Origin of the sequence: Acinetobacter sp. 22301 (assembly GCF_052045285.1) — a bacterium.
Lineage (GTDB): Bacteria > Pseudomonadota > Gammaproteobacteria > Pseudomonadales > Moraxellaceae > Acinetobacter > Acinetobacter pittii.
In genome coordinates, this window is sequence record NZ_JBQEOR010000001.1 from 115,344 (window position 1) to 880,737 (window position 765,394).

General features: G+C 37.6%; 707 protein-coding genes, 1 tRNA gene, 1 other RNA gene, 15 pseudogenes and 1 riboswitch (1 of these 725 running past the window's edge). Of the genes and pseudogenes, 402 read left to right on the forward strand and 322 right to left on the reverse strand.

What is annotated here, in order from left to right; all coding sequences use genetic code 11:
• A protein-coding gene (locus ACTJJH_RS00515; RefSeq protein WP_005068571.1) for a bifunctional aconitate hydratase 2/2-methylisocitrate dehydratase crosses the window boundary here: on the forward strand, positions 1-652 show its end. Its footprint begins 1,988 nt before the window's first position; 652 of the gene's 2,640 nt are visible here — the last part of the coding sequence; its start codon lies off the left edge, out of view; its stop codon occupies positions 650-652.
• Between the two features lie 180 nt (positions 653-832).
• Positions 833-1,843 (forward strand): DUF4062 domain-containing protein, encoded by a 1,011-nt coding sequence (locus tag ACTJJH_RS00520; protein WP_119686006.1) that lies wholly within the window; start codon positions 833-835, stop codon positions 1,841-1,843.
• A 72-nt stretch (positions 1,844-1,915) separates the two neighbouring features.
• On the opposite strand, the gene ACTJJH_RS00525 is transcribed toward ACTJJH_RS00520, so the two are convergent.
• Complete coding sequence (locus ACTJJH_RS00525) at positions 1,916-3,373, reverse strand: DASS family sodium-coupled anion symporter (protein WP_440600544.1); 1,458 nt, start codon at positions 3,371-3,373, stop codon at positions 1,916-1,918.
• A 659-nt stretch (positions 3,374-4,032) separates the two neighbouring features.
• Here ACTJJH_RS00525 and ACTJJH_RS00530 point away from each other — a divergent pair.
• Together ACTJJH_RS00530 and ACTJJH_RS00535 are read left to right on the forward strand one after the other, a co-directional pair.
• Complete coding sequence (locus ACTJJH_RS00530) at positions 4,033-4,467, forward strand: hypothetical protein (RefSeq protein ID WP_119685250.1); 435 nt, start codon at positions 4,033-4,035, stop codon at positions 4,465-4,467.
• Positions 4,468-4,583: 116 nt separating this feature from the next.
• Positions 4,584-5,567 (forward strand): ion transporter, encoded by a 984-nt coding sequence (locus ACTJJH_RS00535; RefSeq protein WP_440600545.1) that lies wholly within the window; start codon positions 4,584-4,586, stop codon positions 5,565-5,567.
• A gap of 26 nt (positions 5,568-5,593) precedes the next feature.
• On the opposite strand, the gene ACTJJH_RS00540 is transcribed toward ACTJJH_RS00535, so the two are convergent.
• The gene (locus tag ACTJJH_RS00540; protein ID WP_039757965.1) at positions 5,594-6,793 is read right to left on the reverse strand and encodes an MFS transporter; all 1,200 of its coding nucleotides are present in this window, start codon (positions 6,791-6,793) and stop codon (positions 5,594-5,596) included.
• 214 nt (positions 6,794-7,007) lie between these two features.
• Here ACTJJH_RS00540 and ACTJJH_RS00545 point away from each other — a divergent pair, with 214 nt between their 5' ends.
• Both ACTJJH_RS00545 and ACTJJH_RS00550 read left to right on the forward strand, forming a co-directional pair.
• Positions 7,008-7,805, forward strand: coding sequence for a DUF4198 domain-containing protein (locus ACTJJH_RS00545; RefSeq protein ID WP_440600546.1), 798 nt, complete (start codon positions 7,008-7,010; stop codon positions 7,803-7,805).
• A gap of 287 nt (positions 7,806-8,092) precedes the next feature.
• A complete protein-coding gene (locus tag ACTJJH_RS00550; protein WP_002122195.1) occupies positions 8,093-9,013 on the forward strand; it encodes a LysR family transcriptional regulator in 921 nt (306 codons plus the stop codon).
• 60 nt (positions 9,014-9,073) lie between these two features.
• Here ACTJJH_RS00550 and ACTJJH_RS00555 read toward each other — a convergent pair whose 3' ends face one another.
• Positions 9,074-9,526, reverse strand: a complete 453-nt coding sequence (locus tag ACTJJH_RS00555; protein WP_017480868.1) for a DUF441 domain-containing protein — start codon at positions 9,524-9,526, stop codon at positions 9,074-9,076.
• A 250-nt stretch (positions 9,527-9,776) separates the two neighbouring features.
• Between ACTJJH_RS00555 and ACTJJH_RS00560 the strand changes: the two genes are divergently transcribed.
• Both ACTJJH_RS00560 and ACTJJH_RS00565 read left to right on the forward strand, forming a co-directional pair.
• Entirely contained in the window at positions 9,777-9,989 is a 213-nt protein-coding gene (locus ACTJJH_RS00560) for a hypothetical protein (RefSeq protein WP_440600547.1), read from the forward strand.
• 102 nt (positions 9,990-10,091) lie between these two features.
• Entirely contained in the window at positions 10,092-10,796 is a 705-nt protein-coding gene (locus tag ACTJJH_RS00565) for a pseudouridine synthase (RefSeq protein ID WP_440600548.1), read from the forward strand.
• On the opposite strand, the gene ACTJJH_RS00570 is transcribed toward ACTJJH_RS00565, so the two are convergent.
• From ACTJJH_RS00570 to ACTJJH_RS00580, 3 genes are all read right to left on the reverse strand, one after another.
• Positions 10,789-11,232, reverse strand: coding sequence for a GNAT family N-acetyltransferase (locus tag ACTJJH_RS00570; RefSeq protein WP_002122286.1), 444 nt, complete (start codon positions 11,230-11,232; stop codon positions 10,789-10,791). The genes ACTJJH_RS00565 and ACTJJH_RS00570 overlap by 8 nt on opposite strands.
• 98 nt (positions 11,233-11,330) lie before the next feature.
• On the reverse strand, positions 11,331-11,639 hold the full coding sequence (locus ACTJJH_RS00575; RefSeq protein WP_440600549.1) for a type II toxin-antitoxin system RelB/DinJ family antitoxin: 309 nt from the start codon (positions 11,637-11,639) through the stop codon (positions 11,331-11,333).
• A gap of 110 nt (positions 11,640-11,749) precedes the next feature.
• Positions 11,750-12,658 carry a pseudouridine synthase gene (locus tag ACTJJH_RS00580; protein WP_440600550.1) on the reverse strand — a complete coding sequence of 303 codons (909 nt, stop codon included), beginning with the start codon at positions 12,656-12,658 and terminating at the stop codon, positions 11,750-11,752.
• Positions 12,659-12,778: 120 nt separating this feature from the next.
• Here ACTJJH_RS00580 and tsaE point away from each other — a divergent pair, with 120 nt between their 5' ends.
• The 5 genes from tsaE to ACTJJH_RS00605 all read left to right on the forward strand — a co-directional run bounded on the left by tsaE (position 12,779) and on the right by ACTJJH_RS00605 (position 17,750).
• Positions 12,779-13,252, forward strand: coding sequence for a tRNA (adenosine(37)-N6)-threonylcarbamoyltransferase complex ATPase subunit type 1 TsaE (tsaE, locus tag ACTJJH_RS00585; protein WP_440600551.1), 474 nt, complete (start codon positions 12,779-12,781; stop codon positions 13,250-13,252).
• The gene (gene mutL / locus ACTJJH_RS00590) at positions 13,245-15,194 is read left to right on the forward strand and encodes a DNA mismatch repair endonuclease MutL (RefSeq protein WP_417890737.1); all 1,950 of its coding nucleotides are present in this window, start codon (positions 13,245-13,247) and stop codon (positions 15,192-15,194) included. Before tsaE ends, mutL begins: the two co-directional genes overlap by 8 nt.
• Before the next feature lie 6 nt (positions 15,195-15,200).
• A complete protein-coding gene (gene miaA, locus ACTJJH_RS00595; protein ID WP_057070452.1) occupies positions 15,201-16,145 on the forward strand; it encodes a tRNA (adenosine(37)-N6)-dimethylallyltransferase MiaA in 945 nt (314 codons plus the stop codon).
• Between the two features lie 93 nt (positions 16,146-16,238).
• Positions 16,239-16,751, forward strand: coding sequence for an RNA chaperone Hfq (gene hfq, locus ACTJJH_RS00600; RefSeq protein ID WP_068557462.1), 513 nt, complete (start codon positions 16,239-16,241; stop codon positions 16,749-16,751).
• Positions 16,752-16,892: 141 nt separating this feature from the next.
• On the forward strand, positions 16,893-17,750 hold the full coding sequence (locus ACTJJH_RS00605) for a DMT family transporter (RefSeq protein WP_161282357.1): 858 nt from the start codon (positions 16,893-16,895) through the stop codon (positions 17,748-17,750).
• Between the two features lie 41 nt (positions 17,751-17,791).
• Here the strand turns inward: ACTJJH_RS00605 and nfsB are convergent, their stop codons facing one another.
• Complete coding sequence (gene nfsB / locus ACTJJH_RS00610; RefSeq protein WP_161282356.1) at positions 17,792-18,445, reverse strand: oxygen-insensitive NAD(P)H nitroreductase; 654 nt, start codon at positions 18,443-18,445, stop codon at positions 17,792-17,794.
• A 139-nt stretch (positions 18,446-18,584) separates the two neighbouring features.
• Here nfsB and ACTJJH_RS00615 point away from each other — a divergent pair, with 139 nt between their 5' ends.
• A complete protein-coding gene (locus tag ACTJJH_RS00615; RefSeq protein WP_104074338.1) occupies positions 18,585-18,815 on the forward strand; it encodes a hypothetical protein in 231 nt (76 codons plus the stop codon).
• A gap of 7 nt (positions 18,816-18,822) precedes the next feature.
• Here the strand turns inward: ACTJJH_RS00615 and ACTJJH_RS00620 are convergent, their stop codons facing one another.
• A complete protein-coding gene (locus ACTJJH_RS00620; protein ID WP_440600552.1) occupies positions 18,823-19,542 on the reverse strand; it encodes a UDP-2,3-diacylglucosamine diphosphatase in 720 nt (239 codons plus the stop codon).
• 15 nt (positions 19,543-19,557) lie between these two features.
• Positions 19,558-20,067, reverse strand: coding sequence for a peptidylprolyl isomerase (locus ACTJJH_RS00625; protein WP_002122280.1), 510 nt, complete (start codon positions 20,065-20,067; stop codon positions 19,558-19,560).
• A 167-nt stretch (positions 20,068-20,234) separates the two neighbouring features.
• On the opposite strand from ACTJJH_RS00625, the gene ACTJJH_RS00630 reads away from it, so the two are divergent.
• Positions 20,235-21,962, forward strand: coding sequence for a glutamine--tRNA ligase/YqeY domain fusion protein (locus ACTJJH_RS00630; protein WP_017385407.1), 1,728 nt, complete (start codon positions 20,235-20,237; stop codon positions 21,960-21,962).
• 426 nt (positions 21,963-22,388) lie between these two features.
• Here the strand turns inward: ACTJJH_RS00630 and ACTJJH_RS00635 are convergent, their stop codons facing one another.
• From ACTJJH_RS00635 to exaC, 5 genes and pseudogenes are all read right to left on the reverse strand, one after another.
• Complete coding sequence (locus tag ACTJJH_RS00635) at positions 22,389-23,111, reverse strand: glutamine amidotransferase (RefSeq protein WP_311079366.1); 723 nt, start codon at positions 23,109-23,111, stop codon at positions 22,389-22,391.
• A gap of 166 nt (positions 23,112-23,277) precedes the next feature.
• The gene (eutC, locus tag ACTJJH_RS00640; protein WP_311079367.1) at positions 23,278-24,093 is read right to left on the reverse strand and encodes an ethanolamine ammonia-lyase subunit EutC; all 816 of its coding nucleotides are present in this window, start codon (positions 24,091-24,093) and stop codon (positions 23,278-23,280) included.
• A 10-nt stretch (positions 24,094-24,103) separates the two neighbouring features.
• A pseudogene (locus tag ACTJJH_RS00645) lies at positions 24,104-25,490 on the reverse strand (ethanolamine ammonia-lyase subunit EutB).
• Between the two features lie 14 nt (positions 25,491-25,504).
• Entirely contained in the window at positions 25,505-26,935 is a 1,431-nt protein-coding gene (gene eat, locus ACTJJH_RS00650; protein WP_440600778.1) for an ethanolamine permease, read from the reverse strand.
• Between the two features lie 227 nt (positions 26,936-27,162).
• A complete protein-coding gene (gene exaC, locus ACTJJH_RS00655; protein ID WP_204085199.1) occupies positions 27,163-28,674 on the reverse strand; it encodes an acetaldehyde dehydrogenase ExaC in 1,512 nt (503 codons plus the stop codon).
• Positions 28,675-28,816: 142 nt separating this feature from the next.
• On the opposite strand from exaC, the gene ACTJJH_RS00660 reads away from it, so the two are divergent.
• Positions 28,817-30,007, forward strand: coding sequence for a helix-turn-helix domain-containing protein (locus ACTJJH_RS00660; RefSeq protein WP_005068630.1), 1,191 nt, complete (start codon positions 28,817-28,819; stop codon positions 30,005-30,007).
• On the opposite strand, the gene ACTJJH_RS00665 is transcribed toward ACTJJH_RS00660, so the two are convergent.
• Both ACTJJH_RS00665 and mdh read right to left on the reverse strand, forming a co-directional pair.
• Entirely contained in the window at positions 30,004-30,972 is a 969-nt protein-coding gene (locus ACTJJH_RS00665; protein ID WP_440600553.1) for an alpha/beta hydrolase, read from the reverse strand. The two genes, ACTJJH_RS00660 and ACTJJH_RS00665, sit on opposite strands and share 4 nt — an antisense overlap.
• Positions 30,973-31,167: 195 nt before the next feature.
• Positions 31,168-32,340, reverse strand: a complete 1,173-nt coding sequence (gene mdh / locus ACTJJH_RS00670) for an iron-dependent methanol dehydrogenase (RefSeq protein WP_004791599.1) — start codon at positions 32,338-32,340, stop codon at positions 31,168-31,170.
• A gap of 230 nt (positions 32,341-32,570) precedes the next feature.
• On the opposite strand from mdh, the gene ACTJJH_RS00675 reads away from it, so the two are divergent.
• Both ACTJJH_RS00675 and ACTJJH_RS00680 read left to right on the forward strand, forming a co-directional pair.
• The gene (locus ACTJJH_RS00675) at positions 32,571-34,283 is read left to right on the forward strand and encodes an AAA family ATPase (protein WP_440600554.1); all 1,713 of its coding nucleotides are present in this window, start codon (positions 32,571-32,573) and stop codon (positions 34,281-34,283) included.
• Positions 34,284-34,326: 43 nt separating this feature from the next.
• Complete coding sequence (locus ACTJJH_RS00680; RefSeq protein ID WP_032004768.1) at positions 34,327-34,686, forward strand: 5-carboxymethyl-2-hydroxymuconate Delta-isomerase; 360 nt, start codon at positions 34,327-34,329, stop codon at positions 34,684-34,686.
• Between the two features lie 122 nt (positions 34,687-34,808).
• Here the strand turns inward: ACTJJH_RS00680 and thiM are convergent, their stop codons facing one another.
• From thiM to ACTJJH_RS00695, 3 genes are all read right to left on the reverse strand, one after another.
• Positions 34,809-35,636, reverse strand: a complete 828-nt coding sequence (thiM, locus tag ACTJJH_RS00685) for a hydroxyethylthiazole kinase (protein ID WP_014207083.1) — start codon at positions 35,634-35,636, stop codon at positions 34,809-34,811.
• A 35-nt stretch (positions 35,637-35,671) separates the two neighbouring features.
• Entirely contained in the window at positions 35,672-36,829 is a 1,158-nt protein-coding gene (locus ACTJJH_RS00690; RefSeq protein WP_276123874.1) for a hypothetical protein, read from the reverse strand.
• Between the two features lie 151 nt (positions 36,830-36,980).
• Entirely contained in the window at positions 36,981-37,238 is a 258-nt protein-coding gene (locus tag ACTJJH_RS00695) for a hypothetical protein (RefSeq protein ID WP_342371372.1), read from the reverse strand.
• Between the two features lie 318 nt (positions 37,239-37,556).
• Here ACTJJH_RS00695 and pepN point away from each other — a divergent pair, with 318 nt between their 5' ends.
• The 9 genes from pepN to ACTJJH_RS00740 all read left to right on the forward strand — a co-directional run bounded on the left by pepN (position 37,557) and on the right by ACTJJH_RS00740 (position 48,550).
• On the forward strand, positions 37,557-40,163 hold the full coding sequence (gene pepN, locus ACTJJH_RS00700; protein WP_440600555.1) for an aminopeptidase N: 2,607 nt from the start codon (positions 37,557-37,559) through the stop codon (positions 40,161-40,163).
• Between the two features lie 585 nt (positions 40,164-40,748).
• The gene (locus tag ACTJJH_RS00705) at positions 40,749-41,279 is read left to right on the forward strand and encodes a Csu type fimbrial protein (protein ID WP_057070438.1); all 531 of its coding nucleotides are present in this window, start codon (positions 40,749-40,751) and stop codon (positions 41,277-41,279) included.
• Between the two features lie 73 nt (positions 41,280-41,352).
• Complete coding sequence (locus tag ACTJJH_RS00710) at positions 41,353-42,057, forward strand: fimbrial biogenesis chaperone (RefSeq protein WP_057077329.1); 705 nt, start codon at positions 41,353-41,355, stop codon at positions 42,055-42,057.
• Positions 42,058-42,066: 9 nt separating this feature from the next.
• Positions 42,067-44,526: a fimbria/pilus outer membrane usher protein gene (locus tag ACTJJH_RS00715; RefSeq protein ID WP_440600556.1), complete on the forward strand. Its 2,460-nt coding sequence runs from the start codon at positions 42,067-42,069 to the stop codon at positions 44,524-44,526.
• The gene (locus tag ACTJJH_RS00720; RefSeq protein WP_017398417.1) at positions 44,517-45,536 is read left to right on the forward strand and encodes a Csu type fimbrial protein; all 1,020 of its coding nucleotides are present in this window, start codon (positions 44,517-44,519) and stop codon (positions 45,534-45,536) included. Before ACTJJH_RS00715 ends, ACTJJH_RS00720 begins: the two co-directional genes overlap by 10 nt.
• 226 nt (positions 45,537-45,762) lie before the next feature.
• Positions 45,763-46,449, forward strand: a complete 687-nt coding sequence (locus tag ACTJJH_RS00725) for a glutathione S-transferase (RefSeq protein ID WP_057076855.1) — start codon at positions 45,763-45,765, stop codon at positions 46,447-46,449.
• Positions 46,450-46,456: 7 nt separating this feature from the next.
• A complete protein-coding gene (locus ACTJJH_RS00730; protein WP_057076857.1) occupies positions 46,457-47,218 on the forward strand; it encodes an SDR family NAD(P)-dependent oxidoreductase in 762 nt (253 codons plus the stop codon).
• 9 nt (positions 47,219-47,227) lie between these two features.
• Positions 47,228-47,911 (forward strand): SDR family NAD(P)-dependent oxidoreductase, encoded by a 684-nt coding sequence (locus tag ACTJJH_RS00735; RefSeq protein ID WP_304395920.1) that lies wholly within the window; start codon positions 47,228-47,230, stop codon positions 47,909-47,911.
• A gap of 78 nt (positions 47,912-47,989) precedes the next feature.
• Positions 47,990-48,550, forward strand: coding sequence for a chorismate mutase (locus tag ACTJJH_RS00740; protein ID WP_304395919.1), 561 nt, complete (start codon positions 47,990-47,992; stop codon positions 48,548-48,550).
• Here ACTJJH_RS00740 and ACTJJH_RS00745 read toward each other — a convergent pair.
• Positions 48,531-48,866 carry a hypothetical protein gene (locus ACTJJH_RS00745; protein WP_086399543.1) on the reverse strand — a complete coding sequence of 112 codons (336 nt, stop codon included), beginning with the start codon at positions 48,864-48,866 and terminating at the stop codon, positions 48,531-48,533. The two genes, ACTJJH_RS00740 and ACTJJH_RS00745, sit on opposite strands and share 20 nt — an antisense overlap.
• Before the next feature lie 692 nt (positions 48,867-49,558).
• Between ACTJJH_RS00745 and ACTJJH_RS00750 the strand changes: the two genes are divergently transcribed.
• Positions 49,559-50,110, forward strand: coding sequence for a TetR/AcrR family transcriptional regulator (locus ACTJJH_RS00750; protein ID WP_336015897.1), 552 nt, complete (start codon positions 49,559-49,561; stop codon positions 50,108-50,110).
• Positions 50,111-50,184: 74 nt separating this feature from the next.
• Here the strand turns inward: ACTJJH_RS00750 and ACTJJH_RS00755 are convergent, their stop codons facing one another.
• A complete protein-coding gene (locus tag ACTJJH_RS00755) occupies positions 50,185-52,374 on the reverse strand; it encodes a TonB-dependent receptor family protein (protein WP_087400892.1) in 2,190 nt (729 codons plus the stop codon).
• 497 nt (positions 52,375-52,871) lie between these two features.
• On the opposite strand from ACTJJH_RS00755, the gene ACTJJH_RS00760 reads away from it, so the two are divergent.
• Together ACTJJH_RS00760 and ACTJJH_RS00765 are read left to right on the forward strand one after the other, a co-directional pair.
• Positions 52,872-55,106: a TonB-dependent receptor gene (locus ACTJJH_RS00760; protein ID WP_440600557.1), complete on the forward strand. Its 2,235-nt coding sequence runs from the start codon at positions 52,872-52,874 to the stop codon at positions 55,104-55,106.
• A gap of 94 nt (positions 55,107-55,200) precedes the next feature.
• Complete coding sequence (locus tag ACTJJH_RS00765) at positions 55,201-55,884, forward strand: Fe2+-dependent dioxygenase (RefSeq protein ID WP_032038201.1); 684 nt, start codon at positions 55,201-55,203, stop codon at positions 55,882-55,884.
• Positions 55,885-55,926: 42 nt separating this feature from the next.
• Here ACTJJH_RS00765 and ACTJJH_RS00770 read toward each other — a convergent pair whose 3' ends face one another.
• The 3 genes from ACTJJH_RS00770 to ACTJJH_RS00780 form a co-directional block, all read right to left on the reverse strand.
• On the reverse strand, positions 55,927-56,322 hold the full coding sequence (locus ACTJJH_RS00770; protein WP_005073733.1) for a Fur family transcriptional regulator: 396 nt from the start codon (positions 56,320-56,322) through the stop codon (positions 55,927-55,929).
• Between the two features lie 397 nt (positions 56,323-56,719).
• The gene (locus ACTJJH_RS00775) at positions 56,720-57,235 is read right to left on the reverse strand and encodes a hypothetical protein (protein ID WP_440600558.1); all 516 of its coding nucleotides are present in this window, start codon (positions 57,233-57,235) and stop codon (positions 56,720-56,722) included.
• Positions 57,236-57,348: 113 nt separating this feature from the next.
• On the reverse strand, positions 57,349-58,071 hold the full coding sequence (locus ACTJJH_RS00780; protein WP_440600559.1) for a type 1 glutamine amidotransferase: 723 nt from the start codon (positions 58,069-58,071) through the stop codon (positions 57,349-57,351).
• A gap of 266 nt (positions 58,072-58,337) precedes the next feature.
• Here ACTJJH_RS00780 and ACTJJH_RS00785 point away from each other — a divergent pair, with 266 nt between their 5' ends.
• The 10 genes from ACTJJH_RS00785 to ACTJJH_RS00830 all read left to right on the forward strand — a co-directional run bounded on the left by ACTJJH_RS00785 (position 58,338) and on the right by ACTJJH_RS00830 (position 64,567).
• Positions 58,338-58,568, forward strand: a complete 231-nt coding sequence (locus ACTJJH_RS00785) for a hypothetical protein (RefSeq protein ID WP_005068685.1) — start codon at positions 58,338-58,340, stop codon at positions 58,566-58,568.
• Between the two features lie 144 nt (positions 58,569-58,712).
• Positions 58,713-59,087: a TonB C-terminal domain-containing protein gene (locus tag ACTJJH_RS00790; RefSeq protein ID WP_284090485.1), complete on the forward strand. Its 375-nt coding sequence runs from the start codon at positions 58,713-58,715 to the stop codon at positions 59,085-59,087.
• Between the two features lie 268 nt (positions 59,088-59,355).
• Positions 59,356-59,625, forward strand: coding sequence for a hypothetical protein (locus tag ACTJJH_RS00795; RefSeq protein ID WP_005803531.1), 270 nt, complete (start codon positions 59,356-59,358; stop codon positions 59,623-59,625).
• 307 nt (positions 59,626-59,932) lie between these two features.
• Complete coding sequence (locus ACTJJH_RS00800) at positions 59,933-60,391, forward strand: hypothetical protein (protein WP_005803530.1); 459 nt, start codon at positions 59,933-59,935, stop codon at positions 60,389-60,391.
• Positions 60,392-60,573: 182 nt separating this feature from the next.
• Complete coding sequence (locus tag ACTJJH_RS00805) at positions 60,574-60,774, forward strand: hypothetical protein (protein ID WP_002114613.1); 201 nt, start codon at positions 60,574-60,576, stop codon at positions 60,772-60,774.
• Between the two features lie 183 nt (positions 60,775-60,957).
• Complete coding sequence (locus ACTJJH_RS00810) at positions 60,958-61,467, forward strand: hotdog fold domain-containing protein (RefSeq protein ID WP_032038196.1); 510 nt, start codon at positions 60,958-60,960, stop codon at positions 61,465-61,467.
• 16 nt (positions 61,468-61,483) lie between these two features.
• Positions 61,484-62,056, forward strand: coding sequence for a lysozyme (locus tag ACTJJH_RS00815; RefSeq protein WP_336029779.1), 573 nt, complete (start codon positions 61,484-61,486; stop codon positions 62,054-62,056).
• 569 nt (positions 62,057-62,625) lie between these two features.
• The gene (locus ACTJJH_RS00820) at positions 62,626-62,868 is read left to right on the forward strand and encodes a hypothetical protein (RefSeq protein ID WP_032038193.1); all 243 of its coding nucleotides are present in this window, start codon (positions 62,626-62,628) and stop codon (positions 62,866-62,868) included.
• Between the two features lie 183 nt (positions 62,869-63,051).
• Complete coding sequence (locus ACTJJH_RS00825; protein ID WP_440600560.1) at positions 63,052-64,158, forward strand: minor capsid protein; 1,107 nt, start codon at positions 63,052-63,054, stop codon at positions 64,156-64,158.
• A 145-nt stretch (positions 64,159-64,303) separates the two neighbouring features.
• The gene (locus tag ACTJJH_RS00830; protein WP_046813690.1) at positions 64,304-64,567 is read left to right on the forward strand and encodes a hypothetical protein; all 264 of its coding nucleotides are present in this window, start codon (positions 64,304-64,306) and stop codon (positions 64,565-64,567) included.
• A 56-nt stretch (positions 64,568-64,623) separates the two neighbouring features.
• Here the strand turns inward: ACTJJH_RS00830 and ACTJJH_RS00835 are convergent, their stop codons facing one another.
• Complete coding sequence (locus ACTJJH_RS00835) at positions 64,624-65,478, reverse strand: DMT family transporter (RefSeq protein WP_440600561.1); 855 nt, start codon at positions 65,476-65,478, stop codon at positions 64,624-64,626.
• Positions 65,479-65,700: 222 nt separating this feature from the next.
• On the opposite strand from ACTJJH_RS00835, the gene ACTJJH_RS00840 reads away from it, so the two are divergent.
• From ACTJJH_RS00840 to ACTJJH_RS00855, 4 genes are all read left to right on the forward strand, one after another.
• A complete protein-coding gene (locus ACTJJH_RS00840; RefSeq protein ID WP_064786282.1) occupies positions 65,701-66,570 on the forward strand; it encodes a LysR family transcriptional regulator in 870 nt (289 codons plus the stop codon).
• 190 nt (positions 66,571-66,760) lie between these two features.
• Complete coding sequence (locus ACTJJH_RS00845) at positions 66,761-66,892, forward strand: hypothetical protein (protein WP_002114618.1); 132 nt, start codon at positions 66,761-66,763, stop codon at positions 66,890-66,892.
• A 274-nt stretch (positions 66,893-67,166) separates the two neighbouring features.
• Positions 67,167-67,454 carry a hypothetical protein gene (locus ACTJJH_RS00850; RefSeq protein WP_017398397.1) on the forward strand — a complete coding sequence of 96 codons (288 nt, stop codon included), beginning with the start codon at positions 67,167-67,169 and terminating at the stop codon, positions 67,452-67,454.
• A gap of 247 nt (positions 67,455-67,701) precedes the next feature.
• The gene (locus ACTJJH_RS00855) at positions 67,702-68,064 is read left to right on the forward strand and encodes a NirD/YgiW/YdeI family stress tolerance protein (RefSeq protein WP_119685180.1); all 363 of its coding nucleotides are present in this window, start codon (positions 67,702-67,704) and stop codon (positions 68,062-68,064) included.
• A 91-nt stretch (positions 68,065-68,155) separates the two neighbouring features.
• Here ACTJJH_RS00855 and ACTJJH_RS00860 read toward each other — a convergent pair whose 3' ends face one another.
• Entirely contained in the window at positions 68,156-68,662 is a 507-nt protein-coding gene (locus ACTJJH_RS00860) for a GNAT family N-acetyltransferase (RefSeq protein WP_440600562.1), read from the reverse strand.
• A gap of 84 nt (positions 68,663-68,746) precedes the next feature.
• On the opposite strand from ACTJJH_RS00860, the pseudogene ACTJJH_RS00865 reads away from it, so the two are divergent.
• Together ACTJJH_RS00865 and ACTJJH_RS00870 are read left to right on the forward strand one after the other, a co-directional pair.
• Positions 68,747-68,833: pseudogene (locus tag ACTJJH_RS00865) on the forward strand (hypothetical protein); the annotation flags it as partial.
• A gap of 36 nt (positions 68,834-68,869) precedes the next feature.
• Positions 68,870-69,298, forward strand: coding sequence for a hypothetical protein (locus tag ACTJJH_RS00870; RefSeq protein ID WP_002115181.1), 429 nt, complete (start codon positions 68,870-68,872; stop codon positions 69,296-69,298).
• A gap of 68 nt (positions 69,299-69,366) precedes the next feature.
• On the opposite strand, the gene ACTJJH_RS00875 is transcribed toward ACTJJH_RS00870, so the two are convergent.
• The gene (locus ACTJJH_RS00875) at positions 69,367-70,950 is read right to left on the reverse strand and encodes an ATP-binding cassette domain-containing protein (protein WP_440600563.1); all 1,584 of its coding nucleotides are present in this window, start codon (positions 70,948-70,950) and stop codon (positions 69,367-69,369) included.
• A 261-nt stretch (positions 70,951-71,211) separates the two neighbouring features.
• The gene (locus ACTJJH_RS00880) at positions 71,212-71,655 is read right to left on the reverse strand and encodes a universal stress protein (RefSeq protein ID WP_005073779.1); all 444 of its coding nucleotides are present in this window, start codon (positions 71,653-71,655) and stop codon (positions 71,212-71,214) included.
• 290 nt (positions 71,656-71,945) lie between these two features.
• Here ACTJJH_RS00880 and ACTJJH_RS00885 point away from each other — a divergent pair, with 290 nt between their 5' ends.
• From ACTJJH_RS00885 to ACTJJH_RS00895, 3 genes are all read left to right on the forward strand, one after another.
• Entirely contained in the window at positions 71,946-72,173 is a 228-nt protein-coding gene (locus ACTJJH_RS00885; RefSeq protein ID WP_002115208.1) for a hypothetical protein, read from the forward strand.
• A 175-nt stretch (positions 72,174-72,348) separates the two neighbouring features.
• Positions 72,349-72,522, forward strand: coding sequence for a hypothetical protein (locus ACTJJH_RS00890; protein ID WP_005068723.1), 174 nt, complete (start codon positions 72,349-72,351; stop codon positions 72,520-72,522).
• A gap of 267 nt (positions 72,523-72,789) precedes the next feature.
• A complete protein-coding gene (locus ACTJJH_RS00895; RefSeq protein WP_057086085.1) occupies positions 72,790-73,233 on the forward strand; it encodes an RDD family protein in 444 nt (147 codons plus the stop codon).
• A gap of 60 nt (positions 73,234-73,293) precedes the next feature.
• On the opposite strand, the gene ACTJJH_RS00900 is transcribed toward ACTJJH_RS00895, so the two are convergent.
• On the reverse strand, positions 73,294-74,469 hold the full coding sequence (locus ACTJJH_RS00900) for a benzoate/H(+) symporter BenE family transporter (protein WP_057086084.1): 1,176 nt from the start codon (positions 74,467-74,469) through the stop codon (positions 73,294-73,296).
• 186 nt (positions 74,470-74,655) lie between these two features.
• Between ACTJJH_RS00900 and ACTJJH_RS00905 the strand changes: the two genes are divergently transcribed.
• A complete protein-coding gene (locus tag ACTJJH_RS00905; protein WP_057086083.1) occupies positions 74,656-75,129 on the forward strand; it encodes an Lrp/AsnC family transcriptional regulator in 474 nt (157 codons plus the stop codon).
• Positions 75,130-75,180: 51 nt separating this feature from the next.
• Here ACTJJH_RS00905 and leuE read toward each other — a convergent pair whose 3' ends face one another.
• From leuE to ACTJJH_RS00920, 3 genes are all read right to left on the reverse strand, one after another.
• On the reverse strand, positions 75,181-75,831 hold the full coding sequence (leuE, locus tag ACTJJH_RS00910) for a leucine efflux protein LeuE (RefSeq protein ID WP_016803130.1): 651 nt from the start codon (positions 75,829-75,831) through the stop codon (positions 75,181-75,183).
• 73 nt (positions 75,832-75,904) lie between these two features.
• Positions 75,905-76,894, reverse strand: a complete 990-nt coding sequence (tal, locus tag ACTJJH_RS00915) for a transaldolase (protein ID WP_086394016.1) — start codon at positions 76,892-76,894, stop codon at positions 75,905-75,907.
• A gap of 130 nt (positions 76,895-77,024) precedes the next feature.
• Positions 77,025-77,918 (reverse strand): LysR family transcriptional regulator, encoded by an 894-nt coding sequence (locus ACTJJH_RS00920; RefSeq protein WP_057086081.1) that lies wholly within the window; start codon positions 77,916-77,918, stop codon positions 77,025-77,027.
• A gap of 90 nt (positions 77,919-78,008) precedes the next feature.
• Here ACTJJH_RS00920 and aceI point away from each other — a divergent pair, with 90 nt between their 5' ends.
• Positions 78,009-78,443, forward strand: a complete 435-nt coding sequence (gene aceI / locus ACTJJH_RS00925; protein ID WP_005073799.1) for a chlorhexidine efflux PACE transporter AceI — start codon at positions 78,009-78,011, stop codon at positions 78,441-78,443.
• A gap of 64 nt (positions 78,444-78,507) precedes the next feature.
• Here the strand turns inward: aceI and ACTJJH_RS00930 are convergent, their stop codons facing one another.
• On the reverse strand, positions 78,508-80,076 hold the full coding sequence (locus ACTJJH_RS00930) for an acetyl-CoA C-acetyltransferase (RefSeq protein ID WP_069031626.1): 1,569 nt from the start codon (positions 80,074-80,076) through the stop codon (positions 78,508-78,510).
• Positions 80,077-80,311: 235 nt separating this feature from the next.
• Here ACTJJH_RS00930 and ACTJJH_RS00935 point away from each other — a divergent pair, with 235 nt between their 5' ends.
• The 3 genes from ACTJJH_RS00935 to ACTJJH_RS00945 all read left to right on the forward strand — a co-directional run bounded on the left by ACTJJH_RS00935 (position 80,312) and on the right by ACTJJH_RS00945 (position 83,963).
• Positions 80,312-81,703, forward strand: coding sequence for a 3-oxoacyl-ACP reductase (locus tag ACTJJH_RS00935; protein ID WP_440600564.1), 1,392 nt, complete (start codon positions 80,312-80,314; stop codon positions 81,701-81,703).
• A gap of 74 nt (positions 81,704-81,777) precedes the next feature.
• The gene (locus tag ACTJJH_RS00940) at positions 81,778-82,632 is read left to right on the forward strand and encodes a MaoC family dehydratase (RefSeq protein WP_032038164.1); all 855 of its coding nucleotides are present in this window, start codon (positions 81,778-81,780) and stop codon (positions 82,630-82,632) included.
• Positions 82,633-82,703: 71 nt separating this feature from the next.
• Positions 82,704-83,963: a serine hydrolase domain-containing protein gene (locus tag ACTJJH_RS00945; RefSeq protein WP_206216587.1), complete on the forward strand. Its 1,260-nt coding sequence runs from the start codon at positions 82,704-82,706 to the stop codon at positions 83,961-83,963.
• 47 nt (positions 83,964-84,010) lie between these two features.
• On the opposite strand, the gene ACTJJH_RS00950 is transcribed toward ACTJJH_RS00945, so the two are convergent.
• Positions 84,011-84,589, reverse strand: a complete 579-nt coding sequence (locus ACTJJH_RS00950; RefSeq protein ID WP_440600565.1) for a TetR family transcriptional regulator — start codon at positions 84,587-84,589, stop codon at positions 84,011-84,013.
• A gap of 124 nt (positions 84,590-84,713) precedes the next feature.
• On the opposite strand from ACTJJH_RS00950, the gene amvA reads away from it, so the two are divergent.
• The 6 genes from amvA (at position 84,714) to ACTJJH_RS00980 (ending at position 93,689) form a co-directional block, all read left to right on the forward strand.
• Positions 84,714-86,192 (forward strand): multidrug efflux MFS transporter AmvA, encoded by a 1,479-nt coding sequence (gene amvA, locus ACTJJH_RS00955; protein WP_440600566.1) that lies wholly within the window; start codon positions 84,714-84,716, stop codon positions 86,190-86,192.
• A 258-nt stretch (positions 86,193-86,450) separates the two neighbouring features.
• A complete protein-coding gene (gene cpaA, locus ACTJJH_RS00960) occupies positions 86,451-88,232 on the forward strand; it encodes a metalloendopeptidase CpaA (RefSeq protein WP_440600567.1) in 1,782 nt (593 codons plus the stop codon).
• 22 nt (positions 88,233-88,254) lie between these two features.
• Positions 88,255-88,887: a metalloprotease secretion chaperone CpaB gene (gene cpaB, locus ACTJJH_RS00965; protein WP_078225038.1), complete on the forward strand. Its 633-nt coding sequence runs from the start codon at positions 88,255-88,257 to the stop codon at positions 88,885-88,887.
• 123 nt (positions 88,888-89,010) lie between these two features.
• Positions 89,011-91,137 carry a DNA polymerase III subunit gamma/tau gene (locus ACTJJH_RS00970; protein WP_440600568.1) on the forward strand — a complete coding sequence of 709 codons (2,127 nt, stop codon included), beginning with the start codon at positions 89,011-89,013 and terminating at the stop codon, positions 91,135-91,137.
• A 144-nt stretch (positions 91,138-91,281) separates the two neighbouring features.
• Positions 91,282-91,434, forward strand: coding sequence for a hypothetical protein (locus ACTJJH_RS00975; RefSeq protein WP_440600569.1), 153 nt, complete (start codon positions 91,282-91,284; stop codon positions 91,432-91,434).
• Positions 91,435-91,460: 26 nt separating this feature from the next.
• Positions 91,461-93,689: a phosphocholine-specific phospholipase C gene (locus ACTJJH_RS00980; RefSeq protein WP_440600570.1), complete on the forward strand. Its 2,229-nt coding sequence runs from the start codon at positions 91,461-91,463 to the stop codon at positions 93,687-93,689.
• 48 nt (positions 93,690-93,737) lie between these two features.
• On the opposite strand, the gene ACTJJH_RS00985 is transcribed toward ACTJJH_RS00980, so the two are convergent.
• Both ACTJJH_RS00985 and ACTJJH_RS00990 read right to left on the reverse strand, forming a co-directional pair.
• Positions 93,738-94,172, reverse strand: a complete 435-nt coding sequence (locus ACTJJH_RS00985) for an acyl-CoA thioesterase (protein WP_039761880.1) — start codon at positions 94,170-94,172, stop codon at positions 93,738-93,740.
• Entirely contained in the window at positions 94,172-95,329 is a 1,158-nt protein-coding gene (locus tag ACTJJH_RS00990; protein ID WP_440600571.1) for an iron-containing alcohol dehydrogenase, read from the reverse strand. The genes ACTJJH_RS00985 and ACTJJH_RS00990 overlap by 1 nt, the downstream gene beginning before the upstream one ends.
• Positions 95,330-95,670: 341 nt before the next feature.
• Here ACTJJH_RS00990 and ACTJJH_RS00995 point away from each other — a divergent pair, with 341 nt between their 5' ends.
• Both ACTJJH_RS00995 and ACTJJH_RS01000 read left to right on the forward strand, forming a co-directional pair.
• On the forward strand, positions 95,671-96,000 hold the full coding sequence (locus ACTJJH_RS00995; protein WP_199985366.1) for a YcgJ family protein: 330 nt from the start codon (positions 95,671-95,673) through the stop codon (positions 95,998-96,000).
• 288 nt (positions 96,001-96,288) lie between these two features.
• Positions 96,289-96,519 carry a hypothetical protein gene (locus ACTJJH_RS01000; protein ID WP_005068773.1) on the forward strand — a complete coding sequence of 77 codons (231 nt, stop codon included), beginning with the start codon at positions 96,289-96,291 and terminating at the stop codon, positions 96,517-96,519.
• A gap of 181 nt (positions 96,520-96,700) precedes the next feature.
• Here ACTJJH_RS01000 and ACTJJH_RS01005 read toward each other — a convergent pair whose 3' ends face one another.
• On the reverse strand, positions 96,701-97,168 hold the full coding sequence (locus ACTJJH_RS01005) for a winged helix-turn-helix transcriptional regulator (protein ID WP_057062189.1): 468 nt from the start codon (positions 97,166-97,168) through the stop codon (positions 96,701-96,703).
• 62 nt (positions 97,169-97,230) lie between these two features.
• Here ACTJJH_RS01005 and ACTJJH_RS01010 point away from each other — a divergent pair, with 62 nt between their 5' ends.
• The 5 genes from ACTJJH_RS01010 (at position 97,231) to ACTJJH_RS01030 (ending at position 101,430) form a co-directional block, all read left to right on the forward strand.
• The gene (locus tag ACTJJH_RS01010) at positions 97,231-97,458 is read left to right on the forward strand and encodes a tautomerase family protein (protein WP_005073831.1); all 228 of its coding nucleotides are present in this window, start codon (positions 97,231-97,233) and stop codon (positions 97,456-97,458) included.
• Between the two features lie 257 nt (positions 97,459-97,715).
• A complete protein-coding gene (locus ACTJJH_RS01015) occupies positions 97,716-98,219 on the forward strand; it encodes a low molecular weight protein-tyrosine-phosphatase (protein ID WP_060466591.1) in 504 nt (167 codons plus the stop codon).
• 19 nt (positions 98,220-98,238) lie between these two features.
• Positions 98,239-99,273 (forward strand): UDP-N-acetylmuramate dehydrogenase, encoded by a 1,035-nt coding sequence (murB, locus tag ACTJJH_RS01020; RefSeq protein ID WP_284090522.1) that lies wholly within the window; start codon positions 98,239-98,241, stop codon positions 99,271-99,273.
• Positions 99,274-99,277: 4 nt separating this feature from the next.
• Positions 99,278-100,402 (forward strand): YdcF family protein, encoded by a 1,125-nt coding sequence (locus tag ACTJJH_RS01025; RefSeq protein WP_002115205.1) that lies wholly within the window; start codon positions 99,278-99,280, stop codon positions 100,400-100,402.
• Positions 100,402-101,430, forward strand: coding sequence for an alpha/beta hydrolase (locus ACTJJH_RS01030; RefSeq protein ID WP_161282328.1), 1,029 nt, complete (start codon positions 100,402-100,404; stop codon positions 101,428-101,430). Before ACTJJH_RS01025 ends, ACTJJH_RS01030 begins: the two co-directional genes overlap by 1 nt.
• A 56-nt stretch (positions 101,431-101,486) precedes the next feature.
• On the opposite strand, the gene ACTJJH_RS01035 is transcribed toward ACTJJH_RS01030, so the two are convergent.
• The 3 genes from ACTJJH_RS01035 to ACTJJH_RS01045 form a co-directional block, all read right to left on the reverse strand.
• A complete protein-coding gene (locus ACTJJH_RS01035; RefSeq protein ID WP_206260148.1) occupies positions 101,487-101,981 on the reverse strand; it encodes a hypothetical protein in 495 nt (164 codons plus the stop codon).
• A 62-nt stretch (positions 101,982-102,043) separates the two neighbouring features.
• On the reverse strand, positions 102,044-103,099 hold the full coding sequence (locus tag ACTJJH_RS01040) for a linear amide C-N hydrolase (RefSeq protein WP_017387349.1): 1,056 nt from the start codon (positions 103,097-103,099) through the stop codon (positions 102,044-102,046).
• 209 nt (positions 103,100-103,308) lie between these two features.
• The gene (locus tag ACTJJH_RS01045; RefSeq protein ID WP_202724226.1) at positions 103,309-104,982 is read right to left on the reverse strand and encodes an FMN-binding glutamate synthase family protein; all 1,674 of its coding nucleotides are present in this window, start codon (positions 104,980-104,982) and stop codon (positions 103,309-103,311) included.
• 368 nt (positions 104,983-105,350) lie between these two features.
• Here ACTJJH_RS01045 and ACTJJH_RS01050 point away from each other — a divergent pair, with 368 nt between their 5' ends.
• The 7 genes from ACTJJH_RS01050 to ACTJJH_RS01080 all read left to right on the forward strand — a co-directional run bounded on the left by ACTJJH_RS01050 (position 105,351) and on the right by ACTJJH_RS01080 (position 113,479).
• Entirely contained in the window at positions 105,351-105,782 is a 432-nt protein-coding gene (locus ACTJJH_RS01050; RefSeq protein WP_284090524.1) for a hypothetical protein, read from the forward strand.
• A 533-nt stretch (positions 105,783-106,315) separates the two neighbouring features.
• A complete protein-coding gene (locus tag ACTJJH_RS01055; RefSeq protein ID WP_032055806.1) occupies positions 106,316-106,846 on the forward strand; it encodes a Csu type fimbrial protein in 531 nt (176 codons plus the stop codon).
• A gap of 83 nt (positions 106,847-106,929) precedes the next feature.
• The gene (locus ACTJJH_RS01060; protein ID WP_284090525.1) at positions 106,930-107,637 is read left to right on the forward strand and encodes a fimbrial biogenesis chaperone; all 708 of its coding nucleotides are present in this window, start codon (positions 106,930-106,932) and stop codon (positions 107,635-107,637) included.
• Between the two features lie 40 nt (positions 107,638-107,677).
• The gene (locus ACTJJH_RS01065; protein WP_440600779.1) at positions 107,678-110,086 is read left to right on the forward strand and encodes a fimbria/pilus outer membrane usher protein; all 2,409 of its coding nucleotides are present in this window, start codon (positions 107,678-107,680) and stop codon (positions 110,084-110,086) included.
• Complete coding sequence (locus ACTJJH_RS01070) at positions 110,077-111,105, forward strand: Csu type fimbrial protein (protein WP_440600572.1); 1,029 nt, start codon at positions 110,077-110,079, stop codon at positions 111,103-111,105. The genes ACTJJH_RS01065 and ACTJJH_RS01070 overlap by 10 nt, the downstream gene beginning before the upstream one ends.
• A 548-nt stretch (positions 111,106-111,653) precedes the next feature.
• A complete protein-coding gene (locus ACTJJH_RS01075) occupies positions 111,654-112,820 on the forward strand; it encodes an MFS transporter (RefSeq protein WP_199985295.1) in 1,167 nt (388 codons plus the stop codon).
• Positions 112,821-112,975: 155 nt separating this feature from the next.
• Entirely contained in the window at positions 112,976-113,479 is a 504-nt protein-coding gene (locus tag ACTJJH_RS01080; RefSeq protein WP_002115710.1) for a hypothetical protein, read from the forward strand.
• 54 nt (positions 113,480-113,533) lie between these two features.
• Here ACTJJH_RS01080 and accC read toward each other — a convergent pair whose 3' ends face one another.
• The 11 genes from accC to sbnA all read right to left on the reverse strand — a co-directional run bounded on the left by accC (position 113,534) and on the right by sbnA (position 129,280).
• Positions 113,534-114,901, reverse strand: coding sequence for an acetyl-CoA carboxylase biotin carboxylase subunit (gene accC, locus ACTJJH_RS01085; RefSeq protein ID WP_002115704.1), 1,368 nt, complete (start codon positions 114,899-114,901; stop codon positions 113,534-113,536).
• Between the two features lie 17 nt (positions 114,902-114,918).
• Complete coding sequence (accB, locus tag ACTJJH_RS01090) at positions 114,919-115,338, reverse strand: acetyl-CoA carboxylase biotin carboxyl carrier protein (protein WP_000354611.1); 420 nt, start codon at positions 115,336-115,338, stop codon at positions 114,919-114,921.
• Between the two features lie 17 nt (positions 115,339-115,355).
• On the reverse strand, positions 115,356-115,811 hold the full coding sequence (gene aroQ / locus ACTJJH_RS01095) for a type II 3-dehydroquinate dehydratase (RefSeq protein WP_002115614.1): 456 nt from the start codon (positions 115,809-115,811) through the stop codon (positions 115,356-115,358).
• Between the two features lie 235 nt (positions 115,812-116,046).
• Positions 116,047-117,372, reverse strand: coding sequence for a Y-family DNA polymerase (locus ACTJJH_RS01100; RefSeq protein WP_060466258.1), 1,326 nt, complete (start codon positions 117,370-117,372; stop codon positions 116,047-116,049).
• A 266-nt stretch (positions 117,373-117,638) separates the two neighbouring features.
• On the reverse strand, positions 117,639-119,876 hold the full coding sequence (locus ACTJJH_RS01105; protein WP_440600573.1) for a TonB-dependent receptor: 2,238 nt from the start codon (positions 119,874-119,876) through the stop codon (positions 117,639-117,641).
• 153 nt (positions 119,877-120,029) lie between these two features.
• On the reverse strand, positions 120,030-120,803 hold the full coding sequence (locus ACTJJH_RS01110; RefSeq protein ID WP_060466260.1) for an HpcH/HpaI aldolase family protein: 774 nt from the start codon (positions 120,801-120,803) through the stop codon (positions 120,030-120,032).
• The gene (locus tag ACTJJH_RS01115) at positions 120,796-124,323 is read right to left on the reverse strand and encodes an IucA/IucC family protein (protein ID WP_440600574.1); all 3,528 of its coding nucleotides are present in this window, start codon (positions 124,321-124,323) and stop codon (positions 120,796-120,798) included. Before ACTJJH_RS01115 ends, ACTJJH_RS01110 begins: the two co-directional genes overlap by 8 nt.
• Positions 124,320-125,525: an MFS transporter gene (locus ACTJJH_RS01120; RefSeq protein WP_005073856.1), complete on the reverse strand. Its 1,206-nt coding sequence runs from the start codon at positions 125,523-125,525 to the stop codon at positions 124,320-124,322. Before ACTJJH_RS01120 ends, ACTJJH_RS01115 begins: the two co-directional genes overlap by 4 nt.
• Positions 125,526-125,528: 3 nt before the next feature.
• Positions 125,529-127,169 carry an IucA/IucC family protein gene (locus ACTJJH_RS01125; protein WP_440600780.1) on the reverse strand — a complete coding sequence of 547 codons (1,641 nt, stop codon included), beginning with the start codon at positions 127,167-127,169 and terminating at the stop codon, positions 125,529-125,531.
• Between the two features lie 71 nt (positions 127,170-127,240).
• Positions 127,241-128,254, reverse strand: a complete 1,014-nt coding sequence (gene sbnB / locus ACTJJH_RS01130) for a 2,3-diaminopropionate biosynthesis protein SbnB (RefSeq protein ID WP_002115662.1) — start codon at positions 128,252-128,254, stop codon at positions 127,241-127,243.
• Between the two features lie 21 nt (positions 128,255-128,275).
• Positions 128,276-129,280, reverse strand: coding sequence for a 2,3-diaminopropionate biosynthesis protein SbnA (sbnA, locus tag ACTJJH_RS01135; protein ID WP_005068826.1), 1,005 nt, complete (start codon positions 129,278-129,280; stop codon positions 128,276-128,278).
• A gap of 507 nt (positions 129,281-129,787) precedes the next feature.
• Between sbnA and ACTJJH_RS01140 the strand changes: the two genes are divergently transcribed.
• Positions 129,788-129,904 carry a hypothetical protein gene (locus ACTJJH_RS01140; protein ID WP_014207016.1) on the forward strand — a complete coding sequence of 39 codons (117 nt, stop codon included), beginning with the start codon at positions 129,788-129,790 and terminating at the stop codon, positions 129,902-129,904.
• A gap of 5 nt (positions 129,905-129,909) precedes the next feature.
• Here the strand turns inward: ACTJJH_RS01140 and ACTJJH_RS01145 are convergent, their stop codons facing one another.
• Both ACTJJH_RS01145 and ACTJJH_RS01150 read right to left on the reverse strand, forming a co-directional pair.
• The gene (locus tag ACTJJH_RS01145; protein WP_033847348.1) at positions 129,910-130,932 is read right to left on the reverse strand and encodes an ABC transporter substrate-binding protein; all 1,023 of its coding nucleotides are present in this window, start codon (positions 130,930-130,932) and stop codon (positions 129,910-129,912) included.
• Positions 130,933-131,523: an ANTAR domain-containing response regulator gene (locus ACTJJH_RS01150; protein ID WP_002115726.1), complete on the reverse strand. Its 591-nt coding sequence runs from the start codon at positions 131,521-131,523 to the stop codon at positions 130,933-130,935.
• Between the two features lie 456 nt (positions 131,524-131,979).
• Between ACTJJH_RS01150 and ACTJJH_RS01155 the strand changes: the two genes are divergently transcribed.
• The 12 genes from ACTJJH_RS01155 (at position 131,980) to ACTJJH_RS01210 (ending at position 147,185) form a co-directional block, all read left to right on the forward strand.
• A complete protein-coding gene (locus ACTJJH_RS01155) occupies positions 131,980-132,249 on the forward strand; it encodes a hypothetical protein (protein WP_002115692.1) in 270 nt (89 codons plus the stop codon).
• A gap of 11 nt (positions 132,250-132,260) precedes the next feature.
• Positions 132,261-134,807: a nitrite reductase large subunit NirB gene (gene nirB, locus ACTJJH_RS01160; protein ID WP_372550250.1), complete on the forward strand. Its 2,547-nt coding sequence runs from the start codon at positions 132,261-132,263 to the stop codon at positions 134,805-134,807.
• A gap of 12 nt (positions 134,808-134,819) precedes the next feature.
• Entirely contained in the window at positions 134,820-136,442 is a 1,623-nt protein-coding gene (nirD, locus tag ACTJJH_RS01165; protein WP_206240824.1) for a nitrite reductase small subunit NirD, read from the forward strand.
• Positions 136,443-136,460: 18 nt separating this feature from the next.
• A complete protein-coding gene (locus ACTJJH_RS01170) occupies positions 136,461-139,241 on the forward strand; it encodes a molybdopterin-dependent oxidoreductase (protein WP_440600575.1) in 2,781 nt (926 codons plus the stop codon).
• Entirely contained in the window at positions 139,238-139,867 is a 630-nt protein-coding gene (gene mobA, locus ACTJJH_RS01175; RefSeq protein ID WP_440600576.1) for a molybdenum cofactor guanylyltransferase, read from the forward strand. Before ACTJJH_RS01170 ends, mobA begins: the two co-directional genes overlap by 4 nt.
• A 148-nt stretch (positions 139,868-140,015) precedes the next feature.
• Positions 140,016-142,289 (forward strand): molybdopterin-dependent oxidoreductase, encoded by a 2,274-nt coding sequence (locus tag ACTJJH_RS01180; RefSeq protein ID WP_440600577.1) that lies wholly within the window; start codon positions 140,016-140,018, stop codon positions 142,287-142,289.
• A 229-nt stretch (positions 142,290-142,518) separates the two neighbouring features.
• Positions 142,519-143,559: a GTP 3',8-cyclase MoaA gene (moaA, locus tag ACTJJH_RS01185; RefSeq protein WP_440600578.1), complete on the forward strand. Its 1,041-nt coding sequence runs from the start codon at positions 142,519-142,521 to the stop codon at positions 143,557-143,559.
• The gene (locus tag ACTJJH_RS01190) at positions 143,560-143,814 is read left to right on the forward strand and encodes a MoaD/ThiS family protein (protein WP_001187654.1); all 255 of its coding nucleotides are present in this window, start codon (positions 143,560-143,562) and stop codon (positions 143,812-143,814) included.
• Between the two features lie 3 nt (positions 143,815-143,817).
• Positions 143,818-144,303, forward strand: coding sequence for a molybdenum cofactor biosynthesis protein MoaE (locus ACTJJH_RS01195; RefSeq protein ID WP_346524180.1), 486 nt, complete (start codon positions 143,818-143,820; stop codon positions 144,301-144,303).
• A 23-nt stretch (positions 144,304-144,326) separates the two neighbouring features.
• The gene (gene moaCB / locus ACTJJH_RS01200) at positions 144,327-145,250 is read left to right on the forward strand and encodes a bifunctional molybdenum cofactor biosynthesis protein MoaC/MoaB (protein WP_000799986.1); all 924 of its coding nucleotides are present in this window, start codon (positions 144,327-144,329) and stop codon (positions 145,248-145,250) included.
• Positions 145,250-146,485 (forward strand): molybdopterin molybdotransferase MoeA, encoded by a 1,236-nt coding sequence (locus ACTJJH_RS01205; protein WP_130172481.1) that lies wholly within the window; start codon positions 145,250-145,252, stop codon positions 146,483-146,485. Before moaCB ends, ACTJJH_RS01205 begins: the two co-directional genes overlap by 1 nt.
• Before the next feature lie 217 nt (positions 146,486-146,702).
• Positions 146,703-147,185: a winged helix-turn-helix transcriptional regulator gene (locus ACTJJH_RS01210; protein WP_005068860.1), complete on the forward strand. Its 483-nt coding sequence runs from the start codon at positions 146,703-146,705 to the stop codon at positions 147,183-147,185.
• 16 nt (positions 147,186-147,201) lie between these two features.
• Here ACTJJH_RS01210 and ACTJJH_RS01215 read toward each other — a convergent pair whose 3' ends face one another.
• Complete coding sequence (locus ACTJJH_RS01215) at positions 147,202-148,593, reverse strand: aminotransferase-like domain-containing protein (RefSeq protein WP_311083705.1); 1,392 nt, start codon at positions 148,591-148,593, stop codon at positions 147,202-147,204.
• A 123-nt stretch (positions 148,594-148,716) separates the two neighbouring features.
• On the opposite strand from ACTJJH_RS01215, the gene ACTJJH_RS01220 reads away from it, so the two are divergent.
• The gene (locus tag ACTJJH_RS01220; protein WP_276124509.1) at positions 148,717-149,580 is read left to right on the forward strand and encodes a DMT family transporter; all 864 of its coding nucleotides are present in this window, start codon (positions 148,717-148,719) and stop codon (positions 149,578-149,580) included.
• Between the two features lie 2 nt (positions 149,581-149,582).
• Here the strand turns inward: ACTJJH_RS01220 and ACTJJH_RS01225 are convergent, their stop codons facing one another.
• The 4 genes from ACTJJH_RS01225 to tusD are packed head-to-tail and all read right to left on the reverse strand — an operon-like array spanning position 149,583 to position 150,978.
• Positions 149,583-149,894: a TusE/DsrC/DsvC family sulfur relay protein gene (locus ACTJJH_RS01225; protein WP_032055884.1), complete on the reverse strand. Its 312-nt coding sequence runs from the start codon at positions 149,892-149,894 to the stop codon at positions 149,583-149,585.
• 18 nt (positions 149,895-149,912) lie between these two features.
• Positions 149,913-150,197, reverse strand: a complete 285-nt coding sequence (locus ACTJJH_RS01230) for a DsrH like protein (RefSeq protein WP_440600579.1) — start codon at positions 150,195-150,197, stop codon at positions 149,913-149,915.
• A gap of 17 nt (positions 150,198-150,214) precedes the next feature.
• Positions 150,215-150,565, reverse strand: a complete 351-nt coding sequence (locus tag ACTJJH_RS01235) for a hypothetical protein (RefSeq protein ID WP_440600580.1) — start codon at positions 150,563-150,565, stop codon at positions 150,215-150,217.
• Positions 150,566-150,609: 44 nt separating this feature from the next.
• Positions 150,610-150,978, reverse strand: a complete 369-nt coding sequence (gene tusD, locus ACTJJH_RS01240; RefSeq protein WP_002115623.1) for a sulfurtransferase complex subunit TusD — start codon at positions 150,976-150,978, stop codon at positions 150,610-150,612.
• Between the two features lie 65 nt (positions 150,979-151,043).
• Between tusD and galE the strand changes: the two genes are divergently transcribed.
• Both galE and fumC read left to right on the forward strand, forming a co-directional pair.
• Positions 151,044-152,051 carry a UDP-glucose 4-epimerase GalE gene (gene galE / locus ACTJJH_RS01245; RefSeq protein ID WP_440600581.1) on the forward strand — a complete coding sequence of 336 codons (1,008 nt, stop codon included), beginning with the start codon at positions 151,044-151,046 and terminating at the stop codon, positions 152,049-152,051.
• Between the two features lie 116 nt (positions 152,052-152,167).
• Positions 152,168-153,562, forward strand: a complete 1,395-nt coding sequence (gene fumC / locus ACTJJH_RS01250) for a class II fumarate hydratase (RefSeq protein ID WP_440600582.1) — start codon at positions 152,168-152,170, stop codon at positions 153,560-153,562.
• A gap of 97 nt (positions 153,563-153,659) precedes the next feature.
• Here fumC and ACTJJH_RS01255 read toward each other — a convergent pair whose 3' ends face one another.
• Positions 153,660-153,953, reverse strand: coding sequence for a hypothetical protein (locus ACTJJH_RS01255; RefSeq protein WP_440600583.1), 294 nt, complete (start codon positions 153,951-153,953; stop codon positions 153,660-153,662).
• Positions 153,954-154,126: 173 nt separating this feature from the next.
• Here ACTJJH_RS01255 and ACTJJH_RS01260 point away from each other — a divergent pair, with 173 nt between their 5' ends.
• Positions 154,127-154,837: an alpha/beta fold hydrolase gene (locus tag ACTJJH_RS01260; RefSeq protein WP_440600584.1), complete on the forward strand. Its 711-nt coding sequence runs from the start codon at positions 154,127-154,129 to the stop codon at positions 154,835-154,837.
• A 45-nt stretch (positions 154,838-154,882) separates the two neighbouring features.
• Here the strand turns inward: ACTJJH_RS01260 and ACTJJH_RS01265 are convergent, their stop codons facing one another.
• Positions 154,883-155,146 carry a hypothetical protein gene (locus ACTJJH_RS01265; protein WP_262519711.1) on the reverse strand — a complete coding sequence of 88 codons (264 nt, stop codon included), beginning with the start codon at positions 155,144-155,146 and terminating at the stop codon, positions 154,883-154,885.
• A 228-nt stretch (positions 155,147-155,374) separates the two neighbouring features.
• Between ACTJJH_RS01265 and ACTJJH_RS01270 the strand changes: the two genes are divergently transcribed.
• The 3 genes from ACTJJH_RS01270 (at position 155,375) to ACTJJH_RS01280 (ending at position 158,211) form a co-directional block, all read left to right on the forward strand.
• The gene (locus tag ACTJJH_RS01270; protein WP_262519710.1) at positions 155,375-155,818 is read left to right on the forward strand and encodes a BLUF domain-containing protein; all 444 of its coding nucleotides are present in this window, start codon (positions 155,375-155,377) and stop codon (positions 155,816-155,818) included.
• Between the two features lie 241 nt (positions 155,819-156,059).
• Positions 156,060-156,551: a hypothetical protein gene (locus tag ACTJJH_RS01275; protein ID WP_002115670.1), complete on the forward strand. Its 492-nt coding sequence runs from the start codon at positions 156,060-156,062 to the stop codon at positions 156,549-156,551.
• A 150-nt stretch (positions 156,552-156,701) separates the two neighbouring features.
• Positions 156,702-156,790, forward strand: a riboswitch (glycine riboswitch).
• Positions 156,791-156,966: 176 nt separating this feature from the next.
• Positions 156,967-158,211 carry a D-amino acid dehydrogenase gene (locus tag ACTJJH_RS01280; RefSeq protein WP_440600585.1) on the forward strand — a complete coding sequence of 415 codons (1,245 nt, stop codon included), beginning with the start codon at positions 156,967-156,969 and terminating at the stop codon, positions 158,209-158,211.
• Between the two features lie 45 nt (positions 158,212-158,256).
• Here the strand turns inward: ACTJJH_RS01280 and ACTJJH_RS01285 are convergent, their stop codons facing one another.
• A complete protein-coding gene (locus ACTJJH_RS01285) occupies positions 158,257-158,901 on the reverse strand; it encodes an A1S_1983 family putative colistin resistance protein (RefSeq protein ID WP_410559622.1) in 645 nt (214 codons plus the stop codon).
• 100 nt (positions 158,902-159,001) lie between these two features.
• Here ACTJJH_RS01285 and ispF point away from each other — a divergent pair, with 100 nt between their 5' ends.
• Positions 159,002-159,493 (forward strand): 2-C-methyl-D-erythritol 2,4-cyclodiphosphate synthase, encoded by a 492-nt coding sequence (gene ispF, locus ACTJJH_RS01290; RefSeq protein WP_002115651.1) that lies wholly within the window; start codon positions 159,002-159,004, stop codon positions 159,491-159,493.
• Here the strand turns inward: ispF and ACTJJH_RS01295 are convergent.
• The 5 genes from ACTJJH_RS01295 to glnL all read right to left on the reverse strand — a co-directional run bounded on the left by ACTJJH_RS01295 (position 159,481) and on the right by glnL (position 164,738).
• Positions 159,481-160,005, reverse strand: coding sequence for a protein tyrosine phosphatase family protein (locus ACTJJH_RS01295; protein ID WP_410559620.1), 525 nt, complete (start codon positions 160,003-160,005; stop codon positions 159,481-159,483). The genes ispF and ACTJJH_RS01295 overlap by 13 nt on opposite strands.
• 192 nt (positions 160,006-160,197) lie before the next feature.
• Entirely contained in the window at positions 160,198-161,118 is a 921-nt protein-coding gene (gene argF / locus ACTJJH_RS01300) for an ornithine carbamoyltransferase (protein ID WP_440600586.1), read from the reverse strand.
• Positions 161,119-161,230: 112 nt separating this feature from the next.
• Positions 161,231-161,884, reverse strand: coding sequence for a multidrug efflux transcriptional repressor AdeN (gene adeN / locus ACTJJH_RS01305; RefSeq protein ID WP_044102149.1), 654 nt, complete (start codon positions 161,882-161,884; stop codon positions 161,231-161,233).
• 264 nt (positions 161,885-162,148) lie between these two features.
• Complete coding sequence (gene glnG, locus ACTJJH_RS01310; RefSeq protein ID WP_002115702.1) at positions 162,149-163,642, reverse strand: nitrogen regulation protein NR(I); 1,494 nt, start codon at positions 163,640-163,642, stop codon at positions 162,149-162,151.
• Positions 163,629-164,738: a nitrogen regulation protein NR(II) gene (gene glnL / locus ACTJJH_RS01315; protein ID WP_002115631.1), complete on the reverse strand. Its 1,110-nt coding sequence runs from the start codon at positions 164,736-164,738 to the stop codon at positions 163,629-163,631. Before glnL ends, glnG begins: the two co-directional genes overlap by 14 nt.
• Before the next feature lie 342 nt (positions 164,739-165,080).
• On the opposite strand from glnL, the gene rimO reads away from it, so the two are divergent.
• The 12 genes from rimO (at position 165,081) to lpxA (ending at position 177,420) form a co-directional block, all read left to right on the forward strand.
• Positions 165,081-166,424: a 30S ribosomal protein S12 methylthiotransferase RimO gene (rimO, locus tag ACTJJH_RS01320; RefSeq protein WP_440600587.1), complete on the forward strand. Its 1,344-nt coding sequence runs from the start codon at positions 165,081-165,083 to the stop codon at positions 166,422-166,424.
• 51 nt (positions 166,425-166,475) lie between these two features.
• Positions 166,476-167,204: a UMP kinase gene (pyrH, locus tag ACTJJH_RS01325; RefSeq protein WP_000852257.1), complete on the forward strand. Its 729-nt coding sequence runs from the start codon at positions 166,476-166,478 to the stop codon at positions 167,202-167,204.
• 84 nt (positions 167,205-167,288) lie between these two features.
• Complete coding sequence (gene frr, locus ACTJJH_RS01330) at positions 167,289-167,843, forward strand: ribosome recycling factor (RefSeq protein WP_002115638.1); 555 nt, start codon at positions 167,289-167,291, stop codon at positions 167,841-167,843.
• Positions 167,844-167,848: 5 nt separating this feature from the next.
• Complete coding sequence (gene uppS, locus ACTJJH_RS01335; RefSeq protein ID WP_002115643.1) at positions 167,849-168,601, forward strand: polyprenyl diphosphate synthase; 753 nt, start codon at positions 167,849-167,851, stop codon at positions 168,599-168,601.
• Positions 168,601-169,425, forward strand: coding sequence for a phosphatidate cytidylyltransferase (locus ACTJJH_RS01340; protein WP_017385994.1), 825 nt, complete (start codon positions 168,601-168,603; stop codon positions 169,423-169,425). The genes uppS and ACTJJH_RS01340 overlap by 1 nt, the downstream gene beginning before the upstream one ends.
• Entirely contained in the window at positions 169,426-170,622 is a 1,197-nt protein-coding gene (gene ispC / locus ACTJJH_RS01345) for a 1-deoxy-D-xylulose-5-phosphate reductoisomerase (protein ID WP_032036525.1), read from the forward strand.
• A 1-nt stretch (position 170,623) separates the two neighbouring features.
• Positions 170,624-171,979: an RIP metalloprotease RseP gene (rseP, locus tag ACTJJH_RS01350; protein WP_032036523.1), complete on the forward strand. Its 1,356-nt coding sequence runs from the start codon at positions 170,624-170,626 to the stop codon at positions 171,977-171,979.
• A 36-nt stretch (positions 171,980-172,015) separates the two neighbouring features.
• Positions 172,016-174,526, forward strand: a complete 2,511-nt coding sequence (gene bamA / locus ACTJJH_RS01355; protein WP_032036521.1) for an outer membrane protein assembly factor BamA — start codon at positions 172,016-172,018, stop codon at positions 174,524-174,526.
• A 41-nt stretch (positions 174,527-174,567) separates the two neighbouring features.
• Positions 174,568-175,068: an OmpH family outer membrane protein gene (locus ACTJJH_RS01360; protein WP_016145644.1), complete on the forward strand. Its 501-nt coding sequence runs from the start codon at positions 174,568-174,570 to the stop codon at positions 175,066-175,068.
• Positions 175,069-175,072: 4 nt separating this feature from the next.
• Positions 175,073-176,143, forward strand: a complete 1,071-nt coding sequence (gene lpxD, locus ACTJJH_RS01365; RefSeq protein WP_032036519.1) for a UDP-3-O-(3-hydroxymyristoyl)glucosamine N-acyltransferase — start codon at positions 175,073-175,075, stop codon at positions 176,141-176,143.
• Between the two features lie 6 nt (positions 176,144-176,149).
• The gene (fabZ, locus tag ACTJJH_RS01370) at positions 176,150-176,635 is read left to right on the forward strand and encodes a 3-hydroxyacyl-ACP dehydratase FabZ (RefSeq protein WP_002115603.1); all 486 of its coding nucleotides are present in this window, start codon (positions 176,150-176,152) and stop codon (positions 176,633-176,635) included.
• Entirely contained in the window at positions 176,632-177,420 is a 789-nt protein-coding gene (gene lpxA, locus ACTJJH_RS01375) for an acyl-ACP--UDP-N-acetylglucosamine O-acyltransferase (RefSeq protein WP_440600588.1), read from the forward strand. Before fabZ ends, lpxA begins: the two co-directional genes overlap by 4 nt.
• 58 nt (positions 177,421-177,478) lie before the next feature.
• Here the strand turns inward: lpxA and ACTJJH_RS01380 are convergent, their stop codons facing one another.
• On the reverse strand, positions 177,479-178,354 hold the full coding sequence (locus ACTJJH_RS01380) for a YbgF trimerization domain-containing protein (protein ID WP_167563429.1): 876 nt from the start codon (positions 178,352-178,354) through the stop codon (positions 177,479-177,481).
• Positions 178,355-178,668: 314 nt separating this feature from the next.
• Between ACTJJH_RS01380 and ffs the strand changes: the two genes are divergently transcribed.
• An RNA gene (gene ffs / locus ACTJJH_RS01385) (signal recognition particle sRNA small type) lies at positions 178,669-178,765 on the forward strand.
• 13 nt (positions 178,766-178,778) lie between these two features.
• Here the strand turns inward: ffs and ACTJJH_RS01390 are convergent.
• The 4 genes from ACTJJH_RS01390 to ACTJJH_RS01405 form a co-directional block, all read right to left on the reverse strand.
• Positions 178,779-179,261 carry a regulatory protein RecX gene (locus ACTJJH_RS01390; RefSeq protein ID WP_005068912.1) on the reverse strand — a complete coding sequence of 161 codons (483 nt, stop codon included), beginning with the start codon at positions 179,259-179,261 and terminating at the stop codon, positions 178,779-178,781.
• A gap of 59 nt (positions 179,262-179,320) precedes the next feature.
• On the reverse strand, positions 179,321-180,367 hold the full coding sequence (gene recA, locus ACTJJH_RS01395) for a recombinase RecA (protein WP_002115680.1): 1,047 nt from the start codon (positions 180,365-180,367) through the stop codon (positions 179,321-179,323).
• A 145-nt stretch (positions 180,368-180,512) separates the two neighbouring features.
• Entirely contained in the window at positions 180,513-180,941 is a 429-nt protein-coding gene (locus ACTJJH_RS01400) for an RNA-binding S4 domain-containing protein (RefSeq protein WP_005068915.1), read from the reverse strand.
• The gene (locus ACTJJH_RS01405; RefSeq protein ID WP_440600589.1) at positions 180,925-181,611 is read right to left on the reverse strand and encodes an HAD-IA family hydrolase; all 687 of its coding nucleotides are present in this window, start codon (positions 181,609-181,611) and stop codon (positions 180,925-180,927) included. Before ACTJJH_RS01405 ends, ACTJJH_RS01400 begins: the two co-directional genes overlap by 17 nt.
• Before the next feature lie 426 nt (positions 181,612-182,037).
• Between ACTJJH_RS01405 and ACTJJH_RS01410 the strand changes: the two genes are divergently transcribed.
• Positions 182,038-182,331, forward strand: a complete 294-nt coding sequence (locus ACTJJH_RS01410) for a hypothetical protein (protein WP_014206979.1) — start codon at positions 182,038-182,040, stop codon at positions 182,329-182,331.
• Between the two features lie 37 nt (positions 182,332-182,368).
• Here the strand turns inward: ACTJJH_RS01410 and ACTJJH_RS01415 are convergent.
• Positions 182,369-182,905, reverse strand: a pseudogene (locus ACTJJH_RS01415) (GNAT family N-acetyltransferase).
• A gap of 28 nt (positions 182,906-182,933) precedes the next feature.
• Entirely contained in the window at positions 182,934-183,383 is a 450-nt protein-coding gene (gene gigD, locus ACTJJH_RS01420) for an Lrp/AsnC family transcriptional regulator GigD (protein WP_017386002.1), read from the reverse strand.
• 147 nt (positions 183,384-183,530) lie between these two features.
• Here gigD and kynU point away from each other — a divergent pair, with 147 nt between their 5' ends.
• The 5 genes from kynU (at position 183,531) to ACTJJH_RS01445 (ending at position 189,613) form a co-directional block, all read left to right on the forward strand.
• Positions 183,531-184,781 carry a kynureninase gene (gene kynU / locus ACTJJH_RS01425; RefSeq protein WP_440600590.1) on the forward strand — a complete coding sequence of 417 codons (1,251 nt, stop codon included), beginning with the start codon at positions 183,531-183,533 and terminating at the stop codon, positions 184,779-184,781.
• Positions 184,782-184,821: 40 nt separating this feature from the next.
• The gene (locus ACTJJH_RS01430; protein WP_440600591.1) at positions 184,822-186,228 is read left to right on the forward strand and encodes an amino acid permease; all 1,407 of its coding nucleotides are present in this window, start codon (positions 184,822-184,824) and stop codon (positions 186,226-186,228) included.
• A 7-nt stretch (positions 186,229-186,235) separates the two neighbouring features.
• On the forward strand, positions 186,236-186,982 hold the full coding sequence (locus ACTJJH_RS01435; RefSeq protein WP_440600592.1) for an alpha/beta hydrolase: 747 nt from the start codon (positions 186,236-186,238) through the stop codon (positions 186,980-186,982).
• A gap of 606 nt (positions 186,983-187,588) precedes the next feature.
• Positions 187,589-187,870, forward strand: a complete 282-nt coding sequence (locus tag ACTJJH_RS01440) for a DUF6527 family protein (RefSeq protein WP_005073920.1) — start codon at positions 187,589-187,591, stop codon at positions 187,868-187,870.
• A 561-nt stretch (positions 187,871-188,431) separates the two neighbouring features.
• Positions 188,432-189,613, forward strand: a complete 1,182-nt coding sequence (locus ACTJJH_RS01445) for a S8 family peptidase (protein ID WP_440600593.1) — start codon at positions 188,432-188,434, stop codon at positions 189,611-189,613.
• 41 nt (positions 189,614-189,654) lie between these two features.
• Here the strand turns inward: ACTJJH_RS01445 and ACTJJH_RS01450 are convergent, their stop codons facing one another.
• Both ACTJJH_RS01450 and ACTJJH_RS01455 read right to left on the reverse strand, forming a co-directional pair.
• Positions 189,655-191,109, reverse strand: coding sequence for a SulP family inorganic anion transporter (locus ACTJJH_RS01450; RefSeq protein WP_044102182.1), 1,455 nt, complete (start codon positions 191,107-191,109; stop codon positions 189,655-189,657).
• Positions 191,110-191,335: 226 nt separating this feature from the next.
• Positions 191,336-191,968: an SOS response-associated peptidase family protein gene (locus ACTJJH_RS01455; RefSeq protein WP_199985349.1), complete on the reverse strand. Its 633-nt coding sequence runs from the start codon at positions 191,966-191,968 to the stop codon at positions 191,336-191,338.
• 393 nt (positions 191,969-192,361) lie between these two features.
• Between ACTJJH_RS01455 and ACTJJH_RS01460 the strand changes: the two genes are divergently transcribed.
• Positions 192,362-193,798 carry a glucose/sorbosone family PQQ-dependent dehydrogenase gene (locus ACTJJH_RS01460; protein ID WP_440600594.1) on the forward strand — a complete coding sequence of 479 codons (1,437 nt, stop codon included), beginning with the start codon at positions 192,362-192,364 and terminating at the stop codon, positions 193,796-193,798.
• 54 nt (positions 193,799-193,852) lie between these two features.
• Here ACTJJH_RS01460 and ACTJJH_RS01465 read toward each other — a convergent pair whose 3' ends face one another.
• The 8 genes from ACTJJH_RS01465 to ACTJJH_RS01500 form a co-directional block, all read right to left on the reverse strand.
• Complete coding sequence (locus ACTJJH_RS01465; RefSeq protein ID WP_002120966.1) at positions 193,853-194,296, reverse strand: universal stress protein; 444 nt, start codon at positions 194,294-194,296, stop codon at positions 193,853-193,855.
• 147 nt (positions 194,297-194,443) lie between these two features.
• Positions 194,444-196,534, reverse strand: coding sequence for a putative bifunctional diguanylate cyclase/phosphodiesterase (locus ACTJJH_RS01470; RefSeq protein WP_440600595.1), 2,091 nt, complete (start codon positions 196,532-196,534; stop codon positions 194,444-194,446).
• 579 nt (positions 196,535-197,113) lie between these two features.
• On the reverse strand, positions 197,114-197,329 hold the full coding sequence (locus tag ACTJJH_RS01475; protein ID WP_002120955.1) for a hypothetical protein: 216 nt from the start codon (positions 197,327-197,329) through the stop codon (positions 197,114-197,116).
• Between the two features lie 195 nt (positions 197,330-197,524).
• Positions 197,525-197,989: a MarR family winged helix-turn-helix transcriptional regulator gene (locus tag ACTJJH_RS01480; RefSeq protein WP_002121027.1), complete on the reverse strand. Its 465-nt coding sequence runs from the start codon at positions 197,987-197,989 to the stop codon at positions 197,525-197,527.
• Between the two features lie 844 nt (positions 197,990-198,833).
• Positions 198,834-200,552: a fructose-specific PTS transporter subunit EIIC gene (locus tag ACTJJH_RS01485; protein WP_440600596.1), complete on the reverse strand. Its 1,719-nt coding sequence runs from the start codon at positions 200,550-200,552 to the stop codon at positions 198,834-198,836.
• Positions 200,539-201,486: a 1-phosphofructokinase gene (gene pfkB / locus ACTJJH_RS01490; RefSeq protein ID WP_032036372.1), complete on the reverse strand. Its 948-nt coding sequence runs from the start codon at positions 201,484-201,486 to the stop codon at positions 200,539-200,541. Before pfkB ends, ACTJJH_RS01485 begins: the two co-directional genes overlap by 14 nt.
• Positions 201,487-201,501: 15 nt before the next feature.
• Positions 201,502-204,354, reverse strand: coding sequence for a phosphoenolpyruvate--protein phosphotransferase (gene ptsP, locus ACTJJH_RS01495; protein ID WP_440600597.1), 2,853 nt, complete (start codon positions 204,352-204,354; stop codon positions 201,502-201,504).
• Between the two features lie 316 nt (positions 204,355-204,670).
• On the reverse strand, positions 204,671-205,531 hold the full coding sequence (locus tag ACTJJH_RS01500; RefSeq protein ID WP_005068960.1) for an alpha/beta hydrolase family protein: 861 nt from the start codon (positions 205,529-205,531) through the stop codon (positions 204,671-204,673).
• A 141-nt stretch (positions 205,532-205,672) separates the two neighbouring features.
• Between ACTJJH_RS01500 and ACTJJH_RS01505 the strand changes: the two genes are divergently transcribed.
• Positions 205,673-206,128: a hypothetical protein gene (locus tag ACTJJH_RS01505; protein WP_005068962.1), complete on the forward strand. Its 456-nt coding sequence runs from the start codon at positions 205,673-205,675 to the stop codon at positions 206,126-206,128.
• 25 nt (positions 206,129-206,153) lie between these two features.
• Here ACTJJH_RS01505 and ACTJJH_RS01510 read toward each other — a convergent pair whose 3' ends face one another.
• The 3 genes from ACTJJH_RS01510 to brnQ form a co-directional block, all read right to left on the reverse strand.
• Positions 206,154-206,408: a hypothetical protein gene (locus ACTJJH_RS01510; protein ID WP_005068965.1), complete on the reverse strand. Its 255-nt coding sequence runs from the start codon at positions 206,406-206,408 to the stop codon at positions 206,154-206,156.
• 259 nt (positions 206,409-206,667) lie between these two features.
• Positions 206,668-207,087, reverse strand: coding sequence for a GlcG/HbpS family heme-binding protein (locus tag ACTJJH_RS01515; protein WP_002120910.1), 420 nt, complete (start codon positions 207,085-207,087; stop codon positions 206,668-206,670).
• A 189-nt stretch (positions 207,088-207,276) separates the two neighbouring features.
• On the reverse strand, positions 207,277-208,578 hold the full coding sequence (brnQ, locus tag ACTJJH_RS01520) for a branched-chain amino acid transport system II carrier protein (protein ID WP_002120935.1): 1,302 nt from the start codon (positions 208,576-208,578) through the stop codon (positions 207,277-207,279).
• Between the two features lie 352 nt (positions 208,579-208,930).
• Between brnQ and map the strand changes: the two genes are divergently transcribed.
• The gene (map, locus tag ACTJJH_RS01525; protein ID WP_017386019.1) at positions 208,931-209,725 is read left to right on the forward strand and encodes a type I methionyl aminopeptidase; all 795 of its coding nucleotides are present in this window, start codon (positions 208,931-208,933) and stop codon (positions 209,723-209,725) included.
• A gap of 47 nt (positions 209,726-209,772) precedes the next feature.
• Here map and ACTJJH_RS01530 read toward each other — a convergent pair whose 3' ends face one another.
• Entirely contained in the window at positions 209,773-210,672 is a 900-nt protein-coding gene (locus ACTJJH_RS01530; RefSeq protein ID WP_057105156.1) for a LysR family transcriptional regulator, read from the reverse strand.
• Between the two features lie 242 nt (positions 210,673-210,914).
• Here ACTJJH_RS01530 and ACTJJH_RS01535 point away from each other — a divergent pair, with 242 nt between their 5' ends.
• Positions 210,915-211,238, forward strand: coding sequence for a hypothetical protein (locus tag ACTJJH_RS01535; RefSeq protein WP_002121003.1), 324 nt, complete (start codon positions 210,915-210,917; stop codon positions 211,236-211,238).
• A 47-nt stretch (positions 211,239-211,285) separates the two neighbouring features.
• Here the strand turns inward: ACTJJH_RS01535 and grxD are convergent, their stop codons facing one another.
• Positions 211,286-211,627: a Grx4 family monothiol glutaredoxin gene (gene grxD, locus ACTJJH_RS01540; protein ID WP_002120913.1), complete on the reverse strand. Its 342-nt coding sequence runs from the start codon at positions 211,625-211,627 to the stop codon at positions 211,286-211,288.
• Positions 211,628-211,854: 227 nt separating this feature from the next.
• Between grxD and ACTJJH_RS01545 the strand changes: the two genes are divergently transcribed.
• Positions 211,855-213,063 carry an aspartate aminotransferase family protein gene (locus tag ACTJJH_RS01545; RefSeq protein ID WP_440600598.1) on the forward strand — a complete coding sequence of 403 codons (1,209 nt, stop codon included), beginning with the start codon at positions 211,855-211,857 and terminating at the stop codon, positions 213,061-213,063.
• A 56-nt stretch (positions 213,064-213,119) separates the two neighbouring features.
• On the opposite strand, the gene ACTJJH_RS01550 is transcribed toward ACTJJH_RS01545, so the two are convergent.
• The 3 genes from ACTJJH_RS01550 to ACTJJH_RS01560 form a co-directional block, all read right to left on the reverse strand.
• Positions 213,120-213,551 carry a CBS domain-containing protein gene (locus tag ACTJJH_RS01550; RefSeq protein WP_002121094.1) on the reverse strand — a complete coding sequence of 144 codons (432 nt, stop codon included), beginning with the start codon at positions 213,549-213,551 and terminating at the stop codon, positions 213,120-213,122.
• A gap of 144 nt (positions 213,552-213,695) precedes the next feature.
• Positions 213,696-214,070 (reverse strand): DUF2750 domain-containing protein, encoded by a 375-nt coding sequence (locus tag ACTJJH_RS01555; protein WP_005802084.1) that lies wholly within the window; start codon positions 214,068-214,070, stop codon positions 213,696-213,698.
• Between the two features lie 299 nt (positions 214,071-214,369).
• Complete coding sequence (locus tag ACTJJH_RS01560) at positions 214,370-214,603, reverse strand: hypothetical protein (protein ID WP_002121063.1); 234 nt, start codon at positions 214,601-214,603, stop codon at positions 214,370-214,372.
• A gap of 216 nt (positions 214,604-214,819) precedes the next feature.
• On the opposite strand from ACTJJH_RS01560, the gene ACTJJH_RS01565 reads away from it, so the two are divergent.
• The 6 genes from ACTJJH_RS01565 to ACTJJH_RS01590 all read left to right on the forward strand — a co-directional run bounded on the left by ACTJJH_RS01565 (position 214,820) and on the right by ACTJJH_RS01590 (position 219,120).
• Positions 214,820-215,179: a hypothetical protein gene (locus ACTJJH_RS01565; protein ID WP_002120892.1), complete on the forward strand. Its 360-nt coding sequence runs from the start codon at positions 214,820-214,822 to the stop codon at positions 215,177-215,179.
• 99 nt (positions 215,180-215,278) lie between these two features.
• On the forward strand, positions 215,279-215,605 hold the full coding sequence (locus tag ACTJJH_RS01570; RefSeq protein ID WP_002120920.1) for a hypothetical protein: 327 nt from the start codon (positions 215,279-215,281) through the stop codon (positions 215,603-215,605).
• A gap of 120 nt (positions 215,606-215,725) precedes the next feature.
• Entirely contained in the window at positions 215,726-216,838 is a 1,113-nt protein-coding gene (ftsY, locus tag ACTJJH_RS01575) for a signal recognition particle-docking protein FtsY (protein WP_005073955.1), read from the forward strand.
• 189 nt (positions 216,839-217,027) lie between these two features.
• The gene (locus ACTJJH_RS01580) at positions 217,028-217,624 is read left to right on the forward strand and encodes a nitroreductase family protein (RefSeq protein ID WP_032036360.1); all 597 of its coding nucleotides are present in this window, start codon (positions 217,028-217,030) and stop codon (positions 217,622-217,624) included.
• Positions 217,625-217,845: 221 nt separating this feature from the next.
• A complete protein-coding gene (locus ACTJJH_RS01585) occupies positions 217,846-218,517 on the forward strand; it encodes a YccT family protein (RefSeq protein WP_032036359.1) in 672 nt (223 codons plus the stop codon).
• Positions 218,518-218,595: 78 nt separating this feature from the next.
• Complete coding sequence (locus tag ACTJJH_RS01590) at positions 218,596-219,120, forward strand: GNAT family N-acetyltransferase (RefSeq protein WP_440600599.1); 525 nt, start codon at positions 218,596-218,598, stop codon at positions 219,118-219,120.
• A 12-nt stretch (positions 219,121-219,132) separates the two neighbouring features.
• Here the strand turns inward: ACTJJH_RS01590 and ACTJJH_RS01595 are convergent, their stop codons facing one another.
• The 8 genes from ACTJJH_RS01595 to ACTJJH_RS01630 all read right to left on the reverse strand — a co-directional run bounded on the left by ACTJJH_RS01595 (position 219,133) and on the right by ACTJJH_RS01630 (position 224,810).
• Positions 219,133-219,432 (reverse strand): cyd operon YbgE family protein, encoded by a 300-nt coding sequence (locus ACTJJH_RS01595; RefSeq protein WP_081037740.1) that lies wholly within the window; start codon positions 219,430-219,432, stop codon positions 219,133-219,135.
• A complete protein-coding gene (gene cydX, locus ACTJJH_RS01600) occupies positions 219,433-219,534 on the reverse strand; it encodes a cytochrome bd-I oxidase subunit CydX (protein ID WP_002120988.1) in 102 nt (33 codons plus the stop codon).
• Positions 219,535-219,544: 10 nt separating this feature from the next.
• On the reverse strand, positions 219,545-220,690 hold the full coding sequence (cydB, locus tag ACTJJH_RS01605) for a cytochrome d ubiquinol oxidase subunit II (RefSeq protein WP_440600600.1): 1,146 nt from the start codon (positions 220,688-220,690) through the stop codon (positions 219,545-219,547).
• Positions 220,687-222,273 (reverse strand): cytochrome ubiquinol oxidase subunit I, encoded by a 1,587-nt coding sequence (locus tag ACTJJH_RS01610; protein WP_033847259.1) that lies wholly within the window; start codon positions 222,271-222,273, stop codon positions 220,687-220,689. The genes cydB and ACTJJH_RS01610 overlap by 4 nt, the downstream gene beginning before the upstream one ends.
• Entirely contained in the window at positions 222,273-222,467 is a 195-nt protein-coding gene (gene cydP, locus ACTJJH_RS01615) for a cytochrome oxidase putative small subunit CydP (RefSeq protein WP_005073962.1), read from the reverse strand. The genes ACTJJH_RS01610 and cydP overlap by 1 nt, the downstream gene beginning before the upstream one ends.
• A gap of 379 nt (positions 222,468-222,846) precedes the next feature.
• Complete coding sequence (locus ACTJJH_RS01620; RefSeq protein WP_002121106.1) at positions 222,847-223,455, reverse strand: OB-fold-containig protein; 609 nt, start codon at positions 223,453-223,455, stop codon at positions 222,847-222,849.
• A gap of 25 nt (positions 223,456-223,480) precedes the next feature.
• On the reverse strand, positions 223,481-223,789 hold the full coding sequence (locus ACTJJH_RS01625) for a Rieske (2Fe-2S) protein (RefSeq protein ID WP_440600601.1): 309 nt from the start codon (positions 223,787-223,789) through the stop codon (positions 223,481-223,483).
• 16 nt (positions 223,790-223,805) lie between these two features.
• Positions 223,806-224,810 (reverse strand): adenosine kinase, encoded by a 1,005-nt coding sequence (locus tag ACTJJH_RS01630; RefSeq protein ID WP_068931032.1) that lies wholly within the window; start codon positions 224,808-224,810, stop codon positions 223,806-223,808.
• A gap of 382 nt (positions 224,811-225,192) precedes the next feature.
• Between ACTJJH_RS01630 and ACTJJH_RS01635 the strand changes: the two genes are divergently transcribed.
• Complete coding sequence (locus ACTJJH_RS01635; protein WP_440600602.1) at positions 225,193-228,132, forward strand: insulinase family protein; 2,940 nt, start codon at positions 225,193-225,195, stop codon at positions 228,130-228,132.
• A 21-nt stretch (positions 228,133-228,153) separates the two neighbouring features.
• Entirely contained in the window at positions 228,154-229,305 is a 1,152-nt protein-coding gene (locus ACTJJH_RS01640; protein WP_440600603.1) for a phospholipase A, read from the forward strand.
• 39 nt (positions 229,306-229,344) lie between these two features.
• Here ACTJJH_RS01640 and ACTJJH_RS01645 read toward each other — a convergent pair whose 3' ends face one another.
• The 3 genes from ACTJJH_RS01645 to ilvA form a co-directional block, all read right to left on the reverse strand.
• The gene (locus ACTJJH_RS01645) at positions 229,345-230,682 is read right to left on the reverse strand and encodes a TrkH family potassium uptake protein (protein WP_440600604.1); all 1,338 of its coding nucleotides are present in this window, start codon (positions 230,680-230,682) and stop codon (positions 229,345-229,347) included.
• Between the two features lie 18 nt (positions 230,683-230,700).
• Positions 230,701-231,351, reverse strand: a complete 651-nt coding sequence (locus ACTJJH_RS01650; protein WP_005069007.1) for a potassium channel family protein — start codon at positions 231,349-231,351, stop codon at positions 230,701-230,703.
• A gap of 143 nt (positions 231,352-231,494) precedes the next feature.
• Positions 231,495-233,042: a threonine ammonia-lyase, biosynthetic gene (gene ilvA, locus ACTJJH_RS01655; RefSeq protein ID WP_440600605.1), complete on the reverse strand. Its 1,548-nt coding sequence runs from the start codon at positions 233,040-233,042 to the stop codon at positions 231,495-231,497.
• 101 nt (positions 233,043-233,143) lie between these two features.
• On the opposite strand from ilvA, the gene rpiA reads away from it, so the two are divergent.
• Positions 233,144-233,815 carry a ribose-5-phosphate isomerase RpiA gene (rpiA, locus tag ACTJJH_RS01660; RefSeq protein ID WP_440600606.1) on the forward strand — a complete coding sequence of 224 codons (672 nt, stop codon included), beginning with the start codon at positions 233,144-233,146 and terminating at the stop codon, positions 233,813-233,815.
• A complete protein-coding gene (locus ACTJJH_RS01665; protein ID WP_033847246.1) occupies positions 233,815-234,495 on the forward strand; it encodes a YgjP family zinc-dependent metalloprotease in 681 nt (226 codons plus the stop codon). The genes rpiA and ACTJJH_RS01665 overlap by 1 nt, the downstream gene beginning before the upstream one ends.
• Here ACTJJH_RS01665 and ACTJJH_RS01670 read toward each other — a convergent pair.
• Positions 234,492-236,012, reverse strand: a complete 1,521-nt coding sequence (locus tag ACTJJH_RS01670; RefSeq protein ID WP_440600607.1) for a hypothetical protein — start codon at positions 236,010-236,012, stop codon at positions 234,492-234,494. The genes ACTJJH_RS01665 and ACTJJH_RS01670 overlap by 4 nt on opposite strands.
• Positions 236,013-236,196: 184 nt before the next feature.
• Here ACTJJH_RS01670 and argC point away from each other — a divergent pair, with 184 nt between their 5' ends.
• The 6 genes from argC (at position 236,197) to ACTJJH_RS01700 (ending at position 242,642) form a co-directional block, all read left to right on the forward strand.
• On the forward strand, positions 236,197-237,252 hold the full coding sequence (gene argC, locus ACTJJH_RS01675) for an N-acetyl-gamma-glutamyl-phosphate reductase (RefSeq protein ID WP_080759682.1): 1,056 nt from the start codon (positions 236,197-236,199) through the stop codon (positions 237,250-237,252).
• A gap of 75 nt (positions 237,253-237,327) precedes the next feature.
• Positions 237,328-238,086, forward strand: coding sequence for a DUF6776 family protein (locus tag ACTJJH_RS01680; RefSeq protein WP_080759683.1), 759 nt, complete (start codon positions 237,328-237,330; stop codon positions 238,084-238,086).
• A gap of 9 nt (positions 238,087-238,095) precedes the next feature.
• Entirely contained in the window at positions 238,096-238,509 is a 414-nt protein-coding gene (clpS, locus tag ACTJJH_RS01685; protein WP_002121129.1) for an ATP-dependent Clp protease adapter ClpS, read from the forward strand.
• A gap of 9 nt (positions 238,510-238,518) precedes the next feature.
• Positions 238,519-240,795, forward strand: a complete 2,277-nt coding sequence (clpA, locus tag ACTJJH_RS01690; protein WP_032036333.1) for an ATP-dependent Clp protease ATP-binding subunit ClpA — start codon at positions 238,519-238,521, stop codon at positions 240,793-240,795.
• A gap of 3 nt (positions 240,796-240,798) precedes the next feature.
• Positions 240,799-241,161, forward strand: coding sequence for a YnfA family protein (locus tag ACTJJH_RS01695; RefSeq protein ID WP_005069026.1), 363 nt, complete (start codon positions 240,799-240,801; stop codon positions 241,159-241,161).
• 425 nt (positions 241,162-241,586) lie between these two features.
• Positions 241,587-242,642 (forward strand): 3-deoxy-7-phosphoheptulonate synthase, encoded by a 1,056-nt coding sequence (locus ACTJJH_RS01700; RefSeq protein WP_005069028.1) that lies wholly within the window; start codon positions 241,587-241,589, stop codon positions 242,640-242,642.
• A 47-nt stretch (positions 242,643-242,689) separates the two neighbouring features.
• On the opposite strand, the gene ACTJJH_RS01705 is transcribed toward ACTJJH_RS01700, so the two are convergent.
• The gene (locus ACTJJH_RS01705; RefSeq protein WP_002120883.1) at positions 242,690-243,607 is read right to left on the reverse strand and encodes an alpha/beta fold hydrolase; all 918 of its coding nucleotides are present in this window, start codon (positions 243,605-243,607) and stop codon (positions 242,690-242,692) included.
• A gap of 2 nt (positions 243,608-243,609) precedes the next feature.
• Positions 243,610-244,170 carry a PadR family transcriptional regulator gene (locus ACTJJH_RS01710; protein WP_174747918.1) on the reverse strand — a complete coding sequence of 187 codons (561 nt, stop codon included), beginning with the start codon at positions 244,168-244,170 and terminating at the stop codon, positions 243,610-243,612.
• 135 nt (positions 244,171-244,305) lie between these two features.
• Between ACTJJH_RS01710 and ACTJJH_RS01715 the strand changes: the two genes are divergently transcribed.
• The 4 genes from ACTJJH_RS01715 (at position 244,306) to ACTJJH_RS01730 (ending at position 248,683) form a co-directional block, all read left to right on the forward strand.
• Entirely contained in the window at positions 244,306-246,330 is a 2,025-nt protein-coding gene (locus ACTJJH_RS01715; RefSeq protein WP_440600608.1) for an oxidoreductase, read from the forward strand.
• Between the two features lie 72 nt (positions 246,331-246,402).
• A complete protein-coding gene (locus ACTJJH_RS01720) occupies positions 246,403-246,810 on the forward strand; it encodes a nuclear transport factor 2 family protein (RefSeq protein WP_005069036.1) in 408 nt (135 codons plus the stop codon).
• 42 nt (positions 246,811-246,852) lie between these two features.
• Positions 246,853-247,569: an SGNH/GDSL hydrolase family protein gene (locus ACTJJH_RS01725; protein WP_440600609.1), complete on the forward strand. Its 717-nt coding sequence runs from the start codon at positions 246,853-246,855 to the stop codon at positions 247,567-247,569.
• A 19-nt stretch (positions 247,570-247,588) separates the two neighbouring features.
• On the forward strand, positions 247,589-248,683 hold the full coding sequence (locus ACTJJH_RS01730; RefSeq protein WP_032036318.1) for a YheT family hydrolase: 1,095 nt from the start codon (positions 247,589-247,591) through the stop codon (positions 248,681-248,683).
• Positions 248,684-248,745: 62 nt separating this feature from the next.
• Here the strand turns inward: ACTJJH_RS01730 and ACTJJH_RS01735 are convergent, their stop codons facing one another.
• Positions 248,746-249,591 (reverse strand): metal-dependent hydrolase, encoded by an 846-nt coding sequence (locus ACTJJH_RS01735; protein WP_440600610.1) that lies wholly within the window; start codon positions 249,589-249,591, stop codon positions 248,746-248,748.
• Between the two features lie 235 nt (positions 249,592-249,826).
• A complete protein-coding gene (locus tag ACTJJH_RS01740; RefSeq protein ID WP_199112709.1) occupies positions 249,827-250,303 on the reverse strand; it encodes an internalin in 477 nt (158 codons plus the stop codon).
• Between the two features lie 223 nt (positions 250,304-250,526).
• On the opposite strand from ACTJJH_RS01740, the gene ACTJJH_RS01745 reads away from it, so the two are divergent.
• From ACTJJH_RS01745 to eno, 3 genes are all read left to right on the forward strand, one after another.
• Positions 250,527-252,164, forward strand: coding sequence for a CTP synthase (locus ACTJJH_RS01745; RefSeq protein ID WP_002121060.1), 1,638 nt, complete (start codon positions 250,527-250,529; stop codon positions 252,162-252,164).
• Between the two features lie 30 nt (positions 252,165-252,194).
• Positions 252,195-253,052 carry a 3-deoxy-8-phosphooctulonate synthase gene (gene kdsA, locus ACTJJH_RS01750; protein WP_002121042.1) on the forward strand — a complete coding sequence of 286 codons (858 nt, stop codon included), beginning with the start codon at positions 252,195-252,197 and terminating at the stop codon, positions 253,050-253,052.
• Between the two features lie 63 nt (positions 253,053-253,115).
• The gene (gene eno, locus ACTJJH_RS01755; protein WP_002121066.1) at positions 253,116-254,405 is read left to right on the forward strand and encodes a phosphopyruvate hydratase; all 1,290 of its coding nucleotides are present in this window, start codon (positions 253,116-253,118) and stop codon (positions 254,403-254,405) included.
• Positions 254,406-254,489: 84 nt separating this feature from the next.
• Here the strand turns inward: eno and ACTJJH_RS01760 are convergent, their stop codons facing one another.
• Positions 254,490-255,167, reverse strand: a complete 678-nt coding sequence (locus ACTJJH_RS01760; protein ID WP_440600611.1) for a DUF421 domain-containing protein — start codon at positions 255,165-255,167, stop codon at positions 254,490-254,492.
• A gap of 408 nt (positions 255,168-255,575) precedes the next feature.
• Entirely contained in the window at positions 255,576-256,256 is a 681-nt protein-coding gene (locus ACTJJH_RS01765; RefSeq protein ID WP_440600612.1) for a hypothetical protein, read from the reverse strand.
• A gap of 374 nt (positions 256,257-256,630) precedes the next feature.
• Between ACTJJH_RS01765 and ACTJJH_RS01770 the strand changes: the two genes are divergently transcribed.
• The 20 genes from ACTJJH_RS01770 (at position 256,631) to ACTJJH_RS01865 (ending at position 277,650) form a co-directional block, all read left to right on the forward strand.
• A complete protein-coding gene (locus ACTJJH_RS01770; protein ID WP_440600613.1) occupies positions 256,631-258,823 on the forward strand; it encodes a TonB-dependent siderophore receptor in 2,193 nt (730 codons plus the stop codon).
• 275 nt (positions 258,824-259,098) lie between these two features.
• Entirely contained in the window at positions 259,099-259,488 is a 390-nt protein-coding gene (ftsB, locus tag ACTJJH_RS01775) for a cell division protein FtsB (RefSeq protein ID WP_005069056.1), read from the forward strand.
• Positions 259,454-260,170, forward strand: a complete 717-nt coding sequence (ispD, locus tag ACTJJH_RS01780) for a 2-C-methyl-D-erythritol 4-phosphate cytidylyltransferase (protein WP_032036311.1) — start codon at positions 259,454-259,456, stop codon at positions 260,168-260,170. Before ftsB ends, ispD begins: the two co-directional genes overlap by 35 nt.
• Before the next feature lie 348 nt (positions 260,171-260,518).
• Complete coding sequence (locus tag ACTJJH_RS01785; RefSeq protein WP_017386040.1) at positions 260,519-261,190, forward strand: 3-oxoacid CoA-transferase subunit A; 672 nt, start codon at positions 260,519-260,521, stop codon at positions 261,188-261,190.
• An 18-nt stretch (positions 261,191-261,208) separates the two neighbouring features.
• Entirely contained in the window at positions 261,209-261,862 is a 654-nt protein-coding gene (locus ACTJJH_RS01790; RefSeq protein ID WP_119685088.1) for a 3-oxoacid CoA-transferase subunit B, read from the forward strand.
• Between the two features lie 12 nt (positions 261,863-261,874).
• A complete protein-coding gene (pcaF, locus tag ACTJJH_RS01795; protein ID WP_440600614.1) occupies positions 261,875-263,086 on the forward strand; it encodes a 3-oxoadipyl-CoA thiolase in 1,212 nt (403 codons plus the stop codon).
• 2 nt (positions 263,087-263,088) lie between these two features.
• A complete protein-coding gene (locus ACTJJH_RS01800) occupies positions 263,089-264,444 on the forward strand; it encodes a 3-carboxy-cis,cis-muconate cycloisomerase (RefSeq protein WP_440600615.1) in 1,356 nt (451 codons plus the stop codon).
• Positions 264,441-265,226 carry a 3-oxoadipate enol-lactonase gene (gene pcaD, locus ACTJJH_RS01805; protein WP_032038525.1) on the forward strand — a complete coding sequence of 262 codons (786 nt, stop codon included), beginning with the start codon at positions 264,441-264,443 and terminating at the stop codon, positions 265,224-265,226. Before ACTJJH_RS01800 ends, pcaD (ACTJJH_RS01805) begins: the two co-directional genes overlap by 4 nt.
• Positions 265,227-265,268: 42 nt before the next feature.
• A complete protein-coding gene (locus tag ACTJJH_RS01810) occupies positions 265,269-266,624 on the forward strand; it encodes an MFS transporter (RefSeq protein ID WP_086393857.1) in 1,356 nt (451 codons plus the stop codon).
• Between the two features lie 15 nt (positions 266,625-266,639).
• Positions 266,640-267,053 (forward strand): 4-carboxymuconolactone decarboxylase, encoded by a 414-nt coding sequence (gene pcaC / locus ACTJJH_RS01815; RefSeq protein ID WP_000997505.1) that lies wholly within the window; start codon positions 266,640-266,642, stop codon positions 267,051-267,053.
• 10 nt (positions 267,054-267,063) lie between these two features.
• Positions 267,064-267,789 carry a protocatechuate 3,4-dioxygenase subunit beta gene (gene pcaH / locus ACTJJH_RS01820; protein WP_000077913.1) on the forward strand — a complete coding sequence of 242 codons (726 nt, stop codon included), beginning with the start codon at positions 267,064-267,066 and terminating at the stop codon, positions 267,787-267,789.
• A gap of 14 nt (positions 267,790-267,803) precedes the next feature.
• Positions 267,804-268,433 carry a protocatechuate 3,4-dioxygenase subunit alpha gene (pcaG, locus tag ACTJJH_RS01825; protein WP_440600616.1) on the forward strand — a complete coding sequence of 210 codons (630 nt, stop codon included), beginning with the start codon at positions 267,804-267,806 and terminating at the stop codon, positions 268,431-268,433.
• A gap of 69 nt (positions 268,434-268,502) precedes the next feature.
• Positions 268,503-269,330 carry a type I 3-dehydroquinate dehydratase gene (aroD, locus tag ACTJJH_RS01830; protein WP_440600781.1) on the forward strand — a complete coding sequence of 276 codons (828 nt, stop codon included), beginning with the start codon at positions 268,503-268,505 and terminating at the stop codon, positions 269,328-269,330.
• A gap of 19 nt (positions 269,331-269,349) precedes the next feature.
• Positions 269,350-270,804, forward strand: a complete 1,455-nt coding sequence (locus tag ACTJJH_RS01835; RefSeq protein ID WP_440600617.1) for a right-handed parallel beta-helix repeat-containing protein — start codon at positions 269,350-269,352, stop codon at positions 270,802-270,804.
• A gap of 69 nt (positions 270,805-270,873) precedes the next feature.
• Positions 270,874-272,193: a carbohydrate porin gene (locus ACTJJH_RS01840; RefSeq protein ID WP_440600618.1), complete on the forward strand. Its 1,320-nt coding sequence runs from the start codon at positions 270,874-270,876 to the stop codon at positions 272,191-272,193.
• 82 nt (positions 272,194-272,275) lie between these two features.
• The gene (locus ACTJJH_RS01845) at positions 272,276-274,705 is read left to right on the forward strand and encodes a glucose/quinate/shikimate family membrane-bound PQQ-dependent dehydrogenase (protein WP_440600619.1); all 2,430 of its coding nucleotides are present in this window, start codon (positions 272,276-272,278) and stop codon (positions 274,703-274,705) included.
• A 648-nt stretch (positions 274,706-275,353) separates the two neighbouring features.
• Complete coding sequence (locus ACTJJH_RS01850; protein ID WP_014206923.1) at positions 275,354-275,812, forward strand: DUF6438 domain-containing protein; 459 nt, start codon at positions 275,354-275,356, stop codon at positions 275,810-275,812.
• Positions 275,813-275,947: 135 nt separating this feature from the next.
• Complete coding sequence (locus ACTJJH_RS01855) at positions 275,948-276,361, forward strand: YeeE/YedE family protein (RefSeq protein ID WP_440600620.1); 414 nt, start codon at positions 275,948-275,950, stop codon at positions 276,359-276,361.
• A gap of 4 nt (positions 276,362-276,365) precedes the next feature.
• The gene (locus tag ACTJJH_RS01860) at positions 276,366-276,779 is read left to right on the forward strand and encodes a DUF6691 family protein (protein WP_017481010.1); all 414 of its coding nucleotides are present in this window, start codon (positions 276,366-276,368) and stop codon (positions 276,777-276,779) included.
• A gap of 4 nt (positions 276,780-276,783) precedes the next feature.
• Positions 276,784-277,650 carry an MBL fold metallo-hydrolase gene (locus ACTJJH_RS01865; RefSeq protein WP_440600621.1) on the forward strand — a complete coding sequence of 289 codons (867 nt, stop codon included), beginning with the start codon at positions 276,784-276,786 and terminating at the stop codon, positions 277,648-277,650.
• 18 nt (positions 277,651-277,668) lie between these two features.
• On the opposite strand, the gene pcaU is transcribed toward ACTJJH_RS01865, so the two are convergent.
• Both pcaU and ACTJJH_RS01875 read right to left on the reverse strand, forming a co-directional pair.
• The gene (gene pcaU / locus ACTJJH_RS01870; RefSeq protein WP_002120879.1) at positions 277,669-278,481 is read right to left on the reverse strand and encodes an IclR family transcriptional regulator PcaU; all 813 of its coding nucleotides are present in this window, start codon (positions 278,479-278,481) and stop codon (positions 277,669-277,671) included.
• A 42-nt stretch (positions 278,482-278,523) separates the two neighbouring features.
• Positions 278,524-279,444: a LysR family transcriptional regulator gene (locus ACTJJH_RS01875; protein ID WP_440600622.1), complete on the reverse strand. Its 921-nt coding sequence runs from the start codon at positions 279,442-279,444 to the stop codon at positions 278,524-278,526.
• Positions 279,445-279,532: 88 nt separating this feature from the next.
• Here ACTJJH_RS01875 and ACTJJH_RS01880 point away from each other — a divergent pair, with 88 nt between their 5' ends.
• The 4 genes from ACTJJH_RS01880 to ACTJJH_RS01895 are packed head-to-tail and all read left to right on the forward strand — an operon-like array spanning position 279,533 to position 283,367.
• The gene (locus tag ACTJJH_RS01880; protein WP_320123867.1) at positions 279,533-280,774 is read left to right on the forward strand and encodes an acyl-CoA dehydrogenase family protein; all 1,242 of its coding nucleotides are present in this window, start codon (positions 279,533-279,535) and stop codon (positions 280,772-280,774) included.
• 17 nt (positions 280,775-280,791) lie between these two features.
• The gene (locus ACTJJH_RS01885; RefSeq protein WP_440600623.1) at positions 280,792-281,913 is read left to right on the forward strand and encodes a phosphotransferase family protein; all 1,122 of its coding nucleotides are present in this window, start codon (positions 280,792-280,794) and stop codon (positions 281,911-281,913) included.
• Positions 281,910-282,608, forward strand: coding sequence for a histidine phosphatase family protein (locus ACTJJH_RS01890; RefSeq protein ID WP_057086171.1), 699 nt, complete (start codon positions 281,910-281,912; stop codon positions 282,606-282,608). The genes ACTJJH_RS01885 and ACTJJH_RS01890 overlap by 4 nt, the downstream gene beginning before the upstream one ends.
• Before the next feature lie 15 nt (positions 282,609-282,623).
• The gene (locus ACTJJH_RS01895) at positions 282,624-283,367 is read left to right on the forward strand and encodes an SDR family oxidoreductase (RefSeq protein ID WP_057086172.1); all 744 of its coding nucleotides are present in this window, start codon (positions 282,624-282,626) and stop codon (positions 283,365-283,367) included.
• 34 nt (positions 283,368-283,401) lie between these two features.
• Here the strand turns inward: ACTJJH_RS01895 and ACTJJH_RS01900 are convergent, their stop codons facing one another.
• The 3 genes from ACTJJH_RS01900 to ACTJJH_RS01910 form a co-directional block, all read right to left on the reverse strand.
• Entirely contained in the window at positions 283,402-284,658 is a 1,257-nt protein-coding gene (locus ACTJJH_RS01900) for an OprD family outer membrane porin (RefSeq protein ID WP_440600624.1), read from the reverse strand.
• Between the two features lie 109 nt (positions 284,659-284,767).
• Positions 284,768-286,117, reverse strand: a complete 1,350-nt coding sequence (locus tag ACTJJH_RS01905) for a spinster family MFS transporter (protein WP_440600625.1) — start codon at positions 286,115-286,117, stop codon at positions 284,768-284,770.
• A gap of 400 nt (positions 286,118-286,517) precedes the next feature.
• Positions 286,518-286,985: a MarR family winged helix-turn-helix transcriptional regulator gene (locus ACTJJH_RS01910; RefSeq protein WP_320124049.1), complete on the reverse strand. Its 468-nt coding sequence runs from the start codon at positions 286,983-286,985 to the stop codon at positions 286,518-286,520.
• A 149-nt stretch (positions 286,986-287,134) separates the two neighbouring features.
• Here ACTJJH_RS01910 and ACTJJH_RS01915 point away from each other — a divergent pair, with 149 nt between their 5' ends.
• The 14 genes from ACTJJH_RS01915 (at position 287,135) to ACTJJH_RS01980 (ending at position 303,097) form a co-directional block, all read left to right on the forward strand.
• The gene (locus ACTJJH_RS01915; RefSeq protein ID WP_440600626.1) at positions 287,135-288,244 is read left to right on the forward strand and encodes an amidase; all 1,110 of its coding nucleotides are present in this window, start codon (positions 287,135-287,137) and stop codon (positions 288,242-288,244) included.
• 36 nt (positions 288,245-288,280) lie between these two features.
• Positions 288,281-289,429, forward strand: coding sequence for an acyl-CoA dehydrogenase family protein (locus ACTJJH_RS01920; protein ID WP_419369914.1), 1,149 nt, complete (start codon positions 288,281-288,283; stop codon positions 289,427-289,429).
• Between the two features lie 25 nt (positions 289,430-289,454).
• Positions 289,455-289,814 (forward strand): hypothetical protein, encoded by a 360-nt coding sequence (locus ACTJJH_RS01925; RefSeq protein WP_000387554.1) that lies wholly within the window; start codon positions 289,455-289,457, stop codon positions 289,812-289,814.
• Positions 289,815-289,824: 10 nt separating this feature from the next.
• A complete protein-coding gene (locus ACTJJH_RS01930) occupies positions 289,825-290,352 on the forward strand; it encodes a nuclear transport factor 2 family protein (protein WP_199112681.1) in 528 nt (175 codons plus the stop codon).
• A 29-nt stretch (positions 290,353-290,381) separates the two neighbouring features.
• On the forward strand, positions 290,382-291,659 hold the full coding sequence (locus tag ACTJJH_RS01935) for an aromatic ring-hydroxylating oxygenase subunit alpha (RefSeq protein ID WP_005069110.1): 1,278 nt from the start codon (positions 290,382-290,384) through the stop codon (positions 291,657-291,659).
• 10 nt (positions 291,660-291,669) lie between these two features.
• Entirely contained in the window at positions 291,670-292,155 is a 486-nt protein-coding gene (locus ACTJJH_RS01940; protein ID WP_001056940.1) for an aromatic-ring-hydroxylating dioxygenase subunit beta, read from the forward strand.
• Positions 292,156-292,165: 10 nt separating this feature from the next.
• Positions 292,166-292,903, forward strand: coding sequence for an SDR family NAD(P)-dependent oxidoreductase (locus ACTJJH_RS01945; protein ID WP_104074458.1), 738 nt, complete (start codon positions 292,166-292,168; stop codon positions 292,901-292,903).
• A gap of 34 nt (positions 292,904-292,937) precedes the next feature.
• Entirely contained in the window at positions 292,938-293,891 is a 954-nt protein-coding gene (locus tag ACTJJH_RS01950) for a PDR/VanB family oxidoreductase (RefSeq protein WP_440600627.1), read from the forward strand.
• A 44-nt stretch (positions 293,892-293,935) separates the two neighbouring features.
• The gene (locus tag ACTJJH_RS01955) at positions 293,936-294,892 is read left to right on the forward strand and encodes a p-hydroxyphenylacetate 3-hydroxylase reductase component (protein WP_440600628.1); all 957 of its coding nucleotides are present in this window, start codon (positions 293,936-293,938) and stop codon (positions 294,890-294,892) included.
• A gap of 198 nt (positions 294,893-295,090) precedes the next feature.
• A complete protein-coding gene (gene feaR / locus ACTJJH_RS01960; protein WP_106465619.1) occupies positions 295,091-296,005 on the forward strand; it encodes a transcriptional regulator FeaR in 915 nt (304 codons plus the stop codon).
• A 209-nt stretch (positions 296,006-296,214) separates the two neighbouring features.
• Complete coding sequence (gene tynA / locus ACTJJH_RS01965; protein ID WP_440600629.1) at positions 296,215-298,527, forward strand: primary-amine oxidase; 2,313 nt, start codon at positions 296,215-296,217, stop codon at positions 298,525-298,527.
• Positions 298,528-298,674: 147 nt separating this feature from the next.
• Positions 298,675-299,892 carry a hypothetical protein gene (locus ACTJJH_RS01970; protein WP_440600782.1) on the forward strand — a complete coding sequence of 406 codons (1,218 nt, stop codon included), beginning with the start codon at positions 298,675-298,677 and terminating at the stop codon, positions 299,890-299,892.
• A 66-nt stretch (positions 299,893-299,958) separates the two neighbouring features.
• Positions 299,959-301,566 carry a GMC family oxidoreductase gene (locus tag ACTJJH_RS01975; protein ID WP_320123874.1) on the forward strand — a complete coding sequence of 536 codons (1,608 nt, stop codon included), beginning with the start codon at positions 299,959-299,961 and terminating at the stop codon, positions 301,564-301,566.
• 43 nt (positions 301,567-301,609) lie between these two features.
• The gene (locus ACTJJH_RS01980; protein WP_320123875.1) at positions 301,610-303,097 is read left to right on the forward strand and encodes an NAD-dependent phenylacetaldehyde dehydrogenase; all 1,488 of its coding nucleotides are present in this window, start codon (positions 301,610-301,612) and stop codon (positions 303,095-303,097) included.
• 62 nt (positions 303,098-303,159) lie between these two features.
• Here ACTJJH_RS01980 and pcaD (ACTJJH_RS01985) read toward each other — a convergent pair whose 3' ends face one another.
• The 7 genes from pcaD (ACTJJH_RS01985) to ACTJJH_RS02015 form a co-directional block, all read right to left on the reverse strand.
• Complete coding sequence (pcaD, locus tag ACTJJH_RS01985) at positions 303,160-303,939, reverse strand: 3-oxoadipate enol-lactonase (RefSeq protein ID WP_032038466.1); 780 nt, start codon at positions 303,937-303,939, stop codon at positions 303,160-303,162.
• 10 nt (positions 303,940-303,949) lie between these two features.
• Complete coding sequence (gene pcaF / locus ACTJJH_RS01990; RefSeq protein ID WP_440600630.1) at positions 303,950-305,164, reverse strand: 3-oxoadipyl-CoA thiolase; 1,215 nt, start codon at positions 305,162-305,164, stop codon at positions 303,950-303,952.
• Positions 305,165-305,659: 495 nt separating this feature from the next.
• The gene (locus tag ACTJJH_RS01995) at positions 305,660-306,313 is read right to left on the reverse strand and encodes a 3-oxoacid CoA-transferase subunit B (protein WP_005305953.1); all 654 of its coding nucleotides are present in this window, start codon (positions 306,311-306,313) and stop codon (positions 305,660-305,662) included.
• Positions 306,314-306,331: 18 nt separating this feature from the next.
• Entirely contained in the window at positions 306,332-307,003 is a 672-nt protein-coding gene (locus ACTJJH_RS02000; RefSeq protein WP_440600631.1) for a 3-oxoacid CoA-transferase subunit A, read from the reverse strand.
• A 134-nt stretch (positions 307,004-307,137) separates the two neighbouring features.
• The gene (gene catA, locus ACTJJH_RS02005) at positions 307,138-308,058 is read right to left on the reverse strand and encodes a catechol 1,2-dioxygenase (RefSeq protein WP_002113693.1); all 921 of its coding nucleotides are present in this window, start codon (positions 308,056-308,058) and stop codon (positions 307,138-307,140) included.
• Positions 308,059-308,218: 160 nt separating this feature from the next.
• Complete coding sequence (gene catC / locus ACTJJH_RS02010) at positions 308,219-308,509, reverse strand: muconolactone Delta-isomerase (protein ID WP_000897236.1); 291 nt, start codon at positions 308,507-308,509, stop codon at positions 308,219-308,221.
• A 23-nt stretch (positions 308,510-308,532) separates the two neighbouring features.
• Positions 308,533-309,639, reverse strand: coding sequence for a muconate/chloromuconate family cycloisomerase (locus ACTJJH_RS02015; protein WP_206262326.1), 1,107 nt, complete (start codon positions 309,637-309,639; stop codon positions 308,533-308,535).
• 100 nt (positions 309,640-309,739) lie between these two features.
• Here ACTJJH_RS02015 and ACTJJH_RS02020 point away from each other — a divergent pair, with 100 nt between their 5' ends.
• Both ACTJJH_RS02020 and ACTJJH_RS02025 read left to right on the forward strand, forming a co-directional pair.
• Positions 309,740-310,654, forward strand: a complete 915-nt coding sequence (locus ACTJJH_RS02020; protein WP_017386078.1) for a LysR family transcriptional regulator — start codon at positions 309,740-309,742, stop codon at positions 310,652-310,654.
• Positions 310,655-310,734: 80 nt separating this feature from the next.
• Positions 310,735-311,529, forward strand: a complete 795-nt coding sequence (locus ACTJJH_RS02025; RefSeq protein WP_440600632.1) for a TorF family putative porin — start codon at positions 310,735-310,737, stop codon at positions 311,527-311,529.
• Between the two features lie 68 nt (positions 311,530-311,597).
• Here the strand turns inward: ACTJJH_RS02025 and ACTJJH_RS02030 are convergent, their stop codons facing one another.
• Both ACTJJH_RS02030 and ACTJJH_RS02035 read right to left on the reverse strand, forming a co-directional pair.
• On the reverse strand, positions 311,598-312,314 hold the full coding sequence (locus ACTJJH_RS02030; RefSeq protein ID WP_005069141.1) for a FadR/GntR family transcriptional regulator: 717 nt from the start codon (positions 312,312-312,314) through the stop codon (positions 311,598-311,600).
• 83 nt (positions 312,315-312,397) lie between these two features.
• Positions 312,398-314,131, reverse strand: coding sequence for an IlvD/Edd family dehydratase (locus ACTJJH_RS02035; RefSeq protein WP_440600633.1), 1,734 nt, complete (start codon positions 314,129-314,131; stop codon positions 312,398-312,400).
• 169 nt (positions 314,132-314,300) lie between these two features.
• On the opposite strand from ACTJJH_RS02035, the gene abaQ reads away from it, so the two are divergent.
• The 4 genes and pseudogenes from abaQ to ACTJJH_RS02055 form a co-directional block, all read left to right on the forward strand.
• Positions 314,301-315,605: a multidrug efflux MFS transporter AbaQ gene (gene abaQ / locus ACTJJH_RS02040; protein WP_262451408.1), complete on the forward strand. Its 1,305-nt coding sequence runs from the start codon at positions 314,301-314,303 to the stop codon at positions 315,603-315,605.
• Between the two features lie 10 nt (positions 315,606-315,615).
• On the forward strand, positions 315,616-316,614 hold the full coding sequence (araD1, locus tag ACTJJH_RS02045) for an AraD1 family protein (RefSeq protein ID WP_032035234.1): 999 nt from the start codon (positions 315,616-315,618) through the stop codon (positions 316,612-316,614).
• Positions 316,615-316,624: 10 nt separating this feature from the next.
• Positions 316,625-318,199 carry an aldehyde dehydrogenase (NADP(+)) gene (locus ACTJJH_RS02050; protein ID WP_440600634.1) on the forward strand — a complete coding sequence of 525 codons (1,575 nt, stop codon included), beginning with the start codon at positions 316,625-316,627 and terminating at the stop codon, positions 318,197-318,199.
• 78 nt (positions 318,200-318,277) lie between these two features.
• A pseudogene (locus ACTJJH_RS02055) lies at positions 318,278-318,809 on the forward strand (acetyl-CoA C-acyltransferase); the annotation flags it as partial.
• Here the strand turns inward: ACTJJH_RS02055 and ACTJJH_RS02060 are convergent.
• Together ACTJJH_RS02060 and ACTJJH_RS02065 are read right to left on the reverse strand one after the other, a co-directional pair.
• The gene (locus tag ACTJJH_RS02060; protein ID WP_032035232.1) at positions 318,786-319,778 is read right to left on the reverse strand and encodes an AraC family transcriptional regulator; all 993 of its coding nucleotides are present in this window, start codon (positions 319,776-319,778) and stop codon (positions 318,786-318,788) included. The pseudogene ACTJJH_RS02055 and the gene ACTJJH_RS02060 sit on opposite strands and share 24 nt — an antisense overlap.
• A 490-nt stretch (positions 319,779-320,268) precedes the next feature.
• Positions 320,269-320,619, reverse strand: coding sequence for a YidH family protein (locus ACTJJH_RS02065; RefSeq protein ID WP_032035229.1), 351 nt, complete (start codon positions 320,617-320,619; stop codon positions 320,269-320,271).
• A 209-nt stretch (positions 320,620-320,828) separates the two neighbouring features.
• Between ACTJJH_RS02065 and ACTJJH_RS02070 the strand changes: the two genes are divergently transcribed.
• From ACTJJH_RS02070 to ACTJJH_RS02080, 3 genes are all read left to right on the forward strand, one after another.
• Positions 320,829-321,320, forward strand: coding sequence for a cupin domain-containing protein (locus ACTJJH_RS02070; protein WP_440600635.1), 492 nt, complete (start codon positions 320,829-320,831; stop codon positions 321,318-321,320).
• 161 nt (positions 321,321-321,481) lie between these two features.
• Positions 321,482-322,552, forward strand: coding sequence for an MBL fold metallo-hydrolase (locus tag ACTJJH_RS02075; RefSeq protein ID WP_141316259.1), 1,071 nt, complete (start codon positions 321,482-321,484; stop codon positions 322,550-322,552).
• Positions 322,549-323,964: an MFS transporter gene (locus ACTJJH_RS02080; RefSeq protein ID WP_440600636.1), complete on the forward strand. Its 1,416-nt coding sequence runs from the start codon at positions 322,549-322,551 to the stop codon at positions 323,962-323,964. The genes ACTJJH_RS02075 and ACTJJH_RS02080 overlap by 4 nt, the downstream gene beginning before the upstream one ends.
• Before the next feature lie 53 nt (positions 323,965-324,017).
• On the opposite strand, the gene ACTJJH_RS02085 is transcribed toward ACTJJH_RS02080, so the two are convergent.
• The gene (locus ACTJJH_RS02085) at positions 324,018-324,845 is read right to left on the reverse strand and encodes an alpha/beta hydrolase (RefSeq protein WP_044103086.1); all 828 of its coding nucleotides are present in this window, start codon (positions 324,843-324,845) and stop codon (positions 324,018-324,020) included.
• A gap of 528 nt (positions 324,846-325,373) precedes the next feature.
• On the opposite strand from ACTJJH_RS02085, the gene ACTJJH_RS02090 reads away from it, so the two are divergent.
• From ACTJJH_RS02090 to dmpG, 3 genes are read left to right on the forward strand one after another with little or no spacing between them, the layout of a single operon-like run.
• Positions 325,374-326,171, forward strand: coding sequence for a 2-keto-4-pentenoate hydratase (locus ACTJJH_RS02090; protein WP_440600637.1), 798 nt, complete (start codon positions 325,374-325,376; stop codon positions 326,169-326,171).
• An 11-nt stretch (positions 326,172-326,182) separates the two neighbouring features.
• Positions 326,183-327,088: an acetaldehyde dehydrogenase (acetylating) gene (locus tag ACTJJH_RS02095; protein WP_440600638.1), complete on the forward strand. Its 906-nt coding sequence runs from the start codon at positions 326,183-326,185 to the stop codon at positions 327,086-327,088.
• Positions 327,089-327,099: 11 nt separating this feature from the next.
• Positions 327,100-328,119, forward strand: coding sequence for a 4-hydroxy-2-oxovalerate aldolase (gene dmpG, locus ACTJJH_RS02100; protein ID WP_032035221.1), 1,020 nt, complete (start codon positions 327,100-327,102; stop codon positions 328,117-328,119).
• A gap of 318 nt (positions 328,120-328,437) precedes the next feature.
• Here the strand turns inward: dmpG and ACTJJH_RS02105 are convergent, their stop codons facing one another.
• Genes ACTJJH_RS02105 through ACTJJH_RS02115 form a run of 3 tightly spaced genes read right to left on the reverse strand, consistent with a single transcriptional unit; the run spans position 328,438 to position 332,272 of the window.
• The gene (locus ACTJJH_RS02105; RefSeq protein WP_320123889.1) at positions 328,438-329,631 is read right to left on the reverse strand and encodes an OprD family outer membrane porin; all 1,194 of its coding nucleotides are present in this window, start codon (positions 329,629-329,631) and stop codon (positions 328,438-328,440) included.
• Between the two features lie 29 nt (positions 329,632-329,660).
• Entirely contained in the window at positions 329,661-330,620 is a 960-nt protein-coding gene (locus ACTJJH_RS02110) for a formylglycine-generating enzyme family protein (RefSeq protein ID WP_410560595.1), read from the reverse strand.
• A gap of 17 nt (positions 330,621-330,637) precedes the next feature.
• On the reverse strand, positions 330,638-332,272 hold the full coding sequence (locus ACTJJH_RS02115; protein WP_440600639.1) for an arylsulfatase: 1,635 nt from the start codon (positions 332,270-332,272) through the stop codon (positions 330,638-330,640).
• Between the two features lie 863 nt (positions 332,273-333,135).
• Between ACTJJH_RS02115 and ACTJJH_RS02120 the strand changes: the two genes are divergently transcribed.
• From ACTJJH_RS02120 to ACTJJH_RS02150, 7 genes and pseudogenes are all read left to right on the forward strand, one after another.
• Positions 333,136-333,996: an alpha/beta fold hydrolase gene (locus tag ACTJJH_RS02120; protein ID WP_032035216.1), complete on the forward strand. Its 861-nt coding sequence runs from the start codon at positions 333,136-333,138 to the stop codon at positions 333,994-333,996.
• Positions 333,997-334,007: 11 nt separating this feature from the next.
• Positions 334,008-334,250 (forward strand): annotated as a pseudogene (locus ACTJJH_RS02125) (3-(cis-5,6-dihydroxycyclohexa-1,3-dien-1-yl)propanoate dehydrogenase); the annotation flags it as partial.
• 61 nt (positions 334,251-334,311) lie between these two features.
• Positions 334,312-335,268, forward strand: a complete 957-nt coding sequence (locus tag ACTJJH_RS02130) for a 3-carboxyethylcatechol 2,3-dioxygenase (protein WP_032035214.1) — start codon at positions 334,312-334,314, stop codon at positions 335,266-335,268.
• Positions 335,269-335,278: 10 nt separating this feature from the next.
• Positions 335,279-336,166: pseudogene (locus ACTJJH_RS02135) on the forward strand (FAD-dependent oxidoreductase).
• A 419-nt stretch (positions 336,167-336,585) separates the two neighbouring features.
• The gene (gene mhpT / locus ACTJJH_RS02140) at positions 336,586-337,791 is read left to right on the forward strand and encodes a 3-(3-hydroxy-phenyl)propionate transporter MhpT (protein WP_032035213.1); all 1,206 of its coding nucleotides are present in this window, start codon (positions 336,586-336,588) and stop codon (positions 337,789-337,791) included.
• A 168-nt stretch (positions 337,792-337,959) separates the two neighbouring features.
• On the forward strand, positions 337,960-339,150 hold the full coding sequence (locus ACTJJH_RS02145) for an MFS transporter (protein ID WP_032035212.1): 1,191 nt from the start codon (positions 337,960-337,962) through the stop codon (positions 339,148-339,150).
• Position 339,151: 1 nt separating this feature from the next.
• Positions 339,152-340,048, forward strand: coding sequence for a LysR substrate-binding domain-containing protein (locus ACTJJH_RS02150; protein WP_440600640.1), 897 nt, complete (start codon positions 339,152-339,154; stop codon positions 340,046-340,048).
• Between the two features lie 34 nt (positions 340,049-340,082).
• Here ACTJJH_RS02150 and ACTJJH_RS02155 read toward each other — a convergent pair whose 3' ends face one another.
• Positions 340,083-341,693: a bifunctional 3-(3-hydroxy-phenyl)propionate/3-hydroxycinnamic acid hydroxylase gene (locus ACTJJH_RS02155; protein ID WP_032035207.1), complete on the reverse strand. Its 1,611-nt coding sequence runs from the start codon at positions 341,691-341,693 to the stop codon at positions 340,083-340,085.
• 473 nt (positions 341,694-342,166) lie between these two features.
• Here ACTJJH_RS02155 and ACTJJH_RS02160 point away from each other — a divergent pair, with 473 nt between their 5' ends.
• From ACTJJH_RS02160 to ACTJJH_RS02170, 3 genes are all read left to right on the forward strand, one after another.
• Positions 342,167-342,997, forward strand: a complete 831-nt coding sequence (locus ACTJJH_RS02160) for an alpha/beta fold hydrolase (RefSeq protein WP_032035205.1) — start codon at positions 342,167-342,169, stop codon at positions 342,995-342,997.
• A 157-nt stretch (positions 342,998-343,154) separates the two neighbouring features.
• Positions 343,155-344,393: an NADH:flavin oxidoreductase/NADH oxidase family protein gene (locus tag ACTJJH_RS02165; RefSeq protein WP_032035203.1), complete on the forward strand. Its 1,239-nt coding sequence runs from the start codon at positions 343,155-343,157 to the stop codon at positions 344,391-344,393.
• Between the two features lie 15 nt (positions 344,394-344,408).
• Entirely contained in the window at positions 344,409-345,476 is a 1,068-nt protein-coding gene (locus ACTJJH_RS02170) for a saccharopine dehydrogenase family protein (protein ID WP_440600641.1), read from the forward strand.
• A 232-nt stretch (positions 345,477-345,708) separates the two neighbouring features.
• Here ACTJJH_RS02170 and ACTJJH_RS02175 read toward each other — a convergent pair whose 3' ends face one another.
• Positions 345,709-346,125 (reverse strand): MerR family transcriptional regulator, encoded by a 417-nt coding sequence (locus tag ACTJJH_RS02175; RefSeq protein ID WP_017481049.1) that lies wholly within the window; start codon positions 346,123-346,125, stop codon positions 345,709-345,711.
• A 156-nt stretch (positions 346,126-346,281) separates the two neighbouring features.
• Here ACTJJH_RS02175 and ACTJJH_RS02180 point away from each other — a divergent pair, with 156 nt between their 5' ends.
• The gene (locus tag ACTJJH_RS02180; protein WP_005069171.1) at positions 346,282-346,974 is read left to right on the forward strand and encodes a type 1 glutamine amidotransferase domain-containing protein; all 693 of its coding nucleotides are present in this window, start codon (positions 346,282-346,284) and stop codon (positions 346,972-346,974) included.
• Between the two features lie 93 nt (positions 346,975-347,067).
• Here the strand turns inward: ACTJJH_RS02180 and ACTJJH_RS02185 are convergent, their stop codons facing one another.
• Both ACTJJH_RS02185 and ACTJJH_RS02190 read right to left on the reverse strand, forming a co-directional pair.
• The gene (locus tag ACTJJH_RS02185; protein ID WP_440600642.1) at positions 347,068-348,273 is read right to left on the reverse strand and encodes an NAD(P)/FAD-dependent oxidoreductase; all 1,206 of its coding nucleotides are present in this window, start codon (positions 348,271-348,273) and stop codon (positions 347,068-347,070) included.
• Between the two features lie 159 nt (positions 348,274-348,432).
• Positions 348,433-348,981: an RrF2 family transcriptional regulator gene (locus tag ACTJJH_RS02190; RefSeq protein ID WP_057077175.1), complete on the reverse strand. Its 549-nt coding sequence runs from the start codon at positions 348,979-348,981 to the stop codon at positions 348,433-348,435.
• Between the two features lie 406 nt (positions 348,982-349,387).
• Between ACTJJH_RS02190 and ACTJJH_RS02195 the strand changes: the two genes are divergently transcribed.
• Complete coding sequence (locus tag ACTJJH_RS02195; RefSeq protein WP_002061057.1) at positions 349,388-349,756, forward strand: hypothetical protein; 369 nt, start codon at positions 349,388-349,390, stop codon at positions 349,754-349,756.
• A 57-nt stretch (positions 349,757-349,813) separates the two neighbouring features.
• On the opposite strand, the gene ACTJJH_RS02200 is transcribed toward ACTJJH_RS02195, so the two are convergent.
• From ACTJJH_RS02200 to ACTJJH_RS02210, 3 genes are all read right to left on the reverse strand, one after another.
• A complete protein-coding gene (locus ACTJJH_RS02200) occupies positions 349,814-350,833 on the reverse strand; it encodes an MBL fold metallo-hydrolase (protein ID WP_440600643.1) in 1,020 nt (339 codons plus the stop codon).
• Positions 350,834-350,972: 139 nt separating this feature from the next.
• Positions 350,973-351,542 carry a TetR/AcrR family transcriptional regulator gene (locus tag ACTJJH_RS02205; RefSeq protein ID WP_440600644.1) on the reverse strand — a complete coding sequence of 190 codons (570 nt, stop codon included), beginning with the start codon at positions 351,540-351,542 and terminating at the stop codon, positions 350,973-350,975.
• Between the two features lie 93 nt (positions 351,543-351,635).
• Entirely contained in the window at positions 351,636-352,571 is a 936-nt protein-coding gene (locus tag ACTJJH_RS02210) for a LysR substrate-binding domain-containing protein (protein WP_440600645.1), read from the reverse strand.
• Positions 352,572-352,750: 179 nt separating this feature from the next.
• Here ACTJJH_RS02210 and ACTJJH_RS02215 point away from each other — a divergent pair, with 179 nt between their 5' ends.
• From ACTJJH_RS02215 to ACTJJH_RS02285, 15 genes are all read left to right on the forward strand, one after another.
• Positions 352,751-353,515, forward strand: coding sequence for an SDR family oxidoreductase (locus tag ACTJJH_RS02215; protein WP_000190710.1), 765 nt, complete (start codon positions 352,751-352,753; stop codon positions 353,513-353,515).
• A 12-nt stretch (positions 353,516-353,527) separates the two neighbouring features.
• Positions 353,528-354,283, forward strand: a complete 756-nt coding sequence (locus tag ACTJJH_RS02220) for an SDR family NAD(P)-dependent oxidoreductase (RefSeq protein ID WP_000272929.1) — start codon at positions 353,528-353,530, stop codon at positions 354,281-354,283.
• A 44-nt stretch (positions 354,284-354,327) separates the two neighbouring features.
• Positions 354,328-355,239 carry an SDR family NAD(P)-dependent oxidoreductase gene (locus tag ACTJJH_RS02225; protein ID WP_440600646.1) on the forward strand — a complete coding sequence of 304 codons (912 nt, stop codon included), beginning with the start codon at positions 354,328-354,330 and terminating at the stop codon, positions 355,237-355,239.
• Between the two features lie 2 nt (positions 355,240-355,241).
• Positions 355,242-355,703, forward strand: coding sequence for a MaoC family dehydratase (locus ACTJJH_RS02230; protein WP_440600647.1), 462 nt, complete (start codon positions 355,242-355,244; stop codon positions 355,701-355,703).
• A 9-nt stretch (positions 355,704-355,712) separates the two neighbouring features.
• Positions 355,713-357,536, forward strand: a complete 1,824-nt coding sequence (locus tag ACTJJH_RS02235) for an acyl-CoA dehydrogenase (RefSeq protein WP_440600648.1) — start codon at positions 355,713-355,715, stop codon at positions 357,534-357,536.
• A gap of 155 nt (positions 357,537-357,691) precedes the next feature.
• Positions 357,692-359,065, forward strand: a complete 1,374-nt coding sequence (locus tag ACTJJH_RS02240; RefSeq protein ID WP_440600649.1) for a long-chain fatty acid transporter — start codon at positions 357,692-357,694, stop codon at positions 359,063-359,065.
• A gap of 137 nt (positions 359,066-359,202) precedes the next feature.
• Positions 359,203-360,843 (forward strand): AMP-binding protein, encoded by a 1,641-nt coding sequence (locus tag ACTJJH_RS02245; protein WP_440600650.1) that lies wholly within the window; start codon positions 359,203-359,205, stop codon positions 360,841-360,843.
• Positions 360,844-360,917: 74 nt separating this feature from the next.
• Positions 360,918-361,820, forward strand: coding sequence for a bile acid:sodium symporter family protein (locus tag ACTJJH_RS02250; RefSeq protein ID WP_032003716.1), 903 nt, complete (start codon positions 360,918-360,920; stop codon positions 361,818-361,820).
• A gap of 762 nt (positions 361,821-362,582) precedes the next feature.
• Positions 362,583-363,128, forward strand: a complete 546-nt coding sequence (locus ACTJJH_RS02255; protein ID WP_032035182.1) for a TetR/AcrR family transcriptional regulator — start codon at positions 362,583-362,585, stop codon at positions 363,126-363,128.
• 72 nt (positions 363,129-363,200) lie between these two features.
• Positions 363,201-363,725: a hypothetical protein gene (locus ACTJJH_RS02260; RefSeq protein WP_032035181.1), complete on the forward strand. Its 525-nt coding sequence runs from the start codon at positions 363,201-363,203 to the stop codon at positions 363,723-363,725.
• Positions 363,726-363,824: 99 nt separating this feature from the next.
• Entirely contained in the window at positions 363,825-364,469 is a 645-nt protein-coding gene (locus ACTJJH_RS02265) for a hypothetical protein (RefSeq protein ID WP_032035179.1), read from the forward strand.
• Between the two features lie 158 nt (positions 364,470-364,627).
• Positions 364,628-364,768, forward strand: a complete 141-nt coding sequence (locus ACTJJH_RS02270; protein WP_032003705.1) for a hypothetical protein — start codon at positions 364,628-364,630, stop codon at positions 364,766-364,768.
• 242 nt (positions 364,769-365,010) lie between these two features.
• A complete protein-coding gene (locus tag ACTJJH_RS02275; protein WP_044102679.1) occupies positions 365,011-366,144 on the forward strand; it encodes an OmpW/AlkL family protein in 1,134 nt (377 codons plus the stop codon).
• 280 nt (positions 366,145-366,424) lie between these two features.
• A complete protein-coding gene (locus tag ACTJJH_RS02280) occupies positions 366,425-366,622 on the forward strand; it encodes a hypothetical protein (RefSeq protein ID WP_440600651.1) in 198 nt (65 codons plus the stop codon).
• A 101-nt stretch (positions 366,623-366,723) separates the two neighbouring features.
• Positions 366,724-367,107, forward strand: a complete 384-nt coding sequence (locus ACTJJH_RS02285) for a hypothetical protein (protein WP_440600652.1) — start codon at positions 366,724-366,726, stop codon at positions 367,105-367,107.
• A 37-nt stretch (positions 367,108-367,144) separates the two neighbouring features.
• Here the strand turns inward: ACTJJH_RS02285 and ACTJJH_RS02290 are convergent, their stop codons facing one another.
• Positions 367,145-368,077 carry a LysR substrate-binding domain-containing protein gene (locus ACTJJH_RS02290; protein ID WP_440600653.1) on the reverse strand — a complete coding sequence of 311 codons (933 nt, stop codon included), beginning with the start codon at positions 368,075-368,077 and terminating at the stop codon, positions 367,145-367,147.
• Positions 368,078-368,176: 99 nt separating this feature from the next.
• Here ACTJJH_RS02290 and ACTJJH_RS02295 point away from each other — a divergent pair, with 99 nt between their 5' ends.
• The 6 genes and pseudogenes from ACTJJH_RS02295 to ACTJJH_RS02320 all read left to right on the forward strand — a co-directional run bounded on the left by ACTJJH_RS02295 (position 368,177) and on the right by ACTJJH_RS02320 (position 378,614).
• The gene (locus ACTJJH_RS02295; protein WP_001166490.1) at positions 368,177-368,611 is read left to right on the forward strand and encodes a DMT family transporter; all 435 of its coding nucleotides are present in this window, start codon (positions 368,177-368,179) and stop codon (positions 368,609-368,611) included.
• Positions 368,612-368,620: 9 nt separating this feature from the next.
• Positions 368,621-369,070 (forward strand): DMT family transporter, encoded by a 450-nt coding sequence (locus ACTJJH_RS02300; RefSeq protein WP_032035168.1) that lies wholly within the window; start codon positions 368,621-368,623, stop codon positions 369,068-369,070.
• Positions 369,071-369,198: 128 nt separating this feature from the next.
• Positions 369,199-369,291, forward strand: a pseudogene (locus ACTJJH_RS02305) (hypothetical protein); the annotation flags it as partial.
• A 355-nt stretch (positions 369,292-369,646) separates the two neighbouring features.
• Positions 369,647-371,386 carry a ShlB/FhaC/HecB family hemolysin secretion/activation protein gene (locus tag ACTJJH_RS02310; protein WP_440600654.1) on the forward strand — a complete coding sequence of 580 codons (1,740 nt, stop codon included), beginning with the start codon at positions 369,647-369,649 and terminating at the stop codon, positions 371,384-371,386.
• A gap of 24 nt (positions 371,387-371,410) precedes the next feature.
• A pseudogene (locus tag ACTJJH_RS02315) lies at positions 371,411-376,675 on the forward strand (two-partner secretion domain-containing protein); the annotation flags it as partial.
• A 1,360-nt stretch (positions 376,676-378,035) separates the two neighbouring features.
• Positions 378,036-378,614, forward strand: coding sequence for a hypothetical protein (locus tag ACTJJH_RS02320; protein ID WP_032035162.1), 579 nt, complete (start codon positions 378,036-378,038; stop codon positions 378,612-378,614).
• Positions 378,615-378,755: 141 nt separating this feature from the next.
• Here ACTJJH_RS02320 and ACTJJH_RS02325 read toward each other — a convergent pair whose 3' ends face one another.
• Positions 378,756-379,673, reverse strand: coding sequence for a LysR family transcriptional regulator (locus tag ACTJJH_RS02325; protein WP_440600655.1), 918 nt, complete (start codon positions 379,671-379,673; stop codon positions 378,756-378,758).
• Between the two features lie 97 nt (positions 379,674-379,770).
• Here ACTJJH_RS02325 and ACTJJH_RS02330 point away from each other — a divergent pair, with 97 nt between their 5' ends.
• The 3 genes from ACTJJH_RS02330 to ACTJJH_RS02340 all read left to right on the forward strand — a co-directional run bounded on the left by ACTJJH_RS02330 (position 379,771) and on the right by ACTJJH_RS02340 (position 384,328).
• Positions 379,771-381,153 (forward strand): aspartate aminotransferase family protein, encoded by a 1,383-nt coding sequence (locus ACTJJH_RS02330; protein WP_440600656.1) that lies wholly within the window; start codon positions 379,771-379,773, stop codon positions 381,151-381,153.
• Positions 381,154-381,263: 110 nt separating this feature from the next.
• Positions 381,264-382,832 (forward strand): CoA-acylating methylmalonate-semialdehyde dehydrogenase, encoded by a 1,569-nt coding sequence (locus ACTJJH_RS02335; protein WP_440600657.1) that lies wholly within the window; start codon positions 381,264-381,266, stop codon positions 382,830-382,832.
• A gap of 104 nt (positions 382,833-382,936) precedes the next feature.
• A complete protein-coding gene (locus tag ACTJJH_RS02340) occupies positions 382,937-384,328 on the forward strand; it encodes an amino acid permease (RefSeq protein ID WP_440600658.1) in 1,392 nt (463 codons plus the stop codon).
• A gap of 58 nt (positions 384,329-384,386) precedes the next feature.
• Here ACTJJH_RS02340 and ACTJJH_RS02345 read toward each other — a convergent pair whose 3' ends face one another.
• Both ACTJJH_RS02345 and ACTJJH_RS02350 read right to left on the reverse strand, forming a co-directional pair.
• On the reverse strand, positions 384,387-385,472 hold the full coding sequence (locus ACTJJH_RS02345; RefSeq protein WP_440600659.1) for an HlyD family secretion protein: 1,086 nt from the start codon (positions 385,470-385,472) through the stop codon (positions 384,387-384,389).
• The gene (locus ACTJJH_RS02350; protein ID WP_068563017.1) at positions 385,469-387,046 is read right to left on the reverse strand and encodes an MFS transporter; all 1,578 of its coding nucleotides are present in this window, start codon (positions 387,044-387,046) and stop codon (positions 385,469-385,471) included. Before ACTJJH_RS02350 ends, ACTJJH_RS02345 begins: the two co-directional genes overlap by 4 nt.
• Before the next feature lie 166 nt (positions 387,047-387,212).
• Between ACTJJH_RS02350 and ACTJJH_RS02355 the strand changes: the two genes are divergently transcribed.
• Complete coding sequence (locus tag ACTJJH_RS02355; protein ID WP_233732776.1) at positions 387,213-387,833, forward strand: TetR/AcrR family transcriptional regulator; 621 nt, start codon at positions 387,213-387,215, stop codon at positions 387,831-387,833.
• A gap of 81 nt (positions 387,834-387,914) precedes the next feature.
• On the opposite strand, the gene ACTJJH_RS02360 is transcribed toward ACTJJH_RS02355, so the two are convergent.
• The 3 genes from ACTJJH_RS02360 to ACTJJH_RS02370 all read right to left on the reverse strand — a co-directional run bounded on the left by ACTJJH_RS02360 (position 387,915) and on the right by ACTJJH_RS02370 (position 392,558).
• Positions 387,915-389,492 carry an aldehyde dehydrogenase (NADP(+)) gene (locus ACTJJH_RS02360; RefSeq protein WP_440600660.1) on the reverse strand — a complete coding sequence of 526 codons (1,578 nt, stop codon included), beginning with the start codon at positions 389,490-389,492 and terminating at the stop codon, positions 387,915-387,917.
• 15 nt (positions 389,493-389,507) lie between these two features.
• The gene (locus tag ACTJJH_RS02365) at positions 389,508-391,295 is read right to left on the reverse strand and encodes an IlvD/Edd family dehydratase (protein ID WP_440600661.1); all 1,788 of its coding nucleotides are present in this window, start codon (positions 391,293-391,295) and stop codon (positions 389,508-389,510) included.
• Between the two features lie 87 nt (positions 391,296-391,382).
• Positions 391,383-392,558, reverse strand: coding sequence for a fumarylacetoacetate hydrolase family protein (locus tag ACTJJH_RS02370; protein WP_440600662.1), 1,176 nt, complete (start codon positions 392,556-392,558; stop codon positions 391,383-391,385).
• A 111-nt stretch (positions 392,559-392,669) separates the two neighbouring features.
• Here ACTJJH_RS02370 and ACTJJH_RS02375 point away from each other — a divergent pair, with 111 nt between their 5' ends.
• The 4 genes from ACTJJH_RS02375 (at position 392,670) to ACTJJH_RS02390 (ending at position 397,072) form a co-directional block, all read left to right on the forward strand.
• On the forward strand, positions 392,670-393,605 hold the full coding sequence (locus ACTJJH_RS02375; protein ID WP_017392707.1) for a LysR family transcriptional regulator: 936 nt from the start codon (positions 392,670-392,672) through the stop codon (positions 393,603-393,605).
• Between the two features lie 213 nt (positions 393,606-393,818).
• Positions 393,819-394,790, forward strand: coding sequence for a D-erythronate dehydrogenase (denD, locus tag ACTJJH_RS02380; RefSeq protein ID WP_440600663.1), 972 nt, complete (start codon positions 393,819-393,821; stop codon positions 394,788-394,790).
• A 33-nt stretch (positions 394,791-394,823) separates the two neighbouring features.
• Positions 394,824-396,200, forward strand: coding sequence for an MFS transporter (locus ACTJJH_RS02385; protein ID WP_032003681.1), 1,377 nt, complete (start codon positions 394,824-394,826; stop codon positions 396,198-396,200).
• The gene (locus ACTJJH_RS02390) at positions 396,200-397,072 is read left to right on the forward strand and encodes an NAD(P)-dependent oxidoreductase (RefSeq protein WP_262729173.1); all 873 of its coding nucleotides are present in this window, start codon (positions 396,200-396,202) and stop codon (positions 397,070-397,072) included. Before ACTJJH_RS02385 ends, ACTJJH_RS02390 begins: the two co-directional genes overlap by 1 nt.
• Positions 397,073-397,188: 116 nt before the next feature.
• Here the strand turns inward: ACTJJH_RS02390 and ACTJJH_RS02395 are convergent, their stop codons facing one another.
• The gene (locus tag ACTJJH_RS02395) at positions 397,189-398,532 is read right to left on the reverse strand and encodes a PepSY-associated TM helix domain-containing protein (RefSeq protein WP_262729170.1); all 1,344 of its coding nucleotides are present in this window, start codon (positions 398,530-398,532) and stop codon (positions 397,189-397,191) included.
• 324 nt (positions 398,533-398,856) lie between these two features.
• Between ACTJJH_RS02395 and ACTJJH_RS02400 the strand changes: the two genes are divergently transcribed.
• Genes ACTJJH_RS02400 through ACTJJH_RS02415 form a run of 4 tightly spaced genes read left to right on the forward strand, consistent with a single transcriptional unit; the run spans position 398,857 to position 402,138 of the window.
• On the forward strand, positions 398,857-399,876 hold the full coding sequence (locus ACTJJH_RS02400; RefSeq protein ID WP_262729169.1) for an ABC transporter substrate-binding protein: 1,020 nt from the start codon (positions 398,857-398,859) through the stop codon (positions 399,874-399,876).
• A gap of 2 nt (positions 399,877-399,878) precedes the next feature.
• A complete protein-coding gene (locus ACTJJH_RS02405) occupies positions 399,879-400,889 on the forward strand; it encodes a FecCD family ABC transporter permease (protein WP_440600664.1) in 1,011 nt (336 codons plus the stop codon).
• Positions 400,886-401,650, forward strand: a complete 765-nt coding sequence (locus tag ACTJJH_RS02410) for an ABC transporter ATP-binding protein (protein WP_262729166.1) — start codon at positions 400,886-400,888, stop codon at positions 401,648-401,650. The genes ACTJJH_RS02405 and ACTJJH_RS02410 overlap by 4 nt, the downstream gene beginning before the upstream one ends.
• On the forward strand, positions 401,647-402,138 hold the full coding sequence (locus ACTJJH_RS02415) for a GNAT family N-acetyltransferase (RefSeq protein WP_262729165.1): 492 nt from the start codon (positions 401,647-401,649) through the stop codon (positions 402,136-402,138). Before ACTJJH_RS02410 ends, ACTJJH_RS02415 begins: the two co-directional genes overlap by 4 nt.
• Here the strand turns inward: ACTJJH_RS02415 and ACTJJH_RS02420 are convergent.
• The gene (locus ACTJJH_RS02420) at positions 402,133-402,921 is read right to left on the reverse strand and encodes an AraC family transcriptional regulator (protein WP_262729164.1); all 789 of its coding nucleotides are present in this window, start codon (positions 402,919-402,921) and stop codon (positions 402,133-402,135) included. The two genes, ACTJJH_RS02415 and ACTJJH_RS02420, sit on opposite strands and share 6 nt — an antisense overlap.
• A gap of 97 nt (positions 402,922-403,018) precedes the next feature.
• On the opposite strand from ACTJJH_RS02420, the gene ACTJJH_RS02425 reads away from it, so the two are divergent.
• The 14 genes from ACTJJH_RS02425 to ACTJJH_RS02490 all read left to right on the forward strand — a co-directional run bounded on the left by ACTJJH_RS02425 (position 403,019) and on the right by ACTJJH_RS02490 (position 419,212).
• Positions 403,019-403,822 (forward strand): sulfite exporter TauE/SafE family protein, encoded by an 804-nt coding sequence (locus ACTJJH_RS02425; protein WP_130172942.1) that lies wholly within the window; start codon positions 403,019-403,021, stop codon positions 403,820-403,822.
• A gap of 181 nt (positions 403,823-404,003) precedes the next feature.
• Entirely contained in the window at positions 404,004-404,888 is an 885-nt protein-coding gene (locus ACTJJH_RS02430; protein ID WP_440600665.1) for a phosphoribosyltransferase family protein, read from the forward strand.
• Positions 404,889-404,899: 11 nt separating this feature from the next.
• Positions 404,900-406,393, forward strand: a complete 1,494-nt coding sequence (locus tag ACTJJH_RS02435; protein WP_440600666.1) for a nicotinate phosphoribosyltransferase — start codon at positions 404,900-404,902, stop codon at positions 406,391-406,393.
• A gap of 60 nt (positions 406,394-406,453) precedes the next feature.
• Positions 406,454-407,221 (forward strand): ADPR responsive transcriptional repressor NtrR, encoded by a 768-nt coding sequence (gene ntrR / locus ACTJJH_RS02440; protein WP_440600667.1) that lies wholly within the window; start codon positions 406,454-406,456, stop codon positions 407,219-407,221.
• A 72-nt stretch (positions 407,222-407,293) separates the two neighbouring features.
• A complete protein-coding gene (locus tag ACTJJH_RS02445; RefSeq protein WP_440600668.1) occupies positions 407,294-408,688 on the forward strand; it encodes a methylenetetrahydrofolate reductase C-terminal domain-containing protein in 1,395 nt (464 codons plus the stop codon).
• A 166-nt stretch (positions 408,689-408,854) separates the two neighbouring features.
• Positions 408,855-408,977: a hypothetical protein gene (locus tag ACTJJH_RS02450; protein ID WP_000737387.1), complete on the forward strand. Its 123-nt coding sequence runs from the start codon at positions 408,855-408,857 to the stop codon at positions 408,975-408,977.
• Positions 408,978-409,707: 730 nt separating this feature from the next.
• On the forward strand, positions 409,708-410,769 hold the full coding sequence (locus ACTJJH_RS02455) for an HlyD family secretion protein (RefSeq protein WP_440600669.1): 1,062 nt from the start codon (positions 409,708-409,710) through the stop codon (positions 410,767-410,769).
• Positions 410,770-410,793: 24 nt separating this feature from the next.
• Entirely contained in the window at positions 410,794-412,341 is a 1,548-nt protein-coding gene (locus ACTJJH_RS02460; protein ID WP_440600670.1) for a DHA2 family efflux MFS transporter permease subunit, read from the forward strand.
• Positions 412,342-412,529: 188 nt separating this feature from the next.
• Positions 412,530-413,318 carry a hypothetical protein gene (locus ACTJJH_RS02465; RefSeq protein ID WP_171071969.1) on the forward strand — a complete coding sequence of 263 codons (789 nt, stop codon included), beginning with the start codon at positions 412,530-412,532 and terminating at the stop codon, positions 413,316-413,318.
• A complete protein-coding gene (locus ACTJJH_RS02470; RefSeq protein WP_440600671.1) occupies positions 413,315-414,901 on the forward strand; it encodes a GH3 family domain-containing protein in 1,587 nt (528 codons plus the stop codon). Before ACTJJH_RS02465 ends, ACTJJH_RS02470 begins: the two co-directional genes overlap by 4 nt.
• Entirely contained in the window at positions 414,898-416,226 is a 1,329-nt protein-coding gene (locus ACTJJH_RS02475; RefSeq protein ID WP_440600672.1) for a TolC family protein, read from the forward strand. The genes ACTJJH_RS02470 and ACTJJH_RS02475 overlap by 4 nt, the downstream gene beginning before the upstream one ends.
• The gene (locus tag ACTJJH_RS02480; protein WP_440600673.1) at positions 416,219-417,382 is read left to right on the forward strand and encodes a hypothetical protein; all 1,164 of its coding nucleotides are present in this window, start codon (positions 416,219-416,221) and stop codon (positions 417,380-417,382) included. The genes ACTJJH_RS02475 and ACTJJH_RS02480 overlap by 8 nt, the downstream gene beginning before the upstream one ends.
• Positions 417,383-417,583: 201 nt before the next feature.
• Positions 417,584-418,555, forward strand: coding sequence for a 5'/3'-nucleotidase SurE (locus tag ACTJJH_RS02485; RefSeq protein WP_440600674.1), 972 nt, complete (start codon positions 417,584-417,586; stop codon positions 418,553-418,555).
• A gap of 12 nt (positions 418,556-418,567) precedes the next feature.
• The gene (locus ACTJJH_RS02490; protein WP_440600675.1) at positions 418,568-419,212 is read left to right on the forward strand and encodes a hypothetical protein; all 645 of its coding nucleotides are present in this window, start codon (positions 418,568-418,570) and stop codon (positions 419,210-419,212) included.
• Between the two features lie 34 nt (positions 419,213-419,246).
• Here the strand turns inward: ACTJJH_RS02490 and ACTJJH_RS02495 are convergent, their stop codons facing one another.
• The gene (locus tag ACTJJH_RS02495; RefSeq protein ID WP_347750200.1) at positions 419,247-419,687 is read right to left on the reverse strand and encodes an HD domain-containing protein; all 441 of its coding nucleotides are present in this window, start codon (positions 419,685-419,687) and stop codon (positions 419,247-419,249) included.
• A gap of 782 nt (positions 419,688-420,469) precedes the next feature.
• On the opposite strand from ACTJJH_RS02495, the gene ACTJJH_RS02500 reads away from it, so the two are divergent.
• The 7 genes and pseudogenes from ACTJJH_RS02500 (at position 420,470) to ACTJJH_RS02530 (ending at position 426,245) form a co-directional block, all read left to right on the forward strand.
• The gene (locus tag ACTJJH_RS02500) at positions 420,470-421,018 is read left to right on the forward strand and encodes a TetR/AcrR family transcriptional regulator (protein WP_407587085.1); all 549 of its coding nucleotides are present in this window, start codon (positions 420,470-420,472) and stop codon (positions 421,016-421,018) included.
• A gap of 269 nt (positions 421,019-421,287) precedes the next feature.
• On the forward strand, positions 421,288-422,106 hold the full coding sequence (locus ACTJJH_RS02505) for a hypothetical protein (RefSeq protein WP_062849525.1): 819 nt from the start codon (positions 421,288-421,290) through the stop codon (positions 422,104-422,106).
• On the forward strand, positions 422,103-422,459 hold the full coding sequence (locus ACTJJH_RS02510) for a type II toxin-antitoxin system VapC family toxin (RefSeq protein WP_440600676.1): 357 nt from the start codon (positions 422,103-422,105) through the stop codon (positions 422,457-422,459). Before ACTJJH_RS02505 ends, ACTJJH_RS02510 begins: the two co-directional genes overlap by 4 nt.
• Before the next feature lie 192 nt (positions 422,460-422,651).
• On the forward strand, positions 422,652-424,088 hold the full coding sequence (locus ACTJJH_RS02515; RefSeq protein WP_272232194.1) for a DUF3696 domain-containing protein: 1,437 nt from the start codon (positions 422,652-422,654) through the stop codon (positions 424,086-424,088).
• A 13-nt stretch (positions 424,089-424,101) separates the two neighbouring features.
• A complete protein-coding gene (locus tag ACTJJH_RS02520; protein ID WP_440600677.1) occupies positions 424,102-425,109 on the forward strand; it encodes a hypothetical protein in 1,008 nt (335 codons plus the stop codon).
• Between the two features lie 148 nt (positions 425,110-425,257).
• Positions 425,258-425,356 (forward strand): annotated as a pseudogene (locus ACTJJH_RS02525) (GNAT family N-acetyltransferase); the annotation flags it as partial.
• Between the two features lie 106 nt (positions 425,357-425,462).
• Complete coding sequence (locus ACTJJH_RS02530) at positions 425,463-426,245, forward strand: HNH endonuclease (protein ID WP_440600678.1); 783 nt, start codon at positions 425,463-425,465, stop codon at positions 426,243-426,245.
• A 130-nt stretch (positions 426,246-426,375) separates the two neighbouring features.
• On the opposite strand, the gene ACTJJH_RS02535 is transcribed toward ACTJJH_RS02530, so the two are convergent.
• Positions 426,376-427,011: a 3'-5' exonuclease gene (locus tag ACTJJH_RS02535; protein WP_440600679.1), complete on the reverse strand. Its 636-nt coding sequence runs from the start codon at positions 427,009-427,011 to the stop codon at positions 426,376-426,378.
• 130 nt (positions 427,012-427,141) lie between these two features.
• Between ACTJJH_RS02535 and ACTJJH_RS02540 the strand changes: the two are divergent.
• Positions 427,142-427,237 (forward strand): annotated as a pseudogene (locus ACTJJH_RS02540) (hypothetical protein); the annotation flags it as partial.
• A gap of 43 nt (positions 427,238-427,280) precedes the next feature.
• Here ACTJJH_RS02540 and adeT1 read toward each other — a convergent pair.
• On the reverse strand, positions 427,281-428,276 hold the full coding sequence (gene adeT1 / locus ACTJJH_RS02545) for a putative multidrug efflux protein AdeT1 (RefSeq protein ID WP_440600680.1): 996 nt from the start codon (positions 428,274-428,276) through the stop codon (positions 427,281-427,283).
• Between the two features lie 380 nt (positions 428,277-428,656).
• On the opposite strand from adeT1, the gene ACTJJH_RS02550 reads away from it, so the two are divergent.
• The 11 genes and pseudogenes from ACTJJH_RS02550 to ACTJJH_RS02600 all read left to right on the forward strand — a co-directional run bounded on the left by ACTJJH_RS02550 (position 428,657) and on the right by ACTJJH_RS02600 (position 452,413).
• Positions 428,657-430,414 (forward strand): ShlB/FhaC/HecB family hemolysin secretion/activation protein, encoded by a 1,758-nt coding sequence (locus ACTJJH_RS02550; protein ID WP_014206788.1) that lies wholly within the window; start codon positions 428,657-428,659, stop codon positions 430,412-430,414.
• Positions 430,415-430,477: 63 nt separating this feature from the next.
• Positions 430,478-443,293 (forward strand): hemagglutinin repeat-containing protein, encoded by a 12,816-nt coding sequence (locus tag ACTJJH_RS02555; protein WP_440600681.1) that lies wholly within the window; start codon positions 430,478-430,480, stop codon positions 443,291-443,293.
• A 5-nt stretch (positions 443,294-443,298) separates the two neighbouring features.
• Entirely contained in the window at positions 443,299-443,622 is a 324-nt protein-coding gene (locus ACTJJH_RS02560; protein WP_262729130.1) for a hypothetical protein, read from the forward strand.
• Between the two features lie 139 nt (positions 443,623-443,761).
• On the forward strand, positions 443,762-444,058 hold the full coding sequence (locus ACTJJH_RS02565; RefSeq protein ID WP_262729129.1) for a hypothetical protein: 297 nt from the start codon (positions 443,762-443,764) through the stop codon (positions 444,056-444,058).
• Positions 444,059-444,281: 223 nt separating this feature from the next.
• Positions 444,282-444,579, forward strand: a pseudogene (locus tag ACTJJH_RS02570) (VENN motif pre-toxin domain-containing protein); the annotation flags it as partial.
• A 987-nt stretch (positions 444,580-445,566) separates the two neighbouring features.
• Entirely contained in the window at positions 445,567-445,857 is a 291-nt protein-coding gene (locus ACTJJH_RS02575; protein WP_005069200.1) for a hypothetical protein, read from the forward strand.
• Between the two features lie 478 nt (positions 445,858-446,335).
• Positions 446,336-446,869 carry a fimbrial protein gene (locus ACTJJH_RS02580; protein WP_002113678.1) on the forward strand — a complete coding sequence of 178 codons (534 nt, stop codon included), beginning with the start codon at positions 446,336-446,338 and terminating at the stop codon, positions 446,867-446,869.
• A gap of 87 nt (positions 446,870-446,956) precedes the next feature.
• Complete coding sequence (locus ACTJJH_RS02585; RefSeq protein WP_017398844.1) at positions 446,957-447,691, forward strand: fimbrial biogenesis chaperone; 735 nt, start codon at positions 446,957-446,959, stop codon at positions 447,689-447,691.
• Positions 447,692-447,746: 55 nt separating this feature from the next.
• Positions 447,747-450,308, forward strand: coding sequence for a fimbria/pilus outer membrane usher protein (locus tag ACTJJH_RS02590; RefSeq protein WP_440600682.1), 2,562 nt, complete (start codon positions 447,747-447,749; stop codon positions 450,306-450,308).
• On the forward strand, positions 450,305-451,333 hold the full coding sequence (locus ACTJJH_RS02595) for a fimbrial protein (protein WP_342371539.1): 1,029 nt from the start codon (positions 450,305-450,307) through the stop codon (positions 451,331-451,333). Before ACTJJH_RS02590 ends, ACTJJH_RS02595 begins: the two co-directional genes overlap by 4 nt.
• A 105-nt stretch (positions 451,334-451,438) precedes the next feature.
• Positions 451,439-452,413: a DUF4882 family protein gene (locus ACTJJH_RS02600; protein ID WP_440600683.1), complete on the forward strand. Its 975-nt coding sequence runs from the start codon at positions 451,439-451,441 to the stop codon at positions 452,411-452,413.
• Between the two features lie 55 nt (positions 452,414-452,468).
• On the opposite strand, the gene ACTJJH_RS02605 is transcribed toward ACTJJH_RS02600, so the two are convergent.
• Both ACTJJH_RS02605 and ACTJJH_RS02610 read right to left on the reverse strand, forming a co-directional pair.
• Positions 452,469-453,578: an S-(hydroxymethyl)glutathione dehydrogenase/class III alcohol dehydrogenase gene (locus ACTJJH_RS02605; RefSeq protein ID WP_347758230.1), complete on the reverse strand. Its 1,110-nt coding sequence runs from the start codon at positions 453,576-453,578 to the stop codon at positions 452,469-452,471.
• A 228-nt stretch (positions 453,579-453,806) separates the two neighbouring features.
• The gene (locus ACTJJH_RS02610) at positions 453,807-455,678 is read right to left on the reverse strand and encodes a non-contractile tail sheath protein (RefSeq protein ID WP_410562243.1); all 1,872 of its coding nucleotides are present in this window, start codon (positions 455,676-455,678) and stop codon (positions 453,807-453,809) included.
• A gap of 183 nt (positions 455,679-455,861) precedes the next feature.
• Here ACTJJH_RS02610 and ACTJJH_RS02615 point away from each other — a divergent pair, with 183 nt between their 5' ends.
• Positions 455,862-457,019, forward strand: a complete 1,158-nt coding sequence (locus ACTJJH_RS02615; RefSeq protein WP_440600684.1) for a catalase family protein — start codon at positions 455,862-455,864, stop codon at positions 457,017-457,019.
• A gap of 65 nt (positions 457,020-457,084) precedes the next feature.
• Here ACTJJH_RS02615 and ACTJJH_RS02620 read toward each other — a convergent pair whose 3' ends face one another.
• The 3 genes from ACTJJH_RS02620 to ACTJJH_RS02630 form a co-directional block, all read right to left on the reverse strand.
• Entirely contained in the window at positions 457,085-457,390 is a 306-nt protein-coding gene (locus tag ACTJJH_RS02620) for a hypothetical protein (protein WP_002113703.1), read from the reverse strand.
• An 832-nt stretch (positions 457,391-458,222) separates the two neighbouring features.
• On the reverse strand, positions 458,223-458,678 hold the full coding sequence (locus ACTJJH_RS02625; RefSeq protein ID WP_416678255.1) for a hypothetical protein: 456 nt from the start codon (positions 458,676-458,678) through the stop codon (positions 458,223-458,225).
• Between the two features lie 187 nt (positions 458,679-458,865).
• Positions 458,866-459,300 carry a GFA family protein gene (locus ACTJJH_RS02630; protein WP_440600685.1) on the reverse strand — a complete coding sequence of 145 codons (435 nt, stop codon included), beginning with the start codon at positions 459,298-459,300 and terminating at the stop codon, positions 458,866-458,868.
• A 189-nt stretch (positions 459,301-459,489) separates the two neighbouring features.
• Between ACTJJH_RS02630 and ACTJJH_RS02635 the strand changes: the two genes are divergently transcribed.
• On the forward strand, positions 459,490-461,079 hold the full coding sequence (locus ACTJJH_RS02635; RefSeq protein WP_086395242.1) for a phospholipase D family protein: 1,590 nt from the start codon (positions 459,490-459,492) through the stop codon (positions 461,077-461,079).
• 17 nt (positions 461,080-461,096) lie between these two features.
• Here ACTJJH_RS02635 and ACTJJH_RS02640 read toward each other — a convergent pair whose 3' ends face one another.
• From ACTJJH_RS02640 to adeR, 3 genes are all read right to left on the reverse strand, one after another.
• A complete protein-coding gene (locus ACTJJH_RS02640) occupies positions 461,097-461,684 on the reverse strand; it encodes a DNA glycosylase (RefSeq protein WP_017386949.1) in 588 nt (195 codons plus the stop codon).
• Positions 461,685-461,803: 119 nt separating this feature from the next.
• Positions 461,804-462,868 (reverse strand): two-component sensor histidine kinase AdeS, encoded by a 1,065-nt coding sequence (gene adeS, locus ACTJJH_RS02645; RefSeq protein ID WP_440600686.1) that lies wholly within the window; start codon positions 462,866-462,868, stop codon positions 461,804-461,806.
• The gene (gene adeR / locus ACTJJH_RS02650; protein WP_002113657.1) at positions 462,858-463,589 is read right to left on the reverse strand and encodes an efflux system response regulator transcription factor AdeR; all 732 of its coding nucleotides are present in this window, start codon (positions 463,587-463,589) and stop codon (positions 462,858-462,860) included. Before adeR ends, adeS begins: the two co-directional genes overlap by 11 nt.
• A gap of 143 nt (positions 463,590-463,732) precedes the next feature.
• On the opposite strand from adeR, the gene ACTJJH_RS02655 reads away from it, so the two are divergent.
• A complete protein-coding gene (locus ACTJJH_RS02655; RefSeq protein WP_440600687.1) occupies positions 463,733-464,899 on the forward strand; it encodes an efflux RND transporter periplasmic adaptor subunit in 1,167 nt (388 codons plus the stop codon).
• Complete coding sequence (locus ACTJJH_RS02660; RefSeq protein ID WP_440600688.1) at positions 464,896-468,003, forward strand: AdeB/AdeJ family multidrug efflux RND transporter permease subunit; 3,108 nt, start codon at positions 464,896-464,898, stop codon at positions 468,001-468,003. Before ACTJJH_RS02655 ends, ACTJJH_RS02660 begins: the two co-directional genes overlap by 4 nt.
• 80 nt (positions 468,004-468,083) lie before the next feature.
• Here ACTJJH_RS02660 and ACTJJH_RS02665 read toward each other — a convergent pair whose 3' ends face one another.
• From ACTJJH_RS02665 to pqqA, 8 genes are all read right to left on the reverse strand, one after another.
• Positions 468,084-468,320 carry a hypothetical protein gene (locus tag ACTJJH_RS02665; protein ID WP_002113743.1) on the reverse strand — a complete coding sequence of 79 codons (237 nt, stop codon included), beginning with the start codon at positions 468,318-468,320 and terminating at the stop codon, positions 468,084-468,086.
• Between the two features lie 252 nt (positions 468,321-468,572).
• Positions 468,573-468,749 (reverse strand): hypothetical protein, encoded by a 177-nt coding sequence (locus ACTJJH_RS02670; protein WP_002113575.1) that lies wholly within the window; start codon positions 468,747-468,749, stop codon positions 468,573-468,575.
• 579 nt (positions 468,750-469,328) lie between these two features.
• Positions 469,329-470,381, reverse strand: a complete 1,053-nt coding sequence (locus ACTJJH_RS02675) for a dipeptidase (protein ID WP_440600689.1) — start codon at positions 470,379-470,381, stop codon at positions 469,329-469,331.
• An 18-nt stretch (positions 470,382-470,399) separates the two neighbouring features.
• On the reverse strand, positions 470,400-471,554 hold the full coding sequence (gene pqqE / locus ACTJJH_RS02680) for a pyrroloquinoline quinone biosynthesis protein PqqE (RefSeq protein WP_440600690.1): 1,155 nt from the start codon (positions 471,552-471,554) through the stop codon (positions 470,400-470,402).
• Complete coding sequence (gene pqqD / locus ACTJJH_RS02685; RefSeq protein ID WP_440600691.1) at positions 471,551-471,835, reverse strand: pyrroloquinoline quinone biosynthesis peptide chaperone PqqD; 285 nt, start codon at positions 471,833-471,835, stop codon at positions 471,551-471,553. The genes pqqE and pqqD overlap by 4 nt, the downstream gene beginning before the upstream one ends.
• Positions 471,832-472,590: a pyrroloquinoline-quinone synthase PqqC gene (gene pqqC / locus ACTJJH_RS02690; protein WP_002113690.1), complete on the reverse strand. Its 759-nt coding sequence runs from the start codon at positions 472,588-472,590 to the stop codon at positions 471,832-471,834. The genes pqqD and pqqC overlap by 4 nt, the downstream gene beginning before the upstream one ends.
• An 8-nt stretch (positions 472,591-472,598) precedes the next feature.
• The gene (gene pqqB / locus ACTJJH_RS02695; RefSeq protein WP_075382961.1) at positions 472,599-473,510 is read right to left on the reverse strand and encodes a pyrroloquinoline quinone biosynthesis protein PqqB; all 912 of its coding nucleotides are present in this window, start codon (positions 473,508-473,510) and stop codon (positions 472,599-472,601) included.
• Between the two features lie 74 nt (positions 473,511-473,584).
• Positions 473,585-473,659 carry a pyrroloquinoline quinone precursor peptide PqqA gene (gene pqqA, locus ACTJJH_RS02700; RefSeq protein ID WP_001982218.1) on the reverse strand — a complete coding sequence of 25 codons (75 nt, stop codon included), beginning with the start codon at positions 473,657-473,659 and terminating at the stop codon, positions 473,585-473,587.
• A 248-nt stretch (positions 473,660-473,907) separates the two neighbouring features.
• On the opposite strand from pqqA, the gene ACTJJH_RS02705 reads away from it, so the two are divergent.
• On the forward strand, positions 473,908-475,698 hold the full coding sequence (locus tag ACTJJH_RS02705) for a bifunctional metallophosphatase/5'-nucleotidase (protein ID WP_440600692.1): 1,791 nt from the start codon (positions 473,908-473,910) through the stop codon (positions 475,696-475,698).
• A gap of 66 nt (positions 475,699-475,764) precedes the next feature.
• Here the strand turns inward: ACTJJH_RS02705 and ACTJJH_RS02710 are convergent, their stop codons facing one another.
• From ACTJJH_RS02710 to ACTJJH_RS02740, 7 genes are all read right to left on the reverse strand, one after another.
• Positions 475,765-476,166 carry a transcriptional repressor gene (locus ACTJJH_RS02710; RefSeq protein ID WP_206257201.1) on the reverse strand — a complete coding sequence of 134 codons (402 nt, stop codon included), beginning with the start codon at positions 476,164-476,166 and terminating at the stop codon, positions 475,765-475,767.
• 505 nt (positions 476,167-476,671) lie between these two features.
• On the reverse strand, positions 476,672-477,334 hold the full coding sequence (locus tag ACTJJH_RS02715) for an isochorismatase family protein (protein ID WP_440600693.1): 663 nt from the start codon (positions 477,332-477,334) through the stop codon (positions 476,672-476,674).
• A 67-nt stretch (positions 477,335-477,401) separates the two neighbouring features.
• Entirely contained in the window at positions 477,402-478,172 is a 771-nt protein-coding gene (locus ACTJJH_RS02720) for an SDR family oxidoreductase (RefSeq protein ID WP_440600694.1), read from the reverse strand.
• 357 nt (positions 478,173-478,529) lie between these two features.
• Positions 478,530-479,150, reverse strand: a complete 621-nt coding sequence (locus ACTJJH_RS02725) for an ATP-binding cassette domain-containing protein (RefSeq protein WP_440600695.1) — start codon at positions 479,148-479,150, stop codon at positions 478,530-478,532.
• 4 nt (positions 479,151-479,154) lie between these two features.
• On the reverse strand, positions 479,155-479,847 hold the full coding sequence (modB, locus tag ACTJJH_RS02730) for a molybdate ABC transporter permease subunit (RefSeq protein WP_440600696.1): 693 nt from the start codon (positions 479,845-479,847) through the stop codon (positions 479,155-479,157).
• Positions 479,844-480,629 (reverse strand): molybdate ABC transporter substrate-binding protein, encoded by a 786-nt coding sequence (gene modA / locus ACTJJH_RS02735; protein WP_440600697.1) that lies wholly within the window; start codon positions 480,627-480,629, stop codon positions 479,844-479,846. The genes modB and modA overlap by 4 nt, the downstream gene beginning before the upstream one ends.
• A gap of 471 nt (positions 480,630-481,100) precedes the next feature.
• Positions 481,101-481,451 (reverse strand): winged helix-turn-helix domain-containing protein, encoded by a 351-nt coding sequence (locus ACTJJH_RS02740; RefSeq protein WP_000664122.1) that lies wholly within the window; start codon positions 481,449-481,451, stop codon positions 481,101-481,103.
• Positions 481,452-481,671: 220 nt separating this feature from the next.
• Here ACTJJH_RS02740 and antA point away from each other — a divergent pair, with 220 nt between their 5' ends.
• The 4 genes from antA (at position 481,672) to ACTJJH_RS02760 (ending at position 486,129) form a co-directional block, all read left to right on the forward strand.
• Entirely contained in the window at positions 481,672-483,087 is a 1,416-nt protein-coding gene (antA, locus tag ACTJJH_RS02745; RefSeq protein WP_206221529.1) for an anthranilate 1,2-dioxygenase large subunit, read from the forward strand.
• 2 nt (positions 483,088-483,089) lie between these two features.
• Positions 483,090-483,581, forward strand: a complete 492-nt coding sequence (gene antB / locus ACTJJH_RS02750) for an anthranilate 1,2-dioxygenase small subunit (RefSeq protein WP_440600698.1) — start codon at positions 483,090-483,092, stop codon at positions 483,579-483,581.
• A 5-nt stretch (positions 483,582-483,586) separates the two neighbouring features.
• Positions 483,587-484,621: an anthranilate 1,2-dioxygenase electron transfer component AntC gene (gene antC, locus ACTJJH_RS02755; RefSeq protein ID WP_440600699.1), complete on the forward strand. Its 1,035-nt coding sequence runs from the start codon at positions 483,587-483,589 to the stop codon at positions 484,619-484,621.
• 449 nt (positions 484,622-485,070) lie between these two features.
• Positions 485,071-486,129 carry an AraC family transcriptional regulator gene (locus ACTJJH_RS02760; RefSeq protein ID WP_440600700.1) on the forward strand — a complete coding sequence of 353 codons (1,059 nt, stop codon included), beginning with the start codon at positions 485,071-485,073 and terminating at the stop codon, positions 486,127-486,129.
• A gap of 57 nt (positions 486,130-486,186) precedes the next feature.
• Here ACTJJH_RS02760 and ACTJJH_RS02765 read toward each other — a convergent pair whose 3' ends face one another.
• Genes ACTJJH_RS02765 through ACTJJH_RS02785 form a run of 5 tightly spaced genes read right to left on the reverse strand, consistent with a single transcriptional unit; the run spans position 486,187 to position 491,075 of the window.
• Positions 486,187-487,134 carry a SphA family protein gene (locus tag ACTJJH_RS02765; RefSeq protein WP_440600701.1) on the reverse strand — a complete coding sequence of 316 codons (948 nt, stop codon included), beginning with the start codon at positions 487,132-487,134 and terminating at the stop codon, positions 486,187-486,189.
• Between the two features lie 52 nt (positions 487,135-487,186).
• Positions 487,187-487,717, reverse strand: coding sequence for a flavin reductase family protein (locus ACTJJH_RS02770; protein WP_440600702.1), 531 nt, complete (start codon positions 487,715-487,717; stop codon positions 487,187-487,189).
• A 27-nt stretch (positions 487,718-487,744) separates the two neighbouring features.
• The gene (locus ACTJJH_RS02775) at positions 487,745-488,983 is read right to left on the reverse strand and encodes a styrene monooxygenase/indole monooxygenase family protein (protein WP_440600703.1); all 1,239 of its coding nucleotides are present in this window, start codon (positions 488,981-488,983) and stop codon (positions 487,745-487,747) included.
• A gap of 43 nt (positions 488,984-489,026) precedes the next feature.
• On the reverse strand, positions 489,027-489,812 hold the full coding sequence (locus tag ACTJJH_RS02780; protein WP_130625480.1) for an SDR family oxidoreductase: 786 nt from the start codon (positions 489,810-489,812) through the stop codon (positions 489,027-489,029).
• Between the two features lie 12 nt (positions 489,813-489,824).
• A complete protein-coding gene (locus ACTJJH_RS02785) occupies positions 489,825-491,075 on the reverse strand; it encodes a dienelactone hydrolase family protein (protein WP_440600704.1) in 1,251 nt (416 codons plus the stop codon).
• A gap of 368 nt (positions 491,076-491,443) precedes the next feature.
• Here ACTJJH_RS02785 and ACTJJH_RS02790 point away from each other — a divergent pair, with 368 nt between their 5' ends.
• Both ACTJJH_RS02790 and ACTJJH_RS02795 read left to right on the forward strand, forming a co-directional pair.
• Complete coding sequence (locus tag ACTJJH_RS02790) at positions 491,444-492,655, forward strand: OprD family outer membrane porin (protein ID WP_440600783.1); 1,212 nt, start codon at positions 491,444-491,446, stop codon at positions 492,653-492,655.
• A 16-nt stretch (positions 492,656-492,671) separates the two neighbouring features.
• Positions 492,672-494,015, forward strand: coding sequence for an MFS transporter (locus ACTJJH_RS02795; protein WP_440600705.1), 1,344 nt, complete (start codon positions 492,672-492,674; stop codon positions 494,013-494,015).
• Positions 494,016-494,083: 68 nt separating this feature from the next.
• Here ACTJJH_RS02795 and ACTJJH_RS02800 read toward each other — a convergent pair whose 3' ends face one another.
• From ACTJJH_RS02800 to ACTJJH_RS02815, 4 genes and pseudogenes are all read right to left on the reverse strand, one after another.
• The gene (locus ACTJJH_RS02800) at positions 494,084-495,070 is read right to left on the reverse strand and encodes an AraC family transcriptional regulator (protein ID WP_440600706.1); all 987 of its coding nucleotides are present in this window, start codon (positions 495,068-495,070) and stop codon (positions 494,084-494,086) included.
• Positions 495,071-495,397: 327 nt separating this feature from the next.
• Positions 495,398-496,183 carry a 3-hydroxybutyrate dehydrogenase gene (locus ACTJJH_RS02805; protein WP_440600707.1) on the reverse strand — a complete coding sequence of 262 codons (786 nt, stop codon included), beginning with the start codon at positions 496,181-496,183 and terminating at the stop codon, positions 495,398-495,400.
• 33 nt (positions 496,184-496,216) lie between these two features.
• Entirely contained in the window at positions 496,217-497,638 is a 1,422-nt protein-coding gene (locus ACTJJH_RS02810; protein WP_440600708.1) for a GntP family permease, read from the reverse strand.
• Positions 497,639-498,035: 397 nt separating this feature from the next.
• Positions 498,036-498,168 (reverse strand): annotated as a pseudogene (locus ACTJJH_RS02815) (hypothetical protein).
• 81 nt (positions 498,169-498,249) lie between these two features.
• On the opposite strand from ACTJJH_RS02815, the gene ACTJJH_RS02820 reads away from it, so the two are divergent.
• The gene (locus tag ACTJJH_RS02820; RefSeq protein ID WP_017481173.1) at positions 498,250-498,678 is read left to right on the forward strand and encodes a hypothetical protein; all 429 of its coding nucleotides are present in this window, start codon (positions 498,250-498,252) and stop codon (positions 498,676-498,678) included.
• A 268-nt stretch (positions 498,679-498,946) separates the two neighbouring features.
• Here the strand turns inward: ACTJJH_RS02820 and ACTJJH_RS02825 are convergent, their stop codons facing one another.
• From ACTJJH_RS02825 to ACTJJH_RS02835, 3 genes are all read right to left on the reverse strand, one after another.
• Positions 498,947-499,348: a J517_1871 family lipoprotein gene (locus ACTJJH_RS02825; RefSeq protein WP_017403212.1), complete on the reverse strand. Its 402-nt coding sequence runs from the start codon at positions 499,346-499,348 to the stop codon at positions 498,947-498,949.
• Between the two features lie 56 nt (positions 499,349-499,404).
• Complete coding sequence (locus tag ACTJJH_RS02830) at positions 499,405-499,518, reverse strand: hypothetical protein (RefSeq protein ID WP_014206701.1); 114 nt, start codon at positions 499,516-499,518, stop codon at positions 499,405-499,407.
• 97 nt (positions 499,519-499,615) lie between these two features.
• Positions 499,616-499,969, reverse strand: a complete 354-nt coding sequence (locus ACTJJH_RS02835; protein ID WP_078225433.1) for a hypothetical protein — start codon at positions 499,967-499,969, stop codon at positions 499,616-499,618.
• 489 nt (positions 499,970-500,458) lie between these two features.
• Between ACTJJH_RS02835 and ACTJJH_RS02840 the strand changes: the two genes are divergently transcribed.
• The 6 genes from ACTJJH_RS02840 to ACTJJH_RS02865 all read left to right on the forward strand — a co-directional run bounded on the left by ACTJJH_RS02840 (position 500,459) and on the right by ACTJJH_RS02865 (position 506,201).
• Entirely contained in the window at positions 500,459-500,848 is a 390-nt protein-coding gene (locus ACTJJH_RS02840; RefSeq protein ID WP_025468408.1) for a hypothetical protein, read from the forward strand.
• Between the two features lie 114 nt (positions 500,849-500,962).
• Positions 500,963-501,844 carry a LysR family transcriptional regulator gene (locus tag ACTJJH_RS02845; RefSeq protein WP_002113536.1) on the forward strand — a complete coding sequence of 294 codons (882 nt, stop codon included), beginning with the start codon at positions 500,963-500,965 and terminating at the stop codon, positions 501,842-501,844.
• A gap of 245 nt (positions 501,845-502,089) precedes the next feature.
• A complete protein-coding gene (locus ACTJJH_RS02850; RefSeq protein ID WP_016145216.1) occupies positions 502,090-502,794 on the forward strand; it encodes a CoA transferase subunit A in 705 nt (234 codons plus the stop codon).
• Between the two features lies 1 nt (position 502,795).
• On the forward strand, positions 502,796-503,437 hold the full coding sequence (locus tag ACTJJH_RS02855; RefSeq protein WP_014206696.1) for a 3-oxoacid CoA-transferase subunit B: 642 nt from the start codon (positions 502,796-502,798) through the stop codon (positions 503,435-503,437).
• 116 nt (positions 503,438-503,553) lie between these two features.
• Positions 503,554-504,963 (forward strand): short-chain fatty acid transporter, encoded by a 1,410-nt coding sequence (locus tag ACTJJH_RS02860; RefSeq protein WP_440600709.1) that lies wholly within the window; start codon positions 503,554-503,556, stop codon positions 504,961-504,963.
• A 65-nt stretch (positions 504,964-505,028) separates the two neighbouring features.
• The gene (locus ACTJJH_RS02865) at positions 505,029-506,201 is read left to right on the forward strand and encodes a thiolase family protein (RefSeq protein ID WP_342370497.1); all 1,173 of its coding nucleotides are present in this window, start codon (positions 505,029-505,031) and stop codon (positions 506,199-506,201) included.
• 49 nt (positions 506,202-506,250) lie between these two features.
• Here the strand turns inward: ACTJJH_RS02865 and ACTJJH_RS02870 are convergent, their stop codons facing one another.
• The 4 genes from ACTJJH_RS02870 to ACTJJH_RS02885 form a co-directional block, all read right to left on the reverse strand.
• On the reverse strand, positions 506,251-507,144 hold the full coding sequence (locus tag ACTJJH_RS02870) for a LysR family transcriptional regulator (RefSeq protein ID WP_003651675.1): 894 nt from the start codon (positions 507,142-507,144) through the stop codon (positions 506,251-506,253).
• A 233-nt stretch (positions 507,145-507,377) separates the two neighbouring features.
• Positions 507,378-508,271: a LysR substrate-binding domain-containing protein gene (locus tag ACTJJH_RS02875; RefSeq protein ID WP_002113716.1), complete on the reverse strand. Its 894-nt coding sequence runs from the start codon at positions 508,269-508,271 to the stop codon at positions 507,378-507,380.
• 547 nt (positions 508,272-508,818) lie between these two features.
• Complete coding sequence (locus tag ACTJJH_RS02880; RefSeq protein ID WP_014206692.1) at positions 508,819-509,040, reverse strand: hypothetical protein; 222 nt, start codon at positions 509,038-509,040, stop codon at positions 508,819-508,821.
• 110 nt (positions 509,041-509,150) lie between these two features.
• Complete coding sequence (locus ACTJJH_RS02885) at positions 509,151-509,333, reverse strand: hypothetical protein (RefSeq protein WP_002113649.1); 183 nt, start codon at positions 509,331-509,333, stop codon at positions 509,151-509,153.
• A gap of 404 nt (positions 509,334-509,737) precedes the next feature.
• On the opposite strand from ACTJJH_RS02885, the gene ACTJJH_RS02890 reads away from it, so the two are divergent.
• Entirely contained in the window at positions 509,738-511,156 is a 1,419-nt protein-coding gene (locus tag ACTJJH_RS02890) for an aspartate ammonia-lyase (protein WP_014206691.1), read from the forward strand.
• A gap of 55 nt (positions 511,157-511,211) precedes the next feature.
• On the opposite strand, the gene ACTJJH_RS02895 is transcribed toward ACTJJH_RS02890, so the two are convergent.
• Positions 511,212-513,416 carry a TonB-dependent siderophore receptor gene (locus tag ACTJJH_RS02895; protein WP_440600710.1) on the reverse strand — a complete coding sequence of 735 codons (2,205 nt, stop codon included), beginning with the start codon at positions 513,414-513,416 and terminating at the stop codon, positions 511,212-511,214.
• 516 nt (positions 513,417-513,932) lie between these two features.
• Here ACTJJH_RS02895 and ACTJJH_RS02900 point away from each other — a divergent pair.
• Positions 513,933-515,219 carry an MFS transporter gene (locus tag ACTJJH_RS02900; protein WP_002133419.1) on the forward strand — a complete coding sequence of 429 codons (1,287 nt, stop codon included), beginning with the start codon at positions 513,933-513,935 and terminating at the stop codon, positions 515,217-515,219.
• 39 nt (positions 515,220-515,258) lie between these two features.
• On the opposite strand, the gene ACTJJH_RS02905 is transcribed toward ACTJJH_RS02900, so the two are convergent.
• Genes ACTJJH_RS02905 through ACTJJH_RS02940 form a run of 8 tightly spaced genes read right to left on the reverse strand, consistent with a single transcriptional unit; the run spans position 515,259 to position 522,474 of the window.
• Complete coding sequence (locus ACTJJH_RS02905) at positions 515,259-515,540, reverse strand: DUF971 domain-containing protein (RefSeq protein ID WP_199996780.1); 282 nt, start codon at positions 515,538-515,540, stop codon at positions 515,259-515,261.
• A complete protein-coding gene (locus ACTJJH_RS02910; protein ID WP_440600711.1) occupies positions 515,524-516,525 on the reverse strand; it encodes a HEAT repeat domain-containing protein in 1,002 nt (333 codons plus the stop codon). Before ACTJJH_RS02910 ends, ACTJJH_RS02905 begins: the two co-directional genes overlap by 17 nt.
• The gene (locus ACTJJH_RS02915; protein WP_372548944.1) at positions 516,522-517,361 is read right to left on the reverse strand and encodes an ABC transporter ATP-binding protein; all 840 of its coding nucleotides are present in this window, start codon (positions 517,359-517,361) and stop codon (positions 516,522-516,524) included. The genes ACTJJH_RS02910 and ACTJJH_RS02915 overlap by 4 nt, the downstream gene beginning before the upstream one ends.
• 1 nt (position 517,362) lies before the next feature.
• Positions 517,363-518,217 carry an ABC transporter permease gene (locus ACTJJH_RS02920; protein ID WP_014206685.1) on the reverse strand — a complete coding sequence of 285 codons (855 nt, stop codon included), beginning with the start codon at positions 518,215-518,217 and terminating at the stop codon, positions 517,363-517,365.
• Positions 518,218-518,251: 34 nt separating this feature from the next.
• Entirely contained in the window at positions 518,252-519,682 is a 1,431-nt protein-coding gene (locus ACTJJH_RS02925; protein ID WP_014206684.1) for an ABC transporter substrate-binding protein, read from the reverse strand.
• Positions 519,683-519,701: 19 nt separating this feature from the next.
• Positions 519,702-519,947, reverse strand: a complete 246-nt coding sequence (locus ACTJJH_RS02930; RefSeq protein ID WP_000864073.1) for a 4Fe-4S dicluster domain-containing protein — start codon at positions 519,945-519,947, stop codon at positions 519,702-519,704.
• 21 nt (positions 519,948-519,968) lie between these two features.
• Positions 519,969-521,702 carry a fumarate reductase/succinate dehydrogenase flavoprotein subunit gene (locus tag ACTJJH_RS02935; protein ID WP_372548945.1) on the reverse strand — a complete coding sequence of 578 codons (1,734 nt, stop codon included), beginning with the start codon at positions 521,700-521,702 and terminating at the stop codon, positions 519,969-519,971.
• A 28-nt stretch (positions 521,703-521,730) separates the two neighbouring features.
• Positions 521,731-522,474, reverse strand: a complete 744-nt coding sequence (locus ACTJJH_RS02940) for a GntR family transcriptional regulator (protein ID WP_202744129.1) — start codon at positions 522,472-522,474, stop codon at positions 521,731-521,733.
• A gap of 241 nt (positions 522,475-522,715) precedes the next feature.
• Between ACTJJH_RS02940 and chrA the strand changes: the two genes are divergently transcribed.
• On the forward strand, positions 522,716-524,068 hold the full coding sequence (gene chrA, locus ACTJJH_RS02945; RefSeq protein ID WP_202744130.1) for a chromate efflux transporter: 1,353 nt from the start codon (positions 522,716-522,718) through the stop codon (positions 524,066-524,068).
• 83 nt (positions 524,069-524,151) lie between these two features.
• Here chrA and ACTJJH_RS02950 read toward each other — a convergent pair whose 3' ends face one another.
• Positions 524,152-524,760, reverse strand: a complete 609-nt coding sequence (locus tag ACTJJH_RS02950) for an FMN-dependent NADH-azoreductase (RefSeq protein WP_130120610.1) — start codon at positions 524,758-524,760, stop codon at positions 524,152-524,154.
• Positions 524,761-524,855: 95 nt separating this feature from the next.
• On the opposite strand from ACTJJH_RS02950, the gene ACTJJH_RS02955 reads away from it, so the two are divergent.
• Entirely contained in the window at positions 524,856-525,251 is a 396-nt protein-coding gene (locus ACTJJH_RS02955; protein WP_005069321.1) for a winged helix-turn-helix transcriptional regulator, read from the forward strand.
• On the opposite strand, the gene ACTJJH_RS02960 is transcribed toward ACTJJH_RS02955, so the two are convergent.
• Positions 525,248-526,102, reverse strand: coding sequence for a helix-turn-helix domain-containing protein (locus tag ACTJJH_RS02960; RefSeq protein ID WP_005076113.1), 855 nt, complete (start codon positions 526,100-526,102; stop codon positions 525,248-525,250). The genes ACTJJH_RS02955 and ACTJJH_RS02960 overlap by 4 nt on opposite strands.
• Before the next feature lie 166 nt (positions 526,103-526,268).
• Here ACTJJH_RS02960 and ACTJJH_RS02965 point away from each other — a divergent pair, with 166 nt between their 5' ends.
• Positions 526,269-527,186, forward strand: a complete 918-nt coding sequence (locus ACTJJH_RS02965; RefSeq protein ID WP_032052148.1) for a DMT family transporter — start codon at positions 526,269-526,271, stop codon at positions 527,184-527,186.
• Positions 527,187-527,219: 33 nt separating this feature from the next.
• Here ACTJJH_RS02965 and ACTJJH_RS02970 read toward each other — a convergent pair whose 3' ends face one another.
• The 4 genes from ACTJJH_RS02970 to ACTJJH_RS02985 form a co-directional block, all read right to left on the reverse strand.
• A complete protein-coding gene (locus ACTJJH_RS02970) occupies positions 527,220-528,224 on the reverse strand; it encodes a homoserine dehydrogenase (protein ID WP_440600712.1) in 1,005 nt (334 codons plus the stop codon).
• A 109-nt stretch (positions 528,225-528,333) separates the two neighbouring features.
• Positions 528,334-529,125, reverse strand: coding sequence for a sulfite exporter TauE/SafE family protein (locus tag ACTJJH_RS02975; protein WP_000925648.1), 792 nt, complete (start codon positions 529,123-529,125; stop codon positions 528,334-528,336).
• A 207-nt stretch (positions 529,126-529,332) separates the two neighbouring features.
• The gene (locus tag ACTJJH_RS02980) at positions 529,333-530,988 is read right to left on the reverse strand and encodes a TIGR01244 family sulfur transferase (RefSeq protein ID WP_440600713.1); all 1,656 of its coding nucleotides are present in this window, start codon (positions 530,986-530,988) and stop codon (positions 529,333-529,335) included.
• A 9-nt stretch (positions 530,989-530,997) separates the two neighbouring features.
• Positions 530,998-531,693 carry an MBL fold metallo-hydrolase gene (locus ACTJJH_RS02985; RefSeq protein ID WP_440600714.1) on the reverse strand — a complete coding sequence of 232 codons (696 nt, stop codon included), beginning with the start codon at positions 531,691-531,693 and terminating at the stop codon, positions 530,998-531,000.
• Between the two features lie 191 nt (positions 531,694-531,884).
• On the opposite strand from ACTJJH_RS02985, the gene ACTJJH_RS02990 reads away from it, so the two are divergent.
• On the forward strand, positions 531,885-533,156 hold the full coding sequence (locus ACTJJH_RS02990; protein ID WP_440600715.1) for a sigma-54 interaction domain-containing protein: 1,272 nt from the start codon (positions 531,885-531,887) through the stop codon (positions 533,154-533,156).
• 69 nt (positions 533,157-533,225) lie between these two features.
• On the forward strand, positions 533,226-534,137 hold the full coding sequence (locus ACTJJH_RS02995; RefSeq protein ID WP_005305012.1) for a bestrophin family protein: 912 nt from the start codon (positions 533,226-533,228) through the stop codon (positions 534,135-534,137).
• A gap of 47 nt (positions 534,138-534,184) precedes the next feature.
• Here ACTJJH_RS02995 and ACTJJH_RS03000 read toward each other — a convergent pair whose 3' ends face one another.
• The 6 genes from ACTJJH_RS03000 to ACTJJH_RS03025 are packed head-to-tail and all read right to left on the reverse strand — an operon-like array spanning position 534,185 to position 541,025.
• Complete coding sequence (locus ACTJJH_RS03000) at positions 534,185-535,243, reverse strand: 2,3-butanediol dehydrogenase (RefSeq protein ID WP_440600716.1); 1,059 nt, start codon at positions 535,241-535,243, stop codon at positions 534,185-534,187.
• A 29-nt stretch (positions 535,244-535,272) separates the two neighbouring features.
• Positions 535,273-536,058 (reverse strand): acetoin reductase, encoded by a 786-nt coding sequence (locus ACTJJH_RS03005; RefSeq protein ID WP_206215925.1) that lies wholly within the window; start codon positions 536,056-536,058, stop codon positions 535,273-535,275.
• A gap of 26 nt (positions 536,059-536,084) precedes the next feature.
• Positions 536,085-537,488, reverse strand: a complete 1,404-nt coding sequence (gene lpdA, locus ACTJJH_RS03010; RefSeq protein ID WP_372548951.1) for a dihydrolipoyl dehydrogenase — start codon at positions 537,486-537,488, stop codon at positions 536,085-536,087.
• A 10-nt stretch (positions 537,489-537,498) separates the two neighbouring features.
• Entirely contained in the window at positions 537,499-539,028 is a 1,530-nt protein-coding gene (locus ACTJJH_RS03015) for a 2-oxo acid dehydrogenase subunit E2 (protein WP_440600717.1), read from the reverse strand.
• Between the two features lies 1 nt (position 539,029).
• Positions 539,030-540,049: an alpha-ketoacid dehydrogenase subunit beta gene (locus ACTJJH_RS03020; RefSeq protein ID WP_001133051.1), complete on the reverse strand. Its 1,020-nt coding sequence runs from the start codon at positions 540,047-540,049 to the stop codon at positions 539,030-539,032.
• 13 nt (positions 540,050-540,062) lie between these two features.
• On the reverse strand, positions 540,063-541,025 hold the full coding sequence (locus tag ACTJJH_RS03025) for a thiamine pyrophosphate-dependent dehydrogenase E1 component subunit alpha (RefSeq protein ID WP_001177517.1): 963 nt from the start codon (positions 541,023-541,025) through the stop codon (positions 540,063-540,065).
• 362 nt (positions 541,026-541,387) lie between these two features.
• Between ACTJJH_RS03025 and lipA the strand changes: the two genes are divergently transcribed.
• Both lipA and ACTJJH_RS03035 read left to right on the forward strand, forming a co-directional pair.
• Entirely contained in the window at positions 541,388-542,374 is a 987-nt protein-coding gene (gene lipA, locus ACTJJH_RS03030) for a lipoyl synthase (RefSeq protein WP_372548953.1), read from the forward strand.
• 156 nt (positions 542,375-542,530) lie between these two features.
• Positions 542,531-543,670, forward strand: a complete 1,140-nt coding sequence (locus tag ACTJJH_RS03035) for a transcriptional regulator (RefSeq protein WP_372548954.1) — start codon at positions 542,531-542,533, stop codon at positions 543,668-543,670.
• A gap of 48 nt (positions 543,671-543,718) precedes the next feature.
• On the opposite strand, the gene ACTJJH_RS03040 is transcribed toward ACTJJH_RS03035, so the two are convergent.
• On the reverse strand, positions 543,719-544,471 hold the full coding sequence (locus ACTJJH_RS03040; protein WP_002113940.1) for a TenA family transcriptional regulator: 753 nt from the start codon (positions 544,469-544,471) through the stop codon (positions 543,719-543,721).
• Positions 544,472-544,791: 320 nt separating this feature from the next.
• Here ACTJJH_RS03040 and ACTJJH_RS03045 point away from each other — a divergent pair, with 320 nt between their 5' ends.
• Positions 544,792-546,021, forward strand: coding sequence for a GGDEF domain-containing protein (locus tag ACTJJH_RS03045; RefSeq protein ID WP_017386898.1), 1,230 nt, complete (start codon positions 544,792-544,794; stop codon positions 546,019-546,021).
• Between the two features lie 244 nt (positions 546,022-546,265).
• Here ACTJJH_RS03045 and ACTJJH_RS03050 read toward each other — a convergent pair whose 3' ends face one another.
• The 8 genes from ACTJJH_RS03050 to ACTJJH_RS03085 form a co-directional block, all read right to left on the reverse strand.
• Positions 546,266-546,982 (reverse strand): hypothetical protein, encoded by a 717-nt coding sequence (locus ACTJJH_RS03050; protein WP_440600718.1) that lies wholly within the window; start codon positions 546,980-546,982, stop codon positions 546,266-546,268.
• A gap of 330 nt (positions 546,983-547,312) precedes the next feature.
• Positions 547,313-548,404, reverse strand: a complete 1,092-nt coding sequence (gene aroC, locus ACTJJH_RS03055) for a chorismate synthase (RefSeq protein WP_002113712.1) — start codon at positions 548,402-548,404, stop codon at positions 547,313-547,315.
• Positions 548,405-548,416: 12 nt separating this feature from the next.
• On the reverse strand, positions 548,417-549,424 hold the full coding sequence (gene prmB, locus ACTJJH_RS03060; RefSeq protein WP_262729788.1) for a 50S ribosomal protein L3 N(5)-glutamine methyltransferase: 1,008 nt from the start codon (positions 549,422-549,424) through the stop codon (positions 548,417-548,419).
• 236 nt (positions 549,425-549,660) lie between these two features.
• Positions 549,661-550,866, reverse strand: coding sequence for a tryptophan synthase subunit beta (gene trpB, locus ACTJJH_RS03065; RefSeq protein WP_440600719.1), 1,206 nt, complete (start codon positions 550,864-550,866; stop codon positions 549,661-549,663).
• A gap of 36 nt (positions 550,867-550,902) precedes the next feature.
• Positions 550,903-552,090, reverse strand: coding sequence for a vWA domain-containing protein (locus ACTJJH_RS03070; protein WP_000498060.1), 1,188 nt, complete (start codon positions 552,088-552,090; stop codon positions 550,903-550,905).
• A 15-nt stretch (positions 552,091-552,105) separates the two neighbouring features.
• Positions 552,106-552,957, reverse strand: a complete 852-nt coding sequence (locus tag ACTJJH_RS03075) for an AAA family ATPase (protein WP_238517320.1) — start codon at positions 552,955-552,957, stop codon at positions 552,106-552,108.
• A gap of 29 nt (positions 552,958-552,986) precedes the next feature.
• On the reverse strand, positions 552,987-553,373 hold the full coding sequence (locus tag ACTJJH_RS03080) for a hypothetical protein (RefSeq protein WP_025469819.1): 387 nt from the start codon (positions 553,371-553,373) through the stop codon (positions 552,987-552,989).
• Complete coding sequence (locus ACTJJH_RS03085; RefSeq protein WP_005069366.1) at positions 553,366-553,671, reverse strand: YcgL domain-containing protein; 306 nt, start codon at positions 553,669-553,671, stop codon at positions 553,366-553,368. Before ACTJJH_RS03085 ends, ACTJJH_RS03080 begins: the two co-directional genes overlap by 8 nt.
• 463 nt (positions 553,672-554,134) lie before the next feature.
• Between ACTJJH_RS03085 and ACTJJH_RS03090 the strand changes: the two genes are divergently transcribed.
• Complete coding sequence (locus tag ACTJJH_RS03090) at positions 554,135-554,299, forward strand: hypothetical protein (RefSeq protein ID WP_002113596.1); 165 nt, start codon at positions 554,135-554,137, stop codon at positions 554,297-554,299.
• 72 nt (positions 554,300-554,371) lie between these two features.
• Here ACTJJH_RS03090 and ACTJJH_RS03095 read toward each other — a convergent pair whose 3' ends face one another.
• The 3 genes from ACTJJH_RS03095 to ACTJJH_RS03105 form a co-directional block, all read right to left on the reverse strand.
• Positions 554,372-554,707, reverse strand: coding sequence for a hypothetical protein (locus tag ACTJJH_RS03095; RefSeq protein ID WP_068527158.1), 336 nt, complete (start codon positions 554,705-554,707; stop codon positions 554,372-554,374).
• Between the two features lie 178 nt (positions 554,708-554,885).
• Positions 554,886-555,152 (reverse strand): hypothetical protein, encoded by a 267-nt coding sequence (locus ACTJJH_RS03100; RefSeq protein ID WP_014206661.1) that lies wholly within the window; start codon positions 555,150-555,152, stop codon positions 554,886-554,888.
• A gap of 97 nt (positions 555,153-555,249) precedes the next feature.
• Complete coding sequence (locus tag ACTJJH_RS03105; protein WP_346523890.1) at positions 555,250-556,101, reverse strand: LysR family transcriptional regulator; 852 nt, start codon at positions 556,099-556,101, stop codon at positions 555,250-555,252.
• Positions 556,102-556,219: 118 nt separating this feature from the next.
• Between ACTJJH_RS03105 and ACTJJH_RS03110 the strand changes: the two genes are divergently transcribed.
• Positions 556,220-556,894: an FMN-dependent NADH-azoreductase gene (locus ACTJJH_RS03110; RefSeq protein WP_322976646.1), complete on the forward strand. Its 675-nt coding sequence runs from the start codon at positions 556,220-556,222 to the stop codon at positions 556,892-556,894.
• A 464-nt stretch (positions 556,895-557,358) separates the two neighbouring features.
• Here the strand turns inward: ACTJJH_RS03110 and ACTJJH_RS03115 are convergent, their stop codons facing one another.
• The 5 genes from ACTJJH_RS03115 to ACTJJH_RS03135 form a co-directional block, all read right to left on the reverse strand.
• Positions 557,359-558,483: a ribonuclease D gene (locus ACTJJH_RS03115; RefSeq protein WP_002113905.1), complete on the reverse strand. Its 1,125-nt coding sequence runs from the start codon at positions 558,481-558,483 to the stop codon at positions 557,359-557,361.
• A 332-nt stretch (positions 558,484-558,815) separates the two neighbouring features.
• Complete coding sequence (recR, locus tag ACTJJH_RS03120) at positions 558,816-559,412, reverse strand: recombination mediator RecR (RefSeq protein WP_002113756.1); 597 nt, start codon at positions 559,410-559,412, stop codon at positions 558,816-558,818.
• A gap of 9 nt (positions 559,413-559,421) precedes the next feature.
• Complete coding sequence (locus tag ACTJJH_RS03125; RefSeq protein WP_002113538.1) at positions 559,422-559,751, reverse strand: YbaB/EbfC family nucleoid-associated protein; 330 nt, start codon at positions 559,749-559,751, stop codon at positions 559,422-559,424.
• 265 nt (positions 559,752-560,016) lie between these two features.
• Positions 560,017-560,253: a hypothetical protein gene (locus tag ACTJJH_RS03130; protein ID WP_039761370.1), complete on the reverse strand. Its 237-nt coding sequence runs from the start codon at positions 560,251-560,253 to the stop codon at positions 560,017-560,019.
• Positions 560,254-560,420: 167 nt separating this feature from the next.
• On the reverse strand, positions 560,421-561,608 hold the full coding sequence (locus ACTJJH_RS03135; RefSeq protein ID WP_032006131.1) for an O-succinylhomoserine sulfhydrylase: 1,188 nt from the start codon (positions 561,606-561,608) through the stop codon (positions 560,421-560,423).
• 136 nt (positions 561,609-561,744) lie between these two features.
• On the opposite strand from ACTJJH_RS03135, the gene ACTJJH_RS03140 reads away from it, so the two are divergent.
• Entirely contained in the window at positions 561,745-562,830 is a 1,086-nt protein-coding gene (locus ACTJJH_RS03140) for an alpha/beta fold hydrolase (RefSeq protein ID WP_440600720.1), read from the forward strand.
• A 113-nt stretch (positions 562,831-562,943) separates the two neighbouring features.
• On the opposite strand, the pseudogene ACTJJH_RS03145 reads toward ACTJJH_RS03140, so the two are convergent.
• A pseudogene (locus tag ACTJJH_RS03145) lies at positions 562,944-563,408 on the reverse strand (hypothetical protein).
• A gap of 854 nt (positions 563,409-564,262) precedes the next feature.
• Here ACTJJH_RS03145 and ACTJJH_RS03150 point away from each other — a divergent pair.
• From ACTJJH_RS03150 to ACTJJH_RS03160, 3 genes are all read left to right on the forward strand, one after another.
• Positions 564,263-564,532 (forward strand): YARHG domain-containing protein, encoded by a 270-nt coding sequence (locus tag ACTJJH_RS03150; protein ID WP_002122146.1) that lies wholly within the window; start codon positions 564,263-564,265, stop codon positions 564,530-564,532.
• Between the two features lie 17 nt (positions 564,533-564,549).
• On the forward strand, positions 564,550-564,963 hold the full coding sequence (locus ACTJJH_RS03155) for an HIT family protein (protein WP_440600721.1): 414 nt from the start codon (positions 564,550-564,552) through the stop codon (positions 564,961-564,963).
• Between the two features lie 255 nt (positions 564,964-565,218).
• Positions 565,219-566,325 carry a porin gene (locus ACTJJH_RS03160; protein ID WP_014206653.1) on the forward strand — a complete coding sequence of 369 codons (1,107 nt, stop codon included), beginning with the start codon at positions 565,219-565,221 and terminating at the stop codon, positions 566,323-566,325.
• A 110-nt stretch (positions 566,326-566,435) separates the two neighbouring features.
• On the opposite strand, the gene ACTJJH_RS03165 is transcribed toward ACTJJH_RS03160, so the two are convergent.
• Together ACTJJH_RS03165 and ACTJJH_RS03170 are read right to left on the reverse strand one after the other, a co-directional pair.
• A complete protein-coding gene (locus ACTJJH_RS03165; RefSeq protein ID WP_320123989.1) occupies positions 566,436-567,026 on the reverse strand; it encodes a YidB family protein in 591 nt (196 codons plus the stop codon).
• A 99-nt stretch (positions 567,027-567,125) separates the two neighbouring features.
• Complete coding sequence (locus ACTJJH_RS03170; RefSeq protein ID WP_005069394.1) at positions 567,126-567,587, reverse strand: DUF6231 family protein; 462 nt, start codon at positions 567,585-567,587, stop codon at positions 567,126-567,128.
• Between the two features lie 39 nt (positions 567,588-567,626).
• Between ACTJJH_RS03170 and ACTJJH_RS03175 the strand changes: the two genes are divergently transcribed.
• A complete protein-coding gene (locus ACTJJH_RS03175) occupies positions 567,627-568,496 on the forward strand; it encodes a DUF2797 domain-containing protein (RefSeq protein ID WP_004708933.1) in 870 nt (289 codons plus the stop codon).
• Between the two features lie 34 nt (positions 568,497-568,530).
• Here the strand turns inward: ACTJJH_RS03175 and lpxB are convergent, their stop codons facing one another.
• Entirely contained in the window at positions 568,531-569,706 is a 1,176-nt protein-coding gene (lpxB, locus tag ACTJJH_RS03180) for a lipid-A-disaccharide synthase (protein WP_086376697.1), read from the reverse strand.
• A 220-nt stretch (positions 569,707-569,926) separates the two neighbouring features.
• Here lpxB and ACTJJH_RS03185 point away from each other — a divergent pair, with 220 nt between their 5' ends.
• From ACTJJH_RS03185 to ACTJJH_RS03200, 4 genes are all read left to right on the forward strand, one after another.
• Positions 569,927-572,026, forward strand: a complete 2,100-nt coding sequence (locus tag ACTJJH_RS03185; protein ID WP_440600722.1) for a TonB-dependent siderophore receptor — start codon at positions 569,927-569,929, stop codon at positions 572,024-572,026.
• A 66-nt stretch (positions 572,027-572,092) separates the two neighbouring features.
• Positions 572,093-572,392, forward strand: coding sequence for a hypothetical protein (locus ACTJJH_RS03190; RefSeq protein WP_069123200.1), 300 nt, complete (start codon positions 572,093-572,095; stop codon positions 572,390-572,392).
• Entirely contained in the window at positions 572,385-573,941 is a 1,557-nt protein-coding gene (locus tag ACTJJH_RS03195; protein ID WP_440600723.1) for a PepSY-associated TM helix domain-containing protein, read from the forward strand. Before ACTJJH_RS03190 ends, ACTJJH_RS03195 begins: the two co-directional genes overlap by 8 nt.
• Positions 573,938-574,219: a hypothetical protein gene (locus ACTJJH_RS03200; RefSeq protein ID WP_017482232.1), complete on the forward strand. Its 282-nt coding sequence runs from the start codon at positions 573,938-573,940 to the stop codon at positions 574,217-574,219. The genes ACTJJH_RS03195 and ACTJJH_RS03200 overlap by 4 nt, the downstream gene beginning before the upstream one ends.
• Here ACTJJH_RS03200 and ACTJJH_RS03205 read toward each other — a convergent pair.
• A complete protein-coding gene (locus ACTJJH_RS03205) occupies positions 574,194-574,310 on the reverse strand; it encodes a hypothetical protein (protein ID WP_002122212.1) in 117 nt (38 codons plus the stop codon). The genes ACTJJH_RS03200 and ACTJJH_RS03205 overlap by 26 nt on opposite strands.
• A 61-nt stretch (positions 574,311-574,371) precedes the next feature.
• Here ACTJJH_RS03205 and ACTJJH_RS03210 point away from each other — a divergent pair, with 61 nt between their 5' ends.
• On the forward strand, positions 574,372-575,259 hold the full coding sequence (locus ACTJJH_RS03210) for a sulfite exporter TauE/SafE family protein (RefSeq protein ID WP_440600724.1): 888 nt from the start codon (positions 574,372-574,374) through the stop codon (positions 575,257-575,259).
• Between the two features lie 96 nt (positions 575,260-575,355).
• Positions 575,356-576,465: a 3-deoxy-7-phosphoheptulonate synthase gene (locus tag ACTJJH_RS03215; RefSeq protein WP_014206644.1), complete on the forward strand. Its 1,110-nt coding sequence runs from the start codon at positions 575,356-575,358 to the stop codon at positions 576,463-576,465.
• A 71-nt stretch (positions 576,466-576,536) separates the two neighbouring features.
• On the opposite strand, the gene ACTJJH_RS03220 is transcribed toward ACTJJH_RS03215, so the two are convergent.
• The 9 genes from ACTJJH_RS03220 to ybaK form a co-directional block, all read right to left on the reverse strand.
• Positions 576,537-577,280, reverse strand: coding sequence for an adenosylcobinamide-GDP ribazoletransferase (locus ACTJJH_RS03220; RefSeq protein WP_440600725.1), 744 nt, complete (start codon positions 577,278-577,280; stop codon positions 576,537-576,539).
• Positions 577,281-577,386: 106 nt separating this feature from the next.
• On the reverse strand, positions 577,387-578,955 hold the full coding sequence (locus tag ACTJJH_RS03225; protein ID WP_440600726.1) for a histidine-type phosphatase: 1,569 nt from the start codon (positions 578,953-578,955) through the stop codon (positions 577,387-577,389).
• A gap of 124 nt (positions 578,956-579,079) precedes the next feature.
• A complete protein-coding gene (locus ACTJJH_RS03230) occupies positions 579,080-579,679 on the reverse strand; it encodes a histidine phosphatase family protein (protein ID WP_204084908.1) in 600 nt (199 codons plus the stop codon).
• Entirely contained in the window at positions 579,672-580,727 is a 1,056-nt protein-coding gene (gene cobT, locus ACTJJH_RS03235) for a nicotinate-nucleotide--dimethylbenzimidazole phosphoribosyltransferase (protein ID WP_440600727.1), read from the reverse strand. Before cobT ends, ACTJJH_RS03230 begins: the two co-directional genes overlap by 8 nt.
• Before the next feature lies 1 nt (position 580,728).
• A complete protein-coding gene (gene cobU / locus ACTJJH_RS03240; protein WP_017386871.1) occupies positions 580,729-581,247 on the reverse strand; it encodes a bifunctional adenosylcobinamide kinase/adenosylcobinamide-phosphate guanylyltransferase in 519 nt (172 codons plus the stop codon).
• Entirely contained in the window at positions 581,235-581,861 is a 627-nt protein-coding gene (locus ACTJJH_RS03245; RefSeq protein ID WP_440600728.1) for a 2'-5' RNA ligase family protein, read from the reverse strand. The genes cobU and ACTJJH_RS03245 overlap by 13 nt, the downstream gene beginning before the upstream one ends.
• 99 nt (positions 581,862-581,960) lie before the next feature.
• Positions 581,961-584,108: a bifunctional mannitol-1-phosphate dehydrogenase/phosphatase gene (gene mtlD / locus ACTJJH_RS03250; RefSeq protein WP_440600729.1), complete on the reverse strand. Its 2,148-nt coding sequence runs from the start codon at positions 584,106-584,108 to the stop codon at positions 581,961-581,963.
• 564 nt (positions 584,109-584,672) lie between these two features.
• Positions 584,673-586,904, reverse strand: a complete 2,232-nt coding sequence (locus ACTJJH_RS03255; protein WP_440600730.1) for a TonB-dependent receptor — start codon at positions 586,902-586,904, stop codon at positions 584,673-584,675.
• A gap of 158 nt (positions 586,905-587,062) precedes the next feature.
• Positions 587,063-587,530, reverse strand: a complete 468-nt coding sequence (gene ybaK / locus ACTJJH_RS03260; protein WP_320124053.1) for a Cys-tRNA(Pro) deacylase — start codon at positions 587,528-587,530, stop codon at positions 587,063-587,065.
• A 189-nt stretch (positions 587,531-587,719) separates the two neighbouring features.
• Here ybaK and ACTJJH_RS03265 point away from each other — a divergent pair, with 189 nt between their 5' ends.
• The 4 genes from ACTJJH_RS03265 (at position 587,720) to ACTJJH_RS03280 (ending at position 592,371) form a co-directional block, all read left to right on the forward strand.
• On the forward strand, positions 587,720-588,022 hold the full coding sequence (locus tag ACTJJH_RS03265; protein ID WP_005076193.1) for a hypothetical protein: 303 nt from the start codon (positions 587,720-587,722) through the stop codon (positions 588,020-588,022).
• 233 nt (positions 588,023-588,255) lie between these two features.
• Positions 588,256-589,629 carry an ABC1 kinase family protein gene (locus ACTJJH_RS03270; RefSeq protein ID WP_017386866.1) on the forward strand — a complete coding sequence of 458 codons (1,374 nt, stop codon included), beginning with the start codon at positions 588,256-588,258 and terminating at the stop codon, positions 589,627-589,629.
• 229 nt (positions 589,630-589,858) lie between these two features.
• Positions 589,859-591,142, forward strand: coding sequence for an acyl-CoA dehydrogenase family protein (locus ACTJJH_RS03275; RefSeq protein ID WP_320124054.1), 1,284 nt, complete (start codon positions 589,859-589,861; stop codon positions 591,140-591,142).
• Between the two features lie 23 nt (positions 591,143-591,165).
• Positions 591,166-592,371: an acyl-CoA dehydrogenase family protein gene (locus ACTJJH_RS03280; protein WP_064784103.1), complete on the forward strand. Its 1,206-nt coding sequence runs from the start codon at positions 591,166-591,168 to the stop codon at positions 592,369-592,371.
• Between the two features lie 123 nt (positions 592,372-592,494).
• Here ACTJJH_RS03280 and ACTJJH_RS03285 read toward each other — a convergent pair whose 3' ends face one another.
• Positions 592,495-593,706 (reverse strand): alkane 1-monooxygenase, encoded by a 1,212-nt coding sequence (locus ACTJJH_RS03285; RefSeq protein ID WP_057070758.1) that lies wholly within the window; start codon positions 593,704-593,706, stop codon positions 592,495-592,497.
• Between the two features lie 189 nt (positions 593,707-593,895).
• Between ACTJJH_RS03285 and ACTJJH_RS03290 the strand changes: the two genes are divergently transcribed.
• Positions 593,896-594,840, forward strand: coding sequence for an AraC family transcriptional regulator (locus ACTJJH_RS03290; RefSeq protein WP_413775276.1), 945 nt, complete (start codon positions 593,896-593,898; stop codon positions 594,838-594,840).
• Between the two features lie 48 nt (positions 594,841-594,888).
• Here ACTJJH_RS03290 and ACTJJH_RS03295 read toward each other — a convergent pair whose 3' ends face one another.
• From ACTJJH_RS03295 to ACTJJH_RS03305, 3 genes are all read right to left on the reverse strand, one after another.
• On the reverse strand, positions 594,889-596,754 hold the full coding sequence (locus tag ACTJJH_RS03295; protein ID WP_440600731.1) for a SurA N-terminal domain-containing protein: 1,866 nt from the start codon (positions 596,752-596,754) through the stop codon (positions 594,889-594,891).
• A 131-nt stretch (positions 596,755-596,885) separates the two neighbouring features.
• Positions 596,886-597,158 carry an HU family DNA-binding protein gene (locus tag ACTJJH_RS03300; RefSeq protein ID WP_001043034.1) on the reverse strand — a complete coding sequence of 91 codons (273 nt, stop codon included), beginning with the start codon at positions 597,156-597,158 and terminating at the stop codon, positions 596,886-596,888.
• Between the two features lie 169 nt (positions 597,159-597,327).
• Positions 597,328-597,783, reverse strand: coding sequence for a phasin family protein (locus ACTJJH_RS03305; protein ID WP_005069443.1), 456 nt, complete (start codon positions 597,781-597,783; stop codon positions 597,328-597,330).
• A gap of 208 nt (positions 597,784-597,991) precedes the next feature.
• On the opposite strand from ACTJJH_RS03305, the gene ACTJJH_RS03310 reads away from it, so the two are divergent.
• From ACTJJH_RS03310 to fdx, 8 genes are all read left to right on the forward strand, one after another.
• Complete coding sequence (locus ACTJJH_RS03310) at positions 597,992-598,639, forward strand: hypothetical protein (protein WP_069140393.1); 648 nt, start codon at positions 597,992-597,994, stop codon at positions 598,637-598,639.
• Between the two features lie 109 nt (positions 598,640-598,748).
• Positions 598,749-599,222 (forward strand): Rrf2 family transcriptional regulator, encoded by a 474-nt coding sequence (locus tag ACTJJH_RS03315; RefSeq protein WP_002117915.1) that lies wholly within the window; start codon positions 598,749-598,751, stop codon positions 599,220-599,222.
• Between the two features lies 1 nt (position 599,223).
• Positions 599,224-600,441, forward strand: a complete 1,218-nt coding sequence (locus ACTJJH_RS03320) for an IscS subfamily cysteine desulfurase (RefSeq protein ID WP_440600732.1) — start codon at positions 599,224-599,226, stop codon at positions 600,439-600,441.
• Between the two features lie 66 nt (positions 600,442-600,507).
• Positions 600,508-600,894: a Fe-S cluster assembly scaffold IscU gene (gene iscU, locus ACTJJH_RS03325; RefSeq protein ID WP_002117907.1), complete on the forward strand. Its 387-nt coding sequence runs from the start codon at positions 600,508-600,510 to the stop codon at positions 600,892-600,894.
• 30 nt (positions 600,895-600,924) lie between these two features.
• A complete protein-coding gene (gene iscA / locus ACTJJH_RS03330; protein WP_002117986.1) occupies positions 600,925-601,245 on the forward strand; it encodes an iron-sulfur cluster assembly protein IscA in 321 nt (106 codons plus the stop codon).
• Positions 601,246-601,335: 90 nt separating this feature from the next.
• The gene (hscB, locus tag ACTJJH_RS03335) at positions 601,336-601,854 is read left to right on the forward strand and encodes a Fe-S protein assembly co-chaperone HscB (RefSeq protein ID WP_440600733.1); all 519 of its coding nucleotides are present in this window, start codon (positions 601,336-601,338) and stop codon (positions 601,852-601,854) included.
• 37 nt (positions 601,855-601,891) lie between these two features.
• Positions 601,892-603,751: a Fe-S protein assembly chaperone HscA gene (gene hscA, locus ACTJJH_RS03340; protein ID WP_440600734.1), complete on the forward strand. Its 1,860-nt coding sequence runs from the start codon at positions 601,892-601,894 to the stop codon at positions 603,749-603,751.
• Positions 603,752-603,768: 17 nt separating this feature from the next.
• Complete coding sequence (fdx, locus tag ACTJJH_RS03345) at positions 603,769-604,107, forward strand: ISC system 2Fe-2S type ferredoxin (protein ID WP_009387062.1); 339 nt, start codon at positions 603,769-603,771, stop codon at positions 604,105-604,107.
• A gap of 53 nt (positions 604,108-604,160) precedes the next feature.
• Here the strand turns inward: fdx and ACTJJH_RS03350 are convergent, their stop codons facing one another.
• The 8 genes from ACTJJH_RS03350 to ACTJJH_RS03385 form a co-directional block, all read right to left on the reverse strand.
• The gene (locus ACTJJH_RS03350; RefSeq protein ID WP_262461140.1) at positions 604,161-605,627 is read right to left on the reverse strand and encodes an adenylate/guanylate cyclase domain-containing protein; all 1,467 of its coding nucleotides are present in this window, start codon (positions 605,625-605,627) and stop codon (positions 604,161-604,163) included.
• A gap of 56 nt (positions 605,628-605,683) precedes the next feature.
• Positions 605,684-606,118, reverse strand: a complete 435-nt coding sequence (locus tag ACTJJH_RS03355) for an HIT domain-containing protein (protein WP_002117900.1) — start codon at positions 606,116-606,118, stop codon at positions 605,684-605,686.
• 201 nt (positions 606,119-606,319) lie between these two features.
• Complete coding sequence (mfd, locus tag ACTJJH_RS03360; RefSeq protein ID WP_440600735.1) at positions 606,320-609,781, reverse strand: transcription-repair coupling factor; 3,462 nt, start codon at positions 609,779-609,781, stop codon at positions 606,320-606,322.
• 134 nt (positions 609,782-609,915) lie between these two features.
• Positions 609,916-610,272, reverse strand: a complete 357-nt coding sequence (locus ACTJJH_RS03365; RefSeq protein ID WP_005076223.1) for a hypothetical protein — start codon at positions 610,270-610,272, stop codon at positions 609,916-609,918.
• An 81-nt stretch (positions 610,273-610,353) separates the two neighbouring features.
• Positions 610,354-611,286 (reverse strand): Dyp-type peroxidase, encoded by a 933-nt coding sequence (locus ACTJJH_RS03370; protein ID WP_081405093.1) that lies wholly within the window; start codon positions 611,284-611,286, stop codon positions 610,354-610,356.
• A gap of 143 nt (positions 611,287-611,429) precedes the next feature.
• Positions 611,430-612,209, reverse strand: a complete 780-nt coding sequence (locus ACTJJH_RS03375) for a glutathione S-transferase N-terminal domain-containing protein (RefSeq protein ID WP_032034915.1) — start codon at positions 612,207-612,209, stop codon at positions 611,430-611,432.
• 24 nt (positions 612,210-612,233) lie between these two features.
• Positions 612,234-612,740, reverse strand: coding sequence for a ribonuclease E activity regulator RraA (gene rraA / locus ACTJJH_RS03380; protein ID WP_032034912.1), 507 nt, complete (start codon positions 612,738-612,740; stop codon positions 612,234-612,236).
• Between the two features lie 12 nt (positions 612,741-612,752).
• Positions 612,753-613,418: an NAD(P)H-binding protein gene (locus tag ACTJJH_RS03385; RefSeq protein WP_440600736.1), complete on the reverse strand. Its 666-nt coding sequence runs from the start codon at positions 613,416-613,418 to the stop codon at positions 612,753-612,755.
• A gap of 212 nt (positions 613,419-613,630) precedes the next feature.
• Between ACTJJH_RS03385 and rpsT the strand changes: the two genes are divergently transcribed.
• A complete protein-coding gene (rpsT, locus tag ACTJJH_RS03390; RefSeq protein WP_002117906.1) occupies positions 613,631-613,897 on the forward strand; it encodes a 30S ribosomal protein S20 in 267 nt (88 codons plus the stop codon).
• Between the two features lie 57 nt (positions 613,898-613,954).
• On the opposite strand, the gene ACTJJH_RS03395 is transcribed toward rpsT, so the two are convergent.
• Together ACTJJH_RS03395 and ACTJJH_RS03400 are read right to left on the reverse strand one after the other, a co-directional pair.
• Positions 613,955-614,689: a histidine phosphatase family protein gene (locus ACTJJH_RS03395; protein ID WP_002117975.1), complete on the reverse strand. Its 735-nt coding sequence runs from the start codon at positions 614,687-614,689 to the stop codon at positions 613,955-613,957.
• A 57-nt stretch (positions 614,690-614,746) separates the two neighbouring features.
• Entirely contained in the window at positions 614,747-615,604 is an 858-nt protein-coding gene (locus tag ACTJJH_RS03400; protein WP_017386850.1) for a 3'(2'),5'-bisphosphate nucleotidase CysQ family protein, read from the reverse strand.
• Between the two features lie 294 nt (positions 615,605-615,898).
• Here ACTJJH_RS03400 and ACTJJH_RS03405 point away from each other — a divergent pair, with 294 nt between their 5' ends.
• Positions 615,899-616,267: a hypothetical protein gene (locus ACTJJH_RS03405; protein WP_005069482.1), complete on the forward strand. Its 369-nt coding sequence runs from the start codon at positions 615,899-615,901 to the stop codon at positions 616,265-616,267.
• 59 nt (positions 616,268-616,326) lie between these two features.
• On the opposite strand, the gene ACTJJH_RS03410 is transcribed toward ACTJJH_RS03405, so the two are convergent.
• From ACTJJH_RS03410 to ACTJJH_RS03440, 7 genes are all read right to left on the reverse strand, one after another.
• Entirely contained in the window at positions 616,327-616,986 is a 660-nt protein-coding gene (locus tag ACTJJH_RS03410; RefSeq protein ID WP_205666269.1) for an SOS response-associated peptidase family protein, read from the reverse strand.
• A gap of 107 nt (positions 616,987-617,093) precedes the next feature.
• The gene (locus ACTJJH_RS03415) at positions 617,094-618,827 is read right to left on the reverse strand and encodes an ABC transporter ATP-binding protein (RefSeq protein WP_440600737.1); all 1,734 of its coding nucleotides are present in this window, start codon (positions 618,825-618,827) and stop codon (positions 617,094-617,096) included.
• Positions 618,828-618,839: 12 nt separating this feature from the next.
• Complete coding sequence (locus ACTJJH_RS03420; protein ID WP_440600738.1) at positions 618,840-619,982, reverse strand: ABC transporter permease; 1,143 nt, start codon at positions 619,980-619,982, stop codon at positions 618,840-618,842.
• Positions 619,983-619,989: 7 nt separating this feature from the next.
• On the reverse strand, positions 619,990-620,928 hold the full coding sequence (locus ACTJJH_RS03425) for an ABC transporter permease (RefSeq protein ID WP_000881922.1): 939 nt from the start codon (positions 620,926-620,928) through the stop codon (positions 619,990-619,992).
• A gap of 12 nt (positions 620,929-620,940) precedes the next feature.
• The gene (locus tag ACTJJH_RS03430) at positions 620,941-622,974 is read right to left on the reverse strand and encodes a M3 family metallopeptidase (RefSeq protein WP_440600739.1); all 2,034 of its coding nucleotides are present in this window, start codon (positions 622,972-622,974) and stop codon (positions 620,941-620,943) included.
• Positions 622,975-624,798, reverse strand: a complete 1,824-nt coding sequence (locus ACTJJH_RS03435; protein ID WP_440600740.1) for an ABC transporter substrate-binding protein — start codon at positions 624,796-624,798, stop codon at positions 622,975-622,977.
• A 15-nt stretch (positions 624,799-624,813) separates the two neighbouring features.
• Positions 624,814-626,604: an ABC transporter substrate-binding protein gene (locus tag ACTJJH_RS03440; RefSeq protein WP_440600741.1), complete on the reverse strand. Its 1,791-nt coding sequence runs from the start codon at positions 626,602-626,604 to the stop codon at positions 624,814-624,816.
• A 131-nt stretch (positions 626,605-626,735) separates the two neighbouring features.
• Here ACTJJH_RS03440 and ACTJJH_RS03445 point away from each other — a divergent pair.
• The 6 genes and pseudogenes from ACTJJH_RS03445 to ACTJJH_RS03470 all read left to right on the forward strand — a co-directional run bounded on the left by ACTJJH_RS03445 (position 626,736) and on the right by ACTJJH_RS03470 (position 632,677).
• Positions 626,736-626,857: pseudogene (locus ACTJJH_RS03445) on the forward strand (hypothetical protein).
• A gap of 520 nt (positions 626,858-627,377) precedes the next feature.
• Positions 627,378-630,065 (forward strand): TonB-dependent receptor, encoded by a 2,688-nt coding sequence (locus tag ACTJJH_RS03450; RefSeq protein ID WP_284086253.1) that lies wholly within the window; start codon positions 627,378-627,380, stop codon positions 630,063-630,065.
• Between the two features lie 109 nt (positions 630,066-630,174).
• Positions 630,175-630,885, forward strand: a complete 711-nt coding sequence (locus ACTJJH_RS03455; protein ID WP_320124011.1) for an energy transducer TonB — start codon at positions 630,175-630,177, stop codon at positions 630,883-630,885.
• Between the two features lie 39 nt (positions 630,886-630,924).
• Positions 630,925-631,806 carry a MotA/TolQ/ExbB proton channel family protein gene (locus tag ACTJJH_RS03460; protein WP_075382891.1) on the forward strand — a complete coding sequence of 294 codons (882 nt, stop codon included), beginning with the start codon at positions 630,925-630,927 and terminating at the stop codon, positions 631,804-631,806.
• A 15-nt stretch (positions 631,807-631,821) separates the two neighbouring features.
• Positions 631,822-632,244, forward strand: a complete 423-nt coding sequence (locus ACTJJH_RS03465; RefSeq protein ID WP_002118000.1) for an ExbD/TolR family protein — start codon at positions 631,822-631,824, stop codon at positions 632,242-632,244.
• Positions 632,245-632,263: 19 nt separating this feature from the next.
• Positions 632,264-632,677, forward strand: a complete 414-nt coding sequence (locus ACTJJH_RS03470) for an ExbD/TolR family protein (protein ID WP_440600742.1) — start codon at positions 632,264-632,266, stop codon at positions 632,675-632,677.
• 56 nt (positions 632,678-632,733) lie between these two features.
• Here ACTJJH_RS03470 and ACTJJH_RS03475 read toward each other — a convergent pair whose 3' ends face one another.
• The 4 genes from ACTJJH_RS03475 to ACTJJH_RS03490 all read right to left on the reverse strand — a co-directional run bounded on the left by ACTJJH_RS03475 (position 632,734) and on the right by ACTJJH_RS03490 (position 638,072).
• Complete coding sequence (locus ACTJJH_RS03475) at positions 632,734-633,195, reverse strand: GNAT family N-acetyltransferase (protein WP_440600743.1); 462 nt, start codon at positions 633,193-633,195, stop codon at positions 632,734-632,736.
• Between the two features lie 100 nt (positions 633,196-633,295).
• Positions 633,296-635,461, reverse strand: coding sequence for a malate synthase G (locus ACTJJH_RS03480; protein WP_002117981.1), 2,166 nt, complete (start codon positions 635,459-635,461; stop codon positions 633,296-633,298).
• A 368-nt stretch (positions 635,462-635,829) separates the two neighbouring features.
• Entirely contained in the window at positions 635,830-636,972 is a 1,143-nt protein-coding gene (zapE, locus tag ACTJJH_RS03485; protein WP_002117902.1) for a cell division protein ZapE, read from the reverse strand.
• A gap of 77 nt (positions 636,973-637,049) precedes the next feature.
• Positions 637,050-638,072, reverse strand: coding sequence for a helix-turn-helix domain-containing protein (locus ACTJJH_RS03490; RefSeq protein WP_440600744.1), 1,023 nt, complete (start codon positions 638,070-638,072; stop codon positions 637,050-637,052).
• Between the two features lie 121 nt (positions 638,073-638,193).
• Here ACTJJH_RS03490 and ACTJJH_RS03495 point away from each other — a divergent pair, with 121 nt between their 5' ends.
• Together ACTJJH_RS03495 and ACTJJH_RS03500 are read left to right on the forward strand one after the other, a co-directional pair.
• Complete coding sequence (locus tag ACTJJH_RS03495; RefSeq protein ID WP_440600745.1) at positions 638,194-639,741, forward strand: flavin-containing monooxygenase; 1,548 nt, start codon at positions 638,194-638,196, stop codon at positions 639,739-639,741.
• 46 nt (positions 639,742-639,787) lie between these two features.
• The gene (locus ACTJJH_RS03500) at positions 639,788-640,699 is read left to right on the forward strand and encodes a lysine exporter LysO family protein (protein ID WP_325792935.1); all 912 of its coding nucleotides are present in this window, start codon (positions 639,788-639,790) and stop codon (positions 640,697-640,699) included.
• Here the strand turns inward: ACTJJH_RS03500 and pyrF are convergent.
• From pyrF to ACTJJH_RS03640, 28 genes are all read right to left on the reverse strand, one after another.
• Complete coding sequence (gene pyrF / locus ACTJJH_RS03505) at positions 640,696-641,394, reverse strand: orotidine-5'-phosphate decarboxylase (protein WP_025466022.1); 699 nt, start codon at positions 641,392-641,394, stop codon at positions 640,696-640,698. The genes ACTJJH_RS03500 and pyrF overlap by 4 nt on opposite strands.
• Before the next feature lie 173 nt (positions 641,395-641,567).
• Positions 641,568-641,933 carry a lipopolysaccharide assembly protein LapA domain-containing protein gene (locus tag ACTJJH_RS03510; protein WP_002121360.1) on the reverse strand — a complete coding sequence of 122 codons (366 nt, stop codon included), beginning with the start codon at positions 641,931-641,933 and terminating at the stop codon, positions 641,568-641,570.
• Between the two features lie 25 nt (positions 641,934-641,958).
• Positions 641,959-642,261, reverse strand: coding sequence for an integration host factor subunit beta (locus ACTJJH_RS03515; protein ID WP_002121337.1), 303 nt, complete (start codon positions 642,259-642,261; stop codon positions 641,959-641,961).
• A gap of 156 nt (positions 642,262-642,417) precedes the next feature.
• Complete coding sequence (gene rpsA, locus ACTJJH_RS03520) at positions 642,418-644,091, reverse strand: 30S ribosomal protein S1 (RefSeq protein ID WP_002121348.1); 1,674 nt, start codon at positions 644,089-644,091, stop codon at positions 642,418-642,420.
• 111 nt (positions 644,092-644,202) lie between these two features.
• Complete coding sequence (gene cmk, locus ACTJJH_RS03525) at positions 644,203-644,883, reverse strand: (d)CMP kinase (RefSeq protein WP_440600746.1); 681 nt, start codon at positions 644,881-644,883, stop codon at positions 644,203-644,205.
• Positions 644,884-644,893: 10 nt separating this feature from the next.
• On the reverse strand, positions 644,894-645,334 hold the full coding sequence (locus ACTJJH_RS03530; protein WP_014206600.1) for an SRPBCC family protein: 441 nt from the start codon (positions 645,332-645,334) through the stop codon (positions 644,894-644,896).
• A gap of 70 nt (positions 645,335-645,404) precedes the next feature.
• Complete coding sequence (gene tadA / locus ACTJJH_RS03535; protein WP_440600747.1) at positions 645,405-645,908, reverse strand: tRNA adenosine(34) deaminase TadA; 504 nt, start codon at positions 645,906-645,908, stop codon at positions 645,405-645,407.
• A gap of 5 nt (positions 645,909-645,913) precedes the next feature.
• Positions 645,914-647,038: an enoyl-CoA hydratase/isomerase family protein gene (locus ACTJJH_RS03540; protein WP_014206599.1), complete on the reverse strand. Its 1,125-nt coding sequence runs from the start codon at positions 647,036-647,038 to the stop codon at positions 645,914-645,916.
• Positions 647,035-647,748 carry a uracil-DNA glycosylase gene (ung, locus tag ACTJJH_RS03545; RefSeq protein WP_005069527.1) on the reverse strand — a complete coding sequence of 238 codons (714 nt, stop codon included), beginning with the start codon at positions 647,746-647,748 and terminating at the stop codon, positions 647,035-647,037. Before ung ends, ACTJJH_RS03540 begins: the two co-directional genes overlap by 4 nt.
• Before the next feature lie 53 nt (positions 647,749-647,801).
• The gene (locus tag ACTJJH_RS03550; RefSeq protein ID WP_002121363.1) at positions 647,802-648,398 is read right to left on the reverse strand and encodes a 6-pyruvoyl trahydropterin synthase family protein; all 597 of its coding nucleotides are present in this window, start codon (positions 648,396-648,398) and stop codon (positions 647,802-647,804) included.
• Positions 648,399-648,626: 228 nt separating this feature from the next.
• Complete coding sequence (gene gspK, locus ACTJJH_RS03555; RefSeq protein ID WP_440600748.1) at positions 648,627-649,586, reverse strand: type II secretion system minor pseudopilin GspK; 960 nt, start codon at positions 649,584-649,586, stop codon at positions 648,627-648,629.
• Positions 649,587-650,402: a type II secretion system minor pseudopilin GspJ gene (gene gspJ, locus ACTJJH_RS03560; protein WP_440600749.1), complete on the reverse strand. Its 816-nt coding sequence runs from the start codon at positions 650,400-650,402 to the stop codon at positions 649,587-649,589.
• The gene (gene gspI / locus ACTJJH_RS03565; RefSeq protein WP_017482272.1) at positions 650,402-650,782 is read right to left on the reverse strand and encodes a type II secretion system minor pseudopilin GspI; all 381 of its coding nucleotides are present in this window, start codon (positions 650,780-650,782) and stop codon (positions 650,402-650,404) included. Before gspI ends, gspJ begins: the two co-directional genes overlap by 1 nt.
• Positions 650,772-651,326: a type II secretion system protein gene (locus ACTJJH_RS03570; protein WP_002121405.1), complete on the reverse strand. Its 555-nt coding sequence runs from the start codon at positions 651,324-651,326 to the stop codon at positions 650,772-650,774. The genes gspI and ACTJJH_RS03570 overlap by 11 nt, the downstream gene beginning before the upstream one ends.
• 6 nt (positions 651,327-651,332) lie before the next feature.
• A complete protein-coding gene (locus tag ACTJJH_RS03575; RefSeq protein WP_057085321.1) occupies positions 651,333-651,941 on the reverse strand; it encodes a TetR/AcrR family transcriptional regulator in 609 nt (202 codons plus the stop codon).
• A gap of 36 nt (positions 651,942-651,977) precedes the next feature.
• Positions 651,978-652,751 carry a TatD family hydrolase gene (locus tag ACTJJH_RS03580; RefSeq protein WP_069140376.1) on the reverse strand — a complete coding sequence of 258 codons (774 nt, stop codon included), beginning with the start codon at positions 652,749-652,751 and terminating at the stop codon, positions 651,978-651,980.
• 17 nt (positions 652,752-652,768) lie between these two features.
• Complete coding sequence (locus tag ACTJJH_RS03585) at positions 652,769-653,110, reverse strand: PilZ domain-containing protein (protein ID WP_002121335.1); 342 nt, start codon at positions 653,108-653,110, stop codon at positions 652,769-652,771.
• Between the two features lie 10 nt (positions 653,111-653,120).
• Positions 653,121-654,101 (reverse strand): DNA polymerase III subunit delta', encoded by a 981-nt coding sequence (locus tag ACTJJH_RS03590; RefSeq protein ID WP_440600750.1) that lies wholly within the window; start codon positions 654,099-654,101, stop codon positions 653,121-653,123.
• Positions 654,102-654,114: 13 nt separating this feature from the next.
• Complete coding sequence (gene kdsB / locus ACTJJH_RS03595; protein ID WP_440600751.1) at positions 654,115-654,876, reverse strand: 3-deoxy-manno-octulosonate cytidylyltransferase; 762 nt, start codon at positions 654,874-654,876, stop codon at positions 654,115-654,117.
• A gap of 9 nt (positions 654,877-654,885) precedes the next feature.
• The gene (gene lpxK / locus ACTJJH_RS03600; protein ID WP_440600752.1) at positions 654,886-655,896 is read right to left on the reverse strand and encodes a tetraacyldisaccharide 4'-kinase; all 1,011 of its coding nucleotides are present in this window, start codon (positions 655,894-655,896) and stop codon (positions 654,886-654,888) included.
• Positions 655,897-655,898: 2 nt separating this feature from the next.
• The gene (msbA, locus tag ACTJJH_RS03605; RefSeq protein WP_320124020.1) at positions 655,899-657,626 is read right to left on the reverse strand and encodes a lipid A export permease/ATP-binding protein MsbA; all 1,728 of its coding nucleotides are present in this window, start codon (positions 657,624-657,626) and stop codon (positions 655,899-655,901) included.
• Entirely contained in the window at positions 657,623-658,051 is a 429-nt protein-coding gene (locus tag ACTJJH_RS03610; protein WP_320124021.1) for an ExbD/TolR family protein, read from the reverse strand. Before ACTJJH_RS03610 ends, msbA begins: the two co-directional genes overlap by 4 nt.
• 15 nt (positions 658,052-658,066) lie before the next feature.
• On the reverse strand, positions 658,067-658,702 hold the full coding sequence (locus tag ACTJJH_RS03615; protein WP_126645190.1) for a MotA/TolQ/ExbB proton channel family protein: 636 nt from the start codon (positions 658,700-658,702) through the stop codon (positions 658,067-658,069).
• A 50-nt stretch (positions 658,703-658,752) separates the two neighbouring features.
• The gene (locus tag ACTJJH_RS03620; RefSeq protein ID WP_017399496.1) at positions 658,753-659,640 is read right to left on the reverse strand and encodes a ParB/RepB/Spo0J family partition protein; all 888 of its coding nucleotides are present in this window, start codon (positions 659,638-659,640) and stop codon (positions 658,753-658,755) included.
• Positions 659,637-660,419, reverse strand: coding sequence for a ParA family protein (locus ACTJJH_RS03625; protein WP_002121458.1), 783 nt, complete (start codon positions 660,417-660,419; stop codon positions 659,637-659,639). The genes ACTJJH_RS03620 and ACTJJH_RS03625 overlap by 4 nt, the downstream gene beginning before the upstream one ends.
• A 21-nt stretch (positions 660,420-660,440) precedes the next feature.
• Positions 660,441-661,073 carry a 16S rRNA (guanine(527)-N(7))-methyltransferase RsmG gene (gene rsmG / locus ACTJJH_RS03630; protein ID WP_002121443.1) on the reverse strand — a complete coding sequence of 211 codons (633 nt, stop codon included), beginning with the start codon at positions 661,071-661,073 and terminating at the stop codon, positions 660,441-660,443.
• Positions 661,074-661,160: 87 nt separating this feature from the next.
• Complete coding sequence (gene murU, locus ACTJJH_RS03635) at positions 661,161-661,850, reverse strand: N-acetylmuramate alpha-1-phosphate uridylyltransferase MurU (protein WP_002121402.1); 690 nt, start codon at positions 661,848-661,850, stop codon at positions 661,161-661,163.
• A complete protein-coding gene (locus ACTJJH_RS03640; protein WP_068566146.1) occupies positions 661,850-662,863 on the reverse strand; it encodes an aminoglycoside phosphotransferase family protein in 1,014 nt (337 codons plus the stop codon). Before ACTJJH_RS03640 ends, murU begins: the two co-directional genes overlap by 1 nt.
• 120 nt (positions 662,864-662,983) lie before the next feature.
• On the opposite strand from ACTJJH_RS03640, the gene ACTJJH_RS03645 reads away from it, so the two are divergent.
• Complete coding sequence (locus ACTJJH_RS03645; RefSeq protein WP_440600753.1) at positions 662,984-665,425, forward strand: LPS-assembly protein LptD; 2,442 nt, start codon at positions 662,984-662,986, stop codon at positions 665,423-665,425.
• Entirely contained in the window at positions 665,425-666,735 is a 1,311-nt protein-coding gene (locus tag ACTJJH_RS03650; protein ID WP_017482279.1) for a peptidylprolyl isomerase, read from the forward strand. Before ACTJJH_RS03645 ends, ACTJJH_RS03650 begins: the two co-directional genes overlap by 1 nt.
• 117 nt (positions 666,736-666,852) lie before the next feature.
• Here the strand turns inward: ACTJJH_RS03650 and fba are convergent, their stop codons facing one another.
• From fba to ACTJJH_RS03665, 3 genes are all read right to left on the reverse strand, one after another.
• Positions 666,853-667,890: a class II fructose-bisphosphate aldolase gene (gene fba / locus ACTJJH_RS03655; RefSeq protein ID WP_440600754.1), complete on the reverse strand. Its 1,038-nt coding sequence runs from the start codon at positions 667,888-667,890 to the stop codon at positions 666,853-666,855.
• Positions 667,891-668,011: 121 nt separating this feature from the next.
• Positions 668,012-668,257, reverse strand: coding sequence for a hypothetical protein (locus ACTJJH_RS03660; protein ID WP_002121463.1), 246 nt, complete (start codon positions 668,255-668,257; stop codon positions 668,012-668,014).
• Positions 668,258-668,380: 123 nt separating this feature from the next.
• Positions 668,381-669,568, reverse strand: coding sequence for a phosphoglycerate kinase (locus ACTJJH_RS03665; protein ID WP_440600755.1), 1,188 nt, complete (start codon positions 669,566-669,568; stop codon positions 668,381-668,383).
• Between the two features lie 138 nt (positions 669,569-669,706).
• Between ACTJJH_RS03665 and ACTJJH_RS03670 the strand changes: the two genes are divergently transcribed.
• The 14 genes from ACTJJH_RS03670 (at position 669,707) to putP (ending at position 683,337) form a co-directional block, all read left to right on the forward strand.
• Positions 669,707-670,090, forward strand: a complete 384-nt coding sequence (locus tag ACTJJH_RS03670) for a DUF2237 family protein (protein ID WP_057062355.1) — start codon at positions 669,707-669,709, stop codon at positions 670,088-670,090.
• On the forward strand, positions 670,090-670,683 hold the full coding sequence (locus ACTJJH_RS03675) for a Maf family protein (RefSeq protein WP_057062356.1): 594 nt from the start codon (positions 670,090-670,092) through the stop codon (positions 670,681-670,683). Before ACTJJH_RS03670 ends, ACTJJH_RS03675 begins: the two co-directional genes overlap by 1 nt.
• A gap of 30 nt (positions 670,684-670,713) precedes the next feature.
• Positions 670,714-671,877, forward strand: a complete 1,164-nt coding sequence (locus tag ACTJJH_RS03680; protein ID WP_262439613.1) for a ribosomal protein uL16 3-hydroxylase — start codon at positions 670,714-670,716, stop codon at positions 671,875-671,877.
• Between the two features lie 353 nt (positions 671,878-672,230).
• Positions 672,231-672,794: a TetR/AcrR family transcriptional regulator gene (locus ACTJJH_RS03685; RefSeq protein ID WP_002121343.1), complete on the forward strand. Its 564-nt coding sequence runs from the start codon at positions 672,231-672,233 to the stop codon at positions 672,792-672,794.
• Between the two features lie 468 nt (positions 672,795-673,262).
• Positions 673,263-673,574 carry an ArsR/SmtB family transcription factor gene (locus ACTJJH_RS03690; protein WP_002121379.1) on the forward strand — a complete coding sequence of 104 codons (312 nt, stop codon included), beginning with the start codon at positions 673,263-673,265 and terminating at the stop codon, positions 673,572-673,574.
• Between the two features lie 408 nt (positions 673,575-673,982).
• On the forward strand, positions 673,983-675,185 hold the full coding sequence (gene sstT / locus ACTJJH_RS03695) for a serine/threonine transporter SstT (protein WP_014206582.1): 1,203 nt from the start codon (positions 673,983-673,985) through the stop codon (positions 675,183-675,185).
• Between the two features lie 5 nt (positions 675,186-675,190).
• Positions 675,191-675,871 carry a YoaK family protein gene (locus ACTJJH_RS03700; protein ID WP_284086241.1) on the forward strand — a complete coding sequence of 227 codons (681 nt, stop codon included), beginning with the start codon at positions 675,191-675,193 and terminating at the stop codon, positions 675,869-675,871.
• 3 nt (positions 675,872-675,874) lie between these two features.
• Positions 675,875-676,411: a DUF2058 domain-containing protein gene (locus ACTJJH_RS03705; RefSeq protein WP_002121466.1), complete on the forward strand. Its 537-nt coding sequence runs from the start codon at positions 675,875-675,877 to the stop codon at positions 676,409-676,411.
• Between the two features lie 361 nt (positions 676,412-676,772).
• The gene (locus ACTJJH_RS03710) at positions 676,773-678,620 is read left to right on the forward strand and encodes an ABC transporter ATP-binding protein (protein ID WP_063098703.1); all 1,848 of its coding nucleotides are present in this window, start codon (positions 676,773-676,775) and stop codon (positions 678,618-678,620) included.
• Positions 678,620-679,060, forward strand: coding sequence for a MaoC family dehydratase (locus ACTJJH_RS03715; protein WP_002121358.1), 441 nt, complete (start codon positions 678,620-678,622; stop codon positions 679,058-679,060). Before ACTJJH_RS03710 ends, ACTJJH_RS03715 begins: the two co-directional genes overlap by 1 nt.
• A 108-nt stretch (positions 679,061-679,168) precedes the next feature.
• The gene (locus ACTJJH_RS03720; RefSeq protein ID WP_002121430.1) at positions 679,169-680,194 is read left to right on the forward strand and encodes an AraC family transcriptional regulator; all 1,026 of its coding nucleotides are present in this window, start codon (positions 679,169-679,171) and stop codon (positions 680,192-680,194) included.
• Positions 680,195-680,231: 37 nt separating this feature from the next.
• Positions 680,232-680,606 carry a glycine cleavage system protein GcvH gene (gcvH, locus tag ACTJJH_RS03725; protein ID WP_005069578.1) on the forward strand — a complete coding sequence of 125 codons (375 nt, stop codon included), beginning with the start codon at positions 680,232-680,234 and terminating at the stop codon, positions 680,604-680,606.
• 120 nt (positions 680,607-680,726) lie between these two features.
• Positions 680,727-681,434: an SIR2 family NAD-dependent protein deacylase gene (locus ACTJJH_RS03730; RefSeq protein WP_440600756.1), complete on the forward strand. Its 708-nt coding sequence runs from the start codon at positions 680,727-680,729 to the stop codon at positions 681,432-681,434.
• 412 nt (positions 681,435-681,846) lie between these two features.
• Positions 681,847-683,337: a sodium/proline symporter PutP gene (gene putP, locus ACTJJH_RS03735; RefSeq protein ID WP_014206579.1), complete on the forward strand. Its 1,491-nt coding sequence runs from the start codon at positions 681,847-681,849 to the stop codon at positions 683,335-683,337.
• 34 nt (positions 683,338-683,371) lie between these two features.
• On the opposite strand, the gene ACTJJH_RS03740 is transcribed toward putP, so the two are convergent.
• Positions 683,372-683,860: an Lrp/AsnC ligand binding domain-containing protein gene (locus ACTJJH_RS03740; protein WP_014206578.1), complete on the reverse strand. Its 489-nt coding sequence runs from the start codon at positions 683,858-683,860 to the stop codon at positions 683,372-683,374.
• A gap of 124 nt (positions 683,861-683,984) precedes the next feature.
• Between ACTJJH_RS03740 and putA the strand changes: the two genes are divergently transcribed.
• The 4 genes from putA (at position 683,985) to ACTJJH_RS03760 (ending at position 689,988) form a co-directional block, all read left to right on the forward strand.
• On the forward strand, positions 683,985-687,737 hold the full coding sequence (gene putA / locus ACTJJH_RS03745) for a trifunctional transcriptional regulator/proline dehydrogenase/L-glutamate gamma-semialdehyde dehydrogenase (protein ID WP_440600757.1): 3,753 nt from the start codon (positions 683,985-683,987) through the stop codon (positions 687,735-687,737).
• Between the two features lie 105 nt (positions 687,738-687,842).
• The gene (locus ACTJJH_RS03750) at positions 687,843-688,310 is read left to right on the forward strand and encodes a GrpB family protein (RefSeq protein ID WP_320124027.1); all 468 of its coding nucleotides are present in this window, start codon (positions 687,843-687,845) and stop codon (positions 688,308-688,310) included.
• A 113-nt stretch (positions 688,311-688,423) separates the two neighbouring features.
• A complete protein-coding gene (gene trmA, locus ACTJJH_RS03755) occupies positions 688,424-689,509 on the forward strand; it encodes a tRNA (uridine(54)-C5)-methyltransferase TrmA (RefSeq protein ID WP_440600758.1) in 1,086 nt (361 codons plus the stop codon).
• A gap of 248 nt (positions 689,510-689,757) precedes the next feature.
• Positions 689,758-689,988 carry a hypothetical protein gene (locus ACTJJH_RS03760; protein ID WP_000011679.1) on the forward strand — a complete coding sequence of 77 codons (231 nt, stop codon included), beginning with the start codon at positions 689,758-689,760 and terminating at the stop codon, positions 689,986-689,988.
• 35 nt (positions 689,989-690,023) lie between these two features.
• On the opposite strand, the gene ACTJJH_RS03765 is transcribed toward ACTJJH_RS03760, so the two are convergent.
• Complete coding sequence (locus tag ACTJJH_RS03765) at positions 690,024-690,770, reverse strand: phosphodiester glycosidase family protein (protein WP_440600759.1); 747 nt, start codon at positions 690,768-690,770, stop codon at positions 690,024-690,026.
• A 193-nt stretch (positions 690,771-690,963) separates the two neighbouring features.
• Here ACTJJH_RS03765 and ACTJJH_RS03770 point away from each other — a divergent pair, with 193 nt between their 5' ends.
• Complete coding sequence (locus ACTJJH_RS03770; protein WP_032034818.1) at positions 690,964-691,554, forward strand: lecithin retinol acyltransferase family protein; 591 nt, start codon at positions 690,964-690,966, stop codon at positions 691,552-691,554.
• A 45-nt stretch (positions 691,555-691,599) separates the two neighbouring features.
• Here ACTJJH_RS03770 and ACTJJH_RS03775 read toward each other — a convergent pair whose 3' ends face one another.
• Positions 691,600-692,190: a YceI family protein gene (locus ACTJJH_RS03775; RefSeq protein ID WP_002121395.1), complete on the reverse strand. Its 591-nt coding sequence runs from the start codon at positions 692,188-692,190 to the stop codon at positions 691,600-691,602.
• Positions 692,191-692,403: 213 nt separating this feature from the next.
• Here ACTJJH_RS03775 and ACTJJH_RS03780 point away from each other — a divergent pair, with 213 nt between their 5' ends.
• A complete protein-coding gene (locus ACTJJH_RS03780) occupies positions 692,404-692,811 on the forward strand; it encodes an OsmC family protein (RefSeq protein WP_032034815.1) in 408 nt (135 codons plus the stop codon).
• A gap of 56 nt (positions 692,812-692,867) precedes the next feature.
• Here the strand turns inward: ACTJJH_RS03780 and tkt are convergent, their stop codons facing one another.
• A complete protein-coding gene (gene tkt, locus ACTJJH_RS03785; protein ID WP_440600760.1) occupies positions 692,868-694,856 on the reverse strand; it encodes a transketolase in 1,989 nt (662 codons plus the stop codon).
• 536 nt (positions 694,857-695,392) lie between these two features.
• On the opposite strand from tkt, the gene metK reads away from it, so the two are divergent.
• Entirely contained in the window at positions 695,393-696,559 is a 1,167-nt protein-coding gene (gene metK, locus ACTJJH_RS03790) for a methionine adenosyltransferase (protein WP_005069601.1), read from the forward strand.
• 128 nt (positions 696,560-696,687) lie between these two features.
• Here the strand turns inward: metK and ACTJJH_RS03795 are convergent, their stop codons facing one another.
• Positions 696,688-696,936, reverse strand: a complete 249-nt coding sequence (locus tag ACTJJH_RS03795; RefSeq protein WP_002121448.1) for a hypothetical protein — start codon at positions 696,934-696,936, stop codon at positions 696,688-696,690.
• 259 nt (positions 696,937-697,195) lie between these two features.
• Here ACTJJH_RS03795 and ACTJJH_RS03800 point away from each other — a divergent pair, with 259 nt between their 5' ends.
• Positions 697,196-697,387, forward strand: coding sequence for a hypothetical protein (locus ACTJJH_RS03800; RefSeq protein WP_032034812.1), 192 nt, complete (start codon positions 697,196-697,198; stop codon positions 697,385-697,387).
• A gap of 66 nt (positions 697,388-697,453) precedes the next feature.
• Here ACTJJH_RS03800 and ACTJJH_RS03805 read toward each other — a convergent pair whose 3' ends face one another.
• The gene (locus ACTJJH_RS03805; RefSeq protein ID WP_002121432.1) at positions 697,454-698,020 is read right to left on the reverse strand and encodes an FxsA family protein; all 567 of its coding nucleotides are present in this window, start codon (positions 698,018-698,020) and stop codon (positions 697,454-697,456) included.
• A 416-nt stretch (positions 698,021-698,436) separates the two neighbouring features.
• Between ACTJJH_RS03805 and blaOXA the strand changes: the two genes are divergently transcribed.
• Entirely contained in the window at positions 698,437-699,258 is an 822-nt protein-coding gene (gene blaOXA, locus ACTJJH_RS03810) for an OXA-213 family carbapenem-hydrolyzing class D beta-lactamase (protein WP_440600761.1), read from the forward strand.
• A gap of 80 nt (positions 699,259-699,338) precedes the next feature.
• On the opposite strand, the gene ACTJJH_RS03815 is transcribed toward blaOXA, so the two are convergent.
• Together ACTJJH_RS03815 and ACTJJH_RS03820 are read right to left on the reverse strand one after the other, a co-directional pair.
• Complete coding sequence (locus tag ACTJJH_RS03815; protein WP_017482297.1) at positions 699,339-699,884, reverse strand: GNAT family N-acetyltransferase; 546 nt, start codon at positions 699,882-699,884, stop codon at positions 699,339-699,341.
• Entirely contained in the window at positions 699,881-700,474 is a 594-nt protein-coding gene (locus ACTJJH_RS03820) for a helix-turn-helix domain-containing protein (protein ID WP_017482298.1), read from the reverse strand. Before ACTJJH_RS03820 ends, ACTJJH_RS03815 begins: the two co-directional genes overlap by 4 nt.
• Before the next feature lie 197 nt (positions 700,475-700,671).
• On the opposite strand from ACTJJH_RS03820, the gene ruvC reads away from it, so the two are divergent.
• Positions 700,672-701,217, forward strand: a complete 546-nt coding sequence (gene ruvC, locus ACTJJH_RS03825) for a crossover junction endodeoxyribonuclease RuvC (RefSeq protein WP_002121356.1) — start codon at positions 700,672-700,674, stop codon at positions 701,215-701,217.
• 4 nt (positions 701,218-701,221) lie between these two features.
• On the opposite strand, the gene ACTJJH_RS03830 is transcribed toward ruvC, so the two are convergent.
• Positions 701,222-702,682, reverse strand: a complete 1,461-nt coding sequence (locus ACTJJH_RS03830; protein ID WP_440600762.1) for an NAD(P)H-hydrate dehydratase — start codon at positions 702,680-702,682, stop codon at positions 701,222-701,224.
• A 26-nt stretch (positions 702,683-702,708) separates the two neighbouring features.
• On the opposite strand from ACTJJH_RS03830, the gene queG reads away from it, so the two are divergent.
• Positions 702,709-703,809 (forward strand): tRNA epoxyqueuosine(34) reductase QueG, encoded by a 1,101-nt coding sequence (gene queG / locus ACTJJH_RS03835; RefSeq protein ID WP_440600763.1) that lies wholly within the window; start codon positions 702,709-702,711, stop codon positions 703,807-703,809.
• A gap of 87 nt (positions 703,810-703,896) precedes the next feature.
• Complete coding sequence (bioB, locus tag ACTJJH_RS03840) at positions 703,897-704,886, forward strand: biotin synthase BioB (protein WP_017386794.1); 990 nt, start codon at positions 703,897-703,899, stop codon at positions 704,884-704,886.
• A 48-nt stretch (positions 704,887-704,934) separates the two neighbouring features.
• Here bioB and ACTJJH_RS03845 read toward each other — a convergent pair whose 3' ends face one another.
• Both ACTJJH_RS03845 and ACTJJH_RS03850 read right to left on the reverse strand, forming a co-directional pair.
• Entirely contained in the window at positions 704,935-705,147 is a 213-nt protein-coding gene (locus ACTJJH_RS03845; protein WP_032034803.1) for a hypothetical protein, read from the reverse strand.
• 63 nt (positions 705,148-705,210) lie between these two features.
• Positions 705,211-705,561: a hypothetical protein gene (locus ACTJJH_RS03850; RefSeq protein ID WP_017386793.1), complete on the reverse strand. Its 351-nt coding sequence runs from the start codon at positions 705,559-705,561 to the stop codon at positions 705,211-705,213.
• A gap of 445 nt (positions 705,562-706,006) precedes the next feature.
• On the opposite strand from ACTJJH_RS03850, the gene ACTJJH_RS03855 reads away from it, so the two are divergent.
• The 7 genes from ACTJJH_RS03855 (at position 706,007) to ACTJJH_RS03885 (ending at position 713,520) form a co-directional block, all read left to right on the forward strand.
• Positions 706,007-706,543 carry a fimbrial protein gene (locus tag ACTJJH_RS03855; RefSeq protein ID WP_005802369.1) on the forward strand — a complete coding sequence of 179 codons (537 nt, stop codon included), beginning with the start codon at positions 706,007-706,009 and terminating at the stop codon, positions 706,541-706,543.
• 73 nt (positions 706,544-706,616) lie between these two features.
• The gene (locus ACTJJH_RS03860) at positions 706,617-707,360 is read left to right on the forward strand and encodes a fimbrial biogenesis chaperone (RefSeq protein ID WP_320124032.1); all 744 of its coding nucleotides are present in this window, start codon (positions 706,617-706,619) and stop codon (positions 707,358-707,360) included.
• 139 nt (positions 707,361-707,499) lie between these two features.
• A complete protein-coding gene (locus ACTJJH_RS03865) occupies positions 707,500-709,956 on the forward strand; it encodes a fimbria/pilus outer membrane usher protein (protein ID WP_440600784.1) in 2,457 nt (818 codons plus the stop codon).
• Positions 709,953-710,972, forward strand: a complete 1,020-nt coding sequence (locus ACTJJH_RS03870) for a fimbrial protein (protein ID WP_032034798.1) — start codon at positions 709,953-709,955, stop codon at positions 710,970-710,972. Before ACTJJH_RS03865 ends, ACTJJH_RS03870 begins: the two co-directional genes overlap by 4 nt.
• 558 nt (positions 710,973-711,530) lie before the next feature.
• On the forward strand, positions 711,531-711,710 hold the full coding sequence (locus ACTJJH_RS03875) for a hypothetical protein (RefSeq protein WP_002115975.1): 180 nt from the start codon (positions 711,531-711,533) through the stop codon (positions 711,708-711,710).
• Between the two features lie 81 nt (positions 711,711-711,791).
• The gene (locus tag ACTJJH_RS03880) at positions 711,792-712,790 is read left to right on the forward strand and encodes an AraC family transcriptional regulator ligand-binding domain-containing protein (RefSeq protein WP_440600764.1); all 999 of its coding nucleotides are present in this window, start codon (positions 711,792-711,794) and stop codon (positions 712,788-712,790) included.
• A gap of 103 nt (positions 712,791-712,893) precedes the next feature.
• On the forward strand, positions 712,894-713,520 hold the full coding sequence (locus ACTJJH_RS03885; RefSeq protein WP_017386787.1) for a sterol desaturase family protein: 627 nt from the start codon (positions 712,894-712,896) through the stop codon (positions 713,518-713,520).
• Between the two features lie 62 nt (positions 713,521-713,582).
• Here ACTJJH_RS03885 and ACTJJH_RS03890 read toward each other — a convergent pair whose 3' ends face one another.
• Entirely contained in the window at positions 713,583-714,434 is an 852-nt protein-coding gene (locus ACTJJH_RS03890) for a LysR family transcriptional regulator (RefSeq protein ID WP_017386786.1), read from the reverse strand.
• Between the two features lie 94 nt (positions 714,435-714,528).
• Here ACTJJH_RS03890 and ACTJJH_RS03895 point away from each other — a divergent pair, with 94 nt between their 5' ends.
• The 3 genes from ACTJJH_RS03895 to ACTJJH_RS03905 all read left to right on the forward strand — a co-directional run bounded on the left by ACTJJH_RS03895 (position 714,529) and on the right by ACTJJH_RS03905 (position 717,805).
• Positions 714,529-715,458, forward strand: a complete 930-nt coding sequence (locus tag ACTJJH_RS03895; protein ID WP_440600765.1) for a DMT family transporter — start codon at positions 714,529-714,531, stop codon at positions 715,456-715,458.
• Between the two features lie 225 nt (positions 715,459-715,683).
• Positions 715,684-716,148 (forward strand): hypothetical protein, encoded by a 465-nt coding sequence (locus ACTJJH_RS03900; RefSeq protein ID WP_014206549.1) that lies wholly within the window; start codon positions 715,684-715,686, stop codon positions 716,146-716,148.
• A 241-nt stretch (positions 716,149-716,389) separates the two neighbouring features.
• The gene (locus tag ACTJJH_RS03905; RefSeq protein ID WP_440600766.1) at positions 716,390-717,805 is read left to right on the forward strand and encodes a purine-cytosine permease family protein; all 1,416 of its coding nucleotides are present in this window, start codon (positions 716,390-716,392) and stop codon (positions 717,803-717,805) included.
• A 59-nt stretch (positions 717,806-717,864) separates the two neighbouring features.
• Here the strand turns inward: ACTJJH_RS03905 and ACTJJH_RS03910 are convergent, their stop codons facing one another.
• Positions 717,865-718,302, reverse strand: a complete 438-nt coding sequence (locus tag ACTJJH_RS03910; RefSeq protein WP_440600785.1) for a PACE efflux transporter — start codon at positions 718,300-718,302, stop codon at positions 717,865-717,867.
• 89 nt (positions 718,303-718,391) lie between these two features.
• Between ACTJJH_RS03910 and ACTJJH_RS03915 the strand changes: the two genes are divergently transcribed.
• The gene (locus ACTJJH_RS03915) at positions 718,392-719,276 is read left to right on the forward strand and encodes a LysR family transcriptional regulator (protein ID WP_005069649.1); all 885 of its coding nucleotides are present in this window, start codon (positions 718,392-718,394) and stop codon (positions 719,274-719,276) included.
• A gap of 1,108 nt (positions 719,277-720,384) precedes the next feature.
• Positions 720,385-720,461, forward strand: a tRNA-Ile gene (locus ACTJJH_RS03920).
• Positions 720,462-720,630: 169 nt separating this feature from the next.
• On the opposite strand, the gene ACTJJH_RS03925 is transcribed toward ACTJJH_RS03920, so the two are convergent.
• Positions 720,631-721,494 (reverse strand): iron-containing redox enzyme family protein, encoded by an 864-nt coding sequence (locus tag ACTJJH_RS03925; RefSeq protein WP_002115982.1) that lies wholly within the window; start codon positions 721,492-721,494, stop codon positions 720,631-720,633.
• A 269-nt stretch (positions 721,495-721,763) separates the two neighbouring features.
• Here ACTJJH_RS03925 and ACTJJH_RS03930 point away from each other — a divergent pair, with 269 nt between their 5' ends.
• The 3 genes from ACTJJH_RS03930 (at position 721,764) to ACTJJH_RS03940 (ending at position 723,979) form a co-directional block, all read left to right on the forward strand.
• The gene (locus ACTJJH_RS03930; protein WP_005069654.1) at positions 721,764-722,336 is read left to right on the forward strand and encodes a TetR/AcrR family transcriptional regulator; all 573 of its coding nucleotides are present in this window, start codon (positions 721,764-721,766) and stop codon (positions 722,334-722,336) included.
• A 186-nt stretch (positions 722,337-722,522) separates the two neighbouring features.
• Positions 722,523-723,068, forward strand: coding sequence for a 1-acyl-sn-glycerol-3-phosphate acyltransferase (locus ACTJJH_RS03935; RefSeq protein ID WP_002114566.1), 546 nt, complete (start codon positions 722,523-722,525; stop codon positions 723,066-723,068).
• A gap of 161 nt (positions 723,069-723,229) precedes the next feature.
• Complete coding sequence (locus ACTJJH_RS03940; RefSeq protein ID WP_002114471.1) at positions 723,230-723,979, forward strand: YebC/PmpR family DNA-binding transcriptional regulator; 750 nt, start codon at positions 723,230-723,232, stop codon at positions 723,977-723,979.
• 45 nt (positions 723,980-724,024) lie between these two features.
• On the opposite strand, the gene ACTJJH_RS03945 is transcribed toward ACTJJH_RS03940, so the two are convergent.
• The gene (locus ACTJJH_RS03945) at positions 724,025-724,495 is read right to left on the reverse strand and encodes an Lrp/AsnC family transcriptional regulator (protein WP_002050132.1); all 471 of its coding nucleotides are present in this window, start codon (positions 724,493-724,495) and stop codon (positions 724,025-724,027) included.
• Between the two features lie 345 nt (positions 724,496-724,840).
• Here ACTJJH_RS03945 and ACTJJH_RS03950 point away from each other — a divergent pair, with 345 nt between their 5' ends.
• On the forward strand, positions 724,841-726,154 hold the full coding sequence (locus ACTJJH_RS03950; RefSeq protein ID WP_440600767.1) for a DcaP family trimeric outer membrane transporter: 1,314 nt from the start codon (positions 724,841-724,843) through the stop codon (positions 726,152-726,154).
• 51 nt (positions 726,155-726,205) lie between these two features.
• Here the strand turns inward: ACTJJH_RS03950 and ACTJJH_RS03955 are convergent, their stop codons facing one another.
• The 5 genes from ACTJJH_RS03955 to ACTJJH_RS03975 form a co-directional block, all read right to left on the reverse strand.
• Entirely contained in the window at positions 726,206-726,949 is a 744-nt protein-coding gene (locus ACTJJH_RS03955) for an amino acid ABC transporter ATP-binding protein (RefSeq protein WP_002114298.1), read from the reverse strand.
• Positions 726,950-726,962: 13 nt separating this feature from the next.
• Complete coding sequence (locus tag ACTJJH_RS03960) at positions 726,963-727,640, reverse strand: amino acid ABC transporter permease (protein WP_002114551.1); 678 nt, start codon at positions 727,638-727,640, stop codon at positions 726,963-726,965.
• A gap of 2 nt (positions 727,641-727,642) precedes the next feature.
• On the reverse strand, positions 727,643-728,485 hold the full coding sequence (locus ACTJJH_RS03965; protein ID WP_002114400.1) for an amino acid ABC transporter permease: 843 nt from the start codon (positions 728,483-728,485) through the stop codon (positions 727,643-727,645).
• A 94-nt stretch (positions 728,486-728,579) separates the two neighbouring features.
• Positions 728,580-729,473 (reverse strand): amino acid ABC transporter substrate-binding protein, encoded by an 894-nt coding sequence (locus ACTJJH_RS03970; protein WP_005076378.1) that lies wholly within the window; start codon positions 729,471-729,473, stop codon positions 728,580-728,582.
• 533 nt (positions 729,474-730,006) lie between these two features.
• The gene (locus ACTJJH_RS03975) at positions 730,007-730,771 is read right to left on the reverse strand and encodes a glutathione S-transferase family protein (protein ID WP_005076380.1); all 765 of its coding nucleotides are present in this window, start codon (positions 730,769-730,771) and stop codon (positions 730,007-730,009) included.
• Between the two features lie 345 nt (positions 730,772-731,116).
• Between ACTJJH_RS03975 and ACTJJH_RS03980 the strand changes: the two genes are divergently transcribed.
• The 8 genes from ACTJJH_RS03980 to ychF all read left to right on the forward strand — a co-directional run bounded on the left by ACTJJH_RS03980 (position 731,117) and on the right by ychF (position 739,599).
• Positions 731,117-732,352 (forward strand): SfnB family sulfur acquisition oxidoreductase, encoded by a 1,236-nt coding sequence (locus ACTJJH_RS03980; protein ID WP_440600768.1) that lies wholly within the window; start codon positions 731,117-731,119, stop codon positions 732,350-732,352.
• A gap of 12 nt (positions 732,353-732,364) precedes the next feature.
• Positions 732,365-733,588, forward strand: a complete 1,224-nt coding sequence (locus ACTJJH_RS03985) for an SfnB family sulfur acquisition oxidoreductase (protein WP_440600769.1) — start codon at positions 732,365-732,367, stop codon at positions 733,586-733,588.
• Positions 733,588-735,000 (forward strand): LLM class flavin-dependent oxidoreductase, encoded by a 1,413-nt coding sequence (locus ACTJJH_RS03990; RefSeq protein ID WP_068563481.1) that lies wholly within the window; start codon positions 733,588-733,590, stop codon positions 734,998-735,000. Before ACTJJH_RS03985 ends, ACTJJH_RS03990 begins: the two co-directional genes overlap by 1 nt.
• 14 nt (positions 735,001-735,014) lie before the next feature.
• The gene (locus tag ACTJJH_RS03995) at positions 735,015-735,845 is read left to right on the forward strand and encodes a MetQ/NlpA family ABC transporter substrate-binding protein (protein ID WP_039760684.1); all 831 of its coding nucleotides are present in this window, start codon (positions 735,015-735,017) and stop codon (positions 735,843-735,845) included.
• A 13-nt stretch (positions 735,846-735,858) separates the two neighbouring features.
• Positions 735,859-736,692: a MetQ/NlpA family ABC transporter substrate-binding protein gene (locus ACTJJH_RS04000; RefSeq protein ID WP_440600770.1), complete on the forward strand. Its 834-nt coding sequence runs from the start codon at positions 735,859-735,861 to the stop codon at positions 736,690-736,692.
• Positions 736,693-736,697: 5 nt separating this feature from the next.
• A complete protein-coding gene (locus ACTJJH_RS04005) occupies positions 736,698-737,774 on the forward strand; it encodes a methionine ABC transporter ATP-binding protein (protein ID WP_440600771.1) in 1,077 nt (358 codons plus the stop codon).
• The gene (locus ACTJJH_RS04010; RefSeq protein WP_005069679.1) at positions 737,755-738,414 is read left to right on the forward strand and encodes a methionine ABC transporter permease; all 660 of its coding nucleotides are present in this window, start codon (positions 737,755-737,757) and stop codon (positions 738,412-738,414) included. The genes ACTJJH_RS04005 and ACTJJH_RS04010 overlap by 20 nt, the downstream gene beginning before the upstream one ends.
• Before the next feature lie 93 nt (positions 738,415-738,507).
• Positions 738,508-739,599: a redox-regulated ATPase YchF gene (gene ychF / locus ACTJJH_RS04015; protein WP_004642544.1), complete on the forward strand. Its 1,092-nt coding sequence runs from the start codon at positions 738,508-738,510 to the stop codon at positions 739,597-739,599.
• A 47-nt stretch (positions 739,600-739,646) separates the two neighbouring features.
• Here ychF and ACTJJH_RS04020 read toward each other — a convergent pair whose 3' ends face one another.
• Complete coding sequence (locus ACTJJH_RS04020; protein WP_440600772.1) at positions 739,647-740,168, reverse strand: Mpo1 family 2-hydroxy fatty acid dioxygenase; 522 nt, start codon at positions 740,166-740,168, stop codon at positions 739,647-739,649.
• A 92-nt stretch (positions 740,169-740,260) separates the two neighbouring features.
• On the opposite strand from ACTJJH_RS04020, the gene ACTJJH_RS04025 reads away from it, so the two are divergent.
• Both ACTJJH_RS04025 and ACTJJH_RS04030 read left to right on the forward strand, forming a co-directional pair.
• Positions 740,261-740,968 carry a Crp/Fnr family transcriptional regulator gene (locus ACTJJH_RS04025; RefSeq protein WP_005076396.1) on the forward strand — a complete coding sequence of 236 codons (708 nt, stop codon included), beginning with the start codon at positions 740,261-740,263 and terminating at the stop codon, positions 740,966-740,968.
• 171 nt (positions 740,969-741,139) lie between these two features.
• The gene (locus tag ACTJJH_RS04030; RefSeq protein WP_005076398.1) at positions 741,140-741,475 is read left to right on the forward strand and encodes a hypothetical protein; all 336 of its coding nucleotides are present in this window, start codon (positions 741,140-741,142) and stop codon (positions 741,473-741,475) included.
• Positions 741,476-741,549: 74 nt separating this feature from the next.
• On the opposite strand, the gene ACTJJH_RS04035 is transcribed toward ACTJJH_RS04030, so the two are convergent.
• Positions 741,550-742,020 carry a hypothetical protein gene (locus tag ACTJJH_RS04035; protein WP_205666252.1) on the reverse strand — a complete coding sequence of 157 codons (471 nt, stop codon included), beginning with the start codon at positions 742,018-742,020 and terminating at the stop codon, positions 741,550-741,552.
• 121 nt (positions 742,021-742,141) lie between these two features.
• Here ACTJJH_RS04035 and ACTJJH_RS04040 point away from each other — a divergent pair, with 121 nt between their 5' ends.
• The 6 genes from ACTJJH_RS04040 (at position 742,142) to dapC (ending at position 748,934) form a co-directional block, all read left to right on the forward strand.
• Positions 742,142-742,864: an AzlC family ABC transporter permease gene (locus ACTJJH_RS04040; protein WP_440600786.1), complete on the forward strand. Its 723-nt coding sequence runs from the start codon at positions 742,142-742,144 to the stop codon at positions 742,862-742,864.
• A 1-nt stretch (position 742,865) separates the two neighbouring features.
• A complete protein-coding gene (ygaH, locus tag ACTJJH_RS04045; protein ID WP_440600773.1) occupies positions 742,866-743,207 on the forward strand; it encodes an L-valine transporter subunit YgaH in 342 nt (113 codons plus the stop codon).
• A 131-nt stretch (positions 743,208-743,338) separates the two neighbouring features.
• A complete protein-coding gene (locus tag ACTJJH_RS04050; RefSeq protein WP_057062660.1) occupies positions 743,339-743,728 on the forward strand; it encodes a tautomerase family protein in 390 nt (129 codons plus the stop codon).
• A gap of 102 nt (positions 743,729-743,830) precedes the next feature.
• Positions 743,831-745,048, forward strand: coding sequence for a formate-dependent phosphoribosylglycinamide formyltransferase (gene purT, locus ACTJJH_RS04055; protein ID WP_262729657.1), 1,218 nt, complete (start codon positions 743,831-743,833; stop codon positions 745,046-745,048).
• A gap of 27 nt (positions 745,049-745,075) precedes the next feature.
• The gene (gene glnD / locus ACTJJH_RS04060; protein ID WP_000608324.1) at positions 745,076-747,739 is read left to right on the forward strand and encodes a [protein-PII] uridylyltransferase; all 2,664 of its coding nucleotides are present in this window, start codon (positions 745,076-745,078) and stop codon (positions 747,737-747,739) included.
• A gap of 25 nt (positions 747,740-747,764) precedes the next feature.
• Positions 747,765-748,934: a succinyldiaminopimelate transaminase gene (gene dapC / locus ACTJJH_RS04065; protein ID WP_025469676.1), complete on the forward strand. Its 1,170-nt coding sequence runs from the start codon at positions 747,765-747,767 to the stop codon at positions 748,932-748,934.
• Between the two features lie 54 nt (positions 748,935-748,988).
• Here the strand turns inward: dapC and ACTJJH_RS04070 are convergent, their stop codons facing one another.
• The 4 genes from ACTJJH_RS04070 to msrB form a co-directional block, all read right to left on the reverse strand.
• Positions 748,989-749,621 (reverse strand): LysE family translocator, encoded by a 633-nt coding sequence (locus tag ACTJJH_RS04070; RefSeq protein WP_032034752.1) that lies wholly within the window; start codon positions 749,619-749,621, stop codon positions 748,989-748,991.
• Positions 749,622-749,685: 64 nt separating this feature from the next.
• The gene (locus tag ACTJJH_RS04075; protein ID WP_068531258.1) at positions 749,686-750,522 is read right to left on the reverse strand and encodes an AraC family transcriptional regulator; all 837 of its coding nucleotides are present in this window, start codon (positions 750,520-750,522) and stop codon (positions 749,686-749,688) included.
• Between the two features lie 8 nt (positions 750,523-750,530).
• Entirely contained in the window at positions 750,531-751,016 is a 486-nt protein-coding gene (locus ACTJJH_RS04080) for a glutathione peroxidase (protein WP_002114194.1), read from the reverse strand.
• On the reverse strand, positions 751,013-751,432 hold the full coding sequence (gene msrB, locus ACTJJH_RS04085; RefSeq protein WP_002114184.1) for a peptide-methionine (R)-S-oxide reductase MsrB: 420 nt from the start codon (positions 751,430-751,432) through the stop codon (positions 751,013-751,015). Before msrB ends, ACTJJH_RS04080 begins: the two co-directional genes overlap by 4 nt.
• A gap of 239 nt (positions 751,433-751,671) precedes the next feature.
• Between msrB and ACTJJH_RS04090 the strand changes: the two genes are divergently transcribed.
• From ACTJJH_RS04090 to ACTJJH_RS04125, 8 genes are all read left to right on the forward strand, one after another.
• A complete protein-coding gene (locus ACTJJH_RS04090; RefSeq protein ID WP_014206525.1) occupies positions 751,672-753,102 on the forward strand; it encodes a pyridoxal phosphate-dependent aminotransferase in 1,431 nt (476 codons plus the stop codon).
• Between the two features lie 474 nt (positions 753,103-753,576).
• Positions 753,577-754,884, forward strand: coding sequence for a dicarboxylate/amino acid:cation symporter (locus tag ACTJJH_RS04095; protein WP_440600774.1), 1,308 nt, complete (start codon positions 753,577-753,579; stop codon positions 754,882-754,884).
• Between the two features lie 669 nt (positions 754,885-755,553).
• Entirely contained in the window at positions 755,554-756,621 is a 1,068-nt protein-coding gene (locus ACTJJH_RS04100) for a type II asparaginase (protein WP_014206524.1), read from the forward strand.
• 198 nt (positions 756,622-756,819) lie between these two features.
• Positions 756,820-760,383, forward strand: coding sequence for a DNA polymerase III subunit alpha (gene dnaE, locus ACTJJH_RS04105; RefSeq protein ID WP_440600775.1), 3,564 nt, complete (start codon positions 756,820-756,822; stop codon positions 760,381-760,383).
• 14 nt (positions 760,384-760,397) lie between these two features.
• Positions 760,398-761,237: an RNA methyltransferase gene (locus ACTJJH_RS04110; protein ID WP_017399896.1), complete on the forward strand. Its 840-nt coding sequence runs from the start codon at positions 760,398-760,400 to the stop codon at positions 761,235-761,237.
• Positions 761,230-762,042 (forward strand): serine O-acetyltransferase, encoded by an 813-nt coding sequence (cysE, locus tag ACTJJH_RS04115; RefSeq protein ID WP_014206521.1) that lies wholly within the window; start codon positions 761,230-761,232, stop codon positions 762,040-762,042. The genes ACTJJH_RS04110 and cysE overlap by 8 nt, the downstream gene beginning before the upstream one ends.
• A gap of 105 nt (positions 762,043-762,147) precedes the next feature.
• On the forward strand, positions 762,148-763,086 hold the full coding sequence (locus ACTJJH_RS04120) for an ABUW_2363 family tetratricopeptide repeat lipoprotein (protein WP_017399898.1): 939 nt from the start codon (positions 762,148-762,150) through the stop codon (positions 763,084-763,086).
• Between the two features lie 116 nt (positions 763,087-763,202).
• Positions 763,203-765,209, forward strand: a complete 2,007-nt coding sequence (locus ACTJJH_RS04125; protein WP_440600776.1) for an esterase/lipase family protein — start codon at positions 763,203-763,205, stop codon at positions 765,207-765,209.
• A 53-nt stretch (positions 765,210-765,262) separates the two neighbouring features.
• Here ACTJJH_RS04125 and ACTJJH_RS04130 read toward each other — a convergent pair.
• A pseudogene (locus ACTJJH_RS04130) lies at positions 765,263-765,394 on the reverse strand (FAD-dependent oxidoreductase); the annotation flags it as partial.

Sequence of the window (765,394 nt, forward strand, 5' to 3'; positions counted from 1 at the left end):
AAGCTTGTTAAAAGCTGATGCTGATGCTGAATACTTAAAAGTTTACGAAATCGATCTAGCTGACATCAAAGAACCAATTCTTTGCTGCCCGAACGATCCAGATGACGCGAAACTTCTTTCTGACGTTCAAGGCGACAAGATTGATGAAGTATTCATCGGTTCTTGTATGACTAACATCGGTCACTTCCGTGCAGCTGGTCAGTTACTTGACAAAGTACCTGGTGGTTCATTGTCTACTCGTTTATGGTTGGCTCCACCAACTCGTATGGACGAGCACCAATTAATGGAAGAAGGCTTGTATAACATTTATGGCCGTGCTGGGGCACGTACAGAGATGCCGGGCTGTTCATTATGTATGGGTAACCAAGCACGTGTAGCGCCGAACACAACTTGTGTATCGACTTCTACTCGTAACTTCCCGAACCGTTTAGGTCAAGGCGCAAACGTTTACTTAGCGTCTGCTGAGCTTGCATCTGTAGCTGCGGTTCTTGGTAAATTACCAAGCCCAGAAGAATATCAACAGTACGCGTCGCAAATCGACAGCGCTTCTGCTGACATCTACAAATACTTAAACTTCGACAAGATGAGCGAATATACTAAAGAAGCTGATCAAGTTGATACTAAGAAAATCCAAGCTGCTCAATTGACTTAATGAGTTAGGATCAAGAAAAGTCGAAAGGCTTTTCCCTAGCATAAGAGCGAATCTATGATTTGCTTGAGCAAAAAGCTAAAAATAAGGGCTGATTAATCAGCCCTTATTTTTTTATATTCCATTGTGTTTTTAATGTAACCTCTTTAAAATTTTTATAACTAAAATATTGATTCTTATAAAATGGCAAAACCTAGAATTTTTATTAGCTCTACATATTATGATTTAAGAAATATACGCTCAGACATTGAAAGATATATTCTTGATAGAAATTATGAGCCTGTTTTAAATGAAAGAGGTCATATTCCATATCAAACGAAAGAGAAGTTAGAAGAGTACTGTTACCGTGAAATTGCTAATTGCAATATCTTAATTTCGATTATTGGTGGACGTTTCGGCACTTCATCACAGCATGTAGGTAATTCTATAACTCAAAAGGAATTAAAAACAGCAATTGATCAGGGTAAACAGATTTATATTTTTATTGAGAAGTCTGTATTGAATGAATATAGAATTTTTGAAAAGAATAAACATCTTGTTGATAAAATTGAGTTTTCCTCTGTTGAGGATCCAAGAGTTTTTCAATTCATAGATGAGGTATTTGCTTTACCACTAAATAATCAATATACCACTTTTGAATCTTCTCAAGATATAATTCTTTATTTGCAAGAGCAATGGGCTAGTTTATTTCATAGTTTGTTGCAAGACGCAACGAAACATAAAGAATTAGAAGTATTAGAAGACTTAAAATCAACGGCAACAACTCTTAATCAATTAGTGACTTTCTTAACGGAAGAGAAGAAAGCTGATAATAAAAATATTGCTCAGATTCTATTTATTAATCATCCAATTTTCAGTGAAATTAAAGTAAAAGCTAAATTAGATTTGAGGGTATTTTTCTACAATTTGAAAGAGTTAGATCTTTTATTAAAGTCACTCGGTTTTAATAAAGTTGAAAATGACAGTTGGGATGAACCTAATATGCAGGAATGGGTTAATGGAGATTTGTTATTAAAAATAGCTTTAGATGTTTTCGATGATAAGGGGAAACTAAAACTTTATACACCTGAGGAGTGGGATGAGGAGTGGGTACAAGCACGTATTATTAGGAGTACAATACCTACTTTCCCTAGATATACTCCCCAGAATAATATTACTGTTCCACTTGATTTAGATGATGAGCTGCCGTTCTGACAGCTACTAGAGATTATAGTTTTGTAATTATTAATTGTCCGTTTGCTATAAATTAAACAGACAATTAATAAATCACCAATAACCTAACACTTTCCACCAAAGTCCGCCAACCACTACAAAAATAATGATATTAACCACGCTCATGACAAAGCCAGCTTTCCACCATTCACCAAGTGTGGTGTAGCCTGAGCCAAACACCACAGGGGAAGTACCAGTCGCATAATGGGTTAAGGTCATCATAATACTTGAAGCTGCTGCCATCATTAAAGCAAAGAGCATTGGCGGCGCACCGAGAGCAAGTCCTGCCGTATAAAAGGCTGCAAACATGGCGGTAATATGCGCCGTGGTGCTAGCAAACATATAATGTGCATACAGATAAGCAAGCATTAATAATAAACAAGCAGGCATCCAGCTTAACCCTAAATGACCAATACTGGTTTCTAAAACACTCGAGAACCACGTGATTAAACCAAGCTTATTTAAATAAGTTGCCATCATCACCAATGCTGCGAACCAAGTAATCGTATCCCATGCGTTTTTTTGCGTCAGAATATCATCCCAAGTGAGTACACCTGTAAGTAGCAATAATCCTAAACCAATAAAAGCAGTCGTCGTTGGGTCAACAGCCCAAGCTGAACCAAAAATCATGGCGGGAATACCTGCCCATAGCATCAATAAAATACCGAATACACCAAGCATGATGATTTCATTTTTACTGATTGGCCCCATTTCTTTTAATTTACTTTTAGCAAACTGCGCTGCATTAGGCGTTTCTTTGACTTCGGGTGGATACATCAAATACATAATCAAAGGCATAATAATTAAAGCAATCAAACCAGGCAATAACATCGCTAATGCCCAAGTGCTCCAACTTAATGAAATTTCACTATTGGTCGCCTTTGCCACTAAATCAACTACTAATGGATTAGGGGCAGTTGCAGTAATGAACATTGCAGAGGTAATCGGGTTGGCTTGGTAGTTAACCAATGACAGATATTTTCCCATCCGACCTTCGGTACCTTTAGCAGGATCAGAATCATAACTAGTAGAAATTGCCAGTACAATTGGATGAATTATTCCGCCACCACGAGCCGTATTACTTGGAGTTACAGGGGCGAGAATGAGTTCTGAAAGTACCATGCTATAGCCAATCCCAATGGTTTTCTTGCCCCAAACAGCGATAAATAAATAGCCTAACCTTGCACCCAATCCAGTTTTTTGCAAACCTTTAGAGATCATAATGGAAATACCAATCAACCAGATGAGTGGGTTAGCAAAGCTACTAAGGGCATCTTGAATTGCACCGCTGGGGCTTGTGTTAGTCACGCCAGTAATAGCGACTAAAGTTATTGCAATAATGGCAATGGCACCAATTGGCATCGCTTTACCGATGATTGCGGCAATTACACCGACAAACATCGCTAATAAATGCCAAGCATCAGAATCAACACCATTTGGTACCGGAATAACGAACCAGATTAACAATGTAATAAATAAAGAAATAAGTGTAGGGAGGGCTTTAAATCCCATGTAATTTCCCCTTGTTTTCATATGATTAAAAATTAAAGTTCTTTATGAGTAAATCGCTAAAGACATAAGTATTAAAGTTCTATTATCGATTAAATGATTCAAGAATTCAAAAAATCACAAGCGATATGTACTAACTTTCATTTCTATGAAAAACGTCATTCTTTTAAGTTAAATATTTCTTAATTTAAACATAAATTGTTAAGTTTTTCTGAAATTTTAATTCTGAAATGGATGTCAGAATGATAAATTCTCTGTATAGATATCAGTCTAATAAATAGTACTTAGTATGGTTAATTTTAAAAAAAAGTATAAAGATATCTAATTAAATTAATATATTCTAATACTAATTTTTAGAAAATATTAAAGATCAAAAAATAAATTATATATCTAGATTAAGGTATAATAGGTGTAAAAATTATTAAATAAAATAACTTAGATACAATATTGGGTGAAAATTGGTCTTTCTGAGTTATTGATTTTATTGAAAGCGTGAAATAAGTCATGAGTTTATTTAAAAAAGTTAAATATATCATTTTAAAATTTGATATATATAAAATTGAATATAGTAGTAGTAATTAACAGGTTTTTTGTTTTAAAATAATTAAACGAACTTAAAAATAATTAAAAAAATATGGGTATTTTATATAGGGAATTTGAGAATGCTAAAGACAATAGTTGAATTTAAATTTGATGATTATCAAATATATGAACAAAAAATGCACTCCAATGAAGGAGGGATTTTAGTTCAAAAAACTGAAGACATCGCGCAATATATTTTTAGTATATTGAGAAATAGATATCATTTAAATGTAGAGTTATATAGTGAAAGCTGGGGGTGGGAAATTGAGATTCCCTTAGCTGAAATAACGATGTATCTCGGAATTAGTGTTTATGAAGAATATAGTAATGGATTCGCAATTTTTATTTCTCCAAATACTCCGATTTTAAGAAAATTTCTATTTAGAAAAATTGATATTACTCATCATATTATGGTGCTGCAAAATTATATAAATATTATCTTAAAATCGCATCCAGGCATCTATGATGTGATGTGGTGGGAAGAGAATGAATTTCGATGTGTAGCCACGAATTGATGAAAAAAATTAAGGCTCAAATATTGGGGTAAGTAAAACAAAAATTGTTAGAGACGATATTGGTGAATAGAGGCGATGAGCTTACTATATCTACAATATTAAGTGGTCAGATCAATATGCATAATTCAGCTTGGAAGGGATTACGTAAGTTTTTTTATAATAATCTTCATAACCATGACTATGAAACGACGGTAAGTAAATGCATTAACTATTTTTTAGTTATTTTAATTATTGGTAACGTCGCTGCTGTTTTATTAGAAACAGTAAATGATTTGTACTCAAATTATCGTATTTGGTTTGACTACTTTGAGAATATTTCAATCGCAATTTTTAGTATTGAGTATTTATTAAGGTTGTGGAGTGTTGCAGATCGAGATACGACACAATCGGCATGGAAAACTCGCTTGAATTGGATGAAAAGTGGGGAAGCAATTATTGATTTGATGGCAATTTTGCCAGCTTACCTGAATTTCTTTGTACGAATCGATCTTCGTATGCTTCGGATTTTACGTCTACTTCGTTTATTAAAATTAACACGCTATTTTATCTCACTACAGATATTGTTATGTGTGATTAAACGCGAGAAGGGATCTTTTCAAGCAGTTATCTTTATTTTAATTATCATGATTATTATGACTGCTTCTGGAATTTATGTGGTTGAAAACAAAGCTCAGCCAGAAGCTTTTAGTTCAATACCTCAATCTATGTGGTGGGCTGTGGTTACCTTAACTACAGTGGGGTATGGCGATGTCACTCCTGTAACTAGCCTAGGAAAGTTATTAGGGGCGCTTATTACTATTTTAGGTGTGGGTATTGCAGCATTGCCTGCTGGTATTTTGGCGTCTGGACTTGCAAATGAGCTTAATCAAAGGAATCAGAGACTAGAGCAAGAGTTTCGTGAGCTACTTCAAGCACGAGGTATTGATATTTTACATGATGAAGTTGAAATTGAGCGGGTCCGTCAAAAAGTAGGATTGCCAAAAGAGCAAGCGCATAACCTGATTATTCAAATTATGCGTGAAAAAGTATTAGAGGAAGAAGAGTCCGTCCGAGAGAAAAAATGTTATTGCCCACACTGTGGTGGAAAGCTAACTGATTAGAAGTAATAAGTTAGCCTTTTCTTTAATTAAGCTTTTTTGCTGGCTTTTTCTACTGCAAATGCGATAAGTAAAATAACCAGACCGCCAAGGCTTAAAACAAAACCTACCCAGATTGGAGCGATCCAACCCATTTGGTGACTGAGTACCCAGCCTCCTAAAAATGCACCTAATGCATTGGCAATATTAAATGCAGAGTGGTTGAGTGAGGCAGCTAAAGTTTGGGCATCACCTGCGACATCCATTAGACGAGTTTGTAATGCTCCGCCTAACCCCATTACCGTGAGACCAATTAAAAATAAAGATGCGATGGCAGTATAGATATTACTCATTAAAAAACTAGTGACAACAAAAGCGATAGCTGAGCTAATTAATACACCCACTATAGTTTTGTTGAGGTTCTTATCTGCAAGCCATCCTGCCGCTAAACCACCAATAACCATACCTATACCCCAGATAGCTAAAGCGATAGGAACGATTTGGATATTAACTTCTGTGTATTCAGTCAAAATTGGTGAGACATAGCTATAAACTGAAAACATGCCTCCAAAACCGATTGCACCCACTGCTAGTGTTAACCACATGTTGATATTTTTAAGGCCAGCTAATTCAGTTTTTATACTGGCAGTAGCTTGAACCGGGATATTGGGTACAAAGAAGCCAACAGCAATTAAAGTGACGAAAGCAATAGTTGCTGAAAACTCAAAACCTGCTCTCCAGCCAAAGTTTTGACCTAACCAAGTTGCTAAAGGAACACCAATGACAGTTGCGACTGTAAGCCCCATCATCATTTGGGCGACTGCAGAAGCTCTTCTTGACGGACCCGCTAGTTCAGCTGCAACTAACGCACCCACTCCAAAATATGCTCCGTGTGGTAAACCTGCAATGAAACGTGAGACTAAAACAGTTTCAGGTGTATGAGCTAAAGCAGTACAGGCATTCGCAACACCATAAAACAGCATTAAGCCGAGCAATAAAGTTTTTCTAGGTACTTTGGCTCCGAGAATAGCGATGATAGGAGCACCAATAACTACACCCAATGCATAAGCACTAATAAAGTGACCAGCTTCAGGTACTGTAATATTTAAATTATTTGCAATTTCCTGAATCAGTCCCATTGCGACGAATTCAGTGGTTCCAATACAAAAACCACCTACAGCGAGTGAGAAAATTGCTAAAAAGAGAGAGTAATGTTGAGGTGTGGAAAGAGGAGATTGCGGGGACGCCATAATAAGTTAAGGGAAGACACAAAAAAGAGAAGTATAAGGGAAAAGAGAACAGAATAATAAAAAACTAAAATATTGAGAGAAAGATTACGTATTTCTTTTTAAAGTAAAATTAAACTTATTAATGATAATAAGAATTATTTTTATTTGTGTATACTGTATCCGCTTATATTTTGTCTGAAATTTTTAACTTTGCGTATAACAGGATTTTGTAATAATGAATAGATTTCTAATGACGTCACTTGCATTGATATGTACAACAGGCTTTGCTCATGAACCTTATGTAGCTCCTGTAGCTTATAAAACTGAACAGACTCAAGTACCCGTAATTGCTGGTTATGCGGAAGAAGCATTAAATAGTGAATATGCTTTAAAGGATGCTAAGCTTACTGTAATTACACCTAAAAATGAGCTTAAAACCGTCAATTCAGAAGCCCTGCATAAGTCTGCTACTGTTTTTGATGTAGATCTACCTGAAGAAGGCACATACATTGTTCAAACTCAGGCAAGTTATCCTTTGAAATATGTATACGACCAAAAAGCATGGCATTTATTTTTTGATATGCCAGCTGATAAAGCTCCACCGAAAGCAGAACGTGAATATTTGATTCCGACTGACCTTAAAACAAAAACAATTAAAACAGAACAAGTAACACGTGAGTGGATATTGCAGAGTTATCTTTCTAAAGGAAAAGTTTCAGATATTCAGCTTCCGAATACACCGATTAAAGTTAGTTTCTCTGTACATCCTAACCAGATTAAAGCTGTTCAACCTATTAAATTAACCATAACTGAAAAAGGACAACCTTTAGCTTATGCTGAAGTGAATTTAAGAGAAAAGGGTGCAACTGACAAGCAAGCGCAGCAGTTTAAGGCAGGAAGCAACGGTCAAGTTGAGCTTACGTTTCCAAAAGCTGGAGAGTATTTAGTAGAAGTAACATCTCCTCTAAATTTGAAATTAAAACCTAAAGATCAGAGCTATACGATTATTAGCTTAAATGTTTTAGCACAATAGTTTTTAGTGTTTTAAAAAAATAGGCCTTTATTAGGCCTATTTTTGTCTTATAGTTTTAACTACTTTAAAAATTTTTATAAAATCGTTTTAATTTTCCTTCATTTTTGAATGATACCTAAATTCATACCAAGTAAAAATAGTGAAATAAAATTCATGTTGAGACAAACTAACTAATTTTATGTTAAAGTGAATAAAATTCATCAATAAAGATTTGTCGAAAGTTTTATGGAAAAGCAAAGATGAGCTTTATCCATTTATAGATAAATCTGTTTTTTAGGCTTGGGCCCATGTTAGAAATACGCCACCTTAAAACTTTAGTTGCTTTACGTGAGCATGGTTCATTAGTTTCCGCAGCTAATGACCTTTGTTTGACGCCATCTGCTATTTCCCATCAATTAAAAGAATTAGATCATTGGTACGGGGTGGAAGTAGTTAATCGTCGAAGTAGACCAGTTAGTTTTTCTAATGTTGGACAGCGCTTATTAAAGTTAGCGGATGATGTTTTGCCACAAATCCAGATTACCCACAGTGATATCACGCGTATTGTGCATGGGCAGACAGGCAGAATTATTTTTTCATCGGAATGCCATAGTTGCTTTGACTGGTTAATGCCTTTATTAAATCAGTATCGCCAGCAATACCCAGATGTAGATTTAGACTTCGCTTCAGGTTTTGAAGCCAATCCGCATGAACTCTTACAAAATGCAGAATTTGATTTACTAATTACAGCTGACCCAATTGCATTAAAAGGAATTGAGTATTTTCCGATTTTTGAATACGAATCACGGTTAGTCTTATCAAATACGCATCCTTTGGTACGAGCTGAAAATATTACAGTTCAAGAGTTGGCCGAAGAAGTTTTAATTACTTATCCGGTAGATAAGCACCGTTTAGATATTATGTCTAAACTTTTCATTCCTGCGAATATCCAGCCTAAACAAATACGGACAACCGATTTAACCCAAATGCTTATTCAACTTGTTGCAAGTGGACGAGGTATTGCTGCTTTACCTGATTGGGTAGTGAATGAGTATGAACAAAAGGGATGGGTTACTAGTCGTCGTTTAGATTGTGTTTCTCCTACAGGTTTAAGACGAACTTTATATGCAGGCTACCGAACTGAAGAAAAAGAGAAAAGTTATTTTGAAGGCTTTTTAAAGCAGTTGGAAAAGTTCTCTTTAAAACGAAACGCCTATTATTCTGGCTAAAAAATAATTTAGCCTAAGTCTTAAAAAGGTGCTTTATTGCACCTTTTTCATGTTGATTTTTTATTTGCCAATAAATAAAGAGAGTAAGCCTGCTGCAATTAGAGGACCGACTGGTACACCACGGAGTAAGGCGACGCCAGCAACTGTACCAATTAGTAAACCTGCAACCACGTCAGGTTGGCTCGACATTAGTTTTACTCCGCGACCACCTAGCCAGGCGACTAACAGGCCAATTGCGATAGCCATAATAGACTTAACACTAATAAAGGATTTTAAAATACTCTCTCCACTGAGTTTCCCACTGGCAATTGGAGTGAGTACGCCAATGGTTAAAATAAGAATTCCTAAATTAAGACCATGAGCTTGAATATAAGGGAAAAACTCATTTAATGGTGTGATTTTAACGACAATCAATACACCTGCTGCAATAGTTACAGCTGCATTTTGACTTAATAAGCCGCAGACAAGCAGAACGAGTAGAACAACTAAATTAACATCAAATTGGGCAAGCATGATGAGCGGAGGGCATTATAAATAAATGGAATTGTATAATATTTAAGAGTTGGAATGTGAAAGCTTTAAAAGATACAGCTGATTTCAGCTCTTCTTAATTAAAAATTGAGTGTATATCTCTCAATGATAAGGAGTTTTAATTTTTGGTTACGCTTGGACACAATGTTATATAAATTAACAAGTTAAAAATTATCGTATTTAAAAATTATGATATAAAAATAATCATTACTCATGAGTACGGGATATTTTTATGGACATTATAGATATCAAGATCAAAGATCAGTTTGATAAGATTCATGATGCAAAAGCACAACTAAAGAAAAATTTAGTGGAAAATGAATCTTTAAAACTAAGCCAACGAATTGAGCATATTATTGTTGATAATGAAATTATTTTGCCTACTACCGAATTATTATTTGAAAGCGAACAGAACGAAAATATTTATCGAGTCGTTGAAGAGTAAGGGTGCGAGCTAGTTCAAGTAGATGAAAACAGTAGCGAGTAGTGTTTAGTAAAAAATGGAAACTACGTTAAAATAACAGCTTAGTTCTAATGAGAAAACTTCATGCTGCTGGAAAAAATTTTACAATCACAAGGGTTTGGTTCTCGTAAATATTGTCAGCAGTTAATAAAAAACGGATCTGTAAGTGTTGAAGGAGAGGTTGCAGATGATCTCAAAAAGCAATTCTCTCCAGAAAATTTAGAATTTTCTCTTTTCGGGGAAACTTATCAATATCGAGAAAAAGTTTATCTTGCGCTAAAAAAACCGAAAGGTTTTGAATGTTCACACCAACCTCACCATCATCAAAGTGTGTTTAGTCTTTTACCGGAAATCATGATTCAACGTGGTGTGCAAGCCATTGGCCGTCTAGATCAAGATACAACTGGCTTACTTTTACTTACTGATGACGGTAAATATCTTCAGGCTTTAACTCATCCTCGTAAACATGTACCAAAGGTTTATCATGTTACGACTATAGATCCGGTTACACCTGAGCAAATTGAGATGTTGAGCCAAGGTGTGAGTTTGCATCAAGAAAAGGGTGTTTTTGCTGCAACAGATGTGGAGATATTAGAAACGCATCAATTAACTATGACGATTCATCAAGGTGTTTATCATCAAGTAAAAAGAATGATTGCGGCTGTAGGAAATAAGGTAGAAGCATTACATCGCCATCAAGTAGGGCAATTGGTTTTGCCTGAACTTGAAGATGGTGAGTGGGTTTATTTATCTGAACAACAAAAACAGCTCGCTCAAAATATCATTTGAGAAAACAATGGAAGGTTTGGAACTCACTATCTCGAATAAATCCCATTTGTTCATATAAACGATGAGATTCATGGTTGTTACTTTGAGTTTCCAAACTAATCCGCAAAGCATTTTCTTGTTTTGCAAATAAGATTGCTGTATCGATTAGCTGTTTAGCGGAACCTTGACGACGAAAAACGGGCGTAACATATACATCATCTAAAATATAATAAGTTGAACAAGCAACTGAAGAAAAACCTAAATAGAGTAAAATAAAACCCGTGATTTTATCGTCTTTAATATGAATGAAGAACACACTTTCTCTATTTTCAAAACGTTGTTTAAGGAAGTGAAGTGATTCATTAAAATTAGAAGAGGCCCCATAAAATTGGCGATATTCATCAAACAAAACGGCGAGTTGCTCTAAATCTTCAAAAGTCGCTCGTCTAACGATCATTTGGCACTCCTTGTAACTTATCATTATGTTTTTACAAAGAGAGCATAACGAAAAAAACAGCTTTTTGACGTTAAAACTTGTTTATAAATGCAACAGTGTTAAGTTTTGTCGCTTTCACCAAGAAGTGCATTAAGTTCTTCAAATAAATCTTCATGGTCATCATCTTCAGTTAAAGTTGATTGATTTTGGTTCAATGAAGATGCTTTTGCTTTTCTCAGCTTTAGTAATTGTTCCATATTAATATTCTGATTTTCGATAGCAAAAGGAATAGATTTAGTTAATACGACCTGTTTAAAAAAAAGTCGTACTGCTTGGGCAGGGGTAATTCCCAGTTGTTTAAAAACAGCAAAAGCCTGCTTTTTTTCTTGGGAGTCAAGTCGAACCTGATAAACTTCTGTTTTTCGCATGAATAACAAAACCAAATGATTTTAATTTTTAGGAATTTATTTTAAACCATCGCAATGTAATTTCAATGCTTTTCGGTATAAAAAATAATCTTTTTGTCATTACGATTACATTACAATGTCAATTCAAACTCGGAATTAAAAGACATTCCCTCTTTTGTGAGGGGATCTATAAATGAAATGTGCTTAGCTAATAGCTGTAATGGTTCCGAGAAATCATCTTCAGCCTTGTGTTGAACTACGGGATAAAATGGATCATTTTTAATCGGAATTTCTAAGTAATTAAGATGCACCCGGAGTTGGTGCTGTTTGCCCGTTGTCGGTGTTAAGCGATATTTTGCCCAAATCTGGTTATGCTCGATAAGCTCAATATAAGTCTCGGTATTTGTTTTTGCATTTTCTATAACTTGCATAGTGTAAAAAGGATGACCTTTATCTAAATGCAAGTGTAATGTCTGAGGAAAAATTAAATCTTTTTTATAAGGTGCAACAGCGTGATAAATTTTATTGACTTGGCGCTCTGCAAATAATTGTTGGTAAATACCACGCGACTCAACCCGTTTGCAAAATAGAACAACACCAGCAGTTTCACGATCTAGACGATGAATAGGGGTTAAAAATTCATTTACTGTTTGTTTTTTTAGACGGACTAAAAGCGTTTCTTGAACATATTGTCCAGTCGGGCTAATCGTTAAAAAATGGGGTTTATCGACCACCAGTAAATCATCATTCTCAAATAAAATCCGATGTTCAAATGGAACATGTGGTTCATAAGCCAGAAAGCGATAATAAAAAATATGGGTATTACTTTGGTATGGACTGTCTAATGTTAGTTTTTGTCCATTTGCGCCATAAATAAGTCCATCTTGAAATCGTTGTTGCCACTCTTGCACTTTAATATGTTGGAAATGTTGGCATAGATACTCATAAATAGTTTGAGTACTTGTTTGTGCAGGAAGATAGACTTGGCTTGCGCTTACACCATCAACCATAGGTGGCAAAAAATCGTTCGGACTAGACATAAAAAAGTGTAAATATGTAAGAAAATTGATATAAAAAAAGCCAACTTCTAGGGCTTAAGTAGGCTTTTAAGGCAGGGCAATGTTATCATATCGATTATTTCGAATCATGTTATGTGTGCTATGTCGTATTCATTGAAATTGGTCTTAAATCATGAAGAAGATACTGAGCGTTTAGCTCAAGCTTTGGCGCAGCATGTTCAGTCGGGTGTAATTTATTTAATTGGGGATCTAGGTGCGGGTAAAACCACACTTACACGCTATTTATTACAGGCTTTGGGCCATAAAGGCTCTGTTAAAAGTCCAACTTATACACTCGTTGAGCCGTATAAAATTAATGATAAAGAAATTTTTCATTTTGATTTATATCGTTTGAATGACTCCTACGAACTTGAATTAATGGGAATCCGTGATTATTTAGATATCACAGATGCGTTATTTCTATTTGAATGGCCTTCTAAAGGCGGTGATGAAATTCCACAAGCGGATATCATCATTGACATTCAAAAGTCAGATGATGAGTTGACTCGTTTAGTAACGTTAACTTTACCAACAGAAAATTTGTATCAGACTTTGCAGGAACAGCTTCATGACTGATGAAAAGCTAACACAACGTCGTATTCATACATTAGACGCAGCGTTAGCGAACCAGATTGCAGCAGGTGAGGTGATTGAGCGTCCTTCTTCTGTGGTCAAAGAATTATTAGAAAACTCAATTGATGCAGGTGCAACTGAGCTGATTGTACGGATTGCTCAAGGTGGTTCGACTTTAATCGAAATCATTGATAATGGGCATGGTATTCATCCGGATGATTTAGCGCTTGCTGTCATGCGTCATGCCACAAGTAAGATTAAAACTGCTGAAGATTTACATGCGATTGTGAGTTTGGGGTTCCGTGGGGAAGCCTTAGCTTCGATTGCTGCTGTCTCAAGATTGACTTTGACCAGTAGCCAAGATGAAAGTGGTATCGGCCATCAAGTTGAAGTAAATGGAACAGCATTTGATCATCAAGAGGTACAAGCTGTTGCAGCGCAAAAGGGTACCCATATTCGAGTTCAAGACTTATTTTTTAATGTTCCTGCTCGCCGTAAATTCTTAAAAAAGCCAACTACAGAATTTGGTCATATTGAAGAGATTGTTCGTCGTTTGGCTCTAACGCATTTCGATATACGTTTTGTGCTTGAACATAATGATAATATAAGAATTAATTTACCTATAGCGGATAGCGGAGAGCTACGTTTTCAGCGAGTTCAGCAATTATTAGGCTCACAATTTGTTCAAAATGCATATTGGATTGATGCTGAAAGTATTAGTATGCGTTTATCAGGTTGGCTTGGTCATCCTTCAGATGCACGTGCACAGGCTGATATGCAATATGTCTATGTAAATGGTCGTATTGTCAAAGATAAAACGATTTCGCATGCGCTGCGCATGGCCTATGATGGTATTTTACATGGTCATCAACATTCATCTTATTTACTTTTTTTAGAAGTCGATCCTGAAAATATTGATGTCAATGTTCATCCAACTAAACATGAGATTCGATTTTTAAATCAAAGAGAAGTGCATGAGTTTGTAAGGCATTATGCAAAAGAAACTCTCGCACAATTTCAGACAGCGAGTGCTGATCTAGCTCAAGCGATGAAAGCAGATGAAAGCTCAGATTATTCAGTGCAGCCGCAGCCCAAATATCAAGAACAATTTTCATTGCACCGCGCAAATGAAACTTTAAATTCAGACAGTGAAGCACGAACTCAGCATGCACCGACAGAATTATTAACCGATTTTAACGCTAGTCGTCCGCAAGCTGTTCACTATGCAGATCAAACACCAAAATATAATGGTTCTGCTCAACTAAATAATGCTTTAAAAACTTATTTAGCCCCACTTCGCGACCAACCTGCTAGTTTTTCGGTGAATGAGGATGTTGAGCCAGCTGCTAAAGTAGATGAATTTCCATTAGGCATCGCAATCGCTCAACTGCATGGAATTTATATTTTAGCGCAGAATACCGAAGGGCTTATTATTGTTGATATGCATGCGGCACATGAACGTATTTTATTACAGCAAATGAAAAATGCTTGGGATAAACCTGAATTTTGGACATCTCAGCAGTTGCTTATACCTAAGGTAATTTCCATTAGCCGTATGCAAGCCGTTAGGGTCGAAGAATTAAAACCTCAGCTTGAGCGTTTAGGCTTGGAAATTGATTTATATGGTGATGAGCAAGTTATTGTTCGTGGTGTGCCCGCCATATTACAAAAAGCTGATTTTGAAAATCTTATTCCAGAGCTTTTAAATGATTTAGATCCAAATGATGAAGCACAAGGATTACTTCAAAAAAGAGATGAGTTGTTAGCGGGAATGGCATGTCATGGAGCCGTACGTGCACATCGACAACTCAGTCTTTCAGAAATGAATGCTTTACTTCGTCAAATGGAACAAACCGAATTTGCGAGCCAATGTAACCATGGGCGGCCAACTTGGCGTGCATTCCCATTACCTCAATTAGATAAATTATTTGCTCGAGGAGAGTAGTTTTACATGTCAAATCAATTGCCCGTCATCAATTTAATGGGACCAACTGCGAGCGGAAAAACCGCTTTGGCATGTGAATTATACGAGCGTGGAAATTTTGAGCTAATTTCTGTTGATTCCGCTCTTGTCTATAAAGATATGGATATTGGCACGGCTAAACCAACTCGTGAAGAGCAAGAACTCTATCCTCATCATCTTATTGATATTATTACTCCTCTGGAAGTCTATTCAGCTGCTCAGTTTGTTGAAGATGCATGTAAATTGATTGATGAAATGCATTCACGTGGCAAAACTCCTATTTTAGTAGGAGGGACAATGTTATATTTCAAGGCACTGTTAGAAGGGTTATCTGGTAATTTACCAAGTGCTAATGCTGAAGTTCGAGCTGCAATTGAAGAAAAAGCTTTAAACGAAGGATGGCAGGCAGTTTATGATGAGTTGGTTTCTGTAGATCCTGCTGCTGCTATAAAGTTTAATGTAACTGATAAGCAAAGAATTATTAGGGCTCTTGAAGTTTATAAAATTACGGGTGAACCAATTACTAAATTGCAGGCAGAACAACCAAAAAACGTACCATATCGATACATATTTCATAACTACGCTTTACTTCCGGATCGGGTAGAATTACATCAACGCATTGAGCAAAGATTAAGCAAAATGTGGGATATCGGTTTTTTGAGTGAAGTTGAAGCTCTAATTGAAAAATACGATTTAGATGAAAATTTACCCTCAATGCGTTCGGTGGGTTATCGACAAGCACTAGAATTTCTATTAAAAAGTGACTTAAGTCTCAAAAGTAAACGTGAAATGGAGGATAAAGCTTTATTTGCAACACGACAACTTGCCAAACGTCAATATACGTGGTTACGTTCTTTGCAAGAAATACACGATTTTAAAACTTACTTGACGATAAAGCAGGCGAAAGAAGACTTGCGAAACTCTTATGGATAAAGCAAAATTTGCACACTGTCTTTTTATAATTTTTAGTTGAAAAATAAAGATAGTTTTTTTGCGCTGATTTAAAAATTTTTTTTGGAGTTAAAAATGTCTAAAGGTCAAACTTTACAAGATCCGTTCTTAAATTCTCTCCGTAAAGAACGTATCCCTGTTTCTATTTTCCTTGTGAACGGTATTAAATTGCAGGGTCATATTGAATCTTTTGACCAATATGTTGTTTTATTAAAAAATACTGTAAGTCAAATGGTTTACAAGCACGCGATTTCAACTGTTGTTCCAGCACGTAATCCACGTCCAGCAGGCGCACAAGGTACAGGCTTCCCAGCACAAGGCGGCACTCAAGGCGGTTTTGGTGGTCAAGGTAGCGGCTTTGGCGGCGCTCAAGGTGGCTTCGGTGGCGCTCAAGGCGGCTTCGGTGGCGCTCAAGGTGGCTTCGGCGGTCAAGGTGGTTTCGGTGGTCAAGGCGGTGGCTTTGGTGGTCAAGGTGGCTTCGGTGGTCAAGGTGGCTTCGGCGGCCAAGGTGGCTTCGGCGGTCATCAAGGTGGTTTTGACAACGATTCTAAATTTGAAGATGGTCAAGACGACGAAAATAATCGTTAATTGAAATCTAAAAAAGAAGCCAGTCAGATAATGACTGGTTTTTTTATGTGTATTTAAAAGTTAATCCAAAGCATTTAAACGGTCATGGATAGCGATTTGGCCATGATGACTAATATATTTAAATAGATAGGGCTTTAATTAATGATATTAATATTAGCTGCTGCTTTGAGCAGTGTCTTGGTGTCTATCCTATTAAAAAATTTAAAGAAAAAAGGTTATCCGCCATTACAGATGATTGCATGGAACTATGCAAGTGCTAGTCTTCTTTGCTTTTTGTGGTTTCAGCCCGATATCCAACATGTTTCAATAATGCATACTCCATGGTGGTTAATCCTTGCCTTGGGGGTAATTTTACCTAGTATTTTTTTATGTCTTGCTAAATCACTAGAATATGCAGGAATTGTTAAAACTGAACTTGCACAGCGCCTTTCAGTTGTTCTTTCTTTGCTCGCAGCATATTTCTTTTTTCATGAGCAATTTAATGCATTAAAACTATGGGGAATAGGTTTAGGAATTCTTGCAGTTTTACTTGTTTTATTTGGACAAATGAAGTCTTTTTCCAATCATCAATCTAGAAAAGCAATTCTTGCTTTATTAAGTGTTTGGTGTGGTTATGCGGCAGTAGATATTCTTTTAAAATATACAAGTAGTTTAGGCCTTCAGTTTACACTTACTTTAAATCTTATTTTTATTACAGCTTTTATATTGTCGATTTCATATTTATTGCTACAGAAGACTCAAAAGTGGCAGTTTAAAAGTACGATAGCTGGGTTAATATTAGGCATACTCAATTTTTCAAATATTGCTTTATATGTAAAAGCTCATATTCTTTTAAAAGATTCACCTGCAATTGTTTTTGCAAGCATGAATATTTTTGTTGTGTTATTTGGAATTCTAAGCGGAGTGATTTTATATAAAGAAAAATTAAAATGGCCTACTATTTTGGGGATTCTTTTAGGAATAAGCGGAGTAGTGTGTTTAGCTAGCGCAATGGCTTGATAGTTCAAGAGAATAGAATCTCTTGAACTATAGAGGTTTTATTATAAATAGGTAAAAATTACTTCATCTGGCAGTCGTGATTTAGGAAGTTTGGCATTAAAGTCATTTTCACTGCGATAGCCTAAAGAAACGATTACAGAGCTTCGTAAACCTTTTTCAGTTAAACCGAGCTCGGTATTTAGAACTTCTTCATCAAATCCCCCCATCGGAGTTGCATCAATGCCCTCTAAACCGGCAGCGAACAGTAACTGTCCTAAAGCAATGAATGTTTGATTTTCCATCCATCCAAATAAATTTTTCTGCTCATTTCTATAAAATTCGACATAACCATGGCGAGTATCTTTTTGCCCTAATTTTGCTTTTTCATCTTTAAAACGGCCACTTAAATCATCTTGTTCAAGCAATTGATTTAAGTACTCAGATGAAATGTCTGTTTTTGTACAGAATACAAGTGTATGTGATGATTCGAGTACTTTAGGTGCATTGTAAGCATATTTACCTGTTAGTGCTTTTGCGATTCGTTCTTTAGCTGCAAGATTGTCTGCAACTACAAAGTGCCAAGGCTGAATATTTACTGAAGAAGGGGTAAAACGTAAAATTTCTAATAATTTATTAATTTTTTCTTGAGGAATTTTCTTTTCAGAATCATATGCTTTTGTTGTATAGCGGCTTTTAACAGAATTCAATAAGTCCATAGGTGTGCTCCATATCAATCTTATGGCAATTGAGAGAATTTAATCTTTGCCATCATACGCTATTTTATTCAAAAACATTTCGTATGTAGTTTGATAAAGAAATATAATGTTTATATAAAGTTTTAATAATCTATTGAAAATGATTGATTTAATGCCAACAGATGCAAAGAGTAAGCTGCGAGAATTTAGAATCGTGAAAGCCTTTATCATTTTTGCATTTGTTTTGAGTCTTTTGATTTTATACATTGAGTATCATACTCATGCATATATAAGCTGGAAATTTGTATTTATTGCCAGTCTTTGTGCGATTTACGATTTTGATTTAAATAACAAAATTAAAGAATTGAAAGTTCAAATAAAAAGTGACTAATTTTTAGTTAATAATTCCAGATAATCAATTCAAGCTGTGGTGTATCTGAAGATGGATCAATTTCCAAAATATAAGCTTGATCTTCACGCCAATCGCCAAGAACAATTCGTTGTTTAGCTTGTACTTGGTGAATTGCAGGGCGATGGGTATGCCCATGAATCAGTATATCTACATCTGTTAAAGCAGAAAGTACAGCTTGCTCATTTACATCCATAATTTCATAGCTTTTTTGCTGTTTATCTGCGGAGCTTCTTTTTCGAAAGCCATTAACCAGTTTAGTACGAAAACTCAGTGGTGTACGACGTAAAAGAGCAACTAAGAGCGGATTTCGAATAATCTTCTTAAATCTTTGATAAGAAATATCATCTGTACATAGGGCATCACCGTGTTCTAAACGGTACTGATGTCCAGCAATATTAAGATAATAAATGTCGGGTAGTAATACACCGTTAAATTTATTAAGGAAAATCTGATTTAAAGCAAAATCACGGTTACCTACTTGGAAGTAAACCCGATTTCCTTTTTTGTTAAAGTCTTTTAATGCCTCAACAATTTCATCAAGCCATGGTGCTGAGTAATCATCGCCAATCCAAGCGTTAAACCAGTCACCTAGAATATAAAGCTGTGTTTGTTTATTTTGATAATGCACCAATAAATCTAAAAACCCTCGAACAAGTCGAGGGTGTTCAGGTGACAAGTGTAAATCAGAGATAAACAGATAAGTCACAGCTTATTCCTAAAATTATTCAGAAATAATTTTAGCAGATTCGATTACAACGTTTTCTAAAGGAACGTCAGCGTGGTAACCACGGTTGCCAGTGCGAACGCCTTTGATCGCTTCAACAACATCCATACCTTCAACAACTTTACCAAATACAGCATAACCCCAACCTTGAGCAGTTTTAGAGGTATGGTTTAAGAAAGAGTTGTTTTTTACGTTAATGAAGAACTGTGCAGAAGCAGAGTGAGGTGCTTGAGTACGTGCCATAGCAATCGTACCAACATCATTGCTTAAACCATTGTCAGCTTCGTTTTCGATAGAATCACGAGTTGCTTTTTCTTTGAAGTTTTCATCCATCCCGCCACCTTGGATCATGAAACCATCAATGACACGGTGGAAAATAACGCCGTCATAAAAACCGTCACGTACATATTCTAAAAAGTTTGCTACTGTTTTTGGTGCTTTTTCAGTATTTAGTTCAAGAACAATACGACCTTTATTGGTGTTTAATTCGACTTGAGGAAAACTCATTACATTAATCTCCTAAACATGGGCTTATGACCATGGGTTTTTGGTTGAGAGAAGCATAAGCAAACTGTAAACTACAAGGCAAGTAAAAAACGTTAAAATCTTTGTGAAAAATGAAGATAGCGTTTAAATTTTTCGAAATTTATCTACAAAGAAGTGATTGATACACTATGAAGCCTAATGATGTTGTCTCGAGCCTGCCTAATAACCCGACACCGAATACTCATGCCTCTGTCGATTCTGCGCAGCAAGAACAACAGGCTGGCTTAGATTTTGTTCGCCAAGTCATTACTGATGATTTGGCTACGGGACGTGCAAAGCAGATCGTAACGCGTTTTCCACCAGAACCAAATGGTTATTTACATATTGGCCATGTAAAAGCGATTTGCTTAAACTTTGGTGTGGCTGAAGAATTTGATGGTTTGTGTAATTTGCGTTTTGACGATACAAACCCTGATGCTGAAGAACAAGAGTATGTTGACGGTATTGCGAATGATGTGAAATGGCTTGGTTTTAACTGGAATGGTGAACCACGCTATGCATCGGGTTATTTTGATCAATTATATGCATGGGCAGTTCAACTTATTGAACAAGGCGATGCATATGTAGATTTACAATCTCCAGAAGAAATTAAGTTAAACCGCGGTAGCTTTGTTGAGCCAGGTAAAAACTCTCCATACCGTGATGCTTCTATTGAAGAGAATCTTGCTCGCTTTGAAAAAATGCGTAGCGGTGAGTTTAAAGAGGGTGAAGCGGTTTTACGTGCCAAGATTGATATGGCAAGTACAAATGTACATATGCGTGATCCGATTTTATATCGCGTATTACATTCAGAGCATCATCAAACTGGCGATAAATGGAAAATCTACCCAATGTATGACTATGCTCATCCATTGTCTGATGCCATTGAAGGAATTACCCATTCGCTTTGTACATTAGAATTCCAAGATCACCGTCCGTTTTATGACTGGATTGTTGAAAAAGTAAAATCTAAAGCTGTTCCACATCAGTACGAATCTTCACGTTTAAACGTGGATTACACCATTACGTCAAAACGTAAATTACGTAAATTGGTGGAAGGTGCGTATGTAAATGGTTGGGATGACCCACGTATGCCAACCGTAGTCGGTATGCGCCGTCGTGGTTTTACTCCTGAAGGCTTACGTGATTTTTGTAAGCGTGTAGGCGTGTCAAAAACTGACGGTATTGTTGATGTTGCAATGCTTGAGTTCTGTATTCGTCAATCTTTAGAAAATACTGCTGCGCGTGGTATGGCTGTTTTAAGTCCACTTAAAGTGACTTTAACTAATTTACCTGAAGATATGGATCTTACGCATGCTCGCCATCCTAATGTTGATATGGGTGATCGTGTGATTCCTTTAACTAAGGAAATCTATATTGATCGTAAAGATTTTGAAGAAGTACCGCCAAAAGGCTTTAAACGTTTAATTCCTGACGGTGAAGTGCGTTTACGTCATGCTTACGTGATTAAATGTGATGAAGTCATTAAAGATGCAAATGGTGAAGTGATTGAACTGAAATGTTCAATTGACCCTGAAACTCTAGGAAAGAATCCGGAAGGCCGCAAGGTTAAAGGCGTGATTCACTGGGTATCTGCAACTAAAGGGATTCCTGCTGAAGTGCGTATTTACGATCGTTTGTTTACTGAAGCTGCACCTGATGCAGATGATGACTTCTTGGCAAATCTTAATCCTGAATCATTAAAAGTGGTACAAGCTGTCATTGAGCCAGCTTTGGCACAAGCGAATCCTGAAGATCGTTTCCAATTTGAGCGTGAAGGCTATTTCGTTGCTGATCAATATGATCATTCACCAGAGAAACCGGTTTTCAACCGTATTCTTGATTTGAAAGATAGTTTCAAGCCTGAGAAAAAGTAAGAGATTGATTATCTCTTACTTTTTCGCAAGACGAACAACATGTTGTGAGTAAACAGCAGATTTAAAAAAGCCCAACTCAGTTGGGCTTTTTATTTAGATGTCTTCTCATATTTTCTTTTTCTTTATGATTAATATCCTTGGCAAATTAGCTTAGGTTGGATTAATCACATAAAAATAAAGAACCAAGATTATAAGGAGAATACATGAAAGCAATAAATAAGTATTGACCGTATTAAAGCTTTTAAGAAATTTCCAGATATCCATAGTAAATCAACGTATATTTTGTGTTACAAATTAATAATACACTGAAAATTTTATTAAATGTTTGTTAAAGGCGAATATAGCACTCTCTTTGTTTGAAAAATAAGCAAGCAATCATACCAAATGGTAAAATTTAGTATCCGCGAACATTAGAATCTTTATAGTTTATCCACCATAACCAATTCTTTTTAAGAATTTTTGAATAACATCAAAAGCAGCATGTTCGAGATTTTGAGCATATTGCTGATTTTCTTCGCGAAGTTTTGGAATTGAAATATTTGCATGGCGAAGTTCACATGTATGACCAATGAGCCATTTCTCAAAATTTTCTTCTGTTGTTTCAATATGAAACTGCAACGCGAGAATATTATTTCCAACTTCAAATGCTTGATTGGTATAAATCTCTGAACTAGCTAATAACACCGCGTTTTCAGGGAGGTCGAAAGTGTCACCATGCCAATGTAGAACATGGACATTATTAAGCAAAGCAGATAATACCTGATTAGCGCGTAAGCTTAAGCTGAGTGGACCCCAGCCAATTTCTTTTTGATGTCCTGCATATACTTTTGCACCAAGTGCATGAGCAATAAGCTGTGCCCCCAAACAAATACCTAGTGTAGGTTTATCTGCTGCTAAACGTTGTTTAAGTAAGGCAATTTCATCTTTTAAAAATGGATAATCTTCAGTTTCATAAACCCCGATTGGGCCACCTAAAATAATAGTTAATCCATCGTGTGCAAAAGCAGCAGTTAAATCATCTACACCCGCTTCAAAATAACGGACGCGGAAGCCAAGTTGATAAAAGACATCTTCTAATGAACCTAGGTCTTCGAAAGCAAGATGCTGAATGGCATAAATAGTTTTTGGGAAGGCGTTTGTTGTGCTCATACAAATGATTCATAGAAGATCAATAGGTGGAGTATAGCGATAAATATAAAGAAGAAAATATCTGTATAAATCGTCAATACCTGAAAATTGATATTTTTCGTTAAGATAATATTGTTATGCAAAGGATTATCTATTTTCCAATAAATCTCTTTGCATATTCCATTGCTTAAAATAATAGCTTTTGAGTTTCTTCAAAATCTATATTTGAAAGTTGATGCTCATCTTTTAGATTAACTCCTGAGAAACCAAGCTGTTTTGATTTTTTCATGAGTGCCATTAACCGTTGTACTGCCACAGGAATACTTAAGCCTGCTGAACGGACATTGGAAATACAATTACGTTTAGCATCGAGGCAGCCTGAATATGCATTCAACGTGTAGTAAATTCCCATACTATCAGGAGAGCTTAAACCCGGACGCTCACCAATGAGCATCACAAGCATGGGTGCCTTAAAGATTTCAGCAACCTCATCACCAAGAGCAACCCGACTGCCTGTCGCAATTGCAATTGGTGCAAGGCTCCAGTTTTCTTGCTGAATGTATTCACTTAGCGCTGTAATAAATGGGATGGCATTCGCTTCAATCGCTCTTGCGGAGAGCCCGTCACCGACCATAATACAAACATCATATGGCTTCGGATTTTCTGCATACTCTTTAATTAAGGCATCTTTTGATGGAGTTGAAAGCTGACGACCTAAATCAGGACGTTTAAGATAAAGTTCTTTATTAGGTGCATTACTTTGTATATGAACACTTTGCAGCTGCCGTTGTGCTAATTGCTCAGACAAATAAGAAACATCCATATCTTGATAAACCGCATCTTTTGCTTGCGCATGCGACAACTGGAACTCAAGTAAGGCTTGTGTTGGGATACTACAACCAGCGCGTCCTAATGCAATGCGGGCATCAGTAAATTGTTTAAGTTTTTCCCACTGATCTTGATGGGTAGAAGATGGATATTGAATATCACGGTTCAGTTTCATGGTGTTCTCCCTAGTTCATGAGCAGACGAGAGAATTGGTCGGGCATGTGGTCTGCCCAACAGATTTGAGAGTTTTGTTGTTTAAAAATACCTTGCTGTTCAAGCCAAGCTGAAAACTCAGGAGCGGGTTTTAAACCGAGGAGTTGTCTTAAATAGAGGGCATCATGGAATGAGGTCGTTTGATAGTTGAGCATGACATCATCTGAACCCGGAATTCCCATAATAAAGTTAATGCCCGCAGCACCAAACAGAGTAAGGAGAACATCCATATCATTTTGGTCAGCATCGGCATGGTTGGTATAACAAATGTCGCAGCCCATCGGTACTCCAAGTAACTTACCGCAGAAGTGATCTTCTAAAACCTGCACGTATAATTTGTTTACCGTTAAATAGGTACTCGGGGCCAATAAAGCCGACGACTGTATTTACTAAAAGCGGATTGTATTTACGGGCGACTGCATAAGCACGCGTTTCTAATGTTTGCTGGTCAACGCCGTGATGTGCATTGCTGGATAACGCACTGCCTTGGCCCGTTTCAAAGTACATGACGTTTTGTCCAATGGTTCCGCGCTTGAGTGCAAGTGTGGCTTCATATCCTTCTTGTAGTAAATCGAGTGAAATTCCAAAACCTTCATTAGCTAGTTGGGTACCGGCAATTGATTGGAACATTAAATCAATTGGCACATTTTTTTTAGCCAGTTGAATACCTGAGCTGATATGGGTAAGTACACAAGATTGCGTTGGAATTTGATATTCCTGAATGACATGATCAAGCAATTTTAGTAGCTCTGACAAATTATGAAGATTATCTGTGGCGGGGTTAATGCCAATTACGGCATCACCATTGCCATACATCAAACCATCTAAAATACTTGCAGAAATACCAAGCACATCATCGGTAGGGTGGTTCGGTTGTAAACGGGTAGAAAGATGGCCTTTTAAACCGATCGTGTTGCGAAATTGGGTAATTACCTCACATTTGCTGGCGACATAAATTAAATCTTGATTGCGCATAATTTTGCTGACAGCAGCCACCATTTCTGGAGTTAAACCTGACGCTAAGGCTTTTAAGCTTTGTGCAGTCGCTTCTTCACCAAGTAACCAATTTCGAAAATCGCCTACTGTAAAGTGTGAAATAGGGGCAAAGGCTGCTAGATCATGTTCATCAATAATTAAACGGGTAATCTCATCAGTTTCATAATCGACCACAACCTCATTTAAAAAAATTTTAAGCGGTACATCGGCCAAAGTCATTTGTGCCGCAACATGTTCGGTTGCATCTCTGGCAGCTACACCTGCTAACTCATCGCCTGAACGTAACGGTGTAGCTTTTGCCATCAAGGTCTTCAAGTCAGCAAAGTGATACTGTTGATTGGCGACAATATTGCGATAACTCATAGTTGCATCCTTTTTTATAGTTCTTGTTCTGCGGCTTTAATATTTGCAAACTCTTCTTCTGGTGTACCTTTCACTAAATGATAACGGCTATAGAGTAAAAAGTAAGCAATAAATACGACATAAATAGCGGCAGCAATAAACCAAACTTTCGGATTTACAACAAAGCCAGCAACTACAGCAGCGACTGCTAGAACTAAGGCAATAGTTGAAGTAACGATTCCTCCAGGAGTTTTATAAGGACGAGGCATGTCGGGTTTAGATAGGCGTAGTTTGATGTGGGATAAAAGAATCAACACATAGGAAATGGTGGCACCAAAAACCGCGATTAAAATCAATGAATCGCCTTCTTTGGTCAGTGAAAGCAAGAACCCAATAATGCCCGGAATAATAATTGCGAGATAAGGGGCTTTATTTTTATTGGTTAAAGAGAGTGAAGTAGGTAAGTAACCAGCACGAGAGAGTGCAAAAATTTGACGCGAATAGGCATAGATAATTGAAAAGAAACTCGCGATTAAACCTGCTAAACCAACAAAGTTAACAAAAGTCGCAAGCCAAGTGTTGGTGCCATAAACTTTAACCAGAGCATCGACGAGGGGAGCGCCAGAATTTTGTAAAGTACTTGCACCGGCTGCGCCCGCACCTAAGAATAAAATGAGCATGGCAAAGGCCGTTAAGATGAGCATTGCTCCGATTAAACCGTGTGGCAGGGATTTGGCTGGATCTTTTGCTTCTTCGGCTGCTAATGGCACACCTTCAACTGCAAGGAAAAACCAGATTGCAAAGGGAACTGCGGCCCAGATGCCTAAATAGCCATGAGGTAGAAAACGACTTGCACCAACACCTGTGCCAACAGTAATATCAAATAAATTTTGTGCATTAAAGTGTGGAATCATTGCCACAATAAAAACAACAAGAGCAACTGCTGCGACAAGCGTAATGGCAAACATGATTTTTAAGGCTTCGCCAGCACCTTTGAGGTGTATACCCATAAAAATGGCGTAGCAGGCGAGGTAAATCATCCAGCCATTAATGCCAAATAGAGATTCGCAATAACCGCCAATAAATACGGCAATCGCCGCAGGAGCAATTGCGTATTCAATTAAAATAGCTGTTCCTGTTAAATAGCCTCCAAAAGGACCAAAAGCAGCACGCGCAAAACTATAACCGCCGCCTGCTGTCGGCATCATGGTGGACATTTCTGACATAGAAAGACATAGACATAGGTACATGATTGCAGCGAGTGCAGTGGCAATAAACATCCCACCCCAACCACCTTGGGCTACGCCGAAGTTCCAGCCAGCAAAATCACCTGATATCACATACGCTACGCCTAAACCAATCAGGAGTAACCAACCAACCGTACCTTGTTTGAGTTGACGCTGAGCAAAATATTCTGCTGATGAGACTTCTGTACTTGAAGAAATGACGGAAGCTGTTTCTGGTATGATTCATACAATACTCCTGCGAGTGGGTTTGTATGAATCAATGCAAAAGCAATGCCTAAATGAAGCACTTTAGAGAATAGATGGAGCTTTTTTATTCTACATGATAAAAATTCAAGCTTAACAATCGGAAATAAAGAAGCCAGCAATCTAAATTACTGGCTTCTTATATAATTAATTATCTTACTTCTTTCTAGTGTTGATAGTTTGGTATCAACTTGGTGCGAAACTTAGAAGAAGCCCATTGGTTTAGTTGAATAACTCACTAACAAGTTTTTAGTTTGTTGATAATGATCTAGCATCATTTTATGGTTTTCACGGCCAATACCAGACTTCTTGTAGCCACCAAATGCAGCATGTGCAGGGTAGATGTTGTAGCAGTTTGTCCAGACACGACCCGCCTCAATAGCACGACCAGCACGATAAGAAATGTGAGCTGAACGTGACCATACACCTGCACCTAAACCATACATGGTGTCATTGGCAATTTTAATTGCATCGTCAAAGTCTTTGAACGTTGTCACAGCAAGTACAGGTCCAAAAATTTCCTCTTGGAAAACTTGCATGCCATTGTGACCTTTAAAAATAGTCGGATCGACATAGTAACCATCGCCTACTTCTTTACGGCCGCTACCGCCAAGTAAGAGTTCTGCACCTTCTTCACGACCAGTGTTAATACAACGTAAGATTTTCTCTTGCTGTTGTAGAGATGCTTGAGCACCAATCATCGTTTCAGTATCAAGTGGATGACCAGTTTTAATACGTTTTACACGTTCGACAGCCATCTCTAAGAACTGATCAGCAATGCTTTCTTGTACTAAAGCACGAGAAGGGCAAGTACATACTTCACCTTGGTTTAAGGCAAACATAGCAAAACCTTCAAGCGTTTTTTCTAAGAATTCATCTTCTTTATCCATGATATCTTCAAAGAAAAGGTTTGGTGACTTACCGCCAAGTTCTAATGTCACTGGAATAATATTTTCGGTCGCATATTGCATTACCATTTGTCCAGTTTGGGTTGAACCTGTGAATGCGATTTTTGCAATACGTGGGTTGGTAGCTAACGGGCGGCCGACTTCTGAACCGAAACCATTGACAATATTAAGTACACCCGGCGGTAAAATGTCTTGGATGAGTTCAGCCACCAACAAAATACCCACTGGAGTTTGTTCAGCTGGCTTAATCACAACACAGTTACCTGCTGCTAAAGCAGGTGCAAGTTTCCATGCTGCCATCAAAATTGGGAAGTTCCATGGAATAATTTGACCAACTACACCGAGTGGTTCATGGAAATGATAAGCAATGGTATCTTCGTCAATTTCAGAGATTCCGCCTTCTTGAGCACGTATACATCCAGCGAAATAACGGAAATGGTCGATCGCGAGCGGAAGGTCAGCTGCTAAAGTTTCACGTACCGCTTTACCATTATCCCAAGTTTCGGCAACAGCAAGCATTTCAAGATTTGCTTCTAAACGATCAGCAATTTTTAAAAGTATATTTGAGCGTACTGTTGGTGATGCTTTATTCCATGTTGCTTTCGCTTTATGTGCTGCATCTAGAGCGAGTTCAATATCTTCGGCACTAGAGCGTGGAATACGTGTGAAAGCTTTTCCATCAACAGGAGATACATTATCAAAATATGCACCCTTTATAGGTGCCACCCATTCACCGCCAATAAAATTTTCGTATTGTGATTTAAATTGAACTTTTGAGCCTGGTTGATTTGGATCGATATAGCGCATATAAATATTCCTTTGCTTTTTAGGACTAAAGACTAACAAGAACCCTGTCAGTAGGTACTTTCGTACTTTGTATAATTAGGATATAAAGAAGAAGGTTGGAGAAAGGTTGGAATAGAAATGTGGATATATAAGGAATTTACAAATGTTCACAAAAAAGGATTTATTGCAGCAACGGACGTTGATTGATCAACTGCGCACGCAAAATAGTCTCTCTCCTCAGAATGCTGCCAAACTCGGCCAAAGTATTGCAAGCTCATGGGAACGATCGGCTTCTGCCGCGATTCCTAAAGAGCGTTTTGCTGCTCCATTAGTCGAGAAAAAAACTGCTTCACAAAATGCTTTAGATATGGCTTTAAGCCAATGTGCCGATGACTTACGTCATATTGCAGAGCAATCTTCAATGGTAATTGCTGTCGGTGATATTGGCAGTACGATTATCTGGACGGCACCAAGTGCTCAAATGCAAAGTGCTGCTGAGCGTGTACATTTCGTACAAGGTGGTCAGTGGCGTGAAGAATTTGTGGGCACCAATGCCTTGGCTTTATCTTTAAAAACTCAACAATCAAGCTGTGTTTTTTCAAACGAACATTACATGGAGTCGATTCATGATTGGGTGTGTTATGCCGCGCCGATTATCGATCCATATTCAAAACAAACCCTTGGTGTTGTTGATTTATCAACCACATGGAAGAACCATAATAGTTTAGGAATTCTGGCTGCTGAACGTTGTGCATCCATTATTCAATCTGCTTTGCTAGAGCAGCAGCGCCAGCAATTACATATCCGTGCATTTTCGACGCCGCAAGTTAAATTTAACGGCAAAAGTTTATTATTAACGCCGCGTCAAATTGAAATTTTAACCATATTGGCACTATGTCCGCATGGTTTAACTTTAGAGCATCTTTATCAGGCGCTCTATGGCGAACGTAAAGTAAGCATGGGCACACTTAAAGCTGAAATGTCTCAACTACGAGATATTTTGGGTGGTTTACTTGGTTCACGTCCATATCGTTTGCTGGTGCATGTTGAAGCCGATTTTTTACAAGCTGAACAAGCGCTCGATGCGGGATATGCAGCCTCGGCTTTACAGCTTTACACAGGTGTATTTCTGGCAAAAACTGAAAGTCCATTTTTATGCGCATGGCGTGACTGCCTTGAGTCACGCTTGAGCGATGCGATTTTTAAAACTCAAGAAACAGATTTATTACTTAAGCATTTAGCTCATTTCCCTGAAGCAATTGATGCGGTAGAACGCCTTATGGAGCTCTTGCCGAGTGAACATCCTGCGCATCAACTGCTGGTGAAATACCTTGACTCACCTAAGCTTAGTTAAGTAATTTTTTGATCCAGCCACTGGAACAATTGTTGATAGACTTGTTCTCGTACTGGCTGGGCCGAAAGGACTAAGTCATGCAATCCATTGTGAATAGAGACAACCGAGACATCGCCTTTAATTTTTTTACCATGTTTTTCAATGTCTTTAACATCTAAAATCACATCACTTTGAGTCGCATCTATTCCCCATTTTTTTGGATTTTTAGTTTGATGCGAATGCATAATCAGTGCGGGAACGTTCAGTTTAACCCCACGGTGAATCTCTTTTTGTGCCGTATGAATCGCATGTACAAAGCTGAGTTGAACTGAAGGGGCAGAGGTCGGTTTCCAGTCAAGATTGAACTCCCATTCACCTTTTAGCTGTTTGTGAAGACTGGTGGTGTACCATTTGTTTAATTGGCTTGGAAATTTAACTTTTGGTAGATATTTTCCTACTCGACTGAGCATAGGAATACCAAATTTCTTTTCGACTAGACTTAAATTAAAGTCATAAAACGGGCTATTCGCCCAGAGTGCTTTAATGAGTGGATGGTCTGGATGATGGGCAGCATAAAGCGTTGCTGTCAAACCACCAGTTGAATGGCCTGCAAGTAAAACCTGAGTGTGTTGCTCTTCGCCAATAATCTCTAATGCTTGAGTAATTTCGGCATCATATTCATTTAAATCGAGCACATTATAGAAAATTTGATGAGGCAGTTTTGAGCGGCCATATTTTCTTAAATCAAGTGCATAGAAGTCGTAACCATGAGCATTGAATTGCTCAGCCATTTCGGTTTGAAAGAAATAGTCTAAAAAACCATGAATATATAGTACGGCTTTTTGAGTAGATTGAGCGGCTTTTTTACGCACTAAGGTGGCTACAACTTTCCCTTCATAATCATCAGGAAAACTAAGTGTGAGCTGTTGGTAACCCGTGCCTAAAATATCTTGAACATAAGTTTGATTAGCTAAAGATGTATTCATTTTTATCGAGCTATTGTAATTAAGACATGCAGAGTATCCTTCAATGAAATGGGTGAATTGTCAATTAGGTTTGGAAAAGGTTGGAGTATAGATTCTAAAAAAAGGGAATACCGCTGGAGCTAAGTATTCCCCAAAAAAGTAAGTCAACGGTCGGAGGGATTTGACTTACTAGAGGGATATGCCATTACATCAGTATTAGAGTGCTGCTTTAAAAATCTCCACAACTTGTGCATGATTTGCTTTACGAGGGTTGGTGAGCATACATGCATCTTTTTGAGCATTATCTGCCATCACTGCAAGGTCTTCAGTTTTTACACCAAGCTCGGTTAAACCAGATGGAATACCAATTGATGAAGACAGTTTACGAATGGCATCAATAGCAGCATACGCAGCTTCCATCACTGTTAATCCGTGAGTTCTTACACCCATTAACTCTGCGATTTTTGCGTAACGATCTGGGCAAGCAATTAAGTTAAATTCACAAACGTGTGGTAACAAGATTGCATTACATACACCGTGCGGTAGGTTGTAGAAACCGCCTAACTGGTGCGCCATTGCGTGAACATAACCTAAAGATGCATTGTTAAATGCCATGCCAGCCAAATATTGTGCATAGCTCATCGCATCACGCGCTTCGATGTTTTCACCATTTGCGACAGCAGGTTGTAACCACTGGCTAATCATCGTAATCGCTTTTTCTGCACACGCATCAGTAATTGGGTTTGCCGCCGTAGAAACATATGCTTCAACTGCATGAGTTAGCGCATCCATACCTGTTGCAGCGGTTAAACCAGCCGGTTTTGCAATCATAAGTTTCGGGTCATCAATGGCAATAAGTGGGGTACAACGCCAGTCAACAATCGCCATTTTTACGTGAGTATCGGTATTGGTAATAATACAGAAACGAGTCATTTCCGATGCAGTACCAGCCGTTGTATTCACTGCAATGAGTGGTGTCATTGGGACTTTACTTTTATCGATGCCTTCGTAGTCACGAATATGACCGCCACCTGCAGTAACTAAGCCAATCCCTTTTGCACAGTCATGAGATGAACCGCCACCTAGTGAGACAATAAAGTCACAGCCATTTTCATTATAGGCATTTACGCCATTATGAACATTAATATCGGTTGGGTTAGGTTCTGCACCTGGGAATATATGGCTTGCAACGCCTGCTTCAGTTAAATAATTCGCGATAAGATCTGCAACACCAAATTTAAATAAGCCTTCATCGGTCACAATTAATGCTTTTTTTGCGCCGAGGTTTTGTGCCTTTGTACCAATTTCTTTAGCACATCCTGGTCCAAAGAGTGATACACATGGAATATAAAAACCGTTTGTTTGATCTGCAATATTTTTAAAAGCCATGGAGTGATTCCTTCTTCCATAAATCCATTGTTTGTTATTACAGGTGAGCCTCACCATGGCCTTAGTATTGTGATGTGAAGTTTATTTTCCTACCTACCAAAAACCTACCAAATATTACTTAGGATTTAATTATTGATTTTTAATGACTTTATATAAAATTTGGCACATTCATTTAATTTTTTCGGGAAAATCGTTAAGCTATGGGTTGTTAAAGATGTACATATGAGATTATGAAACAGGAAACTGCGCTTAAACTGCTTAAAGCAGGTGAAAATGTCTTTTTAACCGGTTCGGCTGGTGCAGGGAAAACCTATACACTTAATCAGTACATCCAATACCTTAAAGCACGTAAAGTGCCTGTGGCAATTACGGCATCTACAGGTATTGCAGCAACACATATGAACGGTATGACCATTCATACATGGGCTGGCATTGGCATTAAAGATCTGTTAACTGACGACGATCTAAAACGCATGAAAGAGCGTAAATATCTCAAGGAACACCTTGAAAATGCGCAAGTTCTTGTGATTGATGAAATCTCGATGCTACATGCGAAACAGCTTAATCTGGTCAATCAGGTTCTAAAATATTTTAAAGAAAGTGATGAGGCATTCGGCGGTATTCAAGTTATTGTGGCTGGAGATTTCTTCCAGTTGCCGCCTGTAGGGCGTAATGGTGAAGCCAATCGTGACAAGTTTTGTTTTATGTCAGATGCATGGGTCGAAGCTAAATTCCGTGTATGTTATTTAACAGAACAGCACCGTCAAGACGATGAAATTCTGAACCAGATTTTAAACGCCATCCGTGCGCAAAACATTCAACCAGATCATTTGCAAGCACTGCGTCAATCAAGCTCGCATAATATTGGTGAGACCTTTACTCGTCTTTATACGCATAATATGGATGTTGACAACATCAACTATCAGCATTTAAATGAAATTGATAACGAAGGGCATCAATTCAATGCTGTTTTAGATGGTAATGAAAAATTATTAGAAACTTTAAAATCTTCAGTGCGTGCGCCAGAAGAACTCACACTTAAAAAGCATGCCAAAGTCATGTTTGTAAAAAATAACTTTGATATGGGCTATATCAACGGAAGTTTGGGTGAAGTCATCGGCTTTGAGGAAGATGACGAAAATGGCTTACTGCCGAAAGTAAAACTGACTGATGGCACGACTTTGCTGGTTGCTCCTGAAACGTGGTCCGTTGAAAATGAAGCAGGCAAAGTGATTGCAAGTTTTCAGCAAATTCCGCTTCGTTTAGCGTGGGCGATTACTATTCATAAAAGCCAAGGGATGACTTTAGAAGCGGCTGAAATTAACCTCATGAACACCTTTGAAAAAGGTCAGGGTTATGTTGCATTGTCACGCTTAAAATCTTTAACTGGTCTAAAATTATTAGGGATTAACGAGCAAGCTTTAGAGTTAGATAGTTTAGCTGTAAAAGCGGATCGTCGTTTTCAAGAGCTTTCAAAAGAAGCCGAAGATAACTTTGCAGATGTAGATTTAACGGCTCAGCATAAAGCGTTTATTCGTCACTGTGGCGGCACCTTAAATGAAACCGAGATTTCTCGTAATGAGAAGAAACTCGCAAAAGGTGGCAAGCAAAATTACGCTACGGCAACGCTAGATGAGACACGTGCGTTGTTTGAAGAAGGCTATGAGATTGAAGACATCGCGCATGAACGTGGTTTAACCCCAGCGACGATTATTAATCACTTGGCTCGACTGCATAAAGAGCAAAAGCTGGATATTTCAGTTGCCCATCCGGGTGAAGAGGTGGTCGAAGAAATTCGTAAAATTTATAAGAAGCTGAAAAAGCGTCAAAATCCAGATCATTTTTCTGATGATGGTTCGATCAAACTAAGACCAATTGTTGAAGCAACCAGTCCTCGAATGGGATATGATCAGGTCCGATTAGCTTTATTATTTATTGAATAAAGTTTAATTCGCTTAATGACTTATTATATAAATTGAGGTGGCTATGCCGCACGTTGTAGTTGATTATTCAGAAAATTTAACTGGATTAAACGCAAAACAATTACTTGAAGAAATTAATACCACACTGATTGAAACAGAGCTATTTAGTCCAGAAGACATTAAAAGCCGCGCGCGTAAAGATGATGTTTTCTTGATTGGTTTGGGACTGGAACAGGCTTATATTCATGCAAAGGTCTATATTTTGTCGGGAAGAACGGCTGAACAAAAACAGCTTATGGGTGAGCAGTTATTGGCGGCACTCAGCAACAAAAAATATCTACACCCAGAGTTTAATAAAGAAATTCAATTGTGCGTTGAGCTTGTCGATATGCCAAGAGAAGATTATTTCAAGCAAGTTGTATAACACTAAAAAGCGCAATTTCGATCAAGAATAGAGATCAGCACTATGTAAAAGTAGTGCTTTCGAATGAACAGATATCTACTTACTTTTAAAGTGAGTCTAGCGTGATACAGGTATAACCTAGATTATGCCTGTATCTCTAAAAGCTTAATATCTGCATATTGCTCAATCAAGTTGTCATCTAGCATGTGGATGTAATCCATGAAGATGGTGCTAAAACTTCCCATAGTTTGCGCTTGATTTGCAGCAAGTTTACCTGCAATCGCAAAATGAACATGAGCTGAAAGAGCAGCAATAGTTGGTGTCGTCACAGCGCTATATGCTGCAATTAGCGCACCTAAAGCGCAGCCTGTTGCTGTAATTTTGGGCTGTAATGGACTTCCGCCGTTTACTTGAATAATGATGTCTAATTCTTTAGATAAAATGTAATCTGACTCACCTGAAATAGCGATACAGTCCGCATGTGCTAATAGTGCATAAGCCTGTTGATAGGCTTGATCACTGCTTAAAGTACTATCGACACCTTTAGATTGAACTTGGTTGCCAGCAAGCGTACTAATTTCTGAGGCATTACCACGAATAACGCTTGGCTTGAACTGTAAAAGCTCGTCTGTCATTTGACTACGCCAAGCTAAAATTGGTCCATAGCCGACTGGATCAAGCACCCATGGAATGCCATTGAGCTGTGCAGTCTTGGCAGAGATTTGCATAGCTTGCATTTGCTCTGAGGTTGGCGTACCCAAGTTAATGCTCAAAGCCGATGAAATTTTGGTAAAACTTTCTGCTTCATAAGGATTATCAATCATGGCAGGTGAAGCACCAGAAGCAAGTAAGACATTGGCTGTATAGTTGGCTGCAACGCTATTAGTAATGCATTGCACAAGAGGCGTTTTTGCCTGCATGTTTTGCCAAGCGTCAATTACCTGCTCAATCAAAGTCGATGCTGATGTCATGTTATTATCCTTATTAAGCCAAAGTGATTGTAGATTTAGTGAGTAAAATAATGATCTTGATGCTTACATCTTTGACAAATCAAAGAAACATAATCTGCCGTATCATAATCAACACTTAAATCATTTGAACCACAATGCATACAGCGTTTAACTGAATAAAAGTTTAATCGAGGTTCAATTTTCCGCCATGCTTTCCAGACAGGTTGTACAAAGATCTGTTCGTCGTAACCTAAGAAGCGGTTAAGTAAAATATAACTCATTTTACTGTAGGGAATATTGTGAGGACGAGGCAACATTGAGGTTTCCCACTTTTCAGCTAAGGCTCTCTCACGATATTGCTCTAAGGTTTTCTTTAACAAATTGGTGTTAATAAATTTTTCATTACGCGGCTGTAGGGCTTTCTGTTTATAAAGATATTCGAGTGCCGTCTGAATCAGATAATAGATTTGACCAATTGCTAATGAATCCATTAAGCGATAGCAAAAAGTTTGAAAATTAGAGCTTCCTGCAATTTGAATGCCCCAAGTTCGGCAATAGAACTGCATAAACTGAATAATCTCTTGATAGAGCACCTGAAAAAGTACGTCTTTTACTTCATCAGCACTACGAAACGGAATACCAAGACTTAAATTTTCATAAAACCAGTAGCGTAATTGCTGGGCAACACTAAATAAACTTGGGTCACTATAACCGTCCAAGCGAATGTTTAAATAAAAGCACTGAGGTTCATCAGCTTGATCTTGGGCGTTTAAAATTCCATCTTTATGGAGTTGCTTAATCAGATAGTTTTGAAAAATCCAGTTTGGTGTAATGGACTGATATTTAATTTTGTCCCAGTGAATGTATTCGTCATGAGCAATATCGTCTCGTGCATAGTCGTCGAGCAGGCTAAGTAAAAAAAGTTTATGCAAAAAACTGAGCTGTTCCAGACTACGTTGAGGTTGCTCTTTTGACTTAAACTGGCGTTGTTCTTGTAGGCGTGTTTGCTGTAAAAGCTTTTTTCGTTGTTTTGTGCATGTTTCACAATGACAAGTCATTTTCGTATCTTTAAATACACGGTGCTGACAATGACTGCATTCATGAAACTGAATGTCTTGTTCAAATTGCTCGGCATCTACCCAGTACATTGAAGCTTGGCAGAGAGGACAATGGCTACTTTCATCTAGCTGTTTCTGTAGAATTTGTAAGACCATTTTGCTCCGAACGTTTAAAACTATCATGATTGACTTATTATACACAGCCGCATTGCCGATAGCTGAGATTGTATTTTTGTTTGGTGCAAAAATAGAAAACCTAAAGTCCTTGTCTTAACTTTAGGTTTTCATAAAGGGTTAAAATTTAAAATTAAACAGGGCACGGCAAGCTCTCATCATTCTGTCCAAGCTTTTTGGCATTGATAAGTGCCTGCACTTTTTTACTTGGTAATTTTACTTTACCTAAAGCATCATAAGTATTAACGATAGAGGTCACCTCCTGAGCTGTAATAGAAATACCTTCCGCAGATAAAAATACTGCGATCACATGGTGATCGAGTCCTGCTGCGTCTAGATCATGAATCGTTTTAATATTTTCTAAACGATGAAAATGTGCTTTTAATTCCATACTGACACCTCTTGTTCTGATTGAAATATTTATATTGGTGTATTAATGAAGGCAAGAACCATGCCCAAAATGTAAGCTGACTCTAAAAAATGTTAAAAGCTGAAGTTGTTTTATTTTTATTGTATAGATTGATTATATAAGCAACGATTATCGTAAATTTGGTCTAATCTGTGCTAATAAAAGACGATTCTAATTTGAAATGTATAAATGAAGTCCCATTAATTTTATAAAGGCAAACAAACACGATATGTATGAATGTGTATGATCAAGTTCATAAAATTCGTACTACGGTTTCCGAAAAGTATATAAGGAATAAAGATGAATATTGCGGCGCAGCCTCCAGTTCAGGCAGATCAAACAGTTTATTTAAAAGATTATCAAAAACCTTCGTTCTTGGTTGAATCCATTAATCTTGATATTCAAGTATATGATGACAAAACAATTGTTGATTCAACATTAGTCATGAAGCGTCAAACTGCTGGAGACTTGGTGTTATTGGGCCGTGATCTTGAGTTGCAATCTATTCAGCTCAATGGTCAAGATCTTACTCCTGCACAATATTCACTCGACAGTGAACAACTGGTGATCACTGATGCACCAGATGAAGTCATTTTACAGACTCAAGTGATTATTCATCCTGAAACCAACACTCAGCTTGAAGGTTTATATAAAGCAGATGAGTTGTTTGTAACTCAGAATGAACCTGAAGGCTTCCGTAAAATCACGTTCTATCCAGACCGTCCAGATGTACTTTCAGTCTTTACGACACGTGTAGAAGCAGACAAAAAATATCCGGTATTACTTGCCAATGGTAATTTGCTTGAAACAGGTGAGGTAGGTGAAAATCGCCACTTTGCGATCTGGCAAGACCCGACTAAAAAACCAAGCTATTTGTTTGCTTGTGTTATTGGTGATCTAGCTGTTCTTAAAGATCGTTATACGACGTCTGAAGGACGTGATGTTGCTTTAGAAATCTATGCAATCGAGAAAGACATTCCAAAATGCCATATCGCAATGGAAGCATTAAAGCATTCAATGCGTTGGGATGAAGAACACTACGGCCGTGCGTATGACCTCGACAACTATATGATTGTTGCGGTGAGTCAGTTCAACATGGGTGCCATGGAAAATAAAGGTTTAAACATCTTTAATACTTCATGTGTGCTTGCTGATGAAGAATACACAACGGACGCTGCAATTATGCGTGTGCAGTCTGTGATTGCCCATGAATATTTCCATAACTGGACAGGGAACCGTATTACTTGCCGTGACTGGTTCCAGCTATGTTTAAAAGAAGGTTTAACGGTTTTCCGTGACCAGTCTTTCTCGGAAGATTTACAATCTGCTGCGGTTCAACGTATTGATGATGTCGCTGTACTTAAATCGCATCAATTCCCTGAAGACGCTGGTCCATTGTCGCATCCACCACGTCCAGATCACTTTGTAGAAATTAATAACTTCTACACAGCGACAGTCTATGAAAAAGGTGCGGAAATTAACCGCATGATGTCGACTTTGTTGGGTAAAGAAAAATACCGTCAAGGAACCGATGAATACTTCCGCCGTCATGATGGACAAGCCGTAACAGTAGAAGACTGGATTGCTGCATTATCTGCAGGTTCAGGTGTCGATTTATCTGCATTTTTAACTTGGTACAACCAACCAGGTACGCCAAAGCTTGAAGCAAAAGGTGAGTACGATGCCGCATCACAAACTTACCGTTTAAGCTTTAAACAAAGCTTAAAAGCACACCCTAAATATCCAAACTTAAAAGCTGTTCCAATTCCTGTTGCTTTAGCGCTTTTTAACGCTCAAACAGGGGAGCAATATACATTGCACAGTAACAGTCTATTCGTAAATGATGTTAAAGATGGCGTGTACTTGTTTGACCAAGATGAAGCAACTATTGAGTTTACAGGGGTAACTGAGCAACCTGTTGTTTCACTACTACGTAATTTCTCAGCTCCTGTAAATCTTGTATTTGATTACAGTGATGAAGAATTAGCATTCTTAATTCAACACGAAACAAACGGCTTTAACCAGTGGCAAGCAACGCAAACCTTACTTGAACGTATTTTGCTAGAAGACCATTCTGCAGATGCTTACATTCAAGCTATTCAAAGCACTTTGCCTGAGTTGGTTGGCCGCGACCCGCTTTTAGCATCACGTTTGTTTGATGTTCCAAGTGAAGGTTATTTAGGTAGCCGTATCGATCAGAACTATGCACCAGCCGATATTCATGTAAAACGTGAAGCTTTACTAAATCGTTTAGCACAAGAGCTGGGTTCGTTTTGGAAAGATACCTACCTTACACTTGACCCTGACTTGCAAAAAGAATTCTCTTTAGCCATGGGTGTACGTGCATTAAAAAATATCATGTTGATGATGATGGCTCGTCAGGGTGATCAAAGTGCATTTGAATTAGCGCATGTTCAATACCAAAACACAGGCAATATGTCTGAGCGTTTAGGTGCCTTACGTGTATTGGTTTGGCAAAATGCACCTCAAGCTCAAGAGGCACTTGCTGATTTCTATGATCGCTTTAAAGATGAAGCCTTGTCTTTAGATCAGTGGTTTATGATTCAAGCTGCAAACCCAAATGCGACAACAGAAACAATTGAGTACCTTACTCAACATCCAGACTATGATTTAACAACTCCAAACCGTATTCGTGCGGTAAGTGGTGGCTTGTCAAATAATCCTGAAAATACTTGGGGCTTTGGTGTCGCTCACTTTATTAACCTTGCAGAATATCTTGACGAGAAAAACCCAATTTTAGGTTCACGTCTGTTACAGGTGTTATCTCGTTGGTATACGCTTGCAGAGCCTCAGCGCACTCAAGTTCAGCAGGCTTTACAAGCATTGCAGCCTAAAGTGAAATCGAAAAATGTTTCTGAAACTTTAAATAGCATGCTGAGCGTTTAATTATTTAAACTTACTAAATAAAGGTCTCTAAAGAGACCTTTATTTTTTATATTTCTATAGAGATTTAAAGCGTAAAGAAAATAAATTTTTCCTTCTACGAATGTATCTTTAGCTTTACTCTTTGATATTTTACTTTTATTTAAATTAAGAGAACTGATAATTTGTTTGAGATAAATTTGTAAGTAATAATATAAAATTACCATTAAAAGCATAGTCAGGAAATAAACTAAGTATTTATGTAATTAGAATTTAATTTCATAAATTTTGATAATTTTTTGACATATTTATTTAAATTTAAATAAATAAATTTTTTTTAAATTTTATTAAAGTTATTTAAATCAAAAACTTAAGTTTTTTAATTATTGTTTTTTGTATCTGTAAGATAGGTTTAGGTAAATTTGTTTTATTGATTAGAAATTAAAAGAATAACGTGAACATGCATTTTATTTATTTTTATGTATTATGTTGGAAAGTAGGATAAAAAAATAAGCTTTAAAAGAGCAGTCAAATAAAAATGATTGTAAGAATAAGGGTTAAATTTTTTATATCTATTAATTCGACAATTTAGTTTAAAAGGTTTTGGCCATGAAAAAGACTTTTATTTATTTATCAGCAGTTGTTGCAGGAGTATTTTCTCTCAATGCAGCAAATGCAGCTACAGCAACAGGTACATTAACTGTTCGAGCAACGGTAACCAATAGTTGTGTATTGAATACCTCTGCAACTGGTACGACAACAAATGCAGTTTTAGACTTTGGTACTTTAAGTTCGCTGGCTAGCAATGTCGATGCAGATACGACAACGACAGGTGGTACCTCAATTAAAGTCCTTTGTAATAATACTGTGCCATGGACTTTGTCATTTGATGGTGGTCAGAATGTTTTATCAACCCAACGTCGTATGATCGGTGGGGCGACTAGCAACGAATATATTCCTTACAACCTTTTCACTGACACTGGGCGTGCCACAGCAATTGGTATTGCAACGACTGCCTACAGTGGAACTGGAACGGGTAATGTTCAAACTGTAAATGTGTATGGTCGTATTCCTGCAGGAACAACTTTACCAAGTGCTGGTAGCTATGTTGACAGTGTGACTGTTACAGTAACTTATTAATTTGCATAAATTAGAATTACGTTAGCCCTTTTGAAAGGGCTAATACATTAAAAAAGTTATATTTGAGCAAATCATGAAAAAAAATATTTTTATTATTACGGGATTATTTTTATCTTTATCTAGCTCTATTTATGCCGCTACAATCCGTCTTTCACCTGTAAATGTAGAAATATTAAGTAATCAAAATGCTGCTTCAATTAGTTTATATAACCAGTCAAATGAAAGCGCTGATTTACAGGTGCGTGTATTTGAGTGGAGACAAGATGCTGGTCAAGATCAATTAATCCCTACGGATGAAATTGTAGTTAGTCCACCATTTTTAAAACTACAACCTAGTGACTCTTATAACTTACGTGTAGTTAGAATTAACCCAGAACCTGTTTCTGGGGAAAAAACTTATCGTATTATTATTGATGAGTTACCAAAACCGATTGATAGCCGTAAAGCAGCTCAGGGAGTAAATGTATTACTTCGCTCATCATTACCTGTATTTATTGTCAATAAAGATGCAATTACCAAACTGAGTTGGAAAATTGATGTTAACCAGAACACACCTTCTTTAAATATTAGCAATATAGGTAACCGACATGCGCTGTTAAATAGTCTAACGCTTGTTGATACAACTGCGAATAAAAGTTATCCCATTAAAGTAAATACTGTGAATGGTTATATTCTTGCGGAGAAGTCGAAAAGTTACTCGATTAGTAACTTTACCTACCAACCAAATCATAAATACAGCGTATCTCTAACAGTTAATGGTAAGAAAACCACACTTTAAGAGGCTTATATGAAATACATTATAGGTGTCTTATGTGTTGCGTATTTTCCTGCATATTCTTTTGCCGAACAGTTATTAGATCATACGAATACTGCAGTTCCCAGTGTTCCTAAATCTGTAGGTAGCAATAGTAAATATACACAAGTAGGAACGAATGAGCAGGAGCAAGATCTTAATTTCATCCAGCTATTTTTAAATATTTCGATTAACTCAAATGCTTCTGAAGATTTGGTTGCTGTAAAGCAATCTAAGGATGGAAAACTATATATTCGATCTAGCACTTTAAAAACTTTAAGATTAAAAATGGATGAACATATCCCAGATAACCAGTGGGTATATATTAATGATCTAAACGGAATCCAGTTTAAATATCTCGAAAATGAGCAGTCTCTAAACTTAAAAGTTCCGTCGAACATGTTAACGGGTTACTCAGTTGACTTAAATGGCCAGCAGGTCACTAGCCCGAATTTGCTAAAGATGAAACCCTTAAATGCAGCCATTCTGAACTACAGTCTGTATCAGACTATGACCAATGACGAGAACGTTTTCTCAGGTACGGCAGAGGGTATTTTTAACAGTGCAATTGGTAACTTTTCATCAGGCGTTTTATATAACGGTAGTAATGAAAATAGTTATAGCCATGAAAAGTGGGTGCGCCTAGAAAGTAAGTGGCAATATGTCGACCCTGAGAAGATCAGGATATATACCCTAGGAGACTTTATTTCCAATAGCCCAGACTGGGGAAGCAGTGTCCGTCTTGCCGGTTTCCAGTGGTCGAGCGCTTATAGCCAACGCGGGGATATTGTCACCTCGGCACTCCCGCAATTTTCCGGCTCGGCAGCACTGCCTTCAACCCTAGACTTATACGTCAACCAGCAAAAGATTTATTCAGGGTTAGTCCCATCTGGTCCATTTGACATTAAACAGCTCCCGTTTATTTCGGGAAATGAAGTCACCCTTGTGACCACCGATGCAACGGGAAAGCAGAGCATTACCAAAAAGCCGTACTATTTTTCATCCAAGATTCTGGCAAAAGGTATAAATGAGTTTTCAGTAGATGTGGGGGTTCCACGTTATAACTATGGGCTCTATTCGAACGATTATGACGATGCCACTTTTGCCTCAGGTGCGATTCGATACGGCTACAGTAACTCGCTGACCTTAAGTGGTGGTGTAGAGGCTTCAACAGATGGTCTGTCGAACCTAGGCACAGGATTTGCCAAGAATGTTTTGGGTATTGGCGTGATTAATGCTGACATTGCAGCGAGCCAATATAAAGATGAAAACGGCTATTCTACCTTGTTGGGTTTAGAAGGGCGCATCAGTAAGAACATTTCATTTAACACCAGTTACCGCAAAGTATTTGATAACTATTTTGACCTTGCCCGTCTGTCTCAAGTGAGATATTTAAAAGAGAACCAGATTAATCCTGAGTCACAGAACTACCTGAACTACAGTGCAGTGGCCGATGAGATTTTTAGGGCAGGGATTAACTATAACTTTTATGCAGGCTATGGGGTTTATCTAGGTTATAACCAGATTAAATATAGTGACAACTCCTATAAATTACTGTCTACCAATTTAAGTGGAAGTCTGGACAAGAACTGGGGTTTTTATGCATCAGCGTATAAAGATTATGAAAACCACAAGGACTATGGAGTTTACTTTGCGCTGAGATATACACCGTCCAGTAAAGTGAATGCGATCACGAGTGTATCTAGTGACAGCGGTAGCCTACGGTATCGCCAAGAAATATTCGGTTTGTCAGAACCCCAAATTGGTTCATTTGGCTGGGGTGGCTATGTTGAAAGAGATCAGGATGCCAATGAAAACAATGCATCGGTCTATGCCTCTTACCGTGCCCGAGCAGCTTACCTGACAGGGCGATATAACCGATTTGGGGATAATGATCAGGTTGCACTTTCGGCGACAGGATCACTGGTTGCGGCGGCGGGACGTATCTTTGCGGCCAATGAAATTGGAGACGGCTACGCAGTTGTGACCAATGCCGGGCCACAAAGCCAAATTATAAATGGCGGGGTCAATTTGGGAGAAACTGACAAGTCTGGAAGATTTTTGATTCCTAGTCTCATGCCATATCAAGTGAACCATATTTATTTAGATCCATCGTATCTTCCTCTGAATTGGAATGTTAAATCTACAGATCAAAAAACAGTCGTGGGTTATCGTCAAGGAACTTTGGTTGACTTTGGTGCTCATCAGGTTATTTCAGGATTAGTAAAACTGGTTGATCAAAAAAATTCACCGTTAATGCCGGGTTATACCGTTCGAATTAATGGTCAGCAAAATGGGATGGTTGGGTATGACGGTGAAGTATTTATTCCAAACCTGTTAAAACAAAACAAACTTGAAGTCGATCTTCTAGATCATGGTTCATGCCAAGTTGACTTCACATATAACAGTAATCAGTACTCAACCAAAAAATTGGGACCTTATGTATGTCATTAAATATTATGAATAAGGCTCAAATAGAGAGCTATAAGTTTTTTCCATTGTCTTTAAAATATTTTGTAGGCATTTGCTTATTTTATCTTGTTTATGCATTTTTTAGTCCGGCACATGCAGCTTGTACGGTAAGTGGGACCACAAATAACACTTTTATCTACACAGCAGCAAATATCAATAGTGATGCAACCGTAAACCTTTCAGGAACAATTACTTGCACGAATTTAGGACTTCCCCAGATTTCTAATTTCATGTGTATGAAAACCGTATTTACGGGAACCACAAATGCAATTAACAGTGTTTCATTACCCTATACAGTTACTGCAACTGTAGGCGGAGCTGGGTCTTCTACCACAAACCAAACCTCCAATGTGTGGTATGGTCCAGTAGCAACAGTCGCATCAAATAATATTGTGAGCTACTCGGTAAATATAAAAGTACCAGCTCGAACGGGGTCTCTTATTGCATACCCTCAAGGAACATATACAGCTTCGGTTCGGTTGTATTGGGATATGGATCTTTTGGGTTTGTCATGTGGTGATTTACTTGGTGGCTGGGATTCAGGCGATACATTGCTAACAGCAAACTTTGTGGTCCCAAGCCTGTGCCAATTAAACTCAACCTCAACTGTAGATTTTGGAAATATTAATGATATTGGTACGACTAAGCGTGATTACACAGCGCAAGGGGCAGTGAATACAACCTGTAATTTTGGAACGCCATACAGTATTTATTTAGGGGATGGCAATAACCGTATAGCTGGGGGTTTTAGGCGTATGATCAATAGTAATAATGAATTTATTCCCTATCAGCTATATAAAGATTCTAACTATAGTACGGTATGGGATGCAACGGGAGGCGTAACCAATGTTGGGGGAACAGGGGGAGTCTCAAAAACAGGTACAGGAAGCGCTCAAACGACTACTGTGTATGGAAAGATTCCGCAAGGCACTGCCATCGCAAGTAGACCTGGTGTCTATTCTGATAGTGTTGTCGTTACGGTGACTTATTAATCTTTCAAATTTATATGAGGAGCTCTTTTTATAGCAGAGCTCCCTATAATTCAAAGTATATTGCTTAAAAATTGTTAAGATATAAATAATAAAAATCAAATAATTCTTAGCTTTTGGAACTTGTTCGTCATCAAAAACAGTTTGACTTAAAAAAGCATTGTGTATATTTATTGGTTAGTTCTAAAAAAGAACTAGATAAAAGGCAATTAAAAATAAAGGTGAATAAATGTCGAATATTATTTTGCATCAATGGGAAATTTCCCCATTCTGTCAAAAAATTTCAAGAGTTCTGAAATTTAAAGGAATTCCATTTGACACAGTTAACTATAACGGCATTCTTGGAGCGAAAGTTCCTCTGCTAAGTAAGGTGGGCAAAGTACCTGTCATTGACCATAACGGTCAGAGGATTCAAGACAGCACTCGAATCGCGCGCTATCTAGATGAAGCCTTTCCAGACACACCTCGGCTTTACCCTGAAGATCCAAATCAAAAAGCGCTTGCTGAACTTTGGGAAGATTGGGCAGATGAATCTCTTTATTTTTATGAAGTCTATTTACGCGTAAATGACTCAGAAGCTTTAGATGAATCGATTCGCATTAGTAGCATTGGTCGTCCAGCTTATGAAAAGCCGATGGTAAAAGGTTTTATTTTAGCCGAGTTAAAAACGCAGCTTTTCTTTCAAGGCTTAGGACGTATGAAAGCTGAAAATGTTGAAGAAGAATTTATCCGACATCTCGACCGTATTGAGCAGGTTTTATCACAAAGTGAATGGTTAGTTGGAAACAGCCAAACCATTGCAGATATAGCTGTAGTTGCTCAACTCGGTGAAGTGATTCGTACCAGTAAAAAATTTAGTAAAGAAATTTTGAATCGTCCGTTTATTGCATTATGGTATAAAAAACAAACAGGGTGAAATGTCTATGACATCAGCAACATTAGATAAAAAACAAGATTGTGCGGTTGTTATTGGCGTCGGGGCATCACAAGGTATTGGTGCAGCGGTGTGTCGTCTTTTCGCCAAAGAAGGCTTAAAAGTTTATGTTGCTGGGCGTACTTTTCAGAAAATTGAAGCAGTGGCTGCCCAAATCCATTCCAATGGTGGAGATGCTGTAGCGTTTCGTTTAGATGCAGAAGATATACACCAAGTACAGGCCTTGTTTGACACCATTACTAGTCAAAACGAGCGCATTACTGCTGTCGTTCATAATGTGGGAGGGAATATTCCTTCCATCTTTTTACGCAGTCCATTGTCGTTTTTTACTCAAATGTGGCAATCCACTTTTTTATCGGCCTACTTAGTTTCTCAAAGCTGTCTAAAAATTTTTAAAGATCAAAATCACGGTACGCTTATTTTTACAGGTGCGAGTGCGTCTCTACGCGGCAAACCTTTTTTCGCAGCTTTTACAATGGGAAAATCTGCCTTAAGAGCTTATGCCTTAAATCTAGCCCAAATCTATAAATCACAAGGCATCCATATTGCTCATGTGATTATTGATGGCATGGTCGATGGCGATAGAGTGAATAAAGCATTATTTGGTCTGGGGCGGTTAGCTCGTCTTACGCGTGGCACTGGCGGACTTAATATTGATGCAATTGCAGAAAATTATTGGATGCTTTACCAACAAACACCTCAGCTCTGGACACATGAGTTGGATTTACGCCCTTATCAAGAAAAATTTTGAGAGACTAAAATGCTAAAAAAAATATTTCAAAAATTTCAAAAAAAGCAGGGCTGTGTTGTAGTGGCTGGTCATGACCTTCAACTGATTGAGCGTGATTTTGTAATTCTAGATAAAAACGCACATTTTCCATTACATCTTTATCAAGTTGTGCATGATTCAACCGCGCAAAAGATGAAAATACATTCTATAAATGATGGCGTGACAGCAGTACATTTAAATTTAGTGAATGCAGATCACTTAAAATGCTTATTGCGTTATATTTCACAACACGGGCATACCATTGAACTCTGTGTATTTCAGCCGAGTTTTTCATCTTCGCCCAATATCGAAGCTTTATCTTTAGAAGAGATTGAACACAGTTGGCAGAGCACAGGTTTAAGTGCAGTAAGTGTCGCTCAAGCTGTGATTAAACCTATGCTTAAACAACAGCGGGGCACAGTTATTTTTCTTGGCGCACCCTCTAATCACTCGACCCATTACGATGTGTTAAGCCAAAGCATGTTTGCTAGCATTCGAGCTTTATCGCAGTCATTGGCGAGAGAGTTTCAACCCAAAGGCATTCATGTTAGTTATTGCATGATTGAAAAATGGGAAGGGCAAAACCAGCACTTTACCTCATCTCTCAAGCAAGTATGCCAACACATCTATCAGCAACCTGATTCTGCATGGAGCCAAGAACTTAGCCTATCTTGAAGTTTTACTTTTACATATTGTTAAAATACAGTACTGATCTGAAATGATCATAGAACAATAATTTCGGTAGGTTTTTAAATGGTGAATATAAAGAGTTTTCAGCGAACGGTTCAAGTAGTGTCGACCTTGGCAGCTTTTATGTGTTTTTCTTCACTCGCGCAAGCTTCACAATACACTCAAACTGCTCGTTTAGTTAACGAACGCTTATCTTATATGAAGGATGTTGCAGGTTATAAAGCAGAGCAGCATTTACCTATCGAAGATTTAACTCAAGAGAAGAAAGTTCTGGATCAATCGCTTTCTGAAGCCGAATCTTTTGGCTTAAATAGCGAAACATTAAAGCTATTTATTGTGACGCAAATGAATGTAGCCAAGGCCATTCAGTATCGCTATCGCGCAGATTGGTTGTCGAGTCCTGAAAGTAATTGGAAGCCACAAGATTTAGCAGAAGTACGTTTAAAAATTAGTTCTCTAAACACTGAGCTTCTAAAAAATATTGCCGTTGAACTTAAGAAAAATCATAACAATGCGCCTCATGGCTGTAGCTATATGTGGCCTGTTCAGCATCCACAACTTAAAGAAGCCGACAAAAAAGCTTTATGTGAGGCATTAAATAAAATTAAGTTAAGAAAGCAGTAAAACTTTTACATTTGAAACTTAAGTCTTCATCTTCCACTTGTCTGATTTCATAATTAACATTTTCCCACTGATTTTTGTGCTTTTCGATAAGTAAGCAAGGGAATTGTTGAAAATTATGTCTAAAACTATCATTCATACTTAAGTCTGAAATATGGTTAAAGCATACATTGAATTTAGGGGCGGAAGGATCATGTAAATCTTTAGATAGAATCAAAACAAGATTGTAGCAATTCATTATATGGTCATGTTCTATTTTGAATGTGTCTACTTGATCAAAATTAAAAAAATTTCCATTCATTTCGTCTAGGTCTAACATAATTATCCTTATTTTAAAGTAGTGATGAAAATCTATAATTAAGTTGTCGTTCATATTAACTAAAGACAAGCTAATAATGAATTTTTAACCAATTAATTAAATATTCTAATTCGATGAAAAACAATAATTATTTAACTGTTTTCTAGCCAATATCACATTGACACCCAAAACCTCTCCGATTATCCTTTGCCTGCTGGCCACATTGCCAGTCAGCTTTTGACAGAGCTGGTACAAAAGGCGCACAACAACGTATTATTTCGTTTTGTGCGTTCTCCTAAGTCACGCCTTTATGGTAAGGCTAGGAGGGGCACGCTTGCGTGCGCTGGTTTCCTTTTGTACCAGTCTGTCAACCCTTCTAGTCTTGCCACCATTATTTGACAGTAATTGGTAAGACTCTTCTAAATCAAAAGGAGTCCGCCGTTATGCGTACTATTTATTCTTTATTGGCCTCTGCCAAAATCTCTCTATTTATTCCATTTAAACAGTCTTTCAAACGGTTTAATCGGCTCTAGGTTTTCTATACCTTAAGAATCCTTACGACTAAAAAATCATAGCAACAATAAACCTGAGATAGGCGAGCACACCATTATTTGTGCCGCTTTTGCATGCCTGTTTTTAACGCTCAATTTAAGAGTGACAGCATTTCTATCTCATTTACTTACAACAAAAAAATTATTTTAAACGGTATAAAAATGCCAAATTTAGAAGCATCATTTAGAGCACTTCGCGTGCTACATGCGGCAAGAGATTTGTTTAAACAATATGGGTTTTATATTGGGATCGATCGAATTATTGAAGAAGCCAAAATTCCCAAAGCCACTTTTTATAACTACTTTCACTCCAAAGAAAGGCTTATTCAGATGAGCTTAACTTTTCAAACAGATGCATTAAAACATGAGGTGTTTTCAATTATTCATTTGTACCGTGAACTCATGGCATTCGATAAACTTAAGAAAGTTTACTTTTTACATGCAAACTTAGAAGGCTTTTATCGTTTACCATTTAAAGCCATTTTTGAAATTGAAAAGCTTTATCCTGCGGCCTATAAAATCGTGATTGACTACCGGAACTGGTTCATTAAAGAAATTCATAAATTCCTTTTAACTGTAAAAGTTAACGCTACAGTTGAAGATGCCTACATGTTTTTATTTGTGATTGATGGGGCAATGGCCCAGCTTTTAAGTGCGAATAGTACTGATGAAAGGGATAAATTATTAGAATATTTTATGTCAACGCTCGCTTAAATTGATCCATATTCTAGTGTTTAACTTATGAAAAAGCCCTCCGAAGAGGGCTTTTTATTCAATTTGGTTTAGCTTTAAAAATCAAAAGAGGTTTGTAGATAGAACGTACGTGGCAGTCCTACATACTTACCGCCAGTAGAGTCTGTTGAGCGAGTAAAATATTGCTTATCAAAGACATTTTTGATTCCACCAGCGATTTTTAAACCTTTAACTTGTGAACTTAAGTCATAAGAGGTACGTAGCGCAAAAGTGGTGTAACCCGGAATATCTCCATATTTACCATCAGCAGTTTCTTCTGTTTGATAGACATTACTATCTGGAAGATCTGGTGAATGCTGCTTAGATTGAGCAAACATATCCGCATTTAAAGACCATTTATCTACTGTGTAACCTAACCCAACATTACCGACATGACGCGAGTAAAATGGTAAGTCTTTATCTTTAAATTGACCAGCTTCAGCCACTGCTTTGGTGAAAGTATAGTTTCCATATACTTTTAAGCCTTCCAGTGCATCAGACAATTGTCCGAAATCATAGCTAATACCTGTTTCGACACCTTTGTGGCTGGTTGCCCCTAAATCTGTCCAGATTCCGTTATTAGCAGCATCACGAACCAATGAAAGCTCTTTATCAAAGTCTAAATAGAACACGGTAAATTCGGCATTTAAACCATTGCCCAAATATTTGGTGCCAATTTCATAGTTGTTCGACTTTTCAGGATGTAAGCCTTCGGTTGTAGCCGTTGCGGTTGTTCCTTCAAGACGAGCTAATTGACTGTATTGCTGTGGACCGAACGATACGCCTGCGTTTGCAAATATATTCCAGTTTTCATTTGCTGAGTACATCACGGATAAACTTGGTAAAAATTCGTCTGAATCAATTTTTGGATAAACAGTATTAGGTTGTCCTTTGTTATAACCTGTGAAGTTATTATGGGTTTCAATTGATTCGAAACGAACACCCGGTGTGATGGTCCAACGGCCGAGTTCCATACGGTTGTCGATATATACAGCATGTGCTTTAGTACCGCCTTCACTACTACTACGCGGAGCAAAATCTGGCACTGATGAACCTGCTGCATAAGATGCAGTACGTCCTGCAAATTCAGAACTTTCTTCTTTTAAATAGCGATAGCCAACCGTTACTTCATTTTGAGTATTACCAAGTTCATAAATGCGAGAGTAACGCGGTTCAATTGCATAGACTTTATAATCGCGTGGAGCAGAATCGAGGCGTTTTTGCCCATTCGCTAGTGTAGTCTCAAGATTACTAGTACGGAAAGAGTCGATGTAGTAACTCAAAACCTCGAAGTTATTTTTTTCATCTTTATGGTTATAACGTAAAGAGACATCTGTACGTCGACCTGCAAAATAGTTTTTTTCACCAGAAGATTGATACGGGTTTTCAGCATATTGCGCCTGAGTTAAACCCTCTGGCATTTCGCCGCGACCTTCATAGTGATGCAGATTTAAAGCAACCGAGTCTTTATCATTAAATTGATAAGCAGACTTTAGCATTACATCATCGATATCAATTTTGTTGTTTGCTTCTCGATAACCGTTTCCTTTGGTCCCTGAATATAGAAGGGCAAGGCCTAAACCATTATCTAAAGTTCCCCCCACAAATAAATTAGGGCTCAGTTTTACTTGATCAGTACCAGATGCATATTCTGAAGTTAGGCTAACAGTTCCGCTAAAATCTTGAGGAATTGATCGAGTAGCAAAGTTAATAATTCCACCTACGTTTTGAGGCCCAAAACGAACCGATCCCGCACCGCGCACAACGTCAACTGATTCAATATTCCCAATTGAAACAGGTGTCAAAGATAACTGTGGCTGACCATACGGTGCAAATGAAAGCGGAACACCATCGACTAGAACTGTTGAGCGAGGTGATAGGCGAGATGCTAAACCACGAACCCCAATATTGAGAGAAACATCACTACCGCCTGTTCCACTACTGTCTTGAGCCTGAACCCCAGGAACTTGCTTTAGAGCTTCGCGCAGTGAAGTTGCCGCCGTTTCATCTAAACGCTTACGGTCAATAATAGTTCGAGCGCCAGCATGTTTGTGAACAGTTTCTGCATTTGCTTCTTCTAACCAGTTACCTTGTGCCTTAATGGTAATAGTCGGTAATGCACTAGTGGTTGTATCTTCGGCATGTGCAGGAAGTGCTAAATAAGTACAAGCTAGTCCGATTGCATAGCTAAGTGTAGAAACTTTGAACTTAAAATTTGGGAGTAAAAGAGCAGATGAGCGGTCCATGTTGATGTATCGAAATCCTAAACGATAATTATAATCATTATAGCGAAAAAGTAACAAAATTTTATAAAATGGTTTATGTTTTTTCTAAGAATTTTAAACTTTTTCTAAAATGTTACTTTTGATAATAATTTCAAAGAGCTGACTATGATTTAGATATAAATAATAAGATTCTAGCTAGACATTGGCTGTTAAAAGATCGAAGCCCTCTTATGTACAGCCACATATAATTTCTATTTAAAGACACAGTAAGTATAAAAGTAGTGGTGAGATCAAAAGTATACTATTACAAACTTAATGGAGATAAACAGGTAATAAGTTGAGTTTAAAGGCTATTTGTGTGAAATTGAAAATAATTTCATAAATATTTTTAATTAAAATCAAATAATTATTAATTTTTATTGAACATTTGTTATAGGATTTTTATATTAAATTATTGTTTTAATAATCAATAATCATTATTATTCGCGCTAATATTTACATGAACACACAAAATATATATGGAATTTATTAAGTCTCGCAAGAAGATTGCTAAATCAGCAATAGCTTCTTCATTATCAATTGTAGCTACAACTGCAATGGCTGCTCAGGAAAATTCTGTAGCGCTTCCATTAATTCATGTTCAAGCAGATGCAGAGGTTGCACAGAGCCTTAAAGTTGATAAATCGGCTAACTCTAAATTTGTCGCACCTCTATTAAATACACCAAAATCAGTTTCAGTAATTTCAAAACAACTTATTGAAGATATCAAAGTAAATACATTAAGTGACGCACTTCGTACTGTACCAGGCATTACCTTAGGTGCAGGAGAAGGCGGTAACCCGAATGGGGATCGGCCATTTATTCGTGGTTACAATTCAGAAAGTTCGATGTACGTTGATGGTATTCGTAACTCATCATCACAAAACCGTGAAATATTTGCTATCGAGCAAGTTGAAGTGACTAAGGGGTCCGCTTCTTCTATGGGTGGTGCAGGTTCTGTTGGCGGTAGCATCAATATGATTTCTAAAGTTGCTAAAAAAGGTGACTTTTTAGAAGGCTCTGTACAAGCAGGTACCGATAATTATCAACGTATCACATTAGATGGTAATAAAGACTTCGGTAATGGTACTGCTGGTCGCGTTGTTCTTATGGGGCATAAAAATGAAAAAGCGGGTCAAAGCGAGGGCGCTGAATACAAGCGAGTAGGTATCGCACCTAGCATTACATTTGGATTGGATACACCAACACGTGCAACTTTAAGTTATTACTACTTAAGATCTGATGACACTCCAGATTCAGGTGTTCCATATAATTACGATACGGCTAAAAAGGCAACTGTTGGTAAGCCTGTTGATGTTAAACAAGGTATTTACTATGGTTTAAAAGGTCGTGATTTCCAAAAACAAGAAAATCATATTGGTACTTTTAAAGTAGAGCATGATTTAAATGAAAATCTTACTCTTGCTAACACTGTACTCTACAGCAAATCAAAAAATGATTACCTTTGGACTCAGCCAGATGATTCAAAAGGTAATGTAGCAAACCGTAAAGTTTGGCGCCGTATTAACTCTCGAATTACTGACACTGATATTTTCACCGATCAATTATCTTTAAGAGGTAAGTTTAATACTGGAGCTATCAAGCATAGCTTTAATGTCGGTGCAGAATACAGTGATCAAGAGTCAGATAAAGGTAGCTACACAACAACATATCCGGGGTACGCAGGTTCTACAACGGGCGGTTTTAATAGTGATTGTGCTATTAATGATGCATGGTGTACTTCATTAACTAATCCTAATTCTAAAGATGCGTGGTTAGGTGGTCGTATCGCCAATAAAGCAACTACGACAACGACTACAAAAAATACTTCTGTCTATTTATTAGATAATATTGAGTTTAATCCTCAATGGTTACTTGATTTAGGTGTTCGTTGGGATAAGTTTGATACCGAACAGGTGACAAATGCCACTGGCGCTAAAATCGAGAGTAATAAAGATTTTGTTACTTACAATGCAGGCGTAACTTTCAAACCTACTGAAAATGGTAGTATTTATGCAAGTTATGCAACTTCTGCTAACCCTGTAGGTGTTGATGGCGGTGATGGTTCTGAGTCAATCGGTCAAGCTTATATGGACCTTAAACCAGAAGAAAGCCAAACCATTGAATTGGGTACAAAGTGGAACGTTCTAAACGAAAAACTTAATTTAACTGCTGCCATTTTCCGTACAGAGAAACAAAATACACGTATTCAAGTTGACTCAAGCACTTATACGAATGGCGGCGATAGTAAAGTTGACGGTATTGAACTTTCAGCAAACGGAAATATCACTGATAAATGGGCTGTGAGCGCAGGTTACACCTACTTAGATAGTGAAAATACTGATCCAGGGCCAAGTTGTAGTCGTGCTGGTGTATGTAATCCAGAAAATGCAGCTAAGGGTAAGCAACTTCCAAACGTACCTAAAAACTCTGCAACTTTATGGACTACATATAAAGTATTGCCTCAAGTTACTGTGGGTGCTGGCGCTTTCTATGCTGACAAAGTATATGGTGATGCAGCTAATACAAAATGGGTTCCTTCATATGTTCGATATGATGCAATGGCTCGTTATGACGTTAACAAGAATGTTAACTTGCAACTTAACTTAAATAACCTTTCTGATAAGCGTTACTTTACTAAAGCATATGCTTCACACTATGCAACTGAAGCAGAAGGCCGTAGCGCAGTATTATCAGTTAACTTTAAATACTAATAAGTTTAAAAATTTATTAGTTTGAATAAGTAATCTAAAATAGCCTCAATATGAGGCTATTTTATTAAATAAAGCTATTTTTAAAGGTATCGCCGTGATTCACCATATTCCAAATGTACTTAATAAAGACCAAGTCCAGTTTTTCCGTCAAGAAATGGACAAAGCAGAATGGGTTAATGGAAAAGTCACTGCTGGTACACTTTCAGCTACAGTAAAACATAATCAGCAATTGCCTGAAGAAGATCCTCTAACTCATCAACTGAGCAATATCATTCTTGATGCTTTAGGAAAACATCCATTATTTCTATCTGCCGCAATTCCCCTAGATATAATCCCACCATTATTTAATCGCTATGAAAATCATGAGTCTTTTGGTTTTCATGTAGATAATTCAATACGGCTCATACGTGGTAGTAATCAGCGTTTAAGAACAGATTTATCGTGTACGGTTTTTTTAAGTGAACCAGAAGAGTATGAAGGTGGGGAACTCATAATTGAAGATACGTATGGATATCATGAGATTAAATTACCTGCTGGTGATATGATTTTGTATCCATCTACCAGTCTACACGAAGTCACCGCTATTACTTCAGGCTGTCGTATAGCGTCTTTTTTCTGGGTTCAGAGCATGATTCGTGATGATGCAGAGCGACATATGTTATTTAATCTAGACCAAACTATTCAAAATTTACGTATGCAACTAGGTGATGATCATAAAGAAGTTTTGAACTTAACCAATACTTATCACAACTTAATTCGTAAGTGGGCTGAGGTTTAAAAAAACAAGGCGAGTAATTAAGTAGCGTAGATTATTTATAGGTTACTTATAAATATTTACTTCAATATTTAACGCTTTTTCATCAATTTTTTTCAACAAGCATTCTAGTAGTTCTTCTACTTTTTCATCATATTCAAAAGGATGAGATTTTCCAGTTTTGGTATTAATAAGATTTAAACTAATTTTATTAGAGGCTGGTCTATAAATCCCTCTATTACTTTTACCCAAAACAACTCTTTTAATTAATTTTCTATGTTCGAGTTCCGCTAAAGTACGATATGTCGTGGCTAGACTAATTTTTAAATTTTTCTTTTGAGATAGTAGGTATATTTCTTCTGCAGTTATTCCCTTATCGTTCTCATGTAAAAAACGAAAAATAGCAACTCGCGAAGGTGTAGCTGATAAACCCGTTTCCATTAACGCTTGATGATAATCCATTTAGTTCCTCTGCTAATGGCTTCTTTACATTTAAATTGATTACTAAGGCTTTTTTAGTAGCAGGTAAAAAAATCTATTTGAAAACCAATGATATTAGTCTTAATTGTAAACCATTCGGTATAAAAAGTATTATGATAAAAAGTAAAAATACTAATAGAAATAACAAAAGCTAGCAGTCGATTCTTTTTTAGAAGCTCATATTTACCATACCATTAAATTTTTAGACTCTCATGACTGAGTTCTATTTTGCTCAATGATCTCTGTTAGCTTTTCACATGATTGATTTACTTTTGCTATAGGTGAGGCTGCAATGCCTATGAATTGAGAGCTGTAAAGATGAAGGAAGTGGCATTCCTAAAAGTAACATTTAAAAAGCCCTCCGAAGAGGGCTTCAAATTTATTTAAAGTTAGGTTGATTTAAGATTTTGTAGACCTTTTCTTTATATACATTATTAGAAATAACACCTTTATCTCGCTGTTGTTTTAGCGATTTAAACTGTTGGCCACGAATTTCTCTTTGAATACCCACATTATCATGATGTCTAATGTAATAAAGACTACGCTCATGATTGCTCATATTCACTGTTTCATCAGTAAACGAAGAAGGCTTTGCTTCATTTTCTTGATATTGTTTTGCAATTTCAAAAAAATCTACGTTTTGGGAATGAGGAGAGTCAAATGAATTTTGTTGTTCAGTCAGCTGATAGTTCTGAGTGTTAGAATTTACTTCAAGCATACTTTTATGCTGATTAAATCTAGGGCGGTTATATTCTTGTTTGGTTTGAAATGTGTTTGTTTCAGCAAAAGTGGAAGAAGAAAAAAGCCCAATATTTAAAGATAAAAAAGTTAATAAAAATCTATTCATTTCTTTGGGAGTCCAATTGAAATTGAGTAAATCACTGTATTGTAACATTAAAATTTTATTTTTGAAGGTTTGACTTCAAGTATGCTTGATCAACTGGTAAATAATAAGATCTGTAGCGGAGCGTAAAAGCCAATTTAAAAAGGCTCTTTACACTCATTTTTTTAAGATCGTTTTGAATATTCTTCTTTCAATTTATCCAGAAAAATAAAGAGGTTTTGATTCATTTTTTGATAGTCATGCTTCCATAATTCTTCACGAGTATTCACAAATTTATAATTATGAGCATCATTTAACTCGATTTCTGAATGTTGAATCAGCAATTCAACTACTTCTGAAGTTAATTCCATATGACATTGTAGGCCATAAACTAATTTGGAATATTCAATAATCTGTCTTGGGCACCCTGCGCTAAAAGCAATAATTTTTGCGTTGGGAGTTAAGCCTGGCATGTCGTTATGCCAATGGCCAACTTCGGTCATTTTTCCTAAGTGAGAAAACTTAGAATGCGTTATTCCATAATCTGTAAGCATAATTGGAAACTTACCAATTTCTCGCTCAGGGCTGTGTTCAAACTTGGCACCTAAAGCTTCACCGATCAATTGAGATCCTAGGCATACCCCAATAACCACTTTATTTGCTTCAATCGCTTTTTTAATGATTGCTTGTTCTGCTAATGAATTAAAGTGAGGGCACATATCTAATGTAGTATCGGGACTTTGTGGGCCACCCATTACAATAAGAAAGTCAATATCTTCAACAGAAGTTGGCAAAACTTCATTTAAATACACTCTTGAATAGGTAATTTTGAAGTTATTCATTTTGCCCCAAACTTCATATGCGCCAGGCGCTTCAAAATCTTCATGAACAATAAAATGTAGCCGCATAATAATCCTTAAAATCTAAACGTTAATAAATAGATCATTGGTTAAAAATCAAGGAAATCTTAAAAGTAGAATAGAGTCTTTAATACATCCAGTTTTGAAAACCTATATGGGCCAGCTTTATTTGTTTTTATAGAAGTTGAAATTAGTTATTTCTTTTTAAAATACATTCGATATATTTATTGTTAAGTTAAACTAAATTATTCTGGTGTGACAATAGCAGTTCAATTTGTTAAATTGTGTAGCTTTTATCAAAGTGGACAAAATTTATGAAGACATTTTTAGTTATATCTTTATTGGGTTTTGGGCTGATTGGTTGTGCTTCATCTCCATATAATTCTCAAGAAAATTATTTGAATAAACCTCCAATAGTTCCAGAGAATAAAGCTTTTAATAGTTTTAAAACACCTGAACACGGGATTTTTACTGATCGAGATGTCTATAATATAAATATATCAGAAAATTCGAATCTAAATTTTCGTTATGAAGTTCCTTTTTAATGAAAATAAAATATTAACTAAAAAAAGGGCAGAGCAAAGGTGGCTTGACACTTTTGCTAACTCATAATAATTAATAAAACCTTTTGGGTGGTTTTTTTAATTCTAAACTGTTAAATTTTAGTTATTGAAAATAAGGTATTTTAAATGAAAAACTTCACTATTGTTGCTTCTTTATTTTTGTTAGTTGGGTGTGCTACAGGTCATAAACAAGTTACTCCTGCGCCAGTGGCTGATAATAAAATTATTTCAGAGGCTGAAAAATATAAAAAACAATATCAAAAGAAAATTTATAAAACATGGGATATTCCCAAGTCTTCTACAGGTATGAGCGCAAGTGTTAAGGTCTTTTTAACGGATACTGGAGAAATCGAGCAAATTATCTTTTTAGATAAAGAAGAGCAAAAATTTAAAACAAGTATTGAAAAAGCTATCTGGCGTTCAAGTCCATTTGTTTTACCATCTAATCAGGAAGTAAGAAAACAAGCAAGAAAATTCAATATTAAATTTCAGGTAAAATAAAATAAGATCTTACTAAACATGAGGAGCGGATTTAAAGGATTTTCATTTATTTATATTAAATTCGCCCCTTTGTTATAAATATCTTTAATACTATTTACTTTAAAATTTTTAGGTTACAGAAATATTAAATATACTAATTAATATTTTTGATAAACAAAATATAAAAATTAATAACATTTTTATCAAAAAGTTAAAGAAATAAAACTTTAAGTACATAGCGAATTAATATAAAAGAATATGTAAATCTAGAAGTTTATCAAGAAAAATTATGAGTGAAGTGAAAAAATCTCTTAAAGAAAGTAAGACAACATCAGTTGTAGCATGGGTTGTGATTTTGTTTGGAATTGTCTTAGGCTTAGCTTTTATTTTGTCATATGGGCAAGTTGAAACTCGAAATGATAATTTAGACATTATTCAAGTGTGGTCTAAAGAAATGGTCACTGTTGGTCTTTTTATTATATTTAATGGACTACTTTTCGGTTACTTGTTTTTAAAAATTAGTAGTATTTTGAATCACCTTGAAAACAATAAAAATTAAAAAACATCTAATTAAATTAATATCTTATATAAGCATGCTTCATCTTAAATGGATGGTAAGTTAGTATTGGAAGTATTGCTCATCTATAAAAATAAATTGAAAGAAAATTTTTCAAAATCTTCTTTTATTTTGATGTTTTATGTTGCATGTTTCGCATTTTTAAATGTTTTTGATAAGTAATTTACTATTAACTTTCAAAAACCTTGTATTTCTTACATTTAATTGATGAGTTTTACCCTATCTTACATAAAAAAATAATAGTTTAAAGAAGTATATAAATATACGCATGAGAAGATAGGAGGTTAAGATGCCAAAATATCTAGCTATAGCAGATAAGGTTTATAAAAAAATTAAAAATGACAACTTGTTTTCTGATGATGTAATAGAAAATTTAAATTGTTTGGTTGGGCTTATTCGTAATGCGATAAAAGGTACTGAATTCAAATTAAAGTATAATTTTATTAATTTTGAAGACTGCTTAACCAAGCCCATCGAGCAATGCTCGGTAAAAATTGATTTTAGTCTTATGCCTAAGTTTGATAATGAAGGTGAGTTTATTTTATGGCTTGCAGGATTTATTGAAAGAATCACTGAGGGAGGTAAAGCCAAATTTCCTCCTATTTCTCAGTTGGTCCCTCAAGGCTTTAGTATGGGAAATGAAAATATTCCAGTAACTACTTTACCTGTAAAAGAAGAAAATGCAGAAATGATTGTTAATTATTTTAAATCAGATGATTATATTAAAAATAATAAACTACCTTCTTAAAATATATAGAAGTAATACGCCAATTATCTTTAACAATTTAGAGCTTATACCGCCTTTGAAGGCGGTTTTCTTTATTATGTATCTTAAAGTGTCTGTTACATAAATGATGATTGTTTCATGTTGAATGTATCTGTTAATTATTTGAGCATGGTATGGGACAAGTGAAGTAAAGGATAAATCTCATGATAGATGAAGAAAAACCCTTAAATTTTGATGATGATGAAGAGCCTCTTGATTTTGCAGATGAAGAATTTATCGATGATAAAAAAGAGGATGAGTTGTATAACAGTATTACCAAAGATGGCTCTAGTGTCGATCCGGCAGATGATGGTGAGCGACATATTCGACCTGAAGATGGCGATCCCATAGAAGTCGAAGAATAATCTATAGCCCAATTTTATATTGGGCATTTTAATTTCTAGCGTATTTGGTTGAACAACAACAAACCCTAGATGTTATTCAAAAATTATCATTAATGACTTAAAAAACATGAAAGTTAAGCAATGAGTCTAGAGATATGAGGCTATATATTTATTAAATTCTTATTCTCAGCCAGAAGTAAAACTATGAGTAATTATATTTATAAATTTGCCAACCAAATCAAACATAACGCTGTACCACCAATTAATGACGTTTTGCTCGCTTTTAGAACATTGAAAGCAATACCAGGTGGATTAACGTTGTTGTCAAAAGTTGTTAGCCGTGTTGCTCCATATTTTCAAACAGTAAATCCAATTATTCAAAAACTAGATGCTGACGTGTGTGAAGCTTTCATCAAAAAGAATAAATCAGTCGAAAATCACATAGGAACAGTTCACGTTATTGCCATATGTAATGGATTAGAATTTGTTATGGGTGTACTAACCGAAGCATCTATTCCTCAACATTTAAGATGGCTACCTAAAGGCATGAACGTAAATTATGTCGCCAAAGCCGATTCTGATATTAAAGTCGTCGCAACAATTGATGAAGAATGGAAAGTTGGCGATATGCAAATAAAAGTAAATGCCTATAGAGCAGATGGACAGTCTGTAGTTCAAGGGTATATTACACTTTGGGTTACAGAGAAAAAGTAAGATGACAGAGGATTAGATGCAAAAAATATTGGATTATCTTTGCAAGCTTTTTACTACCAAGTCTCGGTCACGTGCCGCTACAAATAGTCCGATTGCTACCGCAACAGACAATGGCGATGAGGAAATTGGTTTTGCGGTAGATGAGATGTCTCTGAGTCAGGAAGGGGTAAATCATATTTGTAATTTTGAAGGATTAAGACTCAGTGCTTATGATGATGGCGTAGGTGTCTGGAGCATTGGTTATGGCACAACCAGATACCCAAACGGTTTGAGCGTTCAAAAAGGTGACACATGTACTCTTGAGCAGGCCAAAGCATATATGCAGCATGATTTGAAAATATTTGAGCGTGCAGTCAATGGCGCTGTAAAAGTTCCTTTAAAGCAAAATCAATTCGACGCATTAGTCTCACTAAGTTATAACATCGGGGCAGGAGCCTTTAAAAAATCGACCTTATTAAAAAAATTAAATTCAGGTGATTACAAAGGGGCCGCAAACCAATTTGATGTATGGGTAAACGCAGGCGGTAAGCGTTTGGCTGGATTGGTTAGACGCCGCGCTCTTGAAAAGAAATTGTTTTTAGGATCGTAGAGTCTTTTTAATTTTTATAGGCTTTTATCAGAAAAGCCGTTCTGATCTTTAATAAAATCTAGGCATAAAAAAAGCCTGATGCTACGAATCAGGCTTCAGTATTCATCGACAATAGGAGTTGATGAACAAGACCAATCTAACAGACCTGTTCAGTAAAGGCAAACCGAGGCTTGAATTGCTGAGTCAGATCAAAGTAATTTTTCCAAATTACACACATTAAAAAAGCCCTTGCTCAAAAGCGAAGGGCTTAGTCATTCATTGATCTACCAATGAACTATATAAGGCTCATCTCATACTAAGGTCAGTATATCTGAAATTGGAGCAACTGAGAAGAAAACCTTATAAATACCTTTTTCATTCTATTTAAACTTAATTTATTTGAGCGTATAGCAAGTTACATCATTGGTAAATCAATACACAAAACTTGCACTTTGCATTTTTAAGGGTGTGGTATTTGTGTAGGCTCTGATTGGCTTAGGAAATAAAACAATAGCTATCTTTTAACGGTTCAATATAAAGTTTGAACATGTTGAAGACATCAGGAGCTAGATATAAGCAAGGAAGTAAATATGAACTTAATTAGATTAGAAGAACTTTCATTGATGAGTAATGCGGTTTTAACACCTCAATTAAACAATTGGCCATGTATACAATCATCAAATACGGGTACTACATATGCTAATAAGAATACAGACAGTTTTTCTGAACAATCTGATAAAAAATTTCATAAAGAATGGCGAAAACAACAAAAGAAAATACTTAAAAATATTCCGAGTAATGCTGTTTTACTCAGTATTAAAGAGATGGTGTAGTTAGACACGAGACAAGTTTATAAAGATATAAATTACAAGGATAAGCTATTAGTTAAATAACTTTACGTAGGTACACTTGTTAGTCATAACTTATTCTAGAGATATTAATAATAAGCAAATTACATAAGGTAAGGCAGAAAATAGAAAATAACAAAAAAGGGCAATTCTGTAGAGGTAATTTTTATGGTTAATCTTCATCAGAAATCACTTTTTGATGTTCTGACTCAACATCAAGCTTATCTATATCGAGCATCTTCAAGATCGGTTAATGAACTTCTTAATTTATTTAATTCCGAAACAGTTAATATGCTTACCAAACTAAGTAACTTGTTAGATGAGCTAAATGAAAAGGAAAAAACCGCATTGGCGGGTGGGCTTTACTCAACAGCCCCATTAAAAGAGTTACGTGCACTGATTTCTCAGTGGTTTAATACCACCAATGATGTGCTCATTGAAACTTTTACCATCTCTGCTGTGGCATTGGCTGTCTATGAAGCCAAATATATGTCAAAAGTTTTTGGTGGCAAACATAAAGAATTAAAAGGTGAACAGCTCTATAAAGCTGCTAAACGTGTTCCTTTAGCAGGTGGAGCATTGGTGGAGGAGTTATTTTCTACAATTGCCGAGGTCGCCCGTCAAAGAGTGGAGTATGCAATTCGGGATGGCCTCAATACTGGAGCGACGAATCAACAAATTATTCAGCGGATTCTAGGGACTAAACGCCTTAAATATGAAGATGGACTACTAAATAGCTCTAAGATTGATATTGAACGAACTGTGCGTACGATTCGAAGTCATATATCCAATCAGGCCTATTTAAACAGCTATAAACAGTTAAAGTTTGAATATGTCAGATTTGTAAGTGTTCTTGATGGCAGAACCTCCAAAATATGTGCAGCCCTTGATAGTAGTGTTTGGGATATTAATGATCCTACAAAAAGAGTTCCGCCTTTACATCCTCATTGCCGCAGTATTCTAGTTCCAACTCATGAAAATGGTCAGCTAGTTGGCAGCCGAGCCTTCATTATGGATGAGAGAAAATTTAGGGATATTCCTAAAAATGAACGTGAACAGTTAATTGGCCAATTAGATGCAAATATGTCATTTAAAGAGTTTTTTAAACTAACAGATGATTTCTTTCAAAAAGAATGGTTAGGGCCTAAAAGATATCAATTATATAAAGAAGGGGAATTTGATTTTGATAAGTTTTTTGATCCAGAAGGACGGTTATATACACTTGAGGAGCTTAAAGAACTTGATGAGCGAGCTTTTAAAGTATTGGGATTGTGAGATAGAGTAGAAATATTAGAGATAATATTTTTTAGTTTTAACTAAATACACACACTTAAACAATTAGTTGAAAAAAGTTTCAATAATCTAGCCAGATAGCATGTTAAGTTTTTCTCAATCATAAAAATTTAGAAAGGATCAAAACATGAAATTTTCCTACCAAGATCTTGCTGGAAATAATATTGAAGTGGAATGTGAAAGTTATATCCATATTCCATCAGGTGCAGCTGTAAAATCTACAGAAGCCGGCAATTACCATATTACTGAAAATTTCAGCTTCTATAAAAAAACTCAAGCTGATTCTGTGCCCATCTATCGATTTGCTATTGATCGTAATTCTAATGTTTTTAATAGCGATGAACTGCCAGCATTAGCTCAAATTGGTAAAGATTGGAAAAGTTTAGACTAGTCTTTAACTCAGCATAAAGCCCTCATTCGAGGGTTTTATAATGTACCTTAAATGAGTTATTTCTTTTTAAATACAAGCGTTAAGCCTATTAAAATTGCAATCATTCCTATTAAGCCCGCAAGCGGCAACTTATTTTTTAAAATTAAAAAATCTAAAAGTGCAGTAACGACAGGCACTAAATAAAATAGGCTTGTTACATTTACAAGATTGCCCTGATTTAGAAGACGGTAAAGTAAAAGTTGAGCAACTACAGAAATTAAAATTCCAAGGAATAAGGCCGAAATAATGAGTTGTGAATTCCACGTTATTTCAAAATTTTCAAATGGAACTATAAATAAACAAACTAGAAGGCTAACTATATATTGGAGCGGTAAGACATCTGTTGGGGCTTGTTGAATGTCTTTTTGCATGATGGCACCAAAAGTGATACAGATCAGTGCTGCTAAGGCAAAGAATATTCCGATTGGAGCGATAAAAGACATAGTTAAGCTTTTCCACACTAAAAGGATGAGTCCGGCTAAAGCAATCAATAGACCTAATAATCTTTCTTTTTGTAAATTCTTTTCTAAAAGACAAAGTGTCAAGATTGGCTGTATTCCCATGATTGTGGCCATTAAACCAGGGGTGACTCCGTGAGCTATGGCTTTAAAATAACAAATTGAATAACCTGCAATAATGAGGAGTCCAGTTAATAAAACTTGCTTTCGAGTTCCATGCTTAGGTAAAAGTCTTTTTCTAAAAATAGCAATTAACAATAGAACAAACAAAGCTGTGGCAAAGCGCAGAATTAATAATGCTATAGGTGAGGCACTGTCGAGTCCCCATCGAGTAAAAATCGCAGCACTTCCCCAAAGTAAAACGAAAGTGGATGTCGCACTTTGTGACGCAAGCATCTGTTTATTTAGGCGCATAAAACCTCCTCCTAGTGCGTAATACCTAAGAAATACGAAGTGATAAAATTGTTAGTAAGGACAGTGATTAACGAGTTATTCAGTTGTTAATCAATTCACCGTTAGCGACGTTAAAAATAAATTGTTTTAACTTCTTATAAGCTCAGTATGAAAGAGACAATAAATAAAGAAAAGCGCATAATTCTTTTATATACTATTTGAAAATCGAATAGATAAATTCTAATGACTTTAAAAAATTTACAGATTGATTGGCTAAAGTGTTTTGTCACCGTAGTAGATACAGGCTCTTTATCAAACGCAGCACCTGAGTTATATCGGTCACAGTCAGCTGTTAGCATGCAACTAAAAAAACTTGAAGAAGCCCTACATTGCCAACTTTTAATACGAACGCACCGACAAATTGAATTAACGTCTCAAGGACAGCTACTTTTAGGTTATGCGCGCCGTATTCTTGACTTACATGCAGAAGCCCAAATGGCATTTCACGGAGATGAGCTGAAGGGGCGTATACGCCTTGGGGTGCCCGATGATTATGCTGCAAAATATTTAACGCCTGTACTTAAGCGTTTTGCTCCACGTTATGGAGGTGTTGAAATTGAATTAATTTGTGAGCAGTCTACTTCGTTAATACCACGGGTAGAAACTGGGGATATAGACTTGGCATTAATTTCGAGAGATAACGCTCGTCAAGGAACACTTTTATTTCATGAAGCAATGGTGTGGGTAGGCTCTCCACAGTTTGAACTCTGGCGAGAAGATCCACTCCCAATTGCAGTTTATGAAAGTACTAGTCAAGCCAAAAAGAGTGCTATTAATTCTTTGGCCTTACAGGGACGCCGTTATCGGGTAGTATACAACAGTTCAAGTTTAGCTGGTCAAATTGCAGCAGTGGAAAGTGGTTTAGCAATTGCTGTGTTCACACAGTGTAGTGCGCCTGAGCATTTAACTATTTTAAGTGCTGATCATGGCTTAGGACCTTTAGAACCTATGGAGGTCGCTGTTTATCGGAGTCGAGCATCTTTGGAGTCTAAAGCTGTAGATCACTTATATGACTTACTCCTCAAAACGCTCAGGCATTCAGTTAATATTTAATTTAAGTTTATTTTAGGTGCTCGGCTCTGAACTTGGTGAGTTAAATTTTAAATGGGCACTTAAAGTTAAAACTAAATAGCTTTACATTTTTGCGCTAAATCTACAAAAAAGCCTAGAAACCTATGCTGATCGTAAAACTAATAAAAAGTATTTATTAACTCATCAATCTGAACAATTCATGAGGTGAAACATGACAAAAATTATAGCGACCTTGGGTTTAGCCGCCTTTATTTCTTTGAGTGTGAGTGCTTGCCAAGGTGAAAACGACACAAAACAGCAAGATAAAACCACAACTCCTCATTCAATGGATAAAGATTCATAATCTAGATGAATGCTCAAAGCCCATCGTAAGATGGGTTTTTTTATATCTTTTTATTTTTGTCTTAAAGCGTGATTTGTAACACAAAATATTTATTTTTAATGGTGCTGTTCAAAATATGTTGACTAATACACTTGGTTTTAAATATATTTAAATTAGAAACTCATTATTTTAAATAGAACTCTATATTTAAAATAAATTGGTTCAAATATCCTCAGATCAGAAATTTAACCTTTAAGTTTGATTATAAAAATATTAACTAATCAAGGAGGTAAGTATGGACGCTAAATTTCATTCTGAAAATGAATATGGTTTTATTTTAAATATATTGAACAACTATGTTGTTATAAAGAAGACATTAAAAGATGATCATTATCCTTATGATTCATTTGGTTATCTTCTTGCTCTTTATCAACCACTAAAAGTCTATATTCCTCAGCTTCCACATCCAAAAATTTATATTGAGGTTGGTGGAATTTCTTATGACAGAATGATTGTTATGCAAACCGAGGACGAGACAGAAGCCATAAATATTTTATTGAATTTAGGACAACTTGTTGCTTAACAATGAAGTGATATTTAAATGCTGAGTTTAATTTACTTAAGAAAAAGCTTTCTTAAGTAAATTCACGAAAAAAATAAAGGCCATAAAATAGTTGTTGGAAAAGAGAACTTAAAGAATTTTTTAATGTTACTATTTATTCTCATTAAACAAAGACCCTAATAAGATACAAAAAGCCACAAAAGCTAAATCTATAACTTTAAAAAAATTTGTTTATATAACTAAGAATATTAAAAAGTAGGTAATCGTCATGAAAAAAATACTTTTAACAACATTGGCTGGATTTGCTTTATTAGGAAGTAGTGCTGTGATGGCTAAACCAGATGCTGCTTTATTAAAAGAAGCAACAAAAAATGTAGTCACAGTGTCCAAAGTAAAAACTTTGGCTGATGAATCTGGAGTAACTTTAACTGGTACGATTGTAAAGCATATTGCTGGGGATCATTTTGAGTTAAAAGACGCAACTGGTTCAATCATAATTGATATTGATGATGATTTATGGAAACCTCTTGAACTAAAAGCAGGGGATAAAGTACGTGTCGTTGGTGAGGTAGATAAGCATAGAGTTAAGCCTACCGATATTGAAGTTTTCCAAATTGAGCGTGTTAAATAAAAGCTAATATTTTAAGTAAATATTGTTCAAAACCAATGAAAAAGAAAACTCCTATTTTTAGGAGTTTTCTTTTGAAGATAGTAAGTTTTTATTATTGCGTTGCATTAAAAGCCTCATGGTATTTGACATTCGCTTTTGGAATATTGCCCGAGAAAGTTAGAGCCTGAAAATATTCACTCGGTACATCGGGCAAAATTAGCTCAGGATAATTTTTAAAACCAAATCGGCTGTAATAATTCGGATCACCTAATAAAACACATCCTTGAGCGCCAAGTTGTTTTAATTTTTCTAGTGATTTATTGATGAGAAGAGAGCCAACACCGCATCCTTGTTTATTTGGCTGAACTGAGATAGGACCTAAACCATACCAACCTATTTCGCCTGAGCTAATCTCAACCGGAGAAATAGCAATATGTCCAATAATAGACTTATCTTCAATTGCAACTAGAGAAATAGTAAGTTGTCCGTGATCTCTTAGACTATTAACAATAAAATGCTCGGTATGACTTGTGTGCTCAGCATTTTGAAAAGCTGCTTTTGTCAATTCTTCAATGGCTTCAATATCTTCGGCTTGCTCATCACGAATAATAATATTCATTAAAAATTCTTCCAGACTTATAGATTATCCATATACTTTAACTTTTAAATAATTATTGAAAAGAAAGATAATTAAGATTTCTAAGATACTTTATTTGTTACTGGTTATAAAAAGCAACTACTACTCATCAAAATCATACATAAAGTAAAATTTTATAAAAATTATTTTTAATATAATCACTTTAAAATAATTTTGAGGGTCAATAAGTTGAGAAAAATCATTAAAACATTATTACTATCTACGCTTATTTCAGCTACTTCGTTCACTATCTATGCCAAAAATAATGAGCAAAAAGTTAATTTTTTACAAAGTTCACCACATACCATTTTAACTGGAAAATTTCAGGGCTACGATGATGTAAGGTATAGAGTTTATGCAAAAAAAGGCCAAATATTAAAATTTGATATCAATAGTCTGGGGAATTTAGCCTACATAAATATTTTTGCACCTGGTAAAAAACCAGGTAAAGATAATGCACTATTGATTGGCTCAACTATAGGTTTTAAAGGAGAGCTTACTTTACCAGTTGACGGTGACTATATTATTCAAGTTTATCAAATGCGTAATAGTGCTCGTAAAAATAAAACTGTGAAATATACTTTAGACCTCGAGTTATTAAGCAAAGTGAAACAATAATAATTGATAAAATTTACTAGCTCTCAAATGAGAACTAGTAAATTTGAAACTTGGTATATTACTAACTATTATATTAAAGAAAATGACTCATGAATGCCTGAGCTTTCAACAAACAGTTGATCATGTGAAACGAGCAATACCGCACCTTCATAACTCTGAATAGCATTAGCAAGTAGCTCTCTAGATTCAATATCCAAATGATTTTCTGGTTCATCTAATAACAGAAGTTCAGGTGCAGGTTCTATCTGGCTAAGGGCCAATAAAGCTACTTTTAGTTTTTCACCACCACTTAGCTGAGACAATAGTTGGATACCTTTATCTCCACGAATTCGAAGTTGACCTAGCAAATTTCTCCATTCGAGTTCTGAAAGTTCATTATTCAGGTGAGATAAATTTTCAATAACAGTCATTTCATCGCATAAAAAGCTAAAGTTCTGGTCGAGATAGAAACACTCTACAGATAGGTGAATGCTGTCACAGGGTTGATTGTTCTGTGCATGAATTGCCTTAAGTAAAGTTGATTTTCCAATACCATTTTGTCCTGTTATATGAATTTTTTGAGCCGCTTGTACTGCTAGATCGATGGGTTTTTGAGTTCCATGTTTCAGTTTCAATTTTTTAATCCGCAGAATTTCACCAGATTTCTTATGAAAAGACGGGAAGACAAACTGTTGAGGTTTAACGGTTTCGAGAAGCAATTTCTTATCTTTTAAATCATTTTGACTGTTTGAAATTTGTCGCTGATGTTGAGACTGTATAGCAGCAATGCTTTGGCCTGCTTGTTCCTTTTTAAAGTCGAGCAAAATCTTGGCTTGAGAATTTGATTCTCTTAATTTATTGCCAGCACGCTCTCGTTTTTGAGCTTTCATTAATACATCATGTTGCTTTTGCTTCATGTGCTTAACTTCACGTTGGCTCTGTTGAATAGATTGCTCTAGAGCTGCAATATTGGTTTGATACTGCCCATAAAATTTTTCATAATTTCCGGTGGTGTGATGTAGACCATGTTCATTTAAATGATAAATATGGTCGACTTCATTTAATAAAGTCCGATCATGGCTAATGATAAGACTACCTGCTGGGTGTTTTTTTAAATGATCGATTAACCATTGTCTAGATTCCTGATCTAGATGATTACTAGGCTCATCAAGTAATAGATAGTGATCTGATTTTAAAAATAAACAGCTTAGAGCCAATTTGGTTTTTTGACCTTCACTTAAATTTTTAACTGGGAAATCTAAATCTGTTGGTAAACCAGCTGATTCTAAGAGGTTGTTCCATACAGTGGGCAGGTCCCATTTACCTTCCAATAAATCATAATCATCGAAGTCGGCATTACCTTGTTCAACTCTTTTAAAAGCGTCGTAAATATCTAAGATATCTAAGGCTTCAGCAATCGTCAGTGCTGTCAAACGATGCAATTGAGGTAAATATGCATGTTTTACATGCCAAGATATTTGCCCTGATGTAACAACTGAATCTAATGCAAGCGTCTCATTTAACAATTGCATAAGCAAAGATTTGCCTTGGCCATTACGACCAATTAGGGCAGATACCTGATTCGATTCAAGACTAAAATTTAGATGCTTAAACATTACCTTTGAAGGGAACTCTAAGGTAAGTTGCGATATTACACATGCCTGCTGAGTCATAAAAAAACCTCATAAATACAGGATGTACAAAATAGGAGAATGATAATTTATAATAGAGACGGTAAATCACAAAAATAGTCTATTTTGCACATCAAAAAAAGAAAAAATTGATGAGAAAAAAGACTTACTTCATTGGTGTGACTCACGAAATTGATGGAATAGTGAACTATTCTATAGAGTTTTTTACCGGGTGTAAAATTTCTATAAGTTATTTTATTAAAAAGCCCAATTATTAGATTGGGCTTTTATCTTTCAAGAATTTTACTCTTTTACGACTAAAACTTGAATCTTGGTGCTATTTAAAACATCTTGAGCAAAACTTCCCAAAATTAATTTTTGGAAACCTTTACGGCCATGCGAACCAATCACAATCAAATCAGAACCTAAGTCTTCTACAGCTTTCAAAATACCATCTGAAGAAATTTCACCTTGGATGATTTGAGTCTCTGCATCAATACCTTCTTCAGCACATAAAGCTTTAACTTTTGCGAGAGTTTTTTCTGCGTTGGCACGTGCTTCAACAAAATAATCTTTTACAACAGGTGAGATGTAATAAAAATCTACGCCACTAAAAGGATCTACCGCAACCAAACTAATGGCGGTCAATTTACTACCAAATGCTTTTGCAATGTGAGCTGCTTGTCGAGCTGCTGCTAAAGAAATGTCAGAACCATCTACTGGTACAATAATATGTTGGTAATTCATGATGTTATTCCTCTTATTTACAGTTGTTATATGTATGAAGCTTTTATTAATTAAAGATTAACATATTTCATTCTATTGAGACATCTATTCAATTAAAAGTAATTGAAATTAAATAAATTATATATAAATCAAATAATTGAATTGATTGCTTTGCTGATTTTGAACTGATAAGTATGCTGTAGACCAATAATTGTTAATATTTACATGAAAATTACAAAAAATTACGGTTCATATTTCTGTCATAAAGAAGCCGTATAACAAAATAGTAAATTAAAGGGGGGCTAAGAAAGATGGCAGATTTAACAGCAAAGAAAGTCAATAAACTCATTGAAGAGTTTAGTCAAACAGGTAAAGAACCTCAAAAGTTAATCATTGGCTACAAAACTTATGCAAGACTGATGACTGAAGATAAATTTGCAGAAAAAGTTGTTCCTTCACTAGAAGACTCAAAAGAACGCTTATATAAAAACTTAAAAATTAAACTTGTGACTGAAAAACATTATTTTGAAATTAAATAAAACTTATGTGAACTTCATCACTCTCTATTAAACTAAATTAACATTAAATAAGTTTAATAACATTATTAATGTATGATGATACAAATTAATAGTGTAACCAACATTTGAAAACAGCAATCGTTTATAAACTCGATAGAATAAATTGCTTTTATTTTAAGTAGTGGAATAAATTGAAATGCCAACAATCAGTGTAATTATTTTTTATATTTTAGCTATATTAGGCGGTATAACAATTGTTTATGGATTAATCAGTTTAAGTGTTTTTTTAATTACAATCGGATTGGCTCTATTATTTGCAGCACTTTTATTAAAAAAAGAATTTAAAATAGATATTTTATTTTGGCAATAAATATAATATTTATTTGTAATTTAATTTATTTATAAACGTATTTCGATATAACTGACATAAAAAAATGTCAGTTTTTAAAAGATTAAATTAAATTTTTGTAGAGATATGTGGTTAATGATGTTTTTTGATCAAAATAATTACAATAAAATATAAAAGTAAGAAATTTAAAATTTATTTAAGTATTTAAAAATAAAAAAGTTTCAATTAGGATAAAAGTAAAGTAGTAAGACCATTTTAGCTATTAAACAATAACAAAGTGAGGTAGGCATGACTTATAAGTATGAGTATGCAGGGTTCTGGTTAAGATTTGGCGCAATGATTATTGATAGTCTTATTCTTTGTTTAGCAATTATTCCAGCCGCATGGATTTTTTATCGGGGAGATTACGACTTAGTATTTGCTACAGGCTTAAGTAGTCAGCCACAAAATTATTGGTTCGACTTAATTGTGAACTACGCATTTCCTTTTTTATATTCAATCTTATGTTGGTTGTATTTTGCAGGTACACCCGGCAAACGTTTGATGCGCTTAAAAGTTTTAGATGAAAAAACAGGTAATAAGCTCACAGTCATGCAGAGCATTATTCGATATATTGGCTATATTCCATCAATTTTAGTATTTGGTATTGGTCTTTTTTGGGTGGCATTTGACGCTAAAAAACAAGGCTGGCACGACAAAATGGCAAAAACAGTCGTAGTAAGAGAGTTATAAGAAACCATACTAAAAAGCGTTCATAGCATTGAAAATAGGGAGCTATGAACGCTTTTTTTATTAGCTTTTTTTGGCTTTAAATTTGAGAACAACAAATACAATAATTCCGACCACCAATCCCCAAAATGCTGAGCCGATCCCGAAGAATTGAATACCCGAAGCGCTACATAAAAAGGTAAATAATGCAGCTTCACGTTCTTCAATTTGAGCAAAAGCAATCGCAATGTTGTGGCTGATCGTACCAAGTAATGCAATACCAGCCAAAGCGACAATAAAAATATGAGGGAACGACATCAATAAACTTGTGAGTGTTGCAGCAAACAACCCCATTAAGATGTAGAAAAAACCACAGCTTATACCTGCAATATAGCGTTTGCTTGGGTCAGGATGAACTTGGTCATCTAAGCTTACGGCAGCACTAATCGCAGCAATATTGACGCTATAACAGCCAAACGGTGCAAGCACAACTTGGGTTAAACCTGTCCAGCCAATAAGTTGATTCACATGTGGTTTGTAGCCATAACTTTTGATCATGGCAATACCCGGTAAATATTGAGAAGCCATACTAATTACAAACAGTGGCAGTGCTAAGCCCAAAAGTGCTGACCAGCTAAAGTCAGGACTAATCCAAACAGGTTTTGCTAAAGACCACTGAATTGTAGGCATATGAAATTCTAAAAAGATAGGGCATAGGGCAATACCTGAAATTACGGTAAATACAATGCTATAACGCGGCCATAATCTTTTTGTAATGACATAAATGCTAAGTAAGGACAAAACAAATGCCCAATCATTTTGTAAACTTGCGAAAAGTGAAATACCAAATTTGAGTAGGACGCCTGCCAGCATGGCACTTGTTAAACTTTGAGGAATGTATGACAGCGCTTTTTGAAAAATACCTGAGAAGCCTAAAATAGCTGTTAGTAAACCACCAACTAAAAAAGCACCAATCGCTTCATTTAAACTATATCCACTACCTGATGCCATAATTAAAGCAAGACCTGCGGTTGACCACGCCGTCGCTACAGGATATTTAAATTTCCAAGAAAGAATGAGTCCTGATAAGCCAATACCCAAACCCAAAGCCCAAAACCATGAAGTGATTTGTTCAGGTGAAGCACCTAAAGCTTGAGCCGCCTGAATCACTAAAACGGCCGAAACACTAATACCAATGAGAAAGGTAATAAAACCAGCAAATACTGCTGGAATTGAAAAATCTTGAAGAATTTTTTGCATGATACGTATTCTAAATCCAAGAAAAATTAATAGGCTTCTGCCATTGCTTCCAGTTGGGGTGAATTTAACAATTTTTTTTAAGAAGGTGCTTTCTATTTTTAGGTTAAAAAATAAATAATATTTTTAAATTCTTAAATAATGCTATTATTCGTTTCATAAATAACAATGAATCAAGAATATTATTTTATGGACGAGAAGGCTGAAATTTTAACTCCACTAGAACTGAAAATTATGCGTGCCTTACAGGAAAATGGACGTTTAAGTAATGCTGAATTGGCTAAACTTGTAGGTATTAGTACATCATCTTGTTGGAATCATACTCAGCGTCTTTTTAAGATTGGAGCAATCTTGGATGTTCGTGCTCGGATCAATCCCAATACGGTTCAACGTGGTACTGTGGTGTTAGTTGGTGTGGTTTTGGACCGTTCAACCCCTGACAGCTTTCAAGCATTTGAACAAGCATCGGGTGATTTGGAAAATGTTTTAGAGTGTTATCTGGTGGCGGGAGAAGTCGATTATTTTCTAAAAATTCGTGTTAAAGATTTAGCTGCGTTTAACCGATTTCATAGTGAAAAGATTATTGCCTTACCCGGAGTAAGACAAGTCAGAACTTTTTTTGTACTTAATGAAGTTAAAACAGATGGCATGCTGGACTTTTAGCAGTTCATTATATTTTAACTTTCTAATGCAAAACTTATCAGATTAAAATAATTAAATTGTAGAGGTTGCTAGTTTTAAACCAAATCCGAAAAATAGAATTCCTACTAAAAAGATTCCGCTTGCAGCAATTTTATGGTTCTCTTTAAAAAATGCCGAGAGTTTAATTCCAGAGAAGATTAATGCAGTTAAATAACTAAAGCTAATGATCTGTAAAATAATTGCTAAAATTAAAAAGCTCAGAGCAGGATAAGCATAATCTGGTTCAACAAATTGAACAAAGAAAGAGAGGAAAAATAAAATCGCTTTAGGGTTGAGTAAACTAATACTGAGTGCTGTTTTATAAGGATGAACTTTATCTAAAGCAGGTAAATCAGCCATTTCTGGTTGAGTTTGATTACGTTGTTTCCAGCGTTGAATACTGCCTTGCAACAGTTTAAAACCTAAATAAGATAAATAAAGTGCGCCTGTTAATTTAAGAATGACAAATACCCATGGGAATGCCTTGAGTAGAGACGCAGCTCCGAGTACTGTACATAGCATTAAAATAAGGTCACCGGTGAAAATACCGAATGCACCCATATATCCGGTTTTAATACCATAGCGCGAAGCGATTGACATCACATAAAGAGAATTGGGCCCCGGCAATAACACAATTAGGAATGTACCAATAATATATGTTGTTAAATCTGTTATGCCGAACACGAGAAACCCAATAAAAAACCGATTTTTGTCATGATAACAAAAATCGGTAATTTTGTATGAAAAGTGCAGTTTTTTAAGATTTTATTTCCGCATCAATTCCAAAAGACTGACGTAACAAAAGGCTTAATTGGTCACGTGCTTTAATAAAGCCATCAACGCCACTTTGTAAAAGCTGGAATGCCATTAAGTCATGGTTAAGTTCATCTTTAAAACTTTGTTCATCTTGAGCTGGTCTAACGATGGCTTCTGCTTGTTTTGCTTGAGATGCATCAAGTGAAGCCTCGACTTTACGGGTATCTTGTTCAAGCTGGGTAAGTAAGCTTGGCGAGATGGTTAGCAAATCACATCCAGCTAGACCAAGCACTTGATCGATACTACGGAAGCTCGCACCCATCACTTGAGTTGGAATATTTTGCTGCTTGTAGTAAGTGTAGATTTTCTTAACTGAAACTACGCCTGGATCTTTTTCGATTGGGTAAGCGTCTACACCTTCAGCTTTTTTGTACCAGTCTAAGATACGACCTACAAATGGTGAGATTAAAGTCACTTTTGCATCTGCACACGCTTGGGCTTGATGTAAACCGAAAAGGAGAGTGAGGTTACAAGCAATACCTTCAGCTTCTAACACTTTGGCAGCTTGAATACCTTCCCAGGTCGATGCAATTTTAATCAGAATACGTGACTGATCAATACCATAACCTTTATAAAGTTCACATAATTCATGCGCTTTTTTAATGGTCGCTTCAGTATCATATGAAAGTGCAGCATCGACTTCCGTTGAAACACGGCCTTCAATCAGTTTTAAAATTTCTACACCAAATTTTACGGTTAAAATATCAATGGTTCTTTCGATTAACTCATCATTGCTATAGCCTTCTTCTTTGGCTTGATAATAAGCATCTTCAATGAGCTCTTTGCTTTCTGGTTGTTCTGCTGCTGCCGTAATCAATGAAGGATTAGTCGTTGCGTCTAATGGACGGAATTTACGAATTGCATCAAGGTCACTACTGTCGGCAACAACGGTCGTTAATGTTTTTAATTGGTCAAGTGCTGTATGAGTCATTGATATTCAACATCTTCAGTAATAAATCTTATGTTTTCTTTATAGCACAAAGTCTATTCATGCTGTCGATATATCAATTGTTATATTTCAAAGAAAAACGTTTAGGTTCTGCATCTAATTTGAAATATTTTTAAGGCAGTGGTTGCATTCGTTGCTTACGGATATGTTCAATCAAAAATCTAGCAGCGGCACCAAGTTCACTTTCCCGGCTCCATACTAAGTCGACATAATATTCAAAACGGGGAGTGAAATCTAATAAATCCAATACTTTAAGCTTGTTTTTTAATTCAGGGTTTTCTTTAAACATTTCTTGAGGAAGAACACCCCAACCTAGATTGCGTAAAATCATTAAACAAGCAGAGTGGTGATTGTCTGTACGCCAGTAATGTTTCGAAAATAGCAATTCAGGTTTTAAAGTTTCATCTCGGCTTGCAACTACAATTTGTCGTGTAGTAAGGATTTGTTCATAAGAAACCTGATTTTGGCTTGCGAGGGGATGGCTATTTGAAATAACCGGAATTAAAGCCTCACGTTTAAGTTCTACAAATTGTTCTCTGTTATCTAGGTGTTCGCGTTCAAACATCAGTGCAAGTTGGGCAGAGCCATCTAGTAACATTTGAAGTGCATCTTCTTGAGGAGCAGACACAATATTAATTTGTAAGTCTGGAAAACGACTTTCTAAAAGACAAATATAGTCGGTCCAATTGGTGTGTAAAAGTTCAGAGACAATCACAAGAGTTAAATTGGCTTCTAACCCTGTACTTAACGCGTGAGCATGTTGTTTCCATTGATTCATCTCAATTAAAAGCTGAGATGTCTTTTCGTATAACACCCGTGCTTCGTCAGTAGGGACGGGTTCACGGCCTTTACGGTCAAATAAAGTCAAGTTCAGATCAATTTCTAAGTTGGCAATAGACATGCTTACAGCCGAAGGAACTTTTCCAAGTTTACGTGCTGCTGCTGAAAAAGAGCCGGTTTCAATCACGGCCTGAAACATGAGTAGTTGTTCTTGATTAATATTCATCTGTCAAAAAAACTGAAAGAACCTGATTGGATTAATCAATATTATAAAAATAAAATGCACATTATCCAAGTTATTATTGAGTATTTAAAAATGTTGATTTCCAAGAGAAGGCTCATTCATGCAATCAGTTATGAAGGAATTTTATTGGTCATCATTGCGATTGCATTAAGTTTTATTTTTGATATGCCGATGGACGTAACCGGAACACTCGGTGTGTTTATGGCAGTTGTTTCAGTTTTCTGGAATATGATTTTTAACCACTATTTCGAAAAAGTAGAGCATAAATATAATTGGGAAAGAACGATTCCTGTGCGGATTTTACATGCGATTGGTTTTGAAGGTGGTTTGCTGATTGCAACTGTACCAATGATTGCCTATATGCTTCAGATGAGTGTCATTGATGCACTTATTTTAGATATTGGTTTAACCTTATGTATTTTGGTTTATACCTTTATTTTCCAGTGGTGTTACGACCATATTGAAGATAAGTTTTTCCCAGATGCCAAAGCTGCATCACTTCATTAAGCTAATATATTGAAATGAAATAAGCACCCAAATGGGTGCTTATTTTGTTAGGTCGTTATAGAAATTATTTTTCTACAATCGCAACCACACCTTCACCACCTGCTGTACAGATCGAGATTAATGCGCGGCCTGAACCTTTTTGATTAATCAATTTAGCAGCAGTTGCTAAGATACGACCACCAGTTGCAGCAAATGGATGGCCTGCACCTAAAGATGAACCATTTACGTTAAGTTTAGAACGGTCAATTGAACCCAAAGGTGCATCTAAACCAAGACGTTCTTTACAGAATTTTTCATCTTCCCAAGCTTTCAATGTAGACAATACTTGAGATGCGAATGCTTCATGAATTTCGTAGAAATCGAAATCTTGAAGTTTAAGGTTTGCACGCTTAAGCATACGAGGCACTGCATAAGCAGGAGCCATTAATAAACCTTCTTTAGGACCGCTCTTACCAATGAAATCAACAGCTGCTGTTTCAGAGAAAGAAAGGTAAGCTAAAACTTCATGACCGTTTTCTTTTGCCCACTCTTCAGAAGCAAGCAAGACAACAGAAGCACCGTCAGTTAACGGAGTTGAGTTACCCGCTGTCATTGTCGCAGTTTCGCCTTTACCGAAAACTGGTTTTAATTTAGCTAGTTTTTCAACTGTGCTGTCTGCACGTAAGTTGTTGTCACGGTTAAGACCTAAGAATGGAGTCATTAAGTCGTCAAAGAAACCACGTTCATAAGCAGCAGCAAGTTTTTGATGGCTGCTAGCAGCTAACTCATCTTGTGCTTCGCGAGTGATACCCCATTCTAAAGCAGTGATGGCTTGGTGCTCACCCATTGAAAGGCCAGTACGTGGTTCACCATTGCTTGGTGCATCAAGAAGCTTTTTAAAATCAATTTTTGTTAAAGCTTTAAGACGGTCTTTACCAGTCTTAGCAACATTGAGCTCAAGTAAAACTTTACGTAAGCCATCACCTACAGCGATTGGCGCGTCAGAAGTTGTATCTACACCACCTGCAATACCTACGTCGATTTGACCAAGTGCAATTTTGTTTGCAACAACAAAAGCTGCTTGTAAACCTGTACCACAAGCAATTTGAATGTCATAAGCAGGAGTTTCAGGAGCAAGATCTGTGCTCAATACAACTTCACGAGTCATATTAAAGTCACGGCTGTGTTTTAAAACAGCACCAGCAACGACTTCACCAATACGCTTACCTTGTAAGTTAAAGCGTTCAACCAAACCATTCAATGCTGCTGTCAGCATGTCAGAATTTGACGCTTTGAAATAAGCAGTATTTGAACGTGCAAATGGAATACGGTTGCCACCAATAATTGCAACGCGGCGAACAGTGTTTTGGCTCATGGTTTTATCCTGTTGAACAGAAGTTTTGGTTTTTGTTGCTTTTGGTGCTGCAGCTACATTTGAAGATGTAGAAGTAGTTGCTGTAGCCGTGCTCTTGGTGCGAGGGCTACGTGCAGGTGCAGTCGTTGAACGAGTACGTGTCGTTTTTGATGTATTAGTTGCTGCTTTAGGAGTAGTGCTGTTACGCTTAGCCGTGTTAGAAGCCGACTTTGATGTATTTGACACTTTTTCCTGAGCAGAATTCTCGACTGCTGGATTTTCTTGAGTTGTTTTGCTCATAAGGCTTTTCCAAGCATAATAACGATATTCTTGTAAGCTACCTTAACACAATTCAAATAGACCTGTATTGACTAGAATGACATTGTAGATAGCATTCAGGTCAAGACATCCAAAGATGAAGTCAAGTATGATTTGGAGTAACTCTAATGAACGACTGCTTTCATATTGTTTCTATCCATCTCATAACATAATGAAGCCTGTCGTAGAAAATTCATTTCTTTGAGAGATAATAATCATGACTGATCAATACCAAGCATTTACACAATCTCCTATCGGTAAATTCGTTGTTAAAAATCTGGGTTTACCATCGCCAGTTGTATTAGAGCGTTTTGAAAGTGCTCAGCCAGTAGTGAATGGTGCAGTATTGGTTGGCGCAGCGCCGTCAAGTGTTTTGTCTGGTGAAATTGCACAAGTACTTAGCAATGTTCATGCAGATAGCTATGTAGGCAATAACGTTGCTTTACAACAAGAAGCTGCAAAAGTTGGTTTAAATTTACGTCCATTCAATGCAGGCGATAAAGAATCAAAATTCAAAGCAGTTGTATTTGATGCGTCTGGTATTCAAAACTCAGAACAGTTAAATGAACTTTATAAATTCTTTAACCCGATTGCACGTCAAGTTGCGACTTCTGGTCGAGTGATTGTGATTGGTACAACTCCTGAAACTGCAAAAACTGTAAAACAAGCGATTGCTCAGCGTGCACTTGAAGGCTTTATCAAATCTGTAGGTAAAGAATTTAAAAAGGGTATTACCGCTCAAGTTGTTTATGTAGATGAAGGTGCTGCGGCAAACCTTGAATCAACTTTACGTTTCTTGCTTTCTCCACGTTCGGCTTATGTATCTGGTCAAGTGATTCGTGTTTCTAAAGCAGATGTAATTGATGTTGATTGGGCAAAACCACTTGCTGGAAAAACTGCATTAGTAACTGGTGCAAGCCGTGGTATTGGTGAGGCAATTGCACATGTGTTGGCGCGTGACGGTGCTCATGTTATTTGTCTAGACGTACCACAACAACAAGCTGACCTTGACCGTGTAGCAGCTGACATTGGCGGTTCTACATTGGCAATTGACATTACAGCTGCTGATGCGGGCGAAAAAATTAAAGCTGCTGCGGCAAAACAAGGCGGTTTAGATATTATCGTTCATAACGCAGGTATTACACGTGACAAAACTTTGGCAAACATGAAGCCGGAGCTTTGGGACTTAGTAATTAACATTAACTTGTCTGCTGCTGAACGTGTAAATGACTACTTGTTAGAAAATGATGGTCTAAATGCAAATGGCCGCATTGTTTGTGTATCATCAATCAGTGGTATTGCTGGTAACCTTGGTCAAACCAACTATGCTGCGTCGAAAGCGGGTGTAATTGGCCTAGTGAAATTTACTGCGCCTATCTTAAAAAATGGTATTACCATCAACGCAGTAGCACCTGGTTTTATCGAAACTCAAATGACTGCGGCAATTCCATTTGCGATTCGTGAAGCTGGTCGCCGTATGAACTCAATGCAACAAGGTGGTTTACCTGTTGATGTAGCAGAAACGATTGCATGGTTTGCATCAACTGCTTCTACAGGCGTAAACGGCAACGTTGTACGAGTGTGTGGTCAAAGCTTGTTGGGCGCTTAAGCACTTTCAGCTAAATAGGGGTGCTTGTGCATCCCTTTTTTATTCAAGAATCTATAAATTATAAAAGGTTAGGTATGAATACTCGTCATTTTAGCCAGCTACCAAAAGCGGCATTGGCTTATCCAAAAGTAGTGCAAGGTTTAATTTTTAAAAAGCCGAAAGGTCCAAAAATATTACCGCAAGTTGAATATGTGGTAGATACTTTAGAAATTGATCAGAACCACCTCAAAGCTTATAACGAAGTATGTGGCTTTCAAAACAATGGCTTTGTACCAGCAATTTATTTAGCGGTGCTTTCTCAAAGTTTGCAAATGCACATGATGACGGCAGAAGCCTTTCCATTTCCAATTTTAGGTTTAGTCCATATTCGTAACCAGATTAAACAGACCAGACCAATTGCTGTGACTGAAAAATTAACTTTGTCATGTAAATTTGGGGAACTAAAACCGCATGATAAAGGTGTTCAGTTCGACTTTATTACCACGGCAAAAGTTGGCAATGAAGTGGTGATGGAAGGCTTAACGACTTATTTATCTCGCCAAAAAGTTGAGAAAAGAGTAGGTGAGAAAGCCAAAGAAGAACAAGCACCAGCTTATGTTCCAAAGGCAGAGTGGAATATTTTAGAAAACACAGGTCGCCGTTATGCGAAAGTGTCTGGTGATTTTAACTTAATTCACATTCATGCCATTACTGCAAAAGCATTTGGCTTTAAGCAAGCCATTGCACATGGTATGTGGAGTAAAGCTAAAGCATTAGCAAACCTTGAATTACCAAATGCTTATGAAGCAGATGTATGGTTTAAGCTGCCAATGTTCTTACCGTCAAAAGTTGAGTTTTTAACTGCCAATACAGATAAAAAGACTGATTTCTTGATTCGTAATGCCAAATCACAAAAACCGCATGTTGCAGGAACAGTAAAAGCATTATAAAAATATCAGCAGCCTGAACAGAGGTTTGGGCTGCTTTTGAGCAAAATAACAAAAAATGCAAGGAACTTCATGTGATTAAAGAGATTTTACTGGCCGATACCCATAACTATCACGGTATTTTAGATGAACGTTTTATTGATTTAGCCCACCAGTTTAGCCGTCTTCAAGATGCTAGAACAGGACAAGGTGGAGCTGCTTTAGCGGTTTATTTTAGAGGTCAGAAAGTTGTAGATATCTACACGGGTCTAAAATCACAAACCGAAGCTTGGCAACCTGACACATTGGCAGTTTGTTATTCTACAGGTAAGGGCATACTTGCAACTTTAGCGCATATTTTAGTAAGTGAAGGTTTTTTAGAATACGACAAACCGATTGCGACTTATTGGTCTGAGTTTGCTCAAAATGGAAAAGAGCAAATGACATTGCGTCATGTGCTCAGCCATCAAAGTGGCATGTTTGATGTGCGAAATATCATCGAAAGTGCGCGAGAAATGCTCGACTGGTCACACATGTTAGATGTGGTCGCGGCGACTAAGCCAAGATTCCTTGCAGGAGAGGGTAATGCTTATCAAGCTTTAACATTTGGTTGGCTTGTGGGGGGGGTACTTGAAAAAGCAACTGGTCAATCTTTAGATCAGCTCATGCAAAAATATCTCGTTGAACCGTTAAAGTTAGATGGAGCATATTTTGGGACGCCTGCAAATGAGTTGGATCGTGTAGCACGTTTAATTATTCAACCAAAACCAGAAAAACCAGCGTCTACTCAAGTTGAAAAACCTAAAAAGCCACAGACGCGCAAGAGTTCACTCTCTGAAAAAATGATTACTTGGACTGGACAAGACCCTCAAGACTTTCAAGATGCCATGATTCCAAAAGGAATGAAACATCTTAGTTTCTTTAGTGACGAGGGGTTGCAAGCAGTCATTCCAGCAGCAAACGGCACATTTACTGCAAATAGTCTTGCTAAAATTTATGCGATGCTAGCAAATCAAGGTGAATGGGATGGACATCAAATTATTCGCCCAGAAGTATTTAAAGAGCTCAGCACCATCCAAAGTTATGCACGTGATCGTGTTATGCCAATTCCGATGAATTGGCGTTTAGGCTATCACCGCATTATTACCATGGGTAAACGCGCTAAAAATGGGTTTGGGCATATTGGTTACAATGGTTCAGGAGCGTGGTGTGATCCTGAGCGTGACCTCAGCTTTGCTTATACTCATAACTTCCAGATTGGTTCAATCACAGGCGATTATCGTTTGTGGGGACTAACTCAAGAAGCCTTACGTTGCACTGACCAAATTTTAAAAGGTCGTAAAGGCTGGTTCTAATTTTAGTATTTTAAAGCTGGCATTCTAATCAATGCCAGCTTCTATATTTATAATAATTCTAGGCGAATAACCGCTTCGGTATGGCGCTTGAAGTCTTCTTCAGCTAAACCATGTAAACCAAGTTTATAAATCCCTTCTAATCCGCATACAAAGGCAATGAGTCGCCATGCAATGTCTGTGGAATTTGATCTGTTTTTAAATTCGCCTTCTTTTTGGCCACACTCAATTGCTTGCACAATTGTTTCATGCCAACTTTGCATGGCAAGGTTATAAGCCTTTTGTATTTCAATATCTTGCTCAATCAAGAGTTCAGCTTCATTCCATAAACGTAAGTAGGGCTGGAGCCTGTCGATATTTTCTGCACCTAATAAGATGAAGAGTCTTTGAAATTGGCTGGTTGTTTGGAGAGTTTGTTCAATTTCATCGAGCTGTTCCATCAGCTTTAAAAAAGCTTCAGCTTTTAAATGAGATGCCGAAGAAAAGTGGTGGTGAACTTGTCCGGTAGAGGTTTGTGCTTCTGTTGCGATTCTACGTACCGTCATGGCTGTAAAACCTTCAGCCAAAGCAACTTGCATGGCAGCTTGCAGAATCATTTCTCTGCGTTGATCGCGATTAAGATAGGCCATGTTTTTTCACCTGACTGAATTCGACACAAATTACATTAAAACTAAAAGTTGGACAAGTGTCCAATTGTGTATATAATAACCATGATTTGAACACATGTCCAAGTTTTGGATATTGAAGAGCGTTATGCAAAAAAAATGGTTAATCCTGACAATTATCGTCCTTATTTATTTACCGGTTACGATTGATGCAACGGTGATGCATGTTGCAACACCATCTTTAAGTGCAGCATTGAATTTAACTGCCAATCAGCTTTTATGGGTTATTGATATTTATTCACTGATTATGGCGGGTTTGATTTTGCCAATGGGTGCACTCGGTGATCGTATCGGCTTTAAAAAATTATTATTTATTGGAACTGCAATTTTTGGAGTCGGGTCCTTAGCTGCGGCTTTTTCTCCAACTGCCTATGCCTTAATTGCTTCTCGTGCTGTCTTAGGGCTAGGGGCAGCTATGCTTATTCCTGCCACTTTATCCGGCATCCGTAATGCCTTTACCGCAGAAAAGCAGAGAAATTTTGCACTTGGTCTTTGGTCTACAGTAGGAGGAGGTGGAGCAGCTTTTGGTCCATTGGTTGGTGGTTTTGTACTAGAACATTTCCATTGGGGAGCAGTATTCCTCATCAATATCCCGATTATTTTAGTGGTTCTAGTCATGATTGTGATGATCATTCCTAAACAACAAGAGAAGACTGATCAACCAATTAATTTAGGGCAAGCTTTAATCTTGGTTGTAGCCATTTTAAGCCTGATCTATTCAATCAAATCGGCGATGTACAACTTCTCGGTACTTACAATCGTGATGTTTGTAATTGGTATAAGTACTTTAATTCACTTCATCCGAAGCCAAAAAAGAGCTACGACGCCAATGATTGATCTGGAATTGTTTAAACATCCAGTGATTTCTACCAGCATTGTCATGGCTGTTGTTTCCATGATTGCTTTGGTTGGTTTTGAATTACTCTTGTCTCAAGAGTTGCAGTTTGTACATGGTTTTTCTCCATTACAGGCAGCCATGTTTATTATTCCATTCATGATTGCGATTAGTTTAGGTGGTCCATTAGCTGGAATTTGCTTGAATAAGTGGGGACTTAGACTTGTATCTACTGTTGGTATTTTAATAAGTGGATTTAGTCTATGGGGACTTGCCCAGCTTAACTTTTCAACTGACCATTTTTTAGCATGGACGTGTATGGTCTTTTTAGGCTTTAGCATTGAGATTGCCTTACTTGCTTCAACTGCTGCAATTATGTCATCTGTACCTCCGCAAAAGGCGAGTGCAGCAGGTGCCATTGAAGGGATGGCTTACGAGCTTGGGGCTGGTTTGGGCGTTGCTATATTTGGGTTAATGTTATCTTGGTTTTATAGTCGTTCAATTATTTTGCCAGAACAGCTCCCAACGGACTTAATTGAAAAAGCGAGTATCTCGATTGGAGAAACCATGCAATTAGCGTCTAACCTTGAAAATCCTTTGGGAGGACAATTAATTGCAGTTGCGCAGCAAGCTTTTAGCTATGCCCATAGTTGGGTGCTTACCATTTCAGCTATTTGTTTCTTCCTTTTAACTGTATTTGTTTGGCTGAGCTTTCCAAAGAAAGTAAATTAAAACTAAAGGATAAAAAGAGAGACTACCTTTCTTTTTATCCTTAAATATCTTTTTAATATTTTCTACATATTAAAAATTGGTTATTTAATTCTCATAAATAAACTATTCTTTAAAAGGGTTCATATTTTTATTTCAAAATGATTCATTATTCATGTATTTGAAATTTAATGAAAAATTAATTATTGTGAAATTGACTGCTTAAAAATGGTTTGCTAACCTGCTATTCGAAAAATCTAAAAACAAATAAAAGAGGCTGCTGTGAATTTTAAATTAAAAACATCACTCATTATTGGAGCAATTGTTGCATCTTCACTTGTATATGCCGCAACTGTACTTTCACCAAATCAGAATAATAATAGTGGATCAATTCCATCCGGTTATTCAGATTTAGAATTTAATCTAGCAAATGGGAATTGGGTCAAAAACCTCACTTTACCCGCAAGCGCTAATAATTTGGACAAAATTACAATTCGTTCTAGTGCTGCCTATAGTAGTTATTTAGATACTTCTAATACCAATATTCCGTTAGAGGTTTTAAAGATAAATAGTGGTGATGTTTACCAATTCATCTTTAATAGTAGTCAAAATAAATGGATTGCTCAGTTAGCGACAGTGAGTCCTACCAATGGTGCGACCTATGAAGTCGTTCCATTAACAACTGCATCTATGCAAAAAGTACTTATTCAAAATGAAAAATGGGCACAAACCATTGCATTACCGAGTGACGTACGTGACGGAACAACCGTACAAGTTGTTTCTATAGCAAGTGCAAGTTCGGACATTGATAAAACAAATTTACTATTCCCGAGCAGTTTTACATTAAAAAATGGCTCTGAATATTGGTTTAAATATTATTCTGCTTTAGGAAAATGGGTTCCTGAATATATAAAGCCTCAAAAGCTAAATGTGCAGCAAATTGGAACGTCATTAGCGACAGTTAATAGTCCACTTACAGAAGTTTCATTTGGAGATGGAAACTGGGTTTCCAATTTCACTTTGCCGACTACTGCAAGTGATCGGGATAGAATTATTATCAAGTCTACTGCAACTTGGTCTGCAAAAATTAATAATACAAATATTAATAGCCAAGCGACCCTAACGCTTAAAACGGGCGATCAATATGAGTTTATGTATGTAAGCGACAAAGGATATTGGCAACTGATCTCTTCACCTACAAAGGTTATTGATTCAGCCGCAACAATCCCTGCAACTTTACCGAATATGACTCAGCCTACTTTAAAAGTGAAACTGTCTACATCAAATTGGCAGCCAACCTTGCAACTACCTGCTAAAGCTCAAGTCGGCGATAAAGTTGTTATTGTGTCAAATGCATCGGCAGACACCTATATTAATGCTGCTAATGGCTTGTCTACCGCAATTAAAAATGGTGAAAATCGCCGTTTTATATACACCGCTCAAGGCTGGACAGTAGATAGTTATACAATTGATATGTTGTTGGTTTCTAGCCCAGAAGTAAATGCAACTTTAGGAGAGAGCGCTGCAAAACTTAGAATGATTGAAGGCGTAAATTTAACAAATTTAACCTCTGAAAATTCAAATGCACGTTTTTACTTAAGAGAGGTGGGCTATTTAACCTATAAAATTCCTGCTGCTACTCTAAAAGAAGCAATCTCTACTGGACGAGATGACACCACGGTACAAAATGAGCGAAAACGTGTATTGGCAGACGGTGTTTATTATCAAGGTAATGAACCGGGTGACGGTGGTTGTGGTTGGGCTTGGATTAATGCTTCTGCATATAACATGATTGGCGCAAATGATATTGCAGGTTGTTCTTTCGCTGCTATGCGTCATGAAGTTGGGCATAATCTTGGTCTATACCATAATGGCTCAACCAATATTGGTTCAGGCTTTGCTCATCCTTTAGGAAGTACAGCAATGGGTGGTAATAACATTAATTTTTATTCGAGTCCATACCTATACAACCCTAAATATGGTGTACGTTTAGGTGTAGAAGGAAAAATTGATGCGGTCAGTGTCATTAATCTGAATGCACTGAAAATTTCTCTATATAACTAATTTCTATTTCTAGCTGTAAATAATGAAGAAAAATAAATTGTTAATAGGAACTGCTATCGCTTGTGTGGCGTTAGCAGTTTTAATCTGGTTTGCCTTTTCACAGCAAAGCTCTTCTGCTTTAACATCGTCTTCAGAAAATGGGCAAGGGACTGGGCAAAAACTGGCAGAGAATCAGAATGAATTTGCTCGTCAAAATATACTGAATTTGAGTACGTCAGAAAAAGAAAGATTGTCTCAGCAACAGATTGTTTTTAATGAAATAGAAAAGGATCAACTACCTTCTAATGTTAATTTTCCACTAATTAAAAATGCAGAAGGTATGGTCATTAAATATGATCCAAATGTGATTGAGCTTAAAAAAGTGGGTGACACTGTTAAGTTTCAAATGTTGGAATATGGCATTAATCGCACTGGCAAAATTGTAGAGATCGAACCTGTTGACCAAGATATTGTTCGGTGGACTGGTAAATTTGATCAGGGCGATCCGAATCAAAATTTCTTTACCATTACTCAAAGTCAAAAAGACCACTATACGATCATGCAAATTTTTACCGAGAAGGGAAATTATTCGGCTGAAATTAAGGATGGTGTAGGGCTGGTCCAAACCATGGATGAAGGGGTAACTGATCAAGAGCTTCATCATGATCATCCTTAGACAAATAAACGGTTCTGGTAGAGAAAAGAAGCCAGTTCGCAGTTTATCTGTACGGATATGAGCTTTATGCGTTCACACTCTTTTAAAAACAAAGTATGCTTATGCCTGTAACAAGGAGCATACATGTATCAAGTACTTGCTAGAAAATACCGTCCACGTAATTTCAATGAGTTAGTGGGGCAAAACCATGTTTCTCGTGCATTAAGTAGTGCATTGGAACGCGGTCGTCTTCACCATGCTTATTTATTTACAGGAACGCGTGGTGTAGGTAAAACTACAATTGCACGTATTTTAGCCAAGTGTTTGAACTGTGAAACGGGTGTGACTTCTACACCATGTGAAGTCTGTGCAACATGTAAAGCGGTAAATGAAGGCCGTTTTATTGACCTGATTGAAATCGATGCTGCTTCAAGAACCAAAGTAGAAGATACGCGTGAACTTTTAGACAACGTTCCTTATGCACCAACGCAAGGTCGTTTTAAAGTTTATCTGATTGACGAAGTACATATGCTATCGACGCATTCTTTTAATGCGTTATTAAAAACACTAGAAGAACCACCAGAACACGTTAAGTTTCTGTTTGCTACGACTGACCCACAAAAGTTACCGATTACGGTTATTTCACGTTGTTTGCAATTTACTCTACGACCTTTAGCTGTCGATGAAATTACCAAGCACCTTGGCGCTATTCTTGAAAAAGAACAGATCACTGCTGATCAAGATGCAATTTGGCAAATTGCTGAATCTGCTCAAGGTTCACTGCGTGATGCATTATCTTTAACTGACCAAGCGATTGCTTATGGTCAAGGTTCTGTACATCATCAAGATGTTAAAGAAATGCTTGGCTTGATTGATCGTACAATTATTTATGATTTGATTTTAGCGATTCATCAGAACCAACGTGAGAAAGTTAGTCAGCTTTTATTGCAATTTAGACATCAAGCGTTAGATGTTTCACTGGTGCTTGATCAGTTGATTTCGACATTGCATGAATTGGCAATTTTGCAATATCTACCTGATTTGAGTTTGAAATATAGCGATGAAATCAATCGCAAAATCATGCAACTGTCTAAGTTGATTTCTGCTCAAGATTTACAGCTTTATTACCAAATCGCATGTAAAGGACGTTCAGACTTGCAACTTGCCGTGACGCAAGAGCAAGGTTTTGAAATGTGTGTTTTACGCTTGTTGGCATTCCGTCCTTTAGCACCAAATGAAATTGTGGTGCCAGAGCCTGTTCAACAAAATGGACAAGCAGAAGTAGGTCTAAATTCACAAGCTCAGCCAACAGTCCAAGAGATTACTCCAGTAAATACGGTTCAACCTGTTGAAGTTATTAACCAGCCCGCTATGGTTGAACCTGAACCTGAACCTGAACCTGAACCTGAACCTGAACCTGAACCTGAACCTGAACCTGAACCTGAACCTGAACCTGAACCTGAACCTGAACCTGAACCTGAACCTCAGTCTAATCAGGATTTAATGGTATTTGACCCAAATCATCATGAGTTGATTGGGCTTGATTCAGCAGTTGTTCAAGAGACTGTTAGTGTTCTAGAGGAAGATTTCATTCCTGTACCAGAACAAAAGTTAGTACAAGTGCAGGCAGAAACCCAAGCAAAACAAATTGAACCAGAACCAGCTTTTTCTGCTGAGCCTCAAGGTTTGTTTGAGACATCTAGCGCTTTTTCCCTTGGTCAAGATGCGCCTATAACTCCTGATTTGTCTTCTGAACCTGTTATTGAGCAGCAGTCATTGGTGCAGGCTGAAGTTGTTGTTGAAACAGTTGCCGTTGTAAAAGAGCCTAGTGCAACTGATCACGGTCAGTTGATGCCTCAAGATATCTTGAAGCTTTCTCCTCAAGTTTTGGAAGGTGAGTGGACACTCGAAAAGTGGGAATATTGGTTTAGAAATAGTCAGCTTTCTCCAGCCGTTCAAGAACTTGCTCAACATGGTGTGATGACTGGTGAAATTGGTGGCAATACTATTTTCCATATTCCTCAAGAATATGAAAATATGCTGACCCAATTACAACAAGGCCTTATTGATGCATTAAATGAGCAATGGCCGAATACTCAGTTTACAGTTGAATATGGTGCTTTGAATACATCTACCCCTTATACCATTCAAAGTGCACGTAAAGAAAAAGCCTTTCATAGAGCAGTTGAGCTATTACAGCAACAGCCAGTGATTAAGAGTCTCATAGAAACTTTTGATGGCGAACTACAAAATATTCAATTAAAGCCTTAAATTCATCTGATTTTGATCTGGTGCAGAATATGAAAATAATAGACTTTTCATATTTTTCACTGGATTGAAATATTTGGGTCATGTCACTGTCATTGTACTTTTCTATGTTAGCCATTTTAGATTTTAAATGGACTATATATCGTCATGAAAAGGCAATGCATTGGAATAAATAGTTTTAAATATTCATATTTTTTATTAATCGGCGCGATTCTGCTGAGTGGTTGTAACGACTCGGCAAATGATAATTCAAATACACCAGATGCAGGTAAAAAGCCTGTAATGCGCTGTGCTCCATAAACTTAAATAATAAAAAGAACCTGCTCATGATTACACGTCGTAAATTTTTAAATTACTCTTTAAATATGGGTTTTGGTGCTGCGGCATTGGCAGCGTTCCCATCTAGTATTCAAAAAGCTTTAGCAATTCCTGCAAATAATAAAACTGGCAACATTCAGGATGTCGAGCATGTTATTATTTTAATGCAGGAAAACCGATCTTTTGACCATTACTTCGGAACATTAAAAGGCGTTCGAGGGTTTGCTGATCGTTTTACGATTCCTTTGCCAAGTGGCCGCCGTGTTTGGGAGCAGCTTAGAAGTAATGGGCAAGTTCTAACGCCTTTTCACTTAGATGGTACAGCCAATAATGCACAGCGTGCAGATGGTACGCCTCATACTTGGAACGACAGTCAGCTGGCTTGGGACAATGGGCGCATGGCGAACTGGCCAGCCCATAAAACTGATATATCCATGGGTTATTTTAAAGAAAAAGAAATTCCATATCAGTTTGCGCTTGCGAATGCTTTTACGATTTGTGATGCCTACCATTGCTCTATGCACACTGGAACAGATGCAAACCGTTCTTATCATTTAACGGGTACAAATGGTGCAACACCGACCAAGCGTTCATTTGTAAACAATGAGTGGGACTGGATTGATGGTAACCCAGCGACGGCAGACCGTGGTTATACATGGAAAACTTATGCCGAACGCTTAGAAGAAGCAGGGGTAAGTTGGATTTGTTATCAAAATATGCCAGATGAATGGGGCGACAATATGCTTGGTGCATTTCGTTCGTTTAGAAAGGCCAACATTGCATCTGGCTATCCTGTTGCAAGTGGCGGCGAACCGAATAAACCGTATGCAGATACGGGACAAAAGCTACCGTATAAAGCCTATGATGCGGCTACTGATAATGCCAAAAATCCACTTTATAAGGGTATTGCAAATACGTTGCCGGGCAATAAACCAGAAGAATATCTCGACGCTTTTAAATGCGACATTCGTGAGGGTAAATTACCTCAAGTCTCTTGGATTAACGCGCCATCGATTTATTGCGAACATCCAGACCCTTCAAGCCCAGTTCAAGGGGCATGGTTTATTCAAGAAATTATTGATGCATTAACTGCTGTACCAGAGGTTTGGAGTAAAACAGCACTACTTATTAACTTTGATGAAAATGATGGTTACTTTGACCATATGCCATCGCCATCAGCGCCATCTCGACTTAAAAATGGTCAGTATGCTGGCAAATCGACATTAAGCAGTGCCGATATGCAGGACGAATATTTCGATCATGCTTCACCTGAGGGAAGTCATTCACAGCCTACACCTGATGGACGCGTTTATGGTCCGGGTCCTCGTGTTCCGTTATATGTGATTTCCCCATGGAGCCGTGGTGGTTGGGTGAACTCACAAGTGTTTGATCATACTTCTGTGCTCATGTTTTTAGAAAAACGTTTTGGGGTTAAAGAGCCGAATATCAGTCCATACCGCCGTGCAGTGTGTGGCGATTTAACCAGTGCATTTAACTTTAAAACACCAAATGTAGATGTTTTACCGCAGCTGGGTGGTAAACAAACACGTTTGCAAGCAGATGAGTTAAGAGAAAATCAAGAAGCTTTACCGGCTGTTCCTGTACCCACGGATACGAAGTTACCGATTCAGCAAAGTGGCATACGTCTTTCACGCGCGTTACCTTACGAGCTACACACCAGCGCGCGCTGTAAAGCCGATGGTAAAGTGCAATTGATTTTCTCTAATACGGGTACGCAAGCAGCGGTTTTTCATGTTTATGACAAGCTCAACTTGGACCGTATTCCAAAGCGTTATATTGTAGAGCCGAATAAAACTTTAGATGATGAATGGGATGTTTTAAAAGATAACTTGGGCCGTTACGACTTATGGGTACTCGGTCCAAATGGCTACCATCGTCATTTCAAAGGGGATACTCAACGTATTGTTGATAGTGGTGTTAAACCTGAAATTCGAGTGTGCTATGACATTGCCAATGGGGATGTTTATGTCGAACTTATGAATGATGGTACTAAGGATGCAATATTGACGGTAAAACCGTGTGCATATCGACAAGCTGCGCCGTTACAACTTACCGTAAAAGCGGGACAGGTTGTTAAGCAGCATTGGGCTTTGGCCGATGTAGGGCATTGGTATGATTTTGAAATCACCAGTCAGAGTGATCCATATTATTACCGACGTTTTGCTGGTCGAGTCGAAACGGGTGAAGATTCCTTTAGTGACCCTGCAATGATGTAAGCTAAAATGAGGCAAAAAGAGCTGTGTATTTTCTTTTTGCCTCATTTTTTATAATAAGAAATTCTCTAAAACCTCACGAACTGTCTCGGAAATTGGCACAGTCTTACGCGTTTCGCGATCAACAAAAACATGCACAAAATGTCCTTGAGCTGAGGCTTGGTCCTGACCTTGTTTAAAGATTGCCAATTCATAGCGCAATGAAGTCGTACCGATTTTACCAATCGCAACACCTACTTGAATAATTTCTGGAAATGATAATTCCTGAAGAAAACTACAAGCTGAATCGACCACTAAGCCAATTGCTTTTGCTTCATGAATATCAAACCCTGTTTTTTGGATGAGCAAAGCATTGGCCGCTGTATCAAAGTAGCTATAATAAGTCACATTATTCACATGACCATAAATATCGTTATCTGCCCAACGCGTTTGAATGTCTAAAAAGAACTTAAATTGATCACGGGTTTTTAAAACTGGTTTAGTCATCAATGAATCGCCTGATAAATTGCCAAAGCAGCGGCTTCTGTCATGTCACGTGGGTTATTTTGTAGTAAGCGGGTTTGCAACATGGCATCTTGAGCAAGTCGGGGTAAACTGGATTCATCAATACCCAAATCTCTAAGTTTTAAGGTCAAGCCACTACGGTCTAAGTGGTTCTGCATGTGGTCAATAAACAGATCACACAAGCCATCAGTGCTGCCATTGCTGTATGGATCGAGCCATTGCATAAGCTCTGCATAGTATTTTTTTGCATTGGGCGCATTAAATTTTAATACTTCAACCAACACTAACGCATTGGTATGCCCATGCGATAAATGAAAATGACCGCCCAATGGGTAAGCTAAAGCATGTACAGCGGCAACAGGCGAGTTTGCAAATGCTTGACCTGCGAGCATTGAACCGAACAGCATGTTTTGACGTGCTTCTAAATCATTACCATCTTTAAGAACTTTCGGTAAGTTATGGTTTAGTAGCTTCAAAGCATTCTTAGCTAAAATATCGGTGTATATATTCTTCTTGTATTTAGAAGTATATGCCTCAATGGCATGTACCATCGCATCAATACCTGTTGCAGCGGTAATATGTGCTGGAAGGTTTTGAGTAAAAGTAGCATCAAGAATCGCAGTGTCGGCGTAGAGTACTGGAGAGACAATCCCCATCTTTGTCGTCTCACCTGTAGTGACAATTGAGATTGGCGTTACTTCTGAGCCTGTACCGGCTGTAGTAGGAATTAAAATAAGGGGTAGGCGAGTTGTGGTGATTTGGTTTACGCCGTACATCTCTTGCAAACTTTGAGTCTGGTTAGGGTGGGCGAGTAAAGCAATAACTTTTGCAACATCTAGAGAACTACCACCACCAAAACCAATAATGACATCAACATTTTGCTGTTTAGCGTAATTGGCTGCATCTAGTACTACTTGTTCAGGTGGATCAGCTTGCACATCAGCATAGATGACATATTCAATGTTGAGGTTATCTAAAATTTGCAGGATGGGACGGTGTAATTGATTTTTAACCATGCCTGCATCGGTGACTAGCAATAACTTACGGTAAGCATTTGACGACAAAACATTCTGTAATTCTTGTATAGAGCCTAAGCCAGAGATGATATTTGGAACAGTTTGAAATTGAAAATGGCTCATATACATTATTTCCTTATTTTTGAACATTATTGTTGAATGGTTCTATAAGATTCTATCTCCGAATAAGTTAGCATAAGAAACTTTAAAATAAAGTAGTTCTGAAGTGACTATGCTTTTCTTAAGCCTTGTGCCAACCATAGATAAATACTTTTTTGCAATGTTGGGTCCGACATGTAAGTGAGGATTACCAAGATATTTAAAGGCTCGTCGAAAAGTGGGCTTTTTGTTATTTATAGGGTTCTGTAGATTTTCTGGCAAGCTTCTAATTTATATAATGCCTTAACAATTTATAATTTTATCGGTTCTAAAAAGTGAAAATTTCTAAAACTTTTCTTAGTATTATGGGATGCACGTGTTTGATGCTTAGCTCGGCAGTAATCGCGAAAACCAGCTCTAGTGTATATTCGCCTACAAAAGGTGTAATTTGTGACAAATATATTTGTGCTGACAAAAAAGGTGTTTCTAAAAAGCTTACAGCTAAATACTTAGGCACTTATAAAGCGAATAAAGCCTTCTCTCAAGGTGATTTTGATACTTCAGCGTTTACGCTCTCAAACGGTGTGTTCTGTGATACTAAAACAAAACTATGCCATGTTGATCGATACTTTGAGAATGGGCATCGCAGTAAAATTGATAGAACTATGACAGATAAGCTTTTTAAAAATAAATAATTTTTCTATTGCAGAAATGAAGTAAATATCCCTGATAGATGAGTTTATAAAAGTAAAATTAAATCGCAAAAGACCCCGCTAACTATCGACTAATGGCGGGGTTTTTTATTATTAAGTATTTCTGTAATATCAATTTAATAGTATAGGGTGAAAAATACTAAATGATCAGGGGTAATAATTAATAAGGGAGGGTTTAGTTTTCGGTAGGATCTTTTCTGATTGGGAAGGGAAAAAGGATCTTTTTATTATTAAGAAAAAACATAATTTTTAGGTGGAATTTAAATAGTGATGTACACAATTAGATATGTTCATCGGAACAACACTTACTATATTGCTTCGAACAATGAAGGAAATTTTATTATTCTTGAGTCACTTGATTCAGAGTTTCGTATGGGCCATCAAATTTCATATGATGGTGAAAAAGTATTTAACCTGACACTAAATGATGAAACAGATGCAGTCATTAAACTGGAGAGTAACGAAAAAGGAGCCTATGAGTACTTACATTCAGTTAAGTAAATAAGCTTTTTTATTCTTAAGTATTTCTGTAAGATCCTTCCGTTGCTTTAAACAACAATAAACCTGAATGATCAGCGCAAAAGTCATAAGGGGAAAGCCTACTTGAAAGAGTAGGCTTTTTTTATTTCTTTATAAAAGCATACTGAGGACTTTATGATCAGAGTAGCTAATTTATAAAAATTTATTTTTTGCAATGAATGAGCTTAAGTTCCAAGTTCTTAAAATCTATAACTTGATTAGAAGGATCAACAAGTTTTAATTTAAGTTCATCATCAGTACTCTTATTAAAAACTTTCACCACATCTTTACCAGATTCAATGAAATTACCGCCAGATTCAAGCATGGCCAGTAAAACAATATTTAGACTTTTGCCTTTTTTAGTAAGTAAGTATTCTTTACGTTCTCGCTCATTAACTTCTTTATAAATTGACAGTTCAAATATTTCTAATTGGATGAGATGCTTTAGACGATTAGATAAAATTTGCTTTGATATGCCTGTATTTGCTAAAAAATCATTAAATTTTGTTACCCCATAGAAGGCTTCTCTTAACAAGAGAATCGTCCATCTGTCATTCAATATTTCTGTAATTTTGAAGATCCCACATACATCTACTGGAAATTTATGATCTGGAATAATTTGATTTGACATCAGTGGGAGCTCCAATTAGTATGAGTCTATAATTTAGACCTAGCCTTGATTCAGGTAGCATTATGCCATTTATAAATATACAAACTATAGAAGGTTTACTAGATAAAGATAGTAAGGCTGAGCTTTTCAAGCGAATAACAGATTTATTTGTGGAAATAGAAGGAAAGGGAAATCCTGCTTTTCGAGAACATGTCTGGATCAGAATTGATGAACATCCTCCTGAGCATTGGCAATTAGGCAGCTTCAGGCCTACGAAGGAAATGATTGAATTAATCACTGCATCCAAGTGATATTTGTAAAGCCCTATAAATTAGGGCTTTATTTTTATTTAATTACTACAAAAAATACAAAATTAGCTAATTTATCGCCTGATTTATCAACTTTTAATCTATTGATAAACATTATTTTCCTTTTCAACCCATGTGAGTTTTGACAAAATGCAACAAGTCACAATGGTCAATTCGGTTCTCACAAACTTATAGTCTGTTAAGATTGTGCATGACCCTGTTTATTTTTATGTAATTCAAATGTTTGGAAGTAATTTCTAATGGAAACACAATATAAGGTGTTATGTGTCTGTTTAGGAAATATTTGCCGTTCTCCCACGGCTGAGGTGGTTTTCAGACATTATTGTGACGAGCATCAACTCAATGTAGTTGTCGATTCAGCTGGAACGAGTAATTATCATCCAAATAAATCGCCTGATCAGCGTAGTCAGTTGCATGCCAAAAAAAGAGGCTATGACTTATCATCTTTACGTGCAAGACAACTTTCAACTCAAGACTTTTTAGAGTTTGATTTGATTTTGGCAATGGATCATCAAAATTTTGAAGATATTCATGACGTGTTGCAAAGAGCTGTTTCCCAATTTGGAGCACATCAAATTCGTGCAAAAGTAGCTTTAATGAGTGAGCATGATCCTGAATACCCACAACAAGCGTTGCCTGATCCTTATTATGGCGGTGCTGATGGTTTTGAACGTGTACTTAATCAATGTGAGTCCAGTAGTTTGGCGTGGGTTAATATTTTAAAAAAACAATTGAATGTTTAAGAATAGGTTTTTCAACACAATGCAAATTCAGAATCAAGTACAGCTTAAGCCATTCAATACTCTAAGTTTAGATGCAACTGTTTCTCACTATACTAAAGTTGGCAGTATTCAAGATATTGAAGCAGCTTTAGAGTTTGCTGAGCAGCATCAGTTAAATGTACTTGTATTATCGGGCGGTAGTAATATGTTGTTGCCGCAGCAGATCAATGCTTTAGTGATTCATCTTGATATTCAGGGAATTGAAGTTTTATCAAACGATCATGATTTTGTGCGGGTTAAAGTAGGCGCAGGTCAAGTCTGGCATGATTTTGTTTTATACAGCACTGAACAGAACTGGTTTGGTTTGCAAAATTTAGCCCTTATTCCAGGTTTAGTTGGTGCTTCACCCGTACAAAACATTGGGGCGTATGGGGTAGAGGTAGGCGAGTTTATTGAGTCAGTACAAGTGTATGACCGTAAATTAAAGCAAATTCAGACAATTTTAGCGGCCGACTGCCATTTCGCCTACCGCCATAGTATTTTTAAAGATGATCCGAACCGTTACATTATCACGCATGTTACTTTTAAATTGCTTAAACAGCCGCACTTAAAACTTAACTACGGCGACTTGAAACAAGCAGTTGGAGACAATCAGACTGCCGAAAATTTACAAAATCAGGTCATCCATATTCGTCAAAGTAAACTTCCTGATCCAAAAGAGTATCCTAATGTCGGGAGTTTCTTCAAAAATCCAGTTATTAAACCTCAAGAGTTTGAACGCTTAGTCACACAATTCTCAACAATTCCACATTATCCTCAAGCTAACGGAAACGTTAAAATTGCAGCAGGATGGTTAATTGATCAGGCGGGTTGGAAAGGGAAGCAACTCGATATGGTAGGGATGTTCCATAAACAGGCATTAGTTCTGGTGAATTATGCCAATGCATCTCTAGCTGATGTAAGGAAAACTTATCAGGCTGTACAACGTGATGTTGATCAGCTTTTCCATATTATGTTAGAACCAGAGCCTGTGCTTTATAACAGTTTAGGTTTAATTGAAAATCATACGGAATAGTTTTATGCCAAAAGTACACTTAATGGTACGTTTAGTACAAGTAGTCACCGTGCTATTTGTACTATTAGGCTGTTTCGTGGTTTTTTTATATTCGCCATTTTATTCAAAACTTATTGTAGCTGGCCTTAACTATTTTGTACCTGTTGATGTTAATCAAGTCGCTGCTGAGAGCCAGAGACAGGCTGCTTTAAGTGAGCATGATAATTTAGAGCCAGGTTCGAATTTATGGATCGCTCGTCAGGCTTATTTAAAACTGACAGAGCAAGCGTTACGTGAAAAAAGAACATCTGATCTGACCTATATTCAAGAGAATTATAAAGCCTTGCAGCAAATTATTCTCTTGGAAGAAAAGGAACAGGATTCAGAAGAACAAGCGGCATCTGTAACGGTTCCTTTAGTCGCTAAAAACTCAGAAATTGATGCCGCAGATGAGGCGAGTAGTCCTGTTGACGAAGCACTTTTTATTAATAGTTCTGAAAATAAAGCGCTTACTGAGCAATATACAGAGTTTTTAGCAAGAAAACCTGTGGTGCCAGAGCATCAAAAAGCTGTCAGTGAACCTGAACAAAAAGTCGAGTATGTGCGTAAAAATCCATTACCTGTACAACCTAAAAAGTTATCAGAGCCTTATGCAATTGTTGTGTTGGGCGGAGGATTAACCTTAGATAAAAATGGTAAAGATATTGTTGTTAATGGTTATACGCGTTTGCGATTAGAAAAAACTTTAGAAGTTGAAAAACAAAATCATCTGCCTATTGTGCTTAGCGGTGTAGAAGCGCCTTATATGCAAGCTTGGTTAAAAGAGCGCGGTGTTGATGCAAAGCTATTAGAAAAGCGGAGTATGAATACATGTGAAAATACTCGTTTTAGCTCTTTATTGCTTCAGAAAAAAGGCGGAGCACCGACAGTCATGTTGGTTACAGATGAATACCATATGCCACGTACACGCCGACTGTTTGCTTTAAATGGTATAGAAACTATTCCTGTTGTAGCTCCAATGCCAACTCCACTGACACGTTGGCAACCAAGTGTGCAAAATTACGATCATAGCCGCCGTGCAAATTATGAATTACTTGCGACAATTCGTGACATGTTGTTTGGCTCAAGTGATTGTCGAGAGGTTCCTTAATGTCAGATATTCCATTTCTCAATCCTGCCGTATTAAAACAATTAGATTTACCGGTTCCTAACCGTGATCTTACACCGCAGGTTTTGAGTCCACTCAATTTAAATACATTAGAAGAACCTTCTCGTGATTTGCTGGCCTATCGCAAATTGTATGGTTTACATTTACTTGAATGTGACCATTGGCAAGGCTATGTTCAAATGCCTTTATTCCGTTTGCATGTGCAAGTTTTCAAACCTAAAATAGAAAAAATACAAGGTACAGTTTGTCTATTGCATGGCTATCTTGAGCATAGCGGTATTTACCAGCCAATCATTCGTGAAATTCTTGAGCAGGGCTTTAGTATCATTACTTATGATTTGCCGGGGCATGGATTAAGTGATGGTTCACCAGCCAGCATTAAAAACTTTGATCATTACCAGCAAGTTTTGATGGCTGTTTATCAATATGTGAAACATGCAGATCAGTTACCTAAACCATGGGTCGGTATTGGTCAAAGTACGGGTGGAGCAATTTGGATGCATCACTTATTAGAATATGCTGAAAAACGCCAAGATCCGATTGTAGATCGAGTACTTTTACTTTCTCCGTTAATTCGCCCTGCAAAAACGGCGTGGTGGCATAACCCTGTTGGGTTAGGCATTATTCGCCGTATTAAGCGTCAGGTACCAAGACACTTTAGACGTAATAATCATAATCCTGAATTTTTGCGTTTTATTCGTTTAAAGGATCCTTTGCAACCTCGAATGATGGGCATGGACTGGATTTTGGCAATGTCAAAATGGATGCAGGAAATGGAAGAGCGGCCTGCTTGCCGGATTCCAGTCTGGCTTGCACAAGGTGCTCTTGATCAGACGGTTGATTGGCGTTACAACATTGAATTTATTCGTCGTAAATTTAGACTTCAAACGTTGTTAATGCTTGAAGAAGGCTCTCATCAATTAATTAATGAGCGTGCGGATATACGTGCGGCTTTAACGGGCTTGATTCCGGCCTTTTTGCATGCAAAGCCAAAACATTTTTATTATTAGAAAAATAATGCATCTATCCAAAATTCTAGATAGATGCATTATTTAATCTTTGTAGTTTATTTTGAATTTTGATAAAGCTGCATAAAGTTTTTATAAACCGAAGACTGCTTTTGTGGACTATACATATTGCGCTCGATTGTTCCTTTATCTGTTTTGATTAAAACATTCACATTTTGAGCATTTTTAAATTCTTGCAAGAATTGACTTGGAATAACAAAGTAAGTGGTTGAATGTTTAGGTACTAATCGGCTCACATTTGTCTTTTCAGTGGCTTGAGCTGGTTCGTAATTGAATCGTTTGCCATCAATATCAAAAGTCAAAGCGTTAATATCATAAAAGTTATAACTACTACTTAAATGAACATCTACTCGAAGCTGATTTTTTTGATTTTCGTTCCATTGAACCAATAAGCTTGGGCATAGTTCAGTTGGTGAGCAGTTTAGTTGACCAGCTGTCTTTACCTCTTTAGGAGCTGGTGTACTAACCTGTGTGGTGCTACACGCTGCAGTAAGTAGACATGAACCTAATAAGAGTAGAGATTTCTTCATCATATAAATTCCAAGATCGTATGTTTAATATTATTTATGTTAAGAGTAATAAATTTTGACATAAATTAACGCGTAGTTGGACCTAAAAATACAAATGGTTTTGCAATTTTAAAGGAAGAGGTGGCATCACCTGCATAGATATGGCTTTGATCGGGTCCTAAATCAAGTCTACGTGTTTTACCATCTTTAAAGTTAATCTTTTTCAAGTCGACCCAAAATACATTTGGTGAGAGGGCAGATTCAAAAAAGTAGAGCATTTGTTTGTGGTCGGCAACAGTTCGCCAACGAGTCGAGGAAATATTAGGTTCTTCTTGAGTATTTAACCCATAGGGAACAGATGCATTGCGAATCACACTAAATACAGAGGCTTGTGCTTGTTTTGTATTATCATTTTTAGGAATAGCATTAATGTAAAATGATGCACGTGCAAAGCGATCAGATGCTCTGTTAGTACCGGGAAGCATAATTGTTCCGCCAATTTGCTTCCAATATTCAACAAGTGCAAGTTGTTTATCGAAAGTAGGTGAGTTGGTCATGACCTGATAGCTTCGGCTATGGTGAATCACTTGTTTTCCACCAATATATTCAATAATTGCGCTATCACCTGTTTTATCAGAAATAGATAAATGTAGGGTGGTGAGCCGTGTTTCACCGGGAACATTGTCGGTAATAATAGTGTAGGGTTCTTTTTCTAAGGCCTTAACGGCTTCATCTACAGTTGCAAAATTATCAAGTACATATTGAGCCCATGCTGCAATACTTAATAAAGGCTTATCTGTCTTTTTTGCATCTGGGTATTCAGACTCTACTAACCATAAAATATTAGCAACCAAACCTGCTTCATTCATTCCATCTGTTGTGGAAACTTCATAACCTGTAGCAATTACACTTCCATATTTCGACGTCCATTTTATTGAGTTGGGACCAGCGCTACCGTCACGGCTAACCCCGCTTGGCATAATCCATAAGTTGGTACCTGTATCAACCTTCCAGTCCATTGAGCGAGCAGTAATAATATGTTGATTATTACCTAAATATACGGCACGTGTACAAGCAACAGCATAGCTACTTAAGCCTACAGCGATTGCAACAAAAGAAGAGATGAATGTTTTTTTCAACATGATGAGGTACCTTCTTGTTATAAGCATAAAAATTTTTATTAAATAAAATTAAAATGTGTACGTTATTTATACTTTTATATTAGGTGAAAAATCTATTAAATACAAATTAAAAGGGGAGTGAAATTTAAGCAAAAATCACATATTAGGTTTAAATATGGAAGAGCATCACACTATAAAGGTGATGCTCAACTTATAAAAATTAATATAAATTAAAAATGATTGGCATCAGCCATATTCCACATTCGATAGTAGAAATTATCATCGTCATTATTATGTTCAGATTGTAAAAGTTCACCTTCTTTCAAGAAAAAATGCAACTGAGCATAGTTCTTAATTTCACGGTCATTTACTCGCTGAGCTAAATGATGAGCTTTAATATCAGAAGGATGGCGTAAACCTGCTGCAGCAATCATTTCTGATAATGCATGCAAGGTATTTTTATGAAAATTAAATACTCGTTCTGATTTAGTCGGTACATCAATTGCTTTTTGACGATCTTTGTCTTGAGTCGCTACACCTACAGGGCATTGGTTGGTGTGGCAGCTTTGTGCCTGAATACATCCAACTGCAAACATGAAACCACGTGCTGAATTAACCCAGTCTGCACCGAGTGCAAAAGTGCTAGCGATATCAAAAGCACTAATGATTTTACCACTAGCACCAATTTTAACTTGATATCTTAGTCCTGCACCGACAAGAGTATTATGGACAAAGCGTAAGCCCTCTCGTAATGGGGTACCAATATTGTCACTAAACTCAATTGGTGCTGCACCAGTACCACCTTCAGAACCATCCACAACAATAAAGTCGGGAACAATTTTTGTTTCAAGCATTGCTTTAACAATACTCATGAATTGCCAAGGTTGGCCAATACACAGTTTAAAACCAACTGGCTTGCCGCCAGATAATGTTCGCAGCTTCTGTAAGAAATGCATCATTTCAATGGGGGTAGAAAAACTAGAATGCTTAGCAGGAGAAATACAATCATGATCGCGTGAAACGCCACGGATTTGGGCAATTTCTTCGGTAATTTTATGCTTAGGTAAGATACCGCCATGGCCCGGTTTTGCACCTTGTGAAAGCTTTAATTCGATCATTTTGATCTGTGGCAATTGAGATTGTTTAGCAAATTTTTGCTCGTCAAATTTTCCATCTAGGGTACGGCAACCAAAATAACCACTGGCAATTTGCCAAACAATATCTCCACCATTTTCGAGATGATAAGGGCTTAAGCTACCTTCACCAGTATCGTGATAAAACCCACCTAATTGCGCTCCTTTATTGAGTGCTCGAATTGCATTGGCACTTAAACTACCAAAGCTCATGGCAGAGATATTCATAATGGATGCACTATAGGGTTGAAGGCATTGTGCATTACCCACCTGAATGCGGAAGCTCTTTGGATCAGCTGGTGGGCAAGGGCTTATTGAGTGGACAATAAAGCGGTAATTCTCTTGATAGACATCAATAATTGAGCCAAAAGGTTTATCTGCATTTTCGTTTTTAGCACGTTGATAAACTAAGCTTCGTTGCATGCGAGAAAAAGGTAGAGCATCTTGATCCGCTTCAATAAAGTATTGACGAATTTCGGGGCGTATATCTTCAAACAAAAAACGAAAATGTCCCATAATTGGGTAGTTTCTTAAAATAGAATGTTTATTTTGTAAAACATCATAGAGGCCTAATAGGCTTAAAGCGCCTGTAACTACCCATAAACCATTAAGGAGAGTATCAGAAATAAAATAATAGATACTATGAGGGGTATAGACGGTTCGAAACCATGTGATGCTGAGCGCAGTAAAAATACATAAAAACCAGAGAGAATGGCGTGAAAAGAATGTATTGAGAAATTTATGTCGAATGATTTGTGCTGGACTCGCCATATTGGAACAAATTCCTAATGTTTTACTGGTACATACCTTGCCAAGAAGCAAGTCAAACTACAAGTATGGAATTGTTAGTTTTGGAGAATAAGGAAGAATACATTCATAAATAGGGCTTAATTTGGCGTTTATTTTTTTGAACTGAGATAAATTAAAATATTCATCGGATGGGGGATTTTTTATTAAGTAATTTTAATTATTATAGGTAAAAGTTAATTTTAGATTTATTTAATAATAAAAATTATTTTAATTTAAATTGGTTTGTTTTTGCTATTTAATAATTTTTTGATAATATAAACGAAATGAAATGATATTTTAATAGATATAAATACAACTATATAAATTTCTAAAAATTATTAAGGACTGAAATGAATTGGAAAATATTAGTACTCTCTATTTTTTTAACAATAATTTTTTTCTTAACTTTAATGTTTTATTTAGGCTTCGATCTTGATACTTTCAAGAGGGTCGCCCTAATACAAAGTTTATTAGTTGTTGTAGCCATAATATTTGATTATATGGAAAGGAGAAAGACTCCTATCTTTCCAGGATGTATTGTTTACCCCTTACTTGGTATTTTATTTATTTTTGGTTTTATGCCTATTTTAGACTTTTTTGCTGAAAGACCCCAAGGCTTTCATAGTTGGGACATTAAAAATATTTTATTGATCAATTCTGATAACACAGACTATCAATTTAGAGAACTAGCTTGGTACGGTAAAGCTTATGTACAGTTACTTTTTGCAATGGTGGGTGGATTTTTTGGTTTGATTTTTCATCTTATTTTTAGAAATAGTTGAGCTAGCAATACATACTTTTAGTAGTGAAGACCTGCCTCTAGCTATTGAAATGTCTAAAAAAATTCTAAAGATGTGATAAAACACTTAGATTTCTTATTCATAAAGTATTATTTTCTTATTCATTTAAAATATATAGAATAATCAGATGCTTACTTTTTATTCTCATTTTTTTTGACCAAACTTTAAAAAATTATAAAATATGAATGGTGATGGTAAATTTTAACTAATGAAAAATTAAAATTTTTTAGAAAAACTAATAAAAATGTAAATGAAATTATCGAAAATTAATAAAAAGAGTGGGGCTAACCATAAAAAATTTATAATTGAGAAATCAATCAAAATTTTGATTATTAATTGATATTTGGAATGAAACAAACATTAGTATTTTTGTTGTTTTTTTGTATTATGCGCAACTAGTAGAGTAAAAAAATAACGCTTTGAAAAAACAGTCAGAAGAACTAGTGATTGTGATGGGGAAGGCTAATTTTTACATCTATTAATTTTATTGTCGTAATGTAAAAAGGTTTTTAACCATGAATAAGTCTCTCATTTGTTTATCAGCAATTGCTATGGGTTTAACGTCTATCAATGTTGCAAATGCAGCTAACGCAACCGGTACACTAACTGTTAAAGCAACGATTACAAACAGTTGTGTTCTCAACACTTCTGCAACAGGTACTACGTCAAATGCAATTTTAGACTTTGGTACGTTAAGTTCGCTTGCAAGCAACGTAGATGCAGACACCACAACAACAGGTGGGACTGCAATTAAAGTGTTATGTAACAATACTGTGCCATGGACTTTGGCTTTTGACGCAGGGAAAAATGCTCAATCGACACAACGTCGTATGATTGGTGGGGCGGCTAGCAACGAATACATTCCTTACAACCTTTTCTCAGATACTAACCGTGCAACAGCAATTGGTGTTGCAACAACTGCATATAGCGGTACTGGTACTGGTGCAGCACAAACAGTTAACGTCTATGGTCGTATTCCTGCTGGCTCAACTTTACCAAGTGCAGGTAGCTATGTTGACACTGTGACTGTAACAGTGACTTATTAATTTTTAATAAGTTTTATTGCGTCATTGCTAGCTCTTTTTTAAAGGAGCTAGCTCAGTTTGAGAAAAGTAGTTCTGGGCAAATCATGAAAAAAAATATCTTTGTTGTGACAAGTTTATTGTTATCTTTGCCTAGTATGCTAAATGCAGCATCAATCCGCCTTTCACCTGTTAGTGTTGAAATATTGAGTGATCAGGCTGCATCTTCCATTAGTTTATATAATCAGTCAAATGAAAGCGCTGATTTGCAGGTGCGTGTATTTGAGTGGAGACAAAATGCTGGTCAAGATCAGTTAATCCCTACGGATGAGATTGTAATTAGTCCACCATTTCTAAAACTACAACCTAGTGACTCTTATAACTTACGTGTAGTTAGAATTAACCCAGAACCTGTTTCTGGTGAAAAAACTTATCGTATTATTATTGATGAGTTACCAAAACCGATTGATAGTCGTAAAGCTGATCAAGGGGTTAACGTACTACTACGTTCGTCATTACCTGTATTTGTCGTCAATAAAGATGCGATTACTAAACTGAATTGGTCAATACAACAAGAACAAAATAATGCTTATCTCACCATAAGTAATGTTGGTAATCGACATGCGCTTTTAAATAACTTAATACTTGTGGATACAACAGCAAATAAAAGCTATCCCATTAAAGTAAACACCGTGAATGGTTATATTCTTGCTGGGAAATCGAGAAAATATAATATTAGTCCTGATTTTAAATTTCAAGCAGATCATAAATATAATATTTCATTAAATATTAACGGTAAGCAAACATCTCTTTAAAGAGGCACATATGAAATATATCGTAAGTGCCTTATGTGTTATGTACTTACCGATTCATGCTGCTGCTGAATCATTACAAGATAGTACTAATGCTGTCTTACCAAGTATTCCGGAAGTTCCGACTTCTTCTCATCAGGCCTTTGGTTCTGATCAGGGATATATACAGCTATTTTTAAATATTTCTGCTAACTCAAATATTTCTAAAGATTTAATATCGGTACGGCAGGATCAAGATAGAAAATTACATATCCGCTCTCGTGATTTAAAAACTTTAAGATTAAAAATGGATGAACATATCTCAGATAACCAGTGGGTGTGTATTAATGATTTAAACGGAATCCAGTTTAAATATTTAGAGAATGAGCAGTCCCTAAACCTAAATGTTCCATCGGATATGTTGACAGGCTATGCAGTGGACCTCAATGGTCAGCAGATCACTAGCCCGAATTTGTTAAAGATGAAACCCTTAAACGCGGCTATTTTGAACTACAGTCTGTATAACACCATAACCAATGACGAGAACGTTTTCTCAGGTACAGCTGAGGGTATTTTTAACAGTGCAATTGGTAACTTTTCTTCAGGGGTTTTATATAACGGTAGTAATGAAACTAGCTATAGCCATGAAAAGTGGGTACGCCTAGAAAGTAAGTGGCAATATGTTGACCCTGAGAAGATCAGGATATATACCCTAGGAGACTTTATTTCTAATAGCCCAGACTGGGGAAGCAGTGTCCGTCTTGCTGGTTTTCAGTGGTCGAGTGCTTATAGCCAACGCGGGGATATTGTCACTTCGGCACTCCCGCAATTCTCCGGCTCGGCAGCATTGCCTTCAACACTGGATTTATACGTCAACCAGCAAAAGATTTATTCAGGGTTAGTGCCATCTGGTCCCTTTGATATTAAACAGCTTCCGTTTATTTCAGGAAATGAAGTCACCCTTGTGACTACCGATGCAACGGGACAGCAGAGCATTACCAAAAAGCCGTACTATTTTTCATCCAAGATTCTGGCAAAAGGTATAAATGAGTTTTCAGTAGATGTGGGGGGTCCGCGTTATAACTATGGACTCTATTCAAATGATTATGACGATGCCACCTTTGCATCAGGTGCGGTCCGATACGGTTACAGTAACTCTCTGACCTTAAGCGGTGGTGCAGAAGCTTCAACAGATGGGTTATCGAACCTAGGCACAGGATTTGCCAAAAATATTTTGGGTATTGGCGTGATCAATGCCGACATTGCAGCGAGCCAATATAAAGATGAAAACGGTTATTCTGCCTTGCTGGGTTTAGAAGGTCGCATCAGTAAAAATATTTCATTTAACACCAGTTACCGCAAAGTATTTGATAACTATTTTGACCTAGCCCGTGTGTCTCAAGTTAGATATTTAAAAGATAACCAGATTAATCCCGAGTCACAGAACTACCTGAACTACAGCGCACTGGCAGATGAGATTTTTAGGGCAGGGATTAACTATAACTTTTATGCAGGCTATGGGGTTTATCTAGGTTATAACCAGATCAAATATAGCGACAACTCTTACAAGTTACTGTCTACCAATTTAAGTGGAAGTCTGGACAAGAACTGGGGCTTTTATGCGTCAGCTTATAAAGATTATGAAAACCATAAGGACTATGGTATTTACTTTGCGCTGAGATATACACCGTCAAGTAAAGTGAATGCGATCACGAGTGTATCTAGTGACAGCGGTAGCCTACGGTATCGCCAAGAAATATTCGGATTATCAGCACCGCAAATTGGTTCATTTGGCTGGGGTGGTTATGTTGAGCGCGATCAGGATGCACATGAAAATAATGCCTCGATTTATGCCTCTTACCGTGCCCGTGCTGCTTACCTGACAGGACGCTATAACCGATTTGGAGATAATGATCAGGTTGCACTTTCGGCGACAGGATCATTGGTTGCGGCGGCGGGACGTATCTTTGCGGCTAATGAAATTGGAGACGGCTACGCAGTTGTGACCAATGCTGGGCCACAAAGCCAAATTATAAATGGTGGTGTTAATTTAGGTGCGACCGATAAGTCTGGCCGATTCTTAATTGCAAATTTAAGACCCTACATGTCTCATCATATCTACCTAGACCCATCATATTTACCTTTAGAGTGGGAAGTTAGCTCTACGAATCAGACAGCGTTTGTGGGTTACCGTCAAGGAACTTTGGTCGACTTCGGTGCTCATCAGGTCATTTCTAGATTAGTGAAACTGGTTGATCAAAACAACTCACCGTTAATGCCAGGTTATGCCGTTCGAATTAATGGTCAGCAAGATGGAGTGGTTGGTTATGACGGTGAAGTATTTATTCCAAACCTATTGAAACAAAACAAACTTGAAGTCGATCTTCTAGATCATGGCTCATGCCAAGTTGATTTTGCGTATGAAAATAAGCAATTCAGTGCTAAAAAATTGGGGCCTTATGTATGTCGATAAATATTGCTAGCTTTAACCAGCCGACAACTTTTAAAGGTCTTTCATTTATCCTGAAATATTTTTTGGGAATGAGCTTGCTATGCCTGATCTTTACATTTTTTAACTCTGCCTATGCAACTTGCACACCTACAGGGACAACTTCTGGTACATACACATACACTGCCGCAACAATTAACAATGATGCAGTTCTGACATACACGGGAACAATACGTTGTTATGGGGGACGTTCAACACCAGAAATTTCAGGTTATATGTGTATGAAAACCGTCTTTACTGGAACAACGAGTAGTAATAATAATGTTTCATTACCTTACACCGTCACAGCAACTGTAGGTGGAGCAGGATCTTCTACCACTAATCAAAATTCGAATATCTGGTATGGTCCAGTAAGAACAGTCGCTTCAAATAATGTTATTAGTTACTCTGTAAATATAAAAGTACCAGCTCGTACAGGGTCGCTCATGGCATATCCTAAAGGAGCTTATACTGGTACGGTTCAGCTATTTTGGGACATGCAAGCAAGCTCTAGCACTGTGTGTGAGGGCGATAGTGGTGGAGGTTGGGACTCGGGTAATACCACTATAACTGCTAATTATGTTGTGCCAAGTTTGTGTCAAATAGATTCAACATCAAATGTCGATTTTGGAAATATTAATGATATTGGTAAGACTACTCGTGATTATACAGCTCAAGGAGTGGTAAATACGACCTGTAATAATGGACTGCCATATAGTATTTATTTGGGGGATGGGAATAACCGTATTGCTGGTGGCTTTAGGCAGATGACAAATGGTAGTGGTCAATACATCCCGTATCAGTTATATCAGAACTCGAATTATAGCGCGGTATGGGATACTACTGGTGGTGTAAGCGCAGTTGGAGGTTCTGGAGGTGTTTCTAAAACAGGTTCGGGCAATTCTCAGGGTACAAATGTCTATGGAAAAATTCCGCAAGGTACCACTATTTCAACAGCTCCGGGTAATTACTCAGATGCGATAGTTGTTACAGTAACTTATTAAGAATTTATTGGAATTTTATGTTGAGTATATTTTTAGGATTTGAGTTGAACACTTAGCATTTAAAAAGTGGTCTATAAATTTGGTGTTTAATTGTTCTAATTTAAAAGAAGCAGCTAGGTTTTAAAAAAGTAGGGGTGATAAGTGGTTAGCGGTAATGTTGTTTTAGGATGAGTAAAAACAGAAAAAGACAAATTAAAAAAATAAGAAAAAACATCTGATAAATATATACCTTATGAATATTAAATGTATTTTTACACAAGTTAACAGATTGTACAAATTAAATTACAGTTCTCTTTGCTTTATTTATTCTTTCTTATCAATAAAAAATACTTATAGAGATAAGTCGATTCTCAATAATTTAATGATTTGTATTGGAAAACAAAGTGTTAAAATTGAAAGGCTGAGATGCTCTGATATGTTTAATTGTATTTTATTCGGTGAATCTACGAATCGAAATTTGTGGATGCTTAGTAGTACTAAAGACAAATGGCTACATGCGTGACAGCTATCCCGAATTTTAACTTCATGAAAATACAAAGGTTTATAAATTGTTTCAACCACTTACTATCCAAACTCGACTCGGTGGATTCTACTTTTTCTACTATTCCATTGTGGGTACATTCATGCCGTATTGGAATTTATATCTTCAAGATCAGGGGTTTAATTATCAAGAAATTGGTGTTTTATCATCAATTGCGATTGTAACTCGTTTTTTTGCGCCTTTAGTTTGGGGTTGGATTGCTGATAAATCTGGTAAGCGGATGTTGCTTGTTCGGATAGCAACTTGGATGGAGTCATGTATATGGTTGGCTATTTTTATAGTGCCAAATACTTTTCAATCAGTTGCTTTGCTTATGCTTATTTTTAGTTTCTTTCAAAATGCGATTTTAGCTCAATTTGAGGGAGTCACTTTATTTTGGTTGGGTGATCAAAAAGCTAAACTTTACGGCAAAATTCGTAAGTGGGGATCGGTTGGGTTTATTGTTGGGGTATTCACTATTGGGGCTATTTTAGAAATAGTGCATATTTCAATGCTCCCAATTTTACTATTAATTATCGCGTCTCTAGCGTTTATTTGGTCTTTCACAATCCGCGAACCTGATAGCGCGCCTACTTCCCAAAAATATTTAGAACCTTTACTTCCTGTTCTTAAGCGCCCAACAGTGGCTGCATTTTTTGCAATTGAATTTATTCTACTTTTTTCACATGCGCCTTTTTATAGTTTTTATAGTAATTTTCTGAAATCTTTGAATTTCAGTACGACTGAAATTGGATTTTTATGGGCCATGGGCGTTTTTGCTGAAATTTTTATGTTTTCAATTGCCTCAAAGATTTTTCAACGTTTTTCGTGGCGCAGTTTAGTGATAGTGTGTCTGCTAGTGACGAGCATACGTTGGATGCTAGTTGCAGTATTTTCACATTATTTTATTGGTCAACTTTTTGCGCAGTGCTTACATGCCTTTAGTTTTGGTTTATTTCACTTGATCGCAATGAGAGTTATTTTTCAAAACTTCTCTGCTGGACAGCAAGGGCGTGGACAAGCACTTTATAGTACCATGTGGGGGTTAGGTGTAGCTTTTGGTAGTGTTCTGGCTGGGCATTTCTGGAAAATTCTTTCTGGTGAACTCATCTTTATGTGTGCCAGCGTGGTTGTGCTCTTAGGTTTGTGCTTTGTAAAGTGGCTTCCGAAACAAGTCGATTCTTCAACTACCTAAGCTTGAGATAATGCAAAACAAAGAATTTATATAGAAAAAAGCAAGTAAATATAAAATTGTTTGATGACTTGTTGTGACACGTTACAGTTGAAAAATATTGTTTTTATATGGTTATGGAGCAGTGATTTTGTCAAAAAATATGCTAACTTAACTTCATGCGTTTAATGATTAATAAATCTATGAAAAATATTTATATTATTGGATTATTGTGGGCTTGTTCTGGTTTAGCTGTGGCAGAAACGGCTACTCAACAGCCAGCTGAACAACCCGTTCGGACTGCAAGTAATCCTAATGCTATACGTATTGTTACGCGCCCTGAAATTATGGGATTGTGGGGAATGGAAATTCCAAATAATAAGAAATGTGTGGAATATTATAACTTTCGTAGTAGTAATGATGTAGTGATCAAAAGCGGTCAGGAATGGTCTTATGGTATTTATGAATATCAACCATCTGATGACCCTAAAGAGCAGCTAGCCGCTTTAGTAATGCAAATTAAATTTGATAATAATAAAGTAGATTGCTCTGGTCAGAAGCAAGACCAAACAGGTGATGTCTCACAATATTTTGTACAATGGAAAAACGACCATACAATCAATTTCTGTTCAACGGCTAAGGGTGAGCAGTGCTTTGCGACTTTACGTCGGGTATTACCATAAAATTATAGATATAAAAAAGCCTCTTATTTAAGAGGCTTTTTTCTATGAAGTATATTATGCAGTTTCAGCTTTCTTTTCTTCGACTTGCTTTAACAAGTGTTTTTCAAGGTAATGGATATCCATTGCTTGAGAGCAGAAACTCTTATCTTGCAAAATAAGATCTTTATGTAGAGGAATATTTGTTTTAATTCCCGTAAGGATCATTTCATCTAGCGCTTGACGCATACGAGCAATTGAAGTTTCACGGTCTTTACCATGAGAAATCAATTTAGCAATCATAGAGTCATAGTAAGGTGGAATGCTGTATTCTGGGTAGATATGAGAATCTAAACGAATACCAGCGCCGCCTGGCGCATAGAAACTTTCAATTTTACCTGGTGAAGGTAAGAAGGTTGTAGGATCTTCTGCATTGATACGGCATTCAATTGCATGTCCTTGAACTTTGATATCTTCTTGTTGAAGCTCTAGTCCTAGGCCACCAGCAATGCGTAACTGTTGTTCAATAATATCGACACCAGTAACCATTTCAGTTACAGGGTGCTCAACCTGAACACGAGTATTCATTTCAATGAAGAAGAATTCACCGTCTTCAAATAAGAATTCAAACGTACCAGCACCACGATACTGCATCAACTGACACGCATGAACACAGGCTTCTAAAATATCAGCTCGAGCTTGCTCTGGTAGGTTTGGTGCAGGTGCTTCTTCTAGTACTTTTTGATGGCGGCGTTGTAATGAACAGTCGCGGTCATATAAATGAATTGCATGACCATTACCATCACCAAGAACTTGAACTTCGACATGGCGAGGTTTTTGTAAGAAGCGTTCCATGTAAACGGTATCATCACCGAACCACATTTCTGCATCGCGCTGCGCTGCTTGAACTGATTCAAGTAGTGTATCTACACGCTCAACAATACGCATACCACGACCACCACCACCAGAAGCCGCTTTAACAATAAGCGGGAAGCCGATTTCTTTCGCTTCTGCTAAGGCATTGTGGATAGTTACTGCATGGTCGCAACCTGGTACAGTAGGTACGCCAGCTTTTTTCATGGCAACAATCGCAGAAACCTTATTCCCCATAAGGCGGATATGTTCTGGACGTGGACCAATAAAAGTAAAGCCTGAACTTTCTACAATTTCAGCAAACTCAGCATTTTCTGAAAGGAAACCATAACCCGGGTGAATAGCATCAGCACCGGTAATTTCTGCAGCAGTAATAATTGCCGGGATATTTAAATAGCTATCACTACTTGCGCCCGGACCAATACATACTGCTTCATCAACAAAACGTAAATGCATCAAATCCTTGTCGGCATCTGAATAGATACCAACAGTCTTGATTCCTAATGTTTTACAAGCCCGGGTAATACGTAAAGCGATTTCACCACGGTTTGCAATTAAAACTTTTTGCAACATAGACGTCCCCGGGGTAATTACGCGCGATAACGGAATAAAGGTTGACCGAATTGGATAACTTCACCATTTTTCACTAAAATTTCTTCAATCACGCCGCTTTGAGTTGCTTCAATTGGGTTCATGATTTTCATTGCTTCAATAATACCCAAAGTTTCACCAGCAGATACTGTTTGACCTACTTTAACAAATGGTGCTTCGCCTGGGCTTGGAGCAGCGTAGAACACGCCAACCATTGGAGAAGTTTCAACTGCTCCACGCGGTGTTTTTGCAACTGGTGCTTCTGCAACAGGAGCAGCCGGAAGTGCTACACCAGCCGCAGCAACGACAGGATTGCGACGAGTTAAAGCGATTGATTGATCACCTTCTTTAACTTCGATCGCTTGCAAGTCAGACTCAATCATTAAATCGATGAGTTTCTTAATTTTGCGGATATCCATGGGCGACTATTCCTAAACTAGTTTGGGTTAGATGGTTGAATTTTTTCAATAGCGTAATCGAGCGCAAAACGATAGCCTTTTGCACCTAGACCACAAATCACGCCAATTGCTTTATCAGATAAATAAGAATGATGTCTGAATGCCTCTCTTGCATGGACATTCGACAAATGAACTTCAATGAATGGAATCGCAACGCCAAGTAGGGCATCACGTAGAGCAACTGAAGTGTGGGTGAGAGCAGCAGGGTTAATAATAATAAGTTTTACGCCTTCAGTTTGTGCCTGATGAATACGATCAACAATGGCACCTTCCCAGTTGCTTTGAAAAGTATCTAATGTGATTGAAGCTTGTTGAGCTTGGCTAATAAGTTGTTGGTTAATATCATCTAAGGTAAGATGACCATATACTTCTGGTTCGCGTTTTCCCAGCAAATTCAAATTCGGTCCATGAATCACCAAAATGGTCGAACTCATTCAGATTGCTCCAGCTCTAAAGTTGCAAATATTCTTTGCAAGATGTCTGCAAAGTTTGCTTATTATGGCATATGTTTCTACAATTTTTTTATAATTTGTTTTCATCGTCGCAGAAAGGGTATACCAAATTCGGCTTATATATTGTAAATTTTGCGATGATTTAGCAATGTTAAAAAATGACAAAATTTCAAGTAATTTAATGGAGCTTATTTTAAACTGAATTGACAAAAACAGTTCATGTATTTTGTGTAACGGCTATAGAGTTCTCTCCAATCACTAATAGCTCATTCCATCGAGTTAGATAATTTTTTGAACGGTGACATTGTTTCATGTGCCAAGATGGATTACGGGAATGATAACCGACTTGTAAATAGTGACTGCCAAATCGGTTACGAACTGTGCTGAGCGTTTGCATTAATTGTTGTCTTTGCTGAATCAACTCAAGAGGTTGCCATAAATCATCAATGTGATGTTGACGAGGATGCAAACCACAAAATAAAACTCCAATCTTTATATATTTTTTATTTTCTTTATATAAAACATCAATTTGCTGCATGGCTGCTTTTGTTAATATGCATAAATCATCTGTTGCATAATTTAAGCCTATCGCTTGAGAAGATGCTTTTTTATAAGGTGGTTTATCTATTTTTTCATAAAGCAAGACTTGAACGCAGGCACAGAGCTGTTCTTGTTTCATTAAACGGCGATGAGCACGGTTGAGATGAAAAATAAGTGCTTGCTTAATAATTTCAATGCTGGACAAAGCTTGAGCAAAACTACGTGATGCTAAAATTCGTTTGGTGACAATTGCAGGATCGTCGAGTTGAATACAGGATTGGCCTTTTAGCTCACGAATGGTACGCGCCATAACCACAGAAAAAGCTTTTGCTAGATGATGCTCATTGGCAAAAGTTAAGTCTAAGCATGAATAAATCTCATAACTCCGTAATTGTTTGACTAATTGATAGCCAATTCCCCAGACTTCTTTGACTGAAGTGTGTTGCATGAGGTCTTCAAGAAGCAGAGGATCTAAAGTGGTGAAATTACAAATTCTATTAAAGCTTCTAATTTTTTTAGCATAGTGATTGGCTAATTTTGCTTGAGTTTTTGAATATCCGATGCCAATACAACAGGGTAAGCTTAACCATTCTTCTAAGGTTTCTACGACTTTGACACAATAAGAATGAATATCTAGAGATTGAAGGTAAGGGGTAAGGCGAATAAAACATTCATCTATAGAATAAGCTTCTAAATCATCGGGCGAGAAAAACTCACCAAGAACTGAAAAAAAGCGACGTGACATTTCAGCATACAAAGTGTAGTTGCTTGAATAGACGTGTACACCTGCTTGAAGAGCTTCTTGTTCGATTTGATACCATGGAATACCCATTTTGATACCCATATTTTTTGCTTCTTCACTACGTGATACAACACATCCGTCGTTATTAGAAAGTACTACAACTGGTAGGTCAATAAGTTTGGGATTAAATAGTCGCTCACAACTCACATAACAATTATTAATGTCTACGAGCGCGTAAATTTCGCGGTGTGAGATTTCCATTATGATTTGCCCCATTAAAAATATTGGTAAAACTACATATTGATATTGTTTTCATAAACACAGTGAGAGGAAGTGTTGGATGAAAAAGTTGCATCTTGAATATGTAACAAAATCAAGTTAACAAAATTTTTAGCAGAATGCTAGGGTGGTTCTGTGGGTTTGCCTCAGGTTAATAATGGAAAAATTAGATAAGGAATTAATATTTTTAATAAAAAAGGAGATCGTATGGATCTCCTTTTTGTGACACATTCAATGTCAGTTTTTGATTACCACTTATGGCTATAAGAAACTTTAAGCGTTGCACCATTTGCCACTAAATGGCTAGTGTTATCGCTAGTTCGTAATAATTGGCTATATAGAGGATAATACTTGCGGTTAAACATGTTCTCTAAACCAATCGTCACAGTGTCTTTTTTGTTAAGCGCAAAGCTACTGATTAAATCTGCTGTTGTATAAGATTTTACATCATAGCGACCAAAACTATTTTTACCATTTAAGCGATAATCTTCTGAACCGAAGTAAGTAGCTTGTAGACGATTCGTCCAAGTTTCCGTTGGACTATAGGAAATATAACCTGTGACTTTTAATGGTGGAATACGGAAGCCTGTCATGTCTTGTTCAGCACCGTTTTGCGGCTTTTCACGACCTTTCATCCATGTAACACTACCACCAGTTCCCCAAACATTGGCATCATCAAGATAGTCAAAAGTTGCTTCAACACCAGTGACTTTTTCTTTGGTTCTAGCGAGTACTAAACCATTGTTGAACGATTGCACAGTACCTAGGTCGGAAGTGGAGTGGAAGACCGCTAAACTTGAAGAGAAGTTATTGAAGTTTCCTTTCCAGCCTAACTCGTAGTTATCTACTTTTACGGGTTCTAAGAATGACGAACCAAGGTTAAAACCTTCACCAGCATTACGAATAATCAAACCAACATCAGGTAATTGGAAACCTTGGTTAAAAGATGCATAAATCGAGTGTTGGTCATTTGGAGAGAAAGTCACGTTAGCATTGTACAACCATGCATCAGCTTTCACTTTCCCGCCCTCAACGGTGTAAGGGTTGGGCTTACCTAATTGCGATAATGGAACAAAGCTATCAATTTGGGCATAGCTGTCTTCATAACGCGTACCAGCTTCTGCTGACCATTGGTCATTAAAGCGGTGTTTTAACTGTATAAAACCACCCACACTTTGCGTGGTGAGTTCAGGTAAATAAATAAGTTTGCCAATTTTTACAAACTCTAAGCCACCAGATTGATCATAAATTTTTTGATCGAAAATATCTAAAGGCATTTCGCTTTTTTCGCGGCTAAAGTCACCACCCCAAACCAGTGAGGTGTCACCTAAAAACTCAAGTGGTGTAGTAACAGTTAAGCGGCTACCGAGTACATTATTTTCTTGATAGATCTGATCTACTTGTCCTCCACGATTTGCATTTTTTCGTGCATCAAATGGTGAAAAACGGGTAAAGAAGTCGCGATAATAAATTTGTGCATCAACCTTATTACCAAAAAAGTCTTTATGGTTATAAGTTAAATTGTAGATCTGGTTTTCGTTTTTATTTTGGTCTTTGAGCTTTAAGCCTTTAATTGCTTTCGCTGGTACAGTTCCAGCAGGAGCATTTTTCACACTTGGGTCAGATGCATAATCTGAGTCTTGCTCGGCATTATAATAGTTTGCAGCGAATTGTAGGTATTGGTTGTCATCAATATGATAACCAAGTTTACCACCGATACTATAGCCATCAGAATCATATAAATCGCCCTGACTTGGTTCTGGTGCAACACGGTCACCACTTGCATCGTACGGGCTACCAATACGCTGATAACCAAAGTCGAGCGCATAGTCAAAAGCATTAAAGCTGCCTGTGAAATATTGATGAATATCGCCACTTAAAGCATTAGAACGGAAATTTGTTAAAGGTGTTTGAAGTCCAACAACTGTTTTTGCTGTAGGTTCGCCACCAGCCGCTTTCGTGGTAATTGAAATAATACCACCTGCCGCGCCACCACCATAAATTGCGTTACTGCCTCGAATCACTTCAATGTTGGCAATACTTTCAGGGTCAATTGCTGAAAGTCCGCGTGATGTGTCACGTGTAAGGTTCATTGGTACGCCATCAACCAAGATGAGGGCATTACGGCCACGTAAAGTTTGACCATAATCGGTAATGGTTCGGCTTGAATCTGACAGGCCCGGTACGGCTTTTGCTAAAACGGTTGCAATACTGCCAGATGAACCATTTCTTAAAAGTTCAATTTGTTTTTCATCTAGCTTGGTGACTTGTTTGGCAGAGGTAGAGAGTTCATCTGCACGTGAAGCGGTAATTGTAATTGTAGGAAGTGCCTCAGGCTTTTTTTCAACATCTGTTGTTTCAGAGGCTGAGGCTGCAAAGGCCGAGTTTGAGAGAAAGATGGCCCCACCAAGTGAAAGGAGTGGAATGATATTTTTTACTTCAGACTTCCTGGTAAAAAGTTTGTGACTTTTTATCTTATTTCCCATTGTCTCGCCCTGAGAGTGATTTTAAATTTGTCGAATTATAAGTGAGAATGATTGTAATTCACAATATCGTTGTTGGACAAAAAATAATAAAATTTATTTTTATTAATTGTTGTGTAGAGGAAGGTGCACCCATCGCTCTACACAACTGAAAATTTATGAGATTTCTTTATAAGAATTCAAATGATTTTGATGAGCACGGCGAATAATGCTGCGGTCATCACCGAGTACAAAAAGCTGAACGGATTGTTGTTTCCATGCCGCAATATCTTCAGGTTGTCGGGGAATAGCACAGAAATGCTTTTGACTATTTTTAGTCTTTGCATACATCTCTTGAACTTTTTCTTTCACTTTTGGATGGCTAGATTGCCATGGCATTCCCATAGATTGAGAAAGGTCGGCAGCACCTTCTAGAATAATATCAATACCTTCAACTTTTAATATTTCATCTAGTTGTTCTAGTCCTTCTAAGCTTTCTATCATGGCAACGACAACCGTTTCGTTTGCTGCGTGTTGAACAAAACTAGCTAAATCATCCATGCCATATCGATTTAACCTTGTCGAGTTGAGACCTCTTTGCCCAAGCGGCATATAGTGACAATAGTTCACGGCTTCTTGTGCTTGCTGAGCATTTTCTATACGCGGAAAAACAATACCCGTTACCCCTGCATCGAGCAGAGGTAGAACTAAATGGTTGGCGTTTAACGGCACCCTCACAAAGACATCAAGATTCATGGTTCTAGCGGCTAAAATCATCGTCTCGACTTGAGACGTAGTAAATAAAGTATGTTCCAAGTCGATAATAATAAAGTTGTAGCCCGCAAGTGCCATTTGCTCGACATTAATCGGAGAAGCTACGGAACAAAAGATTCCGTAGAGCGTCTCGCCATTTGCTATTCGTTTCTTAAAAGAAATCGAATGCTTATTCATATTCAATTTCCTTAATAAGGCTGAGCGGGTTCGGCGTGGTTTGTACTCTTAAGCGAATTTCCGGAAGGAAACGGCGGCTTGCGAGCTGTTCAATATCAATGGTGTCATCTGTAAAGTTAAACAATTCATATCGTTCGCTAAACTCTGGGTGAGCTTCTTTATGCTGATTAATGATGGTTCTTAACATGGTCCAGAATTTGATTTCATCGAAGTCATAATGTTCATTTAAGAAAATCGCTAACTCAGCCAGATTTACAAACCAGAGCGCATCTTGAGTAAAGTCTCTTAACTCATTTGGAGAGTGGGTTTCCAAGAACGAGTTCGGGTTAATCTTGGCGTGCTCTTTTGGCGCATCTTGTAAGTTGGGTAAAAAGTTCGGCTCACGTAAAAGATGACGACTAAAACGAATTCCATCATGGAAATCTTTCAAAGCAGCTTTAACGGGTAAGCCATTTTTATGAATTAGTACCATGTTTTGTGCATGTGACTCTAAAGCGAGACCGTGACACCACAAAATATGCATGATTGGTAAATAAGCATTGGTAAGTAATTTTTCTAACCAGAACTCAATACCATACTCTTGGATCCACTCATCGATTAGCGGTTTTTGGTCTGTATCGAGTTGCATTAGTCCTGTTACTGGCGTTGCCGATTCGCCTTCTTTTAAGTAGCTGTAAATACTTTCGCGCCAAATGCAAGCCAGTGCGCCGTATTGAACAGGTAGCGCAATTTGCTGGTTCACTGAAAGACCGCCGATCTCTCTTAAAATAACAGGCTTACGCTGTTTTTCTAAAATATGGTCTTGTTCAATAATGTTATAAAGCCAGTCACTCATTTTTGCCGCATTTTGAACGGTATGCGGTGCCAATACACGAGAGGTCGAGGTATTGACCAAGTTCATTGCCAATTTAAGAGAAAGCGCTGAGATGTCGCTAATATTTGATAATGTGCGAATGGACTGTTGCGGTAAATAAGTCGGACCTTCAATATCTAACGGAATGATCAGTTGGTTGCTGATTGCATCTTGATAATATAATTCAATAATTTTATCCCACTGCCACGGGTGAATTGGAGTGAGGATATAATCTTTAAAATCTACATTTTGCTCTTTCAATTGATTGTTAATGGCTTGTAGATCTTTTTCTGAAAAATGCTGTTTATAAAGCTGCTCTAAGTTAATGGTTTCACTTAAAACCAGTTTGCATAGACTATTATGAGTTGCAACCCATTGAACCGTAAAACCTTCAGAAAGCTCGGGTGCATATTTCTGGTTTTCTTTTAAATCGAAGCCGATACGAGACTTAAAACTCGGGTGATATAAATGGGCGTTGGTAATCCGCGCTTCTTGTTCTAAATAAGGCAAAGTTCTTAAAGGTTGGGCAGGTATTTGGCTCAAAGTCTGCGCATGTTTAACGTAAGTTAAATTGAGTTCATCATTAAAGTTTTGCCATTTAACTGGGTCAGCTTCAATAATATTTTTTAAATCGTCAAGTAGCGTTTTTAAGCTAGGACGAGTTTCAGCATCTAAAGTAATATCAGAACGGACTAAGCTCGAAGGATTTAACTTAATTCGTTTAAAACTGAAATGTCGTTTAGCCACGCAAGTATAAAAAACGGTATCGGAAACATAAAACTTGATCTGACCTTTAGAAAACTCGTATTTAAAAGTATTTTCAAAAATGAGTGCTTCTAATAATTGGCCCATCACGCGATTTTCCGCGAGGGTTTTATAATTGGTTTGTTGTGTTGGTTGAAGAGGACAAAGTGCTTCTGCGCCGCGATATTTATAAATAGGGTTTTCAACTTCAATCCAGATAGGATTGCTACCACTGTGGTAGAGCGTATTTAACATATTTGCCTTAATTGGTAATGTGAGTGAATTAATTAATAAATCGCGATATTGCTGGCCTTTGGCGCTAAAATTTTCTTGTGTGAGCGTAAGGCGTGTGGCTTGCCAAAGTTCAGATTCTTCAATCACGGAAACTCGTGCAATTGCACTGATGAGATGAGCAATGTGATTGATCACGAGGTAATATTTTAAAAAGGTCCACGCATCTTTCTGAGAGAACCAAACGGTACTATCTTCAGAAATAGATGAGTCATCTTCTATCATTTCTGGAACAATGCTAATGCCTTCCATGTCTCGAAGAATAAGGCGATGTGGATAGCCGTTTTTAAATTCCATTAAACTATTTTGCATGTGCGCTTCTACGCTAATACCTTTATTTGCAAACAACTCAATTAATGGAATGAGTGAAACTTTAACGTACTGTTTCAACCAGAAAGTAATGAAGTCTTTCGCGTCTTTCGATTGTAGATTTTGGTTGGGTGCCGCTTGCTGAATAAAGCTTAAAAGCGGGATTTCATGATTTTCATTTTCTTCAACCAAGCCGCCCAGCATTCGGGTGTTTTCTAATACCTCAGATGTGAGGCCAGCTCTATAAATAATGCCAAATGAACTTTCAAGCTCAGGAATTTTGACTGTTTTTGCCTCTAACTCCGGCAGAATCACAAGGTCTGGATATTGCTCATTAATCTTATGATTAATAATAATTTTGCTCGCATCAATCGCACGTTCCATTTCATCCATTGGGTTATTACGAATGAAACTGGTAATTCGTACATCAATTGATAGCTTTAAGAATAGATTCGATTGAGGTAACCACACTGTACGAACAGATGAGGTTGGCCATACGGTTTGACCTAAAGCTCCCAGATAGATCACGTCTTGGCTATCTAAATATTTCTTCAAAGATGGATGTTGAAGTAAGAAATTAGCTTGCCAAGGATGGGTTGGCATTAGCTCGTAATTTGCTAAGTTTTCTTGTAAACGTTCTTTTGCAGTTTTTAAAACTTCATCTTCAATACGATGAGAGGGCTGTTCCTCACTTACAAGCTTTTGGATTAGAGAAGAATGAATTGCAAAGTAATGAAGTTGGAAACTTGCGCCTAACTCAGGGCTATACTTTTTCATGTCTTCTTTAGAAAAACCTAAATTGGCTTTAGAAGTCACATGAAAAGGGTGCCCATATAACATGCCTTGTTCAGTAGCCTGAAAACCACTAACTACTTTAGATGCTGTTTGAGATGGCTTATTTTCTAAAAAGAATTTTGTATTTTCGATACTATTGGCAATATCTGAGTACAGGTTCTTATTTTGATTTTTATCTTTAAATAAGCTATTCAATTCATCTGTAATCAGCTTCACTAATTTTTTAGGGTCGGTGAGTGAGTCAAATGTATTGTCGCTTAAATTTTGCAGAACAAAACCACGTTGATATCTATGATAACCAGTGGTGGATAGATGCTGAACTGCACCATAAACAATCGTGTTAGATGCATTAAAAGTATAAGCAAAATACAGAGTGTCTGGGCGCTCTGCATACAGTGTGAATAAAGGAGAATCTTGAGCTGGGATAATATGCTTTTCAAGATTTACTTTGAGTTCACGAAAGAAAGTATTCAGGTACTGTTCGAAAAGTTTATAAGACCATGCATCGGTTGTAATAATTGAGTTCATTCTTGTGCCTCTTCTAAAATTGTATCCATTAAGAATCTGTTCAAAATCACCACTAATCCTGCACCGATAAAAAATAGTGAGGTGCAGATTAATGCAGCAGTAATATTGAAAAATGAGTAGGTGAGCGTGATCGTGATTGGGCCAATAAGTTGTCCTAAGACAAAGGCACTATTAGAAATACCAATCACTTTTCCTTGGCTTTGAGCGCCGGCTTTTAGAGAAATTGTGTGCAAGATCGAAGGAATAAGGGCTGCAAAGCAGAAGCCTTGTATGAGTCGTAATACAAGAATCAGCCAGAGATTAGAAACCCAGATCAATGCGAAAATCGTGATGCCGCAAATTAAAGATGCGTAAATGAAGTTATTAAAAGAATCTCCTTTATCATCATTTCTTTTTCCCCAATAGGTTGCAGCAATAAATGCTGCTCCCCATGAAAGCGCATGAATTGTTCCCGTTAAACTCGCAGCAGATAACGATGAGTGAGTGCTTTGGCTTATTTCACTAATGTATAAAACAAAGCATGACACCAAACCAAAGCCGCCCGCTTGAACCAAAATGCCGGCGCTTAACCATGAAAAAATCGTTCTATCAAAGAAAGCTGGAAGCTTAGATTTCTCTTTGGTTTTTGTGGTTTCGGTTTTAACGGGATTGGTTAATACAAATGACGCAATCACAATGAGTGTCATCACAACAAATGCTGTCGCGTTGAGTAATACTTCAACCCGCCATTGATCCATAAATATCCCGCCGAGCACGGGACCACATAGGCAAGCTAGCGCAACACTACTTTGTAGTTGCCCAAAAGCGGCACCACGTTGTTGTTCATTAGAAAGATATGAAACATAGGCATTTAAAATCACGGAAAGACCGCAAAAACCGAGTAAAATTCGCGCGAAAATAAACAGGTATAAATGCTGGGCGCTCGCCATGAGCAGTATTGAAATACAGAAACCAGCCAGAGAAAGTAACAAGGCTTTTTTATGGCCGAATGTGTCGGATAGGTGGCCAACAATCGGTGCTGTAAATAAGCTGCCAATAGCCGGAGCCGCGAGTGCCAAACCTGCCCAGATAGTGGGAGCACTCATATGCGCCGTCAGTTTTTCCATATAGAGCGGCATGATCGGAATAAGCACCATGAGCCCGAAAGTAGAAAAAAACTGACAGAGCAAAATAATGAAATGATCTAGGCGAGATGAGCGCATGATTTAGATATCCATGGTCTCATAGCTAGAAACAGATAAGCTCTGATAAGGATTTGGCGTAGTTCCGATCTTACTTGGCATACCTGTTGAGTCGCTTTCTTGCGCAAGTAAAGGCGTAAGTAGCTGTTTGAATGGCCAAGTCTTATTGTCAAAAAGATAGGTTTGAATTTGAGATTTTGTTCGTTCTGAAATGGGTTGGGTTTCTACAAAATCTTGAATAATGTCTTGAACCATCTCCCAAAAATCGCTTTCTGTACGATCCGTATATTTCAAGGTAGCTAAAGCAATCGGGTAGAGATTAATTTGAATCCCTAAGGTAATGAAGTAATTAAATAAGTCTTCATTTTTAGTAAAGATAAGATTGTTCGGTGTACTCGTGTCAATGGTATAAACCGGAGGTGTAAAACCACTTTCTTCAATGGCTGTGGTACATATTCTTAAGGTATCGTGGTCACGCAAAACAAAGCATTTAAACTTATTATTTTCATAACACACCATGGTGTTTTGCCCGTGACATTCAGGCATGATGCCTTTTGCCCAAAGGGTTAAGAATGTTTGAATAAAATGAACACTTAAGTCTTTTAGTAATGACCATTTGTCACCTTCAATACCTAAAGTTTCCCAAGGGTCAACGTAGGTACAGCTTAAAGCTGACATAGTGATTGGCGTGACGTTTTTGTCTTGGCAAAAGTCCGGTAAATGTCGGACTTGGCAACCAATTACACCTAAGTTTTTTATAATCGGCTCTTGTTTACCTAGTACCCACCAATGTGTTTCATTACTCAAAAAGAGACGTTTTTTTAATAAAGCAGTTTCATTAATGACGTCATTTAAAAAATCATAAGCCGTATGACCATTCATTAAATAACGGCCTGGCATAGAGCGGATTGCACCTAATGTTTTGGCATTGGTTGAAAGTTTTAAATGCAGAGTCGGGTTTGTGTTGTGAATAAGAGTTCTTAAAGAAGAAGTCGGTAAACCAATTGTGGTGAAATGGTTTAGGTCAATACCGTCGTACTTATTTTCTTCAAACTTTAAATAGCGATGTTGCGTCTCTAACAAAGGCAGGGCTAAGTAATCATCTGAAAGCTGAGCCATTTTGTCAGCAATAAGACTTTCCTCAACTTCTGATAACAGAAGCTCTTTGTGAGGAATCGACTTCATATTATTAATCACGTCATCTTTCTTAAATGCCCACCAGTACACCTCAATTTCTTTTTGAGTTGTGAGTGGGGCAAGTTCACCTTTTGAGTGAGCGAACGGATGAAATGGACGATCAGCTACCAACGATAGCAATTCACTAGTAATCAAAGGCGAAGAAAATGAAAGTGCTGACTGCAAAATTTGAGGAATTCTTTCAGCCGTTACTAAGTTATCTAGCCAATAATTAATCGCTTTTTGATGGTGTGGAGATGGCCACCAAGTTGCTTGGGTTAAATAGTTAAAAACTTCAGAAATAGAAATTTTAGAAGTTCTATTGCTCAAAAGGTTATGAAGCAAAACTTCGGGTTGGGTAACATAGAAAGGATTTACACCATCTACTTTTAAACAGCTGAAATAGAGTTCCAACTCATCATTGAGAGTAATTGCCAGATAAGGCTTTTTATAGGAAATATAATCTTTAAAATCTCCATAATTCTCCATGTAGAGTGCATCTATCGTTTTTTGTAGTTGTGCTGTGTAAATCCGATCTAACATTTTAGTTATTCCTATTCTTATAAAAGCGGTAGAACCGTGCCAACGTTTTGTTCTTGTGCAGCATTGAAGAACCATTTAGCGCAGACAATATCGTCAATCGCCATGCCCATTGGGTTTAGCAAAATGATTTCATCTTCGTGTTCGCGGCCGTTTTTATGACCAATAATGATGTCGCCAAGTTCAGCATGTAGTTTTTCACGGCTGAATAAGCCATCTTCAACCAGTACATTGATGACTTTCTTTTCTCGGTTTGATTGGTCCCAGTCATCTACAATCACTTTGTCGACTTTTAAGAAGACTTCAGGCTCGATATCCATAATTGAAATATTTGAAACAAAGCAGCCTTTTTTAAGCCACTCAAACGGAATGTAAGGTTTATCTGAAACTGTGCAGGTAATGAGGACATCGGCTTGTTGAATCGCAGACTTAGCACTGTCATGAATTTCAATTTCTAGATTCGGATATTCTGATAAAAACAACGCTTTGAGTTTTTCAGCTGCTTCAGGGTTTACATCAAATAAATGGATTTTTTTCACTTGAGCATATTGTTCAAGTACCGTCTTAATCTGCATTTGAGCAATTGGTCCGCAACCAATCACGGTAATGTCTGAAAAGTCTTTTTTCGCTAGATATTTAATCGAAACACCAGTAATTGCCGCAGTTCGCATGGCACTAATTAAGCTGCCTTCCATCACCGCGACCGGATAGTTTGTTTCTGAGTCATTTAAAACAATCAGTGCGCTAGCACGCGGAATATTGAATTTTTTAGGGTTATGTTGTCTTGAACCAATCCATTTAATTCCGGCAATCGGGTCGTTGCCGCCTAAATAACAAGGCATAGCGATAATACGGTCAGCAATATGGTCTGCACCTTGCCAGCGAAGATAAGGTTTTAAGGGTTGTACAAACTGTTTATTTGCATGCAGGGTTAAACCTTCAGTAATCGCTTCAATAAATGAATTGCTATGATTTGCGCCCAGATTTAATAAATCTGATTGACTTAAATAGCGAAGGGTAGCCAAATTGCTCATGAATATGTCCTAAGAAGAAGGTTAAACAACATTTTGTAAAGTAAGGTTTTCTTGGCGTCGTAAGTTTCGATTGAAGTGACGCTTCTTGATCATTTCGAACCATTCATCTTCATAAACAAGATCGAGATAACGATCGCCACGATCGGGCAACAGTGTTAAGACGCACGATCCATCAGGAATGGTTGGAATCAGTTTCTTGATGGCTGAAATTGATGAGCCACTTGAACCACCTGCAAAAATTCCTTCATGTTCAAGAAGCTCTCTGCAACCGAGTGCTGACTCATAGTCATCTACATAAATGACATCATCAATTTCATCGGGGGAGAGTAGCGGTGGGACTGTACTTGCACCAATCCCGGGAATTTCGCGTGGACCAGATGTGCCACCAAACAACACAGAGCCGACGATATCGACTGCGATCACTTTTAATTCTGGAAATCTTTCTTTAAGGCGACGAGATACGCCCATAATCGTGCCAGAGGTACTTGCCCCAATCACGAGGTAATCAATCTTGCGATCAATTTGATTTAGGATTTCTTCTGCTTCTCCAAAATAATGGCTTTTCCAGTTATTTGGGTTTGCATACTGATTAATCCAAACAGCATTTGGAAGCTGTTGGCAGAGTCGTTTTACAGTGTCAATTCTGGTTTTTAAATAACCGCCGTTTTGGTCTTTTTCAGAGACCATTTCGATATTAGCCTTGTAGAGCTTCAACATTTGTAAGTTTGCTGAGGCAATTTTCGGGTCAATAACGGCAGTAAATTTTAATCCATATATTTTGCAAGCCATTGCAAGCGCAATCGCTAAGTTCCCTGATGAGCTTTCAACAATGTGACTATCTTTATTAATCACTCCAGATTTCAGGCCTTCCTGTAGCATGAATAATGCCGGACGGTCTTTAATACTTCCTCCTGGGTTTAACAATTCCATTTTCGCAATCACTGAGATCGATTGATGCGTGAATAGCCTTGATAATTGTAGTAGTGGCGTTTTACCTATGCAGTCGAGAATATTTTCATGGATCATGGTAGATCTTCTCAGGTTTTTATGTGGTGTGAATGATAATGATTATTAATTTAATTATTATTACCATTTGTGCCATGATTGTTGCGGTTTGTAACTGAAAACAGGATGGACTTAGAGGATTTTTCACTAATTTTTTTTATCTAATTATTTGAATCGTAATATTTAAGTTTTACAAAAGGATTAATAAATAAATCTTTTTAAATATAATGACATAGGCAATAAATTACTTTAGAGCTAAAAAAATTAATTTAATTAAGACAGATGCGAGAAATTATTTTGAAGAAATAAAATGAAATTTATGACCTCACCCGCGTAATTGATGCATCACTATTCTGTAGTGAGTATGGGTAAATTTAAGGCTTGAAAAAGAGAGAGGTATTTAAAGACTGACTTAAGATGCTTTGAATAATGAACTGAAATTGATCAAGTGGCAGTTATTGATATGAAAATGTCTGAAAATGATACGCTTAGATAGATATGATCATTTCCATAAGCGCTATATTTTCAATGGATCAGTTGAGCCTAGAAAATATAGGAATGCGTGTTTCGCATTTTGTCTTATGGGTCTTTCAAGCTGTCTTTGTCATAAAAGACAGCTTTTTTTTATGGCGATTTGATGAGTAGAAAAGTTATGAACGATAGCGATGTTTAGCTTGTTCATAAGCCTCAAGATTAATGCATTGAGCACCCAAGCTTGTGATTTGTGCTTGGTCGAGTTGAAGTTCATCCCATTTTTGCATTTGCTCGAGCAGCCAATAAAAGTCTTCTACTTTTGGAAGTGCACTTTCTTTTACTAAATGACGGACAATATCCTGAATCATATAGTATTTGTCGACATGTACTTCTTCTGAACAGTGGAAGCGCACAATTCCAAACTCGACCAATAATTTTAAAATTGGAGCAAAATCGTCTAACTCACTCAATTCTTGCTGGGCTTTCATAATTGCCGTGGTGAGTGCGACCAGTGTTTGTGGATGCTGTTCAGCCCATTCTTGAGTTACTGCTAAAACCTTATCAGCCACAGGTGGAATAATGTTTTGACTTGAGCAAATCATTTTACTTAAGCCTAAAAGCTCGCCTTGAGTATTCCATGGTTCTCCGACGCAAAAACCATCAATCACATGTTTGTCTAATGCTTCAACCATATAAGGTGGCGGTAATGTTTTAAGCTGGATAGATTGTGCAAGTTCAGGGTTTGCTAAGGCGATCCACTCTCTTAAACAATAATGATGAATAGAATGCTTAAATACATGCGCTAAAGAAATGGAGTGACCTTGTTCGAGATAATCTGCCACTTTTTGCGCTGTTACTTGAGCCATATCATTTTTTTGAATTGCAAGTTGATGAGTAAGTTTTTGACTTAAGCTAATGAAAGCACGGTTTTCACTTAAAACGAGTGATGTTTGTAGTGGCGTGCCAATTTGATCTGTGCCGACAGCCGCCGCAGGTAACATTGCAGATAAGCAATGCGCTGCATCTAATAGACCAAAAGCAAGACGGTCTCGAAGACTTGCCCAAGATGCTTCTTTAACTAAAGTGACGTCTAAACCGACTTCCTCAAAGAAGCCTCTTTGTTTTGCCCAAAGCAATGCAAGACAATCAAGCAAAGGAATATAGCCGAGTTGTAATTGAGTCTTTTCTAATGTGCTCATTTATTCATCCTTTAGTTGATTGTTGAGTAATTTTTGGGCATCAAGTAACCGCCGTGCCATTTCTCCAATCGTTATACGGTGACTCATGGCATTTTTTCTGAGAAGTTGGAAAGCTGTATCTTCAGGCAGACCGTGGAGTTGCATGAGTAACACTTTGGCCTTTTCAACATCTTTACGATCAGCCAGTTTTGTTTGAGCCTCTTTTAAATCACCTTCGAGTTTTTTGTGTTTTTTATATTGCTCAATCGAGATTTCTAAAATGGTATGTAAACGGGCAGGGTCTATGCCATCTACGATATAAGCCGTTACTCCCGCATCGATGGCTTGTTTGATGGTGTCTTTATCTGAATTTTTAGTGAACAGGACAGTCGGTAGGTCATAGCTACTCACACAACTTTCAATAATGTCACGATGAGGATGATCCATATCGAGCAAGATCACATCGGCTTGTAAATGCTCGAGACGAAAAATATTTAAATGGTCCAAAGTAAGGCAAGCGACCACTTCAAAATCATTTTCAAGCAGACTTTTTCTTATATAGTCTGCTCGCGCATGATCATCATCAATAAGGGCTATTTTGAGTTTTGGCATAAGTTCAGAAAATCAGGCTAAGAAAATGCGCCAATTCGACGCGTTTTTTGTTATCAGGTTTTAAGCAAGATTAGTGCCATCCAAAACTAAACAAAAAATCCAGTTTAAGTGGCATTTCAGCAAGCTAAAGAATGAATGTGGTCAGTCTTGGTGCAAAAGTACGATTCATTTTGTGGCAAGACATATTTTTATCTTAACCATTTAAGTGTACAGCGATGGGGCAAATAGAATAAGACATTATTTTTATAAGATAGCTGGCGAAATTATATCTATATGAAATTAAAAATAAAAAATTTTTAAATTAAATTTATATAAGAATTGGCATACAAAATGCTTACTTAATTACAGGTCGAAGACGACCATAAGTTTTAAAGACGGCCAACGATGTCCGTTCTGATCGAATTTGTGAGTGCAACTGTGCACACAAAGAATTTACGTTCAGTCGGAGTGAAGGCCATGTCTTTATTTTTATTGCATAAAAAAGTTACATCTGAATTATCTAATTTTTCAGTTCCAGCGATGCGAGCCTTCTCTATGAGGGGGCTCGCTTTTTTTATTTCTTTTTATGACTTTGCTGTGCATTGGGTGTCATTAATGAGTGGGAAAAATGGATTCCAAGCAGCTACATGCTTTGTGAGATTGATTCGCTTCTCGGTAGAACACAAGGCAAAAAAACAACGTCTATTTGAGAACGCAATAACGCAGCTTAAAAGCAACGTGATTTGAGGAGAAACACTATGAAATTGGTAATGATTGGTCATGGTATGGTGGGCCACAAATTCATCGAAGCCATTTTAGAAAAAGCAGATGATGAATTGGAAATCACGATTCTCGCGGAAGAACCTCGTATCGCGTATGACCGTGTACATTTAACAGAATATTTCTCTGGGAAATCAGCAAAAGATTTATCTTTGGCGCGTTTTGACTTTGCTGATGCTCATGGCATTGACTTACGTCTAAATACAAAAGCAACTGCAGTTGATACAGCTGCACAAACAGTCACAACCAATCATGGTGATGTCATCAGCTATGACAAATTGGTTTTGGCAACTGGTTCGTATGCATTCGTTCCACCAATTCCAGGTAATGACCGTGAAAACTGCTTTGTTTACCGTACGATTGAAGACTTAGACGCGATTCGTGCAGCGAGTCTTAATGCAAAAACAGGTGTAGTGATTGGTGGTGGTTTGCTTGGACTTGAAGCTGCAAAAGCTTTACGTGATTTAGATTTAGAAACACATGTTGTTGAGTTTGCGCCACGTTTAATGGCAGTTCAAATTGATGACCTAGGCGGTAAAGTTTTGCGCCGTAAAATTGAAGACCTTGGTGTAAAAGTTCATACACAAAAAGCGACACAATCTATCGAATGTGGCAACAGCACTACACATGTAATGAAATTTGCAGATGGTAGCGAGCTTGAAGCAGATGTCATTTTATTCTCTGCGGGGATCCGTCCACGTGATGAGCTCGCACGCAATAGTGGTCTGGCGATTGGTGAGCGTGGCGGTATTGTTATTAATGATTATTGCCAAACGTCGGACACCAATATTTATGCCATTGGTGAATGTGCGCTTTGGCAAAATAAAATTTATGGTTTGGTTGCACCGGGCTATGACATGGCGCGTATTGCAGCAAAACACATTTTAGATGAAGAGTGTAATTGCTTCGCTGGTGCAGACATGAGCACCAAGTTGAAGTTGATGGGTGTGGACGTTGCCTCTGTAGGTGATGCTCATGCCATGACTCCGGGTGCATTAAGCTACTTCTATGCAGATGAGCATGCATTGGTTTATAAAAAGATCGTTGTAAATGCAGATAAAACCAAATTGCTGGGCGCAGTTTTGGTGGGCGATGCCAAAGAATACAATGACCTTTTACAAATGATGTTAAACGGTCTGGCTTTACCTGAAGTTCCTGAAAGCTTGATTATGCCAGGCTTTGAACAATCAGCAGGTAAGTCTGGTGGTAGCGGTGTAGATTTACTTCCAGACAGCGCGACCATTTGTTCATGTAACAACGTATCAAAAGCGGACATCTGCCAAGCAATTAGCGATGGTTCGACCTCTTTAGGTGCATTAAAGAAATGCACCAAAGCAGCAACAGCATGTGGTGGCTGTGCACCATTAGTGACGCAAGTGTTGAAGTCAGAGTTACAACGTCAAGGTGTGACTGTAAATAACCACATTTGCGAACACTTCCCGTACTCGCGTCAAGAGTTGTATCACTTGGTTCGTGTCAATGAAATCAAAACTTTTGATGATTTGATTCATCAACATGGTCATGGTCTAGGATGCGATATATGTAAACCTGCTGCCGCAAATATTCTGGCATCTTGCTGGAACGATTTCGTACTTGAGCCAAGTCATGCAGGCTTACAAGACAGTAATGACTACTATTTGGGTAACATCCAAAAAGACGGTTCTTACTCGGTTGTACCGCGTATGGCAGGTGGTGAGGTGACTCCAGATGGTTTAATCGCGATTGGTCAAATTGCGAAGAAATATAACTTGTACACCAAAATTACTGGCGGTCAACGTGTTGACATGTTCGGGGCGCAAGTTCATGAGCTTCCATTCATTTGGGAAGAGCTGAATGCTGCGGGCTTCGAGTCTGGTCATGCTTACGGTAAATCATTGCGTACCGTGAAATCTTGTGTGGGTAGCACATGGTGCCGTTACGGGGTAGACAACTCCGTTGGTTTAGCGATTGAACTTGAAAACCGCTACAAAGGTTTGCGTTCACCGCATAAATTGAAAATGGCAGTGTCTGGCTGTACTCGTGAGTGCGCAGAAGCACAAGGTAAAGACGTTGGTATTATCGCGACCGAAAAAGGGTGGAACCTTTATGTCTGTGGTAACGGTGGTATGAAACCACGTCATGCCGAGTTACTTGCATCTGACCTTGATAAAGCAACACTCATCCGCTACATCGACCGTTTCTATATGTTCTACATCCAAACAGCAGACCGTTTACAACGTACCAGTGTATGGCGCGACAACATGGAAGGCGGCTTAGATTACCTTAAATCTGTAGTGGTGGATGATTCACTTGGTTTGGCTGCCGAGCTTGAGCGCCGTATGGAACACATCATTGGCACATATCAAGACGAATGGCGTACTGCGGTGGAAAATCCTGAAGTTCGTAAACGCTTCCAAACGTATATCAACGCAGGAGCAAATGAACAGGCCGATCCACACATTCAATTTACAACTGAACGTGGTCAAATTCGCCCATTAACTGAAGCTGAACGTTCAGAAGACCGTATTCCAATGGTTGAAGCATAAAGGAGAGTTTCTATGAATATTGTACAAGACAAAAATATGCTTCCTGATAATCAGTGGATTGACGTTTGCGCACTCGATGATTTAACCCCAAACACTGGTGCGGGTGCGCTAGTTGGTGGTCAAGCGGTAGCAATCTTCCGTGTGGGACATGAAAAACGTGTTTACGTGCTGAGCAATAAAGATCCGTTTAGCCAAGCCAATGTCATGAGCCGTGGGATTATCGGTGATTTACAAGGTGAGCGTGTTATTGCATCACCAATCTATAAACAACATTTCAGTTTAGCAACGGGCCGTTGTTTAGAAGATAAAGACCAAAAGCTTTCAGTTTATCCAAGCAAAATTGTTGATGGCCGTGTTTGGGTCAATGCAGTACCGCAAAAAACTTATATTACCAATACAGGTGTGTCTCAAGACAAACTTAAACTGGTGCTAATTGGAAATGGTTTGGCAGGGATGCGTTGTCTAGAAGATTTACTTGATATGGCCCCAGACCGTTATGAAGTCACAGTGATTGGTGAAGAACCTTGGGGTAACTATAACCGCATTATGTTATCTCCAGTTTTATCGGGTGAAAAAACCATTGAAGACATTATGTTGCATCCACCGAAGTGGTATGACGATAAAGGCATTAAATTTATTGCAGGTGATAAAGCCGTAAAAATTGATCGCCCGCGTAAAGTGGTTTACACCGAAAAAGGTCAGACAGTTGATTATGATCGTTTGATTCTGGCAACAGGCTCGGCACCATTTATTCCACCAGTTCAAGGTGTTGGCTTAAAGGGTGTGTTAACTTTCCGCGATATTTATGACGTCAACACCATGATTGAATACTGCGATTCAAAAACCAATGCAGTGGTGATTGGTGGCGGTTTGCTTGGTTTAGAAGCGGCGTATGGTTTAAAACAACGCGGTATGAATGTCACAGTATTGCATTTGATGGACCGTATTATGGAACGTCAACTTGATGGTCGTGCGAGCCAGTTATTACGTCATAGCATTGAGCAAAAAGGCATTCAAATCATTACCGAAGCCAATACCGAAGCGTTAATTGGTGATGAAAATGGGCATGTGAAGCAAATCCGTTTGAAAGATGGCACGGTCTTAGATGCAGACCTTGTGGTGTTCGCCGTGGGCATTCGTCCAAATATTGCTTTGGCGCAAAGTGCAGGATTACGTTGTAACCGTGGTGTATTGGTGAATGACACCATGCAAACATTTGACCCAAGTATTTATGCCGTGGGTGAGTGTATCGAACACCGTGGTCAAACTTTCGGTTTGGTTGAACCACTGTGGGGGCAAGCTTTTATTTGCGCGACCCATTTAGCAGAGCATGGCAGCTTAACTTTTAAAGCGCCAACCGTACCGACTCAGTTAAAGGTGAGTGGAGTCGATGTATTCTCTGCGGGTAATTTTGAGCCGAAAGATGATTATGAAGACATTATCCTGAATGATGAAAAACGCCAGATTTATAAGCGTATTATCATTCAAAGCGATCGGGTAATCGGTGCAGTACTGTTTGGTGATACTGAAGATGGCATGTGGTATGCAGAATTAATTGCAGACCAAACACCTGTTTCTTCATTTAGAAACAAACTGCTATTTGGTCGAGATTTTGCATTAAAAAATGCAGGCTAAATAGGGAAAGGAGCAGTTATGAATAGTATTCCAAGCGTTGAAGTCGATAGCTCCGATCATGTTGCAAAAACAATCAAAACAACATGTCCATATTGTGGGGTGGGTTGCGGTGTTAGCGTAAACGTCCAACAAAAACCTCAAGGACCTCTGGTACAAGTTGAGGGGGATGCTGAGCATCCTTCCAACTTTGGACGCTTATGTATTAAAGGTAGCCGTCTTGCGGATACTTTGGGGTTAGAAACACGTGTTTTACAACCAATGATGGGGCGCAAAGCTGATCGGGTGGTAACTACATGGGACGCGGCAATCAATAAAATTGCCAAGAAATTCCAATCTTGTATCGATCAATATGGTCGTGACAGCATTGCATTTTATGTTTCAGGTCAGCTTTTGACTGAAGACTATTATGTGGTGAATAAGTTTGTAAAAGGCTATTTGGGCACTGCAAATATTGATACCAACTCACGCCTTTGCATGTCATCTGCGGTGGCAGGTCACAAACGTAGTTTCGGTGAGGATATTGTCCCTGCAAGTTATGAAGATTTTGAACATGCAGACATGGTGGTATTGGTCGGTTCTAATACCGCATGGTGCCATCCTGTGCTGTATCAGCGGATTATGCAGGCTAAAAGCCACAATCCCGATATGTTTGTTGTGGTAATTGACCCACGTTTTACCAGTACTTGTGAACAAGCGGATTTACATTTACCGATTTTGCCGGGCCAAGATGTCGCTTTATTTAATGGCCTATTCCAATATCTATATCAAAATGGTCATGCCGATCAGGCATTTGTAGAGGCTTATACCGAAGGTCTGCAAGATGTTTTGGCAAGCAGCCACCCAGAAGCCGATATTGAATATGTGGCAAAACGTAGCGGTATTTCCTTAGACAAATTACAGCAGTTCTTTGAGAAATTTGCTCAAACTGAAAAAGTAATTACCCTATTTTCAATGGGTGTGAATCAATCAAGTCAGGGCGTAAATAAGGCCAACAGTATTATTAATTGTCATTTACTAACAGGCAAAATTGGTAAGCTCGGCGCCGCACCATTTTCGATGACAGGCCAACCCAATGCGATGGGTGGTCGAGAAGTGGGTGGCTTAGCCAATATGCTAGCGGCACACATGGACTTAGATAATCCATTACATCAAAAAGTAGTGCAAACCTTTTGGGATAGTCCATTTATTGCAACACAAGCTGGCTTAAAAGCAGTTGATTTATTTAATGCGGTTGAAGCCGGAAAAATTAAAGCCATCTGGATTATGGCAACCAATCCGGTGGTGAGTTTGCCAGATGCCGATCAAGTTAAACGTGCTTTAGAGAAGTGCGAGTTAGTCGTAGTATCAGATATCTGTGCCGATACCGATACTACGGCTTACGCCGATATATTGCTTCCAGCTTTAGGTTGGGGCGAAAAAGATGGCACAGTGACCAATTCTGAGCGTCGTATTTCACGTCAGCGCGCATTTTTACCTGCGCCGGGTGAAGCAAAAGCAGATTGGTGGTCTGTTAGCCAAGTCGCGAAAAAATTAGGCTTTAATGGTTTTGACTTTGCGAATGTAAGTGACATCTTTAATGAGCATGCAGCTTTATCTGCACAAGACAATGCAGACATAAATGCGCGTGAACAAAGTAATAATTTCCGTTATTTTAACTTAAAAGGCTTAATGAATCTGAGCGCTGTGGAGTACGATGCGCTGCAACCAATTCAATGGCCAGTGTGGAATAAAAACCAAGATGCTAATACCGTTCAACAACTGTTTGGCAAAGGGCAGTTTAGTCATAAAAATGCCAAGGCGAAATTGATTCCAACTGTTGCAATTGATCCAGTTCATGCAGTTTCGGAAGATTATCCGCTCATTTTGAACACTGGACGTATTCGAGACCAATGGCACACCATGACGCGTACAGGTTTGTCGCCAAATTTGACCAGTCACCGTGCCGAACCATTTTGCGAAATTCATCCGAGTGATGCCTTAAAGTTTGGTGTGCGTGATCAAGGCTTAGTAGAAGTTCGTTCGAAATGGGGCAGTTGTGTACTACGTGTGACCTTCTCATCGGGGGTACGTCGTGGGCAAATTTTTGTACCGATTCACTGGACTGAACAGGTCGCATCCGATGCTCGTATTGGTAAAGTCGTTAACCCTGAGGTTGATGCAATTTCAGGTGAACCTGAGTTCAAACATACACCTGTAACCATTCAGCCGTTCTATACCACTTGGCAGGGCGTGCTCTATATTCGTGAAGGATACGATTCGCATATTCAAGAATCGCTACATCACTGTGCATGGTGGACCAAGGTCAAAATGGTTAAAACCAACCGTTATGAACTTGCAGACCGCCAAACTTTTCACGATACTCAAAAGAACCTGAAAAGCTTTTTGCCATTTGCCGATGAAACCTTTGAATGGTTAAGTATAGAAGATATCTCTTCACAACTGAGCCATAGCGTTATTTTGAAAGATGGCATTGTAATTGCAAGTCTATATATTGCACCGCCAGATTTATTACCAGACCGTGATTGGGGTGCGAGTCTGTTTAAACGAGAACGTTTGAGCGCCTTGCACCGAAAAGCTTTACTAGCGGGTATGCCAATGTCGGCTACTAATAATGATGGGCCTTTAGTGTGTAGTTGTTTTAAAGTAGGTAAGAATAAAATTATCGACGTGATAAAAACACAAAACATTACCCATGAAAAACAGGTTACTGCATGTTTAAAAGCAGGTGGGAACTGTGGTTCATGTTTACCTGAGATTCGTGGCTTGATTAAAGCTTGCCAACAAGAGGTGGAAGTGTGAATAAGGGATATCCCGTAACTGATCTGGTCATTTTGGCGGGTGGACAAGCCCGCCGTATGAATGGTTTAAATAAGCTATTGCAACAATTTGATGGCGATACGCAACTACTCAAAATTCATCAAAAACTAAAGTCTTCTGTATCGGAAATTTGGGTAAATAGTCATCGTGATTATTCGATTTATCAAAGTATTGTACCTGATATTAAGTGTTTTCAAGATGATGCTTCCGGTTTTTTCGGCCCACTTATGGGCATGAAAAGCGCATGGTCACATGTAAAAGCAGATTATGTTTTGTTTATTCCTTGTGATGTGACGTATATACCTACGCAAGTCGTTGCGAAATTACACAGCGCACTACGCAAAAATAAACAAGCTCAGGCGGCCTATGTTTCAATTAATGGAGATGCTTTATATCCATTTTGCTTATTAAAGCGTGAAAGCCTGATTACGATACGAGAGCAAATTGACAAACATCGATTAAGTTTGAAAGAGTGCTTTAAACTTTTACATGCACAAGTCGCCGTATTTCAAAAACAAAACTTATTTTTTCATAGCATTAACTCTTTGGATGAGCTTCAACAATATAAACAAATCAATGCTTTTAAAGAGATATTTACAGCAAGTTAAACATTAGATTCTGTCAATTTACAAACTAAAGTGATGTTATAAACAAATTTAAAATGATGCGTTCTTGACTATCTAATATATAAGTTCTATTTTGGAACTTATTGTTTTCATTCTAGCCAGATGTATAAAAATAAACGGAGCCAGAAAAATGATGGACGCAGCTCAGCAAAGTAAAACAGATGTGACAGCATGTATCTTATGTTCTAGAAACTGCGGTTTGAGTGTCGAAATTAAAGATAACCAGTTTGTTAAAATTAAAGGTGATCCCAAACATCCTTTTTCTCAAGGTTACATTTGCCAAAAAGCTGCCAGATTACAGCATTACCAGCAACACGCAGACTGTTTGACTACACCTTTAAAACGTCAACCTGATGGATCATTTCAAGAAGTGAGTTGGGATGTAGCCATACAAGAAATTGCTGATCGATTAGTGCAGATTAGAGATGATTTTGGTGGGACTGCTTTTGCTTCGGTTGGGGGTGGTGGCCAAGGCAATCATTTAGGTGCAGCGTATGGTCGACAACTTTTGCTGGCCATGAAAAGTTATTATGCTTACAACTCACTTGCTCAAGAAAAAACGGGTGATTTTTGGCTCAATGGTCGTTTATTTGGTAGTCAGGCTTGCCATACCACAGAAGATGTTGAACACGCAGATTATGTACTTTTTATTGGAACAAATCCTTTTCAGGCCCATGGCATTCCCAACGCTAGAGATACCCTAAAACATATTAAGAAAGATCCGAATCGAACCATGGTGGTGTTTGACCCGCGTGTTACCGAAACAGCAAAACAAGCTGATATTCATGTGCAACTAAAACCGGGGACAGATGCTTTTTTAATGTCGGCCATGATTGCGATTATTATTAAAGAAAAGCTTTATGATGCAGCGTTTATTGAGCAGCATACGCACGGTTTTGAAGACGTAAAAACAGCATTTAGCCGAGTTCCAATTGAAGACTATATTGCCAAAGCAGATGTACCTGTCGATTTGATTTATCAGGTTGTTCGAGACTTTGCTAAAGCAAAAAGAGGCTGTGTACGTATCGATTTAGGTATTCAACATACTTTAAATACGACATTAAATGGTTATTTAGAAAAGCTTTTATACTTACTGACAGGGAACTTTGGAAAACAGGGTACCAATAATTTGCATACCATGTTTATTCCAATCTTAAGTGATACAGATGAAAGAAAGCCGAAATATAGACGGAGTGTTTACCATAAAATGTTCCCCATTTCTGGGTTCTTCCCGCCTAATATTTTACCCGATGAAATCTTAAAAGCAGGGGAAAAGCGAATTCGTGCTGTGTTTGTAGATAGCTGTAATCCACTATTAACGTATCCTGATACACCAGCTTATGAGGAAGCATTTAAAGCATTAGATTTGTTGGTTGTGGTCGATGTTGCCATGACGGAAACCGCTAGGCTTGCGGACTACATTTTGCCGGCTCACACTCAGTTTGAAAAATGGGAATTTACGGGCTTTAATCTTGAGTTCCCTAAGAATGGCTTTCATCTCAGACATCCTGTATTGACCGCTCAAACGAATACTTTACCGGAAGCAGAAATTTATACTCGATTACTTGAAGCCATGCAGGTGATTCCAAAACGCTTTCCAATTTTAGAAAAAATAGCTTCAGTCGACTCGAAAAAAATAGCTTATTTACCGTATTTGTCGGCATTGGGACTTACTTTTGCACGAAATAAAAACTACATTCCTTTTGCAGCTTCAATTATCTATCGTACTTTAGGTAAGCAGTTAGAAAAATCAGCTGGTTCAGTAGCTTTTTTATTGCCGCTCTCTATTCAATATGCTGTGTTACACACCAAAGCGGTACGCCGTGCAGGTTACAAAGGTAACCCTTTAACTTTAGGTGTTCATTTATTTGAACAAATTTTAAAGCAGAGGTCAGGTGTCGTGTTATCGCAACATGAATATGACGAAGTCTGGAAACTGCTAGCTTATAAAGATAAGAAAATACGTCTAGCTATTCCCGAGATGTTAACTGAGCTCGCAAGCTTGAAAAGCCATAACGTTAATATAGAAGAGTTTCCTTTTATCCTCTTATCAGGTGAGCGACGTAGTTATAACGCCAACCAAATTTACCGTGACCCAGCATGGCGAAAAGTAGATGCTGAAGGGGCTTTACGAATTCATCCTGAAGATGCAGAAGCCTTAAGTGTAGCTGTGGGTGATCGAATCAAATGTATCTCACAACATGGAGAAATTCAGGTTACTGTAGATTTTGATGAGGGAATGCGAAAAGGAGTTGTTTCGCTTCCACATGGTTATGGCATGCGCTTTCAAGGTGGGGAACCAATTGGACCACAATTAAACATGCTCATTTCTGGTGAGCATTGTGACCCTTTATCTAAAACACCGTACCATAAATATGTACCCATTCGTTTAGAAAAGTGCTAGAAATAAAGTAGGGCACATAAAAGGTTGACGCCGCACTGATTTTGTAAAGCTTTAAAGTTTGAACTAAAACGATACGGCCGAAATTTCAAATACAACCCAAAAAGTTATGGATGATAAATAGAATTGGAACAAATTTTGCAATAAAGATCAAAGCACTACTAAGGCGCAATTTTACAAGTTTAATTGCTCATAATCAGTGCTTGCAATATTTGAACTGTTCTCGATATGAGTGCAAATAATGAAACAATATCACTCTGAAACTACGCCAATGCTTTTGCAAGATCAATATGGGCGCATCAAGCGAAAGTTACGTATTTCAGTAACTGATCGCTGTAACTTTAAGTGTGTGTATTGCATGCCTGAGCATCCTGAATGGCTAAATAAACAAGATTTGCTTAGTTTTGAGGCGCTCTTTCAGTTTTGCAGTTTTATGGTGCAACAAGGTATTGAAAGCATCCGTATTACGGGTGGTGAACCATTAATGCGTCAAGGTATTGTTCATTTCGTTCGCGATTTACAAGCTTTAAAAGCATTAGGTTTAAAGCGTATTTCAATGACCACCAATGGACATTATCTTGCAAAATACGCTCAGCAATTAAAAGATGCTGGTCTAGATGATTTAAATATTAGTCTAGATAGCCTAGATCCGATTCAATTTAAAGAGCTCACTAAGAAAAAGTTAGAACCAGTTCTTGAGGGTATTCAAGCTGCCAAAGATGCAGGGCTACCTTTTAAAATTAACTGCGTGTTAATGAAAGATAAAAATGACGATCAAATCCTACCGATGGTGAAATGGTCTATCGCCAATCATATTCCGCTACGTTTTATTGAGTTTATGCCGCTTGATGGTGATGCACTCTGGTCAAATAAAGATGTGGTGAGTGAAGCTGAAATTTTACAGGCGTTGCAACCGCATTATTCAGTACAAGTCATCGAGCAACAACACGAGCCAGCGCGTCAATATCTGCTTAACAATAACTACGCTCTAGGCATCATTTCTACCATTACTCACTCATTTTGCCACCAATGTGACCGCATACGACTAACGGCGCAAGGTGAGCTATATAACTGTCTCTTTACTCAGCAGGGTTTAAATATTAAACCGCAGCTTCAAGCACTATTACGCGCACAGAACTCAACCGATCATATGCTGCATAGTCAGCACTTAAAAGATCAAGTTATGCCGTATATCTGGAATAAAGCCAAAGGCTTTCATGCCTTACAACATCAACAAACCCGTAAAATCAGTATGCATATGCTTGGGGGATAAATGCAGCAATCTATCCAAATTAAAATCGAATCATTCGGTGCAATTGAAAAATTGCTTCCCCAAAATCTTTCGATCGTTTGTCCTGCCAATATTCTAGTGAAAGATGTCTTAGATCAAATTGTGACTTTACATCCGGAATGCACACAGGCCATGGAAAAATGTGCATGTGCGATAGAGGATAACGTTATAACCAGACAATCTGCCTTAAATCAGCCATGTACTTTGGTTTTATTATCACCAGTTGCAGGAGGATGAGCCATGCGAGATTTTGCACGTATACAAGAGCAGGCTTTAAGCCTTGATATCTTTGATTCGATTGAATCATTTCCTGAATGCGGTGGAATTGATATTTTTATGGGTACGGTTCGTAACCATCATGAAGGTAAAGCTGTTAAAGCATTGAAATATACCTCGTATAAACCGCTTTCTGAAAAAATGATACGTGAAATTGAACTGGAAATTGAGAAAAAGTATCAGGTATCTTATGTGCGAGTGGTTCATCGGATTGGATATTTAGATGTTGGCGAAACAGCCATTATTGCAATTGCTTATGCAGCCCATCGCCGTGAAGCTTTTCAAGCATGCGAAGAAGCGGTTGAGCGGGTAAAACATGAAGTGCCTGTGTTTAAAGAAGAATTCTTTACAGATGGCACGAGTCATTATGTAGAGGGCTGTTGTATTCGTAAGGATGCACCGCACGACCACAAACATCACCATCATACCGGCCATCAACACTCACACTGAAATAAGCAAGACTAGGATAAATAATGAAAAACGTAGGAATGAAGCCGGAAAGTTATCGTGTTGCCGAAGCACAAGCGATTTTATATGCACCACCACACTGTATTGAATTATTAAGACAAGGAAATACCGAAAAAGGGGATGCATTAAAAACCGCACGTGTAGCAGGAATCTTGGCAGCAAAACGAACTGATGAGCTGATTCCTTTGTGTCATCCACTGCCGATTTATCGTGCAGATGTTGAATATGAACTAGAACATGATTTTGTAAAGATTATTACCGTGGTGGAAACCATTGGTCCAACTGGCGTAGAAATGGAAGCCTTAACGGCTGCAAGTCTTGCAGGGTTAACCATTTACGACATGTTAAAACCGCATTGTGAACCAGAAGAACTCTGGATGGATCAATGTAAATTGCTTAAGAAAAAAGGTGGCAAATCACACTTTAAGCGAGTTCTTCGTCAGCCTGTTTCGGCTGCTGTTATTGTGTTGTCAGACACCGTAGCAGCAGGTAGAAAGCCCGATACTGCCGGAAAATCTGTGGTTGAAACTTTAACCGAGGCAGGATTTGATCCAATTCATTACCAAATTTTGCCAGATGAAGCGGATACTTTGAAAAACTTAGTGCTTGAGTTGAGCAAATCATATGCTTGCATTATGACCGTTGGTGGAACTGGAATTGGTAAGCGTGATATTACGGTCGATACGTTAGAGCCACTTCTTGAACGTAAGCTAGATGGGTTAATGGAAGCTGCTCGTTCATTTGGACAAAAACGCACGCCATATGCTGCAATGTCGCGTGGAGTAGCTGGTTTTATTGATCGCTCTTTAGTGGTGACTTTACCGGGAAGCCGTGGTGGAGCAAGCGAATCAATGGCTGCTATTTTACCTGCCTTAGTGCATATTTTTGATGTTTGCCGTGATCTACCACATCCGGGAGGCTATGAATAATGACTGGTTGTGGTGCAGAACGTGGGTTGATTAGCGTGGATGAAGCAATTGAGCTGATTAGTAACCGACCTAAAAAATTAGACTCAATTCAGCAAGTTCTTCAAAATAGCCTAAGTAGATATCTTGCTAAAGAAATTTATTCAGAAATTAATTTACCAAGTTTCTCTCAAAGTGCTGTAGATGGTTACGCACTTTGTAGCCATGCAGAAGATTTAAATAATCAAAAGTTTCAGGTTACTGGCGAGATTCGCGCCGGAAGCGAAAGTCATGACATTCTGAATGAAGGACAGGCAATTCGCATATTTACTGGTGGCAAAATTCCTGAAGGCACAACACATGTTGCGAGGCAAGAAATAGTAGAGGTCGTTTCAGCACAAGAAATTTCGTTAACTGAACATATTCGCCCTAAAGCTGATATCCGTTTTACGGGTGAAGAAATCCAGAACGGGCAGTTGCTTGCCCAAGTTGGACAATTTTTAAATATTGGAAGCTTGGCTGCCTTAAGTATGGCAGGTGTGCAAACCGTTGAAGTCTATCGTGCGCCGAAAGTCGCTGTTTTGATCACGGGTGATGAAGTTGCCGAAACAGCAGAAGATCTAGCTGAAGGTAAAATCTTTGATGCAAATGGCCCGTTACTAAAAGCTTGGTTTGAAGATTATGGTTTAGATGTTGAACTCATTCATGTGGCAGATGAGGCAGCACAGGTCACACAATATTTCGACCAATTAAAAGATAGCCATGATGTCATCATAACCACAGGTGGAGTCTCTGTTGGAGACTATGATTTTGTTCGGCCATGTGCTTTTGAAGTTGGTTTTGAACAGATCTTTTGGAAAGTAAAACAAAAGCCGGGTAAGCCACTCTTTTTTGCTGAATATTCTCAGCCTGAATCAGATCACCACTGTTATTTACTGGGGTTGCCTGGTAATCCTGCTGCGGTCTATGTGTCTATGCAGGTTTACGGTAAAGCATTGCTTGACACTTTGCAGGGAAACCACGCTGGCCTAGTGTGGTTTAGTGCAATTTTAGATCACGATTTAAAAGAAGATGCACGCGAGCGTTTTCTAAGAATGCATGCCTATTTTGACAATGGACAACTCAAAGTTAAAAGTTTGGCAAAACAGCAATCACACATGCTCAGTAATTTAATGCAAGCCAATTGTCTGGTCCGAATTCCGGCAAGTGCAAAATTGGAAGCGGGTTATATATTGAAGGGCGTATTCATCTCAAATTAATGATGAGTAATAATAGATATAACTCACTATACAATTGGGTGAGTTATATTTGTTAAATGAATTTATATAATAGCTTTCTATTTTTTTATAATAAAAATTCTTTTATAAAGTTGATAAGAAGTTATTTTTATAATGAATCTTGCATAACTCGTAGTAAGTGGTTTAGGGTATAAACAATAGGGCCATTAGGCTAGGAAATATCGAGGAACGCATAAAGATGAAATGGGATGACATCGGTGATCAACCTTGTTCGGTTGCTCGTATGCTATCAGTGATTGGCGATCGATGGACGATGCTAATATTACGTAATGCTTTTATGGGAATACGCCGTTTTGACGATTTTCAAAAGTCATTAGGTGTCACTCGTCATGTCCTTTCGGATCGTTTAAAGCGTTTGGTTGAATATGAAATTTTAGTCAAAGCCCCTTATTTTGATCGTCAGGAACGCTTTGAATATAAATTGACTGATAAAGGTTTTGAACTTTATCCAATTATTTTGTCTATGGCGAATTGGGCAGATAAATGGATGGATCAGGGATTAGGTAAACCTTTAGAATATCGCCATAAAACTTGTGGTCATAAATTTGAACCAGTCATGGTATGTTCGGTTTGCCGTGAACCTTTACATGCAAAACAAGTTCAGGTTTCAGCTGGGCCGGGTTATTTTGCATATATGCAGCAAAAACAGAAACAAGCTTAATTTTCTTCTCTATAAGTTACGAAGACTCTTGTTGAATCGCATCAGCTAGAGTCTTATAAATGTGGTCATGATTTGACTGTGTCACATTAAAGCGTATGAATTGACCAGCATTGGAAGCTTGGCTAAACGCATTTCCTGGCGCAAGAATAACCTGATGATTAATACAATATTTTGCAATTTCTGAAGCTTCAACTCCCTTTGGCAAATGACACCAAACAAAAATTCCAGCTTGAGGCTTAATCCATGGTTTTATACCCAATGGTTCTAACTGAGTAATGGTATCGTGCATCGCTTTTGCTAATCGGACCTTTAATAATTCTATATGTTTACGATAAGATCCATCTGTTAAAGCACTTAATAAAACTTCAGCTGATACACCATTGTGAGAAAAGCTTGTGGCAATTTTCAGGTCAGTGAGCTGATCAATCCATTCTGGTTTAGCAATAACATAACCACAACGAATAGATGCTGATAACGTTTTAGAAAAACTCCCAATAAAGATTACACGCGAAAGATTATCCAAAGCAGCAAGCCGAGGAGCAGGGCTATATTCAAAGTCTGAGAAAATATCATCCTCAACAACAATCAAATTTGATTGTTCAATAAGTTTTAATAATTGATGCGCCGTAGAAAGAGAAAGTACTGCACCAGTTGGATTATGAATTCCTGAGTTGGTGATATAAAGACGTGGATTATAAGTCTCAATTGCTTCTTTAAATGCCTCTAAGTCAGGACCTGTTGGTGTGTAGGGAACACCAATAACTTTGACTTGATGAACTTTAAGTAATGCATGAAAGTTAAAATAACAAGGATCATCAATAAGAACGACATCATCAGGCTTTAGTAAAAATCGGCATACTAAATCAATTGCTTGAGTTCCAGAGTCTGTTAAAAGCACTTGATTAAGATTTGCATTGATACCTTTTGCTTGAGCGCGTCTTGCCAGTAAGTCACGTAGAGCTGGTAATCCTAATGGCGTTGAATAACCCATCAAACAATCATCTGGGCTCCTTGCAGCCGACCTTAATGCTTTACGAATACTGTCTAATGGCATCCAGTCATCGGGTAACCAACCGCAACCGGGCTTAAAAACATCTGCTTTTGCTTCCAAGGATTGACGTGAAATCCATAATGGGTCGACTGAGCGATCTAATTTAGGGCCTAATTCGCTTAAAGAAAGAGGGGCAAGCGGACCAACAATATAAAAACCAGATCCAGTTCTTGATTCGATTTTGCCTAGAGCAATTAATCTTTCATAGGCTTCTACAACCGTTGATACAGAAAATCCAAGGTTATTTGCTAACTTACGAACAGAAGGCAAGCGTGCTCCCGGCAATAAAGACCGATTTTTTATTTGTCGCTCAATCTCTGAAATGACAATTTCAATTTTGGTTTTGTTCTGGTTCACTGACTTACAATCCGAACTGTATTGGTTATTAATACATTACAGTTCTTTTAAATTGTACTGCTTTGTATCTGGTTTATTCACCTTAGCACAGCTTAAATTATTCGTATAGTAACGGAGTAAATTATGACTAGGTTTATGAATGGCTGGGTGAATGGTTTTATTGGCGTGGCTATTTTTGCTGGGTCGCTACCAGCAACACGTGTAGCCGTAATGGGGTTCGAACCGGGTTTTCTAACTGCGGCACGTGCGGCAATTGCAGGTATTTTAGGCCTTATTCTTATTTTGGTTTTAAAACAAAAAAAACCAGCCAAGCAAGATTGGTGGCCTCTTGCCATCGTCTCTTTAGGCGTGGTGATTGGTTTTCCTCTATTTACAGCGCTTGCTCTCCAATACATGAATGCGGCTCATTCAATCGTTTTTGTTAGCCTTTTACCTCTCGCAACTGCAATATTTGCTGTACTGAGAGGCGGAGAAAAACCCAATCAATTTTTCTGGATATTCGCAATCTTGGGGAGCGCGGTTGTATTTGCTTATATGTTCTTCATCTCTGGTGATACCTCACTTGGGATAGGAGACTTTTATATGTTGATGGCAATTATTTTATGTGGTTTTGGCTATGCAGAAGGCGGTGTACTTTCAAGAAAAATAGGGGGGTGGCAGGTCATTTGTTGGGCGCTAATTTTATCATTACCGTTTATGCTATTTCTGACAATTTTCTATATGCCGGCTTCATTTCAGAGCGTATCTACATCAGCTTTAGTAGGTCTTATTTATGTGTCTTTATTTAGTATGCTGATAGGTTTTTTCTTTTGGTACAAAGGGCTTGCTCAAGGAGGAATTGCTGCTATTAGCCAACTACAACTCTTACAACCTTTAATGGGATTAGGTATTGCTGCGGTCTTGTTACACGAACAAGTAAGTTGGTCAATGTTGGTGGTTACAGCAGCAACGATTTTATGCGTCGCTGCCGCCAAAAAGTTTACCTAATTTTATAAGCAATTTGCTGGTTTAGGGATCCCTGCTAAACGACTTAAGTGACGCGCCACTAAACCAGTATTGAATTGTTGCTGTAAAACTGCATTATTAATATCTGGACTAACCATTTTCATTAAAAATTTAATCAGCGGGCGAGTTGCTGGAGAGTGTCCAAACTGTTGATAAAACTGACGTACAGCTGCTAAAACTTCAAAATGCCAATCGGTGAGTTCGAGATCAAGTGACTTGGCAAGTTCTTGCGCAACTTCAGGATTCCAGATTGTGTAATCAACCAAATGACCATCTTGGTCTAATTCTAAATTCATGAAACCAGCCTAAATATATTATTTAAGAGAAATACAACGATTAAATGTTAAAACCAGATCTGCAAATTGATCATATTCCAATACATTTAGCTGAACTAAAGTATCCGTATCGATTAAATCCTTTTCGATGCTTAAACATGAAACAGATTCAAATGGTTGAATCATTTCAGCAGAAAGGTGTGCAGTTGCATCACCCATAAAAACAATTTGGTCACCTACCTGAAAAAGATTGCGTAATTCATCAATAATTTTCGGCGTAGAATGGTAAGAAGATTGCACAAGATAAAGTGTTGACGGATTCATTAAACTTACACCTTAATCTACCAATATAGAACATGATCAAAAGATTGAATAAACTCAGCATTCAACTGAACGAATTCAATTTCTTGTTCGGTTTTTTGTACAAGAGGATTCTGCTGATTTTTACTTTCAATCAGAATAGGGCTCAAGTCGTAGAACTCAAAACTTTCGACCATATTTGAGGCCACTTTGAAAGCCTGACAAAATTGATCAAAGCTCAAATCATTTTGCAAAAGACTAAGAGCTGCATCTTTCAATAATACTTTGACTGGTGAGCCAAAGGTTGCTAAAACCATAGTAGCAGAAAGGCTTTCATTGATTTGAAGACTGGTTAAATTGGCTTGGCTTAAAATGACGAGTACAGATTTCACACAATATACCTTTTAAAAGCAACAATCTAAGCAAACAAAGTAACTTAAAATTGAATAAGACGAGATGCTGACTGTACTGCATCAGCAAGTTCACCTAACCCGACAAGTTCAAAGTCTTTGGCAAGGTTGTGATGAGTAAGGTGATGACGACTGGCATTTTCTGCATCTGTAATACCACGAGCGAGGGCAGCACTCACACAAACAGGAAGACGAATCGCAAGCTTTTGCCATTCATGCGTTAAATTACGCTGGTCGTCAGGAACCCATTGAAAATCATTAGCAACCTGCACGCCATCTTGGTAAAAGAATACACGGAAGTCTTCATTTTTACTTTTGAGTGCCTGAGCAAGTCCTAACGCATGCCAAGCATGAATGGAAGTAGGAGCAGAGGTAATTAGTAGTAATGTACTCATTAAGAATTCACTATGGTCATACGTCTAAATGGGCGTAGATACATTAAGAGAAAGGTAAGTATACAATGATTTTAGTGACAGGTGGTTTAGGCTTTATCGGTTCACACATTGCGTTGAGTCTAATGGCTCAAGGGCAAGAGGTGGTAATCGTCGATAATTTGGCTAATTCAACCTTGCAAACTTTGGAGCGGCTAGAATTTATTTCTGGTATGTACGTTCCATTTGTCAAACTTGATGTACGCAATACACCAGCGCTGAATAAGGTCTTTGAGCAATATTCAATTGATGCAGTTATTCATACTGCCGGATTCAAATCAATTGAAGAATCTAACCTTAAACCTCTTGAATATTATAATGATAATGTTAGTTGTATCATGAGCTTGCTTCGTGCCATGCAACGTACGGGTGTTCGTCACTTCATTCATCTGTCTAGCCTTGCAGCTTATGGGAAATCTGGCTTGCAATTGAGTGAAACAGAAGAATTTAATTATGCTTATCCTAATCCCTACATTAAGTCTCAACAGATGATTGAAGAAATTATCCGTGATACTTATAAGATTGACCATGAGTGGAAAATTGCGATCTTACGATTGTCTAATATCATAGGTGCATTTGAACATGGGGTACTCGGAGAGTATGTCGCTCAGCTGCCTAAAAATATCGTACCACTTGCCATGCAAGTCGCTGCAATGCAACGTGATTTGATTGAATTACAAGATCAAGCTGAAACGTCAGATCATACGACTGAACGTAGTTTTTTACATGTTTTAGATTTATGTGAAGCCGTCATTGCGAGCTTACATTGGCTGCGTGAACAAACGCATTGTTGTGAAGCATTTAATATTGCACATGACCAAGTTCATTCAATTCGTCAATTACTCGAGGAAATTTCACAAGTTACTAAAGCTGAAGTTCCTACACAATCAGCAATTTATAAACATGTCGAGTTAGATCAAGTTGGCGCTAATATTGAGAAAGCAAAAACCTTATTGCAATGGACACCGAAGCGCCCATTAAAACAAATGATCGAAGATGAATGGCGCTTCTATCAAAATACTTTAAATGGAAGATAAGATAATGATTCTTATTTACAATACTGATATGCTTGAGTACGATATTCAAAATTAACTAGCCAGAGCAAACACTTGCTTCAGCCCGTGAGTTCTTTATTGAGATAACCGAGGTTTCTATGCAAACACGAATTGAACATGACACTATGGGTGAGATTGAAGTTCCAAATGAAGCATTGTGGGGGGCACAGACTCAACGCAGCTTACAGAACTTTAAAATCGGGCAAGAACGATTACCCCGCGCCATGATTCGAGCAATGGGTTTGGTAAAAAAGGCTGCTGCAATAACCAATGCTGAACTTGAACAACTACCACAAGATTTGAGCCAATATATTGTGGGCGCGGCTGAAGAAGTCATTGATGGTAAATGGGATTCACAGTTTCCTTTAGTGGTCTGGCAGACGGGTTCTGGTACGCAAAGTAACATGAACTGTAATGAAGTGATTGCCAATATTGCAAACCAGAAATTAGGGCAAGCCTTAGGTGCCCAAAAACCAGTACATCCAAATGATCACGTTAATCGTGCTCAATCAACAAATGACTCATTTCCAACGGCCATTCACGTGGCAGCAAGTTTGCAAATTAATGAATTACTCATCCCTGCTGTAGAGCAGCTCAAAGCGACTTTGCAAAAAAAGTCAGATGAGTTTCAGTCTATTGTTAAAATTGGTCGTACCCATTTACAAGACGCAACTCCATTAACACTAGGTCAAGAATTTAGTGGTTATGTGTCTCAGCTTGAGCATGGATTAGTTCGTTTGCAACAGGCATTGACAGGTTTATATGAATTACCATTGGGTGGTACTGCGGTAGGAACAGGGCTAAATGCACATCCTGACTATGCAGTGAAAGCAGCAGCTCAGCTTGCATTACTCACAGGTTTACCTTTTGTAACAGCACCCAATAAATTTGAAGCACTAGCAGGACGGGACGCCGCTGTTTTTGCATCAGGTGCATTGAAAACTTTGGCTGTAAGCTTAAACAAAATTGCGAATGATATTCGTTGGTTGGCAAGTGGACCTCGTTGCGGTTTTGGTGAAATCCGTATTCCAGAAAATGAGCCTGGTTCAAGCATTATGCCTGGGAAAGTAAACCCAACACAAAGTGAAGCAATGACCATGGTTGTTGCGCAAGTGCTTGGAAATGATACGACCATTAACGTAGCAGGTGCTTCAGGTAACTTCGAATTAAACGTCTTTATGCCAGTGATTGCTTATAACTTATTGCAATCTATTCAGTTGCTTGGTGATGCATGTAATAGCTTTAATGATCACTGCGCGGTGGGAATTGAGCCTAATCGCGATAAGATTGATCACTTCTTGCATAATTCTCTCATGTTGGTCACAGCGTTAAATCCGGTAATTGGCTATGAAAATTCTGCAAAAGTTGCAAAGACTGCTTATAAAGAAAATAAAACATTGAAGCAGGTCGCTGTTGAGCTTGGTTTGGTTACAGCGGAACAATTTGACGAAGTAGTTAAACCTGAAAAAATGGTTTCGCCAAATAGTAAGTAATCACTAAAAACAATGTAAGCGTTAATGTTTATATAAAAGCCCTCATCTGAGGGCTTTTATGGGTAGAGACTAACTTATAGCTTGAGATCCGAAAATATCAAAGTAAGCCGTCTATGTATTCCCAACCATGAGATTTCATAGCTTCAAACTTCTTTTTTAGCTCTTCTTTTTCGTAGTTATGAGGATCGCCTGCTAAAAGAACATGATACGAGTTAGATTCTGGTTCTATAGTCACTTCAATAATCTCTACTGGTTCAATCACTCCACTCTCAGTTAAACCAGAGTCTATAAAACACATTCCTTTTACAGGAATAACAGTACAATCATATTCCTTAGAAATAAAATAATTATTTGCTGAAGCGGAATACGTACGTGATGCTCTAACTTTCATGTGTATCTCCTTCAAGCATAAAAAAGGAATGTTTTAGTCTGGCGTGCTTCCACAGTTATTTCTGTTTAATTTATATAGTGATTTTATTTTTTACTTCAATATTCTAATTATAGATTTTTTATTAGCATAAAATGCTGTTAGCTATAATTTACAAGTAAGGTATTAAAAAACTTATGAATCAAAAGCCAATTTCAGTTGTTTTAATTCCTGGTTATATGCTTGATGAATCTCTCTGGGGTGAACTCATAGATGAAATGCCTAAAGAGTGGAATATATATAGAGCTACTTTAAAACAAGGGCAAACAATCAAAGAAATTGCTCAAAATATTGTTGAACATGCGCCACAAAGCTTTGTACTGATTGGATTCTCACTTGGAGGATATATCGCTAGATCTATAGTGGAGCAATTTCCTGAAAAAGTTAAGGCACTTATTTTAATAGCGTCTTCACTACGCTCAGATACAGAAGAACAGAAGAGTCAAAAGTTAACGGCGATTAAACTTAACTCTGGGAAAAATTTCCATGGGCTAAGCTCAATATCGATTGAAAAAACACTTCATCCATCAAATGTGCAGAATCGTACTCTTGTAAAAAGAATCCAAGAGATGGGGAAAGCTTTGGGTTATGAAGAATTCGTTAAACAATCTATGTTAGATAGAAGCTCTTATGATATGAGTAAAATCACATGTCCAACTTTAATCATTTCTGGCGCTGATGACCAGCTCCGCTCTAAGGAAGAAGCTATAGAATTATTAGATCAGTTACCCCATGCAAAGCTTAAGATAATTAATAATACTGGTCATATGATTCCGATTGAACAACCTAAGTCGCTGGCATCAGTGATTTCCATATGGTTAAGTGAAAAGAATTTAGGAGCAAGTTAGAGAGCTTTAAATAACTTAAAAAATAGTTACTTGAGGACTTATGTTTCAGGAGGGCCTAACTTTCGTTTTCTTCGTCAGGATCTTAATAATCCTGAAAACTTGATTACCAAGTTTGATCTTTTGGTGAATGGTTGCATGATCAAGCTGATTCCATAACTCAAATGGAAAAAACTCTGAACTATGATCAAATATCCATAACCATTGATAGCTATTGTTAAGCGTATTCTTATCAAAACGAACATCTTGGACTTTAATAATCTTAAACTGTTTATGATGTTCGTCTTGAAGAATAATTTCATGATTCTCCATTAGACATCCATACATTAAAGATAATTTTCAATTGTACTAAAATTAATAGTGTCTAATTAACTTGTTAGGTTGGCATTAATTTACAAAAGATTTCGGGTTGTTAAAGTTTGTCATTTTCAAAAAGAAAATAATCTTTACTTTTGAAATACAAGGTTTTAAATAGCTTACATTGTAAGAAGAGGGGGGAGATGACAGAATAGACATTAAAATCTATCTTCGAGTATCGCTATGAGTTTAATAGGCTTTATGTATGCAAGTAAAACCAATAGTGAACATAGTCAAATAAAACAAGATTTAATTGATATTCTCACCGAAGCTGTCAAATTCAATTCATATAATGATATTACAGGAGTGCTTTACTATGGTAATGGATACTTCTTGCAGTATTTGGAAGGTGAGAAAGAACAGGTCGAATCGCTATTTTATAAATTAATTTTGAAAGATTCGAGACACCAGAACTGTGAAATCATCTTTTCAGAACCATCCGAACAACGGCTATTTAAACATTGGAGTATGAAATTTGCTCCCATTAACACGAAAATAAAAGAGTTCTTTCATCATCATCATGTTGATGAGTTTAATCCTTATCTGCTTAACACTACATCTATTCCGTCTTTTATTGAATTGCTTGTAGATCAACCAAATTATAAAGTTGATCAATATCAAGGTTAATCGAAACCAAGAATTACAACGGATTTTTGATGTTCTATTTAAAGTTAAGCTCTCTTCGGAGGGCTTTTTATCACAAAGGTTTAAAGTTTCACTAATTAATAATGAATTGGCGTTGAATAAGCCGTCATAATTGTTAAAATGCCCACCTTGTCCTGTTTTTATATTGTTTTTTGTTTTGCATGTATTTCGCAAAGTTAGAGATAAAATTATTAAAAACAGCTGCTTAGTTAAGGATTTTTGAATGCTCTCTATTTATTTGACAGATACCCAACAACATGTGCAATTTAATGATTATCCTAGTGATCAGCCGGTTAAGTTTCTGTTAAATCTTAAAAAGATTTTCCCAAGTACAGCGGATTTATTATTACCAGTTTTACCTGAAGATAATGATCTAGAAAACGTAACGTGGGAATCAACCTCAAAAGATTTTGAAGTTTTTAAAAAACTATTAGCGGGATGGGGTGTTATTGAGCTTCGTTTAAATGCAATTACTGCTTATAAAGATAAAAACTTTGCAAATGAGCTAGTGAAACAAGCACAGGTAAAACGTAAGAAAACAGCGCAAAAAAATCATCAGCTTTCTTTAGTTGCTCTAGATTATATTTTTATGCACGAAGTTCATGCATTGATTGATGCTGAATTGGTCACTATTGGTGAGAAATTCTACTTACCAACCTTGCGTGAGCAATGGAAGGGTACGGTTTCAGACCAAGTGCTTAACGGTAAACTCTAATTTAAGTGTAAAAGGTGGATTTATAAAAATTCACCTTTTTTATTTTCTAATTAAATCAGTATTTTATAATTTTAAGATTGCTTATACAAAAGTTTACAAGAAAAGAATGCGTTTTTTTCAATGTGGCAGATACATTGCTTATATAAATACAAAATTATTGCGGGAGAGAGGTTCATTAAGAACCCGCCGAAGGAGCAACAAGCCCGGAAACTCTCAGGCAAAAGGACTGTAATAATTAAAAAATCTGGAGAGAAGCTTAGATTTATAAGAATGGAAAACAATAACTTATAAATTATAAACTCACCGAAGGGGAAGATCTAAACGTTAAAAGGTAACGTTGGGGTCGAAACTCTCAGGTACCAATGACAGATGGGCTGTACTGATGAAATGTTCTTACATTTCTGAGGAGTCTGTTATGCCACATGTTATTGTGATAGGTGCGGGAATCACAGGGGTTACCTCTGCTTATGAATTATCGCAACTGGGTTATCAAGTCACAGTGATTGATCGACATTTATATCCTGCAATGGAAACATCATTTGCCAATGGAGGGCAATTATCGGCTTGTAACGCCGAAGTATGGAACCAAAAAGCCACCGTGATTAAAGGCTTTAAATGGATGAGACAAAAAGATGCTCCTCTATTGTTGAACCCTTCATTTAGTTTGCATAAGTATAGTTGGTTGGTTGAATTTCTATCACATATTAAAAACTATGAAGCAAATACGATCGAGACGGTGCGTTTGGCATTGCTTGCTCGTAAGCGTTTGTTTGAAGTTGCTGAAAAAGAGCAGCTTGAGTTTGATTTGGAGAAACGTGGAATTCTCCATATGTATCACAGTAAGGCTGACTACGAGATTGCTAAACAAGTTAATAACGTATTGAACAAAGGTACATTGGAACGCTATTCGGTTTCACCTGATGAAATGAAAACAATAGAGCCATCTTTGACAGGTGACTATTTCGGTGGCTATTACACACCAAGTGATGCGACGGGTGATATTCATAAATATTCAACCTCTTTGGCTGAGAAGACTAAAGAATATGGCGTTCAATATAAGTTCGGCCTAGAAGTTATGGATATCAAGTGCAGCGCAGACAAAGTAGTCGTAACTTGTCAGCCAAGTGATGAGCATCCTTATCTGGTTGAGTCCGATAACATTCAGCTTGAAGGTGATGTACTTGTTGTTTGTGGTGGTGTGGGGAGCTATCAACTTGCCGATATGATTGGTGAGCGAGTAAATGTGTATCCAGTAAAAGGTTATTCAATTACCGTGCAATTAAAAGATGAGCACAGTGTAAAGAATGCTCCTTGGGTGAGTTTACTAGATGAAAGTGCAAAAATTGTGACTTCTCGTTTAGGTAAAGATCGACTGCGTGTGGCAGGGACTGCTGAGTTTAATGGCTATAACCGCGACATACGGGCTGATCGTATTCAACCATTAGTGAATTGGGTTAATCGTAACTTTGATATTTCAACTGAGCATGTGGTGCCTTGGGCAGGGTTAAGACCTATGATGCCGAATATGCTGCCTGTTGTTAAGCAATCTAAACAACCTCGTGTTTTTTATAATACAGGGCATGGGCATTTAGGTTGGACTTTGTCTGCGGCAACCGCAGTTTTAGTCGGTCAGGATATAGCGCAAAAATATCCAGTGTAGAAAGTAAAAAGCCAGTGTTCAAACACTGGCTTTTATTTTTAAGCGTTAATCATATAAGCGGTAGATTCCGCTAAAACGTTCACAGCCTTTTTGCTGGGTTTTCACGTTAAGTAAAGCTTTTTGAAAATTAAACTGATATTTACAGTTGTGCTCATTGTCTAAAATTTCACTTTTTTGTTCAGGTGAACTATAGGCCATCAATGAGATCGTTTGAGTTTCTTTGCGGTTATTTGGATTGCGGTATGCTATCCCTTCAATCTTAATTTTATCTTTCGCGAGCTGATGGACTTGAATGTGTACAGGCTGAGTTGCTATATGTCCATTTTCAAACTTAAGATAATGCTGGGTAAGCGTTTGCTTAAGTGAAGCATAAAAATTTAAGTCATCAGTACGTAAATCAAACTGTTGTTGAATACATGTATTACTCTTGCATTGCTGAGTATTTTTAGACCATAACTTTTGTGTATCCTGTAAAAGCTGTAAGGGGGCATCAGTAACTAAATATGCAGAAAGATATTTATTATTGAGTTGCTTTCTCGATTCACTAAATGTTTTTGAACAGATTTTAAGCTCAGCTCCAGTATTGGAACAGTCTATTGATTCTGCAAAGACAAGAGGTGAACATAAACAACTCAGTGTCACGACAAAACTTAATCTTTTCAATTGATTCATATCAGTATTAGACAGCATGATCGCTTATACTTTCAGTCTACTTTGCTAGGTGTACTATAGCGAAACAGAATGGCTGAATACAAGATTTCTTAAGTTTTTATGGAAGGTAATAATTTATATGGTTGCTCAGATTCGTATTGGACAAGGAATGGATGTACATGCCTTTGAAGAGGGGAACTTCGTTACATTGGCGGGTATTCAAATTCCACATACACATGGTTTGAAAGCGCACTCTGACGGTGACGTTGTACTTCATGCGCTATGTGATGCTTTATTAGGTGCTTTAGCGCTTGGAGATATTGGACAACATTTTCCTGATACTGACCCAGAATACAAAGGCGCAGATAGCCGAGTATTGTTAAAGCATGTTTATCAATTAATCTTAGACCGTGGTTATCAGTTAAATAATGCCGATATTACGGTGGCTTGCGAGCGTCCAAAATTAGCTAAGCATAATCTTGAAATGCGTCAAAGCATTGCTGACGTTCTAAATGTAGATATTAATCAAATTAGTATTAAAGCAACGACAACCGAAAAACTTGGGTTTACCGGTCGTCAAGAAGGAATTTTGGCTACAGCGACTGTTTTAGTCTCTCATCACACCAAGTGATCGGCCTGCTGCAAAGACTGTTGAAGTTCTAAAGTTGCCTTACGGCCTTGTAGCTGTAAGGTAATGCTATGAATGAGTCCAGTCCAAGTCTCATTAGGTTCCCAAATTTCGTGCAATAAATCCTGAGAAGTCGGCATATCCATATTCATATAAAACTGTCTATAGACATACATAAGGCAACTTACGCGTTTATTTTTGGCGCAATGTATCCAGATTATTTCATTTTGCACTAAATGATCAATCAAATCTAAAACTAATAAGCACTGCTCAGCAGAAGGCATCTCCCAATCAATTGGAATATGAATATAATTTAAACCTAGGTCTAAACAAATGCTGTCTTCATTTTCAAGATGATTTGAAGCATTAGTTAAAGCAAGGTTAATGACTGTGCTACAACCAAACTCTTTAATCAATTTTAGTTGTTCAGCAGAAGGCTGGGCCGAGCTAAATAAATGTTCATGAATAATCGAAAATGCGGGAATTTGAGATAATGATTGTTCAAGGGTTGTCATGTTCGCACTCTACAAGAGTAGGCTTAGCTTATTGTGTAGAATGTTATACACGATTCTAGAGAATAGTTGAAATACAGCCTGCTTATATATTCGGCAACGTTATCAAATTTTTAAAAATAATTAACTGGAAGAGTACAAGTCTTATAAAATAAAAAACAGCATCATTAAGATGCTGTTTTTTTAACTCAAAATTTAAGCTTTTTTTAGATTTTCATTCAATAAAAATTCGACTAAAGCTTTTTGAGCATGGAGACGGTTTTCTGCTTCATCCCATACGACTGCATTTTTATAATCGAGCATGGTTTCAGAAATTTCTTCGCCGCGATGAGCAGGTAAGCAGTGCATGAATAAACAATCTGGGTGAGCAAGGCTCATTAATTTTTCGTTAACCTGAAAATCAGCAAATGCTTTTTCACGAAGTTTTTGCTCTTCTTCTTGGCCCATGCTTGCCCATACATCAGTCACAATAAGGTCAGCATTTACTGCTGCATCTTCCGCATTATCATAAAACTCAACGCAATGACCAAACTCGGCTAAAAATTCAGGTTTAGGTTCATATCCTTTTGGAGATGCAATTTTGAGTTTGAAACCCATCATGTGTGCAGCTTCAATATATGAATTACACATATTATTACCATCACCAATCCAAGCAACGGTTTTGCCTTCAATGCTGCCGCGGTGTTCAATATAAGTTTGTAAGTCAGCAAGTAACTGGCATGGATGATGATCATCAGTTAAGCCGTTAATTACAGGAACTTTTGAATAAGATGCAAAGCGTTCAACAATGTCATGACCAAAAGTACGAATCATCACAATATCAAGCATACTTGAAATTACACGTGCAGAATCTTCGATTGGTTCACCACGGCCTAATTGTGTGTCACGAGGCGATAAAAAAATCGCACTACCGCCAAATTGGTTAATACCTGCTTCAAAAGAAATACGTGTACGCGTACTTGATTTCTCAAAAATCATTCCCAATACTTTACCAACAAAAGGCTGGTAGACCTTATTGTCATGTTGCATTTTTTTAAGTTCGCTTGCGCGTTCTAAAATGCGATTAAGTTCTAGAGTGGATAGATCACGTAAAGTCAGGAAATGTCTTAGAGCCATGTAGCTACTCCATAATAATTGTTTTGAAATACAACAATTATCTGTTGTTGGCTGGGTGAATGTGGGAAAAAAGAAGTCTACTATACTATAAGCATTTTAAAATGCAAAAGAATTAGACTTTATGATGGCCTTTTAAGAAAATATCTACACAATAGTTAATATAATCAATGACTTCTTTCTCATTGGGTGGAAGTGGCATTCCCATAATCATTCGCCATTCGATATCACGTAAAATTCCAAAATACATTAAAGAGGAATAATCCGGCGATTCACAAAAAATTTCTTCGGCTTGGTGAGAGATGAGAAGTGCCTGAGCAATAGTATTTTGTACGTCTAGAGCGCACTTTTCATATAGATACTTGCTCAAAGTTGCATTGCATTGTGTTTGCTCAATAACTAGACGCAAAAAAGCGATGTGTTCAGGTTGAATAATATGAGTATAAAAGCGGATCAGGGTTTGAACTAAATAATCGCGTAGAGAGGCTTGCGAAGGCTGAAAGGGTACGCAAATATCTTTAAAGAACATTTCGCGGCGGTAATCGCAAATTGCTGTGAATAAACCATCTTTATTGCCAAAATATTTATATATTGAAGCTTTTGAGCCACCCGCATGATTAACAATGTCATCAAGAGAAACAGCATCATATCCTTTATCCAAAAACAACTCGGTTGCACTTAGCAATAGAGCTAAACGACGTTCAATACCACGACGTGTTTGGGGTTTGTCACATACTGAATGATGTGACTCAAGGACTGGATCATGCATATAATTTCATAACAACGGTTAACTTTGCTTATCTAGTATAGCAAAACTATCTTTAGTGATGGTCATAACCATTTTTTTAGGTCATATGCTGAACAGTAAGTGGCTAATTCAAAAAATAAACTAATAGAAAATATAAGCTTAGTGTTGGTTGTAGATGGGTTTGATGATGTAACCTTATGTTTACATTATATTTTAATCAAAAATCTGATTGAAAAAAAGCGGCTAAGAATGACTTAACCGCTCTGAAGTTAAATAACCAGATTTCTAGGCTTCGGTTTGAGTCACCTTGTGCTCATCTTCTTCGTCATCATCTGCAGAATCCATTCCAAGTTCTTTTAACTTACGTGTTAAGGTATTGCGACCCCAACCTAATAGTTCTGCTGCGTGACGTTTGCGTCCACGTGTTTGTTGCAAGGCTGCGTTAATCAATGTGCGTTCAAACATTGGTGTGGCAATATCCAAAATTTTCATTTCACCATTTTTAAGCTTTTGAATAGCCCATTGATTTAGTAGTTCATCCCAATGATGTAGAGAAATACGTTCAAATGAAGGTGCTGGTTGACTAGAATCACTATTCTTTTGCAATGGAACTTGTTTGAGCTCAGAAGGTAAATCTTCCGGATAAACTTCACGACCAGTAATCATTACAGTTAGCCAGCGGCACGTATTCTCAAGTTGTCGTACGTTACCTGGCCATGGTAACTGTTGCATATAGTCTGTCGTCTCGGTACGTAAGATTTTTGGACTTACGCCAAGCTCTTTACCTGCACGCGCAAGGAAATGCTGCGCAAGCATTGGAATATCTTCACTACGGTGGGCAAGCTTAGGAATGTGAATACGAATCACATTTAAGCGGTGATATAAGTCTTCACGGAAGCGACCTTCATTTACCAGTTTCTCTAGATCCTGATGCGTTGCCGCAACAATTCGAACATCTACTTTAACGGGAATGTGTCCGCCTACACGATAGAACTCACCGTCAGCGAGTACGCGAAGCAATCGAGTCTGAGTTTCAAATGGCATATCACCAATTTCATCAAGGAACAGTGTTCCGCCATTTGCCTGTTCAAAGCGGCCTTGATGCTGAGTATTTGCCCCTGTGAAAGCGCCTTTTTCATGACCAAATAACTCGGTTTCAATCAAGTCTTTTGGTATCGCAGCCATATTTAAAGCAATAAAAGGCTTGGCACGGCGTGGGGAGTGCTTGTGTAAAGCATGAGCAACTAATTCTTTACCCGTACCCGATTCACCATTAATTAAAACAGTAATATGAGATTGCGATAAACGGCCGATAGCACGGAAAACCTCCTGCATTGCTGGAGATTCACCAATAATTTCTGTTGATTGAAGAGGTGAAGCTGTTTTTGTAGCTTCTTGCTGTTGTAGCTTATTAATATGCAGGATCGCGCGATTGACTAAAGCTAAAGCTTCATCAATATCAAAAGGCTTTGGTAAATATTCAAACGCGCCAGTTTGATAGCTTGATACAGCAGACTCTAAGTCAGAATGTGCTGTCATAATAATGACAGGTAAATCTGGATGAGTGTTTTTGACTTTAGATAAAAAAGTTAAACCATCAATTCCAGGCATGCGGATGTCAGTTAAGATGACATCGGGAGCATCATGGTGCAAACGTTCAAGCGCAGTTTGAGCTTCTTCAAAATTGGTAACATCAAAACCTTCCTCTTTAAAGGTCTTTTCCAATACCCATCGCATGGCGCGATCATCATCAATAACCCATATTTTATTTCGCGACACGGTCTGACTCCCAAGGTAAATATAAGCTAAAAATTGTTTTTCCAGGAACAGATTGGCATTCAATCATTCCGTTATGTTGATGCATAATATTCTGTGCAATACTCAGGCCAAGCCCAGTCCCTTTTGCTCGTCCAGTAACCAATGGATAGAATACTGACTCCAAAATACTTTCAGGAATGCCTGGTCCATTGTCCTCTATGTCGACTCGCACTGTAGATCGATTTAGTACACCGTTAATTGTGACAAGACGTTGTATACGTGTACGTAGAATTAACTCCGGTTCGTGATCTATAAAAAATGCTTTGTTTTCTGTTATGGCTTGAATTGCATTTACACTAATGTTGAGCATGACTTGTATTAACTGATCACGATCAGCATTAACATCGGGTAAAGACAAATCATAATCCCGTATAATTTTAATTTTCTTCTTTGTCTGGTTGGCGATAAGTGAACGCACTCGCTCCAAAGGCTCGTGTACGTTAACATTTTCATAACTTGGGAGTTGTCTAGAACCCAACATGGTATCTGCTAAGTTAGTTAAACGATCTACTTCATTAATAATGACATCTGTAAATTCAGCATAACTCTTATCGTTTAAACTGCGAGCGAGTAATTGAGTTGCACCACGAATACCTGCAAGTGGGTTTTTAATTTCGTGCGCAACGCCACGTACAAGCTGCCTAGCGACCTGATGTTGTTGTACCAGATTTTCTTCTTTAGAAATCTTTAACATACGATCAATCGGGTTGAGCTCAATCAAGAGTAATGGGTGATAACTTTTACCTGCATTTAATTGAGACACTGTGTAATCAACATGAAGGTCTTTAAAGTTGACATTAATAACCGCTTCTCGACGAGTATAAGGTTGACCCGTTTTAATAGTGTTTAATAACGCTTCATGTGTATTAAAAGTATCATCTGGTGCATGAAGTAAGTTCAAAACCGGCTGTCCTGAAGCTCGAAGCAAACTAATGTCAAATAGTGCTTCGCAGGCAGAATTTAAGTAAAAAATATTCAAGTTACTATCGATCAATAAAATCGCAGTAGTTAAGTTGTCTACCAATAGGCGATAGTCGATAGGGTTGTGTTGATCCATTAGCGAATCGTTCCTGTCTTAAAATAGCGCAATGGCATCTTCATTGGTTATCGGATTTTCACCGTTATAGAACATGAACGATGCAAAATATACGCCAACTTTGTTTATGGGTTATTTTAAAGTTTTAAAGTATTTAAAAACGCGCTGAAATCGGTCTTTATATCGGTTGATCAAAACTGATGGCTTGAATATAGATAATAACATGATCCAACTTGGTGCAAAGGTGAGTTTTGGTGCAAATGTTGGTCGTATTTTGGTGCATTACACAAAGAGTAGGCTTTCCACCTATGCTTGAGACAAGAAAAGACATACAATACGCGCATTCAAGTGGAGCGCAGATTCATGAAGACCCCCAAAGTCGGTTTTGTTTCTTTAGGTTGTCCTAAGGCATTGGTAGATTCTGAACGAATTTTAACTCAGTTAAAGACTGAAGGTTATCAAGTTGCATCAGATTATGATGGTGCTGATTTAGTTGTTGTTAATACCTGTGGTTTTATCGAATCTGCGGTACAAGAGTCGCTAGATGCAATTGGCGAGGCCATGAGTGAAAATGGTCGAGTAATCGTTACTGGATGCTTAGGCAAAGACGAAGACAAAATTCGTCAAATGCATCCAAACGTTTTAAAGGTTACTGGTGCAGCAGCTTATCAAGATGTAATGGAAGCTGTACATGAATATGTACCAGCACCACCTAAACACAACCCGTTTGTTGATTTGGTTCCTGAACAAGGAATTCGCTTAACACCAAAACATTATGCCTATTTAAAAATATCTGAAGGATGTAACCATCGTTGTACCTTCTGTATTATCCCAAGTATGCGTGGCGATCTAGTATCGCGTCCAGTTGGAAGTTTACTGGAAGAAGCTGCTGCGCTTAAAAGAGCAGGTGTTAAAGAAATTTTGGTTATTTCGCAAGATACATCAGCTTATGGTGTAGATACCAAGTACAAACTTGATTTCTGGAATGGCCAGCCTGTTAAAACAAAATTCTTTGATATGTGTGAAGCACTAGGCCAACTTGGTATCTGGGTGCGCTTACATTATGTTTACCCATACCCACATGTTGATGCGGTTATTGACTTAATGGCACAAGGTAAAATTCTGCCATATCTTGATATTCCATTCCAACATGCAAGCCCGCGTATTCTTAAGTTAATGAAGCGTCCGGCTCACAGTGAAAATACACTCGAAAAAATTAAATTGTGGCGTGAAAAATGCCCGGATCTTGTGATTCGTTCTACATTTGTAGTGGGTTTCCCAGGCGAAACTGAAGAAGATTTTCAAATATTGCTCGATTGGTTAGTTGAAGCTGAACTTGATCGTGTTGGCTGCTTTACCTACTCACCAGTAGAAGGCGCTACGGCAAATGATTTACCCGATCATGTGCCTGAAGAAATTAAGCAAGAGCGTTACGAGCGCTTTATGCAAGTGCAGCAACAAATTTCTGCTGCTAAGTTACAAAAACGTATTGGTCAAACGATGACTGTATTAGTCGATAGTTTGGAAGATGAATATCCTGTTGCTGTTGCACGTTCTTATGCCGATGCTCCGGAAATTGACGGTAATGTCTTTGTAGAAGATATCGATAAGAGCACTATTCAACCAGGCGATATGTTGGAAGTCGAAATCACCGATGCGGATGAGTACGACTTATTTGCAAAGTTAATTAAAATTAAGTCGGTTTAATCGATAACGATTCAAAAAAGCATTCAGTTTAAGAGGTTTTGGAGCAAACTCATGGCGGAAACAATTAGCCCCCGTTATTCACGCATTTTATTAAAACTATCTGGTGAAGCATTATCAGGAAACAAAGACATGGGTATTGATGCCCAAGTTCTTGACCAAATGTCCCTTTCAATTGCTCACTTAGTTGGCTTGGGTGTGCAAGTGGGTATCGTTGTTGGTGGCGGTAACTTGTATCGTGGTAGTCAGTTGCAAAAGGATGGCTTGGTTGGTCGTGTAACAGGCGATCAAATGGGTATGCTTGCAACTGTAATGAACGGTTTGGCTATGCGTGATGCATTAGTTCGCCGTAATATCAGAACTCGCCTTATGTCTGCATTACCAATTGGTACAGTAGTGGAGTCTTATTCAAGTCGTGATGCGATTCGTCACTTGAGTCAGGGTGAAGTTTGTGTTTTTGTTGCTGGTACAGGAAATCCATTCTTTACGACTGATACGGCAGCTTGCTTACGCGGAATTGAAATTGAAGCAAATTTAATTCTAAAAGCGACCAAAGTAGATGGCGTATATAATAAAGATCCAAGTAAATACGAAGATGCGGTTAAATATGATCATTTAACCTTTGATCAGGTATTGGACGAAAAACTTGGTGTTATGGATTTGACAGCTATTTGTTTATGTCGTGACCATAATGTGCCATTACAAGTTTTTGATATGAATAAATCAGGCGCGCTATTGTCAGTAGTCATGGGCGAAAAAGAAGGTACACGCGTTACTAAATAATGTACGTGTTGACGAAAGCTCTTTATACTAGCGCTAAATTAAATTTGTTAAAACATCCTTGAATAAATAAGTAAGGTAGATCATATGATTAACGATCTGAAAAAAGACAGCGAACAGCGTATGTTGAAAACTCTTGAGTCTTTGGAACTAGGGTTTGCTAAAGTTCGTACCGGCCGTGCACACCCATCAATCTTAAATGGGGTAATGGTTCCTTACTACGGTTCTGATGTGCCTTTAAATCAAGTGGCAAACGTTGGTGTTGAAGATTCTCGTACACTTCTTGTTCAGCCATTTGAACGTACAATGGTTTCAGCTATTGATAAGGCAATTCGTGAGAGTGATCTTGGTTTAAACCCAATTACAGCGGATGCAATTCGTGTACCTTTACCTGCATTAACTGAAGAAACACGTCGTGATATGCAAAAAATTGCGCGTAGCGAAGCTGAAAATGCAAAAGTTGCAATTCGTAATATTCGTCGTGATGTATTAGGTGATATCAAAGCATTATTAAAAGAGAAAGAAATCTCAGAAGATGATGAGCGCCGTGCAGGTGATGATATCCAGAAAATCACTGACAAATATGTTGCAGAAGTAGACAAGCGTCTTGCAGCGAAAGAAGCAGAATTGATGAAGGTCTAAATTTTATGACCGATTCAGAAGAGTATCATCTTCCTAAGCATGTTGCCATCATCATGGATGGCAACAACCGCTTTGCAAAAAAAAATCAAATGCAAAAAGGTGATGGACATCGAGAGGGTAAAAATGTTCTTGATCCTATCGTTGAACATTGTAAAAAAACAGGTATTCGTGCTTTAACGGTTTTTGCATTTTCAAGCGAAAACTGGAATCGACCACAATTTGAAGTCGATCTGCTTATGAAGCTTCTTGAAGAAACTATTCATGAGCAAATACCTCGCATGAAGAAATTTAATATTGCTTTGCGTTTCATAGGTGATCGTTCCAGATTACCGTCACACCTAGTTGCCTTAATGGAAGATGCAGAGCAACAGACAGCACACCATAACACTATGACCTTAACTATTGCTGTGAGCTATGGTGGGATGTGGGATATTGCAAATGCAGCAAAACAAGTTGCTGAAGCGGTTTCCCGTGGTGAATTTGGTGCTGATCAAATAAATGTTGATTTGTTCGAAAAATATGTCAGTCTAAACGATCTGCCAGCTGTGGACTTATTGATCCGTACAGGTGGAGATTATCGCATATCTAATTTCTTGTTATGGCAAGCAGCATATGCGGAGCTGTATTTTACTGATACTTTATGGCCAGAATTTACAGTACAAGAATTCGATCATGCATTGAATGTTTTTTCAGGGCGTGAACGTCGTTTTGGCAAAACATCTGAACAAATTCAGCAAGAGAAAATAGAGAACTTATAATGTTAGAGCGGATTGTTACCGCATTGGTACTTGTCGCAGTTGTTTTAGGCTGTATGTTTGCTACGCAATCACATTATCCAATGTTGGTTCTTATGATTGTAGCAGCAGGGGTAGCGGGGTATGAATGGTATAAATTAATGCCCCATGAAACTGTAAATGCTGTAAAGCCAAAAGCCTGGTGCTACGGTCTGCTTGTTGCATTCGTTTCAGGCGTTGCTCTATTTTTCCATGATATTGCATTACTTTTGTGGTCAGCTTCAATTTTGACTTGGCTTGTAAGCGTTTATTGGGTCAAATCTTTTCCTGAATTTGATGGGTGGTATAACGCTACTCTATATGTAATTGGCATTATTTTAGTTTGTGCTGCGGTAACTTCAATTTTTGTTGTCTGGCAAAGTTCGCCATGGTGGTTAATGTATCTGTTCTTACTCGTGTGGGGTGCAGATAGTGGTGCTTACTTTGTTGGCCGTAAATTTGGTAAAAGAAAACTAGCTCCAACCGTAAGTCCGAACAAATCAGTGGAAGGTTTGTATGGTGGTATTATTACGACCATACTGGTAATGTTGGTTGTGCAATACCAATATCTAAATTTAACTTTAATTCAGCAAATCCTGTTTCTTATCTTGTCACTGATTACAGTATTCGGTTCAGTTTTAGGTGATTTATTTGAGTCGATGATTAAACGTCGTGCTGGTATTAAAGATTCTGGACGTGTACTACCTGGTCATGGTGGTGTTTTAGATCGTATTGACTCTTTACTTGCTGCAGCCCCGATCTTTGCAACGGGAATGTATATATTAAAACTTATTGGTGTAGATTTATAAATGACACAATCTGTTTGCATATTGGGTGTAACCGGTTCCATTGGGCAAAGTACCTTAAAAATTTTAAATCAACATCCTGATAAGTATTCAGTATTTGCAATTTCAGCTCATAGTCGAATTTCTGAATTGGTTGATATATGTAAACAATTTCAACCAAAAGTTGTAGTTGTTCCAAAGCAAAAAGTTGACGAATTAGCAGTTTTATTTGTAAAGAATGAATTACAAAATATTGAAATTTTGACTGATCAGGAAGGGCTGGTAAGTATCGCATCTCATCCAGATGTTGATGTAGTTATGGCTGCAATTGTTGGAGCCGCTGGTTTATTACCAACATTAGCGGCTGTAAAAGCTGGTAAACGCGTATTGCTTGCTAATAAAGAAGCCTTGGTCATGTCTGGTGAAATCATGATGCAAGCAGCACGTGATCATCAGGCATTATTATTACCAGTAGATTCAGAACACAATGCTATTTTTCAATCATTACCTCATAATTATTTAGAGGCTGAAAGAAATGGACAACCGCAACAGGGTGTATCAAGAATCTTATTGACCGCTTCAGGTGGACCATTTTTAAACCATTCGTTAGAACAATTAGAAAAAGTTACTCCTGCACAGGCTTGTAAGCATCCCAACTGGTCTATGGGACAGAAAATCTCAGTTGACTCAGCTACTCTTATGAATAAAGGGTTAGAGTTGATCGAGGCATGTCATTTGTTTTCAATATCTGAACATTTTGTTACAGTTGTTGTTCATCCACAAAGTATTATTCATTCTATGGTGCAATATGTTGATGGTTCAACATTGGCGCAAATGGGTAATCCAGACATGTGTACACCGATTGCTCATGCATTAGCATGGCCAGAACGTTTACAGACTAGTGTTCCCGCTTTAGATTTATTTGAGTATTCTCAGCTTAATTTTCAAGCACCGGATATCCAGAAATTTCCAGCACTTGATTTAGCCCGTCAGGCAATGCGTGCGGGAGGGCTGGCACCTACTATTTTAAATGCTGCAAATGAGGTTGCCGTTGCTGCATTTTTAAACCAACAGATTGGATTTACAAATATCCCACAAGTGGTAGAGCATACTTTGCAAAAATTGGAAAACTCAGTTGCTGATAATATCGAGTCTATTTTAAATAAAGATAAAGTAGCACGACATGTAGCACAGCAGTATATATCAAGTATAGGAGGCTGAAATGAGTGCATTATTTATGATTGCAGCAGCAGCTCTCTTGCTCGGTCCATTAATTGCAATTCATGAGTTCGGTCATTATTGGGTGGCACGAAAACTTGGTGTTAAAGTTTTAGTCTATTCCATTGGTTTTGGTCCGACATTACTTAAATGGACATCAAAAAAATCTGGAATTAAGTACCAACTTTCAGCTTTGCCTCTAGGTGGTTATGTAAAAATGCTCGATGAGCGCGAAGGTAATGTTGCAGAGCAAGATTTACCTTATGCATTTAACCGTCAAAAACCATGGAAGCGTATAGCAATTGTTGCGGCTGGACCTTTAATTAATTTGATTTTTGCTGTTTTACTTTTCTGGATTTTATTTTTACCAGCACAGGAACAACTAAATACAAGAGTGGGTAAAGTTATACCCAACTCGCCAGCAGCAACAGCTCAACTACAAGTAGGTGACAAGATTATTGCTGTTGACGGAAAGGAAACGCAAACTTGGGAAAAACTTAATTTTGCTTTGATTGATCGTGTAGGTGAAACTGGTAGCTTGAATATCGATGTAGATCGTGCAGGTACTGAGAAAAATATTGTTTTACCAATTAAAGATTTTTTAAAAAACCAAAATGAATCAGCTTTAGATGTATTAGGTTTTTTACCCTATCGTCCCGTTATTCCTGCTGTTGTAACGGAGTTGACTGCAGATGGGGCAGCAATTCGTCAAGGAATGAAAGTCGGTGATCGTATTGTTTTAATTAATGGTCAAGTAATGAAAGACTGGTTTGATGTTGTGGAAGTTGTGCAACATTCACCAGAAAAATTGCTAAGTATTGATGTGTTGCGTAATGGTCAACTCGTTCATTTGCAAGTCATGCCTCAAGGAAAGCGTGACAATATGGGGCAAGTGAGCGGTGTCTTAGGTGTAAAAAGTGATGCAGGAAAAATTACAATTCCTGACGAATATAAGCAAACAATTCAATATACTCCAATACAAGCTTTCCAGATGTCGCTAGATAAGACTGGCCAAATCTCTAGCATGATATTGAGTTCGATAGTAAAAATGGTTAAGGGTTTAATTGGTTTAGAGAATCTTTCTGGACCAATTACAATCGCGAAAGTAGCGGGACAAAGTGCAGAAATGGGATGGCAGACTTTCATCTCATTTATGGCTTTAATGAGTGTAAGTCTTGGAATTTTAAATTTATTACCAATTCCAATGCTAGATGGTGGACATCTCGTTTATTACATTATTGAGGCTATTCGTGGTAAGCCTGTTTCTGAACAAATACAAATGTTTGGTCTAAAAATTGGTATGGTACTGCTCGGTAGTATGATGCTTTTAGCTTTATTTAACGATTTTATGCGTTTGTAAACGTATATGGATTTATAACTTACTGGAAAAACTGGCATGCGGCACACACATTTTTTAATGCCTTTGGCACTTGTTAGCGCTATGGCAGCGGTACAACAAGCATATGCAGCTGATGATTTCGTTGTTCGAGATATTCGTATAGATGGATTGGTCCGTCTAACTCCTGCAAATGTTTCTACCATGTTGCCAATCAACAGTGGCGATCGCGTTAATGAACCGATGATCGCAGAAGCAATTCGAACATTGTATGCCACTGGACTTTTTGACGATATTAAAGCATCAAGAGATAACGATACTTTAGTTTTTAATGTCGTAGAGCGCCCAATTATTTCAAAGCTTGAATTTAAGGGTAATAAACTTATTCCTAAAGAGGCTTTAGAGCAAGGCCTCAAAAAAATGGGCATTGCTGAAGGCGAAGTTTTTAAGAAGTCAGCTTTACAAACAATTGAAACTGAATTAGAGCAGCAATATACTCAGCAAGGCCGTTATGATGCTGATGTAACTGTTGATACGATAGCTCGTCCAAATAACCGTGTTGAACTTAAATTAAATTTTAATGAAGGTACGGCTGCTAAAGTTTTTAATATCAATATTATTGGTAACACTGTTTTTAAAGACAGCGAAATTAAACAAGCTTTCGCAGTTAAAGAAAGTGGCTGGGCTTCTGTTGTAACCCGTAACGACCGTTATGCTAGAGAGAAAATGGCAGCGAGCCTTGAAGCTTTGCGTGCCATGTATCTGAATAAAGGTTATATCAATTTTCATATCAATAACTCTCAGCTTAATATCAGTGAAGATAAAAAGAATATCTTTATTGAAGTTGCTGTTGAGGAAGGTAGCCAGTTCAAATTCGGTCAAACCAAGTTTTTAGGTGACGCACTTTATAAACCTGAAGAACTGCAAGCTTTAAAAATTTATAAAGATGGCGATACCTATTCTCAAGAAAAGGTAAATGCTGTTAAGCAATTGTTATTGCGTAAATATGGTAATGCTGGTTATTACTTTGCAGATGTAAATGTCGTTCCGCAAATTAATAATGAAACGGGTGTTGTTGACTTAAACTATTATGTAAACCCAGGTCAGCAAGTAACCGTACGTCGTATTAACTTTACAGGTAATAGTAAAACTGCCGATGAAGTATTGCGTCGTGAAATGCGTCAAATGGAAGGCGCTTTAGCGAGTAATGAAAAAATTGATTTGTCTAAGGTTCGTTTAGAGCGTACTGGATTCTTCAAAACAGTTGATATTAAACCGGCTCGTATTCCAAACTCACCAGATCAGGTGGATTTAAACGTAAATGTTGAAGAGCAACACTCGGGAACTACAACATTAGCGGTAGGTTACTCACAAAGTGGTGGTATCACATTCCAGGCAGGTTTGAGTCAAACTAACTTTATGGGAACAGGTAATCGTGTTTCGATCGATTTATCTCGTTCTGAAACTCAAGACTACTATAACTTAAGTGTTACCGACCCTTACTTCACGATTGATGGTGTAAGCCGCGGTTATAACGTTTACTATCGTAAAACAAAGCTAAATGATGACTATAACGTTAATAACTATGTTACCGATAGTTTCGGTGGTAGTTTAAGTTTTGGTTATCCAATTGATGAAAACCAAAGCCTAAGTGCCTCTTTAGGTATTGATAATACTAAAGTAACGACTGGTCCTTATGTCTCTACCTATGTCCGTGATTATTTATTGGCAAATGGTGGTAAAGCAACAAGTAAGGGTTCATATTGCCCAACAGATTCTGCTGGTAATTCGCAGATCGATAGTACTACTGGTCAATGTAAAGTTCCTGAAGAGACTTATGATAATGCATTTGAAGGTGAATTCTTTACTTATAACTTGAATTTAGGTTGGTCATATAACACTTTAAATAGACCAATTTTCCCTACTTCAGGTATGTCACATCGTGTAGGTCTTGAAATTGGTCTACCAGGTAGTGATGTTGATTATCAAAAATTAACTTATGATGCTCAAGCATTTTTCCCAATCGGTACTACAGGTTTTGTACTTCGTGGTTATGGTAAGCTTGGCTATGGTAATGATTTACCATTCTATAAAAACTTCTATGCGGGTGGTTATGGTTCAGTTCGGGGATACGATAACAGCACTCTGGGACCTAAATACTCAAGCGTAAACTTACAAGAAACAAAAACCAATGACCCTTCTCCAGAAGAGGTTGGTGGTAATGCTTTAGTTCAGTTTGGTACAGAGCTTGCTTTACCATTACCATTCAAAGGTGATTGGACTCGCCAAGTACGACCAGTCCTTTTTGCTGAAGGCGGTCAAGTATTTGATACTAAATGTGATGTTGGCTCTTATTCTATGATGATGAATGGTCAGCAAATTGCAGATGCTAAAAAATACTGTGAAGACAACTACGGTTTTGATTTAGGCAATATGCGTTATAGCGTAGGTGTTGGCTTCACATGGATCACTATGATTGGGCCATTATCTCTTAGCTATGCATTCCCTCTAAATGACAAGCCTGGTGATGAAACTAAAGAGATTCAGTTTGAAATCGGTCGTACTTTCTAAGTACGACTTGACTAAACAATGAAATAAGGAAACAAATTAAGATGAAAAAATTAAATATATTAATGTTAGGATTAGGCCTTACAGTTTCTGCTATGACGAATGCAGCTGGCTATGGTGTTATTGATCTTGCTAAAGTTGTTGAAAGTAGTACTTATTTAAAACAACAAAATGCAAGTTTAAATCAATCTGTTAAACCAACAACAACTCGTCTTGAGCAGTTGGGTAAAGAGTTAGAAGGTCTTCAGCGTCAAGCCCAAACGCAAGGGCAAAAAATGAAAGAAGATGATATTAAAAAGCTTCAGACTCAATATCAGTCAAAATTAAATGAATTTAATTCAACTCAACAAGGCCTGCAGTCTAAAGTTCAAACTAGTTTGCAAGGAATGAACTCAACTTTTGAGACTCGTGTGAAGCAAGCAGCTGAACAATTACGAAAAGAAAATAATCTTGACTTCATTTTGAATAAAAATTCGACCGTTGCCTATGACGCTAAATATGATTTAACTGATAAAATGATACAAAAGGTTAATTCAATGAAATAAATTAATGAAAGTGCAACATTATCGTTTAGATGAACTAGCTCACCTAGTTAATGGTGAGTTAGTCGGTGCGGGTAGTCTTCAATTTATAAACCTGGCAAGTTTAGAAAATGCTGAACCTTCTCATATTACTTTCGTAAATGGCGAAAAGTATATTGATCAAGCAAAAGCTAGCCGTGCGGGTGCGTACATTGTTACAAACTCAATTAAAGAACAGCTTACTGATAAACAAAATTTTATTATTGTTGATAATCCTTATTTAGCTTTTGCCATACTTACGCATGCTTTTGATAAAAAGATCACATCAATAGGTATTGAAAGTACTGCTCAAATTCATCCTTCTGCAATTATTTCTGAAAAAGCATATATTGGCCATTACGTTGTAATTGGTGAAAATTGTGTAGTAGGTGAGAACACGATTATTCAGTCTCATACTCGTCTGGATGATAATGTGGAAATTGGAAAGGATTGTTTTATCGATTCTCATGTCACCATTACTGGCGGTTCTAAATTACTTGATCGTGTTCGAGTTCATGCAAGTACTGTAATTGGTAGTGAAGGCTTTGGATTTGCACCATATCAAGATAAATGGCATCGTATCGCACAATTAGGTTCAGTTATCATAGGTAATGATGTCCGCATTGGATCAAATTGTAGTATTGATCGAGGGGCACTAGATAATACGATTTTGGAAGATGGGGTAATTATTGATAATCTTGTGCAAATCGCACATAACGTTCATATAGGTTCCAATACAGCTATTGCTGCTAAATGTGGAATTGCTGGAAGCACTAAAATTGGCAAAAACTGTATTCTTGCAGGAGCTTGCGGTGTGTCTGGTCACCTTTCAATCACTGATAATGTGACTTTAACTGGAATGTCAATGGTCACAAAAAATATTTCTGAAGCTGGTACCTATTCTTCAGGAATTGGATTATTTGAAAATAGTCATTGGAAAAAGACAATTGTACGCTTGCGACAATTAGCAGATGTGCCATTGACCCAAATCACTAAACGACTTGATCATATACAAGCTCAAATAGAGTCTCTTGAATCAACTTTTAATTTGCGTAAATAGAATATTATGACCGAGTCAACTACACCTAAATTTGCCATCCCTGAATTACCAATGCAGATTCAAACGATTCGTCAATATTTGCCGCATCGTTATCCTTTCTTATTGGTTGATCGTGTGACTGAAGTTACTGACAATAGTATTGTTGGTTATAAAAATGTTTCTATCAATGAAGAGTTCCTACAAGGACATTTCCCAGAATATCCGATTATGCCGGGTGTCCTAATTGTAGAGGCATTAGCTCAAGTTTCGGGCGTTCTAGGTTTTATTATGAACAATGAGACGCCAAAACCAGGTTCTTTATTCCTCTTTGCTGGTGCAGAAAAGGTTAGATTTAAAAAACAAGTAGTTGCAGGCGACCAACTTGTATTAAAATCTGAATTAGTAATGCAAAAACGCGGTATCTACAAATATAACTGTACGGCTACCGTTGACGGTATTGTAGCAACAACCGCTGAAATTATGATTTCACACCAAAAAACAGAGCAGGCATGAGCAATCACGATTTAATTCATTCTACGGCCATTATTGATCCATCTGCAGTGATTGCCCCGGATGTCCAGATAGGACCTTATTGTATTATTGGTCCAAATGTGACGATTAGCGCTGGTACTAAATTACATTCACATGTTGTAGTTGGTGGTTTTACCAAAATTGGTCAAAATAATGAGATTTTCCAGTTTGCAAGTGTTGGTGAAGTTTGCCAAGACTTGAAATATCAAGGTGAAGAAACTTGGTTAGAGATTGGAGATCATAATTTAATTCGTGAGCATTGCAGTTTACATAGAGGAACTGTACAAGATAATGCTTTAACTAAAATAGGTAGTCATAACTTATTGATGGTTAATACGCATATTGCACATGACTGTATTGTTGGTGATCATAATATTTTCGCAAATAATGTTGGTGTTGCTGGACACGTTCATATCGGTGACCATGTCATTATTGGTGGTAATTCGGGAATTCATCAATTCTGTAAAATCGATTCTTACAGTATGGTTGGTGGAGCATCTTTAATTTTAAAAGATGTGCCAGCTTATGTTATGGCATCTGGTAATCCTGCACATGCGTTTGGTATTAATATAGAAGGTATGCGCCGAAAGGGTTGGTCTAAGGATACAATTCAAGGCCTTAGAGAAGCTTATAAATTGATTTTCAAATCAGGCCTGACTTCTGTTCAAGCTGTTGAGCAGATTAAAAATGATATTCTTCCGAATGTTCCAGAAGCTCAATTATTAATTGACTCTGTTGAACAATCAGAACGTGGTATTGTGCGTTAAGCCGAGATATTCAAAAAAAGACACCGCAGATCGCGGTGTCTTTTTTTCTTAAAAACTTTTATTTATTAAAAAATTTGGCTTCTTCAGATTTTGGATACTGACTTAAGATTTTAGCTTTATATTGGTTTGCTGATACAGTGTTTTTATCAACATCTTTGGCAATACTGTAGAGTTGATAAAGCGCACGAGGAGCTTTACTAGAATTTGGGTATTGCGTAGCGACTACATTATAGTTCTTTTTAGCTTCATTATAATTTACCGGATCAGTTGCTAAATTAAACTCAGCTAACCAAAAATAGGCATTCCCTGTATAAACGCTATTAGGATGATTTTTGATAAAGTTTTGCATTGGAGCAATCGCTTTTTTCGCTCCACCTTGTTTGTAGGCATCTAAAGCGACAGTATAAGCTGCTTTTTCAAGTTCTACAGGGTTCGATTGATTTTGCGTAGTAGGCGATGAAGCTGGTTGTGTTACTTGCGTTTGTGAGGGGGAAGTAACTTGACTTGCAGCAGTTGTAGTAGTACTAGCTGCTTTATTGTCGGTAGGAGGAGCTTCTGAGCTGCCAGTAGCTGTAGCATCACTACTTGCTGTATTGTCTGGCGTTGCACTTTCTGGATCTACTTTTTGATTCAGTAATTCCAAACGCTGGTCTAAATCAGTATAGCGATTAGATAAATCTTTTTTCAATTGTTCAATATCATTCGATTGTTCTTCTAACTGCCCGCGTAAGGTACGTATATCATTTTCTAATTGTTGGTTTTTTTGCATCAATTCCCAATTTAAATTACTAGGGACTGACGCGTTATTCGATGAAGTGTTAGTTGAACTACCACCACTTTGACTTAAACCGCGCGATTCAATTGGAATATTTGCATAGAGAGAAGTAGTGCTCATTAAGGCAATAAATAATAAAGAATGCTTCATCAATCGCATGAGTATAGGTCCATAATTTTATGTAAAAGCTAACTTGAGAAGGGAATATGTAAACTATTCACATTAGCTATCTAAGGTTTTAATTGATCATTGCAATTAAAACAGCTAACAATATAAATGCAAGAATAGTTTACAATCTTCAAGCATATTTTATTCAAAATAAGTATCAAGAAAGAATATAAGATAAGAGATTCTAGGAATTTATATGTTTTTGACGATGAATTAATCAATTGAAACATAAACTTGCTTAAAATTGAGAAGAAGGCTTGCAACTCTTTTAAAAATCTCTATACTCTGTTTTGCAATGGTAGCCCCGCTGGTGGCTTCGCAATTGTACTCTGTGAACCCCGCCAGGACCGGAAGGTAGCAACGGTAGCAGATCTATGATGTGCCGAAGTTTTGCTAGTGGGGTTGCCACCATCTTCTAATCCGATCTCCGTTGGATTGCCTTCATAATTACATCTAAATCAAATCCTCTATATTGTAAAAACCTCATCTGTTTTGCTTTAAGTTTAGGATCTTTTTCTACTTCTTCACCAAACTTTTTCACTTTAAGTTGATAAGCCTGTTCCACCCAATCAATATTATGAATTTCATCTGCAATTAAATCATTTTCGATTTGTTTAGTTTTTAAAGCTTGTTTAATGCGTTTTGGCCCTTTACCTTTACGAATTTGGCTAGCTAATGTTAGTTCTGCAACGCGTTGGTCACTTTGATAATTTTGCTCAGATAACTCTTCAACAAGTTGCTTAACCTCTTCAGGGTTTTGTGCGTAACGATTCAATTTCTCGATCAGTTCTGCTTTCGAATAATCTCGACGAGTCAATAATGCAAAAGCATATGAGCGCAAACGTTGCCCTGTAAGCAAAGCGCGTTGTTGGGGCTGTTCTTCTGTTCTTTTGAACATATTTAATATTTCCTTGTAAAAAACGCCCCGAAGGGCGTTTTAAGACTTATAAGCGGTAATTAAGACTCTAATAAAAGATCTTCTTCTTCATCTTCCACTTGTACAGCACCATTAGTACCCGTAGTTAGCAGTTGTTCACGGATAATCTTTTCAATTTCTCCAGCCATTTGAGGGTTCTCTTCAAAGTGGCGGATAACATTGTTTTTACCTTGGCCAATTTTATTGCCTTGATATGAATACCAAGCGCCTGCTTTTTGCACGATATCTTGTTGTACAGCTAAATCTACAAGTTCGCCAAGCTGGTTTGTACCTTTACCATATAGGATTTGGAAAATAGCTTCTTTAAAAGGAGGAGCCATTTTGTTTTTAACAACTTTAACTCGAGTTTCAGAGCCGATGATTTCATCACCTTCTTTGACCTGACCAATACGGCGGATATCTAAACGTACAGAAGCATAGAACTTCAATGCGTTACCACCAGTCGTAGTCTCAGGGCTACCAAACATTACACCAATTTTCATACGGATCTGGTTAATGAAAATAACCATACAGTTCGAGCGTTTAGCGTTACCCGTAATTTTACGTAATGCCTGACTCATTAAGCGAGCTTGTAAGCCCATGTGAGAGTCACCCATTTCGCCTTCAATTTCTGCTTTAGGAGTAAGAGCAGCCACTGAGTCGACAACGATTAAATCAATTGCACCAGAGCGAACTAGCATGTCTGCAATCTCAAGTGCTTGTTCACCGTTATCAGGTTGCGATACAAGTAGATTATCAATGTCCACACCGAGTTTACGTGCATATTGTGGATCTAATGCGTGTTCTGCATCGATAAATGCACAAGTACCACCAGCTTTTTGACATTGTGCAATCGCTTGGAGAGTCATTGTGGTTTTACCAGAAGATTCTGGACCATAAATCTCAACGATACGACCTTTCGGTAAACCGCCAATCCCCAATGCAATATCTAAAGTCAAAGAACCTGTAGATACAGCTTCAACTGCTTGAACAGTGTTGTCACCGAGACGCATCACCGTATTTTTGCCAAATTGCTTTTCAATTTGACTTAGCGCGGCTTGTAATGCTTTGCTTTTATTCTCATCCATCTCAAAAACCTCAATACTCTAAGTTCATCACGTTTAACCCAAGTGGATGCATTGAATCTCAACTTGTTTCACAGGGCTAATAGTGACAGATTTTTTCTATAGCTTCTATGTGTTGTCTGTGTGTGTGCGACACAACTCGACGTTTTTATTCATCACCATACGACCAGTGTTGATCATTGTCCTGTTTAAACCGATTAATCTGTCTACGATCCTTTTTACTCGGTCTATGATCAGGTCGAGCAAGATTATGCAATTTTCGTTGGGATGCAATCAACTCCCGTCTAGCAATACTTACTTCTGTTTCTTCATAAAGTTGCTGGGCAACTGGTGCTGGACCACGTGTATTCGAAAGCGCTTTTACGACAACGGTTTTTTTATCAAAACCTTGTTGAATAATCAGTTCCATCCCAACACGAATTTCTTTGGAAACTTTTACACGCTCATTATTGTGATGTACTTTACCTCCTTCGATTGCTGCTTTAGCAATTGAACGAGTTTTAAAAAAACGAGCAGCCCATAGCCATTTGTCGATACGCATGGTCTCTACAGCATCGTTTTCAAGCGATTTTGACATCATTATCCTTTCTATCAATTTGATTTAATATAGACAGCAATTCTGTAAGTCGATCTAGCGCTTTATACTCTAAATCCTCATGCTTTCTTACATCCTTTAGACTTGAGGGCTGTAAGATAGTAAACAAGTGCCTGATACCAAATTTTTCAGCTGTTTTTAGTACAGGAGCTGTATCATCAATAAAAATGGTTGCGTCTGGGTCGAAAGGGTGTAATTTTTGGAGCTCTTGCCAAAAATGAATATCTTCTTTTGCATAACCAATTTGCTCACTCGATACGATTACGTTAAAGAAGTCTTCAATTGCAATATTATCGAGCTTTAATCGTAAACTTGCACGGTCAGCATTTGTAACTAACCAACAATTATATCTTTGCTTTTTCAGTTCCTGCAGAAGCTCAATACAACCTGAGCGAGCTTGAATTTTTGTCTGAAACTCTTGCTGTAATTTGAGTACATCAACGCCTACAGTTTTAGTCCAATAAGCTGATGAATACCAAACAAGCGTATGTCTATGTGATTGATAAAACTGATATAGTGTTTTTTGGCTTTGGTCGAGTGGAAGTTGATGGATCTCTGCATGTCGCTTAGGAAGACATTCATTCCAGATGAAATCATCAAAAGCGAGATCTAATAAAGTTCCATCCATGTCAAACATTATGATTTTAGACATATCTAAATATCTCCAAAATCATTCAAAGCAAATTTTTTAAGACACATCTACCATATATCCTTTTTAAAATCATAAATTAAAGAAGCTTGGGATATAAAAAATTAATTTAAAACTCCGCGCACTAATTTTTTTCAAAAGTTGTTTAAATTAATGTGATGGGTAGGGAGGATAAATGATTTGAAAATTATAGCGTGTAATTTTGCAAAACAGGAAACAATAATAAATGCTTTTTAGTAGAAAACTTTTCCTGTGTTTAAAGTAAGAATAGGGTGCCAAAGTTTTGCAATTAAGAAATCTTAAAAGTCATCTATATTTATGGTTAATTTTGCTTACATAGGATACGTATTGACATACATTTTATAAATTGAAGGATACTTGTTTAAAGTTATATTTAAATTTACCCCTAATAAGAATTTAGAGAAAGCAATGAAAATTGGATTTATTGGCGGAGCCAATGACGGTATTGTAATCAATGCTGCTGATGGCCTTGATACTTATAAGCTTGAATGGCATTACAAAGCAGAAAAGCACTGTGAAACACAGCCAACATTAGGTCTTAATGGGCCTGAGTATGATTACTACAACCTATTAATACTAAGAAAAAATAAAGAGGCTAAACTCTTTTATGTACTCACTACAATGGGAAAAGATGATATCGCGAGTAAAATCCATGAGTATTGGGAGTGCTCTACATCTGTTGGCTATGATTTCGATGATTAAGAAAATTTTTATTAATAATTTAAAATTTTGACTTTAATCAAAAAATAAATGAAGAGCTTGTAATTTCATATAACACATGTGCTTTTAGTTGGTGATGGAGAGGAACCTTGGGATGATCAAAGTTTTTAACTTTGTGCATTCCAAGTCTTTCCATGACGGCTTGAGAGGGTGTATTTATGTTAGCGGTAAATGAAACGATCTTATCTAAATTCAGTACATTAAAACCATAGTCTAAAGCCGCTTTTGCTCCTTCAGTTGCATAACCTTGTTTCCAGAAGTCTTTTGCAAGTCGCCACCCAATTTCCACACATGGGGAAAAGTCAAATTGTTCAGGTTGGCTATGTAAACCAATAAACCCGATAAATTGATGAGTTTATTTTAATTCTACTGCCCAGAAGCCCCAACCATTTTTATCAATGAGAGATGAAATTTTTTGGATTAAATTAAGGCTTTCTTGGGGTGTTAATAGAGTTGGGAAAAATTGCATAATATCTTGATCCAAGCCCATTGTTATGAAAGGCTCAACATCACTTTCTTTCCATTGTCTTAAAATTAAACGTTTTGTTTCGATCATGAGATGTCTCTTTAATAAAAATAAGGGATTAAAGTGGTTTTTGCACAATCTTTTGTAAAATGATCTTGGAATTGATGCTCACTACACCTTTTATTTTATTTAAGGTATTAATGACGAAATGAGAAAAAGAACTCAAATCTTTGGTCGCAACGTGTAAAACATAATTAGATTCGCCAGTAATAATATATGCATTAATGACTTCATCAAAATTTTTGATCTGACTTAAAAAGAAGTTGTGATCATTTTCTGTGAGTTGGGCAAGCTTTATTTCGACAATTGCCTCAATTTTTATACCTAGTTTTTCATAATTAACTTTCGCTTGATATTTTTCAATTACACCATTGCTTTCTAAAATTTTAACTCGCCGATGACAAGCTGAAGCCGAAAGGTTAACGAGATCGGCCAGTTCTTGGTTACTTAACCGAGCATTATCTTGTAAATGTTTTAAAATTTTAAGATCAATTGCATCTACATTCATTTTCGAATTTCATCCATGTTTTTTAATTTTAATTCGAATTTTATACGAAAATAGTAAATTTTAATCAAATATTATCGAATAAATCGAAAGAATTAGCGTGATAAAATTCAAATACAAAGGAAATGTTGAAAATAGGTGAAATAACAAATGATTACTCACGAACAATGCCTCTATTGGGATCAGGAAGATGAACTCAAAAAGTTTAAAGACGAATTTGCACTACCAGAAAATGTCATTTATTTAGATGGTAATTCTTTAGGCGCAAGACCAAAAAAATCATTAGAGGTTGCTCAGCATATTATTGCAAAAGAGTGGGGTGAGGACCTCATTAATAGTTGGAATAAAGCAGATTGGTGGGGACTACCGACTAGACTCGGAGATAAAGTCGCGCAGCTTATCGGTGCTGAAAAAGGTGAAGTGGTTATTTCAGACTCAACGACCCTAAATTTATTCAAAGTTCTATCAGCAGCGGTAAAAATTCAAGCTGAAAAATTTCCGGAACGTAAAATTATTGTTGCAGAAAAAGATGCCTTTCCAACCGATATTTATATTATTGAAGGCTTTATAGACTTGATTCATCAGGGTTATCAAGTTGAATTGATTGATGGCACCGATGATTTATCTCGTGTTCTAGCAAAAGATGTGGCGGTAGTTGTTCTTTCTCATGTGAATTATCGGACTGGATATTTCTATGATATGGAGTCTATTAATCAACAAATTCACGCTAAAGATGCTTTGATTATTTGGGATTTATGTCACTCGGTTGGTGCAGTGCCTATGGATCTTAATCAGAGCAATAGTGATTTTGCGATTGGTTGTACTTATAAATATTTAAATGGTGGCCCAGGTTCTCCAGCGTTGTTATGGGTAAATCGAAAGCATCGTGATCAGTTCTGGCAACCTCTCTCAGGCTGGTGGAGCCACAAAAAACCTTTTGATATGGCTCAGCACTATGAACCAGCTAACAGTATCCGTCGTTACTTGTGCGGAACTCAACCCATCATTTCTATGAGCCTAATTGAATGTGGTATCGATATTTTCTTACAAGCTGATATGCAACAAATACGCGAGAAATCACTCAAATTAACTGATTTGTTTATTCAACTTATTCAACAAGAATGTGCTCAGTTTGGCTTTGAACTCATTACCCCTTTAAACCATAAATATCGTGGCAGTCATGTCAGTTACAGACATGAGTTTGGCTATGAAATTATTCAGGCGCTTATTACGCGTGGGGTAATTGGGGATTATCGAGAGCCGGAAGTATTACGTTTTGGAATTACACCTTTATATCTAGGATTTGAAGATATTTGGAATGCCGTACAACAACTTAAGCAAATTATGCTGAATAGTGAATGGAAAAATGAGCGTTATCTGGTGCGCAGTGAAGTGACCTGATCGTTAGAGATCAATATCAGAAAAATGGCTAGGAGGGCCTATGGGCAGTTTTGATGAAATACAAAATCGAGAAGCGGGTTTACATAAAAAATTATCCGCAAAACAGATGGGAATGATTGCAATTGGAGGAGCGATTGGTACAGGGCTGTTCATGGGAAGCAAGTTCGCAATTAGCTTTGCTGGCCCTGCCGTCATTGTGAGTTATGCTATTGGTGGCTTAATCGCATTTGCTATTATGGCTTGTTTGGCTGAGATGACGGTCCAGCACCCTACGTCAGGCTCATTTGGGGCATATGCTGAGCATTATATAAGTCCGCTTGCTGGGTTTTTAGTCCGTTATTGTTATTGGGCATGTATTGTATTAGCGGTCGGTACAGAAATTACAGCAGTTGCTGACTATATGAAATTATGGTTTCCTCATGTAGGTTCTTGGGTCTGGATTGCCTTTTTCTCGCTAACCTTACTTGTTGTTAATGCATATAGCGTTAAAGCTTTTGGATTGGTTGAATATTGGTTTTCGACCATAAAAGTCTTTGCAATTATTGTATTTATTCTTTTAGCAATTGGTATTTTGACTCAAGGTCATGGAGGAACAGCTCAGGTTGTCTCTAATCTAACCGAGCATGGGGGCTTTTTCCCTCATGGTTTTAGTGGAGTCTGGATCGGAGTAATCATTTCAATATTTAGCTATTTAAGTATTGAAATGATCGCTGTAGCGGCAGGTGAGGCTAAAGATCCAGAAAGAGCAGTTAAGAAAGCTTTTAAAAGTACGGCAATTCGCTTAATCCTATTTTATTTACTGTCTTTATTTCTCATTGTGGCCCTTGTTCCTTGGACAACTTTAATTGGAGCTGACGCAACCAGCCCTTTTGTGATGGTGATGAAAATTGTAGGGATTCCATATGCAGACAGTATTTTAAATTTTATTGTAATTGTCGCGGCCTTATCAGCTATGAATAGTATGTTGTATATCTCAACACGTATGCTATTTAGCTTGTCACGAGCAGGAGATGCGCCAAAACTATTTGGTCGTATTAGTCATAATGGCGTACCAATTAATGCGTTGTTATTGTCAGCAGTAGGTATTGGGATCGCGAGTATTGTTTATACCATTAATCCGAACTCGGCATTCCCGATCATGATTGCTTTATCTATGTTTGGTGCGTTGTTCACTTGGGGCAGTATTTTTGTTACCCATATGTTTTTTAGAAGGAATATGGCAAGAAAAGGAGAACAGTTAAAATTTAAGGTTCCAGCGAGCCAGTTAATTTCACTGTTGGGATTAATCGCAATTTTAAGTATTACGATCACAACGTGGTTTACCAATGAATTCAAGTCAACTTTACAGTTTGGAGTCCCATTAGTTGTTGTTCTTACATTTTTCTATTATTTAAAACGTTCATCAGCCAAGCTTGCTTCAAATAGTCATAAAGAATCTTTGAAGTGAGAGACCTATGCGACTATATGATAATTCTAGAACCGTAGCGAATGAACATGAAATATTGGCAGAATTTAAAAGAACAAGCTTGTTGAGCTATCAAAAATTTACCCATATTGCAGATATCCAATATGGGACGCACCCAAGGTCAACTTTAGATTTTTTCCCATTAGAGCAAGCCAAAAAGACTGTTATTTTTATTCATGGTGGATATTGGCAATGGTGTGATAAATCAGATTTTGCATTCATCGTACAGTATGTTCTAGCAAAAGGAGTCCAGTGCGTTCTTTTAGAATATGATTTAGCACCACAAAGCAAAATTTCAGATATTGCTTCTCAAATTAATCAAGCTCTCGATTTTATTCGAGAGCAAGACTGGAAAACTAATGAGGTAGTTTTGGTTGGGCATTCGGCAGGGGCGCATCTGGCTGCTTTGTCATTAGGCCATCCACTCATATCTGAGATGGTTTTGTTAAGTGGAATTTATGATCTTGAGCCTATACAAAGTACACATTTAAATCATGCTCTCAATCTTTCAAGCGAAGATATCTTAAAATACAGCCCTGTTCATCAGTCAAAACGAATTACTACTCCATGTTCAATTTTCTGTGGTGAACTCGAACTTGATGAGTTGAAATGGCAAAGCCAAAATTATTTTGAAATGAAGAAAAGGCAAGATCAGCATTTTGTTTCTTTCAAGCTTATTCCTAAAATTAACCATTATTCTATTTTAAATCATTACTTTAATAATATTTTAATTTAAGTGTTTGAAATGGAGTGTAATTGAGTAAAGAAAAACAGATTAAACTTATTAGAAGATAAAATGTGAGATAAATCACAACTCAACCTAATTTTTATAAAAATTAAGTATCCTTATTGACCTGACTATAGAACTTAATTAGATTAAAAAGATAGTGCTTTCTCACTAAGCGGCAAAATGTTTAGCTGTTGTTTAGTTGAGTTTCAAGTCCGTAGCTTCCCAAGATGCGGACTTTTTTATTTGATTTTTAAAAACAATAAGATAAATCGAATTTTGTTCTTGGATATGGCATTAATATCTATTTAATGATTAATATGAGTTAATCACATAGCCCTCTGCCAAATAAGAAAAAAACTAGTATTGGCTTTTCATTATTTAACTGGAATTATCATTTAATTAATAGATTATATAAAATATATTTTACCAAACTAACAAAGTGTGAGATTACACTCGGAACTTCATGAATTTGTCATATAGGTTAGATAAATTAAAAACAGAAAAATAAAAGAGAGAAGGCTATAGCACATAATTTAATAATATATAGCATCTGTAAATAATTGGTTTAGTCGGCTCTTATGAGTTGGCTTTTTTATTTTTAAAGGAGTGTTAATGAAAGTACAGTATTTCGAAGGAGGCATGTATAAACATATGTGTCCTGCTTGCGGATATCTTCATTATATTCCTGTACATTATCCTTTCTCTAACGGCAACCAATGGTTTTTTAATGGTAACTTGGAAAAACCGACATTTGATCCCATCATAAGTATAAATGAATATTGTAATTACTTTATTAAAGATGGCTTTATCGAATATAGCGTTAATTGTAGGCATCATTTAGCTGGTTGTAAGGTTGAGCTGCCAGAACTAAAATTAAAAAACTATAGAATATAATTGATTTTGGTATTTATTAATTATGGCCATTTAAAGGACTGCACATTTCCTTAATTATCACATATTTTTGCAATATATCTTTACATATTTGATACTGAACACATATAGTTTAAAAAATTGTAAATCTCTTTTAGTTGAAGGCTATATTATAATTTGCAAGAATTTTCATAACTTACTGTTTTATATTTTTATTTATGGATATCTGGAAATTTTTAAAAAGCTTTAATACAACTGGAACATATCTCATTATTTCTACATTTATATTATTTTTAATGATTATATATTTTTATATTATACATCCTACCTAAACTAAATTATAAATAAAGTAAGATAATTATTTATTCTAAAATGTTTGATGTATTGGTTTATTTGAATTGGTTCTCAATTTTAAATGAAAAAAGATAATAGCATTGTATAGGTCCAAGTTTTATGAAAACATGACGTGGTTATAATATATGGAGAATATAATAAAAATTCCTTTCAAAAGATGTTAATCCCTAAATATAAAGACTGTACTGATCATAACAATGATGTCTAAAGTAAAAAATATGGAGATTTTCTATGAAGTTTTGTCAAGTTTCGACTTTTCTTTTAACAATAGCGCTGAGCCATTTAACCTATGCTGCACCTGCTACAACAAATTCTGTATTAGGCTCATCTGAAGCAAAAGGAATTATTAAAAATCAATATATTGTTATTCTTAATAAGGATGTGGGTTCTTCTAACGAGTTTGCACAAGGTATTGCTAAACAACATGGTGGGAAGGTATTACAGACCTATGATGCTGTACTTAAGGGATTTGCAATTTATTTACCCGATGTTGCCGGTACTGCTTTTGTTGAAGCCATGAAAAAAAATCCGAAAGTCGTTTCAGTAGAAAATGACACAATCATGAAAGTTGATGCCACTACCCAAAGCAACCCAGATTGGGGACTAGATCGTATTGACCAAAAAAACTTACCTCTAGATTCAGCCTATTCGTACTTACAAACAGGTTCAGGTACAACTGCTTATATTGTTGATACAGGAATATTGTCTACACATCAACAGTTCTCTGGACGGGTATTAAGTGGCTATACCGCGATATCTGATGGTAATGGAACAAGTGACTGTCATGGTCATGGTACCCATGTGGCAGGAACAGTTGGTGGTAGTACCTATGGGGTTGCCAAGAATGTAAGCTTAGTGCCTATTCGGATTTTAGGATGTGATGGTTCTGGTGCTTCGAGTAATGTGATTGCTGGTTTAGATTGGATATTAAAAAATGGTAAAAAGCCAGCTGTAGTGAATATGTCTTTAGGTGGTGAAGCAAACGCATCTTTAGATAGTGCAGTAGAAAACTTATTTAATAATGGTTATGTAATGGTTGTGGCTGCAGGAAACTCGAATACAGATGCATGTAGTTCTTCTCCTGCCAGAGTAAGTAAGGCAATTACTGTTGCTGCTACAGATAGTACAGATACTCGAGCTAGTTATTCGAATTATGGTAGTTGTGTTGATATTTTTGCGCCTGGAAGCCAGATTAACTCTTCTTGGATTGGCAGTAATACAGCAACTAAAGTTTTGAATGGAACTTCAATGGCAACTCCACATGTTGTCGGTGTCGTAGCTGAAATGTTGCAAAGTACGCCTACAGCAACACCTCAGACAATCTCAACTAATCTTTTAAACCAAGCAAGTAATAATGTGGTAAAAAATCCTTCAGGTAGCCCAAATCGGTTGCTATATAAATCTGCGCAGTAAAAGCAGTTATTTAAATTAAAAAAGGTCCCGAAGGACCTTTTTTAGATTTTTGCATGAGTACCGTATTTATCAATCATGATTGAGCTGGCTTCATTTAAACCGCGAACCGTTACCTGAATACCGTTCTTTTGAAATTTATTTACTACTGAATCTAGCATGGCAACTGAAGTCACATCCCAAATATGAGAATGGGTGAGATCAATAATGACTTCTTTAACTTTTTCTTTAAAGTTAAAACTTTGCATAAATTTTTCAGATGAACTGAAAAATATTTGGCCTCTTAATTCATATAAACGAGCTTGATTTTCGAATGAAGTTTTTATACGAATATCATTTTCAAGTTTATTTGCTAAGAAAAGTGCTGAAAGTAATACCCCAGTTAATACACCTAACGCTAAGTTATGAGTAGCAACCACTACAATAACGGTAGCGATCATAACGACATTACTACTTTTAGGATTATTTTTAAATTGAGTCAGAGAACTCCACTCAAAAGTACTGATAGATACCATAATCATGACTGCAACCAAAGCAGCCATAGGGATTACTTTTAACCAATCACTTAAAAATACAACGAGAATAAGTAAGAATATTCCCGCGCAGAAAGTAGATAAACGTGTACGGCCACCAGATTTTACATTAATCATTGATTGACCAATCATGGCACAACCAGCCATACCACCCATGAAACCTGAAGCGATATTTGCTATACCTTGACCTTTACATTCTTGAAATTTATCACTAGATGTATCTGTCATTTCATCAACGATTGTTGCAGTCATCATTGATTCAAGTAAGCCAACCGCGGCAAGGGCTAAAGAATATGGAAGAATAATAAGGAGGGTTTCTAAATTTAAAGGAATATTCGGAATTAGAAATATAGGTAACGTATCCGGTAATGATCCCATATCACCAACCGTTCGAACGTCAAATCCTAAAAAAATAGCGAGTAATGTGACTACTACAATACAAATAAGGGGCGAGGGAAAGAACTTTCCAATTTTTGGAATATAGGGGAAAAGGTAAATAATTCCTAAACCAATTGCTACTAGTAAGTAAACATGCCATGTCACATTTACCAATTCTGGTAATTGAGCCATAAAGATGAGTATGGCGAGGGCATTAACGAATCCAATAACCACCGATTTAGAAACAAAACGCATGAGTTTAGCGAGTTTGAAATATCCTGCCAAAATCTGTATAACGCCAGTTAATACTGTTGCTGCAAATAAGTATTGAAGACCATGATCCTTTACAAGCGTTGTCATAACCAAAGCCATTGCGCCTGTAGCCGCCGAAATCATAGCCGGACGACCGCCTACGAAAGAAATAATAACGGCAATACAAAAGGATGCATATAAACCGACTTTGGGGTCTACACCCGCAATAATTGAAAATGCAATTGCTTCTGGAATTAAAGCAAGACCCACAACAAGACCGGAAAGAATATCTGCGCGGACATTAGAGAACCATTGTTCTCGGACATTGGATAACATGAGAAATAGCCTAAGTTCTAAATTTTGAAAAGGCTAGTGATGTGATATACCAACACAAGCGACTACACCACATCACTAAACAGTGATGAGTTATTTACAATAGATAAGGGTAAATAAACTTAAGGTGGCGTAAGTGTCATAGGTATAGAGAGTTTGAGGCATTTAAAAGTGCCCGAAGAATAGCATAAGTTTTTAAGGCTGACTAATCTAAGTCGACTAAACCGATTTAATCATAATTTTTCATTTCAGCTTTTGGCATTGAGGCAAATTCATTCGCAGGCATATCTAAGAAAAAATCTTTGGCTTCAGAATGAGTGCAGTTGAGCCAATCATTTCTAAGATCGTCTGGTATTACAATAACTGAGCGTTTTTCATCATCCGGTTTATGAAATTGTTTCATAAAAGGGTGATGATCAGCATTAATTGTTAATAGCGACATTGACCTAACTTTCTGTTCATCTATAAGTGTTTCTTCATAGATTGCAGCAAGGGTAAAAGGTTGCCCATCTTGACGGAAAATACCATACCAATGTGCTTTCCCATTGATATATTTAGGTTCATAAATAGCTTCAACAGGAATAAGCGCAAACTGGTCATTTAACCAAGCATGTTTAAAAGAGCGCTTTTGTTCTACTGTCTCTGTTCTCGCATTATAAGTTGCATATTTGAATGCGATTTCTTTGGCATAAGGAGGAAGCATTCCAAATTTAGCTTTTCTCCACTCAAGCTCATTTTCATTCGATAAAATGAGTGGACAATCATCACTTGGGAAAATATCCATCTTATATTCAAAAGTGGGTTCAAATAACTCTAATTGATTGGCATGTATTTTCTTAATAGGTTTAAAGTTTGCACACATAAGACACCTTCGTTGTAAAAATAGCTCTCAATTACAGCTTCTAACTTTTAGTCTTTAGTGATGTATATTTTTATAATTAGAATTGTCTCTTTGAGTATTAATTTTTAACTATCAATTACTTCGTTAATAAATATTTATTTAACTCATGGCCATTTCAAAAAAGTTTCAGATATAAAATTAATAGAATAGATAAATCGTATAGTTAAGTTGCTCATCTTAAAGAGAGTTTATTCAGTTTTAATAGCTACTTTTATGCAACAGAGCCTTTCAGAAATTTAGATTTTAATAGATTCGTTATTCATCATAATACAAATCATATAGAGAACTCGTACAAACCAGTTGCTAAAGGTTTAAAAATTCTCGGAAAATTTTGACAATTTATAAGGTGGACACATGAATAAACATTTATTGGCTAAAATTGCTTTATTAGGCGCTGCTCAGCTAGTTACACTCTCAGCATTTGCTGATGTTCCTCTAACTCCATCTCAATTTGCTAAAGCGAAATCAGAGAACTTTGACAAGAAAGTTATTCTATCTAATTTAAATAAGCCACATGCTTTGTTGTGGGGACCTGATAATCAAATTTGGTTAACAGAGCGCGCAACAGGTAAGATTTTAAGAGTGAATCCAGAGTCGGGTAGTGTAAAAACAGTTTTTCAGGTGCCTGAGATTGTAAATGATGCTGATGGACAAAATGGTTTGTTAGGCTTTGCCTTCCATCCTGACTTTAAAAATAATCCTTATATCTACATTTCAGGTACATTTAAAAATCCGAAATCTACAGATAAAGAATTGCCTAATCAAACTATTATTCGTCGTTATACCTATAATAAATCAACAGATACGCTCGAGAAGCCAGTAGATTTATTGGCAGGATTACCATCATCGAAAGACCATCAGTCTGGTCGTCTTGTCATTGGTCCAGATCAAAAGATTTATTATACGATTGGTGACCAAGGGCGTAACCAGCTTGCTTATTTGTTCTTGCCAAATCAAGCACAACATACGCCAACTCAACAAGAACTGAATGGCAAAGACTATCACACCTATATGGGTAAAGTACTACGCTTAAATCTTGATGGAAGTATTCCAAAGGATAATCCAAGTTTTAACGGGGTGGTTAGCCATATTTATACACTTGGACATCGTAATCCGCAGGGCTTAGCATTCACTCCAAATGGTAAATTGTTGCAGTCTGAACAAGGCCCAAACTCTGACGATGAAATTAACCTCATTGTCAAAGGTGGCAATTATGGTTGGCCGAATGTAGCAGGTTATAAAGATGATAGTGGCTATGCTTATGCAAACTATTCAGCAGCAGCCAATAAGTCAATTAAGGATTTAGCTCAGAATGGAGTAAAAGTAGCCGCAGGGGTCCCTGTGACGAAAGAATCTGAATGGACTGGTAAAAACTTTGTCCCACCATTAAAAACTTTATATACCGTTCAAGATACCTACAACTATAACGATCCAACTTGTGGAGAGATGTCCTACATTTGCTGGCCAACAGTTGCGCCGTCATCTGCCTATGTCTATAAGGGCGGTAAAAAAGCAATTACTGGTTGGGAAAATACATTATTGGTTCCATCTTTAAAACGCGGTGTTATTTTCCGTATTAAGTTAGATCCAACTTATAGCACTACTTATGATGACGCTGTGCCAATGTTTAAAAGCAACAACCGTTATCGTGATGTGATTGCAAGTCCAGATGGGAACGTTTTATATGTATTAACTGACACTGCCGGAAATGTTCAAAAAGATGATGGCTCAGTAACAAATACATTAGAAAATCCAGGATCTCTCATTAAGTTTACATATAAGGCTAAGTAATACAGGCCATTAAAAAACCGATCTATTAAAGATCGGTTTTTTAGCTTTAGAAAACTATTCAGTTACGACTAATACCGGTAAATGAATTTCTCCTAAAAGGGCTTGAGTCACACTTCCTAAGAAGAACTTTTTAAACCCTTTTCGCCCATGTGAGCCAATCACTAATAAATCTGCTTTTAGCTCATTAGCTGCTTTAATAATTTCTGTGTGGATTGTTTGACCCTCAACAATTTTTGTTTCAACAGAAATTCCATGTTGGCTAAATTGTTCTTTAGCTTGGTCTAAAATGCTCTGAATCGATGCTCTAGCTTTATTAAAATAATCCTGTGCTAATTCTGTACTATCAATGAATTCTACAGAAATGAAAGGATCTATAGTAAGCGCATATACTAGAGTCACTTTACTGCCAAAGGCTTTAGCAATTGCTGTTGCATGATTGACGGCAATAAGTGAAGTAGGAGAACCATCGACTGGAACCAAGATATGGTGATAACTCATATATTGCTCCTTATTGTCTTGTGACAATGTATGGTGCGGGAACACCGAAATTATTATCTTTATGCTTATATTATGAACAGTTTTTTAAAAATTATTGTTTATTTTTAGTATGAATAAAAACTAAAAGGTTTATTAAACATCTTATTTTCAAAGATTGTAATGACTTTCTAAGTAAGGCTGATTTTGTTTAAGTATGGAAATAACCTGAGTAGCATCTATAGCAGATTCAAACAAGAACCCTTGGCCTATGCTGTAACCAAATTGTCGAAGTAGTTCTTCTTGTTCAGGAGTTTCAATTCCTTCAGCGATAAGCCCGAGTGATAAATTTGGAGCGAGTAAACCAATTGCTTGGACAATCGCATAAATTGATGGGTCATGTTGCATCTTTTGGATAAAGCTGCAATCTACTTTTAAACTGTCAATCGGGTAATCGCGAATATGGGTTAGCGATGAAAAACCAGTCCCAAAGTCGTCAAGTGCAATACGTACCCCATGCTGTTTTAATTTATTAAGTGCACGAATCACATATTCCGAACCTCGGTCGCCTAGCATGTGCTCAGTGACTTCCACTTCAATATATTGCGTCGGTATTTGAAATTGATTAATCTTTTTCAAAAGTCTCTCAGCATAATTATCTCTTAAGAACTCAACTGGTGCAGCATTTAGTGAAACAGGGAGTGGTGTAATACCAAGATTTATCCATTTAGCGATGTCACGTAAAACTTGGTGTTGCATCGTTTCACCGATCTTACTCGCTAAATTATAATCTTTAAAAGCTTCTGCAATTTGTGCAGGGTAGCCTCTTTGAGCTGAGGTTGTATGCCATCTTAATAAAGCTTCAAACCCCACTACACGATGGGTTCTTAAATCTACTTTAGGTTGATAATAAGGTTGGATGGTATGATGGCGAATCAGCTGACGAGCTAAATTAAGCTGAGAAGCGACTGTTTCGGTCATTTGCATCATGCATGGATCATACATGCGAATACCACCACGACCACGCGCTTTTAGATCATGCAATGCCATATCGGCACAACTGAGCAAACCTGACTGGTCTACGGCATCTTGCGGGTAAATTGCGCAGCCAATGCTCATCCCACCATTTAAGACATTTCCTAAATAGGTAATCGGCTGATTTAACTGTTGAAGTAAAATGGCTGCTAACTCTCGGACATCATTTTCAGAATTAAGGTTATTAATAATAACCGCAAATTCGTCTCCGCCTAGTCGCGCGACAACGCACTTTTCATCATCTACACAATGACTAAAGCGTTTGGAGAGAACTTTTAATAGATGATCGCCTGCGCTATGCCCTAAAGTATCGTTAATATGTTTAAAGTGGTCGAGGTCAATTAAAAGTAACCCTACACTTGTTTGAGTGTCTTTTGAATATGAGAGAGTGCGCTTAAGTTGAAATTTAAATGAACGCCGATTATATAATCCTGTCAGTTCATCTCTCTCACTCATATTCCTAAGCTGGTTTTCTGCCAAATGTTGTTGAGTAACATTACGTGATACACACAGAATTTGTCCAATTTCACCATTTTCCCGATGAATTGGGGTAAGCATATTATCCCAATACTCAGGATCCTGATCTGGTAAACAGCTCATTCCTGCAAATCTAGCAACTTTACCTTGAAGAGCTTTTTTCAAAGCGACTCGACCGCGTTTACGAATGTGCGGTGGTAATAGTTCGAGCCATTTCATTCCAAATTCTGTTTCATCAACAGGTACACCTAAAGCGAGGCACCCTGATTTGTTCATGTGAGAAAGTGTGCCGTCTACATTTAAAACTTTAATGCAATCTACACTGATATCTAACATCTGATTTTGTATCTCAATGTTCTTTTGCAAGTTTTGTTGTTCTTGAATATCATGATCTATATCTAAAAAGCTAACATACCATTCGCTAGTTTGTGAGGAGCTGCGATACTTAGATGCTTGAATCGATAGTTTGCACCATCTATATTGATTTCCAGCTCGTAAAAGTCGACATTTTAATTCGATTCTTTTTTGCAGGCGAATTGCTTCGAGCCATCTGTTTTTGACTTCATCTAAATCGGTAGGATAAATAAAATCTAGCCATTGCGCTGGCAATGGAGAAAAAGTATCCAACCAATATTCTGTACACTCTATATTGCAATATAATATCAAGCCATTTTCATCACTCACCCAAGTTGGGAGTGGAATTTGCTCAACAATAAAATGCTTTTGGGTGTTGTTCGACATTGAAGTCATAACATGCCTAGAAAGATTGTGTTGATTAATCTATTTATTAGCCATTATTGTAATCTTTCTGTAGTAAGCAAAACAGCAAATAATAAATTTTATGTGTATTTTTTTTGAACTAAAATTGAGTTATTAAAACTAATATATACTAAAGATTTAATTTATGTTTTTGTTATTTATTAATTTTTATTTATCTTTCTTTAAAAAAATATTTATGCTTATTTTTGTAAAAAACTTATTAAAACAGCAGCTTATAATTATGCATATATATTTGTCATATTAAAAATAAAACTAAGAAAGTAGAAGGAGTAAAGATAAAAAATAAAGAATTTGATAAATCAAATTTTATTCATAATATAAACAAAGAAGCTCTCAAAAGAGGTTAATTAAATACAATAATCGCTATTAAGTTTACAAAAGTAATATAAAATAATAGTTTGTATTATCGTAAAATTCTTTTTGTCAAAAAGGATATATATTTCCTTTTTGTGCATTTTATAGCCTACATTTTCCCCAAGATGTAGGTTTTTTTTATGCATAATTTTTATAGATTTTAATTATAAAAATAAAAAAAGCCAAAATGGCTTTTTATACAGTTTCTGGCTTGTTCAACTGTTGTTGTATGTACAGATTCATATAGTACTGTTCGATATAATCATCAGCATAGTTGTTTGCTAAGGTTTTTGTTGCCACTTGCTCATGTTTTAAATAGCAGTTTGATTCAAGGTCTTTTTCAAGTACCCACCAGCTACGGTTAATACGACGTACCTGAAATTTGTCACTTTTGTATTTTCTTTTAGCCATTTTCCGAAATTTGCTATTCAGTTATTGAAAGAGAATTTCTACTGGAGTTAAGAGCTCAAGTCAACAGATGGAAGGTTAATTGATTATTTTATGTGGGATGCTATTTCTCTCAATATTAAAGTAGAGACATTAAAATAGTTAAGCTCTCGTAATGAGAGCTTTAACTATTGGGTATAAATAGATTCTTATTTCATCTTAGCGAGAAAGGTTCTTTAAAAGTAATTTTAAACTTTCCATCATTTTTTCTAGCTGTAAGGGAGTAATACCTTCAAAAGACTGCTCAAGTACTACACTTGTTAGATCATTGATCTTGTTGATCATTTCAGTCCCTTTTTCTGTAAGTACTACACGAGTAATACGACCATCAGTTTGGCAAGAGTAAGTTTCAACCAAACCTTCATCTTTTAAACGATAAACAATTTTTGTGGTAGTCGACATTTTTGAAATAATCATATCTGAAAGTTCAGAAACACTCGCATGGGGCTTGCTGCTTAAAGCCAACATGATGCGTCGACGTGAGTTATCTAAACCATATTTTTTTAAAGCATTATCAATGTTTTGTACATATTGAGCATGTACTTGAGTAATCCAATAATATGGAAAATCTTCAAGAGTAAAAGATTCTGTTGTAGGTAAAAAACGCGCATACTTCTTTGTCATTGACTTTTCCCCATACCTTGGTGGATCGCATTCCTGGTGAACTATCTTTAATAGTTGAAAAATATAGTTTCATCAAGCAAGTTATAGCAGGACTTTACTTGATGAGCAAAAGTTATATAGCTTCATTTAACAATGACATGGTTTAATTGTCCTTAACTTTATAAAGCGTTCCTATAACTTTGCGAACTTTAAATACTCTTCAGCTATAATCAAAGATTATTAAAGGTAAAAACTGTTTAACAAAGCCGTACCTGAAACTCTTTGAGTGGATATGTAAGATTGCATCTAAGCTTGCTTGATCGTTAATTGAACGATGTTGCTTGCAAGGGCATCGTAGAAAAAAAATTATGATTTGAACGTGGCATTGAACGAGAAAGTTTTTGTCTCTAAAGTCATAACTATGAAAAATTAAGATATTTAAATAAAAAATATTTATTTATATCAATCACTTGTATTGTTTTGGTGTTGCCGAAATTTACCATACATTTAACATGAAACATCTATTATTTAGTAAAATAAAATTAGCTTTCTATTTTAAATAACTGATTTTTATTAATAAATTTCAAAAAATATTTTAAATAATAAGCTTTTGAAATAGAGGTATTTTTGTCTATAAATTATAATTTTAATAAATTTTATCCATTAAATCTCAAAAGAGCCAACTCTAACCGTAATACTCGCAGAAGAAGTGCCCACACAGATTATGGCAAGAGCTATTCAAATTAAATGATTTAAGTCTCAGAGAAAGAAAATTAAATATTAAATAGTTTTCAGTTTAAATTTTTATGAGATCAGGCACATATAATTTATAAAAAAAGGGAGAATTTATATTCTCCCTTTTTAATTATACAGTGGTCACAGCTTTTTCTTCTATTTTTTTCTTAACAATCGCATAGCTTATCCCTGTAACAATACTACCAGCAGCAATTGCACCAAGATATAACCAAGCATGATTAATCGCATTGGGAATTAAAAGAACAAATACACCGCCGTGAGGAGTAACCAACTCACAATGGAATAAGGCAACGAGTGCTCCAGTCACAGCTCCACCTAAAATGCAGGTTGGAATAACACGCATTGGGTCTTTAGCTGCAAAAGGAATAGCACCTTCAGAAATAAAACATAAACCTAATACGAAAGCTGCTTTTCCAGCATCTTTCTCTCCTGTACTAAATTTATTTTTAGCAATGAAAGTCGCAATAGCCATACCAATAGCAGGAACCATGCCGCCAGCCATTGTAGCTGCCATAGGCATATACGTGTTTGTTGTCAGCAGTCCAACAGTAAAAGCGTAGGCTGCTTTATTGATTGGTCCACCTAAATCAATACACATCATGCTTGCTAATATAATTCCCATTAACACGGCATTTGTTGTACCCATGTTATTTAAGAAATCTTTCATTAGCTCAAAAATATGTGCTACTGGCTGTCCAACCACATAAAACATAATTAGACCAACAAATAATGTGCCTAATAACGGAATAATTAGAATGGGTTTAAGTGCTTCTAAACTAGTTGGAAGTTTAAGTTTTTTAGCGATAAATAGTGCGATATAGCCTGCAAGAAAACCTGAGACAATACCTCCTAAAAAACCTGCTTGTAACTGAGAAGCAAGTAAGCCGCCAATTAAACCAGGTGCGAGGCCAGGACGATCAGCAATCGAGTAGGCGATATAACCAGATAACATTGGAACCATAAGCATAAATGCAGCGGCACCAATTTGTTTTAATATAGCCGGTAAGCTGCCTGCTTGTTCAGCTGCATTAAGGCCAAAGCATAAAGACAGAGCAATTAAAAGACCTCCCGCCACCACCATAGGTAACATATAAGAGACACCTGTTAAGAGATGTTTATATACGCCAACTTTTTCGGTTTTATCTTTGTTTTCTGCAGATGTTTGTTGCTTACCTTGTTCTAAAACTTGCGCATTACTGATTGCCTCAGCAAAAGCTTTATCTGTTTGCTTTAGAGCAAAACCTGTACTACATCTATAAACATGCTTACCTACAAAACGGTCTGTATTAACTTCAATGTCAGTCGCAAGAATGACGATGTCCGCATCAGCAATAGTTTGAGGTGATAAAATATTTTTTGCGCCAACGGAACCTTGAGTTTCTACTTCAATGTCATAACCATGTTTTTCTGCGCCTTGCTGTAAAGCTTCGGCGGCCATAAAAGTATGCGCGACACCCGTAGGACACGCAGTGATCGCAACAAATTTTTTAGCTGTAGATGCTGATACGTTATTATCATTTTGCCAGTCTTGAGCAGATTTAAAATGATCTAAAGCAGTTTGAAGAGCTGAATCAGTATCACTTTTGATCTCTTCAATGTTAACGAAAGATAAAGGGTGTGTACCAAAAATATGAAGATTTTTCGGGCGTTGTCCAACAACGATAATTTGGTCAAAGCTTTCATTCACCTCGAATTCATCAAGCGAAATAATGCTGTTTTGATAACCCTGTTGAGACGCGACTTGTGCAAGCTTACGAGCTAAAATCAAAGCATTGACTTGCTGTTGCGGACTATTAATAACAAATAATAAACGTTTAGCAGTTGGCATCAGATTCACTCAATGAATTGATTATAGTTTGGGCTTTTAATTGGTTTAGCTTTTCAGCATTAGGAATACGAAAGCCTATTTGTGTTACAGCGTGGCTTGCAATTGCTGTAGCAATTTTTAATGTTTCTTCGGCAGAGAAGCCACTTAATAAGCCATGAATCATACCTGCTAAAAGAGAGTCACCGGCACCAACTGTACTTTTAACTATCACTTTAGGTGCTGTGGCATGCAGTGGGTGAGTGTCATGTAACCAGTTTACACCGTCTTCACCCATCGAAATAACGACATGTTCAATTTTAGCTAAGTTTGCAAAAAGTTTTTTTTGTTCAGCATAGGTTGTAGCAGGAAGCTGATAACTTTCTACTAACTCATCTGTATTTGGTTTAATCATCCAAGGTTGACATTCAATTGCAGCAACCAACGCTTTACCACTTGTATCAAGTGCAACATTTTTACCTTGCTGTTGAATGAGCTTAATAAGTTGCTGTAACTCATCAACACTAAAACCTTGTGGAAGGCTTCCGGCAATGGCAACCACATCTACCAGAGGCAAAATCATTTTAATTTTTTGGAAGAGGTGCTTCTTATCTAGTTCAGATACGAAAAAACCTTTTCCATTTAAATCCGTCATGCGTCCTGAATGTTCAGCAATTTTTATATTTTGGCGAGTTTCACCTTCAATATAAATAAATTCAGATTGAAATTGAGCTTCTTTAAAATGGTCATCGAAAATCTGTCTATTTATTGCTCCTAGAAAACCAGAAACAACAACTTCATGCCCCAAATCTTTTAAAACTTGAGCAATATTTAAACCTTTGCCTGCCGCATGTATTTCAACAGATTCTTGGCGGTTTACTTCACCTATCTGTAACTCATTGAGTTGTATAGTCACATCAATTGCAGGATTTAAAGTAATTGTTAAAACTTTAGCCATTACTATTCCTAATCTTTACATTTCTTGTTCGGATAACTGACGTACAGCAGTAGCGCTATCACATTCAAGTGCACGCTTAGCAAGCACTTGAGCTTGGCTGTAGTTAAGTGTACGAATTTGGGCTTTAACCAAAGGAATACTATTTGGTGACATACTAAGCTCATCGACCCGTAAGCCCATTAGAATGGGCACAGCTTTTGGATCGGCTGCGAGTTCACCGCATATACCAACCCATTTGCCATACTTATGCGCAGCTTTTACAGTTTGATCAATCAATTGCAAAATACTTGGGTGTAGTCCATCAGCTTCAGCTGAAAGGATAGGGTGTCCACGGTCAATGGCTAATGTATATTGAGTTAAATCATTTGTTCCGATACTGAAAAAGTCCACTTCTTTCGCGAGAATAGGTGCAAGTAAAGCAGCAGAAGGAACTTCAATCATGATACCAACTTGTAAGTTGGTGCATGGATGTACAGCTTTAACTTCATCAAGAATAGCTTTTGCAGCACGCCATTCTTCCACACGGCCAATCATTGGAAACATGATTCGTAAAGGACGATCATCTGCAGCTTTAAGCAAAGCAATAAGTTGTTGACGCAACAGCTCTGGCTGTCTTAGCGTTAAACGGATACCTCTTAGACCTAAAAATGGATTTTCTTCTTCAGCAATTGGAAGGTAAGGGAGTGGTTTGTCACCACCTACATCTAGCGTACGTACTACGAGTGGTCGGCCCGCTAGAGCATCTAAAACAATACGATAATCTGCTTCTTGGGTAGCTTCGCTCGGAGCGCTACTATGCGCCATAAAAACAAGCTCAGTCCTGAGTAGGCCAATGGCTTCAGCGCCACATTCTACCGCATGGGCTGTTGCTTGAACTTTTCCTAAATTGGCAGCAATTTCGATTTGATGTTGATCTAAAGTAATTGCAGGTTCTTGGCTATGACGTTCAGCTTCTTCACGAATTTTTTTCTGAAGCTCTCGTTCTTGTTTTGCTTGTTCGATTTGTTGAGCATTGGGATTTAAGATAAAAGCTCCAGTATCTCCATTAATTAAAAGAGAACTTTTTTGCTCAATATCTAGTACTTGATCACCAGCCCCAACAATTGCAGGGATACCTAAAGCACGAGCAACAATAGCACTATGAGCGCTTGCACCACCTACAGCTGTCAAAATACCTGCTACACGATCTTTATTAAGTCGGGCTACATCACTTGGTCCTACGTCATACATGATCAGTATATAAGGTTCTTTAGGTTCTTCGATGATGACCTCACCGCAAAGTTGAGCCAAAACGCGATCACCAATATCACGTAAATCTGTAGCACGCTCAGCCAGTAATCGATCTGGTAAAGCTGCTTGCTCTTTGGCTGCTGCCTCAATATGTTCATGCCATGCAGCAGGGGCAGAAAGATTTAAGTTAATTTTTTGATAAACACCATTAATCAGATCTGGATCGTCAAGCATTTCCAAATGGGCTTGGAAGATTTGCTTAATCTCAGCCACTTCAGATTTTGCAATAACTTGGTGAATATTGTTTTTAACAGCATGAAGCGCAATATCAAGTTTTTCTTTTTCTATTTTGACACTTAAGCCCATACGTTCATATTGGTAAACCTTTGGCTTAATTACATGTACAGGTCCGAAAGCTAAACCGCTTGAGGCAGCAATTCCTGTATTTGAGCTAAGTGGTTTTGAATGGCTTGGGATTTCACTAGATTGCTCAATTTTAATGTCTGAAGATTGTATAGGTTCAACTTCTTCACCTAAGCCTTGTTGCACTGCCAAAATAACTTTATCTAAAGCTTCAACTGCATCCGTTTCTGGTTCGGCAATGAAACGTAAAGTTTGGCCACGTTTACAACCTAAAGCCAAGAGGCGCGTCAAACTTTTAGCAGAAACAAAATTTCCGTCATCTACTGCGACCTGAATATCACCTTGAAAACTTTTAGTTAAGTTCACTAAATGAGTTGCTGGTCGAGCATGTAATCCATGGGCATTGGCTAATACAACCGAACGGTGAGGCCAATCTGGAATAACATCTGCACCAATGATTTTAGCAATTTCATTTGGTGCTTGTGTTTGGTCTAATTGCGCAACTTGTTCTGGATTAAATAGAATATCAATCAGTCGATTAAATCTCTGACTATCTAATTGCTCATTGGCAGCTATACACACTAGTGTGTTTAATTTTTTTCCGTTTAGCTCTAGAGCATGGCGAGGTTTTACAATGCTGATCGCTGGTTGTTGAACAAACTTACTACTTGAAATAGACCAGATCTGATCTTGTAGTTGAATAACTTGATCAGGGTCAAGTGAACTTAGAAAACCGCACTTTACGAAATTGTGTTTTTTTAAAATCTGAGATGCAGACCAAAACAAATCTTCAATATCTTGAGATTCAATTTCAGTTTGAATTAAATTCTCATGCAAAGTTAAAGATAATGGTTGAGCTTGTAAGATTTCAATAATTTGTTCAGGTTGTTTAGCATTTTTTACCTGTTCACTTACATCATGCATTAAAGCTCGAGTTAATATTTGTAGAACTTGTAAATGTTCATCAGATTTTGCTGCAATAACAACAGCTAAATAAATTCTGTTTTCACCATCCCATATAATTCCTTCTGGAAAGTGAGCTAAACGGATACCTGTTTCTAGAATAAATTCGCGAGATTGGGGTGTACCGTGGGGAATAGCAATGCCTTGACCTAAATAGGTGGCACTTTGTTGTTCCCGATTGATGAGTCCTGTAATGTAGTCAGGTGTAACTAACCCATCTTTTACCAATATATCTACTAGACACTGTAATGCATGCTTTTTATCAACAGCATGTTGATTCATATGAATATGTCGAGGCTCTAGTGCTAGCATACTTATCCTTGAACAATTTCTTTGGTTTAGCTAAACAGAAAAAAAGAAGCTGTTAGTATTAAAAATAGGTTAGTTTAACCGTTTTTAAACAACAGCTTCATATAAATAACGATAGCAGAACTTTAAAGCTATATCGACGTATTTACGTAAAAAGTGCTTGTTTTTAATACAAAGGAATAGGTGATTAATATATTTTGATTTCTTATGATAATTATTAGGTTAATAAACTAACTTTATAAAAGAAGTGGGTATTAATATTAAAAAAAACCTCTATACCGGATTACGGGTATAGAGGCAAAAGTAAAAGATCAATAGATTAGTGTTGGATTTCCTGTTCTAAAAGTGACCATAAGTTTTGATGTGATTTTTTAAACATTAGCATGTGCCCAATTGATTTATGCCCAAGTTTCATGGGATTTAGCTCTAGCATTTTTGTGGGCGCATTAGGATAAAGTTTTAATAAATCTTCAACGTTACGCTCGGTTGCAATTTCATCGTCACTTGCCCAAATTGAAGTAATAGGGCAGATAATTTCACTATGAAAATCATGATGGACTGTTTTACCTATAGCATTTTTCACATAGCCAGGATGGCTGCAAAATTCTCGCCACTGTTGGGCGACTTTTTTAGGTAAGTTTTCTCCCATTCCAATAAATTGAGTAGCACCATAACCTTTAAAAGCACTAGAAATTGGAAAGATGACATTGAACATTACCGGTGCTAAAAACTTGGTTTTACCTTTAAGACCTTTTACATGGCCAGTGGAACCTGCGACCGCGATAACTTTTGCTACTTTATGAAAATTAGGAACAATTCCTAATAGCTGCCCACCAGCACTGTGGCCAAGAAGGGTAACTTGTTCTGCTTTAGTTTTTTCTAATAACGTATCAATTGCACAAGGAATATCGAGAACTCCCCAATCATTAATACTTGCTGTACTTTGCTTCAAAGACCCGTGTAAAGAGCCTCCAATTCCACGGAAATCAAAGCTTAATACGTCATATCCTTGTTCGCTTAACCATGTAGCAAAAGAATGATAGAAGTTTTTAGTAATACCTGTTGCTGGACAGATCAATACGGGATTTGCTGATTTTGGGGATTGAGCTGGATAAAAATGTGCAGCAAGTTGATAACCATCTTTACAGGTCATCCAAAATGATTCAAAAGTGTTATCCATAATATTTCGTAGTGATTGGTTTATTGATGTCTTTAATTTACACGAGTTCTTAAATGAAACTTGGTTAAAATGTGACTATAAAGTCAATATTTATGTTATATAGCTCATTAAATTTGAATAAAACAAATAATTGGAAAAAATATGGATTTACCGAAAGCTGTACAGCTCGCAATTGTATTTAGTGGCATATTTTTATGGATAGGGATGTTGACTGGGGTATGGAAATATTGGCAAATACGCCGTTCAGAATTAAGTCGTGCTCATTATTATGTGGATATCGCTCATCGAAGTAGTTTGTTATATGCAGCTGCTAGCCTAATTTTAGCTGTATTAAGCTATTTTACTGTTTTAAATGAAAATATTACTTTATGGTGTGTATTCGCAAATATTCTATTTTTTAGTTTTTCAATTCTGGTTTATATCATACATGGCTATTTACAGGACACAACAAATCAATTCAAACGTCCTCACAAGCTAGGTCGTTTTAGCTTACCTTCATGGATGATGACTTTAATGATGGTGGGATTAATTTTGACTGAATTAGTAGCTACAGCTATTTTAGTTATCGGAACAATTTTTTTATTTTTGGATGTATAAAAATGGATGATTGCTCATCCATTTTTTAAGTATTCGAGTTTTGTTGACTAAGACGTCTTTTAGCTAGTTTTCGCATCTTATGGTCGACAAAGGCCCACACACAAAATATGAAAGAAACAACCATCGCATACATAAAGTATTCGGGTTTCAGATTTCCTTTAATCATACCTTGAAACAGTAAAGTCAGCATAAGAGCAAGCGGTGTTACTCCATAAACAACTGAATCTTTGCTGTTCAGAGTGTTAATGAAGACTTGTTTGTTGAAATGTAATGATAACATCTCCATCCCTCCTTGTGGTTGCGCTAAAACCGAATGTTTTAGTCAAGAATAAGTTTAATGTTGTACTTCTATTTTTAATTCAATTCAATAGTGAATAGAAAATTTTTTGAACAGTTTTATAAAAAACTCTATGTTTATAAATGGTTAAGGTATTAAAAAAGTAAATATTAAATATTTTTGTATAAAATACTTAATATTTTAGAAAAGAGAAAATATTTTAATGAAAAGTGTAATAATTTCTCTTTTCTATCATTTCAGGTTAGCTGTTTTGTTTTTTTAAAAATATATCAATCGCATGTTGAGCAATTTCTGCATCTTCAAAAGATTGGACACCAGAAACGCCAATGGCCCCTAAAATTTGTCCGTCATAAATAATGGGTTTTCCACCTTCTAACATTCCTTGAGCACTAGGCATACTTAAAAAACCTAAGCGTCCACTTTGCAGAAGTTCTTCGTAAAATTTTGAAGGTCTACCTGATATTGAAGAGCATTTTGCTTTTTCTAAACATAAATGTGAGGATAAAGGTGAAGCACCATCTAAACGCTTCATCAACAGTAGAGAACTTGTTTCATCAACAATAGCGATACTGACTTTAAAGTTGTGTTCAATTGCATATTTTTGAGCTTCTTCCATTAAAAACTCTGCATCTGCTTGTGTTAGGTAATATTTACTTTTCATTGTTGCTCTTCTTTCCTAGTAAGCTAAAAATTATTTTAGTGTAATTTTACAGTAAAAACTGATTATATCTATAGTTGATTTGTCATTGAAAGTAGTGTGGAAATAAAATGCCGGTTGGGTAAACTCAGCATTTTATTCAATATATAAAATCATGTTTGGGTAAAACTCGATTTCAAAAAAGACACTAGATTAAATGTTTTTAAATTTAACTTTGTCGATAATTACGGTAATTGCTAGAACAACTAAAGATGGGATCAACCAAGCTAAGTTTTGTTCATTTAAAGGTAAATGTTGAAGAAAATTAGGTAAATAATCACCAAAACCAGCAACTTTAATACCGTCAATAATACCGAAAATTAAAGCAATACTTGTTACTGAACCGACAATAAAAGAGGGTTTGTGCCAAAATTTCCAAAAGAAGCTCAGCATAATCACAACAATGGCTGGTGGATAAATTGCACTTAAAACAGGTACTGATACGGCAATAAGTTTGGTTAATCCAAGATTAGAAATAATGAAAGAGAAACCAACTAAAATGAATACTAAAAGTTTGTAAGGTAATTTAGTTAACTGAGCAAAATACTCACCGCAAGCACAAGTTAAGCCAATCGCTGTCACCATACATGCTAAGAAAATGAGGCCAGTTAAGAATAATGAACCCATATTGCCAAAAGCATGTTGAACATATGCATGTAAAATTACTGCACCATTTGCTGCATTTGGTGCTACTTCATGACTACCTACACCTAATTTGAATAAGCTTAAATAGACTAAAGTAAGACCTGCACCAGAAATAAGACTGGCAATAATCGCATACTTAGTGACTAATTTTTTATCGGTAACACCACGCGAATAAATCGCTTGAATAATTACGATACCGAATACTAATGCGCCTAAAGTATCCATAGTGAGATAACCGTTTACGAAACCTTCCGAAACTGGAGATTCAACGTAATGGTTGATTGGAGCAGGGACGTAACCCGCTGGAATCATAACTGCTGCAATGCCTAAAATTGCTAAAGCAATAATTTTTAGCGGAGCAAGCACATGACCCACTGTATCTAATAACTTGTTTGGATAAAGTGAAACTACAGTTACAAATGAAAAATAAATTGCGCTGTAAATTAAAAGGCTACTACTTGATGTTCCAAAATAAGATGAAAAACCAATTTCATAAGAAACAGTAGCTGTACGTGGAGTAGCAAATAAAGGGCCTACTGATAAATAACAAACAACGGTTAAAATCAGACTTGCTACTCGACCAAGAGGAGAGCTAATAATTTCAATGGAACCCTGCATACGAGAGAGTGCCATGATGGTAATTACAGGTAGACCAACTGCAGTAATCAAAAAGCCTATAGCGGCTAGCCATACATGATCACCGGCTTGTTGAGCGACAATGGGAGGAAAGATAATATTGCCAGCTCCAATAAAAAGAGCAAAGGTCATAAAACCTAGGGCAATAATATCTCCAGTACGAAGATGTTGCATAAATTAAAATTAATAAAAAAGAAGGAATTTTAGAGCAAAAGAGATCATGATCAAGCGGTATTTTATGTGAAAAAGATTTTTTTCAGAGCATAAAAACCTTTAATAGATATTAAAAATATCAACTGGTTAAGGTATGTATTTGAAAAACCATTGAAAGAAATTAGGAAATCATTTTTTATCTCTGACTTTTTAAAGAAATTATGCAAAAATAAAAGTATGAATTTCTATTATGAATGTTGAATATTTGGGCATTTAATGCTTCCAGCCTATCCTATATCCGTTCTAGAATATTCTAAATTAACTTACATTTTTGTAGGCGTGGTAAAAACAGTGCCTACGAGGATAAAACTGAATGAGAGCTTCTACTGTTACAATAAAAACTGAACAAGATCTGGAAAAGTTAAGAGTTTCTGGACGCTTGGCTGCACAAGTTTTAGAAATGATAGGGGCATATATTAAACCGGGTGTATCTACGGAATATTTAGATAACCTGTGTAATGACTATATTGTAAATACTTTAAAAGTTATTCCTGCGAATGTAGGATATCATGGTTTTACTAAAACAATATGTACATCAGTAAATGAAGTAGTTTGCCATGGAATTCCTTCACCGAATAAGATTTTAAAAGATGGCGATATTATTAATATTGATGTCGCAATTATTAAAGATGGCTATTTTGGTGATACGAGCCGCATGTATTTTGTGGGTGATGTAAACCCGCAAGCAAAAAAACTGGTTGATACAACTTATGAAGCGATGGTTGCTGGGATTCATGCTGTTAAGCCAGGAGCTACACTAGGCGATATTGGTTATGCTATTCAGTCAGTTGCTCATCGAGAAGGGTATAGCATTGTTCGAGAGTATTGTGGTCATGGGATTGGTAAGGTTTATCATGAACAACCTAATGTTTTACATTATGGACAGCGCGGCCAAGGCTTAGTATTAAAAAAAGGTATGGTCTTTACGATTGAACCGATGATTAATGCGGGTAGACCACAGGTTAAAGAATTAAATGACGGATGGACAGTTATTACTCAAGATCTTTCGTTATCTGCGCAATGGGAACATATGGTTGCTGTAACTGACACTGGCTTTGAACTCTTAACACCTTGGCCTGAAGGTGTAGGAAACTATCCTGTAATTTAAAAATAAAAAAGTTCGATAATTATCGAACTTTTTTATTTTCATTCATTTTAATGCTCAGAAAGATGTTCTACCAAATAATCAATAAATACTCGTACAGCAGGTAATAACCCTCGGCGTGATGGATATACAGCATGTAATATACCGTGAGGAGCTTTCCATTCCGGTAAAATTTGTACAAGCTGTCCAGATTTTAGAAAATCTTCTGCTGCGATCTCTGGTAGTAAAGCGATCCCACAGTTTTGACTCGCTAATTGCGCCAACATATGGATATTTGTACCCATTACGATAGGGCTGACTTTGATTTTCTTTTGCTGATTGTCTGGACCATGCAAAAGGAATTGTTGATCAAGATGCTCTTCTGACAAACTTAAAATGCGATGCTCACTAAGTTGTTCTGGATTTTTTATATCTCCAAATTCATTTAGATATGCTTGACTTGCAAATAGACTCTGTTCAATAAGTGCAAACTGTCTAAGAACTAAACTTGGATCATCATCTAGTTTTGAGCGAACACGTAAAGCAATATCAATTCCTTCATTAATGACATCTACTCGACGATTGCTGACCATAAGTTGCAAACGAATTTCTGGATATTTTTTTAAGAAAGCAGGCAAAATTTTAGGCAGTTGATTTTGAGCAATATCAACAGGAACACTAACCTTTACAACACCTCTAGGTTGAATGCTTAGATGATCAACCAAATCATGAGCAGCTTGTGCAGCATTCATCATGACTTGAGCATGTCTATAAATATCCATCCCAATATCTGTAACAGCAAAATGACGAGAGCTGCGTTGAATCAGGCGAACGCCTAAGTTTTCTTCTAGGCTATATACGCGACGACTTAGTTTTGATTTTGGTATATCCGTTACACGCTCAGCAGCACTAAAACCACCATGCTCAACGACGAGAGCAAAACAATAAAAATCATCAAGATCAGTGAGCATTAAAATATCCTATTTCTGCAACAACCATGATTTTACATTATTATTTTTGCAACGATAATTCTTAAACTAAATTTTTTGTAATTAAAACATATACTAAGATATTTCCTTTAACTGAGAATTTGAAATTATGTTGTCATTACAATGTAATTTTATTGTGTGTTTTTTGATGAGTGGTTCTAGCCTTTTCTAGAACTTTCAATTAATTTCTTTTACACTACAATTTTCTATTCTTTTCAAATCTAATGCACTATCAATTAATTGAACTTAACGATGCTTCTGCGAATATTGAATGTCCATTTTGCAAACAAGCAATAATTGACTGGGCGCAAGAACAATATATTCAGCCATGTGAACATACTTTATTTATTGCTATGGATTTGGGGTTTGAATTTATTGCTGATCGATTTGAAGAGTGTATGGATCAAAATGTGGATGAGTTGCACGAAGATCCGAATATGAATATTTTTGAAGCTCTCACGACAACAACATATGAAAATCTAATTATTTTAAAATCTGATTTAGGTGTGGAAAATTTATTTCGCTATGTCGGGGTAAGTGATCGTTAAAATTGAGAGTATAAAAAAGCCAATCTATTGATTGGCTTTTTTATTATTTACGCTTCTGGCGCTGCACTGTATTGTTCAACTAATGGCTTTAATTCGCCATTTTGGAACATTTCAAGCATGATATCGCTACCGCCAATAAGTTCGCCATTTACCCAAAGTTGCGGGAAAGTAGGCCAGTTCGCAATTTTTGGTAATGTTGCACGAATATCAGGGTTTTCCAAAATATTTACATATGCAAATGGACGACCAATTTGACTGAGCGCTTCTACAGCACGTGCAGAGAAACCACATTGTGGAAACTGTGGAGTGCCTTTCATGTAAAGTAAAACGGGATGCTTCGCAATTTGATCGCGGATTAACGCTTCAGTATCACGTGCTTGTTCAGTCATAAAGAGATCCTCAACTAATCTAGCAGCATTATAGGGGGTGTTTACATCGCTTTGCAAACCACCTGATTACTTAAAGTTGCATTGAATATTCAATATTTTATTGTATAAACCGAAGCGATAGCAAAAAGCGGACGAAATTTTAGATAAATGAGTGATGAGACTTTTCATCAGAGCCAGTTTTTGCTTATATAAACCCTTCTTAAAACCTCATACAGACAGAGTTCGTTATGAATGATATTACCCTAGCTCCAATACAACCTGATCAACCATCACATTTAATGGCTACTTATGGTCGCCAAGCGATCAGTTTTGTACGAGGCCGAGGGGCATATCTATATACCGAAGATGGTACAGAGTATTTAGATGCTTTAACCGGTATCGCTGTATGTGGTTTAGGTCATGCGCATCCAGTCATCGCAGAAGCAATTGCTGAACAAGCTGCAACACTTGTGCATACAAGTAACTTATTTGAGATTCCTTGGCAAACGGCTGCTGCTCAGAAGCTTGCTGAAGTTTCAGGGATGGAAGAGATCTTCTTTTCAAACAGTGGTGCTGAGTCAAATGAAGGCGCCATTAAAATTGCTCGTAAATTTGGTACTCAACAAGGTATAAGTTCACCAAAGATAATTGTGGCAGAGCAATCATTTCATGGTCGTACTTTAGCAACACTTTCAGCTACTGGTAATAAAAAAGTACAAGATGGTTTTGCTCCTTTAACCAATGATTTTATTCGTGTGCCCTTTGGTGATGTAGAAGCAATTCAAGAAGCTGCTTTGCAGCACCCAGATATTGTTGCGATTTTGATTGAACCTATTCAAGGTGAGGGCGGTATTAATACAGCGCCTCAAGGCTTTAGCTATCTTGAAGAAGTCCGCACCATATGTAATCAACATAACTGGCTAATGATGCTAGATGAAATCCAAACAGGTAACGGCCGAACAGGTAAGTATTTTGCTTATCAACATACAAACATTGTGCCTGATGTTCTTACCACTGCGAAAGGGCTTGGTAATGGTTTTCCAGTAGGCGCTGTAATGACACAAGGTAAAGCTGTTGGCTTATTAGGACCTGGTAGTCACGGTTCTACTTACGGTGGCACAGTGCTAGGTTCTCGTGTGGTTTATACAGTAATTGATACAATCCAAATAGAGAATGCTGTAGAAAACGCGGCAGTTGTTGGTGGTTATATTGTTGATCAATTACGTGCGCAATTGGCACATAAAGATGTGCAAGTACGTGGCTTTGGTATGATGATTGGTATTCAATTGCCTAGAGACTGCGCTGAGCTCGTTGCAATAGCTCGAGATCAACATAAACTTATTATTAATGTTACAGCTGGTTCAGTAGTGCGTTTATTGCCACCAATTAACATGACTCAAGCACAGGCTGATGACTTGCTAGAGCGTTTAGTTGCTTTAATTAATAACTATCTTTAAGTTTTTACATCAATAAAAAATGGGCATATAAATGCCCATTTTTTTATATGAAATAATTAACCAGAGATGTACTGTTTTAATTGTTCAATGAGATTTTTCTGATCTTCCATCGCAGCTTTTACTAAGTCGCCAATAGAGATAAAACCAACTAGTTTTTCATTGTCTAATACAGGTAAGTGGCGTAAGTGACGATCTGTCATAAGCTGTAAGCACTCTTCAACTGTATTGTTTAGGCTTACTGTAAGCACTTTAGATGTCATAATTTCAGCAACGGTAGTGCTATATGATGAACGTTCCATAAGCGTTACTTTTCGTGTGTAGTCACGTTCAGACAAAATTCCGACAACTTTTTCACCCTCAGCTACGACGAGCGCACCAATTCCTTTATCCGCCATAATCTTAATTGCTTCAAGGACAGTGGCTTCTGGAGAAATTGTAAAAATATCTTGCTCTGCTTTGTTCTTGATTACTTGTGCAACGATTGTCATTTCTTCTGTCCTGTGTTTTATCATTTTGTTTTAAATTAGCTTGATTTTATAAAAATGCAAAGACTGGATAGTCATTCAAATACAAGTTTTACATTCAAGCGTTCAAAAAGCATTCTAATAGAGGTTAAGAACCTAAAGAAAAGTTTACGCTCCTTGCCAATTCGGATGTTTGAAAAAGAAATGTTGCATTTGCTGAGTAGATAACTTTAATTTTCTATGAGATGAATTAAACAAAGCAGGAGTGACGTTGAGTCGTGTTAAAGTTGGTAGTAAAGACTCATGGAAATCTTTAGGTGTAATTCTTCTTGGTTTGTAATGTGGCCAATGCTCTTTTGCGTAGCGATGTGCCTGCAAACCATTAAGCCAAAAAGGAAAAATAAAGTCTTCCTGATCTGATTTAATTGCCCATCCCTGATGAAATAATCCCCAAAGAACCCCGCAATACATCATGGTTCTTAAAATATAAATCTTAATCATCAAGTCTCTTGAAACCGGTTGTAGATTACTTAAACTTTTCATTGTGAATTTAAAGGTTCTAACTTGTCTTGCTTATTATAAAAAAATCAGATGACATTTCAGTTTAAACAGGTATCAAATCGTAAACAAATATTCCAGCTGTGAAATTCATGTCCTTTACTTCAAGCGGCTAGAGCCTGTGGTGCAATACAATGCAAACCAAATGTGTAGTGAATTATATTTACAGAAAATTTTTACAGCGTAAAAACGCCACCTGAGCCACGAATGAAGTGGCGAAGTAAAGCTTTTGATAAATTTGGGTTTTTATGGGCATAAAAAAACGCCACCTAAGTGACGTTTCTTTATGCTTGCATTGTGGCTAACTTTTGCCAATATTGTGCTTTAAGTGAGTCACGTTCAACACGGAAACCTTGATAATACAATTCTGCTAAAAACAGAGCAGCTTTACCGTGCCCAGCGCGAGCAACTTCTTCTAACTGTGCAACTGCATCCTGAAAATTCATTTGAGAGTGAATTGTGTTTACTGCAGTTGCGTACACATGTTCTAAATCATGATGAGAGATACGTTGAATCATAGAAAACTCCTTATTGTAATTATGATTACTTTTTCTAAAGGCCGCTGCCTTTAAATTAATTTAACTTAGAATTATTAAACTAATATTACAAATTAATGGATTTGTCAACTATTGGTGCATACCAGTTAATTCACTATTAGGATACATGATTAAACATTATTCACAAATAATTTTGAGTAAAATCAATATGAGAATAAAAGACAAGGAGAATAAAATATGACAAATACTATCGATGGCTTTGTTTTTGATACTCCACCTAGAGAGGAACAAATCATAGAGCTAGCCCATTATCATCGTAAACTATTAGATGAAGCGATCTTTCATCAAGAGATCCATTTAGGGGATTATTGTCTTGCTCAGCGCAAAAGAGTATTTGACTTTGCACGGCATTTGGAACCTGCACAAAAAAACTGGTTTTATCAAGTTTATGATGGTGAACTTAGAAAAATTGCCGACGAAGACGAACTGCATCCAGCCGATGCTGAAGAAGGTTTAAGTATTTTTGCGATGTTTTTAGTCTTGGTGATTATTGCAGCAATTTTATACTTTTCCGTCATTCGTTCACTAATAAGCTAAGTATTATTATCCAGTAAGGTACGATTCTTGGCCTTACTGGATGTTTGATCTTGTGCTTATGAGTATTGAACCCTACACTACACTAATTCGAGGTAGGTCATGCTCATATTCAAACAAAATTTTCTTAAATTAAAATCTGAGTTAAAAGTTGATCAATGTTTTAACCTATTTGTGGTTATTGTCATTGGCTGTATTTTTGTGCTGTCATATTTAGCATTACTTCGGCCTATTAGTCCCGAACAATATCAACGAATTATACAACTCTCTCATCAAGCCACTTATCCTAAAACTCAGGATATGGCTGAGCTGCTAATAGCTCAATCAGAAATTCATAGAGCAGAGTATTTAAAGTTAATGCATGCATATCAATTTGAAGGTGCTCATATTAGACAATATCCAGCACTTGCTCAGGAAGATACTCAGTAAATAGGGTAATCAGGCTAAATCTTGGTTTCCAAAGCTTTTTGAGCACTATTGTGGCAGGCAAAATTTTGAATTTATGCTAAACTTTATCTTTTTAAACGCGCTGCTTTTCAAGGAATCCGCATGGAGCAACAATCGAATATGCAAAATAAATTCTTGATAGATGCTGAGATCGGTGATGACGATGTCACATTACCTAATTTACCTGCTATCGATGTTCCCATCGTTGAATCTCCTGCTAAATCACAAGAAAATATTGAAGTAGCCAAAGAAGAAGTAGCATCTACAGAAACAGCGGCTGAACAACCAAAAACTGGTTTTTTTGGCCGGATGAAAGAAGGCTTAACCAAAACTCGTCGTAATTTCGCTGATGGTATGGTCAATATCTTGATTGGTGGAAAGGAAATTGACGATGAGTTACTTGAAGAAGTCGAAGAGCAATTATTGGTTGCAGACATTGGTGTTGAAGCAACTAAAACCATCATTACCAATTTAACAGAGCGTACAGCTCGTGGTGATTTGATCTATTCCCACTCTTTATATAAAGCGTTACAAGAAGAGTTAGTTGCTTTGTTGGCTCCACGTGTTAAGCCATTACATATTGACCCTAATAAATCACCTTATGTGATTTTGATGGTTGGGGTAAATGGAGTGGGTAAAACTACAACAATTGGTAAGTTGGCGAAACGTTTACAAGGTGAAGGTAAAAAAGTGATGTTGGCTGCTGGTGATACATTCCGCGCCGCAGCAACTGAGCAATTGCAGATCTGGGGTGAACGTAACGATATCTCTGTAGTAGCGCAAGGTCATGGAGCTGATAGTGCTTCTGTTATTTTTGATGCCTTTGAAAGTGCTCGTGCTAAAGGAATTGACGTATTAATTGCGGATACGGCAGGTCGTTTACATAATAAGAGTAACTTGATGGAAGAGCTCAAAAAAGTTAAACGTGTTATGCAAAAAATTGACGCAACTGCACCTCATGAGATTATGTTGGTAGTAGATGCGGGAACAGGTCAAAACGCGATCAACCAAGTACAAGAGTTTGATCAAGCTGTAGGTTTAACGGGTATTACCATTACCAAGTTGGATGGAACAGCTAAAGGTGGTGTACTCTTTAATATTGCAAGTCGCACCCATGTGCCAATTCGTTTTATTGGTGTAGGTGAAAAAATTGATGATTTAAGACCATTCTCGGCTAAATCTTTTGTTGCTGCGCTGTTTGAAACTGATAAGTAAATTGCTTGGTAACCCTAAAAAGCTTCACTAAATCGTGAAGCTTTTTTTATATGTATATCTTTTATTATTGTTGCGAAAATAAAACGAACTGTCATATTTTTAATGCTGATTATGAAAAATGACTTTAATACACTGTACTCATTCCCAAACAACGACCCTCGGTCAAATCAATAGGTAGGAAATAACAAAATGTCTACTTTCTTAGATAAAATTAAAAACCGTCGTACAATTTATGCAATTGGTAAAAACGTTGCATTAGATCGCACAAAAATTGAAGAAACTATCCGTGAAGCAGTTAAACATAGTCCTTCAGCTTTTAACTCACAATCTTCACGTATAGTGACACTATACGGTGAATCTCATGCTAAATTCTGGAATTTAGTTCGTGAAGCTTTGCGTAAAATTGTTCCTGCAGAAGCTTTTGCTGGTACAAATGCAAAAATTGATAGCTTTGTAGCGGGTGTTGGTACGGTTTTATTTTATGAAGACCAAGCTGTTGTTAAAAGCTTACAAGAGCAATTCGAACTATATGCAGACAATTTCCCTGTATGGTCTGAACACTCAAGTGCAATTGCTCAATTTGCAACTTGGACTGCGCTTTCAGAACTTGGTTTAGGTGCATCTTTACAGCACTATAACCCAATTGTCGATGCAGACGCAGCTGAAGCATTTGATGTTCCTGCAACTTGGAAATTACGTGCTCAATTAGTATTTGGTTCGGTTGAAGCACCAGCAGGTGAAAAAGCATTTATTAATGATGCTGATCGTTTCAAAACTTTCAATTAATTTAATTGAAGTTAAAAAAGAGCACCTATTTTAGGTGCTTTTTTTATATTTTTAGAATGAATAGGAAGAATATATAAAACGAAAATTTATGAAATTCAAATGCATATTTCAAAATAATAAATCAAGAAATTAGTCGATAAATGCTTTGTCATAAAATAGTCACAATCATATTGCATATTGCTCATGATTTAATAGCTTATCAAACACAGAGAAAGAGACAGATGACTTTAAGATTAGGTGTTGCTGCAATTGGTTTATTACTCAGCGGTTCGGTATTTTCAGCAGTTACAATTACAGCACCAGAGGAAATTGTAATCCTTGCGGTGAATGGTCAGGAAGTCAACTCTGGGTTATTTCGTTCATCTAAAAATAATTATAAAGTCGATGCTGGTGAAACAAGCTTAAGTGTGCGCTATCAAGAATACTTTGAACATTTAAGCGGGGAGCATGACATTGTTAAATCTGGAGTAATCACAATTCAAACTCCGGCTCTCAAAGATGGGCAAACTTATAAGCTCAGAATGGTAGATGCACCAAAGCAATTTGAACAAGCAAAGAAATATGCTGAGCAACCAACTGTGGCTTTGTACAGCGCAAATAATGAATTAATCGTACAACAAACTGGTGCAAACAATGAGGCAAAACCATGGTTTGCAACGGGTTTATTAGGAAAAGTCACTGACTTTACGACTAAATCATCTAAATCGCAACCTGAGGCAGTGTATGCCTCTGCTAAACCTACTTCTGTTCAGGTGGTTGTACCAGCTCCAACATCTATGCCTGTAACAGGCGTAGCCCAAACGAATGATCAACGTTTAGTAGAAACTTGGCAAAAAGCTTCTAAAGCTGAGCGTCAAAAATTTATGGCGTGGTTAGCTGAACAATCAAATTAATTTATTGCTATTTAAAATAAAGCCGATTTAATATCGGCTTTATTTTTAGAATTTTTATAAATAGCCTAAGTATATTTTATGAATAATTTAAATTTCCGTTCAGCTCAATTTCCTGATATTCCACAACTTGTAGCTTTAATTAATAAGTCCTATCGAGAACAACAAGATAGAAGTTGGACAACAGAACTTGATTGGGTAGAAGGACAGCGTATTACAGAGTTTCAATTAGAAGAACAACTACAACTTAGGAATTCAACATTATTGATATCGGAAACTTCTGCTTCTAAGCTTATTGCTTGTATTGGGCTTACATTTGAAAATAATCAGGTTGAGATTGGAACATTTTGTACTGATCCTCAAGTTCAAAATATGAGAGTGGGTCGATCTGTTTTAGAATATGCAGAGCAATATGCATTGAAAGAAGATCCCCATCTGACCAGCGCTTTAATGTATGTGCTAGATGTCCGTTCTGAATTGATCGCTTATTATGAAAGACGTGGATATATGAAAACGGGTAATAAGCAGCCATATCCGGTTGAAGCAAATGTAGGGGTGCCAAGGGTCCCTATTAAATTGGTTGAAATGAAAAAAGACCTCAGATGAGGTCTTTTTGATTTAGGTTAGGAACCAGATGTAATAGCCTAAAAGCATGAGAGGCCAAGCCACCCACGGGCTAAATAGCCATTTCCATAACCAGAAGTTAGGTACGAAACCCACTCCGTAAATAAAGCCACCAGAAATACCAATCATCACCAGCATAAGCTGGCTATGATTGTAGTGCCCGTTTGCATCTAGCATGAGTGAAGGATAAACCAACAAAATTGCAGCAAGAGGCAATGCCAACAGAAAAGAAAGGGCCATTGCAAATGCTTGAGCTTTTCGATGATTTGATGCTGCCATTGCTTTTGCCATCATTTATTCCTCATCTAAATCTTGATGGTGTTCGATATAAAGTGCGCTGAGTACGCCCGCAAAACATGCCATCAAAATGCCTAGGATCCATGCGAAATACCACATAGTTTTCTCCTTAATACAAGCTATGCGAGTTTGACTCGATATGTTTGTTAGTGATGACTCCCCACATTTTGTAATAAGACCAACTGGTATAGATCAAAATAAGAGGAACAAAAATGCAGGCAGCAACCGTCATAACGCCTAAAGTAAGGTGACTTGATACAGCATCCCACATTGTCAAGCTAGAGTTAGGATTGATACTAGATGGAAGTAGGAATGGGAATAGGGCAAAACCAGCAGTTAAAATTGCTCCTACAATCATTAAACTTGTACCAGTAAAACTTAAGCCTGCTTTTACTTTTGAAGAAGCAAAAATTGCAATGATTGCGCCTAATATGGCAAGAACAGGGGCAACTTTAGTCACTGGATAGGTGCTGTAATTGTTCATCCAACCAGGATTGCTATTGGTAACCACTTCTTTAGCTAAAGGGTTAAGCGCAGTATTTGGGTCTATAGCAACAGCATAGCTATAACCTGGAACTTGCCCAAAATACAGCCATGCTCCAATTACAAGGAAACAAATTAAAAATATAATCGCCATAATTTGAGTGGCCTTGGCAGAGCGCTGTTTTAAAGCTTCATCAGTACGTAGCATGAGCCATGCACCGCCATGTGCACAAAGCATAGACAGACTTACCACACCGCAAACTAAAGCAAAGGGGTTAAGAAGGGCAAAAAAGCTACCTGTATATTCAGAGCGTAATGTGCTATCTAAACTAAAAGGAATACCTAAAAACAAATTACCGAAGGCCACACCAAACACAAGCGCTGGAACAGCACCACCGATGCACAGACCCCAGTCCCAAGAGTTACGCCATTTGGTATTTTCAAGTTTAGAGCGATAATCGAAACCTACAGGTCTTAGGAAAAGTGCAAATAGAACTAACAAAAGTGCCCAGTACATGCCTGAGAAAGCGACTGAGTAAACCATTGGCCATGCAGCAAATAGTGCCCCACCTGCTGTAATAAACCAAACCTGATTACCATCCCAGTGTGGGGCAATGGTATTGATTGCAGCACGGCGTTCGCTATCGGTTTTTCCAACGAAAGGCATGAGAGCCATAGACCCCATATCAAAGCCATCGGTAAGAGCAAAGCCGATCAGAAGTACGCCAACTAACACCCACCAAATGATTTTCAATAATTCATATTCAATCATGATAAGGCCTCCCCATTAACCGCTGCTTTCGGTTCTTGCTTTTCAAAATGATATTTGCCAGTGTGTAGAGAGCTTGGTCCTAAGCGAGCAAATTTGATCATTAAATACATTTCAATAATCAAAAGAGCCGTGTAGAACGCTGCTAGCGCAATAATCGAACCCCATACGTCACCAGTACTTAAACTAGAAGTAGAGAGGTGGGTTGGTAGAATTTCACCAATAGACCATGGTTGACGACCACCTTCAGCTACATACCAGCCAGTTTGTGCAGCAATCCAAGGAAGCGGTAGAGCCAGCAATGCATATTTCAGTAGCCAAGGTTTATTTTCAGCATTTCTTTTTGCTACAGCCCAAGTCGCTAAAACGAAGAGTAATAGCATTAAGAAACCAGAGGCAACCATTGCGCGGAAAGAGAAAAATAGCGCTGTAACATTTGGAACAGTATCTTTTACAGCAGCTTTAATATTTTGCTCGCTTGCATCAACTACATTCGGTGCATATTTCTTAAGAAGTAGGCCATAACCTAAATCTTTTTGATTTTTTTCAAAAGAGGCTAATAACTCTGGTGAACGATCACCTGCACGTAATTTTTCAAGTTCGGCATAGGCAAGCATACCGTTGCGAATACGAACTTCATGCTGTTGCATGAGATCTTTAAGACCAGTAACTTCTTTGGTTGTTGAACGAGTTGCAATTAAACCTAATGCATATGGAATTTTAACTGCGTAATCTGTCCGCATCTCTTCATGGTTTGGTACACCAAACAAAGTAAACGGAGCAGGAGCAGGATGAGTATCCCATTCGGCTTCGATCGCAGCGAGTTTAGTTTTTTGAACATCACCGAGTTCATAGCCAGATTCATCACCTAACAAAATCACTGAAAGTGTAGATGCGAGACCGAAAATGGCAGCAATTGCAAAAGAGCGGCGTGCGAAAGGAAGATCACGTTTTTTAAGTAAGTAATAGCTTGAGATGGCGAGTACAAAAATTGCACCAGTTACATAGCCCGCAGAAACGGTATGCACGAATTTCACCTGAGCTACAGGGTTAAAGATCAGCGCGCCGAAATCAACTAACTCCATACGCATCGTTTCAAAGTTAAATGTAGCACCTACTGGGTTTTGCATCCAACCATTCGCCACTAAAATCCAGAGTGCTGACATATTAGAACCTAGAGCGACTAACCACGTTACGCCTAGATGCTGAACCTTACTTAAACGGTCCCATCCGAAGAAGAATAAACCAATAAATGTAGACTCAAGAAAGAATGCCATAAGGCCTTCAATTGCTAATGGAGCACCAAAAATATCACCTACATAGTGTGAGTAATAAGCCCAGTTTGTTCCAAATTGGAACTCCATTGTTAAGCCAGTTGTTACCCCTAAAGCAAAGTTAATACCAAATAATTTTCCCCAAAATTTAGTCATATCCTTGTAAATTTCTTTACCGGAAATGACATAAGTGGTTTCCATGATGGCAAGGATAAATGCCAAACCTAGAGTTAAAGGGACGAAAAGAAAGTGATACATTGCGGTCATCGCAAATTGAAACCGCGAAAGATCAACCACGCTTTCAGAAATCATCAACGTGTCTCCTTAATGTGGGAAATGTTATCGCCGGCAATATGCTCGGCGACCTGATTGTCAAAATTTTTGGGGATGGTGGGAGCATCAAACCAAATATGTTTGATCGTTAAGAGAAGCACTATTTTTATTATTAGAATAATAGTGATTTCTTTAACTAAACGACCATTAAGATTTTTAAAATTAAGGCTCATAAATTAAACCTCATTTGATATTAATTTTATTATTAATCAAAATATAATAAAAATAAACATTAAATATATTTTAAATGAATATTTAAATAATTAATTTATATAAAACAAACACTTAATATTTTAAAATAAATACTATACTAAAATGGTTTTAATTGATTATTAAATCCTACTAAAACACTTGTAAATAAAAAATATTAAGTTGATTAAAATGGTTTGTTTTAATTTAATACCAACCAAAATGGTTGTATATTATATTTATAAATACTATTTCAAACTAAAATAGTTGGAATAATAAATAATTAATTAAAAAGAAAATAATAAAATATAGACGTAATAAAGCCTGCAAAAAGCAGCAAGTAAATAGAATAGTAGTGAGAATTTAATCGGGGGCGAAAAGATCGTTTGATACAGAAATTTTCTTGGCTACATAATGGCTTTTATGCACTCTTACAAGGATAACTTGTGAGTATAATTCGAGTTCGCCGTATTCTGGTTCGACTTGAACGTAATGGAGCTGGCCGAATTCATCACGCACTCGCGCTTGGGCAGAAAATCCAGGTCTAGCATTACCACTAGAAACTGTCGCTAAGCGTCCTAGAAGATTATAGTTTGTATGAGTAAGCTTTGGTTTAATTACTTGGTCAAGGCAGTGAATCATGAACACAGTAAAAAAGATTGCGATGACAAGAGCTGGGACGATTAAATAAAATGGTGAAATAAAATAATGCTGGATTGCAAAGAAAGAGAGCTGTAAAAAATAGCCTGCAAAACTAAAATTGATAAGTAAAAAAACGAAAATTAAAGCTTTAGAAAATTTAACGTTAAGTAGTGGCGAGTTAGAAAGCCAAACAGGCGCAATTTTTTTGAGTAATTGACTTGGACGAAGTCCAATATACATACCAATAGTTTCTACCACGCTGAGTAATATCAAAGCCACTACACTTAAGTGAAATGGCATAAGATAATAATTGAAAAAGAAATCAGCCATGGCAGAAACTCTAATGTTGATCGCTTCAGTCTACGATATAGATACCGCCATCTGAATGTACTTTAATCTCAACTTTATTTAAAAAATCACCTAAACATGGTCCTGAGATACATTCGCCTGTTTCCACAGTGAATAAAGCACCATGGGTAGAACATTGAATATATTCTTGGTCTTGATCAAGAAATTGATTTTCTAAATATTCAAGCTCTGTTTGCAAGTGAGGGCATAAGTTTTGGTAAGCATAGAATGCGCCATCACGTTGTGTAATGAAAATAGTAATTCCTTGTAAAGTGTCAAAAGCTCTAGCTTCACGCTCAGGAACTTCTTCCGTCATACAGATCCTTTCCATTTCAAGCACATTCCTTCTGAAAATTTTCAAGAAGTTTAGCATAATCATTAATCGCTAAACGTGGGCCAAATTGAGAAACAACTTCACTAGAAATTAAGACAGCTAACTGTGCAGCAGCATTCAAATCTTGATGATGGTTTAGGGCATAAAGGAATGCGCCAGCAAATGCATCGCCAGCACCATTTGTATCAACGGCTTCTACGTGGCGACCTGCAACATGGAAATGTTGAGTAGAGTTAGAAACTAAAGCACCTTTAGCACTTTGTGTAATGACTACTGTATGATTTTTAAAACGTAATTGAGCAAGAGCATCTTCAACAGTTGTTGTATTTGTATACATTAAGGCTTCTTGTTCATTACAAAATAGTAAATCTACGCCATCATCCATGAGCTCTTCTAAGCCTTCGCGAGCGTATTGCACCATGGCAGGATCTGAAAGAGATAAAGCAATCTTAACATCATTTGCTTTTGCAATTTCTCTGGCTTGTTTTACAGCTTTGCGCGCTGTTTCACTTGTAGAAAGATAACCTTCAATATAAAGCCATTTTGCTGTTTTTAACGGTTCAAAGTCGATTTGATCTTGAGAAAGTTCAGCAGTGATGCCTAAATAAGTATGCATTGTACGTTCAGAGTCAGGACTAATGAGTACCATGCAGGTACCTGTCACGCCTTCACTGATTGATTTTGGAGTGGTTTGGATGCCAGCTTCATTTAAACCTTGCAGATAAATTGAACCCAAATCATCGTTACCAACGCGGCAACCATAAAAAGCACTTCCACCTAATGCGCTAAAGGCTACAGTAGTATTCGCAGCAGAACCACCACTTGCTTGACCTTTATAATCTTGATGCTGTTTTAACTCCCCATAAAGAGCAGATTGAGTGTCGCCATCGGACAACTGCATGGTGCCTTTTTGCAAACCTTGTTGACTAAGAAAATCATCAGACACTTTAAATTCTTGGTCGATTAATGCATTACCAATTGCAAAAAGATCTACAGTTGCCATATGTGTTGTCACAAAATAAAAAAATCAGGTTGCTAAGTTTACACCATTGCTTGGATTTGCTGTAGTTTGTTGAATAAAATTCAGTTAAATCAAAAATTAGTGGAAAAATATTATTGTGTGAAAATTCTTTAGACTCACAAATAGCTCGTTGAGATAAAATTGATCAGCTTTTTTATTCAATACCTAACATATACATAGAATTAAAAGCTTTTGTTCTGGTAGGATAAAACATTCATGGCTATGTGCTTGATATCAAAGCTGTGCCAATGAAAACTAATACTCAACAAAAACATAGTATTTTACTTGGCTTTTGTTCGCCAATCTCAAGCTGACTCAGGCTATAATGAGACTTATTCACTTATCCGATATGTTAGGAGATCACATGACTGTAGATGTCACTGAAACCATTTCTCAAACTGTTCACCCTGCGTTTCAGTTGCTACGTCAGCACCATGTAGAAGCATTAGATATTTTAGTGTCTGAATATAAGCATAAAGTCACAGGTGCGGTGCATTATCACTTGGCAACTGATTATGATGAAAATGTATTTCTTGTTGCTTTTAGAACCCAGCCTATGGACTCTAAAGGCACGGCACATATTTTAGAACATACGGCTTTGTGTGGCTCTGAAAAGTTTCCGGTACGTGATCCATTCTTTTTAATGATTCGTCGTTCTTTAAATACTTTTATGAACGCATTTACAGCAGCAGATTGGACAGCATATCCATTCGCTACTCAAAACAAAAAAGATTTTCAAAACTTACTTTCTGTTTATCTTGATGCGGCATTTGCTGCCAATTTGAATCCACTTGATTTTGCTCAAGAAGGTATTCGTATTGAACTTGAAAATGGTCAACCTGTTTATAAAGGTGTTGTTTTTAATGAAATGAAAGGTGCGATGAGTGCACCGTCTGACCAACTTTATCATCAGTTGGCCCATCATTTATTTCCTGAAACGACCTATCATTACAACTCAGGTGGTGATCCGAAAGATATTCCTGATTTAACGTATGAGCAGTTAGTTGATTTTTATAAAGTACATTACCATCCAAGTAATGCTGTATTCATGACCTTTGGTAATCAAACAGCATACGAGTTGCAAGAGCAATTTGAAAAACTAGCTCTACATAAGTTTTCTGCTGGAACAACTTTATATTCTAAGCCTGAAAAACGTTTAGCAGCGCCAATTGAAGTAACAGAGAACTATGGTGTTGATAGCGATGATTTAAAAGATAAGACTTATCATGTTTTATCTTGGTTATTACCAGAAGCAAATGACATTAAATTGCGTTTAGGAATGCGTTTAGTTGAAGGAATTTTATTAGAAAATTCAGCTTCACCACTCCGTCATTACTTAGAAACTTGCGGTTATGCTCAATCAACAGGCCCATTAATGGGTGTAGACGATAGTAATTTTGAAATGACTTTCTACTGTGGTGTTCAAGGTTCAAATCCTGAACATGCGCAAAGTTTTAGAGATGGTGTTTTAAATATTCTGCGTGATGTTGCTGCTAAACCAATTGATAGTAACTTAGTCGATGCAATTTTGCATCAAATCGAGTTACATCAACGTGAAATTAATGGTGATGGTACACCGTATGGTTTAAGTCTAATTTTAAATGGTTTAAGTGGTGCGATTCACTATAATGACCCAATTCAAATATGGGACGTCGACAGCGCAATTGCACAGGTTAAAGAAGAGTTGAAAGACCCAATGTGGCTATCAAATCTGATTCAAACACATTTGCTCGACAACCCTCATCGCGTGCAGATGACTTTAGTTCCAGACCCAACCAAGTCTGTAAAAGAGCAAGAAGCGGAAAAAGCTCGTTTAGCGGCTATTGGTGAAAAGCTAACAGATGCTGATAAGGCTGAAATCATTGCTAAGACTAAGGCTTTAGAGGAACGTCAGGACACTCCTGATAATCTTGAGTTATTGCCAAAAGTAGGTTTGGAAGATGTACCTGCTGACTTGCATATTGTGCAAGGTCAGTTACGCGAAATTATTTGTAATCGTATGGATACGCCGTTGAACTTGTATCATGCTGGTACTAACGGAATTTACTATCAACAAGTACTTATTCAGATTCCTGAAGATATTGTGAAGTCGCCTTATTTCAATTTGCTTTCTATTTTGATGGGTGAAGTAGGTGCAGGCGAATATGGCTATCTTGAACTACAAAACTTACAAACCGCTGTAAGTGGTGGTTTAGGAATGGGTGCCTCTTTACGTAGTAAAGTTGATGATAAAGATAAAATTAGTGCTTGGCTGACTTTAACGACTAAATCGTTGACTCAGAAATTTGATGCAATTCATTTATTAAAATTAGCATTTGAACAGCTCCGATTTGATGAGAAAGAACGAATTATCGAGTTATTGCAACAACGTAAAACACGTTGGCAATCTCGTCTTTCTGGATCAGGTCATAGCTATGCGATGCAGATTGCTTCTCGTAACATGAGTGCCTTGGCTCAACGTGACTATCAAAACACAGGTTTAGGTGCATTGAACTGGTTGGGTGAGCTTGTTACTAAAATTACCCAAGATGATGCCGCTTACGATGAGCTGATTACAGAATTAAAACGTATTCATAGTAAGTTATTGCAAGCACCTAAACAGTTCTTACTAGTGTGTGAAGAACATCAATCTGAACGTTTGGTTGAAGAAATCCAGAATGTTTGGGATAAATTGAATGTTGATACAGCTACAACTGAGTTAACTCAAGTAGAACAAGCTAATGATAATAATCATGAAGCATGGTTAATTCAGGCAAACGTTCAATTCTGTGCGTCTGCATATCAAGCCGTAGAAGTATCACATCCAGATGCAGCTCCATTAATGGTATTGGCAGCTTATTTACGTAACGGATTCTTGCACAGTGCTATCCGTGAAAAAGGTGGTGCTTATGGTGGCGGTGCTAGTTATGATGGAAATGCGTGTTCATTCCGTTTCTTTAGCTACCGTGACCCACGTTTAGCAGAGACGTTTAAAGACTTTGAAGCAAGCGTGCAATGGTTATTAAATACCGAGCAACAACCTCATCAGCTTGAAGAGGCAATTCTTGGTTTAGTGGCAAGTATGGATAAACCAGGCTCTCCAGCAGGTGAAGCGATTACAGCATGTTATGCATTGTTGCATGCGAGAACTCCAGCTTTCCGCCGTACTTTGCGTGAAAGATTGTTGCATGTAACATTGGATGATTTAAAACGTGTTGCTCGTCAATATTTGGCAGAGCAAACTCCTGTAAAAGCTGTAGTTGCGCCATTTGTTAAACGTGATGAATTGCAGCAATTAGGTTTTACCATTCAACAAGTTAATTAAAATAAAAATTGGAGATTGAACATGGCGTTCAAACAATTTGAACGCACATCTTTGCAGCTAAGCATGGGAATCGTGTTTAGCTGTTTATGTGCGTCTGTAACATATGCTGATACCTTAGCTCCAGCAAACCCTGCCACAGTTGATGCATGTGTTGCTCTTGCTTCGAATGCCGATCGTCTGGCTTGTTACGACTCTGTATTTAAGCCAGCAACTCTACCTGTTGTACAAGCTGCGGTAGTACCTGAGCCTGTTAAAAAAATTGATCAGCCTGCTGTTCAACCAGAAACATTTAAAGAGAAGGTGGTAGACACGGTTAGTAATATTAAAGTGATTGGTAAAGCACCTACACTTGAACCTACTACTTCTTTGCTAGATCAACGTTGGGAATTATCTGAAAAAAGTAAGCTAGGTGTTTGGAATATTCGTGCTTATCAGCCAGTCTATTTACTACCTGTATTTTGGACCAGTGACAAGAATGAATTCCCGAGTAGTCCAAATCCAAATAATACTGTAACGGATGCTCAGAATCTGAAATCAACAGAAAGTAAGTTTCAGATTTCTTTGAAAACCAAAGCTTGGGAAAATATTTTTGGAAATAATGGTGATTTGTGGGTAGGGTATACACAATCTTCACGCTGGCAGACGTTCAATGCTGAAGAATCTCGCCCATTCCGTGAAACGAACTATGAGCCAGAAGCAAGTTTAATGTTTAGAACGAACTACGAGTTGCTTGGTTTAGATGGGCGTTTGCTTGGAGTTACCTTAAACCATCAGTCAAATGGTCGTTCAGATCCATTATCTCGTAGCTGGAACCGTGTAATTTTTAATGTTGGATTGGAGCGTGGTAATTTTGCTTTAATGCTTCGTCCATGGATTCGTCTTGAAGAAGATAGTAAAGATGATAATAATCCGGATATGGAAGATTACATTGGTCGTGGTGATTTAACAGCGTTTTATAAGTGGAAGCAGAATGACTTCTCTTTAATGCTGCGTCATTCATTGAAAGGTGGTGATGACTCTCATGGTGCTGTGCAATTTGACTGGGCTTTTCCAATCAGTGGCAAATTACGCGGACATTTCCAGTTGTTTAATGGTTATGGTGAAAGCTTGATTGATTATAACCATCGAGCAACTTATGCTGGTTTGGGTGTGTCGCTCTTGAATTGGTACTAAGACGCTATAAGAAAAGCCGCTTTTAAAGCGGCTTTTTTATTATCCAATTTGGATGTTGGCTTGAGGATGTTTAAGCCGGCTCTTTTTAGGAGTAGCGATTAAATAGGCGAGTGTTAAAGGCCCAAGCCTTCCAGCAAACATGAGTAGGCTTAAAATAAATAAACTACCGTTATGTAAATCAGGTGTGATTCCACGAGAGAGACCCACTGTACATGCGGCAGAAACAACCTCAAAAAGCAAATTCATAAAATCTGCTTTAGGTTCTAAAAGTAAAAGAATAAAGAAACCAATGAAAATCAGTATGCTCGTAATAGCAGTCACTGCTAATGCTTTATAGGTGGTTTCGTGCGATACAGAGTGATTAAATATTCTAATTTCATCTGTACGGCGTAAAAATGAAATTACACTAAGTACTAAAATGACAAAGGTTCCAACTTTGATTCCACCCGCTGTACTCAGTGAACCACCACCAATAAACATCAATAACATCATTAGTAGTGAGCTACTGTTGGTCATTGCACCTGTATCAATGGTATTAAAGCCTGAAGATCGTGGAACTGTTGCCTGAAACCAAGCGTTTAATGCTTGTTCACCTGAGTTTAACATCCCTAAAGTCGCGGGATTTTGAGCTTCTAAAGCCCATATTAAAATAAACGCAACGAGGTTAATAATTGCAATGGTTGTCAGAATAAGTTTGCTATTTGGCGTTAGTTTTTTCCATCTTTTGTTTTGCTTAATATCCATGAGTACTAAAAAACCAAGACCACCTAAAGTGTAAAGGATGCTAATGGTTATACAAATAATATAGTTACTTTGGAAATTTATTAAACTATTGGAAAATAATGAAAAACCAGCATTGTTGAATGAGGAAATGCTATAAAAAACTGCATAATATAAACCACGTGCAAACCCGTATGTTGGTGTAAAAGCAGTCGTGAGAATAATTGTACCAATCAGCTCAAAAATAAGAGTATAGGTGACAACGCCTTTAGCAACAAAAGTAACTTTAGATAGGCTCGTTTGCCCGAGACTATCTTGAGCCATCATTTGCTGTTTAAGACCAACTTTTGGTGACAAACTTAATGCTGCCAATATCGCAAAAGTCATAAATCCCAAACCGCCAGACTGGATCAGCAATAAAATAATAGTTTGCCCAAAGAGGGTAAAAGACTCATGAATATTTAAAACGGATAGACCGGTAATGGTAACTGCTGAGGTGGCTGTAAAAAGCGCATCCATCCAACTGACATTGCCTGTATTCGCAAATGGCAATTTAAGCAATAAAGTGCCAAAAGTAATAAAGCCTAAAAACCCTAGCGCTAAAAGAGAAGGAGGGCTTAAATTTAACGTTTTATGAGGCTTGGGATATATGGACATATTCTAGAGTTCGTTTTCTTATAAGAAGCAATTAGAAAGTTTCTTTAACTGTGATAAATGACCTTCTAAAATAAGAATATCATGTGTTTGCAAAGTGAAATTTTCTTCAGTCTCAAACAAAATTTGTTGCTGTCTTTTCACGAGCAATGTTTTGACTTGAGGAGCTTGCTGCATAATGCCATATAAATTGATGCCATTAAGCTTATCTGGGATCTCAATTTTGATAATGTAATGATCATCTTCTAAAGACATATAGCGACTTACCATTGGGTAATTCAGGGCTTGAGCAACTCTTACCCCCATATCTTCTTCAGGATGAATAATCTTATTGATATTAAGGTGTGACAAAATGGTGTGATGAGCTTTGGTTTTTGCCTTTACCCAAATTTTATCAATGCCGAGATTTTTTAAGTTCAGTACACACAAAATACTGGCTTCAATATCTTCACCAATTGCAACAACGACCGCATCACAGTTCTGAATGTTTAATTCATCAAGCACATGTTCGTCAGTAGCATCAGCAATGACGGCATGAGTTAAAACGTCGGCAAGATTTTCGACATTCTTTTTTACCGTATCGATGCCAATAACATCATGATTCAATTTTGTGAGTTCTTGAGCAACTGTTGCTCCAAAACTACCTAAGCCAATGACTGCAAACTGTGCCATGTTGTTCCTTTTTTCCGAGTTAGATCATTATTTTTAAGGATATTTTCTTTAAGATAAAGAGAAGCAATGTAAAGATGCTAGAAATATAAAAGATTGTATAAAAAAGCCGACAACTTTGTCGGCTTGTTCATTAAAACTAAAGATTATTTCAAGAAACGTTTGTAGCCAACATTATCAGTAATTTCTGCATACGGATAATTAATCTGCTCAAGCGTTTCAATCAATCCGTCAGGGTTTTGTTTCGCATCGGTTGCTTGTAAGCCAACTAAAACACGTCCTTCTGCTGCACCATGGTTACGGTAATGGAAGAGGGTAATGTTGTGAGTTGGACCTAAACGAGTTAAGAATGTTAAGAGGGCGCCTGGACGTTCAGGGAACTCAACACGGAACAATCTTTCATCATCTAGATTTGCGTGACCACCAATTAAATAACGAATATGTAATTTGGCAACTTCATCATCAGAGAGATCATCAACTACATAATTTTGTTGTTTTAATTGTTCCAAAATTTCATGACGCTCTGCATCTCCACCTTTTAAACTAATACCGACGAATACTTGCGCTTCGTCTGTATTGTTTGCGCGATAGTTAAACTCAGTGATATTGCGACCTTGTAAAGCACGACAGAAGCCTAAGAATGCGCCTTTTTCTTCAGATAAGGTAACTGCATAAATCGCTTCACGTTGCTCACCTAACTCGGTGCGTTCGGCAATATAGCGTAGGCGGTCAAAATTCATATTGGCGCCGCAAACAATCGACACCATATTTTTATTACTGATTTTATGCTCGTGAATATATTTTTTGATACCCGCTAAAGCCATTGCTCCAGAAGGTTCAACAATGCTGCGGTTTTCATCAAATGTGTCTTTAATTGCTGCACAGATTTCATCTGTATTCACAGTGACAATATCAGGATCAACAATTGGTCCTGAATTATCAGATTTGCGCAAACGAATAATATCAAATGGTAAAGCACCAATTTGTGCAACAGCTGTACCATCTGCAAATAGGCCTACATGTGGCAAAATTACACGTTCATTTGCTTCTAAAGCTGCTTTTAAACAAGCAGACTCTTCATATTCAACACCAACAACTTTTACGTGCGGTGCAACTTCACCAAGGTAAGCAGCTACGCCTGAGATAAGGCCACCACCACCTACAGCAACAAACACATATTCTACATCACGCCATTGACGTAATATTTCATTGGCAATTGTGCCTTGACCTGCAATGACAAGCTCGTCGTCATAAGGTGGAATAAATACAAGACCTTCAACTTCTGCACGTTGTTGAGCATATTTATTTGCGATATCAAAGCTATCGCCATGTAACACGACTTGGCCACCTAAGCGTTTAACAGCCTGAACTTTAATGTCAGGTGTTGTGCTTGGCATAACAATAATAGCTGGAATTCCTAGTCTTTGTCCTGACAATGCTACGCCTTGAGCATGGTTGCCAGCAGAGGCGCAAATTACTCCGCGTTCAAGTTGTTCTTTTGGTAATTGACTAATACGGTTATAGGCACCGCGTAATTTAAAAGAAAAAACGGGTTGTAAATCTTCACGCTTAAAACGAATTGTATTGTTTAATTTTTGACTAATTCGTGGAGCTGCTTCGAGAGGTGTTTCAATTGCAACATCATAAACCGTTGCTTGTAAAATTTGTCGTACCACACGAGACAGCATGTTCATCTTCCCTATAACAGTTTAAAATAGGAAATTATTGTAGCAAACCCTTGTGCATTTGCGCCGTTTATTGGCGCATAAATGTCAAAAAATAGTTGAGTGATGTAATGAGCCTATATGCAACCCAAGATGAAAAGAAACAAGCTGCTGCGAAAGCTGCTTTAAAACACTTACCCAAAGGTGGCATTTTGGGTGTTGGAACTGGAAGTACTGTAAATTTTTTAATTGATTTACTCCCAGAATTACAATTAGAAGCAGCTGTGGCAAGTTCTCAAGCAACTGCTGATCGTCTTAAAAAACTTGGTATTGAAGTGGTTGATATGAACCATGTAGGTAGCCTAGATGCTTATGTTGATGGTGCAGATGAGATTGATCGCCATATGCATATGATTAAAGGTGGCGGTGCTGCATTAACACGTGAGAAAATTGTTGCATCAATTGCTAAGAAGTTTGTGTGTATTGTTGATGATTCAAAATGGGTTGATCAACTTGGACGTGATTTTCCACTTCCAGTAGAAGTTATTCCAATGGCGCGTTCGGCTGTAGCTCGTAAATTGGTAAGTTTAGGTGGTGACCCAGTTTATCGTGAGGGTGTAGTTACAGATAACGGGAATGTTATTTTGGATGTTTTCAATCTTAATATTTTAAATGCTATTGAACTGGAAAAAATAATTAACAATATTCCTGGTGTGGTAACTAACGGTATCTTCGCCTTAAATCCTGCAACGATTGCAATTGTTGCAACGAATAATGGTATTGAAGAGCGTACAGCACAGTAATGTCTGCAAAAATGCCAGAGATTAAAATCGTTCGACACGTAAGAGCACGAAAATTGCGCTTACGTGTTGAGCCTGCTTCAATCCGTCTTACGGTTCCTTTATTTTGTAGTAAAAAACAAATTCAGCATTTTTTAGCACAATCTGAACAATGGTTAACCGAGACATGGAATAAGCAACAAAACGTCCAATCGGCATCCATTGATATTCCTTCAGAAATTTATTTCTTTAATAAAGAACAGCCATTTCAAGTCGTTGTTCAAAAGCAGCATCGTGTTTTTCAATTCGACTGGGAAAACAATTCTTTATTTATTAAAGACACACAGCCATATTTGGCATTGCAAAACGCAGTTATTGCTTATGCGAAACAAGAATTACCAGAGCTTTTGAAAGAATTAAGTGAGCACACTCAATTGGCTTATAGGGAATGCACAATTCGCCGCCCGAAAACTCGGTGGGGAAGTTGTAGTAGTCAGCATAATATTATGCTACATGCAGGGCTGGTGCTTATGTCACATGAAATTGCTCGCTATGTGGCTATTCATGAGTTGGCGCATACTAAACATTTTGACCATAGTCCTGCATTTTGGGCAGAAGTTGAAAAATACGATCCATATTTTCAAAAACACCGCAGACAACTTAAATCAAATCCATTGCCTGCATGGTGGTATGTTTCAGCTTAACTAAAGGCACATTCTAGTTGCGGTGTTTGTAAGCTATCGGGTGCTTTCCGGCTATCTAAACCTGCTTTAGCACTAATAATCTTATTTGCTTTAATAGATAATTGGATAAAGTTGTATTGTTGCGTCGAGTTATTTGGTTCGGCTGAACTTGAATTGAGTAAATAACTTGAGCTGGCAGCATCTGTTTGCAATAAATTATCGGTACTATCAGCACTTAAAGCAGCACGATAAATTTGTGAGCCTTTACTCAAGTCGATTTGACCGTTCGCACGAAAATTAAGCTGACATCCAGTTGAGGTGTCTTCATAGTGGCCCACTAAATAGTCTGTAGCTGGTAGGTTTGGATCTGATAGGTTGATGCTAGTTAAGCCTTGTTTGCATGGATAGGTTGATCCATTACACGTCGCTGTGGTGGTAAACCCAACAGCTCTACGGTAATCTCCAGCACCGTCAATGCGAATGAATGTTGTTGAATTTACAGTAGGAACAATTCCTGTATATTGTTTTTTTTGTAGAAGTTCATAACCCGTCTGATCTAAAGACTGTTGTGAATTAGCCTGAGCCAATTGCAAAGTAGATGCTTTTAGGTTGGTTCCAAAGTAATCGCGCGTTACTTTTTGATTAGCTGCAATATCTAACAGCGTATTTTTTAGTGGATCAATATTATCTGGAGCAGGTGTGAAAATAGGAGTGAAGGGTGTTTGATCCCCATGAAGTTTTTTCCCATCCAAAAAGCCATCTTTTAAATCAGTTGCTAAACTTTTAACAAGTTCTTGGTAGGTGTTTGCTCCGCCATGAATTGTTGACCAATATTGTAAGTAACCAAAGCTAAGATAACTATCTACATATGTACTAGGTTTAGTAGTTGAGTATCGCAATAAAGTTAAATTCAGAAGGGAATTAGCTGGACTTAAACTTGGAATGTCACCATCTTTAAACGCATTCATTAACGATTTGTAGACATCTTGAGAAGCTAAATCCACATGTAATTGCTCAATACGGGTTGGGTCAACCGTTTCTTGAGGGAGTTGTCCTGAACGTATGACAGCTCGTTGATAAACTGCTTCACTGCTTGGGCTAATGAATTGGATTCTGCCACTTACACTGTTTGGTGTAATAAATGCATGATAAATACCTGACAAATTTTGGTATTGTGGAGTAATGGGGTCAAACACTTGAGATGAGCTTTGAGTTGTAATTTCTACGCGATATAAACGATTCAATTTTGCAGTAGGAATTTTGACATTAAAGCTATTTAAACTCGCAATAGAAGTATCCACTAGAACAGCGTTGTTGGTGTTGTCATATACTTTAAGCTGGATATTACGCATTTCTACAGGGGTTTTTAAAGTAACATCAGTTGTTGCTTCAGGTGTAGGGTCAACTGGCGTTGGTGTAGTGGGTGAACTGCCTCCACTACTACCTCCACCTCCGCAACCAGTAAGGGCTACACTTAAAATGAATGTGCTCAAGCCAAGGTACGTGCGTAATTTTGTTTCTTTTGATTGTTGAAGCATCCTAGCTCTCCAAAAATTAATCTGGTATTTATTTGCTGATATTTATGTGGTTATGACAGTCCAGTAAGTGCTATCTGATTGTCGCTAAAATTAAAAAAATTAAAATTACCAAGCATGAAATGGTTTTGTAAGCTTGGACATCCTGTCATACTACTGCCCAAGTATAGATTCAAAAATTGAGGTAATGCACGTGATTTCTGTCGGAATTGTTGGTGGAACGGGTTATACAGGCGTTGAACTATTACGTATTTTATTACGACATCCTAAAGCGCAGGTTCGAGTTCTTACTTCACGTACAGAAGCGGGCAAACCAGTTGCAGATATGTTCCCTAATTTACGTGGACATACAGATCTTCAATTTTCAGATTTAAACATTGATGCATTAAAAGAGTGTGATGTTGTATTTTTTGCAACGCCACATGGTGTTGCCATGCAACATGCCAAAGATTTAATTGCAGCTGGAACTAAAGTTATTGATTTAGCAGCAGACTTTCGCTTACAAGATCTTGAACAATTTGAAAAATGGTATGGCATGGAGCATGCTTGTCCAGATGTACTAAAAGATTCTGTATATGGTCTAACTGAGTTAAACCGCGAAAAAATTAAACAAGCTCAAGTTATTGGTAACCCTGGTTGCTATCCAACGACTGTTCAATTAGGTTTAGCGCCACTATTAAAATCAGCACAAGCCCTGATTGAAACCAAAAATATTATTATTGATGCGAAGTCTGGTGTTTCTGGTGCTGGCCGTAAAGCAAGCTTGGGCATGATTTATAGTGAAAACGCTGATAACTTTAAAGCATATGGTGTTGCAGGTCATCGTCACCATCCAGAAATTGTAGAAGCCTTAGAAAATATTGCAGGACAAAAGGGCGGATTTGATGGGCTCTTATTTGTTCCGCATCTAGTACCGATGATTCGCGGTATGCTGAGTACAATTTATGTAGATTTGACAGAAGCTGGTAAGCAGACAGACTTACAAGCTTTGTATGAAAACTTCTATGCTAATGAAAAATTCGTAGATGTTATGCCTGCGAATAGTTCACCTGAAACACGTAGTGTACGTGGTGCGAATGAACTTCGTATTGCATTATATAAACCACAACCAAATAAACTGATTATTTTGGCAGCTCAAGATAACCTTGTAAAAGGTGCATCTGGTCAGGCTGTACAAAATATGAACCTTATGTTTGGCTTTAGTGAAGATGAAGGCTTACAAGGGATTGGTTTATTACCATAAAAAACTCTTTTTTGCTTCACACACATTTAAATTTCGATTTAAATGTGTGTCTTGACTCTGATCTTGAACACTGAGATGACGATGCAAAACTCTGGACAGACGACTTCGGCAGAAAGTTCGTTGCAAAAGAAAAATTTTTTAAACACTAATAAGCCTTTGTTTATTGGTGCTGCTATTTTAATGAGTGGTTGTTTTGCGCTCGGCTATACAATTGGGCACCGTCAAGGTTTAACTGTTGTTGGTTACGATGCAGATGCGGAGCAATTGGTTGAAGTGGTGCAAAAGCAAAAAACAGCTTTAGATGCAGTTAACAAAAGCCTTAATGCAGCGGTGCAAGAGCGTGATGTGGCTGTGACAAATGCAAATGATCTGTTTGAAGCGCTTAATCAAGCGAACGCCGATAAGACTCAGCAAGAAGGTATGAGTAATATCTACCGTGAGATTTTGAGACAGCGCGGTGGTTTGAGCTTAACAATCCAAAATCTGGCAATTAAACCTTTACCTGAAAACGCTTATGAATATCAGCTAGATTTAGTCCAAGTAAGTCCAAGTAAGCGCCGTGCTTTGGGTTCGGTTGAAATCAGATTGATTAAAGATACTGAAGTTTTAGTCGTACCGCTTGAAGCGAAGAACTTTAACTTTACTGACTTTGAGCGCTTAACCGGTCGTTGGACAATGCCTAAAGGTTTCACGCCTCAATTTATTGAGGTGCGTTTAACTGGTGGTTCTGATACACCGATTATTAAACGTTTTAGTTGGCAGCGTGGTAAACCTGTCGAAACATCTTCTGCTTTCGTGGCAGAAATTCCTCAAGCTGAAGCAAATTCACAATAGTAACATCCTATGCGAACAAATAAGCGTCAAACAAATTTAAAAGATATCAAGGCTTCTTTTCAGCAGTCTGGCTATGTCGATTGGCACTTCCACCCACGCTTAAGTGATTCGCAAAACGAAGATCATGATGGAGAGGTTGTTGTACAAACAGCTCCTCCTGAACTCAAGCGTCCCCCATTATATGCAGTCGTATTAATGAATGACGATTACACTCCAATGGACTTTGTAATTGAAATTTTACAACAATACTTTGCAATGAATCTTGACCAAGCAACTCAAGTAATGCTAACAGTACACTATGAAGGTAAAGGTATTGCCGGAGTCTATCCAAGAGACATCGCGGAAACTAAGGCAAACCTTGTTAATAATTACGCTCGATCGCAAGGTCATCCATTACTTTGCCAGATTGAGCCTAAAGCATAAGGGGGTTACATGCTCAGTCGTCAATTAGAAGTATCATTACGTTTGGCTGTTAGCATGGCTCGTCAAAAGAGACATGAGTTTCTTACAGTTGAACATTTATTATTAGCACTACTCGACAACGATTCAGCCGTGAATGCATTAAAAGCATGCGGGGCTGATATAGTTTCTTTGCGTAAAGAATTAGAAGAATATGTAGAACAACATACTCCTAAGCTTGGCGAAAATAGCGAGCAAGCGCCTCATCCAACAGAAAGTTTCGACCGCATTTTGCAACGTGCTATTTTTCACGTGCAATCAAGTGGCGGCGATCGTACTGTTGAAGGTGCAGATGTTTTGGTCGCAATGTATTCAGAGCGTGATTCTTTTGCTGTGTATTTACTTAAACGTCATCAAATCAATCGTTTGACATTGACTCAATACTTGTCTCATGGGACACGTAAAGACGAAGTACAAGTTGAAGAAGAAGTTGAAGATATTGAAGGTGAAACTAGCGCAAGCAATGCAGGGCCACTTGAGCTTTATACGCTGAATCTAAATGTTGAAGCGCAAAAAGGCAAAACAGACCCATTGATTGGTCGTGAAAAAGAAATTGAGCGTACAGCTCAAATTCTGTGTCGCCGTCGCAAAAACAATCCATTGCTTGTAGGTGATCCGGGTGTGGGTAAAACCTCGATTGCTGAAGGTTTGGCATGGTTAATTGTGAATGGTAAGGCGCCTAAACCTTTAAGTCAGGCTGAAATCTATAGTCTAGACATTGGTGCATTAGTTGCTGGAACTAAATATCGCGGTGACTTTGAAAAGCGTTTAAAACAATTGCTTAATGCATTGAAGAAAAATCCAAATGCGATTTTATTCATTGATGAGATTCATATGATCATTGGTGCAGGCTCAAGTATGGGCAGCACAATGGATGCATCAAATCTTATTAAGCCAGCTTTAGCTAATGGTACTTTACGTTGTATTGGTTCAACGACTTTCCAAGAATATCGTCAGGTTTTTGAAAAAGACCATGCGTTATCTCGTCGTTTCCAAAAGATTGATGTCAATGAGCCAAGTATTGCTGAAACGATTGATATTTTACGTGGATTGAAAACTAAGTTTGAAGATTTCCACCACGTACAATATGACGATAAGGCTTTGGTATCAGCTGTAGAGCTTTCTGCTAAATTCATTAATGATCGTTTCTTGCCAGATAAGGCAATTGATGTCATTGATGAAGCAGGTGCTCAACGCCGTTTGAAAGCTGAAACTGATGATAGCTTGATTACCGTAGAGAATATCGAAGATATCGTTTCTAAGATTGCTCGTATTCCACCAAAAACTGTGTCTAAAGATGATAAGTCAGTGCTTGAAAATCTTGAGCGTGATTTGAAACGTGTGGTGTTTGGTCAAGATGAAGCAATTACTGCATTAGGCTCAGCGATCAAGTTATCTCGTGCTGGATTGAAGTCACCAGATAAACCAGTGGGTAGTTTTGTTTTTGCTGGTCCAACAGGTGTAGGTAAAACTGAGGTTACTAAGCAACTCGCTAAATTATTGGGTGTAGAGCTTGTACGTTTCGATATGTCTGAATATATGGAACGTCATGCAGTTTCACGCTTAATTGGTGCACCTCCAGGGTATGTGGGTTATGACCAAGGTGGTTTGCTTACTGATGCGATTCACAAAAATCCGCATTGTGTCTTGTTGCTTGATGAAATTGAAAAAGCACATCCAGATGTGTTTAATCTATTGCTACAAATCATGGATCATGGCGCTTTAACGGATAACAATGGACGTAAGTCAGACTTTAGAAATGTGATTATTGTTCTGACTACGAATATTGGAGCAGAAAGTATTTCTCGCGCGAGCATTGGTTTCACGGAACAAGATCATAGTTCTGATAACCAAGAAGCGATGAAACGTGCTTTCTCTCCAGAGTTCCGTAACCGTTTAGATGGTGTTATTCAATTCAAAGCATTGCCAACAACTGTGATTGAGTCTGTAGTCGACAAATTCTTGACAGAATTACAAGCGCAATTGGATGAAAAACAAGTTGTTCTGGATGTTGATCAAAGTGCACGAGATTGGTTAGCTACAAATGGTTATGATCGTTTGATGGGTGCTCGTCCAATGCAACGTCTCATTCAAGAGCACTTGAAGAAACCACTCGCTGAAATGATTCTGTTTGGTGAACTTGCAGATCATGGTGGTAACGTGGCTGTATCGGTGAAAAAAGAAGATGGTAAAGCTGTCGGCTTAAAACTTGAAGTGTTTGAAGATCATCATACGGCAGAACCAGCATAACTTATGTTAATTGATAGTCTTGCTATAACCCGAATACTCAGTGTATTCGGGTTATTTATTATCACGGCAATTGCTGAAATTCTTGGTTGTTATTTTCCTTATCTGATTTTAAAAGAGGGTAAGTCGGCTTGGCTGTGGCTACCTACGGTCTTAAGTCTGGCTATCTTTGTATGGTTGTTGACTTTACATCCGGCAGCTTCTGGGCGCATTTATGCGGCCTATGGCGGTATCTATATTTTTACTGCGCTTATGTGGCTACGCTTTGTTGATCAGGTGGGATTAACAAGATGGGATATATTAGGTGGTCTAATTGTGCTTTGTGGAGCTGGTTTAATTATTTTGCAACCTCAAGGGTTGATTCGTTAATGCATCATTGAATCAAATCTTAAGCGAGAAAATAAGAAGTTTTTTTCAAAAAAAAGACTTGTCAAACTCATCAACAATGCGTATTTTAGTTTTAAGGAACATTTTTTAATATTTGAGATAAAGATGTTAAATCAATCTGTGAACACTAACGCTTATTATTACTTTTGGCAATTTAGATAGTTGCCTGAGCGTATTCGGGCATAAGAAAGTTGCCCATCACAGTTAATACCTGATCGGCAACCCCGATCAGGTTTTTTTATGCTTTATTTTTTTAGAATCGAGGAACTTAAAATGAACAACATGACTTATTCGTACTTTAGCAACTTTTATTGGTTTTACTTTTGCTTACCTTTACCAACGAATAGATCCAAAACGCTCAAATAAATGATCGGACTGAGTAGATTGCAGTCCCAAGGAAAAAACCAATGAATGCCCTAAATACTTTACTGACTCAAACCAATACAAAAGAAACACCAGTTAGTTTACCTATCCAGTTAAAAGCGAAATACCCGCTTGCACACTCTTTCGCACGTCAAATTGCCGAACATCGCCAAATTATTCAAAATATTCTTAACGGCAACGATCATCGTCTAATGGTAATTACAGGGCCTTGTTCAATTCATGATCCAGTTGCAGTACTTGAATACGCTGAAAAACTGCAAAAATTACAAGAAAAAGTTAAAGATCAGATTTTTATCGTGATGCGCACATACATTGAAAAACCACGTACCACAGTTGGTTGGAAAGGGTTCATGTATGATCCAAATTTAGATGGTTCATCAAATTTACAACTTGGTTTGGAAAAATCTCGTGAACTCTACCTACAGATTATTGAAAAGGGTTTGCCAATTGCGAGTGAAATTTTAAGTCCAATGGCAACTGGCTATTTTGATGATTTATTGGCTTGGGGTGCAATTGGGGCTCGTACAAGCGAATCTCAGATTCACCGTGAAATCTCAAGTCATATGCCATACAGTATTGGTTTCAAGAATGGTACTGATGGCTCAATTCAGATTGCATTAGATGCGATTCAGTCCGCGCAAAATGAACATCAATTTTTAGGAATGAATCAACAAGGCTTGCCTTCAGTGATTCAGAGTGCTGGAAATCCATTACCACATTTGATCTTGCGTGGTGCAAATCATGGACCAAATTACGATTTAGCTTCAATTCAGGCGATACGCGAAAAGTACAAACAAAATTTACCTGCACTGGTGATTGATTGTAGTCATGGTAACAGCGGTAAGGATCCATTGCGTCAGCCAGAAGTTTTACAGCAAATCGTTGCTGAACGTTTAAAAACACAAGTTCGAGGTGTCATGATTGAAAGTCATTTGGTTGATGGTAACCAAAAGATTTCTTGTGATATGACTTATGGCCAGTCAGTAACTGATGGTTGTTTAGGGTGGGAAAAAACAGAGCAGCTTTTATTAAATGTCTCGAAGCAATTAAAGACAAAAGAATTAGCTCATTCCGCTTAATTATTTTAGATTTTAAAAAGGGATCTATAAATAGATCCCTTTATTTTTTAAGAAGCATGTTTGAGTTCGGATAAGAATGTAGTAATTTCATGCCCAAACTTTTTAGGTTCTGTTAATAAAGGGGTGTGACCTGAGCGTTCAAAATATATTGCTTTTGCATGCTCAACACTATGTGCAATGAGCGTTTGCCCAGTTTCTGGATAAAGTGTCGAATTACGACCAATAAAGAAAGTGGTAGGACATGCTAACTGCTGAATTGCTTCTCGATAATCTTCATTATGATAAAGATAGTTTTCAACATACCAAAACAAGTAATCTAAACGTTGAATAGGTAATAAATATTTTTGTAGAAAAGGCTGTTTTAAAGCTGTTTTAAAAACTAGTGGACTAAATGGATTGCTACTTTGTAACTCAATAAAATCTACCCATAGACGGACTAGTTCTTGTCGATCTGGAAGAGATAGTTCATAAAGATATTTGGCGTTTTTATGCTTTAGCAATAATTGATAAATATCATTTAATAGTTGTTTGAACTGGGTGTGAAGAGGGCCGAATAAACCATATTCCCAAGTTGAATCTACTGATATTTTGGGTGTCTGATCAATATGTAAATAGGCTTTTAACTGCTGTGCCAGTTGAGCGTGTTTCATGCCATGCATGGCAGTTGTTGCGCCCATTGAATAACCCATCAAGATAAAGTTATCGAGTTTTAATTGATCTATCAAATGAGCAACATCTTGCCAATGACTAGAAATGGCATCTTGCTCGGGAATTGCACAATTCTTTGATCCACCGAAACCACGCCAGTCTGGAATAATAAACTCATATTCTTTGCGGTTTGCATAAATAAACGGTAGCCACTGCCAACTTTGCATGCCAAGGCCAGATAAAACCAAAACAGGCTCACCACGACCAACACGGCGTACAAATAAATTTTCCCGATCGGGCATGGTGTAATACGGCATGGCTATTCTCCAGATGGGTTATCTTGGGTAAAGCGTTTTAATTGAGGGATGACTTGTTCCAACCATTTGATCCATTCACTTTCCATCGTAATTCCAAGTTCTAAGATCATTTTGTGGATGTATAACACACGGTCATTTAGATCATCACTGTCTTTAAAATCTTTATCATAAATACTTTGATAAAGTTTGAGCTTCTCTTGATGTAAACCAAGATGCCTTAACAGTTCAGGTAATATCTGATTATTGCTCAATTGTGCTTCTGCACGCAATCTAACCATTAAATCATCACGAAGCTGCGCAGGTTCACTTTGTTGCGTCATCCATGAAGCCAGTTCTATACGACCCAGTTGTTCGACCTGATATGTTTTTTTTCGGCCATTATCCATTTCATTTTCTAAAGTGGAAACCCAGCCTTTTTTAAGCATGTTATTGAGTTCACGATAAATTTGCTGGTGAGTGGCATTCCAGAAAAAGCCCATTGAGCGGTCAAAGCGACGGGCAAGTTCAAACCCTGTACTTGGACGTTCAAGCAAGCTGGTCAATAAAACATGAGGAAGTGACATGGCAATCCAGTTTGTAAGCAAAAGTAAAGTGTGACTCATGAGATTATGCAACATGTTGCATAAAAGTCAAAATTTGATTATAAATTTATGCAACAAGTTGCATTAGCAAGCTTATTGCTAGCCATAGGAGAAAATATGTCAGCTTATCCACATTTATTAAAGCCACTTGATTTAGGCTTTACTACTTTAAAAAACCGTGTGCTTATGGGGTCGATGCACATTGGATTAGAAGAAGCACCGCAAGGATATGAGCGCATGGCTGCGTTTTATGCTGAGCGTGCAAAAGGTGATGTGGGTTTAATTGTAACTGGCGGTGTTTCTCCAAATGATGATGGTGTTGTATTTAGCCACGGGACCAAACTAGATACAGTTGAAGAAGCTGAAAAACATAAAGTGATTACCCAAGCTGTCCATGAAGCTGGGGGTAAAATTGCTATGCAGATTTTACATACGGGTCGTTATTCTTATCAGGCAAATAACGTTGCGCCTTCAGCAATTCAAGCACCGATTAACCCGATTAAGCCTAAAGCTTTAAGCTCTGCCGAAGTACAACAAACCATTGATGACTTTGCTAACTGCGCCAAACTTGCTCAGTATGCGGGCTATGATGGCGTAGAAATCATGGGCTCTGAAGGTTATTTAATTAATGAATTTATTGCAGCTCGAACGAATCATCGTGATGATGAATGGGGCGGTAGTTACGAAAATCGTATCCGCTTCCCAATTGAAATTGTAAAGCGTACGCGTGAATTAGTCGGTGAAAACTTTATCATTATTTATCGTCTATCCATGCTTGATTTAGTTGAAGGCGGTTCAAGTTTTGATGAAGTAATTCAGCTTGCAAAAGAAATTGAAAAAGCGGGTGCAACGATTATTAATACTGGGATTGGTTGGCATGAGGCGCGTATTCCAACAATTGCAACCAAAGTTCCGCGTGCTGCATTTACTTGGGTGACTGAAAAACTCAAAGGTGAAGTCTCAATTCCTTTAATTACTTCTAACCGAATCAATACGCCTGAAATGGCTGAACATGTATTGGCATCTGGTCATGCTGATATGGTGTCTATGGCACGACCAATGTTAGCTGATGCTGAGTTTGTCTTGAAAGCAAGTCAAGGCCGTAGTGATGAAATTAATACGTGTATTGGGTGCAACCAAGCTTGTTTAGATCATATTTTCTCAATGAAAATTGCAACTTGTTTAGTAAACCCGCGTGCATGTTATGAAACTGAACTGATCTTTAAAGAAGCTCAGGTTAAAAAGAATATCGCTGTTATTGGCGCGGGTCCGGCAGGTTTAAGTTTTGCGGTATATGCAGCTGATCGCGGGCATCAAGTTAAAATTTTTGAGGCCAGTCATCAAATTGGTGGTCAGTTTAATATTGCAAAAACAGTCCCTGGAAAAGAAGAGTTCTACGAAACTTTACGCTACTTTAGCCGTCAAATTGAATTGCGACCAAATATTGAACTTGTGTTAAATCATCAAGCAACTTATGAAGAATTAAGCCAAGCAAATTTTGATGAAATTGTGGTTGCAACAGGTGTAACGCCTCGTCAATTACAGTTTGAGGGAATTGATCATCCTAAAGTACTGAGCTATTTACAGGTTTTAAAAGAGCGTGTGCCAGTAGGACAACGTGTTGCCATTATTGGAGCGGGTGGTATTGGTTTCGACACAGCTGAATATCTTACTCATGAAGGTGAAAGTGGCAGCTTAAATCCAGAAAAGTTTTATGAAGAATGGGGAATCGATACTCAATATGAACATGTAGGCGGTTTAAAACAGCCAAAAGTTGAGGCCTCTGAACGAGAAATCTATTTACTACAACGTAAAACTGCTGCTGTAGGTGCTGGTTTAGGTAAAACAACAGGCTGGATTCATCGCACAGGACTAAAAAATCGTCAGGTCAAAATGTTTGCAGGTGTGCAATACGACAAGGTAGACGATCAAGGTTTACATATTACTGTGGATGGGAAACCAAGTGTACTTGAGGTTGACCATGTGGTGATTTGCGCAGGCCAAGAGTCATTTACTGCAATGTATGATCAGTTAAAAACAGATGGAAAAAAAGTTCATTTAATTGGTGGCGCTAAAGAGGCAGGTGAACTAGATGCAAAACGTGCAATACGCCAAGGCGCTGAATTAGCAGCAACACTATAAATTTTTATGGGCATTTTTTTAAAGAGAAATGCCCATTACTTCTTTGGTTAAATTATAGGATATAAAAAAACAATGACACTCGAAACAACAAAACAGTCTTTAGAAAAATGGCATGAAATGGTTCAGGCTGGTAACTTATCCGATCTAAATGACTTGCTGGCGGATGAAGTGGTTTTTCGCTCACCAGTTGCTTACAAACCTTATGAAGGAAAGCAGGTCGTTTTCTTCATTCTTACCAATGTGATTCAGGTGTTCGAAGACTTTACCTATCATCGTGAGTTTTATACAGAAGACGGTGAAAATGTAGTGCTTGAGTTCAGTGCCAATGTTAGTGGTAAATCATTAAAAGGTATTGATATGATTCGTTTTAATGAACAAGGCAAAATTATTGATTTTGAAGTAATGATACGTCCAATGAGTGGCTTAGCTGCATTGGCTGAACAAATGGGTATAAGAATTGCTAAATTTCAACCTCAATAATTTTAGTGAATAGCCTAAGTAAGTAAGATAGAGATCAATAAAATGTGGTTAAAGCTTTCAACTCTAGCATTGCTTCCTGTACTGTTTGTACAGGGAACAAAGGTTCGTAAGAATACGCCACGCTTGCTAGAAGCCAGTGGTGAGAGACAAGGCATCGTTGGTAATGGAAGACCTCTATCATTACTTATTTTAGGAGACTCTGCCGCAGCGGGTGTTGGGGTAGAAACCCAAAAAGATGCTTTATCTGGTGCGATTATTTCTGAGTTGCAAGATCAATATTCGATACGCTGGAAACTGCATGCAAAAACAGGTGATACAACTAAGCAGGTTTTTCAAGCAGTACAGCATTTAGAGCAGCAAAATTACGATGTGGTGGTTACGTCGATTGGTGTTAATGATGTCATAAAACTAACCTCAGCAAGTTCATGGATAAAACAACAAAAACAATTATTTCAATATATACAGGCACGTTTTCAGCCTAAGCTCATTATTGTTTCTGGTGTTCCGCCAATGCAGCATTTCCCAGCGTTACCAAATCCATTGGCTTGGTTGTTTGGAAAATATGCGGAACAAATGAATCAGGTACTAGATAAATGGTTAGAATCACAAAACCAATTTAGATTCATTCAATATGATATTGGGCATTTTCAAGCGATGAATCTGCCTATGGCAAGTGATGGCTTTCATCCGAGTAAGGAAATTTATGCAATTTGGGGACAACAGGTTGCAGCATTAGTGCGGCAATCATTTAACTCATAATCAGAGGTAGTGATTGGAAATGGGCATATCTACTTTAAATAAAATTAAAGCTTTCGGTTCAGAATTGTTCGATTCGGTATTAGGTGCTGAACAGCCAAAAATCTATTATGACCCAAACGGGAAAATAAAAGATATTCTGGAGAAATTGCCCCAGCTCAAGCAAAAATATCGGCCCACACCGTGGTTGAGCAACAATCACGTTCATCTTTTGTATTTTGATATCATTAGAAAAAAAACTATCAAACTTGAATATGACCGTATTGATCAGCTCACTATGAAAGATGGTGGCGTAACTGCGATCGCGTGGTATGGCTATGATCTTCCTCCAGATACTCCAACTGTTGTCATTATGCATACCATTACAGGAACACCTGAAAGTATGCGTGAACTTGTGAAAGACATACATCATTATACGGGATGGAGAATAGCACTATGCTTACGCCGTGGGCATGCTGGCTTACCTATGCCTGTGCCACAGATTTCTCTTTTTGGATCAACAAGCGACCTTAAAGAGCAACTTGAGCATATTCAAAAATTATTCCCTAAAACGGATTTATACGCAGTAGGTTCCTCTGCCGGGACAGGGCTACTAGTTCGTTACTTAGGAGAGCAAGGTACTGACACGCCATTTAAAGCTGCTTTTGCAATGTGTCCGGGCTACAACACAGAGATTGGCTTTAAAAATGTTCATCCATTTTATAGCAAAATGATGACCAAAAAGTTATTCAAGTATTTTATTCATCCTTATCAAAGTACTTGGAACCAGGTTGCTTCTTTAGAAAAGGTTCTTGCAACGACAAGTCTAGAAGAGTTTGAGAAAGAATATTTTGAAATGGCTGGCTTTGAAGATTATCAAAGCTATTGCCAAGCCATTAATCCAATTTATGTATTTGAGAATGTAAAAATACCATTAATGATTCTTAATGCTGAGGATGATCCAGTCTGTTCTATTAAAAATTTGGAACCTTACAAAGAAACGATTCAGCAAATGAGTAATATTGCGGTAATCACCACAAAAAAAGGAAGTCACTGTGGCTTTTACGAAGGATGGAAAAGTACCTCATGGGCGGCCAAATTAATATCAAATTATTTTTTGGTCGAACATAAGCAATAATTGTAACTTCGCAATAAGTTAAATAAAGCCCATTCAACAGATGGGCTTTATAATTTATTAGATCAAGATAAAAGCAATTTAGGATCTTTTAGTCCAATTTTGATTTTTGTGCTAGCCACGAGGTCTTTTTCATCTGTTTGGTTGGGGTGAAAGTCAAATCGATAATAATCAAAAAATTGGGGGATCAATGTTCTATATTGTTTATTCGCAAAACTAAAGAACTTACGCCAAGATTTGAAATTTAAGAGTTGATGATCCCGTTTCATAAGAACAAATTGATAAATTGTTGAAAAACCAGTAATCAAAAATAGACTTAAAGTAAAGACTGTAATGCGAGGAAGGTATGCGCTTAAGCCACTTCCATATAAATGTTGATAGAGATCAAAGGCCACAGCTTTATGTTCAGTTTCTTCAATACTATGCCATAGCCATAAATTGCGAATAGTTGAGTCCGTCATCAATTCATTAACAGATTTCATCATACTAACCACAAGTACTGCGGTGTAGTGTTCAAGACCTACCGTTACAAGTAGGTTCCATTTTTTACTAAAAACTTTTTCAATACTCTTTAAAACGATGCCAGTTACTTTTTCTAAAGATTCTGGATCTAAACCATATTGCTGTGCACTTACATGAAAAGCATGATGTTCTTTAGAGTGCATAGCTTCTTGGCCAATAAAAGCACTAATTTCACGATCTAAAATTTCATTCGACTTTGCTTTAGCACGTAAAGCTCGAACAGAGCGAACGAAATATGATTCACCTTCAGGGAACAATGTAGATAAACCAGTAAAATAATGGGTAAAAGTGGGTTCGTTATTACACCAGTAGCGAGGTACATTTTCAAAATTATAGTCCATACGACGGACTGGAAATGAGGCGGGGACACGATTTGATACAGTATTCATTCTAAGCTCCAATCTTCTTTTAATTAAAGTTCCAAAAAGGAACTTATTAAAAAAACTACATCGCTCTAAATTTATCGTCAATGTTTTTTGAGGTGAAACAAGTAGATTGTCCCTAATTGATATCTAGGGAAACTTTAAAGATAAAATGCGAAGAAAAAGTAAAACTGTTTATTAAATTTAATAATACTTAAAAGCCCAAATTGATGGTTCAATTTGGGCATATGTGTTTACGAACTTAGTTTTTAAGCGCTGGAGTAGCAGCAGCAATTGCAGCAGCAACAGCATCATCTTCAGTTTGAGATGGTTCGGCTGGCTTAGCTGGTTTTGACTGAACCTTTTCAGGTTTTGGCTCTGCTTTTGGCTCAGGCTTAGGTTCAGGTTTTGGTTTCGGCTCTGCTTTAGGTTGCTCAGAAACTGTTGTTTGTGAATTTTGATCAGGTTGGGTAGGGCGAGTTTCACGGCGAATTTCAGTTGTCGTATTCGCTGTTTCTTCACGATGAACTTCAACTTGCGTTGGTTCCTGAGTTTGAGCTTCTTCAGTTTGAACACTTTCTAAGGACTCAAATTTTGCAGGTTCAGCAGGTGTAGGTTCTGAAACAGCAGTTTCAACCTTTTCTTGCTCTTCTTCTTTAGGTGTTTCTTTTTTGACACATGCGGTTAACAATAGTCCAGCTGCAATTGCAGCACAGATTAAAAGTTTTTTATTTGCCATTGTCCTAAACAACATTTAATTGAGGAGTTGGCATTATAACAGCAAAAGAGAATGAAAAAATCATGTGAGATTGACCTAAATTTTTATTAAAAATGCTGATAGAATAGCCAGTTGTTTAATGATCTTTGAATTGATGCGGTTTGACTTTGCTTTATAGGGGCAGAGTACAGTAAAATTGCCAAACATTGTAGGCCGATTTCGGCTTGATTGTACGAGAAACTTAATGACCCATTTTATTTTTGTCACTGGTGGTGTAGTTTCATCGCTAGGTAAAGGTATTTCTGCTGCTTCAGTTGCTGCACTTTTGGAAGCCCGTGGCTTAAAAGTCACAATGGTTAAAATGGATCCCTACATTAATGTCGATCCAGGGACAATGAGCCCTTTCCAACATGGTGAAGTTTTTGTCACAGAGGATGGTGCCGAAACTGATCTAGACTTGGGTTATTACGAACGTTTCTTACGTCGTGCGAAAATGACCAAACTTAATAACTTTACCAGTGGTCGTGTATATCAGGACGTTTTAAATAAAGAACGTCGTGGTGACTACCTTGGTGGTACAGTTCAAGTTATTCCTCATATTACTGACAACATTAAAGAACGTGTACTTCGCGCAGGTGAAGGCTACGATGTTGCTATCGTAGAAATTGGCGGTACGGTAGGTGATATCGAATCACTTCCATTTATGGAGTCAGTTCGTCAGTTAATGGTTGAGCTTGGTCATAAAAGAACCATGCTTATGCATTTAACTTTGTTGCCATATATCAAATCTGCAGCAGAGCTTAAGACAAAACCAACTCAACACTCTGTAAAAGAGTTGCTTTCGATTGGTATTCAGCCAGATATTCTTATCTGCCGTACTGAATATGATGTGGATGTTGATACTAAACGCAAAATTGCATTGTTCACTAACGTAGAAGCGCGTGCTGTAGTGGTATGTAAAGATGCGAAAACGATTTATCAAATTCCACGTACATTCTATGAACAAAACGTTGATGATTTGATCTGTGAGCGTTTTGGATTTAATGATCTTCCAGAAGCAAACCTAGAAGATTGGGATAATGTAGTCGAAGCATTACTAAATCCTGAATACACTTTACGTGTAGCTATGGTTGGTAAATATGTTGAATTACCAGATGCTTATAAGTCTGTGAATGAAGCGTTATTACACGCAGGTATTAAAAATCGTGTAAAAGTACAAATTGATTATGTCAACGCTGAAGAACTTGAAAGCCAAGACGTATCTATTTTAAGTACAGCTGACGCAATTTTAGTTCCAGGCGGTTTTGGTGAACGTGGTACTGAAGGCAAAATGAAAGCTATTCAATACGCACGTGAAAACAAAATCCCATTCTTGGGTATTTGTTTAGGCATGCAATTGGCTGTTATTGAATACGCTCGCCATGTTGCAGGTATGCCAGAAGCTTCTTCTACAGAATTTAACCGCTCTACAAAATATCCACTCATTGGTTTAATTACTGAATGGTTAGATGAGCGCGGTGAATTACAACAACGCAGCCTTGAGTCTGACTTAGGTGGAACTATGCGTTTAGGTGCTCAAAAATCTGAATTGGTTGAAGGCACAAAAACACGTGAAGTCTACGGTAAAGCTGAAATCACTGAGCGTCATCGTCACCGTTATGAAATGAATAACCGTTTCATCGAGTCGATTGAACAAGCTGGTATGAAGATTTCAGGTTACTCTTCAGCACAACATTTAGTTGAAACTGTAGAAATTCCTGAACATCCTTGGTTTATTGCTGTACAATTCCACCCGGAATTTACAAGTTCACCACGTGATGGACATCCATTATTTGCTAGTTTTATTGACGCTGCAAAAACACAGCATCAAAAAAGTAAATAATGCGATTTTAAATAAACTGGGAAAGTTTAAATGTCACAATTAAAACCACAAGAAGTTGTACGTTTAGGCGATATACAAATGGCAAATCATTTGCCATTTGTATTATTTGGCGGAATGAACGTACTTGAATCAAAAGATTTAGCTTTTGAAATTGCAGAAACGTATGTTGATATTTGCAAACGCTTAGATATTCCTTATGTATTTAAAGCGAGTTTCGATAAAGCAAATCGTTCTAGTCTGCATTCATTCCGTGGTCCTGGACTTGAAAAAGGTATCGAATGGTTAGGTGATATTAAAAAACATTTTAATGTTCCTATCATTACTGATGTGCATGAGCCATATCAGGCTGCGCCGGTCGCAGAAGTAGCCGATATTATTCAATTACCCGCTTTCTTAAGTCGTCAGACTGATCTTGTCGAAGCGATGGCAAAAACACAGGCTATTATTAATATTAAGAAAGCCCAGTTTTTAGCACCTCATGAAATGCGTCATATCCTGCATAAATGTTTAGAAGCAGGAAACGACAAACTTATTCTTTGTGAACGTGGTTCAGCATTTGGTTATAACAATCTTGTTGTAGATATGCTTGGCTTTGACACAATGAAAGAAATGAATGTGCCAGTTTTCTTTGACGTGACACATGCGTTACAAACCCCTGGTGGTCGTTCTGATTCAGCAGGCGGTCGTCGTGCTCAAATTACAACTTTAGCGCGCGCTGGAATGGCAACTGGTTTGGCTGGATTGTTCTTGGAAGGACACCCAGACCCAGAACATGCAAAATGCGATGGACCTTGTGCATTACGTATGTCGCAACTTGAACCGTTCTTGGCACAAATAAAAGAATTGGATACTTTAGTTAAAGGATTCAAAAAGTTAGACACCCATTGAGTTGTTTTATAACCCTTACGCTGCTTTAACCGCAGCTCATATTCATTCAAAGAGGAATTGTTCATGAGCCAAATCGTTGACATTCGTGCACGTGAAATTTTGGACTCTCGTGGTAACCCAACCATCGAAGCAGACGTAATTTTAGAATCTGGGGTTGTTGGTCGTGCATGTGCACCATCTGGTGCTTCAACTGGTTCTCGTGAAGCTTTAGAACTACGTGACGGTGATAAATCGCGTTACTTAGGTAAAGGCGTTCGTACAGCAGTTAATAACGTTAATACGTTGATTCGTGATGCTTTGTTGGGTAAATCAGTTTTTGAGCAAAAAGACATTGATAATACAATGATCGCGCTTGACGGTACTGAAAACAAAGAGAAATTAGGTGCTAACGCAACTTTAGCTGTGTCATTGGCTGCTGCGCGCGCTGCTGCTGAAGAAAAGAAACTTCCTCTTTTCCAATACATCGCAGATCTTCGTGGTCAAACAATTTTGACAATGCCTGTACCGATGATGAACATCTTAAATGGTGGTGAGCATGCGGACAACACTGTTGATATTCAAGAGTTCATGATTGAGCCTGTAGGTTTCACTTCATTTGCTGAAGCTTTACGTGCTGGTGCTGAAGTATTCCATTCTTTAAAATCAGTTTTAAAGAAACAAGGTTTGAATACTGCAGTAGGTGATGAAGGTGGTTTTGCTCCTAACTTACGTTCTAACGAAGAAGCAATTCAAATCATTTTACAAGCAATTGAATTGACTGGTTACAAAGCTGGTTCAGACATGATGCTTGCACTTGACTGCGCATCTTCAGAATTCTACAAAAACGGTCAATACGTTTTAGAAGGCGAAGGCAACCGTGCATTTACAAGCCATCAGTTTGCAGATTATTTAGCTGGTCTTGTAAATCAATATCCAATTATCTCGATCGAAGATGGTCTTGATGAGTCTGATTGGGAAGGCTGGAGCTACTTGACTTCAATCCTTGGTGATAAAATCCAATTGGTTGGTGATGACTTGTTCGTAACTAATCCTAAGATTTTACAACGTGGTATTGATGAAAAAGTTGGTAACTCAATCTTAATCAAATACAACCAGATCGGTACTTTGACTGAAACTTTAGATGCAATCTATCTTGCTAAAGCAAATGGTTATTCGACTGTTATTTCTCACCGTTCTGGTGAAACAGAAGATTCTACTATTGCTGACTTAGCAGTAGGTACAGCTGCTGGTCAAATCAAGACTGGTTCACTTTGCCGTTCTGACCGTGTGTCTAAGTACAACCAATTACTTCGTATTGAAGAATTGACTAAAGCTGCTTACCGCGGTAAAGCTGAATTTAAAGGTTTAAACTAATCTTTAAATAAAAAGTTAAAATTAATTTTTTAACATTTGAAGGTGCTATTTTCTGTTTTTAATAGGAAATAGCACCTTTTTTTATTATCCTAATCGGCGTGTTTTTAAAGACTCAGCCCAACTGTGATGTTTGCAGCGGGTACATTCTTGATCGATTTTATTTAAAATTTTAGTTTCACCACACTTCATACATGAATAAAAAGTATTAAGTTTCAGTATATCTGCTTTACGGTAGGCATTAGGGAATAGCGGCAAGCCCCATTTTACATCTTCATCTTCAAAATAAAGCAGACTAAGAATACCATCCGACTCCAACAAAGCTGTTCTTACTTGTCCAAGGTGCTCAACATTTTGTTGACGCATTTCAGAGAAAAACTCATCATGAGAATATGATTGTTTTTGGAAATCTTTGTAGACTACAAGGCCATCCTTAACAATACAAAGCGCTTTTCCTTCTAGTAAATCTTCAATTTTTTTATGCTTTACCATACTCCATGTAGCAAAGCGATAAAGAAAAAGGATAACAACAAACGCGACGAAGGCATGGGCAATAGGTAAGTCCTCGGTAAACATCGGGTCACCGGCGGCTGAACCTAAACATAAAATAATTGCGAGTTCAAAAAGGGAGAGCTGACGTATACCTCGTTTACCGGATAATCTTAAAAAACTAATAATGATGATGAACATTACGGTACATCGAACCAAAATTTCTAAAACAAATTTCCAAGTCGTGTCACCAATGAAAATATTAAAAAAATCCATTTTTTTCTCCTTATTAAAATAGTTAGAAGAGATCCTTATAAATTCTTAACAAAGTAAAAAATAAAAAAATATACTTTTTAGGTAGTTATTGGTTAAAAGCTCGAAATATATGTGACTTTTTATAAATTTATTTCAAATAATTCTTTATGAAGGAGTTTACTGTTGATAACGTGACCAAGCTGATTTATTGCAAAGTAGATATATTAAAAAGGTACTTTTACTTTATATGAGCTTGTATTTACATGAGAGATAAAAAATATAAAAGATATACTTTGTGGGTGGTTTCTTATTATTAAATAAATTCTCCTTAAGAAAGATATGACTATGAATATGATTAATAATCAAAAATTTATTATATTTAATAAGTATGATTAATAATCAAAAATTTATTATATTTAATAAGATAGTTTAACGACAATTAGAAGTATAGGGGATGGCATCTAAACGTTTTTGAAAAGCATGAGGATCCATAATATTTTTATACATTTGTTGATAAGTTTTTTTGTGATCTTCAATATTATGATAGTCGATAATTTCTTGGAGTTTGTCTTTGTATTCTATATGGCCAGCATTGAACATCGCTGCATAGTGTCCCCATAAAGCATATTGATATCTTAAAGCAGCTTTTGGGATCAAATTTATCTCGGTTAAATAACTATTAGCAGTTTTTTCATAGCATTCTTTTATTTGATAAGGGTCTCTTTTCATTTTGCTTAAAAAAATACATTGCATCTCTTGTAGCTTTGAAATATCTGTTTTAGCTAGTATTTTTTCGGTAACACTATATGCTTCCTTAAGACAACCTAAATGTACAAGTATTTTGCGTTTAGTTTTTAAAATATTTAGGTTGTTCTCGCTAGAAGGTATCTTTTTCAATAAGTTTTTAAATCTTAAGCGAGCAGTTGTTTGGTCTTGTTCTGTATTTAATTTATAAATAATTTCATTATATTCATATATATAAGTATTAATTTTTTCATGTTGCTTATGGTTGTCCTTCATATTAATTATTTTTGAAGGACTATCATCAGTATGGTTATTACAAGCGCTCAAACCTAAGCTTACTAAAGAAAATGCTAAAACTTTATGCACTACAACTTGTACCCTTTATTCTCTCTTAAGAGGTTTGAGAAGAATAATAAAATATAAAAGAAAATACTGTTTAGTTTGTTATTTTTTGAGTTAATCATAAAACTATTGCATAACATTTTATTGGCTAATTGAAAGAGCAATAAATTTAAAAGATGTGATGACCAAACAAGGTTTGAAGAGAGTGAAAATATATAAGTGATTAGAACCATTGATAATTTAATTTAAACAAATAGGAATAATTATTAATATATTGTTGATAACAATTATCATTCATGTTAATTTTTGTGCCGACTTTTGCTGCTGTGTAACAAGGACCAAAGTAGCAAAAGACTAAGGAATCTCGCACAGCACATTGGTTATTATGGAATTTTCTTATGTACACTCCGCCCTTTAGAAAAGCGTTTACATCTCATCCCTTAGCACTTGCTATGGCTTTAATTGCTCCTTCAATTGTTTATGCAGATGAGACAAATGGAACAGCCACTTTAGAAACGATAAAAGTGCAAGCAGAAGAAGATTCCGCTGTTACCGAAGGTTCGGGCAGCTATACAGCAAAAAGCACAAATACTTCTACAAAATTAAATTTATCTCTTCGTGAAACGCCACAGTCGGTGAAGGTTTTAACCCGTGAATATTTAGATGATCGGAAAATCGATTCTTTTCAAGATTTAATGAACAATATTACGGGTGTTTCGACGTCACGTACTGATGAGCGTCAGAAAGTTTATGCGCGTGGTTTTGAGGTAGATTATTACTTAATAGATGGAATACCGAGCACGATTAATTTAGGTACAGGGGACCTTGATTTAGATATTTATGATCGCGTCGAGGTGGTGAAAGGTGCTAATGGCCTAACCACAGGTGCGGGAAATCCAGCGATGGCGCTGAACATGATTCGGAAACATGCCAACTCAAAAGAACTCACTGGTAATGTCAGTACATCATTAGGCACATGGAAATCTTGGAGTAGTTCGGCAGATATTTCTACACCGCTTAATGCTGATGGTTCATTGCGTGGACGTATGTTTGTGAAGCATTCTGATGAAAATTCATTTATGGACTTTTATGAGAAAGAACGGAATGTATTTTATGGTGCCCTTGATTATGATCTGAGCGATAAAACAAGTATGTCGCTTGGAGCTACATATCAAGAATTGCATCGTGATGGTATCCGCTGGGGTGGTACACCAGCTTTTTATACTGATGGGACCCGTACCAATTTTTCTAGAAGCTTAACAGTAAGTGCGCCTTGGACATATTGGGATGTGAATACAACGGCAGTGTTTGCAAACTTAAAACAGAATTTGTTTGGTGATGTTAATTTAAATATTGCTTATACCTTCCGCAAAGAAGATACGGACTCAATGTTATTATATACAGCTGGAAGAGTAGACAAGGCAACCAACACCAGTCCATTAGAAAATCCAAACGATAATTCTGAGAATAAAACTGATTATGTTTCTGTATATGGCGCAAAAGCTGCGAGTGAAGAAAACAATATTGATGTTTTTATTAATGCCCCATTTACGCTTTTTAATCGTCCACAAGAAATCATTATTGGCGGATCTTGGAATAAGAATGAAAAGACCAAAGATATTTTTGGCGGATCTAACAAGAACCAAGACATTGAAAAATATTTAGGTGCTCCGCTTAACTATAATGATATAGCTCAAGAGTTGCTTCAACCTGTTGTTTTAAACGGCAAAAATGCGCTGAATGAAACCACACAAACTGCGGCATATATTGCTGGAAAATTTCAAATTCTGGACCCTTTGAAAATTATTGCTGGTGCACGTTTATCTAACTGGGAATACAAGTCTGAAAATGACAAAGGTAACCGTGAATTTAACAATGAATTAGCACCATATATTGGCGCTATTTATGATTTTGCCCAAGATCATTCTGTCTATGCGAGTTATACAGAAATTTTCAAACCTCAAGATCGTAAAGATGTAAATGATCAATATATTGACCCGATTAAAGGTACGAGTTATGAGGCTGGCTTAAAAAGTGAGTGGTTTGGAGGGCGTTTAAATACAGCATTGTCAGTATTTCGAATAGAACAGTCTAATTTTGCTGAATTGATACCTGGGGTATTTATTGTCCGTAATGGTACAAAAACTACAGAGCAAGCTTACCGTGGTGTAGATGGTGTTGAAAGTAAAGGCTTTGAGTTTGAAGCTGATGGGGAAATTAACGATAATTGGGCTGTTAATTTCGGTATTGCTAATTTTGAAGCAAAAGATGCAAAGGGTACGAAGGTTAATACGACAAACTCTCGAACAACTTCAAATTTATTTGTTAAGTACAAACTTAATCAGTGGAGTGCAGGACTTGGCTTAAATTATAAGAGTAAATACTATACGGGTAGTGGAAGCTCTCGCATTGAGCAAGATGCTTATGTTTTAGCAAGTGCGATGCTTGGCTATCAAGTAGATAAAAATATTAAACTTCAATTTAACATCGATAATATTTTTGATGAGAAATATTATGAAGGTATTGGTGAAAACTCAATGAACTGGGGAACACCACGAAATGCAACGCTGAGTGTTCGTTATAATTTTTGATACAGACATACTCATAAGTAACCGATTTATAAAAGCCCTCAAAAGAGGGCTTTTTGGTGCGTAGATTGATTTATAAGCAGTTGTACTTATAAATATTATTTCCCTTTCAAATTCCATTCATTTTTGACAAAATGAAACATGTCACAATGGTCAATTAAAGTAATATGCCCATTAATAATTTTGCTTAAATTTTTGCAGGAATTTCGCATGCTACTTCTTAATTACTATACAATACAATCTCTTAACGAAAGTTTTTAATTAAAAATCTTAATGATATGTTAGAAGTATTTCGATCCACTTCAAGCAAACTGATATTGCTACTGGTTATTGTTTTAGTAGCCATACTGCAATATCAATTTTGGTTAGGTGAGGGTGGCTATCTCCCTCATCAAGCTCTCATGCAACAAATTCAGCAACAAGCTGAAGTAAATGAAGAGCTTAAAGAACGAAACCGTATTTTGGCAGCAGAGGTTTTTGACCTGAAAAATGGTACAGAAGCAATAGAAGAACATGCTCGCCTTGATCTTGGTTTAGTGAAACCACATGAGACATTTGTTCAAATGAGTACCATCAGTACCCATTACAAGCCTATTTATATTGACCCGAACGCTAAAGTTGATTTGGAAACGAATGAGACACCTGCATCCCCAGATATCCCAGACTAAATTGTGGGCAGTAATTCCCGCTGCAGGGTCAGGAAGTCGATTTTCTAAAACTGAATTGAAACAGTATCAATATATTCAGAATACGACTGTTTTAGAACATACTGTTCGGCGCATAAGTCAACTTCCATTAAATGGTTATGTTCTGGCAATTGGTACCCAAGATACCTTTGCTCAGACTCTCGCATTTCAAAATATAGATAAGGCCCATTTTTGTATGGGTGGGGCAGAACGAGTCCATTCAGTATTAAACGCATTAAATCATCTTTTAACTTTTGCTGACGAAAATGATTGGGTGCTTGTGCATGATGCAGCACGGCCTTGTGTAACAATTGAATGTTTAAATGCCCTTGTCGAACAAGTAATTAAATCAAATCATAGTGCTATCTTAGCGATTCCTGTTCGTGATACGTTAAAGCAGGTTAGGGTAGATAATTATATTAATAAGACGGTAAGTCGGGAGTCATTGTGGCAAGCTCAAACTCCTCAAATTGCTAAAATTGGGAAGCTCAAAAAGGCAATTGAATACGCTTTAGAAAATAATATTGCTATTACCGACGAGGCAAGTGCACTCGAATATATGGGTGAAACTGTGCAGGTTGTGATGGGGCGTTCTGATAATATTAAAATTACTTATCCTGATGATTTAGAACTTGCACGTTTAATTTTACAATCACAGTCTTAAGATAAAAATCGAATAAAAAGTTGTAGTTTTAAGTGTAAAATAGCCTAAGTAAATATTTCATTTCTATATATCTATTTATAAGAATTAATGTTTTTTTACATCCCAAGTCTATAAGATTAGTTGAGTAATTTACTTAGATAATGTTCGATCATCGAACAAAATATATTTATAGCGAACAAAACTGTGTCTAGCTTACTAGATCAAAATACGAAAATTATCAAAAATGTTTAAAAGGGAAATCTAAGGGAAACACTCGGGATTGAGTGAAATATTTATCTATTCTTCTCGCCTCAGTGTGCCTAACTCTCTTACCTATCTCTTCTTCAATGAGCACAATGGAGTTGTCTAATGATTGACAAAAGTAAGTCCTCACTAAGCGAGGTTCTATCGCAGATTAAAGATGGTGCAACCATTCTGATTGGTGGTTTCGGTACCGCAGGACAACCCGCTGAACTCATTGATGGTCTTATTGAACTCGGTGTTAAAGATTTAACCATTGTCAGCAACAATGCCGGTAATGGCGATTATGGTCTGGCGAAATTGCTGAAAGCAGGCTCAGTTAAAAAAGTGATTTGTTCTTTCCCACGTCAGTCAGATTCTTATGTATTTGATGAACTGTACCGTGCTGGAAAGGTCGAGCTTGAAGTGGTCCCGCAAGGTAATCTGGCGTGTCGTATTCAGGCAGCAGGTATGGGCCTAGGCGCTGTGTTTACCCCAACAGGCTTTGGAACACTTTTAGCCGAAGGCAAAGAAACCCGCGAAATTGATGGTAAAGACTATGTGCTTGAGTATCCGATTAAAGCTGACTTTGCCCTGATTAAAGCTTACAAGGGCGACCGCTGGGGCAATCTGGTTTACCGTAAATCTGCACGTAACTTTGGCCCAATCATGGCCATGGCTGCTGATGTCACCATTGCTCAGGTTTCTGAAGTGGTTGAACTCGGTGGATTAGACCCGGAACACATCATCACCCCAGGTATTTTTGTACAGCACGTTGTACAAGTAGCGCCAGCACAGTAAGCAATAAGGAGAAATAACATGAGCTACCAGAAACTCAGCCGTGACCAGATTGCAAAACGTGTGGCGCAAGATATTCCAGATGGCGCCTATGTGAACCTAGGCATTGGTTTACCAACCAAGATTGCCAGCTACTTACCTAACGATAAAGATATTTTTCTTCATTCTGAAAATGGCCTGTTGGCTTTTGGCCCGCCACCGGCGGCAGGTGAAGAAGACCCAGAACTGATTAATGCGGGTAAAGAGTTTGTGACCATGCTTGAAGGTGGTAGCTTTTTCCACCATGGCGACTCGTTTGCGATGATGCGTGGTGGTCACCTTGATATTGCGGTACTTGGTGCATTTCAGGTTGCTGCGAATGGCGACTTGGCGAACTGGCACACGGGTGCACCCGATGCGATTCCTGCTGTAGGTGGTGCGATGGATTTAGCGGTTGGTGCCAAGAAAGTATTTATCACCACAGATCATGTGACCAAGCAAGGTGAGCCGAAGATTGTGGCTGAGCTGAGCTATCCGGTTACAGGTAAAAAATGTGTTGACCGCATTTACACGGACCTGTGTGTGATTGACGTGACTAAAGATGGTTTAAAGGTGATTGAAAAAGTTGAAGGTCTTAGCTTTGATGATTTACAGGCTTTGACTGGTGCAACTTTGATTGATGCGACTCAAGGGTAAGGAAGTAGGGAAATGACATTAAAAAACGCTTATATCATCGATGCCATCCGTACTCCATTTGGCCGTTATGCAGGTGGTCTTGCACCTGTCCGTGCCGATGACCTTGGTGCTGTGCCGATCAAAGCTCTCATGCAACGTAACCCGAATGTAGATTGGGAACAGGTCGATGATGTGATCTATGGCTGTGCTAACCAGGCTGGTGAAGACAACCGTAATGTTGGCCGTATGTCAGCTCTACTTGCAGGTTTACCTTATCAGGTTCCAGCAACCACCATTAACCGTTTGTGTGGTTCATCACTCGATGCGATTGCTATTGCTGCCCGTGCCATTAAAGCCGGTGAAGCGAATTTGGTGATTGCAGGTGGTGTAGAAAGTATGAGCCGTGCACCTTATGTGATGGGTAAGTCAGACAGTGCCTTTGGCCGTAGCCAGAAGATTGAAGACACTACCATGGGTTGGCGCTTCATTAACCCGAAACTTAAAGAATTGTATGGTGTAGACACCATGCCCCAGACTGCCGAAAACGTGGCTGAACAGTTTAATGTGAATCGTGCAGATCAGGACCAGTTTGCCTTGGTGAGCCAACAACGCACCGCAAGCGCGCAAGCCAAAGGCTTTTTTTCTAAAGAAATCGTGGCAGTTGAAATCCCTCAGCGTAAGGGGGATGCTGTTGTGATTGATACTGATGAACATCCACGTGCATCGACCACACTTGAAGGCTTAAGCAAACTTAAACCTGTAGTTAAAGCAGATGGCACAGTCACTGCGGGTAATGCTTCAGGCATTAATGATGGTTCAGCAGCTCTACTGATTGCTTCTGATGAGGCAGTTCAAGCTTACAACTTAAAACCACGTGCCAAGATTATTGCCTCAACAGCAGTGGGTGTAGAACCCCGCATTATGGGTTTTGCTCCAGCACCAGCCATTAAAAAATTACTGAAACAAGCCAACCTGACTTTAGATCAGATGGATGTAATTGAGCTGAATGAAGCCTTTGCTGCACAGGCTTTGGCAGTGACCCGTGATTTAGGTTTGCCAGATGATTCTGCCAAGGTAAATCCAAACGGTGGTGCAATTGCATTAGGTCATCCACTCGGTGCATCAGGTGCACGCCTCGTGACCACAGCCCTAAACCAGCTTGAACAGACAGGTGGTCGCTACGCTTTGTGTTCAATGTGTATTGGGGTGGGTCAAGGCATCGCATTGATTATTGAGAGAGTCTAATCATGAGCCAGTTATATGCCAGCTTGTTTTACCAAGAAGACGTCACTGACATCTTTAGTGACTCATCTTTAATCACATATATGATTCAGGTTGAAGTTGCCTTAGCTCAAGCACAGGCAAAAGTTGGTGTGATTCCTCAAAATGCGGCTAATACCATTGCCCAAGTAGCTGAGCAGGCATTAGACAAGTTTGATTTTCCCGCTTTGGCTGTAGCAACAGGCTTAGCTGGAAATATCGCAATTCCATTTGTAAAACAGCTTACAGCAATCGTTAAAGATGTTGATGAAGATGCTTCACGTTATGTGCATTGGGGTGCAACAAGTCAGGATATTTTAGACACAGCTTGTATTTTGCAATGCCGTGATGCGTTGAAAATTGTGGAAGGTCAACTTCAACAATGCTATGCGACTGCATTACAGCAAGCTAAGCAATATCGCCATCAAGTCATGATTGGGCGTACATGGTTACAGCAAGCTTTGCCAATTACTTTAGGGCATAAACTCGCTCGCTGGGCTTCTGCGTTTAAACGTGATTTAGACCGTATCCAAGCCATGAAATCACGTGTACTTACTGCTCAGTTAGGTGGTGCTGTGGGTTCATTAGCTTCTTTGCAAGATCAAGGTTCGCTTGTGGTTAGTGCATTTGCTCAGCAACTGAATCTGACTGTACCGACAAGCACATGGCATGGTGAGCGTGATCGTATTGTAGAAATCGCAAGTGTGCTTGGCATTATTGTCGGGAATACGGGCAAGATGGCACGTGATTGGTCACTGATGATGCAAACTGAAATTGCAGAGTTGTTTGAGCCAACTGCGAAGGGTCGTGGTGGTTCATCAACCATGCCGCATAAGCGTAATCCAGTTGCGGCAGCATCCGTATTAGCCGCGGCGAATCGTGTACCAGCACTTATGTCTAGCATTTATCAAAGCATGGTACAGGAACATGAGCGTAGCTTAGGCGCGTGGCATGCAGAATGGTTAGCAGTTCCAGAAATCTTTCAGCTTTGTGCTGGAGCATTAAGTCGTACTGGTGAAGTTTTACAAGGTTTCGAAGTGAACGCTGAGCATATGCAACAGAACCTTGAGTGTACGAATGGATTGATTATGGCAGAAGCTGTAATGATGGCACTAGCTCCTAAAATTGGTCGTTTAAATGCTCATCATGTTGTTGAAGCAGCTTGTAAAACAGCCGTGGCTCAAAACAAGCATTTGTTTGATGTTATTAGCCAACTAGACGAAGTGAAAGGGCAGTTTAGCCAAGCAGAAATACGGGATATTTTCAAACCGGAAAACTATTTAGGCAATATTCAGCAACAGATTGATGCAGTTTTGCAAGAAGCACAAGGAGAGCCAAAGTGAAACAGACTATTAGCAATCGCCAAGGAAAACAGCTAGCTGTTTATACCGAAGGCTTAAAAGATGCTCCTGTGCTTGTTTTCTCTAATTCATTAGGCACAGACCATGGTATGTGGCAGTCACAGGTAAATGATTTAAAAAGTCATTTTAATGTCATTACATACGACACACGTGGTCATGGTGGAAGTGATGTAATTAGTGACACCACATTGCAAAACTTAGCTGAAGATGTGGTTGATATTTTAGATGCCTTGAGTGTTGAAAAAGCTCATTTTTGCGGCATTTCAATGGGCGGAATTACTGGGCTTTGGTTGGGTATTCATCATCCAGAGCGCTTTTTAAGTATTACTGTTGCAAACTCGGCAGCCAAAATTGGCCAGGCGGAGGCTTGGTTGAGTCGTGCTGAGTCTGTGGAACAGAATGGTTTAGCTGAGTTGGTTAAAACCACGCATACCCGCTGGTTCAGTGAAAACTTCGACTATCAACATAATGTGGTTGCACAAACGACGATTCAAAGTCTTGCAAACACACCGGCACAAGGTTATGCGAATGCATGTCGTGCTTTAGCGTATGCCGATTTAAGAGATGAAATTGCACAAATTCAAATTCCGGTACTGCTGGTTGCGGGGACAGAAGATCCAGTAACTACAGTAGCAGATGCTGAGTTTATGCAACGCGCTATCAACAATAGTCAGATTGCTAAATTGGAAGCATCTCATCTTTCTAATATTGAGCAACCGCAAAGATTTACTCAGGAATTGACTAGGTTTATTCAGCAAATCTAATAGCTTAGTGATTTAAAAGGAATTGGCCTTAAGGAGGCAAATATGGCGTCTCAGGATTACGCTGCACCAAATAAAAGTATCGATGCTCAAGCATTAATTAATGATGCTCCACTTAGTAAATATCAATGGATGATCGCCATCATCTGTTTTTTAATTATTTTTACTGATGGTATTGATACTGCTGCAATGGGTTTTATTGCTCCAGCTTTGGCACAAGACTGGGGAGTTGATCGCTCTCAGTTAGGGCCAGTGATGAGTGCTGCACTTGGTGGAATGATTATTGGAGCTTTGGTTTCTGGCCCAACAGCTGACCGTTTTGGTCGCAAAATCGTACTGGCTTTTTCGATGCTTGTATTTGGTGGGTTCACCTTGGCATCTGCTTATGCAACCAACTTAGATAGTCTTGTCGTTTTACGCTTTTTGACAGGTATTGGCTTGGGTGCAGCGATGCCAAATGCCACTACATTATTTTCTGAATACTGTCCAACACGCATTCGTTCACTGCTGGTGACCTGTATGTTCTGTGGCTACAACTTAGGTATGGCAACAGGTGGCTTTATTAGTAGCTGGCTGATCCCGACTTATGGTTGGCACAGTCTATTTTTACTTGGTGGCTGGTCACCTTTGATCTTAATGATTTTAGTGATTTTAGTTTTACCTGAGTCTTACCGCTTTTTAATTGTGAAAGGTAAGAATCCTGAAAAAGTACGCAAAATCTTAAATCATATCGCACCAACTCAAGTTCAAAATGCGACTGCGTTTCACGTACCTGAAGAGAAAACTGAAACAGCTCAAAAGAAAAATGTCTTTGGAATTATGTTTTCTAAACCATATGCGAAAGGAACGCTTTTGCTTTGGTTGACCTATTTCATGGGCTTGGTGGTTGTTTACTTGCTTACAAGCTGGTTGCCAACACTTATGCGTGAAACAGGTGCGTCAATGGAGCGGGCTGCATTTATCGGTGGATTGTTCCAGTTCGGTGGTGTGGTAAGTGCCTTATTTATTGGTTGGGCGATGGACAAATTCAACCCTAACCGAGTGATTGCTATTTTCTACTTTGCTGCAGGTCTATTTGCGATTGCTGTTGGTCAAAGCTTAGGAAACTCAACATTACTTGCAGTATTGGTGCTTTGTGCGGGTATCGCAATTAACGGTGCGCAATCTTCAATGCCTGCGTTAAGCGCTCGTTTCTATCCAACGCAGTGCCGTGCAACTGGCGTGTCTTGGATGACGGGGATTGGACGTTTCGGTGCGGTATTTGGTGCTTGGATTGGGGCTGTGTTACTCGGAAATGATTGGTCGTTTACCGCCATTCTTAGTTTATTACTAATTCCAGCGACTGCTGCGGCTGTTGCTGTATTTGTTAAATCACTTGTTGCGCATACCGATGCAACTTAATAGAGGTCTATCACAATGAATGATGAACAACGCTATAAACAAGGCATTGAGGTGCGGACTGAAGTTTTGGGTGAAAAACATGTTGGTCGGTCTTTGCAGAACTTAAATGACTTTAACCAAGATTTTCAAAATTTTATTAGCCGTTACGCATGGGGTGAGGTGTGGTCTCGGCCGGGCTTACCACGTCATACACGTAGTTTAGTCACTATCGCAATTTTATTGGCGCTTGGCCGTGAAGACGAACTACGCATGCATTTACGTGCTTGCTTTAACAATGGCGTAACTAAAGAAGATTTAAAAGAGCTGATCTTACACAGTTCACTCTATGCAGGTTTACCTGCTGCAAATGCTGCAATGCATATGGCTGAAGAAGTCTTTAAAGAGTTGGGGATAGAGGTAAACCCAATTGCAGCGAAAGAACAGGATTAAGGAGATAAAGATGTCACAACATAGCTGGGGTGCTTACGCCCAACGTAATACAGATGACCATCCACCAGCGTATACGCCAGGTTATAAAACAAGTGTATTACGTTCGCCAAAAAATGCATTGATCTCTATTAACGAGACTTTAACTGAAGTCACTGCACCGCATTTTTCTTCAAATTTGTTTGGCCCAAAAGATAACGATTTGATTTTGAACTATGCCAAAGATGGTTTACCAATTGGTGAGCGTGTCATTGTCCATGGCTATGTTCGTGACCAATTTGGTCGTCCTGTGAAAAATGCACTTCTAGAAGTATGGCAAGCCAATGCTTCTGGCCGTTACCGTCATCCAAACGACAAGTTTATTGGTGCAATGGATCCTAACTTTGGTGGTTGTGGTCGTACCTTAACTGATGAAAACGGTTTTTATATTTTCCGTACCATTAAACCGGGTCCGTACCCATGGCGTAACCGTATCAATGAATGGCGTCCAGCTCATATCCATTTCTCTTTAATTGCTGATGGTTGGGCTCAGCGTCTGATTTCGCAGTTTTATTTTGAAGGCGATACGCTCATTGATACTTGCCCGATCTTAAAAACGATTCCTTCTGAAGATCAACGTCGTGCCTTGATCGCACTAGAAGATAAAAACAACTTTATCGAAGCTGATAGTCGTTGTTACCGTTTTGACATCACTTTACGTGGCCGTCGAGCGACTTACTTCGAAAACGAATTGACTTAATCGGGAGCACGAGCATGAATAACTGGAATTTTCAGGAACTAAAAGAAACTCCATCTCAAACAGGTGGACCTTACGTTCACATTGGCTTATTGCCACAACAAGCAAATATTGAAGTGTTTGAAAACAACTTTAATAACCAGTTAGTACAAGATCAGACCAAAGGTGAGCGTATTCGTCTTGAAGGCCAAGTGTTTGACGGGTTGGGTTTACCGCTACGCGATGTGCTGATTGAGATTTGGCAAGCTGATGCGAACGGTATTTATCCAAGTCAGGCAGATACGCGTGAGCAAAAAGCTGACCCAGCATTTCAAGGTTGGGGCCGTACAGGTGCTGACTTCGAAACGGGTGTTTGGAGTTTCAATACGATTAAACCGGGCGCGACAGTAGGCCGTAAAGGTTCAACTCAAGCACCTCATATTGCATTAGTCATTTTCGCTCGCGGTATTAACTTAGGTCTTCATACACGTGTTTATTTTGAAGATGAAGCTGAAGCAAATGCTAACGACCCAATTCTAAATAGCATTGAATGGGCACCACGTCGCCAAACACTTATTGCAAAACGTTTTGAAGAAAATGGTGAAGTTGCTTACCGCTTTGATATTCGTATTCAAGGTGATGAAGAAACTGTATTTTTTGATATTTAAGAAACACCTAAGGCTACACCTGATTATTCAAGGATGCGTGTAGCCTTTTTAAGGATGAACGATATGAACATGAAAACATTATTAAGCCTAAGTTTGCTTGCACTCCCATTTTTTACTGCACAGGTGAATGCTGAACCTGTTGCTTTAGCTGCTCAAACACAACCTGCTAATACAGCCGTTAAAACGATTGTTCCGATTACCGCAAAAACCAAAGAACAAGCTTTGGCACAAGCTCAAGTCATTGCAAATACAGCAGATGCTGATTTGGCAGAGTTTCGTATCGATTTACTTAGTTTTGCGAGTGATACAAAACAAGTGATTTCCTTGGGCCATGAGTTGAAAAAGATTTTGGGCAATAAGCCAATGATTGCCACCATTCGTACGAAAAACGAAGGCGGCCAGCTTGAAATTAGTGATGTGGATTATGGTAAGACTTATCAAGCTTACTTAAAGAATCCGTTCATGGATTGGATAGATGTTGAAATGTTCCGTGATCAAAAAGTAGTTTCAGAAATTGTTCAAAAAGCACATCAAAAGAAAGTACTAATTGTCATGTCTAATCACGACTTCCAAAAAACACCAAGCCAAGATGAAATTGAAAAACGCTTGTTAAAACAAGACCAGATGGGTGCAGATATTCTAAAAATTGCCGTTATGCCAAAATCTAAACAAGACGTTTTCACTTTAATGAACGCAACTTTAAAAGTAAGTCAGCAAACCACTAAACCATTGTTAACGATGTCGATGGGGCAACTTGGTACGATTTCGCGTGTTGCGACTGCCAACATGGGCGGAAGTTATAGCTTTGGCATGATTGGTCAGGCTTCTGCACCGGGTCAAATTGATGTGACCAAGCTCAAACAAATTTTACAAACAGTTCAACCAACAAACCCATAAATCATAAGGATATGATGAAATGAATACATTACGTTTAACTACTCTTGCATTAGGTTTGATGGTTTCAGGCATAGCTGCGGCTCAAACTTATGTGGTTGACCGTTATCAAGACGATAGCAATAAAGGCTCTTTACGCTGGGCAATTGAACAAGCCAATGCAAACCCAAGCGAAGCTAGCGACATTTTGATTCAAGCAGTAGGTAAAGCGCCTTATGCGATTAAATTAAATAGTGCACTTCCTGAAATTAAAGCACCTGTCAAAATCATTGGTACCCAGTGGGATAAAACTGGCGAATACATCGCAATTGATGGTTCAAATTATATTAAAGGCGAAGGTGCAAAAGCTTGTCCTGGTGCAAACCCTGAACAGTACGGCACCAATGTACGTACGATGACTTTACCGGGATTGGTACTGCGTGACGTCAACAATGTCACTTTAAAAGGTTTAGACATTCATCGCTTCTGTATTGGGGTATTGATTAACCGTTCAAGCAATAACCTTATTCAACACAACCGTATTAGTAATAACTACGGTGGTGCTGGTGTTATGTTGACGGGTGATGATGGTCAAGGTAACCCAACTGCAACCACCACCAATAACAACAAAGTTTTAGACAACATTTTCCAAGACAATGGTGATGGTCTAGAGCTGACACGTGGTGCAGCATTTAACTTAATTGCGAATAACCATTTTGTTTCAACTAAAGCAAATCCAGAACCATCACAAGGTATTGAAATCTTGTGGGGTAATGACAATGCTGTGGTTGGTAATAAGTTTGAAAACTATTCAGATGGCTTACAGATCAACTGGGGTAAGCGTAACTATATCGCTTACAACGAAATGACCAATAACTCGATTGGTTTTAACATGACGGGTGATGGCAATATTCTTGATAGCAATAAAGTACATGGTAACCGTATTGGTGTAGCCATCCGTTCTGAAAAAGATGCAAATGCAAAAATTACACTGACTAAAAACCTGATTTGGGACAATGGTAAAGATATTAAACGCTGTGAAGCGGGTGGTTCATGTGTACCAGATCAGCGTTTGGGTGCAATTGTATTTGCTGTGCCTGCACTTGAGCATGCCGGATTTGTAGGTTCTCGTGGAGGTGGTGTGGTTGTTGACCCATCTAAACAGCAAAAAACATGTACTCAGCCAAATGAACAAGGCTGTAATGCTCAACCTAATCAGGGTATTAAAGCTCCTAAATTAACTGCGAACAAAGGTTCATTGGCTGTAGAAATTAATGGTTTACCAAATCAACGTTACCAAGTTGAATTTTTTGGCAATCAAAATGCGGCATCAAAAGAAGCTGAGCAATATTTAGGAGCAATAACTGTTGCTACAGATGCACAAGGGATCGCAAAAGCAAATTGGAAGCTGTCTGTAAAAGTTGCCTCAATTACAGCGAATATTACTGATCGTTTTGGAGCTACGTCTGAACTTAGTTCGGCCGTACAAACTAAATAATAACAATAAGGAAAGCGCCTCAAACCGAGGCGCAGCATAGAAATATAGAAATGATAAAAGGGACTTGAAATGCCAAATTTAATGAAATTGAGTGTGTTAACAATCGCTGTATTAGGTAGCCAATTTGCGCTCGCGAATGAGCCTTGGTCACAAGACCGTCAATGGTTGCTAGGCGACTGGAATGGAAAACGCCAGCAATTAGAGCAGCAGGGCTATAAATTTACAGCTTCTATTATGAGCCAAAGTGCTACAAATTTAGATGGTGGTTACAACGACAGCAATACTTTTGAAAATGCTGCGCAACTTTCTTTAGGTGCAAACTTCGATTTAGAAAAAATCGCTGGATGGAAAGATACAACAGCGAGCCTAGTCGTGACTAAACGTGACGGCAATGCATTAACTCTTGAGCGTATTAAAGACCCACGTTCTAGCCAATTGGGCAATGCTCAAGAAATTTACGGACGCGGTAAAATCTGGCGTCTGTCTCAAGCGTGGGTGAAGAAGGGTTTTGTTGATAATACTGTACAGGTCAAATTTGGTCGTATGGGAATGTCAGAGGACTTTAATAGTTCTCAATGTGAATTTCAGAACTTATTGCTCTGCGGTGGGCAGTTAGGAAAATCAATTGGTTCAATTTGGTATAACTCACCAGTCGGTGTTTGGGCGACAAACGTTAAATATCAGTTTTCACCTGAATGGACTTTGGGGTTGGGTGTGTATGAGGTCAATCCAGACAACATTAAAACCGAATCAAATAGTGATGGTTTTAATCTGGATATGAACAATGTGAAGGGCGCAACCATACCGGTTGAGCTGGCGTGGAAACCAAAACTTGCTGCCTTTAATGGCTTGCCGGGTGAATATAAAGTAGGTGCACTGTACTCAACCGCAGAAGCCAATGATATTAAAACTGCGGGTAAGGTTCATGATGGAAAACAAAGTTTCTGGCTTAATGCACAGCAACAACTTACGAATAAAGGCGAAGATCCGAAACGCGGTTTATATGTAAGTTTTAATGGTGTTGTAAATGATAAAGCAACTACCTTCATTCAAAGTACGCAACAGCTTGCTCTTTGGTATAAGGGACCGTTTGATAGCCGTCCAAATGATTCGATTGGTTTTGGTATAGCCAATTATGTAGTTAATGACCGTGCTAAAGATAAACAGATCGCGACAAACGAAAGCCGCGGATACTATGGCTATGATTCGATTGCATCTGACTATATTCCAATTCAAGATGACGAATTAAATGTCGAGTTGAACTATACCTATCAATGGTCTCCGGCCGTCATGTTACGTCCAAACATTCAATATATCCATCAACCTGCTGGTGTGAAAGAAGTCGATGATGCTTGGGTGGCGGGCCTGAGTGTAAAAGTTAATTTTTAATAATATTGATGGCTGGTTAGACATAGTTTAACTGGCCCAAATGCTTGAACTATTCGGGTTCAGTATATGTGGAGTAGGATCTATGTCTGAGTCAGATTCTAAGTTTCATATCTTATTCAAAATATGGTGTTTTATTTTAGGTTTAGCTTTATTGGCTACTGGTATTTTTTATATCGTGGGCGGTGGAAAGCTAGTATCTCTCGGTGGTTCTTGGTATTTCCTTATCTCAGGACTGTTTATAACCATTTCAGCAATTAGTATTTTCCGAAAAAAAGCGCTGGGCGTCTGGATTTTTGCGGCTGTTTTTGTTGGTACGGTAATTTGGTCACTCATTGATGCTGGATGGGAGTTTTGGCCGTTATTCTCGCGCTTAATGTTTCCTGCTGGTCTTTTTGCTGCGTTGTTCTTTACCTTACCTTCAATTCGACGCTACCAATTTCAAACTAGTTTGGCATCTTCAGCTTATGCAGTAGGTGGCTTAGTTGTTGCGGGAATGTTGATTGCGCTCTACCAAATGTTCCAACCGCATCCAACAGTAGCAAGCTCAGGTGAAAAACTACCTTTAGTACCAGTTGACCCTGCAAAAAAACAGGTGAATTGGGAAAATTATGGTAATGATGCAGGTGGTAGCCGCTTTGTTGCGCTCGATCAAATTAACCGTGATAACGTTCATAAATTAAAAGAAGCTTGGCGCTTTAGAACGGGCGACTTTACAACGGGTAGCGGTAATGGGGCTGAAGACCAAATGACCCCGCTACAAGTTGGAAATAAAGTGTTTTTATGTACACCACATAACAACATTTTTGCGATAGATGCCGACTCGGGCAAGCAACTCTGGAAAGCTGAGGTGAACTCTACAGCCGATGCTTGGGAACGTTGCCGTGGTGTTGCATACTTTGATTCAACAAAACCGCTTGTACAACCAACTTTAGCTGGTGCAAATGCAGTAACTGCGGTTGCAACCAATACGGCATGTCCACGCCGTGTATATACCAACACACCTGATGGTCGTTTAATTGCAGTGAATGCAGATAACGGTCAGCGCTGTGCTGATTTTGGTGTAAATGGAACGGTTGATTTGCTAGAAGGTCTTGGCGCTGGAACAAAAGCTCCACGTTTTGAAGTGACTTCTGCACCGACTATTGCTGGAACAACTATTGTGGTGGGTAGCCGTATTGCCGACAATGTAGCCGCAGATATGCCAGGTGGTGTTATTCGTGGTTATGACGTGATTACGGGTAAACTTCGCTGGGCATTTGACCCGCGTAATCCAAATCCTAACTATGTTCTTAAACCGGGTGAAACCTATAAACGTAGTTCGGCAAACTCATGGGCTGCAATGTCATATGATCCACAAATGAACACGCTGTTCTTACCTATGGGTAGTTCATCTGTCGACATTTGGGGTGGTAACCGTAATCCATTGGATCATAAATACAATACTTCTGTGTTAGCACTTGATGCGACAACAGGTAAAGAAAAATGGGTATATCAAACTGTTCATAACGATTTATGGGACTTTGACTTACCAATGCAACCGAGTTTGGTTGACTTCCCATTAAAAGATGGTACGACTAAACCAGCTGTTGTCATTGGAACCAAATCAGGCCAATTCTTTGTTCTTGACCGAGTAACGGGTAAACCGTTGACTAAAGTAATTGAACAGCCAGTTAAACCTGCCAATATTCCGGGTGAACAATACAGCTTAACTCAACCTCGTTCAGTTGAAATGCCTCAAATTGGTAATCAGACTTTAACTGAGTCAGATATGTGGGGCGCAACGCCGTTCGATCAACTGATGTGTCGTATTAACTTCAAGTCAATGCGTTACGAAGGCTTATTTACTGCACCAGGTACTGATGTTTCATTAAGCTTCCCAGGTTCGTTGGGTGGTATGAACTGGGGTAGCATCGCTTTTGACCCGACTCATCGTTATATGTTCGTGAACGATATGCGCCTTGGTTTGTGGATTCAATTGATGGAGCAAACTCCTGAAGATATTAAGATTCAGGCGAATGGTGGAGAGAAAGTAAACACAGGTATGGGAGCTGTACCAATGAAAGGTACACCATATAAAGTGAATAAAAACCGCTTTATGTCGGCTCTAAGCATTCCTTGTCAAAAACCACCATTTGGCACCATGACTGCGATTGATTTGAAAACTCGTCAAGTTGCATGGCAAGTACCATTAGGTACAGTTGAAGATACTGGGCCGATGGGTATCAAGATGGGTTTAAAAGCACCGATCGGTATGCCAACAATTGGTGGGCCTATGGCAACTCAAGGTGGCTTAGTTTTCTTTGCTGCAACACAAGATTACTACTTACGTGCATTTGATTCATCTACAGGTAAGGAACTGTGGAAATCACGCATGCCAGTAGGTAGCCAAGGAACACCAATAAGCTATGTTTCACCTAAAACAGGTAAACAGTATGTGGTTGTTACCGCAGGTGGAGCACGTCAATCACCTGATCATGGCGATTATGTGATCGCTTATAGCTTAGAACAATAATTAAGTTAGGCAAAAGAGAGTATTTCTCTTTTGCCTTAACCTTTAATATATTTTTTATATAAAAGAGTGAAAGTAAATTCTATATTTTTAACTAGATAGCTTTACCAAATAGTAAAAAAGTGCTTGATGTTGTTGCTAAACTTGAAATAGGCTTATGGTCAATTCAGCCTGAACGCTAGATATAGCTTAACTATTGACCAGTTCCTTAGGATATTTTACCTATAAATAAAACCTTAACTTTTATTAAGTTTTGTTTAACTTAACATTGTGAATTTTAATTAAAAATAAACATTATTAAGTTTTAAACATTAAAAATACGGTGTTTTTTGTTGGAAAAATGAGCTTAAATATATACTTATATTATATTTATATAATTTATTGGGTTGCGCTAGAATGGTCGACGCAGATTATTACTATCCAGTAATAATTTGTATTTCAGGAATTTAAGCTTTTATGGCTTAAGGCTCATCGAAAGATGGGCCTTTTTTTATGGATGAAAAAAATGATTTTTGAATTATGCTCAATAGCCTAAGCAAAATTAAATGTTAAATAATGAATAAAATCACAAAAAATAGTCTTTAATGACAAGAAGTGTATGATTTGATAAATTAAAGCCACTTGATAATAATAGGTGATGTAATGAGATTTTTGGTTCTTGCAACTTTATCTGGTTTAGCTTTGATGGGTTGTGCTTCTGTTCAGCAAGCACCGAATACACAAGAGACAATTCGCTATGCTTCTAGCCCATGTTTTGGCGCATGTCCGATTTATTCTGTAGAAGTAACACCTACAGGTTTAATTCGCTTTGAAGGTAAACAATACACTAAGGCTATAGGCGTTAAAGAAATTCAAGGTAGCGTAAAAGATTATAAAAAACTTGCAGATGATCTAAAAACTTATCGCCCTGAAACAGGTACACAATCAAAAACTGCGGGTTGCCAGCAAACAGCGACCGACATGTCTAGCTATTACATTACTTGGATTCAACCTAATGGCACAGAAACTAAATTAAGCCATTACACAGGTTGTATCTCTCCAGCAAATAATAGATTGAATAAGGTTATGGAAAAGTTACCTGAACAATTAGGCATTAAAGATCTAATTTAATGATAAAAGCCCCAAAATCTTGGGGCTTTTTCTTGTTAAGAAGAATTATACACTCAAAAGTTTTATATTAAGTATTTCTAAAAGAATCAGCGTATAATACATATTATAAAAACATATATTGTTAAGAGTGGTTATATGTCAAATATTGTCTATGCCTTTTTTGGTGGTTTATTACTAGGCATCGCAACAGTTGGGTATTTATATATAAATGGCCGTATAGCCGGAATCAGTGGTTTGCTTGCTCAAGTCATCAATGCTACTAAAGACACCTTTAAGAGTTCGGCATTCTGGTTTATTGCGGGACTCGTGATTACACCTTTCATATATAGTTATTTTTATCAGCCTGAAATTGAAATTAAAGCTAATACATTTGCACTTATTCTAGCAGGTGTACTTGTAGGCTTTGGAACACGGTTAGGGTCGGGTTGTACAAGCGGTCATGGTATTTGTGGTATGAGCAGGTTATCAAAACGTTCGATGATAGCGACAGCAGTTTTTATGTTTGCTGGCATGTTAACGGTTTATATCATTCGTCATGTGATGGGGTAATCCTATGAAAAACATTTTTGCTTTTTTATTTGGTAGCTTATTTTCATTAGGTTTAATGATCTCTGGCATGTCTAATCCAGAAAAGGTATTAGGTTTTTTAGATATTTTTGGGCAGTGGGATATTAGCTTAATGTTTGTAATGTTAGGTGCTATTGCTGTGGCATTTATTCCATTTCAAAAGGCTATAAAAACTCCTAAAACACTCTTTAATGAACAAATTCAATTACCAACGAATACACAGATTGACCAAAGGTTAATTGTGGGTGCTTTTATTTTCGGTATAGGCTGGGGAATAGCAGGTATATGTCCAGCGCCCGCTTTAACTCTGATTGGATTAGGGCATTTTGAAGCGCTTTATTTTATTGTCGCAATGTTATTAGGAATGTTTATTTACCGAATTTTAAATAAAGGAAATTAAGCCTATGCAACAACCTCTAGTAAAAGATTTTTTTGATGAAAACACCAATACTTTTAGCTATGTTGTTGCGGATTTAGCGACTCTTCAATGCGCTATTATTGATAGCGTGCTTGATTACGATGCCGCATCGGCCACTACAAAAACATCCAATGCTGATCTGATCGTCGATTATGTCTTCGCGCAAAACTTCAAAGTACAATGGATTTTAGAAACCCACGTACATGCCGACCATATGACTGCGGCTCAATATTTAAAATCTAAATTGGGCGGTACAATTGCAATTAGTCAAAAAATCTCGATAGTACAAGAAACATTTTCGGCTATCTATAATTTTGATTTTAAGAAATTTAATGAAAATCAGCCTTTTGATTATTTATTTGAAGATTATGAACAATTCAAAATAGGGGAGATAGAAGCCTATAACATTCCTACACCAGGGCATACACCCGCTTGCTTAAGCTATGTGATTGCTGATGCTGTTTTTGTAGGTGATACTTTATTTATGCCTGATTATGGTTCGGCCAGATGTGACTTTCCTAAAGGAAGTGCTGCTGAGCTTTATGATTCGGTCCAAAAAATTTATACACTTCCCGACAATATGCGCATGTTTTTATGCCATGACTATAAGCCCGAAGGTCGTGATGAATATATCTGTCAAACAGATATAAAAACTCAAAAGCAAAGCAATATTCATTTAAATCGACAAGTTTCTAAAGAATCATTCATCAAAATGCGTCAAGAAAGAGATGCTACTTTGGCAATGCCAAAATTAATTCTGCCTTCAATTCAAATTAATATGAACGGTGGAAACTTTCCGGAACCAGAATCAAACGGCATTCGTTATTTGAAAATTCCTTTCAACTACTTCTAGAAATAGCCTAAGCAAGATTTAAAGAACTTGTCTTAAATCCCGCGAAGTCTCTTGCAATAGCGGCAGAATATGTTGAATTAAATATTCTTCAGTTGTTTTCATAGTTGGAGAAACAATATTTAAAGCTGCAACCACTTTAAAGTCTTGCCCATAAATCGGTACGGCGAGCGCATGAACTCCTAATTCGTGTTCTTCACGCGAATAACACCAATCTTGTTCTCGAATCTCTTGTAGTAACTCTAAAAATTTATCATTTTCGACATGCGTATATTTAGTTAAACGCTGAAGAGGATATTTTTGGAGCCAGTCCAATTGTTCTTCTTGGCTTAAATGTGCCAGTAAAATTTTACCCGCAGATGTCGCATGAGCAGGCAGACGGTTACCTAAGTGTAAGCCGTATGGATTTACACGGTCAGTTTGTTGGTGGGCCGCACTACGAGCAATAGTAATGGCTTCATAACCATCAAGTACCATCACCGAATAAATGAGAGAAGTTTGGTTAGTTAACAGATTTAATAAAGGCTGAGATACTTTCGGAAGCTGGGCTGCACCTAAATAAGCTCCTGAAAATTTAAGAACTTTTGGAGTTAAATAGTAATAGTGACCATCTGACTCAAGATAACCTAAATATTCTAAAGTTAATAAATGACGCCTTGCTGCTGCTCGGGTAAGCCCAGTTTTTTCAGCAGCCATAGAAATGTTTAAACGATGTTGATTACTACTAAAGCTATCTAAAATCGCCATGCCTTTACCAATGCCAGCAATGTAATCTTCATGACGAATCGTTTTTTTGTTGTCCTGATTCTGGATTATCCTTTCATCTTTACTCATTACTGGTCCTTGTACGATAGAAGCTTAGTAGATCAATTTGCTTTAATGAAAAAGTTTAATAATTTCATGTCGCAAAAATTGATGTCTTAAATTATCCCTTAAATCTTCGTGCCAAAACATACCCATTTTAATATTGGTTATCTCAAAAGGCAGAGAATGTAAGCAAATTTCATGACTATAAGACAAATGCTGTAAAATCATTCGAGGCATGGTGAGTATTGCGTCGGCTTGAGCTCCCAAAACTTGTAACGCCGTTGAATAGTTTTGACAGCGCATAAATAAATTTCTAGAGATTTTTTGGTGTTGGTTTAAATAAATATCTTCAAGTAAAGCGCCCGTACGGCGTGACGAAACGCCAATGTGCCGACCACTGATATAGCTGGATAAATCAACTTCTTTAAGTTGACTGCAAATGACAAACTCATCTGTTACCAAATGATCAAAGGTAATTTTTGGAGATAAGTATTGTTCTAGGTCAATCACGAAATCGAGCTGTTGTGTCGCCAAGTCCGCCATAATATGTTTTCGATCTAGCTTCATACTCACAAACTGCAAATCTAAATTAAGATTTTGAAAATGTTGAGCCAGTCTTGGAAGAATAATTGGTTCAATCTCATCATGAACGGCGATTTTTAAGCTTTTTAAACTGGTTGGATCAAAAACATGTTTCTGTTGGCTAATATTTTGGATGGTTAAAAGTGCTTGCTTAACAGTTGGGTAAATCTGCTCAGCAAAAGGAGTGGCAGACATTTTATTGCCTACTCGTATAAATACATCATCTTCAAGTTGCTGACGTAAACGCTGCAAAGCATGACTTGCCGCTGACTGCGTAATATTAAGGCTACTTGCGGCATTCGAAATACTTTTTTGTTCATAAATCGCGATAAAAAGCGGATATAAATTGATATCAATCCGGTGGAAAAAACTTAGATCTAGGCCATGTAAGTTATGAATATTATTCATGAGGTGTTATTTAATAAAATCATTTCATTCATATTAAGTTTCAAGTTATGTTGATGTAAAGACCAGATAATGATGTAAAGGAAAAAGAATGTTTGAACTCTCAAAAAAAGCTCAGGATTTTGCTGAGCGAACTAAAAAATTTATTCAAGAAGAAATAGAACCTGTCGAAGCAAAATTTTGGGAAGAAGTTCATGAGTTAAATCCAGATGGAAACTGGAAAAAATGGCAGTGGCCCGAGCTTTTAGAAACTCTAAAATCTAAAGCCAAACAAGCAGGCCTTTGGAATATGTTTTTACCTGATGAAAAGCTGGGTGCAGGGTTATCAGTTCAAGAATATGCGCATATTGCTGAATTAACTGGTCGTAGTTTATTGGCGCCCACTGTTTTTAACTGTAATGCACCAGATACGGGAAATATGGAAGTATTATGGCGCTATGGCAGTGAACAGCAAAAACAACAATGGTTAGAGCCTTTACTGGACGGAAAAATTCGCTCTGTTTTTTGTATGACTGAACCAGATGTTGCGTCAAGCGATGCAACCAATATGCAAGCGACTGCACTCATTGATGGTAATGAAATTGTTTTAAATGGCAAAAAGTGGTGGTCGTCTGGCTTAGGTGACCCAAATGCCAGAGTCATTATTTTTATGGCACATACTCCAGATGAAACCAAAGACCGTCATCATCAACACTCTATGGTTTTAGTACCGATTGATACGGCGGGTGTTGAAATTCAGCGTATGTTACCTGTGTTTGGTGATTACGATGCACCACATGGACATGGTGAAGTTCACTTTAACAATGTTCGAGTGCCTCTTGAAAACTTTATTGGTGGAGCGGGGCAAGGTTTTGAAATTGCACAAGGTCGCTTAGGGCCAGGGCGTATTCACCATTGCATGCGCTGTATCGGAGCTGCTGAAAAAGCACTAGAGCTTATGATTGATAGAGGCATGTCTAGAACGGCGTTTGGCAAAGAAATTTTAAAACTCGGTGGAAACCTCGAACGCGTGGCTGATGCTCGAGTCGCAATAGATCAAGCCAGACTTTTAACCTTGTATGCTGCTTATAAAATGGATACTTTAGGAAATATGGCTGCTTTAACAGAAATATCTGCAATTAAAGTAGTCGCTCCGAGCGTTTTAGAAAAAGTAGTCGATATGGCAATTCAGCTACATGGCGGTGCAGGTGTTTCAAGAGATACGCCATTAACGGGTTTCTTTGCCCAAGCACGCAGTTTACGTTTAGCTGATGGTCCGGATGAAGTACATAAAGGCATGATTGCCAAATTAGAGTTGGCCAAACGTGGTTATGGTCGTCATAAGAAAGTATAAGTTTAAAGGAAGTGAATATGTCGGTAATTGATGTAGGCGGTGAAGTACGTGAAGGTGAAGAGCTTGATATTGGGGCAGTTGAAAACTGGTTAAAAAACCAAGGTGTTGAGTTGGTTGGTCCAGCAGCCGTTACTCAATATACGGGTGGGGCGTCGAATTGGACTTATCGTTTAAAATATGAAAATACCGATTTAATTTTGCGACGTCCCCCAAAAGGAACAAAAGCGAAGTCAGCCCACGATATGGCCCGTGAATATATGGTGCAGAAAAATTTGGCCCCTTATTATCCAGTGCTTCCTAAGATGGTGGCACTTTGTAAGGATGAATCGGTCATTGGCTGTGATTTTTATGTCATGGAACGCATTGAAGGTATTATTCCTCGTGCAAAATTGCCACCTGAGCTTGGTTTTAATGAGGAAGATGTTCATCAACTTTGTGTAAACGTTATTGATAAGCTCATTGAGCTACATCAAGTTCCTTATGAGAACACGCCTTTAGCTGAACTAGGCAAAGGTGCGGGATATTGCCGTAGACAAGTTGAAGGTTGGGATAAGCGCTATGAAAAAGTCCGTACAATCAACGTTCCTTCATTTAAATATGTTCGAAAATGGCTAAACGATAATATCCCTCAAGACTCTACGACTTGTATTATTCACAATGATTGGCGTTTTGATAATGTGATTTTAGATCCAGAATATCCAACTGAAGTGATTGGCGTACTTGATTGGGAAATGGCGACCTTAGGCGATCCATTAATGGATTTGGGCAGTGCTTTGGCCTATTGGGTTGAGCCAACGGATAATATGATTTTTAGATCGACGCGCCGTCAGCCTACCCACTTAAAGGGAATGTTCTCTCGAAAAGAAGTCGTTGACTATTATTTGCAAAAAACAGGATTGGAACCTCAAAACTGGACTTTTTATGAGGTCTTCGGTGTATTCCGTTTAGCAGTGATTGCCCAGCAAATCTATTACCGTTATTACCATAAACAAACCCGAAATCCTGCATTTAAAGATTTCTGGATCGTGATTCATGCGCTACATATCCGAGCTTTAAAACTTATCGCACAGCAAAAATTGCAAGAATCTGAATTTGCTCAGCAATCTCTACAGAAAATACAGGGTATTTTAAGAAAATGACCACAATTTATCTGGTAAGACATGGACAGGCATCGTTTGGTAAAAGTAACTATGATGAGCTTTCTGAAAATGGTGAGGCTCAGGCGACTTTATTAGGCCATTATTTTAAGCAAATATTGAAAGAACAACCTTATGTGGTTGCTGGAACTATGCAGCGTCATGAGCAGACTGCAAAGCTTGCACTAAATGAATGCTTCCCAGATACGGTGATTCATCATAATAATTTATGGAATGAGTTTAACCACCAACAAGTTTTTGCCCGTTATGAACCGCGTTTTGAACAGCCTGAACTGTTGAAAGCTGACGTGGCGCAAGAACAAAACCCTCGCGCATATCTTGCCAAAATATTCGAAGGTGCCATTGGACGATGGACAGATGGCGATTTTCATCATGAATATGATGAGTCTTGGCCACATTTTAAAGAAAGAGTCGAAACAGCATTGCAGCAACTTTGTGATGAGTTAGCAAAAACCAAACCTCGCTATGCAATTGTTTTTAGCTCTGGTGGTGTGATTTCTGTAGCAATTGGAAAACTGCTTGAACTCAGTCCCAATCGAACTTTTGCATTGAATTGGGCAATTGCGAATACAAGCCTCACGACTTTACGTTTGGTTGGAAATGAAGCTCAGGTTTTAAGTTTAAATGAACATCATTTTATAAAAGCTGAGCGTCCAGATTTACTGACATGGATTTAAAATAAGGATAAAAGCATGGCAAAGACGATTTTAATTACGGGTGCAAGTTCTGGATTGGGCGCGGGTATGGCGCATGAATTTGCAGCAAAAGGTTATAACTTGGCGATTTGTGCACGCCGTTTAGACAGATTAGAAACTTTAAAAACTGAACTTGAAAATCAGTACGGTATTAAAGTAATTGCAAAAAATCTGGACGTCACCAATTACGATCAGGTTTTTGAAGTATTTCGTGCCTTTAAACAAGAATTTGGCTATTTAGACCGAATTATTGTAAATGCGGGAGTAGGCAATGGTCGCCGTATTGGTAAAGGTAATTTTGAAATTAACAGAGCCACGGCCGAAACAAACTTTATTTCTGCTTTAGCACAGTGTGAGGCAGCGATTGAAATTTTTAGAGCGCAAAATGCAGGTCATTTGGTGGTAATGTCGTCTATGAGTGCAATGCGCGGATTACCAAAACATTTATCGACCTATGCGGCAAGTAAAGCTGCAGTTGCTCACTTGGCTGAAGGTATTCGTGCTGAATTATTGGATACTCCAATTAAAGTCTCAACAATTTTCCCAGGCTACATTCGCACGGAAATAAATGAGGGTGCTAAACATCTACCTTTTGAAGTCGATGCTAAAACAGGATGCAAAGCACTTGTCAAAGCTATCGAAAAACAACCAGTGAAAGCTTATGTACCACAGTGGCCGTGGTTACCAATGAGTATTGCTATGAAGGTTTTGCCTTTAAGATTAGTTAATAAATTAGGATAAAAAATACCCCCTAAATTTTAGGGGGATTTCTTAGTTAAAACTTTTTGGTGTAATTGACGAATAAACGGTCTTCGCCAAAGTCATTGCCGTGTTTTACGTTGTAATCAATCCGAATGTATTGCAGAGCCACGCCTTTTAAGAAGGGTTGCTGAAATGCATAGTTTAGAATAACGTTTGACTCGGTTTCATGGTTCTTTTCACCATTTGCTGCTTTAAAGTCATGTCCGTAAACATATTTCACCATCGCGTTTAGGCCTGGCACATAATCTTTAAAGTCGTAGCCATACATGACATGGTAAGACTTTTCATCTTCTTTAAAGAAACCAGTAGCGTTCCAGTTAATGAAATACGTCTCTGGTAAGAAACCATCTGGTAAGGGATAAGCTGACTCACCTATAATTTGTTGGTAACCCAAACCAAAGGTATGGTTTTTTACTTTAACCGTTTCAAGTAATCCAATGTTCTGCGCATCAATATCAAAGGTATTGCCATCATCTTTTGCATTGAAGTATTTAAACTTAGAGGTCAGAGCAAAACTTGGCTGTTTCCACGTATGTTCAAGTCCTATATAGTGTTTGTTATACAGATCTTCTAAATTACCAAAATAGTATTCGCCCTTCAAAGACGGCGTGAATTGATAACGTAGGTCAATATAATTTAACCCATCAGATTCTTTAGTAATCCCATTTGATGTGAAAGAAAACTTTTTAAAGTCTTCTTCATTACGTGGAGAGACTTTTTCAACCCGACCAATTTCTGCATACAGCTGATCTGAAAGTTGTGACTTTAAGTTGGTTCCCCAATACGAAGTGAGTAACTGACGACTAGCATCCACTGCCGTTACAGGTAAATCTAACCAAAGTTCACCCACACTTAAAAGTGTTTTGTCATAGCCCAGCTTTAAAGTTGCACCATATTTTAAATAATCTGAAGCCTGAGATTGCGTTTCTTTATTAAAAGGTAGAACCGTATCTGCGACGTGTTTGTCTGAACTCAAGCGCACGGCGTATTGGACAGAAGCATCAGCCCCAATCGTGATTGGCTTGTCTGCAATGACTAACCGGGTGTCATGCATTTTCGATTTATAAAATAATGACGCTGCCTGAGACCAACTACCAGTATCTTTTAAGGCATCATTATCAAAATCACGGTTGATATAGGCATTCTTTAGCGTGAACTTCCATTCATCTTCGGACTGCTGATTTGGATTTGCAGCCCATGAGTTGCTGCACATCAATAATAAAGTGGCAACAGCCAAAGTGTGTGGTTTAAAACGGTGAAATAATTCCATAATCCATTTCCCAGATGTATGCCTGTCCTCGGCACTAAATAATTTCTAATATTTCGGTACTCTCTAAGCGTTTAGTTAGAGAGTACATTTTTGCAATTGGTGAGACCTATTAATTTAATTTTTCAAGCTTCATGCTTTCACTAAAGAATTTGCAGCTTTTAAAAAGTAGAATTAAAGCCAGTACACAAGACAAACCACCCACAATAGATAAAGAAGAACCCACCATTAATGGGCTACCAAAAACTTTATCTGTAATAATGGCTACCAGTGTTGTGCCAATACCGAGTCCAATTAAGTTACTCACCAAAAGGAAGAGGGCAGAAAGGCGTGCTCTAAACTGGTTTGGGGCTAACATTTGCAAAGCAGTTGCTGAAATCACTAAAGGGAAAGATGCAAAGAACATTGCAGGAATCAGTAAGCTAACTGAAAGCCAAAGCTGATCTGTTTGAGTAAAGAATGCAATTGGAATAATCAGGCCAACAATACCAATTACACCCGTGAACATCGGGGCATCTTGACGACCTTTTTTAATAAACCAGTCGTTTAACCAACCTGCACAAAATACACCTAATGTATTTGCGACTAACAGAATCGTACCGAGCATATAGCCTGTTTCAGTCGGTGCGAGTTGAAACTTACGAATATAAAATGCAGGTGTCCAGCTAGTCAGGCTGTAGAGTGCCATTGCATAAAAGGTAAAACCTAAATAATGACAAGCAAATGTTTTCGAATGTTTTTTAATAAACTGAAGACATTGTGTGAATTTAACTTGGTCAACTTGTCCATTTTGGTTGAGCTGTTGGCCTTTACGTGCAGGGTCTTTAACGGTCAAAATAAACAGCAAACCAATAATGATGCCGGGTAAACCCACCACTAAAAAGGCAATTTGCCATGCTTTAAGGGCCCCTAATAATGGAACCTCAATGAGTGTCACACCTTTAAGCAGGTTAATCACATAACCGCCAACTAAAAAGGCAATACCACCACCTAAAAAAGCGCCAATTGAATAAATCCCAACAGCACGGCCTAGTTTGTCTTTACTAAACATGTCGCTAAACATTGAATAAGCCGCTGGCGATAAAGCGGCTTCACCGACACCAACCGCCATGCGGCTCAAGAACAGTTGAATAAAGTTTTTACTTAAACCACAAGTTGCCGTTGCTAAGCTCCAAACAATAATCCCGATTGAAATCAATTTTGGTCGTGAAAAACGATCGGCAATATAGGCTAAGGGTAAACCCATAACCGCATAAAACAGTGAGAAAGCAAGGCCATGTAACAGGCTAAATTGGGTATCTGAAAGTTGGAGATCTGCTTTGATGGGTTCAATCATCAGCGCTAGAATTTGGCGATCAATAAATGAAAATATATATGCCAACATACAAAGTATGACCACATACCATGCATAAGCATTGCTTTTCTTTTGTGTCCTTTCAACAGCGATATTACTTTGGTTCATACACTTAATCCTTATGTATAAAACGCTTAAAGAAATTGATATCTAACTTTTATTATTCCTCTAAAGTTTTCGATATTTCCCCCTTTTAGATAAGAATAATAAATAGGCTAGAAATGAGTAATTTGGTCTCGTACAGACCGGAAGAGTGCGTCTAAACCCAATTAGGAGTTAATGGGATTTTTAAGATCATGGAATTATTATTTTCTTTTTATATGTAAAATTCCATTACTTATTAAGTATGTTAGAATACCTAAAAAGTATGTTAAGTAATTATATACAGATAAATTTATGATATAAAAATTTGATTTTATTAATTTTTATTGTTTTAACGAAAGAGCAGCTAAAGAAAAAGAGATTTTTAACTGCTCTAAGAAAGCTAATTTATCATAATGAGAAATATTTAGCTGGATGGCATCAGTTCAAATAATTTCTTTAACTGGGTATTTAAATTGTGTAGCTCGTCTTCTGAAAAAGCATTCAGGATACCTGCCAAGGTGACCACACTAATCTGATTAATCTGTTCAACCAGATCAACACCTTTGGCCGTTAATTTCACCATTGAGATTCGTTCATCAGAAGTAGAAGAGTAGACCTCAACAATTCCATCTTCTACCAAGCGATATACAGCTTTTGTGGCCGTCGTTAACTTTAAAGTAGAAAGATTGGCAATGTCGGTGATACTGGCTTCCCCAAGGGCATTAGTGCTTAAAATAATTTTACGGCGTGTATTATCAATACCTAGCTTTTTTATTGATTTTTCAATCAGTTGTGAATACTTTCCATTCACTTGGGAAACCCAAAAAAAAGGGAAATTTTGAATACTCGACGGTTCTTTATTAGGAAGAAATTGTTCTAAATGATCAAGCATAGCTAAGCAATAACTTAGTGAAAAAAGGGTAATCCTATTATAAACAAAATTTTGCATATTTCCTTGAGAACAAATTATAAAAAATACTTGACAATTCCATTAAATTTTCCGATATTTTAATTAATCAATAAAAATACATGGAAAAGTGAATGAATATTGTTAGCCAAAGCGTGCACAAAGGAAGTGGCAAGCTCAAGGTCATGGTGAAAGACACAATTGATATTCAAGGTCTAAAAACCATTGCTGGCAGTCGAGCTTTATTAAATGTTGAACCTGCTCAAGATGATGCCGAGGTTGTTAAAAACATCTTGAAAGCTGACTGCGAAATTATTGGCAAGACAAATTTGCACGAATTGGCTTTCGGTATTACAGGCATTAACCATGCTTTTGGTACACCTATTAACCCTAAATATCCTGAACTTATTCCAGGTGGCTCTTCGAGTGGTTCGGCTGCGGCAGTTGCTGCTAAACAGGCTGACTTTACTTTAGGCACAGACACTGGCGGCTCTATTCGTATGCCCGCTGCGTGCTGTGGAGTTTTTGGTTTAAAACCGACTTTTGGCCGTGTTAGCAGAAAAGGCGTATATCCGCCGTCAAGTTCTCTGGATTGCGTTGGTCCTTTTGCAAATTCAGTCGAGATGATTGAAAAGGCCATGCAAATTATTGATCCAACTTTCAAGCCTTCTGCATGTACTAGCGCACCAAAACTTGCTGTTTTGGATGTAAGCGCAGATGACGTTGTTTGGAATTGTATTTATCAAGCATTTCAAAAAGCGAATTTAGAGACCGTTTTAAAAAAAGTTGAATACTTTGAAGCGGCTTATGACGCAGGCATGCAGATTATTAATTATGAAAATTGGCAAGCTTTTGGTGAATTAACTCAAACGGGCTTAATTGGTTCTGATGTAAATGGTCGTTTATTAAAAGCTGCCGCAACAACTTTAGAGCAAGTGAAACAAGCAGAAGTTGTGAGAGCACAGTTGACCCAAGAACTCGATGCTTTATTAGAAAAATATGATGCATTGGTTCTACCGACACTTCCGCAAATTCCACCGAAAGTTTCTGAAGCTGAAAACACGGTCGCTTTTTTGAATCTTACAGGTTTAGTTCGACCATTTAATTTATCAGGTCATCCCGTTATTTCAGTGCCACTTGAAACCAGTGAAGGGTTACCCGTGGGCCTACAGATCGTATCGAAGCATCAAAAAGATGAGCAATTATGCGCAATAGCTAAATTTTGTGTTGATGCAATGCAATAAATTACAAGGAGTTAGATGATGAATAAGTTGTCTAAAATGGAGTTTGCTTCTCAAGACAAAGCAGTTGACTTAGACGCTTTGTGTCAAGAAATTCGTGAGCGTGCCTGTACAGGTGAATTTGATAATCAGGCATATGTGAGCCAAGACATTATCGAAAAACTTAAAAAAATTGGTGTTTACCGTGCATTAGTTCCTAAGCGTTTTGGTGGCGAAGAATGGTCTCCACGGCAGTTTTGCGAGTTAATCGAAACTTTATCTAAAGCTGATGGTTCAGTCGGTTGGGTGGCAAGTTTCGGTATGAGCCCTGCGTATTTAGGAAGTTTGCCTGAAGATACACTTAAAGAGTTGTACCAAAACGGCCCGGATGTGGTGTTTGCTGGAGGTATTTTTCCGCCACAGCCTGCCGAAATTACCGATGAAGGTGTCGTAGTTCGTGGACGTTGGAAATTCTCAAGCGGCTGCATGGGAGCTGACATTGTTGGCGTGGGGATTTCACCGCTTAAAAATAATGAAATGCAGGGCTTACCTCGCATGGCAGTGATGCCTGCGAAAAAAGCCAAAATCGAAATGACTTGGGATACCGTTGGCCTAAAAGGTACGGGAAGCCATGATTTGGTGGTCGAAGATGTATTGGTCGAAAAGAAATGGACCTTTGTTCGGGGTGAACCTTCAAAACTAAGCGAGCCTTTTTTTAAATATCCGTCCCTGTCTTTAGCGACTCAAGTATTAACCGTGGTGGGTATTGGAGTTGCAGCTGCGGCATTAGAAGAATTTGAAAAATTAGCACCGGGTAAAGCATCCATTACAGGCGGTTCAGAAATTGCCAACCGACCAGTGACTCAATATGAGTTTGCTCAGGCAGATGCAGAATTTCAGGCTGCAAAGTCTTGGTTTTATCAAACCATGGATATTGTTTGGAATGAAATTATTGCTGGTCGTGAAGCAACTGCTGAACAAATTAGCGATATGCGTCTGGCATGTACCCATGCAGCGCGAGTTTGCGCCAAAGTGACCCGAAAAATGCAAATGCTCGCAGGCATGACAGCAATTTATACCAACAATCCATTTAGCCGTTTTGTGAATGACACCAACGTGGTGACTCAGCATGCCTTTATGGGTGATGCAACTTTACAAAATGCAGGCTCAATCAGTTTCGGGTTAAAACCAACCCCAGGTTATTTATAAGTTTAATTTTTAAAAGGATATTGAGATGGAAGCTAAAAAATCATTACGTGTTTTGTTCTGCATGGGTATTAACCAAAACTTTTTTGATGCAGAACCTGCTGAAGCAAAAGCAGTTTGGGCAGCGTTTGGTGAAATGTGGAATGGCATTCATGACTTACCGGGTGTTCATGTTTTTGGAAATCTTGATGATGACCAAAGTATGGTTGGCCCAAGTGCTGGCTGGCCTTGGACAACATACTTGCTTGCAGATGTTCCGGATATTGAAACAGTACACGCGGCTTGTAACTTGTTTAGAACGACTGTGGTGGGTGAAGGGCCATACAAACTTTGGAAATATTGCAAAGTTGAAGCTCGTGTTGGGCGTGAATTGATTATTCAACGTTAAGGCGACCGCAATGACTGACAAAGTGGATATTGCAAAAATCATAGAGCGACTAGAACAGTTAGAAGCGCACAATGCGATTCGTAACTGCCTGAATCGCTATATGGAAATCTGCGATGAGCTTAATGCAAATACAGACCTTGATGAGCTAATGAATCTTTTTGATCAGGACTGTATTTGGGAAGGTATTGGCGAGAAATATGCCAAATCTTTTGGCCGTTATGATTCTTGGCAGTCGATTTACGACATGTTTAAAAGCTATACCCAAAAAGAATCTCACTTTGTTATGAATGCACACTTTGTAAATTCAGAACAAATTTATGTAAATCAAAATGATGCAAATGCTTCTTGGCTCATGTTGCAAACTTCAACCTTTCAAGATGGCCGTAGTCATCTGAATACAGCAAAGCTCAATGTGAAGTTTCAAAAGCAAGCAGATGGAACATGGAAAATTAAACATTTCCAAACACAGAATATTTTCAGTCGTCCGGTATCGCATTGGCACAGTGAAGCTGAATTGCCTGTACCTTCCCAGGAATGACCCAGGACATATTTAAAAGGACTATTGATATGAACAGTATTATCCCAACGCATAACATTGGCATTGATTACGATGCTTTGGTTCAAAGTGACCGTGCCCATACTTCTCTTTATAAAGATGAACGCATTTTTGATGAAGAGATGGAAAAAATCTTTTATAGCACTTGGGTGTGGGTTGCGCATGCCAGCGAAATTCCGGAAGGCGGAAGCTATAAAACCATTAATATCGGTAAACAGCCTGTGGTTGTGGTACGTGACCGTAAAAAGAAAGTCCATGTACTTTTAAACCGTTGTCGTCACCGTGCAGCAACCGTATGTGAACATAAAAAAGGAAAAACCAATAGTTTTGTATGCCCGTACCACGGTTGGAGTTATGCACTTGACGGTAGTTTACGTGGTGTGCCATCTCCGGAAAGCTACGGCGATTGTTTAGATAAGTCAGAATTACCGTTGGTGAGTCTACGGGTAGAAGAATATAACGGCATGATCTTCGCTTCATTTAAAGAAGACATTCAACCGCTTGAAGAGTTCCTTGGACCAGCAAAAAAATGGATTGACCTGTTTATGAAACAAGGTGCGGGTTATCCAATTAAAGTGTTGGGTGAACACCGTTTCCGTTTTCCGGGTAACTGGAAAATCCAGCTTGAAAATACCACCGATGCATATCACTTCCCGTTGGTACATAAGTCATTCTTAAGTTCTGTCGATGAAAAAACAGAAGAACTCTTTAACTTCGAAAACCAACCGGGCTTTGTTGAAGACTTAGGTAATGGTCACAGTGTTATGGTGATGATTCCTGAACTGGTTGATCTAGACGAAGAGCTTATGGAGCGACCAATTCAAGAGCGTTTCGAAGACTTGGCTCAAGCTTTGCGTGACGAAGGCCATGAAGAGTTAGAAGTACGCCGTATTGTTCGTGCAGTCGGTGGTTCTGGCTTTAACTTAAATTTATTCCCGAATATTGCATGCTCGATGGCGTTCTTTCGTGTGTTACAGCCAATTTCAGTTGCTGAAACAGAAATTCATCACTCGGTAATTACGATGGATGGTGGCCCACAAATTGCCAACCAATATCGCTTACGTTTGCATGAACATTTCCAAGGTCCATTTGGTTTTGGTACGCCAGATGACTCAGAAGCTTGGGAGCGCGTACAACACGGTGCCAATGCTGGTAATGATTTATGGATCATGTTGAACCGCGGTTTGCCGGGCGAAGTCAAAACTGAAGATGGCTTAAAAAGTGATGTCAGTGCTGAAACTGGTATGCGTGCAGCATATCAGCAGTGGAAAAAGATGATGACGGCTTAAGGAGAGAGCAATGAATATGAATCTGCAATTATTAAATGAAGTCACTGCTTTCATCTGGGCTGAAGCAGATATGTTAGACCACAGCGAATATCGTGAATGGCTCAATTTATGGAATGAAAAGGGTGTTTATATCATTCCGATTGACCCGAACCTCACAGACTACGAAAACAACTTAAATTATGCCTATGACGATAATCATATGCGTACTTTACGTGTACAGCGTCTTGAAAATGGTGAGGCAATTTCTACGGCACCAAAGGCGAATACGGTACGCAGTATTTCGCGAGTACGAGTCATTCAAGACCAAGATGATGAAATCGTTTTACGCTGTGCTCAAAACTTACGTGAATTCCGTAAAGAAAACCTCAAGCATTACACCGCAGATATTACTTACCATTTGACTCGTGATGCCGATACTGGTTTTAAGATTAACCGTAAAATCATTAACTTGGTTAACTCAACCGATACCTTAGCTGGTATTAGCTACATTCTTTAGGAGCGGTAACATGAAACAGGTTGTTTTAGTGACAGGTGCTGCTTCTGGACTCGGTAATGTGATTGCTGAATATTTTGCGAGCCAAGGCCATCAAGTGATTTTGTCGGCAAGTACGCTTGAAAAAGCCGAGAATGCCAAGGCACAAAGTCAATATGCACAAAATATGTTTCCCTTGAAATTAGATATTTCAGTTGAGGCAGATTTTCATGCAGCGGTGCAATGGATTGAAGAGAAATTTTCTAAACTTGATGTGTTGATTAACAATGCCACCGTCACCAAAGCAACGCCAGTATTAGAAATTACCGCAACCGATTTTGATTGGGTGACCCAAGTCAACCAGCGCGGCACCTTTCAAGCTTGCCAAATTATTGGCCAATTTATGGCTAAAAAAGGCTATGGACGCATCATTAATATGGCGTCGTTAGCAGGACAAAACGGTGGTACTGCAACAGGTGCACACTACGCGGCAACCAAAGGTGCGATTGTGACGTTAACCAAAATTTTTGCCAAAGAGTTTGCGGCAAAAGGGGTAACGGTCAATGCAGTTGCACCGGGACCGATGGAATCACCAATCGTTCATAGCGTGGTGCCAGACGAAAAAATGGAACAGTTCATCCAGAATATTCCGGTTAAATCCTTAGGAAGTATGCACTTTATTGCTGAAACTTGTGGGTTGCTTGCGAGTCCAAATGCGGGGTTTGTGACTGGTGCAACATGGGATATTAACGGTGGTTTATTCATGCGCTAAGTCACGAGCTTACGTATGAAAAGGGAGTTAAATCATGACTACACTTTATGATGTTGTCGTTAAAAATCGCCATGTGGAAGGTGGAAATATTGCAGTCATGGAATTTGAATCTGCAACTTCTGCAACATTGCCAAAAGTTGAAGCGGGTGCGCATATTGATGTGCACTTACCGAATGGCATGGTACGCCAATATTCACTTTGCCAAAATCCAAATGACGAAGGAAAGTTTCGCCTTGGAATTTTACGTGACCCTGAATCACGTGGCGGCTCGATTTCTGCATTTGATGAAATTAAAGATGGCATGCAAATTCAGGTCAGTGAGCCAAAAAATTTATTTCCACTTTTAAAAGCCAAACACAGTGTCTTGATTGGCGGTGGAATCGGGATTACGCCATTAATCACGATGGCATACCAACTTGCACATGAAGGCGAATCATTTGAGCTTCACTACTGCGGCGCTAGCCCAGAAAACTGTGCTTTTGTTGATGAAATTAAAAATGGTGAGTTAGCACAATACACAACTTTTCATTTTAAAACGGAAGGTGCAAGCCATAGAGAATTTTTTGAATCTGCCGTCAAAGATATTGACCTTGAGAGCCATATTTACACCTGTGGTCCAGTCGGTTTCATGGACTGGGTGATTAACCTTGCCACGACTCACGATTTTCCTGAGCAGCAAATCCACAAAGAATATTTCCAAGTTGAAACTGATACTTCTGGAGATTCATTTGAGGTAGTGGCTGAGCGTAGTGGAAAAATCATTATGGTTGAAGCTGGCGAAACCATTCTGCAGGCTTTAGCTAAAGAAGGCATCGACATTGAAATGTCTTGCGAGCAAGGCGTATGCGGAACCTGTATGTGCGATGTGATTGAAGGTGAGCCTGATCATCGAGATGTTTATTTTACTGATGAAGAAAAAGCCAGCAATGAACAAATATTGGTGTGCTGTTCACGCTCTAAAACACCAAGACTAGTTTTAGATATCTAATGCTCTCGCGATTTATATGGATGTATGAGAAGGTTTAGGAGAAGATGATGAATGTATTACAACAAATAGATGATTTTACGGTCGATCCACTACAGTTCCGACGAGCATTAGGAAATTTTGCAACAGGCGTTACCATTGTTACTGCACAAAATGCACAAGGCGAGAAAGTCGGTGTAACCGCAAATAGTTTTAACTCGGTGTCACTTGATCCACCACTTATTTTGTGGAGCATTGATAAAAAATCTTCGAGTTTTTCAGTATTTGAAGAAGCGACACATTTTGCTGTCAATATCTTATCGGGCACACAAATTGAGCTGTCTAATAAGTTTTCGAGACGTAATATCGATAAATTTGCAGACACGAACTTTCAACTTGGTGCTGGACGCGCACCCATTTTAGAAAATTGTTCTGCTGTGTTTGAGTGCGAACGTCACCAAATTATAGAAGGCGGTGACCACTGGATTATTGTTGGTAAAGTGGTTCGTTTCCATGACCAAGGCCGAAGCCCGCTGGTTTACCATCAAGGTGCATATTCTTGTGTCATGCCGCATCCAAGCCTTCAAGTTAAGCAAACTGAACAGAGCGGCGTAGACCAAACACATTATGGGCACTTATATAATAATGTCTGCTACTTGATGAGCCGTGCTTTTAAAGCTTATCAAACCGACTATATTCCAAAGCAAATGGCTTCTGGTTTCCGTACCAGTGAATCTCGGCTCTTACTTGTTTTGGCAAGTGGTACTGCTTCAAGTAAGGAAGATTTACCGCGCGATATTGCTATGCCAATGCAAGAAGTTGAAAGGTCGGCTGAAATTCTAAAATTTGAAGGGTTATTGGTTGATCACGATAATTTGTATGCTCTGACTGAAAAAGGCAAACAAACGGCGCAGTATTTGTTTGATATTGCCGATAGCCACCAAAATGAGGTGTTTAAAAAGTATTCTGAGGAACAAAAGAATATTTTTATTACCATGCTGCGAGATTTTGCGGGAGTAGCATAAGCCCCATTAAGCTGATAAATTGAATTGATTTATCAGCTTCTTTACATCTAGCTGACTATCATCAAAACAATTCCACGGATAAGGAATTTTTGGCACACAATTTGTTTATCAATAAAACATGATTGCAAATATGCCAAGACAGTGCACCACCACAAGCGCAAAATCTTGAGCGGTGGCACATGTATAGAGAGGTAAGGGATGAACCAATATGTAAGTGATGCATTACTCACATGGACGCACCATATTAAAAGTGTGTGCGGCAATTTTGAAACCGATTTTGATGGAACCCGTAATTTATTCATTGGTGAGGTTCAGTGCTTTTTATTGGGTGACACCGAAATAGCTTTTATCAAAAACAATGCAAATAAAATTGTCCGAAAAGCCGATGAAATTGATCGAGTAAATAATCGTTTTTGTTTTTTGATTTTACAGTATTCGGGAAAAATGCTGCTCGAGTATAAGAATGAAACCTTAAGCCTAAATGAAGGCGATATTGTGTTGGTCGACCCAGTTGAAACCATTTCGATGTATCCGCAAGGCTTAGTCAGCCAGATTTCAGTGCACCTGTCGCGTGAAAAATTACTTAAAGAAAATATTAGTACTGAATATTTTGGAAAACTGATTACGCAAAATATGAGTGGTTTTTTACTCAAGAATATTTTGAAAAATATGTCTGCTGAAAACATCAAACTTTGGTATGCAACCGAAGATGGTAACGCTTTTGAAGATGCATTGATTGCTTTAATCAAACCCACAATCAATTATAAAAATATTAATAGTTCAAATAACCTGATGGAAAAAGCCGAGCGCTATATTATAGAGAACTTAGCAAAACCAGATTTAACCCCTAAATTAATTGCAGAGCATATTGGGGTATCTCTACGTCATCTCTACCGTCTATTTCTTCAAGAAAATCTATCTATTAACAAATATATACAGCTCAAACGCCTAGAAAAAGTCAAAGCGGATTTGCTTGATAAAAAGAACAAACAAAGCTCGATTACCCAAATTGCCTTGAAGTGGGGGTTCTGGGACGGTGCTCATTTTTCAAAGATCTTTAAAAAGACCTATGGTATCTCTCCTAAAGAGTTTAGAGAGGGTATGACAGTTTAAATATTTCTTCTTTGAATGTCATTTTTAGACAAATACGACGTCATTCTTGAACAAGCTAGCCCTATGTAACTGTGTTGAAATTAAATTCATTAAAGCAGGTTAGATAAGCTTAATAACCATAAAACTATTAAGTTGGTCTAATGAATTTCACTCACAGGAAAGTGCATTTTAACTGTCTGATTCAGATAGTTCAGGGATAGATGAAAAGGATGAAACCAATGCGTAAACAACGATTATTGAATGACATACAAAAAATACTGACACTTAACTTATCAATCGCTGCAAGCTTTTGGGGACTCAATACTCAAGCGTTTGCTCATGGTGGAAAGGCCGAAATGGTCTCACTTTATCAAAATATGAGTGAGCAAGGTGCTAAAGTTGTCAAAGACGATTTTACCAATACTTATATGATCACCAAAGGTTCTATGGTGGTTCGGGCCAAACCCAATTCAGATCAGGTTTTGATAAATGGTAAACCTTTTAAACTCAGTGTCCCTTTATTAGTCAAAGATGGTAAACCTGTTATTGGAAAAGATTTTTTTAATGAAGTTTTCCAGTCTGGGTTAGATCAAACTTTCAAAATTGAAAATACGTTTCATCCTCTTAATAGCTTAAATTCTGACGAAATCAAAAAGACATTTGATGCGATTAACCACTCGAAATACGCCTATAAAAATATGCGTTTTGCTGAGTTAAAGCTTAAAGAACCTGAAAAAGCAAAAGTTTGGGACTACTTCATCAATCACAAAGAATATACAGACGCTCGAATTGCATCTTTCATTTTGTTAAAAGGTAACCAAGCGATTGAAGGTGAAGTTAATCTTAATACTCAACAAGTCACAAAATGGAATGTACTTAAAAACACTCATGGAATGGTGCTTCTAGATAATTTTGAAGCCGTACAGCGTGTAATTGAGACAAGTAAAGAATATCAGGAAGCTTTACGGAAACGCGGCATTACTGATGTGAAGAAAGTGATTGCTACACCGCTAACTGTTGGATATTTTGGCGGTAAAGATGGTCTGGATAAACAACTCAATATATTAAAAGTCGTCGCTTACCTGGATGTTGGCGATGGTAATTATTGGGCACATCCTATTGAAAATTTAGTTGCTGTAGTCGATTTAGATAAAGAAAAAATTATTAAGATTGAAGAAGGTGCGATCATTCCTGTGCCGATGGCAAATCGACCTTATATGTCGAATAAGCCCGTAGCAAGTAAGCTAAAACCACTCAATATTACTGAACCTGAGGGCAAAAACTTTAGCATTACAGGTCAAACCATACATTGGGGGAATTGGTGTTTGCATGTGGCCTTAGACTCTCGTGTTGGCTTACAACTTTCAACAGTGACCTATAAAGATAAAGGCGTGAAGCGGAAAGTCATGTATGAAGGGAACTTGGGTGGAATGGTAGTTCCATATGGTGACCCTGATATTGGATGGTACTTCAAATCTTATTTGGACTCTGGCGAATATGGTATGGGAACACTTACCTCATCTATTCTTCCGGGAACTGATGCACCCGACAACGCTGTTTTACTTGATGCTGTGATTGCAGACTATAAAGGCCAGCCACAAGTGATTCCAAATGCGATTGCTGTGTTTGAACGTTATGCTGGGCCTGAATATAAACATCATGAAATTTTTGGTAACCAAGATGCGAGTGAAGCACGCCGTGAACTTGTCATTCGCTGGATTAGTACGGTTGGAAACTACGATTATATGTTTGACTGGGTATTTGCCCAAAATGGTGTAATTGGAATTAATGCGGGTGCAACGGGTATTGAGGCGGTTAAAGGCGTTAAATCACGCACTATGCATGACAGTACAGCTAAAGAAGACACCAAATATGGAACTTTAATTGACCATAATATTGTCGGTACAACGCATCAGCACATCTATAACTTCCGCTTAGACATGGATGTAGATGGGGAAAACAACAGCTTTATGCATATGGACCCTGTGGTGAAAGCCAATGACAAAGGTGGTGTTCGTACAAGCTCAATGCAAATTGACAGTAAAGTCATTACGAATGAGCAAAATGCAGCTGAAAAATTTGATCCATCCACCATTCGTTTACTCACGAATTTCAACAAGGAAAATAAATTAGGTAATCCAGTTTCTTACCAATTGATTCCGTTTGCAGGTGGAACACACCCTGTGGCAAAAGGAGCCAATTTCTCTAAAGATGAATGGTTATTTAAACGTTTGAACTTTATGGATAAGCAAATTTGGGTGACTCAGTACAATCCAGACGAACGCTATCCTGAAGGGAAATATTCAAATCGTTCGACTCATGACACAGGGTTAGGACAGTTCATTGGCAACAATGAGAATATTGAAAATAAAGATCTTGTGGTGTGGATGACAACAGGCACCACCCATGTGGCACGTGCTGAAGAATGGCCAATTATGCCAACAGAATGGGTAAATACGCTCATCAAACCTTGGAACTTCTTTGACAGCACCCCGACTTTAAACTTGGGTGAAGAAGAGCAAAACACACAGCACGACCATTAATAAAAATGTGAATAAGCCAGAATGGGTAACGAATAGGTTACCCATACCTGAGCACGGTTAGACCGTTCACAAAAAAGGAATTTCTCAATGAAAAATTTATTTTCTCGGGTTATGAGAGGGACTCTCTTTGTCTCATTTTTTTCAACTGTGCATGCTGGTGAGCTTGAAATTAAGCCAACTTTTGAAGCAACTTTTGGGGCTTTTAGTAGCGGTAAAAGCTATAACGGTGAAAACCTAGATGATGAAAGAATCAATTGGCAAGAAGGTCATCTTAAATATGGTGCAAAAGGACAATACACCTTCAAAAACAATCAGCTCTATGCAAGCTTGAGCGGTATTAGCTCGGCAACATTTGGTGATGGAGACGCAGGCCAAAATAGTAATGGCAAAGAACGTAAAACAGATGTGAATGAATGGATCATTGGTTTTAAAGACGGTACCAATAAAGATGAGTTGATGACTTATGATTTAAGTATTGGTCGACAAAATATCATGATTGGTGATGGGTTCTTTATTGCGGGTGATGCGTTAAACCTAGGAAAAGTGCCTGCGGACGGCACACTAGATCGGGGCGGAGCATATTATCTGGCAGCTCGTCGAAGCTTTGATTTTACAAGTTTGCTTCAATACAAACCGCAAGAGAATACAACGCTAAAGCTGGCTTATTTAAAATCGGACAATAAAGCACAATTTTCCCCAGAACTCTTTGTGACTGATCTGATGTATCAGCTTAAAGATAAGGGTGTTGGGTTCACTTACTTAAATGTATTGGATCTTGAAGATACTGAACAGGTTTCAGGGCGCGAAGATCTTAAAAATTATGCTTTACGTTTAAATTATCAACCTTTGCCAGAGTTACAAGTTAAAACTGAGTTTGTAGTTCAAGATAAAAAAGATGGCCACGAAAATGCTGGCTACTTAGCGCTGAACTATAACTTTTTATCTTCAAAATATACGCCTTCATTAGGCTACCGCTTTAGCCATTTTTCAGACCAATACGACACCATCTTTTATGGAAATACAGTTGGGTTTGGTACATGGTTTCAGGGCGAAGTTGCCGGAAACTATGCTGGTCCATTTAATAAAAATGCAGATATTCATCAAGTCTCTTACATGATGAACTTGAAAGAAAATTTTATGGTGGGTGCTTTGGCCTATAAGTTCAAAACAGTAAATAAGTCTTTAACCAATGTGGATGGACATGAGCTGGATGTATTTTCGGTCTGGTCGGTTAATAAAAAATTCAACGTTATTCCTTTAGTGGGACTCTATAAACCAAAATACGATATCCATAGTGGTGGTACTCAAAACTACGATGACAAGACCAATGTATATGCGCAGTTGATTCTGCAATACATCTATTAAATTAGAGCGAAGGAGATCGTGTTTATTGGCGGTACATTCATAGAAATAAAATTAGGATGAAATCAGATGAATCAACAATATGACTATATCGTGATTGGTGCTGGCTCAGCAGGTTGTGTGGTTGCAGCACGACTATTAGAAGCCAAGGCAGGGCGCGTTCTTGTTTTAGAGGCGGGAAGCCGAGATAGCAGTATGTTTCATACTATACCTGCGACGGTAGTTAAAGTATTCCAGCAAAAATCATGGCAATACATGACTGTTCCGCAGAAATATTGTAATCATCGTGAAATGATCCTTGCACAAGGAAAAGTGTTGGGAGGTGGAAGCTCGGTTAATGGCATGATCTATTGCCGAGGCCAACGCCAAGATTATGATTTATGGGCATCGGAATGGGGATGCAATCAGTGGTCTTATCAACATGTACTGCCTTTTTTTAAGAAAGCAGAAAAAAATGAAAGTCTTGCTGATGAATATCACGGACAAGATGGCATTTTACCTGTCAGTGAAAACCGTTATCGCCATCCTTTAACACTTGCTTGTATTAAAGCAGGTCAACAAATGGGGATGAGTTACGTCAATGATATTAATGGTTGGGATCAGGCGGGGGTAGGGTTTTATCAAACTACTACTCAAAACGGTTCTCGGGCGAGTACCTCAAAAACTTATTTAAAGTCAGTCGAAAACCACCCAGATCTTACGGTCATTACGGATGCCTTAGTACATAAAATTGAAACTCAAGGTGATCAGGTTACTGGGGTTACTTACAGTGTTGGCGGAAAATCACCGATTACGGTACAGGCTCAAAAAGAAGTTATTCTGAGCGCTGGTGCAATTGGCAGTCCTAAGGTTTTATTACTTTCGGGAATTGGCCCAAAACAGCATTTAGATGAACTCGGAATAGAATGCATTCGTGACTTACCTGTAGGTAACAATTTTCACGACCATTTGCATATGTCGGTCAATGCAACAGTAACAACCAATAATAGTCTGCTCGGTGAAGACCACGGTTTAGCCGCAGTACGACACTTTTTACAATGGTGTTTTACACGTTCAGGATTGTTAACCACCAATATTCTAGAAGGTGGTGGTTTTATTGACACAAACAACAATGGTCGACCTGATGTCCAATTTCATTTTTTACCTGTGCTGGATAATTTCGATAATACCCCCGGTGAAAAAGCAGCGGCTCAGGCACATGGCCTTACCATTAAAGTCGGACATGTACAGCCAAAAGCACGTGGGACTTTACGGTTAAGCAGTAAAGATCCAAAAGATTTGCCTGTCATTGACCCTAATTATTTAGGTCATCAAGAAGATATTGACGCAAATATCCGTGCGGTACAGGCCGGACTTCGCCTATTACAACAACCAGCATTGAAAGCGATTGTCAAAGAAGTCGTTGAGCCTGCAAATATCGATCTTGATGATATTGAAGCGATTGATAAATGGATGCGTCAGAACATTAAAACGGTTTATCACCCCGCAGGTAGCTGCAAAATGGGCAATGCTCCACAAGATTCGGTCACAGATCAGACACTTAAAGTACATGGTTTTAAAAACTTACGTGTGGTGGATTGTTCTATTTGCCCACAAGTTCCAAGTGGTAATACCAATGCAATTGCCATAATGATTGGTGAACGCGGTGCAGACTTTATTTTGAATCAGGTCGCGTAGTTGCTGTCATATCAATATTTAGAAATGAAAAGAGGAAAAGAAAATGAGTGAAGTTCAGATTTTAGAAAGCGTACAGCAATTTATGGCACGACAACATGGACATTTTATTGATGGAAAATTAGTTGCTGCCGAGCTTTTAGATAAAGTGGATATTGTAAATCCATCGACTGAACAAGTTGTGGCTCAAATTAGTATTGGTAGTCAAAACGATGTAGATAGTGCGGTAACAAATGCCGAACATGCTTTTCAAAATGCTTGGGCTGAAACTACGCCGTATGAACGTGGCGTTAAACTGAATAAGTTGGCAGATTTAATTGAGCAACATGGTGAAGAACTTGCACAGCTCGAATCGTTGTCTACTGGAAAACTTATCAATATTTCAAGACACCTTGAAGTCGCACAATCTGTTATTTTCTTAAGATATTTTGCGGGTTGGGCAACTAAAATTAATGGTCAAACTATGCAACCCTCTATTCCTTCTATGCAAGGTGAGAAATATACAGCCTTTACTTTAAGACAACCGATTGGTGTGGTTGCAGGGATTGTGCCTTGGAATTTTTCACTCATGATTGGTGTTTGGAAAATCGGTTCAGCTTTAACAACGGGTTGTACCATTGTGCTTAAACCTAGTGAATTTGCCAGCTTATCTTTATTACGTTTAGCTGAACTTGCCATTGAAGCAGGTATTCCAGCTGGTGTAATTAATGTAGTGACAGGTAAGGGGGAGACGGGACAATATTTAATTGAGTCGCCGCTCGTTAAGAAAGTCTCGTTTACAGGTTCAGTACCAACAGGCATTGCGATTGGTAAGCTCGCGATGAGCAGTGATTTAACCCGTGTAAGTCTGGAGCTGGGTGGTAAAAATGCCATAGCCATCTTGGCTGATGCAAATATCGATGAGATATTACCGACTTTGCTACAAGCAACTTTTGTACATCAAGGCCAAGTTTGCGCATCCCCAGAGCGTTTTTTTGTACACCATACAAAACATGATGAACTTGTCGAGAAACTCTCGAAAGCACTTTCTAGTTTCAAAATTGGATCGGCTATGGATGAAGGAAGTATGTTTGGTCCGCTCTCTAATCAGCCACATTTTCATAAAGTAAAACATTATTTAGATATGGCAAAAGCCAACAGCCAGATTATTGCTGGTGGTGAGGCTCTAGATCAGACAGGATATTTTGTACAGCCGACTTTGATTTCCTTCAAAAATACGGATGATCCTTTATTTTCAGAGGAAACTTTTGGTCCGGTGGTCGGGATAATGCCATTCGAAACTGATGAAGAACTCGTTCAACTGATGAACCAGTCGCGCTTTGGTTTAACCGCAAGTATCTGGACAAATGATTTGTCTAAAGCTTTACGTTTAATTCCTAAAATTGAAGCAGGCACCTTATGGGTGAACATGCATACGTTCTTAGACCCCTCGGTTCCATTTGGTGGGGTGAAAGCTTCGGGAATTGGTAGAGAGTTTTCAGATGCATTTATTGAAGATTACACCGAATTAAAATCGGTGATGATTCGGTATTAAGTTCAAAGATTCTACGAGATATAAAAAAATGGCCTCTATAGGCCATTTTTTGAATCATTAAATTAACCTAATAAAAAATCCTTTAGGATTTTATTAAAAGCTTCTGGTTGCTCGACATTAGAAATATGAGAGGCATCTATTTCTGCAAGTTTTGATTGTGGAATGCGTTGCTGCATAAACTCACCATCTGCAACGGTTGTTACAGGGTCTTGAGTTCCAGCAACCACCAATACAGGAATTTTGATATCTTTTAATTGCTCACGGACATCCGCTTTAGCCAAAGCCTCACAACAATTGGCATAACCCATTGCGCTGCCAGCACTTAAGTCGTTACACAGGTTGTTGACAATTGAAGCATGACTTTGGATAAAGGGATCTGTAAACCATCGCGAAGCTGCTGTAGCTGCGATCGGTTGTAAACCTTGCTCACGTACTAATTTTGCACGGTCAAGCCATGCCTGTTCTTGTCCAATTTTAGCGGCAGTATTTGCAACAACTACATGACTAAAACGGTTAGGGTAGTGAATCGCAAGCCATTGACCTGTTAAACCACCCATGGAAATACCACAAAAAGCAGCTTTGCTAATATTCAAATGATCCAGTAAATGGACAACATCTACACCTAATTGCTCTACAGTGTATGGACCATTAGGTGTAGAGGATGAACCGTGGCCACGAGTGTCATAGCAGATCACAAAGAATTGATCTTTTAATTCATTAAACTGTTTTTGCCACATACCATAATTGGTGCCCAAAGAATTGGAAAACACCAGAGCAGGGGAAGATGGCTCGCCAAAAGTTTGATAGTTAATTTGTGCATCGGCAGATTGAAAAGATGGCATTTGTTACTCCTTAAAGTGCTTCAACACGTTCAATAATCAAAGCAATGCCTTGGCCCACACCAATACACATTGAACATAAGGCATAACGACTACCTGTTTGTTCAAGCTGGTTTAAGGCTGTGGTCACAAGACGTGCACCTGACGCACCAAGTGGATGACCCAAAGCAATTGCGCCACCGTTTGGATTTACCTTGTCAGAATCATCTGGTAAACCTAAATCACGGGTCACTGCTAAAGCCTGTGCAGCAAAGGCTTCATTGAGCTCAATCACATCCATCTGATCTAAAGTCAGATTAGCTTGTTTAAGTAATTTTTTAATCGCTGGTGCCGGAGCAAAACCCATAATGCGTGGTTCTACACCCACTGCTGTTGAAGCAATAATCTTGGCACGCGGTTTTAGGTTATAAGCCTGAACCGCTTCGTCAGATGCAATCAGTAGAGCTGATGCACCATCATTAATACCTGAAGCATTGCCTGCTGTTACTGTGCCATCTGCTTTAACCACAGGTTTAAGTTTGCTTAAACCTTCAAGTGTGGTCGATGCACGAGGATGTTCATCGGTATCAATCACAACAGCATCACCCTTACGCTGAGGGATTTCAACTGCCACGATTTCTTTAGAAAAAAAGCCTTTGGCTTGCGCGCTTGCGGTGCGTTGTTGGCTCACCAAGGCAAACTGGTCCTGATCTGCACGATTAACGTTGAACTGTTCAGCCACGTTTTCGGCAGTCTGGGGCATGGTGTCTACACCATACAATTCTTTAAGTTTTGGGTTAATGAAGCGCCAACCCATGGTAGTGTCTTCAATCTTCTGGCTACGGCCAAAGGCACTGTCTGACTTACCCATCACATAAGGTGCACGGCTCATACTTTCTACACCACCTGCAATCACCAAATTCGCTTCACCTGCTTTAATGGCGCGGGCAGCAATGGCAATGGCATCGAGTGATGAACCACACAAACGGTTAATGGTGGTTGCTGGCACCTGATACGGTAAACCTGCAAGAAGTGCTGACATACGACCGACATTACGGTTATCTTCACCGGCTTGATTGGCACAGCCATAGACCACATCATCGACCTGTTTCCAATCTACACTTGGGTTACGCTGCATGAGCGCTTTAATCGGCACAGCGCCAAGGTCATCGGCACGGACAGGTGCAAGACCACCGGCATAACGGCCAAATGGGGTACGGATGGCATCGATGATATAAGCGTTTTTCATTCTTACATTTCCATTTTGAAATCTGTTGCTGTCATTGCCACATTGTTAGACTTTTCCAGATTTTGCTGGAGATCATCATGGTTACTAAGTTAAAAGTAGTCATGACAGAGTCTTATCGTGTTGAGTCAAATGCCAGTAGCTAATTCTTGTCACTTTTTTAAAAAAGTAACCAAAAACCTTTGTTGAACAGAGGAGGCTTCCATGCCTCCCTGTCCAACGGGCGACATCCATGTCGCCTGTCACAATAGCGAATTACGGTAAAATCCAAATTAATAAGCAAGAACCGTATTCAAAGAGTTCCATTCAGTGTTTCGCGTTGGCGACATGGATGTCGCCTCGTTACTCAGCACAACAGGGATGTTGTGTCTGAGTAACAAAGGATTTTTGTTACTTTTTATCCTTAAAAAGTAAGGTATTGCCTATACAAAGGGCTTTCGAAGACCACTATCATTTACAGGCAATGACGGTAGTAGCATTGGCTATGCTGTGTAAACCTTACCCTTGAGTCGCATCAATCAAAGTTGCACCTGTTAAAGCCTGTAACTCATCAAAGCTAAGACCTTCAACTTTCTCGATCACCTTTAACCCATCTTTGGTCACGTCAATCACACAAAGATCCGTGTAAATACGGTCAACACAGTGTTTACCCGTAACCGGATAGCTCAGCTCAGCCACAATTTTCGGCTCACCTTGCTTGGTCACATGGTCTGTGGTGATAAATACTTTTTTAGCACCTACAGCTAAATCCATCGCACCACCTACCGCAGGAATCGCATCGGGAGCACCCGTGTGCCAGTTGGCCAAGTCACCATTCGCAGCAACCTGAAAGGCTCCAAGCACGGCAATATCAAGGTGACCACCACGCATCATCGCAAATGAGTCACCATGGTGGAAAAAGCTGCCGCCTTCAAGCATGGTCACAAACTCTTTACCCGCATTAATCAGTTCAGGATCTTCTTCACCTGCAGCTGGCGGTGGGCCAAAGGCCAACAGCCCATTTTCAGAATGAAGAAAAATATCTTTATCGTCAGGTAAGTAACTAGCGATCTTGGTTGGTAGGCCAATACCCAAGTTCACATAGGCGCCATCTGGAATGTCTTGTGCCACACGTTTTGCAATCTGGTCACGGCTGAGTTTCTGGTAGCTCATGTTATTTCTCCTTATTGCTTACTGTGCTGGCGCTACTTGTACAACGTGCTGTACAAAAATACCTGGGGTGATAATGTGCTCAGGGTCTAATCCACCGAGTTCAACCACTTCAGAAACCTGAGCAATGGTGACATCAGCAGCCATCGCCATAATCGGGCCAAAGTTACGTGCAGATTTACGGTAAACCAGATTGCCCCACCGGTCGCCCTTATAGGCTTTAATCAGGGCAAAGTCAGCCTTGATCGGATACTCAAGTACATAGTCTTTACCATCAATATGACGGGTCTCTTTACCTTCGGCCAAAAGTGTTCCAAAGCCTGTTGGGGTAAATACAGCACCTAGTCCCATACCCGCTGCCTGAATACGACATGCGAGATTACCTTGCGGTACCACTTCAAGCTCGACCTTTCCGGCACGGTACAGTTCATCAAACACATAAGAGTCTGACTGACGTGGAAAAGAACAGATGACTTTTTTAACCGAACCAGCTTTCAGCAATTTCGCCAGACCATAATCGCCATTACCGGCATTGTTGCTGACAATAGTTAAATCTTTAACACCGAGTTCAATAAGACCGTCAATGAGCTCAGCGGGTTGTCCTGCGGTACCGAAACCACCAATTAGAATGGTTGCACCATCTTTAATCTGCGATAGAACCTCGCTTAGTGAGGACTTACTTTTGTCAATCATGTGAGAAACCTTAGAGCATGAGGTAACGTGATGTATTACTACCGCTAAAAATTTATTTAAATTCTTAATGGTAGTAATAAATGGAATAAATTTTGTGAGTCAAAAGCGAACTTTTAACTCACATATATTTTCAATTAAGCACTAGCGCGACGACGTTCAACTTCAGTTGAAGGAGCAGCAGCGGCATCTTTAACAAGTTCAATGTTAAATGTGATGTGTTTGAAAGCGTGATCTAAACCACGACGTTGAATTTCAGCTGGGTCAGTTACATCAACTGCTGTTGCAACTAAGCCGTCACGCGTTGCGAAAGCAAAGTCATCCCATAAGTACTCATCACCCTCAATGTTGAATTGAGTAGTTAGCTTGCGGTAACCCGGTGCAGAAACGAAGTAATGAACGTGAGATGGACGGTTACCATGACGGCCTAATTTATTAAGAAGGGCCTGAGTTGTACCTTCTGGCGGGCAACCATAACCTACAGGCATCGTCGTTAATGCAACATATTTACCATCAGCATCAGTCAAGATAGTACGACGTAAGTTAAAGTCAGATTGAGACTTATCAAAGAATGAGTAGTTACCCAAACTGTTGGCATGCCATACTTCAACTTTGGCATTTTCAATGATATTGCCATCAGTATCAGTTACGGTACCTTCAATAATTAAGGTATCGATTTTGCCAGATTCTGTACCATCATCCATACGCGCAAAACCAACAGATTCAGGCGCGCCAGCTACATAAAGTGGGCCTTCGATGGTACGAGGTGTGCCACCCGTAACGCCAGCTTTTGCATCAGCTTCATCTGCACGTAAATCAAGATAGTGCTCTAAACCTAAGCCGGCTGCCAAAAGACCAAGTTCGTTTGCTTGACCAGCATCTGTGAAATATTCCAAACCTTTCCATACTTCTGAAGGTTGAATATCTAAATCTTCAATGGCTTGAAATAAATCCCCAAGAAGGCGCACTACAATTTGTTGAACACGTGCATCAACTTCGCCTTTTGCAGTGTCGACATTCATTTGTTTTACAAGCGCATCAATTTGTTGACGGTTCATACTAAAACTCCTTAAGTATGCAATACGGTTTTGGGTGGCAGCGCTGCGGGCATTTCGTTTTGCTAGCGAATAAGTGCCGCCACATTCCTTGTTACCTTCTGAATAATCTGCTTGATTTTTAAATGGACTTCAGAGATCACATTTAAAAAATTCTTTTGGTTTACGAATCATCATCACGAACAGAAGAAGGGTGGCGATTAAGTGCCATCACTTCGATGTTCATATAAGGATAGAGAGGTAAACCCTGTAAAATATTGTGCAATTCTTCATTGCTCTCGACATCAAAAATGCTGATGTTCGAGTACTGACCTGTAATACGCCAGATGTGACGCCATTTACCTTGACGCTGTAAGTCTTGCGAATAGGCTTTTTCAACAGCCTTAATTTCATTTGCTTTGTCGGCTGGCATATCAAGTGGAATATGCACATCCATACGTACATGAAATAACATGGGAAACTCCTTATCCTGTTGCCTTAACGACGTAACTTCTCGACTTTATCTTCATCAATTTCAATGCCTAAGCCGGGAGCCGTTGGCAAGTGCAATTCAAAGTTTTCGTAACGTAGCGGTTCTTTCAGAATTTCTTCGGTAAGCAATAACGGACCAAATAATTCAGTACCAAACGCTAATGTTTCAAAGGTTGCAAACGCATGAGCAGAAGCCATGCTACCTACAGGGCCTTCAAGCATAGTGCCGCCATAAAGATCAATTCCAGCCAAACCTGCAACCTTGGCAACTTCACACGCTTCGATCAGACCACCAGATTGTTCAATTTTTACTGCAAATACATCAGCACCATGGCTTTTTGCAATACGGTATGCGCTGTCGGGACCAGTTAAAGCTTCATCTGCCATAATTGCGACATCAAAACGCTGTGTTAGGCGAGCAAGTGCTTCTGTGTTTTGAATAGCACAAGGCTGTTCAATTAAATCAATCCCGCCATCTTGAAGCTGTTGAATACCTTGAATACATTCCAGCTCTGACCATGCACGATTTACGTCAACGCGTACACTAATATCTGCACCGAGTGCTTTTTTAATTGCAATCACATGATCAACATCGTGTTGCAAAGGGCGTGAACCAATTTTGAGTTTGAACGTGTTATGACGTTTTAACTCAATCATTTTTCGAGCTTCAGCAATATCTTTTTCTGTGTCACCAGACGCGAGCGTCCAAAGTACAGGTAAACTATTACGCAGACGGCCACCTAAAACTTCACTTAATGGCACGCCTAAACGTTTTGCCTGAATATCAAGTAGAGCAGTCTGAATCGCACATTTTGCAAAACGGTTACCATTAATATTCTTACGAATCAGTTTTAGTGTTTGAGCCACATTTAAATCTTTAACTGATGTGAGTAATGGTGCAAAGTAAGTATCAATATTGGCTTTGACACTTTCAGGACTTTCTTCACCATAGTTCAGTCCACCAATGGTGGTCGCTTCACCCCAACCGACAATACCATCCGTGGTCGTAATTTTAACGAGTACCAAAGTCTGAGTACGCATGGTAGTCACAGACAGCTGGTGAGGACGGATAGTTGGAATATCCACAAGTATGGTTTCTATGGTTCTATACATGAAGTTTCAACTATTTCAAACTTGTTTACATACCATAGAAGAATGTAATAGCCTAAAATAGATATAGAACGGTATTTTAAGATACTAAAAAGGTATATTAATGGAATTAAGACATCTACGTTATTTTGTTACCGTTGTTGAAGAACAAAGTCTGACTAAAGCCGCAGAAAAGCTTTTTATTGCTCAGCCACCACTCACGCGTCAAATTAAAAAACTAGAGGAAGAGTTAGGCATTGATCTGTTCGTGAAAGGCTCACGTCCATTAAAAGTGACAGAAGCAGGGCTGTTTTTTTACCAACATGCTGTTCAGATTTTAACGCATACGGCTCAAGCAGCTTCTATGGCTAAAAAAATGAAGCTGGTTGAGAATGTTGTTAAAGTTGGCTATGTGAGTTCGCTTCTTTATGGGCGATTACCACAGGTCATTTATCTATTTAGACAAAAAAATCCTGACATTCATGTCGAGCTTATTGAATGTGGTACACGGGATCAGGTCGAAGCCTTAAAGTTAGGAAAAATTGATTTAGGTTTCGGACGGCTACCTATTAGCGATCCTGCCATTAAGCGACTTCTACTTCGTAAAGAAAAATTAAAACTCGCGATTCATAAAAAACATCCTTTAAGTGAGTTCCAAGAATCAGGAATTTATTTATCTCAAATTATCAATGAGACAATTTTTTCTTATCCCACAACACCTAAGCCGAATTTTTCGACCACTATTCAAGCTTTATTTACCAAATTAGGTCTTGTTCCAGCCAAACTGACTGAAGTCCGCGAAATTCATATGGCACTTGGCTTGGTGGCATCTGGAGAAGGTATTTGTATTATTCCAGAAAGCGCCTGTGACATTGGAATGAAGAATCTAACTTATTTAAATATCTTAGACTTAGAAGCCTATAGTCCCATTTCTCTATCAATGCGCAATATGGACCAAAGTTCGTATATTCCTAAAATCTTAGATTGTATTGAAGAGATCTATAGCGAAGAAGAAGTATCCAGAAATTTGAATTTATAACTTTTTAATACGTTTTAAATTGAATTATCATGTTATTTTAAAACTTTAAACCTATAGGTAATATTTAAAAGGATTATTAGATGAGAAAAATTTTAGGGATAGCTTCTCTTATTATGTCTAGTGGTTTTGTACATGCTGAGCAAGTAAATGAACAAGAACAAATTTCTCCATACAGTGCTAATGTAACCTTTGCAAGCCAATATATATCACGTGGTTTTCAACAAACTTGGGGCAAGCCTGCATTACAAATTGGTTTAGATTATGCAAATCTGAATGGATTATTTGTGGGGACTTGGGCTTCAAATGTAAGTTCTAATTATCTTCGTGATGCTTCAGTTGAGTGGGATTTTTACACAGGTTATATAAAAACTTTTGATAAGTTTTCAGCTGGAATGACGGTTTTTTATTACTACTATCCGGGAGCTAAAAGTACACCTGAAACAGGGAGTACCAGTTATAACTATGGCGAAATTGTGCCTCAAATTGGTTATGGGCCTTTGACTATTAAATATTTCATTACCTACACTCCAGATTATGCAGGCTATAACTCAGATACGATGGGTGGCACTGAAGGTAAACGTTCAAGAGGAACAACTTATCTAGATTTAACTTTTACTCAGCCTATCAATGAGTCTTGGACTTTTGGTGCCCATTATGGCTATGAAAGAATTAAAAATTTCTCGGAAGCTAACTTTCAAGATATGAAAGTCGAATTGATTAAAGATTTAGGGGATGGCTGGACTACTGGTTTAGCGTATGCCAAAGCTTGGGACAAAGATGGTTTCTATAAAAAGTATAGTAATGGTGAACCTGATGCGCCAATTTCAAATCCGATTGATTCGACATTTACTGTTTCAGTTAAAAAGGTATTCTAATTTATAAATAAAAAAGCCTGCTGACTTTATTTCGAGTAATCAGGCTTTAAATAGAAAATATATAAAAATTATTTTTTAATTAAATCGTAAGCCATTTTGGTGTCGTCAAGCTGAACAAGTGAAGCATGGCGAGCCGAGAGCGGATCTTTATTTTCAATTGCGGTTAAAATCGCTTTATGTCTAGGTAGTGAATGGCCTTGTAAATTTGGGCGCAGACTAGTGACTTGAATGGATTGCTGCAAAGGTAAAACCAACATTTTTGACATATAAGCCAGCAAGTCATTATGAGTTGCTTTGGCAATTGCCAAATGAAATTGAATATCTGGCTCTATAAATTCTTCAACTGTTGTCGCTTTTTCCATCCCTTCATAGGCATGTTTAATACGTTCAATATCTTCTTCGTTTGCCGTACTTGCCGCAATATAAGCAAGCTCTGGTTCCAAAACGCGTCGTACGGTAGAAAGTGTTTTAAAAAATTCGTGTTCAGGCGTGGTTTGAATCAACCAAAACAATACATCTGGATCGAGTAAATGCCATTCTTCTTTCGGCCTAACCACCGTTCCGATTTTGGGTCTTGAGTAAGTTAAGCCTTTAGCGTTTAAAACACGGATTGCTTCGCGAAAGACAGGGCGGCTGACTTTATATTCCTCACATAAATCAACTTCACTTGGGAGTTTCTCATTTTCTGAAATTTCTCCAGAAACAATTTTTAATCCCAATTGTTGAACAATTAATGCATGTTGGCTTTTGCTTGGAATAGGATTTTTATAGTCAGCTTTACTCATATTTCACTATTACGACATGTTGAATATCCTATGGTATAGATGACCTTGTGTTTTAACAAGATCATCTTTTTCAAGAATAAATATTAATGAGAATGACGTGGAACTTCTGAGCCACGGCAACCGACCAAGAAATCAAAATCACAGCCCTCATCGGCTTGTAAAACATGTTCTACATAGAGTTTGCGGTAGCCGCCAATAAAACTTGGCGGAGCTGGAGGCGCTAAATTCTCAAGACGTTGCTTAAGTTCCTCATCACTCACTTCTAGATGAAGTTTTCCAGCATAAGCATCAAGTTCAATAAAGTCACCATTTTGAACTACAGCTAAAGGTCCGCCCGCCATGGCTTCAGGGGCAACATGTAAAACTACGGTGCCATACGCTGTTCCACTCATACGTGCGTCGGAAATACGAACCATGTCGGTAATGCCTTTGGCTAAAACCTTTGGAGGCAATCCCATATTTCCAACTTCAGCCATGCCCGGGTAGCCTTTAGGGCCGGCATTTTTCATCACAAGAATACAAGTTTCATCAACATCAAGGTCTGGATCATTAATGCGGGTTTTATAATCATCGAAGTTTTCGAATACGACTGCACGACCACGGTGTTTCATCAGTTCAGGTGTGGCAGCAGATGGTTTAAGCACCGCACCTTTAGGGGCTAAATTACCGCGTAAAATACACATGCCGCCATCTTGTCGAATTGGATTATCTATTTTCCGAATCACTTCATCGTTATAAATAGGTGACTGTTGGCAGTTTTCCCAAATGGTTTGACCGTTTACGGTTAAAGCTTGAGGATGTGGTAAGAGATTAGCTTCACCCATACGACGAATCACGGCTGGCAAACCGCCGCTATAATAAAACTCTTCCATTAAAAAACGACCCGAAGGCTGTAAGTCAACAATGGTTGGCATTCCACGGCCAATACGGTTCCAGTCATCGAGTTGTAAATCAACCCCAATACGCCCAGCAATTGCCTTTAAATGAATCACGGCGTTGGTTGAACCACCAATAGCCGCATTGACTTTAATGGCATTTTCGAAAGCTTCTTGGGTTAAGATTTTAGAAAGGCGTAAATCTCCATGAACCATATCAACAATACGCATACCAGAAAGATGAGCCAACACATAACGGCGCGAATCTACCGCTGGAATGGCCGCATTGTGGGGTAAAGAAGTGCCTAGGGCTTCAGCCATGCACGCCATTGTAGAAGCGGTGCCCATGGTATTACATGTACCAGCTGAGCGTGACATACCAGACTCGGCAGATAAAAATTCATTTAAATCAATTTTGCCTGCTTTTAACTCTTCATGCATTTGCCAAACGATAGTACCCGCACCAATGTCTTTACCTTTGTGCTTACCATTCAGCATTGGCCCACCAGTTACTACAATGGCAGGAATATCACAACTTGCGGCACCCATTAATAATGCAGGGGTGGTTTTGTCACAACCTGTCAGTAACACTACGCCGTCAATAGGGTTACCACGAATAGCTTCTTCGACATCCATACTGGCTAAGTTGCGGGTAAACATAGCGGTAGGGCGTAAATTCGACTCACCATTTGAAAACACTGGAAATTCAACAGGGTAGCCGCCCGCTTCTAAAATTCCTTTTTTTACGTGTTCGGCAATTTTTCGAAAATGCGCATTACATGGAGTGAGTTCAGACCACGTATTACAAATTCCAATGATGGGCTTGCCTTGAAACTCATGATCTGGAATTCCTTGGTTCTTCATCCAGCTGCGATACATAAAGCCATTTTTATCCGTTGTACCAAACCAGGCAGCCGAACGAAGAACTTGTTTGTTATTCATACAAATTTCCCTATATAGTATTACTATTAGAATTAATTGATTTAAAAATACACTATAAATTTTATTTTTAAAAGGTTTGAAATTTAAATAGTATTACTATATTTTAAATTGAAAGGATGATTTACGAGCAAGATGCTCTATAAGTAAATAATAGGAAATGGAGTCGAAGATGGATTTCGAAAAGGATGTAATACGGACAGTCACGTTTAAGCTGATACCTGCATTAGTCATACTATATCTGGTGGCATACATTGATCGGGCCGCTGTCGGATTTGCCCATTTGCATATGGGGGCCGATGTAGGAATTGGTGATGCTGCCTATGGTCTAGGAGCTGGCTTATTTTTTATTGGATATTTTCTTTTTGAAGTTCCAAGTAATTTGCTTTTAGACAAATTTGGTGCTCGTAAATGGTTTACCCGCATTTTATTAACATGGGGCCTCATCACCATGGCCATGGCGCTTATTCAAGGCCCTAAAAGTTTTTATCTATTACGATTTTTACTCGGTGTAGCAGAGGCGGGTTTTTTCCCTGGTGTTTTATACCTAATTACGCAGTGGTATCCGGTGCGGCATCGCGGAAAAATCATGGGAATGTTTGTGCTTTCACAACCCATCGCCATGATGATTGCTGGGCCTTTAGCTGGTCTATTACTTGGCATGGATGGTATTGCAAATTTGCACGGCTGGCAATGGTTATTTATTGCAGTTGGCTTACCCGCGGTTTTATTGGCTTTACCAACATTCCTGTGGTTACCCGATAATATTGATAAAGTGAAATGGTTAAGTATTGAACAAAAACAATGGCTTAAAAATGAACTTGTTAAAGATGAAGCCGAATACGACCAAACCCGACATGCCAATCCACTACATGCTTTAAAAGACAAACGCGTACTTTTATTGGCACTCTATTATTTACCAGTGACTTTAAGTATTTATGGTTTAAATCTCTGGCTTCCTACCATTATTAAGCAATTTGGGGGAGGTAGTGATATTCAAATTGGCTTCTTATCTAGCATTCCCTACGTTTTTGGAATTATTGGATTATTAATTATTCCACGTAGTACTGACCGCCTGAATGACCGCTACGGACATTTAAGTTTTCTCTACGCACTAGGCGCTTGTGCAATGTTTTTAAGTGGTTGGCTAAATTCTCCAGTCATGCAATTGGCTGCTTTGGCTGTGGTTGCGTTCTGCCTATTTTCATCTACTGCCGTGTTTTGGACATTACCGGGCCGTTTCTTAACAGGCGCAAGTGCAGCTGCTGGTATTGCCTTAATTAACTCTGTTGGAAATTTAGGTGGCTATGTCGGGCCATTTGGTATCGGACTTTTAAAAGAATACACGGGAAATATGGCTGCTGGTTTGTATTTCTTATCTATCGTCATGTTTTTTGGTCTGATTTTGACTTACATCGTCTATGCCAAGCTCGAACGTCAAAAAACACAAACAGTGAATATTCAAAAGCCTTTGTAAGGAATAAAACATGCAAATTATTCAATTTGAAAATCGTGCAAATCAACGTGCTGTCGCTAAAGTAGAAGGCAACATGGCATATCCGGTTAAAAATATTCAATCGGTTCGTGATTTAGCACTTTTAGCAATCCGTAATAAAGTTTCAATGGAACAACAAGTTGAGGCGTTAGGCTTTGAAACGGAAACCTATGATTATTCATCTTTATTAGCAGAGTTAAAGGTATTGCCGCCTTTGGATCATCCAGACCCAACGCACTGTTTAGTTTCTGGTACAGGCTTAACCCATTTAGGTTCTGCATCTGCACGCGACAAAATGCATCAACAAAATTTAAGCGATGACAGCTCGGTGACCGACACCATGCGGATATTTGAATGGGGGCTACAAAAGGGGCGTCCAGCACAAGGTCAGATCGGAGCACAACCAGAGTGGTTTTATAAAGGCGACGGTTCAATTGTGGTAAGGCCGGGAGCAGAGTTGCCTTTACCTCCATTTGCCGAAGACGGCGGCGAAGAACCTGAAATTGCAGGCCTTTATGTTATTGGCGAAGACTTAAAGCCTTACCGAATCGGGTTTGCGCTGGGCAATGAATATTCTGATCACGTAATGGAGCGCCGTAATTATTTATATCTGGCCCATTCTAAATTGCGTTTTTGTAGTTTTGGTCCGGCTTTACGGACAGGCGAATTACCAAAACATTTAGTCGGAACCAGCCGTTTGCGCCGTGATGGACAAATCATTTGGGAGAAAGAGTTTTTGTCTGGTGAAGACAATATGTGCCATAGCTTGGCAAATCTGGAATATCACCACTTTAAGTATCAACAATTTTTAAAAGCAGGGGATGTTCATATTCACTATTTCGGTACAGCCACTTTGTCTTTTGCCGACGGTATTCAAGCGCAAGTCAACGATGAGTTTGAAATAGAGATGAAAGAGTTCGGACTTCCACTCAAAAATAAGCTCGCCCATACACAACCAGAGCTACCGATCGGTTCAGTTATTACACTCTAAGGAATATAAAATGGTTATCGGACACAACTTTATTGGCGGTTCACGTAGTGCACAAGGTACAACTTTATTAAAAAGTATTCATGCTACGACTGATGAGGCTCTACCTTATGAGTTTCACCATGCAACTGAGCAAGAGATTAATCAGGCCTGTGAAGCCGCCAGTCAAGCGTTTAAGACTTATCGTCATACATCACCTGAACAGCGTGCTACCTTTTTAGAAAATATTGCTGATGAACTTGATGCATTAGGTACAGATTTTCTTGAAATTGTCTCACAGGAAACCGCTTTACCACTTGCACGTTTACAAGGCGAGCGTGGCCGTACCAGTGGACAAATGCGTTTATTTGCCAAAGTGTTACGTCGTGGTGACTTTTTAGGTGCGCGTATTGATACAGCCTTGCCTGAGCGTCAGCCTTTACCTCGCCCAGACTTGCGTCAGATTAAAATCGGTGTTGGCCCTGTGGCAGTCTTTGGGGCAAGTAACTTTCCGCTCGCCTTTTCAACCGCAGGTGGTGACACTGCTTCGGCACTGGCCGCAGGTTGTTCTGTAGTGGTGAAAGCCCACAGTGGGCATATGGCCACAGCGGACTTTGTTGCTCAAGCAATTGAACGTGCCGTAGAAAAATCAAATATGCCAAAAGGCGTATTTAACATGATCTATGGTAATGGCGTGGGTGAACCTTTAGTGAAACACCCTTTAATTCAAGCAGTTGGTTTTACGGGGTCACTTCGTGGTGGTCGCGCTTTATGTGATATGGCAGCAGCCCGTCCACAGCCAATTCCGGTCTTTGCTGAAATGAGCAGCATTAACCCGATGTTATTATTGCCAGAAGCCCTGAAAACCCGTGGTGAAAAAATTGCACAGGACTTGGCAGATTCAGTTGTTTTGGGTTGTGGTCAGTTCTGTACCAATCCAGGTTTAATTTTGGGAATTAAATCAGCCGAGTTTAGTCAGCTCATTAGCAACCTGACTGAAATTATGGGGGCTAAGCCTGCGCAAACTATGCTCAATGCCGGAACCTTAAAAAGCTATACCGCTGGTCTTGAGCACTTAACAGAGCATCAAGGTATTGAACACTTGGCAGGCCAGGCTCAACAAGGTAATCAGGCGCAGCCGCAACTGTTTAAAGCTGATGTTGAGCTTTTACTGGCGGGTGACCAGCTTTTACAGGAAGAAATCTTTGGGCCAACTACAGTCATCATTGAAGTTGAAGATAAAGCTCAACTCATTCAGGCACTACAAAGCATGAATGGGCAACTGACTGCGACTTTAATTGCCGATGAAGCTGACTTAACTGAGTTTGCAGATGTAGTTCCTGTACTAGAAGAGAAAGCTGGGCGATTACTTATAAATGGCTACCCAACAGGTGTTGAGGTCTGTGATGCGATGGTACACGGTGGGCCATACCCAGCCACTTCAGATGCACGAGGTACTTCAGTTGGAACCTTAGCTATTGACCGTTACTTAAGACCTGTGTGTTATCAAAACTATCCGCAAAGCTTATTGCCAGAAGCTTTAAAAGACAGCAATCCATTGCAAATTTTAAGGCTGGTGAATGGTGAAATGACCAGAGAAGCCATCTAAAAATAAAAAAGAGACCATAAATTGGTCTCTTTTTTATTATTGTCTTCTGTACATAATGGTATTGTTAAAAAATCTAAGCGTAAGGATGACGCTGTTGTGATCGATATTGATGAACATCCACGCGCATCAACCACGCTTGAAGCTTTAAGCAAAATTAAACCTGTGGTTAAAGCAGATGGCACAGTTATTACGGGGAATGCTTCAGGTATTTCAGGCTTACAACTTAAAACCGCGTGCCAAGATCATTGCTTCAACAGCAGTGGGATTGGAACCACGCCTTATGGGTTTTGCTCCAGTACCAGCCATTAAAAAATTACTTAAACAAGTCAACCTGACTTTAGATCAGATGGATGTAATTGAGCTGAATGAAGCCTTTGCTGCACAAGCTTTGGCAGTGACCCATGATTTAGGCTTACCAGACAACTCTAACAAGGTAAACCGAAACGATGGTGCAATTGGTTTAGGTCATCCACTCGGTGCATCAGGTGCACGTTTAGTCACCACAGCTTTAAACCAGCTTGAACAAATAGGTGGTCGTTATACCTTGTGTTCAATGTGTATTGGTGTGGGTCAAGGGATTGCAAGATTAATTGATGTGTTTAAAACGTAGTAGAGTTTCTGAGGGAAGTTCACCAAACTTTCTCTTATACTCATTTGAAAATCTACCTAATTGTTGAAAACCACAGTCTAGAGCAATACTAGATACATTTTCCCAAGGGCGAATTTGTTGAAGGCGTTTATGAACAGCTTCGAAACGTAAATCACGAAAATACGCAATAGGCGACTGACCAAAGTATAAATGAAAATCTCTATATAAGCGTTCTCTAGATACACCTAAAATTTTTTCTAATTCTCTAAGATTTAAAGGTTGATCTAAACAATCTGTTAAAACTTGTTCTACTTTTGATAAATAAGTGGGACGACCTTGCTGACGTAATTTCAGTTCTTGAGAATAATTATGGGGTTGAGCATTTAAAAGCATAATCACAAGATTTGACTCAAAATTATTCCAAACTCCAGAACTATCGCATAAGGAATGATCATCATTAACCATTTCTTGTAAATTCATTGCAAGTTGAAACCACTGTTTTATTTGTCCTTGCAAAGGGGCTTGAACATCAAAAACTAATGGTCGTTGTAATTTGTAACCTAATAATCGAATAAGATGCTCTTCTACGAGTTTTTTTGAAATCCTGATAACCTGTTTCTTACATCCTTCGTTTACAGTCATTACAAGAGGAAGATGTGGAGAAAGGAGCGTAGCAATTTCAGTATTAGACTCAATATTTAAATTACCAATTTTTAGAGTTTGCTGCCCTTGTATTGGAATATTAAATATATAACTTTTTTGCAAGTCATCTAGCTTGACTTGTACTTCTGTTGAATAAGACACTTGTCCAAAAGTAATATCTCCAAGACTTAAACCTTCATGTGAAAAATCCATATGTTTTGGTGATGGTACATCTAATTGATGAGGGCCATTAATTTTTCCCATCCATTGAATAGTTTTAAAAATTTCAGTGTGATGGACAAAAAATTTATTTCTAAAAGGCCCGACTTTTCTAATTGTCTCCGTCATCTTCATCTCCTTAAATTCCGTTTAGTTCAGATAAAAGATATATAAATAAATCTATGCTTTACGATAAAACTAAGTTAACTCAATGTTTTGTCTTATCCTGTTTTCCTTTATTATTATTTTAGTAGATTACAAGACGCTATTAAAATCAAATTCTTATAACTAAAACTAAGCGATTTTGCATTCATGAGTTTTTTGCCCATAAGCAAATAACACTTAGCAAAAAAACCATGAATGCATGTGTTAAAAAAATATAACTTCGTTTAGTTGTTTCCAAATTCTGTATTTGAATATGGAAAGAAAAAAATAAATGGCAGCTAAAATAAAGGCAAGTGGTGATTAAAATAAATACACTAATTAACAGTGAATTTGCAAGAATTTTACTAATGAAAAAACTGGTGGCTAAAATTGAAAAAAGAGTTCGTTCATTAGCTAAATAGGTACGTTGAGGTTGTAATCCAGAATCATCTTTTAACATTTTTATTCAACTTACTTAAAAGAAAAAAATGAATAAAATTAAAAAGGTTAGGAGTGTTAGTAAAGGTGTCATGAGAGGAAAGGGTAGCGGCTTCTTTAATCTTAGAGCAATTTCTACTCGATACCAGCGAAGGAGGGCAGAGGAACTAATGATTAAAGACGCTATGACTAATACATTAAAAATTTGTTGAGCTTTTTGAAGCTGATGATAATGTTCTGAAATCGTAATCAATGCTACTGCTGAAGCCAGTAAAGCAAGAGCTGTACGTGTCCAGGCTAAAAAAGTCCGCTCGTTGGCAAGCGTAAAACGTGGATCTGGTTCTTCACCCACTTTTAAAAGTAGTTGTTTTATAAAAAGATTAATCATAATTTAAACTCGAAAGTATTCCTTCGATAACTTAACTAACTTATAAATAAGCAGAAGAGAATACTATCCAAATTTTAATATTTTAGTATTCATTTTTTATAAAATTTAAAAACTCTAATAAACAGATATGATTGACTCAATAAATGCATAGAAATAGTGATAACTTTTTTGTTTGACTAGAGGCGATAAAATAGCCAGAGTTTATTTTCATGAATCAATTAGTTTTAACAGAATTACAAAATAATTTTGAATTTGGTGAGACTAAATTCAATGAAGGAAAAGAAAAAATATCGTGGAATGTTTTGGGGCATGTCTATGAACCCATGGTAGGAGGGGATCAAAAATCTAGTTTTGCTTGGATTTCTAATGATCCTCCCGGTACTTTTGTGCCTCCTCATATGCATCCTGTTCAGGATGAGCATGCATTTATTATTGAAGGTGAATATGCTCTATATCTTGACGGAGAATGGAGTATTGCAAGAGCTGGTGACTATTTGTATTGGCCAAGAGGAACAGTACATGGTTATAAAATTGTTTCGGAAACACCTGGGAAAGGAATTTTTTGGGTGAGTCCAGGAAACGATTTAGCTAGTTTGTTCTCCGAGCTACACAATCTAACTGAGCCAGAAGAAGTTGTACGTGTTTCTGCGCTAAGAAATATCCGCTTTATTACACCTGACAAGCTAGAAAATTATGAATAACCTGATGAGTTAAAAGAGCGCCTCAAGGCGCTCTTTTTATATATGCATATTAAAATTACAGAATAAAAGTATAGTTATTCATGAATACACGGATATTTACATTGGAGACTCGTCGAATAATTTAGAGGAGCGGGATCAACTTTATGACGAGGAAAATTCAAATGTCGAATAATGTAGCAAAGGGAATGAAGATTTACGCACTTGGAACAGGAGGTGGGCCAATTGTTTCAAGTAGCCGAGCTGGTATTTCAACAGCTATTTGTGTTGATGGAGCAGTTTATGTTGTAGATTGTGGAATGGGAAGCATTCGTAATTATAGAAAGCATGCATCTTGGGGACAGTTACGTAGTATTTTTATAACTCATCATCATTCTGACCATATTTATGATTTAGGGGCTTATCTCTTTACAGGATGGCAAGTCCCTGGAGAGTCTTTTAGCCAACCTATAAAAATATTTGGACCAGGGAAACCTCCTAAAAATCCAGCTTTGGTTGAGAAAGAGCATGTTCATATAAAAGGATGTTGTGGAGGCGATCATCCTATGGTTGGTACTAAGGAGATGGTAGAAGCGTTAATGCACGGCGTATTTGCTTCAGATATTGCAATTAGAATGGCGGATGAAGAAAGAACAAGTCCTAGCGAATGGATAGAAGCCTATGATATTGAAATTCCCAAGGAAGCTAAAGCAGATCCGATATATGCACGGCATCCTAAAATGGAACCTTTCATTATTTATGAAGATGAAAATGTTAAAGTAAGTACAATTTTAGTCGATCATCGTTTATGTTATCCAGCTTTTGGCTTTCGCTTTGATACTAAATATGGTTCAGTTGTAATATCAGGAGATACTACATATTCAGAAAATTGTATTCGATTAGCAAGAAATGCAGATGTGTTATTACATGAAGTAATTGATCTAGAGGCTATATTACAAACTTTTCCTGAAGGACCTACTAGGGAAGGGATTGCTGTACATCTTGAAGAGTCTCATACTTCTTATAAACAAGTCGGTAAAGTTGCCGCCAATGCAAATGTTAATCATCTAATTTTACATCATATTGTTCCTAATTTACCTAACGTTGCAGATATAGAAAAAATGATCTCACATGCACAATCGGATTTCGATGGGCTTGTGAGTGCAGCAGAAGATAATGATATTTTTGAAATTAATAACCTGAAAGTAATTCAAAAAGCTGAAGCTATATTAAAAAATCAGGAGGAGTTATTATGAAAAGCTCTAGTATTGAGCTATTAGCTCCTTCTGCGATAATAGATAAAAGCATACAAAAAAAAGCTTGGATTATTACAGGCCTATTAATTATTTTTCAAATGATTAATTTTGCTGATAAGGCTGTCTTAGGATTAGTTGCTGAACCGGCTATGCAAGAATTGTCACTGTCAGGTAGTCAATTTGGCTTTATTGGTAGCGCTTTTTTTTTCTTATTTGCAATTTCGGCAATTTTAGTAGGTTTTATTGCCATGAAAGTACAAACAAGATGGTTAATTTTTTTTATGGGAGTTGCTTGGGCTATTTTAATGTTTCCAATGTTATGGGGTGGAGCTGCGTTATTGCTGATCTCAAGAATATTATTAGGCGCAGCTGAAGGTCCAGCGACACCTATTACATTACAACATGTACATGGTTGGTATGAACCAAAAGAAAGGGGCTTACCTAGTAGTTTGGTAGCAATAGGTTCTACTCTAGGACCAATTATTGCTGCTCCAATTCTGGCTTGGATTATTGCCCATCCAAATTATGGTTGGCGTTGGGCTTTTGGTTTTTTAGGAATTGTTGGGTTAATTTGGACATTCTTATGGTTTTTTATTGCCAAAGAGGGGCCATATAGTCATGTCCGATCTGAAAAAGAGCTGACTCGTCCTTTGATTAAACGTCTAGATGTACATAATAAGCAAAGTATTGTGGACATGTGTGATGATTTAACTCCAATACCAATAAAAAAGTTATTTTTTTCTCCAATGTTTATTGTAGCTTTTCTGGCGGGTGCTGGTTGTTTCTGGGCAATGGGTTTTCTTACAACTTGGTCTCCACGTTATTTATCGGCTGTTGTAAAAGTCACTCCAGAATCATTGGGCTTTTTAGTTACTCTTCCTTGGGTTTGCGGGGCACTTGTGCTTTTTTTAGCAGGGATTCTGTCTAGAAAGTTAATGACACAAGGACGGTCTGTACATGTATCTTTAGGAGTCTTATTAGGAATAATCTTAATAATTTCAGGTGCTTTATTTCAGATTCTTCCATTTCTGAAAGGTGAAACAGCCGTAGCCGTTTTAATTTTTGCTGCTGGCTTTGCTATGACTTTTCCTCTAGTTCCTACAGCCGTTGCATACAGTGTTTGCTCAAAACAAAGAGCTGCAGCCATGTCTACAATAACGGCACTTGCTTCTTGTGGCGGGATGGTATCACCTATAATGGTCGGAATGTTTATGGATGCAGCTGGATATATTCAACCTAGGAAAGGTGAGCCATTATTACCTGAAATGATGAATCATTTACTAACAGGCATGAATATTGGTTTCCAATATATTGGAATATATTTATTAGTCATAGGTATAGCCACAGTAATATTTCTAAATCCAGATAGAACAGCTAAGTGCTTACAAAATTTAATTAAAATTAAAAGCTAAATCATAAATTAAAAGTGCCCATGGGCACTTTTAATTTATTTATTCTATTTTATTCATATTGAAATAAGATCATACATCATTTCAATATGTTGAAAGATACGTCCTTTTTTAAAGAACTCTTGTAATAGACTGAAGTGATCATGCTCTAATAGTTCTTCTTGCTTAACTATTTCTGAAGCAGCTAAAAGTTTAGCCATATTCTGATTTTGTTGAATGAAAGCGTTAGTTTCTTTTTGGCCTACTAGAAAAGTAAATGGTAAATCTATCAATAAGCTATTTTTATAAACTGGTGAATAATATTGAATTTCACTTTCCGTTAATTGCAATGCCTGGTTTAAGCTAGTATCTTTTAGAGGAGCTAGATCATAAATACCACTAATTGCTATGACGCCATGAAAAAGTTTTGAGTGTACTGATTTAATATTTTGAATAGCTAGTTCAGTTACTAGGTGGGCACCTGCTGAATGACCACACAAAATGATAGGGAGATCGATTTCTTTATATTTAAAATAATTTTTTATAGAATGAAGAGCATATTTTGTAGATTGGATAATCTCTCCAATTTTTGCAATAGGACAAAGAGGATAATTGACGAAAACAAAATGGTACCCTTGAGAACTGAGATCTTGGGCAATAAAGCGAAACTGGCTTTTATCTCTTGACTGCCAGTAACCCGCATGTAAATAAATAATAATTGCCTTAGCTTGACTTTCTGCATAGCAAATATCAAATAATTCACGTTCGTGAAAACCATATGATTGATCTAGTGCCCATTCCTTTTCTTGAAGTATTTCTTGATTTAATTTTTCATAATAAACAAACAGATCAGCAAAACTATTATGTCTTTGCCCATCGACATATTCATATTCATTTATGTTCATAACTATTGCTTAATATAATTACAGGAATTCCATCATAAAACGTCATTAAATATTAGAAATGCACTTCTTTAATATTTCATATACACCTTTTAAGGAATTTTAAAATGTACTTCGTTAGAAGTTAGCTAAATGGATAATTGTGTAATTTTATATAGTTTATCGAAGTTAGATAGAATTATATTAGATGGATAAGTTTTGGGGGATTCTCTGATTGAAAATTATAAAAAATAAAAGAGCTTTTAGAGCTAAAGGTTGTAAATCAACATAAATCTCGTAGACCTAATACAAAAATTTAAAGGCATTCTGTTCCGATTATAAATAAAAACTATTATATGAAACAAAATAAGTATTGGTATTTAGATGGGGATTTTTCCATTCTTAAACTGTTTTATGTACACGTTCCAGTAGGTAGTTGTCTCGGAAAATACAAGGGATTTGTTGTGTCTAACTTTGCCTGAACTTCGTATTCCGTTTTTATACCTTCAGTAACGCAGTATACGTTCAATTTTGCAGTTTAAGGAAATATTGATGTCGAATTCTGCTGTTGTTGATTCAGTTGCTTTAGCCTTAAGACAAGCTGAACTATCGCAAACTGCGATTATTCCTATTCGTGTTGAGCTCGGTGGTGAACAGGCAAATGTGGATATCGCTTATGCAGTACAGGAAATCAATACTGTACGTGCACTCTCGGAAGGGCGCCGTTTAGTAGGTCGAAAAATTGGTCTAACTTCTAAAGTGGTACAAGCCCAACTCGGTGTAGATCAACCTGACTTTGGGATGTTATTTGCTGATATGGCATACGGTGATGGTGAAGCCATTCCAGCGGGTAAGTTGATCCAGCCAAAAGTTGAAGCTGAAATTGCACTTGTTCTCAAAAAAGATTTAACGCAAGCCCGACATACATATGCAGACATTATTAGTGCAACTGACTATGCATTACCGGCTATTGAAATAGTCGATAGTCGTATTGAGGATTGGAAAATCTCATTGATTGACACAGTTGCTGATAATGCATCAAGTGCAGCTTTTGTATTGGGCTCACGTCCAGTAAAACTTAATCAACTTGATTTAGTGAATTGCAAAATGATTATGACTCGTGGTGATGAGGTCGTTTCGCAAGGTGTTGGTAAAGCTTGTCTAGCTAATCCATTGAATGCAGCAATTTGGTTAGCGGATGAAATGGTACGACGCGGACGTCCATTACAAGCAGGAGATATTGTCCTGACCGGGGCATTGGGTCCAATGGTGGTGGCTCATCCTGGGGATGAGTTTAAAGTTGAAATTGAAGGCTTCAATTCAGTTGTTGTATGCTTTGCTGCTGAATAAAGGATAAGGAAATGAAAAAGATAAAATGTGCCTTAATTGGTCCAGGAAATATTGGAACAGATTTGTTGTATAAATTGCAGCGTAGTGAAGTTTTGGAGCCAGTATGGATGGTTGGAATTGATCCTACTTCTGAAGGCTTAGCTCGTGCTGCAACAATGGGTTTAAAAACCACGGCTGAAGGCGTTGATGGTTTATTACCTCACGTACTTGAAGATGATATCAAAATTGCTTTTGATGCAACTTCAGCATATGTACATGCAGAGAACAGTCGCAAGCTCAATGAGCTTGGGGTGTTAATGATTGATTTGACTCCTGCGGCAATTGGTCCATTTTGTGTGCCGCCAGTGAATTTGGAAGCTTTATTAGATGCAGGTGAAGTACCCAATGTAAATATGGTGACCTGTGGTGGGCAAGCAACTATTCCAATGGTCGCGGCAATTTCACGGGTACAAACGGTCAGCTATGCTGAAATCATTGCAACGGTTTCGACTAAATCGGTTGGCCCAGGTACGCGTAAAAATATTGATGAATTTACCCGTACAACTGCTGGAGCAATTGAAAAAGTTGGCGGTGCCAAACAAGGTAAAGCCATCATTATTATTAACCCGGCTGAACCACCACTAATGATGCGCGACACCGTACATTGTTTAGTCGAGGGTGAACCTGATCAGGTGGCAATTACTGAATCAGTAAATGCCATGATCAAAGAAGTCCAAAAATATGTTCCGGGCTACAAGTTAGTAAATGGCCCTGTATTTGATGGTAATCGTGTTTCGATATTTCTTGAGGTAGAAGGCCTAGGAGATTATTTGCCAAAATATGCCGGTAACCTTGACATTATGACAGCCGCAGCCGCACGTACTGCAGAAATGTTTGCAGAACGCGTTTTATCTAATCAAAAAGTAGAAGCTGTTTAAGGAGAAATCGTATGTCTAAGATTATTGTGCATGATATGACTTTACGTGATGGTATGCATCCTCAACGCCATCAAACTACAGTTGACCAAATGATTGCCATTTCAACAGCGTTAGACGAAGCAGGTGTCCCCTTGATTGAAGTCACTCATGGTGATGGTTTGGGAGGGAGTTCCGTTAACTATGGTTTCGCCGCTGCAACAGATGAAGAGTATTTATCTGCTGTTGTGCCACGCATGAAAAATGCCAAGGTATCTGCACTTTTATTACCTGGTATTGGAACAGTTGATCATTTGAAAATGGCACATGAGATTGGTGTTTCAACCATTCGTGTTGCAACACACTGTACAGAAGCTGATGTGTCTGAGCAGCATATTACTGCTGCCCGTAAATTGGGAATGGACACAGTAGGCTTTCTAATGTTGGCACATATGGCATCGCCACAACATTTGCTAGAAGAAGCAAAAAAAATGGTGTCTTACGGTGCTAACTGTATTTATGTCACTGACTCTGCTGGGTACATGTTGCCACAGGATGTAACCGATCGGATTGGGTTACTTCGTCAGGAGCTTGATAGCAGTATTGAATTAGGTTTCCATGGTCACCATAATTTGGGTATGGGTGTTGCCAATACCGTTGCTGCGGTTGAAGCTGGTGCAATTCGGGTCGACTTGGCGGCAGCTGGTCTAGGAGCTGGAGCGGGCAATACGCCACTTGAGTTATTTATTGCAGTTGCAAATCGTATGCAAATAGAAACAGGTGTAGACTTGTTTAAAGTACAGGATATTGCAGAAGATCTTGTAATTCCAATGATGCTAAACCCAATTCGTGCCGATCGTGATGCAGCAACGTTAGGTTATGCAGGTGTATATTCATCTTTCTTGTTGTTTGCAAAACGTGCCGAAGCTAAATATGGCGTCTCTGCACGTGAAATTTTATTAGAGCTAGGTCGTCGTGGTACGGTTGGGGGACAGGAGGATATGATTGAAGATCTTGCCTTGACTATGTCCAAATCTAAAGAACTTAGTGCGTAATTTTATTTTGATCCTAAAGCACTCCTAAGGAGTGCTTTTTTATACTTTTATTTGGTTATTAAAATAACTTAATCATTAGATATGTTTTATATGAATATGATTACATTATTAATTTTCTAAAAAAGTTTGAAACGAAACAATTCAAATTTTATGTTGCTGCAGAGGCAAGAATAAAGCTCATTTATTGTGGTAGATAAGGTGTTTAAATGAATTATTTTTATAATTGCTTTATTGGTATTAGCTCAGATTTATCTTTAATATTTTTCCTAATCTAGCGTGTAAAACAGCTGAATTTTCAGCTGTTTTTTATCTTGAAGTCTAAAAATTAAAAGTATACATGGTATAGATACGATTCTCGTTATAATCCTGACCATATTTAGATTTATAATCAATATTGAGCCATGAAAAGCTTAAACCTTGGAGCGGGCCATCGTTAATAGTATAAGCAAAACGATAGTTAAATTCTGTTTCATTGTTTTCTTTGCCTAGAGTCTTAAAATTATCACCATGAATATATTTGGTATCTAATTTTAAACCAGGTATAAAAGCATCAAGCTCATAACTCAAAGTTAGATGATATGATTGTTCATCTTTTTTAATGAACGAACCTTGAGTCCAGTTAATAAAATCAAGTACAGGAATAGGACCATCAATTATAGGATAATCATTGTCGCCAAATATTTTTTGATAGCCAATACCTACTTTTAATTTTGGCAGCACTTCTGCATAGTTGATAATGCCAAAGTTGTTACTGTCTACTGAACCTAGTTTTGCGTGCCCAATGTCTCTGTTATTAAAATAACGTAGGTTGGTTTGAATTTTTGTGTCAAAAAATTGCCATTTATAATCCAACCCCAGCATACTTTGGTTATAAAGGTCTTCTAGATAACCATTGAATGCGCGTAATTTCAAATTAGGAGATATTGCATGTTGAATATCTAAATAAGTTAATCCATCCGATTCAATACTTTTTACACTAATTTTTTTGAAATGTTCAGTACTACGACGTGAATATTTATCAATTAAACCTGCTGAAATAGTTGTATTTTTAAATTTCCCTGTATAAACCACACCATGAAATGATGGGAGTAATTGTCGAGATGGGTCTATCACCAGCATTGGGTTGTTAATCCATTGTTCACCATAACTTAAAGTATGATTTTGAAACGAAGCCTCAAAATTAAGACCTTTTTTGTGCTGATGTTGTTTTTGTTCTTGAGCGATTGGATCAAAAGGCAAAATAGTATCTGCAAGGCCTTTATCCTTACTAAGTCGGTAAGCATATTGAAGAGTAGGATTTAACGCGACATTCCAATTTTCACTCAGTTTATAGCTAAATTTCCCTCGATAAATCAGCCCTTGTGTCCAACTACCTAGGTCTGCATTACTCTGACTGTAATCACGCTCCGCATACAAATTTTTTAGAGTAACTGTATTACTTATCTTCAGTTCTTCTACCGCATGTGCATTTCCAAGACACAAGAGTAAGCCTGAAAAAATAATTTTTTTCATTAAAAATCAATCCTTGTAAATTTAAATTTTTATTTTCGTAGTATGGTTCTGAATCCAACATGAGAAGTGGCAAGATCAAATTCTTGTGGATGTCGGGCAGCCGCCCTGTAACGCGCGCAGTAATTATCTGCGCATAAATAGGAACCACCTTTTATGGTCATTGTCATGATCTGTTCTGAATGATGACGGGTCATTTGTGGATTGCCCATATGCATATCGGAATGAGGACCTTTGTAAACAGAACTTGTCCATTCCCATACATTTCCAATCATGTCATGTAGACCAAAAGGATTGGCATCAAAACAGCCGACAGGTGCTATATCTTTAAATCCATCTTGATTAGAATTAGAATAAGGAAATTCACCTTGCCAATAATTTGCGGTAATTTTTCCATGCGATTTTGGACCGATATCTTCTTTATCACTGAACCCTTTGGATAGGTATTCATTTTCTAATTCGGTAGGCAGATCACGACCAAGCCACATCGCATATGCCAATGCATCATTATAAGTCACATAACGAACTGGCTCATTCAGAGCAGGAAATTTCTCATCAATGTTTTTCCATGAAACATTTTTCAAAAATTTCCACCAAGACATCATAGCAACATTATCTGTTTCAGGCTGGATGAAAACAGCTGCGCCACCTTGTTTTTCAGCATCAGTAATATAGCCAGTTGCATCTACAAAACTTTTAAATTGAGCAACAGTAACTTCTGTTTGATCAGCCCAGAAAGCGTTTACTTTGAGTTTGTTTTGATAGAAAGGTCGTTCATCTTCATACCCTGCGTTTGAGCCAAAAATAATTTCCCCTGCTGGAATTTTAACCATGCCGGACGTTTTAGATTTTCCCCAAAGTGGAGGCAACCCTGAATATTGTTTACATTTACTGACATTTCCAAGACTGACAATTTCTGTAGATTGCTCAGATTTTGAAGAGTTGCATCCTTGAAGACAGAACACGAGAAATACCAGATAACTTCCTTTCATCAAATTTGACATAGGGATTACTCCGTGAAATCTTGTACACCTACACGTTGAGTATATTTCACATATTCCTGCTGGAGCTGTTTTACAATTTCAGGATATTTTTTACTTAGGTCAATGGTTTCTGTACGATCATTTTCTAGATCATATAACTTCCAGTCCGGACCATTCAGGTTTTTGGTAATGGTGCGTGTGAGTTTCCATTTCTTGTTACGTATATAGGCATCGCCATGCAATTCATCTGCATAGATAAAGTTTTCACCATATACGGAATTAGTTTTACCCTTTAGATAACTAACCCATGATTTACCTGAAAGCTGATTGAACTTGTTAGGATTCAAATAATCTGGTTTTAATGAAGACTGAGTAATTTCAAGAATAGTTGGGAAAACATCTTTAACATTAACAAAGGTATTACTAATTTTAGATGTAGTGCTATTAGGAAGTTTAACAATCGCAGGTGCGCTGACGCCGCCTTCAGCTGCAGTTCCTTTCCAGAGTGAAAATGGTGCACTGCTAACTTCAGTCCAACGTGGACCAATAAGTTCATAAGATTTGGTTTTACCTAAATTATTATAACTATTGTCGTACCCTGGAAGTGGACGATAAAATCCTTCCGCGCCATTATCTGACATAAAAATAAACAGAGTATTATCGTATTGCTTAATCTTTTTTAGATGTTTAATCAGTTTTCCAACATTGTCATCCATATTCTTAATTTGTGCCGCATAAATTTCCATCTTACGCGCTTCAATTTTTTTCTGTTCAACTGTTAAATTGTTCCAAGTACCTAAATTCATTGGAGCAAGTTCTTTACTAACTACATTTGCTGTTTTTATAGAATTAATCAGCTTTAACTTTAGCATTTTCTCTAAACGCTTTTGTTTAATTGCATCGTAACCTTGGTCATAGTGGCCCTTATAAATATTCAAATATTTGGGTGGTACTTGAAGCGGCCAATGTGGAGCTGTTAGAGCAACATAAGCAAAGAACGGCTGGGTTGTTTTTTTACTATTACCAATATATTCAATTACTTTTTGAGTAAAGAAATCTGTGGAATAAAAATCATCTGGTAATTCGACCTTCTGACCATTCTCAGTGTAAATGGTTTTACGCTGTATACCGTTAGGAAGTGTTTTGAAATGTGAGTCTGCACCATTTAATAAGGCATAAGATAAATCAAAGCCCTTGTTCGCTGGATTGGTTTCGGGTGTATAACCAAGATGCCATTTACCTGCCATCAATGTTCTATAACCATTATCTTTTAATACTTGAGGCAAAGTCATTGAGCGAGTATTTAAATAACCTTCATAACCTGGTTTACCTAAAAACTGGGGGCGAGGCGTTAAATCAAATTTTGCTGCATCTGCACGCATAGTTTCTGCCATTGCCCCCAACCCCGCTAGATGGTGATCTGTACCCGACATCAACTCGGAACGCGTGGGAGAACATGTACCAGGGGTGTGATAATTGGTAAAGCGAGTTCCTTGATGAGCAAGACTGTCAATATGGGGAGTTTTGATTTCACTACCAAATGAACTTAGATCCGAATATCCTAAATCATCCGCCAAGATGATGACTACATTTGGCTTTTGTGCAAATAATTGAGTAGAAATTAATAATGAGGTCATTAGAGCTATTTTGTTGAATTTCACTTTATTCATCCTTGATTATGTTTTACAACATACACAGCATTTTAAAAGGTTTAAATATTACACATATTAGACAAAAATATATTTTAATAAAAATCAAATAGATAATGAATTGTAGAAGCGTAAATACCCCCTAAATAATAGTTTTTTTATATGAATAGATACTATTTAAATATTATTTTTATGAGAGTAAATGAATGAAATTTTGATAATAAATATTGAGATATTTCATTCACAAATTATGTTTAAAAAACTTAAATTTTGTAGGATTAATATGGAACAAAAAGATGAATATTTTTAATTTCTGAAAGAGATGTTTTTAATGCCTTATTATTTTTTTAACGCCAGTCATAAATTTATAAAGAGTTTTGAGATAATTGATAAAAATAAGAAAAATCTTACTACTCTGTTCTAATTTTTCATCAAAATAGAGTGGAGTTAAGGGGGCTCAAAACTACTGCAAGTATTAGCATAGCTGGGAAATCGATTCGGTCTATGAATCAAGCGTATTAATAAAAAAGGGGAAAGAGTATGAGTTTAACTTTATTTTGAATTACGTGGTGCTAAAAGAGAATTTAAAACGCTTGGGATCTCTTTAGATGTATATCGATGTCAACTTTGACAATATTGCTGACCAAAAGAGTGGTTTACGAGAGAATCGTATTGGAACAACCTATAACTATAAGTTTTAAAAATTATTTTAAATAACACTTGCTTATTAATATTTATTTTATATCACCTCATCATAAACAAGTATAATTTAGGGCTTGCTGAACAGGTAATATGGATGAGTGAAACATTTAAAATTTGGCCTATTAAATCGGCTTAATCTTAAGCTAGGCTGTACTGACGGTAAGAGGAATGACATGGGAACAGTACAAATCCCCGAATATAAAACAGATCCATTTTTTGGTTTGGAAGATAAATGGATTGAAACAGCAACGGGTGAACTCACTCATTATCATGAACTTGGAGAAGGTACTCCAATTTTATTTTTACATGGTTCTGGTACGGGAGTGTCAGCAGCAGCAAACTGGTGGTTAAATTTACCACAAATTGCTGAGCAAGGACGTTGTATCGCAATTGATTCGATTGGTTATGGGCAAACTGTTGTTGCAGAAGGAGCGGCTTATGGTATTCGTGCATGGGTAGATCATGCGGTTCGAGTATTAGATGCTCTAGGTATTAAAAAAACCTGGTTAGTGGGGAATTCTTTAGGTGGTTGGTTAGCATTTCAGTTTGTTTTAGATTATCCAGAGCGTGTACTTGGCATTGTATCAATGGGAACAGGTGGTGCTAAGCAAACAGCGGCACTGAAAGCACATGCCAATCCTGAATTAACTGAAACTGGTATCCGTAAAACTTTAGAAATGTTTGTAGTGGATAAGTCTTTAGTTACTGATGAATTGGTTAAAGTTCGCTTCGAGGCTGCTAAAAATGACTATGCATCAGATCGATTAATGGAAGTGGTCGGTGCTCGAGACCGTGATCGATTCGAGTTTCCTCTCGATTTCAATAAAATGAGAAATATTCAGATTCCTGTGTTACTTATTCATGGTGTGCAAGATGTAGTTATTCCTGTATCACGTACTTGGGATATTTTGAATATTGTACCGAATGCTGACGCTCATATTTTTAGTCAATGTGGACATTGGTCGCAAGTTGAAAAAGCTGATGAGTTTAACCGGATCATTAAGCAATATTTAGCAGTGCATGATGTTAAATAATTAAATAAAAGATAGAAGTTGCTGCATCCCTTGGGCAAGAAAATCTAGGGCTCCTTGATGCATGTGACCCAGAAAAAATTGGGCAAGGCATGCCACTGAAGTTTTTACCAGAACCAGAAGACATGACTGGTTCTTATGTAGTGCTCGCATCACGTCAAAACAACCGACCATTATCTGGTGTTTTTATTAATGCTAACTGTGGTTTGGGTATTCGTGGCTTACGCCAAGCGAATGCTGGCTTTTTTGATACTTAATTTTAATCCGATATTAATGGACTAATAAGACAGCTAAAACTGTCTTATTTCGGAGCTAATCATGACTGTTAAACTTATTTGTGCTTCTCATAGCCCGCTAATGGAATTTGCGTCTCCGGCAGAACAACAGCAAGAACAAACGGTACGCAAGACATTTGAAAAGCTCGCAGCAGAGGTCAAAGTATACGACCCAACTTTAATAATTGCCTTTGGACCAGATCATTTTAACGGCTTCTTTTATGATCTGATGCCGAGTTTCTGTGTGGGTGTCCGCGCAACAGCAGCAGGTGATTGGAATTATGGTCCTGGTGAGCTTAATGTGCCTGAAAGCACAGCATTAAACTTAATTCGAAAAGTACTTGATGAAGGTATAGATGTTGCATATTCATATCGTATGCAAGCCGATCATGGGGTAACACAGCCGCTACATTTTTTATGTAACGGGCAACTTAATCGTTATCCAACTATCCCAATTTTTATTAATGGTGCTGCCGCACCAATGCCGACCACAAAACGGACTATTGCTTTAGGTCGTGCAATTGGTGCCTTTATTAAGTCAATCAATCTGGATAACGAACGTATATTAATTTTAGGTACAGGCGGTCTTTCACATGATCCTCCAACCCCTCAAATGGGCTCAGTCCCACCAGAGGTTGAAGAATTTCTCATTGCTGGACGTAACCCTACGAGTGAAGCTCGAAATGCACGTCAGGCCAAAATCATTTCAGTTGGACAGCGTTTGGCAGCAGGTGACAAGAGTGTGTCTATACCACTCAATCCAGAATGGGATGAGCAGTTATTGGAAAAATTCAAAAATGCAAACTTTGCTGCGCTTGAAGCGATGACCGAAGACGAAATTCGACATGAAGGTGGACGTGGGGGACAAGAAGTCCGAACTTGGATGGCTGCTTTTGCTGCACTGCAGACAGTGGGTGATTATGAAATGACCTTACATTGCTATGAACCAATTAGTGAATGGATTGCAGGCTTTGGCATAGTGTCTGCCGAGTTGAAATAAAGGATAAGCAATGAATATTCAAACTATTGTCATCATTGGTGCCGGACAAGCTGGTGCAACTACTATTTTAGAATTACGGGCTAACAAATATGAAGGTCGAATTATTTTGATAGGTGATGAACCTCATTTACCTTATGAGTGTCCGCCTTTGTCTCAAGATATGATTCTAAGACCTGAACAGACTAAAATTGAGATTCTGTCTCAACAGAAACTAGAAGACCTAGGTGTTGAGTTCATTAAAGATAATGCCTTTGTAAAGATTGTACCTGAACAATATCAAGTGATTTTGGAAAATGGTGAACATGTCTATTATGACAAGTTATTGCTGGCAACAGGTGGTGCACCTCGCCGTCTTCCAATTTTGGATGGGTTGGGCAAAAAGGTTATATCCTACGGAATTTAGAAGACACACAGGCTTTAATTCTGGTTTTCAGCCAAAGAAGTGGATTGTCTTGGTGGGCGGTGGAGTGATTGGACTAGAGTTAGCGTCTAGTGCTCGTTTTTAAAGACTGTCATGTAACTGTGCTAGAACAAAGCCCAATTATTAGTGAATTTTTACTGGATCAACACCTTAGCCAAGGTGTTGATGTCCAACTCAATGTGAAAATTATTGAAGCTAATCCATTATGGTTTTGGACAGATCAATTATGATATTAAATGTCAATTCGTTGGCGGCATGTCTGCAAAAAGAATGGCATATACGAGGCAATATGAATCAGCAAGAAAATCAAAAAGTGGGATTTACTTTATTTGGATTAGATCAAGACATTGTTGTTGCTGGTATTGCATTTAATCAGGTGCGAGATGTTCGGTATTTGAAAAAATAGTTTCTAGTTCTATCGCTTTTGATAAAGAAAAATTGCTAGATGTCTCAATTGAATTGCGAAAATTAATTTAAATAAGGTCGTTATACTAAAGGCCTATTTAATATTGAAAAGAAAAACCGTCATGATTATATGACGGTTTTTTTACTCGTGATTATAGATATCTCTTAGAAATCGGAACCATTAATATTTAATTTGAACTGTATGATAACTTTTAACTATTGAGAAAGCAGTTTTTTTTCAGCATGATTAATATCTTTTTTAGATATATAAATTTTATAAGCTTACTAATTTGTTTTTAAATATTTGATATTTAAGGTAATTTATAATTTTAATTATGAGTGTTTTATCTAAGAATAAAATATATTAAAGAAAATAAAAAAGTTCTCATTTTTGTTTTTACGACTATATAAAACTTAAGACTAATGTCGAAATCAGAGTGATTAATAAATGATGTGCTGTGATTCTCAAACTGATAGAAAAGGATTTTTCTATGAACCGTGCAGGAAATAAGCACTCTATTATTACGATCGCCATTTGTTTTCTAATCGCTGTGATTGAGGGAATTGATATACAGGCAGCTGGCATTGCGGCTGTCGGTATTCGAGAATCCTTTGGTTTAAATAGCTCTCAACTAGGTATTTTTTTTAGTGCAGGAATATTGGGTTTACTGCCAGGCGCGTTAATGGGTGGACGTTATGCCGATCGTATTGGTCGTAAAATAGTCTTGATCGGGGCTGTGGCTATTTTTGCTGTCTTTACGCTTTTTACGGTCTGGGTAAATACTTTCTGTACTTTGCTATTAGTACGCTTTCTTGCTGGAGCAGGTTTAGGAGCTGCGATGCCGAATTTGATTGCTCTTGTTTCAGAAGCTGTTTCTAACGAAAATCGTGGTCGTGCCGTTGGCCTAATGTATTGTGGTATGCCAATAGGAGCTATCTTAGTATCTTTACTAGCAGCCTACGATGTAAGCGGCCACTGGCAAACGATTTTCTATGTAGGAGGAGTTGTTCCACTTTTGGTACTTCCTCTTATGATCAAATTTTTACCTGAATCTCGAGAGTTTTTACAAACGAGATTTGAAGATAAATCGATTACACATATACAAAGCTCTTTTAAAAATCTTTTTCAAAATAATTATGCTTTGCAGACTTTATTACTGTGGGCAAGCTATTTTTTTACCTTGATGGTTGTTTACATCATGTTGAGTTGGTTACCGTCTCTATTTATGGAGTTGGGATTCTCTCGTCAACAGGGTAGCTTAGCTCAAGTATTTTTCCAAATGGGAGCTGCCATTGGTACAGTTGTACTGGGTATTTTGATTGATCGCTGGAATAAAGCCTATGTGATTATACTTATGTATATAGGTATTTTAGCTGGTTTATTTAGTTTAAATGGGGCTGGAAATTTAACTGCAATGTATGCAGCCGCAGCCTTAGTAGGGACATTTACCATTGGTGGTCAAGGCGTTTTATATGCTTTTGGTAGTATCGTATATCCAACAGAAATCCGGGCAACTGGAGTAGGTAGTGCAGCAGCAGTTGGCCGTATTGGTGCGATGTTGGGTCCCGCAATTGCTGGTCAGTTACTTGCAATGGGAAGTGGTGCTGCTGGCGTTATTTCCGCTTCTATTCCAGGAATTGTTCTTTCAGCATTACTGATGCTTTTGGTGATTCGTCGATTACATCAGACTAAATAACTCAAATAGAACAATGAAAAAAGCTCATATTTTCGGAGCTTTTTTCATTTATGAAAGTATTCAAGAAACCTCAAATCTATTGACTGCAAGCTTAGAACAAATCACTTATTGTAAATGTCAGATGAAGTTATTTCTTGTTTTAAAAAGAACCTTAATTGAGTAAGAGAAATGTACCCAGCTGCCCAGCAAAAGCTTTGGAATCGTTCATTTATCCTCTGTGTATTAAACAACCTTTTTTTATTCATTTATTACTATGCTTTGCTCACCATATTACCCCTTTATATTTTAAAAGAATTATCTGGTTCAATTAGTCAGGCAGGTTTGGCATTAACTTTATTTTTGATTTCATCGATTGCCATTCGTCCTTTTGCTGGTTTGATCATTGAACGTTTCGGCGAAAAAACAGTGTTGCGAGGTTCAGCATTACTGTTTGCATTTTTGGCCCTTGGTTATTTATGTGTAAATCAACTATGGTTATTACTGATGATCCGATTCGTGCATGGAATCTGGTTTAGTATTTTAACTACGGTAACCGTACCTATTGTGAATGAATTCATCCCAGAGCAGAGGAAAGGCGAAGGCATGGGATATTTCGTCATGTCTACAAATTTAGCGGTTGTATTTGGGCCAATGATTGCACTAGTTACTCTACGTTACACTAGTTTTTATAACCTATTTATTCTTCTCACTTTAATTGTATGTATGGGTTTAGTTTTTTGCTTTCTTATACCAGTCTCGTCGTTAAAAGATAGGGAGTTTGTTCAAGTAAAGCAAAAAATTAGTTTAAACGATATTATTGAAAGGAAAGTAATTCCTATCGGTTTGATTGCATTATTTGTTGCAATGGCTTATTCAAGTATCATGAGTTTTATAAGTATCTATAGTGAAACTAAAAACTTACTCGCTGCAACAAGTATATTTTTTATTATCTTCGCAATATCAATGATTATAGCGCGTCCTTGGGTTGGCCATTCATACGATAAAAGAGGGGCTAACTCAGTCCTATATCCTTCGTTTATTCTTTTTGCGGTAGGATTGTTCTTGGTGAGCCAAATGCAAACCCAGTGGGAATATTGGTTTGCTGCTGCTTTAATCGGTGCTGGGTATGGCTCACTTTTTCCTGTTTTTCAAACGATGGCTATACAAACGGTTGAGAAAAACAGAATTGGGTATGCGGTTTCAACCTTTTTTACTTTATTTGATTTAGGGATGGCGATTGGTTCGCTTATGGTAGGATTTATTATTGCCCATATAGGCTATGAAAAAACTTATCAGTTATGTGCATGGGTAACGATAATGACTTTATTTTTATATCGTTGGCTATGTAATCGAGATACAAAGACAAAAATTGGGATATGACATGGAATTACGTCACTTACGCTATTTTGTTGCGGTCGCTGAAGAGCTAAATTTTACGAAAGCGGCATTACGAATGCATACGGTACAGCCTTCGCTCAGTCAACAGATTAAAGACTTAGAAGATGAAGTTGGTGTTCAGCTTTTTATACGCAGCAAACGAAAAGTCGAGCTTACCAAAGCAGGGGAAGTTTTTTTTAAAGAAGCGCTTATTATTTTAGAACACACCGAGAAAGCTGTTAGCTTGGTTAGACAAACTGCCAAATTTGAGCAAGAACAATTAAATATTGGCTTTGTTCCAGCAGCTGAAATGAAAGTTTTCCCTTATATTATGCCGAATATTAGAGCGCATTTCCCAGAGCTTAAAATTGATTTTAAAAGCTTAACAGATGACGCTCAACTACAGGCACTTAATAAGGGGGAAATAGATATTGCTTTTACGCGTTATGGGGCAAATACAGATGAAATCGTTTCTCTTCAAATTTTTCAAGAACCGCTGACTTTAATTATTCCCAAAAACTCACCAGATGCACATCAAGAGCGTATTAGCATAAAAAGCTTTGAGCATCATAACTTTGTGATGTGTAATGAGGAAGCTTCACCTGAGCTTTATCGAATTATTGATGGTTTTTTTAAAAAAACCAAACTTAATATTAATATTGTACAGTACTCAACTAACATTTTACTGAATGTTAATTTAGTTGGAATGGAAATTGGTTGGAGTCTTGTTCCTCAATATGTCACCCCATTGTTAGGAGATAAAATTGTAGTGAAAAAGACGGTAGAACCTTTACCAATGATAGGATTATATGTTTCCTATCGAAAGGACCATGTGAACAAAGCTATAGATTTGATTTTAGATGTACTTAAAAAACAGTTTCATCTAAATTTTAGCTTTTAAAAAAAAAGCCATTCTAAAGAATGGCTTAATTATTTTAGTTAACCAAATGCATTTTTTGGAACAACTCTTCACTTATACTATTTACAGTTTGAGGAATAGCGAGCCCTGCAATAAAACGGTCAGGTCTTAAAATCACCATAGATTGATTTGTTTGGCTAAACCAAGAGCGAATTTCAGTGTCTACATCACCAATAGTAATTACATGTTCGTCAGAACATCGAGTCGGGGCGTCTAACTGAACCGCAGGTATGACTTGAATAAATTTAATACCTAATTTAGCCCATTTTTTCATACTATTTGGTGAGATCCCCCAAGTAGGATTAACTCCCCAAGCAAGAATGGCAAAGTTATTACCAATCACTTCGTCGAGTAAAACTTTGTCTTTATTTTCAAGCTGAACATGAGGCTGGATGAACATCTTGCCGACAGGTGTATTCTTTTCTGGAAAAGGTGCCAATATGCCTTGATGATATTTCGGCATGGGTTTAAAACGCATTTCTAACAAATAACGTTTTATAGGTTGTATGTAATTTAATACATAAGAAATACTATCACGAACAACACCTTGCCATTTCTTTGGGGGAGCAAGAACATGTCCCGCCAAAACAGATAAATTAATCATGGCCTGAGCGTGGTCTTTTCTTTCTAGTTGGTAACTGTCTAGAATCTCTGGCTTTGCAATTTTTTTAATGACTAATGCCATTTTCCAAGCAAGATTAAAAGCATCACGCATGCCACTATTGTAACCTTGACCTTGCCATACAGGCATAATATGTGCTGCATCTCCAGCTAATAAAATACGGTCTACACGAAAACGGTCTGCAATGCGTGCATTGTGTGTATAAACACGTTGACGTATCACTTCGATATTGTCCGTATGAGGTAAAACTTTACTCAATAAACGATTAATATTTTCGGGTTTACTCAATTCTTCCTGAGTCTCTCCAGGCATTACCATAAACTCAAAACGACGAATACCATGTGGTAAAGCTGCCGATACATAAGGACGTACTGGATCACAACATAAATATACATGAGGGGTCGCCAGTGGATCGTTGGCAAGGTCAATAACAATCCATTGGTTTGGAGCAGTTTCACCCTCAAAATTAATGTTAAGTGTACGGCGTACAAATGAATTTCCACCATCGCAAGCAATTAAATACTGCGCTTGAACAGTTTCCTGCTTTTGATCTTTAGTCGTTAAATTTAACGTTACATGGTCTTTGTCTTGAGAGAAGCTATTTAATTGACGTGAAAAACGCACCTCTGTGGTTGGATAGGCTGCTAAACCTTCCAATAATACACGGTCAACTTGGGGCTGGATAAATGCATTACGACGTGGCCAGCCAAATTCGCGAGTCATAGGCTGAATATCCGCAAAACAGCGACCTTTAGGGGTCAAAAACCGCATAGCATGATTAGGGGTAGTGTGCGGTAAAACTTGTTTGATTAAACCTACTGACTGAATCGTGCGTAATGATTCATCATCAATACCAATCGCTCTTGGATAATCAATGAGTTGGTCTAGTTGTTCAATAACAGTAACTTGTATACCTTGTTTACTTAAATAATTTGCAATTGTTAACCCAACTGGGCCTGCACCTAAAATTGCAACTTCCGTGGTGTGATGTTGAGTCTGATTCACAGTAAATATCCCTTACTATCAAGTTTTCTTATTAATATCAAAATTGAAACAAAGCTAAATTTAATCAATAGTTTAATAAGACGATTTTTTGAAGGGTAATGTATGCCTTATTGATTTTAATGTATTGTATTTAAAGAATTTTTAAATATTTTGTAATAGGTTTTTTTAATCCAATCATTGTTTTAAATTATATATAATTGTATGGAAGTTGGAACGACGTTTAATCAACCTTTTCATTCGCCATTATTTTCTTAGCTATTTTCACGAAAGTAAAAAACTCAGTACTAGAATAGATATTAACCGAAAAAAATTACTTTTACATTAATTGACTGAGTAATTACTGTTGCTCATATCAGAGCATGTTAATTTATGTGCAACATTGTTATTAGAACATCAAAGCTCATTTTAACTGAGTATAAATATTCAAGCCTTTATAACGAATCAGCAAGCAGTTTTTCATTAGGAGAACAAAGATGGGATATGTAACCACAAAAGACGGCGTAGAAATTTTCTATAAAGATTGGGGACCACGTGATGCCCAAGTTTTATTTTTTCATCATGGATGGCCTTTAAGTTCAGATGATTGGGACACACAATTGCTTTTTTTCCTTAAAGAAGGTTTTCGTGTAGTTGCTCATGATAGACGGGGACATGGACGTTCGAGTCAGGTGTGGGATGGTCACGATATGGACCATTATGCAGATGATGTGGCAGAAGTAGTTAAACATCTGAACATTAAAAATGCAATTCATATTGGCCATTCAACAGGTGGTGGTGAGGTAGTTCGCTATATCGCACGTCATGGTCAAGAAAACGTTACAAAAGCTGTCCTTGTTAGTGCGGTTCCACCACTTATGGTTAAAACCGAAAATAATCCTGAAGGTTTACCAAAAGAAGTTTTTGATGACCTGCAAAATCAAGTTCTCACAAACCGTGCGCAATTTTTCCGTGACTTGCCATCTGGCCCGTTCTATGGATTTAACCGACCAGATGCGAAGCCATTGGAAGGTATCATTTCGAACTGGTGGCGTCAGGGCATGACGGGTAGTGCAAAAGCGCATTACGACGGTATCGTCGCTTTTTCACAAACCGACTTTACAGAAGATTTAAAGAAAATCACTATTCCTGTTTTGGTATTACATGGTGACGACGACCAAATCGTGCCTTATAAAACTTCTGGGGTGAAATCGGCAGAATTGCTTCACAATAGCCGACTCAAAATCTATCCAGGTTTTTCTCACGGTATGTTAACCGTAAACCATGAAGTGATTAATACTGACTTGTTGGCATTTATTCGTGAATAATTTAAAGCTATAAACTTAAAAAGAGGCCTATTAAGTGCCTCTTTTTTATTTATAAATTACTGAAATTGAAAGTAATAAATATAGAAATAATAAAAGGTATTGACATTAAAGTTAGCTTTAATCTTAAAGTAAAGCCATACTGAATGAGGTCATTCCAATGAAAGTGTTCGAAAAATTAGTATTCCCAAATGGCTCATATGTTCCAAACCGTATTGCTAAAGCGGCAATGGAAGAAAACATGGCTGATTTAAACCACGCACCATCAGAAGAATTAATGCGTTTATATCAAGCTTGGGCAAATGGTGGCGTAGGTCTAATTATTACTGGAAATGTGATGGTAGACCGCCGAGCGATGACTGGACCGGGCGGTGTAGTATTAGAAGATGAAAAGCATCTAGATACTTTTAAAAAATGGGCACAAATTGGTCGCTCAAAAGGCGCTCAGGTGTGGCTTCAAATTAACCATCCGGGGCGTCAAATGCAAGCAAACCTTGGTCAGCAGACTTGGGCGCCTTCGGCTATTTCACTTGATCTTGGCAAAATGTCAAATCGCTTTAATACACCAATTGAAATGACTGAATCTATAATTGCAGAGGTGATTCAGCGTTTTGCAAACACAGCGCGTCTAGGTGAAAAAGCTGGGTTTACTGGTGTAGAAATTCATGCAGCACATGGTTACTTATTAAGCCAGTTTCTTTCACCACTCAGCAATAAACGCCAAGATCAGTGGGGTGGTTCTTTAGAAAATCGCGCTCGTATTTTAATTGAGATTGTGGAAGCAGTTCGTAAAGTCGTTTCACCTAAGTTTACTGTTGCAGTAAAACTGAACTCAGCCGATTTCCAACGCGGTGGATTTAGCGCTGAAGATGCTCAACAAGTAGTTAAAATGCTAAATGAACACGCTGTAGATTTGGTTGAACTTTCAGGCGGTAGCTATGAAGCGCCTGCAATGCAAGGTCAAGCACGTGATGGCCGTACACTTGCTCGTGAAGCTTACTTTTTAGAATTTGCGCAAGAGATTCGTAAAGTTGCCAAAATGCCTGTTATGGTGACAGGTGGTATACGCCGTAAACAAGTGGCAGAAAAAGTAGTTGAAAGCGGTGTAGATATGGTCGGTATTGCCACAGCTCTAGCGATTGAACCTAATTTGCCAAATGCTTGGAAACAAGGCCAGAATCTTAGCCCTGAATTAAAACCGATTACTTGGAAGAACAAAACACTTGCTTCACTTGCCAATATCGCGGTGGTCAAATTCCAGTTACGTAATTTAAGCTCTGGTAAAAAAACAAAACCAAATGTTTCACCAGCTTGGGCTTTAATTTTGCAACAATCAGCGATGTCATGCCGTACCCGCCAATACAAAAAAGGCATGCGTGACTATTCATTTGCTTCTTAATAAGTGAGTTGTGTTATGACAAATCCTAACGATTCAAACTGGATAATTTATGGAGCAAATGGCTACACGGGCGAGTTAATCGCTCGTGAAGCTGTACGCCAAGGTCTAAAACCAACTCTGGCTGGTCGTAACAAAGCTAAGGTTGAAACATTAGCTCAAGAGTTGGGACTCGACTATAAAGCTTTTGGACTGGATAACATAAATGCGGTAAGTGAACAACTCCAAGGCTTTAAATTGGTGATGCACTGTGCAGGGCCATTTTCAGCAACATCAAAACCCATGATGGAAGCTTGTATAAAGGCTGGTGCTCACTATCTAGATATTACTGGTGAAATCGCCGTATTTGAATTGGCACAGTCACTTAACAGCCAAGCTGAAAAAGCCGATGTTGTGCTTTGTCCGGGTGTCGGTTTCGATGTGATCCCGACAGATTGTGTTGCTGCTGCACTGAAAGAAGCATTGCCAGATGCGACTCATTTAGCGCTTGGTTTTGACTCTAGAACAGGGTTTTCACCAGGTACAGCTAAAACAAGTACAGAAGGCATGGCCGAAGGTGGAAAAATTCGTAAAAACGGAAAAATTACCACCGTTCCATTAGCCCATTATGTGCGTACCATTGATTTTGGTGACGGTAAAAAAAGTGCCATGAGTGTTCCGTGGGGAGACGTATCTACAGCGTTCTATACAACAGGTATTCCAAACATTGAAGTATTTGTACCTGCATTTCCCAAAATGATTATGGGCGCGAAAATGATGAACTATTTACGCCCAGTATTAAAACTAAATGCTGTACAGAAGTTTATTAAATCGCGTATTGAAAAAACGGTTGTTGGGCCAAATGAGGAACTTCGCGCAAAAGTACCTACCTATGTTTGGGGTGAAGCAAGAAATACGCGTGGGGAAATCAAAACCGCCCGCATCCAAACGGAAAACGCTTATAGCCTTACCGTAAATGGCTCACTGACTGTGGTGAATTATTTACTCAAAAATACCGTTAAGGGTGGTACATACACACCTGCAAAACTGATGGGGTATAAGCTAGTGACCGAACTACCGGGTTCTGGTCCACTGGTCATTAATTAATAAAGCCTTTATTAAAACAGCACATTTATTGGTGGTCCCGAGTAAGGTTTTCACTATCAAAAGATTGGCTGATTTTTTTCTATAGTATTTGCATGAAAAAACGAATTACAGCGTTGGTCCGTAATTCGTTTTTTTAGATTTATAAAATGATACTTAAACGCTTTGGTTACTTAGTTGATACCAGTACCCATCTATACAACGCGAGAGCGATTAACTCTAATTGAAATTGAAATTACGGTGTTTTTGCGTTGTCAAAATAGAGATTCATCAGACGTTCTGCATTTTGCTCACATGTAATTTCATCTGGTTTGTTATTAATAGCTTCAATCATGGTATGTAAGTTTTGCTTACTGACTTTTAGCTTTTGTTCTAAAAGTTCTATTTCCTGAATTTTGGTTTCAATCGTTTGAATGAGAGCATCATGGTCCCAAGCGACAACTTTCGACGGCAAAAATGCTTTAATTTCTGCTAAAGAAAACCCGACTTGTTGAGCTTGCTGGATTAAAGAAAGTTGTTTCAAATCGTTATCGGTATATTCACGATAGCCATTCGATTTTCTTTTGGCTTTAGGCAAGAGTTTAATTTGCTCGTAATAACGAATAGTAGGGGTACTTAAACCACTTAATTTCGATAACTCGCTAATATTCATAGCTACATACTCTCTTGACATTCAAGCTAACTTTAGACTTATAGTAACACAAAAGCAAGGTTCATAACTTTACCAAGCACACACTTTCAGTAACAACTTTCTATGCTTTGATAGACGAAAGAATAGAATTATAAATATGAAAAATGAGGTGAGAAAATGTCTAAACGCATATTACACGTCGTGACCAATGTTTCACGTTATAAGGATGTAGATCAACAAACAGGACTGTGGTTAGGTGAGCTCACCCATGCCTATGATGAGTTTGAAAAACAAGGTTATGTGCAAGATATTGTGAGTCCAAATGGCGGAAAAACTCCAATTGAACCAAAATCGCTTGTGCCTTTAGTGGCAGATAAATCTGTTAAAGACCGAGAAAAAGATCAGGCTTTTATTACGCTGCTGGCAAATACCTTTAAGCCTTCCGATATTAATTGGCAAGACTATGACGTGATCTATTACACAGGTGGTCATGGTGTGATGTGGGATTTTTTAGATAATCCTGAACTTCAAGAAATCACCAAAAATATTTATGAAAAAGGCGGCATTGTTTCGAGTGTTTGTCATGGCTATTGTGGCTTGCTCAATGTCAGACTTTCAAATGGTGAACGACTTATAAAAGATAAAAAGTTAACAGGCTTTGCATGGAGTGAAGAGGTTTTGGCAGGAGTAGCAAAAAAAGTGCCATACAATGCCGAAGAGTTAGCAAAAGAATATGGTGCTCGTTATGAAAAAGCTTTTATTCCTTTTGCGCCGTATGTCGTTCAAGATGGTAAGTTAATTACGGGTCAAAACCCGTTTTCAGCTAAAAAGACGGCTTTAGCGATAATAGAAGAGCTAGAAAAGTCATAATTTAATAATTCAAATATAAACCCTAAAAGTAGGACCAGCGATGGGCTTGCTTTTAGGGTTTTAAATAAATGGATTGTTCCTACGAGATTAACCTTAAGGAACAATTACAAAATCAGGGTTTGCTATTGCAAAAACTGCTTCACGGTCTGCAACTGGTGGATAAATCCAGACAGTATTAATTTCCTGTTTAATTTTTTTCGCTTCTTCACGCACAAATTGAACTTGTCGATCCCAACCTTCGGTATAAAGTGCACCCCAAGGACCTAAGTCAACACAAGTTACATATTTTGGTTGGCTGTATGGATGAAGGGGTAAATCAACCAATTCTGCCGCAGCGTTATAACCCGCCACACGGCCTAAGCTCATAGCATGCTGACACGACATCACGTTAAAATTACCTAAATCATCGGTTGGAACTTTTACAGTGTCGCCAGTCACAAAAATGTTTTTTGCTTCAGGTGCATGTAAATAAGCATCCCCAATCAAACGGCCCAAATTATCTTTTTCACCAGCAATTTGAGAAGTGAGTGAGTTAGCTCGCATGCCCGCAGTCCAGATCACGGTTTCTGTTTCAATTTTTTCGCCATTAGAAAGTGTCACACCAGTTGCATCAAGTGCAGTTACGCGCAGTCCAGCTTTACCTTCAACACCCAGCTCGTTAAGGGCTTCTCGAATAACTGTAGCGGCTTGGTCACCCATTGCTGCACCAATTTCTGTTGAGGAGTCAACCAAAACCACACGGACATCAATTTCACCTAAAATACTACGCAGACGCTCAGGCATTTCGGTCACAGTTTCTAACCCCGTAAGACCACCACCAGCAACAACTACAGTATTACGTGCCGCATTTGCAGGTTTAGTGGCTAAGTTTTTAAGATGATGATCTAGTTTTTCAGCATCTTCTAATGTATTTACGCTAAATCCATATTCTTTTAAACCCGGTATAGGGGGCATAAAAGTCGTACTTCCGGTTGCTAGAACAAAACGGTCATAGCTTAAATTTTGTTTGTTACCATCGGTGGTTGCAACTTCGATGGTCTGTTGGTTTGAGTCAATTTTATTTACCCAACCTGCCAGAAATTTAACCCCAACCACGCTTAATAACTCTGAAATATCAGGGTTCATGTTTTCAAGCACAGCCTCATAAAGACGTGGACGAATCCCGACATTTGGGCTAGGGGAAACCATCATCACTTCAATGTTTTGTTCTTGCGATGCTAAGTGGATTGCTCTTTGTGCAGCAAGTGCGGCCCATAAACCAGCAAAGCCAGAACCAGCAATAATAATACGCTTACTCATTTGATTATCCTTTTGATCGATTTTTCGGACAACACATTCCAGCTCATCACAAAATTTAGGGTGAGCGAGTCCTTTCCCTGATTGTCCGAAAAATCTGAGAAGGCGTTTAAAACGATTAGGGGGTGTTATTACTCTAGGGTTTGAGACCCTTTCAGCTCATTAGTCGGGGGTATCCCGCGATATTTTACTTTTACGCATTTTTGCTGTTCTTCCTTCGATGCGTTCATTGATCCAGCCATTTACATCACTAAAAAACACGTCGGGTGCATAACGGCCAAAACGGTCTGCAATATCGCCAAGTGTATGAGCACCTAAAGCGTCTCGCATGGCTTTTTCAGCTTGTAGCATGACTGCATGCACTGCGCACACACCACTGGTTGCCCAATCTGGTGGGGCATTGTTAAAGACAGCACATTTCCCACGAACTTCTTGGCACTCAAAAAGCGGTTTTTCACCCTCAATTGCATTCACGATATCTAAAAAACTGATTTCGTAAGCAGATCGGGCGAGTAAATATCCACCACGAACACCTTCCTGAGCAATAACGAGACCTGCCTTTTCAAGTTTAGGAAAAATCTTGGCCATAAAACTCGGAGAGACTCCTTGTAATTCAGCAAGATCCTTACTACTCAAAGGTTTATCTTCATTGTTCACAAGAAAAAGAAGACAGTGAATCGCATACTCGACGCTACTAGTGATATAAGCCATTTAATTTCATAATTGATCAACTACAAACACAGACTAATGTAGTCTGTGTTTTAAGTCAATAATAAAACTAAGACAAAGTTAGTCCTAGTTTTAAGTAAGCTATTTAAAAGTTTTAATTATGAATCTATCTAATTGAATAATACAAATTTTATTAAATAAAAAGATTTTAATAATTTATAAAAAATATTTTATTGAGTTCTTTTAATCGTATGAATGTCTAATAGATGTTTAATCAAATAGTTCACCACTTATAAGTAAGATAGATGAAACGGGATAGGCATTTATCATTTATTTATAGAGTTATTTAAATTATATTTACGTAGATTGTTTTACTTAAAATATTAAATAGCTTTATCTGAATAAAAATATTTTTTATATAGCATGATGAATGAATAAGAGAGTTGTTTTGAAAACTGAATTTATTATTAGATGTATTTATGCACTTTGCCTTATCGGTGCAGGGTTCAACCATTTACAAACAGTTTTGATGCATGGTTTGTTTTGGGATTATAACAATGCGCCTTTATTTACTTGTATTTATTGGACATCTTTAACGTTTATTGATCCACTTGCAGCAATTCTTCTATTTTATAGACCTCGTATCGGCTTAATTCTAACTTTTCTCATTATATTTAGTGATGTCATTCACAACACTTGGATTACATTAAAAGTGGGGCGAGACTTGCTTAACTATATGTATATTTCCCAATTTTTATTTCTGGTTTTTGTTGTGTGCACAATTAAGTTTCCTTGGAAGGCACATAAGAAAAGTTAAAATTTAAATATTGGAGAGAAAAAGCATTCTTTTACTCTCCAAATAATTTCTTCAAACTTACGAACGCCACCAATAATTTTCGGCATTTGGTTCATTAAGATTCAAGAGTTCACCCATTTGAGGCGTACTAATCGCTAACTCATTTTGTTGAGCCAAAGCGACGATACGATCAAAAGGGTCGTCCCAAGCATGAAGCGCCAAGTCGAAAGTACCGTTATGGATAGGCAACAAATGACGGCCTTTTAAATCGATATGAGCTTGTAAAGTTTGCTCTGGTTGCATGTGAACATCAGGCCATTCGGGGTCGTAAGCACCCGTTTCTAACATGGTTAGATCGAAAGGGCCATAACGATGACCGATCTCTTTAAACCCGTCAAAATAGCCCGTATCTCCACTAAAAAATACACGTAAGTCATTATCAATAATTACCCACGAAGCCCAAAGAGTCGCATTGCTATCACCCATACCACGGCCTGAAAAATGATGGGCAGGGGTAGCCACCAGTTCGAGTCCATCGACAGATGTTGTGTCCCACCAGTCGAGCTGTTGAACTTTTTCTGATGGAATTCCCCATTTAATGAGAGTGTCACCCACACCAAGCGGTGTTAAGAAGTGCTTAACTTTATCGTTAAGCTGCATTACTGCATGGTAGTCGAGGTGGTCGTAGTGGTTATGCGACAAAATCACGCCTTTAATGGGTGGTAATTCGGCAATACTAATTGGGGGCTGATGGAAACGTTTTGGTCCAAGCCATTGAAAAGGTGATGCACGCTCTGAAAAAACTGGGTCGGTTAACCAAAACTCATTTTGAAGTTTTAACAAGATGGTTGAGTGGCCCAAACGAAATAGAGAGCGATCGGGTGCACTTAAAAGCTGTTCTTTTGACAAACTTAAAACAGGAATTTCTCTATTTGGAACGGTGTCTTTTGGTTTGTTAAATAGAAACTTCCACATAAGTTGAAGCGTTTTGCCAAAAGAAGGCTGGTGTTGGTTCGGACGCGTATTTCTAAATTTGCCATTGTGTTGCTGAGATGGCATTGAGGGAGCTGGCAAGTCTGTTGTGTTTGAAATATTCATTTTGTTTTTCCTTATTGGAACAAACCTATATGTACAAATAAGAACTTGGGCTAAGTGCTTATTTTGATTATTTAAATGAGTATTTACTCACTCATTAATTCATTCAAAAATAAGGATGCCGCGCATCCTTATCTTTTATCTATATTGAAACTGCATGCCAAAACGCTTCAAAACCAGATTTGCGATAACGCTCGGTTTGAGAAGGGTCTTGGGCAATAAAATTGAGTGTAACTTCGGCAAGCGCACCTAAAATTGAAGCAATAAATAACGGCGGATAATCTCTTAATTTGCCATCGTTAATACATTCTTGAATGTTTTGGGTGAGGTCACAAAAGGTTTGCATGCCAATTTGTTTGCTTTGCTCAGTAATTTGTTCCGAGGTCGAAAGCTGCGCCATTACTTTACGTTTAAGAGGGGCTTCTAGACTCCAGTCCAAATAGCTTTGCCAGATATGTGACATTTGTATTTGCAGGTCAGCGTTAGTGGGGTAACTAAGCATCATCACCTGACGTAACTCAGCCTTTAGCGAAAGATATAACTGGTTCAGCAGTTCTTCTTTATTACTAAAATAGGTAAATAAAGTGCCTTCTGCCACGCCAGCAACTTTGGCAATTTTTGAGGTAGACGCACGCTCGCCAAGCTCTGCCAATGTTTCGATAGCAGCACTTAAAATTGCATTACGTTTATCTTCACTACGAGGACGAGCCATATACAAAAATATTAATTGAGTGATTACTCAATCATACATAAAAATATGAGTAGTGCAAGAGAAATAGAATTTTACTGTCAAAAATTTACTATTTTATAAACTATTCATAAGCTGCAATATTTGGCTCTTACACCATACGATTTGGTGTTCATGGGACTTTTGTTGATCCAAATATAAATTCATTTGATATCCAACAATATCTATCGGTAGCGGATGCACCTTAATTTGAGGGTAAGTATCTTTAAAATGAGCAATTTGACATTGAGGAATCGTGAGTAAATGGTCCATTTGTGTAATTAATCGGATTGCCGTTTCATATTGTTGGCAGCGGAAACTAATTGTTCTTTTGATACCTTGTTTAGATAAGAAAAAATCTTCAAAAACACGACCTGTAGGACGAGAGGACACTGTAATGTGTTTAGCTTCTAAATAAATTTCTTTGGTTAGGGTTGTTTTGGATAATAAGGGATGCTGCTTACGACTTATTACTACAAATTGATCTTTAGTAAGGCATTCATAACCAATGCTATCTTCAACCGAATGTTGAACATCAATCGCAAAATCGATTTTCCCCGTAGAAAGCTCATGTCTTAAGTTTTTACGATCAATGCGTACGCTATTTAACTGCAAATTAGGATTAAATTGAGTTAAGTGCTGAATAATAGAGGGTAAAAAAATTCCTTCATACTCATCATTCATAGCAATTGTGAGATGCTTTAAATCTCGTGCTGGCACAAAGTCATGCGTGCTTTGAATTGCTTGATGCATAAGTTGTAATGACTGTTCAATTTTAGGCCATAAACGTTTGGCTAAAGGTGATGGAACAACACCGTGTCCATCTCGAATAAATAATGGGTCATTAAAATGATCGCGTAAACGAGCTAATGCATGGCTAACAGCAGGTTGGCTTAGAAAAAGTTGTTCACTGGCTCGTGTCAGATTTTTTTCTCTATAAATTGCCACAAATACACGAAATAAATTGAGATCAATACGAGCAAGAGAGGCAATATTATTATTCATTTCATTCATAGTTTGTTATTCAAACAATTCATTTTATTCATTGTAACAAGTTAGATATGGTCAGGAAATAGCATAAGAAATAGAGTGATTAACACTGTGAATTTTGAATGTAGCGCTTGTGGTAACAGCATTTAGAAAGCGTTGATTACAACTAATTTTTATAAAACCTATGAACATAAGGAAATGATATGGCAACACATTTATTTGATTTGACTGGAAAAATAGCCTTAGTTACAGGTGCAAGCCGTGGTATTGGTGAGGAAATTGCCAAACTTTTAGCAGAACAAGGCGCACATGTAATTGTATCTAGTCGCAAGATTGAAGATTGCCAACGCGTTGCTAATGAAATTATTGCAGCAAATGGTAAAGCGGAGGCAGCCGCTTGTCATGTGGGTAAACTCGAAGATATTGCAGCAATTTTTGAATATATTCGTAAAGAACACGGTCGTTTAGATATTTTAGTCAACAATGCAGCTGCCAATCCTTATTTTGGTCATATTCTAGATACAGATATTGGGGCCTATAACAAAACGGTTGAAGTCAACATTCGTGGATATTTCTTCATGTCTGTCGAGGCAGGTAAATTAATGAAAGAACAGGGTGGCGGTGCAATTGTTAATACCGCATCTGTAAATGCCCTGCAACCCGGAGATCGACAAGGTATTTATTCTATTACCAAAGCTGCGGTAGTGAATATGACCAAAGCCTTTGCAAAAGAATGTGGACCATTGGGCATTCGAGTGAATGCTTTATTGCCGGGTCTTACCAAGACTAAATTTGCTTCGGCACTATTTGAAAATGAAGATATTTATAAAAGCTGGATGGACACAATTCCATTACGCCGTCACGCAGAACCACGTGAAATGGCTGGAACTGTACTTTATTTAGTGTCAGATGCTGCGAGTTACACCAATGGTGAATGTATTGTGGTTGATGGCGGTTTAACTATTTAGGGAGAAATAGCAATGTACGAACATTATTCAGGTCAAGTGGTCTTAATCACAGGTGCGGCGAGTGGATTTGGTGCATTGCTGGCAGAGCAACTGGCAAAGTATGGTGCAAAATTAGTGTTGGGTGACTTGAATATTGAAGGGTTAAATACTGTAGTTGAACCGCTACGCCAAGCAGGAGTAGAGGTGGTTGCGCAAGTGTGTGATGTCAGTTGTGAAGCAGATGTACAGGCTTTGGTGCAAAGTGCAGTTACTCAGTTTGGTAGAGTCGATGTCGGGATCAATAATGCAGGTATGAGTCCGCCTATGAAAAGCTTTATTGATACCGATGAAGCAGATCTGGATTTGAGTTTTGCCGTCAATGCCAAAGGTGTGTTCTTTGGAATGAAGCATCAAATTCGTCAGATGTTGCAACAAGGTGGGGGCATTATTCTGAATGTTGCTTCTGTTGCAGGTTTAGGCGCTGCTCCCAAATTGGCTGCCTATGCTGCGGCAAAGCATGCTGTGGTGGGATTAACCAAAACAGCAGCGGTTGAATATGCAAATAAAGGCATTCGAGTTAATGCAATTTGTCCATTTTATACAACCACCCCGATGGTGGTCGACAGTGAGCTCAAAGAGAAACAAGACTTTTTAGGGCAGGCCTCGCCAATGAAGCGTCTTGGCCATCCAAGCGAAGTGGTGGCAATGATGCTGATGATGTGTGCCAAAGAAAACTCATATCTCACAGGTCAAGCCATTGCAATTGATGGCGGCGTGACAGCTTATTAAAACATTTATTAAATACATCTTATTCATATGTTTAGGAAAAAATCATGACAATTAATTTAAGCAATCGAGTGGCTATTGTTACAGGTGCAGGCGCAGGTCTAGGGCGGGAACATGCATTGTTACTGGCTCGTTTGGGTGCAAAAGTGGTCGTGAATGATCTTGGTAGCGATGTAAACGGAAAAGGTGGCTCAACCATGGCGGCCCAAAAAGTCGTGGATGAAATTATTGCGGCTGGTGGTGAGGCGATGGCAAATGGTGCTTCAGTCACTGATATTGAACAAGTTCAACAGATGGTAAATGAAACCATTGCCCGTTGGGGACGTGTAGATATTTTAATTAATAACGCTGGAATTCTTCGAGATAAAACTTTTAGCAAAATGTCACTAGATGACTTTCGTACCGTGATTGATGTCCACTTAATGGGGGCAGTAAATTGCACAAAAGCGGTATGGGCTATCATGCGCGAGCAAAAATATGGTCGTATTGTTATGACGACTTCATCATCTGGTCTATATGGCAACTTTGGGCAGTCCAACTACAGTGCTGCAAAAATGGCATTGGTTGGACTCATGCAGACACTGGCTTTAGAAGGTGAAAAATCTAATGTTCGGGTAAATTGTCTAGCACCAACAGCAGCAACTCGTATGCTTGAAGGATTATTACCCGAAGAAGCCCTTAAAGCTCTTGCTCCAAGTGCGGTCAGTCCTGCAATCGCGACTTTGGTTAGCGAAGATGCACCGACTCGTATGATTCTTTGTGCGGGCGCAGGTAGTTTTGAAGCTGCCCACATTACCCTTACTCAAGGAATTTATTTAGGTACGGATGAACAAGTTCCGCATGTTTTAGCACAACGTTTAGCTGATGTTTCAGACCGAACAGATGAGTTTGTGCCTGTCAGAGGTGGCGCTCAAGGTGAGCTTGAGCTGAAAAAAGCTTCATTAATGGCAGGAGAATAATTTTGACAAAAAATACATTAAGCATCGACCAGCTTGTTGAGTTGCAAGGCCAAGCATTAGGTAGCTCGCAATGGATGACCATTGATCAAAGCATGATTAATACCTTTGCAGATGTCACACAAGATCATCAATTTATTCATGTGGATGAAGAAGCTGCTCGCCAGACACCTTTTGGTGGCACGATTGCCCACGGTTTTTTAACACTCTCTTTACTTTCAGCGATGGCCGCTCAGGTCTTGCCGACTGTACAGGGGCAAAAATCTGGCGTGAATTATGGCATCAATAATTTGCGTTATATGAGTCCTGTACATAGCGGTAAGCGGGTGCGTGGAAATTTTCACTTAAAAAATGTTTCCCAAAAAAATAAGGGAAGTTATCAGTTGATCATGGAAGTCACGATTGAAATCGAAGATCAGGCAAAACCAGCACTTGTGACAGAGTGGCTTACACTTGTAAATGTATAGGAATAACCCATGAGCAATGAATTAATTCTCTCTCGCCGTGATGTCGATTTTTTGCTATTCGATTGGCTAAAAGTTGAAGAACTCAGCCAACGCAATTCTTTTGCAGGACAGGACCGTTTTGAATATACCTCTGTTTTAAACGTTTACGAGGCTTTGGCAACCGATTTATTTGCTCCTCATAATAAAAAAAATGACAGTAACGAACCTGTTTTTGATGGTGAACGTGTAACTGTCAATCCTGAAGTCGGAGTCGCGCTTAAGGCTTTTGCTGATGCAGGTTTGATGAGTGCAGCGTTTCCTTCAGATTGGAATGGGATGAACTTACCCAATACCATTGAGCGTGCAGGTATGGCATATCTACTTGGTGCTAATTCGGGAACAGCAGGCTACGCCTTTTTAACCATTGGTAATGCAAATTTATTAATGGCTCATGGTGAACCTGAAAAAGTTAAACCCTATGTCAACGCCATGATAGAAGGCAAATGCTTCGGAACGATGTGTTTATCGGAGCCGCAAGCAGGTTCAAGTCTGGCTGATATTCGTACACGTGCGATTAAAACAAAAGATGGTCGTTATCGTTTGTTTGGAAACAAAATGTGGATTTCAGGCGGCGAGCACGATATTTCTGACAATATTGTTCATTTGGTTTTGGCAAAAATTCCAGATGAAAATGGACAATTACCAGCAGGTGTGCAAGGTATTTCTCTGTTTACTGTACCGCGCAAATTACTCGATGAAAATGGACAGCCAAGTGAACGTAATGATGTGGTATTAGCTGGAATTAACCACAAGATGGGTTATCGGGGAACAGTGAATTGTGTGCTGAATTTTGGGGAAGGTCGTTTCACACCCGAAGGAGAAGCAGGCGCAATTGGTGAACTAGTCGGCGAAGCTGGTAAAGGGCTGGCCTATATGTTCCATATGATGAATGAAGCCCGAATTTCGGTTGGACTTGGGGCAGCAGCATTAGGATATACAGGTTATCTTCATGCTTTAGATTATGCAAAAACTCGAGTACAAGGCCGTTCTCGTAGTGAACGCAATCCAAGTTCTCCACAAATTCCGCTCATTCAACATGCGGATGTTCGCCGTATGCTATTGGCGCAAAAAGCATATGTCTCAGGTGCGTTGGCACTGTGCCTATACGCAGCCCGATTAACCGATGATATCCACTCGCTTGACGATGCCGAGCAGCGCGATCAAGCCCATCAATTACTTGATCTATTAACACCAGTGGTCAAAAGCTGGTCTTCTGAATGGGGGCTTGTGGCAAATGATTTAGCCATTCAAGTTCATGGCGGCTACGGTTATACCCGTGAATATAATGTTGAACAGTTTTATCGGGACAATCGACTCAACCCAATTCATGAAGGAACATTTGGCATTCAAGCGCTCGATTTATTAGGACGAAAAACTCGTCTTAATCAGGGACTGTCGATGAAGCTATTACATGAAAAAATCATGAATACGATTGAACAAGCCAACGCAGAGCCTTCTTTAAAAGATCATGCAGATCAATTAGAACAAAAGTGGCAACTCATCCGAAATGTAACAGAGAAATTGCATGCCTTAACCGATGTAGAACTTCAACTGGCAAATGCAGCCAATTATCTGGAAGCTTTTGGACATCTTGTGGTGGGATGGTTATGGCTTGATCAAGCGGTAGTCATTCATAAACTCATGCCGAACTCAACAGATCCTGATTTTCTGCATGGGAAGCTTGCAGCGTGTGATTATTTTTTTGGCTGGGAAATGCCGAAAATTATAAGTTGGTTAGCGGTACTTGATCCGGTAGAGACGACTCCACTCAATATGTCAGAAGAATGGTTCTAGTAAGAACCATTCCTTAACCGCGCCGTTGAATATAAAGGAGAACAATCCGATTTTATAGAAAATGCCTAATAAGAATCACTATGTAAAACAAACATCAGGCGTTCAGTAAAGAGCGCCCTAATAAGTAAAAATAAAAATCTAGGACGGATTAAAAGATGAAAAAGAAAACATTAGTCATGGTCATGGCTTCATTTTGTACGAGCCCACTCTATGCAGCAGCCTTTGATCGAACAGGACAATCAATTTCTGCATTTCTACAACCCGGTAATTATTTTGAGGCAAGTTTATCTGTTTCAGATACTTCATTAGAAGGACAAGAAGCAGGTACAAACCCAACACGTAATAGTATTTCTGATATTGCAAACTCTGATTATCGTCCCAGTGCAGCTTTAAAATTACAGTTAGCACCTCAGTTTTCATTTGGTTTTCTTTACGATCAGCCATTTACTTCCGACTCTGAATATTATGGAAATAACAGTTTTGTTGCTAAGCCGAGCGATACGGTTTTAGTACCGGGCATTGATTCAGCAACACTTGCCCAAAAGACCGGTAGAGAAGTCGTAACAGGGAACACCAAATCGAATTTTGTTATGCAAAATTTTAGTCTGATATTTGGTTATCAACCGGATAAGAACTGGAATTTTTATGCAGGTCCTGTTTATCAGACATTTAAAAGTAACGTTAATTTAAGAGGTCAAGTTTTCAGTTTATATAATGGCTATGACTTTAATGCCAAAGAAGTTGGAGATTGGGGATGGCTGGCAGGATTTGGTTATCAAATTCCCGAAAAAGCCATTAAAGCCTCATTGACCTATCGTTCAGAAATTATGCATGAAGTGACTGCTAATGAAAATGCGCCACTGGTTGATATGTTGAGTACGCAGCAAGGCCGTGATTTTCTTGATCAGCATTTGGCGTATATGGTTTCTATAGGACAACTCACTGAATCGCGGAAGGATGCACTCAATCATATTGTTGCGGGCTTACCCGAAGCAGGCACATCAGGCTCAACTAAGTTTAGAGCGCCAGAGTCAGTGAATTTGGAATTTCAGACTGGATTACGCAAAGGGACTTTATTGTTCGGTAACGTGCGTTGGGTTCACTGGAATGATTTTGAGTTTAAACCGTATCGTTTTGGTGAAATCTCAGAAGTTGTTGGGGTTCTATCAACGCCAAGTCGACCAAATGGTTTTAATCTGGTTCGTTATTATGATGATCAATGGTCTGCCAATCTTGGAATTGGACAACGCCTAAGTGATAAATGGTCAGGTTCAGTTTCTGTAGGTTGGGACTCGGGAGCAGGTGAGCGCGTGTCCACAGGTGGGCCAGCTAAAGGTTATTACAGTGTTGGTCTTGGTGCGCAATATAGTCCAACTTCAAAATACTTTATTTCAGGTGGAATGAAGTATCTATGGCTTGGTGATGCCAAAGGTCAGCTTGGTGCTCAGGCAGGCAGTGAATATTATGTGGGTGAATATAAAAATAACTATTCAATCGGTTACGGTTTGAAAATTGGTTATAAATTTTAATTCAACTATTTGATGGATCGCTTAGTTATATAAACAGTTTATTTCTACACGAGAGTAAGCAGATTAAGAGATTAAAGAAAATATAAAAAGTGGAGTAGGAACAGTTCCATTTCTCCCTCTCATAAAAGGACAATAAGATGACAAATCAGATCTGGTTAGATGAATATAAGCAATGGAATATAGAAAGTACGATTACATTGCCGGATGAACAAACTTCACTTCTCGATTTATGGGACAACAGTTTTAATAAGTTCCAGCAAAGAAAGGCTTTTATATTTGCAGATCAATCTTTTTCTTATGCTGAAATTGATTTATATAGTCGACAAGTAGCAACATTCTTGCAAAGTTTAGGGCTAGGAAAAGGTACACGTGTTGCCGTAATGATGCCCAATATTATTCAGTACCCAATTATTTCACTTGCCGTCATTCGTGCAGGTTACATTCTGGTCAATATTAACCCCCTCTATACAGCACGTGAGTTAAAGCATCAATTAAATGATGCAGGCGCAAAAGTATTATTTATATTAGAGCAGTTTTTACCTGTTTATGACGCTGTCAAAGAGCAAGTGGCGGTTGAACAAATTATTACCACCACCATGACTGAAATGTTGGTCGAGCAACCTACTGAATTAGACACCTTAGATTCTAAAAAATACGCTTTTAAGCAAATCTTATTGAAGACAAATGCCCAAGACTATATACGTCCTAAGCTTGTTCTTGAGGATACTGTGCTTTTACAATATACGGGTGGAACAACAGGTGTATCCAAGGGCGCAGAATTAACCCATAAAAATATTGTCGCCAACTTATTACAAAATAATGTGGTTTTTAAAAGCTACTTTGGTGACCGAGATGCTTTTGAAGATGAAATAGCGATCTGTGCCTTACCGCTTTATCATATTTTTGGTTTTACTGTCTGTTTATTGCACAGTGCAATGAATAAAGGATATGCCACTGTTTTAGTTCCAAATCCGCGTGATTTAGATACTCTCGTGCATTGTTTTGAAAAATATCGACCTACGGTTTTTCCTGCTGTAAATACTTTATTTAATGCACTGATTAATCATGAAGGCTTTAATAAATTGGACCACAGCCGTTTAGAAATTACCACAGGCGGCGGTATGGCAATTTTGAAATCCACTGCCGATGGATGGGAAAAACTGACAGGACGTATTATCCGTGAAGGGTATGGCTTATCAGAAACTTCTCCTGTTGCGACCTTTAACCCGCCAATCTCTAATACTTTTAGTGGCACGATCGGTATTCCTGTACCGAGCACGGATATTGCAATTTTGGATGATGAAGGACACCAATTAGCGCCCGGTGAAACTGGAGAAATTGCAATTCGTGGCCCGCAGGTCATGAAAGGTTATTGGAATTTACCTGAAGAAACGAAAGCAGTCATGACTGCTGATGGTTTCTTTAGAACGGGTGATATTGGCTTTATGAATGAAAAAGGCTATACCAAAATTATTGACCGTAAAAAAGACATGATTTTAGTTTCAGGCTTTAATGTTTTTCCGAACGAAATTGAAGAAGTTTTAGCCCAACATCCAAAAATTTTAGAAGTCGCCGTGGTTGGCATTGCAGATGAAAAATCGGGTGAAGTGCCGAAAGCCTTTATTGTCAAAAAAGATGACTCTTTATCGGTTGAAGAAATCCAAATCTATGCAAAAGAAAACCTGACTGGCTACAAACAACCACGCTATATTCAATTTATCAATGAATTACCCAAGTCGAATGTGGGTAAAATTTTAAGAAAAGAACTAAAGGTTTAATAAAAACTTTTAATTAAAAACATAAGCGTATGGGACTAGAAGCTCCATAAATAAATGAAAAAAGGAATGAGATTATGGGTTCAGGATTAATTACCGTATTTTTACCAATTGCACTCGCAATTATTATGGCAGGTTTGGGTTTAGAGTTGACCATAAATGACTTTAAACGCGTACGACAACACCCCAAAGCCGTCTTTATCGCATTATTTTGCCAACTGGTTATTTTAGTCGGTATTGCATTTATTATTTGTAAGGTTCTTGCTTTACCACCCATGCTTGCTGTTGGATTAATGCTCCTTTCTGCATCACCGGGCGGGCCAACAGCTAACTTATTTAGTTATCTCTATAAAGGAGATATCGCTTTAAATATTACTTTAACGGCTATAAATTCGGTCATTGCTGCCTTTACACTTCCATTAATCGTGAATTTTGCAATACAACACTTTATGGAAAATGGACAAAATGTAGGTTTGCAATTCTCTAAAATCATACAGGTTTTTCTTATTATTTTAGTGCCCGTTGGGATCGGGATGTTAGTTCGTCATTTTGCGCCGCATACGGCTGAAAAACTCAATAAACCTGTGCGTATCTTTGCTATCGTTTTTCTCGTATCGATCATCATATTAGCAGTTGCACGAGATTATCAAAATCTGATGACGTATATTGGACAAATTGGATTGGCAACTTTGCTGTTTTGCGTATGTAGTTTAATGGTTGGCTATTTTGTTCCAAGATTATTGGGTGTAAATAGCTTTCAGGCAAAAGCTTGCGCGTTTGAAATAGGAATTCATAACAGTACCTTAGCCATGACCATTGCTTTTACAGTAATGGCAAGCAGTATGGCCGCTATGCCAGCAGCAGTTTATTCATTATTTATGTACATTGTTGCCGCAATCTTTGGCACATTGTTAAATCGTCTAGAAAAGAAAGACATCACACAAATATCACCTAAAACATACTCAAAGAATCTTCAGTAATACTGGCAGATAAAGGTATTTAATTACCACCAGATGTTGAGAGTTTGAATTAAAAGAGGAGGCCAATACCTCCTTTTTTATTCTCAAAATTTAAAATATTTATGGCAGAGTAAGCGCAGTCACAATAAAAAGAAAGCGTTAGAGTGCTGTTATAAAAGCAAATTGTTAAGCCAATATTTAAGGTTTTCCTTAATTATGTAATTAAATGAAAAACAATAATTTAATTAAATAATTTCTAGCCAATTTCACATTGACAGCTCAAATATTGAAGATTACCATTTGCGGGCTGGCCTACATTGCCAGTCGGTTTTGACGGACCGATGATCGACCACATCAGGATTATTTCTTCTGAGGAATAGTCTTGTGTGCACACCTCGTTCCCTCCCGTAGCGGTAGGACGGGAGTGGGACACCTTCGGGTGTGCTGGATGTCGAACCCAGTCCGTCAACCTGCTTCCGTTCTGCCACCATAATTTATAATGCTTTGGCAGAACTCCCAAAAGAAGGAGTTGGCTATGCACATTCATAAATTATTGGCAGTCACTGTCAAAATCTATCTCGACACAACTTAAAATTTTAAAGCAGTTTGATGGGCCATAGGCTTTTCAGGCTTTAAATCATTACGTCTAAAACTTAGCAACAATAAAACTTGAGATGTGCCAAGCACAGTCTTTACGGCTTTGCTGTGCCTTTTTTTCTCCCAGAAAAGGTACAGGCTTTTTAATCTCTTTTAGAAACAACAAGAATTTATAACGGTAAAACGATGCCAACTTTAGAAAGATCTTCCAAAAAATTACAGGTTATTCATACTGCAATAGAGCTGTTTAATATCTATGGATTTCACAATGCGGGTGTGGACTTAATTGTCAAAAAATCCAAAATTCCTAAAGCCACTTTTTATAACTACTTTCACTCAAAACAGCGACTTATTGAAATGTGCGTATCCTTTCAAAAAAGCAAACTCAAAGAAGAAGTACTGGCAATTATTTACTCAAGCCGTTACCGAACCTCAAGCGATAAACTCAAAGAGATTATTATTTTACATGTCAATTTTAATAGCCTGTACTATCTATTACTTAAAGCCATTTTTGAAACTAAACAGATTTACCCGCAAGCCTACCGTATAGCGCTTGAATATAGAAAATGGCTGCTTAAAGAGCTTTTTGATCTGGTTTTTAGTTTGGAAACTCACGCATTAAAACCAAGTGCTGACATGGTTTTAAATTTGATTGATGGATTGATGTTTCAAATTTTAATCTCAAAGAGTTTGGAGGAAAGGGATGTGGTGGTGGGGAGGTTTTTCAGATAAAAGTTATTCCATTTTTTTAATTTGGGTGATGTAATTAATCTGAGAATTAAGTTTTTAGCAGTTGATTTTAATATGGATTATTGTTCATCTAATTTAGATATTTCTATTAAATTTCTTCAATTATTAGTGCCTATATGTATAACAGGTTTTGTTTATTATATTTGGCATAAACAAAAAAGTAAGGAATTACTTTCTTTAGAAGCAAAAAATTTAATAATAGAGTTTTTTGAATTAAATAAAATTTTCCATGATTTGGAGAAGTTAAACTTTGATAATGTTAAAGATATGCAATTAAGGATAAGAGAGTTTAACTCACATAAGGTTAAAGTTCTTGCTAAATTAATATTTCTACAAAATTGCCTTGGAAATATTGATTTTAAAAATAATGTAGATATTTTTAAAGGAGAGATATGGAAAGTTTCCTTCATTTATGAAGCATATTTTGAAAATGAGGATAATTATGCTGTAACTAAATTCGAATTAGATAAAGCATTACAACCCAAAACAATATTTGATAATGACTTACATCCAATGCTTACTTCTCAAGAGGTTTTACTTGAAGCATGTAAAAAAATTGCTATGTACAGATCTATTTAGTAGTAAATATATGAAGATAAATTTCCATAGAGCTAGAAGAAATTACTATTGTATTTTTATGTTATATTTCTGATTATTAAAAACTAAATTTTAAATCTTATGGATGAACTGATTTCAGCAGCTGCAACAATTCAAGGTGCACAAATTCAAGCTAATTATGCTTTATGGGCTGCTATTGTAAGTGGAGGAGCTTTACTTTTTTCGATATGGTTAACCGCAAGAGCTACTTTAAAAGCACATAAAGCAGATAAGTTAGCAGAAGCTAGAAGAGATATATATTTAGAGCTAATCAGAAATTGGTATAGTTTTATATTGGTTTATAGCTCTTATATAATAATTAAAAATAACGAAGATATAGATAGTCAAAAGAATGAGTTTAAAGATAGATTTGTTGCTTCATACAGACAATTAACAACATCCTTTCATGAATCAAGTTTTATTTCCGAACCAGAAACAAAAGAAAAAATTCTAGATTTCACAATGCAATTTTCAGAAGATTTTTTTTATTTAAATGATGAGATTGATAGGTGGTATGCAAACCCTGAAGAAAGAATGAAAATTCAGTTTGAGTTAATGGATTTCATGAATCAATATGGCCTGAAGGCTATGGATTTACAAAAAGATTTACGTTTGGAAATGGGGGTTAATGAAAATGAAGAGATCAATGAGCGAATTCTGAAAAAGCAAAAAGCTTTTTCAGAAAGAATAAAGGCTAAGATTAAAAAAAGAATGGGAATTGAATAACCAATAAATATTTGCAAGCCTAGCATGTCAAATTTGAAAGCTTAATTTGCCTTACACATTGCTTAAAAAATATACAGAAAACTCTCTGAAACGAGTTGGAACGCTACAAACGCGAATGATACTTTAAGTTTCACTCTTCCCAATAAGTGAGGTGAGCAATGAAATTGTTAGCTTTGATTAGTATGGGAGTTGCAGCGAGTTATTGGTATAAAACTATAAAAGATAGCAAGCCAACTCTTCTGAAACCTAATTTTGATGAAATAGTAAAAAACTTTGTATTAGCAGAATTTAACGCCTAATACATACCGTTAATTTTAATTAAATAAAAAGCTCATCGGAAGGTGGGCTTTTTTAAATTTATAAATTTCCATAGAAAACTCATTTATATTGTATATTTTTCAATCAATTAAAATATATTAATTAAAATTAATATATTGTTTTATAATGCTTTTTGTCGGAAAATTTTACCAAAAGTTAAAAAAATCTTTATTTTAAATGAAGGGGTTAATGGAAACCTCTTAAATAAAATAAAGGAAATAAAATGGATATTTTAAAAGTAATAGGCGGAAATCTGCTCGCCGTGGCTTTTGTAACGGGAACTCAAACAGCTCATGCAGAATTTAAACGGTTTTCTGTATCTGCTGGATGGTTGCATGTCATGCCACAAGGGAAAGCAAATCCATTCAATATAAATACTGCTGTAGCAAATGGAACCACTGCCAAAGTCGGAACTATTTCTACTTCAGCATTTATGAAATCAATAGACCCTAATGCAACATTATCAACTGGGGAAAATGCCAAAGAAGTTCTCGATATGGTATTTAGTCATCCAGTCGATGAAAACGGCAATCAACAACAATCGGTTGGTCAGTTATTAGGGCTTGTAGATGAAAATGACATGGTTTCGCCAGATATCACGGGTACGGCAACCATTAAAGGACTAGAGCAATGGGAAGGTAAAGGTACAGGGCTTGAAGCAGAAGACGTAGACACTCTAGGTTTAATGTTCAATTACTATGTGAATGAGAACGTGTCTTTACAGTTAATCGGTGGGATTCCTCCAAAAGTTGATATTAAGGGGAAAGGAGAAATCAACGCACCGTTATCTGGTTTTGCAAATCCTGAAGGGTTAGCTGCTTTGGTTATAGGGGATAAACTTGATTTATTACAAGACATTCCGATCACTAACCTCGGTAATAAATCTAAAGCTGCTACGGTACGTGCATGGACTCCAGCACTAGAAGCTCAATATCAGTTTGGAAAGGCAGGAGTAAATAAATTTCGTCCATATGTTGGTGCTGGAATTATGTATTCACGCTTTTCTAACATTAAGTTAAACGACCAAATTAATTCTGACTTAATTGCTGCGGGGCATATGATTCAAAATGTTCTAGATAACAATGCTGGCGCTGCATTAGATGGTAAAACTTCAAGTGCAAATCCGTATGTTCGAGTTAAAACGACTGATGCGATTGCACCAATTGTGAGTCTAGGAGCTACTTATGACATCACGCCAAATTGGTATGCTGTTGGTTCCGTGTCCTATGCAAAGTTAAATAACCGTGCAAATATTGATGTGATTGATAGCAAAACAGGTAAACAGTTAATTCATGCCTCAACCAAAGTTGATATTGATCCCTTAATTACATATCTAGGTGTAGGTTATCGCTTTTAATATCCTCATTTAAATATAATTTATCGTTTAGGAAACTTTACGATTTACTCTAACCTATTTGCTGAAATAGAAAAGCCCTGCTAAATATTTATTATTGGTGGGGTTTTTACTTTTAAAAATGATATTAAACCTATAAGATATACCTTCTGAAAAATAAAGAAAATATTATATTATGAAAGCTATTTTACTATTTTTAGTTTTTGCTATTTCAAATACTGTTGTGCTTGCAGATAATAAAAATGATTTAAAGTCAGAGCCTAAATATGCCTATGCTTAAGTTTTGATTAAACTTTATCAAGATGGACGACATGAAGAGTATTTAAAAAAAAGTAGTGGATTTCAACATTTAGATGAAAAAATACTTAAGGCTGTAAAGGAAGCTAAGTTCAAGCCATTAACAAATAAAAATATAGATCATCTCTATCTAACACAGCCTTTTAACATTGAACTTAGCGATACTGAAATAAAAAAAGATTAAAGTATTTTTTTGGGTAAGAATTTGTTAATAATAATCGCTTTATAAATTTTTAAGTGTTTGAACTTTGAAAAATATTTACTCCTGAAGATTGATAAAAATACATGTTTATAGAATTTAAAGATTTAAAGAAAAAACGGTACATTGCTTTACTAACTATAGTTTTTCTTATTTTTAGTGGTGGGTATTTAGTTGTTAACAATAAGGGAAATATTCAAAGAGTTGAATCAGTGATATATACTGATAAAGCTATAAGTGAGAAATTTGGACAAATTAAAAGTTATAGTATCCGTAGTTTTGGGTCGGACCATTATTCTAGTCCTAAGCGACCAGCTTACTCTTATAAGGTTGATATAACTGGTGAGAAAGCTGATGGGATAGTTGAAATTGATATGAGAAAAGAGCAAGAACAGCTTAAATATCTATATACGATTAAAATTACGGATGTAAGTCCTCATAGTTTTCGTATAAGAATAGGAAAACATTGATACACCTTAGTCTTTAAGATTTGTTATAAATCAAAAACTAATTCTGCCAATACGGTGTGTCTCCATAGATTTCTGCAAAATAATCTATCACAGCTCTAATGTTGAGTGGTGGATGGCGGACATTGGGATAAATGGCTGCGATATGCTGGGGTTGTGATTTAATCGCGACTTCATATTCAGGTAAAAGCTTGATTAAGTGTCCTTGTTTTAAAGCTTCGCCAATCAGCCAATCAGGAAATAAAACAATCCCCATGCCATGAAGCGCAGCCGTCATTAAACTCTCGGCATTGTTTGAAGACAGCAAGGGAGTAATTGGATAATGTACCCATTCTTCATTGGACTTTCTCACTAACCAGCGGTTAGGACCTTCAAAACCTTTATATACAAGGCATTTGTGCTGATTAAGTTCTGTTGGGTGATCAAGCGTACCGTATTTGGCAACATACTGAGGAGATGCTGCCAAATGGTATTTTTGTGTACCAAAAATACGTGCATGAAATGATGAATCAATCAGTGCACCAATACGAAATATTAAATCTGTGCTTTCGCGTAATGGGTCTATAAATTCATCGGTTTGTATTAGTTCTATTAGAAGCCTTGGATAACGCTCTGATAAACCCGCCAACCATGGTGCAATATGCCGTTGACCAAAAAACACAGGGGCATTAATTCGGACGAGTCCCGATGGTTCTATAGTTTTATCTTGTAAAGCCTTTTGAGCTTCATCAAATTGTTCGGTAATTCTTTTTGCATATTCAAAAAATAATTTGCCCGATTCGGTGGGTGTGATTGCTCGTGTATTTCGGTAGAAAAGTTGCTGTCCCAACGCATCTTCAAGCTGCTGGATGGTTCGAGAAATCATGGAGGCAGACACATCTTCTTTACGTGCTACATTTGAGAAGTTTTGAGCATTGTAAACACTAATAAAGAAGCGAAGCGTGCGTATATCAATCGAATTTGTTAAATTCATTTGTGCAATTTCTGCAAAAGTGATTCATGGATTATGCTGTTTTTCTGATGAATTGGCTACCTTAGTATTCGTTGCCTAGATACAGATGAGGCAATGTAGATGCAAATTCTATTACTACTCCTAACCATTTTAGGGGGAATGGGGCTATCGGTCGAAGCAGGGCTTTTAGGACCGTTAGGAAAGGAAGTGGGTGAGTTATGGGCCACCTTTAGTATTTTTGGTGTGGGTGCAGCACTTACCTTTTTACTCATGTTGTTTTTTAGTCCACGTAATAGTCCTTCATTTTTTACACTTCCATCTTGGCAATTACTGGGTGGTGTTTTAGGGCCTGCTTACGTCATTATTTTGACCATTACCACTCCAATTATCGGTATTGCCATGACGATGATAGGCATTTTAGCGGGTCAGGTGTCTAAAAGCCTGATCATCGACCACTATGGTTTGTTGGGGACTCCACACCGAAAGGTAGACCGTAAACGAATTTTGGCACTCATCTTTATTGTTGCTGCACTTGTACTTGTCGCAAAAGCATAGGAGACCCGCATGACAATTTTAATGATTCTTCTCGCCGTCATCGGTGGTGCTTTATTGAGTGTACAGGCCGCAATTAATGGTCAACTTGGAGCAAAAGTTGGTGTTTTCCGTAGTGCTTTTTTGACTTTCTCGGTCGGTGCTTTAATTACGGCTCTTCTTATTTTTTACTTTGAACCGAAACACACCTTAACCTTGTTAGATGTTCCTAAATGGCAGTTGTTGGGTGCTATGTGTGGAGTGCCTTATATTGTCATTATGGTATTGGCCGTACAAAGAATTGGAGCTGCGGTTGCTACGGTGGCAGTAATTTTTGGGCAACTTTTGATGAGTATCTTGATTGATAACTTTGGCTGGTTTGGTAATGAAATGCTTCCTTTTTCACTGTATCGATTAGGAGCGTTAATTTGCTTAGGGATTGCTTTATATTTTATTTATTCAAGCAGTAAGGATAAAAGGTAGAAGGGTAATAAAAGCTTAAGATTGAAATTAATATAGGTCTCATTGTTAGTCGTAAAGCCCACTAATAATGAGGCTATGCTTCATATTTTAAGTACTTTGATAAATGAAAGAAGTTGCTGTCGAGAAAGAAAGACTCTTTAGTTCTAATCAGTGAAAAAGCATATCTTGAATATAAAAATGCGATATTTGAGCTTAATACATTAAAAAACAAAGATTTTTAACCACCAACAATCCGCTTCTCAAGCATCTCCATAAAGTTGTTTAGTAATTCAGCTTTATATTCAAATGAATTAAATAAAAGTAGAGGTTTGTGAATCTTTTGTAAGAGATTAATTAAAGTAATTGATTTTAAAAATAATTTATATTGTAGCGAAGATTAATAATATTGTAGAAATTTTTCTATCTAAGATCATCTAGATGCTAACAAGATCTTCACCAATTCTAAAGAATATAGCTTAAATAGAAGAAGATTACTTAATTCTGATAAATTTCATATTATTCAAATATAAAGAAAAATTGAATAATATGTTTTTTTGTGTAAAATAAAGTTCTTATACGTACAATTCTGTATATGAGATGTTAACTAGAAATTTTATAACCTCTTCTATTATTCTTTTTGCGGGTTTTCACCAATATGTCTATGCCATCGAAGATGTTTCTTTGCCCAGTCAGGTGCTTCAAGATCAACGTTTAAAAGAGCTTAACCAGCAATTACAAGACCAGATTTCTCAGCAAACTCCTTACCAAAACACCAAGCCATTACAGGACTTTAAGCGTCTGGTTGTTGAAGAAAGCCCATGTGTAGCGGTTAAAGAAATTACTCTTATCCCTTTAATTGGTCAGTCGGAATCTGACTTACAGCAATTTAACTTTGTGGTTAAAGCCATAAAAAAACACCCACAGAATATTTTGGATAAATGTATTGGTACCCAAAGTTTACATAACATCGTGAACTATGCCCAAAACGAACTTTTAAAAAAGGGTTTTATTACCAGTCAAATTGTCGTGAGTCCGCAAGACTTAAATCAGGGTAATTTAAACCTGAGTGTGCAAATCGGTCGCTTAAATAAGATTGTTATACAAGAAGGGAAAATTTCATCATTACAGATTAAGACAGGCTTGCCCTTTAAAGCGGGCGACATTGTGAATCTAAAAAGGCTCGATCAGGGACTAGAAAACCTGAAACGTGTCTATGTGGTAGATATGCAAATTACTCCCGCAACTGCTCAAGATAAAGAATTAACGGGCCATAGCGATTTAATACTCAAACTTCAACCACTACAAAAAGTTAATTTCAATTTAAGTGTAGATGACTCTGGTAATCAGGACACTGGTATCCATATGGGAAATATGGGGTTAGGTGTCAATAACCCATTTCATTTAAATGATATTTTATCGCTAAACGTGGGTCATTCTTTAGATGACTTCCATGAGGACTTAAACCGAAGTTACTTTATTAGTTATCAGTTGCCTGCTGGTTATTATGATTTAGGTCTTAGCTATAATGACTATCAATACAAGCAAACAGTCTTAGGGGGGAATGGTCCACTGCTTTACCATGGCAACAGTCAGCAAGCCAACCTGAATTTATCTCGTGTCATTAGCCGTAGTGGACAACATAAAACCAGTGTCTATGGAAAGATTTATCATAAGGAAAGCCAAAGTTTTATTGATGATATTGAAATTAATGTCTTACACCGAAGAACCTCAGGCTGGAATTTAGGGTTTCAGCACCGTCAATATTTAGGAAATGCAGTATTAGACGGCAGCATCGATTACCGTCGTGGGATGGGAGTAGGTGCCCGAACTGCACCAGAAGAAAACATTACCGATGTTTATGGAAACCATCTTCCTGTTGAAGGTTACTCCCGTGCTCCACTTTTAAGTGCCGATTTACGCTTTAGCACACCATTCCTTTTGCTCGAAAAACCCGCCCAATACCGTCTTAACTGGCGTGGACAATATGCACCTAAAATTTTAGTACCGAATGACCGCTTCTATATTGGTGGGCGCTATAGCGTGCGAGGTTTTGATGGTGAGCTCATGCTTTCCGGAGATAACGGGCAGTATCTACAGCAAGAAATCAGCTTGAATGCACCAATTCCTAATACCCAGTTTTATATGGCAGTCGATCAGGGCTGGGTCAATGGTCGCAATAGCATACCGGGTCAGCGTTATTTACTCGGAAGCGTTTTAGGGCTACGTACTTATCAAAATAGTTTTTATCTGGATGCCTTTACAGGTCGGGGGCTGATCGCACCTGACAGCATAAAAAAAGACTGGGTTACCGGTTTTAGTATCAACCTTTCTTATTAATTTACTTTAGAAAAGACTTTATTCATGAACAAGAATAGTTATCGCATTATTTATAGCAAAGCACGTCAAATGTTTGTGGCCGTGGCCGAAAATGTACGAAGCCAGACCAAGACATCGGGTCAAAGTGAAGCAAGTGCCCAGAGCAATATTGATAACACTGAATCTCAGGCATTTCATCAACTTTGGCAAGTGAAAGCACTGGTTGCCAGTATAAGTTTGTGGATGCCTTTAGCACCTGTCTATGCGGGTATTGTAGCGGATAGTGCTGCAAATGCTGCGAATAGAGCAGTGATTGGTGCTGGTAAGAACTCAGCTGGTACAGTCGTTCCTGTCGTTAATATTCAAACTCCAAAAAATGGGATATCCCATAATATTTATAAACAGTTTGATGTACTGGCTGAAGGTGCCGTCCTGAATAACAGCCGTCAAGGTGCTACCACAAAAACAGTAGGAAACGTTGCAGCCAACCCATTTTTAGCCACAGGCGAAGCGCGAGTTATTTTAAATGAAGTAAATTCATCAGCCGCTTCACGTTTTGAAGGGAACTTGGAAGTTGCCGGGCAAATGGCAGATGTGATTATTGCCAACCCGTCTGGTATTAGCATTAAAGGTGCTGGCTTTATTAATGCCAACAAGGCAATTTTTACCACAGGTAAACCTCAGTTAAATGCTGATGGCAGTATCAAGCAGTTTACGATTGACCAAGGAAAAATTACGGTTTCAGCGAACCCTAATTCTAAATTTGGTTTGGGGGGAAATAATAATGATGCAAATTATGTAGACCTCTATGCGCGTGCATTAGAGCTTAGTGCTGAACTACGTGCCAAAAATGATATTCAGATCATTGCTGGGGCGAATAATGTCAGTGCAGATCTACAGGATGTTACAGCTAAAACTGGCACAGGAACCGCACCGACATTGGCTGTAGATGTTAAAGCTTTGGGTGGGATGTACGCCAATAATATCTATTTGATGGGAACTGAAAAAGGTTTGGGCGTGACTAACGCAGGGACTATTCAGGCAGTCAACAATCTGGTGATTACCAGTGCCGGAAAAATTGAGCACAGCGGTACAATCAGTTCGACCAGTAAAACTCAAGGTTTAGTGAACATACAAACAACGGGTACTGGTACAGCTGCTGATATCAATTCATCAGGCAGTATCAACAGTAATAGCATGTTAAATATTGATTCAGGTAATAACCTGAATGTAAATGCTAAAGAAATTATTATTAATAACGGCAGCCTGGCTTCATCACCTTTAATCGTTAATGCCAAAGGTAATATCAATCTGGCTGCTGATACCCGCATTATGGATGACTCACAAGGTGGAGATGTCTATATTGATGCAGCGAATATCAATCTTGCCGCTGGGTCAGAACTCAAAAGTAACCGTGGTACAGCAACCATACAAGTACAAAAAGACTTGGTTGCAGCCAAAGGCGCAAAACTGATTGCTGCCAAAGATTTAAATGTTTTAAGTAATGGTAAGTTATCACTTACAGAGAATCATATACAGGCATCTTTAGGTTCAATCAACTTACAAGCAAATTCGGCTAATACCCAAAATATCATTGATCTTCAAGGTGGAACGATTTATGCGGGTAAAGATTTAAACCTTTATAGTTCAGGAGATCTAAACCTAAAGAATCTTGGATTTTCACTTGAAAACGCTGCAACACGTGTTAAAAACATTAAAGCCTATAGTGGACGTGATCTGGTCTGGAACAATGCTGACAAGGCACTTCCACTTATTACGGGCATGGTTCAGCTTGATGCAGCCAATAATTTAACCGTTACGGCAAAAGAAATCTCGAATAAAGACAGTATTCAACTACATGCCAATCAAATAACACTCAATAGTGAACTGACTTCACAAAAGAATATTGATGTGAGTTCTGAAATTGCTGATCTTGTTTTAAGTCAGGCACTCAAGGCTCAAGGTGATATTAATCTAACTGCACTTGCTGGTGGAGTTACTGCAAATAGCTTAAAGGCCACATCTTCGGCTGGAAAGATTTCTATACTCGCAAATAAAAATATAAATTTAAACTCGACCCAGACAACCAAGGCGATACCTTCAGCTGATAAAGATGAACTAACAACTGATCAGTCCGTTATTAGTGGTTTAAAAGGCGTAACGCTTGGCTCGATTGGTGATGGCACTGTTAACTTGCAATCGGTACAAGTTAATGCGAATCAGGGTGATATATTAGTTTCGAGTAATAATGGAATAAATCTAAAGGCGAATACCGATGTAGTCGTTACTGGAGATACGGGTCGATTTAAAACGGTAAATAATGTTCTAAAGGGAAAAACCGTTTCGATAGAAAATAGCAAATCTGATATTAAAATCCAAAATACAGACCTCAGCTCGACTGTTGGTAAACTTGCGATCAATAGTAGAGCAGGTATGAGTACAATTATCGATAGCGTATTAACGTCAAAAGGTAATACGGAACTCTATGCAAAAGATTTACTGACTTTACAGGGCGTGAATGCTACATCCGATCAGCATCTGGCGGTAAGCTCTGGTCGTACAGTTTATAGCAATGCTGAGTATACGCCAGCGACCAAATGGATTGCGGATAAAGTAACAAACTTAACGTCTAAAGGGGTAACCTCTGTAACGGCTACAGGAAACCAAGTATTACAAAATACAAATTTAACCGGTGGGGCTGTTTTATTAGAGGCGGGTGGTTTTATTTTAGGTCAGACTGGATTGAACTTGAATGCGGTCGGAAGTGATTTACTTAAGAATGATACAAAGTTAAATAGCCTGAATGGTGACTTAACAATTCAAACCAATTCTAACTTAACCATTGACCCAAAAGTTTATAGCCTAAAGGCGGTAGGTGATATTGAACTTGTTTCTAAAACGGGTACTTTGAGCTTAAAAGGCTATGAAGGAGCTAAAGGAAATGGATCGGAACAAGTTGTTAAGTTGGATACAGCAAATGGCGGTATCAATTTAGAAGGTGCTAAAGTTGATATTCAAGGTTCACAGTTAACAGCACAGAAAGATATTAAGATTGTTAGTACTAAAGAGGACGTTTTCATTAGTGGAATTAAAAATACTTTAAATAAACAATCTTCAACTAAGTACCTTAATAATTTGAAGATTGTTAAAACAGATTTGCAAAAAGAAAATGATAAATTAGCTGCTGATCCAGAATATATCCAACTTCTAGATATTTTAAAAAAACGATTACACAGTGCCAATGAACTGGGGCTCAATGTAAGTGAGGCTAAAAAATTAGCAGAAAGCTTAGAGCGTAAATATTTAGTCAAAATTGAAATTAGCGGAACTACAAACGGACCAATGCTGCCTCAATTAGGTGCATGGGTGTTAGGGAAAATTACAATTCTTTACCCACAAGAAATAAATGATATTGATAAAGCGATAACCCTATATAGTCAATCGCTGACAGGATATGAACATGCGCAACCAATACTAAGATCTAATAATAATGATATTAATATTGCTGCTGCAAAAGGAGTAAGTATTAGCGGGGCAATGATTGATTCAGCAAAAGGCCAAGTTAATATTGAGGCTATGGGTACTTTAAATGGTGAGACATATAATATCCAAGGCATATACAATAGTGATAAAGAAAATAGTGTTAAGCAAGGAACAATTCAAAGTTCAATAATTATTGATGCACTTCAAGATTCATATGAATTTGCTAAACCTACAGATACTAATTATTCATGGCGTAGTCCTGTTAACCCTACCGAAATTAATGGTTATAAAGGAGTAAAAATCAAAGCAACTGGTCAGCAGAAGACAGACAATTTAGTTTTACAAGGGGTAAGGATTGATTCAGCAAATAGTATTAATATTGAAGCTAATAAAAATATTATTTTTGATGTAGCAATTGATAATAGTTATGACAAAAGTGAACAAACTGAAACTCAAAAGAAATGGTATGGTAAAAAAACACGAATTACCACTGTTAAAACATCAAATAAATCTTTAGGGATATCAGTTGACATCGTAGCTAAGGATATCAATATTCGTAGTGAAGGAAAAAATACTGCGGAAATGAAAGGGAAAGATCGTACTAGTATTGATATGTATTCAAGTAACTTAACGGCTAATGGGGGGAAAGTTACAATTCAAGCTGGTGGTGATTTAAATTTCCTTACAGCCGATGATGTTAGACAGGAAACAACAGATATTACGAAGAAAAAAACTTGGGTTGGCATTAAATATAATGATAGTAAAAGTACAAATACACGTGATATTAAATCAGAAATTCCTGCGGTTTTAACGGCTGATTATATTACAACTAAATCTGGTTTTGATACCCGACTTAAAGGAACTGAGTTTAATTATCTTGAAGGAGCAACCATAGAAGCGGGCGGAACAATTCAGCTCGAAGGAGCTTCCTCTACAGTTAGTGAAACTCTAAAAAAAGAAAAAAACTCTGTAGTCTGGCAGTCAATGCAAGATAAAGGTTCAATTACTGAAACTGCTCAATTACCAAGTTTTAATGGGCCAGTTTTACCTACCTTTAAAGCTACAGGTGGTTTGAGTGTGCAAGTTCCAATTAGTGAAAAAGATGCTAATAAGGTAGAGCTACGTGATGCGATTCTTGATTTATCTAAAAAACCAGGAAACGAATATTTAAAAGAATTAGTAAATCGAAAAGATGTAGATTGGCAAAAAGTTTTACTAACTCAAAAAGACTGGGACTATAAACAAGAAGGTTTAACTGGAGCTGGTGCAGCGATTATTGTAATTATTGTAACTATTCTTACTTCAGGAGTAGGTACAGGGCCAGCAGCTGCAGCAGGTGGTGGTATTAGTTGGGGCTCCATGGGAACAGCAGCCCTCACAAGTTTAAAAACACAAGCAGTAATATCTCTAGTTAATAATAAAGGTGATATTGGTAAGACATTAAAGGATTTAGGTTCTAAAGATACTGTAAAAAACATGGCTGTTGCTGCAGTTACACAATTTGCAATGGATGGGATAAATACTACATGGAGCAATACGTTAAGTTCGACAGGGATTACGCCAAATAAATTTACTAATTTTATTAATGATACTGCACAAGTAGTTGGTAAGTCTTTAGTAGAGACAGGGATACAGGGAGGTAGTTTTTCAGAAGTACTTGAAGGTAATTTCTTAAACTTACTAAGTAAAACTCTTCAAGCAAACTTATCGACTCAGATTAAAGTATTTGAAAGTAATACCCTTGATACAAATTATGTTATTCATAAGGTTTTACATGGTCTAGCTGGTTGTGCTAGCGCCTCAATCCAAAATAAGGATTGCGGAAGTGCTGCATTTGGTTCTGCATTTGGAGAGATAATAGCTGAGCAATTAGAGGCCCCAGACCCTAATTTGACATTAGATGAGTTTCAGAAGCAGCAGGCTAAACTCAGAGAGTTATCCAAATTAGTCGTAGCGGGTGTAGCTGCTTATACTGGTTTAGATACTAATATAGCAACACAATCTGCTGAAATCGCAATAGCTAATAATAGACAGTTACATAATACAGAGAAAGTAATTTTAAGAAATGAAGCTAAAAAATTAATGCAACAAAATACATCAGGTACAGAAGAATACTGGTATCAAATATTACAAATGGTTGCCTTTGCAGAGGTAGATGCGAGAGGACGAAATTTTAAAAATGAAACAATTAAGGGATGGGTATTAGCTAGCGAGAATAATCAATATTTCGGGAGCGGCACACTTGAAAAACAACTTAAAGATCTCGAGACTGCACAGAAAATTGTAAAACAGTATCAAAATTCGAATCTTATATTGAAGAATGGAAAAACTGAAGTAATTGATTTTTCTACTAATAAACCACTAAAAGTGTTTTTATCAACAAATGAACAATTTAATGATCCAACAAAAATAACAGGTAGTGATTATTATATTAATCCAGATTTAATTAAAAATAATCGAATAAAAATTACTGTCCCAGATGAGTTAAAAGCATTTGCTCAAAGCACAACTAATTATATACAGAACCATGGTACAGGAAAAATTGTTCCAGACTATACCGAACAGAACTTTATTGGGGTTGGTGTAGGAAGTGTTGCTTCAAAATTTCTCTCAGTATTTGGTGTGCAAGCTAGTAAAGCTGCTTTACAGCGTTTAGGAGTACAAGATTTAAAAGGAACAGCTTTAACGGAGTTAAATGAAATAAGAAGTTTTCTAGCTAAAAATAAAATTGAAGCTCAACAGCAAGGCATTATTCCTTTTCTAAAATCTTCTGCACAAGCAGAGGATCTATCTATTGCAACGGCTAAAGTTACTAATAGTGGTGGTGTTAAGCACTATCTCGCAGTGAATTCCGATAAATGGCATGGGAATGCGCCAGATCAAGTAACAATTAATAATGTTACTTATCAAGTTATTCGTAAGGACAACCCTGATATTCTGCCTAATATGCCAAATGGTGATCAATTTAATGGAAATCATGCAGAAAAAAAATTAATGGCTTATTTAATGGAGCATAATTCGAAGCAGCCTACAAGTATCGTTCTTAATATTCAAAATACTTCTGCTAGCTCTTTGGGTGCTTGTCAAGGATGTGGTAGCACAATTAACATGTTTGTTGAAAAAAACGCTAACTTTTCAATGTTAGTTAACCATGGTTCGACACGTAGAAATCCATAAGGAATTTTTTATGAATCAATTAATAAAAATGCTGTCTTCAATTAGATCTCAAAGAAATAATTTTATTGAATATTTAGATCGGATTGAAGGTTATTCTGAAAAAGAAATTATTGAAATTGAAAAGTTAAATAATATTTCTGTGCATGGTCAATTGAAAGAGTTGCTAACAACTATGGGTAAATGTTCAGGGGGATTGATTTTTGGTGATAATTTTTACATATATAGATATTATAGAAATGCTGGATTTAATATACAAAGGCAAAAAAATTTAATGGCTGATGAGGAACTTGCTATCAATTATAGAGAGAATGGTGAGAAATTAAATTTAGCTGAAGAACAATATTTTGAGATTTGTGGTGAGAATGAACATGCTAATATTTTCTTCATGTATACAAAGGATATTAATGATATTGTTTATGAGTGGGATGAAAACAATAATACAGTAAAAAAATTTGGAACATTATTTGATTATTTAATAAGATATAGAAAGAAATTAGGTTTTTACTCTAGTCAAGGAACTGTTAGGGGTGATGAAGAGTCAAATTTATTTGCAGAGTTAACAACAGGGCGATTATTATATAAAAATTAATTAATTTAAAATTAAATAAGTATATTAGGAATTAATAATTCCTAATATACTTATTTTTAATATTTTATTTTGAATTAAGTAAGAAAAAATGGAATAAGATAAATTAATTTAATCGTTTTATCATAAAAATAGTAAAGATTTTTAACTCGCAACAATCCGCTTCTCAAGCATCTCCATAAAGGTTTTTAAAATAATATTATGATTTTTGCCCTTGTGAGTAATTAAACAAATAGGTGTGCTGTAATGCATTTTTTTCTTTGAAACAGCTTGCATAAAACCATCTTCAACCCATTTTTTTGCATAGTGGTCGGGTAAAAAACCTAAAAATTTTCCAGTTAAAATCAGAAATGCGATGCCTTCACGGTCACTTGCTGTCGCTTTACAGTCTAAAAGCTGATGCAACTTTGCTGCTTCTGGTGTGATGGCATAATTAGGAAGGACTGCTTGCCATGTTTTTAACTCATCTAAATCCATCTTGCTACATTTGCCAAACAAGGGATGGTTTTTGCCGCAATATAAAAATGAACTTTCGCTATATAAGTCAAAATAGTCTAGGCCAGACAGCGGAGTCACAAGGGGAATTGCTCCCGCATGTAAACGGTTATCTAGCACACGGCACTCAATATCTGAAAGGGTGCTCATGCTAATGTTAATGATCACTTCAGAATGTTCTTCGGCAAGTTGTGCCAGCGTATTGGTAATGTAGCCACTTGGCATGGTCACAAGGTTATTAATAATACCTATATTAAACTCACCCTTTAGACGGTTGTGCATTTGATTGATTTTGGAGCGAAAGTCTTCGATAGAAGCGGTGAGCACTTCTATATATTCTAAAATTTCCCGTCCTTCATCGGTCAGGGCAAATCCGGCACGGCCTCGCTGACATAGCCGAATGCCTAAACGATTTTCTAAATCACTCATATGCAAACTGATTGCAGAGCGGCTAATACCTAAAATACTTTCGGCGGATGTAAAGCTATGACAGTCGCAAACCGTTTTAAATATTTTAAGTAATTTAATATCAAAATCAGTGACTTGATTTAATTTTTTAGGTTTCATTTAGTTTTGTTTTTTTAAATCTAAACTCAAGATAATTTGAATTTATCAAACTTATCACGCTATGTACACTCAAACCATAATTTGAAAATAAACAGGAATGGTTATGTTTGATACGGATAAATTCAGCGACTCTGAACATACTTTGGACGCGGTTCAAACCAATAATAATATGCATATAAATTATCAGGCACACTGGATGCCTTTCTCTGCAAATCGAAACTTTGCGAAAGACCCGCGCATGATTGTGGGTGCAAAAGGGTCGTACTTAATAGATGATTCGGGCCGTGAAATTTATGACTCACTTTCAGGCCTATGGACTTGTGGTGCAGGCCATACCTTACTCGAAATTCAACAAGCGGTGAGTGCTCAATTAGGTCAGCTCGACTACTCACCAGCTTTTCAGTTTGGTCATCCGTTGTCTTTTAAGCTAGCAGATAAAATTGTTCAGCATATGCCTGAAAAACTACAACACGTTTTCTTTACCAACTCGGGTTCAGAGTCGGCAGATACCGCTATTAAAATGGCACGTGCCTATTGGCGCATTAAAGGTAAACCAAGCAAGACTAAATTGATTGGTCGTGCCCGTGGCTATCATGGTGTAAACGTTGCTGGAACAAGCTTAGGCGGTATTGGTGGCAACCGTAAAATGTTTGGTCAGCTTATGGATGTAGACCATTTACCGCATACCTTGCAGCCGAATTTAACTTTTACCAAAGGTTGTGCAGAAACAGGTGGGGTAGAGCTTGCCAATGAAATGCTTAAGTTAATTGAGCTACATGATGCTTCAAATATTGCAGCCGTTATTGTGGAGCCTATTTCTGGTTCGGCGGGTTGTATTGTACCGCCAACGGGCTATTTACAACGTTTAAGAGAGATCTGTGATCAGCATGACATCTTGTTAATTTTTGATGAGGTGATTACAGGTTTTGGCCGTTTAGGAACTTGGACGGGAGCAGAGTACTTTGGGGTAACACCAGATATTTTGAACTTTGCGAAACAAGTGACTAATGGTGCCATTCCTTTAGGTGGAGTGGTGGCAAGCCATGAAATTTACTCTGCCTTTATGCAACAAGACTTGCCGGAACATGCCATTGAATTTACTCATGGGTATACCTATTCGGCACATCCGGTTGCTTGTGCGGCTGCTTTAGCTGCGCTTGAAGTTTTAGAGAAGAAAAACTTATTAGCTCAATCTGCGGCACTAGCACCAACTTTTGAAAAAATGCTGCATGGTTTAAAAGGTGCGCCGCACATTTTAGATATTCGCAACTGTGGCTTGATTGGTGCGTTGCAGTTAGCTCCGCGTGATGGCGATGCCACCATCCGAGGTTTTGAGCTTGGTATGAAACTTTGGAAAGAAGGGTTCTATGTTCGCTTTGGAGGCGACACGCTTCAGTTCGGCCCAATGTTTAACAGTACAGAAGCAGATATTGACCGCTTAATGAATGCCGTGGGCGATGCGCTTTATCAAGTGAATTAAAGTTTATTAGGTATTTTACTGGGATCTGTAATGCCTACAGACCCAACTTCAAAATCTAAATGAAAAATACAGTTTGATCTGAAAACTAATTGTAGTAAGGAGTAACAACAATGACAAATGGCCTAGAAGATTTTAGCTATGAAGAAGTTTCAACTGAAAATAGTACGCATAGTGAACAAGCCAAAAAAGTGCTAGGGCATTTCATTCAAGGAAGAATTGTATCTAAAACGGCAAGAAAACAGCCAGTTTACAATCCTGCGACGGGTGAAATTAGTAAAGAAGTCGAAATTGCAGATGCTCAAACCGTAAATGAGGCAGTTCAGGTAGCCGAGCAAGCATTTCCTGCATGGCGCGATACACCAGTCATTAAACGTGCGCGTATCATGTTTAAGTTCAAACAACTATTAGAACAAAATGCTGAAAAGATTTGTGCTTTGATTGGACAAGAGCACGGTAAAATTTCTCATGATGCTCAAGGCGAATTACAACGTGGTATTGAAAACGTTGAATATGCTTGCGGTGCACCAGAGCTTTTAAAAGGGGAATATTCAAAAAATGTCGGTCCAGATATCGACTCATGGAGCGAGTTCCAACCGTTAGGTGTTGTCGCTGGAATCACACCGTTTAACTTCCCAGCTATGGTGGCTTTGTGGATGTTCCCAATGGCACTGGTTTGCGGTAACTGCTTTATTTTAAAACCTTCTGAAAAAGCACCTTCTGTGGTTTTATACCTTGCAGAACTATTAAAACAAGCGGGTTTACCTGACGGCGTGTTTAATGTGGTGAATGGTGATAAAGAAGCGGTAGATGCTTTATTACATCATCCACGTATTCAGGCAGTCAGCTTTGTAGGTTCAACACCAATTGCTGAATATATTTACCGTACCGCAACATCAACGGGCAAACGTTGCCAAGCATTAGGTGGTGCAAAAAACCACGCGATTATTATGCCGGATGCCGATATTGATAACGTAGTCACTTCATTGTTAGGCGCAGCTTTTGGTTCTTCAGGTGAACGTTGTATGGCATTGTCAGTAGCAGTAGCCATTGGTGATGAAGTTGCCGATGTCGTGATTGATAAGCTGACTCAAGAAATGAAAAAATTGAAGTTCGGCAATTATGCAGATGCAAGCAACGACTTTGGCCCACTGATTACCCAAGCACATAAAGACAAAGTACAAGCCTATATCCAAAGTGCGGAACAGCAAGGCGCAAAAATTGTGGTAGATGGCCGTGATGCAAAACCGGCAGGCTACGAAAAAGGTTTCTTTGTGGGGCCCACTTTAATTGACCAAGTCACACCAAATATGACCAGTTATCAGCAAGAGATTTTTGGTCCTGTACTGCAAGTTATGCGTGTGAATACTATGCAAGAAGCGATGCAACTGATTAATGACCATGAATATGGCAATGGTACTTGTATCTATACCCGTGATGGGGAAGCAGCACGCTATTTTAGCAGCCATATTCAAGTTGGTATGGTCGGTATTAATGTACCTTTACCGGTACCTGTGGCTTATCATAGTTTTGGTGGCTGGAAGCGTTCGCTGTTTGGTGATTTACATGCTTATGGTCCAGATGGTGTCCGTTTTTACACACGCCGTAAAACCATTACGCAACGTTGGCCGTCTGCTCAAGTCCGTGAAGCAAAACAATTTTCAATGCCAACTTTAAATTAATTATTGCAACAAGGGGAAAACAATAAGTTTTCCCTTTTTCATTATCGTAGGATTTTAAACATGTAATAGATTGTTTTTATAAATATATTTTTAAGGATTGAAATATGAATAATGATACAACAAAAAAATTAGGCGAAGGACTTTCAAATCGCCATATCACAATGATTAGTATTGGCGGTGTTATTGGTGCAGGTTTATTTGTCGGTTCATCCTCTGCAATTGCCAAGGCGGGCCCAGCAGTAATTCTTGCATACCTCATTACCAGCATTATGGTATTTCTGGTGATGCGAATGTTAGGTGAAATGGCCGTTTTAGAGCCGGACACTGGTTCATTTTCTACATATGCCCGTAAAGCGATTGGTCCTTGGGCAGGCTTTACCATTGGTTGGTTATATTGGTGGTTTTGGGTGCTTGCGATTCCTGTAGAAGCCATTGCAGGTGCTGAAATTTTACATTCGTGGTTTCCGAACGTTTCAGTTTCTATTTACGCATTTTGTTTTATTGTGTTCTTAAGCTTAGCTAACTTTTTTAGTACCAAAAGTTTTGGTGAGTTTGAGTTCTGGTTTTCTCTAGTTAAAGTAGTGGCCATTATTGGTTTCATTATTATTGGTATTTTGGCAATTTCAGGTATTTGGCCTTTAGCTAAAAATGTTAGCGGCGTTGCCAATTTATATAACAACGCTGGTTTTATGCCGCATGGTATGGGAGGCATTTTATCGGCAATTTTAATTACGGCATTTTCATTCTTTGGAGTAGAAATTGTCTCAATTGCAGCAGCGGAATCATCAAATCCTAAACAGAAAATCAGACGCGCTACCAATTTAGTGTTGTACCGTATTATCCTTTTCTTTGTGGTCTCAATGTTTATTGCCGTTTCACTTGTCGATTGGCGTTCACCAGATTTACAGAAATACGGGACATTCCAATACGTTTTAATGAGCTTAAATGTACCGGGCACTAAACTCATCATTGATACGGTTGTGTTTATCGCCGTTGCGAGTTGTATGAATGCTGCGATTTATACGTCCTCTCGTATGCTATTTCGTTTGGGCACTCGTAGTGAAGCGCCACAAGCAGTAACTAAAATCAATTATGCGGGCGTACCTGCAATTGCGGTGTTCTCTTCAACTTTTATTGGTTTGATTTGTTGTATTATCAATTACGTATTCCCCGGAAAAGTATTTGGCTTTTTGCTTTCAAGTACAGGGTCAATTGCTTTACTGGTGTACTTAGTTATTGCGTTCTCACAACTACGTTTAAGACATAAGCTCGAGGCAGCTGGAGCGGAAATACCATTTAAAATGTGGTTATTCCCATGGCTGACTTGGTTTGTGATTATTATTATTTTAAGTGTGTTGGCTTATATGTTCTTCTCGCCGGCCTATAGTTATGAAACGACTTTATCTTTAGGGGTAACTTCGCTTGTGGTTGTTTGTGGGTTGTTCGTCACGCGAAAGCGTAAAGCAACCAGAGCGGTTGCCATGAATATGGATTAATTAAAAAAGAGACCATTTATGGTCTCTTTTTTTTCTCATATTCCAAGATCTAGACGAACTATTTAGTCGTATCAATAGAGACTAAAACCGATAAACCTGGGCGTAATAATTTAACGTCTTTTTGATTTTCAATAAGTTTAATTCGTAAAGGAAGGCGCTGAACAATCTTGGTAAAGTTACCTGTTGCATTGGTCGCCGAGATCGGAGAGAAAAATGCGCCAGTTGAAGGAGAGAAGCTATCTACCACACCTTTTAATTCAACATTATAAGCATCTACATAGACATTAACTGGTTGTCCGATCTTGATCTTTTTTAACTCAATTTCACGGAAGTTGGCTTCTACATAAACCTGATCTAAAGGAACAACCACCATGAGTGGATTACCAGCACTCACAAAGTTACCTACATTAGCTGACTTTTGACCAATCATGCCATCAATAGGTGCACGAACCTCTGTATAGCTCAAATTCAGTTTTGCTTTATCAAGCGCCGCTTGCGCTTGTTTAAGAGCAGCTTGTTTGGCTTGTACCTGAATCTTGTATTGGTTGAGCTGATACTGTGCATCAATCACTTTTTCTTTACTGCTGTCTAAGTCAGCATATTGTTCAGTCAATGTAGTCTTAGACTGCTGGGTAATTAATCTAGATTCCGCTCCAAGTGCTTGTAGTTGCTCATAACGCGCCGTATTGTCTTTTGTGAGCTTAATTCCAGCTTCTACTTTTCTTAGCTGTGCTTCAGTTTCTCGAATAATAGTGGGTTGTCTATCCACTGCGAGCATTGCTTCACTCAGGTCAGCTCTTGCTTTTGCATAATTAGATTCAGCTTCAGCCAAAGCAGCTTGATAATCACGTGCATCAATCCGCGCTAAAAGTTGGCCTTTTTTTACGGTCTGGTGATCTTTAATATAAATTTCCTCAATATTGCCAGATACCTTAGGGGCAATAGTTGAGTACTCTACATCTACACGTGCATCGTCTGTTTCAACAACCGAAGAGGGTAAAAATATAAGTTTTAAAACCCACAAAATAGATGCTAAGACAATAATAAACGCAATAGCCATAACCCAATGCTTTTTGAGAAATTGCACCTTGGTTAACTTGGGCGGTTCGGTATGGGTGGTGTCTTGGGCTTCGAGAGTACTCATAAAGATTTTCCTGAGTTATGACTATTCATTAACTTAATGAGAGCAATACGTGGCGGATAAGTTCGAACTGGCAAAATCAACATCACGATGAACAAAATAGCGGTAAGGCCAGCTAAGATGAGATATTGATCGCTAATAACTAAAACTGATTGTTGCGCTTGAATCGCAGAATTTAGGGCAGATAAACCACCTGAAACACGATCTGCACCATTTGCGGTGAGCACAGGTGGAGTAAGTGGGTTAATAACAGGGCCTTGAATATTTTGGAAAACATGTTGAGCAGTATTTTCAATCAGTCGTGTTGAATGGTATTCACCGCGAACTCGATTGACCCAGTCTAAAATACACACACCCAGTACACCGCTAATAGCACGCGGGGTATTAATCATAGGGGATGCATAAATTGCCATGGTTGGGTGAACACTGTTTGTACCCATCATTAAGAGCGAGAGCACGACACAGGTTTGGCCCAGACATGAGATTGCATGCCAAAAATAAAATTGGTCTTGATTCCATGTGGTATCAAGTTGACTTGCACCTAGGCAACCCGCAATGACCAGAAGTAAACCAAACCCGTGTACGTATCTGCTATCCACCCAAGCTTGATTTAGAAGCTTAACAACAATAGGAATATAGATAAATTGCAATGCCGCAATTTGTAAGCCAATCCACATAGTCTGAGTGGGTTTATAGCCATGTACAGCACTTAAGTAATTGAGTGGTAATGTACTGGTAGACATACCAATAATGACAAAGCAAAAGAGTGCGAAAACAGCATAAGCAAAATTTCGGATTTCGAGCATTTGCGGTTTAATTAATGGGCTTGGATATCGCCATTCATGTATGAAAAACCAAGGTAAAGTTATTGCACTAATTAAGGCTAATACACAAATTAATTGAGAATGGAACCAGTCTAAATGGTTGCCATGCAATAACATGGTGCTCAGGCTCGCTAAGCTAATAATCGCTAAAATGGCACCCATCCAATCGTAAGTTTTTATTCTTGAATAATTCAATGGATCTTGGGGAATCCCAAAATAAACCAGTGCAGCGCTTAGCGCACAAAACGGAATGGTTTGGAAAAATATCATTTTCCAACCAACCACATCTAAATAAAACGCAGAGAGTGCGGCACTTAAGTTGGGAAAGAACGTCGCAGTTAATGCATAGCAGGCTAATCCCCATAGTCGAATATCAGGTCCTAAAAATCTAAGCGCACAGGCCATGAGTAAAGGAATGGTTAAACCATTGGCGAGGCCTTGTAAGCCACGTAATAGATAAAAGATTTCGATATTTGGACTAAAAGGAATTAAAACGCTAGAAAAAAGGCAAAGTCCTATAGCAAAAAGAAGAACTCTGCGCATAGAAAAAATGACTGCCCAACTCGTAGACAGGATCATTCCAATAATCATTGCACTTGCGTAAATACTGTTAACCCAATAACCCGAGTCGACACTAATGCCCATTGCACCTCGAATGTCGACTAAAGTAATGCTGGTAATTCGGTTATTAAATTCAACAGTCATTGCAGCAAATATTGCACCTGCTAAACCGATGAGTGGCTTTGTATTCATCTTTTACCTTAAATCTTAAACATCAATTCATTGCACGGAGTAGATATTTACTGTACTGTACCGATCGGTACTCTACTCTTTAATTAAATTTCCGTCAATTCTCGATTTTGAACTTTTCGATGAGTTACACTTAGAACGAAATCGCTAAAATTTTTATAAGGTCAATATGTCTGGTTTAACGAAAGCTCATGAAAAAGATCAAAAAATTCTGGATGCAGCAACAAAGTTTTTTTTGATCCACGGCTTTAGTGGAACAACGACAGACATGATTCAAAAGGAAGCGGGGGTTTCAAAAGCAACGATGTATGGTTGCTATAAGAATAAAGAAGCGATGTTTGCAGCGGTGATTGAACGTCAATGTACTAACATGCAAAAACAAATTATTTTAGTTGAAACAAAAGCCGACAATTTACGCTCAGCACTAACTGAAATTGGGAAGACCTATCTGTGTTTTATATTATCGCATTCAGGCTTGGCTTTTTTTAGGGTTTGTATTGCAGAAGCGGTAAGATTCCCTGAGTTATCTGAAAAATTCTTTGAATTGGGTCCACAGCGTCTGGCAAATATCATTGCAGGATATCTAGAAAAATCCATTAGACAGGGCGAAATTGAATTAAGCTCTTCTTCAGAAGTTGCTGCGAATATATTTTTATCGTTATTAAGAAGTGATGCTCATCTAAAATGTTTGACGCATCCTGATTATTTAATATCAGAGAATGAAATTAGTACTTGGGTTGAGTATGCGGTTGATTTGTTTTTAAAAAATATCAATTACAAACCAAGTTAATTTAGGGGATTTTATTTTATCTATAAGCTCTGGATGTAGAAATTAAAAAGAGACCATTTTGTGGTCTCTTTTTTAAATTGATTAGATCGCTTCTCTGGTCATCTCACCATTCACCAATCTTAAAATTTGCAATGGATTGCTATCTTTTAAAGCCTCCGGCAATAAACTCTGCGGATAGTTTTGATAACACACAGGTCTTAAGTAACGGTCAATGGCCAAGGTTCCAACTGAGGTGCCTCTTGCATCTGAAGTGGCTGGATATGGCCCGCCGTGCACCATCGCATCACACACCTCAACACCGGTTGGGTAACCGTTTATAAGTAATCGACCTGCTTTTTCCTCTAGCACAGGGACCACATCTGCAAACTCGCTTAAGTCAGCTTCATCGGCAATTAAAGTCGCAGTCAGTTGTCCATTCATGCTTTGTAGTGCCTGAATGAGTTGGGCTTTATCTTCAACTTCAATGATGACTGTAGTTGGCCCAAAGATTTCTTCTTGCAGAAGTTGGTCACCTGCCAGTAACAACTCAACATCCGCTTTAAACAGTTGCGGCTGCGCCTGATTGCCTTGTTGGGTTTGACCTGCCAAATGCTTAATACCTTGATGCTCAGTTAAATACTCAAGACCAGCGGTATAACTTTTTAAGGTGCCGGCATTGAGCATGGTTTGCGCAGGCTTAGCGCCCATAATTTCAGTCAGGTTGTTAATGAGCTGGCTAAATTCAGCTGATTTAATACCTAAAATTAAACCCGGATTGGTACAGAACTGACCACAGCCTAAAACCACTGAATCTGCCAAATCCTGTGTAATTTTTTCACCACGGTTTTTTAATGCTTCTGGCAACATCAGCATCGGGTTAATGCTGCTCATTTCAGCAAATACCGGAATTGGCTGTGGACGGGCTGCGGCCATGTCACATAAAGCTCGTCCACCACGAAGTGAACCTGTAAAACCTACAGCCTGTATTAAAGGATGTTTCACTAGTGGCTCACCCACACCATTACCATAGATCATGTTAAATACGCCTTTAGGCATATTTGATTTTTCTACTGCACGTTCGATTGCCTGAGCTACAAAATCCGCTGTCGCCATATGCCCACTATGCGCTTTGACTACCACTGAACAACCAGCAGCGAGTGCCGAAGCAGTGTCACCACCCGCAGTTGAGAATGCTAAAGGAAAGTTACTTGCCCCAAAGACTGCCACAGGGCCAACACCGATTTTAATCTGGCGCAGGTCTGGGCGTGGTAAAGGCTGACGCTCAGGTAAAGCGGTATCAATACAGGCACCTAAAAAGTCGCCACGGCGTAACACTTTGGCAAACAGGCGCATTTGTCCACTGGTACGGCCACGTTCACCTTGCAAACGTGCAAGCGGTAAAGCCGTTTCCTGTGAGACAATTTCAAGAAAATCTGTACCTAATGCATCGAGTTCATCAGCAATATTTTCTAAAAAAGTAGCACGCTGTTCAGGTGATGTATGACGATAAGTCTTAAAAGCTTGATTTGCAGCTTCACAGGCTTGATTCACCTCTTGTTCAGTTGCATGGTGAAACTCATAAGGTAGAGCCTCACCAGTCGTAGCATGAATACTTTTTAATAAGGTTGTACCTTGTGCACTACGTGAACCGCCAATAAAGTTGTGTCCGATAATGGTCATAATAGAATCCTGAAATTAATGAGAATGCCGTGGCAGGTTATTTTGATTGATCACACGCATGTATAACGTTGCAGGCTCTAAACAGCCACCTGTTGATAATTGGCCCACCATGTTGCGATACATTTCTTGCCAAGGCGTTTGAGATGTAGAGACAGTTGGTTTCCATTCCTGACGGCGTTTTTCTAACTCTTCGTCTGAAATAAGTACGTTCACAGAACGTTTATTGAGATCAATGCGCAAACGATCATTGGTTTTTAATAAAGCAATGCCGCCGCCTACCGCCGCTTCGGGTGACATATTTAAAATAGACGGGCTGGCAGATGTACCGCTTTGACGGCCATCTCCTAAGCAAGGCAGTGAATCAATACCTTTTTTAATTAATTCCGCTGGAGGAGCCATATTGACGACTTCGGCACTGCCCGGATAACCAACTGTTCCAGCGCCTCGAATGACTAAAATACAATGTTCATCAATATCTAAGGCTGGATCATTAATTCGTGAGTGGTAATCCTCTGGTCCTTCAAAAACGATTGCACGTGCTTCAAAGCTATTTTCACTATTTGGGTCAGATAAATAGGTTTTCTTAAATGCCTCACCAACAACAGACATTTTCATAATTGCACTGTCAAAGAAATTGCCACTCAACACAATAAAACCCGCACCATGTTTTAATGGTTGTTCATATGGGAAAATGACATCTGCATTTGAAGTTTTTGCATTTTTAGCAATTTCCCCAATTGTTTTACCGCTGACTGATGCACAGTCTTCATGTAAAACGCCCGCTTTTTGTAATTCATGTAAAACAGCAGGAACACCGCCAGCACGGTGAAAGCCTTCACCCAAATATTTACCCGCAGGCATGCAATTCACAATAAGTGGAATATTTTCTCCAACGTTTTGCCAGTCTTCTAAACTCAGCTCAATACCCATATGACGAGCAATTGCAATTAAATGAGGAGGGCAGTTACTTGATGCGCCTAATGCTGAGGCTACTGCAATGGCATTTTCAAATGATTGTTTGTTCATGACTTTAGATGGACGTAAATCTTCTAAAACCATTTCACATATCCTTTTTCCAGTCATATAGGCCATTTGCCCACGTTCGCGATAAGGCGCTGGAATGCTTGCACATGTCGGTAAAGACATACCCAACGCTTCTGCCAAAGCATTCATAGAAAGTGCAGTACCCATGGTGTTGCAATGACCGACTGAAGGTGAGGCGGAAGTGGTCATTTCCATGAAGCCTTCATAGTCGATTTCACCTGTGGCAAGTAAATTTCTTGCATGCCAAAGTACCGTACCTGAGCCAATTAACTCACCTTTAAAATGACCATCTAACATTGGCCCACCAGATAACACGATTGCTGGTATATCTGCTGTTGCGGCTGCCATTAAACAAGCAGGTGTTGTTTTATCACAACCTGTGGTTAGCACCACGCCATCAAGTGGATAACCATGTAAGATTTCAACTAAACCTAGATAGGCTAAGTTGCGGTCAAGTGCAGCAGTAGGTCGGCGAGACTGTTCAGCAATCGGGTGAACAGGAAACTCCATCGGGATGCCGCCAGCATCACGAATGCCTGCTTTAACCCGTTCAGCAAGTTCTTTGTGGTGACGGTTACATGGAGTTAAATCACTACCTGTTTGTGCGATACCAATAATAGGGCGGCCCGATTGTAGCTCGGCGCGGGTCAACCCATAATTCATGTAACGCTCGACATAGAGTGCTGTCATGTCAGCATGTGTAGGATCATCAAACCATTCTTGGCTGCGTAAAAAAATCCGTTTATCTTGATCATTCATTTTTAGATCCTTCTACTGATCTCGCTCAGCAATTTAATTTTTCAAGTGATGAATATTACGATTGAACCGGTTGATAATACGTGAAATTTATAGTAATTCGCGTTGTTTTAAATTGTGCATCAAAGCATTTATGCCAAAATTCCACGGCATCGCTTTATCACTGGTCATGACCGTGTTGTATAAAGTGCCGAGCTTTGGTGAATGGATACGAACGACATCACCGACTTTATGGGTAAAGCCTGCACCAGCTTGTTCACGGTCTTGGGTAGGCGCAAATAAAGTACCCAAAAACAAAACAAAACCATCTGGATATTGGTGATTTTCATTCAGCGTTTGTTGAATTAAATCTTCGGGATCACGACTAATTTGAGACATAGAACTAATGCCATTGAGCACAAAGTTATCTGTACCCTGAATTTGCAGTTCAACATCACAAGCGCGGATATCATTTAAACTAAAGGTAGAGTCAAAAAGACGAATAAATGGACCAATTGCACAAGATGCGTTGTTATCTTTTGCTTTACTCAACAGTAGGGCACTACGACCTTCAAAGTCTCGTAAATTAACATCGTTACCTAAAGTCGCACCTAAAATCTTACCGTGACTATTTGCAACTAATACGACTTCCGGTTCTGGATTATTCCACTCAGACTTTGGGTGAATACCAATATTTTGACCCGTTCCCACAGCTGCTAAAACAGGTGCTTTGGTAAAAATTTCAGCGTCGGTACCAATACCCACCTCAAGATATTGAGACCACATTTTTTGTTCAATTAAATATTCTTTGAGTTGCAGCGCTTTTTCAGAACCGGGTTCAATTGTTTTTAAATTATCGCCAATTACCCCTTGTACCACTTCACGGATTGATTGAGCTTTTTGTGCATCGCCGCCCGCTTGTTCTTCAATCACACGCTCTAACATGCTTGCTGCAAAGGTGACACCAGCTGCTTTAATCACTTGCAGGTCAATAGGGGCTAAAAAATATGCCTTGTTTGTATCTGGCTCGGCGACTGTATTGGCAAACAACTCATCAATTGAGCCAACTAATTTTCCTTCAATTTCAGCTAAAGCTTTTAAAGGATCTGAACTCTCAAGTAACTGGGAAATAGTGTGGAACTTTTCAGAAATATCAAAAACCTGATCACCTTTTAAAAGAATTGGAGATGGACCGGAAATTTGATTTGGAATCCACGCGCGACCAATTAAACATCCTTGGGTAGCGTCGTCTGGTAATGAGTTCTGGGAATTTAACGTAAACTTCATTTAAAGCATCCTTCTTTTATTTGAAATCATGATATGTTTCTTATTTAATAAACACCAATCGCAATAATTTAATTATTAATAACGAAAAGTTATCGAAAAGGATTTTTCAAAATGGCTGATTTGACTTACACAAGCTTAAATAATTGGTTGAAATTCAAACATTTGGTTTTGTTGGAAACTTTGGCGAGAACCAATAACATGCATTTGGCCGCCGAGCAGATGAACCTAAGTCAGCCTGCGGTGAGTAAAATGCTAAAGGAAATAGAAGGATTACTGGGCTTTCCTGTTTTTGAACGGTTACCCCGAAATATGCCAGTAACAGCCTTGGGTGAGCATGTAATTCGATATGCGCAGCGTGTGTTAAATGATGCAAAGCATTTTGTCGAAGACATTGAAATTTTACGATTAGGTGGTCACGGTTTTTTAAAAGTAGGCGGTATTTTTGCTGCAACCGCTGTGGTGATTCCAAACTCAATTATTGAGATTAAAAAACAGTGGCCGTTACTTTCTATCGATGTTGTTGAGCAAACCAGTGACCATTTAATGGAAATGCTAAGTGAACACACTTTAGATTTAGCTATTGGCCGTTTTACTGATGTGACGCAAAGCCAGTTTTTTGATTTCCAACCTTTAGGCCCGGAGCCGTTTTGCATTGTTGTTAATAATGCTCATCCATGTGCCAAGAAAAAGTTTTGTACATTAGAAGAATTATTAAATTGGCCGTGGGTACTTTATCCTAAAGGCACGCCAATTCGACAACGTATGGAAGGCGCATTTGCCCGAGCTAAAGTTAAAATTCCCTTAAATACAGTCAATACCATGTCGATGCAGACCTTTTTGCAGATATTAAAAGGTGCGCCTATGGTAGGAATGTTGCCCGAAGCCATGGTGATCGATCAGGTAAAAGAAGGGCAATTGCAGATTTTAGAAACAGATCTAATTTTAGATGCGCAGGATTATGGAATTTTGACGCGTAAAGATGAACCAGTTTCTGATATTGCAGCAGCATTTATTAATATCTTACTTAAAAATGCGAAACGTAAATAAAGTATTCAGCCTCAAGCCATGGAGCGGTTTGAGGTTTTCAAGTTGAAAGATAACTTGCTTTATTGAGTAAATTTATAAACATAAAATTGATATTAAAAAGTTATCAATATTTAGAAATTATTCATTGGAAATTATTACAGGGACTCCTTATCGTTTAATTCACGACAATTACAAAAGTTTTTAAGTGAATAAAAACTAGGAAAGGACCTCTGTATGAATGTGCTAATCACTGGTGGAACAGGTTTTATTGGAAAACAAATTGCTAAAGAGATTTTAAAAGCTGGCAGTTTGACTTTAGATGACAATAAACCTCAATCCATCGATAAAATTATTCTGTTTGATGCATTTGCTGGCGATGATGTGCCACAAGATCCGAGAATTGAAGTGATTGTCGGTGATATTACCGATAAAACTACAGTTGCTCATATTACAGAAAATATTGATGTCGTTTGGCATTTGGCTGCTGTAGTGAGCTCGGCAGCCGAGGCTGATTTTGATTTAGGTATGGATGTTAATTTGTATGGACTCTTAAATTTATTAGAAGAATTAAGAAAGAAACAAACCACGCCTCGAGTTATTTTTGCTAGTGGCTGTGCTGTATTTGGTGGCCAATTACCAGAGGTTGTGACAGATGAGACAGTGGTTACACCAAAGTCTTCTTACGGCATGCAAAAAGCAGTAGGAGAATTGCTGGTCTCGGATTACTCAAGAAAAGGCTTTATTGATGGCCGTATTTTAAGACTACCGACTATTGTGGTTCGTCCTGGTAAACCTAATAAAGCGGCATCGACATTTTTTAGCTCAATCATCCGAGAACCATTAAAAGGCGAAACGGCCATTTGCCCAGTCCAGTCAGATACTCCAGTCTTTGTTACTTCACCGCGACGTTGTGTTGAATCAATGATTAAAGCGGCATCAATTTCTTCAGAAGTACTTCAAGATAACCGAATTATTCCGTTACCCGGATTAACAGTCACGGTTAAAGAAATGCTTGAGGCGCTTGAAAAAGTTGCGGGCAAACAAGCAACTGATTTGGTGCAATGGCAAGAAGACAAAGCCATTCAACGTATTGTTCAAAGTTGGCCTGTTCAGGTGAAAGCTGAATATGCCGAATCTTTAGGTTTCCGAGCAGATAAAAACTTTGAAAGCGTGATTCAGGCACATATAGAAGATACCCAAAATTAATGGCAGTGATCGCCAGTTGATGTGAGAGTTATTATGGAAGATATCAAAAATGTAACTGCTCTCGAAGAGCAGACAATCAAACGTATTTCGAACAGAATTATCCCGTTTCTCATCATTCTATTCATTATGGCATTCCTAGACAGAACCAATATTGGTTTTGCTGCGTTACATATGAATGATGCACTTGGAATTACTCAAACCATTTTTGGTTTAGGTGCAGGTGTATTTTTTCTAGGTTATTTTATTGCAGAAGTGCCGAGTAATATCTTGCTTCATCGGTTTGGAGCGCGAATCTGGATTGCTCGAATCATGATTACTTGGGGAATCATTGCCGCACTCATGGGTTTTATTCATAGCGGTACGCAGTTTATTGTTTTACGGTTTTTACTCGGTATTGCTGAAGCAGGTTTCTTTCCCGGTGTGATCTTTTATTTAACCTTATGGTTTCCTGCAAAATATCGTGCCCGTGTTTTTGCCACGTTTTATCTTGGATTGCCAATTGCTCAAATTATTGGAGCACCAATTTCAGTCGGGCTCATGCAATGGGGTAATACCATTGGCTATGAAGGCTGGCGTTTGATGTATGTGCTAGAAGGGATCCCTTCCATTATTTTAGGATTAATCTGTCTTAAATATTTAACCAATAACCCAAAAGAAGCAGAGTGGTTAACAGCTGAGCAGCGTCAATGGCTTATGAATACGCTTGAACGTGAAGAAAGAGAAAAAGAGCAATCTGCCGATGCTGCTTTAACTAAAGGTGAACTCATTAAACAAGTGTTTAAAAATCCTTTGGTTTGGATTATGGCAGTTGTTTATTTTGGTATTACTTCCGGTTCAAATGCAATGTTCTTCTTCTTACCAAGTGTTTTAGAGTCATTCCGTAACACATTTGGTATGCAAATTAGCCTTATTCAAAATGGCTTACTCACCGCAATTCCATATGCATTTGCAGCTGTTGGGATGGTTTTATGGAGCCGCCGTTCTGACCGTAAACAAGAACGTTATAAACACGGTGCTTGTGCTGCACTTATGGCGGCGTTAGCTATTGCGATTGCACTTATTGTGAATCAGCCTTGGGCCATTATTGTCGGCTTTATTCTTCTTGCGATTGGTGTATTTAGCGCAATTAACATTTTCTGGACCATTCCTGGGCAAACTCTAACAGGTGTGGGTGCCGCAGCCGGAATTGGATTGATTAACTCGGTAGGTAATTTAAGTGGTTTTACTGGTCCATATTTAACTGGATATTTATATACCACTACAGGCACTTATACAGTGGCATTCCTTGCGATTGCAGGCTTTGTAGCGATGGGCGGCTTAGGACTGTTGCTATTAGCAAAGTTAAAATCGAATAGCTTAAAAGTAGAACAGCAGCAACTTAAAGTTCGAACTGCTACGGAGATGAAATAATGGCGACCATCGGATTTGTGGGTACAGGCATTATGGGCATGCCGATGGCTATGAATTTACTCAAGGCAGGTCATCAAATTAAGGTTTGGAATAGAACTTTATCTAAAGCAGACAGTTTAAAAGAAGCTGGAGCCCAAGTTTGCTCTGACCTTGAACAAGTCGGAAAAGATGTAGAATTTCTGATTTGTATGCTCAGCGATGGAAAAACCTGTGATGAAATCCTGTTTAAAGAACAGGGTGCAATCTCTCAGTTAAAACCTGAAAGTACGGTTATTGTCATGAGTTCGATACCCGTTGAAGTTGCAAAAGTACAAGGTGACAAATGTAGAGAACGAGGACTTAGATATTTAGATGCTCCTGTTTCTGGTGGAGAAAAAGGCGCCCAAAATGCAAGTCTTGCTATTATGGTAGGCGGTGACGCTAAAACATTTTCACAGGCTGAAACTATTTTAAGTGCAATGGGACGCCCAATTTTAGTGGGCGGGGCTGGCTGTGGAATGCTCGCAAAACTTGTAAATCAAATGATTGTAGCAACCACAATTGCAACTGTAAGCGAGGGCTTATTGCTTGCTAGTAAAGCCGGTGCCGACCCTATTAAGCTCAAACAAGCACTCACAGGAGGTTTTGCAGATTCTCCAATTTTACAGCAACATGGCGAGCGTATGTTAAGTCGAAATTTTAAACCGGGAGGTACTGCTCGAAACCAGCATAAAGATATTCATACAGCCGTTAGCTATGCTAAATCACTAGAATTGAATTTACCGGTTGCCCAACAAGTCAGCCAATTATTTGAAAATATGCTTGCTGCCGGAGACGGTGAACTTGATCATTCTGGTTTAATCCGTGAACTTGAGCGAATGAACCCAGTGTGAAATTGCTTTAAATTTAGCGGTACTTGATGAATAGACATAATCAAGTACCGCTTTTTTTATGGTTGATGCTTAGATTTTGTAATAAGAAAAATAATTAGTGGTTATTGAAATTTTATTTACGATTTAGACGGAATATATTTACGCATAGCAAAGATAAATAGCGTAAATAAAATACTGAAACCAAAAACAGGTAAGCTTAGCCCTAATACGAGACCCACCAATATTAACCCTATTTTTTGTGAGCCAGTTGCACGGTTCCAAATCAATAAGCTTTGCCCAACAAAGTGAGTTGTCATGTGCTTTAAGTTTGAGTTTTTAAACGCAGCCCTATATGCATAAATAATCATAATGCACAGCACGAAAGCATAAAGTGCCAGTACCAATTGATTTATCCAGCCAAATAAAATACCAATATGCGCATCAACTCCCCAACGAGTGAGCTTTGCCACCAGTGAATAGTCTTTAAAAGCAAGTTGATCGATGACTTTATGTTGTTCCATATCAATTGCGATACTGTCTGCTTGAGTTGGCCATTTACGCTGAATCTCGGCTATCGTCCAAGCTTGATTGCCACTGGTGGGTGGTTTGATTTGTATTTGTGCCGCGTCAATCCCATGTGCTCTGGCGATTGAAAGAGCAGTATCGTACTCAGTAGAGATAATATTTAAATTAAGGTTTTCACTGTGTGGCATTTCGTGATGTTCATGGTGCATCACTGTAGGTAAATTATCTGTTTGAAGAGAAGTTGCTAATGTTGGAGTTTGCCAATTAAGCCATTGACGAGCAACTCGAATATTATCTCCAGCCCACTCGGACCACGTAAGACCCGTAATGGCGATTATTAATAAGAGAGGAAATAAAGTTAAACCCAGCGTGCTATGGCATCTTAGTAATTTATTTTTTTGTGTTTGTCTGATTTTAAGATTTTGACGGCGTTTCCACCAATTATAAAGTCCAGTTAAAGTCAAAATTGCTAACCAGCTTGCAGCAAGTTCACTATAAAAGCGCCCCCATTTTCCGAGTAATAAATTGCTGTGTATCTGGTCGAGCGTAGTTCGAAACGGTAGAACCCCACTGGTACCATAAACCGCTAGATGGCCTTTGGCTTTAAGTGTAAAAGGATCAATAAAAACGGCTTCACTTGTAAAATCGTGGATAGGATCTGAAAAAATGACACGGGTTGTCTGGTCAGTGCTTGGGGCTGGTCTAACTTCAATTACCTGTGCAGACTTAGGCATTACTTGCTTTGCGGCTTCAATTTGCTGGCTCAGCTTATGTGGTGTTTGATCTAGTGGCTCAACATATAGAACATCTTTATAAATGGCTTGTTCTAGTTGAGGCGTAATTGCATAGAGTAAACCGGTAATTGCAGCAAACAAGATAAATGGTGCAATAAAAATACCAGCATAAATATGGATTAAACGGTAAAGACTACGCCAGAAGGATGATTGAGTCAGCATCAGAAAAGAGTGTCTATCAGGTGTTGGGGCGGATTATAGCGATTTATTTCTATCGATGTTGATTGAGTTGTAAGCGCTATTAAATTATTTGAATAGCGCTTAGGTAGAGGGCTTAGCCTAATAATTAGACAGTTTTTATTGCTTGGTAAAATTGGCGCTTTTTTTGCTTAGTATTTAAGATCTTATCTACCAAACTTTATTTGATAATTCTATAGCTTATGTTTCAAGCCATCTTGCTCTCTTATGGTGTGTTTTTCACATGAAAAATGCACCAAATAAACGCATCTTTTTATTACGCACTCTATTTGTGCATGAGGTGCCATAATGAAGTTATTCGCTTCATTACTTACTTTACTCATTCTATGTGGATGTTCTTCATCTGAACAAAATAGAAAAACTCAAGAAAACTCAACCTATCATTCAATATGCGTTTTTGATAGTACAAATACAAAAGTCTGTGTAGCCAAGCCTGCCCAAAGAATTGTTTCTCTGTTTGAGTCAGGTTTAGATGGCTTATATATGCTAGGGCAAGGCCACAAAGTGATTGGCATCCCGGCCGAAGTATACATCCAACCTTTATTATTTAATGCCTACTCAAAAATAGATCAACGTATTGCCAATAAACAGCTTGCTACGCCTTCACAAGGGGCAAATGCAACCAATATTGAAAGTCTAGTACTGTTAAAACCTGATCTGGTAATTGTAGGAAGCGGGCAGACCCAAACAATTGAACTGTTACGGCAGTTTGGCATTGCCGTATATGTCATGGAGTCAGGCACCTACAAACAAGTGAAAGAAGAACTTTCTGGAATTGCTATTCTGAGCGGAGCCCAAAAGCGAGCTCAGGAAATTTTAAATTTCTCTGATGAAATTGTGGCGGAGGTTGCAGCCAAAACGGCACGTCAGCCAAATAAACAATCGATTTACTATGCTTGGTCTGGTGGACGAATTTTTTCTACCTCGGGACGTCAGTCGATTACCAATGATTTTATTGAGCTAGCGGGTGCTTACAATATTGTTCAGACCGCTGCTAATCAACCCAATGTAAATCCCGAGACTTTAATTGAATGGAACCCCGACAATATTGTGCTTTGGAATACCAACCCCCAACTAATTTATGAACGAAAAGAATTACAGGGTTTAAGTGCTGTGCAAAACCGAAAGGTATTTAATTTGAGTCCTGCATTTATATATAACCCACACACCATCAAAATCATTATTACGGCGATTTATTTGAATCATAGTATTTATCCTGAACAGTCTGATTTACCAGTAAGTGCTTTACAACAGCGTATTTTAACTAAGTTGTATGGTGAGCACCTTGCCAAAGCATTGGTGCAATGAATATGGAAAAGCTGAAATATTATTGGTTTTACCCGTTACCGTTCGTGATGATTTTTATCTCGTTGCTCATAGGGCCAACTCAAACATTGAGTGCATGGGATTATATGCTGTGGGGTGTGCAAGCGGTGTTTGGTACGCCATATTTTGATGCTGAGCAATTTAGTCTGATGCAAAACATTTTAGTAAATGTCAGGCTGCCCAGAATTTTACTGACCTTTATGGTGGGAGCCGCATTAGCAACCGCGGGTAATGGCTTGCAGGCCTTGTTTCGTAATCCCTTGGTCGATTCTTATGTGCTGGGTATTTCATCCGGTGCCGCGTTTGGTGCAGCTTTGGCACTTTCTTTAAGTTGGCTTTCGCCAAATCTATCAGCCTTTATTTTTGGTGTGTGCGCCGTTGGCTTAACATATTTATTTGCGCATCAAAAACATGAAAGCCAGACGTCTTTAGTCATGGTAATTTTATCGGGCATGATTGTTTCGGGACTGTTTTTGGCAGGACTTACAATTATTCAATATTTAAGTGATCCATTTAAATTACAAGCGATCGTGCAATGGACCATGGGCAACTTACATCAGGCGTCTTGGCAAAAGGTTCAATACGCCGTGCTACCAATCTGTATTGGCCTTGCCGGATTATTTGCGATGCGTTGGCGATTAAACTTAATGGCACTCGGTGCCGAAGAAGCACAGGCTGTGGGTGTTAACCCAAGGTGGGAACAACTGCTTTTAATTGCTCTGGTCACAGTATGTACGTCAACTTCTGTGGCTGCGGCAGGTATTATTAGTCTATATGGGCTCTTTATGCCGCATATTGTGAGAATGTTGGTTGGGCCAGATCACCGCTACAGTATTCCTGCCAATATGATTTTGGGCGGTAGTTTTCTACTCATGATTGATAACTTTTCTCGGGTTTTACTTACGTTTGAAATACCGATCGGTATTTTTACCATGCTACTTGGCGCGCCATTTTTCTTATTATTAATGAAAACACAGAGGACTCATTGGGCATGATTCAAATTGATCAGTTAAATTATGCCTATGGGCACAAACAGGTTCTTAAAAATATTCATCTGGAGTTTCCTGAAAATCAGTTTTCTGTGATTTTAGGGCGTAATGGCTGTGGTAAATCGACACTTTTTAAATTGATGGCGGGCCTAGAACCTGTAAAAGATGGCTTGATTCTTTACTCTGGAAAACCACTATCAGACTTTAAAGGGAAAGATCGGGCAGCCTTACTCGGTTTTTTACCGCAGTTTCATAAAACCGTATTTCCATTTTTGGTTAAAGATGTGGTGATTACGGGACGTTCCGCTTTTAGCAGATATAGACCTTCAAAATCAGACTGGGAACGTGTAGACCAAGCTTTGCTTGATTTAGATATTGAGCATTTACGCGATCGCCCTTATACCGAGTTGTCGGGGGGCGAAAGGCAATTGGTTATGATTGCCCGTATTCTAGTGCAAGCCCCGAAAGTCATTTTGCTTGATGAACCAACCAATCATCTCGATGTTTATTATCAATCTTACTTAATGAAAAAATTGCGTCAGTTGTCGCGGCAAAATTTTACGGTGATTGCGATTATGCATGATCCCAATTTAGCTTTTTTATTTGCAGATCATTTGTTTTTTATGCGCCAACACGAAGTAGTTAAGCCTGAATCTAAAACTCGTATAACCGATCCGAAGTTTTTAAAAAGTGTCTATGATGTCGAGTTTCATGAAGCCATGATTCAAGACAAAACTATTGTTATTCCTGATCATTCGTGGCTATGAATATGTTGAATTATCAGGTGGTTGGAAAAACAGACTATGAGCCTGCGGTAGAGTTTGCGCTTTATACAAGGCAGCTCTTATTTCCAGAAATTTATCATGGGCAAATTCCTAAAGATTTACAAAATTTTGAGCAATATTATGTTAATGATCCATTAGGTTGCTTTATTACGGTAAAAGATAAAAACCGTATTATTGGCACTATTGCATATCGGGCGTATGACCATCGTTTTGATTTAAATTTGCCATCTAAGACAGTGGAAGTGGTTAAGTTGTTTGTATTGCCTGAATACCGCCGCAATGGCATCGCAACCATGCTATGTAAAATGTTGTTTAGCCATGCACAAAAGAATGAAATTACCACTTTGTATTTGCACACTCATCCATTTTTGCCTGCGGCTGAAGAGTTTTGGACTTTACAAGGTTTTGAGGTTATTCAACGGGAATGGATCGATACGTATGACACCATTCACATGAGTAAAGCTTTATAGCGCTTTATCATGCGTATGAAATCTTTTTTGAAAATGGGTAGGTGGATAACCCATAATTTTACTGAACATTGCTGTAAAAGCTGCCGAGTGTTCATAGCCCAAACTAAAGGCAATTTCCGTAATTGAGATATTCTCTTTTAAGGCATTTAAAGCATAAATAATGCAGACTCGATTACGCCAAGTTTGAAAGGACAAGCCAGTTTCAGACTTAAACCAACGATGAAAAGTTCGTTCACTTTTATTGTGGTTATGTGCCCAATCTTTAGGGCTGCTATGAATATCAGGATGCTGCATAAACTCAGCACACTGTTTAGATAGTAATGTGTTGTGAGGCAGAGGAATAAACAGAGGTAGGGCTGGAGCAGCTTCTAATTCATATAACAATAAATCGATAAGAGCACCATCACGGTCTGCACGTTGGTAGTCAACAGGTAGCTGATTTGCCTGAATGAGCAATTGATGTAACAAAGGCGAGACTTGTATAACCTCGCAATATGTTGCCTGTCTTGGTGCACTATTCGCTTCTATGTACAAACTATAAGTACTGACTTTAGATAGCCGTACCCGATGTGGTTTGCCTGCGGGTATCCATACACCGCTGTACGGTAACACAAGCCATTGTCCATCTTCAGTTTCAACTTTCATCAAGCCTTCGGGTGCATATAAGAACTGAGCACGGCGATGGCTATGCGTATCTAATAAAGTATCAGCAGGATAGTCCGATCCTAACGCTAGAACCGCTTGAGGTAGATGGTCTACATCGTTAATTGGAATATTACGCATATTTTTTGGCTGAAATAAATAAAAAGATGGCTTTTATACGTTAGTTTGCCATAGGTCTATTTTATATCATGCCTCTATAAACGTGAGGAAGATGATGATGCTATATGAGCTATTTTTATTTGGACTACTGTCAGGCATAACCACTTGGTTATTTGGTTTTGGCGGCGGATTTGTTGCTGTACCTTTGCTTTATACAGTCATTATTCAAAAGTGGAGCAATGAAAGTAGTGTCGGCATACATGCCATGCAAATCGCCGTAGCTACATCAGCTTTTGTCATGCTCTGCTCGGCAAGTTTTGCAACCTTTCGACACTATCGTTCTGGACATATAGATTGGCAACAAATCCGCTTTTTATGGGGTGGTATCGCATTTGGTGGAATTGTTGGTGCGGTAATGGCCTCATTGTTTAATGGAAATTGGCTTCGCTGGATATTTATGAGCTATGTGTTCATAACGATTATTGATTGTTATTACCGACCAGGCTTTATGGTGACATCAGTGCAAAAGCAAAACTATAGACAAAATAGTGAACTCGTTAAAGGGGGAATTATTGGTTGGGTTGCAGCACTTTTAGGTGTGGGTGGCAGTGTAATGACGGTTCCGTTATTAAGACGGCGGGGTAGTTCTATGGCAGAAGCTGCGGCTATTGCAAACATTCTCACGCTGCCTTTGTCTTTAACTGCAACACTGACCTATTGTGTATTGTCACTTTGGCAATCTACACCCAACGAATTTATCGGCCTAATCTGGTTTGAAGCTGCATTATTTTTGGTTGCAGGGACATGGATCGGGCTATATTTTTCAGAAAAATTTATTTCAAAACTACCTGATTTATGGCGGGCAAAGTTGTATCCGCTACTTTTAATAATAGTTCTACTCGTCATGCTTTTTGTAAATTAATTTTTTATTTCAATTAATTGAAGAATAATTTCTCTGAAATATCGAATCACTAAATGCTCTAAAACTGCAAATTTTATGTCTTAAAGGGCGTTGGAAAAAGTTTAAAAATTAGACTTGAAATATATAGTGGCTTTATGCCACTATATATTCATCGAAGGTCATCAGACAAAAAGAGAATGATATGGCTATCCAGCTTTTAGATGCGGCAAGAAATGAAATTCCAGTGAAATTCACGCAGTTTTCTGGTGGCGAGCGTCATGTTCAAATTGATGAGAAAACATTGAACTCACTATCTGGCAACGTATTGGTTCGCGCCAAAATGACCTCAAGTCATGATGTGATGGACTATTTGTTACTTGAAAATATATTGCTAAATCAAGGCTTAACCATTGACTTAGAAATTCCATATTTTCCATACGCCCGTCAGGACCGTATTTGTGCAGTAGGCCAAGCGTTCTCACTCGATGTGATGACCAAGTTACTCAACATCAATGCCGACAAAAAAGCGGGCAAACAAGGCAAAATCACTGTTTGGGACTGTCATAGTGAAGTAACTACAGCCTTGCTTGCTGCAAATACTTCTTTTAGCGAAGTTGTAAATGTCAGTTCAGTCGACATCATTGCTAAGAGTAAAGCGCTAAGCACTCTGTTAAAAGATGAAAAAACAGTACTGATTTGCCCAGACAAAGGCGCAAAAGCACGCACACAAATGGTTGCAGATGCTTTTAATCTGGAGCGCAAACAACCAATCACTGTTGTTCAGTGTGATAAAAAACGTGATCCAGTGACTGGCAAAATTTTAGGTACGCATGTACATGCGACTGATTTATCGGGTCTAACAGCGGTCATTACCGATGATATTTGTGACGGCGGTGCAACCTTTATTGGTATTGCCAAAGAACTCCGTCGTCTCAATTGCACTAAGGTCGTTCTATATGTGACCCACGGTATTTTTAGTAAAGGAATAGAGGTTTTTGATGGGCTGCTTGACCAACTATTTACCTCGGACAGCTTTCCACAACAAGCAACAGACAAAATTTCAGTAATTGCTTTTGCAGCAAAATAAAGAGAATAAAGATGACTATTAAATTGAATCCATTAAATGCTATCGATTTTTATAAAGCTGATCACAGACGTCAGTATCCAGCAGGCACAGAGTATGTGTACGCAAACTTTACACCGCGTTCATCTCGACTCGCAAAAATGCTACCTGACTTTGACGATAAAGTTGTGTTCTTTGGTCTTCAGGGTTTTATCAAACACTTTTTAATTGATACATGGAATGAAGGCTTTTTTAAACAACCTAAAGATAAAGTGGTGGCTGCATATAAACGTCGTATGGATAGTTCATTAGGTGAAGGTGCTGTACCGGTTGATCACATTGAAGCATTACACGACTTGGGCTATTTACCTTTACGCATTAAAGCATTGCCAGAAGGCAGCCGTGTCGATATGCGTGTACCTGTGCTCACCGTAATTAATACCGACCCGCGTTTCTTTTGGTTAACTAACTATATTGAAACGGTGTTAAGTGCTGAGCTTTGGAAAAGCTGTACTACAGCAACGATTGCCTACGAGTACAAACGCTTATTAACTCAATATGCCGTAAAAACTGGCGCACCACTCGATTTTGTACCTGTGCAAGGACACGATTTTAGTAGCCGTGGTATGAGCGGAATTTATGATGCTGCTCAGTCTGGTGTGGGACACTTAACTAGTTTTATTGGAACAGACTCGGTTGCTTCAATTGACTACGCAGAAGAATATTACAATGCTACAGGAGTGATTGGGGTATCTGTACCAGCGACCGAACACAGTGTGATGTGTATGGGTACAGAAAACAGTGAGCTAGAAACCTTTAAGCGTTTAATTTGCGAACTTTATCCGTCGGGTGTTGTCAGTATTGTGTCTGATACTTGGGACTTTTGGCGAGTCATTACAGAATTTACGGTGGCTTTAAAACCTGAAATTCTGGCAAGACAACCTAATGCTTTAGGCTTGGCCAAATTGGTTTTCCGACCAGACTCTGGTGACCCAGTTAAAATTATTTGTGGTGACCCAGATGCCGAAGTCGGCAGCCCAGCCTACAAAGGCGCAGTTGAATGTTTATGGGAAGTGTTTGGCGGTACAACGACTGACCAAGGCTATAAAGTACTGAATGAACGTGTTGGTTTAATTTACGGCGACTCGATTACTCTAGAGCGTGCGCAGCGTATTTTAGAAGGCCTTGAAGCCAAAGGTTTTGCTTCAAACAACTTGGTGTTTGGGATTGGCAGTTTTACCTATAACTACTTAACTCGCGATACTTTTGGATTTGCTGTGAAAGCGACTTGGGGACAAGTGAATGGGGTAGGCCGTGAGTTGTTTAAAGACCCAATTACTGACTCAGGTGTAAAAAAATCTGCGAAAGGTCTTTTACGCATCGAAGAAAGTGAAAATGGTTTTACCTTGTTTGATGAGCAAACAGTCGAACAAGAACAAGGTGGAGCACTTAAAACAGTCTTTGAAAATGGTAAACTTCAATATGAGTGTACTTTGGATCAAATACGTGAGCGTTTATCCATCGCATAACTGAGTTTAGATGAGCCGTTGCATGAATATCGGCTCATCATTTTCATTGAGAGACTGAACGTGACTATTCAAACTGAACAAGAATTCCTTGCCAGTTATGATCGCCGAGATTATGACGCACCTTTACTCACGGTCGATATGGCTATTTTCTCGCTTTTTAATGGTCAGTTGCAGGTACTACTCATTAAGCGGCCCAACTTTCCAGCTAAAAACCAATGGGCTTTACCTGGCGGTTTCGCCGATTTAACCCAAGACCAAGACTTGATGGCTACTGCATATCGTAAGCTTGTCGAAAAAACAGGAATTAGTTCACCTTATTTGGAACAAGTTGCCTCTGTCGGCAATGCCAAACGTGACCCGCGTGGCTGGGCTGTGACTATTTTGTATTTTGCATTAATTGATTTTAATGCCTATCAACATCAAGCATTGGCTGAATACAGTGAATGGGTGCCAGTGACAAAAGCACAAGAATTAGCATTGGCGTTTGATCATAATGAATTGCTCAGCTTGGCATTAGAGCGTCTCACCAATAAAACCCGCTATACCGCATTGCCAGCAAGTCTTATGCCTGAATTATTTACGCTGACTGAGCTACAAACCATTTATGAAATTATTCTTGGGCAATCCTTAGATAAAAAAGCGTTTAGACGCCGTATGATAGAAGCGGGTGCAGTTGAAGAAACTAGTCAAAGTAAAATTGTGGGCAAACGACCAGCTCAGCTTTACCGCTATGCACTTGATTCTTTTGATTTTATATTTCCGCGCTCACTCGAATTACCTAGAAACAAAGAGGGTAAAGATAAGCAAAACAATGAGCTTTCTGACTAGCGCATCTTGATGCACTTTGATTTATAATGCCGCGCTTATGATTGATGTCATGTTTTGATCAGCACTTTGCCTATGTCACACGTTTCTCCCTGCTTCCAGCAAAACCAGTTTTTTGTGTTGGTGGAATATCTCACTTCACTGCATGAAATTTATCCTGTGAAACATGAGTTTGCGGGATATCCGGCTGCAATGACATTGGCAGATCGCGTACATTCAGATCATGATATTGCACCGCTTGAAGCCAGCAAAAGTTACCCTGACTCAATCGATAAAGTCTTACACTTTTCAGGTAAGGCCCGAGACATACAAGACTTCGAGCAACTTTTAGAGCAAGCTCAAACAGCCAATATTCAAAACTTGTTATTGCTGACAGGCGATAAACTTAAAGAACATCATAATGGACGAGATGGGCAGCCTCGTAGTCGTTATCTAGAGTCGGTAAACGCCGTAATGGCTGCCAAAGAACATGGTGGGTTTCGTATTGGAGTTGCTTTTAACCCATTTAAATATGTCGAAGCTGAGCGTGACGCACAGTATTTAAAACTACATAAGAAAATTAAAGCAGGCGCTGACTTTATCATTACCCAATTGGGTTATGACATTGAAGCTTTAAAACAAGCCAAATCATTTTTAACGCAGCATGCTTATTCGCAGCAAATACTGGCTTGTGTCATGCCACTGACTTTGGGTCGTGCCAATTTTATGGTGAAGCATAAAGTCGCGGGTATTGTAATTACTCCCCACATGCTAAAAGTCTTGGCAGATGAAAAACAGGCAGGGCATACCGACCACGTTTATTTACGCTGTGCTTTACAGATTTTGATATGTAAACATTTAGGATTTGCAGGAATTCATTTATCTGCCTGCCATAAACCAGAAGAGCAAATGCTGCTTGAGAGCTACATTGAGCAATACAGACATCTGGAGCTTGAAGCCTTAGAAGAGCTTTGGAATTCACTTTGGCAAGTCACGACAGGCAAAGAGTTTTCGCCTGAAATTACTCGTTTTTCACGTCAGCCATCATCTAAACAATTAATTAAATATCGCCAGCTACATGTTATGCATGAAGCAATGTTTGGATCAAAAATTGCCAAAGGATTTGGACGTTTTATTTTTAAAGCGTCATTTTGGGAAAATACTTTGGTCGCCAAACTCCTACTTAAAACAGAAGTGCTTAGTAAACATAGCTTAGTGGGCTGTGAAAGCTGTGGTCAGTGCCGTTTAGGTGACACTTTATATATTTGCCCTGAAACGTGTCCAAAAGGTTTAGCCAATGGGCCCTGTGGCGGAACAACTTTAGACCGCTGTGAATTTGGTGACCGTGAATGTATTCACTCAGTCAAAGCAAGACTTGCAAAAGCAGTTGCACAAACTGAAATACTAAAAGAGAAATTGATTCCAACGGTACCACTTGAAACGAGAGGGACCAGTTCTTGGAAAAACTGGTATTTAGCAACAGAAGCTTAAGTTCTGTACTAACCCGTGATTTGAATTTGTTAAAAAATCAATGATAGGCTAAAGCACGGCAATAATTTAAAAATAACAATCGATTGCCTTAATTATGTCCAATCAAAGTGATCACCTAGGAGTATAATTAAAGCAAATCTTTTGCGTTAAAGGAAAGGCTGTCTCAATGAAAAAATTGGTTGCTGTACTTACTGTAATTGTTGTTTTAACTGGATGCGTTTACGACCCTGTTAATTACAACAAAATACACGACCAAGAGTTCCAAGATCACCTCAGGCAAAACGGTTAGTAATAAAAAGCCCACTCAATGAGTGGGTTTTCATTTGGAATAACTTTATAAGAAATTTTTAAGGGTTTATATAAGTAAAAGATCACTTAAACCACTATTTTTAAAGGTTTGTTCGGCTTTTAAATAAAGAATTTGAAATTATTTTTATCTGGAAAATATAAGTTATTTTAGTCATCAGGATGGCTTATTTATCAAAAATATCGTTTATTTGTTTTATGGATATTGTTATTTTTGAAAAATATAATATTTATAACTTATATATATTTTATATTTATAAGTATAACAACTTTGATTGTTAACTCATTTTTAAATTAAATATTGTTTTAATTAATAATACTTAATGATTACACAATAAAACTTATTCTTAATGTTAGTGAAATAAATCACTCTATTCAAACATATATCTCTATTTGTTGCCATTCTTATAAATTATTTATTAACAAATACTTATCTTTGTTTTTTTGAGATTTTTTTAACCAAAAATCTCCACAAATTAGAATTACATAATTTTTTAATATAGTTTATATAATATGTTTTATTGACATAAATAGAAAAAATATCTGGCAAATAGGTCAATGATATTTAATTCACTTAAGAACCATAATTTGCACCAAATTTTACGCTGTCACGATTCATTGAATAAAACCAAGTGAAAAGTTACGTAAAAAAGAAACCAATAATTTTATTGGCTTAAATAAAAAATCGAATATTACAAATAAGCGGAATGAATATGGATAACGTAGCTCAGCTAGAAACTGATACTAATTTCCAAAGCCGAAAGAAAATAACTTGGGGTGTTTTTAGTGTCCTACTGTTATTTTTATTTGCTGGCATATTATATTATTTTTTTGTATATCGTTTCTATCAATCTACTGATAATGCTTATGTGCAAGCCGATGTCACTTGGGTGATGCCAAAGATTTCGGGCGAAGTAATAGAGTTATTAATTAACGATAATCAGGTAGTAAAAAAAGGGGAAACTTTGGCGGTATTAGACCACCGCGATTACCAAGCTCGTTATGATCAGGCGAGTTCTGTCGTCAGCTTAAAAGAAGCGGCGCTTGGTGTACAACAGCAAAATGAAAAGTCTGCTCGCTCTTCAATTATTGAAGCAAATAGTGGTGTAGTGGCAGCGCAAGCAGACTTAACTCGTTTAAGAAAAGAGTTCGAGCGTTATCAAGATTTACTAAAAGATGGCGTGATTACCCGACAAAACTTTGAAGGCATTCAATCTCAATATTTAACGGCTCAGGCACAACTTAGCAAAGCGCAAGCCGCCGTAAATGCCGCAGAAGCTCAGTTGGGGAGTTTACAAGCGAGTCGAGCGCAGCTTCTAGCGGATATTCAAAGTGCCAATGCAAACTTAAACCTGTATCAGGTCGATTTGGCTTCATCAAAGGTGGTCAGCCCTGTAAACGGTAAGATCGGTAGCCTTGCAATCCAGAAAGGTTCACGTGTTTCTCCGCAAACTCGTTTAATGGCGATCATTCCTGAAAACAGTTTGTATGTACAAGCCAACTTCAAAGAAACCCAAATTGAAAAAATGCACATTGGTCAGAAAGTTGAATTAAAACTTGATGCCTACCCAAGCTTGACCTATAGCGGAAAAATTGAAAGCTTTTCACCAGCTTCAGGCGCGACTTTCTCACTTATGCCACCAGACAATGCCACAGGCAACTTTAACAAGGTTGTTCAGCGTATTCCTGTGCGTATTGTCATAGATTCAAGCCCGCATATTGATTTGATAAAACCTGGAATGTCGGTGAGTGCCACCGTTGACCTAAGAACTTAATAATAAAATTTTAGGTAATAACAAATGAATAAGCACCTTGAGGCCGAGTGGAGATTCCCAGCAAAAACTGCATGGGCAATTTTTGCTGCCATGATTTTTGGCAACTTCATGGCGATTCTTGATATTCAGATTGTGGCGAGTTCTCTAAACGAAGTTCAAGCTGGTATGAGTGCAAGTCGTTATGAAGTCACTTGGGTGCAAACGGTTTATTTAATTGCCGAGATTATTGCAATTCCAATGTCGAGTATTGTCTCGCGGGTGCTTTCAACACGGGTCTATTACACCATCTGTGCAATTGGTTTTACGGTCAGTTCTTTACTTTGTGCTTTGGCATGGAATTTAGAAAGTTTATTGGTTTTTCGCGGTATTCAAGGCTTTATGGGCGGCGGCATGATTCCGACCTCCATGACGGCATTGTACTTACTTTTTCCAGAACCAAAACGCTCATTGCCTTTGGTGATGTTTGGAATGATCAGTACTTTGGGGCCGGCCATTGGCCCAACCATTGGAGGCTGGTTAACCAATAACTTTTCGTGGCACTGGATGTTCCTGATTAATATTATTCCGGGCATTATCATTGCTACGGTCATTTACTCAGGCCCTAATATCGACCGTGCCAACTACTCACTCATCAAAAGCATGGACTGGTTTAGCCTGATTGGCATGGCGATGTTTTTGGGTGGGCTTGAATATTTCCTTGATGAAGGCGCACGACATGACTGGCTTGCAGACACAGGCGTTCGGATTGCGTTTATGATCTGCGTTGTGGGCGGCATGATTTTCTTCTCTAGAAGTTTTACCCAGCCTCAGCCTTTGCTCGATTTGTCTGTATTTAAAAACAAAAATTTTACCTTAAGTGCCATCACAACTTTTGTGATTGGCATGGCGCTGTATGGCTTGGGTTACATGATTCCCGTGTTTCTTGGGCAAGTCCGTGAAATGAACAGTAGCCAGATTGGTCACGTCATGATGGTGACAGGCATTGTCATGTTCTGCTTTGCGCCATTTCTTGCATGGCTCATTCCCAATTTTGATACCCGAAAAACCGTATTTGTCGGAATGATTTTGGCGGGCTTTGGTGTTTGGCTCAACTCACACCTCAGCATTCATAGCGATTATGACTTTATGTTTTGGCCGCAAATTTACCGTGGTATTGGCCTCATGATCTGCCTGATTGTGGTGTCGCATTTAGCCATGAGTACTTTGCCGCTGAGTAAAGTGGCTGATGCCAGCGGTATTTATAACCTGATGCGTAATATTGGCGGCGCGGTTGGACTAGCTCTCATTAACTCATCTTTAGATTGGCTCACTGCGCTTCATGTCACCCAGATTAATCAGTCGATGACACCCCAAAACTGGATATTTACAGAACGACTTGACCAACTCACGGCGCAGTATCAAGAAGTCGGCTCAAATGCACAGCAAATCGCGCTCAGTGTGATTTATCGTGACATTCATTTTCAGGCACTCACATCGAGTTTTAATGACCTATTACGCATGCTCGCAATCATCATGTTTGTGACCGCATTTTTAACCATCTTTATGGATCGGGGGAAGAAAATGAATATGTAGATATTTAAAAATAAAGGCAGCTTTCAAAGAATGAAAAACAATAGGGCATATCAAAACGTATCCCTTCATAGAAAAAGAACATTGATCTGAGTTTTCTAAAAATCGGTTGATGAGATCGGGGAACTCACAAATTAGAGGTGGAAGGTTAAAGGATTATGATTAATACAACGTATAAACTAATTTCAAAATTGAACCTGAAAAACACGACTTATGGTCAATATTTTGAAAAAGAGCAAATCGATACTGAGCGATTAAAAGTGATGTATTCCATTTACGAACAGTATTATGAAAATACGAGATTTTCTATTTTCGTAGATGATTTCCAAAATAAAAGCGGTGCGATCTTAATTTTTAACTCTGAAACAGATGAGATTGTAGGTTTCTCGACTGTGGTGGTGCAGCATTTCTATTTAAACGGTAAAGACTACACCGTGTTATTTAGCGGCGATACGGTCATTTTGAAAAAGTTTTGGGGCACGCGTAGTCTGCAAAGTACCATGCTCAAACTGATGATTAAGCTTCGAATCAAATATCCATTTAATGAACTCTATTGGTTACTCATTTCTAAAGGCTATAAAACTTACCTGTTACTTGCCAATAACTACTATGTGTATTACCCAAACATTAAAGATGAAAACCAGCATCTTTCAGAAGTGGTTGAGCACTACTGTGAAAAATTCTTTGGTGAATACTACGACCGTGAAGCGGGCCTTTTAAATTTTGGCGATGACTATCAACCATTAAAAGGTGAAGTCGCACCAATTACTGCCGAAATGAGAGAGAAAAACCCAAATATTCATTTCTTTGAGCAGAAAAATCCGACATGGAAAGCTGGCACAGAACTACCTTGTATTGGCCGTCTTGGTTGGAAAGACATAGCCCGTTTCCCCGTAAAGCTGATGACTAAACCGACCAGTAAAGGAAAGTTTGAAGCTTGCGTAACCCATAAAACAAAACGTAGAGAGGCCATCCAATGAAATCTAATGAATGGCTGACGCTTGGCTCACATCTAATTTTAAAAAAATGGTGTGATGCATCTGACCGTAATTTTCAAAAAGAGTTTAATGCTTTAGAGACCACGCAACGTCAAATTTTGCATTCGATATTACAGACCTCTACGTTTGCTAAAGATAAAAAGGTCCAAAATTATGAGCAGTTTGTAAAAGCATTTCCTGCGACACGTTACGGCGCATGGCGAGAAGACATTCAGCGTTACCGTGAACAAAAGCTTTCACTGTCGAGCAGTAAGTTAGTTCGTTTCCAGCCAACAAGTGGTTCGAGTGAACAAATCAAGTTCATTCCATATACCAAGCTGTTTTTAGATGAACTTGACCATGCAATTGCGCCGTGGATGGCAAGTTTATACCGTAAATGTCCACAGCTCAGTTCGGGGACGCATTATTGGTCGGTGTCATGGTTGCCTGAAAGTCAGCGTGAAGTTTTAAAAGACAAAAACCTAAATGACGATAGTGCACTACTTGGTGTAGGTAAACGTATATTGTCTAAGTTTACCCAAGCGGTTCCAAGTAATGTTGCCTTTGCGGCCAATGCCGATGATGCACTGTTTGCCACCATTTGTTATTTGGTCGCAAACCGTAACTTAGCCATGATTTCGGTATGGAGCCCAACTTTTGCGCTGCAATTACTTGAACGTTTGGAGTCACTACAACAAGACGTGATTGAGGTTTTACAAAGTGGTTCATGGGGTAACCGTCAGGCTTCATTAAAAGAAGTGACTGCACCGCGTAGCTCTGAAAGTGCTCAAGCTTTAAGTAATGCTTCAAACGGCGCACAGATCGACTTTAAAAAGCTCTGGCCAAAGTTAAGTCTGGTTTCGAGTTGGGACACCGCAGGTTCAAAAGCTTGGGCCGAAAAATTAAAAGAAAAATTGCCCAGTGTTCAGTTTGAAGGTAAAGGATTATGGGCGACTGAAGGTGTAGTGACCATTCCCTATAATGACCAATACCCACTCGCATACCAAAGTCACTTCTATGAATTTGAATATTTAGAAGGCGATAAACAAGGGCAAATCATTCCGTCGTGGCAGCTTAAACAAGGCGATGTGGTCAGCCCACTGATTACCTCTGGCAATGGCTTGCTCCGTTACTGTCTGGATGACTGCTTACGGGTAACAGGCTTTATAGAGCAAATTCCATGTTTTGAATTCCAAGGCCGCCGTTTTGGTGTAGATCTCGTCGGTGAAAAGTTAGCACCTGAAACTGCTCAACAGTTGTTGTCTCAGTTAAATGAAACGGAATCGAAGGCGATTTCTTTACTTGCGATTGATACTCAGCAACAGGTTAAACCATTTTATTGCGTGCTTTTTGAAGGTGAAATTCATCACAGCATTAGCAATGAATATATCGATAGTATCTTGCGCCAAAACTTCCATTATGAACTTGCTCGAAACTTGGGGCAGCTCGACCAGCCTCAAATTCGCCAAGCCAATAATGGCTGGAATGCCTACAAGAAACTAGTCATGTTTGATGGCATTATCGAAGGCAATATCAAACCTGAGCCACTTAAAAAAGTCACCCTCAATAGTTTGGAACAACTATGAAAGGGATGAAGCCATTTAATACTCGGTTTTTAACACTTCGACACGCCTTGTTTCTAGGCGTGTTGGTTGTGTCGAACGTACAAGCCATGACTTTAGATGAGGCTTTATCTGCCAGTTTAAGACATGAAAGTCAGCTTGAAGTGAGCCGTTTAAGTGTAAACCAGTCTAACGCTATGCTTGAACAGGCCAAACAGCGTGATGGACTCAAAGTCAATTTAGTCGGGCAATTTGACTATGAAAGAATAAATACGCCTTCACACGTCCTGTTTCCAACCGAAGGAAACCGTAAAGGCCGAAGTTTGCAATTGCAGGCAGATTATCCGATTTATACGTCTGGCAGGCATCGTTTAGGAATAGATGTTGCCGAAAGTCAGCTTTCTGCCCAAAACCAAGGTTTGTCAGATCAACGCTCGGAAACCATTTTAAATACGGTCATGGTATATACCGATGTATTAAAGAAGAAAGCCATTTTAGAGCTTAGACAAAAGACCATGGCAAATTTGCAACGGTCTTTATATGAATCTAAGCGCCGTTTTGACGTGGGAATGATTACCCGTGCAGACTTGGCTCAGGTTTTGGCGCAAGTTGCTCAAGGCCAAGCCGATATCACACAAGCCCAATCTAACTTGACCGTAAGTGAAGCGCAGTTTTATCAAGTAACGGGTGTAACGCCTGAAAACCTTGCTGCAATTAAGCAACTACCCGCTATTCCCACGAGCTTAGATGAAATTTTGGCGCAAACCAAAAACCATCCAGCTTTAATGCGCAGCAAATATGAAAAGCAGGCTGCCGAGAAACAATACGCTTTAACCAAACGTGAACTTTGGCCTACGGTCATGCTCACCAGCCGTGCCGGAAAGCAAGATGAAGCAAGCTATATTGGTTCGGAAAGTAATAACTATATGGTTGGGGTGCAGCTCAATGTACCGCTCTATGACGATGGCTTAAATCGTGCAAATGTTAAAAAAGCACAGGCCGATATCGATTTGGCTCAACAGAAAATACGAAGTCTTGAACTAGACTTAAATAAGCGGACCCGTACCACCTATGCCCAGCTTCAAACCATTCGACAAAATAAAGAAGCACTAGCAAATGCCATAGAGGCAGCGTCTATTGCCTTTGTTTACACACGTAAAGAGTTTGATGTCGGCACCAAAACCACATTTGATTTGCTCAATACCGAGCAAAAGCTACTCGATGTCCAAACCCAAAAAACCGTGAATGATCAAGACGAAGTGGTGTTTGTCTATCAGCTACTCGACCAAATGGGGAGTTTAAATAACTTGGTTCCCACACAGACCGCACAACAGGTGAATAATGAATAAAACAAATACACCACTTGCTGACAGCACTCTCATTACCCGTGAAGCAACTTTGGCAGATGACGAAGCTTTACGAGACTTAATCGCCGTACCGATGACCACCAAAGGCATACAAATTAGCTTTCAGCGCGAGCCGAGTTATTTTAGAGCGTCTGACATTGTCTATCGGCATAAACTGCATGTTGTGATTGAAGACACTGAGAGTCAAAAGAATGTCGCTTGTTATAGCAACGGTTATCGTCCGTGTTATGTCGATCGGAACATTCAAAACTTACGCTATGCGGGTGATTTACGGGTAGATCACAACTACCGTGGTAAATCACTGGTAAAGGTTTTGGCAAAGCATGTAAAACAAACCATGCATGAACCGAACTATAGTCAAATGATTATTTTTGATGATAACCATGCGGCGCGGGCTGCCATCCAAACAGGCAAAACGGGAATGCCCGATTATTATGATGAAGGACTCATCGAAACATTAAGCCTGACTGACTTAGGCGCAAAAAGAAAAATCACGGCTTTTTTAAAGCAAGTTGATAAACAGATTGATCTTCAAGAGATTCGTATTTGTGTCGCTGAAGCTGAGCATGTGCCAGCCATGAATCAGTTTATTAGCGAAATGGCAGAACACTATAATTTTATACCCGCCTATAACTTTGAAGAACTTGCCCAAGGACATCAGTATTTTTCAGGAATAAAACTCTCGGACTTTTCACTTTATTTTAAAGGTGAAAAGCTGGTGGGCATGTTTGGTTTATGGGATCAGCACAGTATTAAGCAAACTAAAATTTTAAATTACAGTTCAGTCATTGGAATTTTTAGACCCGTTTATAACTTGCTAACTCCAATTACCAAAGGTATGCGTTTGCCTAAACTTGGCGACTCTATCAAGTACCATGTGCTACATACGCTTATGTGCCATCCAGAAGATTTGGCTTTGCATCATAAAATGCTCGAAGATGCCTATAACAAATCAAAACAGCAAGGCGTTGGGGTGGTGAGCTTTACGCTTTCACATAAAGACCCGCGCTATCAGTTAAACCAGTTTTATAAAGGTGAACGCTTAACGGGTATGCATGGTTTTATTAGTTATGAAGGCGACCCAAGACCACATTTTGATAAAAACTTGATTCCATACTTAGAGGTTGGCCGTATTTAATTTAAAGCTTGAAGTGATACTTTGAATGAAGCCCACGGAAGTGGGTTTTGTCATTTTATAAAAGAAAATATAGCAATAATTTATAATATAATTATTTAATTTTTAATGGAAAAGTATTTTAATTTTTATTGATGCGTAGTCACTAAACGTACATATAGCGCAACTACTATACAAATCGAAATTTAAGAACATGGTAGTTAAGTGATGAAAAAAAGTTTATTGGGCGGCCTTATTCTGTCTTTGTGTACAACTCCAGCTTTTGCACTAAATATTTTATTGGTTAATGATGACGGTCTAACCAGCAATGTCAAAGCACTCTATGATGAATTAAAAGCAAATGGTCATAGCGTGCTTGTGTCTGTACCTTGTTCACCACAAAGTGGTCGTGGTGGCGCAATCGTGATGTATAGCTCTACAACGATTACCGCAGATAATGATAAACAAATTGCGGCTGAAAACGGTTGTCACAACGGCGCAGCACCGATTGGTGCACCTGCTGCTGGAACCTTTACCAAAGCAGGTTATACCAATGGCGACTGGAATTACGCACATGGCACACCAGTCATGGCAACAATTTATGGACTAGATGTGGTTGCGCCAAAACGCTGGGGTAAAGCGCCAGACTTAGTTTTATCTGGCCCGAATGAAGGACAAAATGTCGGGAAAGTCGTTGTGCACTCTGGCACGATTGGCAATGTACAGTTTTCGGCAGGACGTGGCATTCCATCAATTGCTTTAAGCGCCGATACCAACACAGTAGATGATAAGACTTTAAACAACCCTAACTCTGCGATTGTGGCAAAACAAACCGTAGTGTTATTAAAAGAATTACAAGCTAAGGCAGGTAAGGGCCAATTGTTGCCAAAAGGCATTACCTTAAATGTGAATTTCCCTAAAAATTTAACAACCAGCACACCTTTTGCTTTTTCAAAAATTGGGACGTATGACTTATATAAGCTGAAATTCCAAGTGACCAAAGACAATAAAGGCAACAATCAATTTGGTCTAGGAATAGACGCGGCACCATCGGCTCCTACAGCCGCGCAAATGTCTGATGAAAGCGCTGTAATGCAAAGCAAAATTGCTGTGACTGCAATGCAAATTGCTTACGATCAGCGACCAGCAGCTCAAGAATGGCTCAAAATTCGTTTAAAAAGTCTATTTAACAAGTAAGGGAGAAAGACCATGAAACGTTGTTTGTTGGTTTTACTTCTTGGGCTTGGCTTGGCGGCTTGTAATGACAATGATCATGATGACCAAGTCTCGACTGAAAAACCTGCCTTGGCTCCGAGCTTAGATGTCGGTACTTATATTATTAGTACCGAGACGGATGAAGAGTTGCCTATGGCGGGTAAATACTATTCTGGTGCAGATGGTTCTAAATTATTGGTTTTAGATGATGACGAAAACCGTGCCAAAATTGTGATGAGCTATGACGCAAAAACCAAAGCTTGGCAGAGCAATCAGTCTAATCAAGCGCTGACAGTTGAATTAGCACATTATGAAAAAATTGATGACCAGAAAATTACACTGAATCAATTAGTCGGTAGCTATGATTTATCTTTCCCAGATGGAACGACGGTCAATGCCGAGGTGAATGCACAAGGAAAAATTGTCTCAAAAGACCCAAATTGTGTGTTTACAGGTGTTATTACTGAAAGTGCATTAGCGGACACTGCAAACTATCAACTGACCGATAACAAGTGTGATGCGCTAAAAAATAACTCGAAAGGCTATGTTGTGGTAGATGAAGACTTAGAACCTATGAGTTTTAGATTTGTATCTGACACGGTTGCATCAAAAGACATTTGGGCATTTGCACAATCTTAAAAATAAAAAGGCAACGGATTCATTTCGTTGTCTTTTACCCCAACCTATCTTGGGCTGTTGAAACAATTAACATAGTTTGAAGGTAATAATCTACACGTGAGTGATTATTGTCCTTATGTGAGTTATGCGCATTAAAGGCTGCATCATGAAGTTTCACAACTCGAGCGATCGGATTCAAACTACAACGAATTAAATATTCTTCGCGTGTTTCAGTTTCCCGTTTAGTTAATGCATCAACGGCATCACGGACTTCTTTTCCGAACAAACTTTCGATTTTGTATAGCGTAAGAGGTGTGTCTTCAACGCTATCATGTAGAAGGGCTGTAATAATATAAACTTCTGAAAATTGGTGCTCAATTAATGAATTGACCACACCTTTAATATGGTAATCAAAGTAATCATGAGGACCATACTTTTGACCTTGATGAGATTCTTTTGACAATTTCTCTGCTAATTCAACTTGATTTTGAGTCATTTTTTGCTCTTATCACTTTAAGTATATGACGCGGCCTAATGTGTGAGATGGGTCGCTTAAGTCATAATTTTATACTGGATAGCGACTCTTAATAACAGTAGTGTCTCTTTTTATTTACTCATTTTTAGTTGAGTTAGGACAATTCAGACTTTAAGTTTTTGAAATTTTAAACTTTACCTTAATGATATAAGGGTAGATTAAAAATATTACTTAAGAATTTCCTTAATTATGTAATTAAATGAAAAACAATAATTATTTAAATAATTTCTAGCCAATTTCACATTGACACTTCAAATATTGGAGATTACCATTTGCGGGCTGGCCTACATTGCCAGTCGGTTGTCGCAGACCGTTCTTCAAGAGCATTAAAAGATTATTCTTTTAGTGTGTATACCCTCGTGCCCCCTCTATGGCGGAACGGAGGGGGACACCTTCGGGTGTGCTGGGTCTTGAAGCCAGTCTGCGAACCCCTTTCGTTCTGCCACCATAATTCTAATGTCTTGGCAGAACTCCATCTATAAGGAGTTGGCTTTGTACATCCATTATTTCTTGGCAGCCATTGCCAAAAGCTATAACAACACAGCTTAAAACATTTAACGCTGCTTGATCGCCGTAAGGCTTTTTCAGGCTTTAGCTCGTTATTACTTAAAACTTACTTAGACAATTAAACCTTGAGATGTGCTGCGCACAGTCTTTACGGCTTTGCTATGCCTTTTTTCTCCCAAAGGCAGCGGTTTTTATATCTCATTTATATACAACAATAATTTTATAGCGGTAAAAATATGCCAAAAATAGTTCTCCCAACACGTGCAGTACAAGTCGTAAATAAATCAATTGAGTTATTTCACTACAACGGATTTCATCTGGTCGGCATCGACAGACTTGTGAAAGAGTGTGAAGTGACCAAGGCGACTTTTTATAACTACTTTCACTCAAAAGAGCGGTTGATTGAAATCTGCTTGATTGTGCAAAAAGAGCGCCTAAAAGAAAAAGTGGTTTCAGTGGTTGAATATGACCGCGACACAAATGCAACAGATAAACTCAAAAAGCTCTATCTTTTGCATGCAGACCTAGATGGACTGTATTACCTGTTATTTAAAGCCATTTTTGAAACAAAACTGACTCATCCAAAAGCGTACATAACCGCCGTGCGATATAGAACATGGCTCATCAATGAAATATATAGCCTGCTTAGAGCACTTAACACCGATGTTTCCTTTACTGATGCCAAACTCTTTTTATATCTGATCGAAGGCGTAATTATTCAGCGTTTAAGTTTGGGTGAAGTTGATGAGAGAGTGGTTGAGGTGTTTTTGAGGGGGATGGGGTAAGGGGGAAATAATTTTGAGTAGGCGACCTCAACTAACTATAAGCGTTATCCCTACTCATCGAATGGCTCCAATTGCCAATACAGCAGACACCACCTCAAATCTGATCATAGAAAAATTTTTAGTTCACAAGCCTTTGAAATAGTCAAAAATTTTGGTTGACAAATCATAATATTAGTCCTAAAACGAGGAGTAATTAATTTATTAAGTTTGCTTTCATTTGTTTATTACTTTGAACATACTATAAGCAAGGTGTTTTTAGATAGCCGAAAATGACAAAATTGGATAAAAAGGGTAGAAAGCCTACTCAAGAAAGACTTGATCTCGAGGATTCATCAGTTCATCAAGAACTAGATGATAATCTTGACTTCGTCTTAAAAATCCATGACGGACATCTTCATGATCTAGAAATATCGAGTGTTGCTAATCTATTGTCTGCACTTGGTCAAATCGTGGGTGTCAAACAAGCTAGCTTCAAAACCATTAAAGAAGGTTCGACAACTATAGCAGTAACAGTTCCTCGTGATTGTAAGGCTATAGCTATGGCTAATGTTCTTAAGGACACAGCATTAAAGCGTAAACAGGTTACTCGAATACAGAAAGAATTAAGTAAGTATGGTTTCCATAATGCTGAAATTTCGAATGGACATTTGAAAGAAAATCAGCCATATCAACCATCTCAAATTCTATATTCTGTCCCTGAACTTGATTATGAGGAAAACTTCACTCAAGACGAATCAATAGATGGGTACTTAACTCGATTGCAAAAGGGTAAAGATAATTCAGATCACATCACTATTATTTTAAATAACGGTGATGAAATCCCCGCAGAATGTTCTCATAAATTATTAGAAGAATTACATCCATACTTTAATACTAACAAATGCTTAAGATTTGAAGGCATAGCGTCATATTCATCGAAAACTAACACTTATCAATTAAAACTCAAGAAATACTCGATTACTAAATTTACTGTGATTGAAGATATGGGTCTTGATCAATGGATTGATAGTTTTAGAGCGCAGGGGGCATCTAATTGGTCTAAATTTGATGATCCTATTGCCGAGTGGCTGAAGGAGCGTCAGGATTGATCATCTTAGATACTAATGCGTTAATAACATTATTGACTGCTGACAAGGTCAGTGCTGAGTATTTAAATTTGGTTGCTTATCTTAAGCAGTGTGAACGTTTGACACAGGCTTTACCCATGCCAGCAATAGCTGAATTCATTGCTGGCGATGAAAATGAATCTAGAAGTAGTATGCTTTTAAGTCCAAATTCTAAATTTAAGAATCTGGACTTCGATGCTAAAGCAGCTTTAATAGCTGCACGTATATATAAAGATTACAAAAAGCTTCCTAAAAATCAAAAATCAAAAATCTCAGAATCCTCATCAGAAAGTAAAGGTAGATATTCAGATCTTAGGCATTGCACTTGCGAATAATGCAAAAATGATTGTGACTTGTGATAGAGGGATTAAAACTATTATTGATGCATTAGACTTATCAATTTCAGTTTTTGATTATGCTGATTGTAGTTATTTGAATGAAATGACTAAATTAGTATTTTCGGAAAATAATCATATCCAGTAAATAAGACTTTTATAAAGCTAATATTAGAACTTTAGGTAATTTAAATGTTAAAACAAATAAGCATTGAAAACTTTAAGGCATTTGCTGATCTACAAGAAATAGATTTAGCACCAATCACCTTAATTTATGGGGCAAATTCTTCTGGTAAAAGCTCTATTATTCATTCATTAATGGTACTTAAGCAATCTATATTGTTTCCTAATCTAAAAGGAGGTGTTTATTCTGATAAAAGGATATTGGATGTTGGAAGTTATTCAACTATGGTTTATTCTCATCAAAACAGCAGAGATATTGCATTTGGTTTACGCTTTGCAGATAAAATGTCGAACAAGTTCGATCTCCAAGAAAAACTATTCACAAAATTTGTTTATACATATGTTGATACTGAAAAAAATAAAAAACATATGAAAGACTCGCAAGGATATTCTTTTATAAAAAATATTTATTGTGAAGATGCTAATAGAAGAACAAATTTTGGATATTGTTTAACTAGTAAATATGATGGGAAAAGTGACTCTACCACTAGAAGCTTTACATTGAATATTCTTCCTGAATATGATGTTTTATCACACTCAAAAGAAATAATTAATAAAGATGTTCTTGCACAATTAATGGAATATTTTTCATTCAATGCAGAAGAAGAGCTTGCCATTCCTAAAGGAGCCACTATAGATGGAAGTAAATTTGTCGATTCTTTAAAAAAATTACAGGAAGATGAACTAGACAATAAACTTTTTGAAACTTTAGGTTTTCTAAGTGAAAAATTAAGTAGTCACACGAATCTTATCAAAAAAGAATTAAAGAAAATTAGTTATTTAGGCCCATTAAGAAGTAACCCTAAAAGATATTATTCGATTGATACCGAATTTGAGATTACAGTTGGTAAAGAAGGTGAGAATATTGCTTATTTCTTAAAAAGTAATAAAGAAAATTTAACAAAAAAAATTAATACATGGTTTGAAAGATTTCATATTCCTTATTATTTTAATCCTCGCCCTATTGGTGAGAGAAACTCTGAGCCGTTAATTCAAATTGAATTAAAAGATTTGAGGAATGATGTAACAGTTTCACCTTTAGATGTAGGGTTTGGTATTGGGCAGATATTACCTATCCTAATCGAAGGAGTTGTGCGTGAGGATTCTGTAATATGTGTTGAGCAGCCAGAAATCCATCTCCATCCTAGATTACAAGCAGAACTTGCAGAGTTTTTCGTAGAAACTTGTACAAAAAATCAATGGATTATTGAAACTCACAGTGAAGCTCTAATATTAAGAATTCAAAAAATAATTCGTAATAGAAAGTTAATTAATGGGAAAAGACTAAAACCCGAAGATATTTCAATTTTATATGTAATACCAAGTGATAAAGAAAATGATTATGAAGGAGCAGAAGTTATACAAATTCGCTTAGATGAAGATGGTGACTTTATAGATTTCTGGCCAGAAGGATTTTTCGAAGAACGTATTAGAGAAAAAAGATAAGAGAGTTTGTATAATGTTAACTGAATTTTCTTTAGATAATATGTTTTTTGAATCTGAGCACTTAGATAGTAAAGGTAACAATAGATCATTTATTGAAAGATGGAAAGAATATGGAGTTCTTATTCTAGCTGAAGGGCAAAGTGAAGAAGTTTTTCTTGAGAAGTTAAAGGAAAAAATCCAAAATAAAAAGATACCTGCCACTGTGTATCAGGACTGGCAAAATGCATTTTTGGATAATAAAGTTTTTTTATCTAACAAAAAGTGGGGAAATTATTGTGATTATTCTGATTACTCTGAAATTCTAGCCCTGAATGATCAATTCAAAACAGGTATCACAGAAGAAACTTCTTTCGGCTTAGTTAAATTTCTACCTAACTATATCTCATGTTGTCCAGTAACAAAGTTTGAGGTTGTCGAATTTGATGAGCATCATTCTTCCAAGAATATTCAAAGATCATATTATGAATCAAGAAGTGATATTGTTCGAGATTCTGACATTGCAGTTATTTGGAGCAATAAATTTCATACGCTTGCAAAATATTCGAAAAATATTGTGATTATTGATAGATATTTTTTTGAAAATCTTCGAAAAGATATTGGTATTAAAAAGAAAACCAGTATTGAATGTTTTATAGAGTTTCTAAAGGAATATAATAAAAAATATAATATTACGATTATATCTGTTGGCGGAAATAGTCAGAGTTGTGAAAAAAATACTATTGATACTTTTTTTGATGAGTTAAGCGATTCGGAGCATAGTAATACGTTCAATAAAATTGAGTTAATATCAAAAGGAGAAAGTTTTTTTCAGAGAATTTCTCATGATAGGTTTATTAGCTTCGATGAATTTGTTTGTACCATAGGGGTAGGTTTTGCTATTTTTCAAGGTTACTCCCTTTCACAAACTTCATTCAACATTGTCCGGGAAGAATATTCCTCAATTAATGAGAGAATAAGATTAGCCTATAAATCTTGTGAATGGAAAAAAGAATATCTTCCGAAGGATAAAAAAGCACCTTAAGGTGCTTTTTTATTATTTATGATTTTTATATTCTTTCTAATTTTTCAATAACTAACTTTGATAATATATTGGAAATTCAATATTTTAAAATTTAATAGGTAAAGATTAAAAATTAGTAAATTTTATTCAAACAATTTAGAGAAAAAATATGAAAGACATTGAAATTTTAGAAATAAATGAAATTGGCGATCATGAAGAAGGCTTATCGCTATTATTAGAAGATTCTGTAAATAACGGAGCTTCAATGATGATTATTAACTTAATAAACCAAATAAGTTTAAAATGCATTTTTAGACCGTAGATCATTTTGACATCTTTTTTAATATTTTAAATTGAGTTAGTTAGGAATAAAGATGCCAACAGTTATTGTAGAAAATGATATTTCCCAATGGGATGATTTAACAGGGGAAGTTTATCATTTTCCTAAAAGATATAAGGACTTACTCTTAACTGGTGAAAAAGTTATTTATTACAAAGGACGAATGAGAGATAAAAATTTTGAATCTCGTCGACTAAGTAAGTTTCCTCATTATTTTGGGATCGCTGAGGTAGGAGATGTTATTTCCATCAATAATGACAAAGAACTCTTAGCGGAAATTATTAATTTTAGGCCTTTTATTGAACCAGTTGATTTTCAAATAAATAATGAATATCTAGAAAAAATTCCTAAAAATAAGGAAAAGAATTATTGGAGAGATGGTGTACGAGAGATTGATGAGGATACTTACAATGCAATTATAAGCCTGGCGAATTTGGGGCCTGTTTCAGAAACAAAAACACTATTATCTAATGAGGATAGTCAAAGTTTTGAATCTGGAGTAGAAGGCAAACCAACTCTACAAATCACTACTAAGTATGAAAGAGATCAAAAGCTTAGAAAACAAGCAATTTTAATTCATGGTTATACGTGTGCTGCATGTGGCTTTAATTTTGAAGAATTTTATGGTGATTATGCGAAGGGATTTATTCATATCCATCATATAGAGCCGCTTTTTTCAGTAGGTGAAAAAGTAGTAAATCCTGAGACAGATCTAGTCCCATTATGTGCAAACTGCCATGCAATTATTCATAGAAAAAGAGATAAAACATTAACAGTCGAGGATCTACAAAAAATGATTAACAGGAATGTGGGGTAAAAATATTAATTAAATAATTTTTTTGAAAAAATAGGCAGTTGCTTTAGTTTTTGATTTACGTCGAAAAATGAGATCTTAAATTTGTCATGAGGACACCTGTAAATTAGCAGGGAATGTCGCCTATGGATTACTATTTAAGAAGTAAGGATTGGGCAGCTATATTCTTTAGGTATTTGGGTACTCTCGATATAGTAAGTTTATTAATGGCTAACAATAAATCTTGATCAATGCTATTGAAGCCATATGTGTGACAAATATTCGTACAAAGATAGTTAAATAATTGAGCCGTAACTTCAGCATCTGCTTCTGCACGATGAGCTGTGCCATTAAACTTAATATTGAATAAGTCTGCCATTGCCCCAAGTCGATAACTGGGTTGATAAGGTAAAATACGGCGAGCAAGTTTCAAAGAACAAATCAGTCCATTGTGTGATGGACTTAACTCCTGTCGAATACTTTCTGCTTTTAGGAATTTCTCGTCAAATCCTGCATTGTGAGCAAGTAAAGGATCTGTTCCAATAAAGTCCAATAGAGAAGGAATGACTTCTTCCACTAAAGGAGCATGATTAACCATATCTTGAGTAATGCCAGTCAACTTTGTGATGTAGTATGGAATATTTACACCACAGTTTATTAGTGAAACAAAACGTTCTGTGATTTCACCTTCTACAATACGTAAAGCCGCGACCTCTGTAATACGATCACCAGCCTCAGGGCTGACTCCTGTGGTCTCGAAATCAAGTACAATGATTGGCGAAACATTCATAAAACGCTTTCTCTATTAGAAATTAGGTATTAAAAGCACAACACTTTTCATCATAATAGCTTTAAGTCAAAGATAGCACTAAGTTAACTTATCTTAATATTGAAATGATATTAGTAAGTGATATGTTTAGTTGGTAGGTTATGCCGAGCACAGCCCATTTACACGGGCTTATAAAGAGTGGTCGGGTAAAACACCACAACAAGCCCGAGAGGAAATGAATAACTAAGGTTAGAACCTCTTAAAATAAGATGTGCATATGTTTTGAGTGTTCATTCATCGTTTAACGCACACTCAAAATTACTTGGGTTTTCTTTACATCTTACTTTTTTCAAAAAATTCATCATTTTAGGGTCATATATACCAGCCTTAGTTAGCTGTATACGAGCTTCACGCATCATTTTCATATAGTTTACTTGTTCATTTTTAGGAATATCCATCCAATATTTTGAAGGAATATCACTTTCATATTTAGCAATAATGCCAAATGTTCTGTTTAGTTGGCTGGCTACCCAAGTCCGCGACTTTTGCCCAAAACCTGCTGGAAACTGGTCTTTACGAATAATAAAGTTTGCTGCAATTTGAGTTAAAGGAAAACGAACAATTGCTCCTTTCTCACCTAAACCTTTGTGTAGTTCAAAAGGTTTAAATGCCACAATAGGAGCGGGCACAATATCAATTTCATGATTATTAAACTTCGCACCGGCATTGGTGACATCTACAGATACAGCCTGACCTCCAACATGTTGAACAAGCTTTGGTTGGGCTTCATCATATTTAAATACCCCAATTTTTTTACCGGCAGCCTTCGCGAGAGTATTTATACTTCTATCATTTACAAATAAGTATGCAGGGCCAATTGTGCCTAAACCTGCAATTTCATAAGGACCGACCACCATATTTTTTGCGGCCATTGGTGAAGACAACAGCTTATAGGCATTAATTGCCGTTTTCATATTTGTTAATGCGCCAACTGCATCTAAAGATCCTGTGTATTTATTAAACTGACGGCCACGTAAACCACTAATAATAGCGCCATCACACTTACCGACTTTTAAATCTTCAGCCGCAATGCGTTCATCTACATATGCTTTTAAAGATAGATCAGCTCCCCAGTTTTTAGCTTCAAGTGCATAGTCTTTGGCTAAAGCGAAAGCATCTCCCGATTTACCAATGGGGTCATACACACAAACGACTTGTTGTTTTGCATAAATAGTTGTTGTTAAATATGTGCTTGCAATGAGTAAAATAGTTTTAAAATGATCCATATTTAATTATCCATTATTTAAATTATAAAAATTATTTTATGAATCTTGCTTAGATTAGATATGACATTTAAATAAGAATTTAAAGAGAAAAGGTCAAAAGATGGCTTTATTACTACTTAATGAAGTAGAAAATTGTGCAAGAGAAAATGAAAAATATGACGGAATAGCTATTTATTATAAATACTAATACTTGGTTTCTTGAACAAGTTCTAACTTAATGGGAATGGAAATACATTTCTTGTTGAGTAATCTTAGAAAAATTAATCCGTTCGTCAAATAGTGCTTCATATACAGACAAATCTGTATAAAAAATGCTTCCACTTTGTTAAGGTTTTGTTAAAATAAAATTAAGTTGATATTTATCACGGATTGCCTAGTTTATGGTGAACTATAACAAATTTAATAAAAGTGTCTTATTTATCTGTTTATCGATTATGGGAGGATTAAGTTACGCTGCAGATCCTGATGACCCGATTCGACAGCGAATTCAGGCTGATCAGTCTACTCGTCAACAACAACGTGATACAGCGCTAGAAAAACAAATCCAGCCCAATGTGAATGTCAATCTGGGGCAAGAACAAAATAAAAATTTAGCTCAACAATTACAATATTTACGCTCTAATAGTGAAACTCCTTGTTTTGAAATTAAAAAAATACTTTTAGAAGGTGATTTAGCTCATCAATTCATATCAGATTTTAATGTGATTACGACTGGCAAGAATAATATTATTGGACGTTGCTTGGGTGTAAATGGTCTCAATCAGGCACTTGATCTTGTTCAAAACAAAATTATTGCAGATGGTTATGTCACAACACGAGTTTTGCTTCCTCAGCAAAATATCGCATCTGGCACTGTTCGAGTTCGTGTTATTCCTGGCCGAGTTGATCAGATTAAGTTTGCTGAAGGTACTTCTAAACGTGCTCATTTATGGAACGCTTTACCGATGAAATCGGGTGAGCTTTTAAATATTCGTGATATGGAGCAAGGCTTAGAAAACTTTAAAAGAGTACCTACGGTTGAGGCTGATTTTAAAATTCAGCCAGCAGAACAAAAAAATGAACCGGGCTATAGTGATGTGATTCTTGCATGGCAACAGGCTAAACCTTATCGCTTACATGTGGGAATTGATGATTCAGGTTCTGATGCTACTGGAAAATACCAAGGTACAGCGACCTTGTCACTTGATCATGTGTTGACTTTAAATGATTTGTTTTATGTTAGTTATAATCATGACTTAGGGGGTAGTGGTTCTGGTAAGCATGGTACAGATGGCTTTTATGCAAGTTATACCATTCCATTTGATTATTGGTTATTTTCAACCAGTTATAGCCGTTCTAACTATTTACAAACAGTCGCCGGAAGCAGTGAGACCTATCAATATAGCGGTAAAAGCGAACTTATTAATGCAGATTTGTCCCGAATTATTTATCGCGATGCACACCGTAAAACTGCCGTAGGTTTTGGTGGCTGGTATCGTGAATCACAAAACTATATCAATGATGTTGAAGTAGAAGTACAACGCCGAAAAACGGCGGGATGGAAAGCAAGTCTCGATCATACCGAATATTTTTCTAATGCCACTTTAAGCGGTAATGTGACTTATAAGCGTGGTACAGGCTGGCTTAATGCAATGAGAGCACCAGAAGAAGATTTTGGTGAGGCTTATACACATGTAGGGATTTTACAGGCCAATGCCAGTTTACAAGTTCCTTTTAAAGTAGGGCAACAGAACCTGCAATATCTTGCAGAATGGCGTACCCAGCACAGTAATAAACCTTTAACACCGCAAGACCGCTTCTCGATTGGAAACCGTTATACCGTAAGAGGTTTTGACGGTGAGCAAACGTTGTTGGCAGATAATGGCTTTTTAGTTCGCAATGAACTGAGTGGCTCAATCATGAATAAACCACATTCATGGTATGCCGGTATTGATTATGGAGAGGTGGGTGGAAAAACCGCGCATTATCCAAACCCTTTACCGGGTACCAGTTTATTAGGTGCAGTTGTGGGATTGCGTGGACAAATTGTCCCTCTGCATTTGAATTATGACGCTTTTGTCGGAGCACCGTTGAAAAAGCCAGATCACTTTGAAACGGATGATTACACGACTGGATTTAGCGTGAACTGGACCTATTAATTTAAGTTCAAAGGTCTAGGACGCAATTAATTGTATTAAAAAAAGATTTAGTGAGATTTTAAAATGAATAAGAACCGTTATCGTATTATCTTTAGCCATGCTCGCGGTATGTTTATTGCTGTTGCCGAGATTGTAAAAAGTAAAACTAAGCAAGCAGGACAAAGTCAGGGAACAATGGAAACAGGCTCAATAACGTCTTCTGTTTCACCTATTCATTATAAAAAACTAAATCCGCTTAACTTTGCCGTTATTGGTTGTTTAGGGGCATTGGTGATCAGCTTACCAATGAGTAGTGTTGCTGGAACGCAGATCATTGCAGACAAAGGTGCGCCGACATCACAGCAGCCAACTATTTTAAATAGTGCCAATGGAACAACTCAAGTCAATATTCAGACCCCAAGTGCAGGTGGTGTTTCGCGGAATACCTATACGCAGTTTGATGTTGGTCAAGAAGGTGCGATTTTAAATAACTCGCGTAATAACACTCAAACCCAGATTGGTGGATGGGTACAAGGCAACCCATGGCTTGCAACAGGTGAAGCCAAAGTTATTTTGAATGAGGTAAATAGCAGTAACCCAAGTCAACTTAAAGGTTATATCGAAGTTGCCGGAAAACAGGCTCAAGTCGTGATCGCAAACCCTTCAGGTCTAATTTGTGATGGCTGTGGTGTGATTAATGCAGACCGTTTTACTTTAACCACAGGCCAAGCGGTAATGAATCAAGGTTATCTTGAATCATTCCGTGTCCGTGAAGGGCAAGTTACGATTGAAGGTAAAGGCTTAAATGGAAGCTTAACACCTTATACAGATATTTATGCGCGTGCCTTAAAAGTCAATGCTGGCTTGTATGCAAATGAATTGGGCACGGTACTTGGACAAAATGACATTCAAGTCAAAGACCAAGTTACTCCTCAAATTAAAGCAACTACAGGGTCAACATCTACACCTCAGCCGAACTTTGCCTTAGATGTGGGCCAACTTGGTGGAATGTATGGTGGTAAAATCTTTCTAGTAGGAACAGAGCAAGGATTAGGTGTTCGTAATGCTGGCTCGATTAACAGTACCCAAAGCAGCCTTACCCTGAATACAAATGGTGATCTGGTCAATAGTGGTAATTTGGTTGCAAATAAAGATCAGGTGCAACTTAAAGCTCAAAACATTCAGAATACAGGTAATATCAGTAGTGCAACTTCACAAATTTCAGTTGAGAGCCAAAATTTAAATAACTCTGGTCTAATCAGTAGTGCAGATGAGTTACATCTCCAAAACCAGAATATTGTTAACAATAGTGGTACGTTAAATGCTGCTCGAATAGCGATTAATTCTAAAAATCTAAAAAATAGTGGTTCTATCGAACAAACAGGCATACAAGGGCTTGATTTAAAATCAGGCTCAATGACAAATCTTGGCGGTAAAATTGGAATTGCTAAGAGTAATACTGGTGGCGGTACGGGGGGATCTACAGGTGGAAGTGTTCCGACGGTCCCAACAGATCCATCTAAAGATGGTGGAAGTTTAGGTGTTGTAACTCCAGTAGATACAACTCCAAAAACTTACGATACTGGTCTTATCCATGTGTCAGATGTGCTGAATAATGATCAAGGTGCAATTGTTGCTAATGGTGGTGTAGATTTAGACAGCCAAAATGGTTTAGATAACCAAGGCGGCCAACTTAATTTAGGTGCTATCAATATTAAAGGAAATAGCTTTAATAATAACCAAGGTCAGCTTACTGTTAAAAGTGCCAATATCCAAACCTCAAGTTTTACTAACCAGCAAGGCCAGCTTGCTTCTAATAGTACTCTTAATATTCAAACTCAGTCTGCCAACAATAAAGGCGGAAAAATCCAGTCAATTGGACAGCTTGATTTAGCTGTAATTGGTGAGTTGAATAATGTTGATGGACAAATTGCTAGTGGAGCAATTGTCAATGTTAATGCAAGTGATTTGAAGAACCAGTCAGGTGTCGTGTATTCAGAAAACCAAGCTGTAAATATTAAAGCGAATAAAGCGGTTGATAATACTGAGGGGCTCATTCAGGCTAAAACCAATTTAAATTTAGATAGCCAATCACTTAATAATACATCAGGACAAATTGTTGCAGATCAAATTAATCAGAAACATGTGACGGTTAATAACAATCAGGGATCTATCGCAGCTCAGCAAAATTTAAACAGTATTGCTCAGCAGTTTGATAATACTCAAGGTCAGATTCAAGCTAAATCAATAAAGTTACAGCATGATCAACTTAAAAACACTGGTAGTGTTTATGCAGATCAAGATTTAACGATTACAGGACAAAATACTCAGAATGCTGGTACTTTGGCGGCTGGAAAAAATGTCCAAATTACCAGTTCAACTTTAGAACATAGTGTAGATGGATTGATTGCAGCAGGCCTAGATCGTGAAGGCAAATTAGCTAATGCTGGTAATGTTTCAATTAGTTCAGATCAAGTCGGTTTACATGGACAAACCTTAGCTGGCGGTAATTTAAAAGTACAAGCACAAAGCAATATTGATGCGGCAAAAGGGCAATTGCAGGCACAAAATATTGAACTAGGGAGTGTAACTGGCAACATTTCCACACAAGCTGGAAGCGTAGTTGCCAAAGATCAACTCAAACTAGTTAGCCAGAACCTCATTAATAATCAACAAGGGCAATTAAGTGCTCAAAATATAGTGCTGAACGCCAAACAACTTGATAATAGTCAAGGTAAAATTCAGCATATTGGGAACAATGAATTTACCCTAGGTTTTGTAAACGGTTTAAATAATAAATCAGGTGAAATTAGTAGTAATGCATCTTCAATTAACCTGAACACATCTGCTCTGAATAATGAAGCTGGAAAGATTATCCATGCAGGGAGTCAGCAACTGAATATCACTGCCGATCAATTGCAAGGAGCACAAGGCCAGATTCTCAGTAATGGACAGCTATTATTGAAGGGTGGACAAGTTGTATTAGATGGTGCAACTACTTCGGCGAATCAGATCAATATCTCTGCGGATAGTTTGAGTCATCAAAAAGGTCAAATGGTTCAGCGCGGTACATTAAAACCGCTTACCTTAGCGATTAAAGATCAATTGAATAACCAATTAGGTTTTATTCAGAGCCAATCGGGTTTACAGCTAAAAACAACTACGCTTAATAATCAGGGTGGTCAGTTAAGTTCTGCTCTTAATTATGATGTACAACTTGATGTGGCAGCCTTACTCGATAATAGTCAATCAGGCAAAATTTACGCAGGTCAGAATGGCGTTATTCAAGCTGGTTCTATTGATAATAGTTTAAGTGGACTCATTTCTGCACAAAATGCATTAACTCTGACCAGCTTGGGAATCATTAATAACCAGTCTGGTAAAATTGTGGCGAATCAAGATGTCACTCTTACTTCTAATGGCCTAGACAATAGCAGTGGCCAAATTGGTAGTAGCCAAGGCATTGTAGCGATTAATGCAGGATCTGGTGTAGTTAATAATACTTCTGGAACTCTACAAGCTGAAAAAGATTTAACTGTAACTGCTGACCAGATTAATAACCAATCTGGTCTTATGAACAGCCAAAGTTCACTTAGTTTAAGTAGTCGTAAAGATGTTAATAATACATCTGGACAAATCATTGCTAAACAAGATGTGACTACACACAGTCAAGGTTTGACCAATAATTCAGGACAGATTGGTAGCGTTCAAGGCAATGTCTCATTAGATGCAGGTTTAGGCGATTTGAATAATCAAGCAGGTAAAATACTTGCTGCTCAAGATCTGACTTTAAGCGCTCAAAATTTAGATAATCAGTCTGGTCTTATCTCTGCTCAAAAAAAATTGGCATTAAAAGTTCAGAAATTAAACAACCTTAAAGGTCAAATTCAAAGTGGCGATGCCATAGAAATTACGGGACAAAGTCTGAATAACCAAGGTGGTTCAATTGAGACAAATGCTGATCTTACTTTAAATATCAAAGGTGCATTAGATAACAGTCAGTCAGGCAAATTGACGGGCAACACTACAGAAATTACAGCAGGCTCAATAAATAACAGTAATAAAGGCCAAATTAATGCTACAGATACCTTAACTGTTTTATCGCAACAAGGAATTAATAACCAAACTGGGGTGATGGCCGCGAATCAGAACGTTTCTATTCAAAGTCAGGGCTTGGATAATACGTCGGGGCAAATTGGTAGTGTTCAGGGTTCATTAACCATTGATGCTCAAAAAGAAAAATTATTAAATACTTCGGGTTCACTTCAAGCAGGAACGAGTCTGAAAATCACGAGTGGTGGCTTGAATAATGATTCGGGCACTATTCTTGCGCTTACCGATAATACAATTACAAGCACGGGTGACATCAGCAATAAAGCAGGGAAAATTGCATCGAATGCTCATACCACAATTACAAGTCAGAATTTAACTAATCAGGCTGGAACGATTCAGTCAGGTAGTGGTTCAGCTTTAGATCTGGTAATTAATGGAGCATTAGATAATAGTCAAGCAGGCCAATTACTGAGTGGTGCTGGTTTGAATCTGAAAGTGAATACTTTAGATAATAGCCAGCAAGGGCAAATCAGTGCGCAAGATGCACTAAATATCATCAGTACAGGACTCATCAATAACCAAGCAGGTACTTTGGTTGCAAACCAAAATGTAACTTTGAGCAGTAAAGGTTTAAATAATAATCAGGGACAGATTGGCAGTATCCAAGGCGGATTAGTTATTGATGTTGGAGATCAAGCTCTCACCAATCAGTCTGGCGTATTACAGGCAAAAACTGATTTAACAGCAAAAGCCTTATCTGTAGATAATACAGCTGGACACTTCAGCGCTCAGGGTAAAATTGATTTAACTAGCCAAAAAAATATTAATAATACCCAAGGTTCAATTGTTGCTGATCAAAACCTCAATATCCATAGTCAAGGTTTGATTAACAATCAAGGGAAGCTGGCAACGCAAGGTAATTTAACTGTTCAAGCGGGTACGCAAGCGTTACAAAACCAAGCCGGTATTATTCAATCTGGACAAGATATGTCCGTGATAGCTGCCTCAATTGATAACTCATTATCAGGACAGATTAATGCACAAGGTAGTGCAACCTTACAAAGCACAGGTCTTTTGAATAATGAAACAGGTGTTTTAGCAGCGGGACAGGATCTTACGCTTAACGGTAATGGTTTAAATAACGCCAACGGTAAAATTGGAAGTGTGAATGGTGCATTAAATATTAATGTAGGTTCTTCACTTTTAAATAATCAATCTGGATCATTGCAGTCGTCTGGCGTAATTGATCTTAAAGCGGGTGGTGTAAATAACAAATTAGGCAAAATTACATCATTAACGGCAATAAATATAGATAGCCAGAAACAGGCATTCACGAACCAACAAGGTACGATCAGCTCAGATCAGATTTCAATTTTATCTGGTCCATTTAATAATGATCAGGGCCTTGTGCAGGCGAAAACGTCACTTGTGCTTGATACCAACGGGCAGAATCTGGTGAATACCAATAGTGGTACACAAGGTGGATTACTTAGCCAAGGTAATCTCACTTTAAAAAATCTTAGTGCTCTCGACAATACGCAAGGTTACATTGCAAGTGGGCAAAATTTAGATTTAAGCGCGAATCAGGTTATTAACAACAAAGGAACCTTGCTTGCAACCCAAAACCTGAAATTACAAGGGACAGGTCAAAAACAACTGCTAAATAACCAGTCTGGACAGATTTTGTCGATGGGGGATATGCAGCTGACCATTGAGCAGATCAATAACCAAGGTAAATTAGTTGCAACAGACCCAGATAGCCATATCATGGCCACAGGGCAGCTAGATCTTGTCACTCAGCAGTTAGATAACCAAAATACCTTTACTGATAGTACGTCTGTTCAAGGTATTGATGCTGGTAATCTAAACTTGAGCGCCCAAACCTTGAATAACAAGTCTGGTGCAATCCGTAGTAACCAAAATGCTGTACTTAATATTAGCGGGCAGTTGAGTAACCAATCTGGTGAAATCAGCGCCGTTAAACAGCTTAATTTACAAGGCAATCAGCTTGTTATTAATAACCAAAAAGGCAAGTTGCTATCAGGCGAAAATTTAAATATTACAGCTCAATCGCTTACAGGTGATGGTCAGATTGCAAGTTTGGGCGATGCGAATATTACTCTAAAAGAAAGCTTTAAGCAGACTCAAGAAGGTCAATTACAGGCAAATAACAATCTTAGTTTAAGTACTGCTGCGGATATTACCAATGATGGCAAAATCAATGCAGGCAATATTTTAAAACTAAATGCAGCCAATATAACCAACAATAGCAATGCTCAGATTGAAAGTCACGATACCCAGATTGAAGCTCAAGACCAGATTAATAACACTGGGCTGATTAATGGTGATTACACCACACTAAAAGCAAATACTGTAAATAACCAAGGTACAGGTCGTATCTATGGTACAGATCTTGCGATTAGCGCTAACACTTTAAATAACTTGCCAGATGTTCAAGGTAAGGCTCCTGTTATCGCTTCACGAGGTGATATGAACCTTGGTGTGGGAGTGTTAAATAATCTGGCAAATACACAAGATTATGCGAGCCAGGCACTTATATTCAGTGCTGCAAATTTATATTTAGGTGGTGCTTTAGATGAGAACAGTAAAGCGACTGGTCAAGCCAGTGTGGTTAACAATGAGAGCGCGACCATTGAATCTTTAGGTAACATGCGCTTATCTGCTGCACAGATTAACAATATTAATAAGCATTTCATAACCGATGATAATGTTGAAGTATCACGTATAGATGGCCTAGAAAAATTCTGTAATGCCTGGTGTACCTTTGACGGTCAATATGATGGCGGTAACTGGTTTGAAGACTGGATGAGATATACCTATAGTGAAATTACCTATGAAACCAAAGCCCTTGAATCCGCTCCGGGTCAAATTAAAGCAGGCGGAAATCTGGATCTAAGTGGTGCACAGGTATTTAATGATAAGAGCCAAATTTTAGCTGGAGGTGAGCTTATAAATTTGGGAGGCGCTATTGTTTCCGATAATGGCATAAAAGGGACTAGGAAGGTTGTAGATCGAGGGACAGTATATAAACATTGGGAATATGAAGGTGATTGGGAAGGACCTTTTGAAGTTTCAAGTGAAACAACAATTGATGTGCCGATAGGTCAAGTCACCGATCATTATGAGTTGAACCAAACGAATCAAGATATTACGGATGTTTCTAAGAGTGCTGGTGGCCCAATCACTAATGCACAGATCAAAACAACTCATGTTAATGATTTAACAGCTACATCTAATACAACTTTTGTTGAGCAAGCAGGTGTTGCACAAAATAAAAATTTACAAGCAGCAGGTCAAACTTCTGTAAAAACTGATGTTCAAACTTCAGGGCTGAATGGAAACTCATCTAACATTCAACAAAAAGACAATACCACTCAAATCTCTGTTTTGGACCAATTACAAGGTCAAAAAGCTTCTCAAGTTTCAGGTGTCTCCACTTCAGATCAGGCCACTGCACCAGATCAAGCGGGTACTGGGGAGCAACTCGAAATTCGTACCATTAATAACAACAATATTAAAGTTGCCAATAACGCCTTGTATAGAACAGGAGCTGATAGTAAAGCAGGTTATCTCATTGAGACTGACCCGAACTTTACCAATTACAACAAATGGTTGTCTTCAGACTATATGCTGAATGCTTTAGGACTTGACCCTGCGCTGCAACAAAAACGTCTAGGTGACGGTTTTTATGAGCAGCGTATGGTGCAAGACCAGATAGCTAACTTAACTAGTTATCGTTTCTTGGAAGGTTACGCATCGGATGAGGAACAATATAAAGCCTTAATGAATAACGGGGTGACTTTTGCCAAACAATATGGCTTGCGTCTGGGTATTGCTTTAAGTGCTGCACAAATTGCGCAATTGACCAGTGATATTGTCTGGTTAGTTGAAAAAGACGTGACTCTACAAGATGGAACGAAAACTAAGGCGCTTGTTCCGCAAGTCTATGTAAAAGCACGTGTGGGTGACTTAAAGGGAGACGGTTCTTTACTTACGGGTAATAGTGTTAACTTTAAGTTAAACGGCGACTTACTGAATGGTTCAACCATTGCAGGTCGAGAAGCCGTTCAGATTACTGCAAATAATATTAATAACCTGATGGGCCGTATTCAGGGCAATACCGTTGATATCACCACGAAAAAAGACCTTAATAATATTGGTGGTCAAATCAGTGCCAAAAATGCAATGGCTGTTAAAGTTGGCGGTAATCTCAAAATTGAGACTACGACAAGAACATCGACAACCCAGGTAGGTGGCTTTGGTTCAAGTACAACAGGAGTGGATCGTTTTGCTGGGCTTTATGTAGGTAGTGGCAATAAGATTCAACCGAATAAGGCAACTCTAGTCGTTGATGTTGCTGGAAATACGGTTCTGAAAGCTGCAGAACTCAATAATAGCAACGGCGCAGCGGTGATCAATACAGTAGGTAATGTTGACATTGGAACCGTACAAACGGGTTATAAACTTACAACTTACCGTGATGCACAAAATCATGCGACTAGCCAGAAAACCCAAGATGTCGGTAGTCAGCTGAATAGCAACGGCTCATTATTGTTAACTGGGCAAAATATTAAAGTACAAGGTTCGGGTTTAAATAGCGTACAAGGTACGACTCAACTCTCCGCTGTTAATCAATTAGATATTGAGGAAGGCCGTAAGACTAGCCAGTTTGATCGACAGTGGTATGAGAAACATAAAGGAACTTTAGGCAGTAAGACAGATACTGGATTTACTCATGATCAATCTAGTGAAGCGATAGCAAGTACGATCAGCGGTAAAAAAGTTCTACTCGATGCAAATAATATCAATATTCGTGGTAGCCAAGTCGTGTCGAATGAATTGACTCAAATTCAGGCCAAAGAAAATGTGAACATTACTGCTGCACAAAATCAATATTCAAATCAACAAGAGCAGACTGTCAAAAAATCAGGATTTAAAGCGAGCCTTTCTGATGGCGTGGCAAGTGTAGGTTATGGAAAATCGAGCTTAAATACAAAAGAGGATGGAAAATCTACAACCTTAACTCAAAGTGTAGTTCGTAGCCAAAAAGGTGATACGACAATTATTGCTGGTAAAGATTTGACCACTGAAGCAGCTATTTTAGATGCAGGAAAAGACCTCAATCTAAAAGGTGCAAATGTTAATTTAAATTCAGCATATGCAACCGATGAGCAACATTCAGAAGTTCATAGTAAACAGTCTAGTATTTCGGTTGGTGTGACCTACTCTCCAGCGATGGCCGCTGCCTCTGCTTACAAAAACAGTATGAACAATGGTCAATTTTCTGATAGCGCCGTTGGTCAGGTGATGGCCCAAGGTGAAGCTGTACGAAAAGCATCTATGGCTGCGATGACACCAGTTACTATCCAAGCTGGTAGCAATAAAATAAATCAGGTCAGTAATACATCCAGCACTCAAGCTGTAGTCACTCAAGCTACCGCTAAAGGCAATTTAAATATTATTGCAACAGAAGGGAGTATTAATAGCCAAGGTGCCGAGCTTTCTGCCGAAGGCGATGCATTATTGCATGCCAAGGAAAATATTAATCTGGGTATTGCCGAGAGTCATTCAGAGCAAACTGCTGACCGTAAACAAAGTGGTTTTAGTATTGATAACCGTGATTGGGCTGCACCTGCTGGAACATTCAAAAACAAAAACCAAGGTGATGGTCGTAGTACTCAAACGACAGGAACCCAGCTTTCGGTGGGTGGAAAAACAACCCTACAAACTGGGGAAGGCGATATTAATATTATCGGTAGTTCAGTTGCCTCAAAAGGTGATGTGAACCTTAATGCTGCTCGTGATATCAATATCAAATCGAGCCAGAACAGCCAAAGCCAAAGTGAGCAGAGTTCAAACAAAGGTATTGGTAGTGCGCAGATTTCGGATACGGAGCAGTTCTATGGCTATATGAATGGTCAGAGCCAAAGCAATAGTAAAGGTGTTGAACAGCACCGCAGTCAAGTGGGCAGTTTAGAAGGCAATGTCAATATTCAGGCAGGCCGTCAATATACCCAACAAGTTGCTGACGTTGTTGCTGCGAAAGATTTAAATATTAAGGCGCAAGACATTCAAGTTTTAGAAGGCCATGACACAGGTAGCTCATCTGAAAATAGCAAAGACTTAAAAATCGGACAATTTAGCCGTGTGAGTTCACCACTCATTGATTTGTTGAATGCAGCAGATAAAGCGAAAAACAGTAAAGCAGATGACCGTACCCAAGCATTACAAGCTGTTGCAGCAGGTGCTCAGGGTTACCAAACCTATAGTGATATAAAAGGTGGCGCACTATTTAAAGCTGAATCTGGTATTGGCTTTAGTACCAATAAAAATCAGCAAAATAGCAACTATGCCACTTCGCAACAAAACAACTTAAAAGCTGGTGGCAATGTCAACTTAACCAGTACTCATGGCGATATTCATCTTCAAAATACACAGGTGAAGGCAGAAGACAAAATCAATCTAGATTCTTCAAAAAATATTATTCTGGAGTCAGGTCAAAGCCAAAATAAAGCTGATGGTAAAAACAGTAATGCGGGCTTAAGTGTTGGTGTTGGTGTTTCTGTTGGTGCGCAAACAGGTGCTTACATTTATGGTGAGGCTGGTTTTGGTAAAGGTAGTAATCATTTAGACAGTAATACACATAGCCAAACAACTTTAGATGCAAAAAATATCAGCTTAACGAGTAAAGGTGACACCACACTACGTGGAGCACAGGCAAAAGCAGATCGGATTGAGGCAAATGTAGGTGGTCAGCTTAAAGTTGAAAGTTTACAAGACACTGTTGAGCAAAATACCAAACAAACTGGAGCGGGTGGTCGCTTGCAAGCTTCGTTTGGTACAGCTTGGCAGGCATCTGGTAATTTTAGTAGTAGCAAGGCTTCGGGTGATTCGAATAGTGTTAACCAACAGTCTGGTTTATTTGCTGGAGACGGTGGTTATCATGTAAAAGCAGATAGTGTTGATTTAAAAGGTGGTGCAATTGTTTCAACTGCAACTAAAGATAAGAATGATCTGACCACGAACCGTTTAACTTTTAGCAATATCGAAAACCAAAGCCAGTACGATGCGACTACAGTCAGCTTATCTGGAGGTACAAGTTTAGGTAAAGGTAAATCAACTGGAGATAGCAAAGCATCAACACCAACCAATAATGACAACTGGCGTAATGCAACCAGCTTTAGCCCAAGCCTGCCACAGCATGATTCTGACAAAGACAGCAGTACCACTTATGCGACTTTAAGTGCAGGTAATATTACGGTAGGTGGAAAGTCGACTACGGTTGAGCAATTGGGTATTCATAGCGATGCAGCAACAGCCAACAGAGCGGTTGAGACTTTGCCGAACTTACAAACTATTTTAGATAAGCAAAAGACAGTAGCAGATGCGACGTCAACAATTGCAGCGGCATCACGTACCTATGCCCAAGACCAGATCAAGAATGCAGCAGCAGAAAAAGAAACGATTGGAAAGCAGATTGCCAGTCAATTAAGTCCAGAAGAACAAATTAAACTCAAAGAGATGTCTGCGTCCGATAAGGATGCATATTTAGCGCAATACGGTGTTTATGATGCAGCGCTTGCCAATGAAAAAGCAGCAACCCAACAATGGGGTATGGGAGGTAATAAAGGACGTGCCTTGAATGCTGTTACAACAGTGATTACAGGCGCACTTGGTGGGCAAACTGATATTCAGGTTGCAGCCAATGCACTTGCACCGTATGCAGCACAGCAGATTGGCGAGAAGTTTGGTCATGGTGAGGACAAGAATAAAGCTGCACAATTAGCAAGTCATGCAATATTGGGTGCAACACTAGCTTACTTAAATGGAGGCAATCCAGCTGCTGGCGGTAGTGTCGCAGTTGCGAGTGAGGCAGCGGCAGATTACTTTGCGAATCAATACAACGATGGCAAAACCGCTATTAACCCTGAAACAGGGAAGTTTGATGCAAACTTATTACCGGAAAATGTTAAATCAGGTATTCGAGATTTAACGGCAGCGATTGGCGCAGTTGTTGGTGGTACAGTTGGAGATTCAGCATCGAATGCACAGTTGGCGGGTGTGATTGGGCAGAATGCGGTTGAGAATAATGAATTTTCGATCATTACTAAGGGAGTCGAAAAGAAATTAGCTGATAATAAAAAGGAAAAAGAAGCGCAAGCTCACTTAAGTTGTCCAAAGGGGCAAAGTTGTATGATTCCAATACCTGAAAAGAGCTTGGGTGATAAGGCTTTAAATGTCATCAATAATATGACACTTCGTCAACTTGCCGCAGTGGCAGGTGCAAAATATGATCCTTTGACAGGTGAGGAAATTACACCAAATGAAAGGCAGTTAGCTAAAGCCTCAATGTTAGGATTAGGATTGACCAGAACTGTTTCGGGAGTTACACGATTAACTGATGATGCATTGATTGTAATTGAGAAAAAAATTGTTGAATCATTATGGGGTACATGGAATCAATATCCAAAAGTATTGATTAGTACACCGAATGGACAGCAAGAATTTGCTAATATAGGTGGTCGACTTTATTCTCAACATGCTGTAGCACGAATGCAGCCAAGTTATCAGAGATATTCTTCTGGTGTAGCTGAGGGTACCCTATATAATACAACAGGGAAACCGATACCAGGGATCACTTCTTATGATGGCAGAGAAATGATTAGAGGTAGATCAATTTCACCTAATTATGTTGAAGATATTATTAAGAATGCATCGCCAATCAAGCAGCAAAATGGAAACTGGTCATATAAATCTGGTGATTTAAATGTGATTTTAAGTCCAGATAGGAAGCGTGTAATCACTATTGTGACAGAAAAAGAGTAGTTAAAATGTGTAACAGTGTACTGAATGAATTAGAAGAATTAGTCTCAAAATATATTCATGAGGAAATCAACTTTTATGATTTTAAAGGTTTTATAATTGGTAAAAGTAATACTTTAAATGATTATATAAACTTTAAATATGATTTAGTCATGATAATAGAGAATTGGTTTGAATATGTGGAGTTCTGCTATTTTGAGAAAAATTGGAAGCAGTATTCTTTGGAGTTAGGATTTTTTTTAATTAAAGGAATTAAAAGTTATCCTGAAGAGGTTTCTTTGCCATCAGATTCTATAATAGTAAAAGAGCAATTTTCTCGTTATTTATCCTGATTTAAAGTTGAGAGAAAGGAAGTATTCAGGATTTTGATTGAAAACAGAGAAATGGACTTTTTTTTAGTGAAATAGAGTAATTTAAAAAAAGACTATCAATTTTAGATAGTCTTTTTTTATAAAACTAGAGAACGATTAGATGAAAAAATTAATTAAATTAATGCCAGATTATCAATGCTATCCTTTATGGGAATATGATGAACTTGGTTTAGTAGCTAATTTAAATCCAGAAAATTTACCAATATCAAAGTTATTAATAGATAAACTTATTTTATGGTCAGATAGGTATGATGAAACTTTATGTTTAGATAATCCTATTAATTCTGGTTTTAAGTCCAGAGAGGATGAAAAAAAATTCCAACTATTAGGAGAGGAATTGTTTAAATCTTTAAGAGAAGAGTTAAGTGGTCAGTATGATGTTATCTATGAAATTTAAGAGATCTTAGAAAGATGCTATAAAATTAACCTAAGTATATGATTTTTATAAGTTTGATTATTTTTTAAAAGTGCTTACACATTTGAGTATAAGCATAATTTCCATTCTATTGAAAAACAATAGATTCTATATGCTACATGTTTAACTAACCACAATCCATTTTCAGCTTGGAAAAACTCAAATCCACTCTTATATAGTTTTAAAGAATGAATCTTTAAATACCAATAAAAAAGCGGTGACCAAGCAAGGAGATCAGAGCCGCGCTTTAAATGCAGTAACTACGGCAATTACTAGCGCACTTGGTGGACAAACTGATATTCAGGTTGCAGCCAATGTAATTGGCGAGAAGTTTGGACATGGAGAAGACAAGAACAAGGCAGCACAATTAGCAAGTCATGCAATTCTGGGTGCAACGCTAGCTTAACAACGATAGTAAGACAGCAATTAATCCTGATACTAGTGAGTTTGATGCAAATTTATTAGCAGAGAACATCAAATCAGATATTCGAGATTTAACAGCACAAGCCATAGAGAATTGCTTAAACTTCTTATGAAGCAAAAAATAAAGATCTGATGCACACTTAAGACTGAACATAAGTCTAATCAAACTGTGGTGAATTACAGTAAAGGTCAAAGCTTGCTATAGCAACACCACAGAGAGGCAGAGCTTTATATATGGCAGGTTTCCAAATCTTTTACTCCATTTAACATAATATACATTATACGAACAGTTGTATAATTCAATATTGCCCCATAGCTTGGTAGCTATCTTTCATTTGTTTGTAGTGCTTATTTCTTTCTAGCTATTGCGGTACTTTTAGCTATGTGGAATGAATTTTTATTCTAATTAAATTCAGCACTAGCATCTTCTGACGTTGCTATTGATAGATAATAAATAGGATTTATAAAATCTAATTAAATAGAAATTATGATTAGGTTTGGCTAATAATCGCTTGTTTGATTTTTATTGAGCTTTCTCTCTACCTAGCGCTCCTAGAAATTAAAACTATATTTCGATAGACCATTTTCCTAAAATCTTTAAAGTCTATGCTAAATTCTAATTTATTAACTCTGATATGCTCCAATCCGCAATATAAAGCAAATTTAATTACAGATTGGTTGAATAATGTATATTTAGTCACATTTTTATTGAAATCTATATTTTATTTCTCAGTAATAATTTTGAAATATAAATTATAAATTAAAAAATGAATTATATTTTTATTAAATATTTTAATGTATATCATGCTGTTTTAATTTGCAGTCTGTTTTTTTATTAATCATTATTTTATAAATTTTTATAAATAACAATAACTTAATATTGTTTTGGTGGTTTTATTATTAATAAATTTTTAGAAATCATAACTATTACATTATTTAAAGTATTTAATGTGATTTATATCACGTATAAATTAATGATTTTTTATTATTTAAAGCTTAATGATTGTTTTTAAATTAAAAATAAGGTATCACATATATATAAACTATTTTATAAATAGGTATATAAAATGAAAAATAATATATTTAAACTTCTTGTTTTGATGGTGCTTTCCTCTTCCCCACTATTTTGTTATGCAAGTAACACAATAATGATAAGAGGAAATATTGTTGAAGATACATGTTCAAGAGAACATAGCGAGATAGAATGTGTTGAGGTAAATAATTTAAATATTAAACTTGATAGTGAATATTTAAATAAAGATAGTCTTTTTAAATTAGCTCAACATACTGAGAAAATGGACACAAGCATTGAGAGCATAAGTTCTAACCACAAAGTCGTGCTTATTAATTACCATTAATATCCAAACTTATTTTTGCAGTAAGTTTGATGAAAGAGTGATTTGTCGAATCCATCGCATGTTTTGATGAATTGATTGATGAGTCACTCTTTTTTTATAAAAAATGACTATTTGTATATTTTTCTGTATACATATGCATAATTTATTCTATATAATTGTATTCTAAGAATTTAAGCTTATTTTTCACATAATTTGTTTAATTCTTTTTTATTTACATCGTGTTCTTATGTAATTTTCTTCTCTTTATAGCTTTTCTTTTTTATAAAATAAAAAAACTTTCATAAACAATGATATAGACCATTGATGGTCGGCCTGAACTTCAAATACAAAGCGTGATTTAATTAAAATTATGAAAAAATAATGTGATCTAGTTTGCATTTTGTTTAAGAAGTGTTAAGATCGCCGCATTACTTTTCAAGATGTCAAACACTGGAAAAGTAAGGAAATAAACTTTTATCCAGACTTTTGAGAAAACACTATGAAAAAACTTGCTTTGATCGCTGCTCTTTCGGTTGTAGGGATTGCTAATGCTCAAGCTGCTGATGGTACAATTACAATTAATGGTTTAGTTACAGACAAAACTTGTGACATCGTTACCCCTGCTGGTAAAGACTTCACAGTTACTCTTCCAACTGTTTCTAAACAAACTTTAGCTGTTGCTGGGGATGTTGCTGGTCGTACTCCTTTCCAAATCAACTTAGCTAACTGTTCACAAGGTAAAGTAGCTACTTACTTCGAACCAGGTGCAACTGTTGACTTTAATACTGGTCGCTTACTTAACCAAGACGCTACTGGTGCTAAAAACGTTAACGTTCAACTTTTAGGTAGCAACAACAACTTCATCCCAGTACTTGCTGCGGGTGCAAACGGTGCTCAAGCTAACTCTCAATGGGTTGACGTAGCTGATGGCGCAGGTGCTGACCTTAACTACTACGCTGAATACTATGCAACTGGCGCTTCTACTGCTGGTAAAGTAACTACTTCTGTTCAATACACAATTATCTATCAATAATTAATTGATAGCGGGGTTTCTATGTCCGCATGGAAACCCTGTTTTGTGTAACGCTTTCCTGAATCTTTCTTGGTTGAGAACTCGAAAATGAAATTGAACAGTTATAATTTTTTGTTAGGTTTAGCATTTGCTTCAGCAGTTATTGCACCTGCTACTCAAGCAGAAATTGTAATTCATGGCACTCGTGTAATTTACCCGTCAGATGCTAGAGAAGTTACGCTACAAGTTAGCAATAACGGTTCAAAGCCAGCACTTGTCCAAGCTTGGATTGACGAAGGTGACCCAAAAAGTACACCGGACCAATCAAAAGTTCCTTTTATGATTGCTCCTCCTATTTCTCGTGTTGAAGCAACGAAAAGTCAGACTCTTCGTATTACAGCTTTACCAAATGCTTCTCAGTTAAATCAGAAGCAAGAAACAGTTCTGTGGTTGAATATTTTAGATATTCCACCAAGACCTACTTCAAAAAGTGAAGATACGACGCCTGATAATTTCTTACAACTTGCAATTCGTTCACGTATTAAATTCTTCTATCGTCCTTCATCGATTAAAGAAGATGCGAATTTAGCATCAGATAAGCTTCAATGGATTAAATCTGGTCAAAATTTAACTGTAAAAAATCCTACCCCTTTTCATATCACAATGACTTCTGTTTACCAAAAGGCAGGTGATAAAAAGGTTGATTTATTACCTCAGGGGCTAATGATTAAGCCTTTCTCTGAAGCGTCAGTTCAGCTTAAGAATGGCAACCTTCAAGATATGAGTTTTATTAACGTCAATGACTATGGTGGTCGCGTTGAGCACCCGATAAAACTTCAGTAATCAGATTTATCTTTTTAATAAATTTAAGCACCTATATGTGTAGGCGGACTTAGCTATGCCAAAAAAAAGGCAAGAATCTTATAAATTATTAAAACGCCATATTTGTTACTACTTGGCTTCTGGTGTTGTCACAATGACAATGCCTGTATTCGTGCATGCTGAAGAAACAACTACGAGTGCTCCAGTAGAGGCTGAATTTGATTCTGCTTTTTTAATTGGGGATGCTCAAAAAGTTGATATTTCTCGTTTTAAATATGGAAACCCTGTTTTACCAGGCGAATATAACGTTGACGTTTATGTAAATGGTCAATGGTTTGGCAAACGTCGTATGGTCTTTAAAGCATTAGACCCTAATAAAAATGCAGTAACGTGTTTCACAGGAACAAACCTGCTTGAGTACGGCGTTAAACAAGAGATTTTGTCTAAACACACTACCCTTCAAAAAGAAAATAATAGTTGTTATAAAATTGAAGAGTGGGTTGAAAATGCATTCTATGAGTTTGATACCTCTCGTTTACGTGTAGATATTTCTATTCCGCAAGTTGCTTTGCAAAAAAATGCGCAAGGTTATGTCGACCCAAGCGTATGGGATCGTGGTATCAATGCTGGTTTTCTGTCTTATAGTGGTAGTGCTTATAAAACATTTAATCAGTCGAATGATCAAAGCGAAACAACAAACGCATTTATGGGTGTTACAGCTGGTTTAAATATTGCTGGCTGGCAATTACGTCATAATGGCCAATGGCAGTGGCAAGATACGCCTGCTGAAAATCAATCTAAATCAGATTATCAAGAAACAAGTACTTACTTACAGCGTGCATTTCCTAAGTACCGTGGTGTTTTAACGTTAGGTGACAGCTTTACCAATGGCGAAGTATTTGACTCTATTGGTTATCGTGGTATCGATTTCTCAAGTGATGACCGAATGCTACCAAATAGTATGTTAGGTTACGCCCCGCGTATTCGTGGTAACGCAAAAACCAATGCAAAAGTTGAAGTTCGTCAACAAGGCCAACTTATCTATCAAACAACTGTTGCACCAGGTAATTTTGAGATTAATGACCTTTACCCTACTGGTTTTGGTGGGGAAATTGAAGTTTCTATTATTGAAGCAAATGGTCAAATACAAAAATTTTCGGTTCCATATGCTTCAGTTGTACAAATGTTGCGTCCAGGTGTAAACCGTTATTCTTTAACTGTAGGTCAGTTCCGAGATCAGGATATCGACCTTAACCCTTGGGTAATTCAAGGTAAATACCAACAAGGTATTAACAATTACCTAACAGGCTATACGGGCATACAAGCTACAGAAAATTATGCTGCTGTATTGTTAGGTGCTGCTTTTGCTACACCAATTGGTGCTGTTGCGTTAGATGTGACCCACTCTGAAGCCGACTTTGAAAAACAGTCATCACAATCTGGGCAAAGTTTTCGTTTAAGCTATAGTAAGTTAATTTCTCCGACTAACACAAACTTAACTCTTGCTGCATATCGTTACTCGACAGAAAACTTCTATAAATTACGTGATGCTCTACTTATTCGTGATTTAGAAGAAAAAGGTGTAAACACTTATGCGGCTGCGGGCCACCAGCGTAGTGAATTCCAAATTACTTTAAACCAAGGACTTCCTGAAGGTTGGGGTAACTTCTATGTAGTAGGTTCGTGGGTTGACTATTGGAACCGTAGCGAAAGTACTAAACAGTACCAAATTGGTTATAGCAATAACTACCATGGTTTAACTTATGGTTTATCTGCGATTAACCGTAAGGTTGAGTACGGTTCAAATGATGCGACGCATGATACTGAATATTTAATGACGCTTTCATTCCCGATTAACTTTAAGAAGAATTCAGTCAACGTCAACGTTACTGCTTCTGAAGACAGCCGTACTGTTGGTGCAAGCGGAATGGTTGGCGATCGCTTTAGTTATGGTGCCTCTGTTTCACATCAAGACTATGCAAACCCAACGTTTAACGCTAATGGTCGTTATCGTATGAACTATGCAACTGTTGGTGGCTCTTATAGTATTGCTGACTCTTACCAACAAGCAATGGTTAGCTTAAGTGGTAGTGTAGTTGCGCATTCTGACGGTATTTTATTTGGACCTGAGCAAGGTCAAACAATGGTACTTGTACATGCACCTGATGCAGCTGGAGCAAAAGTTAATAATACTGTTGGTTTAAGCGTAAATAAGGCTGGTTATGCGGTTATCCCGTATGTAACACCTTACCGCCTAAATGATATTACGCTTGACCCACAAGAGATGTCGAGCCAAGTAGAATTAGAAGAAACAAGTCAACGTATCGCACCTTTTGCTGGTGCAATTGCGAAAGTGGATTTTGCGACCAAGACAGGTTATGCAGTCTACATTAATAGTAAAACTGCTGATGGCAACAGTTTACCATTTGGAGCTCAAGTCTTTAATCAAAAAGATGAAGCTGTAGGTATTGTTGCACAAGGTAGTATGATTTACTTACGTACCCCACTTGCTCAAGATAGTCTCTATGTAAAATGGGGCGACGAAAGCAATGAGCGTTGTTCAGTTAAGTACAACATCAGTAATCAGTTGCAAAATAAGCAACAAAGCATGGTAATGACTGAGGCTGTCTGCAAATGAAAAGAATATTATTAACAGGTTTCTTATTTACGGCTGGTCTTGGTGTATATGGTGAAGCTAATGCCGCTTGTACCCCTGAAACTGGATATAACAAAGTATTTAAGACAGTAGATATTCCTATGGCAGTTGGACGTGTGGTAGTTCGTCCAACTGATGAAGTTGGAAAAGTATTAAGAAAAGCTACCTTCCCAATTACTCCTAATGGTTCAACTTACTGGTGTGATTCATATGGAGGATATTTAGAAGCTAATCTTACACAAAATTATGCTATCAGCCCCATAGGAAATAGTGTCTATTCAACAAATATCCCTGGGATTGGTATTCGCCTATATCGTGAAGCAGAAAATGCTACAAATTTCTCTGGTTATTATCCTTACCGAGCAGCCACTCAAAGGAACACAAGATATACGCTAGCAACTGGATATTTTGTTGTCGAAATTGTGAAAACTGCTGCGCAGACTGGTTCTGGCACCTTGGTACCTGGCCGTTATAGTACTTATAATGCTTCTGGTTATTCAGCTGTTCCATGGTTAACAAGTACTGTATATGGTAATGCAATTACCATTGCTTCTTCTTCATGTGAAATTCAAGGTAATATCAATAAAGTTGTACAGCTTCCAACCGTTACAAAGGCGGGATTCAAAGGCGTTGGTTCTACTCAAGGCGAACAAACCTTTGATATGAATATCTTATGTAATGGTGGTATCAATCCAACAGGTTATGAAGAGAAAAACCTCATTAGTTTAACTTATGACTTTACCCAAGACGGAACAAACACTCAGGTACTCGCAAATACTGCTCCAACATCTGAAAAAGCAAACGGCGTAGGTGTACAGTTACTCTGGAACTATCAAAATAAAAATCAGGTCATCAAAAAAGGTGACAAATTAGCCTTAGGTACATTGTCTTCTAACCAGACAATTCAATATAACGTACCAATGACTGCCCGCTACTATCAAACTGCAACAAATGTGACTGCTGGTAAGGTCCGTGCAATGGCTACTGTAACTATTGAATATGATTAATCATATTCAATAGTTTTTTAAACCTAATAATTTTAAATATTAATAATAAATTTTGTTTTATCACTACTTTCTAAGAATTTTATACTTAACTTAATAGGAATATTTATGAAAAAAATAGGTATAGTTGCTGTTAGTGCAATTACATTATGTTGGGCAATGTATGAGGTATCTTCTGATAATACGACTACCGTATCGCAGAATGAATCTAGCCAAAAAGTAGCATCTAAAAGCATTTCGTCCACTACAAAGAATGAAAAGTTAGCGTCTCAAACCCTCTTGGCTAAAACTACCGCCCTTAATTCCTCTGCCCCAGTCTGTAAATATAATTTTGATGCGACTCAAGAAGATTATGATCTCTGGAACAATGAACATACTGACTATTGGCCAATTAAAATATTCCCATTAATAATTGGCCAAAAATTTAGTCTTAAAGTAGAGCCTATGCCAGAAAATGAGTATGGTACTGTAGAGTATGTAGCTAGAAGTAAAGCTAGTCTTAATTCTACTAATGACATTGGTGATTTAATAATACCTCACACAGGTATTATTGCATTTGAAATAGAGCTTAAGATCCCAACCTCAGCTCTTGGGAGCTCATCACTTGGTAATTCTGCTTATTACTCTTCTGGCATTGGTTTTAATGGTGTAACAAATAATGGCTATACAGTCAGATCCAATTTTAGGTTTAATATGGGTACTTATGATCCAGATTTTGGTGAGAATCCTGCTAGATTAAGCTATTCTGTAGCTTACCGACTTAGTGATGAGACTGGCCCTGACAGTCGATATTCTAAAGGTCAAAACATGACAAATAATGCAAATGGATACCAAAGATTAGGTATTTATATTAATCAGAACACTAAGCAAGTTGGCTTTATTATAAATGGTGTTGATCAAGGATATAAATCTACTTTGCCTGCGCCACTTGAGAATATACGCTTTTTTGTTTCAAGTGATATATCAATAGATGCCGAACAATTATTTGGACAAGAGTTGTCGAACGAACTGATTACTGACCGTAATGCGCTACAGTTTAACTACCCTCAGGGTACCACTGACATGTGTGGTAATGCCATTTAAGATATAAAACTATAAATCGTAAAAAAGGGCTGAATCACAGCCCTTTTTCTTTTATTTAGAAATGAATGACTGTACGAATTGATTTACCTTCGTGCATTAAATCAAAAGCGGTATTAATGTCTTGTAAAGGCATAGTATGAGTCACAAAAGGTTCAAGTTGAATCTCACCTTTCATAGCATCTTCGACCATTTTAGGAAGTTGTGAGCGGCCTTTTACCCCACCAAAAGCAGTACCCAACCACTTACGGCCCGTCACTAACTGGAATGGTCGTGTCGAAATTTCTTGGCCTGCACCAGCTACACCAATAATAACAGATTGTCCCCAACCACGATGTGCGCACTCTAGAGCCGAGCGCATAACATTGACGTTACCAATACATTCAAATGAATGATCTACGCCCCAGCCTGTCATTTCTACAATCACTTGCTGAATAGGTTGATCATAATCTTTAGGGTTTAAGAAATCGGTAGCACCAAACTGTTTAGCAAGTTCAAATTTATCTGGGTTTGTATCTACGACGATAATGCGCCCTGCTTTAGCTTGACGTGCACCTTGTACAACCGCCAAACCAATACCGCCTAGACCAAATATAGCAACAGAATCACCTTCTTGTACTTTTGCTGTGTTATGCACGGCGCCAATACCAGTTGTCACACCACATCCAAGTAAACAAACTTGTTCGTGATTCGCTTTAGGATTGATTTTTGCTAATGATACCTCTGCAACTACCGTATATTCACTAAAGGTTGAACAACCCATATAGTGATAAATTGGTTCGCCGTTATATGAAAAACGTGTGGTTCCATCCGGCATTACACCTTTACCTTGAGTAGCACGTACCGCAACACATAAGTTAGTTTTTCCAGATTTACAGAATAAGCATTCTTTACATTCAGCTGTATAAAGTGGAATCACGTGATCACCTGGTTGAACGCTTGTTACGCCCTCACCCACTTCAACCACAACACCTGCGCCTTCATGACCTAAGATGGCAGGAAAAACACCTTCTGGGTCATCTCCAGATAATGTAAAAGCATCGGTATGACAAACGCCCGTATGGGTAATTTTTATTAAAACTTCACCCGCTTGAGGTGGTGCAACATCAACTTCAACAATTTCTAAAGGTTTTCCTGGGGCAAAGGCGACAGCTGCACGAGATTTCATCTTTGGGTTTCCTTTAAATCATTCGGTATTTATAGTCGAGCAAAATAGATTATATATTGATAATACAAGAGCTTAATTTTGCTTAAATTACAATTGGCTTTCATGACAATCTATCACAGCATAGCCAGTCAAATACATCTAAGCAAGCCTACATTTAAAAAAGAAGAAAACCTCTTACTTGAAGAGGTTTCTTATCAAATCATTAGCTTATAAGCAGCTTGTTTTTACTTAGAGGTAAATATCTGGTGGATATGGTGTGTTATCACTAATTGGAGAATAAAGTGTATTTTCAACAAAGAAGCCATTGGGGGCTTGAGTGGTATCAATCGTAATTGAATCAAACATAACTTGTGGATATGCCCAGATAAATTGCTTCATTAACCCTAAAGAAACATTGTTTTTCATGTCACCAAAAATTCGTTGCCAAATAGGTGTTCGATATGGCTTGTTTTTATCAAAACCATAGATATAAGCAATAGAGGCATCGGGAACAAAACCAGATAAATAAATGACTTTGTTGGCAGGGTAGCCTAACCCTTGTATAGGAATCTGAGAAACTGCCTGATGTGCCAAGTCTAAGCGAGCTTCTAATAGCCAGTCATAAGCCTCTGTCATCATGTAATCAAAATTAGGATATGAGTAGTGCTGGCTTGGATAGTTAATATAAGTAGCTAAAGTCTGAATTGGGGACTGAATGGAAGGAAAGAAAATGAGCGGACTAACTTTGGCACTGGAATATTTTGCTTTGATCACGCTACGAATATTTTGACAGGTTTGTCCTAATTTATTTCTAAGCCATGTTTTAAACTCATCATAAGGCGTTCCTGTTTTATTCATTGCTTCATAAATTGTACCCAAATCTGGTGCATATAATCCTGTATCTGCATTAAAAGCCAGTTTTGTTGGATAGTCATACACACAAGGTAGATTCGTGTCAGTGTTATACCACCACCAAGGTTCACCAATCTGCATATTTACATCGCATTCACCCACTACCATTGCATCTGCAAACTCAATAAAGACTTTATGTAGATATGCCAAAGCATTCTGGTGACTTAAACTAAAAAAATAGCTCGGTGGTTGGTAGCCTGTTTTACCTAAATTACTGTTCCAGTCACGCTGTGCCCAATATTCATTGGCCCCCAAGGAATACATTTCAAAGCTTACCCCAAAGATGGGTTGCAAACTGGCGTTATGTAAAGCCTGGGCATATTTCTCATGCCATTTACGAGTGCATGAGTTAACGACCGCCTCGCCTGTCACCAACGTATCAGGTATTTGCCATTTATTAATATCGCTTTTCCATGTCATTTCTGGATAATGCGACATTCCACAATAGTGGTTAACGAAACCCTGGTATCCCAAAGCGACCATATTGTTGACTAGGCGTTGCGGGTTTAAGTCATAGTGATCATCATAGCTGGTGCAGATGCCATAATTGTGCTGTGGCACAACTACGCGGCTCAAATTTAACTTTGCATTTGTTCCAGTTACAATGGAGTTAGTGAGGCGAATGTAGCCATCTTTTGGTTGACTTAAAGGTATAGCGGTTTGACCATTATAGTCACTGGTAAAGCCCGAAAATGAGATTCGCTGAATATTGGTTACCGGAAAGCTATCTGTAGCAGAGAAGCCTGCTTTTACTGTATCCCAATTAATACGAATATGCGCCGTTCGCGAGGAAGGATTATTTGCGTAATTAAATAGAACAATATATGCAATTTTATTTACGCCATTTTCATTGTAGTACACCGTTAAAGTGGGCGTTAAACTTGGATTGTTCAGCACTGGCATAGAAGCCGATAATTCAATATCAAAATCCCACACTACCCCTGCATAGCTATATTTGGTTTGATACGCTAAAAATTTATGATCTTTAGTGTCATAAGAATCCCAAGTAATTCCAACCAAATCATTTGTCATACGTGATCTAAAAGATGCTTCAAAACCATTTCCATAGTTCGTAATGGCGAAAGACATCGTTTGCGGGCCGTCTATTCTCCAATAAATAGGGCTAAACCGATCAATAAGTGTATTCTGAGTGATTGGACGAGGTGATGTATTAGTATTATTTTGTACATTCTGTGAGTTATTTATCATGTCTACATTCTCTTAATGTATTAAGAAATTTTATATTAAATAATAATTCCTATTTTATTGTTCAGATAAGTAACAATGACGTTTAAATTATTTACAGTTTATATTTTTCATAAAGTTCAAAATAAAATTAAACATGAAATCTTAATATTATCCTAAAATATTTTTACACTGAGGAGTTAATAAATGGAAACTTTTATACAGCCTATAAATTTTAAGGGTTTGTTTTTATTTACTCCACTTGTATTTGCATTATCAGGTTGTACAGAAACTTTATATTCCAACACAACGTCACCCGCAAAGACCTTTTCGGAAAGTAACTCTTATCCAGAGATCGACCCAGTGTTAGGAGAAAAGTTACAACCTAATGAAAAGTTAATAGCCGATCACATAGCTCAAGTCATTGAAAAATCGATTCGGGAACAGTATACGGCTGGAAATGCTTTACGTGATGCACATCCTAAGGCGCATGGTTGTGTTCGTGCCGATTTTCATGTCTCAAAAAATATACCTGCCCAGTTTGCTAAAGGAATGTTTATTCCAGATCGAAGTTATCAAGCATGGATTCGATTTTCTAATGCTTCAAATGACGCCTCTAATGCCGACATTAAAAAAGATGCACGTGGCATCGCAATAAAAATTTTAGGTGTGTCTGGACAGAAAATTTTAGAAAGTGAAAAGCAAGCAACTACTCAAGATTTTATTATGATTAATCATCCAGTCTTTTTTGCGAATGATGCTAAACGATACCTTTCTTTTATGAATGACGTGAATAGCCATAATATGATTAGAAAACTTCACATTCCATTCGCTTTAGGTTTTAAGGGAACAATGAATGCTCTTGGAGCACGTAATTCACAAATTGCAAATCCATTATACGCACGTTATTGGTCTATGGTTCCCTATCAGTTAGGACTTGGTAATGATCGACAAGCAGTTAAATATTCAGTACGTGCTTGTTCAATGCAGCCAAATAATCTACCTAAAAATCCTAGTCATGATTTCTTAAGAGAAGCTTTAAAGAATACTTTGCAAAGTACAGATGCTTGTATGGAATTTCTTATTCAACCACGAACTTCAAATCAAATGTTGGTAGAAGACTCAATGACAGAATGGGATGAAAAAGCAGCTCCTTTTTATCAAGTAGCAACTATTCATATTCCCAAGCAGAACTTTGATACACCAGAACAAAATAAGTTTTGTGAGAATCTGTCTTTTACACCGTGGCATGCCCTACCTGAGCATAAACCATTAGGTGCAGTAAACCGAATGCGTAAAGTCATTTATGAAAACATCAGCAGAGTTCGACATGATATGAATTCAGCTCCTAGACAAGAACCTTAAATACTTTATCCATTGTGGTTTGGTATAAAATTTTTTTACAGATGAGTGTTTGCAATTGCTTCTTTTTAAGGGAGATTTTTGCTTGTATCGATAGTAATTCGATCAATGAAATCTGCCAACCATAAAATAAAATCATCTTCGCTTTTATGCTTTGGAATCAAACTCATATCTAGCTTAATAGGAAGTTCATTTTTTACACTAATAACAACACCTTCGAAGTTCACAAAGTTATATAAAAACTTTAGTTCAGTGCCTGCAATAGCTTTTTTTATTTCTACAATAAGATTGTTTAAATTTCTAAAATGATTGTTTGAATAAGAACTTTTAATATTTTTATTAATTTTTTCTGCTAATAGTAAATATTTTGGCATTTCTATCTCCTTATTAATTATTTGTAAAATATAAGTATAAGTTGAAAGCTATAAAAATAAGTTTTTAATTTTTATTAAATTGTTTCTGTATTTTTAATTTTAATTGATAAGTTATGTGCAATATAACTGTTTTATTGATTTAAAATGTGATTTATTTGGGATTTTATTCTGATTAAATTGGTGGGTATTCTTTAATCTCAGTTAAGGATAATTAATTAAGTTTTATATTAAATAGGCTCAATATTTAAAATGTTGAGCCTATTTAATTTTTAATATTCACTTAAGACTAAAAGTAAAAATTTACATCTTAAGTCAATTTTGGGAAACTCTTGATTTTATGAATTTTCCCACATTTTCTGCATTCTTTAACTTCGTCATGAGTAATATCAAAGTCATATTCCCAGACATGAATACAGAAAAGCTGTCTAAGGTTGTGGAGCATAGACACCTCCTTATAAAAAACCAACTAATTAGTAAGTTCTTTATGAATGTAGTTCGCTTATTTTGATGAGTTCTCCTCTTTAGCTTTATCCTCCTTGTGTTTACAGCAGTAACCGAAAACAGCCCCAGCACCAAAGAAAAACATAGCTTTGAACATACTTATCTCCAAACGATAGTTAAGTAAATTTAAAATTAACATTGAAGGTTGTATCTGTTTTTAGGCCAATGAGACAGATTCTGTGCGTTATGCAAACTTTTGTGAAAAGTTATAACAATATATTTTTTATGAATAAGGTGGGTAAAATTAAAAAACCGCCCCAGTAGGCGGTTGCTGAATTTACAGCGAGATATAGAAGTGTAGTGGACGATCACTTCTATATTTTTTATGTACTTATTTTTCTTGGCTTATAATTTTATTAAAGGCATCAGATTTGAAATAATTAATGATCATCTCTCCATCATCTTGTGTAGAAGATGATACTTTGGGTGGTTCCTCATAATTAAACTTAAAGTCTGGAGGAATAAATTTTGAGATTGGTGGAAGCTTTGCCTCACCTCCTGTTGTAATTCTTTCAATAAAACCTGCAAGCCAGAGTATATATTCATCTTTATTTTTATAGTTAGGCATAAGGCTCATGTCTAACTTAATGGCACACTCCTCTAAAGGCTTAGTTAGGCATTCCTCAAAATCTATAAAATTGTATTTAAGTTTAAATTTGGTGCCTTTAATTTCATTACGAATTACACCAACTAATTGATTTAAGTGTTCTGCCGAGCTTTCTGAAAATAAATTTTTGTCCTCAATCTTTTTATATACATTCTCAGCGATGATTAAATATTGTGGCATCTCTATTTTCTCCCTTTTATTATTAAGCTACTCACTCAGCCCTTTAAGGAAGTATGATAGATATCATGTTTTCTAATGTAATTGTTGTGCTGGCAATTGTAATTAGTGTGTTTTTGCGAAACCTGCAAGCATAACCATCCGAAAAAATTAAATTTAATGCAGACTAAGTCTCATTTTTAAAAATTCTTTAATCAAACAATATGTTTAGTTCATTTAAAGTTGGAAGTTCATCGTAAGATTCATCTGCATCTACTGTGTTTACCCAATTTGACTTTGAAACGATACAAAAATTAAGCTTTTTTAGCACAACAATATCTTGGTCTAATAAACCTAATGGAATCCACATAAAATCAGTAGTGCCTACCAAGTTAGGTACTGGTGAGCCACATTGACTGCAAAATGAAGATGTGAAGCCAGTTTCTTTTTTATAGGTACGGACAAGTTCTAAACCTGATAACCATTCAAATTTATCCTTATTTACTAATGTTGCTGCATTTGCCCCCGTTCCAGTTTGTTTACGGCAGAGACTACAGTGGCAATGATAGACCGTATTTATTTTCTTAGTAACTGAAAATTTGACTTCATTGCATAGACAAGAACCCACTTGGCTCATCTCAGGCATCCTTAAAAAAATAATATTGAATATAGCATTAGGCATAAAAGGGTTAAATTTAACTTTATATTTTTAAATAGATATATCTCTATAAAAATAAAGAATTGCTAGCGTTGAGGCTTGGCAGAATGTATTTATAACGTTTAATATGAATTTTGACATATAAATTGAATATAAAAATGCTGTGATGTGCTTATCTTGGATGCGACTTTAAAAGCTTACATGATTAATCAAATTTATCAGCAGTATAGTAGTATGGCATTAAATGCTTGGGGCTTTACACATACACCTTCGTATAACGGTACATACGACCCTGATGAGAATGATATAGTGACGAATAGCTTTAATTGGTTGAATGATGAGCAAGCTACAAAAAAAACAGAACAAGGACTGACTGCTTTTGTGGCATTAGATGATGCCTTTATCAGTATCGCTTCTCGTATGTATCTGATTAGAAATGCAAAAGAAAAAATCGATTTACAATATTATATTTGGACCAATGATTTTGTTGGAAACTTAATGCTGCACGAGTTACTAACGGCGGCAGATCGTGGTGTAAAAGTTCGGTTACTCATTGATGATCAAAATGGAGTAAAGCTGGATGGAGTTCTTAGAAGCCTTCTCCACCACCCCAATTTTGAAATTCGATTATTTAATCCATACAAGTTTAGATATTTAAGAATTTTAGACTATATTTTTCGGTTCAAAAAAGTAAACCATCGCATGCATAATAAGTTAATTATTGCGGATGGCGTGATTGCGGTAACAGGCGGTCGAAATATTAGTAGTGAATATTTTGACGCAAGTAGTAAATTTCAGTTTACAGATCTAGATATTTTATTTTATGGACATACCGTACAACATGCACAGTCTGTCTTTAATGATTTTTGGCAAAGTGATTTAAGTCAAAATGCTACTGAGCTGGTGGGAACATGTGCTGTTCACCATTTGCAAACACTAAGGCAGCACTACCATGATTTAATTCATGAAAGTGAAAATCATACTCAAACCGAAGATAAGCTTTACGATGCTCAAAGCTATTTAAAAGAACTTTTAGAGCACTATCCAATCCAGTGGTCAAAAGCATATTTTGTTGCTGATTCACCTAAAAAAATCTTAGGACTGGCCGCTAAAGAAGAAATGCTTTATGGGCAAGTCCTAAAGATTATGGGTGAACCAAAGCAGCATATCGAATTAGCTTCTGCTTATTTTGTTCCTACCCAACAAGGCACTTACTATTTAAAACAACTCAAGGTACAAGGTGTTAAAGTTAGGGTTTTAACCAACTCTTTTGCTGCAAATGACGTAGCAATTGTGCATGCTTTTTATAGTCAATATCGAGTTGAGATGCTCAAAAGTGGTGTAGAACTATTTGAGTTTAAGCCCTTTTTAGAACGCAGACGCAGAACTTGGTATGAAGTGGTGACTGGAAGTGTGATCCCTGCTAAAGGTAAAAATAAATCGAGCTTACATGCCAAGTTTTTTGATGTAGACGGTAAAGTATTTATTGGTTCGTTTAACTTTGATCCACGTTCGACTTACCTAAATACTGAGGTCGGTCTGGTTATTGAGTCGAGTCAATTACAAGCGCAAATTTCGGTCATGCTCGATCAGCACTTACCTCAAGTTGCTTACCAGCTTAAGTTAAATAGTGAAGGCAAAATTGTTTGGTTAGATTATCAGTCGGATGGAAAGATTGTTGAATATGAAAAAGATCCAGATACGAGCCTTTTCCAACGTACCATGATTAAAGCTGTTTCATATTTACCAGTTGAATGGATGATGTAACAGCATTTCAAGTTTACTTATAAAATGCCTATCTCTTTAAAGAATTTTTGATAAGCCTCTGCTTTCTTCTCTAGCGCTAATGGATATGCTCTAGAAGAAGATGGTAGACGATATAAATTAATATTTCGTCCAGCAAAGTAAGTCGAGGTAGACATTCCTATAAGCGGTTTTTCGGTGTGTTCTGGTAAAACTGATATTAAAGTATCAGTCGCTTTATCGCCTGTGGTCATAATGGTTTGACATAGAGGAATCTGCTGAAGTAAAACCGCAAGATCTGTTGGTGTTACTATTTCAAGAAATTTATCTGCGGCATTCCCTTTCAACCGCTTAATTTGATAAGCGGTATCAAAGATTGCAATACCAGTTTCAATCAAGAAGTTTCGAATACGTTCTTCATTAAAATTTTTTTGGCTTTCACTTAAAAAGTAAGTTTTGTCTTGGAAAAAAATTAAACCGAAAATACGCCACATATCATTTTGGAAATTAGGATAGTAAAAATCCATCTTCCATTTATTACGTGGCGGTGGAAAACTGCCTAACATTAATAAACGGGCATTTTCAGGTAAAAATGGCTCAAGTGGATGAGTTTCTATCTCAATTATCATAAAAAATCAGTATTTACTTAAAAATTTTATAAACAAATTAACCTATTTTTTAGTTAATCACGAGTCATGAAATGCAATTTCTCTTAATTAAAGCGTTAAAGGTTGTACAAAAGCGATCATTATTGAGGAATGCTTATTTTAAAAATACTATGTGAATGTTGATTTAAATAATCGACTTGACCTTTATGGGCAATCACAAGGGCTTGTACAACCGAAAGACCTAACCCAGTGCCGCCTAACTCTTTATTTCTTGATTGTTCTAACCTGAAAAAAGGGTTAAATAAATCTTTCCGATGCTCAGCTGAAATGCCAGGTCCTTCATCTTCTATTTCAAGAATCCAGTTATTCTGTTCCTGTCTGGTTGAAAGTATTAACTTTCCCGGATTTGCATAACGTGTAGCGTTATCCAGTAAAGCAATTAAAATCTGTTCAATTCGCCGTTGATCACACTCAACTTTTGGCGTCTCAATATCGAAAATGACTTTAAGCTGAGCTTTTTCTAATTTTTCTTCAAACATGTGCACGACTTTGTGAGCAGTTTCATTAAAACAAATCGTTTCGAGGTTAAGTCTAAGCTGTTGGTTTTCAAAAAGACTCAATGTACGTAAATCTTCGACTAGGTTTGAAAGACCTTCTACTTGATTCAGTAAGTTTTTAAATAAAATAGGGTCAGCTTCAAAAACACCATCAATAATTCCCTGCAACCTACCTTGCAAAATGGTGACTGGCGTTCTTAACTCATGTGCAATTGCGGCATTCCAGACATGGGCATTTTCAACTGAGGTCTCTAGTTTTTGAGCCATATCATTAAAATTATCCATAAGCTCACCAATTTCAGAAGAATGATGTATTGGTTTTTCAACTCGTGCGCTTAAATCCCCATGACTAATTTTCTTAGCTGCATCGGCTAATAGATTAATAGGCACAATAAAACGTTGAGCAAGCTTAATGCCTAAAATAATTGATAATGCTGTGCCAAATAGAAGCACGGCGAATAACCATATACCATCTAGATAGTGGAAGAACTCATCACTTTCTTTCAGCTTTTCGAGAGATATAAGCCCTACTTCAATTGCAACATAGTAGGTGCCATAACCTAAAATTAGCGAACTCAGCGTAACACTTAGGCTGGTAAAACTCAGTGCAATAATTAGTTGTTTACTAATGCCCGTTTTATTTTTCATGTGGATGATCCAACCTGTAGCCTACACCACGAACATTGATGAGCATATTTCGTAAACCCAGATCTTCTATTTTCTTTCGTAGCTTACTGACATGACTATCGACCGTACGTTCTAATGCATCTCGATCTGGTAGACACTGATTCATGAGCTCTGAACGGGTAAAGACTTTATGAGGATGCGGTAACATCAGTAATAAAATTTTGTACTCAGTTAGAGTTAAATTGAGTGTTTGTTTTTGATCGCCCGAATGGATGTAAGCAGTATGAATTTCGGTATTCACCTCAATATTTTTATAAATCAGATTTCGGTTAGGAGTTTGCTGGTTTTGTTGAGTACGTCTTAGTACTGCTTGTACACGTGCGACCACTTCATTTGGGTTAAAGGGTTTTACGACAAAGTCGTCTGCTCCAATTCTTAAAGCCATGACTTTATCAATTTCTTGATCTAAAGCCGTAAGCATAATGACTGGTGTTGCTGCTTTTTGCCGAATTTTATTCAGTACTTCCCACCCGCTCAGTTCCGGCATTTTTATATCGAGAATCACCAGATCAATAGGTTGCGCTGCGTGTATTTCAATTGCCTGCTTACCATTCATGGCCCGTACAACACGCATACCCTCACGCTTAAGATAATGTTCAATAATATCGCCAATATCATATTCATCTTCTACAACAAGAATAAGCTTATCCTGACAATTAAACGTAAAGGTTGACTCGAACATAACAATAAGACGCGGGAAAAATTTGATTTATCATACGCGTATTTTTTGATAGATCTCCACACTTTTTCCACATATTCGTGATTTTGGTTACACATACATCAAAAATAATGCCAGCATCTAGAAGTCCATTAGGTGTTATAAAAGTGCAAAAGCATTTTTTAGTTCCATTCGTTTTATCTTTCGTTTTTGTGTTAAACGGCTGTGGCAATGAACAAGTAAGTGATCAAACACAAGTATCTACGGCTAAGGTTACCATTATTTCAATTCAACCGCAGTCTATTAACTTTAGTGAAAATCTACCGGCGCGCGTTCAAGCTTTCAGAACTGCCGAAATTCGTCCTCAAGTTGGCGGTATTATCGAAAAAGTTTTATTCGCTCAAGGTAGTGAAGTTAAAGCTGGACAACCTCTATACAAAATAAACTCAGAAACATTTGAGGCTGATGTAAATAGTAATCGAGCGGGTTTAAATAAAGCTGAAGCAGAAGTAAACCGCCTAAAAATACAACTGGAGCGCTACCAGCAACTTTTACCAAGTAATGCGATTAGCAAGCAAGAAGTAAGTAATGTCGAAGCGCAATATCGACAAGCGATTGCAGATGTTGCTCAAATGAAAGCGTTATTGGCTCGTCAAAATCTTAATTTACAGTATGCGACAGTGCGAGCACCGATTTCCGGACGTATTGGTAAATCATTCGTAACGGAAGGCGCTTTGGTTAGTCAGGCTGATAGCAATACTATGGCGACCATTCAACAAATTGACCGCGTTTATGTCGATGTAAAGCAGTCTATTGGAGAATATGAGCGCCTACAGGCGGCTCTACAAAGTGGTGAGTTGTCTGCCAACAATCAAAAAGCTGTACAGATTTTGAATAGTTTGGGACAGCCCTATAACGTTACAGCAAAAATGCTGTTTGAAGATATTAATGTGGACCCTGAAACTGGGGATGTCACCATTCGTATTGAAGTGACCAATCCTGAAAGAAAATTACTGCCGGGTATGTATGTCCGCGTTAATATTGAGCGTGCTTCGGTTCCTCAGGCCTTACTCGTGCCAGAACAAGCTATTCAACGCAATATGAATGGCGATCCTCAAGTTTATGTAGTGAATGCCAAAGGTGGCGCAGATGTTCGCTCAGTAGAGTTAGGGCAACAATATGAGCAGTTTTATCTCATCAATAAAGGGCTGAAAGCAGGCGAAAAAGTTGTCGTTGAAGGTATAGAGCGTATCCAGCCCAACCAAAAACTGGCAATTTCAACATGGAAAGCGGCCTCAACAGAAAATACGGTGAAGCAAGGAGATGCTAAATGATGTCTCAATTCTTTATTCGCCGTCCTGTTTTTGCATGGGTAATTGCAATTTTTATTATTCTATTTGGTGTACTAAGTATTCCAAAGTTACCCATTGCACGCTTTCCGAGTGTTGCACCACCCGAAGTGAACATTACAGCAAGTTATCCTGGCGCTACTCCAAAAACGATTAATGATAGTGTGATTACCCTTATTGAACGGGAAATGTCAGGAGTAAAAAACTTACTCTACTATAGTGCTACAACGGATTCATCAGGAACCGCTGAAATTACCGCGACGTTTAAACCCGGTACCGATGTGGATATGGCACAAGTCGACGTACAAAACAAGATTAAAGCGGTTGAAGCACGCTTACCCCAAGTCGTCCGCCAACAAGGCTTAGCTGTAGAGGCATCTTCCTCAGGCTTTTTAATGCTTGTGGGTTTAAACTCACCTAACCATCGTTATTCAGAAGTCGATTTGAGCGATTATCTGGTTCGTAATGTGGTCGAAGAGCTTAAACGTGTTGACGGTGTCGGAAAAATTCAGTCCTTTGGTGCTGAAAAAGCGATGCGAATTTGGGTAGACCCAAATAAATTAGTTTCTTATGGTCTATCGATTAGTGATGTAAATAATGCGATTCGTAACAATAATATCGATATTGCACCAGGTAGACTTGGTGATCGTCCTCTAGTTAATGGTCAATTAATTACCATACCTTTATCCGCTCAAGGACAGCTTGAAAATGTAGAGCAGTTCAAAAATATTAGTCTAAAGAGCAATATTAGCGGCGCCAATATTAAGTTGTCGGATGTCGCCGATGTAGAAATGGGAGCTCAGTCATATAATTTTGCGATTTTAGAAAATGGTAAACCTGCAACAGCTGCAGCTATTCAGTTGAGCCCTGGTGCAAATGCAGTAAAAACAGCAGATGCGGTAAAACAGAAACTCGAAGAATTAAAAGTAAATTTACCTGAAGGCATGCAATTTAGCGTTCCTTACGATACTGCTCCTTTTGTTAAAATTTCGATAGAAAAGGTCGTTCATACATTAATTGAAGCCATGGCTTTGGTCTTTATTGTGATGTATCTATTTCTTCATAATGTTCGCTATACCTTAATTCCTGCGATTATCGCTCCAATTGCCCTGCTTGGCACCTTTACCATCATGCTTTTAACTGGTTACTCAATTAATGTGTTAACTATGTTCGGTATGGTGCTTGCGATCGGGATTATTGTCGATGACGCGATTGTAGTTGTTGAGAATGTAGAGCGAATTATGGCAACCGAAGGTCTATCGCCTAAAGAAGCGACTTCCAAAGCCATGACAGAGATTACCAGCCCGATTATTGGTATTACTTTGGTACTGGCAGCCGTATTCTTACCAATGGCTTTAGCAAGTGGTTCAGTCGGTATTATTTACCGCCAATTTACCATTACGATGTCAGTCTCAATTTTATTCTCGGCATTTTTAGCTTTAACGCTTACCCCTGCACTTTGTGCAACCTTATTAAAACCAGTTGATGCAAATCATCAAAAGAAAGGTTTTTATGCATGGTTTGACCGTAGCTTTGATAAAGTCACAAAAAAATATGAAGCGATTTTACTTAAAATCGTTAAACATACTATTCCGACTCTAATTATTTTTGTGGTGATTACAGGTCTAACTTTTGCAGGTATGAAATATTGGCCAACTGCTTTTATGCCCGAGGAAGATCAAGGCTGGTTTTTAACGTCGTTCCAATTACCTTCAGATGCGACTGCTGAACGTACAACAAAAATTGTGAAAGATTTTGAAGGCCATTTAAATGAGCAGTCGGATGTTAAAAGCAATATTTCAATTATGGGTTGGGGATTTAGTGGCGCTGGCCAAAACGTTGCACTCGCTTTTACAACCTTAAAAGATTTTGGCGAGCGTGATAAATCTACTACTGACTATACCAACTTCATAAATGCAGAAATGGCAAACAGTAAAGAAGGTACAACTATGTCTGTACTTCCTCCGGCCATTGATGAATTGGGTACATCTTCAGGCTTTAGTTTGCGTTTACAAGACAAAGCAAATTTAGGAATGCCTGCTTTAATTTCGGCCCAAGAAAAGCTCATGGAAATGGCGGCACAAAACAAAAAGTTTTACATGGTTTACCCAGAAGGTCTACCTCAAGGTGACAATATTAGCTTGAAAATCGACCGCGAAAAACTAAACACTCTAGGAGTAAGCTTTGCTTCTGTTTCGGATATTATTTCGACCTCAATGGGATCGATGTATATCAATGATTTTCCAAATCAAGGCAGAATGCAGCAAGTTATTGTTCAAGCCAATGCAAAATCACGAATGCATTTAAAAGATATCTTGAGTTTGAAGGTTGCAGGCGCAAACGGACAACTGGTGTCTTTATCTGAGGTCGTGATTCCTCAGTGGAATAAGTTGCCACAGCAATATAACCGCTACAATGGCCGACCATCATTAAGTATCGCTGGCGTGCCTAAAATAGGAGTATCTTCAGGTGATGCGATGCGAGAAATGGAAAAGTTAATTGCTAAACTTCCTCAAGGTATTGGTTATGAGTGGTCAGGCATTTCACTACAAGAAAAGCAATCTGAATCTCAAATGGTATTTCTTATTGCTTTATCAATGTTAGTCGTGTTTTTAGTCCTAGCTGCACTTTATGAAAGTTGGTCAATTCCGTTATCTGTCATGCTTGTTGTTCCTTTAGGCATCTTTGGTGCGGTAATGGCCATTATGTTAAGAGGAATGCCAAACGATATTTTCTTCAAAATTGGTCTTATCACTATTATTGGTTTATCTGCCAAAAATGCGATCTTAATTGTTGAGTTTGCAAAGATGCTCAAAGAAGAAGGCATGACTTTAATTGAAGCAGCCGTTGCAGCAGCAAAGTTACGCCTACGCCCAATTTTGATGACTTCCCTTGCCTTTACCTGTGGTGTTATCCCATTGGTCATTGCAACTGGAGCAAGTTCGGAAACTCAGCATGCATTAGGTACAGGAGTATTTGGAGGCATGATATCTGCCACCATCTTAGCCATCTTTTTTGTTCCCGTGTTCTTTATTTTTGTGTTGGGAGCCGCAGAGAAACTATTTTCAAAAAAGAAAATTAATTCTTAGTTAAATGGATTGAGGCGAAACGTATCTATGTTTCGCCTCAATGACTTAGAAATATGAAAAGTCTACTGACAGAAAAACGATTAAGAATTAAGGACTTTAAAGACTTTACCTGTTCTAGGATGAGCAAAGCTATTATCTGGATCTAAATTGATGACTTTATCCGAAATCACAATTTTAGAAAGTGGTAACCAGCTCTGTTCCATTTCAATGTCTACAAAGTTTTTTTCATTGATATTTTCATAAATTTGTTCGACAACGATTTCCATACCACACATACTTTTAGCATTCACTTCTTTTAAGATATGGCGTTTTGACATACTAGTCTCCATTTTTTTATTATCCGCATCGACAATAATAAAGATTGCACTGATACAATATGTAAATTTTAATAATGAAAGTGTTTTCTTTGTTTTAATTATATTTTTGTAATAATTAAATGAATAGTTGAGTGATTATTTAATTTAAATATTATTTTTAAGTTAATCTATTCAATGTAAATATTACTTATTAAAAAATTTACTTTTAATCAAAATTAAAGGGTTCATTAACTGAACCCTTTTTATTTAATTCTAAACTTGTACTGCGTTATCCAGCGAACCATCATCTTTATTTTTAGCAGTGTCTTTACTAATCAATGAGTCTGTATCACTATCTGTGGTAAAGCTTTTGCTATTTTTTTGCTTTTTCTTGTACATACACATCCCAATCGCGATACCTGTTCCCAATACTATAATTGACTTTAACATTTTGCACCTCTTCGATTAACGGAGTAACTTTTGAGAAATTAGCTTAAATTAATAGCATAAAATTTGTTATTTAACGGCTTTCATTTGCGCCGCTTTTGTAAGGTGTTTATTTTTTATGTTAATTGAAGAGTAAAATAATCCCGAAAAATAAATTTTGATACAAAGCAAAAAGCCTATTCTAAAAAAGAATAGGCTTTTCACTGTATTTCAGGATTAAGCAGTATTATGAATCGCTTTATGCAATCTTATTATCTTTAAAAATACATTACAAATGTATTTAATGCTGAACTTTTAGTCAAGATGGGATTGAGGGTTTTTACCAATAATTAGCGATTATTGTGATGACCATCACGTTTATTTGATTGAGATAAGAAAAAACCCATTTCTACTTCTCATGAAGAAATGGGTGATGTGAAAACCACAAAAGACCTGAAATACCAAATGTTCTTACATTCAGTAAGGTTGAGTGTAGTGAATATACCGAATGGTTGACAATTAAACTGTTTGTATTTTTTTTAGTCATTTCGGCCAATAAAAAAACAGTTATGATTCTGTAGATTAACTCTGTTTAGTCATTCATTATTGACCAAAAATTCTATAAAGCACCCTCACCCAATTATTAAGACATATATTTTCAATCAGTGTTTTAGAATAACCACGCTGTTGCATACGTTCAATTAAGCGATGTAGGCCTGTCACATCTTCAAGTTCAGTACCTATAAGTGCACCATCGAAGTCCGAACCAAAGCCCACATATTCTTCGCCCAAATGATCCATTAAATATTCTAAATGTTCCAAAATTACATCAATCGATGTATCTGCATTTCGTTGTCCATCCGACCGTAAAAAAGCGACATCGAAATTTACCCCCACCATCCCTTTACTTTCCCGTATTGCTTTAAGCTGTGGGTCAGTTAAGTTGCGAGCTTGAGGGCATAAAGCATGTGAATTAGAGTGTGTTGCTACAATTGGCTGCTGCAATATATCTACAGTATTCCAAAAAGCTTTCTCATTCATGTGTGAAACATCAATCACCATCTTTTTATCGGCACAGCGTTTTATAAAGTCTTTGCCATCGCTGGTAAGACCCGCTCCGGTGTCGGGTGAATGGGGAAACTTAGCATTTAAACCATGTCCAAAGCGGCTCGGTCTATTCCAGAGTGGACCAATACTACGCAGGCCTCTTTCATAAAATACATCGAGTAAATCAGGGTTATGTTGTAAAGCTTCGGCACCTTCCATATGCAATACAATTGCTAGCTTTTGCTCTGCTAAGCAATCTTGAATATTTTGAACTGATGTGCAAATTTTAATATTTTCAGAGCGCTGAGCAAGTTGATGAGCTAAATCGAGTTGTTCCAAGCAAATTTGTTCAATTTGCTGTTGTGTAAAGTCAGAAGCATTCGGATCAAATAATTTATTGGGATGATGCTGTTGAACATAGCCATACGGAGGTAAAAAAATCGCAAACATTCCTCCTATAAAACTAGCTTTTTGACAGCGTTTTAGGTCAAGATGGCCTGCTAAGCGTTCATGAACAAAAGCATGTACAGGATCTGGATGATCACTTAGCCATAAGCGTGTTAATGCGTCATTATGTCCATCAAAAACTGGAATATGGCGAGGCTTCATGAGTATTCCTGTTAATTGCTATATCTCTGTAATTGTGTGGACTGGAATATTTTGTGTGGTGCTTAAGGATTTAGAGTTTCTAGTATTACGGAATACTAAATTTTGCAAAGGTGCAGCCAATTGACTTTCTGCCCGCGCTTGTTCAATCATTTGATGATACGGCGATTTCCCACATACAGGATCGGCATTAGCCGCATCTCCAGTCAACATATAGGCCTGACAACGACATCCGCCAAAGTCACGATCTTTATCGGGACAGCTACGGCACCCTTCTGGCATCCATGCATCGCCACGGAAATGATTAAATCCAGTTGATTTGTACCAAATATCTGACAATTTATGTTCGCGGACGTTTGGAAACGAAATGGGCAGTTGTCGTGCTGCATGGCAAGGTAGCGCCATACCATCTGGAGCAACCGTAAAGAAGATTTTACCCCAGCCATTCATACAGGCTTTTGGTCGTTCTTCATAATAATCAGGCACTACAAAAATGAGTTTGCAAGGGTGATTTTGCGCTTTTAATTTTTCTCGATATTCATTGGTAATCCGTTCAGCTCGTGTCAGTTGCTCTTGTGTAGGTAATAAACCTTGGCGGTTTAAAAAAGCCCAGCCATAAAACTGACAAATTGCCAACTCGACTGTATCTGCATTGAGTTCAAGGCAAAGTTCAATGATTTGTTCAATCTGGTCAATGTTATGTCGATGAATAACAAAGTTAAGGACCATTGGATAATCGTATTTCTTAACCAATCGGCACATTTCATACTTTTGTTCAAAAGCATGCTTTGAACCTGCCAAGGCATCGTTTACCACAGGATCGCTAGCTTGGAAGCTCACTTGAATGTGGTCTAAACCCGCTTGTTTTAGATCGGCAATACGTTGTTCAGTAAGGCCCATACCAGAGGTAATGAGGTTGGTATAAAACCCTTGCTGATGAGCATGTGCAACGAGTTGTTCTAAATCTTGACGTACCAGTGGTTCACCACCAGAGAAACCGAGTTGAACAGCACCCATCTGACGTGCTTGATCAAAAACGTCAAACCACTCTTGAGTGGTCAGCTCATTTTTATGCTGAGCGTAGTCTAATGGGTTTGAGCAATATGGGCATTGTAGCGGACAACGATAAGTGAGTTCCGCTAATAACCATAAAGGCAGGCCAACACCTTCAGTCATACTAAATCAATCCAGTGTTGCTGCTTTGCGACCAGCATGTAATCCACTACATCTTGATCAATCTCAGCAATATCACCAAATTTTTGCTTTAACTGAGCAATAATTCCAGAAACATTTTGCTGCCCATCAATATATTGTCCAATTGCCCCTGCACTTTCATTTAATTTGATCATGCCTTCAGGATATAAAATCACAAAACCATTTTGAGCTGGCTCGAACTGAAAACGGTAACCTTGTCGCCATGTTGGCACAAGGTTTAAATCAAACTGCTCTTTATTCATTTAAATAGTCCTTTGTGCCAAACTCGTTTGCTTGTCACGCTGTGATATGGTGCTTCATTGTGAACATATGCCAAAGTTAAAGCATCTAAAATGCTCCATAAAATATCCAGCTTAAACTGTAATATTTCCAGCATTCGTTCTTGTTGCTCAAAAGTTGTAAATGAATCAAGCGTAATTGTTAAACCATGTTCAACATCACGGCGTGCCTGACTTAAACGAGAACGAAAATACTCATAGCCTTTATCATCAATCCATGGGTAATGTTGTGGCCATGAATCAAGACGTGATTGATGAATTTGAGGAGCAAAAAGTTCTGTTAAAGAACTACTTGCTGCTTCACGCCATGAAGCACGACGTGCAAAGTTCACATATGCATCTACTGCGAAACGTACACCCGGCAAAACTAATTCTTCGGAAATAACTTGTTCACGACTCAAGCCCACAGCTTCGGCTAAGCGTAACCATGCTTCTCGACCACCGCCATCTGGATATTCACCATCTTGATCGATCATACGTTGAATCCATTCTTGACGCACACGTTGATCAGGACAATTTGCCATGATTGCGGCATCTTTGAGCGGAATATTGATCTGATAGTAGTAGCGGTTTGCAACCCAAGCCTGAATTTGTTGCTGGGTCGCTTTACCTTCATACATCATCACGTGAAATGGGTGATAAATATGATAATACTGGCCTTTATCGATAATGGCTTGTTTAAATTGTTCAGTCGTTAAAGCTTCAGGTGTTTGAGTCATGTTTCACCTTAGAGTTCAATCTGCATGCCATCATAGGCAACTTCAACACCATTTGCTTTAAGCTCAGCAAACTGGCTAGAGTTTTCATTTAAAATTGGATTGGTATTGTTAATATGAATCAGCACTTTTTTAGGTGTACTCAGCTGGTTTAAATAAGACAGTGAACCACCTTCGCCACTAATATATAAATGCCCCATTTCTCGGCCAGTTTTAGTTCCAACCCCAATTTGCTGCATTTCATCGTCTGTCCAAAGCGTACCATCAATCATGACGCAGTCTGAACTCTGCATAATCTGCATGATTTGATCATCAATTTTTCCAAGACCCGGTGCATAGAACAACTGCTTTTGTGTCTTATGATCTTTGATAATTAAAGCGATATTGTCGCCGTCATGTGGGTCATTTCGATGCGGTGAATATGGTGGTGCAGCACTTTTAATAATTAAAGGCAAAAATTCTAAATTTTCGAAACCATTAATTTTAAAAGCTTGTTTAGGGTTAATCTCATGATATTGAAGACCGCCATTCCAGTGTTTGAGCATATTAAAAACTGGAAAGCCGCTCGTTAAATCTTGATGGACCATTGCTGTACACCATACATTCATTGGGCAACCTTCACGTAAGGTTAAAAGCCCAGTGGTATGGTCTAACTGACTGTCCATTAAAATAACGCTTGTTATTCCTGTATCACGTAATTTACGCGCTGGTTGCGCTGCTTTAAATTCGAAGAGTTGCTGACGGATATCAGGTGACGCGTTTAATAAAACCCAGTCTGTTCCATTTTCAGAAACAGCAATCGATGATTGAGTACGGGCTTTGGCTTGGATTGTACCTGCGCGCACACCATGACAATTCGGGCAATTACAATTCCACTGCGGAAACCCGCCTCCGGCAGCTGAACCTAAAACATAAATATACATAAAATTAATATCTTATTAGAAAGAGATAAGCCCTAGAACAAGACTAGGGCTTATGACATATTTGATGAAACTGATTAACGTGCTTCAAAGTACATTGTCACTTCAAAACCAATGCGTAAATCAGTAAAAGCTGGTTTAGTCCATTGCATAAATTATCTCCGGTTCATATTAATCTTATGAAATTAATCACTTGATTAAGATTTATAAGGCAATTAAAAATTTATTCTAAATAAAAAAATTGGGTTTGTAGACCACCCCTAGCTAAGATATTGTTCGATAATTGTGTTTTTTGTCCAAATTTTAATATTTCGAACATATTTACTTATTGGGTCTTTCATCAAACATTCATACTAAAAGCGTATTTTTTATCCGTCTTAATTGATCAAATGATAAAAAAATGAAAAATTTAACAATACTTTTTAAAGTAACAACACTTTCTCTGGCTGTAGCATTATTGGCGGGATGTAATGACGATGATGATAATGACGCAGCACCACCTGCCCAAAGAAGCAATCAAACCGTAAATATTTTAGCTTTTAATGATTTTCATGGAAATCTTGAGCCACCTAAGCGTTATGTCGAGGCACCAAATCCAAATGATGCTGCTCAATCTGTTCGTATTCCTGTGGGAGGAGTGAGTTACTTTGCCGATGCAATTAAAAAACTTAAAGCAGAAAATCCAAATAATGCTGTGGTTTCGGCAGGCGATTTAATTAGCGCTTCTCCTCTCACCTCTTCTTTATTTTTAGATGAACCAACCATTGAAGTCATGAATGATATTCAGATTGACTTTAATGCTGTAGGTAACCATGAATTTGATCGGGGTACAGACGAATTACGCCGTTTAAAAAATGGTGGATGTCAGCAATATACCAGCACTGCACCTTGTCAAATTAATAAAAATTTTAGCGGTGCAAAATTTGATTTCCTTGCTGCTAACGTCGCAATGAAAAATGACACCAGTAAAACGATCTTCCCAGCCTATAAAGTCAAAACTTATGGCGGAATTCCAGTCGCATTTATTGGTTTAACTCTTAAAGCGACGCCAAGTATTGTTTCTGCGGCAGGTATTAAAGATGTTGAATTCCGTGATGAAGCAGATACAGTAAATGCCCTGATTCCTGAATTAAAAAAACAAGGAATTGAAGCTATTGTAGTCGTTGTCCATGAAGGTGCAGCGCCAAGTACGAAGCTCAATCAAAAAACATGTGATGGTTTAAGTGGTCCGATTTTAGGAATTTTGGATAAGCTTAATCCAGCAGTTGATATTGTTGTTTCAGGTCACACACATCAATCTTATATTTGTGACTATGCAACAAAAAATCCGGCTAAACCATTCTTACTTACTTCAGCTGGACAATATGGCACGCTTATTACTGACATCAAGATTGAATTAGATGGTAAAACTGGTGATGTAATTAAAAAAGATGCGAAACAGGTTCCTGTACAAAGTGAAGCATATACGTCTGGTACAACCACAGTAAGTCTTACAGATCTCTATCAAAAATTTAGTAAAACCCCAAGCATTGAAGCAATTTTAGATAAATACCGCCAAGCTGTGACCACCATTTCAAGTCGTGTGGTTGGTACATCTACTGCAGTTGTGAGCCGTACTCAAGTCGAAAGTGGTGAAAGTCCGCTAGGTATTATGATTGCAGATGCTCAGCAAGCGGCTGCCTTAAAAGCAAGTAATCAAGGCTCAGACTTTACGCTAATGAACCCAGGTGGTGTGCGTGCTGATCTATTTATTAATAGTAATAACCAGATTACCTTTGGCGATGTTTTTGCGGTTCAACCATTCGGTAACTCTATTGTGACGTTGAGCTTAACCGGTAAACAGATTAGAGATGTGCTTGAACAGCAATGGTCTGGTGCAAATGCAAATTCGCCTAGAATTTTACAACCGTCTAAGGAGTTGAGTTACCAATATGCGGCAAATACATCTGTTTCACCACGAGCAAGTAATATTATGATTGCAGGTTCGCCGTTGGTTGACACTAAAGTGTATCGCGTGACGGTAAATAGCTTCTTGGCAGATGGTGGTGACAACTTTACGGTATTAAAAGAAGGCCAAAACCGTGTCGGTGGTGGTCAAGATATTGATGCGCTTGAAAACTATGTTGCTGAAAACTCTAAAGATTCACCTTTAACTATTCCAGCTACGACTCGAATTAAAGTTATCAAGTAACTGATTTAATGACAATAAAGGACAGTATGATGCTGTCCTTTATTTTTATGGCAGTTTAAAAGATTTTTATTCGGTATATAGATTGAGCTCAACACTACTGATATCGACTCCGGTATTTGCAAAAATAATATCAGTAACCTCATGAAGTAATTCTTTAACTTTGTCATGTTCAAAGTTAAAGGCTTCAGAGGTTTTGAGCGAAATGAGGTTACAACTCATCTTGTCTTTTCTAAGCTTATAAATACTTTTGCTTTTTCCTAAAAACACCCTTTTGATGAGTTTACGGTTTTCAAATTCCGACAAGATTCGATAAATCGTTCCTAGCGTTATTTTATGTTCATTTTTAATTTGCGTATAAATACTTACAGCGCTTAAGCCTTGTGGATTTTGATTTAAAATTTCAAAAACCTGTATTCTCGATTTTTTTATGGGTAGTCCATTTAATAATGATTTTGAAGTTGCTGTCATGATTAATTAACCTTAATGTTGAAAAAATATAGAAATTTTTTAAAATTATTTTGTCTATACTTACTTGAAAATTATGGAAATGATTTGATGTATAAATCAGAGCTTATTACCCTATAAACAAGCTTTGATCTGTTTATAAGATTCTGAATAATTTAATATTATTCCTAATTCACTATCTACATGTACGCCCTTGGCGAATAAAAGAATTCTTGAGCTGAACCATATTGCGACCCTCTTCATTAAGTCATTTTTCGACCTTATTCTATATAATGATTAACACATGATAAATATTATCATTTGTGTTTAGCGGTGTATCATATACATATAAGTTTTAATATTCAATATTAAGTAATTATCAAATACATAATGATAACCATTATATATTACTGATTAAATGATGATGAGTTGCATCAATTCTCTATTATAAGTATTCATTTCCACCCATATAAAAAGCAGATCGATGATCTGCTTTTTTATATTTTAAATAGAATAAGTTAAATGACTATTATGCTAAGGATGGTACATCTTGTTCTTGCATCCATGCATGAATCACTTGTTGTGTTGTCATGACTTGAGCGCATCGTGTACTAGCATATTTTAATGCCATATCATGCTCTTCTCTGCTAAAGTCAGCCAGCGCATCACCACATAAAAATGGCTGTATGTTTAGCATAAATGCTTCCGCAGCACTCATTAAACAACCAATATGTGCATATACCCCACAGATAATGAGTTGATCGCGACCAGAGTCCCGCATGAGTTGTTCAAGAGGTGAGAATTTAAAAACACTATATCTCCACTTGGTAAGAACCGTATCATTTTTTTGAGGGGAAATATTTGGCAAAATTTGCGTAAAACTCGGCTCGTTTTTTAAACCAGGTCCCCAAAAATCAGTTAATAACTGTCGATGTTCAGGTGATTGATTACCCGGTTGTGCGGTATAAACAACGGGAATATTAGACTGATGAGCGGCGTCAATTAATGCTTTGGTGTTTTTAATTAATTCTGGAATAGGTTCTTGAGTTAAATCATAGAAATCTAAAAAATATTGCTGCATATCATGAACCAATAAAACAGCTCGATTGGTATGCAATAACCAATTTGTTTTATTGGGAGTAAATTCATGGGCTTGGGGCATACTATAACTTGCAATCTTTGGAATACTCATTAGTATTTTCCTTTTTTATCTTTCAAAATATTTTTAATTTCAGATGGTTGTTGTGCTGAAGTAGTCTTTAGACCCCAAGTGTAGCTCCCCCATCTACCACTATTTCTTGCATCGTAATTTGGGCCGCTCGGTCCGAAAGTAAAAAGCTCACGGTATTGGCAATATCATCTGGTTGCGCGAGTTTTCTTAAGGGAATACCTGTTCGGTACTGACTCAAATCACCATCAATTACTGCAGGTGGAGGTGCATTATCAGTCCAGAGTTGTTGCTGCATTTGAGTGAGAGTAGATCCAGGTGAAACAATATTTAGCCTGACTTGATAAGGTGCGATTTCAAGTGCCAGATTGCGACAAAAATGACTCAGTGCAGCCTTAGTAGTGGCGTACATACCAAGTTGCATACGCGGCATGCGTGCACTATTTGAACTAATAGTGACAATGCTACCCCGCCTTTTTGCACAAAAATGTTTAGCAACTTGTTGGCTGATCGCGATAGGTGCCATGACATTGACCGCAAAAAGTGTTTCCCAATCTTCCGTTTTTGCTTCAAGCATGGAGCGCATAATTAATACTCCTGCTGCATTTACTAATCCCGTGATTTCGTATTTTTCCAAAAGCTCTGAAATTAAAGTTTGCGTTTCTTGCTGATGGGTAATGTCTTGTGAGATGCCTTGCCATTGTGAAGATTGATCTGGCGTTATTATTTTGCTGATATCCCATTGTTTAGGATTTTCTTGTCGGTCAATACCAATAACATAATAGCCCTGATCTAGTAGTTGCTTGGCAATAGCCGCTCCTATCCCTCTTGCAGCACCTGTGACCACGATGGTAGAGCGCATGCGGATACTCCAATTTATATTATAAAGAAATCTATAAATATAATTGCAAATAATTATCATTCTTATCAAGAGCAAATTAAGATAAAAGGTTAATTTATGATCTAAGGCAAATGAGCTTTAGCTTAAAATTTTAAATTAATTTGTTGTTTTATATGCTTTTTATTAAATAAGAAGGTCAAAAATATTTTATTATTAATAATCATTTTCCATAAGGCAGGTTTTGATTTATTCGGCTAAAATCAGATTTATGGTTTATCAAACCCTATAACTTTAGGGTTCAATCTCCCGCAGGCTCAGAATGAATTCTCTATAACTCTGACTCTCGTAAGTTTGGAAATGCGTATAAAAAATTAAAAATTATAAAATCCACATAGTTTCGGTCAGTTGTTTAATCTCTTGAATATCATGACTTACATAAATCATCGGAATTTTAATTTCCTCTTTTACTTTCTGAAAAAAAGGAATAATTTCAGCTTTATGATTCGCATCTAATGCTGATAAAGGCTCATCAAGCAGTAACAGTTTAGGTGAATATAACAATGCTCGACCTAGTGCCACGCGCTGCTTTTCCCCACCTGAGAGTTTGATGGGCATACGTTGTAATAAGTGCCCTAACTTTAATAATTCAATAATATATTCTGCTTCGAAGTGACGTTCTTGTTGGGAAAGATGCTTAAAACTAAACAATAAATTTTGCTTGACTGTTTTATGCGGAAAAAGCTGAGCATCTTGAAAAACCAATCCAATATGCCGCTTTTGGGTACTCAAGTTAATTTTTTGATCTGAATCAAACCACGTTTGATCTTGTATTTTAATGAGCCCACTACGCGGAGTGTTCAGGCCAGCAATGGCATGTAAAATGGACGTTTTACCTGAACCAGATGCACCGAATAAACCAATAACAGCAGCATCTGACTGGAAACTAGGTTCAATACGAAATTGACCCATCTGTAGCTGAAAACGGCAATCAATCAACATAGTTTTACCGCCCTAAACGCTTCTTTTGATAACGATGAAACCACTGTGCAAACCATAGCGCTAAAAAAGCCACACTTAACGATAAAACAATAAGCCGTTGAATAGCGGCCTCTGTATCTGGTTGTTGCATTAAGCTATACATAGCTAAAGGCAAAGTACGCGTTTCATTTGAAATATTACCCACAAAGGTAATGGTCGCACCAAACTCACCTAAACTACGGCAAAAACATAAAATAGCACCAACTAAAATGCCACTGCTGGCAAGAGGTAAAGTGACATGAAAAAATGCCCCTAAAGATGAAGCTCCTAATGTCTTTGCTGCCATTTCTAAACGCTGATCGACCAATTCAATTGCTAGACGAATAGATTGTACCAATAGCGGAAAACCCATCACTGCCGAAGCAAGAACAGCGCCTTTCCAGTTAAATGCAAAATCAATTCCAAGCGGTGCCAAATATTGTCCAATAAGGCCGCGGCTCCCAAATACCTGTAATAACAAATAACCAGGAACAACTGGCGGTAACACCAAAGGTAAGAACACCAATGTTTCAATGAATGATTTACCCCAGAACTCTTTACGTGCCAAAAACCATCCCACACAAATTGCGGGAATAATACTGACGACAAGACAACTTGCTGCAACCTTACAAGAAAGTTGTAGTACGCTGAGCTCTTCTGGGGTTAAAGAAAACATCATGGTTTTACTGGAGCCAACACGCTAAAGCCATATTTTTTAAAAACAGCTTTGGCTTGATTGCTTTGTAAAAATTGATAGAACTTTGCTGAGTTTGAATTCTTTTTAACTATCCCTACAGGATAAATAATTGGCGAATGCGTATTTTCCGGAAATACGCCAGCTACTTTTACGTCTTTGCTAATCGCTGCATCAGTTGCATAGACAATCCCAGCCTGACATTCACCACGTGCAACAAAATTTAATGCCGCCCGAACATCTTCTGTTTCAACTAACTTTGGCTCAATACGATTCCACCAACCTAAGTTAGTAAAAGCTTGTTTAGCATATTTGCCTACAGGCACACTTTTGGTATCTCCTGTACAAATCTTGCCTGTAAACACTTTGTTTGGATCATTGGTTTTATCTAATTTTATGTTGAATGACTGCCCTTTAGGGGTAATTAGAACCAGACGGTTGCCTAATAGATTTATACGGTCATTTGTTGCAACTAATTTTTTATTTTGCAGATAATCCATCCACTGGGTATCTGCTGAAATAAAAATATCTGCTGGCGCACCTGCTTCAATTTGTTTCGCTAAAGTCGATGATCCTGCATACGAAGTTTTAATTTCTACTTTATTTTGTTTTTCATAAATTTTTTCTAAATCATTAATTGCATTGGTTAAACTTGCTGCTGCATAAACAGTAACTGATTCAGCCTTGGCTGGAACATTAAAGACCAATCCTATGCTGAGCATTGAACAAGCTAAAGCCAATTTTTTTATCTTCGTATCACTTACCATTATTTTTACCTTTTTGTCGTTTTTGCAGCGATATATACCCAAGAATATAGCGCTACATAAAGATTATGAAAAGTATAATTCGTCAAATATAGATGATCGGAATGAAGGTAAATAGCGCAATTTGTATTTAGAACTTCATTTTGGTGCACTCGGTAGTGAGAACTAACCACTTAAGAACACTATATAAAACTTATTTTCTTTTAAATTTTAGTGAATAATTTAATTGGTTTTATGGTTATCCCTATGCCAAAAAACACATAGAGATAACCATAAAGATCAGTCGTTTATGCCAGCTACTTTTTTAGATACGCAATAAAAAACGCCTATCCCAAACCATCTTTTACGATAGTGCAGAATAGACGCCATTGTCTGTGTAACTAAAATTGCAGCAGTGCTTTTTCAGCACGTAATTTGAATTAAGCAAAAGCTATACCAAATTAAAAAGATTTCATGCCTAAACAATCTTTTATCTTAACCTTTTAAATAGCTACTCATAATTTGATAATCATGTTCTAAGGCTTGTCGAGCATTGATTTCCATTTGGCGGTAATGCTGTAAGACTTTCTGCCCCAAAGCTGTAACAGCTGCCCCACCACCATGTGTTCCGCCTGTTTGAGTTTCAACTAAAGCTGTTTCAAAGCACTGATTCATGGTGTCGACCAATTGCCATGCACGGCGGTAGCTCATATTCATAGATTTTGCAGCTTGTGAGATCGAACCAGTTCTTTCAATTGCTTCAAGTAAATCTGCTTTACCCGGACCAAATGCGATGTTTTGCTCTAAAAGAATTCTAATTTGTAATTTTAAGTTTTGTTCTTTCATAGACTTAGTTCACAAAATTTCATTTTATGCTCCTTAACATTATAAGGAACTTTGATAGGTTAAAACACATACAAATTTAAATCTCTACTCTTTCCTAAAAGGAGTTCGATCAAAAAATCAAAACTGCACAAAGTGGATAAAGATCTGGAAAAAACGGATAGAGGCAAAGGCTTAATCGCGGTTCAATCAGTTAAAAGCTGATTGATTGGAGGATTGAGCAATGACCTCATCTAATTTAAAACAATGGAATGATTTTATAGATGGATGTATCGACTTCCGTCCTAATGATGGCGTGTTTCGTATTGCACGTAATATGTTTACTGAGCCTGAACTATTTGACTTGGAAATGGAACTTATTTTTGAAAAGGTTTGGATTTATGCATGTCACGAAAGTGAGATTCCAAACAATCATGATTTCCTAACCGTTCAAATTGGCCGTCAGCCGATTATTGTGAGCCGTGATGGTAAAGGCGAACTACATGCCATGGTCAATGCTTGTGAACACCGCGGTGCGACCTTAACACGTGTTGCAAAAGGCAACCAATCTACATTTACTTGTCCGTTCCATGCTTGGTGTTATAAGTCAGATGGCCGTTTAGTTAAAGTAAAAGCACCTGGGGAATACTGTGAAGATTTTGATAAATCAAGCCGTGGCTTAAAACAAGGCCGTATTGCTAGTTATCGAGGATTTGTATTTGTAAGCCTTGATACTCAAGCAACAGATTCTCTAGAAGACTTTTTGGGCGATGCAAAACTGTTTCTTGATTTAATGGTTAACCAGTCTCCAACAGGTGAACTCGAAGTACTTCAAGGCAAGTCATCTTATACCTTTGCAGGTAACTGGAAGCTACAAAATGAAAATGGCCTAGATGGTTACCATGTAAGTACTGTTCACTATAACTATGTCTCTACAGTCCAACACCGTCAACAAGTCAATGCATCAAAAGGTGAAGAACTCGATACGCTTGACTATAGCAAATTAGGGGCTGGTGACTCAGAAACTGACGATGGTTGGTTTAGTTTCAAAAATGGCCATAGCGTATTATTTAGTGACATGCCGAACCCAACTGTTCGTCCGGGCTACAGCACAGTTATGCCGTATATGGTCGAAAAATATGGTGAAAAATATGCTGAATGGGCAATGCACCGTTTAAGAAACTTAAACTTGTACCCTAGCCTCTTCTTTATGGACCAAATTAGTTCACAGCTTCGTATTGTTCGCCCTGTGGCATGGAATAAAACTGAAGTCATTAGCCAATGTATTGGTGTTAAAGGTGAATCTGCTGAAGCACGCCGTAACCGTATTCGCCAGTTTGAAGATTTCTTTAACGTATCAGGCCTTGGTACACCAGACGATTTAGTTGAATTCCGTGAACAGCAAAAAGGTTTTCAGGCACGTCTTGAACGTTGGAGCGATATTTCTCGTGGCTGTCAGTCTTGGGAATATGGCGCGACCAAAAATTCACAAGATTTAGGCATTCAACCCGTCATTACTGGCCGTGAGTTTACCCATGAAGGACTTTATGTAAACCAGCATGGACATTGGCAACGTCTCATGCTCGATGGCTTAAATAAAAAAGCATTGAAAATGCAGGATATTACTTTTGAAAACAATGCCGTAATGGATGAGGTGTAACCATGTCACAAGAACTACATTTTGCTGTATCTCAGTTTTTGTACAAAAAAGCAGAGCTTTGTGATGCTTATGACTGGGATGCCTACCTAGAGCTTTACGATGAAGATAGTGAATATCATATTCCACAGTGGATTGATGACCATAGCTATGTTCAAGATCCAAATCAGGGCTTGTCTTATATTTATTATGCGGACCGTACAGGCCTTGAAGACCGTGTATTCCGTATTCGTACCGGAAAAGCAGCCTCTGCAACGCCGTTACCACGTACTTTGCACAGCATAAACAACATTCGAGTTAAAACACTGGAAGATGGTCTTATCGAAGCAAAAGTTGCATGGCAAACGCTTTATAACCGTCAAGGTTTAGATGGCTGTTTTTACGGACACGCTACTTATCTTTTACGCCAAACAGCAGATGGTTTCCGCATTCGTCGTCAGCACAGCATTTTGCTGAATGACAAAATTGATTCCGTTTTAGACTTCTATCACGTTTAAGGGGAATGAAAATGGGACATTCAGTTGCACTTAACTTTGCCGATGGCAAAACCTTTTTCATTTCGGTAAATAACGACGAATTGTTGCTTGATGCAGCAGTTCGCCAAGGAATTAACCTACCGCTAGACTGTCGTGAAGGTGTTTGTGGTACCTGTCAGGGTCAGTGTGAAACTGGTATTTATGAACAAGAATATGTTGATGAAGATGCATTAAGTGAGCGTGATTTGGCTGAGCGTAAAATGTTAGCTTGCCAGACGCGTGTGAAATCCGATGCTGCTTTTTATTTCGATCATGATTCTGCTATCTGTAACGCTGGTGATACTTTAAAAATTGAAACCAAAGTGATTGCAGTTGAGCTGGTTTCTGAAACGACAGCAATTTTACATCTTGATGCGAGCAGTCATGCTGAACAGCTTCAGTTTTTACCGGGTCAATATGCTCGTTTGCAAATTCCAGATACTGAAGATTGGCGTTCTTATTCTTTTGCAAATAGACCAAATGCAACCAATCAATTGCAATTTCTCATTCGTCTCTTGCCAGACGGTGTGATGAGTAATTATTTGCGTGATCGTTGTCAGGTTGGACAAACCCTACTCATTGAAGCCCCTTTGGGTAGTTTCTATTTACGTGAAGTAGAGCGACCACTGGTTTTTGTAGCAGGTGGAACAGGTTTATCTGCATTTTTAGGTATGCTTGATAACTTGGTTGATCAGCCTAACTCACCTGCTGTTCAGTTGTATTATGGCGTAAATAATGAAACTGACTTGTGTGAACAACAGCGGTTACATGCCTATGCTGAACAGCTACCCAACTTTAGCTATCACCCGATTGTGACTAAAGCAACCGAAGCTTGGCAAGGTAAAGCGGGCTATATTCATGAGCACTTAAATAAAGATCAACTGGCCGAGCAGGCTTTTGATATGTATTTATGTGGTCCACCGCCAATGATTGAAGCTGTTAAAAATTGGTTAGATGAACAATCTTTGCAAAACTATCGTATTTATAGCGAGAAGTTTTTACAGAGCAATACATCACGTTGAAGTATAAATAATTTAAAAACCACTAAACCTGAAATCATTCAATATACTCTTATAAGGGGTATATTGAATTTTTGCATTTAAATTAAAAGTTTTTATATATCAATAATATAAAATAATTAATTCCGACAAAATAAATTGACCAGCTCACTCGGATTTGCTATAAATTTTGGTAGATCTTAAGGAATAAGATCATGATGAGATTAACTTATAGCACCTTTTATATCCCCCTATTCTATTTCTCGAATGTATTAAATTGATGGACAAAATCCGAAGTAAAAATTTGAGAAAATCACATTAATTAGCGGATAAATTGGTCTGTATTTTGCTTATATCTCATTGTAATTTGCGAGTAACTTAATTTTTTAAGTGCCGTATTTACTTGCTGTGCAGCGAAGTTTTAAGGCTTTTGCAATACAAGTAAATACAGGAGTGAGCCAAAAGGGATAAATATGAACCAAGCCAACTCCCCAGAACTCAGTGGGCGTCATTTTCAAAATGAGTCTATCTTTACCAATCATAATCTATTGTTTGATCATCACGATTTAAGCGAAACCTGCCGAAATGTCGGGCAGATTTTTAAACCGCATGATCTTAAAATCTCTCAGCAGAAGCGAGATTTCAGTGCAACCATGCACCATGTTAAAACAGGCGCACTGTCTATTAGTCGCTTGGAATATGGTGCGGATGTCATTATTGAACCAGATCACCTTGATAGCTTTTACCTCATTCAAATTCCAACTCAAGGCTACGCAGAAATCGAGTTTGGTTCACAAAAGTTTATTTCTTATTCTCAAGTTGCTTCTCTTATTTCTCCTCAGCAATCTTTACGTATGCGCTGGCATGCGAACTCACCGCAGCTCATTTTAAAAGTGTCAAAGAATGATTTTACTTACCATTGTCGCCAACACATTGCCGATTCAGAAAACAACTTACTCATTTTTGACCCAAAATTAGACTTTTCTACACAAAGTGGAGCCTATTTTTTGCAGCTGGTTAGAACATTAATGGATGCTTTAGCATGTGAGCAACATCCACTCCATCATCCTTTAGCTTTTAAACAGTTTGAGTCAAATTTGTTTAATGCGCTCATTTATGGTCAACCGAATAATGCATTACATAAAATAGATCAGTATAAAGAAAAAACAGTCTCTCCTTATTTTGTGAAGCGTACAGAAGCTTATATAAAAGAACATTTACATGAGCCACTTAATGTCGAAATTTTGGCTGAACATGCAGGCGTGAGTGTGAGAACCCTATTTACCGGTTTTAAAAATTATTTGGGGACAACCCCAATGTCTTATCTAAAGGAATTACGCTTTGAACAAGCTCATTTAGAACTCATGCATAATGAAAATCTATCGGTCACAGACGTTGCATTTAAATGGGGATTTACTCACTTAGGCCGTTTTTCTCAAGAATATAAACGCCGCTATGGGGAATTACCTTCGTCTACTCGTCGATCTGGTCACAGTGAAGGTTCAGGCTTAATTACTTCAATTTTTTCTTAAGTTTAAAATAGACGAAAGCCTTTTATATTGATTGATATAAAAGGCTTTTTTTATAATTTAAAAATGATGGACATAACGAACTTGTAGTCGTGTTCCCTCTGGGCGGTTTTCAGCATCTTGCTCAAAATATGCATTTGCAACCAAATGATCATTTTTAGAAAAACTGTACATCGCACCAGGACCAATTGCCCAAACTTGTTCACGTCGACCTTTGACTTTTTCACCATCGACTTCGGTATCAGTGACTTGTTTTAGCCAATAACCATTCAGTCCTAAGCGAAACTGTTCAGTAATAGCATAGTCTGTTGCGAAGTTTGCATGAATTGCTTGCCCAGCTTGCATATCATTTGCTCCAGCAAACGCATAGCTCGGGTTATCATTTTTAAAGTTGTAGAGATAATGGATGCGTGTTGAAGCAGTCCATTTGGGATTAAACCAATATGTGGCAGCCCAATAAGGATCAAATGAAACAGCATTATTACTTGGGTTAATATCTTTTTGTTGATCGTATTCGCCAGTAGGTAAATTCACCTGAAATTCAAAACGATGTACAAACTTCGGTCCTTGTGCACCCATGACTGGATCGAACTGAATAAAAGGTCCAATCATAATGTCCCCCAAGCCACTTTGGGCCTTAATAGCAGCATTATTCAAGCCATCATCTATGTCCATTTTGCTAACAAAAGGAATTAAAAAATTTATACCTAAACTGGCTTTATCTTTTACTCGGACATTCGATAAATAACTAATCTGTTCAACCAGTACTTGATAATTTAAATCTGTTTTAGGTAAACCTAATTTTTGTCCATTGGCATCGACCAGTTTATTACTATCGTAATTTTGAAAGTAAGTTTGAGCATACCAGCCAGGCCCTGCAGGTAAACCGCCATCGAGAAAGCTGGTCATACCTAAGTTTACGGTCGGTAAATCATAGGCATGAGAAACTAATGGCAAACCCAACAATGTCCCTGCTAAAAATCCATGTTTAATTAAAGTGCTTTTCATCTTCTTATTTCCTATAAAAAATCACGACCGGATTGATCGTGATTGTGGTGAATTAATGTGCTAATTCTGGATGCTCAGCGGCAATCCGATACTTTCCTGCGTGGAATACCAATGGTTCACCTTGGCGTTGTTGGTATTGTTCAATTTGACCAATAAAAATCAGGTGATCTCCACCTTCATATTGATTGACATTGCGGCAAACCAAGGTTGCGAGCGCATCCGTCAAAATTGGAACGCCAGCATTGCATTGTTGATGGGCAATGCCTGCAAATTTATCTTCAGCACCTCGAGCAAAATGTCCCGAAAGCTGGTGATGCTCCTGTGCCAACATGTGAATGGCAAAATATTCAGCCTCTACAAAATCTGACAAACTTGGCGCTGTTTTTGAAAGACTCCACAAAATTAATGGCGGATCTAAAGACAGCGATGAAAATGAATTGGCTGTCATTCCTATTTTCCGGCCATCTTTACCACGAGTGGTAATCACGGTAACGCCAGTTGCAAACTGTCCAAGTAAATTACGAATTTCTCTTGGGTTTTCAGCATTAATCGCTCGCAAAGCTAAAGTTTCAATTGTGTCCATTTTTAAATCTCCCTTGATATTTTGACCTTAGGCCACTTTTGCTGTGGTTTTTGAAGCCAAGAATACTTGAGCTTGATCTGCATCAAACCACCAAGGGGCAAAAGAGCGCGGGTCATCAAAGTTATTGGCTATAATTGAAGCAATGCTCTGGTTTTGGCTTGCGGCTGCTAATAGCTCAACAACATGGGGCTGTGGTGGAACTAACAGGCTATTGGTCCAAGCCACGACTTTTTCTGCATAAGCCCAATAACGTTCAAAAGTTTGAACCATCCATTGTTCGCTAAAACTTTGATTATCATTGGCTAAAATGGCATCGAAATAGATTTTGCTACACTTAGCAGCGTTGTTTGAGCCTTGACCAGTAATCGGGTCATTCACCACCAAGGCATCTGCCATACCAAAAATTTTCTTGCCAGACGGTAAGGTTAAAACCGGTTTACGTACTGTCGGTGGGAAACGTCCTGCTAAAGATCCACCAGCATCGGTTAACTCAACATTTGCGCAGCGTTCATATTCCCAAGGCACAAATTTCTTGAGTAAATCCAAACTGCATTGCAGATGCTGTTCAGGTGTTTTGACATCTTGCCAGCAGTCCATTGGACCGTTTGGAATACCTTCAAACACCATAATGTCGCAAGGACCATTCACGGTAAGTGCTGGAAATGAAAAGTACTCGCCTACTTCAGGAATAATGTTAAAAGTCACACGTGAATAAGGTGAAATTGGCTTCATGTTTTTGACGTAGGTCAAAGCCAAGGCGCGCTGTGGTTTCTCAAAAACACTACGTGCATCATCACGTTCAAACTGTTTAACGACTTCACCTTTACCAGCCGCGAGTAATACAAGTTCGTAGTCGTTTGCGAGTTGTTCTAACTCGTCTATTCCCACATCCTGAATCACTAATCGACCGCCACGGCGTTCAAATTCTTCCATCCAATATGGCATTTTGACGCGTTGATCGACCGATTGAGCGTAGCGTTCAAGACGAGCACTCCATTCAAATGCTTTACCACCATTTTCAGGGTTAACTAAAGCTAGCCCAATGCCTTCTACCGCTGGGCATTGTTCTTCCCAAAAATTTAGTCCCAAGTCACGTTCAGTTTGTAAAGCGGTATGAAACATACACTGGCTTGACATGACTTTACCTTGACGAATTTCCTCGGCAGTTCGGTTGGTGATCATGGTTACGTCGTAACCTGTATCTAATAAGCCCAAACCAAGCTGTAAACCAGACTGTCCTGCTCCAACAATTGCAATATGGCGCATAATCTTCTCCATAATTTTTTAAATGTGCTTTTAAAACGCTGTGCTATTCAGCTAAACGTGGAATAGCGGGCTGTGATCCTTCAGGGCCCATCACTGAATATCCGCCATCGACCGCATAATCTGCTCCGGTGACAAAACTCGCAGCGGGTGACACTAAAAACAAAACCACGTTGGCGACTTCTTCGGGATGACCCAATCGGCCTAGTAAGTGATAATCGGCTGCCACGCTATCGGCCTTTTCACGGTTATTACCACTGACTTCTGCAATGACTCGCGACCATGTCCAACCCGGTGAAACGGAGTTGACGCGAATACCGTCGGCAGCAAAATCCATTGCCATGCTTTGTGTGAGTTGACGTATCGCGGCTTTAGAAACCGGATATAACCAGCGCCCTGTTTGTGCTACTTTGGCCGAGATTGAAGTAAAATTAACGATTGAACCTTGCTGCTTTTTTAGGTCATGGTATAAAGCACGGCTCAGCTCAACTGTTGAGACCAAATTAATATCGAGTGCTTGTAACCAGTCCTGACGTGAAGATTTAAAACCATCATCTAAGTAGGTACATGCCAAATTCACCAAATAACTCACTTCACCTAAATGTTGGTGAATATCCGCCACGGCTTGTTGAATAGCCGCATCGCTGGTTAAATCGGTTTGAATAAACATCACGTCATGGTTAAAGCTTTCTGCAATCGCTTTGCCTTTGCCATCAATATCTAAGATAGCGACATGAGCACCTGCACTTACCAAAGCTTGTACAACAGCTTTACCAATGAGTGTTGCACCGCCGCTCACTACAGCGACTTTTCCTTTTAAATCTATATTCATTGCAGATACTCCTTAATTGACTGGTTTGCCTTCACTACTTGACCAAGATGGCATCAACGTATTTGAAGGAAGATCTTCATCAAGAAGTTTTCTTGCTGTCTCGACACCTGCAACTGGTAAGCCTGTTGGGTTTAATAAACCAATTTGAACAAGTACAGATGCTTGGTCCCAGTAAATATGCTCATGGCATAGCTTTGAACCTCTGAACTGAATTACACCTAACATTGGAATCTCGACATATTTACCAGTCGGTTTTACACCCGGTAATAACCAGTCAATTTCAGCGTCGTGTGTAAAGCTCATAATGAACTCGTCTACCACTTGCGTTGAGCCAACCGTACGAGAGATCGAGGTGATCTTCATATCTTTCGGGTTTTGATGGACAAAGTGATATTGATAAAAACGCGCAAGTTGGCTTTGGCCTACACCACCAGTTAAAGTTGGAATATGGTTCACATACGGTTCTGCGACCATTGTTGCCATGGTTGCTGGCACATCACGCGTATCAAACTCATGCCGAATATGCTCTTCCCATAGTGCAACTAGGTCATATTTCGGCCCAATCGTTTCATGTAGAGCTGTTACTGTACGTTCATGGGCAAAGCGCGCTGAAGGTTTGTGGTAATGGTTGCTTTTTGGTCGTGCAAAAGCATGATCAACACCTTCATAAACATAAGCTTGTACATTTGAATATTGGTTAACTGCATCGACAATCGCTTGCCTCGCATCTGGCGGTGTAAATTGGTCCAGTTCTGCAATATGTAAAACCAAACGCCCCTTTACGTTGGCTAACTCATCTAAGGCTTTTTCAATGCCTACACCGTAATAACCTACGGCACATGCCACTTCAGAAAGTCGACAGCCTGAAAGATACGCAAGCTTTCCACCTAAGCAATAGCCCACTACGCCGAGACCTATAGAGGTATCACATTCTGGTCGTGTCTTTAAAAAAGCTAAGCTGTCTTGAATATCTTCAACACCGAGGTTTTCATCATATTGCTGATAAAGTTCAAAAGCATTTTGAAAGTCATCTGGTGTATAACCGAGTTCAATATTAGGTGCTACACGCCAAAATAGATCAGGAACTAAAACGGTATAGCCTTCTTCTGCAAGAAATTCTGCTTTTTCTCGCATGGCTGCATTAACCCCAAAGATTTCCTGACAAAGGACCACCCCAGGTCCTTTTCCTGTTTCTGGTGTCGCTAGATATGCACTGAACTGCTTTCCAGATGCAGTTTTAATTTGAATGGTTTGACCAGCCATAGTGTCAACTCCTGACATTGTTATGGCTTTATCTTCTATCTGAATTTTTTTTTAGACTGTCCAAAAGCTGCAAGCACTATCCAATCTCTGCGCAATTATCAAAATCAATCAAACTGGATAAAAAATTAAAAACAAAGAAACACCTATATTTCAAAACTTTAAATTAAAAATGGAAATGAATGATTTTTATCTAATTTGGAAAAAATGGATGAAGATTAGGACTTATTGGATAGTGACGATTGGCTAAAAATAGTTCAATCAAGTCATGTAATTCGTTTGATTACATAAAAAAAGCCCAGTCATTTTCTAAATTAAGGCGTTTATTTATGCATAGACCATGGCCAATTTATGGACAACAAAAAACGTTAATGCTCATCAATATTTTATGTTGCAGTGCATTTTCTACTCAGGCTTATTCAGCGGATGAAGAATGGAAATTTACATCAAAAAATGCATATATAGACAGAAACTATGACAATCCAGATGTAAAAGACACAGGTAGCTGGTCACAATCAGTTTCTCTATTTTACAACTCAAATATGCATGATACGCCGTTAGAAATTGGTGGAACCCCGATTCAAATTGGCGCAAATGCTTCAGCACAATATGCGGTTCGTTTAAGCCAAGATAAACATGTTGCAGATACGGTATTACCTTTTGATAAAGCCACGCAGTCCCAAGCACCTGATTATCTAAAATATGGCGCGACTTTAAAGTTAGGCTATAACAAGACACTACTCAGCATTGGTGAATTATGGCTGGATTTACCCGTAACCACTGTAGATGCAAGTCGACAACTTCTAACGTCTTATTGGGGAACTAATCTTAAAAGTCAGCTAAACGATAAGCTTTTTGCAGAAATTGGCCGTATTGAAAAAGTATCACCGCGAAATGAAGAAGACTTTCATCGATTTTCTTTTACTTCAAAAGATATGACTGGTTACTCCGACGGCCTTAACTATATAGATCTTCGCTATCAATTTACGCCTACGCTGAAGGGTGAATATTACTTTGGAAATATGGAGGATTTATATAACAAACATTATGTGGGAATGGACCACATATGGAAAAACGCTAATTTTTCAGTTAATTCAAAATTCAAATATTTCAATGCTAAAGATAATGGAAATCTATTTGACATTGACGCACAAAACGTAGGGTTATTAGAAACGCTTAAAGTAAAAAATCACAGCTTTGGTGTGGGTTATCAGCAAATTATTGGTGAGTCTGCTTACCCGTTACCAGATGGTTTCTTGCCTGAAACTTATTTCATTAACTGGAACACGACTGGTTTCTTCAAACAAGATGAAAAATCTTATCACTTCATCTATGGCTATGACTTTAAAGATTATGTGCCTGGTTTAAATACCACTTTCAAATATGTATATGGCGATCACTTTAAGACAGCAGATGGCTTAAAAAATAAAGAAAGTGAAGCAAACATTATTGTCAATTATGCCCTTCAACAGCCACTCCTCAAAGGTTTAGCTCTTCAATACATCTTCATCAATTACGACGTTAAGCATGGAAACGATTTCTCTGAAAACCGTTTCTTCGTCAATTACAGCAAAAAATTTTAATGAATAAGGAATACGTATGAAAACGATAGATGCAAACACGATTATCAATCGCGAAAAACTGTCTCGATTACAATGGATGGTTTTTATCTTAGGCTTTTTTGTCTTCTTCTGTGATGGTCTAGACACAGGAATTATCGGTTTTATTGCCCCTGCACTGCTCGATGATTGGGGAATTACCAAGCCTCAGCTTGCCCCAGTTTTAAGTGCAGCTTTAGTGGGCATGTCGATCGGTGCAATTATTTCTGGCCCTTTAGCCGATAAATTTGGCCGTAAAGGCGTTATTGTTTTTACCAGCCTTTTGTTTTCCATATTTACGATTTTGTGTGGCTTTGCCAATTCAACCCAAGACTTAATGATTTATCGCTTTATTACAGGTGTTGGTTTAGGCGCAGCCATGCCAAACATCAGTACTATTGTCTCTGAATACATGCCTGTAAAACGTAAAGCATTCCTTACAGGTCTTGCTGGCTGTGGTTTTATGCTGGGTATTTCTTGTGGCGGTGTGTTGTCAGCTTATCTATTAGAAAGCTATGGCTGGGCAAAAGTGATTATTATTGGCGGAAGCATTCCCCTAATTTTAGTGGTTGCTTTATTGCTTAAATTACCTGAATCAACTCAATACTTAATTACACGTCATCAACAAGACAAAGCTCAGCGTATATTAGAAAATATTCAAGGACATTCCTTCCAAGAGCCAGTAAAACTTGTTTTAACTCAAGCAGAAAATGCTTCAGATGAAAATCCAGTTAAAGTGGTTTTAGGAAAATATCTGTGGGGTTCAAGTATGCTTTGGCTCTGCTGCTTTACGAGTCTTTTAGTGTTTTATCTTTTAACAAGCTGGATGCCAACGATTTTAAAAACAGCTGGTTTTAGTACCCAACAGTTTAGTTTAATTGCCGCGATTTTCCCTTTTGGTGGTGTGATTGGTGCAACCATTATGGGATGGTACATGGATAAACTGAACCCAACCACAGTCATTAAATATTCATATCTAATTGCCTTCGCCCTATTCATTGTCGCAGGTCTAGTAAGCTCAAATATTTTCTTGTTAGGTCTTACTATCTTCTTAATTGGTGCTTTACTCGCTGGTGCACAGTCTTCATTACTGCCACTTGCAGCTATATTCTATCCAGCGGTCTGTCGTGCGGTTGGCGTTTCATGGATGCATGGTATTGGTCGTATCGGTGCAATTTTAGGCGCTTTCTTTGGCTCGCTCATTTTTACTTTTAACCTAAGCTTAAGCGGTATTTTCTTTATTCTAGCAATACCAACTTTCATCTCATTTATTGCACTTAGTCTCAAAGTGATTTATGAGAAATCTAAAAACAAACAAGTGTTAAAGCTCGAAGAAAGTTTATAAATATTAGGCTATAAATAAAAAACTGATTTAGTTGCCTAAATCAGTTTTTTATTGCGAAAAATTAAATATTAGAAAATTTTCCCTTTAGTCTCACTTGGATTTTCTCCAAATTCTTCACGATACTCTTGAGAAAAACGACTTAAATGGTTAAAGCCCCAGTCATAGGCAAGCTTTGAAATAGAAACCTTTCTATCTGCTCCTGTGGTGCTCAAGATTTTATAAATTTGTTGGAGACGATATTTTTTTAAATACGACATTGGACTGGTGCCGTAGTACTGTTGAAATTCGTCATACAATTTTGATTTTGAAACCCCAGCCAGACGTTGCAAATCTTCTGCACAGATTTCTTCGTGCGCATGTTCAATAATAAAATTACGAACCTTACGGATATACGCTGGCTCATCCTGATGTGAGAGTAACTTTAAGGCTTCAGAGTAGTTATTTTCTTGAGACAACAATAACGCTTTAATTATAAAATTTTCATAGTCTTCAGACAACATCTGCAAACCATAAAAATTGCTATATTGCGATTTTAACTGTACAAAATTCTGAATATTTTTCCACCATGCACCAATAAGTTGCTCAGAGTCTAAGTGCATTTCAGGATTAAAAATAATAGGCGTTTCTATGGGTTTATTCAGTAGATCCGCAAGGACAATCTGCATACTTCGTTCAGGAATAACCACCTGAAATTTTCTGCAATCTTTATCGATAATCAAATCTTGCTGATCGTTATTTGAAACAATAAGGCCCCTGTTTTCATCAGATTGATAATGAGCACCACGAATGTTGAGAGCTTGTCGACCTTGTATCGGCAAACTAATGCTATACGCTTTTAAATTTGAGATGTTAATGGCAACGTTTGCACCATAACTGATTGTACCGATTGCCATTTTTTTATTAGGCAAACGCATTCCGTCATAGTGAAAATCGAGAGTGTCTTTGTAAATTGTATCTAAACGGTGTTCACCACAAATTGTGGACATCAGATTCTGCGCAAATTCAGCCTTGCGTGAATAATGATTGAGTTCCGTCTGTTGGCTGAGTGATATCATATCCTTTTCACCTAGCTAAATAACTTATTGCTTAAAAAGCAACTTGTATGCCAATTAATATCCTTTAATTGACGAATTTTCCTGAAAATACCGAATCAAGAAAGAGAGTAAAGATTACTTTCTCATACTCTATTAGATTTTAAAAATCGAAATAAGTTAAATACCTTTAAAGTATAATTTCATACTTTAATAAACTTATTTTATTAGATTTTTTATAAAGAAATAGAGTAGAGATAAATCATTATTTTGAACAGCAGACTATCATAAATTTTTAACGAATAAAAAAACCGCCTATTTTAAATAAGCGGCTTTTATAAAATATTTAAATTATTGGGCAGTATAACCACCATCCATAATAACAGCTTGGCCTGTTACCCCACCTGCTTTGCTACTCGCAAGGAAAATTGCATAGTCAGCAATTTCTTCAACAGAGAGCAAACGCTTTTGAGGAACCATTGCCAAAATTACATCTTCAAGTGCGCTGTTTAAACTCACATTACGGGTTTTAGCCAAATCTGCAATTTGACCACGGACCAATGGTGTATCTACATAACCCGGGCATAGAGCATTTACCGTAATACCATCGCGTGCACATTCTAATGCCGCAACTTTTGTTAGGCCAATTACGCCGTGTTTAGCACTGTTATAACCTGCTTTTCCAGCGAAACCAATCAAGCCATTAATTGAGGCCATATTAATAATACGACCATATTTTTGAGCTTTCATAATTGGAAAAACATGTTTAATCCCAATAAACGCCCCAGTTAACATGACCTGAACCAACTTTTGAAAAACAGCAGTTGGGAACTCTTCAATAGATGAAACGTGTTGGAAACCAGCATTATTAATTAAGATATCAACCGTACCAAAAGTCTTTTGAGTAAGCTCAATGGCTTGTTTATAAGCATCTTCATCAGTCACATCGCATGGTGCAGATAATGCATCAAAACCTTGCTCTTTAAGTGCGTTCGCTGTTTCTTGGCACTTTTCGGCATTCATATCAGAAATAACAACTTTGGCACCTTCTTGAGCAAATTTCTTAGCAATCTCTAGACCGATACCACTTGCAGAACCTGTAATAAAAGCGACCTTACCGTCTAAAAGTTTTGTCATTTATTTACTCCTTAATACTTATAACGTGCTGATTTAAACAATACCCGTTACGGTAAAGACCGTAATGACCACAAATACCGCTAACGTTTTAATTACCGTGACTGCAAAAATATCTTTATATGATTGTTTATGGGTTAAACCTGTAACAGCGAGTAAAGTAATTACCGCGCCGTTGTGCGGGAGTGTATCCATTCCCCCCGATGCCATTGCAACCACACGGTGCATGACTTCTGGTGGAATACCCGCAGCTAAAATCGCGGCGTTATATTGTTCAGCCATCGCACTTAAAGCGATACTCATACCACCTGAAGCTGAACCGGTAATACCCGCTAAAACGGTTGTGGTCACAGCCCCATTGACTAATGGATTTGTAAAGGTACTGCTCATTGCATGGCTAATCAGAGCAAAGCCCGGTAATGACGCAATAATTGCACCGAAACCATACTCAGAAGCCGTATTCATCACTGCTAAAAGTGAGCCACCAATACTGGCATTAATGCCCTCTTTGAAGTTCGTCACTACACGTTGATAATCAAATAAAATTGCAGAAATAATCCCAACAATCAGCGCAAGGCCCACCGCCCAGATCGCACCAGTTTTCGCAATATCCACTGTGTAATCCGCTAATCCAACTGCGGCAAAATCAAAACCATTTGGATACCACTCTTTGATTGCTTTAGACAAATATTTGTTCATTACAGCAACAAGAATAAGAGGTACAAAAGCTAAAAACTGACGCGCCGTACTTCCGTTATTTTGTAAGTTCATATCGGCTTCAATTTCTTGAGGCTGTGTATTGTCTGCGCCAAAACCAGAGTACCCTTCGCCTGCTTTTGCAGCAGCTCGGCGACGCCATTCTAAGTAAGCCAAACCCATGCATAAAACAAAAATAGCGCCAATAATTCCTAGAAATGGTGCAGCATAAATATTGGTGCCAAAGAATGTAGTTGGAATTACGTTCTGGATTTGTGGCGTACCCGGTAATGCATCCATGGTAAATGTAAATGCACCAAGCGCGATGGTCCCCGGAATTAAACGTTTTGGAATATTGGCTTGTCTAAATAGCTGGTTTGCAAAAGGATAAATGGCAAATACAGCAACAAATAAACTTACACCGCTATAGGTTAAAATTGCACCTAACAATATAACGGTTAAAATTGCTTTTTTTGCTCCAATCCATCTCACAATAGTTCGTGCAATAGACTCAGCAATTCCTGACATTTCAACGACTTTACCGAAAATTGCCCCGAGTAAAAATACAAGAAAGTAATCTTTAATAAAGTTCACCATTTTGGGCATAAATACACCCGAATAAAACGGTAAGACATTGGCAGGGTTAATGAGAAGAACAGCGAGTAAGGCACAAATTGGTGCCATGAGAATGACTGAAAAGCCCTTGTAAGCTGTATACATCAACAGCCCAAGCGAAAGTAGAATTACAAATAATTCCCACATATATTCCTTCTCCCTAAAGAATAGATATTAGGTTCAATAAAATTACCAAAAGATATTTAGGTTATCCCAAACCTAAAATGATAAAAATCACAGTATCTATGAGTGGTAATAGGTAAATGAGCTTAAAAATAAAATATCACTAAAATATTTAAAAACAATGCAATTTATTTAAATTTTAAAATATACATGCAATACAAATAGTTAAGTTGCTTCATTAGAAAAATTCAATTATTTAGAAACTATTATTATTTAATAAAACTTCTTAATTATTGAGTAAATTAAATTAATATCTCTATATTATTTAATAAAGATAATTAAATAATATATTTTTTAAATTAATTTGATAAATATAATTCATCTTATTCTTTTGAAATATTGCGCAGATAATTTTTTATCTTTATTTGAATAAAGCAATTTGAAGCTTAATCATCAAAAGATTAGAACAGAAATATAGAGTCGTGTTTTTTAATATTCTCATCTTTACTCGAAAACGGCGCTTGTTTATTAAAGATAACTTCTACTTCTGTCACTAGAGTTAGACAATGTAATGAATACTATTACATGTCTACTGATAGAATTTATAATTTAGACTTTTCACTAGTATATAAGTTATGAATAAAAGAAATATTTTGTTCACTCTTCAAACTGGATTGATCATCCTACTTAATGGATGTACCGATACTTCTCTGGCTCAAAATAAGGTTATTGTTCCAAAAATTGGTTACTCTGGTAATGCTGATAATGCAAGCTATAGTGAGGCAAAAATCAAGATTGAAGGCTCTTGTGTTTATTTAATGAATACAAATGATCGAGTGATTCCTATTTTTGCAACTAAAGATGCTCATTGGGATAGCAATAAGTATCTTTTAATTGTTGACTCAAAAGAATATAAAGATGGGGACACGATTGCTTACGGCAGCGGAGAAGCTTATCCCATTAATTTGAACAACTACAAATGGATAATTAAACCTGATACTACATGTGATCTAAGTAAAGGCGTTATTATCAATCAATTTATAGAACCTCTTACTAAAAAGTAAATAAAAAAAGCCCTATATGAAAATTCAACTCTTAGCTTCTTTAACTGCTTTTAGCCTAACATCTTGCATGGTAAAGCCTACTATAACTAACCATGAAGAGGTTTCTATTCAACCGATACTTATTACAAGCAATATGAAAAGTAATATTTCAATGATGGCTTCAGCACATGGAAAGCTTATAGCAGATAAAAATGGATGTATCAGACTGGGCGATGAAAAAGGTCCGTTGATTATTTGGCCTTATGGCAGCAAATTTATAAAGTGGTATCTATATTTCTTTAACACATTTTAGTGAAGCTGCCTTTAAGTCGTTATCAGCTTTATAAATCATATTCGAATTAGAGGCACTTAAAATTGTTCTAGCTTCGAGTATATCTTTGTTAAGAAACTTAACTTCTAAAACCATACCATTTTGAAGATAAATTATATTATTAAAATACTTAACTTTATTGAATACTACATGTCCACTAGTATCGTCGCAAAGTATTCCATTACCATCTGCGTCAAGTTTTATGGTTGATATGCTTGGGCCGATTGAAATCGTCCATACCCCTGACACTAAAGGTATAGAAGGCTGTATTTCGCTAAATTTATTATTAGTCATTTGGGTAGTTGGGCTTACACATCCACTTAATGAAAAAATTAAGCTTAATGAAATTATCTTTTTCATGAAATTACTCCTTTTAATTATGACTAAAACTTAACAGTTCAGAAAATAAAAAACTATCAGTTCATATAGCGCCCTACCCCATACACACTAGACCTGATTGAACCAATATGAGATGTTTGATATGCATCAATACCTACAATAGAGACCACAAAAGATTGCACAACCTCCATAGTGATTTTCTTTACCTTATCTTCTACTTATTTTGCCACACCAAGACTAGAACTAATCGGCTTATCCTTTTCAAGCCCATATACATCTCTGCAAACTTTAATATTTAATTGATATCCATATTCCGGAAACAAAACTAAAAATTAGATAAATAAATGCAGCAATAATTATGGAAAAAAGGACTATGATGACTCCGTTAGTGATATGGTCTCCATTGGTACCATTCTCAGTGTTTTCCTTGGGATTAATTATCATTGGGGTATTTAAAGATTTTTTTGCCTCATAGAATCCCCAGCCTATACCCAGCAAAACAATTAGTACCGCAAAACCAACTCCAATATCATAAATAACTTCCTCAGCAGCATATTTATCATTTGAAGCTGAAACACACTTTTCAAAGTATTTTTTTTCAATTTCAGACAGTGTGGAGATTGATTTTTGATCTTTAAACATATCTTTAAAACGGATATTGCATGTCTCAATAAATTCTTCTTTATCGTCAGTTCCATCTCCCTCGTAATTACTTGGACGTGAAATATATATTGAACTATGTGTAGTTGTAGCCATCTAATTACAGTAATTTATATACAAAATGATAGTTTAATTGATAGTAAAAAATATTCAATTTAGGCCTTACTCAAATGAATCAAAAACCAATGGCAATGACATGTTCAAACCTTTCATATGATTTTTATAAAGCCTTATCTCAAAATAGTAAAAATTAATATATTCTTTTGGATACTTACTAACTAAATTATAAAAGTGCCGTTCACTCATTAAGGATGCACATTTAATTTTTTGACGTCTAATTTTTAGCTTTATTCATCTTTTTATCTTTATGGGGGTGGACAAATTTATACTCTTTATTTTTAAAAATAGCATTTATTTAATTTAGATTATTCAATAGAATAACAATATAAAATCTTGATAAGAAAACAAAATATGATATGGATTAAATTTATAATATACCCTTTGGGGATGTTTGTACTGTGGCAAATTATTTTCATAATTACGCAACTCTCTTTAACATACCTAAATACGCCACAAGTCATTGTAGCTATACTTTCATTGATCATAAATTGCGGTATGCAAATTTTGATTGGTTATAAAATCCCTCAATTAGCACCAAAATATAAATTTGTAGCGAGTGCTACATACATTATTCTCTTCACCTTTTTGTTAGCAATCTATTCAACAACTATTTTATTAGAAGGCTTAAAAGTTGCTCCTCAAGCAATTTGGCTAGGTTATTTGTTTTTCCATGTAGTTGGAATGGCTCTATTCTTTGCTAATAACACAGATGAGTTTTGTTGGGAAAATTTACTGAAGTAGCTCAGCCTATTGTCCCCTGCTTTATTTTTATTTTTTTGTCAAAAAAACATCATATTAGACAAATTTTCGTATAAATTACCCTTCTAGATGAGTTGGGCAATCTAAAGGATAGAAATGACGCTTAAACAATTAAAAGCTTTTTTAGCCCTTGCGCGTACACTCAACTATGCTAATGCATCATTAGAGCTACATCTCAGCCAGTCTGCTTTAAGTCTTACTATCAAAAGCTTAGAAGAAGAATTAGGCGGAAAACTATTTAACCGTAATACTCGCCGTGTTGAGCTTACCCAAGAAGGTAAATCCCTTATTCCCTACGCTAAAAAATTACTCGCCAATTGGGATGAAATGGAAAACGATGTTAAACAACGTTTTAAGCTCAATCGTGGAACCTTAAGTATCGCTTCAATGCCCTTCGTGACTCATGCGATTCTGCCTGAAGTAATTCATCAATTTTTAGAACTTCATCCCAACTTGAACTTTTCAATTCAAGATATTCCAAATGAGACCATTATAGAAAAAGTACAAGACGGTATTTTTGAGCTTGGTATCTGCTTTGAACCTGATCTCACCGAAGGCCTAGAGTTCAAACCACTATTTGAAGAAGATTTCTTAGCTCTATTACCAAAGACTCACCCACTTGCTCAATCATCTTCTATTACATGGCAAGAGCTTTGTTCAAATCCATTCGTGACATTGCAAAAACCTTCAATTGTTCGATATTTGGTTGAGCAGAATTGTTTGCGAAATAATATAACGCTCGATTTGAAAGTTGAATGTCATCAAATTTCATCACTCTCAAGCTTTGTGGCTTATGGAATTGGGGTGAGTGCAATTCCAAGGCATTTTGCTAAACACATTGATAAAGAACATAACGTACTCATTGAGTTAAAGGATGAATCTATTCATAAGACTGTAGGAATTGTTTATAAAAAGAACTTTGAAATTTCAAATATTTCGACTCAATTTATTGAAGCTTTGATTCAATATAAATTTTAAAAAATTAAAGACTGCTTTTTAGGATGAGCTAAGCATACGCTTAAGCTAAAATTATTAATTATAATAATTTTCAATGATATGAGGTGGTTTTTTAAAGTATTTTGCTTTATGTTCGTCTGATCTTTTGTAGACGATTTGAAACCATTCATTGATTATACTTATTAATCATTTAAAAAAATTAACTTCTATAACGCAAAATGTGATGCTAAAACTAAGATTACTAAGGGATATAGGATAACAATAGAATGAATAAAGTTTATGCCAATGCTGAGGCAGCATTAAAAGACGTTATTGCAGATAATCAAACACTTGCCGTAGGTGGTTTTGGTCTATGTGGAATTCCAGAAAAACTGATTGTTGCAGTTAAGCAAAGTGGTGTGACTGGTCTCACATGTATTTCAAATAACGCTGGTGTAGATGATTTTGGTTTAGGTATTTTGCTTCAAACCAAACAGATCAAAAAAATGATCTCTTCTTATGTTGGTGAAAACAAAGAATTTGAGCGCCAATATTTAAATGGTGAACTTGATGTAGAACTTACTCCGCAAGGTACTTTAGCTGAAAAGTTACGTGCTGGTGGTGCTGGTATTCCGGCGTTTTATACACAAACCGGCGTTGGTACACTCATTGCCGAAGGTAAAGAAGAACGTACCTTTAATGGCAAAAACTACATTTTAGAAGAATCTTTAACAGCAGATGTTGCCCTCGTTAAGGCCTATAAGGCAGACAAGGCTGGTAACTTAGTGTTCCGTAAAACTGCTCAGAATTTTAACCCTGAATGTGCGATGGCTGGAAAAATTACAATCGCCGAAGTTGAACAGGTTGTTGAAATTGGCGACTTAGATCCGGATGAGATCCATTTAGCGGGTATCTATGTAAACCGCATTGTACTTAATGCGTCACCTGAAAAACGTATTGAGCATAAAACTTTAAGCACGGAGGCAGTATAAAATGGCTTGGTCACGTAATGAAATGGCACAACGTGCTGCAAAAGAACTTGAAGACGGTTTTTATGTCAATTTAGGTATTGGCTTACCTACTCTAGTTGCCAACTATATTCCTGAAAATATCAATGTTTGGCTTCAATCTGAAAATGGTCTATTAGGCATTGGTGAGTTTCCAACTGAAGAAACTGTTGATGCTGATTTAATTAACGCTGGAAAACAAACGGTTACTGCTCGTCCCGGCGCTGCTTTTTTCTCAAGCTCAGAATCTTTTGCCATGATCCGTGGTGGCCATGTCAATATTGCAATTTTAGGTGCAATGGAAGTTTCCGAAAATGGTGACTTAGCGAACTGGATGATTCCAGGCAAGAAAGTCAAAGGTATGGGCGGCGCAATGGACTTGGTTGTTGGTGTCCAAAAAGTTGTTGTTCTAATGGAACATTGTGCAAAAGATGGTACGCCAAAAATTGTGAAAAACTGTAGTTTACCTTTAACAGGTAAAGGCGTGGTTCATCGCGTCATTACTGACCTAGGTGTAATGGACATTACTCCACAAGGCGTAGAGCTGATTGAACTTGCTAAAGATGTCACGCTTGAACAGATTCAAGCTGCTACAGGTGTTGAGTTTTATAAAACCTTAGTCGCTTAAATTTTAATTTTTAGTAAGCCAGATAAGACTTAAGTTAGAAAGTGAGCTTAAGTCTTAGCCCTTTTAAGCACCGGATGTGCTGTCTATAAATAAGAACGAGAAGGATTTTTTCAGCTATGGAAAAACAGCAAGGAATTTTTGAAAGATTTGCTCTTCGGATTAGTGACTGGTCTGAAAAATGGTTTCCTGATTCATATATTTTTGCATTACTTGGCGTCATTATCGTGTCAGTTGCCGCTTTAAGTATTGGTGCGCCTATTCACGATGTTGCGACTTCCTTCGGTAACGGTTTCTGGAGTCTTATTCCCTTTACCCTGCAAATGACGATGCTCATTATTGTAGGTTATGTCGTTTCTGTATCTAAGCCCGTAAAGTTCCTCATTCAAAAAATGGCACGTATTCCAAATTCGGGACGTGGTGCTATTGTTTTAGTTGCAACCGTTAGTTTATTAATTTCACTGGTCAATTGGGCAGTAAGCACGATTCTTACTGCACTTTTAGTGATTGCATTAGCGAAACGTAAAGAGCTGAATATGGATTACCGTGCAGCGGCAGCGGCTGCAATTATTGGTATGGGGGCAACTTGGGCACTGGGAATTAGCTCTTCGGCAGCACAGCTTCAAGCGAATAAAACCAGTTTACCTGAGTCAATTTACAACCTAACTGGCGTTATTCCATTTACTGAAACGATTTTCCTTTGGCAATCAATTGCGATGACCATTATTTTAGTGATTGTTTCAATCGCAATCGCTTACTGGTCAGCTCCAAAAGGTAATAATGTTAAAACGATTGATAGTTTTGATGTTCAATTTGAAGAAGACAAACCACATGATGAGAAATCTAATCGTCCAGGTGACTGGTTAGAAAACTCGCCTATCTTAACGATTATTGTGGTTGCATTAGGCTTAATCTGGATGTTTTTTGAATTTTCAAAAAGTAATCCAATCATTGCTATTTCAAGTTTAAACACCTACAACTTTGTGTTTTTAATGCTTGGTTTAGCGTTACATGGCACACCACGAAACTTCTTAAATGCTGTTTCAAAGGCAGTTCCGGCTGTCTCAGGAATCTTAATTCAGTTTCCACTTTACGGAAGCATCGCTTTTATTATGACGCAAGCTTTAAACAGTCAAGATTTATCGCTGTCGCATTATATAGCTGAGTTTTTCGTTTCAATCGCCTCAAAAGAAACCTTCGCAATTGTGATGGGAATTTACTCTGCCATCCTTGGGTTCTTTGTGCCATCTGGCGGTGGAAAATGGATTATTGAAGCCCCATATGTCATGCAGGCAGCAAATGATTTGAAAGTTCATTTAGGCTGGTCTGTACAAATTTATAATGCAGCCGAAGCTTTACCGAACTTAATCAATCCGTTCTTTATGCTTCCAATGTTAGGCATTTTAAAACTAAAAGCAAAAGATGTGATTGGTTTTACAGTCACTCAGCTCGTTGTGCATTTTCCGTTAGTTTTATTTTTATTATGGTTCTTTGGAAGAACACTTAGCTACACCCCACCTACTTTTTAATTTACTGGCGCCTTTAGTTTCGGCTAAAGGCAAATTTAGCAAATACATCAATAAGAGATATTAAGATGAGTTCAATTGTTATAGTTTCAGGTAGCCGTACTGCAATGGGCGGTTTTCAAGGCAGCCTATCGGCTTTAACTGCACCAGAACTTGGCGCTACTGTTATCCGTGAATCGATCCAACGTGCAGGTGTTGCACCTGAACAAGTAGATGAAGTTATTTTTGGTTGTGTATTGAGTGCAGGCATAGGCCAAGGTCCTGCTCGTCAGGCGATGCGTAAAGCTGGTGTACCTGATCATGTCGGCGCTGTCACCATTAATAAACTTTGTGGCTCTGCCATGAAAGCGGTGTTAATGGCATCTGATACTCTAAAAGCAGGCGGTGCCAATATTATTGTTGCAGGTGGCATGGAATCTATGACCAATGCGCCTTATATTTTACCTAAAGCTCGCGGTGGTTACCGTATGGGTCACGGTGAAATTAAGGACCATATGTTTTTAGATGGTCTTGAAGATGCAGAAACAGGCCGCTTAATGGGTTCTTTTGCTCAAGACATGGCAAATACCAAAGGCTTTACCCGTGAGCAAATGGATAACTTTGCGATTTCTTCACTTAAAAAAGCGCAAACTGCGATTACGGAAGGTTACTTCAAAGAAGAAATTGTTCCTGTTGAAGTAAAAACACGTAAAGGTGTTGAAGTTATCGATCAAGATGAACAGCCATTAAAAGCTAATCTTGAGAAAATTCCAACTTTACGTCCTGCTTTTAGTAAAGACGGTACAATTACAGCAGCTAACTCAAGCTCAATTTCTGATGGCGCTGCTGCATTAGTACTCACCACTGAAGAATATGCTCAAAGCCATGGTTTAAATACTTTAGCAAAAATTGTTGCAACTTCTACTCACTCACAACATCCAAGCGAATTTACCATTGCTCCAATTAGTGCAATTCAAAAAGTGCTTGAGCGCGCTGGTTGGTCAGTTGACGAGGTAGATGCTTGGGAAATTAATGAAGCTTTTGCAATGGTCGCAATGGCGCCAATTCATGAACTCGGCATTGATGAGGCAAAAGTAAACGTCCATGGTGGTGCTTGTGCTTTAGGCCATCCAATTGGCGCAACTGGTTCAAGAATTATTCTTTCTCTTATCTATGCTTTAAAACGCCTTGGTAAGAAGAAAGGTGTTGCTGCATTATGTATTGGTGGTGGTGAAGCTACAGCTGTTGCAATTGAAATCTAAAAATTAAAGTGCACGGAAGATGTAAGAATTCTTTTTACATCTTCTTTTTTTAGACTTTAAAAAGTTCATAACAGGTTTGACGGAACCATTTATGGCTACTTTTATGATGGCAAGACATATGCCAATGTTGTTTAACATCATAAGTTGGGAAGTCTAGAGGTGCTGGTAAAATCTGTAAATTTTCTCTCACCAATAAGACTTGGCTTAAATAATACGGTACCGTTGCGATCGCATCTGTTTCTTGAACGACTAAACCCACTCCAAGATAGCTCGGTAATCGAATTAAAATATTTCGATCTAAACCTTTGTTCTGCAATTCATTTTTAATATGGTAGTGCCCGATTCCCGCATCAATGTCGATATGATACTCGCGCATATAATCATCTAAAGTAAAATTATTTGGGTCTAAACGAGGATGACTCTTAGAGCTAATCACCACATAATGCTGTTTAAAAAACTTTTGTTGATAAAAGCCTTCTTCTAATTGGGGTAAAAAACCAATTGCAAGATCAATCTCACCATTTGCCATTTGATAGCTGGTTTCTGGTGTAATCGGCCTAATATTCAAGCGAATTAAAGGTGCTTTCTCTTTTAAATAGTTTGTTAATTGCGGTAATAAAACCAGATGAGATACATCTGTCATGGCAATTGTAAAAAGCTGATCTGAAGTTAGCGGATCAAAATTCACGCTAAAATTATTAATGCTTTCTACTTTATCAATAACTTCACTAATGAGTGGAAAAATCTCTTTTGCTAATTCGGTTGGGATCATCTCATTCCCAACACGAATAAAAAGTGGATCATTAAAATGCTGACGGATTTTGTTCAGTCCATTACTAACACTCGGTTGTGTAAGGCCAATAGCATCAGCAGCCATTGAAACACTTTTAAACCGATAAATATGATAAAAAATATTTAGTAATCTACTATCTAGATCAAACAAAATTGTCTCCGTCTGGATCAAATAATCCATTCAAAAGGAATGAAATCAGGCACAGCATATATAAAAATGCTCACTAGATTTCTGAATTATTGATATATGGTCTAAATTAACAAAGAATCTAGACCATGAGCAATGCTTTATAAAGCCTTTCATCATAAAGACAAAGGTATGAACTCTTTAATTGATTACTTTGTATGTAAATACCTTTAAGACATCACATATCATGATAAATTTTAATCATGCTGAGTTTGAAAGCCCTTCCAGATTTGCTGAACTGATTTGTTATCACTCAAGTTATTTTTAAAAATATAAATATCCTGTGGCAGACAATATTCGTTATGGTCCAACATGACCAATTTTCCGGTAGCGAGATCTTCCTCTACATTAATTTTTGGAATCCATGCTACACCTAAACCTTGTAATACAAGCTCTTTCAAGTTGGTGGCATTGTCAGTTTCATATAAGGTTTTATAGATCAGTTTACCTTCAATCAATTGATCGACCAATTTGCGCAAATATGCATGTTTACTATAAGCAAGTAATGAAAAATTACTCTGAATTGTATGCTTAGGCGTATGATCTGCTTCGGTAGCTGACACTGGAACAATCTCTGTTTCAGCGATCTTGATACCACTTAAAATATCATCGCCAACTCGATTAATATTAGATCGATCTGCATAGCAAATCATAAAATCGCAGGCACCTTCTTTTAAAAGAGATAAGCCTTCACCACTATTCGTCGCGACAATTTCAATTTTTAAATCACGCATAAATGTTGGGAATTTTTTTAAAAAAGTGGTTAAAAAACCTGATGCTAATGAGTGGACAACACAGAAACGAATCGTAGATTCGGTTTCATTTTTGATGTTTTTAATCAGCTTTGCTGTTTCTTCTACCTGCTTCTCAATATTTTTAGACATCACCAGCATAATCCGTCCAATGTCTGTAAATTCAATATTATTTTTATTATTTCGAATAATAACTTCAGCTCCGATCATCTCTTCTATTTGCTGAATTCTACGCGTAAACGCAGATTGACTAATAAATCGTTTTTCGGCTGCTTTTGAAATAGAACGCTCACGCTCAAGTGTCAAAAGGTCTTCTACCCAACGTACTTCTAAGTTCATTTTATGCATTCCCTTTTTATAGTTATGTCCTTAATCTGTCTGGTTGGGAAGCTGAATAAATAGCTGAATAGATGAATAAAAACTATAAAACATGGGAGTACCTGCAAAAATGCGATAGAGGATTGGCAAAGCCAAACAATAAAAGTAAGTATTTAAATAATTCTGACATAGAAAAGAGCGTAAGAGAATAAAAGACTTTGATTTAACTCAAGAACTCATACAAATATAAAATTATTAATCTAAAAATTATTTTAAATCAAAAAGTAAGGAGTATATAACGCAAGTAAATAACAAGTTTTAAGTTAATAAAAAATAGAAATAATCCTATGCTTTACTCATGTTTTATTTTTTATAAAAAAAGTCCGTACCTTGGGGAAGAATACGGACTGTAAAACTGAAAATGACTATCTTGCTTATTTCAGGAATTAAACTCTCTGACTCAATAAATTCATTTAAATCAGAAGATATGCTTGTAGTATAGCTCAGTCCATAAAACCTGACTATTCTACTAAAGTATTTAACTTAAGATTGAATAAAAACCGAATTTCTAATATTCACCAATGAGGTAATATAACTTTCTTGAAATTTCAACCATCATATTAGAAGTATATTGAGTAATTTCAAAAACTTGCTTTTTCTGAGGATTGAACACCATATTGTCATTTTCATCACTAAAAAAGATATAAGTGGTGTATTTATCCATATGGTGGATATGCTCTTTTAAGCTTAATTTTTCCCCAGAATTGGGATCATAGGCGATAAACTTCATTCTCATGAATTTTGTCTCTATACATACAGTCTTTTACCCAAATTTTAAGAAAATCTAGATAAAACAATATTTTGATGGATAATATGGAATGGTTAACCTAAGAACTAAGGCTACTTGTAAGATATGGGCACAATACTATTAGCCTTGTTTACCGAGGTTTCAGCAGAAGCGATTGATTGCTCTGCTTCTTTAAGCAGACGAGAAGTTTTAGACTCACTTTTCTCTTCACCGTGGAAAAGCACATAGTATGTAAAACTTCCCAAAATAATTAATGCGGCTGTGACTTTTAACATAAACTTAAAACTAAGATTTTTTCGTATTATAGTGTTTTTTATGTGAAATGCATCACATTTTTATATGAATTTGTTAGATAAACTTCACTTTAAAAGCTAATAATAAAGATAATTAAGTTGATATTTCACTTAAATTAACTAGTCTTAATTTTTGCAATGGGTTGCTTTTAAAAATTAGATGACCATTCATTGTATCAAGCAAATTTTGAAATTAACTTCATCTAATTATTAAGTTATTAATTTATATAGTTAAATTAATAGTTTAAAATAAACTCTCCTAGTTAGTTGACTATAAGATTAAAAAACTGATATGCAAAAAATGCATAATTAACTTGATAAATGCATTAGAAGTGAAGCATTTCGAAATCTAATATGAATTATCTTCTTTACTAATTCGAAGTTTAATGATGAACGCTGAAATTACCACCCGTATTGAGAAGGATCTTATTGGTTATAGAGAGATCAATAATAACGACTACTACGGAGTTCAAACATTACGTGCTCTAGAAAACTTTAATTTAACTCAAAGCAAGGTCGGAAATTTCCCTCACCTTATTAAAGCTTTAGCAATGGTAAAGCTTGCTTGTGCTGAAGCGAACTATAATCTTAAAAGCTTAGATCAGACTAAATTTGAAGCGATTGAATACAGCTGTAATCAACTTATTCGTGGTAATTTTCACGACCAGTTCCCAATTGATATGATGCAAGGCGGTGCTGGTACTTCAACCAATATGAATGCAAATGAAGTATTAGCAAACGTCGCTTTAGAATATATGGGACACGCAAAAGGCCAATATCAATATTTGCATCCTAATAATGACATTAACATGTCACAGTCAACAAATGACGTGTACCCTACTGCGATTCGCTTAGGTTTGTTATTAAGCTTAGATGAACTAAATCTTCCTTTTAACAACTTAATCTTAAGTTTCCGCAATAAATCTCAAGAATTTGCTCATATTCTAAAAATGGGCCGTACACAGTTACAAGACGCTGTGCCAATGACATTAGGTCAAGAGTTTGGAGCTTTTGCAGTAACTTTACAAAAAGACCTTGAGCAAATTAATACGCTTATTCCTAATGTTTTAGCGTATATGAACCTTGGTGGTACGGCGATTGGTACCGGAATTACTACTGAATATAGTTACCGTGAACTTGCGATTCAAGCGCTTGCAAAAATTTCTGGTAAGAAAATTAAGTCTGCTCCTGATCTAATCGAAGCGACTTCAGATATGGGTGACTTTGTTCTTTTATCTGGTTTATTAAAGCGTACTGCAACTAAGCTTTCAAAAATTGCCAATGACTTACGTTTACTTTCAAGTGGTCCACGTACTGGCATTAATGAAATTAATTTAGAAGCTCGCCAACCGGGTAGCTCGATCATGCCGGGTAAAGTAAACCCAGTTATACCTGAAGCAATGAACCTTGCTTGTTTCCAAATTATTGCAAATGACTTGGCTGTAACTTTAGCTGCTGAGGCTGGTCAATTACAGTTAAATGCAATGGAACCACTTATTGCATTCAAACTATTTGAATCGATGGACTTGCTCGGTAAAGCAATGGCAATGTTCCAAACTAAGTGTATTGATACAATTACGGCGAACCCTGAGCATTGTAAAGCTTTGGTTGAAAACTCAATTGGTATCGTGACTGCACTTAACCCATATCTAGGTTATGAAACTACAACTCGTATTGCTAAAACTGCAAACGAAACTGGACAAAGCGTATTGGCTTTAGTTCAAAATGAAGGTTTATTATCGGCACAAGTGCTTGATGATATCTTGTCGATTAATAATATGGTTAAACCAAAAATGTCGGCTTAATTCCTGAAAATAAAAAAGGAGCTTTTATAAGCTCCTTTTTTATTTGTTCTATATTTTAAAAACTGAAAGTTGTAGAGAACTGGGCTGTACGTGGATTACCTAAGAATAAATAGTCATCACCCATAAATGCCCCTACATCACGCCAATATTTCTTATTAAACAAGTTATCAATATTGAATCTAAAAGTTGTGTCATGCCCCGCAAAATTTGTTTTATAGGCAGCACCAATATTAAAGATGCTATAACCACCTACTTTTGCCGTTCCCTCTTTGTTTGCATATTTACTGCTACTGTATTGCATACCACTCAATAATCTTAACCCTTCAACGGAAGGTACTTTATAAGATAACTGTGCAGTTGCGCGGACTTTTGGTACATTTTGAGTTTGATGCCCTTTGTAGCTGTCATTATCAATATCAACTAGACGAGATTTGGTATAGGTAATACCTGAACTTACATCGAGTTTATCAGTTAAAGCACCTGTTAAACCTAATTCAATACCTTGATTGTGTTGTTCACCTTGTGAAACAAAATCGAAAGTTCCTTCTGCATTCACTTTGCTATATTGATTGTCTTGTTTTAAATCAAAAATAGCTGCTGTTACTAAGAAGTTCCGAATTTGTTGCTTAATACCAATTTCATATTGTTCAGAGTTTTTAGGAGATAGAACTTCTAGAGCATTATTAGCGAACCACGGAGCTTCACCACCATCCGATAAACCTTTGGCATATGAAGCATAAAGGTTAGTCCCAGCAGTTGGACTATACATGAGCGCTAATTGTGGCAAGAACTTGTTTAAGTCGGTATCACGACTTTGTTGCCCATCTGAATTATAAGTTTGCTCATCAAGATGAATAAGTTTTCCACCGAGTAAAGTTGACCATTGATCATTAAATTGAACTCGGTCAGATATAGTAAATGCAGTCTGATCACTTTCTAAGGCTTTATAACGATCACCTAAGCTTTCCGATGACGGACTATAGTCAATCGTATCTTCATAGATATTGCCTGTTCCTACCGCTACATTCAGTGGTGTATGGTGCTTTAAGGTTTTATATGTACGTTGTAATTCGAAAGCGATTTGATGCTGGATATTAGCAGTGTTGAATTGACCATTTAACCCAGCAGCGAACTGGTTAGTAATACGTGTATCATCTGGGCTGCGGAAGTCATAAATGTCATAATTTCCGTGTTTATCAAAAGTATTGCCCAAACCAGAATATTCACAAATATCGTTATAACATCCCCATGGGAAAGCACTATTATCATCAATCACAACACGGCTTTGTGATGCACTTAAGCTACCATTCCATTGATCGTTAAATGCATATTGATATTTCAAACTCGCATTTACACTGTTATTTACAACAGGTTTACTCCAAGACTGGTAACCCAATAAACGGTCTTGATCTACATTTGTTGGTACTTCTTGCCCATCAAGCAGTTGATAACCCGGTACTGAACGTTGATTTTGATGCTGAGCTTCAATATCAAACAATAATTTAGAACGCTCATTAATTTTCCAGTCTAAAGCAACTGAACCAAACTCACGCTTACCATTTGCGTGATCAACATTTGGATGGATGCTTTCATGGGCTAAATTGATTCGATAACCAAAACTATCATTAACAAAGCCGCCAACATCTGTTGCCAGTGTATAGCCGCCTTCTGAATTTGCATCTACAGTAATGTTTTTAACATCGGTTGGTCTTTTGGTTACATAGTTAACCACACCACCCGGCGTCGACATTCCAGATTGAATTGCAGAAATACCTTTTAAGATTTCAACTTGTTCTTTATTTTCTAAAGCCACATTTTGTTCGCCACGTATAGTGTGACCATTAATAAGATAACTTGAGCCTAAATCAAGCGCAAAACCACGTGCTACAAAGTTTGGATAGTAGCCAATTGCAGCGTAGCCATCCCCTAATGATGAATCATTTTTAATAACATCAGTCAGTGTTTTTGCGTGTTGGTCTGCTATGCGCTCAGAAGTAATGGTTGTAATAGATGCAGGAACTTTCTTTACATCACCAGTTTGAAAACCAGGTAAACTCACTTTTTTAGACGTATATAGTGCATCATTATTTTGTGTAGCATTCACAGTAATGGTTGGGAGTTGGGAAACCTCTGCTTCATTTGCATAGACAACAGATGTTATGAGTGCAATAGATGAAGCCAATGCTGTTTTAGAGCATGTCATAAAGTGAAGATTTAACGAATGTCTTTCCATTGAATAACTACCTGCCATACCGTGCATAATTTGAAGCGCTAGAAGTAACTACTGAGCCTATTTTTAGCCACGCAAGAATACCGCTACATATATTGAGAAACAATACATTCTGTACTTTTTCGATTAAGTGAAAGTGATACAACTTTTATGAACTTATCATTATATAAATTTCATTTATTTTATTAGGAATTGACGCTATAACTTTTTAAGTATTACCAAATATTCAAAATAAACTTAAGCTCGAAATGAAACTTAAAAGGAGAAATAAAATAGAAAAGTACCGTTGTAAATTAGCTCACTGATTTTAAATACAATTAATTATTAAGTTAAATGAAAGGAAGTGTTCGATCATCGGTAAAAATATCATTAAATCGAACAAAAGGACGTAATCTCACTAGAATCGAATTTTAAAATTAGAAAAAATGAAGGGTTAGGAATTTAAGGACATGCTCAGGATTGAGTGATATTTAAAGTTTCATTTTATTTTCTATCCAGCATATCTAAAAAATTCCTCGTTTTTGTCTGCAAAATGATGGAAGAAATATGACATACACTCAGGAAGAAAAACGTAGCAGAATACGTGGGATTGTAGGCGCAGCCTCTGGTAATTTAGTTGAATGGTTCGACTTTTATATCTATGCAGTATTTGCTGCCTACTTTACACAGGCTCTAACAGCACCTGATATGGATAGTACGACTAAATCTATCTATGTATGGGGTGTATTCGCTGCAAGCTTTTTTATGCGTCCTATTGGTAGTTGGGTATTTGGACGAATTGCAGACCGGCATGGTCGAAAAAAGTCGATGGTCATCTCAATTTGTCTGATGGCTTTGAGTTCTTTTCTATTTGCAGCCCTACCTACTTATGACCAAGTTGGCTTATTTGCCCCTTTTCTTTTACTGGTAGTGCGCTTACTTCAAGGCTTATCGGTTGGTGGTGAATATGGTGCAGTAGCAACATATATGAGTGAATTAGGCTTAAAAGGTCAGCGTGGTTTTTACTCGTCTTTCCAATATGTCACTCTCTCTGGTGGTCAATTACTTGCAAGTTTACTGGGCGTTATTTTATTAACGTTCTTAAGTGAACAACAATTACATGATGGCGGTTGGCGTATTCCATTTGTTATTGGTGGTATTGCAGCAATTTTTTCTTTGCTTGCACGTAGTCGCTTAGAAGAAACACTTTCTCATCAAGATAGCGAACGAAAAGAATCTGGTAGCTTAAGAGAACTTTTTAAGAAACATTGGAAAACCTTTTTATTGGTGGTTGGATACACTTCTGCTGGTTCATTAACGTTTTATGTAGAGACCGTTTATTCAAAAACCTATTTAACCAATTTAGGGATGGATGGAAAAACCGTTGGTTATATCATGACCTTCGCCCTATTTGTCTATATGTGTGCTCAACCTGTATTTGGTGCTATTTCTGATCGTATTGGGCGACGCTCTTCAATGCTGGCCTTTAGCTTATTGTCTGCGATTTTTATCTACCCAGTCATGGTGATCGGGATGCGTGCCTATATTGATTCGCCGATCATTATTGCCTTGCTACTTATTTTTATGATGATGTTACTCAGTTTCTATACATCTATCAGTGGCTTGGTAAAAGCTGAAATGTTCCCACCTCATGTGCGAGCTTTAGGTGTAGGTTTCTCTTATGCAGTAGGTAATGCGCTGTTTGGCGGTTCTGCTCCTTCAGTTGCCCTACAGTTCAAAGCTGCCGGAATTGAAAATACCTTCTTTATATATGTCATTGTCATGCTGATTATCTGTTTCTTATGTAGCCTTGCGCTTCCGAAAAAACCAGATTATTTAGAACATGATCATTAATTAAACAATATGCCTTCTGTCCCAAGCAGAAGGCATCTTTTAGCTCTTAGCAAATTCTTTTAAAAAAGCCCACGGAAAAATCCCTTTATCATGCCCATCACTAAAACAAATTTGAGCACCATAACCTTGATCAAACATAGCTGTCACTTCAACATTTTGATGCTCTATTTCAATTTGTTTAATCCGCTTCGCTCGACAAAAGCTGCATGGGCAAATTTCCCTTAAACTTTGATGACTCAGACATACGCTTGAGCCATCGGTCCATATAAAGTGAACCTGCTTATTTATAGTATCGACACGAATATCAGGTCTGGTTTGCATATTTCACCTCCCCAATTTGATTTAACCCAATACGAATCGCTTTTCGTACTTCTGGGTCAGAGTCATGTTGGTGTTGTTCTAATAATAGGTGATGAGCTTCTGCTGTACCAATTTCACCTAGTGCTAAAGCGACCTCTTTACGTAAATTGCTAATTTCATGATTAAAGTTATCAAATAGATGACTAACTGCAATACGCGATTTGAGTAGTCCCAAGCTCCTTACTGCTGCAATACGTACTTGCCAATACAAGTCAGATAAAGCATGAATTAAGAGAGTTTCAAGCTGAGTGATATGTAATTTTCCAATCGTAAGTGCGGCTTCCACTCTTAGTTGCCAACTTTCCGAGGTTAAAGAATGTTGAAGCGCTTGGATAACATCAGCGTTTATGTCCTGGCTATAAGCCAAACCACCTGTTGCAATGCGGCGAACCTCATCATCTGTATCTGTTTCTGCAATTTTTGCCAATATCGTAATCGCTTGGTCTTGTTGTAACCAACTTAATGCACTGACTGCCTCACGGCGCACTAAAGCAACTTCATAATGTACCAAAGCAGATATCTCTGTGAATAATTGCTGTGGTCGTAAAGGTCTTAAAGCACGTAAAATTGCACTTAGAGCAAAAGTATCCGTATGCTTTAAATAAGGCGCAAGGATCTGGGCTGATGCCGCATTTTTTACTTCACTTAAGCTTTGGCTGGCAGCTTGTTTTACATTCAGATCAGTATCAAATAAGGCTTGTGCCAATACTTGCAAACTGGTTGGATCTTCCCAACTTTCTAGTTTTTTTGCCGCCTCTTCACGGACTAAAGCTGAAGAGTCGTGTTGCAGTGCTGTATGCAACCAAGGAAGTAAATCCGGATTTTCTTCATCACCAATATTCATTAAAGCGACAAAGCGGATCTTTTCATCTGCATGATTGAGCTGCGCAAGAAATTCCTGATTATATTCATCGAGGTCATCTAAAGCTTGATAATAAAAACTCATTCGTATTCCTTAATTTGTGATTTCTTTCCAAGCCCTAATGGATTTAAACGGCTTAACTCTTCTTGTTGGGTTGCTTCTTTTAAAGTCTGGATGCAATGTTTTTTAATGGCTGTAAATTCACTACTTGTTACAAGCTCAACGTCTCTTGGGCGTTCAAACTTAAGCGGAATTTCTTCAATAATTCGCCCCGGTCTATGGCTCATAATCAGCACTCGATCAGCTAAAAAAAGTGCCTCATCAATATCGTGGGTAATAAATAAAACCGACGTTTGAATTTCTTGCCAAATTTCGAGTAATAGCATTTGCATTTTTAAACGAGTTTGAGCATCTAACGCACCAAAAGGCTCATCCATTAATAAAATGCGAGGTTGATTAATCAGTACTCTCGCAATTTCAACTCGTTGCTGCATGCCACCAGAAAGTTCAGCTGGAAATTTATGTTCAAAACCTTTAAGGCCGACCAGATCAATCATTTTCTGAGCTTGTTCAATACGCTTTTGTTTGGCGATGCCTTTCATTTTTAAGCCAAAAGCAATATTTTCAAGCACGCTTTTCCATGGAAATAAGGTATGTTGCTGGAACACCAAACCTCTGTCTGGATGCGGTTCGAGGATAGATTCATTATCGACCATTAAAGTCCCAGAACTAATCGGTAAGTGCCCTGCCAAAGCACCTAATAATGTGGATTTACCGCAGCCAGATGGGCCAAGTAGACATATAAACTCGCCCGGTTGTATTTCGAAATTAACCCGATCTAGCGCCTGAAAACGATTTTTAGCTTGCCCTAAATGTAGCGATAGATTTTGAATACGCACATGGCCTTGTGTAATTGACATTTTAAGACTTCCTCAGTTGATACCATGGAGTAAATCGGTTTCCAATCACACGCACCAATGTACTGCTAAACATACCTAATGCTCCGATCAGCACCATGCCAACCACGATATTGCTATAATTTTGCAAGGTGAAAGACTCCCATGTGAAATATCCAATTCCGTGTTGTCCAGAAATCATTTCCGCAGTCACTAAACAGAACCAACAAGTGCCCATTCCAATAGATAAACCCGTAATAATGTTCGGTAATGCGCCCGGAATAATGACTTCATGAATAATGGCGAGATCAGAAGCACCCAGACTTTTCGCTGACGCAACGAACCTTGGGTCAACTGCACCAACGCCATGTACCGTATTTAATAAAATTGGAAATAAAGCCCCAATAAAGGTAATAAAAATCATGGAAGCTTCTGATGATGGAAAAATCAGAATTGCTAAAGGAATCCATGCAACTGCTGGAATTGGACGTAGTACTTCTAATGGCGGCATTAGAAATGCAGCAAGTTTTTGATAACGTCCTGCTAACAAACCAATACCTACACCAATTAGAGCTGCCAATACAAAACCAACTACTACGCGAAAAACACTAGATTCAACATGTTCAAATGCAGTGCTGAGTTGAAAGAAAGTCCACAGTGCATGAATAACATCTAAAGGTGTGGGTACATTGCTAAAGTTCACAATACCTAAATTTATTTTAAACTGAGCTAGGCCTTGCCAAATGACTATCCAGAAAACTATCGATATAAAAGCAATCGCGTAGTTTTTTAAATGCGTCGGATATAACCTCAATTGTTGGAAAAATTTAATCAAAAATGTACTTTGGTTTTTAGGTTTTGTTTGGACTAAACTACTCATTCGTCACCTCCTGCTCATTAGGTAAGACAACACATCAGCTCTGTGTTACAAGCTGAATAGCTTTAAAGTCATATACTTTTCCGCCCTGTTGTTTAGCCCATTTTTCAGCATCATCTTTTAATAAAAAGGCCTGAATTTGTCCTGCTTTATCTGTGGCATACCATGCCAGATTGGCAAGTAACTTAATGTCGGACTGATGATCTTGGCTATAAACCACACGCACCGTTTTTCCATCGGCTTGAATTTTCTTTAAATCAGAAAAAGCATTCTCAGGTGTTTCATAGCTACGCACTTTTTCTTCACCCTTTACCCAAATTTGAGTCACCCGATCAAATGTTTTGATGGGTTGTCCCGTTAAAGCGTCATTGGCAACTAAAGGGGATTTTGCATAGTCAGCCAATTGCTGGCTGTAATTAAGTCCAGATGCCTGAAATGCATCCTTAATATATTGATCATCAATAAATTTATTTACATCAAGCGTACCGTCGTTTTTGCCTAAAACTTTTAATGTGTCTATCGCAATTTGAGTCGCTTTTCGATATTCAGGTTTCCAAGTTAAGTCACGAGTTTGCAGACCTAGTGGACCATGAAACAGATAGACCACTTCGGCAGGAATACCTGTTTTTTCAGCAATAAATTCACTATATTTTTCAGGTTGTTCGCGAATCAATCGATTCGCTTCAATAGTTGCCTGTAAATAAGCTTTTATGACTTCTGGATGCTGCTGTGCATAATCCTTGCTGGCAAGTGAACCATGAAATGTAGGTGATTTTGCTTGTGAACCATCATAGATTTTTTTAGCAAAACCTTGGTAAGCAAATAACTCTCCAAATGGTACGAAGTCAGCATGCGCAGCAATCTTATGACTTTTTAATGCAGGCCCCGCCACTTCTGGCGCCTGAGCAATCACTTTAATATCTTTATCAAGTTGCCAGCCTTCAGCTTGAATCGCTCGCAGTAACAGTCCATGAGCAGTTGAGGCAAAAGGTACGGAAATGGTTTGTCCTTTTAGTTCTTTGAGTGATGTTACTTTTGATTCAATTGGAACAACAATCGCATTACCGCTACCATTAATACTGCCCGACAAAGGCGCTAAAAATATGCTTTCTTTTCCAGCTTTTTTAAATGCCGCTAAATTATTAACAGCAGGAAAGTCAGCCATTGCTCCCAAATCTAGACGCCCAGCCACCATTTCACTGGTCAGTGGTGCACCAGAGGTAAAGTTTTTCCATTGAATGTCATATTTAACATGTTTGTATTTACCATCTTTAGGTAAATATTTTGGTAATAGATTCAATTCACGAATCAACAACCCACCTGTTGCACAGTTAATGGTTGTGTCTTGCGTACCAATCGCTACACGAACAGTTTCTGTTTTACTGCCGCACCCCAAAGTGCCGAGTACAATGGCACCAATTAAGCTACTGAGTAATAGTTTTTTATTGATCAATTTATTTTGTCTCATGTTGAGTATTCCAAATTAATTATTTGAGTAGGTATGGGATATTTACTTTGACTGCATCTGTTGGGCAGTCCTTTTCACAAGGCATGCAGTACCAACATTCATCAAACTGCATGAAAGCTTTTTGAGTTGTTGGATCGATTGCCAATAAGTCCATTGGACAAACATCTACACAGACTGTGCATCCTTTATCAGCAATACATTTATCTTCATCGATAATGACGGGTGCGACAGTACGGTGCTGTACTTCTTTAAAAATAAAAGCCATGATTTTGAATTCCTGATTTATTTAGTCTGCTAGAGCAACATCTTTTTGAATACGTAAACGGTCATACGACACAGCTTCATCTTGGTTAATCGAAACCACATAAGGCTCGATTTGTTTTTTGAAACTGACCATGTTGCCCTGTTCATCTTTTTTCAAATGCGCGTGACAGAACCAATCCGAGTTATTTTTTTGAGGGAAATCTGCTCTATAGTGGTACAGTCCCCAACGGCTTTCTTCCCTAAATAGTGAGGCTCTGGCTGCCATTTCCGCACAGTCTCGAATAAAAGAAACTTCAGCGGCACGCATCAGCTCATGCGGGTTTCTTGCAGAAATTCGCTTAATATCCTGTTTGATTTCTTCAAAACGTTTGAGCCCAATTTCAATTTTTTGGCGAGTTTTAGGCGGTTGCAAATAGTCATTTACAAAACGGCGCAGCTTATATTCCACTTGTTCTGGAGGTAAACCTTCTGAACAATCCAGTGGCGCAAATATTCGAGCTTTTTCTGCTTCTATTTCGCTTTGGTTTAATTCGCTATCTTCAATTGCATTCACATATTGGGCGGCATTTACACCTGCAAACCATCCGTAGGTAAATGCACCAAGCATATAGTTATGAGGTACAGCCGCCATATCGCCAGCACTATATAAGCCTTTAACCGAAGTCTCGGCTTTTTCATTGACCCATACGCCAGAAGCACTGTGTCCACTACAGAAACCAATTTCTGAAATATGCATTTCCACCATATCTTGACGGTAATTGGTTCCTCGGCCCTCATGGAAACGACCACGGCTTGGGCGCTCATTGGTATGTAGAATCTCTTCAATAGTTTGGATCGTTTCTTCGGCCAGATGATCTACTTTTAAATAAACAGGACCATTACCACTTTCCAGTTCTTGGTAAAACTCCCACATCATTTGACCACTCCAGTAGTCACATTCAATGAAACGTTCACCTTTACTATTGGCGGTATAACCTCCTAAAGGTCCGGTCACATAGGCACAAGCTGGGCCGTTATAGTCTTTAATTAGAGGATTAATTTGGAAGCATTCTAAGTTGGCTAGTTCAGCACCGGCATGGTATGCCATTGCATAGCCGTCACCCGCATTGGTTGGGTTCTCATAAGTTCCCATTAAGTAGCCAGAAGCTGGTAAACCTAAACGCCCTGCTGCACCACAACATAAAATGGCAGCTTTCGTTTTAATGACATAGAAATCGCCACTACGACAGTCAAAACCAAGTACACCATTGATTGCACCTTGCTCATTTTTTAAAAGCTTTGTGGTGACAATCCGATTATTAATTTTGACTTGAGCACGCTTTAACTGACGATATAAAACTTTTTTAACGTCATGGCCTTCAGGCATTGGTAAAACATATGCCCCCATGTGATGTACTTTTTTTACTGCAAATTCGCCTGTCTCATCTTTTTCAAACTTAATGCCCCATTGATCGAGCTGTTGAATGGTTGTGAAACTATGCTTTGCATATGCATATACAGTGGTTTGGTTAACTACCCCATCATTAGCAATGGTAATTTCTTTGGTGTATTGCTCAGGTGTTGCATAGCCCGGAATGACAGCATTATTCAGCCCATCCATTCCCATTGAAATCGCCCCACTACGTTTTACATTCGCTTTTTCAATGAGCAAGACTTTTAAATTGGGGTTTTCTTGTTTTGCTTTAATCGCAGCCATTGGTCCAGCAGTTCCACCACCAACCACCACAATATCGAACTCAAGATATTTAGTTTCCATTGAATATTCCTTATTTTTATCTGAGTTATTAACGATGAATACGTAAACGGTACTGGAAGGTATCGCCCGAGAAATAGAGATATTCATAGTCAATAGGTTGGCCATTTGCGTCATGAGTCAAACGTTCAACCCGTAATACAGGAGTTCCGATTTCGACTTGCAACAAAGCCGCTAATTCCTCATCCGCAACAGTGGCATCAATGCTTAAATCCGCATGTCCCAAAGGGATGTCACACTCTTGTTCTAATGCCTTGAAAATATCGGTTGTACGTAAATCAATCGCTTTTTCTTTAAGTTTCAAACCAATATGTTCTGGCAAATAAGTCAAATCATAAGACACTGGCTGACGGTTGAGTAAACGAACACGTTGAATTTCATACACATTGGCTTTAACAGGTAACTTTAATTTGGGTACTACGTGCATCGGCACCTGTTTAAGCTCGGCCGAGATGACACGGTTTAAAATTTCGTGACCAGCAGATGACATTGCTTCTGCAAAACCCTGCAAACTTGAAATGTTCTGGAACGTTTTTGGCTTGCTTACAAAGGTCCCTTTACCTGGCACCTTAAAAATATAACCTTCCAACTGTAATTGGTTGAGTGCTTGGCGAACTGTGATTCGACTTACACCGAACTGTTCAGCAAACTCGTTTTCAGATGGAATTTGACTCAATACGGCATATTCACCATTTACAATTTTGTTAAGGATGAGTTCCCTTAACTGATCGTAAAGAGGCTTATGATTTTTGGGATCTTGGGGTAGCTGGCTCACGGCTCACAACCTGTTATAACAACTTGAGCAAATAATGTTTAAAATGTTTCAGCTTTGGAAATAATTTAAAGCGATAACTTTAGTTAAAAAAATAATTTCATTTAATATCAATAAATTAATAAATAGTTATCTATAAAAGTTGAATTTTTATCATAAAAAATACATTTGTGTTTGTTATGCTATAAAACATACTCCGTTATGCCATAAACGTAAAAATTAATATTATTTTTTAGGGGATAATATGCAACAAAAACAACAAAATACCCCTGATGATTCAGTGGTACAAGTCACCTTCTGGCAAGCCTTTTTATTTTGGCTCAAGCTCGGCTTTATTAGCTTTGGGGGACCAGCTGGACAAATTGCTGTGATGCATCAGGAACTCGTTGAGCAAAAGCGCTGGATATCTGAAAAAAGATTTTTGCATGCCCTGAACTACTGCATGTTATTACCTGGTCCTGAAGCACAGCAATTAGCAACCTACATTGGTTGGCTCATGCATAGAACTGCTGGAGGATTAGTTGCAGGTATTCTATTTGTATTACCCTCCTTATTTATTTTAATTGGACTGTCTTGGGTTTACATAAAATTTGGAGATGTTCCCGTTATTGCAGGTATTTTCTATGGAATCAAGCCTGCCGTTACCGCAATTGTTTTCCATGCAACGTACCGTATAGGTAGCCGTTCGCTTAAAAATAAGTTTTTATGGATCGTCGCGATTGCGGCGTTCTTTGCCATCTTTGTCTTAAAGCTTCCTTTCCCGCTTATCGTTTTATCAGCTGGTATTGCTGGCTATTTAGCGAGTAAAAAGTACCCAGAACTATTTTCCTCCGCGGCTGGACATAAAGCCAGTCAAAAAGATTATGGTCCGGCATTTATTGATGATGAGACCCCAACACCAGAGCACGCTAAATTCCATTGGTTGCGTTTAGCTAAACTTATTTTTGTAGCAATCGCTTTATGGCTATTGCCAATTTTAGCTTTAGGCGCATATTTTGGATGGCATCATTCTTATACTCAAATGGCGTGGTTTTTTACTAAAGCTGCATTACTCACTTTTGGTGGGGCCTATGCAGTTTTACCTTATGTCTATCAAGGAGCTGTAAATCATTTTGGATGGCTTTCACCTACACAAATGATTGATGGTTTAGCTTTAGGTGAAACTACACCGGGTCCACTGATTATGGTAGTGGCTTTTGTTGGCTTTTTAGGAGGCGTCAATCATTCATTACTTGGCTCTGAGCATCTATTTTTTGCTGGAGCACTTGGTGCAGTCATTGTGACTTGGTTTACCTTTCTCTTTTCATTTGTATTTATTTTTGCGGGTGCGCCTATTATTGAATCTACACATAATGAAATTAAATTTACTGCGCCACTCACTGCAATTACCGCGGCTGTGGTCGGTGTAATTTTAAATCTCGCACTATTTTTTAGTTATCACGTGTTATGGCCACAAGGCTTTTCAGGGCATTTTGACATTGTTGCAGCCTTCATTACTGTTTGTGCATTTATTGCTTTATTCCGCTTTAACGTGAACGTGTTATATGTGATTTTTGCATCAGCGCTGGTTGGACTAGCTGTCACTTTTTTTAGTTAACTATTGATTTAAATATTTTTTAAATTCAGAAAATCTTATCAATAAGGCCGAACAGTTTCTTTTCTGTTCGGCTGTTTATATTTTTAACCCGCTAATTGTGCGATTTGTGCTGCTGCATTATCTAAGGCAGCTTGACGTGCTTCTGGGCCGAAAGCGATCCCTTCCGCGCGCACAAAAGTAATATCAGTCACACCAATAAAATTGAAAAACGCTTTGATATAAGTTTCTTGATAGTCTAAAGCTTCGGCTGGTGAACCTTCTGAGTACACACCACCACGCGAAGAAGCAATAATGACACGTTTACCTTCTACTAAACCTTGAGGGCCGTTTTCCGTATAACGGAATGTTTTTCCAGCAACAGATAGTCGGTCAAGCCACGCTTTTAACTGTGATGGAAAGCTAAAGTTATACATTGGCGCGCCGATTACAACGATATCTGACGATAAGAACTCGTCCAAATATTGGGTGTTTCGTGCAACATGTTGCTGCGCTATTTCATTATTAGGTTCAACACCTTGCCATGCCAAAAACTCAGCATCAGATAAATGAGGAATTGGTTCTAAAGCAAAATCGTGATGAATAATTTTTGCATCAGGATAAGCTGCGCTGAGCTTTCCAATAACAGATGAGGTGAGTTGGCGGCTAACAGACTGCTCACCTAAAATACTTGTGTCAATTTGAAGTAGTTTCATCGTTTATACTCACAGTATAAAATTGTTACTTGAACTAATTATGTTACTACTATTATTCTGATGCACAAGAAGGCACATTTAGGGAACCAAGTAATATGACTGTAACTATACCTCACGATATCCAAAGTTCAGATTGCCAAAGAGTCAGCCAAGTATTGGCTAGAGTTGGCGAGAAATGGAGTATACTCATTGTAATGACACTTGCATCACGTTCTCATCGCTTTTCTGAAATTAAAAGAAGTATCAATGGAATATCACAGCGTATGCTTACCTTATGTTTGCGTGGTTTAGAAAGAGATGGATTGGTTAAACGTACGGTTTATCCTGTAGTTCCACCTCATGTTGAATATGAATTAACTCCATTGGGCCATTCACTTACAGAACCTGTAATTGCTTTAGGCCAATGGGCTCAGCAGCATATTGCGGATATTGATGCGGCAAGAGCTGCCTTTGATGCAGCTCAAGATAAACCAATTACATTAGACACTTAACGTAACTGCGAAGGACTTATGCCATAAAATTGTTTAAAGCGATGACTTAAATGGCTTGCTGAACTAAACCCACATACTAGGGCAATATCTTGCAAAGAAAGCTGAGATGACTGAATTAGCCCTTTGGCCTTGGTTAAGCGTCTTTGCATGACATATTGGTGAGGTGCCATATTCATGGACTGTTTAAACATATGAGCAAAATGGTATTCGCTTAAATTCACAACATTCGCCAAATCAGACAAGGTAAGTGCTTGATCTAGATGCCCTTCAATCCAGTCCTGAATATATTTGAGTTTATGAGGAGCGAGCCCACCCTTGATAGTAGGTTGTTGCCATTGAACACTGCTATATCTTCGAATTAAATGGTTCAGCAATAAACTGGCAGTTGTACTCATTTGTAAATGGTTTGCTGAATCTTTCCAATCACAATCTAGCAAGAAAAACTGATAAAGCGCTCGAATCTTTTCGTCATCGTTAAAAACAACTTCGTTTAGTTCAATTTGGTTCGGCTCTTTGTCCCATATTTTTTCGGCAACATCACGCAAATGTTGGTCGGTATAATACAAGTGAACGAATTTAAGCCCACCACGTATGTCCCAAGTCGACTCCTGATGCTCAGGCAATAAGCAAAAACGCCCCGGCCCACCGCCGTTTTTCCAGCCTGCAGGGGTTTTTTGATAGCTTTCATAGCCATCTTGAATATAGAGACTTAAAGTGTGGTGATCGCTACAGACACTTACACGATCTTGCTGATTAGACCAAAATGCAAGTTGCATATTCTCATCAAGCACCACAGTTTCGTGAAGCTTGGCTTTAGATTGCTGTAGCTGTTCTAAAGTTTGATAGGCCATGCAAAATTAAAACGAATATCATTGAGCTTAAGTTAACCATATTCAGCAAAATTCAGCTAGTTTAGATCTATAAAAAACGCAAGATCTTGCATGTGCAAAACAAGAATATGTACGTGAAAAATGAAGCATTCCTAGATACTTAAGCTTGGTAATCGAGGATGAAGTTATGAATATTTTACTCTATGTTGCGGTGGTGTTGATTTGGGGAACAACATGGATTGGAATTGCCGTTCAAAGCCACTATGCAACGCCCGTTGTCGCAATTTTATGGCGTTTTGCTATTTCAGCCTTATTACTGTGGGTTGTTTTACTATTTTCAGGAAAATTACAGCGGATTGCTTTAAAAGATCATTTGTTCTGTATGCTGCAAGGCCTTTGTGTTTTCGGCCTAAACTTTATTTGTTTTTATACCGCCGTTAAATATGTAAACAGTGGTTTAGAGTCTGTCATTTTTTCGATGGCTGTTTTCTTTAATGCTATTAATGCACTTATCTTTTTTAAGCAAAAACCATCGCCAAACTTTGCCCCAGCCGCAATTTTAGGGCTCATAGGTATTGTTTTACTGTTCTGGCATGACCTGATTAATAGTCAGTTTAATGCACAATTATTAATGGGTATCGGTCTGTGTGCAGTAGGCACTTACGGTTTTTCTTTAGGGAACATGATTAGTGTTAGACACCAAAAACGTGGTCTAAATATCTTTTCAACAAACTGTTATGCAATGACTTATGGCGCATTGGTGATGTTAAGTCTAGCTTTATTTACTGGCCAAGATTTAATGCCTCCAATGAATTTCCCATTTTTAAGCTCGGTACTTTACCTAGCAGTATTTGGTACGGTTATTGGGTTCTCGGCTTATTTTTCTTTGGTTGGGCGAATTGGCGCAGCCAAAGCAGCCTATAGCACGTTGCTCTTTCCTTTAGTTGCTCTAACAGTTTCTACTTTCTTTGAAGGATATGTATGGACTTTAAATGCTGTATTTGGAATTTTATTAATCTTACTTGGTAACTACTTAATGTTTAGTAAGTTAGAAATTGGAAAAAAGTTATTTAATAGTCAAAAAAATTGTGAGAAGCAGGCCTAAAAGCCTGCTTTTTTTATAAGTAATAATTCATCTCTAGCAGCCCGTTTTAAGCATCAACTCAAAATCTTTTAAAGCTGCGGCTGCTGTGGCTAAAGGCGCAGATGCCCCTCCACTGACAACAAATTCCCCCATTTCTTGCGTTAACACCCGAATGCATTTATTGGAACCTTGCAGATGAGCAAACGGATGATTTGCTGGAACTAATCTTAATTCAACACCTGTTTGAATTTGCTGATTCTTAATATGAATAAAACCAACCAGACGAGGAATTACATTTTCTTTTTTCCAACCACGAATATGTTCAGCCGTAACGTGACTAATTCCTTGTCTTGGAATATCTTGAATTTTTACATCAGCCCCCAAAACAGTATTGGCTAGTATCGTAATTTTGGCAGCAGTATCCCATCCATCTACATCGAAAGAGCTGTCAGGTTCTGCAATACCTTTTGCTTGAGCTTTTTCAAGAGATTCTGCAAACGCACATTCATGTTGCAACATATCATTTAAAATAAAATTCGTGGTACCTGTAAACACACCTTCTATTTCTAAAATTTGGCAGCCAGCTAAGTTATATTCAAACAAATCAACAGTTGGTAAGGCAGCGGCTGTCGCACCGCTAAAAAATAGTTTTTTATTGTGCTGATGTGCCAAGTTAACTAATTTTTTACCATCTACGACTAAAGCACCTTTAGATACCGCAATCGCATTCATGCTATGTGTTAAAGCATAATTTAAATAAAATAGGCCCTTTCCACCTGTCACATAGTCACTTGGGCCTGTCTCGATAATGACATCCGCCTGAACCTGTTCTAAAAACTTTTGCTCAGTTAAGCCTGCTTGATATTGTGTTTTATCTAACCACTTTGCAGCTTGTAAACCTTCTTGATCAATTAAACCTGATGATGAGTTGCAGACGCCCACTAAACGGGCATCAATTTGATATTTTTGTTTATAGTATGTCGATCTATTTAAAAGAAGCTCTGCAATTTGTTGCCCAATCCGTCCAAAACCACAAATTGCTACGTTAACTCGCTTCATATCGCTTTCTCAAAAATTTATATCGTTTAAATCAAATTTCCCAAGAGAATTTTAACATCTCGTCTTTGGAAAATTGCTAACTACAGAGATAGTTAAAATACTATATTACTTAGATATTTGTTAGATTAACTATCTTAATGACCATATAAATTGCGACAGCAAAAACCATTAAAGCAAAGACTTTTTGCACAATTGCAGACGGAATAAACCGAATAGCTCGGCGTCCTAATAACATACCGAATGCACATGCGAGTGCAAACGCACTAGTGATTGCTACTGGATAGTGAAAGCCCTCTGCAATATGCATCACAATACTCATGCCACTAATCAGGAAAATAATCATAAGTGAGGTTGCAACAATGCTATGCATATCCAAATTTGTGACTTTTCTAAGCGCGGGTACAATTACAAAGCCGCCTCCAACCCCTAACATACCAGTTAAAAGCCCAGCAATAATCCCGATGCTCGCAAGCACACCACCAGTTTTAAAATTCCAGATAAAGCGTCCCGTACTTGGGTTGACCTGACACGGCGGGTTATGAAAATCTGAAACTCGGTTACTGATAAGTCGATAGCCCACTGTAAACATGACCAAGCTAAACATTAACATGAGCCAAACAGGTGAAATCGCGTTGGCTATTAAAATGCCGATATGTGCCATAGGAGCACCAATTAAGGCAATCCAGATCGCAGCACGATAACGAACAATCTTTTTAAATAAGCCTTCAATAGTTCCAATGAGTGTAGATAGCGCAACTGCTAATAACCCAATCGGTGCAGCTTGCGCCACGCTCCAGCCTTGACTGGTCATAAGCGCGGGTACAGCAAGAATGCCACCACCCGCACCGGTAAGACCAAGTAAAAAGCCAATCACAATGCCTTCAACGACAAGTAATAACATATTAAAAGCCTAAAATTGCATATACATCGTTTGCAGTAGACTGCTGATTAATGAGTGAGTAGATCTCATCTTCTTGCGAAGCTTTAGTCGCTTCTCAGGACAAAGGTTGCTTTATTTATCCTCTTCTCAGGGTAAAGCGTTGCTTTACTTATCCTCTTCCACTCGAGCACAGCTTTCGCCTTGCGCTCGGACAAAGCGTTGCTTTGTTTATCCTCGCTCAGGTTTGACCATCCACTCACGGCCCTTGAGCATGCCTTGCCAGTAAATTGGCGGTAAAATCTGCTCTTTAAGCAGCCAAGCCAAATGGGAAGGTTTTTGCCCATCAATTATCCATTTTGGAAAACTTGGAAGTAATTTGCCGCCGTAGCCAAACTCAGCCAGAACGATTTTTCCACGCTCTACGGTGAGTGGACATGAGCCATAGCCGTTGTATTCACAGAAGTTCTGTTCACCCTTGAGCTGGGCTATAACATTAACCGCAACGATCGGAGCTTGTGCCCGTGCCGCCGCAGCAGTCTTGGCATTAGGTGCATTCATCACATCGCCTAAAGCAAAAATATTGGCATGTTGTGTGTGTTGTAAAGTTTGTGGATTAACACTCACCCAGCCTGCTTCATCATTAAGAGTACTTGCACGAATAAAATCAGGTGCTTGTTGCGGTGGAACAACATGCAACATATCGAAATCAGTTTCGGCCAATGCCGAATTTTCATCGTTCACGACCTTAAACCATGCTTTCTTTGCAGGCCCGTCTACTTTGACAAGTTGATGGTTAAAATGCAGTTCAGAGCCATATTTTTCAACGTATTGCATTAGTGCAGGCACATATTCTTTCACACCAAATAAAACACCGCCTGAGTTATAAAAATGAATAGAGGTATCTTTAAGTTTGCCTTGCTTTAACCAATAGTCGGCTGAAAGGTACATTGCTTTTTGAGGAGCACCGGCACACTTAATCGGCATAGGTGGCTGGGTAAAGATTGCCTTTCCACCGTTTAGCCGTTGCACCAATTCCCATGTATACGGCGCTAAATCATAACGATAGTTAGACGTCACCCCATTTTTTCCTAAGGTTTCGACTAAACCTTCAATGCCATGCCAATTCAGTTTTAAACCGGGACAGACGACCAAAGCTTTATATTGAATGGGTTGGCATCCTTCCAAAATGACCTGATTATGCTCAGGGTCAAATCCAGCAACGGCGGCTTTCATCCATTTTACTTTTGAAGGAATCACACTTGCCATTGAGCGTGCGGTTACTTGTGGTTTAAAAATACCACCACCGACCATAGTCCAACCCGGTTGATAATAATGTGTATCTGCCGGATCAATAATGACAATATCTAAATGAGGTTCACGACATAAAAGACTCGACGCTACAGAAATTCCTGCTGCCCCAGCGCCAACAATCACAACGCTATAACAAGGAATTGTGGCTGGTTCATGATCACGTTTTAAAATACGTGGCACCAAGCCTTTTAAGTTAAACCCAAGCTTATTACCCGACTCAACTAACAGCGCTGCATCTTGTGGAGCAACTTCAGCCAAAGCCCACAAACTGATTGCACGCATACCAGAACGGCAATACGCTAAAACAGGTTTCTGAGCATTCTGATAAAGCTGCTTAAACTCGGTAACTTGTTGGTCGGTAATTTTGCCGCTGGTCACAGGCTGATAAATTACGTTTAGACCATATTGTTGAGCTGCTTCTTCAATTTCAATCACATTGGGTTGGTCTGCACCTTCTCCATCTGGACGGTTACATATCAAAGTTTTTATTCCTTGGTCTGCAATTTTTAAGACATCCTCGGCAGTAATCTGGTCAGCAACATAAAATTCTTGATTAACTCGTTTAAGTTCCATATCGCCACCTTATGATTGTGAAGTTGAACCACAGGCCTGATTGGCAGGTAGTGCTTTATCGATTTGTTTTGGATATGGCAGATTTAAATTATTCATCAATTTGATAAAATCTTCTCGTGAGCGATTCTGACCTAAACGTAAATTTTTTAAACGCTCATAACCAATTGTTGAAGACAGGCGACCTTTGTAATCGTGTCCCGGATACACAATAGTGTCGTCAGGTAGGCTAAAAAGTTGTTTATGGATACTGTCATAAAGTGTGCCCGCACTACCTTGCTGGAAATCGGTTCGACCGCAGCCGTCAATTAATAATGCATCACCAGTGAAAGCCATGTTTTCAACTAAATAACTCGTACAAGCATTGGTATGACCTGGCGTATAGCGCGCTTCAATACTGAGGTTGCCAACTTTAAGCATGCAACCATCTGTAATTAAAATATCTCCGCAACTTACATCTGAATTTCGATGTAAAACCGATTTGCAATGGAAACGTTCACGAAGCAAATTCGCAGCAGTAATATGGTCTGCATGAACATGGGTATCTAAGGTATAGATGAGCGTAAATTGATGCTGCTCTAATTCTTTGGCATAAATCTCTATATCTGATGCGACTGGGTCAATTAAAACAGCCTCTCGTGTTTCTTCACACCCAAGCATATATGTATAAGTCGAACTTTCTTTTTCAAAAAACTGCTTAAAGAACATGATTTATACCCCAATAATTTATTTCTTTCCTATATTTTGCAAATAAGATGCCAATTATTTAAAATTAAATAATAAATATAAAAATTAAATACTTAAAATAAAAAATGAAATTAAAGTTAGAAAACAAACGCAGCTTGATGTTCCTATGAAACTCAAGTATGTTTCAATGAAACGATTGTGAAACATATGAAATGGCAAAGTTAAATTTTGAGTCAGAACAAGATTTTTTTATTTTATTTGAGCAATTAAAAGCTTTATTCCCAAATGCGAGTCTGTTTTTAGCAGACACAACGACTCAAGCAATTCACTATAAATTTAATACAGACGATATTTCTGTAGAGAGCATGGCAGCGCTTACTCAAGACCATCATAATCAGTATCTTGAAATTAATACTCCTAAAATGAGAAAGCGATTCATCTATCAAGAACATGATATTTACATCGCAGAGCATCGCATTATCGGGAAATTGCATATTCTACAGCCCGTTAGCATAGAGAATGATATTGCTGATCAAGTAGAGCTAACAGAACAATTGCAAGACTTGGCTAAAGTTTTCAATAGTTGTTCACCAGAAATGGCCCGTATGTTTTCAATCATTCAAAGAGTGGCAATTACTGAGTTTCCTGTGCTTGTCCGCGGTGAATCTGGTAGCGGTAAAGAACTTGTGGCACAAGCAATTCATGATTATAGCCAACGTAAAAATAAGATTTTTGTAGCGATTAACTGTGCAGCTTTAAATTCTAATATTTTAGAAAGTGAACTCTTTGGACATGTGAAAGGTGCTTTTACGGGAGCAATTCGTGACCATAAAGGTGTGTTTGAACGTGCCGCTGGTGGAACACTATTTCTGGATGAAATTGCCGAGATTCCTTTAGAGCTTCAAGCTAAATTATTACGGGTATTAGAAACAGGTGAATTTACTCCTGTAGGTGGTGAAAAACCGATTCAAGCCAATGTCCGAATTATTACCGCAACACATAAAGCTTTACGTGAAGAAGCTAAGGCTGGGCGTTTCCGTCATGATTTACTCTACCGTTTGCGTGTCATTCCAATTTTTATACCACCGCTCAGAGAACGAAAAGTCGATATTCCACTCATTGTCGATCAGATTTTAAAAGAAAGCTCTACTCAACTCGACACGATGCCTCGTCACGTCAATCAAAAAGCCATGCAGATTTTATTGAACTATGACTGGCCTGGGAATGTTCGTGAGCTTAAAAACACCCTGCTTTATGCGTTAACCATGGCAAATGGTAAGGATGAAATTGAAGTCGAAGACTTACCAAATGAACTCTTAAATGCAGATGATTACGTTAAATTACCTGAGACAAATACAGAGCTTAGTCCTGAAAATGTACAAGCAGCTTTAGAAAAATATAACCATAACCTAAATATGGTCGCGAATATTTTTGGAATTAGCCGCACTACGCTTTGGCGATATAGACAAAAGCATAAGCTTTAGCTAGGTATTTAGCTCGTCTAAGGCGTATCATATTGCACTTGGTTAGGTTCGTTAGTTCAAAGGCTTTATATGATTGTCCGTGATAAAAGCAATGTATTTAAATTATTATTTGCTTGGAAAGGAACAATTTTGCCGAAGGTTTTGCCTGCACTGAGTTTTGTGGTACTTATTTCAGCATGTGTGGTCTGGCTCTCTTATTATCATTGGATTCAAATCCCTACCGTACCCGCGATCGGATTTACCATCTTTGGCGTGATTCTTTCGATTTGTACGGGTTTTAGAAATAACGCGTGTTATGACCGATGGTGGGAAGGTCGCAAGCTCTGGGGTGCTTTAATTGCCAATGCCAGACATATTGTTAGAGATAGCCATGTTTTATCTAATGAACAACGTGAACATTTAATTCATCAGGTCTTAATTTTTAGTAACTTGTTGCGTGATCGACTGCGTCAACAAACAGTCGAACCCACCAAATTTCTTGAACATGCCTATTTAAATAACTCTTCACTTAATTATTTAAATGAGCATATTAATGCACCGCAATTTGTACTCGAAAATATTCAAAAAGATTTAGTTAAAATACTAAAAGATGGTGAAATTAGCGACATTATCTATAGCACGCTAAATCGACATATTATTGAGCTAGGCAATATTCAAGCGGGTTGTGACCGAATTGCTGGCACGCCTTTACCCTACTCATATTCAGTACTTTTACATCGCGCCGTTTACTGTTTCTGTTTTATATTACCGTTTAGCCTTGAAGCAGCTTTAGGTATTTGGACACCGCTTATTGTGGGTTTAATCGCTTATATGTTTTTAGGACTAGATGCATTAAGCGCTCAAATTGAAGAACCTTTCGGTTTGCAAGAAAATGATTTACCACTCGACTCTATTGTGCGTTTGATTGAACGTGAGTCTCTAAGTTCTTTAGGACAGCCATTACCCCCTATTATTGAAGCTCAAAACAACAATTTACTTTAATAAAAAAGAGCGAATCATCGCTCTTTTTTATAGGCTTGAGTGTCTATTTATGGATGTACGATAATCTTAACGGCTGACTCATTGTTATGAATTAAGGTTTCAAAACCTTGTGAAATCAAATCATCAAGTTGAATACGCTGGGTAATAAAAGGTTCCAGATTTATTTTACCTTCTTCGACCAGTTTAATGGTTTCTTGATGGTCATTTACGTAGGCAATTGTGCCTCTTACATCGAGCTCTTTCATTACAACACTGTGCACATTAATTGATGCTGGGTGGCTCCAAATCGAAACTATAACGACCACGCCTGTTGGTTTCACTGCCGCGACCAAAGTATCTAATACCTTGTTAACGCTACTACATTCAAATGCAACATCAACACCATCGCCATTAGTAATTTTCATGACCTCAGAAACAACATCAACTTCTGACGGGTCTAAAATATAATCTGCAACTCCCGACTCTTTGGCTTTTTCTTTACGTTTGGCACTTAGTTCGGTAATGATGACCTTAAGACCTTTCGCTTTTAAAATTGCCGAAAGCAATAAACCAATTGGCCCCGCACCGCCAACCAGTGCAATGTCACCAGCCTTTGCACCACTACGCACATAGGCATGATGACCCACCGATAACGGTTCAATTAAGGCTGCCTGATCCAGTGGAATTTTATTGGAAATTGGATGCACCCAACGGCGTTTAACTGCAATTTTTTCCGATAAACCACCACCACGACCACCTAAACCAATAAAGTTCATATTTTTGGAAAGATGATAATTATCGCCCGGTCCAGTCGGTACATCATCCGCCACAATATAAGGCTCCACGACGACATGTTGACCAATTTCAATATCATCAATACCTTCTCCTACGGCATAGACCACACCTGAAAATTCATGTCCCATGGTAATCGGTGCAGATTCACCTGAAATAGGATGCGGATGTCCACACGGTGGAATAAAAATTGGCCCTTCCATAAACTCATGTAAATCTGTACCACAGATTCCACACCAAGCCACCTTGATACCTACAGTGCCGGGAGTGACTTCTGGTTCAGGGATATCTTCAATACGAATATCGCCTCTGTCATAAAAACGTGCTGCTTTCATTATTATCTCCCTCAAATCAGGATGTTGTTTTAGCGATAGACAATTCCGCCGTCTGTTAAAATGGATTGACCCGTAATATAGTCCGAATCTTCACTTGCCAGAAAAGCAACTAATGCGGCTACATCGTCTGGTGTTTGGGCTCTACCTAAAGCAATACCTTCCACATACTTTTTATAAGTTTCACCAATTGCGGCACCGGTAATTTCAGCAAAACGTTTATCGATTTCAACCCACATATCAGTTCCGACAATTCCGGGGCAATATCCATTTACCGTAATACCGTGACTGGCATATTCTTTTGCCGCAGCTTGGGTAAGTGCTCGTACCGCAAATTTGGTTGCCGAGTAAATACCGAGTAAAGCAAACCCATCGTGGCCTGCAATTGAGCAAGCATTAATGATTTTTCCTTTATGTTGACGTTGCTTAAATTTTGCAGCAGCAGCCTGTATTCCCCACAGCACGCCACCAATATTAATATCAACAATTTTTTGGAATTCATCAGGTGTGATATCCGCAATCGCCTGAACTTGAGCTATTCCAGCATTATTAATCATGACATCAAACCCACCAAGAGTCTCTTCAGCATGATTTATAGCGGCATACACTTGCTCGCGGTCACTTACATCAGCAATAAAAGTGCTCGCATTTACACCTAAAGCCTGAATTTCCTGCTGCACATCATTCAGTTGATCTTGTTTCATATCAACTAATGCAATATGTGCCCCTTCTTGCGCCAAGCGCAGGGCAATCCCACGGCCAATGCCTTGGGCTGCCCCAGTCACTAAAACGACTTTATTTTTTAATCCCTTAACCATGTTCAACTCCTGTAAATGTAGAATTTCTACATATGAATCGCTCGTTGCATTGAAGCCAAAATGGATTCATGCATGACTTCTGATAATGTTGGATGCGGGAAAATCACTTGAGCTAAACTTTCATCAGTTGCTTCCAGATATTTGGCAATGGCAAATCCTTGGATATGTTCGGTCACTTCATGACCCACCATATGTGCACCAAGTAATTCACCCGTTTCTGCATGTACCACCGTTTTAACGAAACCTGACGCATCTCCAATTGCCAAAGCTTTGCCATTTGCAGTTAAAGAAAACTTACCGATTCGTATAGGTAGATTCTTAGTTTTTGCAGCATTTTCCGTTAAACCAATACTCGCCACTTGTGGATGCGTAAAAATACAACCCGGTATCTGGCTACGATCCAGTGAATGGACGTTTGCTACACCAGCGATTTTCTCGACACATATCATGGCTTCATGGCTTGCTTTATGGGCAAGACACGGTGCTCCAGCCACATCACCAATTGCATAAAGCCCTGCTACGTTGGTTTTACAATAGTCATCAATTGCCACAAAACCTTGTGGATTGAGTTCTACACCTAAACGTTCTAGTCCTAGCCCCGCGGTATTCGGCTGTACACCAATTGCCGAAAGTACACGGTCAAAAACAAGCGTTTGAACATCATTTGCCGTTTCAACCACACAGTGGACTTGCTCATTTTCAATCTGAATACTTTGAACGACAGCATCGGTTAAGACTTTCATACCTTTTTGTTCAAATTGTTTTCTAACAAATTGAGCAACTTCCGCATCTTCAGTTGGTAAAATCTGCTTGGCTAAATCAATAAGCGTGATCTGACAACCCAAGTCTTGATAAAGACTAGCAAACTCACTGCCAATTGCACCTGAGCCTACAACCAATAAGCTTTTTGGTAACTTTTCTGGCACAAGCGCTTCTTTATAGCTCCAGACGTACGTTCCATCGACAGGAAGTTGAGGAACATGTCGAGCTTTAGCTCCAGTTGCCAAAATAATATGTGGCGCACTCAAAGCCTGACTGTTACCTTGAGCATCGGTCACTTCAATTTTTTCTTTAGCTGTAAGTTGAGCGCGACCATTAAAAACAGTCACCTGATTCTTTTTCAGTAAGTAATCGATACCTTGTACCAGCTGAGCTGACACTTGTCTGCTATGTTGCACAAGCTTTTGAATATCAAAATCGAGTTGCGATACCTGAAAACCAAACTGTCCTGCATGTTTAAACTGGGTTGCGAGCTCTGCACCTGCAAGCAAAGCTTTAGTTGGAATACAGCCCCAGTTTAGGCAAATTCCGCCTAAATGTTGCTCTTCTACAATTGCGGTTTTTAACCCGAGCTGGGCTGCACGAATTGCAGCCACATACCCACCCGGTCCCGCGCCAATCACAATTAAATCAAATTGAGCTTCTGACATGCGGGTTCTCCTATACCAAAATTAAAGCAGGGTTTTCAACAAACTGCTTAAAGCTGGCCAAGAATTTCGCCCCAACTGCGCCATCAATGACTCTGTGATCACATGACAATGTCGCTGTGACAATCTCACGAACCACTACATTGCCATTTTCAACAACAGCACGTGATTCAGAAGCACCTAAGGCCATAATTGCACCTTGTGGTGGATTAATAATGGCATCGAACTGTTTAATGCCTAACATGCCTAAATTTGAAATGCTAAAGCTGCCTCCCTGAAACTCATCAGGTTGTAACTTGCCAGTCTTAGCACGGGTTGCCAAATCACGCATGTCATCGGAAATCTGTGCTAAAGACTTCTGATTTGCTGCTTTTACAATGGGTGTAATTAAACCGTTTGGAATCGCTACGGCTACCGAAATGTCCGCTTGAGAGAACTGTAAAATTGATTGAGTCGCCTCATCAAATTGAACATTCACCTCCGGCACTTTAATCAGAGCCGCAGCTGCTGCTTTAATTAGCATGTCATTAATCGAAAGTTTCACTTGTGGAACAGTCTCATTAATCTGTTTACGTAGTTTTTGCAAAGCCTCTACGTTGAGATCGACCACTAAGCGGAAATGCGGTGCATTACGTTTTGCAGTCTGTAACCGTGAAGCAATCGCTTTACGCATACCATTCATCGCCACAGTCGTAATTGTCGATTGTGGTTGAGCAACAGCACATTGAGCAGATTGTTCATTTACCGACGTTGGATTATTACGGTAATAAACCGCTTCAACATCTTCTTTACAGACACGGCCACGAGTACCTGAAACACGGCAGTCATTTAGGTTAATGCCCCATTTTTTTGCTAAACGGCGTGCTACAGGTGTCGCTGAAACTTGGCTATCATCAGCAGTAGATTTAACCACTTTAGCTTGAGTTTGCTGCTTAATATCAGGCCACTGACCACCAGCAGCCTGCACAGCTTTCTGGATGTCTTGAACACTAATACGTCCTTCACGACCAGAACCTGTGACTTTTGCCAAGTTTACATTGTGCTTTTCTGCAAGCTTTAACGCATGCGGTGTTGCAAACAAATCATCAGATGTTTGATAACCTTGTAATGACTCTGGTACAGCGTAGTCACCTTTCGCTACCTTTATAGGATTTGATGAGCTAACTGCTACAGTCTGTGGTTGTTCTGCTTTTTTAGCAACAGGTCCAGATGTTTCCGCTTTACTTTGCTCCGAAGGTGCTTGAGCTGCTGAACCACCTAGTGATGCGATAAACTTTTCAATTTCTGCATCAGAAACTTCACTATCAGCACATACGGCAATAAGGCCACCAACAGGTAAAGTATCACCATCTTTCGCTAAAATTTTACGGAGTGTTCCAGCAAAAGGCGCTTCTAATACATTGACGATTTTTGTGGTTTCAATTTCACAAATTTCATCGCCCTTATTAAAGCTATCACCCTCTTTAATCAACCATTGGGCGATCGTGCCTTCTTCCATGGATAATCCCCATTTCGGGATCTCCAGCGTTTTAATTTCGCTCATCCTAAGCCTCCAATGTTTTTCGTACAGCTTGCTCAATACGCTCTACACTTGGAATCCATTCTTTTTCTAAAACTGGAGAGAATGGAACAGGCGTATGTGGTGGCGTTACGAGTTCAACAGGTGCTTTCAAATAGTGGAAACCTTTTTGCGCGATCAGGGCGGCAACATCATGACCAAAGCCACAGCGTGCCGCTGATTCATCCACAATAACCACACGCCCAGTCGATGCAACAGATTCTAAAATTCCTTCTTCATCCAGAGGTGAAATTGTGCGAGGGTCGACCACTTCAACCGAAATGCCATCTTTTGCTAGTTTATCTGCTACTTCATTGGCACGGTGTACCATCAGGCCTAAAGCAATAATGGTCACGTCTGTTCCTTCACGGGTGTAATTTGCTACACCAAAAGGAATGGTATAGGCATCATCTGGAACTTCGCCTTTAATGTCATAGAGCATTTTATGCTCACAGAACACTACAGGGTCGTCATCTCGAATAGCCTGAATTAATAGCCCTTTCACATCATATGGGCTAGATGGAACCACAACTTTTAAGCCCGGAACCGCGGCAAATACGTTATATGGTGACTGAGAATGCTGGGCTGCCGCAGAAAAACCAGCGCCAATCATGCCACGTACAACCATTGGTGCTTTTGCTTTTCCACCAAACATATAACGGAATTTAGCGGCTTGGTTATAAAGCATGTCATGACACACGCCATAGAAGTCCATAAACATTAAATCAGCAACAGGACGTAAACCTGTTGCAGCCGCACCGGCGGCCATACCGATAATTGCAGACTCGGTAATTGGTGTATCAATCACACGTTCTGAACCAAACTCCGTCCATAAACCTTTGGTTACACCAAGTACCCCACCGAAGCCTTCAAGCTCGTTCTCTTCGGTATTTTTGCCGCCATGGCCACCGCGCACATCTTCGCCAACTACAAAAACAGTTGGATCACGGCGCATTTCTGATTCAATGGCTTCTTTAATTGCATTACGAAAACTTTTATTTGGCATCTTTACTATTCCTTTAGTAAGAGACATAGACGTCAGTAAGGAGTTGTTCTGGTTTTGGATAAGCCGCAGCACGAGCTTTGGCAACGGCATCATCAACATTTGCCTTAGAAGCTGCATCAATCTCGTCTAGTTTGGCTTCATCAATTTTGCCTTTGACTTTTTCGCGGAAAATTTTCAAAGGATCTTTATTTTCTTTGATGAACTCGACTTCTTCTTTAGAACGAATCAAGCCAGGATCACCTTCGAAGTGGCCATAAAAGCGGTTCGTAATGGTTTCAATAACACTCGGACCTTCACCACGACGTGCACGTTCAATGGCAGTTTGAGCGGCTTCATAGACAGCAAAGAAGTCTGTACCATCAACTTTAACTGCCGGTAAACCGAACCCTGCTGCACGACCAGCAATGTCTTTGCTTCCTACAGCGTAATCATGACCAGTCCCCTCACCAAAACCGTTATTTTCGAAAACGAAAATTACTGGAAGTTTAAGCACAACAGCCATATTCATCGCTTCAAAGGTAAGGCCTTGGTTTGAGCCACCGTCACCTGTAAAAGACAGTCCAACACCACCAGTCTTTAAGGTTTTCGCTGTCAACGCCGCACCAATGGCTAAAGGAGGTCCACCACCCACAATCCCGTTGGCACCGAGCATACCTTTATCTAAATCGGCAATATGCATAGAACCGCCTTTTCCACGGCATAGCCCGTCATCTTTACCGAAAATTTCCAGCATCATGGCGTGAATGTCACAGCCTTTTGCAATACAGTGTCCATGTCCACGGTGTGTTGAAGTGATATAGTCTTTGTCGGTTAAATTTTCGCAAATCCCGACTGCTACAGCTTCTTCACCACTGTATAAGTGAATAAAGCCAGGAATATCACCATTGGTATTTTCTTCGTGAAGTCGATCCTCAAATTCACGAATATCGCGCATGCGTTTATATGCTGCGAGTAATTGCTCTTCCGTTAATTGCATATCCTTTTCCTTTATTATCTTGATTATTAAAAATCAACCAAGTTTCAGCGAGAGTTATATATTTCGCTATAAATAATAAAGCTCAATTTAATTTAATATGCTATTAGACTAAAAAGTTTTAAATGGTTTTTATGGATATTATTTTTTATTTTTCAAAAACTTGTACAGCAAAAATAAAATTAAAAAATTTTAATACATTTCATTGGCTTGTGAAACAAACCTTTAACCAACCTTTATTAATTTATAATATTAGCTGTGTACTACGCTCATTAATAAACTCCATATTCTTTATTTAAATTATAAGGATTTTTATTATATAGAGTCTAGTTGAAAATTATTTAATATAAAATGGAATTTTATATATGGACTTAAAAAGGCAAATAGAAACTGGTATTAAATTAAGAGGAGCGGATAAAGTTGCTCGCATTCCGATTAAAATTTTACCTACAGAAGAGTTACCGACTAAACCGGATTGGATTAGAGCCAAAATAATCGATTTTGAAGAAATTAACCGCATAAAAAATTTGCTACGCCAACAGAAGTTACACAGTGTTTGCGAAGAAGCGGCGTGTCCAAATTTACCGGAATGTTTTGGTGGAGGTACGGCAACATTTATGATTATGGGCGATATTTGTACTCGTCGCTGCCCATTTTGTGATGTCGCTCATGGTCGTCCAAAACCGCTAGATGAAGATGAACCTAAGCATTTGGCAGAAACAGTCGCAAATCTAAACTTAAAGTATGTCGTGATTACCTCTGTAGACCGCGATGATCTACATGATGGCGGCGCTGCACATTTTGTAAAGTGTATTGAAGAAATTAGAAAACGTTGTCCAGAAACATTGATTGAGATTTTAGTACCAGATTTTCGCGGTCGTTTAGAGACAGCACTTTCAACTCTAAGCTTATCGCCTCCAGATGTGTTTAATCATAATATTGAGACGGTTCCTCGTTTATATAAAGCGATGCGCCCCGGTTCAGATTATCAACATTCGCTAGAATTACTTAAACGCTTTAAAGCATATTGTCCCGATATCAAAACCAAGTCTGGCCTGATGGTTGGATTAGGAGAAATTGAGGCCGAAGTGCTTGCCCTACTCAACGATTTAAAAGACTATCAAGTCGATCTTGTCACGATTGGTCAATATCTTCAGCCTTCAAAATCACATGCGCCTATTCATCGGTTTGTAAATTTACAAGAATTTGAACGATATACCCGACACGGTAAGCGATTAGGTTTTAAAAACATTTGGAGCGCACCTATGGTTCGTTCTAGCTATTTTGCTGATCGACAATATTTCGGAGAAGAAGTGCCAAAGCCTTTCAGCCGACAAGATGTCTTATCTTAATGATTAGGCAATTAACAAAACTTATCCAATAGGATAATGGTCAAGACTTATAAAATTATTTAAGGTAAGGAGATAACTAGGAAATAGTCACAATAAGAAAGTTATAACTGTTGAGCGGCTACGGATACGCCATTTCAATGATAAAGGAATTTCGATATGGATATGTCAGAACAATTATCATCGCCTTTAATAGACACTAGTCCGTCCTTATTTCGGCCGGAATCCTCATCTCATTCTAAACAATTAGGAAAAAAACCATCACTTGACCTTGAAGCAGCACCTTTGTTTGATCTGGGTGAGGAATGGGAACACTCATTATTTGGTCGTTCGATTCACGAGTGCCATCGCAACTTAATGCATATTGCCGAAGATGCCGATATGGCCATTGGTGTGACTGATCCTCATGGTACTCTACTTTGGACATGGAGTAGTCACCCTATGCGCTCATCGGCTGAGCAAGTCCACTTTGTTGAAGGTGGTCAGTGGTCTACTCAGGCAGTAGGTCAAAACGCCATTGGTCTAGCATTAAATACACATTCTGCAAGCTGTGTTTACTCACATGAAAACCAAATGAATAGTGTCAGAGACTGGGTCTGTTATGCAGCCCCAATAACTGATACAAATACAGGTCAGTTTTATGGAATTATGAATTTATCGACTAAATATCAAAAACATAATTCACTTGGAGTTTTAGCAGTAGAGCGTTGTGCTGACATTGTTAAACAAGCAATTCAATTTCATCAGAAAAATATCTTATATATTAAAGCTTTCGGCACTCCTAAAGTTCAATATAACCAACACAGCCTTACATTGACTCAACGTCAAATTGAGATTCTGTGCATCCTAACCCTTTGTCCCGAAGGAATTAATCTTGAAGAACTTCACTATGCTTTATATGGTGATCGGCCTGTAAGTACCACCACTTTAAAAGCAGAACTTTCTCAACTCAGAAACCTAATACCTGACGTTATCGAGTCGCGACCATATAGACTTAACTGCGAAATTCAATGTGATTTTTTAATGGCCGAACAAGCCTTAAACCTTGGTTTTACATCAACTACGCTTACACTCTATAGAGGAAGTTTCTTAGCTAAATCAGAAAGTCCTTTTTTATGCGCATGGAGAGATTGTTTTGATGCTCGTTTGAGTCATGTGATTTATCAAATTGAAGATATTGATCAATTATTGCGAGTAGTCAGTCGTGTACCAGACCGTGTAGATGCTGTTGAGCGTTTACTTGAATTATTACCCGAAGAAACACCTTATCGAACTAAACTCTTAAAGTTGCTCGAATAAAATAAAAGGGAGAATATCCATACGATATTCTCCCTTTTTAAGGCTAGATCAAGCAGAGGCTTGAAGCTGTACCCTATAGCAGTCGTCCAAAGCTAATTCATAATATCGCAGCCCTTCTTCAGCAGCATGAAATGCTTTTTGCTGCCAGTCAGGACGGTCATTACATAAGCGTTTAATCAACTCCATAGCTTCATATGGATGAAGATCATCGTAATGTGCATGAGCGCGCAACCAAGCTAAAGAACGTTTATCAATCGTGACTTCAGGATGATTAGTATAGGTATGAATACCTTTATACACCTGAATAGACCAATCTCCAGTTGCCCATTCAATCGCCAAATTTGTTGCAGCCAGACATTCTGCCAAATTGCCTCGATGACTCATATTCCATAGAAAATGGTTTACAGCATTCATAGCAGCGGGTGGTCGTACATGATCAAGTTCTTCAACTGTTAAGCCAAAACCTCCAGCCCAATCGCGATACCATTTTAAGTGTCGCTCTTCTACCTTAATATTTTGAATTAACCAATCTCGCGCTTCAGTAACTCCCGGTTCAGAAAATCCAGTCGCTTTCCCCAATGCTCCAGCCATATATGACGGGAAATGGGCGACTAATGGATAGAAATTAAGTAGAGCATAACGGAAACTATCTAGGCTCAATCCCCCATTGGCCATTTCCGTAAAAAACGGATGTTTACTCACCCGTTCTTTAGCTGGTAACAGGTCGTCCCAGAACCGTTGTGACCATCCATTATGCGGCGTAATTTCTAAATTCATTCCATATTGATTTAGAGCAGTCATTGCTAATTTTCCTATTTATATGACAGCAATCATCTGTATTTCACACTATAAGTCTATCCGAAAATGATAAAGATACAATCGTTAATCGACCATTTGTAACTTTTTTCGATGGATTGGGGAACTTTAGATAATTATTAGGCTAATCATTGAAATGTCGTGATTTTTATCACATTTAACATAGATAAAAATCATTACTTTTTTAAAAAATCTGTATTATTATTTTGAATAAACCACACATTATATAATCAATATTTTTAGATGGAACTTTACTTAAAATAAGTCTCATTTTATGACAACTTCCAATATAGAGAGCATTAATTATGAAGTTGCAGGGTTCCAATATATTGGGACAGGAACAAATAGATTTATTAACCACACGAGGATTAAACTTTGTATGGTTTCCAAAGCAGCTTGAAACGATTTATCGTTTTCAATACCAAAACGGTGCTGCCTATGAGTTCCGCTATAGAGCGCCTATTATTTTAATATTATATATATTTTTAAGCTTTGGTATATATCAAGTTTTACCAAGTGAACAAGTTTTATCCTGGTTTAGCTATTATTCTTGGGTTGGTGTAATTGTTCTTATCGCTTGGATTTTATCATTTATTAAAAAATTAAATCAGTATTTTGATTATTATGTAGGAGTTGGCTCGGCTTTAGCGGTAGCAATTACTTTTATTTTAATTAACGTTATTGAGAATGGACAAGATAATGTTCTTTTTCATGCTGCCATGATGTATGCAATCGTTATTATTTATGGTGCTGTTGGTATGCGCTTTTATACCGCCATATTTGCTGGATGGATGGGAGGACTAGTTGGAATTTTAGTAAGTAACTACTTAAATGGTGTGATCGACTGGACGTTCTTAAACCGAACTTACACTTTTAGTAGTTTTTTGGGAATGACCCTCGCCTATGCAACGGACCGTCAACATCGAGAAAACTATTTACAAAACTGTATGATTGAGCTGAACCGCATTGAGCTCATGCAACAAGCGCAGCAGTTATCCTTACTTTCTCAGCAAGATGCACTTACTGGTTTAGCCAATCGACGTTATCTAGATGAAACTTTGGATAATGAATGGCGACGTGCATTACGACATGAAACCCCACTCACTATTATGATGGTCGATATCGATTATTTTAAAGCATACAATGACACGCTAGGACACCTCAAAGGTGATGAATGTTTAAAAGAAATCGCAATTGCTATTTCTTCTATTGCTGCTCGTAGTGGAGATTTAGTTGCTCGTTATGGTGGTGAAGAGTTTTTACTACTATTCCCAATGACAAATTCTCAGCAAGCTTTGATACAAGTCGAACGTTTAATGAATGCGATTAATAAAATTGCGATTAAACACCCATGTAGTGATGTTTCACCACATGTCACTATTAGTGTAGGAGTCGCAACCACAATTCCACGTCTAAACGATTCTATTTCTGCTTTTGTGGCACGAGCTGATCATGCATTATATAAAGCAAAAACCAATGGACGTAATCAATATAAGATTGCTGTAAATGAAGAACAAATTGTAGATTTAACTTAATAATGGCAAATAACAATTGAGGATAACTTTTGGCTAGTGATTACATTATTTGTTTTTTGATATTAATCTTTTGAATTAAAATAATGAAAGAATTCTCTATTTAGCTTTTCCATCCGTGGTAAAGCTAAAATGTAATCTAGATTTAATATGTACTAAATATTGTTGTTTAGTTCTTAATATTAAATTAAGAATGGTTTAGTTAAGATTAATACATACCTACTCTAAGCTAAAAAATTCCAGTTCATCAGAATTCTCCTTTTAACTTCTTCCAAAGTTTATTTATAAAATAGAGCAATAAGTTTTGCTCCATCCTTGGAGGTGTTGTCTGAACAACTTCATTTGAAAACGGCAACATCGAGACAATATTCTCATGTATCGTTTCATAGTTCGGATAAGCCTCTTTTTTAATAATCTCTATAATTTTTTGTATTTCATCTACAGATAAGTTCAAGAATTTTTTAATTTCTTGGACTGTCTTTGATTCAATAGATAATAAAGCACAAACTCTAGTGACATTAACAATCTGCTCTGCATGAATATTTTTAAAGTTTGGATAACAAACAAGTTTGTATAGAATTTTTGTCTCAAACGGATCTGTAGCAGTTATATTTTCTATTCGTTCTCGATAAGATTTTTTAAAATATTCATTATTTTCAATTTCTAATAAAATTTTTAAAAGCTCCTGATACCTTAAGGGCCTCTTTAATCCATATTGATAACCTTTTAAAAGCTCAGGGTTATTACTTAATACAATTTTAATTTTTTTAGGAATAAGAATATTTGTATAGCCACTGTCTAAATCAATAATATATATATCTTGATTATCATCACTATATATCCAGTTTTCAGATAGCTGAGAGGATAAAGATAAGTCATGAATAACTTTTATCATTGCCTCTAAGTTTTTAGGCAATAGTTTATCCTTTGACATACAGCCAATTCTATATGTACATTGATTCATTGATATTTCCCCAATTTCAATGATGACTTTGAAAATTATTTGTTTAAAGTAATAAAATTTAAATATGTAATAAACTTATATAAAACTAATTTGAATAAAATTAGTTTTAAGATATAAATATCTTGAGTAAGTATAAAATTAATAAGACTTTAATTTCTTACTTAAGCAGATAAATATATTCAGAAATAAATAGCGGGTATTATATTTATATAGAGATTATAAGACAAGGAAATAATTTAAAATTTAATAGAGCCGAATATGATAAAAAAATTAAAGCCCCCAAGTTTAAGTTAAATATGGGGGCTTAATTTACTACAGTCAAAATTATGACTATGGTTCAATTGGTGCAAACGGTGGAACAACATCTGCATTTTGTGCACGATGGCGTAGGAAGTGATCCATTAGGACAATAGCCAACATTGCTTCTGCAATTGGAGTTGCTCGTACACCTACACATGGGTCATGACGACCTTTAGTTAACACATCAGTATCTTCACGGCTTAAATTAATCGTTTTACCTGGTGTTGTAATACTTGCAGTAGGTTTTAATGCAATGGCAACTCGAATCGTCTGACCACTCGAAATACCGCCTAAAATACCACCTGCATGGTTCGCTAAGAAGCCATTACTCGTCAACTCATCACGTGTTTCATGACCAAACTGCCCAGCAACTGCGAAACCATCTCCGATTTCAACACCTTTAACCGCATTAATGCTCATCATGGCATGAGCAATGTCAGCATCTAGACGGTCAAAAACAGGTTCACCCCAGCCTACAGGAACTTTTTCAGCTAAAATTTCTAGCTTAGCCCCGCAGCTTGTACCTTGTTCACGCAAAGACGTAACCAATGCTTCAAAACGAGGAACAGCATCTACATCACCACAGAAAAATGGATTATTTGGAACTTCATTCCAATCCAGTTTTTCAGCAACTTCATTACCGATTTGAGTGACATGACCACGAATCAAGACACCAAATTTTTCTGCTAAATATTTTTTAGCAATAGCACCCGCTGCAACACGCATAGCAGTTTCACGTGCACTCGAACGACCGCCACCACGGTAATCACGGAAACCATACTTTTGTGTATAGGTGTAGTCCGCATGACCCGGTCTAAAGGTTTGCGCAATATTTCCATAATCTTTCGATTTTTGGTCAGTATTACGAATGAGTAAACCAATTGGCGTACCAGTAGTTTTACCCTCAAACACACCAGAAATAATTTCAACCTGATCAGGTTCTTTGCGCTGAGTCGCAAATTTTGATGTACCCGGCTTACGGCGGTCCAGATCTTTTTGTAGATCTTCTTCGGTTAACTCAAGACCAGGTGGCACGCCATCAACAATTGCCATTAAGCCAACACCATGAGACTCACCACATGTCGTTACACGAAAGAGTTGTCCAATACTGTTCCCTGCCATATGTACAACTCCTTATGCTTGTTGCTGTTCAAATAGTTTTCTATAACGACGACATTGTTCTGCAGTTAAAGCAAAAATGCCAGAACCACCCTTTTGGAAAGTAAGCCAGTTGAAATCAATAGTATTGAAGTTCTGACGCATAGCCCATTCAGAGTTACCCACTTCAATGACAATTAAACCATCTTCAGTTAAATAATCTGCCGCTTGAGCAAGCATTTTACGCACGAGATCTAAACCGTCTTGGCCTGCTGCCAATGCAAGCTCAGGTTCGTGTAAAAACTCTTCTGGTAAGTCAGCCATATCTTCGGCATCAACGTACGGAGGATTACTTACAATTAAATCGTACTGGTTTTCAGCTGGAATCTTGGCAAATAGGTCTGATTCAAGTAACGCAACTTGATATTGCTTATTGTGGTGTTCAACATTAATCGATGCTACCTCTAAGGCTTCTTTAGAGATGTCCGTTGCATCCACTTCCGCATCTGGGTAAGCATAAGCCAAAGCTACAGCAATACAACCAGAACCTGTACACATATCTAAAATACGCTGTGGAGTTTTAGGTTTTACATTTTCTGGCAGGTTGTTAAGTGCTTCACGCATTTGACCATTTTCATCTAAGCAATATGGTGCAAAACGTTGTTCAATTAATTCTGCAATTGGTGAACGCGGAATAAGTACACGCTCATCCACATAAAATGGCTTATTAAAGAAGTAAGCTAAATTTAATAAATAAGAAGTCGGTATACGGTCATTAATACGACGTTCTAACAAACTTAAGAATTCTGCTTTTTCACTTGGCAAAAGCTTAGCATCTAAAATCTCTGAGTCTGCTGACCATTCAAGAGATAAGGTTTGTAAAACTAATGCAGAACTTTCTGCAAAATAATCTTCAGTACCTTGTCCTAAATGTGCATCATGTTGACGTAATGCTGATACCCCAAAGCGAATAAAATCTCGAATTGTAGATAAATTTTCAGCAGCTTCCTGTAAATGTTCAGGGCTAATCGTCGGTCGCTCCACTTAGGCGTCTCCAAAGGCAAATTTTGCAAAGTGACTATTCTACTGAGTGAGACAAAGCAACGCAACGCTTTGCCTTGTGAAGCAGTGTTTTACACACCTATCTCTAACAATCACAGCTTAAAATCAGAATACTTTGTTTTAATTAAGAAATAATGAACTTTTAACCAGGTATAGATTTCGCCTATGAAATAAAAAAGCGGTCTTTGAAGTTTGACCGCTTTTTATGTTTAGTTGGTTTAAAGCTTAAGTTTTTCTGCCACATAATCCGAATCTTTGTCTCCACGACCAGAAAGATTAACCACAATCATGGTTTCTTTCGACAGCTTTGGTGCTTCTCGTATTGCCCATGCAACAGCGTGTGAACTTTCAAGTGCGGGAACAATTCCCTCTACACGAGATAAGGTCATAAAAGCATCCAAACATTCTTGGTCAGTTGCAGTGCTATATTCCACACGGCCTAAATCTTTTAAGAAACTATGCTGTGGCCCAACACCAGGATAGTCCAATCCTGAAGCAATAGAATGCACGGGTAACGGTTCACCAGCTTCATTTTCAAGCACGTAACACGCCATACCATGAATTTGACTTGGTTTACCTAAGGTTAAAGTTGCCGAATGCATGTGAGTTTCTAAACCATGTCCTGCTGGTTCAACCCCAACCAATTTCACATCCGAATCATTTAGAAATGCTGTAAAGGCACCGATTGCATTTGAACCGCCACCAACACATGCGACAACATAATCTGGGTTTTTACCAAAACGATGATGCGTCTGCTCTTTAATTTCATTACCAATAATCGATTGAAAATCTCGAACCATTTTTGGAAATGGATGTGGTCCAACCACAGAACCAATTGCATAAATAAAGTTTTTAGGGTCTTTTAAATATTCTTCAAAAGCGCTATCAACTGCATCTTTTAAGGTTGCTGTACCACGTGTTACTGAAACTAAATGAGCACCCAAAATTTTCATTTTGACCACATTTGGATGTTCTTTTTCGATATCGACTTGACCCATGTGAATTTCACATGGAATACCAACTAAAGCACAAGCGGTTGCCAAAGCGACCCCATGCTGACCAGCACCTGTTTCAGCAATAACTTTCTTTTTGCCCATATATTTAGCAAGTAAAGCTTCACCTAAGCAGTGATTAATTTTGTGGGCGCCCGTGTGGTTCAAATCTTCACGTTTTAAGTAAATTTGTGCGCCACCTAACTGTTCAGATAGACGCTTCGCATGAAATAACGGACTTGGACGGCCTACATAATTTGCAAAGAGGTCTGATAGTTCATTTTGAAATTCAGCTGTATGGCGAATTTCTTCATAAGCAACATTAATTTCATCCATTGCTTCTTTTAAATGCGGAGGAATAAATTGGCCTCCATATTCACCAAAAAATCCTTGTTCATTTGGCAAAGCAATACCATTAATTTGATGTTGCATATCATCCCTCTTTTTAAATTATTAAAGTTATCAAGTTTATCGAGAAAGGTAGCGTGTTAAGTCCTCAATGCCTTTTAGGGTCATTGGATACATATGGTTTTCAAAAATCTCTTTAATCCAACCAATGGTTTGAGTGTAATGCCAATACCCTTCAGTTTCAGGGTTTAACCATGCTGTTTTATCAAAATGTTGACGTAGGCGACGTAACCAAACCTCACCTGTTTCATCATTCATATATTCAACCGAGCCACCTACCGATTTCAGCTCATACGGTGCCATACTAGCATCACCCACCACAATTACACGATAGTCGCGTCCGTAAGTATGGAACAGATCCCACGTATTCATGCGGGTTGCTGTTCTTCGGTAGTTATCTTTCCAAACATAGTCATAAAGACAGTTATGGAAATAAAAGTACTCAAGCGTTTTGAATTCGGTTTTAGCTGCGCTGAAAAGCTTTTCACATTGGGCAATGTGCGCATCCATCGAACCACCCACATCAAACAACATGAGTACTTTGATTCGATTGCGACGCTCTGGCACCATTTGAACATCAAGAATACCTTGTTTGGCTGTTTCTCGAATAGTTCCATCAACGTCTAACTCTTCAGCTGCGCCTTGGCGAGCAAATTTGCGTAAACGTCGTAACGCAATTTGCATCTGACGAGTTCCAAGAACTTGGTCATCATCTAGATTTTGGTATTTCCGCTGTTCCCAGACTTTAACCGCCGAACGTTTACGCCCTGGCCCACCAATTCTGACGCCTTCTGGATGGTCACCAAAAGCTCCAAAAGGTGAAGTTCCACCTGTGCCAACCATACGGTTACCACCTTGGTGTTTCTTATGCTGTTCGCGTAAACGCTCTTCTAGCATTTTCATCAGTTCTTCTAAAGAACCTGCTTTTTGAAGTTCAGCTCTTTGCTCTGGTGTTAAATGCTTTTCGAGAAGTTCTAAATCGAACCAGTCTTTTGGTAATTTATGAACTTGCTTAAGCAACTCATCGATATCAAAAGTTTCAATGCCATCAAAATAATCTTTCATGGCACGATCAAACTTATCAAAAAATCGCTCATCTTTAACTAAAATAGTTTTAGCAAGCTGATAGAACTCTTCTTGGTCAGCAAAAACCAAACCTTCACTCACCGCACGGTTTAGATCAATGAGTTCACGAGTGGTAACTGGAACACCATATTTACGTAAGGTGTAAAATAACCGCACAAACATGGGTTACTCCCTCCCTTAACGTCGAGACATGAAAGCCAAGCGTTCGAGAAGTTGTACATCTTGCTCGTTTTTGATGAGAGCACCATATAAAGGTGGAATAGCTTTAGAGGTATCTCGATTACGTAATACATCTTCAGGCATATCATCTGCCATGAGTAAGCTTAACCAATCAATTAACTCAGAGGTTGATGGCGGTTTCTTCAAATTAGGAATTTCACGTAGTTTAAAGAAAACCTGTAAAGCTTCGTTTACTAGTGTTGCAGAGATATTTGGAAAATGAACTGCAATGATTTCTCGCATTGTGGCTTCATCTGGAAACTCAATATAGTGGAAGAAGCAACGACGCAAGAAAGCATCTGGCAATTCTTTTTCATTATTTGAAGTAATAATTACAATTGGGCGTTGCGTAGCGGTAATTGTTTCATTCGTTTCATAAACATAAAAAGTCATTTTATCGAGTTCATGCAACAAGTCATTTGGAAACTCGATATCGGCCTTATCAATTTCATCAATTAATAATACGCAACGCTCTTCACTGGTGAAAGCTTCCCACAATTTACCGGGTTTAATGTAGTTCTTAATATCGTAAACTCGGTCATCACCTAACTGGCTATCTCTTAAACGAGAAACTGCATCATATTCATACAACCCTTGCTGTGCTTTAGTTGTAGATTTGATATGCCAAGTAATCAGTTTTAAACCTAAACTTTGTGCTACTTGTTCAGCAAGTAAAGTTTTACCCGTGCCCGGTTCACCCTTAATCAGTAAAGGCTTTTGCAAAGCACGAGCTGCTTTTACAGCAAGCTTAAGACTATCAGTCGCGATATATTGATCTGTACCGGTAAAATGTTGGGTATCAGCAGACATGTAAAGACCTTATTTTTCTATTTCAATGGTTAGATGGAACGCATGCTTTTGTTTGTTGAATATTTTGACCAACAATATCCAATCACCAAACCTAGACCAACTACAAACAGAATTAAAGATAAATTTGACCAAATTAACGGACTATCTTTAGTTAAAATACCAAAAAGAAGTCCAAAAATAGCAGGTGCTACAGATGCATTCGGTCCTTCAGACACTGTTGGTGTAACTAAAATAGCAAATACAATCAACCAGCTAATTGCACCAAAAGTGGTAGGAAGACGGCGCATTAATCGCCACCAACACCACAAAGCAATAATAGCGCCTATTCCATAAGCTGTTAAAGCAATAACACCTTCAGGAATAACATCCAAAAAAGAGAATAACTGATTCATTATTCCAGTTTGATCTTCACGCACCACGTAAGCCCTCTGGTTCAACTGCATTCGGGTTAATTAACCCTTCTGGCGGCATCTGAATAAAGAAACCTTTTGTTTGTAATGAGTCTAAAACATGTAAAACATTAACACGCGCCAATTTACGTGTTGGAGCCAACTCTAAATGCATGACAAACGTTGCACGACCAAACGCTTGTAAAACAGCTTCAGGAACATTTTCAAACGGATCAGCTTGTTCCGTATTGTCAGGATAGTTTGGACGAGCAATATACATGTACATTTCATCTTTTTTGCTCGATCTATAAATATCACAGTGCATTTCAAATCAACTCTTGAACTAAGGACAGCATACATGAAAAAAAACGACACACACACGCAGGTTTGTTTACGCATCAGTCGTTTTTTTAATTCTTGAGAAATATTAACCTACAACATTGATTAAGGTCGATAATAACTTTGTTCCAAACAGGAGTTAGATTTCATAAAAACAATATAAGTTTTTGATTTTAAATACCAAAACACAAAATCTATTTTATTAAAATAAAAGCAGTTCTTGGATTTTAAAAAAGTATTCATCATCAAAGATTTGATAATAGTGTTCTTGCAAGATTTATACTTAAGCTATCAAAATAATAAATTTCTTTTTCACTTATTTAAGAATACACATTTGAGTAAAAGTTTTAACTACTTCACTACACATCACCAGATGTTACTTAACTCGTTTAATAGCGAGATATGATTCAATAATAAGTATCTTGTTCATAGATATGGAGGACGAAATTATGCCTCGTGGTGATAAAACTGCTTATACAGCAAAGCAAAAACGTCAGGCCAAACATATTGTTGAGAGTGAGGTAGATAGAGGCCATTCTCAAGAAGAAGCCGAACGAATTGCATGGTCTACCGTCAACAAACAAGATGGTGGCGGTAAGAAAAAGTCCCATTAATTTATAAAAATAAATACTTCTTTAGCCCAAACTAAAGAAGTATTTTTTGTTTAAAGACGTGTTAATTTTTTTCTAGAAGACGCGAGAGCTTTTTATATAGTCATCGCTTACTTGATTTAACGCACTCAAAATAGCGCTATCATCTTGACTTAATAAAGCTTTATTAAGACTTTCCATATAAGCAATGAGTTGGGTTTTAGAAGTATGGGCGAATTCGGTCGTTACAGCTTCATCTTCATATAAGATTACATAACTGCGTGCAAAACCGTAGATTAGGTAAACTGCTGCTTTTTCTTTTGTATCTTGAGATTCTTTAAGAGACTGCTCACATGCATTTTTTAAGTCTTTAAATGCATCTGTACCAGTAGATTGATTTTTGAAAGATAAAAGTATTGTTTGGAAGTTCATATCCATATTCCACTTAAAAAGTAAAGCTACAGAACAAGATAGAACCTGTCAAATAATATCCTGATTAATATAAATTTAATTGTAAATAAATTTATATTTAATTTCTTTTAACTCACAATAAATCATGCAATAAAAAACCACTCCTTTTTAAGAGTGGTTTAGTTAAAATTATCATTCATTAGAAGCTTATTTCAATTGTGATCGTGGTACCGGAGTGCTCAATATCAGTTGAGACATTAAAACCTCTGCTTCTAAGCTCCTCTTCAACCAGTGTAAGATGATCAGGGCTTATAGCATCAACAGGAAACCAGAAAGTTGCTTTTCGTTTCCCCTCCTTAGATTCAGACTCAGTACCAGTTAAAATTTTTTCCAATATGACGTCTTGATTTATTTTAAAGTTTTTAGCGTTTTGACGAGCTTGTTCAGCATTAAAGTTGTTAAGCATATTTATCTCTCTAATTATTAATTTATCTAATTTTATATCATAAAAACGCTATATAAGTTTTAGTGTTGTGTAGTTAAAACCAATCAGAGATATAAGTTTATTGATTGAATAAACTTTCTACCCATTCAATAAATTTTCTGGCATTTCTATTTTTAAAATCGTCCTTATTTGGAATGTAGTAACATAGCTTTGATTGAACGGCTTTAGTTTTAAACTCCTGTAAAAGATTCGTCTTAACAAACCTTTGGGTAAGTGTAGTAGAGCAAAATACTAAACCATTGGCAGATAAAGCCTCGTGTATCCCAAAAATTTCCTGATCAAATTTCTTAATCGTCACCCTATCTTGGTTCCATTCATTTTCCTCAAGCCAAGCCTCTAGTGGTGGGCTTGGTAATGCCTTATTTTTCCATTCTGTCGTAAATAAAGTTATTGGTTCACTAGAACATTTAAGCAGATCAAGTTTGGATGAACCAAATACATTAAAAGACTCATATTTAACAATATCTTGAGACTGGGCCAAAGATACGTCGCCATATCGAATAGGTAATGTATACAAGTGATTATCTAAAGTTTCACCTGTAGAAAACTCAACAGAGATATCGGGGTACAATTGATAAAATTCATTTATTGAAGGAATTAGCAGCATTGCAGCTAGTGAAGACGTACTAGCGACTCTTACTATGTTTCCATTTACTGTTATTTCACCTAGTGCATCTTCAATTTTACGAAATCCTTCAGAAATTGCTCCAGCAAGTCTTTCCCCTGTCGTTGTAAGCGTTATTTTCCTTACCTGTCGATGAAATAAATCAACATTTAATCTGCTTTCTAGATTCGCAACATGATGTGAAATTGCAGTCGGTGTAAGCGAAAGTTCTTCAGCAGCCAACTTAAAACTACCCAATCGAGCGGCTGATTCAAATGCTTTAAGTGCTTGCAAAGAAACTTGCATGCTTCCTCCCCATTTACATTTATGAATGAATTAAAATCATCTATAAATGTAATTTTCTCGTTTGTCTACTTATGTTTTAAAACTCAAAATAAATTAAATCCTAACCTTTTTGGAATTAATGATGAGTAAAATATTACATATAGATGCTAGTGTCAGAGCTGCAATTAACGCTAATCCAAACCATAATTCTATTTCAAAAAATATTGCCAGTCGGTTGATCGACTCATGGAAACAACAACTGCCTATACATGAATATATTTATCGTGACGTAGGAATGAATCCACCACCCTTTATTAATCAAAACTGGATTGATGCTGTATTCACACCTGACAATAAAAGGACCGAAGCTCAACGTGATGTTTTATCTATATCAGATCAATTAATAGCAGAAGTTTCACGCTCAGATATTCTTGTAATTTCTTCACCTATGTACAATTACGGCATGCCTGCTCAACTGAAAGCATGGTTTGATCAAATTATTCGTATCAATAAAACCTTTGATTTTGACCTAGCTCGTGGAGACTTTCCCTTACAACCTCTTTTAGCTGGAAAAATTTTAATTATTATCACTTCCAGCGGTGAATTTGGGTTTGAGAAAGATGGGATTCGGCATGATATGAGTCATCTTGTACCCCACATTCGTACACTGAGCAAATATTTAGGCGTAGAAAAAATTTATGAAATTACTTCTGAGTATCAAGAGTTTAGAGATCATAGGCATATAGAGTCATTAGAAAATGCTTTTCAAAAAGCTGAAGAAGTTGTTTCTAAACTTGCTGATTCATTTAGATAATATCTGTAGATTTTAATACTCATTTTTAAATTTCATAAAATTAAGTTACTTTAACTAAGCCATATCATTAAAAATAAAAAAGCCTACCCAATTGGGTAGGCTTTTCATTTCTGCACCGAAACAAACTTATAGTTATATATTATATAAATTGAAGTTGTTTTTCTTAAATCCAAGAATATACAGACCTGTATGTTTAATCAATTGAATTTTTCTCATTATATAAGTTAATTTAATTCATTATTGAAATTTCAAATTATATTTACTTTATTACATTATTTTATGAATTTTATCAGGTTAAATAATTATTTAGATAAACTACAGAAAATCTATTTTTTGTATACTTAGATATTATAATTAGCTCATTTTAAATAGTAATTAATTAAAAATTTAACAGCATGATTATGCTTTAGTTAAAAAGGCTCATCATATGATGAACCTTTAAATTTCTAATTATTTATTGCATTTTAAATAGATAAACTTTGTTTTTCTTCTTGAAACAACTGGATTAATGGTTGCGTTAATAACTCATAACGCCATCCTAATAGATAGTCAGGTAAATCCTGTTCATCCCCTTGACATAGAACATGTTGATGAATGGCGTTTAACCATTTTTTTCTCAACAACACTTCTTTAGGAATAGAAGTCTCATTTATTGCATGAGCAAGTACCATATCCATTTTATTTAAAGTCTCTTTAGACGTAATCTTAAATGGTTTTGCAATCTTTGATGGCCATTTGCTTTCGACTGGCAAATCTTTAAGAAGTTCTAAAATCGTTTTGCCGTACTCGCGAACTACGTTTGGACGAATATCTTTAACTTGCGAAAGTTGAAAGCTATTGCGTGGGTTCTTTTCAACCATATCAATCATGGTTGAATTTCTAAGAATAAAACTGCGTGGCTGATTCGTTGCTTTCACAATGTATTCACGCCATTCACTTAAATTTTGTAATTGCATTAGCTGACGACGTGAGTGACGATAATTTCCCACATCGGTATATAGTAATTCGTTAGGGGTTTCACTAATGATTTCTTTAGTTAGACTACTACAGTCCTCAAGAACATAGTTATAAAGCCCTTTCTGCTTAAGCTGTTCTTGAATATGATGAGCTAACTTCATTAAATACAAAACATCGTTAGCAGCATAACAAAGTTGTTGAGGCGATAAAGGTCTAGCTAACCAATCAGATCTGGTTTGATCTTTTTCAATATCAATATCAAGACAAAGTTTTAAAGCACCTTGGTAACTCACTTGCAGGCCATGACCTAAAAAAGAAAGGCCCACTTGAGTATCAAACACATTAAGCAAATCTTCTTGATCAGCATAATGATAGATTAAATCAATATCTTCTCCACATGCATGAAAAATGTTTTGCTGCGCGAGAAAAATCTTTTTCCAAAACTGACTTAGATCTAATGAAACACCATCCAACAGATAGACATCACCATTTACATTGACTTGGCATACTCCAAGTTTAGGCCAGAGTGTGTCAACCTTAATAAATTCTGTATCAAGTCCATATATTGAACATTGATCCATTTTTTGAAGAACATCAACCAATTCGGTTTGCTGTTGGATAAACTGAAACATGCTTTCTCAAGTATTGCAAAGAGTGCTTTAAACTCTGGTATATATAACATAGAAGCAGAAAAATGCCACTTAAACCTTTATGAATACTCTATTTTTGAACAATTTTTCGAAAATAGATAATTTTTTGATCTTTTATTTGTACTTTTTAAATTTATCTCCAAATGTTCTTTATTTAAAATTTATAAGATCTTTTTCATGCTTATATTCATATTTTATTTAAACTATCTTTAATAATAAAAGACAGAATAATATTTATGTTTAATAACTGAATTTAATTAATAAATTTAATCAAATTGATAGTACATTCATTAATGAAATAAGCATCGGAATGCTTATTTCATTCTCATGCGGTTATGCACTGCCTGACTTAAAGTATGGCTATCTACGTATTCGAGTTCACCACCCTGAGGTACACCTTGAGCAATACGCGTCATTTGTATTGGTAAATGTTTAGTCGCCTCTACCAAATAATGGGCTGTCGCTTGTCCTTCTACCGTCGCATTGGTTGCCAAAATGACTTCTTCAATAGTACCTTGGCTTAGACGCTGAATGAGATAAGGAATACCAATTTCTTCCGGACCAATACCATCTAATGGAGAAAGATGGCCACCTAAAACATGGTATTTTCCACGAAAGCTACCGCTTTGCTCAATCGCCATCACATCCGCTGGTGATTCAACCACACACAATAACTGATCATCTCTGTCAGTTGAGGCGCAAATATCACAAATTTCATGTTCAGTCAGAGAATGGCAGACACTACATTCATGTATATAACTTGAAGCCTCATGTAAAGCATGCGCTAATGCAAATGCCCCTTCTCGATTTTTCATCAAAAGATGTAAAGCCATACGTTGAGCCGACTTCGGACCAACGCTTGGCAATATACGTAAAGCTTGAACGAGTTGTTCAAATCTATCGCTAAACACTGAATTTCCTTAGAACATGCCCGCTAAGCCAGGTGGTAAACCCATACCAGAATTTGCTTTTTGCATTTTTTCTTCAGAAATCACTTCTGCTTGACGCACAGCATCATTTACTGCAGCAGCAATTAAGTCTTCAATCATGTCTGGTTCATCTTGAAGTAATTCTGGATTAATTTCGATACGTTTTACGATATAACGGCCAGTCATTGTAACTTTAACTAAACCACCGCCCGCTTCAGCGTGTACTTCAGTTTGAGCAAGCTCTTCTTTAGCCTTTTTTATATTTGATTCCATATCTTTTTGCATGCGCTGCGCTTGCTGCATAAGCATATTGATATTCATAAACCTAACTCCGTATCTCTATCAAATATTTCAAGTAATATTGATAGTCACATAACACTGCAAAACTTAAACTCTTTCTACTCCCCCTATAGATCATCAAGATCATTGAGGTTAGTACGTTTAAATCAAAATTAATCCGTAATTCTGACACAATAAATCAATGTTTTCTATTGGTATCTATGAAACTATTTTCTATGGTCAATCCACTATAAAGCTTTTATGTAGAAAACTTTTGATGAGTAGAAAAAAGTAAAATTTAGAAAAGTTACTGGGCAGCCTGTAGACTTTTATTGTTTGTTTTATATTCACTTAAGGGAACTTTCTTGAACGAAGTATTGGCTTTTTCTATTGAAAGATCAGCATCTTGAACAGATTTGTTTGCATCATTAATTAATAATACAGTTTCACTCATCTGTGTTGGTTCATCTTTTTGGGCAAATACTCTATATCCAACCAGACCAATTACCCCTATCGTAACTAAAATAATTATTGGTTTAAGCATGACTAAAGACTCTCTTTGTTATTTTTATTAAATTTAGAACTTTTATACGTTGAAATTTTAGACTGATTTATAACAAAACGTAGACTTTTTATTGCTATTGTTGTTTATAAGTAACAAAAAAGCCACATTAAAATCTATGTGGCTTTTCCATAACAAACATAACTTAATTAGATTAAATCTAACCCACGCGAGATATCGCCAATAATATCATTAATATCTTCTAGACCAACAGAAACACGAATTAGACCTTCTTGAATACCAGCTGCTTCTTTTGCTTCAACAGAAAGTTTGCCATGAGTTGTGGTTGCTGGATGGGTAATCGTCGATTTCACATCACCTAGATTACCTGTAATCGAGATAAACTTAGTATTATCAATAACCTTCCACGCACCTTCACGCTCGCCTTTAACAACGAACGATACAATACCGCCAAAGCCATTTTGCTGTTTAGCAGCAAGTTCATGACCGTCATGAGCTGGTAAACCAGCGTAGTAAACCTTCTCTACCTTTTCATGAGTAGATAACCATTCTGCAAGAATTTGAGCACTCTCACAGTGTGCTTTCATACGTAAACGTAAAGTTTCTAGACCTTTTAAGAAAACCCATGCATTAAATGGGCTCATTGATGGTCCAAGCGTACGAACAACACCAAAAACTTCTTCTAACAACTGATGATTGCCAACAACAGCACCGCCTAATGCACGGCCTTGCCCATCTAGGTATTTAGTCGCAGAGTAAATCACAAGATCCGCACCAAACTTGAGTGGTTGCTGCAAAACAGGTGTACAGAAACTGTTATCAACCGCAAGTAATGCGCCATTCGCATGGGCGATATCTGCTAGTGCTTGTATATCTGCAATCTCAGCTAAAGGGTTAGACGGTGACTCAACAAAGAAAAGTTTGGTTTCAGGACGTACAGCATTTTTCCATTCGTCTAAATCACATAAATCAACAAATGTAATGTCTACACCAAACTTGGCAATATATTTTTCAAATAAGGCAACAACTGAACCAAAAACTGCTCTTGAGCAAATAACATGATCACCCGCTTTTAGATATGCCATAGCAACTGACAAGATTGCGCCCATTCCAGAGCTCGTCGCTACAGCTCGTTCAGCACCGTCTAAAGCTGCTAAACGTTTTTCGAACATCGATACAGTCGGATTAGTAAAACGAGAATAGATATTTCCTTGAACCTGACCAGAAAATTTTGCTGCAGCTTCAGCCGCATTTTCATATACAAATGATGAAGTCAAAAAAATCGGTTCGCCATGTTCGCCTTCAAAACTACGAGTATGTCCGGTACGAATGGCTAAAGTATCAAGTTGGTATTCTAAATCATCAGACTGGTGCATTAAATGTTCGCCTTTACTGGTCATGTACTAAAAAACTATCATCATTTTGAGTGTCTAGGGTATTTAAGGTCAAGGTAAACCTTAAAATTATCGCTTAGACTTTATTCAACTTTAATAAATAGTTGGTAAAAGTAAGATGAAACGCTTAAAGTCCCTTGTCTCTGAACAAAGTCAAATCAAGCATCTCTCTACCCGACTATTTCGTCCTCAAACATTAGTATTGTCACAAAGCACTCCGTTCGAAGTGATTGGTGAATTTAATCAAACCCGTATTCGTTATTACGCAGCTACTCAAAAACAATTCAAAGAACCTTTAGTATTTGTTGCTCCACTCGCTATTAATATGGCGATATATGATTTATACCCTTATCGTTCTCTTATTAAATACTTCCAAAATGCTGGTTTTGATGTCTATTTGGTAGATTGGGGCCGTTTAAAGTTTAAGGACAGACATCTTAACTTTTTATCATTTATTGAAGATTTCATTCCTAAAGCCATACAACTTGTCAGAACACACTCTGGAAGTGAACAAATCTCGCTTCACGGATGGAGTATGGCAGGTATATTCGTCACTTTATATACAGCGCATAATCATCCAAATTATGTTAAAAATCTTATTGTTCTTGGTAGTCCAATAGACAGTTATGCTTCTGGCTATATTGGGAAACTCTATCGAACCATAAACAACACGATTGGCCGCAATAAAAAAATTCAAAAACGTATTTACTCTGGATTGCCAAAACGTCTGATTCATAGCCCAGGAATTTTAAATTCTTTAGGTTTCAAAATTCTCGACCCTAAAGGCTGGTTCGATGGTCATATTCAACTACTAAAAAATCTTAATGATCTTCAGTTCGTACAAGAGCATGCCACTCTAAGTAGCTTTTTAAATAATATGATTGATTACCCGGGTGGAATTAATCAGGACATGTTGTTCAATGTTTGGTTGCAAAATCCATTGAAGTGCGGCTTTATTGAGTTAAAAGATAAAAAAATTGAATTAAAAAATATCGACTGCTCTCTCTTAGTGGGCGCGGGTCGTAGTGATCAACTGGTTACCGCTGATGCAGCTCAACCATTAAGCCAGTTAACCAGTAGCCAAGATGTTACGTTTACTCTCATCCCTGGCGGACATTTGGGTCTCATGTCGAGTCAGGCAAGTGCATTGGAGTTCTGGCCACAACTAGCAAAATGGCTCACCGAACGATCAACGCAAATTTAAGAATGAGGCCATAATTCAATCCATTGCTTTTATTGGCTTGGCTACAATAAGCCCTCGTGTAATGGTGCATTTACCAAAAATATTATTGTTTTAATAGAAAATTATTATTTTCACTATGAAGGCACTTTATTAACTTTTTTATAATCGGATGATTTAAAGTAATTTACAATCATCTGCGCACTTTTTTCAGAAGAGGCCTTGGCCTGCTCCAGTTTTGTTACATAAGGATTAGTCACTATACAGCTCGGAAGTAAACTATTTGTAAGCGGTGGAAACTTTTCTCTTCCACCTAGAGTAATTTTTTCGATAAAACTCGCTAACCACATAATGTACTCACTTTTATTCTTATAAATTGGCATTAAGCTGATATCGAGTTTAACTGAACATTCCTTTGCAGGTTTATTTAAACATTCTTCAAAATCAATAAAGTTATATTTTAATTTGTATGAAGTGTCTTTTATCTCTTACCGGATAATACTAACTAAGCTATTCAAGTGCCCAATTACATCCTCGGAGAAAAGCTTTTCTTCTTCGAACTTTTTATAAACTTTTTCAGCAATTAATAAAAATTGTGACATCACCTATTCCTTTAATATTTAGTCTTAACGAATGACTAGATCCTTTAAGGAAGTATGATGAATATACTATTACTATGTGTAAGGGTATGAGGGTAGAAAGTAACTATCAGGGCAATTATGAAAGCAACATTTAGACTATGTCACAAAATCTAAATATAAGGCGAACTTATTCTCAATATAAAATACTAAATTTTAATGATTCGAAATAACTTTAATAAAAAAAGCCCATTTCATTTGGAGAAATGGGCTATAAAAACAAAAACTATCAAACGCAGCAATTATGGGCCATATAATAAGACTTTAAATATGTAAAATCAATGCATCTTTCAGGTGAATTTTAATCTTAAATAAAAGTCGAAAATAATTTTATCTCTGTTTCAATAAGAGAAGCCCATTTCCGTCTAAAATAAATGGGCCTAGTGAATTCCACCTAATCCTAAAATACAAAATGTGATAATTATCACGCTTTGTTCTTTGATCATGTCATTAATATCTTTCTTTTCCATTGACCAAAATTCAAACTAAAGCTGTCTTTTCAGCAAAAGATGAGTCATGAATATGGCTTTTCTACGAACTTTTTGATTTTTTATTTAATAGAAGCAAGCTCCCTATTTCCTTCATTATGAGCAATTACAAGGTGTTAGATAGTAGTTAAATTATGGAAAGAAATATAAAAATTTAGTTAAGTTTTTGTTTTTATTGTTTATTTTTAAAATATTGATATATAAAGATTTTATTCATTTTTTGCCCAAAATATAAACCAAAATGACACCTGAGTAATTAATAGTCATTGAAATATTGGTAAGAAACCTTATATTGAGTACAGGTTCATACCTTTAACTGAGGAAAAGCTCATGAATAAATTTATGGTTGCAGTCTTTACTGGCATGGTGAGCATTGCTAGTTTAGGCGTACAAGCTGCAACACCTGAGCAAGAATGTCAAAAATTGCAAGATGATTATAATTTGATTTATGCGTCAAAAGGCTTTTGCTTTAAAGATCCTGATGCTAAAGAAAAATATGGTAATGAAAACTGTCACACGACAAAACCAAAGTTTTCTGACAAAGAGCAACAACGTCTTGACGCTATTAAAGAACGTCAAAAAGAATTGAAATGTAAATAATTTTAAAGGAATAATACATGGCATATGATGATCAAAATATCTTCGCAAAAATTTTACGTGGAGAACTTCCAGCGATAAAAGTCTATGAAGATGATCAAGTTCTAGCTTTTATGGATATTATGCCTCAAACCGATGGTCATACATTAGTTATTCCAAAAACACCTGCTGTAACACTGCTGGACTTACCTGCTGAAGCAGCAGCCTATACTATACAAATTGTTCAAAAGATTGCTAAGGCAATGGAAAAAGCGCTCAATTTGGAAGGTATTGTATTGATGCAACTTTCTGGAGCAGCAGCAGGACAAACTGTTCCACATGTTCATTTTCACCTAATTCCAACAAATGTGCATCATCTTGGACGCCATGCTGTTGAGTTAGGAGATCAAGAAAAAATTAAAGAATTAGCTGAAAAAATTAAAGCAGCTCTTTGATTTTTAGATGGTTAAAGCGGAGTTTAGGCTCCGCTTTTTTTCGTCTAAAAACTATAAAAAATGAAAATAACTAATTTATTTCTAAATTTTAAACGTCATAAAACTGTCATTTATTCTTCACTTCCCTGTCACAAAATTTGCCGATACTGCTTAGCAAGTTGGTGAGCTTTTGTAACTTTTTGTACATAAGTCAACTACAAAATAAATAGTTAGCTAGGCATACGCCATTTTTAAATACCTTTTGGAGAAATCTCAATGAAGAAATTGCTACTCGCTGCCGCAGTTGCAACTTTGAGCGTAAACGCGGTGCAAGCAGCGCCAACTTTGTATGGCAAACTAAATGTTTCTATTAACCAAGTTGATAATAAAAATTTCGATGGTAAAAGTGACGTTACCGAAGTTAACTCAAACTCTTCTCGTATTGGGGTAAAAGGCGAAGAGAAATTAACTGACAAGTTATCTGCTGTTTATTTAGCTGAATGGGCAATTTCTACTGATGGTTCAGGTTCTGATACTGACCTTAGTGCTCGTAACCGTTTTATCGGTTTAAAAACTGAAGGTGTTGGTACATTAAAAGTAGGTAAGTATGATTCTTACTTCAAAACAGCTGCTGGTGGTAACCAAGACATCTTTAATGACGATACACGTTTAGATATTACTAATATCATGTACGGTGAAAACCGTTTAGACAACGTGATCGGTTTTGAGTTAGACCCTAAATTATTAGCTGGTTTAACATTCAATATCATGGCTCAAACTGGCGAAAGCACCTCTGATAGCAAACCGGGTGAAACTGGTAAAGATAGCAAAAATGATAGCTTTGACTCTGTATCAACATCGCTTGGTTACGAAAACAAAGATATCGGTTTAGCAATTGCTGCTGCTGGTGACTTTGGTATTAAAGGTAAATATGCAGCTTACGGTCTAAAAGATGTTTATACCGATGCTTACCGTGTAACTGGTTCTTATGATATTGCTAAATCTGGTTTTGTTGTAGGTGCTTTATGGCAACACGCTGAACCTACTGATGACTTGACTGCATATGGTCAATCATATAAATCAGATGGTTCAATCGATAAAGCTGGTAAAGCTTACCGTGGTTTAGAAGAAGAAGCATATGCAGTAACAGCTGCTTATAAAATTCCTAACACTAAACTTAAAGTGAAAGCAGAATATGCTTCAGCTGAAACACAAGTAAGTGGCCAATCAGATCGTAAAATCGACTTGTACGGTTTAGGTCTTGATTACCAAATCAACAAACAAGCTCGCTTCTACGGTATCGTTGCTCAACAAAAACGCGACTGGATTAAAGAAGACGACAAACAAACTGTTGTAGGTACTGGTATCGAATATAACTTCTAATCAGTTATGTTTGATTCAGATCTAAAATAAAAGGGCTTATGCCCTTTTATTTTTTGTCCTGAGTAAAAAAAGCCGATATAAAACTTATCAGCTTTTTTAAGATTTATATCTTATTTTAAAAAACCACTTACAAGATTCATGACATTTTGAATATCTTGGTTTGCTTCTTGATGATCGGTACTGTCACCTTGAGGTGTTAAAGAGTCAATGACCTGAGGTAAGACCGATGCGATTGCACCATAAACTTGTTCTTTTGGCGCTTGAGCTTGCTCGGCAACTTGTTCAATGTCAGCTGGGTTAAATAGACTCTGTAACTGTTGGGTCGGAACTTCGCTATTACTTTGATTTGGATCAACCCAACTTTGAACCTGACTTCCTAAACCCGCACCTTTCAACTTTTCTAATGCAGCTTGTAAACCACCTTGTTGCTGTACCCAACCTAAAATTAAAGGCACAACTGCAATTAATAAACTTTGTACGCCGCCACCTGTTTGAGGTGTACTGTTATTGCCAGTCACTTGCCCTAATACAGAACCTAATACTCCTCCAAGGCCACCTTGAGCGCCCGAAGAAGTATTGCCCCCCACTTGTCCTAGTACTGAACCTAAAATTCCACCTAAACCACCTTGACCTGACGCTTGCTGATTTCCACCTAAAGCCTGCTTAGCCAAAACTTCTACAATATTGCTTAAATTAGTCATGTGTAACTCTTATGTATGGTTTATACATGAGCATACGCGGATTCTTGTTAAGACAGCAAAAACCAAATTGTTAAATTTTGAAAGAGATTTAAGGCCCTTTTACCAGCGGAATTTATTCCAGTTTTCCGGGTTCGCCCAGAACTTTGAATTAAACCAGTCTGGAACATGTTTATAAGTCAATATATTAAATTGCCATAAAGCAAAATCACTATCATGTGAAGTTTTATCAATAAGTTGAGTAAAACCTAAAGAACGTAATAACTGCTCATCACTGCGTTTACTTACCACTACAATTCGTTTCGCTAATAAATCTCTTAGCTTTACTAATAATTGTGATTTTTGTACATCGCTGATGTTCTGCATTTCATCAGTATCAAACAATACAAAACCCAAGTCATAACGCTGAGTAAAAGGCAGACTTAAAAGCTCAGTTACGGTAAAATAGTGCCATTGAATTGCGTTATTCTGGTCAATTTTCTGGCCAATACAAAGTGCAGTATGAATGGGCTGTTCGTTTGATAAATCGTCTAGCATAGAAGTGATGACATTTTGTTCAGCCATAACTGCAACCCTTAATTGAAAGATGTGAGTTTAAACTTTATGGAACTACAAGGCATTTGCCATAAAATGCATGCAGGCCTAAAAGATGCTAGTGTAACTGATCAACAGACAACCAAGGCAAATGTTGAATACAAATTTGTATTAGACCGTTCAGAAATTGATCTTCCTTTTAATTTAGGACAAGAACTAGAAATCGAATGGACAGGTAATATTTATTGCACTTCTTGTGGCACTAAAACACCGAAGTCTTATTCTCAAGGTCACTGCTTTAAATGTTTTAAAACTAAAGCGGAATGTGACTTGTGTATTATGAAACCTGAAACATGTCACTATCATTTAGGTACATGTCGTGAAGATGACTTTGCCCATAGCGTTTGTTTCCAACCACATATTGTATATTTGGCAAACTCTAGTGCTTTAAAAGTGGGTATTACTCGTGTTAGCCATATGCCAGGTCGTTGGTTAGATCAAGGTGCAACTCAAGCCTTACCTATTTTAAAAGTTGGATCGCGCCGTTTATCTGGTCAGCTTGAAACCATGTTTGGTTCTTTAATTGCTGATAAAACAGATTGGCGCAAACTCCTCAAGGGTGAAGCTGAACCTTTAAATATGGTTGAACAACGTGATCAATTAATCGAAGAGTTCGCCCCTAAAATTCAAACTATTCGTGAAGAATTTAGTCAAAACCTTGAATTTAACGAAACGGTTGAACTACTAGAAAATGAATTGCCACGTGAGTTTGTTTACCCAGTTGAACAATATCCTGAAAAAATTAAGTCTCTAAACTTAGATAAAACACCAAAAATTCGTGGTGTCTTACAAGGGATTAAAGGCCAATATTTAATTTTTGATATCGGTGTTATCAACATTCGTAAATATACAGGGTACGAGCTGATTGTACGTGCATAAATAGAAAAGGCATTCTTATATGAATGCCTTTTTTTTACTTCTCTAGTACATTTAGGATGACTTGAACTGGGTCTTCCGTATTTCCAGAAATAAGCTGTTTATGCATGGTTAAGTGCTGCATCACCTGAATTTGAGCGGTTTCAACATTCATTAGTTTTTCTATTTCTGCTGCTAAACTTTCAGGTGTTGCATCGGCTTGAATCAGCTCTTCAATTACTTTTTTACCGGCAATAATATTAGGCAAAGAGTAATAAGGAATTTTCACCAAGAATTTAGCAATTAAATAAGTTAACCAATGCAATTTATAGAATGTGACCATTGGGCGATGCATGAGCATGGCTTCTAATGTCGCTGTTCCAGAAGCTAAAGCAATAACGTCACTTGCATTCATGACCATACGACCAATTTTCGATTCACTATCCGTATTTTCTAAAATATGAATTTTTGCTTTTAATTGAGGCGCTAATTGTTCAACACCCTGCTCAATCTGTTGTTTACGAGCATCATTAATTGCCGGAATTAAAAATTGAATATCTGGATGTTTGGTATGCAAAATATTGGCAGCCCCCAGTAACATAGGAAGAAGACGCTCTACTTCACCTTTGCGGCTACCAGGTAACAAGGCAATATGTTTTTGATTTTCATCAATACCCAATTGCTGTTTGGCAATTTGAATTGGATTCTCAAGTGGCAATTGTTTAGCTAGCGGATGTCCGACAAATGCTGCTGGAACTTCATATTGTTCATAAAAAACTTTTTCAAAAGGAAATAAGCAAAGTACTAAATCTATACTTTGTTTGATGCCATGAACACGCCCTTGGCGCCACGCCCAAACTGATGGGCTCACATATTGAACTGTTTTTATTGGAAGATTCTTTTCTTTAATACTTTTCGAAAGTCTAAGGTTAAAGTCTGGTGCATCAATACCTATAAAAATATCAACCGGATGTTGAGTCCATTGATTGATTAGACCATCACGCACGGCGAATAATTTTTTTAAATCTTTTAAGACCTCAACAATCCCCATCACAGATAGAGTTTCCATTGGGTAATAACTGTTAAAACCTTCAGCAATCATTTGAGGACCACCGATTCCCTCAAATTCGGCATCGATTCCTTGTTCTCGAAAACTACGCATAAGTTTTACACCAAGCGTATCTCCAGAAACTTCCCCAACTACAATGCCTATTTTAAGTTTTCGGTTTGCCAAGGTCATTTACCCAAGAATTTGAAATAATGCATTCTAGCATAGAGGTTTATCAATCTTGAACTTGATCTATATGTACTAACCAAGAGCAGCCACAGCACAAACTATCTAAAATTACACTCATTCACCATCTTTTAATCTAAATTAACAATGCAATTTGAATTGTAGCTTACATTTACAAACAATAAAATAAATGAGAATTATTTACATTATCTTTAATCTTATGAATATCCCACCTCGACCATTTAAGCTTACCGTAATCGCCTGCGCAATTTGTTATGCAAACCTCACCTATGCCCAAGATGCACAGGTACAAGCTTTACAGACGATTCAAGTTAAAGCATCAAATGCTGAGCAGTCTTCTGAACAAACCAAAGCATATAATGTTAAGAACTCGAGTAGCGCAACCAAGCTTAATATTGAGGCTAAAGAAACTCCTCAAACCATTAACGTCGTTACTCGTCAGCAAATTGAAGATTTCGGACTTACCAGTACCCGAGATATTTTAAGTAATACACCAGGTGTTACTGTAACCGGATTAGAAACCAACCGAACAACTTATACGGCTCGTGGTTTTGATATTTCAAATATTTTGGTTGATGGAATCGGTATCCCTCAAGTTGACAGCTATAATTATAACAATAGTGATGCAGACAGTTATTTCTATGATCGTGTTGAAATTGTCAAAGGTGCTGATGCCTTAACAAATGCTCTGGGAGATCCTGGCGCTACAATTAACTATATCCGTAAACGTCCCACTAAAGAATTCCAAGCAAATGCTGGGGTGAGCTATGGTTCATGGGATACACAACGTTATGAAGCGGATATCTCTGGTTCTCTTACACAAGATGGACGAGTACGAGGACGTCTTGTAGGTTATGAGAAAGTAGGAGATTCTTATCTAGACCGCTATTCAGAAGAAAAAAATGGATTTCAAGGAATTTTAGAAGCTGACGTTACAGACACCACAAATGTTTCAACAGGATATTCGAAAACTCGTCAATATGCTAATGGTTCTCAATGGGGTGCTCTACCCTTGGTTAACTCCAAAGGTGAACCATTAAGTTATTCTCGTAACTATAATTATGCACCGTCATGGACATACTACGATTGGGAAATAGATAATTATTTTGCCAATATTGAACAAAAATTATGGGGAGACTGGAAGTTAAGATTAGGCTATAACCTTAAGAAATCAGATGTTAAAGATAAAATGCTTTATCTCAGTGGTTTTCCTTCTGCTACTGACAATACGTCTGGTATTTCACTATATCCAGAAATTTATAATCAGAAATTTAAAGAAACTACTGCTAATGCAGACATTCAAGGTACTTTTAATTTATTAGGACAGCAACACGAAGCAAATATTGGTTATAACTGGTCAAAATATAGTGCTCAAAGTGTTTATTCGTATGGCAGTAGTTTAGGTGTTATTACCACAGACTTACCAAGCTGGACTCCTGAAGAACCGACTTGGGGAGACTTTACCTATGCAGACCCAGAAGAAAGAACCATGAAGTCCGTTTACGGTGCGACTCGTCTTCATTTAGGTGAGGATCTTAAATTTATCTTAGGTGCCAACTACACTGAAATCGACACTTTAGAATATAAAAAGAATAAAGTTTCTCCATATGCAGGTATTACATATAACTTTACTCCTGAATACACAGGTTATATGAGTTATACCTCTATTTTTAGACCACAAACTGTTATTGATCTTTCTACTAAACAAACAGCTGTGCCAGTAGAGGGTGAAAGCTATGAATTAGGTGTAAAAAGCGCTTGGTTAGATGGGGCTTTAACAGGAAATATCGCCATCTTTAGAACAGATGAAGATAATTTTGCACTAAACCCATTATGGGATCCGCTTTATAACAAATACTCATCTCCAATCGGAACGATTAGATCGCAAGGTGTTGAGGTAGGATTAACTGGAAAATTAACTGATAACTTAGATTTGGTTTTTGGTTTTTCAACATTTAGTCTAAAAAATATGGAAACGGGTGAAAGAGGTAGACCTAATATCCCGACTCAAACGCTTAACGTTTTGGCATCTTATACTGTTCCACAGATTCCAAAGTTAAAAGTTGGTGCAAGCATTAAGTGGCAAGATGATATACATGATACCTCTTACTCAACTGTAAAACAGGATGCGTATGCATTGCTTAACGTTATGGCCAGTTATGATTTAAACGAACATGTACTGTTCCAAGTAAATGGTAACAACCTGACAAATGAAAAATATTTGACAGGTTTATCTGGTGGCCAAGGTTACTATGGCGCTCCAGCCAATTATACAGTTGCTGTAAAGTTTAAATATTAATACCGTAGCCAATCCCAATTTAGGGATTGGCTTTACTTATTATTCTTTGTTTATGTGTCAGTAAAGATGTCCAAAACTGTAAATCTCCCTGTGTCATATCGTATAAAAGTTTTCTATCGATTCTTGCTAGTTTTCGGTATGGGGTTTGCCTGTATGGCGTATTTAAGTCTTGGACTCACTGGAATTTTCCTTTTGAATCTGGACAAAGCTGAGGCTATCTATCTTTCAGCATTTATAGCGATTTTATTTTATGTCGTCTTTGTGATTGTTGGTTTCTGCATTCAATCATTAGTGCGACTGACCATTCTATCAATCGCACTATTTGCTCTTTTCTTTATTGTGACACGGACGGTGGGTTATGCATAAAGGTATACGTCAATCTATGGCATGGCTACACTCATGGACTGGCTTAATTTTTGGATGGCTCGTATTTGCCATTTTCTTAATGGGTAGCCTGTCTTATTACCGCCACGAAATTAATTTATGGATGCAGCCTGCACTTGCCCAATATGAAGTAAATCAAGATATAGCTATTAAAACAGCATATCAATATTTACAAGAAAACGCTCCAGACGCCAAATCTTGGTATTTAACAGTTGCAACACCAGAAAGTCCGATCAACACCATGTATTGGGAAAAAGCTGACGGCGGTTATGGCAATGCCACACTTGATGCTAACACGGGAAAAGAGCTTAAACTTTCGGCAACTCTAGGCGGAGATTTTTTTTACCGCTTCCATTACCAACTTTTTGGCATTCCAATCATAGTTGGGCGATTAGTCGTATGTCTTGCCGCATTTATTATGCTGATTGCTTTGGTTTCAGGCATTATTACCCATAAAAAAATATTCACTGACTTTTTTACTTTACGTACATTTAAGTCTCAGCGTTCATGGCTAGACTTTCATAATATTTCTTCAGTCGTTGCTCTGCCCTTCTTTTTAACCATTACATTTACAGGCTTAGCTATTTTCTTTTATTTATATCTGCCTTGGGGAATGCAAAAACTTTACGCTGAAAACCCTTATCAATATTTTACTGAAATTCGTACAAAGACCGTACTTGAGAATCAATCGATTCAGCCTGCTCAAAACTTAGCTATTGAGAAGTTGTTGAGCCAAGTTCAACAAAGTTGGGGCAACCAACCTTTATCAACGATGAGTGTAAAAAACCCGAATACCAATCAAGCTCAAATTACATTTATTCAAAAAGAAGACCGCACTATTACTCGAAATCAGCCTCAAATTACCTTAAATGCTTCAACTGGCGAAGTCTTGGCAGATACACGTAATAATAGCCCTATTGCAACGTTAAATGCGGGTGTCTATGGATTACATATGGCGACATTTGCTCAGCCTTTGCTTCGTTTAGGATTCTTTTTCTCAGGCATTTTAGGCTGTGTAATGATTGCCTCTGGTTTATTACTTTGGAGTCTTAAACGCCAAATTCAAAATAAAAGTAGTCAGTTTCATTTCGGGCTCTACTTAGTTGACCGTTTAAATATTGCAGCATTTGTAGGATTGCCTTGTGCAACTGTCGCCTATTTAAGCGCTAATCGATTATTTACAGTTACTTCAACCACAATCAATTATGAAATTTATAGCTTTTTCTTGGTTTGGTTAATCAGCTTAATCATTGCATTAATCACTAAAAAACAGCATTTGTGGCGAACTCAACTTAGCGTTTTTATTATGCTGTGTATTGCACTTCCAATCTTAAATCTAATTTATTTACTTAAACATGATTATATGCAAAACCTCAGTGATTATTGGACCTTTGCACGCATAGATGTATTTTTGTGGCTATTTGCAGCTTTAGCCATTTTTATATTTTGCAAAATTCAACCTATCCAGCATAAAGCTGTCGCAAAAATTCAAAAAAAGCTGAATAAATTAAATACTGAGGTGAGCTCATGATTCTTATAGCTTTCATCTTAATTTTATTAGGTATGTATTTATTGTTTATGGCGAGCGAAAAATATCGATCGCCGAAATCAACAGGTCATTTCAAATCATTAGCTCAAAAATATTACCGGCACTTTAAAATAGCTGCATTCATGCTATTTGGTTTATGTGCATTTATTCTTATTCAACAATATAAATTTTCAATTGGTTTTGTCAGTTGGTGGATCTTTGCAACGCCATTAACTTTTATTCTTATACTTTTAATTAACCCACTAAAGTCATCAAAATAATCATTTTCTTTAAAAAATGATGAAAAATAGTGCAAGCTAAGCAAAATTTTCGTTGCTTAGCTTTTTTTTGCATAAGTAAATCATTATTCATGACAACTGTTTATCTCTAAAAGGAATAAGATATCTGCGTTTCGTGATAAGTGGCGATAAAGATGTCTGGTGCTTTTGAATTTATCTTAGCGGGTATGTTAGTTGGTTTCTGTGTAGGGATTACAGGAGTTGGTGGTGGATCATTAATGACACCAATTTTAATTAGCCTTTTTAGAATTGAACCTCATATCGCAATTGGTACCGATTTACTTTATGCTGCAATCTCAAAATTTTGTGGATCAATGGTTCACGCTAGAAAACTCAATATTGTCTGGCCAATTGTTTTATGGTTAGCAGTAGGTAGTATTCCTGCATCTTTCATTACTTCATGGGTACTTGAGCATTATTTAAGCCAGTCAACACACTATAAAGTTGTATTAACCATGGTATTAGGCTTTATGTTGACCTTAACTGGTGTTTCCATCATTTTCCGTACGCGCATTGAGAAATTCTTTAATAAATTCAGATCTAAAGAAGTTACCCAAACTGAAAATGAGCAATTGGCAATCCATAAAAAACGTAGCTTTATCGTGATTATGGGAATCATTTTAGGTGTATTCGTAACCCTTTCATCAGTTGGTGCGGGTGCATTTGGAATCATGGCTCTTGTGATTATGTTCCCAAACTTGCCAATGATCCGAATTATTGGGTCGGATGTTGTACATGCAGTATTGCTTACCTTGGTGGCTGGCCTTGGACACATGAGTGCTGGTAACGTCGACTTTACACTTCTGGTGTGGTTATTAGTGGGTTCAATTCCGGCAATTATTATTGGCACATTAATTAGCTCTCGTATGCCTGAACGTTTAATCCGAAAAATTCTAGGGATTACCCTATTTGCTCTCGGTGTTAACTTTATGGTTCATCCAGTCAAAGCAAAACCGAAAGCACCTGTGGTACAACAACAAGCAGTAGTTGCCGAAAAAACAGGCAACTCGACTGAAAGATAGTAAAATCAATAGGATTTTTCCAATCTGAAATACCATGAGATGTAGTATTTTCATAATTATTTCATGGTATATTCAGTACACAAAACAACCTTTAGTATGATCGAACCAGTGACAGCAATGACTACACATTCAAATTCCGTTTCAAAGCCAGATATCGACGACGTTAATATTAAAAGCATTCAAACTCTTGTAACACCAAATGAGCTTAAGTCAGAACTTCCTTTATCTGATGTTGCTTCGCAAACTGTTCTAAAAGGCCGCGAAACTATTCGTAATATTTTAGATGGTTCAGATAAACGTTTGTTTGTTGTTATTGGTCCTTGCTCTATTCACGACCCAAAAGCTGCTCACGAATATGCTGATCGCTTAAAAGCGCTAAGCGAAAAGGTTAAAGATACTCTATATCTAGTTATGCGTGTTTATTTTGAAAAACCACGTACAACAATTGGTTGGAAAGGCCTAATCAATGACCCTGATATGAATGACTCATTTAATATCGAAAAAGGTTTACGTATTGGCCGTAAACTCTTGCTTGAATTAAATGAAAAAGGTTTGCCATGTGCAACTGAAGCACTCGACCCGAACTCTCCACAGTACTACCAAGACTTAATTTCATGGTCTGCAATTGGCGCACGTACAACAGAGAGCCAAACTCACCGTGAAATGTCTTCTGGCCTATCATCACCAGTTGGTTTTAAAAATGGTACAGATGGTGGTTTAACTGTTGCAACCAATGCGATGCAATCTGTTAAATATGGCCATAGTTTCTTAGGTCTAAATGAAGACGGTCAGGTTTCAATTATTAATACAAATGGTAACCCTTATGCACACGTTGTATTACGTGGTGGTAATGGTAAACCAAACTATGACGCAGGCTCTGTTGCAGAAGCAGAAAATGCTTTAGCAAAAGCTAAAGTGAGCAACAAAATCATGATTGATGCGAGCCATGCTAACTCAAATAAAGACCCGTATTTACAACCACTTGTTCTTAAAAATATTACTGAACAAATTTTAGATGGTAACAAGTCAATCGTAGGTATTATGGTTGAAAGTCACTTAAAAGGTGGTCGCCAAGATATTCCTGAAAATCTTTGTGATTTAGAATATGGTAAATCAGTAACTGATGGCTGTATTGACTGGGAAACTACCGAGAAGACATTGCTTGAAATGCATGAAGCTTTAAAAGAAGTTTTACCAAATCGCTAATTCATCTTTTTAAGATTGAAAATTAAGCTCTCATTCTTGAGGGCTTTTTTATTTTTGGGTGAAATTCAAAATCAAACTAAATAAAAATAACTCACAATAAAAGCAAAGAGCAGTACGGTTTCACTTAGCTCAATCGCTGCACCGACAGTATCCCCCGTAATACCACCAATTCTTTTAATAAACAGATTTCTTAAATAAACGAGACTTATTAAAAAACTAATGATGGCAATAAGCCCTTGCAACTCCCAATACAAAGGTAATAGTAGAACGAACCCAGTGATTATCCATGAAGTTGTTTTAGGTAAGTGATCTGTCAAAGAACGCCCTAACCCTTTTTCACGTACATATGGTGTAGTTAAGAATAAAATAGATGGCACCACACGCCCAAGGCTAGGAACAAAGACTAAAAATAACACTTGATGCTGTTCAATCAATACATAAACCAGTGCAAATTTGAGCAAACATATGATAACTAAGCTGAGGACTCCAATTGGGCCACAACTTGGATCCTTCATGATTTGTAAAGTACGTAGTTTGTCTCCAAAACCACCTACCCATGCATCGGCCGTATCTGCTAGCCCATCTAAATGCAATCCACCTGTCAGCCAAATCCATAAAGTGAGTATGATTGTCGTAAGTAAAAGAATGGGTAATTTGGCAAGAAGACAGGCAACAATAAAAAGTATGCCACCAATAATCAGCCCAACCAGCGGATAAAATAAAATAGCTCGACCATTTTGTTGCGCCGTTGGCATTATCTTTAGCTCAATAGGCAGAACAGTTAAAAATTGCAATGCAATCCAAAAAGGTGTCATATCCAAGTCTCTAACTGGTCTATATTTAAAAACAAATTGAATTATGAAGAAATAAAAATGGGAATAGCAATCCCTATTCCCATTAAAGACTTCAAAAACTGAAAATCTATTGCATTTGATAGCACTGTTTCAATTTGATGTAGTCATAGTAAAAACTAGTTGGTGTATAACGTGCATAGTTACATGCAGATTTAAACAAAGTTTCTTTTTCGTTATAAAGCATTTTAACCAAAGTAGAGCCTTGGCTATTTTGATAAATATCCCACTGTACATTTGCAGCCATAGGTGAAACTACTTCACCGCGCCATGTGTTTGTTGAGTAATTATAAGTCTGGCGAAGCGGTAAAGGCTGCATCATATTATGTAAATCTAGACTGGTTGCTAGAGGAATAATAATTTCAGCATGGGCAAAACGTAAAACTGCTTTGTATGGTTGGGTTTTATTTACAACCGCATCAACTTGTTGGAACAAGTCCTGTTTGAGTCCTTGGGCAATTTCACTTGTGACTTGATTTGACTCTGTGAAACTTGGACCTTTTTCATAAAAATCATTCGCATCATTAAATTCAGCATAAAATTTTGCAGCATCTAACGGCATATATTTATCAAAATCGACACCTTTTAACTCATCTTTCATGCCGCCCGAAATTGAATAGAGCTCATAAATATAAGCTGCTGCATCTACTGCACTAGCAATCGTATTTTTGCCCTTACCTTTTTCTGTAATTTGCTCACCTTTAGGTGAAGTGACTGTAAAAGATCCAGTGTTGCTAAAACTATAACCTGTTGTACCAAGTTTTTTAATAAAGTCTGCTTTAAAAATCGGGCTGAGCACTGTTTGAGCTGTTTTTTCAGCCTCGGTATTTTTCGATAACTCATCTAACTTTTGTGCTAAATCTTTATTATTTTCTTCAAAATCTTGATAGGCCTGACTAGCATCATAAATTTTTTGTTGGCTAGCATTCAAGGGTTGAGCTAAGTCTTCGTCTGCATTCAAACTATGAAAATAGAGTTTGAAACGATCAACGCCACCATCTTCAACACTTGGCACGCTTTCACTCGATAAATTGGTATAAGACAATGGAACAATTTTATCTTTCAGTGGCGGTCGTTGTTTGATGAGTTCAGCAGTGAAGAATTTTGCGCTATCTACCGCACGATCCACTCCAGAACTTTGTACCAATATAGATGCTTGCGAGTTTAAAAGAGTTGGTAAGCGCTGTAATAAGCGATCGGCAATGCCGCGGTGTTCTAAAATACCAGTCATAGTTTCATTCCCATAACCATACTGGCGGATCCCTTCTACACCATAGCCTAATAAGATATTTGCCTTCATCATAGCTTCTAAATCAGCACCTAATTGCTCACCTAATGGTGTTAAGGCATTTTCTGCTTTTGCCTGTTTCCATAAATTATAAAGTGCCAAATCATATTTCAGGCTTGAGAGACCTCTTGAACCGTGACGTGCTACTAGCTCTGTAAAAACTGGCTGGAATCCATTCGGTGTTTGTTCATAGTTTTTTATTTCTTGTTGAGGTTGATAAGGTGTTTTCGTTTGATAATATTTTGATTGGTTTGTAGATGGTGTAGTTTGAGCTCCTTGATCATCATTATCGTTACACGCAACGAGTAATAGTGATGCAGCGAGTATAGTTGTTTTAAATAAAATATTCATAAGCCAGATGTGTGATTAATAAGAAATGCCAATAGCTTAGTTTTTAGCAATGACAGTTCTATTACATAGACTTAAATATCTTTATAAAAATAATAACTTACAAGTGTATAAAAATATAAAACTACTATCTAAATATAAAAGTTAACTGTCCATCTGTTTCAGAAAATTCGAGTGAATATAATTTTCCAAGCTCTGCTGGCATTTTAAGTAAGTCGTCTAAAGGTTGTTGTCTGGCTAAACAAGCCAATAGCTTAATCACACCGCCATGAGTAACAACTAAAGCATGCTGTAAGTTTTGCTTTTGCATATGCTTCAGCAAATCCTGAAAACCTTTAAGAACCCTTGTTTGAAACTGGTTTAATGTTTCTGCGCGAGGTGGACAATATTGACTCGGTTTTTGCCAAAAATTTGCAAGTAATTCAGGTGAGGTTTCATAAATTTGCTGAGTTGAGACGCCTTCCCAATCACCAAAATACATTTCTTTTAAGTCATGATTTAGAAGTAAAGGCAGCTGAGTTGTCTTCGCAAGTTGCTCAGCAAAACAAGCACAACGTTTTAATGATGAACTTATAATGACATCCCATGGCTGATTAGCCACTTGCTCAATGGTTGACTGCATTTGCTGCCAACCTTTTGCTGTTAACTCATCATCTAAATGTCCACGTAAAGTATGGCTATATTGACTTTCGCCATGTCTGAGCAAATCAATTCTAAATTTACCCAATTTTATCCCCGCTAACAGCAGCTTCGGCAAATGTAGCCATCTGGTTGTGTAATACACATGCCATTTTAACCAATGCCAAAGCAGCGCCAGCACCACTACCTTCACCTAAACGTAAATTCATTTTTAAAATCGGCTCAGCATTGAGTTCTTGTAAAATACGTTGGTGGCCATATTCTGCCGATTGATGGCCAAAAAGCATCCAGTCACGCACTTTAGAATTCATTCGTACTGCGCATAAAGCAGCGACCGAACTAATAAAACCATCCACAATGATAGGTAAGCCCACCTGCGCACAGCGAATATAAGCACCTGTAATTGCCGCAATTTCCAATCCACCAACTGCACATAGTGTTTTGAACGCATCGCCAGTAACATGTTTATGGTGAAGCTCGATTGCTTTTTCAATCACTTCAATTTTATGTCTTAACTGATCGGCACCAATTCCTGTACCAACTCCAGTTAATTGTTCGGCAGTATCATTTAATAAAAGACATGCTAAGGCAGAAGCAGAACAGGTATTTCCTATCCCCATTTCACCCGCAATATAAATATCTGCACCTTTAGATTTGGCCGTGTCTACGCTGTTTTTACCTAACTCTAAAGCAGCACGACATTCATCTGCATTCATTGCGGCTTGTTTGGCAAAATTTGCAGTGCCGGCACGAATACAATGACGTTCAACTCCGATGTATTCGTATGCTTCACCTACGGTACCGCAATCAATCACTTGCAAATGAGCTTGATGATATTTAGCAAGTACACTAATTGCTGCACCACCAGTCGTGAAGTTTTGTAGCATTTGACGGGTAACGGCTTGAGGATATGCAGAAATATTTTCTTCAACCACGCCATGATCTCCAGCAAAAACTGTAATCCATGGATGGCTAACTTGCGGATGTACATTTGATTGCAAACTAGCAAGTTTGACTGCTATCAGTTCTAGATCACCTAAAGCTCCAGTAGGTTTAGTGAGTTGAAGTTGATGTTGCTCAGCTTGTTGTTTTGTGTCCAAATCAGGTTGCTGTACAGTCTCTAACCACCAGTTCATTTTATTTCTCACCTTTTAAAATCATTGGAAAACCAGCCACACAAAACACAACCTTATCTGCAATTTGCCCTAGAGCTTGATGTAGTCTGCCTGCTTCATCGACAAACCGACGACTGATCTCACCGAGTGGTACAACACCAAGACCAGTTTCATTACTTACTAAAATAATTTCTGACTGAAGCGTGGGTAAAATTTTTAACAGCTGCTCACATTCAAATTTCTGAACATTTTGATCTTCTAAAAGTAACAAATTGGTTAGCCAAAGTGTTAAACAATCCACAAGAATAATTTGATTAGGTCTATCAATTTTTTGCAGCATTTTTGCTAAATATAAAGGTTCTTCAACCAAGGACCAGTGAGAAGGACGCTGATTTTGATGATGGGTTATTCGACTTTGCATTTCAGAATCTAGCGCTTGCGCCGTTGCAACATAAGTGACAGCTAATTGCCTGTCTATTGCCGTTTGTTCAGCCAGTCGGCTTTTGCCAGAACGGGCTCCACCCAAAATCAGTTGCAACATGCATCACCTAAAAACAAATGCTGATACGGATATAACTTACCTTGTAAAGTTTGAGCTTGATAATAACCAAATGTTAAATGCTCAACTTTAAGGTCAAATTCAGCCTGTTTATATTGTACAGGTAATTCAGAAATTTTTTGTAAAATCAAATCACTACTATAGTCTGTTTTATATAATCCCAAGGTGATGTGTGGGCAATAATCTAAAGCCGCAATTTCATTAGAAACTAAACCTAACTTTTGGCGTATTTGGGATAAGATATTTTCGGTGTCTCCTATTTCTACAAATAAAGCGCTACTAAAGCTATCAACAGAACCAATTTTTAATTGAAATGAGGAAAAATTCTCTTTTCTTAAAATTTCCTTTTGCTGCTCTAACTCACTCAAACTAAAGTCATCACTATAGATTCTAGTTTCGTGGCCTAAAAATCCACATATAAACAGCGTGATATGATATTGACGACTATTGGGTTCTACTAAAAATTCTGAAAAATGTGCACGCAAGTCATCTAAATAATCAACTATTTTTTGATCATTAATTTCTAAATACCACAATGCATAATTTTGCCGTCCAAGATGCCATTCGGGATAATCCCGTATAGATGTTGGCACCATGAACGTCGAAGGTTTTAGCAGCACAGCTTTAATTCAAAATCATTCAATTTTTGTATTAAAGCATGTTTGCCTTTAGTTGTAGAGCATAATTAAAAGGATTTAGGCATATTGAGTACGCGCTTTTTTTGGGTTGACAATATTCATGTTTAACGGCTGTTTGCCTTGTTCAGAAAATAAATATTGAACTAATTGCGTTAACTCAACTTCAAGTTGTGCTTTTTGAGCAGCACTCATATCCAGTTTTTGAACTTGCTCGTGTAAATGTTTAATTGCATCAGTCTCTTCAATTTCTAAAAATTGAATAGCATAGGCATAACCTAAGGCAGCACCTTTTAAGAGATTTTTATAAGATAAATCATGCGCGATATTTACCTCAATTGATGCGATTACTCTTTCATTATGAGTTAATTTGCGAAGTGGATCTCTTGCCACTCGTTGACAAGGATCTTTAAAAGCATATTCACATGAGTCTAGAAAGCTTTGTGCCATACGATCCAAATCTTTCGCATAGTTAGGTAATACGATTGCAAGCCCCTGTTTTACTTCTCGAATTAAGTTCTCTGCAAATACTTTAACCGAATGATCCCCCATGGCAACACCAATAGACTCATAACCCAGTAAAGATGCATACCAAGCAAGCATGGCATGCACGCCATTCCATAGTCGGTTTTTGATTAATTGAATGTCTGTAATCTGATTAACCAAGACAACTTGACGCAACTTTTCGAGTAAAGGGCTGCCTTTTTCTACATAAATTGGCATGTCCGTTTCGCTATTAAACAGAATTAGATCCATGCTTTGTAATATATGGCCTGGCTGGAAATTACGGCGCATGTTATCGACATATAAAGATGCCTGATTTTGCTGGTCTTGGGTCAGTTTATTACAGTCTTCAATTTCGATTTGTTCCTCGTTTTCCACATCTTCTAAATGCTGTTCAAGAAAATTATGCTTAATACGAAGTTGGCGATATAAATTTTGATTAGATAGCTTTGAAACCATGCGGTTTACAACGGTGTCGCAAAAGTAATGTTCTTTTAAAATATGCTCAGTTACATCTTCATCGTTGGTCAATTCTAGTAGAGCTTCTCTAAGATGTTTCATAACTAAATATTTCGCGCCGACTTTATTTAAAATAATTAGAAAAGTTAGTGGTTCAATACATGTCTCAAGTGATGAGTTAAAACGTGCATACAGCCCTTTTGCAATTATTTTTGCTTCAGCTTCGATGGCCTGTTCGGGTAAACACAGTGCGATCAAACTTGAATGGGTATACATCTCCAACATTTGTTGTTCATTTTCAGAATCAACAATGGTCATATTCTCAATACGTTCATCATAAGAAAATTGCCCATAGCGAATGCTATATGTTCCAAATGCATTTACGGCTTCGCGAAAAAGACTATTTCTTGTAGAAGCAATAATACGTTTTGGCTTTGTATATCCATCCCAATGTGACAAGATTTGCGCTACGTAACCACCTCCAATAGCACCAAAACCATGTATCCCAACTGTAAGTTGATTCAGACTTTGCGGAAAAGATTCCTGCATTTCCGGCATGTCCATAACAGGGATAAATTGGTCGAGATCGGTTAAAAAGTCATACATCTGATCATAATAAAAATGTGCTTTTTCCAGCATTTCATCATTTGGTTCTTTAATATCTTTTAATAAAATCGTTAAACCTTTTGAAGTGTGAGCTGAAGTTAAACCATTTTCAGAATCTTCAAACATAAGACACTGGTTAGCGTCCAAGTGAAGTTGACTAGCAGCTTTTAAAAAGATTTCTGGATGTGGCTTTCCTTGCTCTACTTCATCACCACAGGTAATCACATCAAAAAATTTATAAACATTCGCATTAATTAAATATTCTTCGGCAATTGCCCTACGGCTTGAAGTCGCGACGGCCATTCTTAAACCCGATTTTCGTAAACGTTCTAAAACCTGAACTAAACCCTTTTTAATCGGTACGCCGTGTTTTCGAATATATTCGAGTTCCATCTCATCAGCTTTTTTTCGAATTTCTTTATATGGAACATTTACGCCATATAGACGTTGAGCCAGTTGCTCAGCAGTAGTTGCACTTAAGCCTAAACATTGCATTAAATATTCGTGTGAAAACTCCTGTCCAATGAGTTCTTGAGATGCCTGTTGCAATGTTTGAAACCGTAATTGCTCAGTGTCAAACATTGTCCCATCCATATCGAAGATAGCTCCGTGAACAGGTTTTCCATGAAAAATAAGCACGTTTTTACCTCTTTTTTTGATCATGTTTTATTCAGGGTATACAAAAAAATGGCTAAAAAGGCAGGATGTTAATAAATGAAACATTAGTGGTTATTTTTTAATCAAAAATATAATCCATCTGTTACTCAATAGAGTTAAAAGACGAAAAGAGTTGAAATAGATAAATAATTATGAAATTGAGTTTAGATACAAAAACAACAGGCCATCCTCGCCTGTTGCTTTTGATTAGTTCTTTTTGTTGCGCTGATAATGTTTATTTTTATTAGTTCCATTTACCGCTAAATGAACCTGCCTGTTTTTATAATATCTTGCAGGCGCTCACATACCAGAAATCAACTCATCTTTCAGCGTTATTGTTATTGGAGTCGCTGGTATAACTTTAAATCGACTAAAAACTTAACGTTAGAGTGGTACGCACTATAATTAATTTTTTAGAACCCTCCTTAACTCTCAATATGGATAATGATAATCATTTTCATTTATTGATGCAAGTTTATTTTGCTATTTTTTTATATTTATTAAGGAATACCTATAATTTATAGATATTCCCTCTATTGCCTCATATTAATAATTAAATGTATAACTGAGGCCGTAAGTACGTCCTTCAGCTGGAATACTCTCTACCAGCCCATATACTTTTTCTGCTTGTTGACTATAGACAGTTCGATAGTCTCTATTCCAAACATTATATACACCAAAATCTATACGTCCTTTCCAAGCTGGAAAATGTGCCAAAACATCCATCGTGCTATAGCCTTTAATTTTTACAGCTGAAAGTGAGCCATCTTTTACTGCTTCATTTGTACCTTTTATAGCAAGCATTTGCACACGAGCGCCATAACCCTCATCGCTACTCCATTCGGCAAAAACCGTACCTTTGATTGGTGAAACTTGAAAAGCATTCAACTCTTTCCATTTACCATCCGTATCTTTATATTGACCACGTGTATAACCCAGTGTTCCCCCAACTTTAAACTCTTCCATAAATGGGTAGGTCGCCGTTAGTTCAGCACCATATACACGCTGGTCTTTGTCCATAACCTCAGCAACAGTTTCTTTATTACTGTTCTTGTAGAATTGGACAACTTTGTCTGAGGTATTATAGAAACCTGTTATACCTAGATTTAGACTCTGCTCTCCTTGTAAACGCCAGCCTAATTCATAGCTGTTTACACTAATAGGTTGGATATTCGCTGTTGAGATATTAAATGCATCACGCATCATCCGTTGTACATCTGGAAAGCTAAAACCTTGAGAGAAATTAGCAAATATTTGCTGCTCATCTGTTAATTTATATATCGCTCCCAAATTGAATAAAACAGCATCGTCATTTACAGATCCGCTTGGCTGTATGCCATTTTTAGTCGAGTACTGTTCTGTTTCAGCTTTGATATATTGGTAACGAGTACCAGCCTGGACATTCATACGGTCTGTTAAAGCGTAATCACCTTGTATAAAAATGCCAGCACTTTGAATTATTGTATTTGGACCGGCATCGGAAGTTTTACCTGTAGGTTTATAGGTCAAACCTGTATTAAATGCTGTTAAATGCTCGTAGTGTTGATGATCTTTTTCGTGTTCATAATCTAAACCATAAGTTAGATTAAGATCACGATTCATAATATTTAAATCACTTTGTACTGTTGAACGCAGACCAGCCACTTCGATTTCAGATTGAGATTGCTTTGCTTCTGTACCTTCCCCTCCTAAAAAGACTGGAAAGAAACGAGCATCTTCTTTACGGTAATATCCTTCTAAATTTAAGACCTGACCTAAAATATCTTTATTTTGGTATTGAGTGTTGAAAGCATAGCGCTCCGTAAAAGGCTGATTAGATATTTCTAAACCCTTTTTCCCAATATATGAGTTAGGCGCTCCTCCATAAATATAATTTTTCCCATAATCAGGACCATAATTCGTATCTTGTTCATCCTTATAATACTGTGCACCCAAACTTAGTGATTGGTTATCAGTTAAATCTATATTTATACGACTATTAATATCAATTGTATCAGTATCAGGACGGCTACCTTGCATAGGTGCTATAGCAATACGATCACCATGGCTATCGAACTGAGATCCGCGACTAGTGAAATTAGCCCCTAAGAAACCATTTATATTATCTTTATTAAATGAAATAGATTGGCCAATTTCATAAGCTAGACTATCACTTCGAAATGTATCGGAAGACGTAATACCAAGTTTAGTTTCAAAACTTACTGGTTTAGTCGAATCAGCACGTTTCGTAATAATATTAATAATCCCGCCAGTAGAACCTGATCCATAAATACTTGTAGCTCCTGAAAGAACTTCAATACGTTCAATCATGCCTGGACTAATACTATTTAGCTGCCGAGCAACATCGCGTGATCCATTTTGTGATACGCCGTCAATCATAATCATGACATCACGACCACGCATTGTTTGCCCATAGTTGGTAGTCGTTCCACTACTTACCCCAAGTGATGGAACCAACTGAGCCAGTATATCGGCAATTTTTCGTCCAGCAGTTGCCTGTTGTTCAATTTGCTGCTTTTCAATCGTTTGAACTGTGCCTGCAATTTCAGCAATATTTTTGGGCGTCCTTGTCGCCGTCACTATAATTTTTTGCAATTGAGCTACAGGCTTTTGTGTCGGTTGATTATCAAGGGCTGCCTTTTCAATATTTGTATTTGCATAAACCTGCTGCGCAAATATTGCTGCTAAAGCAATACAACAAGGTTTTAATTTAAAATACCGTGATTCAGCGCACATCAGATGGTTCGAGTTAACCCCAACCTTTTTGTTTTGATGCATTTTCCCTTTCTCCAAACCCAAAAGTTATTAGATAGTTATAAGGCTCGGAATAATACTAAATATAAATAATAATGAGAATTGTTTTTATTAAAAGAACTTGATTTAATCCTACCTATCTTAAAATTAGTTAATTTAATGAGATAAGAAATAGATTTATTTTACTCATCAAGTACATCAACAAATTGAGCATTTAAGAGTTGTGCTAGATCTTTCGGGTTTAAGCCAATATCTAGTCCCCGTTTCCCTCCACTCACATAGATTTTGCTGAATTCTTGTGCAGATGCATCAATAACAGTTTTTAAGCGTTTCTTCTGACCTAAAGGACTAATCCCTCCGACCAAATATCCCGTTAAACGTTCAGCGTCTTTTGGATTAGCCATTTGCAATTTTTTACAGCCAAACGCCGTAGCCACTTTTTTTAAATTTAATTGATGATTAACTGGCAATACTGCAACAAAAAAATTCTTATCATCGCTAACCATCAATGTTTTGAATACTTCCCTTACATCTAAATTTAGTTTTTCTGCTGCTTCTAATCCAAAATTTTTAGCATTTGAATCATGTTCATATTCATGAATAGAAAATTCGATTTTATTACTTTTTAACAGTCTACATGCAGGAGTCATAATAAGTAGGGTTATAGATGAAATTATTTGGATTATAGTTTTTTTAGAAAAATTTTTAAATTCGCTTAGGCTATTTACAAGAATTACATAAAAAATCAAACAGCAACTGAATAAAAAATAATCTCAACTTGATATTCATGGCTCGACTCCATATATTTTATTTAGATTTAAGTCTGAGCTGACAATTTTATGAGTTATAAACACAACAATCTGATGGCTATGCGTCACCGTTTTTGGGATGAATCTTCAGATTATGTCTTAAATGAAAAGCAGTTTTTACAGCAGACGTTAATTGAACAAGGCATCTTTAATAACGCAACACTCGAGGATGTTAAGTATTTTTTCTATACCTTACCCAGCATTATTATTGTAAAAGCTCATGCACTTGGTTTTATGCATGATTCAGTCAAACAAATGTTATTACAGCATATTCAGTCCAATCGCCTTCACTTAATGCAGAAGTCTGAATTGAAGATCCAATTTAAAATGTAATTTAAGTTTTTGTGAAAGATCCGTTTTACCCTAGTTTTACTCACCTAAACGCTGTAAGTTTCTTAAATTTTAAAATTGCTTAGGCTATTTTAAAGTTAATGAAATAAAGATAGCCATTTCGACTGATCATTCAGTCTGAGAGAACTATTTTAATACGCTCAAAACATGTAATATTCGTTACAATTTTAGATCACCAGCGTTTGGCTGCATGATGCGCATAGGATTCTATTTTCATGTCAAATCAGAAAGATAAGCTTAAGAGTTTAAAAACTTCTTCCATGGATCGACGCTTATCAATCGCGAAAGCTTCTTTACTTGCAGGAACACGTTGGGCAACTGCAAGTGCCTCTTCTTTATTTTCTAATGAGGAAGAAAAAGAAAAGAAACGCAAAAAAGCGATGAGCGAGCAAGCTAATTATCTGGTTTCTGAAATAGGTAAACTTAAGGGTTCTATTGTTAAGATTGGCCAAATGATGGCCCTTTATGGTGAACATTTTTTACCTGAAGAAATTACACAAGCATTAAACACCTTAAATAACCAGACAGTTGCTTTAGATTGGCCTGCAATTAAGCCGCACCTTCAAGAGCAACTCGGCGCTAAATTAAATGATTTAACAATTGATCATGAGCCAATTGGTACGGCTTCTCTCGCACAAGTACACCGTGCAACGCGTAAATCAGATGGTTTAGAGTTAGTTTTAAAGATTCAATATCCGGGCGTTGCAAATGCTATTGACTCCGATATGAGCTTGTTTAAAAACATGCTTAAACTGACGCGTATGGTTCCACAAACCCGTGAATTTGATCAGTGGTTTGATGAAGTACGTGAAATGATGCATCGTGAAGTTGACTATGATGTTGAAGCTGCCACTACTCGTCGCTTTGGTGAACGCTTAAAAGATGATGAGCGCTATATTGTTCCTACAATTGTAGATGAATATTGCACAAATCAAGTGCTCTGCATGACTTTTGAACGTGGTGTGCCAATTAATAGCCCTGTGATGTTGTCATTACCTCAGGAACGTCGTAATCAACTCGGTGAAGCGTCATTAGAGATTGCGGTTCGTGAAATTTTTGAATGGGGTGAAATGCAAACTGACCCTAACTTTGGTAATTACCTTGTTCGTTTAGGTAATGGCCAAGACATTCAAGACAAAATTGTATTATTAGATTTTGGTGCTATTCGCCAGTTTGATGAACACTTGCTATCAGTTGCCCGTCAACTCATTCAGGCAGGTTATCAACATAATAAAGATGCAATGGTCAAAGCCATGACTGGTTACGAGTTCTTTGATGCGATGCCTGAAAGTATTAAACCAGGTATGGCTGATGTCTTTTTACTTGCAACAGAAGCATTCAGTACTCCTGCAAATAACCCAGATATGCCCGCTGGTCTTATGGATGAACACGAACGTTATGACTGGAAGAAAAGCCAGCTCCATAGCCGTGTTATGCAACAAGCTAGTAAATCAATGGCTTCACGTTATTTTTCGGTTCCGCCAAAAGAGTTTATGTTTATTAGCCGTAAATTCATTGGAGCCTACACATTTATGACGGTTATTGATGCAAAAACCAATGTACGACGTATGATTCGTAACTTTGCTTGATTTAATGAAAGACTAGAATGATTCTATGTCATTCTAGTCAATCCTTCTCGACTCCCCCAATATTAAAATCACTTTAAATAAATAAAATCAAAAACTTATAATTTTATTATTTTGTATTTACCATTTATCTACTCATTTTTCGAATGTCAGTAACGACATAGTTTTTTAATATAAGGCGTGTCAGCATAAAACAATAACAATGTGTTAGGACACCATAATCATGACAAGTATGATCAATAAAGCTCAGGGTTTGGGTTTATCGCTGATCACAAGATTGGCTGGAAGCGATGTACTTGATCAACTCAAGTTGCGTAAATTTGTTGAAAAATCTCTTTATCAAGGTTCAAAAGCTGGCTTTAGAGCATTAACGCAGACTCAAAAAGCATTTAAGCCCAAGCAAATCTCTCAACAACGTTTACCTCGCCAACAAAAAAATTTATTTGATTTAAGTTTAACCGAAGAACAACAAATGACTTCTGAAGCAATGTCTCAATTTGCTCAAGAGGTTTTATTGGGGTTAGCTCATGATGCCGATCAGGAAGCTCAGTTTCCTGAAAGTCTTTGGCAATATGTTGAAGATTTAGGACTTAACTACTATTCACTTCCAGAAGCACTCGGTGGAGTAGCGGCCGAACAAAATATCGTTAGTAACTTGTTAATTGCTGAAAAACTAGCTGAAGGTGATTTCAGCCTTACAGCAGGATTACTCAGTACATTTAGCGTTATTAATGCAATCACACGTTGGGGTTCTGCTGAAGTTCAGTCGATGTACCTACCATGTTTTGCAGAAGACTCAGACATTACAGCAACTTTTGCTGTTCAAGAAACAACTCCAGCATTTAACCCTTATGTTTTAAAAACAAAAGCATCACTTGAAAACGATCAGTTTTTTATTGATGGTGAAAAAACATTAGTGATTTTAGGCGATTTAGCTGATGTATTTTTAGTAAGTGCAGACTTTAACGGCAAGCCAGACGTATTCGTCGTGCAGTGTAATGAAACAATTTCAATAAAAAACACTCCGGCCATGGGTCTTAAAGCCACAGAAACAGCAACTCTTCGCTTTAATCACACTCCTGCTCTACGTTTAGGTGCAACAGATTTTGATTACACAGCCTTTGTAGATTTAGGCAACTTAATGTGGTGTGCAATGGCTGTAGGTACATGTGAAGCTGTAAAAGCTTACTGTATTAAATATGCCAATGAACGAACTGCATTCGGTGAACCTATTTCACATCGTCAAAGTGTCGCTTTTATGATTGCAGATATGGCAATTGAAATTGATGCAATGCGTATGTTGATTTTAAATGCAGCAAGCCTTGCAGAGTCAGGCAAGCCATTTCACCGCGAAGCTTACTTAGCCCATCTACTTTGTGCTGAAAAATCCATGAAAATTGGCACAGACGGTGTGCAAATTCTTGGTGGACATGGTTTCACAAAAGAACATCCCGTTGAACGTTGGTACCGCGATTTACGGGCTACTGCAATTTTACAATCTGGCTTACATGCTTAAAAGATCAATCAGAGGATACTTTAATGAATTTACAAAATCCTAAAAAATTCAAAATGATGATTGATCAGGCACATGATGTTGCGATCAATGTTTTACGCCCTATTTCTCGCAAATATGATAAAGCTGAACATGCATATCCAAAAGAACTTGATATGCTTGCCTCCCTCATTGATGGCATGAATGAAGGTGGTGAAGGAATTAATGCTGGTGCTGCGGGTGCTGGAAAGCGCGGTGATACCGACAATGAAGGTATTCGCAATGGAACCAACATGTCGACCGCTCTTGGAATTATTGAGATGTGTTATGGCGATACAGGCTTATTACTGAGTATGCCTCGTCAGGGTCTTGGAAACTCAGCAATTGCTGCTGTCGCAAATGATGAGCAATTAGAACGGTTCAAAGGAACATGGGCAGCAATGGCCATCACCGAACCGGGTTGTGGCTCCGACTCTGCCGCTATCCGTACCACAGCAACCAAAGATGGCAATGACTACATTCTAAATGGTGAAAAGATTTTTGTAACTTCAGGCGAACGAGCAGACTCTGTCGTTGTTTGGGCCACACTTGATCGCAAACTTGGCCGTGCAGCTATTAAATCATTTGTAGTACCCAAAGGTACGCCTGGCATGAAGGTCGAACGTCTCGAACATAAATTAGGAATTAAAGCATCAGACACAGCAGTCATCAGTTTTATTGACTGCCGTGTACCAGCAGAGAACCTTTTGGGTAATGCCGAAGTGGATGTTGCTAAAGGTTTCGCTGGAGTAATGGAAACTTTTGACAATACTCGGCCTTTAGTTGCAGCAATGGCAATCGGTTGTGCAAAAGCTTCACTAGAGCGTATTAAAGAGATTTTTAAAGATCAGCTTGATCCTAACTACTCGACTCCCTACCTACATGCTTCTAACCTTGCAGCTCAAATCTACCATATGGAGGCTGAATGGGAAGCTGCTCGTCTGCTCATGTTAAAAGCAACATGGATGGCTGATAACAAAAAGCCAAACTCTAAAGAAGCATCTATTGCAAAAGCAAAAGCAGGTCGTGTTGGTAACGAGATCACTTTAAAATGTGTCGAGTTAGCAGCAAGTGTTGGCTATAACGAAGATGAACTACTTGAGAAATGGGCACGTGATTCAAAAATTCTTGATATTTTTGAAGGTACTCAGCAAATTCAACAATTAATTATTGCACGTCGTGAGCTTGGTAAATCTTCTAGTGAATTAAAATAAAAAAGATGCAAGAGAATCTAAACTCTCTTGGTTCATAACGCTAAGATTTATCTAAAAAATAAAACCCTCTAATCAAATGATTAGAGGGTTTCGTATTTCAGGAATATATTATTTATTCAATTTTTATGCTTCTAAGGATTTATCTACTGCACCAAATTTTTTGAAGATTTTTGCACGTCGTTTTGGTGAAATATTCGCTTTGTTCAAATCACCTTTATAGTGATCAAAAACTCGCTTATCCATTATTTTGAACCACAACGAAGGAATTAACGCAGGTAATAACATACTTGCATAACCACTTGGTAATTCTGGCGCCTCATCAAAATGACGTAATGCTTGGAAAGGACGAGTCGGATAAGCATGATGATCTGAGTGACGCTGCAACTGGTACAGAAATAAGTTTGTTACTACATTATTGTTGTTCCAGCTATGCTCTGGCATTGTGCGCTCATATTGACCATTTTCTTTTTTCTGACGTAGTAAACCATAATGTTCAATATAGTTAATAATTTCAAAAAGACTAATGCCGTAAAATGCTTGTGTCGCTAAATATGGAATTGTGCTTTTACCAAAAATTCCCACCATAGAAGCATGGAAAGCAGCGCTCATTCCCCAGCCCTGTAATAATTCATTATCTGCTGACCAGAACTCTTTTCCTTTACGTTTTAAACGATTTTTCTCGATTTCAATTGCAGATTTAAAAGAACCTACAACTGTACGTGGCCAGAACTCATAAAATGTTTCACCCATCCGTGAAGAAGCCGGATCTTCAGGAGTTGCTGCACGTTTATGGTGTCCATAAGGATGTTCGATACGGAAATGGTTATAACCTGTAGGAACCAAAGCAAGATGAGATAAAATATGATCAATACGATCATGCTTATGACTTAATTCATGGGCTGTATTAATTGCAATACCATTAATTGCACCCATTGAAATACCAAGCAAAATTTTATCAATAAATGAAGTAGTTTTACGGCTTGTTAAATAACATGCGTAAACGTTTGCTGCATATTGTAATGGGATAAAGCTCTTCACTAAACGTGAGTAATACGGATCTTTTTCAAGAAGCTTAATTTCTTCATCGGTTGGATTACGTGCATCTTTACCAATAATCGTATCAATTGCAGGAATCACAACATGTAATAATAGTGGACCACCTAAAGCGAAAACTTTTTTTAATGGGCGTGGGCCAAAATGGTAACCAGCTAAAATACCTAAACCAATTACAGGTAGAGCTGGACTAATCATCCATAAATAGCGCTTACGATCTATCTCACGCATAGACGCTGGCACTGGCATAAGTTCTTGCTGAACATTTACTGGTGCATTCATAGTCATATTTCCTTTTTCTATATATCTATATAGTTAAAGAAATAGTACTTACTTAACAGTAGTAACCGTCCAAAAAACCTATTTCAAAGTCTTTGGCATTTTCTTCCACTTTTTTGTCCTAAAAACACATGTTGATCTATTCTTATAGCTCACTATAATTTTATTAAAATAATGATTGATCATTTAAAGATGGATGCACTAAGTAAATTTTTTGATGATATTCACCTTAATAAGTCTGAATACATCTATTTAAAAGCACAAGGAGAATGGGCTTTTAAAACACAAGATCAATCTGCTTTACTTGCTTATATTGTTTTAACTGGTTCAGTATATATTCAACTTAATGCGTCAGAAAAAATAATTGCGACAGCTGGTGATATTATTTTAATTCCTTCTGGAAAAGCACATAATGCCACTGACTCAAAATCAACAGCAAGTAAATTAGTAGATTCATTAGATATTACTTCGCTTTTTAACGGTCATAGACAAGACGCGATTGAATTTGGCACCTCCTCTCAAGATACAACCTTATTGCTCTGTTTGCGCTGTCAAATTGATACTCATATGGCAGGCCCTTTGATTAATGCATTGCCTTCAATCATGCATATTCAACACGAAAATCAAACTAACCCACCAGAATGGCTACAAATTGGGCTTTATTTTTTAGCAATTGAAACTCAAAAAATCAGGCCGGGACATGACAAAATTATTGATCATTTGGTCAGTATTCTTCTCATTGAGTGCATCCGTGATCACGTTCAACAAATGACAGATCAACAAAACTGGCTAAGTGCGTTAACCCATCCTGAATTAAGTAATGCCCTATCTGCTATTCACAGCCAACCAGAAGTCGCTTGGACAGTTGAGTCTTTAGCAGAACAATGTTGTATGTCACGTTCTAAATTTGCAAATTTGTTTAGTAGTATTATTGGTGAGCCACCTCTAACTTATTTACAGCATTACCGTTTCCGTTTAGCCAGTCAGTATTTACGCACAAGTAACTTATCAATTCAGCAAATATCAAATAAGGTTGGCTATTCATCCGAAACAGCATTTAGTCAGGCATTTAAACGAATTTTTGATTTATCTCCTAAACAATATAGACAGCAATATATTGGGCACAGCTTAGATTAACTGCCAATAAAAAAAGCGCCGAAGCGCTTTTTTTATTTGATCAAATTATTATTTAATTTTTGCATGTGATTTTAAATATTGGCTGTAATCTTCCAATATTTGTTGACCACGAGATTGACGATAAAGTTGTTTTAGCTGTTGTAATTGATCAGCAGGAATAGCATTAGCGGCTGATGAATTTACATTTGAAACTGCAACGACTACCAGCTCATTTGGCAAGTTTGCTGTTGTAACAGACCACATACCCGGTTTTGGTGTAGCTAAACTAAATGCTGCACGTTCAATTTCACGCTTTAAACCCTGTGAACGACTAAACACACCAGCTGACTCAAATGCGACTTTGTTTTTAGCAACCACTTGGTCTGCAGGTTGAGTTTTAAACTCAGTCAACATGGTAGCAATTTTTGCTTGGGCTGCTTTACGCGCTTTTGCATCGATAACTTTGGCTTTTGCTTCATTCATCGCTTGCGCTAATGGTTTTACACCAGCTGCGTGGTAATCACGCACTTTAACCCATACCGTATCACCATTTGCTAATTGAATATTAGATGATGCATTACGGTCACCATTTTTCACATCATCATTAAATAGCTTAATTTTGACACTTGGATCACTTAAATATGGGTTTTGAGTTGCTAAAGTTACACCATTCAATGATTCAACTTTTGCACCTTTTACTTCTTGTACAACAGCTTCTAAAGAATCATTACCAACAATTGTTTCATTCAAACTGTTTACGGCATCTGAATAAACAGTAGCAACTTTATTCTTTTCAACCTCAGCCGTTAGACGCGCTTTCTCAGCTTCAAATGAAGGGATTTGGTTAGCTTGAGTTTCTGCTTCAATAATATGATAACCATATTGTGTTTTTACTGGTTGCGAAACTTGTCCATTTTTCAAACTTAAAACAGTTTTATCAAATGCATCCGAGAAAACACCTGGAGCATATGCTTCAACTAAACCACCTTTTGCTTTTGAACTAGGATCTTCAGAGAACTGCGATGCAGCTTGTGCAAATGAAAGGCCGCCCTGAATTTTAGCATAAACTTCTTTTGCAAGTTTTTGACCAGCTGCGTCATCACGAGCATCAGTAGTAATTAAAATATGCTTTACAGTTCGTTTAGCATCTTTTTTCTGAGTTTCAACAAACTTTGCATAAGCTTGCTGAAGTTCAGCTTCAGTTGCAGGAGCTGGTTTAGCCATCATTGATGGAGATAAGACAACATAATCAACATCAACCGAAGCCTGTTGCTTAAATTCATTTTGATGCTTGTTATAGTAATCTGTAGCTTCTTGATTAGATGCCGTTAAACCTGTTTTGTAAGCATCTAATTTAATACTAGCTAAATGTAACGTACGTTGTTCAGTTTGCAAATTCGCAATTTGCATTAGATCAACTTTGCTTACTAAAGAGTAATCAGCAAATGTTGACGTTAACATTTTCAAAGCATGATCTTGACGTAGGCTTGCTATTAAACCCTGACTCGTCATGCCAATAGAACGTAAGTAATTTTCATAGAGTTTTTGTGAGAATTGACCATTCTCTTGCAAACTAGGCTGCTGAGCTAACATTTGCTCAATTTGAGCATCACTCAAAGAGATACCTAATTTTTCTGCTTGCTGTATTAATAGATTACGTGACACCAAAATATCGAGTGCCTTAGCCTGAATGACAGGCAAATTAAGTAAACTTTCATCCCCTTTAACAGCAGCTAAATATTGTTCTTTGTAAGACTGAGTTAAAGTTTCAAGGTCTTTTTTAGATATTTCTTGGCCATTTACTGTCTTAGCAACATCAGCCTTGTTTCCCCTATTAAAATATCCTTCAATACCTACAAGTGCTAAAGGGGTCAAAAACAAAATTAGAAGGACTTTGCCGAGCCAACCCTTAATGACTGTACGAAACGATTCCATAAGTATTCCAATATTTTATTTCGAGGAGAATTTTAACTGAAAAACCACAATCAATGAATGAGCAATATTGGTCAATTCAGATATTTAATAAAAAACGCGCCTATATTGGCGCGTTTATTCATCTTAAAAGATTAAGCTACTGAATCTTTAAGACCTTTACCAGCTTTAAAGCTAGGTACTTTTGTTGCTTTAATTTGAAGCTCTTCACCAGTTTTAGGGTTACGACCAGTGCGTGCAGCACGTTCTTTAACACTGAAAGTACCAAAACCAACTAAAGTTACTGTGTCACCTTTTTTAAGTGCTTCAGTAATTGACGCAATTGTCGCATCGAGTGCCTTGCCTGCATCAGTCTTAGATACTCCCCCTTTTTCAGCAATTGCATCGATTAATTCTGATTTATTCATGAATAAAACATCCTCTTAATATCGTTTGTTTAAGGTCCAAGGCTATAGTTTAAAAGGCCATGACGCCTTTATAGCAATGCTTTAGGGGAAAACGCAATACTAGAGCAGGGCTTTTAGCAAAAATAAATGCTAAAAAACTGTTATATATTTGCTAAATCCCAACATTTTTTTACTTTTTATTCAATTTTGCTTTCAACTGTTGATTTTCTTCTATTAAAGCATCCACCTTAATATGCAGTTGTACGAGCAGCTGTTCGATGTGTTGCAAATCCTTTGGTGTCACCAATCCAATACGGTTTAAAGAGTGATTAACACTCGTATCAAGAATCTTTTCTACTCTGTCTTTTGTTTCAGATACAGATTCTTTTGCTTTTTCTGTGACTTTGCCAACAGTATTGTCTGCCAAGTCTCCAGTTTTTGATTCTAGCTCCTCACCCACTTTAACCAAAGAATCAAAGAGCTTATTTCCCTCTTCTTCCGCACGTGAAAAAGCACCAAGTCCTGCTAGCCAAATTTGCTTAGTATACTTCCTAAAATCTAAAGCTGATTTTCTTGAACTTTTTGATTTTAATTTATTTTTTTCTTCCGACTCTTCTATCTGGGTATCTGTATTTGCATTATCCATTAATCTAAACTCCTAATCAGATGAGAGAAATGATGACTGATTTGACCACAAAATATTTCTATAATAACAAAGTAAAGACTTGATCCATTTACAAAACTGTTCTACAAAGCAAATAAGTCATGTAAATATATTTAACACGACATTGTGTTAAGTTTGGGATAGGATGTCCCATTCTTCGGTTAATTGCTATTTCTAAGGATAAACTTTTATGAGTGAAACGCAACAAAGACAAAAACATCCGCGTCTGTTGCTGAATATTGTTCTAATTATTTTAGAAACTTTTTTTTCATTTATTCTCACCCACGATGGTGCCCTTCGCTTGCAAGCGAAAAAGTTTATTTTGAACAAAACAACGATTCGTATTAATAGCTATTTACCTTTCTTTGACTTCTATGTTCAATTTACAGAAAAAGGTTTGTTATTCGATATTCATTCTTTTGATAGACATATTGATCTTGAGATCAATAGTACGCTTATCGATTTAATTAAAATTTTTGGTTTTTCTAACCAACGCAGTCTTAAAAATATGCGTATTGATGGTGATGAGGAAACGAAAAAGGAACTTCTAGATTTAATTTCTCATTTAACTCTTCCAAAATTGCTAGTTGACTGGAAACAGTGGTTTAACACTTCAGATGATGAAGCTGAAACCCTTGCTTCACGTAAACGGATCGCTCCATTACTTGAGAAAATTGATCAACAAAGATCAGAGATCAACTCCCTTCACGTGGAAATTAAACAATATCAAAATCGAATTACTCGCTTACAACGACGTCAACGAAATATTAACTTCTCCTTTGGTATAATTAGCCTAATATTTATTGTTTATTTCATATATAATTTGTGGGTTGCCTAATTTATTTTTCTATTTTGTTCCTACACTTGAATTAAAAATAAAAAAACTTGACTATTTTAGTCGGGATTCATAAAATCCTATTATCTAGTCTTAACATGTGTATCGAATCATGCGCCTTACAACTCGCGGTCGCTACGCAGTGACTGCTCTACTTGATTTAGCTTTGCAGCCAACTGAACAAACGATCACGCTCGCCGAAATTGCCGCACGCCAATCCATTTCAGTTGCTTATTTAGAACAGTTATTCGCAAAACTTAAGCGTCATGGGTTAGTTTCTAGTGTTCGTGGTGCAAATGGTGGTTACCATTTGGCTCGAAATGCTGATGAAATTACTGTGTTAGAAATTATTGAAGCTGTAAATGAAACGGTTGATGCAACACGTTGTGACCATAAAGGTAACTGCCAAAATGGTGCAATGTGTCTCACTCATGATTTATGGCAAGAACTCTCTCATCATATTGCCGACTATTTAGCAAAAATCTCTCTTGCCGACCTCATTAGCCGAGACAACGTTCAAACTGTTGCATTACGCCAAAATGTGACTGGCACAGATTCAGCTCTTTTATCGGGTACAGGTATTTGATATGAAACGTCCAATTTATCTTGATTACGCAGCAACCACTCCAGTAGATCCGCAAGTTGCAGAACGTATGATGGAGTGTTTAACTTTCGACGGTACCTTTGGTAATGCTGCGTCTCGTTCGCACGCTTATGGCTGGCAGGCAGAAGAAAAAGTTGAATATGCACGTGAGCAAGTAGCAAATTTAATTAAAGCTGATCCACGTGAAATTGTTTGGACTTCTGGTGCAACTGAATCAGATAACCTTGCCCTTAAAGGTGTAGCTCAATTCTATTCATCTAAAGGCAAACATATCATTACAAGTAAAATTGAACACAAAGCTGTTCTAGATCCTTGTCGTGAATTAGAAGAACAAGGTTTTGAAATTACTTATTTAGAGCCAGAACCACAAACAGGTTTAATCACTCCTGAAATGGTTAAGGCTGCCCTTCGCCCAGATACTATTCTTGTTTCTCTTATGATGGTAAACAATGAAATCGGTACAGTTACAGATGTAGCGGCGATTGGTGAATTAACACGTGCCAACAAAACATTTTTCCACGTAGATGCAGCGCAAGCAGCTGGTAAAGTTGATATCGACTTATCTACGATGAAAATTGACCTTATGAGTTTCTCTGCTCATAAAATTTATGGTCCAAAAGGTATCGGTGCATTATATGTACGTCGTAGCCCGCGTGTTCGTCTAAAAGCACAAATTCATGGTGGTGGTCATGAGCGTGGTATGCGTTCTGGTACTTTGGCTACTCACCAAATCGTTGGTATGGGTGAAGCTTTTGAAATTGCAGGCAAAACAATGCATGCAGAACAAGAGCGTCTCCGTAAACTTCGTGACAAACTTTGGCACGGTTTACAAGACCTTGAACAAGTGTTCTTAAATGGTCACCCAACTCAAAACGTTGCAAACTATTTAAATGTTAGCTTCAACTTTGTTGAAGGTGAATCTTTAATGATGTCGCTTAAAGATGCTGCAGTATCAAGTGGTTCTGCTTGTACTTCTGCAACTTTAGAGCCTTCATATGTTCTTCGCGCATTAGGTTTATCTGATGAGCTAGCACACAGCTCAATCCGCTTTAGTTTTGGTAAATACACAACTGAAGAAGACATTGACCACGTGCTTACAATTACCAAAGCCGCTGTTGAGAAATTACGTGAACTTTCTCCGCTTTGGGATATGTACAAAGAAGGTATCGATCTTTCTACAGTTGAATGGGCAGAACACTAATTATTGAAATTAGTGTTTTAACCCTCATATTAATATTAGGCTGACCCCGAGGTTTGGAGAAGCGAAATGGCTTATAGCGAAAAGGTAATTGATCATTACGAAAACCCACGTAATGTTGGTGTTTTAGATAAAAACTCTGAAAATGTTGGTACAGGCATGGTGGGTGCACCTGCATGTGGCGACGTGATGCGTTTGCAAATTCAGGTAAATGATAGTGGTGTGATTGAAGAAGCACGCTTCAAAACTTATGGCTGTGGTTCTGCAATTGCATCAAGCTCACTTGTAACTGAATGGTTAAAAGGTAAGACTCTTGATGAAGCTCAAGCGATCAAAAATATTGATATCGCAACTGAGCTTGCTCTTCCTCCAGTAAAAGTTCACTGCTCTGTACTAGCTGAAGATGCAATTAAAGCTGCGATTGATGATTACCGCAGTAAAAAATCTAAAGCTTAATTTGTTACCATTGTAAACGTTGGAGTTTTCATGATTCATTTAACTGAAAATGCTGCGACTCATATTAGCAATTACCTTAAAAATCGAGGTAAGGGTGAAGGCATTCGCGTGGGTGTGAAAACTTCTGGTTGTTCTGGGTTGGCTTATGTTCTCGAATTTGTTGATTCTGTCGATGAACATGACCAAGTTTTCGAACAATTTGGCGTTAAGGTTTTTGTAGATCCAAAAAGTCTTGTCTATTTAGAAGGCTTAGAAATGGACTACGTAAAGAATGGCCTTAACGAAGGGTTCGAATTTAACAATCCCAATAAAAAAGGTGAATGTGGTTGCGGTGAGTCTTTCACTGTATAACTCCCTCTTCCCCTTCCATCCTTTTCATTAAAACAGTGACTTTTTATAGCACTGTTTTAATGTATTTAATTAACGTGGACCTCCTTTCTAATGAATCATTTTGAGTTGTTCAATTTACCCGTAGAACTCGATATCGATTTGGTGAGCTTAAAATCTAGTTTCTTAAGTTTGCAACAGCAATATCACCCAGATAAAGCAGAAGATAAAGATCAGGCATTGATCAAATCAAGTGAAATTAATCAAGCTTTTAAAGTACTTTCGCAAGTAGATAGCCGCGCTGCTTATCTATTAGCATTAAAAAAGCAAGATCATCACCTTGATCAATCCATTAGTGATTTTGAGTTCCTACAATCAGCTCTAGAACTTCGTGAGCAACTTGATGAAGCAACTTCACAAGAGCATTTAAGTACTCTTAAGCAAGAAGTTTTTCAGTGGATTGATGGCTTAGTTCGCGAATTTAAAATTGACTACTCAGATGAAGATTGGGGCGAAGCTCGAGATACTGTACGTAAATTACGTTTCTTTCAGCGCGTTCTTAACGATATTGAAAAAGCAGAAGATCAACTGTTGGATGATGAAGACAACTTTGATTTAGACGATGATTTTTAATTTGCTTTTTCCAATTTATATTCAAAGGATTTAACTCATGGCACTTTTGCAAATTGCTGAACCGGGTCAATCCAGTGCCCCACATGAACACCGCATTGCGATTGGTATCGACCTAGGAACAACACATTCTTTAGTTGCGACAGTGTTATCAGGCAAACCAAAAGTCCTTAACGACGAAAAAGAAAGACGACTTCTTCCTTCTATTGTGCATTATGGAAATGATGTCACTCATTATGGTGAAGAAGCAAAACCTTTCATTATTTCTGATCCAAAAAATACAATTGTTTCTGTAAAGCGTTTCATGGGACGCTCAAAAGCAGATATCAAATTTCAACACCCATATGAATTAGTGGGTTCTGAAAATGAGATGCCAGCTTTCGAAACACGTTCTGGTCGTAAAACGCCTGTTGAAATTTCAGCTGAAATTTTAAAACAACTAAAAGAGCGTGCTGAATCTAGCTTACAAAACCCAGTAAATGGAGCCGTAATTACTGTTCCAGCTTATTTTGATGAAGCACAACGCCAAGCAACACGCGATGCTGCACAGCTGGCTGGTTTGAATGTATTACGTCTACTAAATGAGCCAACTGCTGCTGCTGTGGCTTATGGTTTAGATCAAGAAACGAATTTAGCTACAGATCATAACTATGTGATTTATGACCTAGGTGGTGGTACTTTCGACGTATCAATCCTACGTTTTTCACAAGGTGTCTTTGAAGTATTAGCTACAGGTGGTCATACTGCTTTAGGCGGTGATGATTTAGATCGTCTCATTGTTAAGTGGGCTAAAAAACAATTAAATATTGATACGCTAAGTGATGAAAACTATGCAGTATTTATTGTTGCTGCTCGCCAAGCAAAAGAACAACTCTCTACACAAGAATCCGTTCAGTTAAAACTACTTGAAAATGTACTAACACTTGATCGCTCAACCTTTGAGAGCATTATTCAAGTTGCTTTAGACAAAACAATCAGTGTTTGCAAACGCGTTTTACGTGATGCAAAACTTGAATTATCAGATATTCAAAATGTTGTTTTAGTAGGTGGCTCTACCCGTTCGTATGCTGTTCAGCAAGCAGTTCGCAATGTGTTTAATCAAGAACCACTTTGCACGATTAATCCTGATGAAGTAGTCGCGATTGGTGCTTCTATTACAGCCAATCAATTAATTGGAAACAGCCAAGACGGCTCACTACTTTTAGATGTTACTCCTCTTTCTCTTGGCTTAGAAACCATGGGTGGATTAGTAGAGCGTCTTATTTCTCGTAATACAGCTATTCCGGTTGCTCGCCGCCAAGAGTTTACTACTTATCAAGATGGCCAAACTGCCATGCTGATTCATGTAGTTCAAGGTGAAAGAGATTTAGTCGAACACTGTCGATCGTTAGGAAGATTCGTTCTTCATGGCATTCCTCCAATGACTGCTGGTCAAGCACGTATTGAAGTTACCTTTCAGGTAGATGCAGACGGCTTACTTACTGTTTCAGCTCGTGAAACAACTTCAGGTGTACAAGCTCAAATTGATATTAAACCATCTTATGGTTTATCAGAGTCTGACACTGAACGCTTATTAATTGAAGGTTTCCAACACGCAGAAGAAGATAAAAATCTGCGTCATTTAAAAGAAACCAAAGTTGAAGCTCAACGTGAACTTGAAGCATTAGAACAAGCACTGAAAGTTGATGCTGATTTACTCAATGATGAGCAACTCGAAGCACTTAAAGCCGCTGAAAATATGCTTAAAGTACAACTTGAAGGCAATGATATTCAAGCGATTGAAAAAGCTGTAGAACAACTTAAAGTACATAGTGATGCTTTTGCTGCACTACGTATGAATCGACATATTGACCACGCCTTAAAAGGTACAAAACTTGAAGATTGGTCAAATTCAAACTAAAGGTATAGGTGATCAATATGCCCCGCATTAAAGTACTTCCTCACGCTCAATTTTGTCCTGAAGGTGCAGAATTTGAAGTTGAACAGAATGCAAATCTTTGCCAAAGTTTGCTTGATCGAGGAATTAAAATCGAACACGCATGTGACATGTCATGTGCTTGCACTACCTGTCACGTAGTAGTTCGTAAAGGTTTTGATAGCCTAGAAGAAATGGATGATGTTGAAGCAGATCTTTTAGATCGCGCTTGGGGTCTTGAACCAGATTCTCGCCTCTCATGCCAAGTAAAAATTGTGGATGAAGATTTAGAAATCGAGATTCCTAAATATACAATTAACCATGCTTCAGAAAATCATTAATCGTGTTAATAAAAAAGCTGCTTTTAAAGCAGCTTTTTTATATTTTATAAACTCTAAACTTGATCTTGCTGGTCTATTTCTAAAGGCTTAACTTCATCTTCAAGTCTTAACTGCGCTATACCTTGAGTATTCACTAAAGTTTGTTGAACTTTAATTCGTTGAACCATTTTCTCAAGCACTTCTACTAATTCAGGATATTCATAGTTTTGTACTTCTTCTAGGTTAAGTACCAAGTGAAAGCCTTTATACTCATAATCAAACCATTGCTGATGATCCGATTTATTGCCTGTATATTTCTCCATCACTTGCCATGTCTTTACCGCACCTTGAATACCTTTTAGATAAATCGGTGTTTTAGGAGCGCACAAGAAATCACTTTTAATTAATTGATAAGTATCGTCTGAAATTAAGATTTCATCTATTTCAGCAGCATATTGCAAACGAGCCGCTAAATTCACATCACGACCTACAATCGTATAAGCCATACGATGTGTTGCCCCATAATTTCCTACGTGGCAATAACCAGTACTAATGCCCATTCGGATATGCAATGCTGAGTAACCCATTTTTTTCCAGCGCTCGCGCAACAATTTCATTTGCTGACGCATAGCGATTGCCATTTCTACACAGGCTTTAGCATCTTGCTCCACACCTTGTGAATTCGGATCACCAAAAAATATGAGAATGGCATCCCCCATAAATTTATCAACTGTAGCTTCATACTGTTTAGCAATTTCAGTCATATGGCTTAAATAATCATTAAGCAAAAATGCCAAATCATCTGGAATCAAAGTTTCTGATAACTCCGTAAAACCCTGGATATCAGAAAAAAACACTGTCATTTTTTTACGCTTATATTCAATCTTTGCTTCAGCCTCACCGCGCATAATAGACTGCCATAACTGTAATGGCGCATAACGACTTAACTGATTAGCAAAAGCAATATAGCGGGTCATTTGGTCATAGTAATGTTGACGCTGTTGACTGATTTTTTTAACCCAACGATGCTGGTAGTAGTTTCCGATGGTAATAAACATAACCAAGCCAAGAAGTGTAATTACAGTCAACTCTTGGCTAGTAGGCTCAAAATATGTATAAAAACCAAATAAAAAGAAAGTACTTAAATAAAAAATAATCGCGCCTAACAAACTGGTCAAACAAATGACTGCGAAAGAAATACGACTATTAATTGCTGAATAAAATAATGCAAAAATTGCAATAAATGTAGGCACCAAATTAAGATGCAGACCTGCTAAGGTAACTGCTACAACAATTGCATCGATTGCAAAGAAAACACTTTTTTGAGTTTTTTTATCAAATTGGTACTGAAGCCAGTGTTCTAACTTCGAACTAATAAAAAGTAGGAATAGGAAAAAAGGTGGAACATAGATCTGATAATTAGTATTAGGTGAGGTAAAAGCATAGATCACTAAAATTAATGACAGAATTGAATATCCCATCAAACGATGAAAATATGCAAACTGCTTAGGCTCTCTATCGATAAACCTCTCTAATTGCACCCTATCCTCCACACCTCAATGTAGCCACATTCATATAAATGTGGCATTGCATTGATTTAGTCCATGCGCCAATCAAAAGGCATGTCGCCTTGACCACGTAGCGCAAGCATAAGGGTTTGACGCATATGAGCCAGCACATCATTTGTATATGGAACAGCTGGTGTACCCCAAACTGGTTTAGGCCATGCAACATCATTCTGATAACGTACAACATGATGGAAATGCAATTGAGGCACCATATTCCCCAAAGCTGCAACATTCATTTTATCAGCTCGGAATACACGAGATAGCTGGCTAGACAACCAACTTGATTCGCGCAAAAACTGTTCTTGGTCAGCTTGGCTCAACTCATATAATTCTGTGATTCCCGGCACACGAGGGATTAAAATCAGCCAAGGGAATTGCATATCATTCATTAAACGACATGTTGAAAGCGGAAAATCGCCTACAAAAAAAGTATCTTGAGCAAGTTGTGGATGCAAACTAAACATATCTTTTATAAATGACAATAAACAATAATGGCTAATACTATCACATCAGTTTTGATGTGAGTATTGCTAGTGTCTGGTTTGATTACAAATAACAATGATTTTATGCACTTATTCCCCCAATAGACCGAGAAATCGTGCATAAAATTCTGTTATCAACATACAAAGGATTTATATAGAATGAAAATCACTTTAAAACACTATTTAAGCATGTAATTCATTCAATAATTTCGCTAATAAATCATTAATAAATTGGATTCGTTTTTCCTGCTCTTCAAGCTGAACCATAACCTTTAAACGTTGACCACCTTCCATACGATAATAGGTTGGATGTTTTTGCATGAGTTGAATAATACTAATGGCCTGAACAGGTGTATCAGGCGAGAATTCAATATTGCCGCCTTGAGTATTAATATCGATTTTAGTAATCCCCAGCTGTTCAGCTTTCAGTCGAATTTGATGAACACTAAATAAGTGTTTAACTGATTGCGGTGGAACCCCAAAACGGTCAATAAGCTCCATACGGATATTTTCGAGCTTTTCTTGAGTATCTGTATTACTAATACGCTTATAGAATAATAAACGCTGATGCACGTCACCTAGGTACTCATCTGGAATAAGAGCAGGTATGTGTAAATTAATTTCTGCTGTTAATGATAAAGGTGCATCAAAATTCGGTGTTTTACCTTGCTGAATCGCTTTAGTAGCTTTTTCCAGCATTTCCATATACAAGCTATATCCAATTGCCTGCATTGAGCCACTTTGCTGCTCACCTAAAAGTTCACCGGCACCTCGAATTTCTAAATCTTCTGTAGCCAGCATGAAACCAGCACCTAAAGTTGAAGCACGTTGTATTGCATCTAGACGTTTTTCAGCATCACCTTTTAAATGCTTTATGGAAGGAACCAATAAGTAGGCATAAGCTTGGTGGTGTGAACGTCCTACACGGCCACGTAATTGGTGTAATTGAGCTAAACCAAGTTTGTCAGCCCTTTCTATTAAAATAGTGTTGGCATTTGGAACATCAATTCCAGTTTCAATAATGGTTGAACATACCAATACATTGTATTCTTTGTGGTAGAACTGTTGCATGACTTGCTCAAGTTCTCTTTCCCTCATTTGCCCATGAGCTACTGCTACACGAGCTTCAGGAACAAGCACACGAATATTTTCAGCTGCTCTCTCAATCGTATCAACTTCATTGTGCAAGAAATATACTTGGCCACCACGTAGTAATTCACGCAAGATCGCCTCTTTAATAGACGCTTCGGTATGTTCTTGTACAAAGGTTTTAACAGCTAAACGACGGGCTGGCGGTGTAGCAATGATAGATAAATCGCGCATTCCCGAAAAAGCCATATTAAGCGTACGAGGAATTGGTGTAGCTGTAAGCGTTAACATATCTACATCTGCACGTAATGCTTTAATACGCTCTTTATCACGTACCCCAAAACGGTGTTCTTCGTCGACCACCATTAAGCCTAGATCTTTAAACTGCACATTTTCTTGTAAAAGTTTATGGGTGCCCACCACAATATCGACTTTACCTTCAGCAAGATCTTCAATATTTTTTGTATGCGTTTTATTTGAACCAAAGCGTGATAATACTTCAATACGAACAGGCCAGTCGGCAAAGCGGTCTTTAAAAGACTCATAATGCTGTTGAGCAAGCAATGTCGTCGGTACTAAAACAGCGACCTGTTTGCTATTTTGCACCGCAACAAATGCTGCTCGCATTGCAACTTCTGTTTTACCAAAACCAACGTCTCCACAAACAAGTCGATCCATCGGTTTAGCTTGTTGCATATCATAAAGTGTCGCTTCAATAGCATTGGCTTGATCAAGTGTTTCTTCATACGCAAATCCACTCGCAAATTGCATATAAAGTGACTGATCGACTTCAAAACCAAAGCCAGGTTTTGACTGACGACGTGCTTGTATATGTAGCAACTCTGCTGCAACATCATGAATTTGTTCTAAAGCTTTACGTTTAGCCTTACTCCACGCGTCAGTTCCAATTTTATGTAATGGTGCTAAATCTGGATCTCCGCCACTATAGCGACTAATGAGATGCAAGTTAGTCACAGGCACGTAAACTTTTGCCTCTTCAGCATAGTCTAGTTGCAAGAACTCATAATCTTGCCCTTCAATTGCCAAAGTAATTAATCCAGCGTAACGCCCTACACCATGGTCAATATGAACAACAGGAGCACCTATGCTTAATTCGGTCAAACTACGTATTAGGAACTCTTCTGAAACTTCTTGCTGACGTTTACGACGACGTTGGACTACCCGATGCTCATATAACTGATTTTCTGAAATAACAGACAATTCATCAGTTAAAAGCAAACCACGGTCTAATGGCGCATTCGTAATCGCAATCGCAAACTGACTTTTCTGGAATTGCTCAAAACTATCTACACTAGGAATATCTCCCAGACTGGCACGCAAACCATCTCTTAAACTTTCTCGTCGACCAGCACTTTCTGCAACCAATAAAACAGGATGATTTGCTTCATCAATATATTTTTTAACTACCGCAAATGGTTTTTCTTTTTTCGGGTCAACTGGCAACTTAGGTGGTTGCTCAACCTTAAGATTTAGAGCCCCAGCTTTTTCTTCAACTGCTTCAGCGCTTACAAGCATACGTGGGAACTGATTTAAAGCACTTAGCAAGTTATTGGGTGCAATAAATAACTCATCAGGTGGGAGAATTGGCTGGTCTGCGTTATGACGTCTATCTTCATAGCGACGGAAAACTTCTTTCCAAAAACTGGTTAAATCACTATCCACATCATTATTTGTAATTACAATGCAATTCTTTGGAAAGTACGTTGTAAGTGTACTTTGAGATTGCATGTAAGTTTTATCAAAAAATAACGGTAAATAAAACTCAATTCCTGGAGATGCAATTCCATCAAGAACATCTTGGTAAATTGGGTTTTTCTTAGGATTTGCAGTCGGAAAAAGTTCAGAATAACGGTCTCTAAAAATTGAACGAGCTTCTTTTAATGGGAACTCTTTTGCTGGTAAGACGGTAAAACTTTTTAAAGTAGTTGTTGTTCTTTGCGTTTCTGGATCAAAGAATTTTAAAGTATCAATTTCATCATCAAAAAGGTCAATACGGATAGGTGCATCCTGACCAGATGCAAAAATATCCATAATGCTACCACGTACAGCAAACTCACCATGGTCATAAACCGTATCTACTAAATGATACCCAGCTTGTACTAAACGTAGCTTCTGTTGTTCTAAATCAAATTTTTGCCCCACACGTATATCAAAATGCTCCCCTAAAACCCAAGAATATGGTGCAACTCTTTGAGCTAAAGTGCTTGCTGAAATGAGCAATACACCTTTTTGCGGCATATTGGATAAAATCGCGAGTCGCTCTGAAACAATATCTTGATGAGGTGACAAGCGGTCATACGGCAAAATCTCCCAATCAGGGAAAATTGTCGGTTTTATGCCATAAAATTCAAGTTCACTTTCTAACTGAGCAACATGTTGGTTATTTCGAGCTACTACAACGAGCAAAGATGAATGCTGAATGGCAATTTCTTTGAATAATAATGCAGCAGACGAACCTAATAACGACCCTACCCAACGCTTTTCACCGGCTTTGAGCTGTTGTAAATTCAATTGAGAGATTTCTTGTTGAAACATGTATATGGCTTTTATCAGCTAAGAAGATATGAGCTCAATAGTAGCATGATGTTTTTAGTGAAATGAGTTATTTTTTTGAAAATCAAACTACTAGTTGGCCCTACTTTTTATATTTTTTAATCAATCAACTATGATTATTTATCACGCAAAAACAAAACGTAATATTGATTTAAAATTTGTATAATCGCTTTGAGTTGAAGTAGCTTTTCTTGATTATTTTCCAATCTTGCAACATAGCGCTGTGTTGCGATTTCTAAATCAATCTTTTCATTAATTTGTGGCGTAATTTGAAATAACTTTTGAAGATTATCAAAATTCTGTAATTTACGGTTTGAGAAATATTCAAGATGCTCTGACCACTTCTGATTAATCACTACATCATTAATGATAGGCCCACGTTCAGAATCAAATTTTAATTGATTCTCTTGCAAGTAAAGTTGTTCTGGCGTTTCTTTTGAGCCTTGAAAAAGCTGCGTTATCTTTTTAAACATTTCATCACATCATATTTATTTCAATTTAAATAATGGAAGTAATCTAGTCACTCCCATCATTTGAGTCTTCTAAACTAACGACTATTCATCGCCTAAATCATCAAGAAAATCTACAGTCGGTACAAAAAATAAAGTACCTGTTTGAGCAGTACTAAAGTCAAGTAACCGATCCAGATTACCATGCTCGTTACCTAAAAACATGTTCTCAAGCATTTGTCGGGTTGTACTAAATTTACGCGAGTAGCCAATAAAGAATGTACCATATTCATTTCTAGAAGGATTTGAAAAAGGCATATTAGCTCTCATAATTTTAAGTTCATTGCCTTCTGCATCATGAGCTTTACTAACGACATTATGAGCAGTTAAAGGTTTTTCATCTTCGCCGAGCTCAACATCATTGAACTTTTTACGGCCAATCACTTTTTCTTGTTCTTCGTCAGTTAATGAACGCCATTTATCCATATCATGTGTATATTTCTGGATAAAAGCATAACTTCCCCCGATAAAGTCAGGGTCTTCATCGCCTACTAACGCCCACTGCGCTGCAATAACAGGTTCAGGGTTCTCTGTTCCATCTACAAAGCCAATAATTGCACGACCGTCAAAATAACGAAAACCATGAACCTCATCAATTGGATACGTTACTTTACCAAGCTGTTGATTAATTATATTGCCCAGCTCGTAACATAAAGTCTGACGATCAGCACGTATATGGAAAAATAAATCACCTGGAGTTGAGACAGCCGTGTATTTCGGACCTCTAATTTCTTGAAATGGCTCTAACTCTTGAGGCTTGGATTGCTCTGGAAATAATATATCCCATGCATTGGAGCTAAAACCTAAAGTAGCATTAAATTTACTATCTGGATAACGATTAAAGAGACTTCTGGTTAGTGCTGAAAAATTAGCAGCAAAATCTTTTACTTTTTCTATTACAGAATCACCTTGAGCTAGTCCCAATACAATAAATAATGCATTTTCACCAGGAGCACTCGTTACAGGTTGAATTCTCATACATTCCATAAAATATGCCTTTTTAGGTATTTAAGCTTATTAATTTAGCATACTCATATTTTTTTCATACAACCTGTTAAGAAATCTGATGTTAATAAGAGCTTAAGTAAAACGCCTTAAACTCTTACTCAGATTAAGCTTAATCAACGTCCATATTGCTTTTTTAAATACTTTACGATTTGAGCCGACTCAAACATCTTCACTCCCGTATTTGGGTCTACTAAGTATGGTACTTGCATTTTATCCTGCATAATCGGCAATAGCTTTTCTCTTTTTCCACCTTCTAAAGGTATATATTTACCTGGTTTTAAGCGAAGAATAGCAGGTCCCATATCTTGCCATCTTTCTTTTGCCACATTATGCAAAATATATGGAAGCTCAAGTTCAGAGAGTAGACTTCTTACAATTCGTGAATACGGACTTGCTTCAAAACTCCATAACTCAAGTTTTTGTTCAGGTGCAGCTCTATCAACAATTTTTTTATTTATCCAAACTCCACGGGCACCATTTAAGATAGTTCCTGCAAATGCAACATAAGGCATGTTTGGGTAACTCGAAAATTTCTGAGGTGTTTTCCCTGTTTTGCCATAGTGTTTAAATAAATGATGAATAATATCTTGTGATTCGTATAACTGATCGCCAGTATTTTCATCAATTAAAAATGGAAACTGTAATTTGCCGCCTTTTTCTTTTACAACTGAACGATACTTTGTTCCACCTTTAGGACATGGATAAATTTCTACGTCCAGATTCAAAAGTGTAATCACTTCACGAACACGACGGCAAAATGGTGAACCTTCAAATTCATATAGTTTCAAAGCTTTTACAGGTTGTTGGGGAAATGCTGTTCCTGAAACACCTCTACCACCTTCAGCAATTGCAGATACAACTGCTTGAAGTACTTTAATTTGATGAATCACCATCGTGCCTTCCTTTATATTAGAGAATTAGACTAATTTTTCTTTTGCTATCACAATCCCATTATTATCAGCATAGATAAAATCACCAGATTGAATTGTGACTCCACCAAAATACAAATTAATATCTACCTCACCAATGCCCTTACGATTACTTTTTTGCGGAATTGCAGCCAATGCATGTACTCCCAAATCTAAGGTCGCAAGTGCATCAACATCTCGTACACAACCGTAAATCACTACACCATTCCAGTTGTTTTTAACTGCTGACTCAGCAATCAAATCACCCATGAGTGCACAGCGCATAGATGCACCACCATCCACAACTAATACTTTACCTGTACCATCTGTTGCCAATAACTCTTTTACACGTGAGTTATCTTCAAAGCACTTTACTGTTACAACCTGTCCCCCAAAAGTTTTACGTGCTCCATAACTTTGAAAGAACTTGCCATCCATTGATGGGATTACAACCTGTAAGTTTTTTTCAGGATTATCATCTAATAAATCACATGTTACAAATGGTACTGTCGACACTTTAATACTCCCTTATCGAGTTTGTTGTATGCTCAGATTATCATATCGTTTAAAGGCTTCAATTTGCGTTAGCGCCGCTACGACCATCGTATGAGCCAATTGCTCGGCAGTTACTGGCTTATATTTGAATGGCTTTTGAAATTTATTCTCAATAAGCTTAAATAGACTCTGCCCTAAGTCTTCAATAAACCGTACATCGCTGCGTTTACCAATCAGTAAAGACGGTCTAAAAATTGATAGTTTTTCGAGCTCTAAACTCTCAATATAATCTTCTAACTGTCCTTTCACTTTATTATAGAAAATTGGAGAATTTGCATTTGCTCCAAGGGCACTCACTAGCAATAGATGAATATGTTTATCTTGTACTAAATCTGCTAAATGAGCATTGATTTCATAATCCACAGCGTAAAAAGCCTGTTTTGAGCCTGCCAATTTTAATGTTGTTCCAAGACAGCTAAATGTATGGGTATGGCCATTCACATCTTCATCATTGAGTAATAAAAAATCCTCTATAACGAGTTGAGTAACTTTTTTATATGTATTAAGTAGTTGTGATTCTTTTCTCACCACAACAGTAATCGCTTCAAATTCTGGTGTTTGCTCAAGCTGTTCGACAAGCGCTAAACCCACAAGTCCCGTAGCACCTATCACAATTGCTTTTTTAGTACTTATAGTCATTTTTTATCCAACCCTCTTTAAGTTTGTATCAAATTTAACCTTTTCTTACCGTTTTAGCAGCCCCTAAAACCGCTTAAAATGCTCGCAAGGCTTGACTTCACGGTGTTGATTCATCACAATATGGCACTTGTTTACGGGCTGGTGATGGTTACATCAGTTTACTGAATTGACCACAGCCCGCCCAGACCAACTTATTTTCAAGGAGTGCAAGAGTGGCAAACTCTGCTCAAGCTAAAAAACGTGCGCGTCAAAACGTTACAGCGCGTAAACACAACGCAAGCTTGCGTTCTATGGTTCGTACCTACATCAAACGTACTTTAAGTGCAATCGCTGGTGGTGATTATGCTGTTGCTACAGAAGCTTACAAAAAAGCTGTTCCTGTAATCGACCGCATGGCTGATAAAGGCATCATCCACAAAAATAAAGCTGCTCGTCATAAGAGCCGTTTAAATGCTCAAGTTAAAGCGTTAGCTAACTAATTTGAACATGTAAAAAAAGCCCAATAGGGCTTTTTTTATTATCTATCGTTTTTGAGCTTATAGCACTTTATGAAATTTAGCCACATTCAGTTCGTAGGCCTTTCCTCTCCAAATCCACTTTAATTTACAATTTGGAAACTCTTCACCTTCAAACCATACAAATAACCCTTCCATCATTTCCGGCCAATCTTCTTTCTTAATTTTATTTTCACCTGAAATTACAGCAACAATGGCTGCAATAATCGTGTCATGACTCACGGCTAAACTAAGTCCGCCTTTAGTTTTTGGATGAGTTCGGTAAATAAGCTCTAGTACATCTAAAACCCCAGTAATGGGATGTTTCATACCAGGTAATGCATTATTTACAAAACTATTAATAAAACCCAACGCACCTTGCTTTTTGAAATAAGGAGCAGCTTGTTGTATATCCAACACAAAGCTACCTGGTTCAACAAGCAGCCCTTGCTCAATAATTTCAATCGTATGAGTATTTGATTGAGGGCTTACGTCATCAGCCCCTTCAATCATGAGCGCAGCCGTATCGACACAGCGTTGTATTGGACTTGAAATACAATGCTGAATAACACGATCTGTATTTTTGATTAAATAATTACCCCATGCCTGCGCAAGCTCACGTCCTTGAGGAGTAAGTTGGAGATCATAACCAGCCAAGCCCTGCCCATCTACAAGTTCTCTTAAAGAATGGCGCGTAAATAAGGTTACAGGAGTTGAAGCATCGGGCAATAAATCAATTGCTTCAAACATACTTTTAGGCAATAAATCGAGTGCCATCTTTATCTTGTCATCTTTTTTCAATACTTTGCCACTATAACATGTCTGGCATAACTCTCAATCGATAACACCTGATTGGGCTAATGCTTCAAATGCTATTTTTTTGCTTTCCTGATCACGAAAAGCGATAAAGCCCTTATTTAAAACCGTGCTTCTTTGGTTATATTCAAAAGGTTTTCCATCCAGAGTAAGTAAACCACCGCCTATACTTTCTAACAGACCTTGACCAGAACTTGTATCCCATTCAGAAGTAGGATGAAAGCGTGGGTAAATATCTATTTCACCTTCTAACATCATACAAAACTTATAGGCACTTCCTGCTTCTCGTCGAATAATGCGATGTTCTTTTTCTATAGGTTGAATAAATTTTTGGTATTTTGGATTTTTACTACCGTGACTAAGTCCTATTTGTATGGGTGCATCTAGCGAAGTTGAATTAACCTGATATTGATACCATTGTTGTTGGCTAAAGCTATATTTAAAAGGTAAATCTTGCAGATATCCTAAGTACACAACTTGTTCGCATGGCACAGCAATAACTGAGAAAACTGTTTCTTTGCCGTTGATCAAGCTTAGATTGATCGTAAATTCATCACGTTCATGGATAAATTCTTTGGTTCCATCAAGCGGATCTAACATCCAACAAGTAGACCAGTCATGACGGGCACTATAATCACTTTCTTCAGACAATACAGGCAACTCTGGAGTAATCTCTGCAAGATGCTTTAATAAAAATCTATTTACCTTTAGATCTGCTTGGGTTACAGGTGAATCATCTTGCTTTTCATGAATAGTAAACTCATAACCCGCAGAATAGTTTTGATATTCTTCTAGTAAAATCTGACTCGCCTGTTCCAGAATAGGCAGAAGTTGATTAATTAAATTATCTTGTGGACGTGTAGTTGTTATAAACATACATATGCTCTACATAGTTTCACTTCTATTATAGGTGAATTATGAACAATTCTATATTCGCCAACAGTTTGATTTACTAAAATAGTCATTTATCTTAATCATTAGGCCGTTGCTTTCCGCCTATGCTATTTAGGTAATATGAATAATTTTAATATTTATAAAAGTCTTTATTCCGTACAAAAAACAATCTATAAGTTATGAAAAATAAACAACTTAAATCAGATTTATCCATTTCCTTTTCATATATTTCTTGGTATGTTCAAGAACACAATAACAAGATGGAAGAAAGTGCACATGATGCTATATGGATATCATTTCTCAACAATAGAACATAACTGGGAAGACCTTAAGCCCTTAAATGAGTTTCTACAAACATTTGCAGATGATGACGGTGATGTTTCAACACGAGATAAAGAATCTCTCAAAGAAATCATAGCGAAATCTGATACAGCTTTAGCTCTCGCTAGAGAAATGGGTTGGGATGGTAGCTATACAGGCTGTCCTTATCTATTCTGGTTACCAAGTAAAAATAGCCAATCTTTTGAATATGGTTTTGTATTTAAACAGACCTCAGATAATACAACTTTTGTGATTTCACCGATTGAATTGAGCTATTTAGCTGAAGATTCTGAAGTACAAACACTAAGTAAAAATATTGAATAAGTGATATAGGTTATTGATTCAAATTTGAGATCAATAACCTTATCTTAATTTTAGATAGATTAGTCAAACATACTTAACTGAGGTGTAGGTTTTATAATTTTTTCTTTTGGGACATGAGAACATTCAAACTCTTCAACTGGAAAACCTTCGATAAAGCTGGAAATATCAGGTGATTCTAAACTTAACCATTCATCTAGTCGGTCATGTGGAATCACAATAACTGATCGTTTAACATCGCCCGGCTCATGAAAGTCTTTCATCATTGGATGGTCTATAGCATCCATGGTCAACATGCTTGCAGAACGAATAATCGTTTCATTTATTTTGCAAATTTCATAGATTGCTGCGATGAAAAAAGCCTGCCCATCTTTACGGCGAACACCCCACCGCTCAGGTTTATCATTTATATACTTACTTTCATAAAATTCGGACACTGGAATCACACCGAATTTACATTTAAGTGCGGCTTCTTGAAAGCTAGGTTTTTGGAAAATAGTCTCATGACGGGCATTGTAGGTATGTTTTGCTATGTTTGTATCTTCAGCCCATTTAGGAACCAATCCAAACATCACTTCGCGCCATTCAAACCCTTCTGATGATTTGAATAATAGTGGCATTGTTCCAGCAGGATAAACCTCTTCGGCATAGCTAAAGCCGACCATAGGCAACTGAAGTTGCTGTAATTGGGCAAGCGTTAAAGGTTTAAAATTGGCGCACATAGCAAGAATAAAATACTCTACATTTACTTTTTTTATTTTATAAGCATTTAGCACATAAACCAAATAAAAAGGCACTCGAAAGTGCCCTTAACGACATAACTTTACGCTTATGAAACGTGTTGAATCCCTTGAGGAATCGCCTGTAATAGTCGTTTAGTATAATCATGTTGAGGATGTGCATAGAGTTCATCTGAATTGGCTATTTCAACAACCTCGCCATGATTCATGACCATGACCTGATCAGAGATATATTTCACAACCGATAAATCATGTGAAATAAAGATATAACTAAGTCCAAACTCATCTTGTAAGTCTTGTAATAAATTAAGTACTTGTGCCTGTACAGATACATCAAGTGCAGAAACAGACTCATCACAAATTAGAATTTCAGGCTTTAGTGTTAAGCAGCGTGCAATGGCAATACGTTGACGTTGACCACCTGAAAACTCATGTGGATATCGGTAGTAAGCTTGTTCAGGTAAATTGACTCGCTCAAGTAAACCAAGCGCAATTTGTTTGCGCTCAGCATCATCTTTACCAATGTTATGAATTTGCATAGGCTCTAATAATATCTGCCCAATGGTAAAACGTGGATTAAGAGAGGCATAAGGATTTTGAAAGATGATCTGGATTTTCCGTTGATATTTAGCAAACTCTTTTTCAGTTAATGAAAGAATATCTTTACCTTCGATAAAAGCCTGCCCACCAGATGCCTGATGTAAGCGCATGAGTAATAGCCCAACAGTCGTTTTACCTGAACCTGACTCACCGACTAAACCCAAGGTTTTTCCTTTAGCAAGTTTAAAAGAAACGCCTTTAACGGCCTGAAACTCTTCTTTGCCAAATAAGCCTTTACGGCTATAAAAACTTTTTTTCAGGTCTTTTACTTCCAAGATGATTTTCTCATCGCCATTTAAACCACGTTTACGCTCAGGAATTTCTGAGACATCAAAACTTTGTTCGACCAATACATCCTCTTCTTGACGCATAAAATCGCTCGTCACGGGCAATCGATAAGGCCGTTGTGACATTTGCGGGCGGCAATATAACAAAGCTCTCGTATATACATCTTTAGGCTGTTCAAGAACCTGTTCAGCAGCACCTTGCTCTCTAATCTCGCCATGACGCATTACAATGACTTTATCTGCAATTTCACCAACCAATGCTAAATCGTGGGTAATAAAAAGCATCGACATTTGACGGCGCTTACGCAATGACTCGAGCAAATCAATAATTTGCTTTTGAATTGTGACATCAAGTGCAGTGGTAGGCTCATCAGCAATCAACAGTTTAGGTTCACAAGCAATCGCCATAGCAATCATGACACGTTGCTGTTGACCACCCGAAAGTTGATTTGGATAAGCATCAATTTTAGTTTCAGGTGAAGGAATACCTACTTCTTTAAGCAACTCTAAAACACGTTGTCGAGCCTGTTTACGGCTCAACCCCATGTGTAAACACAACACCTCCGCAATTTGATTGCCAACCGTAAAAACAGGATTTAATGATGACATCGGCTCCTGAAAAATCATGGCTATGTCTTTACCACAGATTTTACGCATATCTTTACGAGATAAGCTCAGTAAATCTTTGCCTTCAAATATAATTTTACTTTGCTCATCAATTTTACTCTGACCTACAGGCAACAATCCCATAGTTGCCAAAGAAGTAACCGATTTACCACTACCCGACTCACCTACTAAAGCAACCGTAGTATTTGCAGGAATATCAAAAGTAATTCCTTTTACGGTTTCAATATATTGCTTATCTTCACCTTTAAAACTTACTCGTAAATTTTTAACATGCAGTAGCGGCGCATTCTTATTTTCTTGTTCTAACATTTGACCTTCCTCTTATTTTAGCTTTGGATCTAACGCATCACGAAGTGCGTCAGTAAACATTGAAAATGCCGTTACCAAAACAGCCATTGCGACAGAGGCTGCGACAAGCTGCCACCACTTACCTAAAAGAAGTTCACTTTGTGCTTCATTTAACATGCTTCCCCAAGACACTACGCCCACTGGTACACCAAAGCCCAAGAAACTCAAAATAACTTCAGATTTAATAAAAGAAACCACCAAAATTGACATCTGGACTAAAGCAATATGGCTGACATTTGGAAAAATATGAATGAACATACGGCGGAAGTGACCAACACCAATTGTTTTGGCAGCAAGAACGTACTCACGTGCAGTGTGTTTCATATATTCCGCACGTATTAATCGATAAACACCTGTCCAGCCCGTTAAACCCAAAATCAGAACAATAGATAGAATGCCTTTTTGTTGAAGTACGGCAGCAATCGCGAGAACTAATAATAAATATGGAATTGAGGTAAAAATGTTATAAAACCAGTTGAGAATATCATCAACCCAACCACCGAAATATCCAGAAATTGCGCCTAAAAGTGTACCAATCCCTACTGCGAGTAAAGCCGATATCACCCCAACAATAATTGAAGTTTCAGCACCTTTAATAGTTTTCGTTAAAACGTCCTGTCCCCATTTATCAGCTCCAAACACAAGGGTACTTTTCAGTTTTGCTTGTTGATCAAGTAAATGTCCTCCAAGTTGCTGATCGATCGCTTTCATATCATCGGCTAATGGGTCAACTACACCATAATAATCAATTGCACTTCCAGAGCTCTTTTCTTGTTTAATTTCAGCCTTAAGCTTATCAATTACATCTTTTAAAGGATCGACTGGATTTTCTGGTAACTCTTCTTCAATCGCTGCCGCCTTTTGCCCTGCATCTGTTGTCTTATCTGCCCCTATAAATGTAGGCGGTGCATAACTTACGGCTACCTCTTTATTCCAGTCAGATGCAATCACGCCCGTCATTGATAGAACCAAGATAATAAAATAAAGCAATACAATCACTAGCGATGACATTGCGATCTTGTCGGCCCGAAGACGACGCATGGCAAGTTTCCACAGGCCAGATGAATGAGCTTCGGCTTTTGTTTGTTGTTTTCTTTTTGATAAAACGCTCAGCATAGCCCACCTACTTCAACTGTACACGTGGATCAACCACTTTGTAGACCAAATCGGCAATCAGGTTAAAAATCATGGTTGCAGCTGCGATGTAAACTGTAATTGCTTTAATAACAGGAAAATCACTCCGCTCAACTGCAATAATCACCTCTCGACCAATCCCGGGAATACCAAAAAAACGTTCAATTAAAAATGCGCCTATGAGCAATGCAGGTAAAGTTGACATCACATCGGTAATAATAGGAATTGAAGCGTTCCGCAGTACATGTACACCTAAAATTCGGCTTTCACCTACACCTTTAGCACGTGCTGTTCGAACATAGTCCTGATTGATTTCATCAAGCACAAAGCTACGATATAAACGTAAAGTCGGTGCAATACTCACCACCAACATGATTAGAATTGGTAGTAAGGCAAACTTAAATAAATTATCAGTAAAGGTGTCGCTCCAGCCTTGCACAGGAAACCAACTTAGCTGATACGCCAGAACATATTGAAAAACGATAATGTAAACTAAGATACTGATCGACATGCCAATAGTACATAGCATCATGACCATACGGTCGGTTAGAGAGCCCCGTACCGCAGCAACAGCTAATGCCAAAATAATTGAAATAACCGTCTGTAAAATAGTCAGTGGGATTAAAAGCGTAAGCGAGGGTCCTAATCGGGTTAAAATAATTTGAGAAACGGGTTCGCCAGTACTCCAACTTGCACCATAGTCAAAAGTCAGTATCTGTTTAATGAAAATCCAGAGCTGAACGTAATAAGGTTGATCTACACCTAGCTGCTTACGAATGTTTTCAATCTGCTCAGGATTAGACATCTTGCCCGCTAAAATATAAGCAGGATCGCCACCTACCCAGTTAAAAAGAATAAAAATAAGTAAGACTACCCCCAACATAGTTGGAATCATCTGCCATAAACGCCGAATAACATATGCCAGCATAGTGATAATTCCTTATTTAATCCGTTGTCCGGTAATTTCGTTAAAGAATGCTTTATTGTCAGGATCACGGCCAAGGAAATCTTTAACTAATTCAGCTGCCGGCTTTTGGCTACCTTGTGACAAAATGGTTTGACGGTAACGTTGCCCTACTTGCGGGTTATTAAGGTTGTCCCCATAAGCAGAAAGCATGTCTAAAGCTAAAACCTCAGACCACATATAGCCGTAATAACCAGCTTGATAACCGCCCATCAAATGCCCAAACTGCCCAGGAAACTCTGTTGTTGGTACATAACCCAAAGCTGTAGCAGCTTCCATTTTTTGCCAATTTTCTAAAGGTTTCACTTTTAATGCATCGGCAGTATGCAATGACATATCGTACTGTGCATAAAGGGTCTGACGGGCATAACGCAAGCCACGACCATAGTTATGTACAGCTTTTAAACGGGCAATTAACTCATCGTCAACACGTGGGCAGGCTGGATCACAATAATCAGCCACTTTAGATAAAGTCTCTTTACGGCGTGCCCACTCTTCATACATTTGAGATGGTGCTTCTACAAAATCACGCTCTACGGATGTTCCAGACTGACTGGCATAACGTGTATTTGACAAAATGCCGTGTAGAGCATGACCAAACTCATGGACAAACGTTTCAAGCTCATCGCTATTTAGCCCTTTACGATTAAAGTTCGTAACTAGGGCTGAAACTGGTAAGCGGTTTGTTAATGTACTACCACCATATACTCCCCAAACAGCGGCATGGCCATACTTCCCTTCACGAGGGAATTTATCCATATATAAGCCACCAAGGAGTTTTCCTGTCTTCTTATCAACTACATCGTAATATTCAACTTCGTCCTGCCATGCTTTAACTTTGACAGGTTTAAAATCAATACCATAAAGGTCAGATGAAATGGCAAATAACCATTTTTGAGCAGCTAAAGTTGGAAAATAATCACGAAGTTTTTCCTGATCGATTTGATATTTACTCTTACGAAGTTTTTCACTCCAATAAGCTTCACTCCAACGCGTTATCTCGGTTTTTTCTAATGGCGTTTTTAAAGTTTGTGCTTTAAATGCTCGGAGTTCTTCTACTTCTTTACGTTCAAGTGGTGCTACTGTTTTTTGGACTTCTGCTAAAAATTGATTTACAGCCTCAGGCGTTTTAGCCATACGGTCTTTTAAAATCCAATCTGCATAACTTGCTTTTCCAAATAACTGTGCAAGCTCATAACGCAAATCAATTGCTTGTTTGAGTAGTTTTAAATTTTGCTCAGTACCACGTCGAGTAAAGGCAATTTGATATCTTTTCCGAGCATCATCATTATCTGCCAACTCCATAAAAGGACGATATTCCGGATATTCAAAACCTAATAAATAGTTGCCTTTAGCATTTTTCTTTAATGCTGAAATATAACTTTGAGGTAAGCCTTTCATCTCTTCAGGAGTAAACTCAAGTTTTTCCGGATTATCGCGGACATTACGCGCATATTCTTGTTCGAGTTTGGTCAACTCATCCAGAATAGCTTTCATTCGTGCACGCTTTACTGGCTCAAGTTGAACACCTGTGTCTTCAAACTGATCTAGAATATCTTGACGATATTTTTGGTCTATCGGATCAGTAGCTTTGGTATTCTTAATGACGTTATATAATTTTGAATTTTGAAATATATCAGTATGAAACTGATTAATTTTGATTTCACAGTCTTCTGCTGCCTTACGTAACTTTGCATCTGGGTCTACGTTACTATATAGACTTATAGGACCTGAGAAATCTTCAAAATGCGCAAAAACTTTATCCCATTTTGCCAATATAGGTGCCGCTGCTGCATTATCTTTAACAGGTGTTTTTTCAAAATTTGAAATCTCTTTCTGAATCTTTTTTAAATTCGCATCACACCATGCTGGAAGTTGTTGTGCTTTAAGTAATGGCAAAATAGGACGTGTTGTCTCTGCCGTTGCAAACTGACTTACACCTATGGTCAACATACATAAGGTTGTCATTTTCAGTGCATTATTTTTCATCATATCTCCAATTTTTTTCATTTAATGATTAGATTTAGTATTTGTATCAATATCGAAATACATCCACTCTGCATGTAAAATTGGATGCTTCTTATATCCAATGATTTTTGGTTGAGCCAGCATATTCCGGTAACGTGCATATGAGATTTGAACAGGCATATACACTTCTAACAACCGTGTCATTTTTCGATAAAGTGCATCTCTCTCAGGACCTGCTTGCATTTGTTGCGTTTGGCGATACAACTGATCAAACTCTGGTGTAGAACCACAAGACCAGTTCGTCATATGGGTATTGGGTCCATAAAAATTCTGCATAAAATTATCCCCATCTGGATAATCGGCTATCCATGCAGAAGACCCGAACATCCCGTCGCATTGTTTTTGCGCACGAATAAGATCTGCAAAAAGCATGGGTTTAAAGACCATACGTATATTCAAACTATCAAAATTTTTCTTCCAAAGTTCAGCGCTTTGCTGGCCAATACTGTCACTACGCGCCATATATTCAATGACCAGAGGTTTCCCATCTGGTTGTGTACGCCAACCTGAGGCATCTTTTTTATAGTGATATCGATCTAATAGTAAATTTGCTGCTTTCACAGAATATGGCGTACTAGTTCTGTATTGAGGGTCATTACCCACTACACCTGGTGGAATTGGAAAATGTAGACGCTGTGCATCATCATTTCTTACTAGTTTAATTTCTTGATCTATTGAACGAGACATCGCAATCGCACGGCGTAAAGCAATTTTTTCTTTACTCATTCCACCAACGACTGGATTTTTAAGATTCCAATAAATATAGCTAATTTCGGGGTCAACAATGCGAGATAACTGCACACCTTCTTTAGCAAGTTCAGGTCTTAGTTTGCCGTCTTTAACCGCTTTTGCGACCAGTTGGCCTTCAAGCTGAAATATATCGACCTCACCACGCTGAAATGCTAGCCACCGCGATTGGTTTTCTTCCATCACCTGAATATCAATTGTGCCGATTTGGGGCATTTTTTTACCTTTAAGTCGCTTCACAATTGCCTGATCTTCAGGGCTGCTGGCAGTAAAGTTCCAAGTAAAGCCCCGATAATCAGGATTCGCTTTTAAAACAATACGCGATGCTGGTACCCACTTGCTCAGCACATAAGGACCCGTACCTACAGGATGGCCCATTACATAACCAGCTTTGTCTTTATACTTTTCGATAACTTCGCGTGCCACAGCACCTGTCGGGTCATGGGCCAGTAATAAAGGAAAGTTATAGTCTGGCTTAACTAAACGAATCACCAAAGTGTATTTATCAGGTGTTTGTAAACCACTTACCTTTTGGTCATAGTTAAATTTTCCCGACTTATTGGCTGCTTTGACTAAAGCATCCATACCTTCAATTTTGTTTTCTAATAACCAGCTATTTGGAGAGCGCAGATTCGGGTCCAATAAACGCTTAAAAGAGTACGCATAATCATTGGCTGTTAATTCTCTAGGTTTGCCTTTAAAAACAGGGTCTGGTGTAAAATAAATTCCCTTCTTAATGCGAATGGTATAGGTCAAACCATCGGCACTGACTTCTGGCATAGCGGTTGCTATTTGCGGAATAAGCTTTGCCGGCCCTGCTAAATAATCATAGGTATATAGTGTTTCAAATATCGAAGTGGTTACATGCGCAGAATATAAATCATGGATATAAGCCGGGTCGAAACCTGTCTCAGCTGTTGGAAATACATAACGTAAAACTTTATTCGGATCGGCTGGGCTTTTCGCAAAAATACTTGTAGATCCCGTTAAGGCCATACTAGCGAATAGCAAGCTGATACTACAGTGCTTGAGCTTTTGTTTTAAATTTTCAGTCATCATGATCTTTATCTAAAATTATTTTTTAATAGGAGTAATATCAAGATATTGCCAGTTTGTATTCATCATAGGATGGGGCTTAAAACCCTGAACTTGTGGCCGTACTAACCAGTTACGAATTCGAGTTACATGAACAATCCATGGGTTATCAGCTTCAATCTGGCGATTGAGCTTTTCATAATATGGTAGACGTTGTTGCGGTGGTAAATGAATGGCCTGAGTATAAAGAGCGTCATATGTTTTAGACTGATAACAAGCATGGTTTCCCTGACCAGCATTAGGTCCATAAAGCAACTGTGCAAAATTATCTCCTTCAGGATAGTCAGCAATCCATGCCCCACTCCAAATCATATATTTACATTGAGTTGCGGCTTTTAAGTTATCTGCAAAATTACTTACCTTAAAGTCAGCTCGAATGCCAATTGCATCCAGATTCTTTTTCCAGAGTTCGGAGTGAATAACTGAAGCCGAGCTATTTTCTGTATTGATTTTTAAAATCAAAGGTTTCCCGTTTGGCTGGGTTCTATAACCATCAGCACCTTTTTTATAACCATAATAATCAAGTAATTTATTTGCTAGCAGCGGGTTATATCCTACGCTACTTTTATATTTCGGATTATAGCCATTCACACCTTCAGGTATAAACATTTCAGCCCGAACAGCTTGCCCTTTATAAGCCTGTTTTATACTTTCTTTTTGGTTGTACGACAAAGTAATTGCTCTACGAAGAGCGATCTTTTCTGGGCTAAAACCACCAATCACCGGATCACGCATGTTCATCATCGTATAGGTAATCTCAGGTTCTTTATTTGGATAGTGCTTAATTCCTCGCTTCTTAAAAGAAGCTTTAAGCTGATTTCCATCTAAAGCTTGAGGAACTGCACTCGCTGTAAGTTTGTCAAAGTCGAGTTGACCCGACTGGAAAGCTAACCATCTTGACTGCTCTTCTTCAATAATACTGACCACCACCTTTCCAATTTGTGGCATTTTCTTACCGCTCATTTCTTTAACAAGCTGGTTATCCCAAGGTGTTCCTGTCGACTTAAAGTTCCAGACGAAACCACGATAATCAGGATTAGCAACCAACTCGACCTTACTTCTTGGTACATACTTACTTAACATGTAAGGACCAGTACCTACAGGATGCATACCAATACGGTCACCGTAATAATCGACAACCTCTTTAGCAACTCCGCCAAATGCAATATAGGCAAGAATATAAGGGAAATTATAGTCTTGGCGAGTTAAGGTAAATTGTAAAGTATATCGATCAAGTGCTTTGACTCCTGCAATTGGAGCAGCATAATCAAATTTTCCAGTTTTCTTTGCTTGGGCTACAACCGCATCGGCACCTAGTAACTTACCATCAATGAATGAAACAGACGGTGCTCTATTTTTAGGATCTAGAATACGTTTAATTGTATAGACGTAGTCTTCGGCTACTAGCTCACGGCGTTTACCTTTAAAAGCGGGATCATTAGTAAAATAGATACCTGACTTAATTTTAAAAGTATAAACTTTACCGTCTTGTTCCACTTTGGGCAGGCTCTCTACTGTATAGGGAGCTAACTGTAATGGACGTGCCAGATAGTCATATTTGAGTAAAGGCTCAAAAATTGCCTCAGCAATATTAGCACTATAGAAATTGGTAGTTTTAACCATATCGAAGCCATCATCTGGAGCTTCATAGGCAACATGCAAAATTTTGTTTGGTTGTGCTGGTGTAATTGCGTAAGCACAAGGAACTGATGTAATAGCCAGACTTAAAATGGCGAGCTTAAAAAATTTTAATTTCAAGTTCATACCCACGTAATTAGTTTTTTAAAAGATATTATCCTTTTGAGTAACATCTAAATCTGCATAAGAAAAGTTCTTTTTCAACAGATAAGCCTATTTAGGTTTAATTCTTTACTTTTCTATGAGCATTTTTATTTGAACAAATGGAAAAACAAAGTCAAAAACCCAATCTTTTGTAACTACTGAAAATAAAGCGAATTTCATGCCATTTATTAATATTCATCACAAAATAATTAATAATATTAGAAATTCATATTTTTATTAGGTACTTAAAATGGTTTGAACTATATAAATAAAAGTAACTTTTTGCCAAATATTATATTTACATATGTTAATCATCTAATACCTTAAATGCACAAATAAAATACATTAATGACACATTATGATTCATATTAAGACAAGCCAAACTAACAAATGATTATAAAATAAGCAATTGATTTAAAATAAAAAATATAAAAAAAACCGGCATTATAAATAGTATAACATTACATATAAAAAGGTTCTAAAACGATACATTTTTATTTATTAAGCATGTGAAGAGTCCAGTAATGTATATTTTTTATACAAAAAATTTTGAAACTTTTGGCCAGCGTTAAAAAATTTTCCAAACGGAAAATTTATTTTTGCTTAATTAAAGATGAACCTTCGTGCTGAACCATAATAAAATCAATATATATCAATATTTTGCATAAACTAAAAAAAGAAAAATATATAGTTGGCACTTGCTTTGCTTAAAAACTTTCCAGCAATATCGCTAACGACAACAAAAAGGGATCAAATCCACGATGAAAAAAAAATACAATGTTCGATCTCAGGCAACCCCCAAGATCAGCAAAACAATTCTTAAATTAAGTACCCTTAGTTTAAGTATGATGTGTCTTACCCTGGCACAGGCAGCAGAAACTGAACAATCAAGTACTGATGAAAAACCAACGAAAGTCGTAAAAGTTGCCGTTACAGGTTCTTCAATCAAAGGAGTTGCAGCACAAAGTGCTTCCCCCATTACCATCGTAAAAGTTGATGAAATCTTAAAACAAGGGGTAACAACAACAGAGGAAGCATTAGCAAAGATCAGTGCAAACCAATCGAACTTTGTGACTGCAAGTAATGTAGGCGCAAGTAGGACGACGGGTTCAGCAGCAAACCTGAGAGCATTAGGCGCCAATAAAACTCTTGTTTTACTTAATGGTCGTCGATTAGCTGCAAATGCTTATGATAGCGGTGTCACAAACTTAAATATTATTCCACTCGCAATGTTAGACCGTATTGAAGTTTTACGAGATGGCGCCTCTTCCATTTATGGAACAGATGCAATTGGCGGGGTAATTAACTTCATTACTAAAAAGCAATTTACAGGACTTAACCTGACAGCAGGCTATCAAAAACCAGAAGAAAAAGGCGGTGAACAACAAGACTATAGCATCTTTGGCGGCTTCGGTGATTTAGACGAAAATGGCTACAATGTTTTTGGTGTTGTGGACTATCGCAAAGGCGATGATGTCATGGCCAAAGACCGTAAAGTTAGTCGACGTGGAGGCATATTACCTGAATTAGGAATCCATAAAACTAGTAGTGGTTCATTCCCTGCCAATGTACCTGGATTAGGTAATCCCTATGCATCTACAGGTTGTGGTAATAACCCTCTAGTAGAGACTGATGGTCAAATTTGTAAATATAACAGCCAAGCAGTAATTGGTATTGTTCCAAAGACAGAAGACATCTCAGCTATGGGCCGAGCTACATTTAAACTGAACGATAGCTTTAATGCGATTGCAGAATATTTATATGCAAGAAATGAAGTTACAACGTCAGTCGCACCAGATGTATTTTTTGATTTGACGCTTGACCCTAGTAGTAAATATTATCCAGGTAAAGGTATTACTCCAGCTTTAGCAGGCGCTACTGGAACTATCCCTCTATATCTGCGTTCACAATCAGGTAATCGTGTAAGTAATAGTATTAATCAATCACATAGATTATTTGCTGGTATTGAGGGTGAAACTCATGGTTGGGACATTAACTCCGGCGTTACCTATGCTCATAGTAGTGCATCGGATGCAGTAGTAAGTGGCTATTTAAACTTTGACAAAACACAAGAAGCTTTAAACAATGGTATTTTAAATCCATTCGGACCGCAAAGTCCTGAAGATGCCAATGTATGGAACCAGTTAGGTGTTGAAGGTAAATATTTAAAAGCCAATCTAGATACAACTACAGTCGATTTCACTGCAAGTCGACCTATATTTAAATTACCAGCTGGTGATGTTGGGTTTGCCATTGGAGCAAGCTATCGCTATGAAGATTGGACCACCAAAGTCATTACCGATATTGCCCGAGTTGCACCTAGTACAGGTGTCGATCCTGATGAGCCAGTAAATACTGGCGATCGTAATATTAAATCGGTATTTACCGAATTTCATATCCCTCTCCATAAAACTTTAGAAGCTCAAATCGCTGCTCGTTATGATGATTACAGTGATTTTGGCGATACGTTTAATCCGAAATTTGCACTTCGTTGGGAACCATTAAAACAACTCATGTTCCGTACGACTTATAGTACGGGCTTCAGAGCCCCAACACTTTGGGAAGTTAATGGACCAAACTCAGTAACCAATACTGGTGGTTACTATTATGATCCCGTACTCTGCCCTGGGAATGTTTTGAAACCAGGTGGTGTAAGAGAGCGTGATTGTAATATGCAATTCGATAGACAAAATGGGGGTAATAAAAGTCTTGATCCGGAAGAGTCAAAGTCTTTTACTGCTGGCTTAGTGTTTGAACCAATTAAAAATTTAGCCTTTACTCTTGATTACTTCAATATCGAAGTTGATAAGCAAATTGCTACACTTTCAGAAACTGCTATTTTTGACGACCCTGTTAAATATGCAGACAAATTTGTACGAAACCCTGATGGCTCATTAGATTATATTATTACAACACAACAAAATTTAGGTGGGATTAAAACTTCAGGCTTCGATGTGGGGCTAAGTTGGGTATCTCCAATGACTGCCACAGGTCGTTTTGGTTTCAATATTGATGGAACATATATTACGGATTACAAATATCAAGCCGAGCAAAATGGTGAATGGAAAAGTGTTGCAGGCACTTATAGCGGTCTAGACTACCAAGCTATTATTCTTCGCTGGAAACATACTGCAAATCTAAATTGGAACTATGAAAACTGGGCTTTAAACCTGCAACAAAACTTCTCTCGCGGGTATAAAGATCAAAATTCAATCGCTTCTGTCAAAGATGGTTATAGAAATCACAAAGTGAGTGACTATACAACTTATAACATTTCAGGCACTTACAAAGGCTTTAAAAATCTAGAAGTTACAGCGGGCATTAAGAATATCTTTGATGAGGACCCTCCTGCTTCAAATGTTGGTGACAACTTCCAAATGGGATATGACCCACGTTACGCAGATCCTTTAGGACGTACTTACTTTGTACGAGGTACATATAAGTTCTAAATGGTTGTTCTGCAAATATGACTTTAAACATTGTGTTTGCAGAACAAATACTCATTCTTAGCCAAACAGTCATTTTAAAAATTGTTTGTCTACAGTTTCAGGAGTAACTATGGGCATGACTTTTACAGACATAGAAAATAAATCTGCCAAACGCCTAATTGGTATTGCTGCAGTTATTTTTCTGCATCTTCTTGTTGCCTATATTCTGATGTCAGGTTTAGCAAACAATATTCAAAAACCAGCAGAAAAACCTGTGGAATTACAAATTATTCAGGATATTAAGCCGCCTCCTCCACCAAAGCCGGAAGAGCCCAAACCAAAGGAAAAGCCACCTGAACCACCAAAAATAGTAGAAAAAGTTGCCAAGGTTCCTGAGCCAGTGAAACAGGTCGAAAAAGTTACACCTGTACAAAAAACGACACCGGTGGCTCAACCGACTAAAGTGGCTACCCCAGCTCCTGCTGCACCTAGTACCCCATCACCCAGCCCTGTTGCTGCACCTGCTCCAGTGGCTGCTGCGCCGGCACCAAAACCAGCTGGTGTGAGTCGTGGTGTTTCAGAGGGTTCTGCTGGCTGTGAAAAACCAGAATATCCACGCGAAGCACTTATGAATGAAGAACAAGGGACAGTGCGAATACGTGTTCTGGTTGATACATCCGGCAAAGTTATTGATGCCAAAGTAAAAAAATCGAGTGGCAGCAAGATTTTAGATAAAGCGGCAACTAAAGCTTACAGCTTATGTACGTTCAAACCAGCAATGAAAGATGGTGTACCTCAGCAAGATTGGTATGAAATTGAATATCCATTTGTAATTGAATAAACAATTGAATTAGCAAGAAATTAAAAATATTGGAGATATATGATGAAAAAATCAACTCAACCGTTAGTTCGTTTCGCTTCTGCAAGTCTAATCGCAGCTTGCTCGTTACTTCCATTAAGCTCAGTTTTCGCAGAAGAAACAAGCAATACTCCTGTGGCCACAGCAACTACTGAAGCTACATCAAGTACAAATACTCCAACTCCACCACCGAAACCCGCAACGAGTGAAACTGTTAAAAACCCTTATGGCCTAGAAGCCCTTTGGCGCGAAGGTGATTTAGTTGCTAAGTCTACTTTATTTATATTAGTACTCATGTCGATTGGAACTTGGTACATCATCATCTCTAAACTATTGCAGCAAGGTAAAGTCAAACGCCAAGGCAAAGAAGCTGAAAAACATTTCTGGGAAGCTACCTCCCTTGATAATGCTGCAGAAGGTTTAGAACAAAGTAGCGCTTATCGCTTTATTGCAGAAAAAGGTATTAATTCAACTAAATCACATGGCGGTTCTTTACTTGAACGAATCGATTTTAATACATGGGTGAGCATTTCAATTCAACGCGCAATTGAAAAAATACAAAATCATTTAGGTGGTGGTTTAGCCTTTTTAGCAACGGTAGGTTCTACTGCACCATTTGTTGGTCTTTTTGGTACGGTTTGGGGAATTTATCACGCATTAACAGCCATTGGTATATCAGGTCAAGCATCTATCGATAAAGTTGCAGGCCCCGTTGGTGAAGCTCTGATTATGACAGCGATTGGTCTTGCAGTCGCAGTACCTGCTGTACTTGGTTATAACTGGCTTACACGCCGTAATAAAGCAGTTATGGAAAATGTCCGTTCATTTGGTTCAGATTTACACGCGGTTTTATTAAGTGGAGAAATTAATACCAATAATTCAGTTAATCGCAGTATTAAATAATCGGGAGCAAACATTATGGGTATGAGTGTTGGTTCTGAAGATGATGATGAAATGATTGGCACAATTAACACGACACCTTTGGTTGATGTCATGTTGGTTTTACTTATTATTTTTCTTATTACTATTCCAGTAGTCACACATACGGTTCCAGTGAAACTACCAGAAGAAAAAAATACTCCATATGCAACCACTCCTGAAAATATTCAACTCTCAGTAAATAAGAAAGGCGATATTTTCTGGAACGAAAGTTATGTGCCTAGTAAAGAGATATTACTGGCAAAACTTCAAGCAGTTGCACAAAAAAGACCTCAGCCAGAAGTTCATATTCGGGGTGATCAGCTTACCCATTTTGAAGCGATAGATCAGGTCATTAGTACGACCAAAGAAGCTGGTATTGGCAAAATTGCTTTTGTTACTACCCCTCCAGCCTCCCCGTAATTAACTTAAGGAGAATTTTATGGGTATGAATGTCGGTTCAAATAATGATGACGATGTGATGTTAGAAGTCAACATGACACCTCTTATTGATGTCATGTTGGTACTCATTATTATGTTTATTATTACCATACCTGCACCAAACAACGCGATTAATATTAATTTGCCAAATGGCACACCGCCACCAACAAATGAAAAGCCACCTGAAGTCATTGATGTAAGAATTGATGCGGTAGGCAAAGTATTTTGGAATAACCAAGAGGTTTCTGACCGAAAGGCGCTAGAGACTTTATTTCGAGGTGTTGTTGCTAAAAAAGATCAAGACCAGATCAAACTCAAACCAGACCAGATGGCTGAATATAAGAATGTAGCGATGGTCATGGCTACAGCACAGCGTTTAGGTGTCACTAAAATTGGAATTGTGAGCAGTAACTAATATTGCTTTTCAATATATTTAACTCTATTAACTCCTGCGCTAACTTGAATCTTCAGTTAGCGTTTTTTTTGAAGCGAAATATTCAACTCTAAAATAATATCTCCACACTCATCATATTCTCCAGTTTCTATAAAACCCATTTTTTTATAAAGTTTTCCAGCAATGTTATTAGAAGATTTATACATCGTTCGAATTCGTTTAGCTCCTTTTGCAGCTATTTCATCAATTGCCATTTGCAATGCCTTGGTACCATAACCTTTGGCTTGATGATCTTTGCCAATCATAAAACGAAACAACCAAAATAATGTCTCATCAGGTGGGTCAACTTCGACACAGTACATTAAGAATCCAATGACTCTATCATTTGAACAAATCACTCGTGGACAGTAATGTTCTTCCACTTCAGACTCAGCAATAGAATATACATTTGGTGCAACATAGTCCTTTTGATATTCATCCAACGACAGCTTTGCACATAGAATCCAATTCTCACGATCAAGATCTTTTAGACTAATCAAATTCAAAACCTTTTAGCTATAAATTCCCTTCCTATAAGCACAAAATATACCGAAAATAAAAAAAGCCTCCGAAGAGGCTTTTTTTCAAAATAGGAGGAAATTAATCACCTGTATAACCTTTTAACTTCAAACGAGCAGCATGAAGTAACGGCTCAGTGTAACCAGAAGGCTGTTCACAACCCTTGAAGATAAGATCAGAAGCTGCTTGGAAAGCAATATTTGTTTCAAAGTTAGCTGCCATTGGTTTATACAATGGGTCATTCGCGTTTTGCTCATCAACAATTTTTGCCATGCGTTTAAGCACTTCTTCAACTTGTTCACGAGTTACAATACCGTGACGTAACCAGTTAGCAACGTGTTGAGAAGAAATACGTAATGTTGCACGGTCTTCCATTAAGCCCACGTTGTTAATATCAGGAACTTTCGAACAACCTACACCTAAGTCAACCCAACGAACAACATAACCTAAGATACCTTGGCAGTTATTTTCAAGTTCATTGTTAATCTCTTCCGCTGACCAATTTGTATCCGGTGCAAATGGAGGTGTTAATAGGTCATCTAATGACAACATTTCTTCAGCTTTTAACTGATCTTGACGTGCTTTTACATTTACTTGATGGTAATGCATCGCGTGAAGTACAGCACCAGTTGGAGATGGAACCCAAGCACATGAAGCACCAGCATTTGGATGTGCAGCTTTAGTTGCCAACATATCTTTCATGCTATCTGGCTTTGGCCACATGCCTTTACCAATCTGTGCTTTACCTTGCAAACCACATTTCAAGCCAATTGCAACGTTACGGTTTTCGTAAGCAGCAATCCATTTTTGTGTTTTAACAGCTTCCTTACGAACAACTGGCGCAGCTTCCATAGAAGTATGGATTTCGTCACCCGTACGGTCCATAAAGCCAGTATTAATAAAGATTGTACGGTCTTTAGCAGCAGCAATACAGTTTTTCAAGTTTACAGACGTACGGCGCTCTTCATCCATAATACCGATTTTTAACGATTTAGGTGGTAATCCAATCGCCTGTTCAGCACGTTCAAATAACTCTACAGCAAACGCAACTTCTTCAGGACCATGCATTTTTGGCTTAACAATATACATAGAACCTTTACGAGAGTTTTTATTTTCGTTTGTACTACGAATATCAGCAATTGATAACAATGGAGTTACCAATGCATCCATAATACCTTCAAAAATTTCTTCGCCGTCTACCAAAATAGCTGGGTTAGTCATTAAGTGACCTACGTTACGAAGTAACATAAGTGAACGACCATGAAGTTTTGTTGTACCACCAATTAAGTTTTTAATTTCGCGATCTTTATTTAGATCACGAACAATCGTTTTACCATTCTTTTCAATAGACTCTTGAAGTGTACCCTTCATTAAACCTAACCAGTTACGGTAACCTTCAACTTTTTCTTCTGCATCAACAGCCGCAACAGAGTCTTCCAAATCTTGAATTGTGGTTACTGCCGCTTCAAATGTTAAATCTTTAACACCCGCTGGATCAGTTTGTCCAATTGGGCTATTTGCATCAATTTCGATAATGACATGAAGACCATTACTTAAAAGTACAACTTCTGAAGGATTTGCTTCTTCACCATTGAAACCAACAAACTGAGCTTCATGAGCTAAACCTGTTTTTGAACCATCTTTCAAAGTTACAACGAGTTTATTTTGCTCAATTGCATATTTTGTTGCATCTGCATGTGAACCTTGAGCAAGCGGGAAAACTTCATTTAAGAAATTCTTAGCGAACTCAATAACTTTTGCACCACGAACAGGATTATATCCTTTACCTTTTTCAGCTCCACCTTCTTCAGAAATTACATCGAAGCCGTAAAGTGCATCATATAAAGAACCCCAACGGGCATTTGCTGCATTTAAGCAATAACGTGCATTACGTACAGGTACAACTAACTGTGGTCCTGCCAACAACGCAATTTCTTCATCTACATTTTCAGTAGTAATTTGAAAATCTTCAACTTCTGGTAATAAATAACCAATTTCAGTTAAGAACGCTTTATAAGCACCTAATTCAAATTTGTTGTTACGGTGCCATTCATCAATTTTTGCTTGTAATTCATCACGCTTAGCCAATAATGCTTTATTTTTTGGGCTAAGATCGACAACAACTTGCTCAAAGTTCTTCCAGTAAGTTTCACTATCTAAACCAGAACCTGGTAAAGCTTCATTTTCGATAAAATCGTAAAGTTCTTTAGCAATCGCTAACTTGCCTTTTTGAATACGTGCAGTCATTGTCTTTCCTGAAGTTGCTACTTTTTATACCAAGAGAATCCTAGTATACCGATTTAAATTAAGCTGAATACTAATATCACATTCCTAAATAGTAAGCATTTTCCCCTGCAAAACTATTGACAAAGATAAAATTTTCTATATAGGAAATATTAAAATTCTAACTAGGATTCCCATCAATTTATTCAATATTTAAAGATACTGAAACTAGACTTTTTGTTAACAGACAAAAAGTTTCACTATCTTGTTTTTCTAAAGCGTATTTAGTTATATCAAACTTTACAGCGTGAAAAAGCACTATTTAACTAAATTTATCAATTTTTGTTGTAAAAAAAGCGCCCAATTTAGAGCGCTTTTTATATCTATTTTATTTAAGAGGTTTTAGTAGCATCAATATGACGATGTTCAGAATGTAAATATTCATCAGATTGCATTTCTAGCAAACGTGAGCGCGTACGTTCAATTTCAAATGCTAATTTTTCACCTTGATAAATATCAATAATACTATCTTGAGACGTTAAAAGTAATTTCACACCTCGATCGTAAAACTCATCGACTAGATAAATAAAGCGACGAGTACCTTCAGATAAGAAATCTGTCAAATGAGGAACATTACTGACTAGAACCGTATTATAAATATTTGCAATTTCAATAAAATCTGCTGGGCTACGTGGTTTAAAGCAGAGTTCAGAAAACTCACACCACAACACATCTTCTGTATGTCCCAAAGTCTCGACAACACGATTATTAATCACAATCGGCTCTTGAGAATGAGCTTGTGTATGAGTTAATGCACTAAAACGTTCAGCCATCCAGCTTTGAGCTTCATTCGTTAATGGCGATTTAAATAATTGAGCTTGTTTTAGTACACGCAAACGATAGTCCACACCTGCATCTACATTTAAAACAGCACAGTTCTTTTTAACCATTTCAATGGTTGGCAAGAAACGATCACGGTGAATACCGTTTTTATATAAGCCATCTGGTGCAATGTTTGATGTTGCAATTAATGTCACACCACGCACAAATAATTTTTGGAATAAATCGCTTAAGATCATTGCATCTGTTACGTTTGAGACAAAGAATTCATCAAAACAAATAACGACAGCATCTTTATAGATTTGGTCAGCTACGATTTCAAGTGGATTACGTTGGCCTGAAAGCTTATTTAGCTCTTTATGAACATGTTGCATGAAATGATGAAAATGCATACGCGTTTTACGGCGAAATGGCACAGATTCATAAAATTGATCCATAAGCCAAGTTTTTCCACGGCCTACTCCGCCCCACATATATACACCTTTAGGTGAAGTTTGGCGACGGAAACGACGGAAAGCTTTTTTTGAGGCTTTATAACGGTTTAAAAGTTCTTTCCATACGCGATCTAATTCTTGCACTGCCTGTGCTTGCGCTTCATCTGCCATAAATTGACCTGAAGCTAAAGCCTCAGCATAGCGTTCTGCTGGGGAAGAAGGTGTGAATGCAGTACTATGAGAAGATTTTAAATTTAACATATCGTTTTATTTCAATTTTAACTGATGAGAGTATAGCGAACATTTTGTTCAACCACATTAGCTTTTAGCATCAAGAGTTACGCCGATGACTCTTTTGCATATTGTCGAGGACTCTGTCCAAACCATCGTTTAAATGCATGATTAAATGCCGCCGGTTCAGAATAGCCGAGTAATTCGGCAACAACTTCTATTGAGTATTCCCTATATTCCATAAGCTTCAATGCCTTATTCTTGATAATTTGTTCACGAATTTGCTTATAACTCGTATTTAGCTGTTGCAGTTGATGCCTTAATGTCCTTTCAGGCATTTTCAATGCAAAAGCTGTTTCCGCCATGCTCGGGATAATTCCTTGTTGCAGTTCAAGATAATCTTGCACACATTGTATGATATGTGGAGTTTGATGATCTTGTTGATTTAATCTTGTTATTTCTGCAATACATTTTGATTCATAAATACGATGTGTGATGATATCGGCAGAAGGAATCTTGATTTCAAGTACATCCTTACTTAGGCTAAATGCAGCATATTTACCATTAAAATGCACATCTTCGCCATAATAGGCAAAATAACATGACAAAGTATCTATATCAGTAGGTTTTTCAAATGGAAGTTCTATACGCATCGTAGGCATTTGTAATCCCATCATCGTATAAATATCTTGAATAAATTTATAAGTTCCAGAGATTTCACATTGTGCCCGTAACTGGCCAATTTCCGTTTTTAAATCAACAGGCAAATAATTTAAAATCGTCCGCTCATCAGTTTCGTATAAAGCTAAGCTACCAAATAAATGCGTAAGCTTTTGATATTTTATACCCTTATTTAAAGCAGTTTGAATATCATTACTTGTGACAAGTAGCATAAGCAATGGGCCGTAACCCGCTAAAGCGTAATGCTGTCCAATAAATAAACCCTTTTCAGGCTCTACATTTTTACTAATTATTTGTTGAATGTCCCATTCAAGACGATCATGAATTGTGGAAGTCGGGTCTAAAGCATCGACTTTAATACCTATATCGGCCAAACGTGAGTCGACATCAATGCCAGCATTGCGCATTCCTTGAATTAAATAGATTAAACCAAGTATCGACCGTTTCATTCTTCTATCAATTTCCTTAGACTGAAATGTTTTACTATAAAGAAGCAAGAAAATTAATTGCCGAATCTATCAATTTTCACGTCGATACAATCATGTTTAAACTGATTAAAAAACGTTAGTCTTGCGTGCAATCCTCTTTTCAGCTTATGCAGGGTTTCCAATGCTAAACGCAAAGCAAGATGCTATTCAAAAAACTAAAATTGCTATTATTGGTGCTGGCTTTGGTGGCCTAGCAATGGCAATCCGTTTACTACAAAATCAACAGCAAGACTTTGTTATTTTAGAAAAATCAAATGATGTCGGTGGAACTTGGCGAGAAAATCGTTATCCAGGTGCAGCATGTGATGTTCAATCTCATATGTATTCATTGTCTTTTGCACCAAAAACAGATTGGACAAAACGCTATGCAGAGGGACCAGAGATCTTTAATTATATTCAAGACATTACACAGAAATATAAAATTAAAGATTACTGTAAGTTTAACCATGACGTAACTCATGTCCAATATGATGAAACACGTCATGTCTGGACTCTAGATTTTAATGACCAACCTTCTATAGAAGCTCAATTTGTAGTTTTTGCATCTGGTCCCCTACACATCCCACAAATTCCTCCTATCAAAGGGATTGAAAAATTTAAAGGAAAAGTATTTCATTCCTCAAAATGGGAACATGACTATGATTTAAACGGAAAGTCAGTCGCATCTATTGGTACAGGTGGTAGCGCAATTCAATATATTCCTGAAATAGCCAAAGATGTTAAACAGCTCTATGTATTTCAAAGAACAGCTGCATGGGTAATACCACGAGATGAGCGCAAATATTCAAGCTTAAGTAAAGCATTATTCAAATCTTCTAATATTTATCGCCAGATTCATCGTAGTCGTCTTTACTGGAGTAATGAATCTCGCGTTGTACCCATTGTCCAACCTCAAATCATGAAGTATGGCCAAAAATTGGCAGAAGCATTCATCCGTTTTCAAGTTAAAGATAAAGAGTTAGCAAAAAAACTCACACCTGACTTTGTTATGGGATGTAAACGTATTCTTATCTCAAATAAATACTTTCCTACCTTTAACCGAAAAAATGTTGAGCTAGTAACTGATAGTATTCAAGAGATCAAAGAAAACAGTATTGTTACTAAAGATGGTCGAGAACGACGTATTGATTGTTTAATTTACGGTACAGGGTTTATTACTGACCCACGTATTTATTTAAAACATTTCACATGTATCGGACGCAATCAAATCGAGTTAAAACAAGCATGGAAAGATGGTGCTGAAAGCTATTACGGCATTATGACTAAAAACTTTCCCAACCTATTCCAACTGGTAGGCCCTAATACAGTTCTAGGTCATAATTCGATTATTTTTATGATTGAATCTCAAGTAAATTACATTTTACAGCTTATTCAGTTAGTAGAAGAGTCTGGTCAAAAAGCAATTGAGATCAAACCAGATGTTCAAGATGCTTTTAACGAACGTGTTCAAAAGCAGCTTCAAGGAACTGTATGGCAAGCTGGTGGGTGTAGTAGCTGGTATCAATCTGCCGATGGTAGAAACTTTTCACTATGGCCAACTTACACATGGAAGTATTGGTTAGAAACTCGTAAAGTTAAGCCCAATGACTACTTACTTTTAAATAAAAGCTCACAGAGCTATGCAGCTTAAAATGTTCAAGACATAATAGGTAGGTTGATAACAATCTACCTATTATATGCAATCTTTTTATCTCATTATTCAAATCTTTTTAGCACTTGCTTCCGGTTATTTCCTAGCACCCAAACTATCTCTAAATATCCGACACTTTATATTTAAAATACTGCCCTATTTTTCTTATATTCTCTTAGCGAGTGTCGCTTTGGAATTAACCTTGGCACTTGATCAAATCGAGAATCCTTCTGCCATACTTCCACCCGCTATTATCATTGCTCTTACCACGTCTTTTGGTTCGTTCTTTACGTGTTTATTGGCTTATACAATTTTTGATAAACAAAGCGTCAAAGGAAAAATCTCCCTACAACTTTTTGTAAATGCTTTAAAGAATATTGCGAAGGCTTTTTTTGCATTAGGTGTCGGTGTTTTATTCGGCGCTATCATTACTCAATTCACCTCACATATCGCATTTAATAGCTGGTATTTATTATTACTTTTTATTTTCTTAATTGGTATTGAACTTGCCTTTACCCACTTTAACCGCACTTGGTTAAGCTGGAAGATTTTAATTGTACCGTTAGCTGCTTTTATAGGGTCATGTATAGCGGGCTTTTTGAATTACTATTTACTTCACAAACATTTTACACTTAATGAAACTTTAGCTTTAGCACAAGGTTATGGCTGGTATTCAATGTCAGGGATTTTATTTACACAATTACACTCGGCAGAACTAGGTGGAATTGCCTTATTAACTGACTTATTTAGGGAAATCGTTGCTATTTTTCTAATGTATACCATGGGTTGGCGTTTTCCACGCCCAGCTATCTCAAGCGCTGGAGCAACCTCAATGGACGTTACCTTAGCCATGGTAAAACAGTCATGTGGCACACATTATGTACCACATGCCATGATGAGTGGCTTATTATTAAGCCTACTCGCGCCGCTATTAATTAGCTTATTTATAAATTTTTAGGCAATTGAAGCAAGAATAGATTTCAACATTTCTGTTGGCTTTTCTGCTTTAGTAATCGGTCGACCAATTACCAGATGAGTAGAGCCATCAAGCATAGCTTGCTTTGGAGTTACAATACGTTTTTGGTCATCTGCATTAGAACCTTCTGGACGAATACCAGGTGTTACTAAAGAGAAGTCTTGCCCAATTAATTCACGAAGAATCTTAGCTTCTTGAGCTGAACAAACCACTCCATCCAAGCCACTTTCTTTCGTTAAATTAGCCAAGCGCTTTACATGCTCTACTGGCTCGACATCTAAACCAATATCTTTTAAATCTTCACGACCCATTGATGTGAGTACTGTCACAGCAATAAGTTGGGTTTGATAGTTACCCGCTTTTAAACGCTCCACACAGGTTTCCATCATTTTACGGCCACCTGAAGCGTGAACATTTACCATCCATACACCTAAATCAGCCGCTGCACATACTGCTTGAGCTGTAGTGTTTGGAATATCATGAAATTTAAGATCAAGAAAAACTTCAAAATTTTGTTCTTGCAGTTTTTTTACAACAGATGGGCCTTCATGAGTAAAAAGCTCTTTACCCACTTTTACACGACATAAAGCAGGATCAAGCTGTTCAACAATTTTTAAAGCGTCATATTGGCTTTTTGCATCTAACGCAACAATGATACTCAAGAGACTTTCTTCCATCATATAAAATCAGCGTTATTATAATAGACAACTCATGAAGGAATAAAGGAATGTAGAGAGCTGCTTTCCAAAATTAAAGCGATAAAAAAGCATTTATATTTAGAAGAATAAAAGAAGAGATAAAATTTAGAGAGATACTACTCTTTACTCATTAATAAAGAGTAGTATGGGGATTATAGCGGAGTAGAATTTTTATCTTGCGGATAAATATCTACAACGGTTTTTTCATGTCTTACATTTGCAGCTGCTTCAGCCGCTGCTAATTGAGCACTTTGGATTTGTTCTTTTCTTAAATGGTCAATATCTTTACGCAGGCGTTTAATTTCCCAACCTTTTTGGAATACTCTGAAAACCTGTACACCAAGTAAAAGACCGACCACTGTTCCTAGTACTAATGTGAGTAGCAATAATAAGCCTAAACGCATAGCTGGAACTTGGGTAAATAACAAATCAACAGAAAGTTCTGTTGGATTCTGCAAAACAAGTGCTAAAGAATAGCCAAATACAACAATAAGCAATGCAATTAAAATATAACGCATAGGCACCCCGACTTATAAATTTTATTTATTTCCCAGATTCGTTTACTGCGTCACGAAGGGCTTTTCCGGGTTTAAAATGTGGAACAGCTTTAGCTGCAACTTCAACTGATTTTCCTGTTTTAGGATTGCGACCAACTCTTGGATCACGGTGGTGTAAAGCAAAGCTACCAAAACCACGGATTTCAATTCGATTATCAGTTGATAGTGCTTCTATCATTTGATCAATCATAATTTTAACCGCCTCTTCCACCAAAGGTTCAGCTAAGTGTGGGTTTTTTAGCGCAATGCGTTCAATCAAATCAGACTTATTAAGAGCTTCAGTAGTCATCTACGACCTCGTTATTTATTGCTACTCTATGTCGTTCGATAATAACCTGTTTAAATACAAAACGGTAGCGCAGTATGTTGAATACTAGGCTACCGTTTACAGTAATTTGTATAAAAAGTACAATTCCGTTACATGAAACTGTACTTTGTTAACTTATTACTTCATTTGTGCTTTGATCAAGTCACCAATAGTCTTAGGACCATTGTCTTGACTTGTAGTTGCTGTACGTAAGCTAGCAACTGCTTCTTTCTCTTCAGCTTCGTCTTTCGCTTTGATAGACAAGTTGATAGAGCGAGATTTACGATCAACGTTGATGATCTTCGCTTCAACTTCTTGACCAACTTCTAAGAATTTAGTCGCATCTTCTACGCGGTCACGGTTGATTTCAGAAGCTTTAAGAGTTGCTTCAACTTCGTCAGCTAACTTAACAGTTGCACCACGAGCATCAACTGCAGTTACAGTACCTTTAACTAAAGCACCACGTTCATTAGCAGCTAAGAAGTCATTGAACGGATCGCTGTTCAATTGTTTGATACCAAGGCTGATACGGTTACCTTCAGCGTCTACAGACAAGATAACTGCTTCAACAGTGTCACCTTTCTTGTAACGACGAATAGCTTCTTCACCTTGCTCGTTCCAAGAAATATCAGACAAGTGTACTAAACCGTCGATACCGCCGTTCAAGCCAATGAAGATACCAAAGTCAGTGATAGACTTGATAGTACCAGATACTTTTTCGCCTTTCTCATGAGCTTTAGCAAACTCTTCCCATGGGTTAGCACGAGTTTGTTTGATACCAAGGCTAATACGACGACGTTCTTCATCAACTTCAAGAACCATAACGTCAACTTCATCACCAATCTGAACAACTTTAGATGGGTGGATGTTTTTGTTAGTGTGGTCCATTTCAGAAACGTGAACTAAACCTTCAACGCCTTCAGCGATTTCAGCGAAACAACCGTAGTCAGTTAAGTTAGTTACGCGAGCTTTAACGATAGAACCTTTAGGGTAACGGCTCATGATCGCTAACCATGGATCTTCGCCTAATTGTTTAAGGCCTAAAGATACGCGGTTACGTTCACGGTCAAATTTAAGTACTTTAACAGTAACTTCTTGACCAACTTCAACAACTTCTGAAGGGTGCTTGATACGCTTCCAAGCCATATCTGTGATATGTAGAAGACCATCAATACCGCCAAGATCAACGAATGCACCGTAATCAGTAAGGTTTTTGATTGTACCTGTAACTGTTTGACCTTCTTCAAGTTGAGCAAGCAATGCTTCACGGTCAGCAGAAGATTCAGCTTCCATAACAGCACGACGAGATACAACAACGTTATTACGTTTAGCATCAAGTTTAATTACTTTGAACTCTAACTCTTTACCTTCAAGGTGAGTAGTGTCACGGATAGGACGAGTGTCAACTAATGAACCTGGTAAGAATGCACGAACAGGACCGATGTCAACAGTGAAACCGCCTTTAACTTTACCAGAGATAACACCAGTAACGATTTCGCCATCTTCAAAGATTTTTTCAAGTTTAGTCCAAGTTTCAGCACGCTTAGCTTTTTCACGTGATAAAACTGTTTGACCCATACCGTTGTCAAGAGCTTCAACAACTACGTCAACAGTATCACCAACCTGAACTTCAAGTTCACGTTGTTCATTTAAAAATTCAGCACGGTCAACAATGCCTTCAGACTTTAGGCCAGTGTCAACAGTTACCCAGTCGCTATCGATGTTTACAACAACACCTTGGATGACTGCACCCTTTTCAACGTTGAGGTTTAATTCACTTTCTTCAAAGAGGGCTGCAAAAGATTCGGTCATGATATACCTGATAAATTCAGCGGTCTTGGATCAGACAAGGCCGGTTTAGTTAAGTATCAACATAGTCTTTATAGACTGATCAAGCTATGCTTCAACTGATAATTCTATTTACTAAATAGTACGGCTATCGACATAATCAACCATTAACTTAAATACCTGATCGATCGTTAATTCCGAACTATCAATGATATAAGCATCTTTGGCTGGCTTGAGCGGAGCAACTTCTCGCTCCATATCTCTTTTGTCTCGTGCCTGTATATTAGCTAAAATGTCGTTTATTTTAGCATCTAGCCCCATACCCTGCAACTGTTTTACTCTTCGCTCAGCGCGCGACTCAGCCGAAGCGGTCAGATAAATTTTGGCATTAGCTTCTGGAAAGATAGAGGTTGCCATATCACGCCCATCTGCAACTAAACCAGGACTTTGCGCAAAAGCTCTTTGTCTTTCAAATAGTGCCTGTCTAAGCTCTGGAATCACTGCAACTTTTGACGCATACTCACCAACTCGCTCTGTACGGATTGTTTGAGATACATCTTCGCCATCTAAGATGACCAAAATCCCTGAGGTAGACGTTTCAAATTTAATGTCCAGTTGACGTGCATATTGAATGCATTCATCAAGCTGACTGTCTAATTTCTCTAATAAATCGTGTTTATGTAATGACAAGCCTAACAAACGATATAAGGCACCCGAATCAAGTAAATGATATTGATAATGTGCTGCAAGTTTTGCGGCCAATGTTCCTTTACCCGAACCACTCGGACCATCAATAGTAATAATTTGAACTGTCATTGAACTCTCACTAAGAAGCAAATGCTTTAGCTAATCTCGAAAAGCCTAGTGTAATGGCTAGTTTTAGCTGTGCAAGGATTAATTTACTGACCACTGGCGCTTTTGCCGTTAACTCGATGCGGTATGTAACTAAGGTAATGTATGGAGTAATCTCAGAAAACTCGATTCTACCTAAATGGTGTTTAATCAAAGGATTGTCTATTAATTTATACTCAATACTTTTATTTTCTTCCAACAATGTAATTTCTTCTTTAAGTGGCTTAATTGGACCAAATCCCATACGTCGAATTGAGCCTAAACCATCAGGTCTTTTAGAATCTGCGGAGTCTTTAACACGCACAACTTGTAAAGGTGCAAAAGCAGTATTGTAAGTTGAATGCTTAGAGAGCAAATTAAATACATCAGTAAGAGGAGCATTAAATTCTTTTTCTACGGTAATTACATTACGCATTGGATCGTCCTTATTAAATAGAATCATGACATTAAAACCGCGTTAGTTTGCCATAAGAGTATGTTAATTTTTAATCATTTAAGGACGTTTTTTGTTGTTTCTCGTGTTTCTTTTGCTCACGCCTTTGTTTAAAAAAATGGCTAAGCTGTTGTGCACATTTTTCTTGTAGACAACCATTCTGAAATGTAAACCTATGATTATAATAACCTTGCTGTAATAACTGACGCGCACTCACCAAAGAGCCTGCTTTAGGTTCTGGCGTACCAAAAACCACATGCTTAATTCTTGCATGTACGAGCGCACCTACACACATTGTACATGGCTCAAGAGTGACATATAAAGTCGTATCTTCAGGTAATCGATAATTTTCTAAAGAGGAACACGCTGCACGGATAGCTTGAATTTCTGCATGTGCAGTTGGATCTAATAAAGTAATTGGAGCATTATAACCAGATCCAATTACTCGATTTTGGCTCACCAGAACCGCTCCAACAGGTATCTCACCCTGCTGGGCGGCTAATTCAGCTTGCTCGTAAGCAAGCTGCATCCAGTATTCATCACTATATTCAGTCATTTATTTTAGGTGATCACACCGTGTTGTCTAAGTAAGGCATTCCAGCTATCAATTGAAGTTACTGGTGGACAATCAGCCAATATACCTCTCAAGCTTAGATCGTCACATGGTTTCCATTCAGGTGATAAATCTTTATCAACTAAGCGTGCGCGAACACCTTCCACAAAGTCAGGATGACGGATTTTCCACTCAGAAATCTGAGCCTCTAGATCAAAGACCTCATCCCATGAGTGGATTTGTTTGCCCCATTGCCACAGTAACCAAGTAATTGCCGCGGTACTAGGAGATCCTTTTTGCAAATTCTCACTCGCTTGACGTAACCAATCACTGCTCGCATCACGTAAGCTAACAATAGCTTGATAGTCTTGTTCAAAATTAAAACCACGGCAAACACTATGAATTACATCAAGTGAGTTTTGCAATGGACCTGCCGCAACAGGACGGTGTAAACTATTTAAAGTATCATCAATTGCTCGGAAATCCCCTGCAGGATAATGAGCCCAATTAATATTTAAAACTTTTTGCAAAACATTATCACGCTGAGCTTCACAAATATGTGTTGCCCAACCGATGCTATACGCCCCAGCAGCAGTCATGATTGAACCGGTTAAGCCCGTAAACAAACCTATTGGACCACGATCTGCCAAGAAACGGCTCGCACCAACGTCAGGATATAAACCAATATTAATTTCAGGCATTGCTAAACGTGAATATGGTGTCACTAGACGGAATGGTGCAGCCATAAACAAGCCTAAACCACCGCCCATTACGTAACCTTCTCCCCAAACCACAACCGGTTTAGCATAATTATGTAAAAGTAGATCTAAAGCATATTCCTGCTGGAAGAACTTATTTGCGGTATCGACTTCTTGATTTATAACAAGTTGGCGTAATTTTCTAACATCACCACCTGCACAAAAAGCTTTTGGTGTGGTTGAGTCTAACCAAATTGCTTTAACCTGTTCATCGTCACGGAAATCTTCAAATACACGCAATAATGCCGTTACGATTGATTCGTCTAAAGCATGTAACGATTTAGGACGATTCAAACGTACTATACGCCAGCCGTTTTTTGCTTCTTCAACCACCAAGTCCGGGTGATAGTTATTTACATTGGGAGAGTTCATCATGCGTCCAATTGCCAGTCTATGGGCTCAATGCCATGTTGTTTCAAATATTGATTTGTTTTTGAAAACACTTTGCATCCAAAAAATCCCCCTCTATTTGCAGCAAGAGGTGATGGATGTGCGGCTGTTAAAACCAAGTGTTTATCTCTATTTATACGTTGTCCTTTGCGCTGTGCATAAGCACCCCACAAAATAAATACTATATGTTGTCTCTGTTCATTTAGAACATCAATAACTTCATCAGTAAATGCTTCCCAACCTTGCTTTTGATGTGAGGTTGGCTGTCCAGCTTCAACAGTAAGCACGCTGTTCAGTAAAAGTACGCCTTGCGTAGCCCATTTTGTTAAGTCACCATGGCGAGGAGCTGGAATACCCAAATCTGTATGTAATTCATGAAAAATATTGCGCAAAGATGGTGGTAATGCAATACCTTTTTGAACAGAGAAACTTAATCCATTCGCTTGGTTTGGCCCGTGATATGGGTCTTGCCCTAAAATCACAACTTTCACATCAGCCAGTGGTGTGGTATTTAAAGCATTAAAGATCTGTTTACTAGGCGGATATATTATTTTCTGAGCTTGTTTCTGTTGAAATAAGAAATCGCGCAAACTATCCATCTGAGGACTTAATAGAAAAGGTGCTAAAGATCTTTTCCAACTTTCTTCTAATTGAACTTTACTGAGTTTATCTTGCTGTTGCTCAGTTAATTGCATTAATGTCATCCTAGATCAATTTTCAATTCTACAAATAAAATAAGTAATTCGATTTATACTTCGACTTGCAAATCAACTTGAGGATTATTAAATTTAATCCCTTTTTTCAAGTCTTCATACATTTGTGGATTTGCCCACTCTATCTGAATTTGTTCTGAAAAAACAATTCCATCAAGACTTAAAATACCCATTTGTTCGTTTTGAATATCTTCAATAAAGCTTTGAGCATATCCAGTATCAGTCTCATGAACAATAACAGAATATACTTCAACATCACCTTCCCCATTTTGAGTGACTGTTGATTGTAAAACTTGCTGAGCTAGATAAAAGAAAATACGTGAAAACTGTTCAGCCGACGGTGAAACAGGTAAAGAAATCCAACGAGCACTAAAAGTCTGACATGCATCAATATATTGAGAATCATCTTTTTCCCAAAAACAAATTGCGTGATCAAAGCTATCGAATAAGTCTTTTATTACTCCTTTTAGGAGTCCAAAATCATAAACCATTTGCCCATGATCTAATTTCGAAGCTTTAAGCAATAACTCAACTTTATAGCTATGTCCATGAATTGATCGCTTACAACGATCCGATGTACAGTTACGTACAACATGTGCATTTTCAAACTTAAATAACTTACGAATTAACATGTGCCAAATCGATCATTCCTTCTAAGAACATTATTATAAAGCAAAAGACGAAAATTTCGCATCACTTTTCAATTAGAAACAATTAGCAAAAAGTATGATAAGACTGATGAAGAAATATCGAATATACACATATAGACAGTTTATATTTACTTTAACGTTTAACTTGAGAAAAATTTATAATTACAAACTTCAAAAAACATCCAAAGTAAATAAATCATAAATTTTCAATTAGTTAAAAGGTGCCATTTTTCTAGAATATACATAAACCTGCTTATCACTGCGCATTAAGGCACTTGTAAACTGTCTTTTCCTATTATTCAACACAACCTCAATTTGTGCTTGAAAAAAGTTCGACTTCACATCTAAAAGACTACTAACTTCAGTTTTCTTTTGCGCATCAACTGCTGAAAAAGCACTCAATTGCCATAATTCATCAATATTTTGAAAGAACTTTAAATTCTTTTGGCGTAATTGAAGTTCTTTTTCTATAGTCCCTAAATCTAATTTTTGATCAATACTCGCTAATATTAATGGTGATGCGGTATTAATATTCACTTTTGTATTTTCAGGTAATGCAGAAATGTATGGTGCAATTAAATCATATTTCTTGCCTTCAAAACCTCTTACCAATTTCAACTCTTCTATACGATGAAATTTAGCATTTGAAGCTAAATAGCCAGGGTCAAGTCCTTCATAATAATTACTTTCTGCCCCCATAGGTCCAGATGGTTCGTCATCTGGATCTTGCCAATCAATAACTGCTTGACTTAACTCTGCTGGCAATCCTACACGCACAAGCAATCGCTCAAACCAATTTTTAGCAGCTTCGTTTATCTTGCCTTCATTGGTCGTTAAATTGTTTAGATTAAATTTTCCTGACTCATCTAGTAAGCGCCCCGATACGGCTCCATCTTCTATTGGGAAAGGTGGCATTGGCTGAGCCCAACTTTCCTTTAAATGATCGATACCACCAGCATTATTTGCATCTTGAATTAATAATTCAGAAAAAAAAGCTTCTGCACTTTTTGCATAGAGTAATGACTGATTTTGACGCATCAAATAACCCGTATTTTCCATCGTATTAGTTTGATGCTTTGCGATAGAGGCAGCTAAAATTGTAGCCAAAGCAACCATTATCAAAATTGTGAGTAACGCTACACCTTGCTGATTTTTTTTATAGAGTAACATTTATTGACCTCCCTGTTTGGAGAGCAATAAGTCACCTTGGTTTAAGCTATAAATCCACTCATAACTTACACCTGCAACCGTGAGTTGCATTTTTATTCCTTTTGGCAACTTCCTAAATTCATCAGGTTTTGTAGGGTCAATATTAACTTCAGGCCACTTTGTTACTTCTTGAGGTGTCAAAACCATAATTTGAAATTGTTCAACTTGGCTCAACAGCGTACTTGATAAGGGTTGCTCTCTATTTGAAGTATTTAAGTTACTATATTTAAGGCGATAAAGCTTTTTTTGATCAGGATCATATCGATATTCGATACGCTCAAAAGATGATAATCCTTGCTTTAATGGATCAGTAACACCTGCCTTACTAAAGCGGAGAACTTGATTATCAATCTCTAAAGCTGGACGTAATTGCCCGCCTTGATTGGCTGATAAAGGTATAATTTGCAATGTATCACGCAAAACTTGTTGATAAGCATCTTGTAATTCAAATAGCTGCACTTCATGTTGAGTATTACGATCACGGACTTTTAGTAAATAATCAAAAACCTTCCAACCCAACAAAGATAAAATAGCAAAAATTGCAATCGCAACTAAAAGCTCAACTAAAGTAAATCCTGAGGCACGAGTTAATCGAGCACTGCTCGATCGTGTCGCAAGATGAGAAACTATGTTTCGAGTGTGAGAGTCTTTAAAGCAATGCTTTGTCTGAGTGCAAGACGAAGAGCTTTGCTCGGAGTAACCCCTCATCATCTGCTCTGATCGTGCCGCAAGACGGGAAGCTGGGCCTGGAGAGCGAAAACTTTTATTCTTTATCATTATTTTGCTTTCATTGGATAATTAAAAAATACCAAGTGAGTAATACCATTTTGAACTTTGCCCTTATCTGAATCATATAAGCTAATTTGTAAATCTACTTTCTGAACATTCGGGCTAATTGTTGATTGTGCAGATTTGTCAATCTGCCAAGTTTCGCCTTGAGAAGTAATTTGCTTACTTTGAGTACCTTCAAGCCATTCCTGATTTATCTCCATTAAAGCAACTTCATTCATTGCCACAAACTGAGCTTTTGTTCTAAGAATTGCATTTGAGGTAGATTGAGTATATTGCATGGCTACTTTAGTTAACGCGACAGCCGCTACTGCAAAAATTGCTAAAGCAACCATTACTTCTAATAGAGTAAAACCTTTAGATTTCATTTATTTTACCCAAATGATCAATTTGTATTTCTGAACCAATTGGTTTTTGTTCAAAGTAAAACTGTATTTTCACAGTTTTAGCTTCACCGTTACCGAACCAGATTAACTGGGGAGCCTGCCCTCCAATTAAATCGGTATTCGTAGCTTTTGAATAGTTTTGCTCATCTAAAGGTTGTATTGTAAACGATACATGTTTAGGCAACTGACGTGTATTAAACTCAGAATATTTCTGCCAGCGATTTTTTAAATCTTGGACCTGTAATTTACTCTGATCGTGATACTCATACAATTCATAAGAAAATGGTGAAACATCTGTTTCACTGAGAGTAGATAAAGCTAAAACACGAGACTGATCAAGCGACTCTTTACCAATCTTATGCATATCAAGCAAAAATAACTCTCTTGCTTGCATCGCTTTCTTTTGGTCAACCCCACCTATGTTGAGTACAACTAGAGAGGTCATAATCGTCATAATAACAATCACCACCATCACTTCTATGAGAGTAAAACCTTTTTGGGATTTAAGTGGTGATTGAGATTTCATATCGACCTAAGCATATTGCTCAATAGCTTGTTTAGGTAAGGCTAAAGCCTGATCAATATAAGCCACTCTTAAAGTGTCTCTTGAACCTAAATATCGTTGATAAAAACTTGAATTGAGAATAGCTGCTGCACCATGAGTTAATGACCAAATAGAAGCAAGATAATCTCGTGTAGGCATATTGCTTTGAATAGATTCCAGGTAATGGTCTGTCATCCGAATGATAATTCGCAATCTCTGTTTACGCACTTGATAAAGTTCATGAAAAAGATGATGAACGCCTTGAGCAGTGATTGAGAGTTTTTCTTCAATTTGATGAAATAAAACTGTTCGTTCAGGATGATGTAAATGATGCAACATGAAAAAGGCTAAATGCTCTGGAAAGGCTTTTTCAGTATCTTGAACCATTTCAAGTAACATACGCTCATTACGAATAATCAACAGCATGTACAACTCATCTTTACTTTGAAAGTGTTTGTACAAAGTTCCTTTTGCTAAATCAAGCTCAGCAGCCAAGACATCAAGTGTCATTCCGGCTTCGCCATTTTCTAGCAATAATTGTTCCGCAACCTGAAATATTAATACTTCTCTTGCTCGGAACTGAGCCTGACGATCCATCTTCACGCAATTACTCTCTTATATAGTTTCTATAACCTAAATCGCTTTTAGCAAGTTCTCAAAATTTTGTGAGGTGATCATTGCAATTTCCTCAACCGATTTATCATATACATCACTGAGCGCTTTGGCTACATAAGGCACATATTTTGGTTCATTTGTTTTACCACGATATGGGACAGGTGCTAAATACGGGCTATCTGTTTCAATTAAAAGGCGATCTAGTGGGACCTGTTTAGCTACATCGCGCAAATCCTGTGCATTCTTAAATGACACAATACCTGAAAAAGAAATGTAATAACCACAATCAAGCACAGCTTTAGCAGTTTCCCAATCTTCAGTAAAACAATGCAGAATCCCATGTGTTGAGTGTTCAGCACGGATAATATCTACCGTATCATGCTTTGCTGATCGGGTATGAACGACAACTGGTTTTTTTACAATTTTTGAAGCTTGGATATGTCTTGCAAAACATGCTTTTTGCTCTTCAATAAAATCTGTACTGTGATAATAGTCCAGTCCAGTTTCACCTAAAGCCCATACTTTTTCTGATTGAGCCAATTCAACCAAATATTCAGTTGTTGCACGTGCCATTGTGTCCACATCCTCACAAGGGTGTACACCTACCGTATAACCAACATCTGCATGTTTCTTTGTAATCTCAGATAGTGCAATATGGTCATCGAGATCAACGGAAATTGCCATAAACTTAGACACTCCTTCTGCTCGCGCCGCTGCAAGCGCAAGGTCCAGATCACCGTTATAAGGCGTTAAATCTAACATCGTTAAATGGCAATGCGTATCAACAAACACTTTTCTTTCCTATTTAATTACATCGTATAACTTGGACGATCTAGAGACATACTACCAGCCAAAACTCGTTCTGCCTCTGTTTTATAGTAAATTCCCTTATCTCCGCTTAACTGAATAGCAAAACCTTGAGGTTTAAATCCACTTTGCTTATGGGAGATCCAGATTACCTTACCTGTTAGAGGAATTTTTTGAGACTGCTCAGGCAAAGTCGCTAAAATGAAAATTTCTTGTCCCATCTTTACCTTTTGTTTTGATGGTACGAATAGGCCCCCACCTTGCACATATCCCATATAGCTTGCTTGCAAAGTAGCTTTATCAGGAATATTTACCTGAATAATCCCCCCCATTTGCGGCTGCATAGTTTTCCCCTTAAATATTCATTAACGTTATAAATAATTGATCAATAATAAGTTGGCTTTGTACATTTTGTTCAACAAGCTTTTTTGCTTGCTGTAATTCACTATAAATATTAAATAAGCTTTCTAAATCATAATATGGGCTTAACTGATCAAAATCTAAATCAGTATTTTTCTGTGGTTGGGTTAGCTTGACACAAATTAAATCACCCAACAAGTATTCAAAAAGCATTATAAAATCATTAAAACTTAATTCTTTTTGCCATTTGCCTGAGAAAAATAAAGGCATATTTTTTTGAGCAACAATTTTAAGCCAATCATTTAAGAAAACTTGCCTTTTCGCAAACCAGTCACTTTGAGCAATTTCTATTGCTTGTAAAGGCATATCATTAGATAAGCCAAGCAGTAAATCGGGCTGCACTTCCGCAAGTTCAGATAAATGCTCATTCAAATAAGAAGTAGCTTGCTCATATGAAATACGATCTAAAGCGAAATGTTGCAATCGGCTACGAATAGTGGCCGGTAGTTTAAGATAGTGATCAGCTAATAAAATTAAAACAACACGCTCGCCTGGTTCTTCTAAAGTCTTTAGCAAAGCATTTGAAGATGCCAAATTAAGTGCATCTGCAGGCTCAATCACAATAACGCGCCAACCTTCTCCCGTTTGTTGTACGAAAGGTAGTAAGTCACGGATCTTTTCTATTTTAATTTTTGCATTCTGTTTTTTATTTTCTTCATCCGTTGTGATATGAACATAATTGGGATGAGTGTCTGATTTTAACCATTGGCAACTACTACATTCACCACAAGGGCCCTGCGGCTGCTTATTTAAACAAAGTACCCATGCCAAAAACTGCTTAGCAAAAGCATGTTTTCCACAACCTTGCTTGCCGTAAAATAAGAGACCATGTCCAATATTGGGAAACCTTGTTGTCAAGGTGTCCCATGTTGTTTGCTGCCAAGGATAAACCTTTGAAGTTACATTCGGATTCATTAAAAATTAACGCTTATTCAAAAGATTCAACAGGCATACTATTTAAGCGATCAAGATCAGCTTGAGTGTCCACACCTGGTGGTAAATTGGCTTCGGCTACAGCAATTGCAATTCGATGACCATTTTCCAAAACACGTAATTGTTCAAGGCTCTCCAACTTTTCAAGCTTCCCCATATCCCATGTTACGTATTCTTGTAATAAGTTCACTCGATAAGCATATAAACCTAAATGACGAAATGCTTGTGAATGTAAAGTCGGTTCATCATGCTTAGCCCCATCTCGATCATAAGGAATGGTAGCCCGACTAAAATATAAGGCTTCATTTTGTTTAGACATGACTACTTTCACAATACTGTCACGCTGGAACTCATCTAAAGTATGAATCGGCTCACACAACGTCGACATTGAACAATTTGGTTTATCAACCAAAAGTTTTGCAACTTGCTGAACAAGTTGAGCTGGCAATAAAGGTTCATCACCTTGAACATTTACAATAATATCGTCTGTATCCCAACCCTTAATGCGAGCCACCTCACTTAAACGGTCTGTACCCGAAGGATGATCAGCGCTGGTAAGAACTACATCAATTCCATCTGCACGGCAGATCTCAGCAATACGTTCGTCATCTGTTGCCACGCACAAATCATCAAAACCTTCCACTTTTTTTGCCTGATCCACTACACGTAAAATCATAGGACGGTTATGAATAAGCAACAATGGTTTACCTGGCAAACGCGAACTTGAGAAGCGTGCTGGAATGATGATGTGTTTCATTTTTTCTTCCTAAGATAATTGAATATCAAGTTCTTGCAATTGCATTTTTAAAACCTGATAACACTGTGTAGACAGGACAGCTTTAACAGGAACTACCCAAATAGATTGTTTAAATTCAGGATGTTTTTCAAGTAATGGTAATAGTTTAACTGCATCTTTTTCAGTTGTAATAAGTGGCAGCTCGTCATTAAAAATTAAATCATTGATTGTGTAATCATGATGATCGCGAAATGCATGCTCTTGGAATTGCTTCACCCCTAGATCTTTGAGTGTTTGATAAAACCGTTGAGGAAAACCAATACCAACTACAGCATGATAATTATTCTCAAGATTAAAGCTTGTTTTAGAATTAGATAAAGGGTTAAGTAAATATGGCTGTCCTGTCTCGAGATACATGTTTAATTCTGTAGCAGGTTTATGAGTATGCTCAATCACTGTTCCAGTTTCTAAACGTTCAACAGGCTCTCGCAGATAACCTTCAGGTAATAGTTTTTTATTCCCTAAACCACGATTTTGATCCAGTACAATCCACTCGATCTGTCGATCTAATGCCCAATGCTGCAACCCATCATCACTAATAATCAAATCTATTTCTGATGACTCAAGCAATAACTCTATTGCGGCCTGCCTATTAGGACCTACTGCCATTGGTACACTTGTAGCCTGAACAATTAATGCTGGCTCATCCCCAGCTTGAGCTACTTGGCCGCCCGAGGTAACCAGCAGTGGAAAAGGACCATTACCCCCATATCCCCGACTAATTACCCCTACTTTTACATTATGCTGCTGTAGATAATTCACCAGTTGTATTAGCAACGGAGTTTTTCCGCTTCCACCTACTGTGATATTACCTATAACCATCACAGGTACGGGCGCTTTATAAATTTGCTTAAAACCTGAATTATAAAGATTACGATTTAATAAAAACCCAGCCCGATACAAACAAGACAATGGACGTAAAGCAATCAACCAACTCGATTGTTTATTCCATGCATTCTGGATCAGCTGGGCTAATGACATGCTTAGTTATCCTCGAAATTACGCTGATGTAATTGATAATAAGCACCATGTTTTGCGAGGAGTTCTTGATGAGTACCTTGTTCAACAATTTGTCCTTGATCCATCACTACAATACAGTCAGCATTCTCAATTGTTGATAAACGGTGAGCAATCACAATGGTAGTGCGGTCTTGCATTGCTTCATCAAATGCTTGCTGAATGAAATGTTCAGATTCATTATCAAGAGCGCTTGTAGCTTCATCTAAAATTAATATTGGAGCATTCTTTAAAATTGCTCGAGCAATAGCAATTCGCTGACGTTGACCACCAGATAAGTTTAGGCCCTGTGCCCCTAAAACAGTATCATAACCATTTGGTAAATTCATAATGAAGTCATGTGCATATGCAGCTTTTGCAGCAGCATGAATTTCCTCATCTGAGGCACCCTGCAATTGACCATACGCAATGTTCTCACGAACGGTACGGTTAAATAATACAACCTGCTGATTTACCATTGCGATTTGTGTACGCAGACAAGAAAGATCGATGTCATTAATTGGTAAACCATCTAAGTAAATTTGCCCACTTGATAGTTCTTGGAAACGAACTAACATATTAACCAATGAACTCTTACCAGCGCCTGAACGACCAACTAAAGCTACGGTTTGACCAGGGAGAATATCTAAAGAAAAATCTTTAATAGCCTTTACGCCATCAGCATAATTTAATGCCACATGATCAAAACGAATCGCACCATTTAATTTAGGTTTCAACTGACCGTTATTTTGCTCTTCAGGCAAATCTAATAGTTCAAAAACAGAATGAGCTGCCGCCAAACCACGTTGTAACTTTTCGTTAACATCAGTCAGATTTTTTACTGGTTTTGCTAATAAACCAGCAGCTGTAATATAAGCTACGAACTCACCAGCACTTGTATTACCTAAAATCTGCGGTCGTAAAGCTAACCATACAATAAGGGCCATCGCACAAGCCATCACTACCTGAACCACCGGGCTATTCAGGTTTTGTACAATTACCATTTTTAAACCACGTTTTAAGTTTTCTTCCGATGACTTATAAAATCGTTCTTGTTCAGACTCTTCGCCAGCAAAAGTTTTTACTACAGCATTACCATTGATACTCTCTTGGACAACGTGATTTACATCACCCATCGTATCTTGAACCTGCAACGATAGCTTTCGCATACGTTTTGAAGCTTTACGTACCAATACACCAATTACGGGTAAAAACACAAAAATACACAGAGTAAGACGCCAATTGGTATAAAACAGGTAACCCAATAATCCGAGAGTAATCATACCATCTCTAACAATGGTTCTTAATGACTCAGAAGAGGCTGCCGTTAGCTGCTCAACGTTATACATAATCTTGGCAGTAATATGGCCAGATGAATTATCTAAATAATATTGTGCCGGTAATCTTAAAAGTTTGGCATAAACTTCTTGGCGAATACTAAAAACCAAACTACGTGAAATTACCGCAGTATAGTACCCTCCCATAAAAAGGCCTAAACCGCGGAAAAAAACCAATAAAATAATTAATAAGGGGAACCAATCCAAATCAGCTCTACTACTACTTTGGATTGCATCAATAATAAATTTAATCAGTTTAGCAACAGAAACTTCTGTTGCTGAGTTAATACCGAACCCGATAAGAACTAATAAGGCCACGCCCCAATAAGGTTTTAAATAGGCTATGAGACGTATATAAACCTTAAAATCTTGATTCACTCAGAAAAACCTCTAGAAGGAACTTTGGTACTAATATTGATGTTAACAAAACCGAGTTGTCCTGCTACATCCATAACGCGAATTACATCCTGATGAGACGCTTTGGCATCCGCAGCAATGATGAACATAAAATCACGGCGCTCTTGAGCAACTTGCTTAATCGCAGTACTCAGATCAGCAACCTCTTTAGACGAAAGTGCCTGACCATTTACAGCATAATGACCAGAAGAGTCTACCACGACTTCAATTTTTTGATCGTACTGTTTTGGTGGAACACCTTGTGCATCTGGTAACGTTAAATTGAGGCGACTTGGCTGATTAAAAGTAGTCGATAGTAATAAAAAAACCAAAATGAACAACAAACAGTCAATCATAGGCGTTAAATTGATATGAATGTCTTCAACCTGAGAACGTTTAAATTTCATCTGGCTATTCACCCATCACCCAACATGACGATTTTCTGCTATAGACGAGGAACGTTTATAGAACAATGAGGCATGAAATAAATTCGATTGCTGCTCTAGTTCAGCAATATAATCTTGTACTAATCTTTGGAAATAGCGATAAGCAACTAAAGCCGGAATCGCAATTAACATTCCCACAGCTGTAGTAATAAGCGCTTTAGAAATACCTGGAATCATTAAACTTGGACTACCTGCCGATCCAAAATCAATCACAAGGAATGACTCAATAATCCCGACTACTGTACCAAGCAGCCCTAATAAAGGCGCCACAGCACTCAAAGTCCCCAAGAAATTAATATTTTTCTCTAAATAAGAAATTTCTTGAGAAGCGGCTACTTCCATTTGCGCACGTGCAAATTGCTCACCATGCTCACGATGATCAAAACCTGCTTTTAAAATGTGAGCCAATGCGCTGTTTTGCACTTCTACATTTTGTTCCAAATTTTCCACAATATCTTCAGTTCTTAACGAACTATCATCAATTAATGCTTTGGGTAGAACTTGTGAACGTCTTAACCGAACAAAACGTTCAATGCTGATCGCAACAGTTAAAATTGAGCATAGAATTAAAGGCAGCATCAACCAGCCACCCGCTCTCACAAGTTCCCACATATCTTCTTCCCCAAGAATATAAAATTAGAAATATATGACCCAAATGCAAATTAATCAGGCAAACAAATATTTAAAATGCCATCTAACTCATCTAAGGTATGGTAATGAATAACAAGCTTACCCTTACCTTTTTGATTATGATCAATTTTCACATTAGCGCCAAAACGCTCTGATAATTTTTGTGTCAATTGTTCAATATCAGGTGCTACAGGTGCTTTTTCCTTCTCCTGCTTAGGCTCACTTCTATCACGCACCAATTGCTCTGTTTGACGAACAGATAGTCCTTTTTCAATTACGATTTTAGCAACGTCTAATTGATCTTTACCCTTTAACGTCAAGATAGCTCGAGCATGCCCCATATCAAGCTGGCCTTGCTGCATGAAATCTTTAATTTCATCCGCCAAACTCAACAAACGAAGTAAATTACTTACGGTAGTACGTGCTTTCCCTACTGTGTCAGCAATTTCTTGATGGCTCAAACCGAATTCATCATGAAAACGCTGCAAGGCTATAGCCTGATCAATCGGATTTAAATCTTGACGCTGAATATTCTCAATAAGTGCTAATGCAATGGCAACCTGATCATTTAAATCACGAACAATTGCAGGAATTTCAGTTAAACCCGCAAGTTGCGCTGCACGCCAGCGTCGTTCACCCGCAATGATTTCGTATGGATGTGCTTCATCATCAACTGGACGAATTACAATAGGTTGCATCACTCCATGTTTTTCAATAGAAGATGCTAACTCTTGCAAATCATGCTCATGAATAAAGCGACGTGGTTGATATTCACCACGTTTCAATAAATTTACATCAATTTGTTTCAACTGTCCGTGGTCAAGTGCCTGTGCTTCCAGCTGTAATTTTTCTTTTTGAATTGAACCAAGTAATGCATCTAAACCACGTCCTTTAGCCAATCCGCGTTTTTTGATGCTCATACTTTACTTCCTTTCTTTACTTTACTTTTCTTCAACATCTCAGCTGCAAGATTTAAGTATGCAACTGCACCTTTAGAACTTTTCTCAAAATAGATAACAGGCAAACCATGCGCCGGCGCTTCTGCTAAGCGAACATTACGCGGAACGACAGTATCATAAAGTTTTTTACCGAAATACTGTTCTAACTCAGCAGATACATCGCGTGTTAAAGCATTTCGTGCATCGTACATTGTACGTAATACACCAATAATCTCTAAATCAGGATTTAATGCCTTTTGAATACGATCTATAGTCTGGGTTAAATCAGCTAAACCTTCTAGCGCATAATATTCGCATTGCATTGGAATGATTACACTATCTACAGCTGCCAAAGCATTGACAGTAATCAAACTCAAGCTTGGCGCACAATCCACAATGATAAAATCAAATGAGTTTCGGATTTCATTCAAAGCATTTTTTAGAATGAATTCACGGCCCTCTTGTTCTGCAATAGCAAGCTCAACACCGGAAAGTTCACGATTAGACCCTAAAACTTTATATCCAACTTCTGCTTTTTGAATGGCCGTTTCAATTGGTACTTCACCAAGTAGAACATCCGTAATGGAATACAAAAGATCGTTCTTTTGAATACCAGACCCCATCGTAGCATTACCTTGTGAATCCATATCTACAAGTAATACACGTTTCTTTAATACAGCTAGAGACGCTGCAAGATTTACTGCAGTCGTTGTTTTACCAACACCACCCTTTTGGTTTGCAATCGCAATAATTTGAGCCATGGTAACCCTAATACTTTTTATTTAAATACGTTGAAGTAAAAGTAAATGACGTTGTTCATCAAGTCTTGGTACGCGCAGCTCAATCACTTTACATGAAAAGTCCTGCTTAAGTTGCTCAATTTCCTCAACTGGCACAACTCCTTTCATTGCTGCAATTATACTGCTTTGATGCAAGTATGGCTGAGCTGCATCCACAAAATCCGTTAAAGAAGCAAAAGCGCGACTTGTAATCACATCAAATTGACCAAGCTCATCAATTGTATCTTGATTTTCAACACGTGTTTGCACGGCTACTACGTTTTTTAACTTAAGGTCAGCAATAAACTGTTTCAAAAAACGAATTTTCTTACCATTTGAATCAAGTAATACACATGAGCGTTCCGGCTGACATAAAGCAATGATCATGCCCGGCATACCACCACCTGTACCAACATCAAGCAAACGGCCTGTTGGCAAATCTTTCAAAATACTTAGGCTATCTAACAAATGCTTCACTAACATTTCTTTCGGATCACGAATCGCTGTTAGATTATAAGCTTTGTTCCAAAGTACCAAAGCATCTTGATACTTCAACAATAATGTCAAAGCTTCATCGCTAAGCGATAAACCTAATTTTTGACTACCCTGTTGTAACTCTTGAAAAAACGGATGCATAAACAGATAACATCTAAGTAAAATTTAAAACAAAGTATACCCATTTATGCATCGTGGAACACTAGTTAACGATTAGGGATTACACACTTAATCGTAGAAGCCTTCACGAATTTGCAAATCTAGCTCCATTAAACGCTCAGGCGTTCCCACATCTACCCATGCACCTTTAAGCTTTTCACCAGATATTTTCTGATTATGCATCGCTTGCTTCAATAGTGGAGCTAAAGGACGCTTACCCGCTTCCAATCCGTCAAAAAGTTTAGGATGAATAACTGATAGACCGCTAAAAGTGAGGTTTTCGCCCGTCACATCTTGATCGAATGTAAAAGCGCGCCCATCCAATAATGTAAAGTCGCCTTCAGGATGCTGTTTAGGATTATCAACTAACACAAGATGTGCCAAATCATCATTTAGCTTAATATGGCGCAGACCTTCAAAATCCATTGTGGTCCATACATCCCCATTCACAAGAATAAAAGGATCTGTTCCAAGCAGTGGTAAAGCATTAATAATTCCACCAGCTGTTTCTAGCCCTTCATCCTCTCGTGTCCAACGGATATCCACACCAAATTGAGAGCCATCACCTAAACTACTGATAAGTTTGTCGGCCAACCATGCAGAATTGATGACTATTTCAGTCACACCAATTTTCTTAAGTTTTTCAATATGCCACACAATAAGGGGCTTACCGCCTACCTCGAGCAAAGGCTTTGGTGTATATAGCGTAAGTGGACGCATACGATTGCCCAAGCCAGCAGCAAGAATCATTGCTTTCATTATGCTGCTACCTCATAGCTACCATATTTCTCGATAAATTTAGGCATCACGATATTATTTATAAATGCCATAAACTCTTCAAGCTCAGCATAACCACAGCTTTCTTCAAGCAAATACCACATGACACGGGGTAAATCCTTCAAATAACCAGACTTACCATCACGTTCAAATAAGCGAACAAAAATGCCTAAAATTTTAATATGGCGTTGGATCGCCATTAAATCTGCGTCACGTTTAAATTGATCAAAGCTACGGTTTTGTTTAGTCGACGCTGGCAACAAGTCATAAAACACTTTAAACCATTGATAAACACGATCAGCGTTCCATTGAACATATGCATCACGAGTAATCGAAATTAGATCATATGTATCAGCGCCAATAACAGCATCTTGGAAGTCGATTACCCCTAATTCTTGCTCATCGGTAATTTTCATCAAATTTCGACTATGAAAATCTCGATGTACAATAACTTGTGGTTGGGCTAATGCAGCATGAGCCAAGAAGTCAAATGCATTATCAATCGTTTTTTTCTGTTCAGCAGTCGGCTGAATAGAAAGCGACGGTAACATCCAGTCTGTGAGTAGATGCATTTCCGACATTAATTTTTCGTAAGAATAAGCTGGGAACTGATTAGTCCCGTCAATAGACTGCAATTGAATAAGTTGTTTAAAACTTTGTTCGTAGTATTTATCAACAGTTTCATTAGTTAATAATGTCGACAAAAGCACATCACCAAAGTCTTCTAACAATAGAAAACCTTGAGCCAGATCTTTCGCGACGATCTGAGGCACACGTACGCCATGGCTCGCAAAAAACTCGTCAATGGTCACAAACGGAACACAGTCTTCTTTTTCTGGAGGGGCATCCATGAGCATATACGTTTTATTTTGTAACTCGATACGCGCATAACGGCGGAAGCTTGCATCACCTGCTAAAAAAGCGATCTTAAATTGATCATTTTCAAGAACAGATGTAAGCCATGTATATATCAATTGTTCACGTTGTGTATTCATTTGCAATAAAATCTAAAACAAGCTGAGATTTTTGAAGGGTTAAGTGTAGCCACTTATAAACTTTTTCTCTATGATGCGACAATAATTAATTGTGAATTAGCATACTTGGTTAATGAGACAATGAAGCATCAGTTTAAATTTAATCCTTTAGCGACAGCTATTTTTACGCTCTTATGTGGCTCCATACAATCAAGTTATGCTGAGTCAACTGATGTTGTCTCCAATATAGACAATAATCAACTTAAAGCGAGCATCAAGGAAGCTTACCCAGGTCAAGAATTCTTTCAGCAATATTATGTTGATAAATCTGCACCTGAAGCTCAGCTTCGTGACAATAAATATTTAAGCTCGGCATTTTGCCAAGGCACATGGGTTACACCGATTAACCCTGAGACCAAAGCTTTAGATGCCGACAAAGCGACTTCTGTCGTTACGGCTAACTACGGACATTACAATCCAGCGGGTGATTCTGTTTTAGAAGGTGATGTCGTTATTGATCAGGAAGGACGCACGGTTCGTGCTGACAAAGTAACGATTGATAAGACCCAAACCTTTGCGCATGCACAAGGTCGAGTACAGTTAGCTCAAGGCGGGTTACTTTCACAGAGTGATGAAATTAATTACAACCTAAAAACCCAAACCGGGAATTTAGACAATAGTTTTTATATTTCTGAACAGCAACATGCCCATGGTCATGCAGGAAAAATCGAAAGAACCTCACCAAACGTTATGGTTCTTAATGATGCAACCTATACCACTTGCCCACCAGGCCAAAAACCTGGTTGGAAAATCCAAGCCAATAAAATTGAGTTAAATCAGGAAACTGGACGCGGCGTAACACGTGGAACAAAATTATATATTAAGGACGTTCCTGTTCTAGCTGTTCCCTATTTTAACTTCCCGATTGACGACCGCCGTACTACAGGTATTCTCAACCCACAATTTGGTTTCTCAAACGATGGCGGTGTTGAGCTTTCTGTTCCGGTTTATCTAAACCTTGCACCTAACTATGATTTGACACTTACTCCGCGATATTTAGCAGACCGCGGTGCAATGCTAAAAGGTGAATTTAGATATTTAACTAATGGCTTTGGTGCTGGGGAAATGTGGGGTGGCATCTTGCCATCTGACAAAGGTTATGATGACAAAGATCGTAAAGATTTCCATTTTTTACATAATTGGGATATCAACGATCAGTGGTCTACTAACCTCGAATATAACTATGCATCAGATAAAGATTACTTCTCTGACTTAGATAGCAGTCCTAACTCTAAAACAGATCTTAACTTACGTAGAGCTTGGGAACTTAATTATCAACATGGTATTCCAGGTTTAAAAGCACAGCTTAAGGTCGAAGATTTCCAGACACTTGATCCTGAAGTTGCAGATGCAGATAAACCATATGCCCGTTTACCGCAATTCTTATTAAATTACGTCACTGGTAATCCACTAGGACTACAATACGAATTTAATAATGACACTGCTTACTTTAAGAAATCAATTAATGATGATTCTGCTCAAGAAAGTAGTGGTACACGTATTTATAACCAGTTCGCAACGCGTTATAACTACCGTACACCAGCAGCTTTTGTGATTCCTGAAGTCTCTGTACGTTCTATTCAAACGTTTTATGATAAGGACAGTATCGCATCTCAAAATCTAGATGGTGGTTCCGAAAATAAATCAGTCGTTGTACCTCAATTCACGTTAGACACTGGACTGAACTTTGAACGTGATGGTAAGTACTTACAAACACTTACACCACGTGCTTTCTACGCTTACGCGCCATACAAAAATCAAGATGGTTATCCTAACTTTGACTCAACCACTGCATCAGTAAGTTATGATCAATTATTTAACCCTTACCGTTTTTATGGTCATGACCGCCTAGAAGACAATAACTTTTTATCATTGGGTGTAAGTTATAGCCTCTTTGACACAGTAGGTTTAGAACGTTTACGGGCAAGTGTAGGTCAAAGTTACTATTTCGAAGACCGTCGTGTTACCTTACAACGACAACAAGATGAAATTGATACTGAACGCAACACAGGCCCTGTTGTGAGCCTATCAAGCCAGCTTAACCAAAACTTTACCATTGCTGCCAACTCAGCTTGGATGTCAAATGGTGACAATGCTCAACGTGACTTCCAACTTTACTATACAGGTGATAAAGGAAATCTATATAACTTAGGCTATTTCTATCGTAATGATATTCCTGGTCGTCAAGATACTTATGACCAAGTTGTTGCATCGTTTATACAACCAATTAAAGACAATTGGCGTATTATGGGCCACGTACAATATGACATGGACAATGATGTTGCCCGTGAACTCTTGCTAGGAGTTAACTATGAGTCATGTTGCTGGGGTATTTCTGTCTATGGCCGTTCATACTATAACGATCTAGACGATCCAAAATCTCCAGATGTTAGTGAAAAGCGCGCGATCATGGCCGAAATTACACTAAAAGGTTTAGGTGGTTTAAACAATAAACTCGCGTCTTTACTTGAAAATCGCGTTTTAGGTTTTAACAAAATTAATCAATCTTGGACACAACGTTAATGAAGACAAAGCATCTTAAACAGTTTTTTAAAGCAACTACACTTGCTGCCCTAATCTCTTCATCAATGCATAGTTTTGCCCAACCCGCTGATGAAGTTGTGGCAATTGTGGACAATAGCGTAATTTTAAAAAGCGATCTTCAACAAGGTATGGCTGAAGCAGCTCATGAACTGCAAGCTCAAAAGAAAGAAGTGCCACCTCAGCAATACTTACAGTTTCAGGTATTAGATCAATTAATTTTGCGTGAGGCACAACTTGAACAAGTTAAAAAATATGGCATTAAACCTGATGAAAAGAGCTTAAATGAAGCTGTACTTAAAGTAGCAGGTCAATCTGGCTCTAAAAGTTTAGAAGCTTTCCAGCAAAAGTTGGATGCTATGGCACCAGGAACTTATGAAAGTTTACGTGGCCGAATCGCTGAGGATTTAGCGATTAGCCGTTTGCGCCAACAACAAGTGATGTCTCGTATTAAAATTAGTGATCAAGATGTAGAAAACTTCTTAAAATCACCTCAGGGACAAGCTGCGTTAGGTAATCAAGCACATGTGATTCATATGCGCATTTCTGGTGACAATGCACAAGAAGTTCAATCTGTAGCTCAAGAAGTGCGTTCAAAGCTTGCGCAAAGTAATGATATAAATGCTTTGAAAAAACTTTCAACTGCAAATGTAAAAGTTGAAGGTGCTGATATGGGTTTCCGCCCACTGTCTGATATTCCTGCTGAACTTGCGGCTCGTATTACACCATTACAAGATGGTCAAACGACTGACTTAGTTTCAGTACGTGATGGCGTACATGTTTTAAAGCTTCTTGAACGTAAACAAAATGAGCAAAAAGCTTTAGTACCTCAATTTCAAACCCGCCACATTCTCATTCAGCCATCTGAAGTAGTGACTCTTGAGAATGCTAAGCAAATTATTGATAACATCTATAAACGCTTAAAAGCTGGTCAAGATTTTGCAACACTTGCAGCAACCTATTCAAATGACACAGGTTCAGCACGTGATGGGGGAAGTTTGGGTTGGGTAACACCTGGAATGATGGTTCCTGAATTTGATAAAAAAATGCAGGAAATTCCTGTAGGTGAAATTAGCGAACCTTTCCAAACTCAGTTCGGCTGGCATATCTTACAAGTAACGGATAAACGTGAAAAAGATATGACGCATGAATATCAAGAGCGTATGGCACGTCAAATTTTAGGTGAACGCCAATTCAACACTGAAATTGATAGCTGGTTACGTGAAGTACGTGCAAATGCATATGTAGAAATCAAAGATCCAAGTCTAGACAAAAAGAACTTACAAAAGTAAGTCTTTTTCGCTTCATCAAAACCTGTGTTTGCCACAGGTTTTTTATGCATGAAATTTACATAATAAAAAACCGGTTATATAAATAACCGGTTTCTATAAATTAAACCCTAACGGGAATTATTTATAGCGATCAACCATTTTCTCTAAAGAAATCGGGCGAATCTTGTCAGCATTTCCAGCTGTACCAAACGCTTCATAACGATCAATACAAATTTGCTTCATTGAATCTACAGTTTTAGCAAAGTATCTACGTGGATCGAATTCAGCTGGGTTTTCAGCCATAAACTGACGAATTGCACCAGTAGATGCTAAGCGTAAGTCTGTATCGATATTGATCTTACGCACACCATGTTTAATTGCTTCTACAAGCTGTTCAACAGGTACACCATAAGTCTCTTTAATATCACCGCCAAACTCATTGATTACTTTCAACCACTCTTGCGGCACAGAACTTGAACCATGCATAACAAGATGAGTATTTGGTAATGCCGCATGAATTTCTTTAATGCGGTCAATTGCCAAGATATCACCTGTAGGTGGACGAGTGAATTTGTAAGCACCATGTGAAGTACCTACAGCAATCGCCAATGCATCTACATTAGTATCGGCAACAAACTGAGTCGCTTCTTCAACAGAAGTAAGAAGTTGTGAGTGATCAAGGACACCTTCAGCACCAACACCGTCTTCTTCGCCAGCCATACCAGTTTCAAGGCTACCTAAACAGCCAATCTCACCTTCGACAGAAACACCACATGCATGTGCTAAAGCAACAACATTACGAGTTACATCAACGTTGTATTCGTAAGAAGTAGGTGTTTTACCATCTGTACCTAATGAACCGTCCATCATTACGGAACTAAAGCCAAGCTGAATTGAACGCTGACAGATATCAGGGCTTGTTCCATGGTCTTGATGCATTACCACTGGAATATGCGGCCATTCTTCAATTGCAGCCAAAATAAGATGGCGTAAGAATGGAGCGCCTGCATATTTGCGAGCTCCAGCTGATGCTTGAACAATTACAGGTGAATTGGTTGCATCCGCGGCAAGCATAATTGCACGCATTTGTTCTAAGTTATTTACGTTAAATGCTGGTACGCCGTAGTTATGTTCAGCAGCGTGATCCAAGAGCTGGCGCATTGAAATGAGTGCCATAATATCCTCCCAGGTAGTGCGGCTTATTCTACCCTGTCATTTATTTCAATTCAGCAACAAATCACAGTATTTCAAAAAAAATCCCTGCATTTGCAGGGATTTTTTAACAAAAAACAACAAATTAATGTGTTTCTGAAGCAGCAGCCTCACTTGGCGCACTACCTTCAACCACATCTGTATTCTTTTCATCTAGAACTGGCTTATCAATCGCATCAATTGCTGCTTGTTGCTCAGGCGTTACTTTTTCAGAAACAGCAGTAGATGCAGCTGATTCTTGCCCCGCTTGAGATGCTTCATCTTTCTTAGCACAAGCAGTCAACATCATCGGTACAATTAACATAGCAGCAAATGTAAGCTTTAAATTCATCACTATTTTCCACAGTTGGTGATTTAATACTCGACATTTTATTGCAAATATATGACAGTTTAATGACTTATCAATGAAAAAGGGATTGGTTACCCAATCCCTTCTTATTTCTATATAACAGTATTAAGCACGTTCAAGCAAAACAGCAACTGCTGGCAATGTTTTTCCTTCAACAAACTCAAGGAATGCACCACCACCTGTAGAAATATAACCAATTTGGTCAGCGACGTTATATTTATCAATCGCAGCTAATGTATCTCCACCACCAGCAATCGAGAATCCTTCCGATTGAGCAACCGCAAGAGAAAGCGCTTTGGTCCCTTCACCAAATTGATCTACCTCAAATACGCCTACTGGACCATTCCAAAGGATCGTTTTTGATGTTGTTAAAATATCAGCAAATGCTTTAGCTGTTTCTGGACCAACGTCTAAAATCATATCATTTGCAGTCACATCTTCTACTTTCTTCACAACAGCTTGAGCTGCTGCTAAAGAACCTAAGAAATCTTCAAAATTAATTTGCGATGCATCAGCAACTACAACATCTGTAGGAAGTGGAACACTTACTTTAGCAGCAATTTGTTTAGCAGTTTCAACCAAGTCAGCTTCATATAATGATTTACCAACGTTAAAACCAGCAGCTGCTAAGAATGTATTTGCAATACCGCCACCAACGATCAGTTGATCACAGATACTAGAAAGTGAGTTTAAAACATCAAGTTTAGTTGAAACTTTAGAACCAGCAACAATTGCAACCATTGGTTTTTCTGGAGTTTGCATTGCACGGCCTAGTGCATCTAACTCAGCAGCCAACAAAGGACCAGCAGCAGCAACTGGAGCGAAACGAGCTACACCTTCAGTAGATGCTTCTGCACGATGAGCAGTACCAAATGCATCCATAACAAACACGTCACATAAAGCAGCATATTTTTGAGCGAGCTCTGGATTATTTTTCTTTTCGCCATGGTTAAAGCGTACATTTTCAAGCAATACTACTTGACCAGCTTCAACCTCAACGCCTTCTAAATAATCTGTTAATAATTTAACTTCTTGACCCAATACTTCTGTTAAATAAGCAGCGACTAGTGCAAGTGATTGTTCTGGCTTTGGTTCACCTTCAACAGGACGACCTAGATGTGAACATACCATCACTGCTGCGCCTTTATCTAAAGCAGCTTTAATAGTTGGTAATGCTGCACGTAAGCGAGCATCGCTAGTAATCACACCATTTTTGACAGGAACGTTTAAATCTTCACGAATAAGGACACGTTTGCCTGTTAAGTTAAGGTCAGTCATACGCTGAAAATTCATGTAAAGCTCTCTTTATGATTTTAAAAACGCGCCAATTTTAAATGATTACATCAAAAAAGGTTAGTTTTTTTGCATAAAAGCTGTAGAAAGCCCCAGTTTTGATTATGATAGAGGTAGTTATTTGATATTTCACCCATTATGTCTATTCATCCAGATCCACAAATCAATCGCTTAAATGTTTTAGGGGAACCTTTAGCAAGTTGTTGCTTTGACCCTATTACAGGCTATTTTAGAAATGGTTTCTGCCACACAGCAGTAACAGACCTTGGTCAGCATACCGTATGTGCACAAATGACCGCTGATTTCTTAAATTTCTCTCAGAAAATTGGTAATGATCTTATTACCCCTTTGCCAGAAGTAGGTTTCCCTGGTCTGAAACCGGGTGATTTCTGGTGTATCTGCGTAACTCGCTGGGTAGAGGCTTATCAAGCGGGTGAAGCCCCTCCTATTAAAATACATGCATGTCATCAAGCTGTATTAAGCTATGTACCTTTAGATGTATTAATGGAATTTGCAGTGTAATGGTTCAGCCACAAATTATTTTGGCTTCGAGTAGTCAAACTCGCAAAGACTTAATGGACCGTCTTGGAATTAATTATATTTGTATTAGTCCCGATATTGATGAAAGTCCTCGCGATGAAACCCATGCCGATGAACTTGCAAAAAGGCTCGCTTTCACAAAAGCTCAGGTGATTGCTGAACAGAACCCATCAGCCATCGTTATTGGTTCAGATCAAGTTGCTTGGCGAGAACATGCTCCGCATGACTTTATTGGCAAACCGATGACTAGTGAAAATGCTAAAGCACAACTAGCAGATAATTCTGGTCGAACTGTTTTTTTTAGTACAGCGCTTAGCGTGCAATGGCTCGATAGAAACTTTGAACAAACGCTCGTTGAACATTATCAAGTTAAATTTCGAAATCTGAATCAAGCTGAAATTGAACGATACGTTTTATTAGATCAGCCACTACATTGCGCTGGCAGCTTTAAGTGTGAAAGTTTAGGAATTAGCTTGTTTGAAAAAATGATAGGCCAAGACCAGACCACACTGATGGGTCTTCCTATGATTCAACTTTGCCATATTTTAAGGCAACTTGATCTACAAATTCCTTAATTCTAGATATTTTATAAATAGGTTATTTCCATGACAGAACCTTTAACAGTTTTAGGCGGTATTACTGCCGAGCAATTTTTAGCAGAGTATTGGCAGAAAAAACCTTTACTGGTGCGTAACGGATTGCCAGAAATTATAGGTCTTTTACAACCTCAGGATGTGCAAGAACTTGCCTTAGAAGAACATGCAAGTGCCAGACTGATTCGCCAAAAAGATAAAAATCCAAATGAATGGCACGTAAAGTCTTCACCTTTAACCAAAGGTGATTTTCAAAAGCTACCAAAATTATGGTCAATTTTAGTACAGGCAGTAGATCACTACTCTTTTGATCTTTCAGAACTTTGGAAAAAATTTCCTTTTATTCCTCAATGGCGCCGCGACGATATTATGGTGTCTTATGCACCTAAGGGTGGTTCAGTTGGGAAACATTTCGATTTTTATGATGTGTTTTTAGTTCAGGGTCATGGTCATCGTCGCTGGCAGCTAGGTCAAATGTGCGATGCAAATACTGCATTTGTACCCAATCAACCATTAAAACTTTTGCCAGAAATAGATGTGCAATTTGATGAGGTTTTAGCACCAGGCGATTTACTCTATGTTCCACCTGGAATAGCACATTATGGGGTTGCCGAAGATGACTGCCTAACTTTCTCATTTGGCTTTCGCATGCCAAACGTTGCAGGAATGATGGAACGTATTAGCGATCAATTTTCAGCTAATATTTTACTTCAAAATCCTGTTGTAGATATCGCACGCAAACAAATGAGTCAAATTGGTGAAATTAACTCAACTGAACTAAGTTATCTAAAAGACTTAGTTTTAGCTCAGTTGCAAGACTCTACAGCACTTGATGCAGCAATCATGTCATATATGAGCGAACCTAAATATCCAGATAATATTCCAGAACCTGATGAGATCGAAGCCGATGATCTTCAAGAGATCTTACATGAAGGTTATGAAGTTTTATTAGAACCTGCCTCTCGCCTACTTTATACAGAAAATAACGGAATTCTAAACTTCTGGGGAAATGGCGAAGCGCTATGTATAGCTGAAACTTTTGCACCAAAATTAAAAGCTATTGCTGATGGAGAAAGCTTAGCTTTCAATAGCGAATTTAATGAGCTTGAAATCCTTGAGAATGTTACTTACTTACTCAATGAGTCTATTTTGATGCTTTTACCTCCTTCAGAGTAAAAAACTTTAATAAAAGTGGACTTTTCAAAACAACGGGAAGTCCACTTTTAAATTAGCCGAAAAATTCAAAAATAGATTTGTTTTTTGTTTATTAATTTCCCTTTTAAATTTTAAAATCGACTTATCGCAAAAATATTGAAGTTAAAAGATTTTGAAAAAAGAAGTGTAATTATTTAAATATATAGCCTTGAACCCATTACCTTTCCCTTAAAAGTAAAACTTCAGCGTTTAAAAAAATAATATCTTTTTTCTATCAATAACAAACAATACCTTGTAAAATTAAAATATCTAGATTCTCATTGATAAAGATCACCGTTCAAGCTAATAGCAATTCATTTGTGAGAGGCTAAAATATGTCGAAAAAAGATGACATTATTAACACCGCATTAAGACTTTTTAACTCGTATAGCTATAATTCTATAGGTGTAGATCGCATCATTAATGAATCTGGCGTTGCAAAAATGACTTTCTATAAGCATTTTCCATCAAAAGAAAAATTAATTGAAGAGTGTCTACTTCTTCGAAATACGCTTCTACAAAACTCTCTTACTTCTGCCTTATCAAAACATGATGAGTTAGACCCTCTTGCCAGAATTAAAGCAGTATTTTTATGGTATTCCGACTGGTTTAATAGCGAAGATTTTAATGGCTGCATGTTTCAAAAAGCCTTGGAAGAGGTTTTAAAACAATATCCTTCAACACATCAACCTGCCACTTTGTATAAAGCTTGGTTGACCCAACTCATGCAAAATCTTCTTAACCAGTATGATGTAAAAGAGCCAGTTCCCCTATCTTTACTACTCGTTAATATTTTGGAAGGTATGACTATACAGGCTCAAGTCGAACATGGTTCAATAAAAATTAATGATTACTGGACTCGAGTAGAAAAATTAATCGATTTCGAAAGAGCAGCATAAAAATAAAGCGTGATATTCTTCTTCTTATATTTAATGATTCTTCTTATGTATCACGCTGCGTCTGAAAGTCATTTTGGTTCACAATTAGACGTTTTTTTCGACCTTACTGAACCAAAATATACAGACCTGTCTGTACAAAACAGATTATATATTTAAAAAATAAAAACTCAATCCTTTTTTATGATTTGTCTCAAGATAAATTAGATTTAACTATTTATTGAAAGCAAATTGAAATTGTTTTAGGTTGACTTCGTTTCACTTATACTTAACAATTACACTTATAACACAAAGCAACATTTTAGACACAAAAGAAATACAAATAGTTGTTTTTAATTAGAAAGACTACTTATTTATCAATTCCCCTTATATTGCTTTTCAACAAAAACAATTGGATTGATTAGTTTTGCTACATTCATTTTCATAAGATCAATCTATACTATGCCCGCTATATTGATATAGGTATAAAGTATGAAAGATGGACTCCAAATCGAAGAAATGAAAAATGCGGCTGATTCAGTCGTTGGAATTCTTAAATCTTTGGCTAATACAGATCGTTTATTAATTTTATGTCACTTAGCTTATGAGGAGTTAAATGTTTCTCAAATTGAAGAGAAGACCCAAATTACCCAGCCCACTCTTTCACAACAACTTATGATGCTACGCAAAAGTGATGTTGTATCAACCCGTCGTGATGGCAAGCAAATTTTTTATTCAATTAAGGATGACAATATGCATTCAATTTTAAATACGCTTCATCAGCTGTACTGTGCAAGTAAATAATATTTTTTAAATTATAAATTTATAATAATAGTAGTAACTTCCTGAAATATGCGATTTTTCAGCTTGAAAGCTTAGAGTCCAATCCAAGCACAAAGTTTTGAAAATTCGCGTAGCTTTTCTAAAAAGCTCAACCATATTTAACTTTTTGCCCCTATATTGTCTTTAGCCTATTCCAGGCTTTCACAGCTTTTTGATATACCTAGTTTTTTAATGAGCAATTAACAAGCAAAACCACCAACTATAAAATTTAAAATATTAAATTAAGACCAATAAAAACAATTATTTAATATTACCATCAAGTATAAATACTTATAGGTGCTATAAAAAAGCTTAAGATTCACATCACTTAAGTATAAAATACTCCGCTTGTTCAACCTTTAGCCATGATTAGGTTAATAAGGCCTTTATATGCTTGCATTCTTTTCTCGATTAAGCTTAGTCACTAAGATTATTATCGCCATTATTCTAGGGATAGGCGTTGCATTACTATTTCCGAACGTTACGCCTTACTTAAGTTTATTTGGTGAGCTTTTCATTAAAGCCTTAAAGTCGGTTGCCCCTATTTTAGTTTTTGTATTGGTGCTTTCTTCTATTGCCAACTTCCAAGTGGGTCATAGCGCCAATTTACGCCCTATTATGATTCTATATGTGGCAGGTATGTTGCTTGCAGCTTTCACAGCTGTGATTGTCAGTCTTTCTTTTCCAAGCACATTATTCCTCAATACAGTTTCACATAATGACTTACAAGCGCCTGGTAGTCTCGCAGATATATTAAAAAACTTGCTCTTAAGCTTTATTGCAAACCCTGTTCAAGCAATTAGTGAAGCCAACTTTATTGGTATTTTAGCTTGGGCAATTGGCCTAGGTTTAGCTATGCGTCATAGCTCAGACACCACAAAACAAGTGATGCAGGATGTTTCACATGCTGTAAGTGCTATTATTCATAAAGTAATTGCTTTTGCACCAGTCGGTATTTTCGGATTAGTTGCAGTGACTTTTGCCGATGCCGGCCTTGCAACACTTGAAAGCTATGCACAATTATTAGTGGTATTGTTAGGTACCATGTTCTTTGTTGCTTTGGTTATCAACCCTATTCTTGTTGCCCTTACTATACGTGGAAATCCATACCCTCTCGTATTTAAGTGTCTAAAAGAAAGTGGTATTACAGCTTTCTTTACTCGAAGCTCAGCAGCCAACATCCCAGTTAACTTAGATTTGGCAGAGCGTTTAGGTGTTAACCCATCTACAGCTAGTGTATCTATTCCTTTAGGCGCAACAGTAAATATGGCAGGTGCGGCAGTAACCATTACTGTGCTTACATTAGCAACTGTCCATACGCTTGGCATTCATGTTGACTTTGCGACAATGGTTATTTTATCAGTTGTTGCTACAATTTCAGCTTGTGGTGCTTCGGGTGTTGCAGGTGGTTCTTTACTTTTGATTCCGGTAGCTTGTAGTCTATTTGGTATTTCAACAGAAATTGCTATGCAAGTTGTAGCGGTTGGTATGATTATCAGTGTATTGCAAGACTCTACAGAAACAGCCCTTAACTCATCTACAGATGTATTATTTACCGCAGCTGTAGATATTCGCTCTAAGCAAGCGTCTTAAGCAAAATGCCATTTCAACGCCTACCAAACTGGTTCCAACTTGGAGCCTTTTTGCTGGCATTTAATGCCGGAATGATTAATGTCTTAGGATTAATTACTCTTTTGCATCAATCTATTTCACATATGACTGGCAACGTTAGTATGCTGGCTATGAGTTTGGTAGAGTGGCAACCAGAACATATCATTTTTTTACTTCTGGTGATTATTTGTTATGTTTGCGGTTCATTTTATAGTGGTTTTATTTTAGGTAGCAGTCATTTTCGACTAGGTCGTCGTTATGGCTTACCTTTGAGCCTTGTTGCCTTATTCATTTTCCTTTGCTGGCTATTGCTTCCTTATTTTCCACGCTATGGATTATTATGGGCTTGTACGGCAATGGGGTTACAAAATGCGATGGTAAGCCACTACAAAGGAACGATTATTCGCACTACTCATCTATCTGGTGTGCTGACTGATATTGGTTTAGCACTTGGATATAAAGCCAGGGGCTTAATTGTAGAAAATCGACGTATTGTTTTACATTTACTTATTCTTGCTGGCTTCCTGTTGGGTGGAATTGTTGCCGCTTCAGTACATCCATATTTGAAACTACAATCATTTTTATTGCCAGCAATTTTAAGCTTAGCCTTAAGTATTTCTTACTGGATAGTTTATCTCTATAGTACTTCAACTTCACACAAGGACTAAGACATGGTTAAAAATGCCTTACAAGCACAGCTATTAAAAGCTGGTTTAGTTGATAATAAAAAAGCAAAAAAATTAACAAAGCAAGCTCATCACGAACAGCGTCTTGGACTAAGTAATGAGGCTGAAATCAAAGCAAATATTGAAAAAGCTCAACAAGAAAAGTTAGCTAAAGATCAAGCTTTAAATTTAGAAAAACAGAAACAGCTTGAAGAAAAAGCACTTAAAGCATCAATCATCCAGATGATTAAGCAGCACAAGATTACTGATTTTGCTGGAGATGTGGCTTATCAATTTATTGATGAAAATAAAATCAAAAAAGTGTATCTATCTCAGCAAGTTTATAATGCACTTGTTGCAGGTAGCCTAGTTATTGCTAAAGATCAAGATCAATACGCCTATCTTCCAAAAGCTTTAGGTGAAAAAATTGATCAAAAAATGCAAGGCTTCATTTTGATTAATAATGCTGAGAAAAACGAACAAGCCACTGATGAGGAAGATCCATATGCAGCATATGTTATTCCAGATGACTTAATGTGGTAATACGATACTTAGGCCTTTATGACCCAAATCTAAAGGCCTTTTCTAATATGTGTAGCTGTAATAATTTAACAGATGTTCAAAATACTAATAAAAAATACTTAAAGAATAAATTCCTTCACCCTTTATCTATTAATCTCGATATAATAAATAATATTTTTAGTCCTCGCGACGTTCTTGAAGATTTCTTCGAGTCTCCATTTTTGCGTCATGTATTAATTTAAGACGTACAACATTATCAGTTCATGTGTATTTGCATATATTCACAAGATCGAAACCCTAAGTGATATTGATCTAACTGACTTTTTGCAAATTAAATTGCAAAGATTTAATTAAGTGGCTTTTGTGTCAAAGGTAGTAATTCATGCTGAAGTGGTTTGAAAAACTTGTAGATCCCTACCCAACTAAAGGTTTAGATGAACCTTTACCGACTCGTTTTTTTCCATTTGTTTGGCAAGCTACGGAAGGCCTACGCCCTTACTTATTCTTACTTATTCTTTTTACAGCAGGTGCTGCAAGCTTTGAAGCCTTACTTTTTTCAAAGATTGGACAACTCGTAGACTGGTTAAGTAAAAGTCATCCAGAAAGCTTTTTAAGTCAGCATGCTACTGATTTACTCATTTTGATTGGTGTTTTATTTACCAACATCTTTTTTGTAAATATTCAATCTATTATCAAACATCAAATTTTATATAGTACCTTCCCAATGCGTTTGCGCTGGCGTTTCCATAATCTTTTATTGAAACAAAGCTTGGACTTTTTCCATAATGACTTTGCAGGACGACTTTCTGCGAAGGTTATGCAAACAGCGTTAGCAATCCGTGAGTTCTGGATTATTTTGGGTGACATGTTGGCATACGTCAGCATTTACTTCATTACAGTCAGCATTGTTCTTGGCGCAATTTCACCAATTTTACTTATTCCACTTTTAGTTTGGTTAAGCCTATTTTTATTAAGCGCATGGTTCTTTATCCCCCGCTTAAGTAAAGTTTCTCAGCAACAAGCCGATGCTAGAGCGATCATGACGGGCCGTGTAACAGATGCATACACCAACATCCAAACGGTAAAACTATTTGCCCATGCTGGTCGTGAAAGCCAATACGCAAAAGCATCTATGAAAGAGTTTATGACTACAGTCTATGCTCAAATGCGTTTAGGTACCCTCTTTGAAGTCAGCATCAATATGTTGTCTGCTGTTTTGTTTGTAGGTGTAATTGGTACCTCTGTTTGGCTATGGACCCAAGGTTTAGCAGCATTAGGTGTAATTGCAGCAACTACTGCAATGATTTTAAAACTTAATAGTATGGCTGAATTTATGATGTGGCATATGTCAGCCTTATTTGAAAATGTTGGAACCATTCAAGATGGTATGCAAACATTAGGTAAAAAAATCAATATTCAAGACAAACCAGATGCAAAACCACTTGCAGTGACCAAAGGTGAGATTGTATTTAAAGATGTAAGCTTTGCTTATAACAATAAAAATGTGATTGATCACTTCAACTTGCATATTAGAGCAGGCGAAAAAATAGGAATTGTGGGCCGTTCTGGCGCAGGAAAGTCTACGCTGATTCAGTTGCTTTTACATTTTTACCATCTTAAGCAAGGTGCCATTTTAATTGATGGCCAAAACATCGAAGATGTAACTCAAGATAGTCTAAGAGCTAATATTGCTTTAGTTACTCAAGATACGTCTTTATTACATCGCTCAGTTGCAGAGAATATTAAATATGGTCGCCCTGATGCATCTGATGCAGACATGGAGAATGCTGTAAATAAAGCCAAAGCTGCTGAATTTATTCCGCAATTGGTTGATTTAAAAGGACGTAGTGGTTATAACGCTCAAGTAGGTGAACGTGGTGTTAAACTTTCTGGTGGTCAAAGACAGCGTATTGCCATTGCACGTGTATTCTTAAAAGATGCTCCTATTCTTATTTTAGATGAAGCAACTAGTGCATTAGACTCAGAAGTTGAAGCAGCAATCCAGTCAAGTTTAAATGACCTGATGGTTGATAAAACCGTTATTGCAATTGCACACCGTTTATCTACTATTGCACAAATGGACCGTTTAATCGTTCTTGATGAAGGTCGAATTGCTGAGCAAGGAACTCATGAAGAGTTAATTGCGCAAAATGGTATATACGCACAGTTATGGAAACGTCAAACAGGTGGTTTCCTAATTGAACAAAAAGTATTACAGGGTCAAGATTAATGCTTTATTTAGAAGATTTGAAAATTGGTGATCGTTTTATTAGCCGTGAATATGAAATTACCTTAGATGAAATCAAAAAATTCGCAAGCTCCTATGACCCTCAACCCTTCCATATAGATGAAGAACAAGCTAAGCACGATCCAATTTTTCAAGGAATTGCTGCTAGCGGTTGGCATACTTCTGCAATTACTATGCGGTTATGGACGGAATGTATGCCGATTCATGGCGGCCTGATTGGTTCAGAGTCTAGCTTACGGTGGCCACGCCCTACTCGACCAGGTGATAAAATTCATGTGGAAGCTGAAATTTCAGCGATCACACCATCCAAAACAAAATTAGATCGTGGTATTGTAAGTTACGTTACGCAAGCCTTAAATCAAAATGGCGACGTATTACTTATTTCAACAACAAAAATTGTTGTCTTTAAAAAGAATGTTTAAAACATGGTTGATATGATTGTCTAACAGTTTTTATAAACTCAGATTATATTTCATGACAAGATGTGTAAGAAATGCATGTGACAAATTGATGAGAGCAATGGAACGCATATGAAAATTACCTCAGCTCGTCAAGATCAAGGTATTCCGGGTGTCTATGGCTTATTGCTATTAGATGTTGTTTCACGTTGGGGATATAACGATGAAACATTATTTGCTCCATTTCATCTTACGAGTGAGCAACTGGCCGATCCTGATTATCGTATTTCTACACCTGTAGCAAACGAACTGGTTAAACACGCGCTTAATTTAACTGGTGAAACTACTTTGGGGTACCATCTTGGTACTCAAATGCGTATTTCGATTCATGGCTTCATTGGCTATGCAATTATGACAGCCAAAGATATTACAGAAGCAATTGCCCTTGCAGCACGCTTTATTCAACTACGTCTACCTTTTTTACAACTCTATTTTTCAACGTTTGGGCCAAAAGCTACCCTACAATTACAGTGCGACATCGAACTTGAACCTCTACGGACAGAAATCGTTTTAGGTTTGACCATTGGCATCATGAGTATGGCTAAAGCGATTACGGGTATCGAAGATTTAGCTGGTGATGTAGATTTGGACTTTCCTGAACCAGAAGGCTTTGAAAAGTATAGAAATAAACTAAGCAGCACAATTCGCTTCAACCAGCCACATCTGATTTCAAGTTTTGATAAAAAATACTTAGGAATTAAATTAGTTAATGCTGATCCTATCGCAAGTCAGGTTGCTATTAATCAGTGCGAAGCCGAACTTTCCGCTTTAGGTGAGCGCCGTCGCTTAGCAATGCGAGTTCGTGATATTTTAAGTAATTCTGAACAACATTATTTAAGCATTGAAAATGTAGCTGAATGTCTACACATGTCAGACCGCACGCTAAAGCGCCAATTAGCCGCTGAAGGAACTTCATTTTCTACATTGGTTGATGAAGTGCGCTATCGACATGCAACATCTCTACTTTCACGTACAGATTATAGTCTGGAACAAATTGCAGATGAACTTGGCTATTCAGACGTTGCAAATTTTAGCCGTGCTTTTAAACGCTGGAGTGGTCGCAGTCCGAGCAACTGGCGTAAAGACCCATACTTATAATGTTTAAAACTATTGGACACAAGCTTAAGGAGTTACCATGAATCATCCTTCGGAACTGAAGTATGCACGTACACATGAGTGGGTAAAGATTGAGGGTGATCTTGTTATTACAGGGATTACCGATCATGCACAAGATGAACTTGGCGATTTGGTTTACGTTGAAACTCCGGAAGTTGGGAGTAAAGTTACTGCTGGCGAACAAGCTGGTGTGGTTGAATCAGTAAAAACTGCTTCTGACATCCATGCTCCTGTTTCAGGCACTGTAGTAGAAGTAAATACTGACCTTGAAGATGATCCTGATTTTGTAAATGACGATCCATATGGAAAAGGCTGGATTTATAAAATCAAACCAGACAACATTGCAGATGTTGAAAAACTTTTAACAAATGCAGAATATGAAGCTGGCTTATAAAAGATAGCTATAGCTTTTCATATTTAATAAAAACCAGTTTAGTCTTAAACTGGTTTTTTCTTTATCTATTATCTATTCAAAATCTATTCAAAATCTATTCAAATTCAGTTTTACGAATCGGTGACTTCTATGACAAAGCTTGTTGTATTCTCTGGCGCTGGCATGAGTGCTGAAAGTGGAATTAGCACTTTTCGTGACAGTAATGGTCTATGGGAAAATTACGACATCCAACAAGTTGCCACACCTGAGGCATGGCAAAAGAATCCTGCTTTAGTTCAACGCTTTTACAATGAGCGACGTAAAAATATTTTAGAGGCTGAACCTAACGAAGCTCATCAATATATTGCCAAACTACAAGACTACTTTGACGTACAAGTGATTACTCAAAATATTGATGATTTACATGAACGGGCTGGAAGTTCTAACGTTTTACATTTGCATGGAAATATTCGTTTAGCGAAAAGCTCTGGCCCGAATGCACAATTTACAACACAGTTTTACGATATTAATGGCTGGAAGCTAGATTTAGAACAAGACTTTTGCCCAGATGGCTATCCCCTGCGTCCACATGTAGTCTGGTTCGGTGAAGCTGTACCCGCTTATGAAGAAGCAATTCAATTAGTACAAAGTGCAGATATTTTTATTGTGATCGGCTCGACATTAAGCGTATATCCTGTTGCGGCTTTAGTTCATGAAATTTCAAATCAATGTAAAGCCTACTATATAGATCCAAATGCTGATCATCTGCGTGTTCCTCACCAATATGAATTATTAAAGATGTCAGCGACTCAAGGAATGCATAAACTTTTTGCAAATTTAATTAGCTAATTGCTATTTTTAGACACTAAATAAGCCTAACTTGAATAAAAAAAATTATTAATTGAACAAAAAAATGCCGATTTTTTTGACTTTATTCTAAATTTCTATAATTTTTTTTTGACCAATAGCCTATTTATAACTCAATATCGATTTATTTTTTTAGAAAATGACATTTTTTTGCTGAAAAAATTTAAAAGAATAAATATTAAAAAATTATAAGTTATTGATTAATATTACAATTTTATATCTTTAAAATCAATTTATTTTAAGTTACACAATGATACAAAAGTACAATATAAAAATAACAGTGCAAAAAAAATCTTTTGTGGTTGAATCTCAACCTCTTGGATGCCGTACAAGAAAACAGCGACCTGGATTAGGTTACAATCACGGATTATGGATATAAGGACACACATCCATTATGAGTTATTTTGATCCCACCCTCATCATGTTTATGGTGTACATCGTAGCAATGGTACTTATTGGCTTATTTGCCTACCGTGCTACAAGCGACTTCTCAGATTATATTCTCGGTGGTCGTAGTTTAGGCAGTTTCGTAACTGCATTATCCGCAGGCGCATCAGACATGAGTGGTTGGCTGCTCATGGGTTTACCGGGCGCGATTTATCTTTCTGGTTTATCTGAAGCGTGGATTGCAATTGGTCTTATTATCGGTGCTTGGCTTAACTGGCTACTGGTTGCTGGTCGATTACGCGTTCATACTGAAGTCCAAAATAATGCACTCACGTTGCCAGATTATTTTACAAGTCGTTTTGACGATCAGAAAAAAGTACTTCGTATTTTCTCTGCCGTTATCATCTTGGTTTTCTTCGCAATTTATTGTGCTTCAGGCATGGTAGCAGGTGCCCGTTTATTTGAAAATTTATTCGGAATGTCATACACCACTGCTATTTGGCTCAGCGCAATTGCAACCATCAGTTATGTTTGTATCGGTGGATTCTTAGCGATTAGCTGGACAGATACATTCCAAGCTGGCCTAATGATTTTTGCTTTGTTATTAACACCAATCGTAACTTATCTTGCAATTGGCGATACAACACAATTTGTGACACTCATTGAAACTGCTCGTCCACATGCATTCAATATTATTTCAGATTTAAGTGTAGTGGCAGTTTTATCTTCCATGGCATGGGGTTTGGGTTACTTTGGTCAACCACATATCCTTGTACGTTTCATGGCTGCTGACTCTGTAAAATCAATTCCTGCTGCGCGCCGTATTGGTATGACTTGGATGATTTTATGTTTAGCTGGTGCAGTCGGTGCTGGTTTCTTCGGTATTGCTTACTTTGAGCAACACCCTGAACTAGCAGCAGTTGTAAGCAAAAACCCTGAAACAGTATTTATGGAATTGACTAAAATCTTATTCAATCCATGGATTGTAGGTATCATTTTGGCTGCAATTTTAGCAGCCGTGATGAGTACATTGAGCTGTCAGCTTTTGGTATGTTCAAGTGCATTAACAGAAGATTTATACAAAGGTTTCATTCGTAAGAATGCATCTCAGAAAGAGCTTGTATGGGTTGGCCGTGTTATGGTTCTTGCGATTGCTGTTCTTGCGATTGCTCTTGCTGGTAACCCAGACAGTAAAGTTCTTGGCCTTGTTGCTTATGCATGGGCTGGTTTCGGTGCTGCATTTGGTCCGCTTATCATCTTGTCACTATTCTGGAAACGTATGAATTTACAAGGTGCTTTAGCAGGTATGATCGTTGGTGCAGTTGTAGTGATTGGCTGGAAAAATCTTTTCGCAGACACTGGTGTTTACGAAATTATCCCAGGCTTTATCCTTGCATTTATCAGCATCATTGTAGTGAGTCTCTTAACTAAAGCGCCAAATACGACAGTAACTGGCCGCTTTGAAAAAGCAGATGAACTCTACAAAGAAAGCGTATAAGTTATTGAAATAAATCAAAGGGGCTTCGGCCCCTTTATTTATTTTTAGTTTTGATTTTAATTTTTGAAGTATCTTTTACAACTTGCATGACTGGATAACTACGAGTCTCTTTTACCCCTGGTAATTGCCACAGTACCTTCCCCGCAATTCGCCTAAACTCTTCCATGCTGCCACTTCGTAATTTAATTAAAAAATCAAACCCGCCACTCACCATATGGCATTCAACAATTTCAGGATAGTGAACAACAGCATCAATAAACTCATCTAAAACATTGGGTGTTGTCTTGTCTAATAGCACCTCTACGAACACCAAAAAATTTGCATTTAACTTGATTGGATTCAATTTCGCTTCATATCCCAAAATAAAATCATCCTTTGTCAACTTCTGCACTCGAGCCATAACAGCAGTTGGCGACAAGTTAACAAGTTCGGCTAATTTACTATTAGAAATTCGCCCATCTGTTTGAAGAATATCCAAAATTTTTAAATCAGTACGGTCAAGGCTTAATATTGGGCCATTCATCTGAATTTTCCTCTAAAAAATGGGCTAAATATAGTGAGTTATTCGGTGTTTCTTCTGTAATGATAAATTATCTAAACCTCTCTACTCAAGAAGGGAGTATGAGAGTTGCTTGGCGGAAACTGATATGAACACAATGGATACTTTTCATCAAATGGATAAATCTCACCAAGGCTATATCACCGAATTTAACGATAAAAGTGAGTTTGAACAACGCATCAATACAGCTTGGCGACGTGCTGAACCAGAAGCTGTAGAAGAGCTATTACAAGCTGCCGCGGTATCTGATGATTTAGATCATAAAATTTATGACCTAGCTTTTAATCTTGCCAATAATTTACGTGAACGTAAGACCTCTTCGGGCAAAGCAGGTATTGTTCAAGGGTTATTACAAGAATTCTCTCTTTCTTCACAAGAAGGCGTGGCGCTCATGTGTCTAGCCGAAGCTTTGCTTCGTATTCCAGACTCAGCAACACGTGATTTGCTTATTCGAGATAAGATCAATCAAGGTAACTGGAAAGAACATGTTGGTCAAAGCAGCTTAATGTTTGTAAATGCTGCGGCATGGGGCCTCATGTTAACTGGTAAGCTCATGGAAACTCCTAAGCAAACCAGTCTTTCAAGTGTACTTACTGGCCTTTTAGCACGCAGTGGACGTGGCATCATTCGTAAAGCTGTTGACGTTGCAATGCGTATGATGGGTGAACAGTTTGTAACTGGTGAAACCATTGAAGAAGCTGTAGATCATGCGAAAGTACTCGAAGACAAAGGTTTCCGCTATTCTTACGATATGTTAGGTGAAGCAGCCTTAACCGAACATGATGCTGAACGCTACTTTAACGATTATACACAAGCCATTCATGCAATTGGCAAAGCGTCTAATGGTAAAGGTGTTTATGATGGTCCGGGTATTTCAATTAAGCTTTCTGCTTTACATCCTCGTTATCAACGCGCGCAAATTGAACGTGTTCATCAAGAACTTTACGGCAAAGTATTTGAACTCGCTCGTTTGGCTAAAAAGTACAATATTGGCTTAAATATCGATGCTGAAGAATCAGAACGTTTAGAAATTTCTCTTGAGTTACTTGAACGTCTTTGCTTCGAGCCGGAACTTGCGAACTGGAAAGGCATTGGTTTCGTAATTCAAGCTTATCAAAAACGCTGTTTCTTCGTGGTTGATTATATTATTGACCTTGCTAAACGCAGCCAAAAGCGTCTCATGATTCGTCTTGTGAAAGGTGCATATTGGGATAGCGAAATTAAGAAAGCGCAAATCGAAGGTATGGATGACTACCCTGTCTTTACTCGTAAAGTACATACCGATTTATCTTATATCGCATGTGCTAAAAAATTACTTGCAACGCCAGAGTTCATCTATCCGCAATTTGCCACTCATAATGCTCAAACATTGGCAACGATCTATCATTTAGCGGATCCAAGCAAATATTATGCTGGACAATATGAATTCCAATGCTTACATGGCATGGGTGAACCTCTTTATGAACAAGTTGTTGGTCCACGCGAGCAAAATAAATTAGGCGTACCATGCCGTATTTATGCTCCTGTTGGTAACCACGAAACTTTGTTAGCTTATTTAGTTCGTCGTTTACTCGAAAATGGCGCGAATACTTCATTCGTTAACCGTATTGCCGATAAAACACTTAAAGTTGAAGATCTTATCCAGTCTCCAATTTATGATATTCATCACGCAGCTAAGCTTGAAGGTTCAGTTGGTTTAAAACATCCATCAATTCCTCTACCTTTAGATATGTACGGAACACTTCGTAAAAACTCTAAAGGTTATGACTTAGCAAATGACACCCCACTTGCAGCTTTAGATAGCACAGCTCAAGAATTACGTAATCGCATTTGGCAAAGTCATCCATTATTGGCAAATAACGAGTCGTTAGAGCAAGGTCATTCTGTTGCAATTACAAACCCAGCACAAAATGATGAAATTGTTGGTTATGTGCAAGAAGCTGATCTTAAGCATGTTGAAATTGCGCTTAATGCAGCTGAACAAGCTCAATCAGAATGGTCAAATACGCCTAAACAACAGCGTGCTCAATACTTAAAATGTGCAGCTGACCTAATGGAAAGTCGCATTCAAGAATTGATGGTTTTACTTTGCCGTGAAAGCGGGAAAACTTATGCCAATGCCATTGCAGAAGTTCGTGAAGCTGTAGATTTCCTACGTTACTACGCAACTCAAGTTGAGAATCTTCCTGCAAATACAGCTATTCAACCTTTAGGTACTGTACTTTGTATTAGCCCGTGGAACTTCCCTCTTGCAATTTTCTCTGGTCAAATTGCTGCAGCATTAGTCAGTGGTAACTGCGTTATTGCTAAACCTGCTGAACAAACCCCATTAATCGCAGCTCAAGCAGTTCAGATTTTATGGGAAGCTGGTATTCCACATGGTGCTGTACAGTTACTTCCTGGCCGCGGTGAGACAGTCGGTGCTCAGCTTAGCCAAGATAGCCGTATTGATGGCATCATGTTTACTGGTTCGACTGAAGTTGCAAAAATTTTACAGAAAACCGTTGCGAAACGTTTATCTGAAAATGGTCAATCGATTCCTCTCATTGCAGAGACTGGCGGTCAAAATGCAATGATTGTGGACTCATCAGCATTAACTGAACAAGTCGTACTTGATGTTGTAAGTTCTGCTTTTGATAGCGCGGGTCAGCGTTGCTCTGCTTTACGTATTTTATGTGTACAAGAAGACAGTGCTGCAACCGTTATTAAAATGCTTAAAGGTGCAATGCAACAGTTAATTGTAGGTAACCCTGCAATTTTAAAAACTGACATTGGTCCTGTGATTGATGACGAAGCAAAACAGACGATTGATCAACACATCCAAAAAATGAAGTCGAAAGGCTACCCAGTGCATCAGTTGATGTTTGGAGCAACAAGCCAGAATGAACTAGATAAAGGAACCTTTGTTGTACCAACAGCAATTGAACTCCCTAACCTTGATGACTTGCAGCGCGAAGTTTTTGGTCCAGTTCTACACATCATTACCTATAAGTATGGTGAGCTTGAGCAATTGATCTCACGTATTAATGCCAAAGGTTATGGTTTAACAATGGGTCTGCATACCCGTATTGATGAAACCATCCAAACAGTCATTCAACATGCTGAAGTTGGTAACCTTTATATCAACCGTAATATTGTTGGTGCTGTCGTTGGTGTACAACCATTCGGTGGTGAAGGTTTATCTGGTACAGGCCCGAAAGCTGGTGGTCCGCTTTACATGTATCGCTTGATGCAGCAGTGTTCAAACAAAGTATTGGCAACACCATTTGCTATGAAGAATGAGCAAACTGCTTTTGAAGGCTTTAACCGTGAGGTTTATAAGAGCTTACAAAATTGGGCGAAACAGCATTTACCGCAAGCAAATCGTGATATCGAACCATTTGGTGTTGGTAAATTCTATGAGTTACAAGGCCCTACTGGGGAAAGTAACCAATATATTATTTTGCCACGTCATCGTGTTCTTTCTATTGCTGACACAGAACAGAATCAGTTGCATCAATTGCTCGCAATTTTTGCAGTGGGTAGCCAAGCGGCCGTAATGCCAAATAGTCCGTTATTGGCAAAATACAAACAAACATTGCCAAAAGATGTGCTTGCTGCAATTACTACAGTTAAAAACATCTCATCAGATGATTTTGATGCAGTTTTACATCATGGTAACCGTGAAGAGATCTTCTCATTACAGCAAGAGATTGCTACTCGTTCTGGCGCAATTGTTGGTATTACCCATGTTGAGCCGAATGAAACTATTCCACTTGAGCGTTTAGTGATTGAACGTGCAATTAGTGTGAATACAGCTGCAGCTGGTGGTAACGCAAGCTTAATGACAATGACTGATTAATCGATAATTTTCAAAAAAAGCCCAAATCTCAGTATTTGGGCTTTTTTATTTAATAAAGTAATCTATTCCTAAATATATAAATTTTATCAATTCGAGATTCTAATAATGATCTTTTTAGAACCAGAACAGTATCAACAAAGATGCACTCAACTTTTTAATTCATATCAAAAAGAAATTTCCACACTTCTACCATTTGCCAAAATTGAGCATATTGGTTCATCTGCAATACCGAATGCAATTTCAAAAGGTGATTTAGATATTTATATTGAAGTTATACCTGAGCAATTTGAATTCGCAATAGAACAATTAAAAACACTTAATTTTATCGAAAAACAAAATACATTAAGAACACATGAGCTTTGTATGCTCGAATCACTCAACAATGATGATGTGGCATTTCAAATTGTAGTCACGGATTCAGTATTCACATTTTTCTTAGCCTTTAAAAATAAGCTTATAAACTCACCCACGTTGGTTAATGAATATAATCAATTAAAATTACAGTGTAGCCATTTAGACCCCGATCAATATAGAACAATAAAATCAGATTTTATTAATCGTGTTTTAAATTAGCTCTAGTTTAGGTACCTGCTTTCTCTTATGAATATCTGGTTAAAATTGGCTCCTGTAAGTTCAATTTTTTTGATACCATTCACTATTTGATTCTGTCTAAATTTTCTTTGTCTATGACCTCTTCTTATCGTCAACAACTTCAAGCTAAAATTGAACGCATTACTACTCAATTTTCTGAATTTACACCACCTACATTAGAAGTGTTTGAATCACCTGAACAACATTTCCGTATGCGTGCTGAATTTCGTATCTGGCATACAGAAAATGATATGTTCTATGCCATGTTTGAGCGTAACGATGACGACAAGCAAAAAACCGTTGTACGCATTGATGAGTTTCCAATTGCAGATCAAAGCATCAATGATTTAATGCCAAAACTTTTGGAAGAACTCAAAGCTGAACCTAAGCTTTCTAATCGTTTATTTGAGGCTGATTTCCTCGCAACACTTAGCGGCGAAATGTTAGTTACCCTCATTTATCACCGTAAATTGGATCAAGAATGGGAACAAGCCACTAAAGCGCTTGCCGATAAATTAGATATTAAGATTATGGGCCGTAGTCGTGGCCAGAAAATTGTTATTGGCGATGATTTCGTCGTTGAAGAATTCGAACTTTTAAATCGTTCATTTAAATATAAACAAATCGAAAGCAGCTTTACTCAACCTAATGCACAAGTTTGCAAAAAAATGCTGCAATGGGCATGTGACGCAGCTGAAGGATCAAAGAAACACTTATTAGAACTCTATTGCGGTAATGGTAATTTTACGCTTCCACTCTCTTTAAAGTTCGAACGAGTATTGGCTACTGAGCTTGCAAAATCATCTGTTTATGCAGCTCAATGGAACATTGAACAGAATCAAATCGATAATATTCAAGTAGCACGTCTATCGGCTGAAGAATTTACTCAAGCTTATCAAGGTGAGCGCGAATTTCGCCGTCTACAAGAAGCGAATATTGATATTCAAAGCTATGACTTTGACACCGTATTTGTAGATCCACCGCGTGCAGGAATTGATGATGAGACTTTAAAACTTCTACAAGGTTTTGAACGTATTATCTACATTTCATGTAACCTTGACACGTTATATGAAAATTTAAAAACTCTCAGTCAAACTCATCGATTGACTAAATTCGCCTTATTTGATCAGTTCCCTTATACGCATCATGTCGAGTCTGGTGTTTTACTTGAGAAGATTTAAACAAAATCTTTCATTGTAAAGTTTTAAATAAGGAGGCTACATACCTCCTTATTTTTTAACGTTTTATTAGTTAAGTATTTAAATTTTCAAAAAATATCAAGTCATCTATTCGTCATAATTTCGTTTAACTCAAGCATTCCCATCGAAAATTCTCGAGTTCAAGTGGTGGATTTATCACTTATAGAGTCTTGTATTTTATTTTAAATTGGCTATATTTCGAGCTATGTTAGGTTGTATATGAAGGCTCTATGAGTTTTTGGCAAAAGCTGTTCTTGGCAGATCAACAGCATAACGAGCATAAAAACCAAACTGCTTGTGTTGAAAATGACTGCTCATGTAAAACTAATGAACAACTTCTAAGTGCACTTGCACAAGCAACAGATGAAGATGTCATTAAGGGGATTAAAAAAGTTCTTATTTCCCGTGGTTATAGCCGAAAAGAGTTAAATGAACTCACTCAAAAACCGTCTATTCATTAATTAAAAAGCCAGTCTAGTACTGGCTTTTTTATATTTCACTTTACTGCACAATTGGACTCGTCTACCCAACCGACCATTGGTCCCATTTGAAATTGCTGATCATTCCGATTGTTCTTTTGCATATATAAACTAGAAATAGAACCATCGAGATATAAAGCTTGCTCCACCTTAAGGTTTCTTTGAAAAAACTCGGCAAAATTATAGAAATTCACCCTATTTTTCGATATTACAAAGTAGAGTTTATTATCTCGAATACCAACTCCATTACGAATTTTCTTTGATTGAGAGTTTGGTAAAAAAAGGGAATTTATCTTTCCTTCAATAACTAACATTGGCCCAGATTGGGTTGCATAATCAACTTTCAAATTTTGTAGGCTATATTGTTGCGTAGTTAAAACAAAGGCCTGTTTTTTATTCCAAGCTACTACCCCATTCGGCTGTAAAAAGAAATTTCCCAATCCTTTATGCTCATTTAAGGGCTGAACTACCTTAGCTCGTTCAATATACAACCCTACTGGAGAAAATCCTAAATGAAACATCCCCGCATTCATTGCAAAGCTAAGCTGCTCACACTGCTTTAATTGTTCCTCAATATTGTTAAAGCTTTTATAGTATTGCTGATTATTAGGATTCTTTAAAAATAAGCGTAATGCTTTAAAATCGCTGATCGAGATCACATCGTATTGGTCACCTTCCACCGTTTTAATCTGCTGATGCGCTATAGCATATGCAGTCTGAAACAAAAGCCCATACAAAGCTAAGTACCCGACGACCCATTTCATTTAACATCACCTGACATGACATTTTCCCTTCATATTAAGTTCTTAAATTATATACAAGAAATATGAATAGATTGGATATGCATCAAATTCCTTCATTCGACGTAATCAATACACTCCAAATTGCTGATATTGGTTATAATGTTTAGCAGCTTTTCAATAAAAGCCATTTACACTTTATTGGATCAGCGTAAGCATGCAACAACCGAATAAACGCTACCCTTTAGGGGCTCACCTCATCGTAAAGCATCTCGGCTATAGCCATCATGGTATATATGCAGGGAGAGGTCGAGTTATCCATTATTCCGGCTTAGCTCATTTCATCAAAAAACGCCCGATTGAAATCACGTCAATAGATGCTTTCTCGCATGGCAAAAAAATACATATCCGTTCTTATGACAAACCTCGTTATAAAGGAAAGATTGTGGTTCGCCGAATGCGTTCACGTATGCATGAAAACCACTATCATTTGATTATTAATAACTGTGAACATCTATGTAGTTGGGCAATTACCGGTATTGAAAGTAGCACTCAAGTTGAACGTATGATGCATCGTTTAACGACTATTGGCTATGTAAGCTCAATCATGAGCTATATGAATGGTATGATGCTGACCGTTGCAACTACATGTTTTGCTCTGGTGCTTTATATTAAAAAGAAACTGCGCGATCAGGCAAAAAGAAAAGTTCCTACTTACCAGTTTTTAAGAGAAAAATCGCAGAAAAGAAATATCGATCCTTCAGCGCCTTTAGTATTTATAGATCCAGATAAAAAAGAGCCAGTCTAAATAAAAAAGCCCTCATATTTGAGGGCTTTTTAGAAAACTTATAACTTATTTTTTAGCTGCATTAGCGGCAGTTGCTTCTGTCGTAATGTTTACAGTGATCTTATCACCAACGTTCGGTACATAACTTCCTAAACCAAAGTCAGAACGCTTGAATGAAGTTGTAGCATTAAAACCAATCGCTGGAACTTTAGCCATTGGATGCTCGCCCTGCTTGTTTAAAACAGCGTCAAGTACAACTGGCTTAGTTACGCCTTTAACAGTTAAGTCACCAGTAATTTTAAAGTGCTTTTTGTCTTTCGTTTCAACTTTAGTACTTTTAAACGTAATATTTGGATATTTAGCAGCATTAAACCAAGCTTCTTCTTGGAACTCTTTATCTAAAGCAGGTACGTTTGTATTTACACTGCTTAAAGGAATAGTCACATTTACAGATGAGTTTGCTGGTTTAGCATTATCAACTTTAATTACACCTTGGATATCCGAGAAATTGGCGCTTGGGGTAGAGAAACCAAAGTGATTCCATGAGAAAACAGTAGCTGTATGTGTTGGGTCAATTTTGTAGTCTACTGGTGCAGCTAAAGTAACTGAACTAGCCAATGCTACTGCCAAACCGAAGCTTAATGTTTTAAGATGCATTTTTCGTATCCTTTATTGATATAGTCATTAGTGTATACATCAAGTAATTTAATTCACCATTCTTTATAAAACGATATGTTTCATCCATGCAACAATAAAAGCGTTACAGTTATTATTTAAAACTAATATTATAAAGTTTAGATATTCTTCTATTCGAAGCTTCAGATTTATTAATTTTTATTACGATTTTATTGATGAATAACAAGGTAAAACATGGTTGATACAGCCCAAGCACAAAGTACTTCTACCCCATATCGAGTAACTCTTACCGATCCTTCAGGTCATCAATGGTTTGCAGATGAACCGACTGATAAAGGTGGACAAGATACAGCTCCGAACCCGTTTCAGCTTTTATTATCCGCTTTAGGAGCTTGTACCACCATTACTTTAGAAATGTATGCGAATCTTAAAGGTATTAAGCTTGAGCATGTTCAAGTGGATTTAGCATTAAACCCTAATGGCGAACCTGAAAAAGGCCAAAATAATATTGAACGGAAAATCACACTCAAAGGCGAGTTTACTGAAGACCAACATAAGCGATTACTAAAAGTTGCAGAGAATTGCCCTATTCATAAGTTATTAACCTCTCAGATTAATATCCAAACAGAACTCACTATTTAACTTCTCAAATAAAAAAAGCGCTCTATCTAGAGCGCTTTTTTACACTACTTTAATATTTAAGCAGTTAATTCTTTTACCGCTGCAACAACAGCTTCAGTAGTAATACCAAAGAATTGGAACAAATCTTTTGCTGGTGCAGACTCACCATAAGTTGTCATACCAATTACTTTGCCATCAAGACCAACAAACTTCCACCAATAGTCAACATGAGCCGCTTCAACAGCAACACGCGCACGAATATGAGCTGGTAATACTGCTTCACGGTATGCAGCATCTTGCTTCATAAACTCTTCTGCACATGGCATAGAAACTACACGCACACCTTCAAGTTGTGCATAAGCTTCCATTGCTAAAGAAATTTCAGAACCAGTTGCAATAATAATTGCTTTTAATTCGCCTTTTTCTTGAGCAAGTACATAACCACCTTTTGCAGCGTTTTGAATTTGCTCTTCAGAACGTGTTTGGAATGGTAAGTTTTGACGAGAGAAAATAAGTGCTGTAGGACCATCTTTACGTTCTAAAGCAGATTTCCAAGCAATTGCAGTTTCTACAGTATCCGCAGGGCGCCATGTATTTAAGTTAGGTGTACCACGTAATGAAGCAATTTGTTCAATCGGTTGGTGAGTTGGACCATCTTCACCCAGACCGATTGAGTCATGTGTATAAACATGAATTACACGTTGTTTCATTAATGCAGACATACGTACTGCATTACGTGCATATTCCATAAACATTAAGAATGTTGCAACGTAAGGAACGAAACCGCCATGTAATGCAACACCATTAGCGATTGCAGTCATACCGAATTCACGTACGCCATAGTAGACATAGTTACCAGCTGGGTTTTCTTGAACACCTTGGCAACCTTTCCAAAGTGTTAAGTTAGAACCTGCTAAGTCAGCAGAACCACCTAACAATTCAGGTAATAAAGGACCAAATGCTTGTAATGTATTTTGGCTTGCTTTACGTGTTGCGATTGTCTCGCCTTTCGCATTTGTTTCATGAATGAAAGCATCTGCTTGCGCTGCAAATTCTGCTGGTAAGTCACCACTGATACGACGAAGTAACTCAGCCGCTTCAGTTGGATATTTTGCTTGATATTGTGCAAATACAGCATTCCAAGCCGCTTCAGATTCACTACCTTTTGCTTTTGCATCCCATGCAGCATATACGTCAGCAGGAATAACAAATGCTTCTTCGTTCCAACCTAATGCTTCACGAGTTAAAGTAATCTCATCTTTACCTAATGGCGCACCATGACAGTCTTCTTTACCCTGCTTATTTGGTGAACCTAAACCAATAATCGTTTTACACATAATGATTGTTGGTTTTTGAGTTTCAGCTTTTGCTTCGATTGTCGCTTGACGAATCGCATCAGTATCATGACCATCTACACGAAGAACTTGCCAACCATAGGCTTTGAAACGCTCTTCTGTATCGTCGCTGAACCAGCCTTCTACTTCACCATCAATTGAAATGCCATTATCATCATAATAAGCAATCAATTTACCAAGTTGTAATGTGCCAGCTAAAGAACATACTTCGTGAGAAATACCTTCCATTAAACAGCCATCACCTAAGAAACAGTAAGTGAAATGGTCAACAACTTTTAAATCATCTTTATTAAATTGAGCAGCCAATGTTTTTTCTGCTAAAGCAAAACCAACAGCATTAGCAATACCTTGACCTAAAGGACCAGTTGTCGTCTCTACACCCGGTGCATAGCCATATTCAGGATGACCAGGAGTTCTAGAATGCAATTGACGGAACTGTTTTAAATCTTCAATTGAAAGATCATAACCTGTTAAATGAAGCAAAGCGTATTGCAACATTGAGCCATGGCCATTTGATAAAACGAAACGGTCACGGTTTGCCCATTGTGGATTTGTTGGGTTGTGATTTAAAAACTCACGCCAGACGACGTCAGCAATATCTGCCATCCCCATTGGAGCACCTGGATGCCCTGAGTTTGCTTGTTGCACAGCATCCATTGCCAATACACGAATTGCATTTGCAATACGACGTTCGTTTAAAGGGGTCGTCATAGATCAGAATCCAATTTTAATAGATTGATGAAAAGAAGAAGATGAATAACCATTCAATGCCGCTATATTGTCTTAAAAAAAAGGCTTAGGGTAAACCCCAACACGATATATTTCTTTATTTTTAACCGTTTCTTGGTTACACAAAAAACATTTGAATCTTTAAGTTATACAAAACAGTGTTCATTTTTCTGTACAATCACTAAATGTAAGAACATTAATCTTGTTAGCTTTTGATATATAGATAAAATAATTAGCTAATCTTGTATGCGTTGATCATATTTCTTTACTTTAAAATTCAAATTCTGATATTTAAGTTTTTTATTAAGTTATATGTTTAAAAAACACACTAGCAACAAGTTGTTAAAATATAAATACTTTAAATTAAAGCTTTCTATATCAATTTTGCTAATACACTTATCAATTAAAACACACTATAAATGAAATAAATTCATGCTTTTTAGTCAGTATGAACTGGTCCTCAAGCTCAAGTCGATGTAACATATTATGTCTTTTGAAATAACCAAGATAGGACTTTCATGCGCGAGTACGCTGTTTTTACCTCGGAATCTGTAAGCGAAGGTCATCCCGATAAAATGGCCGACCAAATTAGCGACGCTATTTTGGATGCAATCTTAAAAGAAGACCCATACGCACGTGTTGCTTGTGAAACACTGGTAAAAACAGGCGCTGTTGTACTTGCTGGTGAAGTAACAACGACTGCTAATATTGATGTTGAAGCTGTTGTTCGTAATACTGTTAACGGTATTGGTTATCACCACTCTGATCTTGGCTTTGATGGATCAACGTGTGCTGTAATCAATATGATTGGTAAACAATCTCCTGAAATTGCTCAAGGTGTAGACCGTCAAAAACCAGAAGATCAAGGTGCTGGTGACCAAGGCCTAATGTTCGGTTATGCAAGCCGTGAAACAGACGTGCTTATGCCTGCGCCGATTTCTTATGCTCACCGCTTAATGGAGCGTCAAGCTGAACTTCGTCGTTCAGGTGCCCTTCCATGGTTACGCCCAGATGCAAAAAGCCAAGTTACTTTTGCCTATGAAAATGGCAAGCCTGTACGTCTAGATGCTGTTGTTTTATCTACTCAGCACGATCCTGAAATTTCTCAAAGCCAGCTTAAAGAAGCAGTTATTGAAGAAATTATCAAACCGATCATCCCTGCTGAAATGTTCCATGCAGCTACTAAGTTCCACATTAACCCAACAGGTATGTTCGTTATTGGCGGCCCTGTAGGTGACTGTGGTTTAACGGGTCGTAAAATTATTGTTGATACATACGGCGGTATGGCTCGTCACGGCGGTGGTGCTTTCTCTGGTAAAGATCCATCTAAAGTTGACCGTTCTGCTGCTTATGCTGGTCGTTATGTTGCAAAAAATATTGTAGCCGCTGGTCTTGCTGACAAATGTGAAATTCAAGTGAGTTACGCAATTGGTGTAGCAGAACCTACTTCGATTTCAATTAATACCTTTGGTACAGCAAAAGTTTCTGATGAGTTGATTATTCAACTTGTACGTGATCATTTCGATTTAAGACCGTTTGGTATTACTCGTATGTTGGATCTTCTTCAACCAATGTACAAACAAACCGCGGCTTATGGTCATTTTGGTCGCGAAGGTTCTGACTCTGCATTTACTTGGGAAAAAACTGATAAAGTTGATGCCCTTAAAGATGCTGCTGGCCTCTAAAATAAAATCGTAAAAAAGCCCGCCATTGAGCGGGCTTTTTTATTTATAGTTCAAATTTTATGGTATGTAGGGTTTAATCTTCTAGCAATCATCCTTGACGCCATATCATTTGTAGTTGTAATCAAAATCTATTGTCTTGTCGTTTTATCATCCTGATTTAATACATCCAGTAAAGTTGACTGCGTTGGAGTATCTTGATGGTTCTGGATATAAATATGGACAACTTTAAATACAACGACAACAGCTAGACAAGCCATCACACAAAACATCCATAAGCCATACGGGCTTCGAATATGTTGTGAACCACAATATGGACATGATTTATCAGTTGATGCCACAACTTTGTCGCAACACGCACAATGGTATTGATATAGCATAGGTAACCCTCCTTCCCTCATTTCAACCGTTGTTGTTTTAATAGGTTTGCTATATTTTTTAATTTATACATCCTTTATATTTATCCTATGTGAAATGAATAGATAATTCAATCTGGATGAACAATTGAGTCAATTAAAAAATATTAATTAAAAACATATATATAAGTTAAATATTATTTTTATAGGACTATTTTTCTTATTTTGATATTTTGCCAAATTTGTTAAAATAAGCGAATAATCTCACATTTTAGGCAAATGCATGTCACATACAAAGCTCATTAATAAAGGTGGCTTTCGCGAACGAGCCAACCGAAGCCGAGGTTATCAACAATCTGAGAATAAGCAAACAGCCTTAGCTTCAAACAAATACCAACCTCAAACAAAACCACAAGAAAGCCCAACTGAAGTGGCTCAAACAGATTCTGTTGTGACTGAACATCTAACTAAATAATTTATATTTTCTTAAAATAAAAAAGGCCTAAACTTTAGAGGTTTAGGCCTTTAGATAAGGTATTTATTAATCCTTATTTTTATGTTCAATTTTCTTGTGATCTGGAGTGACTTCTCGCGCTTCTCCGTCAATAATGCTTGAATCACGGTATTGACCTTGGCTACCACCACCTTGTTGATTCTGCATATCTTGCATTTGGCGCATTAGATCAGCAAATGGATTTTGCCCACCCATATTACCGCCCATACCACCCATCATTTTATCCATCATAGCTTGTTGGCGTTTTGCAAGAGTTCTCATGGCTATATTACGGAAAGCAGTTTGAACACCAGGGATCAAAATTAAAACCGCTAACACATCAGAAACAAGGCCTGGCAACATTAATAAGAAACCTGCAAAAGCATAAGCAAGTTTTTTAGTTACTGTTGGGTCATTACCGAGTTGGCCAGTCATCTGCATTTGCTGTAATTGAGGCATAATACCAGCAGTACTTCTGCGAATAAGCCCCAAACCAATAAAGAAAGCAAGAATGAACCAAAAGAACACATACCATCCACTGATGAACTGTGCTACGCCAATCCATACGGCAATTTCAACAATCGCGCCCAGAACTACAATAAGAAGTAAATTCATGTAAAACTTTATCTATCTCAAAAAGAAAATTCATTGCAGTTTATTTGCCCCAACCCTATCGAAACAGCCAGAGTCTGCAATACTAGAGTACATTTGATTTTAACTCGATAAAAACAAACATGCTTTATTATTAATGAGTGCTGTATCAAGTTTATCAAGTGCGACTTCAATTAGATTTTAATTTTTTTACTCTAGTTAAACGAAAAGTCCTTCAAGAAAGCAGTTTTTTAGTCTAGTTGAAAACTTAGGTTCTTAGAAAAATTGGATATATTCCTTTATTTATATAGTTGTTTTATAAAATTTTAAAAAGTAGTGCATAGATATAGAATTTCCTAAATCACTTACATTTTCTCTATCTAAAAGTACCTCTATTCAAGTTAAATTAAAGAATAATTCTTTTAAACCCACATAAACTCATGACTAAAAAAGCTCTTTTCTTTGCCATTGGTACGATGTTTTTGTCGGCATGTTCTTTTAATACCGTACAACAACATCAAATACAGTCAATTTCTACCAATAAAAACTCAGAGAAAATTAAATCATTGTTTGAACAAGCACAAACTGAAGGTGTTTTAGTTATAAAACGTGGGCAAACAGAGGAAATCTATGGCAATGATCTTAAAAGATCATCAACCGAATATGTTCCCGCCTCTACCTTTAAAATGTTAAATGCTTTGATAGGACTTGAGCATCATAAAGCAACACCAACTGAAGTGTTTAAATGGTATGGGCAAAAGCGTTTATTTCCCGATTGGGAAAAAGACATGACCTTAGGTGATGCTATGAAAGCTTCTGCTATTCCAGTTTATCAGGAACTAGCTCGACGAATTGGCCTTGATCTTATGTCTAAAGAGGTAAAACGCATTGGTTTCGGTAATGCTGATATTGGTTCAAAAGTAGATGATTTTTGGCTTGTTGGTCCACTTAAAATTACACCTCAACAAGAAGTACGGTTTGCTTATAAATTAGCCAACAAAACTCTTCCCTTTAGCAATAATGTACAAGAACAAGTTCAATCTATGCTGTTCATTGAAGAAAGAAATGGACGAAAAATTTATGCCAAAAGTGGTTGGGGATGGGATGTGGATCCTCAAGTGGGTTGGTTTACAGGCTGGATCGTTCAACCTCAGGGAGAAATTATAGCTTTCTCACTTAATTTAGAAATGAAGAAAGGCATACCTAGTTCTATTCGAAAAGAAATTGCTTATAAAGGATTAGAGCAGCTAGGTATTTTATAGTTTAGACTCTTTAGCCGGGTTCATATTTCACATTATAAACCAGGCTATTGCTTAAACTTGAAATTTGAAAGCTTTATTGTTTATCCATCAACTGGGGTATGCGGTGTATTTAAATTTAACTGATAGAAAGCAGCATCTAACCATTGGCCAAACTTAAAACCGACTTGCTTAAAAGTACCTGCATGAATAAAGCCCATTTTTTCATGCAAACCAATACTTGCTTGGTTGGTTGCATCAATACAGCCTATCAATACATGTAAGTCTGCCTCTTGAGCACGCTTAATCAATTCTTGCATTAAAATTTTGCTTAATCCGCCGCCACGATGTTCATGATGAATATAAATACTATGTTCGACCGTATATTTGTAGGCAGGAAAAGCTCTAAAAGTTCCCCAACTTGCAAAACCTAATAACTTGTTTGTCTCATCTACAATACCAATGACAGGAAAACCATTTTCTCTTTTAACCGCGAACCAGTTTTTCATTGACTCTTCAGAGCGCGGCAAATAGTCATACAAAGCGGTAGAATTGATAATTGCTTCATTCAAAATATCTAATATAGCCTTTGCATGTGTAGCTTCATGACAATCGATTAAACGTAAATTTGGATTAAGATTTTTAATCATGAAGATTCCTTAAGAATAGAGACGAGCTCATTACATACAACTAAAATATATCGAGCAGCTTTAGAAGAAGGATTGCTATATATGATCGGTTGATCTAATTGCATCGCCAAACAATCCCCCTCTTGTAAAGCATAAAAGTTTTCACCCAATTGAATATCAATTTGCCCCTCTATTACCCAAATTTGCTGTAATACAACTTTAGAATTCGTACTTGTTTCATAAGTAACTCGGGACTGGGCTGGAAATTCAATTTCAACGATCTGAAATGGAGATTTCCAATTTGGAGGCGAAACTTGACGGCGAATATATCCCGTTTCTGGATCTTTCCATTCTGCTTGTTGAGTACGCCGTACCATAGGTTGAGGCGATTGAGTATTCTGGGGCGAATCAAATAGCTGAGTCAAAGGCACCCCTAAACCATTTGCTAGCTTTTCAAGAACAACAGCTGTAGGGCTCGCTTCTCCTCTTTCAATGAGTGAAATTGCAGAACGGCTTACCTGACATCGACTAGCAAGAATATCTAGGGTATATCCACGCGCTAGACGTATTTCACGCACTTGCTGCGCAATGCGGATATTAATATCTTCCATCTACCGATAAACTTTAATTCCAAAATTATAGATAAGTATTCCATTAAAATAGAATTACATCAAATGATTTTAAAGATATAAATTAGTTCGATAAAAACCGAAAAATAACCATTCATCGCAGCATTCTTTAAATTACGCATGCAGAACCTTTTTGGCTATGTAACAATACTCTCTAAACTATTTATATAAGTATTCACATGGCATTGATTATTGGTATTGATCCGGGTTCACGCTTAACAGGTTATGGAATCATTGAAAAAGATGGTAGTAAACTGCGTTTTGTTGATGCCGGTACAATCCGAACAGAAACTCAAGAAATGCCAGAGCGCTTAAAACGTATTTTTGCTGGCGTTGAGCGAATTGTGAAATTCCATGGTCCAACTGAAGCTGCGGTTGAGCAAGTCTTTATGGCTCAAAACCCAGACTCTGCCTTAAAATTAGGACAAGCCCGTGGTGCTGCCATAGCCGCATTAGTGAATTTAGATTTACAAGTTGCAGAATATACTGCCCGTCAAATTAAGCAGTCTGTGGTTGGTTATGGCGCTGCCGATAAAGAACAAGTTCAAATGATGGTCATGCGATTACTTAATTTGACGATTAAGCCTCAATCCGATGCAGCCGATGCTCTTGCTGCTGCCATTTGCCATGCTCATGCATCGGGAAGTATGAGCAAACTGTCTGTTTTAAATGCTTTAGGTGGTATGGCACGTGGGCGAAGTCGTTCTAGCAGTCGCAGACGTTAAAAATTTATTGATTTACGACTTGAATAATTGCCTGATTCATCTCAAAAGCCTGCAAGCCACGCATACCATTTTTAGCTAAAAGGTCTCCTGCTTGTGCATGAAGGGTAACAATCTCATGTAACGCAATATCTTGGTGGAATTGGGCTTTCAAGCTTGCAAGCATTCCTGCTAACACATCTCCCATTCCACCGGTTCCCATACCAGCATTACCTTGCGTACAGATATACAAATTATCTTCTAAAATTAAGCTACCCGCTCCTTTAAGTACCCACTGGCCTGCATATTTTTGTTGTAAGGCATAAATTGCAGCAATTCGGTCATTTTCAATTTGCGCTGTAGAGCAACTAAGTAAAGTAGCAGCTTCACCAGGATGAGGTGTGGCATAAATATGTGTATTTAACTTTTCAGGCTGCTTAGCCAGAAACCATAAAGCATCTGCATCTAAAACAACTTCTAGGCGTGTACTCTGATTTAACAAATTAAACCATTGTTGGTAAATCTGCTTTGCCCAATCGTCACGGCCTAATCCCATTCCAAAGCAGACTGCATCGACCTGAGATAGAATCTCTTTAATATTGTTTTCATCTAAAGCATTAATATCACGAAGCATAATATTAGGTGCCCGCGACAAAATGGCCTGATGGTGGTTGCGATGACAAACCACTGTCACTTTGCCTGCACCCGCATGAAAGGCAGCTTCAGCAGCCATAATAACTGCACCGCCCATTTGCTCATGTCCACCCACCACTAAAACATGCCCATAACTTCCCTTATGGCCAAATGCCATACGCTGAGGAAGTTTAATGTTTGTAGGTGACAAATAAGCTAAGGGTTTCAACTCGTGGTCTGTAGGAATTAAATTAATTAAATGAATTTCCCCCGCATATTCTTTTCCTTGTCCTGTAAACAATCCTGCTTTAAGACCTAAAACAGTGAAAGTATGATCAGTTCTCACTGCGCAAGGTAAGACTTGCCCTGTATTTGCTTGTAAGCCACTCGGTATATCAACTGAAATTTTTAGACCAGATTGTTCATTAAACTTTTGAATTACTTGTTGCCAATCTATATTTAATTCTCGGTTTAAACCTATGCCAAATAAAGCATCAATATGACAATCAAATGTTCTTTTAATATCAAAATTTGGATGAATTTGGGCTTTCATTTCTCTAGCAAATTGCGCTGCACAATGTAAATCGGTTGACTCACCCAATTGAGCTGCAAAGATTTCAACATGAAATCCAGCTTGTTTCAGATAAGTTGCTATAAAGTAACCATCACCTGCGTTATTGCCTTGTCCGCACCAAATAGCAATATTCTTAATAGCCCGATCTTTAAAAAGCTCAATAAGTTGCTGTGCAATTGACCAAGCCGCTTGCTGCATTAAACCTAATGAGGAGTTTTGCGCAGCAAACCAGCGCCGCTCCCATGCTCGAATATCATCGCTATGGTAAACTACCGCCTGCATATTATTATCCTCTTGCATTTTGGTTTATGACATCTTCCGACACATCACGCATCGCAGTGCAACAAATTGATCCACATGAATTAAAAGCATGGATCAAAGCTCAAGCATTAGACTTGGGTTTTGCTGATTGTGTCATCGCAAAACCAGATGCTCAAGAGCAAATGCCACGTTTTTTAGAGTATCTTGAACGTGGTTATCATGCAGACATGACCTATTTAGAAGAAAATCTAGAAAAGCGAGCTGATCCAACACTATTAGTGCCTGGTACAAAAAGTATTATTTGTGTCCGCATGAATTATCTTGTGGAATCTCCAAAGCCTCGATATGTACCTTTAGAGCCTAATTCTGCCATTATCGCCCGCTATGCACGTGGCCGTGATTACCATAAAGTCATGCGTGGTAGATTGAAAACGCTAGCAACACGAATTCGTGAAAAAGTTGGTGACTTTGAATCTCGTCCTTTTGCAGATTCGGCGCCTATTTTTGAAAAATCATTAGCCGAAAGTGCTGGAATGGGTTGGACAGGTAAACATACTTTGCTCATTCATAAAAAGTCAGGTTCTTTTTTCGTATTAGGTGAGCTATTTACATCACTCGATTTACCTTTCGACGAGCCTGCAACAGCACATTGTGGTTCTTGTAGCGCTTGTATTGATATTTGCCCGACGCAAGCAATTGTCGAGCCTTATATGTTAGATGCAAGACGTTGTATCGCTTATTTAACTATCGAATATAAAGGAATTATTGCTGAAGAATTACGTGCAGGTATTGGAAACCGAATATTTGGTTGTGATGACTGCCAGTTAATTTGTCCTTGGAATAGCTTTGCCAAAACAGCATCTATTTCTGATTTTAATCCTAGACATGGGTTAGATAATATTAGTCTGCTTGATATCTGGCAGTGGGATGAAGCCACTTTTTTAGCCAATACGGAAGGTAGCCCTATCCGCCGGACAGGTTATCAATCATTTAAACGTAATATTGCAATCGGATTAGGAAATGCTACTTATTCAAAAGAAATTGTAGATCAACTACAAAATGGCAAAAATTTACATGACGAAATCGTCAATGTGCATATTGATTGGGCAATTGAACAGCAACTTAATCAACTTCAGCTATCAAATTAAAAAAATGATGTTTTTTGCCCTATAGCTTTAATACGAATTCTGTATGATTATGTATAGTGAATTAATGCCATCATCATGGATATGACAATGACTCTACGTAATGATTGGAATCGTGAAGAAATCCAAGCTTTATATGAACAACCTTTTTTGGATTTAGTTTTCAAGGCTCAGCAAGTACATCGTGAGCACTTCACTGCCAATTCAATTCAGGTCAGTACCCTTTTATCTATTAAAACGGGTAAATGTCCTGAAGATTGCAAATACTGCTCACAATCGGCACATTACGAATCAAAACTAGAAGCAGAAAAACGTATTGCTGTTGAAAAAGTGATTAGTGAAGCAAAAGCTGCAAAAGATTCAGGTTCTTCACGTTTTTGTATGGGTGCTGCTTGGCGTAACCCACATGAGCGCGATATGCCTTATGTGTTAGAAATGGTACGTGAAGTTAAAGCATTAGGTATGGAAACCTGTATGACTTTAGGCATGCTTAACCAATCTCAAGCAGAACGCCTAAAAGTTGCTGGTTTAGATTACTATAACCACAATTTAGATACATCTCGTGAGTATTATTCTCACATCATTAGTACTCGTACTTTTGATGACCGTTTAAATACCCTTGATTATGTTCGTCAAGCCGGTATGAAAGTTTGTAGTGGCGGTATTGTGGGTTTAGGCGAAACTCGTGAAGACCGAATTGGTTTATTACATGAACTAGCTACCCTACCAATTCATCCTGAATCTGTGCCAATCAATATGCTTGTTCCTATTGAAGGAACACCTTTAGCTGATGTTGAAAAGCTTGATGTTATTGAGTGGATTCGTACTATTGCTGTAGCGCGTATTATCATGCCGCATAGTTATATCCGTCTCTCTGCGGGCCGCGAATCATTAAGTGATTCAGACCAAGCATTAGCATTTATGGCGGGTGCAAACTCATTATTCTCTGGTGATAAACTACTAACCACACCAAATGCTGGTGAAGGTAAAGACCAAGCTTTATTTAATAAACTAGGTTTAACGGCTGAAAAACCAAAGCCAACAGTTGCTGATTTATCAGTAGATGCAATGAGTGCTTAACTCAAATTAAAAAATTTAAAAGCCCTGATGATTCAGGGCTTTTTTCATTTATATAGAAGTTACTAATATTCCGTAAGTAGCATTCAGAAAGGTTCCAACTCGAATAATATCTTTTCCTGCTGCATGCGTTACTGTGAATTCTTGGCTCAACACATCAAAATTAAAAGAATCAAAAACATCTTGATGATGTAAAAGCCAAGTCACCGTATCTGCTACATTATCATCCACAATATAAGTTAAGGCCTTAAAGTCTTTACTCATAAATAACTCTTAAAAATAAATTTTATGAATTTTATATGAGTTCACTCTACCTTAAAAGAAAATCTAAGCTGCTTTAGGATTTACTAACGAATGACCTGACAATAGACTTGCCAAGGCTTGAGGTGTAAATTCTAAAGAAAGCACATGATTTTTGAGATTGACTGAATGCTTACTAATTAATGGAAGTAAGCCATCTTCTGTTTCAAAGACATATTCATCTGCAATATTTAAGATACCTTCAAGGTTCGTCGTACTTGAAGCAAGATCATGGCTAAAGATGTCATAAATCGTTTGCAAGTTAAACGTTGTTTGCTGCTCCGTCGGATGCTTGATGAGATAATCCTTTAAAAATAAAACTAATTTATGAGCAAAGAAAAAGTAATTAGGTTTATAGCTATACTTCATAGTATTCATGGAACTGAACTCCAGATTATCTTTTATTGAATTACAACTAAAACAGTAGGAATTAAACCTTAAAAAATTCTTAAAAAATTAAATATATTTATAAGATATACACAAAACAATTTTATCATTCAAAAACAATAACTTAATCAAAAATATTAGATATTTATTATCTTAAATATTTTAAAATTACATTAATTCAATACAATACAATCACTTAGATATTACTAATTTTTAAATTCTATTTTAAATAAAAACCAACTAATTATTTTACCAACTGATAAAAAATAATTTATTTAATTTTTATTAATAAAAACAATTGATCAAAATATATATAAATATAATGTTTTCCTTGTTTTTTGATTGAAAAGTGATATATTTCCTTCGCCTTACTTAATCAGAATAAACTTACTGAAAAGTAATGGATTTTATTTTAAAAAGCTATTCTGGGGATTTTATGAAAAAATTTATTTTTGTGGCGGCAGTTTCTCTCTTAAATATAGCAAATGCACAAGCAGCAGATGGCACAATTACTATTAATGGTCTTGTCACGGATAATACTTGTACTATTGATACTGGAGATAAAAATTTAACAATCAATTTGCCTACTGTTTCATCTCAAACCTTAAAAAATGCTGGTGATGTAGCTGGTCGTACACCTTTTCAAATTAATCTAACGAACTGTACCGCTGCAGGTAAAGTCGCAACTTATTTTGAACCAGGCGCAACCGTTGACTTTAATACGGGTCGTTTATTAAACCAAGCAACTTCTGGTGCAGCAACAAATGTAAATATTCAGTTACTTGGCAGTAATAACGCTGTAATTCCTTTACTTGCTACAAGCACAAATGAAACTCAGACGAATTCACAATGGGTAAATGTTTCAGCAGGCGGTAGTGCTGATCTTAACTATTATGCTGAATATTATGCTACAGGTGCTTCTACTGCTGGTACGGTAACATCGCAAGTAAAATACACGATCATTTATCAATAAACTTAAAAATGAAGCTTCTATTCATGAATAGAAGCTATCTCCTTCCTATTATTTATTATTGAGAATATGACTGATGCTTTTTCGTGGTCGTAAATTTTTTTGGGGATTAGTGTGTCTGCAAGTAGCGCTCACTACTACAGGCCATACTGAAATTGTTTTACATGGTACTCGTGTCATTTATCCTTCAAATGCACGTGAGATCACATTACAACTGAGTAATAACGGTACTGCCCCGTCTCTTGTTCAAGCATGGATCGATGATGGAAATGCAAAGTCAACACCAGATGAAACAAATGTACCTTTCATTATTACTCCACCAATTTCAAGAGTAGAGGCAACTAAGGGGCAAACCTTAAGGATTACAGCTTTACCTACTACATCTCAACTAAGCCAACAACAAGAATCTATTTTTTGGCTTAATGTTTTAGATATCCCTCCTAAACCTGAAGGGAAAACTCAACAAGGTCAAACCACAACAACCTCTAACAATTTTTTGCAACTCGCTGTTCGTTCGCGAATTAAATTTTTTTACCGCCCTATAGATCTAAAAGAAAATATTGATCAATTAAGTGACAAAGTCGAATGGAAAATAAATGATCAATACCTAATGATAAAAAATCCGACACCTTTTTTTCTTACTATTACCTCCATTTTTCAAGGAAGTGAAGGCCATAAAACAGACTTATTGCAACAAGGCTTAATGATTGCCCCTTATTCAGAGGATAAAATTAAACTAAAAAATAAAAACTTAGCAGATATGAGCTTTGTGTATATCAATGATTACGGTGGACGAGTTGAGCACCCTATAAAATTCTAACCTCATTGTATTTCTTAAGAAAATTTAAAACCTATCATGAGTAGGCTCTAGAACTATGTCTAAATGGTTTATACCTTATATATGTTTAAAAAGCCCCTTTACTTGGTATGTCGTCTCAAGTATTACGCTATTCATGTCTATGGCTATATATGCTGAAAATACTACTGATGTTCCACATTTTACAAAGGCTGAATTTGATAGCAATTTCTTAGTAGGTAATGCACAAAAAATTGATATAGCTCGCTTCAAATACGGAAACCCGATCTTGCCTGGTGAATATAGCTTAGATGTTTATATTAATGGTCAATGGCTGGGTAAACGGCGTATGCGATTTACTGCCTCAGCCCCTAACATAAATGCTGAAACATGTTTTACAGAGGCCATGTTGCTTGAATATGGGGTAAAAGCTAATATTCTAAGTCAACATGACTCTAATTCATCTCTTTCATGTAAAGCGCTCGCTTCATGGATAGATAGTGCTTTTTATGTATTTGATAGTTCCCGTTTAAGAATTGATATTTCGATCCCGCAAGTCGTCTTAGAAAAAAATCCGCAAGGCTATATCGATCCACATTTGTGGGATCGTGGTATTAATGCAGCTTTTTTAAGCTATAACGCCACAGCATATCGAATAGTCAATGAACAACATGCAAATAGTTATGCTTTTATGGGAACCAATCTTGGAGCAAATTTAGCAAGTTGGCAGTTTCGCCATAATGGACAATGGAAATGGCAAAGCCAATCTAATTCTCAATCTAATAATTCTTCTTATACCTCGACAAATACATATGTACAAAAGGCATTTCCAGATATCCATGGTGTTGTGACTTTAGGAGAATATTTTACTAATAGCGATTTTATTGACTCTTTGCCCTATCGTGGAATGAATATTTCAAGTGATGACCGAATGCTTCCAAATAGTATGCTCAGTTATGCTCCAAGAGTTCGAGGTTATGCCAAAACCAATGCAAAAGTCGAAGTTAGACAACAAGGTAATTTAATTTACCAAACCACAGTCCCACCAGGAAACTTTGAAATTAATGATCTCTATCCCACAGGATTTGGAGGTGAGTTACAAGTTTCGGTACTTGAATCTAATGGAGTAGTTCAAAAATATTCTATTCCATATGCTTCTGTAATTGAAATGCTACGTCCTCAAATGAGTCGATATTCATTCACCTTAGGACAATTTCGAGACCCAAACATTAAGTCAACTCCATGGCTAATACAGGGTAAATATCAACGCGGAATCAATAATTACCTTACAACTTATAGCGCAATTCAAGGAACACAGCAGTATTTCTCTGTATTGTTAGGTACAGCTTTTTCAATGCCTATTGGCGCTATTTCTTTTGATGCAACACATTCAAATGCCAATTTTTCTTATCAACCTAAAATGACAGGGCAAAGTTATCGTCTAAGTTACAATAAGTTATTTTCTCCAACGCATACTAACTTAACACTAGCAACTTATCGTTATTCAACACAAAACTATCTCAAACTACGTGATGCAATTTTGATTCGGGACTTACAAGAGCAAAACATTGATAGTTTTTCGGTAGGTAAGCAAAAAAGTGAATTCCAGCTTAATTTAAATCAAGCTCTTCCAAACCAATGGGGAAATTTCTATTTAGTAGGTTCGTGGACAAACTATTGGAACCAGTCTACTACTAATAAGCAATTCCAATTAGGTTATAGCAACCAATTTAAAGATTTAACTTATAGTTTCTCTGCAATTAATAGTGAAACTATTGAAGCTAGCGGGCGAGCTAACCAAGATACTCAATATCTCATTTCTCTATCCTTTCCCTTAGATTTTAAGAAAAGCTCTTTAAATTTTAATAGTCTTATAAGTGAAGATAGCCAAATTCTGAGTTTTAGCGGTTTTACAGGAAACCGGTTGAATTACGGCGCATCAATTTCCAGTCAAAACCATGGGCAAACGAATCTCAATATCAATGGCAACTATAAGACAAACTACACAACATTAGGTGCTTCTTTTAGTTACGCTGACTCATATCAACAAGAAATGCTTAACTTGAGTGGCAATATCGTTACTCACTCCCAAGGAATTCTGTTTGGTCCAGATCAAGCTCAAACAATGGTTTTAGTTTATGCACCAGATGCAACAGGAGCACAAGTCGGTAATACACCAGGCCTCAGCATAAACAAAAAGGGGTATGCGGTTATCCCATATGTTACGCCTTACCATATGAATGACATTAGCCTTGACCCACAAAACATGTCTACACAGGTTGAGCTAGCTGAAAGTAGCTTACGTATTGCTCCCTATGCAGGCTCAATCACTAAAGTTCAATTCACAACAAAAAAAGGTTACGCACTTTTTATCAGCCCGACCACTTTAGATGGCTCACATTTACCTTTTGCCGCACAGGTATATAACCAGAATAACGAAGTAATAGGTATTGTTGCGCAAGGCAGCCGTATTTATTTACGAACCCCCTTAACCCATGACCTTTTATATGTGAAATGGGGAGAAAGGAATACTGAAAAATGCGAACTTGAATACGATATCACGGATCAAATAAAGCATAACAATCAATCAATTATTATGACAAAGGCAGTCTGTAAATGAATAAGATTTTAAAAAAAATTGGATTTTTGGCAGCGAGTCTATTTGCTTATAGCCATACAAATGCAAATTGTAATTTAAGTAAGGGATTTACCACCGTCGATATCCCGATGAATATTGGTAAAATCGTCGTAAAACCGACTGACCCTATAGGGACTATCTTACAAAGGAATACTTTTACGATTTCTCCCAATAATTCCACTGCAACATGTAGTCGTGCTAGTGATCAAATTATTGCGGCTCTCCCCTTAAATTATCCAGTTAGCCCAATAGGTAATAATGTATATGCAACCAATATTCCCGGTATTGGTATTCGTCTTTATCGTGAAGCAGCAGATGCTTCAGATTTTTCTGGGTATTACCCATATAGACGTACTTTAACCCCAAATACTGCATATACCCTTTCACCGGGATATTTTGTTATGGAAGTTATTAAAACATCCATGATCACAGGTTCAGGAGCATTAGTAGCAGGACGTTACAGCACCTATTATGTATCAGGTCAACAAAACCGACCATTTTTAACTACTACAGTATTAAGTAATGCTCCTATTTTGATCGCGTCTTCATCATGTGAAATTCAAAATGGTGTAGATATACCTATTCAACTCCCGACTGTTACAAAGTCAGGTTTTAAAGCGATTGGTTCAACACAAGGCGAGCAGAGCTTTAATCTATCGATTTTATGTAACGGCGGCGAAAACAACTCGGGTATAGCAACAAGTAACACCATCAGCTTAAGTTTTGACTATAATTCTGATCCCAAAAATAATCAGGTCATTAATAATAGTGCAGCAAACTCAACCAAAGCCAATGGTGTGGGTGTAGAACTATTATGGAATATGAATGGTGCCACTACCCCAATTCAAAAAACAATAAAACAAAATATAGGCACAGTCAGCTCTAATCAGACTATAGAGTACGATATCCCCTTAACTGCTCGTTACTATCAAACAGCGGCTAATGTAAGCGCGGGTGAGGTTACGGCAACAGCAACTGTAACTATTCAATATGATTAATTTATCTCTAAAAATTTATTAAAAATAATTAAGCTTAGCTCAGCTAAATAATCTTAAAATTTAACGGTTCAAAAATTTTGTAGTTATATTAAAAAGTCACATAAAAAAATGCTCATAAGCAAAAATAGCAAATGAGCATTAGTGATAACCACTTAACCTGAAATACAAATTGTGGGAAATAGATCACAATTTGCATAACTATAATTCCAAAATTTAGCTTAAAAATCAAGTCTTTTTTTTAAAAAAAATTTAAATAACCACAGTAAACTATTGTTTTATATTAATTAAAAAATTAAATTTATTTTTTACATTCCTATTTTATAGTGTTTCTAAAGAATTATCATTCTATTAATTAATAAAAACTTAATTTTAAGAAATAATGAAAAAAATTGATTTATATGGCCTAAAAATAATTTATTTATTTTTCAAAAGCTTAATAAAAAACGAATTTTATAAAATTATAAAGAATTACATAATCTATAATAAAAAAAACATAAATAAATTTAGAAATCCCCTTCAATTACAAACAATATTCTTAGGCTTTTATCAGAACGTAACATGCTCATTTTTTGGAAAATATTATGTATTGTTTTACTAAGTCTAGGAGCTACAAGTATAGGTTACGCGATCAGTAAAATTGATCTTTTTCTTTTCCTCATAGGGCTACTTTTACTAATATCTTTTATTTTAGCTTTAAAACAGGCACGTGAAGATGCAGGCTTTTTTTCTGATCAATGAAATTTATAGGTAAGAATATCGTATTAACAATAAATTCATGATTGAATGCATTGTACAACTTTCTGGATATTTATAAAAAACATGTCAAAAAATTCTTCCGATGCCGGAATTTTTTTATGGATGACTTATCAAACTATGCAGCAAATGGGATTAGATGCAGCATCTATTTTTGCAAGTGTAAATTTACCCAATCAACCGCCCGATAAAAATATTCGTAGAGACAATTCTACTCAACAGCGATTTTGGACAGCGGCAGAAGAAATAAGTGAAGATCCTGATATTGGTTTGCATGTAGGTAGTCAAATGCCTGCTTTCAGAGGTTTAGTTATTGAATATTTATTTTTAAGTAGTTCTACTTTCGGTGAAGGTTTACAACGTGCTTTAAGATATCAGGACCTGTTAACCGATGTATTTAATCTTTCTTTAATTGTTGAAAAAGATATCGCGTTATTAGTAGGTTTTGAACACCCTGTAAGACATTATCTTGAATGTGGTATCGGTATTTTTCTTAATTTTTTTAAATATATTACAAATAACGAGTTTAGACCTAGCCAAATTACATTACCTTATCAACAAGGTGCTTCAGCTAATAATTATCAAGAAGTTTGGAAATGCTCGGTAATTTTAAACCAAAAACAAGGCGCTATAATTTTTCCTAGTACATTATTGAATAAAGCATCACCAGCGGCTGAACCTGAATTATTAAAAATTCATGAAACAATTGCTGAACAGCAACTATCAAACTTAGAAAAGCATCAACTTGTTTATGCGATTGAGCGCTTGCTCAGCAATGGTTTACTTGAATCTGGTCAATTCGATCAAAAATTTATTGCTGAACAATTAAATCGTAACCCACGTACCCTTCGAGCTGATTTACAAGCAATTAATACTAATTACGAGAAAATTTTAAACCAGCATCGAGAGAAGCTTGCACGACGTTTACTTGCAAACACCAAAGAAACTCTTGATCAAATTGTTTATTTAACTGGCTTTTCTGAACCCTCTGCATTTACACGAGCTTTTAAACGTTGGACTGGTGAAACTCCAAGCGCATATCGCCAACGCAAACAAAAGCAATAAAATTGATTTTATAGGCAGTTCCTGGACTGCCTATGGAGTCAAAGCGATAAAACTTTCTTATTTTACAATGCATTTAAATTATGATTCATGAGAAGTAATTAGTATGCTCGGGTTTCCTGTCGGTATTTTTGTTGCAAATGGCCTTGAATGGTACTTCCATAAAGTTTGGTTACACGAATATCCAACCAAGTATCGTAACAGCCCTTTTTTTACTCATATTGCTCATCATAAACGTGCTCGCTTAAATAATTTTCATGATGAAGGTTATGCAGAATCAATGTTCAAAAATGCAGAAATTTATAATGAAAAAACAGCATTAATTAGTTTAGCTGGTGTTGCAACAGTATTCTTACCAGTAGCGCCCTTTTTTACAGCTGGGCTTTATTATGGCTTATGGAATTATTGGCGTGTACATTCAAAAGCCCATTTAGACCCTGAATATGCTAAGAAACGCATCCCTTGGCACTATGATCATCATATGACAAGCAATCAAAATGCTAATTGGTGCGTTACCAAACCATGGTTTGACTATATTATGGGAACTAGGATCAAAACCGAAGTATCTCAAACCGAAAGTAACCCCTTAGGTATCAAATTACCTAAGTTGATAGAAAAACCAATTAATTTTGCTGCTCGACGCATACTTGCCAAATCGTATGCCAAAATTGATTTAAACTCCGATCAGGACCAATCTAATTTACGTAGAGGAATAGAAATCAGTCTGGCTTAAAATTTATCTCAATATAAAAGCTGCGGACTCCAGCAGCTTTTTAAATGAATGCAGTTAATAGCTTAGACTTTAAATGGCTCAAAACAAGACATAAGAAAGTCCATTACTAGTCGTATTGCAGGGATATGCCGTAAATCTTCGTGTGTGACTAACCATATTTCAGCACTCATCGGATAATCATCTTGTAATCTGACCAAATTGCTAATAGCTCCTAAAAAATCTGGTAAGACCGCTAAACCAATTTCTCCACATGCAGCTCTCCACTGTAACTCGGGATTATTGGTAACCATTATCGGTTCTTTATGATTTAACCTTTCTTTTAACTTTTGCTGTTTTTGACCATGCACTCCCCCCACTTCTACACTAATCCAATCATAATTTTCAGGATCTGTTGAAGCTAAATAATTTGGACCTGCATATATTCCAAAAGGTATTTCACCTACTTTTCGAGCAACTAAATTTTCATCCTTAGGACGTCCAAATCGTACCGCAATATCGGCCTCACTATGCTGTAAAGAAACATAATGAACATCACCGAGCACCCGTAATTTTAATTGCGGATAATGGCGATAAAATTTACCCAAATGAGGCATGATGAGATGTGCAGCAGTTAAAGGAGGCATACTAATAGAGACACTTCCCATTACTTCTTGCTGACCTGCTTGAGTTAAACGTTCAATAGAAAAAGTTTCTTCCATCATACGAGCAACTACTTGTGCAAGACGTTCTCCGTCAGGAGTCAGAATGTATGTCCGTGGCCTACGATCAACTAATTTAAGTTTTAAATTTTGTTCTAGCTGGGCAATTCTTCTAGATACAGTTGCATGATCTACTCCCAATTTTCTGGCAGCAGCAGAAAGTGACTTTTCTTCTGTAAAAACTGAAAAGTAATGCAAATTTTCCCAATCAATCATTGTGCAAATTTTCACATTAGCAGTGTATTAATATGGAATTGTACACCTTTATAGATTTGTCGAGAATAAAACCTTTCTTAATGGGAGCCTGTCCATGAACAGAACGGTGGCTTATGCCTATGCTGGTGTTGTCTTAACGATGTTTTTTTGGGGATCAGCATTTAATGCAATGTCTTATATTATTCAACATATGCCCCCGTTATCTGCTGCGTCTGAACGTTTTTTTATTGCAAGTCTAGGCTTACTCTTAATCTTTTCAATAACAGGCCAGCTTAGATGGACAGCCTTAAGACAGAATCTAGCTATCTATCTGATTATTGGTATTATCGGAATTGCGGGATTTAACATTGGCTGTTTTTATGGACTTCAAACCACATCAGCTGTTAACGGTGCTTTAATCATGGCAACCACGCCATTAATGACTCTAGTAATGACAATCCTTTTAGATGGTGAAAAACTTACTACTAATAAATTCTTAGGCGTTTTATTTGGCTTAAGTGGCGTATTACTGGTGATTAGTCAGGGACATATAACGACTTTGCTGCACCTCAAAATAGACATTGGAGATCTATTTATATTATTGGGCGCATTTGGATTTTGTCTTGCAAATGTACTGTCTCGCCGTTATGTAAAAAATGCTACTCCCTTAGAAACAACAACTTTTTCTATGCTGTTCGGGGCAATAACACTTGGTTTGTTGAGTGTGATATTTGAAGATCCTCTTACAGCGATTACATCTGCCCCTATAAATGCGCACTTAGCCATGGGATATGTTGTTATCTGCTCTACCATGATTGCTTATCTATTCTGGTTTAATGGCATACAAAAGTTAGGTGCTGGTCGTGCTTCTGTCTTTTTTAACTTTGTGCCAGTGTTCAGTATGATAATTGCTCTACTTACTGGACAAGCCCTCAATATCTGGCAATTAGTAGGAACAGTTTTAGTAATGCTTGGTGTAATGAGTAGCGGAGGATTTTTTAAAATTAAAAGCACTCCACTTATGGCAAAACATTGTACAAAATAAGAAATATGCTGCTACATTAAAAATCTATACTTAATATGTAGCAGCATTTCAAGTATATAAATTATTTCTTTAAATTCTTATATTTTCAAAATATTTTTTACATTTGTGATGGTTTATACAAAAGCTCATCTTAATTATTCCGTTGTAACAAATACTGTATGTTTCTTTAAAACTTAATAAAAGATTGCCATATATAGTTTTAAAACAACCAAAGGAGATATTAAAATGAAGCTGGATTTTACAACAATTGAAAAGCAAGCCAAATTGCTACAAGAAGAGCAAGAAAAGATCGAGCAACGTGATCATGAATTTCAAGTTGCTTTAGATAAACACAGAGAATCCCTTAAGAATTTATTTAAAGATCTTTTCTCTGACAGAGAAATTAAGACTGAAAATGGAGGTCACTTCTGTGTAACCTTCGGTGATTTCAAAATTTCCTTATTGATTGAAACTGCTAAATTTGAAAATGGCGTTCCTGTAAAATTAAACTCCGTAAACCCTGTTATTATTAAATGCAAGAAAGATAAGCCGATTGCAAAAGCACAGTTTACAGATGCAACCCAATATCTAGATAACCATTTAGACACCCCCAATTATCAGTATTATTTTAAGCAAGAAGATAAGACCCAACTGGTACAATTTTCTGAACTTCCCACTTATTTCCAACTTGTTTTAGACGCAAACGCATAAAATCGAGCCCTCTTCAGAGGGCTTTTTTATATATTATTTTTTTATCATTTAACTTTAAAAAAATAAAATCAGTCAAATACTTTTTCTATTTATCTATGAATTATTTAACTCAATTTTAACGTCCCCTACTTCAAAAATATTTGATTCTTCTCAAAATTACTTGTATATACATGTTTATATTTGCTTATACAAATATGAATAAATAAGAATAGGATGGCTCTTAAAGGATAAGGAGAGTGAAATGGACTCATCGGCTGGGAAACCTAATAGTAGTTTTATAGAAAACCGAAGTATTGATTTTATTCCTGAAAATGAAAGACATGGCGGAGTATTTGCTCAATTCACCCTATGGTTCGGTGCCAACTTACAAATCACAGCCATTGTGACAGGCGCGCTAGCCGTTGTGTTAGGCGGAGATGTTTTTTGGTCTATTATCGGCTTATTAGTAGGACAATGTTTTGGTGCTGCCGTCATGGCACTGCATGCTGCCCAAGGTCCTAAACTTGGTCTCCCTCAAATGATTTCAAGCCGTGTGCAATTTGGGGTTTATGGCGCTTGTATTCCAATCATACTCGTTTGCCTTATGTATATTGGTTTTACCGCAACTGGAGAGGTATTAGCGGGTAAAGCAATTGCACATTTGGCACATGTCAGCAATACAACTGGTATCTTAATTTATGCAAGTTTAATCATTTTATTCGCAACGATTGGATACCGTTTAATCCATTTGGTAGGCAAAGTAGCCAGTATTATTGGTTTGATTGCTTTTGTGATTATTTTGACTCAGATCTTCGCACTTTCTGATTTTTCTGAACTCTTAGCAGTACGTCATTTCAGCTGGTCTTCATTCTTGTTAGCAGTTTCCCTTTCTGCTTCTTGGCAAATCTCTTTTGGTCCCTATGTTGCAGATTATTCTCGATATCTTCCAACTAAAACATCTTCATCTCGTGTTTTTTGGGCTGTCGGCTTAGGTTCTTTAATTGGCTCACAGATTTCTATGAGCTTAGGCGTTTTAATCGCTCAGGTTGCAAACGGCAATTTTGTTGGAAATGAAGTTCAATATGTTGTGGGTATGAACCCAATTGCCCTTGTCGTAACCTTTCTATATTTTAGTATCGCTTTTGGGAAAGTTACTCTAACGACCTTAAATGCCTATGGCAGTTTTCTGTGTATTGCTACGATTTGGAATAGTTTCAAATCGACAAATCAAATCTCAAAAATAACAAGATTATTGATTGTCCTTGCTATGGTTGTAGTCTCAACCTTTATTGCAATTATAGGTGAACATACTTTTTTAAGCGCCTTTAAAGCATTTATTTTGTTTTTACTCACCTTTTTTATTCCGTGGAGTGCCATTAATCTTGTTGATTACTACTTTATCTCTAAAGAAGAATGTGATGTAGATGCACTCTATGATCCAAATGGTAAGTATGGCCGTTGGAATCGGATTGGAATTACCTGCTACTTTCTAGGTATTTTGATTCAACTGCCATTTATTGATAGTAAATTTTATACTGGACAAATTGCGGCAATGTTAGGAGGAATCGATTTATCGTGGCTTGTAGGACTTATCTCTACTGCATTGATTTACTACATTTTCGCCAAGAAAGCTCAACTCAAGTTTTCAAAACAATTAGTGATTGATCAAATTAAATAATTGAACTTAATAAGCTATCAAAGTTAATCACCTTGATAGCTTATAAAATAATTTTACGGTTATTCTGCTAGCGCTTTAGCCTGTGCCGAAATAGGCAATCCAAATAACTTATCAAAACTCCAATTAAATATAAAAGTATAGACAGGAATAATGATAATAAAGGCCACATCTAACCAAAAAGCAGCAATCAGGGAAATATCCATCCACCATGAAATAAGCGGAATTAAAAACAGAACCAAACTAAGCTGGAACCCGATGGCATGTCCAACTCTACGCTTAACTGTACGGATATGGCTGCTTTGTTTAGCTTCCCATTTCTCATATAAAATATTGTAGATAAAATTCCAAGTTACAGCGATGGTCGTAATCATGACGGATAATGGTCCAGTATGTTCAACACTATCACCTGCCAAAATCGCTAACCCTACTGATGAAATAACCATTCCGATTATTTCATAGGAAGAAACATATACAATTCGACGCTTTATACCTTGCATAATCACTAAACTCTGCTTAATTGCTTATATTTTAATTTCAGTCAAAATCATATATAAAGTTAATAGCTTTCAGTTCAGCTGATATCAAAATGAATTTTAACAGTGAAAATATTGAACTTTTCATAACGGTACTCGATACAGGTTCTTTCTCTGCGGCTGCTCGTAAACTAAATCGAGTCCCCTCAGCAGTAAGTATGGCCGTTGCTAATTTAGAAGCAGAATTGGGTTATATATTATTTGAACGGACTCCTCGAAAGGTCATTCCTACCGCTACAGCATTAGCCTTGGAACCTCAAGCACGGATCATTTCTGAACAACTTAGGCTATTTAGCACTCATGCACATGAACTTTCTTTAGGACTTGAAAGTAAATTGCGTATTGGCGTTGTTTCCGATGTAAATACAAAATTATTATTCCATTCAATAAAGAAACTAGCCGATAAATTCCCTTTACTAAACATAGAAGTTATTACTGCTCCCCAAGACGACATTGTTAATTTACTTTATACGGAGCAAATCAGTCTTTGCTTAGCGGGTTCAGACCTCAATATAAAAATGCGCGAGAATCTACAATTGGTAATGACTGAAACAGTGGCGGCTACGATTTCTTCTAACCACGCTCTTCTACAAGATAGAACAAAGCAGTTTTCTATTGAAGAATTAATCAATATTAGACAAATTGTTGTGGCGAGTAGTGAACATGAAATGAAAGATCCCCGTTCAATTATTGGTGCAATGTACTGGAAAACCAATAGTCTACAAACAGCAATTAATATGGTTGAAGCTGGACTTGGTTGGGGAAACTTTCCATTATCACTAGTACAAGATAAAATTGATCAAGGTCACTTAGTCCTTTTAGATTTTAAAAATACAAAAAATCATTTACCTCTATCTATTTATTTAATTTGGCTCCAAGACCGCCCTTTACCTAAAGCAGCTAGAGAGTTAATTCAAATTATTCAAGAAAATTTATAAAACTTTATAGGTTAGTTCTGAAAGTCTAAGGATTTTTATAATTTTGATTCTTGTTAAATCTAGTTTATTTAAAGCTTAAGCTCATTACTCTGTACCATATCTCTAAATACTACTAAAAACAAAAAGCCTACTTAGAAAGTAGGCCTCTTGTTGTATTTCAGGATTAAGCAATAATATTTTGTTTTGTAAAAAATACACTTATACTTTATTAAAACCAAGTGTTTTAGTCAAGAATAAAGTTTATAAGATACAAACATTTGTATTGTTGTGAAGACAATCACAATTTAGGTTTCATATAGAAAATACTTTAGAGACGGAAAGGTATTTTAATGATAAAAATTTCTATTATCACCCTTAACAGCTTCTTTAGAAAAACACAACAAACACCTTAAGAAAAAGTATTATATTTTAATTAAATTTATTTGCATCAAAAAAAATTGAATCCGTTTATTCGTTAGTTTTATGTTTCATTATTAAAGTTGTTAACTTTATATCTTAATGTTTACTTTTTTAAGTTGAGTTTAAATTTCAAGCTAATCTAAAAATTAATAATACTATTTTCTTAAGTAATTTGGCCCTAATAGTCTATATTTTTTACTACATATAGGCTAGAACTCTATTAATAGAATTATTGTAACTATTATTTTTCGAAATATATAATTAAAAAGGCAATCTACCATATATCTAAAGCTTAATTACAATATAAAAATATATAATATTTTTAATCACCATTTATATTTATCTTAAATAAGCTTTTTCTAATTCTATATTTTCACAACACACAAACAGCACATCTACAATTTCTGCTTATATTTTAAACAAAATTTATTTTATATAAATTAATGTCTCAAACTACAAATACAATTAAGTCATCGTCACAATAGATTGTTGGAATAAATTCTAATTGATCGATAAATAACTTCTCCCACTTTACTCTTGAAGTACACATAAGCTAGAATCACTATCGCTTGAAATATTAACCAATAAGACACAATATTTTTGGGTTTAGTTTGCGTCTACTTCAGAAAATGACTTGTGTTTAATTAAAAAATTGATTAGTATTGCACGCACTGAAAAGCATTGAGATTAAAAGCTTTTCTGACTTATAGGGCCTATAGCTCAGTTGGTTAGAGCAGCGGACTCATAATCCGTTGGTCCACAGTTCAAGTCTGTGTGGGCCCACCAAATACCGAACCTCATAAACAAAAAGTTTATGAGGTTTTTTAATATATATCTAAATAGAATATGCTTTACTCTTATAAAAAATACTCAAAATTTAAATTTATTTTATCCCTAAATTTTAGATGTTTTAAAATACACTTACGTTCCGTACTAAATATCCATCTTTCATCTATTAGGCTAAGATTTGCTTTCGCATGGGCTCCGAATTCTCTAATTGTGTATCCCAAAACTTTTCCCATAAATCACAATACTCTAAGCATAATTTTTCAATATAGTTATAGTCTTCTTCTGTACAAGCTTGCATCAAGACATACCATAAATCTTCTTCATGATCATCATCTGCTGCTTCGGCACTTTCATCTTCAGAGATACCATGTACATGATAATAACCACCACCCTCCACATCTAGACCAACTGCCTTAGTTGCTCTACGTAAAGGTGGACTATACAGAATGACTTCTTCTTCTGCGACTGCTAATAAGGCTGAAACAGCTTTATAGTCATCATAAGCATTTTCTAAAAATACTCTAACCTGATCTGCAATTTCAGTCGGATGATAAGTTAGACGATCTTGTTCTGTAATACCAAAATCATTCAATATATCTTCAAATAAGGGATAATGAGCATATTCAGGATTTCCCTGATAGTAGCCGTCTTTATCTAATCCTGGCCGAAATCCAAATTCATCAAAAATATTTAAACTTAAAAGAAAACGCGGGAACATTTTTGCACCAGCATGCAATCTCGGCTCTAATTGTTTAGTTTGAAATTGAGCCATGAGCAATGCATCAGTAAAAGTTTGCACAATTGCATGGCGATACTCTAAATGAATTTTTTTTAAATCTTCTTTATTAATTTCGCCATTATTTAAAGTATCGATTGCAGGATGATGAGATACAGGATGTTTCGCAATCTTTGCTCTTAATCGGGTCAAAAAGTTTGAATTTTTTTCCCATAGTTCAGCTGAAATGCTTTGTTTCATCCCTGCGAGTGCTTTCTTTCTAGGATTATTAAAATTCTCAAATTTCTTAGGCATATCCGCTCTCATTAAAGCATGATCGATTTTTACATATTTTATTATAAAAACAATGACTTAAATTAATATTTAAATATGTTCCTTCATTGATTAATATTAGAATTAAAATCGTACGAAATCAAATAAAAAATTTAAAAAAACTTCAATTAATGATAATCATTATCACAATCTCAACTTGAATCAAAATCAGTTTTTTATTATCATAATTTGTATTAAAAATTTAATATTTTAGATTAAGTTATAATTAGTTTTAACTATATGGAATAGTAATGTCAAAAAAAGAAGATATTATAAATACTGCTTTAAATTTATTTAATCAGATTGGGTACAATGCTACTGGTGTTGACCGTATTATTGCTGAATCAAATGTTGCAAAAATGACTTTTTATAAATATTTTCCGTCGAAGGAAAATTTAATTATGGAATGTTTGCAACATCGAAATATAAATATTCAAAACTCAATCAATGAACAATTAAGTTTACATCAAGATGCTAGTCCTCTTGAGAAAATTCATATTATTTTTAATTGGTATATTGAATGGATCAATAGCGAAACATTTAATGGCTGTTTATTTAAAAAGGCATTTATTGAAGTATCTAAACAATATACTTCAATTCGCGAACCATTTTATGAATATACAAAATGGTTGACTAACCTATTACATGAAAAGCTTAATCAATTAGGTATAGAAAATCCAACTCCCCTTGTTCATATCATTATTTCTATTATTGATGGGATGATTATTGATGGAACGACCGATAAAAACCTTATTAACCCTGAAAAAATTTGGAAATATATTGAATATTTAATTAATGAAGAGATACCGCAGCCAGTATCTTAATTTTAAAATTATCTAGGTTTATTACTTTCAGACGAAGTTTGAGAAAAATAAAAAAAGAACTTTTAAAGTATTTTAGAACTTAGATAATCCTTAACTTTTGTGCTCTACTTTAGCTTTCATAATTTTTCTAGGCTTTTTTACAAACTCATATTAGAATCCTGAAAATTTATCAATTTGCACTGATGTATGAAAAAATTTCTAGGTAACTCTATCTTTAAAGCCGTTGGTTGGACCTACAATGTAGACCCACAAATTCTTGAGAAAAAACAAGTTATTATTGGCTTTGAACATACCTCAAATCTAGATGCAGTGCTCTCGATTGCCCTCTTCCAAATGTTAGACATCAAAATTCATACTCTAATAAAGAAAGAACTTTTCAAAGGCCCACTTAAGCCAATTTTAGAAAAATTGGGTGGCATTCCTGTTGATCGTAAAGCAAGTAAAGATATCGTTTCGCAAATGGTTGAACAATTTCAAACCCATGAAACTTTTAACTTAGTGATTGCTCCAGAAGCTACACGTGCTAAAGATGGCTCTGAACGTAAGCCTATCCGTACAGGTTTTTGGCATATTGCAAAAGCAGCCAATGTTCCTATTGTTTTAATGTATGCCAATGCTCGAAGTAAACAAGGTGGGATTTTAGGTAAAATTTACCCGACTGATTTACAAAAAGACTTGGAAACCATTAAAGAGCTGTACGCTCAATTTGGTATAGATGTAAAAATTAACTAAATCAAATTGGACTTGATTTGACCTAATCTCAATCATTAGGTCTTAAGCTTATTGTTCTTATTCAATTGGCTAACAAAACGCAGGGCAACAGTTTTCAACAAAACCAAGCCTATGCTAATATTCCAGCACTTTTGCATTTTCTTTTTTTGGAGTTCACGTCCATGGCGGGTCATTCTAAATGGGCCAATATTAAGCATCGTAAAGCTAAACAAGATGCAAGTCGCGGTAAGGTTTTTACTAAATATATTCGTGAAATTGTGACTGCTGCCAAACTTGGTGGTGGAGATCCTGCTAGCAACCCTCGTCTGCGTGCAGTAGTTGAAAAAGCTCTCTCAGTTAATATGACACGTGACACCATTAACCGTGCTATCCAACGTGGTGCTGGTGGTGAAGATAATGATGATCTAAAAGAAGTAACTTATGAAGGTTATGGTGTTGGCGGGGTTGCTGTTCTTGTTGAAACAATGACAGATAACTTAAACCGTACAGTACCAGACGTACGTCACTGTTTTAGTAAAACAAATGGTAACTTAGGAACTGCGGGTTCTGTATCTTATCTATTTACTAAACGTGGTGAGATTACTTTTGAAGATGTTTCTTTAGAAGATAAAATCATGGAAGTTGCTTTAGAAGCTGGCGCTGAAGATATTGAAGTTTCAGAAGATGAAATTTTGGTAATCACTTCACCAGAAACTTTCGGTGAAGTGCAAGACGCCCTTACTGCTGCTGGTTTAAAATCTGATAACGCAGAAGTTGTGATGAGTCCATCTACAAAAGCTGAAATTACAGATGTTGACCAAGCAAAACAAATTCTTAAAATGATTGATATGTTTGAAGATCTTGACGATGTACAAAACGTTTATACTAACGTTGAATTCTCGGATGAGGTTTTGGCTCAACTTGATGCTTAAATCAAACATTTGAATCAAAGAAAACGCACCATTTGGTGCGTTTTTTTATAGCTTGTTGAGCAAGTTATAGCAATTAAATACATTATATTCTTTAATGACAAAGCTAGAATGCAAAGCTACTACGTTGTCGATTTTTCCAATACGTCTTAATAAAATTTCACTGTAGTCATCCATGTTGCGTGCTACAAGCTCTAAAATAAAATCAGCACTCTGACCCGTTACCAAGAATGCATTGGTTACTTCTGGAATTGCTTCTATTTCAGACAGAAACTTATCAAATGTTTCACTATCATGTTTACTCAATGAAACTTGCAATAAAATATGTAAAGTAAAACCAAGCTTACTAAAATTAATTTCCCTTTTGAGCTGCCCCATGATGTTGGCTTCAATCAGGTGCTTAATACGGCGATGCACAGAACTGACTGACAGATTGATCCGTTCTGAAAGTTCATTCAAATTTAAGTCTTCATGAGACAAAATTTCTAGAATTTGTTTATCAAAACGATCTAACTCCACTCTTATCTCCAGCCAGAATTTCACAGTGAAGACAGTATAACCCTATACCACTACCTCTGCATTGAAAATACAAAGGTTTATGGGCAACAAAACCATATTTCTTCTATAGAGCTTAAGTCTTTTATGCCTTTTAAACGTGCAAGTACTGTCATGTGCGGTTCATTTTAGAGAGTCAGCTTTATGCTTAAATCTGATTTATCGATGCAAAATTCTTATTCTCACTACCATTTGAGGCTAAAAAGGAATTAATCATCAAAATTTGACTATTTTTCAATCTTCGTAAAGTTGGCATCATTTTTGTTATGTATTTGCAGGAAAATTTTTATCCATGTCGGGGGAGTTCCTGTGAATAAGATCAAAACACTAGTATTAGCAATGAGTTCTTTAGGTGCAATGAGCGTGACGATGCCTGTGCATGCCGCTACAGATGCTGAAGTTAACGCCTTACGTGATGAAGTAAAGGAGTTAAAACAACTCGTCCAGAAACTATCTGATCAACAAAAAACAGCTTTAACTGTCACTGCTCCAGCAACAATTCCCGCAGCACCTTCTACCCCTACACCTCCTGCATCCAAACCAGGTTGGATGGCTATGGCCGATGGGCAAACTCAAGTCAAGCTTTATGGTAGTGTTCGCGCAGATGCAACCTATGACTTTAAAGGTTCAAATGGCAGTATTTCAAATGGTGCCAATTATCCACTGAATAAAGATGATCCAAAACAAGACTCACTCAATGTATCTGCAGCAACTTCACGAATTGGCTTAGATATTACTCGTCCAACTCAATATGGAGATTTAACAGGTAAAATTGAAGCCGATTTCATGGGTGGCAATGGAGATAATGGCAATGGTACTTTCCGTGTTCGTCATGCCTATATGTCTTTAGGAAAATGGTTAGCTGGTCAAACGACATCACCTTTTGTAAACACAGATACATCACCAGAAACAGTAGATTTTAATGGCGCTATCGGTACAGGTACTACACGTACAGTACAGGTCCGTTACACCCAACCAATTAATGCACAACAGAAAATATTAGTTGCCTTAGAGGGTGGCGATGTTGAAAAAGCTGGTAATGCTGCCGGTGGAAGCCGTTTTCCTGCTTTAACAGCACGATATGATTTCAAAACTACGGATAACAAAGGCCTATTACAGTTACATGGTCTTGCCCATGAAAACCGTGTGGCTCCAAAAGATAGTACTTCTGAAGAGAAATTTGGCTGGGGTGTAGGCGTTGGTGGTAAATATGATTTAACGCCTCAAGATAGCGTGGTTGCTAATTACTATCATGTTAAAGGCGATGGCCGTTATTTACTTTATAGCAATTCGGCTTATAACTATGACACAGCAACACAAGATATTAATTTAGGAGAATTTGATAGCGCAGTAATTGGATATCAACGTAAATGGAGCCCTATTCTGCGTTCTACTTTTGCTGTAGGTGGTATTCAATACAAAGATGATAATGTCTATGCAAATAGCAATTTAACCAATACTAGCTATAACAAAGAAATTTATAACGCTTTAGTCAATTTAATCTGGAACCCAACTAAAAATATTGATTTAGGAGCCGAATATACTTACGGTCAACGTGAAACTTTTGCAGGTGACAAGGGTGATTATTCACGTATCAACCTGCTAGCAAAGTATAGCTTCTAAAAATTAGATATAAAAAAAGAGCCTTTAATGGCTCTTTTTTTATTAGGGTTATTAGTGCATCGCCTGAATTTTTTCTAAGAAAAGTTTAGCACGCTCATGACGAGCTTCTAAATTATCAAAGAATTCATGGGTTGGGCAGTCTTCTAAAATTTTACCTTCATCCATAAAAATTAAACGGTTAGATACTCTTTTAGCAAAGCCCATTTCATGCGTAACACACATCATGGTCATGCCTTCATGTGCGAGCTGCACCATAACTTCAAGAACCTCACCGACCATTTCAGGATCAAGTGCAGAAGTTGGTTCATCAAACAACATACAGATTGGGTCCATAGACAAGCCACGTGCAATCGCTACACGTTGCTGCTGACCACCCGATAACTGCCCTGGAAATTTATCTTTATGAGCAAGTAAGCCTACACGCTCTAAATATTTCAAACCTTTTGCACGAGCATCTGCAACTGAACGCTTTAACACTTTAACTTGAGCAATGGTTAAATTTTCCAAAACAGTCATGTGCGGAAAAAGTTCAAAGTGTTGAAAGACCATTCCCACTCGTGAACGGAATTTAGCAAGATCTGTTTTTGGATCTTTAAGCGAAATTCCATCAACAATAATGTCACCTTGTTGAAATGGTTCCAAAGCATTTACTGTTTTGATGAGTGTTGATTTTCCCGAACCAGATGGTCCGCAAACAACAACGACATCACCTTTTTCAATACTCGTCGTGCAATCTGTTAAAACTTGAAAATCACCATACCATTTAGAGATATGTTGGATGTCTATCATTGGCATTTAAAATCTCCAATTAGCGAATGATGGCAATTTTTTGCTGTAAGCGTTTGACTAAATGCGACAGCACAAACGAACTACAGAAATACACTACAGCGACGATTAAATAGAATGTTGCTTTTGTTTCAGGTCCATAAGTATTAGCCAATGTATCTGCACGGCCTAAAAAGTCTGGTGCACTAATCACATAAACTAAAGAGATGTCCTGAAATAGAATGATTGTTTGAGTTAACAATACTGGGAGCATATTACGGAAGGCTTGAGGTAATACCACGTAGCGCATTGATTGACCGTAGGTAAAACCTAGCGCATAGCCTGCATGTACCTGACCTTTTGAAATAGACTGAATTCCAGAACGTACAATTTCCGAGAAAAAAGCTGCTTCAAAAATGGCAAAAGTTACAACACTCGAAAACAACGGTCCCCAATAAGTATCAGATTGAAACTCAAATACTTTCGGCAACAAAAAATAGAAGATAAAGATCACCTGAATCAGTGGAATACCACGAAACAGATCAACATAAAATTTTGCAAAATTACTTGCGATGGCATTACTAGATAAACGCATCATTGCCAATGGGGTTCCAATTAGGATACCGCCCATCATTGCTAATACCGTTACGGTAAGCGTAAAAATGAAACCTTCTTTGAGTGCCGCGATCACATCAGGGTTTTGTAATAAAGAAAAATCCATGATTACTTCCCTCCTGAACCTAAGCCAGGTACAGCCATTCGTTTCTCAATCCATGCCATCACAAACTTAATGCTATAAGTGATAATCAAATAAACAGGCGTAGAGAGAATAAGAATGATAATGTCCTGAGAAGTTTCTTCACGCATGGTTTTCGTGTAAGCAAAGAAATTCAATACACTCAACGCATATAAAACAGCCGAGTTTTTAAAAACGTTCATTGCTTCAGATGTAATCGTTGGCCATACGGTACGATATGCAACCGGTAAAATGACATAACGATAACTTTGTGCAGTAGTAAAACCCATAGCGGAAGCTGCGAACTTCTGTCCACGAGAAACGGTATTAATTCCGGCACGTATGTGCTCAGATACACGGGCAGCCGTGTAGAGACCTAATGCAAAAACACCAATAACCGCCGGTTGCTGATTTAAAATATTTTTCCACCAACCACCAGCAACTACATCCCCACTACCTGCACTTAAGCTGTCCGGTAAAAACTCGGGAAAAACAAAAGCCCAGAAGAATAGTTGCACAATAAGTGGAATATTACGGAAAATTTCAACGTAACAATTGCCGATAAATGCGAGAGGTTTGTTAGGTAATGTACGAATTACCCCTAGGAGAGAACCTAATAAAAATGCGATAAGAAAGGCTATAATAGCTGTCCAAACCATAGTGAACACGCCTGAACCTAACATTTGTAACCATGTGGGTGCCTCAGCATAAGCATTGTAGCTTGAGCTACCAATAGCTTTACAAACTGATTCTGCCCATGCGGCTTTATCGACACCATATTCATTAGACTCCGCACAGAATATAGTCCAGTTTAGCGAGCCGACTGACATGTTTGCCCCTTAAATTAATATCTTTAGAAAATAGACTACTTGTGCAAATGAATCTTTACACTTACACAAGTAAATTTAGGACAAAAAGATCCAGTTAGATTCCTGCATCTGTTGGGTTAGCTTTTAATTTCTTATAAGATGAACTTTGTTGCATGTTCAAATTCGTGTTTTTTGGTGGAATTGGAGATAAGAACCACTTCTTATATAAAGCGTCCATTTTACCGGTTTTCCACAAGTTATTTACAGTACGGTCTGCAACCGCTTTAAATTTTGGATCATCTTTAGCAAGCATAATTCCATAAGGTTCAGATGAAAGTACCGGACCTACAATGGCAAAAGCTTTAGGTGTAGAAGACTTAGCAATCAAGCCTGCTAAAATATTATCATCCATTACAAATGCAGCAGCACGGCCAGATGCCATCATGGCAAAAGAGTCAGCATGATCTTTACCATAAATATTTTGAACATTAACTGCCTGACCTTTTTCATTCATCTTGATGTATTTGTCAGATGTAGTGCCTTGAGTAGTAACAACTGCTTTACCATTTAAGTCCGCCAAACTCTTAATGCCAGAGTTTGCTTTAACAGCCATGCGCACTTCTGTTGCATAGTAGTTAGTTGAGAACCCAACTTGTTGCTGGCGTTGTTTAGAGTTTGTAGTGGTACCACATTCCATATCGATATTGCCTGCCAAAAGCTCAGGAATACGTGTTGATGAAGTTACTGCCTTGTACTCAACTTTTAAGCCAGGCATTTTCAATTCTTTCTTAATGTCATTTGCAAACTGGTTACAGATATCGACTGCATAACCTACTGGTTTACCTGCAACAACATATGAAATTGGATCTGAGGATTCTCGATGACCAATTACGATTTTTCCGGTACTTTTAATTTTAGCTAATGTATCTGCTGCTTGAATTTGAGAAGTAGCGCCAACCGTACAAAGCATAACTGTTGAAATAATGAGAGAGGTTGCAGAACGTTTCATAAGAACTCCTTGATGATCATTCTCTCTATTTATCTATAGAATCATTCATATAGAGCAATAGAGTGATTTTTTATTAAATTGCAATTATCGAGCCAACTTTTCCAAGTCGGACCCATCCATTTGCTTCACTTATTCTATTCAATCTGTTTTGCAGAATTAATACCTTTAAAACTGCTCACATGTTTCTACTTTAATCTATGTTTTAATCTTCTGTCTATTATTAAGCTCATCTATTTACACTTAAATGTGGCAATTATTGATTACATTGTAAACACATGCACAATAAAGTGGCTTAACTTTGGCTAAAAATAGTATTTAGAAAAATTGTATTTTCCAAAAAATCATAAAAATTAAAATTATTAATCATTTAGATAAAATGGAATTTATATTGTAAAAAGTAATTTTGGCATCAAAATAATATAAACAAATGGCTTAATAAAAATCATTTAGAAAATTGATAGTAATATCTACCTTAATAAAATAACTAGCAAAGATAAAAATAAGCCCCGATTTTCTCAGGGCATTTTATAATTTTAAATTCCGCGCCAATCTACTCGCGCATTACGCTCAGTTTGATATATTCTTAAAACATACTGACCTAGAGGTAAATCGAGTAAATTTTGTTGATAGTTATTCCATTCTTCCGAAACACCTTCAGCCTCTTCCCGCTCCCACGGTGTACCCTTTATTTCTAATAAAGGAGCAAGCATAGAACATACAGAAATATCAGCAAGACTTAAGCGATCGCCTACCATATAACGTGCCTGATTTTCGATTAAGCAGTTATTTAGTTCATTTATGAGTTCATCCATGCGTTCTTTTGACTGGTTGACTAGCTCTTCTTCAAGTTTATAGTTCTTCTTTACCAGTGTTTTGAGGAATGGCTTCGATATTTTTTCAAACTGACGTAAATAGCCTTGTTCACCCATCATAATTTCTAAAGCATGGTCTCCATGTGCCAATGTGTGAGCTAGAGCCCAACGACGGACATGAATACCCAGCTCATCAGCCAAGCTATCTATTTTTAATGTTTGCTGTCTTAATTGTTCATCACGACGTAACAGTGAATGCTCCGGATAAGTATCATCCAGATAAAGTGCAATTTTAGTCGATTCAGCGATCCATTGATGATCATCTTTCAAAATAGGCAGTAAATTTTGGCCTGTTTTGAGTTGTGCAAAAGCACGATGAAAGCCTGGAATTAAGTTATGAGCCACATAATCAAGTTCTTTATGGTCTAACAACCAGCGAGCTTTTTCACAATAATGGGACAAAGGAAACTGATACAAAACCCGCATAAAATCTCCACGTTTATTTTTATTTGACTATTTGTACAAAAATGGTCGTCGGTAAGTAGATACTTTAGAAGCTATTTTTAGTTAAAACAATGGATATTGTGCTCATTTTTCACTGACACTTAAGTCTATTTTTTTTATATCTTTTTTTACCGTACTTATTGTTCTTTTTCATATTAAAACCAATTCTATTATTATTTTTCCGCATAATAACCTTAAACTATTGTTTTTTATAATCTTTCAATATCTCTATTTTTTAATTAAAAAGCAAAAAAAGTGCTTTGCATTTTTATTCATAAGCTGAGCATAAGTCCTCGTTTAGTGGAAAAATATTTCTTTTGTAAGGTAATGACAGCAATACAAGGTGTCATTATGTCTAATTCTCTATCTAAAACGACGGCATACGTCCAAATCATTCAAAATGATCAACAAGCGATTAATGCTGCTTATCAAGTGGCGGATTATGCTTTAGAGGGTCGTAATACACGTGATCAACAACGCTTATTACCACATGAGCAAATCGAAAACTTTAGTCAAAAAGGCTTAGGGGGAATTCGCATTGCAAAAAAATACGGCGGTGCTTTTGTTTCCAATAAAACTTTGGCTCAAGTTTTCCGTATTTTAAGTAAAGGTGATGCGAATGTTGGTCAGATTCCACAAAATCAGATTAGCCTTTTAAACCTGATCGAAATTATGGGCACAGAACAACAAAAACAATTTATCTTTTCAGAAATATTGGCAGGCAAACGTCTTGCTAACGGTGGGCCAGAACGTAATACCCATGATTCAAAAACCTTAAAAACCACTCTTACTGTTGAGAACGGCAAATATATTTTAAACGGCGAAAAGTTTTATTCTACAGGTACGAGCTTTGCGCATTGGCTCGCAATTAAAGCAATTCATCCCGAAGGCCATGTGGTTTTAGTCATTGTTAACCGAGACGCTCAAGGTATTGAAATTATTAATGACTGGAATGGATTTGGGCAACGTACGACAGCGAGCGGTACAGTTAAATTAAATCAAGTTGAAGTTAATCCTGAACTTATTTTTGATGAACGATTATTGACGCAAACCCCAACCTATCGCGGTGCCTATTCACAGTTATTACAAGTTGCCATTGATGTAGGCATCGCTGAAGCCGCATTTGACGATACTTTATCAACCATACACAAAGCACGTCCAATTATTGATGCAAATGTTGAAAAAGCTAGCTTTGAACATTACACCCTACAAGAAGTAGGTAAGTTAAATATTTTGCTCGATGCTGCAATTTTACTGCTTGATGAAGCTGCTGAATATTTGGATGAACTTGACCACCTTCAAACGGTGACTGATGAACTAGTAGCTAAAGCTTCAATTTTGGTCGCAGAAGCGAAAGTCTATGCCAATGATGCTGCTCTACAAATCTCTGAAAAACTACTAGAGCTAGGCGGTAGTCGTTCAAGTTTAAGCCAACACAATTTAGATCAACATTGGCGAAATGCCCGTGTACATACCTTACACGACCCTGTTCGCTGGAAATTACATGCCATTGGCAATTATTACCTTAATGGTCATTTCCCTGCCCGCCATGCTTGGATTTAAGGAGAAATTGTCATGACTTCATATCAATCGGTTCAAACTAAACAAACATCGGCATCTGGCCAAGCGCACATTATTCAAAATGATGTTGAAGCATTAGAAGTTGCCAAACAATTTGCTGAGCAATTTAAAAAAACCGCAGTTGAGCGAGACGCTAAACGAATTTTACCGTATACCGAAATCGATGCTTTGAGCCAATCTGGTCTTTGGGCAATTACAGTGCCAAAGCAATATGGCGGTGCCGAAGTTTCAAGCCATACAGTTGCTAAAGTGATTGCACTTTTAAGCGGTGCCGATGGTTCAATCGGACAAATTCCACAAAACCATTTTTATGCTTTAGAAGTATTGCGCAATACAGGCACAGAAGCTCAAAAACAACGTTTATATAGCGAAGTTTTAAATGGCACTCGCTTTGGTAATGCACTTGCTGAGTTTAAAACTAAAACTTCAACTCATAAACAAACCAATATCCGTCCTCACGGAAATGGCTACCTGATTCAAGGTGAAAAGTTTTACTGCACAGGAAGTTTATTTGCTCACCGTATTCCAACCTTGGTTTTAGACGATGCGGGTCGAGAATATCTAGCCTTTGTAAAAAGTGGTTCACAAGGATTAAAACTTGTTGATGACTGGTCTGGCTTTGGACAAAAAACTACAGGCAGCGGCACGGTCAAGTTTGATCAGGTTTTTGTCGATGCAGATGATGTTATTCCTTTTGATACTGCATTTTTACAGCCGACCTTAGTGGGTCCTTTTGCGCAAATTATGCATGCATCGATTGAGGTAGGTATTGCACGTGCAGCCTTTGAAGAAAGTTTGCAAAGAGTGCATCAAGCTCGCCCATGGATTGATTCAAATGTAGAAACGGCCAACCAAGATCCTTTAACGATTTATGAGCTAGGACGCACTGCTGTAGATGTACGAGCAAGTGAAGTGTTATTAAAACAAGCTGCGCAATCAATTGATGCTGCAAAAATTGAAACCACACCTGAAAGCATTGCTAAAGCTTCAATTGATGTGGCTAAAGTGCGTGCTCATAGTACAGATATCGCCCTAAAAGCATCGTCTAAGCTGATTGAACTTGCTGGTAGTCGTGGTAGTCAGTCTCAAGATGGCCTAGACCGTTTCTGGCGTAATGCGCGTGTACATACGTTGCATGATGCCGCACGATGGAAATATTACTTTATTGGGAACTATGTGCTTAACGGTGTGCTTCCACCTCGTCGGGGGACATTGTAATGGCAGATTTCAAAGCAAAAGAGATTTTATTAAACGCCTTTGACATGAACTGTGTTGGGCATATCAATCATGGCTTATGGACACATCCACGTGATGAATCACACCGTTTTAACGAACTCAGTTATTGGACAGAACAAGCCAAGACCTTAGAAAGTGGTTTATTTGATGGTTTATTTATTGCGGACATTACAGGTGTGTATGACGTCTATCAAAACGGTATTGATCTGACTTTAAAAGAGTCCATTCAGCTTCCGAGCCATGACCCGTCTACACTCATTTCAGCAATGGCGGCAGTCACTCAAAACTTAAGTTTTGGGGTCACTGTGAACTTAAGCTATGAGCATCCGTATCAATTTGCCCGCCGCTTTGCGAGTCTCGACCATTTAACTCAAGGTCGTATTGGCTGGAATATCGTGACGGGCTATTTAGATAGTGCAGAACGCTTGATTGGCCAAAAAGGTTTAAAAGACCACGATGCTCGCTATGAACAAGCCGAAGAATTTTTAGAGCTTTGCTATAAATATTGGGAAGGTTCATGGGAAAACGACGCAGTTAAAAAAGATAAAGCACGGCGTGTTTTTACAGATCCATCTAAAGTTCACACCATTCACCACCACGGAAAATATTACCAAAGCGAAGGTGTGTTTCAGGTGTCTCCTTCTGTGCAACGTACCCCAACACTGTTTCAAGCAGGTGCTTCACCCAAAGGTATGCAGTTTGCGACTCGTCATGCTGAGTGTGTATTTATTGGCGGCGACAAACCCGAAAAAATACGCGAACAAGTGAAAAAGATTCGTGCTCTTGCAGAACAGCAAGGCCGTTCAGCGGATGATATTAAAGTCTTTGTCGGTATAACCGTTGTTGTTGCCGAAACACATGATCTAGCCGTACAGAAACTGAATGAATATCGTCAATATGCAAGTCCTGAAGCAGGCTTAGCACATTATGCGAGTTCAACTGGTATCGACTTAAGTAAATTTGCCGACGATGAAGCGATTCCTTACCAAAAAAGTAACAGTATTGTTTCGATTACCGAAAAATTTAAAGAGCAACAAATCACGAAAAATGACTTAAAAGCTCAGCATGTTTTAGGTGGTCGTTACCCACTCATTGTGGGTAGTGGCGAAGAAGTTGCTGAATATTTAATTCATCTTTTAGATGAGACTGATATTGATGGCTTTAATTTGACACGTACAGTTGCACCAGAGTCTCACCACGACTTTATTCGCTTGGTCATTCCTGAGCTACAACAGCGTGGACGCTATAAAACTGCATATAAAACGGGTTCACTGCGGAACAAAATCTTTAATCGGGGTGACCAATTACCAAAACAACACCCTGTTCAAGCGTTCCGATGTAGTCCCAATAACAACAGCAAAAACTTAACAACAATTGAAGAAATAACCGCTTAAATTTGGAGATAGACATGGCTCAAACAGCCTCTAAAAAATGGCTAGGCGTAGGCTTAGTCGTTGTAGTCCTTATTGTTGCTTTATTCTTTTGGAATAAACATCGCCAAAGTGGCTCAAATGAACTTGTGATTGGTATTAGCCCACCATTTGCAAAAACTTTACAAGCTGCTGCCGATGAAGCAAAGAAACAGGGTTTAAATGTAAAACTGGTCGAATTTTCTGACTGGAATACACCAAACATTACTTTAAATCATGGGGATATTGATGCGAACTTTTTCCAGCACCAACCTTTCTTAGACAATGCAATTAAAGAAACAGGCTTTAAATTAAAGGCATTTGCAGTGGGTGCAGCATCACATGTGGGACTTTATTCAAAGAAATATAAAAGCCTTGATGAATTGCCGCAAAACGCACGTGTAGTCATTCCAAATGATCCAGTGAACCAAGGTCGTGCCCTGCTACTCTTACAGCAAGCTAAATTAATTACGCTTAAAGATTCAAATAATCATTTATCTGCACTTAAAGATGTAGTTTCAAACCCTAAAAATTTGCAATTCGTAGAGGTTGAAGGACCACAAACTGCTCGTGCAATTGATGATGTTGACTTGGCTTTTGGCTATCCGCATTACCTACGCTTAGCAAAAACAGCTGACCCTGAAAGTGCACTTTTACTTGATGACAATACCAATAAACGTTATGCAATTTTGTTTGTAGTGCGTGATGACTACCAAGATAAGGGCGACAAATTAAAGAAATTTGTTGAGATCTATCAAAACTCGCCAAAAGTTAAAGCTGTGTTAGATGCTGAGATTGGGCCAACACTTTGGTTCCCTGGCTGGAAGTAATAACGGAAAGATTATGGCGATTCAGTTCAAACAGCATAAAGCTTGGTTACTCGGAATTACGATTTTAATCGTAGTTCTGGGCCTCGTAGGTTACCGTTATATTAAAAATAAACAAGCCGATGATGTTTTAACGATCGGGATTAGCCCGCCTTATGCTGAGCTATTACAAAGCGTTGCCAATGAAGTAGAAAAGCAAGGTGTTCATGTCAAACTCGTTGAATTTTCTGATTGGCGAGCACCCAATGTTGCCGTACAAAACGGTGATATTGATGCAAACTTTTTCCAGCAAAGCGTATTTCTACGTAATGCTGTTAAAGAAACGGGTTATGACTTACACGCATTTGGTGTGGGTTCAGGAAGTCATGTCGGTTTATATTCAAAAAAATATAAATCACTTGAAGACTTACCTTCAAATGCCCGTGTGGCTATTCCAAACGATCCGGTCAATTTAGCTCGTGCTTTAATTTTATTGCATCGTGCAGGCTTAATTCAGCTTAAAGATATAAATAATGAGCTTTCAACCACTCAAGACATTATTGCTAATCCTAAACAGTTGAGCTTCGTTGAAGTTGAAGGCCCACAGACAGCACATGCCTATAACGATGTCGATTTAATTTTCGGCTTCCCCCACTACTTAAAAATGGCAAAAGTAACCGACCCACATAGCGCATTATTTTTAGATCCAATCGATAAAAAATATGCAATTTTGTTTGTGACCCGTCGCGATTACCAAGACAAAAACCAAAAACTTGCAACCTTTGTTAAAGCATTCCAGAACTCAAAACAAGCACAAGACATTCTGGATAAAGACTTTGGTAAAGGTATGTGGTTTCAAGGCTGGAAATAAGGAGAATGATGATGGTGAGTTTTGGATCGCAAGTTGATTTTTCTCTACCCCATATCAAAATTCGCGGTTTAAATAAGTTTTACCAATCGCAAGGTCAAAAACTGCATGCTTTAAAAGAGATTAACCTTGATATTCCTCAAGGTAAGATTTTAGGCATTATTGGTAAAAGTGGTGCGGGAAAATCCTCCCTACTCCGCACTTTAAATGGCTTAGAACAAGTGAATACAGGCAGCATTCATATTCATCAACAAAACATTGCTGAATTGAGTCATGCCGAGCTTATTCAAACTCGCCAACGAATTGGAATGATTTTTCAACATTTCAATTTGATGTCTGCAAAAACGGTCTGGGAAAATGTGGCATTGCCCTTAAAAGTTTCCAATTACAATAAAGCAGATATCGATCAACGTGTTAATGAAGTTTTGGCACTCGTAGGTCTTGCAGATAAGTCTGGCTACTACCCATCGCAACTTTCAGGCGGACAAAAGCAACGTGTCGGTATTGCACGTGCACTTGTTCACCACCCAGAAATTTTACTGTGTGATGAAGCCACCTCGGCACTTGACCCTGAAAGTACCGCTACTATTTTGGCTTTACTTAAAAAGATTAATCAGGAACTGGGTCTAACGGTTGTACTCATCACTCATGAAATGCAGGTCATTCGAGAAATTTGTGATCAAGTGGTGGTGATTGATCAAGGTGAGATAGTAGAGGCTGGACAAGTCTGGTCTGTATTTTCACGACCAGAGCAACAAATTACTCAAGAATTGTTAAACCTTGAGCAGATCACTCTGCCTTTTAAAATCAGTCCTCTACCAGATGAAGATTCAACTCATATTATTGTAAAACTGAAATATGAAGCTGAAGCACATCAAGTACCCGATATTCAAGAACTACTTGCTAGATTTAAAGCACCCGTCAATTTATATCAAAGTCAGGTCGATACCATTCAAGGGCACATTATTGGTTCTCTTTTAGTCGGTATTCCTAACGTAGAAATTGATCTTTCATCTATACGACAAGACGCATCAACTGCAATTGCACAATTTGAGGTACTTGGCTATGCACGACCAGCTCATTGATTTATTAATTACTGGAACTGTAGATACCTTACTCATGGTAGGTGCATCTGCGTTTATTGCTTTTTTAATTGGCTTACCTATTGCTGTTGTTTTAGTTAGTACTTCTGAGCACGGCATTCATCCGTCACAAAAGATTAATCAAGCTTTAGGTTGGGTCATCAACATTACTCGCTCTGTACCCTTTCTTATTTTAATGGTTGCGCTTATTCCGCTTACTCGCTGGATTGTGGGTACAAGTTATGGGGTTTGGGCAGCTGTTGTTCCGCTGACTATTGCTGCAATTCCTTTCTTTGCGCGTATTGCAGAAGTCAGCTTACGCGAAGTCGATCAAGGCTTAATTGAAGCTGCACAGGCCATGGGTTGTAACCGTAAACAAATTATCTGGCATGTACTTTTACCAGAGGCTTTGCCAGGTATTGTGGCGGGTTTTACCGTGACTATTGTGACTATGATTAACTCTTCTGCGATTGCTGGTGCTATTGGTGCAGGTGGCCTAGGAGACATTGCTTATCGTTATGGCTATCAACGTTTTGATATGCAAATTATGTTGGCTGTAATTTTAGTGCTCATTGTTTTAGTCATGTTGGTACAAGCGACTGGCGATGCATTAGCCCAGCAACTTGATAAACGTAAAGTTTAAACGCAATACAACCCTGCTCTAGCCATGACTTTGTCATGGCTTTCATGTAAAATCAGCGACAATTTTTAATTTACACATTTGTGAGTGGTTTTCATGGGTTTTAATTGCGGTATTGTTGGTCTGCCAAACGTAGGGAAATCTACCCTTTTCAATGCATTAACGAAAGCAGCGATTGCAGCGGAAAACTTCCCTTTCTGTACCATTGAACCAAACACAGGTATTGTTCCTGTACCAGATCCACGTTTAGACAAACTTGCTGCGATTGTAAAACCACAGCGTATTTTGCCTACCACCATGGAATTTGTAGACATTGCTGGTCTTGTTGCTGGTGCGTCAAAAGGTGAAGGCTTAGGTAACCAATTCCTTGCTAACATCCGTGAAACTGATGCAATCGCTCATGTTGTACGTTGTTTCGAAGACGAAAACGTGATTCACGTAAATGGCAAAATTGATCCATTAGACGACATCGCAACCATCAATACTGAACTTGCACTTGCCGATCTTGAAACTGTTGCAAAAGCAATTTTACGTTTAACTAAAGTTGCTAAAGGCGGTGATAAAGAAGCTGTAGCAACTAAAGCAGTTTTAGAAAAAATCCAACCGTTACTTGACGAAGGTAAACCAGCGCGTGCAGCTGATTTATCTGATGACGAACGCAAATTAGTTCGTGGTTTTGGTTTAATGACTTTAAAACCAACCATGTATATTGCAAACGTTGCAGAAGATGGTTTTGAAAATAACCCGCATTTAGATGCAGTAAAAAAACTTGCTGCGGAAGAAAACGCAATTGTTGTTCCTCTTTGCAACCAGATCGAAGCTGAAATTTCATTATTAGAAGATGAAGATCGTGCTGAGTTCCTAGAAGCAATGGGCATGGAAGAACCAGGCTTAAATGTGGTTATTCGTGCAGGTTATGCACTTTTAGGTTTACAGACTTATTTCACTGCTGGTGTACAAGAAGTACGTGCATGGACAGTAAAAGTTGGCGCAACCGCTCCTCAAGCCGCTGGTGTGATTCATACCGACTTCGAAAAAGGCTTCATCCGTGCTGAAGTTGTTGCATATGATGACTTCGTACAATACAACGGTGAAAACGGCGCTAAAGAAGCTGGTAAATGGCGTTTAGAAGGTAAAACTTACGTTGTTCAAGATGGCGATGTAATGCACTTCCGTTTTAACGTATAAGTTAAAGCTCAAAAAAAAGCCCCATCATATTGGGGCTTTTTTTATGTTTAATGACTTAAATCCATCGCCTCTCGTTTACTGCGCGCCTCTTGTAAAATACGCGCATGCAAAGGCTTTCTAAAACCTAGCATAAATATAAATTCTGCCAATACAAATAATGGCCCAATCGCAAGTCCTATCACATCATCAACAAAAGCTGGTTTTTTCTTTTCGAAATAATGTCCCACAAACTGAAAGACCCACCCCACCACAAAGAAACCAATACTTGCCGCTAACCATTGTCCTAAGGATAATTGAGCAATTTGGCTCGCCAGTGGATAAACAGCGGCTAAAAGAATCAGCATAATTACGCCAAAAACTTTATCTAAAATGAAATAATAGATCGTACTAGCTGCAATCAGGACTATGGCTAAAGTCAGTTTAAAACTACCAATATCGACTCCAGCTCTTACGGTTAAACATAAAATTGAAAACACGATCAGCGGAATACCAATAAAATGCGTCAATATATTTTTATGATTTAAATGATAAGCCGCATATTTGCTAAGCTCTTGCTCCAGATTTGACATGAGTTATTCCCTATTCACTTACATATAGTCATACTATACATATAAGGAAAACGTAAAGTTGTCAGCTATTTGACAAAGTAATGAATTTTTTCATGGATGACCGAATATTGGACCTAATTTATATTAATCGACTAAAAGAAAACACATGGTTTAGTGTGCTTCCAGAAGCATTCCAAAACTTTATTTTAGAACATGGCAAACAAATCACCTTTGAGAAAAATAGCTATGTTTTCCATGCTCAAGATCTATTTGATGGCATTTATACTGTACTTGAAGGCTCAATTAGTTTGGGTTATGTCGACGTAAATGGTAATGAAGCACTTTCTGCAATTGCTGAGCCGATTATGTGGTTTGGTGAAATATCTTTAATTGATCATGAACCGCGCTCACATGATGCGATTGCCTTGAAAAAAAGCACAGTACTACATATTCCAGCGAAGCCTTTAAATGAGCTACTCAAGGACAATCCATATTATTGGTACTATTTTGCACGTTTAACCAGTCAAAAACTCAGGTACGTTTTCTTAGAACAGATTGCTATCCAAACATGTAGTATTTCTCAAAGGCTGGCTCAGCGCCTTCTATTCATTTTAGAAGGATATGGGAATCATATTCTTATTCAAGATCATCACATACATATTTCTCAAGAACAGTTGGCAAATATGCTGACTACATCTAGACAGACAATCAATCATGAGCTGAGCCTGCTCGAAAAACAGAAAATCATCAGAATTGCTTTTAGAAAAATTGAGATTCTAGATATTGAGAAATTGAAAGTAGTTGCTCAAGCGCAATCCTAATTTTTTAAAAGCGGCTAAATAATAAAAACTTAAAATTAAATTAAAAAAATAGATAACACTGCAAATCAAAACATTGTTCAAACTCTATTTCCACAAAATAAATGTGTTAAAGCAGATATTTTCACCCTACACTCAAGCTGAGAAATAATACTCAACAAGGCGCTGATTAACATGAAAAAATTATCAACAATTCTTACAGCAGGCGTATTGGCTATGTTAAGTGTTTCGGCATTTGCATGTCCAAAAGGAACTCAACTACAAGGCGGTACAGGACCGAATCACAAAGGTGGAAAATGTGTAGCGGTACATGGAAAAGCTACCGCTCAAAAAGCCAAGAAAGAGGTAACTAAAACTAAACAGGATGTTAAAAAAGACTTAAGCACTCAAAAACATGATGCAATGACCAGCGCGACTCATGCTCAACATGAATCACAGCAAATGACTCATCAAATGAAACAAGATGCTGTGAAGACTGCAAACACCGCTAAAGCTGCCACAAAACCGTAATTCACATTCACTCATTATCGTTTAAAAGCAAAAAAAGCGAGATTGATCATCTCGCTTTTTTATATTCATTAGTTTTATTTTGGCGAAGTATTTCCAAGATTTGGCGTATCGATCGCATCCTTACATTGAGCCTTATCTCGCTCATAGTCCGCTTGCTTTTGGGCAACTGAACTATTATTTTCTCGTGTTTCGCGTGCCCATATATCTAAACTTGTCAGGGCCTTACGGCAGAGTGCATATTTCCCTTCTGTCACCGAATCCGTCATTTTTACATTAATGCGCCAGTCTGTACTCAATTGACGTAAAGGTTTACGAACTTTGTCATCAATTTGGCTGAGTTGTTTTTCATAAACTAAATGCTCAACCGTGTTAATTAATGTCCATGCTTTTTGAGCATAAACAGTTGCATCATTGGTTAGTTTCGGTGCTGGCTTAATTTCTACTTTTTTTTCTACACCCTGATTACCATTATCACAGCCCTGCAATGTAAAAATACCTGCACTCATCATGGCGATATAAACTAAACGAATCTTTGCCTTGAACATATCAAACTGCCGATTAAACATTTCGGCACTATGCTATTAAATTCGGCTACAATACTCAATCTTTCAAGTATTTTTATCATTTGGTTTATTGCCAAGGTGTATTGTGTCCGAACAACAATTGATGCCTGCCCAAACAGCAACTTTTTGGCAAGGCGCCAAAGATAGCCAAGCTATCGTACTCACCTATTTACCCGTTTCTTTTGCCTTTGGCGTTTCTGCATCTCAGTTTGGTTTTACACCGTGGGAAGCCTTTTTTCTATCTTGTTCAATGTACGCAGGCGCTAGCCAATTCTTGGTTGTCGCTCTTTTGGCTAGCGGTTCATCCATCTGGCTAACAGCATTAACAGTCATTGCACTAGATATTCGCCATGTCCTTTATGGACCTGCTCTATACAACCTGATTCCAAACAAATTAAATCTTAAGAAAACGGCAGTATGGGCTTGGGGTTTAACGGATGAAGTTTTTGCCAGTGGAATGATCCAACTTTCACAGCGCAAACAACAATGGTCCGAGTCTTGGATGTTAGGCTTAAGTCTATTTAGTTGGATGGCTTGGGCAAGTGGCTCTTTGTTAGGTGGATTATTTGCCAATCAAGTTGCTCATTTACCAAAGTTTTTACAAGCAGCTTTAGACTTCTTATTACCTGCTTTATTTTTAAGTTTTTTATTAGCGGCATTTGAACGAAAGCATAGCCTTGTTGTTGCTGTATCTTTAGTAGTTTCAGCTTTGGCGTGTTATTGGATTAACTTATCAGCGGCTATCTTTATTGGTATTTTTTCAGGCATTTTAGCTGGTCTATTTAAACATTATGTGCTGAAACAGTATGATGAGGTTGAGGCTTAATATGAACCTAGAAATTATTCTGGTCGGCATTATTGTGGGCATAGCCAATTTTGCTTCACGCTTTGGACCTTTTTTTGTAATACAAAAATTACAGGGTTCGCAGCAAAGACGCGGCTCAATCTGGATAAAAATTGCTTTGGGAAGTATTGGAATATCTGCAATTAGTGCCATGCTTGTAGTTGCTACTCTTCCATCTCTCCTTGAAAATCCCAATAAGAGTTTCGCAATGCTTATCGGTTTTTTAGTTTTAGCAGGTCTTTATTTTAAATTTAAGAAAATCGTACCAGCAACTTTAACTGCCGCAATTGTTTATGGTCTGATCTATACTTATTTACCTTTATAAATAGATAAACTGATCTTCCTTATATAAAATAAAATCTGGCTAGAGGCGTTTAAGATTGAAACTTCTGGCTTGGAAAATTTAATTTTTGAATTGATTAAAAAGATAACCTTAGCTACTTAATAGAGATAAAAATGTCACAAGTTAAAATTTATGCAAATGAACAAACCATTATGCAGTACCGAGAATTACTTTCTCATGCAATCCATCAAGCGCTTATTGAAGAATTGAAATATCCTGTTGAGAAGAAGTTTCAACGTTTTATTAGCCTTAAACCAGGAAATTTCATTTATCCTTCTGACAGGAGCCAGCATTACATTATTATCGAACTTTCAATGTTTGCAGGCCGCAGCCCAGCCACTAAAAAGCAGCTTATTCAAACCTTATTTCGTAATATTCAAGAACAATGCAAAATTTCTCCACAAGACATTGAAATTACTATTTTTGAAACACCTAAAGAAAATTGGGGCATCCGTGGTAAAAATGCGGATGAATTGCTTTTAAACTATCAGGTTAATATCTAAAAACCACTTTTTTAATTGTCCGACAAAATTACTTTTTTTATGCATGATAAGGCTTAACTCCACCATAAGTTCTGCTATGCTTAAAAAAATAATTTTGTCAGGATGATTCGCATGAGCGTGACACTCGGTACCCCACTTCAATCTTCTGCATTTAAAGTTTTATTGTTAGGTTCAGGAGAGCTTGGCAAAGAAGTTGTAATTTCCTTACAACGCCTTGGTGTAGAAGTACATGCAGCCGACCGTTATGATCACGCACCAGCAATGCAAGTTGCACATTTTTCTTATGTATTAAACATGGCAGATCCTGCCCAATTAAAACAACTCATCGAGAAAATTAAACCAAATTTAATTGTTCCAGAAATTGAAGCAATTGCGACAGAAGTTTTACTTGAAATTGAAGCGAGCAAAACAGCAACTGTCATCCCTTCTGCTAAAGCTGTAAACCTCACAATGAACCGTGAAGGCATCCGCCGTCTTGCGGCTGAAGAACTTGGCCTACCTACTTCTGCTTATCGTTTTGCTGATACGCTCGAAAGCTTCCGCGCCGCTTGCGATGACATTGGTTATCCAAACTTTGTAAAACCAGTCATGTCATCTTCAGGTAAAGGTCAGTCTCGTGTAAAAAGTTTCGATGAAGTCGATGCTGCATGGGAATATGCATTGCAAGGTGGCCGTGTTAACCAAGGCACGGTTATTATTGAATCTCAAATTGATTTTGATTTTGAAATTACATTACTTACCGTTCGCGCTAAAAACCCTGAAACTGGTGAAATCGAAACTCATTACTGTGACCCAATTGGTCACCGCCAAGATGCCGGGGATTATGTAGAAAGCTGGCAACCTCAACCAATGACGGCGGCGGCACTTGAAGAAGCAAAACGTATTGCAAATAAAGTGACAACTGCACTTGGTGGCTGTGGTATTTTTGGTGTAGAACTGTTTATTAAAGGCGACAAGGTTTGGTTTAGTGAAGTCTCACCTCGCCCACACGATACAGGACTCGTAACTTTAGCATCTCAGTTTCAAAGTGAATTTGAACTGCATGCACGTGCAATTTTAGGTTTACCTGTAAACACAGCACGCCACAGTGTTGCAGCAAGTGCGGTAATTTATGCTGGAGTTGATGCCAGCAATTTAAGTTATAGCAATCTCAATGTAGCTTTAACACACCCAGACACCGATTTACGCCTGTTTGGCAAACCAGAAGGTTTCAAACGTCGTCGTATGGGGGTAGCAACCGCTCGTGCTGAAAATACTGATCTTGCTCGTACTTTAGCGAAAGAAACCGCTGATCAAGTAAGCGTTCAAACAAACTCTTAATTTTTACTTATTGGTAGACCCATTTTCATGATCAATATATCGCCATTGTTGAACTATGTCTCAAGTCATCATGATATTAAAGCCATTAATCAATGGCGAACGGATGTAGAAAAACAGTTGCAAGATTCATATGAAAATGGGCAATCTATTCGTGAAATCATTAAAGCCCGTTCAGATTTAGTAGATGAAGCACTGATCTTTTTATGGAAACATGCTGAACTCGATCAGACAGAACTGGGCCTTTTTGCTGTAGGCGGTTATGGGCGCCGTGAAATGTTGCCCTATTCCGATGTCGATATCATGATCCTATCGGAGCATGAAATTAACGAAGAAAACGAAAAACGTATCTCTACATTTATTTCTTCTTTATGGGACGTTGGAAACTTTAAACCCGGCATTAGTGTTCGCACGATTCAAAGCTGTGTTGAACAGGCTGCTACCGATTTAACCGTTGCAACAACTTTAATTGAAGCGCGGTTAATTACTGGCAATAGTCAGCTTGCGAAATGGCCTCGCCGTATTGTTTCGCAGACATGGACTGACAAAACATTCTATGACGCAAAAATGGCCGAACAAGCCAAGCGTTACCATCAACACAACAATACTGAAAGTAATTTAGAACCCGACATTAAAAATGCACCGGGTGGTATACGTGACATTAACCAAATTGGCTGGATAGCCAAACGTCACTTTCGCGTAAATCGTATTTATGACTTAGTACATTTAGGTTTCATTTCAGAGTTTGAATTGGCAGTTTTAGAAGAAGCTGAAAGTTTTCTTTGGGAAATTCGACATCATTTACACCGTTTAGCTAAACGTGATGAAAACCGTTTACTCTTTGACCACCAAAGGGAAATTGCCGCTAAATTTGGTTATGTTCGTCAAGAAGGCCAACCTGTAAATTATGGTGTTGAGCAGTTCATGAAACGCTACTACCGTACGGCGCAGCAAGTTTCAACACTCAATGAAATGTTGCTTGCGTATTTTAGCGAGTCAGTGATTACTCCTCGACTGCCCAACTATGAACGCAAAATTGAAGTTGTTAACGATCACTTTAAAATTGTCGATAATAAACTTGCCGTACAACATCATAAAATATTCGCCGAGCATCCAAGCGCGATTTTAGAGTTGTTCTATATTTTAGCCAATCGACCAGATATTGAAGGTATTCGCGCCCGGACTTTACGCTTACTTATTCTTGCCGCAAAACGAATCAACCAAAGTTATCGCGATAATCCAGAGCATCAAGCACTGTTTATGTCGATTATTCGCTCACCATATCGTTTATACGATACCTTGGTTGCGATGAAACGATATGGTGTTTTAGGAAACTATATTCCTGCTTTTGGCCAAATTATGGGCCTTATGCAATATGACTTGTTCCATATCTATACGGTCGATGCTCACACATTATTATTGCTGCGTAATTTAAATCGTTTTAGAGAACCTGAATTTGCCAAAGAATTCCCTGTAGTAAGTTCAGTTTTCCAACGTCTTGCTCGTCAAGATATTGTGTTCATTGCTGCTTTATTCCATGACATCGCAAAAGGTCGCGGTGGTGACCACAGCGAACTCGGCGCAGAAGACGCGATTGAGTTTGGCCGTGCACATGGCTTTACAGAGCGTGAATGCAAATTAATTGCATGGCTTATTCAAAACCATTTGCTCATGTCTTTGACCGCTCAGAAAAAAGATATTTCTGATCCTGATGTCGTGAAAGATTTTGCAGAGAAACTGGGCGATATGGAGCATCTTGATTATCTATATACCTTAACGGTTGCCGATATTAACGCGACAAATCCAAAACTATGGAACACATGGCGCGCTTCTCTCATGCGTCAACTTTATACGCATGCTCGTGATGTAATCCGTACAGGTTTAGGCCGTCCCGTTGACTACCAAATGCTGATTGAAGACACCAAATTTGCAGCAAGTGAATTGCTGGTAAATAACTTCGCATTGGCAGATGTCGAAAAAGTATGGCAAGAACTAGGTGATGAATACTTCATTAAAGAATCAGCGGATGAAATTGCGTGGCATACACAAGCAATTTTAAAACACGGTGATAATCCAGAGCCATTAGTCCTCCTGCGTGCTCACCGTAAAGCAGCTCAAGATGCGGTGCAAATCTTTATTTATACTCGCGATCAACCTAACCTATTTGCCACCACTGTTGCCGTTTTAGACCGAATGAACTTAGACGTTCAGGACGCAAAAATTATCACGGCAAGTACAGCATTTAGCTTAGACACTTATGTTGTACTTGATCGTTTCGGGACATTGCTTACCGACCCAGAACGTGAAGAAACCGTTAAAAATGCATTAGTGAAAGCCCTTAGCCAACCAGACCAATATCCGGGACTCATGCAACGTCGTATTCCACGTCAATTACGTCATTTCGATATTGAAAATACAGTCGACGTAACATTAAATGAAGCCTTACAGCAAAATATGGTCGAAATTTCAACACTCGATCACCCTGGCCTACTTGCACGCGTCGGTGGTTTATTTATGATGCAAGGTTTAGACATCCATTCAGCCCGAATCGCAACTTTAGGCGAACGTGCCGAAGATATTTTCTTTGTCACCAAAAAAGATGGAAAACCGCTGAATAACGAAGAGGTCAAACTCTTCTCGGAAAAACTGAAAGCTGCATTAGATGAAGCATCTAATCAAATTTGTCAGCACTGAAACTCAACTACTTGGTAACTGTTTAATGAACTCTAGCTTGTCGTTATTACACCCGTATCCATTTGAAAAGTTAAACCAACTTTTTAAGGATACTACTCCTGCTAACCTTCCCTTGATTCCTCTATCAATTGGCGAACCTAAGCATCCAGCACCAGAGTTTGTTAAACAGGCTATTATTGATAACTTTAACCACCTATCAACTTATCCAAACAGTAAAGGCTTACCTGAGCTTCGCCAAAGCATTGCAGATTGGTTAACTAAGCGCTTTAAACTTAACAGCATTAGTGCTGAAAACCACATCTTGCCTGTCTCTGGTACACGTGAAGGCATTTTCTCTTTTGTACAGGCATTAATTAATCGTGAAGATGCACCTTATGTGGTGATGCCGAACCCGTTTTATCAAATTTATGAAGGTGCAGCTTTACTTGCAGGTGCAAAGCCATACTTCATTAATTGCACGGAAGAAAATGGCTATTTAGGTGATTTTGATGCAGTACCAGCAGAAGTTTGGGAAAAAACAGCCCTACTTTTTGTATGTACACCGGGTAACCCAACAGGTACTGTGCTTTCTAAAGAACAATTTAAAAAGCTAATTGCTCTATCTGATCAATATAATTTCGTTATTGCTTCTGATGAATGCTATTCAGAGCTTTGGTTTGATCAAGCACCTACTGGTCTATTAGAAGTGTGTGCTGAGCTTGGCCGTGATGACTACAAAAACTGTATCGTATTTCATTCACTTTCAAAACGCTCAAATTTACCAGGTCTGCGCTCAGGTTTTGTAGCGGGTGATGCCGATCTGTTAAAGCCATATTTGCAATACCGCACCTATCACGGCGCTGCAATGCCAGTACAACACCAGCTTGCTTCAATCGCAGCGTGGAACGATGAAAACCATGTTGAAGAAAACCGTAAGCAATATCGTGCAAAGTTTGATTTATTCCAATCTGAGCTAGGTCATCTGCTCCCACTACAAAAACCTGATGCTGGTTTTTATTACTGGTTAAAAGTCGATAATGATGAAACTTTTGCCAAAATGCTCATGGAAAAAGCACATATTAAAGTTTTACCGGGTCGTTATCTATCTCGTGATACCGAACAAGGTAACCCTGGTGCCAACCATGTGCGTATGGCTTTAGTAGCAGATTTGGCACAATGTGAAGAAGTCGTTAAACGTTTAAAAGCGATTCTTTAAACCCAGCAAAATTGCATAGCCTTCAGTATTATTTAGGAGGCTATGCAATCTGCATTAACTATAAACAACCAATAACACTGCGAACAAAATGAAAGCCAAACTAGAGCAATAATATATTCCTCTAGCAGAACGTTTAATCTGTGCTAATACCCGCTCTTGACGCAATAAACGAACCAATAATAAATTCCAGCCAAAAACTACTCCTGTCATCCATATACTCATTAGTAATTTTTGAAATAAGCTAAATTCCTGTTGAATAAGTAGCATTAAACTACTATAAAACATAATATTTTTAGGATTAAGAAGACTGGATTGCAAACCCAGAACTAAGCTTTTAACTTTACTCTTATAAGTAGACTCTTGTTCAACCAAACTATTTTCAGCAACAGTAATATTTAAGTTTGTTCCTTGAGTGGCTCTAAAACAAAGAAAACTCAAATAAACTAAATATCCAGCCCCCAGCCATTTAAGTACTAAAAGAATCGTTGTGCTTAAATTGCCAAGCACCATAAATCCAAATATACACACCATTAAGATAACAGCATTACCCAAAGTAATTCCCAGAATAACGCCATAGGTATAACGCGCTCCTTTTTGCAAAAGACTGGTCAAAATAAGAAAAAAATCTGGACCTGGAGATAGTAGTGCTAAAAAGTGAGTAAAGGCGATAACCAAAAAAACTTCCATAACGATTTCATCTTTAAAATTGTATGGAGTAGCTTAAAAATAGAGAAAAATAATTTCTTGTAAATTATTGCGCGGCTGCAAGTTGAAACTGTCGAGGAGTAATTCCCGTATGTGCTTTAAAAGCTTTATGAAAATGGCTTTGATCACTAAAGCCTAAATTGACAGCTAGCTCTGCGAGTGAAATCCCTTGCTTTAATTGAGCTCTGGCTTGATTAATCTTTAAATTAATTTGAAATGCATGTGGAGTTAAACCAACATTGGCCTTGAATAAACGAATGATTGCATATCGACTAAGACCAACCTGCTCTGCAAGCTCTTCAAGAGAAATAAATCGTTCTGACGATTTAATAATATGAATTAAGTCCAAAAAATCTTCATACAAATATTCAGTTTTTTGTATTTCTTGTAATACGAAATGAGGGAGTAACAGCTGGGTAAGGCAATAGATCAGCGACTGTTCTTTTTCAATAATTAATTTTTCAGGATCAAATAAAGTTTCATTCATATCAGAAAAAGCCTGATATAAAGTTTCTTCTTTTATTATGAGCGGCTTATGCTGAGGCAGATGCAAATCCAGACCATGTTCTCGAAATTCTGAATACAGCTGATTTAACCACCTTATGTCCAAATGTAGCATTTGGTAACTCCAAGCCTGATCCGGCAAAGGGTTACATGAATGCTCAATATGTGCTGGTACAATCACCAAAGTACCAGCATCAATCTTTTGGGGTGTACCAAATGAACTTTGAAAAACGCTATTCCCCTCGTCTATAGCCCCGATAGAAAACGTTGGATGACTATGAGACTTATAACACGTTCGGCTTAAACAGGATCTTCTGGTTTCAACATACGGCATTCGCCCATCTTGCCAAAACTCAAAAGCTTGAGGAATAGCGTTCATTTAAACGATTAACTCGCTAATGCTTTTTCAATATCAGCTTCTAAAGCTTCTGGCTTAGTCGTAGGTGCATAGCGATTTAAAACAGCACCATCTTTACCTACCAAGAATTTGGTAAAGTTCCATTTAATGCTACTACTACCTAAAATACCTTTAGCTTCACGTGTTAAATATCTAAAAATCACATGGGCTTCCGGGCCTTTTACATCAACTTTAGCAAACATGGGAAATTTCACCCCATAGTTACGCTGACAGAAGCTACCAATTTCTTTATTGCTTCCTGGATCTTGCCCACCAAACTGGTTGCAGGGAAAACCTAAAACTTCTAATCCTTGATCTTTATATTTTTCATATAGTTTTTCGAGGCCAGCAAATTGTGGTGTAAAACCACATTTACTGGCAGTGTTTACAATTAGTAAAACTTTACCTTTGTAATCAGCCAATTGCTTAACTTCACCCTCTAACAGCTCAGCTTCAAACTGATAAATATTACTCATGGATAGGTTTCCTCATCATTTTTTTCTTCTGTTTTCAGTTGTAATGATGCCGAGTTTACACAGTAGCGCAAACCAGTCGGCTGTGGTCCATCTTCAAATACATGCCCTAAATGAGCTTCGCAATCATGACAAACTATTTCAGTTCTGACCATACCATGCGTTAAATCTTCATGTTCATCAATGACAGCACCATTGATCGGACGGAAGAAACTTGGCCAACCGCAACCGCTATCATATTTGGTATCTGATGAGAACAACTCTGCGCCGCAACAACGGCAAACATAGGTACCATGTTGCTTAGTATTCCAGTATTGCCCCGTAAATGCAGGTTCAGTGCCCTTTTGTCGTGTAATCCGATACTCTTCTGGTGATAACTCTCTTTGCCATTCCCGGTCTGTTTTATTGACTTTTCCCATGACATACACCTTTTATTCTGAAGTAAACATTTCTGATGATCGAGTTTTATATTTACGCCATTCATCACAAAAACACTAGTCTCTGAACGTAAAATTTGTTGGAATTTAAACATATAAAGAACAAAAAGCAAAAAGTAAGCAAAATACAAAATCAAAAGTAAGCAAATTTATTACTAATCTTCTTTAAAGCAAGCAAACATAGTGCTATTCTAAGTGCGCACGGTTGTATAGGACAGAACATGTCTCAGAAAAAAAGTGTGGTTTTCCAACAACTACTACCAATTATTAAACAATATCAACAATCGGGTTTTACCCATGAAAAAATTGTTGAACTATTGAAAGATCAACATGATCTAAATTTGGTAACAGTTAAAACATTTAAAAGTTATTTATACCGATATGCAAAAGTGAATCCCGTTATGTCTAAAAATACTGCTACCATCCATTCCATGCCATCTACTCGAGAAATCAAAAAATCATCGAAGCTTGAGCATGTTTGTTATGACATCCGTGGACCAGTTTTACGAGCCGCCAATGAAATGGAAGAGCAAGGACATAAAATCATTAAGCTGAATATCGGCAATCCTGCTCCTTTTGGATTTGAAGCACCACAAGAAATTATTAATGATGTTGCTTTAAACTTACCAAACGCAATTGGTTATGTTGACTCAAAAGGTATCTTCCCTGCTCGCAAAGCAATTTGTCAGTATTACCAGCAAAAAGGAATTCTCAATATGCATGTCAATGACGTGTATATTGGTAATGGCGTATCTGAACTCATCGTAATGGCTATGCAAGGCCTATTAGATGATGGAGACGAAATGCTGATTCCAATGCCGGACTATCCGCTTTGGACAGCAGCAGTTAATCTTTCAGGCGGCACAGCAATTCATTATAAATGTGATGAAGAAAATAGCTGGTACCCAGATATTGCTGATATTGAAAGTAAGATTACTCCGAATACTCGCGGTATTGTCATCATTAACCCGAACAACCCTACGGGTTCAGTATATCCACGCCACATTCTTGAACAGATTGTAGCGATTGCAAAAAAATATGATCTAATTTTATTTGCTGATGAAATTTACGATAAAATTATTTATGACGGCATTGAACATGTTTCAGTAGCGTCATTAGCGGGCGACCAGCTTTGTGTATCTTTTAATGGTTTATCAAAAGCTTATCGTATTGCAGGCTTCCGTTCAGGTTGGATGGCAATTACGGGTGATAAAAGCCGTGCTGCCGACTATATCGAAGGATTAGACATGTTAGCGTCAATGCGCTTATGTGCAAACGTTCAAGCTCAATATGCGATTCAAACTGCCCTAGGCGGTTATCAATCAATTAATGACTTGATCCGTCCTGGTGGCCGTTTATATGAACAGCGTAATATTGCTTGGGAAATGCTTAATGAAATTCCAGGCGTAAGTTGTGTAAAACCAGATGGAGCAATGTACTGTTTCCCGCGCCTTGACCCGAACATCTACCCAATTGAAGATGATGAAAAGTTAATGCTTGATTTGCTACGTGCAGAAAAAGTTTTATTGGTGCAAGGTACAGGCTTTAACTGGCCAACACCTGATCATTTCCGCGTGGTTTTCTTACCTGCTGAAAATGAATTACGTGAAGCAATTACCCGTCTAGGTCGTTTCTTAGCCAATCGTCGTTAAAAAAATGCATAACAAAAAAGGCATCTCTAAATAGGTGCCTTTTTTATAATTCTATTTTTTTCATTTTTATAAAAGAAGAATCTTCTAACCACATAACAATTTTATCAACACAAAATAAATTATTGTATTTAAATAATTTTTATAAAATTTATGATTCTTTCGACTTTAAGAATTAGTTAATTTTTTGATTTATATATTTTTTACCATACGTTTTAAATTACTTGATTTCCTTCAATCTACTTAACCTTTATTATGCAAAAAATGCATGGATCAATATTTTTTTGCATTTCACACTGCTTCAAAATCGAGCAACAATCCATCTCCATAACAACATCACCATATTCGATTCGGTTAAAACAGATACAGATCTAGGAAGATAACATCGTTAGAACAACCGAACTGAACTAACAAGGAAAGCTTTCAATCATTCAAATCCCATCAAAGGATGATTGAATCAAATGGATAGAGGTTCATATGAAGCAAAAGAAATTGCTCAAGTATATTGTTGTTGCTATTTTACTTGGCATACTGACAGGTTGGATTTGTCACCACTTCTTTAATGAGAGTGAACAATTGAAGCAAATCGCTTCTTATCTCAACATACCTACAGATATCTTTTTACGCCTTATCAAAATGATTATTGCTCCATTGGTATTTGCCACAATTGTTTCAGGCATTGTATCAATGGGGAAATCTACATCAATCGGCAGTATCACCCTTAAATCAATGACTTGGTTTATTACTGCTTCGTTCGTATCGCTTGCTATCGGTATGGGTCTGGCAAACTTTTTCCAACCAGGTGCAGCTCTAGATTTAGTATTACCAACTGCACAACAATTGAGTAGCTCTTCTGCTCCAGCGACTACAGGCTTCACTCTACAATCATTTTTAAGCCATGTTTTCCCACGCAGTATTGCTGAAGCAATGGCAAACAATGATATTTTGCAAGTCCTTGTTTTCTCTATTTTCTTTGGCTCAGCCCTTGCTTTTGTAAATCAAGGCAAAGAAAAAGATTCAGTTATCATTCGTTTAACTGATGAACTCAGCAAAATCATGTTCCGTATTACTGATTACGTCATGATGTTTGCACCTGTTGCAGTATTTGCAGCAATCGCTTCAGCAATTACAGTACAAGGTTTAGGCTTGATTGTTGACTATGGCATTTTAATCGCGGAGTTTTACTTTGGTCTTTTATTACTGTGGATCATCTTATTCTCAGTAGGTGCAATCGTACTTAAAAAAGATATTTTCCGCTTAGGTAAATTAATTCGTGAACCTGTAACGCTTGCTTTTGCTACAGCTTCAAGTGAATCAGCCTATCCTAAAGTAATGGATGCACTAAATAAATTTGGTGTGCCTAAAAAAGTAACGAGCTTTGTATTACCTTTAGGTTATTCATTTAACCTTGATGGTTCAATGATGTACACCACGTTTGCAGTGCTCTTTATTGCTCAGGCCTACAATATTGATCTTAGTTTCACTCAACAAATCTTAATTTTGTTAACTCTAATGGTAACAAGTAAAGGTATTGCAGGTGTTTCTCGAGCTTCTATTGTAGTTATTTCAGCGACGCTCACTATGTTCCATTTACCTGAAGCTGGCATCCTTTTATTACTCGGTATCGATCAGTTCCTTGATATGGGCCGTACTGCAACAAACGTAGTAGGTAACAGTATTGCTACCGCAGTTGTTGCCAAGCTTGAAGGCGATAAAGTGGCTGATACTGAAGAACTACCAGAACCAGTATTAATTAAATCAACTCAAGAACAAACGACCGCTTAAGTTTCTCTTTTCTCCCACTCTCCCAACTTAAGAGCAATTTTATATGACCTTATAAAATTGCTCTTTTTTTATTTTAAAATTACTGGCAGAAATTCACCTATATTTTTATATTAAATAATGACTTTAAACTGCTATTAAATTTTCTTAAATCAAACCTTAAAAATAGAATGAAAATTATTCAAACAAATTTTATATTTTTAAAAATAAATACCAAGTGATTAAATTTTAATTCAATTTACAACAATTAAATTATATTAAATTAATAGAATTATTTTTCAATTCATACTGAAAATTTAAAATCATCTTAATATTAAATTATAACAATAAAAATCAACAATATAAAAATATCAAATGGCAAAAAATTACTTACACACATCTATTATTTTTTAATTTTATACAGATAAAAAAATCATTTGTTTTATTTATATTAAAAAGTAAACAAATCAAGATAAATTAGAAAAACTTAATAGATTTTTTATTTTATTCATGTTATTTATTAGCGCTAAATAAAAGCAATGATTAAGCGGTTGTTGGTGAAACAAAATGCTATTCAAGGATGCTTCTTATTCAAACAAGTTATGAATATGTTTTACATGGTATGTATTTTGCTTAGGAAAAGCAGTCATATTCAACAAACTTTTACTTCGTCACTTCATAAGGATATTTTCGATGTTGACTAAAACTGTTAAATCTTTAGGTTTAGCGATGGGCTTATTAGCCTGCTCTCTCCCACTTTATGCAAAAAATAATGTTGTTGTAGTTGCGACTGGCGGTACTATCGCTGGTGCTGGCGCAAGCTCGGCAAATAGTGCAACTTATACTGCTGCAAAAGTTCCTGTTGATACGCTAATTAACGCAGTTCCACAAATCAAAGATTTGGCAAATGTAACTGGTATTCAAGCATTACAAATCGCTTCTGAGAGTATTACTGACAAGGAATTATTAGAAATTGCTCGTCAAGTGAATGAGCTTGTTAAAAAGCCATCTGTTAATGGTGTCGTAATTACACACGGTACAGATACTTTAGAAGAAACAGCATTTTTCTTAAATTTGGTTGTTCATACTGATAAACCGATTGTACTTGTTGGCTCAATGCGTCCTTCAACTGCTCTTTCAGCTGATGGTCCACTTAACCTTTATAGTGCAGTTGCTTTAGCAGCTTCTGATGATGCAAAAAATAAAGGCGTTATGGTTCTCATGAACGACTCTATTTTTGCTGCACGTGATGTAACTAAAGGCATTAACATTCATACAAATGCTTTTGTTAGCCAATGGGGCGCTTTAGGTACATTGGTTGAAGGCAAGCCTTACTGGTTCAGACAATCTGTAAAGCGTCATACAAATGCTTCAGAGTTTAATATTGAAAATATTAAAGGCGATGCACTTCCAACTGTACAGATCGTTTATGGTTCGGACTCTATGCTTCCAGATGCATATGAAGCGTATGCAAAAGCTGGTGCTAAAGCGATCATTAATGCAGGTACTGGTAACGGTTCTGTACCAAAATATATCGTACCAACCTTACAAAATCTTCACGACAAAAACGGTATTCAAATTATCCGTTCATCACGTGTCGCACAAGGTTTCGTATTACGTGATGCAGAACAACCTGACTCTAAATATGGTTGGGTAGCAGCACATGATTTAAACCCTCAAAAAGCGCGTCTTCTTGCAGCTTTAGCTCTTACTAAGACTAATGACACGAAAGAAATTCAGCGCATGTTCTGGCAGTACTAAGTTTTTCAACCAGCCCAAACATAAAGTTTGGGTTGGTCCTATTTCTTAAAAATAAGCTCTTTTATATTCAATCTGTACAATAGATATTCAAATCATTCTTCTTAAATAATAAAATCCTTAACAGTTTGCCAAAATATTAAGCATTTCGTTTTAACTTTGCGTGCTAAACTATGCTGCAGTCGTATTAAGGATTGGTTTATGCAGTTTGTTCATCTCGGTATTTATACAGAATTTTCGATTACAGAGTCGATAGTTCGCATACCTGACTTGGTCAACGCTGCGGTTAAAGACCAAATGCCTGCGCTGGCATTAACCGATCTATCAAACCTTCATGCAGCAGTAAAATTTTATAATTCTTGTTTAAAAAAAGGGATTAAGCCGCTTTTAGGTAGCACAATTCGCCTTGACGATGCTCAACATCGTGCAACTTTACTTGCAATGAGTAATGTAGGCTGGAAAAGTCTAACTGAAATCGTTTCACGCGGTTTTATTGAAGGTCAACAACTTAGTATTCCATGTGTAAAAAAAGAATGGGTACTTGAACAACATCAAGATATTATCGTTTTACTTGGCCAGCATAGTGATGTAGGTCAGATGCTTTGCTCATCTAACCCTCAAAAAGCGGCTCCCCTTTTAGAAGCATGGATCGAAAAATTTGGTAACCGTGTTTATCTGGCTTTAACACGTACCGATCGTTCTGGTGAAGAAGACTTTATTCAAGAAGCCGCTAAACTTGCTGCCCAATATAATGTCGGGGTAGTTGCGCATAATGATGTGCACTTTGTAGAAAAAGAAGATTTTGAAGCACACGAAGCCCGTGTTTGTATTGCTGATGGCTATGTATTAGCAGATGATCGTCGTCCACGCTTATATAGTCCTGAGCAACATTTTAAAACCTCGAACGAAATGATCGAGTTGTTTTCAGATATCCCAAGTGCTATCGAAAACACCTATAACATTGCAAAACGCTGTAATGTTAGCCTACAACTCGGCACTTACTTTTTACCTGACTATCCAATTCCAGATGGCTTTACCATCGACACTTACTTTGAGCATTTGTCAAAAGTAGGTTTAGAAGAACGTTTAGATTATCTCTACCCTGTCGAAAAACGTGGCGAAGACTGGCCAGAGATTCGTAAACCTTACGATGAACGAATTGACTACGAAGTCGGGATTATCCTCAAAATGGGATTCCCGGGTTACTTCCTTATCGTCATGGACTTCATCCAGTGGGCAAAAAATAATGGCGTTCCTGTAGGACCTGGACGTGGTTCAGGTGCGGGCTCACTCGTTGCCTATAGCTTAAAAATTACTGACCTTGATCCTCTTCGTTACGATCTACTTTTCGAACGTTTCTTAAACCCAGAACGTGTTTCGATGCCCGACTTTGACGTCGACTTCTGTATTGCCGGACGTGACCGCGTTATTGATTATGTTTCTCGTACTTATGGCCGTGAAGCCGTATCACAAATTGCAACTTTCGGTACGATGGCGGCAAAAGGTGCAATTCGTGACGTTGCGCGTGTTTTAGGTAAATCTTACGGTTTAGCTGACCGTATCTCAAAAATGGTGCCTACGAAACCGCTCGGTGTGGACTTAGCCACTGCTATCGAGATGGAACCTCAGCTTAAAGATATCGTTACCAACCCATCAAACCCAGATAATGATGATGCGAGTGAAATCTGGGAAATGGCTTTAAAATTGGAAGGTATCACCCGAAATACCGGTAAACATGCCGGTGGTGTTGTTATTGCACCCGGTAAGATTACCGATTTCTCGGCTGTGCTTTGTGATGAAGATGGAACAAGCCGTGTTGCTCAATATGATAAAGACGATGTAGAAGCAGCAGGTCTCGTCAAATTCGACTTCTTGGGTTTACGTAACTTAACCGTTATTGAAGACGCAATTCAAAATATTAATAAAAATCGCGATAGTAATGATCCGCTCATTATTTCGCATGTTCCACTTGATGATGCTAAAGCATATTCAGTCTTTGCCGATGCAAATACAACTGCGGTATTCCAGTTTGAATCCGTCGGCATGAAACGAATGCTTAAAGAAGCACGTCCAAGTAAATTTGAAGAGATTATTGCGTTCGTATCATTGTACCGTCCTGGTCCAATGGATCTTATTCCTGACTTTATTCACCGTATGCATGGTGGAGATTTTGAATATCTTCACCCACTTCTTGAAGGTGTATTAGAGCCAACTTACGGGATTATGGTTTATCAAGAACAGGTGATGCAGACTGCGCAGATCTGTGCAGGTTACACATTAGGTGGCGCGGACTTACTACGCCGTGCAATGGGTAAAAAGAAACCTGAGGAGATGGTTAAGCAACGCCAAATCTTCTTGGCAGGTGCTGCCGAAAAAGGAATTGATGAAAGTACAGCCAACCATATCTTTGACTATATGGAAAAGTTCGCAGGCTATGGTTTCAACAAATCTCACGCCGCAGCTTATGCCCTAGTTGCTTACCACACTGCCTGGTTAAAAGCACATTATCCTGCTGAGTTTATGGCAGCGGTAATGTCATCGGAAATGCAGAACACCGACAGTGTTGTATTTTTAATTGATGACTGCCGAAATAATGGCCTAGAAGTTTTACCACCATCCGTCAATATGTCGACTTATCATTTCCATGCGAGCGATGATAAAACTATTGTGTATGGTTTAGGGGCAATTAAAGGCGTTGGCGAACAAGCAATGCAGTCTGTAATTGACTCTCGTCGACAATTTGGTCCTTATACAGATTTATTCGATTTTTGCCATCGTATTGATTTGAAGAAAATCAATAAGCGTACTCTTGAAGCGTTGATTCGTGCAGGTGCACTCGATTGCTTGGGAATTGAACGTGCAAGCTTAATGGCACAATTGCCTGAAGCTGTTCAAGCTGCTGAACAAGCGCGAAGTAACCGTGAAAGCGGTATTATGGATTTATTTGGTGAGGTTGAAGAAGTTCAGCGTAAGCCAGCTAAACCAGTAAAACCGTGGAGTGATGAAGTTCGTCTAAAAGGCGAAAAAGACACGCTTGGCCTATATCTCACTGGTCACCCAATTGATGTTTACCGACAAGAACTTAAAGCTTTTATTCCGGTAAAATTAAATGAAATTACGGCTACACGTCGCGGTGTTACAACAGTGTATGCAGGTTTAGTTATTGACGTCGCAAACTTCCCGAATCGGGTAGTTATTGTACTAGATGATGGTACAGCTCGTATTGAAGTAAGTTGCAACCATGAACGTTTCCAACGTTTTAAAGATATTATCCAAGTTGAGCGTGTTGTCGTCTTTGAAGGCGAAATTTATGAAAGAGAAGGCTTTGAACGTCCAATGGGCCGTTTAACCAAGGCTTTTACTTTAAATGAAATACGACAAAAACGTGCTAACAGTATTCAGATCAAATTAGCAGAAGAGTTTATGCAAGCCACTTTGGCAAAAGATTTACAAAACATAATCTTGCCATTTTGCAATGTAGATATGCATCAACATATCACTCTACAGCTACAGATTGATCAACCTTATGCTCAAGCTGAGCTTCAACTTGGTCCGCAATGGAAAGTTGCTCCTCTCGATGAATTACTTGCTAAACTCAGAGATTATTTTGGTAAAGATAATATTTATATTGAATATCAAGTAAAGTCGAAAGCAGCTAAAGCAGCAGAACCTGCTCGTCCGCAAACCGTTGCTTCCCCTCCTGCGGACATGACTATGGACGATGCATTGGATTTATACCAAAGCGAAGTTTCTCAATATTCGTAATTTCTGGAAATCTTATGAGTTCGTTTGATCACAACACTGTGTCAAAACAATTAGCACAAGTGCGTATTGTCATGGTAAACACTACCTTGCCTGCCAATATTGGCAGTGCTTTACGTGCCATGAAAACAATGGGGCTAATTAAATTAGTTCTTGTTGCACCTAAAACATATCCTCACCCAGACATACAAGCGCTTGCTGCTGGTGCCCAGGATTTATTTGAACATCTTGAGATTGTCGACACCTTAGAAGATGCTATTAAAGATTGCCATTTAGTATTTGGAACAAGTGCACGCAGCCGTACTATTCCTTGGCCTCTACTTGATGTACGACCTGCAGCTAAAGAAGCCATTAAAGCCACTACTCAAGGACAACAAATTGCGATTGTTTTTGGCCGTGAAGATCGTGGTTTAACCAACGAAGAATTAGCACTGGCAAATTATCATTTAACAATTCCTGTAAATCCGGACTATGGCGTATTAAATGTTGCGCAAGCAATTCAAGTCGTATGTTACGAACTTCGCATGTCTGCTCTAGAACAACAAAACGTGGATCAAGATACAGATGAAATGCCATTAGTCCAAGGTCAAAGCATGCAATGGGATGAACCATTGGTGACTCAACAACAAATGGAAGAGTTTTATCCTCATCTAGAGAAAATGCTGACTGAAATTGAATTTTTAGATCCAGATAATCCACGTTTGTTACCTTTACGCTTGCGTCGTTTATTTGGTCGTATACAATTAGATCGTATGGAATATCATTTACTTCGCGGTATTTTTAGTCGAGTACAAGCCCTAACCAGTGGTAAATGGAAAAAAGCATTATCTGACAAGGAGGATCAACCCAATGCTTAAACAGCTGAAAGAAGATATAAAGGCTGTATTTGCGCGAGATCCTGCTGCCCGCAATACACTCGAAGTTCTCACGACCTACCCTGGCATTCATGCGATTATGATGCATCGTGTCGCACATGAGTTATGGCAAAAAGATTGTAAAGGTGCTGCTCGCCTTCTTTCTTCATTTAGTCGTTTTGCAACAGGAATTGAAATTCATCCTGGCGCTAAAATCGGTAAACGTTTTTTTATTGATCATGGTATGGGTGTTGTGATTGGTGAAACGGCTGAAATTGGCGATGATGTTACGCTTTATCATGGTGTGACCTTAGGTGGTACAACATGGAAGACTGGCAAACGCCACCCAACTTTAGAAGATGGCGTTGTTGTTGGTGCTGGTGCAAAAATTTTAGGTCCATTTACCATAGGCAAAGGAGCTAAAGTCGGTTCAAATGCTGTGGTAACTAAAGCTGTTCCTGCTGGCGTGACCGCTGTAGGAAACCCTGCTCGCTATATTTATAAAGATGCACCTGACAAGAATAAAGATGAAGAACGTCGCCGTGATTATGCGCAAAGTATTGGTTTCGCTCCATATGCGACAACTGCTGATCAGTCAGACCCTATTTTAGAGGGTATGCGTGTTTTACTTGATCGTATTCAGCATAATGAAACGCGTATGAATAATTTATGCCAACGTTTATCAGAGCTAGACCCGAGCTTCAAAAAAGAAAGTCAGGATGAACAGCCTTTTAGTGATGAAGAACTGAAAATTATTGAGGAAGTTCGTCGTGAATGCGGTGCGCAAGATAAGACATCAAAAACGTAATATTCTTGATTCATAATGTAACACGCTTACCCTTGCATGTCTGTTTAGCTTTTCCTAGACTTACCTGTACCAAATCTGACTTTACTAAAATGAACGGAAGATCCTATGAATTTTAAGCCTTTGGCATATATAATCCTTGCGACCTCAAGTTTAACCGCTTGTACAATGGCACCCGTAAAAGAACAAAAAATTGAGCCTTTTGTTTTCAAGGAACCAGAGCTTACTCCTCCTTTTTATGCGCTAAACCCTTTTAACTATGATCAGCCACCGGCATTTGAAGTTGCATTAAAAGACGCTGCTGCACAGCCTGTGACCAAAATGGTCGTTAATCGTCAAGATGATCCAACCAAACAGCTTACTCTCGACGTCAATAAACTGATCGTTCCGACTGTCAATAATTCACAGCGTTCAATGAAATACGCAGTTTTAGCCGGTGAAAATGAAATTGACGTGACTACTATCGATGACTTTTTACAGTTAGTAGAAGGTAAAGCACGTCATTACCCACCTCGCTTTACTGACCGTCAAGAACGTAAAGGCTTTGAAAGTAAACTTAAAGAAGTAACACAACAACTTGATACACTTGCTGCAAATCCAAATGCATCATTTGATATTTTAATTCGTGCTTTTAAAGCAAGTGTTCTTGCACGTAACCTTGATTTAGGTACTGTTCATACCACTAAATCCTTAGAATATGCTCAAAGACTTTTAAAAATTAATCCAGATGATGCGGAGACAAATTTCTGGTTCGGTTTTGGTTTATCTGAAGGTGGCGGTCAACGTGAAGCGATTCCATATTTAGACAAAGCCATTAAAGGTAATGTTCAAGAAGCATATTTAGCTGCTGCAAATAACTATATTGCAATGGAGCAAAAGAAAAACGCGATCCAGACGCTAAAGAACTATAAAGTTAAATATCCAGATGAAGCGGAAATTGCTGACCGTTTAATTCAAGAAATTGAAAAACAAGGTCGTTGGAACGTATGGCAAGTTTTAACTAACCCAGCAATGTCAGCAACTACCCCTGCTGCACCTAAAAAATAAGCTTAATTCTATAAAAAAGGGCTGTTTTGACAGCCCTTTTTTATATTTGATCATTTGAAAAATATTTTAAAATTTGTATGATCTACCTACCATTGAGCCACTATATTTTGACCATAATGTTTTCAATAAAAAGAAGCAAAACACTGTTGACGGTCATACTACTCGGTTCAATTCTGAGTGGTTGTCAGGTCGTAAATGTTAAACAGCAAGCTTTGAATGTAACGATTGCAAACGAACGTAATAGTATTCTTACCCAAGATAAACTCAGCGAAGCGAGTCTGAATGTTTTATCAATGTCTGGTCAGGAAGCTAAAGTTTGTACAGATACACCTGAAACCTGTGTAAATCAACTCAAAAACCTTCCTCAAATTTTAGATGAACAGTTCTTATCAGCAGCAAGCGAGATGTATCTCGCAAAAGCAATGGCTTTATCAGATACATCTGACTGTAAAGTAAGTAGATTTACTAAACATAAATCTGAAGAAGAACAAAAGAATCTTCTGAATAGATATGATGATTGCTTAGACCAGCAATTGAGCCTATTAGATAAAAGTATTCGCTATAGCTATGCCTATCTATTTTCAACAAAACGTAAGCCTAATGACCGTATTTTTGATAATAGACAAGTTCAAATTCGCGATTTCTATAATCAAGCAATCGCCAAAATGGTCGGTGTTTATGACTTAAGACATCCAAAGAAAAATGTTGTTGAACCACAAATTCATATTGATAAAAGTATTTATTCAATCGATTTTGAATTTCATAAACAATTAACGGGTCAAAAACTAGAAAAATTAATTTCAAGTTATAACCTGAATTTTTCTGGCTTAAGAACCATTAACCGCCGCGATGGTTTCGGCTCAGAATTCGTGGCTGTTTTTCCGCGTTCAGGAAATGAAGATATTAATGAATATATTCTAGACCCGCTTAAATATAATTATAAAAATGGTGTTAATCCAAATATTCATAATGCACGCTACTTGGCTGCGACTATTGTAGCTGAACCTAAACACGCGACTACTGTCGAAGAAATCATTAATAATCCAGAGTTCGTGATTCGAGTTTATGACCCATATCGAACAGATAATATTAATGTAGCAGGCAAACAATATCCTCTAGCAGCTAACTTTTCAGCACCTTATGGCCTATGGTTAGCCGAAAATAATTTAGGGGTTGCAGCTTATTTAACTCTGATTGACCGCGATCAGCATTTAACTATGCCGCATTTATATATGCTCGAACCTTATAATCCAAACAAAAAAATTATCGTGTTGGTGCATGGTTTAGCAAGTAGCCCCGAGGCATGGATTGCTCTTACTAACGATGTGATGGGCGATACGGTTTTAAGAGACAATTACCAAGTTTGGCAAGTTTTCTATTCGACTAACATGCCAATTTTAGAAAGTCGTTTTCAGATTTATGCACTACTCAAACAAGCTTTTAGTTCATTAAACCCAAGTGACCCTGCCGCGCATGATGCAGTTCTTGTTGGACATAGCATGGGAGGTATTATCAGCCGTTTACTGGTCAGTGATGGAGATATTACTAAACCTGCCTTAGAATTGATGACGATTCGTCAGCAAAACCGCTTTAAAAAACATCCAATGGTTACTGAAAGATTGCAAATGCATTCAATCAATAATTTTGATCGTGCAATTTTCTTGGCTTCCCCTCATCGCGGTACAGATTATGCAGATCGTTGGTTTACATTGGCGGCACGTAAAATTATTCGTTTACCAGGTGCATTTTTGTCAGCTGTAGCGACTTCACTGACAACTGAAAATTTAGATGTTAAAGATTTCTTGAGTAATATTGATAATGGTTTGATTCAAAATGGACCGAGCGATCTAAGTCATCAATCTAAATTTATGGAACTCACAAAAGATATTAATCCACACCAAGGATTAGTTTTCCACTCTATTATGGGTAACATCACCAAGAGTGATGATCCAAATGTGATTACCGATGGTATTGTCCCTTATAAGAGTGCTCACTTAGAAGGTGCAAAATCTGAGAAAGTTCTTCCAGGTGGTCATTCAATCCAACTGACACCACAAGCTGTATTAGAGTTACGTCGTATTTTACGAGAGCATTTAGTCGAACACGGTTTATATAAACCATAAAAAGAAAAAGAGCCAAAGGATATCCTTTGGCTCTTTCGTTTTGGACTTAAATTTTACTGCCCAGAACGGATGATGTAATCAAACGCTGAGAGTGATGCTTTAGCACCTTCACCTGTAGCAATAATGATTTGCTTGTAAGGTACAGTCGTACAGTCACCCGCAGCAAATACACCTTGTACATTGGT

What these genes read in the sequence shown, in the direction of transcription:
- ACTJJH_RS00520 (WP_119686006.1), top strand. Translation starts at nt 833, where the DNA reads ATGGCAAAACCTAGAATTTTTATTAGCTCTACATATTATGATTTAAGA.
- ACTJJH_RS00525 (WP_440600544.1), bottom strand. Translation starts at nt 3,373, where the DNA reads ATGGGATTTAAAGCCCTCCCTACACTTATTTCTTTATTTATTACATTG.
- ACTJJH_RS00530 (WP_119685250.1), top strand. Translation starts at nt 4,033, where the DNA reads ATGCTAAAGACAATAGTTGAATTTAAATTTGATGATTATCAAATATAT.
- ACTJJH_RS00535 (WP_440600545.1), top strand. Translation starts at nt 4,584, where the DNA reads ATGCATAATTCAGCTTGGAAGGGATTACGTAAGTTTTTTTATAATAAT.
- ACTJJH_RS00540 (WP_039757965.1), bottom strand. Translation starts at nt 6,793, where the DNA reads ATGGCGTCCCCGCAATCTCCTCTTTCCACACCTCAACATTACTCTCTC.
- ACTJJH_RS00545 (WP_440600546.1), top strand. Translation starts at nt 7,008, where the DNA reads ATGAATAGATTTCTAATGACGTCACTTGCATTGATATGTACAACAGGC.
- ACTJJH_RS00550 (WP_002122195.1), top strand. Translation starts at nt 8,093, where the DNA reads ATGTTAGAAATACGCCACCTTAAAACTTTAGTTGCTTTACGTGAGCAT.
- ACTJJH_RS00555 (WP_017480868.1), bottom strand. Translation starts at nt 9,526, where the DNA reads ATGCTTGCCCAATTTGATGTTAATTTAGTTGTTCTACTCGTTCTGCTT.
- ACTJJH_RS00560 (WP_440600547.1), top strand. Translation starts at nt 9,777, where the DNA reads ATGGACATTATAGATATCAAGATCAAAGATCAGTTTGATAAGATTCAT.
- ACTJJH_RS00565 (WP_440600548.1), top strand. Translation starts at nt 10,092, where the DNA reads ATGCTGCTGGAAAAAATTTTACAATCACAAGGGTTTGGTTCTCGTAAA.
- ACTJJH_RS00570 (WP_002122286.1), bottom strand. Translation starts at nt 11,232, where the DNA reads ATGATCGTTAGACGAGCGACTTTTGAAGATTTAGAGCAACTCGCCGTT.
- ACTJJH_RS00575 (WP_440600549.1), bottom strand. Translation starts at nt 11,639, where the DNA reads ATGCGAAAAACAGAAGTTTATCAGGTTCGACTTGACTCCCAAGAAAAA.
- ACTJJH_RS00580 (WP_440600550.1), bottom strand. Translation starts at nt 12,658, where the DNA reads ATGTCTAGTCCGAACGATTTTTTGCCACCTATGGTTGATGGTGTAAGC.
- tsaE (WP_440600551.1), top strand. Translation starts at nt 12,779, where the DNA reads ATGTCGTATTCATTGAAATTGGTCTTAAATCATGAAGAAGATACTGAG.
- mutL (WP_417890737.1), top strand. Translation starts at nt 13,245, where the DNA reads ATGACTGATGAAAAGCTAACACAACGTCGTATTCATACATTAGACGCA.
- miaA (WP_057070452.1), top strand. Translation starts at nt 15,201, where the DNA reads ATGTCAAATCAATTGCCCGTCATCAATTTAATGGGACCAACTGCGAGC.
- hfq (WP_068557462.1), top strand. Translation starts at nt 16,239, where the DNA reads ATGTCTAAAGGTCAAACTTTACAAGATCCGTTCTTAAATTCTCTCCGT.
- ACTJJH_RS00605 (WP_161282357.1), top strand. Translation starts at nt 16,893, where the DNA reads ATGATATTAATATTAGCTGCTGCTTTGAGCAGTGTCTTGGTGTCTATC.
- nfsB (WP_161282356.1), bottom strand. Translation starts at nt 18,445, where the DNA reads ATGGACTTATTGAATTCTGTTAAAAGCCGCTATACAACAAAAGCATAT.
- ACTJJH_RS00615 (WP_104074338.1), top strand. Translation starts at nt 18,585, where the DNA reads ATGATTGATTTAATGCCAACAGATGCAAAGAGTAAGCTGCGAGAATTT.
- ACTJJH_RS00625 (WP_002122280.1), bottom strand. Translation starts at nt 20,067, where the DNA reads ATGAGTTTTCCTCAAGTCGAATTAAACACCAATAAAGGTCGTATTGTT.
- ACTJJH_RS00630 (WP_017385407.1), top strand. Translation starts at nt 20,235, where the DNA reads ATGAAGCCTAATGATGTTGTCTCGAGCCTGCCTAATAACCCGACACCG.
- ACTJJH_RS00635 (WP_311079366.1), bottom strand. Translation starts at nt 23,111, where the DNA reads ATGAGCACAACAAACGCCTTCCCAAAAACTATTTATGCCATTCAGCAT.
- eutC (WP_311079367.1), bottom strand. Translation starts at nt 24,093, where the DNA reads ATGAAACTGAACCGTGATATTCAATATCCATCTTCTACCCATCAAGAT.
- exaC (WP_204085199.1), bottom strand. Translation starts at nt 28,674, where the DNA reads ATGCGCTATATCGATCCAAATCAACCAGGCTCAAAAGTTCAATTTAAA.
- ACTJJH_RS00660 (WP_005068630.1), top strand. Translation starts at nt 28,817, where the DNA reads ATGTTCACAAAAAAGGATTTATTGCAGCAACGGACGTTGATTGATCAA.
- ACTJJH_RS00665 (WP_440600553.1), bottom strand. Translation starts at nt 30,972, where the DNA reads ATGAATACATCTTTAGCTAATCAAACTTATGTTCAAGATATTTTAGGC.
- mdh (WP_004791599.1), bottom strand. Translation starts at nt 32,340, where the DNA reads ATGGCTTTTAAAAATATTGCAGATCAAACAAACGGTTTTTATATTCCA.
- ACTJJH_RS00675 (WP_440600554.1), top strand. Translation starts at nt 32,571, where the DNA reads ATGAAACAGGAAACTGCGCTTAAACTGCTTAAAGCAGGTGAAAATGTC.
- ACTJJH_RS00680 (WP_032004768.1), top strand. Translation starts at nt 34,327, where the DNA reads ATGCCGCACGTTGTAGTTGATTATTCAGAAAATTTAACTGGATTAAAC.
- thiM (WP_014207083.1), bottom strand. Translation starts at nt 35,636, where the DNA reads ATGACATCAGCATCGACTTTGATTGAGCAGGTAATTGACGCTTGGCAA.
- ACTJJH_RS00690 (WP_276123874.1), bottom strand. Translation starts at nt 36,829, where the DNA reads ATGGTCTTACAAATTCTACAGAAACAGCTAGATGAAAGTAGCCATTGT.
- ACTJJH_RS00695 (WP_342371372.1), bottom strand. Translation starts at nt 37,238, where the DNA reads ATGGAATTAAAAGCACATTTTCATCGTTTAGAAAATATTAAAACGATT.
- pepN (WP_440600555.1), top strand. Translation starts at nt 37,557, where the DNA reads ATGAATATTGCGGCGCAGCCTCCAGTTCAGGCAGATCAAACAGTTTAT.
- ACTJJH_RS00705 (WP_057070438.1), top strand. Translation starts at nt 40,749, where the DNA reads ATGAAAAAGACTTTTATTTATTTATCAGCAGTTGTTGCAGGAGTATTT.
- ACTJJH_RS00710 (WP_057077329.1), top strand. Translation starts at nt 41,353, where the DNA reads ATGAAAAAAAATATTTTTATTATTACGGGATTATTTTTATCTTTATCT.
- ACTJJH_RS00715 (WP_440600556.1), top strand. Translation starts at nt 42,067, where the DNA reads ATGAAATACATTATAGGTGTCTTATGTGTTGCGTATTTTCCTGCATAT.
- ACTJJH_RS00720 (WP_017398417.1), top strand. Translation starts at nt 44,517, where the DNA reads ATGTCATTAAATATTATGAATAAGGCTCAAATAGAGAGCTATAAGTTT.
- ACTJJH_RS00725 (WP_057076855.1), top strand. Translation starts at nt 45,763, where the DNA reads ATGTCGAATATTATTTTGCATCAATGGGAAATTTCCCCATTCTGTCAA.
- ACTJJH_RS00730 (WP_057076857.1), top strand. Translation starts at nt 46,457, where the DNA reads ATGACATCAGCAACATTAGATAAAAAACAAGATTGTGCGGTTGTTATT.
- ACTJJH_RS00735 (WP_304395920.1), top strand. Translation starts at nt 47,228, where the DNA reads ATGCTAAAAAAAATATTTCAAAAATTTCAAAAAAAGCAGGGCTGTGTT.
- ACTJJH_RS00740 (WP_304395919.1), top strand. Translation starts at nt 47,990, where the DNA reads ATGGTGAATATAAAGAGTTTTCAGCGAACGGTTCAAGTAGTGTCGACC.
- ACTJJH_RS00745 (WP_086399543.1), bottom strand. Translation starts at nt 48,866, where the DNA reads ATGTTAGACCTAGACGAAATGAATGGAAATTTTTTTAATTTTGATCAA.
- ACTJJH_RS00750 (WP_336015897.1), top strand. Translation starts at nt 49,559, where the DNA reads ATGCCAAATTTAGAAGCATCATTTAGAGCACTTCGCGTGCTACATGCG.
- ACTJJH_RS00755 (WP_087400892.1), bottom strand. Translation starts at nt 52,374, where the DNA reads ATGGACCGCTCATCTGCTCTTTTACTCCCAAATTTTAAGTTCAAAGTT.
- ACTJJH_RS00760 (WP_440600557.1), top strand. Translation starts at nt 52,872, where the DNA reads ATGGAATTTATTAAGTCTCGCAAGAAGATTGCTAAATCAGCAATAGCT.
- ACTJJH_RS00770 (WP_005073733.1), bottom strand. Translation starts at nt 56,322, where the DNA reads ATGGATTATCATCAAGCGTTAATGGAAACGGGTTTATCAGCTACACCT.
- ACTJJH_RS00775 (WP_440600558.1), bottom strand. Translation starts at nt 57,235, where the DNA reads ATGTTACAATACAGTGATTTACTCAATTTCAATTGGACTCCCAAAGAA.
- ACTJJH_RS00780 (WP_440600559.1), bottom strand. Translation starts at nt 58,071, where the DNA reads ATGCGGCTACATTTTATTGTTCATGAAGATTTTGAAGCGCCTGGCGCA.
- ACTJJH_RS00785 (WP_005068685.1), top strand. Translation starts at nt 58,338, where the DNA reads ATGAAGACATTTTTAGTTATATCTTTATTGGGTTTTGGGCTGATTGGT.
- ACTJJH_RS00790 (WP_284090485.1), top strand. Translation starts at nt 58,713, where the DNA reads ATGAAAAACTTCACTATTGTTGCTTCTTTATTTTTGTTAGTTGGGTGT.
- ACTJJH_RS00795 (WP_005803531.1), top strand. Translation starts at nt 59,356, where the DNA reads ATGAGTGAAGTGAAAAAATCTCTTAAAGAAAGTAAGACAACATCAGTT.
- ACTJJH_RS00800 (WP_005803530.1), top strand. Translation starts at nt 59,933, where the DNA reads ATGCCAAAATATCTAGCTATAGCAGATAAGGTTTATAAAAAAATTAAA.
- ACTJJH_RS00805 (WP_002114613.1), top strand. Translation starts at nt 60,574, where the DNA reads ATGATAGATGAAGAAAAACCCTTAAATTTTGATGATGATGAAGAGCCT.
- ACTJJH_RS00810 (WP_032038196.1), top strand. Translation starts at nt 60,958, where the DNA reads ATGAGTAATTATATTTATAAATTTGCCAACCAAATCAAACATAACGCT.
- ACTJJH_RS00815 (WP_336029779.1), top strand. Translation starts at nt 61,484, where the DNA reads ATGCAAAAAATATTGGATTATCTTTGCAAGCTTTTTACTACCAAGTCT.
- ACTJJH_RS00820 (WP_032038193.1), top strand. Translation starts at nt 62,626, where the DNA reads ATGAACTTAATTAGATTAGAAGAACTTTCATTGATGAGTAATGCGGTT.
- ACTJJH_RS00825 (WP_440600560.1), top strand. Translation starts at nt 63,052, where the DNA reads ATGGTTAATCTTCATCAGAAATCACTTTTTGATGTTCTGACTCAACAT.
- ACTJJH_RS00830 (WP_046813690.1), top strand. Translation starts at nt 64,304, where the DNA reads ATGAAATTTTCCTACCAAGATCTTGCTGGAAATAATATTGAAGTGGAA.
- ACTJJH_RS00835 (WP_440600561.1), bottom strand. Translation starts at nt 65,478, where the DNA reads ATGCGCCTAAATAAACAGATGCTTGCGTCACAAAGTGCGACATCCACT.
- ACTJJH_RS00840 (WP_064786282.1), top strand. Translation starts at nt 65,701, where the DNA reads ATGACTTTAAAAAATTTACAGATTGATTGGCTAAAGTGTTTTGTCACC.
- ACTJJH_RS00845 (WP_002114618.1), top strand. Translation starts at nt 66,761, where the DNA reads ATGACAAAAATTATAGCGACCTTGGGTTTAGCCGCCTTTATTTCTTTG.
- ACTJJH_RS00850 (WP_017398397.1), top strand. Translation starts at nt 67,167, where the DNA reads ATGGACGCTAAATTTCATTCTGAAAATGAATATGGTTTTATTTTAAAT.
- ACTJJH_RS00855 (WP_119685180.1), top strand. Translation starts at nt 67,702, where the DNA reads ATGAAAAAAATACTTTTAACAACATTGGCTGGATTTGCTTTATTAGGA.
- ACTJJH_RS00860 (WP_440600562.1), bottom strand. Translation starts at nt 68,662, where the DNA reads ATGAATATTATTATTCGTGATGAGCAAGCCGAAGATATTGAAGCCATT.
- ACTJJH_RS00875 (WP_440600563.1), bottom strand. Translation starts at nt 70,950, where the DNA reads ATGACTCAGCAGGCATGTGTAATATCGCAACTTACCTTAGAGTTCCCT.
- ACTJJH_RS00880 (WP_005073779.1), bottom strand. Translation starts at nt 71,655, where the DNA reads ATGAATTACCAACATATTATTGTACCAGTAGATGGTTCTGACATTTCT.
- ACTJJH_RS00885 (WP_002115208.1), top strand. Translation starts at nt 71,946, where the DNA reads ATGGCAGATTTAACAGCAAAGAAAGTCAATAAACTCATTGAAGAGTTT.
- ACTJJH_RS00890 (WP_005068723.1), top strand. Translation starts at nt 72,349, where the DNA reads ATGCCAACAATCAGTGTAATTATTTTTTATATTTTAGCTATATTAGGC.
- ACTJJH_RS00895 (WP_057086085.1), top strand. Translation starts at nt 72,790, where the DNA reads ATGACTTATAAGTATGAGTATGCAGGGTTCTGGTTAAGATTTGGCGCA.
- ACTJJH_RS00900 (WP_057086084.1), bottom strand. Translation starts at nt 74,469, where the DNA reads ATGCAAAAAATTCTTCAAGATTTTTCAATTCCAGCAGTATTTGCTGGT.
- ACTJJH_RS00905 (WP_057086083.1), top strand. Translation starts at nt 74,656, where the DNA reads ATGGACGAGAAGGCTGAAATTTTAACTCCACTAGAACTGAAAATTATG.
- tal (WP_086394016.1), bottom strand. Translation starts at nt 76,894, where the DNA reads ATGACTCATACAGCACTTGACCAATTAAAAACATTAACGACCGTTGTT.
- ACTJJH_RS00920 (WP_057086081.1), bottom strand. Translation starts at nt 77,918, where the DNA reads ATGAATATTAATCAAGAACAACTACTCATGTTTCAGGCCGTGATTGAA.
- aceI (WP_005073799.1), top strand. Translation starts at nt 78,009, where the DNA reads ATGTTGATTTCCAAGAGAAGGCTCATTCATGCAATCAGTTATGAAGGA.
- ACTJJH_RS00930 (WP_069031626.1), bottom strand. Translation starts at nt 80,076, where the DNA reads ATGAGCAAAACAACTCAAGAAAATCCAGCAGTCGAGAATTCTGCTCAG.
- ACTJJH_RS00935 (WP_440600564.1), top strand. Translation starts at nt 80,312, where the DNA reads ATGACTGATCAATACCAAGCATTTACACAATCTCCTATCGGTAAATTC.
- ACTJJH_RS00940 (WP_032038164.1), top strand. Translation starts at nt 81,778, where the DNA reads ATGAATACTCGTCATTTTAGCCAGCTACCAAAAGCGGCATTGGCTTAT.
- ACTJJH_RS00950 (WP_440600565.1), bottom strand. Translation starts at nt 84,589, where the DNA reads ATGGCCTATCTTAATCGCGATCAACGCAGAGAAATGATTCTGCAAGCT.
- amvA (WP_440600566.1), top strand. Translation starts at nt 84,714, where the DNA reads ATGCAAAAAAAATGGTTAATCCTGACAATTATCGTCCTTATTTATTTA.
- cpaB (WP_078225038.1), top strand. Translation starts at nt 88,255, where the DNA reads ATGAAGAAAAATAAATTGTTAATAGGAACTGCTATCGCTTGTGTGGCG.
- ACTJJH_RS00970 (WP_440600568.1), top strand. Translation starts at nt 89,011, where the DNA reads ATGTATCAAGTACTTGCTAGAAAATACCGTCCACGTAATTTCAATGAG.
- ACTJJH_RS00975 (WP_440600569.1), top strand. Translation starts at nt 91,282, where the DNA reads ATGAAAAGGCAATGCATTGGAATAAATAGTTTTAAATATTCATATTTT.
- ACTJJH_RS00980 (WP_440600570.1), top strand. Translation starts at nt 91,461, where the DNA reads ATGATTACACGTCGTAAATTTTTAAATTACTCTTTAAATATGGGTTTT.
- ACTJJH_RS00985 (WP_039761880.1), bottom strand. Translation starts at nt 94,172, where the DNA reads ATGACTAAACCAGTTTTAAAAACCCGTGATCAATTTAAGTTCTTTTTA.
- ACTJJH_RS00990 (WP_440600571.1), bottom strand. Translation starts at nt 95,329, where the DNA reads ATGAGCCATTTTCAATTTCAAACTGTTCCAAATATCATCTCTGGCTTA.
- ACTJJH_RS00995 (WP_199985366.1), top strand. Translation starts at nt 95,671, where the DNA reads ATGGGATGCACGTGTTTGATGCTTAGCTCGGCAGTAATCGCGAAAACC.
- ACTJJH_RS01000 (WP_005068773.1), top strand. Translation starts at nt 96,289, where the DNA reads ATGTACACAATTAGATATGTTCATCGGAACAACACTTACTATATTGCT.
- ACTJJH_RS01005 (WP_057062189.1), bottom strand. Translation starts at nt 97,168, where the DNA reads ATGTCAAATCAAATTATTCCAGATCATAAATTTCCAGTAGATGTATGT.
- ACTJJH_RS01010 (WP_005073831.1), top strand. Translation starts at nt 97,231, where the DNA reads ATGCCATTTATAAATATACAAACTATAGAAGGTTTACTAGATAAAGAT.
- ACTJJH_RS01015 (WP_060466591.1), top strand. Translation starts at nt 97,716, where the DNA reads ATGGAAACACAATATAAGGTGTTATGTGTCTGTTTAGGAAATATTTGC.
- murB (WP_284090522.1), top strand. Translation starts at nt 98,239, where the DNA reads ATGCAAATTCAGAATCAAGTACAGCTTAAGCCATTCAATACTCTAAGT.
- ACTJJH_RS01025 (WP_002115205.1), top strand. Translation starts at nt 99,278, where the DNA reads ATGCCAAAAGTACACTTAATGGTACGTTTAGTACAAGTAGTCACCGTG.
- ACTJJH_RS01030 (WP_161282328.1), top strand. Translation starts at nt 100,402, where the DNA reads ATGTCAGATATTCCATTTCTCAATCCTGCCGTATTAAAACAATTAGAT.
- ACTJJH_RS01035 (WP_206260148.1), bottom strand. Translation starts at nt 101,981, where the DNA reads ATGATGAAGAAATCTCTACTCTTATTAGGTTCATGTCTACTTACTGCA.
- ACTJJH_RS01040 (WP_017387349.1), bottom strand. Translation starts at nt 103,099, where the DNA reads ATGTTGAAAAAAACATTCATCTCTTCTTTTGTTGCAATCGCTGTAGGC.
- ACTJJH_RS01045 (WP_202724226.1), bottom strand. Translation starts at nt 104,982, where the DNA reads ATGGCGAGTCCAGCACAAATCATTCGACATAAATTTCTCAATACATTC.
- ACTJJH_RS01050 (WP_284090524.1), top strand. Translation starts at nt 105,351, where the DNA reads ATGAATTGGAAAATATTAGTACTCTCTATTTTTTTAACAATAATTTTT.
- ACTJJH_RS01055 (WP_032055806.1), top strand. Translation starts at nt 106,316, where the DNA reads ATGAATAAGTCTCTCATTTGTTTATCAGCAATTGCTATGGGTTTAACG.
- ACTJJH_RS01060 (WP_284090525.1), top strand. Translation starts at nt 106,930, where the DNA reads ATGAAAAAAAATATCTTTGTTGTGACAAGTTTATTGTTATCTTTGCCT.
- ACTJJH_RS01065 (WP_440600779.1), top strand. Translation starts at nt 107,678, where the DNA reads ATGTACTTACCGATTCATGCTGCTGCTGAATCATTACAAGATAGTACT.
- ACTJJH_RS01070 (WP_440600572.1), top strand. Translation starts at nt 110,077, where the DNA reads ATGTCGATAAATATTGCTAGCTTTAACCAGCCGACAACTTTTAAAGGT.
- ACTJJH_RS01080 (WP_002115710.1), top strand. Translation starts at nt 112,976, where the DNA reads ATGCGTTTAATGATTAATAAATCTATGAAAAATATTTATATTATTGGA.
- accC (WP_002115704.1), bottom strand. Translation starts at nt 114,901, where the DNA reads ATGTTGCAAAAAGTTTTAATTGCAAACCGTGGTGAAATCGCTTTACGT.
- accB (WP_000354611.1), bottom strand. Translation starts at nt 115,338, where the DNA reads ATGGATATCCGCAAAATTAAGAAACTCATCGATTTAATGATTGAGTCT.
- aroQ (WP_002115614.1), bottom strand. Translation starts at nt 115,811, where the DNA reads ATGAGTTCGACCATTTTGGTGATTCATGGACCGAATTTGAATTTGCTG.
- ACTJJH_RS01100 (WP_060466258.1), bottom strand. Translation starts at nt 117,372, where the DNA reads ATGGAAATCTCACACCGCGAAATTTACGCGCTCGTAGACATTAATAAT.
- ACTJJH_RS01105 (WP_440600573.1), bottom strand. Translation starts at nt 119,876, where the DNA reads ATGGGAAATAAGATAAAAAGTCACAAACTTTTTACCAGGAAGTCTGAA.
- ACTJJH_RS01110 (WP_060466260.1), bottom strand. Translation starts at nt 120,803, where the DNA reads ATGAATAAGCATTCGATTTCTTTTAAGAAACGAATAGCAAATGGCGAG.
- ACTJJH_RS01115 (WP_440600574.1), bottom strand. Translation starts at nt 124,323, where the DNA reads ATGAACTCAATTATTACAACCGATGCATGGTCTTATAAACTTTTCGAA.
- ACTJJH_RS01120 (WP_005073856.1), bottom strand. Translation starts at nt 125,525, where the DNA reads ATGCGCTCATCTCGCCTAGATCATTTCATTATTTTGCTCTGTCAGTTT.
- ACTJJH_RS01125 (WP_440600780.1), bottom strand. Translation starts at nt 127,169, where the DNA reads ATGGAGAATTATGGAGATTTTAAAGATTATATTTCCTATAAAAAGCCT.
- sbnB (WP_002115662.1), bottom strand. Translation starts at nt 128,254, where the DNA reads ATGAGCAATTTGGCTACCCTTCGCTATTTAAGTCAATCAGATTTATTA.
- sbnA (WP_005068826.1), bottom strand. Translation starts at nt 129,280, where the DNA reads ATGATCCATGAAAATATTCTCGACTGCATAGGTAAAACGCCACTACTA.
- ACTJJH_RS01140 (WP_014207016.1), top strand. Translation starts at nt 129,788, where the DNA reads ATGGATCAGTTGAGCCTAGAAAATATAGGAATGCGTGTTTCGCATTTT.
- ACTJJH_RS01145 (WP_033847348.1), bottom strand. Translation starts at nt 130,932, where the DNA reads ATGAGCACATTAGAAAAGACTCAATTACAACTCGGCTATATTCCTTTG.
- ACTJJH_RS01150 (WP_002115726.1), bottom strand. Translation starts at nt 131,523, where the DNA reads ATGCCAAAACTCAAAATAGCCCTTATTGATGATGATCATGCGCGAGCA.
- ACTJJH_RS01155 (WP_002115692.1), top strand. Translation starts at nt 131,980, where the DNA reads ATGTCTTTATTTTTATTGCATAAAAAAGTTACATCTGAATTATCTAAT.
- nirB (WP_372550250.1), top strand. Translation starts at nt 132,261, where the DNA reads ATGAAATTGGTAATGATTGGTCATGGTATGGTGGGCCACAAATTCATC.
- nirD (WP_206240824.1), top strand. Translation starts at nt 134,820, where the DNA reads ATGAATATTGTACAAGACAAAAATATGCTTCCTGATAATCAGTGGATT.
- ACTJJH_RS01170 (WP_440600575.1), top strand. Translation starts at nt 136,461, where the DNA reads ATGAATAGTATTCCAAGCGTTGAAGTCGATAGCTCCGATCATGTTGCA.
- ACTJJH_RS01180 (WP_440600577.1), top strand. Translation starts at nt 140,016, where the DNA reads ATGATGGACGCAGCTCAGCAAAGTAAAACAGATGTGACAGCATGTATC.
- ACTJJH_RS01190 (WP_001187654.1), top strand. Translation starts at nt 143,560, where the DNA reads ATGCAGCAATCTATCCAAATTAAAATCGAATCATTCGGTGCAATTGAA.
- ACTJJH_RS01195 (WP_346524180.1), top strand. Translation starts at nt 143,818, where the DNA reads ATGCGAGATTTTGCACGTATACAAGAGCAGGCTTTAAGCCTTGATATC.
- moaCB (WP_000799986.1), top strand. Translation starts at nt 144,327, where the DNA reads ATGAAAAACGTAGGAATGAAGCCGGAAAGTTATCGTGTTGCCGAAGCA.
- ACTJJH_RS01205 (WP_130172481.1), top strand. Translation starts at nt 145,250, where the DNA reads ATGACTGGTTGTGGTGCAGAACGTGGGTTGATTAGCGTGGATGAAGCA.
- ACTJJH_RS01210 (WP_005068860.1), top strand. Translation starts at nt 146,703, where the DNA reads ATGAAATGGGATGACATCGGTGATCAACCTTGTTCGGTTGCTCGTATG.
- ACTJJH_RS01220 (WP_276124509.1), top strand. Translation starts at nt 148,717, where the DNA reads ATGACTAGGTTTATGAATGGCTGGGTGAATGGTTTTATTGGCGTGGCT.
- ACTJJH_RS01225 (WP_032055884.1), bottom strand. Translation starts at nt 149,894, where the DNA reads ATGAATTTAGAATTAGACCAAGATGGTCATTTGGTTGATTACACAATC.
- ACTJJH_RS01230 (WP_440600579.1), bottom strand. Translation starts at nt 150,197, where the DNA reads ATGAATCCGTCAACACTTTATCTTGTGCAATCTTCTTACCATTCTACG.
- tusD (WP_002115623.1), bottom strand. Translation starts at nt 150,978, where the DNA reads ATGAGTACATTACTACTAATTACCTCTGCTCCTACTTCCATTCATGCT.
- galE (WP_440600581.1), top strand. Translation starts at nt 151,044, where the DNA reads ATGATTTTAGTGACAGGTGGTTTAGGCTTTATCGGTTCACACATTGCG.
- fumC (WP_440600582.1), top strand. Translation starts at nt 152,168, where the DNA reads ATGCAAACACGAATTGAACATGACACTATGGGTGAGATTGAAGTTCCA.
- ACTJJH_RS01255 (WP_440600583.1), bottom strand. Translation starts at nt 153,953, where the DNA reads ATGAAAGTTAGAGCATCACGTACGTATTCCGCTTCAGCAAATAATTAT.
- ACTJJH_RS01260 (WP_440600584.1), top strand. Translation starts at nt 154,127, where the DNA reads ATGAATCAAAAGCCAATTTCAGTTGTTTTAATTCCTGGTTATATGCTT.
- ACTJJH_RS01265 (WP_262519711.1), bottom strand. Translation starts at nt 155,146, where the DNA reads ATGGAGAATCATGAAATTATTCTTCAAGACGAACATCATAAACAGTTT.
- ACTJJH_RS01270 (WP_262519710.1), top strand. Translation starts at nt 155,375, where the DNA reads ATGAGTTTAATAGGCTTTATGTATGCAAGTAAAACCAATAGTGAACAT.
- ACTJJH_RS01275 (WP_002115670.1), top strand. Translation starts at nt 156,060, where the DNA reads ATGCTCTCTATTTATTTGACAGATACCCAACAACATGTGCAATTTAAT.
- ACTJJH_RS01280 (WP_440600585.1), top strand. Translation starts at nt 156,967, where the DNA reads ATGCCACATGTTATTGTGATAGGTGCGGGAATCACAGGGGTTACCTCT.
- ACTJJH_RS01285 (WP_410559622.1), bottom strand. Translation starts at nt 158,901, where the DNA reads ATGCTGTCTAATACTGATATGAATCAATTGAAAAGATTAAGTTTTGTC.
- ispF (WP_002115651.1), top strand. Translation starts at nt 159,002, where the DNA reads ATGGTTGCTCAGATTCGTATTGGACAAGGAATGGATGTACATGCCTTT.
- ACTJJH_RS01295 (WP_410559620.1), bottom strand. Translation starts at nt 160,005, where the DNA reads ATGACAACCCTTGAACAATCATTATCTCAAATTCCCGCATTTTCGATT.
- argF (WP_440600586.1), bottom strand. Translation starts at nt 161,118, where the DNA reads ATGGCTCTAAGACATTTCCTGACTTTACGTGATCTATCCACTCTAGAA.
- adeN (WP_044102149.1), bottom strand. Translation starts at nt 161,884, where the DNA reads ATGCATGATCCAGTCCTTGAGTCACATCATTCAGTATGTGACAAACCC.
- glnL (WP_002115631.1), bottom strand. Translation starts at nt 164,738, where the DNA reads ATGGATCAACACAACCCTATCGACTATCGCCTATTGGTAGACAACTTA.
- rimO (WP_440600587.1), top strand. Translation starts at nt 165,081, where the DNA reads ATGAAGACCCCCAAAGTCGGTTTTGTTTCTTTAGGTTGTCCTAAGGCA.
- pyrH (WP_000852257.1), top strand. Translation starts at nt 166,476, where the DNA reads ATGGCGGAAACAATTAGCCCCCGTTATTCACGCATTTTATTAAAACTA.
- frr (WP_002115638.1), top strand. Translation starts at nt 167,289, where the DNA reads ATGATTAACGATCTGAAAAAAGACAGCGAACAGCGTATGTTGAAAACT.
- uppS (WP_002115643.1), top strand. Translation starts at nt 167,849, where the DNA reads ATGACCGATTCAGAAGAGTATCATCTTCCTAAGCATGTTGCCATCATC.
- ACTJJH_RS01340 (WP_017385994.1), top strand. Translation starts at nt 168,601, where the DNA reads ATGTTAGAGCGGATTGTTACCGCATTGGTACTTGTCGCAGTTGTTTTA.
- ispC (WP_032036525.1), top strand. Translation starts at nt 169,426, where the DNA reads ATGACACAATCTGTTTGCATATTGGGTGTAACCGGTTCCATTGGGCAA.
- rseP (WP_032036523.1), top strand. Translation starts at nt 170,624, where the DNA reads ATGAGTGCATTATTTATGATTGCAGCAGCAGCTCTCTTGCTCGGTCCA.
- bamA (WP_032036521.1), top strand. Translation starts at nt 172,016, where the DNA reads ATGCGGCACACACATTTTTTAATGCCTTTGGCACTTGTTAGCGCTATG.
- ACTJJH_RS01360 (WP_016145644.1), top strand. Translation starts at nt 174,568, where the DNA reads ATGAAAAAATTAAATATATTAATGTTAGGATTAGGCCTTACAGTTTCT.
- lpxD (WP_032036519.1), top strand. Translation starts at nt 175,073, where the DNA reads ATGAAAGTGCAACATTATCGTTTAGATGAACTAGCTCACCTAGTTAAT.
- fabZ (WP_002115603.1), top strand. Translation starts at nt 176,150, where the DNA reads ATGACCGAGTCAACTACACCTAAATTTGCCATCCCTGAATTACCAATG.
- lpxA (WP_440600588.1), top strand. Translation starts at nt 176,632, where the DNA reads ATGAGCAATCACGATTTAATTCATTCTACGGCCATTATTGATCCATCT.
- ACTJJH_RS01380 (WP_167563429.1), bottom strand. Translation starts at nt 178,354, where the DNA reads ATGCGATTGATGAAGCATTCTTTATTATTTATTGCCTTAATGAGCACT.
- ACTJJH_RS01390 (WP_005068912.1), bottom strand. Translation starts at nt 179,261, where the DNA reads ATGTTCAAAAGAACAGAAGAACAGCCCCAACAACGCGCTTTGCTTACA.
- recA (WP_002115680.1), bottom strand. Translation starts at nt 180,367, where the DNA reads ATGGATGAGAATAAAAGCAAAGCATTACAAGCCGCGCTAAGTCAAATT.
- ACTJJH_RS01400 (WP_005068915.1), bottom strand. Translation starts at nt 180,941, where the DNA reads ATGTCAAAATCGCTTGAAAACGATGCTGTAGAGACCATGCGTATCGAC.
- ACTJJH_RS01405 (WP_440600589.1), bottom strand. Translation starts at nt 181,611, where the DNA reads ATGTCTAAAATCATAATGTTTGACATGGATGGAACTTTATTAGATCTC.
- ACTJJH_RS01410 (WP_014206979.1), top strand. Translation starts at nt 182,038, where the DNA reads ATGAAAATTGGATTTATTGGCGGAGCCAATGACGGTATTGTAATCAAT.
- gigD (WP_017386002.1), bottom strand. Translation starts at nt 183,383, where the DNA reads ATGAATGTAGATGCAATTGATCTTAAAATTTTAAAACATTTACAAGAT.
- kynU (WP_440600590.1), top strand. Translation starts at nt 183,531, where the DNA reads ATGATTACTCACGAACAATGCCTCTATTGGGATCAGGAAGATGAACTC.
- ACTJJH_RS01430 (WP_440600591.1), top strand. Translation starts at nt 184,822, where the DNA reads ATGGGCAGTTTTGATGAAATACAAAATCGAGAAGCGGGTTTACATAAA.
- ACTJJH_RS01435 (WP_440600592.1), top strand. Translation starts at nt 186,236, where the DNA reads ATGCGACTATATGATAATTCTAGAACCGTAGCGAATGAACATGAAATA.
- ACTJJH_RS01440 (WP_005073920.1), top strand. Translation starts at nt 187,589, where the DNA reads ATGAAAGTACAGTATTTCGAAGGAGGCATGTATAAACATATGTGTCCT.
- ACTJJH_RS01445 (WP_440600593.1), top strand. Translation starts at nt 188,432, where the DNA reads ATGAAGTTTTGTCAAGTTTCGACTTTTCTTTTAACAATAGCGCTGAGC.
- ACTJJH_RS01450 (WP_044102182.1), bottom strand. Translation starts at nt 191,109, where the DNA reads ATGTTATCCAATGTCCGAGAACAATGGTTCTCTAATGTCCGCGCAGAT.
- ACTJJH_RS01455 (WP_199985349.1), bottom strand. Translation starts at nt 191,968, where the DNA reads ATGTGTGCAAACTTTAAACCTATTAAGAAAATACATGCCAATCAATTA.
- ACTJJH_RS01460 (WP_440600594.1), top strand. Translation starts at nt 192,362, where the DNA reads ATGAATAAACATTTATTGGCTAAAATTGCTTTATTAGGCGCTGCTCAG.
- ACTJJH_RS01465 (WP_002120966.1), bottom strand. Translation starts at nt 194,296, where the DNA reads ATGAGTTATCACCATATCTTGGTTCCAGTCGATGGTTCTCCTACTTCA.
- ACTJJH_RS01470 (WP_440600595.1), bottom strand. Translation starts at nt 196,534, where the DNA reads ATGACTTCAATGTCGAACAACACCCAAAAGCATTTTATTGTTGAGCAA.
- ACTJJH_RS01475 (WP_002120955.1), bottom strand. Translation starts at nt 197,329, where the DNA reads ATGGCTAAAAGAAAATACAAAAGTGACAAATTTCAGGTACGTCGTATT.
- ACTJJH_RS01480 (WP_002121027.1), bottom strand. Translation starts at nt 197,989, where the DNA reads ATGACAAAGAAGTATGCGCGTTTTTTACCTACAACAGAATCTTTTACT.
- ACTJJH_RS01485 (WP_440600596.1), bottom strand. Translation starts at nt 200,552, where the DNA reads ATGCCAACTGCTAAACGTTTATTATTTGTTATTAATAGTCCGCAACAG.
- pfkB (WP_032036372.1), bottom strand. Translation starts at nt 201,486, where the DNA reads ATGGCTAAAGTTTTAACAATTACTTTAAATCCTGCAATTGATGTGACT.
- ptsP (WP_440600597.1), bottom strand. Translation starts at nt 204,354, where the DNA reads ATGCTAGCACTAGAGCCTCGACATATTCATATGAATCAACATGCTGTT.
- ACTJJH_RS01500 (WP_005068960.1), bottom strand. Translation starts at nt 205,531, where the DNA reads ATGGATAACACTTTTGAATCATTTTGGATGACCTGTAAAGATGGTTAT.
- ACTJJH_RS01505 (WP_005068962.1), top strand. Translation starts at nt 205,673, where the DNA reads ATGGATTTACCGAAAGCTGTACAGCTCGCAATTGTATTTAGTGGCATA.
- ACTJJH_RS01510 (WP_005068965.1), bottom strand. Translation starts at nt 206,408, where the DNA reads ATGTTATCATTACATTTCAACAAACAAGTCTTCATTAACACTCTGAAC.
- ACTJJH_RS01515 (WP_002120910.1), bottom strand. Translation starts at nt 207,087, where the DNA reads ATGAAAAGTAAATATTACCTAACACAAGCAGATGCAGAGTTTTTAATG.
- brnQ (WP_002120935.1), bottom strand. Translation starts at nt 208,578, where the DNA reads ATGCAACATCTTCGTACTGGAGATATTATTGCCCTAGGTTTTATGACC.
- map (WP_017386019.1), top strand. Translation starts at nt 208,931, where the DNA reads ATGAGAGCTTCTACTGTTACAATAAAAACTGAACAAGATCTGGAAAAG.
- ACTJJH_RS01530 (WP_057105156.1), bottom strand. Translation starts at nt 210,672, where the DNA reads ATGCTCACTGATCTTGATGATTTTTATTGTTTTGCTCTCGTCGTTGAG.
- ACTJJH_RS01535 (WP_002121003.1), top strand. Translation starts at nt 210,915, where the DNA reads ATGCACTATCAATTAATTGAACTTAACGATGCTTCTGCGAATATTGAA.
- grxD (WP_002120913.1), bottom strand. Translation starts at nt 211,627, where the DNA reads ATGACTGAACAAGCACGTGATACTGAAGCGTTAATCCGCGATCAAATT.
- ACTJJH_RS01545 (WP_440600598.1), top strand. Translation starts at nt 211,855, where the DNA reads ATGAATGATATTACCCTAGCTCCAATACAACCTGATCAACCATCACAT.
- ACTJJH_RS01550 (WP_002121094.1), bottom strand. Translation starts at nt 213,551, where the DNA reads ATGACAATCGTTGCACAAGTAATCAAGAACAAAGCAGAGCAAGATATT.
- ACTJJH_RS01555 (WP_005802084.1), bottom strand. Translation starts at nt 214,070, where the DNA reads ATGAAAAGTTTAAGTAATCTACAACCGGTTTCAAGAGACTTGATGATT.
- ACTJJH_RS01560 (WP_002121063.1), bottom strand. Translation starts at nt 214,603, where the DNA reads ATGATTCAACGTATCTCTCATCATGATTTAGAACATGTGTACGCAACT.
- ACTJJH_RS01565 (WP_002120892.1), top strand. Translation starts at nt 214,820, where the DNA reads ATGACAAATACTATCGATGGCTTTGTTTTTGATACTCCACCTAGAGAG.
- ACTJJH_RS01570 (WP_002120920.1), top strand. Translation starts at nt 215,279, where the DNA reads ATGCTCATATTCAAACAAAATTTTCTTAAATTAAAATCTGAGTTAAAA.
- ftsY (WP_005073955.1), top strand. Translation starts at nt 215,726, where the DNA reads ATGGAGCAACAATCGAATATGCAAAATAAATTCTTGATAGATGCTGAG.
- ACTJJH_RS01580 (WP_032036360.1), top strand. Translation starts at nt 217,028, where the DNA reads ATGTCTACTTTCTTAGATAAAATTAAAAACCGTCGTACAATTTATGCA.
- ACTJJH_RS01585 (WP_032036359.1), top strand. Translation starts at nt 217,846, where the DNA reads ATGACTTTAAGATTAGGTGTTGCTGCAATTGGTTTATTACTCAGCGGT.
- ACTJJH_RS01590 (WP_440600599.1), top strand. Translation starts at nt 218,596, where the DNA reads ATGAATAATTTAAATTTCCGTTCAGCTCAATTTCCTGATATTCCACAA.
- ACTJJH_RS01595 (WP_081037740.1), bottom strand. Translation starts at nt 219,432, where the DNA reads ATGATGGCAAAAGCAATGGCAGCATCAAATCATCGAAAAGCTCAAGCA.
- cydX (WP_002120988.1), bottom strand. Translation starts at nt 219,534, where the DNA reads ATGTGGTATTTCGCATGGATCCTAGGCATTTTGATGGCATGTTTTGCG.
- cydB (WP_440600600.1), bottom strand. Translation starts at nt 220,690, where the DNA reads ATGATTGAATATGAATTATTGAAAATCATTTGGTGGGTGTTAGTTGGC.
- ACTJJH_RS01610 (WP_033847259.1), bottom strand. Translation starts at nt 222,273, where the DNA reads ATGATTTCTGAAAGCGTGGTTGATCTTTCGCGGTTTCAATTTGCGATG.
- cydP (WP_005073962.1), bottom strand. Translation starts at nt 222,467, where the DNA reads ATGAGCCTTAATTTTAAAAATCTTAATGGTCGTTTAGTTAAAGAAATC.
- ACTJJH_RS01620 (WP_002121106.1), bottom strand. Translation starts at nt 223,455, where the DNA reads ATGGCTGATTTCTTTTTCAATTATTATCTTATGCCATTTCACTTAAGT.
- ACTJJH_RS01625 (WP_440600601.1), bottom strand. Translation starts at nt 223,789, where the DNA reads ATGACGGAAGAAGTTCCTGAGCGTGAAGCTAGAGCTTTTGACACTTTA.
- ACTJJH_RS01630 (WP_068931032.1), bottom strand. Translation starts at nt 224,810, where the DNA reads ATGGCAACTGTAGATCTTTTTGCAATTGGTAATGCATTAATCGACCAA.
- ACTJJH_RS01635 (WP_440600602.1), top strand. Translation starts at nt 225,193, where the DNA reads ATGACTGTAGATGTCACTGAAACCATTTCTCAAACTGTTCACCCTGCG.
- ACTJJH_RS01640 (WP_440600603.1), top strand. Translation starts at nt 228,154, where the DNA reads ATGGCGTTCAAACAATTTGAACGCACATCTTTGCAGCTAAGCATGGGA.
- ACTJJH_RS01645 (WP_440600604.1), bottom strand. Translation starts at nt 230,682, where the DNA reads ATGTCCATATATCCCAAGCCTCATAAAACGTTAAATTTAAGCCCTCCT.
- ACTJJH_RS01650 (WP_005069007.1), bottom strand. Translation starts at nt 231,351, where the DNA reads ATGGCACAGTTTGCAGTCATTGGCTTAGGTAGTTTTGGAGCAACAGTT.
- ilvA (WP_440600605.1), bottom strand. Translation starts at nt 233,042, where the DNA reads ATGAACATGCTGTCTCGTGTGGTACGACAAATTTTACAAGCAACGGTT.
- rpiA (WP_440600606.1), top strand. Translation starts at nt 233,144, where the DNA reads ATGAGCCTATATGCAACCCAAGATGAAAAGAAACAAGCTGCTGCGAAA.
- ACTJJH_RS01665 (WP_033847246.1), top strand. Translation starts at nt 233,815, where the DNA reads ATGTCTGCAAAAATGCCAGAGATTAAAATCGTTCGACACGTAAGAGCA.
- ACTJJH_RS01670 (WP_440600607.1), bottom strand. Translation starts at nt 236,012, where the DNA reads ATGCTTCAACAATCAAAAGAAACAAAATTACGCACGTACCTTGGCTTG.
- argC (WP_080759682.1), top strand. Translation starts at nt 236,197, where the DNA reads ATGCACGTGATTTCTGTCGGAATTGTTGGTGGAACGGGTTATACAGGC.
- ACTJJH_RS01680 (WP_080759683.1), top strand. Translation starts at nt 237,328, where the DNA reads ATGACGATGCAAAACTCTGGACAGACGACTTCGGCAGAAAGTTCGTTG.
- clpS (WP_002121129.1), top strand. Translation starts at nt 238,096, where the DNA reads ATGCGAACAAATAAGCGTCAAACAAATTTAAAAGATATCAAGGCTTCT.
- clpA (WP_032036333.1), top strand. Translation starts at nt 238,519, where the DNA reads ATGCTCAGTCGTCAATTAGAAGTATCATTACGTTTGGCTGTTAGCATG.
- ACTJJH_RS01695 (WP_005069026.1), top strand. Translation starts at nt 240,799, where the DNA reads ATGTTAATTGATAGTCTTGCTATAACCCGAATACTCAGTGTATTCGGG.
- ACTJJH_RS01700 (WP_005069028.1), top strand. Translation starts at nt 241,587, where the DNA reads ATGAATGCCCTAAATACTTTACTGACTCAAACCAATACAAAAGAAACA.
- ACTJJH_RS01705 (WP_002120883.1), bottom strand. Translation starts at nt 243,607, where the DNA reads ATGCCGTATTACACCATGCCCGATCGGGAAAATTTATTTGTACGCCGT.
- ACTJJH_RS01710 (WP_174747918.1), bottom strand. Translation starts at nt 244,170, where the DNA reads ATGTCACTTCCTCATGTTTTATTGACCAGCTTGCTTGAACGTCCAAGT.
- ACTJJH_RS01715 (WP_440600608.1), top strand. Translation starts at nt 244,306, where the DNA reads ATGTCAGCTTATCCACATTTATTAAAGCCACTTGATTTAGGCTTTACT.
- ACTJJH_RS01720 (WP_005069036.1), top strand. Translation starts at nt 246,403, where the DNA reads ATGACACTCGAAACAACAAAACAGTCTTTAGAAAAATGGCATGAAATG.
- ACTJJH_RS01725 (WP_440600609.1), top strand. Translation starts at nt 246,853, where the DNA reads ATGTGGTTAAAGCTTTCAACTCTAGCATTGCTTCCTGTACTGTTTGTA.
- ACTJJH_RS01730 (WP_032036318.1), top strand. Translation starts at nt 247,589, where the DNA reads ATGGGCATATCTACTTTAAATAAAATTAAAGCTTTCGGTTCAGAATTG.
- ACTJJH_RS01735 (WP_440600610.1), bottom strand. Translation starts at nt 249,591, where the DNA reads ATGAATACTGTATCAAATCGTGTCCCCGCCTCATTTCCAGTCCGTCGT.
- ACTJJH_RS01740 (WP_199112709.1), bottom strand. Translation starts at nt 250,303, where the DNA reads ATGGCAAATAAAAAACTTTTAATCTGTGCTGCAATTGCAGCTGGACTA.
- ACTJJH_RS01745 (WP_002121060.1), top strand. Translation starts at nt 250,527, where the DNA reads ATGACCCATTTTATTTTTGTCACTGGTGGTGTAGTTTCATCGCTAGGT.
- kdsA (WP_002121042.1), top strand. Translation starts at nt 252,195, where the DNA reads ATGTCACAATTAAAACCACAAGAAGTTGTACGTTTAGGCGATATACAA.
- eno (WP_002121066.1), top strand. Translation starts at nt 253,116, where the DNA reads ATGAGCCAAATCGTTGACATTCGTGCACGTGAAATTTTGGACTCTCGT.
- ACTJJH_RS01760 (WP_440600611.1), bottom strand. Translation starts at nt 255,167, where the DNA reads ATGGATTTTTTTAATATTTTCATTGGTGACACGACTTGGAAATTTGTT.
- ACTJJH_RS01770 (WP_440600613.1), top strand. Translation starts at nt 256,631, where the DNA reads ATGTACACTCCGCCCTTTAGAAAAGCGTTTACATCTCATCCCTTAGCA.
- ftsB (WP_005069056.1), top strand. Translation starts at nt 259,099, where the DNA reads ATGTTAGAAGTATTTCGATCCACTTCAAGCAAACTGATATTGCTACTG.
- ispD (WP_032036311.1), top strand. Translation starts at nt 259,454, where the DNA reads ATGAGACACCTGCATCCCCAGATATCCCAGACTAAATTGTGGGCAGTA.
- ACTJJH_RS01785 (WP_017386040.1), top strand. Translation starts at nt 260,519, where the DNA reads ATGATTGACAAAAGTAAGTCCTCACTAAGCGAGGTTCTATCGCAGATT.
- ACTJJH_RS01790 (WP_119685088.1), top strand. Translation starts at nt 261,209, where the DNA reads ATGAGCTACCAGAAACTCAGCCGTGACCAGATTGCAAAACGTGTGGCG.
- pcaF (WP_440600614.1), top strand. Translation starts at nt 261,875, where the DNA reads ATGACATTAAAAAACGCTTATATCATCGATGCCATCCGTACTCCATTT.
- ACTJJH_RS01800 (WP_440600615.1), top strand. Translation starts at nt 263,089, where the DNA reads ATGAGCCAGTTATATGCCAGCTTGTTTTACCAAGAAGACGTCACTGAC.
- ACTJJH_RS01810 (WP_086393857.1), top strand. Translation starts at nt 265,269, where the DNA reads ATGGCGTCTCAGGATTACGCTGCACCAAATAAAAGTATCGATGCTCAA.
- pcaC (WP_000997505.1), top strand. Translation starts at nt 266,640, where the DNA reads ATGAATGATGAACAACGCTATAAACAAGGCATTGAGGTGCGGACTGAA.
- pcaH (WP_000077913.1), top strand. Translation starts at nt 267,064, where the DNA reads ATGTCACAACATAGCTGGGGTGCTTACGCCCAACGTAATACAGATGAC.
- pcaG (WP_440600616.1), top strand. Translation starts at nt 267,804, where the DNA reads ATGAATAACTGGAATTTTCAGGAACTAAAAGAAACTCCATCTCAAACA.
- aroD (WP_440600781.1), top strand. Translation starts at nt 268,503, where the DNA reads ATGAAAACATTATTAAGCCTAAGTTTGCTTGCACTCCCATTTTTTACT.
- ACTJJH_RS01835 (WP_440600617.1), top strand. Translation starts at nt 269,350, where the DNA reads ATGAATACATTACGTTTAACTACTCTTGCATTAGGTTTGATGGTTTCA.
- ACTJJH_RS01840 (WP_440600618.1), top strand. Translation starts at nt 270,874, where the DNA reads ATGCCAAATTTAATGAAATTGAGTGTGTTAACAATCGCTGTATTAGGT.
- ACTJJH_RS01845 (WP_440600619.1), top strand. Translation starts at nt 272,276, where the DNA reads ATGTCTGAGTCAGATTCTAAGTTTCATATCTTATTCAAAATATGGTGT.
- ACTJJH_RS01855 (WP_440600620.1), top strand. Translation starts at nt 275,948, where the DNA reads ATGTCAAATATTGTCTATGCCTTTTTTGGTGGTTTATTACTAGGCATC.
- ACTJJH_RS01860 (WP_017481010.1), top strand. Translation starts at nt 276,366, where the DNA reads ATGAAAAACATTTTTGCTTTTTTATTTGGTAGCTTATTTTCATTAGGT.
- ACTJJH_RS01865 (WP_440600621.1), top strand. Translation starts at nt 276,784, where the DNA reads ATGCAACAACCTCTAGTAAAAGATTTTTTTGATGAAAACACCAATACT.
- pcaU (WP_002120879.1), bottom strand. Translation starts at nt 278,481, where the DNA reads ATGAGTAAAGATGAAAGGATAATCCAGAATCAGGACAACAAAAAAACG.
- ACTJJH_RS01875 (WP_440600622.1), bottom strand. Translation starts at nt 279,444, where the DNA reads ATGAATAATATTCATAACTTACATGGCCTAGATCTAAGTTTTTTCCAC.
- ACTJJH_RS01880 (WP_320123867.1), top strand. Translation starts at nt 279,533, where the DNA reads ATGTTTGAACTCTCAAAAAAAGCTCAGGATTTTGCTGAGCGAACTAAA.
- ACTJJH_RS01885 (WP_440600623.1), top strand. Translation starts at nt 280,792, where the DNA reads ATGTCGGTAATTGATGTAGGCGGTGAAGTACGTGAAGGTGAAGAGCTT.
- ACTJJH_RS01890 (WP_057086171.1), top strand. Translation starts at nt 281,910, where the DNA reads ATGACCACAATTTATCTGGTAAGACATGGACAGGCATCGTTTGGTAAA.
- ACTJJH_RS01895 (WP_057086172.1), top strand. Translation starts at nt 282,624, where the DNA reads ATGGCAAAGACGATTTTAATTACGGGTGCAAGTTCTGGATTGGGCGCG.
- ACTJJH_RS01900 (WP_440600624.1), bottom strand. Translation starts at nt 284,658, where the DNA reads ATGGAATTATTTCACCGTTTTAAACCACACACTTTGGCTGTTGCCACT.
- ACTJJH_RS01905 (WP_440600625.1), bottom strand. Translation starts at nt 286,117, where the DNA reads ATGAACCAAAGTAATATCGCTGTTGAAAGGACACAAAAGAAAAGCAAT.
- ACTJJH_RS01910 (WP_320124049.1), bottom strand. Translation starts at nt 286,985, where the DNA reads ATGCTTGATCATTTAGAACAATTTCTTCCTAATAAAGAACCGTCGAGT.
- ACTJJH_RS01915 (WP_440600626.1), top strand. Translation starts at nt 287,135, where the DNA reads ATGAATATTGTTAGCCAAAGCGTGCACAAAGGAAGTGGCAAGCTCAAG.
- ACTJJH_RS01920 (WP_419369914.1), top strand. Translation starts at nt 288,281, where the DNA reads ATGGAGTTTGCTTCTCAAGACAAAGCAGTTGACTTAGACGCTTTGTGT.
- ACTJJH_RS01925 (WP_000387554.1), top strand. Translation starts at nt 289,455, where the DNA reads ATGGAAGCTAAAAAATCATTACGTGTTTTGTTCTGCATGGGTATTAAC.
- ACTJJH_RS01930 (WP_199112681.1), top strand. Translation starts at nt 289,825, where the DNA reads ATGACTGACAAAGTGGATATTGCAAAAATCATAGAGCGACTAGAACAG.
- ACTJJH_RS01935 (WP_005069110.1), top strand. Translation starts at nt 290,382, where the DNA reads ATGAACAGTATTATCCCAACGCATAACATTGGCATTGATTACGATGCT.
- ACTJJH_RS01940 (WP_001056940.1), top strand. Translation starts at nt 291,670, where the DNA reads ATGAATATGAATCTGCAATTATTAAATGAAGTCACTGCTTTCATCTGG.
- ACTJJH_RS01945 (WP_104074458.1), top strand. Translation starts at nt 292,166, where the DNA reads ATGAAACAGGTTGTTTTAGTGACAGGTGCTGCTTCTGGACTCGGTAAT.
- ACTJJH_RS01950 (WP_440600627.1), top strand. Translation starts at nt 292,938, where the DNA reads ATGACTACACTTTATGATGTTGTCGTTAAAAATCGCCATGTGGAAGGT.
- ACTJJH_RS01955 (WP_440600628.1), top strand. Translation starts at nt 293,936, where the DNA reads ATGATGAATGTATTACAACAAATAGATGATTTTACGGTCGATCCACTA.
- feaR (WP_106465619.1), top strand. Translation starts at nt 295,091, where the DNA reads ATGAACCAATATGTAAGTGATGCATTACTCACATGGACGCACCATATT.
- tynA (WP_440600629.1), top strand. Translation starts at nt 296,215, where the DNA reads ATGAAACCAATGCGTAAACAACGATTATTGAATGACATACAAAAAATA.
- ACTJJH_RS01975 (WP_320123874.1), top strand. Translation starts at nt 299,959, where the DNA reads ATGAATCAACAATATGACTATATCGTGATTGGTGCTGGCTCAGCAGGT.
- ACTJJH_RS01980 (WP_320123875.1), top strand. Translation starts at nt 301,610, where the DNA reads ATGAGTGAAGTTCAGATTTTAGAAAGCGTACAGCAATTTATGGCACGA.
- pcaD (WP_032038466.1), bottom strand. Translation starts at nt 303,939, where the DNA reads ATGCCATCTTTTCAATCTGCCGATGCACAAATTAACTATCAAACTTTT.
- pcaF (WP_440600630.1), bottom strand. Translation starts at nt 305,164, where the DNA reads ATGAAAAACGCTTATATCATCGATGCCATCCGTACCCCATTTGGCCGT.
- ACTJJH_RS01995 (WP_005305953.1), bottom strand. Translation starts at nt 306,313, where the DNA reads ATGAGCTACCAGAAACTCAGCCGTGACCAGATTGCAAAACGTGTGGCA.
- ACTJJH_RS02000 (WP_440600631.1), bottom strand. Translation starts at nt 307,003, where the DNA reads ATGATTGACAAAAGTAAGTCCTCACTAAGCGAGGTTCTATCGCAGATT.
- catA (WP_002113693.1), bottom strand. Translation starts at nt 308,058, where the DNA reads ATGAACCGTCAACAAATTGATGCGCTTGTAAAACAAATGAATGTCGAC.
- catC (WP_000897236.1), bottom strand. Translation starts at nt 308,509, where the DNA reads ATGTTATTTCATGTACGTATGGATGTGCATATTCCACTTGATATGCCA.
- ACTJJH_RS02015 (WP_206262326.1), bottom strand. Translation starts at nt 309,639, where the DNA reads ATGTATAGAACCATAGAAACCATACTTGTGGATATTCCAACTATCCGT.
- ACTJJH_RS02020 (WP_017386078.1), top strand. Translation starts at nt 309,740, where the DNA reads ATGGAATTAAGACATCTACGTTATTTTGTTACCGTTGTTGAAGAACAA.
- ACTJJH_RS02025 (WP_440600632.1), top strand. Translation starts at nt 310,735, where the DNA reads ATGAGAAAAATTTTAGGGATAGCTTCTCTTATTATGTCTAGTGGTTTT.
- ACTJJH_RS02030 (WP_005069141.1), bottom strand. Translation starts at nt 312,314, where the DNA reads ATGAGTAAAGCTGACTATAAAAATCCTATTCCAAGCAAAAGCCAACAT.
- ACTJJH_RS02035 (WP_440600633.1), bottom strand. Translation starts at nt 314,131, where the DNA reads ATGAATAACAAACAAGTTCTTCGTTCGGCTGCCTGGTTTGGTACAACG.
- abaQ (WP_262451408.1), top strand. Translation starts at nt 314,301, where the DNA reads ATGGATTTCGAAAAGGATGTAATACGGACAGTCACGTTTAAGCTGATA.
- araD1 (WP_032035234.1), top strand. Translation starts at nt 315,616, where the DNA reads ATGCAAATTATTCAATTTGAAAATCGTGCAAATCAACGTGCTGTCGCT.
- ACTJJH_RS02050 (WP_440600634.1), top strand. Translation starts at nt 316,625, where the DNA reads ATGGTTATCGGACACAACTTTATTGGCGGTTCACGTAGTGCACAAGGT.
- ACTJJH_RS02060 (WP_032035232.1), bottom strand. Translation starts at nt 319,778, where the DNA reads ATGACGGAGACAATTAGAAAAGTCGGGCCTTTTAGAAATAAATTTTTT.
- ACTJJH_RS02065 (WP_032035229.1), bottom strand. Translation starts at nt 320,619, where the DNA reads ATGATTAATCTTTTTATAAAACAACTACTTTTAAAAGTGGGTGAAGAA.
- ACTJJH_RS02070 (WP_440600635.1), top strand. Translation starts at nt 320,829, where the DNA reads ATGAATCAATTAGTTTTAACAGAATTACAAAATAATTTTGAATTTGGT.
- ACTJJH_RS02075 (WP_141316259.1), top strand. Translation starts at nt 321,482, where the DNA reads ATGTCGAATAATGTAGCAAAGGGAATGAAGATTTACGCACTTGGAACA.
- ACTJJH_RS02080 (WP_440600636.1), top strand. Translation starts at nt 322,549, where the DNA reads ATGAAAAGCTCTAGTATTGAGCTATTAGCTCCTTCTGCGATAATAGAT.
- ACTJJH_RS02085 (WP_044103086.1), bottom strand. Translation starts at nt 324,845, where the DNA reads ATGAACATAAATGAATATGAATATGTCGATGGGCAAAGACATAATAGT.
- ACTJJH_RS02090 (WP_440600637.1), top strand. Translation starts at nt 325,374, where the DNA reads ATGTCGAATTCTGCTGTTGTTGATTCAGTTGCTTTAGCCTTAAGACAA.
- ACTJJH_RS02095 (WP_440600638.1), top strand. Translation starts at nt 326,183, where the DNA reads ATGAAAAAGATAAAATGTGCCTTAATTGGTCCAGGAAATATTGGAACA.
- dmpG (WP_032035221.1), top strand. Translation starts at nt 327,100, where the DNA reads ATGTCTAAGATTATTGTGCATGATATGACTTTACGTGATGGTATGCAT.
- ACTJJH_RS02105 (WP_320123889.1), bottom strand. Translation starts at nt 329,631, where the DNA reads ATGAAAAAAATTATTTTTTCAGGCTTACTCTTGTGTCTTGGAAATGCA.
- ACTJJH_RS02110 (WP_410560595.1), bottom strand. Translation starts at nt 330,620, where the DNA reads ATGAAAGGAAGTTATCTGGTATTTCTCGTGTTCTGTCTTCAAGGATGC.
- ACTJJH_RS02120 (WP_032035216.1), top strand. Translation starts at nt 333,136, where the DNA reads ATGGGAACAGTACAAATCCCCGAATATAAAACAGATCCATTTTTTGGT.
- ACTJJH_RS02130 (WP_032035214.1), top strand. Translation starts at nt 334,312, where the DNA reads ATGACTGTTAAACTTATTTGTGCTTCTCATAGCCCGCTAATGGAATTT.
- mhpT (WP_032035213.1), top strand. Translation starts at nt 336,586, where the DNA reads ATGAACCGTGCAGGAAATAAGCACTCTATTATTACGATCGCCATTTGT.
- ACTJJH_RS02145 (WP_032035212.1), top strand. Translation starts at nt 337,960, where the DNA reads ATGTACCCAGCTGCCCAGCAAAAGCTTTGGAATCGTTCATTTATCCTC.
- ACTJJH_RS02150 (WP_440600640.1), top strand. Translation starts at nt 339,152, where the DNA reads ATGGAATTACGTCACTTACGCTATTTTGTTGCGGTCGCTGAAGAGCTA.
- ACTJJH_RS02160 (WP_032035205.1), top strand. Translation starts at nt 342,167, where the DNA reads ATGGGATATGTAACCACAAAAGACGGCGTAGAAATTTTCTATAAAGAT.
- ACTJJH_RS02165 (WP_032035203.1), top strand. Translation starts at nt 343,155, where the DNA reads ATGAAAGTGTTCGAAAAATTAGTATTCCCAAATGGCTCATATGTTCCA.
- ACTJJH_RS02170 (WP_440600641.1), top strand. Translation starts at nt 344,409, where the DNA reads ATGACAAATCCTAACGATTCAAACTGGATAATTTATGGAGCAAATGGC.
- ACTJJH_RS02175 (WP_017481049.1), bottom strand. Translation starts at nt 346,125, where the DNA reads ATGAATATTAGCGAGTTATCGAAATTAAGTGGTTTAAGTACCCCTACT.
- ACTJJH_RS02180 (WP_005069171.1), top strand. Translation starts at nt 346,282, where the DNA reads ATGTCTAAACGCATATTACACGTCGTGACCAATGTTTCACGTTATAAG.
- ACTJJH_RS02185 (WP_440600642.1), bottom strand. Translation starts at nt 348,273, where the DNA reads ATGAGTAAGCGTATTATTATTGCTGGTTCTGGCTTTGCTGGTTTATGG.
- ACTJJH_RS02190 (WP_057077175.1), bottom strand. Translation starts at nt 348,981, where the DNA reads ATGGCTTATATCACTAGTAGCGTCGAGTATGCGATTCACTGTCTTCTT.
- ACTJJH_RS02200 (WP_440600643.1), bottom strand. Translation starts at nt 350,833, where the DNA reads ATGAATATTTCAAACACAACAGACTTGCCAGCTCCCTCAATGCCATCT.
- ACTJJH_RS02205 (WP_440600644.1), bottom strand. Translation starts at nt 351,542, where the DNA reads ATGGCTCGTCCTCGTAGTGAAGATAAACGTAATGCAATTTTAAGTGCT.
- ACTJJH_RS02210 (WP_440600645.1), bottom strand. Translation starts at nt 352,571, where the DNA reads ATGAATGAAATGAATAATAATATTGCCTCTCTTGCTCGTATTGATCTC.
- ACTJJH_RS02215 (WP_000190710.1), top strand. Translation starts at nt 352,751, where the DNA reads ATGGCAACACATTTATTTGATTTGACTGGAAAAATAGCCTTAGTTACA.
- ACTJJH_RS02220 (WP_000272929.1), top strand. Translation starts at nt 353,528, where the DNA reads ATGTACGAACATTATTCAGGTCAAGTGGTCTTAATCACAGGTGCGGCG.
- ACTJJH_RS02225 (WP_440600646.1), top strand. Translation starts at nt 354,328, where the DNA reads ATGACAATTAATTTAAGCAATCGAGTGGCTATTGTTACAGGTGCAGGC.
- ACTJJH_RS02235 (WP_440600648.1), top strand. Translation starts at nt 355,713, where the DNA reads ATGAGCAATGAATTAATTCTCTCTCGCCGTGATGTCGATTTTTTGCTA.
- ACTJJH_RS02240 (WP_440600649.1), top strand. Translation starts at nt 357,692, where the DNA reads ATGAAAAAGAAAACATTAGTCATGGTCATGGCTTCATTTTGTACGAGC.
- ACTJJH_RS02245 (WP_440600650.1), top strand. Translation starts at nt 359,203, where the DNA reads ATGACAAATCAGATCTGGTTAGATGAATATAAGCAATGGAATATAGAA.
- ACTJJH_RS02250 (WP_032003716.1), top strand. Translation starts at nt 360,918, where the DNA reads ATGGGTTCAGGATTAATTACCGTATTTTTACCAATTGCACTCGCAATT.
- ACTJJH_RS02255 (WP_032035182.1), top strand. Translation starts at nt 362,583, where the DNA reads ATGCCAACTTTAGAAAGATCTTCCAAAAAATTACAGGTTATTCATACT.
- ACTJJH_RS02260 (WP_032035181.1), top strand. Translation starts at nt 363,201, where the DNA reads ATGGATTATTGTTCATCTAATTTAGATATTTCTATTAAATTTCTTCAA.
- ACTJJH_RS02265 (WP_032035179.1), top strand. Translation starts at nt 363,825, where the DNA reads ATGGATGAACTGATTTCAGCAGCTGCAACAATTCAAGGTGCACAAATT.
- ACTJJH_RS02270 (WP_032003705.1), top strand. Translation starts at nt 364,628, where the DNA reads ATGAAATTGTTAGCTTTGATTAGTATGGGAGTTGCAGCGAGTTATTGG.
- ACTJJH_RS02275 (WP_044102679.1), top strand. Translation starts at nt 365,011, where the DNA reads ATGGATATTTTAAAAGTAATAGGCGGAAATCTGCTCGCCGTGGCTTTT.
- ACTJJH_RS02285 (WP_440600652.1), top strand. Translation starts at nt 366,724, where the DNA reads ATGTTTATAGAATTTAAAGATTTAAAGAAAAAACGGTACATTGCTTTA.
- ACTJJH_RS02290 (WP_440600653.1), bottom strand. Translation starts at nt 368,077, where the DNA reads ATGAATTTAACAAATTCGATTGATATACGCACGCTTCGCTTCTTTATT.
- ACTJJH_RS02295 (WP_001166490.1), top strand. Translation starts at nt 368,177, where the DNA reads ATGCAAATTCTATTACTACTCCTAACCATTTTAGGGGGAATGGGGCTA.
- ACTJJH_RS02300 (WP_032035168.1), top strand. Translation starts at nt 368,621, where the DNA reads ATGACAATTTTAATGATTCTTCTCGCCGTCATCGGTGGTGCTTTATTG.
- ACTJJH_RS02310 (WP_440600654.1), top strand. Translation starts at nt 369,647, where the DNA reads ATGTTAACTAGAAATTTTATAACCTCTTCTATTATTCTTTTTGCGGGT.
- ACTJJH_RS02320 (WP_032035162.1), top strand. Translation starts at nt 378,036, where the DNA reads ATGAATCAATTAATAAAAATGCTGTCTTCAATTAGATCTCAAAGAAAT.
- ACTJJH_RS02325 (WP_440600655.1), bottom strand. Translation starts at nt 379,673, where the DNA reads ATGAAACCTAAAAAATTAAATCAAGTCACTGATTTTGATATTAAATTA.
- ACTJJH_RS02330 (WP_440600656.1), top strand. Translation starts at nt 379,771, where the DNA reads ATGGTTATGTTTGATACGGATAAATTCAGCGACTCTGAACATACTTTG.
- ACTJJH_RS02335 (WP_440600657.1), top strand. Translation starts at nt 381,264, where the DNA reads ATGACAAATGGCCTAGAAGATTTTAGCTATGAAGAAGTTTCAACTGAA.
- ACTJJH_RS02340 (WP_440600658.1), top strand. Translation starts at nt 382,937, where the DNA reads ATGAATAATGATACAACAAAAAAATTAGGCGAAGGACTTTCAAATCGC.
- ACTJJH_RS02345 (WP_440600659.1), bottom strand. Translation starts at nt 385,472, where the DNA reads ATGAGTACTCTCGAAGCCCAAGACACCACCCATACCGAACCGCCCAAG.
- ACTJJH_RS02350 (WP_068563017.1), bottom strand. Translation starts at nt 387,046, where the DNA reads ATGAATACAAAGCCACTCATCGGTTTAGCAGGTGCAATATTTGCTGCA.
- ACTJJH_RS02355 (WP_233732776.1), top strand. Translation starts at nt 387,213, where the DNA reads ATGTCTGGTTTAACGAAAGCTCATGAAAAAGATCAAAAAATTCTGGAT.
- ACTJJH_RS02360 (WP_440600660.1), bottom strand. Translation starts at nt 389,492, where the DNA reads ATGACCATTATCGGACACAACTTTATTGGCGGTTCACGTAGTGCACAA.
- ACTJJH_RS02365 (WP_440600661.1), bottom strand. Translation starts at nt 391,295, where the DNA reads ATGAATGATCAAGATAAACGGATTTTTTTACGCAGCCAAGAATGGTTT.
- ACTJJH_RS02370 (WP_440600662.1), bottom strand. Translation starts at nt 392,558, where the DNA reads ATGAAGTTTACGTTAAATTCCCAGAACTCATTACCAGACGACGCTACC.
- ACTJJH_RS02375 (WP_017392707.1), top strand. Translation starts at nt 392,670, where the DNA reads ATGGCTGATTTGACTTACACAAGCTTAAATAATTGGTTGAAATTCAAA.
- denD (WP_440600663.1), top strand. Translation starts at nt 393,819, where the DNA reads ATGAATGTGCTAATCACTGGTGGAACAGGTTTTATTGGAAAACAAATT.
- ACTJJH_RS02385 (WP_032003681.1), top strand. Translation starts at nt 394,824, where the DNA reads ATGGAAGATATCAAAAATGTAACTGCTCTCGAAGAGCAGACAATCAAA.
- ACTJJH_RS02390 (WP_262729173.1), top strand. Translation starts at nt 396,200, where the DNA reads ATGGCGACCATCGGATTTGTGGGTACAGGCATTATGGGCATGCCGATG.
- ACTJJH_RS02395 (WP_262729170.1), bottom strand. Translation starts at nt 398,532, where the DNA reads ATGCTGACTCAATCATCCTTCTGGCGTAGTCTTTACCGTTTAATCCAT.
- ACTJJH_RS02400 (WP_262729169.1), top strand. Translation starts at nt 398,857, where the DNA reads ATGAAGTTATTCGCTTCATTACTTACTTTACTCATTCTATGTGGATGT.
- ACTJJH_RS02405 (WP_440600664.1), top strand. Translation starts at nt 399,879, where the DNA reads ATGGAAAAGCTGAAATATTATTGGTTTTACCCGTTACCGTTCGTGATG.
- ACTJJH_RS02410 (WP_262729166.1), top strand. Translation starts at nt 400,886, where the DNA reads ATGATTCAAATTGATCAGTTAAATTATGCCTATGGGCACAAACAGGTT.
- ACTJJH_RS02415 (WP_262729165.1), top strand. Translation starts at nt 401,647, where the DNA reads ATGAATATGTTGAATTATCAGGTGGTTGGAAAAACAGACTATGAGCCT.
- ACTJJH_RS02420 (WP_262729164.1), bottom strand. Translation starts at nt 402,921, where the DNA reads ATGCGTAATATTCCAATTAACGATGTAGACCATCTACCTCAAGCGGTT.
- ACTJJH_RS02425 (WP_130172942.1), top strand. Translation starts at nt 403,019, where the DNA reads ATGCTATATGAGCTATTTTTATTTGGACTACTGTCAGGCATAACCACT.
- ACTJJH_RS02430 (WP_440600665.1), top strand. Translation starts at nt 404,004, where the DNA reads ATGGCTATCCAGCTTTTAGATGCGGCAAGAAATGAAATTCCAGTGAAA.
- ACTJJH_RS02435 (WP_440600666.1), top strand. Translation starts at nt 404,900, where the DNA reads ATGACTATTAAATTGAATCCATTAAATGCTATCGATTTTTATAAAGCT.
- ACTJJH_RS02445 (WP_440600668.1), top strand. Translation starts at nt 407,294, where the DNA reads ATGTCACACGTTTCTCCCTGCTTCCAGCAAAACCAGTTTTTTGTGTTG.
- ACTJJH_RS02450 (WP_000737387.1), top strand. Translation starts at nt 408,855, where the DNA reads ATGAAAAAATTGGTTGCTGTACTTACTGTAATTGTTGTTTTAACTGGA.
- ACTJJH_RS02455 (WP_440600669.1), top strand. Translation starts at nt 409,708, where the DNA reads ATGGATAACGTAGCTCAGCTAGAAACTGATACTAATTTCCAAAGCCGA.
- ACTJJH_RS02460 (WP_440600670.1), top strand. Translation starts at nt 410,794, where the DNA reads ATGAATAAGCACCTTGAGGCCGAGTGGAGATTCCCAGCAAAAACTGCA.
- ACTJJH_RS02470 (WP_440600671.1), top strand. Translation starts at nt 413,315, where the DNA reads ATGAAATCTAATGAATGGCTGACGCTTGGCTCACATCTAATTTTAAAA.
- ACTJJH_RS02475 (WP_440600672.1), top strand. Translation starts at nt 414,898, where the DNA reads ATGAAAGGGATGAAGCCATTTAATACTCGGTTTTTAACACTTCGACAC.
- ACTJJH_RS02480 (WP_440600673.1), top strand. Translation starts at nt 416,219, where the DNA reads ATGAATAAAACAAATACACCACTTGCTGACAGCACTCTCATTACCCGT.
- ACTJJH_RS02490 (WP_440600675.1), top strand. Translation starts at nt 418,568, where the DNA reads ATGAAACGTTGTTTGTTGGTTTTACTTCTTGGGCTTGGCTTGGCGGCT.
- ACTJJH_RS02495 (WP_347750200.1), bottom strand. Translation starts at nt 419,687, where the DNA reads ATGACTCAAAATCAAGTTGAATTAGCAGAGAAATTGTCAAAAGAATCT.
- ACTJJH_RS02500 (WP_407587085.1), top strand. Translation starts at nt 420,470, where the DNA reads ATGCCAAAAATAGTTCTCCCAACACGTGCAGTACAAGTCGTAAATAAA.
- ACTJJH_RS02505 (WP_062849525.1), top strand. Translation starts at nt 421,288, where the DNA reads ATGACAAAATTGGATAAAAAGGGTAGAAAGCCTACTCAAGAAAGACTT.
- ACTJJH_RS02515 (WP_272232194.1), top strand. Translation starts at nt 422,652, where the DNA reads ATGTTAAAACAAATAAGCATTGAAAACTTTAAGGCATTTGCTGATCTA.
- ACTJJH_RS02520 (WP_440600677.1), top strand. Translation starts at nt 424,102, where the DNA reads ATGTTAACTGAATTTTCTTTAGATAATATGTTTTTTGAATCTGAGCAC.
- ACTJJH_RS02530 (WP_440600678.1), top strand. Translation starts at nt 425,463, where the DNA reads ATGCCAACAGTTATTGTAGAAAATGATATTTCCCAATGGGATGATTTA.
- ACTJJH_RS02535 (WP_440600679.1), bottom strand. Translation starts at nt 427,011, where the DNA reads ATGAATGTTTCGCCAATCATTGTACTTGATTTCGAGACCACAGGAGTC.
- adeT1 (WP_440600680.1), bottom strand. Translation starts at nt 428,276, where the DNA reads ATGGATCATTTTAAAACTATTTTACTCATTGCAAGCACATATTTAACA.
- ACTJJH_RS02550 (WP_014206788.1), top strand. Translation starts at nt 428,657, where the DNA reads ATGGTGAACTATAACAAATTTAATAAAAGTGTCTTATTTATCTGTTTA.
- ACTJJH_RS02555 (WP_440600681.1), top strand. Translation starts at nt 430,478, where the DNA reads ATGAATAAGAACCGTTATCGTATTATCTTTAGCCATGCTCGCGGTATG.
- ACTJJH_RS02560 (WP_262729130.1), top strand. Translation starts at nt 443,299, where the DNA reads ATGTGTAACAGTGTACTGAATGAATTAGAAGAATTAGTCTCAAAATAT.
- ACTJJH_RS02565 (WP_262729129.1), top strand. Translation starts at nt 443,762, where the DNA reads ATGAAAAAATTAATTAAATTAATGCCAGATTATCAATGCTATCCTTTA.
- ACTJJH_RS02575 (WP_005069200.1), top strand. Translation starts at nt 445,567, where the DNA reads ATGAAAAATAATATATTTAAACTTCTTGTTTTGATGGTGCTTTCCTCT.
- ACTJJH_RS02580 (WP_002113678.1), top strand. Translation starts at nt 446,336, where the DNA reads ATGAAAAAACTTGCTTTGATCGCTGCTCTTTCGGTTGTAGGGATTGCT.
- ACTJJH_RS02585 (WP_017398844.1), top strand. Translation starts at nt 446,957, where the DNA reads ATGAAATTGAACAGTTATAATTTTTTGTTAGGTTTAGCATTTGCTTCA.
- ACTJJH_RS02590 (WP_440600682.1), top strand. Translation starts at nt 447,747, where the DNA reads ATGCCAAAAAAAAGGCAAGAATCTTATAAATTATTAAAACGCCATATT.
- ACTJJH_RS02595 (WP_342371539.1), top strand. Translation starts at nt 450,305, where the DNA reads ATGAAAAGAATATTATTAACAGGTTTCTTATTTACGGCTGGTCTTGGT.
- ACTJJH_RS02600 (WP_440600683.1), top strand. Translation starts at nt 451,439, where the DNA reads ATGAAAAAAATAGGTATAGTTGCTGTTAGTGCAATTACATTATGTTGG.
- ACTJJH_RS02605 (WP_347758230.1), bottom strand. Translation starts at nt 453,578, where the DNA reads ATGAAATCTCGTGCAGCTGTCGCCTTTGCCCCAGGAAAACCTTTAGAA.
- ACTJJH_RS02610 (WP_410562243.1), bottom strand. Translation starts at nt 455,678, where the DNA reads ATGATAAATAACTCACAGAATGTACAAAATAATACTAATACATCACCT.
- ACTJJH_RS02615 (WP_440600684.1), top strand. Translation starts at nt 455,862, where the DNA reads ATGGAAACTTTTATACAGCCTATAAATTTTAAGGGTTTGTTTTTATTT.
- ACTJJH_RS02620 (WP_002113703.1), bottom strand. Translation starts at nt 457,390, where the DNA reads ATGCCAAAATATTTACTATTAGCAGAAAAAATTAATAAAAATATTAAA.
- ACTJJH_RS02625 (WP_416678255.1), bottom strand. Translation starts at nt 458,678, where the DNA reads ATGCCACAATATTTAATCATCGCTGAGAATGTATATAAAAAGATTGAG.
- ACTJJH_RS02630 (WP_440600685.1), bottom strand. Translation starts at nt 459,300, where the DNA reads ATGCCTGAGATGAGCCAAGTGGGTTCTTGTCTATGCAATGAAGTCAAA.
- ACTJJH_RS02640 (WP_017386949.1), bottom strand. Translation starts at nt 461,684, where the DNA reads ATGATAATTGAGATAGAAACTCATCCACTTGAGCCATTTTTACCTGAA.
- adeS (WP_440600686.1), bottom strand. Translation starts at nt 462,868, where the DNA reads ATGAAAAATAAAACGGGCATTAGTAAACAACTAATTATTGCACTGAGT.
- adeR (WP_002113657.1), bottom strand. Translation starts at nt 463,589, where the DNA reads ATGTTCGAGTCAACCTTTACGTTTAATTGTCAGGATAAGCTTATTCTT.
- ACTJJH_RS02660 (WP_440600688.1), top strand. Translation starts at nt 464,896, where the DNA reads ATGATGTCTCAATTCTTTATTCGCCGTCCTGTTTTTGCATGGGTAATT.
- ACTJJH_RS02665 (WP_002113743.1), bottom strand. Translation starts at nt 468,320, where the DNA reads ATGTCAAAACGCCATATCTTAAAAGAAGTGAATGCTAAAAGTATGTGT.
- ACTJJH_RS02670 (WP_002113575.1), bottom strand. Translation starts at nt 468,749, where the DNA reads ATGTTAAAGTCAATTATAGTATTGGGAACAGGTATCGCGATTGGGATG.
- ACTJJH_RS02675 (WP_440600689.1), bottom strand. Translation starts at nt 470,381, where the DNA reads ATGAAGCCTCGCCATATTCCAGTTTTTGATGGACATAATGACGCATTA.
- pqqE (WP_440600690.1), bottom strand. Translation starts at nt 471,554, where the DNA reads ATGACTGAAGGTGTTGGCCTGCCTTTATGGTTATTAGCGGAACTCACT.
- pqqD (WP_440600691.1), bottom strand. Translation starts at nt 471,835, where the DNA reads ATGAATAAAGAGCAGTTTGATTTAAACCTTGTGCCAACATGGCGACAA.
- pqqC (WP_002113690.1), bottom strand. Translation starts at nt 472,590, where the DNA reads ATGACTCAAACACCTGAAGCTTTAACGACTGAACAATTTAAACAAGCC.
- pqqB (WP_075382961.1), bottom strand. Translation starts at nt 473,510, where the DNA reads ATGTATATTTATGTTTTAGGTTCAGCTGCCGGAGGCGGGTTTCCGCAG.
- ACTJJH_RS02705 (WP_440600692.1), top strand. Translation starts at nt 473,908, where the DNA reads ATGAAAAATTTAACAATACTTTTTAAAGTAACAACACTTTCTCTGGCT.
- ACTJJH_RS02710 (WP_206257201.1), bottom strand. Translation starts at nt 476,166, where the DNA reads ATGACAGCAACTTCAAAATCATTATTAAATGGACTACCCATAAAAAAA.
- ACTJJH_RS02715 (WP_440600693.1), bottom strand. Translation starts at nt 477,334, where the DNA reads ATGAGTATTCCAAAGATTGCAAGTTATAGTATGCCCCAAGCCCATGAA.
- ACTJJH_RS02720 (WP_440600694.1), bottom strand. Translation starts at nt 478,172, where the DNA reads ATGCGCTCTACCATCGTGGTCACAGGTGCTGCAAGAGGGATAGGAGCG.
- ACTJJH_RS02725 (WP_440600695.1), bottom strand. Translation starts at nt 479,150, where the DNA reads ATGTTGATTGATTGCCGTTTTCAGCTACAGATGGGTCAATTTCGTATT.
- modB (WP_440600696.1), bottom strand. Translation starts at nt 479,847, where the DNA reads ATGATGTTTTCTTTAACCCCAGAAGAGCTCAGCGTACTACAACTTTCT.
- modA (WP_440600697.1), bottom strand. Translation starts at nt 480,629, where the DNA reads ATGGTAAGTGATACGAAGATAAAAAAATTGGCTTTAGCTTGTTCAATG.
- ACTJJH_RS02740 (WP_000664122.1), bottom strand. Translation starts at nt 481,451, where the DNA reads ATGAAAGAACAAAACTTAAAATTACAAATTAGAATTCTTTTAGAGCAA.
- antA (WP_206221529.1), top strand. Translation starts at nt 481,672, where the DNA reads ATGACCTCATCTAATTTAAAACAATGGAATGATTTTATAGATGGATGT.
- antB (WP_440600698.1), top strand. Translation starts at nt 483,090, where the DNA reads ATGTCACAAGAACTACATTTTGCTGTATCTCAGTTTTTGTACAAAAAA.
- antC (WP_440600699.1), top strand. Translation starts at nt 483,587, where the DNA reads ATGAAAATGGGACATTCAGTTGCACTTAACTTTGCCGATGGCAAAACC.
- ACTJJH_RS02760 (WP_440600700.1), top strand. Translation starts at nt 485,071, where the DNA reads ATGAACCAAGCCAACTCCCCAGAACTCAGTGGGCGTCATTTTCAAAAT.
- ACTJJH_RS02765 (WP_440600701.1), bottom strand. Translation starts at nt 487,134, where the DNA reads ATGAAAAGCACTTTAATTAAACATGGATTTTTAGCAGGGACATTGTTG.
- ACTJJH_RS02770 (WP_440600702.1), bottom strand. Translation starts at nt 487,717, where the DNA reads ATGGACACAATTGAAACTTTAGCTTTGCGAGCGATTAATGCTGAAAAC.
- ACTJJH_RS02775 (WP_440600703.1), bottom strand. Translation starts at nt 488,983, where the DNA reads ATGCGCCATATTGCAATTGTTGGAGCAGGACAGTCTGGTTTACAGCTT.
- ACTJJH_RS02780 (WP_130625480.1), bottom strand. Translation starts at nt 489,812, where the DNA reads ATGAATATAGATTTAAAAGGAAAAGTCGCTGTAGTGAGCGGCGGTGCA.
- ACTJJH_RS02785 (WP_440600704.1), bottom strand. Translation starts at nt 491,075, where the DNA reads ATGGCTGGTCAAACCATTCAAATTAAAACTGCATCTGGAAAGCAGTTC.
- ACTJJH_RS02790 (WP_440600783.1), top strand. Translation starts at nt 491,444, where the DNA reads ATGCTCATCAATATTTTATGTTGCAGTGCATTTTCTACTCAGGCTTAT.
- ACTJJH_RS02795 (WP_440600705.1), top strand. Translation starts at nt 492,672, where the DNA reads ATGAAAACGATAGATGCAAACACGATTATCAATCGCGAAAAACTGTCT.
- ACTJJH_RS02800 (WP_440600706.1), bottom strand. Translation starts at nt 495,070, where the DNA reads ATGATATCACTCAGCCAACAGACGGAACTCAATCATTATTCACGCAAG.
- ACTJJH_RS02805 (WP_440600707.1), bottom strand. Translation starts at nt 496,183, where the DNA reads ATGACAAAACTTTTAGACGGTAAGGTCGCTTTTATTACAGGTTCTGCA.
- ACTJJH_RS02810 (WP_440600708.1), bottom strand. Translation starts at nt 497,638, where the DNA reads ATGTGGGAATTATTTGTAATTCTACTTTCGCTTGGGCTGTTGATGTAT.
- ACTJJH_RS02820 (WP_017481173.1), top strand. Translation starts at nt 498,250, where the DNA reads ATGAATAAAAGAAATATTTTGTTCACTCTTCAAACTGGATTGATCATC.
- ACTJJH_RS02825 (WP_017403212.1), bottom strand. Translation starts at nt 499,348, where the DNA reads ATGAAAAAGATAATTTCATTAAGCTTAATTTTTTCATTAAGTGGATGT.
- ACTJJH_RS02830 (WP_014206701.1), bottom strand. Translation starts at nt 499,518, where the DNA reads ATGGAGGTTGTGCAATCTTTTGTGGTCTCTATTGTAGGTATTGATGCA.
- ACTJJH_RS02835 (WP_078225433.1), bottom strand. Translation starts at nt 499,969, where the DNA reads ATGTTTAAAGATCAAAAATCAATCTCCACACTGTCTGAAATTGAAAAA.
- ACTJJH_RS02840 (WP_025468408.1), top strand. Translation starts at nt 500,459, where the DNA reads ATGATATGGATTAAATTTATAATATACCCTTTGGGGATGTTTGTACTG.
- ACTJJH_RS02845 (WP_002113536.1), top strand. Translation starts at nt 500,963, where the DNA reads ATGACGCTTAAACAATTAAAAGCTTTTTTAGCCCTTGCGCGTACACTC.
- ACTJJH_RS02850 (WP_016145216.1), top strand. Translation starts at nt 502,090, where the DNA reads ATGAATAAAGTTTATGCCAATGCTGAGGCAGCATTAAAAGACGTTATT.
- ACTJJH_RS02855 (WP_014206696.1), top strand. Translation starts at nt 502,796, where the DNA reads ATGGCTTGGTCACGTAATGAAATGGCACAACGTGCTGCAAAAGAACTT.
- ACTJJH_RS02860 (WP_440600709.1), top strand. Translation starts at nt 503,554, where the DNA reads ATGGAAAAACAGCAAGGAATTTTTGAAAGATTTGCTCTTCGGATTAGT.
- ACTJJH_RS02865 (WP_342370497.1), top strand. Translation starts at nt 505,029, where the DNA reads ATGAGTTCAATTGTTATAGTTTCAGGTAGCCGTACTGCAATGGGCGGT.
- ACTJJH_RS02875 (WP_002113716.1), bottom strand. Translation starts at nt 508,271, where the DNA reads ATGAACTTAGAAGTACGTTGGGTAGAAGACCTTTTGACACTTGAGCGT.
- ACTJJH_RS02880 (WP_014206692.1), bottom strand. Translation starts at nt 509,040, where the DNA reads ATGAAGTTTATCGCCTATGATCCCAATTCTGGGGAAAAATTAAGCTTA.
- ACTJJH_RS02885 (WP_002113649.1), bottom strand. Translation starts at nt 509,333, where the DNA reads ATGTTAAAAGTCACAGCCGCATTAATTATTTTGGGAAGTTTTACATAC.
- ACTJJH_RS02890 (WP_014206691.1), top strand. Translation starts at nt 509,738, where the DNA reads ATGATGAACGCTGAAATTACCACCCGTATTGAGAAGGATCTTATTGGT.
- ACTJJH_RS02895 (WP_440600710.1), bottom strand. Translation starts at nt 513,416, where the DNA reads ATGCACGGTATGGCAGGTAGTTATTCAATGGAAAGACATTCGTTAAAT.
- ACTJJH_RS02900 (WP_002133419.1), top strand. Translation starts at nt 513,933, where the DNA reads ATGACATACACTCAGGAAGAAAAACGTAGCAGAATACGTGGGATTGTA.
- ACTJJH_RS02905 (WP_199996780.1), bottom strand. Translation starts at nt 515,540, where the DNA reads ATGCAAACCAGACCTGATATTCGTGTCGATACTATAAATAAGCAGGTT.
- ACTJJH_RS02910 (WP_440600711.1), bottom strand. Translation starts at nt 516,525, where the DNA reads ATGAGTTTTTATTATCAAGCTTTAGATGACCTCGATGAATATAATCAG.
- ACTJJH_RS02915 (WP_372548944.1), bottom strand. Translation starts at nt 517,361, where the DNA reads ATGTCAATTACACAAGGCCATGTGCGTATTCAAAATCTATCGCTACAT.
- ACTJJH_RS02920 (WP_014206685.1), bottom strand. Translation starts at nt 518,217, where the DNA reads ATGAGTAGTTTAGTCCAAACAAAACCTAAAAACCAAAGTACATTTTTG.
- ACTJJH_RS02925 (WP_014206684.1), bottom strand. Translation starts at nt 519,682, where the DNA reads ATGAGACAAAATAAATTGATCAATAAAAAACTATTACTCAGTAGCTTA.
- ACTJJH_RS02930 (WP_000864073.1), bottom strand. Translation starts at nt 519,947, where the DNA reads ATGGCTTTTATTTTTAAAGAAGTACAGCACCGTACTGTCGCACCCGTC.
- ACTJJH_RS02935 (WP_372548945.1), bottom strand. Translation starts at nt 521,702, where the DNA reads ATGGAAACTAAATATCTTGAGTTCGATATTGTGGTGGTTGGTGGTGGA.
- chrA (WP_202744130.1), top strand. Translation starts at nt 522,716, where the DNA reads ATGCAACAAAAACAACAAAATACCCCTGATGATTCAGTGGTACAAGTC.
- ACTJJH_RS02950 (WP_130120610.1), bottom strand. Translation starts at nt 524,760, where the DNA reads ATGAAACTACTTCAAATTGACACAAGTATTTTAGGTGAGCAGTCTGTT.
- ACTJJH_RS02955 (WP_005069321.1), top strand. Translation starts at nt 524,856, where the DNA reads ATGACTGTAACTATACCTCACGATATCCAAAGTTCAGATTGCCAAAGA.
- ACTJJH_RS02960 (WP_005076113.1), bottom strand. Translation starts at nt 526,102, where the DNA reads ATGGCCTATCAAACTTTAGAACAGCTACAGCAATCTAAAGCCAAGCTT.
- ACTJJH_RS02965 (WP_032052148.1), top strand. Translation starts at nt 526,269, where the DNA reads ATGAATATTTTACTCTATGTTGCGGTGGTGTTGATTTGGGGAACAACA.
- ACTJJH_RS02970 (WP_440600712.1), bottom strand. Translation starts at nt 528,224, where the DNA reads ATGAAGCGAGTTAACGTAGCAATTTGTGGTTTTGGACGGATTGGGCAA.
- ACTJJH_RS02975 (WP_000925648.1), bottom strand. Translation starts at nt 529,125, where the DNA reads ATGTTATTACTTGTCGTTGAAGGCATTGTGATTGGCTTTTTACTTGGT.
- ACTJJH_RS02980 (WP_440600713.1), bottom strand. Translation starts at nt 530,988, where the DNA reads ATGGAACTTAAACGAGTTAATCAAGAATTTTATGTTGCTGACCAGATT.
- ACTJJH_RS02985 (WP_440600714.1), bottom strand. Translation starts at nt 531,693, where the DNA reads ATGTTCTTTAAGCAGTTTTTTGAAAAAGAAAGTTCGACTTATACATAT.
- ACTJJH_RS02990 (WP_440600715.1), top strand. Translation starts at nt 531,885, where the DNA reads ATGGCAAAGTTAAATTTTGAGTCAGAACAAGATTTTTTTATTTTATTT.
- ACTJJH_RS02995 (WP_005305012.1), top strand. Translation starts at nt 533,226, where the DNA reads ATGATTGTCCGTGATAAAAGCAATGTATTTAAATTATTATTTGCTTGG.
- ACTJJH_RS03000 (WP_440600716.1), bottom strand. Translation starts at nt 535,243, where the DNA reads ATGAAAGCAGCACGTTTTTATGACAGAGGCGATATTCGTATTGAAGAT.
- ACTJJH_RS03005 (WP_206215925.1), bottom strand. Translation starts at nt 536,058, where the DNA reads ATGGTTAAGGGATTAAAAAATAAAGTCGTTTTAGTGACTGGGGCAGCC.
- lpdA (WP_372548951.1), bottom strand. Translation starts at nt 537,488, where the DNA reads ATGTCAGAAGCTCAATTTGATTTAATTGTGATTGGCGCGGGACCGGGT.
- ACTJJH_RS03015 (WP_440600717.1), bottom strand. Translation starts at nt 539,028, where the DNA reads ATGAGCGAAATTAAAACGCTGGAGATCCCGAAATGGGGATTATCCATG.
- ACTJJH_RS03020 (WP_001133051.1), bottom strand. Translation starts at nt 540,049, where the DNA reads ATGCCAAATAAAAGTTTTCGTAATGCAATTAAAGAAGCCATTGAATCA.
- ACTJJH_RS03025 (WP_001177517.1), bottom strand. Translation starts at nt 541,025, where the DNA reads ATGCAATTAACGGAAGAGCAATTACTCGCAGCATATAAACGCATGCGC.
- lipA (WP_372548953.1), top strand. Translation starts at nt 541,388, where the DNA reads ATGGACTTAAAAAGGCAAATAGAAACTGGTATTAAATTAAGAGGAGCG.
- ACTJJH_RS03035 (WP_372548954.1), top strand. Translation starts at nt 542,531, where the DNA reads ATGGATATGTCAGAACAATTATCATCGCCTTTAATAGACACTAGTCCG.
- ACTJJH_RS03040 (WP_002113940.1), bottom strand. Translation starts at nt 544,471, where the DNA reads ATGACTGCTCTAAATCAATATGGAATGAATTTAGAAATTACGCCGCAT.
- ACTJJH_RS03045 (WP_017386898.1), top strand. Translation starts at nt 544,792, where the DNA reads ATGAAGTTGCAGGGTTCCAATATATTGGGACAGGAACAAATAGATTTA.
- ACTJJH_RS03050 (WP_440600718.1), bottom strand. Translation starts at nt 546,982, where the DNA reads ATGAATCAATGTACATATAGAATTGGCTGTATGTCAAAGGATAAACTA.
- aroC (WP_002113712.1), bottom strand. Translation starts at nt 548,404, where the DNA reads ATGGCAGGGAACAGTATTGGACAACTCTTTCGTGTAACGACATGTGGT.
- trpB (WP_440600719.1), bottom strand. Translation starts at nt 550,866, where the DNA reads ATGCAACATCAAATTAATGGTATTGCTTTGCCAAATGAACAAGGATTT.
- ACTJJH_RS03070 (WP_000498060.1), bottom strand. Translation starts at nt 552,090, where the DNA reads ATGTTTGTGCGGTTATTTTACACCTTACGTAAATATGGTGTTCCAGTT.
- ACTJJH_RS03075 (WP_238517320.1), bottom strand. Translation starts at nt 552,957, where the DNA reads ATGTCTGCTGATACCCAACATTTTACCGGTACAGATCAATATATCGCG.
- ACTJJH_RS03085 (WP_005069366.1), bottom strand. Translation starts at nt 553,671, where the DNA reads ATGCACTGTGATATTTATAGATCGAGCAAAAAAGATGAAATGTACATG.
- ACTJJH_RS03090 (WP_002113596.1), top strand. Translation starts at nt 554,135, where the DNA reads ATGCCTCGTGGTGATAAAACTGCTTATACAGCAAAGCAAAAACGTCAG.
- ACTJJH_RS03095 (WP_068527158.1), bottom strand. Translation starts at nt 554,707, where the DNA reads ATGAACTTCCAAACAATACTTTTATCTTTCAAAAATCAATCTACTGGT.
- ACTJJH_RS03100 (WP_014206661.1), bottom strand. Translation starts at nt 555,152, where the DNA reads ATGCTTAACAACTTTAATGCTGAACAAGCTCGTCAAAACGCTAAAAAC.
- ACTJJH_RS03105 (WP_346523890.1), bottom strand. Translation starts at nt 556,101, where the DNA reads ATGCAAGTTTCTTTGCAAGCACTTAAAGCATTTGAATCAGCCGCTCGA.
- ACTJJH_RS03110 (WP_322976646.1), top strand. Translation starts at nt 556,220, where the DNA reads ATGATGAGTAAAATATTACATATAGATGCTAGTGTCAGAGCTGCAATT.
- ACTJJH_RS03115 (WP_002113905.1), bottom strand. Translation starts at nt 558,483, where the DNA reads ATGTTTCAGTTTATCCAACAGCAAACCGAATTGGTTGATGTTCTTCAA.
- ACTJJH_RS03125 (WP_002113538.1), bottom strand. Translation starts at nt 559,751, where the DNA reads ATGAATATCAATATGCTTATGCAGCAAGCGCAGCGCATGCAAAAAGAT.
- ACTJJH_RS03130 (WP_039761370.1), bottom strand. Translation starts at nt 560,253, where the DNA reads ATGCTTAAACCAATAATTATTTTAGTTACGATAGGGGTAATTGGTCTG.
- ACTJJH_RS03135 (WP_032006131.1), bottom strand. Translation starts at nt 561,608, where the DNA reads ATGCACCAGTCTGATGATTTAGAATACCAACTTGATACTTTAGCCATT.
- ACTJJH_RS03140 (WP_440600720.1), top strand. Translation starts at nt 561,745, where the DNA reads ATGAAACGCTTAAAGTCCCTTGTCTCTGAACAAAGTCAAATCAAGCAT.
- ACTJJH_RS03150 (WP_002122146.1), top strand. Translation starts at nt 564,263, where the DNA reads ATGAATAAATTTATGGTTGCAGTCTTTACTGGCATGGTGAGCATTGCT.
- ACTJJH_RS03155 (WP_440600721.1), top strand. Translation starts at nt 564,550, where the DNA reads ATGGCATATGATGATCAAAATATCTTCGCAAAAATTTTACGTGGAGAA.
- ACTJJH_RS03160 (WP_014206653.1), top strand. Translation starts at nt 565,219, where the DNA reads ATGAAGAAATTGCTACTCGCTGCCGCAGTTGCAACTTTGAGCGTAAAC.
- ACTJJH_RS03165 (WP_320123989.1), bottom strand. Translation starts at nt 567,026, where the DNA reads ATGACTAATTTAAGCAATATTGTAGAAGTTTTGGCTAAGCAGGCTTTA.
- ACTJJH_RS03170 (WP_005069394.1), bottom strand. Translation starts at nt 567,587, where the DNA reads ATGGCTGAACAAAATGTCATCACTTCTATGCTAGACGATTTATCAAAC.
- ACTJJH_RS03175 (WP_004708933.1), top strand. Translation starts at nt 567,627, where the DNA reads ATGGAACTACAAGGCATTTGCCATAAAATGCATGCAGGCCTAAAAGAT.
- ACTJJH_RS03185 (WP_440600722.1), top strand. Translation starts at nt 569,927, where the DNA reads ATGAATATCCCACCTCGACCATTTAAGCTTACCGTAATCGCCTGCGCA.
- ACTJJH_RS03190 (WP_069123200.1), top strand. Translation starts at nt 572,093, where the DNA reads ATGTCCAAAACTGTAAATCTCCCTGTGTCATATCGTATAAAAGTTTTC.
- ACTJJH_RS03195 (WP_440600723.1), top strand. Translation starts at nt 572,385, where the DNA reads ATGCATAAAGGTATACGTCAATCTATGGCATGGCTACACTCATGGACT.
- ACTJJH_RS03200 (WP_017482232.1), top strand. Translation starts at nt 573,938, where the DNA reads ATGATTCTTATAGCTTTCATCTTAATTTTATTAGGTATGTATTTATTG.
- ACTJJH_RS03205 (WP_002122212.1), bottom strand. Translation starts at nt 574,310, where the DNA reads ATGAATAATGATTTACTTATGCAAAAAAAAGCTAAGCAACGAAAATTT.
- ACTJJH_RS03210 (WP_440600724.1), top strand. Translation starts at nt 574,372, where the DNA reads ATGTCTGGTGCTTTTGAATTTATCTTAGCGGGTATGTTAGTTGGTTTC.
- ACTJJH_RS03215 (WP_014206644.1), top strand. Translation starts at nt 575,356, where the DNA reads ATGATCGAACCAGTGACAGCAATGACTACACATTCAAATTCCGTTTCA.
- ACTJJH_RS03220 (WP_440600725.1), bottom strand. Translation starts at nt 577,280, where the DNA reads ATGACACCTTTTTGGATTGCATTGCAATTTTTAACTGTTCTGCCTATT.
- ACTJJH_RS03225 (WP_440600726.1), bottom strand. Translation starts at nt 578,955, where the DNA reads ATGAATATTTTATTTAAAACAACTATACTCGCTGCATCACTATTACTC.
- cobT (WP_440600727.1), bottom strand. Translation starts at nt 580,727, where the DNA reads ATGAACTGGTGGTTAGAGACTGTACAGCAACCTGATTTGGACACAAAA.
- cobU (WP_017386871.1), bottom strand. Translation starts at nt 581,247, where the DNA reads ATGTTGCAACTGATTTTGGGTGGAGCCCGTTCTGGCAAAAGCCGACTG.
- ACTJJH_RS03245 (WP_440600728.1), bottom strand. Translation starts at nt 581,861, where the DNA reads ATGGTGCCAACATCTATACGGGATTATCCCGAATGGCATCTTGGACGG.
- ACTJJH_RS03255 (WP_440600730.1), bottom strand. Translation starts at nt 586,904, where the DNA reads ATGCATCAAAACAAAAAGGTTGGGGTTAACTCGAACCATCTGATGTGC.
- ybaK (WP_320124053.1), bottom strand. Translation starts at nt 587,530, where the DNA reads ATGACTCCTGCATGTAGACTGTTAAAAAGTAATAAAATCGAATTTTCT.
- ACTJJH_RS03265 (WP_005076193.1), top strand. Translation starts at nt 587,720, where the DNA reads ATGAGTTATAAACACAACAATCTGATGGCTATGCGTCACCGTTTTTGG.
- ACTJJH_RS03270 (WP_017386866.1), top strand. Translation starts at nt 588,256, where the DNA reads ATGTCAAATCAGAAAGATAAGCTTAAGAGTTTAAAAACTTCTTCCATG.
- ACTJJH_RS03275 (WP_320124054.1), top strand. Translation starts at nt 589,859, where the DNA reads ATGATCAATAAAGCTCAGGGTTTGGGTTTATCGCTGATCACAAGATTG.
- ACTJJH_RS03280 (WP_064784103.1), top strand. Translation starts at nt 591,166, where the DNA reads ATGAATTTACAAAATCCTAAAAAATTCAAAATGATGATTGATCAGGCA.
- ACTJJH_RS03285 (WP_057070758.1), bottom strand. Translation starts at nt 593,706, where the DNA reads ATGAATGCACCAGTAAATGTTCAGCAAGAACTTATGCCAGTGCCAGCG.
- ACTJJH_RS03290 (WP_413775276.1), top strand. Translation starts at nt 593,896, where the DNA reads ATGGATGCACTAAGTAAATTTTTTGATGATATTCACCTTAATAAGTCT.
- ACTJJH_RS03295 (WP_440600731.1), bottom strand. Translation starts at nt 596,754, where the DNA reads ATGGAATCGTTTCGTACAGTCATTAAGGGTTGGCTCGGCAAAGTCCTT.
- ACTJJH_RS03300 (WP_001043034.1), bottom strand. Translation starts at nt 597,158, where the DNA reads ATGAATAAATCAGAATTAATCGATGCAATTGCTGAAAAAGGGGGAGTA.
- ACTJJH_RS03305 (WP_005069443.1), bottom strand. Translation starts at nt 597,783, where the DNA reads ATGGATAATGCAAATACAGATACCCAGATAGAAGAGTCGGAAGAAAAA.
- ACTJJH_RS03310 (WP_069140393.1), top strand. Translation starts at nt 597,992, where the DNA reads ATGAGTGAAACGCAACAAAGACAAAAACATCCGCGTCTGTTGCTGAAT.
- ACTJJH_RS03315 (WP_002117915.1), top strand. Translation starts at nt 598,749, where the DNA reads ATGCGCCTTACAACTCGCGGTCGCTACGCAGTGACTGCTCTACTTGAT.
- ACTJJH_RS03320 (WP_440600732.1), top strand. Translation starts at nt 599,224, where the DNA reads ATGAAACGTCCAATTTATCTTGATTACGCAGCAACCACTCCAGTAGAT.
- iscU (WP_002117907.1), top strand. Translation starts at nt 600,508, where the DNA reads ATGGCTTATAGCGAAAAGGTAATTGATCATTACGAAAACCCACGTAAT.
- iscA (WP_002117986.1), top strand. Translation starts at nt 600,925, where the DNA reads ATGATTCATTTAACTGAAAATGCTGCGACTCATATTAGCAATTACCTT.
- hscB (WP_440600733.1), top strand. Translation starts at nt 601,336, where the DNA reads ATGAATCATTTTGAGTTGTTCAATTTACCCGTAGAACTCGATATCGAT.
- hscA (WP_440600734.1), top strand. Translation starts at nt 601,892, where the DNA reads ATGGCACTTTTGCAAATTGCTGAACCGGGTCAATCCAGTGCCCCACAT.
- fdx (WP_009387062.1), top strand. Translation starts at nt 603,769, where the DNA reads ATGCCCCGCATTAAAGTACTTCCTCACGCTCAATTTTGTCCTGAAGGT.
- ACTJJH_RS03355 (WP_002117900.1), bottom strand. Translation starts at nt 606,118, where the DNA reads ATGTTTAGTTTGCATCCACAACTTGCTCAAGATACTTTTTTTGTAGGC.
- mfd (WP_440600735.1), bottom strand. Translation starts at nt 609,781, where the DNA reads ATGTTTCAACAAGAAATCTCTCAATTGAATTTACAACAGCTCAAAGCC.
- ACTJJH_RS03365 (WP_005076223.1), bottom strand. Translation starts at nt 610,272, where the DNA reads ATGTTTAAAAAGATAACGCAGCTTTTTCAAGGCTCAAAAGAAACGCCA.
- ACTJJH_RS03370 (WP_081405093.1), bottom strand. Translation starts at nt 611,286, where the DNA reads ATGAGAATTCAACCTGTAACGAGTGCTCCTGGTGAAAATGCATTATTT.
- ACTJJH_RS03375 (WP_032034915.1), bottom strand. Translation starts at nt 612,209, where the DNA reads ATGGTGATTCATCAAATTAAAGTACTTCAAGCAGTTGTATCTGCAATT.
- ACTJJH_RS03385 (WP_440600736.1), bottom strand. Translation starts at nt 613,418, where the DNA reads ATGACTATAAGTACTAAAAAAGCAATTGTGATAGGTGCTACGGGACTT.
- ACTJJH_RS03395 (WP_002117975.1), bottom strand. Translation starts at nt 614,689, where the DNA reads ATGGCACTCGATTTATTGCCTAAAAGTATGTTTGAAGCAATTGATTTA.
- ACTJJH_RS03400 (WP_017386850.1), bottom strand. Translation starts at nt 615,604, where the DNA reads ATGTTTATAACAACTACACGTCCACAAGATAATTTAATTAATCAACTT.
- ACTJJH_RS03405 (WP_005069482.1), top strand. Translation starts at nt 615,899, where the DNA reads ATGATGCTATATGGATATCATTTCTCAACAATAGAACATAACTGGGAA.
- ACTJJH_RS03410 (WP_205666269.1), bottom strand. Translation starts at nt 616,986, where the DNA reads ATGTGCGCCAATTTTAAACCTTTAACGCTTGCCCAATTACAGCAACTT.
- ACTJJH_RS03415 (WP_440600737.1), bottom strand. Translation starts at nt 618,827, where the DNA reads ATGTTAGAACAAGAAAATAAGAATGCGCCGCTACTGCATGTTAAAAAT.
- ACTJJH_RS03420 (WP_440600738.1), bottom strand. Translation starts at nt 619,982, where the DNA reads ATGCTGAGCGTTTTATCAAAAAGAAAACAACAAACAAAAGCCGAAGCT.
- ACTJJH_RS03425 (WP_000881922.1), bottom strand. Translation starts at nt 620,928, where the DNA reads ATGCTGGCATATGTTATTCGGCGTTTATGGCAGATGATTCCAACTATG.
- ACTJJH_RS03430 (WP_440600739.1), bottom strand. Translation starts at nt 622,974, where the DNA reads ATGAAAAAAATTGGAGATATGATGAAAAATAATGCACTGAAAATGACA.
- ACTJJH_RS03435 (WP_440600740.1), bottom strand. Translation starts at nt 624,798, where the DNA reads ATGATGACTGAAAATTTAAAACAAAAGCTCAAGCACTGTAGTATCAGC.
- ACTJJH_RS03450 (WP_284086253.1), top strand. Translation starts at nt 627,378, where the DNA reads ATGAAAAAAAAATACAATGTTCGATCTCAGGCAACCCCCAAGATCAGC.
- ACTJJH_RS03455 (WP_320124011.1), top strand. Translation starts at nt 630,175, where the DNA reads ATGGGCATGACTTTTACAGACATAGAAAATAAATCTGCCAAACGCCTA.
- ACTJJH_RS03460 (WP_075382891.1), top strand. Translation starts at nt 630,925, where the DNA reads ATGATGAAAAAATCAACTCAACCGTTAGTTCGTTTCGCTTCTGCAAGT.
- ACTJJH_RS03465 (WP_002118000.1), top strand. Translation starts at nt 631,822, where the DNA reads ATGGGTATGAGTGTTGGTTCTGAAGATGATGATGAAATGATTGGCACA.
- ACTJJH_RS03470 (WP_440600742.1), top strand. Translation starts at nt 632,264, where the DNA reads ATGGGTATGAATGTCGGTTCAAATAATGATGACGATGTGATGTTAGAA.
- ACTJJH_RS03480 (WP_002117981.1), bottom strand. Translation starts at nt 635,461, where the DNA reads ATGACTGCACGTATTCAAAAAGGCAAGTTAGCGATTGCTAAAGAACTT.
- zapE (WP_002117902.1), bottom strand. Translation starts at nt 636,972, where the DNA reads ATGTTAAATTTAAAATCTTCTCATAGTACTGCATTCACACCTTCTTCC.
- ACTJJH_RS03490 (WP_440600744.1), bottom strand. Translation starts at nt 638,072, where the DNA reads ATGAAACGGTCGATACTTGGTTTAATCTATTTAATTCAAGGAATGCGC.
- ACTJJH_RS03500 (WP_325792935.1), top strand. Translation starts at nt 639,788, where the DNA reads ATGCAATCTTTTTATCTCATTATTCAAATCTTTTTAGCACTTGCTTCC.
- pyrF (WP_025466022.1), bottom strand. Translation starts at nt 641,394, where the DNA reads ATGGAAGAAAGTCTCTTGAGTATCATTGTTGCGTTAGATGCAAAAAGC.
- ACTJJH_RS03510 (WP_002121360.1), bottom strand. Translation starts at nt 641,933, where the DNA reads ATGCGTTATATTTTAATTGCATTGCTTATTGTTGTATTTGGCTATTCT.
- ACTJJH_RS03515 (WP_002121337.1), bottom strand. Translation starts at nt 642,261, where the DNA reads ATGACTACTGAAGCTCTTAATAAGTCTGATTTGATTGAACGCATTGCG.
- rpsA (WP_002121348.1), bottom strand. Translation starts at nt 644,091, where the DNA reads ATGACCGAATCTTTTGCAGCCCTCTTTGAAGAAAGTGAATTAAACCTC.
- cmk (WP_440600746.1), bottom strand. Translation starts at nt 644,883, where the DNA reads ATGACAGTTCAAATTATTACTATTGATGGTCCGAGTGGTTCGGGTAAA.
- ACTJJH_RS03530 (WP_014206600.1), bottom strand. Translation starts at nt 645,334, where the DNA reads ATGCGTAATGTAATTACCGTAGAAAAAGAATTTAATGCTCCTCTTACT.
- tadA (WP_440600747.1), bottom strand. Translation starts at nt 645,908, where the DNA reads ATGACTGAATATAGTGATGAATACTGGATGCAGCTTGCTTACGAGCAA.
- ACTJJH_RS03540 (WP_014206599.1), bottom strand. Translation starts at nt 647,038, where the DNA reads ATGATGAACTCTCCCAATGTAAATAACTATCACCCGGACTTGGTGGTT.
- ung (WP_005069527.1), bottom strand. Translation starts at nt 647,748, where the DNA reads ATGCAATTAACTGAGCAACAGCAAGATAAACTCAGTAAAGTTCAATTA.
- ACTJJH_RS03550 (WP_002121363.1), bottom strand. Translation starts at nt 648,398, where the DNA reads ATGTTAATTCGTAAGTTATTTAAGTTTGAAAATGCACATGTTGTACGT.
- gspK (WP_440600748.1), bottom strand. Translation starts at nt 649,586, where the DNA reads ATGTTACTCTATAAAAAAAATCAGCAAGGTGTAGCGTTACTCACAATT.
- gspJ (WP_440600749.1), bottom strand. Translation starts at nt 650,402, where the DNA reads ATGATAAAGAATAAAAGTTTTCGCTCTCCAGGCCCAGCTTCCCGTCTT.
- gspI (WP_017482272.1), bottom strand. Translation starts at nt 650,782, where the DNA reads ATGAAATCTAAAGGTTTTACTCTATTAGAAGTAATGGTTGCTTTAGCA.
- ACTJJH_RS03570 (WP_002121405.1), bottom strand. Translation starts at nt 651,326, where the DNA reads ATGAAATCTCAATCACCACTTAAATCCCAAAAAGGTTTTACTCTCATA.
- ACTJJH_RS03575 (WP_057085321.1), bottom strand. Translation starts at nt 651,941, where the DNA reads ATGGATCGTCAGGCTCAGTTCCGAGCAAGAGAAGTATTAATATTTCAG.
- ACTJJH_RS03585 (WP_002121335.1), bottom strand. Translation starts at nt 653,110, where the DNA reads ATGCAGCCGCAAATGGGGGGGATTATTCAGGTAAATATTCCTGATAAA.
- ACTJJH_RS03590 (WP_440600750.1), bottom strand. Translation starts at nt 654,101, where the DNA reads ATGAATCCGAATGTAACTTCAAAGGTTTATCCTTGGCAGCAAACAACA.
- kdsB (WP_440600751.1), bottom strand. Translation starts at nt 654,876, where the DNA reads ATGAAACACATCATCATTCCAGCACGCTTCTCAAGTTCGCGTTTGCCA.
- lpxK (WP_440600752.1), bottom strand. Translation starts at nt 655,896, where the DNA reads ATGTCATTAGCCCAGCTGATCCAGAATGCATGGAATAAACAATCGAGT.
- ACTJJH_RS03610 (WP_320124021.1), bottom strand. Translation starts at nt 658,051, where the DNA reads ATGAAATTTAAACGTTCTCAGGTTGAAGACATTCATATCAATTTAACG.
- ACTJJH_RS03615 (WP_126645190.1), bottom strand. Translation starts at nt 658,702, where the DNA reads ATGTGGGAACTTGTGAGAGCGGGTGGCTGGTTGATGCTGCCTTTAATT.
- ACTJJH_RS03620 (WP_017399496.1), bottom strand. Translation starts at nt 659,640, where the DNA reads ATGAGCATCAAAAAACGCGGATTGGCTAAAGGACGTGGTTTAGATGCA.
- ACTJJH_RS03625 (WP_002121458.1), bottom strand. Translation starts at nt 660,419, where the DNA reads ATGGCTCAAATTATTGCGATTGCAAACCAAAAGGGTGGTGTTGGTAAA.
- rsmG (WP_002121443.1), bottom strand. Translation starts at nt 661,073, where the DNA reads ATGCATCCGTTTTTTCAAGAGTTACAACAGGGTAGTCAAAAATTAGGT.
- murU (WP_002121402.1), bottom strand. Translation starts at nt 661,850, where the DNA reads ATGAAAGCAATGATTCTTGCTGCTGGCTTGGGCAATCGTATGCGTCCA.
- ACTJJH_RS03640 (WP_068566146.1), bottom strand. Translation starts at nt 662,863, where the DNA reads ATGAATACACAACGTGAACAATTGATATATACATGGCTTACATCTGTT.
- ACTJJH_RS03645 (WP_440600753.1), top strand. Translation starts at nt 662,984, where the DNA reads ATGAAGCATCAGTTTAAATTTAATCCTTTAGCGACAGCTATTTTTACG.
- ACTJJH_RS03650 (WP_017482279.1), top strand. Translation starts at nt 665,425, where the DNA reads ATGAAGACAAAGCATCTTAAACAGTTTTTTAAAGCAACTACACTTGCT.
- fba (WP_440600754.1), bottom strand. Translation starts at nt 667,890, where the DNA reads ATGGCACTCATTTCAATGCGCCAGCTCTTGGATCACGCTGCTGAACAT.
- ACTJJH_RS03660 (WP_002121463.1), bottom strand. Translation starts at nt 668,257, where the DNA reads ATGAATTTAAAGCTTACATTTGCTGCTATGTTAATTGTACCGATGATG.
- ACTJJH_RS03665 (WP_440600755.1), bottom strand. Translation starts at nt 669,568, where the DNA reads ATGAATTTTCAGCGTATGACTGACCTTAACTTAACAGGCAAACGTGTC.
- ACTJJH_RS03670 (WP_057062355.1), top strand. Translation starts at nt 669,707, where the DNA reads ATGTCTATTCATCCAGATCCACAAATCAATCGCTTAAATGTTTTAGGG.
- ACTJJH_RS03675 (WP_057062356.1), top strand. Translation starts at nt 670,090, where the DNA reads ATGGTTCAGCCACAAATTATTTTGGCTTCGAGTAGTCAAACTCGCAAA.
- ACTJJH_RS03680 (WP_262439613.1), top strand. Translation starts at nt 670,714, where the DNA reads ATGACAGAACCTTTAACAGTTTTAGGCGGTATTACTGCCGAGCAATTT.
- ACTJJH_RS03685 (WP_002121343.1), top strand. Translation starts at nt 672,231, where the DNA reads ATGTCGAAAAAAGATGACATTATTAACACCGCATTAAGACTTTTTAAC.
- ACTJJH_RS03690 (WP_002121379.1), top strand. Translation starts at nt 673,263, where the DNA reads ATGAAAGATGGACTCCAAATCGAAGAAATGAAAAATGCGGCTGATTCA.
- sstT (WP_014206582.1), top strand. Translation starts at nt 673,983, where the DNA reads ATGCTTGCATTCTTTTCTCGATTAAGCTTAGTCACTAAGATTATTATC.
- ACTJJH_RS03700 (WP_284086241.1), top strand. Translation starts at nt 675,191, where the DNA reads ATGCCATTTCAACGCCTACCAAACTGGTTCCAACTTGGAGCCTTTTTG.
- ACTJJH_RS03705 (WP_002121466.1), top strand. Translation starts at nt 675,875, where the DNA reads ATGGTTAAAAATGCCTTACAAGCACAGCTATTAAAAGCTGGTTTAGTT.
- ACTJJH_RS03710 (WP_063098703.1), top strand. Translation starts at nt 676,773, where the DNA reads ATGCTGAAGTGGTTTGAAAAACTTGTAGATCCCTACCCAACTAAAGGT.
- ACTJJH_RS03715 (WP_002121358.1), top strand. Translation starts at nt 678,620, where the DNA reads ATGCTTTATTTAGAAGATTTGAAAATTGGTGATCGTTTTATTAGCCGT.
- ACTJJH_RS03720 (WP_002121430.1), top strand. Translation starts at nt 679,169, where the DNA reads ATGAAAATTACCTCAGCTCGTCAAGATCAAGGTATTCCGGGTGTCTAT.
- gcvH (WP_005069578.1), top strand. Translation starts at nt 680,232, where the DNA reads ATGAATCATCCTTCGGAACTGAAGTATGCACGTACACATGAGTGGGTA.
- putP (WP_014206579.1), top strand. Translation starts at nt 681,847, where the DNA reads ATGAGTTATTTTGATCCCACCCTCATCATGTTTATGGTGTACATCGTA.
- ACTJJH_RS03740 (WP_014206578.1), bottom strand. Translation starts at nt 683,860, where the DNA reads ATGAATGGCCCAATATTAAGCCTTGACCGTACTGATTTAAAAATTTTG.
- putA (WP_440600757.1), top strand. Translation starts at nt 683,985, where the DNA reads ATGAACACAATGGATACTTTTCATCAAATGGATAAATCTCACCAAGGC.
- ACTJJH_RS03750 (WP_320124027.1), top strand. Translation starts at nt 687,843, where the DNA reads ATGATCTTTTTAGAACCAGAACAGTATCAACAAAGATGCACTCAACTT.
- trmA (WP_440600758.1), top strand. Translation starts at nt 688,424, where the DNA reads ATGACCTCTTCTTATCGTCAACAACTTCAAGCTAAAATTGAACGCATT.
- ACTJJH_RS03760 (WP_000011679.1), top strand. Translation starts at nt 689,758, where the DNA reads ATGAGTTTTTGGCAAAAGCTGTTCTTGGCAGATCAACAGCATAACGAG.
- ACTJJH_RS03765 (WP_440600759.1), bottom strand. Translation starts at nt 690,770, where the DNA reads ATGAAATGGGTCGTCGGGTACTTAGCTTTGTATGGGCTTTTGTTTCAG.
- ACTJJH_RS03770 (WP_032034818.1), top strand. Translation starts at nt 690,964, where the DNA reads ATGCAACAACCGAATAAACGCTACCCTTTAGGGGCTCACCTCATCGTA.
- ACTJJH_RS03775 (WP_002121395.1), bottom strand. Translation starts at nt 692,190, where the DNA reads ATGCATCTTAAAACATTAAGCTTCGGTTTGGCAGTAGCATTGGCTAGT.
- ACTJJH_RS03780 (WP_032034815.1), top strand. Translation starts at nt 692,404, where the DNA reads ATGGTTGATACAGCCCAAGCACAAAGTACTTCTACCCCATATCGAGTA.
- tkt (WP_440600760.1), bottom strand. Translation starts at nt 694,856, where the DNA reads ATGACGACCCCTTTAAACGAACGTCGTATTGCAAATGCAATTCGTGTA.
- metK (WP_005069601.1), top strand. Translation starts at nt 695,393, where the DNA reads ATGCGCGAGTACGCTGTTTTTACCTCGGAATCTGTAAGCGAAGGTCAT.
- ACTJJH_RS03795 (WP_002121448.1), bottom strand. Translation starts at nt 696,936, where the DNA reads ATGCTATATCAATACCATTGTGCGTGTTGCGACAAAGTTGTGGCATCA.
- ACTJJH_RS03800 (WP_032034812.1), top strand. Translation starts at nt 697,196, where the DNA reads ATGTCACATACAAAGCTCATTAATAAAGGTGGCTTTCGCGAACGAGCC.
- ACTJJH_RS03805 (WP_002121432.1), bottom strand. Translation starts at nt 698,020, where the DNA reads ATGAATTTACTTCTTATTGTAGTTCTGGGCGCGATTGTTGAAATTGCC.
- blaOXA (WP_440600761.1), top strand. Translation starts at nt 698,437, where the DNA reads ATGACTAAAAAAGCTCTTTTCTTTGCCATTGGTACGATGTTTTTGTCG.
- ACTJJH_RS03815 (WP_017482297.1), bottom strand. Translation starts at nt 699,884, where the DNA reads ATGATTAAAAATCTTAATCCAAATTTACGTTTAATCGATTGTCATGAA.
- ACTJJH_RS03820 (WP_017482298.1), bottom strand. Translation starts at nt 700,474, where the DNA reads ATGGAAGATATTAATATCCGCATTGCGCAGCAAGTGCGTGAAATACGT.
- ruvC (WP_002121356.1), top strand. Translation starts at nt 700,672, where the DNA reads ATGGCATTGATTATTGGTATTGATCCGGGTTCACGCTTAACAGGTTAT.
- ACTJJH_RS03830 (WP_440600762.1), bottom strand. Translation starts at nt 702,682, where the DNA reads ATGCAGGCGGTAGTTTACCATAGCGATGATATTCGAGCATGGGAGCGG.
- queG (WP_440600763.1), top strand. Translation starts at nt 702,709, where the DNA reads ATGACATCTTCCGACACATCACGCATCGCAGTGCAACAAATTGATCCA.
- bioB (WP_017386794.1), top strand. Translation starts at nt 703,897, where the DNA reads ATGACTCTACGTAATGATTGGAATCGTGAAGAAATCCAAGCTTTATAT.
- ACTJJH_RS03845 (WP_032034803.1), bottom strand. Translation starts at nt 705,147, where the DNA reads ATGAGTAAAGACTTTAAGGCCTTAACTTATATTGTGGATGATAATGTA.
- ACTJJH_RS03850 (WP_017386793.1), bottom strand. Translation starts at nt 705,561, where the DNA reads ATGAATACTATGAAGTATAGCTATAAACCTAATTACTTTTTCTTTGCT.
- ACTJJH_RS03855 (WP_005802369.1), top strand. Translation starts at nt 706,007, where the DNA reads ATGAAAAAATTTATTTTTGTGGCGGCAGTTTCTCTCTTAAATATAGCA.
- ACTJJH_RS03860 (WP_320124032.1), top strand. Translation starts at nt 706,617, where the DNA reads ATGCTTTTTCGTGGTCGTAAATTTTTTTGGGGATTAGTGTGTCTGCAA.
- ACTJJH_RS03865 (WP_440600784.1), top strand. Translation starts at nt 707,500, where the DNA reads ATGGCTATATATGCTGAAAATACTACTGATGTTCCACATTTTACAAAG.
- ACTJJH_RS03870 (WP_032034798.1), top strand. Translation starts at nt 709,953, where the DNA reads ATGAATAAGATTTTAAAAAAAATTGGATTTTTGGCAGCGAGTCTATTT.
- ACTJJH_RS03875 (WP_002115975.1), top strand. Translation starts at nt 711,531, where the DNA reads ATGCTCATTTTTTGGAAAATATTATGTATTGTTTTACTAAGTCTAGGA.
- ACTJJH_RS03880 (WP_440600764.1), top strand. Translation starts at nt 711,792, where the DNA reads ATGTCAAAAAATTCTTCCGATGCCGGAATTTTTTTATGGATGACTTAT.
- ACTJJH_RS03885 (WP_017386787.1), top strand. Translation starts at nt 712,894, where the DNA reads ATGCTCGGGTTTCCTGTCGGTATTTTTGTTGCAAATGGCCTTGAATGG.
- ACTJJH_RS03890 (WP_017386786.1), bottom strand. Translation starts at nt 714,434, where the DNA reads ATGATTGATTGGGAAAATTTGCATTACTTTTCAGTTTTTACAGAAGAA.
- ACTJJH_RS03895 (WP_440600765.1), top strand. Translation starts at nt 714,529, where the DNA reads ATGAACAGAACGGTGGCTTATGCCTATGCTGGTGTTGTCTTAACGATG.
- ACTJJH_RS03900 (WP_014206549.1), top strand. Translation starts at nt 715,684, where the DNA reads ATGAAGCTGGATTTTACAACAATTGAAAAGCAAGCCAAATTGCTACAA.
- ACTJJH_RS03905 (WP_440600766.1), top strand. Translation starts at nt 716,390, where the DNA reads ATGGACTCATCGGCTGGGAAACCTAATAGTAGTTTTATAGAAAACCGA.
- ACTJJH_RS03910 (WP_440600785.1), bottom strand. Translation starts at nt 718,302, where the DNA reads ATGCAAGGTATAAAGCGTCGAATTGTATATGTTTCTTCCTATGAAATA.
- ACTJJH_RS03915 (WP_005069649.1), top strand. Translation starts at nt 718,392, where the DNA reads ATGAATTTTAACAGTGAAAATATTGAACTTTTCATAACGGTACTCGAT.
- ACTJJH_RS03925 (WP_002115982.1), bottom strand. Translation starts at nt 721,494, where the DNA reads ATGCCTAAGAAATTTGAGAATTTTAATAATCCTAGAAAGAAAGCACTC.
- ACTJJH_RS03930 (WP_005069654.1), top strand. Translation starts at nt 721,764, where the DNA reads ATGTCAAAAAAAGAAGATATTATAAATACTGCTTTAAATTTATTTAAT.
- ACTJJH_RS03935 (WP_002114566.1), top strand. Translation starts at nt 722,523, where the DNA reads ATGAAAAAATTTCTAGGTAACTCTATCTTTAAAGCCGTTGGTTGGACC.
- ACTJJH_RS03940 (WP_002114471.1), top strand. Translation starts at nt 723,230, where the DNA reads ATGGCGGGTCATTCTAAATGGGCCAATATTAAGCATCGTAAAGCTAAA.
- ACTJJH_RS03955 (WP_002114298.1), bottom strand. Translation starts at nt 726,949, where the DNA reads ATGCCAATGATAGACATCCAACATATCTCTAAATGGTATGGTGATTTT.
- ACTJJH_RS03960 (WP_002114551.1), bottom strand. Translation starts at nt 727,640, where the DNA reads ATGGATTTTTCTTTATTACAAAACCCTGATGTGATCGCGGCACTCAAA.
- ACTJJH_RS03965 (WP_002114400.1), bottom strand. Translation starts at nt 728,485, where the DNA reads ATGTCAGTCGGCTCGCTAAACTGGACTATATTCTGTGCGGAGTCTAAT.
- ACTJJH_RS03970 (WP_005076378.1), bottom strand. Translation starts at nt 729,473, where the DNA reads ATGAAACGTTCTGCAACCTCTCTCATTATTTCAACAGTTATGCTTTGT.
- ACTJJH_RS03975 (WP_005076380.1), bottom strand. Translation starts at nt 730,771, where the DNA reads ATGCGGGTTTTGTATCAGTTTCCTTTGTCCCATTATTGTGAAAAAGCT.
- ACTJJH_RS03980 (WP_440600768.1), top strand. Translation starts at nt 731,117, where the DNA reads ATGACAGCAATACAAGGTGTCATTATGTCTAATTCTCTATCTAAAACG.
- ACTJJH_RS03985 (WP_440600769.1), top strand. Translation starts at nt 732,365, where the DNA reads ATGACTTCATATCAATCGGTTCAAACTAAACAAACATCGGCATCTGGC.
- ACTJJH_RS03990 (WP_068563481.1), top strand. Translation starts at nt 733,588, where the DNA reads ATGGCAGATTTCAAAGCAAAAGAGATTTTATTAAACGCCTTTGACATG.
- ACTJJH_RS03995 (WP_039760684.1), top strand. Translation starts at nt 735,015, where the DNA reads ATGGCTCAAACAGCCTCTAAAAAATGGCTAGGCGTAGGCTTAGTCGTT.
- ACTJJH_RS04000 (WP_440600770.1), top strand. Translation starts at nt 735,859, where the DNA reads ATGGCGATTCAGTTCAAACAGCATAAAGCTTGGTTACTCGGAATTACG.
- ACTJJH_RS04005 (WP_440600771.1), top strand. Translation starts at nt 736,698, where the DNA reads ATGATGATGGTGAGTTTTGGATCGCAAGTTGATTTTTCTCTACCCCAT.
- ACTJJH_RS04010 (WP_005069679.1), top strand. Translation starts at nt 737,755, where the DNA reads ATGCACGACCAGCTCATTGATTTATTAATTACTGGAACTGTAGATACC.
- ychF (WP_004642544.1), top strand. Translation starts at nt 738,508, where the DNA reads ATGGGTTTTAATTGCGGTATTGTTGGTCTGCCAAACGTAGGGAAATCT.
- ACTJJH_RS04020 (WP_440600772.1), bottom strand. Translation starts at nt 740,168, where the DNA reads ATGTCAAATCTGGAGCAAGAGCTTAGCAAATATGCGGCTTATCATTTA.
- ACTJJH_RS04025 (WP_005076396.1), top strand. Translation starts at nt 740,261, where the DNA reads ATGGATGACCGAATATTGGACCTAATTTATATTAATCGACTAAAAGAA.
- ACTJJH_RS04030 (WP_005076398.1), top strand. Translation starts at nt 741,140, where the DNA reads ATGAAAAAATTATCAACAATTCTTACAGCAGGCGTATTGGCTATGTTA.
- ACTJJH_RS04035 (WP_205666252.1), bottom strand. Translation starts at nt 742,020, where the DNA reads ATGTTCAAGGCAAAGATTCGTTTAGTTTATATCGCCATGATGAGTGCA.
- ACTJJH_RS04040 (WP_440600786.1), top strand. Translation starts at nt 742,142, where the DNA reads ATGCCTGCCCAAACAGCAACTTTTTGGCAAGGCGCCAAAGATAGCCAA.
- ygaH (WP_440600773.1), top strand. Translation starts at nt 742,866, where the DNA reads ATGAACCTAGAAATTATTCTGGTCGGCATTATTGTGGGCATAGCCAAT.
- ACTJJH_RS04050 (WP_057062660.1), top strand. Translation starts at nt 743,339, where the DNA reads ATGTCACAAGTTAAAATTTATGCAAATGAACAAACCATTATGCAGTAC.
- purT (WP_262729657.1), top strand. Translation starts at nt 743,831, where the DNA reads ATGATTCGCATGAGCGTGACACTCGGTACCCCACTTCAATCTTCTGCA.
- glnD (WP_000608324.1), top strand. Translation starts at nt 745,076, where the DNA reads ATGATCAATATATCGCCATTGTTGAACTATGTCTCAAGTCATCATGAT.
- dapC (WP_025469676.1), top strand. Translation starts at nt 747,765, where the DNA reads ATGAACTCTAGCTTGTCGTTATTACACCCGTATCCATTTGAAAAGTTA.
- ACTJJH_RS04070 (WP_032034752.1), bottom strand. Translation starts at nt 749,621, where the DNA reads ATGGAAGTTTTTTTGGTTATCGCCTTTACTCACTTTTTAGCACTACTA.
- ACTJJH_RS04075 (WP_068531258.1), bottom strand. Translation starts at nt 750,522, where the DNA reads ATGAACGCTATTCCTCAAGCTTTTGAGTTTTGGCAAGATGGGCGAATG.
- ACTJJH_RS04080 (WP_002114194.1), bottom strand. Translation starts at nt 751,016, where the DNA reads ATGAGTAATATTTATCAGTTTGAAGCTGAGCTGTTAGAGGGTGAAGTT.
- msrB (WP_002114184.1), bottom strand. Translation starts at nt 751,432, where the DNA reads ATGGGAAAAGTCAATAAAACAGACCGGGAATGGCAAAGAGAGTTATCA.
- ACTJJH_RS04090 (WP_014206525.1), top strand. Translation starts at nt 751,672, where the DNA reads ATGTCTCAGAAAAAAAGTGTGGTTTTCCAACAACTACTACCAATTATT.
- ACTJJH_RS04095 (WP_440600774.1), top strand. Translation starts at nt 753,577, where the DNA reads ATGAAGCAAAAGAAATTGCTCAAGTATATTGTTGTTGCTATTTTACTT.
- ACTJJH_RS04100 (WP_014206524.1), top strand. Translation starts at nt 755,554, where the DNA reads ATGTTGACTAAAACTGTTAAATCTTTAGGTTTAGCGATGGGCTTATTA.
- dnaE (WP_440600775.1), top strand. Translation starts at nt 756,820, where the DNA reads ATGCAGTTTGTTCATCTCGGTATTTATACAGAATTTTCGATTACAGAG.
- ACTJJH_RS04110 (WP_017399896.1), top strand. Translation starts at nt 760,398, where the DNA reads ATGAGTTCGTTTGATCACAACACTGTGTCAAAACAATTAGCACAAGTG.
- cysE (WP_014206521.1), top strand. Translation starts at nt 761,230, where the DNA reads ATGCTTAAACAGCTGAAAGAAGATATAAAGGCTGTATTTGCGCGAGAT.
- ACTJJH_RS04120 (WP_017399898.1), top strand. Translation starts at nt 762,148, where the DNA reads ATGAATTTTAAGCCTTTGGCATATATAATCCTTGCGACCTCAAGTTTA.
- ACTJJH_RS04125 (WP_440600776.1), top strand. Translation starts at nt 763,203, where the DNA reads ATGTTTTCAATAAAAAGAAGCAAAACACTGTTGACGGTCATACTACTC.